Raw genomic sequence first — 922,746 nt, 5'->3', positions numbered from 1 at the left:
CACCTTTTTGGCCTGCCAGGCCTGCTGTGCAGCCGTTCAATGGCGGGAAACGTACAGCCGCTGACCATTTACGGCCCAACAGGAATCAAAGAATTTGTCGAGACGGCGCTACGCCTGAGCGGCTCCTGGACCGATTATCCGCTGGTGATTGAAGAGATTCGTGAAGGGCAAGTGCTCGACGACGGTTTACGCAAAGTCACCGCCTGGGCGCTGAATCATCCGGTTGAATGCTACGGCTATCGCATAGAAGAGCACGATAAACCCGGTGCGCTGGATGCCCGCGCGTTGATTGCCCAGGGCGTGAGGCCCGGCCCCGTGTTCCAGAAACTCAAAAACGGCGAAACCCTCACCCTTGAAGACGGACGCATCATCAAGGGTGAGGATTTTCTCGCTCCGGCAGTAGCGGGAAAAAAACTGGCCATTTTTGGCGATACCGCCCCCTGCCCGGCAGCGCTTGAACTGGCCCGAAATGTGGATCTCATGGTGCATGAGGCGACCCTTGAATGGGCGATGGAGGAGAAAGCCAACAGCCGTGGTCACAGCTCCTCTCGTCAGGCAGCGCAGCTGGCGCTGGATGCCGGAGTCGGGCGGCTGGTTATCACCCATCTTAGCTCACGGTACGATGAGGCAGGCAGCCGCCGTCTGCTTGATGAGTGTCGTGAATGTTTTCCAGAAACCCTGCTCGCCGAAGATTTTGGAATTGTTGCTCTGTGATGTGATATTGCGCACTCCACTTTTTGCGCAAAGTGCCGATAACTGTTTTAACGCAGGCATTCCACTTTGAGGGCACGATGGATAATTTCCAGAAAGATATTGATGACAGGGCGAATCTTACCCTGTCGAACCGTTTTGAACTGTTGCTGTTTCGTCTTGGTGCCTCACAGAATGATGCGAAGTCAGAACTTTTCGGCATAAACGTATTTAAGTTGCGCGAAATTGTTCCCATGCCCACCTTCACCCGTCCTGCCGGGATGAAACCGCCGTTGATGGGAATGGTCAATATTCGCGATCAGGTGATCCCGGTTATCGATCTGGCGGCCGTGGCCGGCTGTAAACCGGAAACGGGCCTGAATATTCTGTTAATTACGGAATACGCCAGAAGCATTCAGGCGTTTGCGGTGGAGTCGGTAGAAAACATTATTCGTCTCGACTGGAAGCAAGTGCACACGGCCGAGAAGGCCATCAACGGGCAGTACATCACCAGCATCGCCTGTCTGGATGAAGACAAAGACAGCAACAATCTGGCTATGGTGCTGGACGTTGAGCAGATTCTTTATGATATCTCTCCGGCGGATCACGACCTGCACGGAAATCACCTCCCGGACAAGAAGTTCAACATCAAGCCAGGCGCGGTGGCCATTGTGGCGGAAGACTCGAAGGTGGCACGCGCCATGCTCGACAAAGGTCTGCAGGCCATGCAGATCCCGAACACCATGCATATCACCGGCAAAGACGCCTGGGAACGTATTCAGGTGCTGACCCAGCAGGCCGAAGCAGAAGGCGTGCCAATCAGTGATAAAATTTCTATGGTGCTGACCGACCTTGAAATGCCGGAAATGGATGGATTCACTCTGACGCGCTTAATTAAAAGCGATCCTCGTCTGAAGCAAATCCCGGTGGTCATTCACTCTTCTCTTTCCGGTAGTGCTAACGAAGACCATGTACGTAAAGTACAGGCCGACGGCTACGTGGCCAAGTTTGAGATTAACGAACTCTCCTCGGTGATTCAGGAAGTGCTTGAGCGTTCCGCAAGCCGTATCAGCGGACCGCTGGTGAGCGGGCAGAAAATCATGTCGAAGCCGCTGTTGGCGAAATAAATCCACGCTGCTTGCAGACATAAAAAAACCGCCGAATCCGGCGGTTTTTTATTGGCTAAGCGACCTTACATCAGCGGGGTTGCCAGCGCCACCAGCGAGATGAGCGGCTGCGGATAAATACCCAGCAGCAGCACCAACAGCGCAGAGATCAGCACGACAATACCGCCCGCGCTGTACTGCCAGTTTGATGGCGCATCGCGGGTAAGCTGTTGCGGCGCATTCAGATACAGACTCACGGCGACACGCAGGTAGTAGTAGAGACCAATTGCGGAGCCGAGGATCACGGCGCCCGTCAACCACCACAGATGTGCCTGCACGCCGACCGCCAGGATGTAGAACTTACCGATAAAGCCCAGCGTCATCGGGATACCGGCCAGAGACAGCATCATCACCGTCAGGACCGCTGCCAGAATCGGGCGATGCCAGAACAGACCACGGTAGGAGTACAGCGATTCAGCATCCGGGCCACGGTACGGGCTGGACATCAGGCTAACCACCCCGAACGCACCGAGGCTGCTGAACAGATAACCGGCCAGATAGACACCCACGGCCTCCATAGACATCTCACCGCTTTGCAGGGCAATCAGCGCCACCAGCAGATAACCGAGGTGAGAAATGGACGAGTAGCCGAGCAGACGCTTGATGTTGGTCTGGCTTAGCGCCATCAGGTTGCCGAAAATAATGGAAACGAAGGCGATAAGGCCCAGCACCAGACGAACCGCTTCACTGTCACCCACCGGTGCGTAAAGGAACAGACGCATCACTACCCCGAAGATAGCGATTTTGCTCGCCGTCGCCAGGAAGGTAGACACCGGGGCCGGAGCACCCTGATAAACGTCTGGCGTCCACAGGTGGAACGGCACCAGCGACAGCTTAAAGCCAAGACCCACAATCATCAGGCCCAGACCGATAAGCAGCAGCGGCTCATGCAATGCAGTACCACTCAGGCTTTTGCCGAGGGCAACAAACGACAGGTTGCCGGATTGCGCATAAACCAGTGCCATACCGAACAGCAGGAACGACGACGCCGCCGCTGACAGAATGGTGTACTTGATGCTCGCTTCCAGCGAACGTTTCTGACGAAACGCATAGCCAACCAGCCCGAACAGCGGCAGAGAGATAAGTTCTATCCCGAGGAACAGCGAGGCCATGTGATTAGCATTGGCCAGCAGGATCCCGCCGAGTGCGGCAATCAGCACCAGCAGATAGAACTCTTCTTTGTTATCGCTGTAGCCTTCAAGCCACGGGTAAGCAAAGGTACAGGTGGCCAGGCTCGCCAGCAAAACCAGTCCGGTGTAAAGCATGGCATAGCCATCAACGCGCATCAGTGGCGTAACGTCCATCGCCCCCGCCTGGCCAACAAACCAGAGGGAGACTAACGCGACGTTCAGGCCCACGACTGACAGCGTGGCATTGAGGAAATGGTTGCGTCGCCACGCAATGGAGAGCATCACAACCACCACCGTCAATCCGACGATTAGCAGCGGCAGCAGCGCAATCAGGTGTTGTGTGGTTAAAGTCATAAGCGCTTTACGGCCTTGTAGTAGAAGCAGAATTAACAAACCACTGCTGGATATTACTCATCGCAGAGTGCGAGGTATCCAGAATCGGCTGCGGATAGAAGCCAAGCAGTACCAGAAGTACAACCAGCGACAGAATCATCAGCAACTCACGCAGTGACATCCCTGGCAAATCTTTACTGGCAATCTCGCTTTTCGCTTTACCGAAGTAAGCACGATGCAGCATCGCCAGTGAATATACAGACGCAAACACCAGACCGAAGGTCGAGATGATAGTAATCAGCGGAACCACCTGGTAGCTGCCGAACAGAATCATAAATTCGCCAACGAAGTTACCGGTACCCGGCATACCCAGTGTCGCAACGGCAAAGAACATGGAGAGCGCTGGCAGCCATTTAATCTTGCTCCAGAGCCCACCCATCATGCGCATGTCACGGGTATGCAGACGTTCGTACAACTGACCACACAGGATGAAGAGGCCGGCTGCGGACAGACCGTGCGCAATCATCTGGATAACCGCCCCCTGGTACGCCAACTGGCTGCCGGTATAGATGGCAATCAGTACGAAGCCCATATGGGAAACGGAGGTGTAAGCAATCAGACGTTTGATGTCGTACTGGGTGAATGCCATCCACGCGCCGTAGAAGATACCAATCACACCCAGCCACATGGCAATGGGCGCAAACTCAGCAGAGGCGTTCGGGAACAGCGGCAGCGCGAAACGCAGCAGACCGTAGGCCGCTGTTTTCAGCAAAATGCCCGCCAGGTCGACGGAACCGGCGGTCGGTGCCTGGGAGTGCGCATCCGGCAACCAGCCGTGCAACGGCACCACCGGCATTTTCACCGCGAACGCGATAAAGAAGCCCAGCATCAACAAGTATTCAACGCCGGAAGACATTGGTGTCTTCAGGAGATCCTGATAGTCGAAAGTCCAGACGCCGGTCGCGTTGTGGTGAACAAACACCAGTCCCAGAATCGCAATCAACATCACCAGACCACTCGCCTGGGTATAGATGAAGAACTTGGTGGCTGCGGTAATACGCGTCTTCCCGTCGGAGGCTTTATGGCCCCAGAGTGCGATCAGGAAGTACATCGGCACCAGCATCATCTCCCAGAAGAAGAAGAACAGGAACAGATCGATGGCAAGGAATACGCCGATGACGCCGCCCAGGATCCACATCAGGTTCAGGTGGAAGAAGCCCTGATATTTTTCAATTTCACGCCAGGAGCAGAGTACCGCCAGTACCCCGAGGAAGCCGGTCAGCACCACCATCAGCAGGGACAGTCCGTCCAGCGCCAGATGGATATTGATGCCAAAGCGTGGGATCCAGGGGAGTAAGAACTCCGACTGCCATTGCGGAATACCGGCAGATTGCGTCAGTGAATAGCCGCCCTGCAACCACAGTTGCAGACCAAGCGCCAGCGTCAGTCCCATGGTAATCAGCGCGATCCAGCGCGGCAACTTCACGCCGAAGCGTTCGGTTTGCCAGCAGAGGAATCCACCGATAAAGGGGATTAATATCAACCAGGGTAATAACATAGCTAAGTATGTCCCTTATATTTACTCCTGCTCAGGCTATCTCGCTTGCCAGCCCGAATCCGGCAGTGCTCGCAATCCTCATGTACTCAAGTACGCTCCGGTTGCTCTGCGCTGGCGGTCTCCGGTCTGACTTCGCCGATGACGCCTGTACTTCAGGAACAGATTTTCAACGAATTCTAAAATATTTATGGGTTTGTAGGCCGGATAAACGCAGCGCCATCCGGCAATAGTTCATCCAGCCAACAAACTCAACGCAATACCATCAGCAGTGCCAGAATCACGACCGCACCGATGCTCATGGATGCTACATACCAGCGCAGATAGCCGTTCTCGCTAAGCAGCAGACCTTTGCCTGCAAAGCGGGACAGAATCGCCGGGATGTTCATCACAGCATTCATCGGGTCGCGTTTCAGCAGCCAGGCGATGCCCAGGAACGGCTTGACGAAGATACGATCGTACAGCCAGTCAAAGCCCCAGGCGTTATACCACCAGGTCCCCAGCAGACGGCCCGGCGCACTGTTGGCAATCGAGGTTACCAGCGTACGCTTGCCCAGCCACAGCCATGCGGCGATCAGGATGCCCGCAATGGCCACCACACCGGAGGTGATTTCAAGCATCAGTACGCGACCGTGCTCAAGTTCGGTGGTTTCAGGCAAGACACCGTGCAATGGCGGAACAATCATTGCGCCCACGAAGGTAGAGAGAATCAGCAGCACGATCAGCGGCAGGTGGTGGGTAATCCCCTTCCCTGCATGAGCATGAATTTGTTCTTTCCCGTGGAAGACGATGAAAATCATACGGAACGTATACAGGGAGGTCATGAACGCACCGGCCAGACCTGCGACCATCAGGTTGATATGACCGTTCGCCATGGCACCCGCAAGGATCTCGTCCTTACTGAAGAAGCCAGCGGTGATCATCGGCAGTGCAGCCAGCGCGGCTCCCCCCACCAGGAAGCAGACATACACCAGCGGAATCGACTTGCGCAGACCGCCCATTTTGAAGATGTTCTGCTCGTGGTGGCAGGCCAGAATCACCGAACCGGACGAGAGGAACAACAGCGCTTTAAAGAACGCATGGGTCATCAGATGGAAAATCGCCGCATCCCACGCCTGAACGCCCAGCGCCAGGAACATATAGCCAATCTGACTCATGGTGGAGTAGGCGAGAACACGCTTGATGTCGGTTTGCACCAGTGCGGCAAAGCCTGCCAGCACCAGGGTAACCGCACCCACGATGCCCACCAGATGCAGAATCTCAGGGGTCATCAGGAACAGACCATGAGTACGTGCAATCAGGTAAACACCGGCGGTGACCATGGTCGCGGCGTGAATCAGCGCAGAGACCGGCGTCGGACCCGCCATCGCGTCAGCAAGCCAGGTCTGCAGCGGCAGCTGTGCCGATTTACCGACCGCACCACCTAACAGCATCAGGGTGGCCCACATCAGCATAGTGTTGCCATTGGCGAAGTGGGCAGGTGCCAGTTCAACCATCTCACGGAAGTTCAGCGTACCCAGCTCGTTGTAAAGAATGAACAGCGCGAAGGCGAGGAAGACGTCACCGACACGGGTCACGACAAACGCTTTCATGGCCGCTGCGCCATTCTTCGGATCGGTGTAGTAGAACCCGATCAGCAGGTAAGAGCACAGGCCCACGCCTTCCCAGCCGAGGTACATCAACAGCAGGTTATCACCCAGCACCAGAATGACCATGCTGGCAATAAACAGGTTGGTGTAGGCGAAGAAGCGGGAGTACCCCTCTTCACCGCGCATATACCAGGAAGCGAACATGTGGATCAGGAAGCCGACACCGGTGACCACCGAGAGCATGGTCAGTGACAGGCCGTCCAGCACCAGACTAAAGCTGATGTTGAAATCGCCAACTGACATCCAGGTCCACAATGGCAGCGTGAAGACCTGACGACCGTTATTGAAGAAATCCACACCCGCGATGGCGGTAACCAGCGCCGCCAGGCCAATGGAGCCCATTCCTACCGTGGCAGAGAGGTTTTCCGACCAGCGACCACGGGAGAAAGAGAGCAGCAAAAAGCCAATCAAAGGAAAAATAATGGTTAAGGCGAGCATGTTCATCCACGCATCTCACTTACTGAATCGATATTCAGATTCTGGCGGCGACGATGGAGTTGCAGCAGCAACGCCAGGCCAATGCTCGCTTCCGCAGCCGCGAGGCTAATGGCGAGGATATACATCACCTGACCGTCAGTCTGGCCCCAATAGCTACCCGCCACCACAAACGCCAGCGCGGCCGCATTGATCATGATTTCCAGACCAATCAGCATAAACAGCAGGTTGCGGCGAATGACCAGGCCAGTAAGACCGAGAACAAACAGGATCGCGGCAAGGATCAGTCCATGTTGTAAGGGGATCATGCATGCTCCTCCGTTTTTCTTTTAGGGCGATCTTCCGTACGGTTGCTGAGCACTTCACCCGGTCGGTCTTCACGACCCACGTGGAAGGCAACAACCAGACCGGCCAACAGCAGCATTGACGCCAGTTCAACCGCCAGAACGTAAGGTCCAAACAGCGTGATACCGACGGCTTTCGCACTTATTGCCGTACCGTCAATGCCCTGATCGTTAATACCGGTAATGGCGTAAATCATCACGCCCAGCAAAATGGCCGATACAATTGACGGGCCAATCCACACCTGCGGCTTAAGCCACTGGCGCTCTTGCTCGATTTCTGAACCGCCAAGGTTGAGCATCATCACCACGAACACGAACAGCACCATGATGGCGCCCGCGTAGACGATGATCTCCAGCGCACCCGCAAAGTAGGCGCCCAACGAGAAGAAGACACCTGCAATAGCCAGCAGCGACACAATCAGGTACAGCAAGGCGTGTACCGGATTGGTGTGGGTAATGACCCGCAGTGTCGTCAGGATGGCAACCAGGCCACAGATATAAAAAGCGAACTCCATTGCCCCTCTCCTTACGGTAACAGGCTCTTGACGTCGATAGGTTTAGCTTCGTTCTCAGCTTCACCTTTGTCTTTTCCGTCGATTGCCATACCTGCCATCCGGTAGAAGTTATATTCCGGGTATTTGCCCGGACCGGAGATCAGCAGATCCTCTTTTTCGTAAACCAGATCCTGACGCTTGTATTCCCCCATTTCGAAATCCGGGGTCAACTGGATAGCGGTCGTCGGGCAAGCCTCTTCACACATGCCGCAGAAAATACAGCGGGAGAAGTTGATACGGAAAAACTCCGGATACCAGCGCCCGTCTTTGGTTTCTGCTTTTTGCAGGGAGATACAGCCTACCGGACACGCTACCGCGCACAGGTTACAAGCAACACAACGCTCGTCACCGTCCGGGTCGCGGGTCAGGACAATACGGCCACGGTAGCGCGGCGGTAAGTAGACCGGCTCTTCCGGGTACATACGCGTTTCGCGTTTTGCAAACGCGTGCAGGCCGATCATCCAGATACTGCGCACCTGGGTGCCGAAGCCCACGAGTAATTCTTTTAAAGTCATGGTCTTTCGCCCCTTATTGCGCTTGCCAGAGAATGACAGCCGCGGTACCTAACAAGTTGAGAAGCGTCAGCGGCAGGCATACCTTCCAGCCGAAGGACATGACCTGGTCATAACGCGGACGAGGTAACGCTGCGCGAATCAAAATGAACATCATCATAAAGAACGCGGTTTTGATCGCGAACCAGATGAATGGCGGTAAGAACGGACCGTGCCAGCCACCGAAGAACAACGTGACCATCAGTGCAGAGATGGTGACGATACCGATGTATTCCCCCACGAAGAACAGACCGAACTTCATACCGGAATATTCGATGTGGTAACCATCGGCCAGTTCCTGCTCAGCTTCCGGTTGGTCAAACGGATGGCGGTGACACACCGCCACGCCTGCAATGGCAAAGGTAATAAAGCCAAAGAACTGCGGGACAACGTTCCAGATATCCGCCTGGTTATTGACGATATCGGTCATGTTGAATGAACCGGCTTGCGCCACCACGCCCATCAAGGAAAGTCCAAGAAACACTTCGTAGCTCAGGGTTTGCGCAGACGCACGCATGGCCCCCAGCAGCGAGTATTTGTTGTTACTCGACCAGCCCGCGAACAGCACCGCATACACCGCAAGGCCTGCCATCATCAGGAAGAAGAGGATCCCGATGTTGAGGTCTGCGACCACCCAGTTCGGGCTGACCGGCACAATGGCGAAGGCCAGCAGCAGCGAGGTGAAGGCGATAACCGGCGCCAGGGTAAAGATCATGCGGTCCGTGAATTTCGGAACCCAGTCCTCTTTAAAGAACATCTTGATCATATCGGCGACGATCTGGAGTGAGCCACCCCAACCCACGCGGTTCGGTCCGTAACGGTTCTGGAAGAGCCCCAGCAGACGACGCTCACCGAAACTCATCAGCGCGCCGCAGGTGACGACCACCAGCAATATGACGACCGCTTTCAGGATGCTTAACAGAATGTCGATAACATCCGGTGTTAACCAACTCATGCTTGCGCCTCCTGCAGATTTTCAAGACGAGCACCGGCAAGCACCGGGGCAATGCCTGGCATCCCCATCGGTAGACCTACCTGCCCTGCCGTCAGCCCCTCGGAGAGTTCAAGCGGAAGGCTGAGCGTCTGGCCGTCGTAACTAAAGGAAATACGCGCACCGGCATTCACGCCCAACTTCGCGGCATCCGCCGGGTTGAGTTTGATGTACGGCTGCGGCATACGGCTCTGGAAGACCGGAGAACGCTGGGACATCTCATCACTACCAAACAGATGGTAGTAAGGTGCGATGCGCCACTGTCCGTCCTGCGCTTCAAAGCTTGCCGGCACGTTGGTGAAGTAGTCCAGACCACTTTCTGAGGCTTCAATCAGACGCACGCCCGGATCGCCATGACGCAAGTGACCACCCACCTCAGCCTGGAATTTGTTCCATGCCTGCGGGGAGTTCCAGCCTGGTGCCCATGCGAACGGAATCTGCGAGCGCGGAGCGGATGGCTGGTTGTTCCCTTCCATTGAGAAGGCGAACATGGTGTCTTTGTCCTGCGGCTGACGCGGCTCATGTACGCTGATGTTAGCGCGCATGGCGGTACGACCACTGTAACGATGCGGCTCACGCGCCAGTTTCTGACCGCGAATGCGGAAGCTTGCATCCGGTGCGGCATCTTTGATACCTGCCAGGTGCGGCAACGCAGCAACGGCAGCGTCAATCACATGGTCAAGCTGCGTCCAGTCCACTTCACGGTTTTCCACCGTGCTGTGCAGGGAGTGCAGCCAGCGCCAGCTTTCCAGCATGATCGTTTTATTGTCGTAGTAAGACGGGTCATACACCTGGAAGAATCGCTGTGCGCGGCCTTCGTTATTGATGACCGTACCGTCACTTTCAGCAAAGCTTGCTGCAGAGAGCACCAGATGCGCATGGTCCATAATCGCCGTACGCTGATGGTCAATCACCATCACCAGCGGGGCTTTGGCCAGTGCAGCGTTCACGCGGGTAGCACTCGCATGGCGATGCAGATCGTTTTCCAGCACCACGACAGCATCTGCCGCACCGCTTTCCAGCTCGTCCAGGGCCTCATCCAGAGAACCGCCACCGATCAGGCCGAGACCGACGCTGTTGGTGGAACGGGCAATCATGGTCACACCGACGTCGGAACCGCGCGCTTTCAGTGCTTTCGCAACGTTTGCTGCAGCCTGAATAACATCAACGCTACCATTGTTGGTCCCGGAGATAATCAGCGGTTTCTTCGCGCCGGCCAGCGCCTGAACCACAACATCGATTTTGTTCTGCAGGTCGCGGCTGATGCCGTCTACCGCCGGTGCGTTTTCATCAAGCGCATGAGCGATGGCAAAGCCGAGGCGCGCCTGATCTTCCACCGGGGCACGATAGGTCCATGCGGCGATGTCGTCCAGACGGGTGTCATCCACGTTGGTCACGAACAGCGGGTGCTTCGCGCGCTGACCAATGTTAAGGATCGCCGCAATCTGCCAGTCGGCCACTTTCTGGGCCGCGGCCATTTCACGTGCTTTGCCTTTCACCGCCTGACGTACCGCCAGGGCAACGCGTGCGCCGGTTTGAGTGATGTCTTCACCCAGCACCAGCACGGCATCGTAAGATTCAATCTCGCGCAGCGTTGGGGTACGAATACCGCCTTCGCGCAGCACTTTCAGCATCATCTGCAGGCGTTCTTGTTCACCTTTAGCGATACCGGTATAGAAGTTTTCCGCCCCAACCAGCTCACGCAGCGCAAAGTTGCTTTCAACGCTGGCACGTGGGGAGCCAATACCAATGACTTTTTTGGACTGACGCAGAATGTCCGCCGCACCCTGCATCGCCTGCTCGGCATTCAGCGTGATGATGTCATCACCACGGCGCTGAACCGGCTGACGCGGTCGGTCTTTCAGGTTCACATAACCATAGCCAAAACGACCACGGTCGCAGAGGAAGTAGTGATTAACGGAACCGTTGAAGCGGTTTTCAATACGGCGCAGTTCACCGTAACGCTCACCCGGGCTGGTGTTACATCCGAGCGAACACTGCTGGCAGATGCTTGGCGCAAACTGCATGTCCCATTTACGGTTGTAACGCTCGGAGTGCGTTTTGTCGGTGAAGACACCGGTCGGGCAGATTTCGACCAGGTTGCCAGAGAACTCGCTTTCCAGCGTGCCATCTTCCGGGCGGCCGAAGTAGACGTTGTCATGTGCGCCATAAACGCCCAAATCCACACCGTCTGCATAATCTTTGTAGTAACGCACGCAGCGGTAACAGGCGATACAGCGGTTCATTTCGTGAGAGATGAACGGCCCCAGATCCTGATTACGGTGAGTACGCTTGGTGAAACGATAGCGGCGGAAGCTATGACCGGTCATCACCGTCATATCCTGCAGGTGGCAGTTGCCCCCTTCTTCACAGACCGGGCAGTCGTGTGGGTGGTTGGTCATCAACCACTCCACGACGCTTTCGCGGAACTGCTTCGCTTCTGCATCGTCAATAGAAATAAAGGTGCCTTCAGTGGCGGGTGTCATACACGACATCACCAGGCGACCACGCGTGTCTTCCGCGTTCTGATATTGCTTCACCGCACACTGGCGGCAAGCACCGACGCTGCCCAGCGCCGGGTGCCAGCAAAAATACGGAATATCAAGGCCGAGGCTCAGACATGCCTGTAACAGGTTGTCTGCACCGTTGACCTCATATTCTTTGCCGTCTACATGAATCGTAGCCATTAGCATGCTTCCAAATTAGAAATTTAACTCACCAGCGCGCTTTCAAGAGGTTCGGCTGAATACCGCCAATGGCATTGGTATTGCTGAACTGCTGCTTGATGCCTGCTTCGAATTCTTCACGGAAATATTTGATCGCGCTCTGCAGCGGCTCAACGGCGCCCGGCGCATGCGCGCAGAAGGTTTTACCCGGCCCAAGGAATCGACACAGTTGCTCAAGTGTCTCGATATCCCCCGGCTGGCCTTCGCCACGCTCAAGCGCACGCAGAATTTTCACGCTCCACGGCAAACCGTCACGGCAGGGCGTACACCAGCCGCAGGACTCACGGGCGAAAAACTCTTCCAGGTTACGCACCAGCGGCACCATGCCAATCTCGTGGTCAACCGCCATTGCCAGCGCCGTACCCAGACGGCTGCCCGCTTTACCGATGCTTTCAAATTCCATCGGCAGGTCAAGGTGAGATTCGGTCAGGAAGTCAGTCCCTGCCCCACCCGGCTGCCAGGCTTTAAATTTCAAGCCATCGCGCATGCCACCCGCGTAATCTTCAAGAATTTCACGTGCGGTGGTGCCAAACGGCAGCTCCCACAGGCCCGGATTCTTGACGCGGCCTGAGAAGCCCATCAGCTTGGTGCCGGCATCTTTACTGGTCGAAATATTCTGGTACCACTCCACGCCATTCGCCAGAATTGCCGGCACGTTACACAGGGTTTCGACGTTGTTTACGCAGGTCGGTTTCCCCCAGACGCCGGAACTCGCCGGGAACGGTGGTTTGGAACGTGGGTTAGCACGACGGCCTTCGAGGGAGTTGATCAGTGCGGTCTCTTCACCGCAGATATAACGCCCGGCGCCGGTGTGCACGAACAGTTCAAAGTCGAAGCCGCTGCCGAGAATGTTTTTGCCCAGCAGACCGGCTTCGGTCGCTTCCGCAATCGCACGGCGCAGGTGAACTGCCGCTTCAATATATTCGCCACGCAGGAAGATGTAGCCACGGTACGCTTTCAGCGCAAACGCAGAAATGAGCATGCCTTCCACCAGCAGGTGCGGCAGTTGCTCCATCAGCAAACGGTCTTTATAGGTGCCCGGTTCCATTTCATCGGCGTTACACAGCAGGTAACGGATGTTCATGGACTCATCTTTTGGCATCAGGCTCCACTTCAAACCCGTGGAGAAGCCCGCGCCGCCACGTCCCTTCAGGCCGGAGTCTTTTACCGCGTTGACGATTTCATCCGGTGCCATACCCGTCAGTGCACGACGCGCGCCGGCATAACCGTTTTTGCTCTGGTATTCATCCAGCCACACGGGCTGTTTGTCGTCGCGCAGACGCCAGGTCAGCGGATGCGTTTCGGGAGTACGGATAACCTCTTTCATTTATACCGCTCCAGCAAATCAGGGATGGATTCCGGCGTCAGATGGCTGTGAGTATCCTCATCAATCATCATGTTCGGGCCTTTATCACAGTTACCCAGGCAGCAGGTCGGCAACAGGGTAAAGCGACCATCAAACGTCGTCTGCCCCGGCTTGATATTGAGTTTTTTCTCAAGCGCAGCCTGAATACCCTGGTAACCGGTGATATGGCACACCACGCTGTCGCAGTAGCGAATGACATGACGGCCAACCGGCTGGCGGAAAATCTGGCTGTAGAACGTGGCAACACCTTCCACATCGCTCGCCGGGATACCCAGCACATCAGCGATAGCGTAGATCGCCCCATCCGGTACCCAACCGCGCTGTTTCTGAACGATTTTCAGCGCTTCAATGGAGGCCGCACGCGGGTCTTCGTAATGGTGCTTTTCGTGCTCGATGGCGTCACGCTCTGCCGCACTCAGCTCAAAAGCCTCGGTTTCTGGTAATTGATTCTCGTGCATAATTAGCGGTCCACATCTGACATAACAAAATCGATACTACCCAGATACACAATCAGGTCGGAGACCAGACTGCCGCGAATGGCGGACGGGATCTGCTGCAGGTGCGGGAAGCTTGGCGTACGTACACGGGTACGATAGCTCATGGTGCTGCCGTCACTGGTCAGGTAGTAACTGTTGATACCCTTGGTCGCTTCAATCATCTGGAAGGATTCGTTGGCCGGCATAACCGGGCCCCAGGAAACCTGCAGGAAGTGCGTGATCAGGGTTTCGATATGTTGCAGCGTGCGCTCTTTCGGCGGCGGCGTGGTCAGCGGGTGATCCGCTTTGAACGGGCCTTCCGGCATATTGTAGAGGCACTGCTCAAGGATGCGCAGACTCTGGCGCAGTTCTTCCACTTTCAGCATCACACGGGTGTAGCAGTCGGAAACGCCACCGCCCACCGGGATTTCAAAGTCAAAGTTCTCGTAGCCAGAGTACGGACGCGCTTTACGCACGTCGAAGTCGATCCCGGTAGCACGCAGGCCCGCACCGGTGGTGCCCCACTCCAGCGCTTCTTTCGCGCCATAGGCGGCAACACCCTGAGAACGCCCTTTCAGAATGGAGTTACGCAGCGCGGCTTTCTCGTAAGAAGCCAGACGCTTCGGCATCCAGTCGAGGAATTCACGCAGCAGGCGATCCCAGCCACGCGGCAGATCGTGTGCCACACCGCCGATACGGAACCAGGCCGGGTGCATACGGAAGCCGGTAATGGCTTCCACCAGATCGTAAATTTTCTGACGATCGGTAAAGGCGAAGAAGACCGGGGTCATCGCGCCCACGTCCTGAATGAACGTGGAGATATAGAGCAAGTGGCTGTTGATACGGAACAGTTCCGACAGCATCACGCGAATCACATTGACGCGATCCGGGGTGGTAATGCCTGCCAGTTTCTCTACCGCCAGCACGTAAGGCATCTCGTTCACGCAGCCGCCGAGGTACTCGATACGGTCGGTGTACGGAATGTAACTGTGCCAGGACTGACGCTCGCCCATCTTCTCAGCACCACGGTGGTGGTAGCCGATATCCGGTACGCAGTCGACAATCTCCTCGCCATCAAGCTGGAGAATAATACGGAATGCACCGTGCGCAGAGGGGTGGTTAGGACCGAGGTTGAGGAACATGAAGTCCTCGTTATCGGTGCTGCGTTTCATACCCCAGTCTTCGGGTTTGAAGGTCAACGCTTCCATTTCCAGATCCTGTTTGGCCTTGGTCAGCTCAAACGGGTCGAATTCGGTCGCGCGCGCCGGGTAGTCTTTACGCAGCGGGTGGCCTGTCCAGGTCTGCGGCATCATGATGCGCGTCAGATGTGGGTGGCCGTCGAAGGTCATGCCAAACATTTCCCAGGTCTCACGCTCATACCAGTTCGCGTTCGGGAAAAGTTTGGTAATCGTCGGCAGATGCATGTCGTTTTCAGACAATGCCACCTTGAGCATGATATCCGTATTGCGGTCTATTGAGATCAGGTGGTAGAAAACGGAAAAATCCGCCGCGGGTAAACCGTGACGGTGCGTACGCAGACGTTCGTCCATGCCGTGTAAGTCAAACAGCATGACGTAAGGTTTTGGCAATTTCTTAAGGAAATCGACAACTTCCAGTAACTGTTCGCGCTTCACCCAAACAACCGGCACCCCGGTGCGGGTCGCCTGAACGGTAAAGGCATCCGGCCCAAAACGGTTGCGCAGCTCGCCAATGACCGGATCATCAAGGTGATCGCGGGTCTGCCATGTGGCTTCTTGCGCAGTTAAGTCAGTCATATTGTTCACCATTGCAAAATTTCCGTGGTGACTGTCAGGTATGGCTTCGCGTTAGTTGATTATTAAAATGCGAAGAATTTATGCCATAGCCCGCAGGCGCAAATTAAATCTCGTCAGGCGTACGCAGATTGGTTACTGCAATGCGCTCGCCGCGTTTGCGGTCGCGTTCCGACTGCATATTGGCGCGGTAAACACCCTGATCGCCAACAACCCACGACAGCGGGCGACGTTCTTTTCCGATCGATTCCTGTAACAGCATCAGCGCCTGCATATAGGCTTCCGGACGCGGCGGGCATCCCGGAATGTACACATCCACGGGGATAAATTTATCAACGCCCTGCACGACCGAGTAGATGTCATACATCCCACCGGAGTTGGCACATGCGCCCATGGAGATAACCCATTTCGGCTCCAGCATCTGGTCATACAAACGCTGAATAACCGGTGCCATTTTAGTAAAGCAGGTCCCTGCGACCACCATCAGGTCAGCCTGACGCGGGGAAGCACGCAATACCTCAGCACCGAAACGCGCAACGTCGTGCACGGCGGTAAATGAGGTGACCATCTCGACATAACAGCAGGACAAGCCGAAGTTATAAGGCCAGATTGAGTTTTTGCGGCCCCAGTTAACCATGTCGTGCAAGGCATTCTCGAGCTTGCCCATGTACACGCTTTTGTTAACTTCTTGTTCCAGGGGGTCGGTTACGATCTCCTGTTTTTGCAGGGGGTAACGGTCGTTCTCACCGTTGGGATCTATGCGGGTGAGCGTATAATCCATCTTATTGCCTCGCGGTTAGCGTTGACGATTAGTGTAGCTGCTAGTCTCAGGGTTGATTCGTTCACGACGTGAACGCGACGGCGTCCAGTCCAGCGCACCGATTCGCACCAGATAAAAAAGACCAGCCAGCAGCACTAAAATGAAAATTGCGGCTTCGACAAAACCAACCCAGCCACTCTCACGAATGGAGGTTGACCATGCGTACAGGTAAAGCGCTTCCACGTCGAAGATGACGAAGAACATGGCCACCAGATAGAACTTAGCGGACAGGCGCAGGCGTGCGGTGCCGACCGAATCGATACCCGATTCGAAAGGAACGTTTTTGTGCCTTGCGCGTGCGCGACCGCCGAGATACCAGCCGCCGATCAACATCAGGCAGCACAGGCCAATTGCGACAATAAGAAAGATTGCGAACGCCCAGTGATGAGCGATGATTTCAGTGGATGTTGACATACGCATTGCTTAGCTCAAAAGGTAGCGCTTAATGCTCTGCTCTTCTCGGCAGATGGCGCTACATCGATTCATGGGGAGGAATAAAACCACACGTTAAGTAAGAATTTGACAAAGTCGGCCAAACGATGTGGGTTTTTACTCCTTTCTATAACCTTTTGTCAACTTTAACAAAAGTTTCCTCACATTAGTTTACATCGGCAGCAATTCATTAACATTAAATGCCGTTTTCCTGGTTCAACCTCGACGAAGCCCATGATCTTTTAGGGTGTTGAATCGTGTCCGTTGTGAGATTTTACAAATATTACCCTCTTATTTTGACAGGATTTTGCACGGATTCCTCCCCCTCTGTGGGAGTATTTTCTTGATCTGAGACACGCTTTTGTTAATTCATCACTAAAAACGGCAACAAAACGGCTAGATTTTTAACATGCAGCAGTATCACTAAAAACTATAGAACATGCGGGGGGATTGTGGAGACACTCTTAATAACCCTATGATTCAAAGCGTTATTTTAGAGAAAATCTGTATTATATTTGCAGAATCGTGTGAAAAACGAACCGATGACAGCAATTCTGTTGTCAGCGGCTCATTTTTTACATTTACAATTTGTTACCAGTTTTTGGCCTCAACCTCAGCCAAAATCTCCCTCTGGGACGAGTGAGTCGTCTCCCCCTTCGGTAGCACCTGCGCCGTAGTGCCACGGATTCTGGTAGTGTTCCATCGCCTGAAAAATCACCTGCGCCAGTTCGTTCTGACTCTGGGTATTCAGGCAGAGCAGATATTCCGTTTCCGGAAGACCCGGCAAACCATCAGATTTGCCCAGCACGCGCAGATCCGGACTCATCATCTCAACGGGGCGCGCGGTGATACCTAATCCTGCCTTCACGGCAGCCTTGACTGCAGACAGTGTCGACGCAACATAGGCTACACGCCAGGGGATCTCTGCCATATTCAGGGCATTCATGATCATATCGCGGAATGGGCTGGGCTCATCCAACAAGACTAAAGGAATCGCCTCTCCTTTCTGAAGAACAAACTCCGCAGAGCAGTACCAGTGAGTGGGAGACGTGCGCAACGTCAGACAGTCGTAATGCACCGGCCGATGGGTGGTAACAATGAGATCAAAATCATCTTCTTGTGCCCTGTCATCAGCAAGAGGATTACGTTTAACCCGGACATCCAACGCCAGTTTGGGATAAACCGAGCTAATACGATTGAGCAAAAAAGGCAGGATGGTATCTGCCGATTCATCAGAAGCACCAAGGGTTAGCACCCCCTGAAGGTTACTGAATAACAGAGACGTACAGGCTTCATCATTGAAGCGTAAAATCTTTCGGGCATAGCCCAGTAACTGAATGCCGTGTTCGGTTAACAGCTTATTACGACCATGACGGGCAAAAAGCTCCTTTCCGACCAATTGCTCCAGCCGCTGCATTTGTTGACTGACCGCAGACTGGGTGCGACAAACTGCAGCGGCAGCTGCAGCAAACGTGTTCAGATCAGCGACCGCAACGAAGGTTCTCAGCAGATCGAGGTCGAGATTCAGTATCGGACGATTTGCATTTATCATAATTTTTCACTTACGGGTTCCTCACTCGGAGTTACCCCGGTTTATGCTGTGCGCGTAAGATTTAAGCAATTCCCTTTTAAATGTGCATCCAGCAGAGTTATGGCCCCGATCAACCTGGCTGAAAGTTCTGGCGTTTATCGTTCGCCGTTTGCGGCACGGAGAACGCAACAACTTTATTTTGCGTGCGCCCATTCCTTTCGAATATATAAACCATATGAATACTTGTTAATCCTTTTAAGGAAAAAGCATTTTTTTGCAACATTATCAGCCGCAGATGACTGACGTGTCTTATACAGCCAATAGATATGGCTAACCGGGGGTCAAAAAAAGTAATAACAAACGAGTAATATATAGAGATAGTCCACAAAGCAAGCGGGGGCTCTCTTTTGGACCATTTCCGATCGGCATTTTAACCTAAAAAAATTATATTTATAAGCACTATTGCGATTAATCTGATGCATAAAATTATCTCGCGAGCTACTTAATTTTAATAATATTAGAGTTAGTCATCGTAACCATTCTCAATATTAAATATACCTAAGAATCAAATTACGGCATCTATTAATAATACTTAACAATGCTCTTACAGAGCAGACGTTTCGGTGTGAGGATTTCTTACTTCCCCTTCTCGCCTCTTTAACCGGGCTTTTCAGAAGCCAAAATCATAGTATCGCCAGGATTCGCGCAGATACGGAATGCCAGAACCTTTTTAGCATAAAATTCGCAACAAAATTTAGATACTGAATGTAATCACTGAATTACAGTGTTTTAGCCTAAAAAGATAGAGGTTTACGCACCAAATCCAGTTTAAAAAACGTGAAATGTGATGGGCTTAAGACAAAATCTTCTTCTGTCGACCCTTCAAAACCTGCCGCTGTGGGAGTACATTATTCGGTGCTGACTTCCACGGCAGGGAGTGGCATTCACAGCTAAAAGGTTTAACGTTCATGTCCTCCATCGAAAAATCCAGCAAGTTAGATAACGTCTGTTACGACATCCGCGGTCCGGTTCTTAAAGAGGCGAAGCGTCTCGAAGAAGAAGGCAATAAAGTTCTTAAACTTAACATCGGTAACCCCGCCCCCTTCGGCTTCGACGCGCCAGATGAAATTCTGGTCGATGTAATTCGCAATTTACCCACGGCTCAGGGCTATTGCGACTCTAAAGGACTCTACTCCGCGCGCAAAGCCATCATGCAGCATTACCAGGCGCGTGGCATGCGCGACGTCACCGTTGAAGACATCTATATTGGTAACGGCGTTTCTGAACTCATCGTGCAGTCTATGCAGGCGCTGTTAAACAGCGGCGATGAGATGCTGGTTCCGGCTCCCGATTATCCGCTCTGGACGGCTGCCGTGTCGCTGTCGAGCGGCAAAGCCGTGCACTATCTGTGTGATGAGTCTGCGGGCTGGTTCCCGGACCTGGACGATATTCGTGCCAAAATCACTCCGCGTACCCGTGGCATCGTCATCATCAACCCTAACAACCCGACCGGTGCGGTCTACTCCAAAGCGTTGTTGATGGAAATCGTTGAGATAGCACGTCAGCATAACCTCATTATTTTTGCCGACGAGATCTACGACAAAATCCTTTACGATGCGGCAGAGCATCATTCTATCGCCACGCTGGCACCTGACCTGTTCACCATCACGTTTAACGGTTTGTCCAAAACGTATCGTGTTGCCGGTTTCCGTCAGGGCTGGATGGTGTTGAGTGGACCGAAGAAACATGCCAAAGGGTATATAGAAGGTCTGGAAATGCTGGCCTCCATGCGCCTGTGTGCCAACGTTCCGGCACAGCACGCCATTCAGACGGCGATTGGTGGTTATCAAAGCATCAGCGAATTCATTGTGCCCGGCGGACGTCTGTATGAACAACGTAATCGCGCCTGGGAGTTGCTCAATGAGATCCCGGGGGTTTCCTGTGTGAAACCGCAAGGGGCGCTGTACATGTTCCCGAAAATTGATGCCAAGCGTTTCAACATTCACGACGATCAGAAAATGGTGCTGGATTTTCTGCTTCAGGAAAAAGTGCTTCTGGTACAAGGTACTGCGTTCAACTGGCCGTGGCCGGATCATGTGCGTATTGTCACCTTACCGCGTATTGACGATCTGGAAATGGCCATCACGCGCTTTGATCGTTTCTTGTCCGGGTACCATCAGTAATCCTGTCGGGGGAAGATTTGCATCTTCCCCCCTGGTCTGCGCACAATGGCCTACCGTCGCTGTTACAGACAAGGTCAACTATGAGTCAGAGTCACTTCTTCGCGCACTTATCTCGCCTTAAACTTATCAACCGCTGGCCATTGATGCGTAATGTTCGCACCGAGAACGTTTCCGAGCATAGTCTTCAGGTCGCGATGGTCGCCCATGCGTTAGCCGCCATTAAAAATCGTAAATTTGGCGGTAACCTCAATGCAGAACGTATTGCTCTGCTGGCGATGTACCACGATGCGTCTGAAGTCCTTACCGGCGATTTACCCACCCCGGTGAAATACTTTAACTCGCAGATAGCCCAGGAATACAAAGCCATTGAAAAAATCGCCCAGCAAAAGCTGGTGGAAATGGTGCCTGAGGAGTTGCGCGATATATTCTCTCCGTTAATTGATGAGCATAATTACAGCGCTGAAGAAAAATTGATCGTTAAACAAGCAGACGCCCTGTGCGCATACCTGAAATGTCTTGAAGAATTGTCTGCCGGTAATAATGAATTCCGCCTCGCCAAAAGCCGCCTGGAAAAGACGCTCGAAGCCAGACGCAGCCAGGAAATGGACTATTTCATGCAGGTCTTTGTGCCGAGCTTTCATTTATCGCTCGACGAAATAAGTCAGGATTCTCCGCTGTAACTGCATATCATTTCCCTCTTCCTGCGAAGAGGGAAATCAAAACGGGAAAAGCACCGGGATAAGTAGCACACAAACCACCATCACCAGCACCGTAAACGGCACCCCCATTTTAACAAAATCGCTAAACTGGTAATGCCCCGGCCCCAGTACCAGAGTATTTACCGGTGAGGAAACCGGTGTCATAAATGCAGCCGAGGCCGCCATCGCTACCACCATTGCAAAGGGGTAAGGCGAAACGCCCATTGATTTTGCCGTCGCCAGCGCAATAGGAGCCATTAACACCGCCGTTGCCGTATTGGAAATGAACAGCCCAATGGTCGAACACATTGCAAACAGGCAGATCATCATCATATAGGGTCCGTATCCTCCCCCAAATTCCAGCAGGCCTTTGACCACCAGATCGACACCGCCCGTTTTCTGTAGCGCCAGAGCAAAAGGCATCATCCCGACGATCAGAATAATACTGGGCCAGTGAATGGCTTTGTAGGCGCTTTCAGCATCAATGCAACGGAATTTGCCCATCAGCAGGCAGGCTACGATCGCGGCCACCGGGTTAGGGATTTCATCAGTCAACATCAGTGCGACCATCAGAACCAGGCAAAATACCGCATGCGGTGCCTGGCTGTGGGCGGGTGAAACGGCACTCTCCTCAACGGGCATATTGAGTACCAGAAAATCGCGCCCGGTCTGGCTCAACTGACCAATCAGTTTCCAACTGCCGACGACCAGAATGATATCGCCAAGCTGCAGGGGTTCGTCCACCACCACGCCGGATTTTGCCACTCCGTCACGCTTGAAACCCACAACGTTTACACCGTAGCGGCTACGAAAGCCAATCTCACGAACGGTCTTGCCAAGCATTTCCGATTCCGGCATCGGTGAGACTTCCGCCATACCGACATCCAACGCCTGATCGGAGAAGTACTCTCCGCGCAGAATCATTGGCTCCAGCAATTGCTCTGCACAGAATTCGCGTAAATCGACATCGGCTGCGGACATATCAATCAGCAACACGTCGCGCGCTCGAAACTCCGACACCCCATTGACGTTGACGATCACCCGACGAAATCGCCGCCAGCGTTCAAGACCAATAACGTTGGCACCGTACCGCTCGCGCAGTTTCAGGTCATCCAGACGTTGACCAATCAGCGGAGACCCTGGCCGAATCGCCAGACGGCGGGCACGCCCGGTCAGGTGATACTCTTTAATCAGATCGCGGAACGTGCGTCGCTTCCAGCCATCGCGCTGATGTTCCTCCTTCTCCCCTTTCAGCATGAATCGCATCAGCAGCATATAAAGGATGCCCATGACAAGAATGACCAGCCCGAGCGGCGTTACGCTGAAAAAGCTAAACCCCTCAAGCCCTTCACGCAGGAGTTCACTGTTAATCACCAGATTAGGGGGGGTGGCCACCAGCGTCATCATTCCGCTGATAAGCCCGGCGAAGCTCAGCGGCATCATTAAGCGCGAGGGCGAAATTTTCATCCGCATCGACACGCTCAGTACCACCGGAATAAAGATAGCCACCACGCCGGTTGAACTCATAAAGGCACCGAGCCCCGCCACGGTGAGCATCAGTAGCACCAGCATTTTGACTTCACTGCTGCCCGCCATTTTCACCAGCCAGGACCCCATGCTGGTCGCTACACCGGTGCGTACCAGTCCTTCGCCAATAATAAACAGTGCGCCAATCAGAATGACATTGGGATCGCTAAAGCCGGACAAGGCTTCCGTCATTGTCAGGGTACCACTCAGGATAAACGCCACGATGACCAGTAAAGCCACCGCATCCATTCGCACTTTGCCTGTGGCAAAAAGCACCACTGCAATCATTAACAGGCACAGGACCCAAATCAGCTCACCGTTCACAACGTTTCCTTGTTTTCAATGGGGAGATGAATCATGCCATAAAAAAGCCCCGTCAATGCGGGGCTAAATCATGTGTCACTCTTTTCAGGTCACTCTTTTCGGGTCACAAGGACCTGACCGTCCTCTTGCCGCGTCACCGTCACTTCATCAAGGCGGGTGAGGACATAGTCAACCTCGTCCAGGCGCGGTGAATCGTCTGGAACGTTGACGGCAATGACATGGCAGTTCGCTGCCAGCCCCGAGAGCACCCCTGCGGATGCATCTTCCACCACCACACACGCTTCCGGCGCCAGACCGAGCAGCTTCGCGCCCAGTAAATACGCGTCCGGTTCGGGTTTCCCACGCGCCACCTGTTCGGCCGTCACAAACACCTCCGGCATCGGCAGGCCGCCAGCACGATGACGGGCATGGGCCACGGGGACGGAACCGGAGGTCACTATTGCCCAGGGAATCTCGAGGTCATTCAAATGATTAAGCAACTCTACTGCGCCCGGTAAGGCGACAACCCCATCGGTATCTTTGGCTTCAATGGCTTCCAGACGGGTAAATTCCGCCTGGATTTCTGCTTCAGATTTGCCCGGCATGAAGTGACGTAACGAGGTGATGGCTTGTTTGCCATGAATAAAATTGAGCACCTCGTCATGGGCAATACCAAAGCGGTCTGCCCATTCGCACCAGGAACGCTCCACCACCGGTAGGGAATTCACCAGCGTGCCATCGAGGTCAAACAAAAATCCTTTGCACTGCACGTGAAGCTCCTTAGGCATTACTGATCTGATTGATCTCATTGGCGCTCAGATGATACTGACGCGGGCAGGAGTGCCAGACGCTGAGCATGCGCTGATACTTATCCCACATTGGCGTCTGGGCATTAAAACCATGTGTGCCGGCGTCAAAGTGGGTATAGCGCCCTTCAATATTGACCATAAAACGGACGTAGCCCAGATAGCGCGCCTCCGTAGCGGCATCAAAGCCGAGGAAGGTCACACGGCGTTCATCAATAGTCTGTGCGTCTTTCAGGTTGGCCCAGGAGACATGCAACGCATGGTACATTTCCATGATATCGATAACGATGCGGCAGGTTTCTTCTTTCAGCTCACCGAACTCTCTGTCCAGTTCACGCATTTGCAAACCATAACCACGCTCAATGATGGTTTGCAGACGACGGTAGCGCTCCGCATTGGCGGGATCCATCATCGTCATCATTTTGTACTGATTCGATAAAATCAGTCGTTGGGCATTGGTCATTTCCATCGTTAAGCTCCTGTGGCACATCGGTGCAATAAAAAAAGAGGCACATAATCTATGTGCCTTCTTTTATATGCGTAATCCGGGTGCAATTACAAATCATCAAGGAAAGTTTTATCCAGTTGTTTGAAGGCGCGCTTAAGCGTGTCAGCTAATGCCTGATAATCGGGCTTACCTTCGACCGGTGCGAGTGCCTGCCCCGCCTCTTGCAGTTTCCCACGTACTTCGTAGAACCACTGCAATATAGAAGGAGGCAGCGGCGTGACAGAGCGTTTACCCAACCACCACAATCCCTGCATCGGCAGGCTTAGCGCAAAAAGCGCGGTGGCGATGGCCGGGCCGAGCTGACCGCCGAGTGCAATTTGCCAACACAGGGTGAACACCGCGACGGGTGGCATAAAACGGATAGCGTAGCGAGTGGCGCGGATGACCCGACCTTCAACGAATATCGGTGCGAGGCGTTTATCCATAGGCCAGGTCTTTGAATACTGCTGTCCCCGGCGAAACAGTCCAAAAAAATTTACAGGGTGATTTTCTGAATTGGACATGGCTTTACCTCAACTTCACATATAAAAATTAAAAAAATTGTGCAAAACAACAACTGTCTATGACAACGTTAAAATTTTTTGTCAATTGGACTTCGTATCAGGTATCCTGTGCCAGCCTTATTGGGCCGTAGACGAGGTCAGCTCAGTCGTCAAATTTGTGCCCATTATGCCATTGTCTGTAATTTGAGCAAAATGGCATAAAATCTTAAGTATTCTTTCATTGTGCCAGAAAGTTTGTCCGGCATGATGTTAATCATAAATGTCAGCCTCATCATGCGCTACGCTGAGAGACTCACTGACGTTTTTTTAGCCACGTATCCATAAATAGGTACTTCCATGTCGAGTAAGTTAGTACTGGTTCTGAACTGCGGTAGCTCCTCACTGAAATTCGCCATCATTGATGCCGCCAACGGTGAAGAGTTCCTTTCTGGTTTAGCCGAATGTTTCCATCTTCCTGAAGCACGTATCAAATGGAAAATTGACGGCGGTAAACAAGAAGCGGCTTTAGGTGCAGGTGCCGCTCACAGCGAAGCGCTGAACTTTATCGTTAACACTATTCTGGCACAAAAACCAGAACTGTCCGCACAACTCACCGCGATCGGTCACCGTATCGTGCACGGCGGCGAAAAATACACCAGCTCCGTGATCATCGACGACTCCGTGATCCAGGGCATTAAAGATGCAGCCTCATTTGCACCGCTGCACAACCCGGCTCACCTGATCGGTATCGCCGAAGCACTGAAATCTTTCCCGAATCTGAAAGACAAAAACGTTGCAGTGTTCGACACCGCGTTCCACACCACCATGCCGGAAGAATCTTACCTTTATGCTCTGCCGTACAACCTGTACAAAGAGCACGGCGTTCGTCGTTATGGCGCACATGGCACCAGCCACTTCTATGTCACTCAGGAAGCCGCAAAAGTCCTGAATAAGCCGGTTAACGAACTGAACATCATTACCTGTCACCTGGGTAACGGCGGTTCTGTTTCGGCCATCCGTAACGGCGAATGTGTTGATACCTCCATGGGTCTGACCCCGCTGGAAGGCCTGGTAATGGGTACCCGTTCTGGTGATATCGACCCGGCTATCATTTTCCACCTGCATGACACTCTGGGCATGAGCGTTGAAGCTATCAACAAAATGCTGACCAAAGAGTCTGGCCTGCTGGGTCTGACCGAAGTCACCAGCGACTGCCGTTATGTAGAAGATAACTACCAGGAAAAAGCAGACGCTAAACGTGCAATGGACGTTTACTGCCACCGTCTGGCGAAATACATTGGCTCTTACACTGCGCTGATGGACGGTCGTCTGGATGCGGTGATCTTCACCGGTGGTATCGGTGAGAACGCAGCCATGGTGCGTGAGCTGTCTCTGGGTAAACTGGGCGTTCTGGGCTTCGATGTTGATCACGAACGTAACCTGGCTGCCCGTTTCGGTAAGTCTGGCTTCATCAACAAAGAAGGTACCCGCCCAGCTATCGTTATCCCGACTAACGAAGAACTGGTCATCGCGCAGGACGCGAGCCGTCTGACTGCCTGATTACACACCGCCAGCTTAGCTGGCGGTGCTGTTTTGTAACCCGTCAGAAATGACGGTAACGAAGAGGATTAACCGTGTCCCGTATTATTATGCTGATCCCTACCGGAACCAGCGTCGGTCTGACCAGCGTCAGCCTTGGCGTTATCCGTGCTATGGAACGCAAAGGCGTTCGTCTGAGCGTCTTTAAACCTATCGCCCAGCCACGCGCGGGCGGCGATGCGCCAGACCAGACCACCACCATCGTACGCACCAACTCCGGCCTGCCTGCTGCAGAACCGTTGAAGATGAGCTACGTTGAGTCTCTGCTGTCCAGCAACCAGAAAGACGTGCTGATGGAAGAGATCGTCGCACGCTACCATGAGAACAGCAAAGACGCTGAAGTGGTACTGGTTGAAGGCCTGGTCCCGACCCGTAAGCACCAGTTCGCACAATCACTGAACTTTGAAATCGCCAAAACCCTGAACGCGGAAATCGTGTTTGTAATGTCTCAGGGCACCGATACTCAGGAACAGCTGAAAGAGCGTATCGAACTGACCCGCAGCAGCTTCGGCGGCGCGAAGAACACCAACATCACCGGCGTAATCGTTAACAAACTGAACGCACCGGTTGACGATCAGGGCCGTACGCGCCCTGACCTGTCTGAAATCTTTGATGACTCTTCCAAAGCGAAAATCATTAAAGTTGATGCCGCGAACCTGACAGCATCCAGCCCGCTGCCTGTACTGGGCGCGGTACCGTGGAGCTTCGACCTGATTGCCACTCGCGCAATCGACATGGCGCGTCACCTGAACGCGACCATCGTTAACGAAGGCGAAATTAACACCCGTCGCGTGAAGTCAGTGACCTTCTGTGCGCGTAGCATTCCGCACATGCTGGAACACTTCCGTGCAGGCTCCCTGCTGGTGACCTCTGCCGATCGTCCTGACGTATTAGTCGCTGCCTGCCTGGCGGCGATGAACGGCGTAGAAATCGGTGCCATCCTGCTGACCGGTGCCTATGAAATGGACCCGCGCGTCAGCAAGCTGTGTGAGCGTGCATTCGCGACTGGCCTGCCGGTCTTCATGGTTGACACCAACACCTGGCAGACCTCCCTGAGCCTGCAGAGCTTCAACCTGGAAGTACCGGTTGATGACCATCAGCGTATTGAGAAAGTTCAGGAATACGTGGCAAGCTACATCAATGCTGACTGGATTGAGTCCCTGACCGCGACCTCTGAGCGTAGCCGTCGTCTCTCTCCGCCTGCCTTCCGTTATCAGTTGACTGAGCTTGCCCGTAAAGCCGGTAAACGCGTTGTTCTGCCGGAAGGCGACGAACCGCGTACCGTTAAAGCGGCCGCTATCTGTGCTGAACGCGGTATCGCCACCTGCGTACTGCTGGGTAACCCGGAAGAGATCAACCGCGTTGCCGCAGCACAAGGTGTTGAACTGGGCACCGGCATCGAAATCGTTGACCCGGAAGTAGTACGTGAAAGCTACGTGGCGCGTCTGGTTGAACTGCGTAAGAGCAAAGGCATGACCGAAGCGGTAGCGCGTGAACAACTGGAAGACAACGTTGTTCTGGGTACCCTGATGCTTGAGCAGGACGAAGTTGATGGTCTGGTTTCCGGTGCGGTTCATACCACTGCGAACACCATTCGTCCGCCGCTGCAGTTGATCAAAACCGCACCGGGTAGCTCTCTGGTTTCTTCAGTGTTCTTCATGCTGCTGCCGGAACAGGTTTACGTGTACGGTGACTGCGCGATTAACCCGGATCCAACGGCAGAACAGCTGGCAGAAATCGCGATTCAGTCCGCTGACTCCGCGATTGCTTTCGGTATCGAGCCCCGCGTGGCAATGCTCTCCTACTCCACCGGTAACTCTGGTGCAGGTAGCGACGTTGAGAAAGTGCGTGAAGCAACCCGTATCGCTCAGGAAAAACGTCCGGACCTGGTTATCGACGGTCCGTTGCAGTACGACGCCGCAGTTATGGCTGACGTTGCGAAATCCAAAGCGCCGAACTCTCCGGTTGCAGGTCGCGCTACCGTGTTCATCTTCCCGGATCTGAACACCGGTAACACCACTTACAAAGCGGTACAGCGTTCTGCCGACCTGATTTCCATTGGGCCGATGCTGCAAGGCATGCGCAAACCGGTTAACGACCTGTCCCGTGGCGCGCTGGTTGACGATATCGTTTACACCATCGCCCTGACTGCGATTCAGTCTTCTCAGCAGTAATCTTTTATTGCCGATGCATAAGGCCCCTGTTTACAGGGGCCTTTTTTATTGTCAGCTCAGATAAAATACGTTACCTCGTGGGACAAAAGGTAAGCGATTCCCCTGGGGTATTAACCATGCATGCTCCATTTTCACTGAAACATGATCCTCGCAGTAACCGTCAGTAATCATCAGTACCGGACCACCACGTGGAAAATCTCCCCGAAGCGACATCGTGTCCAGCAGATCAATACCTGGTTGCAGCAGGGTTCCCCCGCGCCCCTGCAGGGTGAAGTGGTGGACCATATCCTCAGGACGCACCCAGCCTCTATCGTACGCTTTGGCGTCACAACAGATTAAGCGCACGGCGAAAACGTCGCGAGACAGCGCATAGCTGGCGATCGCCCCCAACGCCTTCCCCAGCAGCCTGGGATCCATTGAACCGGAGGTATCCAGTACCACGCCAAACACACGCGAACGTTGCTCTTCTTCGGTGGGGTTTCTTATCGCTGCTCGCGGGATATCGGGTGTTGCACTTTGCCGACGGGACGGGCGAGCCCAGGAGCGCTGGCGTTCGGGTGGGGGGAAATGTTCATCAAACCATTCGGCAAGCGAGACATCCCAGGGCACCGGAGGCTGAGCGAGGCTTCTGATCTCTTCGATTAACCCTGCGGGCAACGTGCCGCGTGCGCTGCCATAGAGGCAACGATCCATACCCTGATAAAGCGCACGTCTGCAGTAAGCTTCCGCATCAGTAAAGCGATTGTCCCCCATCTCACCAATGATATCGCCGCCTGCGCGCCCGCGAAGCGTAATGAGCTTACGGGCTTTACGCATGTCCTGTGCCAGAAAATCATAAATCTCTTCAGCAGACATCGCGGAAAATTGTGGGTCATAAAGCAGCCCGATTGCCGGAGGGGTGCCAATCTGCATCTCGATAAGCCAGTCATTGATAATAAAATCGCAGGCTACGTTCCATAATTCTGCATCCCGCCCACGGCGTCGTGATGCATGATTCAGCCCGGCGTGAAGCAGTTCGTGGGCAAAAACAAACAGCATTTCAGCGGCGTTCAGACGTGCGGTGGGGTTGATCCAAATCTTTCCCACGCCGACATCAATCGCAGCGACCGCGATATCGTACTGGCTGCATAACTGCGCATCTTCTTCAATGTCAAAGCTGGCCGCCAGCGCACCCAGTAGCGGGTAAAGCGTCATTATTTGCCGCCGGGCCTTCTGCGCTAAAGTGATACGCTTAGTGCCGCTGCGCTGCTGCTGATAGCTCCCCACTTTGTCCAGTGCATCACTGACGCTGTTGCTGAGCCCATCAGCTAACAATTCCTGCCAGGTCACGCCGCGTGGATGAGAGGGTTCAGACTCATAGATAAAGTAATCGTCCCCACCGCCATAGATAGCTCGCCATTGCGACAACTCACGCGAAACGCCTTCATCGTTCAACTGACGAAACACGCCTTCTGCGTCAGTTAGCCCCCCCTCAGGAAATGGGAAAGATTGTAATTCATCGGGCAGAGGGCCAATTTTCAGGGCCTCGCAAAATCGCATGGACGCCACCAGCACCGCCAGCTCCCAGGTTTCCTTCTGAGCCCGTGGGACAATATAACCAAACCCCAGCGCAACCAGCGCCTGAGCAATCATTCGCGCCCATTGTTCCGGGGTAGCATGCCGCTTCGCATTCAGCCACAAATAGCCCCGGTTGCTGATGGCAAGCCAGCCACGGGAGGAGACATAGCGATGTTCCGTATCAATACGGTCATAAACATGGGAATAAATCGGGGCAAACAGTGCGTGTTGTTTGATTAGTTGAAGACCGGCGTTGCAGGCTTCCAGCGCCGGGTTTCGACCTGCTTTGCGCATTATCAGCTACCCTCTCGCGGCCAGACGAGGAAGATCGCGTGCAACCTCCAGCAGGAACCAGGCCGGTAGCTTCTTGCCATTTTCATCTTCGCTCATGACCGATTGCGCTATCTCGACGCTTATCCGCGCAAGGCTTTTTAAAACGTCTTTTGCACGCATGGCGAGCTGGGTATGTTCTGCACGAAGCGATTTTTCATTCTCCGGCAGCTCTTTAAATAGGTGCGAACGGAACGATTGCGCCAGAAAATAGAGCACATCACGGTCGGCAGGATCGTCTGGCCAGGTGGCATCGCCTTTTAATATTGCGGTGATGGTGTGCTTCTGGCGGATTTGTTTGATAAAGCCTTTAAAACTGCCGGCGTGGGCGGGCGAAAGCAGACCATAAATGAGCGCTTCTAACATTTCGTCCTGAATATCTTCCCCAAACGAGTGAAGCGCATCGGAAAGCATATGCCAGCTACGCGGCGTCGAGAACGGCTCTTCATGCTTCGGTGGTTCGTTCCAGAGTTGGTCGGGGCGCAACTGGATGTAATGCACGACCCACGGGTGTATCCCCGCCACATTGATCGCCCAGTTCAGCCATTGCCGATGATCGGCACGTAAATGAACATGCACCATGCGGTTAATCAGCGCAGAAGGCATCGGTTTAACAATGGCGGTATCTTTTGCGCGGTTACCTGCACCAATCACAATGGTGCCTTCCGGCAGGCGATACTCACCGATGCGCTGCTCAAGAATTAAGGAGTAGAAGGCTTTTTGTATCTCGTGGGAAGAGGCGTTGAGCTCATCAAGGAAGAGGACAAAGGGCTGGTCGCGAACGATATTGGCAGGCGGGAAGAAACGCGAGCAATTCCCATCAATCTGCGGAATACCCAACAAATCTTCCGGTGCCAGTTGGCTGCCAAGGAGTGAAACGCACTCCATACCGACTTCGTCGGCAAAGCGTTTTACCAGCGCACTCTTACCAATGCCTGGTGCGCCCCATAAAAAAACAGGTCGGGTGATAGCAACATTGAGAAGAAAATTAAACGTATCATCCGAGGTGAGCTGAATAGCTGAAAGCATAAAATTCCTTTTTGCTAAATGGTTGAGGCTGTACTCCAGGCGGGTTCAAAAATTCGAGGACAAAACGATCAAGCGGGCTGGCGCTAAAACAAAAAAACCAGTCAGGTACTGGAAGACTGGTTTTCGATACGGCAGAAGCAACAACGTTACTCGGTCTCTTCAGCCTTTTCAACACTGTTGCTGGCATTACGGCTCATCCACAGCGCCAGCGCTTTCAGTGAATCCGACGTAAATTCGTCGCAGCGGGCGGTGATCTCTTCCGGGGTCATCCAGAACACTTCACTCACCTCTTCTTCCTGAAGCGCAAACGGCCCGTGGGAGACGCAGCTGAACAACCCGCCCCACACCCGGCAATGTTCGTCTTCATAGTAGAACACACCATGTTCAGCAAAAGGCACACCGGCTATGCCAAGTTCTTCTTCTGCTTCACGGCGTGCGGACTCAAGCAAGATTTCATCAGCCTGAACCACTCCCCCTGCGGTGCAATCGAGCATGCCCGGCATAAAATCTTTGGTTTCAGTCCGGCGCTGAACCAGGATCTTCCCCATGCCGTCGTGCACAACAATGTAGGTCGCACGATGACGCAGGCACTGCGCGCGCATTTGCTGGCGGGTAGCCTGGGCAATGACCTCGTTATCCTCGCTAACTATATCCACCCACTCCGTGTCTGCTAAATGATTCTGTTCCACCATCAGGAATGTCTCTTCATGGCGCTCTTATGGCGCGTTTTTAGTTGAACGGTAAATTACGGATTAATCGCGACCTGTGCAATAACCCGATTATCATTGAGTGCCTTTATGCTCAGTAATCCTTCATCCAGCATCCCATAGCTTGCCGCAAAGCCCCCTTTCGGGATGCTAACGGAGCCGGGATTAAAGTGGAAAATCTCTCCCCGTTTTTCTGCAACAGGCAGATGAGTATGACCATAGACCAGCACGTCACCCTCCGCCAGCGCCGGCAGGTTATCCGGGCCAAACAGATGACCGTGGGTCAAAAAAAGTCGGCGAGTGGGCAGCAGCACCTGCTGCCAAGGGGCGGTAATGGGAAAGTGCAACAGCATCTGGTCCACCTCACTGTCGCAGTTACCGCGCACGGCAATAATGCGAGCGGCATAATCATTCAGCCGCTCTGCTACTTGTGCCGGATTGTACCCTTCCGGTAGCGCATTACGCGGACCGTGATAAAGGAGATCGCCAAGGAGCACCAGCCACTGCGCCCCGCTTTGGGCAAATAGCGCCAGCACGCGTTCGGCGGCGGGAAGCGAACCGTGGATGTCTGATGCGAACATCAGTTTCATTGTCATTCCTTGTATTAACTCGCGCGTTTTGCTGAGAGCGCCACATAACGTTGCACCGAAGAACGTTGCCACTGGAAGGTGGCATAATTGGCCAACAGTTCCGGTACTTCGTCGCCGTGCATCACCAGCCGGTTAATCATCAGCGCAAGGTCAGCATCGGCAATGCACCATTCGCCAAACAGATTGGGTTTGCCATGGGAAAGAAGCTCTCCCGCAATGGCGCTGAGTTTGGCGGCTGCCTCACGCCCCTCGGCGGACAGGGGCGCTTTTTTCGCACCGGCAAAAATAACATCTGTCCCGCGCTCTTCGCGAATCGGCATCAGGTCACTGCGGATCCACGCCTGAATTTGACGAGCCCGGGCACGTTTTTGCAGGTCGTGGGGGTAGATACGCTCATACTCGGGCGGGGCGAAACGCTCTTCCAGATATTCTGTAATCGCCGACGATTCGCTGAGCGTAAAACCGTCAATATCCAGTACCGGCACGCGGCGCGTCAGGGTGTAGCCTTGCCAGTGCGTTTGCTTGTTTTCCCCTTTGTCGAGGTCGACGGTTTTAAGCGAAAAAGGCAGGCCCTTTTCATGCAGCGCGACGAAAACAGCCATCACATAAGGGGAGAAAAAATCCGAATCTGACCACAAGGTTATTGCCGGTTCGCTCATGACATCCTCTCAATGATTAGGTTTTCCAACAAAATATAACGTCTTGTTAAGGCTGTCACTTGATGAAAACTCACACAGGGTATGTAAGGCCTATACTCTAAGAGAGAATAACCCGAGAAACGGGAGTCATGATGATAGATCTCTTTTTCGCCCCCACCCCCAATGGTCAGAAAATCCTTCTATTTCTGGAAGAGGCCGAGCTGGCCTGCCGTCTGATTCGCGTTGATATCAGCAAAGGCGAACAGTTCCGCCCGGAATTTTTGACCATTTCGCCGAATAACAAAATCCCCGCCATTATTGACCATGCCCCGGTGGACGGTGGCCCGCCGATTAATCTGTTCGAGTCCGGTGCGATTCTGCTTTACCTTGCTGAAAAGAGCGGAAAGTTGCTCAGCGGTGAGCTGCGTGAGCGGCACACCACGCTGCAATGGCTGTTCTGGCAGGTAGGGGGGCTTGGGCCGATGCTTGGACAGAATCACCATTTCAACAATGTTGCCCCTCAGCCCATTCCTTACGCCATCGAACGTTATCAGGTTGAGACTCAGCGTCTTTACGGCGTGTTAAACAAGCGGCTGGAGACAGCCCCCTGGCTTGCGGGTGAACACTACAGCATTGCGGATATCTCCGCGTGGCCGTGGATTAATGCCCACCGCCGCCAGCGTATCGCCCTGGATAACTACCCCGCCGTGCACAACTGGTTCGAACGGGTTCGGACACGTCCGGCAACGGAACGCGCAATGCTGAAAGCACAGCAGATCTGACAAACGCGGCGGATGACCTCGTGTATCATCCGTTCATTCGCCACGTTCAGGAAATTTGTCATGTCACAACCAGACGCCATCATTCGGATTAAGAACCTGCGCCTGCGCACGTTTATTGGCATTAAAGAGGAGGAGATCGTTAACCGCCAGGATATCGTTATCAATGTCATGATTCATTATCCTGCCGACAAGGCTCGCGCCAGCGAAGATATCAACGATGCCCTGAATTACCGCACCCTCACCAAGAGCATTATTCAGTATGTCGAGAATAACCGCTTCTCTTTACTGGAAAAATTAACCCAGGATGTGTTGGATATCGCACGCGAACATCACTGGGTCACCTATGCTGAAGTAGAGATAGATAAACTTCACGCGCTGCGTTATGCCGACTCGGTATCAATGACCCTGCGCTGGCAACGTTAAGCGCAACCAGGAGGTTGCATGAAGATTTTGATGACCGGCGGCACCGGCCTGATTGGCCGTTTTCTCATCCCACGATTACAGGAACTGGGTCATGCCGTCACGGTGGTGACGCGCAACCCGGCGAAAGCGCAACACGCGCTGGGCCCCGGTGTCACCGTCCTCAAGGGGCTGGATGCACTGAGCAACCTCAATGATTTTAGCGCGGTGATTAATCTGGCAGGTGAGCCAATTGCCGATAAACGCTGGACGGAACAACAAAAGCAACGCTTGTGTGAGAGTCGCTGGTCAATAACCCAAAAACTGGTGGAGCTCATTCGCGCCAGTGACACGCCGCCACAGGTGCTGATTTCCGGCTCGGCTGTCGGCTATTACGGCGATTTAGGTGAGGTAGTGGTGAGCGAGGACGATCCCCCGCACAACGAATTTACCCATAAGCTCTGTGCTCGCTGGGAGCAAATTGCCTGCGGTGCGCAAAGCGATCGTACCCGCGTATGCCTGCTGCGCACCGGGGTGGTCTTTGCGCCTAAAGGGGGCATCCTCGGTAAAATGCTGCCGCTGTTTCGCCTGGGCCTGGGCGGTCCGGTGGGCAACGGTCGCCAGTATATGGCGTGGATCCACATCGATGATATGGCCAACGGCATCATCTGGTTGCTCAATAACGATTTGCGTGGCCCGTTTAATATGGTATCGCCCTACCCGGTGCGCAACGAACAGTTTGCTCACGCACTCGGCCACGTGCTGAAGCGTCCGGCGATCCTGCGCGCACCGGCTACCGCCGTGCGTCTGATGATGGGGGAATCCGCCGTACTGGTGCTCGGCGGTCAGCGTGCGCTCCCTAAACGGCTGGAAGCGTCAGGTTTCGCCTTCCGCTGGTTTGATCTGGAAGAAGCGCTGCACGACGTGGCAGGGTAACCCACCCAATTTGAGGTCTTTACCCGCCCCCTTCCGGCTGAGGAATCCCCAGTAATATTACGTTTTGTAGCGATAACACTGCGCCATGAGAACACAACTGTTAAAGCGATGACTGGGTCCGGCTGAAAATCGACGAAGCGTATCCGCAAGGCCGGGGCGACGCGCAGGGATGCGCGGCGAGGGCGGCTTTACACGGACGTTACCTTCGCCCGTCCCCGATAAGCCTGGAGGAATATGCGTAGTGGACCGCTCCAGCGGCGATTTTCCTGGCCGGGAGCCCGGGTCGCCAGGGTGGTGGCGGTGAACCACCCTGGCACGTTCACAGATTCTGGCGTGACAGAAAAGCAAGGAACATAAGGGGAACGGAATGACCACCAGAGCCGCATGTTTCCCCTCACCCTTGCCCTCTCCCCAAAGAGGAGAGGGGACTGTCCGTGCTCGTATTATTTTGTGAGGATCCCTCAGCCCTTCCGGTGCTAAGCTACAACGCTGTTCACCGGAAGGACTGCACATTTAATGATATTAAGCACCCCGCGCCTGACGCTCTCCCCCTTTACCGAGGCCGACTGGCCTTTTTTCCTCGCCCTGCGCCAGAGCCCGGACATCATGCGTTTTATGGGTAGCATTGCGAGTGAGTTCGACGTTCAAACCCTGTTTACCGGCCGTCTTAATGACAAGCATGCCCTTATCATTCGCGATAAAACAGGTGAAGCGCTGGGCGATGTTGGTCTGCAAATCAGTACGCAAAACGCGCAGGAGGCGGATGTCGGGTATTCCATCGCCCCTTTTGCCCAGGGAAAAGGCTATGCCAGCGAAGCCCTGACGGCGGTGCGGGATTACGCCTTTCATCACACCAGCGTCACCGCGCTGAATGCCTGGGTGCTGGCGGAGAATCTGGGGTCGGTCAGGGTGCTCGAAAAGCTCGGATTCAGGCGTGTGCAGGTGCTGGAAAAGGCCTTCAGCTTAAACGGCGTGGCGTATGACGACTGGGTTTATCGGCTGGAAAAAGAGGCATAGCAGACAATGACAAGGACGTACTATTTCGACGCCCACAAGAGGCTGAAGATCACTATTCTGACGCTACTGGCCCTGTGGTTAGGTTGGATGATTTCGACCCTCTTCTTCAGCCGGAGAACATACCTTGAGGACGGTGCGCCAGACACCCTGGTGATTATCACCGTCGCCAGTGCGGCAGGCCTGTTTGTCGCCTGGCGTCAGCTCATGCGCGGAAGCCTCTCAGCAGGCGACCCTTTCACCCTCTTCAAAACGTTTTTTTCCACGGTGCTGATGGTCACCCTCACCCTGTGGCAAACGCCAGAGAGCTGGGTAAGGCTGACGGCCACGGAAAAGGCCAGCCGCGAAGTATCCTTCTCCCTGGAACATCCCGGGCCGTCCACCTCCCGCTTTAGCAGCTGTAAAACGGGGATGCGTTTTTATGATGATGAACTGCGACGCTCGATGTTTTTTTGCGTGCAGGAGAGCAATGTTCCACCGGGTTCGCGCAAGGTCGAGGTGGAGAAGCTGATGAATGCCCATGGCGCTCGCTACCTGCGCTACCGCTACCTTCTTGCAGATAACACGCGATCGCCATGGAAAGCTTTCTGAACCTTGCTTACACGCGCTGTTCAACCTCTTTTGCCGCCCGGTTTTGCGGGACGCGTTTGGGCTGCGGCACCTTGATGATAAAGGTCAGTACCCCGGCAAAGATGTACAGCCCGGTGTAGGCCCAGACCACGCCCACAATATCAAAGAAGGGCAGCAGTGCCGACGCGATAGCCGGAGCAACAAAGTTACTCATCCCCGCTGAGAGATTGTAAATCGAGACCGCAGCGCCTTTGTGGTGCGGTTCAAGGGTCGGGAAGACGGCGGTCATCGGCACAAAGGCCGCGACAAAGATCCCCAGCATCACCGCCGGAATCAGCGCCACCGCGAAGTTATGTCCCGCATAGACCGGCAGGTAATAGAAGGTCAGGCTGGAGATCGCCATCCCCAGGCAACCAAACCAGCGTACCTGACGTATCCAGCCAATGTACTCCCCGGCAATTCCCCAGAAGATATTGGTGAAGATGGTGACGAAGAAGAACACTGCCCAGATTTGCAGCCATTCGGAAATGCTAAAGCCGAGTCGGTCGACAAACAGCAGCGGCATCACGATGGCAAAACCAAACAGCGACAGCGTATTGATGATACGAATAAGGCAGGCGTAGAAGATGTCGCGGTTGGTAAACAGAATGGTGCCTGCCCGGGAAAGTTCGGTCATTTTATCGCGCAGCGGCAGATTAACGCGCGAGCGATCCACCGGCACGTTGCGCAGACTGAAATACGCCAACAGTCCGCCACAGGCGACCCAAACGATGGCAAACCACAGGGTGCCCGTTTCACCAAACACCGGGATAGTCAGGCTCGGCAGGTAGCTGCCCACCACGCCGATGCCAACCGAGTACATGGCCCAGAACCAGCCGGTGGCTGCCGCCAGATTAGGGCGTGGCAGCACCTGCACCAGCATCAACATAAACGAGTAAATAAAGAGCGGATAGGCCAGGCCACGGATGCCATAAAACAGCAGCATCAGCGGGTAGTTACGCATCCCCAGCCCCATCGACATAAACAGGGCGTGCATAATGATCCACAAAATAAATCCGATGGTCATGGCTCGCTGCGGCGTAATGAGTTCCGCCACCACGCCGGAAGCCCATGCCGCCAGCGCTGCGGCAAAACCATACAGCGTGAAGACCAGCGCGGACTGGGCAGGCGTAAAGCCCATATCGGTGATGTGTTTAGACAGGAAAGCCATTTCAAAGCCGTCGCCAGCCATAAAAATCGCAATGGCGACAAATCCCCAGAGCAGTTTTTTCGGTAAGCCAAACCAGTATTCATTCGATTGCATAACAATCTTCCTTTCTAAGCCGGGAGAGGCGCCCCGGCGTGGTTAAAAGCCGGGGCATGAGGATTACGGCAGTAGCGTGCGCGCGACCTGTTGTTGTGAATAAAGCAGGCGGAACAGGGCCAGACGTTTTGCCAGCCACTCCGCCCGTTCAGGCTGTGGCGTGTAGCGAGCGACCACCGGCGGTTTGCGGCAAACGTCGCGCTCATCGCCGCCGTCAGCCAGCCACGCCAGGCGTGCGGCACCCAGCGCGCCCGAAGAACTTGCCGGATGGGTCACCATCGGGATGTTCAGCACATCGGCAATCAATTGCGCCCAGACGGTGCTGCGTGCGCCGCCGCCCGTCAGGCTGCACTGGGTAATGTTGGCGTTGCCCAGCACATTCAGGCCATCTGCCAGGCCGAAGGTCACCCCTTCGATCACCGCGTAACCCAGCAGCGCGCGGCTGGTTTCATGGCGCAGGTTAAAAAAGCTCCCCGCCGCCAGCGGATCGTTGTGCGGCGTGCGTTCACCGGACAGATAGGGCAGAAAGACCGGTGCGCGCTTCAGTTCGTCATCAGTGAGTTGGGCAATCTCTTCCATCAGTTGACTTTCAGTCACCGAAAGCAGATTGCAGGCCCAGCGCAGACAGCTGGCCGCGCTCAGCATCACGCTCATCTGGTGCCAGCGCCCCGGCAACGCGTGGCAGAAGGCATGTACGCCAGAGTCCGGGTCAGCTTGCAGCGCATCGTTGACCACGAAAATCACCCCGGAGGTGCCGAGCGAAATAAACGCATCGCCCGGCGCGACTGCCCCGACGCCCACCGCTGAGGTGGCGTTATCCCCCCCACCGCCCGCCACCACGACCGACGAGCTTAAGCCCCACTCCGTGGCAAGCGCTGCGCGTAGTGTTCCGCTTGATTCACTGCCCTCCACCAGCGCAGGCATCTGGCTGCGGTTGAGATCGGTCATCGCCAGCAGTTCGTCTGACCAGTCACGTTTTGCCACGTCCAGCCACAGGGTGCCGGCAGCATCGGACGGATCGCTCACAAACTCCCCGGTAAGGCGCCAGCGCAGGTAGTCTTTCGGCAGCAGGACTTTGGCGACACGGGTAAAAATCTCCGGCTCGTGGCGGGCCACCCACACCAGCTTGGGCGCGGTAAAGCCCGGCATGATCATGTTGCCGCTGAGGGTCATCATTTGCGGGTGATGCTCACTCAGCCACGCACATTCTGCGGCGCTACGGGTGTCATTCCATAAAATACACGGGCGCAAAACCTGGCTCTCGTTGTCGAGCAGCACCGCGCCGTGCATCTGGCCTGACAGGCCAATCGCCCGTATGGCAGCCCACTGCTGCGGATGTTGCTGACGCAGTTCGGCTACCACACGCCCGCAGGCCTGCCACCAGGCTTGCGGGTCCTGCTCTGCCCAGTGCGGATGCGGGCGCTGCACGGTCAGTGCGGCATGGGCGGAGCCCACAATCGTCCCTTCCGTGTCTATCAGCAGCGCTTTTAATTCAGAGGTTCCAATATCGATGCCGAGATACATAGCGCCCCCTTACACTGCCGCCAGTTGTGATTCGGGCTGCGTCAGCCACTGTTCCAGCTCCGCAACGGTACGGCGCAGCAGCGAGAGGAATTCTGCTGAGTTTGCCAGTTCCGCAAAGAGCGCTTCGTCAGCGGCCCAGACCGCCAGCGGGTCCTCAGCCTTAAAGACGGCACGCACCGCGTCTGGCTGCATCACGCCATCCTGGTAGGTGTAAGGCAGTGAACCGTCGACCCAGCGTTTGAGGAACAGGAAGAAAAGTGCAGGCAGAACGGCGGTGGCAGTCGGCGCTTCACCACGTTTGTAGCACTCGATAAGGGTTGGCGTGACCATACCCGGAATCTTCGACAGACCGTCTGCCGCCACGCGCTGGTTGGTATCTTTAATGTAAGGATTACTGAAGCGGGCAAGCACCACATCGCGGTATTGCGCGAGATCCAGCGGGCTTGGGGTCAGCGACGGGATCACATCCTGGGAGACATACTCCCAGGCCATCTGGCGAATGGCGCGTTGACGCGTGCTGTCGTCGATGTAGCTCAGGCCAATCAGCGTGCCTGCCCAGGCAATGCAACTGTGGGTGGCATTAAGGATACGAATCTTCGCCTCTTCCCACGGCAGTACGGACGCCACCAGCTCAACGCCGACCTTTTCCAGCGCCGGGCGACCATTAATGAAGTCATCTTCAATCACCCACTGAATGAAAGACTCACCCATCACCGGCACCGCATCCTTAATACCCGTTGCCGCCAGTACGCGCTCTGCCACGTCCGGGGTCGGTCGCGGGGTGATGCGATCCACCATGGTGTTCGGCGAGGTGGTTCGGGTTTTCACCCACGTAAACAGTTCGGTTTCGCCTTTCGCCTGCAGGAAGGAGAGAAAGCCGTGGCGGAAACGCTCGCCGTTATGGCGCAGATTATCGCAATTCAGCAGGGTCACCGGTTCGCCATGCGCTGCAATACGCGCTTTAAGGATGCGGGTCAGCGCGCCGTACAGCGTACGAATGCCGCCCTGCAAATCCGCTTTCACATCGGCCTGTTGGATGTCCAGTTCGTGCTCTGGCGTCAGGTAATAACCGCTTTCCGTCACGGTAAACGCAATTACGCGCGTTTGTGCATCTGCCCCTTGTTTCACCAGCGCGCTAATGTCGCTGTCCCAGGGCAGCACCTTACGAATAGAGGTAATGGTTTCGTACTGGCGCTCTGCCTCCGGGGAGACGGTCTCCAGCACGTATTCGCCATTCTGAGCGGCCAGGCTTGCGAGCAACGCATTGGCATCATCACGGATATTCCCCAGCGCAATGCTCCAGCGGTCATCCCCCTGCTCCAGCAATTTGTGCAAATACCACGCCTGATGAGCACGATGAAACGACCCGGCACCAATATGCATCCACACCGCTTTCTTCTCGGACATAATCATCACCTTAATATGAGCATTTGACAGTTTTACGGGCTAATGCCCGTTTGTTGAAGGTATGTTAGTAGCCAGATGCAAGATCGTTCTGCGATGATCCTCACGAAAACAGCATTTGCCCTTAAAAAATACATTTGCCCATTTTTGTTACCCTGCCCATTGCGCGTACAATGTCGGCAGACCTTTTGGGGAACGCGTTGATGAACAAAGAAGAGAAGAAACAGGAACTCGCTGCTCGTGCCGCCTGGATGTACTACGTCGCCGGGCTGACTCAGCAGGACATTGCCGCCGCCCTGGGGCTGTCACGTCAGGTGGCACAGCGGCTTATTTCTGGCGCACGGGAGACGGGGATGGTGACGGTGAACATCAGCCACCCGGTCACGCGCTGCCTGAAGCTGGCGCGGGATCTCCAGGAGAAGTATGCCCTGACCCTATGCCGGGTGGTGCCTTCGTCCGGGCTTGAGGATGAAGCCATTCAACAGATGCTGGCGGTTGAAGGAGCGGAGGTGATGGCGCAGTTTATCGATAAAACCGCGCCTCAGGTGTTTGGCGTCGGCTCCGGCAAAACGCTGCGCGCGGTGATTGACGCCCTGCCCTGGCAGGAACGCCCGCAGCATCAGTGTGTGTCGATGATCGGCGCCATTGCGCGGGATGATTCCGGTACCCGCTACGATGTGCCGCTGAAAATGGCCGAGAAAATGCAGGGTAAATATTACTTCATTCCCGCGCCGCTCTACGCCGACAGTCCGGAAGACAAAACCAGTTGGTGTCAGCACCAGATTTACCAGCGCGTCGCCGCCAGAGCACTGGCGGCAGACGTCACTTTCCTCGGCATTGGCGAAGTGCAACTGGGCTGTCCGCTGAACACGGAAGGCTTTATTACCGATGCGCAGGTACAGGACCTCGAAAAGCAGAATGTGGCGGGAGAAATGCTCGGTCATTTCTTTAATCATGACGGCGTACGGCTTAATTCCGAGCTGGATACGATGCTAACCAGCGTGCCGTTAAGCAGTCATACCGAACGCGCGGTGGTCGGGTTTGCCGGCGGGGAGCGCAAATATCCTGCCATCCGTGCTGCGCTGGTCGGCGGTTGGGTCAATGGGCTGGTCACGGATGAAGACACGGCGCTGAAACTGCTGGAAGCGTAAAGGCTACCGGCAGGCGCCGGTAGCCGACAGATTACTTGAGCGAACCTTTGAGGAACTGCTGCAAACGGGCGCTTTTCGGGTTGCCGAACAGTTCATCCGGCGTCCCCTCTTCCTCAATTTTACCCTGATGCAGAAAGATAACGTGAGAGGAAACGGTGCGGGCAAACCCCATTTCGTGGGTGACAACCACCATCGTTTTCCCCTCTTCCGCAAGCTGCTGCATAATGCGCAGCACTTCCCCCACCAGCTCCGGGTCCAGCGCTGAGGTCGGTTCATCAAACAACAGCACTTCTGGCTCCATCGCCAGCGCACGGGCAATGGAAACACGCTGCTGCTGACCGCCGGAAAGGTGCACCGGGTATTTCACCTGCTGCATCTCATCAATGCCGACTTTCGCCAGATACTTCACCGCACGGTCGCGGGCTTCCTGCTTGCTCAGGCCCAGCACCTGAATCGGCGCTTCCATGACGTTTTCCAGCACCGTCATATGACTCCACAGATTGAAGTGCTGGAAGACCATGGTCAGGCGGGTGCGCAGAGAGCGCAGTTGATGCTTATCCGCCACCTTCAACTGCCCGTCCTTGTCGCGCACCAGGTTGATGGTTTCGCCACTGACCACAAGCGATCCCTCGCTCGGTTTTTCGAGGAAGTTAATGCAGCGCAGGAAAGTACTTTTACCTGAACCGGACGAACCGATGATGCTGATCACATCCCCGGCGTTGGCCTGCAACGACACCCCTTTCAGCACTTCATGTTCGCCGTAGCGTTTATGCAAATCGATAACGTTTAATTTATTGTCAGCCATGATGTTCTCAGTGCGTCGAAGAGGGTTTGATATGCTGCAACCAGCGCTTTTCCGCCTTGCGGAACAAGCTAATCAGCACATAAGAGATAATCAAATACAGCACCGCGGCAAGACCAAACGCCGTAAATGGCTGATAGGTGGCGGAGTTAATATCGCGAGCGATTTTCAGCAGGTCCGGCACCGTGGCCGTAAAGGCCAGCGCCGTAGAGTGCAGCATCAGGATCACTTCGTTGCTGTAGGCAGGCAGTGCAATACGCAGCGCCGAGGGCAAAATAATGCAGCGGTACAGCTTCACCGAGGAGAAACCGTAAGCCCGCGCCGCCTCGATCTCTCCTGCCGGTACGGAACGAATCGCCCCGGCGAAGATCTCGGTGGTGTAAGCACAGGTGTTGAGCGTCAACGCCAGCACCGTACAGTTCAGGCCGCTACGGAAAAACGCGTTCAGCAGCTCCGTCCCCTTTACGATTTCCAGGGTATACATGCCGGAATAGAACACCAACAACTGAACGTAGAGCGGCGTACCGCGAAAAATGTAGGTAAACAGCCAGATGGGGAATTGAATGTATTTATTACTGGAAACACGTCCGATCGCCAGAAACAGCGCCAGGATGCCGCCCATCACCACGGAGGAGATAAGCAGCCACAGGGTGATGGCGACACCAGTGAAGCGGTAGCCGTCCGTCCACAACAGCGATTTCCAGTACTCCTGAATAATCTCGATCACAGGTCAGCCCTCTTCACACCTACGGAGTAGCGACGTTCGAGAAGAAGCAGTACGCCATTGGAGACGGTGGTAAACACCAGATAAATCAGCCCGCACACGATGGCGAAATAGAACGGCTCCCAGGTACTTTTCCCGGCAAGCTGCGTCGCTTTCACCACATCTTCAAGGCCTAACAAAGAGACCAGCGCCGTGGCTTTGAGAATGACCTGCCAGTTGTTGCCAATGCCCGGCAGCGCAAAACGCATCATGGCCGGAAAAAGGATGCGACGGAAGGTTTGACCATGGGTGAACCCGAAGGCGGTCGCGGCTTCAATATGCCCTTTTGGCACAGCCATAAACGCACCACGGAAGGTTTCGGTAAAATAGGCGCCATAAATAAAACCGAGCGTAATAATACCTGCGACCATAGGATCGATATCAATCTGATCCATGCCCGCCGCGTCGGTCAGCGAGTTCAGGGCAATTTGTAATCCATAAAAGATCAGCAGCATCAGCACCAGATCGGGCACGCCGCGAATGAGTGTGGTATAGCCTTCAAAGATCAACGCCAGTGGGCGATTCTTCGAAAGCTTGGCTCCCGCACCCGCCAGGCCAATCAGCACCGCCAGTACCACGGAGCTGATGGCCAGCTCCAGGGTGACAATGGCACCGTGGAATATAACTTGAGAAAACCCGTACAGCATGCAGCTTGCCCTGTCGTGTAGTCATGTTTGCCGTGTCTCTTCCCCTCCCGTCACATCACGGGAGGGGCCGCACGTTAAACACGCGTGGAATTAACCACCATAAACATCAAAATCAAAATACTTTTTCGCCAGCTTTTCGTAGGTACCATCGGCACGCATTTCAGCAAACGCCTTATTCAGCGCTTCACGCAGCTCATTGTCTTCCTTACGCACGCCCATACCGGTGCCGACGCCAAACAGCTGCTCATCTTTTACCGATGGCCCGCCAAATTTGTAGTCTTTACCAACCGGGGTTTTCAGGAAGCCTTCGCTGGCAGCCACTTCATCCTGGAATGCCGCATCAATACGCCCTGCGGTCAGGTCAGAATAGATATTGTCCTGGCCCTGGTAAGAGACGATTTCGATGCCTTTTGGCGCCCAGTGTACGTTGCCGTAAGTTTCCTGCGTCGTGCCTTGCAGCACACCCACACGCTTACCTTTCAGCTTATCGAGATCGGGCTGAATATCGGAATTTTTGGCCACCACCAGGCGAGAATCCGCCGCGTACAGTTTGTCGGTGAACGAAATTTCCTGCTGGCGTTTTTCGGTAATTGAAAGAGATGACATGATGGCGTCAATTTTCTTCGCTTTAAGCGAAGGGATCAGCGCATCCAGAGGGTTCTCAATGAACACACACTGGGTTTTAATGCGTTGGCACAGCTCTTTTGCCAGATCGATGTCAAAACCGACCAATTCCCCTTGTGAATTCTTCGATTCGAAGGGGGCATACGTCGGATCGGTACCGATGCGAATTTTTTGTGGAATAGCAGCGAATGCGCTGGAAGCGCTGGAGATAGCGAGCACCAGAGAGAGTGATAACACCAATTTTTTCATAAATATCCTCAACTGACTGTCTTTCCTAAGGGATTTATTAGAAGAATACGGTGTCGCTATCGTGCCATCATATGGCACGGCAAGGCAAAGCATTCTGCCTGCCAGACGGCTTTTTTTGCATCAAGAGTGCTTAATTATGCAGTAATGCGCCAAATCGGTGCAACTCATGCACCATCGTGAAACATCACCTGATTAAATGCACCATTCTGGCTGACCAAAATGGCGCATCATTTTTCTGCCAAACGGATTTATCAGTCGCCGTAGACGTTAAAGTCGAAGTACTTTTTCGCGAGCTTATCGTAGGTGCCGTCTTTGCGCAGTTCATCAAAGGCTTTATCGAAAGCGGCTTTAAGTTCGGTATCGTCTTTACGCAGACCAATCCCGGTACCGTCACCAAAGTATTTTTTGTCTTTCACCGAGGCACCGGCAAAGGCAAACTCTTTACCCGCAGGCTGTTTCAGGAAGCCTTCGCTGGCAGCCACTTCATCCTGCAAGGCGGCATCCAGACGACCTGCCGCCAGATCTGAATAGATCAAATCCTGGTTCTGGTACGCCACCACATCAATGCCTTTACTGCGCCAGTTATCGTTCGCATAACCTTCCTGGGTAGAGCCCTGCAGAACGCCTACGTGCTTACCCTTCAGCGAGTCGAGCGTAGGCTGAATGGTTGAGCCTTTGGCGGCAATCAGGCGAGAGTCAGCGGCGTACAATTTTTCAGAGAAGGCGATTTCTTGCTGACGCTTCTCGGTAATGGAAAGCGAAGAGATGATAGCGTCGATTTTCTTCGCTTTCAGGGAGGGGATTAACGCGTCAAAATCGCTGCCTACCCAGGTGCATTTCACCTTGATACGGCTACACATCTCGTTACCGAGGTCGATATCAAAACCGACGAAATCCCCTTTCGAATCTTTTGAAGAGAATGGCGCATAGGTCGCATCTGTACCAATACGGACCGTCTGGGGAAGTGCTGCGTAAACGCTGGATACCGCGGACAAACCCAGCAGTAAAGACAGAGCAATAACCGTCTTCTTCATACATAACCCTCAAGTGTTCTGATTTTATTATCGTGTGTTGTGTTGTGTTGTGTTGCTGACGGATACCTTGCACGTCTTATGCCAGTTTCGCCCTGAGGAAAAACATCAGCGTTAAATTTGTTAATGAAACGTTGCAAAGTCATCTTAATGGTGAAAGATAGCAGGTCAACGGAACGAACCGGAGTGTTAGCAGGCTAAAAAAGGGATTAAATGTTGAGGATATGATCGCGCTTACAAAAATGCCCTAAAAAAGGGCATGTAACGAGACGACGCACTATTTGGTGGCATTGCCACCTTGCCAGCGGGTAAACAATGCCTCTGGCAACTCGATATCAAACTGATCCAGCACCCGGTTGACGGTCTGATTGATCACATCATCCAGGCTCTCGGGATTGTGATAAAACGCCGGCACCGGCGGCATGATTACCGCCCCAAGCTCTGCCGCCTGGGTCATCAGACGCAAATGCCCCAAATGTAACGGTGTTTCGCGCACGCAGAGCACTAAGGGACGCCGTTCTTTGAGCACCACATCCGCCGCACGGGTGAGCAGACTATCGGTGTAGCTGTTGACGATGCCGGACAGAGTTTTGATCGAGCAGGGCAAAATCACCATGCCGGTGGTTTTAAACGAGCCGGAAGAGATGCTGGCTGCGATGTCACGCACGTCGTGCACCACATCGGCGAGCGCCTGCACGTCGCGTAGCGCAAACGCGGTTTCAAGGGAGAGGGTCTGCCGGGCGGCTGGGCTCATCACCAGATGGGTTTCTACCCCGGCCACGTCACGTAATACCTGCAACATGCGCACGCCGTAAATGGCGCCGCTGGCACCGGAGATCCCCACAATGAGTCGTTTCATAACTGTCGCCTTTATTCACACTGAGGCAGACTTTGCCGGAATCTGGCGGGAGTTGCAACTGATGAGCGCCCTCTCCTGTTGAAGAGGGCGCAGGCAGAAGAGATTACCCTTCGTTATGCATCTCTAAGCTTTCCACTTCGTTCTGAAGCTGCACGGCTTTGGCATCATCATTACGCAGGGAATCGAGATAATCGAGGTACTGCTGGTTCACGTCTTTGGTCACGTACACGCCGTTGAACACCGAGCATTCAAACTGCTGAATATCCGGGTTCTCCGCGCGTACCGCTTCAATCAGATCGTTGAGGTCCTGGAAGATCAGCGCATCGGCACCGATAATCTGGCGGATCTCATCCACTTCACGGCCGTGAGCAATCAGCTCGTTGGCGGTCGGCATGTCGATGCCGTAGACGTTCGGGAAGCGAATTTCCGGGGCGGCAGAGGCCAGGTACACTTTCTTCGCACCGGCTTCACGGGCCATCTCGATAATCTGCTCAGACGTGGTACCACGCACGATGGAGTCATCCACCAGCAGGACGTTCTTACCGCGGAACTCAGCGCGGTTGGCGTTGAGCTTACGGCGCACGGATTTACGGCGAAGCTGCTGACCCGGCATGATAAAGGTGCGGCCAACGTAGCGGTTTTTCACAAAGCCCTGGCGATAAGGTTTACCCAGGATGCGGGCCATTTCCAGTGCGATGTCGCAAGAGGTCTCTGGGATCGGGATGACCACGTCGATATCCAGATCCTCCCATTCACGGGCAATTTTCTCGCCGAGCTTGGTGCCCATATTGACACGCGCGCTGTAGACGGAAATTTTGTCTATGAAAGAGTCCGGGCGTGCAAAATAGACGTACTCGAACAGGCACGGGTTGGAGACCGGGTTATCCGCACACTGGCGGGTAAAGAGCTGCCCTTTTTCAGTGACGTATACGGCTTCGCCAGGGGCGACATCACGCAGGAACTCAAAGCCCAGCGTATCCAGTGCCACACTTTCTGACGCCATCATATATTCGGTGCGGCCATCACCCAGGTCACGCTTGCCCAATACCAGCGGGCGAATGCCGTTCGGGTCGCGGAAGCCGACCATGCCATGACCGATGATCATTGCGATGCAGGCATACGCGCCGCGAATCTGGCGATTGGTTGCCGCAATAGCCGCGAAGACGTTGTCTGCTTCCAGCGGGTAATGGCGGAAGTTGTCCAGCTCACTGGCGAAAATATTGAGCAGGATTTCAGAATCAGAGGTGGTGTTGATGTGGCGGCGCTTTTCTTCAAACAGTTTGGTGCGCAGCTCATGAGCATTCGTCAGGTTGCCGTTGTGGGCAAGTGTGATGCCGTAAGGGGAGTTAACGTAAAAAGGCTGGGCCTCAGACGCACTTGAACTCCCTGCGGTCGGATAACGCACATGACCGATACCCATGTTTCCCTGCAGACGCTGCATATGGCGGGCTTCAAATACATCGTTAACCATGCCATTTGCTTTACGCAGACGGAAACAATTATTCGCATCAATAGTAATGATGCCAGCGGCATCCTGGCCACGGTGCTGAAGCACCGATAACGCGTCATAAATCGACTGGTTGACCGGCATGAAACCGGCGATACCGACAATACCGCACATACGTCATTTCCTCGTTAAGCCACATCTCAGGGTTTATATCCTGGGCAAGAAACTCGACGAACTTTGCAGATAGTCAAAGAACCATCTGATGATGAAACTGAACTGCGGGATAAACTGCGACTTCTGCCAGTCGTCACTTTTCGACAGGCCCGTAAAGGTATCAAGGAAGAACAGAATGGCAGCGACGATCAGCACGCCACGTAGCGCACCAAAACAGATCCCCAACACCCTGTCTGTGCCTGACAGGCCGGTTTTTTCCACAAGTTGACCAATGACGAAGTTAACAATAGCGCCAACGATCAATGTCGCAATGAACAACGCCGCAATGGCGATTCCGTTGCGAACCAGTTCATCTTCAAAGCCCGTGAACCAGACTGACAGGTAAGTGTAGTAATGACTGGCAACAAAGAAAGCACAACCCCAAGTCACCAGCGATAACGCTTCACGAACAAAGCCACGGATAAGGCTAACCAGACAGGAAAAACCAATCACCGCGATGATGGCGTAATCAATCCAGACCATATGTGTCCCACGATTAAACGCCCTGTCGTCCAGTTCGGGGCGAATTCTAACAGAAAAAGAAAACGTTTGCGTAGGGATTTCCTTCCCGCGCGTAAATAAAAATGGCGTTGAAAAAATCTTCAACGCCATCGAATCTTTAGCCTCTTCGGGCGTGTTTTTAAATTCGTATTTACCCCCTCACCCCGGCCTTTCCCTCAAGGGAGAGGGGGCAAACCATCCCCTCGCCGCTGTGGGGAGAGGGTTAGGGTGAGGGGGAAAACTGCGCATTAATTCGCGCTGTAATTCATTACCACGCCGTTGAGGCCTGAGATTTGCTTTAACTCGCCCAGCGAACCTTTGAGTTTCTCTTTCGAGGCATCCGGCCCTACCAGAATGCGGGTTATTTTACCCGGGACAGGCGTGGTCGGCGAGGTATAAACGCGATAACCCGCACCGCGCAATTTGCCGACAATTTCCGTAACTTTATCAGCGTTCTTAAGCGCCCCCAACTGCACCACCCAGGCTTTGCCGGTCGGCGCAGGCTTCTCAGCAGGTTGTTCAGCAGGCTGTGTGGTTGCTACTTGCTCAACCGGTTTTGGCGGTTGGGGCTTCGGCTGAGGTTTGTCTGCGGCTTTAGGCTGCTCGGTGCGCGCTGGTGTCGTGATATCCGGATTGGTTGTGCCACTGAGAGCCTGACGGGAAGCATCCAGCGATGGCGCTTCGGCATTGCCCGCCCGCACCTCTTCTGCCGCACCTTCAGGCGGCTGCGCAGGCAGCGCCTGTGTCGCGGCGGGCATCATATCCGGTTCATCGCGATCGCCAGGTTTAGGAACCAGCGGGATCGCGGCGAACTCATCCTGATAATGTTTTTTCTGCCCGTCCAGCAGCCCTGGAAGAATAATTACCCCCAGCGCAACCAGCACAATGGTGCCCATTAAACGGTTCTGAAACTTACTTGCCACCGGTTCTCCCCGCGTCCATCGCTTCCATGACATGCGCCACCGTGTGGAATGAACCACACACCAGCACGGTATCTACGGCTGTCGCCTCTGCCATCGCCGCATGCCAGGCGGCAGCCACATCCTGGTACTCTTTGCCCGCAGGCAGATGCGCAATCAACTGCTGCGCGGTTGCGCCACGCGGCCCTTCCAGAGGGGCACAATACCAGCTATCGACCACCGGCTCCAGACAGGCAAGCGTCCCGGCGATGTCTTTATCATGCAGCATACCGATGACCGCCAGCACGCGCCCTTTTTTAGGTTCTGCACGTAAGCGCCCGGCAAGGTACGTCGCGGCATGAGGATTATGGGCCACATCCAGAATAAGACGCGGGTTTTCAGCCACAATCTGGAAGCGCCCTGGCAAAATTGCGCTGGCGATACCGTCACGAATGGCCTGTTCGCTCACGGCTAACCCACTGGCACGAAGGGCGGCCAGCGCCGTCGCGGCATTCGGTTGCGGAACCTGAGGCAGCGGCAGTCCGGTTAATTCGCCTTGCGCGTCCCTGAAGCACCAGCTATCGCCCTGCACCTCATACTGCCAGTCAACGCCACGACGCCTGAGCTGCGCCCCCTTCTCGTTCGCCACCTCGGCGATGGTGTGCGGCATCTCACTTTCACCGACCACCGCAGGTTTGCCGCTGCGGAACACGCCCGCTTTTTCACGGCCGATACTTTCGCGGTCCGGCCCCAGCCAGTCGGTGTGATCAAGGGCAATGCTGGTGATGACCGCCACGTTTGCATCCACCAGATTGGTGGCATCAAGACGCCCGCCGAGGCCCACTTCGAGTATCACTACATCCACCCCGGCCTGTTTAAACAGCCACAGCGCGGATAACGTGCCGTATTCAAAATAGGTTAACGATGTTTCACCGCGTACCGCTTCGATTTCAGCAAAGGCGCGGGTGTGCTCGCTTTCCGGCAGCTCCGCATTTTGAATGCGCACGCGCTCGGTGTAGCGCACCAGATGGGGAGAGCTGTAAACCCCAACGCTAAAGCCCGCTGCGAGAAGCACTGACTCGAGGGTGCGACAGGTAGTGCCTTTGCCGTTAGTTCCTGCAACGGTGAAGACAAAGGGTGCCGGGCGCAACACATCAAGACGCGCTGCAACCTGACTGACGCGCTCAAGGCCCAGATCGATGGTTTTACTGTGCAGGTTTTCCAGATAAGAAAGCCACGCGGCCAGGGGCGACGTGGCTTGCAAATTGCGTTTAATTTCCATGATGCCCGTAGGTTTTCGACGATGTAAAAGCAAAAGGGCAGCGCCGCGATGGCACTGCCCTTCGGTATTATCAGGCTTCGGCTTCCTGATCCGGCACCGGCGGCACCACCACGCTTTCACGCGGCGCATCCGGGTCAGGTGCTGGCTGATTGGTCAGCTTCGCCAGCACGCTTGCCAGCTTGAAGCGCATCTCTGCACGGCGAACGATCATATCGATCGCGCCCTTCTCAATCAGGAACTCGCTGCGCTGGAAACCTGCCGGCAGCTTCTCACGCACGGTCTGTTCGATAACGCGCGGACCGGCAAAGCCAATCAATGCTTTCGGCTCGGCGATGTTGAGGTCACCCAGCATCGCAAAGCTTGCAGAAACACCGCCCATGGTCGGGTCGGTCAGCACGGAGATGTACGGCAGACCGCGCTCCTGCATTTTCGCCAGCGCCGCAGAGGTTTTCGCCATCTGCATCAGCGACATCAGCGCTTCCTGCATACGTGCGCCACCGGAAGCGGAGAAACAGATCAGCGGGCAGTTATCTTCCAGCGCCTGTTCAACAGCACGGACAAAACGCGCGCCGACAACAGACCCCATGGAACCGCCCATAAAGGCGAATTCAAACGCAGCAGCAACGACCGGCATGCCATGCAGCGTACCTTTCATTACCACCAGCGCATCTTTCTCGCCGGTCTCTTTCTGCGCGCTCGCCAGTCGGTCTTTGTATTTTTTGGAGTCACGGAACTTAAGCACATCTTTCGGCTCCAGTTCGCTACCCAGTTCCACCATTGAACCTTCGTCCATCAAGCTATGCAGGCGATTACGCGCTGTCATACGCATGTGGTGGTCACACTTCGGGCAGACCTCAAGGTTACGCTCCAGCTCGGCACGGTAAAGTACCTGACCGCAGCTGTCGCATTTCGTCCACACACCTTCAGGGATGCTTGCCTTGCGGGTGGGGGTAATATTGCTTTTGATTCGTTCAATCCAGCTCATTGATAACCTTTATGCATGAACCTGGTAGCCCATAAATGGGGCACATTAAAACATAACAGTTCGAAACTTGGGATAAAAAAGTGGTCGAACCGCCGATGAGTTCTTATTTTGACTGTCTTGCCGCAGCCCGGCGGTGACGAATCACCTCAATCACACCAGGAAGTATAGACACCACGATAATGGCGACAATCAGCAACTTAAGATTTTCCTGCACCACGGGCAGTGTACCAAAGAAGTAGCCGGCGTAAGTAAACAGCAGCACCCATAAGAACGCACCTACGACATTAAACAGGGCGAAGTGGCGGTAGGACATGTGCCCCATACCCGCAACGAAAGGCGCAAATGTACGCACGATCGGCACAAAACGCGCCAGAATAATCGTCTTGCCACCGTGTCTTTCATAAAACTGATGCGTTTTATCCAGGTAAGCGCGACGGAAAATTTTCGAATCAGGATTGCTGAAGAGCTTATCGCCAAACAGCCGACCAATCGTGTAATTGACCGCATCACCGACAATGGCCGCGACCAGCATCAGTAACACCATGACATGGACATTGAGATCGTTGGTTTCCAGCGAGGCCAGCGCCCCCGCCACAAACAGCAGTGAATCACCCGGTAAGAACGGCGTCACCACCAGACCTGTTTCGCAAAACAGGATCAAAAACAGGATCGCATAAACCCACATGCCATACTGCGCCACCAGTTCCGCCAGGTGCACATCGATATGCAGGATGAAATCAATCAGAAAGCGTATTACGTCCATATTGCTAATGCCTTGTTTGTTTGCGACTAGTCCGCGAGGAACAACGGACCCATTGGCAGCGCAGGCAGCTCGAAGCGCGATGGATAATCCACGGCGACGAGATACAACCCTTCTGCTTTTGCCGTTGCGGCCGCCAGCGTTCTGTCCTTAGCTGCCAGTAGCTCTGCTATCCAACTCTCCGGCTGGTTACCGGCGCCGACTTCCAGCAGGCTACCGACGATATTCCTGACCATATGGTGTACAAAGGCGTTCGCTTTAATGTCGACCACAACGTACGCGCCAAAACGTTGCACCTGGATGTGCATCATAAAGCGCCACGGCGTGCGCGACTGGCACTGCACTGCACGAAACGAGGTGAAATCATTTTCACCGAGTAAACACTGCGCCGCACGCTGCATGCGTTCTGCGTCCAGCGGCAGATGGTAGTGCGTCACCCCCTGGCCCAGAACTGCCGGGCGCAGACGATGATTGTAGATGACGTAGCGGTAACGGCGCGCGGTGGCGCTGAAACGGGCGTGAAAATCGTCCGGGACATGTTTCACCCAACGCACCGCAATGTCTCCAGGTAAATTCGCATTTACACCTAATGTCCAGGCGGCATCTTTGCGCACTGCGGTGGTTTCGAAATGCACGACCTGCCCTGTTGCATGCACTCCGGCGTCGGTCCGCCCGGCGCAAAACACGCCGATGGGCTCATTTGCCACCTGAGAAAGCGCTTTTTCCAGCTTTTCCTGAACGCTGCGCACCTCTTGCTGACGCTGCCAGCCATAGTACTTACTGCCGTCGTATTCGATGCCCAATGCGATTTTCAGCAGCGGCTTTTCCACAACGTCGGACATCAGTACAGGTACTCCTGAATCAGTTTTTCGGCGATCTTGACCGACATCAGCGCGCCGCCAAAGCGCACGTTATCCGCCACTGACCAGAACTGGATCTGTTCCGGCATACCGTAATCGTTGCGCACGCAGCCCACGGACAGATGCGCACTGCCAGAGGCGTCAGCGACCTGAGTCGGGAAGTCCTGCTCTTCAGAGAGGGCAATGTCTTCACCACGACCAAAGGCATCACGGGCCTCTTCTGCGGCCAGCGGGCGCATCGCCTCAAAGCTCACCATCTGCGCATGACCATAGAATACCGGCGCACGCACGCTATTGGCGGAAATCATCAGCCCTTCGTCTTGCAGAATTTTGCGAACCTGATCGACCAGGCGACGCTCTACCGGCACCACACCTTCGCGGTCTGGCAGCATTGGCAGCATGTTAAAGGCCAACTGGCGACCAAAGAAATCGTCTTCATCAATAGGGATGCCGTTGAGCAGTTTGGCGCTTTGCCCGGCCAGTGCGTCGACCGCCTGTTTACCTTGCCCGGAGACAGAAAGCAGGTTGGTCACCGAAATGCGTGACAGACCGCCATCATCAATTAAAGGCTTCAGGGCCGTGAGCAACTGGCTCGTCAGGGCATCCGGCACGGCAATGATGTTGCGATTACGGTAATCGCTCAGTACGAACGGGTTTACGTCCGGCACCACCAGCGGAACGTCCGGCTCCAGCGCAAACAGGCCGCTGGCATCAATGACCAGGCACCCGGCGTTCGTGGCTTCATCAATATAATCCGCAGAAGCCTGCGCGCCCGCGACAAAAAACGCCAGCTGCACCTGCGTCCAGTCAAACTGGGCAGCATCTTCAACACGCACGGTTTTTCCGTTGTAACGCAGGGATTCGCCCGCGCTTTCATTACGCGCCAGCGCGTGCAGCTCACCGACCGGGAACTCACGAGCAGACAGCGTTTCAAGTAAGGCTTCGCCTACGGCACCGGTGGCGCCCAGGACGGCAATATTCCAGCCTTCAGACATGGTGATTTACTCCAGAAAAAAACGTGCCCGCCAGATTATCCGGCAGGCAGCATTAAGAAGACATTAGCGGGTTTGTTGATGAACCGCGTTGAAACCCAGCTTTTGCAGAAGTTCGGCGCCATGAGCATCGTCACACTGTACATACAGCGATGACCACTCCCGACGCTCAAGATAATGTTTACGCAGCTTATCGAACTCACCCGGTACGCCAGCCACTTTTCGCAGCAGCGCATCGTCGCGGCGCACATCATACACCAAATGAATGAGTCTTTTCAGGACAGACTGATCGAGCGGGCCGTGCAGCGTAATGCGACCAAACTCCGGCGCAGGCAACAGGGTGGACAGGGCAACCTGCTGACGCTGTCCGATAAACTCACTGAATGCCTCGAACACCTGAGTGGTGCCACGCGCCTTGCCTTCCAGGGTGTAACCCGCGATGTGCGCGGTACCGATGTCCACTTTTTCAAGCAAGGCCACGTTGAGATCCGGCTCCGGCTCCCAGACATCCAGCACCACGCTCAGCGGCTGACCGGCTTCCAGGCAACGCAGCAGCGCGTCGTTATCGACCACCGGGCCGCGACAGGCATTGATCAGGATCGCGCCCGGTTTCAGGCGCTGAATCAGAGCTTCATCGGCCAGATGCAAGCTCTTATAGGGCCCCTCTTTAAACAGCGGCGTATGGAACGTAAGCACATCGGCCTCGCGCACCAGTTCGTCCAGCGTGCAAAAGTCGCCCTCATCTCCCCGATCGGCGCGCGGTGGATCGCAAAGCAGTGTGCGCACGCCCCAGGCTTCCAGCCGTGCCTGCAAACGACTGCCGACGTTGCCCACGCCGACAATACCCACGGTACGGTTACGCAACGCGAAGCCATCACGCTCGGCCAGCATCAGCAGCGAGGAGAAGACATACTCCACCACCGCAATGGCATTACAGCCGGGGGCGGCTGAAAACCCGATCCCCGCCTGCGCAAGCCAGGCCTCATCCACATGATCGGTGCCGGCCGTTGCCGTACCGACAAATTTGATTGCCGTATCCTTGAGCAGCGCTTCGTTGACTTTGGTGACCGAACGCACCATCAGCGCATCGGCATCCGCCAGTTCAGCAACCGGAACAGGACGCCCAGGCACGGCCTTGACCTCTCCCAAACGGCGGAACAAATCGCTGGCATAAGGCATATTTTCATCAACAAGGATTTTCACGTTACAGGACCTGTTTGAGTACGGGAATTCAGCCATCAAGTGTGCCATAATCTCGCCGCCAGGCATACCCGCATTGCCGCGTCACGACTCGCGAGACCCAGAGGATTTTCATGATGCAACCCATACAGGGAGCGCCAGCGCGCCCTCCCGGGCAAGACCCGACGCCGACCACCAGCGTGGCTGGCGAGCAGCCGCTCTCCACCCTTCAACGTACCGTGCTGGAGCGTTTGATTACGCGCCTGGTGGCACTGACGCAGCAGCAAAGCGCAGAGGTCTGGGCTGGCGTGAAACACGATTTAGGTCTGAAAAATGACGCGCCGTTGCAGTCACGTCATTTTCCGGCGGCAGAACAAAACCTTAATCAGCGTCTGGACACGGCTACGCAAAACCACACCACCCGTCAGGTGGTGTCTCAGCTGACCGAACTGTTAGGCCAGGGGAATAACCGCCAGGCCGTGAGTGATTTTATTCGTCAGGAGTTTGGCCAGACCGCGCTGAGTCAGCTAACACCGCAGCAGCTCAAAACCGTGCTGACGCTGTTACAGAACAACCAGATCGCGATCCCTCAGCCACAGCAGCGCCCGGCAACGGATCGCCCTCTCCTGCCGGTGGAGCACAATTCGCTCAACCAGGCGGTCACGAAGCTGGCGGCAGCAACCGGGGAATCCGGGAAACTTATCTGGCAGTCGATGCTGGAACTGTCTGGTGTGAAAAGCGGTGAACTTATCCCGGCGAAGCACTTTGCGCCACTGATGACCTGGCTGCAGGCGCGCCAGACGTTGAGCCTGCACACCGCCCCCACGCTCCATACGGTGCAGGCGGCGCTGAAGCAACCGCTGGATGATACCGAATGGCAAAATATGAATGATTATGCCCGCCAGAACTGGCAGGTGACGCCGCAGACGGTGCTGACCACCGCTCAGGTCCAGGACATTCTGAATCAGGTCTTCCTGCGTCGTGCTGAGCGCTCGCAGGGTGCGCCTGAAGCACGCAATATTCAGCCTATCTATAGTCCCCTGTTCGCACCGATTGTGGAGAGCGTCAAACACCTCTCCGCGCGCCCCGGCCTGCTGTTGGTTGCCCTGCTGGTCGCTTTCGCGATTTTCTGGTTAGTCCTCTAAAAAAAATCCCCTCCGCAGGGAGGGGATGCTTGTTTACAGGTCGCTGCCGTTATTCCTGATGGTCTCTTTGTACCAGTCGAAGGATTTTTTACGGCTACGCTCAAGCGTACCATTACCTTCGTTATCTTTGTCCACGTAGATAAAACCGTAGCGTTTTTTCATCTCCCCGGTGCCCGCTGACACCAGATCGATACAGCCCCACGGGGTGTACCCCATCAACTCCACGCCATCTTCCACCACCGCTTTTTTCATTTCGCGCAGGTGGTTTTGCATGTATTCGATGCGGTACTGATCGTTTACAGAACCGTCGCTCTCTTTCTGATCGATGGCGCCAAAGCCGTTTTCAACAATAAATAGCGGCAACTGATACAGGTCGTAGAAGTAATTCAGTGAGTAACGCAGGCCAACCGGGTCAATTTGCCAGCCCCAGTCAGAGGCTTTCACATAGGGGTTTTTCACCAGACTTTTCGTTTCGTCGTAATCCAGCTGCGGGTTATCTGCCGTGGCTTTGGTGGCAAACGACATGTAATAGCTGAAGCCGATATAATCCACACATCCACGTTTCAGGATTTGCAGATCCTCAGCGGTGATGTCGAGCTCAAAGCCTTTACGCTCGAAATAATTGAGGATGTGGCGCGGGTAATAACCGCGAACATGCACGTCGGTAAACCAGTAACGGCGGTGCATTGCAGCGACGGACATCATCATGTCATCCGGGTCGCAGGTGAGCGGGTAAATCGGGCACATGGCAATCATGCAGCCAATCTGGAAGTCAGGGTTAATTGCATGGCCCGCCTCCACCGCCAGAGCACTAGCCACCAGCTCATAGTGAGCGGCCTGATACATTACCGGCTCACGATTCTCGCCCTCTTTGTATTTCAGACCCGAGTTGGTAAAGGGGGCGAAATCTTCATGATAGTTCGCCTGGTTGTTAATTTCATTAAACGTCATCCAGTACTTCACTTTGCTTTTATAACGCGTAAACACCGCGTTAGCGAAGCGGACAAAGAATTCAATCAGTTTACGGTTACGCCAGCCGCCGTATTCCGTGACCAGGTGGTAAGGCATTTCAAAATGCGAGAGGGTAATAACGGGTTCAATATTATATTTCAGGCATTCATCAAAGAGATCGTCATAGAATTGCAAACCGGCTTCATTGGGTTCCAGCTCATCGCCTTTCGGGAAAATACGCGTCCAGGCAATCGACGTGCGAAAACATTTAAACCCCATTTCAGCAAAAAGTTTAATATCTTCTGGATAGCGATGGTAGAAATCAATCGCTTCGTGATTTGGGTAATTTTTTCCTGGAATGACGCCGTCCGTGATTTCGCGTGGCACGCCGTGCGCGCCTGCGGTCATGACATCGGCAACGCTGACGCCTTTCCCACCCTCTTTCCAGCCACCTTCAAGTTGATGTGCCGCTACCGCGCCGCCCCACAGAAAATCCGCTTTAAATCCTGCCATGCTTCTCTCCTTTCTCTCAATAGTGGTATCTGAATAAGACTGTAAATATCGAGTATTCCTGACTATAACAGCCAAAAAATAGAATAGGAATGATGCAAAAAATTATATCGCTGGAATATGTTACATCAATAAAACGTGATGTTTTTTCTGTGTGCCAGCGCGTATTTTTTAAAATAGATTGAATTTAAATAATCTAAAAGGAGGAAATAATATAGCCCCCACTGATGGAGGGCATATTTACCCTTATTTGCGAAAGGCGATTAACGTCAGAATAATCCCGACGATAGCGCAAGCCGCCGCGGCCAGAAAGACCGACGAATAACCCAGCGCGGTGGCGAGCAAGCCCGTCAAGGGCCCACTTACCCCATAGGCAATATCCTGAAAGGCGGCGTAGCCGCCGAGTGCCGTACCGCGAACCTGCGGCGGTACGCGTTTCACCACTTCGACGCCCAGCGCCGGAAAAATAAGCGAACAACCACATCCGGTAAGCGCCGCTCCCACCAGCGCGATACGGGCATCCGGCGCCTGCCAGAGCAGGAGAAGCCCGGCGGTCTCAATAAATAATGAAACAACGGCAACCCGTACGCCGCCAAAACGATCCGGCATCCAGCCGAAAAGCAGGCGCATCAGTACGAAAGCCCCACCAAACGCCGTCAGCGTAAAGCCCGCCATCGACCAGCCTTTGCTGGCAAAATAGAGCGATACAAAGGTGCCGATGACCGCAAAGCCGACGCCCTGCAACGCCAGCCCCAGACCCGGTTGCCAGATAAGCCCTACTACGCTCCAGAGCGACGGACGCTTACCAGGATGCGGCGGCGTTTTCACAACGCCGGCATTAAAGGCCAGTGCGATCAACGGCAACACCATCGTGATGAGTGCGAGAGTGGCAAAGCCAAACCGACTATGGATGAGCAGGCCAAGCGGCGCACCTGCTGCCAGCGCCCCGTAGATGGCCATCCCGTTCCAGGACATCACTTTGCCGGAGCGGGTCGGGCCCACAAGACCCATTCCCCAGGTCAGCGTCCCCGTCAGAAGCTGGCTTTCGCCAAAACCGAGTATCAGACGACCTGCGATCAATAAGCCGAACTTCGCCATGGGATCGACGGGCAACAACGCCGCCAGTAACCAGGCGCCCCCTGCCAGCGCACAGGCAAACATCCCCTGAAGCGTGGAACGTTTTGCGCCGTGCTGATCCGCCAGTCGTCCGGCATAGCCACGGGTTAACACGGTCGCCAGGAACTGAATCCCCACCGCCACCCCGACCAGGGTGTTGCTGTAGCCCAGCTCACTGTGGACAAAAAGCGGGATGACCGGTAAAGGGAGGCCCACGGTCATGTAGGTCAGGAAGACCGCGCAGGCGAGACGAAACAACGAGACGTTGGGTGAAGATGAAACAGAATGAGTGTCAACAGACATGCATTACTCCATAACGCAGAGTAAGGCGGGGAAAAGGCCACGCCCCCTCTACCTGAGGTTCAGGATTAAGGTGCGTTGGATAACGTTAAACGCTTACGCATTATCAGCGGGTGATGCAGAAAGTGATAATGTTGGACAAGGAGTTTGCCTGTCACAACGGCGGCATGTCAATGGCAAAAATGCGGCATAAAAAAGGGAGCCAGACGGCTCCCTTCTCGTTTAATCAATCAGTTACTAAAGCTTGCGCATAACCAGCGTGGCGTTGGTACCGCCAAAACCGAAGCTGTTGGACATCACGGTCGTCAGCTGACGCTCGGTGGTCTCGGTCACGATGTTCAGACCGGCAGCCTGTTCGTCCAGCTCTTCAATGTTGATGCTCGGGGCGATAAAACCGTGTTCCAGCATCAGCAGAGAGTAGATGGCTTCCTGAACGCCAGCCGCACCCAGGGAGTGACCGGTCATCGCTTTGGTCGCAGAGATAGCCGGGCTGTTGTCACCGAATACTTCGCGAATCGCACCCAGCTCTTTCACGTCGCCTACCGGCGTAGAGGTACCGTGGGAGTTCAGGTAATCGATTGGGGTATCAACGCCGTGCATTGCCATCTTCATGCAGCGAACCGCGCCTTCACCTGACGGGGCGACCATGTCAGCGCCATCAGAGGTGGCACCGTAACCGACGATTTCGGCGTAGATGTGTGCGCCACGGGCCAGAGCATGCTCCAGCTCTTCAACCACAACCATACCGCCGCCGCCTGCGATAATGAAGCCGTCACGGCTGGCATCATAGGTACGGGACGCTTTTTCAGGGCTGTCGTTGTATTTGGTGGACAGCGCGCCCATTGCATCGAACTCACAGGCCATTTCCCAGCCCAGCTCTTCGCCGCCGCCAGCAAACACGATGTCCTGCTTACCGAGTTGGATCTGCTCTACCGCATTACCGATGCAATGTGCAGAGGTCGCGCAGGCGGAGCTGATGGAGTAGTTTACGCCGTGAATTTTGAACGGGGTCGCGAGGCACGCGGAAACCGCTGAACCCATCGCTTTGGTCACCACGTAAGGGCCAACGGCTTTCAGGCCGCGCGGGCTACGCATAGCGTCCGCACCGAATACCTGGGCCTTAGACGAGCCACCGGAGCCTGCAATCAGGCCAACGCGCGGGTTGTTCTGATAAGTCTCAGCGCTCAGGCCAGCATCCGCAATGGCTTCCTGCATGGAGAGATAGGCATAAATAGAGGCATCGTTCATGAAACGGACCACTTTGCGATCGATAAGACCGGTGGTGTCCAGTTTTACATTACCCCATACGTGGCTACGCATACCGGAGTCGAGAAACTCCTGAGAGAAAGTGATCCCCGAGCGTCCTTCACGCAGGGATGCCAGGACTTCCTGCTGGTTGTTACCGATGCTGGAAACGATGCCCAAGCCAGTAATCACTGCACGTTTCATTCAATACCCCTGTAAGTCGCACTAATTTAAGTTTCGAGTCGCAAGATAGCGTACACTTGTACGCCGAACAAGTCCGATCAGACAATTTATGACTAAATTTGCGCCTGAACGCCTGCATCGTTAAGATCGTGCCACTGCCTGTCCGACGAGTAACTTACGTGAAACATACCGCTATACAATCTGCCAACCTTGCGTTCAACGCTGAGGGTACACCTGTTTCCCGAGATTTTGACGACGTCTATTTCTCAAACGACAACGGGCTGGAAGAGACCCGCTACGTGTTTCTCGGCGGCAATGCATTAACCGCCCGTTTTCCTGAACATCCACGCCCGTTGTTTATCGTGGCGGAGAGCGGTTTTGGCACCGGTCTGAACTTCCTGACGTTATGGCAGGCCTTTGATGCCTTTCGCGCCGCGCACCCGCAGGCTACCCTGGAAAGATTACATTTCATCAGTTTCGAAAAATTCCCCTTAACCCGTTCTGACCTCACCCTCTCGCATCAGCACTGGCCGGAGCTGGCGCCGTGGGCCGCTCAGCTACACGCGCAGTGGCCGCTTCCACTGGCAGGCTGCCATCGCCTGCTGTTAGACGAAGGGCGAGTGACGCTGGATCTGTGGTTTGGCGATATCAACGAACTGACCGATAAACTGGACGACTCACTGAATCAGCAGGTCGATGCCTGGTTCCTTGACGGCTTCGCCCCGGCAAAAAACCCCGACATGTGGACGCCGGCGCTGTTTGCCGCTATGGCCCGTCTGGCACGCCCTCAGGGTACGCTGGCGACCTTCACCTCCGCCGGGTTTGTCCGCCGTGGGTTACAGGAAGCGGGCTTTACCATGCAAAAAAGCAAAGGCTTTGGACGCAAGCGCGAGATGCTCACCGGGGTGATGGAGAAAAACACGCCTCCCCTCCCGCGTACCCCCTGGTTTGCCCGCAGCGGAACAGACAGACGTGAGGTCGCGATCGTTGGCGGTGGCGTTGCCAGCGCCCTGCTCTCGCTGGCCCTGCTACGACGCGGCTGGCAGGTTACGCTCTATTGCGCTGATGATGCCCCCGCCCAGGGCGCATCCGGTAATCGCCAGGGCGCGCTCTATCCGCTGTTAAGTGCCCACGACCCGGCGTTAAGTCAGTTCTTCCCGGCGGCCTTTACCTTTGCCCGCCGTCTGTATGACGCCCTCCCCCTGGCGTTTGACCACGACTGGTGCGGGGTCATCCAGCTGGGCTACGACGAAAAAAGCCAGCACAAAATAGCCCAGATGCTGTCGCTGAGTCTGCCCGCAGCGATGGCCCATGCCGTCGATGCCGAGCAGGTATTCCAGATGTCGGGCGTCGAAACCGGCTACGGCGGCGTTCATTACCCGGCGGGCGGCTGGTTGTGCCCGGCTGAGCTAACGGCGGCAGCCCTCGCTCTTGCTGAGCAACAGGGGCTACGCATTCATTATTGCCACCCGGTTGAAAGTGTTGAACAGCAGGGGGATAACTGGCTGTTGACGCTGGATGATGGCACAACACGTACACATGAAAGCGTTGTGCTGGCAAACGGTCATCGGGTCAGCGATTTTGTGCAAACGCAGAAGCTGCCGGTCTACCCGGTAGGCGGTCAGGTCAGCCATATCCCGACCTCTGCGGCACTCAGCCAGCTACGCCAGGTGCTGTGTTATGACGGCTACCTGACGCCGCAAAATCCCAATAACGCGCGCCACTGCATTGGCGCAAGCTACCATCGCGGTCAGCGTGATGTTGCTTATAGCGAAGAGGATCAACAGCACAATCGCCAACGGTTGTTGGACTGTTTTCCGCAGGCGCAATGGGCAAAGGATGTGGATGTCAGTAAAGGTGAGGCGCGTGTCGGTGTGCGTTGTGCGACGCGCGATCATCTGCCGGTGGTGGGGAATGTGGCGGATTATGAGGCCACCCTGCGCGAGTATACTGATTTGATGGCGGATCAGGAAAATGCCGTCAGCGCACCGGTTTACCCTGGGCTGTTTATCATCGGTGCCTTAGGTTCGCGCGGTTTGTGCAGCGCGCCGCTGGCAGCAGAGCTGCTGGCATCGCAGATGAGTGAAGAACCGCTGCCGTTAGACCGCGAGACGCTGGCGGCGATGAACCCCAACCGGTTGTGGGTGCGCAAGCTACTGAAAGGCAGGTTAGTGAAGTAAGCACACCGTGTCGCCCTTTCCCACCGGGAGAGGGCGACAACAAGACCCTTAGTTGGCCTGCGCTTTCTGGAACAATGTGTCCCACATGCCCAGCACCAGCACCTGATCCGGCGGGGAGAGTTCACCTGCCTGAATCGCTTTTTCCAGGCTCACGCTGACTTTCTCGTGCAGCGCCTGCGCGGAGTGATCGTCACCGCTTTCCAGTTCAGCCACGGCCAGCGTCAGGTGACCGCGCAGATAACCGCCTGCAAACAACTCATCGTCACTGGCGTGCTCTACCATGTCATCAATCAACGCCAGGATGCGGGTTTCAAATTCTGCGATCATCTTTTTTCCTCAGTTAAGATCTTCCGGCCACGGGAAGTGTTCCGCCTTCAGTTCAGGCGTGTGGTAATAATTTTGCAGCGCTTTAATAAAGCGCGCCGGACGTTCAGGGATGCCCTTTTCGAGATATTCCATCACCTGCGCATGCACGCGACGCTGAAACGCAATACGGTCAGGTTCAATGTCACCTTCCAGATTGTCACAGCTGACATTAAACGGGTAACCCGCCGCCACGCAGAACAGCCAGTCAAATGACTGCGGTTTCACCTCAACGTCTTCGAACTGGCACTGGGTTTGCGCATCGCGCCCGTCCGGGCAGTACCAGTAACCAAAATCCACCTGTTCGCGACGCGCTTTTCCGGCGATGCACCAGTGAGAAATTTCATGCAGGGCGCTGGCATAGTAGCCATGGGCGAAAACAATGCGGTGATAAGGCACGTCCGCATCCGCTGGCAGATAAACAGGTTCATCATCGCCTTTAACCAGGCGGGTATTAAAGTCTTCGGCAAAGCAGCCGTCAAAAAGGGAAATCAATTGTTCGTAGTTATGTGTTGTATTCATGTACTCATCCCCAGAAACTGGAGAATCTCCTGCCCATGGCTATCAAAAAGTAATTTTGCACTCATCACCGCAGAGACTATAACAATCATCGGACGAATCAGTTTTTGCCCTTTACTGAGCACCAGGCGGGAGCCCATACGCGCCCCGAGGAACTGACCGATGAGCATCACAAACCCGGTTGCCCAGATAACCTTGCCGCCAATCACAAACAGCAGCAGCCCACCAAAATTGGAGGTGGCATTCAATACTTTGGCGTGCGCGGTCGACTTCGCCAGGTTGAACCCGGCAAGGGTGACAAACGCCAGCGCGTAGAACGATCCTGCGCCTGGCCCAAAGAAGCCATCATAAAAGCCGACGCATCCGCCCGCCACCAGCGCAAACGGCAGACCGTGCAGACGACGCTGCCTGTCCTCTTCACCCAGTTTTGGCATCAACAGAAAATAGAGACCGATACAAATAACCAGCAAAGGAAGAATCTGGCGTAACACGTCTGATTTCACATACTGCACCAGCAAGGCGCCGCTGGTGGAGCCGATAAAGGTCATCAGGATATTGAGTTTCTGATCCGCCAGATTGACCACTTTGCGGCGCAGAAAATAGATCATCGACGAAAACGATCCCCCGCAGGCCTGCAGTTTGTTGGTCGCCAGTGCCTGAGCCGGCGTCATGCCTGCGGCCAGCAACGCGGGTACGGTCAGCAGTCCGCCGCCGCCCGCCAGCGCATCAATAAAACCGGCCAGTAACGCCACGAAAAAAAGAACCGCCAGCATCCACGGCGAGACCATAAATAACTGTATGAAAGTGTCCATTACAATACGTGTTCGTCCAGTAGCGCCTGACAGGAAGGGGGCAACGGCGGCGGCGTGGTTTTCTGCGGCGTCGTTGAAGGTTTAGCCGGTTCGAACCAGCTCTGTAGCTCCGCGCCGCAGCCGTCACCGGCAGGGGGCAGCGCCTGATCTTCACACTCCAGGCTATCCGCCGGGCAGCGCAGGCGCACATGCATGTGGGCACGGTGCTGGAACCATGGGCGAACTTTACGCAGCCAGTCGCGATCCGTTCCTGCATCCAGGCAGAGCTGTTGTTTGATGGCCGGGTTAACGAAAATACGCGTCACGTCGTTATCCTTCGCCGCCAGCTTGATCATGCTGCTGATTTCCGGCTTCCACAAGGCGGGTACCACCGCTTTGCCGCTGCGAGACACCAGATCCAGCGCCTGTGGTTTCAGCAACTGCGCCGACGTCCAGCGAGCTTTCGGCAATTGCAAAAAGATATCGACGTCGAGGCCCGACTGATGGCTGGCGTGACCGCCGTTAAAACGCCCGCCCGCAGGCATCCCCATATCGCCAATCAGCATCGTGCCCAGCCCCAGGTTGTGTACCTGATTTCCGAGACGCTGAATAAACAGAACCAGATCCGGATGGCCGAAATAGCGACGCTGATCGGTGCGCATCACCTGATAGGTGTCCGACTGCAACGGCAGTTGGTGAGCACCGACGATGCAGCCATTGGAAAACGCACCAATAGACTGCGGCGCGCCGGTGATGGGATGGGTGATTTTCTGCCAGGGCGTTGCCGCCTGGCAGGCAATGCTGGCGACAAGCGCCAACAGTGCAAGGGCTGTTTTCTTCATCGTTTACCAGCGGGGAATAGTGGTCGTCACATCGCCATTTTGCGCACGCTGGCGCATAAAGTGATCCATCAGGACGATAGCGAGCATGGCTTCAGCAATGGGTACAGCGCGGATGCCAACGCAAGGATCATGACGCCCTTTGGTTATCATCTCGACTTCTTCACCAAAACGGTTAATGGTGCGGCCAGGCACCGTAATGCTGGAGGTGGGTTTCAACGCAATGTGGGTCACGATCTGCTGCCCACTGCTGATCCCACCCAAAATGCCGCCTGCGTGGTTGCTTTCAAAACCCTGAGTGGTGATTTCATCGCGGTTCTGGCTGCCGCGCAGGTTGACCACGCCAAAGCCGTCGCCTATCTCCACGCCTTTTACCGCGTTGATGCTCATCATGGCATGCGCAATATCAGCATCCAGACGGTCAAACACCGGCTCGCCCAGCCCTGCCGGCACACCTTCGGCTACCACGGTGACTTTCGCGCCGATCGAATCACCCTCTTTTTTCAGGCTGCGCATCAGTTCATCCAGTGCGTCAATTTTGTCCGGGTCCGGGCAGAAGAACGGGTTCTGCTCCACCTGCTCCCAGTCTTTAATGGCGAGAGGAATCTCCCCCATCTGGGTCAGACAGCCGCGAATCACAATCCCGAATTTCGCGGCGAGGAATTTCTTGGCAATGGCGCCGGCTGCCACGCGCATCGCGGTTTCACGCGCGGAGGAACGACCGCCGCCACGATAGTCACGCAGGCCATATTTCTGTTCGTAGGTGTAATCCGCGTGCCCCGGGCGGAACACGTCTTTAATGGCACTGTAATCCTGCGAACGCTGATCGGTGTTTTCAATTAACAGGCCGATACTGGTGCCGGTGGTGACGCCTTCAAACACCCCGGAGAGAATTTTGACCTGGTCCGGCTCGCGACGCTGCGTGGTGTAGCGAGAGGTTCCCGGACGGCGACGGTCCAGATCGTGCTGAAGATCGGCTTCGGTCAGCGGAATGCCCGGCGGCACACCGTCGACGATACAGCCCAGCGCGATGCCATGGGATTCGCCGAAGGTGGTGACGCGAAACAGTTGTCCAATTGTATTTCCTGCCATCACGGCTCCGTTATTTTGCTGTTGTTGTTGAGCGTTTGCTTAATCTTTATAGATGCTGAAATGTTCACGGGCGGCGAGAAGCTGCGCTTTGGTCAACATAAAGACACCGTCACCGCCATTGTCGAACTCAAGCCAGGTGAAGGGCACATCCGGGTATTGTTCCATCAGATGTACCATGCTGTTGCCCACTTCACAAATCAGAACGCCGTTGTCGGTCAGGTAGTCTGGCGCGCAGCCAAGAATGCGGCGGGTCAACTTCAGACCATCGCTGCCGGACGCCAGCCCCAGCTCCGGCTCGTGGCGATATTCAGACGGCAAATCATCCATATCTTCTTCATCAACATACGGCGGGTTAGTCACAATCAGGTCGTACTGAACTTTCGGCAGGTCGCGGAAGAGATCGGAGCAAATTGGCGTGACGTGATGAATCAGACCGTGCTCTTCAATGTTGTGCTCGGTTACCGCCAGCGCGTCCGGGGAAATATCCACGGCATCCACTTCCGCGTCCGGGAAGGCATAGGCGCTGGCAATCGCAATGCAGCCGCTGCCGGTGCACATATCCAGAATATGCTGAGGTTGACTGTCGATAAGCCCGGCAAAGCGGTTATTAATCAGCTCACCAATGGGCGAACGCGGCACCAGCACGCGCTCATCCACATAAAATTCGTGACCGCAGAACCAGGCTTTGTTGGTGAGGTAGGCCACCGGAACGCGCTCATTGACGCGGCGAATCACGCGCTCAACGATGCGATGACGCTCGCTGGAGGTCAGGCGGGCATTGCGCATCTCTTCCGGGATATCCAGCGGCAGGTAGAGGGTCGGCAGTACCAGTTGAACAGCTTCGTCCCACGGATTATCGGTACCGTGACCGTACCAGATGTTTGCCGCGCTAAATCGGCTGACCGACCAGCGCAACATGTCCTGAATGGTATGCAGCTCATTCACTGCTTCATCAACGAAAATTTTATCCACTTTATCCCCCAGGACATGCTCTCTATAAATTCGGCGGCTAGTTTGCCATGAAGACGGTGATAAATCAGCATTGACGCTTACACTGCGGGCGTAAAAATGCATTTTGCTGAAAAGCACAGGCCGAGTCGGGTAAACTAAAAGAAATAAGAGATGAGATGAACAGATGAAAAAGAAAGCATCACTCAGCGAGGAGGAACAGGCGCTATTCCGCCAGCTGATGACCGGCACCCGTCAACTCAAGCAGGATACGGTCGTGCATCCGCCAACGCGTAAAAAGGTGAGCGAAGTCCCGGTTAAGCGCCTCTTACAGGAACAGGCTGATAACAGTCACTATTTCTCAGATGAATTCCAGCCGCTCCTTAATACCGAAGGGCCGGTGAAGTATGTTCGCGATGATGTCAGCCACTTTGAGCTGAAAAAACTTCGCCGTGGTGATTACTCCCCGGAGCTGTTTTTGGATTTGCACGGTCTGACCCAGATGCAGGCCAAGCAGGAATTAGGTGCGCTGATTGCCGCCTGCCGTCGCGAACATGTGTTCTGCGCCTGTGTGATGCACGGGCATGGTAAGCATATCCTGAAGCAACAAACGCCGTTATGGTTGGCGCAGCATCCGCATGTGATGGCGTTCCATCAGGCCCCGAAAGAGTACGGTGGCGATGCCGCGGTGCTGGTGTTGATTGAAGTGGAAGAGTGGCAGCCGCCAGAACTCCCCTGAGCCAGAAAATAAAAAAGCCGCACAATGGCGGCTTTTTTTCACGGACCGGCGAGTCAGATAGCTTTTGCCATCTTCAGGTTGCAGGGACTCATTTGCCAGTTAAAGACACCTTTTCCGCTCTCATCCAGCGTCACGCTGGCAATGGCGGAGGTGGTGAACATGGGCGGTGCTTCACCCGGGCAGAGCTCGGACACCAGGTAGCCCACCAGCGGCAGGTGAGAAATCACCAGCACTGAAGAGATGCCTTCATTGGCCAGAGCCTGCAGATAGGCGCTGACCAGACCAATATCACCACACGGAGTCAGTTCCGGCAGGACATCCACGCTGTCAGGCAGGTTCATACAGCCGCCCACCTCTTTCAATGTTTGCTCAGCACGCAGGAACGGGCTGACCAGAACACGGTCGACATCCACTTTTTGGCCTTTCAACCAGGTTGCCATTTGACGCGATTCGTCACAACCACATGGGGTTAAGGGACGAACAGAGTCGCTGGCTGCATCGAGGGCTGCATCGCCGTGACGCATGATGAAAACTTGCATATTGCACCGCTTTTGTTAACCAGAAGCATTGATATTTCCGCGTGAAACAGTTCCATTACGACGGAAATGATCAATGGCCGGGCATTGTGCCTTATCCATTCACTGAATGAAACGCAGTCTTTTACCCTAATGCCGTAAGTATAGTCAATCACTGTTTACTAATTGACCACGACAATTTCATTCAGATCCAGATTTACCCTTTTTTGACCTTAACTTACAAAATCAGTTTCCTTATGGCCCCAAAAAGTTTCGCCCTCTTCAGCCATTTGTAACAAATGCTGACAGGGGGTGAAACGCTCGCCGTACTGTGCCGCCAGACGCTGCAAAGTGGCGACCACCTTAGCCGCGCCCAGCGTATCCATATAATGGAATGGCCCACCCAAGAACGGGGGAAAACCAATACCGAACACGGCGCCAATATCACCATCTCGCGGACTGCGAATGACCTTCTCGGCATGGCAGCGCGCGGCCTCGTTAAGCATCATCATTACGCAACGTTCAGCGATGCTTTCGGCAGGCAATGTGCCTGCGCCGGGCGCCCCGACAAGCGAGTAGATCGCCGGGTCAGGTTGTTTCTCGCTTTTACGCCCTTTCCTGGCGTAAAGATAGAAACCGCGACCATTTTTTCTGCCTTTGCGATCGTCATTCAAAATTGCTGACACAACGCTTGCGGGCGCACTAAATCGATCGCCATACGCGGCCTCGAGCACAGGAATAATTTTAGTCCCGGTATCAATTCCCACTTCATCCAAAAGTTGGATTGGGCCGACCGGAAAACCAAACTTCACTAATGCTTTATCAATATGTTCAATGCGCTCACCTTCACTCAGCAGGCGCATGGCTTCACTCATATAGGGCGCAAGAATGCGGTTAACGTAAAAGCCCGCTTTGTCTGCCACCACAATCGGCGTTTTACCCTGCTTCTTCGCCAGCTTCACCACCGTCGAAATGGTTTGCGCCGACGTGCCGGCGTGGGGAATGACTTCCACCAGCGGCATCTTCTCTACCGGACTAAAAAAATGTAATCCGATAACCTGTTCCGGCCGGGTCGCCTGCGCAGCAATGTCCGCGATGGGCAACGAGGAGGTATTGGAGGCAAAAATCGTCTGCGGGCCACACTGCGTTTCAATCTCGCCGACCATCTGCTGCTTAAGCGCCAGATCCTCGAATACAGCCTCGATCACCACATCCCGATGAGAGAAGCCACGGTAGTCCGTGGTGCCGGAAATACGCGACATCTGCGCATCCCGCTCTGCAGGTTTAAGGTGGCGACGACGGACCTTTTTATCAAGCTCCTGCCAGCTATATTGCAGAGCATGGTTAATGCCCTTCGGATTAATATCTTTTATGCGAACAGGCAGACCGCCTTTCACCGCTGTGACATAAGCAATGCCGCCGCCCATCAGCCCGCCGCCGAGAATACCGACGGTGCGTAGCGGACCCGCTTCAATCGTGCTACCCGGATCTTTTTTCACCTCAGTGCTGGCGAAGAAGACATGACGCAGCGCGCGCGATTCCGCCGTCATCGCCAGCTCCCCAAACGCACGCGCTTCGGCATCATAACCGCTGCTGCTGCCCTGACTGAGGCCCGTCTCTATCACGCTCAGAATGCGCGACGTGGCGGGGTAATTACCCTGAGTTTTTTGTTCGGTCTTTTTGGCGACCATACGGAACAGTACCGCGCGCCCCAACGGCCCTGCCAGCACACGCTCGCGTACCGGCAGATGACGGCTCACCGGCCGCCCCTGGGTGGCAAGCGTTGCGGCAGCCTCCAGTAAAATAGATGCGGGTACGACCTCATCCACCAGACCGGCTTTCAGCGCCTGGCGGGGGCGCAATTGCTTCCCGGTCAGGATCATCTCCAGCGCGGTGCTCACTCCCACCAGCCGCGGTAAACGCTGCGTCCCGCCAGAGCCCGGCAGCAGTCCAAGCTGAACTTCCGGCAACCCAAGCGCTGTTTTTGGCGAGTCGGTACACACCCGGCGATGGCAGGCCAGCGCCAGCTCAAGACCACCGCCGAGGCAAGGGCCATGAATCGCAGCGATCGCCGGGATCGATAAGCCGTGGATCTCTGCCATGACCTGCTGCCCCTGCCGCGCCAGATCCTCTGCTTCTTTGGCGCTCTGGCAGCGGTCAATCATGTTGATGTCTGCTCCGGCAATAAAATTGTCGGGTTTTCCTGAGATAAACACCACGCCGCGCAAGCTTTTGTTGTCGCGAATTTGCTTAAGGATCGCCCGAACCTGAGTGCCAAATTCGGCCTTAAGCGTGTTCATTTTCTCATCAGGCACGTTGATGGTCACAACAGCCACAAAATCCGGGCGTACGGTCAGGGTAAATGCCGATATCATTTCCATTATTCAGCCTCCAGAACCATGGCCGCACCCAGTCCCCCCGCCGCACAGGCGGTGACCAGACCAAATCCCCCGCCGCATCGACGAAGTTCATTCAGGGTTTGCGTGATCATTCGTGCACCCGTGGCAGCAAAGGGGTGGCCGTAGGCGATAGAGCCCCCAAGCACATTAAATTTGCTGTCGTCCACGTCGCCCGTGGCCTGCGCGCGTCCCAGCACATCGCGGGCAAAACGATCGCTTGCCATCAGCTTCAGGTTAGTCAGGGTCTGCGAGGCAAAGGCTTCGTGCATATCAAAGAGCGTGAGATCCGCAAGCGTCAGCCCGGCACGGTCAAGGGCCAGCGGCGTGGCCCAGGCCGGCCCCAGCAACATGTCCTGCTGAACGTCAATGGCGGTAAACGCATAGCTGCGCAGATAGCCGAGCGGTTTAAGCCCAAGCTCGCGGGCGCGGGATTCGGTCATCAGGATAACCGCCGCCGCACCGTCGGTGAGCGGCGTGCTGTTGGCGGCGGTCACGGTGCCGTGCTTACGATCAAAAGCCGGACGCAGCTTTGCGTAGTCCGCCAGGCTGGAGTTCTGACGCACGTTATTGTCCTGCACGAGGGGTTCGCGATAAGGCGGCGCGTAGGCGGTCATCACCTCGTCTTGCAGCTTGCCTTCAGCCCAAGCCTGAGCGGCGAACTGATGGGAACGGTGCGCCAGCGCATCTTGTTCCTCACGGGTAATGCCGTAACTTTTTGCCATCTGTTCAGCGGTGTCGCCCATACGCAGCCCGGTGGAATATTCCGCTACCGCCGGCGGCACGGGGAGCAAATCGTGTAAACGCAGGCGCGAGAAAAGTTTGAGTTTTTGCCCCAGGGTACGGGCTTTATTGGCATCCACCAGGGTACGGGCGAGTTTTTTACTGACGCCAATCGGCAGGACGGAAGAGGAGTCTGCCCCACCGGCAATACCGGCTCTGATGGTACCGGCCATCAGGCTTTCCGCCACATTAGCAACCGCCTGGAAGCTGGTAGCACAGGCGCGGCTGACGCTGTAGGCATCGGTATGGATGCTCATACCGGTTCCCAGCACAATTTCACGGGCAATATTGGGGGCTTCAGGCATCTGAACCACCTGGCCAAACACCAGTTGTTCAATAACCTCAGGTGGAATTTCACTGCGGGCGAGAAGCTCCCCCACCACCATTTTGCCAAGCTCAATGGCCGGGACACCGTGGAAGGCCGTCGCCTGACGAGCAAACGGTGTGCGCAATCCACTGACAATAGCGATGCGGTCCCCCTGGCGGGTGACAAGCGGTAATGCCTGACTCATAACACTCCCCTGTTAACAGCATGACCCATAAAGTGGTCTGACCTGATAACAGTCTTAACTATTTTTTTACATTTAGCCAATCAGAGGGGAGGAAAATTGAGAGCTAAGCCACAGAGATTATTGAGAATAACGCCCCCGCAGAGTGCGGGAGCGAAAAGCAAGAATTAACGCAGACCCAGCTGGAAAATCAGGGTTTCCGCTTCGCAGGCAAAGACGAAGTCGATATCCAGACGGACGCCCTGCGCCTCTTCCGTCCAGGTGGCGGTGATCTGGCAAGGCTCAGATTCCACACCCCGTGCTTTTGCCGTCAGGGCCGCCAGGGTTTCTTCCGCTTCGGCACGGTTGGCAAACACGCGGCTATAGGAGGCGGTGCAGTCGGAGTTGTCCATGATGGTACCAACATCCATACAGCAGCAAACCGGGGTTTCATCAGCACTGCATTTACTCATTGTGATTTCCTCTGAATTCGCACCCAAGGTGCCAGATAACGTTGCGCATATTTTACCCCCCTGACCGGGTCCCTCTCCAGTTGATAATCTGCAGAAAGCCTTCAAGTGACCGATATCACACTTAAAAATGATCTAAAACAATTTTCGTCCGATCCGCTTAGTGCCCCTGGCCGCAATTTTGCCACGCAGATCCCGTTTCGATGATCACATTTGAAAAAACATATATACAAGCTTGCAACATTTACGCTGGTCAGACCTATACTCTCGCCACTGGTCTGATTTGTAAGATGTACCGCAGACCCTACACTTGCGCCCCTGTTACGCCATGTAACATAGTTTAAATAAATATAATTGATGAGGTTTTGGTCATGAGCCAGAAAACCCTGTTTACCAAGTCTGCTCTCGCTGTTGCAGTGGCAATCGTCTCTTCCCAAGCCTGGTCAGCAGGCTTTCAGCTCAACGAATTTTCTTCTTCTGGCCTTGGCCGTGCTTATTCAGGCGAAGGTGCTATTGCTGATGATGCAGGCAACGTTAGCCGTAACCCTGCGTTGATCATGATGTTTGATCGTCCGACCTTCTCGGGCGGTGCTATTTTCGTTGATCCTGATGTTAACGTGACCGGTCGTTCGGTGATTGGCAACAACGCCAGCCAGGACAATATTGCGCCAACAGCGTGGGTACCTAACCTGCATTTCGTTGCGCCTATTAACGATCAATTTGGTTGGGGGGCATCACTGACCTCTAACTACGGTCTGGCGACAGAGTTCAATGACAGCTACGCAGCAGGCTCGATGGGCGGTAAAACCGACCTCGAAACGCTGAACCTGAACCTGAGCGGTGCTTATCGCCTGGATAATCACTGGAGCTTCGGTCTGGGCTTTGATGCCGTATACGCTAAAGCGAAGCTGGAGCGTTACGCAGGCGACCTGCCACAAATCATCGGTGCCAATATCCCGGCACTGGTGCGCGCCGGCCAGATCTCCCCGGCTCAGGCCGCAGCCATTGGTGCACAGGCAGGCGGTATCAGCCGTGATACCCAAATCGCTTACCTGAAAGGTGATGAGTGGGGCTTCGGCTGGAACGCCGGTATCCTCTATGAGCTGGATAAAAACAACCGCTACAGCCTGACCTACCGGTCTGAGATCAAAGTTGATTTCGACGGCGATTATAAGAGCAACCTGCCGGCGACGCTGAACCCGATCAACGCCGCGCTGGGTCTGGGTCTGCCATACGGCACCGGCGGTCAAACCACCGGAGGTGCGCTGACGCTGAACCTGCCTGAGATGTGGGAAGTGTCCGGTTATAACCGCGTCGCGCCACAGTGGGCAATTCACTACAGCCTGGCGTACACCAGTTGGAGTCAGTTCCAGGAGCTCAAAGCCACCAACAGCAACGGTCAAACGCTGTTCAAGAAAGACGAAGGCTTTAAAGACTCTTACCGTATTGCGCTGGGTACCACCTACTATATGGATGACAACTGGACCTTCCGTTCCGGTATTGCCTTCGATGACAGTCCGGTTCCGGCAGAAAAACGTTCTATCTCCATTCCGGATCAGGACCGTTTCTGGCTGAGCGCCGGTACCACTTACGCCTTCAACAAAGATGCCTCTGTAGACCTGGGCGTCTCTTATATGCACGGTCAGAAAGTGGAATTCACCGAAGGCCCGTATACCTTCAAATCTGAAGGTCGCGCATGGCTGTATGGTGCGAACTTTAACTACGCGTTCTGATTTTTGTCAGGCATAAAAAAAGGTGAGCCAGATAATGTGCTCACCTTTTTTATTGCTCTGCATTTACTTATTCAGAGTCGATATCTTTCAAATCGCCTTCAATGGCTTTCGCGTTCGGGTTTTCGTCCGGTTTGAGCTTGCCACCGTTCGCAATGAAGTCGTGGCGCTGGAAGTAGGCTTCACGCACCAGAATGTACGGGTCGGAAGACTGACGCAGCAGTCCATCAGAGTCCAGCAATTGCGCGCGTGACTCAATCCCCTGAACCGTCCATTTACCCACGGACAGCGGCCAGGTCAGCCACGAGAGTACCGGATAGAGCGTATCTGCCATATCGCCGCCATCTTCACGCAGCGTGAAGCTACCGTAGAACGGTAACTGCACGTAAGGGCCATAGCCCACACCGTAATGCCCAAGGGTGCTACCAAAGCGGTGCGGCTCGACCCGTTGCAGTTTCGGGTTCGACAATCCGGCAACGTCCATCAGGCCGCCCATTCCCAGCAGGGTGTTCAGGAAGAAGCGCGTAAAGTGCACCATGCCCTGGTAGGGATCGCCCTGCAGGAAATAGTTCACCATTATCGCCGGCTCTTCGAGGTTACTGGTGAAGTTGCTCAGGCCATTCCTCGCCGGTTGTGGCACATAGTCACGCCAGGCGACGGCAACAGGTCGCAGAACATACGGATCCAACACGTTAAAGTTGAAGCTGTACATGGTGCGGTTAAACCCTTCAAGCGGGTCGGAACGTCCCTGCTGATCCCCTGAACTGGCGCAGCCAACCAGCACGGTTGTGGCCAGCGCAAGCGCTGACAGGCGAAATTTCATAGATGTCTCCCTGGAGAAAATGGCATTGGCGAAACGCCATCCATGTGCACGCAACCGCGACGCAATGCGGTTTGCGTCATTAACATGTAACGCATTGTATCAGTACACCTTGTGATGTCTACGAAACGGGCATCCCACCATTGAGCATAGTCGCAGTTTGCCCCTCCGTTTCACTGCCATGGTATATAAAGTTGATGGTCGACGTATCGCCATAGTTGCCGTTATTTTCAAATTCAGACTGAGCCGCCCTGAAGACCGTATAAAAGCCGCTACGCTTAATGAATAAGACAATTTCTGGTGGAGTTATCATGGGCGACGTCGTAGAAGAAAAAATCGATAAACACACCGAAGAAATTAAGGTGGAGAGTGATGAGAAACAGCGTGGCGAGGAGATAGAAGTCGATGAAGACAGACTTCCCTCGCGCGCGATGGCCATTCATGAACATATTCGTCAGGATGGCGAGAAAGAGCTGGAACGTGACGCGATGGCGCTCTTTTGGTCGGCGATTGCCGCCGGGCTATCAATGAGCGCCTCGTTACTGGCAAAAGGGATTTTCCATGTGCAGCTTGAGGGGATTCCCGGTGCGTTTGTGCTGGAAAACTTCGGCTATACCTTCGGGTTTATTATCGTCATTATGGCCCGCCAGCAGCTCTTTACCGAAAACACTGTGACCGCCGTACTGCCCGTAATGCAGAATCCTTCATTGGGGAATTTCGGCCTGATGATGCGCCTCTGGAGCGTGGTCTTGCTGGGGAATCTCGTCGGCACGGGTGTGGCTGCCTGGGCGTTTGAATATCTGCCCATTTTTGACGAAGAGACGCGGGATGCGTTTGTGAAAATCGGCATGGATGTGATGAAAAACAGCCCGGCCGAGATGTTTTCGAACGCCATTATTTCCGGCTGGATAATTGCCACCATGGTGTGGATGTTCCCTTCTGCGGGTTCAGCCAAAATCGTGGTCATTATTTTGATGACCTGGCTTATCGCTCTCGCCGACACCACTCACATCGTAGTGGGCGCAGTGGAAATCTTTTATTTAATCTTTAACGGCAATATCCACTGGAGCGAGTTCTTATGGCCTTTCGCCCTTCCCACGCTTGCGGGCAATATCTGCGGCGGGACCTTTATTTTTGCCCTGCTGAGCCATGCCCAGATTCGCAACGATATGATTAACGCGCGCAAGGCAGAGGCCAAAGCCCGGGCAAAAGAGCAGCAATCCCCCCAGGATTTTGCAGAAAAAGAGGCGAAACGGTGACACTTTAACCAATTGGGCGCAGGTAAGCTTAACGCGCAGCCTGAATGACGTTATACTCCTGCCGCCTTGTCCCCTTAGTTAAATGGATATAACGAGCCCCTCCTAAGGGCTAGTTGCAGGTTCGATTCCTGCAGGGGACACCATATACACCTCTTCTGACATCCACCCATTTCAACGTGAACCTTTACACGTTTGTGGGCCTTCGTGGGTTTACCCCGTATTTAAGCACCTAAGAAACGAGATGAAGCCAGAAAAATATTGGCTATTGCACAGGCTTTAAATCAGTTTTATGAGTTTTTTCAACACTTCTGAGCATCGGTTTTTACGCCAAACTAACTCCCACTCCTGCTCCAGATTCAAATCTTTTAATGTTGAAAATATTACATTAGGCGGAGCCAGATTCCGCGTGCCTTCCGCAACGATGGTGCATCCCATTCCAGCAGAAACCAACGTTAACATTGATACTGCGTCGACACCCTGCATAACGGAACGCGGTGTAAAGCCTGCTTCGAAAAAACAGTGGATAAGCCTGTCATGCCAGGCCGGAGCCGCCGTTCTGGGGATCCAGATAAAGTCGAGACCTTGCAGTTCTTTCAGATACTCTGGTTTTTTATTATTTGGCCATTCCCAGTCAGCCGGATAGGCTAATAACATTTTTTCTTTATAAACGGGAATGCCCTCAAACAACGGGTCGTTTTGTGGCCTGAATAATAAGAACCCTGCATCCAGTTGCCCTTCAGCAATTCTGGCAAGCTGTACTTCTGAAATAAGATGATGAAGGGTTATACCAACATGTGGGGCTTCCTTTTTAAATTTCTTTAAGAGTTCTGTTATTGATGGCGCCGCATTTTGTATGACCGGAAGGGCAAGAGATATATTACCGCATTCTCCACGCGAAGCCCTTGTGGCCCTTTCCCTGGCGATATTTGCATCATCAAGTAACTTGTCTGCATCAACTAAAAACTGAGCCCCGGCATCAGTCAACTTCACGCCTCGCCCCGTTCGTTCTAACAGCAGTACTCCCAGGTCTTCTTCCAGCTTTTGGATCTGACGCGTCAGCGCAGGTTGAGCAATGTACAGCTCCTGCGCTGCCTGACTAATACTGCCTAGTTTAGCCACGACGGTGAAGTAGCGAAGCTGACGTAGTTCCATGGCTATACCTCATTGGCATGGGTGAGATGTTTAAAAGGTATTTTACGGTATATCACCTTATATCTATCATTCCTGCCAGACAGGTACAAGTAAGAAGGCATACAGGTGCTGTCATCATAATGAGCCGATCGATAATGTCGGGCGATTTATGTGTATGGCCTCACAAAAAAGTCTCTCTTTATCTTAGAGAAAATTAAATTCACATTTTTATTTAACAAAAGGGTTGCCTTATGCTGACAGAAAATAAAATAAATCTTAATGTGAAAAGGCTCACAGAATTTAGACATGATTTACATATGCACCCCGAATTAAAATTTCAAGAACATCGTACGTCGGACAAAATTGCCGAGTTTCTTGAAACCTTAGGAATACCGTTCAGACGTGGTCTGGCGACGACAGGCATCGTTGGCAGCCTACATGGTTTAAATCGTAGTGCTAACAACCCGGGTCCATCACTGGGCATCAGAGCGGATATAGATGCCCTGCCGTTGCAAGAAGCTAACAATTTCGAATATATCAGTCAGACCAAAGGATGCATGCATGCTTGCGGACATGACGGGCATACAGCAATGCTACTCGGTGCGGCTGAACTTCTGTCTGCTAATCGTAATTTTGATGGGACAGTACATCTCATTTTCCAGCCGGGTGAAGAAGGCGGTGCCGGTGCGCGTATCATGATGAATGAAGGTCTTTTTAATGACTTTCCCTGTCAGGCGGTTTTCGCCTTACATAATTGGCCACAGCTTCCACAAGGAAAAATGGGTACCAAAATTGGCCCAATAATGGCATCTGGGATTACGTTCGAAATCATTGTTCGAGGTAAAGGGGGGCACGCTGCTCTTCCTCATACCACTATCGATCCTGTTCCTATTGCTTGCGCTATTGTTACCCAATTGCAGAGTTTAGTTTCGCGCCGTATTGATCCCCTGGATGCGGCTGTACTGACAATAGGTAAAATACAGGCGGGAAGCTCGCCGAATATCATTCCTGCCGATGCCAGAATTTATGGAACATGCAGAACGCTTACAGATGAAGCCCAAGAAACGATCTTAGAGGGTATTGAACGCATCGCCAGCCATCTGGCGGAAGCACATGGTGCACAAGCCGAGGTAATTATAAACGGTGGTGGCTATCCAAACACCTCAAATCATTCTAAAGAAGCGCAGTTTATGGCCAGAATAATGCGAGAAATCGTCGGCGAAAATAATTCAGATGCGAATGTTCTCCCGGCAATGACGGCGGAAGATTTTGGCTTCATGCTGCAAGAGGTGCCAGGGGCGTATGGCTGGATTGGAAATGGTAATAATGGCGATCTTCACAGCACGTCCTACGACTTTAATGATAAAAACATTGAGTTGGGCGCATATTTTTGGGAAAAACTTGCGCGCGAGTGGTTTCTGACAGAAGCAAAAAAAAAAATAGACCACAGCGATAACAAATAATTAGCACATAAAATATATGCATCTTTAAATTCTACCTATAAAAAATCTACTGACCTACCCGAATGTTAAGGAATATAACATGATAAGTGATAATAATATTTCTTCAGAAACACATACCAGAGAATCAATTCAAAAACCGACCCGACAAAGATTTTATGTATTGGCTATTCTTTTTTTTAGCCTTTCTGTCATTTACTTAGATCGCGTTAACATTTCGATTATAGCTGCGAACACACAATTCTTACAAGAGATGGACCTGGTCGGCAAACCAATATACATCGGGTTATTAATGAGTTTATTTTTGATCACCTATGGTGTTTCTAATGTCATCCTTAGCCCTATAGGTGATTTAATTGGTCCGCGTAAGGCTATGATTATCGCCTATGTCATTATAAGCTTATCTCTTCTCCTGGGTGGACTCTCAAGTGTTTTTGGGGTTTTACTCGGCACGCGTATTTTATTAGGTGTTGGTGAAGGTCTGTATTACCCAATGCAAAATACATTTATCAAAAACTGGTTTCCGCCAGGCGAGAGAGGACGCGCGAATACAGCGTGGATTTTAGGGCAGTCTCTCTCTCCCGCTGTCGCAATGCCCGTCTTTACCTGGATAATCGCCGCCTGGTCGTGGCGGCACACATTTTATTTCTCCTTTGTGCTGAGCGTAATCCCGCTGGTTTTCATCTATTTTTTTACATCAAATACGCCGCGCGAATGCAAGTACATTAATAAATCTGAACTGGACATCATAGAATCAGGCATAACAAGTAAAGAAAGTATTAACGAAACCAGGCAGCGGCCTTCAATCATCTCTCGCTCTAAAATCTATCTTTGCAATGCTCATTTCTGGATGTTGTTAGTCATTTTCGCATCAAATTCGATGCTGTCGTGGGGCATCGTCACCTGGCTTCCGACCTACCTGAATACTGAACGTGGCTTTTCCTGGACTAACGTAGGTTGGATGTCATCCTTACCCTTTATCTTTGGCTTGCTTTTTAAAATTATCTCTGGCGTTGTCGTTGATAGAACCGGTAAAAAAGGGATGATAATGCTCATCTCGGCACTACTTTGCGCGGGTAGCATTCTGATGGGAGTGAACATTACCAATAATTTCCTGGCTGCAATAATCATCTCATTCGGCATTGGAGCATCATCCATGCAACTCCCATGCGTATTTACTTTGCTACAAGGCATGGTCCCTTCTGAGGCGATATCCTCTGCCGCAGGTGCATTGAATGGAATGGCAGTGGGTTTTGGTGCTTTGTCCCCAGTATTAATTGGTTTAATATTGAGCTTAACTCACAATTTTTATTCAGTTATGTATTTATTGATTGGCATAGTAATGGCTGGCGCTCTTTTTTCACTTTTTTTTGCGCTGAAGCGGCTTTAATTACCGAATAAGAATTTTTCTGCTATCCCTTCTCTAAAACTGGCGACATACTTTGTCGCCAGAAACCCCTTCACGACATCTAATAAATAATTAATATTATAAAATTAGCCTTTTATTTTTTGCCTTTACCCTTTCCTGTTCTACCCCCCTGTAACCTGACTATAGCCAGTCATAATCGGCTCGGATTAAAAGGCAATGATACCGACAGCAAACAGACGCAACGTTGAAGTAAATTCATAAGAGCTTTGAGTTTAAATTAATTAACCCCCAATGCTTTTAAAAAACCGTTTAAATACGGCACGTTACTGTCAGGAAAGTTTATGTTTCAACAGTAGATACATTATCTACCTTGTCGCGATTGTATTAACTCCAGACAATGATTTTGCAACAAGAAACCACCCAGCCATTAACAATAATAACCACATTGACTGAGTCGTTTATTTAGTATTTCAAACTTTCCCAATTAATGCGGGCAAAATATCGTTTAACAGATCGGATGTCTTAATGAAAAACCAGGCGGAAACAGTGGTCATTGGAAGTGGTTTTGGCGGCGCCATTGCGGCGAAGCGTCTTGCAGATGCCGGACGCGATGTGCTGATGCTGGAAAGAGGCCCCTGGCGTGATACGGTGCCCAATCACTCGATAGGCATCGCAAACCTTGCCCCTCTGCCCCAAGGGAAAAAAGCCTATACGTACGGTTTAAGATCGCTCGGCTCATATCGCCTTAATAAAGTTATCCTTTTGAATAAAAAAGGCTTTATTGAAACATTTAGTGGTAAAGGGATTCATATTATCTGCTCGTCCAGCGTCGGCGGCGGCAGTCACGTCTATGCCGCCATGTTGGCAAAACCGTCCGATCCCGATTACTGGGCTCATCGTCATCCGCTGTTATCAAAAACGGTAATGGATGGTTATTATGCCGAAATCCTCGCGCTCCTGAAGGCCAGGCCTGTTAACGATAACGATCGCGTACCGAATAATATCAGCCAGACCAATTACGATGGCACATTATCGACGAAGGAACTCGCGAACCCTTCTATTGGGTTCTTACTTCCTGCTCAACCCGGCACTGCTGCCAAAGTAATTGATGACAATGGTGTTGAGCGCTGGGAGTGTGAATACAGAAATAACAGCATTCTGGGTTCCCCCAGCGGCGCTAAGACCACACTCGATTTTTCCGTTGTCTGGCCAGCGATACGCAGCGGTCTGGTGGTTCGGGATATGTGTGAAGTAACGGTGATTCACAGGCTGCAAACAGATGATGCTGACGGGATGCGTTATGAAATTTCCTATCGCGATCATCAAAGCAACAGGAATGAATGCGTGCGTGCGCGACATGTGATTTTAGCCGCAGGTTGCCTGAACACGGTCCGCTTGCTGATGCACAGCCGTAGCGCCAGCCCGGGCCTGGAGGGTATGCCGCGCCTGGGTAAAGGATTTGGTACCAATGGCGGCTACTTTGGTTTTTGGCAAGAGACCAGCGCTCGCGATCTCTCGACAGGTCTTCCCCTCTGCGGCCCGTTTCGGGTGGCCAACTCCACCAGCCGATCCGTCCAGGTTTTACGCGCGGCTATCCAGGGGCTGGACGATATCCCCTTCCCTGCCTTCATCAAAAAGTGGTTCCGAAAGAACGCCTTCATCGTTGCGCTGGGCAAAGACAATAACAACGGTGAGATGTCATTAAATCATGGCAAGTTCAGCGTGACTTATAACAAAGCACAGAGTGATGTCTATCAGGAGATAGATAACGAAATCAGACAGATAAAAGCCATGACCGGCACCAAAATCTACTCCCCATCAGCACCTGTCACCGTCCAGCCCCTTGGCGGTGCCTGCCTGGGTACCTCTAATCAGGACGGTGTAACGGGTCACAACGGTGAGGTGTTTGACAACCCAGGCCTGTATATCGCCGATGCGGCCGCGCTACCCGAGTCACCTGGCAGGCCTCCCAGTCTGACCATTGCCGCCTGGGCCGCCAACGTTGCTGACAAGCTGCTCGACACGCTCAAGCATGAGTCTTTGCAACAGAACGGTTCGGCTTCGTCATCCCGTTAGTACTACAGAGCACGTATTTATCCGAACGGAGCAGTTTACCCGTCGCTCCGCCCTTCCCATCGTCCCACCCGGGCTCTTTTTAACAGTGTCCCGGCGGGATCAGCTACAAGGTTGGTCAATGACAAAGCAAGTTGAAGTACTGATTATTGGCAGTGGTTTTGGCGGCGCAATTGCCGCACGACGCCTGGCCGCTGCGGGTCGAGATGTGTTAATGCTGGAGCGTGGCCCCTGGCGTGATACGGTGCCGAATCGTTCAATCGGTCTCAAAAATCTCGTTCCACTCCCTCAGGGAAGCAAAGCCTTCACGCATGGCCTGAGAACGGTAGGCTCGCATCTGTTCAAAAAGACATTAACCTTTAACAACAAGGGTTTTATCGAAGCCTATGCAGGTAAAGGGATCAACATTATCTGCTCGTCGGGCGTAGGTGGCGGCAGCCATGTATATGCCGGCTTTCTGGACAGGCCGCTGGCCGCAAACTATTGGGATAACCACCATCCCGAGATAAGCCAGAAGAAAATGGAACGCTACTACGACGAAATAATCGAGGCTTTTAATGCTCGCCCGCTTACCGCCGCCGACAAAGCGCCTAACCGCATTGAAGAGGCAAATTATCATGGCTTGCTGACTCCCCTTGGCGATCCGGCAATCGGCATGTTGGTGGCAAAACAACCCGGCTTCCCGACCAAAATAACGGACAGTAATGGCATCGAACGCTGGGAGTGTGACATGAAAAATAACAGTTTCCTGGGTTCGCCTTCCGGGGCAAAAACGACCCTCGACTTTGCCTTCATCTGGCCTGCGGTAAAACAGGGGCTGGTTGTGCAGGAGATGTGTGAAGCCTTGTCGATCCATAAACTTGAACCGCAAGCCCACAGCGCTATGCGCTATGAAGTGCGTTACCGCAACCATCTGAGCGGAAAGGTCGAAAGCGTTCAGGCAGAACATCTTATTTTGGCTGCCGGAGCCCTGAATACCCTGAGGCTGTTGCTACGCAGTCGCGACAATGAAGGGGGGCTTACGGGCATGCCCCGACTGGGCCAAAAATTCAGCGGCAACGGCGACTTCTTCGGCGTCTGGAAAGAAAATAGTGCGACAGACCTGTCGAAAGGCATGCCTATCGCTTCCCCCTTCCGCCTGAAAGACTCCACCAACGAACGTGTAATTGTCCTGCGTGCCAGCATTCAGGGTTTGGATGATGTGCCTGTACCACTGTTTCTCAAGCGTTGGTTACGTAAGCAGTCGGTAATCATCGCCTTTGGTGGCGATGACAGCAACGGCTCCGTTACCCACAACGGCGATAAGTTTAAAATCCACTACAGTAAAAAAGAGAACAGCATTTATGCAGATATTGATGATGAGTTAAAAAACATTAAAGCCCGCACTCAGACAAAAATCTATGCGCCACGGAACCCGGTTACGGTCCATCCGATGGGCGGGGCCTGTCTGGGCTCGTCGAACGAGGATGGTGTCGTGGGTGCGAATGGTGAAGTATTTGGTCATCCCGGGTTGTACGTCGCCGACTCCTCCGCGCTTCCTGCCTCTCCGGGCGGTGCGCCCAGCCTGACCATTGCCGCCTGGTCGGCTAACGTCGCAGACAGGCTGATAAAACAGCTCGAAGCGCGCAACGTCACCGATGAAAAAGAACAACAGGCGGTGGCATAACCGGAATTATGCCCGCCTTAAGCGGGCCTCTTGCGGTGTATACCGCTTTCAGGCGAATGCCGGAAATGCCAGCCTACCGCTCGCTCAATGCTGATGACGAACGCCGCCCTCTCGAAACGCTCAGCCATCGTTAAATACAGGGGCTTAACTGCCCCTTTACTCGCAAGATCTTTCCCCCATCTTCTCCCCAAACCGTACGACACTTCCAGCCGCCAGCGTGCTCTTCCAGTTTACCTGTCCCGGCCCAAACAAAACGATGACCGTAGAACCCAGTTTAAAATGCCCGAGCTCTTCACCTCTTTCGAGTCGGATGGTCTTCTTGGCAAACGATGTATAACGAACGGATTTCACACCCTGCCCGGGTGGATTTATTCGCCCCGCCCATGACGTCACAATCGATCCAACAACCATGGCCCCAATCAAAATGACCGCCATCGGCCCCAGCTCGGTGTCAAACAAGCAAACAACGCGCTCATTACGCGCAAAAATTGTTGGCACCTGCCTGACCGTTGTGTTGTTTACTGAAAAGAGTTTGCCGGGAATAAACAACATTTCTCGCAATGTACCTGCCACTGGCATATGCACGCGATGATAATCCCCTGGAGAGAGATAAATGGTGGCATAGGCGCCAGATGAAAAGTTCAGTGCGTTTTTTTCATCGCCGCCCAGCAGTGCTGTCAGGCTGTAATCATGCCCCTTCGCCTGGAAGAGTCGGCCCTGTTTAATTGTACCGACCTGGCTGACGGTGCCATCTGCAGGACTCAATACTGCACGTTCTTCATCCGCGATGGGCCTGGCCTCCGCTTTTAATGAGCGGGTAAAAAAGGCGTTAAAACTCTCATACTCGTTAGCATCTTCGACGAGGGCGTCACGCATATCCACGTGGTACCGACGCACAAACCAGGTGATGAAAAGCGTTTTAACCCAGGGAGACCGGCATTCAGCGAGACCACCAATGAGCTGTGACAAAAAATGTTGTGGCACCAGATATTGAAACAAAATAAATAGACGGTCTTTGAAGGGCATCCACGCAACTCCATGCCAGAAAAGCGTCCGTACGCTTTAGAGTGGAAATAAGCAGGAGAATATTCTCACGGCTTCCTGCCCGCCCGACAAGGGAGATAAATTGCGTATGGCAGCAAGATATTCTTTTTAATGCCAGGCATAGGTACTGCATTTATGTTCAGGCAGTTCAACCAGCAATGCGCTCTGGCACGACGTTAAGGCACGTGGTGGCTCCAGTGACGAAGCCACCCCGTTTTACGCTTTCACAATCACCGCAGGTAACCCTTGCCGCACGGCCGACCCGGTGACCCAGTCAAGCCAGGGGCCCGGGACCTTACGGGTAGGGTCAGCAAAGCCCAAATCATTAAGATTCACACCGGAGGCAATAGGGGGTTTATGCGCCAGCGGTTCGCCGTCAAGCCAATGCTGACGCGCACCCATCTCTTTATGCCCGTAACCGTGCTCTATGGCGATCACCCCCGGCATGACGCCAGAGAGTAAACTGACCCGCGCCTCTACACTCCCGCCCGGCGTGGTGATTCGCACGTTATCGCCATGCTGCAGCCCAAAGCGTTTACCCTCTTCAGGATGAATAGCGACCAGACCTATCGGCTTCACATGATGTAACCGTTCAACCACGGTGGTTGAACTGCTCATCAGGTTTGATTTGAAAGACATTAGCTTCATCGGCCATTTCTCTGGCGGATAGATCTCATCGAGCGCACGACCATCGGACACCCGGGCCGGGTACCAGGTCGGGCAGCCGCTGAATCGCTCCCCCGTCATGGCATATTTGAACATGGCCACCTCGGCATTCCAGATTTGCAGCGGTTTGTTCCACTCATTACCTACCGCTCCCGCTTTACGCCCCGAGGCATCCGGTGCGAACCGCCCTCCCCGACTGTAAAGAAACGCCACGGGCAGCGCCTCTTCTGGCTTTAACGTCTTGCGGATTGACGGGAAAATACGATCCACACCAGACAACATAAGATCCTGTTCACCCGCTGGCGGCAGCGGCTTCTGCCCGGCGAACGCAATGTTGGCCGCTACGCGTAGGTAGTAATCCTCTGCGCTGTTCAGGTCATGCATCGTGCCTTGCGCATCGGGTATCGCTTTCTCACCAAACCCCGGTAATTGCATCCGTTTTGCCACCGCAATGCAGAAAGATTCCATGGAAACCGGCTCACCCAGCGCTGCTTTGGTGGTGGCAGAAGTGACAACAGGCCAGCGTGCCGTCGACGTTTTACTCGCCACCCCGCCCCAGGGGGCACTGAAGCCCCAGCTTTCAAAGTTGTGGGTATCCGGCACGATATAATCCGCCAGCGCGGTCGTCTCATTCATAAAGGCGTCGATGGCGATAAATAACGGCAGACGTTGCGGATCGGTGAGTCGCGCTTCAATCACTTTGCGCAATCCGGGGACACCATACAGCGGATTGGTCATATTGGAGATCCATGCCTTCAGCGGATATGGGTAACCCTCAAGCGCCGAGGGCAAAAGCTCGGTCAGTTGCCCGGCCACAAACGGGTACCAGGGGGCGTGAGCGGGCCACGGTGACTGACCATCCGCCACTTTCGCCTGATACTCATCCGATTTGGCGTAATCCGCTTTACTACGGGCAATATTGAGCCCTTTCGGCGCGACCTTGCCAGGGAACTGCTCAAAGTTATAGCAAGGTCCGTTAATCTCGCCATTGAATTTGCCGCCGCCAACAAACACGCCCCCACTCAGACTCAGGTTGCCCAGCAGCACGTTGAGCATCATTACCGACCAGGCATTATAAAAGCCGTTGCCGGACATCATTCCGCCGTGGGTAACCACCGCCGCTTTGCGCCCATGCGCGGTGAACGCTTTCGCCAACGCAATAATTTGTGCGACAGCTACCCCACATGCCTGGCTGTACTGCTCCAGGCTGAAACGTTGGGCCGACTCCGTCAAACATTGGAAACTGCTTTTTACCGTAACCGTGGAACCGTCGTGCAACGTTACCGCCTGCACCACGTGCAGAGCCCCACGCTCGCACTGACTGACAGGTACCAGCACACCCGCCTCATTGAGCACCAGCGGTTCATCGGCCTGGACGCCAGAACCATTCAGATGAGCAACGCTCAGATGCTTGCCTGCCAGCGGATGATGTTCATCGCAAATGACCAGCCAGGGAGCGTTACTCCAGCTTTTTTCTCCGGCACCCAGCATCGCCTCATGGCTGGTCAGCGTCAGGTACTCAGCAACGTAACGTTTGTTGTCAATAATCCAGCGAATCATCGCCATCGCCAGCGCGGAATCCGTTCCCGGCTTCACCGGTAGCCAGTGGCCATGATCGTCAGCCAGTATTGTAGTGAGCGGTAACGCAGGTGCCACCACCACATAACTGAAGGTGTTTCGTAAGCGAGCACTGGCCAGCTGGCTCGCCTGACGCTTGAAGGGATTGCCGGACTGTGCAGGAGAGGTGCCCATAAACAGGGCAAACTCCACGTTTTCCCAGTCAGGCTTAACATGCGGATTTTTATCGAGATCGCCCATCAACGCACCGGAACCCGCACGGTAAGCAAGCCCGCAATAGGCGCCGTGCGCGCCAAAATTTTTGGAACCGAAACTGTTTAATGCAAAACGGCGCAGGAATCCGTCACGGCCTTCGTCGCTGGTGTTGGTCACCAGCAGTTGGTTCGCCTTCGGCCCATACGCGGGATGTTTCGCATCCACGGGCGTGTTAAGGTCACGAATGGCACGAAGCCCGTCCACATGGCCCTCACCAAACAAATTGCCCCCCTCGACCACCTCGTTGACCAGTTGCTCAAAGCTGATGCGCTGCCACTTGCCTTCCCCGCGTTTTCCGACGCGCTTCATGGGGGTCAGAATACGCAGCGGGCTGCTCAGACTCTCGAGCAGCGTTGCCCCACGCGCGCAGGCGGTGGAGCGCGATTCCAACCCACTTTCCCCGGCCATTTTTTCCAGCGCCTCAGCAAAGGGCATCCGACTGTCGAACGGTCGCTCATGCGAGAGCGGATGCCACGGATTTCCGGCGATACGAATGACTTTGTTCGCCGTTTTGTCGACGCGCGCACGGATACCGCACAGCGTCCAGCAACCAAAGCACTGCGTCATGGATATCGCCTGGTTGGGATTATGCTGCCAGCCGCTGCGGCTGACGCCTTCTGGAATCAGGGAATTACCGTTGATTCTGTCACGCGTTACCTTGCCAGACGTACCGTTAAGCAGCCCGTCCAGGGCCCGTTTTGCCACATCGCGATAGCTCAAACCGAACGCGGCAACTCCCCCCACAGCAACCCCAATTTTTAGCCAATGACGGCGAGATAGTTCAGCCATTCTGAAGCCTCCTTGATAGCCAGTTGACGCATTCCCTGACGATGATCATTAGGGAGAACCACAGACCAAAAGTGCCGATAATCGCCAGCAGTCCATCGGTCCCCATGGGCAGGTGATAAGCGTTAATGAGGGCGTTATATTTCGGCACCGTTTGTCCGCCAATTAACAACGCCCAGCGCAGGGTCCAGCACAATGTTGCAATCAGCAGCGTACTCACCAGAGTCACCGACAGTGGGAACCTATAGCGAGTCGCCCCCAGCGCAACCGCCAGCGCAACGCCCCACAATGCCGTAACAGCCAGCATGTAAAGACGAATTTCCGTACCGAGCTGCCACTGCTGGCGCAGTGCGTGACCTGACAACGTGTCCCCAAAAAACCATGCCAGCGTCACCGCTGCCAGCAGCAGTAGCGTCATCACCTGAACTTTCGCCAGCATACGAACAAGATCGCGTTGCTTATGCATGACCAGACTGACGAACGACAAGAGCGCACTCATCGCACTCGCGAACATCACTAGCGGATATCCGTAGCTAAACCATAGCGGTCTGGCCCGAACCACGGACACCTCCCGCCCGGTATAGAGCAGCAGACCGACCGCCGTCAGCGCGGTAGCAAGCGCCAGCCAGCGCATCAACGGGGTGAAGCGATCCGTCTTCACGCGCAGATGGAAAAGCACAAACCATAGCCCAACGCAGACGGTAAACAGCGGCAGAAACAGTGCCCCCCAGGGCATCCACGACCAGGGCGTAGGCCAGGCATAAAAGTGCCAGAAACGGGCGGTCTGATGCAGATCGGCGGTCAGCGCTAACGGCGCAGTTACCCCACAGGTTAAGGCGATAAACAGGCAAACTCGCTCGAATCTTTCACTATGCTGATGCGTTAACCAGCGTGCTGTACAAGCCAACAGCGCCGCACAGGCGGCGATACCAATAAAGAAAAAATACTGCACCGCCCAGGGTAGCCAGGTAATGTCCTGAGGCAGAGCCACCACCTCTTCAATGATCAGGCGTGACATATTTCCACCTCCTGCCAGAGCGCAGGCTGGGCACGCCCCTGAAGCGGCGAAATAAAGGCGTCGTCCAGCCCCAGATAAAAGACGTGTGGCTGGGTCTTATTCTCCGGTTTCAGGACTTTAATCTCTCCCCGATGTGCTGCCAGCAGCGTGTTTATTGTGCTTTTGGGATCCTGCAAATCGCCGATAATCCGCGCACCGCCGACGCAGGACTCCACGCAAGCGGGGAGTAGCCCTGCCTCCAGTCGGTGTGAGCAAAAGGTGCATTTATCCGCCGTCTGGGTGGTGTGGTTGATAAAGCGGGCATCATAAGGACAAGCCTGTACGCAGTAGGCACACCCCACGCAGCGGTTATTATCAATAACCACGATACCGTCCTTGCGCTGGAAGGTGGCCTGCACCGGGCAGACCGGCACACAGGGGGGATCGTCACAGTGGTTACAAAGCCGCGGGAGCAATACGTTGGTGACCTCGTTGCGGTCGGCAAGCTTCACCTGATATTGGCTGACGGTGGTGCGAAACGCTCCCTGAGGTGTCTGGTTTTCTATCGTGCAACTCACCGTACATGACTGGCAGCCAATGCAACGGCGTAAATCAATAAGCATGGCGTAGCGATGCGTATCGGAACCTTCGCGCCGCCTGGGCTTCAATCTGAGACTGGCATCCGCAAGCGGGATCAGTGTTGCTCCGGCGGTGACAACACCCAATTGCTGTAAAAATTGTCGCTTACTTATGTCCATGGTGACCTCCACTCAGTGCGCGGCTAAGGAAAAGATTAGGGATGGAATTACCTAACCAAATGTGATTAGTTACAGTCTAAAAATCCCGCCGGGTCGCCCTCTATTGTGGTTAACCACATAAACGAAGCGGGCTTGATCTAACGCAAATGAAAAGGGGCCCTTGCCGCATGGATCGCACTGCAAAAATCCTGTTGTTGCTGTTAATCATCGGATTTGCTTCTCCTCTTCTCGCGTCTGAATGGACCATTGGCATCCTCGCCCTGCGTGGTGAAACCGCTACCCAACGTCACTGGCAGCCGCTTATCGATACGCTTAACCATACCGTTCCTGATGCCCATTTCCGCCTGTTGCCTCTAGGGCTCAACGCAATGCGTGAAGCAGTCAATGCAGGAAGCGTTCAGTTTGTTCTCACTAATCAGGCCCAGTTTGTGCAGTTGAACAGTCAATATCATTTGCGCTGGCTGGCATCGCTACGTTCCGGGAAAGAGGTATCCGGGGAGAGCATGGCCACCGGCAGCGCAATAGTGGTCCGCCGCGATAGCCACATCACCGGGGCGCGGGATCTGGCTGGTAAAACCCTGGGCGCGGTGGATCCGCAGGCCTTTGGCGGTTATCTGTTGGGCTATCGCGAGTTGCTGGATGCGGGGTTACGTGTGGATGACCAGGTGAAGGTGCGATTTATGGGCTTTCCAGCCGATGCGCTGCTGTACCTTCTGCGTGAAGATGCCATTCAGGCCGCCATCGTTCCGGTATGCCTACTGGAAAACATGGATGCAGAAGGGCTTATCGCCAAACAAGACTTTAGCGTGCTGCTACAAAAACAGTCCGCCTTTCCCTGCCAGAGCAGCACCGCGCTTTATCCTGACTGGTCGTTCGCTGCCCTTCCTGGCGTGGAAGACAGGATTGCTGATGCTGTCACAAAAACCTTACTGAACTCGCCTGATACCGGTACCTGGCGCTGGGGTGCTCCGGCCTCTACCAGCCACACGGAAGCCCTGCTGCGTGAAATCAACCGCCACCCAGAACAGCAGCGGATCGGTAAAATGCTGTATGACTGGTTGAATCAACACCGGCTGCTGATTGGACTGATACTCCTGCTGGTTGCGCTGCTTGTGGCTAATTACGGCTGGGTGATGGTGCTGGTGAATCGACGCGGCAAAGCGCTTGAGCAGGCCAACGCCTTGCTTCGCGCGCAACAACAGACGCTGGAGCAGGCAAGGCAGATGAGCGTGCTGGGTGAGATGGCCTCCGGTTTTGCACACGAACTCAACCAGCCGCTCTCCGCTATTCGTATGTATGCCCAGGGCGGGCTGAACTATCTCCCACAGGCAGAAAAAAAAGAGGCAGTGGAAAAGGCGCTGGCGAACATTGACGCACAAGCCGAACGCTGCGGGCATATCATCAAACATTTGCGGGAATGGGCAAGCCCGCAGCAAGACGCTGAAAACACGCCGTGCGAGCCTGGCGACACGCTGCGCCACGTGCTTACCCTGTTACAACTGGATAAGACAACGCCCGCACTCGACGTTCAGGTGAGCAGCCCCCAGTCCACCCGGCTTTGGCTCCCGCCGGTGCTGTTGGAACAGGTACTGGCAAATATCATACTGAATGCGGCGCAGGCAGGCGCAACCCGTCTGTGGGTTAACATCGACGGCACCGCCTCACCACCGTGTATGACTCTGCTGGATAATGCGGGCGGGATGTCAGCAGAACAGCTTGCCGTACTTTTCTGTCCATTTCATTCAACCAAGAAAAGTGGCATGGGGCTGGGATTAGTCATCTGTCAGCGCCTTCTTCGCAGCATCAATGGTGAGATTAGCGTCCATAATCACAGCGCGCCGGATGGCTGCTGTGGTTTACTCGTCACCCTCACCTTCCCAGCCAGCCAATGATACGGACTACCCTGATGATTCATTTAGTGGATGATGACGAAGCTGTCACAAACTCATGCTGTTTTCTGCTCGAAAGCCTGGGTTACCCGGTGCAGTGCTGGAATCAAAGCGAACGCTTTTTGCGGGAAGCGCCGCTCGGCGAAACGGGCATCGCACTGCTGGATATGCGGATGCCGGGTATGGACGGGCATTGCCTATTCCAGGCAATGCGCGAGCAAAGCAGTACTCTTGCCGTTATCTTCCTGACGGGCCACGGGGATATCCCGATGGCGGTAGAAGAGATTCAGTCAGGTGCCGTCGATTTCTTACAAAAACCCGTTGCTTTAAATGCCCTTCAAGAGGCCATCAGTAAAGGCTACGAACACTCCTTACGTTTGGTGAAGATGCATCAGCTAAAGCAGCGATACCGGCAGTTGACGGCTAAAGAAAGGGAGGTGGCTCGCTATGTCGCTTCAGGCAGGATGAACAAAGATATCGCGGCACAGATGAATATTGCTTTACGCACAGTTGAAGTTCACCGCTCCCGAGTGATGGAAAAGATGGAGGCCAAAACGATGGCAGAATTGATCATGCAAATGAATACCATCCATTTATCCACTCACGGATTACCTGGGCGATAAAAGACAGGCGATGATTTATAGATAATATGTGAAACCCGGAGTTGAACAGGTTAATTGGGCAATTTTGAGTCTGAATATCCTGATGTTTAAAACATCTGATAACACGACCAGGTTTTTTCCCCCAAGGGACTGCCGGAAGAATAATGGCTTTACAGCAATAACGTTAAACCCAACACCGTGTTTTTTTCTGGTATGCCGACCACGCAGGGCCAAAAATACGCTGCATCGACGCTTCTTCGCACTCAATATGCAGGCGTGTCAGCAAGAAAATAAGCAAAGGTGTCATCAGAAAACCCGCTATGCAGTGCAGCAGCAGCGCGCAGGATAGCTGAATGCCAATAAACCCCAGGTAGACTGGATTGCGTGAAAAATGGTAACAGCCCGTGGTGATTAATACATGGACTTTATTCGCGTGCAGCGCATTTATGGTTGTCTTGTTGCGAACCAACTGTAACAGGCTGGAAATGATGACGGATACCGATGTAACGCCAAGGAGGATGGAAAGACAAAATGTGAGGGTTGGAGAAATCATTTCTTGCAGTCTGGTATCCACAGGCCAGCAAACCAAAATATCAAAGAGTAAAAACAGCAGGAGTAACACGGGGGGAACCAGCCATTTGCGAAGTCCATGATAGAGAGGTGACATAACTCATCCCTGCTTTAAACACTGAAAAAATACCCATTATAAACAAAAAAAGGAGAGCAATAGCGAAACAGAGAACCACCCCTGAAGCATTATCACGCTATGCCCTCCCCCGCTAAATTATTTTTTAATGTAGGCGACGGCTTCTATTTCTACCAATGCATCTTTCGGCAATTTTCCTGCCTGAATACAAGAGCGCGCAGGTGCGCCAACATCGCCAAAGAATTCGGTATAGACTTCATTAAATGCGGCGAAGTCCTCCATTCTTCCCAGGAAACAGGTGGTTTTAATAACGGTATCCAATGATGCGCCGGCTTGCTCCAGTACCACTTTTACATTGAGCAGAGACTGACGCGTTTGTGCTTTAATTTCATCAGCAGGAAACGCCATCGTTGCCGGGTCAAGAGGCAACTGCCCGGACGTGAAGACCAGATCGCCAAACGAAATAGCCTGAGAATAAGGTCCGATCGCGGCGGGTGCAGATTCAGTATTAATAATCGATTTCATTACGTTCTCCTGTGAATAAATAATGTCATGCCCTGGCCTGGATATACGTAGGCAAAAATAACCCACTGGCGGTGGCAGGATGATGACGTAAAGACGTGCGCTTTCCAGTGGTTGCTCCAGCGCCGTCTGGCGCAACCACATGCTGTAAAATTAACCGGCCAGATGGCGCAGAGCCTGATCGAGGTCTTTGACTAAATCGATGGGATCCTCTAAACCAATCTGCAGACGGAACGCCTCGCCTTCATAGGGCCAATGATATTCAGGGCGGTCTTTACGCGGATTGAAGGGGATTGCCAGGCTTTCAAAGCCGCCCCATGAGAAACCAATGCCAAAGTATTCCAGGCTATCAATAAACTTCTCGACAGACGCTTTTGAATACTGCGGCTTCAGCACCACGCTGAACAGCCCGCTTGAGCCCGTGAAGTCGCGTTTCCAGATCTCATGGCCCGGACATGACGGTAATGCCGGGTGTAACACCTGTTCAACTTCAGGACGTTCCTCAAACCACTTGGCAATTTTCAATGCCGAAGCCTGGTGACGCTCAAGACGGAGCGACATGGTGCGCAGGCCACGCTGAGCGAGGTAGACGTCATCCGGGGCAGCGTGCAAACCAAACAGGTAGACGAAGCGACGAATCGCAAGCCAGGTCTCTTTATTCGCTGTGATGAGCCCCATCTGGGCGTCAGAGTGGCCAACGATGTATTTGGTAGCAGCATGGACCGAAACATCCACCCCATGATCGAAGGGTTTAAAGAACAAGGGGGTTGCCCATGTATTATCAATAATCACTTTGGCATTACGCTCATGAGCGATTTTAGTGATGGCCGGAATATCCTGAATATCGAAGGTCTGGGACCCAGGGGATTCAGTAAAGACCACCGTCGTGTTGTCTTTGAACAGATCGACAATACCGCTGCCTATTGACGGATCAAAGAAGGTGGCAGAGACACCCATTTTCGCCAAAACATTATTGACGAAACCACGTGTTGGCCCGTAAACGCTACCGCTGACAAGAATATGGTCGCCCGCTTTCACCAACGCCAGCAATGCACTTGTACAGGCAGCAAGGCCGGTCGGCACTAACAGAGAGCGATGACCACCTTCAAGTTCTGCCAGTGCTTTTTGCACGGCGAATGTCGTCGGCGTACCAAAGCGACCGTAGTACATGACTTCATCTTCCGCATCTTCAAACAGCGCCTGATGACGTTCACTAAGCGCTTGGCAGTTCTTAAAGATAACGGTCGATGCATGGTAGACCGGTGGGTTGACTACGCCCCCAAAAACTTCCGGATCAAACGGACCATGGCAAAGATAGGTCTCTGCTGAAACTTGGTTATCAAAATTGTGATTCGACATTTTCCCTTCCTCTTCTTACTACACTAACTGACTCAATTTATCTGCCCTATTCCACGAGGGATTAAGAGGGCAACGCATTAAGGGAATGTTTCAGCCTCAATACTGCTTCTTTCAGATGTGCGTCCGACACGGTTACGTATGACATCCTCAGCGTTGAGCAGTCTGGCTGATTACAGTAAAAAAACTCCCCTGGTACATAAACAACACCCTGGCTCAATGTCTTGCTGAGCCATTTAGTGGTATTCATTTCATATTTGAACCTCGCCCAAAGAAACATTCCGCCTTTAGGTTTATGAAATGTCAGATGGTCACCTAATTCTTTTTCGAGCTGTTCGCTCAGTATTTGACACTTTTGTTTATAGGATGCCCGGATAATCTCAATCTGATTACCAAGGCGACCCGTTAATAAATAGTGATACGTCAGCGATTGCGAGAGGGCACTGGTGTGTAAATCGGTCGCCTGCTTAAGGTTAACGACTGCTTTTTTCAACCAGTCAGGTACAATCACCCATCCGACACGAGCGCCGGGTGTTAATATCTTCGAAAATGTCGAGGTGTAAATGACATTTTCTGTATTATCCATTTCTTTCGCATAAGCTCTTAAGGGCTTAAAAGTCTCATTTGTGAAGTTAATTTCGCCATAGGGATCATCTTCAATGATAACAAAATTATATCGTCTGGATAATTCAACAAGTCGTTTACGTCGTTCATCTGAAAGTGTTACGCCCCCAGGATTGCCAAATGTCGGCACAATATAAACAGCTTTAATACAGGTTTTTTCTACTAATTGTTCCAGTTCATCAACAATCATTCCATCAGCATCGGTGCCAACCGAAACAAATTCGGCTTCCGCTAACTGAAATATTTGTAAGGCGGCGAGGTATGTCGGTTTTTCAACCACAACTATGTCGCCTGGGTTAATCAATGCACGAGCAACAATATCAAGAGACTGCTGAGAACCTGAAGTCACAATAACGTCATCAACATCGCAAATGATTGTTCTTTTTAGCAGTAACTGGCATATCAGTTGGCGTAAGCCAGGATCGCCCTCACTTAATCCATATTGAAAAGCGTCCTTCCAGGCGTGGGTTAAGACCTTATCCATGGCTATCTGTAGCCCTTCATGATCGAAGAGATCAGGGTTGGGAATACCGCCGCCTAATGAGATTACGCCTTCCATTTTATTATGCTTCAATAACTCCCTGATTGCTGACGATTGCAGGTTTTGTACTTTTTGGGCAATTTTTATATTTGACATCTTTTACACCTTATTTACTTCATCTCAGTCTGGCTTCATCCCACAGACTTTCTAAAGACCATTTACTGCATTGGTCCAGCTAAAAAAAATTGCGGGCCATCATGAATTCAATTAATGATGACCCGCAACACAACACAAAATGCAGACATCAAATAAAACATTGTTACCTAAAGCACAAACCTGCCATTGACTATTTTGCACGCAACAACAATTAAGAGAACAACATGACAAATGGCCCGATACACATCAGCATGCCAATCAAAATTACGTAATAGACTGACGCGCCACGTAAATCCACGAACTTGTCATTCTTAAGGATTATTACACCGGGTACGATGCAGCTAATAAGGCCATAGGTCACCCCACCAAATACAAACACTTTCAGAATTGGGAAGTTCGTTAATACAATTAACCACAACACCAGAACAACCATAAAGAAAGCAGTTACGGCATTGAATTTTTCGCTGTTGTCTTTCTGTTTGAATATCTTTTTCGCAGCAACCTTGATTAACCCAACGAAAGACTCATGCACTGCCAGATAGAGCGCCAGGAATGCCGTCACGATGGAGAAAACGTTGAGGATAACGCTCATGTATTTAACGGTAGCACCCGGTATGACTTTTGCCGCCAAAGCCAGTGCAGAAATGTTGTCCTGATATGCTCGTAGCGCATCTGCTTCACTGATAGACAATACGATAGACACAACAAACAGTAATACCGTGGCGACCAGAATCACATAGGCAACTTTGTGTACGCGCAGTACTTTGTATTTCGCCACCTCTTTATCTTCTTCACGTTTTTTGTAAGCGATGTTCATTGGGTTCAAAATCCCAACGAACATAATGGAGAAGATAGCAAAGGGCAGCGTCGGGAAGGTGCCGACCACCAGATGACTGACGCTGGGTAAATCACCAATGTTGTTCAGATCCCAGAAAGGCACAACCACGAAACCAATAGCGACAATGATGACCAATTTCACGGCAATCATGCTGCCTGATACTTTGAACAGCATCTTCTCGCCTTTAGAGGCAACCAATGACAGCCCGGCAATTAATAAAAGCGACCACCACCAGTGTTCGGATAACGTCTGGGTCGTTAAACCGAATGTTTTAAGGTAAGAGGCGCTGTCATTGGTAATAGCCAGTGCATATTCCACCATTGATTTCAGCATCGTGATGGAATAAAGCGCACCGAGGAATACCCCCCAGCGACTTCCAACATAGCTCGTAATGATGCTGAGATATGAATCATGTTCATCGCTACGTGCCATGGTCTCAATGAACAATTTCTGCATATAGAATACTGCGGGATAACCCAGGATAACCGCCAGGGCGAATACCCACACACCTTTCAGACCAACCTGTAATGGGAAAAAGACAATCCCGGAGCCGATAGCGGCACCGATACACAGTACCACCCACCCCAGATCATACATGGTGAAGGGTATATTCTTTTTATTAATCACTTCGTTATTAATTCCTACGCTCATAGGAGTCCCCACTCAACTATAAATAATTAACCCGGCCTGAACATGACATCAAAATATGCTCTTACACTTTGTCAAACTTGCATGGGAAAGTTTCACTAAATCTTTGCCGATATTTCCAATCAAATAACCACGCCGTTATTAGTGATTGACCAGGGAAAGCTTTACATACCAAAAAACCTATGGCGATTGAATATTAGCGAAAACAGTTTCCACTTTTATTCACCTTCAGTTATTTAAAAAACTTATGATCAACCACACATTTATTTATTTTTTGTTATCGCTAAATGTGATCTAAACAATGGATTTTTATAATTATGGTTTTCGTAAGTTACATTTAAAAACGTGATCTACTTCTTGTTTGACTATTTTCTGTCACGACAGCGCTTCGATACCCTTTTCCCAGGCGTTCCACGGTTGCTTCTCTTCCACCAGAAAATCAATAAAAGAACGTACCTTGGGGTTGCGAAACTTGCTGGGAAAGTAGAGGGCATAAAGGCTGTGTGTGGGATACGCATACTTCCCATCGAGCTTTAGCGGCACCAGCTCACCGCTGGCGATATGCTTACTGATCAGATAAGAGGGCAGCCAGGCAATTCCCTGGCCAGAAAGCGCCGCCTTCAAAAGTATCAGGCTGCTGTTAGCCTGCACCGGTGTCTTCGCCTTGAGGTCACAATGCGGATGCGATGATGGCACATCGGTAAAGCGTAATGGCGGCGTCAAACCAGGATATACCAGGCATTCATGGCTGGTCAGCTCAACACGTTTCGTCGGCGTTCCCATCCGCTGCAGGTAGGCAGGGGAAGCACAATACATCCAGCTAATTTTTGAGAGCTTTCGGGCGGCATAATTCTGCGGCGGCGTCGCAGTGATCCTCAGCGCAATATCAACATTATTTTCATTGAGATTAATCAGGTGATCGTCAAGGTCCAGAATAAGTTCTACATCATGATTCTTTTGCCGATACTCTTCAAAAATATCAATCAAGTGCGCATAGCCAAATGCGACAGAACAGGTGATTTTTAATGCGCCATGGGGATGATTAAAATAACCACAGGTGGTATTAACAATATCATCAAATTCTTTTAATAATTCACTGGCGCGTGACACAAAGTATTCACCCGCTTCGGTTAACTGAAAAGTTCGTGTGGTTCGTTGAATAAGAGGAACCCCCAGATTTTCCTCCATCACTGCAAGCCCTTTACTGATGGCTGAAGGTGAAAGATTAAGTAGTCGGGCCGCTTCAGAGAGCCCTTTTCCTTCGCTTATTTTAACCAGCATTTCTATTTGTTTAATTGTCAGTGGTATGGGCATAGGGTCAACATTATATAAGTCTGTATAAGACTGGCTAATGAAGAGTCTGCACGACTCGGTTGATAACCGCAGTATGAGTTGAAAAATATTCACAACCAAAGCAGATTTACTTTAACGCCTGGATAGTTTTTCTTTCATTAAAAAAGCCCGTGCAACGTATGCACGGGCATGATGAAAATCTTCACAACCCACGGGATTGATCGCTAATGAGAGGATGTTCGCTGTCAAACGCAAAAGCTTAATCTATGGGCTGATGCCCCATTTAACTATTTTTTGGCGACTATGCTTTCATGCCTGCTGCAGACATCAAAAAGCGAAATACCATTGAAACAATGCCCAGCGCTAGAACACTGAGTGCCCAAATCACCATCATCCACACAATACCTTTCCAGAAGACAAATTGTCTTTTCCCTGCGCGTGGTTTCATCATGTTATCTCCTCAGTGATACCCTTCTCCGGCACGAACTTTTCCCCTGAAAACGTAGTAACTCCAGAAGGTATAGCCGAGGATAACCGGCAATACAGGCAGGCTCCCCGCCAACATAAATGCCTGGCTAATTTCTACAGAAGCGGCCTGATGCAGGGTTATCGAAGGCGGAATGATGTTTGGCCAGATGCTGATCCCCAATCCTGAAAATCCCAAAAAAATCAGTAACAGAGTCAATAAGAAAGGGGTGTAATGTGCTTTTTTACCCACTGCGCGTAACACGCCCCAAAAACTGAGTAACACCAGTACGGGAACGGGAAGAAACCAGAACAGATTGGGGAGTGTAAACCAGCGTTGAGCGATAGCCGGATGACTTAATGGCGTCCACAGGCTGATTATGCCGATCGCCACCATTAATGCAGTCAGCATCGGTACCGTCAGACGGGACATCTTTTGCTGCAGTTGACCTTCCGTCTTCATGATAAGCCAGGTGGCCCCCAACACGCCGTAAGCAATGACCAGACCGGCACCGCAAAAAAGCGCAAAAGGGTCTAGCCAGATGAGTGCCGGACCGGCGTATTCGCGTCCAGTAACGGGTAATCCGTTGAGTAAGCTACCGACCACCACACCTTGCATAAAGGTCGCCAAAATGGAACCGGCAATAAACGCTTTATCCCAGTGCGGGCGATGGGCGGGGGTGGCTTTAAAACGAAACTCAAACGCCACACCACGGAAAATCAGCCCAAACAGCATCAGCGTAAGCGGAGCCGCTAACGCATCCGTGATAACCGCATAAGCCAGTGGGAATGCGCCATACAGACTTGCTCCCCCCATCACCAGCCAGGTTTCGTTACCATCCCAGACGGGGGCGACCGTGTTGATCATGAGATCGCGTTCCGACGCATCTTTATTAAAGGGGAAGATTATCCCTATCCCTAAATCAAAACCGTCCATCACGATATACATGAGGGTGGAAAAAATAATGATGACAAACCAGACAAGCGAAAGGTCAATCATGTTGGTTACCTCCTTCTGCATCATTCGCGGCTGAAAGTGGACGTGCGGGGGTATTTATTTTACCGGGCCCGCCTTCAACTGCCTGATGCCCTTCCCCCTCCACTGGCCCGCGCTTTATCAAGCGCATCATGTAGAGGTACCCCACGCCAAATACGGCACTGTAGACCAGGATAAAGGCCGCTAGGCTCAGGCTCATATGCAGATCGCCATGTGCTGAAACGGCATCCCGGGTGCGTTGTACGCCATAGACAACCCAGGGCTGGCGGCCAATTTCTGTTGTGAACCATCCTGCTAAAATGGCAATCAGCCCGGAAGGTCCCATCAATAAAGCAAACCAGAGAAACGGTCGATGATGGTAGAGTCGTTTTTTATAGCGCAGCCACAGGCTGAATAATCCCTGCGCAATCATGAGAAGCCCAAGGCCAACCATGAGCCTGAAGGACCAGAACACGACAAGCGAGTTAGGCCTGTCCTCAGGGGGAAAACTTTTGAGTGCCGGAACCTGTTTCGTCAGGCTATGCGTGAGAATAAGGCTACCAAGTCCAGGAATTTCAACCGCATATTTGGTGCGTTCCTGAGCCATATCCGGCACACCAAAGAGAATAAGGGGCGTCGCTTCTCCCGGCCTGTTCTCCCAGTGCCCTTCAATGGCAGCAATTTTTGCTGGCTGATGCTCAAGAGTATTCAGGCCATGTCCATCGCCCAGAAACGCCTGTAGCGGGGCCACAATTAACGCCATCCAGAGCGCCATCGAGAACATCTTACGGATAGCCGGCGTATCGTTCCCTTTGAGTAAATGCCAGGCACCTGAGGCCCCTATAAAAAAGGCACTGGCGAGGAATGCGGCGGTGGTCATGTGCACCAGGCGCCACGGGAAAGAGGGGTTAAAGACAATCTTTAACCAGTCCTGAGGCACGACCACCCCGTTGACAATGATGTGCCCCTGCGGGGTATGCATCCAACTGTTGGAGGCCAGGATCCAGAACGTGGAGATAAGCGTGCCCAGCGCCACCATGCAGGTGGCGAAAAAGTGCAGTCCCGGCCCCACTTTGTTGCGGCCAAAGAGCATTACGCCAAGAAATCCAGCTTCGAGGAAAAAAGCTGTGAGTACTTCATAGGTCAACAGCGGGCCCGTTATGCTGCCGGCAAATTGTGAGAAACCACTCCAGTTGGTACCAAACTGATAAGCCATGACCAGCCCGGAGACCACGCCCATACCGAAGTTCACGGCAAAAACTTTTGACCAGAAGTGATAAAGATCGTCGTAAATGCCCTGGCGCGTCTTTAGCCACATTCCTTCCAGAACGACAAGATAGCTGGCAAGGCCGATGGTAATTGCCGGGAAAATAATATGGAACGATACCGTAAAGGCAAATTGAATTCGTGCGAGATGAAATGCATCTAAGCCAAACATATTCTCTCCTTGTTACGGACGAAACCCAGGTTCAGACCTATACCTCAGATGATTTCGCCCGTAGCAGCGCCTGCGGATTTATCTGCAGCGATATCCGGATAATTTAAATAGAGGGGAGATATTAATTAAATATCCAGCGCCACCAGAAAACGTGAAACCATGTTATAAGCCGCAACCGTGGCCACCGCTTCTACGGTTTTGGTATCACCGATCCATGATTTTAATAACGCGATCAGCTCAGCATTCACGGCAACATTTTTCGTTGACTGATCGGTAAGAGAGAGCAGCGCCATTTCAATTGGCGTAAACAGATCTTTTTCAACAACAACCTGTTTTAATGCCTGTGCTTTTGCTTCGTTGCCGCCTGCTTGCAGATATGCCGGATAATGCACGCCCCATTCAAAATCAGCATTATTCAGCACCGCAACACGCAGCATGATAAGCTCGCGATATTCAAGCTCAAGGTTGAAATTTGCCCGAACCTGGCGCAGAAGCTCATTCCATCCAGCAGCCAGTGGAAAGCTTTTTAGCAGTACCCGATCAATACCAATTAGTTTTCCACCGGATCGACGCGCTTGCATCGCTTCCAGCAAATGTGCAGGAACCGGTTCGTTATCCTGCCAGGGTATAACACGTACATTACTCATATATGTTCTCATGCAGATGAATTTTTATATTTTTTGGGAAGACCTATTTATTCTTTATCAAGGATATGTGTAATCAATGTATCAAAGTCACTTTTCGGTCTGACACCCGCAAACTCCATAATGACCTCCCCTCTGACAAACAGTTTAAAGAAAGGAATCGAACGAATGCCATGCTGAGCCGCTAATTCGGGTTGCTCATCGACGTTCACTTTATAGACTTTCAATCTCCCCTCATTCTCCTGGGCTAATTCATCAATAACAGGAGAAACAGAACGGCATGGGCTACACCAGGGCGCCCAAAAATCAATTAAGACAGGCAGCTTCGCAGCCAGCACTTCGCTCGAAAACTCTTCTACAGACAGCGATTTAATTGTCATGACTTTTCCTTGGTCGTCATTTTATGGCAAACGGTGTGACTGATTCATGGTGAGAACCATGCGGAATTTAGCCTCGCCTGAGCGCATCTTTTCCCAGGCCTGCTGTGCGTTTTCCAGTGGCAGGGTTTCAATCATCGCGCGTACATCGGCCAGCAGGCTGAAGTCCAGTGCTTTTTCTAATTCAACAGGTGTTCCGGTAATGGCGCCCTGTACAGAAATTTCCCTTCCGACCATAAAGCCCGGCATCAGTGACAGGTTGTCTTTCCCCACCCCCACCACCATCAATTTGCCCTGCGGAGCAAGTGCAGGTATCAGTGCTGACACTGCCGGGCTATCGGTAATGGTCGACACGATCACTTGCGCGCCCCCTAACCCTTTAATGACTTCGACCGCATCCTGTTTAGTGATGTCGATATAGACGTGTGCCCCAAGAGCTTTGACGTCATGAGCGATGTCTTCGCCCCGCCCTACCGCTATCACACGAAATCCCATTTTTCTGGCATATTGCAATGCCAGATGGCCAAGCCCGCCCACGCCCTGAATGACAACGGTATCCCCCGCCTGCGCCCGGGATTTTTTTAACGCATTGAAGGTGGCAATACCCGCACAGAGCAAGGGAGCGGCATCAACAGAAGAGAGATCCTCCGGGATAGCCACCAGCCCGGTGGCCCGCGCGAGCATGTACTCCGCATATCCACCATCACGCGAGCTGCCGGTAACAGGTTGATTCTGGCAAAGGTTAAAGTGACCAAGACGGCACTGCTCGCAGGCATTGCAGTGTCCGCCCAGACGACCAACGCCAACACGTTGACCGACCTTCAAATAAGCTGGAACCTGCTCTGACAATTGTGCGAGAGTGCCTACCACCTCGTGACCGGGGACCCGCGGGTATTCCACCCCTTTTTCATGCCCTTCAATGGCCCCCGTGTCGGCACCACAGATGCCGCAAGCCTCCACTTTAATGAGTACCTCGCCAGGGCCGGGAACCGGTAATGCGCGTTCGACCATGTTAAGTTGACCTGGGGTGGTGACCTGCATGGCCTGATATGTCTTTCTCATTTTGTCTCTCCATGTCATCCCATCAGGGAAAGGATCGGGTAGTGGGTGTCATCGTTGCTGTCACCCGGTTAACACCTTCTCGGGCCGCTTCAATTGCACCCGCGAGGTAGCCAGGAAAGGTCGAAGACCATTCACTGGCAATACCTGTCAGGCTTTCCACCCACTCTCCTTCTAACGGAAAAGCAGGCGGGAGAGGATGCGCTGCCTGTAACATCAGGTCGTGCGCTGTGGCCGTAAAGGAATCGGCTGACCAGTCTTTAAGAAACTCTGCCGAAGGAGAGGCAGCTTTATCGCCAAAAAGCCTGACCATCTGCGCGCGGCACAGGGAAAGCACGGTTTCTTCCCCAAGCGCCTGGCGAGATTGTGCGGGAATGCCGAGAAAGCCAAACAGGGCATTGACCCTGCCAGGTACAGATACGTCATGCAGCTCCATCAGCGGACCAACCATACTCCGTCCTTCACCGGACAGCCCCTCTGCTATCCAGAACGATTCATCATAGAGCGCAACATATTTTGCCTGTGCCGCCATCCACGTGCCGGTGTGCCCCCAGTCATCCGTTAAATCTTTGGGTAGTGAAGGGGTAAACTGAATATTTTTCGCCAGCATGGGAGGCAACGCCAGGAGCAGGTGTTCGGCCTGTAGCACAATCTCCTCACCGCCCGTTGCCGTACCCCTTATCGTGATGTGCTCATCGGCACGTGCGGCGTGGGTAACGCGAACGCCGGTGCTGATTTTTGCCGCTGGCAACCGTTGCAGCAGTTTTTCTATTACCTGAGACATGCCGTCACGCACGCGCATAGCGGGAGGGGAAGAGACGTATCCGGGGTAACGGGCAAGCGACCCCGCTGCACGTTCATATAACAGATCACCCGCTTCATTTTGTGCGATGAGTGAGACCCCCAGATCCGCGAGCACGCTCACCAGTTCAGGCTGTACGGCAGGCCAGATCCAGGTTGCACCCACATCCACGCCCGTATGTCCTGCTTGTTGAATGCGACCACCCACAAACTCCCGGCCTTCAAGCAAGCGATAAGAGATATTGGCTTGCTCCAGCAAACTGGCGGCATATAAGCCACTCAGCCCCGCTCCGACGATGGCTACCTGCGTTTTCATCATCGAGCGGTTTCCTGCAGAGCAAAGAGGTGACCTTTTTTTATGTACAACACTGTGTTGTCCGATCCGGCACTGAACACCAGCGGTTGTGAGGCAGGAATGCGTAGCCAGCTTCCTTTGTCGTGGATGCCATTTTCCTCGAGAAGCGAGCCTTCCAGAATAAGCAGTTCCGCGCCACCGATAAGCGCAGGTTCAAACAGTATTGCCCCGGTCATCAGCCGCAACAAAAAGGTACTCTCTTGTTCGCTTTCAAACAGGGGACATATCCTTATTCCCTCATGCTCATGCCAGTTCGCCGCGTCGCGCGTGTCAATTCGAACGCGCGGGTGATGACCGGTCAGCATCTGCCCCAATTTAACGAAAATCGTCGCCCCGTTTTGGCTATGCGGTTGGTGAGAAGATCCCGGTGAGTTGCGTAAATACCATCCGGCAGGATAGTCACTCTCTCCTTCGGAAAACTGACCCGCTAAAACCAGAATTTCTTCACCGCCCGGATGGTGATGAAACGGGAATGTTGCTTCAGGAAGATAGCGAACAATACTGGTGGCGCGTGCAACCTCTCCCCCGATCCTTTCCAACATCACACGATCGACGCCCGGTTGTGGCGAGTTCACCCATTTATAATCTTCGTTGGCTATCGTGACTCGCCGGTTAAAATCGTGATTAATCAGCATCCTGAAATCCAGAGGTAGCAAAAAGAAGTGACCCTCCCGCAGGAGAGTCAAAAGGCGAAGATTATTTTGGCAATGCGTCAAACGCATCAAGTGCACGGCTTGAGTAAACCAGCGCCGCCCCTGTATTCAGGGTGATAGCCACAGCCATTGCTTCAGCAATCTCTTCACGCGTTGCGCCATGCTTTGCAGCCGCTTCCGCATGAACAGACAGGCAGCCATCGCAGCGCGTGGTAATAGCCACTGCCAGCGCAATCAGCTCATGGGTTTTCGCATCCAGATGCCCGGACGCAGCAGCGCTTTTCTCCATGGTGTCGATACCGTGCATAAAATCAGGCTGCAGGCCCGCAAACTTACCGACGGCAGAGCGTAATTCTTTACGCAGTTCAGTCCAGTCCAGATACATGTGAACCTCTTTACTCGTTGGGGGTTCAGGCAACCGCGTAGATACGCACATCGGGTGCGCTGTTCAGATAAGGTTTCAGCGCTTCAACCACATCCTCAATGAAGAGCTGAGAACTCAAGTACGCCTGCGCCTGTTGTTCGGTTTTAAAACCATGCAGAACCTGAACGTCCTCTTTTCGCACCAGCAATTCTTTCGATACAGCGCCATCAATGTTGCTGAGGAAAGGGGCTTTATATTTTTGGTACACCGCTGCCGCTGCCGCACGGTTTTGCTCACTGATATCCAACGTAATTTGCAAATAAGCCATGGTTAACTCCTGGATTTGATTAATTATTGGTCGGCTGTAAGCACGGTCGACCGCGTCCAAACGTCTTACGGTGGCAGGATCTTGCTGACTCACCAGATAAAAACAGAAAGAAAATCTTTTTGTTAAAATCTAAGCAATGGTGAAACCATTCGAGAGATTTATTATGATCACCCTCACCGTTTCTGCATTATGTTAATGATCTTCAATCGTCACAAATGAGATATTCTTGGCTCTATAAAAAGGTTTTCTATCTAATATGAAGATACCGATCCATCTCAACGCATTGCGCGCCTTCGAAGCCAGCGCCCGTCATCTGAGCTTCTCCCTTGCAGCCGAAGAGCTCAATGTGACCCCGGCAGCCGTGGGGCAACTTGTACGTTCACTGGAGGATGTGGTGGGCTACCCGTTATTCCACCGCAGCAACAACCGACGTGCAGCGCTGGTACTGACCGAGCCTGCGGTGCGGGCTTTACCCGACATCCGCGCCGGATTTCAAAACCTGAACCTCGGGATGACACGCCTGCGTGAAGGGGCGACGAATGGCATTCTTAATGTCACCATTAGTCCTGCTTTTGCGGCGAAATGGCTGTTGCCGCGAATAGAAGATTTTCAGAGCCGCTGGCCAGACATTGATGTTCGTCTTGAAACCAGTCTTAAAATCCTCGATTTCACCGCTCAGGGTATAGATGTTGGGATACGTTACGGGTTAGGTCAGTGGGAGGGATTGCAGGCGGAACTCTTGATGGCTGAAGAGGTATTCCCGGTTTGCGCGCCGTCGCTTATCTCATTAAACCCGGCACTGAACTGCCTGACTGGCGTACCGGAACAGACGCTGATCCACGACCTGTCGATGGAACATCACAAAGATTTTATTACCTGGGAGCAATGGCTCAAACGCTTCAACGTCCAGGCGATAGCCCGTAAACCTGGGCTACGAATCAATAACTCAGCGGCGGTGCTACAGGCCGCAATCGACGGGCATGGCATTGCGCTGGCCCGCAGCATTATGGTTGAAGACGATCTGAAAAGTGGACGTCTGGTCCGGCTTTGCCCTGAGGTATCGCTGTCCAGCCCGCTGGCCTATTACCTTGTTTATCGCCCCGGCTGTGACAGTCTTCCTAAAATTGCTTATTTCCGAGAATGGATTATCCAGCAAGCCGAAATCGTTAACCACGGGCTGACGCGTACCCATAATCTGAATGGCGAAGACTCTCGCAAAAATTAATCCAGGGAGATAAGGGGCAGAAAACTGCCCCTGTCTGCCGTTAATGTTTCACTGCATCCAGCGCAGTTTTCACCATCGATTTAAATTGATCGTACTCCACCCATCCTGACAGTACCCGATCGCCGATAAGGGTAGCTGGGGTTCCCCGGATATTCAGTTTATCTGCCAGCGCCAAAGACGCTTTCACCGTCTCAAGACTTTTCGCATCTGGCGCAGCTATGGCCACACCGGCGCGTTTTTGTGCAGCTTCAATACTGGCGATGTCATGATTACCCACTTTTGACATCAACACTTCATTAAATTTCATAAACCGATCGGGATCCGTATTCCAGAGCGTCAGCGCTAACTGCGCCGAGGTCAACGAGCTTTCCGATCTAAACGGCAAAAACTTTATCACTACCGCCACCTCCGGGTAATCTTTCACGATCTTCTCCAGATAAGGATCGAATTTCTTGCAGTACGGGCAGTTATAATCAGTAAAAACCACCAGCGTTAACGCCGGTTTTTTAGCCCCTATTCTGGGTGAATACACATCATTGAACAGCAGCGCTTTATTTTCTTCGATAGTGGCTTGGATATTTTTATTCTGTGCCTCAGATGCCTGCTGGTTCAATTTTTCCGCCACCTCAGCCAGAATATGTGGATTTTCCATAAGGGTCTGGCGAACAAGTTCTTTTACACGCGCTTCTTGTTCAGGTGTGAATGCTGAAGCCGCATGTGTCACCGCCGAGACTAAAAATAGAATAAAGAGTAATGATCTCATTTTACATTCCTTTTGCTTCGTTAATTTTTTCGAGGACAGTTTTTTTGTTCAGCAGAGGGGGAAGCAGAATGCCCTGCTCATTACCCTTGCCATAAATTTGATTAAATGGAATAGCGGCACTGTTTCTTTTCTGAAGGAACTGAGTTATTTCATCAGAAGGCTGACTCCAGTCCCCTTTCAGGGCGACAATATCCGGTGAGTTCAACGCCGAGATAATATCTTGTTGCCTGAAAACACGTGCATCATTTAATTTGCAGGTAATACACCAGTCTGCCGTGACATCAACAAAAACCGCCTTACCATTAGACAGTGCGGTTGTTATCGCCTTTTCACTTAAAGGCTGCCACTGAATACCTTTAGCATTGCGATCCTGTGCGTTATTACCAGTAACATTAACAATGTTATTTATCTGATAGCCACTCGACATCGCGAGGCCGAAGACAATAAGCCAGACTGCCTTACTTTTCTGGACCTGTGATCTCAAGACAGAAAACATGGCAATAAGCAACATGAACAGTATTAACACGGGAATTAACCCATTGCTGAAATACCCATCCAGCAAAGAGGCAAGCCAGATACTGGAGCCTAACAACAGGATGCCAAGCATGATTCGCAAGGTATTCATCCAGCCACCGGGCTTTGGCAGTATCAGGATGCTGCGTGGAAAGAGTGCAACAAGCAGCCAGGGAACGCTCATACCTAAACCCAAGGCCATAAACACAATCCACAGCACTGGCAACGATGCAGAAAAAGCGTACGCAATGGCCGTGCCCATAAAGGGTGCGGAACAAGGCGTTGCCAATAGCGTTGCAAAGGCCCCCTCACAGAAACTTCCGACCGTTCCCTGCCCCCCTGCCACGGCCAGTTTGTTTGTCAGTGCAGAGGGCAGTCTGAACTGGAAGATACCCATGAAATTAAGAGCGAAAGCGAAGGTCACGAGCGTCAGAAAAGCAATAAAGCCTTTGCTTTGAAACTGAATCCCCCATCCATAGCCGCCATGGCTCAACTTAAGCATGGAGATGAACAACGCCAGGGCTGCGAATGAGGTCAAAATACCCAGGGTTGTGGCAAGAAAACGTAGCCGAATCCTTTTCCTGTCCCCTGCCACATTGAGAATGAACCCCAGCTTCATACCGAGCACCGGCAACACGCAGGGCATCAGGTTTAAAAGGATGCCACCGGTAAAGGCGAGAAGAAGAATGCGCCAGAGTGCAGGCTCGTCATTAACTATGCTGCTGGGCGTGCGCATTTGTGGTGGGGATAACCCGATCTGCGTTTTAACCTCATGGCCGATCCCTTTGTCTACCAGCACAAAAGAGAGCGTATCGCCGTTTTGAATATCCGGCGCGTCCCCCCACTCGTCCACAACCGGGACATGGAGGGTCAGTTGTTCTCCCTCAATACGGATTGTCGGATTCCCTGGGAAAGCATTACCCTTCAACGGGTCAAAGAACGCTTGTGGGTTGTCCCATCCCTCAGACTTATGCGCCTCAATCCGTAACTGGCCTGATGCCCAGGAGGCAGAAACACTCTCTGTACTTGTTTCGTTCGAGGGAACACCAGACATCGCCTGCGCATAATCTTCGGCAAAGTAAGGATCGCTTCCTTCCTTTAAATCGAGGCTGAAAGGGTAGTCAGACACCATGCAGACATTGCTACAGGTGGGCAATGATAACGTTCCCTCAAGAACTCGACTGTCAGTGGACTTTATCTGAATCGGGATAATGACCTGCCCATGGTAGCCCTGGGTAGACAACCCTGACACATCGAAACGTGACGGTACGGGCCAGAACCACTGTTCAGCCATCGTCTCAGCCCATGTGATGTGCGGCGCAACGCCCGCCTCACCTGGCGAACGCCAGTAGGTTTTCCAGCCAGGCGTGAGCTGAACGTACAAAAGCGCGTCGACCGTTTCGTTTGTTTGCATAGCGCGCAATCGGATGCGCGCATGATCGTTTTGGGGAGAGGTCACCCACCCTGTATCCGCCGCCTGAGTCCCGGACGCGCAGATCAGCAGCAAGAGGAACAGCCCCCTGAAAATCGCTGACATAGTTTTCTCCAGTAATAAAAATTAACCGCTTAAAAAACGGTTTTTTTATTCTCTGAAGACGCAGTTTTTGAGATGTATTCGCTGAAGAGGTTGAAAGACCGGGGTGGGTGTCGAGGGCATGGTGCTGATAACACAAAAAAGCGCTATCAGAGCAAGGAAGACGACTAACGCGGGGATCATGCCATCAAAGAAGAGGGGTTGAGCGCAGTGGATCGAGTGAGAACTCAGCAAACACAAAGTCATGCCCTTCGTTTCCGTACCGCCTGCGGACGGCTCTGTAGCCTGAAGCGTGAAGGCGCTCGCTTGTGCAGTTGTCGGCAATTCATGCGGAAAAAAGGCACGCTGTACCAGGCACACCATCATGATGATGCATGCCAGCAGCAAAATGCGTTTCCCCGCTGATTGACGATAGGTCATAGTACGCTCTTCAAATTAGACGCCTGAATCATAGCGAAACAAACCGGACTTACAAGCTTGCACTTTGTAAGGTCATGGGTGAACAGGCAGGCTTAAAGCCGGTTTGCCAGGCATTACCCCTGCGCTTTTACCGCTCCGACGTTTTTAATAATACTGAGAAACGCGAGACCTACCGGGACAAGCGATCCCCATAACACCGCATTCCAGCCAAAGAGATTGAGCAGAGCCCCGGAAGAAAAAGATCCCACGATCATCACGCCGAACACCACGAAATCATTAAGAGACTGCACCTGCGTTTTTTCTTCCGGACGATGGTAATCAATGATTTTTGCCGATGCGCCGATGAAACCAAAGTTCCAGCCAATACCCAGCAATATAAGCGACAACCAATAATGGAAGATATCCGTTCCGCTTAATCCGGCCACCACCGATCCGGCGGTAATCAGTAACCCGACCGCGGCAACGCGCATAGCACCAAAGCGGCTGATGAGCTTGCCGGTAAAGAAACCGGGACCGTACATCGCAATAACATGCCACTGGATACCAAGATTGGAGGCTTCCTGAGAAATGCCATGCATATGCATCGAAAGCGGGGCCGCCGTCATCAGGAAATTCATTACCATATAGGTGACTGCGCCACTGAACACGGTGTTGATAAAACCGGGCTGGCGAACTATTTCGCCTAGAGTACGCCCCGCAGCTATCGCCACCGCAACGGGCTCCACGCACTTGACCCCTTTTAGCACCAGCGCGGAAAAAACAGCCACAAGAGATTGCATGATAAAGGTTATCGCAAACGTGTGAGGTGGCCAGAGATGCATTGTGCTTGTCACCAGCATGGGGCCGATCACGCCCGCAGCCACGCCGCCGCCCATCACCAACGACAATGCGCGCGCACGACGTGCTGCGCTGACACCATCCGTCGCCGCAAAACGGAAGCTCAGCGCAACAGCGGCATATGCGCCGCCAAGAAATGCCGCTATACAGAACAGCAGAAATGAGCCCAGTACCACGGCAAGCGCAGCCGTCAGGCCGGTAATAACCCCCGCTCCGGTTCCGGTCATAAACGCCGCTTTACGTCCGTACTTTTTCGCGAGCACGCCCAACGGGAGAATGCAGGCCGCCATACCCAACACAAACATGGTAATGGGCAATGTCGCCAGTGATCCACTTGGGGCAATGGCATTGCCCACTATCGCTCCGGTGGCGTAGAAGACCACCGAGTTCGCCCCGGCCAAGGCCTGGGCCGCAGCCAGACGGATGATATTATTATTTTGTTCTGCGACAGACAGAGTGCGTTCTTCGGTCATTGGGTGAGCATTCCTGATTTATTGTGCGTCGCTGTAAGCAACCTATGTCCATTATCGTTGACCGTTCAGGTCACGCTTAAATTACCTTCAATCGTCATGTTCTGAGCCAATAGCCATCGGTTAGGAGAGAGATTTATTACCTGGCGATGAATATGCTCATACTGAGTGATACTGCCACTACCACTTACGTAAATAATGTACTGAACCCGGCCAGGCACTTCTTCAGTAATCTGCCGGGAGGGAACCGGGATTCCTGTACTGAGCTCCCCCCACGTCTGAATTTCGAGGGATATCAGGTCGATATTCTGCCGGCTGGCCTCATGCACAAAGGCTGCTGTCATGCAGGCATTGAACGCTGCCAGCATTAACTCCTGAGGATTAGGTGCCAGCCCTTTGCCGCCCAGGGCTTCTGGCTCATCCGCGTGGATCACATGACCGTGTGAAGATTGCAGGGCCTCCCCGATAACGCAGGAATGGCAGCATGTCTGACTCGCCATGCCGCCCCGCCACGTTGTCACGATGTCATATTTTGCAACGTCGTTTTCCATTTTTTCTCCTGCACCGTGCGCGTTTACCGCGCACGGTGTACGCATCAGGCGTTGCGCCCCGCCATTACGCCACCATCAATATCCCAGATGGCACCGGTCACCCATTCAGTCTTATCTGAAAGCAGGAAGATGACGGTTTCAGCGATATCAGCAGGTGTACCCACGCGGCCAAGGGGATGGAAGCTGTCAAAGCTGTTCATCACGTCCTTCACCTCATCTTTTGGGATAAAGCCTTCGTAAATAGGGGTGTGCACTACTGCCGGGGAGACGGCATTAATCCGAATACCTTTATTACCCAGCTCAATGGCCAGGTTTTTGGTTAATGCATGCAAACCCGCTTTTGCCATCGAATATGCCGAAGATGGCGTTGCGCCGATGGCCTGTTGCGCCCACATCGAACCCATGTTGACGATAGCGCCTTTGATGCCAGCCGCAACCATATTGCGTACCACATCGCGGGTAATAAAGAAGGTAGCGCGGTTAATGTTCATGTACATGTCGTAATCAGACACTTCATGTTCGGTAAACGGTTTCGGGAAGAACACGCCGGCCGCATTCACCAGCAAACTAATGTCTTTATGCTCGGTATTAAGAGTATCAACGACGTGCTGCATACCTTCTTCAGTCATCAGATCCGCGATGATAAGCGCAACCCTCCCCTCTGCGGCCAGCGCCTGACGTGCCTGTTCCGCTTTATCCTGACGATTGCCCACGAGAACGACGCTGCCGCCACGCTGAAGAACACGTTTTGCCGTTTCAAAACCCATCCCACTCGTCCCCCCTACCACCAACAACTTTTTACCAGCGAAAGATACGTCCATTGCTAGCCTCTTAATATTCATGAAATTACGACAGATAAGACGGCGATTCGCTTATCGATTGAAAGCAGAATGCCACTCCAACTGAACGCTGGCGAATGAGAAGAAATTGCCTGGCGAGAAAGAAAATCTATCTCGATGACGTATACTGGCGGAGGTAAAAAACTTCAGAGGTCAGGCATGCGCTCGCTTAATCGATTGAAATGGCTCCATGCTTTTGAAGCGGCGGCCCGTCATGGCAGCTTTACCGGTGCCGCTCAGGAACTCGGGGTTACGCCTGCGGCTATAGGCCAGCTTGTTCGCTCACTTGAAGACTGGGTGGGTCACCCATTACTCAACCGCTCACGCTCGGGCAAAGAACGTCTGACGCTGGTCGAAGAAGCGCAGGATGCGTTGGCAGACATTACCCAAGGGCTGGATAAACTCGAAATGGGTCTGAACAAGCTGCGAGGCCGACGCGCACGCTCAGTGGTAGTGATCACCGCCTCTCAGGTTTTAGTGATGAACTGGCTGATGGAGCGCCTGAACCGATTCTCTGAAACCCATGAGAATATCGATCTGCGTCTGAACGTGACCGAGAAAATCATGGATGTTTACCACGGTGAAGCGGATGTGGGTATTCGCTGCGGACAAGGAGACTGGCAGGGGGTGCACAAAACCTGGCTTATGGACGAAGAAGCCGTTCTGGTTTGCAGCCCGCGGCTTGTACCGCCGGAAAAAATCAGCTGCGGTACCTGGCTCGCAACACAAAAACTGATTCATGATGACACGCCTCACCCAGGCGCCGATTTTCCAACATGGGAAGATGTCTTTACGGCAGTGAACGCGCCCGCGGCGAAGGAGAGCGGACTGCACATCAACTCAACCTCTGCAGTGATATTGTCTGCACTGAGCGGCCGCGGTGTGGCGATTGTTCGTAAAGCCCTGGTGAAGCAACTTATCGAAACAGGGCAGCTTATACAGCTCCACGCCAATCAGCGCTGGCCGTTAAAATGGTCTTATTACATCGTGACTTCCCCCACGGCCAGCGAGCGCCGGGAAGTGAAGGTCTTCCATGACTGGCTTATTCAGGAGGTGATGGATGAGGGCCAATGAGGTAAACACGTTTACTCAGTGAAGGGAGCGGCCAGAATTGCCTGTACGCTCCAGCGTGGCTGATGGCAGACAAAGAGGCCGCTTTCGCAGCCTCTGAAAGCCAGGTTATCGACACATTTGCAGCAGTCTACGCAACGCATGAGACGATAGATCGCAGACGCAACAGGTTGCAAGACGTATCGTCAGTTCCCGGCAGATAATCCATTGTCATCCGTTGTGCGCCTCGGTTGCTGCCGGATCCATCTTTTCCGGATCGATATTGTACCGATGCAGCGCTTCGCGAATTTTTTCGCGAGGCAGCCGGCCTTCATCGGCCAGGGCTTTGATTGCAGCAAGCACGATAAAATAGCGGTCAACTTCGAAGAATGTACGCAGCGATGCGCGTGTATCTGAACGGCCAAAGCCGTCCGTACCCAGGCTAATGAACCGCCGGTCATTGATGAAAGGACGAATCTGGTCGGCGAAGATCTTCATGTAATCTGTCGCCACGACCACCGGGCCAGGACGGTCTTGTAAGCACTGTTGCACATACGGAATACGCGGTTGCTGCTCGGGATGCAGCATGTTCCAGCGCTCTGTCGCAAGCCCCTCACGGCGCAGTTCAGTGAGGCTTGTCGCACTCCAGACATCACTTGAAATACCGAAATCCGCAGCCAGCAACTCACTGGCGGCCATCACTTCACGCAGAATAGCACCGCTGCCCAGCAGTTGGAGATGTAGCCCTGGCGAAGACGACGGCTTCTGGCCATCCTGTAATAAGTACAGCCCCTTGAGAATGCCTTCCTCACTGCCTTGCGGCATAGCAGGGTTTGGATAGTTCTCGTTGAGCAGGGTAATGTAGTAGTAGATATCCTCCTGGTCCACGTACATGCGGCGCAGGCCATCCTGAATGATGACGGCCAGCTCATAGGCATAGGTCGGATCGTACGAGACACAATTGGGGATCACGGAAGAAAGCACATGGCTGTGTCCATCATCATGCTGCAAGCCTTCGCCCATCAGCGTGGTGCGACCGGAGGTGGCCCCCAGCAGAAATCCTCGCGTGCGCGCATCGCCTGCGGCCCACGCCAAATCACCGACGCGCTGCATGCCAAACATGGAATAGAAAATATAGAACGGAATCGCCGGCAGGCCATGATTGCTATAGGCCGTCCCGGCCGCCATCCATGACGCCATCGCACCAGATTCATTGATCCCTTCCTGCAGAATTTGACCGTCCTTGGCCTCTTTGTAGTAGCTCAGTTGGCCTGCATCCTGCGGGGTATAAAGTTGCCCCAGGAAAGAGTGAATGCCTATCTGGCGGAACAGCCCCTCCATGCCAAAGGTGCGTGATTCGTCCGGCACGATGGGGATGATGAGCTTGCCGAGGCTGGCATCTTTGAGCAGCGTGGTCAGAATACGCACGAAGGAGATGGTGGTCGAAATTTCACGCTCGCCGCTCCCGTTGAGTTGCGAAGCGAAGGTACTGAGCTCAGGCACCGGGAGGGGAGCAACCTGGCGGGATCGCGATGGCACATAACCGCCGAGCGTAGCCCTGCGCTGCGCGAAGTAACGGGCCTCTTCACTATCGGGATCGGGCTTAAGATAGGGCATCTCTTCGAGCTGGTCATCACGTACCGGAAGTGAAAAACGATCGCGGAACGCACGCACCGCCTCCAGGCTCATCTTTTTCAACTGGTGGTTGATATTCTGGCCTTCGCCCGCCTCCCCCATACCGAACCCCTTGACCGTCTTGGCCAGCACAACCGTGGGCCGCCCTTCGGTGCTTACGGCTTCAGCATAGGCAGCATAGACCTTTTCCGGATCGTGGCCGCCACGCGTCAGCGCCCAAATCTCATCGTCTGACAGATGCGCCACCAGCTCCAGCAACGCAGGATATTTACCGAAGAAGTGTTCACGCACATATGCGCCGTTTTGCGACTTGAAGGTCTGGTATTCGCCGTCCACGCACTCCATCATGCGTTGACGCAACAGCCCGCTGCTGTCGCGCGCGAGCAGGTCATCCCAGCCGCTGCCCCAGAGCACTTTGACGACATTCCAGCCTGCGGCCCGAAACGTTCCTTCAAGCTCCTGAACGATCTTGCTGTTACCCCGCACCGGTCCATCAAGCCGCTGAAGATTACAGTTGACGACAAAGATGATGTTGCTGAGCTGTTCTCGCCCGGCGACCGAGATGGCGGCCAGCGATTCGGGTTGATCCATCTCACCATCGCCGAGGAAGGCCCACACTTTGCGGCCCTGGTGTTCCAGCATGCCACGGTATTCGAGATACCGCATGAACCGGGCCTGATAGACCGCCGTCAATGGGCCAAGCCCCATAGAAACCGTAGGGAACTGCCAGAAGTCAGGCATCAAACGTGGGTGAGGATAGGAAGAGAGGCCATCACGTCCCGCTTCACGGCGAAAGTTATCCAGTTGCGATTCGCTGATACGCCCTTCGAGGAAGGCTCGCCCGTAGATACCCGGTGCGGAATGGCCCTGAATATAGACCATATCGCCGCCGAAGGTCTCAGTGCGGCCACGGAAAAAGTGGTTGAAGCCCACATCATAAAGCACCGCCGCCGACTGGTAAGTGGCGATGTGTCCACCCACATTGGAGTGTTTGCCGGCGCGCAGCACCATGACCATCGCATTCCAGCGGATGTAGGCGTTTAAACGTTGCTCAAGGCTTAGATCGCCGGGGTAAGCGGGTTGCCTGCCTTTATCAATCGTATTGATATAGGGAGTCGTGACACGACCATAGAAACTACCGTGTCGGCTCGCATCGAAATCGGTGAGCCTGTCGATCAGGTAGTGTGCACGTGAACGGCCTTCAACCGCGATGGTTGCCTCCAGGGCTTCCAGCCACTCTCGTGTTTCTAATGGGTCAACGTCGAGCAGCGCAGGGTGTGAATGCATGGTGAATCTCCTTAAAAAATTACCTGGTGAGGCACGATTACGGTCGGTCACATCAAGCGGATGTGGTGCTGTACCGGGCGCTCGCATTATGAATTGCAAATGCAATCCTGGCGTTTGCCATGCTAAGTCAGGTATAATTGCAAATGCAACTTAAAAATTGACAGGAGCCAGCCATGCAGGAAAATCAAACGGATCTCTGGTTTTCGTTTGTACGTGCCCATCGCCTGATGATTCGTGATGTGGAGAGCCGCCTGGCAGCCGCAAAGCTGCCCGCGTATGCCTGGTATGACGTGCTATGGGGGCTGGAAAGTGGCCATGAGGGTACGCGACGCATGCATGAACTCGCCGATGCGCTTGCCATCGAACGGTACAATCTTACGCGCCTGGTAGATCGCCTGGAAAAAGAGGGGCTGGTCGTGCGTATGCGTTCGCCAGAGGATGGTCGTGCAGCGTTTGCCACCATTACTGAAGAAGGGCGCGCGCTACGCAAGAAGATGTGGAAAGTCTATGAAAGTGCAGTGTCAGAACATTTTCTGAGCCAGTTCAGCACCGACGAGCAGAGCACGTTTTCTGCCGCACTGGACAAGGTCGCGGCTGCGGCCCGTGCGCACAAGGCGCTGGCGCGTTAATACCGCCTGCCCCCTCTTCATCCATCGGAACGGGCATCACCCTCATGCCCGGCTAACGGCGTTACCGCCCACGCTGTCAGAGCCTGCAAGGGGCTTATCCGGCGGTGTCGGTGACGCGTAATCCAATGACACCGATGAAAATCAGTCCCATGAAGAAAGCACGGGCCCAGCTCATTTCATCCTGAAAAACCAGCATACCTGTAAGCACCAGCCCCATCGTTCCTACGCCAGTCCACATGGCATAAGCCATGCCTACAGGCAGGGAACGCAACGCCAGTGCCAGCAGGTAAATACTCCCCAGGCCAGACACCACGGCGATGACGCTCGCCCCTGGACGCGTCCAACCCGCAGTTAACTTAAGTGAAATTCCCATCACAATCTCAAGAGCAGCCGCTAGAAACAACCAGGTCCACGCCATGGCTTCACTCCTTGGTGGAGGTCATGCGTGAATCTGCTGCGCTGGAAGCTGGCCTGCTCGCCTGAAGCCCTGCCTGTACCGCCGGTCGTGCCGCAATCGCCGCAAGCCAGCGCTTAACATGCGGGTAAGGAGTGATATCGAGTTTCAACTCCTCCCAGGTTCGCAGCCAGGTGAATGCGGCAATATCTGCAATGCTGTAGTTCTCCGAGGCAATGAAAGTTGATTCACTGAGCCGTCTCTCCACGACACCATAAAGACGCAGTGATTGCGCCTGATATCGCTTTAGCGCCTGGTCATTGACGGTTTCAGTGCCATGCAAAAACCACCACAGCTGCCCTAACATTGGGCCAATGCCACCGACCTGGAAAAATAACCACTGCTGCACGGCAAGGTTTTCAGCGGCTGTAGAGGGCAGCAGACACCCCGTTTTCGATGAAAGATAAGAAAGGATGGCGCCCGACTCAAACAGGGTCAGGCCCTCTTCCCGATCAACCAGCGCGGGGATCTTGCCATTCGGATTGATGTTGAGGAAAGCAGGTTGATGCTGGTCGCCCTTAGCAAGATCAAGATCGATCTGCTCATACACGAGGCCAGCCTCCTCAAGAAAGATGCTGACTTTTTGCCCATTGGGGGTGTCCGCCGTATAAAAGACGAGATTGCGCGTTATCTGTGTCATGTGTGTCCTTATCACCCATTACGATTGCAATTGCAATCGTTGCAGATGCAATCATAGGTCAGAATACAGAGCCATGCAATACGCTTCTCGACAGCGATCGTTTATGCAGTTGGGGAGAACAAAAATGAAGTGCGATGGGTAAATATGCGCAGGTTTGCTTTTTCCGGCGCATCCCTGAGCCGGACGTCATGATTACTGACGCATGCCGATCGCCAGACGGTTAAAGGCGCTCATCAACGCGATGGCAAAGGTCAGATCGGAAATTTCAACTTCGCTAAAGTGCGTCTGCAGAGGAATATACGCTTCATCAGGCGCATGGGTTTTATCGACGTGGGTCAGAGACTCCGCCCACGCAAGGGCAACACGTTCGCGTTCGCTAAATAATTCGCTGACGCGCCAGCCTGCCAGACTATCCAGTCGCGCAGCGCTTTCACCGTCCTCACGCAGGGCTTTAGCGTGCATTTCAAGACAAAATGCGCAGCCGTTAATCTGCGAAATCCGCAGCCAGACCAGCTCTGTCAGCGCCTTCCCGAGGCTGCTCTTGCTCAGCGCTTTTTTCGTGGTTGTAAACCCGTTATAGGCTTCCGGGGAAAGGGTGAAATAGGGTAAACGTTGTGGGGTGCTCATCAGTTATCTCCGGTGATGAAAGAACATAATGCAGGGGCTAACAGGAATGCGTATCTGCCGCCCTGTCTGCTGGCGGCAATATATCGCTGACATGACCCATGCTACAGTGACAAGAATTCTCTAAATCACCAGGACATACCGTGAAAGCATCGGAGCTAAATCCCCATCGGCAGCCTGACACACCGCTTTATATGCAGCTTTATCAGCGCTATCGCGACGCCATCAGTGCCGGTCGGTTGCGCCCTGGAGAACGCGTTCCATCAATACGTACTCTCGCCAGCGAGCTTCACGTCGCGCGGGGAACGGTGGAAATGGCCTGGCAGATGCTGGTCAGCGAAGGCTACCTGGTGACAGAAGGTGCGGCAGGTACACGGGTCTCGCCCCACATGGCGACGCTGCCAGGCGCCGCGCATCCGGGGCAGAAACCCGGTAACACAGACGGGCTGCCCTATCAGATGCACCAGATGGGAAATCCTCTCCCCTTTCAGCCAGGTTTGCCGGCGTTTGACGCTTTTCCACGCAAAATATGGGCCCGTCTGTCAGGGCAGACGCTGCGTAGGGTTGAGGCGACGATGATGAATTATCCCGATCCTGCGGGATACGCCCCGCTACGGGAGGCCATCGCCACCTATCTGGGCATTTCCCGTGGGATCCGCTGCGCGCCTGAGCAGGTGTTTATTACCATCGGCTATCAGGGAGCGCTGGAACTGCTGTGTCGCACCGTTTTACGGGCTGGCGACCGCGGTTGGTATGAAAATCCCGGTTACTTCCCCGGCAGAGAGGTTCTGCAGCAAATGGGCATGACGCTAACCCCCGTTCCGGTAGATAAAGAGGGGTTACAGGTCTCCATCGGGCAGCAGATGGCGCCGGATGCCCGATTTGCAGTCGTCACGCCTTCACACCAAAGCCCTACCGGCGTCGCCCTGTCCCTGCCCCGACGCCTGGCGTTACTGGCCTGGGCGAACCAAAAAGATGCCTGGATTATTGAGGATGACTACGACAGTGAGTTCCGTTACCACGGACACCCGCTCCCTGCCCTGAAAAGTCTCGATCATGAGCAGCGTGTGCTTTACACCGGGACCTTCAGTAAAGTCCTGTTTCCCGGCTTGCGGCTGGCCTACCTCGTCGTGCCCCCCGCTTTGCAACAGACCTTTTACGAGGCGGTGAATCGCTGGCCAGGGCCCGGCTCTGTGCTACCGCAAGCAATGGTGGCGGCGTTTATGCAGCAGGGGCATTTTGCCCGCCATTTGCGCAAGATGCGTCAGTTGTACGCCGTCAGGCGCGGTTACCTGGTGGAAGCACTGGAACGTATGGCGGGCTCACAGCTTCACATCCAGCCTCAGGCGGGGGGGATCCAGGTTCTGGCTTTGTTGAACCAGCATCAGTGCGATAAAACGCTGGCGGCGGCGGCTCAGGCCGCAGGGCTTGGCGTCAGGGCGCTCAGTGAGTGGGATGCCACATCGCATCAGCACAATGGGCTGTTAATGGGGTTCACTAATTTTGCCAGTGCGCCAGACGCGCAGGCCGCAGTGAAACGTTTATCAGCGCTGTGGGTGCCTTGAGCGCTTTTGTGCCAGCAGCGGACGTTTTTTTATATCAAAAGTTTGAATCAGGCTATCTGTAGATTACCTTTAAAAGAAGGGTCGCTGAGCTGTTCAGGCAATTTGACAATTTGGGTTGTTGGCAGGCTATAAGGGGAAATAATGCCTTTTTTATTTGGTGAGTTATCTGGTGCTCCAGCATGGGTGCCTGCTGTACTGCTCGTCACTGTCTCGCTGGTCATGGGTTTTCTCACGCGTTCTATACTTTTACTCTTCATTCGTTACTGGCAGAGTCGTGACAGAAAACTCTTCAAATCACTTGAAAAACACCTTCGCGGATCGATGTTTCTTTTCATTCCTCTGCTGCTAATAAGCCTAGGAATTAATTATGTCAACATCACACCGGGATCCATTGGCTTTATTACAACAACAATTAATATATTTATTATATTATCATTTTGCTCAATCCTGATTCGATTAATTAACGTCGCTCAAGATATGCTTTTTATACGCTACGACATTAATATTTCCAATAATCTGCGTGCCCGCAAAATTCGCACTCAGATAATGTACGTTAAAAAAGTCGCTATCGTCATCCTGGTGACGCTCTGCCTCTCGCTAATATTACTCAGTCTCCCGGGCGTTCGAAAATTCGGCACCACTATTCTGGCCGGTGCCGGGGTTGCCGGAATAATCATTGGCTTTGCTTTACAGAAGTCGCTCGTCAACTTATTTGCCGGCATTCAGATAGCCTTTACGCAGCCAATAAAAATCGATGATGCCGTGGTGGTTGAAAAAGAGTGGGGCTGGATTGAAGAGATCAACCTGACCTATGTTGTGGTGCGACTCTGGGACCTGCGCCGCCTGGTCTTGCCCATTACGTATTTTACAGAAAATCCGTTTCAAAACTGGACGCGGAATAACGCACAAATTCTGGGCTCGGTTTTTCTCTACCTTGATTATTCCATGCCTCTGGAACCTCTTCGCAAGCACTTTGAAAAAGTGCTCAGTGAAACCAAACTTTGGGATCAACAAACGCAGGTGTTGCAGGTAACGGATACCACTGAAAAATCAATGATAATCCGCTTGTTAATGACCGCACAGAATTCCCCTACGGCCTGGGATCTACGCTGTCACGTGCGGGAAAAAATGATTGAGTTTATTCAACAAAATTACCCGCAGAGTCTTCCACACCTGAGGGCTACGCTTACAGAATCCGATCTGCCCGAGCGGGAGTCATCATCACCTCAGCGTTAGCGGGTTATTTTCCGGCTGACTCTGACTCACCGTAAACGTGCCTCGACGCCCTTTTCTCAGATGAGGGCGTCATTCACCAGTTTGAGATAGCGGGAGCCCGAGATATTCCGCCCGCTGACCACGCAGACTGTTTTACGCCCCCTGAGCGCTTTTGCGTAACGCAGTGCTGCCGCAACGGCAGGTACGCCTGAAGGCTCTGTAACATGGCCATGCAGATCCAGCATTAAGAACATCGCGGCTTTGATTTCTGCTTCTGAGACCAGAAGAACACGATCAACGCGATCGCGAATCAGCGGCCAGGTCATCGCTTCGGGCTCGATGTAACCACTGATGCCTTCGGCTATGGAGGGCGATAACGCCACCGGAACCGTTTCGCCTGCCTCTTTCCAGCGTGCAAACGTTGGGCTCGCTTCACTTTGTATTGCCCACACTTCGGCATGGGGGTTGATGGCTTTGATAGCCGTCGCAACGCCGGAAGCCAGACCGCCGCCGCCAATGTTCACGAGAATAACCTCCGCCTCCGCCCACTCTTCCATGATTTCCAGCCCGACGGTGCCGCCCCCCGCAATCATCTGCGCATTATTGTAGGCAGAAACGAATGTCGCACCGGACTGTTGCGCGGCGGCAATCGCGGCCAGCCTCGCCTCTTCAATATTTTCAAAAAAGGTAACTTGGGCACCATAGCTTTCCATCGCCGAGACCTTCATCGGATCGGCTGAATGCGGCAAGTATATGGATACGGGCACCCCTGCGACATGCCCTGCACAGGCAAGACCTAATCCATGGTTCCCCGCCGTCGGGGCGATGACGCCGATGCGTCGCTGGTCTGCATCAAGACTGGCAACAACGTTTGCCGCCCCTCTGAGTTTAAAGCTGCCGGTATGCTGGAGATTTTCCATTTTGAGCCTGACCTCGGCCCCTACTTGCGAAGATAACGCAGGTGAATGGTCAAGCGGCGTCCTGCATACCGTTGATTTAATGCGTCGCGAGGCGAGATAAATATCGTTCAGTGTGACGATGTGCATTGGCCTTTGTGGATGGTTTGTCATACTATTCTCCGTAAGCTATATAAGAAAATAACTATATAGGTAATTGGCTATATGAACAACTTAAAGACATCAACAGCCGATATCTTCCGCGCGCTGGGGAATGAACATCGCCTTGTGATTGTTGAATGGCTGTCTGATCCAAGGTCGCATTTCCCGGAGCAGCAGGACGGCGACCTGGTGAAGGATGGCGTGTGTGTGGGGTTTATCACCGAAAAAATTGGTCTGAGTCAGCCCACGGTGACAGGCCATCTACAAATTCTGGCAAAAGCAGGAATTGTGACCTCAAAACGCATCAAGAACTGGGTGTTTTATAAACTTGATGCGAAGCAAATGGATGAAGCAACGGGAATGTTGTCGGGGTATGTACAACTGGCGTCACGTCTGGACGCGCAGTCATAAGGGAGATGCCAGGGTTTTGTCGCTTCACACTCCAAAGCGCTGACCTGGCACGACGCCGCTCAGGATTTCGTGGTGCCTGCTCTCTCCTGCCCCCCGTCCGGTGAACAGGAAGCCGACGCCGCCTGATAACAGGCTTCCATTTCATCGAGTGCGGACTGATTTTCTAACCCCCATTGGTACATTTGCTCAATGGGCTCGGCAAAGGTTCTGCCAAGCGGGGTCAAACGGTAATCGACTTTGGGTGGGATGACCTCGTACACATGGCGGGCAATCAACCCTCGCAGCTCCAGCTCTTTTAGCGTCTGGAACAACATTTTTTTGGATATTCCCTGCAGGCTACGTTGTAGCTCACCGGTGCGCGCCCGTTCAGCCGGCCAGTGATAAAGCGCGTGCAGCACCATTGTGCTCCATTTAACTGAAAAGAGTTCCATCAGGCGGCGCGGCGGCGAGTCCGCATAGAAAAAGAGTTTCCCATCAACCCAGGCTGGCATTGTTATGTCCTTAGCGATGGTCACCAAATGGTGACTACTATCAATATAAAACCCTGTTGACTATAGTCTGCCCTCTTGAATCAGCCAGAACCAGCACATTCCGGAGATAAGATGAACATCAACGCATTGGTCGCACTTGACGCGGCAACCCCCTTAACATCAGGCCAGGTTTCGCTGCGCCCGTTACAAAAGCAGGATGTCAAAATTGAGATCCTCTACTGCGGCGTGTGTCACTCCGATCTCCATATGGCGCGTAACGAATGGGCAGTCAGCCGATATCCACTGGTGCCGGGGCATGAGATTGTCGGGCGAGTCGTAGAGGTTGGCGACGAGGCCACCCAGTTTAAACCCGGTGATATCGTCGGTGTAGGGGTGATGGTCGACGCCTGCCGCGAGTGCCATTTCTGCAAACACCACGAAGAACAGTACTGTGAAGCAGGGTTTACTGCGACCTACAATGGCATTGATAAATATACCGGCGACAGCACCTGGGGCGGCTATGCGCAGAGCGTGATTGTCGATCAGCATTTTGTTGTTTCGGTGCCGCAAAACCTGCCGCTTGCCGGGGTTGCGCCGCTGTTGTGTGCGGGCGTAACGGTATGGTCGCCACTGCGCCATTTCAACGTCAAAGCAGGCGATCGCGTAGGCGTTGTGGGGCTGGGCGGATTAGGCCATATGGCAGTGAAGCTCGCCAGTGCGATGGGGGCGGACGTGACGCTGTTCACGACCTCACCGGAAAAGGGAAAAGATGCCCGTCGTCTGGGTGCCAGACAGGTCGTGGTTTCGCGCGATGCCGCACAAATGGCTGCCTGCCAGACCTCGCTGGATTTTATCATTGACTGCGTAGCGGCACCGCACGATCTGGATCCTTACCTGGCCACGCTGAAAACCAATGGCCGCCTGGTGTTGGTCGGCATTCCTGACCAGCCACATAGCTCGCCGAATATCACGCCCATGGTGTTTCGACGTTTAAGCATCAGCGGTTCGTCGATTGGCAGCATTCAGGAAACGCAGGAGATGCTGAACTTCTGCGGCGAGCACAATATTACCGCCGATATTGAAACGATCGGTGGCGAGGATATCGAAGCCGCCTTTGCCCGTATGCTCAAGGGAGACGTTAAGTATCGCTTTGTCATCGATATGCAGGCGACGCACTGGTAGTAAAGCGACAGGCTCATCACCTTGCCGGGCGGCCCTTTCAGGCCGCTTTGTGCATGCACCAGACGTAGATGATGCTGTGGCACAAGCGCTAACCCTACACGACAGAACGCGGGCGTTTGCCGTTGAAATTGGTGTGCAAACAGAAGAAATGAAAGGCTCAGCCGAAGAGAGAGGTTTAGCGCTCTGAATCATGGATGACGGCTGAGTGCAGGAGGATTACAGATTTTGCCTGCGCTTCCACTCATCAATGACGTCTCCCAAATTTTTTGGCGTCTCATCGCGAATCCAGGCCATGAATGCCCGATCGAAATGGAAATGTTCCCCGCACTGCTCCACCATAAAACGACGGACGTTTTGCGTGCTTTTATAGTGTTTATCTACGGCAGTGGAACGGGTGAGCAATGCGCGATGCCAGTCAGTTTTCACGTTTTTATTCCTGGAGTATGAATGCGTTAAAAGTTGCAACCTTGGCTGGGGTATTTCAACGCCCTCAGGCTCGAGCGCGGCCTTTAGCGTACTACCGCTCAGTCATATTGTCCGCTTTGTGCAAGGAGCAGATGTTGCTGGCATATTTATGCTATTCAATGGAAACAAGTTTTAGCAATATTTGAACTGAAAAAAGGGAGAATTGAGTTTTGGACATTACGATAAATGCCGCGAAACCTGAACATTTTTCGTCACTCTGCGCCATTGAATTAGCCGCTTTTGAAACGCTTCGTGAAGCAGGTGCGGTAACGGGTCAGGCTGTCGCACATAGCCTAAAGGAATTCGATGAGTTTAGCCGCGATGGCGTGCTGCTTGCAGCCTTTGCGGCTGATTCAACCCCTGTGGGGTTCATTGCTGCTTATTATGAAAACATATGGCTGCACATTGCTGAAATTGATGTTCATCCTGACTGGCAGCGCCGTGGAATCGGCAGATTATTAATGCAAGCTATCCTGGTTTATGGGCAGCAACGCGGTCTGACCGGGGCCACACTGACAACAGATAACATAGCTGCCTTCAATGCCAAATTTTATGCAGCGCTGGGTTTTGAGATTGTGGAAGGACAATCGTGTCCGCCACACCTGATAACACTTAAAGCTGAGGAAGTTAAAATGGGCTTCAATCCGGCACGGCGCGTAGCTATGCGATTGAACTTTCAGGCCACGACAACGTAATAATTATTACAGGTTCCTCTCCTCGTTCTGGCAGTGGATCTTATCCGCTTGTGTCAGGAGTCGGCACCTTATGTGTTATCGCGTAGTGTATTGCGCAGTACCCACAGCAAGAAAAGTAACAGCCGCCATCAGGCGGCTTAGAGGCAGGCAATACATTTAACTGTATTCAGTAATATTGAACCCTTCTTCAGGCATTGGTGCTGAGAAATAACGAGTTATGACCTCAAATTGTTGGTCTGTCGCGGCAAAATCGTGCGTACCTTCTTCATTACGCGCGCGTAGACGGGATTTACATACGTCATCAGAGACTTTCAGATAGTGCAGCCGATGACTGGCACCTGATTCCTTAATGATACTCATCATCCATTCACGATTTTTTTGCGTATTTGCCGGGAAGTCCAGAACCACCGATAAACCCGCTTTGAGCAGTGACACAAGGTGGGGCTTTATGGCGCTTTTTAACTTTGAGGAACACTGCACATAATCCGCCACTGACTTCAGTTCATTCGCATAAAGTGCAGCCAGCCACTGGTCTTCACTCACAATTATAGTGCCCGGTGAATGACCTAACTTCGCTGATAAGGTGGACTTTCCTGATGCGATTTTTCCGCATAAAAGATGCAGAGTGGGTTTTCCTGATTTTTCTACTTTATCGGTTTCCATTATTTACCTCACTGGATTGTTACCGGTAAGGCCCGCCTTACCGGCGGGAAAATGGCGAATGTTATCCCACCTGAGATAGACAGGTGATAATAATGATTGAATGGAATAGCACTGAGTATATTTTCATCGTAATTAAAGTTAGCAGATGCTGAATGCAAAATCAGCACCTTTTTCAAAGGTACACTGAATGTCCGCTCACCCGCGCATAGCGGACTTTCAACTCAGCTGAGTTTAACCTTTATGTGCCCAGGCGGTCGTTGATGATATGAATTAACACGGGCGTTATTCCACTTCCGGGGCTACCGACAGGTTGCCCCGGACAGGGAATTAAAGTGGTGAAAACGACTCAACATCATGCTGGAAGACGTAAGGATCAGAAAGCAGTTCAAACTCTTCGTCATCCGGGTAGGTGACCGCCACGTGATAGTTTTCTCCTGCAAACGCCTTCACCGACTGGAGATCATGCCAGTAGGTAGCAAGAAAAAAATGCTCCCAGCCCCCCTGCGTTTCTCTACGAACGAACGCGCCTTTGTTTCCTGGGATGCTTTTTGAATGCTCTACTCCTGTTTTCTCAAGATGCTGAGCAAAACCATCCGCATGTTCAAGTGGAACGCAGCCGTGCCAGGTTCTTACAATCATGAGTTTTATCTCCTGTGATGAAAAATATAACCATATCACCGGAAGGTATTGCATGGTGTAGTTAACGAAGAGTATTTCTTCTGATAGCGAGTTAATCAGGCGCTCCAGCTTCGGTTTATTATTCCGCGCTTCGCTCATGGCGGATCAGGGAGTCTGAATTTAAGTCCGCTTTATGGCAGAAGCTGATGTGAATAAAAAGGCGCAGATTAACTGTTACGCTGTTTCTCTAACTTGATATCCGTATCACTCACATCAATTCGATTTCCCCAGCCCAGCTGAAGGTAAAACTTCGCTGCACGGCTACGCTTATCGGTTTCCAGCCATATTATTTCATGATTTTTAAACAACTCCAGCTCAGCGGCCATCACCAGCCTGCGCCCGGCACCTCTGCCTTCATATTCCGGGAGCACGAAGGCGGCAAACAGACAGCCTTCATCAGGCAATATCATCGAGAAGCCGATAATGTTTGTGTTTTCAGTAGCAACCCAGGCGCAATGGCTCGTCTGAATCATCTCCGCCACTACCTCTTCGGTAATGCCCATTTCGTTGAGTTCTTCGCGGCTAAGATGATTTTCGACGACTGAGGTTCTGATATTAAAAATGGATTTAATATCAGTAGATTGAGCAAGCCTAATATTTATAGTCATTATACTTCCATGTAAGACGGGGAAAAATCTTGCGAGTGATGCCTGGCATCCTCGCTCATTGTAGTGACTGAAGCATAATAGATAATCATCCGGAACCTGTGCGAGGATCTGTTCAACACCTTCAACTTCTGTCTGAATATTAATGTCACGTCCGTATAGCTGTTCGACAAAATTTCAGGGAAAAACCGCTTTCAGTCGTTCAAGCCCTTGATGCAAAATTTCTCTCGGACAGGCGAAATTCAACCGTTCAAACCCCTCGCCTTCCTTCCCAAATGTTTCTCCCCAAGTCAGTCCTACCCGGGCCTTGTCAAGAATGAGCTGCCTGAGCTCATCCGGTGTGAGACCCAGAGCGCGGAAATCTAACCAGGCGATATATCCGCCACCTGGCCTAATCAGTGTAATCTGAGGCAGGTTCGATTTTAAAAACGCATCCGTATAATCCAGGTTAGCCTGGAGATAGCCATTAAGATGTTCCAGCCATTTTTGTCCCTGCTGGTAGGCGGCCGTGACGGCAGTCAGACTAAAAACATTTGTCGCAAAATCAAAATCCATGCTAACCCGAACGCGTTCGAGGCGTTCCCATAGTTCTTCATTCGGTATAATGCCGATGGCATAAGTCAGTCCCTGGAGATTAAAAGCTTTGGATGGTGAGGTTAAGGTCACTGAGTTCAGGCTACTCCGGGTTGAGACGCTACCATAGGGCACAAATTCGGCATTATCGTAGGTGATATAGCTGTTAATCTCATCACTGACGACCAGTACACTATGTTTGTCACAAATATCAGCAATGAGGGATAACTCCTCCCGAGTAAATAGTAGCCCGGTAGGGTTATGAGGGTTGACCAGGAAAAACAGTCTGACATTTTCTCTGACAAGCGTTTCTTCAAAACGGTTTGGTTCGAAACGGTATCGAAACCCATCAAAGGCCAGTGCCTGGGTAACAACGCAGCGATCAGCACCTTCAATAACACTGACGGCGGGATGAAAATGTGGCGCGTGAATCAGGATATTATCACCCGGTTTTGTATAAGCGCGCAGACATAAAGAAAACATGGCCCACATACCGGGGCAGTTGGTCAGCCAGGCTCTCTCTATACGCCAGTGGTGGTTTTCACTGAACCAGTCCGTTATTGCCTGATAATAATCATCTGTTTTGTATTCGTAAGCATAGAGACCGCTTTCCGCTTTCTTTATAAGAGCATCGCGAACACATGGCGGAGACTTAAAATCCATATCGGCAGTACCGAAGGAAATAATATCTCGTCGCTGATATCGTCCCCATTTGATCGAAGGTGAATCTACCCGATTAATCACTGTTTCAAAGAAATGACCTTCTTCTTTCACTTTTAATCTCTAATTACTCAATATTCTTAAAGCATTATCACATCGTTCCCGATGTGGCAAGATGCCGGGTGGTTGCTGGCGTTACCAGGATGGCCCTTCATTTAACGCAATCAACTCCTTGCTCATAGCGGACATCCGCTCTGTGATGTTGCCCGCTTTGTGCCAGAAGCGGACAGTAGTCTGTTTATACAGATAGTACGGCCGGGAAAGGTACCAGGGGTCGCAACAGCCCGTTGTCATTTATTACTCATACAAGAATTATCTGATAATAAAGATAATTGATATTACTCAATGGCTTATTCTTCGTTACCTCACATTTTTTGACGGCTGGGCGCATTATGATTCTGAATCCTCAGGGTGCGCAGTTGAATAAATCGTCACGTTAGTGGATTTCGCCACTCCCACCTAAATTTACAGACAGACAATTTTGCTGGTTCCTGCTGTCATCTGCGCTGAAAGCTGCTCAGCGGTACTTCAATTCGCACCCTGGATTTTCGAATGTATGACTAATGACTATGAGGCCTTATGAATAAATCTCTGCTGGCATTGATCTGCTGTGGTGCCATTTCATCTTTTATCGCGCAGGCTGCACCAACATCCTGTGTTCCTGAATCTTTTGGTGGTAAAGGCGATGCCAGAACCCTGAATACGCACGCTATCCAACAGGCAATTCAACAATGCAGCGAACGCGGTGGTGGCACGGTAAGACTCTCTCCGGGCGTATGGCTCAGTGGCCCGTTGCAGCTAAAAAGCAATATCACACTCCAGATCGATAAAGGCGCAACGCTGAAAGCGAGCAACCAGGAAGGCAAGTTTGTGCAGGCCTTTATTGGCCACCCGGCGCGGGCGAACGAAGCCTTTATTTTTGCCAGTGACGTGCACAATGTTGCAATAACCGGCGGGGGTAAGCTTGATGGTGACGGAGAAAAAACCTGGTGGCCGGAGGCGCTAAAAATCCGGGCCGAAGTACGCAGTGGTAACACTAAAGCCTTTACGGATCGCTTCCCTGGCATTCCGCTGGCAAACGGCGCGCCTCGCCCATGGTTTGTTGAATTTAATAATGTTACCGGCGGTAAGATTGAACAACTGCATCTGACGAACTCGCCAATGTGGAATATTGTTATCCGCAACAGCGCCGATATTGAAGTGCATGAAGTCAATATTAATAACCCAACCACCTCGCCGAATACTGACGGTATGGATATTGTCTCATCACGCAATGTGACTGTCTCGAAGATGGATATCCACACGGGGGATGACAACATTGCCATCAAATCGGGTCTGGTGCCGGGAACCGGTGCACCCTCGACAGATATTACCGTGCGTGATTCGATCATGCGCGACGGGCACGGCATCTCGATCGGCAGTGAAACCGCTAACGGCATTGGCCGCGTAACGGTCAGTAATGTCACCTTTCTCAATACCGAAAACGGTGTGCGAATTAAATCCGCACGGGATCGTGGAAACACCATCGGCCCGCTGGTCGCCGAACATCTGACGATGACGAATGTCGCAACACCGATTCTGGTGACCAACAGCTACAGTGGTCAGTCCGGAGCCAAAGGCAACACGCTCATTTCCGCGCTGGATAACGCGCAAGTTACGGCGACCACGCCTAAAATCAGCGGCGTCGATATTTCGAATCTCACCGCTACAAACGCGGATCACGCCATGATTTTCAGCGGCTTACCTGAATCTGCGGTACAAAATGTCTCACTTCATAATATCGATATTGAGGCAAAATATGGCGTGCAGGCACGCTATGTGAACGGGAAAGGCGATGCAGTACGGATCAAAACCCAGCAGGGCCCCGTGCTGGAACAAGGCCCACAATCGGCGCTGAAATTTAACTGACGGCCCGCCCGGAGAGTGTTCTGCCTCCGGGAATTTTTCGCTCATTGCAGATATTCAGCCCCGTGAGGTTGTCCGCTTCGTGCCAGGAGCGGACGGTGTTCCAGGCGTGTTCAATCAGCTTGCATACACGCTTTAAAATAAAATAGCGGAAGCGTTTTCGGGATGCCGCTGCCAGCATTATTTTCAATCAAACCAAGTTGATAACGATTTTTCCGAATGCACCTTTATCGAGATGCTCAAGTGCTTCCGGCAATTCATTGAAGCTGAATGATTTGTCTATCACCGGTTTCAGTTTGACCCAGTCAACGGCTCTAACAAGATCTTCAAGCGCCCGGCGATGGCCCACACCTATGCCCTGAATAGTCGGGGATTTCAGTAACAACATGACTCCAGGTGCTGAAGTATCGTGCGTGTCCATCATTCCAATCAGGGATATTCGGCCATGTGAAGCTACCGCGCGCACAGAGTCAGCAAAGTTACGTCCTCCCACTGTATCCACAACGTGATCAATGCCCCGTTCATTCGTCAGTCGGTAAATGGCTTCGACCCAATCCTCTTTTTTACGGTTAATACCGTGATCGGCACCGAGCGCCGCCGCAGCTGCCAGCTTCTCATCGCTGGATGAGGTAACGAAAACTTCAGCCCCCACAGCTTTAGCTATCTGAAGAGCGAAAAGTGCCACACCGCCGGTTCCCTGAACAAGGACAGTTTCGCCAGCACGAAGGCCGCCGCGTTCAATCAGAGCAAACCAGGCAGTAAGCCCGGCGCAGACCAGCGTGCTGGCTTCAGCATCAGTAAGCGTCCGAGGGGCTTTGACCAGCCATTCTTCACTCATAACCACGTACTCAGCCAGCACGCCCTGGAACGCATAGCCTACAGTGTCGTAGTGCGGATTTTTGGCATTGTTATTTAGCTTTCCGTCAATCCAGTCAGCGTTAAAAGATGAGATAACGCGTTCTCCCTGGCTGAAGCGGGTGGTACCCGGCCCAACAGCCTCAACCACACCAGCCATATCAGAACCCGGTGTGAAGGGCATTGGCATACCGTTCCCCATTCCGCCATCAATGATGACCTTGTCACGGAAGTTTAGTGAGACAGCATTGACCCGAACCAGAACTTCGTTCGGGCCGGGCTGAGGGATTTCTGCTTCCGTAAGCTTCAGATTCTGACGTCCTGTTTCGTTTAAAGCCCAGCGTTGCATTGTGCGACTCATGAAGATTCCTGAGATGTAAATAAATGATGGTTAAAACTCTAACATTGCTCGTTAGGTGACAGTGGGGATAATATTTCTCTCTATTGATTCCTTCAGAGCGACAATATGAAAAGCGAGCTGAACAGTATCCCTGTCTTTGTAGCCGCAGCTGAATCGGTGAGTTTTTCGCAGGCTGCTGAAAAACTGCATGTCACACGCTCGGCAGTGGCGAAAACCATATCCAGGCTTGAGGAGAGGCTGGGTGTTACGTTTTTTAACCGTACTACCCGCAGTCAGAGCCTGACTGACGAAGGTTCGCTTTATTATGAATTCTGCCGTCGGGCGCTGAATGAAATAAAAATGGCGGAGGAGATTCTGGAAGGCGGCAAGCTCCAGGCAAGCGGAAAACTGAGGGTGTCTGTTCCGGTCCTGCTTGGGCACTTCTGTATATCACCCTTGCTGTCTGCGATGGCAAAAGAACATCACGGACTGGAATTGGAAATTTCATTCAGCGATCGCCAGGTCGATTTGCAGGAAGAGGGTTTTGATCTGGCGGTGAGAGTCGGCGCGCTGGCTGACAGCAGCAGCCTGATAGCACGTAAGCTGGCCTCTCACACAATGGTTTTTTGCGCTTCGCCGGATTATATCCTTAAGGCCGGTGAGCCTACTTCACCATCTGAACTGAAGCAGCATGCCGCTGTTGCCTATATCCGTTCAGGACGCATTCTAAAGTGGCAGGTTAAAAACGAAAATGATGAAATTACGGAATTAACCCCGCCAGCCAGACTGATGATGGATGATATGCAGGCGGTAAAAGATATTGCGGTAGCGGGAGGCGGTATCGCCTGGTTGCCTTACTGGCTCGTACGGGAACAGCTCATCAGCGGCAGCCTGACAGAGATATTAAAAGACCAGTCTTCCGGAAGCTGGCCCGTATATGCCGTTTGGCCGCGCACACCTCACCTGTCCCTCAAAGTCAGGCTGGCTGTTGATAAACTGATTAGCGAACTGCCTGCGATGATGGCTACAGTTCAGGCCCGGGTTTGATGTCCGCTTTTCACCCACGGCTGCGACGTCACGATCCCAGCACCTCCTGAAGCCATTGCTGTACACTTCTGGGTGTAATGCCAAGTAATCTTTGTGCACTTGTGTGAGGAGCTATAGTGTTGTTGTGCACGCCTGCCAGCGCCTGATACAGGCCAGCCACAGCGGCGGCTGCCGGACCCAGTAGAGGTTCGATCCGCTTGCCAAAATATGCCGGCTCAATGCTTTCATACGTTACTGGGCGCCCTAAGTGGCGTGAGAACTCACCAGCCAGGTCTGCACCGGTAATTCCCGGAAGCTGGCCCACGCCTACGACGCCTGATACTGATTTGTCGGTAAGCAGGCGGGCGGCGACATCGGCAACGTCCAGATGAGAGGTCCAGGAAACGGCAAGGTCTGCTCGGACAGGATACTGAATGACACCCTCTTTCCTGATGGCATTCAGAACGTCTGGCATCAGGAAGTTTTCAAGGAACAGGCGGGGCGCAATAACGACGGTCGGAACGCCGGTTTGCTGTACGGCTTCGATCAACATAGCTATCGCTGAATCGCTCCTGGCCTGAAGGGGGGAGCCAGGCTCATCAACGACGGTTCCGCCACTGGTCGAAATCACGATCCGCTCAGGCTTTGCCAGCCCCACCGCCTTCGCTATATTTTGCGCAAACACTTTCCGGTTTTCTTCTGCTGTTTGCGGCAGGTGTATAAACACACCCTCTGCGTTCCGGTAGGCTGCGGCCAGCGACTTCACTGACGCATTATCAAGCTGAACGCAGGATGTATCTTCTGTTTTAACCTTATTTCGTACACCCGCAACAGCCGTCAGCCCCGCGGCCTGAAGCCTTTTAAATACCGGTGCGCCCTGCGCTCCTGTCGCGCCGTGAATAATATAAGTCATCAACTTTCTCCACTGGTTAAAACTATACAAAGGGATAGAATTAGACAATAGTGCAGTATCTGCACCAGTTACATCAAATGCACTAATGGAGAAAACTCGATACGAATGTGTAAATTTCTTTCACAGTCAGGGCCGGGCTGTAGTTAAGCATTATTAACAGGAGGATTTATGAAACTGACCGATCTCCCCGACTGCGGCGTCGCTCGCTTTCTTGAGTTGGTTGGCAGCCCGTGGGCAACACTCATTGTGCGCGAACTCCTCGCGGGACCGTTGCGCTTCAGCGAGCTTAAGGGGTGCTTACCAGGCATCAGCGCGCATACGCTTACTGAACGACTGCGTAAGTTTGAGAAGCACGGACTGGTGATACGTACTGCCTACGCGGAAACGCCTCCGAGAGTAATCTATGCTCTTACCCCTCTTGGCAGAAGCCTGCGCGACGTGCTTGAGGCGATGAATCGCTGGGGAGCATCCGTGCCGGCAGTGGGTACTGAAAAGGCAGATTAAAACGTAATACATAAAATACGGACATCAGACTATCTGCCAAACCGACTGACGGTAGATGATATGCAGACGGTAAAAGACATTGTGGTTACGAGAGGCGGTCTTGCGCGATTATCCTTAATGCTGACACTGTTTTATCAGCCAGTTACCTACCTCTGGCCATACTTTTTCTGCACATCTGGTACGGAAGAAGCCCATGTGGCCGACAGCGGGGAGGCCAAAGTCCGTATGCCGTATCTCACGGCGTTCAATCTTTGCGTTTTCCACTGGATTCATCAGGCGTGTAATAGCTTCAGAATTAGCCCAGGCGTCATCATCAAAACCCAACACCAGAAGAGGTAACGTTATCCTGGTGGCCCGCCGACGCGCATCCCACTCCGGATCGTCATAGAAGTAGTCAGGCATTGCACTCCAGCGCGCCCATTGCTTCATTACCGGAGCAGGTAAATCCTCCCCCAGTCCGAGTCGTTTGGCTGGCATATACCCGAAGATACGGCAAAGGACCGGAGAGAGCACACGCAATAAGCACCAGACCCTGAGCCTTTCCACTGTTTGTTGGATCGTGCTGGTTACGCCCGCATGAGATGCAACAATGACCCCCGCATGCAGGAACCGGGTGGCCGTTGAAAGCAGGACAGCGTGCCCGCCTACGCTATGCCCTACCGCCATTATACGAAGATCTGGAAAACATAATTTAGCCCAGGCTGTAACGCAACTGACATCCTGCTCGATCCAGTCAGACATAGATACATCACAATCCCGTAATGACCCTGACTTTGAGCGTCCGGTCCCTCGATAATCGTAGGTCAGGACACTGAATCCTCTTTCATGAAGATATTCAGCGAAGCCCTTATAAAATGACTGTGCCACTGCTGTAGCAGGGTGAAGGATAACCAACGCTTTAGCGCCGCTTCTCTCCCAAAACGTGGAAACCAGAAAACCGCCTTGTTTTACAGGTATTGTTACCAGCTTCATAAATAGAGCCCTACAGTGGTCATACCAGATTCATTTAATCAACTATAGCCTGGACAGATGTATTTGCTCCACAGCTTTCGCCTACATGTAAGAAAGGACAATAAAATGATGAGGTTATAAACTTCTGCTTTTCGCTCAAAGCAGACAGAATAAAGGTAGAATTTCTTTACTTATATAAAGAGGTGAACTAACCGTAAAATCGTATGAGGGTTTCCATCATACGTTAGAGGGATGGGATAAGCCCGGATGCGCCGGGCGCGTCAGAATGATGACTTGCGTGACCAATATGTTTCTTACGGTGAGGTGCATCTGGCTGAGTGGACCTATAAAGAATTATCTATATTTAAGTTTGATCTAACTGTATTTTTGAGAAACGGTCGCTTATTTATCATTACGGACAGCAACAGCGACCGTTTGCATCTTTTTTACTTCTTTAAATTAATGAATAACAACACCCTGAACGGTAATCTCAACTCCTGATTGTTTAATCAAATTTCCAATCATGCATGAGTGATCTGCCTTCTGAATTAATGCCATAACGTTTTTATCTTCTTCCGGCTTCCGCGCTTCACCAAGCTTAACTTCGACATTATGTGCGATCAGCATATTTGAAGGTTTATCTCCTTTCAGCTCGGTTGTTAAAGAAATAATAGATGCTGGAATTTTATGCCCCTCTAACATTGCAGCAAGAGTCATTAAATAGCAGGACGCGGCTGATGCCGCCAGTAACTCTTTAGGATTTGCACCTTGGCCTGTGCCACCGAAATGCTCTGGAATGGCGATAGGAAGCGCCATTTTTTCAGCTTCGATTATCCCTGATCCTGTGGTTAAACCGTTCCATTTCACATGCAATAGTGTCATAACGTGCTCCTTCAATGGGTTAATGAATTCTTGACTCAGTGTCTTCCTGGAGTGGTATGCTGACAAGCGTCGAAAACGACATTCTCAGGGGCAATATCGTCATACAGGGTTTACGTTATGCTGGAAATAGGCATTTTTATTTATCCGGGAGTTCAGCAGGCCGCCGTGCTTGGACTGAACGATTTATTCTGTGTTGCCAATATGTTTTCTCAGAAATATCAGAACAATAACGACAGGCTGATAAGGGTGTCGCACTGGCAACAAGACTCTCTCCTGGAAGATCCGGTACGCATTTTTGATACCGTACCGGATGCCAGCCCGGCACCTTTATCTGCATTAATCGTTCCCCCCACGCTCAGAGAGCCTGCTGAGGTAGATGCAACACCACAATTGGCTCAATGGTTAACCGGGCAGCGCGCTCAGGGAGTCGTGCTGGGTTCAGTATGCGCCGGAGCATTCGTGCTGGCCTCAACGGGTTTAATGAATGGCCGTAAAATGACCACACACTGGGCTTACGCTGATGTGCTGAGCCAGCGCTTTCCAGAAATACAGGTCGATGCAAATCAACTAATTATAGATGACGGAGATATCATCACTGCCGGGGGACTGATGTCCTGGACCGATCTCGGTCTGCGGTTAGTTCATCGTCTGCTGGGTCCGACTGTCATGATCGACACTGCGCGAATGTTGCTGGTCGACCCACCAGGACGTGAACAGCGCTATTACAGCGTATTTTCACCGCGTCTTACGCACGGCGATGCATCCGTCCTGAAAGTGCAGCACTGGCTTCAGGCAACCCAGGCCAGAGAGGTCACACTTTCGGCTCTGGCGGCACAGTCGGGTCTGGAAGAACGCACGTTCCTGCGCCGTTTTCAAAAAGCAACCGGCATGACCAGCACTGAATATTGTCAGCATCTTCGGGTAGGACGGGCGCAGGAGCTTTTGCAATTCAGTAATGACTCCTTTGATCGCATTGCCTGGGAAGTGGGATACAGCGATCCGGGTGCGCTGCGTAAAATTTTTACCCGCATTGTGGGCCTGACGCCTGGCGAGTATCGCCGTCGCTTCAGCGCAAGCCACGCAACGGAAAATGCCTGACAAAGTGGCGAAATTGACACTTATAATGTCGTTTGCGCCACTTCTGCCTTTACATATTCCCTGCCAGAATGCTGTTTCAGTGAGCAAACCAACAGGAATAAGATGATGAAACAACGCGGCTTAATCGTAATCGATCTGCAAAACGAATATCTGCCTACCGGTAAATTACCTCTTACCGGCATAGAAGCTGCTGCCCATAACGCAGCGCTAGCTATCGCTGATGCGCGCTTAAAAGACATCCCCGTTTTCCATATTCGCCATGAGTTTGCGAATAACGAAGCGCCGGTTTTTATTCCCGGCTCTGATGGCGTGGAAATTCAGAGTACTGTCACCCCAGCAGCAGGCGAAGCGGTAATTGTGAAGAACTTCATCAACTCATTTCGCGAAACCGACCTGAAAGCGCAACTGGATGCAAAGGGTGTCGAAGAAGTCGTTATCGTGGGGGCGATGAGCCACATGTGTGTAGATGCCTGCGTCAGAGCGGCTGCGGATATGGGCTATCCGGTCACCGTCCTGCATGATGCCTGCGCCACGCTTGACCTGACATTTGGTGGTGTCACCGTGCCCGCGGCACAGGTTCATGCTGCTATGATGGCCGCGTTTGAATTTGGTTACGGGAAAGTCCAGTCAACGGCAGACTATCTGACTGTATAACCGGCCCCGCCAGCGTCCCTTCCAGGGGACGCTTTTTCATCGGCTGGCATGAATTTACAGGCTTTCCATACGAAGACGACGGGCCAGCTGTTCAATTCCGGCATCAGCAATATGATGCTGACTTAACGCAGCGTCCAGATTTAGCACATAGTCCCGATTACTCCCCAGTTCTCCCGTCGCTCGGGCAATGAGGGGCGTTATCACGTCCGGTGCCGTTTCTTCCTCATAAAGCTGACTGTCTGGATCTGCAGCAAAAAAAATTGCGCGAACGGTACGCCCGTTCGCCAGCCTGATTGTTGCCCAGGAAGGTCGGTACCCCCCGCTCACCATTTCCCTTACCCAGATGAGACGCAACTCTTCTTCAGGTCCCTCTAAACCCAGACGTAGCGCAATACCTTCACAACTGCCGCCTGGCTTCAGCGCCAGCATCCGCCCGGGAAAATCAACACTGCCACGAGCAATAACAAGCCGGATACAGAAGCTGCGATGCCAGCCATCCAGAGTGGCGTGAGTGCGCTCCTGAGCTTCAAAAAGCGGGTTATATATCAATGAGCCATAGGCAAATATCCACAGGGGATCGCCTTTAATACGCCCTTCCAGCGTCTCGTTCATGGACAGGTCAATACGTTCACGGGACCACCACTCTATTCCCGGCATTTCCCTGAATGCTTCAAGGAATGAACCGTTCTTCAGGCTTTCCCTGTTAAGTACCAAAATTACCTCCGTTCAGGGCAGTCACTCTTCAGTTAAGAGGTAAAGCTGCATTGTGGCGCTCAAAACGCAATAACAATCACGCTGTCATTATTTTCAGAAGTTCTTTAGAAAAAGGGATTAATTCCAGCGCTTCCTTAGTTCTTAACTGGCTTATGTGCAGAGCATCAGGCGCAAGCCGAACCGAATATCTGATGTGATAAAACAGCCTCCCCGTAATATTCGATGGGCCACAGGCAAACAGAGAGGGTTTTTCAGGATACCTTCAGTCTGCATTTACTTTCCTTAACGCGCGGCATTGTCATGAATTCAGCGACGCGAGCATGGCCAGGTTGTGGCCGATATCACCGTCAATGCCGACAGCCCGGGCGGCAATTTCAGCCGGAATAACAAGCTCAGTGCCTTTATTAAACGTGATATAGCTGGATTTAGGGTTCTGATAAACCTGTTGCATAAAGGGTGCCTTGATTAGCTGGTTCCTGGCACCCACACCCAACTCCATAAAAACAGTGCGGCTCCCCTGCCCCTTTGCAAGAAAGCGTCGGAAAGACCGGTAACGTTCATTCCAGTCCATGCCTTTAAGGAATCCGCTGTCCACTTCCACATGCACACGCATCTTCCCCCCACACACCGGGCAACACGGGATTAACGCGTCCGGCACCCTGCCGTCCTTTTGCTCACGCGCCATCGCGCTGAGCCGTTCTGCTCCGGAATACAAACGATCGTGACAGGCGTTAGCACACTGGAAATTCAGGCCGTTGCCTTCGATTTCAAATAAATGCTCCTGTCCCAGCCCCGCTTTGACAAAATGACCATCAATGTTCGAGGTGAGTACAAAGAAATTTTTGTGGTTAACGAGCGCCAGAAGATTCTCCATCACCTCACCCGGCGCCCTGACGTTAATAAAGTATTCAAACAAACGGCTGTGAAATGCCCAGTATTCTGCCTCGCATGTATAACGATGAAAGCACCCCTGAATAATACTGGCGAAACCGTGGCGCTCGCTGAGATCGCCAAAATGGTGGCGGAAAGCGTTATCATTGGCGAATAAATGGATCCCGCTGGCTATTGAAAAGCCATTGCTTGCGCCAATGATAATGGCATCTGCTTCCTGAATGCAGTTCAGTGCATGATGTAATAACTGATTCATGATTTTCCCTTACGTGCCCTTTAAGCGGCTGTCAGCGTTTTTTCAAATGACACCAGGTCGCGGAGCACTTGAGCGATATCACAATCAAGCGTGATGCTTTTTTCTTTCAGGATACGGTGAGTCGGCGGTTCACCTTTATTAATCCGCACCAGAAAAGCATTTGACCAGTGATACGCGGCGACTGAAAAAGGATGCTTAATAATATTTGGCGTCATCGGCCCGACCCCCAGCTCAAGTAAAACTATTTTTTTATAGGAGTTTTGCGTTATAAAATCCTGATACTTATTCATGTAATGTTCCCAGAAGCGGCCCTCAAGAAAAACCGGGGAACGGAACCAGGGTTCCATTTGAGATCCGCAACGTGGACATCTTGGTAACAGCGCGGTGGGAACTCGCGTGTCCTTTATACTGGCAGCGATTTCACGCACCACCGGTTCTGACGGATAGACCCCATCATGACAGGGCTTTCCGCACTGGAGCCAGTGAGAGGTGCCCTGCGGATAACAAAGCTTCTCATCAGGAAAGAGCTTTGAAAACTGCATATCCTGATTGGTCGTGATAATAAAATAATTTTTATCCTTAATCAGAGCATGTAAATCGATATAGGTCTGGCCGGGTGGCTCATCAAACATTAACGTCCCGTGCTTAGCCAGATAGGCCCAGCGCTCCTCACTGCTGGGATAACGGTAATAAAGCGCATCGCAGAGATTCCGGATACCGTAATTACGTTGAAACTCGCTGAAGTTATCGCGAAAATATTTACTGTATCCGTAGAAATCATGCTGATTAGCTGTTGACATACCTGATGCGCCACCGACCAGAATGGCATCCGCATCTTGCAATTTATGATATATAGTGGCGATCTGATCGTAATATGCATCATTAATAGCTGACATTGTTTTTCCGTATTTAATTTATTAAGTTCATGCCACATAAAAAATCGCGCAAAAGCTATTCATTAATATTGGTGGGCATGTCATATGCATCAGCAATCAGTTCAGTTGAGCGATAAATAGCCTCCTGGGAGTGTCCCAGATTCAGCAACATAATCTCGTCAGCATTAATACGCGTCTGCCAGACTGCCAGTTGGTCTACCACCTGATTACCTGTGCCGCTCATGATTTTGGCATTCCACATTTCAATCAATTGCAATTCTGCTGCTGAATACTCGTAGTTTTCAGCTTCTTGCGGCGTTGGCACGATAAAAGATCGACCCGTGCTCATGCGCATCATTGCGTGAGAATAGGCCCATGCCTGACGACGGGCTTCACGCACATCATTGGCTGCCATCACACCAAAACTGGCGATGACGTACGGACGGTCAAGTACAGTGGAAGGACGGAAGTTCTGCCGATACAGATCTATTGCCATTTCGACATTCTGGTCGGCAAGATGAGCAGCAAAAGCGAATGGAAATCCCATTTGCGCAGCCAGACGCGCTGAATAGTCGGAAGAACCCAGCAACCATACGGGGGGATGCTGGTAAGCTCCAGAAACTGCATTTTCCTCATCCTGTAACGGGCCGGGAACGGCGTACACACCAGCCTTTTGCCAGGGATGGTTTTTCGGAAAATCTCCCTTCAGGAAGTGCAGTAATTCATCGAGTTGTTTCGGGAAACTGTCTGAGCCCACATTACCGCGCCGCAATGCCGATGCCGTAGCCATATCGGTGCCCGGTGCGCGTCCGACGCCCAAATCAATTCGCCCTGGAGCAAGGGAGGCCAGTAAACCAAACTGCTCAGCCACTACCAGCGGCGGAAAGTTAGGCAACATCATCCCGCCAGCGCCAAGCCGGATATGGGTCGTTTCGCCAATTAACCGTGCCAGTAATAGCGGTGGAGAAGGCGTGGTTACGCCAGGCATCGCATGGTGCTCTGCAAGCCAGTAGCGGGAGAAACCACGTCTGTCGGCCAGACGGGCGAGCTCAATACTCCCTGTAAGCGCCTCATGGGCTGTCACGCCTTTACCCGCCATAGCGAAGTCCAGCAATGAAAGCGGAACCGGAGCACCGCCCCGGCGCGTACTAAAAATGACCTGATTCACACTATCAATCCTCAAAAAGTGATGGCGGCTACGCCTAATCTGGCGTAGCGCAGAAGCATCAAATTTTGGGGATAATACCGATCATGCACAATTGACCTGAATGACAATATTAGAAAGTATTGGGCCAATTGCTTTTAGCGATTAAATCCGGGCGTTACGCATCTGGCAGAAGGTGCGCCGGTATTCTGAAGGCGAAGTGCCCAGGTGAGCGGTGAACTGAAGACGTAATGACATCGGAGTACCAAAGCCGACTTCTGAAGCAATACACTCCACCGGAAGGCTGGTGATTTCCAGTAGTTGCTGGGCCCGCGCTACCCGCTCGGCATTTAACCATTTAGTGACGGTCGTGCCCGTCGTGTCGCGAAAACGCCGGGTAAATGTGCGGCGGCTCATTTTTGCAACGCCTGCCAACGTATCGAGTGTAATCGGTTCGGACAGATGCTCCCTGGCCCATTCAAGCACTTCGGCCAAACGCCCTACACAGGATGATTGCGGAACCGGTTGTTCGATATATTGCGCCTGCCCGCCCTGCCGGTGCGGTGGAGTGACAAGTTGCCGGGCAATGCGGTTGGCCATGTCAGAACCATGTTGTTGACGGATTATTTCGAGGCAGCAATCAAATGCCGCTACGGTGCCTGCAGATGTAATTATATTGCCATCAATCACATACAGTACATCTGGACGAAACTTCGCGTCAGGAAAGCGACGCGCGAAAACATCACGGGCCACCCAGTGAGTCGTTGCTTCCCGTCCGGCGAGCAACCCGGCCGCACCAAGAACAAATGCCCCCAGGCAGAATCCAACAACCAATTTTCCTCGGGCGTGCGCGTTTTGCAGCGCCTGATTGATATCCTCAGGCACGTCTTCATCAGGATCTCTCCAGGCGGGAACTACGATAATATCAGCATCCTGCATTGCCTCCAGCCCCAAAGACACTGATATTGGTAACCCCTGATCGCTGATGATAAGCCCGGGAGACTGCGCGCAGTACTGCACATCATAAGCCGGGAAACCTGCGGGTTTGTTAACAATGCCGAAAGCAACGGCTGGAACCGAAAGCTGAAACAGACTGACTCCTTCAAAAGCCAGTACGATGATACGAACCGCAGACACAGAAACCTCTCACATAAAGTTCATACACGAAGCAGCAAGCCCGCAACCAGTTGGTCACGGGCTTATTGATGCTTAGCTGTAAAAAAGGAATATCCTGTACCAATAGCATATTCCGCCCCTCGTCTGCGACCTTTTACATCGTGCGGACCGGGGAGTATCACCGGCAGAAGACAGCCATTGCGTCTTCTGCAATGTGACGTTTATTTACAGGCAACCAGATCGGCCATTTGCTTATCGTCAGGTAAGCCGATGATTTGTTGTAAAACACGCGACTTATTCAGGTAATAAATAGCAGGCGTCCCGCTGGCTCCTGTCTGCTCCATCAGTTGCTGATTTCGCTGGATCTGCTTAAAAACGGCCGGGGGGGTATTACTTTTCAGCTCAGGTTTAATTTTACCGTCGGAACTCTCATGGTCATACCAGACCTTAGCCGGGTCACGGTCCGAAAGTATCGCTGCTGCATATTGCCCGCTGTCAGGGCGGATCACTCCAACAAGCAACGTTTTAATACTGATACGTTTATCTTTGAGAGCAGGCTGAGCTTGATGCCAGAATTTATTGCAGTAAGGGCAGAAAGGATCGGCAAAGACGACAACCTGGCATTTTGCGTCCGCGCGGCCTTCAGCGATCCCCGGCGCTGCGCTGAGTTGTTTCCACATCTCGCGCCCCGCCGGAATGTAAATTTCATCGTTGATGATTTTCTCACTCAGATTATTTCCGTGCGCATCGTACATATAGCCTGAAATAACATGTTTCTTATCCGGAGTGAGGTAAATCGTGACCCCCATGTCCTGATATTTACCTAACCATCCTTCCATTCCTCCGGGGGTGCTAAAGGGTTTAATGATTTCAATGCCCTGTTTTTCCATTTGTTTAACAGGTTCAGGTAATTCAGCAGTCTGCGCGTGCGCTACGGTACTGAAGATCAGAATCATTAGTGACAATATCGTTTTCATTATTTTTCCTCAATAAAATCAGATGCCGTTGTCTTGTCTGCCGTTGCCAGAACAGTCAGTAATGTCTCTTTGCTGAGAAGGGACGGCAGGACATGGCCCTGCGGAAATGAAGGGCCAAAAATGGCGTTAAAGGGTATGCCGCTGGCGCCGTAGCGTCTCAGAAACTGCTCGATTTCGGCAGAAGGCTTACTCCAGTTGCCCTGTAACAGCACCACGTCGTCGCGGTTTAAAGCAGCCACCACATCCGGACGATGCAAAACCAGCACTTCGTTGACCCGACAGTTCAGACACCAGTCGGCGGTGATGTCCACCAGTACGCGTTTATTGGCATCCAGTGCCTTACTGAGCGCTGTCTCAGTGAGCGGTTGCCAGTTAAGCGGCGAGTCAGTCTGCCCCTGCGGTTGGGGAGCCAGAAAAGCATACAGCCCCGCGCCAAACAGCACGCCAAACAGCAGACTGCGCAGGTTTTCTTTGTGTTTCGGCATCGCTTCCGCGCACCAGTAAAGGAAAAATGCCACCATGGCGCCACCGCCAATCAGCACATAACGAGCCCCCCACTCCTTTACCAACAGCGACATCAGCCAGACACAGGAGCCCAGCATAAGGAGAACCAGCGTCAGGCGCAGCTTCCCCATCCATGGCCCCGGTTTAGGCAGCCAGCGCGCCACACCGGGCATAATGCTGATAGCCAGCCACGGAAGGCTCATCCCTGTCCCGAGCATCAGGAAAATGAGCCAGAGCTGGTACAAAGGTGCCGCCAGGGCGTACGTTACGGCAGTGCCGAGAAAGGGAGCGGTGCAGGGGGTAGCGAGCAGAGTCGCAAAGGCCCCTTCAAGAAAACTCCCACCGATGCCTTTCCCGCCTGCTGTAGCCAGACGCGTGGTCACGCCAGAAGGCAGGCGGATTTCAAGCAGTCCCGCCAGGCTGAAACAAAAAATCCATGTCACGACAACCATCGTGGCGATGAACCAGGGATTCTGGAACTGGAAGCCCCATCCTATCCAGGCTCCGGATAACCGCAGTCCGGTCATCAACGCCGCCAACACCAGAAACGAGAAAATTATCCCGGCCGCTGTTGCCAGAAAACGCAGCCGCGTCTGACGGCGGCTACTTTCTGCCAGCGTCATCAGCGAAGCGAGTTTTATCCCAAGCACCGGAAGGACGCAGGGCATTAGATTGAGGATGAGGCCGCCCGCTAACGCCAGCGCCATAAACTGCCATAGCGTAGTGGAGCGACCGATGTCAGCACTGAATTGCTGGCTGTGTACGCCATCACTGACAACCCAGGAGAGTTGCTGCAAATGAGAGGCATCCAGTGGATTTCCCTGCTCATCCCTGACGCTAAACCGTGCGGTCAATGTATCACCGTGGGTTTCTGTCTGCGGTGGCGAAAGGGTGGCCCCCGGGGGATTATCAGGAAACACATCAGGCAATGACCAGCCGTCTGGCGAGGCCACTTTTACTGCCAGCGTGTCGCCGGCAGTGGTGACAGAGTTAACGACCATATTGCCGCGTTGCGGGGGAACGTCGCTCATCGCGGTGTTCCAGGCATCAGCAAAATGCGCTGACGGGCCGGACGAAAGATCAATGTCCAGCGGGAAGGTATTGACCACACAAAGGTTACTGCACAGGGAAAGCGTCAGCTTTCCGCGTAGCCGCTGCGCATCCCCAATCAGAACCTCCAGTGGAAACACGACCTGTCGATCATAACCAACCGAGCTGAAGCCGGCAGAATCAAATCGGACGGGCCGCGGCCAGTACCACTGTGTTTCTGCCTGTGTGTCCCACGTAACCACTGGCCGAAATCCGCCGTCACCGGGCGTTCGCCAGTAGGTTTTCCACCCTTCTTCGGGTTTCACATCAAGCAGCAGCCGGACCTTACCAGCTATGGGCTGATCGTAATAGACATGAACCTGTGCATGGGAATTGCCAGGTTTTAGCGACCAGCCCGGCACCGCAGCTGAGGCCGTAGACAGACTGAATAACAGGAACCACAGGCTCCTGAAAAACGTTTTCATATATTTTCTCCGTGAATGATTTATTGAGCAGAAGTGTTCAGCTCAGTCATTCACGAAAAACGCAGTTTTTAAGGTGTATTCGAAGTAAGGGAGGACGAAAAAGAATGACCGGTATCGGCAGTACACTGATTTTTATCAGCACCGCTAAAACGAAAACCAGCAGACCGGGTAAAAGAAGAAGCGTATCGAAATGAAGAGGCTGTGAGGCCAGTAGCGAGTGAGAGCTAAGTTCACAGGGTGATAAAGAGGTGGGGATGCGTTCCTGAGCATTCTTTTCGGCAGCCAGGGTGAGTGTCGCGACCCTGACCTGCATGTGGTGTAAAACACTGGCCCGTTGTGTCAGACAAATCAACATGACAAAGCAGGCAACGACCAGAAGCGCAAAAGCGTTCAGTTGCCTGTTTTTAGGTTGAGTTGGAGCCATCAGGAGGTTCATGGGCAATGAGGATAGTGAGCGGCCTGCATTCGGGCAAGCAGCAATTTGTAAAGGAAGCGTTAACAAAGCGCTTCACCGAATGAGGTTTTACTCTTCACTCAGAATCCCTTTGACCCACTGACTGAACGCCACGATCCCCGGGCGATTCAAGTTTTCGCGAGGCATAATCAGATCATATCCACGCCCGGCAGGAATTTCCTGTTCAAAAGGCATCACAAGGCTTCCTGCCTCAATGTACTTTTTGACCAATCGCTTCCTCCCCATCGCGACTCCGCATCCGCCGACCGCTGCCTCAATCGCCATTTGGCAGTTATTGAAGCTCATGAAATTTTCTTCCACGGGCAAAGGCCGGTTTGTTCGCTGGCACCATTCGCGCCATTCTGAAAAGACGTCCTGAGAATCAACAGATTCAGAAGCATGTATAAAAGGGATATCAGCCAGCCAGTCACTGCTTGTCCGAATTCTTTTTTCAGACTCAGGCGAACAAACAGGAACCAGCGTTTCGTCAGCCAGTCGTTCGCAATACAGATCCGGATACCGCAGGTTACTGTAGTAAATGGCAACATCCACGCGTTCCAGATTGAAATCCACCAGTCCAGCCCTGACCCGAAAATTAATATTCAATCCGGGCCATCGCATCCTGAATTCAGCTAAACGCGGAACCAGCCACAGGAAGGCAAACGTTGGAGGAAGCCCCACTGAAAGCTGGCCACGTAATCCCTGAACACGGATATCTTCAATTTCGTCATTAATGCGTTTCAACGACAAAGACAGAACATTCAGCAGGCGTTGCCCCTCATCGGTGAGCTGTAGCCTCCGGGTTAAACGAATGAACAACCTGAATCCAAGCAGAGTTTCCAGATGTCGTATACGCTGGCTGACAGCCCCCTGGGTAAGATTGAGCGTTTTTGCAGTCCGGGTAAAGCTGAGGTGAACAGCGGCTATTTCAAACGTACGCAATAGCGCCAGCATGTTTTCCTGAGCAATCATCGTAAAAACTCCTCTGATTTACCTTATATGCATTAAGTGGGCTAATGCATACCCCTGGAATGATCGTTTGTCCAGTCTCACTGTCTGCTCTTTAATCACGATAACGAGTAAATCACACAAAGGAGTACGACAGTGAAAGGTCTCAAAATCGTTGTTATTGGTGCAGGTTCAAGTTATACGCCAGAACTGATGGAAGGCATCATCAAACGCCAGCGTGAATTTCCGGTGCGTGAGCTATGGCTGGTCGACATTGAAGATGGCCGGGAGAAAATGGCAATTATTGCAGGGCTAACCAGACGTATGCTGGAAAAAAATGGCCTGGATATTCCTGTTTATGAAACACTTAACCGCCAGGCCGCCCTAAAGGATGCAGATTTTGTCTGTTCCCAGTTTCGCGCGGGCTGTCTGGAGGCGCGTATCAGTGATGAACGCATTTCACTGAAATATAATATGATCGGCCAGGAAACTAACGGGCTGGGCGGATTCGCTAACGCGTGCCGGACAATCCCTGTCGCACTCGAGATTGCAGCGGAAATGGAACAGCTATGCCCCGATGCATGGCTGCTCAACTTCACCAATCCCTCAGGTATGGTTACCGAAGCCATTCTTAAACACAGCAAAGTGCGCACGGCTGGGTTGTGTAACGTGCCGGTGATTATGCAGAAAGGAATTGCGAGTCTGCTCAATGTCAGCAACGTTAATGACTTCATTCTTCAGGTAGCCGGGCTCAATCATTTTATTTTCGCGCGCCACATCTGGCATGAAGGTCGCGATAAGCTTAGTGAGGTTATCGGGTGTATTTCCGAAGGCAACGATCCGCTTATTCCACGTAATATTCCGCCATTTAAATGGCCGGCGGGTTTGCTGGAAAATCTGGCCATGATCCCCTGCCCTTACCTGCGTTATTACTATATGAGCGACGACATGTATCGCCAGGAACTGGGCGAGGCGCAGTGTGAAGGTACACGCGGTGAGGTGGTTAAGGCGCTGGAAAAACAACTTTTCGATATCTACCGTAACCCCGAACTTGCTGAAAAGCCGAAAGCGCTTGAAGGACGTGGAGGGCAGTATTATTCGGATGCGGCATGTGAATTAATGAGCGCCATTTATAACGATAAACGTATCATCATGCATGTTAATACGCGTAACAATGGTGCCATAGCGGGGTTGCCGGATAATTGTGCCGTTGAGGTAAGTTCTTTGATCACCCGCTCCGGTCCTGTTCCGCTTAACGTTGAACCTTTCCCGGATGATACGTTGCGCCTGATTCAGTTGATGAAGAGCTTTGAAGACCTGACAATTGAGGCAGCTATCACTGGCGATCGCCATACAGCATGGCGCGCGCTGGTCATTAACCCGTTAATAAACAGCGGTAACGTGCTTGAAAAGGCGCTGGCTGAGATCATTGACGTTAATAAAGCGTTGATGCCTGCATTCCATAAATAAGGCTGACGCCAGAATTTTGCAAACAGCCTGGAAAGCGGCTGACTTAATTATTCCGGTCAACCGCTTCTTGCTCATGAACTTATTTTTTATCATAAAACTTTCACCCAAATATTTTCCTAAACAGAGTCAATCCGCCCAAAAAAAATCGGCCATGCACATTATTGAGTATATTCCGGTTCAAATCTCGGCCATAAAAAAACCACAAAAAACATATAGATATTTTACCGAAAGTTGCCATAACCGAATTGGGCCAAAACCCGTTAATATTGGGACAATATTGTTAATAATACCGTCTAAAGAGAGATTACAGTCACAAACCGGATAATATCGAATTGTTTCACCCATCGAAATAAATGCAGAATTATTTTAAACCGCAGGCAATTCTCAATCTCCGGTTTATCATAAACTCATTTTCTTTAAAGCAAGCAGTACAGGGTTTTCGAGGACATATGCAAAACGATAACTTATTCGTCAAATTTAAATTACTGGCTGTACTATGCGCGCCGGTCGCGTTAACGGTGAATGCGCAAAATATTTCCCAACCTGAACTCGGGCATACAAGCGCTCCGTTATTGTCACAAGATGGCTATCAGTTTAAAGACATGAATCGTGACGGGAAGCTTAACCAGTATGAAGACTGGCGTTTGTCTGCAACGCAACGGGCAAATGATTTAACTCGACGAATGACACTTAAAGAGAAAGCCGGCCTTATGATGCACGGCACCGGGCCAGTAAGCGGAAATAACTTTGGCAATGGTGATATTTATGATTTAGATGCTGCGCAAAAGATGATTGTTGATGCACATATCAATAGCATCCTTACACGTCTTGGCGGTAAAGAGCCGCGTCGTCTCGCTGAACAGAACAATCATTTGCAGGAGATTGCTGAAAAGGCCCGTCTGGGTATTCCGGTGACTGTCAGCACCGACCCACGTAATTCATATCAGGCGCTGGCAGGTATCAGCAACCCGGCAGGTAAGTTCAGTCAATGGCCTGAGCCTATCGGCATCGGTGCGGCAGGTAGCGAAAGCCTCGCCAGAACATTTGCCAGCAAAATTGGGCAAGAGTACCGCGCGGTAGGGATCACCGAGGCTCTCTCACCTCAGGCCGATATTGCCACCGAACCACGCTGGGCACGTATCAGCGGCACGTTTGGTGAGGATCCAGAACTGGCCAGAAAACTGGTCCGCGGTTATATCACCGGCATGCAAAACGGTAGCCAGGGACTTAACCCGCAAGGCGTAGCGGCGGTGGTTAAGCACTGGGTTGGTTATGGTGCCGCAGAAGACGGGTGGGATGGACATAACGCCTATGGCAAAGATGTGGTATTTAAAACCAACAATCTTCAACAGCATATTGTTCCTTTTAAAGGGGCATTTGAATCTCGGGTTGCCGCCGTCATGCCGACTTATTCGGTTCTCAAAGGCGTCAGCCTGAACGGTAAATCTCCGGAACCCGTTGCGGCGGGCTATAGTCATTTTTTATTAACCGAGTTGCTGAGGGAGCAGTACAATTTTACCGGCGTCATTATCAGCGACTGGTTAATTACAAACGATTGCGATGACGAGTGTATCCATGGCGCGCCAGAGGGTAAAAAACCCGTAACAGGCGGCATGCCCTGGGGGGTTGAATCATTAACCAAAGAACAGCGGTTCGTTAAGGCCATTCAGGCGGGTATCGACCAGTTTGGCGGCGTTACTGATTCAGACATAATCACAAAAGCCGTTGAAAAGGGGCTAATTAGTGAAAGTCGTATTAACCAGTCTGCCCAACGCATTCTTAAGCAAAAATTTGAGCTTGGTCTGTTTGAGCAGCCCTACGTAAATGCCGCAGATGCTGAAAAAATTGTGGGACGCGAGGAGACACAGAAAGAAGCCAACCAGGCGCAAATGCAGTCCCTGGTTCTGCTACAGAACAAGCATATCCTTCCTCTTAAACCAGGGACCCGCGTGTGGCTTTATGGTGCCGATGCGACGGCAGCTAAAAAAGCGGGCTTAGCGGTAGTCGACCGGGCTGAAGATGCCGAGGTCGCGGTGATGAGAACGTCTGCTCCGTTTGAACAGCCCCACTACAATTACTTTTTTGGTCGACGTCATCATGAAGGTTCACTTGAATATAAAGCGGACAGCGAAGTTATGACGACCCTGAACGATGTCGCCCGCAAAGTGCCGGTAGTCATGACAATGTATATGGAAAGACCCGCTGTACTAACCGGGATAACCGATAAAACGCAGGCATTTATTGCTAACTTTGGCCTGAGTGACGAAGTGCTGTTTTCACGGCTGATGTCAGATGTTCCTTATTCTGGCCGCCTGCCTTTTGCGCTTCCCGCATCTATGGGCGCTGTCCTCGAACAAGATCCTTCCGTACCGGGTGATCTGAAAGCCCCACTTTATGCGTTAGGTTTCGGGCTTTCTCGCTAAGGCGAAATAACGTTTAAGCAACCCTAAACCTTGACCTTAATAAAAGGTCAAGGTTTTAAGAGGGAACGACACGGACGCGCAGTAAAAGCTTTGCGCTGCCTGGCGAGACCGGAGCCAGATAAGCCATAGCAAAGTTCGGTTCCTGGCTTTTCTAAAAGAGTAAAACTGCCCCGGCCAAAGCTGTTGGTCACATGAGGCTGTTTATTTTTCGTGCAAAAAGCGGACATTATTCACTTAATTGACTCAACATCGGCTTCAAACGTCACCCTAACGGCATTAAGCTACGCTTTCATCCTGAACAGAGAGCACCATCTCATTAAAACAGGTCAACCTATTTGTCATCGCGCTGGCGGACGGATTCACATTACGATGAAAGTGATATTGGTAAGACATGCAGAAACCGAGTGGAATCTGGAAGGGATTATCCAGGGGCATAGCGATAGCACTGTGACTCACCGTGGAATACGTGAAACATCTGCATTACTGACAACGCTTACGGAGATCGGCTACCCGATAGAATGTGTTTATAGCTCCCCGCTTGGACGCGCAAGGCTAATGGGGCTGAGCCTGGCTGACGGCTTTCATTGCCCGTTGAGAGTGGAACCCTCTCTAATTGAACAGGCGTTTGGTTGCTTTGAAGGGATGTCATTTGCGCACTTCACCCGCAACCATTTGCAAGATGCCAAGGCATTGTTCGTGCATGATGCCGCGTATTGCCCCCCGGGTGGCGAGTCATTAGCGCAAGCCTCTCGCCGAGTGATGGACTTCTTACAAAATCTGCAAGATCTCGGGGAACATCAGACCGTCTGTATTGTTTCTCACGGGCATGTCAGCCAGGGAGTGCTGGCAATCCTTAAAGAAGGGTCGCTCAATAATTTTTCCCGGTACGCTCAACCCAATGCGAGTTATTCTGTTTTCGATTTGATTGATGGAAAATGTATCGCGCTCAAATGGGGGATTGCGACACACCTGATTCAGCCTGATAGATAACTTTCAAGCTACTGGCGGTTATCTAAACACTCTCCCCTTCTCACTCGATGCAGGCTGCGCGAATTGTCAGAAAGGAATAGTCCCGCCTGCTGTTTATCGATTCCATGGCATAACTGCCAGTAATTTTGCCATCCCACACCAACCTGTCGCGCCTGCAAATACCAGACCTGCGCCCACAAAACCTGGAATAATATAAAAAACAGGACTCAGCAGCGCCCCTGCGAGTGTGCCGCACAGTGCCAGCGCGCCCGCGGTGAGTTGTACCTGGCGCATCAATGGCAACGGTTGACGGCGGTCAACCTGAACCGGATAGCCGGCTGCTTTCCATGCGTTAAGGCCGCCCTGCATAATCAATGCTTTTGCCGGATGCACTGCAGCCCTGATCTGCGCTGCGGCGTTATTCGTGCGTGTCCCACTTTGGCAGTGAAAAACCACCGTCTCGTTATCACGCAATGATAATTCACCAAAACAGCCAGGTTGAAGCTGTTCGAGGGGCATTGAGCGGGCAGCGGAAATATGCTCTCTGCGCCATTCATCGTGACCACGAATATCTATCAGTATGACCTTGCGTTCAGACAGAGCGAGTGCTTCAGCCGGTGTCACAAATTCAGAAGACATCTTATTCTCCAGGACAATAAATATTCTTGAGCGTCTGCACGACGGCAAAAATCGCCTCATTCTTGATGCTGTATCTGACATATCTGGCCTGGCGAGTCCCCTCAATCAAACCTTCAGATTTCATTCTCGCCAGATGCTGAGAAGTGGCCGAAGGGCTAAGACCACTCAGTCTGCTTAGTTCCCCCGCTTCTGTTCCAGGTTTTCCAGTCAGCACGCACAAAATCAATAACCGCTGAGGATGACTCAGCGTCTTAAGTAAGGCGGCAGCATTTTCAGCCTGGCTTTGCAGCAGATTCAGATCGTTCATAACTAATACTTTAGCATTCCCTAAATTTAGATAATGCTAAAATAAGAATATCGTTGTCAAGCGTCATCGGCCTTACCACCGCGGCATTGATGGGTTAAGCGGACTGACGAATTGGCACCGTGGTTCGTAAATGCTCAACTGCATTTTCACTAATAGCGAGCACTGATTTAACGCTAATGCTTATTCTGTCGATAATGGCCTGCCGGGGGCCACACCGCCACGCTTCGCTGCTATAGAAAGACGCCTGAGAGGATTCAAGGTGGGAGAGGCTGTCATACGCTCTGATGAGATAATAAGCGTCATCTTCATGGGCAGATATGCCGAAAGAAATTACATCCATTCCTGCTGACTGATGAAGAGGAACACTTTCTTCCGTCATAATTCGGTGGAACGCTTTCCCGGTGCCGGGTTTAAGAGTGTAGAGCAAAATTTCGACAGTTTTCATCTTCGGTATCCTGGTTTTTTCTCATCATAGCGTGGGTGGAATGGGAAACGGGAACATTTCGCTGCTCACTATAATCGTGGGAATTTATACCAGAAGACAGGCAGGGCCTTATTGAAAAGGAAGAGCCCACCTGACGGATAGCTATTTGGCTTGCGATGAACGGAGCTTGACCAGTACCTGATGGAATTCGCCGACCGTCAGGTCCCGGACCGTCGAATCCGGGATCCCTCGCAACCTTGCAAAAAAACGTGAAATGCCGAACAGGTCTAACCCCTCAGAGCTAAACAGGAACTCATTTTCTTTCATCGAAAAGAGCGTCCTCAGATTATGCTCATCCGTTTCAAAACAGACGCCGAAAGCCTTCTCTGCTTCCTGTAAAAGCGCCACGCCGTCATCACCGGTAATATGCAGATCGTTCTCAATATACGAATTCTCATCGATAGGCTGTTTCCGCAATCCTGCGAACTCACGGATAAAGCGGATAACGTCTGGAAGCGTTGGGCTCATTGCTCTGGCTCGTCATGAAAAACGTTGAGAATAGCCGGAAGTCAGGACGAAATTCAATCCGTGAATAGCTACGGTTTTATCCTGCCCTACTTCCACGCTTAGCTAAAAATTTCTCCTCAAGACTAGCCGCTTTATACCAGCCACGGACGTTAAATTACTGGTTGATAATATGGTCAGACTGGAGATGACGTTTGGCCAGTTTCTTTTGAAGTATGATGACCATGATGGGAAATCCAGAGGCGGCAATCGCACCGATCGCCAACAGTCTGTTCAGGTTGGGCGTTGTGATTCCCTGCGCAGGCAATAATAAGGACGAAAGAAAAAAGGCGAGCGTCGTAATCAGGAACATCATGACCGTCTGTAATGAAGAAAAACTGGCACGTTGTTCATCCGTAGGATAATGGACAGCAACCGCGGAAGCAGAGACAAGTCGGCTGTAGGAGGCAGCAAGAAATAAGGTGATAAATAGCACTGGATTATGATAGCCCATCGCAGGAATCAGCAAACTTCCTATAAACAACAGCGTTGAAACGGTGGCCAACATCAGCGCAGATAAACGCGATGTAAGCATCCCCGTTATTTTTGTGGACAGATAACCTGCAATCCCGCCACATAAGAACAATAAGGGTAACAGGTTTTGTTGTGCCCCCAGATATTGCGTCAGCAATGGTGCCAGGATGGGAATAATCAGCATGGGGCTAAATTGCACACCGGCAGCACAAGAGGCGAAAAGTAAGGTTTGAATATCAATAGACAGCTTAGCCTTTACGCCTGAAGGGGGGGTATCTGCAGGAAGAATACGGACTATCAAAGGTAAAGAGACCAGGCAAAGTAAACTGATTAACCACAATGCACTCTGCCAGCCATAGTGCGTGCACAAGAATAATACGGCTGGCATTCCGACGATACTAACCATCGAAAATGATGCAATCACCGTCGCCAGTATTTTTCCACGTAAATTTGCAGGGGCATAATTCATTAAAATACTCGTCCCCACCCCCATTGTCGTTCCCCCCACCATTCCTGCGCAAAATCGTAGTATCAGTAGTGTGTCAAACTGCGTCGTCAACGTGGACAAAAAGGTGAGCGCTCCCAGCAGCCCCATATTCTTTAGCAAGAATTGTTTTTTATTAAACACGTCGATCCAATAAAAAGCCATGATGCCAGACAGGACCGCCCCCAGGGTATACACACCCGAGACATAGCCAGAAAAGGATACAGAAACCGAAAACCGGTCTGCCATAAAAGTAAATAGGGGCGTAAACGCCATATATTCCAGCGCATTAGTGAACTGGATAAACGCCATTACCAAGGCCATTCGCATAAGGGCTTTATGATTAAACGTCGGTGTATTGAGTGGCATAGTAAGCTACCTGTCAATGAAAGAGACCCGAGTTTAACTGCTATCAATGATGTAGATTAGATGGTAAAAATGGCACTGATTGTTATCAAATATGGGATAATTTATGCGGCCGGCTCTTGATTTTAATACCCTGAACGTGTTCATTGCGGTGGTTGAAAGAGAAAGTTTTGTCGGGGCGTCGAAAGTTCTGGAAATGCCGACATCCAATGTGAGTCGTTGTATTTCTCAATTAGAAGAAAAGCTGAATCTTCAGCTCATTGAGCGCAGCACCCGCCATATGAAACTTACCCAGGCGGGGCACTTACTCTATACCCGCGCGAAGCCATTACTGGAGGCGCTTGAGCAAACTGAGACCGAATTAACCTTGCGGCAAATGCTGCTCAAAGGCCCATTACGTATCTGTATTCCTAATGAAATAGGTCCGGCGTTGCTGGGTTCTGTTATTGCCGATTTCGCCTGTCAGCACCCGGACCTGGAGTTAAGCTGTATCACTAATTTATCGGGTTTCGACTCCCTGCGAGACGATCTGGATTTAGCAGTCATTATTAGCCGTGGTCAGATGGATGACAGTGATTACATAGCCCGACATCTCATGACTATCCCCTGCACCGTTGTGGCAGCCCCTTCGATCATTGAACGTTATGGCACCCCTTCTCGTATCCAGCAATTTGAAGAGTTGCCCTGTATTACAACGGTCAGTGCCTTGAAAGGTGCGCCCTGGCAGTTTGTGAATATAAAGGGAGGGTTCGAGACAATTAAGGTTAAAGGCCATTATCGGGTTAACAGCGGAGAGATGGCTGGACGCGCGGCGGTATCAGGTGTCGGTTTTGCCATTTTGTCGAAACAAGCCTGCCAGCCGTACATCAACGATGGCCGGTTAATTGAGGTTGAGTTTGAACAATCGGCAGCCCCACTGCAACTGTTCGCCCTCTATTCAGACAGGCGTTATTTGCCCGCCAAAACACGCGCACTGATTGATTACATGCATCAGAGATTGAGCAATCCTTAAAGAGCCCCTCGGGCAGAATGATGCTCTGCTGAACAGAGAACGCCCCTAAGGTATTTCGGTTTGGTGCAGTGGTACAGGCTGCGCCAAACCGACAGTTCTCAGCAGTTAAAGAGCCCTGACTGCAAAAATTCAACTATCGCCGCCGTGACGCCCGGCGCGTCCTCAACGGGCGGATGGTGACCTGTTTTGGCTAATATCACCATTTTTGCGTCAGGGATCGTATCCGCCATTTCGAGACTGAGTTCAACAGGGGTCGCGCTATCCTCTTCACCACAAATGATGAGTGTCGGCACCTGAATGTCGGGCAGTAATGCCCTGATATCGCCACGCGTAAATACAGCGGCATCCAGGGCGAGGGCGAGCCCCTTCCTGTCATGGGAAAGCATGATGTTGCGTTCGTGGGCGGCGGCAGCGGGATTGTTCTCTAACCACGCTCTGCCATTGATCTGCTCCTGAATAGCCTCAAACTGCTCTTTTCGCGCCCTGTCAGTGCCGTGGCATAAAATGTCACGCTGGCTGCGCCAGTGTTCCAGCCGCTCAGGGAATTCTGCTCTGGCGCTGGTCCCAATCAGCACCAGGCCGGAGACATGCTGCGGCTGGGTGGCTGCGAGACGGATCCCAACCATCCCGCCCTGGCTCTGACCAATGAAAGTAACGCTACCGAGCGAAAGTTCCTGGATCATCAGCGCAAGATCCCGACTGAGATCGTTAAGGGTCCAGCCGCCAGGAGAGTACCCGCTCTGCCCGTGCCCTGGCATATCCAGCACAATACAGCGGTGCGTCTGACTCAGCGAACGGACCTGAGCCGAGAAAATCTCATGATTGACGAACAGTCCATGGGCAAAAAACAGGGTCGGCCCTTCGCCGCAGTCGCGGTAACGATACAAGGTGCCATTGACTCTAATCTGTTGCTGTTGCCACTTATCCTCAGCATTAAAAGCCCGGCTCAGCAGTGCTGAATCTTCAAATATCTGATAACGCGTAATTTTCGAACGCGATACCTTAAAATGGATGACCATGTCGCTGCCGATTGCATTTCCCGTGCTCAGTACCGTATGACGAAATTGCCCGAGCACCAAAACGCTCTCATTGTGTTCAATCAGCTCGTTAATGATAAATTTCTGCGGTCTGAAATTTTCCGGGAAGCTTTCCAGCCAGTGCCTGACCTTTTGTTGCCCTTGCAGTAATCCAACGGTCGAGACCGCGGGGTCGCCATCGATATGCCAGACGACATTTTCATCCAGCAGGCAGAGCATCTCTTCGATATTTCCTTTCGCAAATTCGGCGAGATAGGCTTTCACCACCTCTTTTGCGCTCAGTGCCTGTGGGTCACGGATGTTGTTACGTTGCATGCCTTTATTCCTGTTACACGGTGTTTTCCTCGTGTTAAACAGTTTATTTTTTCCATATTTAGAAAAATACGCATAAAATAAGACAATCATTTTCCATTTATAGAAAATATAAGTCGCCGAAATATGGACTGGAACGATCTACGCTTTTTTCTCACGGTTGCGCGGACACGCAGTCTGACCAAGACGGCGAGCGAGCTTAACGTCAGCCAGTCAACCGTTTCCCGCAGGATTAGCGCGCTTGAAACCAGTCTGCATACCCGCCTTTTTGTGCATCATCAGACAGGCTATTTTCTGACCGATGCCGGGCATGACGTTCTGAAGTATGCTGAGGAAGTGGAAAGCAAAGTGCTGTCTCTGGAAAACAGGGCATCCGGGCGCGACCTCATCCCCGCCGGTACAGTTCGTCTGGCCACGGCAGAAACACTGGCAACCCATTTGATCATACCCGCGTTGCCTCGTTTCATGGCGCGCTATCCGGAGATTACGCTGGAACTGGCGACAGGTATCAACACGGTCTCAGTGGTCAGGAATGATGCCGATCTTGCCCTGCGGCTGGTGCGCCCTGAACAGCACTCACTAAAGATCCGTAAAATGGGGGTTATGGATTCTGCGGTATACGGCACGGCGCGTTATCTTCATCATCACCCGGCCGCCGAAAACCATCCGCTTGCGGGGAGACGCTTTATCACATGGGATGCTTCATACAGCCACTTGCCTTCTGCAAAATGGCTCAGCGAAGCCTCGCCCACAACACCTTCCGCGCTGGTCACCACCAGCCTTGCCTCGCAGGTTGCCGCCGTCACCGCCAGTCTGGGCCTGGCCGTATTGCCTTGTTATATCGCGGCGCAGTATGAAGAGCTTGTCGAAGTGATCCCTGCCGAACGGGTCTTCTCTGAAGAGCTTTGGTTGGTCAGTCATGCTGACCTGCTGTCGTCGACACGGGTCAGAGCAGTAGCCGATTTTTTAGCGGAAATTATCGCCGAAACGGAGCTGCACGTCCCCACCCCTTTCACCCGTTTGCCACATATCGGAAGCCACAACTGAATCAGTCTTATTTCCTTATTGCCCTTCTTTAACGAAATTTCGTTGCACGTGAAAGCATATTTCCCCTGCATACGCCCTTTCTCAAACTTAATTCAAACTGAGCGATCGTTCATTAAAGAATAAGCCATTATTTTTTGTGATCTTAACCCTAAAAAACATCCTAATCAGCGCCACATTGTTGACACCCGTCACGTTGATCTTTATCAAAAAAAATGAAACAAACAATTACGATCTCGATCACTAAAATACAGTTAACTAAAAAATAAAATACAATTTCATAAAAACGAAACATTATTTCAATTGAGGGTTTTTCATGTTTAAAAAATCTCTGGTCCTTGCCTCTTTTGTTGGTGCATCTTTTGCGGCTCAGGCTGTCACCGTTGACTTACGCCATGAGTATATCGATAGCGGCACGAACGCCGATCGTGTTGCTGTCTCGCATCGCTTTGATAATGGGCTGGGTTTTTCCGTTGAAGCAAAGTGGAAATCAGGCGGCGATAACGCCGATCAGCCTTTTACTGACGTTGTGGGTAATGGTCACGAAGATCAAATCAGTTGGCGCTGGAAAGCAACAGATCGTATTTCTGTCACCCCGGCATTTACCATTGAAAGTATTGACAGCCGCACGATCTACAAACCCAATTTACATGCACAATATACTTTCGAAAATGGATTTTTCGTCGCAGCCCGTTATCGTTATGAATATACGCGCTACCCATCAAATGCGAATAAAGATGATGACAAAGTCAACCGTGGTGATGCATGGGTCGGCTGGGTAATGGGTGATTTCCGCACCGAGCTGAATTACGTATATGCGAAAAGTTCTGAAGGGACCATTCGTAACAATAATAAAGATTACTCTAACGAATATAATGCCAAGGTAGCCTACAAAATTGATAAAAACTGGTCTCCGTATGTTGAAGTCGGTAACGTGGGCGTGAAAGACACCGACGAACGTCAGACCCGTTTCCGTTTAGGCGTGGCTTATTCCTTCTGATAGAAAACGTAAATTCGCTGTATAAAAAGGCCGACTCTCAGTAGCCGGCTTTTTTATTTGCCAGATGCCGTGGTTTACTTTATCAGACCGTGACGGTTAAAACCTAATAAGGTCATTCTGAACAACTTAATCAAAAGGCAGAAAAAACCCTCCGTGAGGAGGGCATGTGCCGTGATAAATACTCAGAAAAATCAGAAACGTAGCATTTCGGGTTGTTCAGGAAGTTTCGCGATATAGAGAGCAGGCTTGCCGTCTTTATCGGAACTAAACAGCACCGCGGTATCATCCGGGGTAAAGGAGGGGTGCGGATGCGTCACCTGACGGCTGTTCGCCACGGTTGCCCACGAGGTATCGTGACGGGCGATGCGGAAGTAAGCTTCCTTCGCCACGTCGAAGGCATACAAATACGGGTCGTTATCGATGGTATAGCCGCTGGTGTCTTCCACATCCACCGGCGTACCGGAGCCATCGCCCACCAGCATCGTGCCGTCGAAGTTACTCATCAGGTGAGAACAGGCCGGCATCTGCATTACGGCTTGATTGACGCCCGTATCCGGATTGAAGCTGTAAATAGTGCGCCCCTGCTGCCCCTTGAGGTAGGACACATACATCAGTGACGAACCGTTCGGCACCCAGAATTCATGGGTGCAGCTTTCACCCTCTTCGTGCTCCTTCACTTTACGCACATTGCTGCCGTCTTCGTTGACCATCCACATGCGGGCATCCACCAGATCGTGCGGGCCTTCATGACAGAACGCAACGGTATGGTCATCAAACGGGCGATAAATCGGATGGCCCAGCCAGTTCTTCTCTTCATGAATCACGCGGCTTTCACCGCTCTGCAGGTCTACGCGCAGCAGGCGACAGTGCGGGCCTTTGTGGAAAAAGTCGTGGAAGATTTTCCAGTCGTTCAGCGGCGTCCAGTCACGCTTCGCAATTTCGATACCGACCAGTTTAGTGCAATCAGAGTTGGCCACCCAGGTGCCGTAGCCGACCCACTCATCGCTCACGCGGTACACTTCGCGCTCGACGAGCGTCGTCAGATTGACCTCCCGCAGGGTGCGATCGTTCTTGACGTAATAAAGAGAACGGTCGTCCGGGGAGAGGAAACCGCCGAAGGTGTTATCGCCTGCGCCTTCGGTCAGTTGCACCGCTTCGGCCTTTTTCAGATCCAGCAGATAGTAGTTCCAGTGACCGTCGAATTCTCCGGCGAACAGCAGATGGCTGCCATCGTTAAAAAAACACTTCTGATAAAAGTAGTTACGATGACAGGTTACTTCAGGGGGGGTCAGGCGGGTAATTTCCACGCCTGTATCCGGATCCTGGCTGACCTCATAGTTCAGTTTGACCCGCATACCTTTTGCCATGATGCACTCCTTGAATTCGACGACAGGGTTCAACCTGCGGTCCGATCGGTGAAATATAATTTAAAAACAATGCCTTACAATATCGAATCGCGCTGCACTTCGCGTTACTCGCAGCGCAGGTGATAAGCGCCCTCGCTCGCGTTAAGGCCTGGTCACTTCTGTTTCTGCTCCAGAGGGCTCAGACGCGCGCAAGATACAGCGCCGGCATCCCCTCTTCATCTGAGGTATAGAGCACCCACTGATTATCCGGTGAGAAGGAGGGGTGCGGATGCGTTACCTGGCGGTCGCCGTTGAGCACTTTCCAGCTAGTGTTGTGCTGACAAATAGCCGTTTGCGTGCCCTTTGCAATATCAAATACCCAGATAAACGGATCGTTAAGGCTGATATCGCCGGTATTGTGCGGGGCACCGTCGCCGACAATCAGCGTGCCGTCATCATTACTCATCAGATGGGAGCAGGGAGGAATCGCCATCAGTTGGCGGTTTTCCAGCGTCAGCGGGTCGGCACTGAACAGATAACGCTTGGGGTCGTTCTCTTTGTGCGCCACGTAGCAGAGCGCAGACCCGTTCGGCACCCAAAACTCATGGGTAAAACTTTCACCCGCGCCGTGCTGACGCACCTTACGCAGGTTGCTACCGTCTTCGTTAATCAGCCACATCCGCGCATCAATGACATCGCGGGGGCCTTCATGGCAAAACGCCACGGTGTGGTCGTCGAACGGGCGATAAATCGGGTGCCCCAGCCAGCGCTTTTCCTGCAGCATCACACGCCGTTCGCCGGTTTGCAGGCAGATATTGATCAAGCGGCACTCCGGGTGAGTGAAGTAAAACTCGCGGAACTTACGCCAGTCGGTAAGCGGCTGCCAGTCGCTTTTTTTAATCTCAATGCCCACCAGCCGGGTGCAGTCGCTGTTGGCGACCCAAGTGCCGTAGGCAACCCAGTCACTGTCGACCTCATACACCACGCGCTCTTCCAGACTGTCGAGATCGACACGCCGCAGTTGCTGATTCTCTTTCACATACCACAGCGCGCGATCGTCAGCGGAGAGGAAGCCGCCAAAGGTATTATCCCCGGCCCCCTCGGTCAGTTGTGTGGCCTGTTGTCTGGCGATATCCAACAGGTAGTAGTTCCAGTGGCCTTCAAACGCACCGCCGAAAATGAGCTTGTTGCCATCACGGGTAAAACATTTTTGATAAAAATAGTTGCGGTGACAAATGATGTGCGGGGGCGTCATCCGTATCACATCGTGCCCGGTCAAACTGTCCTTGCGCGTGCGAAATGAGAGTGGGATGATTTTGCCTTTCATTATTTGGTCCTTGTAGGATCATCTGAAAAAATACCCTGCCGCGGTGGCAACAGGGTATTGATGAAAGAGACTGATTAACGCATTGCGCGTTTCAGGATACGTTCAGCCTGACGCTGGAAGTCCACCGCCGTCTCTTCTACTGTTTTCTGCTCGTAGTCGATGTACTGCAATGCCGTACCAAACTGGGCAACGATTTGCGGATCGTCAAAGTACGGTGAGACGGACAATTTTGTTGGCAGAGACTGCGCCAGACGCAGGCCCGCTACCGCCGGATCGTTCTCCTTGATTGCGCCGCTTTCGGTCAGGTATTTCACCGCCACTTTACTCAAGGGAACGCCGCGCTCCAGGCCCAGGGTTTCGACACCCTCTTTGCTGTTCAGCAGGAAATTAATCACTTTTGCTGCGGCTTCCGGGTTTTTGGTGGTTTTACCAATGGAGAGCATTTGTGCAGGTTTAAAGAATAAGCCAGCATCCGTTGCTCCCGGCAGCATGGGGTAGCTGCCCAGCTCCAGCTTCGCCGGTGGCTTCAGGTTGTCGGAGTATTTTTTGATGGTGGAGTTCCACATGTAGGTCCCGCCCCACTCCCCCTCGATCCACGGCTTCATCTCGTACATATTGCTCTTACCGAACGAGGCGTAATATTTGGTATCCGGCATGACGTGGCTATCCACCAGTGCCTTATAGGTCTGGAAGAATTCCACCCACTGCTCTTTGCTCCAGGCGAGCTTTTTCGCTTTCTCGTCGACCGCAGGCACGTTGTACTTCTGCACCATGTACGAATTCAGCAGCGCCAGGGTATCCTGGTGCTCAAGCACGACCGGGTAGTACTGTTTGCCCAGCTTGCTTTCGAAGGCTTTACCGGCAGCTTTCAGCTCATCCCAGGTTTTCGGGTATTCAACGCCCGCTTTTTTCCACGCTTCGTCGTTGAAGTAGAACACGCGCGCGGTCACCGAGATGGGGATCCCGTTCAGCTTGCCGTCAACGGTGGTGGACTGCAGCTCTTTCTGATCGAACTGGGTCAGGTCGATGACGTCCTTCATTTTGTTCAGATCGTAGAAGCCGTCGCCGTTTTTGGAGAAGATCGGCAGCCAGTTCCAGTTAGTCTGCATCACATCCGGCTCGGTGCCGCCCGCAATCTGGGTCGTGAGACGGGATAAGTGACCATCCCAGCCGGTGTATTCCGACTTAACGTTAATATCCGGGTTTTGCTTGTGGAACTCTTCCAGCGCTTTCAGTGTGACCTGGTGACGGCCATTGCCCCCCCACCAGGACATACGTAAATCAACATCTTGCGCCATCGATGGCAAAGCAGTAAGGCCCAGAGTAGCGGAGATGGCTGCGCTTAAAAGCACTTTTTTCATTTTTATAACTCCAGTCAGAGAGAGATGTTCTGTTCAGTTTTTGCGTCAAAGATATGACACTTATGCATGTCGAACGTAAAGTACACCTGACGATGAAGGCCCTTGTTGATCAGAGGCTTAGCTTCATCGGAAGGAATTCGGGCAGTCAGTTCGTATTCGCCGACCTTCAGGTAAACAAAGAATTCATGCCCCATGTTTTCAGCACGAACCATCTCGCCGCTGCAACTGCCCTGGGCGAAGGGCTCATCGGAGATCGACACAAAGTCCGGGCGAATGCCGTAGAAGATGTCCTGATCCGCGTAAGCCGCGACCTTCTCTTTCAACTCTGCGCTTAACGGCAGGGTCTGGTTGCCGATGGTCAGAGACAACTGCCCCTCCTGCGACACCAGTTTGCTGGCACGGATGTTCATTTCTGGCGAGCCAATAAAGCCAGCAACAAACATGTTTTTCGGTTTGTGGTACAGGTTGTCCGGGGTATCCACCTGCATGATATGGCCCAGTTTCATGACGCAGATGCGGTCGCCCATGGTCATCGCTTCGGTCTGGTCATGCGTCACATAGACGGTGGTGGCCGGTTTGCCGGAGGCTTTCAACTGCTTGTGCAGGTCGGAGATACGGATACGCATTGAGGCGCGCAGCTTGGCATCGAGGTTTGACAGCGGTTCATCAAAGAGGAACACGTCTGGCTTTTTCACAATGGCACGACCTACCGCCACACGCTGTGCCTGCCCACCGGAAAGCTGACGCGGCAGACGGTCCAGCAGTTCATCCAGTTCAAGGATTTTTGCCGCTTCGTTAACCTGCTCTTCGATCTGCGCTTTTGGCAACTTGCTGAGCTTCAGGCCAAAGGCCAGGTTTTCACGCACGGTCATGTGCGGATAGAGCGCATAGTTCTGGAACACCATCGCAATCCCGCGCTCTTTTGGCGCGAGGTTATTCACGATTTTTTCGCCAATGCGCACTTCGCCGCCGCTGATGGTTTCCAGACCGGCCAGCATACGCAGGGTGGTTGACTTCGCGCAGCCGGATGGCCCAACAATCACCATGAACTCCCCTTCAGCGATTTTGAGGTCGATAGCATGTACCGCTTTGAAGCCGTTGGAGTAAACCTTTTCCAGTTTGTTGAAAATAACTTCAGCCATGATATTTCCCTTTTAACCTTTAATTCCGCTGCTGGTAACGCCCTGTACGAAGTAGCGCTGCGCCAGGAAGAAGACGATGATAGAGGGCAGAATGGAGATGCTCGCCATTGCCAGAATTTCGTTCCATGGCGCACCTTCGGTGACGTCGATGGACATTTTCAGAGCCAGTGCAATCGGGTATTTATCCACGCTGTAGACATAAATCAGCGGCCCGACAAAGTCGTTCATTGACCACATAAACTGGAACAATGCGACGGAGATGATGGCCGGTTTCAGAATCGGCACCACCACGTACCACAGCACCTGGATGGAGTTACAGCCGTCAATCTGTGCGGCTTCTTCCATGTCACGCGGCACGCCGCGCAGGAACTGAATCAGCATAAAGACGAAGAACCCCTGCGTGGCAAAGGCCAGCGGCAGGTAAAGCGGCATGTAGCTGTTCAGCATGCCCATTTCACGGAACATCAGGTACTGCGGGATCAGCAGCACGGTGCTTGGCAGCAGCATGGTGGTAATGAGCGTGGCGAACCAAAACTTCTTCCACGGAATATCGAAGCGGGCAAAGCCGTACGCCACGATGGTGGAGGAGATAATGGTCAGAATCACTTTTGGGATCACATACTTAAACGTGTTCAGCATGTAATGACCAAAGTTGTACTCCGTGCCGGTCTTCCAACCGTTAATAAAGCCGTCCCAGGTGGCGTGTGCAGGCCACAGGCTTAGCGTGGTGAAGATCTCGTGGTTCGGTTTGAACGACGCAGAGAACATCCACACCAGCGGATAGAGCATTAACACGCCCACAAATAGCAGGATCACGTAACGAATGCTGGCGTTGATTTTCTCTTTGCGTTGCGTGCGGGCAACTTCACGTTCCGCAATGCTTCTCGCCGTAGACATTTCCTGAATATCAGCCATTTTTGCCTCCCTTATCGGCGGAGTAGAACACCCAGTATTTCGAAGACTTAAAGGCGATGGCAGCAAAGACAGCGACGACCAGGAACAGGATCCAGGCCAGCGCAGCGCCGTAACCCATGTCGAAGTATTTGAATGCGGTGTCGTAGATATATAACGAGAACAGATAGGTGGAATAAGTTGGCCCACCGCCTGTAATCACATACGGCCCGGTAAATTCCTGAAACGCCTGGGTGGTTTGCATAATAAAATTGAAGAAGATAACCGGCGTAATCAGCGGCACGGTGACTTTCATGAACATCTGCCATTTAGACGCGCCATCAATCATCGCGGCTTCATACTGGGATTGCGGAACGTTTTGCAGGGCGGCCAGGAAAATAACCATCGCAGAACCAAACTGCCAGACGCGCAGCAATGTCACCGACATCAACGCTAAAGAGGGCTCGCCAAGCCAGTTCACCGCGTCGAATCCAAATACGCCAATAAAGCTGTTCAGCAGGCCATCAATCGCAAACAGCGCACGCCACAAAACGGCAATGGCGACTGAGCTACCAAGGATTGATGGAATATAATAAGCAGTTCGGAAAAACCCAATGCCGCGTAATTTAAAGTTCAGTACAAATGCAATTCCCAGCGCAAAAGCAAGTTTCAATGGGATGGTTAAAAATACATAGGCAAAGGTCACGCCCATTGATTTCCAGAAAAGCGTATCTTCTGTAAACATGTAGCGATAGTTTTCAATGCCGTTAAATACCGGCGGACTCATCAAATCATAATCAGTAAAACTGAGAAAGAAAGATGAAACGAAAGGGAATGCCGTAAAGAGTATCAGCCCAATGATATAGGGAGATATCCACGCAAGCCCCAGCATTTTGTTTTCATTCATACATACCTACCTGGCAATCAATGGTGTAAAACGGAATCTGCTGGTGTTGCCGCAACCACGCCTCTTTATCCATGGCGAAGCCGCATCTGTCGTGTGTCTGACTCAATAAGTCATCTCCCTTACCTTATGATTTGTATTCTTTTTTCTGTTAGATTTAACTTATCCCGTCCAGGTTTTAAAAACCCGAGAACTTGTGTTCTTGATTTGTAAAACAGTGTTTTAATTTATTCTATTGCGATTTATTTCTGCGTCATTCGGTAAATGATAGAAATGTGATCGTTGTCGAAACGCTGTTTCAATAAGGTGAAGTGGTTGGCAAATTTGCGTTTAAAAAGAGGCTTTGGCATTAATAAAAATGACCAAAAAAGAGCGCCATTACTCAACATCAACTGCGGAATTTAAGATACCTACCAAATTTCGTGAGGCAGTATTAAGTGAAATAAACATTCTGTTTTGATAATGGCTAAATCCTGACGTTATCAGCCAATCCGGCCTGCCGGGAAGATGGGGTCGCTGAGCGAAAAAACGCTCCGTGAATACGGAGCGTTTACCCTTGAGAAGGGTCCTAACGAGGCACTACAGATATACAGAGATATTTAGAAAACTATCGCAATATTCAGTCCGGTTAACGAAAGCCCCCTCACCCTTTACCCAGCTTCGACAACATTTCCGGGCGCATGAACTTATGGATGACCAGCATAAACAGCAGTGACGGCACCAGCAGAATCAGGGCGGTAATAGACGACACCTGATAGTTACCCGACATACTGGCGTTATACAACAGCAGCGGCAGCGTGCTGATGTCCGGTGCGCCGACGAAAAAGGTGCCGGTAAATTCATCCAGCGATTCCAGGAAGACAAAAATACTGGCGGCAATAATGCCAGGCGCGGCCTGTGGCAGCACAATATGCCAGAAGGTATAAATCGGCCCGGCGCCGAGATTACGGGAAGCCCTTGCCAGCAGCGGGTCGACGGCAGAAAACGCCGCCACGCAGATCCACACCGAGTACATCATGCCGTGCATGCTGTGCACCAGCACCACCCCCGCTATCGTGCCGTTCAGCCCCCACTGGTAGAAAAGTCGGGCGATATTCATGTACACCGTCAGGTTGGGGAAGGCCTGCGGAATCAAGAACAGCAGCATAAACAATACCCGTAATGGCATCCCTCGCCGTGAGAGCGCATAGCCTGCCGGCACCGAAATCAGCAGGCACACCACCACCGAGAGCACCGCGATGAGCACGCTGGTCAGCAGCGAACCGGAGACATCGCTGTAGGGGCTGAACACCTGATACCAGTATTTCAGCCCCCACTGGCTGGGCAACGCATGGGGGAAGAACCAGCTTTCCGCCACCGTCCAGATAAGCAAATTCAACAGCGGGCCAAACATCGCCAGCAGCATAAAAATCAACAACAGCGTTTGCAGAGGAAGACTGGCGCTCAGCTTTCTGCGCCCTTTCGCCAGCCACGTGTCCGGTAATGTCATTGTTGCCTCTTTCATCATTCGCCTCCCTTCTGTTGCAGGCTGTGACGCAGATAGAGCCACGACAGCGCGCCACAGATCAGCAGCGACACCACGCCAAGCGCATTAGCCACGGCATAGTCGCCATAGGAATTAACGCGGAACGCCATGTCCACGGTCATCATCGTCGGCGTGCCGACACCGATCATCAGCGGCACGGACAGCACCGACATCATGGTCACGGTGGAGAGCACCAGCGCCACGCCAATAGCGGGCAGCACCTGCGGCAGAATAATGTCGAACAGAATACGTGGACGCGAGGCCCCGAGGTTTCGCGCAGCCAGTATCTGCGACTGCTCCAGCGCCGCCATCGCGCCGCAGATAAGCAGCGTGGCAAACGCCAGTTGTTTCCAGACAAAGGTAATGATTATCCCCTTCCAGCCCAGCCAGGAGACGGTTTCCAGCGGCGTAAACAGATCGGTGGCCACCAGCGCATTGTTCATCAGGCCATTTTTGGCGAGAAAAGTGCGCATCATCTGCGCGGCCACAATAAAGGGGATAAAGAGCGGCAGGCGGTACAAGAACCCCAGCATGCGCACAATGGGCCGACAGGACGACAAGGTGATAACCGCCGAGAGGGTGATGGAAATCACCGCCAGCAGCGCCACGGAGGTCAGTACAATCACCAGCGTAAAGAGAATATCGCTGGAATAAAGGGCGTAGACCTTACTGAAATGCGCCAGCGTCAGTTGCCGCGCATCGTTGGTAAACGCCGCGATCAGTGAGAACCCCAGCGGGTATAAAAAGAGTACCGCGATCATCAGCGCAGCGGGTGCTACCAGTAACAGATATTTCAATGAAGGGCGCATAACAAACCTGGTGTCAGCAACAAGAAACGCTCAGGGCGGCGTCCTGCCACGCCTGAGTCTTAAAACGTTTACCCTAAATAATTCCAGTTGCAGGCAGGCGGCAAACGAGCGAACCCGATGAGCTTACGCCGGTAAGTGATTCGGACGAGTGTAGCCAACGCACCTGCAGCGTGAAGTATGACGGGTAAAATTAGTTGGCGACCTGGCTTTCGTAGCCTTCTTTAATGTCGTCAAAGTAAGGGGTAATCGGGAAGCTTTTGCCGTAATCTGCCAGCGCTTTCGGTGAAATTTCCGCGAACAGCTTCTGCCAGGTGGCCGGATCCAGTTTCGGCTTTACATGCTCAGCATCGATACCTGGGTACCAGTTAAACTGTTTCACGATCCCCTGCGCCTGGACGTCCGGGCTGGTTGCCAGCTCGATAAACTCACGCGCCAGCTGCGAATTTGCCGCTTTTGCCGGGGTTACGTAGTACATCGGTTGCCCTGGCATACCCGGCGACAGCAGCGCCAGTTTGATCGATGGCGGCAGCTTGCCCTGATCTTTCCAGCTGTAGAACATATCTACCCACACCGGCCCCATGGTGATTTCCCCACGGCTGAGCATATCGAGCGTCCCGGCATTGCCTGGCGTAAAGGTGACGTTCTTATTGAACGCTTTGAGCTTCTCGAAGGCCTGGCTCCAGTTTTTCTCCACGCTCTTATCGTAAGGCAGCGCAGACAGACGTTCGGCGTCCGTACCGTAGGCGTAGATCCAGCCCACCACAAAGCTCACGCCGGACATGCCGTTTTTAATGCCGTTATAGCCGAACCCCTGCGGGTTTTTCTGCGCCCAGCTCACCAGCTCGTCGTAAGACGCCGGTGGGGTTTTGATCGCCTCGCTGTTCCACGCGATGGCGGTCTGGCTTAAAAACATGGGCATCACGTAGCCATCAACGTTCACGCCGAGGGCATTTTTGGCGTTATCCGCGCTGACCATGCTGCCGGTGGCGATCTGCTGGCGATACTTCGCAAGCAGCCCCTTTTCCACCAGTTCGCCACCCGCTTTCTGGTGAACCACCGCCACGTCAATATCCCAGGTCTTCGCGCCACTCTCTTTTTGCGCACTCAGTTTTTCGATGATTTTATTTGAGCCAGCATCCCCAGGACCGGTACCCACGACCTGCACTTTTACCCCCGGATGCGCCGCTTCAAACTTCGGCCCCAGCCAGGTTTTCACGTAATCGACCATATTCTGATCGCCTGCCGTGGCAACGTTCAGGATGGTATCTGCCTGTGCGCCGTAGCTCAGGAATAATGCAGTCATTACCGCAGCTTTCGTTTTAATAAACATGGTCTATCCCCAAAATGAACACGATGAAATCAACTTGCTTGAGACGAAGGAAAAATATGTAACGCAGCGGCCGGAACATGCAGTCGAACAGAAGACTGAGCGGGCCAGCACTGGGTTGAGTCCGCCAGTAAAATCTGGTCACGACAGCGCACGCTGTGGCGGTATAAATTGCCGAGAAAAGCGCTTTGCTCCACCACGCCATTGACGGTAATGCCCTTTTCCGGCGTATGGGTATTTAATGCGCTAAGCGCGGCGTCTGCGCTGCGAAAATAAAGGGTGCAGTCGCGAAAATCGTCGGCGGAATATTCCCCTGATGCGCTCAGGGAAATATCCTGGGTGGTGAGGAACTCATTGCCATTTATTTTATTATCCGCCCCCATAAAATCGGCCACGAAGGGCGTGGCGGGACGCTGATAAATATCTTCCGGCGTGCCGATTTGCTCGATGCGGCCATTATTTAACACCGCAATACGGTCCGCCATGACCAGCGCTTCCTGCTGATCGTGGGTAACGATTAAGGAGGTAAACCCAAGGCGTTGTTGCAGGTTTTTGATTTCATGACGCACGTTAAGACGCACCTTGGCATCGAGGTTTGACAGCGGTTCATCCAGCACCAGCACGTCCGGTTCAATCGCCAGCGCGCGCGCCAGAGCAACACGTTGACGCTGCCCACCGGAAAGCTCCGTGACCTTCACATCGGCCAGACCGGTCAGGTTGACGATGTTCAGCAACTCGTCAACGCGGCGGTCAATCTCGTCACGACGCCATTTGCGCAGCTTTAGCCCATAGCCAATATTTCGCGCCACCGTCAGGTGCGGCCACAGCGCGTAGCTCTGAAATACCATCGTAATATTGCGCTGTTCCGGCGCGCTGTGGGTAATATCACGACCGGCGACGGTAATCTCCCCGGTATTAACCGGAATAAATCCGCAAAGCGCATTTAACAGGGTTGTTTTCCCACAGCCAGAAGGTCCCAACAGGGCAATCATCTCGCCTTTTTCGACATGCAGATTGATATTATGTAAGACAACTTTTTCGCCATAGTTAATTTTAAGCCCGGCTACCTGTAAATAACTCATCTTCATTACCCAAAAATCGCTGTGTTGCTTTTTTTACTGCAATGAACACGTGTTCATTAGAATGTAAAAAAAATGCAATGTTGACTCGACATTATGTGAGCCTACTTTGTCGGGTATTTGTGACAATTTAATTAAGACTCTGGTCATCAGAGCTATTTTATTTGTCCGTTTGGCCCAGGGCAGTGCTCAGAAGCCTAAAAAAATTTTGGTGAGGGATAATGAAAATAGATGTACTTGGTTGCGGAAGTGCCTTTTCCCGCGAACAAAATACCTCCGCGCTGCGGGTCATGGACGAAGCTAACCGCCAATGGTTAATTGACTGCGGCCCCACCATTCCCCGGGCATTGTGGCAGCGCGGGGGAGAGGTTAACGATATCGATGTCCTCTATTTTACCCACGTCCACCCGGACCACTGTACCGGCCTGACGGCGCTGCTGAACTACTGGCACAGCCTCTCACGTCAGAAAGCGCTGGTTATCTACAGCCAGCCGCAACAGCGCCCTGTTTTGACGCAACTGGCGGCGCTCGCCAACTGGCCGCAGACCACACTGTGTTTTGATATCGACTGGCGCGACACCACCGACGCCTGGACGTGGCACGACTGGCACATTCAGACCGCCGAAACCCGGCATGAACTCACCAACCGCGCCATCCGCATCACCCAGGGCGAACAAACGCTGTTCTACAGCGGCGACGGTCGCCCGACGGCAGGCTCTATCGCGCTCATGGAGGGTGCCGCTCTTGCCTTTCAGGAGTGTGCGTCACTGACGGCGCTCAGCGATGACGCCTCCCACGGTGATTTCCCCGCCTGTCTGGCGCTGTTTCAGCAACTGAAACTGCCAGCGCTGGGGCTCTACCACTGTAACGATGCGATCCTGCACGATCTCAGAGCCGCTTGTCAGCCCTGGGAGGGGGTTTTCGTCAGCTATGACGGTCTGCAATACGCGCTCAGTAACCTACCGGGCACTGCTGAGGAAGGCCCGGCATGAGTTCCGTTCCCCGTAAGCAGAGCGTCACCGCACAGGATGTTGCCCACCGGGCGGGGGTCTCCCGGGCGGTGGTCTCGCGGGCACTCAGCAATAACGGCAGTATCTCCCCCGATACCCGGGAGCGGGTTCTGCGCGCGGCGGAAGAGCTCGGTTATCAGGTTAACTTTCTCGCCCAGGGGCTAAACCGCCGCCGCAGTCATCTGATTGGCGTGATTGTCTCACGCATCAGCGACCCTTTTCGCAGTAGCCTGCTTGATGCCCTGCTCAACGAGATCCAGCGGCGGGGTTTTCAGGCGCTGGTGAGCGAAATTCGTAGCGAGCAGGATCTTGCCCGAACGCTGCGCCGTTTTGCCCAGTTTCGGGTTTCCGGGGTGATTGTGACCTCGGGCCAGCCACCGGAATCACTGGTGAACGAATGTGTGTCGCAGCAGATCCCGGTGGTGGGTATCAACCGACAGCCGGACATCCCCTTCGTCGATTACGTCAGCTCAGACAACGTGTATGGGGCGACCCTCGCCGCCGGGCAACTGGTTCGCAATGGCTGCCGTCGATTCGGCTGGCTCAATACCGCGCACTCCACCTGGGCCGGGCGCATGCGCGGCGATGCCTTTTATCAGGCGCTACGGACGCTTGCCGTCGACATTACACAAAATCTGCAAACCCTGACCGCCCCCACGGAGGGCTATGACGGCGGGTTTCAGGCCGCTATTGGGGCAGATGAGACACTGGACGGCATTTTCTGTGCGAATGCGCAGCTTGCCTGCGGTTTTCTTGACGGGATGCGCCAGCGCGGCAGACGTAGCCCGGAGGATTTTCAGCTCATCGGCTTTGACAATACGCCACAAACGGCGCAATACAGTTACCAGCTCACCACCCTGCATCAGGACGTTGCGGAGATTTCCCGTCAGGCCTTAATCCGCCTGCTTGAACGCGCTGACGATCCGTTACAACCCTCGCGGACAACCTGGGTGGATGTGCAGCTTATTACCCGGCGCACGTCGCCACTACCTCAATAAGAGCAGGCCATGACAGAAGAACAGCAGCAGTCATTATGTGCATTGATTCGCCAGTTGGGCGCAGAGGCGCAGGCATTGCGTCATGCCGGGCTACAGGTGGATAAAAAAGCCCGCCAGGATTTTGTCTCCCACGCCGATCTGTTTGTGGAAAGCGAGATCAAAAACTGGCTCAGCATCCACTGCCCGCAGGACGGTTTTCTCGGGGAAGAGAGCGGTCTTCAGGCCGGCGCACAGGGGATTTGGGTGCTCGACCCTATCGATGGAACGACCAATTACATTCAGGGGATGGATTACTGGTGCATCTCGCTGGCTTACGTTCGCCAGGACACGACCGAGCTGGGGATTGTCTACGCCCCGGACCGCAATGAATTTTTCTTTGCCCGTCGTGGTGAGGGGGCCTTTCTTAACGACCGCCGTCTGACGTTACGCGAGCCGGATCCGGAGACGGTGGTTATCGGCCTCGGCCGCTCCAGCCGTGCTCCGGTCGAAAACTATACCCGAACCCTTGCCCGCGTACTTAATGCCGGCATGGAGTATCGCCGCTTTGGCGCCGGGGCGTTGATGCTCGCCCACGTTGCCACCGGCCAGGTGCATGCCTATTACGAGGAGCATATGAACAGCTGGGACGCCCTGGCGGGGATGTTGCTGATCGTGGAAGCGGGCGGCGCCAGCAATGCCTTTCTCGCCGATAACGGTCTGTTAAGGGGCAACCTGGTGCTGGCCGGGTGTATCGAGGTGCAGGCGCGTCTTGCAGATCTGCTGGTGAATCACTGAGGGATCCGCACCCAAAAATGCGAGCACAATCGGTTCCCTCTCCCTGAGGGCTGAGGAATCCCCAGAAAAAATGTATGCACGGACAGTCCCCTCTCCCTTGAGGGAGAGGGGACTGTCCGTGCTCGCATTTTTGGGGAGGGATACCTCAATACTTTCGCATACTCGACGCTATTACCTCTCGCGAAACGCCTCGGCTTTCGCCCGTAAAATTGGCTTCAGTAAATAGGCGAGGATCGTTTTCTTACCGGTAATAATATCTACCGACGCGACCATACCCGGAATAATCAGCAGCGGTTTCTCATCGGTGCCGAGGTGGTTTTTATCGGTGCGCAGACGAATGATGTAAAAACTCTTGCCGTCTTTATCGGTCACCGTATCCGGGCTTATCTGTTCGAGTTTGCCTTTCAGGCCGCCATAGATGGTGTAATCGTAAGCGGTGAATTTCACCGTGGCTTCCTGGCCTGGGCGCAAAAAGGCGATGTCCTGCGGGCGAATTTTGGCTTCCACCAGCAGGGTGTCATCCAGCGGCACGATCTCCACCAGGTCGTTACCCGGCTGAATAACACCGCCAATGGTGTTCACCAGCAGTTGCTGAACCACCCCGCGCACGGGTGACGTAACCAGCGTACGGTTGACCCGGTCGGTAATGGCTTTTCCCGAGGCTTCAATTTTGCTGAGATCGGTTCGCGCTTCGTTAAGCTGCCCCAGCGCTTCGCTGCGATAGCGGCCACGGGTTTCGCCCACCTTGCTCTCAATTTCCTTGATCGCCGCTTCCGCACGCGGAATCGCCAGGATCACCGAGTCAAGCTGCCCCTGGGTCTCAACACCGGCACGGCGCAGGCGCAGCATTTCGACTTTGGAAATCGCGCCTTTTGCCACCAGCGGTTCAGACATGCTGATCTCCTGCTGCTGCAACGCCAGGCTGCGGCGGTACTGAATTAATTTCCCCTGGAAGTCGAGCAGTTCCTGCTTCTTCTGGATTAATTGTTCATTCAGCCCGGAGAGTTCGCTCTGAATGCGTTTATTGACGCTGGCGAACAGCTCCAGCTCACCACTGGCGATATCCGGCGCCTGGCGGGTTATCTCCGGCGAGAGCGAAAGCTCTGTGGCACCATCAATCTGGGCGGTCAGACGCTGGATGCGAGCGTTCAGCGCCAGCCTGTCGGCTTCGGTTTCCCCGGCGTTGGAACGAAAACGGGTGTCATCCAGACGCAGCAGCGGTGCTCCGGCTTTAACCACCTCTCCTTCATGCACAAAGACCTCGGCGATGATCCCGCCCTCAAGGTTCTGAATTTTTTGCAGACGAGACGACGGAATAGCTCGCCCCTCTCCTCGCGTCACCTCATCAATTTCAGCAAGCGCAGCCCAGATAATCATGGCGACAAAGAAGGCGAAAATCGCCCACAGCGTCACCCGCACCACGCGCGGCGCGTCATCCAGTAAGGCTTTGTTGACTTCATTAGTGGTAAACGCGGACGGTTTTTTATCCCCCGACAGCCAGCCCATCAGGCGGCTTAGCGCATCAACGATTCGCATGAATTTGCCCCTTCTTCAGCGCACTCATGACGCTCTCTTTCGGGCCGTCGGCGATAATTTTGCCATTATCGACAATGATCAAACGATCGACCAGCGACAGCAAAGACGCGCGATGCGTGACCATCAACAGCGTCTTGTTGGCAATAACCGGGGCCAGCGCTTTCTTAATCAAATCTTCGCTGGTGTTATCCATCGAGCTGGTGGGCTCATCCATCAATAGCACCGGTGGGTCGAGCAGCAACGCACGCGCCAGGGTGACGGCCTGACGCTGCCCGCCGGAGAGGCTCATTCCCCGTTCACCGACCTGCATGTTGTAACCCGACGGGTGACGGCGGGCGAAGTCGTGTACGCCGGTCAGCGTCGCAACACGCAGCATGGTTTCATCATCAACGTAGCTTGCGCCATACAGTAAATTTTCCCGCAGTGTGCCGTTGAACAGATGAATATCCTGCGGCGCATAGCCGATGTTATGCCGCAGATCGTGCACATCAATCTGGCGCGCATCAATGCCATCAATCAGGACGCTGCCGCTGTCCGGCTGGTAAAAACCGACCAACAATTTCGCCAGCGAACTTTTACCGGAACCACTGCGCCCGATAATGCCGACTTTTTCGCCGGGCTGAATGGTCAACGAGACATTGCTGAGCGAGGCGTACTGATTGCCAGGATAGATGAAGGTCACATCACGCAGTTCGATGGCCCCTGAGAGCGTTTCTCGTTTTAACGGGACTTCGCCCGCTTCCACTTCCTGCTCCAGCCCCATCATTCTGTCGATGGTGGATTTGGTCATCCGCGCGCGCTGGTAACGGGTAATCAGGCTGCATAGCTGACCAATGGGCATCATGGCGCGACGGTGCAACAGGTAACAGGCAATCAGCCCGCCCATGCTCAGGTTGCCGCCGATAATGACGTACACCCCGGCGACGATAATCGCCACGCCGCTGGCCTGTTGCAGCCAGGCGGTAAAATTGACCGCCACATAGGAGAGCGATTTTACCCGCAGTTCCAGCTTACTGAGCTGGCCGGTCAGGTGCTCCCACTGGTACTGGCGTTCGCTCTGGGCATTATTAATTTTGATGGCATCAAGCCCGGTCAGGGTTTCCACTAACATGGCCTGACGCTCATTAGACAACTGGTACGTCTTCTGTACCCGCGACATCAACGGGCGCTGAATAAGCCAGCTCACCAGCAGCGCCAGGGGGTAACACAGCAAGGGGATAAACACCAGCGGGCCGCCAATGACGCCAATCACCAGCAGGATCAGCAGCGTAAAGGGAAAGTCGATAAAGGCCGTCAGCGTCAGCGATGAGAGGAAGTCGCGAATCGACTGAAACTCCTGGAAATTCTGAGCAAAGCTCCCCACCCGCTTCGGGCGTAGCTTCATCTTCATGCCCAACAGCCGTTCAAAAAGCGCCGAGGAGACCACCAGATCGGTCTTCTTGCCCGCAAGATCAAGACAAATGCCGCGTAAAATCTTCAGTACAAAATCGAAAATAAAGGCGATGCTGACGCCGATGGCCAGCACCCATAGCGTCGCGGTCGCCTGATTGGGCACCACCCGGTCATAGACGTTCATCACAAACAACGGGGCGCTGAGCGCCACCAGGTTGACGAGGAAACTGGCGACCACGGCATCGAAATAGAGGAATTTTGACAGCTTCAGCGTGTCCTGGAACCACGCGGTGGTTCGCGGTAACGTCGCCGTGGGCTGCGCATCAAACTCATGCTCAGGTGAAATGAAAATGGCCCCGCCGCTGTAATGCTCCGCCAGCGCCTCCCGGGAGAGGGCGATTTCCCCACCCTCGGTTTCGCTCGGCAACAGGCGCGCCCGCTGCTGCGTATCCCAGCCAACCAGTACCGCTGCCTGATTATTTTTCAGTAACAGAATAACCGGTAGCGACAGCGCGGAAATATTTTCAAGCTCACGCTGCACCATGCGAGCCTTCAGCCCGGCCCGTCCTGCGGCACGCGGAAAGGCTTCCAGCGTTAACCGGTGCGATTCCAGCGGCAGTCCGGTGGTAAGCACGGTCCGGCTGGTGGCGATGTTATGCATTTTGCAAACGATCATCAGCGCATCCAACAACGGGTCGTCATGGCGTTGCCGGGGATCCTGTCTCTCTGCCGCCTGTGGGGAAGCGTCGACGTTTTCAGGCGTGCCAGTATCAGGCGTCATTCTCTGTCTCGGTATTCTGCAGATTTCATCCGCAGGTAATAATTAACGGGCTATGGCCGGTTTTCACGCCGGAAATAACCCCATCAGCCAGGCATTCTTGTTTACTGTAATTCCGGCAGTTCAACCTGCGTGCGCTGCGCCTGGTCCAGCGGCTCTGAGGCGGAAGGCGCCTGGATATGCAGGTTTTTCAGCAGCTCACCGGTGCGGGCGTTTATGCGGTAAGAGGTAAACATATCGACAAACTGCAATTCGACGTAGCGGCGCTGAGCGCTGAACACTTCGTTTTCACTGTCCAGCATATCCAGTAGCGTGCGATCGCCGAGGCTGAACTGCTCCTGATAGGCACTGCGGACGGTGACGCTGCGATCGGCATACTCTTTGGCGATCGGCACCTGTTTTTCTGCATTCGTGCGCGCGTTCCAGGCCAGCCGCAGCTCTTCGTTCAACTGGCGCAGCGCATTGTTTTTTACATCCTGCGCTTCCTGCATTTTATAGGCGTAGGAGGTGAGCGTCGCTTGATCGCTGCCGCCGTTGTACAGGTTGTAGCGCATGCGGAGCATCGCCTGCCATTCCTGGTTATGGCCGCGCGTACCGTCGATGTTGTTATCCATCGTCCGGCCGACTTCGACATTAACGTTCGGGTAAAAACGGGATTTTGCCGCCTCGTACTGCTGGCGAGTCGCCTCTACGTCGGCATCGGCTTGTTTCAACAGCGGGCTGTTGGCCAGCATTGCTGCCCGCGCGGCGGCCAGGGAATCCGGAACGGCAATCTTTGTAGGCATCACCAGCGCATCGGCTTCTTTGCCGGTCACGCTTTCATAGTTTGCGCGGGAGTCTTCCAGATTGGTTTGCTCCGTAATCAGGTTATTCCGCGCCTGGGCCAGGCGGGCCTCAGCCTGATCGTAATCGGCCTGACGCCCCACGCCCTGCTGCGTGCGCAGCTTGATCTGGTCGAATACCCGTTCATGATTCTTCAGGTTATCTTCCGCAAGCCGGACCATCTGTTCGCGCATCAGCACGTCAAGGTAGCTCTGGATAGTCTGCAGCGCGGTGGTTTCACTGGTGTTCAGTACCGTCCAGGCCCGGGAGTTTACCGTCGCCTTCTGGCGTGCCACTTCGCTGGTGGTCGCAAAACCATTAAAGACGTTCTGAGTAAGATTGATGGCGGATTCACTGCGGTTCAGGTTGCGCTGATGCTCACCTGCGGCCCGGGTAGTGGCATTGTCAGTTTGTTCCCAGCCGCTACCGGCGGTGAGATCCAGCGAGGGCAGATACCCGCCCTTCGCAGCACGCAGATCCTGATCGGCAGAATACCGGCTGTTGGCCGAGGCGTTCACCTGCGGATGCCATAACAGTCCTTCTTTCACCGCTTGTTCCAGGGTTGTGGCCTGACCTTGTGTTGCACACAGTGCGAGCGTTGCACCCAGAATAAACGGGCTACCATATTTCATTTTGTCGTCCTTTTCGTCACGTCCCTGAGTACGGATTACCATCCACCAGAGAAAATGCCACGAGAGCGAGGGAGTAAATGCATCCAGGCTTATTTATGATCGAACGTTATCCTTCGTCGGATCTGAATTCATATCGAGATGGAATACCGCGCAGCGTTCAGACAGAACACTGCGCGGCGCCCCGTCAGGAAACCTCTTCGGGTTTGGCGATAAGGCTTTCCATCATGGCTTCGTGCCCGGCTTCATAGCTTTCAGCACCCGCAGTGGCACCACCTTCAGCGGGAACGTGTTCGATTTCAGGGGCACCTTCTGCGTCACTCTGCCCACCTACCTGAATCAGGCTACTGAGATCGTTGTGCTCCTCGTCATGAATGATGTCGCTGAAGTTCAACGGCTCCTCATGACTGACGCTGGCACTTTCCGGGGGTGATGCCGCGTCGTGCTGTTCATCTGTGGAAAGCGGGTTTACGGCGTTGTCCATGGATGCCGATGCGGTCTCAGCACTGCCGTGGGTGTTATCGGCAGCCTGCGGGCTGAGCATGAGGCTCGATTCGTCAATTAACGATGTGCTGCTCTCTTCACTGCCCGTGCTGTGCTCGCTATCCGAAGCAGAGGAATCATCCACCACGCTCTGGGTGAGCGTTAGCTTATCGCTTTCACTGCTGCCCTGCGTGTGGGTTTCGCTGTCAGTGTTGGCGTGAAGGTCTCCGGCAACATGGCTGCCCTCATCCGCAGCGGCAAGATGATATTCAACAGGGCTGAAATCGTGACTGTCGCTGACATACTGCCCGCCTGCTTCGCCATCTACGTCAAAATGGGTGTCAAGATGCTCGGACGCCGTGGAGTCAACGTCCAGGGTGATATCACCGAGCGTGGCCTTACCGGCCGGTAAATCTACGCTCACCTGCCCTGAGTAGTGTGTCGTGCTACTGTCGAAGGTCATGACGTAGACCTTACTGGCCGCGTCGTAGCTGACGTTGACGTAATTACCCGTAAAGGTCGCATTTTCAGGAATGCCACCAAAACTGACGGTGTTGAGGTGGTCGCTGCTGTCGGAGCTTTCGAGGTTGACGTCAAGGTTCAATGTGACCTTGTAGCTGACCTCGGTACTGCCCCCATGCGAGGAGGATGGCCCATTACCAAAGACAACGCCTTCAATATGGTTCGCATTCTCATAGGGACGCTTGCCGTTTTCATCGGTGACCTGAAGATTATCAATGTCATTGTTCTGGTGATTCTGCGGATGAGGTACACCCGTAACCTTGTAATCCTCACTGTTCCCTTGAACAAAGATATAGTCTTTACCGACGTCACCTTCCGTCACGCCACCGTTACCGGTGATGCCTTTCAGCGAGACGAAATTGTATTTCGTGTTCGGCCAGTCGCTCTGCTGGTAGTAGCCGCCGGTGTGATCGCCGACGACAAAGATATCGGTATGGCCTTTAGCGCTATCGTCGGTATTGGCATTGCCGCTGCTGGTGTAGTAGTGAATCTGGCTGGCACTGGCGGCTGATGGTACAAAATCGCCTTTAATGGCGCCATCCGGGCTGTCCGGGGTCAGCCAGACGTGCACATTACTGCCAATCGATACGATCACCCCGTTCTGAACATCGTATCCGTTCGGGTTGCCGCTGCCCCCATTGATATGGGTGATGGTGTTATCTGTGGTGTCCGTCGTCTTACTGCCTGGCGTGACCGTTACGGTCAGCTTCACATCGGCGTCTGAATCCGCATCGGCATCTGCGTCGGCGTCGGCATCGGCGTCAGAATCTGCATCGGCATCGGCATCCGCGTCTGCATCAGAATCCGCATCGGCGTCAGCGTCAGCGTCGGTGTCGGCATCCGAATCGGCGTCGGCGTCGGCATCAGCATCAGCGTCGGCATCCGCATCTGAGTCGGAATCTGCATCCGCATCCGCATCAGCGTCGGCGTCGGCATCAGCATCAGCGTCTGCATCGGCATCGGCATCTGCATCTGCATCGGCATCGGCATCTGAGTCCGCATCTGCATCGGCATCGGCGTCGGCGTCGGCGTCAGAATCGGCATCCGCGTCCGCGTCGGCATCAGAATCGGCATCAGCGTCTGCATCGGCATCTGCATCGGCATCGGCATCAGCATCGGCGTCGGCGTCGGCATCTGCATCGGCGTCTGCATCTGCATCTGCATCTGAGTCCGCATCGGCGTCGGCGTCGGCATCAGCGTCCGCATCGGCATCGGCATCAGCGTCGGAATCTGCATCCGCATCCGCATCCGCATCGGCGTCGGCATCTGCATCGGCGTCGGCGTCGGCATCCGCATCCGCATCAGCGTCGGCGTCGGCGTCGGCATCCGAATCTGCATCGGCGTCGGCATCCGAATCTGCATCAGCATCCGAATCTGCATCTGCATCTGCATCTGCATCTGCATCTGCATCTGCATCGGCATCTGCGTCGGCATCAGCGTCCGAATCAGCATCAGCATCTGCATCTGCATCGGCGTCTGAGTCAGAATCTGCATCCGCATCGGCGTCGGCGTCGGCATCTGCATCGGCGTCTGAGTCAGCATCGGCGTCGGCGTCGGCGTCTGCATCCGCATCCGCATCTGCATCAGCGTCAGCGTCTGCATCGGCGTCAGAATCCGCATCAGAATCGGCATCCGCATCGGCATCCGCGTCTGCATCAGCGTCTGCATCGGCGTCGGCATCGGCATCGGCATCGGCATCGGCATCGGCGTCGGCGTCGGCATCAGAATCGGCGTCTGCATCTGAGTCCGCATCAGCATCAGCATCCGCATCCGCATCGGCATCAGCGTCGGCATCCGCATCCGCATCCGCGTCGGAATCTGCATCAGCGTCTGCATCGGCGTCTGCGTCGGCATCCGCGTCCGAATCAGCATCGGCGTCGGCGTCGGCGTCGGAATCTGCATCGGCATCGGCATCAGCATCGGCATCGGCATCGGCATCAGCATCGGCATCAGCGTCCGCATCGGCATCGGCATCGGCATCAGCGTCCGAATCAGAATCCGCATCCGCATCGGCGTCGGCGTCGGCGTCGGCGTCGGCGTCAGAATCGGCATCCGCGTCCGCGTCGGCATCAGAATCGGCATCAGCGTCCGCATCTGCATCTGCATCGGAATCCGCATCGGCATCGGCATCCGCATCCGCATCCGCGTCGGAATCAGCATCGGCATCGGCATCCGCATCCGCGTCGGAATCAGCATCGGCATCAGCATCTGCATCGGCGTCCGCATCCGAATCAGCATCAGCATCAGCATCAGCATCTGCATCTGCATCGGCATCTGCATCTGCATCTGCATCGGCATCTGCATCTGCATCTGCATCAGCGTCGGCATCAGCATCGGCATCCGAATCGGCATCGGCATCGGCATCAGCATCTGAATCAGCATCCGCATCCGCATCAGAATCCGCATCGGCGTCGGCATCGGAATCCGCGTCCGAATCAGCATCGGCGTCGGCGTCGGCGTCGGAATCTGCATCGGCATCGGCATCGGCATCAGCATCGGCATCGGCATCAGCATCGGCATCAGCGTCCGCATCGGCATCGGCATCAGCGTCCGAATCAGAATCCGCATCCGCATCGGCGTCGGCGTCGGCGTCGGCGTCAGAATCGGCATCCGCGTCCGCGTCGGCATCAGAATCGGCATCTGCGTCAGAATCCGCATCCGCATCAGCGTCGGAATCTGCATCGGCATCGGCATCCGCATCCGAATCAGCATCAGCATCAGCATCCGGATCAGAATCGGCATCCGCGTCGGCGTCGGCGTCGGAATCCGCATCCGCATCAGCATCAGCATCAGCGTCGGCATCTGCGTCGGAATCAGAATCCGCATCCGCATCCGCGTCGGCATCTGCATCGGCATCGGCATCTGCGTCAGAATCCGCATCCGCATCAGCGTCGGCGTCTGCATCGGCGTCTGAGTCTGCATCGGCGTCCGCATCGGCGTCCGCATCAGCGTCCGCATCGGCATCGGCATCAGCGTCCGAATCAGCATCCGCGTCTGAATCATCAGGAACTGCGACGGCAGCACTATCAGGGTTGAGGAGCGTTAATTCTTGCGGTCTTTCGGCATCGGGGAAGTCCAGGCCTACCGTGGGGTAACCCGCGGAGGGGTCAACAATTTGTCCGGTTAAATCGAGAACGACATGCGTGTGCGATCCCCCACCGCTGCCGCCGCTATCGCCGCCGGTACCGGTACCGCCAGCCTGCGGACCTGCCGCGGTCGCTTCCAGGGTTTGGGTCGGGTCCTGACCGTCGGCGATCGCCTGCTGCAGGGCCGCAACATCTTGTTGCTGCGCCGCCGTGGCGTCAGTGGTTACAGTGCCGGTGCTGTCCCATTGGCTTTCGCGTCCAAGATCCAGTTGTTTGCCATCTGCAGTGGACAAGGTAATCGCACCGGACTCACCCGTCTGCACTTGCTCACCTTCGAGGATCCTGTCACCTTCGACCAGTAAACGCTTGCTCCCATCAGGACTGACTGCAAACACCTGACCTATTACCGCTTTGACGATCCCTGATACGCCGCTCATGTGTAGTTCCCTCGATCCTGTTCCTGGCCCGATCAACCGTGATTCAGGCATAGAATGCTAAAAGAGAATTTAATTAGAATTAGTCATGCAACACGAAAAAAGGTTAAAAACGGGTAACGGCAGGGAATGTATTGCTGCCGCTTCGTTTAAGGGGCTTATATTAATAGATGGCGTGAATGAATAGTAGGGGCAAAGGGGGTTTAAATAAAAAAAGAACTGTGCCAACCGTCCCTGCTTAGTACATGATATATAGCCTGAATCTTCAGTCTGCATGCGTGTCGGCAGCATTTAACCAACCAGCCACTCACACCTTTAACCCCCAACAATTTGCTTTGTTATCGGCTTTCGGCAATTTGAATTATTCAGGCTATAAAGGGTAAAGCGCAAATAACGATTTAAATAAGCCCCTCTTCGTCATCGGCAATTAATCCCTCAAGCCCACTTAACGTGCGTCGCGCCTGCGCACGCTGAGAAAGTTTTGTCTGGGCGACCAACGGCAGATCGGTAATGCTGATTACGCCCTTACTCATCAGCACGTCGATTAAGTCTTCAAGTACGCGCACCATCTCAAGATCGCTTTGGCGCAGTTGCAAAAGCGATGCTTCACGGATGTCTCTCTGTCGGTTCCACTCGTCAATTTCAGGGGTGAGAGCGTCCCCCTGTTCGGTCATCGAGGGGAAAGGTGCCGTGTCGACCCGAATAATGCGCCCTTGCACATCACGCTCTATGTAGTACATATGCAGCCTCTTTTAAACAGGAGAGGTTAATTGCCAACCAGCGTACTGGCATCCGCAAAATAGCGGCCCATTGCACCGTGCAAACCAATTTTTTCCAGAACGGCCAATTCACCCGCCGTTTCCACACGCTCGGCGATCAAGGGCAAATTAATTTGCCGCGTTGCCCAATAGATGGCCTCAATAAACAGTTTTTTATCTTCTTCGCTATCAATATTACGAATATAACTGCCGTCAACTTTAATCCACGCAAGGCCCCATTGCGGTAAATTCCCGATAAGGTGGAAGCGGCCGCCAAAATGCTGGATACCAAGACGGCAGCCCAATTCTTTAAGGCGGCTGACCAGAATATTGACGCGCTCGGCGTCGGGGAGCTCATTTTCATCCAACTCCAGCGTCAGACGGGACGCCAGCTGGGGGGCGTTTCGCAGAGGTTGTAACAGCGCATGCAGGCTCCGATCGTCGGCTACGCTTGCCCCACTGATACTCAGCGCCATCGGCCGGGTGGATTTTTCCATTTCACGCAGCGTTTGTTGCAGCATCACGATGTCCATCCGGCGGCTCAGATCGAGGCGGTGGATCCATGGCATAAAGCGCCCAGCCGGTACCAGCTCTCCGCTTTCACTCCTGATGCGGGCGAGGATCTTATGGTGCAGAACAACATGCGCGTTATTACACTGGTACACCGGCTGAGAGAAGAGTTCGAAGGCACCCTGAGTCAGCACATTGTCCAGACGGGTATACCAGCTGTGATGATCTTCTTCGCTTTCGCTGGCAGAAGCGGTCTCCTGGCTGGCAAAAACGCGCATCTCCGTTTCCGCCATCGCCAGCGCCTGGTCCGCCTGCATCAGCACGGTCTGCGGTTTATCGCCCACCTGGAAAGGAACAATAGAAAAATGGGCGACCGGGCTGACATCGCTCATGCCTGTTTCCGACAGCGCTTTCAGTTGAGTACTCAGCGTATTGCTCAGGTTTTCCAACTCCTGCGACAGGATCTGCGGCGCAATAATGGCAAATTCCCCACCGCGTACGCGGGCCAGAAAGGCTTCATTATGGAAGTAGTGACTTTGCAGGCCGGTCAGGATATTCGCGACGGCAGAGAGCAACCGATCGGTTTTCGCCCCGCCAAGACGCTGGTTCATGCCCATTAGATCCTGAACTCTTAGCAGCATCAGGTGGCCTGACGCATTCTCTTCATCACTCAGGCGTGACTGCAACTGCATATCAAAGGCACGGCGGTTGTTCAGCCCCGTCAGGCTGTCATGGTAGGCCTCCTGACGTAACGACTCGCTGCGCTGGGCTTGCTCACTGAACAGAACTTTAAGCTGGTTAACCATCAGATTAGTGGCTTCGACCACCCGGCGCAGTTCCGGCGTTTTTGGCAATGCCGGAACGTTAAGGAACTCGCGACGGCAAATCGCCATCGCCTGGCCAACGATATAGTTCAGCGGATTAAGGAGGCGACGCAGCAGCAACGTCAACAAAAGGACGCACAGCAGGCTACAGCCCGTCAGCCACAAAAAGCTGGCAACCATGCTGTCCCACAGGCGCGCCAGCGCAAACATCGGATGGCTAACCACTTCAACGCGGGCAACCTGGGTCCAGCCGCGCATCACGATGGCATCCCCTTCTCCCGGGCTAAGGTTCACCAGGCGGACAAACCACTGCGGTACACGGGCACTCTGCGGAATATCGCTACGCTCTATCAGCGCTTTATTGGTGTGAATGTCGACGACCCGAATACGGTAGAAATAACCGCTATCAAAAATGGAATTCACCATTAATTCGGTCATCGTCGGGTCATCAATATTGGTGGTCAACGACAGCCCCAACGCAGTCGCTGCATCCTGGGCATGGGCGCTGAGCTGATTACGGTACTGATCGCGCGAGCTTTCGAGGGTCACGAAAAAATTGCCGCAAAAAATGACGAGCGTAAATAAACAGATGCCGATCAGTAGCTGCTTATAAAGAGACATGTCCACATCCTATTCATTAATTACAAATCCTTCTGCACGCATTTTGGTGAGAAGATCCTGCCAGCGGGAGAGGCGTTTGCTGTCACCCACGCGTTTATTTCCCCCCGTTTGCGGCAGCCACAGCCCTTCGCCATTAAAGGCATAAACCGGGAGCAGGTCTGGCCGCTGGGTAGCAGGCAAGATAGCCGTTTTGAGGTTGTCCAACACCAGTGGAATTGCATCTGGTGTGGCATACCAGGTCACGACCATATGCGCCTGATTTAATTGCAGTGCTTTAACGTAGGTAATGCGCAACTGGTTAGCGGGAACGCCCATTTCGCGCAGGGTGAAATATTTCGCCAGCGCAAAATCTTCGCAGTCCCCTGCGCCTTTACGTAAAAATTCGATTGGTGTTGCCCAGTAGTCCTGCTGTTTCCAGACGACAATATCATCCTTAAACGCCATTCTGGCGTTAAAAAACCGGTTCACCAGATTCAATTTATCCTCGATGGACGCTGGAGGCGGGTTCCTGAGCAAGGCCACCCACTCATCGATCCGTTGTCTGGCAGCAGGCGTTGCCGGACCATACAGCTTTTCGGTACGGGCGGTGATGGCATTGAAATCCCATCCGGCGCCGAGTCCAGGAGAGAGGATCAGCAGGATGACCAGCCATAACGACAGCCCGCGCCGATACGTCGCATAAACGGAAGCGGAGCAACGTCGCCGGCTCATGCGTCAACGCATCCGTTCCAGCGCTTTCGGTATGCAACATAGCCCGAAAGGTAATGCTCAACGTCGTCGATCCTCACGCGGTAGCTATGGTGACGGATGAAAAAGCTGCCCAGAATGCGCGGCGGATTTTTGAAAAACATTGCCAGCTCAGGCCAGAAAAAGCCGTTTGCCAGGTAACGGGCACGGGTCTCCAGCGCCTGATTGAACACCGTCATATCGAAGCCTTCCAGCAGGTAATGAAGCGGTGAGTCAGCCAGCCGCTCAATCATGCGCGATGCCGCCATCATCAGTTCCAGCAGCGTCGGATACGTGGTGAGGCGTTCCTGCACGAAGGCAAGGTGATCGCGCACGTTATCAAGCCCGAACTGGAAATAACGCACTTCGGGTCGGTATAGCGTCAGCTCATTCACGCAGTAGCTGAGCCAGTGGTCATGGGCCTGCCAGTGTTTTTGCTCGATGAAATAGTCCATGGCCCGTTCCACCATCGCCAGCCATTGCGGCGCGTGCGTCAGACCGTAAAGCCGCATCAGCGCAAAAGCTGCTTCGCCATCGTAATAGATGATACGGTGCGCGGCTTTCAATGACAGATCGCCGGCGTTCAGCACATGCACAAACCCGCCGCTCTGCGGATCCTGCATAAAACCGATCCCCCGGGCCAGTCGCGCCATCGGTTCAAGATAGCGGCGATCGTCGGTCAGCTCGGTATATTTCGCCATCGCCAGAATGCACACCGCGTTGCCGCCGAGCTTGATTTCATCGCCGGTGTCGACCAGGAAATCGGCGTCGGTGCCGTCAGGCAATGTGTAGGTGCGAATGAAGGTGGTACACAGTGACGCCAGTGCCCGCTCGATTGCTGCGAAGTGCGCCGGGTTTTGCGTGACCTCCCAGCCTTCGAGCAGCGCATAGGTCGAGCTGGCATGGCGCAAGGCGTTGTAGGTCGGGATCGGCCGATCAAAACAGGGGAACCAACCGTAATGGTAACGTCCCGAAGGGGTAACCTGACGCGCCAGATAATCCGTCGACGAGGTAATCATCGGCTCAAGCGCCATGGCCTGCCACTCGGGTAACTGCCGATACCCGCTGTTGCGCCCTTCCGACTCAATGGTCAGCACCTGGGTTCCATCGCAGAACAGCGCGCGGGTGGTGAAACGCCAGACGGACTGGTCCGGTTGAGCGGGCCACTCCACTACCGCACCGAAGCGGCGGCGTGAAAAATAGGCAAGATTTTTGGCGTTCGGCGTGGCAACTCCGACATCGCCGTTATAGAGCAGCGCATTGGCGGCAATTTCCTGCTCCAGCATGGCGTAGCGAAAAGCGGGATCGAGGCTCAGACCGAAACGGAAATAGTTGCGTTTGGTTTTGCCGAGGCGGGTTTCCAGATCCTTCCAGCGCAGCGTATCGACCTTATCGACCACATCAATCCGCAGCCAAACGGGGTCTATGCTGCTTTTTTTACGCCACTGCTGTAACGCCTGTGTTCCTTGCTGCCAGGCAAGATCGAAGGTCTTGCCGCAACCCTGTACCACGTGGGCGCGACTTTTGCTGTCGGAGACACTAAAGAAAATGATCCAGGCCGGGCAAAGAGGCGGTTTTGCCGCACTTTCCAGCGTTTCGGTAACCGGGCGGGTTTGCGCAAGTAAGTGACTGAGTGACATGTGACTCCTTAATTGCACCCGGGTATTGCCAGTCAGAAAAATCCTTTAATCATAATAACATTATGAATGGTTGCTTGTGTATTCTGTAGATCTATATCTTTCCCCGAGGCGACGCTGTGAAGCGAGGTTGTACACTCTTATTTTTATTACTGCTCCACGTCTTTGCGCATGCCGAAACGCCGCTGCTTTGGAATCAGGCAGCCCACGCACAAAACTGCCCGGTGGGTGACGATGCCGTCTGGGTGCAGTACGCGGGCGGCAGGGCCTGCATTCGCTATTTCAGCGCCGGCAATTTATATGGCGCAGCACAGGTGCTGGTGATCCTGAAAGGCGACCGGGTATCGCTTATCAAGCGTCCACCTCAGAGCATCCCGGCCAATACCGCGAGTGCGCAGCGCAGCCAGGCGCAGGCCATCCTGCGCCAGAGCGGTATACCAACGGTGATTATCGCCCGCCCTGGCACCTACGGCTCCAGCGGCAACCATTACCGTCGCCGCCAGCAGGAAGAGTTTCTCGCCCTTAACGCCGCGCTGGACGCCATCAAAACGCGCTACGCGCTGCGCCATTTTATCCTCAGCGGGCACAGCGGTGGCGCAACTGCCGCTTCCGCCCTGCTCGCCTTCGGGCGACGAGATATAGACTGCGCCATTCTGACCTCAGGCGCGTGGGGTTTACTGGAGCGGGCCGAACGCATGCGCAAGCAGCATGGCGAAGCCTCCGCGCCCAAGCTGGACGGAACGGGTCTTGCCAATCCGTGGGACCCGCTGGACCACATCGACGGTGTGGCGGCCGATCCCGCCCGCTTGATTCTGGTGATCGGCAACCCGCAGGACAGTAACACCCCCTTCGACTTGCAGAAACGTTATGCCGATGCCCTGCGTCAACAGGGCCATCGGGTCACGCTTCTCGAACGGCCCGCGGTGGCACCGGAATATCACAATTTGCAAGATAACGCCGGGGTTAAGGCCGTTGCCTTGTGCCCACATCCTCACCCCATCAATTAATATCAGGGAGATACCATGAGCCAGAAACCGACTGCTTCCCGGCTTGACCCGCAGCGCATAACGGGCTGGACGGCTGCCGAACTTGCTCGCTTGCTCCCTGATAGCGAATGGCATAATCCGCCGCCTGCCGACTGGCATGCGGCGGACATCGCCATCGTGCACGACAAGACGGTATTTCCCTCTCCCTGCCTGTTTGTTGCTATTGATGCTGACACCTGGCACCGGGGCTCAGGCAATACCGGTATGTATGCGGGCTGGCATGATACCCACCATGAGCTGGGACGACATGCGACCCGTTACTGTGGGGCGATTGTTCAGCGAAAACTGGCCGATTTACCCGCCGATTTCCCGCAGTTGGTGGTTGGCGACAGCTATCAGGCGCTCCATATCCTGGCGGAAGAGGCACGTCGGCGCCTGAACGGCAAACTGGTGGCGATAACCGGGACGGTGGGGAAAACCTCTACCAAAGAGATGCTGGAGGCTATCCTCACACAGGCCATGCCGGTGGTGGTAAGCCGAGGGAACCATAACACCCGCACGGGGGCCTCGGTGACGCTGGCACGCGCGGTGTATGACCCCGAAGCGGTAGTGATGGAGGTCGCAATCTCCGCTTTATGGATGCGTAACGGCGGCGTGGGACCACGCATTAAGCCGCATATCGTGATCATTACCGAAATCGGTATGACGCAGGTCGGGAAGAATGTCTCCTCATTACATGACGTCGCGCGTTTCAAGTCGCGCATCAGCCATGGCCTGATCCCAGGCGGTTTCGCCATTCTCAACCGGGATATGGCCGAGTATGACACCGTTGCCCTGCGCGTCGCGCGGGATGGCGCACGTATCATCAGCTATGGTTTCAACGCGGCATCGGATGTCCGTATCACCGAATTCACGCCGGAAGATGATGGCAGCCTGATGACGGTGACACTTCGCGGGCAGAGGGTGCGCTTTCGGCTTGCGGTGGCGGGTAAAGGCGGCGCGCTAAACGCGGTGGCGGCGCTGATTGCCGCCGATCTGCTGGGCGTGAGCCTGACGCAAACCATCGGCGGCCTGGAGGCGTATCGCGGTGACGCTCAGCATATGAATTTCTCCACGCTGACCCTCTCTGGCGGGGGCGTCGTAACGCTAATAGATGACAGTTATAACGCCGAATACCTGTCGATGCTTAATGCCTTTGACGTGGCGGCACAACGGGCCAGGAGCACGGGGGGACGCGTTGTTGCGCTGCTCGGACGCATTGTCAATCTCGGTGAGCAAAGCGAGGCTATCCATCGCTCCCTCGCGGCGCCCTTGCTGGAGACAGGCTGCCAGCATGTGTTCCTGCACGGCGAAGAGATGACGGCGTTACGTGATGCCCTTCCGCCCTCCGTCGAAGGCGGCCATTTTCTGACCGCTCCGTCGCTGGTGGAAGCGGCCATTCCGTGCCTGCGCGCAGGGGATGTTGTGCTGGTCAAAGGCAGTGCGCGACATTCCGATTTTCACGAGGTCGCAGGCCGGCTTAAATCCCGGCTTTCCCCCCTCACCGCTCGCCCTGATGCGAAAACGGCGCGTTTGTTAATTAACCTCACCACCGATGAGCAGCGGCTGGCGGAAGCGGCAGAGACACCTTTTGCGCCACATTACCTCAGCCAGTTATTACTGGTCTGCTGCTTCGCCGAACGGCTGGTCCGTCAAAAAGTCACCCTGGAGACGCCCATCGCCGTACGGCAGATTTCTGCGGACATTCTCAAGGGCAACCCGGCGCTTGACCTGGCAACGGGGCGTACTTTTTCCCTGAAGTCGTTGCTGCAGGGGATGCTGATGCATAACGCCTGCGATGCCGCCATTAACCTGGCTGAGTCGCTGGCCGGCAGCAGTGCCAAAGCCCTCAGCCGATTACGCAGCCTGACGGCCCAACTTGCGATGACGCAGACGCACATCAATAACGTCTCCGGGCGCGCACGACCAGGGCAACGGACCACGCTTGCGGATATTGCCAGGCTCATGCGTCACTTCCACCTGCGTTACCCGCATCTGCTGGCGTGGTTCGCTGAACACGAAGCGATAATTGGCGAACGCCTGTACCGTAAAACGGGCAATCTTCAGGCCGACGGTAGCGCATGGGGTCAGTTCAGCGCCAGAAACTGGGGGTTCGCGCTGCAGTGGTTCAGGGGCGACCTGTGGCTGGCCTGCGCCGCTGGGGCAGACGACGCCTTCCATCTCGACTATCTGCTGGATGCCTTGCTCACTGAGGTCGATGAGGCTCAGCCTGCCCTCGCCAGTGCCCCGGCGGCAATCACGCTTCCTGAACCTGACGCGACGGTCACGCTGCTGGGGGATACCTATTTTGGCGAGTGGTACAGCCAACGACGCCAGGCGCGTGGCATAGAAGATGCTCTGCAACGCTACGGTTACGACCATAGCTTCGCGGCGCTTGCTCCATTGCTTGCGGGCAGTGATTTTACGCTTGCCAACTTCGAAGCGGCACTGACCACCGACACCCGCGCCAGCCTCGAAGGCCGCAAACCTTTCTGTCTGACCGGATCCCCTACCGCCTCCGTTGCTGCCCTGAAAAAACAGGGTATTCATGCGGTGGCGCTCGGCAATAATCACGCAATGGATGCCGGCCTGCCGGGTCTGAAGAGTACGCTGGCAGCCTTTCAGGAAAGCGATATTCTCTGCGTCGGGGCCGGGTTGAATGCCCGTCAGGCAGAAGCCCCTCTGATACTTACGCTGGGCAGCCGAACGTTCAAAATCTACAGCGCCTACTGGTATCGACCGTATATGGAACAGTGCGCCTTTTATGCCCGGCCACGTCGCGCTGGTGTCGCCTGTCTTAGCGGAGGGTTGCTACAGCAACTGCGGGAGGAGAAGGCGAGCGAAAACCCCGCCACCACCCTCGTTCTCGCTCACTGGGGTCTGGATTATCGCTGGACGACCGCCGGGCAGCGCGCGCTGGCTAAACGGCTCACCCAGGCCGGGGCCGATCTGATTATCGGCTCCGGGCCTCATATGGCTGGCGACGCTGTTCGGATGGGGCAAAGTCTGGTGGTTTACAGCATCGGTAATGGGGTGTTCAACAGCAATGGGGAGTACCAGGCGCGGGGTGTGCCTGCTTACGGTTTTGTTGTCCGCCTGCGGCTCGGCACTGACGCCCCCCAAATCCAGTTGCTGCCCATTTTCACCGATAATCAGCAGACGTTCTGGCAGCCCCGTCCGGTGAATGAAGCGGAGTTTGACTCTCTCATTACCCACCTGGCCGCGCAGGGAATGCCGATTTTCAGACAGGATCAACCCGGCAACGGCTGGCAGGCGATGACGGTAAACGGTGAGCGAATGCTGACTCTGCCGCTGGACCCACGCTTTGGCCCCCGTTGACCTGAGGAATCCCCGGTAATATTACATTTTACAGCGATAACATTGCGCGATGAGAACACAACAGTTAAAGCGATGACAGGGTCCGGCTGAAAATCGACGAAGCGTATCCGTAAGGCCGGGGCGACGCGCAGGGATGCGCGGCGAGGGCGACTTTACATGGACGTTACCTTCGCCCGTCCCCGATAAGCCTGAAGGAGAAGCTAAGTGGACCGCGCCAGCGGCGATTTTCCTGGCCGGGAGCCCGGGTCGCCAGGGTGGTGGCGGTGAGCCACCCTGGCACGTTCACGGGTTCTGGAGCGATAGAAAAGCAAGGAACATAAGGTGAACGGAATGACCATCAGAGCTGCATTTTCCCCCTCACCCTAACCCTCTCCCTCAAGGGAGAGGGAACTATCCGTGCTCGTATTACTTTATGGGAATTCCTCAGCCCGCTGACGGCCAGGTGTACCGCAAACTCACGCTGTTTTCGCGGGAAGTCAGGTGTGGCAGAAAAAAAATTTCAGCCCACTTTTAATGAAACAGCCCACACAAGCGGCAGCAGCAAGCGTGCATAAATGTGCGATTGATCACGAAATAACCTTACTAATCAAAGCACAAAAATCAGGTTTCAAAGAGGTTACAACGCGTCGCCGAACCGGCATTTATTACCCCACGAAATCAAAGTGTCGCCAAAGCCCGACACTCCGTAAGTAACGGAAAGTATTTGAAAAAAAGCCTCTTGTAAGCCTCCTTTTTTAAGCGTACATTAGCCGCGTTTGGTGTGATACACACCACAAATTCTGAGATGGCGCTGCGGCCAAAGAGAGATAATTCTCATTTTCACTTTGGAGCAGTTTCACCTCTCTATACTCAGTCCTGATCTGGTCATGAATGCATACCTGAGGTATGCGGAGCGATGAAGCGTGAAATATTTCTTTATGGGCATTTCGGTAATGGTCATTGTGTGGGCCGGCACATTCGCCCTGATGATCTGAGCAACGAACAATCAATATAAAAAAACAGGAGCCCATCGGCTCCTGTTCTTATTTGCGTTTGCGGCGCGTGATTATGCCGGGTCGGTATCTTCCACAGCCGGTTTCGCAGAGGACGGGAGAAGACCATCGGCACGGAACATGGCTTTAATTCCCCTCACCGCCTGGCGGATGCGATCGCGGTTCTCGATCAGCGCAAAACGGACGTGCGTATCACCGTAATCCCCAAAGCCGATGCCCGGAGAAACGCAGACTTTCGCGTCCTGCAGCATCTTTTTGGCAAACTCTAATGACCCCATCGCGGCGTATTGTTCCGGGATTTTCGCCCAGACGTACATAGAGGCTTTTGGCATTTCAACCATCCAGCCAGCTTCATGCAGACCTTTCACCAATACATCACGACGACGTTTATATTGCTCGGCAATATCACGGACGCATTGCTGATCGCCTTCAAGAGCCGCAATGGCCGCCACCTGTAACGGGGTAAAGGTTCCATAATCGTGGTAGCTTTTGATCCGCGCCAGCGCATTCACCAGCGTTTTGTTGCCGACCATAAAGCCGATACGCCAGCCTGCCATGTTGTAACTCTTTGACAGGGTAAAGAACTCTACCGCGACGTCGCGCGCACCCGGCACCTGCATGATCGACGGGGCTTTCCAGCCGTCATAAACAATATCGGCATAGGCCAGGTCGTGAACCACCAGCACGTCGTAACGTTTTGCCAGCGCTACCACTTTTTCGAAAAATTCAAGCTCGACACACTGGGCGGTCGGGTTCGACGGGAAGCCGAGGATCATCATTTTCGGTTTCGGGTAACTTTCGCGAATCGCGCGTTCCAGCTCATTAAAGAAGTCGACGCCTTCCACCAGCGGAACAGAGCGCACCTGGGCACCCGCGATGACTGCACCGTAAATGTGGATCGGGTAGCTGGGGTTTGGCACCAGCACGGTATCGCCGTGATCCAGGGTTGCCAGCATCAAATGTGCCAGGCCCTCTTTAGAACCAATGGTCACAATCGCTTCCGATTCCGGGTCGATCTCAACGTCATAACGGTCCTGATACCAGCGTGAAATCGCCCGACGCAAACGCGGAATACCGCGCGAAGTGGAATAACCATGGGTATCCGGGCGCTGGGCAACGGTGCAGAGTTTTTCCACGATATGCGGCGGAGTGGCGCCATCAGGGTTGCCCATACTGAAATCGATAATATCTTCGCCGCGCCGACGCGCAGCCATTTTCAGTTCAGCAGTGATGTTAAAAACGTAAGGGGGGAGACGATCGATACGCGTGAAACGACGTTCAGGACTGAATTCAGCCATAGATTCCTCAGAATAACGTTAGCGCCCGGACCGTCCGAGCGACGCTGCCACGATGGTGGCGTCTTATGAAAATAGCCTGAAAAAAAAGCCGCTGTCGAGAGCTAATCAAAAAATAATTTCGTTGAACAAAAGAGGAACAAATAATTTTTAGATATTACCTTGAACGTACCTTATCCCCAAAGACACCAATATTATTTAACATTTTGATATCAAGAAGATTACCCTTGAGAGATGTCATTTTTACTTACAGGCCTAAAACCTCCTGACGTGCCTCAATCCCCTTTTAAGAAAAGGGTTTTTCCTCATTGAATGAGTGGCGTACTTAACTGGTCATCTGCACTGATGTTTTTTATCATAGCTTTTTCACGCTTTTTACATGAGTTTCCCGTGCACGAAATATTCAACATGCTGCTGGCGGTGTTCGATCGCGCAGCGTTGATGCTGATCTGTCTCTTCTTCTTGATTCGCATCCGCCTGTTTCGCGAACTGCTGCATAAAACTGCCCATACGCCGAAAGAATTACTCGCCGTCACGGCCATTTTTTCCCTGTTTGCGCTGTTCAGTACCTGGTCCGGCGTACCGGTTGAAGGCTCACTGGTCAACGTCCGTATTATTGCCGTGATGGCCGGAGGGATTTTATTCGGCCCCTGGGTAGGCATCATTACGGGCATCATCGCCGGGATCCATCGCTACTTGATTGATATTGGCGGCGTCACCGCCGTGCCCTGCTTAATCACCAGCATCATTGCCGGTATCCTCTCTGGCTGGATTAACCGCAAAATTCCCAAAGCGCAGCACTGGCGGGTGGGGATTATTGCCGGGATGGTGTGCGAAACGCTGACCATGACGCTGGTTGTGGTATGGGCACCGACAACCGCGCTGGGCCTGGATATCGTGTCAAAAATCGGTGTCCCGATGATCCTCGGCAGCGTATGCATTGGGTTTATTGTTCTGCTGGTGCAGAGTGTGGAAGGCGAAAAAGAGGCCATTGCCGGACGACAAGCCAAACTGGCGCTGGATATTGCTAACAAAACGCTACCGCTGTTTCGCAATGTGAATAATGAGTCGCTGCGTAAGGTCTGCGATATCATCCGTCGGGATATCGACGCGGATGCCGTGGCCATCACCAATGTGGATCATGTTCTGGTGTATGTCGGCGTAGGTGAAGATAATTATCATGACAATGACGATATTATTAGCCCCACCACCAGGCAGGCGATTGATAGCGGTGAAATCATCATTAAAAACAATGACGAGGCTCATCGCACGCCGGAAATTCACTCCATGCTGGTGATTCCCTTATGGGAGCAGGGCGTGGTGACAGGCACGCTGAAAATTTATTACTGCCATGCGCACCAGATTACCTCCTCCTTGCAGGAAATGGCGGTGGGCTTATCGCAAATTATTTCCACCCAGCTTGAAGTTTCCCGCGCTGAACAGTTGCGTGAAATGGCCAATAAAGCGGAGCTGCGGGCGCTACAAAGTAAAATTAATCCCCATTTTTTGTTTAATGCCCTGAATGCCATCTCCTCGTCTATTCGCCTTAATCCGGACACCGCCCGGCAGCTTATTTATAATTTATCCCGCTATCTGCGCTATAACATTGAATTAAAAGACGATGAGCAGATCGATATTAAGAAAGAGCTCTATCAAATTAAGGACTATATTGCGATTGAGCAGGCGCGTTTCGGCGATAAGCTCACCGTGATTTATGATATTGATGAAGAGGTCAGTTGCGTCATTCCCAGCCTGTTGATTCAGCCGTTGGTGGAAAATGCCATTGTCCATGGTATTCAACCCTGCAAGGGCAAAGGGGTAGTGACCATTAGCATCGCAGAGTGTGGCCACCGGGTACGCATCGCCGTCCGCGATACCGGCAACGGTATTTCACCTGAGATGATTGCGCGCGTAGAGGCTAACGAGATGCCAGGCAACAAAATCGGCCTGCTGAACGTCCACCAGCGCGTGAAGTTGTTATATGGCGAAGGCTTGCATATCAAACGTCTGACGCAAGGCACGGAAATTGCCTTCTATGTCCCGATGCATGCTTCACCCGCCGCGGTGTCTGCGACCCTGTTGCCCTAAGAGATTAATGAATGAAAGTCATCATTGTTGAAGATGAAATACTGGCTCAGCAGGAGCTTAGCTGGCTGATAAAAGAGCATAGCCAGATGGAGATTGTCGGCACATTTGATGACGGGCTGGATGTGCTGAAGTACCTGCAACACAATAAAGTGGACGCCCTGTTTCTGGATATCAATATCCCCTCCCTGGATGGCGTTCTGCTGGCGCAGAACATCAGTCAGTTCGCTCATAAGCCCTTTATCGTGTTCATTACCGCGTGGAAAGAACATGCGGTGGAGGCTTTTGAGCTGGAGGCGTTTGATTACATCCTCAAGCCCTACCAGGAGTCACGGATCATCAGCATGCTGCAAAAGCTGGAAACCGCCTGGCAGCAACAAACCGGTGCCGCCAGCAACCCGGTGCCGCGTGAAAATTTGACCATCAATCTGGTCAAAGATGAGCGCATTATCGTGACGAGTATTCACGATATCTATTACGCGGAAGCCCACGAAAAGATGACGTTTGTCTATACGAAGCGGGAGTCCTTCGTGATGCCAATGAACATCACGGAGTTTTGCAGCAAACTGCCCGCCGCGCACTTCTTCCGTTGTCACCGTTCGTACTGCGTGAATCTGGATAAAATTCGCGAAATTGAACCCTGGTTTAATAACACCTATATCGTGCGGCTACGGGACCTGGATTTCCAGGTGCCCGTCAGCCGCAGCAAAGTCAAAGAGTTCAGGCAGTTAATGCATCTTTAGAGATAGTAGCCCAGGGTTTGACGCAGGTGCGCGCCGGCACCCAGCAGGCCAGGGTTGTCATGGACAATCAGATAAACGGGAATGTCCTGCACGTAGGCTTTAAAGCGCCCTTTGTCTTCAAAGCCGCCACGGAAGCCGGAGGCGGTAAAGAAGTCGAGGAAACGCGGCACAATACCACCGGCGATATAGACGCCACCGAAGGTGCCCAGCGTCAAGGCCAGGTTGCCCCCAAATCGTCCCATAATGACGCAGAAGAGCGACAGCGCGCGGCGGCAGTCAGTACAACTGTCGGCCAGTGCGCGTTCGGTGATGTCTTTCGGCTGCAGATTTTCCGGCAGTCGGCCATCCGATTTTACTATCGCCCGGTAGAGATTAATCAGGCCAGGGCCTGAGAGCACGCGCTCGGCGGAAACGTGGCCGATTTCTGCCCGTAACTCTTCAAGGATGATGCCCTCTTCTTCACTGTTTGGCGCGAAGTCGACGTGGCCGCCTTCGCCCGGCAGACTGACCCAGCGTTTATCAACATGCACCAGATGCGCAACACCCAGCCCGGTGCCCGCGCCGTAGACGGCGATCGGTTTGCCTTCCACCGCATCCCCCCCACCAAACTGAATCAGATGATCTTTATTGAGCATCGGAATCGCCATGGAAACAGCGGTGAAGTCGTTGATGATTTCCAGATGAGCGAAACCCAGGTGGGTTTTCATCTCTTCGATAGAGAATGCCCAGGTGTGGTTGGTCATCGCTACCCAGTCGCCGGTGATGGGGCAAGCAATGGCAATGCAGCCATCTTCGACCGTGACGTTATGCTCATCCAGGTACACGCGTACCACTGCCTCGAGGCTCGGGTAATCCAGGCCAGAATAGGTTTTGGCCTGTGAAATCTCGCCGCTGTCGACATCGCACAACGCGAGTCGCGCATTGGTGCCGCCCACGTCCCCTACTAAAGCATATTTTGTCATTCTTTTACGGCTCCGCTAAAGTCAGAATAAATCTTTGGCACACTGTAAATTCAAGGCGCTGTAACAACAATGACCATAGCATGAGTGCCCCGTGATTATCGATCTGCATCACAGATTAACGTCACGATTTCAGATGCGTTTGCATTCACCCTGCGCTTGTCAGGTGTAAAGTGCGGGCGTAAACCCGTTAAAAGGAAATGAGCATGCTCCATCCGCGCGCCAGAACAATGCTGTTGCTGGCTCTCCCCGCCCTGGCGATTGGCGTCGCATCAAGCCTGGTCTTGCTGCTGGTGATGAAAGTCGCCTCCGTGCTGCAAAGTCTGCTCTGGCAGAACCTGCCTTATCGCATGGGGTTTACCCCCGAGTCGCCCTTGTGGGTGGTGTTCATGCTGACGCTGACCGGCATTGCTGTTGGCCTGGTCATTCGCTACAGCACGGGGCACGGTGGGCCGGACCCTGCCAGCGAACCCTTGATTGGTGCGCCGGTCAATGTGTCTGCACTACCGGGGCTTGTGGCAGCGCTGATTCTGGGTCTTGCCGGAGGCGTCAGCCTTGGCCCTGAACATCCGATCATGGTGCTTAATATTGCGCTTGCCGTGGCGCTGGGCGGGAAAATATTCCCCCGGGTCGCGCCGCTTGACTGGACCATTCTGGCCTCTGCTGGCACCATCGGCGCGCTGTTTGGTACCCCTGTTGCGGCTGCGCTTATCTTTTCTCAAACGCTGAACGCCAGCAATGACGTGCCGCTGTGGGACAAACTTTTCGCCCCCTTAATGGCGGCAGCGGCGGGCGCACTGACCACCAGCGTCTTTTTCCATCCGCACTTCGCCCTGCCCGTTGCCCATTATCCGCAGCTGCATGTGGTGGATATTTTAAGCGGCGCCGTGGTCTGCGCCATCGCTATTGCACTGGGCATGGTGGCGGTCTGGTGCATGCCGCGTTTGCACCAGCTGATGCAGCGCATTAAAAGTCCGGTACTGGCCTTGGGTATTGGCGGCTTCGCGTTGGGGATTTTGGGGGTGATTGGCGGCAATATCACCCTGTTTAAAGGACTGGATGAAATGCAGCAGATGGCCTTCTCTCAAACCTTTACGGTCACCGATTACCTGCTGTTTGCCGTGGTTAAGCTGGCGGCGCTGGTCATTGCCGCAGCCAGTGAGTTCAGAGGCGGACGCATTTTCCCGGCGGTATTCGTGGGTGTGGCATTAGGGCTGATGCTGCATGAACATGTGGAAGCGGTTCCGGCGGCGATCACCGTCTCTTGTGCCATTCTTGGCATCGTGCTGGTTGTAACGCGTGATGCCTGGCTCAGCCTGTTTATGGCCGCTGCCGTGGTGCCCGATACCTCTTTACTTCCCTTGCTCTGTATCGTGATGCTGCCTGCATGGCTGTTGCTGGCGGGTAAACCCATCATGATTGCGCCACGCAAAAAATAGGTGCGCCAGGCCGAAATTTTTACGTCCAGATGCGCGGTGAACGGGAAGCTGGTGTAAGCTCAGACACTCTTTAGTGTAAACGTATACACCGACAACCTAAGGGCTTCGCGATGAGTTATCAGGCCAGTGAAACGCGTTACCAGCGTATGGAGTATCGCCGTTGTGGCGACAGTGGGTTAAAGCTTCCGGCGGTGTCGCTGGGGTTATGGCATAACTTCGGCGATGCCACGCTGATTGAAACCAGCCGCCAGTTGCTAAGGCATGCATTTGATCTGGGCATCACCCATTTCGACCTTGCCAACAACTACGGTCCACCGCCCGGTTCAGCAGAGCGCAACTTTGGCCGCCTGTTACAGGAAGATTTTCTGCCGTATCGTGACGAGCTGATTATCTCCAGTAAGGCCGGTTATACCATGTGGGACGGCCCCTATGGCGACTGGGGGTCACGCAAGTATTTGATTTCCAGCCTCGATCAAAGCCTCAAGCGTATGGGGCTGGAGTATGTTGATATCTTCTATCACCATCGTCCGGATCCCGAAACGCCGTTACTGGAAACCATGCGCGCGTTGGAAAGCGTCGTACGTCAGGGTAAAGCACTGTACGTTGGTTTATCTAATTATCCGGCCGATCTTGCGCGTCAGGCCATTGAGATCCTCAACGATCTCGGTACCCCCTGCCTGATTCACCAGCCTAAATATTCGATGTTTGAGCGTTGGGTTGAAGAGGATCTGCTGGATCTGCTCACTGAAAAAGGGGTCGGCAGCATTGCGTTTTCGCCGTTGGCAGGTGGGCAGTTGACCGATCGCTATCTGAACGGCATTCCGGCTGATTCTCGCGCAGCCAGCGGCAGCCGCTTCCTCAATCCTGACCAACTTACCGAAGAGAAGCTTGAGAAAGTCCGTCAGCTGAACCACATCGCTGAAAAACGCGGACAGAAGCTGTCGCAGATGGCACTGGCATGGGTGCTGCGCGGTGACAGAGTGACCTCGGTACTGATCGGGGCAAGCAAAATCAGTCAGCTTGATGATGCGGCAGGAGCAATGGCTAACCGCCAGTTCAGCACTGCGGAATGTGACGCCATTGACGCCATTCTGGGAACTGCCCCCTAACGGTATTTTAGCAAAAAGTGCTACCACCCCGGATTTAGGAGTTGTGCCGAAGATACGGAGTGAATCGTTACATAATATTGCTGCAACAGACCGGTTCGTGAAGGAGAAAGCTATGTTCAGGTCACTTATTCTTGCAGCTGCATTAACGGTTTTTGCACCCCTGGTCACCAACGTAGCCACTGCGGGCGAAATCACGCTGCTGCCCTCTATTAAGCTTCAGATAGGCGATCGTGATAATTACGGTAACTACTGGGACGGCGGCCGCTGGCGTGACCGGGATTACTGGGGCCGCCATTATGAATGGCGTGATAACCGCTGGCGTCCGCATGATCGCGGGTATCATCGCGGTTGGGACAAACGCAACGCCTACGAGCGCGGTTACCGTGAAGGCTGGCGCGATCGTGATGACCACCGTGGTCCGGGCCGTGGCCCAGGTCGTGGCCATGGGCACGGTCATCACCATTAACGAAAAAAGTGTTAACAAAAAAGGAGCGCTGTCGCTCCTTTTTTTATGCCTGACCGCTAGAGTCCAAACAGGGTTCCTATCAGTAACCAGCCGTTCAGCACAATCACCAGCATCACAATCAACCAGCCCGTGCGTCTAACCCAGGGCGTATTAACCAGTTCGCCCATCAGTGTCGGGTTGCTGGTGAACTTCAGCAACGGCACCAGCGCCAGCGCAATACCAAAACTCAGCAGAACCTGGCTCATTACCAGAATACGGGTTGGGTCGAGGCCCATCAGAATGACCACAAATGATGGCATCATCGTAATCGTGCGGCGTACCCACAAGGGGATGTGGAAGCGCACAAACCCTTGCATCACCACCTGCCCTGCCAGCGTCCCGACTACCGTTGATGACAGCCCGGCTGCGACCAGACTCAGGCCAAAGATGGTCGCCGCCGAATGGCTTAGCAGGGGTTCGAGGGTCAAATAGGCCTGATCGAGATCGGCCACACCCTTATGACCGTTAAAATGAAACGCTGCCGCTGCGGTCGCCATCATAGCCAGATTCACAAAACCGGCGATGGTCATTGCAATGCCGACATCCCACTTGGTTGCCGAGTAGCGCTCACGACGAGTGCCATCATGCAGATTCTGCGTCAGGGAAGAGTGCAGATAAATGACGTGCGGCATGATAGTCGCCCCCAGCACACCGGCTGCCAGGAAGACCGCTTCCGTTCCGGACAGGCTTGGGATAACAATGCCCTTCAGCAGAGGCGCTACCGCAGGCTGTGAGAAAATCAGTTCAACAATATAGGCCGCTGCCACGAACAGCAGTAATCCACCAATCACTTTCTCAAGGGGCTTCTGGCCGCGACGCTGCAGCATCAAAATAAGGAAAGTCGCAATCCCGGTCAGCACCGCGCCTTGCAGCAAGGAGACGCCGAGAATTAACTTAAAACCAATGGCTGCCCCGATAAACTCCGCGAGATCGGTGGCCATGGCGATAATTTCCGCCTGTACCCAGTAAAACCACACCAGGGGACGCGGGTAGTGATCGCGAATTTGCTCAGCAAGGTTTTTTCCGGTGGCAATGCCCAGTTTGGCAGAAAGCAGTTGGATAAGCATAGCCATCAGGTTTGCCCAGACAACCACCCACAGCAGTTGATAGCCAAAGCTGGCCCCGGCCTGGATGTTGGTGGCAAAATTACCCGGATCGATATAGCCAATCGCCGCAATGAACGCCGGTCCCATCAATGCGAACCTTAATTTGCGCGCTGTACGCCCACTGCTGTTCTCAACGCGACTATTGCTCATTTATTTGCCTCTAATATAGCCTTTGCTATGTTTCATGCTATCAAAATGAGAATGATTATCAAGTTCATTAAGCGTAGGTTATCTTGATTTCTCTGATAGGCAGAAACGATAGAAGGGCAGACTGCGATGGACGGGCGGTAAAAGTGATTGCAGGTCACACAATTCTGTTAAGAGTGTAGCATTCAAGTGCAACTTTTCACTTCTTTACTTAACATCAGCGAAATGTATGGTGGATCACTAATTTTGAGTCTGGTCACAGGTCATTAATATACTGTGGGTTTGATCTCGTTTTCTTTCCGCTTGTTACATAGAATGTGCACGAAATTACTACCCGTCTCATATTTGGAGCAAATATGTCCCGCGTTCTGCACTTTGTTCTGGCGCTTGCTGTCGTGGCGCTGCTGGCACTCCTTGTCAGCAGCGACCGTAAAAAGATTCGCATTCGCTTTGTTGTTCAACTGCTCGTTATCGAAGTTCTGTTGGCCTGGTTCTTCCTGAACTCTGACGTTGGTCTGGGTTTTGTGAAAGGCTTCTCCGAAATGTTCGAAAAACTGCTCGGATTCGCCAACGAAGGGACAAACTTTGTCTTCGGCAAAATGAATGATGAAGGTCTGGCATTCTTCTTCCTGAAAGTGCTTTGCCCGATTGTCTTCATCTCTGCGCTGATCGGTATCCTGCAACATATTCGCGTGCTGCCGATTATCATCCGTGCCATTGGTACCGTACTGTCCAAGGTTAACGGCATGGGCAAGCTGGAGTCATTCAACGCCGTCAGCTCCCTGATTCTGGGTCAGTCTGAAAACTTCATTGCCTACAAAGATATCCTCGGCAAAATGTCCCGCAACCGCATGTACACCATGGCGGCGACGGCGATGTCTACCGTTTCCATGTCTATCGTGGGTGCGTATATGACCATGCTGGAGCCAAAGTTTGTGGTCGCGGCGCTGGTCCTGAATATGTTCAGCACCTTTATTGTGCTGTCGCTCATCAACCCGTACCGCGTTGATGAAAGCGAAGACAACATCCAGATGTCTAACCTGCACGAAGGCCAGAGCTTCTTCGAGATGCTGGGCGAATACATCCTGGCAGGTTTCAAAGTCGCCATTATCGTTGCGGCAATGCTGATCGGCTTTATCGCACTGATTGCGGCATTGAACGCCCTGTTCGCAACCGTCACCGGCTGGTTCGGTTACAGCATCTCCTTCCAGGGTATTCTGGGCTATATCTTCTACCCGATTGCCTGGGTCATGGGTGTACCGTCTTCAGAAGCGCTGCAGGTGGGCAGTATCATGGCGACGAAACTGGTCTCTAACGAATTCGTGGCGATGATGGATCTGCAGAAAATTGCCTCCACTCTCTCTCCGCGTGCGGAAGGTATCCTGTCGGTGTTCCTGGTCTCCTTCGCTAACTTCTCGTCTATCGGCATTATCGCGGGCGCGATTAAAGGTCTGAACGAAGAGCAAGGTAACGTGGTCTCTCGCTTTGGTCTGAAACTGGTTTACGGCTCTACGCTGGTCAGCGTGCTGTCTGCGTCTATCGCCGCGCTGGTGCTGTAATCCACGCTTAATGCGTTTCAAGAAGCCGGGGCATTGTCCCCGGCTTTATTTTTCCAGCGGCTGTGGCTTGCCAGGCAAATAGCCCTGCAGATACTCCACCCCCGCCGCTAGCAATAGCTCACGCTGTGCTTCAGATTCTACGTACTCCGCCACCACCGTTAATGACTTCGCTTGCGCCAGCGCACAGATGGCTTTCACGATCAGCACGTCCTGAGGATCGTGCGCAATATCGCGAACAAAACAGCCATCAATCTTAATAATATCGGCCTCCAGTCGCTTCAGGCGTTCGAAGTTGGCAAAGCCGGTGCCAAAGTCATCAATCGCTATCCTGAACCCGGCTTCACGCAGTGTTTGAATATTTTGCACACTCCATTGTGAGTTTGAGAAGGCCTGCTCCTCGGTGACTTCAATAATGACTTCATGTGGCGAAATAGCGTAGTGAGCAAAACGTTCAACAAGCAGCCTGCCTACATCTTGCTGCATTAAGGTCAGCGGCAGGAGATTGACTGAAAAGCGAGCGTCTGCTGAGGTCGTCGGGTGTGATTGCATCCACCGTAAAAGGCTTTCAATTACCTGCATATCGAAGCGGAAACTAAGATTGAACTGGGCGATAACCGGGAGAAATTGCGCGGGGCTCATGATCTCGCCTTCACTTACCAACCGCGTCAAAATCTCATGGTAACCTTTACCCTGGGCATTCAGGATTGGCTGGGCATATAAGACTAAGGCTTGCTCATCCAGCGCCTGCTGCACTTTATTCAGCAAGCGTACCCGCTCGGACGTCTGGTCACTAACGACATCAAGGCTGTTGATCAGCGCCAGTACCTGCTGCGTCTTACTCGCCTGCTCTGACAGCCAGCTTAACTGGCCCAGCGTATGGTGGAGGGTTTCTCCTGCCCCTTCAATTTTGCCCCACGAAGCACCAAATTCGATGTTAAGACCGCTATTACGCCAGTAAATCTGGTGATTATTCAAATGATCGACAATGTGCTGAAGGCGCTCCTGCGCTGCCTCATCTTTAAGGACCAGGATCAATTCACTGCCGGGCAACTGGAATAGCTGCTCTCCCTGGTGCAACAACGGCTCAACCGCCCTCGTTACGCTGCGCTTGAAATGAACCCGCATCATCATGCCGTAGTGGCGGCTCAGAAATTCGAGATTTTTCATGTGCAGGCAGCAAACAATCTGCTCCTGCTGCAGAGCCAGATTCTTTTCCAGCGCGCGCAGATTTGGCAACCCGGTGAGGGGGTCCGTCAGCGCTTGTCCCTGCCAGCGTCGTTTAATCCATTCGTTTCGATAATGAATCCGCGTCATATAGATCAGGCAGAGGGTAAAGCAGATGAGTACTGACATGATAAAGGCCAGCGCGTAGCCATTCTTCACACCCTGCAGAAAATTGTGGTTATGAGCCAATAACAAAAATGCCGATACTGGCCAGCAGAGCATAATGAGCGGATAACGTAATTTACTGACACTGAGGGTAAAAAGAATAAATATGACCGGAACCAGATAGCCAGCAATATAGGCAGAATTAATCGGAGCACAAAGTGCGGTCAGTAAAATAACGAGGCATGTTAACCACCAGAAAACGAAAAGACGCTTCTTTCTTCCAATACACGGTTTAAGATTCCTCAGCCAGAAAGTACGCGCATAGCGCGGATTGAGAATCATCCGCAATGGATAATAGAACATCATCGTAAATATAAGGGCTGTACAAATAAGATTCTGAATATCCACAATAGAGTAGATAACCGATGCGGGGCCAAAATAGCTCGCCAAAAAGGGCGGAAACGAAAACCCGCTGCCTGCAACGTACATCAATGCCTTTATCGCCAGGGGGATCATAAACCCCATCATAAAGATACGCAGCCCCATGTTTTTAATAGGAATACCATGCCGCCAGCGGGCCCCTAATTTCCAGCGAACTATCGCGCACAGGATAAAGACGGGGCATAACTGGCAGATCAGAAGAATAGTCGCTTGCAACAGGGATAATTCGAACAACCACTGATTGACAATGGCGAAGCTGATAATAATCGGCAAGATAGCCTGCCGACCAAATAATAAAATAACAGCGAAGATGATGCTGAGGGGTAACCAGGAAAGAAAAACGGCACGGTCATCAACAATGGCAACGGGCGAAATATATCGGGATACTGGAACAAAAATCAAACAAATAATTAACGCCAAGATAAATGTTCTTACTTTTTTGTCTCTTTTACCTTTCATAGGCGTTATTTATTCGCTAATTGGTCATTTTTTGACGGGTCGCGATAATAAGTTTATTCGTGTGGCGAATCAAGTTAACAGCAGGAAAAAGCCGCTTTATTACTGGGGTTTTAACAAGCTGATACTCTTCGACGTAAGCTGAAAATAATTTACATAAAACAGGGGGGCTGAAAAACAAAAACCCCCGCGTAAACGCGAGGGTTCGAATTTTGGTGGAGCTAAGCGGGATCGAACCGCTGACCTCTTGCATGCCATGCAAGCGCTCTCCCAGCTGAGCTATAGCCCCACAATGTTCTTTACGCACCAAATTCACCTGGGATGATGATTTGGTGGAGCTAAGCGGGATCGAACCGCTGACCTCTTGCATGCCATGCAAGCGCTCTCCCAGCTGAGCTATAGCCCCATCGCGTAAAGCGTGTCGTGTTGACGGGCGGCATAATATGAATTCCCTCGCCGAGTGTCAACGGCAAAATCGTCAGGTTGCATTCAACCGCTGAAAAAGCAAGCAAATGAATAACATTGCGAAGCGACTCGCAACCAGTAGTTAAACCTGTCACATTTTCTCGTAAAATGATGCTATAACATCTTCGCGTAATTACCCCTACAACTACTCTGGAAATGACATGCTCAAGGAACGAATGACGCCGGAAGAGTTATCACAGCTCACCGGTTACAGTCGCCAGACCATTAATAAATGGGTGCGCAAAGAAGGCTGGGTCACCTCGCCAAAACCGGGCGTTCAGGGCGGAAAAGCGAGACTGGTACATGTTAACGAGCAGGTTCGGGATTTTATTCGTAATGCGCAACGTTCCACTCAGGAGCCCCCCTTCCCTGCCGAACTGGCCCAGGATACGGCACTCGAGTCACTGCTTCTAACTTTGGCCAAAGAGATGACGGCAGCGGAACAAAAACAGCTTTCTTCATTACTTCTCCGCGAAGGCATCATGGGATTACTGTCACGTTTAGGGATCCGCGAAAACAACTGATATGAAACTACCAGATAAAATGACAACCGAAGAGTTAGCGGACTTTCTCGGTGTGGCGAAACAAACGGTGAATCGTTGGGTGCGCGAGCAAAAATGGTCAACAGAAAGCTTACCTGGCATTAAAGGGGGCCGAGCAAGACTTATTCATCTCACAAAAGAGGTGCGCACCTTTATCATGAAAACACCGTCCATGCGTCATCGCCTGGCACCGGCTGTTGTAACCGAACCTGTACCGCAATACAGAGCAGAGAAATTGACGCCGGGAATGCTGCGAATCATTGATGTGCTGCAAAATTTAACCCTGCATGAGCAAGACCGGCTCAATGTTCTGCTGGCTCGCGAGGGTATCCACGGATTTTTAACGCGGCTCAATATTGCGCAGTCGGAAGAGAAATAAAAAAACGGCAGGGTTTTCCTGCCGTTTTTCATTTTATTGCACAAGCATGGCCTTACTGTTGGCTTTCACGCTCAGCAATAAAACCCAGCGCTTTATTAATGCGCTCAATGCTGCGGGTTTTACCAATCGCATGCACGGTAACGTCCAGGCCGGGCGACTGGCCCGCCCCGGTTACCGCAACGCGCAGCGGCATGCCCACTTTCCCCATCCCTACTTCGAGTTCATCGGCCGTTGCCTGAATGGCATGATGAACATTTTCAGCTGACCACACATCGATAGCAGCCAGTTTGTCGCGAACCACTTCCAGCGGCTGACGGGCAACAGGACGCAGGTGTTTTTTGGCCGCATCAGCATCAAATTCAGTAAACTCTTCGTAGAAATAACGGCAGCTTGCCGCCATCTCTTTGAGAGTTTTGCAGCGCTCTCCCAGCAATTTCACCAGCTCGGCCAACTGCGGTCCGTTACGGGTGTCGATATTTTCCTGCTCAATATGCCACTGTAGATGCGTTGCCACATATTCCGGCGCCAGGGCATTAATGTAGTGATGGTTCAGCCATTGCAGCTTTTCAGTATTAAATGCGCTGGCTGATTTGCTCACCGCGTTCAGCGAGAAGAATTCAATCATCTCTTTGCGCGTGAAGATTTCCTGATCGCCATGGGACCAGCCCAGACGCACCAGATAGTTCAGCAGCGCTTCCGGCAGATAACCATCATCACGGTATTGCATCACGCTGACGGCACCATGACGTTTGGACAGTTTTTTACCATCGTCACCATTGATCATGGATACGTGAGCGTAAACCGGCACGGGTGCATTGAGCGCTTTTAAGATGTTGATCTGACGCGGGGTGTTGTTGATATGGTCTTCACCACGGATCACGTGAGTGATCTCCATATCCCAGTCATCGACCACGACGCAGAAGTTGTAGGTCGGTGAACCATCAGTGCGACGAATAATCAGGTCGTCCAGTTCCTGGTTGCTGAACTCAATTGGGCCACGGATCTGATCGTCAAAAATAACAGAGCCGTCCTGCGGATTAGCAAAACGCACAACGCAAGGCTCGTTGTCCGCGTGATGTTCATGGCTGTGGCGGCAACGACCGTCATAGCGCGGCTTTTCATTATTAGCCATCTGCTCTTCACGCAGGGCATCAAGGCGCTCTTTAGAGCAATAGCATTTATAGGCTGTTCCCGCTGCCAGCATGTCATCAATAGCGGCGTTATAGCGATCGAAGCGTTTAGTCTGATAGTACGGGCCTTCGTCCCACTCAAGACTCAGCCAGTTCATACCATCCATAATGGCTTCGATAGCTTCCGGCGTGGAGCGCTCAAGGTCGGTATCTTCAATACGCAGTACGAACTCACCGCCGTGGTTACGTGCAAAAAGCCAGGAATAGAGAGCAGTACGCGCGCCGCCGACATGCAGATAGCCGGTCGGGCTCGGCGCGAAGCGAGTTTTGATTTTCATGAAATGGCCTTACGTTGATAAAAATGCCGAAAACCGGCAAATCCTGGAAAATGAAGTCGGCGATATTCTATCACCGTGGGGTGAATCCTCAATGTTGTTGCCGCATTCCCGCTTATTCATATGTATTTTGTATACAAATCATGCGACAAAGCCCATTTAAACAGCGCTTTGACTAATTTTACGACGAACGAACAATTTCTTTAGAAAATGCGTTGACTCATTTTCAACTCTCCCTATAATGCGACTCCACACAGCGGGGGTGATTAGCTCAGCTGGGAGAGCACCTCCCTTACAAGGAGGGGGTCGGCGGTTCGATCCCGTCATCACCCACCACTTTCTCGCCAGCTGGATTTTCTGTCAAAATGTGAAGTACCGAAGTGGGTGATTAGCTCAGCTGGGAGAGCACCTCCCTTACAAGGAGGGGGTCGGCGGTTCGATCCCGTCATCACCCACCACTTTCTCGCCAGCTGGATTTTCTGTCAAAATGTGAAGTACCGAAGTGGGTGATTAGCTCAGCTGGGAGAGCACCTCCCTTACAAGGAGGGGGTCGGCGGTTCGATCCCGTCATCACCCACCACTTCGGGTCGTTAGCTCAGTTGGTAGAGCAGTTGACTTTTAATCAATTGGTCGCAGGTTCGAATCCTGCACGACCCACCAATGTAAAAAAGCGCCCTAAAGGCGCTTTTTTGCTATCTGCGATTTATAAGATTCGAACCTGTAGCAGGTTCGGGTCGAACGTAGTGAGACAACGGAGCCGCTTGCGGCGACGGCCCGAAGGGCGAGCGAAGCGAGTCATCCTGCACGACCCACCAATGTAAAAATGGCGCTGGCGGCGCTTTTTTGCTATCTGCGATTTATAAAGATTCGAACCTGCTGCGGTTTCTCTTAAGTCAGCGTTTATCACTCATCTCAGCGCAAATCCTCAGTCATAAAGTTTGCTATAATCGTGCCTGGCAAAATAAAAAAAACCAATAAAATCAATGTGCAAAACGAGTGACCTTTATCCATAATTTATCCTTAATGTCAGGATATGATCCTCAAACTGCGCGAACGGTGCGTGGCTAAAGAAAAATATAAATACGTCGATACTCATTTTTTACGGCAAAGGTATTAATAATGACAACAATCCAAACGACGACATCGTCAGTGACCAGCGGCAGTGGCAGCGGTAGTTCATCTTCTGGTGCCAGCGATATTGCCTCCCAGATAAGCCGCATCACTCAGCAAATCTCCACGCTGACGAAACAGCTGAAAAGCATTTCTGATGGGACTGGCACAACCGAGCAGAAAAAGACGCAGCAACAGCAAATTCAGGCTCAAATCGCTTTGCTACAGGCTCAACTTGCTCAACTGCAAAATAAGCAGGCTGAAGAAGCACAGAAAAAAGCTGAAGAGAAGCAAGCCAGTTCACAGGGCAAAGTTGAAGGTGTCAACACCCCTTCAACTGACCATCAGATCGATATTTATATCTGAGTAAACAGCGGATCCTCTGCTCTGGCCCGGGTCAAATACCGGGCCTGTTCCCTCGCCACATCCCACACCGCCTGCGCCGCTCCGGATAACGAACGATTCTTCCTGCGCACCAGCATGATTTTACGCTGAATTTCCGGTATCAGCCGCTTTACGCTCAGCTTACTGCCTTGTGGCAAAGGCAGCGCAAGCGCAGGCATCACACTGACCCCAATCCCCGCTTCCACCATCGGGAAAAGCGTCGCCGGGTGGCCTATCTCCTGAACGATCTGCGCGTGAATGCCAAAATGCGTCAGGGCAGCATCAATAAGAGGACGGCTGCCTGAGGCATAGTCCTGCACCACCAGTCTCGCCTTGTCCAGTTCTCGCCAGGAGACGCACTGCTCATTAGCCCACGGATGATCGTCACGGCACAGGAGAAAAAAGGGCTCGGAAAGGATCTCTTCAGATTCAAGATCGCTTACTGGTCCGGGATCGATAACGATCCCAAAATCCACTTCGCCATGACGGATGCTCTCCAGCACCCACTGCTGCGGTCGGTCATGCAGCATAAAATCTATTTCCGGGTAGCGCAGATTACTTTGTGCAATGCATTGGGGAATGAGATGCGCCGAAATGGTTTGACTGGCAGCGACTCGCACCGTGCCGGTCAACTGTTGCCCTACCCGCCCGGCTTCACGCAGCGTGCTGGTAAGCTCATCAAGCAGGCGCTCAAGGCGGGCGGCAAGCTGTTGACCTGCCTCGGTCAGGATAACTTCACGCGTTGTTCTGTCGAGCAATTTAACGCCGGTTTGCCGCTCCAACTCTTTCACCGAATGGCTGACTGCCGACTGGCTCAGGCCAATGATATCCCCGGCCCGGCTGAAACTCCGCGCCTGGGCGACGGTGACAAAAACGCGCAGTTGCTTTAACGAATAATTCATCTGAAAAATTCATAAATGGATTCAATAAATCAATTTTATTTCTCAAAGCAAAAAAAGCAAAATGTTGTTACTGTCTTTCAGGAGTCTTTATGAAACTTTTTCGTATTCTCGACCCTTTTACACTGACGCTTATCGTAACCGTACTGCTGGCGACCTTTTTGCCGGCACGGGGAGGATTTGTGCCTTTCTTTGAATGGCTAACCATGGCCGCCATTGCTTTGCTGTTTTTTATGCATGGCGCAAAGCTCTCTCGTGAAGCAATTATTGCCGGAGGCAGCCACTGGCGTTTGCACCTCTGGGTGATGTGCAGCACCTTTATCCTCTTCCCTGCTCTGGGCGTGCTTTTCGTCTGGTGGTCACCGGTTAACGTCAGTCAGGAACTCTATACCGGTTTCCTCTACCTGTGTATTTTGCCTGCTACCGTGCAATCGGCCATTGCGTTTACCTCGCTGGCTGGCGGCAATGTGGCAGCAGCAGTGTGCTCGGCTTCCGCTTCCAGCCTGTTGGGGATATTTCTTTCGCCTCTGCTGGTCGGATTGTTGATGGATCTTCACGGCGCTGAGGGCAGCCTGGAGCAGGTCGGTAAAATCATGCTGCAGTTGCTGCTGCCGTTTGTACTGGGTCACCTTTCTCGCCCGTGGACGGGGGCCTGGGTGGCACGCAACAAAAAATGGATATCGAAGACCGATCAGACGTCGATTCTGTTAGTGGTTTATTCCGCCTTCAGTGAAGCGGTGGTCAATGGTATCTGGCAAAAGGTAGGCGTGGGTTCACTGCTGTTTATCGTGGTGGTGAGCATTGTCCTGCTGGCTATCGTCATCGCCGTCAACATTTTTGTCGCGCGACGCTGCGGCTTTAACAAGGCCGATGAAATCACCATCGTCTTCTGCGGCTCCAAGAAAAGCCTGGCCAACGGCATCCCGATGGCCAATATTCTTTTCCCCACCGCGGTCATCGGAATGATGGTCTTGCCGCTGATGATCTTCCATCAAATTCAACTGATGGTTTGCGCCGTCCTTGCCCGGCGCTACAAGCGCCAGACTGAAAAAGCACAGGCGCAGGAAGCTGCTAAAGCTTAATGGCGCTTAAGGGGCTGAACCAGATGGGTCAGCCCCTCCGTTTTGATAACCAAAACCAGCTGCAAAAGCTCACCCAAATGCCCGGCAGGAAAGGAATCCTTTCGGGCAAACCACAACAGATACTCCTCCGGCAAATCAATGAGCCTGCGCCCCTGATATTTGCCAAAAGGCATCTGCGTGTTGGCGATTTCAATAAGCTGCTCTTTCTCCATTTATACCCCCAGCAGGCGGAGCATCTCGGCTTCGTCAATAACGGCAATACCCAGCTCCTGGGCTTTCGCCAGTTTGGAACCTGCCGCTTCGCCCGCAATCACCAGATCGGTTTTTTTCGATACGCTGCCGGCGACTTTCGCCCCTAATTCCACCAGACGCGCTTTCGCATCGTCGCGTGACATCTGACTGAGGCTACCGGTCAACACCACGGTTTTACCTGCGAAGGGGCTGTCAATTTCGTCGGCATTGATCGCCACCGGATCGGGCCAGCGCACGCCTTCCGCCTGTAGCTGCCGAATCACGTCGCGATTGCTCTCTTCGGCGAAGAAATTGAACACATGAGCGGCGACCACTTTGCCCACGTCGGGCACTTTTTGCAGTTCCTCATCAGACGCTGCTTCCAGGGCTTCCAGCGTACCGAAATAAGCCGCGAGTCCCGCTGCCGTCGCCTCACCGACTTCACGGATACCCAACGCATAGAGGAAACGGGCAAAGGTAGTCTCTTTCGCCTTCTCCAACGCATTAACCACGTTTTCAGCCGATTTCGGCCCCATGCGGTCAAGGCCGGTCATTTTGCCTGCGGTTAAACGGAAGAGATCGGCTGGCGTGTGGACGTACTCTTTCTCCACTAATTGGTCGATAATTTTATCGCCCATGCCATCAACGTCCATGGCGCGACGGGAAACGAAGTGTTTGAGGGCCTCTTTACGCTGCGCGCCGCAAATCAGGCCACCGGTACAGCGCGTAACCGCTTCGCCTTCCACGCGCTCCACGTCAGAACCACACACCGGGCAATGGGCCGGGAAGCTGATTTCACGGGTCTCTTCCGGGCGCTCTGATTCCACTACATTCACGACCTGGGGGATGACATCGCCTGCACGGCGGATAACCACTTTGTCGCCGATGCGCAGACCGAGACGGGCAATTTCATCGGCGTTGTGCAGCGTGGCATTGCTCACCAATACCCCGGCCACCTGGACCGGTTCAAGGCGCGCAACAGGGGTAATCGCGCCGGTGCGCCCCACCTGGAATTCCACATCGCGAACAAAGGTGGTCTGTTCCTGCGCCGGGAATTTGAAAGCGACGGCCCAGCGCGGAGCACGCGCCACGAAGCCAAGCTGCTCCTGCAAATCCAGCGAGTTCACTTTAATGACAACGCCGTCGATGTCGAACCCGAGATGAGGACGATCGGCTTCAACGTGATGATAAAAATCGAGCACCGCCTCCGGGGAGTCGCACAATCGTATGCGCTCACTGACCGGCAGCCCCCATTTTTTGAACTGCTGTAAGCGCTCCATGTGCCCGCGAGGCAGTTCGCCGCCTTCGAGAATCCCTACCCCATAGCAGAAGAAAGTGAGTGGACGCTTAGCGGTGATTCTCGGGTCAAGCTGACGCAAGGAACCTGCGGCCGCATTACGTGGGTTAGCAAACACTTTTCCCCCGGTACGACGCGCTTCTTCATTGATCTTTTCGAAGCCTGCCTGCGGTAAAAAGACTTCACCACGCACTTCCAGACGTGCAGGTATATTTTCCCCATGCAGCTTGAGCGGAATTGCGCGAATCGTCCTCACATTCGAGGTGATATCTTCCCCGGTCGTGCCGTCGCCACGTGTAGCTGCGCGTATCAGCACACCGTTCTCGTAGAGAATGCTGACCGCCAGGCCGTCCAGTTTCAACTCACAGCAGTAGGTCAGCGCATCGGTGTTTTTCAGGCGATCCTGAACGCGCTTATTGAAGGCAAGGAAGCTCCCTTCATCAAAGACGTTATCCAGCGAGAGCATGGGTACTTCGTGGCGAATCTGGCTAAAGGAGGCCAGGGGGGCCGCACCGACGCGCTGGGTCGGGGAGTCTGGCGTAATCAGTTCAGGATGCTGCGCCTCCAGTTCGCGCAGGCGAACCAGCAGTTTGTCATACTCCGCATCCGGGATCTCAGGCGTATCCATAACGTGATAGAGATATTCATGATGGCGAAGCGTTGTTCGCAGTTCAGTGAGTTGTTGTTCAATTGATTCCATGTCGCACCATCAATATAAAAAACCCCCGACGGGCGGGGGTTTTGGCTGATAACAAAAAGAGGTCGTCGGTTACGCGTGATATTCCTTCACTTCGCGGATCCGGTCCTGGTACTCACGCAGTTTTTGCGGTGTCATCATGCGGCGCTGATCGTCAAGGACCACGCCACCGACTTCATCGGCAATGTACTGCGCTGACTGAAGCATCAGCTTAAAGTTTTGCAGCTCATCCCCGTAGGAAGGAACCTGCATGAAGATCGTCACACCCGGCGTCGTGAACTCAGTCATTTCAGGGTCGAAGGTTCCTGGATTAACCATGTTAGCGAGGCTGAACAGTGCCGGGCCGCTGCCATCCGGGCTGAGATGACGGTGGAAAATGCTCATGTCACCAAATTTGAAACCGGCTTGTTGAATGCTGTTAAGCAGCAGATCGCCCTGTAGGGCCGTACCATGATGCGCTGAGACGTTCATAATGATAACGGTCTCTTTACGCACGGGTTTCTCAACAACCGGCGCTGGCTCAACAACCGGTTCAGGCTCAGGCTGCGCAACCGGCTCATGATGAACGGGGGCAGTAACAGGCTGAGGTTGCGGCACGGCGGCTCCAGGCTGAGGCTGCTGCATCGCTGGCTGCACGGCAGCGGGTTCCTGGCGCGGTTGTACGTGCTCAACAGGCGCCACATGGGCCGCAGGTTGAACCGCTGGCTGCTGCGGACGCTCGTCATGGTGCGTTACCGGCGCAGGGGCCGTCGCACGGGGTTGAGCGGACGCATAAGGTGGTTGGTATTGATGTTGCGGCTGCTGACGAGGCGTTTCCGGCTCGCTGCTGGCTTTCGGGGCAGGGTTTACCCGATGAACACGAACTTCACCCACGCTTTCGTCTTCTTCTTCGACATCTTCGTCATAAGCGTCATCGTCATCACGTTTCGACTTCATACGTTTCAGCGGACGGTCGCGGAACATAGAAGAACGTTCTTTACGGCTCGTCCAAAAACCATGAACCAGTAAAGCGATTATGGCGATCGCGCCAACAATGATTAATATCAGACGCAAATCCTGCATCATTATATTCTCTGTTGTTCTAACACCTTGCCACCACGGCAAACATTTACTCACTAAGAGTATTTGCCGATTACGTCAAGTGCAAGTGCACACAGGCCATTCACGGCATAAAGATGAACGAAATCGTGCTTTTTGCTGTTTTTTCGAACATTTCCGAACGGGTTTTTTCTTCCGCGAGCAGATAATATAGTCTGCTGATTTCCGGCTGTAATACAAAGGAGTATAGCCAGGCTATGGTTTCACCTTCATCTGTCCCATCTCGCAGCGGCCTTTTCTACTTTTCTCAGGGCTGGAAGCTCATCACCCTCCCCGGTATTCGACGTTTTGTCGTGCTGCCGTTACTGGTCAACATCGTGTTGATGGGCGGCGCATTTATCTGGCTTTTTAGCCGTCTCGACAACTGGATACCCGCCATTATGAGCCACGTTCCTGACTGGCTGCAGTGGCTGAGCTATTTGCTTTGGCCGGTGGTCGTGGTGTCGATATTGCTGGTATTCAGCTACTTCTTCTCCACCCTTGCCAACTGGATAGCGGCCCCTTTCAACGGTCTGTTGGCAGAACAGCTCGAAGCCAGGCTGACCGGCGCGACGCCACCGGATGCCGGGATCGGCGCTATTCTTAAAGATGTTCCCCGCATAATGAAACGTGAGTGGCAAAAGCTTGCGTGGTATTTACCCCGCGCCATTGTGTTATTGCTGCTTTACTTCATTCCAGGTATTGGACAGACCGTTGCCCCGGTGGTGTGGTTCCTCTTCAGCGCCTGGATGCTGGCCATTCAGTACTGCGATTATCCTTTTGATAACCACAAAGTGTCGTTTAAAACGATGCGCGCAGCTCTGCGGACCCGTAAAGCAACGAACTTACAGTTTGGTGCCCTCACCAGCTTGTTCACGATGGTTCCGGTTTTAAATCTGGTGGTCATGCCCGTAGCCGTCTGCGGCGCAACGGCGATGTGGGTGGACTGTTATCGGGAAAAAAATGCACTCTGGCGTTAAGAGCGTTATTCCCGTTCTTATTCCATACTGATTGCCATTATTTCGCCTCAGCATATAGATATGCTAATTCCTTACTTCCGCCTGGGCGGTAAGTGGGTATGCTGGGGTGGTTCCCAAATTTCATACAGTTAAGGACAGGCCATGAGTAAGATTTTTGAAGATAACTCGCTGACTATCGGTCACACGCCGCTGGTTCGACTGAACCGTATCGGTAATGGACGCATCCTGGCAAAGGTCGAATCCCGCAACCCGAGCTTCAGCGTTAAATGCCGTATCGGTGCCAATATGATTTGGGATGCCGAAAAACGTGGCGTACTGAAACCGGGTATCGAACTGGTTGAACCGACCAGCGGCAATACCGGTATTGCACTCGCCTATGTGGCTGCTGCACGCGGTTATAAGCTCACGCTCACCATGCCAGAAACCATGAGCATTGAGCGTCGTAAGCTGCTGAAAGCGCTGGGCGCAAACCTGGTGCTGACCGAAGGCGCTAAAGGGATGAAAGGCGCAATTCAGAAGGCGGAAGAAATTGTTGCCAGCGATCCGTCTAAATTCCTGTTGCTCCAGCAGTTCAGCAACCCGGCTAACCCGGAGATTCACGAAAAAACCACCGGCCCGGAAATTTGGGAAGACACCGATGGTCAGGTTGACGTCTTTATCTCGGGCGTTGGCACCGGCGGTACGCTGACAGGCGTTTCCCGCTATATTAAAGGCACCAAAGGTAAATTCGATTTAATCACCGTTGCGGTAGAACCGACAGATTCTCCGGTGATTGCTCAGGCGCTGGCTGGTCAGGAAATCAAACCCGGCCCGCACAAAATCCAGGGTATTGGTGCAGGTTTCATCCCAGGTAACCTCGATCTGAAGCTGATCGACAAGGTTGTCGCTATCACGAATGAAGAAGCTATCAGCACCGCACGTCGTCTGATGGAAGAAGAAGGTATACTGGCGGGTATCTCTTCCGGAGCGGCCGTTGCTGCGGCACTGAAACTTCAGGAAGACGAAACCTTTACCAATAAGAATATAGTGGTTATCCTTCCTTCTTCGGGTGAGCGCTATTTGAGCACCGCGTTATTTGCCGATCTGTTTACTGAGAAAGAACTGCAACAGTAATGCCAGATCGTTACAAACGCGCAAAAAAGCACCCAATGAGGTGCTTTTTTGTGGCACACATCAAAGTTTCACTCCTCCTGGCATTGCTTAGACTCCTCGGGTCTGGTATTTAACCATCACATTTATTTTGATGCGCGAAATTAATCGGTTTCTGATTTCACGAAGCTGAATCGATTTTATGATTTGGTTCAACTCTCGCTTTCGCGGCATAATGTTTAATGACGTTTAAGACGTCGGTCGCCAGAAGCGCCAGCATCAAAATGCGTTACTCACGTTTCTGGCTTTCGAATCGTGTCTTGTAACGCCGGCGCTACCGATACAGGCTAAAGTCGAACCGCCAGGCTAGACTTTAGTTCCACAACACTAAACCTATAAGTTGGGGAAATACAATGTTCCAGCAAGAAGTTACCATTACCGCTCCGAACGGTCTGCACACCCGCCCTGCTGCTCAGTTTGTTAAAGAAGCGAAAGGCTTCACCTCTGAGATCACTGTGACTTCCAACGGCAAAAGCGCCAGCGCGAAAAGCCTGTTCAAACTGCAAACTCTGGGTCTGACTCAAGGTACTGTTGTTACGTTGACCGCTGAAGGCGAAGACGAGCAAAAAGCAGTTGAGCATCTGGTCAAACTGATGGCAGAGCTCGAGTAAGGTTACGGGTTCTTTTAAAGATCAGTCACAAGTAAGGTAGGGTTATGATTTCAGGCATTTTAGCATCCCCGGGTATCGCTTTTGGCAAAGCATTGCTGCTGAAAGAAGACGAGATCGTCATTGACCGGAAGAAAATTTCTGCCGATAAGGCTCCTCAGGAAACGGAACGTTTTTTGAGTGGTCGTGCTAAGGCATCTGCACAGCTCGAAGCGATTAAGACGAAAGCTGGCGAAACGTTCGGTGAAGAAAAAGAAGCTATCTTCGAAGGCCACATTATGTTGCTCGAAGATGAGGAGCTTGAGCAGGAAATCATAGCCCTGATTAAAGATAAGCACATGACAGCTGACGCAGCTGCGCATGAAGTTATCGAAGGCCAGGCCACTGCCCTTGAAGAGCTGGACGACGAATACCTCAAAGAACGTGCGGCTGACGTACGTGATATCGGTAAACGTTTGCTGCGTAACATTCTGGGTATGCCCATCATCGACCTGAGCTCCATTCAGGACGAAGTAATTCTGGTTGCCGCTGACCTGACCCCGTCTGAAACTGCGCAGTTGAACCTGAACAAGGTCCTCGGTTTCATCACTGACATCGGCGGTCGTACGTCCCACACCTCCATCATGGCGCGTTCTCTTGAACTGCCTGCGATCGTGGGTACGGGCAGCGTAACCTCTCAGGTAAAAAATGACGACTATCTGATTCTCGATGCGGTTAACAACAAAGTGTACGTTAACCCAACCAATGAAGAGATCGAAACACTGCGTAACGCGCAGGCTCAGGTAGCCGAAGAGAAAGCCGAGCTGGCTAAACTCAAAGACCTGCCAGCGATTACGCTGGACGGCCATCAGGTTGAAGTCTGTGCCAACATCGGTACCGTGCGTGACGTCGCAGGTGCAGAGCGTAATGGCGCGGAAGGTGTAGGCCTGTATCGTACCGAATTTCTGTTCATGGACCGTGACTCTCTGCCCACTGAAGAAGAGCAGTTTGCTGCCTACAAAGCCGTTGCTGAAGCCTGTGGCTCACAAGCGGTTATCGTACGTACCATGGACATTGGCGGCGACAAAGAGCTGCCATACATGAACTTCCCGAAAGAAGAGAACCCGTTCCTGGGTTGGCGCGCCGTGCGTATCGCTATGGATCGCAAAGAGATCCTGCGCGATCAGGTTCGTGCCATTCTGCGTGCCTCTGCTTTCGGTAAACTGCGCATCATGTTCCCGATGATCATCTCTGTTGAAGAAGTGCGTGCACTGAAAAAAGAGATCGAAATCTACAAACAGGAACTGCGTGACGAAGGTAAAGCCTTTGATGAGACCATTGAAATTGGCGTGATGGTGGAAACACCGGCTGCGGCAACCATCGCTCATCATCTGGCCAAAGAAGTTGATTTCTTTAGTATCGGAACCAATGATTTAACGCAGTACACCCTGGCAGTTGACCGTGGTAATGATATGATTTCACATCTTTACCAGCCGATGTCACCGTCTGTACTGACCCTCATCAAGCAAGTTATTGATGCATCTCATGCTGAAGGCAAGTGGACAGGCATGTGTGGTGAGCTTGCAGGCGACGAACGTGCTACACTTCTGTTGCTGGGGATGGGTCTGGATGAATTCAGTATGAGTGCCATTTCTATCCCGCGCATTAAGAAGATTATTCGCAACACGAACTTCGAAGATGCGAAGGTTTTAGCAGAGCAGGCTCTTGCTCAACCGACAACGGACGAGTTAATGACGCTGGTTAACAAGTTCATTGAAGAAAAAACAATCTGCTAATCCACGAGATGCGGCCCAAATTACTGCTTAGGAGAAGATCATGGGTTTGTTCGATAAACTGAAATCTCTGGTTTCTGACGATAAGAAAGACACTGGAACTATTGAGATTATTGCTCCGCTTTCTGGCGAAATCGTCAACATTGAAGATGTACCGGACGTTGTTTTCGCTGAGAAAATTGTTGGTGATGGCATCGCTATCAAACCAACCGGCAACAAAATGGTAGCGCCGGTTGACGGTACTATCGGTAAAATCTTTGAAACTAACCATGCCTTCTCTATCGAATCTGATAGCGGCATCGAACTCTTCGTTCACTTCGGTATCGATACCGTTGAACTGAAAGGCGAAGGTTTCAAACGCATTGCAGAAGAAGGCCAGCGCGTCAAAGTTGGCGACCCGGTCATTGAATTCGATCTGCCACTGCTGGAAGAAAAAGCCAAGTCTACCCTGACGCCGGTGGTGATTTCCAACATGGACGAAATCAAAGAACTGATCAAACTTACCGGCAGCGTAACCGTGGGCGAAACCCCGGTGATTCGCATCAAGAAGTAATTGTTGCCGATAACATAAAAATGGCGCCGATTGGCGCCATTTTTGTTTGTCAGGCCGGGAGGATAAGCTCGTCGTAGCCTTTTTCTAAGGTGTAGCTCATCACGTTTGTCACCCGATCCCCCGCCCCATGAATGGCCTCAGCGAGCGGTTTGCCTTTCACGATATTGCTCACCAGTTCAGAACAGAACAGATCGCCCGTCCCTTTTAAATCGGTCGCAATACGCGGGTGCGTACTGATTTCCACTGACTGCGCCGTCACCAATACCACATGGATACTGTTATCATCAGAAGCAACAGGCGCACTGGTAATCGCCACCCACTTCAGCGAGTCGGATAATAATCCTTTTGCCGCCTCGACGGCGCTGTTCATGTCGCGGCAGGGTTTGCCACTGAGAATTTCCAGCTCGAAGACATTGGGGGTGATCCCCTGTGCCAGCGGCAGTAAATGCTCACAATAGGCGCCTGGAATTTCCGGTTTGACGTAGATCCCGCTGTCCGTGTCCCCCATTACCGGATCGACCAGGATCAGCAACTGCGGGTGCTTCTCTTTTACGGTCTTCAGCCATTTCGCCAGAATCGCTATCTGGCTGGCGCTGCCCATGTAGCCCGTGGTCACGGCTTTGAGCTCACGCAGCACGTCGCGCTCTTCCAGCCCCTGTAAGTAGCCGCTGAACCACTCGTCAGGAATAATTCCGCCATAGAAGGTGTCGTAGTGTGGCGTGTTGCTGAACAGCACGGTAGGCACGGCAGTCACGTTTAAGCGATGCTGACGAATATTCGGCACGGCAATGCTGTTGCCAACGCTGCCATACACTACCTGCGACTGCACGGCGACGATATCGGTCTGCTGTGCGCGTGTTTTGTCCCTGAAAAGAATCATTTCCATAATTAGATCCCCGCTCCCTGAGAGTAACTTTCCTCACCAAACACGCCGGTGGAGAGATAACGATCCCCGCGATCGCAAATGATAGCCACCACAACCGCACCGGGATTTGCCTGCGCGATGCGGATTGCACCTGCCACCGCCCCACCGGAACTGACGCCACAGAAAATGCCTTCGCGTACCGCCAGCGCACGCATTGTGTTTTCGGCATCACGCTGATGAATATCCAGAACGTTGTCTACCAGGCTCGCATTGAAAATGCCCGGCATATATTCAGCAGGCCAGCGACGGATGCCCGGAATACTGCTCCCCTCTTTTGGCTGCAAACCGACAATGGTGACCGCTTTTGCTTGTTCACGCAGGAAACGTGACACACCGGTGATGGTGCCCGTTGTCCCCATACTGGAGACGAAATGGGTGATACGCCCGGCCGTTTGCTGCCAGATTTCTGGCCCGGTGGTGGTGTAGTGTGCGTAGGGGTTATCAGGATTGTTGAACTGATCGAGCAGCATGCCTTCACCGCGGTTCGCCATTTCAAGCGCCAGGTCGCGTGCACCTTCCATACCCTGCTCTTTGGAAACCAGGATTAACTCGGCACCGTAGGCGCGCATGGCCGCGCGGCGCTCCTGGCTCATGTTGTCTGGCATCAGCAGCTTCATGCGATAGCCTTTGAGCGCTGCAATCATCGCCAGCGCAATACCGGTGTTACCACTGGTCGCTTCGATAAGCACATCACCTGGTTTAATATCACCGCGCTTTTCTGCTTCGACAATCATCGAGAGTGCGGCCCGGTCTTTAACCGACCCCGCCGGATTGTTTCCTTCCAGTTTGACCCATATTTCACTGCCGTTGTCCGGGCCAAGACGCTGCAACTTGACCAGCGGCGTATTGCCGATAGTTTGTTCTAATGTCGTGTTCACTTACCCTGTCCAATAAAAAAGCCCGGTCGCGCATTCGCTACCGGGCCTACGGGTAGGTGCACTCTGGTGCCCTCACCCCATCCCTCTCCCACCGGGAAAGGGCGCAAACACTAAAAGCAGCCCTGGGCTGTTTTGCATTTACCGCGTAGGCCGGGTAAGCCTGCGCCACCCGGCAACAATTTCTGATGCAATAACCTATCAGGCAGATTCTGCGAGAGCAAGCTCCTCGCGGTTTTCAATCCGCTCATTACCCGTGTACAGGCGCGCATTCTGCAAACCAACAAACAGGCGATCGCCGCGCTCTGGCGCGTCATCTCCGCTTAACACCACGCTCAACGGTTCGTCATGCCAGCCCAGCGGTTGTACCACCAGTTGGGTGTAGTGACCTTTAGGGGTAGCCTCCAGCACCTGCACCGGCAGCGGGGAATCCAGGCTGGTTCGACGGCTGATATCGACTTCCCATGGACGCAGGAACAGGTCAACCTCTCCCTGGTGTGCCGGGGTGTAGCCCAGCGGCCAGCGGTGCGCCCCCACATGGAATTGCCCGCCGCTGATAGTGCCTTTCAGACGGTTAACTTCGCCCATAAATTCCAGCACAAAGCGGGTAGCGGGCTCACGCCATACCTGATTTGGCGCATCGGCCTGCTCAATATTGCCCTGGCTCATCACCACCACGCGATCGGCGACTTCCATTGCCTCTTCCTGGTCGTGGGTGACGAATACGCTGGTAAATTTCAGCTCTTCATGGAGCTGACGCAGCCAGCGACGCAATTCCTTACGTACCTGCGCATCCAGTGCACCGAACGGCTCATCCAGCAACAGGATTTGTGGTTCTACCGCCAGCGCGCGTGCCAGCGCAACACGTTGTTTCTGTCCGCCGGAAAGCTGGGCCGGAAAGCGATCCGCCAGATGGGCCAGTTGCACCATTTCCAGCAGTTTGGTGACTTTCGCTTTGATGGTGGCAGAATTTGGGCGCTCCCGCTTCGGCAGAACGGTGAGGCCGAAAGCGATGTTGTCGAACACCGTCATATGGCGAAACAGCGCATAATGCTGGAACACAAAGCCTACTTTGCGCTCACGGGCATGGATACGGCTCACGTCAGTGCCGTGAAAACGGATGCGCCCGCTGGTCTGATGCTCAAGCCCGGCGATAATACGCAGCAGCGTGGTTTTACCGGAGCCCGATGGCCCCAACAGCGCCACCATTTGCCCGGAAGGGATATCCAGCGAGATATCATTCAGCACCTGGGTGCGACCAAACGACTTCTTAATATTGGCAATCTCAATGCTCATGATTTCCCTCCTGCTGCGCGCGTTTTTCTTGATTGTTCAAACGCCATTGCACTGCACTCTTTAAAAACAACGTCAATATAGCCATCAATGTCAGCAGGGCGGCAGCGGTAAAGGAACCCACCGTGTTGTAATCCTGCTCGAGTAATTCAATTTGCAGCGGCAGTGAGAGCGTCTCACCACGGATAGAACCCGAGACCACCGATACCGCACCAAACTCACCGATAGCACGCGCATTCGTGAGCACGACACCGTAAAGCAGCGCCCAGCGGATATTCGGCAGCGTCACACGCTTAAACATTTGCCAGCCTGATGCACCCAACAGTACTGCGGCTTCATCTTCGTGGCTTCCCTGGCTCAACATCACGGGTACCAGTTCACGCACCACAAATGGACAGGTGACGAAGATGGTGACCAGCACCATGCCGGGCCAGGCGAACATGATTTGCAGGTCATGCGCGTCAAGCCATGGCCCCAGCGGGCCATTAGAACCATAAAAGAGCAGGTATACGAGGCCGGCCACGACTGGGGAAACCGCGAAGGGAATATCCAGCAAGGTGAGGAGTAGCTGACGCCCAGGGAAATCAAAGCGCGTCACCAGCCAGGCCAGCAACGTACCGAATACCAGATTGACCGGTACAGTGATCAACGCAATCAATACCGTCATCCAGATGGCATGCAGCATGTCCGGATTCGCCAGGTTTTCCAGTGCGGGCATTAGCCCCTGACTGAATGCTTTGACGAAGATATATACCATCGGTACGACAAGGATGAAGGCCGAAACCACCACACCCGTACCAATCAGAAACCATTTTCCCCAGTTGATACGGGGGCTGTCGTAGCGTTTCAATTCAGTAACTTCCGCCATTAGTGACCTACCACACGTCGCCCAAAACGACTTTGCAGCGTGTTGATGGAGAACAGTAGCAGCAGCGATGCCGCAAGGATCACCGAAGCGATGGCACTCGCCGCCGGGTAATCAAACTCCTGCAGACGCACGAAAATCATCAGCGAGGTCACTTCGGTTTTCCACGCGATGTTGCCAGCGATGAAGATAACAGCACCAAATTCGCCGAGGCTACGGGTAAACGAGAGCGCAACGCCCGCCAACAGCGCCGGGGAAAGCTCCGGCAGGACCACTTTGCGAAAGCTCTGCCAGCGGGTTGCCCCCAGCGTCTCAGCCGCCTCTTCGTACTCCGGGCCAAGCTCTTCCAGTACCGGTTGCACGGTACGCACCACAAACGGGATGCTGGTAAACGCCATCGCCACGGCAATGCCCAGCCAGGTGTAGGTCACCTTGATATCAAGCAGCGCCAGCCACTGACCGTAAAAGCCGTTGACGGAAAACAGTGACGCCAGCGTCAGACCCGCAACAGCCGTTGGCAGGGCGAACGGTAAATCCATCAGCGCATCCAGCAGGGTACGGCCTGGAAAACGGTAACGGGTTAAGATCCACGCCATCAACAGGCCAAACACGCCGTTAAAAATGGACGCCACAAATGCAGAAAGCAGCGTCACTTTATAGGCCGCCACCACCTGCGGGTTAGTGACCACGTCCCAATACTGCGCCCAGCTCATCTCAGAGAGCTGCATAACCAGTGCGCTAAGCGGTAATAACAAAATCAGACAGACGAACAGCAGGCTGGTCCCCAGGCTTAAGGTAAAGCCGGGCAGCACGCGCCTGGAAGAAACTGCAAACATTACTTACGCCCCGCCGCCAGCAATTTGTCTAACTCACCGCCGCTATTAAAGTGGGTTTTCATCACCTCAGGCCAGCTACCGAACTTATCTTCCACACGGAAAAGCGCGGTCTGCGGGAATTTATCTTTCAACGCGTCCATCACTTTCGGGTTATTCACGCGATAGTAATAATCGGTAATTATCGTCTGAGCCTGTGGGCTGTAGAGATAATTGAGATAGGCTTTTGCTGCCTTTTCGGTGCCATTCGCTGCAACGTTTTTATCAACCCAGGCCACCGGGAACTCAGCCAGGATGTTGGTTTTTGGGATCACGACTTCAAAGCCCTGATCTTCATATTGCTTACGGATGTTGTTCACTTCCGATTCAAAGCTTATCAGCACATCGCCAAGACCACGCTCGGCGAAGGTGGTGGTCGCACCACGACCGCCGGTATCAAAAACTTCGACGTTCTTCAGGAACTGGGTCATGAACTGCTGAGTTTTGGCTTTATCCCCACCGTCAGCGTTGTCTGCTGCGCCCCACGCCGCCAGATAGGTATAACGCGCGTTACCCGAGGTTTTTGGATTGGGGAAAATAAGTTTCACATCGGAACGTACCAGGTCGCTCCAGTCGTGGATATTCTTCGGATTACCTTTACGCACCAGGAAGCCCATGGTGGAGTAAAACGGTGAGCTGTTGTTTGGCAAACGACTCTGCCAGTTCGCCGGAATAAGGTTGCCTTTGTCATGCAGGATCTGCACGTCAGTGATTTGGTTGTAAGTCACCACATCCGCTTTTAAGCCCTGCAAAATGGCCAAAGCCTGTTTAGACGAGCCCGCGTGGGACTGTTTGATCGTCAGCGTATCGCCCGCATTATCCTTTGCCCACTGCTGCTCAAAGGGTGGATTCAGGGCGGCAAACAGTTCACGGGACACATCATAAGAACTGTTTAACAACTCCGTCGCCTGCGCCTGCGCAACCAGCAGCGTCATTGCTGCCAGAGTCAGATATCCTTTTTTCACTACATTAACGGTCATTGCGCACCCTTATTCGATGATGACGATATGGCCTTCAGTTTATTTATAACGCGTGTGAAACCAGTAACGGTTTTATATACCGTTTGGTGCTTTGGAAGTTAAAAAGGGAATAAGCATTTCTGGGTAGAAGGCACTTGACCCCGTTGCCTGCGCTTGAGTGAGGCAACCAGGTCTAAGTGTAAGAAATCAGAGCGCGAGCAGGCGCGCTACGGACGGTGCAAAATAGTACCCGCCAGTAACCGGTTTGGTAAAGCGTAACATGGCGTCTCGCTTGCCATCCGTGTCGCCAAACATGCTGAGTAACTGCTGTTCAATATTATAAAGACGCGCACAGTAGGCGCAGAAATAGAGGCCATTCACGCCGCTTGCGGTACCGTATGGCAGGCTCTGGCGTACAATCTTCAGGCCCTTACCCTCTTCTTTGAGGTCAACGCGGCTCAGGTGTGAGGTGACCGGACGGGCATCGCCATCAATTTCTTCATTGGCGACCTTAGTGCGGCCAATCATCATCTCCTGATCGCCCACGCTCATGCGGTTGAGCTGCTTGAGGTTATGTTCCCACCGCTGCACCAGCACATAGCTGCCACCTGCATCGATACCCTCTTTGATGACGGCAACCTCACGACGCTTTTCGTCCCCTGCCGGGTTTTCAGTGCCATCCACAAACCCGCTGAGATCTCTGTCTTCCACCCAACGGAAACCATGGGTCTCTTCTTTGACCTCAAGCACATCACCCAAGGCCGTCAGTGCGGCCTGCGCAATGGAAAAATTCACATCATGGCGCAAAGAGAGAATATGGATAAGGACATCATGTTGCGTCGCCGGGGCCAGACCTTTACCCAGAGGGGAAAAATCTTTCAGCTCTTCTGCACCAACCCCTGCGCTAAGGTCACGCCAGACGGTGTGACCAAAGGCGATGACGGCACCCACAGCCGCATCCGGGTAAGCCGCCTCAAAGGTCGCCAGTTTATCGATAAATACCTTACAGCCTTCCCGTAGGGCATCATGGCTGCCCACCACATTGGCTTCAATCCAAATTGCCGCACGGCAATGTTCTGGCAATATGCCGCTCTGAACCTGAGACATCGCTCCTCCTGAAAAAAATGCCACGCAACCGTGGCATTGATGGGGTTATTGTACCCGTTTTTCATCAGCAAGCGGAACCGCAGAGTGCATTAGCGTCGCCAGATAATCTTGTGTAATTTCCAGGATTTGAGGGCATCGTCAGAGGGCATTAACCCTTCCGGGCCGTTCCAGTCACCGGTAAAGACAAAGCTAATATTTTGACTTTCTGGCGCTTTGCACTCCACGGCTTTCGTCTCTTCAGCGGCAGCCGCTACACATTGACCAAATGCTTTGTCGTAGAGATCGCTGAACGGCGTACCGATTTTGACTCCTTTTGCCGTCTCAATACCACTGTCGAGCACATCGACCTGGCTCACAGTGCCGTTCTCGCCATTCACGACCAGCGCAACCTTGTCATCCTTAAGCGCCTCGAAATAGCGAATGATATTGCCTTTATCGCTCTTCATACCGCTTCGCAGGTGGTAATCGCCGCCCAGGGCGTCGTTAAGCGCTTTTTCATCAAGCGCAGTGCTGGCCGTGATGCCGCCAACACCCTGCGCGCTCACTTCCATAGACGAACCAAACCAGTTCCACGGATTGGCCGCTGACCAGTTCACAGAAGAGAGCGTGGAACAGCCCGTTAATACCAGCGCCAGGGCGCAGACGCTTAAACGCAGGGACTTCATCGTAACTTCCTTTCAAGTTTTCTCATCGGCAGTTGGAGTACCACAAATGCAAAAAGTGCCCGTTAATGTTCATCCTGACGAAAGCAGGCATGAAAACGGGCATTCGTGAGTAACCAGCTCAGGGCCACCAGATCCACCACCACCAGGGTTAAGCCAACGCCGCTCAGTGCTTCGCCACGCAGCCAGAATAAGGGTTGCCAGAGCAGTAAGACAACCTGCGTGAGGACAAGCAGCGGGCGCAATGCGTGCCAGACGCGGGGAAAATTCTGCCGACGCCCACAGACGAGAAAGGCCAGCACCGCAGGAACGCCGGGAAGCAATCCCCACCAGAATGCAGTGTGGTCGGGGTAAAACAGCGTCAGCAGTGTATCGCCCTGCCCGCGAGAGGCGCCCGCCATGACAAAAAGCACCCAGGTTCTCGCCTGGAGAAGCAACACACACCAGAACAAAAACGGCAATCGTAAGCGACCATGCGGATCGTAGTCAGCAGGGGAAAACTCAATATTCTTCATCTTCAATTAAACGCTTACCTAAGCTAAGCGAATCGGTCTGCTCATAACCCAGTCGTTCATACATACCTAACACCACATCATTGTCTTCTCGCACCATGATGTTGATCTTCGGGCAGCCGCGAGCAATGAGCTTTTTTTCAAGGCGGCTTAATAGCGCGTTCGCAATACCACGCCCGCGAAATTCGGGATGCACGCCGAGATAATAGGCCGAGCCGCGATGACCGTCATAGCCGCCCATTACCGTACCCACGACTTCACCGTTCACTTCGGCGACCAGAAAAAGGCTGACATCGTGGTTAATTTTGCGTTCGATGTCCATTTCCGGATCATTCCATGGGCGCAGCAGTTCGCAGCGCTCCCACAAGGTGACCACTTCTTCAAAGTCTTGCTGGCGAAAAACGCGTATCTCCATGGTTTAATTGCCTCTTTTGACTATATTTCTGATGATTATGGCGTGAACGTCCCCTGCCGCCAATATCCGGCGAAGTCGAGTCGGGGAAATGGCATAATGTCACTCTGTCATGTATTGAAATGAAAAGTAAAACTTTTATTACTAAGGACTGTCGTAACGACCAGGACGATACGATATAACACCAGGGACTATGGATAATAAGACTGACGTATGAGCACTTCAAAACCGTTAAAAATATTCACCTCGCGCCGTCAGATGCTCAAAGCAGGCCTTGCCGCTCTGACGCTGACCGGCATGTCGCGCGCTATCGCAAAAGAAGACACAGCCCTTAAAACCCGCACGGGCCATAGCCCGGTAAAAGCCAAAAAAGCGGGGGGCAAGCGCATTGTCATGCTCGACCCCGGCCATGGCGGCATTGATACCGGCGCCATTGGCGGTAATGGTTCTAAAGAGAAACATGTGGTGCTGGCGATTGCCAAAAATGTTCGCACCATCCTCAGAAATAACGGCATTGATGCACGGCTTACGCGTAGCGGGGATACGTTCATCCCGTTATACGATCGGGTGGAAATTGCCCACCAGCACGGTGCCGACTTGTTTATGTCCATTCATGCTGATGGCTTTACTAACCCAAGCGCTGCGGGTGCATCGGTATTTGCGCTATCCAACCGTGGCGCCAGTAGCGCCATGGCGAAATACCTCTCCGATCGCGAGAACGCCGCCGATGATGTCGCGGGTAAAAAAGCCACTGATAAAGATCATCTGCTTCAGCAGGTTCTGTTCGATCTGGTTCAGACCGACACCATCAAAAACAGCCTGACGTTGGGCTCACACATTCTGCGCCAGATTAAGCCCGTTCACCGCCTGCACAGTCGCAATACAGAACAGGCCGCGTTTGTGGTGCTAAAATCACCGTCTATTCCCTCGGTGCTGGTTGAAACCTCCTTTATCACCAACCCGCAGGAAGAAAAATTGCTTGGCACAACGGCTTTCCGGCAAAAAATTGCCAGCGCCATCGCCTCCGGTGTGATCAGTTACTTTAACTGGTTCGATAATCATAAAGCCCATTCGACGAAACGCTGATGACCCTACCAGACACCCATGATGTAAAAGCCTTTCTGCTCAAACTGCAGGATGATATTTGCCAGAAGCTGTCCGCACTCGACGGTTCAGCCTTTGCTGAAGATAACTGGCAACGTGAAGCCGGCGGCGGTGGACGCAGCCGGGTGCTGCGCGACGGGGGAATCTTTGAACAAGCAGGGGTGAACTTCTCCCATGTCAGCGGAACGGCAATGCCCGCTTCCGCTACCGCCCATCGGCCTGAGCTGGCCGGGCGCAGTTTCGAAGCCATGGGCGTGTCTCTGGTGGTGCATCCGCGTAACCCCTATGTCCCCACCAGCCATGCCAACGTGCGTTTTTTCATCGCCGAAAAGCCGGGTGCTGACCCGGTCTGGTGGTTTGGCGGCGGATTTGATATGACGCCGTTCTACGGTTTCGAAGAGGATGCCATTCACTGGCACCAGACCGCCCACGACCTGTGCCAGCCGTTCGGGGAGGATATCTACCCGCGCTACAAAAAATGGTGTGACGACTACTTTTACCTTAAGCACCGCGATGAGCAGCGTGGCATTGGCGGACTGTTCTTTGACGATCTGAACACGCCGGATTTCGAAACCTGTTTTGCCTTTATGCAGGCGGTGGGTAACGGCTATACCGAGGCTTATCTGCCGATTGTTGAACGTCGCAAAGCGATGCCCTACGGGGAGCGTGAGCGTGAATTTCAGCTCTATCGTCGGGGCCGTTACGTGGAGTTCAATCTGGTGTGGGATCGTGGCACGCTGTTTGGCCTGCAAACCGGTGGACGCACCGAATCGATTTTAATGTCGATGCCGCCGCTTGTCCGCTGGGAGTATAACTACCAGCCAGAAGCAGGATCCCCGGAAGCCGCACTGCGCGAATTTATTCAGGTGAAAGAGTGGATTTAAGCCGACCTGTCGGCAATCCATTATCATTGATATAAATCTTACCTTGCAAAACAGGACACGCTGCCATGGACGATCGTATTCCTTGTAAGAATCCGCAATGCGCAAACCGCATCCTGCCAGCCACCGCCCTGCGCACCGAAGGGTTCTGCATGCCTTGCGTCAATGCGCGAAAAAGGCAGGAGCATGACGCGTTCATTAAGAAAAACAGGAAAACCATTAACGTCTTCGATGGAATAAACGATCCTGTTGAGATGTTAAAACGGGTACATGCGCCACGAGAACCCGATCCCCTGATTGCCTGGGTCCCCTGCCCTGTTCCCACTGACAAGCTTTATCAGCAGCTCTCAGCGGATGAATGCCTTCGTATGGCGGGTTACGCAGAGGAGTTGTTCGATAGCGGTTCACATGATCTCGCTCAGGAGATCTGTACCTGCCTTGCCGCTTTTACCGAGGCCCGTCTGGATAATGGTTTACGCAAATGGCTGCATGACGGCGACCTTGATTTCTATTCCGCCCTGCCTTTTCACCGTGCGCCACCCGATGTACGCGATGAGCTGTTGCATCGCATTGAAAAGGATGATGAAAACCGCAACGTTCTTCTTATTGCGCTGGCCTGGATAGGTGATGAGGTGGTGGTTGAGCACTTTAAACGCTGGCGTGAGAAACCGCTATCGTGGTGCCAGACATTGTATGTCCCCCCGCACCACTACGCGCATCAGGCAGGCTGGGAACTGACCGAAGAGGGACGCAGACGCGATCTCTACTTCAGGCGCTGTACCCATCTGGTCAAACAGGTTCCCGCCGAGCCGGGCCTCTTTCGCGCCGTCACGGAACCCGGTACCCATTGCCCGCACTGCGCGATGCCGCTGATTCATCTTTTTGACGTTGCCCCTGCTGCTGTTGGCCTCAGCAACGATGAATGGCCGGGCCACATTCGTATTCAAACCTGCCAGTGCTGCACAGCTTATGAAACGGTATATGCGAAGGTGGATTCGCACGGACAACCGCAGTGGCTTGAACAAAATGTCCGCTCTGCACTGGCATCAGAGAACGCAGCTGATTGGATAAGACTTCCGGTCGAGAGCTTGCACCTCGGCGAAGCGCGCCTGCCGCTGTTTGCGGCCGATCCGTTTTTACCGACCACATTCTCGCAGCTCGGTGGTCATCCTGCATGGGTTCAGGATGCGGAGTACCCCTTATGTCCGGAATGCGCGAAGACGATGATGTTTATGGCTCAGTTAAGCTATGAGGATATTGATGAATCTGCGGAGGGGATGCTGTACGGGTTTATCTGCCCGACCTGCCGGACAACGGCAACGTCGTACCAGCAAACGTAAACCGTGATGCGTAGAGCCTGACTCATCAGGCTCTACCGTTTCTCAAAAGCGCTAATGCACCATCCGTGAGTGTCTTACAGCGGCTGCGTCTGCGCTTCCACCACCGCCAGTGCCACCATGTTGACGATACGTCTCACCGACGCGATAGGCGTCAGAACATGCACCGGCTTCGCCACCCCCATCAGCACTGGCCCAACGGTTACCCCTTCTGAACTGGAAACACGCAGTAAGTTGTAACTAATACGGGCGGCTTCCACGTTGGGCATGATGAGAATGTTAGCCGACCCTTTCAGCGGACTGTCCGGCATACGCTCATGCCGAATACTTTCCACCAGCGCCGCATCCCCGTGCATCTCACCGTCAATCATCAGGTCAGGCGCACGCTCTCGCACCAGCGCCAGCGTGTCACGCATCTTTGTTGCCGCCAGCGATTTTGATGAACCAAACTGAGAATGGGACAACAGCGCCACCTTCGGTTCAATACCAAAACGACGCACCGTCTCGGCCGCCAGGAGGGTGATTTCCGCCAGTTGTTCGGCGCTCGGATCTTCATTCACGTAGGTGTCAGCAATAAAGGTATTGCCGCTTGGCAGCAGCAGTGCGTTCATCGCCCCTGCTGCATGCACCCCTTCGCGATGACCGAAGATCTCCTGCACCACACTATAGTGCTCATGATAATCGCCGATGGTGCCGCAGATCATCGCATCCGCCTCGCCACGGTGCACCATAATCGCACCAATAACCGTGGTATCGCTGATCACCGCCCGCTGCGCCTGCTCTTGGGTTATGCCACGGCGCTTCATGATGCTGAAATACTCCGTCCAGTACTCCTTGAAACGCGGATCGGATTCATTGTTGACGATCTCAAAATCCACCTCAGGGCGAATTTGCAGCCCCAGTTTCTGGATGCGCATTTCGATAACCCCAGGACGGCCAATCAAAATCGGTTTTGCCAGGCCTAAGGAAACCAGCTCCTGAGTAGCATGCAGCACGCGCGGCTCCTCCCCTTCGGTCAGCACCACACGTTTGGGATCTTTGCGCGCCAGGGAGAAAATCGGTTTCATAAACAGGTTGGTTTTGTAGACAAACTCGGTCAGCTTGTCGACGTAGCCATCCATGTCTTTAATGGGCCGCGTTGCCACACCTGATTCCATCGCGGCTTTTGCGACCGCCGGTGCGATCTTCACGATCAGGCGCGGGTCAAAGGGTTTAGGGATCAAATAATCCGGGCCAAAGCTCAGATCCTGATCGCCATAGGCCGACGCCACCACTTCACTTTGTTCAGCATGGGCCAGCTCTGCAATGGCATGCACCGCCGCCAGTTTCATCTCTTCGTTGATGGCGGTAGCGCCCACGTCCAGCGCCCCGCGGAAAATAAACGGGAAACAGAGGACGTTGTTTACCTGGTTTGGGTAGTCAGAGCGTCCGGTGCAGATAATCGCATCCGGGCGTACCTCTTTTGCCAACGGCGGCAGAATTTCCGGCTCCGGGTTTGCCAGCGCCAGGATGAGCGGTTGACGCGCCATCACTTTCACCATCTCTGGCGTCAGCACTTTCGGGCCAGAGCAGCCGAGGAAAATATCTGCCCCTTCAACCACCTCAGCCAGCGTGCGCTTACCGTCATCGTCAACGGCATAGGCGGCTTTGGTTTCCGCCATATTGGCTTCGCGATCCTTGTAAATTACCCCTTTGGAATCGCACACCACAATGTTGTGTTTTTGCATGCCCAGGGCCACCAGCAGGTTCATACAGGCGATGGCCGCCGCACCCGCGCCCGAGACCACCATACGCACGTCAGAGAGATTTTTCTCCACCACGCGCAGGCCATTAAGAATGGCTGCCGTACTGATGATCGCGGTGCCATGCTGATCATCATGGAACACCGGAATGTTCATCCGCTCACGCAGTTTGGCTTCGATGTAAAAGCACTCTGGCGCTTTGATATCTTCAAGGTTGATGCCGCCGAAGGTCGGCTCCAGCGCCGCCACCACATCGATCAGTTTGTCCGGGTCATGCTCATCGACTTCTATGTCGAACACATCAATACCCGCAAATTTCTTAAACAGTACCCCTTTTCCTTCCATCACCGGCTTACCGGCCAGCGCACCAATATTTCCCAGTCCCAGCACGGCGGTTCCGTTGGAGACCACGGCCACCAGGTTGCCTCGCGCCGTGTATTTGTAAGCGGCCAGCGGATCTTTCGCTATTTCAAGACAGGGCGCGGCAACGCCTGGGGAATAGGCCAGCGCCAAATCACGCTGTGTGGCGAGTGGTTTCGTCGGGGAAACCTGAATTTTCCCGGGATGCGGGAATTCGTGGAAATCGAGGGCACTTTGTTTTAACTGGTCGTCCATTTGCTGTTCCTTTCACGTATCTTTCAGATGTGAAGCGTAAACTTTCCAAATGCACCGACCAGTATGCCCCCGCCGCCCTTCTTAAACTTTGAACACCGCCAAAGTCTGACCATGCCATAACAAAAATTGTTATCAATTCATAACACTCTTGTTACAACCCAGCGAAAGCAGAACAGCCCCGGTCTGCTATGCTTTTTGGTTATGCACATCACATTTCTGAATAAGCAACTTTGTAAAACATTCATATAACACCCTGTTGTTAAAGGAGAATAACTATGAATCATTTAGACGGCATCAAACAGTTCACCACCGTGGTGGCGGACAGCGGCGATATTGAATCCATTCGTCATTATCAACCGGAAGATGCGACCACCAACCCTTCGCTACTCCTGAAGGCGGCTGCGCTCGATCACTTTAAGCATCTGATTGACGACGCAATTACCTATGGCAAAAGCCACGGTAAAACGCAGGAGCAGCAGGTGGCCGAGGCCTGCGACAAACTGGCGGTCAATTTTGGTCAGGAAATTCTCAAAAGCATTCCAGGCCGCGTCTCTACCGAAGTCGATGCGCGCCTCTCTTACGATAAAGAGAAAAGTATCGCCAAAGCCCGCAAGCTGGTGGGACTCTATCAGGATTTGGGCATCGATAAATCGCGCATTCTGATTAAGCTTGCCTCCACCTGGGAAGGGATTCGCGCTGCGGAAGAGCTGGAAAAAGAGGGGATCAAATGCAACCTGACGCTGCTTTTCTCTTTTGCTCAGGCCCGCGCCTGTGCCGAAGCCGACGTCTTTTTAATCTCCCCGTTTGTCGGTCGTATTTATGACTGGTACCAGCAACGCAAGCCGATGGACCCCTACGTGGTGGAGGAAGACCCCGGCGTCAAATCGGTGCGTAACATCTACGACTACTTTAAGCAGCACCGCTACCAGACCATCGTCATGGGGGCGAGCTTCCGCCGCACTGAACAGGTGCTGGCGCTGGCAGGTTGCGACAGATTGACCATTTCACCGGATCTGCTGAAAAAGCTTCACGAACAGGAAGGTATCGTTGAACGCAAGCTGATTCCCCCGACTCAAAGCTTCCCGCGCCCGGAACCGCTCACCGAAGCGCAGTTCCGCTGGGAACATAACCAGGACGCCATGGCGGTTGAAAAACTGTCCGATGGGATCCGTCAATTCGCGGTCGATCAGCGCAAGCTTGAAGATCTTATCGCTGCCAAATTTTAACTCTGACCAAGGAGAGTGTGATGTCCCGTAAAGAGCTCGCTAATGCGATTCGTGCCCTCAGTATGGACGCGGTACAAAAAGCCAATTCTGGTCACCCCGGTGCGCCAATGGGTATGGCGGATATTGCCGAAGTGCTGTGGAATGATTTTCTGAAGCACAACCCCAACGACCCCACCTGGTATGACCGTGACCGCTTTATCCTCTCAAACGGCCACGCCTCAATGCTGCTGTACAGCCTGCTGCACCTGAGCGGTTACGATCTGCCTATTGAAGAGCTGAAAAACTTCCGCCAGCTGCATTCTAAAACGCCGGGTCACCCGGAAATCGGCTATACGCCAGGCGTTGAAACCACTACCGGCCCGCTCGGTCAGGGGTTGGCGAATGCCGTCGGCCTGGCGATTGCGGAACGTACCCTTGCCGCGCAGTTTAACCAGCCTGGCCATGACATCGTCGATCACTACACCTATGTCTTTATGGGCGATGGCTGCTTGATGGAGGGCATCTCTCACGAGGTGAGTTCACTGGCAGGCACCCTGGGCCTTGGCAAGCTGATCGGTTTTTATGACCACAACGGGATCTCCATTGACGGGGAAACCGAAGGCTGGTTTACCGACGATACGGCCAAACGTTTTGAGGCTTATCACTGGCACGTGGTCCATGAAATTGATGGACACGATCCTGAAGCGCTCAAAAAAGCCATTGCGGAAGCGCAAAGCGTGAAAGACAAACCGTCGCTGATTATCTGCCGCACGGTCATTGGTTTTGGCTCACCGAATAAGGCCGGTAAAGAAGAGTCACACGGCGCGGCGCTGGGTGAAGAAGAGGTGGCGCTAACCCGTCAGAAACTGGGCTGGAAGCACCCAGCCTTCGAGATCCCTAAAGACATTTACCAGGCATGGGACGCACGTGAGCGCGGCGAGAAAGCGCAGCACGCCTGGAACGACAAATTTGCCGCTTACCAGAAAGCGCACCCGGAGCTGGCCGCTGAATTCAGCCGTCGCATGAGCGGTGGGCTGCCTGAGAACTGGGAAAGCATTACCCAGGACTACATTGCAAAATTGCAGGCGGAACCGGCAAAAATTGCGACCCGTAAAGCCTCGCAAAATGCGCTGAATACCTACGGTCCGGCGTTGCCAGAGCTGCTTGGCGGTTCGGCGGATCTGGCCCCCAGCAACCTCACCATCTGGTCAGGGTCTCATTCACTGAAAGAGGATCCGGCGGGCAACTACATTCATTATGGTGTACGTGAATTTGGGATGACGGCCATTGCCAACGGTATCGCCCATCACGGCGGCTTTGTCCCCTACACCGCCACCTTCCTGATGTTCGTTGAATATGCGCGTAATGCGGCGCGTATGGCAGCGCTGATGAAAGCGCGGCAGATTATGGTCTACACCCATGACTCCATTGGGCTGGGTGAGGATGGTCCGACGCACCAGGCGGTCGAACAGCTTGCCAGCCTGCGCCTCACACCAAACTTCAGTACCTGGCGCCCGTGCGATCAGGTTGAAGCGGCGGTGGGCTGGAAACTGGCGATTGAACGGCACAACGGGCCAACGGCGTTGATCCTGTCACGGCAAAATCTGACGCAGATGGACAGAACCCCCGAGCAGGTTAAGGCGATCGCCAAAGGGGGGTACATCCTGAAAGATACCGATGGTACGCCGGATCTGATTTTGATTGCGACAGGTTCGGAAATCGAAATCACGGTGCAAGCGGCGGAAAAACTGAGCCAGGACGGGCATAAAGTCCGCGTCGTATCACTGCCTTCAACCGATATTTTTGATGCTCAGGATGAAGCATACCGTGAAGCGGTTCTGCCTTCCGAGGTAAGCGCGCGCGTGGCCATCGAAGCGGGCATTGCCGACTACTGGTACAAATACGTCGGGCTGAAAGGGGCGATTGTTGGCATGACGGGCTACGGGGAATCGGCACCTGCCGATAAGCTGTTCCCCTATTTTGGTTTTACCGTCGAGAATATTGTCGAGAAAGCCAAACGCGTACTGAAAGTCTAGTCTCATGACATGGCCCGCTAGCACAAGCCTGGCGGGCAATACTGACTTTGCTTAACGCGTCACCCACAGCGTGGGCCACGCATCCGGCCCATGCCAGCTATCGCAGTTAGGTTCTTCGGCATAGCGCACAAGATTAAAGCGCTGGCCGTTGAACCGCCACCGCGTCATCACCCCACAATCGGTCAGCCCACGCCCTTTCGCCAGCGTCGTCAGCTCACGCCTTTTTTCATCAAATGACGCGTTCATTAACTCCAGATCATTACTGCCGTTAGAGGGGGTAAAAGGCAGTCTCAGACGGACGGGATGTGAAGCAAAGGGTTTTTCGCGTGACACCAGCCAGGCCAGATCCACCGTATTATACGCGCCGGCTTCACAATCAATAATCAGCAGTGCTTTATCATCCGTCAGGGCCGTCACCCGCACTTCCCGACGGCCAGGATCGAGGGAACACTGGCTATTGTTCATCCGCCAGTTGCCATAATCGAGCAGGTCATTAAGTTCTTCATGGGTGAGCGGTGTAGGGGTGGGATTAACCAACGCAACTTCTTTCAGTGCCGGTGCCGGAGGAACGCTGAGCGGGGGATCATCGCCTTTTTTGATCCACGCGGTTTCACTGCCGACACGTTTTTGCTGTGCATCGATAAAAAGCAGGGCCGCTTTCAGCCCCACCAGCGAAATAGTCCCCTTCCCGTCCCGTAATGAAATGGCTTGTGCATCCTGAATGGTTTGCAGGAAGGCAGTGATGGTCGCTGCATGGTCGGTCATCAGGTGCCACGGGGTAATCTGCCATCGATCGGCAGCCAGGGTCAGTGAGGTATTGTCCAACTTAAGCCGGGGGGCCAACGGTGGCTCTTTCGCCGAAGGCGGCTCGCGCCCTCCCAGATCGATACGTAACGCAGCGTCTGTATGCGCTCCCGCACTGCGTCCAAGGGTCATGACCAGGCCAAAATGAGCACCGGTGTTACGCGCCACGCAGAAGTTTTGATTATTACAGGTGACTTGCCAGTCTGAAAAAGACCGTTGCACCGGTGCCGCCCACAAGAATGTCGTCGGAAACAGACCCAGAATCAAAGCAAGCAAAACGCGGTAACGCATGAATAACACAGCCCCGGTAAGAAGATAGCAACATTTAACCCGCGTATCTTCGTGTTACCTCGCCTGCTGCTCAATCAGAATTATCGGATAGATTTATTTAAAATACACGTTATTAACCCCAATAAAATCAGTCCATTAGCCCTGTCGATTTTAAATATTGTAATAAAATCACCGCCTTGCCGTCGCGAATATCTCCGTTCGAAACCATGGCAAGCGCTTCGGTAAAGGGCAATTCAATCACCTCAATATCTTCATCTTCAACACCGCCGCCGCTGTTGGCGCGTGAACGTTCATCATATTCAGCAATAAAGAAGTGCACGATTTCTGTCACCCCGCCGGGAGACATGTAGAGTTCGAAGACCTTTTGAACGTCGCCAACCTGATAGCCCGTCTCTTCGACGGCCTCTTTGCGGATACACACTTCGGGCTCGTCGTCATCCAGTAAGCCCGCGCAGGTCTCAATCAAACGTCCGTCTTTATTCCCGTTTACCCAGGTGGCGATGCGGAACTGACGAATCAGCACCACCGTGCGTTTTTCGCGGTTATATAGCAGGATAGTGGCACCATTGCCCCTGTCGTAGACTTCACGTTTATGCTGGATGACTTCCCCGTTTTTACGCGTCAAATCGTAGGTAATGTTGCGTAAAATGAAATAGTTGTCAGAAAGGACTTTGTCTTTAATAAGGTCAATTTTAAATGACATACAGGCTCCACACCGTAATACAGTCCGCTACATATTACGCGGCGGAGCCTGGTTTGTCGCGACGGCGGATTAATGGCTGTCCGGTGTCGTTATGCCCATCCAGTCCATCATGCCCTGGGCCGCATGGCGGCCTTCCGCCATCGCCGTTACCACCAGATCCGCCCCGCGAACCGCGTCGCCACCGGCAAAGATCTTCGGATTGCTGGTCTGATAACGGTACGGGCTGTCCACGCTGGCGGCGATACGTCCCCAGTCATCCACCTGCACGCCGTGGGTTTCCAGCCAGGGCATTGAGTGCGGGTTGAACCCAAAGGCCATGATGACCGCATCGGCTGGCATCACAAATTCACTGCCTTCGATGGGTACCGGCTTACGACGCCCTTTTGCATCCGGCTCACCCAGTTGAGTACGCAGCAGGCGAATGCCAGTGACCTGGCCGTTTTTATCGATTTCGATGTTGACCGGCTGAACATTGAACTCAAACGCCGCACCCTCTTCCCGGGCATTTTTGACCTCTTTTTTCGACCCCGGCATATTGGCCTCATCGCGGCGATAGGCACAGGTGACATTTGCCGCGCCATGGCGTAACGCGGTTCGCACGCAGTCCATCGCGGTGTCGCCGCCACCCAGCACCACCACGTTCAGGCCTGCGGTGTTGACGTAAGGCTCTTCGGAAGACTCAGCGAGCCCCATGACCTGTTTGGTATTAGCAATCAGGAACGGTAGCGCATCATAAACGCCCGGTGCATCTTCATTGGGCAGATTGGCCTTCATTGAACGGTAGGTCCCCACTCCGACAAAGACCGCATCATAGTCATCGACCAGCGACTGGAGGCTCAGGTCTTTGCCGATTTCACAATTCAGTTCGAATCGAATCCCCATGGCGCCGAAAATTTCCCGCCGACGGGTAAGCAGGGATTTATCCAGCTTGAACGACGGAATGCCAAAGGTGAGCAGACCGCCAATTTCCGGGTGTCTGTCAAACACCGTAGCGCAAACGCCATGGCGGGCCAGGACGTCTGCGCAGGCAAGGCCTGCCGGACCGGCACCGATAATCGCCACCCGTTTATCAACCGCTTTGACGTGCTGTAAATCCGGTCGCCAGCCTTTTGCCAGCGCTTGATCGGAAATATAGCGTTCGATATTGCCGATAGTGACGGCACCGTACTCATCACGCACGGTACAGGCCCCTTCACACAACCTGTCCTGCGGGCAGACGCGCCCGGTGATTTCCGGCAGGCAGTTGGTCTGGTGCGACAGTTCGACGGCGGTTTCGATATCGCCGGCTTTCACCCGCTCGATCCATTGCGGAATGTGATTGTGTAACGGGCAGGTCCATTCGCACACGCTATGATCGCCACACGTGAGGCAGCGATCCGCCTCACGCTTCGCCTGATCGGCACGGAACGGCAGGTAGATCTCATCAAAGCCGGTTTTACGGGCGGCAAGGGGCAGTTTGTCCGGCTCACCACGCGGTGGCGTTCTGAGCATCTGTTTCACTTTGCTGTCGTTGAAGGTCGGGGTCAGTGCCGCCATGCTATGCCACGGCTGCGCCTGCTGGCTCGCCGCACGCAGGCGACGGTTTTTCGCCAGTTCAGCTAATCCTTCACGGCTCACCAACTGGAGCGCATCCGCCGGGCAGTTCTGGGCGCAGGCCGGACCTTCGGCGCGATCAACACAAAGATCGCATTTATGTGCCGTGGCTTTTACAGTGCCGTTACCGACAGGCTCAACCAGAATTTGCATCGTGCCAAACGGACAGGCGACGGCACAGGATTTACAGCCGATGCATTTATCCTGATTGACCTGGACTGCGTCATTGACACGGCTAATTGCCCCATTCGGGCAACTGCGCGCACAAGGGGCGGCCTCACAGTGATGACAAGTGACCGCACTTCGCTGACGTTGATTTTTTACAACCGTAATTCGGGGATGAAAATGTGCGTGGCTTAAAACGTGCTGCTCGTGGTTATGCGCCATCACACACGCCACTTCACAGGCACGGCACCCAATACACTGCTGGCTGTTAGCCATAATAAAACGATTCATGGCAACCTTCTTTTCTGGTTTAATAAACCCTGGTTTTTATATGAACAATGTATTTACCTGGGCTATTCAGGTCGGGCAATGTACATTTGCACAGAAGCGTTGCTTAATTGTCACGCGCATGTTGCAGATCAATTTATTGCGCCATAAATGAAAACCACTCTCATGTAACAGGCGTCTGACAACTTGCTGTTGCCGGGTCGCTTCAGGCAGCAGGAATCACTTTTGTGACCGTAAAACAACCTGTTTCAGCAAGCCTCGCTAAAGCTTTTTTCTATATTGTCTTGCTCTCGCTGCTCTCCACCGGCGTCGCGCTGGTGACGCTTGCCAGTAGCCTGCGTGATGCTGAAGCCGTCAATATCGCCGGTTCACTGCGCATGCAAAGCTATCGTCTGGGATATGACCTGGAGCGGCAGGCCATGGAAACAACTGCCCATCGCCAGATTTATCAGCAGTCACTGAATTCGCCAGTCTTACAGCAGCTTAACCGCTGGTATGTGCCTGATATTGTTGGCGTTCGTTATGCGCAATTGCAGGAAAGCTGGCAAGAGATGGACGCGCGCATTGGCGCAAATGACAGGGCATGGTACCAGGATAATATTCAACGATATGTAGAGAACATCGATCAGTTTGTTCTCGCGCTTCAGCATTACACCGAACGAAAAATGCTACTGGTACTGACCATCTCGCTGCTCGGCGCTGTAGGCATTTTTATGCTGGTATTTTTCACCCTCCGACGCATTCGTCATCAGGTGGTTACCCCTCTCAAACAGCTGGTGGTGGCAAGTCAGCATATTCAGCAAGGTCACTTTACCTATCCGTTACTTAATGCCCATTTAGACAACGAACTCGGCCTGTTGGCCTCCACGTTTGACCGCATGTCGGGTGAACTGCACAAACTCTATCGCACCCTTGAAGCGCAGGTAGAGGAGAAGACGCACGATCTCCATGAAGCGCACCGTCGGCTCGAAGTGCTGTACCAGTGTTCTCAGGCACTCAATACCGGCCAGATTGACGTCATGTGTTTCCGTCATATTCTGCAGATTGTCTCTGACCACGAAGCCGCTCTCTTTCTGGAACTCAACGTCGGGGAGCACTGGTCCATACAGCAGGGCGAGAAGCGAGAATCTCTGCCCATACACTCCCTTGTGGTAGAGATGCAGGATAGTGTTTTTGGCGAATTGCGCTGGCAGAGCACCGATCATCAGGCCTCGGCACTTCTGATGCGCAGCGTGGCGTCGATAATCGGGCGCGGTCTTTACTTCAACCAGGCGCAAAAACATTATCAGCAACTGATGCTGATGGAAGAGCGCGCCACCATTGCCGGTGAGCTGCATGATTCGCTCGCTCAGGTTCTCTCCTATTTGCGTATTCAACTGGCGCTGCTTAAACGCGCAGTACCCGATGAAAACCACGCGGCACAAACCATCATTGCCGATTTTTCCCGGGCCCTGAACGATGCCTATCGCCAACTGCGTGAACTGTTAACCACGTTCCGCTTAACGGTGTCACAAAGCGACCTCCCCTCTGCCTTAAAAGAGGCGCTGGACCTGCTGCAAAATCAAACGCCCGCGCAGGTGACCCTCGACTGCCGCCTGCCGACCCTGGCGCTGGATGCCCAGCAACAGGTCAACGTTTTACAAATTGTTCGGGAAGCGGTGATTAATGCCATTAAGCATGCTGACGCCACCGCCATTACGGTGAGCTGCGTGACCGACCCGGACGGGCTCTACTCGGTCTATATCCGCGATAATGGTAAAGGGATGAACAATACTCAGCCGGAGGGGCACTATGGCATGAGTATCATGCGCGAGCGCGCAGGCCGCCTGGGTGGCACCCTGACGTTTTCTCGCCCACCCGGCGGCGGAACCCTGGTTCAGTTCAGATTTCCCGTTGCGGCAATTAGCATAAAAAGCCCACAAAGGACCTGAAAGGCCCTCTACGGCTAGCGCGAGAAAGCGAGAGTTGAGCTAAGGTTAGTTATCCATGCTTATGCCTTGATTTTGCATGATAATTTACACTTTCTCCTTATTTTCTCCACGATTGTGTTCGCAGTTAACGCTACAGTGGTTCAGGCAATGTCAAAATAATGTAGCGCCACAAAACGAGGTCTTATTTCTGATGGCGAATTTTTTTATTGATCGCCCCATTTTCGCGTGGGTGCTGGCGATCCTGATCTGTCTTACCGGGACCTTAGCCATTGTTTCCCTCCCCGTTGAGCAATACCCTGACCTGGCACCACCGAACGTTCGCATTACCGCCAACTACCCTGGCGCCTCGGCTCAAACGCTGGAAAATACCGTCACTCAGGTTATCGAACAGAATATGACTGGCCTCGATAATCTTATGTACATGTCCTCACAGAGCAGCAGTACCGGTCAGGCTACCGTCACCCTCAGCTTCACGGCAGGTACGGACCCTGACGAGGCCGTCCAGCAGGTGCAAAACCAGCTGCAATCGGCCCTGCGAAAACTGCCCCAGGCGGTACAAACCCAGGGGGTGACGGTGCGTAAAACCGGCGACACCAATATTTTGACCATCGCCTTTGTTTCTACCGATGGCTCGATGGATAAGCAGGATATCGCCGATTACGTCGCCAGTAATATTCAGGACCCGCTCAGCCGTGTGAACGGTGTGGGGGATATCGACGCCTATGGGTCGCAATATTCGATGCGTATCTGGCTCGATCCCGCGAAGCTGAATAGCGTACAGATGACCACCAGCGATGTGACTTCGGCGATAAAATCGCAGAATGCGCAGATTGCGGTTGGTCAGCTAGGGGGCACACCTTCCGTCGACAGGCAGGCGCTGAATGCCAGCATCAACTCCCAGTCATTGCTACAGACCCCTGAACAGTTCCGCGCGATCACCTTGCGAGTGAATCAGGACGGCTCAGAGGTGAAGCTGGGTGATGTGGCCACTATTGAGATGGGCGCTGAAAAATACGATTACCTCAGTCGCTTTAACGGAAAGGCTGCTTCCGGTCTGGGGGTTAAACTGGCCTCTGGCGCAAACGAGATGGAAACGGCAAAGCGGGTTATTAGCCGACTCGATGAGCTGGCAAACTACTTCCCGCACGGCCTGGAGTACAAGGTCGCTTACGAGACCACGTCCTTCGTCAAAGAGTCCATTATTGATGTCGTGAAAACGCTGCTCGAAGCTATCGCGCTGGTCTTCCTGGTGATGTATCTCTTCTTGCAGAATTTCCGCGCCACCCTCATCCCCACTATCGCCGTGCCGGTGGTCCTGTTAGGCACCTTTGCCGTGCTCTACGGCTTTGGCTACAGCATTAACACGCTGACCATGTTTGCGATGGTGCTGGCAATCGGTCTTCTGGTGGACGACGCCATTGTGGTGGTGGAAAACGTCGAACGTATTATGAGCGAAGAAGGCCTGTCACCCAGAGAAGCCACGCGCAAATCGATGGGGCAGATTCAGGGCGCGCTGGTCGGGATTGCGATGGTCCTCTCCGCCGTCTTCATTCCAATGGCCTTCTTCGGCGGGACAACCGGGGCCATTTACCGTCAGTTCTCTATCACCATTGTTGCGGCAATGGTCCTCTCGGTCCTTGTGGCCATGATCCTTACCCCTGCGCTCTGCGCCACCTTGTTAAAACCCCTGCACAAAGGGGAACACCATGGTGAAAAGGGCTTCTTCGGCGCCTTCAACCGCTGGTTTAACCGCAACGCCGATCGCTATGAACGCGGTGTGGCTAAAATTCTTCACCGTAGCCTGCGCTGGATCCTGCTTTATGTGCTGTTGCTGGGGGCGATGGTGGTTCTGTTCCTGCGTTTACCCACCTCCTTCTTACCGCAGGAAGACCGCGGGATGTTCATCACCTCCGTCCAACTGCCGGGGGGCGCAACCCAACAGCAGACGCTCAAAGTGGTGCAAAAGGTGGAGGATTATTTCTTCAAACATGAGAAGGATAATGTGTCATCGGTGTTCGCCACCGTGGGTTCCGGGCCGGGAGGTAACGGTCAGAACGTTGCCCGTATGTTCGTCCGCCTGAAGGACTGGGAAGCGCGTGATCCCACTAACGGCAGTTCATTTGCCATTATTGAACGTGCCACCAAAGCCTTCCGCAATATCAACGAGGCGCGGGTCTTTGCCAACAACCCGGCGGCAATCAGCGGGCTGGGCAGCTCTGCCGGATTTGATATGGAACTGCAGGATCATGCGGGTGCCGGACATGATGCTCTGATGGCGGCCCGCGATAAACTTCTTGCGCTGGCAGACAGCGACAGCACGCTCACGCGGGTGCGGCACAATGGTCTTGATGACAGCCCGCAACTGCAAATCGATATTGACCAGCGCAAAGCTCAGGCGTTAGGTGTGTCGATTGATGACATCAATGACACCCTGCAAACCGCCTGGGGTTCAAGCTATGTGAATGACTTTATGGACCGGGGCCGCGTGAAGAAGGTTTACGTTCAGTCCGCCGCCAAATACCGTATGCTGCCGAGCGACATCAATCTCTGGTACGTGCGCAACAGCAACGGTGGCATGGTGCCTTTCTCCGCCTTTGCCTCCTCGCACTGGGAAACCGGTTCACCTCGTCTTGAACGTTATAACGGCTATGCCGCACTCGAAATTGTGGGAGAGGCGGCACCAGGTATCAGTACCGGGACGGCCATGGATACCATGGAAAAGCTGGTGCATCAGATCCCCGGCGGTTTTGGGCTGGAGTGGACCGCAATGTCCTACCAGGAGCGACTGTCCGGTTCGCAGGCACCCGCGCTGTATGCCATTTCGCTGCTGGTGGTGTTCCTCTGTCTGGCTGCACTGTATGAGAGCTGGTCAGTACCCTTCTCGGTGATGCTGGTGGTGCCGCTGGGGGTCATAGGCGCACTGTTAGCCACCTGGATGCGTGGTCTGGAAAACGACGTCTATTTCCAGGTTGGCTTACTCACCGTTATAGGGCTATCAGCGAAAAACGCGATTCTTATCGTGGAGTTTGCGAACGAAATGAATGCGAAGGGCCATGATTTGCTGTCGGCCACGCTTCACGCCTGTCGCCAGCGTCTGCGCCCGATTTTGATGACCTCGCTGGCCTTTGTTTTCGGCGTGCTGCCAATGGTGACCAGCTCCGGGGCCGGGTCGGGTAGCCAACACGCGGTGGGCACCGGGGTGATGGGGGGGATGATCTCTGCCACTGTGCTGGCCATATTCTTTGTCCCGCTCTTCTTTGTGCTGGTCAGACGGCGCTTCCCGCTTAAAGAACCGCAGAAGTAACAGACATTAAAAAAGGCGACCTGCATTGCGGGTCGCCTTTTTACTGCGTGATGATATTCACACTTTTATCGTTTTAAGCACTCACTGCTTTATGATTCTTCTGGACGTTATTTACGAAGCATGCCTTCGATAAAATCTTTCCAGTTCCCCAGTTCATGTTCAATCATAACTACCTCTCTTATTATTGTGCGTATTCTACGAGAACCCGACATTGCTGTGAAGATATTTTCGCCAATTACTTTGATTGGCGTCTCGTCATATCCGCGTCGATGAAATAATTATGCAGCAGCGTTGAAATATTTAATGTGATGAGCAGCAACATTTTGAAACACCATCTGTAAGCCCTATGAATACAAGGCTGGCGTTGTTTAGCGGGCAGAGGGAAAGTGACGTCATGGTGAAAGATAATGCGTTATTTTACCATTTGGTAAAATAATTGTTTATTAATCCGGCAATATTAAACGCCATCAGGCCGCTATTCCTGTAATTGTTTTCCCGTCAGACTCGCACGCTAGTACATATTTCTGATAGCAGAATTCCTCATTGTTTCTTAATAAGTGAAGATATCATTACCCTGCAAATGATATTATGCGGCATTACTTTTTTTTACGATTATTCTAATATTCTGGGCAATTAACCGAAATTAAGACAAAAGGATTCACCATGCATAGGCTTTACGGCATCAAAAACTGCGATACGATCAAAAAGGCACGGCGCTGGCTTGATGACCATCAGGTCGAATACCGTTTTCACGACTACCGCGTCGATGGACTTGATGCAGAATTATTGCATACATTTATCGATGCACTGGGCTGGGAAGCGTTGCTCAATACCCGTGGAACCACCTGGCGTAAGCTGGATGAATCAGTACGCTCTGGCATCAATAATGCGCAATCTGCCGCCAGTCTGATGCTAGAAATGCCGGCAATCATCAAACGCCCATTGCTCTGCGCGCCCGGTAAGCCTATGCTGCTGGGTTTCAATGAATCCAGTTACGAGAAGTTTATCAACGAGGTGTAGTTTATGTCGTGCCCGGTTATTGAGCTGACGCAGCAGCTTATTCGTCGCCCTTCTCTGAGTCCCGATGACGCAGGATGCCAGGCGTTAATGATTGAACGCCTGAAAGCTATCGGTTTTACCATTGAACCGATGAACTTTGGCGACACGCAAAACTTCTGGGCATGGCGCGGTCAGGGCGAGACCCTGGCCTTTGCGGGCCACACTGATGTTGTGCCTGCGGGTGACGCCGATCGCTGGATCAATCCCCCTTTTGAACCCACGATTCGCGACGGCATGTTATTTGGCCGTGGCGCAGCGGATATGAAAGGCTCGCTGGCCGCGATGGTCGTGGCCGCAGAGCGCTTTGTTGCCGCCCACCCTAACCATAAAGGCCGTCTTGCGTTTCTGATTACCTCTGATGAAGAAGCCAGCGCAGCCAATGGCACGGTAAAAGTGGTCGACGCGCTGATGGCACGTAACGAGCGCCTCGATTACTGCCTGGTGGGCGAGCCGTCGAGCACCGAAGTGGTGGGTGACGTGGTGAAAAATGGTCGTCGTGGTTCACTGACCTGTAACCTGACCATTCATGGCGTACAGGGCCATGTTGCCTACCCACATCTCGCGGATAACCCGGTTCACCGCGCCGCGCCTATGCTTAATGAGCTGGTGGCTATCGAGTGGGACAAGGGGAACGAATATTTCCCGCCAACCAGCATGCAAATTGCCAATATACAAGCGGGAACCGGCAGCAATAACGTGATTCCCGGCGATCTCTATGTGCAGTTCAATTTCCGCTTCAGTACCGAGCTGACGGACGAGATGATCAAAGCGCGCGTGGCGGCACTGATGGAAAAACACCAGTTACGCTACACCATCGACTGGTGGCTTTCAGGTCAGCCCTTCCTCACCGGGCGCGGCAAGCTGGTGGATGCAGTGGTCAAGTCCATTGCGCACTATAATGAGATCAAGCCGCAGTTGCTCACCACCGGTGGCACCTCTGATGGGCGCTTTATTGCCCGTATGGGCGCACAGGTGGTGGAACTGGGTCCGGTTAATGCCACCATTCATAAAATCAATGAATGTGTGAATGCCGCCGACCTGCAACTGCTGGCCCGGATGTATCAACGCATTATGGAAAACATCATCGCCTGACGGGGAGGAAGCATGGACTGGCTATCGAAGTATTGGTGGATTTTAGTATTGGTCTTTTTAGTGGGCGTCGTGCTGAACGTGATTAAAGACCTCAAGCGCGTCGATCATAAAAAATTTCTCGCCAACAAGCCCGATCTTCCACCACATCGTGACTTTAACGACAAGTGGGATGATGAAGACGACTGGCCGAAGAAAGATCAGAAGAAATAATCGTGCACCTTTGTTGACCCGGTGAGCTTAGCGCCACCGGGCTAACAGATTTAGAGCATTTCAATAATATCGTCGTCGTTGGGTCTGCTCCCACTCAGCGCTTCATCAAAGTAGTGCTTAGGGACCGTAAAACGCAGATGATCGAGCGCCAGCTGCATGCTGCGATCGTCAATCGCGTGGCCTAAATCCTCTACGATGTCCAGCGTCACGTCCCCCCCGGCTTGTAACAACGCGTCCTGCGCCGCCACCGCGTGAGCCAGATCGATAACACTGTCCTCGCCACCGTGAATCAGATGAATCGTGGTCGCTGATGAGACTTTTGTCGGCAGGCTGGCATAACGCCCGTTGAAGGCTATAACCCTGGATGCGAGCTCAGGCTGTGCCTTCAGGCTCTCCAGCGACATAATCGATCCCTGAGAGAATCCCACCAGTGCGGTGGCCAGCGGCCCCACACCGCTCTGCTGCTGCCAGTAACGTACGGTGTCGATGAACACCGGCATGATAGCGTCAATGCGCGCCTGGCGATTCTCTTCCGTCACGCCCTGCACGGAAAACCACTGCCGCCCATTCGGCCCGCAAGGCTCAACGCCCCCGACGCTGACAATTAACGCCTCCGGAAACAATGGCGCAAACCAGCTGGCAATATTGCCCATATTCACCGGGTTATCGCCCACGCCATGAAAGAACAGCAGGAGTTGTTTCGCGGCGTTGTCCGGTTTTTGCACAATAAAATGGTCATGTTTCATGGCGGTCTCCTTCATTTGTTGAGAGCAGTGTACGCCGGGGAAGAATAATGACCATGACATTTAACTGAATGAGTTAGTTAAAAAAATTGCAGCTGTTGCACCCATTTCTTCAGCCGATCTGCGCGATCGTTATCAAGATAAGCGAGCGCTGAGGCCGTTTCCTGACGCAACATCAGCAGCACCGCTTTACGCCCGGACAGGCCAAACTGAACGGAAATGTCATGGTCATTGCGCCGTTCGTTAAGTTTTGTGCGAATCCCAGGAAGGGGCAAATCAATGTGTAACAGCAAGCGGCCCAGCGCACCGACGGCGGCTGAAAGAGGACGATGCGCGAACGCAAACCCGCTAAGTTCGAGCCAGTCTTCATCATTCAACAAACTATCCGGCGCAGCCGGCAGTGGCAGGGGCTGCGTTTGCCACGCCTCAAGCCAGGGAAGATCACGCGCCAGCCGGCGTTGTTCGTGGGCCACCAGCCCCTGCCCGGCGTCGGTTAACGGCAGTAATGCCATTGCGGTAAAACACCCGCTGCTGGCCTCACGATGGCTTCCCAGCCGCACCAGTTGAAAACCACACTGCTGCCAGAAGCGCCACAGCTCTGGGGTATAGCCAAAACTGACGGAGAGATAATCATACCCATCGCTGTGTGTGTAAGCATGGTGTATCAGAGCCTGCCCCAGCCCTTCACGCTGACGGTAAGGATGAACGGCAATGCGGCTTACGCGCAGGCCACGCAACACCGCCGCATCCGGGCTTCCACCGTGCGCCGCCAGTGACTGCGCCACCAGATTACCCCGTGGTCGGCGAAAACCGCCCCATATCGCCAGACTGAGTTCGCGGGATAACCCGCCCTCCTCCACCAGCCACAGGCCTGCCAGAATGTCGGTTGCGGTGGCCGTCAGCCAAAAATGCTGCCCGGAGGCGTCCATCATCCGCCGCAGATCCAGCGGCGAGGTGCGGTAGTGAGCACTGGCAAGCAGGCGGTAGAGTGCTGTGGGAAGAGCCGGGTTATCTCGCCAGTCGTCCTGGGCCACCGACTGAATATGCCCCTCACCGACTGGCGTTATCGGGGCAAGCTGCTCATCGAACAGTAAGACATCGCTGACAAAAGCCTCAAGGGGGCACCCGGCGGCCCAGCGCAGCGGGGTATGTAACTGGCGGTGCATCAGAGGGGAAAACCGGGCGCAGAACTTGAGCATAAACCCCTGACCGGTGCCTTCATAACCCTGTACCGTGGTGGTTAAAAGCACACGGGAAAAGGCGCTGACAAGCCTGTGCAGAAGCGGTCCTGGGATAGCCGCCGCTTCGTCCACAATCAGCCAGTCAGGCAGCGTGGTATCTGGCATCGAAATCTGCTGCAGTAGCGTATCGGGCGCCACAAAGGTGATGTCCCCGGCATAGCGGGCAAGCACATCCGTTGAGGCGCGCGACGGCGCGGTTACAACGGCGTTGCCCTGCAAACGGGCGACATGCATGCCGGCCAAAGCAGACTTTCCTCTTCCACGCGGCGCGGTGACCACCATGACGCCGGGCGGCATTGCGGAAAGCGCATTGAGAATGTCCGCCTGCTCGCGCTCGGGAGCGCCCGTCGCGGCATGCCACGCAGGACGAGAAGTGGTAACGGGCAGGGATACCGGCTTTCCCTGTTGCCAGATAAGTACGTCGTCGTTCTGGCGTAATTTCTGACAAAAATAGTCGCTAAAGCGAGGCGTGGCGACAGGGTCAGGCGTGTCGCACCAACGACAGCTGTCCGCATCAGGGCGCTGTGACCACTCCACTAAGGGCGGGGTGAGCAACACCAGCCAGCTTCCCGGCTTCAGTGTCCCGCTAAGGGCAGCAAAAGCTGCCACATCGAACCCCCGGCGGGCATCCAGCACGCCGTGGGTGAATTCTCGCCCCAGTAGCGTGGTCAATGCCGCAGGCGCACAGTGCAGGCCTTCGGTAGCCTCTCCGACCCATAGCCAGTCGCCGCAAAGTGTTTCGCGCAGACGGTTGGCCTGCAAGCCGCTCCATGCGTCATCACCGGCGATAACCAGCAAGCGGCGGATCCCTTCGCGCGCCATTTGCGCGCTGAGGGTGTTCAGATGTTGCATCCCGCCCTTCCTTGCATCAATTAAAGCGCACGGCCAAAGGTATTGCACTGCGTCGGGTCGCCGCTCTCCATGCCGCGTTTAAACCAGCTATAGCGCTGCGCGGAGGTGCCATGGGTAAAGGAGTCAGGAATCACCTGCCCCTGGCTACGCTGTTGCAGACGGTCGTCGCCAATGGCCTGGGCGGCATTCAGTGCCTCTTCCAGATCGCCGGTCTCCAGCACGCCCTGTTGTTGCATGCTATGGCCCCAGACGCCGGCATAACAGTCGGCCTGCAGTTCCATACGTACGGAGAGCGCGTTGATTTGCGTCTGGCTGGCGCCCTGCTGGAGCTGTCGCACTTTGGCTTCAGTGCCCAGCAGTTTTTGCACGTGATGGCCCACTTCATGGGCAATGACATAACCCTGCGCAAAGTCGCCATCGGCCCCCAGCTTATGCTTCATCTCGTCATAAAATGAGAGATCGATATAGACTTTGCTGTCAGCCGGGCAATAGAACGGCCCCATAATGGATTGACCGGTGCCGCAGCCCGTAGAAATACGGTTACGGTACATCACCAGTTTTGGCTGTTGATATTGGCGTCCCATCTTTTCAAAGAGTTGTCCCCACGTATCTTCCGTAGTGGCAAAAATGACGCTGGTGAATTTTGCCGACTCATCTTCCTGCGGACTGATGGAACGCTGTTGCGACGAATTTTCTACCGGCTGACCGGTGATCACTCCCGTAAGGTCGACGCCGTAATAGCTGGCGACGATGACAATGACCAGCAGAACGATGCCACCCTTGCCGCGCGGCAGGCGAAAACCTGGGCCACGGCTAAAAGATCCGCCGGATTCACTGCGCCGGTCTTCCACATTGTTACTTTCTCGACGCCCTTGCCAGCGCATAAGCACCTCATTTCTTCAGCAAATAAAAGAGATCGTAGGCGGTTGCGGGCAGGATTACCATAAGAATAAGGATGCAGATAACCAGAGGATGGTGACACCCTCTGGTCAATGATGCTTTAAGCAGAATTAGTCGAGCTTGACACCCAGACGGTGAGCAACGGCTTCATAGGCTTCAATCAGGCCACCCAGGCTCTGGCGGAAACGGTCTTTGTCCATCTTGTCGAGCGTCTCTTTGTCCCACAGACGGCTGCCGTCCGGCGAAAATTCGTCGCCCAGCACCACTTCGCCTTTGAACAGACCGAACTCCAGTTTGAAATCGACGAGAATAAGCCCGGCGTCATCAAACAATTTCTTCAGCACATCGTTCGCTTTAAAGGTCAGCTCCTGCATGCGCGCCAGGTTCTCTTTGCTCACCCAGCCAAACGTTTCGCAGTAAGACTCGTTCACCATCGGATCGTGCATGGCGTCGTTCTTCAGGAACAGATCGAACAACGGCGGGTTCAGTTCGATGCCTTCTTCAATGCCCAGACGTTTAACCAGCGAGCCGGCAGCACGGTTACGAACGACGCACTCGACCGGCACCATATCCAGTTTTTTTACCAGACATTCGGTATCAGACAGCAGTGCTTCCATCTGGGTCGGGATACCCGCTTCTGCCAGTTTGCTCATAATGAAATGGTTGAACTTGTTGTTCACCATGCCCTTACGGTCGAACTGCTCAATGCGCGCGCCATCCCCTGCTGACGTATCATTGCGGAATTCGAGCACCAACAGGTCCGGGTTTTCCGTGCTGTATACGGTCTTCGCTTTGCCACGATACAACTCAGCTTGCTTTTGCATCTTTGTCACTCCAGGTGTGATGATTTAACTAAAAAAGCTATTTTACCCCGACGCACACGTTTGCGTCGATGAAATTAAAAAAGGCCGGAGCTATCCGGCCTTTACAGTTACTTGTTGAAAGCGGCCTGGAATGCGGCCACCAGGGCGTCATTCTGCGACTGCGTCAACGTATGCCCTTTCGGATCGATAAACTGGAGGCTGCTGCGGTTATCAAGATCGCCGACCTGCAGTTTATAGTCGCCGGTAGCCAGTCCTGGATCGCGTGCGCCCAGGTCACGCCATGCGCTGTCAGACAGTGACTTGTAGGTCACCGCCATGCTGCCCGTGGAACGCGTGCTGTCGGTCACTTTCATGCCCACTTTTTCAAGGGTTGCCGGCAGACGCTGCCACACCACATTGAATGGACCACGCACCACCAGCATTGGCAGGCCGGTATCGTCCGCTGCGCTCTGCACATCCATCGAGGTAACGCTACGGTTTTCAGCTGCGTTTTGTGCAGCGGTCGCCGTTTTGTCCAGACCTTCGGAGATGGCATTAAGCATCTCAGCGCTGTAGCGCTGGAGAGAAGCAGCATCAGAAACCGGTTTACCCGCTTGTTCCAGGTTTACCAGTTTGACGGTCACCGCCTGCTGATAGCCCTGCGGTTTTACCGAGATTTGATAACGGCCACGGTATTGCTGATCTTCATCGAGGCGATTCCAGTCTACCCAGTCAGTGGATAAGGTCTGGCTGGCATCATCACGTTTAGCGATAGCAAAGTTCTTCGCCTGAATCACGCTGACGACCTGCGGCCACAAATTAGCATTGCGGCCGTTTTCTACCATCAGCGTGGCGGTATCACCCGTAAACTGCGTGCGCGCCCCCGTGACCAGGGCCAACGGCTGCGCCGGTGGGCGAATATCCAGCTCTTTACCTACCGCACCGTTACCTTGCGTGACAGGAATAGTGTAATCGCCATTTTGCACCGGCAGGATCATGCCAGCAGGCGCATGAAGTTCCGCAAGCGGCGCGGCATCCAGATAGGATTCGTCACCGCTAACCTGACGCTTGTAGCGTGAATCAGAACTACAGGCCGCGAGTAACATCACAAGTGAAACACCCGCTACCTTCGCCAGGCGCGACTTCTGTACTGAGTAAGCCATCAAATCTCCCTAAACTCTACAGCAATCCGGCATGCTTAAGCGCAGAACGAACCACTTCACGACCGTTATCGGTGATCGGTGTCATCGGCAGACGCAGCGTGTCGGTTGCCACAAGCCCCAACTCCATACAAGCCCATTTCACTGGGATCGGATTGGGTTCGACAAATAGTTTGTTGTGTAATGGCATCAGACGCTTGTTAATCAGGCGCGCTTCTGCAAAATGCCCTTCTGCCGCCAGTCTGCACATATCGGCCATGTCACGCGCCGCTACGTTTGTGGTGACGGAAATCACACCGTTACCACCAAGCTGCATAAAGTCCATTGCGGTTGCATCGTCGCCGCTGAGCAGGATGAAGTCATCTGAAACCAGCTCTTTGATCTGATGAACGCGACTTAAGTTCCCGGTGGCTTCTTTAATACCGACAATATTTTTGATTTTCGCCAGACGACCCACGGTTTCAGGCAGTAAATCACAGCCTGTGCGCGACGGCACATTATACAGAATTTGTGGCAGGTCGGTGTGTTCAGCGATGGCTTTAAAATGCTGGAACAGCCCTTCTTGCGTCGGACGGTTGTAATATGGGGTGACGCTCAGACAGCCTACTACGCCGCTGTCGTTAAAACGTTGGGTCAGACTGATGGCCTCGGCGGTTGCGTTTGCCCCCGTCCCGGCGATAACCGGAATACGCCCGTCTGCCAGTTCAAGCGTCATCAGTACCACTTCGCCGTGTTCTTCATGGCTTAGGGTAGCGGATTCACCCGTCGTTCCTACAGAAACAATCGCCGATGTTCCGTTGGCGACATGGTAATCAATCAGTTTTTTAAGGCTTGGCCGACAGACTTTACCGTTATCATCCATTGGCGTAACAAGCGCGACTATACTTCCCGTGAACATGGGCCATCCTCTGTGCAAACATGAATCTCAATGTTACGTGTGGTCCTGCAAGAAAAGCAAGCGACCTTAGGGGCTTCCAGCGGTTGTATGCCGGTTTTTTTTATGCTTTCCTTATGATTATCTCAGGTTTGACAGGAAGCACCGGTTTGACAGCCTCATCACAACATTTTCTGGTTATCACTGCGCTGGGTGCCGACAGGCCAGGTATCGTTAATACCATTACCCGCCACGTCAGTAGCTGTGGCTGCAATATTGAAGATAGTCGCCTGGCGATGCTGGGAGATGAGTTCACCTTCATCATGCTCCTCTCCGGCTCATGGAATGCCATTACGCTTATTGAATCGACGCTACCGCTTAAAGGCGCAGAACTGGATTTACTGATTGTGATGAAGCGAACCGTCGCCAAACCGCGCCCGGCCCTCCCCGCCACCGTGTGGGTTCAGGTGGATGTCCCGGACTCCCCACATTTAATTGAGCGCTTCACGGCCCTGTTTGATGCGCATCAGATGAACATTGCAGAGCTGGTATCGCGAACCCAACCCAGCTCTCATGAGCATGCAGCACAGTTGTTTATTCAGATTACCGCACACAGTCCCGCGTCACAGGATGCATCAAATATTGAGCAGGCATTTAAAGCCCTATGTACAGAATTGAATGCACAGGGCAGTATTAATGTCGTCAACTATTCACAGCATGATGAACAGGATGGAGTTAAGTAATGAATCCACTGAAAGCCGGTGATATCGCACCGAAATTTAGCTTGCCGGATCAAGACGGAGAACAAGTAAATTTGGCCGACTTCCAGGGACAGCGTGTACTGGTCTATTTCTACCCGAAAGCAATGACCCCAGGCTGTACCGTGCAGGCATGCGGCCTCCGCGATAACATGGACGAGTTAAAAAAAGTCGGTGTCGAAGTCTTAGGCATCAGCACCGATAAGTCGGAAAAATTGTCCCGTTTCGCCGAAAAAGAGCTGCTCAATTTTACGCTGCTGTCCGATGAGGACCACCAGACGTGTGAACAATTTGGCGTGTGGGGTGAAAAAACCTTTATGGGGAAAACCTATGACGGGATTCATCGCACCAGCTTCCTGATTGATGCAGACGGTAAAATCGAACATGTCTTTGATGATTTCAAAACCAGCAATCACCATGACATTGTGCTGAACTGGCTTAAAGAAAACGCCTGACTAACGCATAAATCACTGCAGGGCGACCCGTCATGGGTCGTCTTTTTTGCCCTCGCTCCGCCCCAATTTTGTGATCAATATCACATTCATTGTGTCAGCTCGACACAAGTGCCGACCCTGACTTTACGCCCCCTTCCCTGACCATCAATTTTGTTCACCCCAGACGCCCGCATCCTGATATCCATTTGAATTTCATCATTTTTTAAGATTGGCACACCTTATGCTTAAGGAGGCTCAACGTTTTTTGCTTTCTTCTCAAGGAGCCGACATGAACCGCTTTGTGATTGCAGATCCCGAGTGGTGTATAGGGTGCAATACCTGTCTTGCCGCGTGTTCGGATGTACATAAAACGCAGGGGCTACAACATCACCCACGTTTAACTCTGGTAAAAACCGACAGCAAAACCGCACCGGTAATGTGTCGGCATTGCGATGATGCGCCCTGCCAGCAGGTGTGCCCGGTTAATGCAATCACCTTTCAGGATGCGTCCGTTTACCTCAACGAAACGTTATGTATCGGCTGCAAACTCTGCGGCCTGGTTTGTCCGTTCGGGGCCATTACGCCGTCGGGTAGCCGCCCGCTGGATGCGCCTTCCCGCTACGCGCATTTCGTTCCCGACGCAGAGCTCAGAGACGTCCCCGACAGCCCGCATACCGTTCATCCTTTTCTTCGCTGGAACGCTGGCGTACAGACCGTCGCCGCCAAATGTGACCTGTGCCATTTCCTGCCGGAGGGGCCCGCTTGCATCAGATCCTGCCCGACCCATGCGTTACATCTGGTCGCCGAGGATTTGCTCGCTAAACAGCTGAAAGCCCGCAGGCTACAGGCCGCACTGAGCAGCACGGATATGGCCTTCGTCTCCCCTTCACTTTCGCCGGAGCAACGCTAATGGATGCCCTGCAACTATTGATGTGGTCAATATTGTTATACGTAGCCGGTGGCATCCTTTCGCTGCTGCTGGCCCGTCAGGAAGAGATAGCAATTAAAATAGCGGGCTTCTCAGCCATGGCAGGCGGGTTACTCGGCCTTGCCAGTGCGCTCACCGCGCTTTCCGTCGGTGAAACGCTCACCTGGCAGGCCGTTGGCCCCTTCGCTTTTGCCCATTTCATCGTGCGGCTGGACAGCCTCGCCGCCTTTATGGTGCTGGTGATTTCGCTGCTGGTGGCGGTTTGCGGCCTCTACTCGCTCTCCTATGTGCGTGAATACATCGGCAAAGGCGCGGGCTCGATGGGGTTCTTTATGAATCTGTTTATCGCCTCGATGGTCGGCCTGGTGGTGATGGACAATGCCTTCTGGTTCATCGTGCTGTTCGAGATGATGTCGCTGGCTTCCTGGTTTCTGGTGATTACCGATCAGGATGACGAATCCATCCACGCGGGCCTGCTTTACTTCTTTATTGCTCATGCCGGTTCGGTACTGATCATGGTGGCCTTCTTCCTGATGTGGCGGCAGAGCGGCAGCCTGGATTTTGCCAGCTTCCGCACGCTATCGTTATCGCCCGGCACCGCCTCCGCGGTGTTCCTGCTGGCATTCTTTGGCTTTGGGGCAAAAGCGGGGATGCTGCCGCTGCACAGCTGGCTGCCGCGCGCGCACCCGGCCGCGCCGTCACACGCCTCGGCACTGATGTCCGGCGTGATGGTCAAAATCGGTATTTTTGGCATCATCAAAGTGGGCATCGACCTGCTTGGTCACAGTGGCATTCCTTTATGGTGGGGCGTGGTGGTGCTGGCCTTCGGTGCGGTCTCCTCCGTGCTGGGAGTACTCTACGCACTGGCGGAGCACGATATTAAGCGTCTGCTGGCCTGGCACACGGTGGAAAACATCGGCATCATTTTGATGGGGGTAGGCACCGGCATGGCGGGCATTGCGCTCAACCATCCGGTGATTGCCGCCATCGGTCTGCTCGGTGCGCTCTTTCATCTGCTCAACCATGCGCTGTTCAAAGGACTGCTGTTCCTCGGGGCCGGGGCGATTATTTTCCGTCTGCATACCCGCGACATGGAAAAAATGGGGGCACTGGCAAAACGGATGCCGTGGACCGCAGGGGCATTTCTTATTGGCTGTCTGGCGATTTCCGCCATGCCGCCGCTCAATGGTTTTATCAGCGAATGGTACACCTACCAGTCACTCTTCTCCCTGACCCGCGTGGACGCCATGATCCCGCGCCTGGCGGGGCCAGTCGCCATCGTGATGCTCGCCATTACCGGGGCTTTAGCCGCGATGTGCTTCGTCAAAGTGTATGGCGTGAGCTTCTGCGGCAACGCCCGGAGTGAAAAAGCAGAGCAGGCGCGCGAAGTACCCTGGCCGATGGTCATTGCCATGTGTCTGCTGGCGCTGTTTTGCGTGCTGGCGGGCGTGGGGGCAAGCGTGGTGGCACCTCATCTGCTGCTCATCGCGCAATCGCTCACCACGGCGGAAACCCTTTCTGTCGCCGAGGGCGCGACGCTGATACCGGGCGACGCACAACAGGCGGTGTTGATGCCGTCAGCCATCTTCCTGCTGCTGCTTGCCCTGCCGCTTTTGCCGGGTCTTTTCTGGTATGTCAATCGCCAGACCCGCGGCCAGTTCCGGCGTACGGGTGACGCCTGGGCCTGCGGGTACGCATGGGAAAAAGGGATGGCGCCGTCAGCGGGCAGCTTTACCCAGCCGCTGCGCGTGATGTTCGGTCCGCTTTACCGCATGCGTAAGCAGCTCGATCCCGCCGTGCCGCTCAATCGCAGCCTGAGTGGCATCACCGTTGCCGCCACGCGAACCGAACCCTTCTGGGACGACAACATCATTCAGCCCCTGGTCGGGATGACCAAACGCATTGCCCGCACGGTGCAGTATCTGCAGAGCGGCGATTTCCGTCTTTATTGCCTGTATGTGATTGCCGCCCTGGTGATCCTGCTGCTGACTATTGCCGTCTGAGGAGGGAGAGAATATGTCACAACCAACCCCTGACTGGTCGCTGGCGGTGTTTGCCCTCTTCCAGGCAGCACTCTTGCTGGTGCTCGCGCCCCTGTTTACGGGTATTTCCCGCCAGATCCGCGCGCGGATGCACTCGCGACGCGGGCCAGGAATATTGCAGGACTACCGCGATTTGCAAAAACTACTCAAGCGTCAGGAAGTCGCCCCCGCCTCTTCCGGCATGATGTTCCGCATCATGCCCTGGGTACTGCTCAGCAGCATGCTGGTGGTCGCCATGACCTTGCCGCTATTGACTCGCGCCTCCCCGTTTGCCGGGGCGGGTGACCTTATCACCCTGATTTACCTTTTCGCGCTGTTCCGCTTCTTCTTCGCCCTGTCCGGGCTGGACACCGGTAGCCCTTTTGCCGGTCTCGGTGCCAGTCGTGAACTGACGCTCGGCATTCTGGTGGAGCCGATGCTGATCCTCTCGCTGCTGGTGCTTGCCCTGTTGGCCGGTTCCACCAACGTGGGAACAATCGGTACCACGCTGGCAGCAGGCTGGATCTCTCCGGTGGCCACGCTGCTGGCCATGCTGGCCTGCGGGTTCGCCTGTTTTATTGAGATGGGCAAAATCCCCTTCGATGTGGCAGAAGCCGAGCAGGAATTACAGGAAGGGCCGCTCACCGAGTACTCCGGCGCAGGCCTGGCGCTGGTGAAATGGGGCATCGGGCTTAAACAGGTCGTGATGGCCTCACTGTTCCTCGCGCTGTTCTTCCCGTTTGGCAATGCCGACACGCTGAGCACGGGAGCGATGGTGCTGGCGCTGGTCGTCACGTTTCTCAAACTGCTGGTGGTGTTTGTGCTGGCGTCAGTGGTGGAAAACTCGCTCGCGCGTGGGCGTTTCCTGTTGACGCACCACCTTACCTGGCTCGGTTTCAGTCTTGCCGCGCTGTCGTATGTCCTTTGGTTAACCGGTCTGTAAGGAGCACGGAATAACTATGGAAACTCTTGCCCTGACGGTCCTGTTGCTGCCCTTCGTCGGCGCGCTGGTCGTCTCACTGGCGCCCCGACAGACTGCGCCCATGCTTGCCACAGCGATGGCCCTGTTGGCAACGATTGCCACGGTTACGCTGGCCGCGGGCTTTCATGCCGCTGGCAGCGTAACCGTCGATATCCCGATGCTGAGCATTGGACAGGTGGCTTTGTTTGGCATGACGGTCGACCGGATAAGCACCCTGATTCTGTTTGTCGTGGTGTTCCTCGGCCTGCTGGTTGCCCTTTACTCCACGGGCTATTTAACCCGGGGCAACCGCGAGCATCCGCATGACGGCAGCAACCGCTACTACGCCTTTCTGCTGATTTTTATCGGCGCGATGTCCGGTCTGGTGCTCTCATCCACGCTACTGGGTCAGTTGTTGTTCTTCGAAATTACCGGCGGCTGCTCCTGGGCCTTGATCAGCTACTACCAGTCTGAGAAATCCCAGCGTTCGGCGATGAAGGCGTTACTCATTACCCACGTCGGTTCCCTGGGGCTTTATCTGGCCGCTGCCACGCTCTTTCTGCAAACCGGTACGTTTGCGCTGAGCGCCCTCGGCCAGTTAAACGGAAGTGCTGCCTTGATTGTTTATGGCGGGATCCTGTTTGCTGCCTGGGGTAAATCGGCGCAGCTACCGTTACAGGCCTGGCTGCCGGATGCGATGGAAGCGCCAACGCCGGTCAGTGCGTACTTACACGCCGCCTCGATGGTGAAGGTGGGCGTCTACATCTTTGCCCGCGCCATTTCAGAAGGCGGGGAGATCCCGCACATTATCGGCTGGGTGGGCGTCACCATGGCGACGATTACCCTGGTGTACGGCTTCTTAATGTACCTGCCGCAAAAAGATATGAAGCGGCTGCTCGCCTGGTCGACCATCTCGCAGCTGGCGTGGATTTTCCTCGCCCTCTCGCTCTCCATTTTCGGTTCAAAAATGGCGTTCACTGCGGGGATTGTTTACATCTTCAACCACGCCTTCGCTAAAAGCTTGTTCTTCCTGGTGGCGGGCGCGCTCAGCTACAGCTGCGGCACCCGTATGCTGCCACGGCTGCGCGGAGTGATGCGCACCCTGCCATTGGCAGGTATCGGTTTTTGTGTCGCTGCACTGGCCATTACCGGCGTACCGCCGTTCAGCGGCTTTTTCAGCAAGTTTCCGCTGTTCGCCGCCGGGTTTGCCCTCTCTGACCAGTACCCCATTTTACTCGCGGTGATGATTCTGGCGCTGGTGGAGTCGGTCGCCAGCTTCGGCTGGTTCATTTACTGGTTTGGACGGGTGGTGCCGGGAGAACCGAGTGATGAGGTGGCTCAGGCAGCCCCACTGCCATGGTCGATGCGAGTGGTGCTGGTAATTCTGGTGGTGATGTCGCTCGCCTCGAGCGTGATTGCCGCAGCGTGGATGGGATAAGGGAGTCGAACATGACGGGAACACTGATCGTTAACAATCTGGCGGGGCTGATGATGTTCACCTCGCTGCTGGTGACCTGCGCCAGACGCTACACCGTCTCCTGCTGGTTGTACGCGCTGCAATCGCTGGTACTGGTGTCGATATTTTTTACGTTGTCAGAACTGCTGGACGCAGAGCAATTGCGCATGTGGTCCATTAGCGCTTTCTTCACCAAGGTGCTGATGGTGCCGCTCATCATGGGCTACGCCTTTCGCAAAATGGCACCGGCCGGTCAGGGAGAACGCCTGTTTGGCCCCGCTGCGCTGGTGCTGATGGCCGCCGGGATCGTGCTGCTGTGCTGGTTTGTGGTGCGCCCGGTGCAACTGCCGATGGTGGCCCAGCTCAAACCTGCGCTCGCCGTGGCGCTCGGCCACTTCCTGCTCGGCCTGCTGTGCATCATCAGCCAGCGCAATATTTTGCGTCAGGTGTTTGGGTATTGCCTGATGGAAAACGGCTCGCATCTGGTGCTGGCGCTGCTGGCCTGGCGAGCGCCGGAACTGGTGGAGATCGGCATCGCCACCGATGCCATTTTCGCGGTGATTGTGATGACGCTGCTGGCGAGAAAGATCTGGCGCACCCACGGCACGCTGGACGTTAACAACCTCACGGCGCTGAAAGGATAACAACATGAGCCATGCATTGATGTTCACCGTGCTGCTGCTGACGCCGCTGGTGATTTCCGTTCTCTGCTTTGCCTGCCGCCTGCGGGGCGACGCCGCGCGGGGAGTGGTCACCGCCATACACACCGTCGGTATCGCGGTGCTAATGATTGTCGCACTGTGGACGGTGGCAGAAGCGGTCAAAGAGGGCGAAATTTTTGGCGCGCATCGCTGGCTGCATATCGACAGCCTCAGCGGTCTGTTTCTCTCCCTGCTCGGCATCATCGGTTTTCTTACCGGGCTCTACTCGATTGGCTACATGCGCCATGAAGTGGACCACGGCGAAATCACCGTCGGCACGCTGTGCAACTACTACGGCTTTTTCCACCTTTTTCTGTTCACCATGCTGTTGGTCGTCACGAGTAACAACCTGATTGTGATGTGGGCGGCCATCGAAGCCACGACCCTGAGTTCAGCGTTTCTGGTCGGCATTTATGGCCAACGCTCGTCGCTGGAAGCGGCGTGGAAATACATTATTATCTGCACCGTCGGCGTCGCGTTTGGGCTGTTTGGTACCGTGCTGGTGTATGCTAATGCCGCCAGTTTTATGGCTGAACCGGACCACGCCATCTTCTGGACAGAGGTACTTAAAGAGAGCAGCAAACTTGACCCGACGCTGATGGTGCTGGCGTTTGTCTTCGTGCTGATTGGCTTTGGCACCAAAACCGGGCTGTTTCCGATGCACGCCTGGCTACCGGATGCCCACAGTGAAGCGCCGAGTCCGGTAAGCGCCCTGCTCTCGGCGGTTCTGCTGAACTGCGCCCTGCTGGTACTGATTCGCTACTACATCATCATTTGCCATGCCATCGGCAACAGCTTCCCCAATATGCTGCTGATGATCTTTGGCTTGCTCTCCGTGGCCGTGGCCGCATTTTTTATTCTCGTCCAGCAGGACATGAAACGTCTTCTGGCTTACTCCAGCGTGGAAAACATGGGGCTGGTGGCGGTAGCGCTCGGTATCGGCGGCCCGCTGGGGATTCTCGCCGCGCTGCTGCACACCCTCAACCATAGCCTCGCCAAAACGCTGCTGTTCTGTGGCTCTGGCAACGTGCTGTTGAAATACGGCACCCGCAACCTGGATGTGGTCTGCGGCATGCTGAGAGTGATGCCCTTTACCGCCGTGCTGCTCGGCGGCGGCGCGCTGGCGCTGGGCGGTATGCCGCCATTCAACATCTTCTTAAGCGAGTTTATGACGGTTACCGCAGGCCTGGCCGCGGATCATTTGCTCCTGACCATCGTGCTGCTGCTGTTGCTGACTATCGTACTCGGTGGGCTGGTGCGTATGGTTGCCAAAGCCTTGTTTGCAGCCCCTCCGCAGGAGGTGGCCACCGGTGAACTTGGCTGGCTGACCACCCTGCCAATGGTGATATTGCTGGCCATGATGCTGGTGATGGGCACCCACATTCCACAACCGGTCAGCAAGATGCTGGCAAATGCGTCCACCATTGTGATGTCCGGTAATGATGAACAATCCACCCAATTTAGCTGGCTATGGGCGTCCTTCGACACCACCGCCGCCACGGCTACACCCGCGCGGGTTCAGGGAGAGTTAAAGTGAGTTATTTAGAACGTGTCAATCTCGATGCCCCTCGTGGCCTGGCCTGTCTTGCGGCGTTAAACGCGCAATTTCCCGGCGCGATCCTTGAAGAAGAGCGACAAACCTTTGAGCAAACCACCATCACGGTGAAGCTCAATCTGCTGCCGGACATCGTGCACTATCTCTACTATCAACACGATGGCTGGCTGCCGGTACTTTTTGGTAACGATGAACGCACCCTTAACGGCCATTACGCGGTCTATTATGCGCTCTCAATCGAAGGGGCTGAAAAGTGCTGGATTGTGGTGAAAGCGCTGGTGGATGCCACCACCCGTGAGTTTCCCTCGGTCACCCCGAAGGTGCCGGCTGCCGTCTGGGGCGAGCGTGAAATCCGCGATATGTACGGGCTTATCCCGGTGGGTTTACCTGATCAACGTCGCCTGGTGTTGCCCGACGACTGGCCTGACGACCTTCACCCGCTGCGCAAAGACACCATGGATTACCGCCTGCGCCCTGAGCCAACAAACGAGACCGAAAACTACTCGTTTATCAACGAAGGCGGCAGTTCTGCCCGGATCGTGCCGATTGGCCCGTTGCACATCACCTCTGATGAACCCGGTCACTTCCGCCTGTTTGTCGACGGCGAACGCATTGTCGATGCCGATTATCGCCTGTTCTACGTGCACCGTGGCATGGAGAAACTGGCGGAAACCCGCATGGGCTACAACGAAGTCACCTTCCTCTCAGACCGCGTCTGCGGCATTTGCGGTTTCGCCCACAGCGTGGCTTACACCACCTCTGTTGAAAACGCGCTGGGCATTGTGGTGCCGCAGCGCGCCCATACCATCCGTTCGGTGTTGCTGGAAGTCGAGCGCCTGCACAGCCATCTGCTGAACATCGGGCTCTCCAGCCACTTCGTCGGTTTCGATACGGGCTTTATGCAATTTTTCCGCATTCGTGAAAAATCGATGACCATGGCGGAACTGCTCACCGGTTCACGTAAGACCTATGGCCTGAATCTGATTGGCGGCATTCGTCGCGACGTGCTCAAAGAGCAGCGCGTGAAGACGATCCAGCTCGTCAGAGAGATGCGGGCCGAGGTCACGCAACTGGTGGATATGCTGCTCTCCACGCCAAACATCGCCCAGCGCACGCAAGGTGTCGGCGTGCTGGACAGGCAGGTTGCCCGCGATTACAGCCCGGTTGGCCCGCTGATTCGTGGCAGCGGCTTTAATCGCGATATGCGCTTTGATCACCCTTACGCCGACTACGCTAATCTGCCCAAAACGCTGTTTAGCTGGCCGGACGGCGATGTTTTCTCCCGCGTGATGGTGCGGGTGAAAGAGGTCTTCGACTCGCTGTCGATGATCGAATACGCCCTCGATAATCTGCCCAATACCCCGCTATTAACCGAAGGTTTTACCTACCAACCGCACAAATTTGCCCTCGGTTACGTGGAAGCGCCGCGCGGGGAAGATGTGCACTGGAGCATGCTGGGCGACAACCAGAAGCTGTTCCGCTGGCGCTGCCGCGCCGCCACCTACGCCAACTGGCCGGTGCTGCGCTATATGCTGCGCGGTAACACCGTCTCGGATGCACCGCTTATCATCGGCAGCCTTGACCCGTGCTACTCCTGCACCGACCGCGTCACCCTGGTGGACGTGCGTAAACGCAAATCCACCACCGTGCCGTACAAAGAGATTGAACGCTACGGTATTGAACGTCGCAACTCGCCGCTGAAATAAGGAAGATACGATGCTGAAATTGTTGAAGACCATCCTCAGGGCGGGCGATGTCACGGTGAAATACCCGTTTGCACCGCTGGAGGTGTGCCCCGGTTTTCGCGGCAGACCAGAGCTTAATGCACAACAGTGTATCGCCTGCGGTGCCTGCACCACCGCCTGCCCGGCCAATGCCCTGACCATGGAGACCCTGCCTGCGGATAATGCCCGCGTCTGGCAGCTTTTTATTGGCCGCTGCATCTACTGCGGCCGCTGTGAAGAGGTCTGCCCGACTCATGCCATTCGCCTGACTGAAGATTTTGAACTGGCAGTCACCCGTAAAGCCGATCTCTACGCGCGCGCCACCTTCCGCTTGCAGCACTGCGCTGAATGCCACCAGCCCTTTGCGCCCGAGAAGTCGGTCGCCCTCGCCGTTGAGCTGCTGGCGCTAAACCAGGCAAAACCGGAACTGATTGCGACGCTGCGCGCGCAGGCGGAGGTGTGCCCGGCCTGTAAACGCCGTGCCGCACTTGAACATCGCGGTAGCACCAACGTGCACTATTACCTTAAGGAGCCAGCATGAGCGAGGATTCCCGCACGCTAACGCAGCACGTCAGCCAGCCGATTTCGCTGGATGACCAGGCGCAGCAAATGAAGCAGGTGCTGCTGCGTGATATCAAACGTTCAGCCTACGTCTACCGCGTGGACTGCGGCGGCTGTAACGGCTGCGAAATCGAAATCTTCTCTGCCATTACGCCGCTGTTCGACGCTGAACGTTTTGGTATTAAGGTTGTGGCCTCCCCGCGCCACGCCGACATTCTGCTGTTTACCGGTGCGGTAACGCGCGCGATGCGTATGCCTGCTCTACGCGCCTGGCATGCGGCGCCTGACCATAAAATCGCGATTTCCTACGGGGCCTGCGGCGTCGGCGGCGGTATTTTTCACGATCTGTACTGCGTTTGGGGCGGCAGCGATACCATCGTACCCATTGATGTGTGGATTCCCGGCTGTCCTCCCACGCCTGCCGCCACTATTCATGGGTTCGCGGTGGCGTTAGGACTGCTGGAGCAAAAACTGCACGCGATCGATTATCAGCAGGCAGACCATGAAATTGCCACGGTACGCTGGCCGACGGTGCCGCTGGCCCTGCGCGTACACATTGAACGTCTGGCCCGTCAACTGGCCGGCTACCGCCAGGGGCGGGAAATTACCGACCGCTTCTTCGCGTTATTGACCGAAGGCGAGCCGGAGCAGCGGATTCCGCGACTGCACAACTGGCTGCAACAGGCCGCAGACCCACGCCTGACGTCGATTGTGCAACAACTGATGGTTGAAATGGAGCGTCAGCATGGCGGAGTATGACGGTAAAGTGATGTTCTGGACGTTGCGACAAAAATTTGTTGATGACAGCGTCAACGTTGAAGAAAAAAGTCGCCAGGTGATGTATTACTCGCTGGCGATCGGTCACCACGTGGGGGTGATCGACTGCCTCAACGTGGTACTGGAGTGCCCTCTTAGCCAGTATGAAGCCTGGCTGGGTCTCCTGGAGGGTGAGGCTCAGCGTAAAATGCGTGGGTTGCTGACCTTTGGGGAAATTGTGATTGACGCCAGCCACGTCAATACACTGGCCCCCGCCTTTGCGCATCTGGCCGCGCATGCAGAAGCCCCCTGGCGCGGCTGGAGTGAACAAATGCTCCAGCATTTACAAGATATCGCGCAGGAACCCGCGATTTATCTGATGGTCCGTTTAGTGCGCTAATCCATAGGTATCATCAATCTCTTATCAATTAGTATGACAATTAATGTATACGTGAAGCGGGTAACACTACAAAAAACAGGGTTATAGTAGGATAATAGATGGCCCGCTTGCGTACCGATGAGCAAAAATCACGCTAACACAACGGTAAAGGAGGTCGCTACATGCTGGCCCTTACTCGCTTTTGTCTGCTTTTGTGCGCCATTGATTCTGGAAGGATGCAGTACCCATGATTTTACAGCACTTGCTGGAACATAAAGACAATGCCTCCGTGCTACGGGCGTTCATTCCCCTACCGCCTCCCTTCAGCCCCGTCCAGTTTGTCGAATTACGCCTCGGTGATACCCAGTTTTATCGTTGTTTTGATGATGGCAGCGATGAGTTTTGCGGCCACGAATACGCTGGCGCGATCAGTGACAGCACTGCCCATGTGATTTTGCTTGCCGGTGAGACGCTGGCTGAACTGCGCTTTGTGCGTACCGACGGTGGTACCTTCTGCGACAAAGATAATGCGATGTTTGCGTGGCTTGCCCGACTTGCCACACAGGGGCTGGAAGGCGACATCGCACGAGAGGGTCTGGAAACCAGCCTGACGACGCTCCAACAGGAGCGTGACCATGACCGGGTACTGGTGGCTATCACCAACACCGTGCTCTCGCATCTGGATATTGATGAGCTGGTTATCGACGTATCACGAGAAATACACCGTTTCTTTGGTGTAGATAACGTTAGCCTGGTACTGCGCGATGCCCTACGCTCCCGCCAGCTGATGTGGCACGCTACCGATTTCACCGCGGCGCAACCCGCCAGTCAGCATCATCCTTTACGCAGCGACAGCGCGCTGCTCGCGGGCGCGCTGAACGAAAATCATGCCTCTTTGCTGCAAAAGCAGGATGACCCAGAGCAATGGCAAAACGATCCGTTGCTTCAGGCGTTATCGGCGCAAGGCATGGACGCAGTATTTATCCTGCCGCTGGCCTTTAGCCACCAGTCGACGGGGGTGCTGGTGCTGGCGCATAGCGAAATGACGATATTCACGCCACAAAATTGTCGATTACTTCGCCAGATTGCCGACAGAATTGGCATTGCCGTCGATAATGCTGAGGCCTATCGCAAAGTCACCCATCTGAAAGAGAATCTTAAAAACGAGAACAGCAAACTTAACGAGCAGATTCTTTCTAATCAGAGCTTTGGCGACATCATTTATCAAAGTGACGCCATGCGTGATGTGCTCCAGCAGGTGGATATTGTCGCCCTCAGTGACAGTACGGTTTTGATTCTCGGCGAGACCGGCACCGGGAAAGAAGTGATCGCCCGCGCGATTCATCAACTGAGCCTGCGCAAAGATAAGCCGCTGGTGAAGATTAACTGTGCCGCTATCCCCTCAAGCCTGCTGGAAAGTGAGCTTTTCGGTCACGATAAAGGCGCGTTCACCGGGGCCATCAATACCCATCGGGGGCGCTTTGAGATGGCCGACGGCGGCACGCTGTTCCTCGATGAAATCGGCGATATGCCCATTGAGCTGCAACCCAAATTACTGCGCGTGTTGCAGGAGAGAGAGATTGAACGCATCGGCGGCACTCGTACCATCCCGGTGAACGTGCGGGTCATTGCTGCTACCAACCGTGATTTGAAACAGATGGTGATTGATCGTGAGTTTCGTAACGATCTTTTCTATCGCCTGAACGTCTTCCCACTGATGCTACCGCCGCTGCGCGACAGGCCGGACGATATTCCCCTGCTCGCCCGTTACTTCACCAAAAAATTGTCGCGCCGCCTGAACCGTTCCGTCGACACCATTCCTGCCGAGGCCATGCGCCAGCTCATGCGTTACGAATGGCCGGGGAATGTGCGTGAACTGGAAAACATTATCGAACGTGCGGTATTGCTCTCCCGGGATAACACCCTGAGCCTGCACCTGAACGCCCAGCCCACCAGCATGGTACAGCCGGTGGCGCACGATCCGTTTCCCTTCCCGCTGCCCAAAGTGGCGGAGATGATGCACACCGACCCGCCTGAAAATGATGAAGAAGAGCGTCAGCGCATTATTCAGGTTCTGCGAGAAACCAATGGCATTGTTGCGGGTCCGCGCGGTGCTGCGTCTAAACTCGGTATGAAACGCACGACCCTGCTGTCACGCATGCAGCGCCTGGGTATCGCCGTGCGGGAAGTACTGTAATTCCTTATTTCCCCGGCTGTTAATTGTGAGCCTGGTAACGCTTTAATCATCGATCCATCTCCCTGCCTGGTACGCACTATGCATATGTCTGCGCGAGAGTGAGTTCGCCTTATTCGCGTAGAAATCAGGAGATATTCATGGATACCAGCAATGCGTTTGATCTGCGGCTTCCCGCAGAAATGGCCAAAGTTGCCGAACAGGCAGGTTTATATAAAGTCAGCAAGAAAAAAGAATTGTCCTTCTTTCTCGCCGTGACGGCGGGGGTATTTATTTCGATTGCGTTCGTTTTTTATATCACCGTGACCAGTGGCCCCGCGCCGGCTACTGCCCTGGCAAAACTGGCAGGAGGCGTGTGCTTCTCTCTGGGGCTCATTCTGGTGGTGGTGTGCGGTGCCGATCTCTTTACCTCCACGGTGCTCACCGTGATGGCGAAAGCCAGCGGCCTGATAAGCTGGGGGCAGCTCATCATGAACTGGATCGTGGTCTATCTGGGTAACCTTGTCGGTGCACTGTTCTTTGTCGCGTTAATTTGGTTCGCCGGGCAATATATGAACGGCAACGGCCTGTGGGGCCTCAACGTATTACAAACCGCCGACCATAAAATGCATCACACGTTTATTGAAGCGGTGTGTCTTGGCACGCTCTGTAATTTAATGGTGTGTCTGGCGGTGTGGATGAGTTATTCCGGCCATACGCTGACGGATAAGATTATGGCGATGCTGCTGCCCATCGGCATGTTTGTCGCCAGCGGCTTTGAACATAGCATCGCTAATATGTTTCTTATTCCATTGGCTATTGTTATTCGCTATTTCGCCCCGGACAGTTTCTGGACGGCGGTGCATTCATCAGCGGAGAGTTTCCCGGCGTTAACCGTTGGCCATTTTATTACCGCCAATCTTATCCCGGTCACCCTCGGCAATATTATTGGCGGCGGCTTACTGGTGGGCGTCACCTACTGGATTATCTATTTACGTAATCAGAATAATGGGCACTGAGGAGAATGGTTTCCCTCTCCCTGAGGGCTGAGGAATCCCCATTGATATTACGTTTTACAGCGATAACGCAGCGCAATGAGAATAAAAAAGTATCAGCGATGACTGGGTCCGGCTGAAAATCGATGAGGCGTTGACGGCTGGCCGGGGCCGCCCGCAGGGAAGCGGGCGGAGGGGATAGCCTACAAGGATGTAGGCTGGACCCGACCCGAAAGTCAGACGACATAAGGCGAATGCACCGCGCCAGCGGCGATTTTCCTGGCCGGGAGCCCGGGTCGCCAGGGTGGTGGCGGTGAACCACCCTGGCACGTTCACGGGTTCTGGCGTGACAGATAAGCAAGGAACATAAGGTGAACGGAATGCCCCTCAGAGCCGCATGTTTCCCCTCACCCTAACCCTCTCCCCGGTGGGGCGAGGGGACCGATAGTGCTCGTATTCTTCTCTGAGACACCCTCAGCCCTGAGGAAACATCAGTGCGGATCATCCACCACCACGCTGTCTGGCCAGGCGTGAATCACTGCCTTGACCAGGGTCGCCAACGGGATGGCGAAAAAGACGCCCCAGAAGCCCCACAGACCACCAAAAATAATCACCGACAGGATAATGACCAGCGGGTGTAAATTCACCGCTTCGGAGAACAGTACCGGCACCAGTAAATTGCCGTCCAGCCCCTGGATAATCAGGTAAACGGCAAAACAGCTCCAGAACTCCGTCCCCGCGCCAAACTGAAAGAGCGCGACGCAGATAACCGGAATGGTGACCACAAACGCGCCGATGTAGGGAATCAGCACCGAGAAGCCCACCAGTACGGCGAGCAGCAGCGAGTAGTTGAGACCAAACAGCAAGAAACCAAACCAGGTGGCGACCCCGACGACAATCATTTCCAGCACTTTGCCGCGTATGTAGTTGGTGATTTGCTGATTCATCTCTTTCCACACCTGGCCCGCCAGCCCACGGTTGCGCGGCAATACGCGACGCACGGCGTTGAGCATCTGATCCTTATCTTTTACCAGGAAGAAGACCATCAGCGGCACCAGCACAAGGTAGACCGCAAGCGTCAGCAGCCCCACCAGCGAGGCGAGAGAGTATTTCACCACCGAATCGCCCATACCGAGCATGCGGGTACGCATGTTCTCCGCCATCGCATCAATAATGCCGGCATCCATCAGCATGGGGTAACGGCGCGGGAGCGTGGCGGCATAATCGGAGAGCTTGTTCAGCATGCCCGGCATGTCGCGGATGAGGTTCATCCCCTGCTGCCAGGCAACCGGCATCACCACAAAGGCCATCACCATCAGGATGCCCACAAACAGAATGAGTACCATCGACGCCGCCCAGCGGCGGGAGAAACCGATTCGCTGCAGACGAACCGTCGGCCATTCCAGCAGGTAAGCGAGTACCAGAGCGACCAGAAGCGGTGCAAGCAGGCCATTGAAAAAGAAGAGGATAATAAAACCTGCCAGCAGTATAACCAGTAACGCAATGGCTTCAGGATCACTAAAGCGACGGCGGTACCACTGCATCAACAATTCGAGCATATGTTCCTTCCGGGGAGACCGGATTGAGCGGTGTGAGTGGGGGAAGTGTATCGAAATGTCACAAAAAAGACTTCGCTTTTTATCGCTTTCGCGTAAACACCGTTACCGGGTAAAAAGATTTTAATCCTCGGATAACGCAGCTAAACTCCCTCTTCCAGGGCACTTGAACCAAGTTTCTCGCCGTTGGTCAAACGGTAACACCCAATATACAGGACTGAGGTTATGTTCAGGCAGTTGAAAAAAACGCTGGTCGCAACCCTTATCGCCGCCGTCACCCTTACTCAGGCAGCGCCCGCTTTTGCGGATTCGGCAGACAGCCTGCCGGATATGGGAACCTCCGCAGGAAGCACCCTGTCCATCGGTCAGGAGATGCAGATGGGCGACTACTATGTGCGCCAGCTGCGCGGTAGTGCGCCGCTGATTAACGATCCCTTGCTGGTGCAGTACATCAATTCACTGGGCATGCGGCTGGTCTCCCATGCCGACTCGGTGAAAACCCCTTTCCATTTTTATCTGGTCAATAATGACGAAATCAACGCCTTCGCCTTTTTTGGCGGCAATGTGGTGCTGCATTCGGCGTTATTCCGCTATGCCGATAGCGAGAGCCAACTGGCATCGGTGATGGCACACGAAATCTCCCACGTTACCCAGCGCCATTTGGCGCGCGCGATGGAAGATCAAAAACGCAGTGCGCCGCTCACTTGGGCGGGCGCGCTGGGCTCAATTCTGTTAGCGATGGCCAGCCCGCAGGCCGGTATGGCAGCATTGACCGGCACGCTGGCAGGCACCCGCCAGGGGATGATCAGCTTCACGCAACAAAACGAGCAGGAAGCCGATCGTATCGGTATCCAGGTGCTGCAGCGCTCCGGCTTCGACCCGCAGGCGATGCCGACTTTCCTCGAAAAACTGCTCGATCAGGCGCGCTACTCTTCACGTCCCCCTGAAATCCTGCTGACCCACCCCCTGCCGGAAAGTCGCCTCTCAGATGCCCGTAACCGCGCCAACCAGATGCGCCCGGTCGTGGTGCAGTCGTCAGAAGATTTTTACCTGGCCAAAGCCAGGGCGCTTGGCATGTACAACTCCGGGCGTAACCAACTTACCAGCGATCTGCTGGATGCCTGGGCGAAAGGCAACGTTCGCGAACAACGCGCAGCGCAATATGGCCGCGCCCTGCAGGCCATGGAAAGCAAAAATAATGCTGATGCAATGCGGGCATTGCAACCGCTGCTCACTGCCGATCCGAACAATGCCTGGTTCCTCGATCTTGCGACCGATATCGATCTTGGGCAGAACAAAAATGCGGATGCCATTAACCGCCTGAAAAATGCAAAAGAGATCAAAACCAACCCGGTACTGCAACTGAACCTCGCCAACGCCTGGTTAACCAGCGGGCAACCGGCGGAAGCGGAAAAGATCCTCAACCGCTTTACCTTCAGCTGGAAGGATGACGTCAACGGTTGGGAATTGCTGGCGCAGACGGAGGCCGCACTGAATCATCGCGATCTCGAACTGGCTGCCCGTGCCGAGGGCCAGGCGCTGGTAGGACGGCTCGATCAGGCCATCAGCCTGCTCAGCAGCGCCAGCACTCAGGTCAAACTCGGCAGCTTACAGCAGGCGCGTTACGACGCCCGTATTGACCAGTTGCGTCAGTTGCAGAAAACCTTCCGCCCGTATGAAAAGATGTAATCAGGAGAAAAAATGACCGACGCAGTAAAGATTTATTACAACCCACGCTGCTCCAAGAGCCGCGAAACGTTAAATCTGCTCAAGGAAAATGGCATTGAGCCTGACGTGGTGCTCTACCTGGAGAACCCTGCGGATGCGGCAACGCTTAAGTCATTGTTGACGATGCTGGGCATGACCAGTGCGCGTGAACTGATGCGCAAAAAAGAGGATCTTTATCAGTCTCTGGCGTTGGGCAACGCTGCACTTTCTGAAGAGGCGTTAATTCAGGCGATGGTTGCTAATCCGAAGCTGATGGAGCGCCCGATTGTGGTCGCTCACGGCAAGGCACGTATTGGTCGTCCGCCGGAACAGGTGCTTGAAATCGTCCGTTAACCGTCGATGCCCGGTGGCGTCTGGCTGACCGGGCTTACAGCTTCAGGATCTCTTTAACGAAGGGAATGGTCAGTTTGCGTTGTGCGGTGATCGAGGCACGATCGAGTTCGTCCAGGGTATCAAACAGTGTGCGCATTTCCCGATCCAGACGCTTAAGCAGAAAACGCCCCACATCCTCCGGTAGTTCAAATCCCCGTAACCGCGCCCGCAGTTGTAAAGCCTGCAGTTTGTCTTCATCTGACAGCGGCTGTAACTTATAAATTTGCCCCCAGTCGAGACGGGAGGCCAGATCCGGCAGCCCCAGCTTAAGCTGGCGCGGTGGACGATCGCCGGTTATAAGCAGGCGCGTTTTACCCGACTCCAGAATGCGATTGTAGAGATTAAAAATCGCCATCTCCCAGAGCTCATCCCCCGCTACACACTCGATGTTATCAATACAGACCAGTGAAAGCTGCTCCATGCCGTCCATGACTTCAGGAACAAACCAGGTGCGCTTATCCAGTGGCACATAGCCCACCGCATCGCCGCGTGAAGAGAGTTCTGCACAGGCTGCATGCAGCAAATGGCTGCGGCCCGCGCCTTCGCGCGACCAAAAATAGATGTATCCGCTATGATCCTGGCGCAGGACATTTTGCAACGCCGCCAGTAAAGAAGGATTGTCGCCCGGCCAGAAACTCGCGAAAGTTTCATCGTCAGGGAGATAGAGTGGCAGGGAAAGCTGTGCCGGTGTGTTCAGACGTACCTCAACAGGGCTTAAATAAAACGCAGCGAGTTTACCATAAAACTGCGCTGCGTTTGAACCGGGCAAATGACCCGGTTTAAGGATGACGTTTAGTGGGGTTTCGCGTCGTTGTCATCGGCATCCAGTACCACCTCTTCCGGGCGCAGTACGCTGATTAGCTTGAAGATCAGACTCAGGCCCACGCCAACGATGGTCGCCAGCGCCATGCCTTTCAGCTCAGCGGCGCCAATGTGCACTTTCGCGCCACTCACGCCGATGATCAGAATCACGGAGGTCAGGATCAGATTTTGCGCTTTGCTGTAATCAACTTTGGATTCGATCAGTACGCGGATACCGGAGGCCCCGATGACCCCGTACAGCAGCAGAGAGACGCCGCCCATCACCGGAACCGGGATAATCTGAATCGCTGCCGCCAGTTTGCCCACACAAGAGAGCAGAATCGCAATGATCGCCGCACCGCCGATAACCCAGGTGCTGTAAACACGCGTGATCGCCATTACGCCGATGTTCTCCCCGTAGGTGGTGTTTGGCGTGGAGCCAAAGAAACCGGAGATCATGGTAGAGAAACCATTGGCAAACATCGAACGGTGCAGGCCAGGATCGCGAATCAAATCTTTTTTCACGATGTTCGCTGTCACCACCAGGTGGCCGACGTGTTCGGCGATAACCACCAGGGCCGCAGGTAAGATGGTGAAGATAGCGAACCATTCAAAACGCGGGGTGTAGAAGGTGGGCAATGCAAACCAGTGCGCCTGGGCAATCGGGGTGAAATCGACCACGCCCATGGCGAAGGAGAGTGCATAACCGGCCAGAACACCGATCAGAATCGGGATGATGGCCAGGAAGCCGCGGAACAGGACGGAGCCAAACACCGTCACACCCAGCGTTACCATCGAAATGATCACGGTTTTGGTATCCGCAGACTGACCGTCAGCAGGCAGCAGACCGGCCATACCGGCGGCCACACCGGCCAACTCAAGACCGATGACGGCAACGATTGCGCCCATTGCCGCAGGCGGGAACATCACGTCCAGCCAACCGGTGCCCGCTTTCTTCACGATAAACGCAACAATGCAGAACAGCGCGCCGCACATGATGAAGCCACCCAGCGCCACCTCATAGCCCAGTGGCAAAAGCAGCAGTACCGGGGAAATAAAGGCAAAACTGGAGCCAAGATAAGCAGGAATTTTCCCTTTGCAAATAAAGAGATACAGTAACGTACCCACCCCATTAAACAGCAACACGGTGGCCGGGTTAATGTGAAACAGGATTGGCACCAGCACGGTTGCGCCAAACATCGCGAACAAATGCTGCAAACTAAGCGGGATTGTCTGTAAAAGCGGCGGTCTTTCACTCACCCCGATAGCACGGCGCGTCATAGTGTTTTCCTCTGAATGTGATTCATGTGTTGTTAACGTTCCGCTCATCGTTCATCGCGCAGTTTTTGTGAACTGTGTGAGGAAATCAGGCGGATTCTGTTCTGGTTTACGCCAAAAAAAAGCCGACTTTCAAAGTCGGCTTTCGTTTTTAAAGCATTTACTTGGTACCAAAAATTTTGTCGCCGGCATCGCCGAGGCCAGGGATGATGTATCCGTGTTCGTTCAGGCCCTTATCAATCGACGCGGTGTACAGCTCAACGTCCGGGTGCGCTTTCTCCAGCGCGGCCACGCCTTCCGGTGCGGCAACCAGTACCAGAACTTTGATACTGTGGCAGCCCGCGTTTTTCAGCAGGTCGATGGTAGCAATCATAGAACCACCGGTCGCCAGCATCGGGTCAACGACCAGCGCCATACGCTCGTCGATATTAGAAACCAGTTTCTGGAAATAGGGTACCGGCTCCAGCGTCTCTTCGTTACGGTAAATACCGACAACGCTGATGCGTGCACTTGGCACATGTTCCAGTACGCCTTCCATCATGCCCAGACCCGCACGCAGAATCGGTACAACGGTAATTTTTTTGCCTTTGATTTGTTCAACTTCAACCGGGCCATTCCAGCCCTCGATCACGACGCGCTCTGTTTCCAGATCGGCAGTCGCTTCATAAGTCAGCAAGCTACCGACTTCTGAGGCGAGTTCACGAAAGCGTTTGGTGCTGATGTCATTTTCACGCATCAGGCCCAGCTTGTGTTTGACGAGTGGGTGTTTTACTTCCACGACCTTCATACTCTTCTCCTTCCCCAGAAAGGTGGTAGCCACAAAAAAAATCGCCGGATTATACCGCTTTTTTTCCGTTACGCTACAGAGACGGCGTTGATCCGGATCAAATAGACTGGAAAAGAGTATATCCTAAGAATCCTTCTCGCCCGGCAATAATGGACTCGCAAACGTTTGCCTGGGCTGTTAGAATTGCGCCGAATTTTATTTCTAAAACCTGATTAGTTCGGGTAACAGCCTGAAATATGACGGGTGAACCGCAAGCAAACGCGTGGGGACTCAAGCAGTGACCGATAAAACCTCTCTTAGCTACAAAGATGCCGGTGTTGATATTGACGCAGGCAATGCTCTGGTAGACCGAATCAAAGGCGTAGTGAAGAAAACTCGTCGTCCGGAAGTGATGGGCGGTCTGGGTGGCTTCGGCGCGCTGTGCGCATTGCCGCAAAAATATCGTGAGCCAGTTCTGGTTTCCGGCACTGACGGCGTGGGCACTAAACTGCGTCTGGCGATGGATCTGAAACGTCACGACAGCATCGGCATCGATCTGGTCGCTATGTGCGTCAACGATCTGGTGGTACAGGGTGCTGAGCCGCTGTTCTTCCTCGACTATTACGCGACGGGCAAACTGGATGTGGACACCGCCTCCAGCGTGATCACCGGTATCGCAGAAGGCTGCCTGCAGTCTGGCTGTGCGCTGGTTGGCGGCGAAACCGCTGAAATGCCGGGCATGTACCACGGTGAAGACTATGACGTGGCAGGCTTTTGTGTTGGCGTTGTGGAAAAATCAGAGATTATTGACGGGTCCAAAGTGGCTGACGGCGATGTGCTGATTGCCCTGGCCTCCAGCGGTCCACACTCCAATGGCTACTCGCTGGTGCGTAAAGTCATCGAAGTGAGCGGTTGTGACCCGGAAACGACCCAGCTTGAAGGTAAATCCCTCGCCGATCATCTGTTAACCCCGACCCGTATCTACGTGAAATCGATCCTCGAGCTGATTGCTAACGTTGATGTGCACGCAATTGCACACCTGACCGGTGGCGGCTTCTGGGAAAACATCCCACGTGTATTGCCGGACAACACCCAGGCCGTGATTGATGAATCCTCCTGGCAGTGGCCAGCCGTCTTCGACTGGCTGCAAACCGCGGGCAATGTGAGTCGTCACGAAATGTACCGCACCTTTAACTGCGGCGTCGGCATGGTGATTGCCCTGCCGGAATCAGAAGCGGATAAGGCTATCGCACTGTTGAATGCAAAAGGTGAAAACGCGTGGAGAATCGGTATTATCAAAGCCTCCGATTCCAGTGAACGTGTGGTCATTGAATGAAAAATATTGTGGTGCTCATTTCCGGTAATGGAAGCAATTTGCAGGCAATCATTGATGCCTGCAAACAAAAAAAGAGTCATGGCACCATCAGGGCAGTATTCAGTAATAAGGCCGATGCGTTCGGCCTTGAACGTGCGCGGGAAGCCAACATTCCCGCCCATGCCCTTCTCGCCTCTCAGTTCGCCAGCCGTGAAGGCTTCGATCGTGAACTGATGCAGGAAATTGATGCCTATGCCCCAGACCTCGTGGTGCTGGCGGGCTATATGCGCATCCTCAGCCCAGCATTTGTCGCCCATTACACCGGTCGTTTAATCAATATTCACCCTTCCCTGCTCCCGAAATATCCGGGGTTACATACCCACCGACAGGTGCTTGAGAATGGCGATGAAGTCCACGGTACCACCGTGCATTTTGTCACCGATGAATTGGACGGGGGTCCGGTGATTTTACAGGCACAAATCCCGGTGTTTGAGGGGGACTCGGAAGAGGATATTACTGCGCGCGTACAGACCCAGGAACATGCCATTTACCCGCTGGTGGTGAGCTGGTTCCTTGAAGGGCGTCTTGCCATGCTGGAAGGCAAAGCCTGGCTTGATGGCGTCTGCCTACCCCCTCAGGGCTACGCTGCGGAGTAATCCGTCTTTTCGTTATCTGCGCGTGACTTAAGGTTGCGCGCAACGCGCTTATCCCGGTAAAAACGGATTACTGTCATACTCATCTGTCACAGTTGGACATCTGATGGCAAAGCTCGCCATAATAAGTGATGTCTTTCTCACGCGAACGCCAATAACGTTTACCTGCACATGAGGACACCGCCTGGCGAGAAGGAATTGCCGTGTCCCGAGAGTTAACTGGAGTGTAAGCTGTAATGGGTCAGGAAAAGCTATATCTGGAAAAAGAATTGAGTTGGTTGTGCTTTAACGAGCGCGTGCTTCAGGAGGCGGCAGACAAAACAAATCCGCTGATTGAGCGTATGCGCTTCTTAGGCATTTATTCTAATAACCTTGATGAGTTCTATAAGGTCCGCTTCGCAGAACTTAAACGCCGTATCATTATTAGCGAAGAGCAAGGACAAGGAACCAACACCCAATCGCGCCATTTACTGGGTAAAATTCAGACCAGAGTTCTTAAAGCCGATCAGGAATTTGACACGCTGTACAATGATTTGCTGCTGGAAATGGCGCGTAATCAAATCTTTTTGATTAACGAACGCCAGCTTTCCGTCAATCAGCAAACGTGGCTACGTCACTATTTCAAACAGTACTTACGTCAGCACATCACCCCGACGCTTATCAATCGCGAAACGAATCTGATTCGTTTCTTAAAGGACGATTACACCTATCTGGCGGTCGAAATCATTCGCGGGGAGTCCATTCGTTACGCGCTCCTGGAGATCCCATCGGACAAGGTTCCGCGCTTTGTGAACCTGCCCCCCGAAGCGCCGCGTCGCCGCAAGCCAATGATTCTCCTGGACAACATCCTCCGCTATTGCCTTGACGACATTTTCAGCGGCTTCTTTGATTACGACTCACTGAATGCCTATTCGATGAAAATGACCCGTGACGCCGAATATGACCTGGTGCACGAGATGGAATCGAGTCTGATGGAGCTGATGTCCTCCAGTCTGAAGCAGCGTCTGACCGCCGAACCCGTCCGCTTTGTTTATCAGCGTGACATGCCCGATGCCATGGTCGAGATGCTGCGCGAGAAGCTGACTATCTCCCGTTTCGACTCCATTATTCCAGGCGGTCGTTACCATAACTTCAAAGACTTCATCGGCTTCCCGAACGTGGGTAAAGCCAACCTGGTGAACAAGCCGCTGCCGCGCCTGCGCCACATTTGGTTCGATAAATTCCGCAACGGGTTTGATGCTATTCGCGAGCGCGATGTCCTGCTCTACTACCCGTACCATACGTTTGAGCATGTGCTCGAACTGCTGCGTCAGGCGTCGTTTGACCCAAGCGTGCTGGCCATCAAAATCAATATTTATCGCGTGGCGAAAGACTCACGTATTATTGATGCGATGATTCATGCTGCGCACAACGGTAAAAAAGTCACCGTGGTGGTGGAGCTACAGGCGCGTTTCGACGAAGAGGCCAATATTCACTGGGCTAAACGCCTGACCGAAGCGGGCGTGCAGGTCATCTTCTCCGCCCCGGGGCTGAAAATCCACGCCAAGCTGTTCCTCATTTCCCGTATGGAAGGGGAAGAGATTGTGCGTTATGCCCACATCGGCACCGGCAACTTTAATGAGAAAACGGCGCGTATTTATACCGATTACTCGTTACTCACCGCTGATGCACGTATTACCAATGAAGTGCGCCGGGTATTCAGCTTTATCGAAAACCCTTACCGCCCGGTACACTTTGACTATTTGCTGGTATCGCCGCAAAACTCGCGTCCGCTCCTTTATGAGATGATCGATAAAGAGATAGCGAACGCGCAGAAAGGCATCCCGGCAGGTATTACACTGAAAATCAACAATCTGGTGGATAAAGGACTGGTTGACCGCCTGTATGCGGCTTCTGGCTCCGGCGTTCAGGTCAACTTGTTGGTACGCGGCATGTGTTCACTGATCCCTGAACTGGCGGGCATCAGCGATAATATTCGCGTCATTAGCATCGTTGACCGTTTCCTTGAGCACGACAGGATCTATATTTTTGATAACGGTGGCGACAAAAAAGTCTATCTGTCGTCAGCCGACTGGATGACGCGAAATATCGATTACCGTATCGAAGTAGCAACGCCATTGCTGGACCCGCGCCTTAAACAGCAGGTCCTGGATATCATCGACATTCTGTTTAGTGATACCGTTAAAGCACGCTACGTCGATAAAGAACTGAGTAATCGTTATGTGCCGCGCGGCAATCGCCGTAAAGTGCGCGCGCAGCTCGCGATTCATGACTATCTGACCTCACTTGAACAGCCTGATTAATCTATGCCGATAAATGACAACACGCCACGACCGCAGGAGTTTGCGGCGGTCGATTTGGGTTCAAACAGTTTTCATATGGTGATCGCGCGCGTGGTCGATGGTGCGATGCAGATCATCGGCCGCCTCAAACAGCGCGTACATCTGGCTGATGGCCTTGATGCAGACAGTATGCTGAGCGAAGAAGCGATGGAGCGCGGGCTAAACTGCCTGTCGCTTTTCGCTGAACGTTTGCAGGGCTTTGAGCCTTCCAGCGTCTGCATTGTGGGCACGCATACTCTGCGTCAGGCCCGTAACGCTGCGGAGTTTCTCAAACGTGCCGAACAGGTGATCCCGTATCCCATCGAAATCATCTCTGGTAATGAAGAAGCTCGTCTCATCTTTATGGGCGTTGAGCACACCCAACCGGAAAAGGGCCGTAAGCTGGTCATCGACATCGGTGGCGGCTCCACGGAGCTGGTGATCGGTGAAGATTTTGAACCCAAACTGGTGGAAAGCCGCCGTATGGGCTGCGTCAGTTTTGCCCAGACTTACTTCCCGGGCGGTTCCCTGAATCGCGAGAGCTTCCAGCGCGCCCGCATCGCCGCGGTGCAGAAGCTGGAAACCCTGGCGTGGCAGTACCGGATTCAGGGCTGGAACGTCGCACTGGGCGCTTCCGGCACCATTAAAGCCGCGCACGAAGTGCTGCTGGCGATGGGTGAGAAAGACGGTTTTATCACCCCGGAACGCCTGGATAAGCTGGTTGCAGAAGTGCTGAAATATAAAAATTTCGACGAACTCAGCCTGCCGGGTCTGTCAGACGAGCGCAAAGCTGTGTTTGTGCCCGGTCTTTCCATTCTGTGTGGTGTGTTTGACGCACTGGCCATTCGCGAGCTACGTCTCTCTGACGGCGCGCTGCGTGAAGGCGTGCTGTATGAGATGGAAGGTCGATTCCGCCATCAGGATATCCGTAGCCGTACGGCGCAGGCGCTGGCTAACCATTACAATATCGACAGAGAGCAGGCCCGCCGGGTGCTGGAAACCACTACACACATGTACGATCAGTGGCAGGCGCAGAACACGAAGCTGGCGAATCCTCAGCTGGCGGCGTTACTCAAATGGGCGGTAATGCTCCACGAAGTGGGTCTGAACATTAACCATAGCGGGATGCACCGCCACTCTGCCTATATTCTGCAGCACAGCGATCTGCCTGGCTTCAACCAGGAACAACAGCTCATGATGGCAACGCTGGTTCGCTATCACCGTAAAGGCATTAAGCTGGATGATTTGCCACGCTTCACGCTGTTCAAGAAGAAGCAATTCCTGCCGCTGGTGCAGATTTTACGTCTCGGTGTGCTGCTCAATAACCAGCGTCAGGCAACGACCACGCCACCGACGCTGCGTTTGACCACCGATGATAATCACTGGACGTTAAGCTTCCCGCACGACTGGTTTAGCCAGAATGCGCTGGTGCTGTTCGATTTGGAAAAAGAGCAGGATTACTGGGAAGCAGTCACCGGCTGGCGGCTGAAGATTGAAGAAGAACAGGCACCCGAGGTAGCGGCCTGAAATCAGGCCGCCTGGTGCTGCTCTGCCAGACTCTCCAGCGGCTCTGGTTTGCCAATCAAAAACCCCTGAAGATAATCGATACCCAGCGCAATGGCTGCGCTGCGTATCTCTTCACTTTCAACATACTCCGCGACCACCAGCATTCTTTTCATTCGTGCCAAATGGCAAATGGACGCCACAATCTGATAGTCGAGACTGTTAGAGACGATATTACGAATAAAACTGCCATCAATTTTGAGAATATCTGCATTCACGTTTTTCAATCGGGCATAACTCGCATAGCCGGTACCAAAATCATCTATCGCCACGCGGCACCCCATCTGCTGTAGCTGCCCCAGTGTGTGATTCGCCTGTTCAATATTCGACAACGAATTACTTTCGGTGATTTCAAAAATCAGCTGCCAGGCCTCGACGCCGTAGTGGCGTAACAGGCGTCCCACTTCGAGGGAAAATTGCGACCGACAGACGGAGGCAGGGGAAAGATTGATGGCAAATCGCTGACCCGGTAACTGCTCCCGATGGGAAGCCATAAAACTCAGCACATGCTCTACCACCCAAAGGTCAATACGCGAAGAGAGGCCAAACTCATGGGCGACGGGGAGAAAATCGTCTGGATGAATATACTCGCCATTCTCCTCGTCCATACGCAGGAGAATTTCATGGTAGCTGTCGCCGCGCATGCCCACAATCGGCTGAACCATCAGGCTAAAGCGGTTCTCTTCCAGCGCACGCTGCAGGCGGCTCATCATATCAACCTTACTTTTCAGGCTGCGCTGCAGATTAACCGCCCCCCGGTGCTGCAGACTCTCAGGGTGATTGGTTGCAAGAGAGAGATCCGCAATCGTACTCAGCTCGCCCAACAACAGGTAGAGATGCTGAACCGGCGAGCGCACGTAGCAATAGCTCATCCCCACTTGCGGTTGCAGCGGCATCTCATCCCAGGTGAAACGAAACGCTTTAATACGTTGATCGAGTTCTTCAACCCGATTTTGGTGGGACTGGGAGTGCAGCCGAATCGCCAGATCGTAGCCGGTGAGCAGATAAACGCCCTCCCCTTCAGTCAGAATTGGCCTTAACCACTCCCCCAGTTTCTGTTTGTACTGTATCCGCAACAGAATGCCGTAGTTGCGGCCAAGCAGTTCCAGTTCCGGGATACGCAGCAGACACAGTACCGACCAGGGCGACTCAGCCAGCGAGCGACTCAGCGCCCGTAAGTTCGGCATATGCACGACGGGATCCAGAAATGCCAGCTGGCGAGCACGCTCATGAAGCCGCCGCTGACGCGTTGACATCAAAGCGACGCAGAGAATGATGACGGTGTAGACCAGGTAGCAGGACGATGCAATCGCCAACTGAACATCATAACCGGCATACTTCGGGAGGTAGCGAGAGTAATAATGAACAAACAGAGTAAGCAAGACAGCCCACAGCATCGACATAAAACGGTAGCCATACCTCATCGAGCCCCAGAGCATGACCGGCAGCAGCAGTGACAAGGTATAATTCGTGCTGAATATCGTGCTGTTTTCGCTTAAGGGCATAAGCAAAAGCATTGCGAGTCCGGCAACAATGGCACCCCAGATAACCCGCTCAGCACGGGTCACTTTTGGATCACATTCCTTTCGCAGTTGCGATAACCAACTTTGCAGATAGCGCGGATGGTGAAACAGGCGGATGATTAAATAACTGGTGGGGATACCGGTCATGGTGCCAACCAGCATTGCCTGGTAATCAATAAGCAGATGAATATTTAGCGTTAACGTATTGGTATTGCTTAATTCCGTATCGTATAACGACAACCAGATGACAAACTGCAAAATTGTCATATACAACGTGGCCGGGCAAAACACCTGCCAGAATAAACGCTGAGCAAAAAGTTGGGCATTGCCATAGGCAATATTCTGCCGGCGGGTAACAAATACACGATAACCGCCCCAACTCAGCAGCACGGGCACCAGCAAATGGAGAGTTTGGGCAAGCGTCTGAGCGGGTTCGTTAAAACCAAACAGCATGACCAGACCAATAATCATGCCGGGGAGTGCCGCCAGGCCGTAGACCACCAGCATACTCATGAGTACCGCCATCGGCAGGTAGAAAAGCACGACGCCTTCACCTGCGACCGTAGCCCAGGTATTGGCAATGCTAAACAGCGGGAGTAACAGGCAGGGCAAAACGAGAGGCAATGCCCACCATTTATCTTTATGTTGGCGATAATGTGTTAGTAAAGTCATAGATGCTCAGCAGAAAACCCAGGATCCTGAGGGGTATTTTCAGGCAGGCATCCGACCTGACTGTACATGTTTAACGCAATAAATGAGCTGGGATTTTAGTGCCGAAGCGCCAGTTATAATTGACTCATGTCAAATAAAACACGACCGCTTAATTAATTCTTACTTTTTTCCGCGCCTGGAGGAATTTAGCATTTACCAAGTAAATATTTAATTTATTTATATTCTCCGACTAAATATTTTTCCAGACCTCGTTTTTATCTGGTGATGAATTGACCTTATCAACACTCTGTGACTTAATGTCCCTGTCGCCCTTTGATAGGGCTTTTCCAAGGAACCATTGTGAGTCAGGCAACCCCTATGCGAAAACGACATCGATTTGACAGTCGCATGACCCGTATCGTACTGCTTATTAGCTTTCTCTTTTTCTTCGGCCGTTTTATCTATTCCTCAATTGGCGCCTGGTATCATCATCAGGATAAGCTTCAATCGCAGCAAGTCAGTCAACCTATCGACACCACTGCAGAGCGCTAACCGCTTGTTTCGCTTTTACACGCGTTTGCGTGGGCATTGCTACGCCCAGATGTGACGCAGCAGCGACGCGACTATCAGCAGGCCAAATCCGGTGAGAATGCCTCCGGCCCCGCGTTCAATGATATGGACGTATGAATAGACCCGCCTCTGCACCGTCGGAAGCCCAATAAAGGCGGCCACTGCCAGATTCCAGAGCAAGACGGCGAAACTCATCCAGACACCCGAAAATATCTGCTGAGGCAGCGTGACCGCCGTGCCCAAAATTGAGGTCATCAGCGCCAGATAAAACAGCGCATTTTTGGGGTTAAGCAGCGCGGAGCTCAGCCCGAGGAGACATTGCTTACCCGCAGACGGACGCCGCTGTGCCGTGGCCCTGAGGGCACTCTCCTGCCTGCGACTGCGTAAAAGATGGCTGCCAATCCAGATTAAATAGAGCGCGCCGGCGATTTCAATCAGCCGGAACAACAGCGCGTACCTCTGCACCAGATTCCAGCCGAAAAGGGCGAGGAGGATATAAAATGCATTCCCCAGCGCAATGCCCACGCCTATCCCCGCACTCCCCCGCAGACGATAGCGTATTGCATAGCTTGCCTGCAGAAAGAAGTCAGGGCCGGGGCTGACCAGCGCCACAAAATGCGACAAGGCAAGCAGGGGAAACGCGGCAGGAATAAGATAAGAAATAAACGACATAGTGACTCCCTCAAAAGAGAGTCACTGTAATAAAAGGCTACGGCTATTTATTGTCGGATATTGATCGCGCCCGCGCATACTGGCGTGGCGTTGAGGCTGTGTAACTGACAAAGGTGCGGTGAAAATGGCTCTGATCCGCAAAGCCGCTCTGATACCCCACCTCGGTGATATCGCCTCCGGCGCGCAGTTGGGTTCTGGCAAATTCGATGCGGGCATTATTCAGCCATGCGCCGGGGGTTAATCCTGTCGCCTGTTTAAACTGACGAATCAGCGTCTCTTTACGCAGGGCATAATGGCCTGCCAGCCTGTCCAGCGTCGGCGCCAGGGTAAAATCCGCCTGCAGCGTCGACTGCATTTCATGAAATTCGCTCTGCTGCTGAGGGCATATCGTAAGCCCAGGCAGAGAGGTCAGCAGTTCCCTCACCGCGTAAGCCAGCCTCTCGGTGTCTCCTCGCTTCATTAATTCAATCACGTGCATAAAAGCGGTGAACAGCTGCGGATTGCGAATAACCGTATGCTCGCAGCAAAGCGTCGCCCCTGCTTCGCCACCCAGTTGCTCAAGACACCACGGTTTATCGATATAGAGCATATGATAGCTGCGTGGCGTGCCTGCAAGCGGATTGCAGCTGTGCGCGACTTCGGGTGCGATAGCAATCATCTCCCCCGGTTTGAGGTGATACTCCTGCCCGCCACATCTGCTGACCGTCTCACCGTCGATGATTGCCCCGATCGATAGCTGCGGATGCTGGTGCAATTTATAAGCCTGCATGCTTTGCCGGGTCGTGCGAAGCTCAATCCAGGGGGCGTTGTCTGAACGCCAGAAGCCCTGTTCAATATCGCGGGTTGTCATCTCTTCCCCCTGATGGCCTGTGCTGATTAACGGCATTCGACGCTACTTCTTTTCCGTCACACGCGTGAGCCACTGCCCATAATCAGAACTGAAATCCACCGTTCTGCTCTGTCTATACGCCGCCAACTCGTCATCCATACCGAAGATTTTCCATACCAGCGGGGCCAGGCGGGCCATCTCGCTGCTCTCCTGCGTGGCGACACGCAGCAGTTCAAGGGTGCGTTTGCGGTATTCGCCGACAACCTCAGACTGATAATCGAAGGCTTTACTTAACCCGGAGAGATACATCAACTTCGGCACCTCCGCCTGCGGCCACTGTAACGTCATGTTCAGCGGCCACTCCAGCATGGCGCGCTCCCCCCACAATGCGCTGCGAGGAATGTACTGCGTGGCGACCAGCGTCAGAGTAAACGCCTGACCCAACTCATTAAGATAGATGTCCATTGCGTCAGCGGACGGGCGGGCGTAAAACGCGTCCAGCGGCTCAGTCGTAACCGACCCGGTTTTCGCCAGCAGGCGTTGTTCCAGATTTAGCACCAGCGCCCCGAGCTCCGACTGGGCCACGGTGCCACTTTCCGTACCGCATTCTTTTCGCAGGGTGCAGTCCCACAGCGTCAGCGAGAGCTGCCACTGACGCTGTTCCCCCTCGCCGGTAAAGCCAAGCTGCCCGGTGATAAAGTATTTCATTGTTGGCGGGACAAGGTCGAAGAGCGCATTGCCATCCGTGCTATGAGAGGAGAGAACCGGCCCTATCCCGGCGGCAATCTGGAAGTAACACTGGGCGGCAAAAGGCGTCCAGTAGTGGGCCGCTTCCGCCAGATACAGCGGAATGGCACGAGCAAGCCGTCCCACATCATCTTCGCGCTGCGACTCGGCGGGTGTGGCCTCAGCAGTAATTTTGCTGAGCGCAAAGAATCCGATCGTGTCGGCCTCTGGCGGTTTTCTCGTAAAGAGCCAGTCGGCCTTATAGAGACCGTAATGCCAGATCGGTTGTGAGATAGCGAGGGTACTGATCTCCACCTGTCCGGGATCGGTGGGCGTGCCCTGTGCGCTTTCTTTTCGCATCCGGTGAAACGCCTGCGCAAACTCATCCAGGTACTGCTTAAGCGGCGGAATATCCAGGGCATACATCCGGCTCAGTAGCTTCTCACCCTCCTCAGGGTTGCCCAATTCCTGGTATGCGCGCAGCAGGTTAATGCCCGCCATGGGATCGTGACGATGTTCGTCATAAATGGGCGCAATCAGCTCGACGATAAGCGATATTTCGCCGTTTTGCCCCAGATCGCCGGAGATCATCATCAGTGAACGACTGTCATATCGCCCGCCGGCCAGAACCTCCTCGTACAGCGCTTTAGCGGCTGCAACATTTTTGTGTTCGAGATAATGACGTGCCAGCCATAACTGCGCGCGCCAGGAGCCTGGCAGTGCGGCAACGGTCTTAAGCCCGGCCACATAGCCCGTTTCCCCTTCTCGCTCCTGTTTGAGCGTTGCCCACCAGACTAAGCCATTATCCTGATTCGGATCGGCTTCAATAGCCTGCCATAGCAGTTCGTCTGCGCGGGCATCGTCTCCGCGCTCCGCAAACACTTTCGCCAGATTAGTCAGTAAAATCCCGGTGGCCCCGACTTTCGCCATTCCTGTCTTCAGCGTGCTTTCAGCCTCATCCAACTGGTTGTTTTTCATCAGCACGATGCCCTGGATGGTATGGCTGCGCTCGGGATCGTCATCGATTTCCACCAGCCGGGCGGCTGCGGGGATCAGATCGGCGGCAAAACCATCGTTGAGTCCGCCGAGAAGGGCATCATAAAGGCCTGCCGCGTCGTCCCATTTCTGTTCAAGACCGGGCAGGAAAACCTTGTCTCGCCAGTCGCTGCGGGTAATGTGCATCTGTCGCCCGTTGGCGTCGTAAGCCACAATCATCTCTTCACCAGGCTCAGGCGCATCGGCGGCATGCGCCTGTTGCGGTTCCTCCTGTATCGAGGGGCGTTCTTTCTTACCGGTCAGGCTGGAGAGCAGTTTTTTAAACATAGCGCGTGTCTGTCGGTTGAGGTGGGTCGGCAGTCCGTGTTCCGTTTGGCGCAAAACGCTGATGGGCAGTGCGCTGAACACTCAGCCAAAAGGGTGGCATAAAAGCCGGACCGCGTCTAATGCCTGAAATGGGGGGAGGAATAACGGATTACTGCGTGTGTAAGCGTCGGTGCAAAATATCCTGCACGTACTTTTCAATCACAATGTGATGTTCCCGCCTTACTCGCGCAATGAAACCCTCCAGGGCATCGCTCGTAGCGTGGAGCGTATCAGAGACAAGGCTATCAAAATCGCTTTGACTGAAACGGGGATTTCCGGGAAGGGCCGAATGCTGTAGCAAGGTGTGGGCAATGGCCTCAAGGACGGCACGTCGGTAATCATCGCCAAGGAGAACATCCAAATCACGCTGAGAGATAGCAAAGCTAAAGCTAAAACTCACCACGCCGGAATCGACAGGCAGCGAATAACTCAGTTGCCGGTCTGTTTGTTCCACATGAGGTTCATATCCGTCGCCCAGTAAACGTATTGGTTGCATAGTGCGGGTTTCTCCTTCTTAGCATGGGTCATCACTACGTTGATCAAGTATATCCTGCGCCGAATGACGCACACCTGTGCAAGCCTGATAAGAAAGATGAGCCATCACCCATAAAAAAACACCAGCAGCGCGAGGCTTACTGGTGTTTTGATATTCAGCGGTTACAGGCAAAAGCTAAAACGCTTATTCCCACTCAATCGTCGCTGGCGGCTTGCCGCTGATGTCATACACCACGCGGGAAATACCGTTCACTTCATTGATGATGCGGTTAGATACGCGGCCTAAGAAATCATAAGGCAGGTGCGCCCAGTGGGCGGTCATAAAGTCGATGGTTTCTACAGCGCGCAGGGAAACTACCCAGTCATATTTGCGCCCATCGCCCATCACACCAACGGAACGGACCGGCAGGAAGACGGTAAAGGCCTGGCTGACTTTATTGTACAGGTCGGCTTTGTGCAGCTCTTCGATGAAGATTGCATCGGCGCGACGCAGCAGGTCGCAGTACTCTTTCTTCACTTCGCCCAGTACGCGCACGCCGAGACCAGGACCCGGGAACGGGTGACGGTAGAGCATGTTGTACGGCAGGCCCAGCTCCAGACCAATTTTGCGGACTTCATCTTTGAACAGCTCACGCAGCGGTTCAACCAGACCCATCTTCATCTCTTTCGGCAGGCCGCCCACGTTGTGGTGAGATTTGATGACGTGTGCTTTACCGGTGGCGGAAGCGGCAGATTCGATCACGTCAGGGTAAATTGTCCCCTGCGCCAGCCACTTCACATCTTCCAGCTTCAGGGCTTCTTCATCGAAGATTTCCACGAAGACGCGGCCGATGATTTTACGTTTGGCTTCCGGATCGTTCTCGCCCGCCAGTTCGCTCAGGAAACGAGACTCGCCTTCAACATGAATGATGTTGAGGCCGAAATGGTCGCCGAACATATCCATCACCTGTTCGGCTTCGTTCAGGCGCAGCAGGCCGTTATCCACGAAGACGCAGGTTAGGTTTTTGCCGATGGCACGGTGCAGCAGCATGGCAGTGACGGAGGAGTCAACGCCACCGGACAGGCCGAGGATCACTTTGTCGTCACCCACCTGCGCACGGATGCGTTCAATCGCATCGTCGATGATTTTTGCCGGGGTCCACAGAGCTTCGCACTGGCAGATATCAATAACGAAACGCTCCAGCATGCGCAGGCCCTGACGGGTATGGGTCACTTCCGGGTGGAACTGCACGCCATAAAAGCGTTTTTCTTCGTTAGCCATAATGGCGAACGGACAGGTTTCGGTGCTGGCAACGGTTACGAAGTCTGACGGGATAGCCGTAACTTTATCGCCGTGGCTCATCCAGACGTCCAGCAGCGGTTTGCCGTCGGAAGTCAGGGAGTCTTCGATACCGCGAATCAGCGCGCTATCGGTCAGGACTTCAACCTGTGCATAGCCGAACTCACGCTCGTTGGAACCTTCAACGTGGCCGCCTAACTGCATCGCCATGGTCTGCATGCCATAGCAGACGCCAAATACCGGCACGCCGGCTTCAAAGACGTACTGCGGTGCGCGCGGGCTGTTATTTTCAGTGGTGCTTTCCGGGCCGCCGGAAAGAATGATGCCGCTTGGATTAAATTCGCGGATCTGCGCTTCGGTGACATCCCAAGCCCACAGTTCGCAGTACACGCCGAGCTCACGCACGCGGCGAGCAACAAGCTGCGTATATTGAGAACCGAAATCCAGGATAAGAATGCGATGTTTATGAATGTTTTCCGTCATTGACGCTTAATTCCGAGGCAAGTGAAACAAAATCGCCCGGCATTTAGCCGGGCGTGGAAATAATCAGGAACCCATACGGTAGTTCGGGGATTCCTTGGTGATGGTCACATCGTGGACGTGGCTTTCCTGGATGCCCGCACCGCTGATACGCACGAATTCCGCCTTGGTGCGCAGCAGGTCGATGGTACCACAGCCGGTCAGCCCCATACAGGAACGCAGGCCGCCCATCTGCTGGTGGATAATCTCTTTCAGGTAGCCTTTATAAGCCACACGCCCTTCGATACCTTCCGGCACCAGTTTGTCTGCGGCGTTGTCGGTCTGGAAGTAGCGGTCGGAAGAGCCTTTGGACATCGCACCCAGTGAACCCATACCACGGTAGGATTTATAAGAACGGCCCTGGAACAGCTCGATCTCGCCCGGAGATTCTTCGGTACCGGCGAGCATAGAACCTACCATCACGGCAGCAGCACCCGCTGCAATGGCTTTCGCGATGTCACCGGAGAAGCGGATGCCGCCATCAGCAATAACCGGAATGCCTGTGCCTTCCAGCGCTTCAACCGCGTCAGAAACTGCGGTGATTTGTGGAACACCGACGCCGGTAACAATACGGGTAGTACAGATGGAGCCAGGGCCGATACCGACTTTCACTGCGCTGCAACCGGCTTCTGCCAGTGCACGTGCACCTGCGCCTGTTGCTACGTTGCCGCCAATGATTTGCAGATCCGGGTATTTCGCACGAGTTTCACGAATACGCTGCAGAACGCCTTCGGAGTGACCATGAGAGGAGTCAATCAGCAGGACATCAACGCCTGCGGCAACCAGCGCATCAACACGCTCTTCGTTGCCCGCGCCGGCGCCCACTGCCGCACCCACGCGCAGACGGCCATGCTCATCTTTACAGGCGTTCGGTTTACGTTCTGCTTTCTGGAAGTCTTTAACGGTGATCATGCCGCGCAGATGGAAGCTGTCATCAACCACCAGCGCTTTTTCAACACGTTTTTCGTGCATTTTAGCGAACACAACGTCGCGGGTTTCACCTTCACGCACGGTAACCAGACGCTCTTTCGGCGTCATATAAACGCTCACCGGCTGGTTCAGGTCAGTCACAAAGCGCACGTCACGACCGGTGATGATGCCCACCAGTTCGTTATCGTCGGTCACGACCGGGTAACCGGCAAAACCGTTACGTTCGGTCAGGGCTTTGACTTCGTGCAGGGTGGTGGTCGGCAGAACGGTCTGCGGGTCGGTGACGATGCCGGACTCATGTTTCTTCACGCGCATGACTTCTTCAGCCTGGCGTTCGATAGACATGTTTTTGTGAATAAAGCCGATGCCGCCTTCCTGTGCCAGGGCGATAGCCAGGCGCGCTTCCGTTACAGTGTCCATGGCTGCGGAGAGCATAGGAATGTTCAGGCGAATGGATTTGGTGAGCTGCGTGCTCAGATCGGCAGTATTCGGCAGAACGGTTGAATGAGCGGGAACGAGGAGGACGTCGTCAAACGTCAGGGCTTCTTTAGCGATACGTAGCATGGGCAATATCTCTGACCTGGGGGTGGTTAAATATTGCCGTGGCATTATACAGAGCGTAACCGATTGCTTCCACATTTTTTTGCGAAAAATACTTGCGCTCATCGGCGAGCGGGTTACTATCGACTGAATAACCTGCTGATTTAGAATTTGATCCAGCTCACATGTTACCTTCGCAAAGCCCCGCAATTTTTACCGTAAGCCGCCTCAATCAGACGGTTCGTAGCCTCCTGGAACGCGAAATGGGCCAGGTATGGATCACTGGCGAAATTTCTAATTTCTCACAGCCCTCCTCCGGCCACTGGTATTTTACCCTGAAAGATGACACCGCCCAGGTGCGTGGGGCCATGTTCCGCAACAGCAATCGCCGGGTCACCTTCCGCCCTCAGCATGGCCAGCAGGTGCTGGTGCGCGCCTCGGTCACCCTGTACGACCCGCGCGGCGATTACCAAATCATCGTTGAAAGCATGCAGCCGGCGGGCGAAGGGTTATTGCAGCAAAAGTATGAGCAACTGAAGGCCGCGCTTTCCGCTGAAGGGCTGTTTGATCAGCAGTTCAAACAACCTCTCCCCTCTCCTGCGACCTGCATTGGCGTGGTGACGTCAAAAACCGGCGCGGCCCTGCACGACATTCTGCATGTGCTTAAGCGCCGCGACCCGTCGCTGCCGGTCGTGATTTATCCGACGCCGGTTCAGGGTGACGATGCACCCGCACAGATTGTTCGCGCCATAGCGCTGGCGAACGCGCGACAGGAGTGTGACGTGCTGATTGTCGGTCGCGGCGGTGGCTCACTGGAAGATTTGTGGAGCTTTAACGACGAACGCGTCGCGCGTGCAATCTTTGCAAGCCGCATTCCGGTGGTGAGCGCAGTGGGTCATGAAACGGACGTCACCATTGCAGACTTTGTGGCTGATTTGCGCGCGCCAACGCCGTCGGCGGCGGCGGAAGTGGTCAGTCGCAACCAGGCGGAACTGGTGCGCCAGATTCAGTCAGCGCAGCAGCGTCTGGAAATGGCGATGGATTTCTATCTGGCTAACCGCACCCGCCGTTTTACCCAGTTAAACCATCGTTTACAGCAGCAGCACCCACAGTTGCGCCTGGCGCGACAGCAGACCGTTCTGGCACGCTTACAGCAACGGATGCGTAATGCACTGGATAGCCAGTTCCGCCAGGCCTCCGTGCGCCAGCAGCGCTTAGCTCAGCGACTGAACAGCCAAAATCCGCAGCCAAAAATTCACCGCGCGCAAACGCGAGTGCAGCAGCTTGAATTCCGCCTGGCGCAGGCCATTCAGTCACGTATGAGCCAGACGCGCGAGCGTTTTGGTTCTGCCATCACGCACCTTGAAGCCGTCAGCCCGCTGGCAACGCTTTCCCGTGGTTACAGCGTGACAACGGTCAGTGACGGCAAGGTGCTGAAGCAGACTTCGCAGGTGCGCCAGGGTGAGATGCTGACCACGCGTGTTAAAGATGGCTGGCTGGAGAGTGAAGTAAAAAATATCATTCCGGCGAAAAAAGCCTGAAAAAAAGCCGCATCTGAGTGCGGCTTTTTTGTGTCAGAGCGGGATAAACTCCACCCGTTTTTTCGATATCAATCCATGACCATGCTGGCAGAAATAATCGACTGCGCCACAGGCTTTCAGGATCTCAAGCGGCTGGTGGCAATCAGGGCATAACGCATTGACCGGATAATCTTTATCGCAACCGAAACAGTGCGCATGGGTGCCGACCAGCTCAAGCGGGTTATGGCAGGCTGGGCATTTAAGTTCCATACAACTCCTCCCAACATTTCGCGAACCCGGCAGTTCAACCTGCCGGGCATCAAAACTTACTTGCTCTTTTTAATGTGCTTGATCAAACGTTTACGCTTACGCATCTGGTTCGGCGTCAGGGTATTACGTTTGTTGGCAAACGGGTTCTCGCCTTCCTTGAACTGAATGCGGATAGGCGTACCCATAACATCCAGCGATTTACGGAAGTAGTTCATCAGGTAACGTTTATACGAGTCAGGCAGATCTTTAACCTGATTACCGTGAATCACCACGATCGGCGGGTTATAACCGCCGGCATGGGCATATTTCAGTTTCACACGACGGCCACGTACTAACGGCGGCTGGTGATCTTCTTCTGCCATCGTCATGATGCGGGTCAGCATTGCGGTACTTACGCGACGCGTGGAGCTGTCATAGGCTTCGCGAACGGATTCAAACAGATTACCTACGCCGCTACCGTGCAGGGCAGAGATAAAATGCACGCGTGCAAAGTCGATGAAGCCCAGGCGGAAGTCCAGTGTCTCTTTAACCTGCTCACGCACTTCGCTGGTCAGGCCATCCCACTTGTTCACCACGATAACCAGTGAGCGCCCACTATTCAGAATAAAGCCGAGCAGAGAGAGGTCCTGATCGGAAATACCTTCGCGCGCATCAATCACCAGCATGACTACGTTGGCGTCTTCAATCGCCTGCAGCGTTTTGATAACAGAGAATTTTTCTACCGTATCGGTGATTTTCCCGCGCTTACGCACACCCGCGGTGTCAATCAGCACGTATTCGCGCTCATCACGTTCCATCGGGATATAAATGCTGTCGCGGGTGGTACCCGGCATGTCGTACACAACGACACGGTCTTCACCGAGAATACGGTTAGTAAGTGTAGACTTACCCACGTTCGGGCGGCCAACGATAGCCAGCTTAATCGGCAGATCCTGCGGGTTGAAAGGTTCTTCTTCCTCTTCCTCAGGGACTTCACCGTTCTGCTCAGCCTCGAATTTCGCCCAGTACTCGGCTTCTTCGTCCACTTCTTCTTTCGGGTCGACTTCATCCATCCACGGCAGCAACACGTGCTCCAGCAGACTCAGAACGCCACGGCCATGAGAGGCTGCGATCGGGTGAATTTCACCTAACCCTAAAGAGTAAAAATCGATGATGGCCTGATCGGGATCGAGGCCATCGGTTTTGTTCGCCACCAGGAAGGTGGGTTTTTCGCGAGAACGCAGGTGCTTCGCGATGGCTTCATCGGCAGGCATCAGGCCCGCGCGCGCATCCACCATAAACAGCACAACGTCCGCTTCTTCAATCGCCAGCAGCGATTGTTCCGCCATACGCGTTTCAACACCGTCTTCGGTGCCATCAATACCGCCCGTGTCGATACAGATAAATTCACGACCTTCGACTTCTGCACGACCGTACTTACGGTCACGGGTCAGCCCCGGAAAATCCGCCACCAGCGCATCACGGGTGCGTGTTAAACGGTTAAAAAGCGTGGATTTTCCAACGTTAGGGCGCCCGACCAGCGCGACCACAGGTATCATGTTAAAGCCTCATTACTTAGAATTCGAAAACCATGAACGCCGCAAAACGTGCGACGCTTTAAAAACAGTAAAACGGCCCCTGCAACAGGAGCCGTCTTCGGACGCGTGACTGACTACGCCTGAATTAGCGCGTAATGGAGTACAGTGTACCGTCTTTCGCCTGGATAAGCAGTTTGCCATCAGCAACGACAGGATCGGTCAGGAAACCGGAACTGTCCACTTTTTGCTGTGCCACAAAGTGACCATCTTCAACGTTGATCCAGTGCATGTAGCCTTCGCTATCGCCGGTCACAATATAACCATTGTACAACACCGGAGACGTCAGATTGCGGTGCAGCAGATCGCTTTGTGTCCACAGGGTCACGCCACCATCGGTAGTCAATGCCAGCACACGGTCGTTCTGGTCAATCATATAGATACGATTACCGTCCACGATGAAATCGCTCACAGAGCCCAGCTCACGTTTCCACATGATCTGACCACTGCGCAGATCCATTGCCGTCAGGTTGCCGTTGTAAGCCAGCGCATAGACAACGCCGTTAACGATAACCGGGGTAGTATCGACGTCGCTCAGGCGGTCAATTTCCGTCGGCCCGGTGGCCTGGGAAATGCGCTGCTGCCAAATCAACTGACCCTGCTGCATCAACACCGCGCTCACGCGGCCGTTGTCACCGCCAACGATAGCTGCGCCAAAGGCGGTCGCCGGTGCGGATTCACCGCGCAGAGAAAGGGACGGCATGTCCAGGTTAACGGTCCATTTGATGGTACCGGTGCCTTCGTCCAGCGCCTGCAACTGACCATTGCTGGTATGGATAAGTACCAGACCGTCGCTCACTACCGGACGAGACAGGGCTTCACCCGCCACCTGGGTTGTCCAGGCTTCGGAACCATCGCTGGTGTTCAGCGCATACACTTTCGCCTTTTCACTGCCGACGTAGACGTGCGCGCCAGCCACCGTGACACCACCTGAAAGCAGCGCCGGGTTGGTTGAGAACCAACCTGATTTTTCTGCCAGGCTTACGGACCAGACTTCTTTGCCATCGCTTTCGCTAACGGCTTTCACCGTGCCATGACGATCGGCGGCATAAACTACGCCGCTCGCCAGCGCAGGATGCAAATTCGAGTAGAAATCGCCAATCCCATTTCCTACCGACGTGCTCCATGCGGTAGTCGGGGTAAACTGGTTTTCAACCGTCGGCAAAGGAGACATTTTGACAACATCTTCTTCGCCATTAAACAGGGAACAACCGCTCAGTAAGGTGACGGACAGCAGCCCAGGCAGAAGTAATTTACGCAATTGCATCGGGTCCCTCTTAGATGGACAAATTATTGATTTTCATCTGCATCATTTCACTCAGCGCAGGGGAAGCGTTATTTTTAACGCCACTTTCCCATGCGGTGCGCGCACCTTGTTTGTCGCCTTTGCTCAGCAACGCTTCACCACGCAGGTCGGCAACGATTGCCGCCCAGCCTTCACCTTTCACGCTTTCCAGCGTTTTCAGTGCAGCGTCTTGTTGCTTGAGCTGAACCTGAATGCGGGCGAGACGGATATTGATCATACCTTTGAGGTTGTCATCGCTGGTCGCGGCAAGCCCTTGCTGCAACTGAGCAGAGGCTTTTTCCAGTTCATTACGGTCTACGTACTGTTGCGCTAATTCAAGCGACGCCAGCGCACCGTAGGTATTTTTGTTTTCCGCTGCAAATTTCTCTGCAGACGCCAGGGTTTCAGGTTTGTCCGCTTTCAACGAAGAGATAGCATGCTCATACGCCGCAGAAGCGGATTGTGCTGATTCGGTTTGATGGCTCGTCCAGTAACGCCAGCCAACCAGTGCCCCAATGCCTAAAACAACTCCAACGGCCAGAGCTTTACCATTCTCGGTAAAGAAGCGCTTTAGCGCGTCAACCTGGTCGTGATCGTTTTCGTAAATTTCCACGCAGTCCTTCTCCTTAACGATAATTCACCGGGGAGATTAGCCCAGTAGTGTGCGCAAATGCGCCGCAACGCTGTCCTGCGCTACCGTAGTTTGTTCACCAGAACGCAAATCCTTCACAACAACGTTGCCGTCGGCGATTTCAGACTCACCCAGTACCAGTGCGAGCTTAGCGCCCCACTTATCGGCACGAGCAAATTGCTTTTTAAAATTACCGCCGCCGTGGTTCGTCATGAGCTTAACGCCAGGAAACGCATCGCGTACCTGTTCAGCCAACTGCATTGCAGCAGACTGCGTATTTTCACCTGACGCTACCAGGTATATATCGACAACAGATTCTGCTTTAAATTCCGGATTAACTGCCTGAACTAATAAAACAAGTCGTTCGAGACCCATTGCGAAGCCTACCGCCGGGGTCGCGCGACCACCAAGCTGCTCCACCAGGCCATCGTAACGCCCACCCGCACACACGGTTCCTTGCGAGCCCAGACTGCTGGTCACCCATTCGAAAACGGTACGGTTGTAGTAATCGAGACCACGCACGAGGCGCTGATTCACGGTGTAGCGAATCCCCGCAGCATCCAGGAAGGCGCACAGACCTGCAAAGTGAGCTTTGGAATCCTCATCCAGATAATCCCCTAACGCAGGCGCGTCGTTCAGCAATGCCTGCACGTCAGGATTTTTTGAATCCAGTACGCGCAGCGGGTTGCTGTACATGCGGCGTTTGCAGTCTTCGTCCAGTTTGTCTTTAAACTGTTCAAGATAGGCAACCAGCGCTTCGCGGTATTTCGCGCGCGCGTCCAGGGAACCGATGGAGTTGAGCTCCAGAGTGACGTGGTCAAAAATGCCCAGCTCACGCCACCAGCGCGCCGTCAGCATAATCAGCTCGGCGTCAATGTCCGGCCCCTGTAAACCAAAGACCTCCACGCCCAGCTGGTTAAACTGGCGATAACGTCCTTTCTGCGGACGCTCGTGACGGAACATCGGCCCGATGTACCACAGACGTTGTTCCTGATTGTACAGGAGACCATGCTCGATGCCGGCGCGTACGCAGCCCGCCGTCCCCTCAGGGCGCAGGGTCAGGCTGTCGCCGTTGCGGTCCTCAAAGGTATACATCTCTTTTTCAACCACGTCGGTGACTTCACCAATGGCGCGTTTGAATAACGGGGTCTGCTCTACAATCGGCAAACGGATTTCGCTGTAACCGTAGCTGCCGAGCACACTTTTTAAGCTGCTTTCAATGCGCTGCCAGATAACGGTATCGGCAGGCAGATAATCGTTCATGCCGCGAATGGCTTGAATGTTTTTTGCCACGTTTATTCTCTTTATAAATGCAAAAAATGAACCCTCAAGGCGCAAGGCCTTGCGGGCTCATGATACACGGGAAGCCAGCCGCTTCCCATCACGTTATTTTTCTACTTGATGGATATCAATACGATTCGCTTCATTCAATATTGACGCTTTCGCACGAATGCGCGCTTCAAGCTGCGCGATCATATCATTGTTATCCAGACGATCTTTGCGCACCCCGTCCTCGTAAAGACCGCTTTTCTTATTACCGCCAGTGACGCCTAGGGTAGAAACCAGCGCTTCGCCCGGCCCATTGACCACACAGCCGATAATCGAGACGTCCATCGGCGTGATAATATCTTCCAGCCGTTGCTCAAGCGCATTGACCGTGCCAATCACATCAAATTCCTGACGTGAACAGGTAGGACAGGCGATGAAGTTGATACCGCGGGAGCGAATACGCAGCGACTTCAGAATATCGAAACCGACTTTAATCTCTTCAACCGGATCCGCCGCCAGCGAGATGCGCAGCGTATCGCCGATCCCTTCAGATAACAGCAGCCCAAGGCCAATCGCCGATTTTACCGAACCTGCACGCGCACCACCGGCTTCGGTGATCCCCAGATGCAGAGGCTGATCGATCTGTTTAGCCAGCAGACGATAGGATTCAACGGCAAGGAAGACATCAGACGCTTTTACGCTGACCTTGAATTGATCGAAGTTAAGACGATCCAGGTGATCCACATGGCGCATCGCCGATTCCAGCAGGGCCTGCGGGGTCGGTTCACCGTATTTTTCCTGCAGATCTTTTTCCAGGGACCCGGCGTTAACACCGATGCGGATGGGAATGTTTTTATCGCGCGCGCAATCCACCACTGAACGAATGCGCTCTTCATTGCCGATGTTGCCTGGGTTGATACGCAAGCAATCTACGCCGTATTCGGCGACTTTAAGGGCAATGCGATAATCAAAGTGAATGTCCGCCACTAACGGGACACTCACCTGTTGTTTGATAAATTTGAACGCCTCAGCCGCATCCATGGTCGGTACGGAGACACGAACGATATCGGCACCAACACGCTCAAGGGCTTTGATTTGGTTAACCGTTGCTTCTACATCCGTGGTACGGGTGTTTGTCATCGATTGAACGGCGATAGGTGCCCCATCGCCAACCGGCACGTTACCAACGTAAATCCGTTTCGATTTCCGACGTTGAATCGGAGCCTGGTTATGCATGAAAAATCTCCCGCGTTGCCCGTCTGTTACTGTGCTGCTGATTGTTCGGCATTGAGGGTCAGGCGTGCAACCTGGTTAGTTCTGATAAAGCGGCTCAGATCGACAGGTTTTCCCTGATATTGAATCTGAACGGCAGCCGGTGCGCCAATTTTCAGTTTGTAGGGTGCCTGGCCCGTTAAATTCAGGGTGCCATCTTTACGCTGAACACCGCTGAACAATTTCTTACCGCTGGCGTCGGTGACTTCCAGCCAGCAGTCCGCGGTAAAATTCATCACCAGTGCATTGGCATCAGCCGGCGCAGCGGAGACACCTGCCTGGGTGGTCGGCAGTGTCGCACCGTTAGTATTGGTTGCAGGCGCCGGGTCAACCTGTGCCTGAGAAGGCGGCACAACCGGGCTGGCCGTAGCCGTTGCCGCAGGTGAAGAAGTGGTGGAAGGTGCAGGGGTTTCAACAGGCGTTGAGGCACTGTCCTGCACTTCTGCAGGCGCCGTCGCGGTCTCGTTGTTCAGAGGGACATTCTGCCCTTCACCGCTGGCATTCAGCTCCGCAGAAGACTGATCGGCCATGGTAGTTATCTCTTCCTGCTGCGCTTTGTGGTTCTGCCACCACCATGCGCCCGTCAAGCCGACAACCACAAACAATACCAGCCAGGTAAAGCTCATCAGCCAGCCATCACGTTTTTTGCGGCGTTTACCCAAGGCATAAGTTTGCATCGGGGCCACTTTCGCCGTACGGACAGGGGCCTGCTTCTCAATCATGGGCAGCAGTTCTTCTTCCGGAATATGCACCAGACGGGCATACGATCGGATGTAACCGCGCAGGAATGTTGAAGCCAAATCAGCCGGAGCATTATCGTCTTCAATATCGCGAACCGTGGAGACCTTCAGACACAGGCGTTCGGCGACCACCTGCTGGCTGAGTCCAAGTTGTTCACGGGCGTTGCGCAGACGAACGCCTGTGGTTTGTGCTTCATGTTGTTCGTTAGTGGCTTCAGTATTCATTCGCTACAACTGCTGGTACGTGTTTTAAGATTCATGCGCGTGTTCGGCCAATGCCTGGCGCACCGCGAAATATCTGGGTCAAATAAACTTAGACCGACAGTATAAGACTGTCAGGCCAGTCATGACAGAACAGCTTTCAGCCCAATTGCTAAGCCGTTGTTCCATCATTACATACTGCCTTAAAGTCGGAAGAAACGCACCGTAATTATTGACTACACGAGTCGTTGCAGGCGATTTATCCAGCATAGTTATGCGTCGCGGCAAACTCATCTGCCGCGACGCTGGCGCCATTAGATTGCTTTAACCGCAATCGACTCGCCCTGCATACGTTTACGGATAGTACGCTTGGTTCTGTCTATAACCTCACCCGCTAACTGACCGCAGGCTGCATCGATATCGTCACCGCGGGTTTTACGCACAATGGTGGTAAAACCATACTCCATCAGAACCTTGGAGAAACGGTCGATACGGCTGTTGGAACTGCGTCCATATGGCGCGCCCGGGAAGGGGTTCCATGGAATCAGGTTGATCTTACACGGCGTGTCTTTCAACAGTTCGGCGAGCTGATGCGCATGCTCCGTACCGTCGTTGATATGATCAAGCATGACGTACTCAATGGTCACACGGCCCTGGTTCGCATTGGATTTCTCCAGGTAGCGGCGCACAGAATCCAGGAACATCGCGATATTGTACTTTTTGTTCACCGGAACGATTTCATCACGAATCTCATCATTCGGCGCATGCAGGGAGATAGCCAGCGCCACGTCAATCATGTCGCCCAGTTTATCCAGCGCAGGCACAACCCCTGAGGTAGAGAGGGTTACGCGACGTTTTGACAGACCAAAACCAAAGTCGTCGAGCATGATTTCCATCGCAGGCACGACGTTGGTCAGGTTCAGCAGGGGTTCACCCATGCCCATCATCACCACGTTAGTGATAGGACGCTGGCCGGTCACTTTCGCTGCGCCAATAATTTTTGCCGCGCGCCACACCTGGCCGATGATTTCCGACACTTTCAGGTTACGGTTGAAGCCCTGCTGCGCCGTTGAGCAGAATTTACACTCCAGCGCACACCCTACCTGGGAAGAAACACACAAAGTGGCACGGTCATCTTCCGGGATGTACACCGTTTCAACGCGCTGATCGCCTACCGCAATCGCCCATTTGATGGTGCCATCGGAAGAACGTTGTTCTTCAACAACTTCCGGCGCACGGATCTCGGCGACCTCTTTGAGCTTATTGCGCAGGACTTTGTTGATGTCAGTCATGTCATCAAAATTATCGCTGCAATAGTGGTACATCCACTTCATCACCTGATCGGCGCGGAAGGGCTTTTCACCTAAGTGTTTGAAAAATTCGCGCAGCTGCTGACGGTTTAAATCCAGCAAGTTGATTTTTGCATCTTTGTTGGGAATCGTCAGTGCGACGTTCTCAGGCGTGACAATCTGTTCAGACATAATCGTATTCCGGCCTCGTTGTTACACGTTATGGCCCCTGGAGGGTGGTTGAAAAAAGAAGCGCCCCGGGAAAGCATCTGCTTCTCTCGGGGCGCTGCATTGTACAAATTCTGGTGTACAGATGCCACGGTTGCACGCGGCATTGACAAAATAAAGTGTAAATGTCCTTACACTTTACTCAGTCGATTAACGCGTACGCGGGCAAACTTCACCTTCAGCGAAGAAATAAGCGATTTCACGCGCAGCAGATTCAACGGAGTCAGAACCGTGCGTGCCGTTCTCGGTGAAGCTGTCGGCATAGTCAGCGCGCAGGGTGCCAGCCAGGGCGTTATCCGGGTTGGTTGCACCCAGCAGGTCACGGTGACGCTGTACTGCGTTTTCGCCTTCCAGTACGGAAACCACGATCGGGCCAGAGGTCATGAACTCGACCAGGCCGTCAAAGAAGGGGCGACCTTCGTGCTCAGCATAGAAACCACGCGCCTGTTCAGTGCTCAGGTGCAGCATTTTGGTGCCAACAATTTTAAAACCCGCAGATTCAAAACGCGCAAAGATGCTACCGATAACGTTTTTAGCGACGGCATTCGGCTTGATAATAGAGAAAGTACGTTCAATAGCCATGTTAACCCCTGTAAGTTGTTCTGTTGTCGTACATACATGCGTATGACCTGGCGCGGATTATAATGAGCAACGCAGGTATTGCCTATGGATATAGGTAACATTTTTTTAAAATAAGACGAGTTTTAGCAACACTCTTCACTAAGCCGCTTATTTCGCAGATTATTGCACGGCAAACTGCACGGCCTGTACCTGCCCCACATCGTCCATAACCAGTAACTGATATTCACCGGCTTTGTCGATCTTAAGGCTGAGCAGCCCCGCATGCGAGGTTAAGGGCTCACCATTTAAGAACCACCAGCGGCTGCCCTGCCCACCGGAGGCCAGCACCGGCAGCGTTACCACGGTCTGGCCGGGTACGCGTTTAATCACCCCGCCCTCACGAATCCCTGACAGCACCAGCGGAGGCGGCGCATTCTCATCCTGCGGCGGGCATGTTGTCGAGCGCGCCGGCAAGCGAGCGGCACGTTTTTCCGCAACCGGCAGCCAGGGTTCGAGAGGCAGCGGCCAGACGATCATCGTTTTTTGTTCGGCATCCGGGCAGTCCGCCGCCACGCGCTGACCCTGTGCGTTTAGCCAGACCGGGAAACGGATACCTTTCACCCCTTCCTGCTCCGGCATCAGAAGCGTGGGGGGTTGGCTGTTATCAAGCAACCAGGTTGATAACCGGCGGCGGCAGTTGCTGTCTCCGGCAGGGAGGCTTTGCCCACCGGGCCAGCAAATCACCCCACTGCTGACCGATTCAGGACGCGGATCTTCGGGCATTTTCGCCTGCTCCAGCGCCGAACGCGGTTGAAGCATATTATTGACCTGATTCAGCACCGGCACCGCACTGGCAAAACCAAACTGCCCGGCAACTGGCGTGCCGTCTGGTCTGCCAGTCCAGACGCCAATGAGATAGCGCCCATTAATGCCGATGGACCAGGCATCCCGGTAGCCGTAACTGGTGCCGGTTTTCCATGCCAGCGGCACCACGCGGGGGAGTGCGCTGTCCGGTAAGGGCTGTGCTTCGTTGGCCAGAATCCGGCGGATAATCCACGCTGCGCCCGGCGACATTAACGGGCGCTCAATCAACGGATCTTCGGGCTGTAAGCGAAGCTGTCCGGCTTTGCCCTGCCGGGCAAACGCGCTATAAGCGGCGGTAATCTCTGCCAGCCGTGCCCCTGCCCCACCGAGAATAAGTGACAGGTTGGGTTCGGCTCCCTGCGGCAACGTCAGCGGTAGCCCTGCGTTACGCAGCACACCGGCAAATTTTTTCGGCCCATAGGCCTCCAGAACCTGTACGGCAGGAAGATTAAGCGAGCGCACCAGCGCCTCACTCATACTCACCGGCCCATGAAAGCCGCTGTCAAAGTTCCCCGGGCGATAATCTCCGGTACGACGGGGGACATCCTGCAATAAAGACGCGGGGTGAATAAGCCCCTCGTCCATTGCCAGACCATACACAAACGGCTTAAGAACCGAACCCGGCGAGCGAATGGCTGTCACCATGTCCACATGACCAAACCGGGTGGCATCTGAAATGTCCGCCGATCCGACCCAGCCACGCACTTTCATATCCGTATGATCGACAACAATAATAGCCAGTGAGCTCCGCTCCGGTAGCCGCGACTTGAGGTTCAGCGCCAGCTCTTCCAGTTGCCGTTGCAGGCTGGCATCCAGCGTGGTGGTGACCTTCAGCGCAGCATTCTGCCCGATCATCATGCGGGAAAAGAGCGGTGCAAGTTGCGGCATCTGCCGAGGCGCGAGCCAGACCGGCTCTTCCCGTGACTCCTTCACCTGAGCCGCACTCCACACCCCCTGGCTCACCATCCGATCCAGCACTTTGTCGCGCGCAGCCTGAGCGCGACTCGACCACCGGTCCGGGCGCAGACGGCTCGGCGCCTGGGGCAATACCGCCAGTAGTGCCGCTTCGGCATAGCTCATCTGTGCAGGCGATTTGCCGAGATAGGCCCAACTCGCCGCGCCAATCCCCTGGAGCGTGCCACCGAACGGGGCACGATTCAGATAAAGCGTCAGGATATCGCGTTTAGACAGATGCCATTCCAGCTGTAAGGCGCGCCAGAGCTGACGGGCTTTACCGCCGAAAGTACGCGGATGCGGATCGAGGAGTCGTGCCACCTGCATGGTTAAAGTGCTGCCCCCTGAAATGACGCGCCCGGCGCGTAAATCCTGCCAGGCCGCACGGGCAACCGAAAAGGGGTTCACGCCAGGATGGGTCCAGAACCAGCGGTCTTCATACTGAATAAGTGCTTCAAGATAGCGCGGTGAGACCTCTTCGATGGTCACCGGATACCGCCAGATCCCTTCCGCATCGGCAAAACGCCAGAGCGGTGTGCCGTCTTCAGACACCACCACCCGCGCAGGATTTACCTCGTTGAGGGGTAACGGCCAGATCCTGTCAGCGAAGACCAGGCACACCAGTACCAAAAGAGGCGCTCCCGCCAGCCAAAGCCAGCGGGAGCGCAGGAGACGCCTGTTTTTCATCTTACGGGCGAACGATCAACGGACCACTCGCGGCTCCCGTTGCCCGCCACTGTGGAACATACATCGATTCCACCTGCGGCATGGGCAGTTGATAGCTTCCCGGCGTCACGGCGCGCGCGAGGTAAATCAGGGTAACAGGCTGCCCCTGGCTTACCGCTACCGCGGCCACAAAGCGGTCATCACGGAACTCCATATGCTGGATATCCGCCTGCTGCATGCGATTGAGCAGTTCCTGTACCTCACTGGCGCTATCGGAAAGACTGGCGCTGCTGCTGGCAAGGTTCTGGTTTTCCAACTCCAGACCGGCAGGCAACAGGTCCACCACCAGCGCATCCGGCACATTATTGCTTGCGGTGACCTCCAGCCAGACCAGCACCAGCTCGCCACTCTTCAGTGAGTCCAGCGCTTTGGTGCGACCATCGGTGCCCATGATATGACGCTCGATGTTCAACACGTTACTGGCCGGTGCCGGGGTGTATTCCGGGTAACCGGTGCTGTCGAGGCGCAGCCACATCGGGCTTTCTCCGGTGTTGGTCACCTGCAACGCCGCCATTTGGTCAGCGTTCAGTTCGCGGGTTTGCTGTTTATCCCCTTTAAGCTCTTCTGTGGTCAGACTGGTCTTTGCCTGCCAGTTACCCGGCAAGTTTTGCAGCGGACGTCCGGCGAGGAACAGCGCATTGCTCTCCTGGGTGGAAAGCCAGCGTTGGCCAAAGGCCTGTTCAGAGAGCGTCGTCAGCAATTTGTTTTGCTCATCCGGCAGCAGTTTATTCTCTTCGAGCAGCGCCAGCATCAGGGCATTGTCTCGCAGTTCGCTACCGTAATCCGCCATCCAGCGCTGAGAGGAGAGACGTTTCGTCACCAGCGCCTGCGCGATGGCCTGCTCACTGCGTGGTGCATCACCCATCAGCTTCAGCGCCACACCCAGTTGCATCAGCGGCAGCCCGGCTTTCGCCTGGCTGTTGCGCTGCCAGAGTTCACGCAGCGCGCCCAGCGGTGCCTTTTGCTGACGCGCCAGCACCAGCGCGGCATAGCTTTGGGTCGCAAATTTGGTTGCCGACACGTCATCGCTGTAACGTACCGCCATCGCCGCCGGATCCTGCAAATAACGCAGCAAGCGATTATTGGCGTTAGTCAGCGCATCGCCCGGCACGCTGTAACCCTGCTCGGTTGCGCGGAACAGGAAATCCGTTACGTATGCGGTGAGCCAGTACTCTTCAGGGCCGTTTTTATCCCACAGCGAGAAGCCGCCATCGTCACGCTGCATTTGCAGCAGGCGAGAGATCCCGATGTCCACCGCCGCACGGCGTTTTTCGTCGCTGTCCCCTTTGATACCCAGCGCTTTAAGCTGAGCGGCATTGGTGTACAGAGAGGGGAACAGACCGCTGGCGGTTTGTTCCAGACAGCCGTACGGGTAAGCGCGCAGTTCCTGAATGTAGCGGGCAATGTTCAGCGAAGGACGGCCGCTCAGCAGCAGTTGTCCCTGCAACGCCACTGGCGATATCCGTTGTGTGTGTTCCGCAGGGGCATTCCAGCTTTCATGCGGATAGAGCATCACATCACTGCTGATGGTCTGCGCAGGCCAGGCCGGACGCACACCGATTTTCCACGCTTTATGCTGAGGCGCGAAGGTTTCGTCTGGCAGTTGCAGGCCCGAAATATCGGCGCTGATTTCACCGTCACCAAAGCCATCGAGCGCGCGTACCGGAATGAACAGCGTCGTCCGGGCGCCCGGCGCCAGATTAACCGGTTTAGGCTGCTGACTTTGCAGAGCCACCAGACCGCTTGCCGCTACCGCAACCTGCAAACTTTGCGGTTTGTCGGTCAGGTTTGTGATGTCCAGGGTCAGGCGCGAGGTGTCACCGCCCGCGAGGAAGCGCGGCATATTCAACTCAGCAATCACCGGAGCCGCAACGACCACCTTACCTTCGCTGCTGCCAAAATCTTCGGTGGTCCACGCCTGGGCCATCACCCGTAGCTCGCCGTTAAAATCGCCAATCGGCAGCGTTACCGTGCCTTCGCCATTTTCATCAAGCGTGACCGGCTGAGCCTGTTGAGCAACGATAGTGACATGGTTGACCGGCGGCTTACCGCCACGGTTGAGTTCATCGCCGTCACCACCAAAGCGCAGCGCCGCCAGACGCCCTTGCCCTTCAATGACCTGGCCGTAAATATCATAGATGTCTGCGCCGTAGCGTTTCTGACCAAAGAAACCTGCCCACGGGTCCGGTGTCACATAATCGGTAATATTCAGCACGCCGCTGTCGACCGCAGAAATCAGTACGTTGACCTGTTTTGGCGCTTTGCCATCTTTGAGGCTCGCTTTGACTTTTACCGTCAGGGGCTGGTTAGGACGCATTTTCTGCGGGCTTTCCAGCGCCACGTTCAGTCTACGGTTTTCATCCCCCATCGGCAGATGCAACAGACCTACCGCCCGTTTCGGCGTGGCAGACTTCGATTTGTCACCGGGGCGTACCACCAGCGTACTCAGGTACAAATCGTGACGACGCCATTTTTGATCGACCGGAATGGAGATATCCAGACCGCCTTCCGGCACATCAATCTCCTGCCACCACAACGGCCCTTCACTGGACTCGATCATGGCGTAGCCTTTACCCGCCGCAGGCGCAGTCACGTGCAACTTGATGGTGTCGCCTGGCTGATAAGCCGGTTTATCGAGCTTCATGGTCACGCGGTCAGGGCGCACTGCGCCCGCACCGTCACTGTTATCCTGCCAGCTGTAGCCCGCCCAAAAACGCACGCTGCTGACGCTCTCATCCGGTGCTTTCACTTCCAGACGATAGGAGCCCCACTCTACCGGGAAACTCACTTTTCCGGTTTCATTGGCGGCTAAGTCGAGAGCCTGTTCGCCTTCGACCAGATCTTTTTGATCAAACTGCGACTGCCAGCCATCACTCTCAGACCAGTTCCAGTAGTAGTCGCGACGCTCGCGGATCAAGCGGACCTGAAGGCCGGATACCGCTTTTTTCGCCCCCGTAGGATCGGCATAGACAATGTCGAAACCGGCCAGACCGTTCTCATCAACAATCGGCTGGTTCACGGTGGTGTCGGTGCGATAGTCATACACGGCTTTCGCCGCAAACTGTGGGCGAATCCCCGGCAAGGCATCCGCAGGCCAGAGCGGTTGTTCAGCACGACGCGTAACAGGACGCCCGCCGGATTCCAGTAAGCTCGCCTGTAAAATCACCTGCAGCGGTGAGTGGAGATCTTTCCACTGGCTGGCGGTGGTGACTTCACCGTGGCCTTTTTCATCCAGTTGAATCTGCACTTCATCCAGACTGCGGCTCTGATTCTCTTCAGCAATATCACCGAACTGGAAGCCTGGCAGCGCTTTCACCGCTTCACGCAATGGACGCAGGAAAAGCTGCCCTTGCAGGGTGTTGCCGCTGGCAGGCGCGCCGTAGAGGTAGTAACCCACCACGCCAAAGTTGACGTCATCCGCCAGCGAGAGCGGTGCCTGCTGCGGGGTCAGGTTTAATGCCATCCGCTCCGGCATAAAGTCTTCAACATGGAAAGACCAGCTACGCAGAAGATTGTCGCCGGTGTTGGCGCGAATGGCCCAGGTGCCGGTTTGCGCGCTGGCATCCAGCGTCCAGGTAAAGCGATAGAGGCCATTCTCAGGCTGGCTGACCACGCTGCGCATCACCTGTCCGTCGGGTTTCACGACCTCGAGTTTCACGGGCTGATCGGCAATCGGTTTACCGTCGCTGTCGCGCAGCAGCGCATTCATGATGACCGTTTCGCCTGGGCGATAGAGGTCACGCGGACCGAACATAAAGAACTGTTTGCTGTACCCCGGCTCTCCGGCAATAGCGAACTCGGCGAGATCCAGCGCCGGGAGCTGCAGGTCCAACAGCGTGGTTTCGCCATCTTTTCGTGCCAGCAGCAGCGCAGCGTCTTTATCGGTATTCAGGGTGGCATGGCCCTGCGCATCACTGGTCGCTTGCGCCAGCGTCTGCCCTTTGTCATTCAGCAGCACGACATCAATACCTGACTGCGCCGATCCGTTTTCCAGACTCTGGGTGAAGATATCCAGGCGGTCGTGATAGCGGTGGGCAGAAACGCCAATGTTACTCAGGGTAAAGAGCGTGGCGGCGTTACTGTAGTTGTAATGCCCGGCCTGATTCATCACCGCAACGTATACACCCGCCTGCTGTAATGGCTTAATCTCTTTGAGAGGTAACAGCAGCTTTTCGCGCGTATTACGTGCCGGGTTCAGATCAAAACGGCCGGTATAAACCAGGTCGACCATCTTGAGTAAATTTTCTGACTCCCAGTTGGTCAGTGAATTCCGGTACTCCCACTGGCTGACAAAAGCCGCCAGCGATTCCGGTTTCACCCGGTAGAAATTGACGTCAATGTTCTCCACATTGAGCGCAATGACCGGCAACCCTTCCACGACCTTGCCTGGCAGCAACGAGCCACGGCTGGCAAAGCCCACCGTTGGCTGAATATCTCGGGTGGTCAGCGGTTTCTCATAGTCAATGCCAAAGGTGGCATTGTTGAGCGCTTGCAGGCCCCGGTCCACCGATACCAACAGCTCACGGTTGGGTTCAAGGTGACGTAACCGCAACTCTTTCAGATTAGGGGCCAGCTCCCAGGCACCGTCCACTTTGCCGTTCTTTTTGTCGACAACATGTACCGTTTGGCCAAAGTTCTGGTCCGGGTTTAGCGGAATAGAAAACGTCAACACCAGGGCGGCTGCGCCATCCAACTGGACTTCGGAGGCATCCACCAGCGTTAAGGGTTTCCCTTCGCTGCTTTTTGCCAGCTGTTTGATTTTTTCACTGTCGGGTTTCGCCGCCCTGGGGGTGTCCTGCGGCGTTGAAGAAGTCGAGGTCGACGCAGGGGCGGACTGCGCTTCCTGCGGTTTATCGTTGTTGTCACAGCCTGCCAACGTGAACGAAGTTAAGAGTGCGATAGCAATCGCCGCTGAACGTAACGGTGTCATCCTTTATCCCTGGCGCCAGAGCCTGTTAAGTAAATATCCGTAAGTATTATGCGCGACTTTGCCAATTACAAACAGCTACCGGATTCTGGAAAACATTTTCTGTCGCATAGCGTAGCGATGCGCATGTTACCGGGATCACAGGGCGTAACGTTACATGTAACCTTCAAAGTCATTTGTTTTTAATACAACAAGATAGCTAGCTAACTTCCGTTTACGACTGCTAACGTTACCTCATCTTCATTCGCATCCCTGCGGTTCATAAAAGAGAGAACGTAATGAGCAGAGCCGTCAATGCCCTACAAAATTTCGGTAAGTCCCTCTTTGGCCCGGTCCTGATTCTACCCATTGTTGGCCTGTTTATTGCCTTGGGTAATATTCTCGGCAATGGCAACCTGGCGGAATACCTGCCTTTTCTCGGCCATCCGCTGATCCAAAACACCGGCCAACTGATTGCCAAATCAGCAGTCTCGGTGCTGGTGAACCTGGCGCTGGTCTTTGCGGTGGGTATCCCGATTGGCCTGGCATCGCGCGATAAAGGCTATGCCGCCCTGATTGGCCTGGTGACGTTCGTGGTCTTTATCAACGCGATGAACGTTACGATGCAGTTACAGGGGATGTTGGCCCCGGCAGATCAAATGAAAGCCGCCGGGCAAGGAATGGTATTGGGCGTGCAGGTCCTGGAGATGGGCGTTTTTGCCGGGATCCTTACCGGTGCCCTTTCAGGCTACCTCTATAACAAATATTCCGGCGTACAGTTTTCCGGGGCGATGGCTATCTACTCCGGCCACTGTTTCGTGGCGATTATCATGCTGCCGGTGTCGATGGTGCTGGGCGTCATCATGAGTGAGATCTGGCCCTTTGCACAGCACGGCATCAGCACCCTCGCCACCGCGATAAAGGGTGCCGGTCCGTTTGGCGTCGCAGTGTATGGCTTCCTTGAACGTATTCTTGTGCCGACCGGCTTACATCACCTCGTCTACACGCCGTTTTTGTATACCGAACTGGGTGGCACACAAGAGGTGTGTGGTTCTGTGTATCAGGGCGCACGCAACATCTACTTCGCCGAGATGGCCTGCCCGGACGTAAAACAACTCAGCAGCACCGTGGTGTGGGATGCGCGTGGTATCAGTAAAATGTACGGTCTGCCTGCCGCGGCGCTGGCCATGTATCTCACCGCCAAACCAGAACGTAAAGCGGCGGCAAAAGCGATTTTGATTCCGGCTGCGCTGACGTCATTTCTGGTGGGCGTAACCGAACCTATCGAGTTCTCCTTCCTGTTTGTCGCCCCGCTGCTGTTCGTGGTCCACGCTGTGCTGACCGGCCTCGGCATGATGCTGTTCTACCTGCTCGATGTGCATGCCATTGGCGCCAACGGCATTATCGATTTTATTCTCTACAACCTGCCGCTGGGCACTGAAAAATCCAACTGGCCAATGTACATCCTGGTTGGGCTTATCATGTTCGCCCTTTACTTCGTTATTTTCCGCTTCCTGATCCTGCGCTTTGACATGAAAACCCCCGGCCGCGAAGACGCCGAGGAAGAGACGCGTCTGTACAGCAAACAGGATTATCAGGCCAAAGGGAATAACGACGGTCTGGGCGAGGCGATTGTTGCGGGCCTCGGTGGTCGCGGAAACATCGAGGTTGTGGACAACTGTTACACCCGCTTACGCGTCACGGTTAAAGATGTCGCCACGATTGACGAAGCTCGTCTCAAGGCGACCGGTGCGAAAGCCGTAATCAAACAAGGTAATAACGTTCAGGTGGTCTACGGGCTGCATGTCAAAAAAATGCGAGAAGCCGTTGAGCTGTTTCTCTAAAGGAGACTGATGATGTTTACACCCCCGTTTATTCTCTCTATCGCCGGTGGCGGCAGCACCTATACCCCCGGGATTGTGAAAAGCCTGATGGTACAGCTGGAGAAATTCCCGCTGGCGGAAATCCGTCTGTACGACATTGACGAAGCCCGGCAGAACACCATCGCGCCGGTGGTCGAGAAAGTGCTGCGCGACCACAGCCAGAGTATCAAATTTACGGTGACCACTGACCCGGAAACCGCCTTTCGCGGCGCGCACTTTGTCTTTGCCCAGATGCGTGTTGGCCAGTACAAAATGCGTGAGCAGGATGAAAAAATCCCCCTGCGCCATAGCGTCGTCGGTCAGGAAACCTGCGGGCCTGGCGGGCTGGCTTATGGGCTACGTACCATTCTGCCCATGGTGGAGCTTATCGATCACGTTGAGCGTTATGCCGATAAAAAAGCGTGGATTGTGAACTACTCCAACCCGGCGGCCATTGTGGCGGAAGGGGTACGCCGCCTGCGCCCGGATGCTCGCGTCCTCAATATTTGCGATATGCCGGTCGCCGCGATGCGTAATATGGGCGCGGTGCTGGGCGTGGATCGTCACAAACTGGTGGTGGATTACTTCGGTCTTAACCACTTTGGCTGGTTTACCCGCATTCTGGTGGATGGCGAAGACAAACTGCCGCAGCTGCGTGAACACATCGCCCGCTTTGGTCTGCTCACCGAAGATGCCGCGCAAACCGACCCGCAGCACTCGGATCCGTCATGGGTCAAAACCTGGCGTAACATTAAACCGGTGATGGACAACTTCCCCGACTATCTGCCCAATCCCTATTTGCAGTATTACCTGATGCCCAATGAGATTGTTGAGCATCAGGATCCCAATTACACCCGCGCTAATGAAGTGATGAACGGGCGCGAGAAGAAGTTGTTTGCCGCAGCAGAAGAGTACAAGCGGACGGGAATTCTGTCGGACGCGTTCCATGTGGGCGTGCATGGCGAGTTTATTGTCGATGTCGCCCGTTCGCTGGCCTTTGATTTGCGCCAGCGTCATCTGGTGATTGTGGAAAACAAAGGGGCCATCGCCAATTTACCTTACGATGCGATGGTGGAAGTCCCCGCCTACATCACCGCCGAAGGCGCAGAGCCGGTGCGTATGGGTGCCGTTCCGTTGTTCCACCAGACGCTGCTGATGCAGCAGCTGGCGTCAGAACAACTGCTGGTAGAAGCGACCATTGAAGGCAGTTATGAGAAAGCGCTGCAGGCGTTTACCCTGAACCGCACGGTGCCCACCATGCAGCACGCCAAAGCCATTCTCGACGACATGATTGAGGCTAACCGCGACTACTGGCCTGCCCTGCAAAAGGCCTGGGAAAACGGCAAAGCGGTACAAAAATAACGAGGTGACTCGCGCCTTTTGCGATGGTTGCTTGTCGGGTCAGAAAAAAACGTTAACAATTCAGGATATACCCTAAATAATTCACGTTGCAGGCAGACGGCAAGTGAGAGAACTCCCGGGAGCTTACTGAAGTAAGTGACCGGGATGAACGAATGCAGCCAACACACCTGCAGCCTGAAGTATGACGGGTTTCTTGTTGATGACCCGGAGGCAACCATGTCCACCTCGTATTTTGTCTCAGCCGACTGGCTGATTGAACACAGCGATGATCCTGAAGTACAAGTCATTGATGCCAGAATGGCCCCGGCGGGCCAGGAACATCTGCGTGATATGGCCGCAGAATACCGTGCCGGGCACATTCCTGACGCGGTCAGGTTCGATATTGAAGCCTTGTCCGATCACGCCTCAAACCTGCCCCATATGCTGCCACGCCCGGAAGCCTTTGCCGTCGCCATGCGTGAACTGGGGATCAGCCATGACAAGCACCTGGTCGTTTATGACGAAGGTAATCTCTTTTCCGCCCCCCGCGCGTGGTGGATGCTGCGCTACTTTGGCGCTGACAATGTCTCCATTCTGGCGGGCGGTCTTGCCGGCTGGCAGCGAGATGAGCTGCCGCTCGCGCAGGGTGACGTTACGCTACCCGAATCCGACTTCGAGGTGAAAACCGATCCTGATACGGTAAAACGCCTGACGGATGTGCTGTTAGTCAGCCACGAAGGCACGGCTCAACTCGTTGACGCCCGCCCAGGCCCCCGCTTTAAAGGCGAGGCCGATGAACCGCGTGCGGGTTTGAAGCGCGGCCATATTCCAGGTGCGCGCAATGTTCCCTGGGGGGATCTGGTGGTGAACGGTGAGCTCAAAACCACGGACGAACTGGCGGAAATCTTTGAACGCCAGGGTGTGGATCTCGCTAAACCGATTATTGCCAGCTGCGGTTCCGGCGTCACGGCTTGCGTGGTGATTCTGGCACTGGCGACGCTCGGCGCACATAACGTTAAGCTGTACGATGGCTCCTGGAGTGAATGGGGTGCCCGTGACGATCTCCCCGTTGAACCAGCCTGAATGGATAACCGACTCGCGACACTGCTGACCCGTGGCGAATCCCTGACGCGGGCGGAGTACCGTGTGCTGGCCCACCTGACGGAGCATCCGTTGCTGGTGGGCAACATTACGGTACGCGACCTGGCGACCGCCACCTTTGTTTCGACGGCGACCATTATGCGGCTCTGTCAGAAACTGGGGTTTAGCGGCTACAGTGAGTTTATCTGGCACTGCAAACAGCTTCTGGCCGACACGCCGCATATTGCAGAGCAGCCAGCCCACGGCAGCGATACGCTGCCCAGACTGTTTCATCAGTTTATGGCGAACTATCAGCAGACGTTTCAGTGGGTAAGCCCGGAAAAGCGGCAGGCCTTTGCCAGGCTGCTACGCGAAAAAGAGAGCTTTTTTCTCTACGGCGCGGGGTTTTCCTATCTGTTTGCGGAGTATCTGACCAAGAAACTGCAGGTGCTGGGCAAGACGGCGTTTATCTCCGGCCCCGGCGACAGTCGCAACATTTTTCTCAGCAATGCCGCGCGCTATCAGGTATTTGTCGCCGTCTCACGCAGTGGCGAAACCGAGCAGGTGCTGGATAAAGCGCGTATTGCCCAGAACGTGGGCATGACGGTTATCGCCTTTACCCGCGCCTCTGCTAATAGCCTGGCCGGGCTGGCAGACGTGCACTTCGCCCTTTACGACGAGGCGGTACATTTCGCCGCCGAGGCTGCCGGAATAACCTCATTTGAGTCAAATCTGGTGCTGTTAATGGATTTACTGCTGCTGGAAGCGACGGGCTAAAAAGCCCGTCATTCATTCAGATAATGCGGTTCGTTTTCAGGTCGCGCAGGAAGCTGCCCCAGCGACGCTCATAGAACGGTGTAATGTGGTCAATCATAAAGTGACTGATCCCCTTTTCCCCTTTCACCACCTGGCAGATATCCACCGGATCATCGCCCGGTAAGGTATCCATCGCCACGCTGCCCGCCGCCTGGATAATCTCTTCGATATCGCCATCGGCTTCAATGCCAATCAACAGATTCGACTGCGCGTCGTTTTTCTCTTTGAGCGAGCAAAGATACGCGCACTTCACGTTGTTGAAGGTTCTGAACAGGGTGGTGAGTGAATCGATCATCTGCGCAGGCGGTTCGGTCACTTCAGACAGCAGCAGCGATGTGCCGCCTTCCAGCACCTCCTGCTCGCTGAGTGGGCTACCTTCTTTTCCCACCAGATGACTGATTTCACGCGGCGTGAGCTCTTTGCCCGTCGGCAGTTTGGCGTTGAGGAAAAGCGTCTCCCCCAACGTCATTTCAAATAGCGTGCGGGCAGGCAGTACCACAAACGCCTGTTCGGTATCCACCGCCTGTTGCAGTGCTTCCAGCGAGGTGAAGAAGGGAATGACTGACTCGCCGTCATCTTTTTCCCAGTGTTGAATGTCCAGCGCGCTGTCTTCAACAACGGATTTGTCATCCGCCGCCGTACCCGGCACCCAGACGGTGGAGTCCAGCAGCGTACGGAAAAAAGCCGGGCGATAAGCAGGCTCAGTCGCCGCCTTTTCCAGCAGAGTTTCGAGGCTTTCAGTCTCGTGATGATGGTCGTGATCGTGGTCTGAATGGGACATAAATTTTACTGTTCGTCTCGTACTGTTTGATGCCCTCACCCCGGCCCTCTCCCACAGGGAGAGGGGGAACAGCCTGCACCGTGCGATCCCCTCTCTCACTGGGTGAGGGGGAACGGCCTGCACCGTGCGATCCCCTCTCCCCTTTGGGGAGAGGGTTAGGGTGAGGGGAAAATTATTGACGGGTCAGCAGATTCGCCAGCGCACGAACGCCCAGCCCTGTTGCCCCTGCCGCCCACTGCTCCACCCCTGCCTTACGGTAGGTGGCAGAACAGTCAATGTGCAGCCAGCCCTGCTGATAATTCTCAACAAAGTGAGACAGGAAACCGGCCGCGGTACTGGCACCCGCCGGGAACGCCGCGCTGGCGGTATTGTTAAGTTCAGCAAAGTTTGACGGCAATTGATGGCGATGGAACTCCGCCAGCGGCAGACGCCAGAACGGTTCGTTCTCTGCGGCGGCGCTTTTCAGCAGGCGGTTAGCCAGCTGATCGTCGAAGCTGAACAGCGCATGGTAATCATTGCCCAGCGCGGTTTTAGCCGCCCCGGTCAGGGTGGCAGCATCGATGATCAGTTCAGGTTTCTGCGCGCTCGCGTTAATGAGTCCATCGGCCAGCACCAGGCGCCCTTCAGCGTCGGTGTTCATCACCTCAACGGTTTTGCCGTTACGGTAGCGAATGATATCGCCCAGCTTGAAGGCATTGCCGCTAATCATGTTGTCAGCACAGCACAGGTAGAGCTTCACGCGTTTGTTCAGGCCGCGGGTGATGGCGAACGCCAGCGCGCCGGTGACCATCGCCGCACCGCCCATATCGGATTTCATGGAATCCATAAACGCGGTTTGTTTGATGCTGTAACCGCCGGAATCGAAGGTAATGCCTTTACCGACCAGGCAGGCGTAAATCGGCGCGTCTTTATCGCCAGTCGGGTTAAAATCGAGGGAGAGCAGGACAGGCGGACGTTCGGAGCCACGCCCTACGGTATGAATACCTGCGTAGTTCTGTTCTCGCAGATCTTCGCCTTTCACGATACGGTATGACACCGCTTCGCCGCCAACGTCACTCAGCAGATCCACCGCACGCTGCGCCAGTTGCTCCGGGCCGACGTCTTCTGCCGGCGCATTGATGATGTCGCGCACCCAGTCGATGGTTTTCAGACGGGCATCGAGCTCTTTCTGATCGGTGTCTGATAAGGTCGCCCACGTAATGTTGCGCGTTCCTTTTGGCCCTTTATAACCCGCCCAGAACGCCCAGCTACGATCCACATCCCAGCCTTCACCGCTCAGCGCGACATGTTTGATACCCATGCCGTCGATTTTGCGTGCCGCGCGTTGAATCAGGCCAGTGTCGTCTTTGCCAGTCAGGTGCAACGTGATGCCATCGTTATTGATGCTGTACGTGGCTTTCTCGCCCCAGCGCGCGTCCGCACTCTGGGTCGTTAAGGTAATTTTCATCGCTTCTGTTGTCATTGTTTTGTCCTTAAGCGCATGGGATATGAAAACGGGCCGCCAGAAGGCAGCCCGTCGATATCAAGATGCTTCGTCTAACCAGACTAGCAGAATTGCCTCGAGAATTTTTTCGTTCGATGCGTTTGGATCGTCATCAAACTCTTCCAGGTCGCAAATCCACTGGTGCATGTCGGTGAAGCGTACCGTCTTCGGATCCAGATCCGGGAAGGTATCATACAGCGCTTCGCCGATTTCGCGGCTGTCGGTCCATTTCAGTGACATATTAGTGCTCCCGCGCATGGTTGATGGTGTAACGTGGGATCTCCACCACCAGGTCCTCGTCGGTGACGCGCGCCTGACAGCTCAGACGGCTTTCCGGCTCCAGGCCCCAGGCCTTGTCCAGCATGTCATCTTCATCTTCGGTGCTTTCAGGCAACGAATCGAAACCTTCACGCACGACACAGTGGCAGGTGGTACAGGCGCAGGATTTCTCACAAGCGTGCTCAAGCTCAATGCCACCACGCAGGGCCACATCAAGAATGGTTTCGCCGGTCTTTGCTTCCATAACTACACCATCGGGACACAGATCCTGATGAGGCAGAAAAACGATCTTAGGCATCTTAAACCTCGTCGACGGAATGGCCTTTTAACGCGGTACGTACGGACTTATCCATACGGCGCGCGGCAAATTCCTGGGTTTGTTTATCTACATTTTTAATAGCGTGTTCAATGGCGTCGGTATCATTGCCCTGGGCAACGGCAACAAGTTGCGCGATAGCCTGGTCAATTTCCTCACGCTCTGCGGCGCTGAGCAGCGCGGCATCGGTTGCCAGCGCACCGGTCAAACTCTCCAGAACGCGGGCGGCTTCCACTTGCTGTTCTGCCAGCATACGTGCTTGCACGTCCTGCTCGGCAAAGCTCATGGAATCCTTAATCATGGTGGCAATTTCGTTGTCGGTCAGACCGTAGGACGGTTTCACCTGAATAGCCGCTTCAACACCGGTGGATTTCTCCATCGCCGTTACGCTCAGCAGGCCATCTGCATCCACCTGGAAGGTGACGCGAATGTGCGCGCCGCCTGCCGGCATTGCCGGGATACCACGCAGGGCAAAACGCGCCAGCGAACGGCAGTCCTGCACCAGTTCGCGCTCACCCTGCATGACATGGATAGACATGGCTGTCTGCCCGTCTTTGAAGGTGGTGAACTCCTGCGCACGCGCAACAGGGATGGTGGTGTTACGCGGGATCACTTTCTCCACGAGGCCGCCCATGGTTTCGAGCCCCAGCGACAGCGGAATAACGTCCAGCAACAGCATGTCGCTGTCCGGCTTATTCCCCACCAGGATGTCAGCCTGAACGGCGGCACCAATAGCGACGACTTTATCCGGGTCGATAGAGGTCAGTGGCGTGCGGCCAAAGAATTCGCCAACACGGTCACGCACCAGCGGCACGCGGGTAGAGCCGCCGACCATCACGACTTCCAGCACCTCATCCGCTTCAACGCCCGCATCTTTTAACGCACGACGGCATGACAGCAAGGTGCGTTTCACCAGACTGGCAATCAGCGCGTCAAACTGCTCGCGGGTTACGGTGCCCTGCCAGCCAGCCACGTCAACGGTGACGGAAGGCGCATCGCTCAGTGCGATTTTTGCCGCGATGGCCGCATCCAGCAACTCACGCTGCAAACGGTTGTCGCCATGTTGCGGGAGCGTCGCCTGCTCGCGAATAAAGTCCGCCAGCAGATGGTCAAAATCATCACCGCCAAGCGCAGAATCACCGCCTGTCGCCAGCACTTCAAACACCCCACGGCTCAAGCGCAGGATGGAAATATCAAAGGTACCACCGCCAAGATCGTAAACGGCGATCACCCCTTCTTTCCCCGAATCCAGACCGTAAGCAATGGCTGCGGCGGTCGGCTCGTTCAGCAAACGCAGAACATGCAGGCCAGCAAGACGCGCGGCGTCTTTAGTGCCCTGACGCTGAGCGTCATCAAAGTAAGCGGGAACGGTAATCACCACGCCATCCAGTTCCCCGGCGAGGGACGCCTGGGCACGCAGGGCGAGCGCTTTGAGGATATCTGCGGAAACGCGGATGGGGTTGACCAGACCGGCGGTGGTCTCGATCATCGGCAGACCCTTTTCACTGGCCAGGAACTGATAGGGTAAGTGGGGATAACGCACCTGAATATCGGCCAGCGCACGACCCATCATGCGTTTTACCGAACTGATGGTGTTAACCGGATCCTGAGCGGCATTGGCACGCGCGTCGAATCCCACCGTGTGCCCCTCGGCGTGATAATGCACGACAGAAGGTAACAGATGGCGACCTGCGTCGTCGGGTAGCGTTTCCGCCTGACCGCTACGCACGGTGGCGACCAGAGAGTTTGTGGTGCCTAAATCGATTCCCGCCGCCAGACGACGCTGGTGCGGCGCGGCGCTCAGACCCGGCTCACTAATTTGTAATAAGGCCATAATGTGCTTCCAAAATTAAAAACCGAGCAGTTTTTCTTCGAGTTGTTCTGTTGAGCTGCGCAGTTTATCCAGAAAACGAAGTTTACGCACGGTATCCGCCGCGGCATCCCACGCTTCATTATCAAATTGTTCGACCATCAACTGATGACGCGCGTCGTACATCTTTTTGACACGCTGAACAAAAGCTTCGAGCCGGTCAGCGTCTCCGGCCGTACCAATCTCATCCAGTTCTTCACGAAGCTCCAGTTGCTCCATCAGAAACGCAGTATCCCGTACCGTGTGCTGCTCTGACGTCAGATCGAAACCGTGCAGGGAGAGCAGATATTCTGCTCGCGCCAGAGGATGGCGCAGCGTTTGCCAGGCCTGATTGATGGTCGCAGACTGTTGCACGGACGCAAGCTGTTCCGCCGGCGTGCCGCTGGCAAATTTATCAGGGTGGTACTGGCGCTGGAGATCCTGAAAACGGGTGGTCAGTGCCGGAATATCGACTTGATAGTGGGCGGATAAGCCAAAGAGGGTGAAGTAATCCATAACGAGTCCTGCTATAACAAGCCCCACACGCAGATTGACTCAGCTCGAATGATTTTGAGTCTTTTCTATGGTGGGGCTTATCGGTAACACGCGATTAAACGTTGAAGCTTTCGCCGCAACCGCACTCATCTTTCACGTTCGGGTTCGTAAACTTAAACCCTTCGTTAAGGCCTTCTTTGACAAAGTCCAGTTGGGTGCCGTCAAGGAATTGCAGGCTTTTGCCGTCGATAACGACCTTCACACCTTTATCTTCAAACACGGTATCTTCTGATTCCGGTTTGTCGACGAATTCCAGTACGTAGGCCATGCCAGAACAACCCGAGGTTCTGACCCCCAGACGCAGGCCAAACCCTTTACCGCGGTTGGCCAGAAAGTTATTCACTCGCGCTGCAGCACTGTCGCTTAGGGTAATCGACATACAATGCCCTCAATTATTTTTTTCATCATTCTTCCCACCGCAGGTGCGTTGGCTTCATTTGTTCACTCAAGTCACTTACCTTAGTAAGCTCCTTGAGACTCACAAACTTGCCGCCTTCCTGCACTGTGAATTATTTAGAAACCACTTCACGTTTACTTTTATAATCCGCAATCGCGGCTTTAATCGCATCTTCTGCCAGGATAGAGCAGTGGATTTTTACCGGCGGTAATTCCAGCTCTTCGGCGATGTCGGTGTTCTTGATGGCCTGCGCTTCATCCAGGGATTTACCCTTCACCCACTCGGTAACCAGTGAGCTGGAAGCGATAGCAGAACCGCAACCGTAAGTCTTGAAGCGCGCGTCTTCAATGATACCCTCATTGTTGACTTTGATCTGCAACTTCATCACGTCGCCACAAGCCGGTGCACCCACCATGCCGCTGCCTACGCTCTCGTCGCTGTTGTCGAAAGAACCCACGTTGCGCGGATTCTCATAATGATCGATTACTTTTTCGCTGTAAGCCATGTTCTGTTCTCCTGATTCCGCTGCCGATTAGTGATGTGACCATTCAATACTGTTCAAATCCACGCCCTGTTTGAACATTTCCCACAGAGGAGAAAGGTCGCGCAGACGGCCAATGGAGTTACGTACCAGCTTGATGGTGTAATCAATTTCTTCTTCGGTGGTGAAACGACCTAAGGAGAAACGAATGGAGCTGTGTGCCAGCTCATCAGTCATACCCAGCGCACGCAGCACGTAGGACGGCTCAAGGCTTGCGGAAGTACAGGCAGAACCGGAGGAGACGGCCAGGTCTTTCAGCGCCATAATCAGGGATTCGCCTTCAACGTAGTTAAAGCTGACGTTGAGGATGTTCGGTGCGCCCTGCTCGAGGTCACCGTTCAGGTAAACCTCTTCCATATCTTTCACGCCTTCCCACAGACGGTTACGCAGTGTACGCAGACGCGCCATCTCGGTTTCCATCTCTTCTTTGGCAATGCGGTAGGCTTCACCCATGCCAACGATCTGGTGAACAGGCAGGGTACCGGAACGCATGCCGCGCTCGTGACCACCGCCGTGCATCTGCGCTTCGATACGGATACGCGGTTTACGACGAACGTACAGCGCGCCAATGCCTTTCGGGCCGTAGATTTTGTGACCGGAGAAGGACATCAGATCGACTTTCAGTTGGCTCAGGTCGATTGGCAGCTTGCCGACGCTCTGGGTCGCATCAACGTGATAAATGATGCCGCGCGCACGGCACATTTCGCCGATGGTCGCGATATCCTGCACAACGCCGATTTCGTTGTTCACGTGCATAATAGAAACCAGAATGGTGTCATCACGCATTGCGGCTTCGAGTTCTTTCAGGTCGATAATGCCGTTGCTGGCAGGCGCAAGGTAGGTAACCTCAAAACCTTCACGCTCGAGCTGACGACAGGTGTCCAGCACGGCTTTGTGTTCGGTTTTGCAGGTAATAATGTGCTTGCCTTTTTTCTGGTAAAAGTTGGCCGCACCTTTGATTGCCAGGTTGTCAGATTCGGTAGCGCCGGAAGTGAACACAATTTCACGCGGATCGGCACCCACCAGCTCAGCAATCTGATTACGGGCGATATCTACCGCCTCTTCAGCATGCCAGCCAAAACGGTGTGAACGGGAAGCGGGGTTACCAAAGTTTCCGTCCAGGGTCAGACACTGCATCATTTTCTCAGCAACACGCGGGTCCACCGGCGTTGTTGCGGAGTAATCGAGATAAATCGGTAATTTCATTGCTCTTAAACTCCGTACATCACTCAATGCAATGAACCAGGCTTGCGGTCGGATGTTCAGCCGTTATGCGGGGTGCTTCCACCCCGGCCTGATTCCAGATTTTTATAATGTTTTAACCTAACTGTTTTGCGGTGCAGCAAGGCGGCAAGCTTGTGAATACCCAGGAGCTTACATAAGTAAGCGACTAGGCTGAACACGTGCGGCCAACGCAGCAGCGCCCCGAAACAGGACGGGTAAATTATGCGCGCAGTTTGACGTCGATCGCGTCCTGACCACGGGTCGTGCGTTGGGTTTCGTGCGAATGCTGACGATCGGAGACGTCAAGAATTTCCTGGTTGTTAACCAGCTCACCCAGGGTGATGTTATTCAGGAAACCGGTGAGACGATCGCTCAGATCGCGCCACAGCGCATGAGTCAGACATTTATCGCCGCCCTGGCAGCCAGTTTTGCCCTGGCAACGGGTTGCATCAACCGATTCGTCAACGGCGCTGATCACTTCGCCAACAGCGATGCTGCTTGCGTCTTTACCCAGCAGGTAACCGCCACCCGGACCACGTACGCTGGCAACCAGGCCATTTTTACGTAAGCGGGAGAAAAGCTGTTCCAGATAAGAAAGGGAGATCCCCTGACGCTCGGAAATATCAGCCAATGGAACCGGACCCGTTTCGGAGTTGAGCGCAACGTCCAGCATTGCGGTCACGGCATAACGCCCTTTAGATGTCAGTCTCATGTCTTACTTAGCCTCAAGCTCGCCCCTGCCCGGGGTTTTTATTAAAATTTCAAATAATGTCGCATAGCGGAGGCAAGTCTGACATTCCTGACTAAATTGGTCAACTATTTACTTGACTGTTTTAGTCAGGTATTTGGCTTTACGTGCCGTTTGACTTAAGCGCGGTTTGACGCCCCCTCCGCGGCCGGGAGGGGAAGAAAAAACTTATTGTTTTTCCTGCGTTTTTTGCTCAATTGAGGCCAGCATGCCACGCATAATATTGAGCTCCTGGCTCTCCGGGCGGGCACGGGTAAAGAGGCGACGCAGCTTGTTCATGACCTGTCCGGGATGGTTTTCACGGATAAAACCGGTCGAAAGCAGCGTCTTTTCCAGATGACCATAGAAGCGTTCGAGATCGTCAACCAACGGGTACGGCGCCTCTTCTTCTTTTGCATCCAGCGGGCTATTTTCTTCCTGCGTTGCCAGCCATGCCATACGCACTTCGTAGGCAATAACCTGTACCGCCATCGCCAGATTCAGCGAGCTGTATTCCGGGTTAGCCGCAATGGCAACGTGATAATGGCATTTTTGCAGCTCATCGTTTGTCAGCCCCACACGTTCCCGGCCAAAGACCAGCGCGACGGGCGCGTGCTTGCCTTCAGCCACGCTTTTCAACCCGCATTCGCGCGGATCGAGCATCGGCCAGGGCAGCGTACGAGAACGCGCGCTGGTGCCCACCACCAGGCTACAGCCTGCAAGGGCTTCATCCAGCGTATCGACGATGTGCGCCTCACCAATGACGTCACTGGCGCCGGCCGCCAGCGCGATGGCCTGTGAGTCGGGCTTCACCAGCGGGTTAACCAGCCACAGGTTGGTCAGGCCCATTGTTTTCATTGCACGGGCGACGGAGCCCATATTGCCGGTGTGAGAGGTCTCCACCAGTACGATTCGAATATTTTGCAGCATAGTTTTTCTACGGCTAAAGAATATTTGTGCATATTATCATAAAGCGAAGACATATTCCGAATACGCTGCTATTATACGCGCCGTTTTCCCGTTCTTTAACATCCAGTGAGAGAGACCGATGCATCCGATGCTGACCATCGCCGTGCGCGCAGCGCGCAAGGCGGGTAATTTAATTGCCAAACACTACGAAACACCAGACTCCGTAGAATCCAGCCAGAAAGGCAGCAATGACTTTGTGACTAACGTTGATAAAGCCGCCGAAGCGCTTATCATCGAAACCATTCGCAAGTCTTACCCGCAACACACCATTATCACCGAAGAAAGCGGTGAGCATGAAGGCGAAGATCAGGATGTTCAATGGGTTATCGATCCACTGGATGGCACCACCAACTTTATTAAACGCCTCCCACACTTCTCCGTTTCTATCGCCGTACGCATCAAAGGCCGTACCGAAGTAGCGGTCGTTTACGATCCTATGCGTAATGAATTGTTCACCGCGACCCGTGGTCAGGGCGCCCAGCTGAACGGTTACCGTCTGCGCGGCAGCATTGCACGCGACCTGGATGGCACCATCCTGGCGACCGGCTTCCCGTTCAAAGTAAAACAGCACGCCCCTGCCTATATTAAAATTATCGGTAAACTGTTCACCGAGTGCGCTGACTTCCGTCGTACCGGCTCTGCTGCGCTGGATCTGGCCTATGTGGCCGCTGGCCGCGTTGACGGTTTCTTTGAAATTGGTCTTAAGCCGTGGGACTTCGCCGCAGGCGAGCTGCTGGTTCGTGAAGCAGGCGGTCTGGTGTGTGATTTCACCGGCGGTCATGGCTACATGATGAGCGGTAACGTTGTTGCTGGTAACCCGCGTGTCGTTAAAGCGATGCTGGCTAACATGCGTGACGAACTGAGTGAAGCGCTGAAGCGTTAACAGTAATGATGCCCTCACTCACTGGGTGAGGGCATCATAATCAAAACGGTCTTATTCCCCTGCCGACAGGCACTGCACTCATCCACATCACCACCGCAGCAACCACTAATATTGTCCCGCCGGCTAACGCCAGCGTTGTCCAGCCCACCTGTTTCCATACGGCAGGCGCTTGATTGCGGCTCAGTTTTACTGCCAGCGTGCGGAAAGTATGCACCAGTAACGCCAGCGAACTGATAGTCAGCGACGTGCCCGCTGCCATCGCCATTGCCGATGCTACACCCCAGCCAAATACGCCTGTCACTTTGCTGAATAACAACACCATGATAGCCCCTGAACAGGGCCGCATGCCCATCGACAGCACAATCACCAGCCGCGCCCGCCAGTCGTCGCTCTGCTGCAGTTGCTCAGGCGTTGGCAGATGCTGATGTCCGCAGCCGCAATGTTCATGGTGAACATGATGGGGAGTGAAGGCCTTAAAGGTCGGCTTGCGTAAGAGAAGACGCAGTGCCCTGAGCGCCCGCCAGCAGAGCAGAATACCCAGCACCCCCACCAGCGCATAACTGCCCTTCTCCAGCCAGAAACTGCTGAGATGAAGTTGCCGCGCGGGCAAGGCCAGCACTGAGAGCACCACAACCACCAGCAGCACCGCCACCACGCCTTGTAGCAAAGAGGAGGCTAACGTCAGGCCGATGCTGGACTTCAGCTTTGAAGGGTGGGTGGCAAGCCAGGTGGCAATCACTACTTTACCGTGCCCCGGCCCCAGCGCGTGCAGCACGCCATAAATAAAACTCACCAGCAGTAATGCGCCCCCGGCTTTTGTCGGGTTCTCTGCTACGGCTTTTAGCAGGGCGCTCAGTTGCTGATTAAAATCGCGTTGCCAGCCAATACTCGCCCGCATCACCTGCGGCCAGGCTTGCCATAACCAACAAGCGCCTGCCAACGCAATCAGTAAAAAGAGCCCCAGCGGCCACCATTGTTGCCAGCCGGGGCGTCGAAGACGTGTCGCGGATATTACTGACATTGTAAAGTCACCGTTTGTGCAAACTGTTTACCCAGTTCCATGCTCTCCTCGGGCGCATCGGCTTTATCCAGCGATTGCGCGTAATCCAGAACATCATCGCCCGGCTGCGGTGTGTGAACCCTGAGCTTACACTTCTCGCGCAGTTCAGCAGGCAGGGTCACGTCGCTGTCATGCTCATAGCTCATGTCCACATAATAAGTGGGATCGAAGGTAGAAAAGGTGTAAGTCTGCCCACTTAGCGGCTGCGGCGCAGCAAGGGGAAGCGCAAAAATCAGCACCGCCTGATGCCCCTCACGTTCCATGCCATAGTGCAGCGGGCGGTTCATGAACTTCACTTTTTGCCCGTTATGCCAGACTTCGGTGAAATAGTGCTGCCCCAGTACGTTAGCCATCACTTCCGCAGCCAGTTTTTTCCAGATTTCCTCGCCGGGTTTCGCATCTCCGGCGTCATACAGCAGATCGGCAGAAGTAATTTCATCCATCGTCCAGCGCATCTCAAGCCCTGTCCACTGGCCATTCGCCACTAACACCCCGGTTTTCAGGCGGATGAAGCTATGGGGATGCGCCAGCGTGGCGAATGATAAAAGCGCGAGAAAAAGCCCAAGGGCGCACTGTTTCACTGCTTGCATGTCTTCCTCACGATAAAAATTCTGTGATGCTCTCCGGCAATCCTGAGGTAAAGGGCTGCGGCTGCGCTTTCGTCAATCATACCTTTAGCTATTCTTATCGAACACCCTAACTGGAACTCAGCAGATGACAATCGTAATGACGCCACCATCTGTGCTCTCCAGTCCGCAGCGCCGCTGCCAGGTGCTACTGATGCTTGCGCTACCGGGGCAGACGGTCACCACGGAAATCATTCGCACTATTAATGGTGTCGATGAGGAGATTGCACGGCAGGATATCACTGATACCCACCATGAAATCCAGCGCTATCATCGTCTTACCATTGCGTCCCAGCAGGACGGCAGCTATCGGATTGAAGGCACCTCTCTGGATCAACGCCTGTGCCAGTTGCAGTGGCTACGGCGTGGCCTGCGCCTGTGCCCGCACTTTATCACCGAGCACTATATTCCCGCGCTTAAGTCAGCGCTTAAACAGCGCGGCGTCGCACGCACGTTATATGATGACACGAACTTACGTGCGCTGATCAATCTGTGCGCGCGCCGGCTACAGCGTTCCTTTGAGTGTAGTGATATCCAGTTTTTGCGCCTCTACCTGCAGTACTGCCTGCTGCAAAGCCACGCTGGCTTCTCCCCTGAATTCAACCCTGTGCAGCACGCATGGACGCAAATGCGCGCCGAGTATGCCGCGGCGCAGGACATTGTCCGCCACTGGCAGCGTCGGGTTACTCCCCTGCCCCCGGCGAATGAACATGCTTTCCTCGCGTTGCTGTTTATGATGCTGCGTACGCCGGATCCATTAAATGACTGTCATCATGAGGATCAGCGTCTTCAGCAGGCTATTGCGAATATGGTCGACCGTTTTCGTACGCTTGCCGGCCTCCACTTCAGTGATGAGCAGGGGCTGAGCGCACAACTCTATATCCATTTAGCCCAGGCGCTGGATCGCAACCTGTTTGGCATAGGTATTGATAACAGCCTGCAGGAAGAGATAGTCCGGCTTTACCCGCGGTTGGTTCGCACCACGCGCGAAGCGCTGGCAGAACTCGAAACGGAGTATGCGTTGCGCTTTAGCGATGAAGAGGCCGGACTGGTGGCTGTGATTTTTGGTGCCTGGCTGATGCAGGAAACCGATCTGCATGAAAAGCAGGTGGTACTGATTACCGGGGGGGATTCACAAAGAGAAGAGGAGATCGAGCTGCAGTTGCGCGAGCTGACGCTCCTGCCGCTCAATATCAAATACCTGTCGGTGCGCGAGTTTAAAAAGCAAGGCGCCCCCCGTGACGTCACGGTGATCGTCACCCCTTACGCCACGCCGCTGCCGTTGTTCTCAGCGCCACTGATTCACACCGACCAGTCGCTGAGTGAGCATCAACAGCAGCACATTCGCAGTATGCTGGAATCCTAGTGCTGCAGGCTGACCTTCGGGCGCAGGAACAGCGCCGGGAGGACCAGCAGCGCCATCACCCAGAACAGCCCCTGATGCAGATGTTGATACAGGAAGCCGGACACCATCGTCATCAGGGCGATACTGCCCCCCATCGCCACGGCGGAATAGACCGCCTGCAGGCGGATGATTTCATTCTCTTTGCGCGCAGCGATGTAGCGCATCGCGGCAAGATGGCAGACGGTGAAGGTGCCACAATGGAGGATCTGCACCACAATCAGCCATGGCAGTTCGGTCGTCCATCCCATTAATCCCCAGCGCACCAGACCGCTGACCGCGGAAAGCAACAGCAGATCGCGGGCGCTAAAACGGCGGAACAGGCGGTTGCTCAGAGTAAAGACCACGACTTCCGCCACCACCCCCAGTGACCATAAATAGCCAACCGTCGAGGCAGAGTAGCCTGATTCCTGCCAGTAGAGTGCGCTAAAACCGTAATACGCGGCATGTGCGCCCTGCAGTAAGGATACGCAGGCCAGAAAACGCCAGTTTTTGACCACCAGGTCGCGCCATGCCTGCCAGCCCGTCGCATCCTGATGGCGCATCTCCCCCTGCGGGAGGATAGCGGGGCGAATCAGCATGCCAAGCAGCATAGAGACCACGCCTAAGGTGAGCATCGCCAGCACCGCGCGGTAATCAAACTCACTGACCAGCTTACCGGTGGCGGCAGAGCCAATCACGAAAGCGATAGAGCCCCATACGCGCACCCGCCCATAATCCATGGGGAACTGTTTTTGCCAGGTGTTCGCCAGCGCATCGGTCAGCGGCACTAACGGTGAGAAAAAGAGGTTAAACCCAATAATCACCACCATCAGCCAGGCGACATGGGTACCGGCCCAAAATCCGAGGGCAAACAGCAGGGTAATCAGCGCGAGAATACGTAACGCTTTGATGAGCAGAGAAGGATTGCTGACGCGGGGCGCAATCAGCAGACTGCCAACAAAACGGGCAACCAGACCCGCGCCAAGCAAAATACCGATGGTTTCAGGGGTCAGCCCTGTCCCTTTGAGCCAGACGCTCCAGAAGGGGAGAAAAATACCGTAGCTAAAAAAGTAGGTGAAGTAAGCGAGCGCCAGCCAGCGCGTGGACTGCAAGACCATGATTTCCTCCTGAATGGTGGCGATAGTCTGGAGGGAAACGGGCAACCTTGCAAGTAACAGTGCGATAACATGCCTGCCCGCTTCCGGGCAGGCAGGGTTAATCAGGAGAGCAGAGCCAGTTCCATGGTCTGGCTCTGGCTTTCACCGGGTTTAAGGACCGTCAGATTCCCGCCCTGCGGCCGATGATGATCGTCCGGCGCATGGCTCATCGGCTCCATACAGAAGAAGTCGAACGCGTAACCTTCATCAAAGGCAGGGTCGGACACAAAGACGAAGTAGCAAGGCGCCGCCGGTGTCGTTTTCAGCCGCAGCCTGTAGTCCTGCTGACTGATAAGCGCCTCGCCGTTCCAGCCAGCAAAACCATTGTTGACCCACTGGCGCGGGAGTACATTTGGCTGATTGAAATCTAACGCCGCGGGCAAGCTATCCTGATACTCGCCGGCCAGCCACTGTTCACGCTCAAGCCAGTAACCCGACGCCTGCGCCTGTAAGCGCGTCGTTTCCGTCAGCGGGAAATAGGGATGCCAGCCAAGGCCAAACGGCAGCGCCTCCTTCCCCTCATTGGTCACGGTGAGCGTCACCGACAACGACGATGATCTGAGCTGAAAGTGCTGCTGCGCCACGTAGCGATACACACCATGCTGATGCCGATAGTGCAGAGTCAGCGCGTCGTCTGACCGCCCGTCACACTGCCAGTCGTTCAGCCAGCCGTCGCCGTGCAGATAGTGGCTATCCCATTCGACGTTCGGCTCCAGGTGATACGACTTCCCTTCCCACTCGAAGCCATTGCCGCTGACCCGATTGCCAAAAGGCACCAGCGGAAAACAGGACGACTCCACCGCCACGCCACGCTGCTTGCCGGGGCGTAGCAGCGGCGTGTTGTTGTGCCAGAACCCCTCAATCACGCCCCCGCGTTCTGAAACCGTGAGGCGCAATGGCCCGTTCTGTAAAGTGTAAAGCGTCATCATGCACCTCGTCAGTCTGGGAAATTGATGACCACTTTGCCGCATTTCCCGCTTGCCATCAGGGCATAGGCTTCGCCTGCCTGCTCAAGAGAGAAGCGATGAGTAATGGCACTGCGCGGCCATAACTTCCAGTCGGTGAGGTCATGCGCGCATTTTTCCATATGAAAAAGGCTGGTGACCCAGGATCCGATAATGCGCCGCTGGTGATGCATCAGGTCGGCACTGACTTCAAACTCCACTTTGCCGGTTTCGCCAATGTAGACCACCCGCCCCCAGTCGGCGGTGGATTGCAGCGCCAGCAGACGCCCGGCGGCATTGCCAGAACAATCGAGCGCAACATCTGCCCCACCCCGCGTCAGTTCGGCAATGCGTGCAGGCAGCCCTTCGGTGGTCGCCAGATAACCGTTATCCATCACCCCAAGCTGTTTCGCCATCGCCAGCCGCTCCGGCAGCATGTCCACGCCAATCACGCGTTTCGCACCGCGCCCACGCGCCAGCATCATCGCCATCATGCCTACCGGACCGAGCCCCACCACCAGCACGTTATCACTGCCGGACACTTCCCCGCGCAGAATGCCTTCGTAAGCCGTCCCCACGCCGCAACTGACAAACGCGCCGTCCTCATAGCTCAGCGCATCAGGCAGCATGATTAAGTCTTTCTCCTCCGCCAGCAGGTATTCGGCATGGCCGCCATCGCGCTGCCAGCCGTAGGCCGCTTTTCCCTCTCCGGTACAGGAGATCGGGAATCCCCGACGGCAGTTTGCGCAAAATCCACAGCCGGAAATGTGGTACACCAGCACGCGGTCGCCCTCTTTGAAATGACGACACCCCGGCCCCCGCGCCACAATCTGGCCGCACGGCTCGTGTCCGTTAATGAACCCCTGATACAGCGGTTTATCCGGGGCCGCAGCGGTCGCTTTATGTTGATGGTAGATGTAATGGACATCGCTGCCGCAGATGCCCGACGATTTCATTTTAATCAGCACCTGATTAATGCCAGGTTGTGGAACCGGCACTTCCCGTAAATCAACGGTGGAGTTCCCCGGTAAATAGGCTGCCAGCATGGTTTTCATCATTCCCTCGTTCCTCTGTAGCACGTGTATTTGCGCCCGGTCTGGCGCGAAAAGTAGGTGAATCAGCTTTTTTTACTGTTCCGCTGGGTCAGCAGGATGTTCGCCAGTACCGCCACCACGATGATGACGCCGCGCACCACCTGCTGGAAAAAGGAGTTAATGCCGAGAAGTACCAGGCCATTGCCGATAAGCGTAATCACCAGCACACCCAGCAGCGTGCCGAGTAAAGAGCCCCGCCCTCCTGATAACGCCGTACCGCCGACCACGACGGCGGCAATCACATCAAACTCAAGGCCGTTGGCTGCGCCGGCGTTACCGGACCCTAAGCGGGCGGCCAGCAGAATGCCGGTCACCGCCGCCAGCAGGCCGGAGAGCGTAAAAATCAGGATGCGCACCCGTTTAACGTTAATACCGCAGAGCTGGGCGGCGGTTGCGTTGCCGCCAACGGCAAACACCGAACGACCAAAGGCGGTTTTCCGGCTGATAAAAACGAAGATCGCGAAAATCAGCATCATGACCAGCGCTGAAACCGGGATACCGAGAAACTGACCACCGAGCCAGTCCAGCACGTCGCTCTCTTCGATAGGCACCGGCAGCGCGTTGGTCATAAACAGCCCCATCCCGCGCAGCGCACTCCACAGACCTAAGGTCGCGACGAAGCTCGGCACGTTAAACACGCCACGCAGCACGCCCGCCAGCGTGCCAAGAGCGGCCCCCAGCAGCAGAACCAGCAGACAGGCGATGACCAGCGGCACCTGGAATTGCAGTAAAAACGCCAGACAGACCGAAACAAAGGCCACCATGGGCCCGACGCTGACATCAATTTCACCGGAGATGATAATCAGCGTCATGGCCCAGGCAGCAATCCCGATGGTGGCGGCATCACGCAGCACGTTCATTTGGTTATTCAGTGAGATAAAGCCCGGCGCGTTGAAGGAAAAAACCAGATACAAAATAGCGATCACCACCAGCAAACCAATGACGTTGATATGGCGAGCGACAAACTGTTTCAGCGACCCTTTTTTGCCGTGCGGCAGAGTGATAGATGAGGCAGACATCGTAAAGTCCTCTGTAGAGCAAGTATCAGTGAACGGACAAAATCGCGGACATCAGTTCATCCACGCTGACGGGAGAGATAAATTCGCGGCTAAAGGTGCCCTGTTGAAGCAACAGGATGCGGTCACACACCAGCGGCAGTTCTTCCACTTCGCTGGAGATAAACACCACGCTTTTGCCTTCCTGGGCCAGCTCACGAACGATGCGGTAAATTTGCTGTTTGGCTTCAATGTCGACGCCGCGTGTGGGTTCATCCAGCAGCAGAATCTGGCTGCCCGCATAGACCCAGCGACCAATCACCACTTTTTGTTGATTGCCCCCCGACAAGGTGCCAATGGCCGTTTCACTGCTGCTGGCTTTGACACTCATGCGCTGCATGATGGCCTCGGTAAAGGTGCGAATACGTTCCCATTGCAGCATGCCGCGCACGCTGACTGCGTGCCGGTTGGTGATGACCGTATTTTCATCCACGCCGAGCAGCGGAATGATGCCCGCCTCTTTGCGATTCTCGGGCGTATACCCCATGCCACGCTGGATCATGGCGCTATAGTCGGGTTTGCGCAGCGTTTCACCATTGAGAGTAATAACGCCCTCATCAAAGGCTTCAAGCCCCACGATGGCTTTGAGCAGTTCCGTTCGCCCGGCCCCCAGCAACCCGGCGATACCCAACACCTCTCCCCGCTTCAGTTGAAATGAAATGTCTTCCAGCTTGGGCAACAGTCGAAGCCCCTGCACCTCCAGCACGGTTTCACCTTGCGAAAATGCGTGGCTGACCGGGGCCAGATCCTGATGCTCGCGTCCGAGCATCAGCGAGACAATGTGACCGGTGGTGGTATTCTCCAGCGCTACATTGCCCGCCACCTGGCCGTCGCGCATGATGGTCGCCGAGGAGGCAATGCGGCGGATCTCATCCATCCGATGGCTGACATAAATCACTGCGACACCGAGCGCAGACATCTTTTTCACCGCCGCCATCACCAGCTCCACCTCGGCGCTGGCCAGTGAGCTGGTCGGCTCATCAAGGATAACCAGCCCAGGTTCACCCACCATCACGCGGGCAATCTCCACCAGCTGCTTTTGCGCCGGGCTCAGGGTTTCCACCAGCGCATCCGGTTCCACCTCGACGCCGAGTTTCTCCAGGCAAAGGCGTGCCTGACGCAGCATCAGCCCATGGTCAATCATGCCGCCCTGTTTTGGCCAGTTGCCGAGGCAGAGATTCTCAGCCACCGTCAGCCCTTCAACCAGGCTAAGTTCCTGATAGACCGCCCGAACACCAAGCTCTGCGGCGCGCCGGGTTAAGGCGGCATCGGCACCGTCAAGCAGCGTACCGGACAAGCGCACCTCACCGCTGTCGAGCCGCTCGCTGCCGGTCAACATGCGAATCAGCGTCGATTTTCCGGCACCGTTTTTACCGAGCAGCGCCCGGACTTCGCCTCGATGAAGGGTGAAATCGACGTTATCCAGCGCCACCACGCCCGGATAACGTTTATTCCCTCCCGTCACGGAGGCGATGGGGTTTTCATGCATTACCATCGCCATGTTCCGCCTCTGTCAGGGTAAGCCATCCACGTGCGTCGCCAGCCACTGCTTGCCATCTTCCGCTTTGGTGTAGAGATCAATCGGCACCTGGATCACTTTCTCTTTCGGCGGCGTCTTGTTGATAACGTTCAGGGTCTGGGCAAAGACGGCATCGCCCATTTTCTTGCCGGAGATATCAACCACGGCCTTCAGCACCTGGTTGTTTTGTAGCTCCTGCGCAATTTCGGTGGTCATGTCGGAACCAAATACCGCGATTTTCCCGGCCTGGTTCTGGTTGCGTACCGCTTTGACCGCCCCAAGCGTAGCCCCGCCCGACTCGCCCATAATGGCGTCAATGTCCGGCGTTGAGATGATCAGTTTTTCACCCACGGAAATGGCTTTATCGAGCACCGTGCCTTCCTGATTGGCGACGATTTTCATTGCCGGTACCTTCGCTTTCAGTGCTTCTTCAAAGCCTTTACGGCGCTGAACGCACACTTCGTAGGCTTCGCAGTTGATCACGGCAATTTTCGGTTCGGTGATGTTTTTGGCGAGGAAGTAATCTGCAGCGGCCTGTCCCAATTTGCGCCCGAACTCCATCGGGTCGCCCACCAGCCAGGCGGAGACATATTTATCCACCCCTTTCTGATTGATGCAGGTGTTGTAACACAGCACCGGAATGCCCGCTTCGCTGGCGCGGCGAAGGGACCGGCTACTGCCGTTTTCCGACACGGCAGAGAGAATAATGGCGTCGACGTTACGCGCGACCAGCGTGTCGATAAACGCGCTCTCTTTCGAGATATCGCCCTGAGCGTTGGTTTCAATCAGTTGCACCTTCACTTCGGAGGCCTTAGCCGCATCCTGTACGCCCTGGCGCACCCCGGCGTAATAACCTTGCGTGTCGAGATAAATAGCCCCAACGGTCAGTTCCTTGGGTGCCGCCTGAGCGGTAAAAACAGTGGTGAAGAGGGGGAACAGGGTCAGCGCCAAAAGCGACGCTCTTAATTTGCGGGACATAATTGTCTCCTCGTAGGGTCTTGGTTTTGTTGTGTTTACGCGGTGTCAGGCGCGTGGTCTTACCTTAAATTTTTTACATATTTTATATATTTACCCACGAGCGGCGGTCAGGCCGCTCGCAGATTTCAGTAAACGAGAATTAGTGAATGAGATGCAGCACGTAGGGCATGACACGCTGGAAGAACGCGGCTTTTGGCCACGCGGGGTTGAGCGTATTCAGCGCCACGCAAGAGGCATTCCACTGGCTCTCATCCCCCATTCCAGCCGCTGCCAGCGCCTGGATATAGAGACATTTCTCCTGATGCTGCTGATGCAAAGAGCCGTACAGCGAAAGCAAATCCGGCTGCGAAACGGCAAAGAAATCCGCTTCCACCGGTGTGCTGGCCATATTGCTCGCCCAGGCCGCCATGTCCGTAAAGAGTGCGTCCGCGGCAACGTTATCGCCCAGCATGCGTAGCGCCATACCCTGCCAGAAGAGATAGTCAGCCGGTTGATCGTTGTAGTAGCTGTGGACATTGAGCGTGCGGTCACCCTGGGTAGCTTTTTGCCAGGCGCTCTCGGCCTGCGCCTCATCTCTCTGCAAGCGGGCACAGATCCCTAACCAGAACCAGATGTCATTGTCGGTCTGCCCCGGCAGACGTCCTTCGCTCAGATTTTCGGGGTAGCGCAAGGCGGCATTAAGCACCATCTCAGCGCGGGCTGGCTGGTTAGCGTCAATGGCCTGCCACGCCTGCAGCAACTGGTTGAGAATAAACTGACTGGTGACTTTCCCCTCGCCCCCTTCCCAGGGGTGGAATTTACGGCTCGCCAGCACCCCAGCGGCCTTCTCAGTTTCACCACACAGATGCCAGAGATTGAGCAACTCTGCCGTCATGTCGTCACGTTTAAGGGCGCAGGGCAAGTTTGCCTCCAGCCGTGCCAGCCGGCTTTGCGGCGCAGCGCCGGTGAGTTTTGCCAGCAGATCGCGTTCGAACAGTAAGCGTGCGTCATCCGGGAGTAACCGGCAGGCGGTGTCGAGATAGCGGGCCGCTAATGTCGCGTCATGCTGCTTATTCCAGGCATAAATCGCCAGACCCCGCCATGCATCAGCCACGCCGGGGTCCATCGCCACACACTGCTGCCAGAGAGCAACGGCTTTGTCGTCATTACGTTTGCTGTAATGGAAACAGGCCAACAGATGGCGGGCAAACGGACTTTCCGGGAGGGCAGTTAAGGCATCCACTTCATCCAGCGAGTTCGGGAAACGGACAAAGTACGGGAAGGCGTCTGTCGCACGAGCGATAAGGGGTGCACGGTCTGCTTCCGGCAACAGGCTTGCCTGTAACAACAGCGGCAATGTACGTTCGCAGGCCAGGCTTTCCAGAACCGCCATTGCGTCGTCTGCCATGCCCCAGCTCAGCAGTTGACCGGCTGTGGTCAGCGCATTGATGTCGCGCCCGCCGCAAAGATTTCGCCAGGCCGCCAGCGCAGCATCACTGCCTTCATTCTGCCATTGCAGCCACCACACCGTCGGGTTTAGCGGATACTCCTGTCGTAGCACGAGCAGGTTTGCCGTCGCCTCGTCCTGATTTCCATTCAGTTGCCACAGTCTCACTTGCAGGCACAAAACGTCCTGATTGGTGGGACAGGCGCGCAGGCTCTGGCGGCAAAACTCAAGGCCCTCGTCGTAGCGCTGTTCTCGGGCAGCGAGTCGCGCGAGGCCATAAAAACCGGCCGCTTTGCTGTTGCCGCTCCAGGTTGCGCGCCAGAAATCCTCTTTCGCCTCTGACAGCCGCTGCTGGCGTTCACAGGCACTGGCGCGAATAAAACTCGCCAGCCCACATTGGGGATTTTTATTCAGCCGGTGGGCGCGAGCCAGCGCCTGGGTGGCGTAGTCGACGGCGCGGGGATAGTCAGCGCGGTTATATTCAAGCGTTGCCAGCGCCAGATTGCAGCGATAATCCTGCGGATCGATGGCCACGCCACGGGCGTAATAGTCAAAGGCTGAGCGGCTGGCATGGTTGTACTGCTCAAGATGCTGACCAATAAACCAGGCTTCATCGGCAGAAGCGATCTCTTCTGCGGCGGCAGGTGCAGTGGCAACGTCCGGCAGCGGCATCTCGCCGGGCTGGTGCTCTTCATAAGAGAGCACTTCTCTTCCTTTCGCATCTTTAAGGGTGAGCGTTAGCCGTGCCGGGTTGGCTGACTCAAGCAGGTCCTGCATTACCGAACAGGGCGTCAGGGTCACGCTTATATCGAGCAATGGCGTCGGGTTGCCCGCCTCGCTGAGCGTCAAACGATGGCCCTCTAACGTGGCGATCGCATACAGCCCCCACTCAATCCCGTTTTCACTGCGCTGCAGTTTTAACACCGCATCACGGGAGGCGTTTTGCACCATGCCGAGCGAGTGATACGGCAGGAAATACTGTACGAAACGCTTCTCTTCATAGGCATCAAGCCAGGTAAAATCAGGTTGGTTATCAGCGTATATTCCGGTCATCAGCTCAATATATGGACCGTTGCTATCGGTGAGGCTGCGATCCCAGGCCTGACCAAATTCACTATGTCCCCAGCTCCACTGTTTTTTACCCGGCGCAATGTGATGATCGGCGACATGCAGTAATCCGCCCTCTTCATCGTGAGACCAGGCACCGACAAAATCGTAGGCCGATTTTTCTGCCATATAGGAGGTGGGGACCGGCACATTTTTGTAGCGTGAGATATCCACGCCCGCAGAGTAGTCAACTTTGTAATAGGTGCCGGTGGCGATAGGAAATGCAGAGACGGCGCGTTTGCCGTGGTCGAACACTGCGGTCACATCCGGGGGAAAAACGCTCTGGTGATCGTCGCCGCCTTTCACCGCCGGATTGGCCCACCACAAGAAATGGCGCGGTGTGGCATTACTGTTGTAGACGCGGCTGCCGATTTCCAGCGCGGCGCGATCCGGGCGCAGGGTAAAACCGGTCATCACCTGTAAGCCGTGCATCGGCTCGGTTTCCCCAACCCACACGGTTTTGCTGCCGTCCTCATTTTCTTCCAGGGTGCAGTCTACCGGCATATAGGTGGTCGGGCGGTGGTGCTGTGGCCAGTTGAACTCGATCCCCCCTGAGATCCACGGGCCGAGCAGGCCGACCAGTGCCGGCTTGATCACCTCATTGTGATACACAAAATCCCGCTGTTTGACTTTATCAAAGGCCTTCTGCACACGCCCACCCAGCTCCGGCAGAATCATGATTTTCAGATAGTCGTTTTCCAGCCAGACCGCCTGCCACGTCTTCTCTGTCCTGGCGTCACTCAGCGTATCGGTTACGCCGTAAGGGTAAACCGCCCCCGTCGATCCCTGGTAAACGCGTTTTTCAAGAAACATGGGGTGAACGTCCTGCGGACCGGTTTCGTAAGTGGGGATAGAGACTGTTTCGCGCCAGACTTTTACGGGTTCCATATTGCCCTCTTAATTAACAAAACATACTAAAGTGTGGATTTGTGGGCAGTCTGACAGACAAAAGAGCGGCGTTTTCGCACAATAATCACGCAATACACTCAACAGAGTTTAGTAATCATGAGTACCTGTATTAACAATCAGCAGATTCGCCGCATCAATAAATGCGTGGTGCTTGAACATCTCTACCGTGAAAAGCGTGCCAGCAAGTCCACGCTGGCGCGGCTGGCGCAAATCTCCATTCCCGCCATCAGCAATATTCTTGAGGAGCTGGCGGCAGAAAAGCGTGTGCTGAATGTCGCGGATGAGAAACCCTCCCGCGGCCACAGCAGCGGAACCTGGCTGATTGCCCCGGAGGGGGACTGGACGCTGTGCATGAGCATCACTCCGACCAGTATTGAATGCCAGCTCGCCAACGCCTGCATGAGTCCGAAGGGGGAGTACGAACGCCATACGCTGGATGCGCCTCACCCGCAGGCGCTGCTGTCCGCGATTGAGCAGTGCTGGCACCGCTACCGAAAAGCCTGGCCTGGACACACCTTAAACCTGGCACTGGGGGTCCACGGGCAGGTCGACCCGGTAACCGGGGTCTCACAAACGATGCCGCAGGCCCCCTGGAGCGAGCCGGTCGAACTGAAGTATCTGCTGGAAGAAAAACTGGGTATCCGCGTACGGGTGGATAACGACTGCGTGATGCTGGCGCTGGCGGAAAAATGGCAGAATCACGGTCAGGAACGTGATTTCTGCGTCATCAACGTTGATTATGGCATTGGCTCATCTTTTGTAATCAATGAACGGATATACCGTGGCACCTTGTACGGCAGCGGGCAGATCGGTCACACCATTGTCAATCCTGACGGCGTGGCCTGCGACTGCGGGCGCTATGGTTGCCTTGAAACCGTTGCTTCACTGAGCGCACTGAAAAAGCAGGCGCGGATCTGGTTGAAATCACAACCTGTTCCAGCGCTGGACCCGGAGACGCTCACCACCACGCAACTGATTGCCGCCTGGCAGGACGGGGATGCACGCATCACGGCCTGGGTGGAAAGTGCCGCCAGCGCCATTGGTCTGAGCTTGTATAATTTTCTTAACATCCTGAATATCAATCAGATATGGCTTTATGGACGAAGCTGCGGATTTGGCGAGAGCTGGCTGAACACCATCGTGCAGCAGACCGGGTTGAACCCGTTCGATCAGGGCGGAAATCCACGCGTTAAAGCCACGCAGATTGAAATGGGGCGGCTAAGTCGCGCCCAGCAGATTATGGGTATTGGTTATTTATACGTTGAGGCGATGCTCAGCGAAATGGATTAACGGATGTAAGAATCCAGCACGCTGAGCACCACATCAAGATCTGCTTCGCGCTTCGCTTCATCATGCTCATGCACGAGATGATCGGTCAGATGGCCCTTAATCACTTCCCGCATCAGACCGTTTACCGCGCCACGGATGGCGGCGATCTGCTGCAGAACCTGTGCGCACTCATGCGGCTCATCCAGCATCTTTTTCAGCGCCCCCACCTGCCCTTCTATCTTGCTGGCGCGCGCTTTGAGTTTTCGTTTATCCCGAACGGTATGTGACATGGCGACCCCATTTTGCGGATGCTGAAAGAAAGTCACGATACCATAATTCTACTGGGGGGGAGTTTAATTCTACTGGGGGGTAGTATTTTTTACTGGGGGGGAGTAGATTGCACGAAGATTAAAAATAGCGAGAACTATTCTCATGACCGATGTTGCGTCTCTCTTTCAGCAAGGAAATGGCTGGTTTTTCATTCCGAGCGCTATATTGCTCGGTGCACTGCACGGGCTGGAGCCGGGGCATTCAAAGACCATGATGGCAGCCTTTATTATCGCCATTAAAGGCACGGTAAAGCAGGCCGTGATGCTCGGTCTGGCGGCGACCCTCTCCCACACGGCGATTGTCTGGTTGATAGCCCTTGGCGGCATGTACATTAGCCGTCAGTTTACCGCCGAGTCCGTTGAACCCTGGCTGCAGATGGTTTCCGCCGTCATTATCCTCGGCACCGCAGTGTGGATGTTCTGGCGGACCTGGCAGGGCGAGCGCCAACGGCATGCCGGTCATCATCACCCTTCGCACCAGGGTCACGCTCATCCCCACCCGCAGGGGGTTGTGCTCCAGCCGGTGAAAACGGTGGTCAGCCAACGGCCACAGATCCTCACGCTGCGTAAGCTCAGCAAAGAGGAGGAGTATCAGGACGCCCATGAGCGGGCACATGCGCGGGATATCGAACGCCGGTTTACCGGCACCGAGGTCACTAACGGGCAGATCCTGCTGTTTGGTCTGACGGGCGGATTAATCCCCTGCCCGGCGGCTATTACCGTATTGCTGATCTGTCTTCAGCTCAAAGCGCTGACGCTGGGGGCGACCATGGTGGTCTGCTTTAGCATTGGCCTCGCCCTGACGCTGGTCACCGTGGGCGTGGGCGCCGCCGTTAGTGTGCAGCACGCAGCGAAACGCTGGTCGGGCTTTAATACCCTGGCGCGACGTGCTCCGTATTTCTCAAGCGTGTTGATTGCGCTCGTGGGCATCTATATGGGCATTCATGGATATGCAGGGCTGAAATGAGTGGTATGACGCACTAAAACGCGCAGAATCTCCACCTTAGCGTCATATATTGGTAGTGGAATCGAGGGATAACTCTGTCCTATAGTGATCTGAATACAATATAACGGTACAGCGTTTTCATCTCTCTTTTATGCTAAATCATTATCTACGAACATTGAAAATGGGGTATGTAAAAGCCTTCGACTGTTATGGCAGGGATACGAAGCTTGAGTATCTGTACATTCTCTCATTTCAGTTGTGCTGGTTTGCGTTTTATTTGTGGGTGCCTTACACCAGCGATTACTCCTTTATTATTTTTTTGTTTTTTATTCTCCCTGTCGCGTCCAGTAACGCCCGTTGCATACGCTACTGCGGCTACTCGCGGGCACTCTGCCTGCTCTGGATCCTTGCACCTTATGTGCTGATGTTCCTGCCTTTCATCCTCAAAAAACGGCAAGTGACGCCACAAACGCCATAAAAAAAGCCCGCTTAGCGGGCTTTTTCATCACGGCTGATGCTTACGCATAAACCGGGAAACGTGCACAGATGTCCAGCACTTTGCCTTTGACACGCTCAATAACCGATTCGTCATTGATGTTGTCCAGAATATCGCACATCCAGCCAGCCAGCTCTTTCACTTCCGCTTCTTTGAAGCCACGGCGAGTGACAGCCGGAGAGCCGATACGGATACCGGAGGTCACAAACGGGCTCTTCGGATCGTTCGGCACGCTGTTTTTGTTGACGGTAATGTTAGCGCGACCCAGGGCTGCATCGGCTTCTTTACCGGTCAGGTTTTTATCCACCAGATCCAGCAGGAACAGGTGGTTTTCCGTGCCGCCGGAAACCACTTTGTAACCGCGGTTCAGGAACACGTCGACCATCGCTTTGGCGTTTTTCGCTACCTGCTGCTGGTAAACTTTGAACTCTGGCTCCATCGCTTCTTTCAGCGCCACGGCTTTCGCCGCGATCACGTGCATCAGCGGGCCGCCCTGCGCACTTGGGAACACGGCAGAGTTCAGTTTTTTGTACAGCTCTTCGTCGCCGCCCTTCGCCAGGATCAGGCCACCGCGTGGACCCGCCAGGGTTTTGTGGGTAGTGGTGGTCACAACGTGAGCGTGTGGCACCGGGTTCGGGTAAACGTCTGCGGCAATCAGACCGGCAACGTGGGCCATGTCGACGAACAGGTATGCACCGATGCTGTCAGCGATTTCACGCATTTTTGCCCAGTCAACCACGCCAGAGTAAGCAGAGAAACCACCGATGATCATCTTCGGTTTGTGTTCTTTAGCCTGCTTCGCCATGTCTTCGTAGTCAATTTTACCGGACTCATCGATGCCGTAAGGAATGATGTTGTACAGTTTGCCGGAGAAGTTAACCGGGGAGCCGTGAGTCAGGTGACCACCCTGCGCCAGGTTCATACCCAGCACGGTATCGCCCGGCTGGAGCAGCGCGGTGTAGACCGCGAAGTTAGCCTGAGAGCCGGAGTGCGGCTGCACGTTGGCGTAGTCTGCGCCAAACAGCGCTTTGGCACGATCGATAGCCAACTGCTCAACCACATCAACGTATTCACAGCCGCCGTAGTAACGCTTGCCTGGGTAGCCTTCGGCATATTTGTTGGTCAGCTGAGAACCCTGAGCCTGCATTACACGCGGGCTGGTGTAGTTTTCGGAGGCGATCAGTTCAATGTGTTCTTCCTGACGTACTTTTTCTTGCTCCATAGCCTGCCATAAATCGGCATCATAATCGGCAATGTTCATTTCACGCTTTAACATCCGCTTCTCCTGCTCAGCTAACAATCAATACGCTTAAATTGAGGCCCGTTTTAGGGAACGGCTCACAGTATAACTGAATCAAATCTTGATAACAGGTCTTGACAACGCTTTTTACGCAAACGATTGGCTGCCCGTCATACAAGGGTTTGAGAGACAACAGGCTTTCACCTGATGATGGAATTCTTTTCATCTGGATAGTGCAACTTTTTCACATTCAACGCAGGAAGAGGAGTAACCCTGCCTTTACAAGGGACGGGATTAAATTATAAGATGCATTTGAAATACATCTTTAAGAGATTATAAGGAAGCAATTATGCTCGACGCCCAAACCATCGCCACCGTGAAAGCCACCATTCCCCTGCTGCTGGAAACCGGTCCCAGACTGACTGCCCATTTCTATGACCGCATGTTTACCCATAATCCAGAGCTCAAAGATATTTTTAATATGAGCAATCAGCGTAATGGCGATCAGCGCGAAGCCCTGTTCAATGCTATCGCTGCCTACGCCAGCAATCTGGATAACCTCGCTGCCCTGCTTCCGGCAGTGGAAAAAATTGCCCAGAAGCACACCAGCTTCCAGATAAAACCCGAGCAGTACAACATTGTGGGTGAGCATCTGCTGGCAACGCTGGATGAAATGTTCAGTCCGGGTAACGAGGTACTGGAGGCATGGGGTAAAGCCTACGGCGTGCTGGCAGGCGTATTCGTCCAACGCGAAGCGCAGCTGTACCACGAAAATGCGGAAAAAACAGGTGGCTGGGAAGGAACACGGGCGTTTCGTCTGGTCGCTAAGAAACCACAAAGCGCGCTTATCACCAGCTTTGAATTTGCGCCGGTAGACGGCGGCAAGGTGGCGGACTATCAGCCTGGGCAGTATCTGGGTATCTGGCTGAAACCTGAGGCCTTTGAATATCAGGAAATTCGCCAGTATTCATTAACCCGCGCCGCTAACGGCGAGCGCTATCGCATCGCGGTTAAACGCGAGGAAGGCGGACAGGTTTCAACCTGGCTGCATCAGCATGCCCGCGAAGGAGATATTGTGCACCTTGCTGCCCCAGCCGGTGATTTCTTCCTCACGGTTGAACCTGGAACGCCTGTTACGCTGATTTCCGCCGGTGTGGGTCAGACGCCAATGCTAGCAATGCTCGACACCCTGGCGCAGGCAAAACATCAGGCGCAGGTGAACTGGTTCCATGCGGCAGAAAATGGCGCGGTGCATGCGTTTGCGGATGAAGTGGCCGCACACGGCAGCGCCCTGCCGCGCTTTACCTCACACGTCTGGTATCGCGAGCCTGCCGCTGAAGATAAAGCAACTGCACGGTTTAGTCATGAAGGTCTGATGGATTTAAGCCAGTTTGAAGGCGCATTCAGCGACCCGGAAATGCAGTTCTATCTCTGCGGCCCGGTGGCGTTTATGCAGTTCGCCGCGAAGCAACTGGTCGGGCTGGGGATTAAACCTGAAAACATTCATTACGAATGTTTTGGTCCGCACAAAGTGCTGTAAAGCAGGAAGCCCCTCACCCACCGGGCTGAGGAATCCCCAGTAATATGACGTTTTGCAGCGATAACACTGCGCCATGAGAACACAACAGTTAAAGCGATGACTGAGTCCGGCTGAAAATCGACGAAGCGTATCCGTAAGGCCGGGGCGACGCGCAGGGATGCGCGGCGAGGGCGACTTTACACGGACGTTACCTTCGCCCGTCCCCGATAAGCCTGAAGGAAGGCGCTAAGTGAACCGCGCCAGCGGCGATTTTCCTGGCCGGGAGCCCGGGTCGCCAGGGCGGTGGCGGTGAACCGCCCTGGCACGTTCACGGGTTCTGGCACTTTAGAAAAGCAAGGAACATAAGGTGAACGGGATGGCCACTAGAGCCGCATGTTTCCCCTCACCCTAACCCCAAAGGGGCGGGGGAACTGTCCGTGCTCGTATTATTTTATGGGGAGCCCCTCACCCACCGGGCGAGGGGCCGATAATCAGATTGCCGCGTCATCCTCTTCGCCGGTACGGATACGTACCACGCGGGCAACATCAAAGACGAAAATCTTGCCGTCGCCAATTTTTCCGGTCTGCGCGGTGCGGATAATGGTATCCACACAGGTGTCGACGATATCGTCGGTCACCACAATTTCAATTTTCACTTTCGGCAGAAAATCCACCATGTATTCCGCGCCGCGATAGAGCTCGGTATGGCCTTTCTGGCGACCAAACCCTTTGACTTCCGTTACCGTCATCCCGGTGATGCCAACTTCGGCTAGCGCTTCACGCACGTCATCCAGTTTGAAAGGTTTAATAATCGCATCAATCTTTTTCATGGTGGGTCCTTATACACGCTTGCCAGTATTCGTCATCGTAATCGGTTGCTCACACTACCATATCCGCCAGGCCATTACTCTTTAAAGTCGTTAGCATCCAGCTCATGGCGCGACAGCAATTTGTAAAATTCCGTGCGGTTGCGCCCTGCCATTCTTGCTGCATGGGTGACGTTACCTTTGGTAATTTGCAGCAGCTTGCGCAGGTAGTTCAGTTCAAACTGGTTTCGCGCTTCAACGAAGGTCGGTAAAGCGGTGTTTTCCCCTTCCAGCGCTTGTTCCACCAGCGCATCGCTGATGACCGGCGACGAGGTGAGCGCCACACACTGCTCAATGACGTTCACCAACTGGCGGACGTTGCCAGGCCAGCCTGCGGTCATCAACCGTTTTAATGCATCTGTTGAAAAAGCGCGTACAAACGGCTTGTGCCGGTCGGCCGACTGGCGCAAAAGGTGGTTCGCCAGCAGGGGGATATCTTCCGCACGCTCGGCCAGCGCCGGGATCTTCAGGTTCACCACGTTGAGGCGATAAAAGAGATCTTCACGAAACTCCCCGCGCGCCATCGCTTTGGGCAGATCCCGGTGGGTGGCAGAGAGAATGCGCACATTGATGTCAATATCGCGATTACTGCCCAGCGGACGCACTTTACGCTCCTGCAATACGCGCAGCAATTTCACCTGCAGCGGGTTGGGCATGTCGCCGATTTCATCCAGGAACAAGGTCCCGCCTTCAGCCGCCTGAAACAGGCCTTCACGGCTGCTGACTGCGCCGGTGAAAGCGCCCCTTGCATGACCAAAAAGCTCTGATTCCAGCAACTGTTCCGGTAGCGCGCCGCAGTTGATAGCGATAAAGGCGTTTTTGCTGCGCGGGCTGGCGTTATGGATAGCCTGGGCGAGGATCTCTTTACCGGTGCCACTTTGGCCGTTAATCAGCACGCTGACGTCGGACTGCGCCACCATCCGCGCCTGCTCCAGCAGACGCAACATTATCGGGCTACGGGTAATAATGGTTTCACGCCATTGATCGTCGGACGCCGGTGCGGCGTGCTCCAGCGCATCGTCAATAGCTTTGTAGAGGGCGTCTTTGTCGACGGGCTTGGTCAGGAAGCTGAATACCCCCTGCTGGGTGGCGGCAACCGCATCAGGAATCGAGCCGTGAGCCGTCAGAATAATGACCGGCATGCCCGGCTGAACGCGCTGGATCTCTGCAAAGAGCTGCATCCCGTCCATCTCATCCATGCGCAGATCGCTTATTACCAGGTCGACCTTTTCACGCGCCAGGATGCGCAGCCCTTCCTGACCGCTTTCCGCCGTAACGATGCTGTAACCTTCGCTGGTAAGACGCATCCCAAGCAGCTTTAACAGACCCGGATCGTCATCCACCAGCAGGAGATGGGCAGGTTTTCGGCTGGTCATGGTTTGGCATCCTCGGGTTTAGCATCGGTCCTTGCAGGACGCGCACTGTCCGGCAGATCGCTTCCACCGGGTTTGCGCGTGGAAAGTCGCCGCTCAATGTCGGTCAGGTTTTCCAGTTTCCGTGTTGTTGTTTCCAGCTGTTCACGTAAGAATTGCTGCTGTTGGCGCAGGGAATCCAGCTCGACATCCGTTGATTGCTGGAGCTTTGCATAGCGGCCCCGTTCTTCTGCTAGTTGAATCTGTAAGGCTTCACCGTCGCGCCAGAGCTGATAAAGCGGGCGCACCGGGGCGGGAATGTGTGGGCTGAGTACGTCCAGACGGGTGGCGTTCTCGCGACGCTCAACCGGGGTGATTTTGGCATTGGAGAGCAGGATGCCGCGCTTGAAGGCATCCTGCCAGGTATCATCTTCGTGGATTCGCGCTTGCGCTCGCGCCGTGGCGGGGGCCAGTCGACTGGCACAGTCCATACTGCGCATCCAGAAAACAGGGTTGGTATCAAACACCTTTCCAGAAAGCGCCCAGATATCTTCGCAGTCAGTCATTAAAAAATCGGCTAACTGATGCTCCGGCACCTGCTCTTCAAGCTGCGTGTGAACGGCGCTTTCAGGTACCTGCGAGACACAACCGGCCAGCAGCAGACCAGGCAACGCGCGAAATAATTTTTTAGACACCATGACCGCGCCTGTGATGCGGGAAAAAAACTGCCCCATATTTACCTGATTTCGCTTCATTTAATGGATTTTTCCGGCGCATTAAGCGGCAACTCAATGCGAAAACAAACATCGGCGTGGCTTACCGCCACCAGATGTAATTCACCCTGCATGCGACGAACGCAGTCTCTGGCAATACTCAAGCCTAGCCCACTGCCCTTCACCGCCCCTTTTCGTTGATGGCTGCCCTGAAAGAAGGGTTCAAAAATCATGCCGCGTTCCGCTTCGGGAATAGGGTCCCCGGTGTTTGACACCTCAATGCGTAGCCGCGAACTGGCAAGGTAGCTGTGGATATAAATGTTACCGGATTCAGCACCATAGTGCACCGCGTTCGAATAAAGATTATCCAGCACGCTCATCAATAACATGGGTTCCGCAATGCAGCGCGTCTCGTCAAGCGTCACCTCGGTATGCATCATTTTAGCTCGCGCAGGCAAACTGTGAGCGGAGATGACCATCTCCAGCAAGGGTTCGATGTCCACCGGTTCAAGTTCAACCGCACTGTCTGCCAGCTTGCGGTTGTAGTCCAGCAATTGCTCAATGAGTTTTTGCAGATTACGGCTGCTGCTGTCGAGAATTTCCACGACCTCTTTCTGTTCAGGCGTCAGCGGCCCGACAACCTGATCGGCCAACAATTCGGTGCCTTCCCGCATGCTGGCGAGCGGGGTTTTCAGTTCATGGGAGAGATGCCGCAAGAATTGATGGCGCTGGGATTCAAGCCAGGTCAGGCGTTCGCTTAGCCAGATAATACGTTCACCGACGTAACGAAGCTCGCGCGGGCCTTTGAAAATGACGGTATGCCCCAGCGACCGCCCTTCTCCCAGCCGGTTAATCATCCGTTCGATGCCTTTTACGGGGCCGATAATCATACGGGTGAAGAGTAAAACCATAGCCAGACTGACCAGAAAGAGCACCAACGCCTGCCAGCCGAAGAACTGCCCGCGCTCGGCGATGTCACGCTGTAACTGCTGTCCACGGGAGAAAACCACCTGTCGGGTGGACTGCACCATGTCGGTATTGGCGGCGGCAAACGCTTCCAGACTGGCTGAGGCTTCAGGCGCCGGGCTGCTGTTCTTGCACTGCAGTTGGGCCAGGGCGTTTAAATCCTGGCGCAGCGCCTGATACAGCTTTTCATCGGGCAGAACGCCCGCGTGCGCATCGAGCATTTCGCTGTAGCGCTTTAGCTGCGTTTGGTACACACGCTGCAAAGTATGATCATCGAGCACGCAATACTGGCGATAGCTGCGTTCCATCTCCAGCGCGGCGTTGGTCATTGCCTCGCTACGACGGGCATCAATCAGAGTGGTGCGGTTGGTTAATGCAGCCTGAGCGCTCAGGGCATTCAGACTTTGCCAGGCCTGCCAGGCCAGAACCAGTAAGGGCAACAGAATCAGCAGGAACGCCAACATGACGACCTGGCGAAGGGATCGGGGGAAAATGGGCCAGCGTTTCACCGCACTACTCTCGTAAAGTCAGGTTAACAGGATGCTAGCTGAGTAACGCGCTGCGGGAAAGGCAGAAACAACAAAGCCGGGTATAAACCCGGCTTTGTTATGAAATTAGGCGGTGCCTAACTCGACGTTTCGCCCGGGGTCTGAAAAAGCGAACTTTTATCAGCAGTTGGACGGCAGGCACCTTAAGTGCGTCATTCGAAGTTTATGTAGCGCGTCCCGAGGGGGCTGACATAAGAGGGTGAATGAGCCACTGCTTACTATTATGCAACAGCCATGCCAAAATGCAAAATTATTTATTAAATTTATATAATTCAGCCACTTGACTAATAAAAGGTTATGCATAGTCGGTGAATGATTTCCAGGCTAACTGTCGCCAATTGGCAACAGAGCGCGAGCTTAATTACCCCACTCATATAAATCAATAACTTAAATGTCTCCTTTTGGAGACAGTGACTATGCCGCTTTGTCGCAATTTCCCGACACTGCAACATGATGCAGGTAACATTTAAAGCATTCGCGCCACAATCATCACTAACAGCACAATAATCAGTACGCACCAGTACCGGAACGTTGAGCGCGCTTTTTCATACACCGGAGCAGCGTGCAGGTCAGGTTGCGCTTCAGGGCGTGAATCCTCTGCCGTTGATGGAGTGGTCTGCCGTGCGGTCTGCTGCCGGGCGGTCTGTTCAAGAACAGGGCGCGCAGCCTCTTGCGCCTGCCACCAGTTTTCACGCGGTGACTCCCCGCGTGCGGCTTTTGCCCGGAACAACTTCTTGTTCAGCGCGGTGATTCGCCCCGGCTGGGTTGTGTATCCATATTGCCGTTTCAGGTCGATGACCTGTTTTTGCAAAACAATGCCCTTTTCGGGCGCCACCATTGCCACGAAATTAGCATAGCCTTCAAGGCTCGCCATCAGCTCACCCGAACCCCAGCGTTTCCCTTCCACTCCATCTTTTGCAATCTGAAACAGCAGCGCCCGAAAGCGCTTTAGCGTTTTGCGATCCACTGAAGGCTTTTCATTCACCACAATACCGGTGACTTCCTGCTTTTGCGGTTTGCGCATGACCCGGGTTTTCTCAGGGTGGATCTTAAAACCTTCATCCTGAACAATTTGCTTACAGCGCCATAATAGCTGCTGCACACTGGCGGTTGGCTGGGCACTGGAAAAGGTCATGTCGTCAGCGTAACGGGTATAAACAAAACCCAGCTTCTGTGCCATTGCCTGCAAACGGCTGTCGAGACGACGGCAGATGATGTTGGAAATCGCCGGACTGGTTGGCGCCCCCTGCGGCAGGAAACGGACGTCTTCCTGCACAAACCAGGTCTCGCCATCCAGTGCCACCTGTATAACCTCAGGTTCCGTAGTTAACAAAGCCAGTTCAGTGGCCAGTTGCTCGGCATAACCTAACTGGCGAAATAATCCTTTTACCCGGCGGTAATTCACCGTCGGGAAGAAGTTTTCCATATCCAGATTGACCACAATCGCCTGGTTCACATGCGGCAGCGCATTACTCAAAATGCTGCGCCCGGTAACAAAACCGTGGGCTGCATTGTGTAATGTCACCCGATTCAGAATATTTTCCAGAATCCAGTACTGCGCGCGCTTCATACGTGGCATGGGAGCCGAAATCAGTCGCTCACCGCCATTTTTTTTAGCGAGGGAAAAACGCCGGTAGTGGTTAATGCGCGAGACGTTTTTCTGGAAGCAAAGAAAACGCAGCTCATTGATCGTGATGCCCATGGCAGCGGCCAGCGCCTGACTGTCTGCAAGCTCGGGCAAGTTCTGCGCCTGCAATCGGGCTTCGTTGTGGGCGGTGTCGGCGAGGCCAAACGAAACCCCCTCCCCCAGCCAGGTTATCTCTGTTTGCTGCTTTTGATGCCATTGCAACGCACGCGCATAGCGCGCTTCGTTACGGGCAATGCGGGTTTGCTCGCGTTTCTCCAGCGCTGCTTTTTTGCGCGTCTTGTGCAGTTCGCGCAATGCTTTTTGCGGGTCATCATACAGCCGTTGTTTCTTTCCCAGTTCCGCAAGCTGTTTCTGTAACGCCGCACGTTGAGCGATAAATTCTGCGGTGAGAGCGGGCTTCTCCTGCGTTTCATCCCAGAAGCCCAGACGGATCATTTCAGCGAGGATGTACTCCTCTTTGCTGGTTTCGCGGATGCGCTCGTAAATTTGCTGGCGGGTCAGCTTTGCAGATTCAGACATAACGAACGCTCCCTGACCGTGAGGGACAAGTTAATACGGGAATGACCGGGAGGGATAGCGGCGTGGCGAACAAGGCCTTCGAAGCGTTCCTGGTACTGAGGTTATCCACTCGACGCAGAGTGGAGTACCTGTCACTCATTGGCTTCGTTGAAGCCATACTGCAATAGTGACAGGTACTCACACTCTGCCCAGTGAAGATGGCATCAGTGACGCGTGGGGAGTCATAAAACCTGAATGGCGATCCACCATCCGGGATGCAAGGTTTCCTTGCCACGCCGCTATTAACGTCGAGTATAACAGCTGAAAAAGTCCTTTTCATCATGCTTTTACCTTTGCTGCCAGCCGCAGCGCTAACATATGTTCACACGGACCGCGACGCAGTCGGTTCTGATGGAAATAGTGGCAATGGCACTCACCCACCGTCAACCGCTGGTCTGCATCCAGCATCAAAGAAACGGGGTACCGCACGGCATTATCCAGGACCTGGCCGCGTATTTGCGTTCCTGTCGCATTGCTCAGGCAGCTTTCGACTTGCACCAACCCGGCATTGACGAAGTTGACGGCGTTCTCTTCCCGTTCATGACTGAAACGCAACTGTTCCAGTGGGATCGGCTCGCGGCACAGGGCGCGAATACGGTACAGATCCTTGTTCAGGTCATAGAGCACCTGGCCATGTTGGCTGTAGGCTGCCAGCGCCGCTTTTACTATGCTTTCGTCCAGCCCCAGTTCGGTGGCAAGAGAGGCGCATGAAGCCATATGGTGCCTGCTTAATGCCTGATAAACCCGCTCCAGCGTCAGGGTATCGACTGTTTGGCGCGGCGCGAGCAAATCAAAATTGCCCTGGGCCGACCAGTCATTCGCGCTCCAGCCGGAGAGGCCAAGGGTAAAACTCATCGCCCCAAAATCTGCTGTCCAGAACGAAGGCATACCATCATCGAGAAGGCAGACATCGAATTTTTCGGCAACGGGGATGAGACGTTCAAGGATATGCAGTCTGCGCCGTCCCCAGACACGTATGGAACGCGGCTGGTCGCCCTTGTAAAGCGAACGCGGGCAAACCAGCGTTTCATTCCACGGCTCAAAAATCACTTTGACGGGCTGCCCCGGCGTCAGCTCAAAACGCAGCGAACGCGGCCCGCTACGCTCTTTTTTACGCCTGAGTCGGAAGCAAATATTGTGCATATCCATAGGTGCGAGCGAAAATTTCACCATCGGCAGGGTCATCGCCGAGCTGACCTGTAAAAAACCGCGCACCCAGCTGTCCGGCAGATCGATCTTCTTCTCTTCACACTCGCTGCCGTCAGTCTGTATGGCGAAGCCGTCCGGATCAATTTTCAACTGCGTCGGGTGATAATCACGAATCTTTTGAAACGCCTGATAAAGGCCTTCGGAATAGTCGATATTCGTGGTGCCGTAAGCATGGTCGCTAATATTGTCGAACACATCGTAATGACAGCTCAATTTCCCGTAGCTGGACTCGTCTTCGGAAAAGCATTCAAAAAAGACTTCGTCGGGGTGCACCGTGATGACAGGATCCAGCACGTACCAGGCGTCAATATCGGTTTTATAGAGATAATTGAAATAAGCTTTTTGCGCCTGATGGTAAGGCGCAAGTAGCGTCGCAGCCTCTTTGTTCAGCGTATTTAATCGCCCGCTAATCTCATTCGCGTCTTGCTCAAGCTGGCTTTTCTGCGCAATAAATTCCGCTAATAACCGCTGTTCCTCTCCCGCCAGCCAGCGCCGATACTCAGTTTTATCTTTTGGCTGAAAACGCATGTCCGATACCACCACGTTATGCAGCGCGGAGATGGCCTCGCGAAACGCCAGTTTCTGCTTCAGTTCACCCACAAAGAACGCCGGTGGGCGAAGGCTATCTGGCGAGAACGTCAAACCGGCTTCCGAGACCCGACTCTTTCCCTGATAACGATAATTAACCTGCATGAGGCGCTCCTTGTTCGGGTCGGGCAATAATGTCCAGCGGCAAATTCAAATGGGGATACTGTTTTTGCAGTTGAAGCATGGCCTTGATCAGCGGTGCTTTGTCTTTTTGCACCACCGTCAGCGACAGACGGGTCAGCAATGACGCCACCATCTCAAGCACCAACGGGCTGGCAGCCGCCTGCTTCGTCAAAAAGGCGAGTGTTCTGTCTTTCGCGACACGCCCACGGTTAACCTGGGAAAGGATTGTCAGGAAGCAAGGTTTCAGCGCCAGGATGACATCAGGCTTTCCGGCCGCATACTCGTCAAAAAAATGGGTCACAAAGGTCTGTACAGTCAAGGATGGATGCTGGCTCAGCTTCAACAAGTACGCTTCCCCCTGTTCGCGCTGGAAGAACGTTTGTAACAGTTCCCGACCGTAGGCCTGCACATCGTCACGGTTGCTGTCGCACAGTTTTACAATCAGATCCGGGGTCCAGCCTGGGGAGGGGGAGTGCTGGCGGAAATATGCAAACCCAAATTCACGGGTTGCGGGCCAGTCACTTTCCAGTAGCTCCAGCGCAGCACTGCTCTGTTCGCCGACAATATCCACATGTGAGGTGAAGGCCTTCAACGCATAATCACGAACATGATGGTCAGGGTGATTTGCCAGCGCCACCCACTGATTCACGCTCCACTCACGCGCAGAGCGGCCAACAAGACACGCGCATCCGAGCTTCTGTGCCGCCAGCGATCTGGCGTGAATCAGCCGCCAGATGGTGTCTTTGTCCAGGGCTATCAGGCTGGCATTAAGCCTTTGCGTGAAGAACGTTAACAGCGCCTGGTGTGCGCCTTCATGGGCTTCTTTTTTAAAGACTAAGGGGAATAATCCCGCGAAGACCTCAGCAGCATGCTGCTCGGCCAGTTGCCCCAGAAGCGTGTAACAGGCTTGCCGCTCTTCTGCCTCCCCGCACTGGAGCAGATCAATTAACTGCGGTAACTGCAGCAAGACTAATTCCGGGGATTGTTTGCCTAACAGCGCGATGCCCGCGGCGCGGATAGCCGCGACAGGCGAGTTGTGAATCTGAACCAGCAGGGCTTGCGAAAGTGGACTCTGCGCCAAATCGGAAATCACCAACAACCGGGCGGCTAAAAGCTGCACGCCAGTATCGGAATGGGCGAGCAGCTCGCTGAAATTCTCACTCCTCAACGACGGGGCCATGGCAGGCAGATGGCTCACCAGGCACGTCGCCAGCCAGAGGGCATGTTGCTCAGAAAAGGTGGTCTGCGCGTCGGTAAGCCGGAGCAAAAGCGCCCGCGCCAGCGTCTCCTGTTGCGAGGCGGTCAGAGGCTGCCGGGCAAAACGCCCCTCTAACCACGCGCTGATCTGCGCATCATCAACCAGCAAAAGCGCGGTCACCAGTTCGGTTTCATCAAACAGTGCGCTAATGCTGTTTAAATGGGTCAGCGCCAGGCTGCGCGCTTGCGGGTGGACACTGTTAATCAGCCCCAGCAGCAGCGCAGGAGTGAGCGAACGCGCAGTAAGAAGCGAGAGCACAAAATCGGCAATGAGCGGGAACGGACGAGCCAGCAACTGCACCAGTTGGCTATCGGTGAGGGCCCGGCAGAAGGAGGCATTCTCTTTCATTGCCCTGAGCGCAAACGTGCAAACGGCTTCACTCTCGCTCAGGCACAACAATGTCAGTAGTGCGTCAGGACGTTGATCCCAGAGGTGTGGAAATGCCTCACCACGGCGTTCATCCTTTTCATCGCTGACCCGAATCCATAACGCTCTCTGCCTGTGGCGCTGGTAGTGAGGATGATGTAAGCGCAGAACGGCGTTCCACGCGAAGAGATGCGCATCGCTGGCGAAGACGCCTGCCTCACTCTGCTTTTCTGCAACCAGGTATTCTTTCTTATACTGGAGCAGAAGCGCGCAGGCCATATCGACATAGCGAGTGTCACCACGGGCACCGAGACGCCGCAGCGCGCGCCAGCTTCGCCGCCGCAGGTAGTCGCGCGTTTTACGCGAATAGGCCAGCCTGCTATCGTCGCGCAGAAGTTCCTGACTGGGTTTGAGATAGCCCACGCCATTGACCCAGACGCCATCCCACTGGGCAGAATAAAACTCCCGCGTGGTATCAAACCGCCAGGCCAGCAGAGCAAACACCGGCGCATCCAGGCGGAACTCAGCCATTTTGAACAGATAGCGCACACCTTTAAACAGATTGGGGCGCAGAGGCAGAACGTGTAGCAGACGAATCAGGCCCTGATGCAATAGCGGGCTGTCCAGCGCCGCAAGATAGAACGTTTTGAGTAACGTACTCGCGTTGGGATTCTGGTCAGTAATGTGGTGCTGAAGTTGCGCATCAATGGCCCCGGTATCACCCACCGCCAGGGCCTGGGCCAGCTCTGCGGGTAATGACGCCAGCAGGCTTTGCCGCTGCATAGCGGTATCGTCATCATCCCCCAAACGCAGCGTCACTTCATAAGCGAGGTTGCTTAACGGCGGATATGGGCTTTCAAGAAAGGGTCTCACACGCGCCAGGTTGTGCTGATTCCCCGTGCGCCCCAGCGCCCAGAGTCGGGCGTAGTTTTCCAGCCAGTGATGTGCCTCGTTAAGCCCCTTTTCCAGCCAGTCTGCCAGCATAGCGTTCGGCTGCTGAGGGAGTCGCCATATACTTCGGGCTCGTTGTTCGCCTTCTTTAATGCGATCGATTTGCCGGAGTAAGGTGTGTAACGAAGACGAGAAAGCGCTGACTGCGGAAGGGGAGAGTGAGGCGGCTTCAACGTAGCCTTTGTTGGTTTTGGCAACCACCACGCTTGCGAATATAGCCTCAGCCTGCGTGAGATCAACGGGTGCAGGGGTTTTTGTTCCTTCCCGTAAGGTGCTTCCACGTCGGCCATAGCGAAAATTCACCCAGTAACGATTGTCCTCGTTGCCTGGCTGTTCACAGAGTTCCACCTCATAAACCTTGTCTGAGGCTCCCTGCGTAAAGCTTAATTTTACCTTTTTAATCAGCTTCATAACCGTTCCCTTCCCTGTTAGCGCTGGAAACGATTGTAATCAATATCGCCCGTTCTGTCCTTGAGATAACGTTCAAAAAAGGTGCAGCATACCCGCCCCTGATGGCCGGGTATGCTGGACAGCGTTAACCTAACTGCTTACGGGCGTTGCGGAAGATACGCATCCACGGGCTGTCCTCGCCCCAGTTTTCCGGGTGCCAGGAGTTGCTAACGGTACGGAACACACGCTCCGGATGCGGCATCATCAGCGTCACGCGACCGCTTTCGTTGGTCACTGCGGTAATACCGTTTGGCGAACCGTTCGGGTTAGCCGGGTAGGTTTGCGTCACTTTGCCGAAGTTATCGACGAAGCGCAGCGCCACCAGCCCTTTGCTTTCGAGCTGAGCCAGGTGCGCATCATCACGCACTTCCACACGCCCTTCACCGTGGGAAACGGCGATCGGCATTTGTGAACCCACCATGCCCTGTAACAAAAGAGACGGGCTTTGGGTCACTTCGACCAGGCTGAAACGCGCTTCGAAGCGGTCAGAGTGGTTACGCACGAAACGTGGCCACAACTCACTGCCCGGCACCAGTTCACGCAGGTTAGACATCATCTGGCAGCCGTTACAGACACCCAGCGCCAGCGTCTGCGGACGGTGGAAGAAGGTTTCGAACTCATCGCGCACGCGGTTGTTGAAGAGAATCGATTTCGCCCAGCCTTCACCCGCGCCCAGCACGTCACCGTAAGAGAAGCCGCCGCAGGCCACCAGCGCCTGGAAATCTTCAAGCCCGGTACGCCCAGCCAGCAGGTCGCTCATGTGGACGTCGATGGCATCAAAGCCCGCACGGTAAAACGCCGCCGCCATCTCCACGTGGGAGTTCACGCCCTGCTCACGCAATACGGCCACTTTCGGACGCGCGCCGGTCGCAATATACGGTGCCGCAATGTCTTCGTTGATGTCGAAGGAGAGCTTCACGTTCAGGCCCGGATCGGTATCGTTGGCTTTCGCTTCGTGTTCCTGGTCTGCACATTCCGGGTTATCACGCAGGCGCTGCATCTGCCAGGTGGTCTCTGCCCACCACATACGCAGCGTGGTGCGGCTTTCGCTGAACACGGCCTGGCCTGCGGATTCGATAACAAAGCGATCGCTCGCCGTGGCCTGACCAAGATAATGAACACAATCTGCCAGACCCTTTGCTGCCAGCACGGCTTCAACCGCTTCGCGATCTGCGGCACGCACCTGAATAACGCCGCCCAGTTCTTCGTTGAACAGGGCGGCCAGACGATCGCTCCCCAGCGCGGCGATATCGACATTCACCCCGCAGTGACCGGCGAAGGCCATCTCGGCCAGCGTCACCAGCAGGCCGCCGTCAGAACGGTCATGCCAGGCCAGCAGTTTGCCCTCTGCCACCAGCGCCTGCATGGCGTCCCAGAAACCTTTCAGTTGCTGTACGTCGCGAACATCAGCGGTCTTATCACCCAGTTGACGATAAACCTGCGCCAGCGCGGTGGCGCCCAGCGCGTTATGACCTTTACCCAGATCAATCAACAACAGGGCGTTGTCTTCGGTAGAGAGCTGCGGCGTCACGGTGCGACGGACATCTTCCACACGGCCAAAGGCGGTGATCACCAGCGACAGCGGCGAGGTCATCTCGCGCTGCTCGTTACCTTCCTGCCAGCGGGTTTTCATCGACATAGAGTCTTTACCCACCGGAATGGTCAGACCCAGCGCCGGGCAAAGCTCTTCACCCACCGCTTTCACCGCTTCGTACAGACCGGCATCCTCACCCGGATGACCGGCTGCGGACATCCAGTTCGCCGAGAGCTTGACGCGGTTGAGTTCACCAATTTGCGTCGCCGCCATGTTAGTCAGGGACTCACCCACCGCCAGACGGGCAGAGGCTGCGAAGTCCAGCAGCGCCACCGGCGCACGCTCACCGATCGACATCGCTTCGCCGTAATAGCTGTCGAGGCTGGCGGTGGTCACCGCACAGTTAGCCACAGGCACCTGCCACGGACCAACCATCTGATCGCGCGACACCATCCCGGTGACGGTACGGTCGCCGATGGTCACCAGGAAGGTTTTTTCAGCAACGGCGGGCAGATGCAGTACACGATGTACCGCGTCAGCAATGGAAATGTCACGTGAATCGATGGCTTCACCGGCTGCTTTGCGCGTCTGCACGTCGCGGGTCATTTTCGGGGTTTTGCCCAGCAGCACATCCAGCGGCAGATCGATAGGCGTGTTGTCAAAGTGGCTATCGCTCATGGTCAGGTGTTGCTCTGCCACGGCTTCACCAATCACCGCGTACGGGGCGCGCTCGCGGCGGCAAAGTGCATCAAACAGCGGCAACTGATCGGCCGCAACGGACAGGACATAACGTTCCTGAGATTCGTTACACCAGATTTCCAGCGGGCTCATCCCCGGTTCATCGCTGAGGATGTCACGCAGCTGGAATTTACCGCCGCGCCCGCCATCGCTCACCAGTTCCGGCATGGCGTTCGACAGACCGCCCGCACCCACGTCATGGATAAACTGGATCGGGTTGGCATCGCCCAGTTGCCAGCAGCGGTCGATCACTTCCTGGCAACGACGTTCCATTTCCGGGTTGTCACGCTGAACGGAAGCAAAATCCAGGTCTGCGTCAGACTGACCAGAGGCCATTGAGGAAGCCGCGCCGCCGCCCAGACCGATATTCATCGCCGGCCCGCCCAGCACAATCAGTTTCGCGCCGACGGTGATTTCGCCTTTCTGCACATGGTCAGCGCGGATGTTACCGATACCGCCTGCCAGCATGATTGGCTTGTGATAACCACGCAGCTCTTCGCCGTTGTGGCTGTTCACTTTCTCTTCGTAGGTACGGAAATACCCGGTCAGCGCCGGACGACCAAATTCATTGTTAAATGCCGCGCCGCCCAGCGGGCCGTCGGTCATGATATCCAGCGCGGTGACAATACGCTCTGGCTTACCGAAGTCCTCTTCCCATGGCTGTTCAAAGCCCGGGATACGCAGGTTCGAAACGGAGAAGCCTACCAGACCGGCCTTCGGTTTCGCGCCACGACCCGTTGCGCCTTCGTCACGGATTTCACCGCCGGATCCGGTTGCTGCGCCCGGCCACGGCGAAATTGCCGTCGGGTGGTTATGGGTTTCGACTTTCATCAGAATGTGCGCCGCTTCCTGATGGAAGTCGTAGCGGCCATTCTCATGGTCTGCAAAGAAGCGCCCAACGTCAGAACCTTCCATTACCGCAGCGTTGTCTTTATACGCCGACAGCACATAGTCCGGGGTCTTCTCGAAGGTGTTTTTGATCATCTTGAACAGCGATTTTGGCTGCTGTTCGCCGTCGATGACCCAGTCGGCGTTAAAAATTTTGTGACGACAGTGTTCAGAGTTCGCCTGCGCGAACATATACAGCTCAATGTCGTTAGGGTTACGACCAAGACGGGTAAACGCATCCTGAAGGTAATCAATTTCGTCTTCCGCCAGCGCCAGTCCCAGACGCACGTTAGCGTCAATCAGCGCCTGACGGCCTTCGCCCAACAGGTCCACACTCTGCACCGGGGCTGGCTGATTGTGCTCAAACAGCTGTGCTGCATCGGCTTCTGCGGTAAACACGGTTTCCATCATCCGGTCGTGCAGTTCAGCGGCGACGCTCGCCCACTGCGCTTCCGTCAGCGTGGAGGCTTCAACGTACCAGGCCACACCGCGCTCAAGACGATTGATTTTGGCGAGGTCACAATTGTGGGCGATGTCCGTTGCTTTAGAAGACCAGGGAGAGATTGTGCCAGGGCGTGGTGTAACGAGGAGCAATTTACCGGACGGTGTGTGGCTACTCAGCACCGGGCCGTATTTCAGAAGTCGCTGCAGCCGGGTCAGTTCTTCGTCGTTCAACCGATCGTTCACGTCGGCGAAATGGACATACTCAGCGTAAATATTGCTCACCGGGAGCTGGGCAGCCTGAAAACGCGCCAGCAGTTTATTGATACGAAATGCGGACAGTGCAGGCGAACCACGCAGAATTTCCATCATAAGTCTCTCGTCTTCGAAGCTTTAAGTGTGCATCAGGGGGAAAACGGGCGTCATTATAAAGAATAGTGAGCAGCGACGAAACCGTTTGCGTGGAAATAAAATCAGGGACGGCACCAACCCGTAAGAATGCCGCCATTCGCTAATTAGTTGCCAACTGGCGTTTTGTTACGCAAAATGCCGCTCATTCACCATAAAACACCCTTGTATTCATGGCGGCTATCGACCCGGGCAACAGCACGACGCAGAGAATTAACTAATTGAAAAAATTTAAGCTTAATTATCTGCTCATCGGCATTGTCACCCTGCTGCTGGCAGCGGCGCTATGGCCTTCTGTCCCCTGGTTCGGTAAAGCCGAGAATCGCATTGCCGCTATTCAGGCACGCGGAGAGTTGCGCATCAGTACCATCGCTTCGCCGTTAACCTATGCAAGCGTAGACGATAAACCCCATGGCCTCGACTATGAGCTGGCCCAGCAGTTTGCCGATTACCTTGGCGTAAAGCTGCGCGTCACCGTCCGCCAAAACATCAGTCAGCTTTTTGACGACCTGGACGATGGCCGGGCTGATATGCTTGCCGCCGGACTGGTCTATAACAGTGAACGCATTCAGCATTATCAGCCTGGCCCGGTTTATTACTGGGTTTCTCAGCAGTTGGTTTACCGTGTGGGCAGCTACCGCCCGCGCACCCTCGCAAGCGTGAATGAAAGCCAGTTAACCATTGCCCCGGGCCATGTTGCGATTAATGATTTACAGGAATTAAAAGAGAAGACGTTCCCGGACCTTAGCTGGAAAGTGGATCCCCGGCTGGGTACAACCGAGCTGCTTGAAGAGGTGGTGACGGGCAAACTTAGCTACACCGTCGCGGATTCCGTTGCTGTCAGTCTTTTCCAGCGCGTCCACCCCGAGCTTGCGGTGGCGCTCGACATCAGCGATGAGCAACCCGTCACCTGGTTCACCACACGTGACAGCGATAACACCCTCTCCGCCGCCATGCTCGACTTCTATAACAACATTAATGAAGATGGCACTCTGGCGCGCCTGGAGGAGAAATACCTCGGCCATGGCGATGATTTTGACTATGTCGACACCCGCTCTTTCCTGCGGGCTGTCGACAGCGTGCTGCCGGAACTTCAGCCACTGTTTACGAAATACGCAGAGGAAATTGACTGGCGTCTGCTGGCGGCCATCTCTTATCAGGAATCACACTGGGATACTCAGGCCACTTCGCCTACTGGCGTACGCGGGCTGATGATGCTGACCAAAAATACGGCCCAAAGTCTGGGATTAAGCGATCGTACCGATGCCGAGCAGAGTATCAGCGGCGGCGCGCGCTATTTACAGGACATGATGGCGAAGGTGCCGGAAACCGTTCCTGCCGAGGAGCGAATCTGGTTTGCGCTGGCAGCCTACAACATGGGGTATGCCCACATGCTGGATGCCAGAGCCTTGACCATCAAAACAAAAGGAAACCCGGACAGCTGGTCAGATGTGAAACAGCGTCTGCCGCTGCTCAGCCAGAAAAGTTATTACAGCAAGCTGACCTACGGCTATGCCCGCGGGCACGAAGCCTATGCCTACGTGGAAAATATTCGTAAGTATGAAATCAGTCTGGTGGGATATCTGCTGGAAAAAGAGAAAGAAGCCGCGAAGACGTTGAAAATGGCCCAAAGCTACCCGGTCGTCGGTGCAGAAGAGTTTAACAAGGCACCTTACGGGGTGATGCCGTTTAGCGCCTTCAATCCCAATCCCAACGACGCCTTCCCACGCAACCCGTTAATCGTGCCTGACAGGCTGACGGTTCAGGCACCTGCCAGGGTTAAATAGCGGTTTCTGGCCCTTTCTTAAGGGCTTTTTTCTCCCGTCGGCGCTGGCGGAAGAAATCGCTGAGCATGGCGGCACACTCATCGCGTAGCACGCCTTCAATAATCTCAACCCGATGGTTCATACCCGGATGATGCAGCACATCGATTAAAGAGCCTGCGGCACCGGTTTTTGCATCCCGCGCGCCGAACACCAGTTGCCCAATACGCCCATGCACCATCGCCCCGGCACACATCACACAAGGTTCAAGGGTGACATACAATATGGTGTCGATAAGGCGATAATTTTGCAGTACCACGCCTCCCTGACGCAGCGCCATGATCTCGGCATGCGCGGTAGGATCGTGACGGCCAATCGGGCGATTCCAGCCCTCACCTATCACCTGATTGTTGTGTACCAATACGGCGCCCACCGGCACTTCGCCCTCATCCCAGGCGCGCTTTGCCAGCGTCAGGGCGTGACGCATCCAGTATTCATGATTCAGTTCGGGATTGGACAAGGGAAGGCACTCCGGTTAACAAGCGGGGCGCATTATACACACCCGCTATGTATTACACATCTCTCATTCAAGTTGCTGGAGTTTACCCTGCGGCGTAACCCGCCAACGGTGCTGGCAGAAATAGAGCAGCGGGTTATCCTGCTTGCTGTCGCTGTACCCGCTGTATAACCGCAGCGGCGTACCGATTTTACGCTCAAGCTGCGCCACTTTTTCATGCCCCAGACAGCGCATCGTCAGCACCCAGCCGCCATAACGGCGCCCAATCTGGCTGGCGATAATATTCACTCGCGGCAGCCAGGGCGTATCAAAATAGACCTGCTCCACCAGCGGCTGGGGTGAACCGGTAATAAGCCAGATATCGGCATCCGAGGCCAGAAGGTATTTGGTCAACCGGTCCTGAACCACTGGAAACGCAGTCACCTGCCCGCGAAACCAGGTTGCAAACTTCTGTTCCAGCTTTTTCATGTGCGCTTCGCTATAGCCAAAGGTGCAGGCCCATAGCAGCAGGCTCATAGGCCAGCGTGCCGCACGCCCTTTAACCAGAAGAGCAATGCCGATAACCGGTAATACAGGCAGTACCAGCAAGACATTAAGCGGGTGATGACGCAGGACATAGCGCAGAAAGGTGCCAAACATGTCCTGCTGGTGCAAGGTGCCATCTAAATCAAAAAAAACAACGCGACGCTCGCTGGTAGTCAAATGTTACTCCTCAGGATCGTTAAAACCTAACAGCCAGGTAAACAGGAAGCCGGCAATTACCGCCACTAAATAGCCTAACAGATAGATCATCACTTTTCCGGTAACGATGGTTAATGCCAGCGGCAAACCGGAAATACCAAAGGTGATGACGGTCGCCACTTTAGCGTAACTAATGAGCGCGCCGCCAACCGCACCGCCCAGACAGGCCCCTAAGAAAGGTTTGCCCAGCGGCAAGGTGACGCCAAAAATCAGCGGTTCACCGATACCCAGCAGCCCAACCGGCAGTGCACCTTTGATCACTTTCTTAAGTCGGGTATTGCGGGTTTTCATCAGCACGGCAATCGCCGCCCCGACCTGCCCAACACCCGCCATGGCAAGAATGGGTAGCAGAGCGTTGTACCCGTGCGCCTGCACCAGTTCAACGTGAATGGGGACCAGCCCTTGATGCAGCCCCGTCAGCACCAGCGGCAAAAACGTTCCTGCCAGCACCGCCCCCACCAGCATGCCGCCACGATCGATAGCCAAGGTCGCACCGTGGGCAATGGCCTCTGAGATAATGCCGCCTAATGGTTGTAAAGCGACAATCGCCACCGTTCCGGCAATCAGTGTCGTCAGTAAGGGGTTGAGAATGAGTTCGACGGAGCCAGGCAGGACGCGACGTAGCCGTTTTTCAATCCAGCACATCAACACCACCACCAGCAGCACGGCGATCACCCCACCGCGACCAGGTTGTAATGCTTCGCCAAACAGGGTAATTTGGGCAAGCTGCGGGCTGGAGAGGATGCCCGCCATCACGCCGCCAAGCGCCTGAGAGCCGCCGAAGACTTTTGCCGTGTTCACCCCCACCAGAATATTCATAATGGCAAAAACGGCGCTGCCAAAAATGCCCAGTAGCCCCAGCATGTTGGGGTATTGGGTCGCAAAGTCTCCGACAATATCCGGGCGCTTAAGGATATTGATGATGCCGGTGATCAAGCCCGACGCGATAAACGCCGGGATCAGCGGAATAAACACATTCGCCAGTTGACGCAGCGCATCGCTCATCGGCGCTTTGTATTTGGCTTTCGCCTGCGCTTTGATGCGTTCAGCCTCGTCAAAGTTCGGCGTCATGGCGTCTGCGGCCATAAGCGCCTGCATCGCATCCACCACCTGGGCCGCTTTACCGGGGCCGACAATAAACTGATGCTGCTGACCCTGCTTCACGTAGCCGCTGATGCCTGCCAGCTGTTTGATGCTCGCCAGATCCATGCGGTCATCATCGTGGACCTCGACCCGTACCCGCGTCATACAGTTTTCGAGCCGCAGAATATTATTCTGGCCACCGACGCCTGCAAGGATGCCGCTGGCGAGCGCTGCTGTCTTTTCCATAGCTGCCCCTTTAGTTTTCTAATGCCGCCCGTAAAAAACCGTTGTGAAGGTCAAGTTTGGCTCTCGCTGATGCCGCATCAAGACCGCTCAGGACCATCAAAATGGCCGGTTTGACCTCATAGTCTGTCTGTTTGAGGACAATTTCCGCCGCCTCACGTGAGGCGCCCGTGGCTTCCATTAACATCCGACAGGCTCGGTCCACTAACTTCACGTTGGTGGCTTTCATGTCCACCATCAGGTTCTGGTAAACCTTGCCAAATTTGACCATCGCCCCGGTGGAGATCATGTTCAGTACCAGCTTCTGCGCCGTGCCGGACTTGAGGCGGGTAGAGCCGGTTAAGGCTTCCGGCCCAACCACCGGCGAGATAGCGATGTCGGCCTCATGGGCAATCGGGGAGTCCGGGTTACAGGAGATAGCGACCGTGGTACAGCCTGTCTGCCGGGCAAATTTCAGGCCGCCGATGACATAAGGGGTTCGCCCGGAGGCGGCCAGGCCGACAACGAGATCCTCCGACGTCAGATTGAGTGAAACCAGATCGTCCTCACCCAGCTGCGCATTGTCTTCAGCCCCTTCCACCGCTTTTAACAGCGCGCCAGGCCCCCCGGCAATGAGCCCCACCACCAGCCCGTGCGGCACGCCAAAAGTTGGCGGACATTCGGATGCATCAAGCACCCCCAACCGCCCGCTGGTTCCGGCCCCCATATAGATAATGCGGCCACCGGCTTTAAGCGACGTAGCGGCTGCGTCGACAGCGTTCGCGACTTGCGGCAGCGTGGCTTTGACGGCATCAGCGACCAGCGCATCCTGCTGATTAAAACGACTGACTAACTCGATAGTGGTTAATGCGTCTAAATCCAGGGTTTGCGGATTACGCGTTTCTGACACCAATGCACCAAGATTCATTTTTTGCTCCTGAGGAATTTTTAATTCATAATAACCGCAATAATTTGGAATATAAAATTCATCTGCCTGCGTGAAATGCGTTTTTTGTAATTGATGTCACATTTTGCTTCGGGAGACTTATGAACTGCTTAATACACATTCGCCAGCGATATGCCGGATTTGCGCAGAGTGACAGGAAGCTGGCCGATTTCCTGCTCGCCAATCCTGAACAGGCGCGTCATTTGAGTTCGCAACAGCTTGCTGCCGATGCGGGCGTGAGCCAGTCAAGCGTCGTAAAATTTGCTCAGAAACTGGGTTACAAAGGATTCCCGGCGCTGAAGCTGGCGCTCAGCGAAGCGCTGGTCAGCAACCCCGACCCGCTCTCCATCACCGTCCATAACCACATTCGGGGTGATGATCCCCTGCGCGTGGTAGGTGAAAAGCTAATTAATGAAAACCTGAGCGCGATGCGGGCGACGCTTGATGTAAACAGTGAGGAGAAACTGCGTGAAAGCGTAGACATGCTGCGTCATGCCCGGCGTATTGTCATTACCGGCATCGGTGCCTCGGGGCTGGTGGCGCGAAACTTCGGCTGGAAGCTGATGAAAATTGGCCTTAACGCGGTGGTGGAACAGGATATGCACGCCCTGCTGGCTATCGTGCAGGCGATGTCACCGCAGGATCTGTTGCTGCCTATTTCCTATTCCGGCGAACGTCGCGAGATCAATATGGCAGCAGATGAAACGCTGCGCGTGGGCGGTAAGATCCTCGCGATCACTGGCTTCTCACCCAATGCGCTACAGCAACGCGCGACGCGTTGCCTGTATACCATTGCTGAAGAGCAGGCGACCCGCAGTGCGGCTATCTCCTCAACCAGCGCGCAAATGATGCTGGTGGATGTGCTGTTTATGGCGCTGGTGCAGCAAGATCTGGACCATGCACCGGACCGGATTCGGCATAGTGAGGCGCTGGTAAAAAAACTGATCTGAAGGACTCCTCTGGCAAGTGTCAGAGGAGTCTGTTCAGTTACTGATTTTCTTTGGCATGAATCAGTTTTGTCAGTAAAAGATTAGCGGTAACCGGAATGTGGTTGGCAAGCCCAATGCGGGCGATGGCGCCGTTAAGATAGTCGATTTCCGTCAGCCTTCCCTTTTGCAGATCCTGATGCATTGAGGGGTAATGGTGACCACTTTCACGCGGATCGAACACTTTTCTGACGGTCTCCAGCACCATCTCTTCTGTCAACGGGATCTGCTGGCTTCTGGCGACCTGGACAAACTCTTTCACCACCAGGGTGGCTAATTCGAGGGCCATGGGTAATTGACCAAATTCACCCACGTTACAGTTAAGCAAAGCGCAGTACGTATTCATGATGCTGTTAAATGCCGCTTTTTTCCAGATGGATAAAAGCACATTCTCGCTGATATGCGCATTCAGGCCTGCACGGTTAAACATCTCAATGATGTGGGTTTCCATTTCAGCATTGTGACTGGCAATCGGCTGCAACTCGGTATTGCCGGTACCCGTTGCACGAATATGCCCAGGCCCTTCCAGCTCACAGGACAATAACGTCACGCCCGCATAGATGGTTTCTTTCTCTACATACTTTTCCAGCGTCTCAATATTTCCAAGCCCGTTTGAGAGAGTCATAACCACTTTTGCGGAAGCAAGTACCGGCGCAATGCTTTTAAGCATTGCATCCATTTGCATAGCTTTGGTGAATAGTATTACTACATCGAACGGGCCCTGAGCGTCATCAGCCATAACCGCAGGAATGGGATAATATTTCTGCGTTGTTTCTGTTTCGACGAATAACCCTTTTTTACAAATAGCCTCGATATGCTCTTGCCATCCATCAATAAGCGTAACATCTTCACCAGCGTCCATTAACATAAAACCAAAACGACACCCCATCGCCCCGGCACCCGCGATTGCAATTTTCATACAATATTCCCTTATAGAGTTTGATTAATTTTATTAACGATTCTTGTTGCATACACTTTTGTTGCTAATATCAGCACAACGCCGATGAGCAACAGTGCGATTGTCAATATAAATACCGGATTATAGGTGCCGGTAGATTTATCAATTGCGGAGGTAATATAGGGGGCAATGACCGCACCGACGGCAAAACCAAAATACATAAACCCATAGTTCAGCCCCTGGTTGCGCATGCCGAAATTTTGGCTGGTTAACCCAGGGAAGATAACTAATATCCCGGCATAAGCGAAGCCTACACCGAGCGCGCTAAAATAGAAGACTGATAAATTACCATTGAATAACAACAGTAATACAAAACATAAACAGGTAAACAGATAAACAATGACCAGCGTATTATAGCCGCCGAGCTTATCCGAAATGCCGCCCCAGAAAAGCCGCCCAACAGAGTTGAAGATGGAAACCATACTGACCACAATGGCACCTGAGGCCAGCCCGTACTGCGCCATCCCAATCTGCGCAGAGGTTGAACTGATCACCATCCCGGAGAAGACGCCCAGCGCCAGTATGGAGAAAAGCAGCCAGAAGCGCGTATCTTTGAGCATGTGCCGATAATCTTTATCCATAGGCGAAGATGCGATACCGCCGCTGTCTTTGGCGGGCGCGCTGCGGATAAAAAATTGCACCACAAAGATGACCACCAGGTAGACGATACCTAAATAAAGCAGCGCACGACTGACATCATGGGTAAGCGCCATGAAATATTCAGCAAGTTTTGTGCAAAGCAAGGTACCACAGCCTACGCCTGCCAGTACTATTCCACTGGCCAACCCACGACGGTCGGGAAAAAACTTAAGTATATTATTGAGATTTCCGGTAAAGGCCAGGCCTGAACCCAACCCGGCAATTAACCCATAGGTAACAAATAGACCAGGCAACGTTGTTACAAAACCTGAAAGAATAAAACCCGCGGAAAATAATATCCCGCCGATAACGATAGCCTGCTTTCCTTTGCCATTATCAATCATTTTCCCGCCCCAAATCATAGGCAGCGGAATAATTCCCATATTGATGGAAAATGCCAGCGCCAGCGTTGCGGGATCCCAATGAAACTGCTCCATAAGGGGAGTCTTGAAGAAACTGAATGCATAAACACCTCCCAGCACAAAATTGATACAGACATGCGCTGCAAGCATTCCCCATCGATTTATTGATGTTGCCATAATGGTTACCTTTTTAAAAATATTGATCACATTCTAAAAAATGCACCATAGGCAAACAATTAGGTATTTTTTATAATCGCAATAAGAAACGTCTATCTATGGGATATTCCTGACTATGAATATTAAACAGCTCTACTCATTCCTTGTACTTTGCGAGGAGCAACATTATGGAAGAGCGGCGAGTCGGCTTTTTATCACCCAGCCATCATTGAGCCAACAAATAAAGCAGCTTGAAACATCACTTAAAATTATACTTTTTAAACGAAAGGGAAGAAATATTGAACTGACAAAAGCCGGAGCCGTGCTTAAGCAGCATGCGCTTAAAATAATGGATGATTTGAAAAGTGCGGAAAATGACCTTCGCCCCTGGCGTAACCAGCAACGAGACAGCATTGCTATTGGAGTGTCTGGAAGCCACCTTATTCTCCCCGTCTTTCAGAGCTTTATTGGTCACTACCCTGACATCTCTTTAACGGTTAAAGAGCACTCTTCTGAACAAACGATTAAGAAAATCACCGATGGCTCACTGGATATGGGCATTGTTTATCAGATGCCTTTACCCTCACACCTCAGCGCAACGCTGCTTTTTGAAGATGAAATTATTGCCGCTATCCCACTGAGTCACCCGTTGGCAGGTCAGCACGTTCTGCAACTAGAGGATTTAAACGATCAGCCTCTGATTGTGCTTAATGACGCACTCTTATTACGCACTGTGATCACTAATGAACTCAACAAAAAGGGGGTCGTCGCCAATATCATCTGCGAACTTGATAACCACTACTCATGCCTGGAGTACGCGGAAGGGCAAATTGGTATTGCCCTTATTGCTCGCTCGCTGACAGCCCTGACGCCTCCCAAAAATGTCAGACTCGTCTCTTTCACTGTTCCCGCGTTTTTTCATGGCGTCATGCTTGTGCATGGGAAAGACTTACTTCTGGATGATCCCGTGCTCTGCCTGCTCGCGCAAATAAAAGCCTTTCATGATCGCTCTTAACCTTTGCACAGAAAATGGCTGGCTGGCCTGGCAAATGCGCGTATAATGCCCGCCCTGTTTGTGTGAGGTTTCTGAGATTTTCCTGATGGCGCTGTTAATCACCAAAAAATGCATCAATTGCGATATGTGCGAGCCGGAATGTCCGAACGAGGCCATTACGATGGGCGACAGCATCTATGAGATTAATAGCGATCGCTGCACGGAATGTGTCGGGCATTACGAGACGCCGACCTGCCAGAAGGTGTGCCCGATCCCCAATACCATTTTGAAAGATCCGGCACATATTGAAAACGAAGAGCAGCTTTGGGACAAATTTGTCCTGATGCATCACGCCGATAAAATCTAACTTTCGAGAATCACCGTCGCGCAGGCATAGCGTCTTTCATCCGCCAGCGTGACATGCATCGATGCCACGCCCAGTTTTTCGGCAAGTAACAACGCCTCGCCCCATAAGCGTAAGCAGGGCTTACCCAATTCATCGTTATAAACTTCAAACTGATTAAAGGCGAGCCCGTTACGAATGCCGGTGCCAAAAGCTTTGGCAGCCGCTTCTTTCACCGCAAAGCGTTTAGCAAGAAAACGCACCGGCTGCTGGTGCGTTTCCCAGATAGCCCACTCGTTGTCGCTGAGCACACGTTTTGCCAGCCGATCGCCACTGCGGGCGATCACCGCTTCAATGCGCGCAATCTCAACGATGTCGGTTCCCAGCCCCAGAATCGCCATTACCGACGTGCTTCCACCATCAGGCGTTTCATTTCGGCCACCGCTTCTTTCAGGCCGCTCATGACCGCACGGCCGATGATAGCGTGACCGATATTGAGTTCATGCATTTCCGGCAGACGCGCAACCGCCTGCACGTTGTGATAGGTCAGCCCGTGACCTGCGTTCACTTTCAGCCCCAGCCCTGCTGCATAGGTTGCCGCTTTGGCGATGCGATCGAGTTCTTTCGCCTGCTCGACTTCATTTTTAGCCTCTGCATAGCAACCGGTATGAATTTCGATATAGGGTGCGCCGACGTCGGCTGCCGCTTTGATTTGTGCAAAATCCGCATCGATAAACAACGAGACCAGAATGCCCGCGTCTGCCAGGCGTTTACAGGCATCACGCATTTTGTCGAGCTGCCCTGCCACATCAAGTCCACCTTCGGTGGTGACTTCCTGGCGCTTTTCCGGTACCAGGCAGCAGAAATGCGGCTGCGTTTCGACGGCAATCGCCAGCATCTCTTCGGTTACCGCCATTTCGAGATTCATACGGGTGTCCAGCGTCTGACGCAGCACACGAACATCGCGGTCGGTGATATGGCGGCGATCTTCACGCAGGTGCACCGTAATGCCATCGGCTCCCGCCTGCTCAGCAATAAATGCCGCCTGCACCGGATCAGGATAAGCCGTACCACGCGCGTTACGAAGGGTAGCAATGTGGTCGATATTGACGCCTAACAGTAATTCAGACATGACAATCCTCATTCTTCATCATTCGTTTTGGTTGCTCGCTTCGGCACAAACTGCCGGAACAATTCCCGACTCTTCAGCGGTTTGCCCCCAAGATACGGCTTTAGCGCTATGCGGGTAAAGCGTTTCGCCGCCCTGAGGGTATCGCCATCAGGAAATTCACGTTCCGCCAGCGCGCGCAGATGCCGACCGGTAAAGGTGGTGTTATCTATCACCACGCTGGCGATAAACCCTTTTTCTTCGCGGTAGCGGTAGGTCATGGTGTCCTCCACCGCCTCGCCACTCCCGGCACAATGCAGGAAGTCAACGCCGTACCCCAGATGCCCGAGCAGCGCCAGCTCAAAACGGCGCAGTGCGGGTTCAGGTGAGCCTGTTGCGCCAGCCAGCGCCTGGATGCAGTGAAGGTAATCGAAAAAGAGTTCGGAAAAACGGGTTTCCTGTTCCAGCACGCGAGCGATCAGCTCGTTAACATACAGGCCGCTATAAAGCGTGATACCGCTGAGAGGTAGCGCCAGCGAAACGGCTTCAGCGCTACGCAGCGTTTTAACATCGCCACGGCCACCGAAGCGCACCAGCAAGGGGGTAAAGGGCTGTAATGCACCTTTAAGGTTAGAGCGTTTGGAGCGTGCGCCTTTTGCCACAAGACGCACACGGCCTGACTCTTCCGTGAAAACGTCCAGCATCAGGCTGGTTTCGCTCCAGGGACGACTATGCAGGACGAAAGCGCGCTGCCAGCCTTCCATTAATGCTTATACTCAAGAGCTTTCGAGTTACAGTAAGGTGGCAAGCTTGCGAGCTCCCGGGAGCATAGATGACTATGTGACCGGGGCGAACAAGCGTAGCCAACGTATCTGCGGCTTGAAAGACGCCGAGTATTAGAGATCGTCGACGTAACCGAGACTACGAAGCGCACGTTCATCATCGGCCCAGCCGGATTTCACTTTGACCCACAGCTCAAGGTGTACCGGCGCTTCGAACATCTCTTGCATATCTTTGCGCGCTTCGATACCGATGGTTTTAATCTTGGCCCCTTTGTTGCCAATCACCATCTTCTTCTGCCCTTCACGTTCCACAAGGATCAGACCGTTGATGTCGTAACCGCCACGTTCATTAGAGACAAAACGCTCGATTTCAACGGTAACGGAATACGGCAGTTCAGCGCCCAGGAAACGCATCAGTTTTTCACGAATGATCTCTGATGCCATAAAGCGTTGTGAACGGTCGGTGATGTAGTCTTCCGGGAAGTGATGAATGGCTTCCGGCAGATGTTTACGCACGATGCTCGCGACGGTATCAACGTTAAAACCGGTCTCCGCAGAAATCGGCACAATGTCGAGGAAGTTCATCTGGCTGCCGAGGAACTGCAGGTGCGGCAGGAGATCCGCTTTTTCCTGCACGTTGTCCACTTTGTTGATCGCCAGAATGACCGGTGCTTTACCGTCACGCAGCTTGTTCAACACCATTTCGTCGTCCGGCGTCCAGCGTGTACCTTCCACCACGAAAATGACCAGCTCAACGTCGCCGATAGAGCTGCTCGCCGCCTTGTTCATCAGACGGTTAATCGCGCGTTTTTCTTCCATGTGCAGACCGGGGGTGTCCACATAGATGGCCTGATACGCCCCTTCAGTATGGATACCTACGATACGGTGACGCGTGGTCTGCGCTTTACGTGACGTGATAGAGACTTTCTGCCCGAGCAAATTGTTCAGCAGCGTCGATTTGCCAACGTTGGGACGGCCTACGATAGCGATAAAGCCGCACCAGGTTTTTTCTTCAGTACTCATTCCAGCTCCAGATTTTTCAGTGCCTGTTCTGCGGCAGCCTGCTCAGCCTTACGGCGGCTCGACCCTGTGCCAACCACCGGCTCTTTCAGGCCACTGACCTGGCAGTGGATAGTAAATTCCTGATCGTGCGCTTCACCACGAACCTGCACCACCAGATAAGATGGCAGCGGTAAGTGGCGACCCTGCAGAAACTCCTGCAAACGCGTTTTCGGATCTTTTTGTTTATCGCCCGGACTGATTTCATCCAGACGCGTCTGATACCAGTTGAGGATCAAACGCTCGACGGTCTGGATGTCGCTGTCCAGAAAAACACCACCAATCAAAGCTTCAACCGTATCGGCCAGAATTGATTCACGGCGGAAACCACCGCTTTTCAGTTCGCCTGGCCCTAACCGCAGGCATTCGCCCAGCTCAAATTCGCGGGCAATTTCTGCCAGCGTATTCCCGCGGACCAGCGTTGCACGCATACGGCTCATATCACCTTCGTCTACCCGAGGGAAACGATGATAAAGCGCATTGGCAATCACAAAGCTTAAAATGGAGTCACCTAAAAATTCCAGGCGCTCGTTGTGCTTGCTGCTGGCACTGCGATGGGTTAATGCCTGCTGCAACAACTCCTGATGTAGAAAAGTGTAGCCCAGCTTCCGCTGAAGCCGATTTATTACGATGGGGTTCATGCGATACCAATAAATGAATGCGTCAACAATGCAGCACACGAAACCGACCTGTAATAACCAACGCGGTTTCGTGTGCTGTGGCACCCGTGGGAGCCAGCCTTAAACGTCGGGGGAATATTCTATACGTAACGACAAGGTATGTCGTTAGCCTGGAGGATTTATAACGGAAATAATTTGGGGCGCAGAGGAATCACTACGCCCCAAATAAAATTAATGAATACCGCCGATGCGACTTAAGCGCACACCTGTTGGCCATTCACCTTCCTGCTTCTCGAAACTCATCCAGATAGCCGTTGCCCGACCCACCAGATTCGCTTCCGGCACAAACCCCCAGTAACGGCTGTCGGCGCTGTTGTCGCGGTTATCACCCATCATGAAATAATGGCCCGGCGGAACAATCCAGGTCGCCAGCTGCTGACCTTGTTGCTTAAAATAAATGCCCAGTTGATCCTGCGCAATTGGCACGGTCAGAATACGGTGCGTCACATCGCCCAGCGTCTCTTTACGTTCAGTCAATCGAACGCCATCATCACGGGTTTCGCTTTTGGGTAACTGGAAGAAGCCACTGTTGGCCTCACCACCGTCACGACGACCAAATGTTTGCACGAAATCGCTAGGCTCAACATTGCTGTAGGTGATAGGCAATGCATTAGCACATGCCTGGCCAGAACTGCAATTGGGTTGAACTGTGACCTGTTTGGTCACCGGATCGTAGCTGACTTTATCACCCGGAACACCGACCACACGCTTGATATAATCCAGACGCGGATCGTCAGGGTATTTAAAGACCGCAATTTCACCCCGTTTCGGATGACCGGTTTCGATCAACGTCTTCTGGTAAATCGGATCTTTAATGCCGTAGGCAAATTTTTCCACCAGGATGAAATCGCCAATAAGCAGCGTTGGCATCATCGAACCTGACGGGATCTGAAAAGGCTCATAAATAAACGAGCGCACCACCAACACAATAGCCAGCACCGGGAATACCGATGCGCCTGTTTCCAGCCAGCCCGGTTTCGGGCCAACTTTTTTCAGCGTTTTTTTATCAAGTGCATCGTTCGTCGCCAACTGTGCTGCAGCCTGTTTCTCACGACGTTTTGGTGCAAAAATAAATTTATCCAGGCACCATAACAACCCTGTTACCAGGGTCGCAATCACCAGGATCAGGGCAAACGTATTCGCCATGCCAACTCCTTAGAGGTTATTTGCCGTCTTTCCCAACGTGCAGAATGGCAAGGAACGCTTCCTGCGGCAGCTCGACGTTACCGACCTGCTTCATACGTTTCTTACCGTCTTTCTGTTTCTGCAACAGCTTTTTCTTACGGCTGACGTCACCGCCATAGCATTTTGCCAGAACGTTTTTACGTAACTGTTTAACCGTAGCACGGGCGATGATGTGGTTGCCGATAGCCGCCTGAATCGCGATATCAAACTGCTGACGAGGAATCAGCTCTTTCATCTTCTCAACCAGTTCACGACCACGATACGGCGCGTTATCGTTATGGGTAATCAGCGCCAGCGCATCAACACGTTCGCTGTTGATCAATACATCAACACGCACCATGTTAGAGGCCTGGAAGCGTTTGAAGTTGTAGTCCAGTGACGCATAGCCACGAGAAGTGGACTTCAGACGGTCGAAGAAGTCGAGTACCACTTCTGCCATCGGAATTTCGTAGGTCAATGCGACCTGGTTGCCGTGGTAAACCATGTTGGTCTGCACGCCACGTTTTTCGATACAGAGGGTGATAACGTTGCCTAAAAACTCCTGCGGCAGCAGCATGTGACATTCAGCAATCGGCTCACGCAGCTCATGAATGTTGTTCAGCGGCGGCAGCTTAGACGGGCTGTCGACGTAGATAACTTCTTTCGACGTGGTTTCGACTTCGTAAACCACCGTCGGCGCGGTGGTGATCAGATCCAGATCGTATTCACGTTCCAGACGCTCCTGAATGATCTCCATGTGCAGCAGGCCAAGGAAGCCGCAGCGGAAACCAAAGCCCAGCGCTGTAGAACTTTCTGGTTCATAGAACAAAGACGCATCGTTCAGGCTCAGCTTGCCAAGCGCGTCGCGGAAGTTCTCATAATCATCAGAACTGACCGGGAACAGGCCCGCATAAACCTGCGGTTTCACCTTTTTAAAGCCCGGCAGCGCTTTGTCAGCGGCATTACGCGACAATGTCAGGGTATCCCCTACTGGCGCGCCGAGAATGTCTTTAATTGCACAGACCAACCAGCCCACTTCACCGCATTTCAGTTCGGTACGGTCGAGCTGCTTCGGCGTAAAGATCCCTAAACGGTCGGCATTATAAACCTGACCGGTGCTCATCACTTTGACCTTGTCGCCTTTACGCAGGGTGCCGTTTTTCACACGGATCAACGAGACAACGCCCAGGTAGTTATCGAACCAGGAGTCAATAATCAGCGCCTGCAGCGGCGCTTCCGGGTCACCTTCCGGCGCTGGAATATCGCGCACCAGACGCTCAAGGACATCAACCACGCCCACGCCGGTTTTCGCGGAGCAGCGAACGGCGTCGGTGGCATCAATACCCACAATGTCTTCGATTTCTTCGGCAACACGTTCTGGATCGGCAGCAGGCAGGTCAATTTTGTTCAGGACCGGCACCACTTCGAGATCCATTTCCATCGCCGTATAGCAGTTGGCCAGCGTCTGCGCTTCTACGCCCTGCCCTGCGTCCACCACCAGCAACGCCCCTTCACAGGCGGCCAATGAACGGGATACCTCGTAGGAGAAGTCAACGTGACCTGGGGTATCGATAAAGTTCAGTTGATAGGTCTCGCCATCGGATGCTTTGAAATCCAGCGTAACGCTTTGTGCTTTGATGGTAATACCGCGTTCACGCTCAAGATCCATGGAATCAAGAACCTGCGCTGCCATTTCGCGGTCGGACAAGCCGCCACAAATTTGGATAATGCGGTCAGACAGCGTCGATTTACCGTGGTCGATGTGCGCAATGATCGAAAAGTTACGTATATTCTTCATATAGGGAGATTTTTTGCCTTACGAATTACTAAGAGGCCGCGGTTCTGCGCCTGACGTCAAAAGTCTGAAACGCCGCATTCTACACTACAACGACAATGCGGGGAAATGCTCAAACGGTTAACAAATTCGCCTTCGCACTTCCCCGATCAAGACGGGGGAATTACTGACTGTTTTCGACAGAAGGATCGTCGAAACGCACCATATCGGGCGGAAGACCCACACTGATAATGACAGGCTGCCAGTCGTTACGGGTCGCCAGTTTTTGTGAAAAACTGCGCGCTAACAGGAAGCCCCCTACACCACCGAGGATGGCACCGCAGAGGGTGGCCAGATCCTGGCCAAACAGGGTCTGGAACAGGGCCGCCATCAGGAATAAGCCCACCAGTGGAGACATGTAGACCAGCAACGCCGATCCCAGCAGACTCCCTTCGCCAATGCCCAATTCGACCTTCTGCCCTTTAACTAACGGCTGATCGCAGGGCACGGCAATGGTGTGGATCATCTGCGGCCCAAGCTTATTCAGAACGCGTGTTCCACAACCTGAACGGGAAGAGCAGCTTTTGCAGGAGGTCTTTACATCGCACTCCACCAGCGCTTCACCGTTATGCCAGGAAACGACGGTTGCCCATTCTTTGATCATTGTGCCGCCTTGTACTTAACGCTATCGGCAATGCGTTTAGCCGTTTGCGGGGGTAATTCACCCACTATAGTGATTTCATTGCTATCCCGGACGGTGGTGCTAACCGTACGGCGGCCGGTGCGTAACATCTGATCGGTGCTGTTTTGGTTTGCACGATTGATGTTCACGGAGAAACTGAATAGCCCATCAGAGTAAAGACGTGACTCTACCGGCATATCAACGGTTGGCAGTTGACGACGACTGCTTGAGATTTCTACAAACCCTTGCGGAACCCAGGAAGGTGCCCAGTTAAAGGTCACTTTGTCACCTGTCGGCACCGAAAGCAGAGGCGGCAAATTGGCTTTCGCGAGGGTTTGCATGTTATTCGCCACCTGCGCGTTCACGTTGTAAGCAATCACGCGGAACTGCTCCAGCGTCTCGCCATCACGGTCAAGGAGATCAACGCGCATAGGTAAGCGCGTCTCTGCATCCATCCAGACGATGTAGCTGTAACGTGTTCCATCCCGCGCCACGACGCGAATCACTTCACACAAACGATCCGCGATGCGCGTGCGCCCTACAGAGATGAAATCATAGTAAGGGGCCAGACGTTTGAAATCGGTATAAACCAGTGAAGGCAGGGAATCGACAATGTAGTCGCCATTCAATGTGAAAGGCTCAAGACCGGGCTCAAAATAGCTGATCTCATTGCCACGCTGAACCACTTCCCGACGAGGACCATCCATTTGCAACAGCTGCGCGAGCAATTGATTGTCAACACGAGCATGGCGATAGCGTAACGACTCTACCCCTTGCTTGCTGATGCTAATAAAGGACAGCTCATAATTGAGTGACTGGCTAGCCACGTTCATTTGCTGCAACAACGCCCCGGACGAGTTATCTGCCGAGGCGTTGCTGGAGAAGAACAGGCCTGCTGCCACAAAGGACATAGCACACCAAAGTTGCTTCATTACTGCGATTGAGTTCCTAATGTTTGATTTCCTGGCACTTGCACAGCGGCTTGCTGCGTTTGTGCTTGCTCAAACTTAAGCTGTTCGGAGTGCAGGCGGCGCTGCAATTCATAATCCTGCAGCATCGCATTAATGCGACGACGCTGTTCCTGAACCTGCTGCTGCTGACCGACATCGGCAGTGGCATCAGCCGGAACACCCAGACTTACCGGGCTCGCTTTACCCATCATTGGCATCGTATTAAACACCGGTGCTTCAGGCTGGGCAGATTCGGTTTGACCATTGTAATGCTGCACACCCACAATCACAGCGAGTGATACACATGCCGCCACGCCCATTTGTGTAAGCTGTGCCGCCCATGGGCGCACTTTTGCCCAAAATGGCATTTTTTGCCATTCCTGGGGCGCAGGTTGCGCTTCGGGAATGAGTGGCGTGGCCTGGTTAACCGGCTCGTTTTCGATCGCGGCCATCACCCGGGCTGAGATATCGAAGTGGAGAACATCCGCAGTGTCACCACGCAGGGTGTCACGGATAAGGTGATAATTCTCCCAGGTTTTCTGCATTTCCGGAGAGCGAGACAGCTCTACGAGCAACTCACTATCCAGCGTTTCACCGTCCATTAAAGCGGAAAGTTGTTCTTTCTGCATGCCTAATACCTTTTCCAGTATCCCGCTATCGTCAACGCCTGATAAGCGGTTGAACTTTATTATCAATAGCTTCCCGAGCACGGAAAATACGTGAACGTACGGTACCCACCGGGCAATCCATGATGACCGCTATCTCTTCATAGCTTAGGCCATCCAACTCCCGCAACGTAATTGCCATGCGTAAATCTTCCGGGAGCGACTCAATGGTACGGAAAACTATTTGTCTCAGTTCCTCTGACAACATTAAGTTCTCAGGGTTCGAAATTTCTTTCAGTGCCCCCCCACTTTCGAAGTTTTCTGCTTCGATAGCGTCCACATCACTGGAGGGTGGTCTGCGTCCCTGAGCAACCAGATAATTTTTTGCTGTATTCACAGCGATACGGTACAGCCAGGTATAAAAAGCACTATCTCCCCGGAAAGAATCCAGCGCACGATAGGCTTTAATAAATGACTCTTGTACTACATCAGGCACATCGCCTGAAGGTACATAGCGGGAAACCAGACTCGCTACTTTATGCTGGTAGCGCACCACCAGTAAGTTAAAGGCTTTCTGATCTCCTTTCTGGACCCGCTCAACAAGGACCTGATCCGTTAACTGCTCGCTCATCCGAGGTAAAGTCTCCCCAAAACCAATTCCACGCGTAAAAGAAACGCCACTCCATCACTGCAACATGAGCAAGCAGCCAATTAGAGGGTAGGTACGTTTAAAAGTTCCGTTACGCCTTTGTTTTTCTTTCGTTCTGCAGACTTTTCATTATGACTCATTATAAGTCTACCAACGCCGAACTCTGTATTTATGCTGATAAAAGAACCCAGGACCGCCAGAGAGTAACGCAATACCGCCTTTTTTTCATCACCTAATCAATTTCACTTAATTTTGCGTCAACGGCATCATCTTTATGCTTTCCACCCTCTGAATGTTTAGTCTTCAGTACAAGCTGTAAAAAAAACGTACGTTAAGCTCTATGATAGTGCTATGCTGCCGTTACATTGTTTAGTAAATTAAACACGAACTATGAAAACATCCTCAGAACTATCCTGCGATGTGCTGGTTATTGGCAGCGGCGCTGCTGGCCTGTCCGTTGCTTTGCGTCTTGCTGAGCAGCACAAGGTTATTGTGTTAAGCAAAGGCCCTGTGAGCGAAGGCTCAACCTTCTATGCGCAAGGCGGAATCGCTGCGGTTTTCGATGAGACCGACAGCATTGAATCCCACGTTGAAGACACGCTGATTGCCGGGGCTGGTATTGTTGAACGCGCGGCTGCTGAATTTGTCGCCCGCAACGCGCGCCAGTGCGTTCAGTGGCTCATCAGTCAGGGCGTGCTGTTTGATACTCAGACTGATGCCAATGGCGGTGAGCGTTATCACCTGACCCGTGAAGGCGGTCACAGCCATCGCCGTATACTTCACAGCGCCGATGCCACCGGAAAAGAGGTGGAAAATACGCTGGTCAGTAAGGCCCTGAACCATCCCAATATTCATATTTTTGAACGCAGCAATGCCGTCGATTTAATTGTGTCCGACAAGATTGGCCTGCCTGGTACCCGACGTATTGTCGGCGCATGGGTATGGAATCGGAATAAAGAGAGAGTGGAGACCTGCCACGCCAAAGCCGTGGTACTGGCTACCGGTGGTGCCTCAAAAGTGTATCAGTACACCACCAACCCGGATATCGCCTCTGGCGACGGGATTGCGATGGCATGGCGTGCAGGCTGCCGGGTTGCCAATCTCGAATTTAACCAATTTCACCCAACGGCGTTATTCCATCCACAGGCGCGAAATTTCTTGCTGACTGAGGCACTGCGCGGTGAAGGTGCGCATCTCAAGCGCCCCGATGGGACCCGCTTTATGCCCGATTTTGATGAACGTGGCGAGCTGGCCCCGCGAGATATCGTGGCCCGCGCCATCGATCATGAGATGAAACGTCTCGGCGCAGATTGCATGTATCTCGATATCAGTCATAAACCAGCAGCGTTTGTACGCCAGCATTTTCCAATGATTTACGAGAAGTTATTAGGTCTGGGTATCGATTTAACCAAAGACCAGGTACCCATCGTACCGGCAGCGCACTACACCTGTGGCGGGGTGATGGTTGATGAACATGGCCGTGCGGATGTCGATGGCCTCTATGCCATCGGCGAAGTCAGTTACACCGGGCTACACGGCGCCAACCGTATGGCGTCTAACTCCCTATTGGAATGTCTCGTCTATGGCTGGTCCGCAGCAGAGGATATTGCCCAACGCATCCCGCAGATTCAGGGGATAAATCCCTTACCGGCCTGGGACGAAAGTCGCGTCGATGATGCAGACGAGCGGGTCATTATTCAGCACAACTGGCATGAGCTTCGACTGTTCATGTGGGATTATGTTGGGATCGTGCGCACGACAAAAAGGCTGGAGCGCGCCCTGCGGCGCATCACGCTACTGCAACAGGAAATCGATGAGTATTACGCCAATTTCCGCGTTTCAAATAATTTACTGGAATTACGCAACCTGGTGCAGGTAGCGGAACTGATCGTACGCTGCGCAATGGAGCGTAAAGAGAGCCGTGGGTTGCACTATACACTGGACTACCCGGCTCTGTTGCCCGAGTCCGGGCCAACGGTACTGGCCCCGGCGGGTTACATAAATAAATAGAAGGCCTGTGTTAACGCGGTGTAGCTGTCAGAGTAACGCTGATCTGCACCGCGAATCACCAGCCTGTCGGTAAAGCACTCACCGGGCGCCGGGGAAAATGCCAACATAACGCGGTGCGGCAGGCGAACGTCATATTCGGTCACATCGGTGCGTAAACGAACATGCCAGCCCATTTCCTGCGCTTTTGCAGCAAAGGCGTCACTGACATCCACCGGTAAAATCACACAGAAAAAACCGTCTTCCGTAATCAGCGTCGCTGCGCACTCAAGAAGTGCCGGATGATCTAAGGTCGTGGTATAGCGCGCTTGTTCTCGCTGGGGTGTTGAGCACTCTACGCCCTGAGTAAAGTAAGGCGGGTTGCTGACAATAAGGTCGTAACGCAGCGTTTGCGCCGTTCCCCATTCAACAATATTGGCCTGATGCACATTCATTCGCGATGCCCAGGGCGAGGCCAGTGCATTGTCTTTCGCCTGCGACGCCGCCTCCTCATCCAGTTCGATAGCATCAATGAGGACATTTTCCCCAGTGCGCTGGGCAAGCATTAATGAAATCAGCCCACTTCCGGCACCGATATCAAGAATACGCTTTGCACGAGAGACGGGTGACCATGCACCGAGTAAGATACCATCGGTACCCACTTTCATGGCGCAACGATCGTGTGCAACGAAGAACTGTTTAAACGTGAAGCCATCACGGCGCAAGTGAGCCTTTGGCTGGGGCATCTTTACAACCTCAATACGGAAACAGACGTAGCATAGGGTAAAGCGAAGCGCTGGAAAAGGAATAAGCAGACAAACAGATGAAGATTGCAGCCGTAACGTCTATAATCGGCGCCCCACACAGAGGTAGATAATGACTGTAACGACTTTTTCCGAACTTGAACTTGACGAAAGCCTTCTGGAAGCACTCCAGGAAAAAGGCTTCACACGCCCGACCGCCATCCAGGCTGCCGCTATTCCGCCTGCGCTTGAGGGGCGTGATGTGCTCGGCTCCGCGCCGACAGGTACGGGTAAAACGGCGGCATATCTGCTGCCAGCGTTGCAGCACCTGCTGGATTTCCCCCGTAAGAAATCTGGCCCGCCACGTATTTTGATCCTGACGCCAACCCGTGAACTGGCGATGCAGGTTGCCGACCACGCGCGTGAACTGGCAAAAAACACCCATCTGGATATCGCGACCATCACCGGGGGCGTGGCGTATATGAACCACGCAGAAGTGTTCAGTGAGAACCAGGACATCGTGGTGGCTACGACGGGGCGTTTGCTGCAATACATTAAAGAAGAGAATTTTGACTGCCGTGCTGTTGAGACGCTGATTCTGGATGAAGCGGACCGCATGCTCGACATGGGTTTTGCGCAGGACATCGAACACATTGCTGGTGAGACACGCTGGCGTAACCAGACCATGCTCTTCTCAGCTACCCTCGAAGGGGACGCGATTAAAGACTTTGCCGAGCGTCTGCTGAAAGAGCCTGCTGAGGTCTCCGCCACACCATCCACACGTGAACGTAAAAAAATTCACCAGTGGTATTACCGTGCTGATAATTATGAGCACAAGCTCGCGTTACTCAAACACGTTCTGAAACAAGAAGATGCGACACGTTCTATCATCTTCGTCCGTAAACGTGAGCGTGTGCATGAGCTCGCCGCTCAATTGCGTTCTGCAGGCATCGATAACTGTTATCTTGAAGGTGACATGCCGCAGGTGAAACGCACCGAAGGGATTAAACGTCTGACTGAAGGTCGCGTTAATGTGCTGGTAGCGACTGACGTGGCGGCGCGCGGTATCGATATTCCTGAAGTGAGCCATGTGATTAACTTCGACATGCCGCGCAGTGGGGATACCTATCTCCACCGTATCGGTCGTACCGGACGTGCTGGCCTCAAAGGTACAGCGATTTCTCTGGTTGAAGCGCATGACTATCTGCTGCTGCAGAAAGTGGGCCGTTACATCGAAGAGCCGGTCAAAGCACGAGTGATCGATGAATTACGCCCGACGACGCGTCCGCCGAGTGAGAAAATGACCGGTAAACCGTCCAAGAAAGTGCTCGCCAAACGCGAAGAGCAAAAGCAGAAAGAAAAAGAGAAGCCGCGTGTGAAAAAACGTCACCGCGATACGAAGAATATTGGTAAACGTCGCAAGCCAACGGCTGCAGCCACGTCAGAACCAAAAAGTAGCGAAGAATAAAAAAACGCCGGGCTAGCCCGGCGTTTTCATCTCTGACACCTGAAGTTACAGGCTTTCAGTAAAGGTACGCGCAATAACATCGCGCTGCTGTTCTGGTGTCAGTGAGTTGAAACGTACTGCGTAGCCGGAAACACGGATAGTTAACTGCGGGTATTTTTCCGGGTGTTCAACCGCATCGAGCAGTGTTTCACGACGCAGCACGTTAACGTTGAGGTGTTGACCACCTTCGACGCGCACTTCAGGCTGAACTTCCATCGGAATTTCACGGTATTCAATGTCACCCAGTTTGCTTACGGCAACAACGTCATCTTCGGCAAAACCTGCTTTCGCACATACGCAGCGTGCTTCGCCTTTTTCGTTATCAAGCAGCCAGAAAGAATTCAACAGGTCATCGTTAGCGGCTTTAGTAATCTGGATACCAGTGATCATATTGTGCCTCCCTTAGGCATTATTATTGATTTGGCCGAAACTTCAGCGGCCAATTGGTAAAACCATTGTTGCTTGAGTGTATATATACTCCCCACCAGGCCCTGATTCTTTGATTAAAATCAAAGAAAACCACATGTGAAAGAGGGTCATAGGCAGAATTTATTGTTTTACATCAAGTTACGCCAGCCAGAATTTCTAATTTTTTTATGATTTTTCAAATTAAGTTACACCGAATGAAGGGTAAAACCGATCCCCATTTTGTTCCTGAGAAAGAAGCAGTTAAGCTTAGGTAATGAAGATTCAGTGGAGCGCGCAATGACAACCTCATTAACATGGCACGATGTGCTGGCAGAAGAGAAACAACAACCTTACTTTATAAACACGCTTAACACTGTCGCTGCGGAGCGCCAGTCCGGGGAGGTCATCTACCCTCCCCAAAAAGATGTGTTTAATGCATTCCGATTTACTGAGCTTGGCCAGGTAAAAGTCGTGATTCTCGGCCAGGATCCCTATCATGGCCCTAACCAGGCACACGGTCTCTCTTTCTCTGTACGGCCAGGTATTGCCATCCCCCCTTCTCTACTCAATATGTATAAAGAACTTGAGCAGTCCATTCCTGGTTTCATTCGCCCGCAACATGGCTATCTGGAAAGCTGGGCCCGCCAGGGGGTGCTGTTGCTTAATACGGTCCTTACCGTCCGTGCCGGACAAGCGCATTCCCACGCCAGTCTTGGATGGGAAACGTTCACCGATAAAGTGATTAGCCTGATTAATGAACATCGGGAAGGCGTGGTCTTTTTGTTGTGGGGAGCACACGCACAAAAGAAAGGAGCCATTATTGATGGCGCACGTCATCACGTTCTGAAAGCGCCCCACCCATCGCCACTGTCGGCTCACCGTGGCTTCTTTGGCTGCCACCACTTTGTTCTGGCGAATGAATGGCTGGAGAAGAACGGCGAAAAGCCTATAGACTGGACGCCGGTTTTACCTGCAGAAAGCGAGTAATCCTTATTTCTCCCGCCTCTCAGATATATTAAGGCGGGGAAAACTTAGAGGAACTCCTCGCCCATCGCTATCTCCCTGACCGCCATTTCTCTAAACTGGCTGGGACTCACGCCAGCATGTTTATGGAAGAAGCGGGTAAAATAAGCCTCATCGTTGAAACCCAGAAATGCAGCCAGCTGCTTGATGGATTTAGAGGTGTAGACCAGCTCGCGCTGCGCCTCCTGAATCACTCGCATATTAATGACATCCAAACTGGACATACCCAACGTCAAGCGACACAGGCGAGAAAGATGGCCTGGCGACATACCCATCTCACAAGAATAGTCATTAACCGTAAGCCGTTGGCGAAATTTTTGATCAACGATAGCCAGAAATTTATTAATCTGCGATGCCTTGCGTGAGGAATTATTTATCTGTTGATTTTCATCATTAATCTTACTAATACGTGAAAGATGCACAAACATGGAGATAAACAGCGATGTGCACATCGCTGTTTGGTTGATCATTGGGACGCGCAGCTCTTCCATCATCGAAGAGAAGAGTTTCCAGATAATTTCTTTCTCTTTTGGCACATAATCCAGCGGGATAAGACTGGGACTATGCAGCCTTTTTAACACATCAGATGATAGTATCGTTAAGACGCTTTCGAGCGGGTGTTGAGACGCGGTAATGGTTAATCCTTCGGTATCCGGTGTGTAGGTAAAACCATGAACGGTCTGGGCAGGAACGACAATCAGGCAGGGGGCGCTGGCTTTTTGTCGGGTGCCATTCATCAGCACATCAACCTGTCCGCACTCGATGAATAACACCTGTATTAAAGAATCATGGACGTGAGGACTGGCACGCCAGTTCAACTCCTTCGAACGTAGGGATATGCGTTCAACATTGAAAAAGTTTTCCCAACCCAGCCCTGACTGCTCACCGTATAATGCATAAGTAGGAATAGTGGTTGCCATAAATGCTCCTCTACTTTGCTCCAGCGCTGCTGCACGGCATCGCTGGTCAGATACAAACTTACCTCTGACCAGCACTGCGACCTTATTAAAATAGGGTCTTTTCAGAGGGGTATAATGACTGCACCCTCTTGATTTAGCGTTTGGATTTCCTCTTCTGAGTATCCATATTCCGTCAGAATTTGATGTGAATGATATCCCAATCGTCGGGAGGGTATTATCTGCGCAGGACCCATGCCCTGAATTGTCACTGGTGGTGTCACCAGCACGCGTTGATTGCCTGTAGGATAATCGACATGACGCAAACAATCTGTCGCCCAGGCCTGCTCATCTTCAAGAATCTCGTCTGGCGTAAAGCCTTTCTCATGGGCAAAATCATTCTCTTTTAGCATTTGCATCATTTCATCCAGCGAACGTTTGGCGATTTGTTCGCTGATAATGGTAATGATTTCACGATTTCGCCCCTGCCGATTCACCTCTGCGATATGGCTAAAGTCTGGGCTATCTACCAAGTCATCGCGTCCCAGTAAGCTTATAAATTTATTGAAGAAACGATCATATTCCGGAATGCAAATCACTATCCATCGTCCATCACGGGTTTTGTAGGTGTTGTTAAATGGGTTAGAAACTTCGCAGCGGGATTTTGGATAGACGTTACCGTACTGCGCAGAGGTGACGGCGATACTCATCATAAACAGTGCCGTATGGTGCAGGCTGACCGTAACCTTATCGCCTTTGCCAGAGTGTGTACGGCCATAGAGCGCGGCACAGATACCGGAAACCAGACACATTGATGCCTGAAAATCGCCAAAACCATTCACAGAGTTAATAGGCGTCTCACCGCGCTCATTGGTCGATCCCAAAATGCCCCCCCGGCAAACATAAGCCGTTGCATCAAACCCGGCAGTATCTTTTTCAGGGCCTTGTTCGCCATAACCAAGAATATGCGCGAAGATTAATTGTGGGAAACGTAGATGCAGTTCCTCCCAGGAAAAACCCAGGCGTTCCAGCGCTTTTGTACGATAACTCGTTACCACCACGTCCGCCGTTGAGAGAATGCGATAGGCGATAGCTTTTGCTTCTTCTTTTTTTAAATTCAGGCAAAGAAAACGTTTGTTAGCATTAGAGATATCAAACGCCGGATTTTCATTGTCTTCATACGGCATATTGAACACTGACGCTTGTGTGCGTCCGGGGTCACCTGATGGTGGCTCAATTTTAATCACTTCAGCTCCCCAGTCACCGAGAATTCGCGCCACGGTTGGCGCTGCAAGAAATGATGTTAAATCAACAACTTTAATTCCTTCCAATGGTCTCATAAATGATGTTCCTTCTGGTTTGAATATCCTTGTTGACCCGCAAATGTATTTTCACTACTCACGGTATGTGAATATCCAGGTGCGCCCTTCTGCTCAATCGGTTTAATTCTGGCAACCAACATGAAAAATGCGCCAAGAATAGCGACTCCCGCCCCCAGATAAAGTGCATATTCATATTGCCCGGTTATCTGGATAACCCACCCGGCCAGTACTGGAGAAAGGATCCCAGCCAGTGTGCCAAATATGCCATTAAGGCCCACCAGCATGCCGGTATCTTTTTGTGAGAAAATAATTGGAATTGAGAAATGTGCCGCCATAGTGAAACAGAGGAAGAAGTTTGACGCCGAAATCAGCGTGGCGGCGCTCCATAGGCTATTGGCTCGCGTACCCAATATCAAAAACACACCGGCTAACAATAATCCCAGTATGGGTGATAATTTGCGTCCCACGTTTTGCCCGAAGCGGCGGCAGGCAGCATCCGTAATCAGTCCACCCAGCGGATAGGCCAGAATTGCCACGAGATAGGGTAGCATGGAGTAAATCGCACTCTGTTTAAGATCGATTCCTCGCCCCATTGCAAAATAGGTGGGTAGCCAGGTCATAAACAGAAAGAAGAGATAATTAGTGCAGAAATAGCATAATGAGCAGGCCCAGACAGAAGGAGTGCTCAATATATCCGCTTTAGTTAACGCACTGTCCTGATCTTTTTTCTGAACCGATTGCGCCGCAGTGGCCGTTACCTGCCCGGCAAGAATATAGTCCAGTTCATTTTTACTTATGCGTTTATCCATTTGTGGGCGGCTGTTACCTAACCACCACCACAACAAGCACCACACTAAACCCGGGATCGAAACAATATAAAAAACAGACTGCCAGCTCCATGTCTGAATAATCCATGCAGCCAGTACCATCGCAAAGGCAATACCCGCCGGGCAGCCAATCTGGAGAAAGCCTGTCGCCTTACCTGATTCGCTTTTCGGTACCCAGCGTGCTGCTAGCGAAAAGTTAGCGGGCACTAACAGTCCTTGACCAATCCCAACCAGAATACGCAGCAGCATCATCATGCCCAGCGTTGAACCCAGCGGGGTCATAAAGGTAAAAACAACCCACCATAGCGTGCCGGTCACAAGCACAATTCCGCCGCCGAAACGGTCTGCCAGCAACCCGGCTGGTAACATTGTTATCGCATAGCCAATGAAGAAAGCAGTAGAGACCCAGCCAAACTGGATTGCCGTCCAGCCATATTCCTGCATCAACGCAGGTCCGCACATAGACATACTACTGCGCGCCACGAACATGACGAAATAATCAAAAATTAGCAGAACAATAATGCCCCACCGTCTATTTCCAGGTGATGTACTCATAAGTCACTCTCACGGAAAATTAAGCGTGATCGCATACGCGATAAAAGAGGTACGCGATCGCTGGCAGGGCATCCTGACAATGAAGATTTCAGGATGCCTCTTTGTTGCACTGGCAAGGAAGGGTTAACGAATTTGCCCCGCAGCAGCAATTAGCGGACGCGCAATGGTCAAGCGCTGAACAGTACGTGGGCCTTCTTCAAACCAGAGTGCGCGAGCGTCGCGATACATTCTCTCTATAGGTCCATAAGGGTTATCTTCGAAATAGCCAATGCCACCGAAAATCTCCAGGCAACTGTCAGAGACGGTGCGTACCGTATCAATACCATGCAGTTTGCACATTGCTGAGACCATTTCGATATCTTCGCCACGGTCAAATTTTTGTGCACAATCACGCAGCATCACACGTAGTGCATGAACCTGTGTACCCATATCGGCCAGCGTTTGCTGGATTGCCTGCCGGGCCACCAGCGGTTTACCGAAGGTCACACGATCTTTCGCACGCGCAATTGCCAGTTCAAGGAAACGTTGCGACATCCCGAGGCAGGTTACGGCAATCATTGCTCGGGAATGAGCCAGCGCATCCATGAAAATATCCAGCCCGTCACCCTCTTTGCCCATGATGTTATGCGCTGGTACTTCGCAATTTTCAAAACGCAAATAGGCATGGCCTGCCCCGCGACAGCCCATCATATGTGGCATCGGATCGATGTAATAACCCGGGGTGTTTGTTTCAATGAAAAAAGCAGTCAGGCCACCTTTTTTGCGTTTGCTTTCATCCGTGACCGCAATAACATAGCTACCGTCAGAGATATCAGTATGCGAAATCAACGTCTTGGTGCCGTTGAGGACGTATTTATCCCCTTTTCGCACTGCGGTAGTGCGAATATCCGCACCAGAACCACACTCTGCCTCGGTCAGCGCGAAGTTGATATAAGCATCTTTGTTTGCCAGCAGTGGCAACCATTTCGCTCGTAGGTCGGCGGCCCCATGATCGTACATAATTCGCCAGTTCAGGCCATTTGCATGGTGAAGGTTCATACGCATTCCACCGGGTCCACGGCAGAATTCCTCCATCACCGAAAAGAATTGTTCACAATTCAGTCCTAGCCCACCAAACTCTTCAGGTATTGACAGTCGAAATAAGTCGTTCTTGCGGCATACATCATAATAAGAATCCGGGAAGACATTCGTGCGCTCAACTTCCAGCTGGATTTCCTCCAGCTCCGTTTCCGTTACTTTCCTGATTTTTTGTTTCAATGCTTCCAGTTGCTGTTGAGATAATAAGGACATAGACCAACCCCACTTCATATTTAATGATGAATTCACCCTTGAAGAATTAAGACGATAAAAAATGCAGGTTGAAAAGCACTCCGTGACCTTCTTTCGTCCTTCTTCACATGTTGACCTTATCGATTATAAAAAACAGCACTTAACCATGATATTCACATTTGCGACCAATGATTGGACAAATCGAACATACCGCCCCCATTCAGACCATCCAAAAATAAAATAAAATCAATTCATTAACTGCAAAACACAAACGGAAAAAGAAATATAAAATTAGGAAGCCAGCTCACAAAAACATCGGTAATGTTTGTTTTGTCCAGGATCAAGTCAGATATGTCTATATATCCCCCTCTTTCTCCTAATTATTATCCAAGAAAAAACAGCAAGCCGATTTTATTAAGAAATTGGCCAACGGGAAAATAATCGGCAAAACGGAATGCCATCAATGCCTTTTATTTCGCGAGTCCCCACCGGAGAACCAATCAATGAGGATGCGTCATGGACTTTAGCCTGACTGAAGAACAAGAATTGCTGCTGGCGAGTATCCGGGAGTTAATAACCCGGGATTTTCCCGAGGAGTACTTCAAGCGATGCGATGAAACGCGGACCTTCCCCCGCGAGTTCTTCAACGCCTTAGCCGAAAGCGGTATTGGATTATTAGGCATACCAGAGGAGTTGGGCGGCATTCCCGCCGATATGATGACGCAAGTATTGGTACTGGAAGAGATAGCGCGTATGGGTGCGCCCGCTTACATCATGACCGAAGGACAATGTGTCCACAATATGCAGACGTTTGGCAACGCTGAGCAATTGGCTAAAACAGCAGAAGTGGGACTAACAGGTATCCCGGCTTATTCGCTGGCTTTTACTGAACCCCAGGCGGGTTCCGATAACAACCGCATTGCAACGACTTATACCCGTAAAAACGGCAAAGTTTACCTTAATGGCCAAAAGACTTTTATCACTGGGGCAAAAGATTACCCCTACATGTTGGTACTGGCACGTAATCCGGAGCCAGAGGATGCCAAACGTTGTTTTACTCTCTGGTGGCTGGACCCTAATTCCCCGGGGGTGAAACGCAATAATTTGCATAAAGTCGGCTGGCACATGGTCAGCAATTGCGAAGTCTTCCTCGATAATGTGGAGCTTGAAGAGAGTGCAATGGTGGGTCAGGAAGGTTATGGCTTCATCCACATGATGCAAAACTTCGATATTGAAAGGCTGGTCATCGCAGCCCATTCACTGGGCGTAGCGGAATGCGCGTTTGAGGATGCAGCCCGTTATGCCAACCAACGCATTCAGTTTGGGCAAAATATCGGCCAGTTCCAGATGATTCAGCTCAAACTCACCCAAATGGCCATAAAAATCCAAAACATGAAAAACATGGTCTACCGCACCGCCTGGGAGTGCGATAACGAGATGTCGATGCGCCTCTCTGCCCCCATGTGCAAATTGTATTGTGCGCAGTCTGCATGCGAAGTCATTGACGATGCTATGCAAATACTGGGGGGATTGGGTTATACCGACGACAGCCGTGTTTCACGCTTCTGGCGAGATACGCGTGTAAACCGCATTGGCGGCGGTACTGACGAGATCATGGTCTACATCTCCGCCCGCCAGATCCTGAAACAGTACGATAAACACTAGGATAAGCCATGAGATTTCTTACCTGCTACAAACTGGTACCTGAAGAACAGGATATTGTCATTACCGCTGAAAAAACCCTAACCACAAGTCAGGCCGGGGACAAGATCAGCCCCTTTGACCTTAATGCTATTGAAGCTGCTGTGCAGCTGGCGAAGGATGGCGACGAGGTGCTGGCGCTCAGCGTCGGGGGAAAAGCGTTGAATAACGCCAAATTACGCAAAGATGTCCTCTCGCGTGGGCCAGATGCGCTTTACATGGTCACTGATGAACACCTGTCCAGTTCGCTTCCTTATGAAACTGCACGTGCGCTGGCGGCGGCAAGCCAAAAAATAGGATTCGATCTTCTACTCTGCGGCGAAGGCTCGGGGGATCTTTATGCCCAACAGACAGGATTGCTGGTTGGCGCGATATTAAATATCCCCGCCATTAATGCAGTCAGCCATATTGAGATTAAAGAGGGACATGTCAGCGTCGAGCGCACACTGGAAGATGAAATCGAAGTGTTAGATGTGCCACTCCCTGCGGTGATATGCGTCTCATCCGATATCAATGAGCCTCGTATTCCGTCAATGAAAGCTATCCTCGGTGCCGGTAAAAAAAGCGTGACTCAGTGGAGTGCAGCCGATATTGGCTGGGAGTCAGAAGCCGCTCACGCAGATTTGATAAGCGTCTATGCCCCGGAGCAAACGGAACGTAAACGCATCATCATTGAAGGTGATGGGCAGGATGAAATAGCACGTCTGCGCGATTATCTGACCAACGCGTTAAGCTAAAGGCTCACGGGAATAAAATCATGAATAAAATCAATAAGGTTTGGGTCTTCAGCGACACTACAGAGCGTTATGCCGATCTCCTCTCTGGCGCACGCCAGTTAGGCGAGCACGTCAATGCCGTCATCTGGGATGAACGTGACATTAACGAAGTCAGGCAAGCCGACGCGATCTATCTGTTAGGCGGAAAAAATGACAACCAACGCATCGAAAACTATGCAAAAACGCTGGCAACCCTTGCTGACGAGGGGCAAGAGCAAACCCTTATCCTGCTCGCGGCAACGCGGCGAGGGAAAGGTCTGGCCGCAAAACTCAGCGTGCTATTGCAGGCAGCGCTGATCAATGACGTTGTCTTGCTGGATCACCATGACAACCATCTCTACGCAGAACATCGTATGTATGGCGGCCTGGCCTTTGGGCAGGAGAGGATCAACACCCGCATCGCCGTGATCACCCTTGCAGGGGGGGTCTATGAACCGATAGCGGAAGCAAATACCAGTATGCCGCCGCTGACCATGGTGGACTATATTCCTACCGCCGATGAGGTACTCTGCCGTGAACGACGTACCAAAACTGCTAACAGCGTCGACCTTGGCAAAGCGCGTCGGGTCATTGGCGTTGGACGTGGCTTGATGGCGAAGGATGACCTGCAGATGATCTGGAATCTGGCCTCTGCACTGGATGCTGAAGTGGGTTGCTCCCGCCCTATTGCTGAAGGGGAGCACTGGATGGAGCGTGAACGCTATGTAGGCGTTTCTGGCGTCATGCTTAAATCGGATATTTATCTTGCGCTGGGGATCTCCGGTCAGATCCAGCATATGGTTGGTGGAAACGGAGCCAGGACGATTATCGCTGTCAATAAAGATAAAAATGCCCCTATTTTTCAATACGCTGACTACGGACTGGTGGGCGACATCTACAAAGTCGTACCTGGGTTAACGGAATTATTAAAACGCTAACAATGATGCCGTCACTCAGGTGGCGGCCCAGGAGCAAAGCATGTCGGATGAAAAATTTGATGCCATCATCGTTGGAGCAGGCGTTGCAGGTTGTGTTGCTGCTTATGTGATGGCAAAAGCGGGCCTCGATATCCTGGTCATCGAACGTGGCGACACCGCGGGTAGCAAAAATATGACCGGCGGTCGGCTTTACGCTCACAGTCTGGAAAGCATTATGCCAGGGTTTGCACACTCGGCCCCAGTGGAGCGAAAAATAACCAAAGAGAAAATCTCTTTTCTGACCGCTGGTAGTGCGGTAACACTGGATTTTCATGCGCAACATACAGAGGCACACCCGGAGAGTGAATCATGGACAGTGCTGCGAAATGGATTCGACAGTTGGTTGATGGAGCAGGCAGAGAACGTCGGCGCGCAATTTATAACTGGCGTCAGAGTCGATTCATTAATTCAGGAAAACGGGCGAGTAACAGGCGTACAGGCTGGAGACGATATTCTTGAGGCCAATGTTGTCGTGTTGGCTGATGGCGTTAACTCAATGCTTGGACGCACCATTGGCATGGTGCAACAGTCCGACCCGCACCACTACGCAGTGGGAGTAAAAGAACTCATTTCGCTGCCGACAAAAACTATTCAGGACCGTTTTGGCGTAGCAGAGGATGAAGGCGCAGCCTGGCTTTTTGCGGGTTCACCTTCCGATGGCTTGATGGGTGGCGGTTTTCTTTATACCAATCGCGAATCAGTGTCGCTCGGGCTGGTCTGCGGTCTTGGTGGAATAGAAAACGCACGTAAATCTGTCCCGCAAATGTTGGAAGACTTCAAACAGCATCCCGTCGTTAAACCGCTCATCGAAGGTGGAACCCTACTGGAATATTCCGCTCACCTGGTGCCAGAAGGTGGCATCGCAATGCTACCGAAGCTGGTGGGTGATGGCGTACTGATTGTTGGTGATGCCGCGGGGATGTGCCTGAATCTTGGATATACCGTGCGTGGTATGGATCTGGCTATTGCAGCAGCAAATGCTGCGGCAGAAACGGTAATTGCAGCCAAAGAGATCAACAATTTTAGCCTGGTTCAGTTAGAAAAATATCAACAGAGGCTGGATCAAAGTTGCGTGATCCCGGCTATGCGGCATTACAAGAAAGTACCAGCGTTAATGGAGAATCCCCGTTTATTTGATCAATATCCCCAGATGGCTGCAGATATTATGGCCGATCTTTTCACGATAGATGGCGCGAAACCGACCCCACTTTGGTCGACCCTGCTGAAACGAAGTAAACAAGTCGGGCTGATGAATATCCTGAAAGATTGCATCACTGGAGGACGCGTATTATGAGTACGGTGAATATCGACGTAAAACTGGGCGTAAATAGATTCCGAGTGGATGAAACACATCCGCATATCATTCTGGTTGCCAATCCCGATCGTGAGCAATTTCGTAAGCTAATTAATGCCTGCCCCGCAGGATTATATCGTCAGGATGATGCCGGCAATATCCATTTCGATTATGCAGGCTGCCTGGAATGTGGCACATGCAGGGTACTGTGTGAAGGAACATTATTAGAAAAATGGGAATACCCTCTGGGAACATTTGGCGTTGAGTTCCGCTTCGGCTAATTCCCGTCTCACTCTCACCGGCGAGCATAGCTCTCTGAATTTGGGGAGGACTTATGGCAATTCAGAAAAAAATTGACATCAGTGCAGTGCTCGATAATCAGCCTATCAGCCTATCAGCCGGCAACAGTGGCTCATTGTTTTTCTGGGCTTCCTTGTACTGGGTATCGACGGCTTTGATGTCACATCAATCGGTTTTATTGCACCAGCCTTGATTGATGACTGGCAAATTTCTCGCCACATGCTCGGTCCGGTAATGATGAGTGGATTATTTGGTCTGGCAGGCGGCTCGCTGATTTCAGGGCCACTGGCCGATCGTTATGGGCGTAAGAAATTGATTATCAGCTCCGTGCTGTTTTTTGGTATTAGCAGCCTTTTGTCCGCCTGGTCATGGAACTTGCCCAGCCTGACCTTTTTTCGTTTTATTACCGGCTTGGGACTGGGTGCCGCCATGCCCAATATCACTACGCTGGTGGCGGAATACGCCCCAAAAAAATATCGATCACGCCTTTCAACGGTCATTCACTGTGGTTTTAATACAGGCGCCGCTCTTGGGGGCTTACTTAGCCAACAATTGCTTGGCTCTTATGGCTGGCGCTCAGTATTAATTACGGGGGGCATACTCCCATTACTTCTGGCACTGATATTACTTCGCTATCTCCCGGAATCTATGCATTACCTGGTGCAACATGCCGAAAGAAAACAGGACCTCAGGTATTTACTCAATCGATTTGTTCCTGCTATCGCAGACGAAAAGACCCACTTTTTTACGACCGAGCGGAAAAAAACGCGTACCAGCAGGGCGAAATCGCTTCTTCATTCACCCTATACACTGGGGACATTTGCGCTATGGGTAACTCTTTTTGCCGGGCTGTTCTGCGTATATCTCTTATCCAGCTGGCTGCCGTTGATGATAAGAGACAGTGGTTTAACACTGTCGCAGGCCGTTCTGATGGGTTCGGTGTTCCAGCTTGGCGGAATGCTTGGCAATTTTTGTATCGGTATTGAAATGGATCGTTGGGGCAAACATAACGCCATCATTATGACTCTGACAGTTGGAGCTGTTACCGCCTTTATTTTAGGGTTACATACGCCTTCTCTGCCCGGGCTATGTCTACTGGTGTTGATCCTCGGCTTTACCATTAATGGCATCAGTCCGGGTTGCTATGCATTAGCCGCGCATTTCTACCCCACCTCCATACGTGCCACAGGCGTCGGCTGGGCCACTGGTGTTGGTCGTTTAGGTGCAATATGCAGTGCAGGCACAGGATCCATGATGCTTGCAGCGGGATGGACATTCAGCGAAGTCTTTTTGTTCCTTCCACTTCCCTTACTGGCAGGCGCACTGGCGATGTCCTGCAAAAAAGGCGTCTCGTAATGGCAAACGCCCAATGAGTGGCTGTAAGGCCAGGGATAAAAAAGTGACGATGATAAAAATCAATGAGGCTCGTAAGGTTCATTACCGTAAGCAGGGATTCTGGGGCGATGCGACGCTGGCAGATTACTGGCGGCTCGCAGCGAAGGCGTTTGCCGATAAACAAGCAGTCTGCGATAACCATGGTACCCACTTTACCTATCGTGAACTGGACAACGCAGCCAGCATACTTGCGGCCTGGATGGTGGAACAGGGAATTCAACCGGGAGACAGGGTTGCGTTGCAACTACCCGGTTGGTGTGAATTCACGCTTATCTATCTTGCCTGTCTGAAAAGTGGTGCAGTAGTCGTTCCTCTGCTTCCGGCATTTCGGGAGTCGGAGCTGACCTGGATTTTAAATAAATGTCAGGCACGGATTTTATTTACCCCGACCTGCTTTAAAAATATTTGCTATCTTGAACGGCTTCCTGCTTTAAGGCAGTTCCTTCCCTGTCTGGAAAGTGTGGTTGCGGTCGAAAAACTAGAACCCGCCGGGTACGGCATCACACTTGATCAGATACTTGCGAGCTATGCACCGTTAGCCAGCGACGTCCCCACTGGCAGTGATGATCTGGCCGCTCTGCTTTTTACTTCCGGCACTGAAGGTCATCCGAAAGGCGTGATGCTGACCCACAATAATCTGATTGCCAGTGAACGAGCTTACTGCGCGACACTCCAACTTAACGAGAACGACACAATTCTGATGCCTGCCCCTTTGGCCCACGCGACCGGCTTTATGCATGGCGTGACCGCCCCGTTTATGATTGGCGCGCGTAGTGTGTTAATGGATATCTTTATTGCAGAGCAGTGTCTCGATATTCTTGATCAGGAACAGTGTACCTGCATTATGGGTGCCACCCCTTTCGCCTGCGACTTACTAAAAGCGATGCATTGCCGGGAGCACATTCCCTCTTCATTGCGTTTTTTCCTCTGTGGCGGAACGACGATTCCGGCAACACTGATACGGGATTACCATAAAGTGGGTATCCCGTTATTAAGCGTGTATGGCAGTACGGAGAGCGCTCCTCATGCCATTGTTCGCCCACAAGATTCTTTGCTTCGCATGGTTAATACCGACGGTGCTGCGGTCAAGGGTGTTGAGATAAGAGTGGTCGATAAAAAAAGAAATACGCTCAGGCACCTTGCAGAAGGCGAAGAAGCCTCACGCGGGCCAAATGTCTTTGTCGGTTATTTCAATGAGCCAGAATTAACCGATCAGGCGCTGGATGATGAGGGTTGGTATTACAGCGGTGATTTCTGTCGAATTGAGAAAGAAGGCTATATAAAAATTACGGGTCGTAAAAAGGACATTATCGTGCGCGGCGGAGAAAATATTAGTAGTCGGGAAGTGGAAGATATTTTACTGCAACATCCTGATATCATCGATGCTGCAGTCGTTGCAATGCCTGATAAACGTCTTGGTGAGCGCTCCTGCGCTTATGTCACTTTGAAAAATTCAACGATTCAAATGACACTCGCCGATATTATCGCCTTCTTTTCCCGTAGGCGTATCGCTAAATATAAATACCCTGAGCATCTGGTCATTATCGATAAACTCCCGCGTACCGCCTCAGGAAAAATAAAAAAATTCCTTCTGCGCAAAGATATTATACAGCGCATGACACTGACCGCCGATGAGAGCGAGAAACCCACGCTCGACAAGGTCAATGCTGATTGAATAGGAGAGAGAGTGCTAACCCAAAATAAGTTATCAGGCAAAATGTCGACCCGTATTAAAAATAGTACAAAGCCGCAGTTCATTCAGCATGAGCCGCATTTTTACCGCTGTTCCTGCTGCGGTCAGGTTCTGGTGCAAATATGTTCAGAGAACCAAGGCGCAACGATCCAGTGCTGCGGCGAAATTTTGCACGCATTATCTGCGCATTCTGCGTCCGATGCACTGGCTGAGCAGCACCTTCCGGCGATGACGATATCAGGTGGATTTGAGTCAAACACGCTGACGGTTAATGTCGGTGCGCCACCGCATCCTATGTCAACAGAACACCATCTTGAATGGATCTATATCTATACCTTTCAGGGAGGCCAGTTTCAATTCCTGAGGCCTGGTGCCTTACCAGAAGCCACCTTTGCGCTGGCCGGAAACGATGCCTATGTCTATTGTGACCGTCCGGTGTGCAAAGGAAACAGATGCAAGTTCAACTGTAAGCGGGGATTCACTGCGTATAGCTGGTGTAACCAGCACGGGTTATGGAAGCTTTCATTTTGAAGCGCCATCTGCACTAAATGAAATAGGTGCAGATGGCGTTCACCGCACGCCAGGGGTAGCGCGCAGTTTTACCATTACGCTTTGTTCTGTCGCCACCACTCTGCAAGCAACACACCGGTTGCCACAGACACATTCAGACTTTCAACATTGCCTGAACCATTAATGGAAACACTCAAATCGGCACTGTCGAGTGCTGCATCAGACAGGCCATCACGCTCCTGGCCCAGCACCAGCACCATTTTCTTCGGCAGCGTTGCGCTGAACAACGGTGTACCTTTATGGCTGGAAGTCGTCACAATCGCATAACCTGCTTTGCGGAATCCGTCCAGTGCGTCGATGAAGCTATCACCCGTGATCGCCTGTACGTGCTCTGCGCCACCTTCAGCTGTACGCACCGCAGCACCCGATTCAATCACTGCAGCATCCTGCAGTAGCACGCCTTTTACACCAAAATGCGCGCAGCTGCGCATCATCGCGCCCAGGTTATGCGGGTTACCGATATCTTCCAGTGCCAGCACGCAATCTTCAGTGCCTGCCTGGGAGACCCACTGCTGGACGCTGGTACCACTGCGTTTTTTAATCAGGAAACAGACACCACCGTGGTGCTCGGTACCCGATGCTTTCGCCAGTTCCGCGTCATCAACGACGTGGTAGGCTTTGCGATTTGCCGCCATCCAACGTAGCGCTTCTTTGAAGCGAGGCGTTACACTCTGCACAAACCACGCACGGACAATGCAGTCCGGACGGCTGTTAAAGAGCGCCTGACAGGCATTTTCACCATACACCCGCGTCTCTTCTGCACGCTGGCGACGGATAACTTCAGGGTCGACAAAGCTTTTACCGCTGATACCGCCGTGATCGGCCTTCTCGGTCGCATCTTCAAAAGGTGCCCGGGAAACGGTACGCCACGGAGAATCGTTCTGCGCGCGATCGCGACCACGATCATTACTCCGCTCTTCACGAGCAGGACGGCGACCACTGTTTTTCTCTTCGCGAGCGGGGCGACGGCCTGCGTCGGAACGAGACGATCCACTACGCCCTGGCCCTTTCCCGGTACGCGGGTTTTGGCTGCGTTTATCGGAATCATCATCACTGCGGACATACATCACTTTGACTTTGCCGCTTTTGTTTTTCAATTCATCGTTCATGCTTTTCTCCACCAGCGCTGCGCGAAGCGCGCAGATTACCTGATGTGCTGGCGCTTAGCCATAAATTCGTTCAAAAGCCACTGACTATTATATTCATTGAATAAACCGCATTGTCGTTTAGATCCTCCTCGTCGATAATGTGTAACATATTAGAAACATATCGGCCTTGAGCCATTCTGTATCAACGCTTCCCTGAGGTTAGTTATGAATACCGTATGTGCAAGCTGCCAGGCGTTAAACCGCATTCCTGTAGAACGGGAAAACGATGCCGCTAAGTGTGGTCGTTGTGGTCATGAGTTGTTTGATGGCGATGTTATCAATGCAACAGGTGAGACGCTGGACAAACTGCTGAAAGACGATCTGCCGGTTGTGGTTGATTTCTGGGCGCCGTGGTGTGGTCCTTGTAAAAGTTTTGCGCCGATTTTTGAAGACGTAGCAGAAGAGCGCAGCGGTAAAGTTCGTTTTGTGAAAGTGAACACCGAAGCCGAACGTGAGCTTAGCGCGCGTTTTCGTATTCGAAGCATCCCAACCATTATGTTATTTAAAAATGGTGAAGTGGTGGACATGCTCAGCGGTGCGGTGCCAAAAGCCCCGTTTGACAGTTGGTTGAACGAATCACTCTAATCTTCACGGGGCACATCTCTTGTGCCCCAATCCCCGCTCTGCGACAATGGCGTTTTTCGTGCAACTTCCATGACTGATAACGCTGTTCTTCAACTTCGGGCGATGCGCCTTGCACGCTCAACGCGCCCTTTTCTGGCCCGTGGTAATCGGGTGATCCGCTGCCAGAGTTGCTTACTCCCAAAAAAACGATGTCTTTGTGATACGGTCAAACCTGTTGATGCCCGCAGCCGTTTTTGCCTGGTGATGTTCGATACCGAACCTATGAAGCCCAGCAATACCGGGCGACTCATTGCCGATATCCTGCCGGATACGTTGGCCTTTGAATGGTCAAGGACTGAGCCACCGCAGGATTTGATCGATTTATGCGCCAGCCAGGACTATCAACCTATGGTCGTATTTCCTGCATCCTATGCCGGAAGCGAGCGTCAGGTTTTAGCCGCACCGCCTTCAGGAAAACCCCCGCTTTTCATTATGCTCGACGGCACCTGGACTGAAGCACGCAAGATGTTTCGTAAAAGCCCGTATCTCGATGCCCTGCCGGTTATCTCAGTGGATCTCTCACGGATCTCTGCCTATCACCTGCGCGAAGCCCACGCAGCAGATCAATATTGCACGGCGGAAGTGGCCATTGCATTGCTGGATATCGCCGGCGATGAAGAGGCAGCGGCTGGCCTGGGCAGCCATTTTTCACTTTTTCGCGAACGCTATCTCGCTGGAAAATCGCATCATCAACGACGTATCACAGCAGAAGACGCACAAAACGTTTAAAATCATCAGGTCACTCTATTGCGGAGACCGGTATGAGCCAACGAGGGCTGGAAGCGCTACTACGTCCTAAATCGATTGCGGTGATTGGAGCGTCGATGAAACCGGATCGCGCCGGTTATCTGATGATGCGTAATCTCCTGGGCGGCGGATTTGCCGGACCCGTATTACCCGTCACTCCCGCCTATAAGGCCGTGCTGGGGGTGCTGGCCTGGCCCGAGGTGAGTCAGTTACCGTATGTGCCCGACCTTGCCGTGTTGTGCACCCACGCTAAGCGCAATATGGCTTTGCTGGAAGAGCTGGGGAAAAAAGGGTGCAAAACGTGCATCATCCTTTCAGCTCCGCCCGAACAGCACCCGGAGCTACTTGCCTGCGCCAGCCGCTATCAGATGCGCTTACTGGGTCCCAATAGCCTGGGACTGCTCGCCCCCTGGCAAGGTCTCAACGCGAGCTTCTCCCCGGTGCCCATTACTCGCGGCAAGCTGGCGTTTATCTCTCAGTCAGCGGCTGTATCAAACACCATTCTTGACTGGGCGCAGCAGCGTGAAATGGGATTTTCCTATTTTATAGCACTGGGTGACAGCCTTGATATTGACGTTGATGAGCTATTGGACTTCCTCGCTCGTGACACTAAAACCAGTGCCATTTTGCTCTATCTTGAGCATTTGAGCGATGCCCGTCGCTTCGTTTCCGCAGCACGCAGTGCTTCACGTAATAAACCTATCCTGGTCATCAAAAGTGGTCGTAGCCCGGAAGCTCAGCGGCTATTACAAACGCCAGCAGGACTCGATCTGGCCTGGGACGCAGCTATCCAGCGTGCCGGACTGTTGCGCGTACAGGACACTCATGAACTGTTTTCCGCCGTCGAAACGTTAAGCCATATGCGCCCACTTCGTGGCGATCGTTTGATGATAATCAGTAACGGTGCCGCACCGGCAGCCTTAGCGCTGGATGAACTATGGTCGCGTAACGGTAAGCTGGCCACCCTTAGCGAAGAAACACGGGTGAAACTTCGCGAGGCACTACCGGACTACGTCAGTGTGGGTAATCCGCTCGACCTGCGGGATGATGCCAGTAATGAACGTTACAGTGCTGCGCTGAATATTTTGCTCGACAGCCAGGAGTACGACGCACTGATGGTAATCCATGCTCCCAGTGCCGCCGCGCCGGGAAATGAAAGCGCCCAGACGCTGATCAAAACGCTAAAACTGCATCCACGCGGCAAATTCATTACAGTGCTGACTAACTGGTGTGGTGAGTTTTCCTCTCTGGAAGCACGGCGATTATTCAGCGAGGCCGGGCTACCGACCTATCGTACCCCGGAAGGGACCATCACTGCGTTTATGCATATGGTTGAGTATCGCCGTAACCAAAAACAATTACGCGAAACCCCCACCCTGCCCCTCCATCTGACCGCTAATACTGCAGGGGCGCACAGCCTGCTGCAACAGGCGATTGAGGAGGGAGTAACGACGCTTGATACCCATGAAGTGCAGCCTATTCTGAGCGCATGGGGCATTCAGACTCTGCCGACATGGATCGCAGGAGACAGCGCAGAAGCAGTACATATTGCCGAACAAATTGGGTATCCGGTGGCGCTGAAATTACGCTCACCCGATATTCCACATAAGTCTGAAGTTCAGGGCGTGATGCTCTACTTGCGTACGGCGGCTGAAGTTCAGCAGGCGGCAAACGCTATCCTTGATCGTGTAAAAATGAACTGGCCACAGGCACGAATTCACGGACTTCAGGTACAAAGCATGGCTAACCGCGCAGGCGCCCAGGAACTTCGTGTGGTGGTGGAGCACGATCCGGTGTTTGGCCCCCTGATTATGCTTGGTGAAGGCGGCGTAGAATGGCGAGCACAGGATCAGGCTGCCGTTGCCTTACCGCCGTTGAATATGAATCTTGCCCGATATCTGGTCATTCAGGCGATTAAAAACAAAAAAATTCGCGGACGCAGCGCGCTTCGCACATTGGATATTGCCGTTCTGAGCCAATTTTTGGTCCAGGTTTCAAACCTTATCGTTAACTGCCCCGAAATTCAGCGACTGGATATTCATCCGCTTTTAGCTTCCGGTAATGAGTTTACTGCGCTGGATGTGACGCTGACTGTTGGACAATACAGTGGCGAAGGTGAAAGCCGCCTCGCCATTCGCCCCTATCCACAGCAACTGGAAGAAGGGGTGATCCTGAAAAACGGCGAAGCCTGCCTCTTTCGCCCTATCCTTCCTGAAGATGAACCTCAGTTGCAGCAGTTTATCGCCAGGGTGACTAAAGAAGATCTCTATTATCGCTATTTCAGCGAGATCAACGAATTTAACCATGATGATTTAGCGAATATGACGCAGATCGACTACGATCGGGAAATGGCCTTTGTTGCCGTGCGTAAGGCGGGTGAGTGTGAGGAAATATTGGGCGTGACCCGCGCGATATCCGATCCGGACAATATTGATGCCGAATTTGCGGTGCTGGTACGCTCTGATTTAAAAGGTCTGGGGCTTGGGCGACGTTTACTGGAAAAGCTTATCAGTTATACGCGAGATCACGGACTTAAACGATTGAATGGTATTACTATGCCAAACAATCGCGGCATGATAACGCTGGCGAGAAAACTGGGATTCGATGTCGACATTCAGTTGGAAGATGGGATCGTAAGTTTGTCTTTAAATCTGGTGTCGATCGATGAAACATAAGTAAGGTATTGGAAATGTTGCCGACTTTACCGGGTACTGATGTTATCATCGTCCGCTTCTGTCGATTTCATCGCACAGAGGCCCTTTCAATAAACAGAGAAGATACGCACTGTGATGTTGTCAAAATTCAAGCGTAACAAACATCAACAACACCTTGCCCAACTACCCAAGCTAACTCAATCAGTTGATGATGTAGAGTTTTTCTATTCTCCCTCACACTTCAGGGAGAACCTGCTGGAGAAAATTGCCAGCGCCACACGCCGTATCTGCATTATTGCTCTCTATCTAGAGCAGGATGATGGCGGGAAAGGCATCCTGAGCGCGCTTTATGACGCTAAACGTCTGCGCCCGGAGCTTGAAATTTGCGTTCTCGTTGACTGGCATCGCGCCCAGCGAGGCCGTATTGGTGCTGCCGCATCTAATACCAATGCCGACTGGTACTGCCGTATGGCGCAGGAGAACCCGGGCATTGAGATCCCCGTTTACGGCGTGCCTGTTAACACCCGTGAAGCGTTAGGTGTTCTGCACTTCAAAGGTTTTATCATCGACGATAGCGTCTTCTATAGCGGCGCCAGCCTCAATGATGTCTATCTTCATCAGCATGATAAATACCGTTATGACCGCTATCAGCTCATCCGTAACCCCCAGATGGCGGACATTATGCTGGCCTGGGTGAAACAAAATTTGATTGAAGGCCGCGGCGTTAATCGTCTTGATGATGCGCAACGACCTAAAAGCCCGGAAATTAAAAATGATATACGCCTTTTCCGCCAGGAACTGCGTGATGCGACGTATCATTTCCAGGGCGATGCGGATAACGAGCAGCTGGCCGTTACTCCACTGGTGGGCCTTGGTAAATCCAGTCTGCTGAACAAGACCATTTTCCATCTCATGCCCTGCACGGAAAATCAGCTGATTATCTGTACCCCCTATTTCAACTTACCGGCAGTGCTGGTGCGAAATATTATTCAGCTTCTGCGAGATGGCAAAAAGGTCGAAATCATTGTGGGTGACAAAACGGCAAATGATTTCTTCATCCCGGAAGATCAGCCTTTTAAAATCATCGGTGCGCTGCCTTATCTCTATGAGATCAATCTGCGGCGTTTCCTGAGTCGTCTTCAGTATTACGTCAATACCGATCAATTGGTCGTGCGTTTATGGAAAGACGAAGATAACAGCTATCACCTGAAAGGAATGTGGGTAGATGATGAGTGGGTACTGCTCACCGGAAACAATCTTAACCCGCGCGCCTGGCGTCTGGATCTTGAAAATGCGATTCTGATCCACGATCCCAAAAATCAGTTGATGGCTCAGCGCGACAAAGAGCTGGAACTTATTCGCACACACACAACGGTAGTGAATCACTACCGCGATCTGCAAAGCATTGCCGATTACCCGGTTAAAGTGCGTAAGCTCATCCGCCGTCTGCGTCGAATCCGCATCGATAAACTTATCAGCCGCATTCTCTAAAACCCTAAGCCTCATCCGACGATGGGGCTTTTTTTCAGGTTCCTGTATGCGTTACTGCTTATTTTTTTGCACATTACTGTTAGCCGGTTGTGCTCACACTGCCAGCGATCAATGGAGCGGGCAGGATAAAGCACAGCATTTTCTCGCGTCTGCAATGCTATCCGCAGCAGGTAATGAGGTCGCACAGCATCAGGGTATCAGCCGCGATCGCAGCGCGGTATATGGTCTGATGTTTTCAGTCAGCCTTGGGGCGTCGAAGGAGCTCTGGGATAGCCGCCCGGCGGGAAGCGGCTGGAGCTGGAAAGATTTTGCCTGGGATGTCGCCGGTGCCACAACAGGGTATGCCGTTTGGCAGTTGGCAGACCATTAGAGACGAATACCTTTGTTCCAATTTAGCCTTTGCCCAAACACCAAATGCGCTACATTTTTAGCAAATGAATACGGTAGCAATTCATGCGGAGCTATTTCTTCTCTTTCGCTGTGCATGTTTTAAGACTGCATCATCCCCAACGAGAGATATGCTCTCGTTTGCGTTCAAGATAATCTTCATCCTGTCGGATCTTATCCCACCATGTTTTAAATATTTCGGCAGCTGCTGCTTTTACCGGGTCGTTACCACGTGGATGTGTACCACCATCTTCAGTGTATTTTCGGCCGCCTTTATAGTTGGCGTAACGTCGGGCGCGGGTATATCCCATTTGTATAAACTTACGAGCCATGTCCATTCCGACAAAATCATCATGCTGACGATAGGTTTCGAACAGTTGGTAGATTTTTTCAGCTGATTTTGTGGCTGAGTCAGGATCCTTGTAACGCCACCAGGGCAAGATTTCGCTTTTATAGGGTTCCACCAACAGCACGCCTTGCTCACCCCGTCCTACCTGATAGCGCTCTGGATGATCACGGAAATTGATACTGGCAAAATCTTGATCGTAATTGAAGGTCTTGCTGGCCAAGTGCATTCTCCCTAATCGATTCGAATCAATAAGGATAGGCTATTTAAAAAAACAGTGTTTTTAGGCTGGCCAGATGAAGTGACGAGAGAGATATTCAGAGAATAAAAACGCAAAAAGCCCATCCGTCAGGATGGGCTTTTCACTTGTTTGATGCCTGGCAGTTCCCTACTCTCGCATGGGGAGACCCCACACTACCATCGGCGCTACGGCGTTTCACTTCTGAGTTCGGCATGGGGTCAGGTGGGACCACCGCGCTAGTGCCGCCAGGCAAATTCTTTGTGCTCTGTACGCAATTCTTTATCGCATCAGCCGCGTTGCCTGCACTCGTAAAGTCAGTCACATACCTCAGTATGCTCCTTCCTTTCCTTCGCTGGCCGCCTCGCTGCTGCGCAAATTATTGCGCACTTAATTCCGGAATCAGCTGAAAATCTCTCAAATCACGCCAAAACACCTTCGGCGTTGTAAGGTTAAGCCTCACGGTTCATTAGTATCGGTTAGCTCAACGTATCGCTACGCTTACACACCCGACCTATCAACGTCGTCGTCTTCAACGTTCCTTCAGGACCCTTAAAGGGTCAGGGAGAACTCATCTCGGGGCAAGTTTCGTGCTTAGATGCTTTCAGCACTTATCTTTTCCGCATTTAGCTACCGGGCAATGCCATTGGCATGACAACCCGAACACCAGTGATGCGTCCACTCCGGTCCTCTCGTACTAGGAGCAGCCCCCCTCAATTCTCCAGCGCCCACGGCAGATAGGGACCGAACTGTCTCACGACGTTCTAAACCCAGCTCGCGTACCACTTTAAACGGCGAACAGCCGTACCCTTGGGACCTACTTCAGCCCCAGGATGTGATGAGCCGACATCGAGGTGCCAAACACCGCCGTCGATATGAACTCTTGGGCGGTATCAGCCTGTTATCCCCGGAGTACCTTTTATCCGTTGAGCGATGGCCCTTCCATTCAGAACCACCGGATCACTATGACCTGCTTTCGCACCTGCTCGAGCCGTCACTCTCGCAGTCAAGCTAGCTTATGCCATTGCACTAACCTCCTGATGTCCGACCAGGATTAGCTAACCTTCGTGCTCCTCCGTTACACTTTAGGAGGAGACCGCCCCAGTCAAACTACCCACCAGACACTGTCCGCAACCCGGATCACGGGTCTACGTTAGAACATCAAACATTAAAGGGTGGTATTTCAAGGTTGGCTCCACGCAGACTGGCGTCCACGCTTCAAAGCCTCCCACCTATCCTACACATCAAGGCTCAATGTTCAGTGTCAAGCTATAGTAAAGGTTCACGGGGTCTTTCCGTCTTGCCGCGGGTACACTGCATCTTCACAGCGAGTTCAATTTCACTGAGTCTCGGGTGGAGACAGCCTGGCCATCATTACGCCATTCGTGCAGGTCGGAACTTACCCGACAAGGAATTTCGCTACCTTAGGACCGTTATAGTTACGGCCGCCGTTTACCGGGGCTTCGATCAAGAGCTTCTCCTTACGGATAACCCCATCAATTAACCTTCCGGCACCGGGCAGGCGTCACACCGTATACGTCCACTTTCGTGTTTGCACAGTGCTGTGTTTTTAATAAACAGTTGCAGCCAGCTGGTATCTTCGACTGAGTTCAGCTCCACGAGCAAGTCGCTTCACCTACCATCAGCGTGCCTTCTCCCGAAGTTACGGCACCATTTTGCCTAGTTCCTTCACCCGAGTTCTCTCAAGCGCCTTGGTATTCTCTACCTGACCACCTGTGTCGGTTTGGGGTACGATTTTGTGTTACCTGATGCTTAGAGGCTTTTCCTGGAAGCAGGGCATTTGTTACTTCAGCACCGTAGTGCCTCGTCATCACACCTCAGCGTTAAAAAGGTACCGGATTTACCTGGAACCTCCGCCTACATGCTTAAACCGGGACAACCGTCGCCCGGCTAACATAGCCTTCTCCGTCCCCCCTTCGCAGTAACACCAAGTACAGGAATATTAACCTGTTTCCCATCGACTACGCCTTTCGGCCTCGCCTTAGGGGTCGACTCACCCTGCCCCGATTAACGTTGGACAGGAACCCTTGGTCTTCCGGCGAGCGGGCTTTTCACCCGCTTTATCGTTACTTATGTCAGCATTCGCACTTCTGATACCTCCAGCAACCCTCACAGGTCACCTTCAACGGCTTACAGAACGCTCCCCTACCCAACAACGCATAAGCGTCGCTGCCGCAGCTTCGGTGCATGGTTTAGCCCCGTTACATCTTCCGCGCAGGCCGACTCGACCAGTGAGCTATTACGCTTTCTTTAAATGATGGCTGCTTCTAAGCCAACATCCTGGCTGTCTGTGCCTTCCCACATCGTTTCCCACTTAACCATGACTTTGGGACCTTAGCTGGCGGTCTGGGTTGTTTCCCTCTTCACGACGGACGTTAGCACCCGCCGTGTGTCTCCCGTGATAACATTCTTCGGTATTCGTAGTTTGCATCGGGTTGGTAAGTCGGGATGACCCCCTAGCCGAAACAGTGCTCTACCCCCGAAGATGAATTCACGAGGCGCTACCTAAATAGCTTTCGGGGAGAACCAGCTATCTCCCGGTTTGATTGGCCTTTCACCCCCAGCCACAGGTCATCCGCTAATTTTTCAACATTAGTCGGTTCGGTCCTCCAGTTAGTGTTACCCAACCTTCAACCTGCCCATGGCTAGATCACCGGGTTTCGGGTCTATACCCTGCAACTTAACGCCCAGTTAAGACTCGGTTTCCCTGCGGCTCCCCTATACGGTTAACCTTGCTACAGAATATAAGTCGCTGACCCATTATACAAAAGGTACGCAGTCACACCACGAAGGTGCTCCCACTGCTTGTACGTACACGGTTTCAGGTTCTTTTTCACTCCCCTCGCCGGGGTTCTTTTCGCCTTTCCCTCACGGTACTGGTTCACTATCGGTCAGTCAGGAGTATTTAGCCTTGGAGGATGGTCCCCCCATATTCAGACAGGATACCACGTGTCCCGCCCTACTCTTCGAGTTCACAACATATGCACTTTCATGTACGGGACTTTCACCCTGTATCGTGCGACTTTCCAGACGCTTCCATTAACACACATGCTGATTCAGACTCTGGGCTCCTCCCCGTTCGCTCGCCGCTACTGGGGGAATCTCGGTTGATTTCTTTTCCTCGGGGTACTTAGATGTTTCAGTTCCCCCGGTTCGCCTCATGCCACTATGTATTCATGACATGATAGTGTGTCGAAACACACTGGGTTTCCCCATTCGGGTATCGCCGGGTCAAAGGTTCATATCACCTCGCCGACGCTTATCGCAGATTAGCACGCCCTTCATCGCCTCTGACTGCCAGGGCATCCACCGTGTACGCTTAGTCGCTTAACCTCACAACCCGAAGATGTTTCGTAAAACACCGTCAGTGTCGTGAAAATTTGAGAGACTCGAACACACCGTCATTCTGTTCTTATTACGGAGAACAGACACGATGTGTCGTTTCAATTTTCAGCTTGATCCAGATTTTTAAAGAGCAAATATCTCAAACATGACTCGCAAGTCAGTTTTGAGATACGGGGGTCGGCGACTTTCACTCACAAACCAGCAAGTGGCGTCCCCTAGGGGATTCGAACCCCTGTTACCGCCGTGAAAGGGCGGTGTCCTGGGCCTCTAGACGAAGGGGACACTGAAGTCTCAATCGCAAGACGCCTTGCTGTTTACTTTTCATCAGACAATCTGTGTGAGCACTACAAAGGCAGGTTCTTTAAGGTAAGGAGGTGATCCAACCGCAGGTTCCCCTACGGTTACCTTGTTACGACTTCACCCCAGTCATGAATCACAAAGTGGTAAGCGCCCTCCCGAAGGTTAAGCTACCTACTTCTTTTGCAACCCACTCCCATGGTGTGACGGGCGGTGTGTACAAGGCCCGGGAACGTATTCACCGTGGCATTCTGATCCACGATTACTAGCGATTCCGACTTCACGGAGTCGAGTTGCAGACTCCGATCCGGACTACGACATACTTTATGAGGTCCGCTTGCTCTCGCGAGGTCGCTTCTCTTTGTATATGCCATTGTAGCACGTGTGTAGCCCTACTCGTAAGGGCCATGATGACTTGACGTCATCCCCACCTTCCTCCAGTTTATCACTGGCAGTCTCCTTTGAGTTCCCGGCCGGACCGCTGGCAACAAAGGATAAGGGTTGCGCTCGTTGCGGGACTTAACCCAACATTTCACAACACGAGCTGACGACAGCCATGCAGCACCTGTCTCAGAGTTCCCGAAGGCACCAAAGCATCTCTGCTAAGTTCTCTGGATGTCAAGAGTAGGTAAGGTTCTTCGCGTTGCATCGAATTAAACCACATGCTCCACCGCTTGTGCGGGCCCCCGTCAATTCATTTGAGTTTTAACCTTGCGGCCGTACTCCCCAGGCGGTCGACTTAACGCGTTAGCTCCGGAAGCCACTCCTCAAGGGAACAACCTCCAAGTCGACATCGTTTACAGCGTGGACTACCAGGGTATCTAATCCTGTTTGCTCCCCACGCTTTCGCACCTGAGCGTCAGTCTTTGTCCAGGGGGCCGCCTTCGCCACCGGTATTCCTCCAGATCTCTACGCATTTCACCGCTACACCTGGAATTCTACCCCCCTCTACAAGACTCAAGCCTGCCAGTTTCGAATGCAGTTCCCAGGTTGAGCCCGGGGATTTCACATCCGACTTGACAGACCGCCTGCGTGCGCTTTACGCCCAGTAATTCCGATTAACGCTTGCACCCTCCGTATTACCGCGGCTGCTGGCACGGAGTTAGCCGGTGCTTCTTCTGCGGGTAACGTCAATCGACACGGTTATTAACCGTATCGCCTTCCTCCCCGCTGAAAGTACTTTACAACCCGAAGGCCTTCTTCATACACGCGGCATGGCTGCATCAGGCTTGCGCCCATTGTGCAATATTCCCCACTGCTGCCTCCCGTAGGAGTCTGGACCGTGTCTCAGTTCCAGTGTGGCTGGTCATCCTCTCAGACCAGCTAGGGATCGTCGCCTAGGTGAGCCGTTACCCCACCTACTAGCTAATCCCATCTGGGCACATCTGATGGCAAGAGGCCCGAAGGTCCCCCTCTTTGGTCTTGCGACGTTATGCGGTATTAGCTACCGTTTCCAGTAGTTATCCCCCTCCATCAGGCAGTTTCCCAGACATTACTCACCCGTCCGCCACTCGTCACCCAAGGAGCAAGCTCCTCTGTGCTACCGTTCGACTTGCATGTGTTAGGCCTGCCGCCAGCGTTCAATCTGAGCCATGATCAAACTCTTCAATTTAAGTTTGATGCTCGTAGAATTAAACTTCGTAATGAATTACGTGTTCACTCTTTGAGACTTGGTATTCATTTATTGTCCGAAGACATTAAGAATCCATGTCACTTTGAGTGCCCACACAGATTGTCTGATAAATTGTTAAAGAGCAGTGCAACGCGGCTTTCGCTCACCGTTGCGAGGTGGCGTATATTACGCTTTCCTCTTTCAGAGTCAAGCGTTTATTTTCGCTTTTCTCTGCCGGAATTCTCAGGAGAATCCCGCTGACCCGGCGGCGTGTGTGCCGTTGTTCCGTGTCAGTGGAGGCGCAGTATAGGGATTTATTTCGGGCTGACAAGTCAAAAATACAAAAAACGTTTTAACTGCTCACTTTCCAGGCAAATTGCATAAGCCGAGCCTATTCTTGCCTGGTTTTTAAACAAAAACGAGCCCCTGAGGACCCGTTTTTGTTGTTTTGTGATTTACTGCACTGCCACGATTCGGTCTTCTTTCACATCCAGGTGAATCATTTTTCCTGGAATCAGCTCTCCCGACAGGATTTGCTGCGCCAGGGGGTTCTCAATCTGCTGCTGTATTGCACGTTTAAGTGGCCGCGCCCCATAAACCGGGTCATAACCATTTGCACTCAGCAGTTTGAGCGCCTCATCCGTGATCTGCACTTCATACCCACGCTCTTCAAGACGTTTGTACAAACGTTGCAGTTGGATCTGGGCAATTGAGGCAATATGTTTTTCACCCAGAGGATGGAATACAACCACTTCATCAATACGGTTGATGAATTCCGGGCGGAAACTATGACTCACCACGCCCATCACCAGCTCTTTCATATGACCGTAGTCCAGCTCACCAAAGCGTTCCTGAATCAAATCAGAACCCAGGTTCGAGGTCATAATGACAACGGTATTACGAAAATCTACCGTTCTCCCCTGTCCATCGGTCAGGCGTCCATCATCCAATACCTGCAACAGAATATTGAACACATCCGGGTGCGCCTTCTCAACCTCATCTAAAAGAATGACTGAGTAAGGGCGTCGACGAACCGCTTCCGTTAAGTAGCCGCCTTCTTCATAACCGACGTATCCCGGAGGTGCCCCCACCAGACGCGACACAGAATGTTTTTCCATAAACTCGGACATGTCGATACGTACCATTGCATCGTCGCTATCAAACATAAAGTTCGCCAGCGATTTACACAGTTCCGTTTTCCCGACACCCGTTGGTCCAAGGAACAGGAAGGAACCAATAGGACGATTAGGATCTGCTAAACCCGCCCGGCTACGACGAATCGCGTTGGAAACCGCTTCGACCGCTTCATCCTGCCCAATTACCCTATGATGAAGGTCTTGTTCCATGCGTAACAGTTTATCGCGCTCCCCTTCCATCATGCGCGCAACCGGGATCCCGGTCCAACGAGCCAGAACTTCAGCAATTTCCGCATCGGTCACTTTATTACGCAGCAAACGCATGGTTTTGCCTTCCGACTGCGTGGCCGCCTCAAGCTGTTTTTCAAGCTCAGGAATTTTGCCGTATTGCAGTTCAGACATGCGTGCGAGATCCCCGACTCTGCGGGCTTGCTCAATCGCAATTTTAGCCTGCTCAAGTTCAGCCTTAATGGTCTGGGTACCTGACAGCGAGGCTTTCTCCGCTTTCCACTCTTCTTCTAATGAAGAATATTGGCGCTCTTTCTCAGAAAGCTCCTCGTTGAGCATATCCAGACGTTTTTTGCTGGCATCATCAGACTCTTTCAGCAACGCCTGTTGTTCCAGCTTAAGCTGAATAATACGGCGGTCGAGCCTGTCCAGCTCTTCCGGCTTCGAGTCAATCTGCATACGGATGCTTGATGCCGCTTCATCAATAAGATCGATAGCTTTGTCTGGCAACTGGCGATCGGCAATATAACGATGCGACAACGTTGCAGCCGCCACGATGGCCGGGTCAGTGATCTGCACGTGGTGGTGCAATTCATAACGTTCTTTCAGGCCACGCAAAATCGCGATGGTATCTTCTACGCTCGGCTCTGCCACAAACACTTTCTGGAAACGACGCTCCAGGGCAGCATCTTTCTCAATGTATTGACGATACTCATCCAGCGTTGTCGCACCCACGCAGTGCAATTCACCCCGTGCCAGTGCTGGTTTAAGCATGTTCCCGGCATCCATTGCGCCATCGGCTTTACCTGCTCCCACCATGGTGTGCAGTTCATCAATAAACAGGATGACGTTGCCTTCCTGCTTCGCAAGATCGTTCAATACACCTTTCAGACGTTCTTCAAACTCACCACGGTATTTCGCACCCGCCACCAGCGATCCCATATCCAGAGATAATACCCGACGTCCTTTCAGACCTTCAGGCACTTCACCATTCACGATACGCTGGGCAAGCCCTTCAACAATCGCGGTTTTACCCACGCCAGGCTCGCCGATAAGCACCGGGTTATTTTTAGTTCGACGCTGCAGTACCTGAATAGTACGGCGGATTTCTTCATCACGACCGATAACCGGATCGAGTTTGCCCTGTTCAGCACGCTCGGTCAGATCGACGGTGTATTTCTTCAAGGCCTGACGTTGATCTTCGGCCCCTTGATCGCTCACGTTTTCACCTCCACGCATTTGATCAATCGCCTGCGTCACATTGGCTGTTGTTGCACCAGCTGATTTGAGTAAGTCTGTCAGCGTACCGCGTGACTCAAGCGCCGCCAGAACAAAGAGCTCCGACGAAATAAAATTATCCCCACGTTTTTGCGCCAGCTTGTCGCAAAGGTTAAGCACCCGCACCAGATCCTGAGACGGTTGCACGTCGCCGCCGGTACCTTCTACCTGCGGCAAACGGCTCAATGCCTGATCGATGGCCGTGCGTAACTGGCCAGCATTAATGCCTGCGGACGTTAATAAAGGACGTACCGATCCCCCTTCCTGATTCAGCAAGGCGCTCATTAAGTGAAGTGGTTCGATGAATTGGTTGTCGTGCCCCAGTGCAAGTGACTGGGCATCGGCAAGAGCAAGCTGGAATTTATTGGTAAGACGATCCAGACGCATAACTCCCCCCATATAACAGGTCAAATTTGCTACTGGAGATTAAATGAGGTCATCCCTCAATTATTCAAGGTGAATGACCTGAAATATGCGAAAAGAAAATTACACGAACTGGATCGTCTTGATTCGTTAGGTTATATCAGCCAAATGAAACTTGCCATACGGCCGGTTGTCTTGTCGCGACGATAAGAGAAGAAATCGTGTTTTTCCGTGAAGGTACAACGATCCCCACCGAAGACATGGTTTACACCCGCTTTTGCAAGACGCTGACGAGCCAGCGTGTAGATATCCCCGTAGTACTTTTCTCCCACGGGTTTAAAAGCGCTGTCAGCAATGACATCAACCGCCATAAAGGCTTCACGGACTTCCGGGCCCACTTCAAACGCTGCCGGACCGATCGCCGGGCCAAGCCAGGCCATGATATTTTCTGGCTGGTCAGCAAAACAGGCAATCGTCTCTTCCAGCACCCCTGCGCATAAGCCGCGCCAACCGGCATGTGCAGCCGCGACCTCGGTGCCGGCATGGTTACAAAAAAGGACCGGCAAGCAATCTGCGGTCATGACCGCACAAACCGTGCCGGGAATAGTGCTGTAAGACGCATCCGCACGTTTGCTGGTATAGGGTTCACCCGTCAGTTTCAGTACATCTTTACCATGCACTTGCTCCAGCCAGACGGGCCTGGAGGGTAACGTCCCCGCCGCATACAAACGCGTGCGGTTTTCTTCAACATGCTGCAGATTATCACCGCAATGCGCGCCCAGATTCAGGGAATCATAAGGTGGCACGCTGACGCCGCCATGCCGTGTAGAGCTACACGCCGCCACACCTTCAGGCAGCGACCATTCGGGGATAATCAATGAAGTCATAGCCAGGCCACATCATCCTTATGTGTTTCGAAATCGTCGCGCATAGCCGCGATCAGATCCACCATATCCTGAGGAATTGGCGCATGCCATTCCATCTCAATCCCGGTAATCGGGTGATACAGTCGAAGCATTGTTGCATGCAGCGCCTGACGATCAAATTTACGCAGTTCAGTGATGAACGCTTCTGAAGCGCCTTTCGGCGGACGTGGACGACCGCCATAGAGTTGATCGCCCACCAGCGGATGCGTGATATGGGACATGTGCACACGAATCTGGTGAGTACGCCCGGTTTCCAGACGCAGACGCAGACGCGTATGGACACGAAAATGCTCCATGATGCGATAGTGCGTCACCGCGGGTTTGCCCATCGGATGCACCGACATATGGGTACGTTTCGTCGGATGGCGACTGATCGGCTCTTCAACGGTGCCGCCAGACGTCATATGGCCGATGGCCACGGCTTCGTATTCACGGGTAATTTCACGCAGCTGCAGCGATTCAACCAGGCGAGTCTGCGCTGGGATGGTTTTCGCCACGACCATTAAGCCCGTCGTGTCTTTATCGAGACGGTGAACAATCCCCGCACGCGGCACGTCTGCAATCGGCGGATAATAATGCAGTAGTGCGTTCAGCACCGTACCATCCGGATTGCCTGCGCCAGGATGCACGACCAGGTCGCGTGGCTTATTGATTACGAGAATATCGTCATCTTCGTAAACAATAGTTAGCGGAATATCCTGCGCTTCGAAGCGCACTTCTTCCTCGATTTCAGCAGCGATAGTTACGCTCTCGCCACCCAATACTTTCTCTTTTGGTGTATCCCAGGTCTTGCCATTTACCTGAACATTTTGGGCGAGGATCCATTCTTTTATACGCGAACGCGAATAATCAGGGAACAATTCGGCCAAAGCCTGATCTAAGCGTTGTCCGAGTTGTTTTTCGGACACCGTTGCGGTGAGTTGTACTCGTTGTGCCATATACAGCTTCTTCGTTAACGTTGGGTTTTACGGCTTCGCCGTATAATATAGTGTGCTATTGTAGCTGGTCTTAGTCGGGAGCAGGAAGAGAGAATCTCCCGCATAAACATTTGAGGAAAGTCTAAACGTCATGACGCGCATGAAATATCTGGTGGCAGCCGCCACGTTGAGCCTGGCTTTGGCGGGTTGCTCCGGTTCAAAGGAAGTGGTGCCTGATAATCCGCCAAATGAAATCTATGCGACTGCCCAGCAAAAGCTGCAAGACGGTAACTGGAAGGCAGCGATAACGCAACTAGAAGCACTGGATAATCGCTATCCATTTGGGCCTTACTCGCAGCAGGTGCAGCTGGATCTGATCTACGCCTACTACAAAAATGCCGATTTACCGCTGGCGCAGGCTGCTATCGACCGCTTTATCCGACTGAACCCAACTCATCCTAACATTGATTATGTCATGTATATGCGTGGTCTGACTAACATGGCATTGGATGACAGCGCACTGCAGGGCTTCTTCGGTGTGGATCGTAGTGACCGTGACCCACAACATGCTCGCGACGCATTTAATGATTTCTCCAAGCTGGTGCGCGGCTACCCACGTAGTCAGTACGTCACCGATGCCACTAAGCGTCTGGTGTTCCTGAAAGATCGTCTCGCAAAATATGAGTATTCCGTTGCCGAATATTATACCAAGCGTGGCGCCTGGGTTGCCGTAGTCAACCGTGTTGAAGGCATGCTGCGTGATTTCCCTGATACAGCAGCAACGCATGACGCGCTTCCGTTGATGGAAAACGCCTATCGCCAGATGCAAATGAACGCACAGGCGGATAAAGTCGCAAAAATCATCGCCACGAATCAAAGCGGCAGTTGATGACTTTAACAAGCAAAAACGGCAGCCATCAGGCTGCCGTTTTTTATGCTTAACACGCTTCGCTGAAGCGGTTTAGCTTGAAGTCATCCCATCAACTATGACGCGTTATCCTGACTTCGACAAGTGAAATTTGCCCTCTTCCTGCCCTGCCTCACAAAACCTTTTCTTTGACAAAAAGTGACAAAATAATGTGATTAAAATCACACAATTTGACATTTTAAGCGTTATGCTGGAATTACCAAGACGGAAAGACAAGAGGTAACATCTATGACAGTGAACATTACCAGTAAACAAATGGAAATCACCCCGGCAATCCGCCAACATGTCGCAGACCGTCTCGCCAAGCTGGAAAAATGGCAAACTCATTTGATTAACCCGCATATCATTCTGTCCAAAGAGCCACAGGGCTTTATCGCTGACGCAACAATCAATACGCCTAACGGCCATCTTGTGGCTAGCGCAAAACATGAAGATATGTACACCGCGATTAACGATTTAATCAACAAGCTGGAGCGCCAGCTCAACAAAGTGCAGCATAAAGGTGAAGCGCGCCGTGCCGCCACCTCAGTGAAAGATGCAGACTTCGTTGAAGTTGAAGAAGAAGAATAAGTCATCACATTGCGTTAATCTGCAACGCGCCTCCGGGCGCGTTTTTTGTTGACAGAGCGAAAACAGTACGGGTACTTTACTGTTACGCACTAAAGGAAATTTATATGTATCGTGTCCCGTTTTTCTTCGCATTCTTTTTTACCTTCCCCTGACCGGGAGGCGTTTCGTCGTGTGATAAAGAATGCGAAGACGAACATTAAGGCCTCCCAAATCGGGAGGCCTTTTTTATTGATAACAAGAAAGGCAACACTATGACATCGGAAAACCCATTACTGGACTTACGAGTAAAAATCAGTGCGCTGGATGAGCAGCTTCTCTCTTTGCTGGCAGAGCGGCGGGAGCTGGCGGTTGAGGTAGGCAAAGCCAAGCTGGCTTCACACCGTCCCGTCAGAGACATTGACCGCGAGCGTGATTTGCTCGAGCGTTTAATTCAACTGGGTAAAACGCATCATCTCGACGCGCACTACATCACCCGCCTGTTCCAGTTGATTATCGAAGACTCTGTCCTGACCCAGCAGGCTTTACTTCAGCAACACCTTAATAAAATTAATCCCCATTCCGCCCGCATCGCTTTCCTCGGCCCCAAAGGTTCCTATTCGCATCTGGCGGCGCGCCAATATGCTGCTCGTCACTTCGAACACTTTATTGAGAGTGGTTGTCCGAAATTTCACGATGTCTTCAACCAGGTCGAAACCGGTCAGGCTGATTACGCCGTTGTCCCTATTGAGAACACCAGTTCTGGGGCAATTAATGACGTATACGATCTGCTCCAACACACCAGTTTATCGATTGTAGGCGAGATGACGGTACAGATTGACCACTGCGTGCTGGTCTCCGGCTCAACCGATCTTCAGACCATCGACACCGTATACAGTCATCCCCAGCCGTTTCAGCAGTGCACAAAGTTCCTGAATCGTTACCCGCACTGGAAAATTGAATATACCGAGAGTACATCGGCGGCGATGGAAAAAGTGGCACAAGCCAATTCTCCACGCGTTGCTGCGCTGGGTAATGAAGCCGGCGGTGCGCTTTATGGTTTACAGGTTCTCGAGCGCATTCAGGCAAACCAGACACAAAACATGACTCGCTTTGTGGTGCTGGCGCGAAAAGCGATAGATGTGTCGGATCAAGTGCCGGCCAAAACAACCCTGTTAATCGCCACCGGCCAACAAGCGGGTGCCCTGGTAGAGGCGCTGCTGGTCCTGCGCAACCACAATCTGATCATGACCAAGCTGGAATCGCGCCCCATTCACGGCAACCCGTGGGAAGAGATGTTCTATCTGGATATCCAGGCTAACCTGCAATCTTCGGACGTACAAAAAGCCCTACGCGAGCTCACCGCCATTACGCGCTCATTAAAAGTATTGGGTTGTTACCCAAGCGAGAACGTGGTTCCCGTCGATCCGGTTTAACGTTCAATAAACAGCGATTTCTTCATTCCTGCCACTTTCACGGGCAGGGTGAAGATCGCCCCTGAAAGCGGGTATTTCTCCACTTCATCCGCATCCATATTCTCTCGCGTAGTGGTAATAAACAGCGTTTTCATATCAGCACCGCCAAAACAGACCATCGTCGGGCAGCGAACCGGCAGGTGATACTCCTCAAGCTGCTGCCCCTGAGGTGAAAAGCGAGCAACGCGCCAGCCGTCAAAGAGTGCACTCCAGTAACATCCTTCTTCATCCATCGCCGCCCCATCAGGAATGCCTTCACCGGCTGTAAACTGGCGGAACGTTTCACGCCTGCCGGGCTCACCATTTTCATCAAGCGGCGTGCGATAGATTACGCCATTCGGCGTATCAGAGGTGTACATCCAACGCTTATCCGGACTGAATGCCAGCCCATTTGCGCCCTTGATGTCACCCTGGATAACACGCGGTGCCAGGTGGTTATCGATGCGGACTAATAGCGCACCGTTGTAATCCCCAGGGCTCCAGAAAGTACCAGCATAGAAACGCCCAAGATGATCGGTGCCACCATCGTTAAAACGCGCGAGCTGAGGGTTGGAAGGGTTGTCGCACACTTTTTGAACCAATAACCCACGCTTGTCAGCCAGCCAGATAGCATTACGCATAGCGACGATAAATCCGCCTTTTTCACGCAACGCAAAACAGCCCACCTCTTCGGGGAAACAGAGCACACTATGCTCGCCGGAAGCGAGATGATAACGATGAATTTCCCCTTCCAGAATATCGGCCCACCAGAGTGCCTGTTCCGCTTCGCTCCAGGTCGGGCATTCCGGCAAGTGCCCGGTATAATCAAATAATGTCTGTAATTCAGCCATATCCTGTCCCTTAAAAAGAAAAAGCCAGCGGCACCCCGCTGGCTTCTCAGTATATACGGCAATCTGACTTACTGACGGCTGTCGTTCGCCTGACGCAGCAAAACGCGGCTTTCATTCTGGAAGCGTTTGGCGTAATCACCAAACCAATGCTCCACTTTGCGGAAACTGTCGATAAACGCCTGCTTGTTCCCCTGCTCAAGCAAACCAATCGCCTCGCCAAAGCGTTGGTAGTAGCGCTTAATTAAGGCCAGATTGTTTTCCGACGACATAATAATGTCTGCATAAAGCTGCGGATCCTGGGCGAATAAACGTCCAACCATCGCCAGCTCAAGGCGATAGATAGGGGAAGAAAGCGCCAGCAATTGTTCAAGCTGAACATTCTCTTCCGCCAGATGTAGCCCGTATGCAAAGGTCGCAAAGTGGCGAAGCGCCTGAATAAACGCCATATTCTGATCGTGCTCAACGGCACTAATACGATGCAGTCGCGCGCCCCAAACCTGAATTTGTTCCAGGAACCACTGATACGCTTCCGGATTACGCCCGTCACACCAGACCACAACCTGTTTTGCCAGGCTGCCGCTGTCTGGTCCAAACATCGGATGCAGCCCAAGTACCGGCCCCTTATGCGCGGTCAGCATGGCTTGCAATGGCCCGCTTTTGACTGAGGCAAGGTCGATGAGGATACAATCCTCCGGCAGTGGCGGAAGCTCAGCGATGATTTGCTCGGTAATGTGAATAGGTACACTCACAATCACCATGCCCGCATCCGCAACAATCTCCGGTGCCTGCGCCCAGTCGTCTTTTTCAAGGATGCGCACTTGATAGCCCGAAAGCGTGAGCATTTTCGAGAAAAGCTGCCCCATCTGCCCGTTGCCACCCACAATCACCACCGGGCGCAGCGACGGGCACAGGGTTTTAAATCCTTTGTCATTCTCACTGGAATAGGATTCGCGCATGACCCGACGAAGGACATCTTCAATCAGGTCCGGCGGTACGCCCAGCAGTTCGGCTTCTTTGCGACGCGAAGCCAGCATAGAGGCTTCACGTTCAGGAACATAAATTGGCAGGCCATACTTACTCTTGACCTCGCCGACTTCCGCTACCAGCGACATACGGCGCGCCAGCAGCTCCAGCAACGCCTTGTCGACTTCATCAATTTGATCGCGTAATGCGGTCAGCTCTGCAACCATAACACCCTCTTAAGCCAGACGTGCCGCAAGGCTGCTACGCAGATCGTTGTTGATTTCGCGCAACAGGGATTCCGTGGCTTCCCAGTTGATACACGCATCGGTGACGGAGACACCGTATTTCATTTCACTACGCGGCTGCTCGGAAGATTGATTGCCTTCGTGGATATTGCTTTCAATCATCAGGCCGATAATTGAACGGTTACCGTCTTTAATCTGTGCAACAACCGACTCAGCCACTGCAGGCTGGCGGCGGTAATCTTTGTTCGAGTTACCATGGCTGCAATCTACCATCAGCGAAGGTTTGAGTCCCGCCTGTTCCATCTCTTTTTCACAGTGAGCCACGTCGGCCGGGCTGTAGTTTGGCGCCTTACCACCGCGCAGAATGACGTGTCCGTCCGGGTTACCCTGCGTCTGTAGCAGGCAAACCTGCCCTGCCTGGTTAATGCCGACAAAACGGTGCGGCATAGCAGCGGCACGCATGGCATTGATCGCGGTGGCGAGGCTACCGTCAGTACCATTTTTAAACCCAACCGGCATAGAGAGGCCTGATGCCATTTCACGGTGAGTCTGGGACTCAGTCGTGCGAGCACCAATCGCGGACCAGCTAAACAGGTCGCCCAGATACTGTGGGCTATTCGGGTCAAGCGCTTCCGTCGCCAGCGGCAGGCCCATGCTGACCAGTTCAACCAGCAAACGACGAGCAATCTTCAGACCACTTTCAACATCAAACGAGCCATCCATGTGGGGATCGTTAATTAACCCTTTCCAGCCGACGGTGGTACGGGGTTTTTCAAAATAGACGCGCATCACCAGATAGAGGCTATCGCTGACCTCTGCGGCAAGGGTTTTAAATCGACGGGCATATTCAATCGCAGTTTCTGGATCATGAATCGAGCAAGGGCCACATACCACCAGCAGGCGCGGATCGCGTCCAGCAATAATGTTGGAGATGGTCTGGCGTGATTGCTCGATTTGCGCTTCTTGCTCAGCGGTGAGCGGGAAGGTGGCTTTTAATTGATCCGGAGTGATCAGTACATGTTCATCGGTGATATGTACGTTATTCAGCGCGTCTTTTTGCATGATGGCGATCCTGTATAGCTCGTTTGCGATAGTTGATCCTCAGCGAGGAGAGCACAACAATATCACAACGAGTAAAGATATCAATCCATATTACGTACAGATTTATTTACACAAGGCAAATTTAGCGAAATTTATGCTTAAAATCGTAAACAAAAGAGTACAGTTATGCACTAAGCACTTTCCCGTATAGCCGTCAAACAGCGCGTTATTCTGTCTTTCTCGCCCGACACATCGGCTCCTGGTTATTTAATCCGGCCCTTCACATTCTTCAGAATTATTGTCGTTGAGTGCCCGAGACGTATTAAATGAATGAGCGAAGTGTGAATAAGGCAGAATTCGCAGCCCCATAAGCCCGATATAATCCTCGCCATATGCGCAACAGGATGCGAAGGCAATAATGTTACTCTGCCACGAATGGGCTTTTGATCTGTTAGAGGGAATGATTCAGCGGCACATCATGCCTGCGCGGAAGAACAAGGATGAATAAGATATTGTCTCGCCCGACATTTATAAGCCGAATGCGGCGCATAAGCCTGATAAGCGTAATCATTACGATGACACTCATCTGGCTGTTGTTGAGCGTTGCGTCCGTTTTTACCCTGCAACAGTATGCCCAGAAAAACCTCGAATTTACGGCCATGACCATGAGCCATAGCCTGGAAACCGCGTTGGTTTTCGGCGATGACGCCGCCGCAGCAAACACGCTAACGGCCCTCGGTCAACAAGGCTATTTCTCCGAAGCCGAAGTTTTGGACCGCAACAAGCGACCGGTTGCTGGCTGGAGCTGGTCCCCGGATGACACCCATTCCCTGTTTAACGGCTTCCTGAGCCGCTGGCTTTTGCCTTCTGCCGTCACCCAGCCAATTTTGCACAATGGTTTTTATATGGGTGAAATCAGGTTACGCGCTTTTGATAATCTGATTAGTCATTACATCTTCCTGTCGCTAATGGTTCTGACAGGCTGCATTATTTTCGCCTCCGGCATCGCCTTTCTCATCACCCGACGCCTGCATAATGGTATCGCGGAGGCGCTGCAAAATATGACTGACGTGGTTCACGACGTGCGCACTAACCGCAACTTCTCACGCCGAGTGAGTGATGAGCGTATCGCGGAATTTCATCTCTTTGCCCAGGATTTCAATAGCCTGCTGGATGAAATGGAAGAGTGGCAGCTCAGCCTTCAGGCGAAGAATGCCCAACTGTTGCGCACCGCACTGCACGATCCGCTCACTGGCCTCGCGAATCGTTCTGCATTTCGTAGCAATATCGCAACGTTGATGAAGGAAGCGACGTCACGTGCAAGCTCTGCCCTGCTTTTCCTGGATGGTGATAACTTCAAATGCATTAACGATACATGGGGTCATGCCGCCGGGGATTGCGTACTGATTGAGGTAGCCAGAAGGCTGATGGAGTTTGGCGCTGGGCACCATCTAGCCTACCGCATCGGCGGTGATGAGTTTGCAATGATCCTCGCTGATGTACATTCGGATGCCGAGGTCCAGCGTATTGCCTCTCACCTCTCATCACAATTCTCCAGGCCTATCGATTTGCATAACGGCAGCACGGTCATCATGACCCTCAGCATCGGTTATGCCCTGACGTGGGAGCATGTGACTGCGGACAGCTTGCTTGAGCTGGCCGATAAAAATATGTATCAGGTTAAAAACCGCCGCGCCCAGTCCTCCTGGTGAGGCTTAAGTAAAAAGGCGGGTTTCCCCGCCCTTCATCACGCATTCTGCTGAACTGTCCTCTGCCTGGCTTGACGCCAACGAATAACATCCACCAATAAAAATGCAATCAAGCTTGCCCCCATTATCGGTAACGCTGCGCCAAAGATCATGGCGATACAGAGCGTGACGATGCGGCCCGTCAGCGGCAGAGCTAACCAGCTCTGGCTCAGCGTTTCCCCGGGATTTATTAACGCCCCCCGCGGACGGCGTAACCACCAGAGCCGATAACCCAGCAGAATCGCAACGCAAAGCGCCAGTCCAAACGCAATCAGGACCCATTGATTTGCCAGCCCAAACAGCACACCCATATGAAAATCGACACCCCAGCGCGTCAGTTTAGCCATCAGGGGGTAATCCTCAAACCGGGTATGATCGATAACCTGCAGGGAAGCACCATCCACCGCCACGGCATCCACGCGGGTTGGCCAGGACCGGTCTATTTCTGTAACCGTCCAGGCGCGAGAGGCATCACGCGGCGGTCGAATTTCCAGCTTATCAGCGCGGATTCCTTCACGCTGTGCAGACTGCAATACCTTATCGAAGAGTGGCAATTCAATATGTTCAACAGGCATCGTCATGCCTGCATGATGTATATGATGGTTAGCATGCGGATCATGGGCTTGCTTCCCTTTACTCAACAGAGTGTTGACCTGGGGGGTCAACCAACCAAACGCAGCACGCATTTTATCGACATTTCCCCCCGCCCATTGTGACCAGGTGAGCCCCGTTGCGGAAAAAAGCAACATTCCCGCCAGCAATCCCCACCCCAGGCCAGTATGTAAACGACGCGTCTTTTGTACCCTGTTGTTAATACGCCGTTTGGGTCGGGTATAAAACCAGAGAACAATGCCACCCAACGCCGCTACCCACATCCATGAAGCTGCCAGTTCACTGTAGATGCGCCCCGCATTCCCCAGTAGCAGCGAACGGTGCGCATAGTCAATCCACTGGCGAAACGGCAAGATACCGCTGGTACCGTAAACCGTCAGATCGTCTTTCACGCTGAGCGTCACCGGATCGATGAACACTGCGCGGCTTTCTGATTCCCCCAGTTGCGGATCGGCAAACATGACGCGTGTGGTTTCGCCAGCAATCAGTGCTGGCCGCACGGCAGAGATTTTCAAATGACCGCCGGTCACCTGTTCTGCAATCGCGACCTGTGAAGCCAGCGGCTGATTCTCACCGGATGTAGAACCGGTCAGGGCGTCTTTATATAAGGCGTGCTCAAGTTGTGGTGACGCAACGTATAGCGTGCCGGTCAAGGCTGCGATGAAAATAAACGGTCCGACAAACAGTCCGATATAAAAATGAAAGCGACGCAGCAGGGTTATCCAGGCCGCGCGCGGGGTGCAGGTCGTCATACTTTTGTTTCCCGAAAGCAAAAGGTTTCACTGCGCTAAAGCACAGTTCTTTATCAATGGAAAAAAGCAGACGGGTGCGGCGGTGCGCGGGTGTCAGGCCAGAGCCAGGGGAAGAAACGCCAGTGCCTGAGCACCGGACGATGAACCCGCACACAAATCCGTTGCTGAACAAGCGAGAGCAGCACGACCAGTGCGAGCATAAGCCCAGGAACATGCGCCAGGAGCACGCAGTAACCGCAGGCTTCGGCATGATCCACGGGAACGGAAGTAGGCATCATTTCGTGATCATGGTGCCCGGTCATCGACATCGAACTCATGTCATGATGCATACCCGGCATCACGCTCATCGGATCTTTTTGCAGGGCAACGGAGATTAGCGGCGCGACGACGATCAGCAGGATCGCAAACAGCGCGGACATTGCCGCCGTGCGTTGCCAGATTGTCTGATGCTGTTTGTCCGCCACATATCCCCCGTTAAAGCGTCGGTAGTGTAAACGATTTATGGCGAGGAAGTTAACAGGTTCGGCCAGAGGCAATAAAAAAGGGCCAGCCCACAGGCCAGCCCTTTTATTCAGGATGTCGCGAAAGCGAATCTTAGTTAAGACGCTCTTTGATACGAGCAGACTTACCAGTGCGCTCACGCAGGTAGTACAGTTTAGCTTTACGTACAGCACCACGACGTTTAACAGCAATGCTGTCAACAACCGGAGAGTGAGTCTGGAAGACACGCTCAACGCCTTCGCCGTTGGAAATTTTACGAACAGTGAATGCAGAGTGCAGACCGCGGTTACGAATAGCGATAACCACGCCCTCGAATGCCTGCAGACGTTTTTTGGAACCTTCAACAACCCATACTTTCACTTCCACGGTATCACCCGGACGGAAGGAAGGTACGTCCTGCTTCATCTGCTCTTGTTCAATTTGCTTAATAATGTTGCTCATAATTTAATCTCTTATCCTGGGTAAACTGATATTTGGGTGCGTGTTACGCATTCCCATCATGTTCATGCTGCTGTTGTGCGTGTTCCTTTTTGAACTCCGCCAGCAACCTTGCTTGCTCTTCAGTCAGAGCCAGGTTTTCCAGAAGTTCAGGTCTTCTAAGCCAGGTCCGGCCCAGCGACTGTTTCAGGCGCCAGCGACGTATCTCAGCATGGTTCCCCGACAGTAATACCGCCGGTACTTCCATCTCTTCTAACACTTCAGGTCGGGTATAGTGTGGGCAGTCCAGCAACCCATCAGCAAAGGAATCTTCGATTGCTGAAGCTTCATGGCCCAGTACGCCCGGAATAAACCGGGAAACCGAGTCAATCAGCGTCATTGCCGGTAACTCACCACCGCTGAGTACGTAATCACCGATAGACCATTCTTCATCTATTTCGGTTTGGATTACGCGCTCATCTACCCCTTCGTAGCGACCACACACCAAAATCAGTTTCTGATTCGTTGCCAGTTCGCTAACGCCCGCTTGATCAAGCTTGCGTCCCTGAGGTGACAGATAAATCACCTTCGCGCCTTCACCCGCCGCGTCTTTTGCTGCATGAATGGCGTCCCGCAAAGGTTGCACCATCATTAGCATCCCCGGTCCGCCGCCATAGGGACGATCGTCCACGGTACGGTGCCGGTCATGAGCGAAATCACGAGGACTCCAGCTCTGGATGCTCAGCAGGCCATTTTTTACTGCCCGGCCAGTTACCCCGTAGTCGGTAATCGCACGAAACATTTCTGGAAACAGGCTAACAATACCTATAAACACAAGCCCATCCCCATAGTGCCGTATTTTTACCGTATATCCGGAGGTTTAAAAACCAGGATCCCAATCTACAACAATAGTTTGCGTAGCGAGATCGACTTTCTTGATAACCTGCCCATCGAGGAACGGAACCAACCGCTCCTTGATACCAAATGCATCTTTCAGGTTTGCCTTAATGACGAGAACGTCATTGGATCCGGTTTCCATCATATCGATGACTTTTCCCAGACCATAACCTTCAGTGGTCACTACCTGGCAGCCCATCAGGTCTTTCCAGTAATAGTCACCCTCTTCCAGCTGCGGCAACTGCGTGGTATCTACGACAATTTCGCAATTGGTCAGCAGATTCGCAGCATCGCGATCATCAACACCTTTCAGTTTGATGACGATGTCCTGATTGTGGTAGCGCCAGCTTTCCAGCTCAATGCTCTGCCACTGACCCGCCTTCTGGATAAACCAGGGCTGATAGTCAAAAATGCTTTCGGCGTCTTCAGTGGAGGAAAACACTCTGAGCCAACCACGGATACCGTAAGAAGATCCCAGTTTACCCAGCACAATCGGATTAACAGGGCTCTGTGCGGCGTGTTGCTTGCTCATCATGACCACCGTGACAGATTAAGCTGCTTTATTTGCTGCTTTGATCAGCGTAGCTACGCGATCAGAAACGGTAGCGCCCTGGCCAACCCAGTGAGCGATACGATCCAGATCCAGGCGGGTGCCTTCTTCTTTCTCGGACGCGATCGGGTTAAAGAAGCCAACGCGCTCAATGAAGCGACCGTTGCGTGCATTACGGCTGTCAGTGACAACAACCTGGTAGAACGGACGCTTTTTAGCGCCGTGACGAGCTAAACGAATAGTTACCATAACATCCTCTTGTGTGAATAAAACAACAGGCCCCGTCGAGGAACGGAGCCCGGTGTCATATTAAAAGCCCGAAAATTTTACTGATTTTTGGGAAAAAAGCAATCAGCAGTTACTAACTCTGCTGTAGAAGGCCGTCGGCGGCGCAGTGAGTTCGGTGCCGGCGTGCGCGCAGCCACCGCAGCGTACACGCAGTACGTGAGGATGGCGAGCACACCCCGGTGCCGAAATAGCAAGCGAGCCAGGCCGGAAAGATTAGCGGCCAGGGAAGCCTGGTGGCATCATACCTTTCATCCCCCGCATCATTTTCGCCATCCCACCCTTCTTCATCTTCTTCATCATGCGCTGCATGTCGTCGAACTGTTTCAGAAGGCGGTTCACGTCCTGCACCTGCAGGCCACAACCCTGAGCGATACGGCGTTTGCGGGAACCTTTGATGATTTCAGGTTTGGCACGTTCTTTCAGCGTCATCGAGTTAATGATGGCTTCCATACGCACCAGGACTTTATCGTCCATCTGTGATTTAACGTTGTCCGGGATCTGACCCATACCCGGTAGCTTGCCCATCAGGCTTGCCATACCGCCCATGTTTTTCATCTGGCGCAGCTGCTCAAGGAAGTCGGTCAGATCGAAACCGTCGCCTTTTTTCAGCTTGGTCGCCAGCTTCTCCGCCTGCGCGCGGTCAACTTTGCTCTCGATATCTTCGATCAGCGACAGCACGTCGCCCATGCCCAGAATACGGGAGGCAATACGGTCCGGGTGGAACGGCTCCAGCGCTTCGGTCTTTTCACCGACGCCAAGGAACTTGATAGGTTTACCGGTGATATGACGGATAGAAAGCGCGGCACCCCCACGGGCGTCACCGTCAACTTTAGTCAGAACCACACCCGTCAGCGGCAGCGCTTCATTAAACGCTTTTGCGGTATTTGCCGCATCCTGGCCGGTCATGGCATCGACAACAAACAGCGTTTCTACCGGCTTAATGGCCGCATGAACCTGTTTGATTTCGTCCATCATCGCTTCGTCAACGTGCAAACGGCCGGCGGTATCCACCAGCAGCACATCGTAGAATTTCAGCTTCGCTTCTTTCAGCGCTGCGTTAACGATATCGACAGGTTTCTGCGCAACATCTGAAGGGAAGAAATCCACTTCAACCTGCTGCGCCAGCGTTTCCAGCTGTTTGATCGCCGCCGGGCGATAAACGTCCGCAGAAACAACCAGTACTTTTTTCTTATGCTTTTCGCGCAGGAATTTACCCAGCTTACCGACGCTGGTGGTTTTACCCGCGCCCTGCAGGCCCGCCATCAGCACGACGGCAGGCGGTTGCGCTGCCAGATTCAGTACCTGGTTCTCTTCGCCCATTGCCGCAACCAGTTCGTTGCGCACAATTTTGACGAACTCCTGACCCGGAGTCAGGCTCTTATTGACTTCATGACCCACCGCTTTTTCTTTCACGCGGTTGATGAAATCACGCACCACTGGCAGCGCGACATCCGCCTCCAGCAGCGCCATGCGCACTTCGCGCAGTGTCTCTTTAATGTTGTCTTCAGTGAGGCGTCCACGACCACTGATATTGCGCAGCGTGCGCGACAAACGATCGGTTAAATTATCAAACATTGTCTCTCGCCTGAGGTAAAACGATGGGCCGCTAGAGCGACGCATAACAGAAATTTGCAGCAGTATAACATGAAGACATTACTGATGTATGTGATGCAACGGTTGGAGCCGAGGTCACGTAACGCTATACTGCTTTTCTTTCTCATTCGGTCTGACTGTCGACGCCACTATGCCCGTTTTCGCTCTGCTCGCTCTTGCTGGTTACTCTGTAAGCCTTGCGCTGATCATTCCCGGTTTGCTCCAGAAAAACAGTGGCTGGCGGCGTATGGCTATGTTCTCAGCGGTCATTGCCCTGATGTGCCATGGCTTCGCATTGAAAGAACGCCTTTTCCCGGATGACGGGGGGCAGAACTTAAGTTTATTGAACGTCGGTTCGCTGGTCAGTCTGATGATCTGTACGGTGATGACCATTGTGGCATCAAAAAACCGTGGCTGGTTACTGCTGCCGATCGTCTATACCTTTGCCCTTATCAACCTCGCGTTTGCCATATTTGTTCCTAATGAGTACATCACCCATCTGGAGGCCAGTCCTGGGATGATGGTGCATATCGGCTTGTCGCTCTTTTCTTACGCGACGCTGATCATTGCCGCAATGTACGCGTTACAGCTTGCCTGGATCGACTATCAGCTCAAGAATAAACGTCTGGCATTCAGCCATGAAATGCCGCCATTAATGAGCATTGAGCGTAAAATGTTTCACATTACCCAGGTGGGCGTCGTCCTGTTGACGCTGACCCTGTGCACCGGTTTGTTCTATCTGAACAACCTCTTCAGCACGGAAAATATCGACAAAGCCGTGTTGTCGATTATCGCCTGGTTTGTCTATATCGTTCTGCTGTGGGGCCACTATCATGAAGGATGGCGCGGTCGTCGGGTCGTCTGGTTCAACGTGGCAGGTGCAGGTATCCTGACGCTGGCCTATTTTGGCAGCCGCGTTCTGCAACATTTTCTGAGCTAATCAAGAAGGAATTTCCTCTGGAACACATATCCACCACGACGCTGATCGTCACCCTGATCATCATGGTGGTGATTTCGGCGTACTTCTCCGGTTCTGAAACCGGCATGATGACCATCAACCGCTATCGCCTGCGTCACCTGGCAAAACAGGGGCACCGCAGCGCGCGACGTGTCGAAAAATTACTGCGAAAACCGGACCGCCTCATCAGCCTTGTGCTCATCGGTAACAACCTGGTCAATATTCTCGCTTCGGCACTGGGTACTATTGTTGGGATGCGTCTGTACGGTAACGCCGGGGTGGCGATTGCAACTGGGGTCCTGACCTTTGTGGTACTGGTCTTTGCCGAGGTGTTACCAAAAACCATCGCTGCGCTCTACCCTGAAAAAGTCGCCTTCCCCAGCAGCGTGCTACTCGTCCCGCTGCAAATCATCATGATGCCCCTGGTCTGGTTGCTAAACAGCGTGACCCGGGTATTAATGCGGATGGTGGGAATTAAAGCGGATGTGGTGATCAGCAGCGCGCTCAGTAAAGAGGAACTGCGCACCATTGTGAACGAATCCCGCTCGCAAATTTCGCGGCGCAATCAGGACATGCTGCTGTCTATACTGGACCTCGAAAAAGTCAGTGTTGACGACATCATGGTGCCGCGTAGCGAAATAGTCGGCATCGACATCAATGACGACTGGAAGTCGATCGTTCGCCAGCTTACACACTCCCCGCACGGCCGCATCGTGCTGTATCGCGGCTCGCTGGATGACACCATCGGCATGCTGCGCGTGCGCGAAGCCTACCGTTTGATGACCGAGAAAAAAGAGTTCACCAAAGAGGTCATGCTGCGTTCAGCGGACGAAATTTACTACGTTCCGGAAGGCACGCCGCTCAGCATGCAACTGGTGAAATTCCAGCGTAATAAAAAGAAAGTCGGCCTGGTGGTCGATGAATATGGGGACATTCAGGGGCTGATCACGGTTGAGGATATTCTGGAAGAAATTGTCGGTGACTTTACCACCTCAATGTCGCCTTCCCTTGCCGAAGAAGTGACCCCGCAAAACGACGGTTCAGTCATCATTGATGGCAGCGCCAACGTGCGTGAGTTAAATAAAGCGTTCAACTGGCAGTTGCCGGAAGCCGAAGCCCGGACAATTAACGGGATGTTACTGGAAGCGCTGGAAGAGATCCCGGCAGCGGGAACGCGCGTGCGCATTGAGCACTACGATATTGATATTCTTGATGTGCAGGACAACATGATTAAACAGGTGCGGGTCATTCCGGTCAAACCGATTCGCGACAGCGTGGCGGAACAGTAGCCCGGTAGAATAAGGGCCGGGGAAGCGTAAACGTCACCCGGCCCTGCGAAGAGGTTTAAGCCTTCGCTTTCGCGACTGTCACCATCGCAGCACGAATGGTGCGGCCGTTCAGCGTAAAGCCTTTTTGCATTACGCCAAGCACGTTACCGGCAGCCACATCCTCAGACTCCACCATCGCAATGGCCTGATGCACGTTTGGATCCAGCGGTACGTTCGTTTCAGCGACCACTTCCACACCGAATTTTTTCACCACATCCAGCATGGATTTCAGCGTCAGCTCAATACCTTCGACCATTGAGGCCATATCCGCATTGTCCTTGTCCGCCACTTCCAGCGCGCGCTCAAGGCTGTCGATGACCGGCAGCAGCTCGTTGACGAACTTCTCCAGCGCAAATTTATGCGCTTTCTCAACGTCAAGCTCAGTACGACGACGCAGGTTTTCCATTTCGGCTTTAATACGCAGAACACCATCACGCTCGCGGGTCTGCGCTTCAACCAGTTGCGCTTCGAGGTCGGCAATCTTCTCATCGCGCGGGTCCACCTGTTCAGCAGAAGCATCTGGTTCAACTGCCTCAATGTCCTCGTGCTGATCCATGATAATTTCGTCCGGGGCTTGCCCGTCAGGCGTTTTCTGTTCTTTACTACTCATGAATTTCTCCGCGTTTTTTCGCATTCATCTCGCTAACTTCGCTTATTATGGGGATCTGTTTCCGGGTTTCAAGGGAACGCGACACATTGTCATCATTCATTTGGCACAAGGACCACCAGAAAATGGCTCATCATTTCAAGTGTATTGGTATTGTCGGTCATCCTCGCCATCCCACCGCACTGACCACACATGAAATGCTTTATCGCTGGCTGTGTGCAAAAGGGTATGAAGTGATTGTCGAACAGCAAATAGCCCAGGAGCTGAAATTAACTGCCGTGCGCACCGGTACGCTGGCAGAGATAGGCCAGCAGGCTGACCTCGCGGTGGTCGTCGGCGGTGATGGCAACATGCTGGGCGCCGCACGAACGCTTGCCCGTTACGATATAAAAGTGATTGGTATCAACCGTGGCAACCTGGGTTTTTTAACCGACCTGGACCCGGACAATGCGCAGCAGCAATTGGCCGATGTGCTGGAAGGTCATTATATTGCCGAGAAGCGTTTTTTACTGGAAGTGCAGGTCTGTCAACAGGATTGCCAGAAACGTATCAGTACCGCCATTAACGAAGTGGTGTTGCACCCGGGCAAAGTCGCCCATATGATTGAATTTGAAGTCTATATCGACGAAACCTTCGCCTTTTCTCAACGTTCCGACGGCCTGATTATCTCAACACCTACCGGTTCGACCGCGTATTCCCTCTCCGCGGGCGGCCCTATTCTCACACCGTCACTGGATGCCATCACGCTGGTGCCGATGTTCCCGCATACCCTGACCGCGCGCCCCCTGGTTATCAACAGCAGCAGCACCATTCGTTTGCGCTTCTCCCACCGCCGTAGCGATCTGGAAGTCAGCTGTGACAGCCAGATCGCGCTGCCGATTCAGGAAGGAGAAGATGTGCTGATTCGCCGCTGCGATTACCATCTCAATCTGATTCACCCCAAAGACTATAGCTATTTCAATACATTAAGCTCAAAGTTGGGTTGGTCAAAAAAATTATTCTGAAACCGGGTACAGGGCTTTACTGTATATAAAACCAGTCATATACTGTATTTAAATACAGTTATGGTTTTTCATACAGGAAAGCAACCATGTTGGCACAACTGACCATCAGCAACTTTGCAATTGTTCGTGAGCTTGAGATCGATTTCCTCAATGGAATGACCGCTATCACGGGTGAAACAGGTGCGGGTAAATCTATTGCGATTGACGCGCTTGGGCTCTGTCTTGGTGGTCGTGCAGAAGCCGACATGGTGCGTACCGGTGCCGCGCGTGCCGATCTCTGCGCCCGCTTTGCGCTGAAAGATACCCCCGCCGCCCAGCGCTGGCTTGAGGCTAATCAGCTTGAAGATGGACGTGAGTGTTTACTTCGCCGCGTAATCAGCAGTGACGGTCGCTCACGCGGTTTTATCAATGGTACGGCGGTTCCTCTCTCGCAACTTCGTGAACTGGGTCAGTTGTTAATTCAGATCCACGGGCAGCATGCGCACCAGCTATTGGTTAAATCCGAACATCAGAAAGCGCTGCTTGATGGTTACGCCGGTGAGTATGCACTTACTTTGCAAATGACCGAACATTATCGCCTCTGGCATCAGAGCTGTCGTGAACTGGCGCAGCATCAACAATTGAGTCAGGAGCGCGCGGCGCGCGCCGAGTTGTTACAGTATCAGTTAAAAGAGCTGAATGAATTTAACCCGCAGGCGGGTGAGTTTGAACAGATTGACGAAGAGTACAAACGCCTGGCCAACAGCGGTCAGTTGCTGAGCACCAGTCAGCATGCCCTGAATTTACTGGCCGACGGTGAAGATGCCAATCTGCAAAGCCAGCTCTATACCGCACGCCAGATGGTGACTGAGCTGACAGGCATGGACACCAGCCTGTCGGACGTGCTCACCATGCTTGAAGAAGCGGCAATCCAGATCAGTGAAGCCAGCGATGAGCTGCGTCACTATTGTGACCGCCTGGATCTCGACCCCAATCGCCTGTATGAACTGGAACAGCGTATCTCCAGGCAGATTTCGCTGGCGCGTAAACATCACGTTAGTCCGGAAGCGCTGCCCCAGTTCCATCAATCCTTGCTGGATGAACAGCAGCAGCTTGACGATCAGGCCGACTCCCAGGAGACGCTGAAGCTGGCGGTGGAAAAACATCACCAGCAGGCCCTGGAGAGCGCACGCATGCTGCATACGCAGCGCACAGCCTATGCTCAGGAACTGGGCCAGCTCATTACCGAAAGCATGCATATGCTTTCCATGCCGCACGGCGTATTCGCCATCGACGTCAGCTTTGATGAGCACCATCTCACCGCAGACGGCGCGGACCGTATTGAATTCCGGGTGACCACTAACCCAGGCCAACCGTTACAGGCCATTTCGAAAGTGGCATCCGGGGGTGAACTGTCACGTATTGCGCTGGCGATTCAGGTCATTACCGCGCGTAAGATGGAAACACCGGCCCTCATTTTCGACGAAGTGGATGTGGGTATTAGCGGACCAACGGCAGCGGTGGTCGGTAAACTGCTGCGTCAGTTGGGGGAATCCACTCAGGTCATGTGCGTGACTCATCTGCCGCAAGTGGCAGGTTGCGGCCATCATCACTTCTATGTCAGCAAAGAGACGGATGGTGCCATGACAGAAACACATATGCAGCCACTGGATAAACGCGCTCGCCTGCAGGAACTTGCTCGTCTGCTCGGAGGCAGTGAAGTGACCAAAAATACGCTGGCAAATGCGAAAGAGCTGCTTGCTGCCTAAACTTTTTGGTAAAACTCGGGTCTCAGTACACGATAAATTCGCCGCAGGACCAGGTAGCAAAGGTTTCAAACTGGCTAAAGGTCTATTATTATCGGCATATTACAAATGAGCTACGTACTGTTCGGGCCCGAAAAGGAATCAAATCATTATGCGTTGTAAAATGCTGACTGCTGCCGCAGCGGTTCTACTGATGTTGACCGCAGGCTGCTCCACTCTGGAGCGAGTGGTATACCGCCCTGATATCAATCAGGGAAACTACCTGACCCCGAATGACGTTTCTAAAATCCGTGTAGGGATGACGCAACAGCAGGTTGCATACGCACTGGGCACGCCGATGATGACCGATCCGTTCGGTAGCAGCACCTGGTTCTACGTCTTCCGCCAGCAGCCGGGCCACGAAGATGTCACCCAGCAGACGCTGACCCTGACCTTTAACAGCAACGGTGTGTTGACCAACATAGACAACAAACCCGCACTGACAAAAGAGTAATTCCGAACATCAGATGGCGCCTCCGGGCGCCATTTTTCATTTCAGGGAGAGATGATGGCTGTTCCAGAGAGTAAAACCGCCCTGCTTGAGGCAATGGAAAAATCTGCCATTGCGTTACGTAAGAAACTCGACCGCATTCCAGCGGACATGGCTTTCGAACCTTGTCTGGAAGGGCATGCGGCAGGCACAACAATGAGTGCCGCCAACCTCGTCAGTTACCTGATTGGCTGGGGCGAGCAGGTGCTTTACTGGCATCAACAGGAAGCCGCAGGCGGTGAGATTGATTTTCCCGCGAAAGGGTTTAAATGGAATGAGCTGGGCAAGCTGGCGCAAAAGTATTACGCCGATTATGCGCATGTGCAGTCATGGCCAGAGCTGCTGCTTCTGCTGGAAGATAATCAGCATCGGCTACGCGAACGGGTCGAGAGCTTTACTGATGAAGCGCTTTACCATCAACCGTGGTACGGGAAGTGGACGCGAGGGCGAATGATTCAGTTCAACAGCGTCTCGCCCTGGAAAAATGCCAGTGCGCGACTGAACCCGCTGCTTAAAACGTTGGCCCCGCCCACCTGAGACTATTTCTTTGCCGATTGTTCCGCGCGCTGGCGGCGCAGCTCTTTCGGATCAGCAATCAGTGGGCGATAGATTTCAATGCGATCGCCGTCGCCCACCGGGTCGTGCAGCTTAGCCGGACGGCTGTAAATGCCGACTTTGTTTTTGGCTAAATCAATATCTGAACGCAGCTCCAACAGGCCAGAGGCGATAATGGCCTGCTCAATGGTCGTGCCCTCTTCCACCACCAACCGCTGCAGGTACTGCTTTTCCGGCAAGGCATAGGCAACTTCGATACTGATCTTACCCGGCACTGTAAACCTCTTTCGCACGGTGGGTAAACGCCTGCACCATATTCATCGCCAGCTCTTTAAATATCCGACCAAACGCCAGCTCAATCAGCTTATTGGTGAATTCGAAATCCAGGCTGAACTCGATACGACAGGCATCTGCACTGAGCGGAACGAACTTCCAGCCACCCATTAATTTTTTGAACGGTCCATCCACCAGATGCATCAAAATGGTCTGGTTAGCGGTAAGTGTGTTCCTGGTGGTGAAGGTTTTACTGATACCCGCTTTGGAGACATCTACCGCCGCCGTCATTTGCGTCGGACCGGATTCCAGAACCCGGCTGCCCGTGCAGCCCGGCAGAAACTCCGGGTAGGACTTCACATCATTGACCAGTTGGTACATTTGCTCCGCGCTGTAAGGCACCAGCGCAGTCCGGCTAATCTGAGGCATAACATTTCCTGCGATCACACAATCCTTAAATAATAACATTTCCCATAGATGAAAGGAAAACGCTATGCCGGAACTCGTGCTAAGATGACACGTTGAACCTCACAGGATGCAATGAGGTCTTTTTTTGGATATCAGATTACAAATGGCTTCACGACACTTATGACGAAGAAAAAAGTACACAAACCCGGTTCCGCTACCATCGCGATGAATAAGCGCGCCCGCCATGAATATTTCATTGAAGAAGAGTTTGAAGCAGGACTCTCTTTACAGGGCTGGGAAGTGAAATCCCTGCGCGCAGGTAAAGCCAATATTGGCGACAGCTATGTGATCCTGAAAGATGGTGAAGCGTACCTGTTTGGTGCCAACTTCACGCCACTGGCCGTGGCCTCCAGCCACTACGTCTGCGACCCGACCCGTACCCGCAAGCTGCTGCTAAATCAGCGCGAGCTGGACTCCCTTTACGGTCGTATCAACCGCGAAGGCTATACCATCCTCGCCCTCTCGCTGTACTGGAAGAATGCCTGGTGCAAAGTCAAAATCGGCGTGGCGAAAGGTAAGAAACAGCATGACAAGCGCTCTGACCTTAAAGAGCGTGAATGGCAGCTGGATAAAGCCCGCATCATGAAAAACGCGGGCCGTTAAACCCGGCGTCAACCGGACGCTTAATGCAAGCGTCCGGGCCTGTTCTGCTTCGGCCACTACCTTTCGCGCAGCGCCTCGTTGACCTTGTTCAACGGTTTAATCAGATAATCGAGCACCGATTTCTGTCCGGTCTTGATCTCGACGTTTGCCACCATCCCCGGCAGGATGGGGAAACGTTTACCGCTTTTATTCTCCAGCTCCGCGCTATTAGTCCGCACATAGACGCGATAGTAGAACTGATCGCGCCGGACCTCATCCTGCAAGGTATCCGGTGACACAATCTCTACGGTACCTTTAAGGTCGCCATAGATCGACGAGTCATAGGCCGTCACTTTGACGGTGGCCGGCAGCCCCGGACGGATATAGGCAATATCTCGCGGATTGATCCTTGTCTCCACCAGCAGTTGATCTTCCAGCGGTACGATCTCCATCAGTTTGCCCCCTGGCTGTAAAACTCCCCCGACGGTCGTCACCTGAATATCTTTGACAATCCCGCGTACGGGCGAGGAGAGGGTTGCCCTGTCAACCTGATCGGCTTTACCGGCCAGTACCTGCAACTGGGCATCCAGATCGGCATTATTTTTCACCTGTTCCTCGCGCGCACGCACCGCGTACTGATTACGCGCTTCGTCGATTTTGCCCTTCAGTTCCGAGGCCTGTCGCTGCAGGCGTATCACTTCAACATCGCTGGCCGCCCCTCTCGCAACCAACGGCTGAGTCATTTTAAGCTCAGCGTTCACCAGCTTAAGCGCCTGCTGGAGGTTCGCCACTGTCTCATCCAGATTACGCCTGCGGGATTCATACAGCTGGCGTTCACGCGCCACCAGATCGGGTTCGCGCAGCGATTCAGCGCTGAAACGCAAAGGCTCCCCCGTCAGCTCTGAACGCAGACGCTCGCTTGAGGCGCGCAGCGTTCGCGCACGGGCGGCGGCTTCACCGTAATTTGACTGAAAGCGAGTGGGATCGAGACGGGCCAGCATCTGCCCACGCTCAACAATATCGCCCTCTTTCACCATCAGCGCACTGACGATTCCCCCGTCCAGACTCTCGATAACCTGCGCATGCGTTGAAGGGGTAATTTTTCCCGTCCCGACCGTCACCTCATCGAGGATGGCCCAGGCCGCCCAGGCCACAAACAGCACCATCGCAATCAGCGTCAGCCAGATAACCGATGAGTAAAATCGCCCCTGGCGCGCCAGGTCTTCCTGCATAGTCAGTTGACTCATCCGCGGCTCCTCAGGCGACCGACGCCACGTTGCTGTTACGCGCTGCCTGTTGCAGCAGTGAATCCCGTGGCCCGTCTGCCACCACCTTGCCGTTCTCCATCACCACGATACGATCCACCAGATTCAGCAGCGCAGGGCGGTGGGTGACCAGCACCAGCGTGCGTCCGGTGAGCCACTGCTGAAGCTGGCGAATCACCCAGCTTTCCAGTTGCTCATCCATCGAGGCCGTCGGTTCATCCAGCAGGACGATTTGCGGATTACGTACAATCAAGCGGCTTAACAACACCATCTGGCGCTGACCGCCGGAGAGCCCTCGCCCCCCTTCATTGATAAGACGATCGAGACTGGCCGCATCCTGTTGGATCATGCCAATCGCCCCGCTGATCCGTAACGCCTGAATAAGCTCAGCTTCAGTGGCGTGCGGATGACCCAGCATCAGGTTCTGGCGCAACGTGCCAAAAAATAGCCGTGAATCCTGAGACAGATAGCCCACCTGGCGGCGGACATCGACAGGATCGATATGCGCCATGTCGACGCCATCAATAATAATTTTCCCCTTACTGGCCTGCGCCTGACCGGAGAGTAATTTCAGCAACGTGGATTTGCCCGCGCCGGTTTTCCCCAGAATAGCCACCCGTTCACCCGGTTTAATTTCCAGTTCACCGAGTTGCAGCGCCTGGTCACCTTTTTCCACATCGTAACTGTATTGCACCTGCTGCACCTGGTAATGACCCGCCAACACCGGGCAGTGGGCCATCTTTTTATCGGCTTCCTTATCCAATGGTTTCTTTAGCAGATCGTTCAGGCCAGTCATCGCCATTTTGGCGTGCTGCCAGCGCGAGAACACCATGGTGAGCTGCATCAATGGGGCAATGGTACGCGATGAGAGCAAACTACAGGCCACCAGCGTACCGGTGGTGATGGCGCCATCCAGCACCAGGAAGGTTCCATAGACCAACATGCCTGCGTAAGTGATTTGCTGCACGGTAGAGGCCCAGCCACTCAACCGTGCTCCCCAGACGCGCTGCTTCATGCCAATGTTCGCCCCCACCGAATGGGTATGCTCCCACTGGCGCTGGAAATAGGGTTCCGCCTGCAGAGCTTTAATGTCCTCTACCCCTTCGATGGACTCCACCAGCACCGCATTACGGATCGCACTCTCACGCATCCCCTCTTTGGCGAGCTTTGCCATCGGCCACTGCACCAGCAGGCCCGGGATCACGATCAGTGGAATGGCTATCAAGGGGATAATGACCAGCGGCCCGCCTACCAGCGCCATAATGGCGAGGAACAACAGCACGAAGGGGATATCCATTGCCGCCCCCACGGTGGTGGAGGTCAGTAGCTCACGCACCTGATCGATTTCACGCAGTTGGGAGATAAAGGAGCCGGTGGATTTAGGCCGCGCGTCATTTTTAATGGCCAGCGCCCGGGCGAAGAACAACGACGACACTTTCAGATCGATGTGCTTACCCATGATGTCCGAAACATGGGTACGGGCCAGACGGATGAAAAACTCAAACGCCGCCGCCAGCAGCACACCAAAAAACAGGACCCACAGGGTGGGGAAAGATTGCGCAGGGATTACGCGGTCGTAGACCTGCATGGAGAAGAGGATCCCGCCCAGTGCCAGCACGTTACTGGTGACTGACGCGAGGGCGATTTCCGAGAGCTTACGCCCGGTATGACGAAAGTGACGCCAGAACCAGTGTGCTTCCCAGGGACGGGTAAAATCGTCCACCCGTGAATCCCGCCCACGCGCAGCAATGCCGAGCATCACGGCTTCCGGTTTCACCCGGGTGAGGAGCGTCTCCAGCGGCTCTTCCCGCACCAGGTCGCCGCCGTTGCTGAGCCAGTAACTGGCAAGCCCGTCGGCATCCAATGCTTCAATCAACAACAGCTCACCTGTCTCAAGCTGTAAGATGACGGGCAGATTATGTGCGCTCCAGCGCAGCTTCTCCACCGGGAGCAAACGCACCTGTAGCCCCATCAATCCACTGAGTCGCTCCAGGCGGCCGCTTAAAGGAAGTGTTTCAAACCATCGCATTTGTTGACGAACAGCGGGGGCATCCGCGGGCAGGCCAAAGCGCCCCGCCGCACGGACCATCACGTTAATCCAGCTTTCGGTATCCGGCTCTTGCATGACATCTCCTGCGCGGTAAGCGCTTAAAGTGTGGGCAGGTCATCACCCACGGTACGACTGCGCTCAATGCCCAGCATATCGAGTAAATTGTCGGCGGCCCCCGCATAGCGGACGGCGGCGTCCCAGGCGTCGTAGCGGGCGACAATCGCCGAACTTTCAGCCTGGAAAATATCTTGTTCAATACTGAGAAGATCATTGAGGCTGCGCTTACTCAGACGGTACTCGTCCCGGTAGACACCCCGGGCGCGGTTGGCGCTACGCATTTGCGCTTCCCCCGCCTCCTGGCGTTGCTGTGCGCCGGTCAAATCGGCCCAGGCCGTTGCCGCACGCTGGTTAATATCCAGCTTGCTGGCTTCCACCGCCGCCTGGGTACTGGCGCGATCGCCTTCTGCCGCATCTACCCGCGCACTCACAGCTCCCCCCTGGTAAATCGGCGCATCGACCACCAGTTGCACCTGATCGTCCCAGTAACTACTGTTCTCGTTTTCATAGCGTGTTCTGCCCGCCTGAACGGAGACCGTCGGCCAGTGCTGTGCCTGCGCCTGACGAATACGCTCTTGTGCCGCCAACTGCTTAGCCTGCGCGCTGCGTACCGCGTAGTTCTGCTCATAAGGGAGGGACTGGAGGGTGATCTTCTGCTGCATCAGGGAGTCAGGCAGATCGGGAAGTGAATCAGATACCACGCCGGTGAGCACGCTGAGCGCTGCCTGCGCGGTGCGCATTTGGGCTTCATAGGTTGCAAGCGTGGCATTCAACCCGGCAATGCGTGACTGGGCCTGAAGCCCGTCAGACTGCGAACTTAAGCCAGCGCCGGCACGCAGGTCAGCCATCTCCTGCACGCCCTGAAGCGACACAATATTATTGCGAGCCGCCTGGGCCAGTGCCTGGTAGCGCTTAACCTGCAAATAAGATTGCAGAGTCTGCATGCCCACTTCATTCAGGGTGTGGTAGAGATCGTACCGATACGCATCGGACAAATTATGCTGCTCATCGATACTGCCGCCGGTTTTGCCAAAATCATATAACAGCTGCTTTAGGGTCACGCCCCCGGAGCCGTTATTATTCAGCGAACCGGCAGAGTCCGTACGGTGCGATCGCCCGACATTCCCCTGGAGAGAAACCTGAGGAAACCAGGCGCTTTGCGCCTCTTCCAGATTGGCCTTGCCGACGCGGATTTGTGCCGATGCCTGCGCAATTTTGGGGTTACGCGCGAAGGCACGCAGGATCGCCTCTTTGATGGTCAGTTGCGCCTGAAGCTGTTCGCTCGGCGCCGCCTGCCAACGGTACTGCGGTTGTGTTTCTCCATAGACGGGGAGCGCACTTATCCCCGGCACCACCAATAGCAACAAACTCATGACCTTCTTTTTCATGTTCCACCTTTGGGTTGCCCGTGGTGATATTTTGCTGTTCAGGCCTCGTCCCTGAGGCCACTGCCTTTTTACACCATATTGACGTGCAGGCCGTGCTGAATCAGGACATCGCCGAGGGTATTGGTCTGCGAGCTGTTGTGATAAACGTCGAACTGCACGCCATCCACATCTCGCTGACCGCTGACCGCCCAGACATCGTTACTACCATGCTTGAGAGTAACCTGATCACCCGTCGTCCCCTTGATGACCAGATCGTCTTCAGGTTTATCCGTCATCGTTAAGGCTTCGTGGACATCCAGCGTCACGCTATTGGTCCCGGACTTACCGAGATCGATAATTTCGATATGCTGTACCTTCGTCGAGGCCTCAATCAGATTGAGGATGATGTTTGCGCCATCCAGTACCAGGGTATCGGTTCCTGCGCCACCGTCGATCAGCGCAAAGCCCAGCGTTGAAAGATGAATGGTGTCATTACCCGTATTACCCAGAACACTGTCACCACTGAGCTGAGTGCCGTCCGCGTAATCAATAGTGACGCCGCCAATGGTGTACTCTTCCGTTGTGGTGGTACTTTCACTGCTGGTTGTTGTGGTTGTGGTTGTGGCCGCCGCCGTGGTGCTGGCCGCGTGCGCCGTTGAGGTATCAGAACTGTCCGTCGAGGCATGTGAGTCCGACGATTCCACCGCGCTGGCTGCCAGGATAGAGAAACTGGCCGCCTCAGCAGACAAGGTGGAAGCTGGTGGGTTGGTGTTGGCATTACCGCCACCTAAGCCCACGTTCAGATACGCCATGTTGCCTGCTGTATCCGATGCCGAGAGATGCACCACCGTCGAGAGCGACAGGATTTTCAGCAGATCAACACCCAGTAAAACCTGAGTTGACCAGCTGCCATCCGCGGCCGTTTTCGCGGTTGCCGTCACGGTGTTCAACAAGTTGAGATAAACAGTCGATCCTGCTTCAAGATTAGCCGAAGTCCCGGAAAGCGTGAGCAATTTTGGTGAAAGTAACGAACCGACCAGACTTAATAGCCCGGTCAGACTGAGCGGCGTCAGCGCCAGCGTCGGCTGAGTAAATTTGACGCCTATATCCGTTTCGGTCGCCGTGGTATTGCCGACACGGTCGGTGACCGCAACACCAATCTTCGCCGAACCGCTGGTCAGGCTTTGCAGGATGTTGGTACTCACCGCCGTTGACCATGTTCCATCGGCAGCAACGGTCGCATTAAGCTGCACGCCACCCACCGTGACGACCACCTTCGCCCCGCTCGCCACCCCATTGATTTTGCCGGTAATAAGCTGGCCAGAGGCCGCTTCAGCAATGTTGAGCAGTCCATCACCAAACAGCGGGTTCAGGGTGACGGTCGGCAGCGCATGGGAGATGACATCCAGGATACCGCTGGTCGTTGCGACATTTCCGGCGGCATTGGTCACCGAAACGCTGACGGTCGGCTGACCATCCGCTATCTGGCCGAGATCGGCTTTCGGCACCGTCACACTCCAGCTTCCGTCTGCGGCAACGGTCGCGTTGTAGCTTTTTGCGCCCAGCGATACGGTTAACAGCGATCCCACGGCATTCACGCTGATACCCGAAATTTTCTGGTCGATACTCAGATCCGCAACGCTCAAGCCGCCGTCGCCAAACAGCGAGGTGATCGCCACGGTTGGCGCAGCCTGAATCGCCACACTGGCGGACTGGCTGGTGGAGGCAACGTTACCGGCTACGTCTCTTGCCGTGGCGCTGACCTGCAGAATATTGGTTCCGTCCTGCAAACCTTGCAGCGAAAGGGCGGGTATCGGCAATTGCCAGGCACCGTTTGCTCCCACTGTGGCGGTCAGGGTGAGCGGCCCGACTCTGACATCAATCAGCGTTCCCACCGCCAGATTGGTACTGGTTCCCGACAGTATCGGGTTGGTCAGCAGATCGGACAGGTCGAGGATCCCGTTACCAAACAGCGTGCCCAGGCCAATGGTCGGCACCGCCTGCACGATGGTGTTCACCACCTGGCTGCCGGTCACTACGTTACCCACGGCATCCGTTACACTGGCGGTCACCTTCAGCGAACCGTCTGCAATAGAGGCCAGCGCCCCGGCTGAAAGCTGGAGTGACCAGGTCCCATTGTTGATGGTCGCCTGGTACGGCGTCGTCCCGACGGTAACGTTGACCGTGCCGCTGGTCAGGCCCGTCACCGTCCCGGAGATGGTTTGTGCAAGCCCGGTTTCCGCTTTGTTCAGCCAGCCATCATTGCCAAACAGTGAGGTGACGGCGACCGTCGGCAGGTTGCTCAAGCCAATGGTCACGTTCGCACTGGCGGACGTGGTCGAGGTATTGCCATCCGGGGTGGTGACTTTTACCTGTGGCGTGAAGGTTCCATCCACAAGGCCAGCAAGACCCGACGGTGTCAGATTAATGGTGAAGGTGCCGTTTGCCGCTACGAGGCCGGTAAATACTTTCGCGCCAATCTGCACTTCAACGGTAGACCCCAGCGGTGCGTTGTTCACCACACCCGTAATGGTCTGATTAACCAGTGAATCCGCTACGTTCAGCAAGCCATCGCCAAAGGCCACCACATTACTGATAACAGGCGCCAGTAGATCAAGTTTGATCTGTCCGGTCTGCGACGCCGGGTTACCGTACTGGTCAGTGGCCGTCACGGTCACCGCAAGATTCCCGCTGCCCAGCGCCTGCAACGCACCGGTAATGGCGCTTAAATCCAGCGCCCACTTGCCGGTTCCGTCAACATTGGTGGTGAAGGCCTGAATATTCCCTATCTGGACGGTCAGCGTGCGTCCGGCAAGACCGGTGGTGGTGCCGCCAATCAGGGCATTCGCCAGCTCAGGAATGCTCAGCGTGCCATCGGTAAAGAGCGGGCTGAGAGTAATGCTCGGCAGAACGTTACTGGCCACGGTAATACTGGCATTGGTATTGACCACGTTGCCATATTTGTCCGTGACGGCAATGCCCACCGACGCCTGACCATCCGGCAGCGTGCTCAAAATAGACGACGGTAAGGTCGCGACCCAGCGCCCCGTGCCATCTCCAAGCGACGTGACGGCGGCAGTCACCGCACGGCCACCGAAGTTAACCACCACGCTCGTGATATCAGCCAGATTACTGACCGTCCCGGAAATGACCTGATCAACCGTGCTCTCCGCACGGTTAATCACGTTGTCTACCGCGGCCAGCACATTGCCTACCACCGGCAAATCACTCAGTGCCAGGTTGAAATCGATGGTTTCGTACTTGGTATTCCCGTTGGCATCGACCACCTTCACTTCCGCAGTCAGGGTCTGATTGATCAGACCTTGCCAGATGGACGGCGGTAACTGGAAGGAATATGAGCCATCTGCTCCCACCAGCAGATCGTTAATCGTCAGGTTCGCGCCGGCGATGTTCAGCGAGACTTTCGCGCCGCGATAATCCCCGTTCACCCGCCCGGTCAGCGTTTGCGTGACCAGTGACTCCGCGACGTTCAGGATGCCATCATTAAAGACCTGATCGATCAGGACACCCAGCCCTTTGTTGAGGGCAACGTTAAGGGAGACCTTGTTGGTCGAGACGTTACCGGCGCTATCCGTTGAGGTGACGCTGACCACCTGTGCGCCATCGGTGAGGCTGTTCAGGTTGAGTTCCGGGAAGCGATAGTTCCAGTTCCCGTTCTGATCGACCGTGGTGGTCCAGCTTAGCGGTCCCAGGGTGATGGTGACCGAGTTACCGACTTCCCCCTGCCCCTGCACCAACAAGCCGCCCACCGCATTGACCGTTGTGAGTACAGCCGGGACGCTGAGCGCATCTACCGTCAGCAGTGGCGCGGCAGTATCAATGGTGAACGTTTGTTGCTGCGTCGCCGCGTTGCCTGCCGCGTCGCTGATGGTGGCGTTAATGGTGTAAGACGCGCCGTTCAGCGCTGCCATATCGGCCTGCGGCACCTGAACCGTCCAGCTTCCACCGGTAACCAGCCCATAGTAGGTTTTGCCATTCAGCGTCACGGTCACCAGGCTACCGTTTTGATCCGAGGTGCCGGTAATGGTCTGCGCCACGGCTTTCTCGTCACTGTTAATCACGTTATCACCCGTGAACTGCGCCAGAGTCAGCGCCGGTGGAATGCGATCAACGGTAAAGGTCTGTGAAGCCACCGGCGTACCAGGCTGGCTGACGCTCGCCGCCGTGATGATGTAGGTGCCATCAGGGATAAGTCCCTGAGGCAGGTTGTACGTCCAGTTACCGTTACTGTCCACGACCACGGTATCAAGTACCGTAGCAGCCCCACCCAACGGCGTCAGGGAGACGGTAATCTGCTGGCCTGCCAGATTGGCAGAAGTGTGTCCGCTAATGGGCACATTACCGTTAACAATTTCCGTTGCGTTCACCAGGTTGTTACCGGTGACCTGATCAAGAATGACCGCATAAGTCGGTGGCGTCAGGTCGATAGTCAGCGGAGTCACGTTGGTGGCGCTACCGGTATTATTGGCTTTATCGATCCCCTGCACGGTAATGGCACCCGCCTGCAGCGTTGCCATATCCGCTGGCGAAAGCTGCAATGACCAACTGCCGTTGGCCTGCACCGTCGCGTCGCGCACCAGCGGTCCGTTAGAAGACGCGAAGGTCACCCGAACAATATCGCCGGTTTGCAGATTGGTGGATGTGCCGCCGATGGTCTGCGAGGTCTCGCTTTCCAGATAGGTCAGTTGCCCATCGCCGGCAAACTGGGTCGTTACGGTAACCGTCGGTTGCGTCAGAATAATATTGACTGCCGTAGTGGCGGTGTTGCTGTTGAGCGCCCCATCCGTCACCGTGACGGCGATGGTCTGCTGCCCCCGGTCAGGGATCTGCGCCCATTCGGCAGCGGTCAAATCCAGCGTCCACGTATTACCGCTCACATTCGCGGCGAAAGTCTGACTGCCGATTTTGACATTCACCGTCGCCCCGGCCGGGTATGACGAGTTAAAGGTCCCGCTCAGCGAGGTGGCACCTTGTGACTCAGCAAGATTCACATAGCCGTCGGTAAAGACCGGAGTGGTGATGGCCACGGTCGGTGGGGTAAAGGCCAGAGTAAAGTCTTCAGTATGGGTGCCGGTGTTACCGTACTGATCTTCAGCGGTAATGATGATCGCATGAGGTGCCGCAGGATCCAGCGACTGCAACGAGCCCGCAGGCAGATTCACCGTCCAGGTGCCATTGGCGACGGTGGCAGTGTAAATCACGCCGCCCACATCAATTTGTACGGTCACATACTCGTTACCCGCCACGCCCGACCCGGTAGACCCTGTCAGCGTTAGCGGACCCGCAGCTTCACTGATATTAAGGATGTTATCGGTGAAGAGGTTGGTCGCCGTCGGTTCTGGCAGGTCGGTGTGGATACCTACGGTCGTCGCTAAGGTTGGGCTGGTGTTGCCCGCACGATCCTGAATGGTGACGGTCAGGGCCGGTGTGTCCCCTTCCGCGAGTCCCGTGAAGGCGGCCTGCGGGATGGTCACCGACCACTCTCCTGTGCTCTGCACCGTTTGGGTATAAGGCACACCGTTAAAGACCACGGTCACCGTCTGCCCTGCCGTTGCCACACCGGTGTTGCCGCTGATCACCTGGTCGGTAGCCGCTTCGGCGTTGTTCAGCGCACCATCCACAAACGGTGTGTTAAAGGTCGCCACCGGCAGACTATGGATCTGCACTTCAAAACTGCTCTGCCCGGTAATCTGGTTGCCCGCTTTATCAATCACGGTGACGTTGACCGTCGTCGTGCCGTCCGGCAGGGCGGCCAGCGCAGCAGGTGAAAGCGGTAACGTCCAGGTGCCATCAACGGGATTAATAACCGCCTGTACCGCCGTACCGTTATTCAGGGTCACCATCACTCTGTCGACGTTGGCCACCGGCGTGTTCAGCGCGCCGGTGAGGGTTTGCGCGACGCCCGATTCCGCCACATTCAGGAAGCCATCGGTAAATGGTGTGGCAAGCGCTGGCGCCGTCAACGGATCGGTCAGCACGGTTATTGTGTTGGCTGGGGATGAGGTGGATGAGTTACCCGCACGGTCACCCACGGTCACCGTCACGGTATGGGTACCATCGGTCAGATTCTGAAGCAGAGAGGTGTCCAGCACCACCGACCAGTTTCCGTTCACGTCCACGGTGCCGAAAACGTCCTGGTTACCGTCAAAGGTGATTTTCACCGTTTGCCCAGGCCCTGACTGACCGGTGGAGCCCGTCAGTTGGGCAGTGGCACCCGCTTCCGCCTGACCGACAAAATTGTCGCCAAACAGAATCCCCGGCAAGGTTGCCGTCGGTTGCGCCAGTACCACATCCAGAACCGTAGTGGCAGTAGCCGGGTTGTTCCATACATCGGCTGCGCTGACGGTCACCGCCAGTTGTCCACTGGTTGTGAGCTGGTTAGGGGGAATCCCCACCGTCCAGACGCCGTCAGTCACACTGCCGGTGAAGGTTTGTGTACCAATGGTCAGAGTGACAACCGTGCCATTGGCAAGCCCCGTTGCGTTCCCGCTAATGATGGCGGTATCGCCCGCTTCCGCCCGACTCACGATGTTGTCGTTGTACATCGCATTCAGCGTCAGGGTGGGTGCGGCGGCAGGATCGGTGTGGACGTCAACACTGATGATTCTCTCACTGCGGTTGCCCTGGGCATCGGTGGAATGGAAGACCAGATCGACCGGCCCTTGCTCCAGCGCTTGCAGCTCTGCAGCCGGGATCGTCATGCTCCAGGTCCCGTTATTGCCTACGGACGTGACAATGGTTTTACCGTTAATGTCCAGAATGACCGTTTGACCTGAGAGCCCCGTCCCGGTAACCGTTCTGTCGAGGCTGGCTTCGGCAATGTTAATAATTTCATCGGCAAGGATCGTGCCTGCCACCGTCACCGTCAGCCCCGGCCCGGTCGTATCCACCGAGACATTGTGGGAAGCATTGGCAATATTCTGTGCGGCATCCTGCGCCGTTGCGGTTATCGCATAGGCTGGATTAACAAGGGTCGAATCAGAGAGCGCCTGCACATCGGCCTGCGGTACCGTCACTTTCCAGTTGCCATTACCATCAACGGTTGCCGTGTAGGTTTTGGCATTGAAGGTCAGGGTAATGACGGTACCGGCCGCCAGTCGGGTTGACGTACCGGTGATATCCAGCGCCGCGTTATGCTCCTGGGCGTTAATCACGTCATCCTGGGCGACAGTATTAATCGTCAGGGCCGGCTGTGACGCAGCGTGGGTGACAAAATTCACGCTCTGGCTGCTGGTTGCTACGTTCCCGGCAAAATCGGTCACGCTAACTGAAATGACCTGTGCCCCATCCGGTACGGCGGCGACTTCATTCTGCGGAATACTCACTGACCAGACGCCGTTCAGAACGGTAGCCGTGTAGTTTTGTCCGTTCAGCGTAATGGTCACGGTCTGGTTATTTTCAACACGGGTCGTGGTGCCGCTGATCGTCAGCGCGGTCAGGGATTCCTGCGCATTCACGTAGTTGTCACTGGAGACGGTGTTGACCGTTATCCGTGGCGCACTCGCCGGAGAAGCATCCAGTATGAAGCTGGTATTGATGGTATTGCTGTTGCCTGCCGCATCCGTAATTGAAGCCTGAACCGCGACCGGCCCATCCGGCACACCGGCGAGCGCCCCCGCAGGCAGGGTGATGCTCCAGGTGCCATTGGGTTGCAGAGTCGCATCATAGTTCTGACCATTAACCAGCACTTTGACCGTCTGCGCGTGCAGCGGATCGTATGTCCCGGTGCCGGAAATACTCAATGCCCCTGCCGCTTCTACCGTGTTAACGATGTTGTCGCTGGTGACGGCGTTCATACTCAGATTAGGCGTCTGAGTATCTACTGACAGTGGGGTCGTTACCGTATTCTGGTTGCCCGCCGCATCGGTCACGGTGACCGTTATGGTGTGATTACCCTGGGTAAGCGCGCCAAGCTGGGTGGACGTGACAGGTGCGCTCCAGTTACCGTTCGCATCAACCGTGGCGGTAATCGGTGTGCCGGAATCGAGAGTCACGGTGACCGTCTGCCCAGCGCCTTTGCTGCCGGTAACACCGCTTAATACGCCCCCCGCCGCCGCTTCAGCGGCGTTCACGATGCCATCCGTAAACGGCGTGTTGACTACCGGCTGCGGCAACTGGTGAGTAATGATAGTGAACGACCGCTCCGCGGAAACGGGCAGATTATCAACATCACGAGCCGAGACGGTCAGCGTCGCGGTACCATCCGCAATCGCCGCTGCGTCAGCCTGCGATATCGTCAACTGCCAGTTGCCGCTGCTGTTAATCTGGGTGGTGTACTGTTTGCCATTCAGGGTGACGGTGACGGTTGCCCCCTCTGCGAGACGTGCGGAGATGCCACTGATGGTCAGGCCATCCTGAATATCTGCTGCGCTGATCTTGTCATCAGACTCAACCGGACTGATAGCGATCGCGCTGGCGTTAGTGTTGACGCTAAAATTGACGCTCTGGGTTGGCGAAGCATTGCCCGCAGTGTCCGTCACCGTGACAGAAACCGGATAGTTGCCGTTCGTCAGCCCCGCCAGATCGCTTGCGCTTACCGGAACCGACCAGCTACCGTCAGCCGCCACCACCCCCGTTAATGTTTGGCCATTAATAGTGACGCTGACTTGCGCGCCCGGGTCGGCCGGAACGGTTCTGCCGGTCAGGTTGAAGCCGCTGTTTAACTCGGCGATATCCAGTTGGTTGTCACGGGTCACAGGGTCCACGACCACGTTAGGGGCTGTGGTATCAAGCGTCAGGGCATGGGACACCGTGGTGGTATTGCCTGCATTATCCGTCGCCGTCACGGTGATGGCGCTGGCGCCATTTGGCAACGCTGCCAGAGCCGTTCCCGGTATCGTTGCCTGCCATACCCCCGCATTGAGCGTGGCAGGATAATCGGTGCCATTGACGCGAACAGTGACACTGCTTGCATCGGCTGAGGCGTTAACACTTATCGTCTGTCCTGCCTGTACATCGGCACCATTCAGTACGTCAGTCCCGTTAATGGGCTGCACGGTGACGGTCGGCGGCACCTTATCAACGGTAAAGCTTACGTTGCCTGAAGACGGGTTACCTGCCACATCCCTGACCTCAACGCTGAGGGTACCCGGACCGGTTGTCAGGGTGCTCAGCGCACCGGAGGGGAGAGTGACAGACCAGGTGCCGTCAGTATTCACCACCCCGATGTACTGTTGACCATTCAGCGTGGCAACCACCGTCTGCCCAGGCCCGGTAACACCGGTTGTTCCGGTTAGCGTCTGGTTCTGGGTCGATTCCACCAGATTGACGATGCCATCGCCGAAGGGTTGGTTAATCACTACCTGCGGCAGCGTGTTGATGATGACCGTAAAATCATGGCTGTCAGTGACGGTGCCGTTGACGGTAACGGATGAAGCAGTAATGGTGTTGATACCATCAGAAAGCTGACCGAGATCGGCGGCAGGGATTGTGGTTTGCCATGCGCCGCCAGCCCCGACCGTGGCGGTATAGGTTTCGCTGCCGAGGGTGACCGTGATGGTTGCGCCTTCCGGCAACCCGGCACTGTTTCCGCGTACCACCAGATCGTTGCCGGATTCCGCCAGATTCAGGTAATCATCGGTGGCGACAATGCTGATCGCCACCGAATCGGTCGAGGTATCAATGTTAAAATTTTTCGTTTCGGTCTGCGTTTGCCCGTAAGCATCGGTGACGCTGACGGTATAAGAGGTTGTCCCCTGAGTCAGTTGTTGCAAGTCGATGGCCGGCAGGATGACCTTCCAGTTACCCGCCGCATCGACGACGCCGCTGTAGCTTTTGCCACCCAGGTTAACCGTAACGATGCTGCCCACTTCCGCGTTAGTGGTACCGCCAAGCGTTTGATCAACTTTGATCTCTGCCGCATTGAGGATGTTGTCCGAGGTTAAATTCAGCACATCCAGGGTCACTGCACTGGTTTTCACATCGAACGAATGGGAGACCGTTGTGGTATTGCCTGCCGCGTCCGTAAGAGACGCCGTATAGGTGTGATTCCCCCCGCCCAGCGCAACGAGGTCAGCAGAGGGAATGGTCACCTGCCAGTTACCGTCGTTGCCCACCACCCCGGTGTAGGTTTTACCATTAAGGGAGATAGTGACGATTTGCCCCTGCTCACTGACCGCACTGATGCCGCTGATGACCTGATCCTGGCTCAGTTCGCTGGGGTTCAGTTTGTCATCGCCGGTTAATGGCAGTACGGAAAGTGCCGGAGCAAGGGTATCGACCTGTGCTGAATCGCTAAGTGATGCGCTATTTCCCGCCGCGTCGCTGGCGCTCACTACGACAGGCAGGATACCGTCCGGGAACGTTTGCAGATCGGTGACCGGTACCGTGATTTTCCAGTTTCCGTCAGCATCCACCGTGGCCTGATAGGTTTTATTTCCCACCTGCACCGTGACTTTCTGCCCGCCGCCAGAGACGCCTGTATTACCGCTCAGTACCTGATCGACTGATTTTTCAGCGCTGTTCAGGTAGCCATCTCCAAAAGGCTCATTGATGGTCGGCTGTGGCAGATGGTTAATCTGGACATTGAGCGTGTGATTATCTTCAGCGGTTTGGGTTCCATCAGTGACCACAGCCGTGATGACGGTCGGGCCATCTTTCAGCAACAGTAAGTCAGCAGAAGGAATGGTGACGCTCCAGTAACCCGCATCATCAATGTTGGTGACCTGATATTCTTTGCCGTTAACGGTCACCGTAATGATCGCTCCGGCCCCCAGCACCGTGGTCACCCCACGTATTTCCAGTGGTTGTTCAGCTTCAGCCGCACTGAGGTAATCGTCGGTAGACAAGATAGCGATCGCTATACCCGCCTGGCTGGTATTCACCTCGACGTCAGCCGTTTTGGTCACCGTATTGCCGTCAATGTCATTGACACTGACGGTCAGGATATTGCTCCCTTGCCCCAGTGCCGCAAGATCGCCGGCCGGGATAATGGTTTTCCAGGACCCATCACCTGCCACTTCGGCGTAATAGGTTTTGCCATTGAGCGTGATGGTCACGATTTGCCCGGCAGGAATATTCACCGTGTGGCCGGAGACAGTTTGATTCAACAGCACTTCCGCAGCGTTAAGAACGTTATCGCTGGTGACCGGATCGATGGTTACCTCAGGAGTGGAGAAATTGGTGGTGACTGACTGTGTTTCCTGGGTCACGTTGCCAGCCAGATCCACCACGCGATAGGTGATTAAATAGCTTTCACCATCCTGAAGTAGCGCCATGTCTGCCTGCGGAATGGTCAGTTGCCATTGCCCGTTCGCGTCTACCGTGGTGGTGTAACTTTTGCCATTTAACGTGACCGTCACCTGGCTGCCTTCATCCGCAGTACTGGAATAGCCGCGGACCAGCTTATCGCCATCAATCAGCGCCTGATCGATAATGTTGCCCGACGCAAACTGCGTGAGCGTGAGCGCGGGGGGGATCGAATCGATAGAGAACTCCGTCGTTTCCGTCACCGTTCTGCCATCGAGCGTGGTAAGTGTAACGTCGACGGTATGAGCGCCCTGCTCAAGTTGGCCCAGCACCGACGGCGGCAGGAAGACCACCCAACTGCCATCGCTCTCAACCACCGTTGTCCAGGTATTGTTGCCAATACGTACCACTACCTGACTACCCGCATTGACAGCATCGGTGGAACCTGACAGCGCTTGCGACACCAGAATATCGTTCGCGTTGAGCATATTATCCGTGCCGATGACAGCCAGCCTCAGCAGCGGAAGCCCGGGTTCAGGATCGGTGCCGCCATTACCGGGATCTGTGCCGCCATTGCCAGGGTCGGTACCGCCATTGCCGGGGTCTGTGCCACCGTTACCGGGGTCCGTTCCGCCATTGCCAGGGTCCGTACCGCCATTACCGGGGTCTGTGCCACCATTGCCAGGGTCCGTACCGCCATTGCCTGGGTTTTCAGGGTTGGTGCCGCCGTTGTTGCTGTCGCTGCCCCCGCCACCACCACCGCCGCCGGATGCTGCAGCAATACCGACAATACCGCCCACAGCAGCAATACCACCCAACACCGCAAGGGCCGAAATGCCGCTCGTCCCAACCAGGGAGTCCAACGCGACATCCGCATAGGTGGGGACAATTGCCTCTGCCGCTGCCGGACCCGCGTCAGTCGCATACGGGAATACCGCGTGATGTGTACCGAGATTGTCTTCAAAAACTAACTGGCTATGCAGGCCATCGCTATCAAGCAAGAAGAAACTTTGATAACGCACAATAGAACCGTCCTTCATATGGACAATCAGGTCATTACCCTGACGCTCATAAAAATTAACCGTTTCTGGAGAAGCATTAATACGCACGATACTGGTTTCAGTGAGGTTAACGACGCGATCGCCACCTTGCGCATATTGAGCAACAACATCACCTGTTTTTTGGTTAATTACTTGCGTGGTTCCTGTAACGATGCTTTGCGTAGCCATATAATTCACCTCGAGTACCAGAGCAATAATTTGTGGCATCGCCAGCAAATATCAGAGCGTAGGGGTACCCGCACCGAGTTTTGGCTGGTGATATAAATAAGTTTTGCTATATGATTTTTGAGATTTATTTAAGTAATTGATTTTATATAGAATTATTCCTTTTACCGCGTTTAGCTTGTTTAATGACGTGTTAAATAAAGATATAATCAAGGTTCACAATTTAGGCAAACTCCTATTTCACAATTTGTTGTAAATGTTCTGAATACAGAATATATTAACAATATATCCTCACAATAATTAAGCTGCGCTTAAATGATTTTGTGAATTATTAATCAAGATTTAAATAGTTAAATATATTGCCGAATTAAAGCAGCGGTACATGATATATCAGCACGCATTAAATGTTGCACTCATATAAAAATCGAATTTTGTTAGGTGTAAATAAAATACAGCCAGCTTCTCTATACCGCCGTGGCGGGGTGCTCATACTTTAAGCAGTGGAAAATAATAAGAAAGTTCTCCCCATATGGACTGGCATGCCGCGGTAAAAAGCTGTTATACTGTCTAACACACTTAGGGGCTGATTCTGGATTCGACGGGATTTGCGAAACCCAAGGTGCATGCCGAGGGGCGGTTTGCCTCGTAAAAAGCCGCAAAAAAATAGTCGCAAACGACGAAAACTACGCTTTAGCAGCTTAATAACCTGCTAAGAGCCCTCTCTCCCTAGCCTCCGCTCTTAGGACGGGGATCAAGAGAGGTCAAACCCAAAAGAGATCGCGTGGATGTCCTGCCTGGGGCTGAAGCGTTAAAACTAATCAGGCTAGTCGGGTAGTGGCGTGTCTGTTCGCAGGTGCCCGGCGAATGTAAAGACAGACTAAGCATGTAGTACCAAGGATGTAGGAATTTCGGACGCGGGTTCAACTCCCGCCAGCTCCACCAAAATTCTTGGTTGATGGTCACCAGAGCCAGTCAACGAAGTCCTGAAAGCCCGCACGGCGCAAGCCTGGCGGGCTTTTTTGTGTCTGCATTAAAAATTAAGCTACTGATAAATAAATGAATCCCCCTCAAACCCGTTCATGGAAAACCGCTTCAATGTTGTACCCATCGGGGTCCAGCACAAAGGCGGCGTAGTAGCCGGGGTGATAATGGGGGCGATAGCCTGGCGCACCGTTGTCCTTCGCGCCCGCCTGCAGGGCGGCATGCCAGAACGCATCGACGTCCTCTTTGCTGCGAGCGCGAAAGGCCAAATGTACCCGGGGAGTATAAGGCGTACCCTGAGTTAACCAGAAGCCACCGCCGGGGTCTGCCCCCTCTTCCAGCGTGGCGGGGCCAAAGCCTGCGGCCTTGCCCGCAAACTCAAGCCGGACGGCATAGCCAAGGCTTTTTAGTGCACTGCTGTAGAATGTCTTACTGCTTTCTAAATCTGAAACGTAAAAACCCGTGTGGTCGATCATGTTCCTTTCCTCAATAAGAAAGCGCACAGGTATCAAACCACACGGGCTTACCGTGCGTTATTGATTTAGCGTAAGCCTGGGAGAGTTACCCCGCTCGCGCCATCATCAGGACTTCTTCAAATCGATGCGCAGAATGCGCTCTTTCGCCCCTTCCACAAACACATCCGGGTCCCAGTCGCGATTGAAGCCCTCTTTAATGCCAACGTAGAGTGTGTCCATGTCTGGCGACAGCACCATTTGATTGGGGTAGACCGGCATATGGAATTCGCGCGTCACAGTATATTGAGTGGCATCCACCACGCTGATAGTGCCGCTGGTGAAGTTAGTGACATACAGCTCGTTATATTTCGGGTTGTACTTCACCGCATTGGTGCCTGCGCCAGTGTGAACATAGCCGAGTTGCTTACCCTCGCGCAGGTCGAAGATATAAAGCCCGTCATGAGTCCCGCTGCGATCCTCATGGTCGAAGACCACCACAAAGGCGCGATTGGAATCGGAATCCACCGCCAGGTTCTGCACGCTGGTAATGGCGGGTTTGGGATCTTTAAAGGTAATTGTGCGCAGCAGACGCTGTTTTTTCGCATCAATTTCATTGATGTAATCTTTGCCGCCGACATAAATCTTCTGCGTTTTTTCATCCAGCGTCAGGCCATAAGCGGTGCCGTTGTAGGCATCTTTCACTTCACCTTTTAGCGCCAGGGTACTGCCATCCAGCATCAGCAATTTATGCAGCGGCTGCATGCCCTCGGCGGTTTTCAGCATATTGCTGTAACTGACAAAAAGGGTGTTAGCCGCCTGGCTATAGACCATATGACGCAGGTGCTCGTAGCGAGAATCCGCCACGTTCGCCTCTTTAAAACTCAGTTTATCGCTGGTCTTCGTCAGCGTGCCGGTCGTGGTATCGAACATGCTGATGCGCAGCGAAGCCGACTGGGTGTGCCCGATATAGAGCTGATGCTGATCCTCATTCATCGCCAGAGAAAATGCCCGGTATGGCATATCGAGGCGGTTTTCAATGTTCAGCGAAGCGGGATTGAACGCGTACAAATAGCCTTTGTTGGCCTCACGATGCATACGATCGGTAGCGGCGGCAAAGACCTTGTTATTCCCCTTATCAAAGGCCATTTCATAGATGCCTTCGTCGGCGTTCTGAAGGTATTGGGTTTTCAGCGCAAAACGTGAAAGCTCGCGCTGCGGCGGGTCGATAGCCAGCGCCAGGGTCGGTATCAGTGCCGCAATAAGTAAGCATCCCAGCTGTCTGGTGAAAGTGAAGCGATCCATTTGTCTTTCCCTTTATGAAAGTCCAGAAGAAGAACGAGCACCGGCGCGCTCATCCCCGAATAGCAAAAAATCAGAACTGAATTTCCCCACCGAAGATATAGGTGCGTCCTCGTGCGGTGGTGTTGATCGACGCGCCCTCTTTGGCGTAATCCAGACTTTGGTTCATGCGGTTGAGCGCTTCGGAGTAGTCGCGGTTGGTGACGTTCTGCACGCTAAAGCGCAGCAGCACGTTGTCGGTCATCTGGTACGTGCTGTAGAGATCGATGACGGTCGGGATGTCCGGCATGCTCTCTTTCGGCACCGCGTTGGTATCGGTGTCGATACCCTCGGTGCTCAGACGTTTGGATTTACCGGTGAATTTCACCAGGCTCCCGATGGTCAGTTTTTCATCAAATAACCGGCCGCCGACGTCAAGCGTCGCATAGCTATCCGGCAGATCGCTCAGGTCGCTGTAGGCAAAGCTGTAGACGGTACTGGCGATGGAGGTGGGTTGATCGGTGTGCTGCTTACTCCATGAGACGTTCACATAGGCAAAGCCCACATCGTACCCGGCTTCGATCTCGTAACCTTTCGTCGTGACTGTCGACGGCGTATTGACATACACGTTGGCGTTAAACCCGCCAAAGGAGTCATCCAGATCTTTACACAATGAGCCGTTATAGCAGAGCATAAAGGACTCGCTGGTGATGTAATCCTTGATGCGCGACTGATACGCCAGCGCCTTCATGTGGAATTTATCCTCCCCGGCAAACAGCCCGTTTTTATTGACGTTAAAACCTGCTTCCCAGGTTTCCGCTTTTTCCGGTTTCAGGAACGGGTTCATCGAAGCCCCGCCTTCGTTCGCAAAGAACACTTCCTGCACGTTTGGCGCACGCGACGATTTGCTCCAGCTCACGAAAGGCTGCAGCCACGGCGTAACCTGCGCAGAGAAGGTAGCGGAAGGGTTAAAGGCGTTGTCATTAAGGTGCAGATTTGCTTCCCCTTGGGGGAAACATTTCTCATTGGCTGAACAGGCAGGTTTAAATCCTTCCACCTGGCTACGGGTGTAATTAAGGTTCAGCGCCAGCTCATAAATATCTTTATTCAGGGTCAACCCGGTATATAACGAGGAGATCTTCTGTTTACCTGATGGCGCAAAAGCATTGCGATCGGTCTCAGTATCCTGCACAAAACTACGGGAATAGCGGGTATCCATTAATTTGCCGCCGAACTGGAATGCCGCAAACAGCTCCTCTCCCATTTTGAAACGGCTGGTGTTACTCACATCCAGTGCGTTCGATTTATTGGTGGTCGACGACTTGTTGAAATTATATAAGGATGCGGGTTTGTAATCCTGATTACCACGACTGGTGCTGGCAAGCACATTAAATTCTACCAGCTCATTCAGCGGTGCGTAGTTATAGCGCAGGGAGTAATCGTCGCTGGTAATATCACGGCGGGTAAATGTATTGGTGTAGTTACGCCCGGAGAATTCAAATCGGTTATATTGATCCGCATTAAAATTTAGTTTGTACAGCTCGGAATGCGGCTCCTGACGTAGATATTTATTATCTTCACCGATGAAATCTTTACTGCTACGACCGCCGCCATTTTTATAGGTGGCGTAGGTGCGGGTGCCGCTGATCCCCACCAGTGCACCAAGCCCACCGCCGTTGTCAAAGGTGTCTGTCTTACCGGCAACGGCGATCATGCCGGTGCGCCCAAGGCCGTTGTTGCCCACCGAGAACCGCGAGAGCACGCCGGCCTGACGCCCTGGTTTGATGACGTCATCTACGCCGATGGTGCGCATATTGGCACTACCCGCCAGCGCATTCACCCCTTGCGAACCCGCGCTACTGCCGCGCGTGACATCCACTTCCGCCAGGAAATTGGGATCAAGCGGCACCCCTGCTGCGGTATTGGCGCCACCGTGATAGTTGGCCGGAGCCATGCCAAAGAAGGTCTGCGTCACCCCATCGACCATTGTGTTCACCCGGCCCAGCCCGTTCATCCCACGGATATTCACGCTCACCGTTCCCTGCAGCGGATCAATTTGCGTATAAGTCCCCGCCATGCTGCGCAGCGAGGCGTCGAGGCTTTGCAGATTTTTATTCAGCGTGCGTGAACTGTACGCGCCCGGCCGGGTGTAGGTTTCTTCCGCTGATCCTGCCTGATATTTACCCTCGAGCGGATTATCAGTAATGGTCAAAGGTGAAAAGACCGATTCCCCCTCCCCTTCGGCTGCAAAAGCATGACCGTGAACAATGAGCAGTCCGGTAAGGAGCCCTTTGACCACTTGTGATTTTTCCATAATCAATTCCTGTTTTTTATTTTAAGCACAAATGAGCCCCTGCCCGTCGCGTGTAGGTATAACGCGACAGCACAATGCCCATAATAAAAACCTGAGAATACCGCGGCCACTTTGTGTATTAACGTGGCCAGCTTTTTATTCAAAGGTGAATAAATTAAATGACGCTCTTAAAACCAAAATTGTTTTGGCCTACCGCATAATATGACCCGCGTGTCATAGCGGTTAATTTATTATATTTTTGACAGTTCAAACTCCACCGGCATAGTGACTTTATGCATACCGTTTCTGAGAATCATTTTTGGCGGCGGCGGTAACGGACGCGCACTTTGCACTGCGGTAATCGCTGCTTTGTCGAGCGAAAGCGTGCCGGACGGCGTAACCAGTTGCGTACTGAGAATATCGCCGTGCTCGTTGACGTTAAATGCAATAACGGCGGTACCGGTGCGGTTACGCCGTTTTGCGTCCTGCGGATAATTACGCATTTTATTGATCTTCCCTTTTACCAGCGATTCCCAGTTTACTTTGCTGTTGCTGATAAGCGCGGAATCCGTATCCAGCGGCGCGGCATTACGCTGCGTTTGCACTGTCTGAACAGGGGGAGCGGCGAGGCTGGTGGTACTGGCATTACCCTGCTCTTCTTGCTGTGCGCGCCGGGACTTTTTCTTTATCTCAGTTTTCTTTTTGGGTTTGTGTTGCTGTTGCGCGGCGGCGATTTTAACTTCCGCCTCATCCTGCACCCGCAGCGTTGGCAAGTCTTTATCGTGGGCGGTCTCCTCTTCCGTCATCGCCTCGACACGACGCTGCTGGGTAATACCCGGCTGCAGTTCAGGCCTGATAAAGGAAACTTCAAATTCTGGCGAAAACTCAACCATAACGGCAGCGGGTGTCGCTTCCGACGCCTGTTGGGCAAAGTGGAGAATAAAAGGCAGCACCAGCGCCCCATGGAAGAGCACGCTCAAAACCGTGCCGCCCATCCAGCCGCGGTGTGGTGACGTTAATGGCGCCGTCAGCGAGGTCATCGTTTTACCGCCGGAACCGACCAGACGTAGTCAGCCTGGTTTGCCGTAAGCGACGTGCCGTCGGTGGTAAGAATGAGGACCATCGGTTTTCCGGCCTGCAAATCAGCCAGATGCAGTGGAACGCCAATGTCTTTTGACGCATGATAACCACCGGCAATCAGCAGCGCCGGGCGCGGCGCACGACGAAGCTGTTCCGCCATAAAGCGGTCACGATGCTGCTGAACAGACATCATCGCCGTCAGCTGCTCGCTCTCAATCTGGCCGCCGTGCATCAAGAAGATAATGGCCGACAACGCTTCATGTACCTGCGGGCGTGACGCATGCTCACCGCGCGGGAACGTGGGATTTTGATAGAGCGCCTTGACCTGCTGGCGGCTGAGATTCGCCGCCAGTAACGGATAGCGCCCTTCAATGGCGGTCATGACCACACCGCGGTACATTTCCCAGGGCCAGCCGCTGTTCCAATGCAGGGTTTCAGCCGCGCGGGAGGCGCTGACCGGGGTGCCGGAGAGGCTGGCCTGCTTCACCCGATTAACCCCATCTTGCTGACTGACATCAATCATCTCCATCAGGACACTGCCCTGCGGGCGTCGCTTCGCCAGATTCTCAAGCAGCCATTGTTCGATATGGTGATGCTGCAGATTGGTGTGCTCTTCCCCCACAATCACCATCGGCGCGTCGCCGAGGCGGGTAATCAGCTGTGAAGCCGTTAACGTTGTGCCTGTCGCCGCATCCGTTATAGAGCCGTACTCTGCAACATCAGGTGTGTCGATAGTCGAATTTTTCGTAGCCGGGCTTTGACAGGCGGTCAGTACAAAGGCGCAGCTCAGGACCAGAGACGTGATGAACCTTTCCGTATAAAACATAAATATCCGTCATTATTTTTTTAGTAGCAGTCTTTGTTGCTGCTGAAAATTAACGCAGGATTATATGTATTAATAATAATGATTATCAAGATCATTCGCATTACCAATTGAGCGTTTACACCTATGCCGTTGCAAATTTGCCTTAAGGTAAAGAAAGGGAGAGAAGTACACGCGTGGGATGAAAGAAAAAGCCCGCATGACGAGAAGTCCTGCGGGCCCGGTTCAGCACGTCAGCCAGAGCAGATTATTTAACAGCAACCAGCGCGGCAATATCGTTGGGGGTGGTTCGGCAGCATCCACCAATCAGTTTTGCACCGGCATCAAGCCACTGCGGTAAATACCCTGCCAGCGTGTCACAGGCTTCACCATGATGATGCCAGGTTTTGCTCACCGCATCATAGTGTTCACCTGAATTCGGGTATACCACCAGCGGCAACGCGGTCAGCCGTTGCAAAGATTGCAGCGCGGCGGTGGTGTTTTCCAGGGCAATGCAGTTAACGCCCAGCGCCACCACTTGCGGGTAATCCGCCAGCAAGGCCGTCACATCGCGCAACGGCGTGCCGTCGCTCAGGTGTGCGCTGTCTCGCAGGGTAAATGAGAACCAGGCGCGGGCGCGAGGATAGGCTTTCAGTAAGGTTGCCAGCGCTTTGATTTCGGCAAATACAGGCAGGGTTTCGCAGGCCAGTAAATCTGCGCCGGCGTCGAGCAGCGCCTCAATGCGCGGGCGATGAAACACCATAAACTCATCCTCACTGCGCACATAATCCCCACGATATTCAGAGCCATCCGCCAGGTAAGCACCATAAGGCCCCACAGACCCTGCCACCAGCAGCGTGCCTGCCGCCGGGTTTTCAGCCAGATACGCTTCCCGCGCCTTTCGGGCCAGCTCTACGCTTTTCCCTATCAGCGCGAGCGACTGCGCCTCATCAAGCCCACGAGCGGCAAAACCGGCGGGGGTTGCCTGGTAGCTGGCCGTGATCGCCACCTGTGCGCCGGCGCGAAAATAGTCGAGATGCACTTCGCGGATAAGCGCCGGGTTTTCCATCAATACTTTGGCTGACCACAGACTGTCAGCGAGATTGCATCCGCGCGCTTCCAGCTCCGTCGCCATCGCCCCGTCCAGCACCACAAATGGCTGCGTTTCGAGGATGTGGCTCAGCGGATTATTCTGCGACATGTTCAGGCTCCTGCGTTTTCACTTTACGGGTTAAGTAGAAGGCACCATAACACAGTGCGACAAACGGCAGCCCGCACCATAGGGCAATTCTCTGGCTCGGATCAAAAGCCAGCCCGACGCAGGCGACCAGACAGAGCACAAAACCCAGCACCGGTACCAGCGGATACCAGGGGGCGCGGTAGTGTAAATCGCTGAGCGGTTTCCCTGCCTGCAGATGGCGACGACGGAAAACAAAATGCGAGGCGCAGATGCTTATCCACACCGCTACCACCGCAAAGCCGGAAATCGCCGACAGGGCGACAAATACCGTGTCCGGCGCCACCACGCTTGAGAAGAGAGCCAGCACGCCGCCGAGCATCGAGACCGACAGCGCCGTTAATGGCACCCCATTTTTGGTGACACGGGCAAAGCAGCGCGGCAGCGTGTTTTCATTCGACAGTGACCACAGCATGCGCCCGGATGCATACAAGCCGGAATTCGCCGCCGAGAGGATGGCCGTCAGAATCACGAAGTTAAAAATATCGGCGGCATACGGAATACCGACTTTTTCAAACACCAGCACAAACGGGCTTTTCTCCACCCCGGCCTGCTGCATGGGGATCAGGGCGGCCAGCACAAAAACGGTGCCGATGAAGAAGATGATCAACCGCGCAATGGTGGTACGAATGGCGACCGGAATCACCTTATGCGGCTGTTCGGTTTCCCCTGCGGCTATGCCAATCAGCTCGGTACCCGAAAAGGCAAAATTCACCGCGACCATGGTCATCAGAATCGGCAGCCCCCCATGCGGGAACCAGCCTTCCGCAGTGATGTTGGTCAGGCCCGGCGCGGGAGACCCATCCTGCATCGGAATGAAGCCAAAAATGGCGGCACCGCCGAGGATGATAAAGGCGATGATCGTGATGACTTTCACCAGCGAGAACCAGAACTCACCCTCTGCAAAAAAGCGGGTCGAGATAACGTTAAGGGCGAAAATGACGGCGCAAAACACCACGCACCATATCCAGACAGGAACCTCAGGGAACCAGTACTGCATACAGAATCCGGCAGCGGTAAAGCTGGAGCCGAGCGCAACGGTCCACGTCAGCCAGTAAAGCCATGCCACGGTATACCCTGTTGCGGGCCCCAGATAGCGGGTGGCATAGACGTGAAATGCGCCGGTCTCGGGCATTGCCACTGAGAGTTCGCCGAGGCACTGCATCACCAGCCAGACCACTACCGCGCCAATCAAATACGCCAGCAGGGTACCCGCTGCTCCAGTGGTTGATATGATATAGCCCGTGTTAAAAAAGAGACCTGTCCCGATCACACCACCGAGCGAGAGCATAATCAGGTGGCGTGTTTTCATGGTGCGCTGAAGCTGGCCGGATTGTTGTTGTGTTTGCATATTACCTTCTAAACGTATGGACATCTAAACATCCAAAGAAGGTGTGTTATACCGTGATTATTAACAAATTGCCAGTCAGCTGCGGGGTGGCATGGGGAATGACAGGCATAAAAAAAGCCACCGGCAGGGCCAGCGGCTTCTCTATTTCGTCCCAAATAAATCTGGCGTTGTGCCAGTTTATTCAGAAATTACCGACAATATTCAGCCAGTTTAAGCGCGGGACGAATCATTGGGGCGTGAAAATTCACATTTTCGATCATGTTGCTTTTGCAAAAAATACATTTTGCGCCATGGGGATTGCGCTCGTTCACATCATAAGGTGAACTGCGGAATTGCGAACCATGGCAGGTAGGGCAACGAAGATGTAGACTCATACTCAATCCTCCTTAACGTACTACCACATTCACAGCTGACGGGCCTTTCGGACCATTTTCAACTGAGAATTCCACTTCCTGATTTTCGTTTAACGTACGGAAATCGTCACTTTGAATCGCGGAAAAATGTACAAAGACATCTTTACCGCCATCTTTTGGGGAAATAAACCCAAACCCTTTCTCAGGGTTGAACCATTTAACTATACCAGTCATTTTAGAAGTCATACTTTTTTTACCTAATAATTCATTTGAGCCCTTGGGCCATACAGGGTCCGAATACAGATTAATCAGAGCTTACAATCGGGACTCAAAAGAAAAGGGTAACGTGACACTTCAAAATGAGGGGATGTACTGAGATGCTTTAGATAGGTCTGCGTATCAAACCGACAGCCATTAAGACACGCCACAAAAAAGAAAGCAAGCACTATCTCACGCATTCTGTTTTTTTTAATTTGCTGTCCTGCCTGCGCGATAGCTACCAAATTTCAGGAGTGAGAAATCGCCCCTTTAGGATTATTCCCCATATTCACCCCTGGCAAAAAAACCAACAATTTTAACCGATTACATAATGAAGAAATATTACGTAACTTTATCGCCAAAATATCAGGCAAAACTGACATAAATATGTGAAAAAGGATGACGGAAAATGACTAAAATCTCTCTGGCGGTATTACTCGCAGCCGGGCTGGCAAGCGGCGCGGTAATGGCAGATGAACACACTGTTTCTGTTGGCTATGCACAAAGCAAGGTACAGGATTTTAAAAATATCCGTGGTGTCAATCTTCAATACCGTTATGAGTTTGATTCGCCAGTAAGTTTCCTCGGTTCCTTCACCTATATGAAAGGCGATGAAGATCAGAACTATTACGTTGCCAATGACTCCATTAAAAACCACGTTGAAGCGAAATACTATTCTCTGATGGCGGGTCCAGCGTATCGCTTTAACGAATACGTGTCACTTTATGCGTTGGGCGGTGTTGCACGCACCAAAGCAGAAGGCCACTCCACCTGGAATAACTACGGCGACGGGTATGTCGCACGCAGCAGCATTTCTGAAAAATCCACCTCATTTGCCTATGGCGCGGGTGTCATCATCAACCCGACGGAAAACTTCTCCATTAACGCTGGCTATGAAGGGACTACCGCCGATCTTAACGGAGATGTCTCCATTAATGGCTTTAACGTCGGCGTGGGTTATCGCTTCTGATAAACCCGCTGTGTACCAGGCTATTACAGCCTGGTACACAGGTTGATTACGCCAGCAAATCAGCCTGAGCGGCAAAAATCTCATCAAATATTGCCACCGCCTGTTCGAGTTTATTCAGCGCCTCACGCAGCGGCGCAAAAACCTCATGATCATGCGGAAAGGCGCCGTTTTCCTGCCAACAGGCCGCAATCAGGGTCGGGTCCAGCGCCAGAGGCAAAAAGAAGGTGCCTTGTGTAATATCTCTGAAACCGAGCTGGTCAAGTTTTTCCACGCGTTCAGCGGTCAGATGCTGCGACAGATAAAGATTACGCTTTTTTACTCCGCCAAAGTATTTATCGCTAAGAATAAACTTAAAGCCAAATTCCCCCTCTTCCGTGCCGCAACCTAATAATAAAGCGAGTTGGTAATCATAGCCTTCTCGGGCCGTTGAGTGGCACTCAAACCAATACTTATACGTCCTTGGTTCCACCAGCCAGCTTTTTGGGGCGAGCCAGCACGCTTCTTTATTTTCATAATCAGCATCTTCATCCCAATCTAATGAATTGGCCAGCCGACTGACGCAAAGATCAAACCCCTTCCAGAAAGCAGGCTCTATTTGTTGCTCAAAAACGACGGTTGCCTGATTGAAAAGCGCAAACTGCGTCAGTAATAGCGTACCTGCCTGACGTTCTTCTTCATTTAAAAAAGCCATGATTCTTCCTTAATTAAAATTGACGCATACGTTCGAGAAAACACAATACGGACCAGGCCGCCATCTGTCGTGAAGGTGAAGTATCCGCGCACGTTTGCAAATTTCGCAGGATGTCATCAAGTGCTGAACCTATGACACCCGCCAACTGACGCCAGGAAATACAAGGTACATCGTGACGAGTAAACACATCACCCCGTGTCAACGGGTCACGGCCCTGGGGGGTTAAAAACACCACTGCTTTCTCGCGTCCTGCTGCACGGACTTTCGCTTCCTCGCAGTAGCGCGCAAGTTGATTCTCCTGCTCGGCGGCATCAATTTTCACTTCAATCAGCAAAAAGAACTTCTGCGCATCGATGGCAATATCCACACGGTTGGTCTCATCACCCGTTGGATGGGTCTCCACCTCTACCCGACAATATTTTCCCACCGACAGGGGAAAAGGGAGATCACGCCAGCGACTTATGTAGTGCAACAAGGCAACCAGTGGGCGACTACCGAACCCGTGACTTCCTGCTGGATCGAGCAACCAGGCAAGAACGGCTGAGTTACGCACTTCATTCCGCCGCAGGCCGGCAATCTCCCACGGATCGAAATAGAGTGAAGGGTGTGCAACTGCCGTCAACGGTTGCGACATCCCCTCCAGGAAAGAGAGCAACGACTCGGTTTGCAGATCGATACGGGCTACGGGGTATTTAATCTCCCGAATACCCAGCGTTGACCACTGGTTAAAAAAACCCTCCAGTGCCAGCAGAGACATATCCTGTTGTTTCATAATACGTTCCGGCAAAATATTTATCAGCGACCATTCATACGCGTCGGCAACTATTTTGTAAAACACAATTCCCTCTTCCTCTGGGTCAATTGAGTGATATATTTTCACGCCATAAACCCAAGGAGACGTTATGTCGGAATTTGATTCAATCGCGCAAGAATTGCTGGTGCAGGCCGAAGCAGAAGACAAGCGGCAACGGGAACAGGACAAGGAGTTGCTGGACCGGGTTCTTGAAATTTACGGACAAAAATACGTCGCCGAAAAGTTGCGCCTGCTGGGTCAGAACGACTGGAGTCGGGAAAGGCTAAATCGTCGGGTGAATGGCAAAAGCGCCGCGTCACCGTTAACCAGCGCCGAAGTGGCGCTGCTGCACAAAATGCTCCCCTCCCCTCCGGCACACCATCCGCATTATCAGTTCCGCTTTATCGATCTCTTTGCTGGCATCGGTGGCATTCGGCATGGCTTTGAGGCCATTGGCGGCCAGTGCGTATTCACCAGCGAGTGGAATAAAAATGCGGTCCGTACCTACAAAGCCAACTGGTATAACGACGAAAGCCATCATCGTTTTAATCAGGATATTCGCGAAGTCACCCTGAGCGGCAACCCCCAGATCGCTGATGCTGAGGCCTATGCGCATATTGATGAACAGATCCCGGATCATGATGTCCTGCTGGCGGGCTTTCCCTGTCAGCCATTCAGTCTGGCAGGGGTGAGCAAAAAGAATGCGCTTGGCCGCGCGCATGGGTTTGAATGTGAAGCGCAGGGCACACTGTTCTTCGACGTCGCCCGCATCATTAAAGCCAAACGCCCCGCCATTTTTGTCCTCGAAAACGTGAAGAACCTGAAAAGTCACGATCAGGGCAAAACCTTTACGGTTATCATGAACACTCTGGATGAGCTGGGTTATGACGTCGCGGATGCGGATGCCACGGGCAAAAACGATCCAAAAATCGTCGACGGTAAACACTTCCTGCCTCAGCATCGTGAGCGTATTGTGCTGGTGGGTTTTCGCCGCGATCTCAATCTGCGCCAGAACTTTTCTCTGCGCGATATCAGCCGTCATTTCCCGCAGCAGCGTCCGGCCCTGGGGGATTTGCTCGAACCGAGCGTGGATGAAAAATACATCCTGTCGCCCAAGCTATGGGATTACCTTTACCACTATGCCAAAAAGCATGCAGCGAAAGGCAACGGCTTTGGCTTTGGTCTGGTGGATCCAACCCGCGCTGACAGCGTGGCGCGTACCCTCTCTGCCCGCTATCACAAAGATGGCTCGGAGATTCTGGTCGATCGCGGGTGGGATAAAGCCCTCGGCGAAGCGGATTTTGCCAACGAGGCCAATCAACGTCAGCGTCCACGCAGGCTGACGCCACGGGAGTGCGCGCGTCTGATGGGCTTTGAGAAGGTCGGCGAAAAGCCGTTCCGTATTCCGGTTTCGGATACTCAGGCCTATCGCCAGTTTGGTAACTCGGTTGTGGTACCGGTGTTTGCCGCCGTCGCGAAGTTACTTGAACCCTATATCGCCAGGGCGGTGGACCTCACTCGGGCAAAACCCAGTCGTTAATATGCTCCAGTAAATGTGCCCGGTAACGGGCAATTTTGGGCAGCGGCCTGGGATGCGGACGCGAGAGCAAATAAATGGGGCGTGGGTGTGGCGTAAAGGCAGTGAGCACGCTGACCAGTTTGCCGCTGGTCAGCGCATCCTGAACCAGTATCTCCGGCTGCAATAGCAGCCCCGCCCCTTCAAGCGCGGCCATACGCAGCCCCAACCCATCGTTACAGCGTAGAACCGGATCGTGCCGCCAGGTCGCGTCGCCATTCATATCCGGTAATTTCCATTCATTTTGGCGGTTCCACACCATGTGCGACAGACAGCGGTGATGCTGTAAATCGCGCGGGCTTTCAGGCACACCAAAACGGGCCAGATAGTCGGGTGAAGCGCAGATGACCATCCGGTAGAGACAGAGCGGTTTAGCCACCAGTGAATCGTCGTAAGCCCCGCCGATACGAATCGCCACATCAAACCCTTCTTCGACCAGATCGACCCGTCGGTTACTCAAATCCAGTTCGACGTTGACATGAGGGTGGGCGTTCAAAAATGCCGCCGTCAGCGGGGCGATGACACAGGAACCAAACGTCGTTGATGCGCTGACCCGCAGCGTTCCGGCGGGGGTATCACGCAGTCGCTCGATCGCCGTATCCGCCAGATGGACCTGCTCCAGCACACGGCGCGCCTCTTCATAATAGACACGCCCGGCATCGGTCAGGCTCTGCCGCCGGGTATTGCGCTCCACCAGCCGCGCGCCCAGCTGAGTCTCCAGCGCGCTGATGTATTTTCCCACCATCACCGCCGACATCTCCAGCCCGTTTGCCGCCTGAGTGAAACTGCCTTCCTCGGCAACGGCAATAAACACTTGCATACTGCGCAGCTTATCCATATTCCTAACCCACACTTAGCAATCAACTAACACTCGACTCATTTATCTTATCAATCATTAGCGAAAGAATGGCTGCTCTGCAAATAACAGGAGCACAACATGAAAATTCTGCTGATAGGGGCAAGCGGCACCGTTGGCCGTGCAGTGGTGGATGAACTCAACCAGGAGGGCCACCATGAGATTATTCGCGCCGGGCGAACGAGCGGCGATGTGCAGGTCGATCTGACCTCGGAGGAGAGCGTAACGGCGCTCTTTGCAAAAACCGGCAATGTTGATGCTATTGTCGCCACGACCGGCAACCTCTTTTTTGGGCCGCTCACGGAGATGACGACGCAGAACTTCTCCGTCGGCTTGCAAGATAAGCTGCTGGGTCAGGTACGACTGGCGCTGATCGGCCAGCATGCGCTGAATGCGGGTGGGTCAATTACGCTGACCAGCGGCATCGTCGGCCAGGAACCCATTGCCCAGGGGGTCAATGCCACGACGGTCAATGCCGCGCTGGAAGGGTTTGTGAAAGCGGCAGCCTGCGAGCTGGCCAAGGGGCAACGCATCAATATTGTCAGCCCAACGCTGCTTGCCGAATCAAAAGCAGCCTATGGCCCTTTCTTTCCTGGCTTTGAAAGTGTGCCAGCAGCAAGGGTTGCGCTGGCCTATCGCCGCAGTATTGAAGGCGTGCAGACAGGCCGGGTTTATACGGTGGGCTATTGATGCGATCGGGCTTCAGGTAAGCGGGTCAGGTCATGCGTCTGTTTGTAGACTATCGACAAACGTTTGCCACTGCGCCTTCAGCGCGCCCATATGACTCGTTTCAATATCAATGACATACGGCAAGCTGCGGTTTTCCTTTACCCAATTGCTCATTGAGGAAAACCACGCCTCACTGTCTCCGCTTGTGGCGGTGAGGCTGAGCATTTCCTTGCGGGCCACCTGCGAAGAGTGAGTGCCTTCGGCCAGTTGGGCGATGGCATCCTGATGATGACGGGCCTGCTCACGGTCGCCAAGGCTTTGCGCCAGCTTAGTGGCCTGCGAGAGAACCACTTTGGTTAGCTGATCGGCCTGGGCCGACTTGTCGCTAATAAACTGCGTAACAAAGGCGCTGGCCTCTTCCTGATAGTCTGACGAAATATAACGTTCGACCACTTTATTCAGTTTACCCTGCGTCAGGGCGAGATCCATGGCATTGGTGGTGTAATCACCGTTATCAGAGGGAGAAGTGAGCGCTTTATGCAGGGCGTCAGCCATATCATCTGCCGCCACGTTGGCATGCTGGAAAAAATCCAGGAAGCGAATGGCATCATTTGCCGTGGCCGGATCGCCATAGAAATCGCTGGCAAGACTGGGGCCGGAAGGGGTACGTGCCATCGATTCATTGCGCATGGCAAGGACCGCTTTTTCAGTGGCCTCACGCTCTTCTTTCGTCGGCGGCGGCGGCAAGTTTTCCTTTGCCTGTTCCATCGCCTCTTGCGATATATTGACCGCAACCGAATCCGTCTGCGCGACCTCTTTGCCCGTCAACGCGCGTACTGTCTCCTGGCGCGTCGCAGGCATCACGCTGATGCTGGCCGCTGAACTCACATCCTTAACGCTCATCTCTTCTCCTTAGATTGATTGCCAAACCTCTTTTTTATCGTCTCCTGAACGAAGAACTTTACGAGTTTGCATAAATAAGGGGAGGAAATGAGACGGCGGTAAACAAGACGTAGCAGGCAGGATCAGGCGGCATACGCCGCCAGTTAAAGATTAGTCGCGCGATTGTACCCAGAAAGCATGAATCAGACCTGGCACGTAGCCGCACAGGGTAAGAATGATATTCAGAAGGAAGGCAAAACCGACACCTTTACCCAGGAGTACGCCCAAAGGGGGAAGCAAAATAGTGAATACAATACGCCAGAAACCCATAATATCTCCAATGCAAGTCAATGCAGCCAATTGTTAAAAAAGAACTTTAATTTTAAAGCATAGTCACTCTACTTCGCGCCGCCAGGCCAGCGCCTCGCTTTTTACCCTCTTTTACGCAAACCGACGTTTCATCAATCGCTGCTATTGAGCGCGCTTACTGTACCTTGTCATCACTTCAGGCTATGGTTTGTAAACGAATAATCAGGAGGTCAAAATGTTTGCGATTGGTGATGTAGTGCAGCCCCGCGTGGGCGGGCCAAAATTGGTGGTGCTTGAAGTCCATGAAGATCAAATTGTGGCGGTTCCTGCCCACGATCAGGAGGCAGAAAAACTCACTCTGAAAGCCGCCGATGTTTCTCTGTATAAAGAAGACGGCGATTTCGGCGTCTGCTGATCCTTTGCGGTGAGGGCTTCCTCACCGCAAATTCAATTTCTATTCATTTTTTCTGCATAAAAACCGCGCAACACAATTAGTACAAAACTCTGCAAAAATCCTTTATTTAGCATAAAAAATCCTGCCAAACCTTTTCCGAACAACCTGCAAGCATTGTTTACTGATTTACGAAAACACGCGTAAAATTGTGCAGTGCATAACGCACCAATAAAACGTTAACTCATTGATAATTAATAACTTTCTCACCTTTTCCCGTTAAAATAATGAAATGAGCAAAAAACAATCAACTCCAGAGCGATTTATCCAGAAAAAATGACTAAATAAAAATTATTAGCTAGTTGTTAGTCTGAATATAGAAGGATAATCTATCGCGAAAGAACGAGGCGCGGCTTCCTGCTGATAATCGTTCCCTACTAACGATTTCCTGCCTACTCAAGGAGCAGTACCATGTTCTCTCCGCAGTCCCGCCTGCGCCATGCCATGGCAGACACCTTCGCGATGGTTGTCTATTGTTCGGTAGTGAACATGCTGATTGAAATATTCCTCTCAGGAATGAGCTTTGAGCAGTCACTTTCCTCTCGACTGGTGGCCATTCCGGTAAACATCATTATTGCATGGCCCTATGGCTTCTATCGCGATGCGTTTATCCGTCAGGCACGCCGTATCACTCCGGCAAGCTGGATGCGTAACCTGGCCGACGTGCTCGCCTACGTGACCTTTCAGTCACCGGTGTACGTAGCAATTTTATTAACGGTAGGGGCTGACTGGCAGCAGATAGTCGCAGCGGTGAGTTCAAACATCGTGCTGTCGATGATGATGGGGGCGGTTTATGGTTACTTCCTGGATTACTGCCGCCGCCTGTTCAAGGTGAACTTCCAGCAGGCCAAAGCTTGAGTGAGGATGACAGGCCTCGGCCTGTCCTGAATTACTGAATTTCGCCGAACAATCCCGACAAAAAGCGCTCCAGCGCCATGCGTGAACTAAAGCCGTGTGGAATGCCGTAATGTTCCTGGGCGTCCCCGCCTAAGTAGAGCGGAAAATTCTGGTAGTGATCGCAGGTTTTGATATCGGTAGCCGGTTCCGCAAGCGACAAACTGCGTTCTTTAAGCGTGGGGTGAATAACCAGCGCGGTGCGCCCCATGCGTGCCTCACGGTTCACATACACATAGTTGTCACCACGGCGGTAACCGTAGGTTTTTGTCGTCGCCACATCCATTCTAAAGCCTACTTTTTCCAGAACGCGCGCCACCTCATCGGGTCGTAAATACATATTTTTTCCTCATCATCTTTTTACTGCGTCGCAACCTTACAGTATTCAGCATTGGCCCTGCTTTCAGAAAAGTCCATAAACGCAGGTAAATGCCGTGCCGCTCCCAAGCGAAGCGAATTTATGGTCTAAACTAAAAATCTCTACGAAAACAAAGGAGGTTCCCATGTTTAACAGACCTAATCGCAGAGATGTAGACGAAGGTGTTCAGGATATCCAGAATGATGTTCATCAGTTAGCGGACAGCCTGGAAGGTGTACTTAAATCCCTGGGCAGTGATGCAAAAGATGAAGCGGATGCTGCGCGTCGTAAAGCACAGGCACTGTTAAAAGAAACACGGGCACGCATGAATGGCCGTACGCCAGCTTACCAGGCTGCACGTGATGCCGTTGATTGCGCAGGGACATTCGTTAAAGATAAACCGCTGTACGCCCTGGGGGCGGTTGCCGCTGTTGGGATCTTCCTGGGCGCATTGATTAGCACCCGTCGTTAATCCCCCTGCATTGCCCTTACAGACCCCGTTCGCCGCTGGCGGGCGGGGTTTTTCTTTGCCTTCAGCCATGAAAAACTCCGACAGGCTCCCCTTCCCGTCGCGCTCATCACCTGGAATAAATTAATCGCATTTTCCTATATCTTGTGTGGTTGAAACTTTTATCAACTACATCTAGTATTCCTGTTAGCAACTAAGAGACAACTGACGCGAACCTTCGCGCCGTACCTTCATTCTAATCGGAAATACGAATCATGCGCATTACCATTTACACTAAAAACGATTGTGTGCAGTGCCACGCCACGAAACGCGCAATGGAAAGTCGTGGTTTTGAGTTTGAGATGGTGAACGTAGACCTGGTGCCGGATGCGGCTGAAACGCTGCGTGCCATGGGTTTTCGTCAGTTACCGGTCGTTGTTGCAGGTGAAACCCAGTGGTCTGGTTTTCGCCCCGACATGATTAACCGCCTGCAGCCTGCGCCGCACGTCGCCAGCGCATGAGCCAGCTCGTCTACTTCTCCAGTAGCTCAGAGAATACGCAGCGGTTCATCGAACGGCTGGGACTGCCGGCAACACGGATCCCGCTCAATGAACGTGAGCGTATTCAGGTAGACGAACCTTACATCCTGGTGGTGCCCAGCTATGGCGGGGGAGGAACGGCAGGCGCCGTCCCCCGACAGGTCATCCGCTTTCTGAACGATCCGCAAAACCGCGCGTTGATTCGCGGAGTGATTGCCTCAGGCAACCGTAACTTCGGTGAAGCCTATGGACGGGCGGGGGATGTGGTCTCGCAGAAATGCAGCGTGCCGTATCTCTATCGTTTCGAGCTGATGGGCACCCAACAGGACATTGAAAACGTGCGTAAAGGAGTGAGCGAATTTTGGCAACGACAACCCCAGAGCGTGTGACCGCATCCGCGCCCGATTACCATGCATTGAACGCGATGCTGAACCTGTACGATAAAGCAGGGCACATTCAGTTCGATAAAGATCATCAGGCCGTTGATGCGTTCCACAAAAACCATGTGCTACCCAACACCGTAAGCTTCAGCAGCCAGGATGCACGCCTCACTTATCTGGTGCAGGAAGAGTATTACGACGAAAGCGTGCTGGCGCGTTATGACCGCGCTTTCGTGGTCGACCTGTTTGCCCATGCGCACGCCAGCGGCTTTCGCTTTCAGACCTTCCTGGGCGCGTGGAAGTACTACACCAGTTACACCCTAAAAACGTTCGACGGTAAACGCTATCTTGAGCACTTTGAAGACCGGGTTTGCATGGTCGCCCTTACGCTCGCGCAGGGCGACAACGCGCTGGCACGCCAGTTAACCGATGAGATGCTGGCCGGTCGCTTCCAGCCTGCGACGCCGACCTTCCTCAACTGCGGCAAGAAACAGCGCGGTGAGCTGGTCTCCTGCTTCCTGCTGCGTATTGAAGACAATATGGAATCCATCGGTCGCTCGGTGAACTCCGCCCTGCAGCTCTCCAAACGCGGCGGTGGCGTGGCATTTCTGCTCTCCAACCTGCGTGAGTCAGGCGCACCGATTAAGCGCATTGAGAACCAGTCATCGGGCGTCATTCCGGTGATGAAAATGCTGGAAGATGCCTTCTCTTATGCAAACCAACTGGGTGCGCGTCAGGGCGCGGGCGCCGTTTATCTCAACGCACACCATCCGGATATTTTGCGTTTCCTCGACACTAAACGTGAAAACGCTGACGAAAAAATTCGAATCAAGACGCTCTCACTGGGCGTAGTGATCCCGGACATTACCTTCCGTCTGGCAAAAGACAATGCCGAGATGGCGCTGTTTTCGCCTTATGACGTGGAACGTCTGTACGGTAAGCCGTTTGGCGATATCGCCGTGAGCGAGATGTATGAGCAACTGGTTGCCGACGACAGGGTGCGCAAAAAATACATTAATGCCCGCGATTTCTTCCAGACGCTGGCGGAGATCCAGTTCGAATCGGGTTACCCGTACATCATGTTTGAAGATACGGTGAACCGCGCCAACCCGATTGCCGGGCGCATTAATATGAGCAACCTGTGTTCTGAGATTTTGCAGGTGAACAGCCCGTCCACGCTGGATGAGAACCTCGATTACGTGGATATCGGTCATGATATCTCCTGTAACCTCGGCTCGCTGAATATCGCCCATACCATGGATTCGCCTGACTTTGGCCGTACAGTGGAAACCGCCGTTCGTGGTCTGAGTGCGGTCTCGAACATGAGTCATATCCGTTCAGTCCCTTCGGTGGAAGCGGGCAACGCCGCGTCTCACGCCATCGGCCTTGGGCAGATGAACCTGCATGGCTATCTGGCGCGTGAAGGGATTGCCTACGGCAGTGAAGCGGGGCTGGATTTTACCAACTTCTATTTCTACACCATCACCTGGCATGCGTTGAACACCTCAATGATGATGGCCCGCGAGCGCAATCAGCGTTTTGCCGGCTTTGAGCAGTCGCGCTATGCCAGCGGGGAGTATTTCAATCAGTACCTGGAAAAGGACTGGCAGCCGAAAACCGAGAAAGTCCGTGCGCTCTTTGCCCGCAGCGGCATCACCATCCCTGACCGCAGTATGTGGGAGCAACTGCGTGAGAACGTGATGCGCCACGGCATCTATAACCAGAACCTGCAGGCGGTGCCGCCCACCGGGTCTATTTCTTACATCAATCACGCCACCTCGAGCATTCACCCGATTGTGTCGAAAATTGAGATTCGCAAGGAAGGCAAAACCGGGCGCGTTTACTACCCTGCCCCGTTTATGACCAATGAAAATCTGGCGTTCTATCAGGATGCTTATGAAATCGGGCCAGAGAAAATCATCGACACCTACGCTGAGGCCACGCGTCATGTGGATCAGGGGTTGTCATTGACGTTGTTCTTCCCGGACACCGCCACCACGCGCGACATTAATAAAGCGCAGATTTATGCGTGGAAGAAAGGCATCAAGACGTTGTACTACATCCGCCTGCGCCAGCTGGCACTGGAAGGTACTGAAATTGAGGGCTGCGTGTCCTGCGCGCTATAAGGAGATAAGGATGAAACCACTGTCACGCGTGAGCGCAGTCAACTGGAACAAGATTCAGGATGATAAAGATCTTGAGGTCTGGAACCGCCTGACCAGTAACTTCTGGCTGCCTGAAAAGGTGCCGCTGTCGAACGATATCCCCGCCTGGCAGACGCTGAGCCATGCGGAACAGCAGCTGACAATCCGCGTTTTCACCGGGCTGACGCTGCTGGACACTATTCAGAACACGGTAGGCGCGCCGACATTAATGGCCGATGCGCTCACACCCCATGAAGAGGCGGTGCTGTCGAACGTCAGCTTTATGGAAGCGGTCCATGCGCGCTCTTACAGTTCGATTTTCTCCACGCTTTGCCAGACGAAAGACGTGGATGCAGCCTACGCCTGGAGTGAAGAGAACAGTGCATTACAGCGTAAAGCCCAGCTGATCCTGGCGTATTACCGTGACGACGATCCGCTGAAAAAGAAAATTGCCAGCGTGTTTCTGGAGTCGTTTTTGTTCTATTCCGGCTTCTGGCTGCCGATGTACTGGTCCAGTCGCGGCAAGCTGACAAATACCGCAGACCTGATTCGTTTGATCATTCGCGATGAAGCGGTGCACGGCTATTACATTGGCTATAAGTACCAGAAAGGACTGGAAAAAGTCAGCAGTGAAAAGCGTGAAGAGCTGAAGAACTTTGCGCTGGAGTTGATGATGGATCTCTACGACAACGAAGTGACCTATACCGAGGATTTATATGCGGATTCGGGTTGGGCCGAGGATGTGAAAGCCTTCCTGTGCTACAACGCCAACAAGGCGCTGATGAACCTGGGTTATGAGCCGCTGTTCCCGGCAGAAATGGCGGAAGTGAATCCGGCAATCCTTGCCGCCCTCTCACCGGGTGCGGATGAAAACCACGACTTCTTCTCCGGCTCCGGCTCGTCTTACGTGATGGGCAAAGCGGTGGAAACCGAGGATGAAGACTGGGATTTCTGAGCCGCCCGTCTCCCCTCTCCCCGGCCCTCTCCCCAGGGGAGAGGGAGAAAAACAGACCGTACCCGGCTTATCTAACCGGCACCGATCCGGTCCCCTCGCCCCGTTGGAACTGAAGGATCCCCACAAAGAGTACGAGCTCGGACAGTCCCCTCTCCCCTGGGGGGAGAGGGTTAGGGTGAGGGGAAATATCCGCACATTGTTCAATATTATTCCCGCTCACTCACCACAAACATTCCGTAATATTTCTTCCGTCATTCTTTCGTCATATTCACCCACAATCACCATCATCGCACCGTAATTTCAGCAGCGAATACGAAAAATCCCACAAAAATTCAACCACCGCTCAGCCCTTATCTCACGGGAAATTCTCGGCATTTTCGTTTTGTCAAATTACGTCAATGGCAGTTTCGAGGGTTGTCACAGAATCTCAGTATGTTAGGGTATACGCGGTCAATTATTTGCATCAGGTAACATATCGACATAAATAAATAACAGGAAACGTTTTATTGCATGGCAATTAAATTAGAAGTTAAGAATCTCTATAAAGTATTTGGTGAGCATCCGCAGCGGGCTTTCAAATATATTGAAAAAGGACTTTCGAAAGAACAAATTCTGGAAAAAACAGGGCTATCGCTTGGCGTTAAAGACGCCAGTCTGGCCATTGAAGAAGGCGAGATATTTGTCATCATGGGATTATCCGGTTCGGGTAAGTCCACAATGGTACGCCTTCTCAATCGCCTGATTGAACCCACCCGCGGACAGGTACTGATTGATGGCGTGGATATTGCCAAAATATCAGATGCTGAGCTTCGCGAGGTGCGCAGGAAAAAGATTGCGATGGTCTTCCAGTCATTCGCCCTGATGCCGCATATGACAGTGTTAAATAACGCTGCGTTCGGTATGGAATTAGCGGGTGCCAGCGCCAGTGAGCGTCAGGAAAAAGCATTAGATGCATTGCGTCAGGTTGGGCTTGAGAATTATGCCCATGCTTATCCGGATGAACTCTCTGGCGGTATGCGGCAACGTGTCGGTCTGGCCCGCGCATTAGCCATCAACCCTGACATCTTATTAATGGATGAAGCCTTCTCGGCACTCGACCCATTAATTCGTACCGAGATGCAGGATGAACTGGTGAAATTACAGTCGCGTCATCAACGTACCGTGGTCTTTATTTCCCACGATCTCGATGAAGCAATGCGTATTGGCGATCGGATTGCCATTATGCAAAACGGTGAAGTCGTCCAGGTCGGGACGCCGGATGAAATACTGAATAATCCGGCGAATGATTATGTGCGAACCTTCTTCCGTGGCGTGGATATTAGCCAGGTGTTTAGCGCGAAAGATATTGCCCGTCGTACACCGGTTGGCCTTATTCGTCGAACCCCAGGTTTTGGTCCGCGCTCGGCGCTGAAAATGTTGCAGGATGAAGACCGCGAATACGGTTATGTCATTGAACGCGGCAATAAATTTGTCGGCATTGTCTCCATCGATTCTCTGAAAACGGCGCTAAGCCAAAACCAGGGAATCGATGCGGCGCTCATCGATTCCCCGCTCGCGGTGGAAGCAGAAACGCCACTTAGCGAGTTGCTCTCACATGTTGGCCAGGCACCCTGCGCGGTACCGGTAGTGGGAGAAGAACAACAGTACGTCGGCATCATCTCGAAACGCATGCTGCTACAGGCTTTAGATCGCGAGGGGGCAAACAATGGCTGATCAAAACAACCCATGGGATAGCGCACCCGCAACAGACAGCGCGGCACAATCGGCGGACGCATGGGGCTCATCATCCGCACCAGCACCCACCGACGGTGGCAGTGCGGACTGGCTGAACAGCGCTCCGGCACCGGCGCCAGAACATTTTAATATCATGGATCCGTTCCATAAGACGCTGATCCCACTTGATAGCTGGGTCACCGAAGGGATCGATTGGGTCGTCACCCATTTCCGTCCGGTGTTCCAGGGGATTCGTGTGCCCGTGGATTACATCCTGAGCGCCTTCCAGCAGTTGCTGCTGGGAATGCCTGCGCCGGTGGCCATTATTATCTTCTCGTTGATTGCCTGGCAGATCAGCAGCGTCGGGATGGGCGTTGCCACGCTGATCTCGTTGATAGCGATTGGTGCCATTGGCGCCTGGTCGCAGGCCATGGTCACGCTGGCATTGGTGCTGACCGCCCTGCTGTTTTGCATCATCATCGGCTTGCCGCTTGGCATCTGGCTGGCACGCAGCGAGCGGGCGGCGAAGATTATTCGCCCTCTGCTGGATGCCATGCAGACAACGCCCGCGTTTGTCTACCTGGTGCCGATAGTTATGCTATTCGGTATTGGCAACGTGCCGGGTGTGGTGGTGACGATTATCTTCGCCCTGCCACCGGTGGTTCGTCTGACCATTCTGGGTATTAACCAGGTGCCGGAAGATTTGATTGAAGCATCACGTTCATTTGGTGCCAGCCCGCGCCAGATGCTGTTCAAAGTACAGTTACCACTGGCCATGCCCACCATTATGGCGGGGATCAACCAGACGCTTATGCTTGCCCTCTCCATGGTAGTGATCGCATCGATGATCGCCGTCGGTGGACTTGGCCAGATGGTACTTCGCGGTATTGGCCGTCTCGATATGGGGCTGGCAACCGTCGGTGGCGTCGGGATTGTTATCCTCGCCATCATCCTCGACCGCCTGACGCAGGCGATGGGTCGCGATGCCCGCAGCAGGGGCAATCGTCGCTGGTACAGCACCGGCCCGCTCGGGTTGATCACTCGCCCATTCACTAAGTAACGATGTAGCTCGCCCGGAGACACGCGCTCCGGGCCTACTGAGTCCTACCTAAAATTGAAGGAATAACAACGATGCGACAGAACCTTATTCTCGCCACAGCGTTTGCCACCCTCGTCTCCACCAGCACATTTGCGGCCGACCTGCCCGGCAAAGGCATTACCGTTCAACCGTTCCAGAGCACCATCTCTGAAGAAGCATTCCAGACGCTGCTGGTCAGCCGCGGGCTGGAAAAGCTCGGCTACACCGTAAACAAACCCAGCGAAGTGGATTACAACGTCGGTTACACCTCTATGGCCGCAGGCGACGTGACCTTTACCGCCGTCAACTGGCAACCGCTGCATGACGACATGTACGCTGCGGCAGGCGGTGATAAGAAATTCTATCGTGAAGGCACCTATGTGACCGGCGCGGCACAAGGTTACCTGATCGACAAAAAAACCGCCGAGCAGTACCACATCACCAATATTGCGCAGCTCAAAGATCCGAAAATTGCCAAAATCTTTGATACCAACGGCGATGGCAAAGCCGACATGATGGGCTGTTCGCCTGGCTGGGGCTGTGAAGCGGTCATCAACCATCAGAACGACGCTTTTGATCTGGCGAAAACGGTAACCGTCAGCCACGGTAACTATTCGGCGATGATGGCCGACACCATCACCCGCTTTAAAGAAGGCAAACCGGTGCTCTATTACACCTGGACCCCTTACTGGGTGAGCGATGTGATGAAACCGGGTAAAGATGTGGTCTGGCTGCAGGTGCCGTTCTCATCTCTGCCGGGTGAGCAAAAAGATATCGATACCAAACTGCCGAACGGCATGAACTATGGTTTCCCGGTTAACACCATGCACATTGTGGCCAACAAAGCCTGGGCCGAGAAAAACCCGGCGGCGGCAAAACTGTTCTCAGTGATGAAACTGCCGCTGGCTGACATCAATGCGCAGAACGCCATGATGCACGCCGGTAAATCGTCAGAAGCCGATGTCCAGGGTCATGTTGATGGCTGGATCAAAGCGCACCAGCAGCAGTTTGATGGCTGGGTGAAAGAAGCGCTAGCCGCCCAGAAGTAAGGGGTTGGCTTTTTAGTCGCCCCTCGCTCGGTTTCCTCCCTCTCCCCGTGGAGAGGGGACCGTTTAGTGCGGTTTGTCAGTGCTTTTCTCCCTCATATTTTGCCGCGATAACACGGCGTCATGAGAATAAAACGGTCACCGCGATGACTGGGTCCGGCTGAAAATCGACGAAGCGTATCCGTAAGGCCGGGGCGCCGCGCAGGGATGCGCGGCGAGGGCGACTTTACACGGACGTTACCTTCGCCCGTCCCCGATAAGCCTGAAGGAATATGCGCAGTGGACCGCGCCAGCGGCGATTTTCCTGGCCGGGAGCCCGGGTCGCCAGGGTGGTGGCGGTGAGCCACCCTGGCACGTTCACCGGTTCTGTCGCTACATAAAAGCAAGGAACATAAGGTGAACGGAATGACCCTCAGAGCTGCATGTTTCCCCTCACCCCTGCCCTCTCCCCAGAGAGGAGAGGGAGTTGTAACGCGTTGTATTACTGGGATCCCTCACCCTTGAGGGAGATAGCCAGGATAAGGGCAATAAACCGCACAAATTCTTAACCGCACTATCTGACACGCGATCGCGCTCACATTATTCTCTTCATTCGTTATTATTGGTTTCTACAAAAATAATCAGCCAATGAATCATTCAGAGAACAATGACGAAACAACATCAAGGGCTTAGCCCGGCGCTGATCGCGCTCATGTCCATCGCCACCGGCCTCTCCGTTGCCAGCAATTATTACGCACAGCCACTGCTCGACGCGATTGCCCGCGCCTTCTCGCTCTCTCCTAACCAGGCCGGATTTATTGTTACCGCAGCCCAACTCGGTTATGCCGCAGGCCTGCTGTTCCTCGTTCCCCTGGGCGATATGTTTGAGCGCAGACGCCTTATCGTCTCCATGACCCTGCTGGCAGCAGGCGGCATGCTGATTACGGCCAGCAGCTCCACGCTGTGGATGATGATTCTCGGGACCGCGCTGACGGGGCTTTTCTCCGTCGTGGCACAAATCCTCGTCCCGTTGGCCGCCACCCTTGCCGCACCGGAAAAACGGGGCAAAGTCATCGGTACCATAATGAGTGGCTTGCTGCTCGGCATTTTGCTGGCGCGAACCGTTGCCGGACTGCTGGCGGGTCTCGGCGGCTGGCGGACGGTTTACTGGGTCGCGAGCTTGCTGATGGTGGTAATGGCCATCGCCTTATGGCGCGGCCTGCCGAAGGTCAAACAGGAAAACCACCTGAATTATCCTCAGCTTCTGCGATCGATTTTTAGCCTTTTTGCGCAGGAAAAGCTGCTGCGCACCCGCGCAATGCTGGGCTGCCTCTCTTTTGCCAACTTCAGCATTCTCTGGACCTCAATGGCCTTTCTGCTCGCCTCCCCGCCGTTTAATTACTCAGAGGGAGTGATTGGTCTGTTTGGTCTGGTCGGTGCAGCGGGCGCGCTGGGGGCACGTCCTTTTGGCGGTCTGGCGGACAAAGGGAAAGCCCATCTGACCACCACCGTCTCGCTGGGATTACTTTTCCTCTCCTGGCTGGCGATTGCCTGGGGACAAAGCTCAGTCCTGGCGCTCATTGTCGGGATTCTGGTGCTGGATTTAACCGTACAGGGCGTACACATCACAAATCAGACCGTGATTTACCGCCTGAAACCAGATGCCCGCAACCGCCTCACCGCAGGCTATATGACCAGTTACTTTATTGGTGGCGCGGCGGGATCGTTAATTTCTGCTTCAGCATGGCAGCACGCAGGCTGGACAGGGGTAAGCATAGCAGGCGGAAGTTTCGCTGCCCTTAACCTGTTGGTCTGGTGGCGAGGCTACCACCGACAGCCAAACGCAGAATAAAATCGCGCTCAGGATGACGGCGATCACCAAAAAACCGGGGTGTTAAGGCGCCCCTTAGTCTGTTAAGGTTAATACACTATTTATCCCGGTGATTTTAACGTGGGTGATATTTAACACAGACTATGGATAGTTCAGATATAACCACGGAGTCCGTTCCCGCCTCACGTGCCACCTTTATTGAAGGGTTCAAAGATAGCCTCCCCATCGTATTAAGTTACGTTCCCGTGGCTTTTGCGTTCGGACTGAACGCCACCCGACTCGGCTTCACGCCTCTTGAGAGCGTCTTCTTCTCCTGCATCATCTACGCCGGTGCCAGTCAGTTTGTTATTACGGCCATGCTCGCCGCAGGCAGTTCGCTGTGGATTGCCGCACTGACCGTGATGGCCATGGACGTGCGCCACGTCCTGTACGGCCCGTCGCTGCGTAGCCGCATCCTGCAACCGTTAAAAAAATCCAAAACGGCGCTGTGGGCCTTTGGCCTCACCGATGAAGTTTTTGCCGCCGCCACCGCTAAACTGGTGCGCGACAATCGCCGCTGGAGTGAAAACTGGATGGCGGGCATTGCGCTTTGTGCCTGGCTCTCGTGGGTCTTCGGTACCGTTCTCGGCGCTTTTTCGGGTAATGGCCTGCTTGACGGTTACCCGGCTGTGGAATCCGCATTAGGTTTCATGCTCCCGGCGCTGTTTTTAAGTTTCCTGCTGGCCTCTTTTCAGCGTAATCAGAGCCTCAGCGTCACCGCCTCGCTGCTCGGTGCGCTGGCAGGCGTCACGTTATTTTCCATTCCTGTTGCCATCATGGCCGGTATTGTGTGCGGCTGCCTGACGGCGCTGGTGCAGGCGTTTTATCAGGGGGCACCCGATGCGTGAGGATGTCCTGCTGCTTGGGCTGTTGGTCGGCGGCGTCAATTATCTCTTTCGCTACCTGCCATTAAGGCTACACGCCGGGCAGTCGCGCCCGGGCAAACGTGGCGTGGCCGGCGTGTTACTGGACACTATCGGTATCGCGTCTATCTGCGCCTTACTGGTGGTATCAACGGCACCGGAGGTGATCCATGACAGCCGTAGACTGCTCCCGACAATCATTGGCTTCGCCGTTCTCGGACTGAGTTTCTGGAAAACGCGTAGCATCATCATTCCGACGTTACTCAGTGCCCTCGCTTACGGAATCGCCTGGAAACTGCTGACAGTTCCATAGCTAAAGCAAATGTATTCCACAAAATAATACATTTACTTTATTTGTCACTGTCGTTACTATATCGACTGCAATTAATGAGGTTATGCCCAAATGGATAGTTCGTTTACACCCATTGAACAAATGCTAAAATTCCGCGCCAGCCGTTACGAGGATTTCCCATTCCAGGAAATTCTGCTGACTCGCCTGTGTATGCATATGCAGGGAAAACTGCTGGAAAATCGCAATAAAATGCTGAAAGCTCAAGGGATTAACGAAACACTGTTTATGGCGTTAATCACCCTGGAGTCGCAGGAAAATCACAGTATTCAGCCTTCTGAGCTGAGCAGTGCGCTGGGGTCCTCACGCACCAACGCGACCCGTATTGCCGACGAGCTGGAAAAACGCGGCTGGATTGAACGCCGTGAAAGCAACAACGACCGCCGCTGTCTTCATCTGCAACTGACCGACAAAGGCCATGAATTCTTACGCCAGGTACTGCCTCCGCAGCATCATTGCCTGCATCAACTCTGGTCGTCTTTGAGCAATGACGAGAAGGGTCAGCTCGAGAACATCACCCGCAAGCTTCTTACACGCCTTGATCAAATGGACGAAGACGGTGCCATTTTAGAGGCGCTGCGCTAAGGCTGACGCTGCCCGACCATCCAGATTAATAAAAAGAATGCTGACAGGCCGGCACGTAAAACTGCTGGCCTTTCTGACAAAACCGGTCGGCTATGGCCGATAAGAAAAAAATAAGATCGTGGAGAAAAACATGAGCGCAAATGCGGAGAGTACAACCCCGCAGCAACCGGTCAAAAAGAAAGGCAAACGCAAAGGCGCCCTTCTTCTGCTGACCTTGCTCTTTATTGTTATTGCCGTGGCATATGGGATTTATTGGTTTTTAGTGGTGCGTCATTTCGAAGAGACGGATGACGCCTACGTGGCAGGGAACCAGGTTCAGATCATGGCGCAGGTTTCGGGCAGCGTGACGAAAGTCTGGGCTGACAACACCGATTATGTCAAACAGGGTGATGTACTGGTGACACTGGATGCCACCGATGCTCAGCAGGCTTTTGAAAAAGCCCAGACCGCCCTGGTCTCCAGCGTGCGTCAAACCCGCCAGTTGATGATCAACAGCAAGCAGTTGCAGGCGAGTATTGAGCTGCAAAAAACCGCACTTGCTCAGGCCCAGACTGACTTTAACCGTCGTGTTCCGCTCGGTAGCGCCAATTTGATTGGTCGCGAAGAGCTGCAACACGCCCGTGATGCCGTCACCAGTGCGCAAGCGCAACTGGACGTCGCTATCCAACAGTACAACGCCAATCAGGCGATGATCATGGATACCCGTCTGGAAGATCAGCCGACCGTAAAACAGGCCGCCGCTGAGGTACGTAACGCCTGGCTTGCCCTGCAACGAACCAAAATTGTCAGCCCGATCACCGGCTATGTATCCCGCCGTGCGGTTCAGCCTGGCGCGCAAATTAGCCCGACGACAGCGCTGATGGCCGTAGTTCCCGCCACCGGTCTGTGGGTCGATGCCAACTTCAAAGAAACCCAGCTGGCACATATGCGTATTGGTCAGACGGCAACCGTCATCAGTGACATTTACGGCGATGAGGTGAAGTACACCGGTAAAGTGGTGGGCCTGGATATGGGCACCGGCAGCGCCTTCTCGCTGCTGCCTGCACAGAACGCCACCGGTAACTGGATTAAGGTTGTGCAGCGACTGCCGGTACGTATCGAGCTGGATGAAAAACAGCTGAGCGAACATCCGCTGCGTATCGGTCTCTCCTCACTGGTGTCTGTCGACACCACCCAGCGTGACGGTCAGGTGCTGGCAAGCCAGGTACGCACCAGCCCGGCCTACGAAAGTAACGCTCGTGAGCTGAACCTTGAACCGGTTAACACCTTGATCGAAGAGATCGTCAAAGCCAACGCGGGTTAATCTGAGGTGCAAATGCAACAGAGAAAACCGCTCGAAGGCGCGCAACTGGTCATTATGACCATCGCGCTTTCACTGGCGACCTTCATGCAGGTGCTGGATTCCACCATTGCCAACGTGGCGATCCCGACCATAGCGGGTAACCTTGGCTCGTCGCTGAGCCAGGGCACCTGGGTCATCACCTCGTTCGGGGTAGCCAACGCCATTTCCATCCCCATCACCGGCTGGCTGGCGAAACGGGTGGGTGAGGTCAAACTGTTCCTCTGGTCAACGGTCGCCTTTGCCATTGCTTCATGGGCATGCGGTGTGTCGAACAGCCTGAATATGCTGATCTTCTTCCGTGTCATTCAGGGGATTGTGGCCGGGCCGCTGATCCCTCTGTCACAAAGCCTGTTGCTGAGTAACTACCCTCCCGCCAAGCGCTCTATCGCGCTGGCGCTCTGGTCGATGACCGTTATCGTGGCACCCATCTGTGGTCCGATTCTGGGTGGCTACATCAGCGATAACTACCACTGGGGCTGGATCTTCTTCATCAACGTCCCCATTGGTATCCTGGTGGTGGCGCTGACGCTGCAATCCCTGCGCGGACGTGAAACGCGGACCGAGCAACGTCGCATCGATGGTGTAGGCCTCGCACTGTTAGTGCTCGGCATCGGTAGTCTGCAGGTGATGCTTGACCAGGGCAAGGAGCTGGACTGGTTCAACTCGACAGAGATAATCATCCTCACCATTGTGGCGGTGGTGTCTCTGTGCTTCCTCATCGTCTGGGAGCTGACTGACGACAACCCGATCGTGGATTTATCCCTGTTTAAGTCGCGAAACTTCACTATCGGGTGTCTGTGTATCAGCCTCGCCTATATGCTCTACTTCGGCGCGATTGTGCTGTTACCGCAGCTGTTGCAGGAGGTATACGGCTACACGGCGACCTGGGCGGGGCTGGCGTCAGCGCCGGTCGGGATCATCCCGGTACTGCTGTCGCCGATCATTGGCCGCTTCGCACATAAGCTGGATATGCGCCGTCTGGTGACCTTCAGCTTCATCATGTATGCCGTCTGCTTCTACTGGCGTGCATACACGTTCGAGCCAGGGATGGATTTTGGTGCCTCGGCGTGGCCGCAGTTTATTCAGGGCTTTGCGGTGGCCTGCTTCTTTATGCCACTGACCACCATTACCCTCTCAGGCTTGCCACCGGAGCGACTGGCGGCAGCATCAAGTCTGTCGAATTTTGCCCGTACGCTGGCCGGTTCGATTGGGACCTCCATCACCACCACGCTCTGGACAAACCGTGAATCGATGCACCATGCGCAGCTTACGGAATCGGTGAATCCCTATAATCCTAACGCGCAGGAGATGTATAACCAGCTGCAGGGAATGGGGATGTCACAGCAGCAGGCGTCAGGCTGGATTGCCCAACAGATTACCAGTCAGGGGCTGATTATTTCCGCCAATGAGATTTTCTGGGTGTCGGCAGGCGTGTTCCTGCTGCTGTTGGGACTGGTGTGGTTTGCCCGGCCACCGTTTGGTACCGGCGGCGGCGGAGGCGGTGCGCACTAAGCTTTATGATTGTCACTGGAAGGGATCTACGGATCCCTTTTTTATACCCTTTTCCGCAGGTGGTTGTTTTATCATCATAACGGGTGTATCTTTACGCCCGCCCCGAAATCTTCCATTCACCCTAACCCGGTTCTGAGCCACGCGCTCAGGTTGTTATCCCTCTGACGTCGTCCACCCTCTTTGCGGGTGAATTTCATCCTCACATCATTCAACTCACTTAACCCGGTATTCGCACGCCGCGCGGGCGAACAATAAATAAACAAAAATAATGGATTATCATGAATTCGCAACGAAAATATGGGAGAACCTGGCACTATCCCTTCTCCCCAGGCACCACCAGCGACGACCGCATCAACGCCGATTACTGGCGCGATGTGCAGGCGATCTCCTCGCTGGTACATACGGAAAAGCTGGACGGTGAGAATAACTGCCTGAACCGTCATGGCGTTTTTGCGCGCTCTCATGCCGCGCCTACCCAGTCCGCATGGACACACAAAATTCGCCAGCGCTGGCAGCTGCTGAAAAACGATCTCGGCGAGCTCGAGCTCTTTGGTGAGAATCTTTACGCGGTTCACTCCATCGAGTATCACGCTCTGGAACAGGACTTCTTCCTGTTCGCCGTCCGCTGCAAGGATATGTGGTTGAGCTGGGAAGAGGTGAAGTTTTACGCCGCCCTGTTTGATTTCCCTTGCGTACCGGAACTGGCAGGCCCGCAGCCTGGCAGCGATGAGAAGCGCTGGCAACGTGAATTTCTGGCCCTGACGACTGGCAAGGGGGCGTTTGATCCCTGGGATACCCAGACCGGTACCCCCTGCACCCTGGAAGGGGTGGTCAGTCGCAACAGCGAAGAATTTCCAGTGGAGGATTTTGCTCATAATGTCTTTAAGTTTGTGCGCAAAAACCACGTGAAAACCACTGAACACTGGAAACGTAACTGGCATCGAGCCCGCATGGCCTATGAGTTTACACAAGGAGGCCCGCGATGATCTGGCAACTGAGTGAAGACAAACGCTGGTCTGCACTCCGCCAGCGATTTAGCTGGGTGGATGAGATGCATCAGGTGCCTCAGGATCCGCTCCATCACGCAGAAGGTGACGTGGGGATCCGCTCCATCACGCAGAAGGTGACGTGGGGATCCATACCGGAATGGTGCTTGATGCCTTAACGGCGATGGATGCGTACCAGCAACTCCCGCTTCAGCAGCAGGAGATGATGTGGGCGGCAGCACTTCTTCATGATGTTGAAAAGCGCAGTACCACCCACCAGGACGAAGAGGGACGCATTCACTCTCCAGGGCATGCGCGCAAAGGCGAACTGACCGCAAGGCAGATTTTATGGCGTGATATCCCCACCCCCTTTGCCCTGCGTGAGCAAATTGCGGCGCTGGTTCGCCTGCACGGCCTCCCGTTGTGGCTGCTCGAACGCCCTGCCCCGGAGCGCTTACTGCTGAGTGCCGCCATGCGCGTTGACACCCGACTGTTGGCATTGCTCGCGCGTGCCGACATGGAAGGACGTCATTGCCAGGATAAGCAGGAGATGCTCGACCGTATTGCTTTGTTCGAGCTGTTTTGTCAGGAGCAGCACTGCTGGGGGCAAGCACGTCCTTTTGCTTCTGACACGGCGCGATGGCACTACCTGACCCACGAGAATAGCCCGGCAGATTTCGTTCCCTGGGAGAGTGAACAATTTGAGGTGACGTTGCTCAGCGCCTTACCTGGCATGGGCAAAGACCGCTATATCAGTGAACATTGCCAGGGCATGGCCGTTATCAGTCTGGATGATATTCGCAGGCGGCTGGGGGTAAACCCTGGCGATCGCACCGCAACCGGGCGCGTTGTCCAGGCAGCGAAAGAGGATGCGCGTGTATTGCTTCGGCAAAAAACGCCCTTCGTCTGGAATGCCACTAACATCACCCGGCAGCTGCGAACTCAGCTTATCAGCCTGTTCACGGCCTACGGTGCGAGGGTAAAAATTGTCTATCTGGAAGTGCCCTGGCCGCAATGGAAAATGCAGAATGCCAATCGCCAGCATGCGGTACCGGAAGAGGTTATTCTGCGCATGTCGGGTAAGCTCGAGGTGCCTCAGCCTGATGAAGCACACTGCGTTGAGTATCGGGTAACAGACGCATAACCCATGAGCGCCTCCAGACCGGAGGCGCTTTTTAATGCGAACTATTTATTGATTCCTGTGACCTCAATGGTCAGTTCCGAAGCCACTCCCGGCGGTACGGTTCCGGGGATGCCCTGTTCGCCATACGCCAGTTGCCATGGCACGGTGATTTTTATCTTCCCACCGACGCCCAAACGCCGCACACCCTGCTGCATTAAATCGGGAAGCCTACCGACCTGCCCGGCACGGATTTCACCTTTCGAAATCATTTTTCCAGTACTGATTCTCTCGTTCAGCCTAAAACGAATCACATCGTCCGGAGAGAGTAAGGGGAGAGTGCCTTTCTTCACGACCTGATAGACAACGCCATTTATGGCTTGTTCCGCCCCCTTTCTTTTCGCAGCCTGAGCGACAAACTGTTCACTTTTTTGCCGGTTACTTTCGCTCTCGCGGCCATGCACTTCTGCTACCTTGCGGTCGATATTGGCCAGTATTTTGCCGATCTCTTCTTCACTAAGCTGCAATGTGCCATTCAGCTTGTCTTTAATCCCTTGCTGTAGGGCTTTGGCAGAAAACGTAACCCCTGCCTGTTCAATTGCTTTCATTTCGTAGCGTGCCCTGGCCGCGTAGTAGACGCCGGAGGCATAATTGACGCGCATTTCCTCCGAGGGATTTTTCTTGAGAGAGAATGCAGGTTCTTTTGCTTTTTCCAGTGCCTCTGCGGCGGTTTTAAGATCCGCTTCGAGCGTTGCCAGTCGCTTAGCTGATTGCGAATGCTCCGTGTTGATTTGCGCAAGCGTTTTGTCCCGTTCACTGCCCTGTTTCTTAGCTGCGGATAAGGTTGCGGTTAATTGAGCAATCTCGGCATCCCTGGCGGCAAGCACTGCCCTCAGCTCTTGAAAGGCAGATTTATCCCCAGCCGCTTGCGCGGCAACCGGTGCGTGGCTGGCCACTTCGGCTTTTAACGTTTCTATTTGCGTTACGTACTGTTTTTCCTGCTTCTCATAGCGCCGGGTAATTTCAGTAATCTGCTTTTCTGCCGCCATCAATTGCTGCTGCAACTGTTTATTTTCTTCATGGAAAGAGGCAGCCAGTTCCGTTGCAGGGCGAGGCTGCGCTGCCGCCAGCGCACGGTACTGATATGTTATCGTCTGTAATTCCTTGCGCACCTTGCTGAGTTGTCGTTTGAGTTTTATTACCTCTTTATTTGATGACGGCTCAACGTCTGAATGTGGCGCTGGCGTAACGTTTTGCCCCGCCGGCGCGGAGGCAGACGGTGCTCCAGAGAAAATGAGGGGAGAAGGTGGTGAGGTATTTTCTGACGCGTCACTTGTACTATTAAAGATCGCACCGGACTCAGGAATCAACATTCCCTCTTGTTTAAGGTGATCTATTAATAACTGTGCTTCAGCATGAATACTGCCAGGAAAGACTGACCACAATAATATTACGAGAATAGACAATGGTTTTTTCATAATTTATTCAGTTCATTGGCACGCTTCACCATACTCGTGAAGACGGCACTACGGTCACGAGCACACTCAACATCGACTTTCTTATTCAGTTCGAGCTTGATAATTTCAGCTGAGTTACCTTCAATAAGAGATTGATTCTTTTTATAGATTTCGTAGTTATTATTAATAATACTGAATTGTTGCTGATACTTCTTAAAGGTTGGATTATCGAGGGAGTGTGGTGCAGTAACTATCTGAACCCATTGCAACTCTTTGTGTTTCTCCTGAGGAACCTGAGGCGTACCTGCCTGCTTATTACGGGCACATCCAGTTAATTCACAAGAAAACAGAATCAAACACAATCCATAGTGAAATGACCGCATAATTACCTCACATTATTGCATTACATTTTTAAAGTTTATTCAAAGAATAAATGCATAACGCCCTGAAAAGTTTCAAATGAAAAGACGTAAAATCGAAAAGTATCACGCCATTTTAAAAATAACAACCCAAGCTGATTAAATGCATTAAAAATGAAAAGTGTCTCGCAATTGTTTTTATTCAATTTAAATATTGATAACCCACACTTATTCTTCAAGCCAATAAGTTTTTTTAAAATTATCCAGACTTAATAAAAGTTTATGTCATTACCTTTTATATTAACAGGAAACATTTACCCGCTTTTAGGGCATCATTGTCTAAATCGCGACAGCTTCTGTCAGTTTCGCTAAAGCAGCACACTGAAATTCCCCGCACGATAGAAAAAAACAACAGGAGCACGTCATGCTGCAAAATCCCGCGCAAAAATATCAACCTCATCAGCCGATTGCCTTACCCGATCGCCGCTGGCCTGACAAACAATTAACACAGGCTCCCCGCTGGCTTTCTACTGACCTTCGCGACGGTAATCAGGCGCTGGCCGAGCCAATGGACAGTGCGCGAAAGCTACAATTCTGGGATTTACTGCTCAGCTGCGGCTTTAAAGAGATCGAAGTGGCTTTTCCCTCTGCCTCACAAACTGATTTCAATTTTGTTCGCCAGTTGATTGAAGAAAAACGTATCCCTGAGAGTGTTACTATTCAGGTGCTCACCCAGGCGAGGGAAGACTTGATCCGCAGAACCTTTGAATCACTGAAAGGGGCCCACAGCGCTACCGTCCACCTTTACAACGCCACCGCACCGCTGTTCCGTAAGTTGGTATTCGGGATGGAAAAAGCCGATATCATTGCGCTTGCCGTCCGTTCGACCAGGCTTATTCGGCAACTCTGTGAAGCGAATCCCCAGACCCACTGGCAATACGAATACTCGCCGGAAACCTTCTGTTTTACCGAGCCCGAGTTTGCGCTGGAGATTTGTGAGGCGGTGGCCGATGTCTGGCAGCCTGGCGTTTCACGCCCAATGGTCATTAACCTGCCTGCCACCGTGGAAGTGAATACGCCGAATGTCTATGCCGATCAGATTGAATACTTTTGTCGCCACTTTACCCGACGTGAAGCGGTCTGTATTAGCGTACATCCGCATAACGACCGCGGCACCGGCGTTGCCTGCGCGGAACTTGCGCTGCTGGCGGGGGCGGATCGTGTCGAAGGCTGTCTTTTTGGTAACGGCGAGCGCACCGGGAACGTCTGCCTGGTTACGCTGGCCATGAATCTCTACAGCCAGGGCGTCTCACCAGAGCTGGACTTCAGTAACATGCAACAGGTGGTTGAGGTGGTGGAAAGCTGTAACCAGTTACCCGTACATCCACGTCATCCATGGGCAGGAAGACTGGCCTATACGGCGTTTTCCGGCTCGCACCAGGACGCTATCAAAAAAGGCTTTGATGCCCGCAAAGCTGGCGACCGCTGGGAGATGCCCTATCTGCCGGTCGATCCGCAAGATATTGGCTGTAGCTATGAAGCCGTGATCCGCGTAAATAGCCAGTCAGGTAAAAGCGGCAGCGCCTGGCTGATTGAACAAAACCATGGGTTAAAATTGCCCCGTGCCTTGCAGCAGGATTTTAGCCAGCACGTCCAGCGCGAAACCGACACGCACGGTCAGGAGATGACGCAAAATGCGTTGTGGCAACTCTTTCGGGAACGCTACGGGCTGATGGCGCAGCCGCCGATGGCGCTGGTTAATTACAAAAGCGAAAGTCATAAGGACGGTCAGTTACGGTTACAGGCAACGCTTACCCACGAGGGCATCGAACGCCAACTGGAAGGGCAAGGGAACGGGCTACTTTCGGCCGCAGCCAGCGCACTGAGTCATTTACTGAATAAACCGTTCAGCATTAAGGATTATCACGAACATACGCTTGGCGAGCGCAGCGACAGTCGCTCTGTCGCTTACATTCACTGTCTTTTCCCGGATGGATCCGGTCACTGGGGCGTCGGAGTCGATAATGACGTGGCTCGCGCATCGTTACAGGCACTGTTGAATGCATTGAACAACGGGCGTTAATCCTCAGGTTCACGGTAATATTCGCTGGGTGATATCCCCATTACCCGGCGAAACATCGCGGTAAACGCGCTGTGACTGCCGTAACCAAGATCGAGGGCCACACGCAGCACGGAATGCCCCTGCGCCAGTCGCACCAGTGACTCCATCAATTTTGCCCGACGAACCCACTCACTAAAGGTTAAGGCCGTCTGCCGTTGGAAATGGCGATTCAGGGTTTTTTCGCTCATACCCATCAGCCTGGCCGCCTGCGCACTGCTCCAGGGCTGCACAATCTCTTCCCGAATCTGCTGACAAAGCTTTTTCAGGCCATCGTTCTCCGGCTCTGGCAGGTAGAAAGGCAACACCTGCATACCACGAATTTCATCCAGCACCAGTTCATAAATACGTTCATCACGGCTGCCAGGGCGATAAATTTCCGGCAAAGAAAAGGAGGCGATAATCAGTTCACGGAGTAACGGGGTGATCTGCACGATCTGACATGACGCCGGCAGATCCGCTCGCGCCAGAGGGTCAATAAACAGGGTACGTGCCGCCACCGCGCCGGTCACACGAATAGCATGCTGCGTGCCAGACGGTAACCAAACGCCACGCCCCGGTGGAACCACCCAACAGCCAGAACGGGTCTCAACACGCACCACACCGCTGAGGATATGTAACAACTGCGCGCAGTCATGCTGATGCCACGGCTCGCTCTCCCCGTGCGCATAATCACGGGCATAGGGAACGAAGGGACGGTGCTGGAAGGAAAAGGATACGGTTGTTGTCATCGGTTTGAATAAACCTGACCTACCCTCTCCCGCAGGAGAGGGAAAAGGTGCACTAGATGTGCAGTTCCTGCAGTTTTTCTTTTGGCAGCGCCAGCTCGTCATTGCTGTTTACGCGTACGTCGCGGTCGAGGATATGACGGGCGATGTCCTGCGCTTCAGCCAGAGAGTGCATGTGGTATGTGCCACACTGATAGACGTTCAGCTCCGGGATCTGGTTCTGTTCCTTCACCTTCAACACGTCGGCCATGGCCGCTTTCCAGGCGTCAGCGACGCGCGCTTCGTCCGGCGTGCCAATCAGGCTCATATAGAAACCGGTGCGGCAGCCCATCGGCGAGATATCGATGATTTCGACACCGTTACCGTTGAGATGATCGCGCATAAAGCCAGCAAACAGGTGCTCCAGCGTGTGAATACCTTTTTCAGGCATCACTTCTTTGTTAGGCACACAAAAACGCAGGTCGAATACGGTGATGGCGTCGCCATGCGGCGTGTTCATAGTCTTAGCAACACGGACTGCAGGCGCTTCCATACGGGTATGATCGACAGTGAAGCTATCCAACAATGGCATTTAGTCACCTCCACAGTGATTTTTTTAAAAATAAAATGAACTCTTCGAACGCAGGCGAGTCTGAGTATATGAAAGACGCGCATTTGTTATCATCATCCCTGATTTAGAGATGAATATTTTGGCCACAGTAATGTGGCCTTTTTCTTTTCTGTCAGGCGTGTCTTGCCAGTAACGCCTCGAATGTTTCTGTATCCGACGCCTCGACCTCTTTCTGTCGTGCCCAGGATGCATCGCACTCTTTTCTGAAATCTTCTTCGCGCAAGATTTCCAACGGCTCTTCGCGCAGCATGGTACGGTAGCTATCTGCCAGTGACTTACCTGTCCCACCGATACCTTGATCAAGCATAGATCGCAGTATGCGTGCCGAGAAAGTCAGCTCCGGGTCATCAAAACTTGCCACCAGCTCTGCACAGACCTTTTCGTAATGATTATCGCCATAAAGGCCATCAAGGATCTGCGCAACACGTTTCAGATCGCTGAACAGATCTTTACCGACCTGCTGAAGCGGGAACTGTTCGGCTTCACATCCCATGCCCAGGGTCAGGCCTGGTTTGCGTCCTTCCAGAATCACACGGTTCCAGTTTGTTCGCGTGCACAACAGTTCATCGCTGCTCATTTCCGGCGCATCTGCCAGTACACACCAGACCATAAACAGATCCAGGAAGCGTACCTGCTGCTCATCCACGCCAATTGGGGTGAACGGATTAATGTCCAGGGAGCGTACTTCGATATACTCAATACCGCCACGCTGCAGAGCTTCTGAAGGCGTTTCACCGCTGCGGGTCACGCGTTTCGGGCGAATCGGTGCGTACAGTTCGTTTTCGATCTGCAGGATATTGGTATTAATCTGCAAATACTTACCGTCTTTCTCAAGGCCGACCTTCGCGTACTCTTCAGAAGGGGTTTTGATAGCACGTTTAAGGGCCGTGACGTAATCGTCGAGGTTATTAAACGTGATCCCCAGATTGCTTTGCGATTTATTGGTGTAGCCTAAGTCGCTCAAGCGCAGTGAGGTCGCATACGGCAGATAGTACATACCACCCGGCGTCTTCTCGAACGGTAACGTGGTAGGTTTACCCTGCAGGAATGAGGGACAGATAGCCGGTGAGGCGCCAAACAGATACGGGATCACCCAGCCAAAGCGGTAATAGTTACGGATCAGGCGGAAATAGCCTGCGGAGACCGACTCTTTATCGGTATCACCGCACTTCGCCTGCCAGAACGCCATGGGCAGCGAGAAGTTATAATGCACACCGGAAATCGTCTGCATCAGCGCGCCATAGCGGTTTTTCAATCCTTCGCGGTACAGCGTCTTCAGTCGGCCAATGTTAGAGCTGCCATATTGCGCCAGCTCAATATCCTGACCATTTTCGATATAGCACGGCATACTCAGCGGCCACATGCGTTCGTCGCCGATTTCACGTGCCGTAAAGCGGTGAACATCACGCATGATGGTCAGCATATGCTGAATATCACCATCAACAGGCGTAATAAATTCCAACAATGCTTCGGCAAAGTCGGTTGTAATCCATTTGTGGGTCAACGCTGAGCCCAGTGACTGTGGATGGCCTGTTGTCGCCAGGGTGCCATCCGCATTAACGCGCAGTGTCTCGCGTTCAAGACCACGTTGAATCCCCTCAAGAGCCTGAGGATTTTTTTCCAGCCAGGACAGTGCCTGCGATACGTCCGGGATCAAATTGACCTCCCGCCTGTAATAATCATTTTATTAAGCATAATTGTAATGGTTGACGATTAAAGGTCACTCACTCAGTCCAATTAGTGCCACCACGTCATACCCTGCAGCGTTACGATGGCCAAAAGCACATAGCGTATCGCTTTTCCAAGGCACAAAAAAAATACCACCGGCCCCCAGGAGATGCGCATCCATCCCGCCAGCAGGCACAGCAAATCGCCTATAACAGGCATCCAGCTTAATAACAGTGTGGCTGCACCATAGCGTCTTAGCCAACCTGTCGCTTTTTCTTGCCAGCGTGATGTTTCACGTAATGGAAAGAAACGCCCAAGAATAACGTTTGTCAGCCCTCCAAGGCTATTACCCATTGTTGCTATTAATACCAGCAGCCAGGGCTGACTCGCGCCAGACAGCAGCAGCGCGACCAGCACCACCTCAGAATTGCCGGGTAGCAAGGTGGCGCTGAGGAAGCTGCTGGCGAATAAAGAGGAGAGTGACAGCAGGTCACTCACAATACGCGCACATCCACCGCATCCATACCTGCCGCACGCGCTGCCTGCAGACCAAAGTCCGCATCTTCGAACACAACGCAACGGGTTGGATCCACCCCCATACGCTCAGCGCATAATAAAAAGGTATCCGGGGCAGGCTTATGGTTTTTCACATCATCTGCAGCGACAACCGCGTCAAAGTAGTGACGCAGGCCAAGGTGTGCCAGGAGCGCTTCGGCAATCGCGGTTTCGCTACCGGTACCGACGGACATCGGACGACGACCATACCACGCCTTGACCACCTCAATCAGTGGTAAAGGACGCACGGTATCAAGCAGCATTGCTTTAACCGCATCGGTTTTTTCACGTGCCAGTGCGTAAGGGTCGAGACTGGCCTGGTTGAATTCAATAACAGACTGCGCAATGCGCCAGGTTGGCGAACCGTTTAATGCCACCATGGCGTCAAAATCGTAGCGCAGACCGTAATGCCCAAGCACCTCATGCCATGCTTTACGATGGGTGGGTTCGGTATCCAGGAGAGTGCCATCCATATCGAAAATCAGACCATCATAACGTTCGTACATCATGTTCTCACAAACCGGATAACGGAACGTTACTTTAACGTAAACAAGGATTTTTGTCGCTGTTAACGGAATGACTGAGTGGGGATGTTTTGAGAATTAGCGATGATGTATTTAGAGGGGGAAACGCATGAAACAGCAGGTTTGTTAGAAGATGGTGCATCCGGGAGGATGACTCTCTTTGTTCGCCCTGCGGGTCGCCGCTAACGCGACGCTATCCTCCCTGGTGCTAACGATTATCTCGCAGACCATGAAACAACAGTTTTGCTGCTATCTCGGAGAAGATGGTGCATCCGGGAGGATTCGAACCTCCGACCGCTCGGTTCGTAGCCGAGTACTCTATCCAGCTGAGCTACGGATGCATCGGGAAATGCTGAGGTATTACTGATATCACGTGTTGCGTAACATGGTGCATCCGGGAGGATGACTCACTTTGTTCGCCCTACGGGTCGCCGCTAACGCAGCGCTATCCTCCCTGGTGCTAACGATTATCTCGTAGACCATGAAACAACAGTTTTGCTGCTATCTCGGAGAAGATGGTGCATCCGGGAGGATTCGAACCTCCGACCGCTCGGTTCGTAGCCGAGTACTCTATCCAGCTGAGCTACGGATGCATCGGGAAATGCTGAGGTATTACTGATATCACGTGTTGCGTAACATGGTGCATCCGGGAGGATGACTCACTTTGTTCGCCCTACGGGTCGCCGCTAACGCAGCGCTATCCTCCCTGGTGCTAACGATTATCTCGTAGACCATGAAACAACAGTTTTGCTGCTATCTCGGAGAAGATGGTGCATCCGGGAGGATTCGAACCTCCGACCGCTCGGTTCGTAGCCGAGTACTCTATCCAGCTGAGCTACGGATGCATCAGGATTACTGCTTTACTACTGATACCTGATGCCATTACTAAAATAACACCAGATAAAAGAGGGTGCATCCAAAAGGATGGCTGACTTCGTTCGCCCTACATGTCGCTGCTGAAACGACTTTATCTTCTCTTGCCCTGTCGATTATCTCGCAGACCATGAAACAACAGTAGTGCTGTTATCTCAAAGAAGATGGTGCATCCGGGAGGATTCGAACCTCCGACCGCTCGGTTCGTAGCCGAGTACTCTATCCAGCTGAGCTACGGATGCAAAATGGCGGTGAGGCGGGGATTCGAACCCCGGATGCAGCTTTTGACCGCATACTCCCTTAGCAGGGGAGCGCCTTCAGCCTCTCGGCCACCTCACCACACACGCCTCTTACGAGTGCTTCGAAGAACTTGTTTCTGCTCATCGTCGCTGCGTGGCGCACATATTACTTTCTGGGACTTATAAGTCAAACAATTTTTCCAGCACCTGAATCGTTTGCACAATTCGCAGACAATTCGTCGCTTAAAAGCGCAAAAAGGATGTTTTATCAGCAAATTTTTAGCGCATGTACCTGTTCATGCAGAGCGTCGAAAACAGCCCAGGAAGGAATATATCAGTGAAGGGCGAAATGAAAAGGTCATAATGCAGGAGGAATACTTCGAAGCGTGTTGCGTCTCGCCGGGGGGCGAGACGCGGTATAATCAAAAACTGGACTGTTGCGATTTTTCAGCCTGGATACGCTGGTAGATCTCTTCACGGTGTACAGACACTTCTTTAGGGGCGTTAACACCAATACGTACCTGGTTACCCTTAACCCCTAAAACAGTCACCGTGACCTCATCCCCAATCATGAGGGTCTCACCAACTCGACGAGTCAGAATCAGCATTCTTTGCTCCTTGAAAGATTAAAAGAGTCGGGTCTCTCTGTATCCCGGCATTCTCCATCATATAACGCCAAAAAGTAAGCGATGACAAACACGTAAAGTGTAAGCAGTCACGGCATTACATTCTGTTATAAGTAAGTTTAGCCGATATACACAACTTCAACCTGACTTTATCGTTTTCAATAGCGTAGTGGCAAGAACGCCATAGCCACAAGGCTATGGCGACTGCATTCGCTTTGTAATTATTACAGTTTTGCGCCTACCCAGCCTTTAACGCTGGCAAGAGCGGCTGGCAACGCTGCTGCATCCGTACCGCCGGCTTGCGCCATGTCCGGACGACCACCGCCTTTACCCCCCACCTGCTGGGCAATCATGCCAACCAATTCCCCTGCTTTAACGCGGTCGGTCACATCCTTAGACACACCCGCAATCAGAGAAACCTTACCTTCTGCTACCGTGGCCAGTACGATAACCGCAGAACCTAACTGATTCTTCAGATCGTCAACCATCGTGCGCAGCATCTTCGGTTCAACGCCAGCCAGCTCGCTGACAAGCAGTTTGACGCCGTTGATCTCTTCAGCCTTGCCAGACAAGCTTGCGCTTTCCTGGGCAGCCTGTTGTTCTTTCAACTGCTGCAGCTCTTTTTCGAGCTGGCGTGAACGCTCCAGTGCAGCGCGCACTTTATCGCCCAGATTAGCGCTATCGCCTTTCAGCAGCTGGGCAATGTCATGCAGTTGATCGCTTTGAGCATGTAGTGCAGCAATCGCGCCTTCCCCGGTTACCGCCTCGATACGGCGCACACCTGCCGCAGTACCGGATTCCGACACAATGCGGAACAGGCCAATATCACCCGTGCGCGATGCGTGCGTGCCACCACAGAGTTCGGTAGAGAAATCGCCCATACGCAGAACGCGCACGCGATCGTCATACTTCTCACCGAACAGTGCCATAGCGCCCGACGCTTTAGCGGCATCGATATCCATAATATTGGTTTCGATGGGCAGATTGCGGCGAATTTGTTCATTCACCTTATCTTCAACCGCGCGAATTTCTGACGGTTTCATTGCTTCGAAATGGGAGAAGTCAAAACGCAGCGCTTTGTCATTCACCAGCGAGCCTTTCTGTGCAACATGCGTGCCCAGCACTTCGCGCAGAGCGGCATGCATCAGGTGCGTTGCAGAGTGGTTCAGACGAATGCGCAGACGACGAGCTTCGTCGACTTCGGCTTTCACACCGTCGCCCACTTTCAGCGAACCGGACACCACTTTGCCGATATGACCAATGGCCTGACCATATTTCTGGGTATCGTTCACGGTAAAGGCAAAGCCGTTACCCTTCAGTTCGCCTTTATCACCAACCTGGCCACCGGATTCAGCATAGAACGGTGTCTCGTTCAGAACCACTACCGCATCCTGACCGGCGCTCACTGCGTCCACGGCTTTACCGTCCACAAACAGTGCAGTAATTTTACCGTTCAGCTCCAGGTGGTCGTAGCCTTTAAACTCTGAGCTGCCCTCAACACGGATCAGGGTGTTGTAATCAGCACCAAAGCCGCTGGATTCACGCGCACGACGACGCTGCTCTTCCATTGCGGCTTCAAAGCCCGCTTCATCTACTTTGATGTTGCGCTCACGGCAGACATCCGCGGTCAGATCGACAGGGAAGCCGTAGGTGTCATACAGACGGAAGGCCGTTTCCCCATCCAGCGTATCGCCTTTCAGCTTCGACAGTTCGTCATCCAGCAGTGCCAGACCACGCTCAAGGGTGCGTGCAAACTGCTCTTCTTCGGTTTTCAGAACCTGCTCAACCTGAGCCTGCTGGCGCTTCAGCTCTTCGCCCGCAGAGCCCATCACATCCAGCAACGGACCGACCAGTTTGAAGAAGAAGGTGTCTTTCGCGCCCAGCATATTCCCGTGGCGAATCGCACGACGAATAATGCGGCGTAAAACGTAGCCACGGTTTTCGTTGGAAGGGATGACGCCATCAGCAATGAGGAAGGCACAGGAGCGGATATGGTCAGCAATCACGCGCAGGGACTTATTGCCCAGATCGGTTGCGCCAGTCACTTCAGCAACGGATTTAATCAATTTGCTGAACAGATCAATTTCGTAGTTAGAGTTCACGTGCTGCAGCACGGCGGCAATACGCTCCAGGCCCATACCGGTATCCACGGACGGCTTCGGCAGCGGTTCCATGGTGCCGTCAGCCTGGCGGTTGAACTGCATAAAGACGATGTTCCAGATCTCGATATAGCGGTCACCATCTTCTTCCGGGCTTCCCGGAGGACCGCCCCAGATGTGGTCGCCATGGTCAAAGAAGATCTCGGTGCATGGGCCGCAAGGCCCGGTATCGCCCATCTGCCAGAAGTTGTCAGAGGCGAAGGCTGCGCCTTTATTGTCGCCGATGCGGATAATACGCTCGCGAGGAATACCGACTTCTTTTTCCCAGATTTCGTAAGCTTCGTCATCGGTCTCGTACACGGTGACCCACAGACGCTCTTTCGGCAGGTTGAACCAGTTCTCACCGGTCAACAGCTCCCACGCGTACTGAATGGCATCATGTTTGAAATAGTCGCCGAAGCTGAAGTTGCCCAGCATCTCGAAGAAAGTATGGTGACGTGCAGTGTAACCGACGTTTTCCAGGTCGTTGTGTTTACCACCCGCACGAACGCAGCGCTGTGCGGTAGTGGCGCGGGAATAATTACGCTTATCGAGGCCAAGGAATACATCCTTGAACTGGTTCATCCCGGCGTTGGTAAACAGTAAAGTAGGGTCGTTATTTGGCACGAGGGAGCTGCTGGCAACTACCTGGTGACCCTTGCTATGGAAAAAGTCGAGAAACGCCTGACGGATCTCAGCGGTGCTCTTGCTCATAATTATCCTGGAATCAAGCTAACGAAATGTCGCAGCGGGTTGCTACCCTTCGACGGGCAGCAACCCGCTACTGGAAAAAGTGGGAATAAGATAAGTTTTCTTTACTACGAAGTAAAATCCCGTATGCGGTCAATCGGTAAAATTTCGCCAGATTTCCTGAATATCTTCCAGTAAATAGCCGCGATAGAGTAAAAAGCGTTGCACTTTAACTTTTTCGGCAAACTGCGTCGGCAGAGGCTCGCCGAACTTACGCTGGGCCTGCTCTCGTGCCCGTTCACTCCAGTCGATATCGCAGTCACGCATCGCACTTTCACCGATCTCCCGTGACAGCCCTTTCTGCCCCAACTCCTGACGGATACGCGCGGGCCCATACCCTTTGCGACTGCGGCTGGCAATAAACTGCCGGGCGAAGCGTTCATCATCGAGATAGCGATTTTCGCTGCACCACTCAATGACGTTGTCGAGATCGTCCTGGCTGACCTCCACTTTTTCGAGGCCATTCTTACTCATGACAGGTGCGGTAAGCTTGCGTCGTAACTCGGCTTCCCCATGGTCACGCATCGCCAGAATGCGTAATGCGCGATCGAGCAAGCGAGCATAATCGGAGCGACGGGGTTCGTTTTCAGACATGGCTAAATCCTGTTGTCTCCAAATAGCAAAAGGGCTGCATCAGCAGCCCTTGATTGTCGTTCAGATTATCAGAAATCTTCGTTGGTTTCTTCGGCGTCGTCGCCGCGGTCATCAACAGAAAAGTCCGGTTTATCGCTCGGATTACTGAGCAGAATTTCACGCACCTTCTTCTCAATTTCTTTTGCCGTTGCCGGGTTTTCTTTCAGCCAGTTGGTCGCATTCGCTTTACCCTGACCGATTTTATCGCCGTTGTAGCTGTACCAGGCGCCCGCTTTTTCAATCAGCTTCTCTTTCACGCCAAGGTCAACCAGCTCACCGTAGAAGTTGATGCCTTCACCGTAAAGGATCTGGAATTCAGCTTGTTTAAACGGTGCAGCAATTTTGTTTTTCACCACTTTAACGCGGGTCTCACTGCCCACCACGTTATCGCCTTCTTTCACCGCCCCGATGCGACGAATGTCCAGGCGAACAGATGCGTAGAATTTCAGTGCATTACCACCGGTGGTGGTTTCCGGGTTACCGAACATCACACCAATTTTCATACGGATCTGGTTGATGAAAATCAGCAGGGTGTTGGACTGCTTCAGGTTACCCGCCAGCTTACGCATCGCCTGGCTCATCATACGTGCCGCGAGGCCCATGTGAGAGTCACCGATTTCACCTTCGATCTCTGCTTTCGGCGTCAGGGCCGCAACGGAGTCGACCACGATAACGTCGACCGCGCCAGAACGCGCCAGCGCGTCACAAATTTCCAGCGCCTGCTCACCGGTGTCCGGCTGAGAACAGAGCAGGTTGTCGATATCAACGCCCAGTTTACGTGCATAGACAGGGTCCAGCGCGTGTTCCGCATCGATAAATGCACAGGTTTTACCTTCGCGCTGTGCAGAGGCGATAACCTGCAGCGTCAGCGTGGTTTTACCGGAAGATTCCGGCCCGTAAATTTCGACGACACGGCCCATTGGCAGACCGCCCGCACCCAGCGCGATATCCAGAGACAGGGAACCCGTAGAGATGGTCTCCACATCCATAGAACGGTCTTCACCCAGACGCATGATGGAGCCTTTACCGAATTGCTTTTCGATCTGACCCAGCGCGGCCGCAAGTGCTTTCTGTTTGTTTTCGTCGATAGCCATTATTACTCCTGTCATGCAAGGTGAAGCGCTATGCTTCGCCGTGAATTTCTGATCTGATGCCGCAATTATACTGTATGGTCATACAGTATCAAGTGTTTTGTAGAAAATGTTGCCAGAGCGTTTTTAAGGCATACGACGTGGCCTGACGGCGCACCGATTCCCGGTCTCCCTCAAAGCATTCACGACGCGTAATCCCCTGTCCATTCACACAGGCAAAGCCGAACCACACGGTTCCAACGGGTTTATCTTCACTGCCCCCTTCCGGCCCGGCAATGCCGCTAATGGAAACGGCATAATCTGCTCGCGCCGCCTTCAACGCACCGACTGCCATCTCCACGACTACCGGCTCACTGACGGCGCCATGGGCCGCCAGTGTTTCCGGCTTAACGCCAATCATCTGCGACTTGGCTTCATTGCTGTAGGTGACAAAACCGCGTTCAAACCAGGCAGAGCTACCGGCAATATCCGTGATTACCTTCGCCACCCAGCCGCCCGTACAGGACTCGGCGGTGGTGAGCGTTGCGCCCCGCGCTTTCAACGCCAGACCCACACGCTCGCTTAATTGCATCATTTCATTGTCCGTCATGAAGACTCCTGTCATGCCAAAACCGTGGCAGAAAGATAGCACTTTCAGGACAAAGGTGGGGACGAGGTGATGAATTTACGAGGAGGCTTCAGAAAAAAGCCAGCGTGCGCTGGCTTTCGATCCTTATTTCATGCTGTTGACAAGGGTTTCGACATTATGGCGAAACGCCTGGGTATAGGTCTCTGCTTCGCCCCCTTTCTTGCTCAACGCTTCGGGGTACAGCTCCCCGCCTGGCTGTGCGCCAGTGGCTGTCGCTATCTGTTTGACCAGCCGCGGATCAAGCTGATTTTCCATAAACCAGGTGTGCACCCCGTCTGCTTTTATCTGCTTGATTAAGCCTGCAACCTGCTGTGCACTGGCTTCACTTTCTGACGAGAGACCTTGTGGGGCCAGGAAGGTGACACCGTAGGCGCGACCGAAGTAGCCAAAGGCATCATGGCTGGTCAGCACTTTACGTTTTTCCTGTGGAATACCCCTGAACTGCCCTTTTGCCCAGCTATCAAGCTGTTGAATCTGCTCAATGTATTTCTGCCCACTGGCCTTGAGAGCCACCTCATCCTGCGGGTCCGCTTTCACCAGCGCCGCCAGGATATTTTGCGCATAAAGGGCACCGTTTGCCGCACTGTTCCAGGCGTGGGGGTCAGTGACCGTTTTGCCCTCTTCCTCCAGGGTATGTGTTTTCACCCCTTCGGAAGCCACCACCACCGTACCTTTAAAGCCGGACGCTTTGACCAACCGGTCGAGCCAACCTTCAAGCCCAAGTCCGTTGACCACCACCACATCCGCTTTATTGAGCAGCGCGCTGTCTTTCGCACTGGGTTCGAAGGTATGCGGGTCACCGTCCGGCCCCACCAGGGTGGTGACGTTCACATGCTCGCCCCCGGTTTTCGCCGCGATATCACCCAGCACTGAAAAGCTCGCGACCACGTTCAGCGTTTTTGCCATTGCCCCTTGCGTCATAAGCCCGAAAGCCAACGCCAGCACCACTCTTGTTTTTTTCATCCTGTCCCCTTGCCTGATTTTTGTGCCCGCAAGCTGCTGCGCGCGCCGAATAAAATCGAAAAAATAAATACACCACTCGCCGTGAGTACAATGGATGGCCCGGCTGGCAGACCCGCCCCCCATGAGAGGCTCAGGCCCAGCCATGCGCACATCGCCCCGGTGATGCCTGCAAACAGTAATAATCCGGGTAGCGTCCGCGCCCAGCAGCGTGCCGCCACGGCCGGTAAAATCATCACCCCCACCGCCATCAACGTGCCCAGTACCTGGAAACCGGCCACGAGATTCAGTACCAGCAGAGCCAGAAACAGGCTGTGGAAAAGCGCGGGCAGCCGAGGCGAGTTAATCTGTAAAAAGGCGCTGTCGAAGGCTTCGCTGACAAAACCGCGATAACACAGCGCCAGACAAAGCAGCGTCAGGCTGGCGACGCCCGCAACAAAAAGCGCAGCATCGCTGTCCACCGCCAGCACCGAGCCAAACAGTAAATGCAACAGATCGACGCTGGAGCCACGCAGGGAGACCAGGGTGACGCCCAGGGCGAGAGAGGTGAGATAGAGACCGGCAAAGCTGGCATCCTCCTTCAGCGGCGTGCGACGGCTGATCATTCCCGCCACCAGCGCCACCACGATCCCGGCGATAAATCCGCCCAGGCTCATCGCCAGCAAAGACATGCCATTCAATAAGAAGCCCACCGCTACCCCCGGTAAAATGGCGTGCGACAGCGCATCCCCCATCAGACTCATGCGGCGTAATTGCAGAAAAACACCCAGTGCCGTGGTGCTGACAGACAACGCCAGGCAGACCACCAGCGCACGGCGCATAAAACCAAACTCAACAAACGGCTGAAAAAAGAGATGCCACATCATGCCAGGCAGCCCTCGTGCGTCTGCAAAGAGGTAGCGCCCCAGTTGGCGCTCACGCCGTCAAGACGCAGCGTCTGCGGGAAATAGCGCGATACGCGCTCGCTGTCGTGCAGGACAGCGAGAATGGTTTGCCCCTGCTGATGCATCGCCACAATGTGCTCCATCAGCAGTTGGCTGGTGACTTCATCCACCCCGGTGAAGGGCTCATCCAGCATCACCAGCGGTGCCTGTTGCAGCCACATGCGGGCAAAGAGCATGCGCTGAAATTGGCCGCCGGAGAGGGCGTCAATGGGGGTGCCTGCCATCGCCAGCAACCCGACGCGCTCCAGCGCCACGGACACCTGCATTCGTGCCCGCCGATTCAGGGCCCGGAACAGCGAAATACGCGGCCAGCTTCCCATGCTCACCACATCCTGCACGGTCAGCGGAAAACAGGGATCGAGCGTCTGGCGCTGGGCCAACCAGCCGATGGCTGGCCGTGATGTAGACCAGCGGAGCGCACCACTTACCGGCGCGAGCACGCCGGCCAGGGTTTTCAGTAAGGTTGATTTTCCACAGCCGTTAGCACCGACAATCGCCGTCATGCTGCCGCGCTCTACCACGCCGCAAAGCGAAGGCGTGACGGCCTGCGCGCCGTAGCCTGCCACCAGATGGTCAAGTTCAATCATGGCAGCGCCACCGCCCATGCCGTCAGCAACCAGAGCCCTGCGAGCAGCACGATTGACAGCCCCAGCCGCAACCAGCCAGAGCAGGAGAAAAGCGTTCTATCCGTCATCACACACCTCAATATGTTATAACATAACAATAATCAGATGTGAGAATGAAGTAAAACGAAGTTTGCGTGAGGAGTTTGTCGAAATGTTTCCGTCCCCTCCCGAGGGAGGGGAGCAGAATTAGCGGATACGCGCCAGGGAAACGGCCTGACCAAGCTGCCAGACCGCCATCGCATACTGCGTGCTGTGGTTATAGCGGGTAATGACGTAGAAATTCGGCAAACCGAACCAGTACTCGTATCCCGTTCCCACATCCAGGCGCAGGAGGCTGGCCTGTTGATGATTATCCAGCGGCTGCTGCGGCGTTAATCCAGCGGCCATCAGCTGCGGCACGCTGTAGTTGGTTTTAAAGCCATTCTCCAGCCCCGGCGCCTGCCCGTTCGCCTTCACCGCAACCTCATCTCCTTTCACCCAACCATGCTCTTTGAAGTAGTTGGCCACGCTGCCAATAGCATCGACCGGATCCCAAAGATTGATGTGCCCATCACCGTTGAAGTCCACGGCGTACTGTTTGTAAGACGACGGCATAAACTGACCGTAGCCCATCGCGCCGGCAAAGGAGCCTTTCAGCTCAAGCGGATCGTCACTTTCGTCACGCGCCATTAACAGGAAGGTTTCCAGTTCGCTGGCGAAATAGTCCGCACGGCGCGGGTAGTTGAAGGCCAGCGTCGCCAGTCCATCAAGGATTCGGGTTTTGCCCATCACGCGGCCCCAGCGCGTTTCCACACCAATGATACCGACGATGATTTCCGGCGGCACGCCGTAGACCATCCAGGCGCGGTTCAACGCATCTTCATATTGATTCCAGAACGCGACGCCATTCTGCACGTTATCCGGGGTGATGAATTTACTGCGATAGCGCAGCCATGCGCCGTTCGGACCGGTCGGCCCGGCAGTGCTGGGGGCCTGGCGATCCATCTGGTCGAGCACATAGTTCAGCCGCTTCGCCTGAGAGATAATTTCGTGCAATTGCTGACGGTCAAATCCGTGTTTACTGACCATGTCATTGATGAATTTTTCAGCCGCGGGATTGTTGGCGAAATCGCCGCCCATCACGGTGACATTGTGTTGCGGTTTAAGCAAGAACCCGCCGGACGGGGTGCCGGTTGTCGGTGCGGGCACCGAGGCTTCGGTTTGCTGAGTTTTGCTGCTGCAGGCGGCAAGTAAGACGAGCGCGGGGAGAAGCGCTACGTAACGACGCTTAAACATGAGACATCCATTTAACAAGACCATCGACGAGGAAGAATTATGGTAAAACATACGGCCTTGCACAAGGAAGCATCATCATCTTCCGCTCCTCATTCCGTTGTCTGAAAATTCCTTTTTCTGCTTTTCAAAACCCTTCACCCCACCAAATCTTTCACAATGATCAATTTATCTTTCATATTGAGATCTAAATAACACTTTTAAACCTTTCAAAGTGATTATTATATGCGCCACCTACACAACAACAAACGATCCTGAAGGAGAGAACAATGATCGAAACCATTTCCCATGGTGCCGAGTGGTTCATCGGGCTGTTTCAGAAAGGGGGGGAAGTGTTTACCGGAATGGTCACCGGTATTTTGCCCTTGCTGATTAGCCTGCTGGTTATCATGAACGCCCTGATTAACTTTATCGGTCAGCACCGTATTGAGCAGTTGGCCCAGCGCTGCGCCGGGAATCCCATTACGCGTTATCTGCTGCTGCCCTGCGTCGGCACCTTTGTTTTCTGTAACCCCATGACGCTGAGCCTGGGGCGCTTTATGCCCGAGCGTTACAAACCCAGCTACTACGCGGCCGCCTCCTACAGTTGCCACTCAATGAACGGCCTCTTCCCGCATATCAACCCCGGCGAACTCTTTGTTTACCTGGGCATTGCGAATGGCTTGACGACGCTCGGCCTGCCGCTGGGCCCGTTGGCAGTGAGCTATTTACTGGTCGGTCTGGTCACCAACTTCTTCCGTGGCTGGGTCACTGACCTCACCACCTCGATTTTCGAGAAAAAAATGGGCATTCAGCTTGAGAAAAACGTGCATCTCGCCGGAGCAACATCATGAGCCATATTGTGATTGAAAAGGGAACGGGCGGCTGGGGCGGCCCGCTGGTGCTCGATACCCGCGTCAACAAGAAGATCGTTTACATCACCGCGGGCACGCGTCCGGCAATCGTCGACAAACTCGCGCAAATGACCGGCTGGGAAGCCGTCGATGGTTTTAAAGAGGGTGAACCCGCCGAAGCGGAAATTGGCGTCGCCATCATTGACTGCGGCGGTACTCTGCGCTGCGGCATTTACCCCAAACGCCGTATTCCTACCGTGAACATTCACGCCACAGGAAAGTCCGGCCCGCTGGCGCAGTACATCCTTGAAGATATTTATGTCTCCGGCGTCAAGGAAGAGAACATTTACTGGCAGGATGGCGCGGCCACCCCGCAGCCGGTGAAGCGTGACACCGCCGGGCGCGATTACGACAGCAGCAAAAAAATCACCGAACAGAGCGACGGTCTGCTGGCGAAAGTCGGCATGGGGATGGGCTCCGCCGTTGCGGTCCTTTTTCAGGCCGGGCGCGACACTATCGACACGGTGCTGAAAACCATCCTGCCGTTTATGGCCTTCGTCTCGGCACTCATCGGGATAATCATGGCCTCCGGCCTCGGCGACTGGATAGCCCACGGGCTGGCTCCGCTCGCCAGTCATCCTTTGGGTCTGGTGACGCTGGCGCTGATCTGCTCTTTCCCGCTGCTGTCGCCGTTCCTCGGCCCGGGCGCGGTCATCGCGCAGGTTATCGGTGTGCTGATTGGTGTGCAGATCGGTCAGGGCAATATTCCCCCGCACCTCGCCCTGCCCGCCCTGTTCGCCATTAACGCTCAGGCGGCATGTGACTTTATCCCCGTCGGTCTTTCGCTGGCAGAAGCCCGCCAGGACACGGTACGCGTAGGTGTCCCCTCCGTGCTGGTCAGCCGCTTCTTAACCGGTGCGCCGACGGTGCTGATTGCCTGGTTTGTTTCCGGCTTTATTTATCAATAAGAGGTTATTCATGAGCGTGATCTATCAAACCACCATTACCCAGATTGGCGAGTGCGCACGCGATGCCCTCAGCGACCGGATGCTGATCACCTTCCGCGAAGGTGCCCCCGCCGATGTGGCCGAGTTTTGCTTTATTCATTGTCACGGCGAGCTGTCGGGGGCCTTGCGGCCCGGCGCGCAGTTTGAACTGGGCGATCAATGCTACCCGGTCACCGCTGTAGGCGACGTGGCGGAGCTGAATTTACGTGAGCTTGGGCATATCACCCTGTGTTTCGATGGACAGACGCAGGCGGAATATCCCGGCACGGTACATGTTGCAGGAGAGGTGCCGGCAGGCATCACCCCCGGTTGCACACTGAAATTTGTCGCTTAAGTCGTAAGGAGAAAGGTATGAAACAGGTTGCCGTTGTCATTGGTGGAGGGCAGACGCTCGGTGCGTTCCTCTGCCGTGGGCTGGCCGCAGAGGGTTACCGCGTTGCAGTGGTGGATATTCAGAGTGATAAAGCCGCCGCCACCGCCCAGGAGATCAACAGCGAGTATGGGGATGGGATGGCCTACGGTTTTGGCGCCGATGCCACCAGCGAGCAGAGCGTGCTCGCACTGTCACGCGGAGTCGATGAAATTTTTGGTCGCGTGGATCTGCTGGTCTACAGTGCCGGCATCGCCAAGGCGGGGTTTATCAGCGACGTGCAGCTCGGGGATTTTGACCGCTCGCTGCAGGTGAATCTGGTGGGCTATTTCCTGTGCGCCCGTGAGTTCTCGCGCCTGATGATTCGCGATGGCATTCAGGGACGCATTATTCAAATAAACTCCAAATCCGGCAAAGTCGGCAGCAAGCACAACTCGGGTTACAGCGCGGCCAAGTTCGGTGGTGTGGGGCTAACGCAATCACTGGCGCTGGATCTGGCAGAGTACGGCATTACCGTGCATTCACTGATGCTCGGCAACCTGCTGAAGTCGCCGATGTTCCAGTCCCTCATTCCGCAATACGCCAGCAAGTTGGGCATTGCCGCGGAGGAGGTCGAACAGCATTACATCGACAAAGTGCCGTTAAAGCGCGGCTGTGATTACCAGGATGTGCTGAACGTGCTGCTGTTTTACGCAAGCCCGAAAGCCGCCTATTGCACCGGTCAATCCATCAACGTCACCGGCGGGCAGGTGATGTTCTGATTGTAGATAAACGCCCGGTGGCGCTTCGCTTACCGGGCCTACAAAACCTCGAACCGTAGGCCGGGTAAGGCGCAGCCGCCACCCGGCAATTAAGGAGCTGATATGGTTTCTGCACTGATTACCCTCGCCGCTATTGCCTGGCTCAGCCAAATGGCAATGGGTGGCTGGCAGATTCGCCAGTTTAATCGCGCATTCGATACGCTCTGCCAGCAGGGGCGGGTCGGCGTCGGGCGATCCGGCGGGCGCTTTAAGCCACGGGTGGTCCTCGCCGTGGCCTTCGACGATCGGGATCGGGTCAGCGGCTCTCTGCTGATGCGCGGCCTGACGGTTTTCGCCCGACCGACTAAAATTGATGCAATTGATGGATTAAAACGTCAAGAATTAGAACCTGACGTGATCTTTCCCCATGATCGCAACTGCCAGGATGCTTTATCATTAGCGCTTAAAATGAAACATGGATAATTTCGTTGTGAACGCTATTAGCTTGCGAAATTATCATTTCGAAATTTAACGCAGGACAATAGCGCTTATGAAACCACGTCAACGACAAGCGGCCATTCTTGAGCATCTGCAAAAGCAGGGAAAATGCGCCGTTGAAGAGCTGGCCGCGTTTTTTGACACCACCGGTACCACTATCCGTAAGGATTTGGTGGCGCTTGAACATGCGGGCGCGGTGATTCGTACCTACGGTGGTGTGGTTCTCAGTAAAGATGAAACGGACCCGCCTATCGATCACAAGACGCTGATCAATACCCGGCAGAAAGGTGAGATTGCCCGCACTGCGGTCAGCTTTATTCAGGACGGTGATTCCCTGATCCTTGATGCAGGCAGCACGGTACTGCAAATGGTTCCCCTGCTCAGCCACTTCAACAACATCACCGTTATGACCAACAGCCTGCACATTGTTAACGCGCTTTCGGAGCTGGACAACGAGCAAACCATCCTGATGCCCGGCGGCACCTTCCGCAAAAAATCCGCCTCTTTTCACGGCCAACTGGCAGAAAATGCCTTTGAACAATTTAGTTTCGACAAACTGTTTATGGGAACCGATGGGATCGATTTAAACGCCGGGGTGACCACCTTTAACGAGGTGTTCAGCGTCAGCAAAGCGATGTGCAACGCGGCGCGGGAAGTGATCCTGATGGCCGACTCCTCAAAGTTCGGTCGTAAAAGCCCAAACATTGTCTGCAGTCTTGAGAGCGTCAATAAACTGATCACCGATGCCGGGATACCGGCTGAGTTTCGTGCCGCGCTGGAAGCCAAAGGCATTGAGGTGATCGTTGCCGGAGAAAACCATGAGTGAGATGTTATTGAATACCGCCCGCCAAACGCTGCTGCTGGAGCTTGCGGAAGCCAGCCGTCTGCCGGAGCGGCTGGGCGAAGATTTTTTGACGGCCGCGAACGCCCTGATCCACTGCCAGGGCAAAGCGATCGTTTCGGGTATTGGCAAGTCTGGTCATATCGGTAAGAAAATCGCCGCTACGCTTGCCAGCACCGGCACCCCGTCTTTTTTTGTTCATGCCGCCGAAGCGCTGCATGGCGACCTTGGAATGATTGAAAGCCGGGATGTGCTGCTGTTTATCTCCTACTCCGGGTCCGCGAAAGAGCTGGAGCTGATCCTGCCGCGCCTCGAAGAGCGCGGGGTGACGCTGCTCGCCATGACCGGTAAGCCTCTCTCCCCGCTGGCGCTGGCGGCTAAAGCCGTACTGGATATCTCCGTTGAACGCGAAGCCTGCCCAATGCACCTCGCCCCGACCTCCAGCACCGTTAACACCCTGATGTTAGGTGATGCGCTGGCGATGGCGGTGATGCAGGCGCGTGGCTTTAATGAAGAAGATTTTGCCCGTTCACACCCGGCGGGCGCACTGGGCGCGCGTTTGTTAAACCGGGTTCATCATTTAATGCGTAAAGACGATGTGCCGCACGTGCGCATTGATGCCACCGTGATGGACGCAATGCTGGAGCTGAGCCGTACCGGGCTGGGTATGGTGGCTATTTGCGACCAGGCTGAGCAAATTAAAGGCATCTTCTCTGATGGTGATTTACGCCGCTGGCTGGTAGCCGGTGGCACCCTGGCCGCCCCGGTCAGCGAGGCGATGACCCCGGGCGGGTTCACGCTGAACGCCGAAAGCCGCGCAATCGACGCCAAAGAGGCGTTAATGAAGCGCAAGATTGCCGCAGCGCCAGTGGTGGATGACAGCGGCAAGCTGGTGGGTGCCATCAATCTGCAGGCGTTTTACCAGGCCGGCATTATCTAGCGCTTTAGACCCAGGCGTTTCGCCAGCCGATGCAGGTTGGCGACGTCAATGTCCAGCGCACGTGCACTTGCTGCCCAGTTACGCTGATTTTGCGCCAGCACCTGGCTGATGATCTCACGCTGGAAGGCATCCGTGGCTTCGCGCAGATTGGGGGTTTCCGGCAGCGTTTTTACCACCGTCGTTACGGGTTCTGGCTCGTCGCTGAAAGCGAAATGGTGCACGTCCAGCACCACCTCATCACCGTTACGCGTTCCGCGCGCCAGCACAATCGCACGATGAATGGCATGTTCCAGCTCGCGCACGTTGCCCGGCCAGCGGTACGCCAGCAGATGTGCCCGCGCTCGTGGGCTGAGTACCACGCGCCCCAATCCCAGGCGTAGCCGAGCCTGCTCACAGAAATAGCCCGCCAGCAGCACCACATCTTCGCCCCGCTCGCGAAGCGGCGGCACCCACACGGGAAAGACGCTCAGGCGGTGGAAGAGATCGGCACGAAAACGCCCTGCGACCACCTCTTCACGCAGGTCACGGTTGGTCGCCGCCAGTACGCGTACGTCCACCCGTAAACTGCGATCGTCACCGACGCGCTGAATATCGCCATACTGCAGCACGCGCAGCAGCTTGGCCTGAAGCGAAAGCGACAGCTCGCCAATCTCATCGAGAAACAGCGTGCCCTTATCGGCCATTTCGAATTTACCGCTGCGGTTGCTGATGGCCCCGGTAAATGCCCCCTTCACGTGACCAAACAGTTCGCTCTCCGCCACGCTTTCCGGCAGCGCAGCGCAGTTAAGGTAGACCAGCGCATCGGCGGCGCGCGGCGAGTTCTCATGGATAGCTTTCGCCACCAGCTCTTTACCGGTGCCGGTCTCCCCACCAATCAACACGTTCAGGTCGGAGGCAGCCACAATCTCAATCTCTTTTTTCAGTTGGGTCATGCCGTCGGAAAGGCCGATCATCTCGGTATGGGCCACCTGTTCGAACGCCGCAGGAACACCGGGTGCCATGTTCTGGCTCTCAAGCTGCTCAATCAGCAGCGCATTGTTGAGCGCACCCGCCGCCAGTGCCGCAATCAGTCGCAGCTCTTCATCGCTGAAGCTGTCGAACCGATCGGGTTCCATGCCATCCAGGGTCAGCGCGCCAATCAGGCTCTGCCCGGCGAACAGCGGCAGCCCGACGCAGGCGTGGACTTTCAGGCTCTCCTGACCGGGGATAAGTCCGTCATAGGGGTCAGGTAGCGAGCTGTCTGCCGGAAAACGCACGACATCTCCGGCGCGGGCAATGGCCTCCAGCCGCGGGTGCCCCTCCAGCGTAAAGCGGCGGCCCAGCACGTCCTGCGCCAGGCCGTCGATCGCTAGCGGAATGAACTGCCGTGACTCATAGCGCAACAGCGCCGACGCATCGCACTCCAGCACCTGGCGCAGCGTGGTGATCAATCGCTGGAAACGATCCGCATGACCGATTCCGCGCTGCAATTCAATGGCGATCCCCGCCAGTACATCCACTGAAAAACTCATCTTCGCCTCACTGTCATTTTGACAACTCATAGTGTCATATTGACCATTAATAGCATAGTCATTATGACTACCCCTCTCGGGTTATGTGAAATAAAAACAATATATATCAATACGATAAAAACTGGCACGCATCTTGATATAGCTCATGCAACTTATTTCATTCCGAACAGGTAATCAAAATGACTATTCATGTAAAAAATAACATTCACTGGGTTGGCCAACGTGACTGGGAAGTACGCGACTTTCATGGCACCGAGTACAAAACGCTGCGCGGCAGCAGCTATAACAGTTATTTGATTCGTGAAGGGAAAAACGTCCTCATCGATACTGTCGATCATAAATTCAGCCGTGAGTTCGTGCAGAACCTGCGCGCTGAGATCGATCTCAACGCCATCGACTACATCATTATTAACCATGCCGAAGAAGATCACGCCGGAGCCTTAACCGAGCTGATGTCGTACATCCCCAACACCCCGATCTACTGCACCACCAATGCTATCGACTCGATCAATGGTCATCACCATCACCCGGAGTGGAACTTCCACACCGTGAAAACCGGCGACGCGCTGGATATTGGCAACGGCAAGCAGCTCATCTTCGTTGAAACCCCGATGCTGCACTGGCCAGACAGCATGATGACCTACATGACCGGCGACGCGGTGCTGTTCAGTAACGACGCCTTCGGTCAGCACTACTGCGACGAACGTCTGTTCAACGATGAAGTGGATCAGACCGAACTGTTCGAACAGTGCCAGCGCTACTACGCCAATATCCTGACCCCGTTCAGCCGCCTGGTGACGCCAAAAATCACCGAGATCCTCGGCTTCAACCTGCCGGTAGATATGATCGCCACCTCTCACGGCGTGGTATGGCGCGAAAACCCCACCCAGATTGTTGAGCTGTACCTGAAATGGGCGGCGGATTACCAGGAAGACCGGATTACGATTTTCTACGACACCATGTCCAACAACACCCGCATGATGGCGGATGCCATCGCTCAGGGCATCAACGAAGTTGACCCGAACGTGGCGGTGAAAATCTTCAACGTGGCGCGCAGCGATAAAAACGACATTCTGACCAACGTCTTCCGTTCTAAAGGCGTGCTGGTCGGCACCTCCACCATGAACAACGTGATGATGCCGAAAATTGCTGGTCTGGTGGAAGAGATGACCGGTCTGCGTTTTCGTAACAAACGCGCCAGCGCTTTTGGTTCTCACGGCTGGAGCGGCGGTGCGGTAGACCGCCTCTCTACCCGCCTGCAGGATGCCGGTTTTGAGATGTCCCTGAGCCTGAAAGCCAAATGGCGCCCGGACTTTGACGCGCTGGAAGTCTGCCGTGAGCATGGTCGTGAAATTGCCCGTCAGTGGGCGCTCGCTCCGCTGCCTGCAGCGGTAAAAAGCGCGCCGGTGGAAGAGTCCGCCTGCGCCTGTGCCGCCAACGCCGCCGCTGACCTCGGCCCGTGCATGCAGTGCAGCGTCTGCCAGTGGATTTATGATCCGGCTACCGGCGAGCCAATGCAGGATGTGGCGCCAGGCACCCCGTGGAGTGAGGTGCCGGACAACTTCCTGTGCCCGGAATGTTCCCTTGGTAAAGAGGTGTTTGACGCGCTGGCAACGGAGGCCGTATGAACGCAGGCATTGTGATTGTCGGGTCGGGCTTTGCCGCCCGGCAGCTGGTGAAAAACATCCGCAAACAGGATGCCACCGTCCCGCTGACGCTAATCGCCAGCGACAGCATGGACGAGTACAACAAACCGGACCTGAGCCATGTGCTGAGCCTCGGTCAAATGGCAAGCCACCTCACCCGCCAGTCGGCGGGGGAGTTTGCCGAGCAGTTCAATCTGCGCCTCTTCCCGCACACCCGCATCACCTCAGTGGACGCACAGGCGAAAGTGGTGAAAAGCGCCGACAACCGCTGGCAGTACGACAAGCTGGTGCTGGCCACCGGGGCACGGGCGTTTGTGCCGCCGGTCGCGGGCAGCGAACTGATGTTTACCCTTAACAGTCAGCAGGAGTATCAGGCCTGTGAAACCCAGCTTCGGGATGCAAACCGGGTGTTGATTGTCGGCGGCGGGCTGATTGGCACGGAGCTGGCGATGGATTTTCGCCGGGCGGGCAAGCAGGTCACGCTGGTCGACAGCGCCACGAGTATTCTCTCCTCGCTGATGCCGCCGGAAGTGAGCAGCCGCTTACAGCACTGTCTTTCTGAAATGGGCGTTCGTGTGCTGCTCAACACCCGTCTCGATGGGTTAAGCAAAACCCCATCGGGCATTGCGGCACGTTTTGAGGATGGGCTGGAGATTAACGTGGATGCCGTGGTCGCCGCCACCGGTCTGGTGCCGGAAACGGCGCTGGCGCGTGAAGCCGGCGCCAGGATTAACCGAGGCGTAGTGGTCGACAGCACGCTGCAAACCAGCCAGCCGGGTATCTACGCACTGGGTGATTGCGCGGAGATCAACGGTCAGTTGATGCCGTTCCTGCAGCCCATCCAGCTTTGCGCCATGTTCCTCGCTAAGCAACTGCTCGGGGTGAATTCACCGCTCAATCTGCCCGCGATGCTGGTGAAGGTAAAAACGCCCGCCCTGCCGCTGCATCTGGCAGGCGAGAGCGCGCGTCGTGATCTCAACTGGCACATCACCACCGATGCCCAGGGCATGGTGGCAAAAGGGGTGGATGAGCAGCAGGTTCTGCGGGCCTTCGTGGTCAGCGAAGATCACATGAAAACCGCCTTTGCTCTGCTTAAGGCGTTGTCTGCGCCCGCGCCGCAGCAATAACTCCCTGCCCCAGGGCGATGGCCCCGTCGCCCGCAGGGAAACGTGCAGGAAACAGCAAGGTGAAATCCGCCAGGTGAAATGCCAGGCGGGATTTCAACAAGCGGTTATGCAGCACGCCGCCGCCGAAGGCCAGAGTAGCTATTTTTCTCGCCCGCGCCTCTCGCCGTGCCAGCGTCGCCAATCCGTGAGCCAGCGCATCGTGAAATGCCCACGCCCGCGCCCCGGGCTCTGCCTGCCAGTTGAGCCATTGCGACCAGAAGCTGGCTAAATCGAGCCTATTGCCGTTGAGCGGTAGGGTGACCGGATGGGCAACGCTTTCGCAGCGCATCGCCAGCGCTTCGAGCTGACACGCCGCCTCGCCTTCGTAACTCAGTTGTGCTGGCGCACACCCCAGCGCACAGGCTATTGCATCAAACAACCGCCCCGTGGAAGAGGCCAGCGGTGCATTCAGGTTGCGCGCAATGGCCCGCGCCAGCAGCGGCCAGTTCTTCTGTTGAATGCCTCTGGTTTCGGGAAAATGCTGCCAGTCCGGCACGAACGCCAGCATCTGCGCCAGCAGATTACGCCACGGCTGTGTTGCCGCCAGATCGCCGCCAGGCAGGGCAACCGCAGGTAAGCCACCCAAATGCTCCACCTCCCGGTAGTTCACCCGCAGACACTCCCCACCCCACAATGCGCCCTCCTCGCCCATACCGATGCCGTCGAGCGCAAGAGCAATCACGTCCCCTCCCTCACGCGGCCAGCCGTGTTCCGCAAGGCAGGCGGCAATATGGGCATGGTGATGCAGCACGGTCTCAACCGGCAAGCCCATCCGGTCAGCCCAACGGCGTGAGACATAGCCCGGATGGGCATCGCTCACGACCTTCTGCGGGGTAAAATCGTAGATGTCCTGCATCAGGCGTAGCGCCTCCTGCCACTGCGCTTTGACTCCCTCATCGCTAAGGTCACCGAAATGCTGACTCAGCACCGCCTGTTCGCCACGCAGCAGACAGAAGGTATTTTTCATATCCGCCCCCAGACTTAGCAGAGGTGGAACCGCGCGAAAGCCCGGTGGCAGGGGGAAGGCGTCGGGTACATAGCCTCGTGAGCGACGGAGCATTTCACCGTTTTCACGCACCACGGAATCGTCCAGCCGCTGCACAATATCGCGGTTATGCAGCAAAAAGCCGTCGGCTATCTCAGCAAGATCGGCGAGGGCCTGTTCATTGGTTAACGCGGGCGGCTTGCCGCTGAGATTGCCGGAGGTCATCACCAAAGGGCGCCCGACTGCCTGAGCTAACAGATGCTGTAACGGACTGGCGGGCAACATCACCCCCACTTCATCCAGCCCCGGCGCAATCAGGGAACACAGTGCCGGCACGCAGTGTTTTGCCACCAGCACAATGGGTGCCGCAGGAGAAGCCAGCAGGCGCTGCGCCTTGTCGCTTACGCCAGCCGATGACGGCAGCATCACCGCCAGCGGTTTTACCGGACGGCGCTTGCGCGCGCGCAGTCGTGCCACCGCTTGCGGGTTTTGCGCGTCGCAGGCGAGATGAAAACCGCCAAGCCCTTTCACGGCAACCACGCCACCTGCGTCTAACAGCGCGATCGCAGCTTGTAACGCGGCCTCTCTGGAGAGTGTATGTTCCGCCCCTCGCCACTCAAGCTGTGGGCCACATACCGGGCAGGCAACCGGCTGGGCGTGAAAACGCCGGTCCGCCGGGTTGCGGTACTCGGCTTCGCAGGCCGGACAAAGCGGAAAATGCGCCATCACCGTGAAGGGGCGGTCATAGGGCATGGCGTTGATAATGGTAAAGCGCGGGCCGCAATGGGTGCAGTTGATGAACGGATAACGATAGCGGCGTTCAGTCGGGTTGTTCATCTCCGCAAGACAGGCCGGGCAGGTCGCCGCATCCGGCACAATTTGTGTGTTCATGCTACCACCCGCACTCTGGCGGATGGTGAAACTGTCAGGTAATTCCGCCCACTTGAAGGGCATGACACGGGTGCTGTCGATACGCGCCAGCGGCGGGCATTGGTCATATAACAACGCAAGAAAACGGTGTTCGTCACCCAGCAAACGCACCTCAACGCCCTGCGCGTCATTACAGACGTCGCCGTTAAGCTGCAGCCGCCTTGCCAGTTGCCAGACAAAGGGGCGGAAGCCCACCCCCTGCACTTTTCCATAAATGCGAATGCACACACCGTTTTCTGATGCCATAGGGTTATTGCAGCACTGCATTACGCAAGCGCGTCTTCATCTGCTGATAGGTGGTGGAAGTGTACTCTTCCGCCCATGGCTGATCGTTGATCGCACTCACTCGCACCGCGCAATACTTGGTTTCCGGCGTTTTTGAAATGGGGTCGAGATTATCCTGGGTCAGTTCATTGCAGGCGCCGATCCACCACTGATAGGTCATATAGACACACCCCACGTTGGTGCGCTCATTGACGTCCGCGCGGGTGATCACTTTGCCCCGGCGGGACTCCACCCATACCAGTTGCCGGTCCTGAATGCCCAGTGCTGCGGCATCACGCGGGTTTATCTGCATAAAGCCCGGCTCGTCGGCCAGCGTTTGCAGCGCCGCACAGTTGCCGGTCATTGAGCGACAAGAGTAGTGCCCAACTTCTCGCACGGTACTGAGCACCAGCGGGAATTCGGCATCCGGTACTTCGGCAGGCGCGCGCCAGGGGGCCGCGAACAACAGCCCTTTGCCGTCGGGGGTGTCGAACTTGTTGTCTTTATAGAGGTAGCGGGTGCCGGGGTGATCCAGCGTCGGACACGGCCACTGCACATGACCCATATCACCCATTTTTTCGTAGGTTACCCCGTAGAACAGCGGGCACAACTCGCGCAGTTCATCCCAGATTTGCTGGTTGTTGTCGTAATGCATGGGGTAGCCCATCTCGGTGGCGATCAGGCTGATGATTTCCCAGTCACGTTTGACGTCATACATTGGCTCAATGGCTTTTTCAAAACGCTGGAACCCGCGATCCGCGCAGGTAAAGACGCCGCCGTGCTCGCCCCAGGAGGTCGCTGGCAGCAGTACGTCCGCCTGTTCTGCGGTTTTGGTCATAAAGATGTCCTGCACCACCACCAAATCCAGTGCTTCAAAGCCTTTGCGCACCAGGCTGAGGTCCGCTTCGGTCTGCAACGGATCTTCCCCCATGATGTAATAGGCCTTCACTTTTCCTTCCAGCGCCAGGTGCGGCACTTCAGTAATCCGCACGCCCACTTTGTCGTCCATGACGGTCGGGTCAATGCCCCAGGCTTTGGCAAACTTCGCCCGCACCTGCGGGTCAACCACATCCTGATAGCCAGGGAACTGGTTGGGAATAACGCCCATGTCACAGGCGCCCTGCACATTGTTCTGCCCGCGAACCGGCCCGACGCCGACGTTTTCACGGCCCAGATTCCCGGTCAGCAGCGCAAGGCTGGAGAGGCCTTTCACCACATCCACCGCCTGGCCGAACTGCGTGACCCCCATGCCCCACATAATGGTGGCGGTTGGCGCAGCAGCAAAGGTTCGCATCGCTTCGCGCACCTGCTTCGCCGGAACCCCGGTCAGATGTTCGACATCTTCAGGGGCATAGTCTTTAACGATGTCACGGTACGCATCCAGCCCGGTGGTAAAGCTCGCCACGTAGTGTTGATCGTAGAGTTTCTCTTCCAGCAACACATGACCAAAAGCGTTGATAAGCGCCATGTTGCAGCCGTTTTTAAGCTGGAGATGCTGATCGGCGATGCGCGCGGTTTCAATGCGACGGGGATCGCAGACGATGATCTTCGCCCCGTTTTGTTTTGCTTTGATGACCCGTCTCGCCACTATCGGATGTGAGTCAGCGCAGTTGTAGCCGAAGACGAGCAGGCAGCTGGAGTTTTCGATATCGCCAATGGAATTACTCATCGCGCCGTTGCCGAGCGTTTGCTGTAAACCAGCTACCGACGGGCCATGACAGACGCGAGCGCAGCAGTCCACGTTGTTGGTGTGCAACACACCACGGGCGAATTTTTGCATCACGAAGTTGGTTTCGTTACCGGTGCCACGCGATGAGCCGGTGGTCATAATAGAACGGGGGCCATATTTGGCTTTGATGTCGCCAAGGCGTTTGGCGGTGTAGCGAATGGCTTCATCCCAGCTAACCGGGGTCAGTTTGCCGCCGCGTTCGTAGCGGATCATCGGTTGCGTCAGCCGTGGGGTCAGCAGCCTGGTGTCATTCAGAAAATCCCAGCCGTAATAGCCTTTCAGACACAGTTCATTCTGGTTGGTTTTTCCGTCGGCAGCTTCAGCACGAATAATCTTACCGTTATCCACCACCAGTTTCAGTTTGCAGCCCGCGCCGCAATAGGGACATACGCTCGTAATTTTTTTCATCAGTAACAGACCTGTTAAAAGTGAAAGTGTAAACTCTAGAAAACCAGGGATACCGCGCTTTCAAGGGCGGTGCGACGGCGTTTCTCCGCACTCATCGTTTCCAGCATATTTCGGTCAACACAGAGCAAGGCGTTGGTCGGGCAGACCTCCATACAGGCTGGCCCCGCTTCGCGCTGATAGCATAAGTCGCATTTGTTGGCTTCGGCCTTTGCCCCCAATGTATGTAGCCCTGCGCTGCTTTCGCGCACCACCGGACGCGTCACCACTTCCATCGCCCCATAGGGGCAGGCCACCACGCAGGTTTTGCAGCCTATGCAGCGCTCCTGCATCACATGCACGAAATCTTTGTCGCGACGGATGGCACCATTGGGGCAGACGTTAGCGCAGGGCGCATCTTCGCACTGGCGGCACAGGGTGGCCGTCGAAACATTGATGCCCCGAATAACATGAATACGGGGTAGAAAGGTTTGAGGGGTAAGGGCTGCACAGTCTTGCTGCGGCTGGTGTGCGACCACACAGGCCACCTCACAGGTACGGCAACCAATACATTTACTGGCATCCGCCATAATAAAACGGTTCATCGTCTTCTCCAGCAATGAGTTTCATCATGCCGGGTTATACATATTCCATGCCAGAATGCAGGTAATTGTAATATATAGCGATTATTGCGAAGAGGACCTTCAGGAGGCTGTCATCGACAGAAGTGACGATGACAGCTGACGATAATAATTACCGGGGAAGAGAAATAAGTGAATCACGCAACATCAGTTCGCCCATAAACGGCGGGTGAAATTTAAAATCACCGCCGTCCAGCATAAAGACCAGGCGCTCAATGGTTTCCTGAATCATTTCCGTTACCGGTATTTTAACGCTTGATAATGCAGGTACGACATAAGGCGCAATAGCAATATCATCAAACCCAATCACGGAAACTTTTTCGGGTACCATAATACCTTTGTCGTGTAATTTTTTAATCGCACCAATCGCCATATCATCATTGCTGGCGACCAGTGCGGTAAATTTCTCACCACGCGCCAGCAGGGTTTCCACCCCCGCCGCGCCGCTTTGTGGCGTCCATTTCCCCTCAATAATTAATTCACTGCGGATGTTTATGTTTTGTTTCGTCAGTGCATCTTTATAGCCTGAGAGGCGTTCAATACCGGTTGGAGAATCGAGCGAACCGGTGATAAAGGCGATCTCCCGGTGCCCCATTTCAATTAACGTCGTCACGGCATGAAAACTGGATGCTTTTTGATCGCACCAGACACAGTGGCTGCTGTTATTATGCAAACGGCGATTGAGGACCATAATGGGTTGCGCATGCTTTTTCACAATGGCATCCATTTCTTCGATGCTTAAAAAGCGCGGGTAAATAATAATCGCGTCGCATTTTAAATCGAGTAAATACTGAATCGCGTCACGCTCTTCTTCCGCGCTGTGTTTCCCATCTGCCAGAATCAGCTGCCGACCCTGATCTTCCGTCATGCGGGCGGCATGAAACAGTAATTCGCTGAAATAAACCCCATGGTAGAGGGTGTTAGTGACCACCAGGCCCAGGGTTTGCGTCTTTTTAGCGGCCAGGTTACGCGCCAGCAAATTCGGGCGATAGCCACTCTCTTCTATCGCCTGAAATACCCGGTCTTTCGTCTCCTGGCTGACATAGCCGTTCCCCGTCAGCACACGCGAAACCGTTGCCTTTGACACCCCTGCCCGCTTCGCCACTTCAAGCATCGTGGTCATCTTGCTTATCCATTTGATTTCGATGCCTTGCAGTGTACTTCACCCGGCTTCGAATGTCGTAACCCGACAAACAACAAAGAAAAATAATGAGCGATCACCATCACAAAATGAAAATTAGACCAAGTTTCTATCTTGTTTCTTAATAACAAACTCATCATGATTTTGTGGAACCGGTTTCCTATTGAGTGTTTCAGCCGCAGGGAAATAATCGCGTGCTGAAGGCATACCTTATTGATTAAACAGGATATAACCCGATGTCGAAGAACTATGCGGCGCTGGCCAGTGCGGTTGTGAACGCGCTGGGCGGTGCGGATAACGTTGCAGCCGTCACCCACTGCATGACGCGCCTGCGCTTCGTGGTGAAAGACGAAACCAAAATCAATAGCCCTGAACTCAAGAGCATCAGCGGCGTGATGGGTGTCGTTCGCAATGAAAACCAGTGCCAGGTGATTATCGGCAACGCAGTGTCGCATGCGTTTCGGGAGGTGACCGCTTTGCTACCAAACGACATGCAGCCTGCGCAACCCGTTGGTAAGCAAAAACTGACGCTCAGACGCATTGGCGCAGGAATCCTCGATGCGTTGATCGGCACCATGTCCCCGCTGATCCCGGCGATCATCGGCGGCTCAATGGTAAAACTGCTGGCGATGGTGCTGGAGATGTCGGGCGCGCTGCCTAAAGGTTCGTCAACCTTGACTATCCTGACCGTCATCGGCGACGGGGCTTTCTTCTTCCTGCCATTGATGGTCGCCGCCTCGGCAGCGGTGAAATTCAAAACCAATATGTCGCTGGCGATTGCCATTGCCGGGGTGCTGGTGCATCCGAGCTTTATCGAGCTGATGGCGAAAGCCGCTCAGGGTGAGCATGTAGAGTTTGCGCTTGTTCCGGTCACAGCGGTGAAATACACCTATACCGTTATTCCGGCGCTGGTGATGACCTGGTGCTTGTCATATATCGAACGTTGGGTGGATAAAATCACCCCGGCGGTCACTAAAAACTTCCTCAAACCGATGCTGATTGTGCTGATTGCCGCTCCGCTGGCCATCGTGCTCATTGGGCCATTGGGCATCTGGATTGGTAGCGGCATTTCGTCTCTGGTTTACACCATTCACGGCTATCTGGGCTGGTTGTCCGTGGCTATCATGGGCGCGTTGTGGCCGCTGCTGGTGATGACCGGTATGCACCGGGTATTTACACCTACCATCATTCAGACCATCGCTGAAACCGGCAAAGAAGGCATGGTCATGCCGTCTGAAATCGGTGCAAACCTGTCGTTGGGCGGCTCATCTCTGGCGGTTGCCTGGAAAACCAAAAACCCGGAACTGCGCCAGACCGCACTGGCTGCCGCCGCGTCTGCTATCCTTGCAGGCATCTCAGAACCGGCGCTTTACGGTGTGGCGGTACGGCTGAAACGGCCATTGATTGCGAGCCTGATTAGCGGCTTTATCTGTGGCGCTATAGCCGGGATCGCTGGCCTTGCCAGCCACTCGATGGCGGCACCGGGTCTCTTTACCAGCGTCCAGTTCTTCGACCCGGCAAACCCAATGACCATCGTCTGGGTGTTCGGTGTGATGGCACTGGCGGTGGTGCTCTCCTTTATCCTGACGCTGCTTCTCGGGTTTGAAGATATCCCGGTTGAAGAAGAGGCGCAGAAAGCGCAGGCGAAAACGTCTGCCCCAGTTCAAGAAGCACGAGCCTGAATACGAGCGAGGTAACGCATGTCAGTCTTTCCGAAAGGATTTTTATGGGGCGGTGCCATTGCCGCCAACCAGTCTGAAGGGGCGTATCTGGAAGGCGGTAAGGGGTTAACTACCGTCGATATGATTCCCCACGGTGTCAACCGTCTGCCGGTTAAACTGGGCCAGGAGAAACGCTTCACCCTGCGCGAAGACGAATATTACCCGAGCCACCAGGCGATCGATTTTTATCATCGCTACAAAGAAGATATCGCGCTGATGGCGGAGATGGGTTTTGGCGTGTTTCGCACCTCCATTGCCTGGAGCCGCCTCTACCCGAACGGTGACGAGCTCACGCCCAATGAGGAAGGCATCGCCTTCTATCGCGATATGTTTGCTGAATGCAAAAAGTACAACATCGAGCCGCTGGTCACGCTGTGCCACTTCGACGTGCCGATGCATCTGGTCACGGAGTACGGCTCGTGGCGCAACCGTAAAATGGTGGAGTTCTTTATCCGCTACGCGCGCACCTGCTTTGAAGCCTTTGATGGTCTGGTGAAATACTGGCTGACCTTCAACGAAATCAACATCATGCTGCATAGCCCATTCTCGGGAGCCGGTCTGGTGTTTGAAGAGGGTGAGAACCAGGATCAGGTGAAGTACCAGGCCGCGCACCATGAGCTGATTGCCAGCGCACTGGCAACCAAAATCGCCCATGAGGTGAACCCGGAAAACCAGGTCGGTTGTATGCTGGCAGGCGGCAACTTCTACCCTTACTCCTGCAAACCGGAAGATGTGTGGACGGCGCTGGAAAAAGACCGTGAAAACCTGTTCTTTATCGATGTGCAGGCCCGTGGCACCTACCCGGCCTATGCGGCGCGCGTGTTCCGTGAAAAAGGGGTCAGCATTGTTAAAGAAGCTGGCGACGATGAGATTCTGAAAAATACCGTCGATTTTGTCTCTTTTAGCTATTACGCCTCGCGTTGCGCTTCGGCAGAGATGAACCAGTTGAACACCACGGCGGCGAATATCGTCAAATCGCTGCGTAACCCGCATGTTCAGGTGAGCGAGTGGGGCTGGGGCATTGATCCGCTGGGTCTACGTATCACCATGAACATGATGTACGATCGCTATCAGAAACCGCTTTTCCTGGTGGAAAACGGCCTCGGAGCGAAAGACGAGTTCAATGCCGAAGGCGAAATCGAAGACGACTACCGCATCAGCTATTTGCGTGAGCATATCCGCGCAATGGGCGATGCCATTGAAGACGGTATTCCGGTGATGGGCTACACCAGTTGGGGCTGCATCGATCTGGTTGCCGCCTCCACCGGTGAAATGAGCAAACGCTACGGCTTTATTTATGTCGACCGGGATGATGCCGGTAACGGCACGCTCGAACGTAAACGCAAAAAATCCTTCTGGTGGTATAAGAAAGTCATTGCCAGTAATGGGGCCGATTTAGACTGATGAGCCCGTTGATAATCCCTTTCCCACTGTGACGGGAGAGGGATTATTTCTCCCCGCTGCGCTGTTCCCACCTTTATTTTCCAGCAGTTTTAAACGCCGTTGAATTCGATTCGTTCCTGTTACAGGCGTTGCATCATTTTTGCTGAAGCTGGCTTCCATTTTTCACTTTCCGCGCTTCCAATGACACTGTAATTATATACAGTAATGTCATCTGAGTATGCGTGCAACGCCCATTATCTGGCACGTCAGCAGGCAGCGAACTTTAAGGAGTGGATTATGAACAGGGAATCAGTTTCTCAGGAGCACACCATCGTCAAAGCGTTACGCCATTTAAAAGTGGGCTACGTCAGAAAGCGGCATGAAGATCCCAAAACATTGCTTGCCACCCATTTTAGTCGACATGCCTCGCTCAATCTAACCGGAGACTGGTTGCAGCAGGCGGGTTTCCCTACCGGGACCAGGGTGAAAGTGACTATCACCCATGGGCAATTAATTATTGAACTGGCGAATCAATCTGATCCGTCATAGCGCTCACTTGACCCGGCGTTTGGTCGCACCGGGCAATCGTCTACAGTTGCTCAAATCCACCGCCGCCCTGCCAGTCAGGGAGACGAGCATAAACAGCTTGCACCGCCTCTTTTACTGGCGGTGTCATCGGGTAATAAAATCCCACGATATCAGGCTGGATGCCGAGAAAAATCACCTCGCCCACATCCGCTTTCAGCTGTTCGATAAGGTAATTGAGGGGCATGTTATGCGTGGTCATCAGGAACATCTCAGCGATGTCGTCCGGGTCAACGATGCGGATCTCACCGGGGTTGAGTCCCATATCCGTAGCATCCACCACCAGCAGGCGGTTTGGACGCAGCGCGCGAATCGCGACGACCTCGGTTTCCGGTGCACTGCCACCGTCAATGACCTGCCAGCCTCCCGGCGGATTTGCCGCACACATCTCTGCCAGCAGCGGGCCCGCACCATCGTCCCCCATCATGCTGTTACCCACACAAAGCAATACGTCCGTCACGTTATCTCCTCGCCCGCTGGAGGGCATTTCGCCGGTCTAAGTTTTTACCCGGTCATTTTTGACGACAGCCGTAACCAGCCACCGTCATTTTCGTCACTGGCCTCAGGCTCCGGACGTTCTGTGGGGCTCATTTTGCTGGAAAACGATGCGATATCGCCTTGATCCGCGCCGTATTAATGTGAAGAAGCCTGGCACCGTTATTGCAACATGCGTGCGAAAGATAAGGAGGCCGCATGCATGAAATCACGCTGTGCCAGCGGGCACTAGAAATTATTGAGCAGCAGGCCATGCAACACGCCGCACGACGGGTCACTGAGGTCTGGATCAAAGTTGGCGCATTTTCCTGCGTAGAACCTGCCGCATTAACGTTTTGTTTTGATCTGGTCTGCCGCGGGACGCTCGCTGAGGGCTGTAAACTGCACATCGAAGAACAACAGGCGGAGTGCTGGTGCGAAACCTGCCAGCGCTACGTGACATTACTGAGCCAGCAGGTCCGCCGCTGCCCGCAATGCAACAGCGACACCCTGCAGATCGTTGCCGATGACGGCATGCAGATCCAACGGCTGGAAATTGAGGAGTGAGCAATGTGTACAACCTGTGGTTGTCAGGACGGCAATCTCTACATTGAGGGTGATGAACATAACCCCCATTCCGCGTTTCGCAGTGCGCCCTTTGCGCCTGCCCGTCGCCCTGCCATCAGTATTACCGATATCAGAACCGACAATTTCAAACCGACCACGCTTGAACAAGGTGATTTACACTACGGGCACGGTGAGGCCGGAACCCACGCGCCGGGCATGAGTCAGCGCCGGATGCTGGAAGTAGAAATCAACGTGCTGGATAAAAACAACCAGATAGCCGCCCGCAACCGCGCGCATTTTGCGGCCAAACACCAGCTGGTACTTAATCTGGTCTCCAGTCCCGGCTCGGGCAAAACCACGCTGTTGACGGAAACATTAACCCGCCTGAACGCACATGTACCCTGTGCGGTCATTGAAGGCGATCAGCAAACCGTCAACGATGCGGCCCGTATACGTGAAACAGGCACGCCCGCAATTCAGGTCAATACCGGTAAAGGTTGTCATCTGGATGCACAAATGGTTGCCGATGCCACACCACGCCTGAAGCTTGCTGATAACGGGATTTTGTTTATCGAAAACGTCGGCAATCTGGTCTGCCCGGCCAGCTTTGATCTGGGCGAGCGCCACAAAGTAGCGGTATTGTCAGTGACCGAAGGCGAAGACAAGCCGCTGAAGTATCCGCATATGTTTGCCGCTGCCTCGCTGATGTTGCTCAACAAAATCGATCTGTTGCCCTACCTCAGATTCGATGTCGAAAAATGCCTCGCGTACGCACGGCAGGTGAACCCGTCCATCGAAATTATTCTTATTTCAGCCACCAGTGGAGAAGGCATGGACACCTGGCTGAACTGGCTGGAGACGCAACGATGTGCATAGGCGTTCCGGGGCAAATCAGTGCCATTGAGGGCCATCAGGCCAGGGTTGATGTGTGCGGTATTCAGCGCGAGGTCGACCTGACGCTGGTGGGTAGCGTGGACGAGTCCGGTCAGTCCCGCTTAGGGCAGTGGGTACTGGTGCATGTGGGTTTCGCCATGAGCGTCATTAACGAAGAGGAAGCCAGAGAAACGCTGGCTGCGCTGCAAAACATGTATGACGTCGAACCAGACGTTGGCGCCCTCCTGTTTGGTGAGGAGCGATAATGCGCTTTGTTGATGAATACCGTGCGCCCGAGCAGGTAATGCAGCTCATTGCGCATCTCAATGAACGGGCCCGGCTCCTGAGCTATACCGCAAAAAGACCACTGCGAGTGATGGAAGTGTGTGGCGGCCATACCCATGCGATCTTCAAATTCGGTCTCGATCAGCTTCTGCCGGAAAACATTGAGTTTATCCACGGCCCCGGCTGCCCGGTCTGCGTATTACCGATGGGGCGAATCGATAGCTGCATAGAAATTGCTCGTCACCCGGAGGTGATTTTCTGCACCTTTGGGGATGCAATGCGAGTTCCGGGAAAAAATGGCTCGCTCTTACAGGCAAAAGCACGGGGAGCTGACATACGCATCGTCTACTCGCCGCTCGACGCTCTCACCCTGGCGCAGCAGAATCCACAACGCAAAGTGGTTTTCTTTGGCCTCGGTTTTGAAACCACTATGCCCGCCACCGCCATTACCCTTCAGCAGGCGAAGCTGCGCAAGGTGAGCAATTTTTATTTCTTCTGCCAGCACATCACACTGATCCCTACCCTGCGTAGCCTGCTGGAGCAGCCGGATAATGGCATTGATGCCCTGCTGGCACCGGGCCACGTCAGCATGGTCATCGGTACGGATGCCTATGGCTTTATTGCCGACGACCACCATCGCCCATTGGTGGTTGCCGGTTTCGAACCGCTGGATCTGTTACAGGGCGTCATCATGCTGGTAGAGCAAAAACTCGCTGCCCGGCCTCAGGTAGAAAACCAGTATCGTCGTGTGGTGCCTGACGAAGGCAACCGACGCGCACAGGCTGCGATCGCTGACGTCTTTGCGGTGCGCGGCAACAGCGAGTGGCGTGGTCTTGGAATGATTGAGGAGTCCGGCGTTTGCTTAACGCCGCCTTACCATTCATTTGATGCAGAGGCACATTTTCAGCCTGCGCCGCAGCAAACCTGTGATGACCCGCGCGCGCGCTGCGGCGAGGTGCTGACCGGCAGATGCAAACCCCATCACTGCCCGCTGTTTGGCAATACCTGTAATCCACAAACCGCTTTTGGCGCACTGATGGTCTCCTCTGAAGGTGCCTGTGCCGCCTGGTATCAGTATCGTGCTCAGGAGTGTGAAGTATGAAAGAGGTTCAACTGGCGCACGGTAGCGGCGGTCAGGCCATGCAGCAATTAATCAGCCAGCTTTTTATGGAGGCGTTTGCCAATCCGTGGCTATGTGAGCAAGAAGACCAGGCCCGCATTGACCTGAGTACGCTCACCGCCAGCGGAGACAGACTGGCCTTCTCAACCGACAGCTATGTCATCGATCCGCTTTTTTTTCCCGGCGGAGATATTGGCAAACTCGCAATCTGCGGTACGGCGAATGATATTGCCGTGAGCGGGGCTATCCCGCGTTACCTCTCCTGCGGGTTTATTCTTGAAGAGGGCCTGCCGATGGAGACGCTGCAGGCGGTGGTCACCAGCATGGCGGAGACCGCTCGCAGCGCAAACATGGCGATCGTCACCGGCGACACTAAAGTGGTACAGCGCGGCGCCGCAGACAAGCTCTTCATCAATACCGCTGGCTTAGGAGCTATCCCCTCTGACATCCACTGGGGAGCCGCTACTCTTGAACCCGGTGATGTGCTGCTGGTGAGTGGTACGCTCGGCGACCACGGGGCGACCATCCTGAACCTGCGTGAACAGTTGGGCCTGGACGGTGAGCTGGCGAGCGATTGCGCCGTGTTAACGCCGCTCATTCAAACGCTGCGCGAGATACCCGGCGTGAAAGCGCTGCGTGACGCGACCCGTGGCGGCGTTAACGCTGTCGCCCATGAATTTGCCGCATCCTGCGGTTTTGGCATCGAACTTAACGAGCGGGAATTACCTCTCAAACAGGCGGTGCGGGGCGTTTGCGAACTGTTGGGTCTGGAAGCACTGAACTTTGCCAACGAGGGAAAACTGGTGATAGCAGTACAACGTCAGTCCGCTGACTGCGTCCTGTCTCAGTTGCGCTCACATCCGCTCGGTCAGGATGCCGCTATCATCGGGGAAGTGGTTGAACGTAAAGGGGTACGACTGGCGGGTTTATACGGTGTAAAACGTACTCTGGATTTACCCCACGCCGAACCTCTCCCGCGGATTTGTTAGTATCCGACGCCGTGCCTGCCACGGCGGACTATTTTTTCGGGCGGTATTTCTCCGGCAACGCCGGGACAGGACGGCGGTCATCAATCAGGTGGCGAATCGTCAGGATCGGGTGTCGCCACAGCATACGCGGCCCGGCCCAACGCATGATCTGTTTCATTTCGTCGCGCTTTGCAGGCTGGTAGCAGTGAACCGGGCACTGTTTACAGGCGGGTTTCTCTTCGCCAAACACACACTTATCCAGCCGCTTATCGGCATAGGCATTTAATGCCTCATAATGCGCACTATCCTGCACCGCCAGCGGATTTTTCTGCTGGTAGAGCACGATCATTTTACGGATCGTCAGTTTTTCACGGTTTATGCGTTTTCCAGTCATCGCGCCCCCTTAAAGTTGCAAAAATTTTACACCTTTAAGCGCGGTGAGCGAAGGACTTTCCGGCGCCGGGCACGTTCTCACCCCGTCTCTGATACGCCTGCCTTTATCACGGGCAGAAATTAGCATCACGCTCTTTCAACATAGAGGTATATTATTGACGGCAGATGCACCGCTGAACGTTATAATTCATCGCGCTAATAGATTCGATGCGGACGAACAGCACGAATCCGCGGAACCGATGCCTTTTAGGGCATTCACTCATCCTGGTCAGAGAACGTTATGAAGACCTCGCGCCGTTGCCGCCGTGTCTTCCTGCGGGTTGAATCAGGCTCACCCTGTAACCACAAAAGAGTTATTAATGAAACTGGCCGTCATGACGACAATTTTTATGCTTAACGCTTCAGGTTATGCACTGGCTTCCCCGGCCAATGAAGAAGCCGTTGCCGCAGCGAAGGTGACCCTGGGAGAGGCGCTGTACAAGTCCGCATTGCTCACCGGCACCATGCCGGAAGAGGGCCAGGCAGACCCGATCAAAGCCGGTCAGGCAATGGGCGCGGAAATGAGCCAGCGACTGGATAACGTGGTCATTGGCGGGCTCAATCAGGGCGCAAATTGTGATGACATCACCGCCAATATCCAAAAAAGCTTTGAGATTATGCAGCGCGATGCGGTTAGCCAGTTCTCCTCCTCATCCGCCATCAAAAAAGCGCTGGATAACGTCCCCCTGAGTGCCGCGCAATACGCCTCGGCGCAATGTCAGAACCTGACGAATCAATAATCCCCCTTCAGATCTCAGCGGCCCACGCCGCTGAAATCGACCTTTTAGCCGCCATGGCGCATGCCCACGCATAAAAAACAGGTTGTGATATCACAGAATCGCACGGTAATAGCCTGCTAAAAATAAGTTAATAATATAAAAATGTTTTTAATCTATTGATTTAAAAGAGCTTCCTCATATGGCCACTCTTTTACCAGTGCGAGCAGCCATCCTGATTAAGTTTTTCTTAATCTGTATTAAATAAACGACTATTGTTCAGCCTCTTTTACTCATTATGATAAATGCAAAGGGAAAATAATTATCTGGTGAGGATGAAAGCGTAATTTTAATTCTCCACACCGATATTACCTTGATTATTTTCGCTCGCCTGTTAAATGATAACAAAGGATAAACAATGACGTATTCAAATACGCAATTAGATCACGTTAAAATTGCCCGTCTGAATAAATTGGGGACAGCGACAATTCATGAAGCACAAGGCGCTATTGGCGCGATTGATTCTGCTATTGCACCTCTGGCACGCAGTATGAAAATGGCCGGGCCGGCACTGACACTGCAAATGCGTCCGGGGGATAATTTGATGATCCATTATGCAATGCTGCATGCTAAAGCAGGCCAGGTATTAGTGATCAACTGCGACGGTTTTACCGGTGCAGGCATTTGGGGAGATGTTTTAACCGCGCAGGCACAAGCGATTGGGCTGGCAGGCTTAGTGGTTAACGGGGCTGTCCGCGACAGCGAAGCGATGATTGACGCGGGCTTTCCCGTGTTCGCTAAAGGCCTGTGCATACGCGGTACCGAAAAAAAGCAGCCGGGCCAGCTCAACGTCCCGCTCTTTATTAATGACTGTATTATCCGCCCCGGAGACATTATAGTCGGTGACGCCGATGGGCTTGTGGTCATCGAACAGGCGCAACTGGATGAGGTTATTCGTCTGTCTGAACAGCGGGAAGAAAAAGAGCAACGCTTTAAAGAGAAAATTATGGCGGGTGCCTCCACGGCAGAGTTAATGGCGCTACATACCGTATTCGGCGCCCTGGGATTAAAAGATCCAGGCTGACGTAATACCCCAGAAAAAGCGACTCATCGCTGCCTGAATATTATAACCGCAAAAAATATAAATAAATAAACCCTACATTTACGAGCACCTAAATATGACTAGCATAAAAAAGAGCAGTAAATTTCGCTGGGTGATAACCGCCCTCATTTTTTTGGTTTATACCATTGCCGCAGCAGACAGAGCCAATATAGGCGTGGTGTTACCTTTTATTCGTAAAGACTTTCACATGTCCAATACTGAAGCGGGCGCGCTGGCAAGTTTGTTCCTGCTGGCTTACGCGATCGCGCAGATCCCCAGTGGTTTTTTGTATGCAAAATTTGGCGTGCGTAAAATCTTCTCGCTGTCGATGATTTTAACCTCCATTGCCACGGGTCTGGTGGGCTTTTCTACCTCGATCCTCGGGCTGAAGGTCTCACGCTTTGTGCTGGGCCTGGCAGAAGGTCCTTTACCAATTGGGATAACCTCAACCATTAACCGCTGGTTTCCATCCCGGGAAAAAGGCATTGTCACCGCCATTTTCCTCTCCGCTGCAAAGTTTGGTCCGGTGCTGGTGCCGCCAGTGTGCGCGCTGATCCTCTACTACTACAGCTGGCATTACGTCTTCTATTTTTTCGCGATTCCCGGTATTTTCCTGAGCGTTATCTGGTACTTGCTGGTTCCTAATACGCCGCAGGAGAGCCGTTTTTGCTCCGAGTCGGAAATCGCTCTGATTGAAGAAAAAGATCTCCCGCTTGCCGATGCCCCCGAAAGCGCGACCCCGACCGCAGCACCAGTGCGTAATTTTGCCGGGCTGGATAAGCTCATCCGCTCACGCAAAGTCACGCTGATTGACTCGTCAAAAGGCATTTTCCGATCGTGGAATATTCTCGGCAGCATGCTCGGCTACTTTTTCATGATGGGGATTGTTAACGTATTGCTGGCCTGGATCCCAACATACCTGATGAACGAAAAAGGCTTTTCGATTGCGACCATGGGGATGCTGGCGTCTGCGCCGTGGATCGGCGCGGTCATCGGTAATATCATTGGGGGCTGGTGCTCTGACCGTATTCTCGACAAGCGCCGTAAACCGCTGATGATGCTGTCGGCCATCGCCACGGTCATTATGATGGTCATTCTGATCAACGCACCGGATAACGCCCTGATCCTGGGGCCCTTGTTACTGCTGACCGGTATTCTGTTCAACCTCGGCTTCTCAGCGTACATGGTCTACCCGATGGCGTTGACCACGAAAGAAGTTTTCCCGGTTGCCGGGGCGCTCATCAATACCGGGGGGCAGTTGGGCGGTGCGCTCTGCCCGCTGGTTGCCGGTTATCTGCTCGATCATTACACCTGGGGGCACGTGTTTGGCTTTATGGCCTTCGGTTCGTTCCTTTGCTTACTGGTGTTATTCACCATTACCGAGCCGTTGACCGAGAAACAGCTGAACGCAAAAATTTCCTGAAAAATAAGCATTAACCACTGAGGGTTGTCATTCGACAACCCTTTTCATCATTTCAATAAAGTGGCTGATATTCGGGTTGCTGCTTTTGGCGTTATACACCGCATAGATATAGCTCAGGCAGTTAAAATCGGCGATGGGCAGAAATATAATATCCTGGCGATTATTGGGTATCGTTGATTTCCCCACCAGCGTGACCCCCAGTCCTGCGCCAACCAGCGCCAGTGCAGTATGAATTTCTACCGCCCGATGCGATACCGCGGGCTGTACGCCATACTCACTGAATTTATTAAGGATATGAACTGAATAGCGGCTTTTGGGATCGCTGGGGAAAATAATAAACGGTGAATTACAGAAATCTCGCAGGGTGATAAAGTTTTTTCGGCTGAGATAGTGATTCATCGGGATGGCCGCCACCAGGGGATCGATAAAAATCAGCTCGCGAATAAGCCCTTGCTCCGGCGTGCTTTGATGCAGCTCCATCTCGCGTGTAAACCCAACATCAATCGCCCCTTCAGTGAGCAATTCAGGTTGATATTCAGACAGCACCTCTTTGAGGGTGATGTTGATATGACCATAATTTTCCGCAAACAGCTTGATGGTTTCGGGGATCAAATTAAACATTACCGAGCGGACAAAGCCCAAATTCAGTTCGGTGGATTTTGCCTGAGCGTAATGATGAGCATCCTTTTCCAGCTTTTCGAAATTAAAAATCACTTCATGGGCTTTTTTAAACAGGAATTCCCCCAGCCGGGTTAAGGTCATCGGCCTTGAACCGCGATTGAACAACTCACCGTTTAACTCTTTTTCCAGTGCCGTTATTTGCAAACTAATCGCCGCTGGCGCCAGAGAAAAGGCTTTAGCCGCCTGGCTTATTCCACCCGACTCTACCACCTGACAAAAATATTTGAGTTGTTTGATATTCATCCAACGTGCACCCCGCTATTACGCTAACAGCCTGTTAAATCGTATTTTACGCTATCAGTTATCATTTCTCGACGATGGAAAAGCCTATGCGTGCAGGAAACAGGCCCGGCAGTCACTTTTCCCTTCCGCTTGCCCGCCAGGCTTTCATTGACCGGAGTTTTCCGACTCTGAGACTTAACGACGACGCCACCGCTATCATTACCAGAGCATGTGATGTGGCGTTGCCGACACCGCCGTGTTTATCCCTGATGTGGCATACAGAACGTGCCCCCTTTAACTGGAGAGAACAATGAAAGTATTGATGGTGCTAACCTCACACAGCGAATTGGGCAATACCGGTAAAAAAACGGGTTTCTGGCTGGAGGAGTTTGCCGCGCCTTACTATGTATTCAAAGAAGCCGGGGCCGATATCACCCTTGCCTCGCCTGCAGGTGGTCAGCCGCCGTTGGATCCCAAAAGTGATATGCCGGATTTTCAGACTCCGCTGACGCAGCGTTTTAAAGCGGATTCGGCAGCGCAACAGGCACTGGCCAATACCGTGAAACTGGACAGCGTAAGCGCAGACGATTTTGACACGGTCTTTTACCCCGGTGGCCACGGCCCGCTTTGGGATCTGGCTGAATCCGCCACCTCCATTGCACTGATTGAAACGTTCGAGCGTGCCGGCAAGCCCATCGGTTTTGTCTGCCATGCGCCGGGTGCGCTGCGCCATGTTAAAACCGCCTCTGGCGAACCGCTGGTAAAGGGGCGCACCGTCACCGGCTTCACCAATGGTGAGGAAGCGGATGTGGAACTGACCGACGTGGTGCCTTTCCTGATTGAGGATGAGTTCATTGCACAGGGCGCGCACTACCAGAAAGGTCCCAACTGGGCACCCTTCATTCTTGAAGATGGCAAGCTGGTCACCGGGCAAAACCCGGCCAGCTCTGAAGGGGTCGCGCAAGCCTTAGTGGCGATGTTGCGTCACGCTTAAACCCGGCGAGGTGGTAAAGCGACGGCGGGCTTTACCACTTTTTATCAGGCTGTTGCGCATAGTGACGCAAGGCGGCTTCGTAGGGTGCGGTTCGCACGTCAGGCGAGTCGGCAATATGTTCCAGCAGCAGGGCAATTGCCTGCTGATGCTCACCCAGATTGTGCAGACAAAGGGCGTGAAAAGGTCTGACTTCGATTGCCAGGGGCCATTGCGCCCTAATCTCCTCGAAGTTCGCTTTGGCCTCAGCATATTTTCCAAGACAGCGCAGGGTCGAAGCCAGCCCAAACTGTGCGTCGAACCGCTCTTCCCCGTCCAGCCCTGCATTCAGCGCAGCACGATAAGCCTGCTCGGCTTCCCGCTCCTTTCCTTCGTTATCGAATGACCAGGCAATATGAAGCAATGCCTGCGCAGCGAGTTGCGGGTTATCCAAAAGAAGATGGAGTGCGGCCCGACTTTGTTCATGCTCTCCCTGCTTTCGCAGCTGAATCGCGTTTTGCAGCCTGCTGTCCATTTATATGTCGCCTTTTTGTTGGGGGTCGCTACCATGAATAGCACACTGTGACCGCAATGGCAGTTTAAACGCACCTGCCCGCTAAAAGGACCTCACCATGTTGCCTAAATATCTCGCCCTCTTTGCCGCCCTGCCAGTGCTGGCCTGGGCCAGTGAGCCGCTTCCCCCCGCCGTTCAACAAATCGAAAAACAGGGCATCAAAATCATCAAAGAGGTGAAGACCGACGGCGGGTTAAGAACCTGGCTGGGTCAGTATCAGGACATGGGGGTCACCGTCTGGCTAACGCCGGACGGTAAGCATGCTATTTCAGGGTATCTTTATGATGAGAAGGGCAGCAACCTCAGTGAAGAGGTGTTCAAAAGCGAGCTCTACATTCCACAGGGGCGCAAGCTGTGGGAAAAACTCACCGCAGCCCAGGGCATTAAAGAGGGCAACCCGGATGCCAAACGCAAAGTGGTGGTGTTTGCCGATCCCTTCTGCCCGTATTGCAAGCAGTTCTGGGCCGCCGCCCAGCCGTGGATAACCGCTGGAAAAGCAGAGGTAAGCACGCTGCTGGTTGCCGTCATCAACCCACAAAGTGGGCGCTATGCATCGGCCATCCTGAGCGCAGACGATCCGGCGAAAGCCTGGGGCGCTTATGAAGCCTCAAAGGATAAACAGCTCCCGCCGTTCCCGGAAAAAACGGCCAAAACGGTGTTTAACGCCATTCAATACCACCAGCAACTGATGGATGAAACCGGCGCGAACGCGACACCCGCGATTTACTACATGAATGACAAGCAGGAGTTGCAACAGGTTGTGGGCATGCCGGATGAGAAGCAACTGGAGGCCATGTTCGGCCCGAAATAATTCGTTTCAACCTGTTCCTGACAGCATAGCTAATGAGACTTGCGGGGAAATGCTAACCGATTACAATTCTGGCGCCAGCATTGCACTGGCCACCTGCAAATAAAATAAAAGCATGTAAAGGAACTTGTATGATCGTTCGTCCTCCCCAGAGCTGGTTTGTCCGGCTCTTCAACTGGCACGGCTCAGTGCTGTCCATGATTATCTTCCGGCTTGGGCTAAATCTGTTCATGTCTGTCGTGGCCATCGTCGCCTGGCCGTACTACGAAAACCTGAATATTCACCTCACGGTGGCTCCCTTCAGCCTGCTTGGCATCGCCATTGCGATATTTTTGGGTTTTCGTAATAACGCCAGTTATAGCCGCTATACCGAGGCGAGAATGATTTGGGGGTCGGTGTCTATCACTTCCCGCAGCCTGTTGCGCCAGACGATAAGCGCATTACCGGACGATACGGCTACCCACCTCAAACTTTCACGCTATGTGACCGCATTTAGCTGGCAGCTCAATCATCAGCTGCGTCAAATGGACGCCACAGCGGACATGCAAAGGTTACTCCCTGCGGACAGGGCAACCGAAGTGATGGGCAGTACCACGCCTGCGAACCGTATCCTGCTGTTCCTTGGCAGAGAATACGCCAGCTTGCGTCGGGAGGGTAAAATCAACGATTTTGTCTGGCAGAACATAGATGAAAATCTTAACGAGCTTTCGCGATGCCTGGGAGGATGCGAACGCATCGCTAATACGCCCGTGCCGTTTGCCTATTCGTTGATTCTTCAACGCACGGTTTATCTTTTCTGCACCCTTCTGCCGCTGGCGCTGGTTTCCGACCTTCACCTGATGACGCCGTTTGTGTCGGTATTTATCTCGTATGCGTTTCTGTCATGGGATTCTATTGCTGAAGAGATGGAGCATCCTTTTGGCACACACCCCAACAACCTCGCCCTCAATGCCATCTGCACTTCTATTGAGCGCAACCTGATGGACATGACCGGGCAAAGCCCACTGCCGCCCCTGCCCGTGCCCGACAAGCGGTTTAACCTTATTTGAAAAAACCTGCCGAATATCATTAGTTACACCGATTTTCGGCAGGGAAAGGTAGCACCCAATAATTTACTATTAAATATAGCAGTTGATTATTTTTTATTTTCAATAGCACCACCAATAAACATCAGAAGAATTTATTAAACCTGCGTAATTCAACGCTCCTGTCAGCAAGGAATGCATTAAAACCGGGTCAATTCATTACAGTAGCTGATGAAATATCGCTTTCGCCCCCGCAGTGAAAATACAAAGCCACACGATAAGAATCACTAATTAATACTAGTGTCATCAATAGTTCAAAATTAAAGACTAATCACTAAAATTAATGATGGGGTCGTCATGCCAAAACGGGGAAACCAGCGACGCTAACGACCAGAATGTCCGTTATCCCTAAAGATTTTTATTCCCTTGCCGATGACTATAAAATCTTTTAAGAACCCAGCGCTCCTCAGCATCTTTGTCGTGATTTTGACAATGTTTATCGAATATAATGTCAGCCAGGGATTATTGAGAATACGCCTCTTAAAAGTGCTTAAGCTGAGTCAACGGTTGACCAGGCCAGCAGTGCCTCAGACTTATTATAAATTTCTCGTATCAATTTCTCGTATCAATAGTGTCGATGGACAGCACACTTACCCTTTGCACTGTGCCAGCGACAATTTAAGGATAAAACGATGGCGATTAAGTTAAACCGTAGCGCAACCTGTCTTCTTGTTTCACTGACTCTTCTTCTCAGCGGCTGTGCTAATACCGGAAGCTCCCTGTTATCGGGTACCAAACCCGATCCCCGCCTGACCAGCACGGAACAAGCGAAATTCTTTAGCGCTTCGGGCGCACAAGGCTGTGGCGTTGGCGCGCTGGCCGGTGCAGGTATTGGCGCGCTGGCTGGCGTACTGGCAGGAGACACCAAAAAAGCTGTGATGGGTGCCGCTATCGGTGGCGCTGCAGGCTGTGCCGTCGGTCTGACCGCCAACTATTATCTGGACAGCCTGAAAAAAGATTACGCGTCTACGGCGGATCGCCTGCAAGCCATGGATAAAGACATTACTAAAGATACTGCGGACGTAGAAAAATCTTCTGCGGCGATGAAACAGGTCATCAGTGATAACCGTGCATTGCTAACAAAAATGAGCCTGCAGAAAGACAATGCCGGGTTTGATAAAGCCAAAGCCACTAAAGATTTGGCGCAGATCGATGCCAATATCAAAACCATGAAAGAAACCATCAAAGGAATGAAAGATAAAGATGCGGCCTATAAAGTGGCGCTGAAAGGACAGAAAACATCCAACGCAGCAGATAAAGCTAAATTAGCCACGCTGGACAAAGAATACAGCAAACTTAATGGTCAAATTACCGCTCTGGAATCAGAAGCGAACGGTTTGTTCACTCAACGTCAGGCTATCTCACTGGGTTGATAATTACGGGCCGGTATTATTACCGGCCCGATGATGGCTTATTGCCGCCACCCTTTATACCGCTTCTTCTCTTCACGGATGCCTTCATGAGAAAATACGCACTACTCGCTTCATTATTACTTGCTGGCTGCGCAACCTCACCCCAGGATTGTGATTTACATGCACAGGACCCCAGCTTTTTAACGAAATTAAGCTGCACAACGTCTGGCGGTTATCGACAAAAGGTTGATCAACAGGAGCAGCAGGTTCTCCAGAGCCAGCGTGACAATAAAATCGCACATCAAGAGCTTGCCGATACACAAAGCAGAGTGCAGGACTCAAGTCAAAAACTGGCAGCTGAACAAGCCAGGGTAACAGCGATGCGTTCAGACCTGACACAAACGCTTAATAAACTGCAGGCGAGCAAAGTTAAGAACAAGCAAAGCCAGCAGGAAATTCAAAAACTCAAAGAGTTGCAGGTGCAAGCGCAACAGGCGAACAGCGCAAGTGACGTGACTGCGCTTGAGCAAAAAATTGCTGAAGCCAAAACGAGAATCGCTGAGCTTGAGCAAGCTAACACGCTTAACTAAAGGCACCGATCAGAGGGGCGCCCTTCAGGGCCGCTATTACGCCTGATACAGCCCCTCTGATAGCAGTAAGTGTGACTGATACCCTTTACCGATAAGTTGCCAGAGGCTCACCAGGCCTGTGGGGCTGATAACAATATGACTCTGGGCTATGCAACGATTAACACGATCTGCGCCAATTGATGATTCTGCTCTGGCAACGTATGAGGAAACGGTGGCGATTATTCATCGCCATCTTCCGCCGTCTCTGGCGCTGCTCTACGCGACCGCACGCCGCAGTGCCGATGGCCATCTTGAGTGGTGGACAGAGCGTCAGGGCCTTGCCAGACCTGCGTCCACGCTGAATGAGGTGGAACAGCTCACAGTACAGAACAAGCGACAGCATTATCAGGACATTGTTGCGGGCCTGGTCGAACAACTTGCCGCACGGGGGGAGGATAAGCCGGCCCAGGCTTTGCAAACCCTCCTCAGCCACTCCGGGCAATTGACCTGTTATGACGTCGGCGGCGAGCCAGTATTAATCGACTGGGTAACGCCGTCTCAGATTACACCCGCGCCCATTCCTCCCGTCCCGCTCATACCGTGGTGGCGACGCTTTCTGCCCTGGTTGCTGTTGCTGCTGCTCTTGATCCTGCTGGCGCTCGCAGGCTGGTGGTACTTCTGTCATAACCGCCCTGTCGCCATTCAGCCGGAGCCGCCAGTCACCGCTGCAGCGCCCTCCCCGGCGAATACCGAATTAACCCAGGACAACCCGAGCATAAACCTGGCTAAAAGAAAGGATTTTGGACGGATCAGGGCCAATCTGACCTGGCAGCAAGGCGCCAATAAAACCCCTGTCGATCTGGATATCGCCGCGTTTGTCCGCTTCAAAAATGGCGAGATTGGTGGGGTTGAAGCACTCAGTAAATTTCTCGGTCATTACGACAAACCGCCCTATATGTTGCTGCAGAAAGATTTACGCGGAGGTGGCGACGAGGATGGCGAGTGGCTCGATATCAACGGTAGCCAATGGCAGGAAATTGATGAGGTGCTGATTTACAGCTTCATCTACGGCGGTACGGATAACTGGCAGGGAACGAATGCCACTATCACCCTCTATATTCCCGACCAGGCCCCCATTAGCTCAACGCTGGTTGATGGCAATGAACGTAACAACGTTGCGGCAATTGCCCGGTTAAAAAATGTGGATGGCAACATCAAAGTTGAACGGCTCGACAACTTCTTTGCCGACAGAGAATCGCTGGATAAGCATTACGGCTGGGGCTTTGAGTGGACGCCCGGCGCCAGCAAAAATTAGCCAGATACATCTTACGTGCGTTAATTATCAGCCTTAAAAGGTTTAGACAATGCGAAATTCGATTCAGGGACCTCTGTTACGTACCGGCAATAACTCCTCGTTTAAAGCGCTGGGCGAAACCGGTTATCCCGTTTTTAAGATGGCATTTCAGCTCCGTGAAGCCATCTATCGGCTGGATGCCGGGCGCGATCTGGCCCGGCACCTTGCCGTCCCGCAAAACGATCAGGGGGGCGACAGAACCGACTGGTACAGCAGTTTTCCCGGCGACGTTATTCCCTGGAGCGGAGCAAGTGAAGCCGAGAAGGCCTCTGCGCGTCAGCAATTTGAAGAATTCCAGGTGGCAGTGCAGGCCCTGAGTGAACAAATGCTTAACGCCGATCAAACGGGGGCAGGCGGTGACCGGCGGGTATTTGCGCAATTATTAAAATCGGTGGTCCATTTTCCGGATTATGACTTTGTCTATCTGGTTAACGGGGTGCTGGTCATTACGTTTTGGGGATTTGTGCACCCCACCGGCGTACAAAGCAACCCTATGCACTGGCTACAAGCCTCTTCGGTTCCCGCCGTAACGCCGTCGGTCGCCAGCGCAGCGCAGCCCGAAACGCCGCCCCGCACCTCCTGGGTGCAAAACGCGCCTGTTGTGGAGACGGTGACACCTGTCCGCCGCTGGAACTGGCGCTGGTTACTCTGGCTTCTTCTGGCATTGCTGTGCCTGGCGCTGTTGCTGGGCCTGCTTCGTGGCTGTGCGCCATCGCTCTCACTCCCCGGGCTGCCGTGGATTTCAGCGGATAAAAATCAAAGCCTGCCGACGGCTGAAGTCGGCGGCGGCAAGGTTCCCGAGGTGACTCTCCCGGCAGGAAACTCCGTTAAAGCGCCGACAGTGGCGACGGAAAACAACAAAACTGTCGGCGCCACGACGGCCGCCCCTAACGCCAGCAGTTTAGTACCCGAGACCACCTCCTCTGCCGCGCCTGCTGAGGCGCCTGCCCTGGATGCCAGCCCGAATAGCGGGGAAGCGCAAAATGCGCCAGCAGGTGAAGACGCCACCGCTGCCGTTCCGCCCGTGGATGCAGTGCCGCCTACGGGTCAGGAACCTCCGGCGAGCGAAGCGCAAAGTCACGATGCGCAACCGCATGATGTTGCCCCTCACACTCAGCCGCCTGTTATTCCCGCGCAGGGCGAGCCACTGACTATTCCCCCCTCAGTCAGTGATGGACCGGCGCAATTTCTCAACGGGCAATGGCGCGTTAATGGCGGTATTCAGGACAAGCTCACCGGTCGCCCTTTGCAACTGCAATATAACTTCAACCAGGGTAACGGCACCGTCAGCGTCCGTCAGTCCAGTGGCGTAACCTGTACCGGAGCCGCCATGGGGAACGTCGAAAAAGGTGCGTTAAACATCTCTAATCCTGAACAGATGAAATGCAGTGACGGTTCAAATTTCATCGGCCCAACCATCGCATGCAAATCGCCTGCTTCCGGCCACGCCGATTGTGTCGGCAGCAATGATGGGGATAAAACCTTCCCTATTCGTATGCTACAACCCAATACTTAACAGGGACGAATTACATTATGTTGCCTGAGATTATTTCTTTTGATCGTCAAATCACACTGGTTGGCGACTCCGGGATCCAGTTTATGGATTTTGGTTTAACGCTTAAACGTCAGCCTGCGGGTGAATTTGTCAAACTCGCCAATGGCGTGCTTACACGTCTGATTTACAACGAACAACGCGATTACTATTTCTATCAGCCGACGCCTGGCAACATTGAGAAGGCCAAAAGTCAGTACGATATTCCAATCGAACAGAGCTTGAAATTACTGGATAGCGTCTGGCTACCTCTCCCCCTGTTTCGCTTCAGTCCGCCGAATATTTATCAGGAAGGGCCGCTAAACTGGGCGCGTTTTCGTTTAGTTAAGCTGGATGAACCCGATTTGGATGGTCATACCCACCGTATGACGCTGGCGATTGATACCCGCATTATGGCGAAGCAGCAGGCCGCCGCCGATCTCAGCCCGAATCAAGAGGATGTGAATGCCGGTGCGACCTTTGCTGTCGCTACCGCGACCTATGCGCTTAACTGGTATCTGACCCAGGATTGGGTCAAGGACTGGCTGGTTGAAGTCTTTATGGACGCCAGTAAAGGACGGGACATTGACGAGCGTGAAGAAGAGCTCGCTCAGCAGTACCCTCTGGCGCACTACCTGAATCTTCTGTCGTTGATGGCGATCCCTGTCGAAGGCCTGCAAACGCAGACCGAACCGGTGATTGAACTGCCCCAGTTTAGAATGATCGCGAATCGGGAGGTCAATGCCATCAAACCGATCGCGGTTGATCTCATTCTTGATGTGGGTAATTCCCGCACCTGCGGCATTTTAATTGAAGACCATGGTCAGTCTGGTTCAGGACTCATGCACAACTATGTGCTCAAACTGCGCGACCTTAGCTCACCTGAACATGTCTATACTGACCCCTTTCAGAGCCAGGTCGAGTTCTCTCAAGCCTTCTTTGGTAAAGATCACTGCTCGGTGCGCAGCGGCCGTCACGATGCATTCCAGTGGCCGACCATCGCCCGTATTGGCGGTGAAGCCAGCCGTTTAGCCGCGCGTCGTCGGGGCAGTGAGGGTTCAACGGGGTTATCCAGTCCTAAACGCTACCTGTGGGATGAGAAGTTTTATGGTCAGGGCTGGCGCTTTAACGGCAGCTATGTGCAGGATACCAACCCCCTCGCCACAGCGGCCCCCTTTGCCAATCTGATCGATGAAAAAGGCGAAGCGCTGCACACCATTGAAGACGAAATGGATCGCATCCCCGTTTTCACACCACGTTACTCCCGTAGTTCTCTGATGACATTTATGTTGTCGGAAGTACTGACGCAGGCGATAAGCCAGATCAACAGCCCCGAGCAACGTATTCGCGAAGGTCATGCGGGTATCCCTCGTCAGCTCCGGCACATTATTCTTACCGTTCCGCCAGGTCTGCCAATGGCCGAGCGCTGCATTCTGGATGACAGAATGCGTCAGGCGGTGGGCTTAGTCTGGAAATCTCTGCGCTGGCATACGGGCGAAAATAATCCTTATGATGATGAAGTAGAGCCACACACCCAGGGCAATATCAAAATTCCACTGCCAAAAATTCGCGTGGAGTGGGACGAGGCTTCCTGTGCTCAACTCGTGTATCTCTATACCGAAATCAATCAAAACTTTGCGGGTCATCCGGAAGTGTTTTTCAACACCCTGGGTCGCCCGGATCGCCACGATCGCGAAGCCATTACCATTGCCTCCATTGATATTGGCGGCGGCACTACCGATCTGGTGATCACCGATTACCGTCTGGATCGCAACGGTTTAGCCGGGGGTGGCGCGAACGTTCACATCATTCCTCACCAGCGTTTCCGTGACAGCTTTAAAATCGCCGGTGATGATATTCTGCTGGATGTCATTCAGTCCTATGTGCTTCCCGCTTTCGAACAGGCTTTGCGCGAGGCGGGTGTGCACACGGTAGACACCCTGATGTCGCAGCTGTGCGGTTCACAAAATATCAGCGCAGCCGAAGCGGTGTTGCGTCAGCAACTGAGCCTGCAACTCTTCGTGCCGCTGGCGCTGCACATCCTGAGCCGCTATGAACACTTTGATCCGCTGGATGAACAAACGCATCTGCTGATAAATCAGCAGGTCAGTGAGTTACTCCCCGCGGGCAGCCTCAGAGAAGAAGTAGAAGCCTTTGTGCGCCGGGAAGTGCAAAAGGCCGGCGGGCCTCAGGACTTTAAACTGGGTAACATCGTCCTGAATCTTCCGCTGGCGAAAGTGCACAGCGATTTGTGCTCCGGTAAGTTCAATATCGATAAAGTGCTGACGGCTCTGTGTGAAGTCGTCTCCTGCTATAACTGTGATTTGTTGCTGCTGACTGGACGCCCATCCCAACTGCCAGGTATTCAGGCCATCGTACGACGGAACCTGCCGCTGCCGCCGGGGCGCATTTTAGCGCTTCATGGCTATCAGACAGGGACCTGGTACCCATTCCACAAAAACGGTCATATTGACGATCCGAAGAGCACCGCATCCGTGGGCGCGATGTTGACGCAACTGTGTGCCAACCATAGCATCCCGAACTTCCATTTCCGCACTTCGGCGCTGAAACCTTATTCAACGATTCGCCATATCGGCATCATTGATATGGATAACCTGATTCACGATGCTGATGTGGTCTATCGCCATATCGAATCTGAAAATGGTCAGATTAAGTTGCCTGTGATTACCAGCCCTGAAGGTGAAGCCACGACGCAAAGCATCGTCATGCGCGGTGACCTGCGCCTGGGGTATCGTCAGCTGGATGCTGAGCGCTGGTCAGCATCCCCACTCTACACCCTACGGTTTAGCGAAGAAGGTCGCAGAAAATTCTCGGCGGCGACCTCAACGGACAACGGCTCGCCGTACCTCAAAGTCAGGCTGATGATTGATAAAGGAAAAGATGCCCGCCGATTAGGACTCATCAGCGATCGTCTGATCGTTGCCGACGTCAGCAGCAACACCGATAAATCGTTCAGCAAAAAAGATATAGAGCTGGAGCTCAATACCATGCCGGATACCGGGCTCATTGACAGCCGCCACTGGCTCGATAGCGGGAGCGTTAAAAAATAATGAACAACGAACAAATTTCCCTTCAACAAGGTTGGGCAGCTATCGCCAAAGGCTGCCAGGATGCACTGGGCTGGGTAGAGACAGTACGCCCCCGTTCCCGCCGCCTGGATAACGAAGCGGATAAGCTCAACTTAGGTTTATTACGCACTAAAAATCTTGCCAACAGTTTAGGCCGGGTCTCCACCACCCCCATGACGGTGGGATTCTTCGGCATCTCACAAGCCGGTAAGTCCTATCTTATTTCGGCATTAGCCGCGGGTAGCAATGGTGAGCTGGAAGCGCTTTACGGCGATCGTAAAGTTGACTTCATTAAAGAGGTGAACCCGGTCGGCGGGGGCAAAGAAGCGACAGGGCTGGTCACCCGTTTTACCCGGCAGGTCCCTGATGCGCCAGCAGGTTATCCGGTTCCGTTGCGCCTGTTCAGTGAGATTGACCTGGCAAAAATTCTGGCTAACACCTGGTTTAATGACTTTAACCACGAACAGCTGTCTTACCAGTTGGATGAAAGCCGAATCGAAGAGCGCTTGCGTCCGTACCTGCAACGTTCAGGCCAGGCAAACGGGCACAGCGGCGTCAGCAGTGAGGACGTTGTGGCGTTATGGGATTACCTTAACGCGTCATTCAGGAAATCAGTCGAGAAACTGGAGCATGCTTACTGGCCGCAGGTGCTTAAAGTCGCCCCGACGCTCAGCCCCAATGAGCGAGCAGAACTCTTCTCATTGCTCTGGGGTGAGTTACCTGAGCTGACCGAAACCTATCGTTCGCTCGCCAATGTGCTGGCAAAACTTAACCACGCCGAAATGGTGTTTGCTCCGCTGGAGACCCTGATCGATCATAGTCGTGGCAGCATCATGAATGTCGATAGCCTTAATAAGCTCGGCTCAAATCAGAGTCACTCTGTCGAAATTCGATTCTGGAAAGAAAACCAGCAGACGGGTAGCGCCAGCTTGTCACAAGCTGAACTGGCGGCACTGACCTCTGAACTCATTTTCCCGCTGGCAGAAGTGACCGACCAGAGCGTGACCAGGCAGGTCGATTTACTTGACTTCCCAGGCTACCGTGGACGCCTGAAGCTCACCGCCCTGAAAGATGCTGACCCGGATAACCCTGTCTCACAGCTCCTGCTTCGCGGCAAGGTTGCCTACCTCTTTGAGCGCTATACCGATAACCAGGAAATGAATGCCCTGGTCGTTTGCGCCAGCTCGTTTAAGCAAAGTGACGTTGCCGATGTTGGCCCGGTGTTAACGCGTTGGGTGGACAAAACCCAGGGCAAAAATGCAGACGAGCGTGGGGGCACGAAACCGGGGCTATTCTGGGCCATTACCATGTGTGATATGCGCATCACTGACAGTCTGAAAAAGACGGAAAGTCAGTTGAAAGAAGCCTGCGACGGCATGCTGCATATCACGCTACTGGAACGTTTTGCTCAGTATGAATGGCTAAAAGAGTGGTCGCCTGGCCAGCCTTTTAATAACTGCTTCCTTGTACGTAAACCCGGCATGGATAACCCCTTCCTGACGCTGGAAAACATCCCCGGCCAGGAGAGCCTTAAAGAAGTGGCTCTCGCCGATCGCTATCGCGGCGTACTCGATACGATGGGCACCGTCTTTGCCAGTGGTGAAAAAATTAAACGCCACGTAGCCGACCCCAGCGCGGCGTGGGAAGCCATGCTCTCCTTGAATGATGGAGGCATGCATCGCCTGACCGAAGCACTTCGTGGTGTCGCCAATCTGGAGTTCAAATTAAAACGTCTGCAAACGCAGTTGCGAGAGTGCCGTGAGAATACGGGCGATAAACAACTGGGACGCTGGTTTGAGAAAGATGGCGAGGGCAAGATTGAGCAGAAGCAAGCCATTGCTAAAGATCTCTGGCAAGGTTTATCGGCCTGCGCACCGAGCATAGGCGAAATGATAAATCGTCTGGATCTGCCGCCGCATGAACTGCGTAACATTTATCTGAGTATTCGCGACCAGGACAATGAATCTCAGGCGGCCGGTGAGCCTCGGGCAGCGGTCTCCTTTGCCGCTAATCCGTTTGGCGGTAACCCGTTTGCCGGCAATCCTTTTGCCGACAATCCTTTCGCCACTGCGCCTGCTGATGACAAAAGTGCTATGGACGAGGCTGCCGCGCCGGTGGCGGAACGCGTGGGCCGTGATGACGCCTTTGCCCATGAGGCATTCAAAGCCTGGGTAGCGCATTTACGCGATTTACCGCTGCAAACCGCGAGCTGGCAGCAGTTGGGCATGAACAGCGAAATGATCACGCTGCTTTGTGAAGAGCTCATCACCGCGAGCACCCGCCTGGAACTGGAGGGTAAGCTGAAACATGCCCTCGCAGGACAGGAGCAGGCAGGCACGCTTCGCAGCCAGTTGATGGCTCGCCAGGTGTTACGTGCGCAGCTGACCATCCGCGATTTTATCGCCTGGTTTGGTTACCTTTCCTTGCCTGAGGATCAGGTCCCCAATAGCTATGTGGGCGAGAAAAAGAAAGTCTTTGCCCGGCAGGCAACGCTTGGGCAGGATGAGCTTCCACAACTGCCTTCTCTCGCGCCGCAGCCCGGCGTCGCCTACATGGGTGACTGGTTGTCCGCGCTGATGACCCTCATTCTGGACAATGCGGGACATAGTGCCACCCGCGATATCTCCATCGAACATAACCGGCAACTTGGCCAGATTATCGGCCAAATGAAACAAGAGAACCTGTCATGCTAGCTAAAATTTTTGCCTGCCAACCTGCCGTGCCGGGCACTGCCCAGCTGATGATCCGTTTGCGTGGCGAACAGTCCGTGCTCGCCAGCCTGACCTTTTGCCTGTGCAATAACGAACAATACTATCTGCAACCCGACAGCAACTGGAGCCCGGCTCCCCATTGGTTCACCATTGATGGCGGTTATCCGCTAAGCAATGGCAGTGGTTTCCGTATCGGGCCGACCCTTCTCAACCCGCTGCTGGAAAGGGCAAGCCAGGTGCAAATTCAGGTCAAACTGGCGTCAGGTGAAACCCGCAGTACGACGCTACAAATGGTGCGTGATGAGCTGTTCTCATCGGATGCGCGTGGCCAGACGGGGAATTACAGCAGTAGTAGCGTGCTGTCGACACCCGCACCGGTTCCGGCCCCTGAAGCGCAACCTGAAGTGGCGCCTGCACAGCCAGCGATTGCTCCTCAGCCTGTGCAGGACACGCGCCCACCAAAACGCAGCGTACCCCTTATACCGATCGTGGCCGGCATACTCATCGTGCTGCTCATTGTGGCCGGTGCGTTATGGTGGTTTATGGGACGAGACACCTCTGCACCGACGCCGGAACCCGTGAATAACCAGGCAGAAGCACCAGCTCCGGCAGCCCCGGCTGAACCGGCAGCACCTGCTACCCCGGCAGCGGCAGAAGCCAAACCTGAGGTCAGCGCGTGCTCAGTGGCCAATCTGAACAGCCAGAGCGAACTTGATTTCGTCCAAAACTGTGTGCAGCAAAAGCTCGACAGCGCGGCATTGTTGACCATCATTCAGGCTGCCAAAGAGGCGAAGAAGTGCGGTGTAGCACAGCGCTTGTACGCTAACCGTGCCCAGGGCGGAGATACCCAGATCGCGCTCGCTTACGCCACGGAATACGATCCTAAAGATCATAAGCCAAGCGAGTGCTTTAAAACGCCCGATCCCGATACTGCCGCTTACTGGTACGAAACTGTGCTGCAAACTGAACCGGATAACCAAAAGGCTAAGCAGCGCCTTGAGGAGCTGGGCAAATGATGAAGAAACATTTTCTAAAACTGGCGTTACCGTTGTGTAGTCTGCTTTTGGCTGGCCATGCGTATGCCGCAGAGGGGGATAAGCCCCTGCTGCAGGAAGGCAAAAAAACGCTGTTTCAGCGGGTGCTGACCACGCCAGGCTGTAAACTCGGTACCGCGGCCGGTGATGACAAAGGGGTACTGCAACCTGCGTTTAGCAGTCTTTATGTTTATCAGAAAGCAGAGGCTAACGGACAAAGCTGGGTGCAGGTGGGGCCAGACAGCTATGGCAAGGTTATCGGCTGGCTGCCGCAGTCGTGCACCGTTGACTGGAAAATGCAGCTTACGCTTGCCTTTACCAACCCCGCTAACCGCGATCGTTTGATGTTTTTCAAAGAGCGAAAAAGCCTTGATGATATTCTCTCTGCCCCCGATCCGGTCTCACTGGTGGCACCGCTTCGTGCCCATCTCAAACGAGACGGTAACGCCGAGGGCGTATTAGCCCAGGAGCCGGAATACTTCGTGGACCTGCAAAAGCAGTTTTACTTGTTGCCGATTTTGAGCGGTGAAGAAGTGATGACTGAAAATGGGTTCTATACGCGCTTACTGAATGTTGCCTCCGTCAGCAAAGCCGATCCTGAAGTCAAACAGGGTGATGATGTTAATCAGCTAAAGGGCTTTAATGCGACGGTCGTGTTCGTTATCGATTCAACCATTTCTATGGGTCCTTACATCGAGCGCACCAAAGAAGCGGTCAATAAAATTTACGACAAAATTAAGCAAGAACACCTGCAGGATCAGGTTAAGTTTGGTCTTGTCTCATTTCGATCTAATGCCAAGGCCGTACCCGGTCTGGAATACACCACGAAGATCTACGCTGACCCTAATCAGGTAAAAGATGGCGACGATTTTCTTAAGAAAGTGGCAGGGCTCAAAGAAGCAAAAGTTTCCAGCTCACTATACGATGAAGATGCTTATGCAGGCGTAATGTCCGCAATCGACAACGTTGACTGGAGCCCGTTTGGCGCACGCTACATGGTGTTAATCACCGATGCCGGGGCGATTGAAGGTAGCAACAAACTTTCTGGAACCGGCCTGGATGCGAAACAGCTGAGACTGGAGGCTGGCAATCGCGGTATTGCTATTTATACCCTGCACCTGAAGACCCCTTCCGGCAAAGATGACCATGCGAAAGCCGAAGGCCAGTATCGTGACCTCTCTAATTTTGACAGCACGCAGTCTAACCTTTACCAGGCGGTGGATGCCGGTGACCTGAAAACCTTTGGTAAACAGGTTGATGCCCTGGCGGCAGCGATTACCGAGCAGGTGAAGTCAGCCTATATGGGTGATCCGGCCATCGGCAGCGCACTCTATTCGAAAGATGAAGGGAAAAAGTCCACGCCGGAAGAGAAATTGCTTGAGGATACCGCGCTTATTGGTCACGCCATGCAGCTCGCTTATCTGGGCAAGAAGAATGAGACCCAGGCCCCGCTGGTCTTCAAAGCCTGGATCAGCGACCGCGATCTTATCAAGCAGAACATCCCAACGACGGACGTTCGCGTGCTACTGACAAAAGGTCAGCTTAGCGATTTGAGCGATGTGGTCAGCCAGATCCTGCAAGCGGCAAATGAAGGCATGATCTCTCCTGATAAGATGTTTGAGCGGCTACGCACCGTCGCAGCTACCATGGGCGCTGACCCTAACCAGCTCAAACAGAAAGAGAATAGCAAGATTAACGAACTGGGGGTCCTGGGCGAATATCTTGCCGATCTGCCGTACCGTAGCGATGTCCTGAATCTTGATGAAGAGACGTGGAAAAGCTGGGATGGCCTGTCGCAGGAGAAATTCATCCGTACCCTGTCAGCCAAACTTCGTCATTACCAAAAATATAACGCCGATGTGGACCGCTGGGTTGAGCTTGCTAAAGACAGCGATCCCCGTGAACGCGTCTATCCTGTGCCGCTGGAAATGATGCCCTGATGCTGCACATTGAAAATTTGCACGTTGTTCGTGGCGAGGATGCTCAGGCGCATCATGTTTACCTACCGCAGCTCGTGCTGCGGCCAGGTCAATTGGTGGCGGTGACTGGCGAAAGCGGCTGCGGCAAGAGTACGCTGCTTGAAGCGATTGGATTATTGTTGCGTCCCGACCATGTCGGGCGCTTCACGCTGACGGATACCGATAAGGAGCATGATGTTGCATCGCTGCTCACTACCAATCGGCAGGCAGACCTCGCAGACATTCGTGCGCGTCATTTGGGTTTTGTTCTGCAAAACGGCGGGTTGTTACCTTTTCTCACGGTGCAGGACAATATCCGGCTGCCGAGTCAGCTACTCGGCATCACGCCTGATAAACCGTTGCTCGACAGAGTTATCAACACGCTCAAACTCGGTCCGTTACTGGGGAAATACCCGTCGCAACTCTCATTTGGTGAGCGGCAGCGAACCGCATTTGCCCGTGCCATTGTACATCGCCCCGGACTGGTGCTGGCCGATGAACCCACCGCGGCCCTTGATCCCTACAATGCTCAACAGCTATTTAGCCTGTTTATAGACCTGGTGCAGCAGGAGAAGATGATGGCACTCGTGGTCTGCCATGACTGGCCGCTGGTGCAAAAATTCAATTTGCCCTGTCTGGTCGCCCGACCTGATGCGGATTCAGGCGAACACGCAGAAACACAGGCCCGGAGGGGAACCCATTTTGTCTTTTAACCGAACCCTACTGCTTGGCCGTCTTGCGGTACAGGATCTGTGGCACGACCGTATTATTTCTTTTTGCATTGTCTCTTCTCTGGTCGCCGTGATTGCCCCCCTGCTCCTGTTGTTTGGCCTGCGTTTTGGGGTAATCAGTCAGTTGCAGGACGATTTAACGCGCGATCCCCGTAATCTTGAAATACGGATGCTCAGCAGTGGAAGCTACGATCAAGCCTGGATAGATGCTTTGCGTCAGCGCCCTGATGTGGGCTTTGCTATAGGGCAGACACGCTCCCTTAACACCCTTGCCGATCTACAAACTGACAGCAGCCATTTCATTGAAAATGCCGAAGTGATACCGACGGATGCAGGCGATCCGCTGCTGGGTAAGCTGGAAATTCTTCATGACAATGAGATTGTTTTAACTCAGGAAGCGGCACGCAAGCTGGCCGTAAAGGTGGGCGACACCGTTACCTTACGCGTGAGCCGACAGCGTGAAGAACGCCGCGAATGGGGGCGTAAATCGCTCACCGTGGTTGGAATCCTGGCACCGACTTATTTCAATCGGGCCGCCCTGTTTACTCAACCGGCACTGCTCCTGATGCTGGAGCGTTTTCGTGACGGTTATGCCGTGAGCGAGCTTGGTAACAGCAGCGGCAGTCAGCTTAACGACAAACCGCCCCTCTATGCGCGCGCGCGCCTGTATGCCAGCGATATCGATCAGGTTGCCAGCCTTGAGCGCGTTCTGCGCGCGCAACGCATTGAAACCACCAGCCGGCTGGCTGATATTGAAAATGTGAAAAGCATTAACCGCGTGCTGGGGGTGATTTTCAATACTATCGCGGCAACGGCGCTTATCGGGTGTGTTGCTTCGCTTATTGGCTCCTTTATCGCCAACGTCGATCGTAAACGTAAACATATTGCCGTGTTGAGATTGTTGGGCTTTACCGGTCCGGCGGTCGGGCTGTATGTCATTTTGCAAGGCTGCCTGCTCAGCCTGCTGGCCTATGTAGGGGGTTATGGCATTTATTTGCTTGCCAGCCAGATCTTTAACCGTGCGCTGGCGGGCAGCCAGGCAACCGATCAGATGCTTTGCAAAATAACGTTACAGCACAGCCTCTTCGCCATGGCGTTGACGCTGCTCGTTGCACTGCTGGTTGCAAGTATCGGTGCCCGGCGCGCCATCAACATTGAACCTGCGCAGAGCCTGCGTGAGGTATGACCTTGTTCCCTTATTTTAATCACGTGATTTGCGGAGAGTGTTTGTGACCTTGACCCTTTCTTCACTGCGGTACGCTTTAGTGCTCGGCCTGCTTACCCCTATGTCTTCAGCGCTGGCGGAGCCCTGGGCTACCAATACCTGGAACCCCAATCCTGATGATGAAGACATCGTTTTGCCAATGCCGTGCGAAGGTTCAATGGCGTTTCGTCGCGTTGAGATCCCCGTGTCAGGTCCGCTGGACGATCTTCCCATCACGCTAGGGCAGGATGGAGGAGACTGGGGCGTTGTCGAACACAGTTACCCGACCTTCATTGCCGGTAGCTTTAGTGAGACCAAAAAAAGCAAAGGTCGTTATTACCTGATGGCCAAGTACGAGCTTACGGCTCTGCAATATAAAGCCCTGATGGAAGGAACCTGCCCGACTCCATCGCGAATGCTCAGTATGCCGGCTACCAGCATGAGCTGGTTTGATGCCATTACTGCTGCCGATAAATATAATCAGTGGCTACGTACTAACGCCCTCGATAAGCTGCCTCAGGAGGATGGAAAGCCTGGATTCCTGCGGCTGCCGACGGAAGTTGAATGGGAGTTTGCGGCGCGCGGCGGCCTCAAAGTGAATAGTGCTGAATTCCGCGATGCCCATTATCCGATGGATGATATGAAAAACTATGAATGGTTTTCTGGCGCGCAATCCTCTAACGGTAAAGTCCAGCTCATCGGGCGATTGCACCCCAACCCGTTGGGCTTGTATGACATGCTGGGTAATGTCTCAGAGATGATGTTTACACCGTTTTATCTCAACAAGCTGAACCGTCTCCATGGCCAGGCCGGAGGGTTCGTGGTGCGTGGCGGTAGCTTCCAGTCAAACCCTGGCGATATTCGCAGCGCGACCCGTAAAGAAGTTAATTACTACGACAACGCCACCCCCTCGACCAGTAAAACCACCGGCCTGCGTCTGGTGCTGGTCGCCCCCACCATCACCTCTACCGATAAAGTGAAACAACTCGAAAAAAGTTGGGAAACCCTGGGTGCTGAAAATCAAAGCGGCGTGAAAACGAAAGACGAAGGTAAAGACACGGCCAAAGCGCTGGGGAGTCTTGCATCCGGGGTCGACGATGCGGCACTCAAACAGAAGCTAAAAGATCTCGAAAACCAACTTCGCGCCAGCAACCAGAAGCAGCAAGAAGAGCGTGCTCAGTCGATTCGCGCCAGCCTTAATTTAGGTTCGTTCCTGTGCACCAAGCTGCAGGATGATGGCCGCTTCATTGATTTCCTGAATCATAACTACGAACTGCTCTGTAAAGACAAAGATGCCAGCGACACCAACTGTGCTAACCGTAAAAGCAAGCTGGGAGAGCAATCAGACAGGCTTCAACAGCTTACGGGCTATTACGCCAGCAGTCTGGTCGACTCTGCGACCTTGTACGGTGCGGACAGTCTCAAGCATGAAGTCTCTGTATTTGAACAAATGCTCACCATCAATAAGCGGCTCACGGGGTTGAAGCCCTTCCTGGCAGCGCATTGGCAGAATCAACAGAAGTACCTGGAAAACGGAAAGATAGATACCGCAGGCTGGCTGGAAAGCTGCAAAAAGACCGCCGGTGGGCAATAACCGTCGCTGAAATTCCGGGCGGTAACAGACAGCCAATGTGAGAAAAGACGCCGTTGCTTTATTGGCGGGCGCGTTTTTGGTACTGAAGGTCGCAGCCAGCCAGGCCTGCGACCTTCGGCCAGAGATTATGGGTTATCGTTTTGTGTAGCCAGCGCGCGTAACTCCAACGCATCATGGCTGCAAAAGAGGGTGATTTCATCGCCATGACGAGAGACAAGCTCCCTCAGTCGCTGTTGATTATGCCGTCTCGCACCATTATCCATGGCCATCATCCACTGATAAAAGCGCAGTCCCGGCGTACAGTGCGGTTTCTGCCCCTGCATTTCACCGCGATAAAACCAGGCATCTCCGCCGTGCAACAGCCAGCCCTGCGGCTGTTTGATTGCGATACCAGCATGCCCCAGCGTGTGCCCTGCGAGCGGCACAAGCAGAATCTCGGGCAAAAGCCCTTGCAAGGCCGTCACCGCCTCAAAGCCATACCATGTTTCACCCCGTGGCTGATAGCCTGTCCAGCCAGAGATGCCGCTCCACTGACCGGGACGATAGCGTTCACGCGCCAGCCAGCTATGCCGCTGCTGAGCGGTATCTATCTCAGTTTGCAGTAGATGAATTCGGGCATGGGGGAAATCGGTAAGCCCACCTGCATGGTCAAAATCAAGGTGTGTCAAAATAATATGCCGAACGTCTTCGGCATGAAATCCCAGTGCTTCTATGCGTGAACGGGCGGTCAACTCTTCCCGTCGTTGGATGTTATTCAGCGCGCGAAAAAAGCCAGACAGACGCTGACCTGGGCGGCGTATGTCGTCCCGCCCGAAGCCCGTATCCACCAGCACCAGCCCATCACGGTCTGTTTCAATGAGCAGACAATGGCACACCAGATGCGCGTGTAAACCCTTGCTGAAGCCATCGTATAAAGCGCCGCCAACGGGACACATACAGCCGCAGTTAAGGTGGTGGACCTTCATCATTTCGCCTCCGAATTGGCCCGCCGGGTTTGCTCAGCCTGACCAAAATGTTGGGTATCACCGTGCGCATGTTCCCCCGCACCCTGCCCCCTTTTTAGCTGAATGACGTCGCCGCGTTGCCATGCATTCGCCCCGTCAACAACCGGATGCGCCACAATATCGGCACGCTCACGCTTGATAGCCTCGGTATTGACGTCCAGTCGTTTGTCTCTGTCTGCCAGCAACTGAGGGTCAAGCTGCCCCTCTGCGGTGAACCCCATCATCAGTGCCGGAATGCCAAGCGGTAACGTTTTATCGCGATCGGTATGCCAGGTGTGCCAGGTTTTTCCGTAGGTGTTCACAATCTTGCTCATCAGCGCTTTATCGGCCACTGCCGGTAAGCCGGGGGCGACCAGGCTCCCGGACTTCACTTCATACTGATGGCTATGCCAGAGTTTTTTCTCTTCTGGCGGCAGCGTTTTAAACAGGCGTTCGCTGATGATGTATTCGACGCCCATCAAACGGGCATCTTTGGTGTTGCCGTCATAAATCACCGCCTGCATCACATCTTCATTCAGCACCGTGACATAGTGATGCGCTTCCATCTGACCATTTTTGTCACCGCTATAAAAATGGAAGCCATCAAGATAGGCGCTTATCGCCTCCACCGGCGGACGGGACTGAATGATTTGCGCACCGGTTTCAAGCGTACGCAGTTGTGAGGAGGTGTGTTCACCGGGAACAGGCGTTTGAGGGGGCGTATTATTCGCTCCGCACCCGGTCAATATCAGGCTCGTTAAGAGTGCAAGAATTACAGGTTTCATCCGCTCTCCAGGTTTCAGATACAGTACTGAACGTAGTACACGAAGTGGGATTCGACGATAAATTAATGCCTGCATGGGTGCCAACGAGACGCGAAGGAAGCCCGCTCTGTCACCGCATTAAGAGTGCGCTATAGACAGCCAGCAACCTGCCCGAATAAAAATATAACGGCTAATAATATCCCTATCTTTATGAAAAGATTTAATAAAAAGCATAACATCAAAATAATATCGCACAGAAATCAAAAGCCGGACGATTTAATGGTGCATTTTTGCAACATAATTCCCGTTACCAGTGCGTAATAAGGTTGAGGTATAAAAAAGAGTTATTTTAATAACGCTGTCAGGCCATCAGTAATAACCGCTTATGATACTCCCCCGCCCTGAATGACATAAATTCTTATTTGACCAACTGGTATGTATCTTGCCTGTTAAAAGTCTCATTTATTTAACAGGGACAACGCGATGCTTAATCAACCTTTCTGGCGTAAACACCGTGTGGCGGTAGCCATTGGCACACTGGCATTGGCGGGCACATTACAGGTACAGGCCTCAACGTTACGTATTGCGATGACGGCCGCGGATATCCCGTTAACGCTGGGTCAGCCGGACCAGGGCTATGAAGGCAACCGCTTTACCGGTATTCCTTTATATGATGCGTTGGTGGAGTGGGACCTATCGCAGGGAGAGAAACCCAGTGGCCTGGTACCGGGGCTGGCAACCGAGTGGCACGTTGACCCACAAAACCAAAGCCGCTGGATCTTTACGTTGCGCCCTGGCGTCAAATTTCATGATGGCACGCCGGTGAATGCCGACGCCATTGTCTGGAACGTCGGCAAAGTCCTCGATAAAGCCTCCCCGCAGTATGCGCCAGGGCAAATCGGTAACACCTTATCGCGTATGCCGACGCTGACCGGCGCAGAAAAAATTGATGACCACACGGTGGTATTGACCACCTCCGAACCGGATGCGCTGCTGCCGTATAACATCACCAACCTGTTTATTGTCTCGCCTACGGCCTGGCAGAAAATCTTCGATGCGGTACCCACTTCGGCGGGCGACACGGCGGCGCGCAGCAAGCAGGCCTGGACCACCTTTGCCTCGCAGGCGGTGGGCAGTGGCCCCTTCAAGCTGGAAAAACTGACGCCGCGTCAGCAGCTCATCCTCGCGAAAAATCCTGACTACTGGAATAAAGAGCGCATTCCGCGCGTCGATAAAGTGGTGCTGATCCCGCTGCCGGAAGCCAATGCCCGCACCGCAGCGCTGTTGTCAAAACAGGTCGACTGGATAGAAGCGCCCGCACCGGATGCCGTTGATCAGATCAAAGCCCAGGGCTTTAAAATTTACGCCAACACCCAGCCGCACCTCTGGCCGTGGCAGTTCTCGTTTCTTGAAGGCTCACCGTGGCGCGATATTCGCGTGCGTAAAGCCGCCAACCTGTGCCTGAACCGCAGCGAGCTCAAAAGCTACCTTGGCGGTTACATGGCTGAAGCCACCGGCGTCTATGAAGAGGGAAATCCGTGGCGCGGTAAGCCGACGTTCCAGATCAAATACGATCCCGACAGCGCGCGAAAACTGATGAGCGAGGCCGGCTACAGCGAGAGTAAACCTCTGCACGTGACCGTGGCGACGTCGGCTTCCGGCTCAGGTCAAATGCAGCCGCTGCCCATGAATGAATATATCCAGCAGAGCTTAAAGAGCTGCTTCTTTAACGTCGACATCAAAGTGAATGAGTGGAACACGCTGTTTACCGGCTGGCGCCTGGGGGCAAAAGATCCTTCTGCACAGGGGGTAAATGCCATCAACGTGAGCGCGGCGGTGACCGATCCCTACTTTGGCATAATCCGCTTTGCCACCGAAAAAGCCTTCCCGCCGACCGCCACCAACTGGGGTTACTTCACCACGCCGGAAACCGAAAAACTGGCTTCTGCCGTTAAGCACGCCTTTACCCCCGCAGAGATGGATAAAGCCGCCGGTGAGCTGCATGCCGCGCTGGTGGATCAGGCGCCGTTCCTGTTTGTCGCCCACGATGTCGGCCCTCGCGCCATTTCTCCGGCGGTAACGGGTGTAGTGCAGCCGCAGAGCTGGTTTATCGACCTAAGTCTGGTGAGTAAAAAAGAGTAATCGAAAAGGAGAGGCCATGATCAGCACACTCTTTTACCGCATTTTGCTGGCGATCCCGACCATGCTGGGAGTCGCGGTGATCTGTTTCTTGTTGGTACAGATTGCACCGGGCGATCCGCTGGTGTCCGTCATGCCACCGGATGCCTCTGAAGCCATGCGCCAGACGCTTATGCAAGCCTACGGCTTTGATAAACCCCTGCCCGTCCAGTTTATGCACTGGCTGTGGCGCGCTCTGCACGGTGATTTAGGCATGTCGGTTGCCACAGGGCGGCCGGTGATTAGCGAAGTGATGAGTGCAGTGAGCTACTCCTTACGCCTGGCGCTGCTGGCGACGGTGATGGGATTTGTCCTCGGCAGCCTGTTCGGTTTTGTCGCGGGCTATTTTCGCAACAGCGTAATCGACCGTCTGGCCTCGCTGTTATCGGTGTTTGGCGTGAGCGTGCCGCACTACTGGCTCGGGATGCTGCTGGTGATTGTCTTCAGCGTGAAGTTTGCGCTGTTGCCTGCCACCGGCGGTGGGCCCATTGGCGAAACGGGCTGGCAGTGGGACTGGGCTCACCTGCAATTCATGCTGCTGCCGGCGATTACGCTGTCGGTCATCCCCACCGGCATTATCGCCCGTACCGTGCGTTCGCAGGTTGCCGACATTCTTAGCCAGGAATTTATTGTCGGTCTGCGCGCCCGTGGGCTGAACGAGTCGCGCATTTTCATCCATGTGGTGAAAAACGCCGCTCCTACCGCGCTGGCCGTCATGGGATTGCAGGTCGGCTACCTGATGGGCGGCTCCATTCTGGTGGAGACCGTCTTCTCATGGCCAGGGACCGGATTGTTGCTCAATACCGCTATTTTTCAGCGCGATCTGCCGTTGTTACAGGGCACGATTTGGGTACTGGCGCTGTTTTTTGTGCTGCTCAATCTGCTGGTGGATGTGCTGCAAACCTCTCTCGATCCGCGTATTAAGAGGAGCTAACCATGGTGGATAGCGTAACCCCAAAAATCCCCGTCGCAGCACCTGTAGCATCGGCTTCACAGGGCTACTGGCGCGGCGTGGGTGCACGACTGGTGCGTGACCCCGGCGGCGTAGTGGTCGGTGTCATTATTTTACTGCTGCTGATGCTGGCGCTGTTTGGCCCGTGGCTGATTGCCAAAGACCCTTATCAGACCTCCATGTTCCTGCGCCTGAAACCCATTGGCACCGAGGGCTTTCCACTTGGCTCCGATGAGCTGGGGCGCGATATGCTTTCCCGCTTGATCCTGGGTACCCGGTTATCGCTGTTTATGGGCATTGTGCCGGTGGTGTTTGCCTTTTTTATTGGCGGCGCGATTGGCATTGTCGCGGGCTACGCCGGGGGCAGAACCAATACCCTGATTATGCGCACCGTCGATATTTTCTATGCCTTTCCCTCCGTGCTGCTGGCGATTGCGCTCTCCGGCGCGATGGGGGCGGGCATTGGTAACGCGCTGCTTTCGTTGACGCTAGTCTTTGTTCCGCAGGTGGCGCGCATTGCCGAAAGCGTAACCGCACAAGTACGCCATATGGATTATATCGATGCCGCCCGCGCCACCGGCGCCAGCGCATTCACCATTATCCGCGTCCAGGTGCTGGGCAATGTACTGGGGCCGATTTTCGTTTTTTCTACCGGGCTGATTTCGGTCTGCATGATCCTCGCCTCGGGTCTGTCATTTCTTGGCCTGGGGGTTCGCCCGCCAGAACCAGAGTGGGGGCTGATGCTCAATACCTTACGTACCGCAATCTACACCCAGCCGTGGGTGGCGGCGCTGCCGGGGATGATGATTTTTATCACCTCCATCTCATTCAACATTCTGGCGGATCGCCTGCGGGCCGCCATGGCGATAAAGGAGTAACAGCATGCAACCTTTTATCAATGTCGATATCGGCGGCCCGGCGCAGCCTCTGCTGCGGGTGAATCAACTGGTGAAGCATTTCCACCTCGGGGCGCGTAAAGGTAACGAAGTGGTACAGGCGGTAGATAACGTCAGCTTTGAAGTGCATAAAGGGGAAACGCTTGGCGTGGTGGGCGAATCCGGTTGCGGTAAATCCACCACCGCGCGCGTGCTGATGCAGCTGTTAGCGCAGGACAGCGGCGAACTGGTATTCGACGGTGAAGCCGTTGGCTCATCGCGCCTGCCGCTGAAAGCCTATCGCCGCCAGGTGCAAATGGTGTTTCAGGATAGCTACGCGTCGTTGAACCCACGCCTGACGATGGAAGAGAGCATTGCATTCGGCCAGCAGGTGCACGGCATTAGCCGCAATGAAGCCAATGAATATGCGCGATATTTACTGGCGCACGTTGGGCTTGATCCGGCCCGTTTTGCCCATCGCTACCCGCATGCGCTATCCGGCGGTCAGCGCCAGCGCGTTAACATTGCCCGTGCCCTGGCCATGAAGCCAAGAATGGTGATCCTTGATGAAGCCGTTTCTGCGCTCGATAAATCGGTCGAAGCCCAGGTGCTGCAACTGTTGCAGGAGCTGAAACGCACGCTGAATCTCACCTACGTGTTTATCAGCCACGATCTGCATGTGGTGCGCTGGCTGTCAGATCGCATTCTGGTGATGTATCTCGGTGAAGTGGTGGAGATAGGCCCTTCGGAGGCCTTATTTACCGCCTCTGCGCACCCCTATACCCGCGCGTTGCTCAGTTCCATGCCGTCCATGGACCCGGCAAACCGCACCCTGGTGTCTCCGCTCTCCGGCGATCCGCCAAGCCCCATTTCACCACCCGCAGGCTGCCGTTTTCATACCCGCTGCCCGCATGCCAAAGCCGTGTGTTCTGAAGTTAAACCCGCGCTGCAATATGTTGGCGAAGGGCACCAGAGCGCCTGCCTGATGGCGCAGCCGGATTCGGTATACCACCAGGCCATTTCGTTGCAGGAGGTCAGCCATGTCGCATGAAGCCTATGTCCATGTCCGCGATTTGCAGGTGGAGTTTCGCCGTGACGGTCAGACCATCAATGCGGTGAACGGTGTCTCATTCGACGTACGCAAAGGGGAAGTGATGGCGCTGATTGGTGAATCGGGTTCCGGCAAAAGCGTCACCCTGCGGGCGCTGATGCGCCTGCATCCGCCAAAAAGCAGCGTTCTGAGCGGTACCATTACGGTGGGTGATGACGCGGTACTGAACATGAATTCGCAGCAACTGCGGCATTTCCGCGGGAAGACCTGCGCGATGATTTTTCAGGAACCGTTGCTGGCCTTTGACCCGGTGTACACCGTCGGGCAACAGATCATTGAGGGGCTGCGTCGTCATGAAGGACTATCGCGGAGCGATGCCAAAGCGCGTGCGCTTGAGGCTTTGCGCCATGTACGCATTCCCAGCCCCGAACGGCGGCTGGACGCTTACCCACATGAGATGTCGGGGGGCATGCGCCAGCGGGCAATGATAGCGTTGGCTCTCTCCTGTAACCCCCGGTTGTTGCTGGCAGATGAACCCACCACCGCGCTTGATGCCACGGTACAAATTCAAATTTTGATCCTGCTGCGTGAACAGCAAAAACTGCGTGATTTGTCGATAATCTTTGTGACCCATGACATGGGTGCGGCGGTAGAAATTGCCGATCGGGTGGCCGTCATGTACGCCGGACGAATCGTCGAAGAAGCCCCGATGGCGGACATTCTCTCCCGTCCACGGCACCCTTATACCCGCGTGTTACTCGGCAGTCGCCCGAAAGAGGGGCTGAAAAAAGGCGATGCGCTGTACTGCATTCCCGGCTCGCCGCCGGATCTCGCCTGCCTGCCACCGGGCTGCGCTTTTGCCGCGCGTTGTCCGCATGCCCAGGCCTCCTGCACCCAGATGCAACCGGCCACGGAACAGGTCGCCGACCGCCATGTGGTCAGTTGCCACCGCTGGCGCGAGCTGGCCGCCGATACCACAACACAACAGGCTTATGCCTGAATCTGAGGAGGTAAAATGCAGGATCCTGCCCGTGCTTTTATGCCTTATCCCTTTGTGCCCGTCCCGCATGCCGAAAGCGGCCCCCTTTCGGGGCTGACGTTTGCGGTAAAAGATCTGTTTGATCTGGCGGGCTACCCGACCGGCGGTGGCAACCCGCATGTGCTGGCGGCCTCAGGCGTTAAGTCCACCACCGCGCCGGTGGTGCAAACGCTGCTCGATAACGGCGCGCGGTTTGTGGGCAAAACCCACACCAGCGAGCTGGCCTATTCGATGAGTGGTCACAATATCCATTACGGCACGCCGCGTAACGGCGCTGCACCGCTGCGTATTCCCGGCGGTTCCTCTTCTGGCTCTGCGTCTGCCGTCTCTCACAGTCTTTGCGATATTGCGCTCGGCACTGACACCGGCGGTTCTGTACGTACACCCGCCAGCTATTGTGGCTTGTTGGGCCTGCGCCCGACGCATGGCCGCTTATCGCTGGCGGGCTGCCAGCCTTTGTGTGCCACCATGGACACCTGCGGTTTCTTCGCACGGACCCCGCAGGCCTTTAGCGCGGCGGCGGACTGCCTGCTGGGTGAAGACATCAGCGCACCGCGCACTGTCGAACTGGCCTGCCATGAGGGGTTGTTTGCCGATTTACCGTTGCAGAGTCAGCAGGCCCTGTCGCCGGTACGCGAACAGCTCGCCCAACGCTTCGGCAGCGTGCAAATCCTTGATGCCTCCTTACCCGCGCGTGAAGCCGTCTACCTCGCCTTTCGCCAAATCCAGGGTTATGAAGCCTGGCAGTCACAAGGGGCCAATATTGAGCGTCTTGGGATGCAACTGGGGCTGGACGTGGCCGAGCGTTTTGCCTGGGGTAAGGCGGTGACCGGCGCACAATACGACGCGGCTTGCCAGCTGCGCGACACCTTCACCGCCTGGTGGCAGTCGCAGTTAGGCAACCGTATTTTGATCCTGCCCACAGTCCCGGACATTGCCCCGCTGTTGAGTGCCACTCCACAAGAAATCGAGGCTACGCGCCGACTCTCCCATGATTTGTTGCTTATTGCCGTGCTGACGGGGCGTCCGCAGGTAAACATTCCGGCCACTATGCTTGAGGGGGCGCCACTGGGGATCTCACTGCTCGGCCCGTGCGGCAGCGATGCATTACTGGTTTCAATGGCCACCACCTTTATGCAGGGAGAATAAGATGACGAGCGATGTACTGAACCCGTCGGCCACAGAGCTGACTGCCCACCGAATCAACGGCGAACGGCTGTGGGATTCACTGATGGAGCTGGCAAAAATTGGTGCCACACCGAAGGGCGGCTGCTGTCGCCTGACGCTGACCGATCTCGACAGACAGGGGCGCGACCTGGTGATTGGCTGGGGCAAAGCGGCCGGACTGAGCATCACCATTGATAAAATCGGTAACGTCTTTATGCGCCGGGAAGGACGCAACCCGCATCTGCCACCAGTGGTGGCGGGCAGCCATATCGATACGCAACCAACGGGTGGCAAGTTTGACGGCAACTTTGGCGTGCTGGCGGCGCTGGAGGTGGTGCGCACGCTGAACGATTTGCAGATCGAAACCGACGCGCCGGTGGAAGTGGTGTTCTGGACCAATGAAGAGGGGTCGCGCTTTGTGCCCGTGATGATGGGCTCAGGCGTCTTTGCCGGGGTCTTCCCGCTGGAAAAAATCTACGCCGCCACCGATGCCGAAGGCAAAACGGTGTTGCAGGAACTGGAGAAGATTGGCTACGTCGGCCAACAAACGCCGGGCGATCACCCGATAGGCGCTTACTTTGAAGCGCACATTGAGCAGGGGCCGATCCTCGAAGAAGAGGAGAAAATCATTGGCGTGGTGCAGGGCGTGCTGGGGATCCGTTGGTATGACTGCACTGTAACTGGTATGGAGTCTCACGCTGGCCCCACACCCATGCATCTGCGTCAGGATGCGTTGCAGGTGGCGACCCGCATCATGCAGGAAGTGGTGGCGATTGCCGGGCGCAGTGAAGAGGGGCGCGGCACGGTAGGCATGGTGCAGGTGTATCCCAACAGCCGCAATGTGGTGCCGGGCGAAGTGACGTTCTCTGTCGATATGCGCAACATCAGCGATGCCGCCGTCGACGAGATGGATGCCCAATTGCAGGACTTCGTGATGGCGGTGTCGCAGGAGAGCGGTCTTGGCATCACGCTCAAACAGGTGAGCCACTACCCCGCCGCACCCTTTGATGCCCGCTGCCAGCAGTCGATAGGCCGTGCAGCAGAGCAGCTCGGTTATCCGTCCCGACCGATTGTCTCCGGTGCCGGGCACGATGCGGTCTATATGAGTTACCTGGCACCCACCGGGATGATCTTTATCCCTTGTAAAGACGGCATCAGCCACAACGAAATTGAGTATGCCTCACCCGAACATGTCGCCGCCGGGGCGAACGTACTGCTTCAGGTGGTGATGGAGTACGCCAACGCGGGCTAACGTCACGTTTAAATCACCAAGTGGCATCAGGCCTGGCGTGTTTCTGATGTCACGTTTTTGGGCAGGAATGACGGGATGACGACAGCTTTAAGTTTATTAAAAACCACATAGTGTCACCAAAGGTGAAGGTATAGATAAAATTCTAAACTACCTCATCCACTCGGCTAAAACAGCCTCAAGCTTCTTCAGTGCCTGGATATGCTCTTCAGGAGCCAGATGCCAGTCCGATTGCCCACTCTTGAAAGGCATCAAAAAAACGTAATCCCAGTGCGTAAAGTGTTCTTTAATGCTGATTTCAATATCAGTGCATCAACCAGGATCAGGGACCCGCAATATGGAAGGTTCAGCACAATAAATCGCTGCAGGCGAATATCATGGACTGACCCCACCCCGGTAGACAAATTTTGCCCTCACGACGAGACCTGTTCAAAGGCCTCCGGACTGACGCCACCGAACTGTCTGTTAAACCCGTGGCGGTTCAGTCTTCTGAAAAGAATTACCACTATTATCTTTAGAAATTAGAAAGTTAGTGTACATCACATAAACCAACTGGATAGATGACAGCAACAATTTACAGTGGTATTTTCTCTCAGTCGTTAGTAGATATACTGAGGAATAATTTTGGAAATAAAAATTTGGGAAGGCGGATTACAGGCACAAGAACTGAATGCTATTGAAAAAATAAAATCGACCTTTAGCCCACCACCGCCAAAACTGCCTAACCATGGCAAGTCAATGCAAGAACAGTTACGTAACATATCAGGTTCAAGCATGTTTCCCTGGAAAGGATATGCTGGCTTTCGATTTGTAGATGTGAATAGTGGATACGAGGGTGAATTCGACTTAGTGATTGTTACTCATTGCAATGTGCTAATTATCGAATTGAAAGATTGGAACAATGGGAAGGTTACTTCCAGCAAGGATAACTGGTACAAAAACTCTCGCTTAATGGGGCGTTCTCCAGTAAGCATTACCCGCAACAAAAAGTTTTTATTAGATAATAAAATTAAACGTGAAAGGCATCGATTCACTAATAAAGACTTTCCTCCTTCAGTTGAGTTTCTTATCGTCATGACTGGTAACGCGGATTTCTCACAATTACCGGATCATGAACGACTTCACACACTAAGTTTAGATGATTTTCTTTCATTATCCGACAAAAAAACATTCCAAAACAAGTTCAGGCCACATCCAGCCGCACAAGTATTAAACAAAGATTTTCATGTGTTTGACGACTTATTCAATATTAATGCAACGGCACCTAAACCAATTAGCGTTGGTGGGTATAAATCAAGCACGTTAATATTTGATGAGCACCCAACAAAGCTTTATCGAGAGTTCTTGGCTATTTCAGAAGTATCTAGACAAGATGAGGCACTGTTGAGAGTATGGGACTTTAGTAATTTTCGCGGAGTTAAAGGAGGCACACCAGAAGGAAGGTATAGTATTGTCTCTCGTGAGCGTGAAGTTCTTGGTTATATTAAACACCAAAACCATGATCTCTACAAACACTGTTTACGTTCTTTAACTAGCATACAGAAAGAAGATATAACAACGGAATTCAATGAAATATTTGAACTTCCCCCGAGCCATAATCGTTTTAATGAGTTTATTGGGAAATTCGGACTGAACTTTTCAGATTCCGATCGTATTAATTTAGTTAAGCTGTTGATAGCGAAATTTGCCGATTTGCATAGAATAAAAATAGCCCATAGGGATCTTGCAGATCATAGTTTATGGATTTCACCAGGTAAAGAAATTGCCTTATCTAATTTTATCTCGGCATATCACCAGCCCATAGGTACAGTTGGTGACTACAGAAGCCAGTTGTCAGTTATTGGTACAAAACCCGATAATGAACTAACTCCATTCCAAGAAGATGTTAAATCCATTGGTATTATTTGCTGGCATATACTATCTAATTTGAGAATGTCTGAGATTAGTTTAGAGGAAATGCAGAAGAAACTCTCTGCCTCCACATTTTGGTATAGCGAAATTTTAATCAACGCCATCAATGGAAAATATTATTGTGATGCAGGAGAGCTTTTTGATGCTTTAAAATCAATAGAGCCAAAACTTGATAACCACTTTGACTTCGATGATTCTGAATTAGAACCATTTAGAAGAACAATAAATCACTCGAGGCAGTATAGAGATGATGAATTTATAGTTGAAACAGATGAGAAGGAAGTCTATATCTCAGGCGATCTCATAGTTAAAGCCTGGCTCAATATAAATCCTACTAATGATGAGCCATTACTGGGCTCAAAAATAGTACACTTTCTCAAACGTATTGAACGTATTGCATCCATAAACCCTCCTTATATACCCTGCATTAGAGAATATGGCATAGCGACAAAATCATCTAGCCTCTTTCTTGTTACTGACAAATGCACTGGAGATTTTTTTGATACTGTGCAAGTGACGCAGGATGAAAAAATAAGTATTATAAATAAGTTGATAGCTGCAATTGAACACCTTCATGGATTGGGCATTTATCATGGTGATTTACACCCTAAAAATATCCTAGTGAATGGCGAAGGCAGTGAACTTGAAATCAAAATTATTGATATTCCTGACTTTTGTTTAGATGGTAATGAACCTAAAAGCCCTCGCTATTGTCCAGAACAATTTGACAGTTGCACTGGATTTGAAAGAGATAACTTTGCAGTTATGAGGTTAAGCTGTGAGTTACTCGGTATCGAGTGGGGAGGTAATTCTGAACACTTTACCGAGCTAGCTGATTGTATAAAAAATGGACTACAAGACCGTGCCGCTGGGTTCAAAGATTTACTGCGTTTTAAACAAGCTTTATTACCCACTAAGGATATTACAAACTCAATAATTGAAATTACTGCAAAAGAAATTCTTGAAGATTTAACAATTTATCCAGATAATGGAGAACTATACGTTCACGTTGAGAAAAGTAACACAAATAGCACTGATGTTCTTATTACTTTCATTGGACTTGGCGGGCAAGTTAAAACTATTTACCGAACTACTGAAAAGGCTTTCATCGTTTGTTTTCGACCGAATGTTAGAGATAACCTACGTAAATCAGATATTGAAAAATGTCAGTTAGTCTTAGATTTCTCTATTCATATACAATCTGGCTCAGTAATGGAACTATCCGGATTGTCCAAAGAACTTTCTACTAATGAAGCCTTTTTAAGAACGGTAGATACAGTTTACAATCAGGATGAAGAACCAAAGATTGATGGTTTAACTGAACAATTAAAAGAAGCTTTTAGAAAATTAGATCAGGGCAATAATAAAGAGAATATTCTCTCTATTTCTACCGCTAAACTCTGGAAAGCAATATTAGAAACTGAGACTGAAGCATATCCATACATCGAGATAGTGGGGGGCGTAGTATCTGTTGAAGATAATGACAACGAAATTATTTTGCCATACTCTTCAGATGTAGATGCCCTGGGAGAGTTTGCAAAAACTGATATCGTGGAAGCTTTACAAACTAAAGGTGATGAAGAAGTCAGATTAGGTGAAGTCATACTAAAACAAAGTGCACTCAATGAAATTCGCTTACATAAACTTAGCTTTAAAGCCAAGCATTTAGAAGATGGCGATCAAGTCTTCTTTAGAACCAAAGCAGATAAAGCTTCATATATTAAGAGAAAAACAGCCCTTCAAAGAATATTAGATCGTGAAAGTGTTATAAGTAATTTATCTCAGTATTTTGATACTGACTGTAATATTGATGCTACTCAATATAAAATTGAAGTTACAGATACGGATTTTTCACGATACGATCGAAAAGATGATCATGGAAATAATATAATCCTTAATGAGCAACAGCGTAATGCTTTTTCAAAATTACTAAACAATGGCCCATTATCCTTACTACAAGGACCTCCAGGCACTGGAAAAACAGAGTTCATTGCTGCTTTTGTTCATTATCTTATTGAAAAACAGAAATCCAAAAGTATCTTATTGGTTAGCCAATCACATGAAGCAGTTAATACTGCTGCTGAAAGGATCAGAAAGCACTGTATACGCTTAGGGACACCTTTAAATATTGTGAGGTTTAGCAATCGCGAAGGGGCTGTATCAACAGGACTTAAAGATGTTTACTCAAATGCTATAATTGCAGAAAAAAGAGAACTTTTTAGAGCAGAGTTTAAATATCGAGTAGAATTCTTATCTCAAGCATTAGGATTACAGCCTGAGTTCATTTCCTCTATAGTCGAAGCTGAACTTGTTCTATTTAAACAAATCGAAAATTTGAGTAAGTGCTTTGATGCTATACAAAATCAACAGCTAGAAAAAGACGAGCAACACCAGTTGAAATTGAATATTGCATCTCTTGATGCGAGCATACGAAAATCCTTATCTCAAGTGTATTTACTAGATTACCCAGCAGATAAAGATATAAGAATGGCGAAACGTGAAGTCATTAATCATTTATGCTCACGATACTCGGTTCGCCCTGATGAAGCAAGAAAAGCGACTGCTTTGGCTGCTGTATCTCGTGACATGATAGATGTTTTAGAAACAGAGCGTGTAAATTATGAAGAATTTTTTGCGCGCTCAAGGAAATTAGTAACCGGGACATGTGTAGGTATCGGACAAAAACATTTAGGCATAGCTGAAAATCAATATGATTGGGTAATAATAGACGAAGCTGCTCGCTCTATTGCAAGTGAATTAGCTATAGCTATGCAATCAGGAAAACGTGTACTTTTAGTCGGTGACCATAAACAATTACCTCCATTGTATTCTGATGCTCATAAAAGAGCTCTTGCTTTAAAATTAGGTATTGCAGACAAGGATGTTGACTTAGATGCTATTTTACAGAGTGATTTTGCGAGAGGCTTTGAATCTCCGTATGGAATTCAAGCAGGAGCATCTCTGCTCACTCAATATCGTATGGCTCCTCAGATTGGTAATATTGTTTCTGCAACTTTCTATAACGGCGAGCTTGAAAATGGGTCTCGTTCAATCCCCGATATTTATAACGATGTCCCAGCAGCATTACAGAGTATTGTTACTTGGATTGATACCTCTAAGTTGGGTAAGAAATGCTATCACAGCGAGGATAAAGGTATCAGTATCTACAATCGTACTGAAGCCGATATCATCATAAACTTGCTAAAAAATATATCCTGTAAACCAGATTTCGTTAACTCCTTAAAGGACATAGTAAAAAAAGATGAGGCTGCTATTGGTGTAATTTGTATGTATGGTGAACAAAAAAGAATTATAAGGCAAAAATTTAATGAGATTGATTGGAATGATGATTTCAAATCATTGGTAAAAATTGATACTGTTGATAGTTATCAAGGTAAAGAGAATAGAATCATAATTCTTTCTGTAACACGTTCTAGTTCTGATAAAAAACCTAAATTTTTAAAAACTCCCAATAGAATAAACGTTGCAATATCTCGATCTATGGATCGATTAATAATCGTGGGTTCAACACATATGTGGACAGGTACTAATAAAGATCTTCCACTAGGGAAAGTTCTTAGCTTTATATCAGATCGTTCATCTGAAGATAAGCAAAACTTTTATGAGAAATCACCAAATTATCGAATAGTTGATATCGAGAAAAATCTTGAAGAGGTATCAAAATGAGTGAGCAAATTAGATTGAGCTATCATGAAATGGATTTTCTTGTTCCAGTTCATCGATTTAACATCCAATTTTCATATGTAACTAAGCAAGGCTTATCTTTCATCAGAGAGTTTGTCTTACGTTTAGTACAGCTTGCACCTATGAAACCTTCACAAATAGCAACTTATATTGGATTAAATAAGGATGAAGTTGATGAAGCTATTTCTGATCTCATGGATAAGGGAGATCTGCGTTTCAATACGCATGGGAGTGTTGAACTTACACCACAATCTATAGGATACTTTGATAGTATTGGTTCCCCCCCTAAGACTTCATCAATTCAGGAAACGGGTACTACATTGTCGTTCGAGTTATGTGGCTTTAATTGCATAGGAAATAAGCGTACATTCGATCGCTGGAAACAAGGGATTGAATTGCATGTTGACAACAAACTATTATCTTGCTCAGAAAATTTAGCTAAAGAAAAATTCCAGAAAGAATTTTATAAATATCTCGACAAAGGCTATCTCAAAGGTGTTAGAACTGAAGGGACGGATCGCCCAAGCATATACACAATGGATGCAGTAAACAAATTAACAAAAGATGCTCTTAGATTAACTTGCAAATTCTATGTTGATGTAGATGGAAGACCTATTGAACGAGAAGATTTCGATCTATTAGATGATTCCGCTGATATTCATGAAATGATAACAAAAAGCCTAGGTCATAACAAAAGACCATCCAATATATCGATGATAGCTACAGCTATGGCTAACTTTGAAGATACATGGACTAAGAAAGTTTTTAACGATTTCTCTATCAGCCCCGCATCTTTTGCTATTGCATCCGCTGAATCTCTAGCCAACTTACAAAAGCCTAAAATACTGGCAGGTCCATTATATTCCAATTCAAATTGGAACTTTATATCGAATAAGATCCAAAAATACATTACTAATAGAACTACATCAGAAGAAAAAAAAGCAAAGCAACTAGTATGGTTAGCTCCGTCTGATCCTTATTGGGGGAAATCATCACAAATCATCGACTGTTTAAGTGAGTTAGAGAATCTCCAGCTGACAACAGGTAAAAATCCTGAGAGGGTATTTACGCCTAAATTATACCTTCCTCTATCAAGTCCTGCAGATAGAAGGACATTAAGCAAACTTGTTTATGATTTTAGAGAAAGTGCTAATTTAAACTATGGTGTTGCTGAAGGATTTATGGATGGTAATGTCGAAGTTTTATACTTAGAAAATGAATTTATTGTTGTTTTCTATCATATTAATTTCCCTGAAAGCTTACCTGTCACATTGCCAGTAGGTTTTATAACTGAGGATAAAAAAATCCTCAACAAAATCTCTAAACTGGTCGAAGAGTATATAGACAGCTCAAGTTCTCATGACAAACCACATAATTTTGGCCTTCTAATAAACCTCTAATATTAAAATATCCTTCGCCAACGCGAGGGATATTTTATCATTTATTCTTTTTGCTATTGAATCCAAAACCATGGGTTAACTAAAATATATTGTATTTTATAAAAAGCCTTGCTTGCAGCCCTAAATTTATCGTAACCATATTAATAAAAATCGACATAACGTTATTTTATTTAATATTCAAAAGGTAACTTCATTGCGTTTTCTCTTAATCCTCTGGAATCATTCTTAATGCTGCATCAAGTTCATCATTTAACATGCTGCCTACAACCGAACTTTGTGAGGCAAAGTATTTTACTCCCGGGCCAAGAGCACCAACACGCTTTAAAATACGTTGCTGCGCTGCATAAGCTGGCTTTATTCTACTATCAACATCTTCCCACCATTTGAGACCATACTTTCTAATTATCTTCCCCTTTATTCTTTTAAAATACTCCTTACTATCTTCACCCTTATAAGAGACTAATACACTAGCCCAGATCATTTTCTTGTGAATAGATAATGGCCTATACTCCCGCTCAATTAAATCAATTCGAACATTAGGATGTAAAAGCAAACTACCATCAAGTATTTTACGTTTTATCCACAAACGTCTGGCACACTCATAGATGCTTTTCTTGACTTCTTTTTCAAGATGTCTGGTATAAGTTGCCCAAGTTTCTAGATCATCAACTAATGATAATTTCTCAATTAGAGTTTGCTGTTCGGTATTGAAATCGCTAAGCATGAATAATCCCTTCTATTGCAGCATCATAAATTAATAATACATCTGTATTTGTTATTTTATCAGGCCATCCAAATAATCTGCCCACACCTGCAACCACTTCCGGCACTCAGCATCATACTTATACAAATTATAAATCCCTTCAACGCCGCCACGTGTATGCCCCAATACGGCCTCTGCTACCTCATTTGGACACTGCAAACGAGATAACCCCGTTCGTACTGTACGACGCAGATCGTGTGGCGTCCAATGAGGTATATCAAGCATTTGGCCGCTTTCACGTAAACGCCATGAGTTTTCAGTTAGATACTTCTGCTGGATTGGCTTCTTTGTGGCTTGCGAAGGGAATAGATATTTGTCAGAGGTAAGCCGTAGGACTTTGAGAAAGTCGATTGCCTAATCAGATAACTGGACGTAACGCTCAACACCCGTTTTAGTCTCACGCAGGTGTATTGTTCCCTAATCGAGGTCAACATCCTTCCACGCCATGTTACAGACCTCACCGGTACGGCAACCTGTTCAGAGATTCAGACGAAGCATGTTTTAATTGTCGGTAAAAAAGCGGATCCCGGCAGCCACTGAAGAAATTTTTTCAGCTCAGCTTCACTCAAGACACGCGTGCCGCGATTGTTGGTAAGCTTGATACGGGTATGGCGGAGACTGGATTTTGCTAATAGCGCGGGGTTAGCAAAACTGGCATCGAATCGGCCTAAACCAATAACGAACTCGTAGGCCAATGACAGCTCTCGTAGAACATTACCTGCCTGGACTTGTGCTCCTCTGGCAACAATCCCATTGATAAGAGTAATCACGTCATTGCGCGTGATTTGACTCGTATTACGGTCTTCAAAGAGCTCTTTCAGGTATAGCTCCACCAAACCCTGAATAGTGAGTTCAGGTACTTTGGCTTGTTCAGCTTCGATTGCGCGTATGTGATTTCTTGTTTGAGTTCAGTCGCTGGGCATCTTCCATCCTACCGGAGGAGCTTTAATTCATTGAGTTTAAGACGTACAGCAGCAAGAGAAGTCTGCGGAAAGTTTCCAATGTTAACCTGGGCAAGTTTGCCCATTAAAGGGCAGGTGCCGCCATAGAAGAAGGGTTTAACGCCAGTCGCCCTGTCAGCGACGCGACAGCCGCTGTTTTCCTCCCCCAAAGAGTCCGTTATCATGCACCCTGCGCATTCATAAGAACCAATGAGACGTGAACTCAATGACAACAACAAATATCACTGACTCATTAAAATTCAAGCAAATGGACATCATAAGCTGATGAGTACACTAGAGAATTTTGACGCCCACACCCCAATGATGCAGCAGTATCTGAAACTGAAAGCTCAGCATCCTGAGATTCTGCTCTTTTACCGGATGGGCGATTTTTACGAACTGTTTTATGACGATGCCAAACGCGCATCCCAGTTGATGGACATCTCGCTGACCAAACGCGGCGCCTCAGCGGGGGAACCGATTCCGATGGCGGGGATTCCGCATCATGCGGTTGAAAACTATCTCGCCAAACTGGTGAACCTCGGTGAATCGGTCGCCATTTGCGAACAGGTAGGAGACCCAGCCACCAGCAAAGGGCCGGTGGAGCGGAAGGTGGTGCGCATCGTCACGCCAGGCACCATCAGCGATGAAGCGTTGCTGCAGGAGCGTCAGGACAACCTGCTGGCTGCCATCTGGCAGGACAGCAAAGGTTTTGGTTATGCCACTCTCGATATCAGTTCTGGCCGGTTTCGCGTCAGCGAACCGGCGGATCGTGAAACCATGGCGGCAGAGTTGCAGCGTACCAACCCGGCAGAACTGCTCTATGCCGAAGATTTTGCCGAAACGGCGCTGATTGAAGGCCGCCGGGGCCTGCGTCGTCGCCCGCTATGGGAATTTGAAATTGATACCGCGCGCCAGCAGTTAAACTTACAGTTTGGCACCCGCGACCTGGTCGGTTTTGGCGTCGAGAACGCGCCACGTGGCCTGTGTGCGGCAGGCTGCCTGCTGCAATATGTAAAAGACACCCAGCGCACCTCCCTGCCTCATATTCGCTCGATTACCATGGAGCGCCAGCAGGACAGCATCATTATGGATGCGGCGACCCGTCGCAATCTGGAGATAACGCAAAACCTCGCGGGCGGCATTGAGAACACCCTTGCGTCAGTGCTCGACTGTACCGTCACCCCAATGGGCAGCAGGATGTTAAAACGCTGGCTGCACATGCCGGTGCGTGACAGTAAAACGCTGCTTGAGCGTCAGCAGACCATTGGCGCGCTGCAAGAGCGTACCAGCGAACTGCAACCGGTATTACGCCAGGTCGGCGATCTGGAGCGTATTCTGGCGCGCCTGGCTTTGCGCACCGCTCGCCCACGCGACCTTGCGCGTATGCGTTATGCCTTCCAGCAGTTGCCGGAACTGCGCGCGCAATTGTCTGATGTCGACAGCGCGCCGGTACAACAGCTGCGTGAAAAAATGGGGGAGTTCACTGAACTGCGCGAACTCCTTGAGCGCGCGATCATTGAAGCGCCGCCGGTGCTGGTCCGTGACGGCGGCGTCATTGCGCCGGGTTATAACGCCGAGCTGGATGAATGGCGCGCACTGGCAGAAGGAGCGACAGATTACCTCGACAGGCTGGAAATTCGTGAACGTGAAAAGCTGGGGCTGGATACGCTGAAAGTCGGCTACAACGGCGTGCACGGTTATTTCATTCAGATCAGCCGTGGGCAGAGCCATCTTGCGCCTATCCACTACGTTCGTCGTCAGACGCTGAAAAATGCTGAACGCTATATCATTCCCGAATTAAAAGAGTACGAAGACAAAGTTCTGACCTCAAAAGGCAAAGCGCTGGCGCTGGAAAAACAGCTCTATGACGAACTGTTCGACCTGCTACTGCCGCACCTTGAAGCGCTGCAACAGAGCGCTACCGCCCTTGCCGAGCTGGATGTGCTGGTGAATTTAGCCGAACGTGCGGAGACACTGAACTACTGCTGCCCGACCTTTAGCGACAAGCCCGGCATTCGCATCATTGAGGGGCGTCACCCGGTGGTGGAACAGGTGCTGAAAGAGCCCTTTATTGCCAACCCCCTTAGCCTGTCGCCCCAGCGTCGAATGTTAATCATTACCGGCCCGAACATGGGCGGTAAAAGTACCTATATGCGCCAGACCGCGCTAATTGCTTTGCTGGCGTATATCGGCAGCTACGTGCCAGCGCAGAAAGTGGAAATCGGGCCGATAGACCGAATTTTCACCCGCGTTGGCGCGGCGGACGATCTTGCTTCAGGCCGCTCAACCTTCATGGTAGAGATGACGGAAACCGCCAACATTCTGCATAATGCCACCGAACACAGCATGGTGCTGATGGATGAGATTGGACGCGGCACCTCAACCTACGACGGTCTGTCGCTGGCGTGGGCCTGTGCGGAAAATCTGGCGAATAAAATCAAAGCCCTGACCCTGTTCGCCACTCACTATTTCGAGCTGACGCAGTTGCCGGAAAAAATGGAAGGGGTCGCCAACGTGCATCTTGATGCCCTTGAGCATGGTGACACCATCGCCTTTATGCACAGCGTGCAGGATGGTGCGGCCAGTAAAAGCTACGGTCTTGCTGTTGCCGCGCTGGCAGGGGTGCCAAAAGAGGTGATCAAACGTGCCCGCGGTAAACTTCGCGAGCTGGAGAGCCTCTCACCGAGTGCAGGTGCGACGCAGATTGATGGCACCCAAATGTCGTTACTGAATGCGCCGGAAGAGACCAACCCTGCGGTCGAGGCGCTGGAAAACCTTGACCCGGACTCCCTGACGCCGCGCCAGGCGCTGGAGTGGATTTACCGCCTGAAAAATCTGCTGTAATCAATCGGGCCCGCTACGAATGGCGGGCCTGCCTTTCCCGAATAAATTTCCCTAATGCCAGGCAAGGCTGTTCTCGGCTTCTATACTTTTTATTTCTCTCGATTTATTTCTCTCAATAATGAAAGGAACGATGCGATGGCAATTCAAAAGAAAGGACAGGCTCACTGGGCAGGCGACCTTAAACGTGGCAAAGGGACCGTTTCAACTGAGAGCGGCGCGCTGAAAGAACTGCCTTACGGCTTTAACACCCGTTTCGAAGGCACTCCGGGGACCAACCCGGAAGAGTTGATTGGCGCAGCGCATGCGGCCTGCTTCTCAATGGCGCTCTCAATGATCCTGGGTGAAGTCGGTTACACCGCAGAGAGCATTGATACCACGGCAACCGTGACCCTCGACCAGGTGGACGGCGGCTTTGCGATCACCAAAATCGCGCTGAAAAGCGCCGTCAAAGTGCCGGGTGCGGATGCCGCCAAATTTGACGAAGCCATTCAGAAAGCCAAAGCGGGATGCCCAGTGTCTAAAGTTCTGAACGCGGACATTTCGCTGGAATATACCCTTAACTGATCGCCGTGTTGCCGACAAACCGCCCACTGCGGGCGGTTTGTTTTTTCCTCTACACGTGTTTCAACGCATCATCTTGCGGATGAGAATTGTAAACTGCTCTCGCTCCGCTTCACTAAGTCGACCGAGGAATTTCTCATCCACGCCGGTGCCAAGGGGCACACTGGTACTCAACGCCGCTTCCCCTTGTGCGGTTAAAAACAAAAAACGCCGTCGTTTGTCTGCCGGATCCTGCTCGCGCCTCACCAGCCCACGAGCTTCCATTCGACTGAGCATTTCCGCCAGTGTCGCTTTGGTACTGACGGCCACTTCCGTCAAGGCAACCTGCTCAATGCCGGGGTTTTCAGCAATAGCACGCATCACCGCATATTGCGGCTTGGTCAGCTCAGGTAACGCATGCTGCCAGCGCGCCGTGTGCTGCTGAAACAGCTGGCGTAACAGGTGGAAGGCTTCGTTTCTTAACTCCATGAGTGCTCCGTAACAAAATCTCACCTCTATGATAGCGATTAACGCGTGGCTTTTTAATCGCTCAGTTTTTGACAAAAAGTGCGACCGTGCACGAACAATATTGTCAGTCAGCGCGATCGGGCGTAACTTTTCCACAAACGTTCGTATACGAACAGTATTGAGGTAGTGAATGAAATTGATAATCGGCATGACGGGCGCAACAGGTGCACCGCTGGGGGTCGCACTGCTACAGGCCTTGCGCGACATGCCGGAAGTGGAAACGCATCTGGTGATGTCAAAGTGGGCGAAAACCACCGTCGAACTGGAAACCCCTTTCACCGCCAGAGAGGTGGCTGCATTGGCGGATGTTTGCCATAGCCCGGCGGATCAGGCCGCCACTATCTCATCCGGATCGTTTCGTACTGACGGCATGGTCATCATTCCCTGCAGCATGAAAACGCTAGCCGGTATCCGGGCAGGTTATGCAGAGGGGCTCATTGGCCGCGCCGCCGATGTGATCCTCAAAGAGGGCCGCAAGCTGGTGCTCGTCCCACGAGAAACCCCGCTCAGCACGATTCATCTGGAAAATATGTTGGCACTGTCGCGCCTGGGCGTAGCGATGGTTCCCCCGATGCCCGCCTGGTACAACCATCCGCAAACCGTGGATGACATCACCCAACACATCGTGACCCGCGTGCTGGACCAGTTTGGCCTTGAGCACCCTAAATCCCGTCGCTGGCATGGTCTGCAGGCGGCACAAAATTTTTCACAGGAGAAAGAAGATGGCTTTTGATGATTTGCGAAGCTTCCTGCAAGCGCTCGATGAACAGGGGCAATTGCTGAAAATCAGTGAAGAGGTCAATGCCGAGCCGGACCTGGCCGCCGCGGCTAACGCCACTGGACGAATCGGTGAAGGTGCGCCCGCCGTCTGGTTCGATAATATTCGCGGCTTTACGGATGCCCGGGTGGTGATGAACACCATCGGCTCCTGGCAAAATCATGCCATTTCGCTGGGACTGCCGCCGAATACGCCGGTAAAAAACCAGATTGATGAGTTTATCCGTCGCTGGGATAAATTCCCGGTGACACCCGAACGCCGTGCGAATCCCGGCTGGGCGGAAAACACCGTTGACGGTGATGCCATCAACTTATTCGATATTCTGCCCTTGTTCCGCCTGAATGAAGGTGACGGCGGCTTCTACCTGGATAAAGCCTGCGTGGTCTCCCGCGATCCCCTTGATCCCGACCATTTCGGTAAACAGAACGTCGGCATCTACCGTATGGAAGTGAAAGGCAAACGCAAGCTGGGTCTGCAACCGGTCCCGATGCACGATATTGCGTTGCACCTGCACAAAGCGGAAGAGCGCGGTGAAGATTTGCCGATTGCCATTACGCTGGGGAACGATCCGATTATCACCCTGATGGGGGCCACACCGCTTAAGTACGATCAATCCGAATATGAAATGGCCGGCGCGCTGCGCGAAAGTCCCTATCCTATCGCCACCGCACCGCTCACCGGCTTTGATGTGCCCTGGGGTTCAGAAGTCATTCTGGAAGGGGTCATTGAAGGCCGAAAACGTGAAATCGAAGGGCCTTTTGGTGAATTTACCGGCCACTACTCCGGTGGTCGTAACATGACGGTGGTGCGTATTGATAAAGTCTCTTACCGCACCAAACCGATTTTCGAGTCTCTCTACCTCGGTATGCCGTGGACAGAAATTGACTACCTGATGGGTCCGGCCACCTGCGTGCCGCTCTACCAGCAACTGAAAGCAGAGTTCCCGGAAGTACAGGCGGTGAACGCCATGTATACCCACGGCCTGCTGGCGATCATCTCCACCAAAAAACGCTACGGCGGCTTTGCCCGTGCGGTCGGCCTGCGCGCCATGACCACGCCTCACGGCCTGGGCTACGTGAAAATGGTGATTATGGTTGATGAGGATGTCGATCCCTTTAACCTGCCACAGGTGATGTGGGCGTTGTCATCAAAAGTAAACCCGGCTGGCGATCTGGTGCAGTTACCGAACATGTCGGTACTGGAACTCGATCCGGGCTCAAGCCCTGCCGGGATCACCGACAAGCTGATTATTGATGCCACGACGCCGGTCGCGCCAGATAAACGCGGCCACTACAGCCAGCCGGTACAGGATCTCCCTGAAACAAAAGCCTGGGCAGAAAAATTGACCGCGATGCTTGCCGCACGTAAATAAGGAGGGAAAGATGATTTGTCCACGTTGTGCTGATGAGCACATTGAAGTAATGGCGACGTCGCCGGTGAAAGATGTCTGGATCGTGTACCAATGCCAGCACTGTTTATACACCTGGCGTAATACCGAGCCGCTGCGCCGCACCAGCCGCGAACATTATCCCGAAGCGTTTCGGATGACGCAGAAAGATATTGATGATGCCCCGCAGGTGCCTTCCATTCCCCCCTTACTGGCGGAACATCAGAGCTAACGCTGAGCGAAAAAAGCAAAAAAAAGCCGGTCAGATGACCGGTATTTTGATGTTTGTTCTGCCCCTATTTAGTTGCACTCTCAAACTGGCGAGCTCTATGCCCGGTAGAATATTACCTGAGGATTTACCCGCTGCAAATTTTCCCTCATGATTTTCATCGGGGAAGCCCATGAATAAACAGATAATATGGGTGAGCAGCTTGCACTGGGTTCTATATTATCGATGGAGATACTAAAGTTCGCGTCAGTTCTTCCGATTTGAACAGCATTTGAAATGACGGAGTTTAGGTCAGCAGTGATCAAGAAGCCGACTTTAAAGATATAATTAATGAGTCATGAGGATCTCAAATTTCAGTAGCATGTTAGCGTGGTGAATGACGTAATCAAAAGGGATGTAATATGGCTCTCGATCACAACGGCTTCATTGCCCTGCCAAAAAATCATAAATTGCAGTCCGAGTTCTCAAATGCTGTCGCACACGTCGTAGCAAAGCTAAAGCAATCCTTTCCTGAACTTATACATAGCCTTTATGTATATGGGAGCGTAGCTGAAGGCCGGGCAAAGGCGGGGAAGTCCGATCTCGATATGACAATCATATTCAATGATGAACCCGATCAGGTGACTGCAGCTCACCTGACTGCAGTCCAGTGTGAACTTGAAAAGAATAGCCCAGTGGTCAGTAAAATCGATTTTGATTGTGGTTTCTTTCAACAAGTACTGCATCCAGACAATCAACTAAGCTGGGGATATTGGCTCAAGCATCACTGTGTTTGCGTCTACGGAAAGGACCTCAGCAAGCGATTTCATGCATTTAAACCTTCAAAAGCCATCGCGGTAGCAGTGAATGGTGATTTCCTGTCGGTACTGGAAAATCTCATCGTTCAAATGCAGTCATCTACTGACGAAAATAAAAAGCGGCAGCTACAGCGTGCTGTTGCAAGAAAGGTAATCCGAGCCACCAATATTCTTCGCAGTGAACACGACAAAGACTGGCCGGAAACACTCGAAGAGTATCGTTTTAAATTCAATTCCCGATATCCAGCTTTAGCAGAAGAGATGGATTACTTACTGATAATCAGTAATGAGCCCCAAGGAAACATCGCTGATTTCAAAAGACGAGTTATGGCTTTCGCCCGAGGGCTTAATGTATCTTTTAATAATGAACACGGCTGAATCTACCTTGCCTGACCGTCAGCTTTGCTTCTGCTATATATCCTCAGCATGGTAAGCAAACAAAACATCGGGCATGAGGCCAGTTTCCTCTATGGTTGTCAGCACTGACTGAGTAGATACTTCAGCAATAACCTTCATCGCCTCATCACGGATTTCAGCATATGCAGGTTTGTCTCGGGGCACAAATGGCTCAAGGAGATGAGCAATCGCTTTACCGTTAATAGAGAGGCTGAATGTGCCAGCGGCATGATCTACATTCCAGATATCCGCTTCTGACACATAACGGAACCGCCGGCCTTTAACAATCTTTCTGCCGTCAGTTAGCCCAGTCTTCAAAGACCAGGCCAGGCACACGCATAAACTCCCGCACGTTGTTCGTCACCAGCACGGCACCTGCGGCGATAGCATGCCCTGCAATCGCCGTGTCGTTAGGACCGATTGGCGTACCGGCCGCAGTCAGAGCGGCCTTAATCTCCGTTGTTGCATCCACTGCGGCGCGGTCCCAGGAGAGGATGGCATCAAGACGGGCGCAGAAAGCTTCAACAAGCAGGCTGTGCCGGGGGGAGGCCTTCTTTCCGATAGCACCGAAACGCATCTCAGCATAGGTAATGATTGAAACCACGATGCGGTGATTGCGCAGCACGGCCTGTTCCAGCCGTTTTATGACAGCATCCGGCTGCTCACGCATGATGAACGAGCAAATGTTAGTGTCCAGCATATAGGTCTTATTCACAGGTCAAACCGCCCTTCGTCACTGACAACATCCTTACGCTCGGCCAGAAAGTCCGAATCAGCCTTTTCCAGTTGCCTGAACGATCCCCATGTTGGGCGAACGGGACGAAGGATAATAGTGTCACCTTCACGGACGATCTCCAGTTCGCTCACCCCCTCAAAATCCAGATCGCGAGGCAGACGAATGGCGCGGTTGTTGCCGTTTTTGAATATCGATACGGTTCTCATACTCTTTCTCCTGAGGGGCTGGTTTTTAAGCATACCTCAAGTATATGCAGATGCCGAGCATATGCATAGGTGTGACGTTCTTGAAGTGATGATAGCTGCGCATGCCAGCATGCCAGCATGCCATGCGTTCTTATTAACTCTATTCACTTGGGTAACTCTGTAAGAGTTTTGTAGAACCGCACTTCGGTGAGATGGTTTAGGTTTAAAGGTTCTTCACGAGAAAAGCCAGAGTGCAAGGTGACGATGAATAAGTGAAACGCCTGGAGGAAGAAGCAGCAGTATGGATAATTGGGCGGTGAAATGGTTTGTTTAGCGTTAACAGGAAAAAAAAGAGCCCATGTAAGCCATGGACTCTCTCTTAGATGCTTCGATTATTCTGTCCGACTTTTACGGTCAGTATAATTCAGGACTTACTCGCGGAACAGAGCTTCAATATTCAGCCCCTGTGCCTGCAGAATTTCACGCAAGCGACGCAGACCTTCAACCTGAATCTGACGAACGCGTTCGCGGGTCAGACCGATTTCACGACCAACATCCTCAAGCGTAGCGGCTTCGTAACCCAGCAGACCAAAACGACGAGCCAACACTTCACGCTGCTTAGCATTCAGCTCAAACAGCCATTTGACGATACTTTGCTTCATGTCATCGTCTTGCGTTGTGTCTTCTGGACCGTTGTCTTTTTCATCCGCCAGGATGTCCAACAGCGCTTTTTCGGAATCGCCGCCCAACGGGGTATCAACAGAGGTGATACGTTCGTTGAGACGTAACATACGACTCACGTCATCGACCGGTTTATCAAGCTGCTCGGCAATCTCTTCCGCACTTGGCTCATGGTCCAGTTTATGGGACAACTCGCGCGCAGTACGCAGATAGACGTTCAACTCTTTAACAATATGAATCGGCAGACGAATGGTACGGGTTTGATTCATAATCGCCCGTTCAATCGTTTGACGAATCCACCAGGTCGCATAGGTTGAGAAACGGAACCCACGTTCTGGGTCAAATTTCTCAACGGCGCGGATGAGACCCAAATTCCCCTCTTCGATAAGATCCAGCAGCGCAAGGCCACGGTTGCTGTATCGACGGGCAATTTTCACCACCAGACGCAAGTTACTTTCAATCATGCGACGGCGAGAGGCCACGTCGCCGCGTAATGCGCGACGTGCAAAATAAACTTCTTCTTCGGCTGTCAGTAATGGGGAGTAACCAATTTCCCCAAGATAGAGTTGAGTTGCATCCAGCACACGCTGGGTTGCCCCCTGAGATAACAACTCCTCTTCGGCCACGTCGTTATCACTGGGTTCCTCTTCTACTAAGGCTTTCTCGTCGAAAACCTCTGCTCCGTTTTCATCAAATTCCGCATCTTCATTTAAATCATGAACTTTCAGCGTATTCTGAGTCATAAGGTGGCTCCTACCCGTGATCCCTGGACAAAGCACCTGAAGCGACTTCATTTTGTCTGTTGCAGCGGCATCTGCGCGCACTGCAACGACGAAAGGAGGAAGACTTCAACCACTTTGCCGAATTATCGCTGCGGTAAATAGCGCAGCGGGTTTACGGATTTCCCCTTGTAACGAATTTCAAAATGCAAGCGTGTAGAACTGGTTCCGGAGCTACCCATGGTAGCTATTTTCTGCCCCGCCTTGATTTCTTGTTGTTCCCGGACCAGCATCGTATCGTTATGGGCGTAGGCACTCAGGTAATCATCGTTATGTTTGATGATAATAAGATTACCGTAACCTCGCAGAGCATTACCGGCATATACAACACGACCATCTGCGGTCGCGACGATAGCCTGTCCTTTGCTACCTGCGATATCAACACCTTTGTTACCACCCTCGGTGGCAGAGAAGTTGTCGATGACTTTGCCGTCAGTTGGCCAGCGCCACGTTGAAATCGGCGCGCTGGTTGAAGTACTGCTGGCAGTCGGTTCGGCTGTGCTTGCAGAAGGTACCGTAACAGGCGCTGTGACTACAGTCGCAGGCTTATTGTTAGGCAACATTTTGTTAGCACTTTGTTCACCTGAGTCTTCAGAATACGTAATTGTCGGTTTGGACGCAACAGCCACGGTTGAATTTTGTGCAGGTTTTGTGATGATTCCTTGAGCAGAAGCATCAGCCTGAGTGATGGCATTTCCGCCCGTTATCGGCGTACCCGACGCGTTACCCACCTGCAATGTTTGCCCGACATTCAGGCCATACGGGGCCGCAACGTTATTTCGCTGCGCCAGGTCCCTGAAATCGTTCCCGGTGATCCACGCAATATAAAACAGCGTATCACCGCGTTTTACGGTGTACGTACTGCCGCCGGTATAACTGCCTTTCGGAATATTCCCGTACTGACGGTTATAAACTATACGACCATTTGCTGTCTCAACAGGCTGTTGGACGACGGGCTGAGCATTCGTTGACTGATTCATTGGCTGAATAGCAGGTTGCTGCACAGGCTGGATCTGCGGCTGCGATGGGCTACCCATCTTTGGCGGCGGTGTGATTAACATTCCGGAATTGGTGCTGGAACTGGTTTCGCCATTGACGGAACTCACCGGAGCAGGTGCGTTGTTAGAGCTTGTGCAGCCAGCTAGCCAGAGTGAAACCAGTGACAGTGCTGCCACACGACGTACGGTGAATTTAGGGCTTCCCGCGCTCATTTATCCCCCAGGAATGTATTAGTTACCAATGACTTAAACACCGCTAAACGGCGCCAGCAAATTTGCACACCATACGCTGATAGAGAATGAATAACCCAGGAAAAATCTGTTTCTCAGGCCAGCTCACCCTTAACGAGGGGCACAAATCGCACGGCTTCCACGGTATCGATGATAAATTCGTCTCCCCGTCGACGAACACGCTTAAGTTGCTGATGTTCATCGCCCACGGGTAAAACGAGAATGCCGCCTTCATCCAGTTGCGACATAAGCGCCGTGGGTATTTCCAGCGGCGCTGCCGTCACAATAATAGCGTCAAACGGGGCGCGTGCCTGCCAACCCTGCCAGCCATCACCATGACGTGTTGAAACATTGTGTAAATCAAGTTGTTTGAGACGACGTCGCGCCTGCCATTGCAGGCCCTTAATGCGCTCAACGGTACAAACGTGGTGTACCAGATGCGCCAGAATGGCCGTCTGGTAACCTGAACCCGTCCCGATTTCCAGTACGCGGGATTGTGGCGTCAGCTCCAGTAACGCCGTCATTCTGGCGACCATATAGGGCTGTGAAATGGTTTGCCCCTGCCCTATCGGCAGAGCCACGTTTTCCCAGGCCTGGAGTTCAAACGCCTCATCAATAAACTTTTCACGCGGTACCTGCGCGATGGCTTCCAGAACATGCTCATCCGCAATGCCCAGCGCCCGTAATTGATTGAGAAGCGTTTGTACGCGTTTACTCACCATTGCGTGCTGACTCCGGCGCGCTCCAGCCAGCCTGAAAGCACGTCATGTGCGCTGTAGGCGGTAAGATCGACCTGCAACGGGGTAACCGAGACATAGCCTTCATCAATGGCAGCAAAATCAGTATCCGGCCCGGCATCGCATTTTTCGCCCGGCGGCCCAATCCAGTAAAGCGTGTTACCCCTCGGGTCCTGCTGCGGAATGACCTGATCCGCAGGATGACGACTGCCACAGCGCGTTACACGAATGCCTTTGATTTCGCTGAGGGGCAAGTCCGGGACATTGATGTTCAAAATACGCCCGGTACGCAGCGGTTCGCGCGACAACCCACGTAAAATCGAGCAGGTTACCGCTGCCGCAGTATCGTAGTGCTTATGGCCGTTTAACGAGACAGCCAGAGCAGGAAAGCCCAGGTGACGCCCTTCCATAGCGGCCGCGACCGTACCTGAATAGATGACATCATCGCCCAGATTAGGCCCGGCATTAATGCCAGACACCACCACATCCGGACGCGGGCGCATGAGCGCGTTGACGCCCAGAAACACGCAGTCGGTCGGCGTGCCCATCTGCACAGCGATATCGCCATTGTCGAAAGCAAAAGTACGAAGGGAAGATTCGAGCGTCAGTGAGTTAGACGCACCGCTACGGTTACGATCGGGAGCGACGACCTGGACGTCAGCAAATTCCCGCAGGGCTTTTGCCAGCGTCTGAATGCCCGGTGCATGGATACCGTCATCATTACTCAGCAATATTCGCATAGTCACCCGATGTATTGATAATTTCCCTTACCACACTGGTTGCAAAGCTTCCCGCAGGCAGCCAGAAACGTAACTCAACGGTCACGTCATCCCACCAGCTCCAGCTCATCTGTTGCGGGAAAAGGCGCATGGCGCGGCGAGCCGCCTCCACTTTTTCACGAACCAGTAATTGTTGTAATTGCGGTGCATCCGCCACGGCGGTTTGTTCGAAGGCCAGGGCCGCGCGCTGGGTTCCCCATTCGCCGCTTCCCGGCATCGCAGCCGTTATCATTAATGCTTTTTCGTCAACACGCGTCTGGAGTTCAGCCAGCTCTTCAGCCGTGGCGACAAACCAGCTTCCGCGCCCCGCTAATTGTAGCGCATCGCCGTCAACAACTTGATTAAAGTCTGGTTTTTTCAAACGCTCGTGCACGATCTGATTAAACAACGCGCTACGGGCCGCCGACAACCAAAAACTGCGCTTATTGCGATCCCGCACCGGCGCATCACTCTGCGCCCAACGCAGCGCGCCGAGTAAGTTACTGCCGCCAAGACCAAAGCGTTGCGCACCGAAGTAGTTCGGCACGCCCTGCTCGCTAATGGCCTGTAAACGCGCCTCGACGTCATTGCGGTCGGTAATGCCGCGCAGCACCAGGGTAAAATGATTGCCTCTCAACGCGCCTAAGCGCAGCTTACGCTTATGACGTGCGTACTCCAGCACTTTGCAGCCTTCAAGCTGAAAGCCGCTGAAATCTGGCATCCCATTCCCCGGCACACGGGCACATAGCCACTGTTCGGTGACCGCATGCTTGTCTTTTTGCCCGGCAAAGCTCACTTCGCGGGCGTGTATTTTAAGGAATTTTGCCAGCGCATCGGCAACAAAACGGGTATTGCAGCCATTTTTCAGAATCCGTACCAGGATATGTTCGCCTTCGCCGTCAGGCTCGAAGCCTAAATCTTCGATCACCACAAAATCTTCCGGGTTAGCTTTGAGCACCCCGCTGCTAGCAGGTTGTCCATGCAGCCAGGTCAGTTGGTCAAAATCGGTCATTTCGCCGCCTTCAGTAAAAGCGCAACCGCTTCACAGGCAATGCCCTCGCCGCGCCCGGTAAAACCGAGCTTTTCGGTGGTCGTGGCTTTCACATTGACATCATCCATATGACAACCGAGGTCTTCTGCAATAAATACGCGCATCTGCGGAATGTGCGGCAGCATTTTTGGCGCCTGAGCGATGATGGTGACGTCGACATTGCCAAGCTGGTAGCCCCTGGCCTGGATACGGCGCCAGGCTTCACGCAACAATTCACGGCTGTCTGCGCCTTTGAACGCGGGGTCCGTGTCCGGGAAGAGTTTACCAATGTCGCCGAGCGCTGCGGCCCCCAGTAAGGCATCGGTCAATGCATGCAGTGCAACGTCGCCATCTGAATGGGCCAGCAGCCCTTTTTCCCAGGGAATGCGCACGCCGCCAATGATGATGGGGCCTTCGCCGCCAAATGCGTGTACGTCAAAACCGTGTCCAATGCGCATTATGCTCTCTCCTGAGGTTCAGAATGGGTAAGGTAAAATTCGGCAAGCCGTAAATCTTCAGGTCGGGTGATTTTGATATTATCCGCCCGTCCGGCGACCAGTTCGGGGTGATATCCGCAATATTCTAATGCCGATGCTTCATCGGTAATGGTCGCCCCCTCATTAAGGGCACGTGTCAGGCAGTCATGCAGAAGTTGATGCGGGAAAAATTGCGGGGTCAGCGCGTGCCATAAATCGTTACGATCAACGGTATGCGCGATGGCGTTTTTGCCAGGCTCAGCACGCTTCATGGTGTCTCGCACCGGGGCGGCCAGAATACCGCCCACGCGGCTGGTCTCACTCAGCTGCAGCAACCGGTTCAGATCGTCAAGGTGAAGACAGGGGCGCGCGGCATCGTGCACTAACACCCATTGTGCACCCTGCGCGGCGTTAAGCCCGGCCAGAACGGAGTCGGCACGCTCAGCGCCACCGTCCACCACCGTTACGGCAGGATGATGCGCAAGAGAAAGCTGCGCAAAGCGCGCATCACCCGGCGTGACGGCAATAAAAACACGCGTAACACGTGGATGCGCTAACAGCGCCGCCACGGCATGTTCGAGGATCGTTTTATCGCCAATAGAAAGATATTGCTTGGGACATTCCGTTTGCATGCGGCGGCCAAATCCAGCGGCCGGCACCACGGCATAAACGTCCGGAATGATTGCTGCCATGTCATAAACCCGGGATTGTTTATCGATTATTTTGTGTGTTTTGTGTGTTCTGTACTGACCCCTGAGCACGCTTAGAGGCGTCCGGCACCAGACGATAAAATGTTTCGCCCGGTTTGGTCATGGTCAATTCATTACGCGCGCGTTCCTCGATCGCTTCCTGCCCGCCATTAAGGTCGTCAATTTCAGCAAAAAGTTGATCGTTTCGCGCTTTAAGTTTGGCGTTTGTTGCCTGCTGAACCGTAACGTCGTCATTAACACGGCCATAATCGTGAAGACCGTTTTTGCCGAACCACAGCGAATACTGCAGCCAGACCAGCAAAGCCAGCAACAGCAGCGTTAATTTACCCATCCTGCCCCCTGAAAAACGGCCTCATCATCCCATAACTTTTTCTCAGACTCCACACCGGGGCCGGGTGATACTGCCTCACCGCGTCAGAATGTAGCATATTTGCCCGTCTTACCGAAGGTTTGTCCTCTCCGGACATATTGTCTTAACCTGAGTTACGGTTTGAAGTATGGATGGGTTTAGCCCATCAGCCACATAAACAGCCCGCCAAACATCGTGACCACCATAAAAAGGGTCGAAACGGCGCTGTAAAGCAACTTTCCGTCAAGGAGCGAATGCAGGGCGATACCGACAACAACGGCGACAGGCATCAGTGCGAGGAAAAAAGGCCAGGTATACAAAAAGAAGAACAGCGTGTTAGAACCGTACAGGAGGAACGGGACAGACAGTGCCAGCAGCCATGCGACAAAGCCCACGATGGCCCCAGGGAAGGACCAGGTGGTTTCATCGCTGGTCGTTAAATTCTCCGACCGCGAAATGGTGATGTTCTGACTGTTGCGCATATCTGACCCCGTTGCCTTTGCGGCTGGCAAAACCTGGATACCCTCTGAACATGGGTATCCTCGGTACTGTCTTAGGATCTGATAATATCGTCCCGTCTCATCAGGTCTAATAATTGGCTCACCAAATTTGTTACTAATTGTTCACCCTCAAGGTGCACTTCCGGGGATTCAGGCGCTTCGTAAACCGCATCAATGCCGGTGAAGTTTCGCAATTCACCTGCCCGTGCTTTTTTGTAGAGGCCTTTTGGATCGCGCGCTTCACAAATGGCCAGCGGCGTATCCACAAAGACTTCAATAAAACGCCCCTCGCCCAAACGCTCACGCACCATCTGGCGCTCCGCACGGTGTGGCGAGATAAAGGCTGTCAGCACCACCTGGCCGGCATCCACCATCAGGCGGGCAACTTCACCCACCCGGCGAATATTCTCTTTACGGTCGGCGTCACTAAAGCCCAAATCATTGCACAGACCGTGACGCACGTTATCGCCATCAAGGAGATAGGTGCTGACGCCAAGCTTGTGCAACGCCTCTTCCAGGGCACCCGCTACCGTGGATTTACCGGAGCCCGATAGCCCGGTAAACCACAGCACCACCCCACGGTGACCGTGGAGTTTTTCGCGTTGCTCAGCCGTTACCGGATGGGCGTGCCAGACGACGTTTTCGTCATGCTGCGCCATTACTTGCCTCCGAGCAGATCGCGCGCACCCCAGTGCGGGAAGTGCTTACGGACAAGCTGATTCAGCTCCAGCTCAAAAGCGCTGAACTGCGACGGGACTGCGTTTTCCTGTTGATGCACTTCGCGCACCATGCCGGCACCCACGGTGACGTTGCTCAAACGATCGATAAAGATCAGGCCGCCGGTCACCGGATTCTCCTGATAGGGATCCAGCGTTAACGGTTCATCAAAGGTCAGATCCACAAGGCCGATACCGTTCAGCGGCAGGCTGTCGACGTCACGCTGGCTGAGGTTATTGATGTCCACCTGGTATTGAACCGCATCCACACGGGCGCGGGTCTTTTTACCGGCTATTTTGATGTCGTAGCTCTGGCCCGGCGTCAGCGGCTGTTCCGCCATCCATACCACGTCCAGCGATGCGCTTTGCACCGCCGGTACGCTCTCCTGGGCGTCAAGAATCAGGTCACCACGGCTGATGTCGATTTCATCTTTCAGCACCAGAGTGATGGCTTCACCGGCATGGGCTTCCTGTAGATCGCCGTCAAACGTCACAATACGCGCCACGGCGGATTCCACACCCGACGGCAGCACTTTCACCCGCTGACCCACGGTCACAACGCCGGAGGCGAGCGTACCGGAGAACCCACGGAAATCGAGGTTAGGACGGTTCACATACTGCACCGGGAAACGCATCGGCTGGGTTTCTACAACGCGCTGAATCTCAACCGTTTCCAGCACTTCCAGCAGCGTTGGGCCGCTGTACCACGGAATGTTGGCACTCTGGGACGCCACGTTATCGCCTTCCAGCGCAGACAGCGGTACAAAGCGAATGTCGAGATTCCCCGGCAGCTGTTCGGCGAACGTGAGGTAGTCCTGACGAATGGACTCAAAAGTCTCTTCGCTGAAACCGACGAGATCCATTTTGTTCACCGCAACAACCAGGTGTTTAATGCCCAGCAGCGTGGAGATAAAGCTATGACGACGAGTCTGGTCCAATACCCCTTTACGGGCGTCGATCAGCAGGATCGCCAGGTCACAGGTCGACGCACCGGTCGCCATGTTACGGGTGTACTGCTCGTGCCCTGGGGTGTCGGCAATAATGAATTTGCGCTTCTCGGTAGAGAAATAGCGGTATGCCACATCAATAGTGATGCCCTGCTCACGCTCAGCCTGCAGGCCATCCACCAGCAGCGCGAGATCGAGTTTTTCGCCCTGAGTCCCGTGGCGTTTGCTGTCGTTGTGCAGCGTGGACAGCTGATCTTCATAAATCTGACGGGTGTCGTGCAGCAAACGTCCAATCAGGGTGCTTTTGCCGTCATCGACGCTGCCGCAGGTCAGAAAACGCAGCAAGCTCTTATGCTGCTGTGCATGCAGGTACGCTTCGACGCCGCCTTCATCAGCAATTTGTTGTGCAATAGTGGTATTCATGGCGGCTCCTTAGAAGTATCCCTGACGTTTTTTCAGCTCCATAGAGCCTGCCTGGTCGCGGTCAATCATACGGCCCTGACGTTCACTGGTGGTGGACACCAGCATTTCTTCGATAATCTCCGGCAGGGTCTGCGCCTCTGATTCAACGGCTCCGGTCAGCGGCCAGCAGCCCAGCGTACGGAAACGCACCATGCGCTGTTCGATAACTTCACCCGGTTGCAGATCAATTCTGTCGTCATCGATCATCATTAACATGCCATCACGTTCCAGCACCGGGCGCTCAGCAGCAAGGTAGAGCGGCACAATCTCGATGTTTTCGAGGTAGATATACTGCCAGATATCCAGCTCGGTCCAGTTGGAGAGCGGGAACACACGGATGCTCTCCCCTTTGTTGATCTGGCCATTGTAGTTGTGCCACAGCTCCGGGCGCTGGTTTTTCGGGTCCCAGCGGTGGAAGCGATCGCGGAACGAATAGATACGCTCTTTGGCACGGGATTTCTCTTCATCACGGCGCGCGCCACCGAAAGCCGCGTCAAAACCGTACTTGTTCAGTGCCTGTTTCAGACCTTCGGTTTTCATGATGTCAGTATGCTTGGCGCTGCCATGGACAAACGGGCTAATTCCCATTGCCACCCCTTCCGGGTTTTTGTGTACAAGCAGCTCACAACCGTAGGCTTTTGCCGTACGGTCACGGAACTCATACATCTCACGGAATTTCCAGCCGGTATCCACATGCAGCAGCGGGAACGGCAACGTACCCGGATAAAACGCCTTACGCGCCAGGTGCAGCATCACGCTGGAGTCTTTGCCGATGGAATACATCATCACCGGATTGGAGAATTCGGCGGCCACCTCGCGGATAATATGGATGCTTTCAGCTTCCAGTTGTCGCAGGTGAGTGAGTCGTTTTTGATCCATAACCGTTCCTTAAGCCAGATTCACCACGGAGGCATCAAACGCTTCCGGGCCTGTCGTATGTTGAAACCAGGCGAGCTCATGATGCAGCTGTACCACCTCACCCACCACCAGCAGGGCGGGCATTGGCGCATCTTTCGCCAGTTCCTCAAGTTGTTGTAATGTGCCGGTTCTGACCTGTTGGTCAGCCCGAGTGCCGCGAGAAATCACCGCGACCGGTGTGTCTGCCTGCCGCCCATGCCCAATGAGTTGCTGAGCGATTTCCGCTGCTTTCATCGTCCCCATGTAGATAGCAAGGGTCTGGCGGCTTTGCGCCAGTTGAGACCAGTCAAACGGCGCGCTGTCCGCTTTGTAATGGCCGGTCACAAACGTGGCGCTCTGGGCGAAATCACGATGAGTAAGAGGGATACCCGCATAAGCGGTGGCACCGGACGCCGCCGTCACACCGGGCACGACCTGGAAGGGAATGCCTGCCGCTGCCGCGGCCTGAAGCTCTTCACCACCGCGCCCAAAGATAAACGGATCGCCACCTTTAAGACGCACCACGGTCTTGCCCGCCTGTGCGGCCTCAACCAGCATGCGGTTGGTATCATGCTGGGCGACCAGATGTGAACCTGCGCGTTTACCCACGCTAATCAGCTCCGCATCTCGGCGTACCAGTTCCAGCACACCTTCAGTGACCAGATGATCGTAAAACACGACATCGGCCTGCTGAATGACCTGCAAACCACGCAACGTCAGCAGACCCGCATCGCCCGGCCCGGCACCGACCAGAATGATTTCACCCGTGCTGCTGCCCGGTTTTTCTAATTCATCCGCCAGTACCTGTTCTGCCGCCTGCTCTTTGCCTGCCGCCATCAGGCTGGCGAAACGGCCACGAAAGGCCACTTCCCAAAAGCGGCGGCGCGCATCGGTGGTTTTGCGAAACGGTTTAATACGGCTACGCCAGCGCCCGGCGACCTCGGCCATCCGCCCTAAATTCGCAGGCAATAAGGCTTCAATTTTTTCGCGCAGCAGTCGGGCGAGTACTGGCGCATTTCCCCCGGACGAGATAGCCACCAACAGCGGCGAACGGTCGACAATGGACGGGAAGATAAACGAGCACAGCGGCTGGTCGTCGACCACATTTACCAGACGATGACGCGCATTTGCGGCGTCAAAAACCCGACGGTTGACTTCACCATCGTCCGTAGCCGCAATCACCAGAAATACGTTGTCGAGTTGCGGTTCGTCGAACGCCTGCGCCACCCATTCAATCTGTTGTTCATCCGCCAGTTGCTGCAATGAGGGCTCGAGGTGATGGGCCACCACGCGCACGCGCGCCCCTGCGCGACGTAAAAAAGCAATTTTGCGCGCAGCAACATCACCGCCACCGACAACCAATACAGGGCGGTCTTTGACGGCAGCAAATATAGGCAGGTAATCCACAGGGCGACAACTCACAAGCAAACAGGAATAGTGGGACTATAGGGGGAGCCTTTAGGCGAATGAAATTACGAATTGGAATGAGTAGTTCCGCAAAGGAATAACGCCGTGAAAATGCTCATATCAAAAAGTGCTTAAGCGACCTGATTTCACCACCTTAAGAAGAAATGAAATTGTGTAATCCGGGTCACAGTTTCATACTAGGCGCGGTAAAAATTTTGCATCATAAAGGACTCTCTATGTTTTCCGCATTGCGCCACCGTACCGCTGCCCTGGCGCTCGGCGTATGCTTTATCCTTCCTGCTCAGGCACGAGCCCCTCATCCCGGCGAATTTGCGAGTACTCAGGCGCGCCATATTGCGACTTATTTTCCAGGCCGGATGACCGGTACCCCGGCGGAGATGCTTTCTGCAGATTATCTGCGCCAGCAGTTCGCCCAGATGGGCTACCAGAGTGATATTCGCAAATTTAACGGTCGCTATAGCTGGACGGCACGAGATAATCAGAAGAACTGGCAGAACGTCACTGGCAGTACGGTGATCGCGGCACACGAAGGTAAGCATCCACAGCAGATCATCATCATGGCGCATCTGGATACCTATGCCCCTCGCAGTGAAGCTGATACGGACCATAATCTTGGTGGCCTGAGTTTACAGGGTATTGATGATAATGCTGTCGGGCTTGGCGTTATGCTGGAACTGGCTGAGCAGTTTAAGTCGGTGCCGACCGAGTACAGCATTCGCTTCATTGCTTCCAGTGGGGAAGAAGAAGGCAGCCTGGGGGCGGAGAACGTTCTCAAGCGCATGAGCGACCAGGAGAAGAAGCACACGCTACTGGTGATCAATCTCGATAATTTAGTGGTTGGCGATAATCTTTACTTCAACAGCGGTAAGAAAACGCCCGCTTCGGTACGTAAACTGACCCGTGACCGTGCGCTGGCTATCGCGCGTAATCTCGGCATTAAGGCCAGCACTAATCCCGGTAAGCATGAGGACTATCCGCAAGGTACCGGCTGCTGCAATGATGCCCAGGTTTTTGATGACGATGGCATTCCGGTGCTGTCTGTTGAAGCAACAAACTGGTCGCTGGGCAAAAAAGATGGTTATCAGCAGCGGGCGAAATCGAAAGCCTTCCCCGATGGAGTAAGCTGGCATGATATTAAGCTTGATAACATCCAGCATATCGACCAGGCCCTGCCGGGCCGCATCGATCGTCGTAGCCGCGACGTCGTGCGAATTATGCTGCCGCTGGTGAGAGAGCTGGCAAAGGCGGGAAAGAAATAAGCGCGCCACTGAAGTAAAGAAGGGAGCCGATGCTCCCTTTTTGTCACTTAATGCCAAGTGAGGCATTGAGTTGTTTCACTGCTGCCAGCCCCTGCTTGCAACCCGCATCCTGTTGTTCAGCAGGATAACTTTCAAGTTGTTTTTTGCTTTCCGCAAGCTGAGTTTTCAGCATATCAACCTGTGCTTTCGCTTCTTGATGTTTTGACGCTTCTTTGATGAAGCTGTCCATTTCAGTGAAGTATTGTTTACAGGTTTCGGTTTCCGCAAAAGAGGAGACCGAAAAACCCATCAGTAATGCCGCCAGCGCAATCTTTTTCATCGTTTATCCCTGATTGAAGTATTGAAGGTTCTGCCATCCAAAATGGCGCGGATACGATAGCAAAATCGGCCAGAGGGAAAGTGTCCGAAACCGGACAGGTGTGGGTGTGTGGGTGGGTAGATGGGGAGAGAGGAATGTTAGTGGTGGCAGGCGGGAATACTTCGCAAGCGAAGCGGGAACAACCCGCCACTACGGTTTATCCCCGCTGGCGCGGGGAACACTGCGTCACAAGATCGCATTTGCCGAAGTATGCCGGTTTATCCCCGCTGGCGCGGGGAACACTCCAAAGGACTGCCGACAGCTTGCCTCGTCGGCGGTTTATCCCCGCTGGCGCGGGGAACACGTCAACGCCGGTGATCCGGTACTCGCTATCTGCGGTTTATCCCCGCTGGCGCGGGGAACACGCGGGTAACATTGTCCTGAACATTTGCGGCCTCGGTTTATCCCCGCTGGCGCGGGGAACACTGTTGAAGCCCCAACTGCTGTAACAGTCAGGGCGGTTTATCCCCGCTGGCGCGGGGAACACGCGGTTATGCCGGATTGTGGACGCGATACGGTCGGTTTATCCCCGCTGGCGCGGGGAACACTCGACAGAGTGGGATCGTGAATGCATCATGGGCGGTTTATCCCCGCTGGCGCGGGGAACACGGCGCAGCGTCGCCGCATCGAGTGCGGCCTGACGGTTTATCCCCGCTGGCGCGGGGAACACGAGGTTCGCCGCCTGTCCGAGGACGGCAAAGGCGGTTTATCCCCGCTGGCGCGGGGAACACACATGCCAGGCAAGCGTGTATCTGTGCAACTGCGGTTTATCCCCGCTGGCGCGGGGAACACATCGCGATTTATCGTGCTGGCCTTCAAACCGGCGGTTTATCCCCGCTGGCGCGGGGAACACATCCCGGAACGGGTTAGCCCGGCACTCCTTCACGGTTTATCCCCGCTGGCGCGGGGAACACGGCTGGCCGGTCGCAAGTTGTTCCTGAAGAAGCGGTTTATCCCCGCTGGCGCGGGGAACACTCTTGCTCATGCGCCGCCAGGAGTGCACGGGCCGGTTTATCCCCGCTGGCGCGGGGAACACTCCTCTTCCCACGACTCCCAGGGAATGCATCTCGGTTTATCCCCGCTGGCGCGGGGAACACTACGAGGTGGAAGAGAAGAAAGAGACAGTATTCGGTTTATCCCCGCTGGCGCGGGGAACACAGCCCCCTTGACTAGCTGTGCAAATACCTCACCGGTTTATCCCCGCTGGCGCGGGGAACACGGAACTGGTCGATACCGTAATGATGTTGGATATGGTTTATCCCCGCTGGCGCGGGGAACACTGGTTCAAATCAGCCGCCTAGTGCGGCTTTTTCGGTTTATCCCCGCTGGCGCGGGGAACACTCTCAGCTTTACCCGTATTTCCACCGGGGGCGCGGTTTATCCCCGCTGGCGCGGGGAACACCTTTATAAGAAACCCAATGCATTTCAAAACCGCGGTTTATCCCCGCTGGCGCGGGGAACACTACAACCCCCAGCACATTTACGTCATCGAGAGCGGTTTATCCCCGCTGGCGCGGGGAACACAGTATGGCACCGGTGGCCACCAGCTCAGATGGCGGTTTATCCCCGCTGGCGCGGGGAACACTGATGGATAAGTGCCGATTGAAAAGGATTTCTCGGTTTATCCCCGCTGGCGCGGGGAACACTACAACGAAGCCAAATTAGAAAAGTCGATGTCCGGTTTATCCCCGCTGGCGCGGGGAACACACCAACCCAACACCGACATCCATTCCTAACGACGGTTTATCCCCGCTGGCGCGGGGAACACGATTTAAATAACAAAGACGCCATCGATCTTTACGGTTTATCCCCGCTGGCGCGGGGAACACGTAGATCCAGGATTCGAACCTGGGACCATCTCCGGTTTATCCCCGCTGGCGCGGGGATAAACCGCCGACAAAGACGCTGGCGAAATTGGCTAACCGGTTTATCCCCGCTGGCGCGGGGAACACGGCCTGCAACGAGTAGGCACTATCCGCAAATACGGTTTATCCCCGCTGGCGCGGGGAACACTCTTAAGGTATACGCCTGTTTTATATTGGTTTTTTTCACATAAAACAATCTACCAACCTAATGGTAACAATTCCACCTTGTTAAAGAACACATAACCTATTGATTTTGATAAGGAAGAAAGGAAACCAATCTCAGGCCATCCAAATCTACCGGAATGCGTCGGTTCTCCCCCCAGGTTTGAAACTCAAAACCGGACTCTGTGTTTGCGGCCCAGGCCATGACCACGTTGCCCTCGCCCCCTAATTGGGAAATCTGTTGCCAGACCATTTCTCGCACACGTTTTGAAATATCAGCAACATACACACCGGCCCGAATCTCCAGTAACCAAATGGCAAGTCGTCCACGCAGGCGCGGTGGGACATTTTCAGTAACAACGACCACCATACTCATCAGCCGTGCCCCCGATGCCCGCCATCCCCCATTGACTGCGGTTCGGGAATAGCCGGAGGTAACATATCTGGCGCGGGTTGCGGCGGCTCAATTTCACCGGCAGCAAGGACATCTTCAATAAGTGGGATCAGCCTTCCAGTCAGTTTTGTACTACGGAAAATATCACGGCAGGCCAGCCTGACCTCGCGATCGGGCTCAGAGGGAGTACGAGCAGCAATTTCAAATGCCTTAGGGACAACAGATTCGAATTTAATGATGTCAGCGATGTCATACACGAACGAGAGAGGTTTGCCACTATGGATAAAACCAATCGCTGGTGCGTAGCCTGCCGCCAGCACTGCCGCTTCAGTTATTCCGTACAGGCATGACGTCGCGGCACTGATACACCGGTTTACGACGTCACCCTTTTCCCAATCCCTGGGATCATAGTTACGACCATGCCACTTCACGCCATACTGTTTTGCTAATACTGCGTATGTCTGGCGGACACGAGCGCCCTCGATACCACGCAGTTGCTCAATCGATCGTCGTGCTGGCGGCGGCTCTCGAAAACGCAGCTCATACATCTTGCGCACCACCTTCAAACGCAAATCATCGTCCAGCGCCAGCTTCGCCTGATACAACAATTTGTCCGCCCGCGCGCCACCAGGCTGGCCAGACGAGTAAACACGCACGCCCGCCTCCCCTACCCAAACCAGCAACGTACCGACCGTAGAAGCCAGACGCACAGCGGCGTGTGAAACCCGCGTTCCCGGCTCCAGCATAATGCAGGCTACCGAACCCACAGGGATATGTGTGCGAATGCCGGTTTTATCGATCAACACGAATGCGCCATCCAGTACGTCAACCTGACCGTACTGGAGGAATATCATCGAGGTGCGATCTTTCAGAGGAATGGGGCTTAACGGAACAAACGTCACGCTCCGTCTCCGGGTTTGATCAACATTAACCCGCAGCCAAACGCACGGCTTTTGCCGTATCCCTGCGCCAGCCGTTGCAGGAACAATGCTGGCTCGTTAACTGTCAGTACACCGGAATAGTCCACGCTGCTGAACTGAATGGTTTGCCTGGATTTCGATCGGCTCGTCTGTTGCTGCCGATAAGCATCCACATTCACTTCTTGCAACGAAAAACCATTCTTCTCGCCCTGGTGTGTCAACCAGACTTGCGCGGCCTGCTGCTGGTGCTGCCAGATATCCGGGCCATCAACCTGCCCCCTCACCTGACGCTTTGCCTCCATCAACAGATCGTGACGTTTACCGGCTTTGCAAATTGTTGGGTTGGCCCGGAGAGTAAAACGCAACATCTGCCCGGCGATTAATGCCGGTGCGAACGAACGGTATTCAATGTCGAAAATCTCGCTATCTGCAGGCGGATACAAAGAGAGCACAAAGAATCGGAATGCCCCCTGCATCTCTTCCCGACGATAAAGAAACTGCCGCTCCCGCCCTCCAGGAAAGAGATCCCAGAGCCACTGATGCATCACATATTCTCCGCGATCCACCAGTTGCAGCAGTTGCGAAGGTAAAAGCTGGCCGGTAGGCAGCGTTATTTTTGAGAGATACACGGCTCCTCCTTGATAAGCAGCGACCCTTGACTGACGACGCGTTCGCCAAACGTCCAATGCTGGCGGCTCATTGGTCTGTCACGACGACGTAAAATCTTGTTGGCTTCCAGTCCCTCATGTTCGCCTTCCCACCAGCATTCAGGTTGCAGTTTCGCCAGCCGGAGCTTTATCACGTTGAACTTCTCCCGATACTGGCGATACGCCTCGTTCAGCACATCCGGCGCGGTCCCCTCCAGCAACAACGGCGCAAGTGGCAAAGCCAGCGGGTGACTTTTTCGCCCCAGATATAACGGGAATACAGGATGTTGTAACGCCTCTTGTAATTCTTCAAGCGAGTAAGGCGCATCAGGCGTTTGCGCAAGCGCCACCATCCACCAGGCATCGGTGTAATAATCCCTTTTTGAGATCAGCGCGCTCAGTAGTTCAGGATCGCTCAACTCTTCACGACGGCTGAAATAGCGGGCTTTACGCACCTCTTTTGGCATCTGAACCGTGTGGTAATCCCGCGCCCAACGCGGGTTCTGACTGGCGCACAGCAGAAAAGAGTAATGCTGATTGAACGCACTCAATCGCGTTTCTTCATCACGACGGATACCGAGCGCCGCCGCCAGTAATCCCAGCAACGCTGAACGTGATGGCAGCTCATGGCTATGGCGTATCTCGCCGGGCGCATCGGCACCCCAGGAGGCCATCGGCCCGTGAAGCTGAAAAACCAGATATTGGCTCATAGCCACCCCTTACGCGCAGATAAAGTCAAGCACGTCTGTAATGCTTCCTTTCTTTTTCATAACGTCAAAGTCGATGAAATCCGTTTTTTGCGCATAGACTTCATTCATGTTTTCTCGCAGTTCAGTAATACGTTTTACAGCGACATCCAGTTGATTAGTGCCGTTGATCGGATTGTAAAACGCGGCGGCGAGGGAACGCGGTTGTTCAGTGCCTTTTTCCGCCAGCGCCCAGGAGGCATAGGCGCGGCTGGCGAAGCTATTCTGCTTACCGGTCGGAGAGACTTTCAGCGCGGCTTCGGTAAAGGCGCGCAGCGTTTTGTTTGCCAGTTCCTCATTACCGTTGAGATTTTGCACCAGCAGGTCTTTGTCGATGCAGATATAGGTGTAAAACAACGCGGAGCCGAATCCGGCTTCGCCGAGGTGTCCGGCACCGGCATCTTCCAGTGAACTCTTACGAAGATCATCAACAGCGGTAAAGAAATCGTCTTCTACAATCGTTTCGCTCACGCCGAAAGCGTGTGCGACCTGACAGGCAGCTTCGACGTTGAATTCAGGTTTATTTGCCAGCATACGGCCAAACATCGCGATATCGACGGCCATGCGATCCTGGCGTAACAGCGCAGCTTCCTCTTCCGTCGCAGGACGTTTTTCCTCCGCCAGACGGTGCGCCAGCGCCTTCACCGCGTCAAACTCGGCAGGACTGATGTGCGCCAACTGCTCAGTTTCAGCATTCGTCAGATCATCTTTTGGTTTCTTTTCTTCTTTTACCTTGCCAAAGCACTTGGCGATATTTTTGACGTAATCGACCGCTTTTTTCGGCTCAATGCCGCTTTCCACTAAGATCTTCGCCGCCTCGCGCGCAATACGTCCGCTACGGATACCAATATTTCCGGCCAACGCTTGCTCAAAAAGTTCAGATGTGCGCCATGCGCGCTTCAGGCTTTGTGAAGAAACCCGCAGACGTGTCGCGCCGCCGAGCACCACCGTTTTTGGTGAACCGGTGTCGTCGCGGTTCAAGTTGGCGGCAGGATAAGCAGTCAGTAAATGAAGCTGGATAAATTTAGTCATCTGATAGTCCCTTATTGATCGTCGTTATTGTCGTTATCGGCTTCACCGGCCTGGTAATACTCCAGCGCCCAGCGGATACGAATAAATTCAGTTGGCCGCTGCTGGCGGCGGATATGGTTTAGCAGTTCGTCGTTTTCCCGGCACCAGTGGAAGGTGTCGTCTGCAAGTGACGGAAGATTCACGGAGCCTTTCAACAAACGCACCGCACGCAGTAGCTGGCGCAACAGTTCATCAGGGGTTTTCACCGCTGACAGCCGGGCGAAACGCAGCTCAGACATCACCGGGTTATTGCCGGTCATCTGGCCAAGCTGTGCTGCAAACGACTGGCGTTCATCAATCGATTTGACGTGTGCAGCCAGCGCCGCCGTCAGAGCTAACGCAGTAAAACGCCACTCTTGTCCCTCAATCTTCCATAACGTATGGGTCTGTTGCAGCAGAGAACGGAACCCTTCAGACATGCAGGCTTCATTCACCGTTTTGCTGCGCCTCAGGCTGGCACGCAGGCCACGTTTTTCCTGTAACGCCTCATGCCATCGGCGCAGCGTGGTTTTATGGTCTTCCTTCACAATACTCATTCAGCAGCCTCCTGCTTTTTTGCTTTGGCGGCTTTTGCGCTCTGCTTCTCCGCCGATGTCGTGAAATATTTTTTACGCGCCAGCATGATGCGTTTAAGATCGGCACCTTCGTAAGGGTTGGTAAAAACATGCTCATCAAAGTAGTGCCGGGTAAACAGCCAGATATCCTTTTGCCACTGACTGAGTCTTTTATCGGCATCCTGGCCGCTTTCAAGATCGCGTAAAAACGCCAGAAAACGCGCCTGCGTGATGTGCCAGAAATCGATATCAATAAAACTGAAATCTCCACGCGCACCTTTGGCATCATCGAACCATGCCTCTTTTAACGCGCTGCGTAACAGGCTGAGGTTGCGCGAGGCAGTTTGTACCGCCGAGCGTAAAGTGGGGATGATGTTTTTGGTCAATAACAGCGGGAAGTGGTGCTCATACCAGCAGCGAGCCTTCATATTGTCGAAATCGTAACCAAAGCCCCAAAGCCCCACTTTGATGTTCTTGAACTTATTGGCATTACTGGTTCTGACGACTAACGCGGGAATCTCGTGGTTATTTTCCGAAGTGTTTTTCTGGCTCAAACCTAACCAGTCGCGCCAGATAAGCCCGCCGGGCTGCGGCTTAACGGAAAACTTTACCTCATCGCCTTTCAACGCTCTGCGATACGGCGTTAATGGATGTGTCCAGCCTTCATAGTTAATGCCGTAGTTTTTTGTCGTCATCAGGCTCAATAATTCATCACTTTGAGTTTCACAGATGTCGCAACAGCCTGAATGAGTGGCATCAAAATCAATACGAATACGCCGTGGCATTCCCCAATAGGCCTGAAGTTCATTCACCTGCCCTGACGTCGTGACGGCATTTGCCAGTTCGCTGGTACGAGTAGGCGCAAGCCAGGGGAAAACAGACTCGTCGAATTTTTCGGGGACAGGCATTTTGCCACTATCCTGCGGCATGACGTTAAGCCACAGCTTACGCCACAGCGGCGTTTGCCGGTTGCCCTCATATTCCTGCAATTCAATCAGCGTGGTCATTGGCCCGCCGCCTCGAAGGCCGGTGCGATAACCCTTACCACCCGATGGCGCATTGAGTTGCAATGAAAAGAGCGCCAGTGCTGCGCAGTGCGGGCAAAGATGTTCTGTAACCCCACGCTTAACAAAGTGGTCTTTGTTCAGTTTGGTGGTTTGCGCGCCGGGGATTTCTGGCAGCAGAGAGGCGATAGCAATTTTGTCGCCGCTTAGCTGTTCGAAATCCTGCATAAAAGAAGGCGTTTCAGCACCGAATTGAAAGGCAGGCTCCAGCGCTTTCAGCTTTTGCTGAAGCGTCTCTGCATCCAGTCCGTCATACCAGGTATCCTCCCAGCGAGCAGTGTTTTTCGGCGCCATGCTGCATTGCAGCAGTCCCAGCAAAAACTGCCAGGCCGCGCCCTGAAAATCCGCGCGAGGAGCAGCGATATCCACCACGTTCTCATCCGCCAGATTGACGGGTGCCAGCTTGCCCGTAGAGTCGTCTTTAAAACGAACAGGAAGCCAGGGGGTTGAAATTAAATTTATCGGAAACATGCCTTTTCCTTAACTGATGCGCCATCCCTGGCGCAAAAGTGTTCCCTTTGTTATTAACGGACTGACAGTTGAAAGCTCACTGACAGCTTATTGCCTAGCTGAATCAACAAACTACAGCACAGGCGTTTGCAACGGTTTGGTTTATTTTCCATACAGCTTCCTTACTCTTGATAACAACCAAGCCCTGGAAGTATGATCAAGCTGCGAAACGTGATTGGGCTTCAGGGCATCTCTTCATATGGAGGGCTCTGGAGCCTAATCCATAAGAGTTAGAGGGATACTACTCTTCAAAAACATAAAAAGATATGCTTGCAAAAAATGTTCTATATCAAATTCAAGATATCACGCCATAGACTTGCTAGACTAAATCAGTTCCCTTGATTATGGGTTGAACCGCTTGCCACAAAAGTTCGTATGCAAGTTGCCGTTCCGTTCCCCGCGTCAGCGGGGATAAGCCCCGGAGCCATCCGGCTCCGGGCACTCTAGCCAACTTTACCAATCAGTCCTTCATCCGCTGAATAGCCACACGGCTCCAAATCCGATACAACAATCACCACCGCAAACTCTTTATTCTGATGTTGTTCAACACACCATTGGTGAATCGATTCACCTTCAAGCAGGGTGAAATCTTCGCGATGTTTGTTCCACCAGCTCTGGCGTACCCGCAGTGCGCTCATCTCCCAGGCGTGTTCTCCCGGCGCATAGGGGCTAACTGCCCCATCAACGATCCTTGCCAGCCACAGGACGACGGACTCTTCCGCCAGACGAGTGGAAAGCTTTTCGGGGAGAAAATGACTGCTTTCAGGACTGTACCCTGGTTCAAAGTTAAGAAGGGCCTGGTGGGCGAATGCGCGGTCGCAGAGGTCTTTTCCTTCCTGCTGCTGACTCGATATTTTGAACCCTTCAGGCATTTCTATTTCGTCGCCATAGACGGATTCAATGAGCAGTCGGGCAGATTGCGGCATCCGAATTTCGCCCTGTTCACGCAACACGCGCTGGGTCAGCCACAGCCGACCATGGTCGGGGTAGACATAAGCGCTGTTGCGCATCGCGCTGGATAACCAGTCTTTTTGCGGAGCGTCATCCCATTCAGGCGCAAAAATCTGCAGTTCCGGTGCGTTACGTTCGTCTTGCCCTGAGGTTTTAAGCTGCCCCTTGCCATCACGGATGTGCCGCTGTAACCGTCCGGCACGCTGAATTAACAGATCCACCGGGGCTAAATCCGAAATCATATGGTCAACATCGATGTCCAAACTTTGTTCGATAACCTGCGTGGCGATGATGACTTTCCCGGCGCGTCCTGTATGACTCGTTTTACCGAACAGTTCCAGCGTATGGGTTTCGATTCTCTGGCGATCGTGAAAAGCAAACCGACTGTGAAACAGCGTGAGATTTTCGGCCGTGACTACACCTCTGGAAAATAGCTGGCGATAGATGCGAATAGCATCATCGATGGAGTTGCGTATCCACGCGATGCAGCGGCCATTGCGTACCGCCTGCTCAATCTGTTCAATACATTCCTGTTCACTGTATAACCAGCCAATCTGAACGCTACGTTCCACCTCTTTGCGGGTTTTTACATGTTGAGAAATCACCTCTGCCCCGGCGACCTGAGTCAGCCAGGGATACTCGTCATAGCCCAGCAACGGTGCCTGCGCCTTGCTCTTCGTGCCGCGAGCGTATGCAGCCACTAAGTTATTTCGTTGCTGTTGCGATAAGGTGGCGGAAAGAAGAATGGTGGTGTTGCCGTAGCAGGCCTGTTTTTCAATCAAGCCGTCGAGAATTCGCGACATATAGGCATCGTAAGCGTGAATTTCATCCGCCAGCAGGATCTTATTATCCAACCCCAATAGCCGCAGGGTGTTGTGCTTAAACGGCATCACCGCCATCATCGCCTGGTCAAGCGTGCCAACGCCCACTTCAGCCAATAGCGCTTTTTTATTGCTGTCGGCAAACCAGGCGGCGCATCCCTGGCTGAAAGCTTGTAATTCATCCGGCTCTTCTGAACCCGACAAATCACCCGACCAGAGTGACTGATTAAATTTATCCATTAAGCCGCGCGCGCTATGCGCCAGAACCAGGCTGGGCCGAGAATCGGGCTGATACAGCGACAGCCAGGTTTGCGCCAGACGATCAAACATGGCGTTGGCAGTAGCCATTGTCGGTAAGCCAAAATAGAGCCCCTTCGCTTTACCTGCCGCCATCAGGCGATGGGTCAGAATAAGCGCGGCCTCAGTTTTTCCCGCTCCGGTAACATCTTCAAGAATAAATAACTGAGCGCCTTCTTTATTAATGTCCAGATCAAGGGCTTTTTGTTGCAACGGTGTGGGTGACTGAATAAATGGAAATAATGTAGTTATGCCAGTAAAAGAGGAGACCTGAGAAGAAGGAGGGAAAATAGCCATCGCTTTTTCTGCTTTGACCAGTGCATGCTCCCGCCAGTATGTTTCGACTGGCATTTTTTCAGAGAGACGTGGAAAAAAGCGAACCGAAGATCCGGTCCAGTCGGCAAGAACAATCGATGCCGAAATAAACCAGGAAAGATGATTGAGTAACGCAATGCCTTCGTCATCATCCCAGGACTCAGGAATATTTATCTGCGGGAAAAGTGATTTAATCTCGTTAAGAAACTCACGCGCAGCCTCTTTATCCTGTTGGCGGAAATTATTCACTTCTCCAATCTGATCGGGTGGGCGACCATGATGCCCGGTTGTCATCGGCATCCAATGGCCTATCACGCGAGTTAGTTTTCGAGTAGGTAATGAAGATGCAGGGAAAAGTTCATGGCACTCACTTAAATAATCATTCCATAACCAGTAACCGAGCGTGGCATGAGTGAGTTTCTCATAATTCTTTTTTAATTCGGTTTGAGTATCCAGATTAACGTGAGTGTAAATTTGCTGAAAAGAATGGGCAAATTTCCCGATATCATGCCAGCAAAGAAGCCAGGCAAAAAATTGAGCCGCCTGAATATTATCACTCAACCCTATTCTTTTAAGATAATCAGCAATACCGTGAATATTAAGTTTTACCATCCAGTAACCCACGGCCGCGACATCTAAAGAATGCCAGCAGAGCAGATGATAATCATCACCCCCCTCTTTTTCTCCCTTCCGGGTTTTCCCCCAATAATGATAAAAATCCATGCCAGACTCACTTAATACCCGATGCAATAGATGAATAATGTCTGTTTTATTATCAAAATTTTTTGACGCACATCATGTGAATGAAATTTTTAAATAAAACGTGAGATTCTACTGTTTCCTGGACCCGTTGTATTTACATTAACTGAATAGAGCACTCTTTACCAATAATGCTTTCCTGAATATTAACGATCAAAATTACCGTGATCACAATACGATACTTATGCAATTAATTTACAAGCGCATCACAAAAAGCATTTATATTTATTGACTGCGTCACTTTAGCAAATGGGTATATCAATAAAATCAATCAACTTAAAATAACATCGCTAAATGAATAATCTTTTTACATGTCATAACTACCATTTGACTACACAATTTAATCTGTACCAGACCTTGCCGGGCGACCGGGAGCGAAAAAAACGCGCGTTCAAGCGCTGGCAGTAAGCTGGGTTAACCCCGGAGATATGGGCAAGAAGTTCCGATGTTGCTGGTCACGCTCATCATGACCGGTTTATCCCCGCTCGTGCGGGCAGCACGTCTCACTCGCTGGTCGGCTCTGACCGCGAAATCATCTTTCCCATTGAGACACCGTATCCATTTCTAAAGAAGCACTCTCCGTGCTGGCGAATCTGTTTTAATACAATAGGTTTATATCCTGTTGTATATGTAAAGTAATTTTAATGATTCTAGATTCGTCCGGCTATTGCTCTAAAAATGAGTTGTACCTATAACCTACAGGCTATAATATAATTATAACCCGCAGGTTATAGGAGATTGGGAAATTGGGTTGGAAAATCGTGACACGGAATCTGTTTGATACCTGGTTCGGCGAGCAAGCCGAAGAAGTTCAGGAGGAATTTTTAGCCTACCTCATCATCCTGGCTGAGCATGGTCCGACACTGGGCCGCCCCCAGGTAGATCAGATCAAGGCTTCAAATTATAAGAATCTGAAAGAATTGCGGGTACAGGTTGCAGGTCACCCATTCCGCGCGTTCTTTGCCTTCGACCCAGAACGTAAAGCCATTATTCTTTGCGCGGGGGATAAGAAGGGCGAAGACGATAAGTTGTTCTACAAACGCATGATTAAAATCGCAGATGCTGAATTCAAATCGCATCTGAAATCACCGGAGGTAAAAGATGGCGACGCTTGACGAGATGCTGGCAAAACGTTCACCTGAAAGCCGCGCACGTATTAACGCACGAGCCGATGAAATTCGCCAGGAACTTACCCTGGCAAAACTGCGCGAGGAGCTAGCTGTATCGCAAACGCAATTAGCCGCTGCGTTAGGAGTTAAACAACCGTCTATTGCAAAAATGGAAAATGTGGACAACGATCCCAAATTATCGACGTTAAAACGTTATGTTGCTGCATTAGGTGGCGAGCTGGCGCTGGATGTTACTCTGCCAAACGGTAAACGCATCGCGCTGACGCTGTAAACTGCTTGCCCGGACTTCAGTGAATAACAAAGCCGTTTGTGCTCAACTCCGCGGACGCGGGGAACACTGCTCTTGAAGCATTTCCAGGCTGTACTGGCGCGGTTTATCCCCGCTCGCGCGGGGAACACGCCGTAGACGTCCTGGTTATAACTCGCTGCGGCGGTCTATCCCCGCTCGCGCGGGGAACACTCTAACCATAACTATCTGATATTAAAAAGAAATACTCCCGATCAAAATTCCACCAACTTATCCCGATTTTTTAAGAGCAATAACACGTTGATTTTACTGACTAAAAGAATATGCGCCATGGGTAATATCACGTTTCACCGCTACAGCCCCTTTCACAAACAAAAAACGCCCGGCAATTAGCAGGGCGTTTAAGCATTTAATGCAGAGACCAATGTCAGCCTTCGTGCAGACCGCACTCACGTTTGAGTCCGAAGAAGCGGGTATCTTCCTCCGCCATGCCGGGTTCCCATTTACGCGTGGTATGGGTGTCGCCAACGGAGAGATAGCCTTCGTCCCACAATGGATGGTATTTCAGCCCATGTTTTTGCAGGTACTGATAGACGGTACGGTTATCCCAGTCGATGATTGGCAGCACCTTGAATACACCGCGCTGGAGACCGAGCACCGGCAGATTTGCGCGGCTACCGGACTGTTCACGGCGCAGGCCCGCAAACCACGTTTGCGCCTTAAGCTCCTTCAGCGCACGGTTCATTGGCTCAACTTTGTTGATGTCGTTGTATTTTTCAATTCCTTCAACGCCCTGCTCCCACAATTTGCCATACCGCGCTTCCTGCCAGGCAGGGCTTTGTGGCGCACGGAAGATTTGCAGATTCAGCTTGAGCTTGTCCGTTAGCTCATCAATAAACCGATAGGTTTCCGGGAACAGATAACCGGTATCCGTGAGGATAACCGGGATATCCGGGCGAACCTGATTCACCAGATGGAGACTCACCGCCGACTGGATACCAAAGCTCGACGACAGAACGTATTCACCCGGCAAATTTTCCAGTGCCCAGGCCACACGCTCTTCAGCGGTTTTTGCTTCCAGGTGCGCATTGGCATCAGCCAGCGCAAGCGCAAGCTCCTCTTTCGACAAAGCGTTCAGAGCAGAGAGATCGAGTACGGACATAGGTTCCTCACTTTTACCTTGCCTGATGACGCTTCGCTTATCAGGCCTACCTTGTTTCGTAGGCCGGATAAGGTGTTTACACCGTCATCCGGCAATTTAACATTAATCCCAGAGATCGCGTGCCGGGTCGAGTACCGGGCGGATAATGCCGGTGCGGATGGTGAAATCGCCGAAACCTTCACCTGACTCACGCTCTTTCGCCCAACGGCCCACCAGTTCATCCAGTGAAGAGAGGATTTCCGGCTCGGTGATGTTCTCTTTAAACATACGTGGAATGCGGGTACCCATGCGATTGCCGCCCAGATGAAGGTTGTAACGACCCGGTGCTTTACCCACCAGACCGACTTCTGCCAGCATGGCGCGACCACACCCGTTCGGGCAGCCCGTTACGCGGGTCACAATATGCTCATCCGCCACGCCGTGCTTCGCCATGACCTCTTCAACCTTATCAATGAACGTCGGCAGGAAACGTTCTGCTTCCGCCATTGCCAGCGGGCAGGTCGGGAAGGAGACGCAGGCCATTGAGTTTTCACGCTGCGGCGTCACCGCATCCATCAGACCGCTTTGCCGGGCGATTTTCTCAATTTTCGCTTTCTGGCTGTCTGGCACACCGGCGATGATCAGGTTCTGGTTCGCGGTAATGCGGAACTCGCCTTTGTGGATCTTCGCGATCTCAAGCAAACCGGTTTTCAGCGGACGGCCCGGATAATCCAGAATACGCCCGTTTTCAATAAACAGCGTCAGGTGCCACTTATTGTCGATCCCTTTAACCCAACCGATGCGATCGCCACGGCCGGTAAATTCATAAGCGCGGATCGGCTCGAATTTGATGCCTGCACGACGCTCCACTTCCGCTTTGAACGTCTCAACGCCCACACGTTCGAGGGTGTATTTGGTCTTCGCATTTTTACGGTCAGTACGGTTGCCCCAGTCGCGCTGCGTGGTAACCACCGCTTCAGCCACGGCCAGCGTGTGTTCAACCGGAATATAACCAAACTCGCTGGCGGTACGGGCGTAAGTTTTCTTATTCCCGTGTTCAATGGAAAGACCGCCACCCACCAGCAGGTTGAAGCCGACCAGCTTGCCGTTTTCCGCGATGGCGACAAAGTTCATGTCGTTGGCGTGCAGGTCGATGTCGTTCTGCGGCGGGATGACCACCGTGGTTTTGAACTTACGCGGCAGATAGGTCTGACCGAGGATCGGTTCTTCGTCAGTGGTCGCGACCTTTTCCTGATCGAGCCAGATCTCAGCGTAAGCGCGGGTACGCGGCAGCAGGTGTTCGGAGATCTTCTTCGCCCACTCGTAGGCTTCAGCATGCAGCTCGGACTCGTACGGGTTGGAGGTACACAACACGTTACGGTTCATATCGTTGGCGGTCGCCAGCGCGTCAAGGCCCACGGAATGCAGCATCTGGTGCACCGGCTTCACGTTCTTTTTCAGAATGCCGTGGAACTGGAAGGTCTGACGGTTGGTCAGACGGATACTGCCGTATATCGTGTTGTCTGCGGCGAACTTATCAATCGCCTGCCACTGTTTGGTGGTGATGACCCCACCCGGCAGGCGGCAACGCAGCAGCATCGCGTGGCGCGGCTCCAGCTTCTGGGCGGCACGCTCAGCGCGGATATCACGGTCATCCTGCTGATACATGCCGTGGAAACGGATCAGCAGAAAGTTATCACCTTTGAAACCGCCGGTCAGACCATCATTCAAATCTTCGGCAATGGTGCCGCGCAGGTAGTTACTCTCTATCTTCATTCGCTCGGCGTCTGCCAGCTTACCTTCGACCACTAAAGGCCCTGGATGTTTTTCGCTCATTAGTAGACATCTCGCTGATAACGGCGCTCAACGCGCAGCTCACTTAAATATTCGTCCGCCGTCTCGGCGTCCATCGCGCCAAATTCGGCAATCACGTCCAGTAAAGCCTGCTCAACGTCCTTCGCCATGCGATTCGCGTCGCCGCAGACATAAATATGGGCACCGTCATTAATCCAGCGCCACAGTTCCGCACCTTGCTGGCGCAGTTTGTCTTGTACGTATATTTTTTCTTTTTGGTCGCGTGACCAGGCCAGATCGATACGGTTCAGCACGCCCTCTTTGACGTAACGCTGCCACTCGACCTGATAGAGAAAATCTTCCGTGAAGTGCGGGTTGCCAAAGAACAACCAGTTTTTGCCCTCAGCCCCGTCAGCCGCACGCTGTTGCATAAAGGCGCGGAACGGCGCAATGCCAGTGCCTGGCCCAATCATAATCACCGGAGTCTCCGGGTTAGCAGGCAGACGGAAGTTGTCGTTGTGCTCAATGAACACGCGCACTTCGCCCTCTTCTTCAACACGATCGGCGAGGAAGCTGGAAGCACCGCCTGCACGTGCACGCCCTTCCACTTCATAGCGCACCACGCCCAGCGTCACATGCACTTCTGTCTCTACTTCGGCCTGAGAAGAGGCAATGGAGTAGAGGCGTGGCGTCAGCGGACGCAGCAGACCAATCAACGCATCCGCATCAAGCTGCGAGGGAGAGAAACGCACCATGTCGACCAGCGGCGTGGTGGCGGCATAATGTTGTAACTGCGCCTTATCGCCCACCAGCGGCAGCAGTGACTCGCTGCGGGTCAGGGCCGCGTAGTTTTCCACGATATTGGCGGTGTTCACCGTCAATTCAAAGTGCCACTGCAGGGCCTCCGCCAGCGGCAGCGTTTTGCCGTTTATCGTGACCTGCTCATCACCTTTCAGCCACAGCAGTTCGACCAGTTCTTTGACCAGTGCTGGATCGTTCTGGTACCAGACGCCCAGCGCATCACCGGGCTGGTAGCGCAGACCTGAATCACCCAAATCGATTTCAAGATGACGCACATCTTTTTCAGAGTCGCGACCGGTAATTTTCTGATTAACCGAGAGCGTCGCGGTCAACGGCTCTTCTTTCGTATAGGGGCTGGTGAATACTTCGTTCACCGCACCGGTCGCTGTTGCTGCGGCCTGCGCGGAGGTCTCTTTTGGCACACGCGCTTTCAGTACATCGACAATGCGGGCACGCCATTCAGCCGCAGCAGCCTGGAATTCAACGTCTGCGTCGACGCGATCGAGCAGGCGCTCGGCGCCCAACTCTGCCAGTCTGCTGTCGAAATCCTTACCTGCCTGGCAAAAGAATTCGTAAGAGGTATCGCCCAGACCGAAGACGGCAAAGGCTGCACCATCAAGCTTCGGTGCTTTTTTCGAGAACAGGAACTTGTGCAATGCAACGGCTTCTTCTGGCGCTTCACCTTCGCCCTGCGTGGAGGCCACAACAACCAGTAACTTTTCGTTGGCAATTTGTTTGAATTTATAGTCGCCCGCGCTGACCAGTTTTACGTTGAGTTTTGCAGCCAGTAAGTCATCCCGCAGCGCCTCTGCCACACGGCGGGCATTGCCCGTCTGCGATGCCGAGAGCAGCGTAATCGTTGGCGTTTCAACAGCCGCAGCAGGTGCCGCGGCGAGGGCATTTGCGCCAGGCTGTTGATTCAGCACGCCCCAGAAATAGCCAGAAACCCAGGCAAGCTGGGTCGGTGTGAGGTCGGTGGTGGCCGCCGTCAGGCGTGCCAGTTGCTCCGGGTTCAGCGGAAGCAAAGCGGAAGGTGGGACCTGAGTCGTCATGCGTCGTTATGTTCCAGTAAGCAAAGCTGTTTTTCACACCCTGTCAGCGCGATAAAAACAGAAGAGAAAGTAAGGTTAACGGCGGGGATAATAACAATTAAAGAAAGGTTGGAAATAACAAATAACCAAAAGGACTAACCTCTTTTAGTTATAGTTTTTAACAGTAAAACAGGTTGATTAAGTTGTTGATAATAAATATAAATTTAGCGATTAATTTTCAACGTCGAGGACATAATCACTTTTAGCGGTTTTAGTTAATGCTAAAAAAGGTCATCCAGGCTACCATGCGGCGGTTTTTTTTCAGCCAGAGAGTAAATTATGTCAACCACCCTATTTAAAGATTTCATGTTCGAAGCCGCCCACTATTTGCCTCATGTTCCTGCCGGGCATAAGTGCGGTCGTCTTCATGGCCACTCCTTTATGGTGCGCCTGGAAATCACTGGCGAGGTGGATCCGCATACCGGCTGGATTATGGATTTTGCCGAGCTGAAAGCTGCATTCAAGCCCACTTACGATCGTCTCGATCACTATTATCTCAATGAGATCCCCGGCCTTGAAAATCCGACCAGCGAAGTGCTGGCAAGATGGATTTGGGATCAGATTAAACCTGTTGTGCCGCTGTTAAGCGCCGTGACGATCAAAGAGACCTGCACGGCAGGCTGCGTGTATCGCGGGGAGTAGTTTCTTCTTCACTCCGCCGCATCTGTATAGGTAGCCCTTATAGGGACACCCAGCATCCCACAGCGTGGCCTGGTTATCATTGGGTTTACCCACGCTGGCGCGCTGAGGAATCCCTGGAAAAAACGCGTGCACGAGCGGTCCCCTCGCCCCACCGGGGAGAGGGTCAGGGTGAAGGGAAATATGCGGCTCTGAGGGGCATTCCGTTCACCTTATGTTCCTTGCTTTTCTATCGCTCCAGAACCCGTGAACGTGCCAGGGTGGTTCACCGCCACCACCCTGGCGACCCGGGCTCCCGGTCAGGAAAATCGCCGCTGGCGCGGTCCACTATTCGCCCCATCCCTGGGGCTCACCCCTTCAGGGCTAGCGCAAGCGCTATTCAAAATTGCTCCCGGCAATTTTGTCAGCGTATGCCTTCAGGCTTATCGGGGACGGGCGAAGGAAACGTCCGTGTAAAGCCGCCCTCGCCGCGCATCGCCCCGGCCTTACGGATACGCTTCGTCGATTTTCAGCCGGACCCAGTCATCGCGGTGATTGTTTTATTCTCATTGCGCAGTGTTATCGCTGTAAAACGTAATATTACTGGGGATTCCTCAGCGCTCACGCGGGGAACACTTGTCGATGTCTTCAAAGATGCGATCGAAATCCGATTTAACCCCGCTCGCGCGGGGAACACTATGTCTGGTCGAAGGATGGCACTGATTCATTCGGTTTATCCCCGCTCGCGCGGGGAACACTGGGTAAAACATTCGGCAAAGTTCATCAACGACGGTTTATCCCCGCTCGCGCGGGGAACACAGAATCGGGTTTACAGCCATCCCCCCCATAGCCGGTTTATCCCCGCTCGCGCGGGGAACACGGCCCTTTGAGCACCACGGCCAACCTGAACACCGGTTTATCCCCGCTCGCGCGGGGAACACCGCCATCAGCCACTCCTCACACGTCTATCAATCGGTTTATCCCCGCTCGCGCGGGGAACACACGAAGCCTGCCCCGCACCAAATACCTGTCAGCGGTTTATCCCCGCTCGCGCGGGGAACACAAGAAATGCGTTTTTAAGATAGGTGGTGCGGCCGGTTTATCCCCGCTCGCGCGGGGAACACGAATCTGGATAAGGGAAATCCTGATGATAAAACGGTTTATCCCCGCTCGCGCGGGGAACACAGTGCAAACGTGTATTTCAATCCATTTGTTCGCGGTTTATCCCCGCTCGCGCGGGGAACACTCTAATCACAACTTACTGAATTATAATAAGATTTATCACTCTTAAAAATCTACCGATTTTTTTAAGTAAATGTATAAAACTAACTTACTGATAGCGCTGTAAAAAAAGATATAAACGTCGTGCTAATTTCATTTCACCGACCCGGTGTTAAAAGCACATATCAAAAAAAAGCGCCTTGCTATAACACAAGACGCTTTTTTGAGAGGTGTTGATCCAGGCGCGAAATAATCAGGCGATATTCAGGTATTTGTGCGTCTGCATCGACAGGCGCCAGTTGCGTGCGATGCAGGTGTCGATGCACAGCCGCGTGGCATCGTCTTTTTGGCTAATAGGCTGAAGGGCAATCACCCGATGCTTATCGTCTTTCAGTTGCGTCAGTAATTCATCCAGCGCTTCAATATCTCGCATACGCCCGACAGGATGTTTAATTTCATCCGCACGTTCCAGCGCCTGCTGGAGAATGTCATACCCACCTCGCATATTCACTTTCGGCGATACGGTGACCCAGGTGGCATGTGAAGTACGCACTTCATGCGTACCGCTGGTCTCAATCTGGCAACTGAATCCGTGTTTTGCCAGTAAATGCGTGAGTGGAATCAGGTCATGAATGCAGGGTTCGCCGCCCGTTATCACCACATGGCGAGCCGTCCAGCCCTGGCGCTCAATAATGGCCAATAAGTCCTCGCTGGTCGCCGCGCCCCACTTATCGTTCTCTTTGGTTTTTGCCAGAATGCTATAGAGGGAGATTTCCCGATCTTCAAGCTTATCCCAGGTATGTTTGGTGTCGCACCAGGCGCACCCCACCGGGCATCCCTGTAAACGTATAAAAATGGCGGGGACGCCAGTAAAGTAACCCTCACCTTGCAGGGTCTGGAACATCTCATTAATCGGGTACTGCATCATCAACTCAGTCTCAGGAATAAACCGTAATTATTGCAGATTTCGTCTATCAGGGCGAGCTGCCGGGTTGGCAATTGTTGCGTAATTGTCTCCAGCATTAAGGTTAAATGATGATTTTAATTAGATAGCTAAGCATTGCTGATTTGTAATTGTTTATTTCAAATAAGGCAAGGAATTCGAATTTTAAAGCAAATAAAAACGGCAGCACTTAAAATATAACCTTAAAAATCATATAACTATAAATATTTATTTTTAAATTGAATTTACTAAAGTTAATTCTTGTCAAAACATTCACCGCCTAAAACACAACCTTAAAATAACCTTAAGAATTCCCTTTTTTACTGCTGCTCTTATTTAAGGATTGTTTAATTACCGCCAAATACAATCCGCCGAATGAACAACAGCGAGCAAGCAATAATGAATACTCTTTTGATTACAGGTGTGACCGGTTTTCTCGGCGGCGCGGTGTTTGAAAAAATACTTAATGATAATAGCCAAATCAATTATTTACTTTTAGTCAGAGCAGCAGATGCCCATGCTGGCGTTGAGCGCGTGAAAGAAAATATGCGCAAATTCAACATCAGCGAACAGCGTCTGGCGAGGCTGACGGCTGAACATATTCTTATCGGTGATTTAGGCACCCCGGAGCACTTTCTTGACGATCGCCGTCTTGATGATGTCACCCACGTCTTAAATTGCGCAGCCGTCGCTTCCTTTGGGAGCAATCCACTCATCTGGAAAGTGAACGTGGAAGGCACCCTGGCCTTCGCAGGGCGTATGGCAAAAGTGAGAGGCTTACAGCGTTTTCTGCATGTGGGCACTGCCATGTCATGTGCACCGCAAGCAGACTCACTAGTGTATGAAAGCCCTGACTTCAAAGATAACGCCGAACATCTGGTGGAATATACCCATTCAAAATCCACCATTGAACAGTTGATGCGTGAAACGTATCCACAGTTGCCGCTGGTCATTGCTCGTCCGTCGATTGTGGTGGGCCACACTCATTTTGGTTGTCAGCCCTCCAGCAGCATATTTTGGGTGTTCAGCATGGCGCTGATGCTGCAAAAATTCATGTGCTCACTGGATGACAGAGTTGACGTTGTACCGGTGGACTATTGCGCCGATGCACTGCTGATGATGCTGAACAGTGAGATTCCGTCCGGGGAAGTCATTCATATCTCTGCGGGCGAACAGCACAGCGTGAAGTTTGCTGATATCGATCTGGCTATGTCGACAGCGCTGGAAAGAGCACCTGTAAAAGATGTTTATGCCCAGGTGACTTACGAAACGCTGGTGAAAATGCGGCGTGAACTGAAAGATATTTTCGGGCCGTGTAATGAGCGCCTGATGCTTAAAGCCATGCGTTTGTACGGCGCCTTTGCCATGCTCAATGTCCGCTTCAGTAATGACAAGCTGATTGAGTTGGGTATGCCGCAACCTCCGCGTTTTACTGATTATATTGCACGCTGTGTGCAGACCACACGCGGCCTGACTATTCCGCAGCAAATGGCCGTCGATTTTAAATAATCATTAACGTTGAGATAAAAAAAATGCCAGTCCGAAGACTGGCATTTATATTTCAGAGAAAGAGAGGCTTATGCCTGACCTTTGATCTCTTTACGACCGTTGTACGGTGCTTGCTCACCCAGTGCTTCTTCGATACGAATCAGCTGGTTGTATTTAGCAACACGGTCAGAACGGCTCATAGAACCGGTTTTGATCTGGCCAGCAGCGGTACCCACAGCCAGGTCGGCAATGGTCGCGTCTTCAGTTTCGCCAGAACGGTGAGAGATGACAGCAGTATAGCCAGCGTCTTTCGCCATTTTGATCGCAGCCAGAGTTTCGGTCAGAGAACCGATCTGGTTGAATTTGATCAGGATGGAGTTAACGATGCCTTTTTCGATGCCTTCTTTCAGGATCTTGGTGTTGGTTACGAACAGGTCATCACCAACCAGCTGGATTTTGTCGCCCAGTACTTTGGTCTGGTATGCGAAACCGTCCCAGTCAGACTCGTCCAGACCATCTTCGATGGATACGATCGGGTACTGTTTGGTCAGGTCTTCCAGGAAGTGAGTGAATTCTTCGGAGGTGAATGCTTTGTTGCCTTCGCCAGCCAGAACGTATTTACCGTCTTTGTAGAATTCAGATGCTGCACAGTCCATCGCCAGAGTGATGTCTTTGCCCAGCTCGTAGCCCGCAGCTTTTACCGCTTCAGCGATAACAGCCAGCGCTTCGGCGTTGGAACCCAGGTTCGGCGCATAGCCACCTTCGTCACCAACAGCTGTGTTCATGCCTTTAGATTTCAGCACTTTCGCCAGGTTGTGGAACACTTCTGAACCCATACGTACCGCTTCTTTCAGGGATTTCGCGCCAACTGGCTGAATCATGAATTCCTGAATGTCTACGTTGTTGTCAGCGTGCTCACCACCGTTGATGATGTTCATCATCGGAACCGGCATGGAGTATTTGCCCGGGGTGCCGTTCAGTTCAGCGATGTGTGCATACAGCGGCAGGCCTTTAGAGGCAGCAGCAGCTTTAGCAGCAGCCAGGGAAACGGCCAGGATTGCGTTAGCACCGAAGTTAGATTTGTTTTCAGTACCGTCGAGGTCGATCATGATCTTATCAAGACCAGCCTGATCTTTGGCGTCTTTGCCAAGGATAGCCTGAGCAATCGGGCCGTTAACCGCGCCAACTGCTTTCAGTACGCCTTTACCCAGGAAGCGGGATTTGTCGCCATCGCGCAGTTCCAGCGCTTCGCGGGAACCTGTAGAAGCACCTGACGGAGCAGCAGCCAGACCTACGAAACCACCTTCCAGGTGAACTTCAGCTTCAACAGTCGGGTTACCACGGGAGTCGATGATTTCACGACCGATGACTTTAACGATTTTGGACATTAGAATTTCCTCAGTACAAGTTAAACTAAAACTCCAGACAAACAACGCGTACCGGTGGTACGCGTTGCCGTTCTAACTCTTACTTCGCCTGACGCTTCTGGAACTCACTGGCGGCTTTCACAAAGCCTGCAAACAGTGGGTGCCCATCACGTGGCGTAGAAGTAAATTCCGGGTGGAATTGACAAGCGACGAACCACGGATGGTTTGGCACTTCGATGATCTCGACCAACTGATCATCGCCGGAACGGCCTGCAACACGCAGACCCGCAGCTTCAATTTGTTTCAACAGCAGATTGTTCACTTCGTAGCGATGGCGATGACGTTCAACAATGGTAGGCGCGTCATACAACTGACGGACCAGGCTGTCGTCGCTAAGCTGGCACTGCTGCGCGCCGAGGCGCATGGTACCACCGAGATCGCTCTTCTCCGAACGTACTTCAATCTGGCCTTCTTCATCTCGCCATTCGGTAATGAGCGCCACAACCGGGTACTTACAGTCTGGCACAAATTCCGTTGAGTTGGCGTTCTCCATGCCCGCAACGTTGCGAGCATATTCGATGAGAGCAACCTGCATACCCAGGCAAATGCCCAGATAAGGAATATTATTTTCACGCGCATAGCGTGCGGTGGCGATTTTGCCTTCCACGCCGCGGTAGCCGAAGCCACCAGGGATCAGGATAGCATCCAGATCTTTCAGAATCTCGACACCACGTGTTTCAACATCTTGCGAATCGATAAGTTTGATGTTGACGGTAACACGATTTTTCAGCCCACCGTGTTTCAGCGCTTCGATAACTGACTTGTAAGCATCCGGCAGTTCAATGTACTTACCGACCATACCGATAGTGACTTCATTTACCGGGTTAGCCTGCTGGTAAATAACTTGTTCCCATTCGGCCAGGTTTGCTTCCGGGCAGTTCAAGCTGAATCGTTTACAAATATAATCGTCCAGCCCCTGTGATTTCAACAGGCCCGGAATTTTATAAATGGAATCGACATCTTTAAGGGAGATTACAGCCTTTTCAGGAACATTACAGAACAATGCAATCTTCGCGCGCTCGTTGGCCGGAACGGCGCGATCGGAGCGGCAAATCAGGATGTCAGGCTGAATACCGATAGACAGCAGCTCTTTAACGGAGTGCTGAGTCGGTTTGGTTTTCACTTCACCGGAAGCAGCCATGTACGGGACCAGCGTCAGGTGCATATAGAGCGTGCGCTCACGGCCCACTTCAACGGCCATCTGGCGGATCGCTTCAAGGAACGGCAGGGATTCAATGTCACCGACGGTGCCACCGATCTCAACCAGCACCACATCGTGGCCTTCACCGCCTTCGATGATGCGTTCTTTGATAGCGTTAGTAATATGAGGAATAACCTGAACGGTTGCGCCCAGGTAATCGCCACGGCGCTCTTTACGCAGAACTTCAGAGTAGATACGACCCGTCGTGAAGTTGTTGCGGCGCGTCATTTTGGTACGAATGAAGCGCTCGTAGTGACCCAGGTCCAGGTCGGTTTCAGCGCCGTCTTCAGTAACGAACACTTCCCCGTGTTGGATTGGGCTCATGGTACCCGGATCGACGTTGATGTACGGATCCAGTTTCATCATGGTCACATTGAGGCCACGGGCTTCAAGAATGGCTGCGAGGGAGGCTGCGGCAATGCCTTTACCCAGAGAGGATACGACCCCGCCGGTCACAAAAATATAGTTCGTTGTCATGCTGAACCTGAGAAGTTAGGGTGAAACGATGGAATAACCAGGACGGGAAAGTAGTATACCCGAACAGGGCGTGCCTCACAAACTTTCATTCTCACCCCTTATCCCTAACCTCACCTGTAATAAGGAGTGAGAAAATAGCCACTTTCGGCTAAATGTTTTTGACGCAAATCAAGCGCTTGTTATTTAAAAAATCACACAAATAGCACTTGATCGCAGAAACTCGTTAGAGATCAGTTTCCTGGCGTTTTACTTCCTGCCAGACTTCTTCCATGGTTTCGAGGTCGACGCCGGTCATTTCCAGCCCACGCGAGGTAACAATTCTTTCCACCTCGCGAAAACGCCGCTCAAATTTCAGGTTGGCTTTTTGCAGGGCAACCTCTGCTTTTACCCCCAAATGGCGAGAAAGATTGACGGTGGCGAACAATAAATCGCCCACTTCCTCTTCAAGCTTCGCTTCATCCACAACCGCCTGTTTCGCCTCATCCATCACTTCGTCAATTTCTTCGTAGACTTTATCCAGCACCGGACCAAGCGTCGTCCAGTCAAAACCCACCGTAGAACAGCGTTTCTGGATTTTATGAGCACGCATAAGGGCCGGGAGACTGTGCGGAATATCATCCAGCGCTGAATGCTGAGATTTTTCAGCGCGTTCCGCAGTTTTGATCTCTTCCCAGCGCGCCAGCACTTCGCTGCTGTTACCCGCATGGGCATTGCCGAAGATGTGCGGGTGACGGCGTTCCAGTTTGTCACTGATAGCGGCACAGACATCATCAAAGTTAAACAAGGTCTGCTCCTGAGCCATCTGTGCGTAGAACACGACCTGGAAGAGCAAATCACCCAGCTCACCGCGCAAATCGTCAAAGTCTTCCCGCGCAATCGCGTCCAGCACTTCGTAGGTCTCTTCGAGGGTATAAGGCGCGATGGTGGCGAACGTTTGTTCTTTGTCCCACGGGCAGCCATTTTCCGGGTCACGCAGGCGTTGCATGATGCCGAGCAGGCGGTCAATTTGGTTCATTGGAATGTCCTGAGAACGTAGGCCCGATAAGCAAAGCGCCATCGGGCATTGTGATATTGCCGGAGGGTGACTTACGCCTTATCCGGCCTACAAAAAATATCAGCCGCCATGCAGTCGACGAGCGTCGATTACATCCGGTACCTGGTTCAGTTTACTGAGTACGCGTCCCAGCACCTGCAGGTTGTAGATTTCGATGTTCATATCGATGGTGGCGAGCTGTTGTTTGGTATCACTGCGGCTGGCAACGCCCAGCACGTTGACCTTCTCGTTAGCGAGGATAGTGGTGATATCGCGAAGCAGGCCGCTGCGGTCATTCGCAGTGACACGCACCACCAGCGAATAGCCCGCAGAGTAGCTCTCTCCCCAGACGGCATCAACCAGGCGCTCCGGGGCATGTGCCCGCAGTTCGTGGAGCTGATCGCAGTCCGCCCGGTGAATAGAGATTCCCCTGCCCTGAGTGATAAAGCCCACAATTTCATCGCCCGGAATTGGCTGGCAGCAGCGCGCAATATGGTGCATCAGATTACCGACACCCTCCACCACCACGCGACCATTGTCTTTACTGCGTGTTTGCGGCGCATAGGTTTTCTGCTGCAGTTGTTTCAGCGCAGCGGCATCCTGCTCCGCAGCGCTCGGTTTATTGAACTGCGCCTGCAGGAAGTTGACCATCTGATTGAGGCGAATATCGCCTCCGCCAATCGCCGCCAGCAGCTCTTCCAGATCGTTAAAGTTGTAGCGCGGAAGCAGCTGTTTCTCCGCCTCTTTCAGGCTAATGCCGAGGTGTGCCAGTTCATCGTCCAGGATTTGACGGCCGGCAAGAATGTTTTTATCCCTGTCCTGTTTACGGAACCAGTTATGGATTTTAGAACGCCCACGGCTGGTGGTTACGTAGCCCAGGTTAGGGTTCAGCCAGTCGCGGCTCGGGTTTGGCTGCTTCTGGGTGATGATTTCAATCTGATCGCCCATCTGCAACTGGTAGGTAAAGGGAACAATACGCCCGCCGATTTTTGCCCCGATGCAACGATGCCCGACATCGCTATGAATGTGGTAAGCAAAGTCCAGCGGCGTGGAGCCTGCGGGCAAGTCCACCACATCCCCTTTCGGCGTAAAGACATACACCCTGTCATCAAAGACCTGGCTACGCACTTCATCCAGCATTTCGCCGGAGTCCGCCATCTCTTCCTGCCACGCAATCAGCTTACGCAGCCAGGCAATACGATCTTCATGGCTGGAGCGCGGGCCAGGTGTTGCGGTACCTTCTTTGTATTTCCAGTGCGCGGCAACACCCAGCTCAGCGTCTTCGTGCATCTGTTTGGTTCGGATCTGGATTTCTACGGTTTTGCCGCCCGGCCCCAGCACCACCGTATGGATAGACTGGTAGCCATTCGGTTTAGGGTTCGCCACATAATCATCGAACTCATCCGGCAAATGGCGGAAATGGGTATGCACGATGCCCAATGCCGCATAGCAGTCCTGCAGGCGTTCGGCCACGATACGCACGGCGCGGACGTCAAACAGCTCGTCAAAAGCGAGATGCTTCTTCTGCATTTTGCGCCAGATGCTGTAGATATGCTTCGGACGACCATAAACCTCCGCTTTAACGCCTTCGTTTTTGATTTCAGAGCGTAAATGGCCGACGAATTCGTCGATATAATGTTCGCGATCGATGCGGCGTTCATGCAGCAGTTTGGCGATGCGCTTGTATTCCGCCGGGTGCAGATAGCGGAAGCAGTAATCTTCCAGCTCCCATTTGAGCTGACCAATCCCGAGACGGTTCGCCAAGGGCGCATAGATATTGGTACATTCTTTAGCAGCCAGCACGCGCTCGTCTTCCGGCGCATCTTTGACTTCTCGCAGATGGGCAACACGTTCAGCGAGCTTGATGACCACACAACGGAAATCATCCACCATCGCCAGCAGCATGCGCCGGACGTTATCCACCTGTTCGGAGGAGACGGAGTCGTTATGGGTCGCTTTGAGCTGACGGATGGCGGCCATATCGCGCACCCCGTGAATAAGCTCGACGATGGAGTTGCCCACGCTTTCGCGCAGCACATCTTCGCTGACCACGTCAGCGTCTGCCAGCGGGAAGAGTAACGCCGCTCGCAACGTATCGAGATCCATACTGAGCATGGAGAGGATTTCCACCATCTCGACGCCGCGCCAGAGCAGTATTTCAGCGTCCGGGTGTCCTTGCGTTTGTCGCAGACAATATTCCCAGGTTTCGGTTAAGCGTTCACACGACGGCTGACTGGAGATACCCAGACTGGCGATCCATTTTTTTGGATCGAACTCACCCGCTTTATTCAAATGCGCACTTCTTACCGCAACCATTGTCCTCTCCTTTAAGGGACCGGGCCTGCCGAATTCAGCAAGCCGAAATTAATCACTTCTGCTCGAATAAAACCATCGATTCCAGATGCCCAGTGTGCGGGAACATATCCAACATCGCCAGCCGCTGAATCTGGTAACCTGCACTTAAGAGCGCCTCACTGTCACGGGCAAGGGTTGCCGGGTTACAGGAAACGTACACCACTTTTTTGGGTGCTAATTTTATCACGTACTGCATTACACCTGCTGCGCCGGCACGGGCGGGGTCCAGCAGAATTTTATCAAACCCCTGTCGCGCCCACGGTTGCTGAGTGACATCTTCGTCGAGATTCTCATGAAAAAATGTCACATTCTGCAACGCATTTTGCCGGGCATTTTCCCGGCCCTTGTCGACCAGTGCCGCAACCCCTTCAACGCCCACCACGCTCGCGGCCTGTTTTGCCAGAGGCAGCGTAAAGTTGCCCATTCCGCAGAACAGGTCCAGAACCCGATCGTCAGGCTGAACGTCAAGCCAGGCCAGCGCGGCGGCCACCATTTTCTGGTTAACCCCGTCATTCACCTGGATGAAATCTCGTGGACTGAACGTTAAGCGTAGCCCGTTCGAGCTATACCAGGGTGCTTCTCCAGTAACAGGTTCCAGTATGTCGCTTTCCGGGGCGAGATACAGCATCAGTCCCTCGGAATGCGAAAAGCGTTCCAGTTTTTGCCTGTCAGCAGCAACAAGCGGTGCCGTGTGACGCAAAATCATCATTGGACCGTTATCGGCCAGCACCAATTCGACATGGCCTAAATGACGCACACCCTGCAGCGTAGCGAGACATTCGTGCAGCGGCTTGAGTAATGCCTCAAGACGGGGCACCAATACAGGGCAGCGCACCACATTGACGATCTCTTTGCCGCTCGCCTTGCGAAAACCCATTTCCAGACGCTGAGATTTCGGCTGCCAACTGAGGCTTAAACGCGCGCGGCGGCGGTATCCCCATGCTGAACCAGAGATAATCTCATCTACGTCACGTTTCATCATTCTGGCCAGCGCCGCACTTTTGCTGCTCTGCTGTAGTGCAACGCTGGCATGCTGTTGCTGGCATCCTCCGCAAACAGCAAAATGGGGACAGGGCGGCGTGACGCGCTCAGGACTGTCATTGTGACGACGTTTGACCTCACCTCGTGCGAACTGACGCTTATCATCAACGAGGACAACGTCCGCCGTCTCCTGCGGTAATAATCCGGGCACAAACAGCGCTTTTCCATTATGCCGTGCAACCCCCTGACCAAAGGGGTCGAGGTCGTTTACTGTTACGGTTACTTTTTGACTAGTCGTCACACGTCGTTTTGCAGAGTAGAATTGCGCCATTGCCGAGAATTTTCTCAATTACAGATAATGGCCACATTCTCCCATAACGGAACCCCATGACCAACTACAGCCTGCGTGCGCGCATGATGATTCTGATCCTCGCCCCCACGGTCTTAATCGGCGTGCTGCTGAGTATCTTCTTCGTCGTCCATCGCTACAACGACTTACAGCGTCAACTGGAAGACGCGGGAGCCAGTATCATTGAGCCCCTTGCGGTCTCCAGTGAATACAGCATGACCCTCCAGGACCGGGAAGCCATTGGTCAGCTCATCAGCGTACTGCATCGCCGTCACTCTGAAATCGTCCGCGCCATTTCTATTTATGATGAACAAAACCACCTCTTTGTTACCTCCAATTTCCAGCTTGATCCCCGCGGATTACGTCTACCCGACGGCGCAGCCTTTCCCCGACGTCTGACCGTCACCCGTATCGGAGACCAGATGATCCTGCGTACGCCAATCGTCTCAGAGGGCTACTCCCCCGACGAGTCCGCGTTAACGGATGCCAAACCGGCAGGAAATATGTTGGGGTACGTCGCGCTGGAACTGGATCTTAAATCGGTTCGCTTACAGCAATACAAAGAGATTTTTATCTCCAGCCTGATGATTTTATTCTGTATCGGCATTGCGTTGATTTTTGGCTGGCGGCTGATGCGCGATGTCACCAGTCCGATTCGCAATATGGTTAACACGGTTGACCGCATTCGACGTGGTCAACTGGACAGTCGCGTTGAGGGCTTTATGCTCGGCGAACTCGATATGCTGAAAAACGGCATCAACTCGATGGCGATGTCGCTGGCGGCCTATCACGAAGAGATGCAACACAATATCGACCAGTCCACGTCGGATCTGCGTGAAACGCTGGAACAGATGGAGATTCAGAACGTCGAGCTGGATTTGGCGAAAAAACGTGCGCAGGAGGCCGCGCGCATCAAGTCCGAGTTTCTTGCCAATATGTCTCACGAGCTGCGTACGCCGCTTAATGGCGTCATTGGTTTCACCCGCCTGACGCTGAAATCTGAACTGAACCCAACCCAGCGTGACCATATGCTGACCATTGAGCGTTCGGCCAATAATCTGCTGGCGATCATTAATGATGTGCTGGACTTCTCCAAGCTCGAAGCGGGAAAACTGATCCTCGAAAGCATCCCGTTCCCGCTGCGCAGCACGCTGGATGAGGTGGTGACGCTGCTGGCGCACTCTGCGCATGATAAAGGCCTTGAACTGACGCTCAATACTCGCAACGACGTACCGGATAACGTGATTGGCGATCCGTTGCGCCTCCAGCAGGTCATTACTAACATTGTCGGTAATGCGATTAAATTCACCGAAAGCGGCAACATCGATATCCTGGTGGAAAAGCGCGCCATCAGTAATAACAAGGTGCAGATTGAGGTGCAGATTCGCGATACGGGTATCGGCATCCCTGAACGCGATCAGTCACGGCTCTTCCAGGCGTTTCGTCAGGCGGATGCCAGTATTTCTCGTCGTCACGGCGGAACGGGTCTGGGGTTAGTTATCACCCAACGCCTGGTCAATGAGATGGGCGGTGATATCTCATTCCATAGTCAGCCTAACCGCGGTTCAACCTTCTGGTTTAACATTAATCTCGATCTGAACCCCAATGCGATTACCGAAGGACCGGTCACGGGATGCCTGAAGGGTAAACGTCTGGCCTATATCGAACCGAATGCCGCTGCGGCACAAAGCACGCTGGACGTGTTAAGCACCACCCCCCTTGAGGTGATTTATAGCCCGTCGTTCTCCGCCCTGCCGCCCGATCACTACGATATTCTGTTGATGTCTATTCCGGTGACCTTGCGTGACCCCTTAAGCATGCAGCATGAGAGGCTGGCAAGAGCCAAGTCGATGACCGATTACCTGCTGCTGGCGCTACCGTGCCATGCGCAGATTAACGCTGAAGAGCTTAAACAGGATGGCGCAGCGGCCTGTCTGCAAAAACCGCTCACCGCGACACGTCTGCTGCCCGCGTTGACAGAATACTGTCGTTCGGCACGGCAATCCCCCTCCGTTGATGAAACCAAGCTTCCGATGACCGTAATGGCGGTGGATGACAACCCGGCCAACCTGAAACTTATCGGCGTACTGCTGGAAGATCAGGTCCAGCATGTGGAAGTGTGCAACAGTGGTGCGCAGGCGCTTGAGCGCGCAAAACAGATGCAGTTTGATTTGATTCTGATGGATATCCAGATGCCGGAGATGGACGGCATTCGGGCCTGCGAACTGATTCGTCAATTGCCGCATCAGCAGCAGACACCGGTGATTGCAGTGACTGCACATGCGATGGCCGGGCAGAAAGAGAAGCTGCTCAGCGCCGGGATGAACGATTATCTGGCAAAACCCATCGAAGAAGACAAGCTGCATAATCTGCTGTTGCGCTATAAGCCCGATCCGGTCATTACCACCGCGGCGTCTGACGCGGCGGCGAAGGCAGCCGAACCGATCGTGAATGAAGACGTAACGCTCGACTGGCAGCTCGCCCTGCGCCAGGCGGCAGGAAAAACCGATCTCGCCCGCGAACTGCTACAAATGCTGGTGGCATTTTTACCGGAAATTCGTAATCGGGTTGAGGAACAGCTGGTCGGTGAAGCCCCTGAGGGTTTGATGGAGTCCATTCATAAACTGCACGGCAGTTGTAGCTATAGCGGTGTTCCGCGCCTGCAAAAGCTGTGCAAACTGATAGAACATCATTTGCGTAGCGGCGTACCCGCCGAGGATCTGGAGCCAGAGTTTCTGGAACTGCTCGATGAGATGGATAACGTGACTCGCGAGACGCGAAAACTGATGGGGTAGCCGGTGATAGCCTCTCCCGCAAGGCAGAGGGATCCCTGGTACTATTAGGTTTTACAGCGATAACATTGCTCAATGAGAATAAGACGCTCACCGCGATGACAGGGTCCGGCTGAAAATCGACGAAGCGTATCCGTAAGGCCGGGGCGACGTGCAGGGATGCGCGGCGAGGGCGACTTTACACGGACGTTACCTTCGCCCGTCCCCGATAAGCCTGAAGGAATATGCTGAGTGGACCGCGCCAGCGGCGATTTTCCTGGCCGGGAGCCCGGGTCGCCAGGGCGGTGGCGGTGAACCGCCCTGGCACGTTCACGGGTTCTGGCGCGACAGAAAAGCAAGGAACATAAAGTGAACGGAATGCCCCTCAGAGCCGCATGTTTCCCCTCACCCTGGCCCTCTCCTCAAAGAGGAGAGGGAACTGTCCGTGCTCGTATTACTTTGTGGGGATCCCTCAGCCCTGCGGAGAAAGGCAAGGTGAGGGTACGTACAAGCGCTACTTGCCTTGTCCGATTTTTAATACCGCCGCGATGTTACGGGCCGCCATGCGGACATTCTCTCCCGCATTGGCCAATGCATCATCCAACGAACAGATTTTATAAATCACACTGAAAACAGCGTCGATGCCGTGGTCATGCACCACACCCACATCTGCCGTCAGGCTTCCGGCAATGCCAATAACCGGAACGTTATAGCGCTTAGCGACGCTTGCCACCCCAACCGGCACCTTGCCATTGATGGTCTGGCTATCGATGCGTCCTTCACCGGTAATCACCAGGTCGGCATCAGCGACATGGGCGTCCAGGGACAATGCCTCGGTGACAATCTCAATACCCCGACGCAGTTCAGCGCCACAGAAGGCGAAGAGACCCGCCCCCATACCGCCCGCCGCGCCGCCGCCGGCCAGATTCAATACCTCGACATCAAGGTCCCTGGCGATGAGCTTCGCATAATGACCCAGCGCTTGATCCAGGCGGGCAATCATTTTTGGCGTCGCCCCTTTCTGTGGGCCGAAGATGGCTGATGCCCCCTCTTTCCCGGTCAGCGGGTTAGTGACATCACAGGCCACTTCGATGCGGCAGTCAGCAAGACGCTTGTCCAGCTCGCGCACATCAATACTCGCCAGCGTTTCCAGTGCGGCCCCGCCCGGCCCAATCTGCTGGCCCTGTTTATCCAGCAATTTTGCGCCCAGCGCCTGCACCATCCCGGCACCGCCGTCATTGGTGGCACTGCCGCCAATGCCGATGATGATATGTTTTACGCCTGAATCCAGCGCGTGACGGATCAGCTCACCGGTTCCCCACGAGGTGGTGACCAGCGGGTCACGCTGCGCTGCGGGAACCAATTCAAGACCGCTGGCAGCAGCCATCTCGATAAAGGCACACTGTTCATCGCCAGACAGACCATAAAAACCCTCAACCGCCTCACCTAACGGGCCTTTCACTGCCACATTCACAATGCGCCCGCAGGTCGCGGCAACCATGGCCTCAACTGTCCCTTCGCCACCGTCCGCCACCGGCAATTTTACATATTCAGCCGTGGGAAAAATTTCGCGAAACCCGCTTTCAATCGCGGTCGCAACCTCTAAGGCACTCAAACTTTCTTTATAAGAGTCAGGTGCAATAACAATCTTCATAAGCCATCCTTACGCATATTCACTGCCGCAAGCATATACCCGGAAGCCTAAGGAAACTGCCAGCCTCCGCAGAGACTGGCGATCCTATTAACGCACCATGCAAGGACGTTTGTTGTCGAACGTCCAGCCCGGGATCAGGTACTGCATCCCCATGGCGTCGTCGCGCGCGCCCAGACCGTGTTTCTGATACAGCTCGTGCGCCTTCATCACCTGGTCCATGTCCAGCTCCACCCCCAGACCCGGCGTCGTCGGCACCTGCACCATCCCGCCTTTGATCTCAAACGGCTCTCTGGTCAGGCGCTGGTTGCCCTCCTGCCAGATCCAGTGCGTATCAATCGCGGTGATTTTACCCGGCGCCGCTGCCGCCACGTGGGTGAACATCGCCAGCGAGATGTCGAAGTGGTTGTTGGAGTGCGAGCCCCAGGTCAGGCCGAACTCGTGGCACATCTGCGCCACACGCACCGAGCCCTGCATGGTCCAGAAGTGCGGGTCCGCCAGCGGGATATCCACCGACTGCAGCGACAGCGTGTGCCCCATCTGACGCCAGTCGGTGGCAATCATGTTGGTGGCGGTCGGCAGGCCGGTGGCACGGCGGAACTCCGCCATCACTTCACGCCCGGAGAAGCCCTGCTCCGCGCCACACGGGTCTTCCGCGTAGGCCAGCGAGCCTTTCAGGTATTTGCCGATGCTGATGGCTTCGTTCAGGGACCAGGCGCCGTTCGGGTCGAGGGTGACGCGCGCGTCGGGGAAGCGCTTCGCCAGCGCCACGATGGACTCGGCCTCTTCTTCCCCGGCCAGCACCCCGCCTTTGAGTTTGAAGTCATTGAAGCCATATTTTTCATACGCCGCTTCCGCCAGACGCACCACAGCATCCGGGGTCATCGCCTCGTCATGACGCAGACGGTACCAGTCGCATTTTTCATCCGGCTGGCTCTGGTAGGGCAGCGGCGTCGCCTTACGGTTGCCGACGAAGAACAGGTAGCCGAGCATTTCCACTTCGCTGCGCTGCTGGCCGTCACCGAGCAGGGAGGCGACGTTGACGCCCAGGTGCTTACCCAGCAGGTCGAGCATGGCGGATTCAATGGCGGTGACCACGTGGATGGTGGTGCGCAGGTCAAAAGTCTGCAGGCCGCGGCCCGCGGCGTCGCGGTCAGCAAAGGCGCTGCGCACCTCGTTGAGGACGTTTTTATAGGCGCCGAGGGTTTTGCCGGTAATCAGCGGGGCCGCGTCTTCAATAGTCTGACGGATTTTTTCGCCGCCGGGGACTTCACCGACGCCGGTGTTGCCGGCGTTGTCGGTGATGATGACGATGTTACGGGTGAAGAACGGTGCGTGGGCACCGCTCAGGTTCATCAGCATGCTGTCATGCCCGGCAACCGGGATGACTTTGACTGAGGTAACAACAGGAGTCGAACTTTGCGTACTCATCGTGAATCCTTTTGTCTGTTACTGACGTCCAAAGACCGGGCGTTTACGATCGAATGTCCAGCCAGGGATGAGGTACTGCATCGGACCGGCATCATTACGCGCACCGCCTGGCAGGCGTTTATAGGCAGCGTGGGCTTTCTCAATTTGCGCCCAGTCAATCTCCACGCCCAGACCTGGCGCATCCGGCACCGCAATCTGCCCGCCTTTAATTTCCAGCGGCTGCTTCGTCAGGCGCGCATCGCCTTCCTGCCAGATCCAGTGGGTATCAATCGCGGTCGGATTTCCCGGTGCCGCAGCGCCCACATGGGTGAACATCGCCAGCGAGATATCAAAGTGGTTATTGGAATGGCAGCCCCAGGTCAGCCCCCAGTCGTCACACAGCTGCGCCACGCGCACGGCACCGGAAAGCGTCCAGAAGTGCGGGTCCGCCAGCGGAATATCGACCGCATTAAGCATCACCGAGTGCCCCATTTCACGCCAGTTGGTGGCAATCATATTGGTTGCCACCGGCAGACCGGTGGCACGGCGGAACTCCGCCATCACTTCACGGCCAGAGAAGCCCTGTTCTGCACCACAAGGATCTTCCGCGTAGGTCAGTACATCCTGCAGCCCTTTGCACAGTTCGATGGCCTCATCGAGCAGCCAGGCGCCGTTCGGGTCTACGGTAATACGTGCATCCGGGAAGCGCTTTTTCAGTTCACGTGCGGTTTCGATCTCTTTCTCGCCCGGCAGAACCCCGCCTTTGAGTTTGAAGTCTTTGAAACCGTAGCGGTCCTGAGAGGCCTCTGCCAAACGCACCACCGCGTCGCTGTTCATCGCTTCCTGATGGCGCAGGTGATACCACTCATGGCTGCCGTCGGTTTTGTCGAGATACGGCAGGTCGGTTTTGGTACGGTCGCCGATATAGAAGAGGTAACCCAGCACGGTCACCGCATCACGCTGCTTGCCCGGACCGAGCAGTTCACACACCGGGACGTTCAGCGCTTTGCCGAGCAGGTCCAGCAGAGCGGCTTCAAGCGCCGCCACTGCGTTGACGCGCAGTTCAAAGGTCCAGGCGCCTTTGCCGAAGTTATCAAAATCGTGTGCCTGATTACCTTTATGCACACGCTGAACCACTTTGTTGAGGCGGGCCACTTCCTGGCCGAGCACCATGGGGATCGCATCCACCAGGGTCTGATAAATCACTTCACCACCCGGGGCCTCACCAACGCCGGTATTACCGGCGTTGTCCGTGAGAACGACGATGTTACGCGTGAAATAAGCGTTATGTGCACCGCCAATGTTCATCAACATGCTGTCATGACCGGCGACCGGAATGACCTTCATATCTGTAACGACGGGGCTTGCTTGCGTACTCATAGTTATTGTCCTGTTACGGGTTTCAGTTCGATACGTTTGATATTGCCAACCAGCACCAGATAAGCCAGTACGGCAACCAGCGCGTGAATACCGACGTAGATCAGCGCGCCGTTAAACGAGCCCGTCGTCCCCACGATGTAGCCGATAGCAATCGGGGTCACGATGCCGGAAATGTTACCGAACATATTGAACAGACCGCCGCTCAGACCGCTGATTTCTTTTGGTGCTGTGTCTGCCATCACTGCCCAACCCAGCGCACCGATACCTTTACCGAAGAAGGCCATAGACATGAAGCCGATAATCATCCATTCCACGTCGGTGTAGTTACAGAACACCATCACCATGGAGAGCAGCATGCCCAGTACGATAGGTGTTTTACGGGCAATATTCAGAGAGCCGGTACGACGCATTAACCAGTCGGAGATAACCCCCCCGAGAACGCCGCCCGCAAAGCCACAAATGGCCGGAACAGAGGCGATAAAGCCCGCTTTCAAAATGGACATACCGCGAGCCTGGACCAGATAAACCGGGAACCAGGTGATAAAGAAGTAGGTCAGCGCGTTAATACAGTATTGACCGAGATAGATCCCCATCATCATGCGGGAACCGAGCAACTGCTTGATTTGACCCCATTTCACGCTGAACGGCACTTTAACGGCGTCTTTCTTCTGATCCATGTTGATCAGCGCGCCACCTTCAGCGATGTACTCCAGCTCTTTCTTGTTCGCTTTCGGGTGCTCGTTTGGCTCGTAAATCACTTTCAGCCAGATAAAGCTGATAACGATGCCCAAACCGCCCATGAAGAAGAACACGTGTGACCAGCCCACTTCATGGGTTAACCATCCCATGATCGGTGCGAAGATGACCGTGGCAAAATATTGTGCGGAGTTAAAAATCGAGACCGCCGTGCCCCTCTCCTGCGCCGGGAACCAGGCCGCCACTATTCGACTGTTACCCGGGAAGGACGGAGCCTCAGCCAGCCCTACCAGGAAGCGCAGGGTGAAGAGCGCGACGATGATGCCAAAGCCGCTGAAAATATCGACGAAGCCCTGCAGTAAGGTAAACAGGGACCAAATGAAAATGGACCAGAAATAAACACGTTTAGAACCGAAGCGGTCAAGCAACCAGCCGCCCGGAATCTGGCCGATGACATAGGCCCAGGAAAATGCGGAGAAAACATAACCCATACCGATCGGGTCAAGGCCGATGTCTTTGGCCATTTGTGAACCCGCAATCGACAGCGTCGCGCGGTCACCGTAGTTGAAGGATGTGACGATAAACAGCATCACCACTATCCAGTAGCGGGCATTTGTGCGCTTTTCGGCGCTGCTCGCTGCTTGGCTTAATGAACTCATGGTTGTACTCCCGAAGCATAAATGTTCATGTACATTCATCCTGAACAGCGCAACCGGTAGGGGTAGTCAGGAAGATGTATTTGTGTTTTTCGCAGCTTGTCTTGCCGGGTCGCTATTCCCTGCGTACTGCGTTTTATGGACTGGCGAGAAAAGTATAAAAAGGGGTGGGTAATCTCTCACCGTGCAACCACACAACATTCCAGAGCCTGGTCAGTTGGGTTTAATGCATCAGCACAACGGGATGGGGAGTAACTCACGGAAATGAAAAGTTGGGGCGCTAACATTTGGTTAAAAGACGGGCAGTTTTAATTAATGTGAAACGCATCGCTTGACGCAATGCAAGTGCACTTTTTTCGAGGGTGGAAGTGGAGATTTTACGGGCATATGCCAGAAGCTTACTCGTTTCAGTAACAGGATTGCGCCTTTCGTCGTTATTTATTCGCTAACGCGCTAAAAAAAGCAGTTAGCCCTCCGCGCAGAGGGAGGGCTAAACCTTATTTCAGCAACGTTGACCACTGCTCAACCCAAGGATTGGAGCGGGTTTCGGGTTCAGGATCTTCACTGGCGTCAATCAGGAGTACGTCGCCAACACGCTGTGCGTTTTGCTCTTGTAGCAAGGCATCGAACTGTTTGCCACCGCCGCAGAAATGGGAGTATGTGCTATCGCCCAAAGCAATGACTCCGTAATGCAGTTCGGGTTGGTAACCCAGACTGTCACGAATAAAATGAAACAGCGGCGCAATGCTCTCCGGCAGATCACCCTGCCCGGTTGTTGAGGTAACGATCAGCGCGTATTTATCCTGATAAATCGCCCAGTCAGCCGCTTGTGGATCTTCATACACCGTGGCCTTGTGGCCCTGTTCATTCAGAATGGCTTGCGCTTCCTCTGCTACCAGCAGCGCGTTGCCGTACATCGTGCCCACAAATATTCCGATTTCAGCCATGCCATGCACTCCTTGGGTTAATCACTGTGTCCGTCATCCTGACCGTTGAGCGAATCAAACTCAACCCTTTCATTCTCGGGGAGAACGCCACGCCAGCCGAAGTGCGACAGCGCCTGCATCCACACGTCATCCAGCCCGGCGCGCAGCGTCAGCGGCTCTCCGGTAAAAGGATGAGTCAGCGAGAGCTGACTTGCATGGAGCATCAGGCGATGGCAACCGAAATGGGCAGATGCACTACGATTCTGGCGCAGGTCACCGTGTTTGCTGTCACCAATGATAGGGTGACGAAGATGGGCAAGGTGGCGCCGCAACTGGTGTTTACGCCCGGTTTGCGGATTCAGCTCAACCAGCCCATAACGGGTAGTGGGAAATTTACTGGTCGCCACCGGCATTTCAGCCGTGGCCAGGCCACGATAATGGGTGACGGCGGGCTGTGGGCCCTTATCTTCACGGGAAAATTTATCCGCGATTTTATCTAACTCTTCCACCAGGGGGTAATCGAGTACCGCCTCTTCCATCAACCAGCCGCGCACAATGGCATGGTAGCGTTTCTGCATCTGGTGTTGTTCAAACTGCTGTGACAACAACCGCCCCGCCTCGCTGGACAAGCCCATCAGCAGTACGCCCGAGGTGGGTCGGTCGAGGCGATGGGCGGTGAAAACGTGCTGACCAATTTGATCACGTACCGTTTGCATCACCACCACTTTCTCGTCTCTGTCGAGCCAGCTGCGGTGCACCAGCCAGCCGGAGGGTTTATTGACCGCAACCAGCCATTCGTCCTGGTAGATTATCTCCAGCATTATTCGTCTTCATCCGTGAAAAGCGCGTCAAGTGCGGCAAGCTGAGCAAGAAGCGGGTCTCTGGCAGGATGCGTGGAATCAAGGGCGATTTCATAATAAGGGGCAACGGCGAATGACGCAGGCAGAGGATGATTGCCATCCAGCAACGCATGCATACGCGGAATCAATACCCATTGCAGCCATTCGAAAGGCTCAAGCGTATCCATGCAAAAAGGCTGCGTGCTCTCAAATACGCTGGCATCCGGCGCAACAGCCTGCCACTGCCCCTGTTCACGCAGTAGCGTTTCGATGAGGTGTAATTGTTGGCGCACGCGCACATGTAATGTCATGGGAACCTCGGAAGAAAATCAGATTGGCGCGCAGAATAGCATTTGTGCCGGGGAAATAAAAAAAGGGAGCACTGTAGAAACAGTGCTCCCGGTTCGTTTCGCAGCAGTCCAGCTACTTTTGGTGCTCCCTGCTCATCCTTGACAACTTTTCCTGTGGTCTCCTGACCTGTTCATCCTTAAACCGTGCATCCTGCCCACATCACCCCGATGTGGAATAGCGTCATCCGTAAAGCGTGTCCTTGATCTTCATGATCCACCGAACATCCTGACCGGCTCTCGTTCTCCTTCCTGGAGGTGTCCCTTAATGCACTCCTGCAATTTCCTTTCGCTTCGTCCTGAAGCCTTTCCTTGTAGCACCGTCCTCGGTGTATCCCTGCTTCGAAACAACATCATCCTGATGTTCATTTCAGTGTGCGACTCCTTGTCGACGGGGAATAGAATCCCTTATTCCGCCCCGTCTTACAAGTGTGCTTAAGGCAAATATTTGCGTGGTTTACTATAAATAAACTAAGGTTATTATTTTTAATTAACTGATTTTGTTGATTTTAACATGTATGCAGGTGGCATGTACTGTAGGACGCCAGGCAGATCTCTCACAAGACGTGTAAGAGATCTCTCACAAGAATAGTAGTATCCGGGATTACAGAACTGGCTCAAGGCGGTTAAGGAAGTCCGCAAGAGTGGGGGCAAGAATCGTGCGCTGTTGACGGCCCAGCGTCTCTTTCACCACTTCGCCACTCAGATTACAAAGCGAAATGACCTCGGTATCGCTCTCCAGCGTCGCGATAAACAAGGTGGGTGACAGCTTGAGTCTTTTTTGCGTGACAAGATGACCGATGAGGTTCTCCTGTACGCGTTGAAAATCGTCCGGGCTCCAGGTTTGCAATAGCGTGAACGTTTCAGACTGAAACCGTGCGCGCATATCCCCGGCGAACTGTGTGGTGTAGAAAGCATGAAACGCTGGTTGTACCACAATATCTAACGCACGTTCAATCGCGTTTACATTCTGTGTGGGTATAAAGGGCTGAGGCTGCCAGGTTACCATAGTTTGTGTTGAAGAGATGATGCACGGGGAAGGTACGCCATAAAGCTCTTCACTTTGCGGCCAGGTATGATAAGTGGTTTGCCAGGCGTCGCAGTAGCGTGCGGTAAAGGCTTCCAGGGCAACGGCAGTCTCTCTTTCCACGGGTTTCTCTCTTTCTCTAAGACAGGGTACACTTTGCGCCTAGTGTAACCGTAAAAATGGCAATCAAACATGTCTTCCTATGATAACCACCAGGCGCTGGCTGGCCTGACGCTGGGCAAAGCTACCGACTACCGCGACCAATACGATGCCAGCTTGTTGCAGGGCGTACCCCGCAGTCTGAACCGCGAACCTCTCGGACTTTATCCCGACACTCTGCCCTTTACCGGCGCGGATATCTGGACGCTGTATGAACTTTCCTGGCTCAACGCCAGGGGTTTGCCTCAGGTTGCCATCGGTCACGTCTCGCTGGATTCCACCAGCGTGAATCTGGTGGAATCCAAGAGCTTCAAGCTCTATCTCAACAGTTTTAACCAGACGCGTTTCGCCTGCTGGGACGACGTACAGAACACGCTCACGCGCGATCTCAGTGCCTGTGCCCAGGGCAATGTCACGGTGGCCCTTTATCGCCTGGATGAAATTGAAGGTCAGCCGATTGCCTCTTTCCACGGGAGTTGTATTGATGACCAGGACATTACCATCGACAACTACACGTTTGACGCAGACCTGTTGGCCGGCGCCGCCAGCGGCAAGGTAGTGGAAGAGACGCTGGTCAGCCACCTGCTGAAATCCAACTGTTTGATCACCCACCAGCCCGACTGGGGCTCCGTGCAGATTCAATACCGTGGACCCAAAATAGACCGCGAGCAGTTGCTGCGTTATCTGGTGTCATTCCGCCATCACAATGAATTTCACGAGCAGTGCGTTGAGCGCATCTTTACCGACATCCAACGCTTCTGCGCGCCAGAAAGCCTGAGCGTTTATGCCCGCTACACCCGACGCGGCGGACTGGACATCAACCCCTGGCGCACCAATACGCACTTTGATCCGGCCACCGGGCGTCTGGTTCGCCAGTAAGCGCACACTTTTTTACGCTCTGCGAGAGAGATTCCACGCAGCAGGTTGTTAAACGTCATAAGCGGAGGCTATTGTAATCAGCAGGGAAGATACAATTTTCATCCCGTAAGGAGTTCACTTGATTACACATATTAGCCCGCTTGGCTCAATGGACATGTTGTCGCAGCTGGAAGTCGATATGCTTAAACGCACGGCCAGCAGCGACCTGTATCAACTGTTTCGCAATTGCTCGCTCGCCGTGCTTAACTCCGGTAGCCTGACAGACAACAGCAAAGAGCTGCTGTCGCGCTACGAAAGTTTTGATATCAACGTATTGCGCCGTGAACGCGGCGTGAAACTGGAATTGATCAACCCCCCTGAAGATGCCTTCGTGGACGGACGTATTATTCGTTCACTGCAGGCTAACCTCTTCGCTGTCCTGCGCGATATTTTGTTCGTTAACGGGCAAATACATAACGCAGGGCGTTTCCAGCATTTAAACCTGGAAAGCTCTACCCACATCACTAACCTGGTGTTCTCTATTTTGCGTAACGCCCGTGCCCTGCACGTGGGTGAAGCGCCAAATATGGTGGTGTGCTGGGGCGGCCACTCCATTAATGAGACCGAGTACCTCTATGCCCGTCGCGTCGGTACGCAGCTCGGTCTGCGTGAGCTGAACATTTGCACCGGCTGTGGGCCGGGCGCGATGGAAGCCCCGATGAAAGGTGCTGCGGTAGGCCACGCGCAACAGCGTTATAAAGACGGTCGCTTTATCGGCATGACGGAACCTTCCATCATTGCAGCTGAGCCACCGAACCCGCTGGTGAATGAACTTATCATCATGCCAGACATCGAAAAACGTCTGGAAGCCTTTGTGCGCATTGCTCACGGTATCATCATCTTCCCGGGCGGCGTCGGTACCGCAGAAGAGCTGCTTTATCTGCTGGGTATTCTGATGAACCCGGCGAACAAAGATCAGGTACTACCGCTGATCCTCACCGGCCCGAAAGAGAGCGCCGATTACTTCCGCGTGCTGGATGAGTTTATCGTCAATACGCTGGGTGAAAACGCGCGTAAGCACTATCGCATCGTGATCAACGATCCGGCTGAAGTGGCGCGTTTAATGAAAAAAGCGATGCCGCTGGTGAAAGAGAATCGCCGTGACACGGGCGACGCCTATAGCTTCAACTGGTCTATTCGTATAGCACCCGACCTGCAGGTGCCCTTCGAACCCACCCATGAAAATATGGCCAATCTTAAGCTTTACCCCGATCAACCGGTGGAAGTCCTGGCGGCCGATCTGCGCCGCGCCTTCTCGGGTATCGTGACCGGTAACGTAAAAGAAGTGGGGATTCAGGCTATTGAAGAATTTGGTCCGTTTAAAATCCATGGCGACCGCGAGATGATGCGTCGAATGGATGACCTGCTGCAGGGCTTTGTCGCCCAGCATCGTATGAAACTGCCAGGTTCTGCCTATATTCCTTGCTACGAAATCATCACCTGATCTTCCGTCAAATCATTAGGGCAACTTATGTTGCCCTTTTCTTAGCCCTCGCGAGCAAACGATTGCGTAGCAATTAACCAGCGAATTTTCATTCAGTAAACGGGCATTGGTTTAGATAAAACGCTAAACCCCACCTTGTTTACAGCTATTTTATCGTGTTTTACCCCTCTTTCTTTGAAAGCGAATCTCGCCAATGGTAGCCTTCGCGCCCATAAATTTTACCCATTTCTACGATTGCAGATATTTGACCTGATATTAACCACATAAAAAGTGGATTATTGCATTTGAGATCGCGATCACTGTTCTATTCATAACATATATGTATCTTTCCGCCCGCCAATAGTTACGGAAAGAAATTATAAAAAAACCGTAAATAACCGAATTTCATATTACCGCCGTGGTTTTTGGCCTTCGATTTGACCAAATAGCGGCACAATACAGCTCTGGAGATTTTTTGATGGAAACAACACAAACCGGCACCTTGGTTTCGGGTGGCACGCGCAGCGCATGGCGTAAAACGGACACCATGTGGATGCTGGGCCTGTACGGCACGGCTATCGGCGCAGGCGTGCTCTTTTTACCAATCAACGCCGGTGTGGGTGGGATGATCCCACTGATTATTATGGCGCTTATTGCTTTTCCAATGACCTTCTTTGCACACCGTGGTCTGACGCGTTTTGTGCTGTCGGGTAAAAATCCAGGTGAAGACATCACAGAGGTGGTTGAAGAGCACTTTGGTACCGGTGCAGGTAAACTGATCACCCTGCTCTACTTCTTTGCCATCTACCCGATTCTGTTGGTCTATAGCGTGGCTATCACCAATACCGTTGAAAGCTTTATGAGCCATCAACTAGGAATGACGCCACCGCCACGCGCTATCCTCTCGCTGATTCTGATCGTCGGCATGATGACCATCGTGCGCTTCGGCGAGCAGATGATTGTGAAAGCGATGAGCATTCTGGTATTCCCGTTTGTGGCTGCCCTGATGCTGCTGGCCGTCTACCTGATCCCGCAGTGGAGCACCACCGCACTGGACACCCTCTCCTTGAGCAGCGCAGCCCCCACCGGCAACGGTCTGTGGATGACGCTGTGGCTGGCGATCCCGGTTATGGTCTTCTCTTTTAACCACTCACCGATTATCTCCTCTTTCGCCGTGGCAAAACGCGAAGAGTACGGTGATGAAGCTGAACGCAAATGTTCCCGCATCCTGAGCTTCGCTCACATCATGATGGTGCTGACGGTCATGTTCTTTGTTTTCAGCTGCGTACTGAGCCTGTCCCCGGCAGACCTCGCCGCTGCTAAAGCACAGAACATCTCGATTCTGTCTTACCTGGCGAACCACTTTAACGCGCCGATCATTGCCTGGATGGCACCGATTATTGCAATTATCGCGATCACCAAATCCTTCCTTGGCCACTACCTGGGCGCACGTGAAGGCTTTAACGGCATGGTGATTAAATCGCTGCGTGGTAAAGGCAAGTCGATTGAAATCAACAAACTGAACAAGATCACCGCGCTCTTTATGCTGGTGACCACCTGGGCGGTTGCTACCCTGAACCCAAGCATCCTCGGGATGATTGAAAACCTGGGCGGCCCGATCATCGCGGTTATTCTGTTCCTGATGCCGATGTATGCCATTAACAAAGTCCCGGCCATGCGTAAGTACAGCGGCCACATCAGCAACGTCTTTGTTGTTGTTATGGGTCTGGTTGCCATCTCCGCGATCTTCTTCTCTCTGTTCAGCTAAACCTTTTGCGCCGTCTTTCAGGGCGGCGCCTCTCCCCCTCTTTTCTTTCTTCATGGATACTGCATCATGATCAGCGTATTCGATATTTTCAAAATCGGTATTGGCCCTTCCAGCTCCCACACCGTGGGACCGATGAAAGCCGGTAAGCAGTTCACGGACGACCTGATCGCACGCGACATGCTGCGCAACGTCACGCGCGTAGTGGTAGATGTTTACGGCTCACTGTCCCTGACCGGCAAAGGCCATCATACCGATATCGCCATTATTATGGGGCTGGCGGGCAACCTGCCCGACACCGTCGACATCGACGCCATTCCCTCATTTATTCAGGACGTGAACACCCATAGCCGCCTGATGCTGGCAAACGGCGCTCATGAGGTTGAATTCCCCGTCGACCAGTGCATGAACTTTCACGCCGATAACCTCTCGCTGCATGAAAACGGTATGCGCATTACGGCCCTGGCGGGCGAAAAAGTGCTTCACAGCCAGACTTACTACTCCATTGGCGGTGGATTTATCGTCGATGAAGACCATTTTGGTCAGGAAAACAGCGCACCGGTTGCCGTACCCTGGCCCTATAAAAATGCGGCTGACCTTCAACAGCATTGCCGCGACAGCGGCCTGTCGCTCTCCGGCCTGATGATGCAAAACGAGCTGGCCCTGCACAGCAAAGAGGCGCTGGAAAAGCACTTTGCTCAGGTCTGGGAGGTGATGCGCGGGGGCATTGAGCGCGGTATTACTACCGAAGGCGTATTGCCGGGGAAATTGCGCGTGCCGCGTCGTGCCGCCGCACTGCGTCGCCTGCTGGTCAGCAGCGATAAAACCACCAGCGATCCGATGGCGGTTGTTGACTGGATTAATATGTTCGCTCTGGCGGTCAACGAAGAGAATGCGGCTGGCGGACGCGTCGTCACTGCACCAACGAACGGCGCCTGCGGGATCGTGCCTGCGGTACTGGCCTATTACGACAAATTTATTCGCGAAGTGAATGCTAACTCACTGGCGCGCTATCTCCTGACCGCCAGCGCCATTGGCTCACTGTATAAGATGAACGCCTCCATTTCCGGTGCTGAAGTTGGATGCCAGGGGGAAGTGGGCGTAGCGTGCTCGATGGCAGCGGCAGGTCTGGCGGAGCTGTTGGGCGGCAGCCCGGCCCAGGTGTGCATCGCCGCTGAAATTGGTATGGAACATAACCTCGGGTTAACCTGCGATCCGGTGGCGGGACAGGTACAGGTGCCGTGCATCGAACGTAACGCCATTGCCTCGGTAAAGGCGGTAAACGCTGCCCGCATGGCGCTGCGTCGCACCAGCGAGCCCCGCGTGTGTCTCGACAAAGTGATCGAAACCATGTACGAAACCGGCAAAGACATGAACGCCAAATACCGCGAAACCTCGCGCGGTGGGCTGGCGATGAAAATCGTCACCTGCGATTAATGCCCGGACGCCCCGTTTTGCGGGGCGTCTTCCTAATCCCTGCCTCACCGATAGTCTCCCGCCACGGTCAATGTTACCCTTAGCGCGTTTAACTCCAGGAGGGAACTGTGGCCATTCATCTGCTTATTGTCGACGCGCTTAACCTTATTCGCCGCATTCATGCGGTTCAGGGGTCCCCCTGCGTCACGACCTGCCAGCACGCACTCGAACTGCTGATACGCCATAGCGACCCCACACACGCGGTTGCCGTGTTTGATGATGAGGCGCGCAAGACCGGCTGGCGTCACCAAATCCTGCCCGATTACAAAGCGGGGCGTCCCCCCATGCCTGATACCCTGCACGATGAAATGCCCGCCCTGCGCGCCGCCTTTGCCGAGCGCGGCGTTCAGAGCTGGGTGTCACCCGGTAACGAAGCGGACGATCTGGCGGCAACCCTGGCCTTTAAGGTGGCGAAAGCGGGTCACCAGGCAACGATTGTCTCCACCGACAAAGGCTACTGCCAACTGCTCGACCCCGGCATTCGTATCCGCGACTATTTTCAAAAACGCTGGCTGGATGCTCCCTTTATTGAGAACGAGTTTGGCGTATTGCCGCAGCAGCTTGCCGATTACTGGGGGCTGGCAGGTATCAGCAGTTCTAAGGTGCCGGGCGTGGCGGGGATTGGTCCCAAAAGCGCGACTCAGCTACTGGTGCAGTTTCAGTCGCTGGAAGGCGTGTATGCGCATCTGGATGAGGTGCAGGAAAAGTGGCGTAAAAAGCTGGAGACGCATAAAGAGATGGCATTTATGTGCCGGGACATCGCCCGCCTGCAAACCGATATTCAGATTGACGGCAACTTACAGCAGTTGCGCTTAGAAAAGCGTTAGGCGAGAAATAACCGGGCCAGTGCACAGCCCGGTCGGCAACGTCAGACTCTAGCGTTCATCGCGACGACCGCCAACGGCAGCCCACCAGCGACGCACATGCACCGTCACTTCTTCACGATCGTGATACAGCTGGCGTGCCTGAATCTCCGCATTGATCCCTTGCTCATTCAACTTCTCCTGAATGTAGGCCAGGTTTTGCTGCACCTCTTCGTAGCGCTTTTTCATCGGCAGCTTGAGGTTGAAAATAGTCTCACGGCACCAGCCATTCACCAGCCACTGCGCCATTAGCGCGGCGACTTTGGCAGGTTTTTCCACCATGTCGCACACCATCCAGGTGATGTTATTACGCGTCGGACGGTAGCGGAAACCATCTTCCGGCAGCCAGGTTACCTGTCCGGTATCCATCAGGCTCTGTGCCATGGGGCCGTTATCCACGGAGACAACCCACATATTGCGTTTCACCAGTTGGTAAGTCCAACCGCCCGGGCAGGCACCGAGATCCACCGCGTGCATGCCATTCGCCAAACGCTCATCCCATTCATCGGCAGGGATAAAGACATGAAAGGCCTCTTCCAGCTTAAGGGTGGAACGGCTTGGCGCATCGGAAGGAAATCTGAGACGCGGGATCCCCATATAAAACGGTGAGTTGTTATACGAATAGGAATACCCGGTATAGCAACAGCCTGGCGCGATAAAGAAAACGTGCACGACCGGGCGTTTTGCTGAGTCGCTGCGTGCCAGCACACCTGCCTCACGTAAGGCACCGCGCAGCGGCACGGTGAACTTACGGCAGAACTTCATCAGCTCTTTGCTTTCGTTGGTATCGGCGACTTCAACGCGCAGATCGCCCGCTTTTTCTACCACGCCCTGCAACATACCCACGATAGGCGTGATGCGATCTTCCGGCGGCAAATGCTGCAGCAGCTCGCCAACCACAAACATCTGGCGGGCAAAAATCAGCGAACTGAACGGCAGCTCGCGCGCCAGCTTATCCGCATCATCAGGCTGATAGCATTCGAAGATGACATACCCGGAGTGTTCTTTCACACGCGCAAAGCCAAAGACTTCGCGACGCCCGGCTTTATCGGTAATTTCTGCGGCGCACTCTTTCTCAAAACCAGGGCGACACAACAAGACAACTTTATTCATGAACAACGCCCTTACGTTTCAGACGAATAGCACCAATAAACATCAATACCCAACCGGCCAGGAAACAGACACCGCCGACGGGGGTAACAAACGCCCAAAGGCGTAAATGCGAAAGCGCCAGGCAATATAGGCTGCCGCTAAACAGCACCGTACCTAACGCGAGAAAAACACTGCTCCAGTAAAACCAGATACTGATGCGACGTTGCATCGCCACCGCCAGCCCGAAGATGGCGAGGGTGTGGAATGCCTGGTAATCAAGGCCGGTTTGAATCCAGCCCATTTCAACAGCACCCATTGATTTACTTAAAACGTGCGCGCCAAATGCTCCGAGCGCGACATAAACAAAGCCACTCACTGCGGCAAAAATCAGCATGAAACGGCTGGTCATGTTTCTACCTTAAGAAAGAGCGCATACCGCGCTGCTATTATTGTTCGTAACGGAAACGGAATTTTTCCTGTTCGTTTGCCGCTTTTGCCAGTATCCACTGTCGAAAGGCGGCTATTTTACCCAGTTCTGCCTGACTGTCATGACAAACCAGATAAAAAGCATTCTTACTGACCAAAACATCATTAAACGGGCAGACCAGACGGCCCGCCTCAATTTCCGACTGCGCCATAACATTATTGGCGAGTGCGATACCCTGTCCGTGGATGGCAGCCTGCAGCACCATGGAGCTGTGGCTGAAGATCGGTCCCTGCTGAACGTTAAGATTAAGACCCAATTGCCGGGTATAAGTTTGCCAGTCGCGGCGAGAAGCATCATGCAATAGCGTATGATTTGCCAGATCTGCTGGCGTTTTCAATGGCTTATCACCGGTTAATAATAAAGGCGAACAGACCGGCAACAGATATTCTGCGTATAATTTTTCGACGCGCAAGCCCGGCCAGTTACCGCGACCATAAAAAATAGCCACGTCGACATCGTCCGCTAATTTGTCTTCCTGGCGGTCAACGGCCTGTATGCGAACGTCGATTCCCGGATAAGCTGAGTTAAAGCTGGAGAGCCTTGGCACCATCCACTGAATGGCAAAACTGGGCAGTAATGAAACCGTTAGCGCCCCTTTTGCACTGCGTGCCTGGAGTTTGCGCGTGGCCTCGGTGAGCTGAGAAAATATCTCTTTAATATCCTGGAAATAGCTCTGCCCCTCCTCCGTTAATAGCAGCGAACGGTTACGGCGACGGAACAGTTTTAGCCCCAGGAAATCCTCGAGAGACTTGATTTGATGGCTTACGGCGGCCTGAGTGACAAAAAGCTCATCGGCGGCGCGAGTAAAACTTAAATGGCGGGCAGCAGCATCAAAAACACGTAATGCATTGAGTGGTGGTAATCGCTTGGACATGGTTATCAGGCTTAGATGTTATGGCGTTTTAACAAACAGGAAACAAGGTTTAACCTATTAGTTTTTTTTATCTGAGCCATTATAAATTGTCCGTTGAGCTTCTACCAGCAAATACCTATAGTGGCGGCACTTCCTGAGCCGGAACGAGAAGCTTTTTTTGGAATGCGTGTTCTGAAGGGCTTTTGGCTTGCGGTTGTGATGTTGTGTTGTTGTGTTTGCAATTGGTCTGCGATTCAGACCACGGTAGCGAAGCTACCCCTTTTCACTTCCTGTACATTTACCCTGTCTGTCCATAGTGATTAATGTAGCACCGCAAAATTGCGGTGCTTTTTTTTGCCTGAAAACGACGTTAGTCTTTTTCGAGCGCAACCATTTCTTTAATATCGGTACGGTTGATTTGCTGCTTGTTACCGTTGGCATCTTTATAAGAAATCATGCCGGTCTGGTCATCAGTTTTTGGCTTACCTTCAGAGATAATGGTACGGCCATCATTGGTGTGCATAGCATAGTTCGGACTTGAACAGGCGCTCAGTGTAAAAGTGAGCATACAGGCAGAGATAATTGCAGCGGCCTTTTTCATCTTCTTCTCCTTTTAGCAATTAATGCTATCTAAAGCTCATTTCATAACAGGCAAAGAATGTTGCCCAACACTATTTAGCATAACCTGCTTACCGAACGCTGCCAGGACTAACAGACAATTCTGATGGTTATCAACCTCCTTGCCCCGACGATGAAATTGCGCGACGATCCGAGTATTGATAAGAGGAATGCTATGAACGCTTTCAGCCCGGCGCAGTTTCGCGCCCAGTTTCCCGCCCTCACCGATGCCGGTATCTATCTTGATAGCGCGGCTACCGCTTTAAAGCCGCAGGCGGTCATTGAGGCCACGCAACAGTTCTACAGCCTTAGCGCCGGTAACGTGCATCGCAGCCAGTTCGCCGAAGCGCAAAAGCTCACCGCGCGGTATGAAGCAGCGCGCGATCAGGTTGCCACCCTCATAAACGCCCCGTCCGGTAAAAATATCGTCTGGACGCGTGGCACAACCGAAGCCATCAATATGGTGGCGCAAAGTTGGGCCAGGCCGCGCCTGCAGCCGGGCGATGAAATCATCGTCAGTGAGGCAGAACATCATGCCAATCTGGTGCCCTGGCTCATGGTGGCGGAGCAAACGGGCGCGCGCATTATCAAACTGCCATTAGGTAACGATGCCCTGCCAGATGTCGAACAACTCCCGGCGTTGATAACCCCCCGCAGCCGCATCCTGGCGCTGGGGCAGATGTCGAATGTTACCGGCGGCTGCCCGGACCTGGTGCGTGCTATTACGCTTGCCCATGAAGCGGGCATGATTGTTGTGGTCGATGGCGCGCAAGGCGTTGTCCACTTTCCGGCCGACGTGCAGCGCCTGGATATCGATTTCTATGCCTTCTCCGGGCATAAGCTTTACGGTCCGACCGGGATCGGTGTGCTTTATGGCAAAGGTGCGTTACTGGATGATATGTCGCCGTGGCTGGGCGGAGGCAAGATGATCACCGAGGTCAACTTTACCGGTTTTGAGACGCAGCCCGCGCCTTACAAACTGGAAGCGGGCACACCTAACGTTGCGGGGGTCATTGGGTTGAGTGCTGCGCTGGAATGGCTGAATGACATCGACATTGCGCAGGCGGAAAGCTACAGCCGAGGGTTAGCGACGCTGGCTGAAGAGGCGCTCGCCAGACGGCCCGGCTTTCGTTCTTTCCGTGTGCAGGACTCCAGCCTGCTGGCCTTTGATTTTGCTGGTGTCCACCACAGCGATATGGTCACGCTGCTGGCAGGCTATGGCATAGCGCTCCGCGCCGGGCAGCACTGCGCCCAGCCTTTGCTTGCTGCACTTGGCGTAAAAGGCACGCTTCGCGCCTCTTTCGCACCGTATAATACACAGCATGATGTAGACGCGTTGGTTGATGCCGTTGACCGCGCCTTAGACCTTCTGGTGGATTGATGATAAGTCATGTTGATGCCGGACACCCGTTCGGACAGACTATTACCGAAGAGACGCTGCGCCAGACTTTCCTGCCGCTCAAGCAGTGGGAAGATAAATATCGCCAGTTGATTCTGCTCGGCAAGCAGCTGCCGTCGCTTTCCGATGCGTTAAAAGGCCAGGCGCGCGCGATTGCCGGATGTGAAAATCGCGTCTGGCTTGGTCATACGCTGGCAACGGACGGCACGCTGCACTTCTATGGTGACAGTGAAGGCCGTATTGTTCGCGGAATGCTGGCGGTGCTGTTAACCGCCATTGAAGGAAAGCGCCCGGAAGCACTGCTGGCTGGTGATCCCCTTGCCCTCTTTGATGAACTGGGATTACGCGCTGAACTTAGCGCATCCCGCAATCAGGGGCTGGCGGCGTTGAGTGCCGCCGTGCAGGATGCCGCCCGTCAGAATCAGGCCTGACGCGCGGCCTTCGCCATCATTTTTTTCAGTGCATGGGAGACTGCCACAAAGCCGAATGTGGCAGTTACCATGGTCGCTGCACCAAAGCCGGAGGCACAATCCATTCTTTTTGGCCCCTCAGCCGTGCTTTTCATCGCACACACCGACCCGTCTGCCTGCGGGTAGACCAGCGCTTCGGTGGAGAAGACACAATCCACGCCGAGCTTACCTTTGCTGTTTTTCACAACGCCGAAATCGCTTTTCAGACGTTCGCGTAGTTTTGCTGCCAGCGGATCCTGAATGGTCTTCGCCAGATCGGTGACCTGAATTTGCGTGGGATCGATCTGCCCGCCGGCACCACCGGTGGTGACCAGCGGAATTTTATAGCGACGGCACCAGGCAATCAGCGCAGCTTTGGGCCTGACGCTGTCGATGGCATCAATCACATAGCTAAAGCCCTGGCTCAGTAAGGTCGCTACGTTCTCCCCGGTCAGGAAGTCGTCCACCACCGTGACACGGCATTCCGGGTTAATCTGCTGAATACGCTGCGCCATCACTTCTGCTTTTGCCAGACCGACGTTGTCACGCAGGGCGTGGATCTGTCGGTTGGTGTTGGTGACGCATACATCATCCATATCAATCAATGTAATCGCGCCGATGCCGGTACGCGCGAGCGCTTCCGCCGCCCAGGATCCCACACCGCCGATGCCTACGACGCATACATGCGCGTCAGCAAATAATTGCAGGGCATTTTCACCGTACAAACGTGCCGTACCGCCGAAACGCTGGCGCCAGGCATCGCTGATGACAACAGACATAAAACCTCAGAATGCATTTGGAAAAAAGGAAGGGAAAAGACTCTCCCGCCTGAACGGGAGAGAGGAAGAAGTGTACCACATTCAGCCGCTGAACACGCCGCCTGTACCCGGAGCCGTTTTCAGCACCCATACACGACCATAATGGTTGTACCAGCCTGCGCGGTGGCCGGCATCGGGACCAATGCCCTGGTAAATATCAAAATGCTGGCCTTTAATCGCGCCACCGACATCAAGCGCCACCATCAGACGCAACTCATACTGACCGGTAAATTTGCCATTCACATCCAGCAGCGGTACTTCGGCAAGCAGTGTGGTACCCGCCGGGATAATACTGCGATCTGACGCCACAGAAGCGCGACCAATCAGCGGTACGGCACTGGCACCTTTTACCGGCGCGTAAGATTGCGGTTTAAAGAAGACGAAAGAAGGGTTTTGTTCCAGCAGCTCGCGAACCTGAGCTTCACTATGCGTTTCACCCCAATGGCGGATCGCCTGCATCGACATATCTTCTTTTTTCACTTCGCCGCGATCGATAAGCACTTTGCCAATGCTGCGGTAAGCGTGACCGTTCTTGCCGGAGTAGCTAAAGAAGTTCAGTGGGCTGCCATCGCCAAAATCGATATAGCCGCTGCCCTGCACATCCATGATGAAGTTGTCCATCAGGGAATTGCTGTAGGCCAGCACATAACTGTCACTCAGGCCACCGGCATAAATTTCGGCGCGTGACGGCAAACGCCCACGTTTAGGCGGCATACGATAAATGGGGTACTGGAACTCACCCTGCCGAGTGTGACGCGCCTGCACAACCGGCGTGTAGTAGCCCGTAAACTGGACGTTACCATAGTTATCCGCCCCTTCCATCTGCCAGGCATCAATGCCGAACTGACGCATGTTGCGGGTATCCCCTCCGGCGCGCAACCAGTCCTGTACTGCGCTATAAACAGAACTCTGACCGGAATAAAGACGCGGAGACGCGCTGCGGATTTGGCTCACCTGCTCAGAGAAATCGCCTGCGTTGATCGGTGCCCCAACCGCATCAGGCTGGTTTACCAGAGAGAAAGGCTGGTCAAACTTGCCATCTTTATACTGCTGACCGCGATCGGTCGGTTTCGACGAACAGGCTGCAAGCATTGCCATCATTGCGCCTGTGATTAGATATTTTGCCCAACGTCCTTTCATGGTCTCTCATCTTCTGGTTAATCCGGAGCGTGATGAAGATAACAAACCGCCCCCGGTATTGAAATGCGATTGCGCTACCTTGCGCAAATTTCGCCTGGAAATTCAACGCATCGTCCTTTTTTTAGGCAAATCAACGGCTATTACGCTAAATCGTTAAAAAAGGGTTGCATCAGAACGTTAGCGGAGTATAGTGCGCTTCCACGGACGCGGGGTGGAGCAGCCTGGTAGCTCGTCGGGCTCATAACCCGAAGGTCGTCAGTTCAAATCTGGCCCCCGCAACCAATTAAAATCAGAAGTAACGTTACTCGATGGAAGAGTAACCGCGGACGCGGGGTGGAGCAGCCTGGTAGCTCGTCGGGCTCATAACCCGAAGGTCGTCAGTTCAAATCTGGCCCCCGCAACCAATTACAATCTGATTATTTATACGAGTAGTTCGAATCACAGGAAGGCGGCGACGCAGTGAATCCTTAGGAGCTTACACGAGTAAGTGACTGAGGTGAACGAGGAAAGCCAACGCACATGTGGTTTGAAATACGACGTAGAAAGACGGACGCGGGGTGGAGCAGCCTGGTAGCTCGTCGGGCTCATAACCCGAAGGTCGTCGGTTCAAATCCGGCCCCCGCAACCAACATATTAAGCACCTTAACGGGTGTTTTTTTGTTTTTATTCTTCATCCTTCACGCTGCGCCCATGTTGGCCGCCTTCATTCACCCCAGTCACGTACCTTTGTACGCTCCCGGGGATTCATTCAGTTGCCGCCTCGGCGCAACATGAATGATTCGAATAAACTATCCTGTTGTTACCCTTCACGCTGCGCCCATGTTGGCTGCCTTCATTCACCCCAGTCACGTACCTTTGTACGCTCCCGGGGATTCATTCAGTTGCCGCCTCGGCGCAACATGAATGATTCGAATAAACCATCCTGTGTTTTTCCTTCACGCTGCGCCCATGTTGGCCGCCTTCATTCACCCCAGTCACGTACCTTTGTACGCTCCCGGGGATTCATCCAAATTAACATCCGGGCTATAGGATCAGCCTCTTCTCGCCAGGGTCGCACCATCAGCAAAGTACGCTTTAATTCCGGCCAGGATTGACTCCGCCACCTCTTGCTGGAACTTCGCGGTTTTGAGCTTACGCTCCTCTTCAACGTTACTGATAAACGCTGTTTCGACGAGGATCGACGGAATATCCGGGGCTTTCAGCACCGCAAACCCAGCCTGCTCAACGCTATTTTTGTGCAGGCTATTGATGCTACCCAGCTTGTTCAGCACCGCTTTACCAAACTTCAGACTGTCGTTGATCGTCAGCGACTGCACCATATCGAACATCGTATGATCAAGATACCGGTCACCGCTTTTGCTCACGCCGCCGATCAAATCCGCTGCGTTCTGCGTCTCAGCAAGGAATTTAGCCGCCGTACTGGTGGCCCCTTTCGTTGACAGCGCAAACACCGATGATCCATGAGGCTGACGGCTGCTAAAGGCATCGGCGTGAATGGAAACAAACAGGTCGGCACGCTGCTTTTGTGCTTTAGCCACACGCACCTTCAACGGAATGAAGACATCTTCATTACGTGTCATGTACGCTTTCATGTTGCCCTCTTTTTCAATAAGCGCGCGCAAGCGACGGGCAATTTGCAGCACCACATCTTTCTCACGGGTCCGGTACTTACCGATGGCCCCCGGATCCTCACCGCCGTGTCCGGGATCCAACATGATAACGATCGGACGGTCGCGCCCGGCTTTACCCGGCTGCGGGCCACTTTGTGCTGGCGGAACCTGCTTATCCAGATCGCCCTGGTTATACTCCTCAAGCAACGCCAGTAACGGATCCTGAACATCTTTTGCATTGGCGGGATAGAGATCCATCACCAGACGCTCTTTAAATCCGGCGACCGGCGCAAGCGCAAACAGCTGCGGCTTAATATCCTGCTTGAGCTCAAACACCATACGCACCGTCTTTGGATCAAACTGCCCGACACGCGCGGATTTAATGAAAGGATCGTCGTTGCGAATCTGCGCGCCCATGCCTTTCAGTACAGAGTTGAGGTTCACGCCTTCGAGATCGACCACCAGCCGGTCAGGATTGCTCAGCGAAAACTGGCGATAGTTGATGACCCGGTTAGATTCCACGGTGACACGGGTATAAGTAGAAGCAGGCCAGACGCGCACAGCGACCACCTGACTCACGGCGGCAAGGCCAACCTGGCTCACGCTTAATAACCACATTGCCCCCGCACCCTGTATTAATTTGCGGCGGCTTAGCGCTTTATGACTTCCCGACATGCCACTCCCGAGCAAAAGCAAAAATGATGAATGACTAATGAAACGTCAGAATTGACCGAAAACTTTAACGAATGACGCATAAGCTGTCATCTATAAAACGGTAAATGAGGTGTAGTCTGGTCGGAAGTGATAAAGACTCATATTAACTGGTAATGCATTTATGGCTTGCACATCAGCCAATAAAAGAATAAAAATACATTTTTTACGAATAATCATGCAGTGAGGGTTGGCCGTGGTAAAGGAACGTAGAACCGAACTGGTGCAGGGATTTCGCCACTCTGTCCCCTATATCAATACGCATCGGGGCAAAACCTTTGTCATTATGCTGGGTGGCGAGGCCATTGAGCATGAAAACTTTTCCAGTATCGTCAACGATATCGGTCTGCTGCACAGCCTGGGAATCCGGCTGGTTGTGGTCTACGGTGCGCGTCCACAAATTGACGCCAACCTTGCTGCGCATCAACACGAACCGCTTTACCACAAACATATCCGCGTTACCGATGCCAAAACCCTTGAACTGGTAAAACAGGCGGCAGGTCTGCTGCAACTGGACATCACCGCCCGCCTGTCCATGAGCCTGAACAATACCCCACTTCAGGGTGCACACATCAATGTTGTCAGCGGCAATTTTATTATTGCCCAGCCGCTCGGCGTCGATGATGGTGTCGATTACTGCCACAGCGGACGCATCCGTCGTATTGATGAAGAAGCTATCCACCGTCAGTTAGACGGGGGCGCGATTGTGCTGATGGGGCCGGTGGCAGTGTCAGTGACCGGAGAGAGTTTTAACCTCACCTCTGAAGAGATTGCCACCCAGCTTGCCATCAAACTGAAAGCAGAAAAAATGATTGGGTTTTGCTCCTCGCAAGGGGTTTATAACGAAGAGGGGCAAATTGTCTCCGAATTGTTCCCGAACGAAGCTCAGGCTCGCGTCGAAGCGCTGGAAGAGCAAGGCGATTACTATTCCGGCACCGTACGTTTCCTGCGGGGAGCGATGAAAGCCTGCCGGAGTGGAGTGCGTCGTAGCCATCTCATTAGCTATCAGGAAGATGGCGCGCTGTTGCAGGAGCTTTTCTCGCGCGACGGTATTGGTACGCAGATTGTGATGGAAAGCGCGGAACAAATCCGCCGTGCCACCATCAACGATATCGGCGGCATTCTGGAACTGATTCGGCCGCTGGAGCAGCAGGGTATTCTGGTGCGTCGTTCCCGTGAGCAACTGGAGATGGAAATCGATAAATTTACCGTCGTCCAGCGCGACAACCTGACCATCGCCTGTGCTGCGCTCTATCCGTTCCCGGAAGAAAAGATCGGTGAAATGGCCTGCGTTGCGGTTCATCCGGATTACCGAAGCTCATCACGCGGTGAGGTGTTACTCGACAGGATCGCCGCTCAGGCGAAGCAGATGGGTCTGAGTAAACTGTTTGTCCTGACGACCCGCAGCATTCACTGGTTCCAGGAACGCGGCTTTACCCCGGTGGACATCGACTCTCTGCCGGAAAGCAAAAAAGAGATGTACAACTACCAACGCCGCTCAAAAGTATTGATGGCCGACCTTACCTGACCTCTCGCCCCACGCTTCGCCGTGGGGCGTGTTTTACTCTTCCGCCTGGAAAAGGGCATCAAGGCCGCTTCGCCGCTCCGTGCGGGTGGCGATAGCCTGCGCCAGTACGCGATCGTCCGCATACATAGAGAGTCGTTTTTTGGCGCGGGTGATGGCGGTATAAACCAGTTCTCGTGTCACCACCGGCACAAACTGCCCCGGCAGGATCAGTGCGGCATGATCAAATTCCGACCCTTGTGATTTATGAACTGTCATCGCCCAGGCGGTCTCATGCTCGGGTAGACGGCTCGGCTGAACAGACTTCATCGTGCCATCAGGCAGCGGGAACCAGACGCGGATCCCCTCTCCCTGATCGAGGGCGATGCCGATATCACCGTTAAACAGCCCCAACGATGCATCATTACGGGTAATCATCACGGGACGTCCGTGATACCAGCGTCCTTGTGCAGGGCGAAAAATATGTCGCTGACGTACCAGTGCCTGCTCAATACGTTCATTGAGGCCGCTCACACCAAACGGGCCTTCGCGCAACGCACATAACAGCTGATACTCTCCGAAAGCCGTAATCACCGCCGAAGGTTGCACATCCTGTCTCAGCAGCGATAAATAATGCGCATAACCTGCCAGCGCATCGTCGATCATCTGCTGATAATCCTCAGTACTGAGCAAGGTTTTACTTTCGATGTCGTCAAAGCCCTGACTGAACACGGCACGGGTGCCTGCTTTATCCCCTTGATTCACTGCTGCAGCCAGTTGACCAATACCGGAATCACTGCCAAAACGGTAGCTTTGCTGCAGAAGACATAAGCTGTCACGTAGTGCGCGCGCTGCCGTTCCGGTTCCCGCCGGCACCGTAAATCCGGTAACGCGTGAGAGTTCAGAGGCGCGTTCCGGCGTAAAACCTGCATTAACCCAGGTGCAAATATCCCCCAACACAGCCCCTGCTTCTACCGAAGCAAGCTGATCGCGATCGCCAAGGAAAATGACGCGCGCATGGGCCGGTAATGCATCAATCAGCCGCGACATCATCGGCAGATCGATCATTGAAGCCTCATCCACCACCAGCACATCCAGATGCAGCGGGTTTCCGGCATGATGACGTAACCGCTGGCTTCCCGGGACGGCTCCCAGTAAGCGGTGCAGCGTGCTGGCTTCGTCCGGTAGCGTCGCTTTTTGCGCATCGCTCAGCGGCAACTGACGCAGCGCTTTCCCGAGCGACTCCGTCAGACGCGCCGCCGCTTTACCGGTAGGTGCGGCCAGGCTAATCCGACAGCGTTGCCCCTCAGCCATCTGCACCAGCGCCGCCAACAGCCTGGCTACGGTGGTGGTTTTGCCTGTACCGGGCCCGCCGGAGATGACCGAAATACGCCGGGTCAGCGCCACTGCTGCCGCCACTTTTTGCCAGTTAATGGCATCCGTTGCGGGAAACAGGTCATCCAGCGCCTGTTTAAGACGTGATTCGTCTACCGTCAGGGGCTGATTAACACGGGCAAAAAAATCGGCCACACGCTGTTCATTGCACCACATCCGGTTCAGGTAAAGCCTGTCTCCGGCAAGGATCATCGGTGCGATCGCTTCACCCTCGCTCACCGCTGCCGAGGCCTGTAGTACCTCACGCCAGTTTTCAGGGCTACCGACCTGCTCGAAAATCGTCTGTAGCAGCGTCGGATTTTTTACAGAGGACATCTCCTCGCCTAAGCGGGTCAGCGGCAGGCAGACATGCCCCTCGCCCGCGTCACGACTCAGGAGTGCCGCAGCCAACATCACCGCAGGCTCATCACTACCTGCAACAGTCCACGCAAACTGGACATCAAGCGGACGCAGCAGTTTTTGTTCAACGGCTTCCAGTAGCAAAGTACGCAACGTCACGACGTTACCTCCTGAGATTCCCCTGCAAACAGGGCATCCATCTTGTCAATTAACGCCGCCTCAGGCCGGGTAGTAAAAATGCCCTGCTGCGGATTACCGGGTTCGATACCACGCAGGAAAAGATAAATAACACCGCCAAAATGGCGTTCATAGTCATAATCGGCGATGCGATGACGCAAATACCGGTGCAAAGCAAGCGTATAGAGCTGGTATTGCAGGTCATAGCGATGGGATTGCATAGCCGCAGCCATCGCCTCGCGGGTATAGGCTTCACTTGATTCACCCAACCAGTTCGATTTGTAATCCAACAGGTAATAGCGCCCGTTGTGACGAAACACCAGGTCGATAAAGCCTTTCAGCATACCGCGCACATCACGAAAATTCAGCGGCGGGCAGTCCGCCGAGAGCGGATCATAATGGCGGATCAGCGCGTCCAGTTTTTCCGCACGCAAATGCTGTTCAATGGGCACGTAAAATTCCATCTCTACCTGTTTGTCTTTGGCCGTCAGCTCGCATAATGCTAACCCTGTATCGCCAAGCGGTGCCTGCAAAACAGCCTCAATCCAGTCGCCTATCACCGGTTGCCAGTGGGCTTCAAAGCCGCCGGCCAGCAGTTTTTCACTGACCCATTCCGCCGCCACCGGCTGGGTAAAATCGAGATCTTCAAATAAACCATGTAAGAAGGTGCCGGGTGACGCCCCGCGTGGGAACTGGTGTGGCGTCAACATGGGTTCATTCAGGGAATCACGCTCCCCTACGGCATCAATATCCAGTCGCGGCAGCAGATCCTGAGCCATACCGTGAGCACGCTGCTGGAGGCCTGAGTAACTGGTCACTCGCCAGTCATCAGCAATCAGACGTTCTACCTGCCGGGCATGAAGTGAGAGTGCCCCGCTTTGCGGTATTTCCCAGCGGGTATTATCCGATGCACCGGGCGTGTGCAACGCAATATCCTCGTTGCACAACGCGCCGATCGCCGCCCGCAGACCACTGGCATCCATGGGCTCGCCACGTTGAATAAGACGCCCCAGCGCGCTGAGGTGAAGATCGGTTTCGCCCGCTTTTTCTCCACGACGCCGAAACAGCGGCGCGATGCCCAGGCTGCAGTGCCAGACCGAACGGGTCAAAGCAACGTAGAGCAGGCGTAAATCTTCTGCCAGCCGCTCTGTTTCTGCCAACGCGATACTCTCCTCGGCACCACTCAAATCGAGCACGGACGCGAAGGTGTCGCGATCGTGGTAAAAAGCCTGATCCTGGACGCGGAAATTGGCAATAAAGGGCAGCCAGACCAGCGGATACTCCAGGCCTTTCGATTTATGGATGGTGACGATTTTCACCAGGTGCTTATCGCTCTCCAGACGCAACTGTTCGCTGGAGGCATTGGTGTCAGGTTCAGCGATATGCTGTGCCAGCCAGCGCACCAGCGCATATTCACTTTCGACCTTAGTCCCCGCCTCCTGTAACAGTTCGCCGAGGTGTAAAATATCGGTCAGACGCCGTTCGCCACCCGCCGTCGCCAACAGGTTCTCTGCAATCTGACGCGCACTCATCAGCGCATGCAGCATCGGCATCACGCCACGCTTTTGCCACTGTTCGCGCCAGCCAGCGAACTCCTCGACGACCGCATCCCATGCTGCTTCATCGTTATTGAGTGTTTCAATATCCAACGCACTCAGGCCCAGCATCGCGGTCGCCAACGCGCTACGCAGCGTACTTTCGCGTTCGGGCGCCAGTACCGCCTGCAACAACCACAACATCTCCTGCGCTTCCGGCGTCTCGAAGACGCTGTCACGGTTTGAAAGATAGACCGAGGGAATGTTCAGCAGCCCAAGCGCATCGCGGATAAGGGTGGCTTCGTGGCGGCTACGCACCAGCACGGTGATATCCGAGGCCCGCAATGGTCTGCGCTTTTCGCCTTCGTAAAGCAGTGCATCACCGGCCTGCCCGGCCATCAGCCAGTCACGGATTTGCGCAGCACAGTGGCCCGCCATTGATGACTGATAGTCTGAAACGCCAACGCCCTCTCCGTCCATCAGCCACATCGACATGGCAGGCTGCTTTTCGCCTTTCACCACAAAGCGAAGTGACTGGTTTTTGGCAGCAAATTTTACCGGCTGGAAAGGTATTTGCCGGAACATAAAGGCGTCTTTAATCTGACTAAAAATCCGGTTCACGCTCTCGACCATTCCTGGTGCTGATCGCCAGTTGGTATCGAGCGTATAGCGCGCGGTGACTTCATCGCGCGCTTTCATATAGGTGAAAATATCCGCCCCGCGAAATGCGTAAATGGCCTGCTTAGGATCACCGATTAAGAGCAGTGCATTGTCAGGCTGATGGTGCCAGATGCGGCGAAAAATACGGTATTGCTGGGGATCGGTATCCTGAAATTCATCGATCATCGCGACCGGAAAACGGGCACGAATGGCGGCCGCCAGGGCATCGCCATTGGCGCTTTGCAATGCGCTGTCCAGTCGACTGAGCATATCGTCAAAGCCTAAAACGCCGCGGCGGCGTTTTTCCAGGGCCACCGTCTCGCGAATTTCACGCATGGCGCGGGTCAGCACCAGGTCTTTTAAGGTCAACGGAGACGCTAACAGCGTTTCAATTGCCTCGAATAGCGGATGTTCAGGAACCACAGTGCCCGGTTTTGTGCGTTCGCGCAGGAAAGACTGAGCAAATTTTTCCAGCGGTTCGGGTAACTGATAGCTGAGGGTCTCTTCCTGAGCCCAGGCGCTAATTTTTTCAATCCACCGGGCCTGATTGGTGCGGTTAAATTTTTGCCGCATGATACCCGAGCCTTCAATCAGCGCGTCCAGCTCCGCAACGGAACTAAGCCAGAACTGCTTAACGCTATTGATTTGCTCAAGGATTTTTTGATGACGACTCTGCAAGGTTTCATCGTCAGGCGGCGCAGATTTTATGTGCGGCGCTTCACCCTGCAAATAGCGGTCAATAGCTTTCAACAGATCCTGCGGCCCTTTCCACGATGCATGGATCACTTGAGCCAGATCGCGTGGCAAGGGGTAACAGTGTCGACGCCAGAAGTCTGCACAAGCCTGATAACGCAGTATTGATTCATCTTCAATCAGCTGTTGCTCAAACAACATGCCCGACTCAAAAGCATTCAGGCTTAGCATTCGCTGGCAGAAACCGTGAATGGTGAACACCGCCGCTTCGTCCATCTGCCGCTCGGCCAGCATCAGCCACTGGGCCGCCTGCTGTTTGTCGTCAATTTCGTCAAGCAGGCGTGCATAGAGAGGGTTATCAGAAGATTCACGCAGGCAGGCGATCCGCAGTTCGTGAATATTGCTACGGATACGTCCACGCAGTTCTGCGGTGGCAGCCTCTGTAAAGGTGACGACCAGCAGCTCTTCTACATTGAGCGGCCTCGGAAAGGCGGACTCGCCGCCTAGTCCGAGTAGCAGCCGCAAATAGAGTGCGGCGATGGTGAAGGTTTTACCGGTGCCCGCAGAGGCTTCAATCAGACGCTCGCCAATAAGCGGCAAGCGCAGGGGATCAAGGGACTCAGCGGTTTCACTCATTTTTCTCGCTCATCAGGTACCAAGGGTAAGGATTGCTGCAACGCGCTGACGTTTTCCCACACTTTCCAGCCCTGTGGATGGACATATTCCACCTTCCCACTCTGGCTTCCGGAAATCTGCGACAAAATCGCTATGCCCTGCGGCTCTACCACGGCCTGATGGAAGAAGTCGGCAAGTTTCTGCGGCGTCAGCAGTTTAATCTGAGCCACTACTTTATCACGTGAATCGAACCGCATATTACCGCGATCGAAATCTTTGCTGAGTTTAGACGCCTCTTCACCCAGGGTTTGCGGTGCCTGCTCAATTTGGGTAATCACCCCTTGCTGAACCTGAGCAAACTCTTCCGGTTTCATTGCACGTAATTTTGCTTCTGCCGTTGGGAAGAACGCTTTATAACGCTCCCAAAGATAAGCGGGTTGTTTTTCGTTGCTTTGCAGCAGGAAGCCCATTCCCCACTGGCGCCCGACACTCATCGGGAAAGCAAAGACGGCATAGCCCAGCTGTTCTTCCGTACGCAGCTGGCTATAGAACCACGGCTGAACAATCTGCCCCAGCATCGCGCTGTAAGCGGTACTGGTAAATTCGTCATAGCCTTTTGGAACAAACACGGCAGCGAGCGCGGAATCCGTGCTGGTGCCCGCTTTTTCAAAGATTACCGACTGCGGTTTGTCTACCAGAACGTCTTTATTGCGACACCATTCGTTGCCATTGGCCCCCAGCGTCTTTTGAACGCCACGAGCAAGGTCTTTTGCCTGCTGCTGCGACAGATTTCCTACGATCAGGAATTCAGGGCGAGCGTTGGATTTCAACGCGTTACGGTAGGTCATGATATCGTCGAGCGTGACAGAGGACAGCAACGCACGGCGCTCTTCTCGCTGGAAATAAGGCACCTGGGAGAGCATCTGCACCGGCATAATGGCCTGATCGAAGGCTTTGCCTTTTTCAGCCGAATCCATCATCTGGGCATACCAGGACTTCGCCTGCTCAAGCTGTTCTGCGGTGGGGGTATAACTGAAATACCCGTCCAGCAGCGCTTCAAAGAGCTGAGGCAACCGTTGGGTATAGCCATTCGCATTAAGCATCAGGCCATTATTAGCATTGGTGGAGAAACTGATTCCCCCGACAGCCGCCTGGTTGCTTAGCTGATCAAGCGCGATGCCTGCCAGATAGTCGTTCAGCGCAAACATGACCTGATTTTTCGCGCTATCCATTGCCTGCGGGTTGCGCAGAACTACACTGACATCGGCCTTCGGCTCGCTGGCAAAGTAGCGGCTTGGAGAATAAACCACCCGCAGATTCGGCTCATCGATAATCAACTCCGGGTGCGCATAGGTTTTTTCAGGCTTGATCAGCGTGAAATCATCCGGAATGTAAGGGTTTAATTGAGGCGTTTGCAGCGCAATCGCGCTCGCTGATTTCTGCCACTCAGCAAAGGTCCTGGCGGAAATTTTATCCACCTGATAAGGCGCTTCGACGAAATAGGCCGTCTTGTTATGCGGTTCATTCGGGCTGATATACCAGATGCGCGCATTTTGCGGCGTCATCTCATCGAGACGCGCCTGTATCGCTTTCGGGTCATACCGATCGGCAATATTGACTGAATCCAGCGTATGGGCGACCGGTACACGGATCATGGTGTCCGCCAGCCATTCGACATAGCCCATATCACGCGTGATAGAGGGATAACGGAAGTCCAGGTCCAGAATGTGCGCCAGTTCATCGAAGTAACGCTTATCGACGCCTTTTTCACGCAACAGATTGAGGTAGCTGAAAACGGCCGCCACCACGGTGTCACGGTTGGCCAGTCCTTTATCCGTCAGCGTGACGGAGATGGCCAGGACGCCGCTGTTGCCGTTAACGACAGGATCGGAATCCCCACGAACGCCTTCCGCCAGCCCCTGCTTTTGCAGCCAGTCAGAGAGCGTGCCAGGGCTACGGTTGCCCACAAGATAAGTGATCAGCTCATCGGTTTTGCTGCGGAACTGCGCGGTGTTGTTATCAATACGGAATTCCACACGTAACACTTTTCGCGGCACGGCAGGAACGTAGTGGATGATGACGCCTTTTTGAGCATCCGTCACCACCGGCACATCAATAACCGGACGTTCAATGTTCTTGTTGGGCACGCGGCCCCAGGTGTCAGCGGCAATTTTTGCCAGTTCAGGCAGCGGACGGTTACTGTAAATGACCGCTTTCATCAGATTGGCTGAGTAATATTTATCGCGAAACGCCAGCAACGCGTCATGCACCGGATTGCCGGGCTTGTCGCTGAGGGTTTCCAGGTTCCCCCCCGAGAATTTTGAACCCGGATGCGCGGGGTTAATGGTTTCTGCACTGACCTGTGCCATACGCATACCGTCACGCGTACGCGCCATTGTCAGTTCAGCGTTAACCGCATTGCGTTCACGATCGGCATATTTCTTTTGCAGCAGCGGCTCAGCGATGGCATCCGACAGGCGATCGACCGCCCCTTCAAGGGCATTGTTTTCCACTTCAAGGTAGTAAGCTGTGCGGTAAGGTGCCGTACTGGCATTATGGCTGCCGCCGTGAAGTTTCAGGTATTCAGCCAGGCTATCCGGTGAAGGGTATTTCTTCGACCCCATCAGCGTCATGTGTTCAAGATAGTGAGCAAGTCCCTGATGAGAATCAGGATCCTCAAGCGATCCGACAGGGACCACCATCGCGCAGAGGGATTTCACCGCCTGCGGATCGGAAACCAGCAGCACAACCATACCGTTATCCAAACGAATGGCCTGATACTGACGTAAATCTTTATCACTCTTGCGGATGGTTTCCTGAATCGGTTGCCAACCATTGTCTGCCTGACCGTATGATGCCCAGAGGGCAAAAAACAATACAAACGCTTTTAACCAGGTGCTGCGGGGCATTCACGAACCTCATCATTAACTAGCCCGTTGATTTCCTGACCGTGAAAATCGCCGGGTGAAACGTGTGTCGGCTAAAGAGCCGACCTCTTGGTATATCAGTCCGTGACCCAATGCGCATAATTCAGAACAGGTTGAATCTGCGCCTTTTTTTATACAGTCAATCCGGCTGATTGAAACGATATATCGGTAACAGATAGCGCTGCGCAAGCTCGGTAATCTGCACAAAATGTTCCGGTGTCAGGGCGCGTAGCAGACGTTGATACCAGACATCATCCCCTTCACCTCGTGCCACCATATTGCCTTCCCAGGCCTGCAAAAATTTGCTTTGTGCTTTTTGCAACGTTGCCTCGTCCTTTAACATGGCATCATTTGCCGCGTCGTAACAGGCTTTTATCCAGGCGCCACCACTTTCTGGTAGCAACAGCAGCGGTTTTGCCATCCCTTCGCGGTAGCCTTCAATCATCTCGGCTAAGTGTTGCAACGCCACATCAGGCGCAAGGGCCGGGAAGCGCCACTGGCCCTCTTTACGGACCAGAATTCGGCTTTCCCCAACGCCACCGCTGGCACAGTAGACAAGATGTTCGAGCCAAAGTTGCAGGCCCTGAGTAACCCTCAGCATTGAGGGCCGCCAGCGCAGCAACCCATCAGGCTGCACGTGCGGCAACCATCCGGTCAGACGCACCCCTGCACAGAGGAGATCGATTTCCATACTGCTACCGGGCTGGCGCTCGGCAATGACCCGGTCGGCAAGCTCCTGCATTTCATCCTGTTGCGTCTCCCAGATGATTTCGCCAAAGGCCCCGTAAGGGAGCGAGCCTGCCGCCCGATAACGACGATACAGTTTGTCGGCATCCTCCTGCTCTACCAGGGCGTTAAGCAACTCTTGATTAAGCTGGTAGCGGTTAAGCCCGTCGATAATAAACGGCTCAGCATCGGGAATATCGCTCTCCTCCGGGCGGAAATTGACCCTCAGGCGCATCTGAAAGAATGCGCGTACCGGATGGCCCCAGAATCGGAGTAACTGATCAAAATTGAGCGTCTCAAACTGGGCAGGACTAAGCTGCTGAATAAATTCCGGATGCGCTTCGCCCTGTTCGCTGGCGGCAGGAAGCCACTCACGGGCGTAGCTCTGCCACTCGCTTTTCGCAAAATTGGTGGCATCAAAAGGCATACGCGGATGAAGATGACAGATATGCGCCTTGACCCGCTTTTCACTCTCGTCACAGTTGAGTGCTTCGTCTCCCGGTAAATGATGACTTTGACCGATGTAATCGAGGAGTTCTTGCACCAGCACGGAGGGAAAACGTTCCGCGTTATCCTGAATAGAGCGCCCAATAAAGCTGATATAGAGTTTTTGTTGCGCGGAGAGCACGGCCTCAAGAAATAAATAGCGGTCATCGTCACGGCGGCTTCGGTCTCCACGCTGTGCCTGATGGCTCATCAAATCGAATCCCAGCGGTGGCATTGCGCGTGGGTAAATACCGTCGTTCATGCCCAGCAGGCAGACCACCTTAAAGGGAATAGAGCGCATTGGCATTAGCGTACAGATATTTACCGGCCCGGCCAGGAAACGCTGGCTTATACGCTCCTGATCAAGACGCTGAGCCAGTTCATCCCGCAAGACAGAGAGGGGAACCTCCTCGCCATAAGCGGCTTCCACGCCCTGCGCAATAATGGCCTGCCACTGCTGTTCAATCAGTGCCAGAGCAGCCTCTGTTTCCTGATCGGGCAGGAAAAAGTCGTTAAGCATCTCCCGGCAGACCGGTAGCCACTCTTCAAGAGGGCGCTCCTGTGCAAGGCCAAGTCGCCATGTTTTAAGCTGCATTAAAAGTGAGGCAAGGTGCCCCACCAGCTCAGCAATCAGTCCACTCGATTCATCGTATGGCAGAATGGATTGCCACTCTCCCTGACGACTTTCCATGGCATAACCCAATAACATACGTGTCAGGCCAAATTGCCAGGTGTGCTGCCCGGTAGGAGGCAATTCAAGTTCGCGCACATTGTCATCATCAATGCCCCAGCGGATACCCGATTCGTTAACCCACTGACGCAGATAACGTAAACCTTCTTCGTCAATGTTAAAGCGGGCCGCCAGAACGGGAACGTCCAGCAGTGCCAGCACATCTTCAGATACGAAGCGGCTATCAGGAAGGGAGAGTAAAGTGATAAAGGCTTCCAGCGCCGGGTGAGCCTGGCGCGCACGCCGATCAGAGATGGCATAGGGAAGGTAGCGCTCGCCGGTCGCACTGCCGAATACCGCCTGGATATAAGGACTGTAGCTATCAATGTCCGCCACCATCACCACGATATCGCGCGGAGTGAGCTCAGGATCCTCTTCCAGCATGGCCAGCAGACGATCGTGTAAAATTTCGACCTCCCGCTGGGGGCTGTGACAAATGTGCACCGTCACGCTGCGATCGTCAGGATCCAACCGACGTTTTTTATCGCTACGAGCAAACTCTTCTGCATTCACACCCGCTACCGCGCTGTTTTTCAACTCCAGCATGTCGTATTGCAGATTGTGCAGCAGGACACCGGGCGTAGATTCGACGAAGGCATCAAACTCATCAAACTCCTCCAGACCCGCCAGGAGGTAGACATAGTCACGCCCAAGCTTGCCCCAGGATGCCAACAGCGGGTTAGGCAGGTTCTGTTCGCCCTCGTGATTAAAAAGACCTTCCGTCGCTGTCGCATCGCGAAACAACGGTAAACTTTTTTGCTCGCCCAGGCGCTGACGTTGCCGGGTCAGCAGTTTCGCCAGGAACGCCGGATCTTTAATATCTCCCCAGTATTCACGACAGGGATTGGTAAAGAGCACATGCACATCAACATGTTTGCCCAATGCCTGAAGCGCCTGTAAATAGACCGGCGGTAATGCAGAAATACCGCAAATGAAAACCCGGGAGGGAAGCCCTTCAGGCCGCACCTTTGCCGTTTCGAGCGTGTTAATAAAACGCTGGTATAAATTTGCACGGTGCCAGTGCGGCTGACCCAGTGCAGCCGTATGTTCTACCAATGCGCGCCACAGTGGAGCTTGCCAGCTCTGCGCCTCGTTAAGTCCATCAATCAGCTCTCCAGCTTCCCAGCGCGTTAACCAGTGTGGGCGATACACAAGGTACTGGTCATAAAGATCGGCAATCCGTGAAGAGAGCTGAAACAGCTTGCGCTTATCCGCATCATCATCAAGGTAGTGGCGCAGCATGGTGAACTCATCACGCTCGAGCATCGCTGGTAGCAGCGACATTAATTTCCAGCTCATGCTCTGCTTATTAAAGGCACTCTCTTTCGGAATGCCGGGCAGAACGCGCACAAACATATCCCAGATAAAACTTGCCGGAAGCGGGAATTCAATGTTGGCAGCAATGCCGAATTTTTTCGCCAGGGTCATTTGCAGCCATTGCGCCATGCCGGTGCTCTGCACCAGTATGACCTCTGGCTCAAAGGGATCGTCGAGTCTGTCATTTTCAACGATGTATTCCATCAATGCTTCCAGCACATCCAAATGATTGGAGTGATAAACCCTTAGCATACATACTCCTGACTACCGGCGGGTTGGGCAATGCAGTCTCGTCATTTGCCCTCTTCTGCCTGACGGCGAAATAATAGTAATGTTGATGCTGACACATCCTGCGTCGCTTGTCTGCAACCGCTGTACCTGCCATTCAGGCGGTAAAAAGGGGGCCTCTGGCTGTGTCTGCAGCCAGGCTTGACGCCATAATGCGCGGTATTGGCTCCAGAGGGCGAAATCCGCAGCCAGCGCACGGTGGAACCCACCCAGTGCGGTGACAACCATCACCAGCAATACCATCGCAAGCAGGACTTCTGGCAGGCTAAAGCCCTGCTGCTTTACGGAAGCTCGCATAATAGTGCCTCCTTTAAGGGGCAGAAATCACTCCATCCATGCGCTGAAAACACCACCTCGTTCTGCTCAATGTGCCCTCCGCGCCACAGTCGCTGTTCCCCGCTGCCCGCAATCAGCAGAACCCGATGGTCAGCCAGAATTCGCAGGCAAGCACGCCAGGGCTCATTGCGATGCTGCAAACACTGCAAGTCGGGTGTGACGTGCCATGACTGCACCCGCCCCCATTCTAACGCCGACTGGGCGGCCGCATACTGTTGCAGGCTCATACTCTCAGTCGTTACCCGGCGTACATGGGTGACGCGTTGCTGGTTCAGCCCATTTAGCAACAAACTGCCCAACAGTAAAATCAGCAGTACCATGGCGAGAGATGACATGCCTCGCTCGCGGTTCATAGGTTGAACCCTGTTACGCTAAATAAGGCGTTCACGATGCGTTCAGTCTGCCCTTTGATTTTCCCGCCAAGACTAAGGGTAAATACCGGGTAAAAGCCCAAAACCTGATGTTTACTGATCGTAAAATTTTCAATCGTTATCAGTGCGGGATCGGTCATTTTGTCCCACCCTTTCCCCTCACAGGATGTCGCACCACGCAATGTTTCCAGTACGCCATTTTGCAGGCGGAACCCTGTTTGATCGGCATCATTTGTCGGTGTGGTATCCCATCGCCCGTTGCTATTAGCATCCCATTGCACGATCACACACTCACCACCTCGCCCAATGCTCACGGGTTCGCCTTCGCAATGACCATTGCAGTAACCTGCGCGTTGCAGGTGACGGCTGAGGGTGTATATACGTTGCCAGAGTTCGTCTTCCAGCAACTGCACACGCATTTGCTGCAATATGCCCAGTTGTAACGCGGGAAGAAAACGAGCTGCCGCCAGCAACAGAACGCTGCCAATAACCATCGCCAATAGTGTTTCCAGTAATGAGAATCCGTTTTGTCTGCTTAACATGCTTCATCCGATGATTGCTGACACATTCTGATCCGCCCCCAACCCGAGACCACTATCCGCCACTCCCCGGCGCTACTCTTCACGCGAATATGCCCACCCCACGCGGTATTGCGCAGGCCATAAAATCCCAGTGCGGGTGTCACCTCAACCAGTGCGACCTCAGGCCAGACGGGGCGTAATACATAGGGCGATTCCGCCACACATCCTTGCGACAGGCGGGTATGCAAACACCAGCTTTCATTGTCTCGCATGACAGAGATAACCTGTTCACGCGAATGCCAGTTCGCATCATCACGTAGCATTTCCAGAAACTGGCGAACCTGAACAGCGGTTTGCCACAAACGTTGCTGAGCCTGCCAGTAACGCCAGCCAGAAAGCCCTGCACCGCTCAGCATCGCAATGATTGCCACTGCCACCATCATTTCAATTAGGGTGAATCCGCGTTCTTTTTTCATGGCCGCAGTGTGCCGATTGCCGAAAACCTTTTCGAGAACGATGTGAGGGGTTTACGAGGCGCTACGAAGGGTATTCAGGTTGTTGCAAAAGCTTGCATCAGTACTGGAAAGCAGGTCGAAGAAGAGAGTCATAGCCAAAAAAAACCGGCACCCAAAGGCGCCGGTTATGACATGCTCGCACGGTCAGATAGCAACCGGTGCTTTGATTGCAGGATGCGGATCGTAGCCTTCGATCTCAAAATCCTCGAAACGATAATCAAACAGCGAGTCGGGCTTACGTTTGATAACCAACTTCGGCAGTGCGCGCGGTTCACGGCTCAACTGCAGACGCGTCTGTTCGAGGTGGTTGCTGTAAAGGTGGGTATCGCCGCCGGTCCAGACAAAATCGCCGACGTCCAGACAGCACTGCTGGGCCATCATATGCACCAGCAAGGCATAGCTGGCGATATTAAACGGCAGACCCAGGAAGATGTCGCACGAGCGCTGGTACAGCTGGCAGGAGAGTTTTCCGTCCGCGACGTAGAACTGGAAGAATGCATGGCACGGTGCCAGTGCCATTTTATCCAGCTCGCCAACGTTCCACGCAGAGACAATCATGCGGCGGGAATCCGGGTCGTTCTTAATCTGATTGATAACGGTGGTTATCTGGTCGATATGGCGGCCATCCGGCGTTGGCCAGGCGCGCCATTGTTTGCCGTAAACCGGGCCAAGATTGCCCTGCTCATCGGCCCACTCGTCCCAGATAGAAACCTTGTTCTCTTTCAGATAGGCGATGTTGGTATCGCCCTGCAGGAACCATAGCAGCTCATGAATAATGGAGCGCAAATGACAACGCTTGGTGGTCACCAGCGGAAAGCCATCCTGCAGATTAAAACGCATCTGATGACCAAAAATAGAGAGCGTGCCTGTCCCTGTACGGTCGTTTTTCGGGGTGCCCTCATCGAGCACCTTTTGCATCAGTTCTAAATACTGTTTCATGGTTCCTCAGGAAACGTGTTGCGGCGCACGACGACGGTACGCCCAGACCATCATGCCAATACCCGCGACAATCATCGGGATGGAGAGGATCTGCCCCATGCTGATGTACTGTACCCAGGTGCCAGTAAACTGGGCATCCGGCTGGCGGAAGAATTCGACGATGATACGGAATGCGCCGTAGCCGATCAGGAACAGGCCTGATACCGCCCCCATTGGACGAGGTTTGCGAATGTAGAGGTTGAGAATGATAAACAACACAACCCCCTCCAGCGCCAGCTCATACAATTGCGACATATGGCGTGGCAGCACGCCGTAGGTATCGAAAATCGATTGCCACTGCGGATGAGAAGGGAGTAACGCCATATCTTCTGCACGAGAGCTTGGGAAAAGCATCGCCAGCGGGAAATTAGGATCCACGCGGCCCCACAGTTCACCATTAATGAAGTTACCCAGGCGACCGGCTCCGAGACCAAACGGAATCAAGGGGGCAATAAAATCAGCGACCTGGAAAAAGTGGCGTTTGGTGCGTTTGGCGAAAATAAGCATGACGACGATGACACCGATCAACCCCCCGTGGAAGGACATGCCACCATCCCAGACGCGGAAAAGATAAAGCGGATCGCTCATGAAAATCGGGAAATTGTAGAACAGGACGTAGCCGATACGCCCGCCGAGGAAGACCCCGAGGAAGCCGGCATAGAGCAGATTCTCGACTTCGTTTTTCGTCCAGCCGCTGTCAGGGCGGCCCGCGCGGCGCGTTGCCAGCCACATGGCAAAAATAAACCCGACGAGGTACATCATACCGTACCAGTGTAGCGAGACCGGTCCAACGGAGAAAATCACCGGATCGAAGTCCGGGAAACGCAGATAGCCACTATTCATCTGTCACCACAACTTGTTGTTATTCCGCCGAAAGTGGACAGCGGTATAGATACGCGCCCGTGATGGCGGGCGCTCCAAAGGCGCGAATAATAGCATAAGGCGAGCAGGCAGGATGCGGCGAAGTTGTAAAAGATATGTATACCCGTCATCCTTTGCGCCGCAGGGGCGTTGGCTTCGCCAGCGCGTCCCGGTCACATAGTGGTCTATGCTCCCGGGAACTTACTGCCTTGCCGCCTTCCTGCAACGCAAATGATTTAGGGTACCCCGTCCTCTTTACACCGCAGGGGCGTTGGCTTCGCCAGCGCGTCCCGGTCACATGTGGTCTATGCTCCCGGGAACTTACTGCCTTGCCGCCTTCCTGCAACGCAAATGATTTAGGGTACCCCGTCCTCTTTACACCGCAAGAACATTGACTTCGCCCTAGAGCCCGCCGCGAATCAGGCCGCCCAGACCACGACGCTCCATAAAAGCCGCGATTTGATGGCGTACTTCCGTCGCCAGCTGCGCATCAAGCGCACGATTGGCGAGGGTTTGAGCGTCGGCGAAATCAATTCGACGCAGCAAATATTTGATACGTGCAACCGAACGACCGTTCATCGACAGATGATTGAATCCCAGGCCAATTAACAGCGCCACGCACATCGGATCCCCTGCCATTTCACCGCACAAACAAAGTTCAATGCCCAGACGTTCCGTCTCTCGGGCAATCATCGCCAGCGCCCGCAGCAGAGCCGGATTGAGGCTATCGTACATATTCGCCACGTGGGTATTGTTACGATCGACGGCCAGAATGTACTGCGTTAAGTCATTGGTGCCGATGGAGATAAAGTCGACCCGATTAACCAGATGGGAAATCATAAAGACCATTGAGGGCACTTCAAGCATGACACCGATGCGCGGTTTCGGAATGGCATAACCAATCATCTCTTCCACTTCACGCCCGGCACGCTCAATTAATCGTCGTGCTTCGTCCACCTCATCAATATTGGTGATCATCGGCAGCAGGATACTGAGATTGCCACTCGCCGCATTGGCACGCAGCATGGCCCGCACCTGGACAAGGAAGATCTCCGGCTGATCGAGCGTGATCCGTATGCCGCGCCAGCCAAGGCAAGGGTTTTCTTCACTGATAGGCATATAAGGCAATTGCTTATCAGCACCAATATCCAGCGTGCGCAGGGTAACCGGCTTGTCGTTGAACATCTGCAACATACCCTGATATTGCGCCACCTGCTCCTCCTCGGAAGGGAAGCCGTTTTGCAACATAAAAGGTATTTCGGTGCGGTACAGCCCAATGCCATCGATGCGGCTGCCGAGTTTTTCCTCATGCTCCGGGCTGAGGCCCGCATTTAGCATGACTTTTATGCGCTCACCGCTTTTCAGGTGTGCTGCGAGGTTAACATCGTCTTCTGCCAGCCGGGTTAACTCATTCTCTTCAGTGATGAGTCGCTGATATTCCTGCAACAGTACTGGCTCAGGATCAACAAGCAGTTCGCCCCGATAACCGTCCACCACCAGTGTCCGGCGATGCAGTATCGATGGCTGAATATCCGCCCCCATAACCGTGGGGATACCCAGTGCGCGTACCATGATCGCGGCGTGGGAGTTTGCTGCGCCGTCCCGTACCACCACACCCGCGAGCCGGTCATGCGGTAATTCAGCCAGCGTCGTGGCAGAAAGTTCATCCGCGACCAGCACAAAACGTTCAGGCCATGTATTTGGCCCCTGAATATTATCATCAAGGTGAAACAGCAAACGCTGCCCCAGGGTGCGTAAATCGCCAGAGCGTTCTTTTAAGTAGCCATCGCTGAGGGCGGCAAACTGTTCCGCAAAGCGTTCAATAACGGTTTTCACCGCCCACTCTGCGACCAGCCCTTTATCAACTTCGGCAAAAAGTTCGCGGCGCAAACGTGCATCAGAGAGCAAATGCGAGTAGAGGTCGAAAATGGCCGCGGTCTCTTTTTGCGCTCCCGCTGAAAAGCGTTTGCTGTAGCGGCGAAACTCATTGGCGGCCTCTTCCAGCGCGCTGGTCAGCCTTTCACGCTCCTGCGTGGTATTCAGCGTTGATGCTTCATAAACCTGCTCCATGAGCGGCAGGGTTTCATCCATCCACCCTTCGGCAATCGCAACGCCGGATGAAGCAGGAAGTGCACGAATACGGGTCTGACGATACTGACCAAACAGTGCGTTTAGCTGAGATTGCGAGAGAATTGCCGCCATCTGCGTGGCGAGGGTGACAAGAAAGGACTCTTCACTTTCATCAAACTGGCGCAGCTCGCGCTGCTGAACGACCAGCACGCCGAGCAGTTGGCGGCGCTGAATAATCGGCACACCCAAAAAGGCGCGAAAACGCTCTTCTTTTACGGCGGGGATGTATTTAAAGCTGGGATGTTTTTGCGCATCGGCAAGGTTAATAGGCTCAGCAAGCCTGCCAACCAGGCCGACAATTCCCTGATCGAATGCGAGAGTAACCGTGCGCCCGCGCGGTTTTTTCAAACCGCGCGTCGCCATCAGGTAATAGCAGCGCCTGTCATGGTCAGCGAGATAAACAGAACACACCTCGGTATCCATTGCATGACAAATATCCGTGACCAGGATTTCCAGCGCTTCATTTAAACGCGGTGCGCTGGCGACTTTTTCAACGATTTCTCGCAGTCGGGTGAGCATAATGTGCGTGGCTTAACCTCTTTTACGTCGCCAGGCAGGAGCATTTTGCGGCTTAGGTGGTGTTTCCTGAAGCGACATCACTGCGCCTGCAAATTCTTTCATCACCCGTCGGTAGACATCGCGTTTAAACGACACCACCTGACGAACAGGATACCAATAGCTTACCCATCGCCAGCCATCGAACTCAGGAGTACTACTGGTTTGCATATTCACGTCAGCATCGCTACTGACCAATTGCAGAAGAAACCACTTTTGTTTCTGGCCGATACAAACCGGCTTTGTGTCCCAACGCACCAAACGTTTCGGTAACTTGTAACGCAACCAGTTACGGGTAGAAGCAAGGATTCGAACATCTTTACGATTTAAGCCCACTTCCTCGAACAGTTCCCGATACATCGCCTGCTCCGGAGATTCACCTGGATTAATTCCCCCCTGGGGAAACTGCCATGAGTGCTGTCCGAAGCGTCTGGCCCACATAACCTGGCCCTGTCGATTACAGATTACGATACCCACATTTGGGCGGTAGCCATCGTCATCAATCACCGGACTACCTCAAAATAAACCTGAATCAAACGATTGTTTCACACTCGCGGAAAACGGTAAACCACTCAATTGCGGCGGCACAAACGGATAACAATTGAATAACTCACAGTTATCGCCCCAGTTATAAACAGGCCCCTCGGCTCAAACCGGGTTTTATTCACGTTTTCTGTGGATAGAGTTGTGAAGAACCCGAGGTTTACCATGGGAAAACCCGGAGTTATCCGAAAACGCGTATAATAGCCCTGGAAAATAAAATCATTTCATTCATTAAGTTACATTGAAAATTCCCTGCTCAACATCGCATAATGTGATGATCATCACTTAACCGATCCTTTGAGTGATGAAAGATCGAACAACGACGTTTTTATCCACAGATTATGCCATTAAGTTAGGCACATTTTGTGCAAAAATTGGATTTTGGTCGCACGTCAAGGCTGTAAATCGAAACAGTAGTGAGAGTTTTACCCAGTTATCCCATTTTTCTGTGGATAACATGGTGTAAGATCCTGTTCATTGTCAGTGACCAGATTTGGACAACTTCTTGTTTTGTTGCGCAACGAAGGGAGTTCGACGTTAAAAGGTTTTATTTATCATGACTTTGACTAAGTTTTAGCGAAATCTATTTATTGAATTCAAACCGTGAACAAATGCTGTTCACTTTTTAACCAGGGCGCAAAAATGTCGGATCTCTTTCCATTAACATCTTCTCCCGAATCCGAAACACAGCTCTTTTTGCAGGCGCAGGCGCTTGCGGGTTACACCCTCGGCGAACTCGCCACCCTCGTCGGCCTGCCGGTTCCGCGCGATTTGAAACGTGATAAAGGCTGGACGGGTGTGTTACTGGAACAATGGTTGGGCGCCAGCGCGGGAAGTAAACCCGAGCAGGATTTCGCCCATCTGGGCGTGGAGTTGAAAACGATCCCGATCGACAGTTCAGGTCGCCCACTGGAGACGACATTTGTTTGCGTCGCGCCGTTAACGGGCAATTCCGGCGTGACCTGGGAAACCAGCCACGTACGCCATAAATTGCAGCGCGTGTTATGGATCCCTATAGAAGGTTCTCGCGATATCCCCGTTGCCGAACGCCGGGTAGGCTCCCCTTTGTTATGGAGCCCTGATGCTGAAGAAGAACATCAGCTGCGTCTGGACTGGGAGGAGTTAATGGATTTGATTGTACTGGGTCAGGTTGAACGTATCACCGCGCGTCATGGTGAGGTACTGCAGCTCCGCCCAAAAGCCGCCAACAGTAAAGCCCTGACGGAGGCCATTGGTGCACGCGGGGAACCGATATTGACGCTACCGCGGGGGTTCTATCTGAAAAAGAATTTCACCGGTGCGCTGCTGGCCCGGCATTTCGTGATTCAAGGGGATTAATTTTTTACCTCTGCCCGCCGCGCGCTTATAATCAGCGTTTCTTTTTTGGCAGGACTTTTAGAGATGTTATTTGCATGGATTACCGATCCCAACGCCTGGCTTGCCCTTGGCACGCTAACGCTTTTGGAGATAGTGCTTGGGATCGACAATATTATTTTCCTTTCTCTGGTGGTCGCAAAGCTGCCCACTGCCCAGCGTAACCACGCACGGCGGTTGGGTCTGGCGGCGGCAATGATCATGCGATTATTGTTGCTGGCTTCTATTGCCTGGATTACCAAACTCACCACTCCGCTGTTTGAGGTGTTTAACCACTCCGTTTCCGCTCGTGACCTGATTCTCTTCCTCGGTGGCCTTTTCCTGATCTGGAAAGCCAGTAAAGAGATCCATGAAACGATCGAAGGCGAGGAGGAGAGCCTTAAAACGAACGTCAATTCGTTCCTTGGCGCTATCGTACAGATCATGCTGTTGGATATTATATTCAGCCTCGACTCGGTGATTACTGCCGTTGGCCTGTCCGATCACCTGTTTATTATGATGGCAGCGGTGGTGATTTCCGTTGCGGTGATGATGTTTGCGGCGCGCCCGATTGGTGATTTCGTTGACCGTCACCCTTCCGTTAAAATGCTGGCACTGTCATTCCTGATTCTGGTTGGTTTTACCTTGATTCTGGAAAGCGTCTCGATTCATGTGCCAAAAGGTTACATCTATTTCGCTATGTTCTTCTCCATCGCGGTAGAAAGCCTTAATTTATTGCGCAATAAGAAAAAACCACTGTAATACGGCGCCTCCCCCACGGGGGAGGCACGCGTTATCCTGCTTTTGCTCCCAGTTTAAGATTTTCCCTCTTTTTTATCCCGTAACATCAGGTTATTACTAAACTTATGTATCAAACAGGTCAGCCGAGGGTAAAAGGATGAAGAATTGGGCAGTACTCATTTCTGCAGTAGGGTTAGCATTTGCAGTATCGGGTTGTAGCAGTGATTATGTGATGGCAACGAAAGACGGCAGGATGATCCTGACGGAAGGCAAGCCAAAAGTTGACGATGATACCGGGTTGGTCAGCTATCGCGATCAGCAGGGTAATAAAATGCAGATTAACCGCGATGACGTTTCTCAGATTCTCGAACGCTAAAAAATTCTCTTAAAGGTCAGTGACCTGCTGACCTTTTTTCACTCCCCCTCTTTCTCTTTTTTCTCCCCTCTGCCATGTTTATAGTCCTTTGTCAGGCATCTGACGTTGTAAGTAAAGGAAGTTGGCTATGCACTACCACCGTATCCCCCATAGTTCGCTTGAAATAAGCACCCTGGGGCTGGGCACAATGACGTTTGGTGAACAGAATAGTGAAGCCGACGCTCACGCACAGCTGGATTACGCCATCAGCCAGGGGATTAACCTGATTGATGTTGCAGAGATGTACCCTGTCCCGCCGCGCCCGGAAACCCAGGGGTTGACGGAAACCTATGTCGGCAATTGGCTGGCAAAACGCGGTAACCGCGAAAAAGTGGTGCTCGCGTCCAAAGTCAGCGGCCCCTCCCGCAATAATGACAGCGGAATTCGTCCGAACCAGGGGCTGGATCGTAAGAATATCCGCATTGCACTTGAAGATAGCCTGAAGCGGCTGCAAACCGATCATCTCGATCTTTACCAGGTTCACTGGCCCCAGCGCCCCACTAACTGCTTTGGTACCCTCGGCTATAAATGGGCCGACTCCGCCCCGGTGATCACGCTGCTGGAAACGCTGGAAGCGCTGACTGAGTTCCAGCGCGCAGGCAAAATTCGCTACATTGGGGTCTCAAACGAAACCGCCTTCGGGGTGATGCGTTACCTGCAACTGGCGGAAAAACATGAATTGCCGCGCATTGTGACCATTCAGAACCCCTATAGCCTGTTAAACCGCAGCTATGAAGTGGGCCTGGCGGAAGTGACGCAATACGAAGGGGTTGAGCTCCTGGCCTATTCCTGCCTCGCCTTCGGGACATTAAGCGGTAAATACTTAAACGGTGCGAAACCTGCCGGGGCGCGTAATACACTGTTTAGCCGCTTTACCCGTTACAGCGGTGAGCAAGCCCAAAAAGCGATTGCCGCTTATGTGGATATCGCTAAGCGACATAATCTGGATCCATCGCAGATGGCGCTGGCTTTTGTCCGCCGTCAACCCTTCGTTGCCAGCACATTGTTGGGTGCAACGACAATGGAACAGCTAAAAGCCAATGTGGAGAGCCTGCATCTGGAACTGAGCGAAGAGGTGCTGGCAGAGATTGAAGCGGTGCATCAGGTTTATACCTACCCTGCACCGTAACAGGAATCAGGCCGGGTTAGCCCCGGCCTGCTTTTCAACGGCGACGTTGCCACAACCAAAGCCCGGCAATCGCCAGCGCAAACAGCACACCAAAACCGACGCCGACACCCACCACCGGAACGCCTGTTTTCACGGCCAGCGAATAAAGTCCCAGCATCAGCAACATCGCGGTATTTTCACCCAGATTCTGCACGGCGATAGCGTTACCCGCGCCGACAGTGCGCTTGCCCCGCTCTTGCAATAAAGCGTTAAGCGGAACAACAAAGAAACCGCCCAGCAGACCTATCAGCAGCAGAATGCCGTAGGCGGGAAGTACAGAATGTTGTAACGAAAAGAAGGCAACCGCCACACCAATCAAAATCCCGGCGGGCATACAGCGCGCCACTTTCTCCAGTGTGATTAGCTTCGCCGCAAGCCCGGCCCCCGCCACAATACCCACGGCCACCATGGCATTGAGATAAGTAGGCGTTGCGTTATCGGTAATACCGAGCGCTACCGGAACCCACAGTACCAACAGGAAGCGCAGCGTTACGCCGGCCCCCCAGAACAGACTGGTACCCACCAGGGAAAAACGCGTCTCGCCGTTGTGCCAGAGTACCGAGCAGGCATTGAAGAAACTGCGTGTCATCGGCGTAAAGCGCCAGGACTGACCCGGACGAGCCACTGCCAGACGCGGGATCATCAGGTTAGCCACTACGGCACCGGCATAGACCACCGCACACACGCTAAGAGCGGCCAGTACGTGCCAGTCTGCCAGAATGCCCCCGGCCATCGACCCAAGCAGAATGGCCGCGATCGTTGACGATTCCATCAGGCCGTTGGCTTTCACCAGCTTATCGCCGGTGGTGAGCTCACCGAGGATGCCGTATTTTGCGGGAGAATAGGCTGCGGCGCCAATCCCTACCAGCGTATAGCCAATGAACGGATTAATGCCGAAGCAGATGCAGGCGGCGCCCAACAGCTTCATTCCGTTAGCGACCATCATCACGCGCCCTTTCGGAAAGCTATCCGCTATTTGCCCCACGAAAGGGGCGAAAACAATGTAAGCACCCACAAACATCATTTGCAGGATGGGTTGGCTCCAGTCCGGGTAAAACTCGGCCTTCAGTAAGGCCAGCGTCGCGAAGAGCAGTGCGTTATCGCCAAATGCCGACAGAAACTGGGCGGCGATCACCGCCTTCATTCCTTTCGACCAGAGCGAAGTGTTAGTGTGTGCTGACTCATGCATGTTGGGTGTCTGCCTCTTCTACCATACTTTTTAAGGTCACAAAGTCAGGCTTCCCGCTGCCCAGTAACGGCAACTGCTTGAGGAAGCGGATGTCACGCGGTACCGCCAGTTCCGGCACGCCCTGCGCACGGGCCTGCTGCGACAGTTTTTCCCGGGTCAGTGTTTCGTCGGTAGTAAACAACACTAATGCTTCACCTTTGCTGGCGTCCGATTTAATCGCCGTTGCATGCATTTTCTCTGGCGAAACCGCCAGCGCCAGCTGCTCCACCATCTCCAGGGAGATCATCTCCCCGGCAATTTTGGCAAAGCGTTTCGCACGCCCCTGAATCTGCACAAAACCTTGCTCATCAAAACGGACAATATCCCCGGTGTCATACCAGCCTTGTTCAACCACGCCATCGGCATTTTCGGCTGACGGGGCTTCCAGCACCCCCGGATGCTCAACCCGCAGATAGCCGGTCATCACGTTCGGCCCTTTCAGTTGCAGGCGACCACCGTCTTCAATGCCCGGTACCGCCATCAGGCGGGCGTCCATGCCCGGCAGAATACGTCCAACCGTGCCCGGTTTGGCTGCCATCGGCACGTTGATCGACACCACCGGCGCACACTCCGTCACCCCATAACCTTCCAGAATTCGCAGACCGAACTTGTCCTGCCAGATTTGCCGGGTGCTGTCCTGCAATTTCTCCGCACCGGCCACCACATAGCGCAACCGGAAGAAGTCATACGGGTTAGCGAAGCGAGCGTAATTGCCAAGGAAGGTTGAGGTTCCAAACAGCACGGTACAGTTACGGTCGTAGACCAGCTCCGGCACAATGCGATAGTGCAGCGGGCTCGGGTAGAGGAAGACTTCTGCCCCGGTCAACAGCGGTGTGAATAGCCCTACGGTGAGGCCAAAGGAGTGGAACAGCGGCAGTGCAGACATAAAACGATCGTTGGCGGTAAAGTCAGCAATAGTCCTGATTTGCTCGACGTTCGCCAGAATGCTTTTATGGCTGTGCACTACCCCTTTTGGATTGCCCTCGGAACCCGAGGTGAAAAGGATGATGGCCGGATCTTCCGGTTTTTGCGGCAATTGCGCCAGCTTAGGCATGAAGACGCGGCTGAAGATCCACAGCTTATCTTCCAGCGTCACGCTGCCTTTCAAATCTTCTAAATAGACCCAGCGCACCTGCGTCAGTTGTTCAGGCAGGTGCCAGAGCTTGCCTTTGTCCATAAAGGTGCGCGAGGTAAAGACGGTTTTAAGCTCCGCCGCCGTAATGGCGCTGGTCAGCCCTTTCACCCCGGCGGTGTAGTTCATCATCGCCGGGATGCGCCCGCGCGCAATCGCACCGAAGATAACTGCCGCGCTGATCCCCGCATTGGGTAACATCAGGCCGATTTTGTCACCGGGAGCGGTGTATTTATCCAGAATGCGGGCCACAAACAGCGTCTTGGTGAGCAGTTTGCGGTAGGAGTCCGGGGTAAAATTAATGTCCTCGACGCAGGGTTTATTCGCCCCGTAGCGGTATTGCGCTGAAAGAAAAGCTTCAAACAGGGTTTCACGTGGACGCACCGCCATGCGGGCTTCCATCATAATCTGGTGCAGCATCTCCCCGGCGATTTTGCGGCGATCGCGCGCGCGCGGGGCGTCCGGCATCGGCAAATGCGTCGGTGGAAGAATATGCAGTGTAATACGGGGGAAAAGCCGACGCTTAACCAGCCCTTTGAGGCGACTGAAAAAGGTTAACTCCGCGCCTTCAATACGTACTGGTACCACGGTCGCCCCGGATTTTGCCGCCACAAATCCGGCACCGTCATAAATCTTCATCAGCGAACCGGAGACCGAAATACGTCCTTCCGGGAAGATTACCACCGGCCGCCCTTCTCCTATCAAACGCACCAGGTGCTTGATGGACATCGGTTCGGTGGGATCGAGAGGAACAAAATCAATAAAGGGCTTCAGCCAGCGCATATACCACTGGGTGCTGATAGAACTGTAGACCGCGAAAACGGGGCGGACAGGCAGAAAAAGCGCCAACAGGATGCCGTCAATAAAAGAGACGTGATTCGGGGTGATCAGCACGCGCTCGCCTTGCAGGGTCTGGGTGTCCCCGGTCAATTGCACACGAAACAGGATGCGAAAAAGCTCGCGGAAAAAGCCAAATAACATTGCAACTCCTTTTGTCAGTGGGTTAGACAAGATATGCATGAATTGTGGCAGATTACACGAGAACCGGGGCAGGAGAAATTCAGGCGAAAAAAAACCTGCGCATCTGCGCAGGTCGGTGCAAGAAATGAGTACGAAATGCGTACTGAAAAATTCACCAATCAATACCTCTGGGATCTTGATTGTGGTCGCCGCTGGCCTGGCTCGCCAGCGGGAAAAAGCAAGGGAATGCCCCTAAGTGCAACGAGGTGTTTCGAATGACTGTTGCTGGTTACACATGGATGGCAGGCAAAAAAAAACCTGCACATCTGCGCAGGTTGGTGTAATTCAAGTGCTCAACCCTCAGGTTGACTTCACCTATCAATACCTCTGGGATAATCACTGTAGCAACGGGTATCCCGGCGCCTCCAGCAGACAATAGCAACAGCCTTTCGCAAAGTGTAACTAAAGGTATTAATTGTGTTTTTCAGGATATATTTACCGTGTAACGGTTACACCCTTTTTCGCTGTTCGCCGTCACGTTTGCGCAATGTCACGCCCTAACATTCTTGATTAGCCCACGCATTACCGTACCATAAGTGGGTGTGTAACCGTTTCCCCCTAAATTGAAGGTACGCAATGGCGACCATTAAAGATGTAGCCCGACTTGCAGGTGTTTCCGTTGCCACGGTTTCACGCGTGATCAATGACTCCCCGAAAGCCAGCGAAAGCTCACGACTGGCGGTCAAAACGGCCATGGACTCCCTGAACTATCACCCCAATGCCAACGCGCGCGCGCTGGCGCAGCAGTCAACCGAAACGGTCGGGCTGGTGGTGGGAGACGTGTCTGACCCCTTCTTTGGCGCAATGGTGAAAGCGGTAGAGCAAGTGGCTTCTGCTACCGGCAATTTCTTGCTGATTGGCAATGGTTACCACAATGAACAAAAAGAGCGGAATGCCATCGAACAGTTGATTCGCCATCGCTGCGGCGCATTGGTGGTACATGCCAAAATTATCCCCGATGCGGATCTCATCGCGCTGATGAAACAGATGCCCGGCATGGTGCTTATCAACCGTATTGTTCCCGGCTACGAGCAGCGCTGCGTCGCGCTTGATGATCGCTACGGCGCCTGGCTTGCCACCCGCCACTTGATTCAACAAGGCCATACCCGCATTGGTTACCTGTGTTCTAACCATGAAATTTCCGATGCCGACGACAGGCTGCAGGGTTATTACGATGCGTTGAAAGAGCATGGCCTGGCCTGCAACGATCGGCTGGTGACCTTTGCTGAGCCGGACGAGAGCGGCGGCGAACAGGCCATGACAGAGCTGTTAGGGCGCGGCAAGAATTTTACCGCAGTGGCCTGTTATAACGACTCAATGGCTGCCGGGGCGATGGGCGTGCTGAACGACAACGGCATTGATGTTCCCCAGGAAATCTCACTGATCGGTTTCGATGATATTCTGATTTCGCGCTATGTGCGGCCACGCTTAACCACCGTGCGCTACCCCATTGTCACCATGGCGACCCAGGCCGCCGAACTGGCGCTGGCGCTGGCGGAAAACCGCCCACTCCCGGAGATAACGCATCTGTTTAACCCCACGCTGGTGCGGCGTCATTCGGTCATCACACCGCAGGAGAGTTAGAGCGTAAAGCGGTAAAGGTGGACGGTCGTGTCAGGGTAATCGAGGCCGTCGCCTATATACTGCCAGCCAAAGCGCTCATAAAAGTTACGGCAGGCAGAATAGAGATGCAATTCAGCAAAGCCCATCTCTCTGGCACAATCAATAACATGCTGCTGTAACACGCGTGCAAGCCCTTTGCCGCGCGCGGCTTCATCGACATACAGCGACGCAAGCCATGGACAGAGATCCTGACGGCTAATCAGGTCACAGCGCCACAAGCCGACGGTGCCCAGCAATTTTTCGCCTTCAACCATAACGAAGGTTAACGGCAACTGACCAGGCTGTTGGCTGTGTTCAATAATGCTTGCAAAGAAGGCCCGCGGCAGGGCATCGCCAAACTCACGCCACAACCACTCGATCACCTGCTCTGCATGCTGAGGGGCATCGTATAACGGTACGATGTTCACATCAGTTTCCCCTGGAAAATCGGCACTGATTCAAACAGGTAACCGTCAAAATCCGGTGCATCCTCGTCTGACAGCTCCAGCAGACTCTTTTTCACGTTCTCAAGATGCTGCCACATGGCCTGCCAGGCTCCCATCACATCCCGGCGACGCAGGGCGGCGAGCAGAGTTTGCCTGTCACCGAGCCATTTTAAGCGATACGGACGGCTGGCAATATGCACGTTAAATTGCTGCCAAAGCGGGCTGCTGTCCATGTGATGCCAGACGCTCTCGACGGTTGCCAGCAGCATCTGATTTTGCGACGCCCCCGCCAGCACCAGGTGGAACATTTTGCTGTTGTCCTGCGAGGTGTCGTTCATGGCGATGGCACGTTGTTCCTGCTCAAGGATGCGGCGCAGGTTGTCGATGTCCGCACGCGTCGCCATTTTGGCAGCAAAAGCGGCGATGTTGCTCTCCAGTAACTGGCGAGCCTGCAGGATTTCAAACGGGCCGACATCGCTGCTTAAAAAGCGCTCTTCTTCGTTTTCATGCTCCTGAGGGATACGCATGACGTAGACCCCCGAGCCCTGGCGGATATCCACCGTACCCTGTAACTCAAGCATCAACAGTGCTTCGCGCACGATGGTACGGCTGACGCCATATTTTTCGGCGATATTACGCTCAGGCGGGAGGCGGGAGCCCACGGGATAGTGGCCCTCGATGATTTGTGCGCGTAAATCTTCGCCAATTTCCTGGTACTGTTTTTTCTCCGGCGGGATGACGGCTTTTTCCACAGAATCACCTATCGATAGAATAAAAAGCGCGGGCCGGGGATTGCCCCGGCCTGAGGGGGCGCTATCTTACCAAATTTAGCGCCTGATCGAGAACTTTCGCGCCATTTAGCGTGCCGTAAGCCACCGAATCGATAACATCGATAGGGATGTTGTACTCATCCGTAAGCTTTTTGTTTTCCGCGAGCTTAAAGCGGACCTGCGGCCCTAACAGCACCGCAATCACCTCATGACTGTGGCTTTCCAGCTCATCACGCAGACTCTGTTCAGCGATGGCGTAGATCTTCAGCTCCAGACCGCGCTCTGCCGCCGTTTTCTCCATTTTGGTGACCACCAGCGAAGTGGACATGCCGGCCGAGCAACATAAAACGATGCGTTTCATCACAGCTCCTTATTTCCATTCATCATCAATATTAAGCGTTAGCTGGCGCTCTTTACTTAAGCGGCGATACCAGTGCAGGGACTTTTTCGCCCGCCTGTCACGGTTGTTTTGCAGGTCAATTTCCACCAGTCCGTATCGATTTTTAAAGGCGTTCATTGGCGAAACGTTGTCAGTAAAGGCCCACAGCATGTAGCCCTGGCAGTTTGCACCGTCTTCACGGGCGCGCAGGGTTTGGTAAAGATGCTCACCAATGAACGCAATTCGGTAATCATCCTCAATCACGCCATCCGCATTGCGAAATTGCCCTTCGTTCTCGATGCCCATTCCGCTTTCAGCAACAAACCAGGGAATGTTGCCGTACTCGTTTTTGATGCGCATCGCCATGTCATAAATAATGAACGGCCCAATCTCCCAACCGCGGGATTTGTTCATTCGTCTGCCAGGGAGTTCAAACGGCTCGTAGTAATAAGCGGGGTGGAAAGGGGTTTCCGGGTGCCAGGCGCGGGAAGGCGCTTTCACGCGGTGCGGGTAGTAGAGGTTAATACCTAATTCATCGACGGTATTCTGACGAATAATCGCCAGTTCCTCATCGGTGTAATCCCAGCTCACCTGATGTTTTTCCAGCACATCAAACAGTTCTGCCGGGTATTCGCCTTTCACCATCGGGTCAAGAAACACGCGGTTATAGAAAAGGTCATACATGTCGGCAGCGCGCAGGTCGTGGGGCGCACGCGAGCGCGGGTAAGTGACTTCGGGGTTGAGAATACAGCCCACCGTCCCGGCATAGCCTTTTTCCCGGAAAAGTTTCACCACCTTCGCCGTAGCAAGATTTTTATGGTGATTCCACTGCATCCAGGTTGAGGTGTTCTGCTCGTAGGGCCAGCGCAGCGCATCAAGATAAACGCGTGTCTGTACCACAACAGGCTCATTAAACGTGAACCAGCGCGTCACTTTTTGATGAAAACGCTCAAAGACTTTTTCGACGTACAGCAGGTATAGCTCAACCACTTTTTTTGATGCCCAACCGCCGTACGTTTCCAGCAGATAACCCGGCAGCTCGTAGTGTTCGAGGCAGATCATCGGCACGATGCCCTGACGTTCCATCTCCGCAAAAAGCTGGTCGTAGTACGCGGCGTACTCCTCATCCACCACGCCCTTTTCGTAGTCGGTGAGGAAACGCGACCAGTTAATTGAGGTGCGATAATGGGTCAGCCCCGCGTCTTTCATCAACTGAACGTCTTCACGAAAACGGCTATAGAAGTTCGTCGCTACCGCCGGGCCGTAACCGTCATGCCAGACGTGCCTGTCGTTCTTGTACCAGAGATCGGGCCACGAATCCTGACCCTCTTTCTTTCCCGTCCAGCCTTCGGTTTGCCAGGCTGACGCCGCCGCACCGAGAATAAACGACGGCGGTATAGACACAGTTTTAACGCTCACATCACGCTCCTTCAGACATTTTTCGCCACGTCAGCCGATTCTGCCTGTCGCTGCGCCTGTTCAGCACGACGGGAGGCAATCTTCACAAATGGCAGGTAAATAATGATGGCAGTGAGAATACAGATAAGTTGGGTGACAACCGCGCCCATTGACCCGGCGGTGGAGAGCCAGGCGTTTATCAGCGGTGGGGTTGTCCAGGGCACCATCACCACCGCTTTACCGGCAAAGCCGGTGACAGTGGCGAAGTAACCAATCGATCCGGTGACCAGCGGCGTGATGATAAACGGGATCGCGAGGATCGGATTCAGCATGATCGGCATACCGAAAATCACCGGTTCATTGATATTAAAAAGGCCCGGCCCGATGGAGAGCTTGGCAATCTCTTTCATCTCTTTACGCTTGGTGGCGATCATCACCGCGATCAGCAGGCCAATGGTCAGCCCGGAGCCACCGATGCTCATATACACATCCCAGAACGGCATGGTGATGATGTTAGGCACCTCTTTGCCCTGTTCAAACGCCGACATATTGACGGTGATCGCCCCTAACAGCAGCGGCTCACGAATCGGTTTAATCATCTGGTTACCGTGAATGCCAATCACCCAAAAAAGTTGGGCGACAAACATCAGCAGCAGGATACCCGGCAGACTTTGCACCACGCGTTCGAGCGGCTGCTGCACCACCTGGTAGACCGCGTCATACAGGTACATCCCGGTAATCTGATGGAATACAAAGCCAAAGGTCGCAATCACCGTAGTGGTGATGATGGCCGGAATAAGCGCTGAGAATGACGCCGAAACGTTAGGTGGCACGGTGTCAGGCATTTTGATCTTCAGCCCGTTTCGCGTCTCCAGCCAGCAGTAGATTTCCACTGACAAAATGGCGATGAACATGCCGAGGAACAGGCTGCGGGTATCGGAGAACTGACGCAACAGCACGTCTTTCACCACGTGCATCTGCCCGTCCACCAGCATCTCAACGGTGGTTGGCGTCACGCAGATAAAGCAGATCACCGCCAGCAGACCGGGGAAAAGCGTTTTGATGCCGTTAATTCGGCCAAGCTCAATGCCTATCAAAAACACTGCGCCAATGTTGAGGAAGTTCAGAGTGGCATAGTTGATCGCGGCGGTGATCGGCTTGAGCGCCGCCAGGAACGACATCGACTCAAAACTCGCCAACCCATTTTTGGGATCGAGCACCATGTTAGAGATCAGCACGGAAAACGCGCCGACGATAATCACCGGCATCAGGGTAATAAAAGAGGCTTTGATCGCCATGATGTAGCGATAGCTATTGAATTTGGTCGCAAAACTACCCAGCGAATCGATGAGTTTGTCCTGTAGAGCCATGCGTAGGTACCTCGGTAAAAGGGCTTTATTATGATTGCAGGTATACAGCTCACTACCTATTGGTATACCAAAAATAGACATCGTCGAAAAAAAGTTCTGTGATTCACCTCTCAACCCGGGCCGTGGTATTCCAAATCAAGTGATTTTTCTTTATTGGCATACCACATTCGAGAGGACGGGGATTTTTTGCGTAACACCTCGAGAAAGCCCGCTCGGCGGGCTATCAGCGCCTTATCCCCGGTAATGAGTGTGGTAAACTGCTGCCCTTCACGTGAAACAGGAACGCGTCATGGCGACAATGCTGGATGTCTCACTGCGCGCGGGCGTCTCCAAAGCGACGGTTTCGCGCGTGCTAAATGGCACAGGACAAGTTAAAGAAAGCACCCGTAATCAGGTTTTCAAGGCGATGGAGGAACTGGGATACCGCCCTAATTTCCTCGCGCAGTCGCTGGCAAATCGCACCAGCAACAGTATTGGCCTGGTGGTGTCTTGCTTTGATGGTTTCTATTTCGGGCGCTTGCTACAGCAGGCGTCACGTCAGTCAGAGGCGCACGGGAAGCAGTTGATTGTGACGGATGGCCACGACACGCCAGAACGTGAAGAGCTGGCGGTACAAATGCTGGCCGATCGCCGCTGCGACGCCATCATTCTTTACACGCGCTTTATGAGCGAAAAAGCCATCATCCGGCTGATAGATGCCACGCCAATGCCGCTGATTGTGATCAATCGTGAGCTGTTTCAGGCCCATGATAAATGCGTTTTCTTCGAGCAGCAGGATGCCGCTTTGCAGGCCGTGGAGTATTTAATCAGCCAGGGTCATCATGATATCGCCTGTATCACAACACCGATCCACACCCCGACCGGCAAAGCACGGTTAATGGGCTACCGTAAAGCGCTGGAAAAACACGGTATTCGCTGGGATCCGGCAAAGGTGAAATACGGGGATTCCTCCATGACCCGAGGCTATATGCTGTGTCAGGAGATTTTGCAGGAAGGCGTGAAGGTTAGCGCGGTATTTGCTTGTAATGACGATATGGCGCTGGGTGCCTCCAAGGCGTTGCACCAGGCAGGTCTGCGCATTCCGCAGGATATTTCTTTATTTGGTTTTGATGATGCCCCCAGCGCCCGCTGGCTGGAGCCGGGACTGTCGACAGTCTATCTGCCCATCGACAGCATGATAACGACCGCGATCGATCAGGCCATTAAGCTTGCGAACAACATTGCCATTGAGGCAATCCCGCCCTTTACCGGCACGCTGGTATTGCGCGACTCCGTTACCACGGGGCCGTTTTTTCGCGGTTAGTTCGATTTTATACCCTCGCCCACCGGGCTCGATCGGTCCCCTCTCCCTGAGGGCTGAGAGATCCCCACAAAATAATACGAGCACGGACAGTCCCCTCTCCCTTGAGGGCTGAGGAATCCCCAGTAATATTCCGTATTGCAGCGATAACACTGCACAATGAGAATAAAACTGTCACCGCGATGACAGGGTCCGGCTGAAAATCGACGAAGCGTATCCGCAAGGCCGGGGCGCCGCGCAGGGATGCGCGGCGAGGGCGACTTTACAGGGAGGTTACCTTCGCCCGTCCCCGATAAGCCTGAAGGAGAAGCTGAGTGGACCGCGCCAGCGGCGATTTTCCTCGCCGGGAGCCCGGGTCGCCAGGGCGGTGGCGGTGAACCGCCCTGGCACGTTCACGGGTTTTGGCGTGACAGAAAAGCAAAGAACATAAGGTGAACGGAATGGCCATCAGAGCCGCATGCACCCCCTCACCCTAACCCTCTCCCTCAAGGGAGAGGGGACCGCTCGTGCACGCATTTTTTCTGGGGATTCCTCAGCCCTTGAGGGAGAGGGTTAGGGGGGAACATGCGGCTCAGAGGGTCAGGCTCCCTCACCCACCAGAGCCGTTAAATCAGCTCCAGCGCCAGCAGCTCTTCAATTGTCTGGCGGCGACGAATCAACCGCGCCACACCGTTATCAAACAGGACTTCCGGCAGCAGCGGACGGCTGTTGTAGTTTGACGACATCGACGCCCCGTAAGCCCCCGTATCATGCAGCACCAGATAATCGCCCGGCCTTACCGCAGGCAGCGCACGGGTTTCCACCTTGCCTCCTTCCTGCTGGGTAAAGACATCACCTGATTCACATAGCGGCCCGGCCACCACGGTATCCACTCGCGGTTGCGCCGTTAAATCACGCCCATCCGCCGCCAGCGCGGTAATGTGGTGGTAGCTGCCGTACATTGACGGGCGCATCAGATCGTTAAAGCCCGCATCGATCAACACGAAGTGGCGGCTGCCCATGTTCTTCACGCTGCGTACCTGCGACACCAGCACGCCAGATTCTGCTACCAGGAAACGCCCCGGTTCGATCTCCAGTTTCACCGGATGACCAAGGTGTTTTGCGACCTGCTCACGCGCCGCATTCCACAGGCTGAAGTAGTGTTCGGTATCGACGCTCTCTTCCCCTTCGTGATATGGGATTGAGAGGCCACCGCCCGCCGAAATCGCCTGCAGATCCTGACCAAATTCCACCACCTGACGCACCATCGCGCCGCACACCTGTTCCAGGTGCCCGTAATCCACCCCCGAACCAATGTGCATATGAATACCCACCAGTTGCAGGTTGTAGCGCTGCATTACCGTCAGCGCCGCAGGCAGGTCGCTGTACCAAATCCCATGTTTGCTGTTTTCGCCACCGGTGTTGGTTTTCTGGCTATGGCCGTGACCAAAGCCCGGATTGACGCGTAGCCACACCGGATGACCGGGGGAGACTTCGCCCAGTTGTTCGAGCATATCCACCGAGCCGGCATTGACCGGAATGCGCAGTTCACTGACGCGAGCAAGCGTGGCGTCATCAATCACATCGGCGGTGAAGACGATATCTTCCGGATGGGTTTTCGGGCAGTAACCCGCGGCCAGCGCACGTTCGATTTCGCCCAGCGAGACGGAATCCACCTTCACGCCCTGTTCACGCATCAGTCGCAGAATGTGAATATTTGAACAGGCTTTTTGCGCAAAACGCACCACATCAAACCGGGAAAGACGGGCAATCTGATTGCGGATAATTTGTGCGTCATACACCCAGACCGGGCAGCCAAATTCAGCAGGCAGACGCAGCAAATTCTCAGCGTTCAGGTCGGTATCAGTTTGTGTCAGTGGGCGTGGCATAGCGAACTCCATCATCAATTTTTTATGATTACGCCACAGCATGAGCAGAATAAAAAATATCGTTTTATCGAGAGTCTATGCAAAAATGATATAGGTTAAATGACCAGGACATTGCCATGCCCGCTGTAAATCTGCGCCATATCGAAATCTTTCATGCTGTGATGACGACCGGCAACCTGACCGAAGCTGCTCTGCTGTTGCACACCTCGCAGCCGACGGTGAGCCGCGAACTGGCGCGCTTTGAAAAGGTGCTGGGGTTAACGCTGTTCGAGCGAACGCGCGGACGTCTGCACCCCACCGTGCAGGGATTAAAACTTTTTGAAGAGGTACAGCGTTCCTGGTATGGACTGGACAGGATTGTCAGCGCGGCTGAAAGCTTACGGGAGTTTCGTCAGGGAGAGCTTTCGATTGCCTGCCTGCCCGTCTTCTCGCAGTCATTTCTCCCGCTGCTGTTGCAGCCTTTTCTCGCCCGCTACCCGGAGGTGAGTCTCAATATTGTGCCGCAGGAGTCTCCGCTGCTGGAAGAGTGGCTCTCCGCCCAGCGCCATGATTTAGGCATTACGGAAACCATCAGTTCACCTGCGGGGACCGAGCGCACTCCATTGCTGACGTTCAACGAAGTCTGCGTCCTGCCGCAACATCACCGGCTGGCACACAAAGCAGTATTGACTCCCGAAGATTTTCACGGTGAGAACTACATCAGCCTGTCGCGAACAGACAGTTATCGGCAGCTTCTTGATGCCCTCTTTAACGAGCATCAGGTGAAGCGCCGGATGGTGCTTGAAACCCATAGTGCTGCATCCGTGTGCGCGATGGTGCGGGCCGGGGTGGGGATTTCGGTGGTCAATCCGCTGACCGCCCTGGATTATGCCGCCAGCGGCGTGGTGGTACGCCGCTTCAGTATCGATGTGCCGTTTACGGTGAGCTTGATCCGCCCGCTACATCGCCCCGCATCAGCACTGGTGCAAGAATTTAGCCGCCATTTACAGGCGGCGATCCCGCTGATTACTCAGCCTCTTAATGCGGTACTGAATGCCCTTTAAGAAAGCATGAAGTTGACGGCATCGGCGGCGTGGATTGCAGCCGTATCAAAAACGGGGATCGGAGACGCCGCTTGTGGCACCAGCAGACCAATTTCGGTACAGCCAAAAATGACGCCTTCCGCCCCCTGCTCCGCCAGTTGCGCAATCAGTTTCACATAATAATCGCGAGAAGCGTCACTGAAGGTGCCAAGGCAAAGTTCATCGAAGATAATCTGGTTGACGCGCTCACGGTCCGCTTCACCCGGAATCAGCGTTTCAATAGCAAATTCCTCGGTCAGGCGCCCGCGATAGAAATCCTGCTCCATGGTGTAGCGAGTGCCCAGCAGTGCCACTTTGCGTTGCTTTTCAGCCACAATGGCACGCCCGGTCGCATCCGCAATATGTAAGAAAGGGACATCGCAGCGCGCTTCGATTTGCCCGGCGATTTTGTGCATGGTGTTGGTACAAAGCACAATGCCCTCTGCCCCTGCGTTTTGCAGGCCAACGGCGGCATTCGCCAGGATCTCGCCCGCCTTTTCCCACTCCCCGCTGCGCTGGCAGACCTCGATTTCATGGAAGTCGACGCTATGCATCAGCAGACTCGCCGAGTGCAAACCGCCCAGCTTCGCCTTCACGCCTTCATTGATCAGGCGGTAATAAGGAATGGTCGATTCCCAGCTCATCCCGCCCAACAGTCCTATTGTTTTCATCGTCTCTCTCCATCGAAGTGATTCCACAGTCAAACAAAGTCGACGACGAGTTTCAAGGCGTCCTGCGGGCAAAAAAAAACCTGCCCGAAGGCAGGTTCTGGTCTGACCTGGCGAATTAACGCGCCAGCCAGCCGCCGTCGACGGCAACGGTATAACCGTTGATGTAGTCAGAGGCTTCGGATGCCAGGAATACAATCGGCCCCATCAGGTCGCTTGGCAGTCCCCAACGTCCCGCCGGGATGCGCTCAAGGATAGCCGCGCTACGTTCTTCATCAGCGCGCAGTTGCTGGGTGTTATTGGTCGCCATGTAACCCGGTGCGATGGCATTGACGTTGATTTTGTGCTGCGCCCACTCGTTCGCCAGCAGACGCGTCACACCCATCACGCCGCTTTTAGAGGCAGTGTAAGACGGTACGCGGATGCCACCCTGGAAGGAGAGCATAGAGGCGATGTTGATAATTTTGCCGCCGTTGCCCTGCGCAATAAAGTGCTTCGCCGCTGCCTGGGACATAAAGAACACGCTCTTGATGTTCAGGTTCATCACATCGTCCCAGTCCTGCTCGCTGAAGTTGATTGCGTCTTCGCGACGAATCAGACCGGCGTTGTTCACCAGAATGTCGATTTTACCTAACTCGGCTACCGCGCGGTCCAGCAGTGCCGGAATACCGTCGATTTTGCGCAGGTCAGCGGTCAGGCTCAGAAAGCGACGGCCCAGTGCGGTCACGCGCTCGATAGTTTCAGTCGGTTCAACAATGTTGATACCCACAATGTCACAGCCTGCTTCTGCCAGACCCAGTGCCATACCCTGACCGAGGCCGGTGTCACAACCGGAAACGACGGCAACTTTACCTTGAAGAGAAAATGCATCCAGAATCATGTCTGTTCCTTAATCTTTCAGCGCCTGCTTCTCGCAGGCATGATGTGCTTATGCCTGCTGCGCTTAACGCAGATCTTTTACCGCGACGTGGTCCATGTCATCAAAGACCTGGTTTTCACCCACCATACCCCAGATGAAGGTATAAGCTTTCGTACCCACGCCTGAATGAATCGACCAGCTCGGCGAAATCACGGCCTGTTCGTTGTGCATCACGATGTGACGCGTTTCCTGCGGCTGCCCCATCATGTGGAACACGCAGGCATCCTCTTCCATGTTGAAGTAGAAGTAGACTTCCATGCGGCGCTCATGGGTATGACACGGCATGGTGTTCCACAGGTTGCCCGGCTCCAGTACCGTTAAGCCCATGCTGAGCTGGCAGGTTTCCAGAACATCCGGCACAAAATATTTATTGATGGTGCGACGGTTGCTGGTGAGGTTGTCGCCCAGGGTCACTGGCGCGACGTCAGCCGGGGTCACTTTTTTGGTCGGATAAGTCGTGTGAGCCGGTGCGCAGTTGTAATAGAATTTGGCCGGGGTGGCGGTATCTGTGCTTGCGAAAACTACCTCTTTCGCCCCTTTGCCCACATACAATGCATCACGGTGGCCAATCTCATAGCATTGACCATCCACGGTGATGGTGCCTGGTCCGCCGATGTTGATCACGCCCAGTTCGCGGCGCTCCAGGAAGTAGCTCACGCCCAGCTGTTTGCCCACTTCGCCGCCCACAGAGACGGTTTTGGCCACCGGCTTGATGCCGCCAACAATAATGCGGTCAATGTGGCTGTAAACCATGGTGTATTCATCATCGACGAACACTTTTTCAACAAGAAACTCATTGCGCAGCCCCTGGGTATCCAGTGTTTTAGCGTGCGCGCTGTGGATGCTTTGTCTTACTTCCACATTCACCTCCAAAGTCAGTTAACTCATTCGAAATGTTATTCAGTCATGCTGAGAACATTCTGCCGTATTCAGTATGCGCACATCTTAGCCCGGCTAAAACAGCTTTTCAATGTTAAATAAAACAACGTTTCAATTTTTATGTTATATATTTCTAAAACTGTAAAGGGGATCACGAATGGGCAATTCAACCCGTAAGAAAAGTGAAATCAACAAGGAAGTGAACGATAAAATTATCATACCAAACAATTACTTAATTAAATCTTAACGTTTTGACATCGCAACCGCATTTTTTCTGCTCGAAATCAAAGATGCCATTTCCGGCCCGTCTTCCTGCAAATTTTCTTAGCATAAGATTGGGATTTTCTTATAAATTGCGCGGATCATCACACAATATAAAACATCGTTTTGATAAATTCACACCCGATTTTTGAGCACGAAAGTTTGGCACAGTATCTACACCAATAAACGTGTCTGCTTTGAGGAAAAAGAAGAATCATGACGTCCGGGTGACGCTTTTCGTCGTCCGGCATGTTTTGAGTTAGTGTTTCTGTAACTGGCCTTGCCCTCCCTGGTGGAGGGCTTTTTTTTGCATAAAAAAACCCAACTGGTGAGGTTGGGTTTTTTCTCGCTCCAGGATGCAGCTAACGGCTCTGATCGAAAGGGAACGCACTTCATCTAACGAAATAATGATATTACCCAAAAGGTAATACCGCAACAGTTAAAACTGTAATGCTGGCAATAGATTAGCGGCAAAAGGTATAATCAACAGGTTAGCGTTGAGGTGTTTCTCCGCCCATTTCTGCGTTTAGCAGAGTGATGATTTCTAAGCCCTGGCCTGAAAAACAGGTGGTGCTGTTATCGGGTAGCTCTGGTCGGAGAGGGAACGCACTTCATCTAACACTGAGCGCAACTGCTGATACAGGCAATGTACGAGCTTTCAGCAAGCCGCCCTCTCCACTTTGTGGAGAAACGGATGAGAGTTTTTATCGAAAAAGCGATCATCGTTCTTAAAGCCATTATTGGCTTTCTTGAACTGATTCGCTACTTCCTGGAGTAACAGGGCGTAGGGAAAACGTAACTAAGGCCGGGTAACTCACCCTTACCCGGCCTTTAAAATTTAATAATCAGCCAGGCATTCGCTTTATCACGGAAAATCGCGACTCAATCGCGCTCGATAGCCAGCGCCACGCCCTGACCACCACCAATACAGAGCGTCGCCAGCCCCTTGCGGGCATCGCGCTTTTGCATTTCATGAACTAAAGAGACGAGGATGCGGCAGCCGGAGGCGCCAATCGGGTGACCGAGGGCAATCGCTCCACCGTTTACGTTGACCCGCTTTTCATCCCATTCGAGGATCTTGCCAACGGAGAGCGCCTGTGCGGCAAAGGCTTCGTTGGATTCAATCAGATCAACGTCGCTCAACTGCCAGCCAACGCGTTCAAGGCAGCGCCGCGTGGCATACACCGGGGCTATCCCCATCAGCGCGGGATCGACCCCGACGCTGGCGAAAGCCCGAATACGCGCCATCACCGGCAGATTCAGTTCCTGCGCCTTCGCTTCACTCATCATCATCACCGCCGCCGCCCCGTCATTGATGGGCGACGCATTGCCTGCCGTCACCGAACCGGCAAGTTCAAAAGCGGGAGTGAGTTGTGCGAGCCCTTCAGCGCTGGCATCGGTGCGCGGCTGCTCATCCGTGTCGACAAGCAAAGTGCGGCCATCAGCGGTCTGGGTTTTAACGGTCACGATCTCTTCGCGAAAACGCCCGGAATCAATCGCCGTACGGGCTTTTTGCTGCGAACGCAACGCCCATTCATCCTGATGCGCACGACTGATGCCATACTCACGCGCGAGGTTCTCGGCCGTCACACCCATATGATAATCGTTGAAGGCATCCCATAACCCGTCATGCACAAGGCTGTCGATAAGCTGACTATTACCCAGCGGCGCACCGGTACGGCTGTCGGTTAACACATGCGGGGCGCGGCTCATATTCTCCTGCCCACCGGCAATCACGATCTCCGCTTCACCGCACTGGATGGCCTGCGAGGCGAGATGCAACGCCTTAAGTCCTGAGCCACAAACGTCGTTAATGGTTATCGCCGAGACCGTCATCGGCAGGCCACCTTTAATTGCTGACTGGCGAGCAGGATTTTGCCCGGCACCGGCGGTCAGCACCTGGCCCAGAATCACTTCATCAATAGAATGCGGGTGCACACCGCTGCGGTCGAGCAGTGCCTGAACGACATAGCTTCCGAGCTCTACGGCAGAGTGGGACGAGAGCGCACCCTGAAAACAGCCGATAGGTGTGCGAACCGCAGCGACAATAACGACATCTTTCATTTCTACCTCGCACAAGTTAACCCGGGCAATAGTAGTACTTTGTTATCAACAAATTTCGTAATTGTTTAAAATTGGTGAGATTTATCACAGAGGACAGGTGGGGCTGAAACAGACAGGAAAAAAGCGGAGGATTTCTCCTCCGCCCCAGAGCAGATTAGTTGTTAACCGGAATGACAGCACCTTTGTATTTGGTGCGGATCCAGTCCTGAATCTCTTTAGAGTGCAGCACGTTCACCAGCGCGACGATATCTTTTTTCTTCTCGTCACCACGGTGTACGGTAATGATGTTGGCGTACGGGTTGTTCTCACCGCTTTCAACTGCAATCGGATCTTTCACCGGATCCAGACCGGCATCGATGGCGTAGTTGGCATTGATGACCACGGCGTCACCTTCGTCGTTGTTATACATCTGCGGCAGCAGGGCTGCTTCTACGTTCGGCAGGAACTGCAGTTTTTTCGGGTTTTCTACGATGTCGCTGATGCGTGCGGTCACTTTGTCGACACCCGGTTTCAGCTTGATCACACCCTCTTTTTCGAAGATAGAGAGGATACGGCCTTCTTCTGATACCGCATCACGCATGATGACTTTGCCACCCTGCGGCAGGTCTTTCAGAGACTTGTGCTTTTTGGAGTAGATGCCGATTGGCTCGATGTGAATCGCACCGGCGCTGACGAAATCATAGGTTTTGTCGCCTGCATGGTCTTTCAGCACACTGTTCAGGTACGGAATATGCTGGAAGTAGTTAGCATCAATCTCGCGGCCCGCCAGTGCGGTGTTCGGCAGGATGTAATCCTGGAACGGTTTAATTTCCAGATCGATACCCTGTTTGGCCAGAATCGGTTTCGCCTGCTCCAGGATTTCAGCGTGCGGCACGTTGGATGCCCCAACGGTCAGGGTGTCAGCCCATGAGGAGAAGCTGATGGCACTCAGGGTAACGGCGGCGAGCAGTGTCAGTGTTTTTTTCATGATGTTGGTTCCCATTATATTTTTAGCGTTTATCTAACAAAGAGGTAATAACGTCGCCGCAATACTGAATGATGAAGACAATGACCAGAATGGTCGCCGTCGCCACCAACGTAACGTCGCCGTGGTTTCGCTGGAATCCTTCCAGATAAGCAAGATTTCCTAATCCACCCGCGCCGATAACCCCGGCCATCGCGCTGTAGCTCACCAGAGCAATCAGCGTAACGGTAATCCCGGAAACCAGTGCCGGTGATGATTCAGGCAGCAACACCCGAAAAATCAATGTACTCAAACGCGCGCCCATCGAACGGGTCGCTTCGATCACCCCTTTGTCCACTTCGCGTAGGGCGATTTCAACCAGACGGGCATAAAACGGCGCGGCGCCGACAATCAGCGCAGGCAGCGCGGCATTCGCTCCGAGAATCGTTCCGACAAGGGTTTTGGTGAACGGAATCAGTAGTACAATCAAAATGATGAACGGAATCGAGCGGAACACGTTCACCACAATGGAAATCACGCCATACAGGGCACGGTTCTGAAACAGCCCGCCTTTAGCCGTTAAAAACAGCGCCAGCCCGAGAATAATGCCCAGAACAAAGGTCGCTGCACCGGACAATGCCGTCATATACAGCGTCTCCTGGGTAGCCGCCCAGAGTTGTTCAATTTTCAGATGTGGAAACAGATTCTCAAGCATGGGAAATCACCTCGCCTTCAATATCGCTTTGGCCTAAATCCGCGAGGATATTGTCTACTTGTTCTTGTGTGGCTACGACATGCACCCAAAGCTGACCAAACACGCCGTGGGCGGTTTGCGTCATCTTGCCGTGCAGAATATTAAAAGGCAGACCGTAACGCAGAGTCAGTTCCCCAACGACCGGCTGGTGGGTGCTGTGACCGGTAAAGGTCAGTTTAATCACCGTACCGCCCAGATCGCTGCTGAGGTCAGGGTTAAACTCCTCTTCCTCATACTGACCAATCTGCCGCACAAACTGGCGGGTAATGGGCTGCTGAGGGTGGGTAAAGACGCCAATAACGTCCCCCTCTTCCACCACTCTACCGTTTTCCATCACCGCCACGCGGTCGCAGATTTTACGCACCACGTGCATCTCGTGGGTAATCAGAACAATGGTCAACCTGAAGCGACGATTGATGTCCAGCAACAGGTCCAGAATCTGGTCAGTGGTTTGCGGATCCAGCGCTGATGTGGCTTCGTCGCACAACAGCACGTCCGGGTTGTTGGCCAGCGCACGGGCAATGCCGACACGCTGCTTCTGCCCGCCGCTTAGCTGCGATGGGTAAGCATCCTCGCGCCCTTTCAGCCCCACCAGCTCAATCAGTTCTGCCACGCGAGCAGTGATAGCCGCTTTCGGTGCGCCCGCGATTTGCATCGAAAAGGCGATGTTTTCACTGACGGTGCGCGACCACAGTAGGTTGAAGTGCTGAAAAACCATACTGATTTTCAGACGCGCCTGGCGCAGCGCCTCGCCGCGTGCCGCCGCTATATCCTGCCCGTTGATCACCACGCTGCCGGTGGTGGGTTTTTCCAGCCCATTTAACAGGCGGATCAGCGTACTTTTTCCGGCGCCGCTATAGCCGATAATTCCGTAAATTTGCCCCTGCTCAACCGACAGGGAAACGCCATCCACTGCGGTAATTGACGCCTTTCCCTGGCTAAAAATCTTGGAAATATTCCTGAGAACAATCATTGCGTTAATTTTTCCGTTTTGGCGGTTTAGCAGTATGGATGTCCAGACGATAATAATCAGTCATGAATTTATTTCAAATAACTAAATAGCCAATGCTTATACCTTTTTGCGCTAAGTGGCGGGAAAACACATCATTCTGCGTTATGGATTTATTCAGCATTGGTTAGCTAAAAAGCGCATAACTCACAGTCAGAGTGACGCAAAAATGGTTGAAATAGCGGCAAAAACATCCTTTTATGGCTATCAACACTTCCAGACGGCTAACAGGCTTTCCCTCTCGATGTCCAAACAGCATGTCATATTTCTTTTGGTTCTAAACGCCACCTAAAGATTCTTTAAAAGGCAAAAATTGCAGACCTATCATCCGCCCATCACGTCAATGAGTGGGTAAACACCAATGTCCGTATTTCATTCAGTCAGTGAACTGATTGGCAAAACGCCTTTACTCCAGTTGCATAAACTGGAGACCGGTCCGTGCAGTCTTTATTTAAAACTGGAGAACCAGAACCCCGGCGGCTCCATTAAAGACAGGGTGGCACTGTCGATGATTAGCGAAGCCGAAAGGCTCGGGCATTTGCAGCCTGGCGGCACGATTATTGAAGCCACCGCCGGTAACACGGGGCTGGGTCTTGCGCTAATTGCCGCCCAGAAAGGCTATTCGTTAACGCTGGTGGTGCCAGACAAGATGAGCCGGGAGAAGATTTTTCACCTGCGTGCCCTGGGTGCCAATGTGGTGCTGACCCGTTCCGATGTGAACAAAGGTCATCCGGCCTATTATCAGGATTACGCCCGCCGCCTGGCCGATGAAACGCCCGGCGCCTTTTACATCGATCAATTTAATAACGAGGCCAATCCCCTGGCGCACAGCACCACCACGGCGCCAGAGCTTTTTGCGCAACTTGATGGCGACATCGATGCGATTGTGGTCGGCGTCGGCTCCGGTGGCACCCTCGGTGGGTTGCAGGCCTGGTTTGCCGAACACTCTCCCAAAACCGAATTTATTCTTGCCGACCCGGCCGGCTCAATCCTTGCCGATCAGGTGGAAACCGGGCAGTACGGCGAACCGGGCTCCTGGCTGGTTGAAGGGATTGGCGAAGACTTTATCCCTCCGCTTGCCCATATCGACGGTGTAGAGAAAGCCTACAGAGTGACCGATGCGCAAGCGTTCGATACCGCGCGAACACTGTTGCAAACCGAGGGGATACTGGCAGGTTCCTCCACCGGCACGCTGCTGAATGCCGCGCTGCGTTACTGCCAGGCACAAACCACGCCGAAGCGGGTCGTAACCTTCGCCTGTGACAGCGGGAATAAATACCTGTCGAAGATGTTCAATGACGACTGGATGCGCCAGCAGGGGCTGCTTTCGCGCCCCTCTCGCGGCGACCTGACCGATTTTATCGCGCTGCGTCACGACGAAGGCGCGACGGTGACCGCCGCGCCGGATGACACCCTCGCCGCCGTGCTGGCCCGCATGCGCCTGTACGACTTTTCTCAACTGCCCGTACTGGAAAATGGCCGTGTCGTCGGGATTGTCGACGAGTGGGATCTGATTAGCCACGTGCAGGGCGACAGCCAGCGCTTTTCCCTGCCGGTCAGAGAAGCGATGACCCGCAATGTGGAAACCCTCGATAAACACGCCCCGGAAAGCGCACTCAAAGCCATTTTTGATCGTGGTCTGGTGGCGGTTATTGCTGATAACGACCGCTTTTTAGGCCTCATTACCCGCAGCGACGTCCTGACCACCTGGCGTAACCGACTGGAACACTAAGGAATAACAATGACAAAGTTAAACACATTAAGCGTGCACAGCGGTGCATTCAGCGATCGGCATGGCGCGGTGATGCCACCGATTTATGCCACGTCGACCTTTGCCCAACCGGCGCCGGGCCAGCACACCGGCTATGAGTACTCCCGCAGCGGCAACCCAACGCGCCACGTACTGGAAACCGCCATTGCCGAGCTGGAAAGCGGCACGCGTGGTTACGCCTTTGCCTCCGGGCTGGCGGCCATTTCCACGGTGCTGGAACTGCTGGATAAAGACAGCCACATCGTCGCCATCGACGATGTTTATGGGGGTACGTACCGCCTGATTGAGAACGTGCGTCGTCGCAGCACCGGCCTGCGTGTCAGTTGGGTCAAACCCGACGATCTGGCGGGACTTGAAGCCGCCATTCGCCCGGATACCCGCATGATCTGGGTCGAAACCCCGACTAACCCTTTGCTGAAACTGGCCGATTTGGCCGCCATCGCAGCGATTGCAAAGCGGCATAAGATAATCAGCGTGGCGGACAACACCTTCGCCTCACCGGTCATTCACCGCCCTATTGAGTTTGGTTTCGACATCGTGGTGCACTCCGCCACCAAGTACCTTAATGGTCATTCGGATGTGGTTGCCGGACTGGCGGTAGTGGGTGACAACCCTGAGCTGGCGGAGAAGCTCGGCTACCTGCAGAATGCCGTTGGCGGCGTCCTTGACCCGTTCAGCAGTTTCCTGACGCTGCGCGGTATTCGCACGCTGTCACTGCGTATCGAGCGCCACAGCAGCAATGCGCTGGCGCTGGCGAAATGGCTGGAACAGCAGCCACAGGTCGAGAAGGTGTGGTTCCCGTGGCTGGAATCTCATCCGCATCATCAACTGGCGCGTCAGCAGATGGCGCTGCCCGGTGGCATGATTTCGGTGGTGGTGAAAGGTGATGACCAGTACGCCACGCGCATCATCAATAAACTACAACTCTTTACCCTGGCAGAAAGTCTGGGCGGCGTAGAGAGTCTGGTGAGCCAGCCGTTCAGTATGACTCACGCCTCTATTCCGCTGGAGCAGCGCGTAGTCAATGGCATTACGCCACAGTTGATTCGGTTGTCGGTGGGCATTGAAGATGAGCAGGATTTGATTGCCGACTGGCAACAGGCGCTGGGGTGAGGGACTCCCTATCAGAGGATAAAGGGCTGCTCATTCATCGTCTCTTCTGAAGCGACAACGTGACGTTATGCAACTAAGACTGTTACAGCGATGACAGGGTCCGGCTGAAAATCGCCGAAGTGTATCCGCAAGGCCGGGGCGACGCGCATGGATGCGCGGCGAGGGCGACTTTACAGGGACATTACCTTCGCCCGTCCCCGATAAGCCTAAAGGAAACGCTGAGGGTACCGCGCCAGCGGCGATTTTCCTGGCCGGGAGCCCGGGTCGCCAGGGCGGTGGCGGTGAACCGCCCTGGCACGTTCACAGGTTCTGGCGCTTTAGAAAAGCAAGGAACATAAGGTGAACGGAATGGCCACCTGAGCCGCATGTTCCCCCTCACCCCAGCCCTCTCCCTAAATGGAGAGGGAGCATCCGTGCTCACATCATGTAGTGAGGAACCCTCAGCATTAGGGTGCTCACCCCCCAATCCCATTCAGCACCGCCAGCGCCTCGGCTGGCAGTACCAGCTTCGCACTCGCCAGGTTTTCCTGTAAATGCACGGGTGACGAAGTGCCTGGAATCAACAAAATATTAGGTGAGCGTTGCAGCAACCACGCCAGAGCCACCTGCATCGGCGTGGCGTTGAGGCTTGCGGCCACCTCGTTCAGCTCATTGGATTGCAGCGGCGTGAACCCACCCAATGGGAAGAACGGCACATACGGAATATGTTGCGTGGCCAGGATGTCTATCAACGCATCATCCGCACGGTTCGCCACGTTATACATGTTCTGCACACAGGCAATCTCGGTCATGGTCTGGGCGTCCGCGACCTGCTTCGCGGTCACATTACTCAGCCCAATGTGGCGAATCAAACCCCGTTCTTTTAAACCAATCAGGGTTTCAAGCTCCGCTTCCAGCGACCCTTCCGCTGGCCCATGGGTACCGTGCATGCTGCGCAGGTTCACCACTTCAATGGTATCCAGCCCCAGATGACGCAGGTTATCTTCGATAGCACTCGTCAGCTCCTCAGCGCTAAAGGCAGGCAGCCAGTTGGCTTTTTTGTCGCGACGCGCGCCCACTTTAGTGACGATGCACAGATCAGCAGAATAAGGATGCAACGCCTGTTTAATCAGCTTATTGGTCACATGCGGACCGTAGAAATCGCTGGTGTCGATATGGTTAACACCCGAAGCTACGGCGTCACGAAGCACCTGAATCGCCTTCGCTTCGTCTACTGGCGGGCCAAAGACGCCCGGACCAGCAAGTTGCATTGCACCGTAGCCCAGACGACCGACCTCGCGATCGCCTAAACGGTAAGTAAGCGTGGGTTGAGACATGGAATACCTCCAGTGGGATAAGTAAGCCATTGTAAGACGTGACCGGAGGCGGCGATAGCGATATACGTGCGATCCCCTTTGTCCACCTCGAATTAATACAGCAGTATTATTGACCCCGTATATCCTGGGCAACTACCGAAATAAAAAACCTCTGATATAGTAAATCTATAGCTAAAGAGGCCACCCTATGAAATTTCCTGAAATACCAGAAAACGAAGCCGAACGACTTAAATCGCTTTATATGATGGATTTATTGGATAAAAAGGATGATATCCGTCTGGATCGCCTGACGCGTCTGGCCAAAGCGGCATTTAATGTCCCTATTGGTTTAATCAGCCTGCTGGACCGGGATCGCCAGTGGCTTGCCTCCTGTAGTGGCTCTATCGGCGTGCGTGAGACCGCCCGTAATACCTCCTTTTGCGCCCATGCTATTCTGGCGCAAGGTATTTTCATTGTGAAAGACGCCAGTATAGATGAGCGCTTCCATGATCACCCTTTTGTTTCAGGCGAGCCGCATATTCGTTTTTATGCGGGTTGCCCGGTGCGTCTGCCCGACGGTTCTATTGCCGGGACAATATGTATTATTGATGACAAGCCGCGCGACTTCACGCCGGAAAATATCAATACCCTACTCGATTTGGGTGCGATTGTAGAAGATGAGTTTTATATCATCAGCATGGCGATGACCGATCCGCTTACCGATTTGCCCAATAAGCGTGGCTTTTATAAATTGGGCGAAAAACGTTTCTCCTGGTTAACCGATAATAAACGCACGTTTAGCCTGATATATCTTGATGTAGAAAACATTACCGCCATCAACGAATTCTTTGGTCATCACGAAGGCGATGACACCCTGAAAAAATTTGCCTCATCGCTCAACCGTTGCCTGAAGAAAAATGATGTGGCAGGGCGTCTGGAAGGGGGCAAATTCGTGGTGTTGTTAGGTCACGATGAAGACCAGGACGTTGACACCTTCCTGTTCAGCCTGCAATCGAGAATTGACGACCTGAATGAAAAGTCGAAGAAACAGTTCCGTCTGCATTACGCCTACGGCATCGTCGAGTACGATCCCGATCGGTATGGCAATCTGCTGGAGATGATGAACAACAGTGAACACGTGATGTATCTGGAGCGTAAGAAATCAGCAATACGCCCCTCTCAGCCCAATCCGTCGCGCGAAAAAACCTGAGGTTTGTACTCAGGTTATGTTATGTCATCCGTTAAGATCTCGTTCGCCAGCGGCTACCGCTGGCGAAAACGATTACCGCGTGGACTGTAAAAACTTGCGCGTGCGTTCGTGCTGCGGCTGAGTAAAGAGTTGCTCAGCCGTGTTGTCTTCGACAATCACGCCATCGGCCATGAAGATCACCCTGTCAGCCACATCTTTCGCAAATGACATCTCATGCGTTACCAGAATCAGCGTGGTCTCGTGATCGACAATCGAACGAATAACCTGAAGCACTTCATTCACCAGCTCGGGATCCAACGCCGAGGTTGGTTCATCGAACAAAATCACTTTCGGTTTAACCGCCAGCGCCCTGGCAATCGCCACACGCTGCTGCTGACCGCCGGATAACATTGCCGGGTAGCTGTCTGCTTTCTCGCGCAAACCCACACGTTCCAGCAGCGCCATCCCGGTTTCATTCGCCTGCGCTTTCGGGATTTTTTTACCCACGAGCAGCGCTTCGGTAATGTTCTCCAGTGCCGTCTTGTTCTTAAACAGGTTGTAATGCTGGAACACCATGCCGGTGTGGGCACGCAGCGCCGTCTCCTGCTGGCGGGTAAATTTCTTCGCATCCACCACCGTACCGGCAATGTCCAGCGTGCCGCTTTCCGGTTTTTCCAGCAGATTAATGCAGCGCAACAGCGTCGATTTACCCGAGCCGGAGGGCCCAATGATCGCCACCACCTGGCCCTGCGCTATCTCCAGCGAGATATCTTTCAGCACCGGGTTGTCACTGAATGACTTATGCAAATGGCTGATTTTCAACATAGCGGAGGCTCCTTATCGGTATGGGCGATTCAAACGATGCTCGATGCGTTTTTGCAGCAGCGTCAGAAGGATGGTCACGGCCCAATAGATCAGCGCCACCGCCAGATAACTTTCCAGAAAACGAAACGAGTTACTGGCCAGAATTTTGGTTTGCGCAAAGATATCGGTCACGCCGACGGTAAACGCCAGTGACGACTCTTTAATAAGCATAATCAGGTAGTTACTCATTCCCGGTACGGCAATACGTACCGTTTGTGGCAGCACGATACGGCGGAATCCCTGCCAGCGGCTCAGGCCAACGGACAGACAGGCTTCAAGCTGCCCTTTATCGACCGAATTCATCGCGCCACGAAACTCTTCTGCAAGGTTGGCTGCGGTTTTGAAGCTCAGGGCGATGATGGTGGCCGAAATGGCGTTCATCATGCTGATACCCGGAAACAGCTGCGGGATACCGAAATAGAAGATAAACAGCGTAACCAGCGTGGGTACAGAGCGGAAAAACGAAATATAGATTTCGGCCAACTGCGTCAGTACGACAATCCGATTGCGAATAATCAGCGCCAGCACCATTCCCATGACCGAGGCGATAACCATTGAGGTTATCGCCAGGAACAACGTCATCGGCAGGTAACTGAGCAGCGTTGGAAAAGCTTCCAGCATGAAGCTCAGGTTAAAATTCATTGCGTTATTCCTTGCTGACGTCCTGTTTCAGGTACTGCTCGGACAGTTTGGTCAGCGTGCCGTCTGCTTTCAACGCGGTCAGTGCCTCATCAAATTCCTTACGTAGCGCATCACCTTTTTCGTTTTTCACGAACGGGAACGCTTCCTGGTAACGATAAACCGGGTCACCGGATTTTTTCAGCGGCAGGCGTGAGTTGTCGATCAACAGTTGGGCACCGGCACGATCCATGATGTAGGCATCAATACGACCGAGGGCAACATCCTGAATAATCGCGCTAGGTTCATCATAGGTATGAATATCAATACCGGCATCAGGGTAATTCTTACGTAAATAGTTTTCTTTGCTACTTCCTACGTCTACACCCAGACGTTTACCCTTTAAATCATCAATATTACGAATAGAATCGTCGTTATTTCGGGTCACCAACTGGGCGCCAGAATAAATATAAGTCTGGGAGAATTGGTATTTCTCACGACGTTTTTCGTTAGCTTCAACCTGATTGGCGATGGTGTCGATTTTGCCTGCATCAAGCATTCCAAAGAGACCGGTCATGTCGGCAGTCGTTAATTCTACGCGGCTATAACCCAGTTTTTTAGCCACGGCATTGACGGTTGCAATGTCATAACCTTCGTAATCTTTTCCGTTTTGTTTGTAGGAAAATCCGATACTTACACCGAACGTGCCGACGTGCAGTACCTTCTCATTTTCAGCAGGTTTTTTATTGTCGTCGCAACCGGTTAAAAAGAACGCACCCAGCAATGCGGTGGCGATGATCCCTGATTTAAAATTAAGCATGGCAATTCCTTTGGAATTATGTGTGTTTATTGATGTTGTGGTGTCTATTTTTCGCGCGCCAGTTTAAATCACTTCATGAATATTCTATATTCCCATTAGTAATTATTGATAACGTATAAGAATAATCCACTCTTGTATTACAGAGATATCATTCCTGCCATTAAAAAGGCAAGTACCAGAGGTTCATTATGAGAATTATTGCGTGCGGTGACTTATTGTTTTCGAGTCGTAACCTGGCGAAAAGATTAGATCCCGAAATCGTTGAATTATTGCAAAGCGCTGATGCCGTATTTGCCAATGCCGAATTTAGCTGCCCGCAGCCAACACTGCCCCCTGCCGCTGGTCGCGGGTACATCACTGCCGTAAAACCTGCGACGCTGGATGAGTTTGTCGATTTGAACATTCGTCTGGTCTCCTTCGCCAATAACCACACCGGCGATTTCGGCTGGGAAGGCGTGGTGCATACTCTGGAAGCCGCCGAAGCTCGTAACCTTATCCCCTGCGGACTGGGTCGCAACCTTGATGATGCCCGCTTGCCCCGTTTTCTGGACACTGCAAAAGGCCGCGTTGGCGTGGTGGCGCTGGGGTCAACCCGTTCAGAAGTATTTCTTGCCGCCAATGGCGGCGCAGGTACCGTTGCGCGGCCGGGTCTGAACCCATTGCGCTGGGGCCGTGCCTATGTGCTTGGCGACGAGCAGTTTGAGCAGTTGAAAGCGATCACCCGCTCGCTTGGCATCGACGAAAGCGTGCGTGAAGGCATGCGCGTGGAAGTGATGCCATCGAAAGGCGATGATGAGTTCAAGTTTGGCTCCCTGTTTGAAAGCGCTCTGCAAATTGAACGGGGTGAAAAAGCCTATGTGCGCACCTGGTTTAATGAGCAGGACTGCGTGGCGAATGAGCGCAGTATCCGCGATGCCGCTAACCGCAGCGACTTCACCCTTGTCAGCCTGCATACCCATGAAGGCGATAAAGACAGCTGGTACTCCCCGGATGCCCCAGCATTTATCGAGCAGTTTGCTCATCGCGCAATAGACGCAGGCGGAGATGCGGTGGTTTGCCATGGCGCGCACTTTATGCGTGGTGTCGAGATCTATAATGGCAAACCGATCTTCTACAACCTCGGTAGCCTGCTGATGGAGTTTGAGGCGGGTGAGTCAATAATCGGCCCGGAAATGTATGAAGCTTATGGTCATGCAGCGGACGCACGCCCCTCTGAGCTGCACCGTGCTCGTGCGAAAAACCATGCAGGTGAGTTCACAGGCTTCAACGCCGAAGCACGCTTCTCACAAAATGCGCTGGCGGTGTTTGATTTAACCCCTGACGGCCTGGCCTGCCAGTTGCTCCCCCTCGATTTGGGCATGAACCGCGAGCGTGCTCTGTCACGAGGCCTGCCGGAAAAAGTTACCCATCAGCAAGGCGAAGAGATTGCCAGCCTGCTGACCCGCCTGAGTCACCGCTATGGCACCACATTTAATTATGACAAAGTGAGTGGCCTGATTCGCTTCTCCTGATAAGCCCCATTAAAACAGCCAGAATGTTTCTGGCTGTCTCTTCTCGCATCAGCATCCATCTCTGCCAGGAACAAAAATTTCGTGACTGCCTTCGCATTTGCCCCGCAAAATGACAGCGCTATCATTTTTCATTTCTCTTTCCTCTTGTGCTTTCAATGAAGGCAGCAAAACGGTGATTCTGCGTAACCTTTTGCACGGTTTAACTGCGCATAATGTTGGCGAGTTGTGAGTCAGAAAAGCGATGGTCCGCCGTCTTTTAACCTGTATTTTACAGCCGATGGCCATTTCGTGAATGCTGTCGCCTGTTGATGGGCATGTGCAAGATTAATCAATATTAAAAAGCAGAATATTTGGGCTAACGAACAACGCACAGCATTGCACTACGGGCTATAATCGGGCTAATTTGGTCTCGCTATGAATAAAATCCTTCCCGCCTTTTTCTCTTTCTGTTGCCTCAGATTTGCCTCTCGCTGTATGCATTGTAATACCTGTCACCATCCGGGCACGCGTCGCTTACAAAAGAAATAACCCGCTGATAAATAATACAAAAAACCGCTATCGCCGTAAAAACAATGATTCAAATATTGAATCACACCCCGGCTGAATCAGTCTTTTTTTGTTAAACACAAAGGCATAGTATTCCTCTTATTCGCCATCCAGCGCCACGATTTACTTAAGGCAGATGGCCGTTTATGACATCAATACACGGTTATCCTTTTCCGCAGGAGGAACTATGCCAGCTCAGTCTTCAACGCCAGTCGTCACATCCGTCAAAGTCATCCCGGTTGCCGGGCATGACAGCATGCTGATGAACCTGAGCGGTGCCCACGCACCGTTCTTCACCCGTAACATCGTCATCATCACCGACAACGCCGGCAACACCGGCGTCGGCGAAGTCCCCGGCGGCGAAAAAATCCGCCAGACCATTGAAGACGCGGCCCCGCTGATTATCGGCAAAACCCTCGGCGCCTATAAAAACGTCCTCAACGAGGTGCGCAGCGCCTTTGCTGACCGCGACGCCGCGGGCCGCGGCCTGCAGACTTTTGACCTGCGCACCACCATCCACGTGGTCACCGCCATTGAATCCGCCATGCTCGACCTGCTGGGTAAGCACCTGGGCGTCAACGTCGCCTCCCTGCTCGGTGACGGCCAGCAGCGCAGCGAAGTGGAAATGCTCGGCTACCTGTTCTTCGTCGGCAACCGTAAGGCGACGCCGCTGCCCTACCAGAGCCAGCCGGATGAAAAATGCGACTGGTACCGTCTGCGTCATGACGAGGCGATGACCCCGGATGCTGTGGTGCGTCTGGCGGAAGCGGCGTATGAAAAATATGGCTTCAATGACTTCAAACTCAAAGGCGGGGTGCTGGCCGGGGAAGAAGAGGCCGAGTCCATCGTGGCGCTGGCGAAGCGCTTCCCCGACGCGCGCGTCACCCTCGACCCGAACGGCGCCTGGTCCCTGAACGAAGCCATCAGCATCGGCAAATACCTGAAAGGCTCGCTGGCCTACGCGGAAGACCCGTGTGGCGCGGAGCAGGGCTTCTCCGGGCGTGAAGTGATGGCGGAGTTCCGCCGTGCCACCGGCCTGCCGACCGCCACCAACATGATTGCCACCGACTGGCGTCAGATGGGGCACACGCTGTCGCTGCAGTCGGTGGATATCCCGCTGGCGGACCCGCACTTCTGGACCATGCAGGGCTCGGTGCGTGTGGCGCAGATGTGCCACGAGTTCGGCCTGACCTGGGGCTCGCACTCCAACAACCACTTCGACATCTCGCTGGCGATGTTCACCCACGTGGCGGCAGCGGCGCCGGGTAAAATCACCGCGATTGATACGCACTGGATCTGGCAGGAGGGCAACCAGCGCCTGACGAAAGAGCCGTTTGAGATTAAAGGCGGGATGGTGCAGGTGCCGACGACGCCGGGTCTGGGCGTGGAGCTGGACATGGACCAGGTGATGAAGGCGCACGAGCTGTATCAGAAACACGGTCTGGGCGCGCGCGACGACGCCATGGGGATGCAGTACCTGATCCCGGGCTGGACGTTCGACAACAAACGTCCTTGCATGGTGCGTTAAGCGTACTGATTAATGAAAAGCCCGCAGGCATCGCCCTGCGGGCTTGAGTTTATCTCTCCGGCTCTGCCAGGCTTCCTGATGATGCTGTCATTATTCTGTTGACGATTAACGCAAGCTTTTATAATTTCAGTGAATGAATATTTTTTCGCGCCTGACTCAGACCACCACCAGCACGACCCCCCATGCGGGTTGTGAGGGTAATGCGCGCTAAATTTACCCCTAAACCCGCCAGTCCTGGCCGGGTTTAACTTATTTCTCCTGGCCCCCTGGCAACGCAACAGGAGAAAAACCATGACCCATCTTCCCCCGCGACGTCGCGCTTTATTGGTTATTGATATGCAGGTGGGCTTATTTCATGGCCCGGCTAAACCGTATGATGGGGCGCGTGTGCTTGCCAATATCAATCGGTTGCTCGCTAAAGCCCACGAGGCGGGTGCACCTGTTTTTGCCGTGCAGCATACCGGCCCTGCAGGTTCGCCTGTTGAACCTGGCAGCCCTCTGACGCGACTTATTGCGGAGCTGGATATTGACGAAAGCCGTGACCGGATTTTCGCCAAAACACGACCAAACTGTTTCGCCGGGACCGGACTTGCAGAATTACTGCACGAAGCCTCTGTTGACGAGCTGGTCGTCGTGGGGATGAAGACCGAATTTTGCGTCGACACGACCTGTCGTGCCGCCGCTGATCTCGGTTTTAAGCCAATTTTAATTACCGACGCTCACACCACGGTGGATAACCCGGTCCTCGCCGCGCAGGCGATTATCGCTCATCACAACGCCACCCTGAATGGCCCCTTTGTGACACTGCTGTCGACGGATGAATGCCTGTTTTAAGGTGACAATATCCCGTCCCGCACACGGGTGCGGGACGGGGCAATACCATTAACGAAACACCGAAATAGCCTCTGCCAAACGAGTCACCTGATTATTCAGGTGCCCGGAAGCTTCCGCCCCTTCCTGCACACGGTCTGCATTCTGGTGGGTAATCCTATCCAGCTCTTCTACCGCAAGGCTTATCTGGCTGATGGCCGTAGCCTGTTCCGCTGTCGCCTCGCTAATGTGGTGAATCAGGGTTGTCACATTCGTCACCTGGCCCACAATCTCTTGCATCGTTTTCCCGGCGTCATCGGCCAGTTTTCGACCAGAGCGGACCTGGGACACGCTGGATTCAATCAGCGCTTTGATTTCATTCGCCGCGCTGGCGCTACGCTGCGCGAGGTTGCGTACTTCACCGGCGACCACCGCGAAGCCTTTACCCTGCTCGCCGGCACGTGCCGCTTCGACGGCAGCATTCAGGGCAAGGATGTTGGTCTGAAAGGCAATGCTATCGATGATGCTGGTAATACTGGCGATTTGGGTCGAACTTTCATCGATGGTTCCCATCATATCGATCATGTTATTCATTACCTTGCCGCCTTTTTCCGCTACGCTGCGAGTGGCCTGAGACAAGGCATTGGCCTCGGCGGCGGTCTGAGTATTACTTCTGACGGTGGCCGCGAGTTCATTCATGGTTGCAGCCGTTTGCTGGACGTTAGCTGCGGCCTGGTCCGTCTGGCGACTCAGGCTGTCATTCCCCTGGCATAGCGCATCTGTTGCCTTAAGTACGCTTACCGCCTGACTGCTGACATCGTTAATCAGCCAGCGAAACATCAGGCCAAGCTGGCTGATGGCGCGTAAGGTCACGCCAACTTCATCAATGCGCGTGGTCTGCTCAACCTGCTGGGTTTCTCCGGTGGCAACCCGTAAAGCCTGTTGACACAACCGCTCCACCGGACGAACAATTTGACTCTCCAGCCAGGCCATCACCACCAGCATCACTATCGCCATTGCGCCCGCGAAGCCCCCCATCCGGGCGGGTGTCAGTTGGCACATATACCCCGCCAGCATGCTTAACAAAAACAGCGCAATGAAGGCAGAACGCAGCCGCCAGCGAAGCGGCATCGCCACAAGCGATGAGCGCCAGCGCATCAGCCCGGTACGCATCACCATTCCTTTGTAGAGTTTTTTGCCCCGCGCCTGGCCTTCGCGGAACTGGCGGTAGAGCACCTCTGCACTCGCCACTTCTGCCGCATCCGGTTTGGTGCGCACCGACATATATCCCTTTACGCTGCCCTGGCGAATAATCGGGATCGCGTTGGCGCGAACCCAGTAGTGATCGCCATTTTTACAGCGGTTTTTCACCAGGCCGCTCCAGGGTTCGCCTTTCTTGAGCGTGAACCACATATCGGCAAACGCTTGTGATGGCATATCCGGGTGACGAACTAAATTATGTGGCTGCCCCTCCAGCTCACTTAATGAAAAACCGGACACCTCAATAAATGCATCATTAGCGTAATTAATATAACTGTTGGGATCCGTTGTAGACATTAGCGTTGCGCCATTGTCAAAAGCGAGCTCTTGCTGTGTGACAGGGTGATTTTCACGCATAGAATATATTCCCGTATGCTTGAGAGAATTATTATTAATATCCAGGACTGTCTTTCACTTTCCACTATTCAAGAAAAAAATCAATATTATTATTAGATTAAATAAAAATCCTTGTGAGCACACACATCATTCACAAACATATTTTTCGGGTACTTGATGGGTAGTTTAAAAGAGTAAATCATTAGGATTAAGAGGAAATAATACTAAGCCTGCTTAGCATTATAGTCGTATTAAAACTGTTTTAGATAACCCATGCTTAAACGATATTTAATGCCGATTAAATTAAAACATCCGGCTTTCGACTCCGCTTTATCCTGCCGATCGGCCGAATTTTTCCCCCTCTCACTTCCTTCTCCCCTCAGGGCGGCACGTTGAGCAGTGCCATATTCGTAGTATATTAATAAGAGTCTTTCTCTACAGGTGCCCTGCATGTCTTACTCCATCGGCGAATTTGCCACACTGTGCGGAATCAACGCCACCACGCTTCGGGCCTGGCAGCGTCGCTATGGTTTACTCAAACCGATGCGTACCGATGGTGGTCACCGCCTGTACAGCGATGCTGATGTTCAGCAGGCTCTGCGCATTCTCGACTGGGTAAAGAAAGGCGTGCCGGTAAGTCAGGTCAAACCCTTGCTGGAACGTCCTGGCGCACGCCGTACCAATAACTGGGTGACCCTGCAGACAACCATGCTTGAGCGGCTCAAAGAGGGGAAAATCGAGTCTCTGCGCCAGTTAATTTATGATTCAGGCCGTGAATACCCACGCCCCGAACTGGTGACGGAGGTGCTCCGCCCGCTCAGGAGCCAGGTATCCGCCAACACGCCTGCGATGATGACCCTGCGCGAAGTACTTGATGGCATTATTCTTTCCTACACCTCATTTTGCCTTGAGGGCGACAAGCGCGCCCCTGGCGATAATTATCTGATCTGTGGCTGGCAACTGACCGATCCTTGCGAAGTGTGGCTGGAAGCGTTGAAGCGCACCGGTCAGGGGCATCGCATTGATGTGCTGCCGATTTCTCCTGCCGCGCTGGCGCCGGAAATCTTTCCTGGTCGTCACTGGCTGCTGGTGACCAGCGGGAAGCTAACCATTGCCCGTAAGAAGCAGGTTGAAAAATGGCGTGAGCTGGTGACGTCGTTGGATGTTATTGCGCTATAGGTCTGGCGGGCTATTCCGTTTATCTGAATATGTAAGTCTGGCTGATTGTTCCTTTCACCTTACGTTCATTGTTCCTTTGAAGCGAAGCCGCCGCACCTGACCTCCTCTGCAAAAATTCGATTGCCGGATGGCGGCTATCACCTTATCCGACCTACAGAACAGTCACGCACATGTGCAAAACCCGGCGCGCTCACCGCTCTCCCTCGCAAAAAATACGCACAAAACAATAAAAATTCATGCCATTGATTTAAATAATAAAATAAAAAATATCACACAAAAACTTGGACAAATATTTAAGTTTGTGCAAGTTTTAAGTAAGCATATTTGATCCCTACTTCTCAGCATGGGTGAAGTCAATGAACACCATAAACGCCGTCATCGACCAATTTGTTGATTTCTATACCGCACTGGATGCCCAGCCGCTGGCGAAGCTGTCTCAGCTCTACCATGCTGACGCCACCCTGATCGATCCCTTCGGCGAGCACCAGGGCGCGGCGGCCATACGCCGCTACTTCACCCACCTGCTGGAGAACGTCGATCACTGCCGGTTCGTTATCGATCCGCCGCTCAGCAGTGACGATCGTTTTATGGTCAGTTGGACCATGCACTGGTCACATCCGCGCATTGCCCATGGACAGACTCGTGTGTTGCCTGGCTGTTCAACGGTAGAGGTTCAGAACGGATTCATTGTCCGCCAGCAGGATTACTACGACGCCGGCGAGATGATTTACGAACAATTGCCGGTGCTCGGCTGGGCGATTCGCAGCGTTAAGCGGAGGGTTCGCGCATGATGACTGTCCTCATCACCGGTGCGACTTCCGGTATTGGCGAGGGACTGGCGAAATCCTGGGCCGATGACGGCTACCACGTCATCGCCTGCGGAAGAGATGCCGCTCGCCTCGCGGCGCTCCAGCGCCATAGCCCACACATTTCCGTGCGTCAGTTCGACATGACCGATACCGACGCCTGCCACGATGCGTTAAGAGACAGCCGCCCGGACGTGGCCGTACTCTGTGCGGGCACCTGCGAGTATCTTGACGCCGGCATGATCGATACAGCGCTGGTTGAGCGGGTAATGCGCACGAATTTCCTCGGTCCGGTCAATTGCCTCGCTGCTTTGCAACAGAACTTGCAACCCGGCAGCCGGGTGGTGCTGGTGAGTTCGATGGCGCACTGGCTCCCCTTCCCGCGCGCGGAAGCCTATGGCGCATCAAAAGCCGCGCTGAGCTGGTTTGCAGACAGCCTGCGTCTCGACTGGGAACCCAAAGGCATCGACGTGACCGTGGTTTTCCCCGGCTTTGTTGATACGCCGCTGACCCGTAAGAATGATTTCGCCATGCCCGGCAAAGTGACCGTCGGGCAGGCGGTGAAAGCCATCCGCAATGGCGTAGCGAAAGGTAAAAGAGAGATAGCTTTCCCTACCGCTTTCGGCCTGACTCTGCGCCTGCTCGCAGGATTACCGTCAATCATGCAACGTGCGCTGCTGCGCAGGATGGTGCGCTCATGAAAATAGCGATTATTGGCAGTGGCATCGCCGGGCTGACCTGTGCCTGGCGCCTGGCCGGACACCATCAGGTGACGCTCTTTGAAGCGGCACCACAAGCCGGCGGACATACCGCAACGGTGGATGTCGCCACGCCTGCGGGCACGTTTACCATCGATACCGGATTTATCGTTTATAACGACCGCACCTACCCGCGCTTTATGGGTCTGCTGAGTGAACTGGGTATTCCCGGGCAAAAAACAGAAATGAGTTTTTCCGTGCATAACCCGGCCAGCGGGCTGGAGTACAACGGACACTCGCTCAGTTCACTGTTTGCCCAGCGGCGGAATCTGGTCAATCCTCAGTTCTGGGGCCTGCTCAAGGATATCGTGCGCTTTAATCGGTTGGCAAAAGCCGCGTTGCATCAACAACGCGCCGATGGCGATACCCTCGACACCTTCCTGCAGCAACATGGGTTTAGCGCCTTTTTTGCCCGCCACTATATTCTGCCCATGGGGGCGGCCATCTGGTCCTCTTCCTTGCAAGAGATGCGTCGCTTTCCACTCAATCTGTTCCTGCGCTTTTTTGAAAACCATGGTCTGCTGGATATTACTCAACGCCCGCAATGGTACGTGGTGCCCGGCGGCTCGCGCGAGTATGTCCGTGCCCTGCTCACCCAACTGGCGCCGCGTCTGACACTGCGTCTGAACACCCCGGTACAGCGCATTACCCGCCATGTCCGTAGCGTAAACGTTCATCTGGCTGATGACGTGCAAGCCTTTGATGAGGTTATTTTTGCCTGTCACTCCGGGCAGGCGCTGGCGATGCTCGATAAGCCGAGCGAAGCGGAAACTGACATTCTGGGCGATATCGGTTGGCAGCAAAATGAAGTGGTACTGCATAGCGATAAACGCTGGCTCCCGGTGCGGGAACGGGCGTGGGCCAGTTGGAACTACCGCCTGAGCGAACGGGATGATGCCAGCGCCTGTGTCACCTACAACATGAATATTCTGCAAGGGCTGCCTGAGGGGAGCCCGCTGTTCTGCGTGACCCTTAACCCCGATCAACCGATCGACGAGCGCTTCGTCTGGCAGCGGTTCGTTTACGAACATCCGCTGTTTAACCCTCAATCCGGGCGGGCACAGTTACGTCGCGCGGAAATCAACGGTCAGCAGCACAGCTGGTTTTGCGGCGCTTACTGGTACAACGGTTTTCACGAAGATGGCGTACGCAGTGCGCTGGATGTGGTGCACGGTATTGCTGCCAGAAAGAGAGCATCTCATGAATAGCTGCCTCTATCAGGGCGTTCTGCGCCATCGTCGCTGGCTGCCTCGCCAGCACCATTTTACCTACCGCATCTTTATGGCGTGGCTGGATCTCGACGAACTGTCACTGCTGCCTGGCGTGGGCGTTCATCGTAATCGCTTTGCTGCCGCGTCGTTTCATGATGTGGATTACCCGCTGGGTAGTCCGCTTAAAGATAATGCCCTTAACAAACTGGCAGAGCTGACCGGCGAACGTCCTGAGGGGCGGGTAATGTTGCTGACCCAGCTGCGTTACCTTGGTTTTCACTTTAACCCGGTCAATTTTTACTACTGCTATGACCGGCAGGACAGCCTGCGCTGGGTGCTCGCCGAGGTGCGTAATACTCCCTGGAATGAACGCCATTATTATGCGGTCAATGCCCGTGAGACAGGCCCGACAGAAAAGGCGTTCCACGTTTCCCCGTTTAATCCGATGGATATGCTCTACCACTGGCGCTTTAACCACCCGGCCAAAAGCCTGCATATGCATATCGAAAACCACCAGCAGGCGAAGGTGTTCGACGCCACGCTGATGCTGACGCGCCAGCCTCTGACGCGCCGTAGCCTGAATACCTTACTGGTGCGTATTCCTTTGATGACCCTGAAAACCGTTGTCACCATTTACTGGCAGGCGCTGCGGCTGTGGCTTAAGCGTGTGCCCATCCATGACCATCCCGCCAGCAGGAGTGAACGATCATGAGCGATCCCGTTTACGCGCTCGAACCCGATATGCCGCGCAACGTACGCCTTGCACGCTGGTTGTTATTCCGACTGCTGGCTGGCGTCACCCGCGGCTCGCTAACCGTCCAGGAAGGCAATCAGCGCTTTCACTTCGGCGATCCCGCAGCCACCCTGCGTGCGGAGGTTCAGATACTTTCCCCGAAGGTGTACCGACGCTTGCTCACGGGAGGCAGTATTGCCGCAGCGGAAGCATGGATGGACGGGGAATGGGAGACCAACCAGTTGACCACACTGCTTGAGATCCTCGCCATGAACAGCCCTGTGCTCGCAAAGCTGGAGAACGGTTTTCGTCTGCTCAGCAGCCCCTTGCAGCGGCTTCGTCATTGGACGCATCGCAATCATCGCAGCCAGGCACGTAAAAATATCGCTGCCCACTACGATCTGGGCAATGACTTTTACCAGTATTTTCTCGATGAAGATCTGCTCTATTCCAGCGCGATCTTTGAAACAAGCGATCAGAGCCTGGCCTGCGCCCAGCGTGCCAAAATGCAGCGTTTGTGTGAGCAACTGCGTCTTAGCCCGGACGATCATTTACTGGAGATTGGCACCGGCTGGGGAGCGATGGCGGAATACGCTGCCCGCAATTACGGTTGCCGTGTCACCACGACCACGCTTTCACGCGAGCAGTATCACTACGCCCAGGAGCGCATTACCCGTGCCGGATTACAGGACAGAGTTACGGTGTTGCTCTGCGACTACCGGGATTTAACCGGCGAGTTCGACAAGCTGGTGTCGGTCGAGATGATTGAAGCCGTCGGCAAGGCATGGCTGCCGCAGTTTTTCCGTACCTGTCAGGCCCGGTTACGCCCCGGCGGCACAATGGCGATTCAGGCGATCACCATTCAGGATCAGCGCTATGACGCTTACAGCAAAAGCGTCGATTTTATTCAGCGTTATATCTTCCCCGGCGGCTTCCTGCCCAGCGTTACGGTGATGGGCGAGACCATGACTCGCCACACCGATTTCGTGCTGCGAAACCTGTTTGACATGGGGCCGGACTATGCGCGCACGCTGGCACACTGGCGGCAACGCTTCCTTCATGCCTGGCCGGACATCGCCCCGTTAGGTTTTGACGAGCGCTTTCGCCGCATGTGGCTCTATTACTTCGGCTACTGCGAAGCGGGCTTTAACGCGCGCACCATCAGCGTGGTGCAGTTGACCGCGGAGAGAGTATGAGCCGCCATCTGCAGGTTTTTCTGTTGGCCATCGCGTTCGATATCTACTGGACGCTGGTGGTGCTGTTTCGCGAACGCGGCACGCTGCTCTGGGTCGCACTGGCCGTCATGGCCTGCCTGCTGCTCAAACCCGCGCGCCGGATTTCGGCCATTCTGCTCGCCATGGCGGGCTGCGCCCTGGACGCCGCCTGGGCGGCAACGGGCATGTTGCGCTTCACGGGTGAAAGCATTTTACCCGTCTGGATGATGGCGCTGTGGCTGATGTTTGCCTGCGTCTGGAACATGTTGACAGAGAAAACTGCACTTCCCGGCTGGCTGCTGGTGGTCATGGCGGCGGTGGGCGGCCCCATCGCTTACTACATCGGTGAACGCCTTGGCGCGATCGCGTTTCTGGCCCCCACGTTTATCGTCATGAGTTCGCTGGCGCTGGGCTGGCTGGTGCTGATGCTCTTCTTCCATATCTTCACCGGGAGGCAACGATGAGACGTTTAGCAACGATGCTGCTTTTGCTCGCCACCTTTAGCCAGGCGTCTGCCGCAGACTGGCTCGGCTGGCAAAAAGTGGGCAGCGCGACCCTCACCTGGGGGCCATTTACCGTCTATACCTCGCAACTGAATACCCCTGATGGGAGGTATCACGGTGCATCAACCGACCGTGCGTTAATTATCACCTATCAACGAAGCATCGACAGCGATGAACTGGTCGACGCCACGCGGGAGCAGTGGCAGGCGCAGGGCATCCTTAAACAAGAGCCGCAGAGCGAAGCCTGGCTGCAGATGCTGGCGAAACTCTGGCCCAACGTGAGCGAGGGTACCCAGCTCGCCTTTGTCACCCACGCGCAGCAGGGCCAGTTCTGGTATCGGGCCTCGCCCGCGCAAAAGACCTTTACGCCCCTGGGCCCACGCCAGTCAGCGGCATTCAGCGAGCGCTTTCTGGCGATCTGGCTCGATCCCCATACGCAGTATCCCGCACTGCGTTCACAGTTGATCGGAGGTAAACCATGAAACGTCTGCTGATGCTTGGCCTTGCCATGATGATGCTGCTGGCAGGGTGTAGTGCTGAGATAAACGATTACCGCACGCAGCAGCCTGCGCTGGATATCTTCCGTTATTTTGACGGGAAATCCGAAGCCTGGGGCATGGTGCAGGACCGCAGCGGCAAACAGATCCGCCGCTTCCACGTTGAGATTACGGGTGAAGTGCTCGGCGACACACTGACGCTTAACGAGCAGTTTGTGTATGACGATGGCGAGAAACAGCAGCGCGTCTGGCACATCCGCCGCACGGCGACGGACCGTTACGAAGGCAAGGCGGGTGACATCGAGGGCGTTGCCCACGGTCAGTCAGCCGGCAACGCTTTCAACTGGCACTACAGCATGAATGTGAAGGCGGATGGCAGCACCTGGCTGCTCCATTTCGACGACTGGATGTACCTGCAGGACGGTATCCATCTGTTTAATAAAACGGAGATGAAGAAACTGGGCGTCACCGTGGCAACGGTCACTCTGTTCTTCACCAAAAAGGACATATAGCAGGAGAATGTCTATGAACTCGCAACCTGTACTCGGTATTAGCGCCTGCCTGACGGGCTCGGCCGTACGTTTTGACGGCGGCCACAAACGTATGGATTTTGTCATGAATGCGCTGGGCCAGTGGGTGACCTTCAAGCCCGTCTGCCCGGAGATGGCCATCGGGCTGCCCGTACCCCGCCCGGCGCTGCGTCTGATTCAGACAAAAGAAGAGAGCACGCGGATGCGCTTTACCCATGCGCCGCATGACGATGTTACTGAAAAGATGGCTGACTTTGCGGAACGCTATCTGCCCGGCGTGGCAGAGCTGGACGGCTTTATCGTCTGCGCTAAATCTCCCAGCTGCGGCATGGAACGGGTGCGCCTGTACGATGAAAATGGCAACCGTGGCCGCAAAGAGGGCCAGGGGCTTTTTACCGCCGCGATGCAGGAGAAGTACCCGTGGCTGCCGGTGGAAGAAGATGGCCGGTTGCACGATCCAATGCTGCGGGAAAATTTCGTCGAGCGCGTGTTTGCACTGCACGAACTGAATGCCCTGCGGGCTAATGGCCTCACTCGTCACGCGCTGCTGGCGTTTCATAGTCGCTACAAGCTGCAACTGCTGGCGCACAATCAGGCGGGCTATCGCGAAATCGGGCCGTTCATCGCTCACCTGCATGAGTGGGACGATTTAGAGGCGTTTTTCGTCGCCTACCGGGATAAGTTGATGACGATTTTGCAGCACCCCGCTTCCCGTAAAAACCACACCAACGTCCTGATGCATATTCAGGGCTATTTTCACGAGAAGCTCACCGTGCGCCAGAGAGCGGAGCTGCGTGGCGTCATTATTGATTACCGCAGCGGTTTATTACCTATTCTTGCGCCATTGACCTTGCTTAAACATTATCTGGCAGAGCACCCGGATGACTATTTGTTGACGCAAAACTACTTTTCACCCTACCCGGAAAACTTAGGGCTGCGCCTGGCGGTTAGCTAATTTATTACGAGGAGAACACCCCGGTTTGACCCTTTTTAAGGGGTGCGACTATTCTCATCTTAGACGGCAAAATTTGCCGTCTTTTTTTTGTTCCTGATCTGCGACAACGATCTGCAGGCCAGTTTTTTACCTTCCCCATTAATGTTATTGATACTTAAATAAAAAACAGAAGACAAATTCGGGCACAGCAGCGCATTATCTTTTTAAACCTGCAGTCGGTAACAGACGGGTTAATACAACGATAAAGCGCTGAGTCTCGTCTCGATTGATGATGAAACGCAGTATAGCCAAGGGCGATTAATTCATTTTCATGACTATGCACACACAACGAAACGCATTTATGCGTGGCCTATGCTTTCTTTTTTTTAGTTTGATTATTTTTATCAGCAAGCCGCTTCAGGCTCAGGAATCCCCTGTCGCATTAAGTGAATACTTTGTGGAATCCTGGTCGACAAAAGACGGGCTGCCGCATAACAGTATTAATGCCATTGCGCAGACCGAGGAAGGTTACCTGTGGTTCGGGACCTGGGAAGGGTTTGCCCGCTATAACGGTAAAAGCTTCCAGCTGTTTGAACGTGGCGCGGACACCGGTCTTCCTGATTCAGGTATCCTGGCGCTGCTTGCCGGGCAGGACGGAAGCCTGTTAGTGGCCGGCGCGCGTGGGGGGATCTCCTCATGGAAGGGCGGCAACTGGCACCCCTATGCCCCCGCGCCCACCATGATCGGTTCGGCCATGCAGGACCGCAAAGGCAATCTCTGGCTCTGCATGCCCGGTATGGGTCTTGTCTTTCGCCCCGCCCTTGAGATTAGCGCGCTGCATGATGAACGTGTGCTCGACAATGTCACGGTCAACAAAAGCGTAGAGGATAATAACGGCACCGTTTGGGCGGCCACCGACAAAGGTCTTTACCAGATTGAGGATCGTCATGCGACACGCGTCTCCCCTGCCACCGGCTTGCCGCAGGTGCGTGCTTTTAGTTTGCTGGTAACAACAGACCACACCTTGCTGGTCGGCACGGAAAAAGGGGTATGGAAACGCGTGGGCGAACACTTTGTTCCGCTGCATCCCCAACTCTCCAGCGAAGTGGTCTCCACTATCATGCAGGACAACCGCCAGGACATCTGGTTTGGCACCATTAACCACGGCATTTTCCGCCTCAGCGCCCAAGGGCTTGAGCATCTCAACATCGATAATGGCGTTGTGCATAACCGCGTACAGGCCATCCTGCAGGATAAAGAAAATAACATCTGGATTGGTACTAATGCCGGTTTACTGCGCCTGCGCCGGGCGCCGTTTATCACTTTCAGTACCCGCCAGGGGTTGAATGGCGACTACATTCGTACCGTGATGACGCACTCGGACGGCAGCATCTGGATAGGCAGCAGCACCGGTCTTAACCGCATTCGCGATGGCAATGTCGAACAAATTAACGGGGATCAACACACGCAACCCTCTGTGCTCAGCCTCGGTGAAGCGGCAGACGGCAGCGTGTGGGTCGGCACCTATACCGACGGGCTGCTGCACTGGAAAGACGGAAAATTGTCCCCCGTGTTGCAACAAAAAGATGGCCTGATCAGCAATGAGATCCGCGCCATTTTGCCCGACAGCCAGGGGAATCTGTGGATTGGCACCGCTTCCGGGCTTAGCGTGCTGCGCGCGGAGGCCACTTTACACAATTACGCTTTTGAAGACGGCCTGCCCGCCAGTTTCATTATGGCCTTGCAGGAGGATGAGCAGCACCGTATCTGGGTGGGCACCGGGCTGGGCGTCTCTGTTTTCGACGGCAAGAAATTTACACCTATCAATATCACCAATATGGAAAACGCCGAGTACATCTTTGGCTTTTACAACGAAGCGGATTATATGTGGATGACCTCTGACCGTGGTCTGATTCGGTATCGCAAAAGCGACGGCGCTATCGGCATGGTCGGGCGCAAAGAAGGTCTGCCTATCGACAAACTCTTCCAGGTGATACCCGACAAGCTTGGCTATTTCTGGCTGAGTTCTAACCGTGGCATCAATCGCATCAGCAAAGCTGACGCCACCGACGTTATCGAAGGGCGTAAGAAACAGATTACCGTAACCCACTTTGGTGAAAGCGACGGCATGATCAGCGCGCAGGCTAACGGGGGTTCGATGCCTGCTGCGACCCTCGATAAACAAGGTGGTGTCTGGGTGGCAACCGCGCGCGGGGCGGTCATGGTCAACCCGGAACGGCTGGGAGAATTCAGCAAAACGCGACTCACGCCGGTCGTCGAATCGGTGGAGAGTAATACCACACCGCTGGACACGCCCTCGACCTGGCCTGCCGGGACGACGCGCATTCGTATCAATTATTCGGGTTTAGGCTATGTGCTGCCCGAACGCATTCTCTACCGCACGAAGCTGGATGGCTTTGATCCGCAGTGGGTCGATCGCGGTAATATTACCACGGCGGAGTATACCAACCTGCCACCGGGCACCTATCGTTTTAACGTCTCCGCCAGCTACCCCAATAGCGACTGGAATGGCGATACCACGGCGATCACCCTGACCATCAAGCCCTTCATCTGGCAGCGTCCTCTTGTGCAGGCGTTTTTGGTGTTGTTGGTATTGATTTCGCTGTTGCTTGTTTTCCGCTGGCGTCTGAATCAGGCGCACCGTAATGAAGAGCGGCTGCGTAAATTGGTGGCCGCCAAAACGCTGGCCTTGCAGGAGCAGGCTGAGATCTTTGAGCGTCAGGCGAGAGAGGATCAGCTCACGAAGCTGGACAATCGTCGGGTGTTTGATGAGCAGTTGATGCTCTGCTTTGATGATGCCCGGGACAATGACTACCCATTGACGCTGGCGATTTTCGATATCGATCATTTTAAGCAAATCAACGATCGCTGGTCGCATGTGGTCGGGGATCTGGTGCTACAAAGCATTGGTGATATGCTGCGCACTACCCAACAAGAGACCATGCTGAGCGCCCGCTGGGGTGGCGAAGAATTTACCCTGCTCTTCCCGCGCATGTCCATTGAACAAGCCGCCATTGTGTGCGAAACACTGAGAAATACCCTGGCGCAAACTGACCATCGGCACATCGCCGAAGGCATGCAGGTGACCGCCAGTTTTGGCCTGGCGGAATCGTCGACTGCCAGCGACAGTAATACGCTTATCAAACATGCAGATCACGCGCTCTATATCGCCAAGCAAACCGGCAGAAACAAGGTGGTGTGCTGGTCTGAAGAACATGAGAGTGATGCTAACCACTTTCATATTTAGCGAAGTGAGAGTGGCGCAAAAGCAATCGAACAGCAAAATCGGCATAATGATGTAGCGATAGCAAAGATAATCAGAGGGAAGGCAGGGTGAGCGGAAAAATTGACTATCAGATTGAAAAATACGCGTTTACGGAAGCCGGAGAGACACCTCGAATGACGGAGCAGTGGCGCGGCGTTCTTGATGAGTGCCGTCAGTTAAAAGCGGGGGCGGAAGAGGGCCTGCGCATCGCATTGCTCAATATTGATTACGTCACCAGCTTCGAACTACCCTTCCGTTTGCTGCTGACCCGCTCACCTCAGTTGATTGCCGGATTACGGGAAGAGTTTCAGATAAGGCAGAAAAATGTCCTCTTCAACGGCAAACGTTTTGGCTGCGTCTACACGCTGAAAACGGATATAAACGCTATCCCGGATGAGTTTCAGTACCGCCTGGTGACCCGCATCCGCCGTGAAGATGCCGCTGGCACCACCGCCGCCCCTTTCCAGCACATCGCCAAAGAGGTGAAAGCGCCGCGTGAGCGCCTGAAACAGGCACTTGAGGCTGGGCTGGAGGTCACCGCGCTCGACGGACTGTTCTGGTTTGGTATACAACGCATCGCAGCGGATGTGCAACGGCTGCGTAAATCGGGCATGGTGATTGCCACGGCGGAGGTAGAGGTTTTCGACAACCTTACCGGGAGTACCCGACGGGTGCCGGTTTATCATCGTCCGGCGCCTTAAACGGCATTGATGCGAATTTACCGGTTAATAATCAGCAACAAGGCACACAAACATGCACCTACAAACAGAGCGCCTGATCCTACGCCCCGTTACACCATCAGACCTTGATGACCTGTTCAGGATTTATGGCGATCCGGCGACAAATAATTTTAATCCTGCCGGGCCTTACCCAGATATTGCGCATGCAAAAGCCGTTTTGTCGCGCTGGCTTCACCACTGGAATAAATACGCGTTTGGCCAGTGGGCTATTTCACTCAATGAAGCACCAGAAAAAGTGATTGGCTTTGGGGGGCTAAGCATCAGCACCTACGCTGACATCACCATTAATAACCTTGGGTATCGTTTTGCCACCGAGGCCTGGGGCAAAGGGCTGGCAACCGAGTTTTCCCTCCTTGCCGTCCGCTATGGTTTTGAAACACTTACGCTGAATGCCATTTCAGGCGTGGTCAGGCCGGACCATCTGGCTTCGCAAAAGGTACTGACAAAAGCGGGATTGAAATACGCCGGAGAGGTGGATGATGTGGCAGATGAAGAGCCCAGTCTGCTGTATACGCTAAAGGCACATGAGTGGCGTGGCAGAGAGTGACCTTTGCGCTTAAAAATTCTCTTCCCGAGTTCGCCAACAACCGGTGCCAAAATATCGGCTCCGTTCCCGAATAAATTAAAAAGTTAGAGACTGTAAGCGTCTCCTGTATTTTTTGCCCTCTTTTTATTTAATTTATTTCATTCGAAGCCTAAGGCAATACATAAATGTGAACTCTATCGCAAAAATAGCGTATTGGGCTCACTGCATTAAAAGCCATTCTGAGAATGCGGGTTTTGTGAGGCATGACAAAAAATAAAATAAAATGTCGTTCTGAAGGAAGAGTTCACCCGGTGCCTTTGTTGCTGGCGAGTTGCTAATGAAAACCTGGATGCGCGGGCTATTTAAGAGCACTGCTCCAGAGATCACAGGATTAAAAAAACATAATTAATTAATATAAAATCGTAATAGATTCCCAAGATAATCTATGTCAGAAAGTACTCCACATTTACAAAAGAAGCCGGAGATGTGATTAAATGAGTACCGAAATAATTCACAATCGACATGATGAATATCATATATTATCTCGTGGTGAGCGAATTGGTTATGGCATGGGTGATTTCGCTCAAAACCTTGTTTTTGGGACGATAGGTGGTTTTCTTGCACTTCACATGCTGACGGTAAATACAATCAGCACCGCAACCGCAGGGTTTATTTTTCTGTTTGTCCGCATCATCAACGTTGTTTGGGATCCAATGGTAGGAACCTACGTTGACAAAAGAACGTCTAAAGCCGGTAAATATCGACCCTGGCTTTTGCGCGCCGGTATTCCGCTCGTTATTCTCTCCGCTTTACTTTTTGCACCTATTCCTGGCGTCAGAGGCTCCGTTCCTTATGCCTTTATTATTTATCTGGCCCTGGATTTAGTTTATTCCGTAGTGAATATTCCTTATGGTTCTCTGAATGCTTCATTGACAAGAGATCCTGAATCTATTGATAAACTTACCAGTACCCGAATGATGCTGGCCAACAGTGCCAATCTTCTGGTCTATACCCTATTCCCGATGTTTGTTCAAATGGCCGCGCCAAAAGATCGTAGCCTCAAGGATACCGGTTTTTTTGGGCTTAAACTTAATATGGGGAACTACACCGACCCATCGGCTAACTATGCCTGGTTTGGCGTGTACTCAATTTATATGGTGATAGGGGCTATCGCCCTTTTCCTCTGTTATAAATTAACGAAAGAACGTGTTGTCGCTACGGCAGAACAAACCGCTAACGTAAAAAGCATGGATCTGTTTCTTGAGCTTAAGAATAACAAACCCCTTGTTGTTCTGGGCTTTTTCTTCATGCTGGCTTTTACATTTATGTTTGTCATGAATACGGCTAATGGGTTTTTCAATCAGTATGTCGTCGGCCATTCCGAGTGGATGGGGGCTGTTGGCCTTGTCGCCTCAGTTCCGGGTATTTTATTTCCGGTTTTCTGGCCGAAACTCAAAAAGTTTTTCGGTAAAAAAGGATTTTTCCATCTTTTTTTAGGCATGTTTATTGTCGGTGAATTACTGACTTACGCCTGGTCGCTCGATGGAATGCATGATGCGCTCTGGCTGGCTTACATCGCGACTTTCATTAAGCAATGGGGCTTAACCTCAGCGACCGGATTCATGTGGGCGCTGGTTCCCGAAGTGATTGCTTATGGCGAACTGAAATCAGGTAAGCGGAACGCTGCAATCATTAATGCGATTATGGGCATTTTCTTCAAGATTGGTTTTACGCTTGGCGGCGCGCTCCCACTTTGGTTGCTGGCAGGCTACGGCTTTAACGAAACCAGTGCCTATCAACATGCCAATGCTATCGCCGGTATAAATATGACTGCGATTTGGATTCCAATTGTTTTAGCCGTTGTCTCAATGTTCGCTATTCATTTTTATCCAATCTCCGACAAAAATGTTGAAGATATTAACCGGCAACTTGATGAAATACGCGTATAGTTTAAATAAAATGATTAAAACTCATTAAAAAAAAAATTAAAAAAGGATTGATAACATGTCAGTTATTCAAAACCCTGTACTCCCTGGATTTAATGCAGACCCCAGTATTATCCGTGTAAAAGACACTTACTATATTGCAAATTCGACATTTGAATGGTTTCCTGGCGTTCGGTTACACGAATCTAAAGACCTTGAGCACTGGAATCTTCTCCCTTCTCCACTGTCAACTACAGCCCTTTTAGACATGAAAGGAAATCCGTCATCGGGTGGAATTTGGGCACCTGCTCTCTCTTATGCCGACGGAAAATTCTGGTTGGTTTATACAGATGTAAAAATCACCGAAGGCGCCTTTAAAGACATGACAAACTACCTGATCACCGCAACAGACATACGCGGCCCCTGGTCAGAGCCTGTTAAACTTAATGGTGTCGGTTTTGATGCTTCCCTTTTCCATGACGAAGATGGTCGTAAATATTTAGTCCAACAAACCTGGGACCATCGAGAGTACCATCATCCTTTTGATGGCATCACGTTGACTGAGTTCGACGCAAACACCCTGAAACTAAAACCAGAAACCGCGCGGACAATTTACCGTGGTACCGCCGTTGCGCTGGTTGAGGGCCCCCATCTCTATAAGTTGAACGGCTATTACTATCTGTTCGCCGCCCAGGGCGGAACCGTATTTACTCACCAGGAAGTAGTCGCACGTTCAAAAAGCTTAGAGGCTCACAGTTTTGAAACCCAGCCAGGAGACGTGTTCCTGACTAACGTAGATACGCCAGACAGTTACCTGCAAAAACAAGGGCATGGCTCTTTGGTTTCTACGCCAAAAGGAGAGTGGTACTATGCTTCGCTGTGCGCTCGCCCGTGGAATCATGCAGGTGAATCGGTTTATGACCCGCGTGGTTGGTCAACGCTGGGCAGAGAAACATCCATTCAGAAAGTGGTTTGGGATGAAGATGGCTGGCCCCGAATCGCAGGCGGTCACGGCGGAAAAACATTTGTCGAAGGGCCAGAGGATGCCATCTTCACTGAAAGCCCAAAAGATCATAGCCAACACGATAAATTTACAACGCCGGTCCTTGATATTAACTGGAATACACTCCGGGTGCCGTTCACAGAAAAAATGGGAACAACAGGCAATGGAAAATTGACGTTAACGGGTCAGGGTTCTCTGGCGAATACGCATGACCTGTCGCTTATTGCCCGGCGCTGGCAGGCTTTTTACTTCGATGCTCAGGTTAAAGTTAAATTTAATCCGTTTTCCTATCAACAAATGGCAGGATTAACGAATTACTATAATGACCGTCACTGGAGTTTTATCTTCATCACCTGGAATGAAATTAACGGTGCCGTCATTGAAATAGGTGAAAATAACCGTGGGAAATATACGTCGTACCTGAAAGATGACGCCATTAAAATCCCGGAAGGGATCGAATCTGTCTGGTTCCGCACCAGGGTTCGTAAGGACAGTTACACTTATGAATATAGCTTTGACGGGAGCAACTTTACTGAAATTCCCGTCACACTAGATGCCGCAGTGCTATCTGATGATTACGTACTACAGAGTTACGGCGGATTTTTCACCGGTGCATTCGTGGGCCTTGCGGCAGTAGACTACTCCGGTTACGGCGCCCTGGCTGAATTTTATGACTTCAGTTATCAGGAACTGGGGGATTCGTTAGTTGCAAACGACACCTATAGCTGGAAAGCAAGTGAAACGCGCCAGTACCGACGGTAACCAGGGTGTGAGCGTCACTTACGCTAAGTCAATTGCCGGGAGCAGGAACCAGGGAGGGTGAAGCAGCGTGGTGTACGTAAAAACGATGGAGCGGGTGAAGGGAATCGAACCCTCGTATAGAGCTTGGGAAGCTCTCGTTCTACCATTGAACTACACCCGCTTCGGTGTGTGACAGGCATTATAGACCTAACTCGCTGGCTGGCAAGACGTTAAGCGACTAACTGACCATAAATTAGTCGCTTAACCTTTGCCTTTAGCATTTAGGCGGGCTGCCCTGCGGCGGCAGGTAGCGCAGCGGATCGATGGCCGTCGCCTTGTAGCGAATCTGGACTGCCAGTCGCATGGCGTCACAGGCGGCCAGCAGACGCAGAATGATAAACAGCCTTGATAATTGAAATGATAAATTTGATTTATATTGAAAATAATAAATCCCCCGTGCAACATACCCACTACTTCTACGGATGCATCCCGTTACCTTTGTGCACAGAAGGCAATTTTTGAAGGCCGCGTATGATTTCGCCCGGCCTGGGCTTTTATTACCTGAAAGAATATTAATTGAAAACATACTCATGTGGCTTTTACGTTGAATTAAAACCGCGCGACAGGTTCGTACATTGACCAGATCTAATATCTAGTCCTGACGAACTATTTTAGTAACATTTTGCCCCAGGATTTTCATAAAACCAGGGAGGCATTATGTGGAAGGTTATGGCAACGATAATCGTTTTTATCGTTAATCCGATCTGCATCGAATCCGTTAGCGCTGCTGACAAAATGACAGTCACTGTATCAGGGACAGTAGAAGCAGCAAAAAACATCAATTTAACTCAAAAAGTCACTCTTAGTAATCGTATCGAAAATTGTAAACAAATTGGCAACGTTAACTCCGTTAATCTGGGGCAAACCAGCGTCACGCTGAGCGCATCCGGGACATATTATCTGTCAGTAACAAATGGTGTTGTTAGCGCTTCAGAGGTATGTAACGGTCAGGAGGCCAATTTTAAAATCTATAAAACCTCGATTGAGGGTATTGGAATTTCGTTTAATGATTCTGACTCGGGCTCCCAGGCGAAAGGGCAACCGCTCCCTATTTTTCCGCAACAACTAGCTAAACGTGCCTATGGCAGCAACATTGCTTTAGGTATCGGTACCTGGGTTGAAGTGCGTTTATGGAAATATTCCTCGGCGGCCAATACGCTCCCTTACGGATTATTAAATATCCAAGGGCCAACAGTCTTTCAGGCGGTGGGTAACGGGGCGGCCGAAATAGGCTGCAATACTACCTCAAGTACATCAAATAACGGCAAAGTCTGTGCTGTCAATAAAATCAATCCCCCGGAGGTGACAGCCTCCGTGTATGCCAGCACCTGCGAATTTGTTGACGCCGCCAAAACGGTGCAGATGGGTACGCACAATATTCCTGGTACTGCCGCAGAGGGCTATAGCTCGCCGTGGGTAGATGCCAGCTTCCGCCTGCGCTGCCCGAATGCATACGGGTACAATTCAGCTCCCAATATGACTGCATTGAATGGCACGGTACAGGTAAAAGTTGTGCCGCTAACGGCTGCAATTAATATCGACAAGGGCATCATCGCGCTTGACGGGACTGGGGCAAAAGGGGTGGGTATCCAGCTGGCGTGGGGGGATTATGCCAGCCAGAGCAACGGCACGCCGACAAAACCGGTAAAACTCAACACCGACACGGCAGGCGATACCATCAGCAGTAACATCAGGACGGGTGGCTATGCGACAGGCAGTAACTCTATTACCGGCGACGGCACCGTTAATATGGCGGCGCGCTATGTGCGCACAACCGGCACGCTAGAGCCAGGCCCGGCTAAGGCGGGGGTCATTATTTATGCAAATTATAATTAGACGCAGTGCAGCCCATTAAAAGGATGGGGTTTACTTCGAGTAAACTTATCCGCCATAACCCTTACACCGAACTGAAGCTAATCAATGGCCTGCCACTAATTAGCTTTACGTTTTCGCCTTTGCCATTAGCATTTAGGCGGGCTGCCCTGCGGCGGCAGATAGCGCAGCGGATCGATGGCCGTCGCCTTGTAGCGAATCTGGAAATGCAATCGCACCGAATCACTGTCAGTGCTGCCCATGGTGGCAATCTTCTGCCCAATTTTCACGCTCTCCCCGTTGTTCACAAGAATGGTGTCATTGTGGGCATAAGCCGTGATGTACTCTTCGCTGTGCTTAATCATGATGAGATTGCCGTAACCGCGCAGCTGGTTCCCGGCGTAGACCACTTTTCCGGCCCCTGCGGCGTAAACGGCCTGACCACGCGGCCCCGCGATATCAATCCCTTTATTGCCGCCTTCGGAAGTGGTGTAACCCATGACCACTTTACCCGCTGCTGGCCAGCGCCAGCAGCGTTGCCCCACCGGCGGCCAGGACGATTGCGGCACGGCGGAAGACGGCACGACTCTGGCGGTCCGACTCGCGCTTTTTGATGAGGAGGATTTTGACGTAGTGTTATATTTCAGCCGCTGGCCCACTTCAATGGTGTACGGTGGTGAAATCCCGTTCAGCCGTGCCAGTTCACTGACGCTGGTGCCGGTCTGGCGCGAAATTTTATACAGCGTGTCGCCACGTTTTACGGTGTAAACATCACCGCCGGAGGATTTACTCCCGGAGCATCCTGCCAGCAGCAGGGCAATAGCCAGACAACTGGCAACGTGAAAAGGGCTTCTCATCAGGCTTCCTGCACGCACAACCGATCCTCAGCGAAAATAAAAGGCGTCTTAGTTTAGCAGCCAGCGGCGGGATGCCAACCTTTCAGTGCTTTTGAAGCTCAAAGGGATAACCCTGAGCGATAATTGCCATGATTTCGGGCAACCAGTTCGTCGCCGGGACTTTTACTAATGCCGGGTAGAACACCTGCGGTGACGGGAAAACTTCAACCACGTGGCAGTGGCTGAGCCGGGCCGCATCCACTTCCGATGAAGGCAACAGCGTTGCCGCCTCGAGCCCCGACTCCAGCCATTCCAGAATCACCCCCGGCTGAGTGATGTGCATGATGACTTTCGGGTTGCCGCCCGCTTTGCGAAACAGGTCAATCAACATTTCATAGGTACCGGAATCTTTTGCCCGATGCAGCATCACCAGCGGGAAAGCGGCCAGTGCCTGATAATCGAACGGCGATGACGGGCATTCTGGCAGGCATTTTTTGCTGATCACCGCCACCAGCCTGACCGGATCAAAGGAGACGAAATCAAATCCTTCGCTGCGATAAGGGCGCTGAATTAAAGCCAGATCGATGGTTCCTTCATTCAGCATCGTCTCAAGGTGGCTGGAATCTGTAACCGAGATATTTATTTCTGCGTGGGGATTACGTTTATATAATTCCAGCAATAGCGGTTTGAAATACGACTGAAAAAGATGAGTTAAGCCAATTCTTAACTGGAATTTTTCTTTATTCGCAATCGTGACGGTTTCCCGCGCCGTATCTTCCACATCACGTAATATTTCACAGGCTTTACGATAAAGAAAATAACCAGCATCGGTGGGTTCAATGCGATTTCCCTGACGGGTAAAAAGAGCGACGCCGAGTTCCTCTTCCAGCTCCTGGATGCGTTTACTGAGTGGCGGCTGCGCCATGTTCAGCACTTTTGCCGCCTGGCTTACCGATCCCTGCTCTACCACACGGCAAAAATAACGCAGTCTTTTCAGATCCATACAACGCTCTCCCGTCATGATGAGGCGCTCAGTATCACACTTCGCTTCGCAGAGTAAAAGTGCCTTATGTAATTGCAATCGACACCTGAGTATTTAACAAAATTGCAAAGAGTACTTTTTTGATATGGGTTGAATCAGGAAAACGGTATTTGTTTTACCTCTCCGGCAAAAATAAGGTAGGCGCAGACATTCATTCTCTTATTTTTGATGGAACACGCTATGTCACATTCAGATAATAAACATCCGCATGATGTTCACGATTTGCGTTCTGCTCTTGAATTATTAAAAACCCTGCCCGGCGAATATGTGGAAACCGACACGGAGGTCGATCCGCATGCTGAGCTTTCCGGTGTGTATCGTTACGTAGGGGCTGGAGGTACCTGCCAGCGCCCGACGCGTAAAAACGGCCCGGTGATGGTCTTTAATAAAATTAAAGGTTTTCATGACATCAGCGTGGCCATTGGCATTAACGGCTCACGCAAACGCGTCAGCCACTTCCTGAACTGCCCGCCGGAAAAACTCGGTCACCTGCTGAAAGATTCCGTGCAAAACCCGATTCCGCCCGTGCTGAGCCAGAACAACGCCGTCTGCCAGGAAGTGGTTCATCTGGCCACCGACGCGGGGTTCGATCTGCGCACCCTGCTGCCTGCACCAACCAATACCGAAGAAGATGCGGGTCCGTATATCACCATGGGACTTTGCTACGCCTCAGACCCGGAAACCCACGAGTCGGACATCACCATTCACCGCCTGTGCGTGCAGAGCCGTGATGAACTCTCCATGTGGCTGACACCGGGTCGCCACATCGACGCTTTTCGCATGAAGGCAGAAGCCGCAGGTAAGCCGCTGCCGATCTCTATCAGCATCGGCGTGGATCCGGCGATTGAAATCGCTGCCTGCTTCGAACCACCCACCACCCCACTCGGCTACGATGAACTGAGCGTTGCCGGGGCGCTGCGTGGCCATGCGGTTGAAATGGTACAGTGTAAAACCATCAACGAAAAAGCCATCGCCCATGCCGAGATCGTTATTGAAGGCGAACTCCTGCCAAACGTCCGCGTCCGCGAAGACCAGAACACCGATACCGGCAAAGCGATGCCGGAATTCCCGGGTTACACCGGTGAAGCGAAAGATGCTCTGCCGGTCATCAAAGTCAAAGCGGTCACCCATCGTAACAATCCAATCTGGCGCACTACCGTAGGACCGGGTGAAGAACACGTCAACATGGCGGGTATCCCGACCGAAGCGAGCATTCTGGACATGGTGGGCCGTGCCATGCCGGGCAAACTGCTGAACGTATTTGCCCACTCAGCAGGCGGCGGCAAACTGCTGGCAGTTATGCAGTTCAAAAAAGCGGCGGCCGTCGATGAAGGCCGTCAGCGTCAGGCAGCCCTACTGGCATTCGCCGCGTTCCCCGAACTGAAGCATGTGATCCTGGTGGATGAAGATGTGGACATTTTTGACAGCGACGACGTGCTGTGGGCGATGCAGACCCGCTACCAGGGTGATGTGGACACCATCACCATTCCTGGCGTGCGTTGCCATCCGCTCGATCCGTCTCAGGTGCCGGAATATAGCCCGAGCATTCTGCAACAAGGTATCTCCTGTAAAACCATTTTTGATTGCACGGTGCCGTTCCATCTTAAAAGCCACTTTGCGCGTTCGAAGTTCAAAGAGGTTGATGTGAAACGTTTCCTGCCTGATTTCGAATAAGGGGATAACGGTGATCACATCTCGACGCATCATCGTCGGCATAAGCGGTGCTTCCGGTTTTCAGTATGGTGTTAAGGCGCTTGAGCTTTTGCGCGGGCAGGATCTCGTAGTCCATCTGGTGATATCAAAAGGGGCGGAAAAAACCTGTGAGCTGGAAACGGATTATCGACTGGACGAGGTCATGGCGCTGGCAGATGTGGTACACCCCATCGGCAATCTGGGGGCCTCGATATCCAGTGGTTCGTTTAAGACGCTGGGTATGCTGGTCGCCCCTTGTTCGATGCGCTCGCTGGGGTCGATTGCCCATTGTCTGACGGATAATTTGTTAACGCGTGCCGCCGACGTGGTGCTTAAAGAGCGCCGCCGTCTGGTGCTCCTGGCACGCGAAACGCCGCTTAACCTGGGGCACATCCGTAACATGCAGGCGGTGACTGAAATGGGCGGGATTATCTTCCCGCCGGTTCCCGCGCTTTATCAACGCCCGCAAACCGCCGATGCAATCATTACTCACAGCGTCAGCCGGGCGCTGGATCTGTTCGATATTGATGTTAAAAACACTCCGCGCTGGGGCGAGGGTGACCTGCTTCATCGCGCATAACAGCAAGGCATGACCGGCGATCCGTCAATTCTGTACATCAAGACGGTGCTGGATCTGTTCACCGCCGCCATCTTTGCCACCATGCTCGGTTTCTCCGTGATGACCATCGGTATTCCATTGGTAATTGTGCAGGTCGCACTGGCGACGATTGCCGTTTATATTCTGCACATGATCACACCCGATATGATGGCGGATTTCTCCTGCGCAGGCGGCCTCATCATGGTGGCAACCGGGTTGCGAATCTGCAATATCAAACCCTTCCCGGTCGCCAATATGCTGCCTGGATTATTGCTGGTCATGCCGTTTTCAGCCCTCTGGGCCAAACTCTTTGCCTGATTATTGATATAATATTCTTCTCGCCCGGTGGCGCTACCTGTAGCGCCATTCGGCGTTTCAAGAGCTGGAGTTGGAATGGTTATTCAAGAACACGTTATTTTACTTAACGATCAGGGACAGGAAATCGGCACGCTGGAGAAGTACGCCGCTCATACATCCGATACCCCACTGCACCTGGCTTTCTCTTCCTGGCTATTCAATTCACGCGGTGAATGCCTGGTCACCCGTCGCGCCATGAGTAAAAAAGCCTGGCCCGGCGTCTGGACCAATTCTGTCTGCGGCCACCCGCAGCAGGGTGAAACCGTTGAGCAGGCGATTGTGCGCCGCTGCCGCTTTGAAGCCGGTGTGGAGATTATCGATATCACCCCTATCGCGCCTGGCTTCCGCTACCGCGAAACCGACCCTTCGGGGATTGTTGAAAACGAAATTTGCCCGGTTTTCGCCGCGCAGGTTATTACGCCTGTCGCCATCAATGCCGATGAAGTGATGGAGTATCGGTGGGTGGAGCTGAATGCTCTGCTGGTCGCACTGGAAGCCACGCCCTGGGCCTTTAGCCCATGGATGGCGCAGGAAGCGGCAGGCGCCAACGCGCAGCTTCGTCAGTTTTCCGTTGGCGTAAGGCAATAAAAAAGCCCCGCGTTTTCACGCCGGGGCTTGTTCACATCTCGCGTCTTATTTTACCGGACGCATCGCCGGGAACAGGATAACGTCACGGATGGTGTGGCTGTTGGTAAACAGCATAACCATACGGTCGATACCAATGCCCAGACCCGCCGTCGGCGGCAGACCGTGTTCCAGTGCCGTCACATAGTCTTCGTCATAGAACATCGCTTCGTCATCGCCCGCATCTTTGGCATTGACCTGATCCTGGAAGCGTTGCGCCTGATCTTCTGCATCGTTCAGCTCGCTAAAGCCATTGCCAATTTCACGGCCACCGATGAAGAATTCGAAGCGGTCGGTGATTTCCGGGTTCACGTCGTTACGGCGCGCCAGCGGAGAAACCTCTGCCGGGTATTCGGTGATGAAGGTTGGCTGAATCAGGTGCGCTTCAGCCACTTCTTCGAAGATCTCGGTCACGGTACGGCCCAGACCCCAGCTCTTCTCAACTTTGATGCCAATGCTTTCTGCAATGGCTTTCGCTGAGTCGAAGTTATCCAGGTCCGCCATGTTCGTTTCCGGGCGGTATTTCTGAATCGCTTCACGCATGGTCAGTTTTTCGAACGGCTTACCGAAATCGAACACTTCGTCGCCGTAAGGGACTTCAGTTTTACCCAGAATGTCCTGCGCCAGGGTACGGAACAGCGATTCAGTCAGTTCGATCAAATCTTTGTAATCCGCGTACGCCATATAGAGTTCCATCATGGTGAACTCAGGGTTGTGGCGAACGGAGATCCCTTCGTTACGGAAGTTACGGTTGATCTCGAATACTCGATCGAAGCCGCCAACCACCAGGCGCTTGAGGTACAGTTCCGGCGCGATACGCAGGTACATGTCCAGATCCAGCGCATTGTGATGGGTGATGAACGGACGCGCAGAAGCGCCGCCTGGGATCACCTGCATCATTGGGGTTTCCACTTCCATAAAGTCGCGGTTGACCATGAACTGGCGGATACCGGCCATGATTTTAGAGCGAATTTTGAAGGTGTTGCGGGACTCATCGTTAGAGATGAGATCCAGGTAACGCTGACGATAACGCGCTTCCTGATCCTGCAGGCCATGGAATTTGTCCGGCAGCGGGCGCAGTGCTTTGGTCAGCAGACGCAGCTCGGTACAATGGATCGACAGTTCGCCGGTTTTGGTCTTGAACAGCTTGCCTTTCGCGCCGAGGATATCGCCCAGATCCCACTTCTTGAACTGCTCGTTGTAGATGCCTTCCGGCAGATCGTCACGAGCAACGTACAGCTGAATGCGACCGCCTACATCCTGCAAGGTTACGAAAGAGGCTTTACCCATAATGCGACGCGTCATCATGCGGCCAGCAACGGCCACTTCGATGTTCAGCGCTTCCAGCTCTTCGTTCTCTTTAGCGTCGAAGTCAGCGTGCAATTGGTCAGAGGTATGGTCACGACGAAAATCGTTCGGGAACGGCAGACCTTGCTCACGCAGGTGTGCCAGCTTCTCGCGGCGGGTTTTCAGTTCATTATTAAGATCGACTGCCGCGTCAGCGCCCTGTGCGTGTTGTTCAGACATGTTGGTTCCTCATAACCCTGCTTTCAAACTTGCTTCGATGAATTGGTCCAGGCTACCGTCCAGCACCGCCTGCGTGTTACGGGTTTCGACACCGGTACGCAGATCTTTAATGCGGGAGTCGTCCAGGACGTAAGAACGGATCTGGCTGCCCCAGCCAATGTCAGACTTATTGTCTTCCAGCGACTGCTTCTCGGCATTTTTCTTTTGCATTTCCAGTTCATAAAGCTTCGCTTTCATCTGCTTCATGGCCTGGTCTTTGTTTTTGTGCTGTGAACGGTCGTTCTGGCACTGGGTTACCGTGTTGGTCGGGATATGCGTAATACGCACCGCCGATTCTGTACGGTTAACGTGCTGACCGCCCGCGCCGGATGCGCGATAAACGTCGATACGCAGATCGGCCGGGTTGATTTCGATATCAATGTCGTCATCCACTTCCGGGTAGACGAAGGCAGAGCTGAACGACGTATGGCGACGACCGCCAGAATCGAACGGGCTCTTACGTACCAGGCGGTGGACGCCGGTTTCGGTACGTAACCAGCCAAAGGCATAATCACCGGAGATCTTGATGGTCACGGATTTGATACCCGCCACTTCACCTTCAGATTCTTCAATGATCTCGGTTTTAAAGCCGCGTGCTTCCGCCCAGCGCAGGTACATACGCTCCAGCATGCTCGCCCAGTCCTGGGCTTCGGTGCCGCCGGAACCGGCCTGAATATCCAGGTAGCAGTCCGCGCTGTCATATTCACCCGAGAACATGCGGCGGAATTCGAGCTGCGCCAGCTTCTCTTCCAGCACGTCAAGCTCAGCAACGGCTTCGGTAAAGGTCTCTTCATCGTCCGCTTCGACCGCAAGCTCCAGCAGACCGGAAACATCTTCCAGCCCCTGACTCATCTGATCGAGGGTTTCAACAATGGCTTCGAGGGAGGAACGCTCTTTACCCAGCGCCTGTGCGCGTTCAGGTTCGTTCCAGACGTCCGGCTGTTCCAGCTCGGCGTTTACTTCTTCAAGACGCTCTTTCTTGGCATCATAGTCAAAGATACCCCCTAAGAACGTCGGAACGCTCGGTGAGGTCTTGAATGCGGTTTTTTACCGGATTGATTTCAAACATGGTCTGTTTTCTTTTAATGGACTTGTCAAAATACGGTCATAAGGGCGGAATTGTAGCGGATCCACGCCCTTATTAGTAGAGATTACTGGCGCTAAATTGGCCAGAGATTTTCGATGATCAGCTGAACGCTGCGGTTGCCGCGAAACTCATTCACGTCCAGTTTGTAGGCAGCCGTGACCTGGCGTACGCCGTTATCTGGCCAGCGGCTGGTGTCCACATTAAAGGCGATACCGTCGAGCAATGGGCCACCGCCAACCGGTTCGAGCATCACCTTCAAATGACGCTCACCCACCAGTCGCTGTTGCAAAATCCGAAACTCGCCGTCGAACATCGGTTCCGGGAACATCTGTCCCCAGGGACCCGCTTCGCGCAGCATCTCCGCAATTTCAAGGGTCATGTCCTGCGGGGCAAGTGGCCCATCAGAAACAATTTCTCCCTGCAGCAGCGACGGATCCAGCCATTCCGTTACCAGTTCGCCAAAATAGCGCTGGAACTCATCAAAACGGGATTCTTCCAGCGACAGTCCCGCCGCCATCGCGTGGCCGCCAAATTTGATCATCAGGCCAGGATGCAGCGTATCCAGACGCTCCAGTGCATCACGCATATGCAGCCCCTGGATGGAGCGCCCTGAGCCTTTCAGGGTGCCTTCGCCTGCAGGCGCAAAAGCAATCACCGGGCGATGAAAACGCTCTTTGATGCGCGAGGCCAGAATTCCCACCACGCCCTGATGCCAGTCAGGGTGATACATTGCCAGCCCACCCGGCAGGGTATCCCGGCTGCGCTCCAGCTTCTCACAAAGCGTCAGCGCTTCTGCCTGCATCCCCTGTTCAATCTCTTTACGCGTTTGGTTAAGCGCATCCAGTTCGCTTGCCAGCACGCGGGCTTCGCCAAGGTTTTCACTTAACAGCAGTGCGACGCCAACGGACATGTCATCCAGTCGCCCGGCGGCATTCAAACGTGGCCCCAACGCAAAACCTAAATCGCTGGCTGCCAGTTTCTGCGCATCGCGGTTGGCAATTTCCAGCAGCGCTTTAATGCCCGGTCGGCATTTTCCGGCACGAATACGGCTCAGGCCCTGCCAGGTCAGAATGCGGTTATTGGCGTCCAGCGGCACGACGTCGGCCACCGTACCCAGCGCCACCAGGTCAAGCAGCTCAGCGAGATTAGGCACGGCTATACCACGGGCCTCAAACCAGCCGTTGTCACGTAAGAAGGTACGCAGCGCCAGCATCAGATAAAACGCCACACCGACGCCCGCCAGTGACTTCGAAGGAAAATCACACTCGCGCAGGTTAGGATTAATGATGGCTTCCGCGTCCGGCAGCGTGTCGCCAGGCAAATGGTGATCGGTGACCAGCACCGGAATGCCCAACTGATGAGCGCGCTCGACACCCGCGTGGGACGAGATACCATTGTCGACGGTAAGAATAAACTGCGCGCCACGAGCGTGGGCCTGATCGACCACTTCCGGACTCAGTCCATAGCCGTCCTCAAAACGGTTCGGCACCAGATAAGCGATGTTGTCTCCGCCCAGCGCCCGCAAGGCCAGCACGCTCAGGGCAGTACTGGTGGCGCCATCGGCGTCAAAATCGCCCACCACCATGATGCGCAAGCCTTCACGCAGAGCGTTGTAGAGCACCTCAACGGCTTTATCGATGCCGTGCAGGCGCTGCCACGGCAGCATGCCTTTGACGCCACGCTCAAGATCGCTTGCCTGGCACACGCCGCGGCTGGCGTACAGGCGGCTCAATAGCGGGTGTAAATCCGCCGGAAGCGCCGCCGTATCGTTCGCTTCGCGGCGGCGAAGGAGTATTTCTGATTTCACTGGCGTTATTTACCGCTGGTCTGTTTTTGATGCTCGTCGAGGAAAGCTTTCATCTCTTTCGGCCCCTGATAGCCTGGTACGACATAGCCATTACTCAGCACAATCGCCGGCGTACCGTTGACGCCAAACTGCACGCCCAATGCGTAATGGTCGGCGATATCCACGTCACAGCTGGCCGGTTTCACGCCCTTGCCGCCCATAGCGTCATCGAAGGCTTTGTTACGGTCCTTCGCACACCAGATGGATTTCATGTCCTGCTCGGCCTGGCTCTCCAGCCCCTGACGTGGGAAGGCCAGATAGCGCACGGTGATGCCCAGCGCGTTATAGTCGGCCATCTCTTCATGCAGTTTGTGGCAGTAGCCACAAGTGATGTCAGTGAAGACGGTGATAACGTGTTTTTCCTGCGGCGCTTTATAGACAATCATCTCTTTTTCAAGCGCATTGAGATGGGTCATCAGCAGTTTGTTGGTCACGTTCACCGGCTGCGCGCCGCTCACGTCATACATCGGCCCCTGAATAATATGCTTGCCATCTTCGGTCACGTACAGCACGCCACCGTTAGTCAGCACGGTTTTCAGCCCTGCTACGGGTGCGGATTGGATGTCTGAGCTTTGCACGCCCAATTTTGCCAGCGATTGTTTAATCGCCGCATCATCAGCATGGGCCACGCCCGTTAGTGCTGCCGCCATCAGGGTGAATGTGATGAAACCTTTTTTCATAACGAATCCTTAGTAACCAGCTATCACGCCCGGGGGTGATGCTGTTGATGAAGCTGTCGCAGTCGCTCTGTCGCAACGTGCGTATAAATCTGCGTGGTGGAGAGATCGCTGTGGCCAAGAAGCATCTGGACCACCCGTAAGTCTGCACCGTGATTGAGTAAATGCGTAGCAAACGCATGGCGCAAAACGTGCGGCGATAGCTTCTCGCTATCAATCCCCGCGAGCTGCGCGTAGTGCTTAATACGATGCCAGAAAGTCTGCCGCGTCATCTGCTGCGCGCGCTGGCTGGGAAACAGCACATCAATGGAAACACCGTTTAACAGCCAGGGGCGACCGTGCTCCAGCCAGGTTTCTACCCAGTGCACCGCCTCTTCGCCCAATGGCACCAGGCGTTCTTTGTTACCCTTACCGATAACACGCACCACACCCTGACGCAGGCTGATGTCGCTCATCGTCAGGCCGACCAGCTCCGAGACACGCAGACCGGTAGCATAGAGCACTTCTAACATCGCTTTATCGCGTAACTCCAGCGGCTGGTCAATGGTCGGCGACGCTAATAGCCGCTCAACCTGTGCTTCACTGAGATCTTTAGGAAGACGTTGAGGCAGTTTCGGCGAGGCTAATAGCGCGCTGGGGTCGTCCTGGCGAAATTTTTCCCGGTACAAATGCTGAAAGAAACGACGCATGGCGCTTAACAGCCGCGCGGAGCTGGTGGCTTTGTAGCCCCCTTCCATTCTTTCTGCGAGTAAACCTTGTAAATCATCCGCTTGTGCACTTTGCAGGCTCAGTTCCCGATGATGCAACCACTCGACCAGCCCCTGCAGATCGCGGCGGTACGCACTGAGCGTATTCTCCGCAAGATTGCGCTCAAGCCAAAGGGCATCAAGAAACTGTTCGATGCGTGCGAGATCACTTTCCATCCCAGCCTCTCCTTTATTGGTGACGCTGCATTATGCCTGATTGCCGTCTGATTCTGGTACACTGCTGGCAAAGACACATCCAGAATTGAGACGTTTACGTTATGAACATCGGTCTGTTTTATGGCTCCAGCACCTGCTATACCGAGATGGCGGCGGAGAAAATCCGCGACATCATTGGCCCGGAGCTGGTGACGTTACACAACCTGAAAGATGACGCTCCTGAACTGATGGAGCAGTACGATGCGTTGATCCTCGGCATTCCAACCTGGGATTTTGGCGAGCTACAGGAAGACTGGGAAGCCATTTGGGACAAGCTCGACACCCTCAACCTGGAAGGGAAAATTATTGCCCTTTATGGCATGGGTGACCAACTTGGCTACGGTGAATGGTTCCTCGACGCGCTGGGTATGCTGCATGACAAGCTGGCCCCGCGTGGGGCAAAATTTGTCGGCTACTGGCCAACCGAGGGTTACGAATTTACCAGCCCTAAGCCAGTGATTGCCGACGGTCAGCTTTTTTGCGGCCTGGCGCTGGATGAAACCAATCAATACGATCTCAGCGATGAGCGCCTGCAAAGCTGGTGCGAACAAATCCTGGTAGAGATGGCCGAGCAGTTTGCCTGACGCCCTCTTCCCTTAATTCTGCCCCTGCGCCGATTGCTGCGAAATCATTCGGCGCAAATCACGCCACTCCTGCGCGTCCATACTGTCGGCAGCCAACCATAAATGCTGACGACGTCCCTCTTCACTTCGCCGTAAACGCAACATCATGCCGATGCTGAGCATCCAGGGCGTACCAACAATCTCCCACTCCACACCCTGCCAGCGCAGACGGGAATCCATTAACAGTTTGATTTCACCCTGGCACGCATTAATACGGCGCTGGCTGCGCACGCTGTCGAACACCACCAGCGAAAGCAGTAACAGCCAAAGCGGCGTGTAGCTCAGTGGCCAGGGTACGAGCAATACAAAGGCCGCCATCAAACCATGGAGGAGTAAAGAAAGCCATTGTGAGCGCCACGAGACGCGTAAATCAGATTGCCACAGGACCACGTTCCCGATTCCGTGTTTGAATTAACTGTACCATCCGTTGCAACTCGCCATCCTGCGGTTTGCCGTGATTCATAAGCCAATTAAATAAATCTGGATCATCACTTTCGAGAAGACGCACAAAAACGCGCTTATCGTCGTCGCTTAGCGAATCATATTCATGTTCAAAAAAAGGCATGATGGAAATATCGAGTTCGCGCATTCCGCGCCGGCACGCCCAGTGAATACGGGCTTTATTGTTAATATCCATTTCAGATTCCTGCATAGCCGCGATGGGAACCCATTGTAACGTGTTTTCAATCATCCATTAGCGGAATATTTGGATTTACGAGGAGAGTTCCAGAATAAGTCTAAGAGTTGTAAACCATTGCCTCTTTTTACGTTGCATCTCGCAAACCTTTATTAGCGCACAAATCGCCTGTTTTTATCGCTTGCATTGATGGATGGCTCTTTTACCATTACGTCATGACACCGCGTCAGGCTAATCAGGATACTACTTATGTCTTTTACTCCGTTTCCTCCGCGTCAGCCGACCGCCTCTGCGCGTTTGCCGCTGACACTCATGACCCTTGAAGACTGGTCTTTAGGCTCCATTACGGGTGCGGACAGCGAGAAATATCTGCAAGGGCAAGTCACTGCCGATGTGGCGAAATTAACTGACGAACAGCACCTGTTGGTTGCGCACTGCGATGCGAAAGGCAAGATGTGGAGCAATTTGCGTCTGTTCCGTAAAGAAGAGGGGTTTAACTGGATTTTGCGTCGCAGCGTCGCAGCCGACCAGCTGACTCAGTTGAAGAAATATGCCGTTTTCTCAAAGGTGGTTATCGCCACTGACGAGGAAAAAGTGCTGCTCGGCGTTGCCGGTTTCCAGGCACGTGCCGCGCTGGCAAATCTTTTTGCTGAGCTGCCTGACGCTGAAAAACAGGTTGTGCGCGAAGGTGAAACAGCCGTGCTGTGGTTTGCTCATCCGGCAGAGCGTTTCCTGCTGGTCACTGATGCAGCGACAGCAGAGCGCGTGACTGAAGCATTGCGTGGCGAGGCGCAGTTAAACAACAGTCAGCAGTGGCTGGCATTAAACATTGAAGCCGGCCTGCCGGTGATTGATGCAGCCACTAGCGCGCAGTTTATTCCTCAGGCCACAAATATTCAGGCGCTGGGCGGCATTAGTTTCAAAAAAGGCTGCTATACCGGTCAGGAGATGGTCGCCAGGGCAAAATTCCGCGGTGCCAATAAGCGTGCGCTCTGGTACCTGGCGGGAAATGCCAGCCGGGTACCGGAAGCGGGTGAAGACCTGGAAATGAAAATGGGCGAAAACTGGCGTCGTACCGGCACGGTACTGGCCGCCGCTCAACTGGATGACGGCCGTATTATGGTGCAGGTGGTGATGAATAACGACATGGAACCGGACAGCGTGTTCCGCGTGCGCGACGACGCGAATACGCTGGCTATCGAGCCGCTGCCCTACTCACTGGAAGAGCAGTAAATTCAGTGCCGGGTGGAGACTTCCCCTACCCGGCAATCTTTCTTAAAGCTGCCCCACGTACAGATAAATCGCCAGGAAATGACAAACGCTACCGCCCAGCACAAAGCCGTGCCAGATAGCATGGTTATAGGGAATGCGTTTGCAGACGTAAAAAATCACGCCCAGCGAATAGACCACGCCACCTAATGCCAGCAACATGACTCCGCCAGGGGGCAGTCGCGTCGCAAGCTGATAAATCACAATCAGTGACAACCAACCCATGGTCAGATAGGTCACCAGCGACAGCACCTTAAAGCGATGCGCGATGGTCAGTTTGAACAGGATCCCGAGCAGCGCCAGGCTCCAGATAACAATCATTAATCCACGCGCCAGCGGTGAGTCCAGGCCGACGAGCAGGAACGGAGTATAGGTACCGGCAATCAGTAAATAGATGGCGCAGTGGTCAAATTTTTTTAGCCACACTTTTGCGCGCTGATGAGGAACAGCGTGATAGAGCGTTGAAGCCAGAAACAGCAAGATCATGCTGCCCCCATAGAGGCTGTAACTGGCGATCGCCATCGTACTGGCGTTACTGTCCACCGCCTGAACCAGCAGCAGCACCAACCCCACAATACCAAACACCAGCCCAATGCCATGGCTGATGCTGTTGGCTATCTCCTCAGCCAGCGTATATCCCTGCGCGATAAGTGGTTTATCCACCATAATTAACTCCGGGAAAACTCAAATTGAAACGTCGCGGGTATAGAGTAACTGAGAATGGTTTCAGTGCACACCTGTTCGCTAAAAATAATTAGATGAAATTATTTAAGTATAAAAATCAAAACGTTAACTAATTAAATTGAACTCACATCCGTACTTTTTTATTAAAGACATTTAAAATCAATCACATAAAACTGATGCTGTCCGGGATAGATACCAGTGATGACCTGCTTGAGCTCAGCCAGCGTCATGTTCTCCTGCCGTGCATGGCTGTCGGTAAGGGTATCCAGCGTCACGGTGGAAGTGCCTGTCACCTGGATCGTGCAGAAGTACTCATCATCCTCGTAGCGCCCGACGCGCAGAATATCGCCCGCGTTGAAATGGGATTCAGCTTTATCACGGATCGTGATGGTTTTACGCCCGGCCAGAATGTCGCTCTGAAAGCGTTTAAAAAAAGTGATGTCGTTCGGCTGCATGTTATTATTCCCTGATGATAAATTTGATAAGTGAGTCATTCCCATCGTGAGTATGTTCTCCCACGCCGCCATTGCCAGTCTCAACAATCTTGAGATGATGGTCTACAACTATGTCGTCAAAAACCGTGACAAAGTGATGTACATGACCATCCGCGAACTGGCCGACGGAGCAGGAGTTTCCACCACCACGGTGCTGCGATTCTGCCGCAAGCTGCAATGCGAAGGTTATTCTGAATTTCGCGTGCGCTTCAAATTATATTTAGAACAGAATGAGCCCCAACAGGCTAATTTTGGTGCCAGTGAAATTATTAGCTTTTTTAAAAGCGTTAACAACGATGAATTCGATATTCTGTTAGACAAAGCCGTCGATATTATATTGTCATCAGAACGAATTATATTTGTGGGCGCGGGAACATCTGGTGCGTTAGCAAAATATGGCGCACGATTCTTTTCCAATATTGGTAAATTCAGTAACCATATCGATGATCCTTATTTTCCGGTCACTAACGATATGGCCAGAAACGCGCTGGCGATTGTGCTTTCTGTCTCCGGTGAGACCGAAGAGATCCTGCGGTTCGCCAGCCAGTTCAGCCTGCACCACTGCAAAGTGCTATCTATAACCAGCCACGAACACTCTCGTCTTGCGAAGCTCGCCGACTTCAATCTTTCCTGGCATGTTCCACAAACGCGCATCGCCGGCGTTTATGATATCACGACCCAAATTCCGGTTATTTATATTCTCGAATCATTGGGCCGAAAACTGGCGAGAAAAATAGCATAAAAAAACAGGCTGTTTTTTTGATGTAACAAGTTACCGCCAGGGTGATTTGTTATATCGTGACATTTTTATTCCCTTTGTTAGACTCGACCGCAGAAATTAATATATCGGGACGAGCGACGATGAAAAAATTGACCTTACCAAAAGACTTTTTATGGGGCGGCGCGGTAGCTGCGCATCAGGTTGAAGGCGGCTGGGATAAAGGCGGCAAAGGCCCGAGTATTTGTGATGTACTGACCGGCGGCGCGCACGGCGTGCCACGCGAAATCACCCAAGAGGTCATTGAGGGGAAATACTACCCTAACCACGAAGCCGTCGAGTTCTTCAGCCACTACAAAGAAGACATCAAACTCTTCGCCGAGATGGGCTTCAAGTGCTTCCGTACCTCAATCGCCTGGACCCGCATCTTCCCGAAAGGGGACGAGCTGCAACCCAACGAAGAAGGTCTGAAATTCTACGATGATATGTTTGACGAACTGCTCAAATATAACATCGAACCCGTTATCACCCTGTCTCACTTCGAAATGCCCCTGCATCTGGTCCAGGAATACGGCGGCTGGACTAACCGTAAAGTCGTTGATTTCTTTGTTCGTTTCGCTGAAGTCGTCTTTGAGCGTTATAAAACCAAGGTCAAATACTGGATGACCTTTAACGAGATCAACAACCAGCGTAACTGGCGCGCACCGCTGTTTGGTTACTGCTGCTCCGGCGTGGTCTACACCGACCATGAAAACCCGGAAGAGACCATGTATCAGGTACTGCACCACCAGTTCGTGGCCAGCGCTATCGCCGTGAAAATCGGTCACCGCATCAACCCGGAAATGCAGATTGGCTGCATGCTGGCGATGGTGCCGCTGTATCCGTTCTCCTGCAAACCCGAAGATGTGATGTTTGCTCAGGAATCCATGCGTGAGCGTTATGTCTTTACCGATGTGCAGTTACGCGGTTACTACCCGTCCTACGTGCTGAACGAGTGGGAACGTCGTGGCTTCAATATCAAAATGGAAGCAGGCGACGAGCAGGCGCTGCGTGAAGGCACCTGCGACTACCTGGGCTTCAGTTACTATATGACCAACGCGGTGAAAGCGGATGGCGGTACGGGCGACGCAATCTCTGGCTTCCAGGGCAGCGTGCCGAACCCACACGTCAAAGCCTCCGACTGGGGCTGGCAGATTGACCCGGTGGGTCTGCGTTATGCGCTTTGCGAACTGTATGAGCGTTATCAGAAGCCGCTGTTTATCGTTGAAAACGGTTTTGGCGCTTACGATAAAGTAGAAGAAGATGGCAGCATCAACGACGACTACCGCATTGATTACCTGCGTGCCCACGTCAAAGAGATGGTGGAAGCCGTTACTTATGACGGCGTTGACCTGATGGGTTACACCCCGTGGGGCTGCATCGACTGCGTCTCCTTTACCACCGGTCAGTACAGCAAGCGTTACGGCTTTATCTATGTGAACAAGCATGATGACGGTACCGGCGACATGTCCCGTTCCCGTAAGAAGAGCTTTGACTGGTATAAAGATGTGATCGCCAGCAACGGCGAGAATATCTAACCGGGTTCCCCTCATCCTAACCTTCTCCCCATAGGGGAGAAGGGACTTTCCGGTGCGGTCTGTCATAATGACTCAATCGGATTTACCCCCTCGCCCCCTTTGGGGAGAGGGCTGGGGTGAGGGGGAATTGCTTACTTTCCGCCCGCCAGCTCAATAAAGCTTCCCGTCACATAGGACGCTTTCTCGCTCAACAGCCAGACAATCGCCTGCGCTACCTCTTCCGGCTGACCACCCCGCTGCATCGGTAGCGAGGCCTTTACCCGATCCACTCTGCCTGGTTCACCCCCAGAGGCATGCATTTCGGTATAGATAAACCCCGGACGCACGCTGTTCACGCGAATCCCCTGTGCTGCCACTTCAAGCGACAATCCGGTGGTAAGCGTATCCATCGCCCCTTTTGACGCGGCATAGTCGACATATTCCCCTGCCGATCCTAATCGTGCACCGGCTGATGAGACGTTCACAATCGCTCCGCCCTGCCCGCCATGGGGCAGCGCCATGCGTTTGATGGCCTCCCGGCAGCAGAGAAAGGTGCCCGTTACGTTGGTGCGCAGCACCTGGTTGATGCGTTCTGCCGTCATGGCTTCAACGCGGCTCTGGGTAAACAGAATGCCGGCGTTATTCACCAGCGCCGTCAGCGGCTCGCCTTCTTCATCTATGCGTGTGAACATCGCCACAACCTGCACTTCATCGCCAATATCCGCCTGAACCGCGAACGCTTTTCCGCCTGCGGCGATAATGGTTTCAACCACTGACTGCGCGGCCTGCGCATTGTGCTGATAATTAACCGCGACCCTGTACCCTTCTGCGCCCAGCAGCAGCGCTGTCGCCTTGCCTATTCCCCGACTGCCGCCGGTCACCAATGCAATTGCCACTTTTGTTCTCCCAATAAAAAAGCCGGGTGCAGCAAACGCTGACCCGGCCAGAATTATAGTGCGAATTAATTACTCGTAGTCGCTCATCGGCACACAGGAGCAGAACAGATTACGATCGCCGTAGACATCATCCAGGCGTTTCACCGTAGGCCAGTATTTGTTCGCCATGCCTGCCGGGAAGACCGCCTGCTCACGGGTGTAATGGTGCTGCCACTCGGCTACCAGCTCATTCTGAGTATGCGGCGCGTTCACCAGCGGGTTATCAGTAAGCGGCCATTCGCCCGCTTTCACACGACTTATCTCCGCGTGGATGGCCAGCATCGCATCGATAAAGCGATCCAGCTCAGCCTTGCTTTCCGATTCCGTCGGTTCAACCATCAGGGTGCCTGCAACCGGGAAGGACATGGTCGGCGCATGGAATCCGTAGTCAATCAGGCGTTTTGCGATATCCAGTTCGCTGATGCCGGTCTCGTCTTTGAGCGGACGAATATCGAGAATACATTCATGAGCCACGTGGCCATCACGTCCGGTGTAAAGCACCGGATAGGCCTCTTTCAAGCGCGTCGCGATGTAGTTTGCATTGAGGATCGCCACCTGACTGGCCTGCTTGAGGCCTTCGGCCCCCATCATACGGATATACATCCAGCTGATCGGCAGAATCGATGCACTGCCGAACGGAGCCGCAGATACCGCGCCCTGGCGGGTCAGCATGCCCTCGATTTGCACCACGCTGTGGCCCGGTACAAACGGTGCCAGATGCGCTTTCACACCGATTGGCCCCATGCCAGGACCGCCACCGCCGTGTGGAATGCAGAAGGTTTTGTGCAAGTTGAGGTGAGAAACATCGGCACCGATAAAGCCCGGCGATGTGATCCCCACCTGCGCGTTCATATTCGCCCCGTCGAGGTAAACCTGCCCGCCAAACTGATGCACGATGTCGCAGACTTCACGGATCGTCTCTTCATAAACACCGTGGGTGGACGGATAGGTCACCATAATGCAGGAGAGATGGGCCCCGGTCTGCTCCGCTTTCGCACGCAGGTCCGCCAAATCGATGTTGCCGTTTTTATCGCAAGCCACCACGACCACTTGCATACCTGCCATCTGGGCGGATGCCGGGTTTGTGCCGTGGGCAGAGCTTGGGATCAAGCAGATATCACGGTGGCCTTCGTTACGGCTTTCGTGATAGTGGCGAATCGCCAGCAGGCCAGCGTATTCCCCCTGCGCACCGGAGTTCGGCTGCATGCAGAGCGCATCGTAGCCGGTCAGTTTTACCAACCAGTCGGAGAGTTGGTTGATCATCTGATGATAACCTTCCGCCTGCTCTGCCGGGCAGAACGGATGTAATTCCGCAAATTCCGGCCAGGTGATGGGGATCATTTCTGCTGCGGCGTTCAGCTTCATGGTGCAGGAACCCAGCGGAATCATCGCCTGGTTGAGCGCCAAATCTTTGCGCTCCAGAGCGTGCATATAACGCATCATCTCGGTTTCGCTGTGATAGCGATTGAACACCGGGTGGCTCAGAATGGCATCGTCACGCAGCATGGCGGCAGGCACCGAGCGGCTGTCATGGGCCACGTCTTTGTCCAGCACATCAATGTCCAGTCCGCTTGCATCACCCAGTACCACCGCAAACAGCGCCTGAATATCGTCACGCGTGGTGGTTTCATCAAGCGTAATCCCCACCGCGTTGAGAATGTCGCTACGCAGGTTGATTTCAGCCGCTTCAGCACGTGCCAGTACGGCCGCTTTGTCTGCCACTTCCACACACAGGGTGTCGAAGTAGTGAAGGTGACGCAGTTTCAGCCCTTTTTGCTGCAGACCGGTTGCCAGAATATCGGCAAGGCGGTGAATACGACCTGCGATTCGCTTCAGGCCAACCGGGCCATGATAGACCGCATAGAGGCTGGCGATATTGGCCAGCAGCACCTGCGAGGTACAGATGTTGGAGTTCGCTTTTTCACGGCGAATATGCTGCTCGCGGGTCTGCATTGCCATACGCAGCGCCGTATTGCCAGCGGCATCTTTGGAAACACCAATGATGCGGCCCGGCATTGAGCGCTTGAATTCATCTTTCGCAGCGAAGAAGGCCGCATGTGGGCCACCGTAGCCCATCGGCACGCCAAAGCGCTGGGCCGAGCCGAAGACGATATCCGCGCCCTGTTTACCCGGCGCCGTTAACAGAACCAGTGCCATAAAGTCGGCAGCCACGCTGACGATAACTTTGCGGGATTTCAGCTCTGCGATAAGCGCGCTGTAGTCATGCACCTCACCCGTGGTACCGACCTGTTGCAGCAGCACCCCAAAGACATCCTGATGATCCAGCACTTTGCTCGCATCATCAACAATCACATCAAAGCCGAAGGTTTCAGCGCGGGTGCGAACTACATCCAGGGTTTGTGGGTGAACATCCGCAGCAACGAAGAAGCGGTTGGCATTCTTAAGCTTGCTGACGCGTTTTGCCATCGCCATCGCTTCAGCGGCAGCGGTGGCTTCATCCAGGAGGGAAGCTGAGGCGATATCCAGGCCGGTCAAATCAAGCGTCACCTGCTGGAAGTTCAGCAGCGCCTCCAATCGACCCTGGGAAACTTCCGGCTGATAAGGGGTGTAAGCGGTATACCAGCCTGGATTTTCCAGCATGTTGCGCAGGATCACAGGTGGCAACTGCACGGCGGTATAACCCATGCCAATGTAAGACTTAAAGCGCTTGTTGCGGCTGGCAATGGCTTTCAGCTCCGCAAGTGCCGCAAATTCGGTGGTCGCCTCGCCAATATCCGGCGGTGTCGCCAGCTGAATATCTTGCGGAACGATTTGCGAAGTCAGCGCATTGAGCGACTCGGCCCCCACGACGGCCAGCATGTCATGTTGCTGCTGTGCGTCCGGACCAATGTGTCTTTCAATAAATGCGCCGCGATTTTCAAGCTGACTTAACGTCTGAGTCATGAGCGAGGGTTCCTGAAACGTGCAAGTGAATTTACGTTCCCTCTCCCTTTGGGAGAGGGTTAGGGTGAGGGGAAGATTGGCACCCTCACCCCTGCCCTCTCCCAAAGGGAGAGGGGGAATAACGATGATTAATCTTCTAACAGTGCTGCATATTCTGTTGCACTCAACAGCGCATCAACTTCCGCTTCGTCGCTGGCTTTGATTTTGAAAATCCAGCCTTCACCGTATGGTTCGCTGTTAACACGTTCTGGAGCATCAGCCAGAGCTTCGTTCACGGCAACAATCTCGCCACCGATCGGTGCATAAATATCGGAAGCTGCTTTTACCGATTCGGCAACCGCGCAGTCATCGCCTGCGGTGACCGTGGCGCCCACTTCCGGCAAATCAATAAAAACCATATCGCCCAGCAGTTCCTGCGCGTGCTCGGTGATGCCCACGGTGTAAGAGCCGTCCGCTTCTTTACGCAGCCACTCGTGTTCTTTACTGTATTTCAGTTCTGCAGGTACGTTGCTCATCACAAAATCTCCAAATAAGAATGAATCACGCGACGGCTTTGCCAGCGCGTACAAAAACAGGTTTCGTCACTTTTACCGGCATTTCACGGTTACGGATCTGGACGATTGCCGTATCACCGATGCCTGCCGGCACGCGTGCCAGTGCAATACTGTAGCCAAGCGTTGGTGAGAATGTACCGCTGGTGATCACACCTTCCTGCGGGTTGCCGTGCGCATCGGTAAAACGCACCGGGAGTTCATTGCGCAGCACGCCTTTTTCGGTCATCACCAGCCCGACCAGTTGTTCGGTGCCCTTTTCACGCTGGGCTTCAAGCGCTTCACGCCCGATAAAGTCACGATCGGCCGGTTCCCAGGCAATGGTCCAGCCCATATTGGCGGCGAGCGGCGAAACACCCTCGTCCATCTCCTGACCGTACAAGTTCATGCCTGCTTCAAGGCGTAAAGTATCGCGCGCGCCGAGACCACAGGGCTTAACGCCAGCAGCAACCAGCGCCTGCCAGAAATCGGCAGCCTGTTCACTCGGTAGCGCAATTTCATAACCGGCTTCACCGGTATACCCGGTCGTCGCAATAAACCGGTCGCCGGCTTCAACGCCGAAGAAGGGCTTCATCCCTTCGACCGCCTGACGCTGTTCGTCGGTGAACAGCGTGGCAGCCTTCGCCTGCGCATTCGGCCCCTGAACGGCAATCAACGACAGGTCGTCGCGAACGGTGATGTCGATGGCAAAAGGTTCTGCGTGTTGGGTAATCCAGGAGAGGTCTTTTTCGCGGGTGGCGGAGTTTACAACGAGGCGGAAGAAGTCTTCGGTAAAGTAATAAACGATAAGATCATCAATCACCCCACCTGATGCATTGAGCATGCCGCTGTAAAGCGCTTTGCCGGGTTTGGTGAGTTTTGCGACATCGTTTGCTAACAGATAACGTAAAAATTCGCGGGTACGGCTGCCATGTAAGTCGACAATCGTCATATGCGAGACATCGAACATACCGGCATCGTTTCGCACTGCGTGATGCTCATCGATCTGCGAGCCATAATGCAGTGGCATCATCCAGCCATGGAAATCCACCATGCGGGCGCCGCACAGAATGTGTTGTTCATACAAAGGAGTCTGCTGAGCCATCTTTTCCTCGTCGAATAAGCAGGGCTATCACGTTTTTTGAGTGAAAAAACCCAGCGGATGACAGCGCGTCAACACCGATCCCGGCTGCCGACGCAAACGTTCACTTTTGCCTGAACTTACCACTGAAAACGACGCTTAACCATAAGAGAAAATGGGTCATCACATTAGCTTATGACCTTTTTTGATAAAAACCCTCCCAGAGGATTAATCTAACAAAACAGCAGATCCAGGATATTTAACGCTAGCTAATTCGAGATTCCGCCCCAATAGGCAGTTATTGCTTCTGCAAAAGAGATATTTTTCCCGATGAACAAAATCTGAGGGATGAGAAAATCTAATCCGAAAAATGCGGTGAAATTAGAATTTCTCAAATGAGCGAAGGCGAGCCTTCCCCGTTAAGGGGAAGGGAAATGTGACGGGGTTAACGTAACCACTCCGGGAGAGAATGTAAGCCCATAGCCTGACGTAATAATTGAGGTTTAACGCCAGGAAGCGTGTCGGCCAGTTTGAGGCCAATATCGCGCAGGAGCTTTTTCGCCGGATGCGTGCCGGTGAAGAGTTCGCGAAAACCCTGCATCCCCGCCAGCATCACTGCCGCGCTGTGCTTACGGCTGCGCTCATAACGACGCAGATACATATGCTGGCCGATGTCTTTCCCCTGGCTGTGCAAACGTCTCAGCTCAGCGATCAACTCCGCCGCATCCATAAAGCCGAGGTTAACGCCCTGACCGGCGAGCGGATGAATGGTGTGTGCCGCATCCCCCACCAGCGCCAGTCGGTGGCCTGCAAACTGCCGGGCATAACGCCCGGTCAGCGGGTAAAGCTGCCGTTCGCTTTCAACGCGACATAAGCCCAGACGGTTATCAAAGGCCACACAAAGGGCCTGATTGAACTCATCTTCACTCATCTGCTGCATCCGCTCAGCCTGCTCTGGTGGAAGAGACCAGACAATTGAACAGAGATGAGGATCGGACAGCGGTAAAAACGCCAGAATGCTTTCGTCATGGAAAACCTGACGCGCCACGCCCTGGTGGGGTTCCACCGTGTGAATAGTGGCAACCAGCGCATGATGGCCGTAATCCCAGTAGGTAAGCGGAATATCAGCTTTGTTACGTAACCACGAGTTTGCGCCATCCGCGCCAACGACCAGACGCGCAGTGAGCATGCCCCCGTCCTGCAACGTGATGAAGGCTTCGTTCTCCCCCCACGCCACCTGCTGCAACGTAGCCGGTACGTTCAGCGTGACGTCGGAACACTGCTGGACCTTTTCCCACAGCGCCTGCTGAATCACGCCGTTTTCAACAATATGCCCCAGATGGCTGTAGCCCAGGCTCGCATCATCAAACGCGATGCGACCAAAACTGTCTTTGTCCCACACTTCCATACCGTGGTAACAACTCACACGGCGTGCGGTGATGGAGGACCAGACGCCCAGGCGGGTAAGCAATTTTTCGCTGGCTGCGTTAATGGCGGAAACACGTAGCTGTGGTGCAGCGTCATCACGCACCGGCATGGGCGCATGCTGTTCCAGCACGGCTACACGCAGCCCACTTCCCTGCAATCCACACGCCAGTGCCAGACCGACCATGCCGCCGCCAACAATTGCCACATCAACACTTTGCACACATCACTCCAGAAGCCTGATTCAGACGTTAACGCGCCACCCAACCCAGGGTACGCTGCGCCAGCGCATCGCGCGCTGGGGTAAATAATTCCATTGCCATCAGCCCCGCATTACGCCCCACGACCAGCGGCGCCCAGCGATTGGCAAACAAATGTACTAAGCCGTCCGTGACCCCGATAGTGGCCTGCTTATCTGCATGGCGACGATCGCGATAACCGGTCAGAACCGAATAATCCCCCACGTCGCGTTGTGCAGCCCAGGCGTCTGCGACGATCTCCGCCAGACTCATGACGTCTCGCATGCCGAGGTTAAACCCCTGCCCGGCGATAGGATGCAGCGTCTGCGCCGCATTGCCCACCAGCACGGTACGGTGCGAAACAGGGGATGATGCGGTGGTTAACGCCAGCGGATATGCGCTGCGTGCACCGGCATGAACGATTTTGCCCAGTCGCCAGCCAAAAGCTTTTTGCAACTCATGGCAGAATTTCTCATCGCTCCAGTTTAGCACCTGCTGCTGTTTCTCCAGCGGATGACACCAGACCAGTGAACAGCGCCCCTGAGACATAGGCAGCATCGCCAGCGGCCCGGAGGAGGTAAAGCGTTCAAATGCGCGGCCCTGATGAGCCACTGCGGTAGTCACGTTGGCAATCACGGCAACCTGCTGATACGGCACCTGCTGCCAACGAATACCACACTGCGCCCCCAGGGCCGAACGTGAGCCATCTGCCGCAACCAGTAAACTACCGTGGATAATCTCGCCGCTGTCCAGCGTCACGCTGACCTGCTGTTCATCGCGCGTAAAGCTGCTGACCCGTGCCGGGCAATGCAACGTCACGCCCGGCGCTTTTTGCAGGAGAGAAAACAGTGCATGCCCTACATCGTGCAGTTCGACGACCTGGCCGAGCGCGGCAATGCGGTAATCCTGGGCGCTTAAGGTCACGAAACCCGCATGCCCACGATCGCTGACATGCACGGTGGTAATCGGCGTCGCCTTTTTTGCAAGATGCGACCAGATGCCGACACGCGCTAACTGCTGGCAGGTACCCGCCGCCAGCGCAATGGCACGAGCATCAAAACCCGGGTGAGCCACCGAGTCAGGCATTGTCGCTTCAACCAGGTGAACCGGTAGCCGCCCCTGCGTTAACTGCGAGAGCGCCAGCGCGAGCGTCGCGCCCGTCATCCCGCCCCCTACGATGATCACACTCATGAGGAACGTGCCACCGCCATCAAGGCTTCAATATCATTGGCATTTTTAACAACGCTGGCCGTCAGGTTTTCATTGCCGTCTTCAGTGATGACGATGTCATCCTCAATACGAATGCCGATGCCCTTGTACGCCTCCGGCACATCCGCATCTGGCGAAATATAAAGGCCAGGCTCAACCGTGATAACCATCCCCGGTTCAAGTACGCGCGAGCGATCCTGACCGTAAACGCCAACATCATGTACATCCAGCCCCAGCCAGTGGCTCAGGCCATGCATAAAGTAAGGTCGGTGGGCGTTTTCCACGATCAGTGTTTCTACGTCGCCATGCAGAATCCCCAGCTTAACCAGCCCGGTAATCATGATGCGAACCACTTCGCCGGTGACCTCCTGAATCGAGGTTCCCGGGCGGAACAGGCTTAATGCCGTCTCAAGCGAAGCCAGAACAATATCGTAAACCTCGCGCTGCGCCGGGGTGAATTTGCCGTTCACCGGGAAGGTACGGGTGATGTCACCGGCATAGCCCTGGTATTCGCAACCGGCGTCAATCAGCACCAGGTCGCCATCACGCATTACGCTCTCGTTTTCGGTGTAGTGCAGAATGCAGCCATTTTCACCGGAGCCGACAATGGTGTTATAGGAGGGGAAACGCGCGCCGTGACGGTTAAATTCGTGCTGAATTTCCCCCTCCAGTTGGTACTCGAACATGCCAGGTTTGCAGGTTTGCATCGCACGGGTATGCGCCAGCGCGGAAATCTCACCGGCACGGCGCATGACGTTAATTTCTTCGGGTGATTTAAACAGGCGCAGGTTGTGCACGACGGGGCGCCAGTCGGTCAGGGTACCAGGCGCGGTGAGGTTTTGCCGTGCCCCTTTGCGCAGTTTATCCAGCGCGGCAAAAACGATGTCATCGGCATACGCGTATTCACCCTGCGCATGGTAGACCGTATCAAGCCCATTGAGCAGTGCAGGCAGGTGTTTGCCGATTTCAGGAAAGGGCAGCGCTCTGTCTACTGCCAGCTTTTCTGGCGCGGCCTCCTGGCCCAGGCGGCGTCCAAACCAGATCTCTGCGGTTTTATCGCGGATACGGTTGAACACCACGCTGTGGTTGTGGGTGTCATCACTTTTAATCAGCACCAGTACCGCTTCCGGTTCGTTAAAACCCGTGAAGTACCAGAAATCGCTGTTTTGACGATAGGGATATTCACTATCGGCACTGCGGGTGGCTTCCGGTGCTGCAAAGATCAGCGCCGCACTGGCCGGTGCCATATGCGCGAGTAGCGCCTGGCGGCGACGGAGAAACTCAGACTGTGTCATGACACCTCCAGTAGACGAGACACATTAATGCAGGGTAGGTTTACGCACTTCAGGGGCGGTCGGCTGCTGGCGAGTGAAAGAATCATGGCACAGCAACGCGGCAACACGCACATACTCGATTATCTCTTCCAGAGACATTTCGAGCTCTTCCTGGTCTTCATCTTCGTCGTATCCGAGCTGCGCAATGTTGCGCAAATCGTCGATAGCTTCACCCGTTTCACCGGTCACTTTGTCCAGCTTCGGCTGTGTGACGCCAAGCCCCAGCAGGAAGTGGTTTACCCAGCCCGCCAGCGCATCGGCGCGATCGAATACGCTCACGTCGTCACCGGTTGGCAGATAGAGTTGAAACAGGAAGCCGTCATCTTCCAGCGAGTCACTGGTAGCGGCATGCATGCTGCGCAGCGCCTCAGCCAGTTCGTGACCGAACGCCAGACCTTCGTTTGTCAGCTCATGCAGCATCGGCTGCCAGCTGGTATCGCCATTGCCGCCACACAGCATCCCGGCAATCAGTCCATGCATTTCGGCGGGGATAAGTCCCACGCCCTGTTGGTTGAGTAACTTACCAACATCGTTGTAACCAGGTATTTCGTTCTGTATAGACATTCGCATTCGTCGCCGTTGGGGAGAATATTCATGGTATGCTACCACTTTGGACCCTGGTGATATACCCGTCGTGCTTCACGTTACATGCGGTTGCACGTACTAAAAGGTATAGCAAAGAGCTTGAATCCTCTCATCAGGGTGGCTATAGTGACGCCCCTTCGCAGCCAGGACTCGGTTACGAAGGCAGAGCGCAGTCAAACAGCAGGAAGGTGGCATGTCTGCACAACCCGTCGATATCCAAATTTTTGGCCGTTCACTGCGAGTGAATTGCCCGCCTGAACAGCAAGATGCGTTGAATCAGGCCGCAGAGGATCTGAATCAGCGGTTGCAAGATCTGAAAGTTCGCACTAGAGTCACCAATACTGAGCAGTTAGTTTTTATTGCAGCGCTGAACATCAGCTATGAACTGGCTCAGGAAAAGACAAAAACCCGTGACTACGCCTCCAGCATGGAACAGCGTATTCGGATGCTTCAACAGACCATCGAACAGGCATTGCTTGATCAGGGTCGCATATCCGACAGACCGGGGCAGAAGTTTGAATAACACTTCAGGGTCGACTATGGTAGAGTGACCGTGAAGACAAAATTTCTCTGAGATGTTCGCAAGCGGGCCAGTCCCCTGAGCCGATATTTCATACCACAAGAATGTGGCGCTCCATGGTTGGTGAGCATGCTCGGTTCGTCCGAGAAGCCTTAAAACTATGACGACACATTCACCTTGAACCAAGGGTTCAAGGGTTACAGCCTGCGGCGGCATCTCGGAGATTCCCTTCTTTCTTCAACTACCATGACCATGCTTTCAGATACCCCCTCGTCCCGACAAGAAATCCGCAAACTGATTCGACAACGTCGCCGGGCACTGACCTCTGAGCAACAAGCGCAATTTTCTGAGCAAGCCGCCACACGATTGATGGCGTATCCACCGGTGCTGATGGCCCATACCGTCGCGGTGTTCCTGTCGTTTGACGGTGAGCTGGATACCCAACCGCTTATCGAGCAACTCTGGCGCAGCGGCAAGCGCGTGTATCTCCCCGTTCTGCACCCGTTCAGCCCGGGTAATCTGCTGTTCCTGCATTACCATCCGCAGAGTGTGCTGGTGATAAATCGCCTGAAAATTCAGGAACCGAAGCTGGACGTGCGCGACGTGCTGCCGCTCGAAAAACTGGATGTCTTAGTCACCCCGCTCGTCGCCTTCGACGAAAAGGGGCAGCGGTTAGGCATGGGAGGCGGTTTTTACGATCGTACGCTCCAGCACTGGCAGCGCTACAACGTGCAGCCGGTAGGATTCGCTCATGACTGTCAGCAGGTGGGCGAACTCCCCGTCGAAGAGTGGGATATTCCGCTGCCTGCGGTTGTTACGCCGTCAACGGTGTGGGAATGGCCGCGCCGTTAACGCGCAGCCATGTATCACTGAGCAGGAAGTTGGCGAATTTGCCGGTTATGCCAGCGAGCCAGCAAGAACACCGTCGCGAACGCGCCGAGTAACGCGCACAGCATGTCTGATTGCGTATCCCATGGGTCGCCCTGAGTGCCAAGAAAATCATCCGCGCCCTGCCCCAGCGCCAGCGCCGTCCACCACTCGATCAGCTCATAGAATGCGCTTATCGCCAGTGCAATACAGCACACCACGAAGGCGACCATCTTACGCCCCTGCACATAACCGCCACGGATGAGGATTTCCCGCGCCACCAGCGCCGGAACCAACCCCTGGAAAAAGTGGCCCAGCTTGTCATAAGGGTTGCGACTCAGTCCCAGCCACGACTGCACATCAAAACCAATCGGTACTTTGGCGTAGGTATACATTCCGCCAACAATCAGAATCAGGGCATGGAAAAAAATCAGCGTATACAGCAATGGCGTCAGTGGATAACGCGCCCGGGTAAACAGCAGCAACGGCACCACCACACAAACCGGGATGACCTCCATAAGCCAGGTCATTTTATCGGCGGTGTTGATACCGGTATAAATAAGGATAAGCAGCAGGATAAATGCGCCGCCTCTTAACATTGTACTTGTCATAACACCCGTCACTGAACAAGAAGTAAGCGCACAGAAGAACAGGCCGGACGAGGTTTCCCGCCCGGCACGAGTGGATTAGTACAGCATACGGGCGCGAATGGTGCCAGGAATGGCCTTCATGCTCTGCAGCGCTTTCTGCGCGACATCTTCTTCGGCTTCAATATCAATAACCACATAGCCCATAAACGGCGTGGTTTGCAGATACTGGGCGGCGATGTTGATGCCTTCGGCTGCGAAAATCTGGTTGATCGCGGTCAGCACACCAGGGCGGTTTTCGTGAATGTGCAGCAGGCGGCGACCACCATGCAGCGGCAGCGACACTTCCGGGAAGTTGACCGCCGACAGCGTAGAGCCGTTATCGGAATACTTGGTCAGCTTGCCCGCCACTTCCAGGCCGATATTTTCCTGCGCTTCCTGAGTGGAACCGCCAATGTGTGGCGTCAGAATTACATTGTCGAATTCGCAAAGCGGTGAATTGAACGGATCGCTGTTGGTCGCAGGTTCTGTCGGGAAGACGTCAATAGCCGCACCGGCGAGATGTTTACGTTTCAGCGCGTCACACAGTGCCGGAATGTCGACTACCGTACCGCGCGCGGCGTTAATCAGCAGTGAACCGGGTTTCATCAGGGCAATTTCTTCTGCGCCCATCATGTTTTTGGTCGACGCGTTTTCAGGCACATGCAGGCTGACCACATCGCTCATATTCAGCAGGTCAGAGAGATGCTGTACCTGAGTGGCATTCCCCAGCGGCAGTTTGCTTTCAATGTCGTAGAAAAAGACATGCATTCCCAGGGATTCCGCCAGAATACCCAGCTGCGTACCGATGTGACCATAGCCGATGATGCCGAGCTTTTTCCCACGCGCTTCATAAGAGCCCGCGGCCAGTTTGTTCCAGACGCCGCGGTGCGCTTTGGCGTTTGCTTCGGGAATGCCGCGCATCAGCAGCAGCAGTTCACCGATCACCAGCTCTGCAACAGAGCGGGTGTTTGAGAACGGGGCGTTGAAAACCGGAATTCCGCGTTTTGCAGCAGCGTCGAGATCGACCTGGTTGGTGCCAATGCAGAAGCAGCCAACCGCGACCAATTTTTCCGCCGCAGCAATAATCTCTTCAGTGAGGTTGGTACGGGATCGTAAGCCGATAAAGTGGGCATCACGGATAGACTCTTTGAGCTGCTCGCTGTCCAGCGCGCCTTTGTGATACTCAATGTTGGTGTAACCTGCTGCACGAAGGCTATCGAGTGCTTTTTGATGCACTCCTTCGACGAGCAGAAATTTAATCTTGTCTTTCTCCAGTGATACCTTTGCCATTTACCCGACCCTGTTTTTTGTCATAACTGATGTTGTGTGGATATTCATCCGCTGTAGTCAACATATCAAAAAAAACTATTGCAGCAATATGAACGTTTGCGTCAGCCCCATGAAGAAAAGTCATACAGCCATAAATGACAGATGAATATGCTAAAAATGGCTAAGCGTGCGGCAGGAACATCAGTTGGGTCTGATAAACGTGACAGAAGTCACCAAATTCGCGCATCAAATATTTTTTTAATGGGGGAAGGCCTTCCCCCACTCAGATCATTTCACGATAGTTTTGACGCCATCGGCAGTGCCAATCAATGCAACGTCTGCGCCACGGTTGGCAAACAGACCCACAGTCACCACCCCTGGCAGGCCGTTAATGCTGTTTTCCAGCGCGACAGGATCGATGATCTCCAGACCAAATACGTCCAGAATGACATTACCGTTGTCAGTCACCACACCCTGGCGGTATTCCGGGCGGCCGCCCAGTTTTACCAGTTCGCGGGCCACCGCGCTGCGGGCCATGGGGATCACTTCTACCGGCAGCGGAAACGCCCCGAGAATAGCGACCTGTTTGGACGCATCAGCGATACAAATAAACTTGTCAGCTACGGACGCAATGATCTTTTCACGCGTTAATGCTGCACCGCCGCCTTTGATCATCTGCATATTGCCGTTGATCTCATCCGCGCCGTCCACATAGATCCCCAGGCGATCGACTTCGTTAAGATCAAAAACCGTAATACCCAGCTTTTTAAGTTTTTCAGTGGAAGCATCGGAGCTGGAGACCGCGCCTTCGATCTGCCCTTTCATGGTTCCAAGCGCATCAATAAAGTGCGCTGCGGTAGAACCGGTACCCACGCCTACAATAGTGCCTGGCTCCACATAGTCGAGTGCTGCCCAGCCCACTGCTTTTTTCAGTTCATCCTGCGTCATGGTCGTTCGCCTGTGATATGAATTTCAGGCCGCATTATAAAGCACAGGCGGCCTAAAAGTCCCTGTGAGCCGCGTCACATAACCGACAGACGTATTTTCGTCGGTAAGTCACATATTTTTATGTCATAGTGCTGAGTAATTATTTTGCAGGAGTAAGTCAGAGCAATGAAACGTCCGGACTACAGAACGTTACAGGCACTGGATGCGGTCATTCGTGAACGTGGGTTTGAGCGCGCCGCGCAAAAGCTGTGTATCACTCAGTCCGCCGTATCGCAGCGTATTAAACAACTCGAAAATATGTTCGGCCAGCCGCTGCTGGTGCGCACCGTTCCCCCTCGCCCGACCGAGCAAGGGCAGAAGCTGCTGGCACTGCTGCGTCAGGTTGAGCTGTTGGAAGACGAATGGCTGGGCGATGAGCAAACGGGGTCCACTCCCCTGCTGCTTTCTCTGGCGGTCAACGCCGACAGTCTGGCCACCTGGCTGCTCCCTGCGCTGGCCCCGGTATTAGCTGACTCGCCCATTCGCCTGAACCTGCAGGTTGAAGATGAAACCCGTACCCAGGAGCGTTTGCGTCGTGGGGAAGTGGTCGGTGCGGTGAGTATTCAACCTCAGGCACTGCCGAGCTGCCTGGTTGACCAACTGGGCGCGCTTGATTACCTGTTTGTGGGTTCCAAAGCCTTTGCTGAACGCTATTTCCCTAACGGTGTCACCCGTTCTGCGTTGCTTAAAGCCCCCGCCGTTGCTTTCGACCATCTGGACGATATGCATCAGGCCTTCTTACAGCAAAACTTCGACCTGCCGCCGGGCAGCGTACCCTGCCATATCGTTAACTCGTCCGAAGCGTTCGTTCAACTGGCGCGCCAGGGCACAACCTGCTGCATGATCCCGCATCTGCAAATTGAAAGAGAACTGAATGCCGGTGAATTAATCGACCTGACCCCCGGGTTACTCCAACGTCGTATGCTTTACTGGCATCGATTTGCGCCGGAAAGCCGCATGATGCGCAACGTGACGGATGCGCTGCTGGAATATGGGCATAAGGTATTAAGGCAGGACGTTTCGTGACACCCTCTCCCAAAGGAGAGGGTGAGAGAGGTTATTTTGCTGCGGCTTGCTGTTCGCCCTGCGCGGCGGCAGGCTCAAGCTGGAACACCACGTCAACCTGATCGGCAAACTGAATGGTCGGTTGTTCGTAAGTTTCCTGTGCGGAAACCGGCGCTGCATCGGCTTTCATCATCCGTACCATTGGCGACGGCTGATAGTTGGAAACGTGGTAACGCACGCTGTAAACCGGCCCCACTTTGGCATTAAAGCCGGCGGCCAGCTGTTCGGCCTGATGAACAGCATCATCAATCGCTGCTTTACGCGCCTTATCTTTATAAGATTCCGGTTGCGCAACGCCTAACGAAACAGAGCGAATTTCATTCAACCCCGCCTTCAGCGCGCCATCCAACAGCGAGTTAAGTTTTTCGAGGTCACGAAGGGTCACTTCCACGGTACGCACTGCGCGCCAGCCCTTAAGCACGCTTTTACCGTTCTGATAATCATAATCCGGCTGGGTACGCAGGTTAGCCGAGTCGATATCTTTCTTCGCCACACCGTTCTGATCGAGGAAACCAAGATATTGCGCCACGCGCTCATCAGCCTGTTTCTTCGCTGAGGCGGCGTCTTTCGCTGCGATATTCACTTCAATCGCCAGAGTAGCAATATCCGGCACAGCATCCACGCTGGACGTGCCTGAGGTGACGATATGAGGTCCGTCAGGCAGTTCACTTGCCTGTACCGACATTGCACTGATGCCTACTAATGCCGCCAGGGCCATCACTTTGAATTTCACAGTTGCTCCTCCATGTTGCTTTATACGCGCAAAAAAACCAGCACGCCTCGCTGCAAGAGTAGCGGGCTGCGCCGATTTGTCCATCAGACTACACCGAGTTAATCAGTTGCTGAATATGTTCTATTCCATCTTTCGCCAGCTGAATGGCTATCACCCACATCACCAGGCCGACAATCAGGTTAATTATACGCTGGGCTTTTGCCGTGCGCAGACGAGGCGCAAACCACGCGGCCAGCAAAGCGAGACCAAAAAACCAGATAACGGACGCACTGATGGTCCCCAGCGCAAACCAACGCTTCGGTTCCGCATCGAGCTGCCCGCCCAGACTGCCGAGCACCACAAAAGTATCAAGATAAACATGCGGGTTAAGCCAGGTCACCGCCAACATAGTGGCGATAATTTTCCAGCGCCCCTGTTTCATCGCCTGAGCAGTGGTGAGGTCGATATTACTGCTTGCAGCAGTTTTGAAGGCGCCAAATCCGTACCAGAGGAGGAAGCCCACGCCCCCCCAGGTCACCAATGCCAGCAGCCAAGGTGACTGCATGAGCAGCGCGCTGCCGCCAAAAATGCCGCCGCAGATCAGCAACAGGTCGCTCAGGGTGCATAAGAAAGCGGTCATAAGATGATATTGGCGACGAATGCCCTGGTTCATCACGAAGGCGTTCTGAGGGCCAAGAGGCAAAATAAGTGCAGCCCCAAGTATAAGCCCCTGAAAATAATAAGATATCACGATTAATTCCCAGTCATTTGTTTCAGGAGGCTGACTATACCCGCTAAAAATTATTAGATGAAATTGAAAATATTAATCGTTAATAAGAATAGTTTATAAGGAAGTGTGCCGGACCGTCAGGCATCGACCTTGAACGGTCCGGATTAGAGCGAGGGGATTACTCAGCGTGTTCAGTATGCTCTTTTACGCGCTTAAAATTTACGTCCATCTGCGGATACGGGAAGCTAATACCATGTTCGTCGAAGCTGCGTTTCACGCGTTCCAGCACATCCCAGTAAACGTTTTGCAGATCGCCGCTGTTGCTCCAGACGCGAACCACAAAGTTAATGGAAGAGGCACCCAGTTCGTTCAGGCGCACCGTCATATCGCGATCTTTCAAAATGCGATCGTCGGACTCAATAATCTCAGTCAGCAATCTTTTGACCAGATCGATATCCGAATCGTAAGCCACGCCAATAATAAACTCGTTACGACGCACCGGCTCGCGAGAGAAGTTGATGATATTCCCGGCAATAATTTTACCGTTAGGGATAACAATGATGCGGCCATCTGCGCTGCGCAGCGTGGTGGAGAAGATTTGCACCTGCAACACGGTTCCTGCCACGCCCCCCAGGTCAACATACTCACCAGAACGGAATGGACGGAAGGTCACCAGCAGCACCCCTGCCGCGAGGTTGGACAGCGACCCCTGTAGCGCTAGACCAATGGCTAAACCCGCCGCACCCAGTACCGCGATCACCGATGCAGTTTGCACCCCGACTCGCCCCAGAGCGGCAATCAGCGTGAAGGCAATGATGCCGTAGCGCACCAGTGCAGAGAGGAAATCCGCCACGGTGGCATCAATATGCCGCGCGCGCATCAATTTGTTTACGGTGTTTGAAATCATACGGGCAATGATCATACCCACGATGATGATGGCGATGGCGGCGACGATGTTAACAGCGTAACTCAGCAGCAACGCCTGGTTTGTGACTAACCAGGACCCCGCATTGTTGATACTGTCGACGACGTTAAGATCTTCCATTCTTCATTCCTTATGTTAATTCGTGCGGGAATATTCCAACCCGACGGTGGCGGACAGACTCCTAAAGGGTAAACAAAAAGCGGCATTTTTGCCAAATGGATCACATTTAGCGACCGCGCATGCCCTTGAACAACCAATAAAAAAGCCCGCACTGAAGGCGGGCTTTTAGGCGTAAAAGCTAACGCAGATTACAGAACGTCAACCGCGTTCAGTTCTTTGAAAGCCTGCTCCAGACGGGTGATCATAGAGGTCTGAGCGGAACGCAGCCATACGCGCGGATCGTAGTATTTCTTGTTCGGCTGGTCTTCGCCTTTCGGGTTACCCAGCTGACCTTGCAGATACGCTTCGTTGGTTTTGTAGTAGTTCAGAATACCTTCCCAGGTCGCCCATTGGGTGTCGGTATCGATATTCATTTTGATAACGCCGTAGCTTACGGAGTCTTTGATTTCCTGAGCAGTAGAACCGGAACCGCCGTGGAATACGAAGTTCAGGCTGTTGTGCGGCAGGTTATGTTTCTTACAAACATATTCCTGAGAGTCGCGCAGGATAGTCGGGGTCAGTTTCACGTTACCCGGCTTGTAAACGCCATGCACGTTACCGAAGGAAGCAGCGATGGTGAAGCGTGGGCTGATTGCGTTCAGTTTGGTGTAAGCGTAATCAACGTCTTCTGGCTGAGTGTACAGGGCAGAAGCGTCCATGTGGCTGTTGTCCACGCCGTCTTCTTCACCACCGGTGCAACCCAGTTCGATTTCCAGGGTCATGCCGATTTTCGCCATGCGCGCCAGGTACTTAGAGCTGATTTCGATGTTCTCTTCCAGAGACTCTTCAGACAGGTCGATCATGTGAGAAGAGAACAGTGGTTTGCCGTGAGCAGCAAAGTATTTTTCACCTGCGTCCAGCAGACCGTCGATCCACGGCAGCAGTTTCTTCGCGCAGTGGTCAGTGTGCAGAATAACCGGAACACCGTAGTGCTCAGCCATCTGGTGTACGTGATGCGCACCAGAGATAGCACCCAGGATTGCAGCGCCCTGAGGAACGTCGGTTTTGACGCCTTTACCGGCGATAAATGCAGCACCACCGTTGGAGAACTGAACGATAACCGGCGCTTTAACTTTGGCAGCGGTTTCCAGAACGGCGTTAATGGAATCGGTGCCCACGCAGTTAACTGCTGGCAGCGCAAAGTTGTTTTCTTTAGCTACCTGGAACACTTTCTGAACGTCATCACCAGTGATAACGCCCGGTTTTACGAAATCAAAAATTTTAGACATGTTTTCGAGTCCTGTTTCTGTATCTTCGACCGTTGGAAAAAAAGTTCGCGAGCTTAGCGCGCGCTGAAAATGGGGCAGGTTTCCCTGCCCTTTAAATGCTTACTGCTTAGCGCGCTCTTCGAGCATAGCGACTGCTGGCAGCACTTTGCCTTCCACGAACTCGAGGAACGCACCGCCACCAGTGGAGATGTAGGAAATTTTGTCAGCGATGCCGAACAGGTCGATCGCGGCCAGGGTGTCGCCACCGCCAGCGATGGAGAACGCGTCGCTGTCTGCGATAGCGTTAGCGACGATTTCGGTACCTTTACGGAAGTTAGCGAATTCGAATACGCCAACCGGGCCGTTCCACAGAATGGTTTTTGCATTCTTCAGGATGGCAGCCAGTTTCTCAGCGGAAACGTCACCCAGGTCCAGAATCTGCTCTTCGTCTTTGATATCAGCAACAGATTTCAGGGTAGCGGTCGCAGTTTCAGAGAACTCAGTAGCGACGCGCACATCTGTCGGGACCGGGATATCGCAGGTGGTCAGCAGACGTTTTGCTTCGTCGACCAGGTCTGCTTCGTACAGGGATTTACCGACGTTGTGGCCTTGAGCAGCAACGAAGGTGTTGGCGATACCGCCACCAACGATCAGCTGGTCAGCGATTTTAGACAGAGAGTCCAGAACGGTCAGTTTGGTGGATACTTTAGAACCGCCAACGATAGCAACCATCGGACGAGCCGGTTCTTTCAGCGCTTTGCCCAGTGCTTCCAGTTCATCAGCCAGCAGCGGGCCAGCACAAGCAACGTCAGCAAATTTACCGATACCATGAGTAGACGCCTGCGCACGGTGAGCGGTACCAAATGCATCCATCACGAATACGTCGCACAGCGCAGCGTATTTCTTAGAGAGTGCTTCGTCGTCTTTCTTCTCGCCTTTGTTGAAGCGAACGTTTTCCAGAACAACCAGTTCGCCTGCAGCGACTTCAACGCCGTCCAGGTAGTCTTTAACCAGACGTACCGGGTTAGACAGTTTGTCTTTCAGGTAATTAACAACCGGCAGCAGAGAGAATTCTTCGTTGTACTCGCCTTCGGTCGGACGACCCAGGTGGGAGGTAACCATCACTTTCGCACCCTGTTTCAGTGCCAGTTCAATGGTCGGCAGAGAAGCACGGATACGTGCATCGCTGGTCACTTTGCCATCTTTAACCGGTACGTTCAGATCCGCACGGATGAAAACGCGTTTACCTGCCAAATCCAGATCGGTCATCTTAATTACAGACATGGTGAATCCTCTCAATGATTCATAAAGTTTTGCGGGTGCAACGTACACCCTACCTGAAACCTTTGGCGGCCATCGCTAACGTCGTGTCCAGCATTCGGTTAGCAAAGCCCCATTCGTTATCGCACCACACCAGGGTTTTAATAAGGTGCGCACCACTGACCCGCGTCTGCGTGCCATCGACAATGGCACTATGCGGATCGTGGTTAAAATCAATTGAAACCAACGGTAATTCCGTATAGTCAACTATACCATGAAAAGTTCCACGTGCTGCTTTTTGCAGCAACCCGTTGACTTCACACGCTTTTACCGGAGTTTTGACCGTTACGCTCAGGTCAATTGCCGTCACGTTAATGGTGGGAACACGTACCGCAATCGCTTCAAAACGGTCATGAAATTGCGGAAAAATACGGGTAATCCCCGCTGCCAGTTTCGTATCCACCGGGATAATCGATTGGCTGGCGGCGCGCGTCCGACGTAAATCCGGGTGGTAAGCATCAATCACCTGCTGATCGTGCATCGCGGAGTGAATGGTGGTTACCGTCCCTGATTCGATGCTAAACGCATCATCAAGGAGCTTAATGACCGGAATAATACAGTTAGTCGTACAGGATGCATTTGACACAATGCGGTCTTCGGCACGGAGATGTTCTTCGTTAACGCCAAACACGACCGTCGCGTCAAGATCGTTGCTACCAGGGTGGGAGAAAAGCACTTTTTTTGCGCCAGCGGCCAGATGGGCTTCGCCATCGTCGCGGTTGCCGTAAACGCCGGTGCAATCAAGCACCACATCGACGCCAAGCTCTCGCCAGGGTAACTGCGCGATGTCGCGCTCATGCAAGATACGGATAGCATCATCGCCAATATAGAGCTGTTCGCGCTCCTGATGCACATCCCATGCAAACCGCCCGTGGCTGGTGTCATACTTCAATAAATGCGCCATGCCTGCGGCATCGGCCAGTTCATTGATTGCCACCACGGTAACTTCCGCTCGTCGCCCGGATTCATATAAAGCACGAACCACATTGCGCCCGATGCGACCGAAGCCATTAATCGCTATGCGTACGGTCATAGATCTCCTGCCAGGTAACCCATACTGAAGTGGCTAACAGAGTAATGCAGCAACCTTCAGAGGGGAATCCTCGCCTGTCACAAACTGCAACTGATTGATTACTTGTCGAACATTTAAACAACTGAAACGCTTCAGCTAGAATAAGCCAAACGCGGAATAAAAGGAATCAGCGCCCGGCGCAGACCGCCATTTATCTGACATACATCACACTTTCAACGCAAAACGCCGCAAACTTATTCCAGTTCTGGAATTCCGCTCAGCCTTCAGACAAAAAAACGGGCCGCCTGAGCGACCCGTTTTCATCATGTCATCGACATTACAGCAGTGCTTTTGCTTTCGCGACTACGTTGTCGACAGTGAAACCGAACTCTTCGAACAACTGCTCAGCCGGTGCAGACTCACCGAAGGTGGTCATGCCCACGATCGCGCCGTTCAGGCCCACGTATTTGAACCAGTAGTCAGCGATTCCCGCTTCCACCGCCACGCGCGCAGAAACGGCTTTCGGCAGCACGGACTCACGGTACGCCGCATCCTGCTTGTCGAACGCGTCGGTGGACGGCATGGAGACCACGCGCGCCTTCACGCCTTCGGCAGTCAGTTTCTCGTATGCGGCAACCGCCAGCTCAACTTCAGAGCCGGTGGCGATGAAGATAATCTCCGGCTGACCGTTGCTGTCTTTCAGCACATAGCCGCCACGGGCCACGTTGGCCAGTTGCTCCGCGGTACGCTCCTGCTGCGCCAGGTTCTGACGGGACAGAATCAGCGCGGTCGGGCCGTCGGCACGCTCAACGCCATATTTCCACGCCACGGCCGATTCCACCTGGTCACACGGACGCCATGTGGACATGTTCGGGGTCACGCGCAGAGAAGCCACCTGCTCTACCGGCTGGTGCGTCGGGCCGTCTTCGCCCAGACCGATGGAGTCGTGGGTGTAGACCAGCACCTGACGCTGTTTCATCAGCGCCGCCATACGTACCGCGTTACGGGCATATTCCACGAACATCAGGAAGGTGGAGGTGTATGGCAGGAAGCCGCCGTGCAGGGAGATACCGTTGGCAATCGCGGTCATACCGAACTCGCGCACGCCGTAGTGGATGTAGTTACCCGCAGCATCTTCGTTAATCGCTTTCGAGCCGGACCAGATGGTCAGGTTGCTTGGCGCGAGGTCAGCGGAGCCGCCGAGGAATTCCGGGAGCCACGGGCCAAAGGCTTCAATCGCGTTCTGCGACGCTTTACGGCTGGCGATTTTGGACGGATTCGCCTGCAGGTTCGCGATGAACTCGCTTGCTTTGGCGTCAAAATCAGACGGCATTTCACCGTTCATACGACGGGTGAATTCTGCGGCCAGCTCCGGGAAGGCTTTCGCATAGGCGGCGAATTTCTCGTTCCACGCGGACTCTTTCGCCTGACCGGCTTCTTTCGCATCCCACTGGGCATAGATTTCAGACGGGATTTCAAACGCCGGGTGTTTCCAGCCGAGCTGTTCGCGGGTCAGGGCGATTTCCGCATCACCCAGCGGTGCGCCGTGGGAGTCGTGGGTACCCTGTTTGTTCGGGGAGCCGAAGCCGATGATGGTTTTGCACATCAGCAGGGACGGTTTGTCGGTGACGGCTTTTGCCGCTTCGACTGCCGCTTTAATGGCGTCCGCATTGTGACCGTCCACGCCGCGCACCACGTGCCAGCCGTAGGCTTCAAAGCGCTTCGCGGTGTCGTCGGTGAACCAGCCTTCGACATGGCCGTCGATGGAGATGCCGTTGTCATCATAGAACGCCACCAGTTTGCCCAGCTTCAGGGTACCGGCCAGGGAGCACACTTCGTGGGAGATGCCTTCCATCATGCAGCCGTCGCCCATAAAGGCATAGGTGCTGTGGTCAACGATGTCGTGACCCGGACGGTTGAACTGTGCGGCCAGCGTTTTTTCCGCAATCGCCATACCCACGGCATTCGCAATGCCCTGCCCCAGCGGCCCGGTGGTGGTTTCGACACCCGAGGTATAGCCCACTTCCGGGTGACCCGGGGTTTTCGAGTGCAACTGACGGAAGTTTTTCAGTTCTTCAATCGGCAGATCGTAACCGGTGAGGTGCAGCAGGCTGTAAATCAGCATCGAGCCGTGGCCGTTGGACAGCACGAAGCGGTCACGATCTGCCCATGCCGGGTTCTGTGGGTTATGGTTCAGGAAATCACGCCACAGGACTTCGGCGATGTCAGCCATACCCATCGGGGCACCCGGGTGACCGGATTTGGCTTTCTGTACCGCGTCCATGCTCAGCGCACGAATGGCATTGGCAAGCTCTTTACGTGAGGACATTTTGACTCCAGATCGGACTGTTAAAGGCCATGCCCGGAACGACTTGACTACAGCGCGTTATGGGCTACGCCGGAAAAAAGTGCCAACAATGTAACCCAAGCGGCAAGTCATGTACATGGAGCATCCTTTTGACGATTAAGAAATCTCTGGAAGCTGCTCGCACGTTGCGCAATGGACTCGCCCGCTTATCGTTCTATTCTTTATACTTATGCATCTGCACCGGTTCGATTGTTACCGGCGCATTATCAGAATTATGAATCAACCTGCGTGGAAGATAAGAGATGAAAATTCGCCCGGCTTTGCTTGCTTTGGCTACCGCCACCCTACTGGCAGGTTGCCAGAACATGGACTCTAACGGTTTCCTGAGTTCAGGTGCCGAAGCTTTTCAGGCATACAACCTGAGTGATGAACAGGTGAAAACCTTGAGTGATGAAGCCTGTAAGCAGACGGACAGTAAAGCCACCATTGCCCCTGCCAGCAGTGAATACAGCCAACGTCTCGCTAAAATCGCCAACGCCCTCGGCGACAACATCAACGGACAGCCGGTCAACTACAAGGTCTATGTGGCCAAAGATGTTAACGCCTTCGCCATGGCCAACGGCTGCATCCGCGTCTATAGCGGACTGATGGATATGATGAATGATAACGAAGTCGAGGCGGTGATTGGTCACGAGATGGGCCACGTCGCGCTCGGTCATGTGAAGAAAGGCATGCAGGTCGCATTAGGCACTAACGCAGTACGTGCAGCCGCCGCATCAGCGGGGGGTGTGGTTGGCAACCTATCCCAATCGCAACTGGGTGCGCTGGGTGAGAAACTGGTGAATTCGCAGTTCTCGCAGCGTCAGGAGTCCGAAGCGGATGATTATTCCTATGATTTGTTGCGCAAACGTGGCATCAGCCCGCTGGGACTGGCAACCAGCTTCGAGAAGTTAGCAAAACTGGAACAGGGTCGTCAGAGCTCTATGTTTGACGATCATCCGGCTTCAGCCGCGCGTGCGCAACACGTTCGCGACAGACTGGCCGCTGACGGGATTAAATAAAGGAAACCGCGCCGGAGGTGTTTGCCGCCTCCGGCGCGGTGGCTTATTTATTCATCTTCAAGATAAGTGTAGCCGTACAACCCGGCTTCAAACTCTTCGAGGAACTGCTGCTGCAGCGCATCATCCAGATCCGTCTGTTTCACCTGATCACGGAATTGCGTCAGCAGGGTTTTCGGATCGAGTTGCACGTACTCCAGCATATCGGCCACGGTATCCCCTTCATCTGACAACTCCACTTCCACGCTACCGTCAGGGAAGACAAACACATCCACCGCTTCAGTATCGCCGAACAGGTTGTGCATGTTGCCGAGGATTTCCTGATAGGCACCGACCATGAAGAAACCAAGCATAGGCGGGTTCTCTGGATCGTACTCTGGCATTGGCATCGTCGTCGCGATACCGTCACCGTCAACATAGTGATCGATAGCCCCATCGGAGTCACAGGTGATATCCAGCAGCACGGCACGGCGTTCCGGGATCTGGTTCAACCCTTCCAACGGCATAACCGGGAACAGCTGATCGATACCCCACGCATCCGGCATCGACTGGAACAGCGAGAAGTTGACGTACATCTTGTCCGCCATGCGCTCTTGTAACTCATCGATAATCGGACGATGTGCACGGTTGCTTGGATCAAGTTGCTTTTGTACCTCGTGGCACATGTTCAGATACAGCTGCTCAGCCCAGGCACGTTCCTGCAGACTAAAGGCGCCAGAAGAGTAGCCGATGTGAATATCATGCAAATCCATCTGGCTGTCGTGCAGCCACTCACGCAGGGAACGACGCGTACCCGGTTCGTGCATCTCCTGCCAGGTTTCCCACATGCTTTGCAGTGCACGCGGCGCGTCTTCTGCAGGCGGCGTCGCTTCGGTGTATTCGTTACGCTCCACACCAATGATGTTGGACACCAGCACCGTGTGGTGCGCCGTAACGGCACGACCGGATTCGGTGATTACCGTCGGGTGCGGCAGACCGTGCTCTTCACAGGCGTCGCCGATTGCCCAGATGATGTTGTTCGCGTATTCGTTCAAGCCGTAGTTAACGGAGCAGTCGGACTGAGAACGCGTCCCTTCATAGTCCACGCCCAGGCCCCCACCCACGTCGAAGCACTGAATATTCACACCCAGTTTGTGCAGCTCAACGTAGAAACGCGCCGATTCACGCACGCCGGTGGCGATATCGCGAATGTTGGCCATCTGCGAGCCGAGGTGGAAGTGCAGCAATTGAATGCTGTCCAGGCGCCCGCGTTCACGCAGCATCTCGACCAGTTGCAGAACCTGGCTTGCCGCCAGACCAAACTTGGATTTTTCACCACCGGAGGATTGCCATTTGCCGGAACCCTGCGAGGCAAGGCGCGCACGCACACCCAGACGCGGGATCACGTTCAGGCGCTCAGCTTCATCCAGCACAATCGCGATTTCTGACATCTTCTCGATGACCAGATAGACCTTGTGGCCCATCTTCTCACCAATCAACGCCAGGCGGATGTATTCACGATCTTTATAACCGTTACACACAATCACGGAACGGGTCATGCCCGCATGGGCCAGTACCGCCATCAGTTCCGCCTTCGAACCCGCTTCCAGCCCCAGCGGTTCGCCGGAGTGAATCAAGGATTCAATGACGCGGCGATGCTGATTCACTTTAATCGGGTAAACGAGGAAGTAGTCACCGTTATAGCCGTAGGACTCGCGCGCACGTTTGAACGCGGCGTTAATTGAGCGCAGGCGATGTTGCAGAATCTGTGGGAAGCAGAACAGCGCAGGCAGGCGTTGGCCTTGTGCTTCACGTGCTTTCACCAACTGGGCAAGATCGACACGTGCTTCAGGGACGTCAGGATCGGGGCAAACGCTGATGTGGCCCAGTTCGTTAACGTCATAGTAGTTATTGCCCCACCAGGCAATATTGTAAGTACGTAGCATCTTGCTGGCTTCCTGGGAGCTCATCGCAACCTCCTGCATGGAACGTAGTACACCGTGCTCGCCCGCTGACGAAGGCGAAAGTGAAGACATGTCGTCAGACATAGCGAACCTCAAAAGTTTTAAGTGTAAGACAGTCAACTACTATCGCAGCGTAACAATGCGATAACAACCCATAAGCAGTCTGATTTTCCAGCATAAAATACTGGGACGCAGACTGTGCGACCGGTTTCTTGTTCATATTCATTGTAAAACACGTGACCGAACTTACGTATGACGGTTCGGCGAAACCACGAGAAAACTCCTGATTTAGCAGGAGAGCCCTTGTTCAGTCATCAACGTGCCGTGCCGGCCCGGGAGTCCTGAGAAGCGCCGAAATGGGTATAACATCGGCAGGTTTGCAGATTAGATATGCGGGTTGCGGGGACTGTATGTGCGTCAGAACGACGCGACAGATGCTGCAGAAAACGACGGTTCATTATCTCTTATCACCTCCACGCAGATCATGACGATATGCGACAAGCCAAAGCCGTAAATTGCTTAACCCGGCTGGAAGTGGCAACACGGTCTCCCGTGCGCTTTTAATATAAGCCGCGCGCGGCGTTTTATACCGACAACAGGGTGAAAATGCAAAATAAAAAATTACGTTTGCGGCACTGACAGGAAAAATTTCTGTAACCATTTCAGTCAGTCTGTGCGGAACATCAAAAAAGGCTGGCAATAGGGTTAAGAATTAACCTAGAATAGCCGTCCAGATGTTAATCCATCTAAACTGATTAACACTTAGACAGCCCGTGCCTTTACCTGCACGTCCTCGCGGAAATGACCGCAAAGGCAACCCGGCACGCTGTCCAGACCAACCGAATTACTCCAGGTGAAAACAGAACATGGCAAAACACCTTTTTACGTCTGAGTCCGTTTCAGAAGGGCATCCTGACAAAATTGCTGACCAAATCTCCGACGCCGTACTGGACGCGATCCTCGAACAGGATCCGAAAGCGCGCGTTGCCTGTGAAACCTATGTAAAAACCGGCATGGTGCTGGTCGGCGGTGAAATCACCACCAGTGCATGGGTAGACATCGAAGAGATCACACGTAACACCGTCCGTGAAATTGGCTATGTGCATTCTGACATGGGCTTTGACGCCAATTCCTGCGCCGTCTTGAGCGCCATTGGTAAGCAGTCTCCTGACATCAATCAGGGCGTTGACCGCGCCGATCCGCTGGAACAGGGTGCGGGCGACCAGGGTCTGATGTTCGGTTATGCGACCAACGAAACGGATGTCCTGATGCCAGCGCCGGTAACCTACGCGCACCGTCTGGTTGAGCGTCAGGCACAGGTACGTAAAAATGGTACGCTGCCATGGCTGCGCCCGGACGCAAAAAGCCAGGTGACCTTCCAGTATGATGACGGCAAAATCGTCGGCATCGATGCCGTCGTGCTTTCCACCCAACATGCTGAAGATATCGACCAGAAATCGCTGCAAGAAGCGGTCATGGAAGAGATCATTAAGCCCGTTCTGCCGACCGAATGGCTGAACGCATCCACCAAATTCTTTATCAACCCGACTGGCCGTTTTGTTATCGGTGGCCCAATGGGCGACTGTGGACTGACCGGTCGTAAAATCATCGTTGATACCTACGGCGGCATGGCACGTCACGGCGGCGGCGCCTTCTCCGGTAAAGATCCGTCAAAAGTTGACCGCTCTGCAGCCTACGCTGCGCGTTATGTTGCGAAAAACATCGTCGCTGCGGGCCTGGCTGACCGTTGTGAGATTCAGGTTTCCTACGCCATCGGCGTGGCCGAACCGACCTCTATCATGGTTGAAACCTTCGGTACTGAAAAAGTGCCGGCTGAGCAACTGACCCTGCTGGTACGCGAGTTCTTCGACCTGCGTCCATACGGCCTGATTCAGATGCTGGATCTGTTACACCCGATCTACAAAGAAACTGCCGCCTACGGTCACTTTGGTCGCGAACATTTCCCATGGGAAAAAACCGACAAAGCCGCACAACTGCGTGAAGCGTCTGGTCTGAAATAATCCACTGACCTGCATGCTCTGAAGGCCAGCTTCGTGCTGGCCTTTTCGTTTTTTACCCGTACAACCGCCTTTCATATCTTCAACCACCGACTACACTTATGATGGATAATCAGCAGCTTACTGAAAGCGATTACATCCATCCCGCCGTGCTTTCAGCATCCTTTTTACCCCAACCTTTCCTCTCTGTTACAACGCTGTTCGGTTTAGTCTGAAACTGCCCTGCCGCCTCCATTATATCCCCTGCTTATATCTATAATATTTATCGGTTTTATTCCCAGGCGCGGATGACAAAGCATGTAACCGATTACATCGCTGCGTTACTCAAGACTAACGTGCCTGGCTATGACTGACGTGACTATCAATAAAAACGCATAAAACACATGGAGGGCATTATGCCTGACACGAAAAAACAGGGGCGTTCAAACAAGGCGATGACCTTCTTTGTCTGTTTCCTTGCAGCCCTGGCAGGGTTACTTTTTGGCCTGGATATTGGTGTGATTGCAGGGGCGCTGCCCTTCATCACCGATGATTTCAAAATTGACTCTCACACGCAGGAGTGGGTCGTCAGCTCAATGATGTTTGGTGCCGCAGTCGGTGCCGTAGGCAGTGGTTGGCTCTCCTGGCGTCTCGGACGTAAGAAAAGCCTGATGATTGGTGCCATCCTGTTCGTTATCGGCTCGCTCTGTTCTGCCGCTGCACCTAACGTTGAAGTCCTGATTATTTCCCGTGTGATCCTCGGCCTGGCCGTGGGCGTGGCCTCTTATACCGCCCCACTCTACCTGTCGGAGATTGCACCGGAGAAAATTCGTGGCAGCATGATTTCGATGTACCAGCTGATGATCACCATCGGGATCCTCGGTGCTTATCTTTCTGATACCGCCTTTAGCTACAGCGGCGCATGGCGCTGGATGCTTGGCGTCATTGTCATCCCGGCCATTCTTCTGTTGATTGGTGTCTTCTTCCTGCCGGACAGCCCGCGCTGGTTTGCCGCCAAGCGTCGCTTCCATGACGCAGAGCGCGTTTTACTGCGCCTGCGTGATACCAGTGCGGAAGCGAAGAACGAGCTGGAAGAGATTCGTGAAAGTCTGCAAGTGAAACAGTCCGGCTGGGCGCTGTTTAAGGACAACGCTAACTTCCGCCGTGCGGTCTATCTTGGCATTCTGCTGCAGGTCATGCAGCAGTTTACCGGCATGAACGTCATCATGTATTACGCGCCGAAGATTTTTGAGCTTGCAGGCTACAGCAACACCACGGAGCAGATGTGGGGGACGGTAATTGTCGGTCTGGCGAACGTACTGGCAACCTTTATCGCTATCGGCCTGGTAGATCGCTGGGGACGTAAACCGACGCTGGTATTGGGCTTCATGGTGATGGCCGCAGGTATGGGGATTCTGGGTACGATGCTGCACCTGGGGATTCACAGCCCGACGGCCCAGTATTTCGCCGTTGCCATGCTGTTGATGTTTATCGTCGGCTTTGCAATGAGTGCTGGCCCGCTGATTTGGGTGCTGTGCTCCGAAATCCAGCCGCTTAAAGGGCGTGATTTTGGTATCACCTGCTCGACGGCGACTAACTGGATTGCGAATATGATTGTCGGTGCGACCTTCCTGACCATGCTGGACACCTTCGGTAACGCCAACACCTTCTGGGTGTATGCGGGTCTGAACGCGCTGTTTATCGTACTGACCTTGTGGCTGGTGCCGGAAACCAAACATGTCTCGCTCGAACATATTGAGCGTAATCTGATGAAAGGCCGCCCGCTTCGCGAAATCGGCTCAAGTAAATAATGCTCTGGCGGTCAGCGCGCACATGCCGCTGACCGCTCTCCTCTTTCTCTTAGCCCGCCCAACGCCCTCCCCTGCGCAAGAGTCTTCTTTCCCACCAACCTTCTGGGCGTAATTCGCAATTAATTATTTACCTATACCTTTTTATTATTTTCATTTGAAACATGATAATGATAATTATTGTGTTAACATCCGGTTATTCTTTAGTGAAAATATATGTATGCCCATGTATTTTAAGGAACTAACAGCGATTTAGCTTAGGTCGCGTCACTTTCCGTGCTGGCATACCCCTGTTTAGGAACCCTCATGGATCACATTGTTTATGTGGTGGACGACGACCATTCTGTCAGGCAGGCATTGGTCAACTTACTGAAAGCCGAGGATTATCGGGTTGCCGATTTTGCTTCAGCTGACGATTTTCTGGCACATCCCTTCTCGCCAACGCCCGGCTGCCTGATTCTGGATATGAATATGCCGAAAACGGGTGGCTTCGATGTGACTGAGGCGCTGACCCGCCTGGGCTATGTAATACCGGTGATTTTTCTCACTGGCTTCGGCACCATCCCCTTGTCAGTTAAAGCGATGAAAGCCGGGGCGTATGAATTTATGACCAAGCCTGCCGTTCCCGGTCTGTTGCTCCAGGCCGTTGCCGGGGCGCTCAAACTGGCAGAGCAGACGCTGGATGAATCTCAGGAAATTCAGACGTTAACCGCGCTGTATGACTCCCTGACGCCGCGAGAAAAAGAGGTCTTCCAGTTGGCGATTGGCGGTCTGCTCAACAAGCAAATCGCCACCGCGATGGGGGTGAGCGAAATTACGGCCAAAGTACATAAGAAGCGGGTGATGGAAAAGATGCAGGTACGCGCCCTGACGGATCTCGTCAGGGCCGCCGACCGATTAAACATTCAAAAAACCCTCAGTCGTTGAGGTTTACCCTTCTTCACTATGCGTCGGCAACGTAAAGGTAAACACGCTGCCGTGTGGCTCCTGCGGCTCGGCGGTGAGTTTCCCCTGATGCTTTTCAATAATCCCGTAACTGATGTTCAACCCCATCCCCATTCCCTGGGCCTTGGTGGTGTAGAAGGCATCAAATAATCGCGCCTGCACATCAGCGCTGATGCCGACCCCGGTGTCGGCAATCGCCAGTCGGATCTGCCCCGGCACCGGGTTTTCAGAACGGATGATTAACGTCAGTGGACGATCATCAATGCCTGCCATTGCATCAATCGCATTGACGATAAGGTTCAGCAACACCTGCTGAATCTGTACGCTGTCACCGAAAATAAACATATCCTGCGCATCCAGATGGTAGTGCAACGCAATCTGCTGACGTTCCAGTTCACTGCGCGACAAAGCCACAATACGGCAGACAAGGTGATGCAGGTTAATCCGCGTGCAGCTTGAACTCTGATTACGGGTCAACGCCTGTAAGCCACGAATAATGTTCCCGGCGCGTTCTCCCTCGCTAATGATCTCCTCCAGGCTGCTACGCGCATTGGCCAGCACCGGCGGTTCGCGGCTGAGCCAACGCAGACTGGCACCCGCGTTGGCGACAATCGACATCAGCGGCTGGTTAATTTCGTGGGCGATGGACGCGGTCAACTGACCGACGGTCGTGGCGCGTGAGACGCGAGCAAGGTCGGCCTGCGCGACCCGCACCGCATCCTCGGACAAACGGCGGGCAGTGATGTCGGTAATCACGCCGAAATACTCCGCGACGTTAGTCTCGTACCCAACCGGGTTGCCCACGCCCAAAATATAACGGCAGTCGCCATCCGGGCGGAAAATACGAAACTCCGCACGCATGGAGACGCCATTGCGCACGCTATCATTCACCAGGGTATTAATGCGCTGGAAATCCTCCGGGTGAACGAGGGTCATAAAATCGGCCATCGACAGGGTACGCTGCCGTTCAGGAAGCCCTAAAATGCGTGCATATTCGTCGGACACAAACATCACATCCGCTTCCAGCTCCCAGCGCCAGGTGCCGGTATTACTGATTTTCTCCCCCAGCATCAGCGACGTTTGACTGGTGCGCAGCTCTTTTTCAGCCCGACGGCGCTGCACGTTCTCCTCGACCAGTTCAGCATAAAGGCGCGCTGTCTCCAGAGAGACCGCAGCCTGCGCCGCCAGCATTCTGACGATGCGCGAATGCTCCGCAGTGAAAATTTCGGGCATCACCCGATTTTCGAGGTACAACACGCCGACCAGTTTTCCCTGTTTGTGCATGGGCACACACAAAATCGCTGCGCCCGAGGTCACCAGGTAGGGGTCCTGACTGAAAGGGCCAAACAGTTCTGGCTTGCTGATGCGAATCTCCTGTCCGGTGCGCATCACTGCCGCCAGCACCGAAAGCGGCATATCGGTCGCCGTGGGCCGCTCTCTGACAATCTGTACGTTGACCCCTTCAGATGAGGTTTCGGCCCACGCCTGCGTTTCCGGGAGCGTATTGTCGATAATTCTGATCAACAGCCCACGCTGCGCCCCGGCCCGCTCCAGCAACATGGTCATTAGCGTATGCACCAGACGATCGAAATCAATCTCCTCCGTCATGGCACGCACGGCACGCAGCACACTCTCCAGGTCATGCACCACCTCGTTTTGTGCAAATGAGATGGTGTCGTAAGGCGAACGCTGACCGGCCGTGGCAAGGTGAGGGAATTGACGTTCGAGATGGCGCATTTTTGCCGTTGCCCCCCAGCGACGCCAGGCCGCGAAGGCATTGCGAAAGTACCCTTCCGCCGCCGTATTCCAGCCGGTGGCTTTCGCAAAGCGTCCCGCCATTTCGCAGGCCAGTCCATTCACCGGATGGCACTCCGACTCTCCCGACAACGCTATCGCCTTCTCATACTCCATGATGGCCGTCTCGTTGTTTTGCGTAAGCCTCGCCAGCTCTGCACGCAGTAGCGCCGCTTTGTCGGCAAAGGTGACGGGATTATGCCCGGCCCAGCGGGCAATATGCGCGTAATGGGCGTTAAGCGTGTCCTGGTGGGCTGTCGTCATCTCTCCCGGTAACAGACTCTGGCTCAGTGCAAGCGCGCTGTAGAAGTGGTAATCCGCCCGATGGATGTAACCCGGCACCATCCCGGCTACCGGTTTAGCCCTGTCCAGACAGTGGATGGCATCCGTATATTCCCCTGCCATCACATGCGCCATCCCCCGGTAAAGCCAGAACCAGAAAATGGCCAGCGGAATCGGCTGGTTTTCACGATCGTTGGTCACCATCAGCAGCGTATCAGGAAAGAGGTGATGACCACTCAAGCCGCCGGACGTGGCATTACGCAGGTGATTGACGTAGAGGCGCTGGATGGAGAGCATGATTTCCACGTCCGGGAAATGCAGCTTGCGCACAAAGCCCAGCCCACCTTCAATGGTGGTTAATACTCCGTCCAGATGATCGCCACGGGTGAGGAAATTCATCGTCTGGTGACGCAGCACGAAGCAGGCGGCGGTGAGATCGCCATGCTCGACCGACGCCGTAAAGCAGGCTTTAGCATGCTCTATCGCCGTACCGAGGGGCTTGACCCAGGCACTGCACAAATCCACGGCAAGCCAGGTTCGTCCGCAAAACGGGGTAAACTGATGGTCACTCACCAGCGCGCTTCCCAACAGCGTGTACCGGTAGCCTTTTTCATATTGATGGTAGCGGCAGCCAATCATCACCCCGTACCACGCGAGCGCCGTGGTGGATGCCCCGCTCAGACCCTGCTCGAGCGTCATCAGCATAATTCTGACCAGCAGAATAAAATGCAGGCGCGGGCTGGCAAAGGCAGAAAACATACTGGCGCTCAGCATCAGGTTCATGATGGCCTCTGCTTCAGGGTTCTGAATAGGCCCCAGCGCCCTGAAATGTGTCTCTGGCGTCTCCCCCAAACGCGCTTCCAGTGTCTGCCACATGTCATCGCACTCAGCATCCGAAGGATGACGGCTGAGGTGGAGACCAAACACCGCCAGCCAGGCAAGCGTCGTTTCCAGCGCCAGACTCATGTCCGACTGGCGCATATGCACCTCTGCCAGCATGCCTGCCGCCATGGCTTTTTGCTGAAGGCTACCCGGCGCGCTCATCAGTTGATGACAGAGCGTCAGCGCCGACGGGAGGTTACCCTGTAAAAATTCACACTCCGCCTCTTCAAATGCGAGGCTGAAGCGCGTTTCCGGGGCGTCTACCTGCGCACTGTCCTGGAGCTCCTTTGCCGTTCGCAGGTAACGCACCGCCGAGGCATAATCTCCCGTCAGACGGGCCCGCTGAGCCGCCAGCCGACAAACCGCGTGGTAACGCTCTCGCTGCGGCGAAAGGCGTACAGATTCGATGGCCGAGATAATGTGGTGAACCGCCAGGAACAGCTGCTCACTGCTGTCGTTTTGCGCTACCGAATCGGTTAACAGGCGGGCAGCGGTGAAATGCAGACGATTCACCTCCTCGGCATCAAGCAGTTGCAGTGCCGCATCATGCACCCGGTCGTGGCTGAAGGTGTAATCTTCACCAGAGAGCCCCATCAGTCTTGCCGCCACGGCGGGTTGCAACAGCTCATGCAATCGCTCCGGCGAGATATCCAGCATCTGGCTAAGTAATGCGGGTTTGCTGGTTCCCCCGACACAGGCCAGGCACCCCAGCAGTTTACGCGTTTGCGCGGGCATCTCTGCCAACTGTTTTAGCACCAGGCTCGCCACATTCTCCGTGTAGTGGTGTGAACGAATCGCCTCTAAATCGTAATGCCACTTACCATATTCTTTATGGTGGGTCACCAGACCATCTTTGAAGATGCGCTGGAAAAATTCATGGGTGAAAAGAGGATTGCCGTTGGTTTTTTCATGGATCAGGGCCGCGAGTTCCCCCAGCCCGGAGGCGCGTGTTTGCAACAGATTTGCCAGCCAGCGTGACACCGCTTTGACGCTCAACGGCTCCGGGCGCAGCTCAAGACAATAGCGCGCACGGGCACGTAACGCGGCCAGCAGACTCTGCTCATCAGCGCCGGGAAACGTGTCGGTATCGGAGCAGGAAACCACCACCAACAGCGGCAGGGATTCGCTGCTGCTGAGCAAATATTCCAGCAACTGCAGGCTGGCTTGATCGATCCAGTGAATATCGCCAATCAACAGCACCAGCGGGCAATCCGGCGTAGCAAACGCCTCCACCAGCCGGTGAGCCATCAGGTTAAACCGCATACGGGTATCCGCCGACTGGGTGTTGACCACCGTGAGCTGACGGTCATCCAGCAGCAGGCCCAGTTCAGGGACGAGCTTAATCGCCAGTGCCGCATCGCTACCCAGTGAACGGGTCAGGCGCATTTTCCAGCGCGCCACCTCCGCCGCATCGAGTCCCAAAAGCCAGAGTACCAGGGAGCGAAAAGCCGAAGCGATGACCGTATAAGGCAGCACTGACGAATACTGATCGGCTTTACCGATCGCCAGCAACGTCTGCCGCTGCTGAAGCTTTTTCAGCGCGGAGGAGATGAGCGACGACTTACCGCATCCGGGCGGCCCGCTCACCATCACCAGCGCATGCGTGCCGCTTTCGGCTACCCTGTCAAACGCGGCAAGCAGTTGAGGATGCTGAGGGTGATTTAAAAAAAGCGGGTCCGGCAACATACGGGTAGGTTCCCGGTCTTGTAAACCGGGTGCAAATGACGCTATTTCACCGTTTTTGGCAAGCGAAGCCTGGCAGCGCCGCAGGTCAGCAAGCAGTCCCTCTACCGTCTGGTAACGATTTTCAGGGGATTTTTCAAGCAGCCGAAGAATAATCTGTGCCAGCGTAGGCGGCACCCCTGCTCTGAGCTGACAAGGTGAACGGGGAGGAGAAGCAATATGATGATGCGCCCACTCCGCCTGGCCGCCGTCATTGAGATCAAAAGGCAACGCTCCGGTCAGCAGTTCATACAACACGATGCCCAGGCTGTAGAGATCGCTGCGGCGGTCGACTTTGTCCGGGGTGCGTGTGGTGTGCTCCGGCGACATATAGGCCAGCGTGCCACCTGACATCGTCATACGGGTCACGCTGCTTACGTCGTCCGTAACGGTTGTCAGACCAAAACCGCCCAACCGGTAAGCGCCGCCGGGGTCGATAAAAAAGTGGCCAGGCTTGATGTCGCTATGAATCAGTCCCTGCGCATGCATCTGACGCAAGGGGGCGCAAAGACGAACGGCAATAGAGAGAAAATCAGTCAGGTTGCGCCCGCGCGTGCGGTTCGACTGCGCCAGCGTGCGGAAAGGGAATGGCGCGTAAACCAGCGCATAGTGGCCGTGATAACTGGTGCAATTCATTGGCCTGACCGCCCACGCGCCGGAAAGCCTGGCGCGCAACGCAAACTCATTTTTAAGCCGTTGAGTGGTCGCAAACGCGGCCTCATCACCGGCGACTGCCACACTGGCCAGAATAAAACTACTGCCGGAATGGAGCGGCTGGCAAAGCGTCCAGGCGATCCCCCCTTCCTGCAATAAGCGAGTGAAAATGATGTCATCGGTTAGGGTGATGACCTCGCCGTCCATCATTTTTCCAGCGGCAGACAGTTTTTCGCTCATTCACGCTCCTCGCGCGCAGAGAGTTCGCGGCGGATCTGTTCCAGCAGCGTATCGATATTAATAGGCTTACGCAGCAGCGTGGCGGGCCCGGCTTGTGGAGCATAGCGCAACACGTTTTCATCTTCATGTCCGGAGACAAAAATGACCGGCGGCGGCCTGACGCCTTCACATATCTGCCGATAGAGCTCAGGCCCACTCATGCCCTTAAGCTTAATATCAATAATAAGCAAAGAGGCAGCAACCAGCGCGGTTTCATCATGCAGGAACGCCTCCGCGGATTCGAAGGCGTGCGTGTCATACCCCTCCGACTGAAGAAGGTTACTTAACCCGCTACGGACGGAACGTTCATCATCAATGATGACAATGCGCGCTGGCAGCGTCATGTCCTGGTCCTCTGTATTGCGCTCACGCGGGTGAGTGGCACGTCTAAGGGAGGTCTTTTCCGTCAGGGGGAGGCGTGCCGCTAATTTTGGGCACGCATTCATGACGAAACCATGCCAGGGTGACCGGCTCGCGGCGCAGTAGCCGGCGGCCAATCGGGATAAGCTGTTCACCCACTAACATCCCGAACAGGCCCAGCAGGGCAATAACCGGAGGTGCCGGCGAATGCACCTGCATCGCACCATAAATGACGCCAGCCAGCAGGCCCACCGCCAAAGAAATAACGTAGGATTTCAACATGATTAGCCTGCCTCTGTATAGCGGCTTATCGCAGCGGCGTTATCCACGCGCGGCGTGACGGGCTGAGACTGGCTGGCTGCCGCAGTCGGCGCGTCAGGTTTGATGAAAGCAGAGACAAGCTGTTCGCCTGCCAGCATACCGAGCAGCCCCACCAACGCCACGGCGGGGGGCGCGGGTGAGCGGACTTTTAGCAACGCATAAAGCAGGCCAATAAGTACGCCTGCGCCAAGAGAAATGAGCTCAGTGCTCATAGGGCGTCTCCCGTGATGTCGAACGGAACGGGCCGGCACGCACACCGACCCTTGCAGCGGCTTATTTGTTGGCCGGAACCGGCGCCAGCGTGCGGTGGGCACCTTTGGCGCGTGATGGCGCTTTGTGCACCATGGTGTAGGCGTAATCGACACCCATACCGTAAGCACCTGAATGCTCTTTAACGATATCCATCACCGCGTTGTAGGTCTCTTTATGAGCCCAGTCGCGCTGCCATTCCAGCAGAACCTGCTGCCAGGTTACCGGGATCACGCCTGCCTGGATCATGCGCTGCATGGCGTAGTCATGGGCTTCTTTAGAGGTGCCACCGGAAGCATCTGCGACCATATAGATCTCATAGTCACCTTCCAGCATGGCGCAGAGTGCGAAGGTGTTGTTGCAAACTTCAGTCCACAGGCCGGACACAACAACTTTTTTCTTGCCGTTTTTCGCCAGCGCATCACGCACTTTCTGGTCGTCCCAGGAGTTCATGGAGGTACGCTCAAGGATGTCATGCTCCGGGAAAACGTCCAGCAGTTCAGGGAAGGTATTGCCGGAGAAGCTTTCGGTTTCAACGGTGGTGATGACGGTCGGAATATTGAAGACCTTAGCCGCTTTTGCCAGGCCAACCACATTGTTTTTCAGCACCTGGCGGTCAATTGACTGCACGCCAAACGCCATTTGTGGCTGTTGATCGATAAAAATCATCTGGCAGTTTTGCGGCGTCAGGACTTCAAGCTTAGAGTTGGTCATAAGAATACCCATTGTCGTTAAGTGATCCGTGAAAGGAGGCGGAAACCATGCTGACAGTGACCGGGATATTCTCGCGCTGCATCAACAGACGAAAGAGAAGCAGAAAGCGGCTGCCTTTTACCGTTCGTCCCGGGCCATGCTGTCGGGGCGGATAGTAAGAGTTGTTTGGAATGAGAACTATTATCTCTGTGTATAACTATACGTTCGTATAGGTATACCTTCGTATAACTAGACGCCGTTTTCGCCTGCTCACCATAATCCTCCCAGTTTTCACGCTCTGCGCTGACGGGGCATCGCATCTTATCGTCCGCTGGCATAACGCCAGTTTCGGGCGTCTCAGACAGGAGGATTTATGGTCTCGCTCGATAAAGCAGAGCTGATTTTACTCAACGGCAAATTTCACACGGTGGACAGGGAAAACCCGGTTGCCGATGCGGTCGCCATCCGCGACGGTAAGTTCGTCGCAGTCGGTAGCCAGGCTGAAGTGATGGAATACCATTGCGAAGGCAGTAAGGTCATCGATCTCAAGGGCAGCACCGCCATTCCGGGCCTCAATGACTCGCACTTGCACCTGATTCGCGGTGGACTGAACTACAATCTCGAACTGCGCTGGGAAGGCGTCCCCTCACTGGCTGATGCGCTGCGTATGCTGAAAGAGCAGGCACTGCGCACGCCGTCACCACAGTGGGTGCGCGTGGTGGGTGGCTGGAGCGAATTCCAGTTCGCTGAACGCCGCATGCCCACCCTTGAAGAGATCAACGACGCGGCCCCCGATACCCCAGTTTTTATCCTCCATCTCTACGACCGCGCCCTGCTCAACCGCGCCGCGCTCCGTGTGGTGGGTTACACCAAAGACACCCCAAATCCGCCGGGCGGTGAAATTCAGCGCGACAGCAATGGCAACCCGACCGGGATGCTGATTGCTCGTCCGAATGCCATGATCCTTTACGCAACGCTTGCCAAAGGGCCGAAACTGCCTCTTGAACAGCAGGTTAACTCCACTCGTCAGTTTATGCGCGAACTGAATCGTCTGGGCCTGACCAGTGCGATCGACGCGGGCGGCGGCTTCCAGAACTACCCGGAAGATTACGAAATCATCAACGAGCTGCACGCCAAAAAGCAGATGACGATCCGCATCGCCTATAACCTCTTTACCCAGCGTCCGGGGCATGAGCTGGAAGATTTCGAAAAATGGACCGATATGCTCACCCCGGGCCAGGGCAGCGACTTCTTCCGCCACAACGGCGCGGGCGAAATGCTGGTCTTCTCTGCCGCCGACTTTGAGGACTTCCTTGAACCACGCCCGGACCTGGCACCCGGTATGGAAGATGAATTAGAGCGCGTGGTGCGCCACCTGGTTGAACACCGCTGGCCGTTCCGCCTGCACGCCACCTATAACGAATCCATCAGCCGAATGCTGGATGTCTTCGAGCGCGTCAACCGCGACATTCCATTCAACGGCCTGCACTGGTTCTTCGACCATGCGGAAACGGTGACCCAGCAGAATATCGATCGCATCAAAGCGCTGGGCGGAGGCATCGCCGTTCAGCACCGTATGGCCTTCCAGGGTGAATACTTCGCAGAGCGCTACGGCATGGAAGCGGTACGCCATACGCCGCCGGTGGCAAAGATGCTCGAAACCGGTGTGCCAGTGGGCCTGGGTACCGACGCTACCCGTGTTGCCAGCTATAACCCCTGGACCGCGCTCTACTGGCTGGTTTCCGGGCGCACCGTTGGCGGTATGCAGATGTATGACGTCAACGCTCGCCTGGATCGTGACACCGCACTGATGCTGTGGACGCAGGGCAGCGCCTGGTTCTCCAGCGAGCAGGGCAAAAAAGGGCAAATTAAAGCCGGGCAACTGGCTGACCTCGCGGTGCTGAGCAAGGACTATTTCCGCGTACCGGAAGAAGAAATCAAAGGCATTGAGTCAGTGCTCACCGTGGTGGATGGCAAGGTCGTCTATGCGGCAGGCAGCTTCAGTGCCGAAGCGCCGCCGTCGATTCCGGTCCTGCCGGAGTGGTCACCGGTGGTCAACGTGCCAGGTCACTACCGTAGCGCACCGCCACAACAGACGCGCGTAGGCATGATGCCTGCCGTTCACCACTGTAGCGGCCCCTGTGGCGTGCATAGCCACCAGCACGATGTGGCGCGCGGTTCTTCCGTTCCGGTTTCAGACGACAACGCCTTCTGGGGCGCGCTCGGCTGCAGCTGCTTCGCGTTCTGATGCCTATGAAAAACGCAACCTCTATGCTGCCCCGTATCGACGCGGGGCTGTTCTTCCTTCGCCTCACCGGCAGCCTGCTGCTCCTCTATGTGCATGGTCTGCCGAAGGTGTTGAACTTCAGTGAAGAACTCACCCGAATCGAAGATCCGTTTGGCTTCGGCCCATGGATGAGCCTGCTTCCGGCCATTTTTGCTGAAGTGGTGTGCCCGATATTCATCATTCTCGGTATCGGTACGCGCCTTGCCTGCCTGCCGATTATCGCTGTGCTGCTGGTGGCGATGCTGGTGGTGCACCCGCAGTGGAGTATTGGCGAAGGTCAGTTTGGCTGGTTACTGCTCATCATCTTTACCACGCTGGCATTAACCGGCGCAGGTAACTGGCGCGTTCGCGTGCCCGGGGAACAGGAGTTAGGGCATGGCACAAGTCAATGATATCCATACGGCGTCGTCGCAGGCGGCTCAGGAAGGTGTGAGCGCTGTCCCCGCCAGCACCTCCTCCTGGCAGCCGCTACGCCAGCCGGTATTTCGTATGCTATGGATTGCCACGGTGGTCTCCAACATCGGTTCATGGATGAACGATGTGGGGGTGAACTGGACCATGCTGACGCTGAGCGCTGACCCGCTCGCCGTTGCGCTGGTCCAGGCGGCGAGCAGCCTGCCGATGTTCCTCTTCGCCCTTCCTTCCGGGGTGATGGCGGACATTGTTGACCGTCGCAAGTACCTGCTCTTTTCGCAGCTCTGGGTGTTTATTGCCGCCGCCGGACTCACCCTGCTCTCGTTTGCCGGACTGGTGACGCCGATGGTGCTGCTGGTTGCCGCCTTCCTGCTAAGCGCAGGCGCGGCCATGAGCTCCCCGCCATTTCAGGCCATCGTGCCGGACCTGGTGGAAAAGCATGAGCTGGCCCCGGCCATTGCGCTTAACTCGCTTGGTATTAACATCAGTCGCGCCATCGGCCCGGCACTGGGCGGGCTGGTGCTCTCCTTTGCCGGCCCGTGGGTGGTGTTCGCCCTCAACTCGCTCTCCGTATTGGGCGTGGCGTATGTGCTGTGGCGCTGGAAAGCGGAACCCTCCATTCAACGCCTGCCGCCTGAGCATTTCTTCTCTGCCGTGCGCGCCGGGCTGCGCTATGTGCATGCCGCACCCGTGCTGAGAAATGTGCTGGTACGCACCGTGGCCTTCTTCACCTTCGCCAGTGCGGGCTGGGCATTGCTGCCGCTGGTCGCCCGCCGCGAGCTGGGTCTGGGCCCCGGTGGTTACGGGATCATGCTGGCCTGCATTGGCGTGGGGGCGATTTGCGGAGCGATTGTGCTGCCACGGCTGCGTAAGCACTTCGATCCCGACAAATTGATGGTGCTCAACAGCGCCATATTTGCCGTCAGCATGCTGGCGTTAGCCTTTGTCCGTCACGTCTGGTGGCTTAATGCCTTTGAATTTCTGACCGGCTTTGCCTGGATCGCGGTGCTCTCAACGCTCAATGTGGGCGCGCAGCGCAGCGCGGCGAAATGGGTGAAAGCGCGAGCGCTGGCGGTCTACCTGACGGTTTTCTTTGGTTCAATGACGCTGGGCAGCGCCATCTGGGGGCAACTGGCCTCGCACTTTGGTATTCCAGCCTCACTCTGCGTGGCAACGGCGGGCATGCTGCTGGCAAGCCTGACGGCCCTGCGCTGGAAGCTGAACAAAGATCCCGACCTGAATCTGGATATTCGTGACATCGACAGCCATGCGCAGTCGCTCGATATTTCCCATGAGCGCGGGCCGGTGATGGTGATGTACGACTACGTTATCGACCCCGACGATGTGGCCGAATTTGTCGTCTGCGTGCAGGAAATCCGCCGAGTGCGCGTTCGCGGCGGTGCGCTGAGCTGGTCGGTATACGAAGATATGCAGCGCCCGGGCGTGTTCGTGGAATCTTTCGTGGTTGGCACCTGGATTGAACATCTGCGCCAGCTTGAGCGACACACGGTCAACGACCTGCTGATCCAGAGCAAAGTGCAGGCTTTCCACCGGGGCAGCCATCTTCCCGAGGCGCGTTATCTGATAACACCCATAATGTAAACACTCTCCCTAAAACCCAAGTAAAGCGACAGTGAGGATTGAGCTATGAGCACCATCAAAACGCAGGACGGTACGCAGATTTATTACAAAGGCTGGGGCACTGGCAAACCGGTCTTGTTCAGCCACGGCTGGCCGCTGGATGGCGACATGTGGGACAGCCAACTGAACTTCCTCGCCGAGCGCGGCTACCGTGTCATTGCCTTTGACCGTCGAGGCTTTGGTCGTTCTGATCAGCCATGGGAAGGGTATAACTACGACACCTTTGCCTCCGACATCAATGATCTCATCACCACGCTGGATCTGCAGGACGTGACGCTGGTGGGCTTCTCGATGGGCGGCGGTGATGTGTCGCGCTACATCGGTCGCTACGGCACATCACGCGTGAAAGCGCTGGTGCTGCTGGGTGCGGTAACCCCTATCTTCGGTAAAACCGCCGACTATCCGCAGGGCGTGGATAAGAGCGTCTTCGACGGTATTCGCGACGGGCTGCGTAAAGATCGCGCGCAGTTTATCAGCGATTTTGCCACACCTTTCTATGGACTTAACGCCGGACAACAGGTCTCCGAGGGCGTGCTGACCCAGACGCTGAACATTGCGCTGCTGGCTTCGCTCAAAGGCACCATCGATTGCGTAACCGCTTTTGGCGAAACCGATTTCCGCCCTGATGTGGCGAAAGTTGACGTGCCGACGCTGGTGATTCATGGCAGCAACGACCAGGTTGTGCCGTTTGAATCCACTGGCAAAGTCGCGGCAGAGATGATTCCAGGCGCGCAGTTGAAAGTGTATGACAATGCGCCGCACGGTTTTGCCGTCACCCATCAGGATCAACTGAATAACGATCTGCTGGCCTTCCTGCAATCGCTATAAGTTATAAAAGCCTCACCCAACCCGGTGAGGCTTTCTCTTGCACTCCCCCGCGCCGCGCCCTATCCTCTGCCGGTATGAAAACCTCCCGCCTCCCGATCGCCACTCAGCAGGCCGTTATGCGTAGCCTGCGGGAAAAACTTGCCCTTGCTAACAGCAAGCTGGAACGCCATTACCCAGAACCGAAGCTGCTGTATCAGCAACGCGGCACGGCGGCCGGCACCGCCTGGCTCAACACCTGGGAAATCCGTCTCAATCCGGTATTGTTAGTGGAAAACGAGCAGGCGTTTATCGATGAAGTCGTGCCGCATGAGCTGGCGCATCTGCTGGTGTGGAAGCATTTTGGTCGTGTTCCGCCCCACGGTAAAGAGTGGAAATGGATGATGGAGAGTGTGCTCGGCGTTCCCGCCAGGCGCACGCATCAGTTCGAGCTGGAGTCAGTTCAGCGCAATACGTTCCCTTATAAATGCCAATGCCAACAGCATCAGTTAACCGTCCGCCGACATAACCGTGTGGTGCGTGGTGAGACGACTTATCGCTGCGTGCACTGCGGTGAAACCCTGGTGCCCGAGCGCTAATTACATGAATCATTAAGAACGTTTTGTGCACCAACTGATTGCATCCCGGAACCGCTTCCGTTACGTTGCGCACTTCAACTGACAGGGAGTGCACCATGTTCCGCATCATCTTCTCTTTACTGTTGGTACTCGTGGCCGCGCCGGCCTTTGCAGAGGGTATCAATAGCTTTTCTCAGGCCAAAGCCGCGGGCGTTAAGGTCAATGCTGACGTGCCGGGCGATTTTTATTGCGGCTGTAAAATTCAGTGGCAGGGTAAAAAAGGGGTCGTTGATCTGGCCTCCTGCGGCTATCAGGTGCGTAAAAATGAAAACCGCGCCAACCGCATCGAGTGGGAGCATGTGGTTCCCGCCTGGCAGTTTGGCCATCAGCGCCAGTGCTGGCAGGAGGGTGGCCGTAAAAACTGCGCCAAAGATCCGGTCTATCGCAAAATAGAAAGCGATATGCACAACCTGCAACCGGCGGTAGGTGAAGTGAATGCCGATCGCGGCAACTTTATGTACAGCCAGTGGAACGGCGGTGAAGGTCAATATGGTCGCTGTGAAATGAAGGTCGACTTCAAGGCCAAACTGGCCGAACCGCCCGCCCGCGCCAGGGGGTCGATAGCGCGCACCTATTTTTATATGCGCGACCAGTATCAGCTTACGCTCTCTCGTCAGCAGACCCAGCTTTTTACCGCCTGGGATAAACTCTACCCGGTGACAGACTGGGAATGCACCCGTGAATCCCGTATTGCCAAAGTCCAGGGCAACCATAACCCTTACGTCCAGCGCGCTTGCATGGCGCGAAAGAGCTAACCTACACTAGCGGCAATTGTTTATTCGCGGCGTATCCCTTGCTCTCTCACTCTGAAGAGCGGTTACGCCGCACACGCCATGGAATTACTACAATGCGCATTCCACGTATTTATCATCCCGACGCTCTTACCGTTGGCACCGAAATCGCGCTTGCCGACGATGCCGCAAACCACGTGGGTCGCGTACTGCGTATGGGTCAGGGCCAGGCTGTCCAGCTGTTTGATGGCTCAAACCAGGTCTTTGACGCACACATCACCCGTGCCGATAAAAAGAGCGTGATCGTCAACATTACCCACGCCGAGGTTGATGACCATGAATCGCCGCTGCACATTCACCTCGGCCAGGTGATGTCGAGGGGTGAAAAAATGGAATTCACTATCCAGAAATCGATCGAACTGGGTGTAAGCCTCATTACGCCACTTTTTTCCGAGCGCTGTGGCGTTAAACTCGATGCCGAGCGCCTGAATAAGAAGCTCGGGCAGTGGCAGAAAATTGCCATTGCCGCCTGTGAACAGTGTGGCCGCAACCGGGTACCGGAAATTCGTCCGGCAATGGATCTCGAAGCCTGGTGTGCAGAAGAAGAGAACGGCCTTAAGCTTAATCTTCACCCTCGCGCCAGCCAGAGCATTAACACGTTGCCATTACCGGTCGAGCGTGTCCGGCTGCTGATTGGCCCGGAAGGCGGGTTGACCGCCGATGAAATTGCCATGACCGCACGTTACCAGTTTACTGATATTCTGTTGGGACCCCGCGTATTGCGCACTGAGACAACGGCACTGACCGCCATCACCGCACTGCAGGTACGTTTTGGCGATTTAGGTTAAACGGAGAAGCATAATGATTAAGCTCGGCATCGTGATGGACCCCATCGCGCAGATTAATATCAAAAAAGATTCCAGCTTTGCCATGCTGCTCGAAGCGCAGCGTCGCGGCTATGAACTGCATTATATGGAAATGGCGGATCTTTACCTGATCAACGGTGAAGCCCGTGCGCGGACTCGTCTGCTCTCCGTTGAGCAGAATTATGACAAGTGGTACGAATTTGGTAGCGAGCAGGACATTGAGCTCGCCTCGCTGGACGCCGTACTGATGCGCAAGGATCCGCCGTTCGATACCGAATTTATCTACGCGACTTACATCCTTGAGCGTGCCGAAGAGAAAGGCACGCTGATCGTCAACAAACCGCAGAGCCTGCGCGACTGTAACGAAAAACTCTTCACCGCCTGGTTCCCGGAACTGACCCCGGAAACGCTGGTGACACGCAACAAAGCGCAGATCAAAGCGTTCTGGCAAAAGCACACCGACATCATCCTTAAACCGCTGGACGGTATGGGCGGCGCGTCTATCTTCCGCGTAAAAGAGGGGGATCCTAACCTCGGCGTGATCACCGAAACCCTGACCGATTTAGGCAACCGTTACTGCATGGCGCAAAATTACCTGCCAGCCATCAAAGACGGCGACAAACGCGTATTGGTGGTGGACGGAGAGCCGGTTCCCTACTGCCTGGCGCGTATCCCGCAAGGCGGCGAAACCCGTGGCAACCTGGCAGCCGGGGGCCGTGGCGAACCGCGTCCGTTGACCGAAAGCGACTGGGCCATTGCGCGCCGTGTCGCCCCGACCCTGAAAGCGAAGGGGCTGATTTTTGTCGGTCTGGATATCATCGGCGATCGTCTCACGGAGATTAACGTCACCAGTCCGACCTGTATTCGCGAAATCGAAGCTGAGTTCCCGGTCTCCATCACCGGCATGCTGATGGACGCCATTGAAGCACGTCTGGCGAAATAATGATTTGGTGCATAACTCGTTAAGTTATATACCCTAAATAATTCGAGTTGCAGACAGGTGGCAACGCAGTGAACCCCCAGGAGCTTACTCCAGTAAGTGACTGGGGTGAGCGAGTACTAACTGGCGTAGCCAGTTTGAACAGCGCTTGCGCTGGCCCCGAAGGGGCGAGGCCAAAGGCCGAGTAACGCCAACGCACATGCAACTTGAAGTATGACGGGTATTTTACCCCCCTTAAGTCTGGCAGTGACAGCATGCTGCTTTCCCCGCATACTGAACTGCCGCTTTTTTGAACCAGGAAACAGAACCTCTGACAATGAATTTACAGCATCACTTTCTGATTGCCATGCCTGCTCTCCAGGATCCGCTGTTTCGCCGTTCCGTGGTTTACGTCTGCGAATACAACGACGATGGAGCAATGGGGCTCATCATTAATAAACCTCTGGAAAACCTGAAAGTTGAAGGGGTTCTGGATAAACTCAAAATCCAGCCTGAAGAGCGGGACCCGGACATTCGTCTGGATAAACCCGTGCTGTTGGGCGGGCCGCTGGCGGAAGATCGCGGCTTTATTTTACATACGCCGCCAAACAACTTTTCCTCAAGCATTCGCGTCTCCGATAACACCATCATCACCACTTCCCGTGATGTGCTGGAAACCATGGGGACCGCCAGGCAGCCGAAAGAAGTGCTGGTCGCCCTCGGCTACTCCTCCTGGGAAAAGGGCCAACTGGAACAGGAGATTCTTGATAATGCCTGGCTTACCGCCCCGGCAGATTTGAACATCCTGTTTAAGACGCCGATTGCCGATCGCTGGCGTGAAGCGGCGAAACTCATCGGTATTGATATCCTGACCATGCCTGGCGTGGCGGGACATGCCTGATGAGTGGAACCTTGCTGGCGTTTGATTTCGGCACCAAAAGCATTGGCGTCGCCATCGGCCAACGGATAACCGGTACCGCACGCCCGCTCAATGCGCTGAAGGCGCAGGACGGTACGCCGGACTGGAATCTTATCGACAAGCTGATTAAAGAGTGGCAGCCAGACGCGGTTATTGTTGGTCTTCCGCTAAATATGGACGGCACTGAGCAACCGCTCACCGCCCGTGCGCGCAAGTTTGCCAATCGTATCCATGGCCGTTTTGGCGTTACGGTGACGCTGCACGATGAGCGTCTGAGCACCGTTGAAGCGCGCGCCGGACTGTTTGAACAGGGGGGATTTCGCGCCCTCAATAAAGGCAGCATCGACTCCGCCTCTGCCGTCATCATTCTGGAAAGTTACTTCGAGCAGCACCTCTGACAGAACGGGCTGAACACACTTCAGCCCTTCTCTTTTCCCGACATCAATAGCCACACTCCCTGGATCGTCCTCACAGTTTTGAGGCGACTTTTTTGCATTTCATCCAATGTTTCTATAAAAGAAACAGTAGAGAGAATTTACGGCTTTTGCGTCAGCCGTCGTGCAAGGGTGTGAAGCTCGCTCAGACGTTCGTCGACAACCGTCTCATCGGCCTGCCACATTCCGGCAAACGCCAGCGCGGCAGAGTGCGCACCGAGCGGTTTTGCCATCGAGACTTCGCCGTCGTCGTGATGCCAGACTACGCGCCCTTCGCTACGCTGCTGCGCAACATGGGGAGCCAGTTGCTGCCACTGCTCAGCGGTAAAACGTTTTTGCAGCGCTTCGTCCGTTTCGGCGGCGAGCAGCGCCATACCGATAACGGATTGCCATGCGGGCAGCATATGAAAACCTGCCAGCGCCTGGGTGACCTGCGTACCGGGTTCAGAGTGGTAGATGTAGATGACCTGATCTTCCCAGAGCACCCCCATCGCCACCACGATGTCTTTAGGGGCGTAGCTTTCAAGCAGGGGTAAGGCCTGGGAAAAGAGTGCCGAACCACGAATCGCCTGGGCGGCCAGTGCGTGAATACCCGGCCCCGGCAGGTAGCGGCGCTGCTCATCCTGCATGGTCAGCCCTATGGAAGCCATGGTCATCAGCAAACGGTTTACCCGCGTGGTGTTGATGCCCATCAGACGCGCCAGCTCGCGACAGCCAATAGCACGGCCGCTGGAGACCAGATATTGCAGGCAGCGAATACCATCAATCAGGCTTTGGTTTGGTTGTGAGGACATTCAGGTTTATCTCGCAGGTGACGTTAAGCGTCGATTTTACCGTCAGACAAAAAGGATACAAGGCATGAACATCTATCCGCAAACCGGAACGAGAACCTTCCCCTCGGCATCACTACACACCGACCTTGTTGTTGCCGGAGGGGGACTCGCAGGGCTCTGCGCCGCACTTGCCGCTGCACGCGATGGTTTGCAGGTGGTGCTTATCCAGGACAGACCTGTTCTGGGCGGTAATGCTTCAAGCGAGGTTCGCCTGTGGGCCAACGGCGCGACGTCGCATATGGGCAATAACAACCGCTGGGCGCGTGAAGGCGGCATTATGGGGGAGATCCTCGAAGAAAACCTGTGGCGGAACAAAGAGGGTAACCCGGTGATGTTCGATCTGGTGCTTCTGGATCTCGCCAAAAGCCAGCCGGGCCTGACCTTACTGCTCAACACCACGATTTATGCGCTGGAAAAAACCGAAAACACCATCACGCAGGTCAATGCCTTTAATGCCATCAACGAGACCTTTTATACCGTCTCCGCTGATCAGTTTTGCGATGCGACGGGTGACGGCGTACTGGGTTTCCTCGCGGGTGCCGAATACCGTGAAGGGGCAGAAGAGGTTGAAGAGCTGGGAGAAAAAATGGCCCCTGGCGATAACTTTGGCCACAAGCTCGGGCACTCTATTTACTTCTATACCAAACAGACCGCGGGTCCGGTGAACTTTGTTCCGCCCTCTTTTGCCCTGCAGGACATTACTGCCATTCCCCGCTACAAGCGGCTGACCTCAACGCTTAACGGCTGCGACCTGTGGTGGCTGGAATGGGGAGGACGCCTGGACACCGTCCATCAGAGCGAAGAGATTAAGTGGGAGCTGTGGAAAATCGTCTGGGGTGTCTGGAATTACATTAAAAACTCCGGCGAATTCCCGGAAGCGGCCAACATGACCATCGAATGGGTCGGCGTCATTCCCGGCAAACGCGAAAGCCGCCGCTTTGTTGGCGACCATCTGCTCTGCCAGCAGGATATCATTGCGCAGCGCGACCATTATGACGCCGTGGCCTATGGCGGCTGGTCGATTGACCTGCATCCGGCAGACGGGGTCTATAGCACCCATGACGGCTGCCGTCAGTTTCACAGTAAAGGTACCTACACCATTCCGCTGCGCAGCTTGTATAGCCGCTCGCTGGATAACCTTTTCCTGACCGGACGACTGATCTCCGCCTCACATGTTGCCTTTGGTAGCGCACGCGTGATGTGCACCTGCGGGCTGTTAGGTGAAGTCGTCGGCCGTGCCGCAGCCCTCTGTAAAACCCACCAGCTTACCCCCGCCCAACTGGCGGATCGCGAGCAGGTTAAGCTTCTGCAACAGCAGCTCCAGGCCAGCGGCTGTTACATACCGCGTCAATGGCTCGATGACCCGGCACAAGGGGCAGCGGTCAGCGCCAGCAGTGAGTATGCCCTCGCCTCACTTTCGCCCAACGGAAACTGGCATTCTCTGGGGGAACGAATGGCGGTCTTACTGCCGGTAAAAGCGGGCGAGTCACTGGGTGAAATCACTGTGCGCCTGCGCTCCACTGCGCGCCAGCCGCTTACCCTCTCCCTGCTGGGCAGCGCCCGCAGCGGGAATTTCACCCCTGACTACCAGTACGACAGCTGCACTGTCGACGTGGATGGCGAGCAGGCGTACCGGTTCAATTTCGCCTGGCAAAGCGATCGCGATCAATATGTGTTCCTGGCCTTTGATGCTAACCCCACCACGGACATTGCGCTGACGGACACGCATCTTCCCGGCATCATGACCGTGTTCAACAGCCTGAACGCCCGGGTCGCCCGTCATACTCGCCAGGTGGTGGATGGGGACTACGGCGTTGATGAATTCGATTTCTGGCTCCCCCGCCGCCGCCCACATCAGGTGATGCCTGCACTCAGTTTTAGCCAGCCACTGACGGTATATCGCCCGGAGAACCTGTTGAATGGCCGCCTGCGCCCGGAACAGCAAACCAACGCCTGGGTGCCTGCCGTGGATGACCCGCTGCCGACCCTGCGCTGGCACTGGGTTAGCGCTCAAACTGTTACTACCCTGACGCTGGTGCAGGACAACGATTTTGATAACGCCATGGAAACCGTGCAGATGGGCCACCCATTGGCAGTCACGCCACACTGCGTCACCCATTATCGCCTGTGGGCCGACGATACCCTGCTGGCAGAAGTGACGGACAATCACCACTCCGTTTGTGAGCACCGGTTACCCACACCGGTTACCGCGCGCGAAGTCCGTCTGGAGATCCTGGCTACCGCCGGCGGGCTGCCCGCTATCTATTCGCTAAACATTCGTTAAAGCCAGCCCTGGGCCTGCCGCTGCTGCAGGCTCTGGGCGAAGGTCTGCATTCCCGCCTGCTGCCCGGTTTGTAGCAGGCCGGGTAGCTGGTGTGTTTTCCCCTCGCGGATGAGGTTCGCCACCGCCGGCGTGTTAATCAGTAACTCAAACAGCGCCACACGTCCGCCCTGTTTGTCCGCCTCAAGCCGTTGTGCCAGGACGGCCTGTAGGCTTCCGGCAAGCTGACTGCGAACCGGCTCTTTCTCTTCGGCAGGAAACGTATCCACCAACCGTTCGATAGCCTGATATGCGCCTCGGGTATGCAGCGTTGCCAGCACCAGATGACCAGTTTCCGCCGCCGTCAGCGCGAGGCGAATTGTCTCACTGTCACGCAGTTCGCCGAGCAAAATAACGTCGGGATCTTCACGCAGCGCCGCCCGCAGGCCAGCGGCAAACGAGTCGCAATGGGGGCCAATCTCCCGCTGCTGAATCAAACAGCGCTCGCTGGTGTGGATGAACTCCACCGGATCTTCAAGGGTCAGAATATGCCCGTCGAGATGATGATTAAGGTAACTGACCATCGCCGAGAGCGTGGTCGACTTGCCGCTGCCGGTTGCCCCCGTCACCAGAATAAGCCCGTTATCCTTCGCCAGCAGTGCGGGCAACATGGCAGGCGCATCGAGATCCGCAAGCTGAGGGCAGCGGGTCGGTAGCAGGCGCAGCGCCAGAGAGAGCCCGGATTCATGACGGAATACGCTGGCCCGCAGCCGCTGTTGACTTAGCGTAGTCAGGGCAAAATCCGCCTGCCCGTTACAGAGCAACTGGTGCCGCTGGGTTTCGGTTAAATGCGCTGCCAGTAATGCATTGATGTCCGGTGTATCAAAGGGTGCGACCTCCAGCCTTCCCTGCCTGCGCCAACGTGGCGGGCGGCGATCGCACAGGTGTAGATCCGAGACGTTATGCTTTACACTAAGCTCCACTATTTTTTCCATATCCATAAAGCCATCCTGGGAATATGAACGATATAGCGCATAACCTGGCACAGGTCCGGGCCAAAATCTCAGCCGCGGCAACAGCTTGCGGCCGTGCTCCAGAAGAAATTACATTGCTTGCGGTCAGTAAAACCAAACCTGCGAGCGCCGTCGCAGAAGCGTTCGAGGCAGGCCATCGGGCGTTTGGCGAAAACTACGTACAGGAAGGCGTTGATAAAATCCTTCATTTCCGCGAACAGGGCGTGAAAGGTCTGCAATGGCACTTTATTGGCCCATTGCAATCCAACAAAAGCCGCCTGGTGGCGGAGCATTTTGACTGGTGCCATACCGTGGATCGGCTCAAGATCGCCAGTCGCTTAAGCGAACAGCGTCCGGCCTCGCTGCCGCCGCTAAACGTGCTGATTCAGGTCAACATCAGCGACGAGCAGAGCAAGTCCGGTATTGCCCTTGCCTTAGTCGACGCACTGGCAGCGCAGGTGGTGGAATTGCCGGGCATACAGTTACGCGGGCTGATGGCGATTCCGGCCCCGGAAGCCGATTACGAACGCCAGTTTGCCGTCGCTCGCCAAATGGCTGTCGCATTTGACGCGCTTAAGGTACGTTACCCGAGCGTGGATACCCTCTCGCTGGGTATGTCTGACGATATGGAAGCCGCGATTGCGGCGGGTAGCACCCTGGTGCGCATCGGAACTGCCATTTTTGGCGCGCGCGATTACACAAAAAACTAAGGAACACTGAGGAACGCCATGAATACGTTGTCCACACTCCTTTCACTGCTCATCCAGGCTTACACCATGGTACTGCTGCTGCGTATCTGGATGCAGTGGGCGCGCTGTGATTTCTACAATCCGTTTTCACAGTTTATTGTGAAGATAACCCAGCCGATCGTTGGCCCGCTGCGTCGCGTTCTTCCTTCAATGGGGCCGATAGATAGCGCCTCATTACTGATTGCGCTGGTGCTTTGTGGCATCAAGGTGTTTTTAAACCCGTATGTCACCATGGACGGCGTCTTTATCGCGCTGGCCGCGGTGCTGATTATCCTCAAAACCGTTGGCTCGCTGATTTTCTGGGTGCTGCTGGCGATGGCGATTATGAGCTGGGTAAGCCAGGGGCGTAGCCCGGTAGAGTACGTGCTGCTGCAACTGACCGAACCGCTGCTGCGCCCGATTCGTCGACTGCTGCCTTCGATGGGTGGCATTGATTTCTCGCCGATGATTCTGGTGCTGCTGATGTATGTCATCAACATGGGTGTGATGGAGTTTCTGGCCAACACCGTCGTGCCGCTGGCCTACATCTGGAACTGGGCGTGAGTGCAGTCACCTCCTGTGACGACGGGCTGGTGCTGCGGCTGTATATACAGCCAAAGGCCAGCCGCGACACGATTGTCGGGCTGCATGGCGACGAATTAAAAGTCGCCATCACCGCTCCTCCGGTGGATGGGCAGGCCAATGCCCACCTGGTAAAGTTCCTTGCGAAACAGTTTCGGGTGGCTAAAAACCAGGTGCTGATTGAAAAAGGCGAACTGGGCCGCCATAAACAGGTCAAAATTACCCATCCGCAACAGATTCCTTCGGCCGTTACGGCCCTGATTAATTAGGATCCATTATGCAAAAAGTTGTTCTCGCCACCGGTAATGCCGGTAAAGTGCGCGAGCTTGCCTCGCTGCTGAGTGATTTCGGTCTGGATATCGTGGCGCAAACCGAGCTGGGCGTGGAGTCTGCCGAAGAGACCGGGCTGACGTTTATCGAAAACGCTATCTTAAAAGCGCGCCACGCCGCCCAGGTGACCGGTTTGCCGGCGATTGCCGATGACTCCGGCCTCGCCGTTGACGTGCTGGGTGGCGCGCCGGGCATTTACTCTGCGCGCTACTCTGGAGTAGATGCCACTGACGAGGCCAACGTGCAAAAATTGCTGACCACCTTGCAGGACGTGCCGGACGATAAACGTCAGGCCCGCTTCCATTGCGTGCTGGTCTACATGCGCCATGCCGACGACCCGACACCGCTGGTTTGCCACGGCAGCTGGCCTGGCGTGATTACCCATGAACCTGCTGGTCAGGGCGGGTTTGGCTACGATCCGATTTTCTTTGTCCCGACGGAGGGTAAAACCGCCGCCGAACTGACCCGCGAAGAGAAGAGCGCCATTTCCCACCGTGGACAGGCGTTAAAACTGTTACTGGAAGCATTACGTAATGGCTAATTTGCCACCTTTGAGTCTTTATATTCACATTCCGTGGTGCGTGCAGAAATGCCCGTACTGTGATTTCAATTCTCATGCGCTGAAAGGCGAGGTGCCACACGATGACTACGTGCAGCATCTGCTTGCCGATCTTGATGTCGATGTGCCCTACGCGCAGGGACGTGAAGTAAAGACCATTTTTATTGGTGGTGGTACGCCGAGCCTGCTCTCTGGCCCGGCGATGCAGACGCTGCTGGACGGCGTGCGTGCGCGCCTCAATCTGGCGGCGGATGCGGAAATTACCATGGAAGCCAACCCCGGCACCGTCGAAGCGGATCGCTTTGTCGATTACCAACGCGCAGGGGTGAACCGCATCTCCATTGGGGTACAAAGCTTTAGCGAGCAAAAGCTGCAGAAACTGGGGCGTATTCACGGCCCGGATGAAGCGAAGCGCGCCGCCCATCTGGCAACAGGTCTGGGACTGCGCAGTTTTAACCTCGATTTGATGCACGGCCTGCCGGATCAGTCGCTGGAAGAAGCGCTGGATGACCTGCGCCAGGCCATTGAACTGAATCCGCCGCACCTCTCCTGGTACCAGTTGACCATTGAACCTAACACGCTGTTTGGTTCACGTCCGCCGGTTCTGCCGGACGACGATGCATTATGGGATATTTTCGAGCGTGGTCATCAGTTGCTCACCGCCGCAGGCTATCAGCAGTACGAGACCTCCGCCTACGCAAAACCCGGCTATCAGTGCCAGCACAACCTCAACTACTGGCGCTTTGGTGATTATCTCGGCATCGGTTGCGGCGCACACGGCAAAGTGACCTTCCCCGATGGGCGCATTCTACGCACTGCCAAAACGCGTCATCCGCGCGGGTATATGCAGGGCCGCTATCTGGAACGTCAGCACGATGTGGAAGCCGCCGACAAGCCGTTCGAATTCTTTATGAACCGCTTTCGTTTGCTGGAAGCGGCACCGCGTACGGAGTTCACGTTGTTTACGGGGCTGGATGAAAGCGTGATTCGCCCGCAGCTCGACGAAGCGTTAACTCAGGGTTACCTCACCGAGAGCGACGAATTCTGGCAAATCACCGAGCACGGGAAGCTGTTCCTTAACTCTCTGCTGGAGCTTTTCCTCGCCGAGGAGTGATCCACATCCAGCCCGGCATACGCACGGGCTGGTTAGTGGATTTACTTGATAATGCCCTGCCGACGCATAACGGCGATGTCCCGCTCCCAACCTTCGTAATCCATTCGGTCTTTGCTATTGGTAGCATCCAGTTTGCTCAGTTCGCTACGAAGTTCATTCCGCTTTTCGCGCAGCGGCTCCCGCTTTTTATCGTAAGCCTCCAGGGTTTTGGTGACGTCTTCACGCTTGAGCTGAAACTTGAGTTGATAGTCCCGACGCTGGTCCACGAGTGCCGTAGCACGCGCTTTTCGCAGCGGCGTGGCATCGCAATCCGGTTTTTTCTGGCACTCGGCCAGCGCGGGTTCATAAATTGTTTTGTTGTAGTTGTTTTCAAAATGCAGCGGATCGTTCTGTCTGCCTACCTCCTGGAGTTCTTCCAGCAGCGCGTGCTGCACATCATCGCGGGTTAACGGTTTGCCGTTTTTGTCTGTGCCCCACGAGGCAGCAATTTGGGCGTCCAGCGCGTCAATCTCCTTTTGGAGCTGCTCTTGTTTCTCAAGGGATTTATCCAGCGCTTTTTTCTGGGCGGCCCGGGTAGCTTCAATTTTGGCCAGGCGCGGATAAAAATCGCTGTCGGTAACCACCAGATACTTCTCTTTGTTGTTAATGTCAGGTTTTGGATACCCGGCAGGTTTTGCCGCCATCTGCATAGAGAAGAACTCGGTGGTCCAGCCGGAATCTTTCGTCCCTACCGCCGTGACCATCGCCGAGAACTTCACCGGGCGGCCTTTAGTCCAGGTCTTCTCCATAAACTGATAATTGCCTGCCATACCGACCATGGAATAGAGATCTTCCGTTGCCGAGATATCCCCTTCAGCAGCATAGGTCGCCTGGTTACCGCGCGAATCCAACAGGCGCAGCGTGATGCTGTCCAGTTGCATTAGCCCTTCCTGCGCCTGGTTAAACTGCTTTTTCAGCACCTCATCGGTGGGAGTATTGATATCGGCCAGCGCACTGCCCGACAGAAGCGCCAACGCCGCCAGTCCTGCGGCCCATTTCATTTTCATCGTCAAAATCCTTTTTATGTCTCTTCCATTAATAACCTTGCGAGTTATAGGACAATAATTTGGAAGGCGGGTTCCAGGGTCAGGAGGAGGTTGTGGTGAAACAGGAAGAGAGTGGCAAAGTGCGGAGATGGAAATCATACGTTCACATGCAAAGCAGCTCAGACGCGAACTGACACAAGAAGAAAGACGGCTTTGGTATCTGTTACGCAGCCGTCGGTTTTCTCGTTACAAGTTTCGTCGCCAACACCCTTTTGGTCGTTACATCCTGGATTTTGCTTGCTGCGAAGCACGGCTTGCCATTGAGCTGGATGGCGGTCAGCATGATGAAAGGCACGAATATGATGTTCAGCGAACGGTTTGGTTGAATCAAAAAGGCTGGAAAATCACGCGATTCTGGAATAACGAACTCAGGGAAAACGAAGAGGCAGTGCTGGAGAAGATATTTGCAGTGCTGCAAACGCTGTTACCCTCACCCCGGCCCTCTCCCTAAAAGGGAGAGGGGGAAAAGCGGCAGTCCTGCCTCACGCGTCGCGATCGGTGCCCTCGCCCACGGAGAGAGGGGGCAAAGACCGCACCTGACAAGTCCCCTCGCCCCTTTGGGGAGAGGGTTAGGGTGAGGGGGCCAGCGCGCAGGGGGGATTATTTCAGCCCGCTCACCAGTGCCTTACGGCTCTCTTCCAGAGACACAACGCGGCTACAGACATCCTTACCGAACTGCTGGAAATCTGCTTCCTGGTTTTTCCACTCGTTCTGAATGGCGGTTTGCAAACCGCCGAGGTTGCCGAGCACGCTCTGCAGCGGGTTACCGCCGCCTTTCAGCACGGCTTTAGCACCCATCTCATTGATGCTGTCCTGCAAAATACCGCCCATCGCCTGGTTTACCAGTTGCTGGCCGTTGGCCTGCACTTCATCAATGGCTTTGTAGTGGAACGTCAGACCATCGCTGCGGCGCTCGATAATCTTGTTCATCTGATCTTTAAGCTGCGCATCAAGCTTGGTCAGACGACCACGCATGCTGCTGCTCTCGCCCACTTCTTTGACGATGATTTTGTCGAGCGCGATACGGCCCTTTTCTACCCGTGAACGCGCACCGTCATCTATCCATGGCAGCGCAGTACGTAATTCTGACTGGTAGTCTTTGGCCTGCTCACGTTGCGCGGCGCTGAGTGAATACTGTTTGCCGTTAAACATGACATTGCCGTCTGGCGTCAGCACCAGATTGCCGTTCTCACCTTTCACCTGCACGGTCTGCGGGCTTAAGACCACGTCATCGCGTGGGTTAACGCTACACTTGTATTCCGCATTCGCAGCGAACGTTGTCACCGATAGCACCACTGCCAGTAGCGTTTTGCGCATCATTTCCACTCCTGTAGAGACAAAACGGGCCGGCAATTGCCGACCCTGATACAACTTAGTCCCACCAAATATCGAAAAGTTCGCTGACGCTGACCTCTTCGAGTTTGTGGTCTTCAAGCCACTTACGCACAATGGCCTGCTGCTCTGGGGTGCACTTGCCCACTTCCTGCTTACAGACCAGCCCTTCCCAGGCGAGGTAGCCACTGCCACCAAAGGTCAGTTTCTGCGACTCAACGGCTTCAGCAATAAAGGCATCAACGACTTTGTCGATCTCTTCTTCACTGGTGCCTTCAGGGAAACGCCAGTTAACGGAAAAACCAATTTCCTGGAATTCTTCGATGTGCATCTTCTTACGAAGACGACGGCTGCGGTTCTTTGCCATTATTTTACCCTCTCGAACATTAAGTCCCATACACCGTGACCCAGGCGATGGCCACGTTGTTCAAATTTGGTTACCGGGCGCGAATCCGGGCGCGGTACGTAGTCCTGCGTGGCAGACTGATTCTGATAGCCATCAATAGAGGACATCACCTCCAGCATGTGTTCCGCATAGGCTTCCCAGTCGGTTGCCATATGAAACACACCGCCCAGCTTCAGCTTGCTCTTCACCAGTTCAGCAAAAGGTACCTGAACAATACGGCGCTTATTATGACGTGCTTTATGCCACGGGTCAGGGAAAAAGAGCTGCACCATATTCAATGAATTGTCAGGAATCATTTTGTGCAGCACTTCCACCGCGTCATGGCACATCACGCGCAGGTTTTCGACACCCTCTTCATGCGCGGATGAGAGACATGCCCCCACGCCCGGAGAGTGGACTTCAATACCGAGGAAGTTCTGATGAGGACGGATTTTCGCCATCTCCACCAGCGAAGCCCCCATGCCAAAACCAATCTCCAGCGTCACCGGGCCGCTGTTGCCAAACAGGGCAGCAAAATCCAGCGGCTGTTCAGCAAATTCAACGCCCATCACCGGCCAGTAGTTATCCAGCGCATGCTGTTGACCTTTGGTCAGGCGGCCCTGGCGGCGGACAAAGCTACGGATACGGCGCAGCGGGCGACCGTTTTCATCAAAATCCGGTGAAATGACGTCGTTATTCATAAAAAAGTCTGCTCGTGAGAGTGTTCAGGAAACGGGCATTATCCAAAGTTAATTCCAGTATGCAAGCTGCAAGCACAGGAAAGTTCCGGTTTACACCTTCGTGGCGCTGTGCTGCAATCTGCCACCTTATTCAAGCGATGTGGGTGACCATGCAAGCGTCTCAATTTTCAGCCCAGGTACTGGACTGGTACGATAAATACGGGCGCAAAACCCTGCCCTGGCAAATTGACAAGACGCCCTACAAAGTATGGCTGTCTGAAGTGATGTTGCAACAGACCCAGGTCGCAACCGTTATTCCCTATTTTGAGCGCTTTATGGCGCGCTTCCCGACCGTAACGGCTCTGGCTAATGCCCCGCTGGATGAAGTCCTGCACCTGTGGACCGGGCTCGGCTACTATGCCCGCGCGCGCAATCTGCACAAGGCCGCAAAGCAGGTCGCAGAAACACACGGCGGCGAGTTTCCCCAGACGTTTGAAGAAGTGGAAGCGCTGCCGGGTGTCGGGCGTTCTACCGCCGGGGCCATATTGTCGCTGTCGCTGGGCAAACATTTTCCTATCCTCGATGGCAACGTCAAACGTGTGCTCGCCCGCTGTTATGCCGTTGACGGCTGGCCGGGCAAAAAAGAGGTTGAGAAGCGTTTGTGGCGCATTGCAGAAGACGTCACCCCCGCTAAAGGGGTTGAGCGTTTTAACCAGGCAATGATGGATCTCGGTGCCATGGTCTGCACCCGCTCAAAGCCTAAGTGCCAGCTCTGCCCATTGCAGAACGGCTGCGTGGCGTATGCCAACCACTCGTGGGCGCAGTATCCGGGTAAAAAACCCAAACAGACGCTGCCGGAGCGCACGGCGTATTTCTTACTGATGCAGCATGGCGACCAGGTCTTCGTGCAGCAGCGTCCTCCGGTCGGTCTGTGGGGCGGTCTTTACTGCTTCCCGCAGTTTGCAGATGAAGAGGCGTTACGAGACTGGCTGGCGCAACGTCAAATTAAGACCGATACTCTCTGCCAACTTGTCGCGTTTCGCCACACGTTCAGCCATTTCCATCTGGATATTGTGCCTATGTGGCTTACCGTGTCCTCGTTCAGTTCATCCATGGATGAAGGAAGCGGTCTTTGGTATAACTTAGCGCAGCCGCAATCGGTGGGTCTGGCGGCCCCGGTTGAGCGTCTGCTGCAACAATTACGCGTCGGCGTGGCTGTCTGATGCCACGCGTTATAACGAGGATTTTTTATGAGTAGAACCATTTTTTGTACCTTCCTGCAACGCGAAGCCGAAGGCCAGGATTTCCAGCTCTATCCGGGCGATCTGGGCAAGCGCATTTTTAATGAGATCTCCAAAGAAGCCTGGGGACAGTGGCAGAAAAAGCAGACCATGCTCATCAACGAGAAGAAGCTGAATATGATGAACGTTGAGCATCGTAAACTGCTGGAGCAGGAGATGGTTAACTTCCTGTTTGAAGGGAAAGATGTACATATCGAAGGCTATACGCCGGAAGATAAAAAATAAGAGCAAGGCCACACGGCACCCAGCCAGAGTGTGGCCTGACTCCAGGGCCGGATAGCCCTCGTGTGCAACCAACTGCATCCCCGGAATGATGAAAAAAATTTTAGCGCTTGCGATTATTGCGCCGTTGCTGATCTCGTGTTCCAGCTCCGATAAAAAGGGCGATTCCTGGAACGAAGCATGGGTTAAAGACACCAACGGTTTTGACATTCTTATGGGGCAGTTCGCCCACAACATCGAAAATTTATGGGGATTTAGTGAAGTCCTGATTGCGGGGCCAAAAGACTACGTTAAATATACCGACCAGTATCAGACCCGTAGCCACATCAACTTTGACGACGGTACCATTACCATTGAGACCATTGCCGGTACCGACCCCGCGGCCCACCTTCGCCGGGCGATTATCACTACCTTGCTGATGGGTGATGATCCAGGCTCAATCGATCTCTACTCGGACGTTGATGATATCCAGATCTCCAAAGAGCCGTTCCTGTATGGTCAGGTCCTGGATAACACCGGTCAGCCTATTCGCTGGCAAGGTCGCGCCACGAAATTCGCCGACTATCTGCTGCAAAATCGCCTGAAAAGCCGCGCCAGTGGCCTGAAAATCATCTACAGCGTGACCATCAATCTGGTGCCCAACCACCTGGATAAACGTGCGCATAAATATGTGGGCATGGTCCGTCAGGCGTCACGTCGCTACGGCGTGGACGAAGCGCTAATTCTGGCGATTATGCAAACCGAGTCTTCTTTTAACCCGTATGCGGTAAGCCGTTCGGACGCGCTGGGCCTGATGCAGGTGGTGCAGCACAGCGCCGGTCGTGATGTATTCCGTGCGCAGGGCAAATCCGGTATGCCGAGTCGTAGCTTCCTGTTTGATCCCGAAAGTAACATTGATACCGGCACGGCCTATCTGGCTATGCTGAACAATGTCTATCTCTCCGGTATTTCGAACCCAACCTCTCGTCGTTACGCGGTCATCACCGCTTACAACGGCGGAGCAGGAAGCGTACTGCGCGTCTTCTCGGCAGATAAGGTGCAGGCCGCGAATATTATTAATACGATGTCGCCGGGTGATGTGTATTCCACCTTGACCAGCCGTCACCCGTCTGCGGAATCACGCCGCTACCTTTATAAAGTAAATACTGCGCAAAAAAGTTACCGTCGTAACTAAGTAAATGGCTTATCCCCTTTCATATGAACAGGAAGGGGATAAGCGTTCCTTTTGAGACCCGCCAGAGCACACACCAAAATGTGACGAACATCACTATCTTTTACTGCAACCATATCAAGTTTGCATTTATATGTCGGATGTAACAATTTCTCGCCAGCTTCGATGATAGAATCGCCTCACATAACAACAGTCATTGTCTTAATTCCAACATCTATACCCTAAATAATTCGAGTTGCAGGACAAAACAGCTAACTGTTTTGAACAGCGCTTGCGCTGGCCCCGCAGGGGTGAGGCCATCGGCCGAATCACGCGGCAACGCAGCGAATCCTCAGGAGCTTACTCTGGTAAGTGACTGAGGTGAGCGAGTAAAGCCAACGCACATGCAGCTTGAAGTATGACGGGTATATCAGACTCCTTTGGTGAGGAAACTAACATGAATCTTAAGCTGCAGCTTAAAGTGATTATCTTCCTGCAGTTCTGCCTGTGGGGGAGCTGGCTGACCACGCTTGGCTCTTATATGTTCGTCACCCTGAAATTCCAGGGTGCGGAAATTGGCGCGGTCTATAGCTCCCTGGGTATTGCTTCCGTCTTTATGCCTGCTCTGCTTGGCATCGTGGCGGACAAGTGGCTTAGCGCAAAATGGGTTTACGCCATTTGTCACCTGGTGGGCGCAATCACCCTGTGCGTTGCGGCGACCGTGACCACGCCAGGGGCGATGTTCGCCATTATCCTGCTCAACTCACTGGCGTACATGCCCACCCTGGGTCTGGTTAACACCATCTCTTATGCCCGTCTGCAAAACGCCGGCTACGATATCGTTAAGGACTTCCCGCCGATCCGCATCTGGGGCACCATTGGCTTTATCCTGGCCATGTGGGCGGTGAGCTTCTCTGGCTTTGAACTGAGCCACATGCAGCTTTATATCGGTGCTGCACTTTCTCTGGCCCTGAGCCTGTTCTCTCTGACGCTGCCGCACATACCGGTAAGCAACAACCAGAAGAACCAGACCTGGGTGGAAATGCTGGGCCTGAACGCCTTTGCGCTGTTCAAAAACAAACGCATGGCCATCTTCTTCATCTTCTCCATGCTGCTCGGCGCAGAACTGCAGATTACCAATATGTTTGGTAACACCTTCCTGCATAGTTTTGACTCTAACCCGTTGTTTGCGAATAGCTTCATCGTGACGCACGCCTCGGTGCTGATGTCCATTTCGCAGATTTCTGAAACCGTCTTCATCCTGGCGATTCCGTTCTTCCTTGGCCGTTACGGTATCAAAAACGTGATGCTGATGAGTATTGTTGCCTGGATGCTGCGCTTCGGCCTGTTTGCCTACGGTGACCCAACGCCGTTCGGCACCGTGCTGCTGGTGCTCTCGATGATCGTTTACGGTTGTGCGTTCGACTTCTTCAACATCTCCGGTTCCGTCTTCGTGGAGAAAGAAGTCAACCCGGCAATCCGCGCCAGTGCGCAGGGTATGCTGCTGATGATGACCAACGGCTTCGGCTGTATCCTCGGCGGTATGGCGAGCGGTAAAGTGGTTGAGATGTACACCGTTGCCGGCGCGACTGACTGGAAATCCGTGTGGCTGATTTTCGCAGGCTACTCCGTGGTTCTGCTCTTCGCCTTCATGGCCCTGTTCAAATACAAACATGTGCCTCAGGCTGCCGGTTCACAGCAGACGGTAACGCATTAATCCCCACCGCCCTCTTCGCCATGAAGAGGGCGTTTTCTGCTTCAATCCCGCTAATTACGTAGCAAAACCCGGCATATTTGCCCTCTTGCCGTTACCCGCCAGTGCTACATTCGTACCCTACGAATATTCACATCCTCTGAATCCATAGATAAGGTAAAACGATGCTAGAAATCGCCGACTTACGGGTTTTCTTCGAAGCGCCTGAGATTAAAAACATCATTGATACCACCTGGGACAAGGTCGGCGAAGCGCTTAAACAGGCACAGGCTGAACTTCCTCACGAGTTGGCCATGCCGCGTCGTGAACTCTCATTCCACGATCAGGTTAAAAGCCTGGGCTATTTATGTTGGTTGCTTGGGCACAACAACGTGGCGGGCGATATTATTGAAATCGGCGTCTGGAAGGGCAAATCTACCGCGTTTATGAACGAAATTTGCCAGCATAAGCGCCGGATTATTAGCGTTGACCCGATGGAGTTACCGAATCAAGAAAACGAACTGCGTTTTTACCATGAGCGTCTGTTCCCGCAGGTGAACCTGGTGCGTGGCTACTCAGAGTTGAGTATTGAACGCGTGCTGGCCTTCAAACCGCAAACCGTACTGCTGCATATTGATGGCGGTCACGAAGGTCGCCATGTTCTGGTCGACTTCCTGCTCTATTCTCCGACCGTGGTCTCAGGTGGCTTTATCGTCTTTGACGATTACCGTGACTGGCAATATTCACCCGAAGTCGGCCCGGCGGTTGATCTGCTGCGTGCGGGGGGGTATTTCAAGGATTTCGATGTTATCGGCAGCCTACCAGGTTTCGAAACCAGTTATCTGCTGCAAAAACGATAATCTCCCGACATCGGGGCCATCAGGGCCCCTACCCTATGCTAACGCCCTGGCCCAGGGTTGCTAATACATAAGACACCGCCAGCAAATCCGCGCTGCCCCCCGGACTCAAATTTCGGCTCATGAGTGCGTTGTCCATCTCGTGTAATCGCTCTATATCCCAGCCATTTTTGAGCAGTGAGGTCGCGTAGCGCTGCACAAAGTACAGTCCGTCAATGCCGCCGCGTGAGACCAGGTTACTGTCGAGATTCGCCGCCATTAAGCGCAACAGGGCGTGGTGATAACGCCGCTCACCGGACTCGTTAAACCAGAAGGGTAGGACGTGTTGCCGCACGGTCGGGAACCCTTGTTCAACCTCACCGCGCGCCCCCGTCAGGCCATACTGTTGATACTGAATTTCACCCGCCGTCACCGCATGAGAGCGTGAAGCCAGTTCTCGCGCCACCAGGCCTTTACAGATTTCACTGACCTGCTGGCAGACGGATTCGGCGCACACCAGACGGTTTTGCCCCCGCAGTCGCCCCGCAGCAAAACAGATAAGCCCGAGAGAAAATATGCCGCCTTTATGCGTGTTCACGCCCCCCGTAGCCTCAAACATCGCCTGTTCACAGGCCATGCCTGCGGGGCGTAGCAAGCGCAGTTGCTCACTGGCAGGTTTGAGGGCATGTTCAAAACCGGCTTTTTCAAAAACGCGAAACCAGGGCGCGATGGCCGCGATACTGCGTAAAAACATCGCATGATCCATATCGCAGTGCGAACCGTTGTTCGCCAGATCCACCAGCCCCGGCTTGGGAGTGAGATTGAGTTCAAGACGTAACGCCATCGCCGCCACTCCCGCGACGTCAAAGCGGGCGAGCTTAGTCGCGAGCGAACCAGACATCTATCATCTTCTCCACACGATCGACCACCTCGTTGAGAGGGTGACGACGCGAGCGGGCGCAGCCGTGACCCGGTTCATCACACACCAGGCAACGACGCGTGGTGAGATCCAGCGACTGGCGGCCAACCTGCCCCTGTTTCGGGCACAGGACGTCAAAGTCCCACAATCTGCCAAGCGGGTGAGACTGCTCCATCGCCACGCACTGGGCTTTGATTTCTACCGCCGTGTGGTCAACACACCACAGCGCTTCGGGCCCGGTCGGTAGCCATAACACCTGGCGGTCCAACACCGCCCAGTGGTTTTGCCACAACAGCTGATCGCAGGCCTGCAGGGCAACCCCCATGGTATTGCGATAACGAATGCTGTCTTTGTGCGCGCCCGGCGTCACCAGCGTGAGCGAGATAACCGGGTGTTGATAATGAGTGAGCCAGTCAGCCTGGCGCGCTGCACGGGCCTCTTTCGAGGCCAGCAGAGCATCAAGGCTGACGCCCGCTCTTTCGGGCGTCAGTACGGTCATGCATTGTTCTCCTTCACCTGATGGACAACGTCAATCACGCTGCCATCACGGTAGCGAATCACCCCCACAATGCGGTCGGTGAATTCAATCGGTTTCGGTGTACCGGTCAGGGAAATCGCACGCTCATAGAGCGCTTCGATGTCCACCACCTTCAGCCCGGCGGCCACCAGCCGTTCGCGGATTTCCGGGCGCGCCGGGTTCACCGCAATGCCGTGGTCAGTGACCAGCACATCAATGCTCTCACCCGGCGTCAGCAACGTGGTCACACGCTTCACCACCGTCGGTATGCGGGTACGCAGCAAAGGTGCCACCACGATGGTTAAATTGGCAGACGCCGCCACGTCGCAGTGGCCGCCAGAGGCACCGCGCATCACGCCATCGGAGCCGGTAATCACGTTGACGTTAAAATCGACGTCAATTTCCAGCGCACTGAGGATCACCACATCCAGTTGGTCGCAGCAGGCGGCCTTGCTGCCGGGATTGGCATAGACGTTAGTGGAGATTTCTACATGATTGGGGTTACGTGCTAAAGAGGCCGCTGCTTCGCTGTCAAAACACTGGGTATCCAGCAGCTTCGCCACCAGCCCCTTTTCATGCAAGGAGACCAGGCCGCCGGTAATACCGCCCAGCGCGAAGCTCGCCTTCACCCCACTGCGCTCCATCTTCTCTTCCATAAAGCGCGTACAGGCGGTGGCCGCCGCACCGGAGCCGGTCTGCATCGAGAAGCCGTCTTTGAAATAGCCGGAATGTTCGATTACGTCTGCCGCATAGCGGGCAATCATCAGCTCACGCGGGTTGCTGGTCACACGGGCCGCACCGACGCTGATTTTCGCCGGGTCACCCACGCTCTCCACCTGCACGATGTAGTCCACCTGATCCTGCACCAGGCTTGCCGGCATGTTCGGGAACGGCACCAGTTCTTCGGTCAGCAGCACCACTTTGTTGGCGAACTGGGCATCGACCATCGCATAGCCCAGCGAACCGCAGGAGGATTTACCGTGCGTGCCGTTGGCATTACCAAACTCATCGCTGCAGGGTACGCCGAGAAACGCCACATCAATGTTCAGCTCACCGTCCTGCAACAGCTTGACGCGACCGCCGTGGGAGTGAATTTGCACCGGCTCTTGCATCAGGCCGTGAGAGATAGCGTCGGCCAGCTTGCCGCGCATCCCGGAGGTGTAGATGCGGGCGATCACGCCATTCTGGATATGCTCGATCAGGCTGTCGTTACAGGTCATTAGCGAACTGGACGCCAGCGTCAGGTTTTTGAAACCCAGCCGCGCAAGGGCCGCCACGACGTTATTAATCACCCGGTCGCCTTCACGAAACGCGTGATGGAACGAAATGGTCATCCCGTCTTTCAGGCCGCTGCGGGCAATGGCATCGTCGAGGGTGGCACACAGTTTACGGTTATGTTTACTCGCAACATCTGCAAGCCAGGGCGTTGCGCTGTGGGCCGTATCAAAGGGTTTTAAGTCACGCAGGTGTGGAAAGTTAATGTGAAGAAGCTCTGTCTGATTCATGATTCTGTCCTTACCGACGCACGCCGGACGCGGCGGCACGTTCGAGTACAACCTGCGCGTGGTTAATGATGGGGCCGTCGATCATTTTGCCGTTCAGCGAGACCACGCCAAGCCCGTTACGTTCGCCCTCTTCGGCCGCTTCAATAACGCGCTTCGCGTGATCGACTTCCTGCTGAGTGGGCGCATAGGCGTTGTGCAACAGATCGATCTGCCGCGGGTTGATCAGTGACTTACCGTTGAAGCCCATTTTGCGGATCAGTTCGACTTCGCGCAGGAAACCCGCTTCGTCGTTCAAATCTGACCACACCACGTCAAAGGCATCGATACCGGCGGCACGGGCTGCATGCAGTACGGCACAACGGGCATAGAAGAGTTCGGTACCGTCGCCACGTTCGGTTTGCATGTCCATGACGTAATCGAACGCCGCCAGCGCAATGCCGATCAGACGCTGAGAGCTGCGGGCGATCGCCACCGCATTGATCACGCCGATTGCCGACTCGATAGCCGCCATTACACGCGTGGAGCCGATTTCACGCCCACATTCCTGTTCAATACGTTCGAGATGCCGTTCCAGCTCGTAAATATCCTCCGGCGTGTCGGTCTTCGGCAGACGCACCACGTCCACGCCAGCGCGAACCACGGCTTCCAGATCTTTCAGGCCAAACGGCGTATTGAGCGGGTTAATACGCACCACGGTTTCGATGTCTTTGTACATTGGGTGCTGCAGGGCGTGGAACACCAGCACGCGGGCGGTGTCTTTTTCACGCAGGGCCACCGCATCTTCCAGATCGAACATGATGGAGTCCGGGCGGTAGATAAAGGCGGTGGAGAGCATGGCGGCATTGGCGCCGGGGAGAAACAGCATGCTACGACGGAGTTTTTTCATAGCAGTTTCTCCCAATTGATATTGTCACTGTCGCTGGCGCGCAGAATAGCGCCTTGCAGACGGGCACGGATAACACAGTCCAGCGCACCTTTGTCTTCAATAATGATGACGCCCTGGTGGACATCCATATTGCGTAGCGTGGTCACCACGACCTCACGAATCTGGTCGCCGAACTGCTTAATCACTTCACTGTGGATGACGATGTCCAGCTCACCTTCGGCAGGGGCTATTTTCACCATCAGGTCGCTGGATTCCAGGGTCCCGGCCAGCGCCTCCCTAACAATTTTCATATTTTATGTCCTGAGTTTTTTAAGCGACTTCCGCGCTGTAATGCATTTCAAGGTGCGCGAAAGTGGTATCCGGTACGATTTCCCGAATACGGGAAAACTGCTGCGTTTTCAGTAAACGCCGAACTTCTGAGGCAGAGATGGCATTGCCCGTGGCTTTGATGCGCGGGATCTCAACCACCTCAACCGCTCCCGTCAGCAGACTTTGCATGGTCTGGTTGTACTGGCGGGTAATGTCGCAAAACGGCTCCGAACCGATAAAGCGGTGAGTAATACCCAGTGCAGGCGCAATATGGTTGCGGAAAATCAACACGTCGATCTCACTCCACGCCTGCTGAACTTTTCCGCTCTCTTTAAGGAAATAGGCCGGAAAGGTCGCCCGGGAGATGATGTACTCTGAACCGGCGTGAACGGTGACGTTGGACAGGTGCGCAACCCCCGCTCTCACCATCTGCATCCGCGCCTTGAACGGGAAAAAGGAGGCATCTTCCTGCACCACGAACAGATGTAAGTGGTCACAGGATTTTGCTGCCTGCTCCACCAGGTGACGGTGCCCGAGCGTAAAGGGGTTCGCGTTCATGACGATCGCCCCGATACGTTCTCCGGCAACGCGCAGGTGCCCAAGCGAGCGGCAATAGCGGCTGATGCCCGACGGCGTGTTTTCCATGAGCACGGCATTGTTGCCGCTCTGGGCGATGGGCCAGAATCCGCTATGCGCAAAGCGCTCCCGGTTACAAGGGCGCGTGCACAGGAACAGATGGAAATGGCCCCGTGCCAGCGCCAGGTGCTCCACCTCCGCCAGCAGACGTGCGCTGAGGTTTTCTCCCCGCAGGGATTCATCCACCGCAACACATTTGATGACGTTGGCGGTCAGACCCGCACACCCCACCAGCCGGGTACCGGACCAGGCTTCAACGAAGGTGGTGATATCACTGTCCAGCCCTAAGCCGCTGTCCGCGAGCAGAGAGCGAATCTGCATAAAACGCTGCGATCCGCTGGCTACGTCTGCGACGCGAAAATCGATGGGGAGTTGTGCTTGCATTTTCTCGCCTGTTTCCTTAGTGCGCGGCCGCCAGAGATTGCTGCGCTGGCGCATCCATGATCACATTGCTGAGATGACCGATGTTTTCGATCTCGACTTCAATGCGATCCCCGGCGTTCATGAACAGCGGCGGGGTGCGTTTTTTGCCAACGCCACCCGGCGAACCGGTGATGATCACGTCACCGGCGTTCAGGCGGGTAAAGGTACTGATGTACTCGATAAGCTCTGCCACCTTGTGGATCATGCTGGCGGTGTTGTCCTCTTGCACCATGCGGCCATTCAGCCAGGTGCGGATCGCCAGTTGATGCGGGTCAGGGATCTCATCCGCCGTGGTCATCCACGGTCCGAACGCACCGGTCTGACGCCAGTTTTTACCGGCGGTAAACCAGGTGTGCTGCCAGTCGCGAGCAGAACCGTCCATGTAGCAGCTGTAACCGGCAACGTGACCTAATGCCGCTTCGCGAGAGATGTTTTCACCGCTTTTACCGATGATCACCGCCAGCTCGCCCTCATAGTCAAACTCCCTGGAGTGGCGCGGCTTGAGGACGGGTGTCTGGTGGCCGGTTTGTGAATCAGCGAAGCGGATGAACAGCGTTGGCGCCGGGTTATGCTGGTCAAACTCTTTGCGTTTTTCGGCATAGTTCATGCCAACACAAAGAATTTTTCCGGGGTTATCGATGACCGGCAAAAATTCCAGCGCATCGAAGCCGAAATCCGGTTTCTCACCGAACCACTGCTGGGCTTCATTGACCGCGTCGGCGGCGAGCAGTGATTTCAGATCGCTGTAACGATCCCCCAGACGGCGGCCCAGATCGACCACACCATCCGCTTTCACGATCCCGTAACTGCGGATCCCCTGATGGACAAAGCTTGCGAGTTTCATATCAGTTCCTGTAACACATGAATCAAACGAGGAAGTTGCCGAGGACCAGAAGCGATATCGAGACGTTGATTGCACCGCCGATACGGGTAGCAATCTGCGCGAACGGCATCAGGCTCATACGGTTACCTGCAGTGAGGATGGCAACATCCCCGGTACCACCCTGCCCGCTCTGACAGCAGGAGACGATGGCAACATCAATCGGATGCATACCGATTTTTTTACCGACGAAGAAGCCGGTGGCGACCAGCGCGGACACGGTGCTGACGATAACCAGCAGGTTGGTCAGCGTGAACGCGTGCACCAGCTCCTGCCATGGGGTAATAGCCACACCGACCGCGAAGAGGATGGGGTAGGTCACGGAGGTCTGGAAGAATTTGTAAACGACCTGCGAGCCTTCAAGGATTTTCGGCGAAACGCCGTGAACCAGCTTGACCAGCACCGCCATGAACAGCATGCCAACCGGTGCAGGCAGACCAATTAGTTTGTGGCCCAGCATGCCCAGCATATAGAGCAGTACCGCCAGCAGTGCGCCGGACGCGATGGTGGTGACGTCCGCTTTGCCGCTGAACGCTGGCGCAGGCGTTGACTTCTCAGCGCTGTTCGGTTGATCGGGCATCAACTGGCCTTCACCGGTCAGGTGCGGGAAGCGTTTACCCAGTTGGTTCAGGCAACCGGAGATAATGATGGCGGTCAGCCCACCCAGCATCACCATCGGCAGCACGCGACCCAACGCAACACCCTGATCCATATGCAGAATAGTGGCGTAACCAATAGAAAGAGGAATCGCCCCTTCGCCTACGCCGCCTGCCATAATCGGCAGAATAATAAAGAAGAAGATCTGGAACGGTTCAAGGCCGAGCAGCATGCCAACGCTCATGCCCACGATCATGCCGACGATCTCGCCGCACAGCATCGGGAAGAAAATACGCAGGAAGCCCTGAATCAGCGTGGTGCGATTCATGCTCATGATACTGCCCACAATAATGCAGCAGATATAGAGGTACAGAATGTTGGTCGATTTATAGAACTTGGTGGTGGATTCCACCACCACGTCCGGCAGCAGGCCATAATAGACCATCGCAGACGGGATGAAGGTGGCGCAGATGGCTGCCGCACCCAGTTTGCCGACAATCGGCAGACGTTTACCGAATTCACCACAGGCGAAGCCGAAGAACGCCAGGGTGGCGACCATCACCACGATGTCACTGGGTAATTTTCCGCCCAGGCAATCCACCGCAATTAATGCGCCAGCGAGAACAAATAACGGCAATGGAATAATCCCGACCTTCCAGGTATCCATGATGTGCCACCATCTGTCTTTCAGGGATGTTTTTTGAATCGATAGCGATTCAGAGGTAATTGAAAAAGAATCGTCAGTTGTGCTCATTATTAAGCCCCTTGGTTATTTTGCAGCATCAGAGTAAAGGGCTGACCGTCAACAATATGTGAGGTGCTGCATAATAAAACCGGAGTTTTAATGGCATCTATGGTTTTTAAGGTTTCTTTTATTTAGTGTGATTAACACCGTAATTATTTTCGTGGTTTTTATGGTTTCTTTATATTAAAAAACAAATTAATAACATTTCCAGAAAATCTCTGTTTCTTTATCAGTGACCGTCGCCATCAGCTGTGCAAAGGATCACAAGTTTCCAGTAAACTCGCCCCCGGCAAAGAGAAAGATGTTACATTGCTGTTTTTGATGCTCTTGCGTGAAATCATGAAACTGTCGTTCCAGATTAAACTCTTTATATCGCTGGTGCTTTTTTTCTCTGGTTTGTTCATCTTACTGGGTAGCTATTATTATATTGACGTCGGTCGTCAGCTTTATCAGGAAATGAGCGTACGAGCAAAAATACAAGCTGAAGAAATAGCGATTATTCCGAGTTTACGCAAGTCGGTTGCTGAAAAAGATATTGCCGCCATTTCAAGTTTTATGCAGAAAGTCGTTGCACGTAGTGACGCCAGCTTTATCGTGATTGGCGATAATAAAGGCATTCATCTTTACCATTCTGTTTATGAAGACCGGGTCGGCACCTTATTGGTCGGGGGGGATAATCAGGATGTGTTGCAGGGAAAAAGCCTGACCACCATTCGCCAGGGCGGGCTGGGTATTTCTCTACGCAGTAAAGCACCGATCTTTAACGATACAGGTCAGGTTATCGGGATAGTTTCAGTGGGCTATCTCACCAGCTATCTCGATACCATAACGCTTGGCAAAGCGATCAACATCTTTATTGCTGCCGTGCTGCTGCTGGCGGCGCTGTTTGTTTTCTCGTGGTTCTTTACCCGCAGCATCAAAAAACAGATTTTCTCGCTGGAACCGCGCGAAATCGGCCTGCTGGTGCGTCAGCAAAAAGCAATGATGGAGTCGATTTATGAAGGGGTGATCGCCATCGACAGCAACCTGCGCATCGAAGTGATCAACCAGGCCGCCAGGAAACTGCTGAGTCTGAGCCAGCCGACGCGGGCGCTGCGCGGGCAGTTGATCACCGAGCTGATCCCCGGCGTGCCCTTCTTTTCCCGCGATCGAATGCTGGAAAAAGATACCCATGATGAGATTTGTCGCTTCAACCACGTGACGGTGATCGCCAGCCGCGTGCGCATTATGCTGGAAGACAAGTTACAGGGCTGGGTGATCACTTTTCGCGATCGCAATGAGATCGATAGCCTTAGCGCCCAGTTGAGTCAGGTGAAACGTTATGTCGATAACCTGCGCATCATGCGCCATGAGCAATTGAACAGAATGACGACCCTCTCCGGCCTGTTACACATGGAGCGCTATGATGACGCGATACGTTACATCCAGGCGCAGTCGGAACATGCCCAGGAGCTGCTCGACTTTATCTCGTCCCGCTTCCACTCGCCTACGCTCTGTGGCCTGCTGCTGGGCAAAGCGGCGCGCGCCCGGGAAAAAGGAGTCGAACTGACGTTTGATCCCAGTTGCCAGATGGCAAGACCGGCCCATTCGCTGGCCGAAGCCGAGCTTATCTCGATCATTGGCAATTTGCTGGATAACGCCATCGAAGCGACGCAACGCGCGGCGCTGCCGCACGATCCGGTTGAGGTGTTGATCCTGCAAAATGAACGGGAGCTGATCATTGAAGTGGCCGATCGCGGTGTAGGGATCGCCCCGGAGATTCGCCATCGAATTTTTGAACGCGGGATGACCACCAAGCGCAGTGGCGATCATGGCATTGGCCTGTATCTGATCGCGAGCTATGTCACCCAGGTCGGCGGTACGATCGAAGTTTCTGATAACGCGCCGCGTGGAACGATTTTCTCTTTGTTTATTCCTGAAACGGGTCATGTACAACGACAATGCCCCGATATGACGCTGGAAGAGCAGAATAATGCGACATGAACAGATAGATGTGCTGATAGTAGAAGATGAAAACGAACTGGCGCAGCTTCATGCTGAACTTATCGGTAAACATCCGCGTTTGCGGCTGGTAGGCATTGCGACTTCTCTGGCAGAGGCGAAGGCGCAGCTTACCAGCAAGCAGCCGCAGTTGGTGTTGCTCGATAACTATCTGCCGGACGGCAAAGGGATCACGCTTATCAGTGACCCGATGGTTATTCGCGCCAACTGTTCGGTGATTTTTATTACCGCCGCCAGCGATATGGACACCTGTAGCCAGGCCATTCGCAATGGGGCTTTTGACTATATTCTCAAACCCGTGTCGTGGAAGCGGCTCAGCCAGTCGCTGGAGCGCTTTGTGCAGTTCACCGAGCAGCAGCGGGTGTGGAAGATTGTCGATCAGCAGAACGTGGATTCGCTCTATCAGTTGCAGGCGAAGAATTACAAGCTGGATAACGGCAGCAAGGGGATTGAGGAGAATACGCTTTCGCGCGTGCAGACCCTGTTTGCCGATGCCGGTGAGCGCTGTTTCTCGGTCGATGAAGTGGTGGTGGAGACGGGTCTGAGCAAAACCACTGCCCGCCGTTACCTGGAGCACGGCGTAGAGTCGGGGTATTTAGCGGTAGAGATGCAGTACGGCAAAATTGGGCATCCAAGAAGGATGTACCGCCGGACTGGAGAGAGTGCGTAGGGATTGTGCGCGGGTTTCCCCCTCACCCTGGCCCTCTCCCCAAAGGGGCGAGGGGACTGTTCTGTGCGATCTAGTAGACCTCACACTCCGCCTTTCTCCCTCTCCCCGTGGGAGAGGGAACCGTTCGAGCCTGCTTTTCTCCCTCTCCCCGTGGGAGAGGGAACCGATCGAGCCTGCTTTTCTCCCTCTCCCCGTGGGAGAGGGCCGGGGTGAGGGCATCAGGCCGCAGAGGAAAGCATCAGACCGCAGCGGGCTGCTTCAGCACGTTCCCATATAACCGCTTAATCCCGTCGGCATCCGTCTCGGAGTACACCCCCTGCAACTCCGGTGAGAAGCCCGGCAGCAGGTTAACGCCCTCTTCCAGCGCAAGGAAGTAGCGCTGTACCGCGCCGCCCCACACTTCACCGGGCACCACGCACAACACGCCCGGCGGATACGGCAGTGCGCCTTCAGCGGCAATGCGCCCTTCCGCCTCGCTGATACGCACCAGATCCACGTTGCCGCGAATATACTCCTGATGCGCATCCTGCGGGTTAACGGCCACTGCCGGGAAGCTCGCCTTACGGAACATCTCTTTTTGCAGATCTTTCACATCAAAGCTGACGTAAAGATCGTGCATCTCCTGGCACAGCTGGCGGATCGTATAATCACGGTAGCGTACCGGGTACTTGTTGTAGATGGTCGGTAGTACCGCTGCCAGCGGCGTGTCATCTTCAATATGCCGCTCAAACTGCGCCAGCATCGCCACCAGATGGGCCATTTTCGCCGTGCTTTCTGCCGGGGTCAGCAGGAACAGGATCGAGTTGAGATCGCATTTTTCCGGCACAATGCCGTTCTCACGCAGGTAGTTCGCCAGAATCGTCGCCGGAATACCAAACTCCGTGTACTCACCTGTTTGCGCATCGATTCCCGGCGTGGTCAGCAGCAGCTTGCAGGGATCAACAAAATACTGATCCTGGGCGTAGCCATCAAAACCATGCCAACGGGCCCCCGGCTCAAAGCTGAAGAAACGACGCTCACTGGCGATCACCTCTGTCGGATGATCCTGCCACGGGCGGCCGGCGATGTCCGGCGGCACAAACGGCTGGATCATCTTGCAGTTGGCGATGATCGATTTACGCGCTTCGATGCCCACTTCCACACACTCAGCCCACAAACGGCGGCCGCTCTCGCCCTGATGGATTTTGGCGTTCACATCGAGTGCGGCAAACAGCGGGTAAAACGGGCTGGTCGAGGCGTGCAGCATAAAGGCATTGTTCAGGCGCTTATGTGGGCAAAAACGGGCCTGGCCGCGCAGATGGTTATCCTTTTTATGGATCTGCGAGGTTTGCGAGAATCCGGCCTGCTGTTTGTGCACGGACTGGGTAACGAAGATCCCCGGATCGTTTTCGTTCAGCTCCAGCAGCAGCGGCGAGGTGTCCGCCATCATCGGGATGAACTGCTCATAGCCCACCCAGGCGGAGTCAAACAGGATGTAGTCGCAGAGCGTGCCGATTTTGTCGATAACCTGACGGGCGTTGTAGATTGTGCCGTCGTAAGTACCGAGCTGGATCACCGCGAGGCGGAACGGACGCGGCTGATTAGCTTTTTCCGGTGCCACGTCGCGGATCAACTCACGCAGGTATTTCTCATCAAAGCAGTGATCGTCAATGCCGCCAATAAAACCGAACGGGTTGCGGGAGGCTTCGAGATAGACCGGCGTTGCCCCGGCCTGGATCAGGGCGCCGTGGTGGTTAGATTTGTGGTTATTGCGGTCAAACAGTACCAGATCGCCACGGGTGAGTAGCGCATTGGTCACCACTTTGTTGGCCGCTGAGGTACCGTTCAGTACAAAGTAGGTTTTGTCGGCATTGAAGACTTTCGCCGCGAACTTTTGCGCATGTTTCGCAGAGCCTTCATGAATGAGCAGGTCGCCCAGTTTGACGTCGGCGTTACACATATCGGCACGAAAAACGTTTTCACCGAAAAAGTCATAGAACTGCCTGCCTGCCGGATGTTTCTTGAAAAATTCACCGTGCTGATGACCCGGGCAGGCGAAGGTGTCATTTCTCATCTCTACGTACTGGCGCAGGGTATCGAAAAACGGTGGCAGCAGGTCGTCTTCGTAGTCGCACGCCGCCGCTTCCAGCTCCAGCCAGTCCTGATCTTTACCGTCGATAACGGCCGTGACGCCATCCGGCCGTTCCTCGGTTTCACCGTCGAACAAAAATACCGGCAGGTTAAAGCCCGTCCGTTTGAGCAAAGCCAGAATGCCGCTACGGCTCTCTGCCCGCGTAATGACGACTGCCGCCACATCCGTAAAGTCGGTGCTGTCGAGGGTCACCTTTTCACGGTGCGTAGACAGGGTGGAGATCAGCTCTCGGCTGACGGCAATTTTCATTGTTTTCATAAGCACACTTACCCGTTTCAGGGGAAAAAAGGCCCCGGATGATGCGTTTGCTTCACCCAACGAACGTGTCTGACTGGAACCCGCTCCGACCGCCAGACATCAGTAAAAGCAGATAGGCTCTGATTTTAATGTTGTCCTGAAGTGAGCGTCCGCTAGCCTCACCGCATGGTGAGAGAAGTATGGGATAAAATTGCACGGGTGAACATGCATGCAGGGGTGCAATGCATCTGTTGGAGTGATGAAAGCAGCGTCATTCCAGGCAGTCCCGTAGAGTGGAGAGGAAAATTCGCGCAATCATGTCATCATTTATTAGCAGGTGCAACCAACGAGACAACGGCAAATTGCAGCCTCATGCAGACGCATTTTTAATGATTCACATAAGTTATTATATTCAAAAGATTAATACACATCACCACCGCATTATTCGGGCATAATAATGTGCATTACAGCGCCATAATATGCAGTTGCTCACGCCAGGTATCAGGAGAAAAAACGTGTTTACTGGACCCTTTATCAATGCTGCCGCCGTTCTTTTAGGCGGCGTTCTGGGCGCGGTGCTTAGCCAGCGCTTGCCGGAGCGTATTCGCGCCAATATGCCGTCGATTTTTGGCCTCGCGTCGCTGGGCATAGGCATTCTGCTGGTGATTAAATGCGTGAATCTGCCCGTGATGGTGCTCGCCACTCTCGTCGGCACGCTGATTGGTGAACTCTGCTATGTGGAGCGCGGCATCAGCGGTGGCGTAAATGGCCTGCGCAACGTGCTGCAAAAGCGCCGTGGCGGGGAACACGCCCTCAGTGGGCATGAGGCGTTTATTCAAAGTCTGGTGGCGATCATTATTCTGTTTTGTGCGAGCGGCACCGGTATTTTCGGCGCAATGCGTGAAGGCATGACCGGGGATAACAGCATCCTTATTGCAAAAGCCTTTCTCGATTTCTTTACTGCATTGATTTTTGCCACCTCGCTGGGCATTGCTGTCGCCGCAATCAGCGTGCCAATGCTGGCGATTCAGCTCACCCTCGCTTACAGTGCCACGCTGATTATGCCGTTAACCACACCGGCGATGATGGGCGATTTTACCGCCGTGGGCGGTGTGCTCCTGTTAGCTACGGGCTTAAGAATTTGTGGCATCAAGATGTTTGCCGTAGCGAACATGCTGCCTGCCCTCGTGCTGGCTATGCCGCTTTCTGCCCTGTGGACCGCCTTTTTTGCCTGAAGATACGTGCATCTCCTCTTTTCTGGTGATAGATTGTGCAGTCTGCAACGATTTGAAGAAATTTCGTTGACGAGGCGAGGCGAATCGGTTTTAATGCGCCCCGTTGCCCGGATAGCTCAGTCGGTAGAGCAGGGGATTGAAAATCCCCGTGTCCTTGGTTCGATTCCGAGTCCGGGCACCACTATTTAGAAGAACCCGCCTATGGCGGGTTTTTTGCTTTTGGAGATACGGACTCTTCATCGAACTTCGTTCGATTATTCGCCGCAAGCGGCTCACCCCTCCGGGGCCAGCGCGGCAAGCGCGCTGTTCAACGCCTTCGGCGTTAGTCCGAGTCCGGGCACCACTATTTAGAAGAACCCGCCTATGGCGGGTTTTTTGCTTTTGGCGATACGGACTCTCCATCGAACTCTGTTCGATTATTCGCCGCAAGCGGCTCACCCCTTCGGGGCCAGCGCGGCAAGCGCGCTGTTCAACGCCTTCGGCGTTAGTCCGAGTCCGGGCACCACTATTTAGAAGAACCCGCCTATGGCGGGTTTTTTGCTTTTCTGCGGCCGGACTTTCCATCGAACTCCATTCGATTATTCGCCGCAAGCGGCTCACCCCTTCGGTTATCCGGGCTGCAGTCGCCAGATGTTTACCTACATTTTTATTCCAGTGCAATCATGGTAAGCAAAGGGGTACTTACTGTAAGTGGATGATCTGGTAGGATAAATGATAGTTTTGCATTATTTATCGCTGGGTTGAATCGCGGTTAATATCGCCTGTGCCAGTTCAGCTCCAGTTGCATCTTTTCCTGTTAATACAACAGAACTTTTATTTTTAATGGCAATTTTGGCCAGCGCTATTAAATCCGCAATTTTGACGGTGTCAGGCAAGATGGCCTCCTCCTCAGGTATAATCGGATTTCCTTTATGAATAGATATTTCCGCATTGCTTGTGTCATAAACATGCTCACCCCAGTGCTCAGGCTCCGCTCTTAATGCCATAATACTTTCATAAACTAAGCGATGACAGGAGTCAGATGTTGAAATTCTCCATAATGAAAGATTCCCGACATCGAGATTACTCCGTGAAGAAAACCCCACGACTCTATAATCTCGATAGAACGCGCCCGTTTCACCATTATCTTTCTCCGTGGTCTTTCTATTTAACTCAAGTCGTATACGACAAAATACTCTTGAGACTGGGTTAAACATATAAAATGAAGAAAAAGCGCCCCCTTTTGGGGCCGTGAACCAATATTTAAACATATGTACTCCAGTTACGATTAAACAGGTGCAGAATTTAAGCTCTGCACCTTTTCATTAGAAGTAAAGAAGAGAATTACCGGAGAGATTCCAAATGTTCTTTTAAAGAATCATCGTCAAAAAATGATTCCACTTTCCATGTATTATCAGGCTCAAGTGATACATGAAACTTGGTTCGGCCCTCGGTTGCATCACACTCTGCGGCAGACCTGGAAGACGAGATGAAGTTCATGATCGTTCCCGCTTGATACGCGCCAGTGGCCACATAAAACTTAATAACAGGCTGACAGTCTAGCCTGGTATTCGATTCCATTTCTACAAAACTGGATAAAACAATACTTTTATCGCTTTTCTCAATTGCGGCTCCTGCAAGATATCTTTTTCTTTCAGGATCAAACACCGGGGAGCAAATACGAAACCCTCCTGGAGCAACATTCAAATCAATCTTAGCGGCTTCAATACCTAACGGATTAGTTTTGACGTTAACGCAGTTTGGTTTAATCTCCCCAGCACCCGCAGCAGGGGTAAGTTCAACAAGTCGACTTGCTGTCATGAAACCATAAGGTTTACCTGGGACAATTTCTTCCTTCACCTCCACAACACCCGCATAATATACTTCCCTCACCCCAAACTCGTATTTACTGCCAGATTCTGAAAAAGGAGGGAGGGGTGTACTCAAAATACTATTTGAATAAACACCCTCCGCTCCGTTATATTTTGCAGGCTGCTGGAAGAAAAAAATCTCTTTTTGTTTCGAGGATTTATTAGTCACTACAATTTTAATTTCAGTAGGCATAAGTCACCTTTCCATATGAAAAATATCGATGAACAATATTCCACTTACATCAATGGTCTTTTCTACCAGGCAAATGAAATATTGAGTAGACAAGTTAAAAATCTATTTTTAAATAAGTAACCCGTCTGATTGATAATATGGACGTGAAACTGCCTGAATATTGTGAATAGGGTCACACAAACCAATCATTGATCGATTTTAACGATCGATAATTAATTAACAATAGGTTTTGTGAATTAATTATCAGCATACATATCTTTGGATATATAAAATATTCCAATGGCGGATCACGCGTTAATCGGGCACTTCAATATCAGCATCCTGGTCAGCGATCGGTGACAGAAAACCAGGGAGTACCCTGCTCGGCAAAAAACCACATTAAAATCATGTCATTACATTTACATTTTTTAACATTAACTGTTTACACGGTAACGATAATCCATATCATCTTGATAATTACTATCACCTGAGAAGGTGGTGTTCGTGTAATGCGGGGCATTCATGCCGCCGAAATCTCGATAAATCAGGACGATCACAATAATGAAATCCCGTTGCTCCTGGGCGCTAAGCCCTTGTTTACTGATGATGCTCGCCGCAAATGCCTCGGCTGAAGGACAGAAAGAAGAGACGCTGGTCGTGGCCGCCAGCCGTTCAAATCACAATATTACCGACATGGCACAAACCACCTGGGTCGTTGAACAGGCTGAAATTGAACAACAGGTTCAGGGTGGTAAAGAACTCAAAGAAGTGCTGGCGCAGTTGATTCCGGGTATGGATGTCAGCAGCCAGGGGCGTACCAACTACGGTATGAATATGCGTGGTCGTTCAATGATGGTGATGGTCGACGGCGTGCGTTTAAACTCTTCGCGCAGCGACAGCCGCCAGTTGGACTCTATCGATCCGTTTAATATCGCGCGTATCGAAGTCATTTCCGGTGCCACCTCTCTCTACGGCGGCGGCAGTACCGGTGGCTTAATCAATATCGTCACCAAAAAAGGCCAGCCGGAAACGGAAGTCGAGTTCCAGACCGGCATGAAAACCGGCTTTAACAGTCATAACGATAATGATGAGAACGTCGCGGCGGCGGTCAGCGGCGGCAACGACAATGCCTCGGGTCGACTATCCGTTGCGTATCAGCGCTTTGGCGGCTGGTATGACGGCAAAGGCAACGAAGTGAACATCGATAACACCCAGACCGGTCTGCAATACTCTGGCCGTCTGGACGTGATGGGCACCGGCACGCTGAACATCGACGACCATCAGCAACTGCAGCTCACCACCCAGTATTACAAAAGTGAATCCGACGGTAAGCACGGCCTGTTCCTTGGCGAGAACTTCTCCGCGGTGACCGGTGCAGGCAACGCATATAACAAGAACAATCTCGATTCCGACCGTATTCCGGGCACCGAGCGTCACCTGATCAACCTGCAATATTCCAACACCGATTTCTGGGGTCAGGACCTGCTCGCGCAGATTTACTACCGCGATGAAAGCCTCACATTTTACCCCTTCCCTACCCTCTCCGGCGGCAAGGTCACCAGCATTGGGGCGTCACAGCAAAAAACCGATTTCTACGGCGGCAAACTCACCATTAACAGCAAGCCGCTGGATGATTTGACACTGACGTGGGGGGTGGATGCCGAGCATGAAACCTTCGACGCCAACCAGCAATTTTTCGATCTCAACAAAGCCGCAGCCAGCGGGGGGATGAAGCTGGACAACGCCTGGAACGTCGAGCGTTATCCGGGCTATAGCATTACTAACCTTGCGCCGTTCCTGCAAAGCAGTTACGACATCTCCGCCATCACACTGAGCGGCGGCGTACGCTACCAGTACACGGAAAACCGGGTCGACGACTTTATTGGCTACGCGCAGCAACAGGGTATCGCCACGGGTAAAGCCACCTCCGCTGACGCCGTACCGGGCGGGAAAACGGATTACAACAACCTACTGTTTAACGCCGGTATTCTGGGGCACCTCACCGAGCGTCAGCAGCTGTGGTTTAACTTCTCACAAGGTTTTGAGATCCCGGATCTGGCCAAATATTACGGCTCCGGCACCTATCAGTTGAGCAATGGTCACTATCGCCTGGTGAACAGCGTGAACGTCAACGATTCAAAACTGGACGGCATCAAAGTCGACGCATATGAGCTGGGATGGCGCTTCACCGGGGATAACCTGCGCACGCAGATTGCCGGTTACTACTCGCTCTCCGACAAAACCATCAACATCAACAAAACCGACATGACCATCAACGTTGAAGATGATAAGCGTCGCATCTACGGTGTCGAAGGCCAGGTGGATTATTTCTTTACCGACAGCGAGTGGAGCACCGGTGCGAACTTTAACGCCATCAAATCGCAAACCCGCGTCGACGGGAAATGGGAAAAGCTGACGGTCGACAGCGCCAGCCCGTCCAAAATGAGCGCCTGGGTGACCTGGGCGCCGGGGGACTGGACTCTGCGCGTACAAAGCACGCAGACATTTGATCTCTCTGACGAAGCCGGTAAGCATATCGACGGTTACAACACCGTTGATCTGTTAGGCAGCTACCTGCTGCCGGTGGGCAAGCTGAGCTTCAGCGTGGAAAACCTGCTTGATGAAGATTACACCACCGCCTGGGGACAGCGCGCACCGGGCCTTTACAGCCCAACCTACGGTGCTGAGAACCTGTATACCTATAAAGGCCGCGGTCGTACCTTCGGCCTGAACTACTCGGTCGTCTTCTGATAGTCACAGCCGCCTGCAATGCAGGCGGCAGTTTTTGGCTTAGAGCAACGTCAATCCTTCAGTGACCCGGCACCCGCTTTTAGAAGAAAGAACTTCGGGCAACGAAGAGCCTCATGCAGCTGGCAAAACCCAGGAGAAAACGCGTTTTCGGGCCATTAAACAATTCCGGCCTCGCCTCCTCCCAGATACCTTGCATGCAAGAATGCAGAACTCACAGCATCAATATCTTTTCCCGCGATACCCTGCTCTTCAAAATGATTGCGCCACTCTCTGACTACGCGCCAGATAGAGTCAATTTGCGCGATAGCATCGGCCCGACTTAAACCAAAGCGCTCACACCAGGTAAGCGCATTAATCAACGTAGCCTCTTTACCAGCAGCCCCCACGCCAAGGTGTAGGCGACGATGGTGGGAATGCACCGGACGGGGCACCACATCGTATAATGGGCTGATATGCCACGCGAGATTGATGACAGTGTGAGGCTCTTGCATCCCTCTGACGGGCGTTTGCTCTGGCGACTCCATCAGGACAAAGCCATGATTGCGTAAATGGTCATCATCATTGTTGACCAGAATATTGAATACCATCCGGCGATAGAGCTCTTTTAAGTCTTCAACCAGGCAGCCCGCATCAAGATGGCGACGCATAGCGTCTGCGAGCTCAGCATAACTGCTTTCTATGGATGCCATTTCGTGGATATTCATCAGTGTCAGTGCAGACACGAAATGACGTCGCCCGGTCGTCTCTCCAGCCCCAACACGGTCAAAACGCTTAATCAACATCGCAAAGCGCCCCTCACCTATCTCTTCAAGGCGGGTCTCGGGAACATGGAGCCCTGCTGAATGTGCAAGTCTTAGCGTTGCATGTTCAACTGCCGGGTAACAAAAACCTCGATCTGTACGGGAAGAGAATTTCGCCAGCCAGTGACTACCATCTTCAACCACCACCGTGGCTTTTGGACGCATCCCCCCCATACTGGAACCCGCATCGAATATCCCGTGAAGATTTGTTGGCAAAGGTACGCCATTCTCAATTCTTTCTGCTGCATCCAACAGATATCCCAGTGACTTAATATCCGCTGAGTCCTTTAGCTCTCTGGCCGGTTCTCCGTCGGGCGTGATATCTAACGCGCCTGTCCGGTTGGGTCCTGCTTCAAGCAGGTACACTGACTCTGGTAGCGCATTTGCCGGTACTCTCCTCCTGGCTTCAATGACGCGACGGCCCCATGCATCGGGTGCAGCATCACGGATACCACCAAATAGCGCTGATTCTTGCGCAAATAATTCCTGTCTGGCGACTTGTTGTCCATGCAACATACCTAACCCGACAGGATCGATTTCAATCGCCCCATTTCTTTTCAGATATTTCAGACCATAGACAAAACGCGATGCCAGGAGCGCAACACCTTCTTCTTGCAAATGCAATTTACCAGCTGGCACCGACCGGGTTGCCCCCGGCAGAAACGCATGGAGCATTAACGTCTGTTCAGAAGTCATATTCTTCCAGCTCCTTGTTGCTGAGCGGCCTTGCCCGGCGAGGGCGAGCAGCAGCATCCATGGCATCTACCACGTTATCTTGTTTCGTCAACACATCTGCCAGCGTTGCACCAGGACGGATAACATCGAGATAGCGAAGGATCTGACCGATTGCGACACCGGCATCACCATTTTCGATGCGACTGACGGTGTTACGACTCAAATTTGCCCGGACAGCCACTTCTGACTGGCGCATTTTTCGGGCGATGCGGCTCTCAGCCAGCTTGCGACCCAGCGCGCTGAGTTGAAGGCTTTGTTCCGAAGAGAGTAAATCATGTTGAGAACGCTTCATTATGCACCTTAAAACCATCACTAAATTCTTTATGTTCTATTTTAGGTGCATATTTCAAAATTTCAAACTCAGAAGCGAGTGATACGCTCAAATGGATGCACCTTAAAAGATACGTTATCATTATTGCGTTGTTTTTAAGGTGCAAAATAGTCCGTATTGATGTGCTACATAATTGCCCGCTTTTTGCTTAGAGTAACGTCACCCCCTCTGCCGTGCGCAGCCAGCGCGGGGCTTTCATTCCCGCCGTAAAGAATGTCACCAGGTCATACAGCAAGCCTCTTATCTCTTTCGTCAAATCTGCTGAGATCTGCTTCCCCTCAAGCACGTTGGTCAGCGCCAGACAGTAGCGGCAAAGCTCGGTACATTCTGGTTCGAAACGCGGGGCGTTTTCAGGAAGAACATCGACCGTCAGGCTGGCAATAAGGTGCGCAAGGATGGGCTCAAGCAAGGTGGGTTCCAGCAGGCTCAGGCAGGAACGCAGTTGGCCATACAGCGCTTTTTCAAGCCATGGATCGTCGCTTTCAATCAGGATTTCGGCGAGGTTTTCGCAGTAGTCAGCCAGAACGGTGAAATCTGTCTGGACGTTAAATGCGGTGGTGAGTAACGGGTGAGTCTGGGTAGGGAACGTAGCCATAGTGGCAGCCTCCTGTAACGGGTAATAGACGCTGGCGCGTCATGTGTCGCCTGTAACAGTGTTCAGGAGGCTAATCCCGGCACCTGATTTTGCAGGTGCGGGGGGAAGATACTGCTATCGGTAACAGGTCGCAAGCGCTTTTACTGTGGTGAAAGACACGGCGTATGACTCTGGAATCTGCTTCGCAAAACTGTATGTAATATGCAGGCTAATTACCGCAGGTTTATGTTTTTGCTGATGTGTTCATCCAAAGGAAGGTGAATGTTCGGGTTATTTTTTGATACAGACATAATCAATCGCTTTCTCAGGTATGGACAATTCATTATGCACACCGCAAAAAGCCGATGTCATTACTGAACATTCGACTAACCCGCCTTCCGGCGGGCCATCACTCTCCTCACCCAAACACCTTCTCCCCCAGCGTCAGTGCTTTATCCAGATACGCCTGGGGGCTGCCCAGCTCCGGCAGTAACATCAGTTCAGAAGCTTTGACCTGCGCACCGCAGTAATCAAAAATGCCGTGGGCGATTTGTGCGTTAAAAGCGGCGGTAAAGCCGTGTCGGTCGTAAGCGCCCTGGCTCGCCGCGCCAAGGCCAATAATGTGCACCGGTAGATGGCCCAGTTTTTTTACCACTTCTCCTTCGGCGGTCTCTTCGTACGCCCAGCCGTTGGTAAACACGCGGTCAATCCAGCCTTTCAGCAGGGCGGGCATCGACCACCAGTAGACGGGGAACACCAGCACCAGCGCATCGGCCTTATCAATTCGCGCCTGCTCTGCGACAATGGCCGCAGATACCGGCTCGGTAAGTTTGAACGCGGCAAAATCCTGTGCGGTGAAGGTCGGGTTAAAACCTTCGGCGGTGAGGTCAACAATATCGGCGGTGTGCTGCGTGTTAGCGGTAATGCCTTTCGCTACGGCGGCAGCGACGCTATGGGTCAGAGAGTGGGTATCCGGGTGAGAAACGACGATTAAAGCATGCATTTGGCGACTCCTGGTTGCGGGATGGCGTAAGCAAACGTACTCTATATACCAAAGGTAAGTTACCATTAGTAAGTTACCTTTGGTATATAAGCGTGTCAATGGAGAATCTGTTTGATGACAAATCAGCCCGCTCGCCAGCGGTTATCTCGCCAGGAACGCTATGTTCAACTGGTCGATGTGGCCTGGCAGATTGTTCGTGAAGAGGGGACAGAAGCGCTGACGCTGGGTCGTCTGGCGGAGCGTGCCGGGATAACAAAACCGGTGGTTTACGATCATTTCACCAGCCGTTCGGGGCTGTTCGCCGCACTTTATCGGGAATACGACCTGCGCTCGACGGCGCGTATGGATGCACAGATAAGCCAAACGGAACCGGTGCTGGAGAAGCTCGCGGCGGTGATTGCCGACGCTTACATCGAGTGCGTGCTGTTATCCGGGCGCGAAATGCCCACCGTGATTGCCGCGCTCAGCGGCACCCCGGAGCTTGAGCAACTTCGCGAAGAATATGCCACCACGTTCATTGAAAAATGCCGGGCGTTGTTCAGCCCTCTCAGCAAGAGTAAAACGCTACAGACACCTGCGCTATGGGCGATGCTTGGCGCGGCTGAAGGATTATCCTGGGCAGTGGTCATAGGCAAAATCAGTGCGCAAGAGGCGAAAGATCAGTTGGTGCAGGGGATCATTTGTATGGTCGATAAAGTGAGTGATTAAACATAATCAGGCACTCATCCTGAATCAATCCCCTCACAATCAGTAGGGAGGGGATCACATGATCAATTGTAACTGGCGACCACTTCTATGGAGGCGTCTGCGCGGCCTGCCTGAACGGTGCCGGTGGTGCGAATATAGCGGGCGGCCATATTTATCAACTGCGTCGTGGTTTGACCGGTGTTGCCATAATTTGTGGTATTCAAAACTTTCGGTTGGTTAAATGTGACTTTATTGGTCGGATCGCCCGTCGTCGGCTGCACCGCCGCAGCGCCCCAGGCCAGTTGAATACCGTAGCCTTCGGCCCCTCCGGTTTTTAAGCCAATGATACTTCGGCTATTATCAATTATGGTTGTACGTGGGTAAACGGTGATAATTATTCCTGAGTTAGCTGTATTAGTTGTTCGGCTATATATGTTATTAGGGTTCGTGACGTCGGCACTATCAGCTTTTCCTGCGTTAGTCGTCGTGGTTTTTCCATATCCCCAGGCTTCCGGACAGTTGATCGTAAAAGCCACATCTTTCCACGGAGAAGAGCTGGGTATGTCCGAGGGACTAAACTTTCCAAGATTCACCGTCTGATTACTCAAGTTACAGGTGCCGGGGTACATATTAAGCCCACCGGTTACGGCAACCTCATTGGTTGTCCAACTATATGCCAGCAGGGAGGAGTCACCTCGATTAGGTAGTCCAGCCCCCCACGAATCACTAGCAGACGTTAGCTGTAATGCCTGGACAATCTTAATACCGCTAAATGCCAACATCCCACTACTGTTCAATTGTGTTGCGTCGAACACCCCAGGCATTTTCCATACCGTCACCATAGCCTTTACATATGAATTATAAGTGCCGTTCGATGTTGGAACATTCCAGTCATGTTTAAATAGAACACCATTTGAATAACTACCGATCGGACTGCCTCTTTGGTCATCCTGTTCATTAAATGAAATACCTAGGCCATCAATATTTGTAGGAAAAATATAGTTATTGCCATATTTAACAGGAGCCTTACCGCTGGTATTGTATGCGTAAAGCATCCAATTCAACCTAGTACTGGAACTTGCTTTACAGGTCGTATTTGATTTTCCAAAGAAAACAAAATTCACTTTATAAATTTCACGATAAGTCGACGTATCACCTGAAAGACCTGATGTGATTTTATCTTGTGTAGAGGTCGGCATAGCAAGTGAGGTTGGGTTCACCCCACCAGAACATGTTACCGTCGCTGCAAAAGAGAAATTGGTAGTAAATAAAAATAAAATTAAAACCCATTTATTCCCCATAATCATTATCCTGGAAACATTGTTTAGGGTTGTATCTTATTCCCCATATCACTCTGCCCCATGAATATTGTTTAGGCACGCTATTTTCAATCAAATCCTGCCGACTGTCAAAAAAACGGCCATAACCCTAAAAACCATTCACCACAATTATTATTAAATCTATAGGGCATGGATGGGATTTTTCACGTACAAAGCCCATTCTTTTTACCACTCTGATTTACTTGCATTATATTACGAAAGCATCAGCATACTGAAACCATCAGCAATACACATACATCACTCAACATTATACTTCGATATTCACAAATAAAATCATTAATCAACTTAATGAAATGATCTTAATCATTATTTAACAGCCATAAATATCTCACCCTCAGAAAGGCATCACTGATATATTATAAATGCGAGAAATAAAATACAAATAAAGCATTAATACAAACAACACCATGATCGCGAAAAACAACAGTGATATATATTTATTAATAGCATGTATTTAAAAATAACCATCAACAAAAGCGAAAAACAGAAGGCCGGTCGCCCGGCCATTCATGTCACTTGTAGTCAATAAAGTTGAGGATCGCTTCGTTGAACTCTTTCGGTGCCTGAATAAAGGCGAAGTGGCTGGTGTTCGGTAAGATGAGCAGCCCGGCGTTCGGAATGGTGTTGGCAATGTATTCCAGATGCTCGCGCACAATGGCCTCATCATGGTCACCATCGACAATCAGTACCGCCGTGTTGATCTTCTTCAGATCCTCATCGCTCCAGTTCGGCTGCGTCCCCCACATATGGCTAATCTGCTCAACAAAGGCATCGTACTGATCCGGCGTTTTGGACAGCTTGCGGTACTCATTGCCCGCCCGCTCAATATAGCTGGCAAAGACCGGATTCTTCTCGGTGTCAGGCTTTACGCCGCTGGTTTTGGTATTCGGGGCAAATGAGAAAATGCGGTTTACCCGCGTCGGGTGACGAATCGCCAGATCGATACCGATAATGCCGCCGTCGCTCCAGCCAACGATGTCTGCTTTGGCAATCTTAAGATGATCCAGTAAGGCCACCACGTCATCACTCATTAAATCGTAGCTGTAAGGGCGCGAATCCCGCGTGCTACGCCCATGGCCACGGCTGTCGACCACAATCACCTTATGATGTTGCGCCAGCGCAGCAACCTGCTGGCCCCAGTAATCGGAATTTGCCAGCCCACCGTGCAGCAAAACCACCGGCTCGCCTTCCCCGGCGGTGGCGTAATAGAGCTGAATGCCGTTAACGCTGGCATAGCCGGATTTTAACGCCGCCACGGGCGCGGGTGTCGCGGGTAATTTTTTCCACCGCTCGCCCCACGCAACGGGGGATTGAGGGGTCACCGCATATGCGCTGGCAACACTCAACGCGCCCACCACGCCGAGCAAGCCGGCAATGAGTAATGTGCTTTTTCTGTTCATGCGATCGCCCATGATGATAGTGATGTAAAGAAGACAGAAAAATAAATTATCAGTTTAAAAATACACCAGCAATACGCAGCTTAGAGTTAAAACTCAAACACTTATCTGAAATAGAGATAATGCAGAGAAGGCCCACATTCGCGTCGTCGCGAACGGACTGTGGGCGCGGATATTCCAGCGAAGAACTAGCTTAGCGGGGCCGAGTCGGCTTTTTTCAGCTCTGCATTACGCAGGCGCAGGGTCGCGGGCAAAACACGTTGCAGCTCGGTGGGTTCATTACCCTCAATCAACTGGGTAATAAGGTCAAAGCAGTCGTACGCCAGGCGCGGGATATTTTGTTCGACGGTATCAATGCTCAGCGAAAGCGAGTCATAGAGATAGTGATCGTCAAAGCTGGCAATCTGGATATCGCTTTCCAGTAAATGGTGCTGGCTCATATAACGCAGCACCCCTTCCAGCAGACCACATGCCGCAGTAAACAGCGCTTTCGGCGGGCGGCCAAGCTTCGCGCAGAGTGCGGCAAACATTTCATAGCCGCTGCTCGGATGGTAATTGCCGTGGATTATCCACTCCGGGCGCAGCGTCACGCCCGCTCTTTCCAGACCTTGCGTAAAGCCCGCCAGTCGGTCTTTGGTCGGTGAGAGGCGCGGCTGCCCGCCGAGGAAGTAGATTTCATCAGGATTGGCGCGGGCCAGACGTTCAACCAGATCGGCGGTAGGCGTCACCGCATCGGTGATGACCAGCGGCAGCGGCGTACTGTTCATGTAGCGGTCAAACAGCACTACGGGCAGTTGCTCGCTGAGTTTCAGGTAATCGGCGTCGTTGAGCATGCTGGAAGCGACAATCAACCCATCCACCTGGCGGGAGACCAGATTGTTAACGACCACGGACTCCTGACTGGCGTTTTCATCGGTACACGAGATGAGAAGCTGCAAACCGGCCTCACGGCACAGATTTTCCAGGGCATGAGAAAAAGTGGCAAACCCCTGGTTGGTTATCTCAGGAACCACCAGCCCCAGCGTGTGACTACGATCTTCGCGCAACAGCCGGGCATGGATGCTCGGCTGATAATGGTGCTGTTGAGCGAGGGAAAGCACACGTTGACGGGTTTCTTGCGCCACGCGTAACTCTTTACCTCGTCCATTGAGAACCAGGCTGGCGGTGGCTTTTGAGACGCCCGCCAGCGCAGCGATATCAGTGATGGTAACGCGTTTTGTTTTTCTCACGACAATACATCGGTTAATGAAACAAGCCGTTATTCTACCATGCAAGGGCGTAACGACCAGTATTGCACCCGCAGTTCTCCGCTTCCGCCAAAGGTTAATTGCGCAGGATGTGACGGGAAGTAGCGACTACTCATCACCCCAGCGCCCTCATTGATGAAGATTTCTACGCTGGAGTGGTCACAGAGGATCTGCAATGTGCTCGCCTCTGCCAGCCAGTAGCGCGAGAGCCACTCACCGTTTTCCAGGCTTGGGCGATCGAGACGCAGCTGGTTTTTATGCCAGTGCAAAATCAGCGTATCGCCGAAATTGAGCGTCACGTCGCCTTCACTCTCAATCACCAGTTCCAGACGCCTGGCGTCAATCACCGGGGCATTGTCTGCCCGTCCGGCAAAGTGGTGTTCGTCTTCACGCAGCGCCTGTAGCTCTCTGATTGGCTGTTGATACAGCGTCCCGTTGCGGGATGACAGTTCACGCACGCAGGTCATTTGGTGGATCCAGCCCTGCGCGACCGTGGGCTGGCGCATCTCTTCGCCATCCGGCACGCCCATCCAGCCCACCAACAGGCGTCGACCGTCGGCGCTTTGGGTGGTTTGCGGAGCGTAAAACTCAAACCCGGCGTCGAGTTCGTGCAGCGCACCGTGTTCGAATTTCGCTTGCTCAGCTGAGAAGGCGCCGCTCAGATAAGCGCTCGGGTGCGTGTTAAGGAAACGGTGTTCCTCACGGGCCACCCCTTGCGGGCAGCAAATCAGGAAGGTGTCCGCCCCCAACGTGAACAGGTCCGGGCACTCCCACATGTACCCTGCGTCGCCTAGCCCACCGAGGCCGCTTCCCGCCAGTTCGCCGAGCATCTGCCAGTGGTGCAAATCGTCCGAGCGCAACAGCAGCACCTTGCCCTGTAGGGCCAGATCCTGCGCCCCCAGCACCATGTACCACTGATTTTCGTGCTGCCAGACTTTCGGATCCCTGACATGCCCGGTGTATCCTTCCGGCAACGCTATCACCGGCCCCAGCTTGTCAAACCCCCCTTCGGCATTCTGCACCGCCAGGCACTGCCAGGCCGTGCGTCCGCCCTCGGCAAATTTCACGTTGCCGGTGTAGCACAGCGTCAGTTCACCCTGATTGTCGACCGCGCTGCCGGAGTAACAGCCGCTGCGGTCATAGTCATCAATGGGCATGAGGGCTAAGGGTTCATGCTGCCAGTGCAGCAAATCCGCAGAACTCCAGTGGCCCCAGCATTTGTGATTGTGCTGGCAGCCGAGCGGATTCCATTGATAGAACAGGTGGAACCGCCCCTGGAAATGGATAAAGCCGTTAGGATCATTCAACAGCCCGGTCACCGGAGCCAGATGCCAGGCCGGATAGTGACTGTCCCGCAGCGCTTTCGGTTGGCCCTTCAGCACTGACAGTAAAATTTCCGGTAACAGGGTCGTTGCAGTCATTATTCTGAGTCCGTTTTATATTTCAGCAGGTAAGAGATAACAAAGGCGACGGTAAAGGCAATCACCATCCCGATAGCATAATTTAGCAACGAGCTGGCCTGCACAATCGCCATGCCCGGAATACCCGTCAGGCCGACTGCGGTCATGTAGACATGTACCGACACCACCCAGGCACCGCCGACTGCCCCGCCGATAAGCGCAGCGATAAAGGGTTTTACAAACCGCAGGTTGATACCAAAAATGGCGGCTTCCGTAATACCGAGCACCGCAGAAAACGCCGAAGGCAGCGTGATAGCCTTAATTTTGGCATCTTTGGTTTTGAACCACACCGCCAGACAGGCACCGCCCTGCGCGACGTTAGCCATCGCCCAGATGGGCAGCAGGAAGTTCACGCCAATGGATGGATTACCCAATAACCCGGCTTCGATGGCGTGGAAACTGTGGTGCACGCCGGTGATAACAATCACCGAATACAGCCCGCCGAACAGCAGCCCTGCCAGCCAGCCGGCGTGGGTGATGAGGGTGCTGAGCACAAAGGAGATGCCGTCACCCAGCGCGCGGCCCGCCGGGCCGATGATCAGCATGGCGACAAAACCGGTAATAATGACCGTCAAAAATGGCGTCAGGATCAGATCCAGCGCGTCAGGAATGACCCGGCGCAGCTGTTTTTCGATGATGCTCATAAACCAGACGGCAAGCAGCACCGGGAAGACCGTGCCCTGATAGCCGATCATCGCTACGTCGAGGCCGAAAAAGTTCATGGTATGGAACCCGCCGGCCACGCCCCAGGCATTGGTCAACGCCGGGTGGGTCAGAATGCCGCCCAGCGTCGCCCCCAGGTAGGGGTTGCCGCCAAATTCCCGTGCCGCAGTAAAGCCAATCAGGATAGGCAGAATGATGAACGCCGCCGAGCTGAACATATCCAGCATGATATAGAGCGCATTTTCCGGGTTCACCCAGCCGTAGGTTTTCACCATCCCCAGCAGACCCATCAGCAACCCCGAGGCCACAATGGCCGGGATGATAGGCACGAAGATGTTGGACAACAAACGGGCCACGCGCTGGAAAGGATTCAGTTTACGCGCGGCGATGGCAGCCGCTTCCGATTTGCTGGTTTCACCAATGCCCGCTTCCTTGATAAACGCGGCATAGACTTTGTTCACCACCCCAGTACCAAATATCACCTGCAGTTGCCCGGCGTTACGAAAACAGCCTTTCACGCCATCAATTTTGCCGATTGCCGTGGTGTCTGCTTTGGCGTCTTCCGCCAGCACCAGGCGCAGGCGGGTGGCGCAGTGCGCCGCACTGACAATATTGTCCTTGCCGCCCAGCAGCGGTAACAGCGACCGGGAAATCTGTTCGAAATCCATATAAACCTCTGTTTTATATAAATTTATAATAATTAGCGCGTAAAGAAGCCCCGTAACGGGGCTTGCTTATCAGAACCAGGTTTCCATCTGCACGCCGAAGGTCCATTCGCCGCCAGACTTAAAGCCAGTGCTGCCCAGTGCATCATCGCTGGCATAGTTGTCGAGCTTGTGATCCCAGTCCATCCAGGAGGCAAAGAGACGCAGTTCAGGACGTTTCAGGAACTCGCCGACATCGCCCGCTTTCAGCGTTGGCGCCACGGTGAGTTTGTAGAAGCTGCCGTTTACCGCGTTGCGGCTGTTGTAGCCCTCAGGTTTGAGATCCATATACTGATAGCTGCCCTCATACTGCATCTCGAAATTCTGCGTCAGTTCCTGAATCACACGCAGGTTAGCCGTTGCCCACTCATAGCTGTCGCCTTTGACGTACCGGTCCTTGCTGCTCTGGGCCAGCACCGCTGGCGCAATATGCCAGCCTCCGCCCAACGGCGTCATGCCGTAGGTCGCCAGGCGCCAGGTGTCCGCCTGCGGCAGCAGTGCGCCATCAGACCCTACCGATTTCACCTCAGCACCAAGGCCATGACCATACAGCAGCGCCGTTTTCGACGAGCCGTCACGCAGGCCGTAGAAGCTCTCATTGTGCAGTCCTAACAGCGCATGAACACCGGTGTTAGCGGCATCGCTTTTCACTTTATTGCCGTCAATGTCGAGACGATCATCGTTGTCTTTCGCCCGCATGCCGCTGACCATCGCCTGCACAGGGCCAAAATAGTTGTTCAGCGTCAGGATGTAGTTCTGGGCGTTGTTTTCACTGTTTTCGATGTCGCCAAAGGTACGGCCATAGAGAGAGAAGTTACTACGCGCGTTATCGCTCCACTTCATGTCATAGATGCCTGCGCCGGTCCCGGCGAGGAAAATCACGTCCGAGTCTATCCAGTGAATATCAAAGTTATCGCGGTCAAAACGCTTGCCGGCCCAGACCGTGGAATCCTTGAACGCGCCCGTGAAGGTCGGCAGATGACCCAGTTCGGTAAATGCCTGACGCAGGTTGAGATCGCTGCTGGATGCCGTCCAGTCGTTGTAGCTGCGCTGCCCGTCGGCCAGCATCACCTTAAAGCGGGTCGTGGCCCCACTGGCGAGCGTCTGCTTATGCTCAAGATTCAGCTCGACGTAGGTATCCGGCTCGTTGCCCAGACGCCCTACGTGCCCACCGCTCTCTCCCGCTGGCGTCATCCCTGGCCCGCCCTGCGTTTTGGCCGCAGAATCGTTCATCAGCAGGCCCGAACGGGCATACCCGTGAAATTCAAACCCGCCTTCCTGAGTGGATTTCTGTTCCAGTTGGGTGGTGCGCTGTGCCACTTCCGCCGTCGTGATTTGTGTTTTCTGCTGTTCAGTCGCCAGATTTTTTGCCTGTAACTCGGCAGCCTGCGCCCTTTTCTCAGCGTTAGTGGCCCGTTGTTCCGCCGCCTGCAAACGTTGCTCAAGTGCCGCCAGACGCGCCTCGATGCTGCTTGTTCCCGCGCCTGCCGCCAGGGCAGACCCCGATCCCATTAATAAACCCAGGGTGATAGCGAGCGTACTTTTTCTCATTATTTTTGCGTCCCTATGAAAGAGGTAAGAGTGCTGAACATTTTGCTAAACCGGTTTAGGTGCGAATCATAATCAAGAGTAATTTCAGGGCGCAAACAAAAAAGCTAAACCGGTTTAGTGAATGTGAAGCGGGTCGCAAATCAGGTGTGAAATCAGCGCGTCAGCGTCATCAGTGCCCCCAGACGAGGCAGTGCGGTCATCGCCCCTTTCGCCGTGGTCGCCAGGGCCCCGCACCGCTGCGCATACTGCAGGCTGGATGCCAGCTCGGGTTCACTCTGGGGTAAGCCCGTTTGCGCCAGTCGCCACAGCAGCCCGGCAACAAAAGCGTCACCCGCCCCGGTTGTGTCCACGCTGGCCACGGGCTCGCTGGGGTAATGAAAAATATCGCCCTGGAACAACGCCAGCACGCCGGCTTTGCCCTGAGTGACCAGTAACAGCTTGATGGCGAAACGCTTGACCAGCGTTTTCATGCCGGTGCGCAGATCAGTGGATGCCGTCATAAAGGCCAGCTCCTCTTCCGACAGCTTCACGACATCGGCCAGCTCAAAGGCGTAGGCCAGGCAACGGTGTAAAACCTGCGGATCCTGCCACAGATCGGCGCGAATATTGGGGTCGAAACTGACGAAGCCCCCCGCCTCCTTCATACGCTGCATGGCCAGTAATGCCGTAGAGCGTGAAGGTTCAGCCGAAAGCGCAATGGAACAGCTATGCAGCCATTCGCCCTGTTGAAAGTCAGGCAAATCATCGGCCTGTAAGAAAAGATCGGCACTGGGGCGCACCATGAAGGTGAAGGAGCGTTCGCCTTCGTCATCAAGGTCGACGACCACCGTGGAGGTGCGTTGCGCCTCGTCAAAGGTCATAAAATGGGTATTCACTTTTTCCTGACACAGTGTGGCGTGCATAAATTTGCCAAACGGATCCTGGCCCACCCGGCCAATAAACCCGCTTTTTCCCTCCAGTCGTGCAATACCCACGGCGACATTGGCCGGGGCGCCGCCTGCGCACTGCATTAAGCGACCATCACTCTCAGGCAATAGATCAACAACGGCATCACCCAGACACCAGACGTGAGCGGACATGATTTTCTCCCAATAGAATGTATGGCTAAAATCTAATTAAACCGGTTTAGCAAATCAATCTATTCCGACATCCATTTCATGATGACGTGCGCGGAATCACCAGAATGGCGTTTCCCGACGGTGGTTTTGTGGCGTTGGCTTTTTGGGCGGTTTAGCCTTCATCAAGGTTAAATCCATCAATTCCAGTGCCTCGCGAAATCACATCCTGATATTCTCTTTTGTCAGTGCCACACACGTTTTCAACCACATTGTGTTAAACATCAGGAGTGAACATGAGCCAACCGTTACATGCCGAGCCGCTGGTCTGGGGTCACGGCCCACGCACTTTCGACGTTTTTCTGGAACCCACCTGCCCGTTCTCGGTGCGCGCCTTTAACAAGCTGGATGCGCTGTTAAAAGAGGTGGGCGAAGATAAGGTGACGGTAAAAATTCGCCTGCAATCGCAACCCTGGCATCTGTTCTCCGGCGTGATCGTGCGCTGCATTCTTGCCGCCTCCACGCTCACCAACGGGCGCGATGCCGCACATAAAGTGATGCAGGCAGTTGCTGACCATCGCGAAGAGTTTGAGTTTACCGACCACTGCAGCGGCCCGAACATGGATACCACACCGCAGCAGATTATCGAGCGCATTGAAAATTACAGCGGCGTGCGGCTGGCTGAGGCTTTTGCGCGCCCGGAGCTGCAGGCCGAAATCAAATGGCACTGCAAATATGCCCGCCAGAATGGTATTCATGTCTCCCCAACCTTTATGGTCAATGGCCTGGTGCAGGCGGACCTCGGCAGCGGCGATGACATCAGCGCCTGGGCTGCGCGCATCCTGGCCTGATACACCGGTTTGCCTAACGGGCGGGGCCTCAACACCCTGCCTGACGACTGCTACACTGCTTCAACACCTTAACGAAAAGGCAGGTCAACATGTCAGACACAAACTACCAGCCACCCAAAGTCTGGGCGTGGGATAAGTCCGGCGGCGGCGCGTTTGCCAATATCAACCGCCCGATCTCCGGCGCAACGCATGAGAAAGCATTACCCGTGGGTAAGCACCCGCTTCAGCTCTATTCTCTGGGTACACCGAACGGGCAGAAAGTGACGATTTTGCTGGAAGAATTACTGGCGAAAGGCGTGAAAGAGGCGGAGTACGACGCCTGGTTAATTCGCATTGGCGAAGGCGATCAGTTCTCCAGCGGCTTCGTGGATGTGAACCCGAACTCAAAAATTCCGGCGCTGCGTGACCACTCGACCACCCCGCCGACCCGCGTGTTTGAGTCCGGTGCGATTCTGCTGTATCTCGCAGAAAAATTTGGTCACTTCCTGCCAAACGATCTCGCTGCACGCACCGAAACGCTGAACTGGCTGTTCTGGCTGCAGGGCTCCGCACCGTTCCTCGGCGGCGGTTTTGGCCACTTTTACCATTACGCCCCGGTGAAAATTGAGTACGCCATCAACCGCTTCACCATGGAAGCCAAGCGTCAACTGGATGTGCTTGATAAGCAACTGGCAGAGCATCGCTATGTGGCAGGTGATGAGTATACCATTGCCGATATGGCAATCTGGCCGTGGTACGGCAACGTGGTATTGGGCAACGTTTACGATGCGGATACGTTCCTGGAAGCCAGCGGCTACACCCACGTGCTGCGCTGGGCAAAAGAGGTGGCGGCGCGTCCTGCGGTGAAGCGTGGGCGCATGGTCAACCGCACCTTCGGTGAGCCGAGCGAACAGTTGCATGAGCGCCACGACGCCAGCGACTTCGACACAAACACCGAAGACAAACGCAACAGGTAATCCGTATCACCCGGGCGGATTTGCGCCCGGGGCTTTCCTTCTCATCCCTCGCTTTGACTGTTTTTTTCACACCATATTTACATCCCCGAAATAACTGGTAAGAATGCCTTAAAACCCCTCATCATCACGCCAAATGTCTGAAAACGCGCTGAAACAGCAGATTTTGAATTTGAAAAGACATAACGCACGACTGGTGCGGATAGCGCGTGACGCCCGCAGTAAACTCAGTGCGGCGCTGGATGGGACCGGACTGTGTTTATGGCAGCTTGATATCCCGAGCGGAAAACTGATTATCTTCAATCGCCGCTGGGGATCGATGCTGGGTTATCAGCCCAAAGAGCTCAGTGCACGTTTTGAGGTCTGGCGCGAACACCTACACCCGGACGATCGTGAACGCGTGCTTGACGCCTTCTATGGCCATATCGAGGGCAAAACCCCCTTCTATGAAGCGCTGCACCGCATGCAGCATAAGAATGGTAGCGTGACCTGGGTACTGGACAGGGGGCGAGTCAGTCAGTGGGATGAAAACGGTAAGCCGTTAAAAGTGACCGGCACCCATATCGACATGACCAAAGAGAAGCAGTACGAAGAACAACTTGCCGCGCTGGCGAATCATGACCCGTTAACCGGGCTTGCCAACCGTCATGCCCTGCTCAAACATTTTGATGAGCTGAAACAGGCCGGGCCGCTGTGCATCGCCTTTATCGATCTGGATGATTTTAAGGTGGTGAACGATACGCTGGGCCATCGTAGCGGTGATGAATTACTGATTCAACTGAGTCTGCGCCTGCGTGAAGCCTGCCCGGAAGGCACCGTCGTCGGGCGTCTCGGCGGGGATGAGTTTGTATTATTGCTCCCTTTTGCGGTCAACAGTCAGCGCATTGAAAGCGCAGCCCATGGCTGTTTGCACGCCGCGCTGATGCCCTTTGAGCTTGACAATGGCGATGCCAGAGTCGGCGCCTCGATTGGCATTGATGAAGTCCATCCACGCGATGATTTTGTTAACGCCCTCAAACGTGCCGATGTGGCGATGTACCAGATAAAACACACGGGCAAGAACGGCGCGGCCGTTGGGCAAAGCGTCCTTACGGTTCCCCCCAAAGAGGCGCAAGTACCATGAAAACCGCTCGCCAGCAGGCCCTTTTGCAGCTTCTCACTGAACATGAAACGCTGACGACGGAAGCGCTGGCGGGGCGGCTTGGCGTGAGCGTTGAGACCATCCGCCGGGATCTGAAGTCTCTGCAAACCCAGGGCAAGATCATACGCCGACACGGGCGGGCACGGCGGCTGCACAATGTGCAATCCGATAGCGCAGAGCCCTTTTATAGCCGCCTGAAAAGCCATTATGCCGATAAAGTCGACATTGCTCGCCACGCACTGAACTGGATTGAATCCGGGATGACGCTGGCGCTGGACGCCAGTTCGACCTGTTTTCACCTGGCAAAACAGCTACCGGACATTCCCCTGACGGTGTTTACCAATAGCGTGCCGGTCTGCCAGGCGATGGCCCGTCGTCAAAATATCAACCTGATCTGTTCGGGTGGGCAACTGGATCGTACGTCCCGTTGCTATGTGAACGCCGCCCTACCCAGTATGCTCAAATCGCTGGAGATTGACCTGTTTATCTTTTCTTGCGAAGGGGTTGATGGAACGGGCGAAATGTGGGATTCGACCCACAATAACGCCCGCTTCAAAGCGCAGTTGCTGAGAAGAGCCCAGCAGTCACTGCTGTTGATCGATAAAAGTAAATTTTACCGCGCCGGCGAGGCCAAAATTGGCAATCTCTCGCTGGTCACTCAGATGGTGACCGATGCAAAGCCCGACGCCGCTCAGCGCTGAGATTCGCTGACCTCGATATCCAAATCTGCCAGCGCAGCCAGCGTGGCGTGAGCTTCTTGTTCGTCAATCACGCTCATCGCAAACCCGACATGAACCAGCACCCACTGCCCCAGCAACGTCGCGGGTTCGCCTTCGCAAATCAGCATAATATTAACCTCGCGCCGCACGCCGCAGACATCCACCTGCGCCAGATGATGGATACTCTCGCCCACGCTAACGATCTGGCCGGGCACACCAATACACATAACTACTCCTGCTGGATTTCGATGCTTTTGATTTGCATCTCGTTGTTCATTTCCCGCTGTAGCGACGGGCTCTGGCAGTGTGGGCAGAGGCTCTCTTCTTTCAGTTCCACAGATTGATTACACCCCCAGCACCACGCGGATGACGGGCGAACGGCTAAGTGTAACTGGCAACCTTCTGCTCGCGTCCCCTGACAGGCTATTTCAAAACTGAATTGCAGGGCGCTCTCCTCTACGCAGGCCTGCGCGCCGAGCTCCAGCCAGACACCGGTGACACGTTTAGCGTCGTGTGCCCGTGCCTGCTGTTCGAGGATCTCAACCAAATTCTGACATAGCGAGAGTTCATGCATGTTCCGCACCTTGCAGACGCGCAAACAGGGCGCGACGGCCGATCTGGGGGTCACGTACCGGCAGGGAAAGCGCCATACGCAGGCAATCCTGCGCCAGACGCGTTCCCTGTTCAACCGTCAACGCCGGTGCCAGCGGCGACATCAGCGAGCAGGCGCAATATTGCGACACCTCCTCCAGTTCGCCGACGGTAAACATGACCTCGCCACAGGGCAGCGACAGGCCAATCTTCTCCCCGACTGCACGTTGCGGCCACACCTGGCGGGGGCCAGGAAAAAGAGTGAGGCTCAGCATCCATGGCGTCAGCACACAGCCCGCCCACTGCTCTTCAAACAACGAAAACGGTGGAACAAACACCGGCATCGCCGGGTTCAGAAAGGGCATATTCTGCATATGCGCCTGGGCAATATTTTCAAATGCCGCCTGCACCAGCGCATGCGGCGAGCGGTCAAAACCCATCACCTCATGCATGTGTGGCCTCCCGGGGGGTGACGGTAACGCCCGCATCCTGTAACGCCGCGATCACCGCCTGTAACGCAGGCGCCATGCTTGCCTGGACTATCGGCGTCAGGCCGATACGCGGTTCCAGCGACTGCGGAATCACCCCCACCAGCGTGATGCTGCCGGGGAACTCGCCGGTGAAACGCAGAGCGGATAACACATCAGAAAGCCCCAGTTGATGGGGCGAAATTTTATTGTTGAACAAGGCCGGAACCTCATCGTCACGCAGAATAATCAGCGTACCCGGTTCACTTTTGCGCGAGACCACGGCGTCGGCAATGATCAGATACGAGCGGTTAGCCATGGCGTCCAGCAACTCCATGCCCGCCGTGCCGCCGTCCAGCACCTCTACGTTCTCCGGCAGACGGTACCGCTGCTCAAGGGCTTCGATAACCCGCACACCAATGCCTTCATCACTCAGTAAAATGTTACCGACGCCCAATACCAGTATGCTCATCACAACACCTTCACCGAGACCACATCGTTGCCATCCACATCGACCACATGCACCGCACATGACATGCAGGGATCGAAGGAGTGAATGGTGCGCACCACTTCCAGCGGTTTTTGTGGGTCCGCGACCGGTGTGCCCACCAGCGACTGCTCGTAAGGCCCCATTTCGTCATGGGCGTTACGTGGCCCGGCGTTCCAGGTCGACGGCACCACCGCCTGGTAGTTGCCAATGTTGCCGTCCTTAATCACCATCCAGTGCGACAGCATGCCACGGGGGGCTTCCAGGAAGCCTACCCCTTTGAACTCACCTGTAGCCGGGATATCCGGTTTCACGAATGTCTCATGGTCGCCCTTGCCGATGTTGGCAATCAGCGCGCTGTATTGATGCTGGAGAATATGTTGTAACTCGCAGGCGTGAACGGTGCGCCCGATAATACGCCCCAGCGTGGAGTGGAGTTGCGCCACGCTTATCGTGTTGCCAGTGAGCTTTTTGTAAATGGCGATAATTTCGTTGAGCTTCGCCCAGGTCGGTTCGCGCTTCGCCGCCAGCTTGTTAAGCAGGTTCGCCAGCGGCCCCACTTCCACCGTTTTGGCATAGAAGGTCGGGGACTTCACCCAGCTGTATTTTCCCTCATCCTGCCAGCCGGTGTAATCCGGTATCGTTGTCCCTTCCCACGGTGCCTGCGGGGCTTCATCTTTGTACCAGGCGTGCTTCGCGCTCTCCTGAATCCCTTTGATCAGATACTCGTCATGATGCGAGGTTATCTCGCGCCAGGTCGAGAGGTCGCCGTCAGCAATGTAGCCACCAGGAAAGAGAAAACTGCCGTTCTGCGCGTCGGTGGGGAACTCTGGTGCGCTGAGGTAGTTCACCGCGCCTTTGCCCTGACTCAACCATTCCGGGTAAAAGGCCGCAATCACCGCGGTATCGACCTTATAAACCTGCTCAACAAAGTCCGCCAGGCGGTCAATAAAGGTTTTGATGTACATCAGACGTTCAAGATTGAGCACGCCCAGACCGTCGAGATTAATCGGGTTCGCCACCCCGCCGACCGCCAGGTTCTGAATGTGCGGCGTTTTTCCGCCCAACAAGGCGACCACGCGGTTGGCGTCCCGCTGACACTCCAGCGCCTGCAGGTAGTGGGCTACCGCAATCAGGTTAATCTCCGGCGGCAGTTTCATCGCCGGATGTCCCCAGTAGCCATTGGCAAAAATCCCCAGCTGACCACTCGCCACCAGCGCTTTGATCTTTTGCTGCACTTTGCTGAGTTCTTCAGCGCTATTCAGCGACCAGGTCGAAATCCCTTTGAGCAGCGCTGAGGCTTTTTCGGGGTCGGCCTGCAGTGCCGCGGTGATGTCCACCCAGTCGAGCGCGGAGAGTTGGTAAAAATGTACGATATGGTCGTGAGTGGTATGGGCCGCCAGAATGATGTTGCGAATGTACTGCGCATTGAGCGGAACCTTCATGTTCAATGCGCTTTCCGCCGCCCGCACGGATGCAATGGCATGGGTGGTGGTACAGACGCCGCAAATGCGTTGCACAATCATCCACGCATCGCGCGGGTCGCGCCCCTTCACAATCTCTTCCATTCCGCGCCACATGGTGCCCGATGCCCAGGCCCGGGAAACCACGCCGTTTTCAATTTCGCAATCTATGCGTAAATGACCCTCAATACGGGTCACCGGATCGATGGTGATACGTTGACTCATGCTTTGCTCGCCTCATGGCTTTGTTGTTGTTTTAAAGGAGAAATAATGGGAAGCAGGCGGATGAGCAGGATGTAGGCGCAAATCTCTATCGCCACAAAGCCGATGGAAATCAGCAGCTCCTCCGCCGTCGGGAAGTAGTGGTAGCCGTCGCCCGGATTGAAGGCCAGCAGCGAGTAAGACAAACGCCATAGCGCGCATCCCAGCAGCATGCTGACCGCCCCGGTAAACAGGAACCGCGCATCGGAGCGCATTCGCGCCACGCGGAACACCACTAGCGGGAAGACCAGCAGCAGAACCTCTGCCCAGAAGGTCAGGCTGTAACGGTCTCCGGCAAAAGCCAGCGCCAGCTTGTCGCGCCAGAGGAGTTCACCAAAGCGCGCGACCAGGAACAGCGCCAGCAGCACGCTCAGCGTGTGGGTGAGTTTCCTGAATAAGTGCCCCTCATCCGGCCCGTTGCCTTTCAGCCCAGCCTGCAACAGCGATCCTTCGAAAATCAGAATGGAGAAGCCCATCATAAAAGCGGTGAGCAGCGAGAAGAGCGGCAACATCTCATAGCTTTGCCAGAGCGGGTGCACTTTGTGCCCGGCGGCAATCATCAACGAGCCCATCGACGACTGGTGCATCGTCGGCAAAAGTGCGCCGAGGGCGATGATAAAAAACATCACTTTGTTGAGCCGCTTAAGCGAGACCTTCCAGCCCAGGCGCTCAAGCAGCGCAGGGGCAAATTCCAGCGCCATCACGCCGATGTAAATGGTCATGCAGACCGCCGTTTCAAACAGCACCGAGTTAACGTTAAAGTGCCCCGGAATGTAGAAGTACGGCAGGTTCCAGTAACGCCCAACGTCGACGGTAATCGACAGCCCCCCCAGCGAATAGCCGAACAGACTGGCGAGCAGCGCAGGACGCACCAGCGGGTGATATTCCCCGCGATTAAAGGCATAGACCATCCATGCCAGCGCCCAGCCGCCGCAGGCAAAACCGGTACCGATGAGCAGATCGAAGGCTATCCAGATCCCCCACGGATAGCCGCCGTTAAGGGCAGAAACTGACCCCAGACCAAAGACCAGACGTTTTACGATCAACAACCCGCACAGAACAATCAGTGGCCCAAAGATATAAATCGTTTTACTGAGTAACTTCCCGCCAACTGGCTGCGGATCATGATGCATCATCATCCCCTCCCTTATGGTCATCACTGCGGGTATGGCGATACACCAGCGCGCTCAGCCCTGCAAGCACCGCCAGCGGCAGCATCATCCCTTTATAAACCGTGTGCTGAATGTTTTCAGAACGTGCGCCGGTGGAGATGTCGTCCAGCTCCGGCAGACCGAGGCAGGTATAAGGCACGCCCGTCAGCACCAGCACCTGGGTGCCACCGCCTTCATGTTCGCCGTAAAGATGGGGATGATATTTGGGGACCTCGCGGACATTCAGGTCACGCGCGTCAAAAGTCTGGCGCGGGTAGCCGTACTCACTGCCAGGCGTCAGTGCCAGGCGCTTTTTCGCCTCTGCTATCAACGCTTCACGGGTACCATAGATTACCGCCCCGGTTGGGCAGACTTCCACGCAGCCGGGCAAGCCGCCTTTGTCCAGCCGTTCGACACCTTTCTGATTACACAGCTCGCATTTATGCAGGGCACCGAAGGGGTTGTCATAATCGTATTTCGGTACGTTATACGGGCAGGCCACCATGCAGTAACGACAGCCGGTGCAGACGTCAGGGTTGTAATGCACGATGCCGGTTTTGGCGTCTTTTTGCAGCGCGGATACCGGGCAGACGGAGACGCAGTTGGGATCCACGCAGTGCATACACTGCTTTTTGATGTATGCGTAGCCATCGGTGGGCTGATCTTTGTGCCGGGCGTTACCGCTGCGCCAGACCTGTATCACGTTGTTGGTATAAGGCGTGAGTTTGCTGTTGTTCGACCAGGTCTGCTCACCCTGTGGATTACGCGCCGGAAAGTTAATATCCTGGCAGCGGGTCACACAGGCCTGGCAGCCGACACAGAGCGTGGAGTCGTACAGCATGCCCACCGCACCTGGGATAGGTGGGCGGTTATGAACAGCGGCGAAAGCGGGAGTCGCGCCCCCAACCAGCAGCGCCCCGCCGGACGCCACCTTGAGAAAGTTACGTCTGTTCACCGTCACTCTCCTTGTGAATCAGCGTTATTTTTCTTTTGTTGGCGACCCAGCTCGCGCACCGTCATTGCTCCGACGCCTGCCATCAGGCCGACCACTCCGCCCAGCAATCCCACCGCCGAGGCAGATATCGCACCGCCCTCGTTACCGTTCACCGGTGGTTTATCGACAGGCGGAGTCGTGTTTTCGACATGCGCCAGTTGGTGGATGCCCTTGTGAAAACCCACCCCTTCTTCGTTACAGCCATAGCAGGGATGACCAATGGCAACCGGCCAGACGCCGCCAACATCGCAAAATTGCAGCGTTGAGCAGTTACCCCAGGTTTCAGGGCCTTTGCAGCCAAGATGGTAAAGGCACCAGCCTTCACGATGGCCGTCATCGCCAAATTCTTTCGCAAAACGCCCGGCATCAAAATGGGGGCGACGTTCACAATGCTCGTGAATCAAACGGCCATAGGCAAAAAGCGGACGATTTTTTGCGTCGAGTTTCGGCGGTTTGCCAAAGGTAATGATATGCGCCACCGTGGCGAGGAAGTTGTGCGGGTTTGGCGGACAGCCGGGGATGTTAATCACCGTTTTGCCAGGCAGCGCCGCCTGCAGGCCCACGGCACCGGTCGGATTGACGCCTGCCGCTGCGACCCCACCCCATGCGGCACAGGAACCGATAGCGATAATCGCCGCCGCGTTTTCTGCTGCCTTGCGGATATGGTCCACAATCGGCTCACCCGCCACCATGCAGTAAATGCCGCCATCCTTGAGCGGAATAGAACCGTCAACCACCAGCACATACTGCCCTTTGTACGTTTCAAGCGCGTGGTGTTTGTTTTCTTCAACCTGATGACCAAATGCGGCGCTGAGCACTTCGTGGTACTCCAGCGAAATGGTCTCAAGCAGCAGATTTTCAACCGTGGGATGGGTGGAACGTAACAGTGATTCGGTGCAGCCGGTACACTCCTGAGCGCCAATCCAGATGACGGGAGGCCGCTGCTTCTGGCCGACGGCTTGTGCGATTTCTGCTGCGGCATTGCCACTCAGCCCCAGGGTAGCGGCAAGCGCAGTACAAAGTTTCACAAAATCACGGCGGTTAATGCCATGAGAGGGGGTTAACGGGTTATCTCCAGACATTTATTATTATCCCTGTTTTTAGCAGGGGTTAATTTTGCCTGTATTTCATTCACAGGAATGCAACCTGTTCGGCATTTCCATATTTTTTATATGGAAATAAGAATGTGTTTAGTGACCTGAGATCTGGCCAGGGGGAGAGTGATATTTTGCGCGCTGCTACCTGTCCTGCCGGTAGCCCGCCATAAAGAAACGCACCACGGTGCTGGAGTGACTTTCACGGAAAAAATCCATGACCATCTCTTTATCCAGTCCGTAACGGCGGGTCAGCACGCCAGCCTCCCAAGCGCTGAGTTGCCTGTCACCGGTGCGCTCAAACATACGGTGCGAGAAACCGAGTACAAACCCGCGTTTATAGTCAGCACAAAAGTGCGAGACGCTCTTTGCACTGTTCGCCTGCGAGGCCTTCAGCCCCGCCATCAACCCTTTGCCAAAATGGTTTTCCATGCTTCCGCCCTCAATCGCTATATAAAAAATTATATAGCGATATATTGGGCGGTGATAGTCTTATTTAGAAGGCAACCCAATCATCTTTTGCCGCCGTGGTGCTTTTCGCTGCGGAACGGATAACCGGGGATTTCAGCGGAGCCGGGGTCACCACCGTCTGGCGATCGTCATCAGATAAACGGAACTGCTGAACCGCACGCTGCAGCTCTTCGGTTTGACGCTCCAGCGCGGCGGCGGCGGTAGAGACCTCTTCCACCAGGGTGGCGTTTTGCTGAGTCACGTTGTCCATCTGTGAAATGGCCACGCCAACCTGAGAGATACCTTTACTCTGCTCGGCGGAGGCGGAAGCAATCTGTTTCATGATGGTCGTCACTTCAGTGACCGCGCGCAGAATACCTTCCATCGTGGTGCCCGTATCATTGACCAGTTTCGCCCCTTTATTCACACGCGTTACCGAATCCGCGATCAGGGTTTCGATCTCTTTGGCCGCACCCGCACTGCGGCTGGCCAGGTTGCGAACTTCACCCGCCACTACGGCAAAGCCGCGTCCTTGCTCTCCTGCACGGGCCGCTTCTACCGCTGCGTTAAGCGCCAGGATATTGGTCTGGAAGGCAATGCTGTTAATAACGGTAGTGATTTCAGCAATTTTCTTCGAGCTGTCTGAAATGCCTGCCATCGTACTGATTACTTCCTCAACCAGCGCGCCCCCTTTACTTGCCGTTGTGGAGGCCACATCGGCCAGATCGCTTGCCTGGCTGGCGTTTTCGGCATTCAGTTTCACCGTTGCGGTTAACTGCTCCATGCTGGCGGCTGTTTCTTCCAGCGCAGCAGCCTGCTCTTCAGTTCGTGAAGAGAGATCGTTGTTGCCGCTGGAAATTTCAGTCGCCCCACGCCAGATGTTGTCACTCCCCTGACGGATCGTGCTAACCGCATCACGCAGGCTGTCCTGCATACTACGCAGCAAAGGCACCACGCGGCCCACGCAGTTACGACCAAAATCTTCAATGGGCTGGCTAAGATCGCCCTGCGCCATTTTGGTGAAGTGGTTGCGGATGGCATCCAGCGGGCGGACCAGCATCATCACCAGATAACGATCGGTAAACAGCAGGATCAGGATCCCCAGCACCATCGCCGCAATGATGATGGTCCGTGTGATACTCGTCTGCCCATCGACGATGATTCTGGTGTGTTCAAGCATATCACTGGCCGCTTTGTTAAAGCTGTCGGCGCCCGTACCAAATGCACGACTAAGCGCAGGGGTGACGTTATTCGCCTGCTGGCGATACGCTTCCACCGACCCTTGCTGCGCCGCTTGCATTTGCGGAGTCACACCTTGATCCAGCAGCGCCTGCCAGGAGTTGATGATCTGTTCGGAGATCTTGGGATCCATCGGCCCCGGTGAGATCGCTTTGAATGCAACGAGCTTCTTCGACATCGTGTCGAGCGCCTGTTGAACCGGCGCAAAATCGGCGGAGCCGCCTGCCGCTTTGGTCTCCATCACACGGCTTAAACGGGTGACGAAACGAAAATATTGATCATTGCCCTGGCTAAGTAACGTCATCTGTGAGACGAGCTGGCGATCGACTTCATTGCCCTCGGCCACTTTTGACAGTGAATAAACGCTATACAAACCGACGCCAGACCACAGCAGGCCAAAAATGCCCAGGATCACCAGCATAACGATTCGGATAGTAAAGTTTTGAAGCATACGCATATTTATTTCCTTGCAGTGAAGGTACATTCCCGCTTTGAAGCGGGACTTACCTCCGTTATCGGCAAGTTTTAGCGAAGTTGTATGGATCAAAGTAAAAAAGTTGATCACAAAACAGGCAAAAAAAACCTTTCTCTTTATAGGTCGAAAAAATGCTCAGGATGATATTTTGTAAACTATTGGAGCAATTCATCATTCATTCGGAATGAGGTAGTACCGGAGAGTAACTAAGTGCAAGATACTAATATAATTGATTAATTTTATTAAACCTTCCTACCTTTACCACGACCATTATTTCCCTACATGGTTTTAATTAATTCCAATTAGATGTCGATTAAAAATAAAAAATTATTTAAAAAACACTGCAAAACCACTTCAGTAAATACTGAATCAAAAAACAAAGAAACCATCATAAAAAATTTAATGGGTAAGAATGAAAATATATAAATAACCATAAATGCTCATCAGCACTAAGCTCATTAATAATAGTTTAGGGCTTTTAAACTACTTTTCACCCTCACTAAACTTTCTCTTTTCGCCAGCTAACCAGTAAATCTTATCCTCCCTTTCACAAACAGTTGAAAAGCACGCCAACCCACAGATGGCGTGGCCTGGCAGCGAGGGCAATGCACGTTCAATAACGGCATCCAGGAATATTCGCAGAAAAGAGGGCGCACTTGAGGTTTATTTAAGCGGGTAACCACGGGAAATGAGTAATGCGCAAACCAGCTTTCGCTTGCCTCTTCTTTTTAACCTTCCTTCATAAGAATTTTCTCAGAAAGAGGCAAAGGAAGCAGGCAAATTCACCGCTCCGGCCCCATGATGACAAGGTGAAAATGAAAGGGGCCCAGACACGTTATTTCCACTCCTCGCGAAGGGCAGCAAAAAATAACAAAACGGTGATGTTATAAAAGCGCGCAAAACATCGTTATGTCAGCATATTTTACCAATTTGATTATTACATAGCGAAATTATATTCCCTGGTTTGCTTTGTTAAGAAAACGTCCGGTGCCTGAGCTTTATACACGGTTTTCGCTACCCGCGCCCCCCATCGTCAAACCAGGGGTTTTAGCCTTACCAGGCAAAGCATATGCACTCGCTTCTTGCCTGGAAAGACGCCATTTTAGAGCTGCAATGTTTTAATATAAAAAAGTGCCACGCTAGAATAGAAACGCTGTTTCGAGTTCAAACCTCTATGAAAGGAGACATCATGCCCTGGTTAGCTAACCCTCAACGCTACGAACAGATGCAGTACCGTTACTGCGGCAAAAGTGGTCTGCGCCTCCCCGCCTTCTCACTTGGCTTATGGCATAGCTTCGGTCACGTTCACGCGCTTGAATCTCAACGCGCCCTGCTACGTAAAGCCTTCGATTTGGGCATCACCCACTTTGATTTGGCGAACAACTATGGCCCACCTCCGGGCAGTGCTGAAGAAAACTTTGGCCGTCTGTTACGCGAAGATTTCGCCCCATACCGTGATGAACTGATTATCTCCACCAAAGCGGGGTATGACATGTGGCCAGGACCGTATGGCTCCGGCGGTTCACGTAAATACTTGCTTGCAAGCCTGGATCAAAGCCTGTCGCGCATGGGGCTGGACTATGTGGATATCTTCTATTCACACCGCGTAGATGAAAATACCCCCATGGAAGAGACGGCTGCGGCACTGGCCCAGGCGGTGCAAAGTGGCAAAGCGCTGTATGTCGGGATCTCTTCTTACTCTACGCCGCGCACGCAGACCATGGTGGAACTGCTGCGTGAGTGGAAAGTTCCGCTTCTTATTCATCAACCTTCTTACAACCTGCTTAACCGCTGGGTTGATAAAACCGGGTTGCTGGATACGCTGGAAGAGAACGGCGTGGGCTGTATCGCGTTCACTCCACTGGCGCAGGGGCTGTTGACTGGCAAGTACCTCAACGGCATTCCGGACGGTTCGAGAATGCAGAAAGAGGGCAAGAAGGTTCGCGGTCTGACGGAGAATATGCTGACTGAGGAGAATCTCAGCAGCCTGAAGTTGCTGAACGAGATGGCGACCGCACGTGGGCAGACCATGGCGCAGATGGCGCTGAGCTGGCTGCTGAAAGATGCCCGCGTAACGTCGGTGTTAATCGGCGCGTCTCGCCCTGAGCAACTTGAGGAGAATGTGCTGGCGCTGAATAATTTGTCTTTTACCGCAGAAGAGCTGGCGCAGATTGATAAGCACGTGGCAGATGGGGAGCTTAACCTTTGGCAAGCGTCATCGGATAAGCAGTGAGGATGTGCTGATAGTGTGAGGTGCTACTGCCGGATGGCGGTTAGCACCTTATCCGGCCTACAGACGACAATACACTATTGCACCACCTGTAGGCCCGATAAGCTTGCGCCATTGGGTAATTCCTTTGGCAATGCACTAAAGACCAATCAATGCTTCTCGCGTGACAGCTTATCCAGATACCCCATCAAAAACGCCGACAAAACAAACGTCAGATGGATAATCACATACCACATCAGTTTATTATCAGGCACGTTTTTGGCATCCATAAACACACGCAGCAGATGGATGGAAGAGATGGCCACAATTGATGCCGCCACTTTGTTCTTCAGCGAGGTCGCATCCATTTTCCCCAGCCAGCTCAGCTTCTCTTTATTGGGTGAGATATCAAGCTGGGAGACAAAGTTCTCGTAGCCGGAGAACATCACCATCACCAGCAAACCGCCTACCAGCGTCATGTCCACCAGCGAGAGTAGCGTCAGGATAAGATCTGCTTCTGCCAGATTAAAAATGTTGGGCAGAACGTGAAAAATCTCCTGAAAAAATTTAACTGTCAGGGCGAGCAGCGCAAGAGACAGACCAAAGTAAACCGGGGCGAGCAACCAGCGCGAGGCATACATTGCGTTTTCAAGAAATCGTTCCATAGTGTCCTGTCAGATAACATAACCGGCACTCAGTATACCGCAGCCTGCCAGCGAAATTGCAACACTGAACCAACCCTCTTACAACGATTTACCAACCGATGAGTTACACATCCGTCGGGGAAACCTCAGGGCGTTTGTACTCTGGCCAAACCAGTACGACAAGTTCAGGGTACGCTTCCATACTGAACTCCCGGAAACACTGGCGCAGGTTGAGCACATCCAAATCGGAGTGCAGTACTTTTTCGCCGTTCAGGCAGCGCTTTTTTATATTGTCGTAATACTTATACACCGCAGAATTGAGATCGCTACAACGCCGCTGCGCCTCGAATAACCCCGGAACACTATTTAACTCAGCCATGTTCATTCGTTTAATCGTCGCATGGAGGAAGTCGATATATTCATGGTTAACGCGCCAGTACCAAACCGGGGTAATGGCATTCATTAGCATTGAAAAATGGTCTTCCCCTTCCTCTTTCGATAACGGATTAGTTAGCGGTGACGGCAATAGTGATTCACCCTCTGACGGTTGCTTATTGTTAGCACGCATCAATAAAAGCACACCGCCGGTCAACAGCAATAAAGCAACAACAGAATAAAAAATACTGTTCATGTGCAGACTCCATTTTTTTTGATTTTAAAAGTGTGCCATGATATTGTCAACGAACCTCACCCCTATATTTACCCTACCCTGTTGATATTAAAGGATATTAGAAATGCTGCCCGACAATCTGGTTCCGGCTCGCTTTCACATTTCCGCTGCTGAACCGGAATCCGATGAAGCAGAAAAAAACAGTAATTTAACTCAGGGAAAAAGAACGCTCTCTGATTATGCCTCCGACATATTAGCCAATGTTACACATACCGGGCAATCACGGAATATGTTACTCGAAGAACGCGACCGTCATATTAAAGACCGATTATATCGCGTGGTTAAAATCGATACCTTTGCCAGACTGCTTAATGATTTGCAGGCTGAAGGTGACATTGACGCTCAGACATTAAGTCAAATTATCGCCAACAAGACCAAAGAAATTAACGACGCAGGTAATGAAATTTGGCTTAATCTCATTACCCGCGAAAAAGATATGCCTTTGTTTTATAAACTTGGGGATGAGTAAAGTGAAAGAGGTTGAAGATAATGACGTTTATTTGGTTTTCGATAGCCATAAAAGCGATGAATTTATCTTAAAGCAAAATATTGAAGCGTTAATTCAAAACAAAAATATTACTATCCAGCGAATAGCCCATGAACTGGTATCGATTCCTGCGGCGCTGGTACGCCTCAAATGGCAGAATCGCCGGGAAATCTATGCCATTCAGGTCAAGGAAGAGATCTACGGCGCAACCATTAACGCCATCATTGAATCACGCCCTGAGCTGCAGGAAAAAATCATGGCCAGACTGGAAGCAAACTACCAGTACATTCTTGCCAGAGAGGCTGCAACGCTGCGAATCAGTCGTAAGCTGGCAGATGAAGAGTTCCGCACGGCGGTAGTCACCACCGTTGCGCTGGAAGAGCCGCCTGCGCGCAAAGAAGTGGCAAGCGAAGTTAAATCAGCCTCAGCGGTAAAAAAATAAACGCGTACATCCTCTGCACAGCCCTCTGTACATTCTGCGGAATGCGTCTCTCAAGTAAATTAAATATCACTTAAATAGCCATTAGCCCGACTAAATAAGTAACGATGACGCATTAGAAAACAGCAATAAAAAAAGGCTGGCACACGGGCCAGCCTTGGTATCAGACAGAACAGACCATTACTTCGCGGCGGCGACTTCTTCGCCCACCAATCCGATTTTCAGATAGCCTGCCTGATGCAGGGTATCCATCACTTTCATCATGGTCTCGTAATTAACGGTTTTGTCCGCACGGAAGAAAATGGTGGTGTCTTTCTTCCCTTCCGTCAGCGCATTCAGTTCATTCACCATCGTTTCATCCGTCACCTGATCGTTGCCGATAAACATCGTGTTGTCGGCTTTTACAGAGAGATAAACGGGTTTTTCCGGACGTGGCTGCGGCTGACTCGAAGAGGCCGGTAGATTGACTTTTACATCTACCGTGGCAAGCGGTGCCGCCACCATAAAGATAATCAGCAAAACCAACATAACGTCGATAAACGGCGTGACGTTGATTTCGTGCATTTCGCCATTATCGTCCAGATCTTCATTAAGACGCATTGCCATGGGGCATCAACCTACTCGTAATTTCTGGGCAGTATGGACGGGCTTTGCAGACGAGCTGGCTGCCAGGTCCAGGTCACGGCTCTGTAGCAGCAGAACCTGAGCGGCAACATCACCCAGCGTCGCTTTGTAGCTGCCGATCATACGGGCGAAGATGTTATAGATAACCACTGCCGGGATGGCAGCAATCAGGCCAATTGCCGTCGCCAGCAGCGCTTCTGCGATACCCGGCGCCACAACGGCAAGGTTGGTGGTCTGCGTCTGGGCAATACCGATGAAGCTGTTCATGATGCCCCATACGGTACCAAACAGACCCACAAACGGGGAGATGGCACCGATGGTCGCAAGATAACCATTGCCACGGCCCATGTGACGGCCCGTAGCGGCAACACGACGTTCGAGGCGGAAACCGGTACGCTCTTTAATCCCTTCGTTATCTTCGCTACCTGCGGATAACGACAGCTCATTCTGCGCTTCGTTAATAAGCTGAGTGCTCAGGCTGCGGGCATGGAATGAAGAAGAGACGTCGCTGGCTTGATCCAGAGAACGCACATCCGACAGCAGTTGCTGCTCACGCTTCAGGCGGCGCTTCTGCGAAATCAATTCCACGCTTTTGCTAAAGAAAATGGCCCATGTCACGACTGATGCCAGAATCAACCCGATCATCACAATCTTAACCACGATGTCGGCATGTTGATACATGCCCCAAACGGAAAGATCCGTTTGCATCAAATTATTACCCACTGTGTATCTCCAGGACGCATGTCACAAAATCTGAGCATAATAATATCAAAACATCGTCGAATTGATAGTAGTTCTCATTAGTATTTACATACTGCATCAATATCCCCTCTATTTCTTTGCGCCTACGCAGTAAAAAAGTCCTGCCAGGCGATATTGAGAAAATTTTATGCTTTATCTTCGGGTCAACCGTGCATCGCCTGGCAATCATGGTAGTCTGGACATCCAGACGTATAAAAACAGGTTGGGTGAAGATGACGGCAAAGCATATTGATACCGCTCTGGTCAATGCAGGGCGCAGCAAGAAATATACTCAGGGGGCGGTTAATAGCGTGATTCAGCGCGCTTCCTCACTGGTATTCGATACCGTGGAAGCCAAAAAGCATGCGACCCGCAACCGCGCCAAAGGTGAGCTGTTCTATGGCCGTCGTGGCACGCTGACCCACTTCTCATTGCAGGAAGCGATGTGCGAACTGGAAGGCGGCGCAGGTTGCGCGCTCTTCCCTTGCGGTGCGGCTGCCGTCGCCAATACCATTCTGGCCTTTGTTGAGCAGGGCGATCACATTCTCATCACCAACACGGCGTACGAGCCTACCCAGGATTTCAGCACCAAAATTCTCGCGAAGCTGGGCGTAACGACAAGCTGGTTTGATCCCTTGATTGGCGCAGGCATTGCCGACCTCATCCAGCCCAACACCCGCATCGTTTTCCTGGAATCACCGGGTTCTATCACGATGGAAGTTCACGATGTGCCGGCTATTGTGAAAGCCGTCAGAAGCGTGGCGCCTGACGCGATAATCATGATCGACAACACCTGGGCGGCGGGTATTCTGTTCAAGGCGCTGGAATTTGATATTGATATTTCCATCCAGGCCGCGACCAAATACCTGATAGGTCACTCTGACGGTATGATCGGTACGGCAGTTTCCAACGCCCGATGTTGGGAACAATTGCGTGAGAACGCCTACCTGATGGGTCAGATGGTCGATGCAGACACCGCCTATATGACCAGTCGCGGCCTGCGTACGCTGGGCGTTCGTTTGCGTCAGCACCATGAAAGCAGCATCAAGGTCGCCGAGTGGCTGGCCTCACATCCGCAGGTCGCACGGGTTAACCATCCGGCGTTGCCCGGCAGCAAGGGGCATGAATTCTGGAAACGGGATTTCAGTGGCAGCAGCGGCCTCTTCTCTTTTGTCCTCAATAAAAGGCTGACGTCGGACGAACTGGCCACCTTTCTCGACCATTTTAGCCTCTTTGCGATGGCCTACTCCTGGGGCGGCTTTGAATCTCTGATCCTGGCTAACCAGCCGGAACAGATAGCCGCTATTCGCCCGGAAGCCGAGGTGGACTTCACGGGTACGCTGATTCGCCTGCATATTGGTTTAGAAAACGTTGACGATTTAATTGAGGATTTAGCAGCAGGGTTTCAGCGCATCGTGTAGATTGAGGGCGCTGGTTGGAAATTCTGATTACGCCAGCAGAATGCTCTGTATTAATTGCGCCCGGGATCAAGGTGTTTCGGGCAATAAACGCGTACAATAGTCTCTTCTAAGCGGTACCACAGGAAAGTCCATGGCTGTAATTCAAGACATTATCGCTGCGCTTTGGCAACACGACTTTGCAGCGCTGGCGAACCCCCATGTTGTTGGCGTCGTCTACTTCGTGATGTTCGCTACCCTCTTTTTAGAAAATGGATTGCTTCCTGCCTCCTTTTTACCCGGAGACAGCCTACTCTTGCTGGCAGGTGCGCTAATCGCACGCGGCTGTATGGATTACATATCGACGCTGGTCATCCTCACTTCGGCGGCAAGCCTGGGATGCTGGCTGAGCTACCTGCAAGGGCGCTGGCTGGGCAACACGCGTGTGGTAAAAGGCTGGCTGGCCCAACTGCCGGAAAAATATCATCAGCGTGCGACCTGCATGTTTGACCGACACGGTTTACTGGCGCTGCTGGCGGGCCGTTTCCTGGCATTTATCCGCACCATTCTGCCGACTATGGCAGGCATCTCCGGGCTGTCTAACCGCCGCTTCCAGCTGTTCAACTGGCTGAGTGCGCTGCTTTGGGTCGGTATGATTACCAGCCTGGGCTATGCCATTAGCATGATCCCTTTCGTCAAACGCCATGAAGATCAGGTGATGACCTTCCTGATGATCCTGCCGGTGTTCCTGCTGGTTGCGGGTCTGGTGGGAACTATCGTGGTGGTGGTGAAAAAGAAATACTGTAGCGCTGCCTGACGCGGCACCTCCCCTCCCACCGGAGGCTGAGGGATCCCCACAAAAAAATGCGAGCATGGATAGCCCCCTCTCCTCTCTGGGGAGAGGGATGGGGTGAGGGGAAACATGCGGCTCTGAGGGTCATTTCGTTCACCTTATGTTCCTTGCTTTTCCGTAGCGCCGGAACCCGTGAACGTGCCAGGGCGGTTCACCGCCACCGCCCTGGCGACCCGGGCTCCCGGCCAGGAAAATCGCCGCTGGCGCGGTCCACTTAGCGTATTCCTTCAGGCTTATCGGGGACGGGCGAAGGTAACGTCCGTGTAAAGTCGCCCTCGCCGCGCATCCCTGCGCGTCGCCCCGGCCTTACGGATACGCTTCGTCGATTTTCAGCCGGACCCAGTCATCGCGGTAACTGTTTTATTCACATTACGCTGTGTTGTCGCTGCAAAACGTAATATTACTGGGGATTCCTCAGCACCGGAGGGGAAGATCATGCCCCTTGCATCATGCGGATCCGCGCCGCATCCTCTCCCGGCGTCACGCCAAAATAGCGCTTAAATTCGCGACTGAACTGAGACGGGCTTTCATATCCCACACGAATTGCTGCCGCACTGGCCTTCAGGCCATCGTGGATCATCAGCATCCGCGCCTTATGCAAACGGAAAGATTTCAGATACTGCAGCGGCGAGGTGCTGGTCACGGACTTGAAGTTGTGGTGAAACGCAGAAACACTCATGTTCGCTTCAGACGCCAGTTGATCCACACTCAGGTTTTCGGTGTACTGACTTTCAATACGCTTCAGCACCCGGCTAATCAGGCTGAAATGGGTCTGACGGCTGACCAGCGCCAACAGCGCGCCGCCTCCCGGCCCCAACAGTACGTGATAGAGGATTTCGCGGATTATCTGCTTTCCGAGGATACGGGCATCCAGCGGCCTGTCCATCACGTCCAGCAGGCGCTCAATGGCGCACAGGATCTCATCTGACAGCGTCGCGGAGTTGATGCCGCTTGACGCCATCGACGGACGAAACAGCTCATCCTCGCCAATGTCCATCAGCAGTTCCTGCAACTGCAGGATATCGACATTCAGGCGAATACCCGCCAACGGCACAGCGTCTGTCGCAAAGGTTTCACACTCAAAGGGCAATGGAACGGTCAGGAGCAAATATTCGTTGGTGTCATAGCGAAACACACGTTCGTTGATATAACCGATTTTATGGCCGGAAAAGAGAAAAACGATGCCTGGCTGGTACATCACCGGGGTACGTGTTCCGGGCTGGGTACCGTAAAGCAGACGCACATCCGGCAGTAGTTCACTCAGACTATTTTCGTTTATTTTCAGCAATTTAATCTGTTCAGTTAACTGCTGGCAAACCTCTTCGCGGTTCATATTCTCTTGCTCCACGCACTATTCCCGACGCTGACAGTGTGCGTACTTTTACCCTTTTTCTCCAGCGCAATGTAGAAATGGGCAAGACATCGGCAGAAATGTGCATTGAGAGGTTAGCCCATGCTGTCCACAATGGGCACCATCAGGCCGCCCTTTGCGCCGCCACGTTTTTTTACCCACATAAGGGAACGAGCAATGAACAACTTTACTCTTCATACCCCCACTCGCATTCTGTTTGGCAAAGGCGCCATCGCCGATTTGCGTGAACAAATTCCTGCTAATGCCCGCGTGCTCATTACTTACGGCGGCGGCAGCGTGAAGAAAAACGGTGTTCTGGACCAGGTTTACAGCGCGCTGGACGGACTTGATGTGCATGAATTCAGCGGCATTGAACCGAACCCGTCTTACGAAACGCTGATGAAGGCAGTGAAAATCGCTAAAGAAGAGAACATCACCTTCCTGCTGGCGGTCGGCGGCGGTTCGGTGCTGGATGGCACCAAGTTTATCGCGGCAGCCGCCCACTACCCGGACGGAATCGACCCGTGGCAAATCCTGCAAAATGGCGGCAGCGACATTAAGAGCGCCATCCCCATGGGCTCGGTACTGACCCTGCCGGCCACCGGTTCTGAATCCAACAAAGGCGCGGTGATTTCGCGCAAAACCACCGGCGACAAGCAGGCCTTTATGAACGAACACGTTCAGCCAGTCTTCGCGGTGCTGGATCCGGTTTACACCTACACCCTGCCGCCGCGTCAGGTCGCGAACGGCGTGGTAGATGCTTTTGTCCACACTGTTGAGCAGTACGTCACTTATCCGGTGAATGGCAAAATTCAGGACCGTTTCGCCGAAGGCATTCTGCTGACGCTGATCGAAGATGGCCCGAAAGCGCTGCAGGAACCGGAAAACTACGATGTTCGCGCCAACGTCATGTGGGCAGCCACTCAGGCGCTGAACGGCCTGATCGGTGCTGGCGTGCCGCAGGACTGGGCAACCCACATGTTGGGCCACGAGCTCACTGCCATGCACGGTCTGGATCATGCCCAGACGCTGGCGGTCGTGCTGCCTGCGCTGTGGAATGAAAAACGCGACACCAAACGTGGCAAACTGCTGCAGTACGCGGAGCGCGTCTGGAACATCACCGAAGGTTCTGACGATGCCCGTATCGATGCGGCCATCGAAGCCACACGCGGGTTCTTCGAACAGATGGGCGTGCCGACACGTCTGTCCGGTTACGGTCTGGACGGTAGCACCATTCCAGCCCTGCTGGCGAAGCTGGAAGAGCACGGCATGACAAAACTTGGCGAACATCAGGACATTACCCTGGATGTCAGCCGTCGCATTTATGAAGCGGCACGCTAAGCTTTTTACGCCCTCGCCTTTCGTTTTTGGACTTTTCGTCCAGACTTAATGCACACAACCTTACCGGGATCCGTCCCGGTAAGCTCATAGAGGAGGCATGCATGACACATTCAACCGTGATTAAACTTGCTGATGGCAACCTGATGCCACAGCTCGGTCTCGGCGTGTGGAAAGCGGGTAATGAGGAAGTGGTTTCCGCCATTCACAAAGCGCTCGAAGTCGGTTATCGCTCCATCGATACCGCAACTGCGTATAAAAATGAAGACGGTGTTGGCGATGCGCTGAAAAGTGCAGGCGTCCCACGTGACGAACTGTTTATCACCACAAAACTGTGGAATGACGATCAGAAACGTCCCCATGAAGCATTGCAGGAGAGCCTTGATAAGCTGCAGCTTGATTATTTGGATCTGTATTTGATGCACTGGCCGGTTCCGGCGATCGATCACTACGTTGACGCCTGGAAAGGGATGATCGAACTGCAACAACAGGGTCTGGTGAAGAGCATTGGGGTCTGTAATTTCCAGATTCACCATTTGCAAAAACTGATTGATGAAACCAGCGTGACGCCGGTGATTAATCAGATTGAACTGCATCCCCTTCTCCAGCAGCGCCAGCTACATGCCTGGAATGCAACGCATAAGATTCAGACCGAGTCCTGGAGCCCGCTGGCACAGGGTGGCGAAGGGGTCTTTGATCAGAAGATTATTCGCGACCTGGCGGATAAATACGGCAAAACCGCCGCGCAAATCGTTATTCGCTGGCATCTCGACAGCGGCCTGGTGGTGATTCCGAAATCGGTCACACCCTCACGTATCGCCGAAAACTTTGACGTCTGGGACTTCCGTCTGGACAAAGACGAGCTGGCCGACATTGCCAAACTGGACCAGGGCAAGCGCCTCGGCCCGGACCCGGATCAGTTCGGCGGCTAACCTCTCCCAAGCCCGGCATTCAAACCGGGCTTTTTTTATTTTACCGATCCATCCGCGTTGTTAAGCGGTACACGCTGGCAGACACCGGTTTCCCCGGTTTCCGGCTTCGGCGCTTGCTGCGTCTTCGGTAACGTGCAGACCACGCTCATTTCAGCAGGCCCGCCGCCAAAGGGGCCACTCAGCCGATAGGAGAGCAGTTCATCGTAGTGCTGACCCTGTGCGGTAATAAGCAAGCGAGAGATATTCACCTTATCAATGGGGCCAATCGGCAAAAAGAACGACCACTCATGATCGCCGGAGAAAGTGAATACACCGTTGCTGTCGGAGACCGTACGGGCGTCCGGGCCGTTACTTTTTAGCGTAATTTCCGCGCCAGACACGGGGTTGCCGCTACTGTCCAGCAAACGCCCTTCGACAGCTGGCTGGGACTGGGTCCGGGCGACACACCCGCTTTGCAACAGCGCCATCATCACAATGGCGGGCCAGAATCGTGTTGTCATCTCTCACTCCCTGAAAATTGATGCTCATCTCTTGGTGTGCAGAGGCTTACGCCCGCCCAAAGGCAATGCTACTCTGAACACCGTACCCCAGAAAAAGAAGCCTCTATGCAAAAATGTTTGGTCATGCTCATTGCGTGCAGTTTTTCAGCGTTGGGGCAGTCCCCACAGCGTAGCGTGGAATTGCTCTATCAGCACTATGCAAATAATGCCCCGGGCGTGGTGTTCGATGCCTCCGGCCCGGATCAGATTGTCTCCACTCGGCTGATGAAAGAGGTGGCTGAAGATCAGAAACTGACCGCTGAAGGTGACGTCGGCTATCTGAATTACGATCCGGTTTGCAACTGCCAGGATTATGACAACCTGGTGCTGGAGCGGGTGGATATTGTCACCCACGACCCGCAGCATGTGGATGCGGTCGTTCGCTTTCGTCCTTTCAGCGATGGGCCGGAAACCGTGACGCAAACGCTGGTGCTGGTCGATGAAAATGGCCGTTGGTTGATTGATGATATCGTCAATGAAACGAGCAGCTTGTATGAAGGGATGAAAGCTTATAACCGTGAGCGGGTAGAAGAAGCGCAAAGCGACGAAGCAGCGGAGAAAGGGGCCGTCAGTTCACCCTCACCCCAGCCCTCTCCCTGAGGGAGAGGGAGTGATACCCGCGCCTGGCCGTCCCCTCTCCCACTGGGCCGCGGTAACCACAGTAATATTAGGTTTTGCAGCGATAACACTGCGCAATGAGAATAAAACAGTCACCGCGATGGCAGGGTCCGGCTGAAAATCGACGAAGCGTATCCGTAAGGCCGGGGCGACGCGCAGGGATGCGCGGCGAGGGCGACTTTACACGGACGTTACCTTCGCCCGTCCCCGATAAGCCTGAAGGAATATGCGCAGTGAACCGCGCCAGCGGCGATTTTCCTGGCCGGGAGCCCGGGTCGCCAGGGCGGTGGCGGTGAACCACCCTGGCACGTTCACAGGTTCTGGCGTGACAGAAAAGCAAGGAACATAAGGTGAACGGAATGACCCCCAGAGCCGCATGTTTCCCCTCACCCTTGCCCTCTCCCCAAAGAGGAGAGGGGACTGTCCGTGCTCGTATTATTTTGTGGGGATCCCTCAGCCCTAAGGGAGAGGGAGTGATACCCGCGCCTGGCCTTCCCCTCTCCCACTGTGCCGCGGCAACCACAGTAATATTAGGTTTTGCAGCGATAACACTGCGCAATGAGAATAAAACAGTCACCGCGATGGCAGGGTCCGGCTGAAAAGCAAGGAACATAAGGTGAACGGAACGACCCTCAGAGCCGCATGTTTCCCCTCACCCTAACCACGGTTAGCCAGCCTTACGTTTTACTGCTTTTCTGGCACTCTCATTTCTGACAGCGCCGCTTTTCACCGTACCACTCTTTGCAACACCGCTTTTTGCGCCGCTCTTCGCCGCACCCTGGCCCGCCGTCGCAGGCTTCGCTGAGCCATTCTGACGCTGATGCACAATCGGCGTGTGCTTGGTCAGCGCCGGACGGGTATTGCGGTTCTGACGGCGTGCTTCACGCATTTCATCGAGTGTAGGGGCAGGTACCAGGCAATCACGGCGTGAGCCGATCAGATGCTTTTTACCCATCTCTTCCAGCGCCTGACGGATCATCGGCCAGTTAGCCGGATCGTGATAACGCAACAGCGCTTTATGCAGACGACGCTGCTTATCACCTTTTGGAATCACCACGTCTTCACTCTTATAGCCAATTTTACCGAGTGGGTTTTTCCCGGTGTAATACATGGTCGTTGAGTTGGCCAGCGGTGAGGGATAGAAGTTCTGCACCTGGTCCAGACGGAAGCGGTGCTTCTTCAGCCACAGCGCGAGGTTGACCATATCTTCGTCACGCGTACCGGGGTGCGCAGAGATAAAGTACGGGATCAGATACTGCTCTTTACCGGCCTGTTTTGAGTAGGTATCGAACAGCTCTTTGAAGCGGTCATAGCTGCCCATACCCGGCTTCATCATTTTCGACAGCGGCCCCTCTTCCGTGTGTTCCGGAGCAATCTTCAGGTAGCCGCCCACATGGTGAGACGCCAGCTCTTTGATATAACGCGGATCTTCCACCGCAATGTCGTAACGCACACCGGAGGCGATGAGGATCTTCTTGATGCCTTTCAGGTCACGGGCGCGACGGTAGAGATTGATCGTCGGCTCGTGGTTGGTGTCCATGTGCTGGCAGATATCCGGGTAAACGCATGACAGGCGGCGGCAGGTCTGCTCCGCGCGCGGTGACTTACAGCGCAGCATGTACATGTTGGCCGTCGGGCCACCCAAATCGGAAATGATGCCGGTAAAGCCCGGTACGGTGTCGCGAATGGCTTCGATCTCGTTAATGATCGAGTCTTCGGAACGGCTCTGAATAATGCGCCCTTCATGCTCGGTGATTGAGCAGAAAGAACAGCCCCCGAAGCAACCGCGCATGATGTTGATCGAAAAACGGATCATCTCGTAAGCCGGGATACGACTGTTGCCATAGGCCGGGTGCGGCACACGCTTGTACGGCAGAGCAAATACACTGTCCATCTCTTCTGTCGACAGCGGGATGGCCGGCGGGTTAACCCAGATAAAGCGGTCGCCGTGTTTTTGCATCAGGGCGCGGGCGCAGCCAGGGTTAGTCTCGTGATGCAGAATACGTGAAGCATGGGCATAGAGGACTTTGTCGGCTTTGACTTTCTCAAAAGACGGCAGCAGCACATAGGTTTTTTCCCAGGGTTTGGGACGCGGCGGCTGAACCATAACAGCCTTCGCTTCGGCTTGTTTAGGCTCGACGGGCTTGTTATCTGCACAGGGCAAATCTTCACCGTAAGGATGCGGAATCGGGTCGATTTTGCCCGGCATATCAATGATGCGGGAATCCACACCGCTCCAGCCCGGTAGCGCCTCTTTTACCATGATGGCGGTGTTACGCACGTCGCGAATCTGCGAAATTGGTTCGCCCTGGGACAGACGATGTGCCACTTCCACCAACGGGCGTTCACCGTTCCCGAACATCAGCATGTCGGCTTTGGAGTCCACCAGCACCGAGCGGCGCACGGTATCCGACCAGTAGTCATAATGCGCGGTACGGCGCAGGCTGGCTTCAATGCCGCCTAGAATAACCGGCACATCTTTCCAGGCTTCTTTACAGCGTTGAGTGTAGGCGAGCGTCGCACGATCCGGGCGTTTGCCGGCGACGTTATCCGGGGTGTAAGCATCGTCGTGGCGCAGCTTACGATCCGCCGTATAACGGTTAATCATGGAGTCCATGTTGCCTGCGGTCACGCCGAAGAACAGGTTGGGCTTACCCAGACGCATAAAGTCGTCTTTGCTGTTCCAGTCCGGCTGAGCAATGATCCCCACACGGAAGCCTTGCGCTTCCAGCATGCGTCCACAAATCGCCATGCCAAAACTCGGGTGATCCACATAGGCATCACCGGTAACCAGAATGATGTCGCAGCTATCCCAGCCAAGTTGGTCCATTTCACTACGGGACATGGGTAAAAATGGAGCCGGACCAAAGCAGGCCGCCCAGTACTGGGGCCAGGAAAAGAGGTCTCGATCCGGTTGGATCAGGGATATTGCGCTCATCTTGCTTCCAAAAAAGTGGCAAAAAAATAATCAAAGGGCGGGGATTATACGCCGGATCAATAAGTGAATTGAAGGAATATGTGTGGGGTTTTTCCCCCTCACCTTGGCCCTGTCCCTCAACGCTGAGGAGTCCCCAGTAATATGATGTTTTACAGCGATAACATTGCGTAATGAGAATAAAACATTCGCCGCGATGACTGGGTCCGGCTGAAAATCGACGAAGCGTATCCGTAAGGCCGGGGCGACGCGCAGGGATGCGCGGCGAGGGCGACTTTACATGGACGTTACCTTCGCCCGTCCCCGATTAGCCTGAAGGAATACGCTAAGTGAACCGCGCCAGCGGCGATTTTCCTGGCCGGGAGCCCGGGTCGCCAGGGTGGTGGCGGTGAACCACCCTGGCACGTTCACGGGTTCTGGAGCGACAGAAAAACAAGGAACATAAGGTGAACGGAATGGCCACCAGAGCCGCATGTTTCCCCTCACCCTGACCCTCTCCCCAAAGAGGAGAGGGAACTGTCCGTGCTCGTATTTTTTATGGGGATCCCTCAACCCACAAGTGGCGAGGGAACCGATCGCGTGGGCGGCGACGTGGATTTTCGCCCTCGCCGCGCAGGGGTGAGGGCGTTTACGGTGCCGGATTCACCAACAGCTGGCCTAATGATCCTCTGTCGGCCATTTCGAGCGTCTGGCTACCGTACTGGAAGGGGAAGTGAGGCCACGAAGGCTGCGCGTAATAGACCAGCAGCTCGACCTGCCCGTCGACCCAAACCGTGTCCTTCCATCCCCGGTCTTCGGCAAAAGGCATCGCGCCATTGACGTTACGCACCTGGAACATCACGCCTTCCATATGGAACGACTGCGGCATGTCGGCACGAACCGTCCAGCGCTCCCAGGTTCCCTGCTGCGCCGTCATGTCGAGGCGCTGGGGGTCCCACAGCTGGCCGTTGATGCCCGGGTCACTGCCAAGGGTAATATCACGGCTGCGGGTGGGCGTGCCGGTCAGGATGTCCGCAGGCAGCAGACGCATCGGCAGCGTATCGGTCACCAGCGGCAGCAGCCCGGTGGGCCGCAGGGTCAGGACTAAGGTTGAGATAAGAATGCTCGACGGCTCAAAGAAACCCCGCAGACGGTCAACAATCCCCGCCGCTTCACCGCAGGTGAGCGAGACCTCGTCACCATTGGTCATATCGACCAGAATTTCCCGTCGCTCACCCGGCGCCAGCGCCAGCTGTTTGATCGACACCGGTACCGGCAAAAAGCCCTGATCGCCGGAAATCACATGCAGCGCACGACCGTCGCTCATCTGCAAAAGATAACGGCGTGAGTTAGAGGCATTGAGCAGGCGCAACCGCACCCAGCCGCGCGACACTTCAACAAACGGACTCTGGGCGCCATTCACCATTAGCGTGTCGCCCACAAAGCCGCCGCTGCCCGGCTCGCTATACTCCGGGGTGCCGAAGTTATCCAGCCGTTTATCCTGAATAATGATCGGGAAATCGTCTACACCGTAGTGGTTCGGAATGGGCAGTGATTTGCTGACCTCATCTTCTATCAGCCACATCCCTGCCAGGCCGTTATACACCTGCTGCGCGGTGCGATTGGGCGTGTTGGCGTGATACCACAACGTGGCCGCATTCTGACGAATCGGCAGCACCGGAGCCCAGTCATTATTGGTGGTCATCATTCTGGCAGCGCCGCCTATCAGCGGGCCCGGCACCTGCAAACCGCTCACCGTCATGGCGACGTTTTCCGTCAGGCGGTTGCTGTAAATCAGCTTGACGTCATCGCCATTCCATACGCGGATGGTGGGGCCGAGGTAGCGCCCGTTAACGCCCCACACCTGCGCGCGTGTTCCGGTGGCGAACGACCAGTGCGCACGTTGCAGGGTGAGAAACAGCGGCTGACCACGGCGAGACTCCAGCAACGGAGGGATGGGCAACGGAGGTTGCTGCCCGGCGGCGTTCGCCCTCAGCGGCATCGCGCTGGCGCAAAGTGCCGCGCCAGATGCCTGAATAAATTGACGCCGACTGAGTGACATAGTTGCTCCGTGTGAAACTGAATAGACCGGACGGGAAGTCATTTCCCGACATCATTAAAATGGGCGATCAAACCCGACCTGTGGCTTCGCGCTCTGCCACTTCTTTATCTAATGCTTCAATCTTTTTCGCCATCACGTCGTGGCAATGCGCTGCCAGCTCACGAATCTGATCTTTGCCATAGTTGCTGGTCTCGATGGGCGGCAGCATTTCGACAATCACCAGGCCATTCTTCATGCGGTTAAGATTGATTTTATTCGACGTTGTGGAGACACAGACCGGAATAATCGGCACCCCTGCGGCAATCGCCGCATGGAAAGCACCGGTTTTAAACGGTAATAAACCGCGGCCACGGCTGCGGGTACCTTCCGGGAACATCCAGACAGAGATATTGCGTTTCTGGATATGCTTCACCACTTGCGCAATGGTGCCATGGGCTTTTGCACGGTTATTGCGATCGATAAGCAGGTTGCCCGTCAGCCAGTACAGCAGACCAAAGAACGGCACCCAGAGCAGGCTCTTTTTACCCACAGTCACCGTTGGCGGCTGCACGATATTGGACGCGGTAACCATATCGTAGTTGTTCTGGTGATTGGCAATATAAATCGCCTTATCAAGCTGGGTGTAATCTGCCGGAAAACGTTTTTCCACTTTGAGTCCCAGTACCGGCGCCAGGCGACCAAACATATGACCAAAAGTAGCAACATGCTTCGGATTACGCGGACTCAATAAGCAGTACAGGCAGCCAAATACACAGACCAGTATGGAATAAATAACAACAATGATTGCGCGAATAATTAATAGCATAGCTACCTCGAAAACCCATCCTTATGAGCATGAAACGTGAGCCATTAACACACAAGGCCAGGTCAGATGCGGGTCCGTAAAAAACATATTGTTAATCGCAATTCACGAATAAACAACGCTTTTACGGGAAATTTTAATGATGCCCCCCGTCAGAATGAGGGGGGCAAGACATGCACGAATTACTCTTCGCTGTTGCCTGCTCCGGCACGAGCAGGGGCGTCAATTTCAACGCGGTCAATGCGTTGTAATCCGCGCATGAGGGTGCCACGACGTCCGCGTTCACCCTGCACTTTCTGCAGCTCCTCGGGGCGAAGCTTGATTTTGCGTTTGCCGACATGAATGGTCAGCGTGCTTTGTGGCGGTAGCAGGTAGAGATGCGCCAGGCCATCTTCCCCCTTCGCCGCTTCCGCAGAAGGAATGCCGATGATTTTGTTGCCTTTACCTTTGGAAAGCTGCGGCAGGTCGCTGACCGGGAACATCAACATACGCCCTGCCTGGGTAATAGCCAGCAGCATGTCGGCGTCGTTTTCAATCTCCAGCGGCGGCATGACGCGTGAATTGTCCGGCAGGCTGATCAGGGTCTTACCGGCGCGGTTGCGGGCAATCAAATCGCTGAACGTACAGACGAAGCCATAACCGGCGTCGCTTGCCATCAGCAATTTTTGATCTTCGTTAGTCATCACCATGTGTTCAACCGTCGCCCCCGGCGGCAGCGTCAGTTTACCGGTCAACGGCTCACCCTGCCCACGGGCGGACGGCAGCGTGATAGGATCGATGGCGTAACTGCGGCCGGTGGAGTCGATAAAGACCACCGGTTGGTTGCTCTTGCCTTTCGCAGAGGCTTTCCAGCTGTCTCCTGCTTTGAAGCTAAGCCCTTGCGCATCGATATCATGGCCTTTGGCGCTACGCACCCAGCCCATTTGCGACAGCACAATGGTGACAGGCTCGGACGGCAGCATGTCATGCTCGTTCATGGCTTTCGCTTCTTCACGTTCATGCAACGGCGAGCGGCGATCGTCACCATAGGCATCGGCGTCAGCCTGCAGCTCTTTCTTCAGCAGGTTGTTCATTTTACGTTCAGAAGCGAGAATACCCTGCAGCTGATCGCGTTCTTTCGCCAGCTCGTCCTGCTCGCCGCGAATTTTCATCTCTTCGAGTTTAGCGAGATGGCGCAGTTTCAGTTCAAGGATGGCTTCGGCCTGGGTTTCAGTGATGCCAAAACGCGACATCAGCACCGGCTTAGGCTCATCCTCGGTGCGAATGATATGGATGACTTCGTCGATGTTAAGGAACGCCACCAGCAAACCTTCAAGGATATGCAGGCGCTTGAGCACTTTCTCCAGACGATAATTCAGGCGGCGACGCACGGTGTCACGACGGAACACCAGCCACTCATTGAGGATCTCCAGCAGGTTTTTCACCGACGGACGACCATCAAGGCCAATCATATTGAGGTTAACGCGGTAGCTTTTTTCCAGATCGGTGGTGGCAAACAGGTGATTCATCACCTGATCCATATCCACCCGGTTGGAGCGTGGAACAACAACCAGACGGGTTGGGTTCTCGTGATCGGACTCATCGCGCAGATCGTCAACCATCGGCAGCTTTTTATTGCGCATCTGAGCCGCAATTTGCTCCAGCACGCGGGCGCCTGAGACCTGGTGCGGCAGCGCGGTAATTACAACGGCACCGTCCTCTTTCTTCCACACCGCACGCATGCGCACGGAGCCGCGACCGTTTTCGTAAATCTTACGGATTTCTGTACGGGAGGTGATGATTTCCGCTTCGGTCGGATAATCCGGCCCCTGGACGATATCCAGTAGCTGATCGAGAGTGGTTTTCGGCTGCTCGATGAGCGTAATGGCCGCTTTGGCGACTTCGCGCAGGTTATGTGGCGGAATGTCTGTCGCCATCCCCACGGCAATGCCGGTGGTGCCATTAAGCAGAATGTTGGGCAGACGCGCAGGCAGCATTTTCGGCTCCTGCAGGGTGCCGTCAAAGTTTGGCTGCCAGTCAACCGTCCCCTGACCGAGCTCGCCCAGCAGGACGTCGGCATATTTAGACAAGCGGGATTCGGTATAACGCATTGCCGCGAAGGACTTCGGATCGTCCGGCGCCCCCCAGTTCCCCTGACCATCGACCAGCGGGTAACGGTACGAGAACGGCTGCGCCATCAGCACCATGGCTTCGTAGCAGGCGCTGTCGCCGTGCGGGTGGTATTTACCCAGAACGTCACCCACGGTACGGGCAGACTTCTTATATTTGGCGCTGGCACTCAGCCCCAGTTCAGACATCGCGTACACGATGCGACGTTGAACAGGTTTCAGGCCATCACCGATGAACGGCAACGCCCTGTCCATGATGACGTACATGGAATAGTTCAGGTAGGCGTTTTCCGTGAATTCATGCAGCGCAAGGCGCTCTGCCATATCGCTCATTAATCGTGATTCCTCAACGTGTGTGCCCGCCTTTTCGGCGGCAATATTGCCGCAGATACTAACCTATCTGCGGCGAGGAGTCATAACTATGCGCGATTTTTTAAGGCTGAATGAAACGCCTACTTGCTGACCTTGCTCACTTGCTTAACGTCAATCTCAACCGAGTTCCAGTCCTTGTCCACTTCGCCCTGGATTTCGACCAGATCCTGTGGTCCGACGCTTACGCCATTCCAGCGTTTATGATCGATGTCGACATTAATGGTGCCGGAGGCATCTTTGAAGGTGTAGACGTCATCTGACAGGCGCTCGACGATATTCCCGCGTAGCGTAACCCAGGCATCGTCACGCATAGATTTAGCGTTTTCAACCGTCGTGTTACCGCCGCCAGGGCCAGTAAAGCCGCCGGTCTGCGCAGGGGTACTACCCGGTCCGTTAAACCCGCCGCCCTGGGCGGCAGCCGGGTTTGTATTAGCCGCAAACACGGGGGCGGAGCACATCATGACAATCGCGGTCATCGCAGCAATCTTTTTCATCTTTACTCTTCCTTTGTCAGTCGATTCACCCCCATTAAACCCGCCAGTTCTTAACAACTTCTTAAGGCAAAAAAAGAAATCTTTTTTCTGTACAGCCCCCTGAAACAGCATGTTTACTGCTTACAGACGAGACAAAAAGGAATCTCCTGTGCGTGTGTTACTGATTGAAGATGACAAACTCATTGGCGACGGCATCAAAGCGGGGTTAAGCAAGTTAGGATTCAGCCCTGACTGGTTCACCGACGGGCATCTTGGCAAAGAGGCGCTGTACAGCGCACCTTACGATGCGGTGGTACTCGATTTAACGCTGCCCGGTCTGGACGGGCTTGAGATCCTGCGTGAGTGGCGCGATAAAGGCCGCAGCGAGCCGGTATTGATTCTCACCGCCCGCGACGCGCTCGACCAGCGCGTGGAAGGGTTACGGCTGGGGGCGGACGACTATCTCTGTAAACCCTTTGCGCTCATTGAAGTCGCGGCCCGACTGGAAGCGCTGGTGCGCCGTAGCCACGGTCAGGCACGCAGCGAGCTTCGCCACGGGAAGGTGACGCTCGACCCCGTTAGCCTGGTCGCCACTCTGGCAGGCGAACCGCTTACCCTTAAACCCAAAGAGTTTGCCCTGCTGGAACTGCTTATGCGCAATAGCGGTCGCGTGCTGCCGCGTAAACTGATCGAAGAGAAAATTTATAACTGGGATGACGAGGTCTCCAGTAACGCGGTAGAAGTGCATGTTCATCATTTACGCCGCAAGCTCGGCAGCGATGTTATTCGCACCGTTCACGGCATCGGCTACACCCTGGGTGACGCATGATATGGCCTAACATTTCCAGCCTGCGCCTGCGCCTGACGCTGCTGTTTTTACTGCTGGCGACGATCGCCTGGCTCAGCGCCAGCGTGGTGGCCTGGCAGCAGACACGCGACAGACTGGACGAACTTTTCGACACGCAGCAGATGCTGTTCGCCAAACGGCTCAGCACCATGAGCCTTGATGACCTCAGCCGCATTCAGGGTGCCGCCCTGCCCGATAGAAAGGTCAAAAAGGGCCATCTGGACGACGACGTGCTGGCCTTTGCCATTTTCTCACTCGACGGCAAAAGGGTGCTTCACGATGGCGACAATGGCGAACAGATCCCGTGGCACTATCGCCGTGACGGCTTTGAAGAGGGTCACCTGAAAGATGACAATGACGCGTGGCGCTTCCTGTGGCTCACCTCAGCGGACGGGCGCTATCGGATTGCGGTCGGTCAGGAGTGGGATTATCGCAGGGAAATGGCGGTCGACATTATCACCTCTCAGCTCACGCCCTGGCTGGTGGCGCTGCCGCTGATGCTCATACTGTTAATCCTGTTATTGAGCCGGGAACTCGCACCTCTGCGACGCCTGGCGCAGGCGTTGCGGGTGCGCGCGCCGGACAATGCCTCACCGCTTGATAACACCGGCGTCCCCAATGAAGTCCGTCCACTGGTGGATGCCCTCAACCAACTCTTTACCCGCACGCAGAACATGATGCAGCGCGAGCGGCGCTTTACGTCCGATGCTGCCCATGAACTTCGCAGCCCGTTGACTGCGCTTAAGGTGCAAACGGAAGTCGCCCAACTGTCGCAGGAGGATCCGCAGGGGCGTCAAAAAGCGCTGAACCAGTTACATGCTGGCATTGACCGCGCCTCCCGCCTCGTCGATCAGCTGCTCACCCTCTCCCGTCTTGATTCGCTGGAAAGTCTTGAGGATGTTGAATCAGTACCACTGGATACGCTACTGCAGTCGTCAGTCATGGACATTTATCACACGGCCCGGCAGGCAGGTGTTGAGGTGCGTCTGGCAATCAATGCTGCAGGCATCACTCACACCGGGCAGCCGCTGCTGTTGAGCCTGCTGGTGCGCAACTTACTGGACAACGCCGTGCGCTACAGCAAGGCGGGCAGCATCGTGACCGTCACGCTCGACGATGGTGCTTTTTATGTTAGCGACAACGGTCCCGGCATCAGCGACGACGCCCTGGCCCGCCTCGGCGAGCGTTTTTATCGACCACCGGGTCAACACGAGACCGGCAGCGGATTGGGATTATCTATCGTGCAGCGTATCGCCCGCATGCATCACATGACGGCGACATTTAAAAATGCGCCCACAGGCGGGTTTATCGCGGAAATTCGCTTCGGGTGATTATTGCTAAATACGCAAAAGTCTTTGCACGTTTTGCCTGGTTCGTCAAAGGTCTTATCAGGATAGAATTGCCGCCATTGACGTTTCGCTAAGGACATATCCCCGATGAGCAATATCCTGATTATCAATGGCGCCAAAAAATTCGCCCATTCTAACGGTCAACTTAATGACACCCTGACCGCCGTTGCCGAGAGCTTCCTGCGTGATGCCGGGCATCAGGTCAAAGCCGTGCGTACCGACGGCGACTACGACATTCAAGCGGAAGTGCAGAACTTTTTGTGGGCTGACGTGGTTATCTGGCAGATGCCGGGCTGGTGGATGGGTGCGCCCTGGACCGTGAAAAAATACATGGACGACATCTTTACTGAAGGTCATGGCGCGCTGTACGCCAGCGACGGACGCAGCCGCTCTGATGCCTCTAAAAAATACGGTTCCGGCGGTCTGATTCAGGGCAAAAAATATATGCTCTCGCTGACCTGGAACGCCCCTCTTGATGCGTTTAACGACGAAGATCAGTTCTTCCATGGCGTCGGCGTTGACGGCGTTTATCTGCCCTTCCATAAAGCGAACCAGTTCCTGGGCATGGAATCGCTGCCGACCTTCATCGTCAATGACGTGATTAAAATGCCGGACGTGCCGCGTTACATCGAGGAATATCGCAAGCATCTTGGGCAAATTTTTGCTTAACTGAGAGGCTGGACTTAGAAGGAGTTAACCATGTTGACAGTGATTGCAGAAATTCGTACCCGCCCAGGGCAGCACCATCGTCAGGCGGTTCTTGATCAATTTGCGAAAATTATCCCGACAGTGTTGCAGGAAGAAGGCTGCCATGGCTACACGCCGTGGGTAGACCATGCCGCAGGCGTCAGTTTTCAGACCGCCGCCCCCGATTCCATTGTGATGGTTGAACAGTGGGAAACGGTAGCGCACCTTGAAGCGCACCTTGCTACAGCGCATATGAAAGCCTGGAGTGAAGCGGTGAAAGGCGATGTGCTGGAAACCCATATTCGCATTCTGGAGCAAGGGGTTTAAGCCTCTGCGTTCGACTCTCTCCCACCGGGCGTGGATCGCCAGTAGCATTTTGCTTTACAGCGATAACACTGCGCCATGTGAATAAAACCGTTACCGCGATGACAGGGTCCGGCTGAAAATCGACGAAGCGTATCCGTAAGGCCGGGGCGACGCGCAGGGATGCGCGGCGAGGGCGACTTTACACGGACGTTTACTTCGCCTGTCCCCGATAAGCCTGAAGGAAGGCGCTAAGTGAACCGCGCCAGCGGCGATTTTCCTGGCCGGGAGCCCGGGTCGCCAGGGTGGTGGCGGTGAACCACCCTGGCACGTTCACGGGTTCTGGCGTGACAGAAAAGCAAGGAAAATAAGGTGAACGGAACGACCCTCAGAGCCGCATATTCCCCCTCGCCCTACCCTCTCCCCAAAGAGGAGAGGGAACAGTCCGTGCTCGCATTTTTGTGGGGATACCTCAACCATTGGGGAGAGAGCAACACCAATCTACCAGTACAACTTCCAGCTCTGACTAAACCGCATCAACGCTTCGACGTAAAAATAATCCCCCCAGCTACAGCATTCATCCACCCCTTTATCGCTGGCAAGATGGTACACCGAGTGTTTGAGCAGCCCGTTGGTTGGCTCGTCACGCCTTGCCAGATAGTGTTTACCCAGCGAAGACATGATGCGCATCGCCCACTGCTGATAACGTTCGCGATCCGGATCGGTGACCGGCAGATGTTTAATCAGCTCAAGCAGCCCGCAGACGGCAATGGCTGCCGAAGAAGAATCCCGCAGTGCGTCAGTGTCGACCAGCGCCAGATCCCAGTGACAGACGGCATCTTCCGGCAGACGGTTCAGGAAGTAATTGGCCAGCCTTTTTGAGAGCGCCACCATCTCTCTGTCGCCGGTATAAATGAAACTCAGCAGGAAACCGTAAATTCCCCATGCCTGCCCGCGTGACCAGCAGGAGTCATCCGCATAACCTTGTTGCGTATTGCCGTAACGCGGTTCACCCGTCTTCACATCCATATAATAGGTATGAAACGTAGAAGCATCCTCGCGAATCAGGTACTTCGCGGCCTGATTGACATGCGCCTGCGCCGCTGCGGCAAAACGCGGGTCGCCGGTCTGCTCGCTCGCCCAGTAGAGCAGCGGCAGGTTCATATTGCAGTCGATGATCATACGCCCGGCCTGCTCCGGGTCGCTCAAATCGCCCCACGCCTGAATGATGTGCGCTTTAGGATGAAAACGCTCCAGCAGCGCCTCTGCCGCCTGCAGGGCAAAGCCGCGCGCATCACGACAACCGGTCAACCGCCAGGCCGGCACGCAGGAAAGCGTATACAGAAAGCCCAAATCATGGGTGTTGGTATCATTGCGCCCGGCAATGCGCAGGCCAAAAGAGCGGACGTTTTTTTCCGCCAGCGCCCGGAAGGTTTCATCACCGGTCATCTCCCAGGCAAGCCAGAGTTGCCCGGTCCAGAAACTGGTGGTCCACTCTACGTTTTCCGTCAGTGGGTAGTAGCCGTTTACACAAGTTTCAGCGGGAAACTGCTCACCGAATTGCGTTAAATGACGACGAATCAGTTCGAGGGTATGTTGCCGTGCGCTGTCCAGCTCATCAGAAAACGCTTGCCGACTGAGCGGTGCGCCCGGACATTCACGTAACGGTTCCTCAACGATTTTACTTAACATAGTTCGGTTCCTTCTTTTAAAAATACCCGGTGTTAACGCGAAAGAGAGTTGCCTGCGATATCGACTGGCGTACGCTGCCGCCATTTACTTTGGCAAGCGGAGAGCGTCCATGCGGAGATGACCGTAAAGGTCAGCGCCGTCGCGCCCATAATGATGTAGGTGTTTTCAAAGCCGATGCGGTCATATAACAATCCGGCTGGAGAGGAGACCACCACATTACCGACATACAACATGGCCTGATAACCTAATAAATACATGGTGGCATTAACCCGTTTGTCAAAATGCTCAGCAATATATTTAAATACGGAGACCAGCAGCAGACAGATTTCGAGACCGTACAACGGTTTCAATACAGAGATTAATAAATGTGAATCGCAAAGGCCTGAAATAATAAGACGAGCACCCACCACCAGGCCAACAATTAATAACCCGCGTTTCGCGCCGATATAATTCACCACCAGCGGGATCACCATATACATGATAAATTCCATCCCGGACTGTACGGTGCCGAGATAGCCAAAGACGGCATTACCCTGATGAATGTCGTCAAAGAAGGTGACGAAATAACGGGAGAACTGCTGCTCGGCGATAAACATCATCCACGCCACGCCGGCGACATACAGGCAGAATGCCCAGAACTTGCGGTTACGTAACAGCGCGTAGACATCTGCCGGCACAATCTTCTCTTTGGTTAACACGTCACTGGCGTTAGCCGCATTAACGTTCACTTTCAGGCTCAGCAGCACAATGAACATCACCACGGATGCGACGCTGCCCATAATGAAGTTCCACGACGGAGAGATGTTAAACAGCAGGCCGGAGAAAGAGGACGCCACCGCCCAGCCCAGCGATCCCCACATGCGAATCTGCCCAAACTCCATACTGTTTAAACGGCTGTAGCGGTCGCTGTAAGATTCACATGCTGCCACGCCGGCATACCACGCAAAGCTTAAATAAATCGCGCCGACAATAATCCCGAGCATAGTGTTTGAGAGTAATAACGGCTGGTACACATAAATAAAGAACGGGGCCATTAATGCTGACATTAATACGACAAAATAGAGCAGATATTTACTCATGCCGATTTTATCGAGAATATAGCCATATATCGGTTTCAGGATAACCGAGAATATCCCGTTGACGGCAAACACTGTACCAATAACGGTGCCACTCAGGTTAGCTTTTTGCCCAAGCCAGATAGCTAATAAGCCAATACTGGCTGACCAGGTAAAAAAGTAGAGAAAGATAAAGGAACTGATTTTGTAATATTCAGTCCGGGTATTGATGGCTGATTTTTCCATACTATCCTCGACAAATCGTGTAGCGTTCAGAGATTGCGAATGGCGATAATATTTCTGTTATTTTTCTGGCGGCGCAGATTAATGCGCGAGTGTTATTATTGTATTGTGCTCTTTACTCTTCACCCGCAGACATTCGGGCTCAATCGTTAATTCCGGTACAGCAGAATAAAAATCATTTGGGCTTAAACTTGCCTGCACTGCGCAGGCCAACCAGTGTTCCCCGGCTGGCAGAATGTTATGTAGCATGGGGATGGCCGCACACTCAGCAAACATGATGCTGCTATTGGGTGGCGTTACCACGCAATCGGCCTCGCGCTGCTGGTGGGACGAAAGATCGACAATCGCACTCACCCCATTTTCAGCCGCCACCAGACAGCCTTTGAACCTGCCCTGCATCAGCGGCTGGGGCTCTGCTTTCATGACCGCAAAACCGCCCTCCACGCTGTGCAGTTCACGCGCCATTTGGATGCGGTGTACCCGCAGATGCCACTCCCCGCAGGGGATAAGCCAGGTACTTACCTGCACATCGCGCCACGGCGACCAGCGAGAGAAGATGTGATCCTCCTGCACCACCACCTCGTCACACGCCCGACGCCCACGAAAATAGTCGTCTCCCTCACTCAGTAGCAGCATGGAATCACATGCCGCATGTTTAATACCGTAGCGTCCACGCTCAATGGTGAAACCAAACCGGCTGGAGTAGGCAAATTTGGTGTATTTCGCCTCGGTATTCACATAATTGTTCAGCTCCAGTTGCCCGGACGTCAGCATATAAACGTGCCGTGCATCTGCCGTGTGCACCAGAATTTGCTGGGCATGGGGAATAGCGCGTGGCGACGCCAGGGTCGGCAACGGTGCCTCCTCGGCCTGCCAGAAACGATGGCTCTCCGGCAGGGCCAGAATCAGGAACACTTTCAACGCCCAATAAGGCGAGCCCGGTGAGTTGTAGTCCTCGCACATTGCCAGATTGGGGTAGGCGAACCCGAGCGTCAGAATCCCGTCACGATCGAAAATCGGCTGTGACAGCCACCAGCGAAGATGACGTAAAATAAGGCCCTTCACGATGCCAGGATGAAGCACCGGCAGCTCAGACCAGGCTACCGCGCTCCAGAAGGCCACCATCGCAAAGCGATAGGTCAGGCTGCGCCCAAAGGGGATGGATTCGCCCCCGGCGGCGGACATATAAATGAAATCCTCAGCAAACAGCACCGCGCGTTCACGCAGAATGCGGGCCCTTTCCGGGTCATCTTTGCCGTTGAGGGTAGCGTAAATCAGGCCGTAAAAATGAAAGGCCATGGAGATGTAATAGTCTTTAGGGCGACCAGGACCGTCCGAGTACCAGCCCTCCCCCAGATAGTAGGCTTCCATGAGGGTAAAACGATGGTCAATGGCCTGCTGATCCCAGGGCAGCCCGGCGCGCTTAAAGCCCAATTGCACCAGGATCGCGAAATAATTCCAGTTGCTGTCCGGCATCCGGGCATCGGTGATTTGGTTCAGCCAGCGGTGCAGGTTGTCACGTTCACGGGCGCTAAAACCGGTGAGACTTTCTTCCTGAAGTAATGCCAGCCCCAGCCCCCAGGCTGCCATCTCCACCAGTCGCTGATCGTACGGGCCAGTGTCCCCCCAGTAACCGTCACTTTCAGGACAGGTCCCCTGCTTAAGCGCAGCGATGTATTTATCGGCCAGAGCCGTCGACTCGCCACCGGCCAACAGGGGGAATATGCCCCACATCGCCCGCGATAATCCTTCCATCTCCGCGATTTCCGCCCCGTAGTGCGCACAGGTATCGCCGAGCGAAAACCCTGCACTGCCCGCCGGAAACTGGTTGTCCAGCGCATTCAGCATCCTCGTCAGCGCCGCCACGACATCCTGGCGGGAAGACAATGAAATTGATTTTTTTCCTTTGGACATCGGCATCGGTTCGCTCCCCTGTTAAGTGGCTAAAGGATAGTGAATCGCCCCTGGGCAGAAATGTTACCCCGGTCACACTGATGAGCTTTGTTTAAACCCGCTGTTGAGGAAATTTAAAATGGTGGTTTATAACGGTGGCTAACAGCATAAAAATTGAGATCTATTGCACCATGCGCGACAACGGCCATGCAGAACGTCTGGAGCTGATCACCCTCAACGATGCGGTGGTATCGTTCAGCCGCCTGTTTGCTAATACGGTTCGCTATCATCACTGGCATCAATGTCTCGAAGTGCTTTATGTCGAGGAAGGCTTTGGCGTGGTGATTGTTGATAATCGCCAGTACACCATGCGCCCTGGCAGGCTCTTTTTCTTCCCCCCCTTTACGCTGCATAAAGTGATGGTCGATGAGCAGGTGCAGGACAGCTATCGGCGGACCATTATCCATGTCGATCATCATGCGGTGCTGAAGCTGTTGCGGGATTTCCCGCACAACCAGCGGCGCTTACAGCGGCTATCAGCACGCAGCGGTGCGGCAGTGGTCATGGACGCGGCGGCCATTCATTCGCATATCGATCACCTGTTTAGCGACTATGCCCGAATGGCAATGCAGGCACGCCTGACCGCAGAACAGGTGGCCTGCCTGCTCCTGACGCTACTCAATATGCTCCCGGAAGAGCAGGAAAAATTGCCGGAAGCACAGACCGGCGTCGCCACCCCGGTGATGTTCTGGCTGGAGGAGAATTATCAGCACAAATTCAGTCTGGATAAGCTGGCAGACGATTTGGGAAAATCGCGCAGTTATGTCTCAAGGCGCTTTCACTTTGAAACCGGCGAGCCGATTCATCAGTATTTAAACACCCTGCGGTTGCGTAAAGCCTGCGAATTATTGTTGCACAGTACGCGCAGTATCAGTGATATCGCCAGGGAAAGCGGCTTCTCCGATGTCACTTATTTTATCAGCGCTTTTAAAAAAGGGATTGGCGAGACACCGCTGCGCTATCGTAAGAATCACACCCCGGCCAGTTGACATCCGCCCGGTCAGCCCTGTGGCATGGCCAGGCTTGTCAGGTTCCGCAGCGCTTTACCAGCCGCAGACGTTGGTCTCTTCGTCTGATTCATAGCCGCGAACGATATTAATCAGATCCTTAACGGCATCGGCGGCAAAGGTGGGATCGCTGAGGTTGGCCAGCGTTAACCTGTCTTTGTCGACAGAAACCCCGTTATTGTTGTTAGTCACGGTCAGCACAAAGCCTTGTTCACTTTCACTTTTATCCGCCAGCTGTGCGACCAGTTCATTAACAGCCCCAGCGGCAACGTCTGGCACATACAGCGCCATCGGTTTCAGCCAGATTTTTTCATGGGTTTCGCTGCTGCCGCGGTGGGTTACCGCTAAGGTATAACCCTGGTTTTCAGTGGTCATCTTTCCTCCCTTAACCTTCAATCAAAATTTGGGGATCAACCCAGAAATCAACGTTAAACACCGTATCTTCCGTTAACGCTTCAATACGATGCCAGACCTCTGCCGGGAAAACGCCGAATTGTCCGGCTTCGATGGTTAATGTGTCGACAGGCTCCGGGCTGGTCTCATCGGCATAACCGTAGTAACGGATGGTGCCCTGCATGACGCTCAGGCGGGGGTAAACACCCTGTCGCGTGCCCGCATCCAGATGACGCTGCCAGATAGAGGCGGGTGCTGTTTCATTTGTCCATAAAGGTGTGGTGCGGACGTGAACATAATTCGTTGGTATAACAATGCGTTCCATGTTTCATCCTCGTAGGATTGAGTGTCGGGAGAAACGTTATATTGCATATAAAATACGCCTTTAAGCGGCGGATGTGAATGTTAAAAGGCCGGGTACAACATGAGGGGTAGAGAGGGGGTAGACAGGCGTAAATCTGAAGTCAGAAGCGCGTGCTGGCGACAGCGTATCGCCAGCACGAGGGGAAATTTAACGTTTTTGCAAGGCTTCCCACAGCCCAAGGAGATAGGTCACGCCCAGTGCGCGGTCATATAAACCGTAGCCCGGTCGACCGGTTTCTCCCCAGATGAAACGACCGTGATCCGGGCGAATATAGCCATCAAAACCGTTGTCATGCAGCGACTGCATCACTTTGTACATGTCCAGAGAACCGTACTGCGACGGGTGTGCACACTCATAAAAATCTTTATCTTTGATTAACTTAATGTTGCGTACGTGCGCAAAATGGATGCGCTTGCGGCGGCTAAACTCCGCCAGGATCTCATAGACATTATTATCAGGATCTTCGGCAATCGATCCGGTGCAGAGGGTGATGCCATTGGCTTCAGAATCCACGGCGTTACACAGCCAGTCCAGATCCTGACGATTTTTTACCACACGCGGCAGACCGAAAATGGAGTACGGCGGATCGTCCGGATGAATCGCCATTTTGACGCCGACTTCTTCACAGACAGGAATAATAGCCTTCAGGAAGTAGACCAGGTTTTCGCGCAGCTTCTCATCGTCCACATCTTTGTAGCTGGCAAACAGCTCTTGCACCTGTGCCAGCCGCTCAGGCTCCCAGCCCGGCAGCGCAAAACCGTTTGAATTACTCAGTACTTCGCTGACCACTTCTTCGAGGCTTTTATCGATATCTTTCTTTTCAAAGGCCATGGTCAGCGAACCGTCCGGCAGAACATAGTTCATGTCGGTCTTCATCCAGTCAAAAACCGGCATGAAGTTGTAGCAGATGACCTTTACCCCAAAGCGGGCAAGGTTACGTATGGTTTGCTTGTAGTTTTCAATATAACGTTCGCGGCTCGGCAGACCAATTTTGATGTCATCATGAATATTAACGCTTTCAATGACTTCCATCTTAAGCCCGGCAGCATGTGCCTGGCCAACCAGCGCTTCAATTTTCTCAACCGGCCATAACTCTCCGACGGGCACATCATAAAGCGCACCCACAACCCCTTCCACGCCAGGAACCTGACGGATGTACTCAAGAGAGACTTTGTCCTCTTTCGGCCCAAACCACCGCATTGTCATCTGCATACAACAACCTCGATTCGAATTTGTTAACAACATCTACCATACTAGTAGTTACTAACGATTACAGTAAAACTGCGAGCCAGATTAATCAATATATTTCTTAAACAAATAATCATCGGTAAATGAAATGATATGAATGTTAAATATCAGTTAATTAAAAAAAAGCATTTATCAATAAGACACAATATTAAATTTTGACCATCCTCACATTATTAAAAATCAATCTTGTATGGTAGTAGACTGTAAAATTTATAGGTATACCGTAAAAACGGTAACGTTATTCCATTCATTCAAAAATTGCATACCAAAAATTCAGGAGCACGTCGAAGATGTCACTGATAAATGACGACTTTATGCTTACCAGCAAAGCGGGACAAACGCTTTACAGACGCTACGCGAAGAATCAACCGATAATTGATTATCATTGTCATCTGGAAGCTAAAGACATTTTTGAGAATAAACCCTTTCGTGATATCACCCAGCTTTGGCTTGAGGGTGACCACTACAAATGGCGCGCCATGCGCGCAAATGGTATTCATGAAAAATATATAACCGGGGCGGCTTCATCCGAAGAGAAATTTGAAGCATGGGCGAAAACCGTTGAATCGAGCTTTGGTAATCCGTTATATCACTGGACGCATCTTGAGCTTGCCGCCTATTTCGACATTCATTATCCCCTTAGTCATAAAAACTGGCGAGAGGTCATGACGGCTTGTAATAAAAAATTAGCCAGTCAAGATTTTCTTCCCAGAGCGTTAATAACACGGTCACATGTTGAAGTGATCTGTACCACCGACAAACCTCTGGATGATTTAAAATATCATCAGCTTCTGCAGCAGGAAGAGGGGTTTAAAACCAAAGTCCTTCCCACCTTTCGCCCGGATGAACTTTTCGAAGCGGACCCGACACGCTTTTGTCAATTCATCTCCGAGCTTAGTCAAGCCACTGACATCGCTGTCACCGATCTGGCGTCATTTATAAACGCCATCGGCCTGCGCATTGACTACTTCCATCACGTTGGCTGCCGCATTTCGGATCACGGCCCGCTGGAAGTGGCCTACCGCCCGGTAACTGACGAACAGGCTACTGCCTTATTTGCCGCCAGACTGTCAGAGCGCGAACTGACGCAGACGGAAATGCAGGCATGGAACAGCCTGATATTTGTCAGACTTGCCGCCCTGTACAAGCAAAAAGAGTGGGCCATGCAAATTCATTTTGGCGCTATCCGTAATAATAATGCGCGCCAGTATCATGCCGTCGGCATTAATAGTGGATTTGATTCTATTGCCGATCAGGAAAACCTCGCAACCAATCTTAATGCGTTGCTCAATGCGATGATGGAAAATAATGGATTGCCAAAAACCATTATTTACAACCTCAACGCAAGCTATAACGATATTGTGGCTTCCGCCCTGGCTAATTTCCAGAACGGTGACGAAGGTATTAAATCGCCGATGCAATTTGGCTCCGGTTGGTGGTTTAACGACACTTACCGCGGCATGGTTAACCAACTGAATACACTTGCCGATCAGGGATTATTAGCTAATTTCATCGGCATGCTAACCGACTCCCGCAGCTTCGTCTCTTATACCCGCCATGATTATTTCAGACGCATTCTTTGCAACCTGATTGGCGGCTGGGTCGACCGCGGAGAGGTGCCTGAAGATATGGATATACTAGCCAATATGGTGAAAGGGATTTGTGTCGATAACGCCCGCGCTTATTTCAAATTTTAATTTATCCAGTCACGAGATAAAATATGAAGCGTTCAGAAAGAAAAATCACCATCCCCGTCAGCATTGGTTATGGCCTGACGGATATTATGGGAGGCGGCGCCTTTACGGTTATTGGCGCATGGCTCTTATTCTATTACACCACCTTTGTGGGTTTATCCCCGCTTGAAGCCGCCTCCATCGTTGCCATCGCGCGAATCGTGGATGCCATTATCAGCCTGTTTATGGGCTCGTTTACCGATCATTTTTATAAAAATCCCCTTGGTAAGAAATTCGGCCGCCGCCGCTTTTTCTTGCTGATCGGCTCACCGCTGATGCTGGTTTATGCCCTGCTTTGGCTCAATGGCATGAACTATTGGTTCTACTTAAGCGTGTACCTCGCATTTGAAATTATTGCGGCAATGGTACTCATTCCGTGGGAAACGCTGCCTTCAGAGATGACCAAGGATTTCAATTCACGCACCAAGCTCTCAACCGGACGCATGTTTCTCTCCGCCACCGGTACTTTTCTCGCTACCTTTATCCCTGGGCTGCTGATTGGTTACCTGGGTGAAAAGAGCGCGGAAGCCTATCTGATCAACGGCATTGTTTTCGCCGTGGCCTTTATGGTTTGTGTACTGATTTCCTGGAAAGTGACTTGGGAACGCGAATTAACCCCTGAAATGCTCGCCGAACTGGAAAGCGATCGCGTAGCCTCACGGGTGAATGTTCTGGGACTCATCAAAGAGTATCTGTCGACGCTGAAAGTCCGCGCCTTTCGTAAACATCTGGCTATCTATCTGCTCTCATTTACCGCAAAAGATATCTACAACACCGTTTTTGTTTTCTTCTGCGTTTACTGTTTGCAGGTTTCCTCTGCCTTCGCAGGCAGCCTGCTCTCAATGAGTATCATTGGCCTGCCGGTAACACTGGTCGCCGGGTTCGCCATCATTAAGTTCGGCCCGTCAAAACTGTATGTTTTTGCCTACAGCCTGATGATGCTCTGCCTGGGTGGGATCCTGCTGGTTTACCTCTTCCCTACCGCACAGAAAGCGCTGCTGCTTGTTATTCTTGCCGGGTTGTATCAGGTTGGGCGCTGTGTACTGGAATTCACCCCGTGGAACGTTTTCCCGTTCATTCCGGATATTGATGAAATGATTACCCGCCAGCGTCGTGAAGGGCTGTTTGCCGCCGTCATGACCTTCTCGCGGAAAACCACGGTGGCGATCGCCACCTTTGTGGTGGGCTTTATTTTGCAGGAAGGCGGTTTTGTAAAAGGGAGCCAGATTCAGCCACCTGAAGCCGTGCATACCATCGCCATGACGCTGTTTATTGGGACGGCAGGTTTGCTGATTCTTGCGCTCTGGCAGGCACTGACCTTCCACCTGAATAAACAGACGCACAAAATCTTTGTTGATGAAGTCGAGAGACTGAAAAACAACGGTTCCCGTGCAGCAGTTACCCCGGAAACACGCAGAATTGTGGAAGACCTGACGGGGGTACGTTATGAGAAACTATGGCCGGATATGGACGCGCAAAATGCGAATAGTTCGCGCGCAACGCATCCATTAGCAGAGTAAACCGTAAGACACACGCTTCAGGCTTTGCGGCCTGAAGCGTTTCGCAACATCAGGCTTCGATGTCCGCCATGTCGCCCTTCTCCTGCAACCAGTTACGGCGGTCTTCAGAGCGTTTCTTGGCTAACAGCATGTCCATCATCGCATTAGTCTGCTGCTCATCTTCATCACTGATGACCAACTGCACCAGACGACGGGTGTTAGGATCGAGCGTCGTTTCACGCAGCTGCAACGGGTTCATTTCCCCAAGCCCTTTGAAGCGCTGAACATTTGGCTTACCCTTTTTGCGCTTGAGCTGTTCCAGCACACCGGTTTTTTCTTCTTCCGTGAGAGCGTAATAGACCTCTTTACCAAGATCGATACGGTAGAGCGGCGGCAAGGCTACGTACACATGGCCGTTTTTCACCAGCGCACGGAAATGCTTCACAAAGAGGGCACATAACAGCGTGGCAATGTGCAGGCCATCGGAGTCCGCATCCGCCAGGATACAGATTTTGCCGTAACGCAGCTGGCTCAGATCGTCGCTGTCCGGATCGATGCCGATCGCCACGGAGATATCGTGGACTTCCTGCGAGGCCAGCACTTCATCAGAAGAGACTTCCCAGGTATTGAGGATCTTACCCTTGAGCGGCATGATCGCCTGATACTCACGATCGCGCGCCTGTTTGGCGGATCCCCCTGCCGAGTCCCCTTCCACCAGGAACAGTTCGGTGCGGTTAAGATCCTGCGCGGTACAGTCTGCCAGCTTGCCGGGTAACGCCGGGCCACTGGTCAGTTTTTTACGTACCACTTTCTTGGCCGCACGCATACGGCGCTGGGCGCTGGAAATCGCCATTTCGGCCAGCATTTCAGCCGCCTGCACGTTCTGGTTGAGCCAAAGACTGAAGGCATCTTTTACCACGCCAGAGACGAAGGCCGCGCACTGGCGTGAGGAGAGACGTTCTTTGGTCTGGCCGGCAAACTGCGGATCCTGCATTTTGACCGACAGCACATAGGCGCAGCGTTCCCAGATATCTTCCGCCGACAGCTTCACGCCGCGCGGCAAAATGTTGCGGTATTCGCAAAACTCACGCATGGCATCCAGCAGTCCCTGACGCAGACCGTTCACATGCGTACCGCCCTGCATGGTCGGGATCAGGTTAACGTAGCTTTCTGTCAATAACTCACCGCCTTCCGGCAGCCAGAGCAGCGCCCAGTCAACGGCTTCCGTCTCAGCGGCAAAGTTCCCAACGAAAGGCTGCTGAGGCAGGGTTGGCAGACCGTTTACCGTTTCCATCAGATAATCGGTCAGGCCATCCTCATAGCACCAGCGCTGCTCGGTGTTGTTCACTTCGTCTTTAAAGGTGATTTCAACGCCAGGGCAAAGTACCGCTTTGGCTTTCAGCAGGTGCGACAGGCGTGAAACGGAGAAACGCGGGCTATCAAAGAACTGTTCATCCGGCCAGAAGTGAACGCTGGTGCCCGTGTTACGTTTGCCGCAGGTACCCACGACATTCAGGTCCTGGACCTTGTCACCGTTCTCAAATGCGATGTTATAAATTTGCCCATCACGTTTCACGTTGACTTCAACACGACGCGAGAGCGCATTCACCACGGAAATGCCCACACCGTGCAGACCACCGGAGAACTGGTAATTTTTATTGGAGAACTTGCCGCCTGCATGCAAACGGCAAAGGATCAGTTCAACCGCAGGAACGCCCTCTTCCGGGTGAATGTCCACCGGCATGCCGCGACCATCATCAATGACTTCCAGAGATTGATCGGCGTGCAAAATGACATCCACACGTTTGGCGTGGCCTGCCAGCGCTTCATCCACGCTGTTATCAATGACTTCCTGACCAAGATGGTTAGGACGGGTGGTATCGGTATACATCCCCGGACGGCGGCGAACCGGCTCAAGCCCGGTGAGTACCTCTATGGCATCAGCGTTATAGGATTGCGTCATGGTTTGTTCGTAGATAGTGATCGGGTCTTTTCCCTGTTGGCTCAACGAAGCCCAAGGAAGTCGACAATCTGTGTGAAATGATTCTCAAAGCCCACAAAAGCATGGTTACCGCCTTCTTCTACCGTCTGGCGACACGCATCGTAATACGCAACGGCCTGACGATAATCCAGCACTTCATCGCCCGTCTGTTGCAGAAGCCAGATTAAATCCGGTGCGTCCAGAGGGTCGACCTGCATCACTTTGAGATCGTAAATATGGCGAGACTCTAGCACATATTGCTGCCCCGTGTAGGGGTTCTCGTTGTTGCCAAGGAAATCGGCAAGTAATTCAAACGGACGAACCGCGGGATTCACAACCACGGCTGGCAGGGTAAAACACTGCGAAAGCCAGGTGGCGTAATAGCCTCCCAGCGACGATCCCACGATACCCAAGGGTTGCCCGCCATTTTCCAGCACCAGCAACTCCAGCAGCTCCGCTGCTTCAGACGGATACGGCGGCAGCTGCGGGACCACGACGTTAATATCAGGGTGGTGCTCTGCCAGCCACGCGCTGAACTGGGTCGCCTTCGCTGAGCGCGGCGAGCTGTTGAAACCGTGTAAATAAAGAAGTGTAGACATCAGTAGCCTTCTGACGCGGTGTCAGGACTAAACTCGGCACTTTGCAAACGGCAGACTTCCGTGTGCATGCTGCCATCCGCATGGAGGTCCAGCCAACGCCAGCCAGGTGCGATGGTATCCAACGTGAAGTTAGCACAATGCGGTTTAAACTGGACGCAGGTGGACGGCGTTGCCAGCATACGGCGGCCATTCCAGTTGAGGTCCAGCTCCTGGTGAATATGCCCACATAACATATTCCTGACGTTGGGGAAGCGCGCCAGCACGTGGTCCAGTTCAGCGGCATTGCGCAGACTGTGCTGATCGAGCCAGCTACATCCTGAAGGCAAAGGGTGATGATGTAAAAGCAGCAGCGTATGACGCTCAGGGGCGTCCAACAGCTTTTTCTCCAGCCACTCAAGCTGGAATTCGCTCAGCTCACCATGAGGGACACCGAACACCTGGCTATCCAGTAACAGAATCTGCCAGTGCTCACCCACAAAGACACGCTTGGCCGGTGAAATACCCGCTTCATGAAGCGCGTTGTACATTGCAGGCTGGAAATCATGATTGCCAGGTAGCCATACGCAGGGTACGCCAAACCTTGCGATACCTTCAGCAAAGTGCTGATAGGCCGCAGCGGTTTGATCCTGCGCGAGGTCGCCTGTTGCGACAATCAAATCACACTCACGCTGTTGGGCCTGGATGGCATCCAGTACGGCCTGATAACTTTCCCAGGTATTAACCCCTAACAACGTGTCGTGCTTTTCGGCAAACAGATGAGTATCAGTAATTTGTAATATCCTGACTCTGGACTCATCAGCCAGACTCAGGTTTAACAGGCTTTCCAAATGGTGTCCTTAGGTTTCACTACGCTAACAAACCGGAATCGCCATTGCTCCATGTGCTAAACAGTAACGTAGCCAGTCGGCCAGAAACTGATTAATTTGATGCTTTTCGTCGCGTTGATGCAACTTTTTATTCGGGTAATCATAACGCGCTTTGAAGCGAAAGATCTGCTGACTCGAACACACTTCGGCCACCATCGCGTCATGATACAAACGAACCGTCATTGACGGCAGGCTCCAGTAGCTGATTGCCGGCACGGTTTGTTTGATTTCCACAAGCGTAGTGTAGCGGGTGGATTCCACAATCGTTAACCGGTATTGCGCATTCGTCACCTGATAGCTCACCGTTTCGCCTGCCTCATCATTACGCGGCAACAGGCGACGCAACTGGGCGAAATTGGTTTCACACAGGCGCATCATTTCTGGGAAGTCAGGTGTATAACGCTTCATTTTTTCCACTCTTTTCGTAAGCTCTCATAATGCAGTTGCAGCCATTGCAGGGCGATGACAGACGCCGCGTTGTCGATTTTCCCCTCTTCTACCCACTGATAAGCCTGTTCCCGGCTCACCACATGAACACGAATATCTTCGTTTTCATCCACCAGACCATGTATACCTTCAGCCTGCGTGGCATCCACTTCGCCAACCAATAAGGATAAACGCTCACTGGTTCCGCCAGGGCTGGCGAGATAGCTCATAAACTTCTTCACACGCCCAACGGCAAGACCAGCCTCTTCTTGTGCTTCCCGGCGAGCCACATCCTCAACCGTTTCGCCTTCTTCAATCATCCCGGCCACCAGCTCCAGAAGCCATGGGCTTTCACTGGTATCGAACGCCGCGATACGGATCTGTTCAATCAGTACCACTTCATCCCGCACTGGGTCAAAGGGTAGCAAGACTGAAGCATGCCCGCGTTCAAAAATTTCACGCCGGACTTCACCGCTCATTTCGCCGTTAAATAAACGGTGGCGAAACCGGTAGAGTTCAAGCGAAAAAAAACCGCTGTAGAGCGTTTCCCGTGCAATAATTTCTACATCATTTTTAGAGAAAGTCACTGCGGGCGTCTTCGGCTTACTCATACGGGTATCCTGTTCGTAACAAAGGTGATTTTGTGGATTTCAAGCCTGTTTGACTGTCGTTTCAAGCGCTATGTGATAGATTGGAGCAAATTTCCGCCGGATGGCACGTAACGCCAATCTTAAGCGATGGCAGACTCTGTTAGAATCGGCGATTATTTCTGAATTAAGATCAGCGCTATTCATGCTTCACAACAAGGAATGCAAATGAAGAAATTGCTCCCCATCCTTATCGGCCTGAGCCTGACGGGTTTCAGCGCTATGAGCCAGGCAGAGAACCTGTTGCAGGTTTATCAGCAGGCGCGTACAAGCAACCCGGATCTGCGTAAATCTGCTGCCGATCGCGATGCTGCTTTCGAGAAAATTAACGAAGCACGCAGCCCGTTACTGCCGCAGTTGGGTTTGGGTGCAGATTACACTTACGGCAACGGTTATCGCGACAATAACGGCGTGAACTCCAATGCGACCAGTGCTTCTTTGCAGCTTACGCAAACTATCTTTGATATGTCTAAATGGCGCGCCCTGACGTTACAGGAAAAAAGCGCGGGCATCCAGGATGTGACCTGGCAGACCGATCAACAGACGTTAATTCTCAATACCGCGACGGCCTATTTTAACGTTCTGAGCGCTATTGATTCCTTGTCGTACACCGAAGCACAGAAACAAGCCATTTATCGTCAGTTGGATCAAACTACGCAGCGTTTTAACGTGGGTCTGGTGGCGATTACTGACGTGCAGAACGCCCGTTCACAGTACGATACCGTACTGGCGAATGAAGTGACCGCACGTAACAACCTGGATAACGCTGTCGAATCATTGCGTCAGGTCACCGGTAACTATTACCCGGAACTGGCTTCACTGAACGTAGATAATTTCAAAACTGACAAACCAAAAGCAGTGAATGCCCTGCTGAAAGAAGCGGAATCCCGTAACCTGTCGCTGCTGCAGGCTCGTCTTTCTCAGGACCTGGCACGTGAACAAATTCGTCAGGCGCAGGACGGCCATCTGCCTACGTTGGATCTGACAGCTTCAACCAGCGTCTCTAACACCAAATACAGCGGTTCTGCCACCAGCGGCGCGAGCTCGCAGGCTTATCAGGATCGTAATATCGGTCAGAACTCTGTTGGCCTGAGCTTCTCCCTGCCGCTGTATCAGGGCGGGATGGTGAACTCCCAGGTTAAACAAGCTCAGTACAACTTTGTTGGTGCCAGCGAACAGCTTGAAAGCGCACACCGCAGCGTAGTGCAGACCGTGCGCTCCTCGTTTAACAACGTGAACGCATCCATCAGTAGCATTAACGCTTATAAACAAGCGGTTGTCTCTGCACAAAGCTCTCTGGACGCAATGGAAGCCGGATACTCGGTCGGTACCCGTACCATCGTCGATGTTCTGGACGCGACCACAACGCTGTTTAATGCCAAACAGCAGTTGTCCAGTGCTCGTTATAACTACCTGATTAACCAGCTCAATATTAAATCCGCGCTGGGTACATTGAACGAGCAGGATCTGGTGGCGTTGAACAATTCTCTGGGGAAAGTGACCTCTACCACCCCTGAAAGCGTGGCACCGGAAAACCCGGATCAGGAAGCCCGTGTGAACAATATGGCGAACGGCGATCAATCGTTAACGGCACAACCCGCCGCAGCGCGTACTACTCGCTAAGTCATTGATGTTTTAAAACGGGGGCACACAGCCCCCGTTTTTACGTAAGGCAACGTAAAGATCCCCCCTTCCAGCCCGCATCCTGCTTCATTTTCAGCCACTCATCCTCTATCCTGACCTTTTATACATACCTTTGGGTCTCGGAAGACAATATGAAACGGACAAAAAGCATTAATCATGCAATGTTTCGCAAAAGCTGGAGCGCCCGTCATTTGACGCCGGTTGCGCTGGCTGTGACCGCCGTCTTTATGCTGGCAGGCTGCGAGCAGAACGATGAAACAGTATCCATGTATCAAAACGCCGACGACTGCTCCTCCGCTAACCCGGGCAAAAGCGCCGAATGTACTGCGACCTATAACAATGCGCTGAAAGAAGCTGAGCGCACCGCGCCAAAATACGCCAGCCGTGAAGATTGCGTGGCTGAATTTGGTGAAGGCCAGTGCCAGCAGGCTCCGGCGCAGGCCGGTGTTGCACCGGAAAACCAGGCGCAGGCCCAGCAGTCCGGCGGCAGCATGTGGATGCCGCTGATGGCAGGTTACATGATGGGTCGTATGATGGGCGGCGGTGCGGGCTTTGCACAGCAGCCGTTGTTCAGCTCCCGTAACCCGGCGAGCCCGGCCTACGGTCAGTACACCGATGCCGGTGGTAAAAGCTACGGCGCGGCTCAACCTGGCCGTTCCGCAACCGTATCTAAAACCGCTATGGCGCCCAAACCGGCCACGACGTCAACCGTTACCCGTGGTGGGTTTGGTGAATCCGTTGCTAAACAGAACACCATGCAGCGTAGCAGCGCCAGTGGTACCTCTACGCGCTCAATGGGCGGTTGATCGGCATGGAAAGAATCAGCATTACCGAGCGCCCCAACTGGCGCGAGAAAGCCACGGAATTTGGTTTCAATTTTCACACGATGTACGGTGAGCCGTACTGGTGTGAAGATGCCTACTATAAGCTCACGCTTGCGCAGGTCGAGAAGCTTGAGGACGTGACGGCGGAATTGCATCAGATGTGCCTGAAGGTTGTGGAAAAAGTGATCGGCAGCGATGCGTTGCTGGCGAAGTTCCGCATTCCTAAACACACCTGGGAGTTCGTGCGTCAGTCCTGGAAAACCCAGCAGCCTTCGCTCTATTCCCGCCTCGATCTGGCCTGGGACGGTAAGGGCGAGCCTAAGCTTCTGGAAAACAACGCCGACACGCCGACCTCACTGTATGAAGCGGCGTTCTTCCAGTGGATTTGGCTGGAAGACCAGGCCAATGCCGGTCAGTTGCCGGAAGGTAGCGACCAGTTCAACAGCTTGCAGGAAAAGCTCATTGAGCGTTTTGGCCAGTTGCGCGAGCAGTACGGTTTTAATCTGCTGCATTTTGCCTGCTGTCGCGACACGGTCGAAGATCGCGGTACCGTGCAGTATCTGCAGGATTGCGCAGCCGAGGCTGAAATCGCCACCGAATTCCTCTACATCGAAGATATCGGGCTTGGCGAAAAAGGCCAATTTTCAGATTTGCAGGATCAGGTCATCAGCAACCTGTTCAAGCTCTACCCGTGGGAATATATGCTGCGCGAGGTCTTCTCGACCAAACTGGAAGATGCCGGTGTCCGCTGGCTGGAACCTGCCTGGAAGAGCATTATCTCTAACAAAGCGCTGCTGCCCATGCTGTGGGAGATGTTCCCGGATCACCCTAACCTGCTTCCGGCATGGTTTGCAGAAGATGCACACCCGGAAATGGAAAAGTATGTGGTCAAACCAATCTTCTCCCGCGAAGGGGCCAACGTCTCCATTATCGAAAACGGTAAAACGGTAGAAGAAGTGGAAGGCCCATACGGCGAAGAAGGAATGATTGTTCAGGAATTCTATCCGTTGCCTAAGTATGGCGACAGCTACGTGCTGATTGGCAGTTGGCTGATTAACGATCAGCCTGCCGGCATTGGTATTCGTGAAGATCGCGCGTTGATCACCCAGGATCTGTCCCGGTTCTACCCGCATATCTTTGTTGAATAATCCATACTGTCGGGTGGCCGGTTGCGCTTACCCGTCATGCTAACTAAAACCCGATGAGCGAAAGCCATCGGGTTTTATGTTGGGTTAGCCTATCTGTACCGACAACATGCTCAGACTGCCCATTTCGATTCCATCCACAGGAAGGGTAATCGCCTCTTCGCCATCCCATGTGCCCAGCACGTACAACAGCGGCAGGAAGTGATCCGCTGTCGGGTTAGATAGCGAACCTCCCTCATGATCCATGTAATTCGCCAACGGGTGCTGTTCACTCGGCCCTTTCCACGTCAGGTTTGCTTTCACGAACGTATTAAAAGCGGTCGCCCATGGATACGGCGAGCTGTCACCATGCCAGCGGGCCGTACGCAGGTTATGCACGACGTTACCACTCGCTACCAGCATGATGCCCTCATCGCGCAACGTTGCCAGCTTACGCCCCGTTTCCAGATGCCAGGCCGCCGGTTTGGTGCTGTCGATGCTCAGTTGCACCATGGGGATATCCGCATTCGGATACATCTTTATCAGCACGCCCCAGGAACCATGGTCAAAGCCCCACGCTTCTTTATCCAGTCCAACCGGGACAGGGGCCAGCAGTTCAACCAGACGTTGGGCAAGCGCAGGTGAACCCGGTGCCGGATAGTGCGTGTCGTACAGCGCCTGCGGGAATCCACCGAAATCATGGATGGTTTTCGGTGCCTCCATTGCCGTAACCCCGGTCCCACGGGTAAACCAGTGGGCAGATACCACGACAATCGCTTTTGGGCGAGGCAGCGTATCGCCCAGATGAGCCCAGGCGCGAGTATACTTGTTATCTTCCAGAACGTTCATCGGGCTGCCATGGCCTAAAAACAGTGCTGGCATACGAGGTGCGGACATGATGATATCCTTACTGAATGTGTCAATTTAATGAGAACACATTACGCTTTTTTATCAGGGGATGAACTCAGATAAGCATGATGTAGATATTCAGAATTTTTGAATGTAAGCATTACGTAAAAGTGTTTAAGCGGCCTCGCTTTACGATCCATTAATAATTAGCATTAATGAGAATTATTATCATAAGGAGTGATACATGTCAGCACCGCTGATTCTGACGTTATTAGCCGGCGCCGCGACCTTTATTGGCGCCCTTCTGGGTGTCATGGGTCAGAAGCCGTCAAACCGCGTACTGGCGTTTTCGTTAGGCTTTGCCGCCGGAATCATGCTGCTCATTTCACTCATGGAGATGCTTCCAGCGTCTCTCGCCACGCCGGGTATGTCGCCCTTATTAGGCTATGGCATGTTCGTGGTCGGCTTGCTGGGCTACTTCGCCCTGGACCGCCTCTTACCCCACGCACACCCACAGGATTTAATGCAGGAGAGCGGAGAATCGCGGCAGGCACCCCGCAACATCCAGCGCACCGCCATTCTCCTGACGCTCGGTATCAGCCTGCATAACTTCCCGGAAGGCATTGCTACCTTCGTCACGGCCAGTAACGATCTCGAAATGGGGTTGGGTATTGCGCTGGCGGTTGCATTGCACAATATTCCTGAAGGACTTGCGGTGGCAGGCCCGGTCTACGCGGCAACCGGCTCAAAACGCAAAGCTGTCTTCTGGGCGGGGATTTCAGGACTGGCGGAGATTCTGGGGGGCGTTCTTGCGTGGCTGATTCTGGGAAGCCTGGTCTCTCCGGTCGTGATGGCCGCCATTATGGCTGCCGTCGCCGGGATCATGGTCGCGCTCTCCGTCGACGAATTGATGCCTCTCGCGAAAGAAATCGACCCGAATAATAATCCGAGCTACGGCGTCTTATGCGGCATGTCAGTAATGGGCCTGAGCCTGGTGGCGCTGCAATCTTTTGGCTTTGGCGGATGAAGACAGGCGTTGCTCGTCAGAAACGGGCAGCGTCTTATTCCGTTTTGGCTTCACTTTTATCACCGTCTTGCAGACGACGAATAACCTCCAGTGACCGCTGATACCCTTCCTGAAGGGCATCCCGGTCCTGGCGGTACGCCCGGCAGTTGCGCTTCAGGCAGAGGATGTGGGCAAACATCACCAATACGACCACAAGAAAACCGCACCAGTAAATCACCATCTCCCCCTCCTCCTAAAATGACGCGATGCATTGCGTAAAATACGCTCCAGTGGTTACCACTTTATAAGTAGTCGGGGGAGCTATCCATTAGCGAGATCAACAAAGGTTGAAAAGATGGGAAATGCAGGGCTTTCAGGGCGGGTATACAACGCGGGCATAAAAAAATCCGAAGTCAGTTTCCCGGCTTCGGATTTATCGAGCAGACTATCGCTTAGCTGGCTTTACGCTCATGCTCCTGGCGATAGGCGACCAGGTCTTCGATAGTGACCACGGCCATATTGTGCTGACGGGCAAACTCGATGCACTCAGGCGCGCGGCCCATTGATCCATCATCGTTGGTCAGTTCACACAGCACACCTGCCGGTTTGAAACCCGCCAGCGTCACAAGATCAATTGTCGCTTCAGTGTGGCCGCCACGGGTTAATACGCCACCCGGCTGCGCGCGCAACGGGAAAACGTGACCAGGACGGTTCAGATCGGAAGGTTTTGCGTCATCAGCAATCGCCGCACGCACGGTGGTGAGGCGGTCAGCGGCGGAAACGCCGGTGGTGACACCCTCAGCCGCTTCGATGGTCACGGTAAAGCCGGTGCCATACGCGCTGGTGTTATTCTCCACCATCATCGGCAGATCGAGTTGCTTACGACGATCTTCGGTCAGGCATAGGCACACGATGCCGCTACCGTGGCGAATCGTCAGCGCCATTTGTTCTACGGTCATGGTTTCAGCGGCAAAAATCATGTCGCCTTCATTCTCGCGATCTTCATCGTCGAGAACCATCACACCGCGACCTTCGCGCAGTGCGGTTAAAGCATTTTCAATACGTTCGAATGGCGTGCCAAAAGAAGAAAGCAGCGTCTGATTCATGGTAAAAGACCTCAATAAAGTTATGGTTACCAGAATCAGGGCAGTCTTAGGAGTATAAAAAAATAACGCGAGCAGGCCTCCAGGCCCAACTGAATCGTTACTCTCTCCCATCCGGACTCTAACCGTCGGCCCCGGAATTTCACCGGATCTGCTGTCCTTCAAAGTTGCCTCTGAAGCGCTCGCGGGCTTTCAACCTGTCCTTCATCTTTCACGCCGCTGCTGCGTTGGCTTCCTTCACTCATCCCGGTTACATAGTTGACTATGTTCCTGGAATTCGCTCAGTTGCCGCCTTGCCGCAACGCGAAATCTATTGGACATCGCTGATTTACCGCCGGTGGGGAATTTCGCCCCGCCCTGAGAATAAGCGCGATAACTATAACGCTAATGATTTCCTTCGGCAACGCATAACCTTCATACAAATCTGGTTTATCACTCCCGCATATCACACTACAATCATTGTCAGAATCTATCCGAACAGGGAACACAAAATGATTGACCCGAAGAAAATTGAACAGATTGCGCGTCAGGTTCACGAATCAATGCCAAAAGGCATTCGTGAGTTCGGGGAAGATGTGGAAAAGAAAATCCGTCAGACCCTGCAGTCCCAGCTGACGCGTCTCGACCTGGTGAGTCGGGAAGAGTTTGACGTGCAAACGCAGGTGCTGCTGCGTACCCGTGAAAAGCTCGCGCTGCTGGAACAGCGTCTGAATGAACTGGAAAACCGTAACGTACCGGCTGAAGTGAAACCGGCGCCGGCCATTCCGCCGGTTGATGCCCCTGACGCTAACGCCTGATCCCGTTTTTCCTGCCTGAACGTCCTCACGCTAATCGCCTTTTGGCGTGAGGATGCCTACGATTTTTGGTAATGCGATAAATTCCTGGTACCCTGCCGGTTGTGTTATTATCACCCGCGTAACAAAAGAGGAATTCTTTTTATCTTGCGTATGAATTAACCTAGGAGAATATATGGATATTTTTCCTGATTACTACTCCCCTTACCTTTTTGCAATTGCATTTGTTGCTCTTATAGGCGCGGTAGAAATTATATCGCTGTTACTGGGAAACGTTATTTCTGGATTTCTGGATTCACATTTGGGTGATTATGACGCTGCCGCTTCTGGTCATCTGAATCAATTTTTCCATTATCTTAATTTTGGTCGCGTACCCGCGCTGGTGGTCCTCTGTCTTATTGCCGGGTGCTTCGGCCTGTCTGGCATTTTGCTCCAACATTTGAGTGTCTCGCTGCTCGCGTCTTCACTTCCCAATCTGCTTTTGGCCCCTGTTTGTCTGCTGTTTTCCGTTGTTTGTACTCACTATCTCGGGAAGGCGCTGGGTCGCTGGCTACCTGGTGATGAAACCACGGCCATCAATGAAGATGATTTTATTGGTGAGATGGCCATCATTACCGGTCAGCTCGCGACTGCGCAACGGCCATGTGAAGGAAAATTTAAAGACAAATTTGGCCAGGTGCATTATTTACTGTTGGAGCCTGAGCAGGGTAAAGAATTTAAAAGGGGCGACAGAGTCCTCATTATTTGTCGGCTATCGGCAAGTCGTTATTTGGCCGAAATTAATCCCTGGCCAGATGTATTGTAATTATCAAAAGGACGCATTATGGAAAATATGTTGAATAGTTTACCTTCATGGATGACCTCTGCTGTCATAATTGTTTTTGTCATGTTGGTTGTCGGAATTATTTTCGCGCGACTTTATCGCCGTGCTTCCGCCGAACAGGCATTTGTCCGTACCGGTCTGGGCGGTCAGAAAGTGGTGATGAGTGGCGGTGCGATTGTCATGCCCATCTTCCACGAAATTATCCCCATCAACATGAACACCCTCAAACTTGAGGTTAGCCGTTCCACCGTCGACAGCCTGATCACCAAAGACCGTATGCGCGTTGACGTGGTGGTCGCCTTCTTCGTCCGCGTAAAACCGTCGGTTGAAGGGATTGCCACCGCCGCCCAAACCCTGGGTCAGCGCACCCTGTCACCAGAGGATCTTCGTGTCTTGATTGAAGATAAGTTCGTTGACGCCCTGCGCGCCACGGCCTCACAGATGACCATGCATGAGTTGCAGGATACCCGTGAGAACTTCGTGCAGGGGGTACAAAATACCGTCGCGGAAGACCTCTCTAAAAACGGTCTGGAGCTGGAAAGCGTTTCGTTGACCAACTTTAACCAGACGGAAAAAGTGCACTTCAACCCCAATAACGCCTTTGATGCTGAGGGTCTGACCAAGCTGACTCAGGAAACCGAGCGCCGTCGTCGTGAGCGTAACGAAGTCGAGCAGGACGTGGAAGTGGCGGTACGCGAGAAAAACCGCGATGCGCTGGCGCGTAAGCTTGAGATTGAGCAGCAAGAATCCTTTATGACGCTTGAGCAGGAGCAGCAGGTGAAAACCCGCACTGCCGAGCAGAATGCCAAAATCGCGGCCTTTGAAGCTGAGCGCCGTCGGGAAGCCGAACAGACCCGTATCCTGGCCGAACGCCAGATTCAGGAAACAGAAATTGAACGTGAACAGGCAGTACGCTCAAGAAAAGTCGAAGCCGAGCGTGAAGTCCGCATCAAAGAGATCGAACAGCAGCAGGTGACGGAAATTGCCAACCAGACCAAATCGATAGCCATTGCAGCCAAGTCTGAACAGCAGTCCCAGGCGGAAGCCCGCGCTAACGACGCACTGGCCGAAGCCGTGCGTGCTCAGCAGAATGTAGAAACCACACGCCAGACGGCAGAAGCGGACCGTGCCAAGCAGGTTGCGCTGATTGCCGCCGCCCAGGACGCTGAAACCAAAGCCGTTGAGCTGACGGTTCGCGCCAAAGCCGAAAAAGAAGCCGCCGAGTTACAGGCAGCGGCCATTGTTGAGCTGGCAGAAGCGACGCGTAAAAAAGGGCTGGCGGAAGCAGAAGCGCAGCGTGCGCTGAATGACGCTATCAACGTGCTTTCCGACGAACAGACCAGCCTCAAGTTCAAACTGGCGCTATTGCAGGCGTTGCCAGCGGTAATCGAGAAATCCGTTGAGCCAATGAAAGCGATTGATGGTATTAAAATCGTTCAGGTTGATGGATTGAATCGTGGTGGTGTGGCAGGTAACGCAGCCTCCGGCACCGTTAACGGGGGAAATCTTGCAGAGCAGGCATTGTCGGCTGCGCTCTCCTACCGCACCCAGGCACCGCTGATTGATTCGTTACTGAAAGAAATTGGGATTTCTGGCGGGTCGCTTGCCGCCATGGCTGAGCCATTGAAACAGGTCGAAAGTAGTGAGCTCCCCGAAGCGGTTGTTCAGTCAGAAAATGAAGCAAAACAAGAGCGTATCGTTCCTGTTGCAGAGTAACCGGTAAACATGCCTGATGACGGCGCTAACGCGCCTTATCAGGCCTACAGCTGTGACATTTTACGAAGGCCGGATAAGGTGTTTACACCGCCATCCGGCACTCGAAACAACGATTATTTATCGCTGTCTTTCTGGATTTTTTTGATGATATTGGTGGTTGAGCAGCCATCTTCGAAGTTCAGCACCAGCACATCACCGCCATTGGCCCACACCTCTTTGCTGCCGGCAATCTCTTCCGGTTTGTAGTCGCCGCCTTTCACCAACAGATCCGGTAACACACCGGCAATCAGACGCTGCGGCGTATCCTCTTCGAAAGAGACGACCCAATCGACCGCTTCCAGTGCACCCAGCACAATCATGCGCTGCTCCAGCGGGTTCACCGGACGGGTCTCGCCTTTCAGACGTTTGGTGGAGGCATCGCTGTTGACGGCCACAATCAGGCGATCGCCAAGCTTACGGGCGTTGGCCAGATAGGAGACGTGACCTGCATGCAGGATGTCGAACACCCCGTTGGTCATCACCACTTTTTCACCACGCTTACGTGCTGCCGCCACGGCGTCACGCAGCTCTTCTTCAGACATCACGCCAAAACCGGTTTCGGAACGGCCACGCACCGCATTTTCCAGTTCGATAGGTGAGACCGTGGAGGTCCCCAGTTTGCCGACCACCACACCCGCCGCCGCATTAGCGAAGAAGCACGCCTCTTCCAGCGAGTTACCGGCGGCCAGCGTTGCCGCCAGCACGCCAATCACCGTGTCACCGGCACCGGTCACATCATACACTTCCTGCGCCTGGGTCGGCATATGCAGCGGCGCTTTGCCTGGCTGTAACAGCGTCATACCCTGCTCGGAACGGGTGACCAGCAGTGCGGACAGTTCGAAATCAGCAATCACCGCCATACCACGTTCAACAATCTCGGCTTCGCTTTTGCATTTCCCGGCGACCGCTTCAAACTCAGAGAGATTAGGCGTCAGCAAGGTTGCGCCACGATAGCGTTCAAAGTCCGTGCCTTTCGGGTCGATCAATACCGGCACGTTCGCCTTCCGCGCCAGTTGGATCATCTGCTGAATGCTGACCAGCGCACCTTTCGCATAATCAGAGAGGACCAGCGCGCCAATACTGCCAAGCGCCTGGCTGATTCTGTCATGCATTGGCTGCGGATCCACACCGTCAAAACCCTCTTCGAAGTCGAGACGAATCAACTGCTGGTTGCGTGACAGTACGCGCAGCTTGGTGATGGTTGGGTGAGTCGGAACAGAAACGAAGTCGCATTTAACGTTAACGTCGGCCAGGGCTTTACTCAGCGCACGGGCGGCGTCATCAATACCCGTTAAGCCAACCAGACGTGCGGTTGCCCCCAGTGAGGCAATGTTCATCGCCACGTTCGCCGCGCCACCCGGGCGCTCTTCGATCGTATCGACTTTCACAACCGGCACCGGCGCTTCCGGGGAGATGCGGCTGGTGGGGCCGTACCAGTAGCGATCCAACATGACATCGCCAACGACCAGTACACCTGCTTGATTAAACTCGGGCAGCGTTACTTTCATTCCTGTCTCCTGAGAGATACAAAATTTGCGCGCGATAATATCACACTTAGGCTTCTGCGCACGGGACCACCAGCCACTTGTTCCAGCTGGCGCGAACCATGGCCCGCTCCGCAACAAAACAGGAGGCCGCCACATGGCCCGGCAGTTCCTGCAACGCCAGATGGTGTAGCTCATCGCGCAGCGTGGTGTAAGCCAGCGTCAGCGCGCGTGCTTCCTGCTCATCCATAATGTCATTTTGCGCCAGCAGTTCGAGGATGCGCACATTATCGGACCAGCGCGTCAGCTTCGGCTTGTCGTGGGCATAGCGCAGCACCAGATACTGGGTGATAAATTCAATATCGGTGATCCCCCCTTCGTCCGCTTTGATGTCAAAACGGTCGCGGTGTTTATTGCCCAGATGGGCGCGCATTTTTTCACGCATTTCGCGCACGTCGGTTTGCAACTTACTGCCGTCACGCGCCTTCATCATGATGTCGCGGCGGATGGCATCAAACTGAGTGGTCAACTGCGGATCGCCATACACCACGCGGGCACGTACCAGGGCCTGATGTTCCCATGTCCAGGCTTCATTCTGCTGATAATCCGCGAAGGATTCCGTTGACGTGACCAGCATCCCTGCCGCGCCTGACGGGCGCAGACGCGCATCTACTTCGTACAAAATCCCGGACGACGTGCGGGTGCTGAAGAGATGCATGACACGTTGGGCCAGCCGGAGATAAAACTGGCGGCCATCGATTTCACGCTCGCCGTCGGTCATCACATCGACCGGACAGTCATGCAGGAAAATCAAATCAAGATCGGAACTGTAGCCCAGCTCCCAGCCCCCGAGTTTGCCGTAACCCACCACCGCAAAACCGCGTCCCTGGCGGTCATGCAGGTGTTTAGGTTGCCCGTAACGAGACACCATCAGGCTCCACGCCTGCTGCACCACGGCATCAATCATCGCCTCGGCAAGCCAGGTTAAGTGATCGCTCACTTTCATTACCGGAAGCGTACCGGCGATATCTGCCGCGGCCACACGCAGCATTTGTGCCTGCTTAAACTGACGCAGCGCTTCCAGTTGCTGCTCTTCGTCATCATCCGGTACGCGCAACAAATACTGGCGCAACTCGTCACGATATGCGTCCATTGCCGTCGGTTGATAGAGCGTATTGGGATCCAGCAGTTCGTCCAGCAGCAGCGGGTAACGCGCAAGTTTCCCGGCCACCATTGGCGAGGCGGCACACAGCGATATCAGGTGCTTACGCGCACCGGGAAATTCACTCAGCAGCTCCAGATAGGTGGTGCGGGTCACAATTCCGATAAGCAGCGGCGTGATGCGCGACAGCGGAACCGGCGCGTCCTCACGGCAGCAGACATCGCTCAACAAATGTGGCATCAGGTGGTCAAGCACCTGACGCCCACGGGGGCCGATGGTGCGTTTATCAAGCTCTTTACGGAAGTCAGCAATCAGCGCCAGCACGCGGTGGCGATCGTCATCCGACAAGTGCGCCAGCGCGGGGGTGGTGTCATCTTCCTGCAGCGCATCCTGCCACAACTCGCGCCAGTGTTCAGGCAGCGCATCATCCTGCGCTTCGGTAATGTCATCTTCCCCAATTAGTGCGTTAAAAATCTGCCGTACTCCCGCCATCTGCTGGGCCAGGGTTGCGGTTAACGTCTCCCAGTCCACCATCCCCATGCCCCAGGCCAGGCGGGCGCGGTTAAGAGCGTCGCCCGGCAGAGTCTGAGTCTGCTCGTCGTTAATGCTTTGCAGCAGGTTTTCCAGACGGCGCAGGAACAGATAGGCTTCACGCAGCGTGGGGGCATCATTACCGGGGAGAAGCCCGAGGTGCTCAATGGCTTCAAGCGTCGGTAACAGCGAGCGCGACTGTAGCGAGGGCTCGCGTCCGCCACGAATGAGCTGGAAGACCTGAACGATGAACTCGATTTCGCGAATGCCGCCTGCGCCGAGCTTAATGTTGTCTACCAGTCCACGACGACGCACCTCGCGAGCGATCATCCCTTTCATGTTTCGCAGCGACTGAATCACGCTGAAATCGATATAGCGACGGAAGACAAACGGCCGCAGCATGGCGCGCAGCTCGCTGGCATAGCCATCCTCTTTGTCGCCCATAATGCGCGCTTTCACCATGGCATAGCGCTCCCAGTCGCGCCCCTGCTCCTGGTAATAATCTTCCAGTGCAGCGAAGCTGAGCACCAACGGGCCACTTTCGCCAAACGGGCGTAAACGCATGTCTACACGGTAGACAAATCCGTCCTGGGTCGGCTGGTCGAGCACTTTAATCAGACGCTGACCCAGGCGGGTGAAGAACTGCGCATTATCGAGCTCACGCCGCCCGCCGCGCGTGCTGCCGTTTTCCGGCCAGGCAAAAATCAGATCGATATCCGAGGAGAAGTTAAGCTCTCCGCCTCCCAGTTTTCCCATCCCGAGGATCAGCAACGGCTGCGGTTCACCCTGCGCATTACTCGGCGTTCCCCACTCTTTGCAACAGGCCTCATACAGCCAGTCCCGGGCCGCCACGATCAGCGTTTCCGCCAGTACACTGAGCTGTTGCAGGGTGTCCTGCTCAGCCACCAGCGACAGCGATTGTGCCCAGGCAATACGCACCATGGTACGGCGGCGGAACAGGCGCAGGGCACGCATTAAGGCTGCCTCATCCGTCACCGCCTCCAGAGCCTGACGTAACGCATCGGCATAGTTCTGCCATTCATCGGCCCGCGGTGGCGCGCTTTCCAGCTCAGCCAGCCATTCAGGATACGCAATCAGGCTATCCTGAACAAAATCACTAAATGTGAGTACTGACTTCGCCTGCTCGCTAAGCGGTTGCTCGCGTAATGACTCAGGAAGGCGCGACTGTACGGTTTGCCAGTGCTGCTGTAACTGGGAGGATTGCGGCATCATGGGGTGTCCTTCACCGGGTTAGCGTTTTCCGCTGTGCAGCCAGAACGGCGGCTGACAGATTGCTTCATTGCGAAAATGTTCGATCTCAATGTGCTGGCGAGTCGTGATGGCATGCTGTAGCCCCTGCCAGTTCTCAATCCAGGCATTGGCCAGGGCAGAATCGTAATAGCCTGCCAGTAACAGCACGCAGTCGATATCTCTCGCGAGGCGCGGCAGTTGATCGCGATAGCTGTCCCCGAGCGGGTGAGCAAAGGTTTTTTTCAGTTCGGAAGCACTGCGCGACAGGTGGGTGTCGGCAAAGCGTTTAAAGGAGTCAGCAAACTTCGCCTGCGCTTTTTCATCCAGGAACAGTCGCCACCCCTGGTCGACCAGCCATTCGGTCAACAGCAGTTTTGCGCTGGAGGCTTCTGCGCTCCAGGCGGCGGTCACCGCTGAGACATCAGAGGTTAGCGTGGCTTCCGTCTGCGTCAGCAAGTCACGCAGCCGCGCGCTGGCTTTGCGTGGCACAATGCCGCCAAACAGCATCAGCGTATGGCGAATCAGGCTGATGGCGGATTGCACCTCTTCTTTTGCCCGGTTGTCGCCACGCACCCACAGTTCTTCATGGTATTGCCAGTGGCCGAGCGCCGTCTCCAGCGCCGTCGCAAAACCGACCTCCGTCGACGCTTTAGCAGGGACGTTCACAATGCCCAGAGCACGACGCTGGCGGACTGGATTTCCCTGCGCCAAGTGGTAGCCTCGTGCGGCTTTGCTCAGGCTGCCCTGACGTAACCCTGACTGCGTGACCAGTTGACGCGCCAGCTTGAGGATATCAGCCGGATCGCCGCTCAGCAGCTCAAGCTCCATCTCACAAATCGGCTCGGCATGCTCACCGGCTTTCACCTCACCCAAATCGAGACCGATTTCGATACGGCTTTCACCGACCGTGACCAGCCACTTCTCCCGGTAGAAGTCAGTACTGAACAGCGGCTGAACGCGCCCGCTAAGATCCTCAGGTAAATGCCCTTCCGGCCAGACTTCCTGGGGAAACTGTGAGAGTTCCAGTTCGGGTTTATCCAGAGCAATGTTATATTCCGGACGCTGATGTAACCCACCGACCACCCGGCCGGCGATTTTCATCGTCATTTCGTATTTACCGTCATAGCCGCGAATACGCAGCCCCATATCATGACGACGCAGCCAGTTGTCCGGCGTTTCGTAATAGATATTCAGTAGCTGCGTTGCCGCCACATGTTCGGTGGTAAGGGTGTGGAGATGACTGCGAAGCGTGTCAACGCTGTCGGGGTGAACGTAAAACTTTAATTCGATTTCCTGAGCCATGGCTTTGCACTTATGGTTATGTCACATCAGTGGAAATTTTGGCGAACTAACGCGCCAGATGTTTGTCAGTACATAGTATTTTGTGTCAGATTGCCATGCAATGCGCTTTCTTACAGGGTCAAATGTTCATTTATGCGTTCTGTTCGACCTGGAAGATTCCGATTGATGCCGCCTGCCAGCTGTCGTCAGACTGTTGGCATTATTACCGTTCACGTTTAAAGATAATAACGACTGCCTGATGCTTAAATTACGCCTGATTGGATTAACCTTATTTGCGCTTAGCGTTTCCACCCTGGCTCACGCCGAAGAAAAACGTTACGTTTCTGATGAACTGAATACCTGGGTCCGTAGCGGTCCGGGTGATAATTACCGCCTGCTGGGAACCCTGAACGCGGGCGAAGAAGTGGAGTTGCTGCAGACCAATGAAGCCAGCAATTACGCTCAAATTCGTGATAATACGGGCCGCACGGCCTGGATCCCCCTCAAAGAGTTAAATACCCAGCCGAGCCTGCGTACTCGCGTTCCCGATCTCGAAAATCAGGTCAAAACGCTGACCGAAAAGCTCAACAATATCGACAACACCTGGAACCAGCGCACGGCCGAAATGCAGCAGAAGGTGGCCGGTAGCGATAGCGCCATTGACGAGCTGAAAGCGGAAAATCAGAAGCTCAAGAACGAGCTGATTGTGGCGCAGAAGAAAGTCAGCGCCGCTAACCTGCAACTGGATGATAAACAACGCACCATCATCATGCAGTGGTTTATGTATGGCGGTGGCGTGCTGGGGGTAGGTCTGTTCCTCGGTCTGGTGCTGCCGCACATG

At 53.7% G+C, this 922,746-nt stretch carries 807 protein-coding genes, 18 tRNA genes, 3 rRNA genes, 3 other RNA genes, 4 pseudogenes, 2 CRISPR repeat arrays and 1 other annotated feature (2 of these 838 running past the window's edge); of the genes and pseudogenes, 335 read left to right on the top strand and 500 right to left on the bottom strand.

Annotated features, from left to right (window positions below; genetic code table 11):
• A protein-coding gene (gene rbn, locus ACUY4Q_RS07740) for a ribonuclease BN (RefSeq protein ID WP_458046466.1) crosses the window boundary here: on the top strand, positions 1-714 show its 3' portion. The gene continues 204 nt to the left of window position 1, outside the view; only the last 714 of its 918 coding nucleotides appear in the window; its start codon lies beyond the left edge, outside the window; its stop codon occupies positions 712-714.
• A gap of 77 nt (positions 715-791) precedes the next feature.
• Complete coding sequence (locus tag ACUY4Q_RS07735; RefSeq protein WP_458046465.1) at positions 792-1,817, top strand: chemotaxis protein; 1,026 nt, start codon at positions 792-794, stop codon at positions 1,815-1,817.
• Between the two features lie 65 nt (positions 1,818-1,882).
• Here the strand turns inward: ACUY4Q_RS07735 and nuoN are convergent, their stop codons facing one another.
• The 14 genes from nuoN to lrhA all read right to left on the bottom strand — a co-directional run bounded on the left by nuoN (position 1,883) and on the right by lrhA (position 18,542).
• Positions 1,883-3,340 (bottom strand): NADH-quinone oxidoreductase subunit NuoN, encoded by a 1,458-nt coding sequence (gene nuoN, locus ACUY4Q_RS07730; protein WP_458046464.1) that lies wholly within the window; start codon positions 3,338-3,340, stop codon positions 1,883-1,885.
• A gap of 7 nt (positions 3,341-3,347) precedes the next feature.
• Positions 3,348-4,877 carry an NADH-quinone oxidoreductase subunit M gene (gene nuoM / locus ACUY4Q_RS07725; RefSeq protein WP_458046463.1) on the bottom strand — a complete coding sequence of 510 codons (1,530 nt, stop codon included), beginning with the start codon at positions 4,875-4,877 and terminating at the stop codon, positions 3,348-3,350.
• Between the two features lie 248 nt (positions 4,878-5,125).
• The gene (nuoL, locus tag ACUY4Q_RS07720) at positions 5,126-6,967 is read right to left on the bottom strand and encodes an NADH-quinone oxidoreductase subunit L (RefSeq protein ID WP_458046462.1); all 1,842 of its coding nucleotides are present in this window, start codon (positions 6,965-6,967) and stop codon (positions 5,126-5,128) included.
• Complete coding sequence (nuoK, locus tag ACUY4Q_RS07715) at positions 6,964-7,266, bottom strand: NADH-quinone oxidoreductase subunit NuoK (protein ID WP_002463445.1); 303 nt, start codon at positions 7,264-7,266, stop codon at positions 6,964-6,966. The genes nuoL and nuoK overlap by 4 nt, the downstream gene beginning before the upstream one ends.
• Entirely contained in the window at positions 7,263-7,817 is a 555-nt protein-coding gene (gene nuoJ / locus ACUY4Q_RS07710; protein WP_458046461.1) for an NADH-quinone oxidoreductase subunit J, read from the bottom strand. The genes nuoK and nuoJ overlap by 4 nt, the downstream gene beginning before the upstream one ends.
• 11 nt (positions 7,818-7,828) lie before the next feature.
• A complete protein-coding gene (gene nuoI / locus ACUY4Q_RS07705) occupies positions 7,829-8,371 on the bottom strand; it encodes an NADH-quinone oxidoreductase subunit NuoI (protein WP_458046460.1) in 543 nt (180 codons plus the stop codon).
• Positions 8,372-8,384: 13 nt separating this feature from the next.
• Complete coding sequence (gene nuoH / locus ACUY4Q_RS07700) at positions 8,385-9,362, bottom strand: NADH-quinone oxidoreductase subunit NuoH (RefSeq protein WP_458046459.1); 978 nt, start codon at positions 9,360-9,362, stop codon at positions 8,385-8,387.
• Positions 9,359-12,085: an NADH-quinone oxidoreductase subunit NuoG gene (gene nuoG, locus ACUY4Q_RS07695; RefSeq protein WP_458046458.1), complete on the bottom strand. Its 2,727-nt coding sequence runs from the start codon at positions 12,083-12,085 to the stop codon at positions 9,359-9,361. Before nuoG ends, nuoH begins: the two co-directional genes overlap by 4 nt.
• A gap of 28 nt (positions 12,086-12,113) precedes the next feature.
• Positions 12,114-13,451, bottom strand: coding sequence for an NADH-quinone oxidoreductase subunit NuoF (gene nuoF / locus ACUY4Q_RS07690; RefSeq protein ID WP_458046457.1), 1,338 nt, complete (start codon positions 13,449-13,451; stop codon positions 12,114-12,116).
• Positions 13,448-13,948 (bottom strand): NADH-quinone oxidoreductase subunit NuoE, encoded by a 501-nt coding sequence (nuoE, locus tag ACUY4Q_RS07685; RefSeq protein WP_458046456.1) that lies wholly within the window; start codon positions 13,946-13,948, stop codon positions 13,448-13,450. Before nuoE ends, nuoF begins: the two co-directional genes overlap by 4 nt.
• 2 nt (positions 13,949-13,950) lie before the next feature.
• Positions 13,951-15,753: an NADH-quinone oxidoreductase subunit C/D gene (gene nuoC / locus ACUY4Q_RS07680; protein ID WP_458046455.1), complete on the bottom strand. Its 1,803-nt coding sequence runs from the start codon at positions 15,751-15,753 to the stop codon at positions 13,951-13,953.
• A 91-nt stretch (positions 15,754-15,844) separates the two neighbouring features.
• Entirely contained in the window at positions 15,845-16,519 is a 675-nt protein-coding gene (gene nuoB / locus ACUY4Q_RS07675) for an NADH-quinone oxidoreductase subunit NuoB (protein WP_437430714.1), read from the bottom strand.
• Between the two features lie 15 nt (positions 16,520-16,534).
• Positions 16,535-16,978 (bottom strand): NADH-quinone oxidoreductase subunit NuoA, encoded by a 444-nt coding sequence (gene nuoA, locus ACUY4Q_RS07670; RefSeq protein WP_458046454.1) that lies wholly within the window; start codon positions 16,976-16,978, stop codon positions 16,535-16,537.
• A 625-nt stretch (positions 16,979-17,603) separates the two neighbouring features.
• The gene (gene lrhA / locus ACUY4Q_RS07665; protein WP_458046453.1) at positions 17,604-18,542 is read right to left on the bottom strand and encodes a transcriptional regulator LrhA; all 939 of its coding nucleotides are present in this window, start codon (positions 18,540-18,542) and stop codon (positions 17,604-17,606) included.
• A 947-nt stretch (positions 18,543-19,489) separates the two neighbouring features.
• Between lrhA and alaA the strand changes: the two genes are divergently transcribed.
• Positions 19,490-20,704, top strand: coding sequence for an alanine transaminase AlaA (gene alaA / locus ACUY4Q_RS07660; protein WP_458046452.1), 1,215 nt, complete (start codon positions 19,490-19,492; stop codon positions 20,702-20,704).
• 80 nt (positions 20,705-20,784) lie between these two features.
• Positions 20,785-21,384, top strand: a complete 600-nt coding sequence (gene yfbR, locus ACUY4Q_RS07655; RefSeq protein WP_458046451.1) for a 5'-deoxynucleotidase — start codon at positions 20,785-20,787, stop codon at positions 21,382-21,384.
• A 36-nt stretch (positions 21,385-21,420) separates the two neighbouring features.
• Here the strand turns inward: yfbR and ACUY4Q_RS07650 are convergent, their stop codons facing one another.
• The 4 genes from ACUY4Q_RS07650 to yfbV all read right to left on the bottom strand — a co-directional run bounded on the left by ACUY4Q_RS07650 (position 21,421) and on the right by yfbV (position 25,049).
• Entirely contained in the window at positions 21,421-23,253 is a 1,833-nt protein-coding gene (locus ACUY4Q_RS07650; protein WP_458046450.1) for an SLC13 family permease, read from the bottom strand.
• 89 nt (positions 23,254-23,342) lie between these two features.
• Positions 23,343-24,020 carry a sugar phosphatase gene (locus tag ACUY4Q_RS07645; protein ID WP_458046449.1) on the bottom strand — a complete coding sequence of 226 codons (678 nt, stop codon included), beginning with the start codon at positions 24,018-24,020 and terminating at the stop codon, positions 23,343-23,345.
• On the bottom strand, positions 24,013-24,507 hold the full coding sequence (locus ACUY4Q_RS07640; RefSeq protein ID WP_458046448.1) for a YfbU family protein: 495 nt from the start codon (positions 24,505-24,507) through the stop codon (positions 24,013-24,015). Before ACUY4Q_RS07640 ends, ACUY4Q_RS07645 begins: the two co-directional genes overlap by 8 nt.
• An 86-nt stretch (positions 24,508-24,593) precedes the next feature.
• Entirely contained in the window at positions 24,594-25,049 is a 456-nt protein-coding gene (gene yfbV, locus ACUY4Q_RS07635) for a terminus macrodomain insulation protein YfbV (protein ID WP_458046447.1), read from the bottom strand.
• 336 nt (positions 25,050-25,385) lie between these two features.
• Here yfbV and ackA point away from each other — a divergent pair, with 336 nt between their 5' ends.
• Together ackA and pta are read left to right on the top strand one after the other, a co-directional pair.
• Positions 25,386-26,588 carry an acetate kinase gene (gene ackA / locus ACUY4Q_RS07630; protein ID WP_458046446.1) on the top strand — a complete coding sequence of 401 codons (1,203 nt, stop codon included), beginning with the start codon at positions 25,386-25,388 and terminating at the stop codon, positions 26,586-26,588.
• Between the two features lie 74 nt (positions 26,589-26,662).
• A complete protein-coding gene (gene pta / locus ACUY4Q_RS07625) occupies positions 26,663-28,801 on the top strand; it encodes a phosphate acetyltransferase (RefSeq protein ID WP_458046445.1) in 2,139 nt (712 codons plus the stop codon).
• A gap of 51 nt (positions 28,802-28,852) precedes the next feature.
• Here pta and ACUY4Q_RS07620 read toward each other — a convergent pair whose 3' ends face one another.
• The 5 genes from ACUY4Q_RS07620 to yfcF form a co-directional block, all read right to left on the bottom strand.
• Positions 28,853-30,652, bottom strand: a complete 1,800-nt coding sequence (locus ACUY4Q_RS07620) for a vWA domain-containing protein (protein WP_458046444.1) — start codon at positions 30,650-30,652, stop codon at positions 28,853-28,855.
• A 6-nt stretch (positions 30,653-30,658) separates the two neighbouring features.
• The gene (locus ACUY4Q_RS07615) at positions 30,659-31,717 is read right to left on the bottom strand and encodes an AAA family ATPase (RefSeq protein ID WP_458046443.1); all 1,059 of its coding nucleotides are present in this window, start codon (positions 31,715-31,717) and stop codon (positions 30,659-30,661) included.
• Positions 31,718-31,863: 146 nt separating this feature from the next.
• A complete protein-coding gene (gene yfcD / locus ACUY4Q_RS07610; protein WP_458046442.1) occupies positions 31,864-32,409 on the bottom strand; it encodes an NUDIX hydrolase YfcD in 546 nt (181 codons plus the stop codon).
• Between the two features lie 53 nt (positions 32,410-32,462).
• Positions 32,463-33,014, bottom strand: a complete 552-nt coding sequence (yfcE, locus tag ACUY4Q_RS07605) for a phosphodiesterase (protein WP_458046441.1) — start codon at positions 33,012-33,014, stop codon at positions 32,463-32,465.
• 14 nt (positions 33,015-33,028) lie between these two features.
• Positions 33,029-33,673: a glutathione transferase gene (yfcF, locus tag ACUY4Q_RS07600; RefSeq protein ID WP_458046440.1), complete on the bottom strand. Its 645-nt coding sequence runs from the start codon at positions 33,671-33,673 to the stop codon at positions 33,029-33,031.
• A 131-nt stretch (positions 33,674-33,804) separates the two neighbouring features.
• Between yfcF and yfcG the strand changes: the two genes are divergently transcribed.
• The 5 genes from yfcG (at position 33,805) to ACUY4Q_RS07575 (ending at position 37,374) form a co-directional block, all read left to right on the top strand.
• On the top strand, positions 33,805-34,434 hold the full coding sequence (yfcG, locus tag ACUY4Q_RS07595; RefSeq protein ID WP_458047285.1) for a GSH-dependent disulfide bond oxidoreductase: 630 nt from the start codon (positions 33,805-33,807) through the stop codon (positions 34,432-34,434).
• Between the two features lie 60 nt (positions 34,435-34,494).
• Positions 34,495-34,857, top strand: a complete 363-nt coding sequence (gene folX, locus ACUY4Q_RS07590) for a dihydroneopterin triphosphate 2'-epimerase (RefSeq protein WP_458046439.1) — start codon at positions 34,495-34,497, stop codon at positions 34,855-34,857.
• Positions 34,858-34,875: 18 nt separating this feature from the next.
• A complete protein-coding gene (locus ACUY4Q_RS07585) occupies positions 34,876-35,769 on the top strand; it encodes a TIGR01777 family oxidoreductase (RefSeq protein WP_458046438.1) in 894 nt (297 codons plus the stop codon).
• A gap of 516 nt (positions 35,770-36,285) precedes the next feature.
• Entirely contained in the window at positions 36,286-36,786 is a 501-nt protein-coding gene (locus ACUY4Q_RS07580; RefSeq protein ID WP_458046437.1) for a GNAT family N-acetyltransferase, read from the top strand.
• Between the two features lie 6 nt (positions 36,787-36,792).
• Entirely contained in the window at positions 36,793-37,374 is a 582-nt protein-coding gene (locus ACUY4Q_RS07575) for a hypothetical protein (protein ID WP_458046436.1), read from the top strand.
• A gap of 7 nt (positions 37,375-37,381) precedes the next feature.
• Here the strand turns inward: ACUY4Q_RS07575 and ACUY4Q_RS07570 are convergent, their stop codons facing one another.
• From ACUY4Q_RS07570 to dalD, 3 genes are all read right to left on the bottom strand, one after another.
• Entirely contained in the window at positions 37,382-38,656 is a 1,275-nt protein-coding gene (locus ACUY4Q_RS07570) for an MFS transporter (protein WP_458046435.1), read from the bottom strand.
• 63 nt (positions 38,657-38,719) lie between these two features.
• Entirely contained in the window at positions 38,720-40,180 is a 1,461-nt protein-coding gene (gene xylB / locus ACUY4Q_RS07565) for a xylulokinase (protein ID WP_458046434.1), read from the bottom strand.
• A gap of 9 nt (positions 40,181-40,189) precedes the next feature.
• The gene (dalD, locus tag ACUY4Q_RS07560; protein WP_458046433.1) at positions 40,190-41,587 is read right to left on the bottom strand and encodes a D-arabinitol 4-dehydrogenase; all 1,398 of its coding nucleotides are present in this window, start codon (positions 41,585-41,587) and stop codon (positions 40,190-40,192) included.
• 200 nt (positions 41,588-41,787) lie between these two features.
• On the opposite strand from dalD, the gene ACUY4Q_RS07555 reads away from it, so the two are divergent.
• Positions 41,788-42,735, top strand: a complete 948-nt coding sequence (locus ACUY4Q_RS07555; RefSeq protein WP_458046432.1) for a sugar-binding transcriptional regulator — start codon at positions 41,788-41,790, stop codon at positions 42,733-42,735.
• Positions 42,736-42,766: 31 nt separating this feature from the next.
• Here ACUY4Q_RS07555 and hisP read toward each other — a convergent pair whose 3' ends face one another.
• The 15 genes from hisP to pdxB all read right to left on the bottom strand — a co-directional run bounded on the left by hisP (position 42,767) and on the right by pdxB (position 56,852).
• On the bottom strand, positions 42,767-43,540 hold the full coding sequence (gene hisP / locus ACUY4Q_RS07550) for a histidine ABC transporter ATP-binding protein HisP (RefSeq protein WP_458046431.1): 774 nt from the start codon (positions 43,538-43,540) through the stop codon (positions 42,767-42,769).
• A 7-nt stretch (positions 43,541-43,547) separates the two neighbouring features.
• Complete coding sequence (locus ACUY4Q_RS07545; RefSeq protein WP_458046430.1) at positions 43,548-44,264, bottom strand: ABC transporter permease; 717 nt, start codon at positions 44,262-44,264, stop codon at positions 43,548-43,550.
• Entirely contained in the window at positions 44,261-44,947 is a 687-nt protein-coding gene (locus tag ACUY4Q_RS07540) for a histidine ABC transporter permease HisQ (protein WP_458046429.1), read from the bottom strand. Before ACUY4Q_RS07540 ends, ACUY4Q_RS07545 begins: the two co-directional genes overlap by 4 nt.
• A 90-nt stretch (positions 44,948-45,037) precedes the next feature.
• On the bottom strand, positions 45,038-45,820 hold the full coding sequence (gene hisJ / locus ACUY4Q_RS07535; RefSeq protein ID WP_458046428.1) for a histidine ABC transporter substrate-binding protein HisJ: 783 nt from the start codon (positions 45,818-45,820) through the stop codon (positions 45,038-45,040).
• Positions 45,821-46,071: 251 nt separating this feature from the next.
• A complete protein-coding gene (gene argT, locus ACUY4Q_RS07530) occupies positions 46,072-46,854 on the bottom strand; it encodes a lysine/arginine/ornithine ABC transporter substrate-binding protein ArgT (RefSeq protein ID WP_458046427.1) in 783 nt (260 codons plus the stop codon).
• A gap of 274 nt (positions 46,855-47,128) precedes the next feature.
• A complete protein-coding gene (locus tag ACUY4Q_RS07525; RefSeq protein WP_458046426.1) occupies positions 47,129-47,710 on the bottom strand; it encodes a UbiX family flavin prenyltransferase in 582 nt (193 codons plus the stop codon).
• 103 nt (positions 47,711-47,813) lie between these two features.
• Complete coding sequence (gene purF / locus ACUY4Q_RS07520) at positions 47,814-49,331, bottom strand: amidophosphoribosyltransferase (RefSeq protein WP_458046425.1); 1,518 nt, start codon at positions 49,329-49,331, stop codon at positions 47,814-47,816.
• A gap of 33 nt (positions 49,332-49,364) precedes the next feature.
• Complete coding sequence (cvpA, locus tag ACUY4Q_RS07515) at positions 49,365-49,853, bottom strand: colicin V production protein (RefSeq protein ID WP_458046424.1); 489 nt, start codon at positions 49,851-49,853, stop codon at positions 49,365-49,367.
• Between the two features lie 266 nt (positions 49,854-50,119).
• The gene (gene dedD, locus ACUY4Q_RS07510; RefSeq protein WP_458046423.1) at positions 50,120-50,794 is read right to left on the bottom strand and encodes a cell division protein DedD; all 675 of its coding nucleotides are present in this window, start codon (positions 50,792-50,794) and stop codon (positions 50,120-50,122) included.
• Positions 50,784-52,052 carry a bifunctional tetrahydrofolate synthase/dihydrofolate synthase gene (gene folC / locus ACUY4Q_RS07505; RefSeq protein ID WP_458046422.1) on the bottom strand — a complete coding sequence of 423 codons (1,269 nt, stop codon included), beginning with the start codon at positions 52,050-52,052 and terminating at the stop codon, positions 50,784-50,786. The genes dedD and folC overlap by 11 nt, the downstream gene beginning before the upstream one ends.
• A gap of 70 nt (positions 52,053-52,122) precedes the next feature.
• Positions 52,123-53,037, bottom strand: a complete 915-nt coding sequence (accD, locus tag ACUY4Q_RS07500) for an acetyl-CoA carboxylase, carboxyltransferase subunit beta (RefSeq protein ID WP_458046421.1) — start codon at positions 53,035-53,037, stop codon at positions 52,123-52,125.
• A 103-nt stretch (positions 53,038-53,140) separates the two neighbouring features.
• Entirely contained in the window at positions 53,141-53,800 is a 660-nt protein-coding gene (locus ACUY4Q_RS07495) for a DedA family protein (protein ID WP_458046420.1), read from the bottom strand.
• A 26-nt stretch (positions 53,801-53,826) separates the two neighbouring features.
• Positions 53,827-54,639 (bottom strand): tRNA pseudouridine(38-40) synthase TruA, encoded by an 813-nt coding sequence (truA, locus tag ACUY4Q_RS07490; RefSeq protein WP_458046419.1) that lies wholly within the window; start codon positions 54,637-54,639, stop codon positions 53,827-53,829.
• The gene (locus ACUY4Q_RS07485; RefSeq protein ID WP_458046418.1) at positions 54,639-55,652 is read right to left on the bottom strand and encodes an aspartate-semialdehyde dehydrogenase; all 1,014 of its coding nucleotides are present in this window, start codon (positions 55,650-55,652) and stop codon (positions 54,639-54,641) included. The genes truA and ACUY4Q_RS07485 overlap by 1 nt, the downstream gene beginning before the upstream one ends.
• 63 nt (positions 55,653-55,715) lie before the next feature.
• Positions 55,716-56,852, bottom strand: a complete 1,137-nt coding sequence (pdxB, locus tag ACUY4Q_RS07480; protein ID WP_458046417.1) for a 4-phosphoerythronate dehydrogenase PdxB — start codon at positions 56,850-56,852, stop codon at positions 55,716-55,718.
• A gap of 113 nt (positions 56,853-56,965) precedes the next feature.
• Here pdxB and flk point away from each other — a divergent pair, with 113 nt between their 5' ends.
• On the top strand, positions 56,966-57,973 hold the full coding sequence (flk, locus tag ACUY4Q_RS07475; protein ID WP_458047284.1) for a flagella biosynthesis regulator Flk: 1,008 nt from the start codon (positions 56,966-56,968) through the stop codon (positions 57,971-57,973).
• Positions 57,974-58,006: 33 nt separating this feature from the next.
• Here flk and ACUY4Q_RS07470 read toward each other — a convergent pair whose 3' ends face one another.
• From ACUY4Q_RS07470 to fabB, 3 genes are all read right to left on the bottom strand, one after another.
• Entirely contained in the window at positions 58,007-59,437 is a 1,431-nt protein-coding gene (locus ACUY4Q_RS07470; protein WP_458046416.1) for a 6-phospho-beta-glucosidase, read from the bottom strand.
• Positions 59,438-59,680: 243 nt separating this feature from the next.
• A complete protein-coding gene (locus ACUY4Q_RS07465) occupies positions 59,681-60,853 on the bottom strand; it encodes an MFS transporter (RefSeq protein WP_458046415.1) in 1,173 nt (390 codons plus the stop codon).
• 234 nt (positions 60,854-61,087) lie between these two features.
• On the bottom strand, positions 61,088-62,299 hold the full coding sequence (gene fabB / locus ACUY4Q_RS07460) for a beta-ketoacyl-ACP synthase I (protein WP_458046414.1): 1,212 nt from the start codon (positions 62,297-62,299) through the stop codon (positions 61,088-61,090).
• A gap of 158 nt (positions 62,300-62,457) precedes the next feature.
• On the opposite strand from fabB, the gene mnmC reads away from it, so the two are divergent.
• Positions 62,458-64,458: a bifunctional tRNA (5-methylaminomethyl-2-thiouridine)(34)-methyltransferase MnmC2/FAD-dependent 5-carboxymethylaminomethyl-2-thiouridine(34) oxidoreductase MnmC1 gene (mnmC, locus tag ACUY4Q_RS07455; protein ID WP_458046413.1), complete on the top strand. Its 2,001-nt coding sequence runs from the start codon at positions 62,458-62,460 to the stop codon at positions 64,456-64,458.
• Positions 64,459-64,506: 48 nt separating this feature from the next.
• Here the strand turns inward: mnmC and ACUY4Q_RS07450 are convergent, their stop codons facing one another.
• Genes ACUY4Q_RS07450 through prmB form a run of 6 tightly spaced genes read right to left on the bottom strand, consistent with a single transcriptional unit; the run spans position 64,507 to position 69,034 of the window.
• The gene (locus tag ACUY4Q_RS07450) at positions 64,507-64,785 is read right to left on the bottom strand and encodes a YfcL family protein (RefSeq protein WP_458046412.1); all 279 of its coding nucleotides are present in this window, start codon (positions 64,783-64,785) and stop codon (positions 64,507-64,509) included.
• A 9-nt stretch (positions 64,786-64,794) separates the two neighbouring features.
• Complete coding sequence (locus tag ACUY4Q_RS07445) at positions 64,795-65,343, bottom strand: elongation factor P hydroxylase (RefSeq protein WP_458046411.1); 549 nt, start codon at positions 65,341-65,343, stop codon at positions 64,795-64,797.
• A complete protein-coding gene (locus tag ACUY4Q_RS07440; RefSeq protein WP_458046410.1) occupies positions 65,340-66,152 on the bottom strand; it encodes a sulfite exporter TauE/SafE family protein in 813 nt (270 codons plus the stop codon). The genes ACUY4Q_RS07445 and ACUY4Q_RS07440 overlap by 4 nt, the downstream gene beginning before the upstream one ends.
• The gene (gene mepA / locus ACUY4Q_RS07435) at positions 66,152-66,973 is read right to left on the bottom strand and encodes a penicillin-insensitive murein endopeptidase (protein WP_458046409.1); all 822 of its coding nucleotides are present in this window, start codon (positions 66,971-66,973) and stop codon (positions 66,152-66,154) included. The genes ACUY4Q_RS07440 and mepA overlap by 1 nt, the downstream gene beginning before the upstream one ends.
• A 3-nt stretch (positions 66,974-66,976) precedes the next feature.
• A complete protein-coding gene (aroC, locus tag ACUY4Q_RS07430) occupies positions 66,977-68,062 on the bottom strand; it encodes a chorismate synthase (protein ID WP_458046408.1) in 1,086 nt (361 codons plus the stop codon).
• A gap of 39 nt (positions 68,063-68,101) precedes the next feature.
• Entirely contained in the window at positions 68,102-69,034 is a 933-nt protein-coding gene (gene prmB, locus ACUY4Q_RS07425; RefSeq protein WP_458046407.1) for a 50S ribosomal protein L3 N(5)-glutamine methyltransferase, read from the bottom strand.
• 163 nt (positions 69,035-69,197) lie between these two features.
• Between prmB and smrB the strand changes: the two genes are divergently transcribed.
• Complete coding sequence (gene smrB / locus ACUY4Q_RS07420) at positions 69,198-69,749, top strand: endonuclease SmrB (RefSeq protein WP_458046406.1); 552 nt, start codon at positions 69,198-69,200, stop codon at positions 69,747-69,749.
• 53 nt (positions 69,750-69,802) lie between these two features.
• Here smrB and sixA read toward each other — a convergent pair whose 3' ends face one another.
• The 4 genes from sixA to ACUY4Q_RS07400 all read right to left on the bottom strand — a co-directional run bounded on the left by sixA (position 69,803) and on the right by ACUY4Q_RS07400 (position 74,404).
• Positions 69,803-70,288, bottom strand: coding sequence for a phosphohistidine phosphatase SixA (gene sixA / locus ACUY4Q_RS07415; RefSeq protein ID WP_458046405.1), 486 nt, complete (start codon positions 70,286-70,288; stop codon positions 69,803-69,805).
• 209 nt (positions 70,289-70,497) lie between these two features.
• Complete coding sequence (fadJ, locus tag ACUY4Q_RS07410; RefSeq protein WP_458046404.1) at positions 70,498-72,645, bottom strand: fatty acid oxidation complex subunit alpha FadJ; 2,148 nt, start codon at positions 72,643-72,645, stop codon at positions 70,498-70,500.
• Positions 72,645-73,955: an acetyl-CoA C-acyltransferase FadI gene (gene fadI / locus ACUY4Q_RS07405; protein WP_458046403.1), complete on the bottom strand. Its 1,311-nt coding sequence runs from the start codon at positions 73,953-73,955 to the stop codon at positions 72,645-72,647. Before fadI ends, fadJ begins: the two co-directional genes overlap by 1 nt.
• 164 nt (positions 73,956-74,119) lie before the next feature.
• A complete protein-coding gene (locus ACUY4Q_RS07400; RefSeq protein ID WP_458046402.1) occupies positions 74,120-74,404 on the bottom strand; it encodes a YfcZ/YiiS family protein in 285 nt (94 codons plus the stop codon).
• Positions 74,405-74,772: 368 nt separating this feature from the next.
• Here ACUY4Q_RS07400 and fadL point away from each other — a divergent pair, with 368 nt between their 5' ends.
• The gene (gene fadL / locus ACUY4Q_RS07395; protein ID WP_458046401.1) at positions 74,773-76,134 is read left to right on the top strand and encodes a long-chain fatty acid transporter FadL; all 1,362 of its coding nucleotides are present in this window, start codon (positions 74,773-74,775) and stop codon (positions 76,132-76,134) included.
• Positions 76,135-76,201: 67 nt separating this feature from the next.
• Here the strand turns inward: fadL and mlaA are convergent, their stop codons facing one another.
• On the bottom strand, positions 76,202-76,954 hold the full coding sequence (mlaA, locus tag ACUY4Q_RS07390) for a phospholipid-binding lipoprotein MlaA (RefSeq protein ID WP_458046400.1): 753 nt from the start codon (positions 76,952-76,954) through the stop codon (positions 76,202-76,204).
• Between the two features lie 308 nt (positions 76,955-77,262).
• Here mlaA and ACUY4Q_RS07385 point away from each other — a divergent pair, with 308 nt between their 5' ends.
• Together ACUY4Q_RS07385 and ACUY4Q_RS07380 are read left to right on the top strand one after the other, a co-directional pair.
• Positions 77,263-78,210, top strand: a complete 948-nt coding sequence (locus tag ACUY4Q_RS07385; RefSeq protein WP_458046399.1) for a formate/nitrite transporter family protein — start codon at positions 77,263-77,265, stop codon at positions 78,208-78,210.
• A 68-nt stretch (positions 78,211-78,278) separates the two neighbouring features.
• Positions 78,279-78,353, top strand: a tRNA-Arg gene (locus ACUY4Q_RS07380).
• Positions 78,354-78,486: 133 nt separating this feature from the next.
• Here the strand turns inward: ACUY4Q_RS07380 and ACUY4Q_RS07375 are convergent.
• Positions 78,487-79,362: a LysR family transcriptional regulator gene (locus ACUY4Q_RS07375; protein ID WP_458046398.1), complete on the bottom strand. Its 876-nt coding sequence runs from the start codon at positions 79,360-79,362 to the stop codon at positions 78,487-78,489.
• A gap of 230 nt (positions 79,363-79,592) precedes the next feature.
• Here ACUY4Q_RS07375 and ACUY4Q_RS07370 point away from each other — a divergent pair, with 230 nt between their 5' ends.
• The 4 genes from ACUY4Q_RS07370 (at position 79,593) to ACUY4Q_RS07355 (ending at position 85,909) form a co-directional block, all read left to right on the top strand.
• The gene (locus ACUY4Q_RS07370) at positions 79,593-80,804 is read left to right on the top strand and encodes a M20 aminoacylase family protein (RefSeq protein WP_458046397.1); all 1,212 of its coding nucleotides are present in this window, start codon (positions 79,593-79,595) and stop codon (positions 80,802-80,804) included.
• Positions 80,805-80,883: 79 nt separating this feature from the next.
• Positions 80,884-82,191 (top strand): MFS transporter, encoded by a 1,308-nt coding sequence (locus ACUY4Q_RS07365; protein ID WP_458046396.1) that lies wholly within the window; start codon positions 80,884-80,886, stop codon positions 82,189-82,191.
• 504 nt (positions 82,192-82,695) lie between these two features.
• A complete protein-coding gene (locus ACUY4Q_RS07360; protein ID WP_458046395.1) occupies positions 82,696-84,246 on the top strand; it encodes a GMC oxidoreductase in 1,551 nt (516 codons plus the stop codon).
• A 118-nt stretch (positions 84,247-84,364) separates the two neighbouring features.
• Positions 84,365-85,909 (top strand): GMC family oxidoreductase, encoded by a 1,545-nt coding sequence (locus ACUY4Q_RS07355; protein WP_458046394.1) that lies wholly within the window; start codon positions 84,365-84,367, stop codon positions 85,907-85,909.
• A 156-nt stretch (positions 85,910-86,065) separates the two neighbouring features.
• Here ACUY4Q_RS07355 and asd read toward each other — a convergent pair whose 3' ends face one another.
• The 4 genes from asd to ttrB form a co-directional block, all read right to left on the bottom strand.
• Positions 86,066-86,935 (bottom strand): archaetidylserine decarboxylase, encoded by an 870-nt coding sequence (asd, locus tag ACUY4Q_RS07350; RefSeq protein WP_458046393.1) that lies wholly within the window; start codon positions 86,933-86,935, stop codon positions 86,066-86,068.
• A 234-nt stretch (positions 86,936-87,169) separates the two neighbouring features.
• Complete coding sequence (gene ttrA, locus ACUY4Q_RS07345; RefSeq protein WP_458046392.1) at positions 87,170-90,241, bottom strand: tetrathionate reductase subunit TtrA; 3,072 nt, start codon at positions 90,239-90,241, stop codon at positions 87,170-87,172.
• Positions 90,234-91,256: a tetrathionate reductase subunit TtrC gene (gene ttrC, locus ACUY4Q_RS07340; protein ID WP_458046391.1), complete on the bottom strand. Its 1,023-nt coding sequence runs from the start codon at positions 91,254-91,256 to the stop codon at positions 90,234-90,236. The genes ttrA and ttrC overlap by 8 nt, the downstream gene beginning before the upstream one ends.
• Positions 91,244-91,993: a tetrathionate reductase subunit TtrB gene (gene ttrB, locus ACUY4Q_RS07335; RefSeq protein ID WP_458046390.1), complete on the bottom strand. Its 750-nt coding sequence runs from the start codon at positions 91,991-91,993 to the stop codon at positions 91,244-91,246. The genes ttrC and ttrB overlap by 13 nt, the downstream gene beginning before the upstream one ends.
• A 167-nt stretch (positions 91,994-92,160) precedes the next feature.
• Between ttrB and ttrS the strand changes: the two genes are divergently transcribed.
• Complete coding sequence (gene ttrS, locus ACUY4Q_RS07330; RefSeq protein WP_458046389.1) at positions 92,161-93,885, top strand: tetrathionate respiration histidine kinase TtrS; 1,725 nt, start codon at positions 92,161-92,163, stop codon at positions 93,883-93,885.
• Between the two features lie 14 nt (positions 93,886-93,899).
• Positions 93,900-94,505: a tetrathionate respiration response regulator TtrR gene (gene ttrR, locus ACUY4Q_RS07325; protein ID WP_458046388.1), complete on the top strand. Its 606-nt coding sequence runs from the start codon at positions 93,900-93,902 to the stop codon at positions 94,503-94,505.
• 163 nt (positions 94,506-94,668) lie between these two features.
• Here ttrR and ACUY4Q_RS07320 read toward each other — a convergent pair whose 3' ends face one another.
• The 16 genes from ACUY4Q_RS07320 to ACUY4Q_RS07245 form a co-directional block, all read right to left on the bottom strand.
• Entirely contained in the window at positions 94,669-95,151 is a 483-nt protein-coding gene (locus ACUY4Q_RS07320) for a methyltransferase family protein (protein WP_458046387.1), read from the bottom strand.
• A gap of 117 nt (positions 95,152-95,268) precedes the next feature.
• Positions 95,269-95,655, bottom strand: a complete 387-nt coding sequence (locus ACUY4Q_RS07315) for a RidA family protein (RefSeq protein ID WP_458046386.1) — start codon at positions 95,653-95,655, stop codon at positions 95,269-95,271.
• 150 nt (positions 95,656-95,805) lie between these two features.
• On the bottom strand, positions 95,806-97,011 hold the full coding sequence (gene metC, locus ACUY4Q_RS07310; protein WP_458046385.1) for a cystathionine beta-lyase: 1,206 nt from the start codon (positions 97,009-97,011) through the stop codon (positions 95,806-95,808).
• Positions 97,012-97,072: 61 nt separating this feature from the next.
• Positions 97,073-98,269, bottom strand: coding sequence for an aminotransferase-like domain-containing protein (locus tag ACUY4Q_RS07305; protein ID WP_458046384.1), 1,197 nt, complete (start codon positions 98,267-98,269; stop codon positions 97,073-97,075).
• A gap of 211 nt (positions 98,270-98,480) precedes the next feature.
• Entirely contained in the window at positions 98,481-99,758 is a 1,278-nt protein-coding gene (locus ACUY4Q_RS07300) for an amino acid permease (RefSeq protein ID WP_458046383.1), read from the bottom strand.
• Positions 99,759-100,130: 372 nt separating this feature from the next.
• Positions 100,131-101,069: a LysR family transcriptional regulator gene (locus tag ACUY4Q_RS07295; RefSeq protein WP_458046382.1), complete on the bottom strand. Its 939-nt coding sequence runs from the start codon at positions 101,067-101,069 to the stop codon at positions 100,131-100,133.
• A gap of 280 nt (positions 101,070-101,349) precedes the next feature.
• The gene (locus ACUY4Q_RS07290) at positions 101,350-101,496 is read right to left on the bottom strand and encodes a DUF2474 domain-containing protein (RefSeq protein ID WP_458047283.1); all 147 of its coding nucleotides are present in this window, start codon (positions 101,494-101,496) and stop codon (positions 101,350-101,352) included.
• Between the two features lie 12 nt (positions 101,497-101,508).
• Positions 101,509-102,513, bottom strand: a complete 1,005-nt coding sequence (gene cydB, locus ACUY4Q_RS07285; protein ID WP_458046381.1) for a cytochrome d ubiquinol oxidase subunit II — start codon at positions 102,511-102,513, stop codon at positions 101,509-101,511.
• Positions 102,506-103,927 carry a cytochrome ubiquinol oxidase subunit I gene (locus ACUY4Q_RS07280; protein ID WP_458046380.1) on the bottom strand — a complete coding sequence of 474 codons (1,422 nt, stop codon included), beginning with the start codon at positions 103,925-103,927 and terminating at the stop codon, positions 102,506-102,508. Before ACUY4Q_RS07280 ends, cydB begins: the two co-directional genes overlap by 8 nt.
• A gap of 125 nt (positions 103,928-104,052) precedes the next feature.
• A complete protein-coding gene (locus ACUY4Q_RS07275) occupies positions 104,053-104,574 on the bottom strand; it encodes a carboxymuconolactone decarboxylase family protein (protein ID WP_458046379.1) in 522 nt (173 codons plus the stop codon).
• A gap of 47 nt (positions 104,575-104,621) precedes the next feature.
• Positions 104,622-104,951 (bottom strand): thioredoxin, encoded by a 330-nt coding sequence (gene trxA / locus ACUY4Q_RS07270; protein WP_458046378.1) that lies wholly within the window; start codon positions 104,949-104,951, stop codon positions 104,622-104,624.
• Between the two features lie 21 nt (positions 104,952-104,972).
• Positions 104,973-106,010, bottom strand: a complete 1,038-nt coding sequence (locus ACUY4Q_RS07265) for an alcohol dehydrogenase (RefSeq protein WP_458046377.1) — start codon at positions 106,008-106,010, stop codon at positions 104,973-104,975.
• Positions 106,011-106,032: 22 nt separating this feature from the next.
• Positions 106,033-107,127, bottom strand: a complete 1,095-nt coding sequence (locus tag ACUY4Q_RS07260; protein ID WP_458046376.1) for a flavin monoamine oxidase family protein — start codon at positions 107,125-107,127, stop codon at positions 106,033-106,035.
• Positions 107,124-107,798, bottom strand: coding sequence for a cupin domain-containing protein (locus tag ACUY4Q_RS07255; RefSeq protein ID WP_458046375.1), 675 nt, complete (start codon positions 107,796-107,798; stop codon positions 107,124-107,126). The genes ACUY4Q_RS07260 and ACUY4Q_RS07255 overlap by 4 nt, the downstream gene beginning before the upstream one ends.
• Positions 107,799-107,859: 61 nt before the next feature.
• Positions 107,860-108,201 carry a carboxymuconolactone decarboxylase family protein gene (locus ACUY4Q_RS07250; RefSeq protein WP_458046374.1) on the bottom strand — a complete coding sequence of 114 codons (342 nt, stop codon included), beginning with the start codon at positions 108,199-108,201 and terminating at the stop codon, positions 107,860-107,862.
• A 25-nt stretch (positions 108,202-108,226) separates the two neighbouring features.
• Positions 108,227-108,508 (bottom strand): hypothetical protein, encoded by a 282-nt coding sequence (locus ACUY4Q_RS07245; protein WP_458046373.1) that lies wholly within the window; start codon positions 108,506-108,508, stop codon positions 108,227-108,229.
• Positions 108,509-108,764: 256 nt separating this feature from the next.
• Between ACUY4Q_RS07245 and gcvA (ACUY4Q_RS07240) the strand changes: the two genes are divergently transcribed.
• Positions 108,765-109,733, top strand: a complete 969-nt coding sequence (gene gcvA / locus ACUY4Q_RS07240) for a transcriptional regulator GcvA (protein WP_458046372.1) — start codon at positions 108,765-108,767, stop codon at positions 109,731-109,733.
• A gap of 40 nt (positions 109,734-109,773) precedes the next feature.
• Here gcvA (ACUY4Q_RS07240) and ACUY4Q_RS07235 read toward each other — a convergent pair whose 3' ends face one another.
• The 6 genes from ACUY4Q_RS07235 to ACUY4Q_RS07210 all read right to left on the bottom strand — a co-directional run bounded on the left by ACUY4Q_RS07235 (position 109,774) and on the right by ACUY4Q_RS07210 (position 115,642).
• Positions 109,774-110,496 carry a DsbA family protein gene (locus ACUY4Q_RS07235; protein ID WP_458046371.1) on the bottom strand — a complete coding sequence of 241 codons (723 nt, stop codon included), beginning with the start codon at positions 110,494-110,496 and terminating at the stop codon, positions 109,774-109,776.
• 1 nt (position 110,497) lies between these two features.
• Positions 110,498-112,546 carry a protein-disulfide reductase DsbD family protein gene (locus ACUY4Q_RS07230; RefSeq protein WP_458046370.1) on the bottom strand — a complete coding sequence of 683 codons (2,049 nt, stop codon included), beginning with the start codon at positions 112,544-112,546 and terminating at the stop codon, positions 110,498-110,500.
• 45 nt (positions 112,547-112,591) lie between these two features.
• A complete protein-coding gene (locus tag ACUY4Q_RS07225) occupies positions 112,592-112,963 on the bottom strand; it encodes a hypothetical protein (protein ID WP_458046369.1) in 372 nt (123 codons plus the stop codon).
• A 113-nt stretch (positions 112,964-113,076) separates the two neighbouring features.
• Positions 113,077-114,273, bottom strand: a complete 1,197-nt coding sequence (locus ACUY4Q_RS07220) for an MFS transporter (RefSeq protein ID WP_458046368.1) — start codon at positions 114,271-114,273, stop codon at positions 113,077-113,079.
• 65 nt (positions 114,274-114,338) lie between these two features.
• A complete protein-coding gene (locus tag ACUY4Q_RS07215) occupies positions 114,339-114,821 on the bottom strand; it encodes an OsmC family protein (RefSeq protein ID WP_458046367.1) in 483 nt (160 codons plus the stop codon).
• Positions 114,822-114,865: 44 nt separating this feature from the next.
• Positions 114,866-115,642, bottom strand: coding sequence for an SDR family NAD(P)-dependent oxidoreductase (locus tag ACUY4Q_RS07210; protein ID WP_458046366.1), 777 nt, complete (start codon positions 115,640-115,642; stop codon positions 114,866-114,868).
• A 177-nt stretch (positions 115,643-115,819) separates the two neighbouring features.
• Between ACUY4Q_RS07210 and ACUY4Q_RS07205 the strand changes: the two genes are divergently transcribed.
• The gene (locus ACUY4Q_RS07205) at positions 115,820-116,734 is read left to right on the top strand and encodes a LysR substrate-binding domain-containing protein (protein WP_458046365.1); all 915 of its coding nucleotides are present in this window, start codon (positions 115,820-115,822) and stop codon (positions 116,732-116,734) included.
• A gap of 207 nt (positions 116,735-116,941) precedes the next feature.
• Here ACUY4Q_RS07205 and aceE read toward each other — a convergent pair whose 3' ends face one another.
• Positions 116,942-119,632, bottom strand: a complete 2,691-nt coding sequence (gene aceE / locus ACUY4Q_RS07200) for a pyruvate dehydrogenase (acetyl-transferring), homodimeric type (RefSeq protein ID WP_458046364.1) — start codon at positions 119,630-119,632, stop codon at positions 116,942-116,944.
• Between the two features lie 173 nt (positions 119,633-119,805).
• Between aceE and ACUY4Q_RS07195 the strand changes: the two genes are divergently transcribed.
• The gene (locus tag ACUY4Q_RS07195; RefSeq protein WP_458046363.1) at positions 119,806-120,261 is read left to right on the top strand and encodes a MarR family winged helix-turn-helix transcriptional regulator; all 456 of its coding nucleotides are present in this window, start codon (positions 119,806-119,808) and stop codon (positions 120,259-120,261) included.
• A gap of 94 nt (positions 120,262-120,355) precedes the next feature.
• Here ACUY4Q_RS07195 and ACUY4Q_RS07190 read toward each other — a convergent pair whose 3' ends face one another.
• From ACUY4Q_RS07190 to ACUY4Q_RS07180, 3 genes are all read right to left on the bottom strand, one after another.
• Positions 120,356-120,679, bottom strand: coding sequence for a DMT family transporter (locus tag ACUY4Q_RS07190; RefSeq protein WP_458046362.1), 324 nt, complete (start codon positions 120,677-120,679; stop codon positions 120,356-120,358).
• A gap of 4 nt (positions 120,680-120,683) precedes the next feature.
• Entirely contained in the window at positions 120,684-121,355 is a 672-nt protein-coding gene (locus ACUY4Q_RS07185; RefSeq protein ID WP_458046361.1) for a glutathione S-transferase family protein, read from the bottom strand.
• 192 nt (positions 121,356-121,547) lie between these two features.
• The gene (locus ACUY4Q_RS07180) at positions 121,548-121,982 is read right to left on the bottom strand and encodes a carboxymuconolactone decarboxylase family protein (protein WP_458046360.1); all 435 of its coding nucleotides are present in this window, start codon (positions 121,980-121,982) and stop codon (positions 121,548-121,550) included.
• 140 nt (positions 121,983-122,122) lie between these two features.
• Between ACUY4Q_RS07180 and pdxR the strand changes: the two genes are divergently transcribed.
• Positions 122,123-123,544 carry a MocR-like pyridoxine biosynthesis transcription factor PdxR gene (gene pdxR, locus ACUY4Q_RS07175; protein WP_458046359.1) on the top strand — a complete coding sequence of 474 codons (1,422 nt, stop codon included), beginning with the start codon at positions 122,123-122,125 and terminating at the stop codon, positions 123,542-123,544.
• Positions 123,545-123,685: 141 nt separating this feature from the next.
• The gene (locus tag ACUY4Q_RS07170; protein WP_458046358.1) at positions 123,686-124,780 is read left to right on the top strand and encodes a mechanosensitive ion channel family protein; all 1,095 of its coding nucleotides are present in this window, start codon (positions 123,686-123,688) and stop codon (positions 124,778-124,780) included.
• Between the two features lie 56 nt (positions 124,781-124,836).
• Here the strand turns inward: ACUY4Q_RS07170 and ACUY4Q_RS07165 are convergent, their stop codons facing one another.
• On the bottom strand, positions 124,837-125,829 hold the full coding sequence (locus ACUY4Q_RS07165; RefSeq protein ID WP_458046357.1) for a threonine ammonia-lyase: 993 nt from the start codon (positions 125,827-125,829) through the stop codon (positions 124,837-124,839).
• Between the two features lie 51 nt (positions 125,830-125,880).
• On the opposite strand from ACUY4Q_RS07165, the gene ACUY4Q_RS07160 reads away from it, so the two are divergent.
• The gene (locus ACUY4Q_RS07160; protein ID WP_458046356.1) at positions 125,881-126,228 is read left to right on the top strand and encodes an ArsR/SmtB family transcription factor; all 348 of its coding nucleotides are present in this window, start codon (positions 125,881-125,883) and stop codon (positions 126,226-126,228) included.
• Positions 126,229-126,287: 59 nt separating this feature from the next.
• Here the strand turns inward: ACUY4Q_RS07160 and ACUY4Q_RS07155 are convergent, their stop codons facing one another.
• Positions 126,288-126,719, bottom strand: coding sequence for a winged helix-turn-helix transcriptional regulator (locus ACUY4Q_RS07155; RefSeq protein WP_458046355.1), 432 nt, complete (start codon positions 126,717-126,719; stop codon positions 126,288-126,290).
• 111 nt (positions 126,720-126,830) lie between these two features.
• On the opposite strand from ACUY4Q_RS07155, the gene ACUY4Q_RS07150 reads away from it, so the two are divergent.
• Positions 126,831-127,880: an NAD(P)-dependent alcohol dehydrogenase gene (locus tag ACUY4Q_RS07150; protein ID WP_458046354.1), complete on the top strand. Its 1,050-nt coding sequence runs from the start codon at positions 126,831-126,833 to the stop codon at positions 127,878-127,880.
• 216 nt (positions 127,881-128,096) lie between these two features.
• Here the strand turns inward: ACUY4Q_RS07150 and ACUY4Q_RS07145 are convergent, their stop codons facing one another.
• Complete coding sequence (locus tag ACUY4Q_RS07145) at positions 128,097-128,306, bottom strand: DUF6434 domain-containing protein (RefSeq protein WP_458046353.1); 210 nt, start codon at positions 128,304-128,306, stop codon at positions 128,097-128,099.
• A gap of 209 nt (positions 128,307-128,515) precedes the next feature.
• Between ACUY4Q_RS07145 and ACUY4Q_RS07140 the strand changes: the two genes are divergently transcribed.
• The gene (locus ACUY4Q_RS07140) at positions 128,516-129,040 is read left to right on the top strand and encodes a GNAT family N-acetyltransferase (RefSeq protein ID WP_458046352.1); all 525 of its coding nucleotides are present in this window, start codon (positions 128,516-128,518) and stop codon (positions 129,038-129,040) included.
• A gap of 156 nt (positions 129,041-129,196) precedes the next feature.
• Here the strand turns inward: ACUY4Q_RS07140 and ACUY4Q_RS07135 are convergent, their stop codons facing one another.
• The 4 genes from ACUY4Q_RS07135 to ACUY4Q_RS07120 all read right to left on the bottom strand — a co-directional run bounded on the left by ACUY4Q_RS07135 (position 129,197) and on the right by ACUY4Q_RS07120 (position 132,333).
• Entirely contained in the window at positions 129,197-129,703 is a 507-nt protein-coding gene (locus tag ACUY4Q_RS07135) for a P-loop nucleotide/nucleoside kinase family protein (protein ID WP_458046351.1), read from the bottom strand.
• Between the two features lie 327 nt (positions 129,704-130,030).
• Positions 130,031-130,342, bottom strand: coding sequence for a hypothetical protein (locus ACUY4Q_RS07130; RefSeq protein ID WP_458047282.1), 312 nt, complete (start codon positions 130,340-130,342; stop codon positions 130,031-130,033).
• Between the two features lie 206 nt (positions 130,343-130,548).
• Positions 130,549-130,989: a GNAT family N-acetyltransferase gene (locus tag ACUY4Q_RS07125; protein ID WP_458046350.1), complete on the bottom strand. Its 441-nt coding sequence runs from the start codon at positions 130,987-130,989 to the stop codon at positions 130,549-130,551.
• Positions 130,990-131,163: 174 nt separating this feature from the next.
• Positions 131,164-132,333: a MalY/PatB family protein gene (locus ACUY4Q_RS07120; protein WP_458046349.1), complete on the bottom strand. Its 1,170-nt coding sequence runs from the start codon at positions 132,331-132,333 to the stop codon at positions 131,164-131,166.
• Between the two features lie 525 nt (positions 132,334-132,858).
• On the opposite strand from ACUY4Q_RS07120, the gene ACUY4Q_RS07115 reads away from it, so the two are divergent.
• On the top strand, positions 132,859-134,187 hold the full coding sequence (locus tag ACUY4Q_RS07115) for a glycoside hydrolase family 28 protein (protein WP_458046348.1): 1,329 nt from the start codon (positions 132,859-132,861) through the stop codon (positions 134,185-134,187).
• Between the two features lie 187 nt (positions 134,188-134,374).
• Here the strand turns inward: ACUY4Q_RS07115 and ACUY4Q_RS07110 are convergent, their stop codons facing one another.
• The gene (locus ACUY4Q_RS07110; protein WP_458046347.1) at positions 134,375-135,400 is read right to left on the bottom strand and encodes a zinc-dependent alcohol dehydrogenase family protein; all 1,026 of its coding nucleotides are present in this window, start codon (positions 135,398-135,400) and stop codon (positions 134,375-134,377) included.
• A gap of 105 nt (positions 135,401-135,505) precedes the next feature.
• Here ACUY4Q_RS07110 and ACUY4Q_RS07105 point away from each other — a divergent pair, with 105 nt between their 5' ends.
• Positions 135,506-136,426 carry a LysR family transcriptional regulator gene (locus tag ACUY4Q_RS07105; RefSeq protein ID WP_458046346.1) on the top strand — a complete coding sequence of 307 codons (921 nt, stop codon included), beginning with the start codon at positions 135,506-135,508 and terminating at the stop codon, positions 136,424-136,426.
• Between the two features lie 28 nt (positions 136,427-136,454).
• Here ACUY4Q_RS07105 and ACUY4Q_RS07100 read toward each other — a convergent pair whose 3' ends face one another.
• Positions 136,455-137,318 carry an NmrA family NAD(P)-binding protein gene (locus ACUY4Q_RS07100; RefSeq protein WP_458046345.1) on the bottom strand — a complete coding sequence of 288 codons (864 nt, stop codon included), beginning with the start codon at positions 137,316-137,318 and terminating at the stop codon, positions 136,455-136,457.
• A gap of 168 nt (positions 137,319-137,486) precedes the next feature.
• On the opposite strand from ACUY4Q_RS07100, the gene ACUY4Q_RS07095 reads away from it, so the two are divergent.
• Entirely contained in the window at positions 137,487-137,822 is a 336-nt protein-coding gene (locus tag ACUY4Q_RS07095; protein WP_458046344.1) for a winged helix-turn-helix transcriptional regulator, read from the top strand.
• A 114-nt stretch (positions 137,823-137,936) separates the two neighbouring features.
• On the opposite strand, the gene ACUY4Q_RS07090 is transcribed toward ACUY4Q_RS07095, so the two are convergent.
• Complete coding sequence (locus tag ACUY4Q_RS07090) at positions 137,937-138,794, bottom strand: alpha/beta hydrolase family protein (protein ID WP_458046343.1); 858 nt, start codon at positions 138,792-138,794, stop codon at positions 137,937-137,939.
• A 438-nt stretch (positions 138,795-139,232) separates the two neighbouring features.
• A complete protein-coding gene (locus ACUY4Q_RS07085) occupies positions 139,233-139,655 on the bottom strand; it encodes an OsmC family protein (RefSeq protein ID WP_458046342.1) in 423 nt (140 codons plus the stop codon).
• 117 nt (positions 139,656-139,772) lie between these two features.
• On the opposite strand from ACUY4Q_RS07085, the gene ACUY4Q_RS07080 reads away from it, so the two are divergent.
• Together ACUY4Q_RS07080 and ACUY4Q_RS07075 are read left to right on the top strand one after the other, a co-directional pair.
• Positions 139,773-140,753 (top strand): GlxA family transcriptional regulator, encoded by a 981-nt coding sequence (locus tag ACUY4Q_RS07080; RefSeq protein WP_458046341.1) that lies wholly within the window; start codon positions 139,773-139,775, stop codon positions 140,751-140,753.
• 105 nt (positions 140,754-140,858) lie between these two features.
• Entirely contained in the window at positions 140,859-141,407 is a 549-nt protein-coding gene (locus tag ACUY4Q_RS07075) for a cysteine hydrolase family protein (protein WP_458047281.1), read from the top strand.
• 54 nt (positions 141,408-141,461) lie between these two features.
• On the opposite strand, the gene ACUY4Q_RS07070 is transcribed toward ACUY4Q_RS07075, so the two are convergent.
• From ACUY4Q_RS07070 to ACUY4Q_RS07030, 9 genes are all read right to left on the bottom strand, one after another.
• On the bottom strand, positions 141,462-142,121 hold the full coding sequence (locus ACUY4Q_RS07070; RefSeq protein ID WP_458046340.1) for a gamma-glutamylcyclotransferase: 660 nt from the start codon (positions 142,119-142,121) through the stop codon (positions 141,462-141,464).
• Positions 142,122-142,419: 298 nt separating this feature from the next.
• Positions 142,420-143,268: an SIR2 family NAD-dependent protein deacylase gene (locus ACUY4Q_RS07065; RefSeq protein WP_458046339.1), complete on the bottom strand. Its 849-nt coding sequence runs from the start codon at positions 143,266-143,268 to the stop codon at positions 142,420-142,422.
• A gap of 20 nt (positions 143,269-143,288) precedes the next feature.
• Positions 143,289-144,164 (bottom strand): SIR2 family NAD-dependent protein deacylase, encoded by an 876-nt coding sequence (locus tag ACUY4Q_RS07060; protein WP_458046338.1) that lies wholly within the window; start codon positions 144,162-144,164, stop codon positions 143,289-143,291.
• A gap of 55 nt (positions 144,165-144,219) precedes the next feature.
• Entirely contained in the window at positions 144,220-145,311 is a 1,092-nt protein-coding gene (locus tag ACUY4Q_RS07055) for an LLM class flavin-dependent oxidoreductase (RefSeq protein ID WP_458046337.1), read from the bottom strand.
• Positions 145,312-145,452: 141 nt separating this feature from the next.
• Positions 145,453-146,424: a GlxA family transcriptional regulator gene (locus ACUY4Q_RS07050; RefSeq protein WP_458046336.1), complete on the bottom strand. Its 972-nt coding sequence runs from the start codon at positions 146,422-146,424 to the stop codon at positions 145,453-145,455.
• Positions 146,425-146,624: 200 nt separating this feature from the next.
• Entirely contained in the window at positions 146,625-147,380 is a 756-nt protein-coding gene (dsbG, locus tag ACUY4Q_RS07045; protein WP_458046335.1) for a thiol:disulfide interchange protein DsbG, read from the bottom strand.
• A complete protein-coding gene (locus tag ACUY4Q_RS07040; RefSeq protein WP_458046334.1) occupies positions 147,380-149,398 on the bottom strand; it encodes a protein-disulfide reductase DsbD family protein in 2,019 nt (672 codons plus the stop codon). The genes dsbG (ACUY4Q_RS07045) and ACUY4Q_RS07040 overlap by 1 nt, the downstream gene beginning before the upstream one ends.
• 46 nt (positions 149,399-149,444) lie before the next feature.
• A complete protein-coding gene (locus ACUY4Q_RS07035; protein WP_458046333.1) occupies positions 149,445-149,900 on the bottom strand; it encodes a copper-binding protein in 456 nt (151 codons plus the stop codon).
• A gap of 21 nt (positions 149,901-149,921) precedes the next feature.
• Entirely contained in the window at positions 149,922-150,824 is a 903-nt protein-coding gene (locus ACUY4Q_RS07030; RefSeq protein WP_458046332.1) for a LysR substrate-binding domain-containing protein, read from the bottom strand.
• A gap of 132 nt (positions 150,825-150,956) precedes the next feature.
• Between ACUY4Q_RS07030 and ACUY4Q_RS07025 the strand changes: the two genes are divergently transcribed.
• The 3 genes from ACUY4Q_RS07025 (at position 150,957) to ACUY4Q_RS07015 (ending at position 155,683) form a co-directional block, all read left to right on the top strand.
• Positions 150,957-152,270, top strand: a complete 1,314-nt coding sequence (locus ACUY4Q_RS07025) for a 6-phospho-beta-glucosidase (protein WP_458046331.1) — start codon at positions 150,957-150,959, stop codon at positions 152,268-152,270.
• Between the two features lie 449 nt (positions 152,271-152,719).
• On the top strand, positions 152,720-154,693 hold the full coding sequence (locus tag ACUY4Q_RS07020) for a glycoside hydrolase family 3 protein (RefSeq protein WP_458047280.1): 1,974 nt from the start codon (positions 152,720-152,722) through the stop codon (positions 154,691-154,693).
• 369 nt (positions 154,694-155,062) lie between these two features.
• A complete protein-coding gene (locus tag ACUY4Q_RS07015) occupies positions 155,063-155,683 on the top strand; it encodes a histidine phosphatase family protein (protein ID WP_458047279.1) in 621 nt (206 codons plus the stop codon).
• A 93-nt stretch (positions 155,684-155,776) separates the two neighbouring features.
• Here the strand turns inward: ACUY4Q_RS07015 and ACUY4Q_RS07010 are convergent, their stop codons facing one another.
• The 5 genes from ACUY4Q_RS07010 to ACUY4Q_RS06990 all read right to left on the bottom strand — a co-directional run bounded on the left by ACUY4Q_RS07010 (position 155,777) and on the right by ACUY4Q_RS06990 (position 158,923).
• Positions 155,777-156,301, bottom strand: coding sequence for a rhodanese family protein (locus tag ACUY4Q_RS07010; RefSeq protein ID WP_458046330.1), 525 nt, complete (start codon positions 156,299-156,301; stop codon positions 155,777-155,779).
• 1 nt (position 156,302) lies between these two features.
• Entirely contained in the window at positions 156,303-156,608 is a 306-nt protein-coding gene (locus ACUY4Q_RS07005) for an ArsR/SmtB family transcription factor (protein WP_458046329.1), read from the bottom strand.
• 94 nt (positions 156,609-156,702) lie between these two features.
• Positions 156,703-157,053 carry an NIPSNAP family protein gene (locus ACUY4Q_RS07000; protein WP_458046328.1) on the bottom strand — a complete coding sequence of 117 codons (351 nt, stop codon included), beginning with the start codon at positions 157,051-157,053 and terminating at the stop codon, positions 156,703-156,705.
• A 141-nt stretch (positions 157,054-157,194) separates the two neighbouring features.
• On the bottom strand, positions 157,195-157,560 hold the full coding sequence (locus tag ACUY4Q_RS06995; RefSeq protein ID WP_458046327.1) for a hypothetical protein: 366 nt from the start codon (positions 157,558-157,560) through the stop codon (positions 157,195-157,197).
• A 154-nt stretch (positions 157,561-157,714) separates the two neighbouring features.
• Positions 157,715-158,923: an MFS transporter gene (locus ACUY4Q_RS06990; protein ID WP_458046326.1), complete on the bottom strand. Its 1,209-nt coding sequence runs from the start codon at positions 158,921-158,923 to the stop codon at positions 157,715-157,717.
• Between the two features lie 103 nt (positions 158,924-159,026).
• On the opposite strand from ACUY4Q_RS06990, the gene ACUY4Q_RS06985 reads away from it, so the two are divergent.
• Entirely contained in the window at positions 159,027-159,932 is a 906-nt protein-coding gene (locus ACUY4Q_RS06985) for a LysR family transcriptional regulator (protein WP_458046325.1), read from the top strand.
• 98 nt (positions 159,933-160,030) lie between these two features.
• Here ACUY4Q_RS06985 and ACUY4Q_RS06980 read toward each other — a convergent pair whose 3' ends face one another.
• Entirely contained in the window at positions 160,031-161,284 is a 1,254-nt protein-coding gene (locus ACUY4Q_RS06980) for an alpha/beta fold hydrolase (protein WP_458046324.1), read from the bottom strand.
• 123 nt (positions 161,285-161,407) lie between these two features.
• Between ACUY4Q_RS06980 and ACUY4Q_RS06975 the strand changes: the two genes are divergently transcribed.
• Together ACUY4Q_RS06975 and ACUY4Q_RS06970 are read left to right on the top strand one after the other, a co-directional pair.
• A complete protein-coding gene (locus tag ACUY4Q_RS06975; protein WP_458046323.1) occupies positions 161,408-162,328 on the top strand; it encodes a LysR family transcriptional regulator in 921 nt (306 codons plus the stop codon).
• A 313-nt stretch (positions 162,329-162,641) separates the two neighbouring features.
• Positions 162,642-163,325, top strand: coding sequence for an oligogalacturonate-specific porin KdgM family protein (locus ACUY4Q_RS06970; RefSeq protein WP_458046322.1), 684 nt, complete (start codon positions 162,642-162,644; stop codon positions 163,323-163,325).
• Between the two features lie 191 nt (positions 163,326-163,516).
• On the opposite strand, the gene ACUY4Q_RS06965 is transcribed toward ACUY4Q_RS06970, so the two are convergent.
• From ACUY4Q_RS06965 to ACUY4Q_RS06920, 10 genes are all read right to left on the bottom strand, one after another.
• Positions 163,517-164,692, bottom strand: a complete 1,176-nt coding sequence (locus tag ACUY4Q_RS06965) for an oligogalacturonate lyase family protein (RefSeq protein ID WP_458046321.1) — start codon at positions 164,690-164,692, stop codon at positions 163,517-163,519.
• A gap of 178 nt (positions 164,693-164,870) precedes the next feature.
• On the bottom strand, positions 164,871-166,001 hold the full coding sequence (locus tag ACUY4Q_RS06960) for an oligogalacturonate lyase family protein (RefSeq protein WP_458047278.1): 1,131 nt from the start codon (positions 165,999-166,001) through the stop codon (positions 164,871-164,873).
• A gap of 71 nt (positions 166,002-166,072) precedes the next feature.
• A complete protein-coding gene (locus ACUY4Q_RS06955; protein WP_458046320.1) occupies positions 166,073-167,359 on the bottom strand; it encodes an ABC transporter substrate-binding protein in 1,287 nt (428 codons plus the stop codon).
• A 14-nt stretch (positions 167,360-167,373) separates the two neighbouring features.
• A complete protein-coding gene (locus ACUY4Q_RS06950) occupies positions 167,374-168,501 on the bottom strand; it encodes an ABC transporter ATP-binding protein (RefSeq protein WP_458046319.1) in 1,128 nt (375 codons plus the stop codon).
• Positions 168,502-168,513: 12 nt separating this feature from the next.
• Complete coding sequence (locus ACUY4Q_RS06945) at positions 168,514-169,416, bottom strand: carbohydrate ABC transporter permease (protein ID WP_458046318.1); 903 nt, start codon at positions 169,414-169,416, stop codon at positions 168,514-168,516.
• Positions 169,409-170,299 carry a carbohydrate ABC transporter permease gene (locus tag ACUY4Q_RS06940; RefSeq protein WP_458046317.1) on the bottom strand — a complete coding sequence of 297 codons (891 nt, stop codon included), beginning with the start codon at positions 170,297-170,299 and terminating at the stop codon, positions 169,409-169,411. Before ACUY4Q_RS06940 ends, ACUY4Q_RS06945 begins: the two co-directional genes overlap by 8 nt.
• Before the next feature lie 640 nt (positions 170,300-170,939).
• Positions 170,940-171,800 carry an ABC transporter permease gene (locus ACUY4Q_RS06935; RefSeq protein ID WP_458047277.1) on the bottom strand — a complete coding sequence of 287 codons (861 nt, stop codon included), beginning with the start codon at positions 171,798-171,800 and terminating at the stop codon, positions 170,940-170,942.
• Positions 171,800-172,630, bottom strand: a complete 831-nt coding sequence (locus ACUY4Q_RS06930; RefSeq protein ID WP_458046316.1) for an ABC transporter permease — start codon at positions 172,628-172,630, stop codon at positions 171,800-171,802. The genes ACUY4Q_RS06935 and ACUY4Q_RS06930 overlap by 1 nt, the downstream gene beginning before the upstream one ends.
• A 190-nt stretch (positions 172,631-172,820) precedes the next feature.
• Complete coding sequence (locus tag ACUY4Q_RS06925; RefSeq protein ID WP_458046315.1) at positions 172,821-173,960, bottom strand: ABC transporter substrate-binding protein; 1,140 nt, start codon at positions 173,958-173,960, stop codon at positions 172,821-172,823.
• Between the two features lie 29 nt (positions 173,961-173,989).
• Positions 173,990-175,039 (bottom strand): ABC transporter ATP-binding protein, encoded by a 1,050-nt coding sequence (locus tag ACUY4Q_RS06920; RefSeq protein ID WP_458046314.1) that lies wholly within the window; start codon positions 175,037-175,039, stop codon positions 173,990-173,992.
• 218 nt (positions 175,040-175,257) lie between these two features.
• Here ACUY4Q_RS06920 and ACUY4Q_RS06915 point away from each other — a divergent pair, with 218 nt between their 5' ends.
• The 3 genes from ACUY4Q_RS06915 to ACUY4Q_RS06905 are packed head-to-tail and all read left to right on the top strand — an operon-like array spanning position 175,258 to position 177,818.
• The gene (locus ACUY4Q_RS06915) at positions 175,258-176,028 is read left to right on the top strand and encodes an MBL fold metallo-hydrolase (RefSeq protein ID WP_458046313.1); all 771 of its coding nucleotides are present in this window, start codon (positions 175,258-175,260) and stop codon (positions 176,026-176,028) included.
• Entirely contained in the window at positions 176,025-177,044 is a 1,020-nt protein-coding gene (locus ACUY4Q_RS06910; RefSeq protein WP_458046312.1) for a LacI family DNA-binding transcriptional regulator, read from the top strand. The genes ACUY4Q_RS06915 and ACUY4Q_RS06910 overlap by 4 nt, the downstream gene beginning before the upstream one ends.
• Before the next feature lie 9 nt (positions 177,045-177,053).
• Positions 177,054-177,818, top strand: a complete 765-nt coding sequence (locus ACUY4Q_RS06905) for an inositol monophosphatase family protein (RefSeq protein WP_458046311.1) — start codon at positions 177,054-177,056, stop codon at positions 177,816-177,818.
• A gap of 171 nt (positions 177,819-177,989) precedes the next feature.
• On the opposite strand, the gene ACUY4Q_RS06900 is transcribed toward ACUY4Q_RS06905, so the two are convergent.
• From ACUY4Q_RS06900 to ACUY4Q_RS06865, 8 genes are all read right to left on the bottom strand, one after another.
• Positions 177,990-179,324, bottom strand: coding sequence for an HlyD family type I secretion periplasmic adaptor subunit (locus ACUY4Q_RS06900; RefSeq protein ID WP_458047276.1), 1,335 nt, complete (start codon positions 179,322-179,324; stop codon positions 177,990-177,992).
• Positions 179,325-179,340: 16 nt separating this feature from the next.
• Positions 179,341-181,527 carry a type I secretion system permease/ATPase gene (locus ACUY4Q_RS06895; RefSeq protein WP_458046310.1) on the bottom strand — a complete coding sequence of 729 codons (2,187 nt, stop codon included), beginning with the start codon at positions 181,525-181,527 and terminating at the stop codon, positions 179,341-179,343.
• Between the two features lie 101 nt (positions 181,528-181,628).
• On the bottom strand, positions 181,629-182,978 hold the full coding sequence (locus ACUY4Q_RS06890) for a TolC family outer membrane protein (protein WP_458046309.1): 1,350 nt from the start codon (positions 182,976-182,978) through the stop codon (positions 181,629-181,631).
• A gap of 184 nt (positions 182,979-183,162) precedes the next feature.
• The gene (locus ACUY4Q_RS06885; protein WP_458046308.1) at positions 183,163-187,503 is read right to left on the bottom strand and encodes a retention module-containing protein; all 4,341 of its coding nucleotides are present in this window, start codon (positions 187,501-187,503) and stop codon (positions 183,163-183,165) included.
• 395 nt (positions 187,504-187,898) lie between these two features.
• Positions 187,899-188,240 carry a tryptophan synthase subunit beta gene (locus ACUY4Q_RS06880; RefSeq protein WP_458046307.1) on the bottom strand — a complete coding sequence of 114 codons (342 nt, stop codon included), beginning with the start codon at positions 188,238-188,240 and terminating at the stop codon, positions 187,899-187,901.
• 26 nt (positions 188,241-188,266) lie between these two features.
• Positions 188,267-190,213: a cyclic di-GMP receptor LapD gene (gene lapD, locus ACUY4Q_RS06875; RefSeq protein ID WP_458046306.1), complete on the bottom strand. Its 1,947-nt coding sequence runs from the start codon at positions 190,211-190,213 to the stop codon at positions 188,267-188,269.
• A gap of 9 nt (positions 190,214-190,222) precedes the next feature.
• Positions 190,223-190,924 carry a cysteine protease LapG gene (lapG, locus tag ACUY4Q_RS06870; RefSeq protein ID WP_458046305.1) on the bottom strand — a complete coding sequence of 234 codons (702 nt, stop codon included), beginning with the start codon at positions 190,922-190,924 and terminating at the stop codon, positions 190,223-190,225.
• Complete coding sequence (locus ACUY4Q_RS06865; protein WP_458046304.1) at positions 190,921-192,579, bottom strand: Mur ligase; 1,659 nt, start codon at positions 192,577-192,579, stop codon at positions 190,921-190,923. Before ACUY4Q_RS06865 ends, lapG begins: the two co-directional genes overlap by 4 nt.
• A gap of 116 nt (positions 192,580-192,695) precedes the next feature.
• On the opposite strand from ACUY4Q_RS06865, the gene ACUY4Q_RS06860 reads away from it, so the two are divergent.
• From ACUY4Q_RS06860 to ypdK, 3 genes are all read left to right on the top strand, one after another.
• On the top strand, positions 192,696-193,583 hold the full coding sequence (locus ACUY4Q_RS06860; RefSeq protein WP_458046303.1) for an alpha/beta hydrolase family protein: 888 nt from the start codon (positions 192,696-192,698) through the stop codon (positions 193,581-193,583).
• Positions 193,584-193,598: 15 nt separating this feature from the next.
• Positions 193,599-196,940, top strand: coding sequence for a CapA family protein (locus tag ACUY4Q_RS06855; protein WP_458046302.1), 3,342 nt, complete (start codon positions 193,599-193,601; stop codon positions 196,938-196,940).
• Between the two features lie 902 nt (positions 196,941-197,842).
• Positions 197,843-197,914, top strand: coding sequence for a membrane protein YpdK (ypdK, locus tag ACUY4Q_RS06850; RefSeq protein WP_099458783.1), 72 nt, complete (start codon positions 197,843-197,845; stop codon positions 197,912-197,914).
• A 71-nt stretch (positions 197,915-197,985) separates the two neighbouring features.
• Here the strand turns inward: ypdK and alaC are convergent, their stop codons facing one another.
• The gene (gene alaC, locus ACUY4Q_RS06845) at positions 197,986-199,230 is read right to left on the bottom strand and encodes an alanine transaminase (protein WP_458046301.1); all 1,245 of its coding nucleotides are present in this window, start codon (positions 199,228-199,230) and stop codon (positions 197,986-197,988) included.
• Between the two features lie 387 nt (positions 199,231-199,617).
• On the opposite strand from alaC, the gene ACUY4Q_RS06840 reads away from it, so the two are divergent.
• Together ACUY4Q_RS06840 and ACUY4Q_RS06835 are read left to right on the top strand one after the other, a co-directional pair.
• Positions 199,618-201,315 carry a LytS/YhcK type 5TM receptor domain-containing protein gene (locus ACUY4Q_RS06840; protein WP_458046300.1) on the top strand — a complete coding sequence of 566 codons (1,698 nt, stop codon included), beginning with the start codon at positions 199,618-199,620 and terminating at the stop codon, positions 201,313-201,315.
• An 11-nt stretch (positions 201,316-201,326) separates the two neighbouring features.
• A complete protein-coding gene (locus ACUY4Q_RS06835) occupies positions 201,327-202,055 on the top strand; it encodes a LytR/AlgR family response regulator transcription factor (RefSeq protein WP_458046299.1) in 729 nt (242 codons plus the stop codon).
• Here the strand turns inward: ACUY4Q_RS06835 and glk are convergent.
• Complete coding sequence (glk, locus tag ACUY4Q_RS06830; RefSeq protein WP_458046298.1) at positions 202,052-203,017, bottom strand: glucokinase; 966 nt, start codon at positions 203,015-203,017, stop codon at positions 202,052-202,054. The two genes, ACUY4Q_RS06835 and glk, sit on opposite strands and share 4 nt — an antisense overlap.
• Before the next feature lie 203 nt (positions 203,018-203,220).
• Between glk and ACUY4Q_RS06825 the strand changes: the two genes are divergently transcribed.
• From ACUY4Q_RS06825 to ACUY4Q_RS06815, 3 genes are all read left to right on the top strand, one after another.
• Positions 203,221-204,453, top strand: a complete 1,233-nt coding sequence (locus ACUY4Q_RS06825) for an ion channel protein (RefSeq protein ID WP_458046297.1) — start codon at positions 203,221-203,223, stop codon at positions 204,451-204,453.
• A gap of 110 nt (positions 204,454-204,563) precedes the next feature.
• Entirely contained in the window at positions 204,564-205,562 is a 999-nt protein-coding gene (gene mgrA / locus ACUY4Q_RS06820; protein ID WP_458046296.1) for an L-glyceraldehyde 3-phosphate reductase, read from the top strand.
• A 112-nt stretch (positions 205,563-205,674) separates the two neighbouring features.
• A complete protein-coding gene (locus ACUY4Q_RS06815) occupies positions 205,675-206,028 on the top strand; it encodes a DUF2502 domain-containing protein (RefSeq protein ID WP_458046295.1) in 354 nt (117 codons plus the stop codon).
• Between the two features lie 56 nt (positions 206,029-206,084).
• Here the strand turns inward: ACUY4Q_RS06815 and ACUY4Q_RS06810 are convergent, their stop codons facing one another.
• On the bottom strand, positions 206,085-207,323 hold the full coding sequence (locus ACUY4Q_RS06810) for an Nramp family divalent metal transporter (protein WP_458046294.1): 1,239 nt from the start codon (positions 207,321-207,323) through the stop codon (positions 206,085-206,087).
• A 353-nt stretch (positions 207,324-207,676) separates the two neighbouring features.
• On the opposite strand from ACUY4Q_RS06810, the gene nupC reads away from it, so the two are divergent.
• Positions 207,677-208,879, top strand: a complete 1,203-nt coding sequence (gene nupC / locus ACUY4Q_RS06805; protein ID WP_458046293.1) for a nucleoside permease NupC — start codon at positions 207,677-207,679, stop codon at positions 208,877-208,879.
• A gap of 45 nt (positions 208,880-208,924) precedes the next feature.
• Here nupC and ACUY4Q_RS06800 read toward each other — a convergent pair whose 3' ends face one another.
• From ACUY4Q_RS06800 to ACUY4Q_RS06790, 3 genes are all read right to left on the bottom strand, one after another.
• The gene (locus ACUY4Q_RS06800) at positions 208,925-211,108 is read right to left on the bottom strand and encodes a sensor domain-containing phosphodiesterase (RefSeq protein ID WP_458046292.1); all 2,184 of its coding nucleotides are present in this window, start codon (positions 211,106-211,108) and stop codon (positions 208,925-208,927) included.
• Positions 211,109-211,318: 210 nt separating this feature from the next.
• Positions 211,319-211,394 (bottom strand) — tRNA-Ala (locus tag ACUY4Q_RS06795).
• Between the two features lie 41 nt (positions 211,395-211,435).
• Positions 211,436-211,511: transfer RNA gene (locus ACUY4Q_RS06790), tRNA-Ala, on the bottom strand.
• Between the two features lie 220 nt (positions 211,512-211,731).
• Between ACUY4Q_RS06790 and ACUY4Q_RS06785 the strand changes: the two genes are divergently transcribed.
• On the top strand, positions 211,732-212,094 hold the full coding sequence (locus ACUY4Q_RS06785) for a YfeC-like transcriptional regulator (RefSeq protein WP_458046291.1): 363 nt from the start codon (positions 211,732-211,734) through the stop codon (positions 212,092-212,094).
• A gap of 1 nt (position 212,095) precedes the next feature.
• A complete protein-coding gene (locus ACUY4Q_RS06780; protein WP_458046290.1) occupies positions 212,096-212,491 on the top strand; it encodes a YfeC-like transcriptional regulator in 396 nt (131 codons plus the stop codon).
• Positions 212,492-212,543: 52 nt separating this feature from the next.
• On the opposite strand, the gene gltX is transcribed toward ACUY4Q_RS06780, so the two are convergent.
• Complete coding sequence (gene gltX, locus ACUY4Q_RS06775; RefSeq protein WP_458046289.1) at positions 212,544-213,959, bottom strand: glutamate--tRNA ligase; 1,416 nt, start codon at positions 213,957-213,959, stop codon at positions 212,544-212,546.
• A 257-nt stretch (positions 213,960-214,216) separates the two neighbouring features.
• On the opposite strand from gltX, the gene ACUY4Q_RS06770 reads away from it, so the two are divergent.
• The 6 genes from ACUY4Q_RS06770 (at position 214,217) to ACUY4Q_RS06745 (ending at position 215,432) form a co-directional block, all read left to right on the top strand.
• Positions 214,217-214,292 (top strand) — tRNA-Val (locus ACUY4Q_RS06770).
• 46 nt (positions 214,293-214,338) lie between these two features.
• Positions 214,339-214,414 (top strand) — tRNA-Val (locus tag ACUY4Q_RS06765).
• Positions 214,415-214,460: 46 nt separating this feature from the next.
• Positions 214,461-214,536, top strand: a tRNA-Val gene (locus ACUY4Q_RS06760).
• Positions 214,537-214,540: 4 nt separating this feature from the next.
• Positions 214,541-214,616 (top strand) — tRNA-Lys (locus ACUY4Q_RS06755).
• Between the two features lie 29 nt (positions 214,617-214,645).
• A non-coding RNA gene (locus ACUY4Q_RS06750) (RtT sRNA) lies at positions 214,646-214,771 on the top strand.
• A 304-nt stretch (positions 214,772-215,075) separates the two neighbouring features.
• On the top strand, positions 215,076-215,432 hold the full coding sequence (locus ACUY4Q_RS06745; protein ID WP_458046288.1) for a FlxA-like family protein: 357 nt from the start codon (positions 215,076-215,078) through the stop codon (positions 215,430-215,432).
• Here ACUY4Q_RS06745 and ACUY4Q_RS06740 read toward each other — a convergent pair.
• Entirely contained in the window at positions 215,423-216,352 is a 930-nt protein-coding gene (locus ACUY4Q_RS06740) for a LysR family transcriptional regulator (protein WP_458046287.1), read from the bottom strand. The genes ACUY4Q_RS06745 and ACUY4Q_RS06740 overlap by 10 nt on opposite strands.
• An 89-nt stretch (positions 216,353-216,441) precedes the next feature.
• Here ACUY4Q_RS06740 and ACUY4Q_RS06735 point away from each other — a divergent pair, with 89 nt between their 5' ends.
• Positions 216,442-217,431, top strand: a complete 990-nt coding sequence (locus ACUY4Q_RS06735; protein ID WP_458046286.1) for a bile acid:sodium symporter family protein — start codon at positions 216,442-216,444, stop codon at positions 217,429-217,431.
• Here the strand turns inward: ACUY4Q_RS06735 and ACUY4Q_RS06730 are convergent.
• From ACUY4Q_RS06730 to zipA, 3 genes are all read right to left on the bottom strand, one after another.
• On the bottom strand, positions 217,428-217,643 hold the full coding sequence (locus ACUY4Q_RS06730; protein ID WP_458046285.1) for a DUF3820 family protein: 216 nt from the start codon (positions 217,641-217,643) through the stop codon (positions 217,428-217,430). The genes ACUY4Q_RS06735 and ACUY4Q_RS06730 overlap by 4 nt on opposite strands.
• Positions 217,644-219,659: an NAD-dependent DNA ligase LigA gene (ligA, locus tag ACUY4Q_RS06725; RefSeq protein ID WP_458046284.1), complete on the bottom strand. Its 2,016-nt coding sequence runs from the start codon at positions 219,657-219,659 to the stop codon at positions 217,644-217,646. It abuts the gene before it with no gap.
• A 69-nt stretch (positions 219,660-219,728) separates the two neighbouring features.
• Positions 219,729-220,721 (bottom strand): cell division protein ZipA, encoded by a 993-nt coding sequence (zipA, locus tag ACUY4Q_RS06720; RefSeq protein WP_458046283.1) that lies wholly within the window; start codon positions 220,719-220,721, stop codon positions 219,729-219,731.
• Between the two features lie 230 nt (positions 220,722-220,951).
• On the opposite strand from zipA, the gene cysZ reads away from it, so the two are divergent.
• From cysZ to crr, 5 genes are all read left to right on the top strand, one after another.
• On the top strand, positions 220,952-221,713 hold the full coding sequence (gene cysZ, locus ACUY4Q_RS06715; RefSeq protein WP_458046282.1) for a sulfate transporter CysZ: 762 nt from the start codon (positions 220,952-220,954) through the stop codon (positions 221,711-221,713).
• Positions 221,714-221,854: 141 nt separating this feature from the next.
• Positions 221,855-222,826: a cysteine synthase A gene (gene cysK / locus ACUY4Q_RS06710; RefSeq protein WP_458046281.1), complete on the top strand. Its 972-nt coding sequence runs from the start codon at positions 221,855-221,857 to the stop codon at positions 222,824-222,826.
• A 389-nt stretch (positions 222,827-223,215) separates the two neighbouring features.
• Positions 223,216-223,473, top strand: a complete 258-nt coding sequence (ptsH, locus tag ACUY4Q_RS06705) for a phosphocarrier protein Hpr (RefSeq protein WP_039079738.1) — start codon at positions 223,216-223,218, stop codon at positions 223,471-223,473.
• A gap of 44 nt (positions 223,474-223,517) precedes the next feature.
• The gene (gene ptsI, locus ACUY4Q_RS06700; protein WP_458046280.1) at positions 223,518-225,245 is read left to right on the top strand and encodes a phosphoenolpyruvate-protein phosphotransferase PtsI; all 1,728 of its coding nucleotides are present in this window, start codon (positions 223,518-223,520) and stop codon (positions 225,243-225,245) included.
• Between the two features lie 40 nt (positions 225,246-225,285).
• Positions 225,286-225,795, top strand: a complete 510-nt coding sequence (gene crr, locus ACUY4Q_RS06695; RefSeq protein ID WP_437430595.1) for a PTS glucose transporter subunit IIA — start codon at positions 225,286-225,288, stop codon at positions 225,793-225,795.
• A gap of 49 nt (positions 225,796-225,844) precedes the next feature.
• Here crr and pdxK read toward each other — a convergent pair whose 3' ends face one another.
• The 10 genes from pdxK to ACUY4Q_RS06645 form a co-directional block, all read right to left on the bottom strand.
• A complete protein-coding gene (pdxK, locus tag ACUY4Q_RS06690) occupies positions 225,845-226,681 on the bottom strand; it encodes a pyridoxine/pyridoxal/pyridoxamine kinase (RefSeq protein WP_458046279.1) in 837 nt (278 codons plus the stop codon).
• A gap of 2 nt (positions 226,682-226,683) precedes the next feature.
• Entirely contained in the window at positions 226,684-227,598 is a 915-nt protein-coding gene (gene cysM / locus ACUY4Q_RS06685; RefSeq protein ID WP_458046278.1) for a cysteine synthase CysM, read from the bottom strand.
• A gap of 198 nt (positions 227,599-227,796) precedes the next feature.
• Positions 227,797-228,891 carry a sulfate/thiosulfate ABC transporter ATP-binding protein CysA gene (cysA, locus tag ACUY4Q_RS06680; RefSeq protein WP_458046277.1) on the bottom strand — a complete coding sequence of 365 codons (1,095 nt, stop codon included), beginning with the start codon at positions 228,889-228,891 and terminating at the stop codon, positions 227,797-227,799.
• On the bottom strand, positions 228,881-229,756 hold the full coding sequence (gene cysW, locus ACUY4Q_RS06675; protein ID WP_458046276.1) for a sulfate/thiosulfate ABC transporter permease CysW: 876 nt from the start codon (positions 229,754-229,756) through the stop codon (positions 228,881-228,883). The genes cysA and cysW overlap by 11 nt, the downstream gene beginning before the upstream one ends.
• Positions 229,756-230,589, bottom strand: a complete 834-nt coding sequence (gene cysT, locus ACUY4Q_RS06670; protein ID WP_458046275.1) for a sulfate/thiosulfate ABC transporter permease CysT — start codon at positions 230,587-230,589, stop codon at positions 229,756-229,758. The genes cysW and cysT overlap by 1 nt, the downstream gene beginning before the upstream one ends.
• Positions 230,589-231,605: a sulfate ABC transporter substrate-binding protein gene (locus ACUY4Q_RS06665; protein WP_458046274.1), complete on the bottom strand. Its 1,017-nt coding sequence runs from the start codon at positions 231,603-231,605 to the stop codon at positions 230,589-230,591. Before ACUY4Q_RS06665 ends, cysT begins: the two co-directional genes overlap by 1 nt.
• A gap of 186 nt (positions 231,606-231,791) precedes the next feature.
• Entirely contained in the window at positions 231,792-232,691 is a 900-nt protein-coding gene (locus ACUY4Q_RS06660) for a Dyp-type peroxidase (protein ID WP_458046273.1), read from the bottom strand.
• 89 nt (positions 232,692-232,780) lie between these two features.
• Positions 232,781-233,356 carry an RpoE-regulated lipoprotein gene (locus ACUY4Q_RS06655; RefSeq protein WP_458046272.1) on the bottom strand — a complete coding sequence of 192 codons (576 nt, stop codon included), beginning with the start codon at positions 233,354-233,356 and terminating at the stop codon, positions 232,781-232,783.
• A 62-nt stretch (positions 233,357-233,418) separates the two neighbouring features.
• Entirely contained in the window at positions 233,419-233,868 is a 450-nt protein-coding gene (locus ACUY4Q_RS06650) for a DUF2919 domain-containing protein (RefSeq protein ID WP_458046271.1), read from the bottom strand.
• Complete coding sequence (locus ACUY4Q_RS06645) at positions 233,855-234,280, bottom strand: GNAT family acetyltransferase (RefSeq protein ID WP_458046270.1); 426 nt, start codon at positions 234,278-234,280, stop codon at positions 233,855-233,857. Before ACUY4Q_RS06645 ends, ACUY4Q_RS06650 begins: the two co-directional genes overlap by 14 nt.
• A 210-nt stretch (positions 234,281-234,490) precedes the next feature.
• Here ACUY4Q_RS06645 and amiA point away from each other — a divergent pair, with 210 nt between their 5' ends.
• From amiA to ACUY4Q_RS06630, 3 genes are all read left to right on the top strand, one after another.
• Positions 234,491-235,363, top strand: coding sequence for an N-acetylmuramoyl-L-alanine amidase AmiA (amiA, locus tag ACUY4Q_RS06640; protein WP_458046269.1), 873 nt, complete (start codon positions 234,491-234,493; stop codon positions 235,361-235,363).
• Positions 235,363-236,265: an oxygen-dependent coproporphyrinogen oxidase gene (gene hemF, locus ACUY4Q_RS06635; RefSeq protein ID WP_458046268.1), complete on the top strand. Its 903-nt coding sequence runs from the start codon at positions 235,363-235,365 to the stop codon at positions 236,263-236,265. Before amiA ends, hemF begins: the two co-directional genes overlap by 1 nt.
• Before the next feature lie 65 nt (positions 236,266-236,330).
• Positions 236,331-237,602: a YwqG family protein gene (locus ACUY4Q_RS06630; RefSeq protein WP_458046267.1), complete on the top strand. Its 1,272-nt coding sequence runs from the start codon at positions 236,331-236,333 to the stop codon at positions 237,600-237,602.
• A 74-nt stretch (positions 237,603-237,676) separates the two neighbouring features.
• Here the strand turns inward: ACUY4Q_RS06630 and maeB are convergent, their stop codons facing one another.
• Positions 237,677-239,956 (bottom strand): NADP-dependent oxaloacetate-decarboxylating malate dehydrogenase, encoded by a 2,280-nt coding sequence (gene maeB, locus ACUY4Q_RS06625; protein WP_458046266.1) that lies wholly within the window; start codon positions 239,954-239,956, stop codon positions 237,677-237,679.
• Between the two features lie 275 nt (positions 239,957-240,231).
• On the opposite strand from maeB, the gene tal reads away from it, so the two are divergent.
• Together tal and tkt (ACUY4Q_RS06615) are read left to right on the top strand one after the other, a co-directional pair.
• On the top strand, positions 240,232-241,182 hold the full coding sequence (gene tal, locus ACUY4Q_RS06620; protein ID WP_458046265.1) for a transaldolase: 951 nt from the start codon (positions 240,232-240,234) through the stop codon (positions 241,180-241,182).
• 20 nt (positions 241,183-241,202) lie between these two features.
• Entirely contained in the window at positions 241,203-243,197 is a 1,995-nt protein-coding gene (tkt, locus tag ACUY4Q_RS06615; RefSeq protein WP_458046264.1) for a transketolase, read from the top strand.
• Positions 243,198-243,248: 51 nt separating this feature from the next.
• On the opposite strand, the gene ACUY4Q_RS06610 is transcribed toward tkt (ACUY4Q_RS06615), so the two are convergent.
• The 3 genes from ACUY4Q_RS06610 to aegA all read right to left on the bottom strand — a co-directional run bounded on the left by ACUY4Q_RS06610 (position 243,249) and on the right by aegA (position 247,044).
• A complete protein-coding gene (locus ACUY4Q_RS06610; protein WP_458046263.1) occupies positions 243,249-244,292 on the bottom strand; it encodes a DUF1176 domain-containing protein in 1,044 nt (347 codons plus the stop codon).
• 127 nt (positions 244,293-244,419) lie between these two features.
• Positions 244,420-244,995, bottom strand: a complete 576-nt coding sequence (gene nudK / locus ACUY4Q_RS06605) for a GDP-mannose pyrophosphatase NudK (RefSeq protein WP_458046262.1) — start codon at positions 244,993-244,995, stop codon at positions 244,420-244,422.
• A 69-nt stretch (positions 244,996-245,064) separates the two neighbouring features.
• On the bottom strand, positions 245,065-247,044 hold the full coding sequence (aegA, locus tag ACUY4Q_RS06600) for a formate-dependent uric acid utilization protein AegA (RefSeq protein ID WP_458046261.1): 1,980 nt from the start codon (positions 247,042-247,044) through the stop codon (positions 245,065-245,067).
• Between the two features lie 224 nt (positions 247,045-247,268).
• Here aegA and narQ point away from each other — a divergent pair, with 224 nt between their 5' ends.
• On the top strand, positions 247,269-248,972 hold the full coding sequence (narQ, locus tag ACUY4Q_RS06595) for a nitrate/nitrite two-component system sensor histidine kinase NarQ (RefSeq protein WP_458046260.1): 1,704 nt from the start codon (positions 247,269-247,271) through the stop codon (positions 248,970-248,972).
• Positions 248,973-249,162: 190 nt separating this feature from the next.
• Positions 249,163-252,276 (top strand): multidrug efflux RND transporter permease AcrD, encoded by a 3,114-nt coding sequence (gene acrD, locus ACUY4Q_RS06590; RefSeq protein WP_458046259.1) that lies wholly within the window; start codon positions 249,163-249,165, stop codon positions 252,274-252,276.
• Positions 252,277-252,383: 107 nt separating this feature from the next.
• Here acrD and ypfM read toward each other — a convergent pair whose 3' ends face one another.
• Positions 252,384-252,443 carry a protein YpfM gene (gene ypfM, locus ACUY4Q_RS06585; RefSeq protein WP_100181659.1) on the bottom strand — a complete coding sequence of 20 codons (60 nt, stop codon included), beginning with the start codon at positions 252,441-252,443 and terminating at the stop codon, positions 252,384-252,386.
• Positions 252,444-252,939: 496 nt separating this feature from the next.
• On the opposite strand from ypfM, the gene ACUY4Q_RS06580 reads away from it, so the two are divergent.
• The 3 genes from ACUY4Q_RS06580 to ACUY4Q_RS06570 are packed head-to-tail and all read left to right on the top strand — an operon-like array spanning position 252,940 to position 254,637.
• The gene (locus ACUY4Q_RS06580) at positions 252,940-253,296 is read left to right on the top strand and encodes an ArsC family reductase (protein WP_458046258.1); all 357 of its coding nucleotides are present in this window, start codon (positions 252,940-252,942) and stop codon (positions 253,294-253,296) included.
• A gap of 3 nt (positions 253,297-253,299) precedes the next feature.
• A complete protein-coding gene (gene dapE, locus ACUY4Q_RS06575; RefSeq protein WP_458046257.1) occupies positions 253,300-254,427 on the top strand; it encodes a succinyl-diaminopimelate desuccinylase in 1,128 nt (375 codons plus the stop codon).
• Between the two features lie 12 nt (positions 254,428-254,439).
• Positions 254,440-254,637 carry a YpfN family protein gene (locus tag ACUY4Q_RS06570; RefSeq protein ID WP_458046256.1) on the top strand — a complete coding sequence of 66 codons (198 nt, stop codon included), beginning with the start codon at positions 254,440-254,442 and terminating at the stop codon, positions 254,635-254,637.
• 50 nt (positions 254,638-254,687) lie between these two features.
• Here the strand turns inward: ACUY4Q_RS06570 and ypfH are convergent, their stop codons facing one another.
• The 6 genes from ypfH to dapA all read right to left on the bottom strand — a co-directional run bounded on the left by ypfH (position 254,688) and on the right by dapA (position 261,234).
• Positions 254,688-255,383 carry an esterase gene (ypfH, locus tag ACUY4Q_RS06565; RefSeq protein WP_458046255.1) on the bottom strand — a complete coding sequence of 232 codons (696 nt, stop codon included), beginning with the start codon at positions 255,381-255,383 and terminating at the stop codon, positions 254,688-254,690.
• A gap of 77 nt (positions 255,384-255,460) precedes the next feature.
• Positions 255,461-257,473, bottom strand: coding sequence for a tRNA(Met) cytidine acetyltransferase TmcA (locus ACUY4Q_RS06560; RefSeq protein ID WP_458046254.1), 2,013 nt, complete (start codon positions 257,471-257,473; stop codon positions 255,461-255,463).
• A 20-nt stretch (positions 257,474-257,493) separates the two neighbouring features.
• Positions 257,494-258,357: a KPN_02809 family neutral zinc metallopeptidase gene (gene ypfJ / locus ACUY4Q_RS06555; RefSeq protein ID WP_458046253.1), complete on the bottom strand. Its 864-nt coding sequence runs from the start codon at positions 258,355-258,357 to the stop codon at positions 257,494-257,496.
• A 126-nt stretch (positions 258,358-258,483) separates the two neighbouring features.
• Positions 258,484-259,197, bottom strand: coding sequence for a phosphoribosylaminoimidazolesuccinocarboxamide synthase (gene purC / locus ACUY4Q_RS06550; RefSeq protein WP_458046252.1), 714 nt, complete (start codon positions 259,195-259,197; stop codon positions 258,484-258,486).
• Between the two features lie 107 nt (positions 259,198-259,304).
• The gene (gene bamC / locus ACUY4Q_RS06545) at positions 259,305-260,339 is read right to left on the bottom strand and encodes an outer membrane protein assembly factor BamC (RefSeq protein ID WP_458046251.1); all 1,035 of its coding nucleotides are present in this window, start codon (positions 260,337-260,339) and stop codon (positions 259,305-259,307) included.
• A 16-nt stretch (positions 260,340-260,355) separates the two neighbouring features.
• Positions 260,356-261,234, bottom strand: coding sequence for a 4-hydroxy-tetrahydrodipicolinate synthase (dapA, locus tag ACUY4Q_RS06540; RefSeq protein ID WP_458046250.1), 879 nt, complete (start codon positions 261,232-261,234; stop codon positions 260,356-260,358).
• Between the two features lie 146 nt (positions 261,235-261,380).
• Between dapA and ACUY4Q_RS06535 the strand changes: the two genes are divergently transcribed.
• The 14 genes from ACUY4Q_RS06535 (at position 261,381) to focA (ending at position 276,636) form a co-directional block, all read left to right on the top strand.
• A complete protein-coding gene (locus ACUY4Q_RS06535; protein WP_458046249.1) occupies positions 261,381-261,953 on the top strand; it encodes a glycine cleavage system transcriptional repressor in 573 nt (190 codons plus the stop codon).
• Positions 261,953-262,423: a thioredoxin-dependent thiol peroxidase gene (bcp, locus tag ACUY4Q_RS06530; protein ID WP_458046248.1), complete on the top strand. Its 471-nt coding sequence runs from the start codon at positions 261,953-261,955 to the stop codon at positions 262,421-262,423. The genes ACUY4Q_RS06535 and bcp overlap by 1 nt, the downstream gene beginning before the upstream one ends.
• A 268-nt stretch (positions 262,424-262,691) precedes the next feature.
• Positions 262,692-263,312, top strand: coding sequence for a 4Fe-4S dicluster domain-containing protein (locus ACUY4Q_RS06525; RefSeq protein WP_458046247.1), 621 nt, complete (start codon positions 262,692-262,694; stop codon positions 263,310-263,312).
• A complete protein-coding gene (hyfB, locus tag ACUY4Q_RS06520; protein WP_458046246.1) occupies positions 263,312-265,333 on the top strand; it encodes a hydrogenase 4 subunit B in 2,022 nt (673 codons plus the stop codon). The genes ACUY4Q_RS06525 and hyfB overlap by 1 nt, the downstream gene beginning before the upstream one ends.
• A 13-nt stretch (positions 265,334-265,346) precedes the next feature.
• Entirely contained in the window at positions 265,347-266,294 is a 948-nt protein-coding gene (locus ACUY4Q_RS06515) for a respiratory chain complex I subunit 1 family protein (RefSeq protein WP_458046245.1), read from the top strand.
• A gap of 16 nt (positions 266,295-266,310) precedes the next feature.
• Positions 266,311-267,750: a hydrogenase 4 subunit D gene (locus tag ACUY4Q_RS06510; RefSeq protein WP_458046244.1), complete on the top strand. Its 1,440-nt coding sequence runs from the start codon at positions 266,311-266,313 to the stop codon at positions 267,748-267,750.
• Between the two features lie 11 nt (positions 267,751-267,761).
• Positions 267,762-268,412, top strand: a complete 651-nt coding sequence (gene hyfE, locus ACUY4Q_RS06505) for a hydrogenase 4 membrane subunit (protein WP_458046243.1) — start codon at positions 267,762-267,764, stop codon at positions 268,410-268,412.
• A 4-nt stretch (positions 268,413-268,416) separates the two neighbouring features.
• Positions 268,417-270,006, top strand: coding sequence for a hydrogenase 4 subunit F (locus tag ACUY4Q_RS06500; RefSeq protein ID WP_458046242.1), 1,590 nt, complete (start codon positions 268,417-268,419; stop codon positions 270,004-270,006).
• Positions 269,940-271,730 carry a hydrogenase large subunit gene (locus tag ACUY4Q_RS06495; protein WP_458046241.1) on the top strand — a complete coding sequence of 597 codons (1,791 nt, stop codon included), beginning with the start codon at positions 269,940-269,942 and terminating at the stop codon, positions 271,728-271,730. Before ACUY4Q_RS06500 ends, ACUY4Q_RS06495 begins: the two co-directional genes overlap by 67 nt.
• Positions 271,731-271,740: 10 nt before the next feature.
• The gene (gene hyfH / locus ACUY4Q_RS06490) at positions 271,741-272,289 is read left to right on the top strand and encodes a hydrogenase 4 subunit H (RefSeq protein WP_458046240.1); all 549 of its coding nucleotides are present in this window, start codon (positions 271,741-271,743) and stop codon (positions 272,287-272,289) included.
• A complete protein-coding gene (locus tag ACUY4Q_RS06485) occupies positions 272,286-273,068 on the top strand; it encodes an NADH-quinone oxidoreductase subunit B family protein (protein ID WP_458046239.1) in 783 nt (260 codons plus the stop codon). Before hyfH ends, ACUY4Q_RS06485 begins: the two co-directional genes overlap by 4 nt.
• Positions 273,055-273,465 carry a formate hydrogenlyase maturation HycH family protein gene (locus ACUY4Q_RS06480; RefSeq protein WP_458046238.1) on the top strand — a complete coding sequence of 137 codons (411 nt, stop codon included), beginning with the start codon at positions 273,055-273,057 and terminating at the stop codon, positions 273,463-273,465. Before ACUY4Q_RS06485 ends, ACUY4Q_RS06480 begins: the two co-directional genes overlap by 14 nt.
• A 226-nt stretch (positions 273,466-273,691) precedes the next feature.
• A complete protein-coding gene (locus ACUY4Q_RS06475) occupies positions 273,692-275,641 on the top strand; it encodes a sigma 54-interacting transcriptional regulator (RefSeq protein ID WP_458046237.1) in 1,950 nt (649 codons plus the stop codon).
• Between the two features lie 137 nt (positions 275,642-275,778).
• Positions 275,779-276,636 carry a formate transporter FocA gene (gene focA / locus ACUY4Q_RS06470; protein WP_458046236.1) on the top strand — a complete coding sequence of 286 codons (858 nt, stop codon included), beginning with the start codon at positions 275,779-275,781 and terminating at the stop codon, positions 276,634-276,636.
• A gap of 467 nt (positions 276,637-277,103) precedes the next feature.
• Here the strand turns inward: focA and ACUY4Q_RS06465 are convergent, their stop codons facing one another.
• Positions 277,104-278,171: an AI-2E family transporter gene (locus tag ACUY4Q_RS06465; protein ID WP_458046235.1), complete on the bottom strand. Its 1,068-nt coding sequence runs from the start codon at positions 278,169-278,171 to the stop codon at positions 277,104-277,106.
• 222 nt (positions 278,172-278,393) lie between these two features.
• Here ACUY4Q_RS06465 and bepA point away from each other — a divergent pair, with 222 nt between their 5' ends.
• The gene (gene bepA, locus ACUY4Q_RS06460) at positions 278,394-279,857 is read left to right on the top strand and encodes a beta-barrel assembly-enhancing protease (RefSeq protein ID WP_458046234.1); all 1,464 of its coding nucleotides are present in this window, start codon (positions 278,394-278,396) and stop codon (positions 279,855-279,857) included.
• Positions 279,858-279,869: 12 nt separating this feature from the next.
• Positions 279,870-280,229 (top strand): arsenate reductase (glutaredoxin), encoded by a 360-nt coding sequence (gene arsC, locus ACUY4Q_RS06455; protein ID WP_458046233.1) that lies wholly within the window; start codon positions 279,870-279,872, stop codon positions 280,227-280,229.
• A 34-nt stretch (positions 280,230-280,263) separates the two neighbouring features.
• On the opposite strand, the gene ACUY4Q_RS06450 is transcribed toward arsC, so the two are convergent.
• The 3 genes from ACUY4Q_RS06450 to upp all read right to left on the bottom strand — a co-directional run bounded on the left by ACUY4Q_RS06450 (position 280,264) and on the right by upp (position 283,134).
• Positions 280,264-280,965 (bottom strand): DnaA inactivator Hda, encoded by a 702-nt coding sequence (locus ACUY4Q_RS06450; protein ID WP_458047275.1) that lies wholly within the window; start codon positions 280,963-280,965, stop codon positions 280,264-280,266.
• 95 nt (positions 280,966-281,060) lie between these two features.
• Complete coding sequence (gene uraA, locus ACUY4Q_RS06445) at positions 281,061-282,350, bottom strand: uracil permease (protein ID WP_458046232.1); 1,290 nt, start codon at positions 282,348-282,350, stop codon at positions 281,061-281,063.
• Positions 282,351-282,507: 157 nt separating this feature from the next.
• Positions 282,508-283,134: a uracil phosphoribosyltransferase gene (upp, locus tag ACUY4Q_RS06440; protein WP_458046231.1), complete on the bottom strand. Its 627-nt coding sequence runs from the start codon at positions 283,132-283,134 to the stop codon at positions 282,508-282,510.
• A gap of 277 nt (positions 283,135-283,411) precedes the next feature.
• Between upp and purM the strand changes: the two genes are divergently transcribed.
• From purM to ppx, 4 genes are all read left to right on the top strand, one after another.
• Positions 283,412-284,449 (top strand): phosphoribosylformylglycinamidine cyclo-ligase, encoded by a 1,038-nt coding sequence (purM, locus tag ACUY4Q_RS06435; RefSeq protein WP_458046230.1) that lies wholly within the window; start codon positions 283,412-283,414, stop codon positions 284,447-284,449.
• Positions 284,446-285,084: a phosphoribosylglycinamide formyltransferase gene (gene purN / locus ACUY4Q_RS06430; protein ID WP_458046229.1), complete on the top strand. Its 639-nt coding sequence runs from the start codon at positions 284,446-284,448 to the stop codon at positions 285,082-285,084. Before purM ends, purN begins: the two co-directional genes overlap by 4 nt.
• Positions 285,085-285,317: 233 nt before the next feature.
• On the top strand, positions 285,318-287,384 hold the full coding sequence (ppk1, locus tag ACUY4Q_RS06425) for a polyphosphate kinase 1 (protein ID WP_458046228.1): 2,067 nt from the start codon (positions 285,318-285,320) through the stop codon (positions 287,382-287,384).
• A 3-nt stretch (positions 287,385-287,387) separates the two neighbouring features.
• Complete coding sequence (gene ppx, locus ACUY4Q_RS06420; RefSeq protein ID WP_458046227.1) at positions 287,388-288,929, top strand: exopolyphosphatase; 1,542 nt, start codon at positions 287,388-287,390, stop codon at positions 288,927-288,929.
• Positions 288,930-288,931: 2 nt separating this feature from the next.
• Here the strand turns inward: ppx and ACUY4Q_RS06415 are convergent, their stop codons facing one another.
• Positions 288,932-291,160, bottom strand: coding sequence for a sensor domain-containing phosphodiesterase (locus ACUY4Q_RS06415; protein ID WP_458046226.1), 2,229 nt, complete (start codon positions 291,158-291,160; stop codon positions 288,932-288,934).
• 339 nt (positions 291,161-291,499) lie between these two features.
• Between ACUY4Q_RS06415 and ACUY4Q_RS06410 the strand changes: the two genes are divergently transcribed.
• Complete coding sequence (locus ACUY4Q_RS06410; RefSeq protein WP_458046225.1) at positions 291,500-291,691, top strand: YfgG family protein; 192 nt, start codon at positions 291,500-291,502, stop codon at positions 291,689-291,691.
• A gap of 39 nt (positions 291,692-291,730) precedes the next feature.
• Here ACUY4Q_RS06410 and ACUY4Q_RS06405 read toward each other — a convergent pair whose 3' ends face one another.
• The 6 genes from ACUY4Q_RS06405 to guaB all read right to left on the bottom strand — a co-directional run bounded on the left by ACUY4Q_RS06405 (position 291,731) and on the right by guaB (position 299,085).
• Positions 291,731-292,381, bottom strand: coding sequence for a LysE family translocator (locus tag ACUY4Q_RS06405; protein WP_458046224.1), 651 nt, complete (start codon positions 292,379-292,381; stop codon positions 291,731-291,733).
• A gap of 43 nt (positions 292,382-292,424) precedes the next feature.
• Positions 292,425-293,231, bottom strand: coding sequence for an AraC family transcriptional regulator (locus ACUY4Q_RS06400; RefSeq protein WP_458046223.1), 807 nt, complete (start codon positions 293,229-293,231; stop codon positions 292,425-292,427).
• A 42-nt stretch (positions 293,232-293,273) separates the two neighbouring features.
• Positions 293,274-295,259, bottom strand: coding sequence for a tetratricopeptide repeat protein (locus ACUY4Q_RS06395; RefSeq protein WP_458046222.1), 1,986 nt, complete (start codon positions 295,257-295,259; stop codon positions 293,274-293,276).
• Between the two features lie 148 nt (positions 295,260-295,407).
• Positions 295,408-295,794 (bottom strand): hypothetical protein, encoded by a 387-nt coding sequence (locus tag ACUY4Q_RS06390; RefSeq protein WP_458046221.1) that lies wholly within the window; start codon positions 295,792-295,794, stop codon positions 295,408-295,410.
• Between the two features lie 183 nt (positions 295,795-295,977).
• The gene (gene guaA / locus ACUY4Q_RS06385) at positions 295,978-297,555 is read right to left on the bottom strand and encodes a glutamine-hydrolyzing GMP synthase (RefSeq protein WP_458046220.1); all 1,578 of its coding nucleotides are present in this window, start codon (positions 297,553-297,555) and stop codon (positions 295,978-295,980) included.
• A 63-nt stretch (positions 297,556-297,618) separates the two neighbouring features.
• On the bottom strand, positions 297,619-299,085 hold the full coding sequence (gene guaB / locus ACUY4Q_RS06380) for an IMP dehydrogenase (protein ID WP_458046219.1): 1,467 nt from the start codon (positions 299,083-299,085) through the stop codon (positions 297,619-297,621).
• A 161-nt stretch (positions 299,086-299,246) separates the two neighbouring features.
• Between guaB and xseA the strand changes: the two genes are divergently transcribed.
• Positions 299,247-300,602 carry an exodeoxyribonuclease VII large subunit gene (gene xseA, locus ACUY4Q_RS06375; RefSeq protein ID WP_458046218.1) on the top strand — a complete coding sequence of 452 codons (1,356 nt, stop codon included), beginning with the start codon at positions 299,247-299,249 and terminating at the stop codon, positions 300,600-300,602.
• A gap of 33 nt (positions 300,603-300,635) precedes the next feature.
• Here the strand turns inward: xseA and ACUY4Q_RS06370 are convergent, their stop codons facing one another.
• From ACUY4Q_RS06370 to ACUY4Q_RS06320, 11 genes are all read right to left on the bottom strand, one after another.
• Positions 300,636-300,851, bottom strand: coding sequence for a zinc ribbon domain-containing protein (locus ACUY4Q_RS06370; RefSeq protein WP_458046217.1), 216 nt, complete (start codon positions 300,849-300,851; stop codon positions 300,636-300,638).
• A 56-nt stretch (positions 300,852-300,907) separates the two neighbouring features.
• Positions 300,908-302,389: a ribosome biogenesis GTPase Der gene (gene der / locus ACUY4Q_RS06365; protein ID WP_458046216.1), complete on the bottom strand. Its 1,482-nt coding sequence runs from the start codon at positions 302,387-302,389 to the stop codon at positions 300,908-300,910.
• Between the two features lie 124 nt (positions 302,390-302,513).
• Entirely contained in the window at positions 302,514-303,692 is a 1,179-nt protein-coding gene (gene bamB / locus ACUY4Q_RS06360; protein ID WP_458046215.1) for an outer membrane protein assembly factor BamB, read from the bottom strand.
• Between the two features lie 10 nt (positions 303,693-303,702).
• Positions 303,703-304,323 carry a YfgM family protein gene (locus ACUY4Q_RS06355; RefSeq protein ID WP_458046214.1) on the bottom strand — a complete coding sequence of 207 codons (621 nt, stop codon included), beginning with the start codon at positions 304,321-304,323 and terminating at the stop codon, positions 303,703-303,705.
• A gap of 36 nt (positions 304,324-304,359) precedes the next feature.
• Positions 304,360-305,634 carry a histidine--tRNA ligase gene (gene hisS / locus ACUY4Q_RS06350; RefSeq protein WP_458046213.1) on the bottom strand — a complete coding sequence of 425 codons (1,275 nt, stop codon included), beginning with the start codon at positions 305,632-305,634 and terminating at the stop codon, positions 304,360-304,362.
• A 93-nt stretch (positions 305,635-305,727) separates the two neighbouring features.
• The gene (gene ispG, locus ACUY4Q_RS06345; protein WP_458046212.1) at positions 305,728-306,846 is read right to left on the bottom strand and encodes a flavodoxin-dependent (E)-4-hydroxy-3-methylbut-2-enyl-diphosphate synthase; all 1,119 of its coding nucleotides are present in this window, start codon (positions 306,844-306,846) and stop codon (positions 305,728-305,730) included.
• 26 nt (positions 306,847-306,872) lie between these two features.
• Positions 306,873-307,847: a cytoskeleton protein RodZ gene (rodZ, locus tag ACUY4Q_RS06340; protein ID WP_458046211.1), complete on the bottom strand. Its 975-nt coding sequence runs from the start codon at positions 307,845-307,847 to the stop codon at positions 306,873-306,875.
• Positions 307,848-308,137: 290 nt separating this feature from the next.
• On the bottom strand, positions 308,138-309,304 hold the full coding sequence (gene rlmN, locus ACUY4Q_RS06335; RefSeq protein ID WP_458046210.1) for a dual-specificity RNA methyltransferase RlmN: 1,167 nt from the start codon (positions 309,302-309,304) through the stop codon (positions 308,138-308,140).
• Positions 309,305-309,490: 186 nt separating this feature from the next.
• A complete protein-coding gene (gene ndk / locus ACUY4Q_RS06330; protein WP_437431901.1) occupies positions 309,491-309,922 on the bottom strand; it encodes a nucleoside-diphosphate kinase in 432 nt (143 codons plus the stop codon).
• 159 nt (positions 309,923-310,081) lie between these two features.
• Entirely contained in the window at positions 310,082-312,406 is a 2,325-nt protein-coding gene (gene pbpC, locus ACUY4Q_RS06325) for a peptidoglycan glycosyltransferase PbpC (RefSeq protein WP_458046209.1), read from the bottom strand.
• A gap of 1 nt (position 312,407) precedes the next feature.
• The gene (locus ACUY4Q_RS06320) at positions 312,408-317,375 is read right to left on the bottom strand and encodes an alpha-2-macroglobulin family protein (RefSeq protein WP_458046208.1); all 4,968 of its coding nucleotides are present in this window, start codon (positions 317,373-317,375) and stop codon (positions 312,408-312,410) included.
• Between the two features lie 275 nt (positions 317,376-317,650).
• On the opposite strand from ACUY4Q_RS06320, the gene ACUY4Q_RS06315 reads away from it, so the two are divergent.
• The 4 genes from ACUY4Q_RS06315 (at position 317,651) to ACUY4Q_RS06300 (ending at position 322,411) form a co-directional block, all read left to right on the top strand.
• A complete protein-coding gene (locus ACUY4Q_RS06315) occupies positions 317,651-319,195 on the top strand; it encodes a PTS transporter subunit EIIC (protein WP_458046207.1) in 1,545 nt (514 codons plus the stop codon).
• A gap of 12 nt (positions 319,196-319,207) precedes the next feature.
• Positions 319,208-320,575 (top strand): 6-phospho-alpha-glucosidase, encoded by a 1,368-nt coding sequence (locus ACUY4Q_RS06310; RefSeq protein WP_458047274.1) that lies wholly within the window; start codon positions 319,208-319,210, stop codon positions 320,573-320,575.
• Between the two features lie 216 nt (positions 320,576-320,791).
• On the top strand, positions 320,792-321,637 hold the full coding sequence (gene sseA / locus ACUY4Q_RS06305; RefSeq protein ID WP_458046206.1) for a 3-mercaptopyruvate sulfurtransferase: 846 nt from the start codon (positions 320,792-320,794) through the stop codon (positions 321,635-321,637).
• A complete protein-coding gene (locus tag ACUY4Q_RS06300) occupies positions 321,638-322,411 on the top strand; it encodes a MurR/RpiR family transcriptional regulator (RefSeq protein WP_458046205.1) in 774 nt (257 codons plus the stop codon).
• A 16-nt stretch (positions 322,412-322,427) separates the two neighbouring features.
• Here the strand turns inward: ACUY4Q_RS06300 and sseB are convergent, their stop codons facing one another.
• From sseB to trmJ, 11 genes are all read right to left on the bottom strand, one after another.
• A complete protein-coding gene (gene sseB / locus ACUY4Q_RS06295; protein WP_458046204.1) occupies positions 322,428-323,231 on the bottom strand; it encodes an enhanced serine sensitivity protein SseB in 804 nt (267 codons plus the stop codon).
• Between the two features lie 172 nt (positions 323,232-323,403).
• Positions 323,404-324,693: an aminopeptidase PepB gene (gene pepB, locus ACUY4Q_RS06290; protein WP_458046203.1), complete on the bottom strand. Its 1,290-nt coding sequence runs from the start codon at positions 324,691-324,693 to the stop codon at positions 323,404-323,406.
• A gap of 60 nt (positions 324,694-324,753) precedes the next feature.
• A complete protein-coding gene (gene iscX / locus ACUY4Q_RS06285; RefSeq protein ID WP_458046202.1) occupies positions 324,754-324,954 on the bottom strand; it encodes a Fe-S cluster assembly protein IscX in 201 nt (66 codons plus the stop codon).
• 1 nt (position 324,955) lies between these two features.
• Positions 324,956-325,291, bottom strand: a complete 336-nt coding sequence (fdx, locus tag ACUY4Q_RS06280; protein ID WP_437431892.1) for an ISC system 2Fe-2S type ferredoxin — start codon at positions 325,289-325,291, stop codon at positions 324,956-324,958.
• 1 nt (position 325,292) lies between these two features.
• On the bottom strand, positions 325,293-327,143 hold the full coding sequence (hscA, locus tag ACUY4Q_RS06275) for a Fe-S protein assembly chaperone HscA (RefSeq protein ID WP_458046201.1): 1,851 nt from the start codon (positions 327,141-327,143) through the stop codon (positions 325,293-325,295).
• A 15-nt stretch (positions 327,144-327,158) separates the two neighbouring features.
• The gene (hscB, locus tag ACUY4Q_RS06270; RefSeq protein ID WP_458046200.1) at positions 327,159-327,674 is read right to left on the bottom strand and encodes a co-chaperone HscB; all 516 of its coding nucleotides are present in this window, start codon (positions 327,672-327,674) and stop codon (positions 327,159-327,161) included.
• 94 nt (positions 327,675-327,768) lie between these two features.
• Positions 327,769-328,092: an iron-sulfur cluster assembly protein IscA gene (gene iscA / locus ACUY4Q_RS06265; RefSeq protein ID WP_458046199.1), complete on the bottom strand. Its 324-nt coding sequence runs from the start codon at positions 328,090-328,092 to the stop codon at positions 327,769-327,771.
• Between the two features lie 130 nt (positions 328,093-328,222).
• A complete protein-coding gene (gene iscU / locus ACUY4Q_RS06260; protein ID WP_458046198.1) occupies positions 328,223-328,615 on the bottom strand; it encodes a Fe-S cluster assembly scaffold IscU in 393 nt (130 codons plus the stop codon).
• A gap of 27 nt (positions 328,616-328,642) precedes the next feature.
• Positions 328,643-329,857 (bottom strand): cysteine desulfurase, encoded by a 1,215-nt coding sequence (iscS, locus tag ACUY4Q_RS06255; RefSeq protein WP_458046197.1) that lies wholly within the window; start codon positions 329,855-329,857, stop codon positions 328,643-328,645.
• A 238-nt stretch (positions 329,858-330,095) separates the two neighbouring features.
• On the bottom strand, positions 330,096-330,587 hold the full coding sequence (gene iscR / locus ACUY4Q_RS06250) for a Fe-S cluster assembly transcriptional regulator IscR (protein ID WP_458046196.1): 492 nt from the start codon (positions 330,585-330,587) through the stop codon (positions 330,096-330,098).
• Positions 330,588-330,791: 204 nt separating this feature from the next.
• Complete coding sequence (gene trmJ, locus ACUY4Q_RS06245) at positions 330,792-331,532, bottom strand: tRNA (cytosine(32)/uridine(32)-2'-O)-methyltransferase TrmJ (protein ID WP_458046195.1); 741 nt, start codon at positions 331,530-331,532, stop codon at positions 330,792-330,794.
• Positions 331,533-331,650: 118 nt separating this feature from the next.
• On the opposite strand from trmJ, the gene suhB reads away from it, so the two are divergent.
• Positions 331,651-332,454 (top strand): inositol-1-monophosphatase, encoded by an 804-nt coding sequence (gene suhB, locus ACUY4Q_RS06240; RefSeq protein ID WP_458046194.1) that lies wholly within the window; start codon positions 331,651-331,653, stop codon positions 332,452-332,454.
• Positions 332,455-332,494: 40 nt separating this feature from the next.
• Here the strand turns inward: suhB and ACUY4Q_RS06235 are convergent, their stop codons facing one another.
• Positions 332,495-333,475 (bottom strand): nickel/cobalt transporter, encoded by a 981-nt coding sequence (locus tag ACUY4Q_RS06235; protein WP_458046193.1) that lies wholly within the window; start codon positions 333,473-333,475, stop codon positions 332,495-332,497.
• A complete protein-coding gene (locus ACUY4Q_RS06230) occupies positions 333,466-334,104 on the bottom strand; it encodes a DUF1007 family protein (RefSeq protein ID WP_458046192.1) in 639 nt (212 codons plus the stop codon). The genes ACUY4Q_RS06235 and ACUY4Q_RS06230 overlap by 10 nt, the downstream gene beginning before the upstream one ends.
• Before the next feature lie 124 nt (positions 334,105-334,228).
• Here ACUY4Q_RS06230 and csiE point away from each other — a divergent pair, with 124 nt between their 5' ends.
• Positions 334,229-335,506: a stationary phase inducible protein CsiE gene (gene csiE, locus ACUY4Q_RS06225; RefSeq protein WP_458046191.1), complete on the top strand. Its 1,278-nt coding sequence runs from the start codon at positions 334,229-334,231 to the stop codon at positions 335,504-335,506.
• Here csiE and ACUY4Q_RS06220 read toward each other — a convergent pair.
• From ACUY4Q_RS06220 to ACUY4Q_RS06190, 7 genes are all read right to left on the bottom strand, one after another.
• Entirely contained in the window at positions 335,503-336,642 is a 1,140-nt protein-coding gene (locus ACUY4Q_RS06220; protein WP_458046190.1) for a 3-phenylpropionate MFS transporter, read from the bottom strand. The genes csiE and ACUY4Q_RS06220 overlap by 4 nt on opposite strands.
• A gap of 101 nt (positions 336,643-336,743) precedes the next feature.
• Positions 336,744-337,607, bottom strand: a complete 864-nt coding sequence (locus tag ACUY4Q_RS06215; RefSeq protein WP_458047273.1) for an aldose 1-epimerase — start codon at positions 337,605-337,607, stop codon at positions 336,744-336,746.
• 11 nt (positions 337,608-337,618) lie between these two features.
• Positions 337,619-338,680, bottom strand: a complete 1,062-nt coding sequence (locus ACUY4Q_RS06210) for a zinc-dependent alcohol dehydrogenase family protein (protein WP_458047272.1) — start codon at positions 338,678-338,680, stop codon at positions 337,619-337,621.
• Between the two features lie 62 nt (positions 338,681-338,742).
• A complete protein-coding gene (locus ACUY4Q_RS06205; RefSeq protein ID WP_458046189.1) occupies positions 338,743-339,738 on the bottom strand; it encodes an ABC transporter permease in 996 nt (331 codons plus the stop codon).
• A gap of 25 nt (positions 339,739-339,763) precedes the next feature.
• A complete protein-coding gene (locus ACUY4Q_RS06200) occupies positions 339,764-341,275 on the bottom strand; it encodes a sugar ABC transporter ATP-binding protein (RefSeq protein WP_458046188.1) in 1,512 nt (503 codons plus the stop codon).
• Positions 341,276-341,287: 12 nt separating this feature from the next.
• On the bottom strand, positions 341,288-342,271 hold the full coding sequence (locus ACUY4Q_RS06195; protein WP_458046187.1) for a substrate-binding domain-containing protein: 984 nt from the start codon (positions 342,269-342,271) through the stop codon (positions 341,288-341,290).
• Positions 342,272-342,410: 139 nt separating this feature from the next.
• Positions 342,411-345,692 carry a DUF5107 domain-containing protein gene (locus ACUY4Q_RS06190; RefSeq protein WP_458046186.1) on the bottom strand — a complete coding sequence of 1,094 codons (3,282 nt, stop codon included), beginning with the start codon at positions 345,690-345,692 and terminating at the stop codon, positions 342,411-342,413.
• 117 nt (positions 345,693-345,809) lie between these two features.
• On the opposite strand from ACUY4Q_RS06190, the gene ACUY4Q_RS06185 reads away from it, so the two are divergent.
• Positions 345,810-347,003: an ROK family protein gene (locus tag ACUY4Q_RS06185; RefSeq protein ID WP_458046185.1), complete on the top strand. Its 1,194-nt coding sequence runs from the start codon at positions 345,810-345,812 to the stop codon at positions 347,001-347,003.
• Here the strand turns inward: ACUY4Q_RS06185 and rcnR are convergent.
• A complete protein-coding gene (gene rcnR, locus ACUY4Q_RS06180) occupies positions 347,000-347,272 on the bottom strand; it encodes a Ni(II)/Co(II)-binding transcriptional repressor RcnR (protein ID WP_458046184.1) in 273 nt (90 codons plus the stop codon). The genes ACUY4Q_RS06185 and rcnR overlap by 4 nt on opposite strands.
• Positions 347,273-347,414: 142 nt before the next feature.
• Here rcnR and ACUY4Q_RS06175 point away from each other — a divergent pair, with 142 nt between their 5' ends.
• Entirely contained in the window at positions 347,415-348,278 is an 864-nt protein-coding gene (locus ACUY4Q_RS06175) for a nickel/cobalt efflux protein RcnA (RefSeq protein ID WP_458046183.1), read from the top strand.
• A gap of 160 nt (positions 348,279-348,438) precedes the next feature.
• Positions 348,439-348,735: a hypothetical protein gene (locus ACUY4Q_RS06170; RefSeq protein WP_458046182.1), complete on the top strand. Its 297-nt coding sequence runs from the start codon at positions 348,439-348,441 to the stop codon at positions 348,733-348,735.
• A 40-nt stretch (positions 348,736-348,775) separates the two neighbouring features.
• Here ACUY4Q_RS06170 and glyA read toward each other — a convergent pair whose 3' ends face one another.
• Positions 348,776-350,029, bottom strand: coding sequence for a serine hydroxymethyltransferase (gene glyA / locus ACUY4Q_RS06165; RefSeq protein ID WP_458046181.1), 1,254 nt, complete (start codon positions 350,027-350,029; stop codon positions 348,776-348,778).
• 313 nt (positions 350,030-350,342) lie between these two features.
• Here glyA and hmpA point away from each other — a divergent pair, with 313 nt between their 5' ends.
• Positions 350,343-351,533: an NO-inducible flavohemoprotein gene (hmpA, locus tag ACUY4Q_RS06160; RefSeq protein ID WP_458046180.1), complete on the top strand. Its 1,191-nt coding sequence runs from the start codon at positions 350,343-350,345 to the stop codon at positions 351,531-351,533.
• A gap of 470 nt (positions 351,534-352,003) precedes the next feature.
• Here hmpA and glnB read toward each other — a convergent pair whose 3' ends face one another.
• From glnB to purL, 8 genes are all read right to left on the bottom strand, one after another.
• Positions 352,004-352,342, bottom strand: coding sequence for a nitrogen regulatory protein P-II (gene glnB / locus ACUY4Q_RS06155; protein WP_002438074.1), 339 nt, complete (start codon positions 352,340-352,342; stop codon positions 352,004-352,006).
• Positions 352,343-352,416: 74 nt separating this feature from the next.
• Complete coding sequence (glrR, locus tag ACUY4Q_RS06150; RefSeq protein WP_458046179.1) at positions 352,417-353,754, bottom strand: two-component system response regulator GlrR; 1,338 nt, start codon at positions 353,752-353,754, stop codon at positions 352,417-352,419.
• Positions 353,751-354,485: a two-component system QseEF-associated lipoprotein QseG gene (gene qseG / locus ACUY4Q_RS06145; protein WP_458046178.1), complete on the bottom strand. Its 735-nt coding sequence runs from the start codon at positions 354,483-354,485 to the stop codon at positions 353,751-353,753. Before qseG ends, glrR begins: the two co-directional genes overlap by 4 nt.
• The gene (gene qseE / locus ACUY4Q_RS06140; RefSeq protein ID WP_458046177.1) at positions 354,482-355,918 is read right to left on the bottom strand and encodes a two component system sensor histidine kinase QseE/GlrK; all 1,437 of its coding nucleotides are present in this window, start codon (positions 355,916-355,918) and stop codon (positions 354,482-354,484) included. Before qseE ends, qseG begins: the two co-directional genes overlap by 4 nt.
• 505 nt (positions 355,919-356,423) lie before the next feature.
• Positions 356,424-358,124 (bottom strand): reverse transcriptase family protein, encoded by a 1,701-nt coding sequence (locus tag ACUY4Q_RS06135; RefSeq protein ID WP_458046176.1) that lies wholly within the window; start codon positions 358,122-358,124, stop codon positions 356,424-356,426.
• 318 nt (positions 358,125-358,442) lie between these two features.
• Complete coding sequence (locus ACUY4Q_RS06130) at positions 358,443-360,065, bottom strand: hypothetical protein (protein WP_458046175.1); 1,623 nt, start codon at positions 360,063-360,065, stop codon at positions 358,443-358,445.
• Positions 360,055-363,069 (bottom strand): WGR domain-containing protein, encoded by a 3,015-nt coding sequence (locus ACUY4Q_RS06125; protein ID WP_458046174.1) that lies wholly within the window; start codon positions 363,067-363,069, stop codon positions 360,055-360,057. The genes ACUY4Q_RS06130 and ACUY4Q_RS06125 overlap by 11 nt, the downstream gene beginning before the upstream one ends.
• A gap of 124 nt (positions 363,070-363,193) precedes the next feature.
• Positions 363,194-367,081, bottom strand: a complete 3,888-nt coding sequence (gene purL, locus ACUY4Q_RS06120) for a phosphoribosylformylglycinamidine synthase (protein ID WP_458046173.1) — start codon at positions 367,079-367,081, stop codon at positions 363,194-363,196.
• 257 nt (positions 367,082-367,338) lie between these two features.
• On the opposite strand from purL, the gene mltF reads away from it, so the two are divergent.
• Positions 367,339-368,904 (top strand): membrane-bound lytic murein transglycosylase MltF, encoded by a 1,566-nt coding sequence (mltF, locus tag ACUY4Q_RS06115; RefSeq protein WP_458046172.1) that lies wholly within the window; start codon positions 367,339-367,341, stop codon positions 368,902-368,904.
• Here mltF and tadA read toward each other — a convergent pair.
• The 4 genes and pseudogenes from tadA to murQ form a co-directional block, all read right to left on the bottom strand.
• A pseudogene (gene tadA / locus ACUY4Q_RS06110) lies at positions 368,897-369,440 on the bottom strand (tRNA adenosine(34) deaminase TadA). The gene mltF and the pseudogene tadA sit on opposite strands and share 8 nt — an antisense overlap.
• A gap of 23 nt (positions 369,441-369,463) precedes the next feature.
• A complete protein-coding gene (gene yfhb, locus ACUY4Q_RS06105; protein ID WP_458046171.1) occupies positions 369,464-370,099 on the bottom strand; it encodes a phosphatidylglycerophosphatase C in 636 nt (211 codons plus the stop codon).
• Between the two features lie 3 nt (positions 370,100-370,102).
• On the bottom strand, positions 370,103-371,467 hold the full coding sequence (locus ACUY4Q_RS06100) for a PTS transporter subunit EIIC (RefSeq protein ID WP_458046170.1): 1,365 nt from the start codon (positions 371,465-371,467) through the stop codon (positions 370,103-370,105).
• A gap of 10 nt (positions 371,468-371,477) precedes the next feature.
• Positions 371,478-372,371: an N-acetylmuramic acid 6-phosphate etherase gene (gene murQ / locus ACUY4Q_RS06095; protein ID WP_458046169.1), complete on the bottom strand. Its 894-nt coding sequence runs from the start codon at positions 372,369-372,371 to the stop codon at positions 371,478-371,480.
• A gap of 119 nt (positions 372,372-372,490) precedes the next feature.
• On the opposite strand from murQ, the gene ACUY4Q_RS06090 reads away from it, so the two are divergent.
• Entirely contained in the window at positions 372,491-373,339 is an 849-nt protein-coding gene (locus tag ACUY4Q_RS06090) for a MurR/RpiR family transcriptional regulator (protein WP_458046168.1), read from the top strand.
• A 37-nt stretch (positions 373,340-373,376) separates the two neighbouring features.
• On the opposite strand, the gene ACUY4Q_RS06085 is transcribed toward ACUY4Q_RS06090, so the two are convergent.
• Positions 373,377-374,294: an oxidoreductase gene (locus ACUY4Q_RS06085; RefSeq protein WP_458046167.1), complete on the bottom strand. Its 918-nt coding sequence runs from the start codon at positions 374,292-374,294 to the stop codon at positions 373,377-373,379.
• A gap of 11 nt (positions 374,295-374,305) precedes the next feature.
• The gene (locus tag ACUY4Q_RS06080; RefSeq protein WP_458046166.1) at positions 374,306-375,511 is read right to left on the bottom strand and encodes an L-lactate MFS transporter; all 1,206 of its coding nucleotides are present in this window, start codon (positions 375,509-375,511) and stop codon (positions 374,306-374,308) included.
• A gap of 115 nt (positions 375,512-375,626) precedes the next feature.
• On the opposite strand from ACUY4Q_RS06080, the gene ACUY4Q_RS06075 reads away from it, so the two are divergent.
• Positions 375,627-376,505, top strand: a complete 879-nt coding sequence (locus ACUY4Q_RS06075) for a LysR family transcriptional regulator (protein ID WP_458046165.1) — start codon at positions 375,627-375,629, stop codon at positions 376,503-376,505.
• A gap of 85 nt (positions 376,506-376,590) precedes the next feature.
• Complete coding sequence (locus ACUY4Q_RS06070) at positions 376,591-376,851, top strand: YfhL family 4Fe-4S dicluster ferredoxin (RefSeq protein ID WP_458046164.1); 261 nt, start codon at positions 376,591-376,593, stop codon at positions 376,849-376,851.
• On the opposite strand, the gene acpS is transcribed toward ACUY4Q_RS06070, so the two are convergent.
• From acpS to rpoE, 11 genes are all read right to left on the bottom strand, one after another.
• Positions 376,848-377,228 (bottom strand): holo-ACP synthase, encoded by a 381-nt coding sequence (acpS, locus tag ACUY4Q_RS06065; RefSeq protein ID WP_458046163.1) that lies wholly within the window; start codon positions 377,226-377,228, stop codon positions 376,848-376,850. The genes ACUY4Q_RS06070 and acpS overlap by 4 nt on opposite strands.
• A complete protein-coding gene (gene pdxJ, locus ACUY4Q_RS06060; RefSeq protein WP_458046162.1) occupies positions 377,228-377,959 on the bottom strand; it encodes a pyridoxine 5'-phosphate synthase in 732 nt (243 codons plus the stop codon). Before pdxJ ends, acpS begins: the two co-directional genes overlap by 1 nt.
• A gap of 8 nt (positions 377,960-377,967) precedes the next feature.
• Entirely contained in the window at positions 377,968-378,699 is a 732-nt protein-coding gene (recO, locus tag ACUY4Q_RS06055; RefSeq protein WP_458046161.1) for a DNA repair protein RecO, read from the bottom strand.
• Positions 378,700-378,831: 132 nt separating this feature from the next.
• Positions 378,832-379,740: a GTPase Era gene (gene era / locus ACUY4Q_RS06050; protein WP_458046160.1), complete on the bottom strand. Its 909-nt coding sequence runs from the start codon at positions 379,738-379,740 to the stop codon at positions 378,832-378,834.
• Entirely contained in the window at positions 379,737-380,417 is a 681-nt protein-coding gene (gene rnc / locus ACUY4Q_RS06045; protein ID WP_458046159.1) for a ribonuclease III, read from the bottom strand. The genes era and rnc overlap by 4 nt, the downstream gene beginning before the upstream one ends.
• Positions 380,418-380,627: 210 nt before the next feature.
• A complete protein-coding gene (gene lepB / locus ACUY4Q_RS06040; RefSeq protein WP_458046158.1) occupies positions 380,628-381,602 on the bottom strand; it encodes a signal peptidase I in 975 nt (324 codons plus the stop codon).
• A gap of 16 nt (positions 381,603-381,618) precedes the next feature.
• The gene (lepA, locus tag ACUY4Q_RS06035) at positions 381,619-383,418 is read right to left on the bottom strand and encodes a translation elongation factor 4 (RefSeq protein ID WP_458046157.1); all 1,800 of its coding nucleotides are present in this window, start codon (positions 383,416-383,418) and stop codon (positions 381,619-381,621) included.
• Between the two features lie 160 nt (positions 383,419-383,578).
• Positions 383,579-384,058: a SoxR-reducing system protein RseC gene (rseC, locus tag ACUY4Q_RS06030; RefSeq protein ID WP_458046156.1), complete on the bottom strand. Its 480-nt coding sequence runs from the start codon at positions 384,056-384,058 to the stop codon at positions 383,579-383,581.
• Complete coding sequence (gene rseB, locus ACUY4Q_RS06025; protein ID WP_458046155.1) at positions 384,055-385,008, bottom strand: sigma-E factor regulatory protein RseB; 954 nt, start codon at positions 385,006-385,008, stop codon at positions 384,055-384,057. The genes rseC and rseB overlap by 4 nt, the downstream gene beginning before the upstream one ends.
• The gene (gene rseA / locus ACUY4Q_RS06020; RefSeq protein ID WP_458046154.1) at positions 385,008-385,655 is read right to left on the bottom strand and encodes an anti-sigma-E factor RseA; all 648 of its coding nucleotides are present in this window, start codon (positions 385,653-385,655) and stop codon (positions 385,008-385,010) included. The genes rseB and rseA overlap by 1 nt, the downstream gene beginning before the upstream one ends.
• 31 nt (positions 385,656-385,686) lie before the next feature.
• Positions 385,687-386,262: an RNA polymerase sigma factor RpoE gene (rpoE, locus tag ACUY4Q_RS06015; RefSeq protein WP_007370770.1), complete on the bottom strand. Its 576-nt coding sequence runs from the start codon at positions 386,260-386,262 to the stop codon at positions 385,687-385,689.
• Positions 386,263-386,670: 408 nt separating this feature from the next.
• Here rpoE and nadB point away from each other — a divergent pair, with 408 nt between their 5' ends.
• Positions 386,671-388,290 carry an L-aspartate oxidase gene (nadB, locus tag ACUY4Q_RS06010; protein ID WP_458046153.1) on the top strand — a complete coding sequence of 540 codons (1,620 nt, stop codon included), beginning with the start codon at positions 386,671-386,673 and terminating at the stop codon, positions 388,288-388,290.
• On the opposite strand, the gene trmN is transcribed toward nadB, so the two are convergent.
• Complete coding sequence (trmN, locus tag ACUY4Q_RS06005) at positions 388,275-389,012, bottom strand: tRNA(1)(Val) (adenine(37)-N(6))-methyltransferase TrmN (protein WP_458046152.1); 738 nt, start codon at positions 389,010-389,012, stop codon at positions 388,275-388,277. The genes nadB and trmN overlap by 16 nt on opposite strands.
• 130 nt (positions 389,013-389,142) lie before the next feature.
• Here trmN and srmB point away from each other — a divergent pair, with 130 nt between their 5' ends.
• Positions 389,143-390,477 (top strand): ATP-dependent RNA helicase SrmB, encoded by a 1,335-nt coding sequence (gene srmB / locus ACUY4Q_RS06000; RefSeq protein WP_458046151.1) that lies wholly within the window; start codon positions 389,143-389,145, stop codon positions 390,475-390,477.
• A 45-nt stretch (positions 390,478-390,522) separates the two neighbouring features.
• On the opposite strand, the gene grcA is transcribed toward srmB, so the two are convergent.
• Complete coding sequence (gene grcA / locus ACUY4Q_RS05995; RefSeq protein ID WP_458046150.1) at positions 390,523-390,906, bottom strand: autonomous glycyl radical cofactor GrcA; 384 nt, start codon at positions 390,904-390,906, stop codon at positions 390,523-390,525.
• A gap of 315 nt (positions 390,907-391,221) precedes the next feature.
• Here grcA and ung point away from each other — a divergent pair, with 315 nt between their 5' ends.
• Positions 391,222-391,911 carry a uracil-DNA glycosylase gene (gene ung, locus ACUY4Q_RS05990; protein WP_458046149.1) on the top strand — a complete coding sequence of 230 codons (690 nt, stop codon included), beginning with the start codon at positions 391,222-391,224 and terminating at the stop codon, positions 391,909-391,911.
• Positions 391,912-391,955: 44 nt separating this feature from the next.
• Here the strand turns inward: ung and ACUY4Q_RS05985 are convergent, their stop codons facing one another.
• The 4 genes from ACUY4Q_RS05985 to ACUY4Q_RS05970 all read right to left on the bottom strand — a co-directional run bounded on the left by ACUY4Q_RS05985 (position 391,956) and on the right by ACUY4Q_RS05970 (position 396,837).
• The gene (locus tag ACUY4Q_RS05985; RefSeq protein WP_458046148.1) at positions 391,956-392,867 is read right to left on the bottom strand and encodes a helix-turn-helix domain-containing protein; all 912 of its coding nucleotides are present in this window, start codon (positions 392,865-392,867) and stop codon (positions 391,956-391,958) included.
• 101 nt (positions 392,868-392,968) lie between these two features.
• On the bottom strand, positions 392,969-394,183 hold the full coding sequence (locus tag ACUY4Q_RS05980; RefSeq protein WP_458046147.1) for a CaiB/BaiF CoA transferase family protein: 1,215 nt from the start codon (positions 394,181-394,183) through the stop codon (positions 392,969-392,971).
• The gene (locus ACUY4Q_RS05975; RefSeq protein ID WP_458046146.1) at positions 394,180-395,460 is read right to left on the bottom strand and encodes an MFS transporter; all 1,281 of its coding nucleotides are present in this window, start codon (positions 395,458-395,460) and stop codon (positions 394,180-394,182) included. The genes ACUY4Q_RS05980 and ACUY4Q_RS05975 overlap by 4 nt, the downstream gene beginning before the upstream one ends.
• 210 nt (positions 395,461-395,670) lie before the next feature.
• Positions 395,671-396,837 carry an acyl-CoA dehydrogenase family protein gene (locus ACUY4Q_RS05970; RefSeq protein WP_458046145.1) on the bottom strand — a complete coding sequence of 389 codons (1,167 nt, stop codon included), beginning with the start codon at positions 396,835-396,837 and terminating at the stop codon, positions 395,671-395,673.
• Between the two features lie 495 nt (positions 396,838-397,332).
• Here ACUY4Q_RS05970 and ACUY4Q_RS05965 point away from each other — a divergent pair, with 495 nt between their 5' ends.
• From ACUY4Q_RS05965 to ACUY4Q_RS05925, 9 genes are read left to right on the top strand one after another with little or no spacing between them, the layout of a single operon-like run.
• Positions 397,333-398,481 (top strand): acyl-CoA dehydrogenase, encoded by a 1,149-nt coding sequence (locus ACUY4Q_RS05965; RefSeq protein ID WP_458046144.1) that lies wholly within the window; start codon positions 397,333-397,335, stop codon positions 398,479-398,481.
• A gap of 8 nt (positions 398,482-398,489) precedes the next feature.
• On the top strand, positions 398,490-399,254 hold the full coding sequence (locus ACUY4Q_RS05960) for an electron transfer flavoprotein (RefSeq protein ID WP_458046143.1): 765 nt from the start codon (positions 398,490-398,492) through the stop codon (positions 399,252-399,254).
• A gap of 20 nt (positions 399,255-399,274) precedes the next feature.
• Positions 399,275-400,210, top strand: a complete 936-nt coding sequence (locus ACUY4Q_RS05955; RefSeq protein ID WP_458046142.1) for an FAD-binding protein — start codon at positions 399,275-399,277, stop codon at positions 400,208-400,210.
• A 40-nt stretch (positions 400,211-400,250) separates the two neighbouring features.
• Entirely contained in the window at positions 400,251-401,543 is a 1,293-nt protein-coding gene (locus ACUY4Q_RS05950; protein WP_458046141.1) for an FAD-dependent oxidoreductase, read from the top strand.
• The gene (locus ACUY4Q_RS05945; RefSeq protein WP_458046140.1) at positions 401,540-401,824 is read left to right on the top strand and encodes a ferredoxin family protein; all 285 of its coding nucleotides are present in this window, start codon (positions 401,540-401,542) and stop codon (positions 401,822-401,824) included. The genes ACUY4Q_RS05950 and ACUY4Q_RS05945 overlap by 4 nt, the downstream gene beginning before the upstream one ends.
• Positions 401,825-401,877: 53 nt before the next feature.
• The gene (locus ACUY4Q_RS05940; RefSeq protein ID WP_458046139.1) at positions 401,878-402,036 is read left to right on the top strand and encodes a hypothetical protein; all 159 of its coding nucleotides are present in this window, start codon (positions 401,878-401,880) and stop codon (positions 402,034-402,036) included.
• The gene (locus ACUY4Q_RS05935) at positions 402,033-403,199 is read left to right on the top strand and encodes an MFS transporter (protein WP_458046138.1); all 1,167 of its coding nucleotides are present in this window, start codon (positions 402,033-402,035) and stop codon (positions 403,197-403,199) included. Before ACUY4Q_RS05940 ends, ACUY4Q_RS05935 begins: the two co-directional genes overlap by 4 nt.
• 13 nt (positions 403,200-403,212) lie before the next feature.
• Positions 403,213-404,913 carry a medium-chain fatty-acid--CoA ligase gene (fadK, locus tag ACUY4Q_RS05930; protein ID WP_458047271.1) on the top strand — a complete coding sequence of 567 codons (1,701 nt, stop codon included), beginning with the start codon at positions 403,213-403,215 and terminating at the stop codon, positions 404,911-404,913.
• Positions 404,914-404,925: 12 nt separating this feature from the next.
• Complete coding sequence (locus tag ACUY4Q_RS05925) at positions 404,926-405,462, top strand: desulfoferrodoxin family protein (protein ID WP_458046137.1); 537 nt, start codon at positions 404,926-404,928, stop codon at positions 405,460-405,462.
• Positions 405,463-405,536: 74 nt separating this feature from the next.
• Here ACUY4Q_RS05925 and ACUY4Q_RS05920 read toward each other — a convergent pair whose 3' ends face one another.
• The gene (locus ACUY4Q_RS05920; RefSeq protein WP_458046136.1) at positions 405,537-406,610 is read right to left on the bottom strand and encodes a tRNA/rRNA methyltransferase; all 1,074 of its coding nucleotides are present in this window, start codon (positions 406,608-406,610) and stop codon (positions 405,537-405,539) included.
• A gap of 204 nt (positions 406,611-406,814) precedes the next feature.
• On the opposite strand from ACUY4Q_RS05920, the gene trxC reads away from it, so the two are divergent.
• The 5 genes from trxC (at position 406,815) to ACUY4Q_RS05895 (ending at position 412,535) form a co-directional block, all read left to right on the top strand.
• Positions 406,815-407,234 carry a thioredoxin TrxC gene (trxC, locus tag ACUY4Q_RS05915; protein WP_458046135.1) on the top strand — a complete coding sequence of 140 codons (420 nt, stop codon included), beginning with the start codon at positions 406,815-406,817 and terminating at the stop codon, positions 407,232-407,234.
• A gap of 69 nt (positions 407,235-407,303) precedes the next feature.
• Positions 407,304-408,002 (top strand): tRNA-uridine aminocarboxypropyltransferase, encoded by a 699-nt coding sequence (locus ACUY4Q_RS05910; protein ID WP_458046134.1) that lies wholly within the window; start codon positions 407,304-407,306, stop codon positions 408,000-408,002.
• A gap of 32 nt (positions 408,003-408,034) precedes the next feature.
• Complete coding sequence (locus ACUY4Q_RS05905) at positions 408,035-410,695, top strand: bifunctional acetate--CoA ligase family protein/GNAT family N-acetyltransferase (RefSeq protein WP_458046133.1); 2,661 nt, start codon at positions 408,035-408,037, stop codon at positions 410,693-410,695.
• Between the two features lie 114 nt (positions 410,696-410,809).
• Entirely contained in the window at positions 410,810-412,165 is a 1,356-nt protein-coding gene (gene pssA / locus ACUY4Q_RS05900) for a CDP-diacylglycerol--serine O-phosphatidyltransferase (protein ID WP_458047270.1), read from the top strand.
• 46 nt (positions 412,166-412,211) lie between these two features.
• Positions 412,212-412,535, top strand: a complete 324-nt coding sequence (locus tag ACUY4Q_RS05895; protein WP_458046132.1) for a YfiM family lipoprotein — start codon at positions 412,212-412,214, stop codon at positions 412,533-412,535.
• 130 nt (positions 412,536-412,665) lie between these two features.
• Here the strand turns inward: ACUY4Q_RS05895 and ACUY4Q_RS05890 are convergent, their stop codons facing one another.
• From ACUY4Q_RS05890 to rluD, 8 genes are all read right to left on the bottom strand, one after another.
• Positions 412,666-413,121, bottom strand: a complete 456-nt coding sequence (locus tag ACUY4Q_RS05890) for a DUF4385 domain-containing protein (RefSeq protein WP_458046131.1) — start codon at positions 413,119-413,121, stop codon at positions 412,666-412,668.
• A gap of 152 nt (positions 413,122-413,273) precedes the next feature.
• Positions 413,274-413,389, bottom strand: a 5S ribosomal RNA gene (gene rrf, locus ACUY4Q_RS05885).
• Between the two features lie 195 nt (positions 413,390-413,584).
• Positions 413,585-416,490: ribosomal RNA gene (locus tag ACUY4Q_RS05880) — 23S ribosomal RNA — on the bottom strand.
• Positions 416,491-416,708: 218 nt separating this feature from the next.
• Positions 416,709-416,784: transfer RNA gene (locus tag ACUY4Q_RS05875), tRNA-Glu, on the bottom strand.
• Positions 416,785-416,869: 85 nt separating this feature from the next.
• A 16S ribosomal RNA gene (locus ACUY4Q_RS05870) occupies positions 416,870-418,411 on the bottom strand.
• Together the 16S, 23S and 5S rRNA genes with 1 tRNA gene alongside form the textbook arrangement of a ribosomal RNA operon.
• A 455-nt stretch (positions 418,412-418,866) precedes the next feature.
• A complete protein-coding gene (gene clpB / locus ACUY4Q_RS05865) occupies positions 418,867-421,440 on the bottom strand; it encodes an ATP-dependent chaperone ClpB (protein WP_458046130.1) in 2,574 nt (857 codons plus the stop codon).
• A 131-nt stretch (positions 421,441-421,571) separates the two neighbouring features.
• Entirely contained in the window at positions 421,572-422,303 is a 732-nt protein-coding gene (yfiH, locus tag ACUY4Q_RS05860; RefSeq protein ID WP_458046129.1) for a purine nucleoside phosphorylase YfiH, read from the bottom strand.
• The gene (gene rluD, locus ACUY4Q_RS05855; RefSeq protein ID WP_458046128.1) at positions 422,300-423,280 is read right to left on the bottom strand and encodes a 23S rRNA pseudouridine(1911/1915/1917) synthase RluD; all 981 of its coding nucleotides are present in this window, start codon (positions 423,278-423,280) and stop codon (positions 422,300-422,302) included. Before rluD ends, yfiH begins: the two co-directional genes overlap by 4 nt.
• A gap of 130 nt (positions 423,281-423,410) precedes the next feature.
• Here rluD and bamD point away from each other — a divergent pair, with 130 nt between their 5' ends.
• From bamD to pheA, 4 genes are all read left to right on the top strand, one after another.
• Positions 423,411-424,148, top strand: a complete 738-nt coding sequence (gene bamD, locus ACUY4Q_RS05850; protein ID WP_458046127.1) for an outer membrane protein assembly factor BamD — start codon at positions 423,411-423,413, stop codon at positions 424,146-424,148.
• Positions 424,149-424,415: 267 nt separating this feature from the next.
• Complete coding sequence (raiA, locus tag ACUY4Q_RS05845) at positions 424,416-424,757, top strand: ribosome-associated translation inhibitor RaiA (RefSeq protein WP_458046126.1); 342 nt, start codon at positions 424,416-424,418, stop codon at positions 424,755-424,757.
• Between the two features lie 103 nt (positions 424,758-424,860).
• Positions 424,861-424,986 (top strand) — a sequence feature (Phe leader region).
• A complete protein-coding gene (gene pheL / locus ACUY4Q_RS05840; protein WP_437433249.1) occupies positions 424,862-424,909 on the top strand; it encodes a pheA operon leader peptide PheL in 48 nt (15 codons plus the stop codon). Its footprint overlaps the feature before it by 48 nt.
• Before the next feature lie 22 nt (positions 424,987-425,008).
• The gene (pheA, locus tag ACUY4Q_RS05835) at positions 425,009-426,169 is read left to right on the top strand and encodes a bifunctional chorismate mutase/prephenate dehydratase (RefSeq protein ID WP_458046125.1); all 1,161 of its coding nucleotides are present in this window, start codon (positions 425,009-425,011) and stop codon (positions 426,167-426,169) included.
• Here the strand turns inward: pheA and ACUY4Q_RS05830 are convergent.
• From ACUY4Q_RS05830 to aroF, 3 genes are all read right to left on the bottom strand, one after another.
• The gene (locus ACUY4Q_RS05830; protein WP_458046124.1) at positions 426,166-427,038 is read right to left on the bottom strand and encodes an SMP-30/gluconolactonase/LRE family protein; all 873 of its coding nucleotides are present in this window, start codon (positions 427,036-427,038) and stop codon (positions 426,166-426,168) included. The two genes, pheA and ACUY4Q_RS05830, sit on opposite strands and share 4 nt — an antisense overlap.
• Positions 427,039-427,106: 68 nt before the next feature.
• Positions 427,107-428,228, bottom strand: a complete 1,122-nt coding sequence (gene tyrA, locus ACUY4Q_RS05825; protein ID WP_458046123.1) for a bifunctional chorismate mutase/prephenate dehydrogenase — start codon at positions 428,226-428,228, stop codon at positions 427,107-427,109.
• A gap of 9 nt (positions 428,229-428,237) precedes the next feature.
• Positions 428,238-429,308 carry a 3-deoxy-7-phosphoheptulonate synthase AroF gene (gene aroF, locus ACUY4Q_RS05820; protein WP_458046122.1) on the bottom strand — a complete coding sequence of 357 codons (1,071 nt, stop codon included), beginning with the start codon at positions 429,306-429,308 and terminating at the stop codon, positions 428,238-428,240.
• 479 nt (positions 429,309-429,787) lie between these two features.
• Between aroF and dgcN the strand changes: the two genes are divergently transcribed.
• Complete coding sequence (dgcN, locus tag ACUY4Q_RS05815) at positions 429,788-430,999, top strand: diguanylate cyclase DgcN/YfiN (RefSeq protein WP_458046121.1); 1,212 nt, start codon at positions 429,788-429,790, stop codon at positions 430,997-430,999.
• A 35-nt stretch (positions 431,000-431,034) separates the two neighbouring features.
• Here dgcN and ACUY4Q_RS05810 read toward each other — a convergent pair whose 3' ends face one another.
• The 7 genes from ACUY4Q_RS05810 to ffh form a co-directional block, all read right to left on the bottom strand.
• The gene (locus ACUY4Q_RS05810) at positions 431,035-432,399 is read right to left on the bottom strand and encodes a PepSY-associated TM helix domain-containing protein (RefSeq protein WP_458046120.1); all 1,365 of its coding nucleotides are present in this window, start codon (positions 432,397-432,399) and stop codon (positions 431,035-431,037) included.
• A gap of 53 nt (positions 432,400-432,452) precedes the next feature.
• The gene (locus tag ACUY4Q_RS05805) at positions 432,453-432,818 is read right to left on the bottom strand and encodes a DUF2946 domain-containing protein (RefSeq protein WP_458047269.1); all 366 of its coding nucleotides are present in this window, start codon (positions 432,816-432,818) and stop codon (positions 432,453-432,455) included.
• A gap of 175 nt (positions 432,819-432,993) precedes the next feature.
• On the bottom strand, positions 432,994-433,341 hold the full coding sequence (gene rplS, locus ACUY4Q_RS05800; RefSeq protein ID WP_006178051.1) for a 50S ribosomal protein L19: 348 nt from the start codon (positions 433,339-433,341) through the stop codon (positions 432,994-432,996).
• Positions 433,342-433,384: 43 nt separating this feature from the next.
• On the bottom strand, positions 433,385-434,152 hold the full coding sequence (gene trmD, locus ACUY4Q_RS05795; protein ID WP_458046119.1) for a tRNA (guanosine(37)-N1)-methyltransferase TrmD: 768 nt from the start codon (positions 434,150-434,152) through the stop codon (positions 433,385-433,387).
• A gap of 45 nt (positions 434,153-434,197) precedes the next feature.
• On the bottom strand, positions 434,198-434,746 hold the full coding sequence (gene rimM, locus ACUY4Q_RS05790) for a ribosome maturation factor RimM (protein WP_458047268.1): 549 nt from the start codon (positions 434,744-434,746) through the stop codon (positions 434,198-434,200).
• 18 nt (positions 434,747-434,764) lie between these two features.
• Positions 434,765-435,013 (bottom strand): 30S ribosomal protein S16, encoded by a 249-nt coding sequence (gene rpsP, locus ACUY4Q_RS05785; protein WP_437433199.1) that lies wholly within the window; start codon positions 435,011-435,013, stop codon positions 434,765-434,767.
• Between the two features lie 252 nt (positions 435,014-435,265).
• A complete protein-coding gene (ffh, locus tag ACUY4Q_RS05780) occupies positions 435,266-436,627 on the bottom strand; it encodes a signal recognition particle protein (protein ID WP_458046118.1) in 1,362 nt (453 codons plus the stop codon).
• A gap of 169 nt (positions 436,628-436,796) precedes the next feature.
• Between ffh and ACUY4Q_RS05775 the strand changes: the two genes are divergently transcribed.
• Complete coding sequence (locus ACUY4Q_RS05775; RefSeq protein WP_458046117.1) at positions 436,797-437,585, top strand: cytochrome C assembly family protein; 789 nt, start codon at positions 436,797-436,799, stop codon at positions 437,583-437,585.
• A gap of 17 nt (positions 437,586-437,602) precedes the next feature.
• The gene (locus tag ACUY4Q_RS05770) at positions 437,603-438,892 is read left to right on the top strand and encodes an HlyC/CorC family transporter (protein ID WP_458047267.1); all 1,290 of its coding nucleotides are present in this window, start codon (positions 437,603-437,605) and stop codon (positions 438,890-438,892) included.
• A 55-nt stretch (positions 438,893-438,947) separates the two neighbouring features.
• On the opposite strand, the gene grpE is transcribed toward ACUY4Q_RS05770, so the two are convergent.
• Positions 438,948-439,541: a nucleotide exchange factor GrpE gene (gene grpE, locus ACUY4Q_RS05765; RefSeq protein ID WP_458046116.1), complete on the bottom strand. Its 594-nt coding sequence runs from the start codon at positions 439,539-439,541 to the stop codon at positions 438,948-438,950.
• 122 nt (positions 439,542-439,663) lie between these two features.
• Here grpE and nadK point away from each other — a divergent pair, with 122 nt between their 5' ends.
• From nadK to ACUY4Q_RS05745, 4 genes are all read left to right on the top strand, one after another.
• Positions 439,664-440,542: an NAD(+) kinase gene (nadK, locus tag ACUY4Q_RS05760; protein ID WP_458046115.1), complete on the top strand. Its 879-nt coding sequence runs from the start codon at positions 439,664-439,666 to the stop codon at positions 440,540-440,542.
• Positions 440,543-440,628: 86 nt separating this feature from the next.
• Positions 440,629-442,290, top strand: a complete 1,662-nt coding sequence (gene recN, locus ACUY4Q_RS05755; protein ID WP_458046114.1) for a DNA repair protein RecN — start codon at positions 440,629-440,631, stop codon at positions 442,288-442,290.
• A 148-nt stretch (positions 442,291-442,438) separates the two neighbouring features.
• Positions 442,439-442,780, top strand: coding sequence for an outer membrane protein assembly factor BamE (gene bamE / locus ACUY4Q_RS05750; RefSeq protein ID WP_458046113.1), 342 nt, complete (start codon positions 442,439-442,441; stop codon positions 442,778-442,780).
• A gap of 54 nt (positions 442,781-442,834) precedes the next feature.
• Positions 442,835-443,353: a ClbS/DfsB family four-helix bundle protein gene (locus ACUY4Q_RS05745; RefSeq protein WP_458047266.1), complete on the top strand. Its 519-nt coding sequence runs from the start codon at positions 442,835-442,837 to the stop codon at positions 443,351-443,353.
• Between the two features lie 2 nt (positions 443,354-443,355).
• Here the strand turns inward: ACUY4Q_RS05745 and ACUY4Q_RS05740 are convergent, their stop codons facing one another.
• The gene (locus ACUY4Q_RS05740; protein WP_458046112.1) at positions 443,356-443,646 is read right to left on the bottom strand and encodes an RnfH family protein; all 291 of its coding nucleotides are present in this window, start codon (positions 443,644-443,646) and stop codon (positions 443,356-443,358) included.
• A complete protein-coding gene (locus ACUY4Q_RS05735) occupies positions 443,636-444,073 on the bottom strand; it encodes a type II toxin-antitoxin system RatA family toxin (RefSeq protein ID WP_458046111.1) in 438 nt (145 codons plus the stop codon). The genes ACUY4Q_RS05740 and ACUY4Q_RS05735 overlap by 11 nt, the downstream gene beginning before the upstream one ends.
• A gap of 159 nt (positions 444,074-444,232) precedes the next feature.
• Here ACUY4Q_RS05735 and smpB point away from each other — a divergent pair, with 159 nt between their 5' ends.
• Complete coding sequence (gene smpB / locus ACUY4Q_RS05730; protein WP_437433209.1) at positions 444,233-444,715, top strand: SsrA-binding protein SmpB; 483 nt, start codon at positions 444,233-444,235, stop codon at positions 444,713-444,715.
• Between the two features lie 56 nt (positions 444,716-444,771).
• Here smpB and ACUY4Q_RS05725 read toward each other — a convergent pair whose 3' ends face one another.
• The 4 genes from ACUY4Q_RS05725 to ACUY4Q_RS05710 form a co-directional block, all read right to left on the bottom strand.
• Positions 444,772-445,941, bottom strand: a complete 1,170-nt coding sequence (locus ACUY4Q_RS05725; RefSeq protein WP_458046110.1) for a beta-barrel domain-containing protein — start codon at positions 445,939-445,941, stop codon at positions 444,772-444,774.
• A 10-nt stretch (positions 445,942-445,951) separates the two neighbouring features.
• Entirely contained in the window at positions 445,952-448,084 is a 2,133-nt protein-coding gene (locus ACUY4Q_RS05720; protein WP_437433211.1) for a type I secretion system permease/ATPase, read from the bottom strand.
• A 23-nt stretch (positions 448,085-448,107) separates the two neighbouring features.
• A complete protein-coding gene (locus tag ACUY4Q_RS05715) occupies positions 448,108-449,454 on the bottom strand; it encodes a TolC family outer membrane protein (RefSeq protein ID WP_458046109.1) in 1,347 nt (448 codons plus the stop codon).
• Positions 449,455-449,522: 68 nt separating this feature from the next.
• On the bottom strand, positions 449,523-461,870 hold the full coding sequence (locus ACUY4Q_RS05710; protein ID WP_458046108.1) for an Ig-like domain-containing protein: 12,348 nt from the start codon (positions 461,868-461,870) through the stop codon (positions 449,523-449,525).
• 576 nt (positions 461,871-462,446) lie between these two features.
• On the opposite strand from ACUY4Q_RS05710, the gene ssrA reads away from it, so the two are divergent.
• Positions 462,447-462,809, top strand: a transfer-messenger RNA (tmRNA) gene (gene ssrA, locus ACUY4Q_RS05705).
• A 125-nt stretch (positions 462,810-462,934) separates the two neighbouring features.
• Here ssrA and ACUY4Q_RS05700 read toward each other — a convergent pair.
• The 9 genes from ACUY4Q_RS05700 to cspE form a co-directional block, all read right to left on the bottom strand.
• A complete protein-coding gene (locus tag ACUY4Q_RS05700; protein ID WP_458046107.1) occupies positions 462,935-463,324 on the bottom strand; it encodes a VOC family protein in 390 nt (129 codons plus the stop codon).
• A 105-nt stretch (positions 463,325-463,429) separates the two neighbouring features.
• Positions 463,430-464,605, bottom strand: coding sequence for a YncE family protein (locus tag ACUY4Q_RS05695; protein ID WP_458046106.1), 1,176 nt, complete (start codon positions 464,603-464,605; stop codon positions 463,430-463,432).
• Between the two features lie 70 nt (positions 464,606-464,675).
• Positions 464,676-466,895, bottom strand: coding sequence for a TonB-dependent receptor domain-containing protein (locus ACUY4Q_RS05690; protein WP_458046105.1), 2,220 nt, complete (start codon positions 466,893-466,895; stop codon positions 464,676-464,678).
• A gap of 230 nt (positions 466,896-467,125) precedes the next feature.
• Positions 467,126-467,914, bottom strand: coding sequence for an energy transducer TonB (locus ACUY4Q_RS05685; protein ID WP_458046104.1), 789 nt, complete (start codon positions 467,912-467,914; stop codon positions 467,126-467,128).
• Entirely contained in the window at positions 467,911-468,780 is an 870-nt protein-coding gene (locus tag ACUY4Q_RS05680; RefSeq protein ID WP_458046103.1) for a ChaN family lipoprotein, read from the bottom strand. The genes ACUY4Q_RS05685 and ACUY4Q_RS05680 overlap by 4 nt, the downstream gene beginning before the upstream one ends.
• 244 nt (positions 468,781-469,024) lie before the next feature.
• Positions 469,025-469,957 carry a homocysteine S-methyltransferase gene (mmuM, locus tag ACUY4Q_RS05675; protein WP_458046102.1) on the bottom strand — a complete coding sequence of 311 codons (933 nt, stop codon included), beginning with the start codon at positions 469,955-469,957 and terminating at the stop codon, positions 469,025-469,027.
• The gene (gene mmuP, locus ACUY4Q_RS05670) at positions 469,944-471,344 is read right to left on the bottom strand and encodes an S-methylmethionine permease (protein WP_458046101.1); all 1,401 of its coding nucleotides are present in this window, start codon (positions 471,342-471,344) and stop codon (positions 469,944-469,946) included. Before mmuP ends, mmuM begins: the two co-directional genes overlap by 14 nt.
• Positions 471,345-471,532: 188 nt before the next feature.
• Positions 471,533-471,718 carry a cold shock small protein YmcF gene (gene ymcF / locus ACUY4Q_RS05665; RefSeq protein WP_458046100.1) on the bottom strand — a complete coding sequence of 62 codons (186 nt, stop codon included), beginning with the start codon at positions 471,716-471,718 and terminating at the stop codon, positions 471,533-471,535.
• 12 nt (positions 471,719-471,730) lie between these two features.
• Positions 471,731-471,943 (bottom strand): transcription antiterminator/RNA stability regulator CspE, encoded by a 213-nt coding sequence (gene cspE / locus ACUY4Q_RS05660; RefSeq protein WP_458046099.1) that lies wholly within the window; start codon positions 471,941-471,943, stop codon positions 471,731-471,733.
• 421 nt (positions 471,944-472,364) lie between these two features.
• Here cspE and ACUY4Q_RS05655 point away from each other — a divergent pair, with 421 nt between their 5' ends.
• A complete protein-coding gene (locus tag ACUY4Q_RS05655; RefSeq protein WP_458046098.1) occupies positions 472,365-472,925 on the top strand; it encodes an Ail/Lom family outer membrane beta-barrel protein in 561 nt (186 codons plus the stop codon).
• A gap of 46 nt (positions 472,926-472,971) precedes the next feature.
• Here ACUY4Q_RS05655 and ACUY4Q_RS05650 read toward each other — a convergent pair whose 3' ends face one another.
• Positions 472,972-473,616: a hypothetical protein gene (locus ACUY4Q_RS05650; protein ID WP_458046097.1), complete on the bottom strand. Its 645-nt coding sequence runs from the start codon at positions 473,614-473,616 to the stop codon at positions 472,972-472,974.
• 13 nt (positions 473,617-473,629) lie between these two features.
• Positions 473,630-474,388 (bottom strand): PDDEXK-like family protein, encoded by a 759-nt coding sequence (locus tag ACUY4Q_RS05645; protein WP_458046096.1) that lies wholly within the window; start codon positions 474,386-474,388, stop codon positions 473,630-473,632.
• A gap of 130 nt (positions 474,389-474,518) precedes the next feature.
• On the opposite strand from ACUY4Q_RS05645, the gene ACUY4Q_RS05640 reads away from it, so the two are divergent.
• Positions 474,519-475,949: a DNA cytosine methyltransferase gene (locus tag ACUY4Q_RS05640; RefSeq protein ID WP_458046095.1), complete on the top strand. Its 1,431-nt coding sequence runs from the start codon at positions 474,519-474,521 to the stop codon at positions 475,947-475,949.
• Here the strand turns inward: ACUY4Q_RS05640 and ACUY4Q_RS05635 are convergent.
• Positions 475,924-476,823, bottom strand: coding sequence for a LysR substrate-binding domain-containing protein (locus ACUY4Q_RS05635; RefSeq protein ID WP_458046094.1), 900 nt, complete (start codon positions 476,821-476,823; stop codon positions 475,924-475,926). The genes ACUY4Q_RS05640 and ACUY4Q_RS05635 overlap by 26 nt on opposite strands.
• 99 nt (positions 476,824-476,922) lie before the next feature.
• Here ACUY4Q_RS05635 and ACUY4Q_RS05630 point away from each other — a divergent pair, with 99 nt between their 5' ends.
• Positions 476,923-477,531, top strand: a complete 609-nt coding sequence (locus tag ACUY4Q_RS05630) for a short chain dehydrogenase (RefSeq protein WP_458046093.1) — start codon at positions 476,923-476,925, stop codon at positions 477,529-477,531.
• A 30-nt stretch (positions 477,532-477,561) separates the two neighbouring features.
• Here the strand turns inward: ACUY4Q_RS05630 and ACUY4Q_RS05625 are convergent, their stop codons facing one another.
• Together ACUY4Q_RS05625 and ACUY4Q_RS05620 are read right to left on the bottom strand one after the other, a co-directional pair.
• The gene (locus tag ACUY4Q_RS05625; RefSeq protein ID WP_458046092.1) at positions 477,562-478,413 is read right to left on the bottom strand and encodes a hypothetical protein; all 852 of its coding nucleotides are present in this window, start codon (positions 478,411-478,413) and stop codon (positions 477,562-477,564) included.
• A gap of 150 nt (positions 478,414-478,563) precedes the next feature.
• Positions 478,564-478,722, bottom strand: coding sequence for a YqaE/Pmp3 family membrane protein (locus ACUY4Q_RS05620; RefSeq protein ID WP_458046091.1), 159 nt, complete (start codon positions 478,720-478,722; stop codon positions 478,564-478,566).
• Between the two features lie 214 nt (positions 478,723-478,936).
• Here ACUY4Q_RS05620 and ACUY4Q_RS05615 point away from each other — a divergent pair, with 214 nt between their 5' ends.
• Both ACUY4Q_RS05615 and alaE read left to right on the top strand, forming a co-directional pair.
• Complete coding sequence (locus tag ACUY4Q_RS05615; protein WP_458046090.1) at positions 478,937-479,116, top strand: GDFGVC terminal motif YodC-like protein; 180 nt, start codon at positions 478,937-478,939, stop codon at positions 479,114-479,116.
• Between the two features lie 447 nt (positions 479,117-479,563).
• Positions 479,564-480,010, top strand: coding sequence for an L-alanine exporter AlaE (alaE, locus tag ACUY4Q_RS05610; RefSeq protein WP_458046089.1), 447 nt, complete (start codon positions 479,564-479,566; stop codon positions 480,008-480,010).
• Between the two features lie 31 nt (positions 480,011-480,041).
• On the opposite strand, the gene ACUY4Q_RS05605 is transcribed toward alaE, so the two are convergent.
• Positions 480,042-480,386 carry a DUF2002 family protein gene (locus tag ACUY4Q_RS05605; RefSeq protein ID WP_458046088.1) on the bottom strand — a complete coding sequence of 115 codons (345 nt, stop codon included), beginning with the start codon at positions 480,384-480,386 and terminating at the stop codon, positions 480,042-480,044.
• Between the two features lie 163 nt (positions 480,387-480,549).
• Between ACUY4Q_RS05605 and ACUY4Q_RS05600 the strand changes: the two genes are divergently transcribed.
• The 16 genes and pseudogenes from ACUY4Q_RS05600 to ACUY4Q_RS05525 all read left to right on the top strand — a co-directional run bounded on the left by ACUY4Q_RS05600 (position 480,550) and on the right by ACUY4Q_RS05525 (position 497,337).
• Positions 480,550-480,876 carry a DUF883 family protein gene (locus ACUY4Q_RS05600; RefSeq protein WP_458046087.1) on the top strand — a complete coding sequence of 109 codons (327 nt, stop codon included), beginning with the start codon at positions 480,550-480,552 and terminating at the stop codon, positions 480,874-480,876.
• Positions 480,877-481,127: 251 nt separating this feature from the next.
• On the top strand, positions 481,128-481,373 hold the full coding sequence (gene nrdH / locus ACUY4Q_RS05595; protein ID WP_458046086.1) for a glutaredoxin-like protein NrdH: 246 nt from the start codon (positions 481,128-481,130) through the stop codon (positions 481,371-481,373).
• Positions 481,370-481,780, top strand: coding sequence for a class Ib ribonucleoside-diphosphate reductase assembly flavoprotein NrdI (nrdI, locus tag ACUY4Q_RS05590; protein WP_458046085.1), 411 nt, complete (start codon positions 481,370-481,372; stop codon positions 481,778-481,780). Before nrdH ends, nrdI begins: the two co-directional genes overlap by 4 nt.
• The gene (gene nrdE / locus ACUY4Q_RS05585; RefSeq protein WP_458046084.1) at positions 481,753-483,897 is read left to right on the top strand and encodes a class 1b ribonucleoside-diphosphate reductase subunit alpha; all 2,145 of its coding nucleotides are present in this window, start codon (positions 481,753-481,755) and stop codon (positions 483,895-483,897) included. The genes nrdI and nrdE overlap by 28 nt, the downstream gene beginning before the upstream one ends.
• A 10-nt stretch (positions 483,898-483,907) precedes the next feature.
• The gene (gene nrdF / locus ACUY4Q_RS05580) at positions 483,908-484,870 is read left to right on the top strand and encodes a class 1b ribonucleoside-diphosphate reductase subunit beta (protein WP_458046083.1); all 963 of its coding nucleotides are present in this window, start codon (positions 483,908-483,910) and stop codon (positions 484,868-484,870) included.
• A gap of 510 nt (positions 484,871-485,380) precedes the next feature.
• Positions 485,381-486,583 carry a glycine betaine/L-proline ABC transporter ATP-binding protein ProV gene (gene proV, locus ACUY4Q_RS05575; protein ID WP_458046082.1) on the top strand — a complete coding sequence of 401 codons (1,203 nt, stop codon included), beginning with the start codon at positions 485,381-485,383 and terminating at the stop codon, positions 486,581-486,583.
• A complete protein-coding gene (gene proW / locus ACUY4Q_RS05570; protein ID WP_458046081.1) occupies positions 486,576-487,643 on the top strand; it encodes a glycine betaine/L-proline ABC transporter permease ProW in 1,068 nt (355 codons plus the stop codon). The genes proV and proW overlap by 8 nt, the downstream gene beginning before the upstream one ends.
• Positions 487,644-487,714: 71 nt before the next feature.
• Positions 487,715-488,710, top strand: coding sequence for a glycine betaine/L-proline ABC transporter substrate-binding protein ProX (proX, locus tag ACUY4Q_RS05565; protein ID WP_458046080.1), 996 nt, complete (start codon positions 487,715-487,717; stop codon positions 488,708-488,710).
• A 643-nt stretch (positions 488,711-489,353) separates the two neighbouring features.
• Positions 489,354-490,538, top strand: coding sequence for an MFS transporter (locus ACUY4Q_RS05560; RefSeq protein ID WP_458046079.1), 1,185 nt, complete (start codon positions 489,354-489,356; stop codon positions 490,536-490,538).
• A 122-nt stretch (positions 490,539-490,660) separates the two neighbouring features.
• Positions 490,661-491,404, top strand: a complete 744-nt coding sequence (locus ACUY4Q_RS05555) for an AzlC family ABC transporter permease (protein ID WP_458046078.1) — start codon at positions 490,661-490,663, stop codon at positions 491,402-491,404.
• Positions 491,397-491,732: an L-valine transporter subunit YgaH gene (gene ygaH / locus ACUY4Q_RS05550; RefSeq protein ID WP_458046077.1), complete on the top strand. Its 336-nt coding sequence runs from the start codon at positions 491,397-491,399 to the stop codon at positions 491,730-491,732. The genes ACUY4Q_RS05555 and ygaH overlap by 8 nt, the downstream gene beginning before the upstream one ends.
• Positions 491,733-491,822: 90 nt before the next feature.
• Positions 491,823-492,353 (top strand): transcriptional repressor MprA, encoded by a 531-nt coding sequence (mprA, locus tag ACUY4Q_RS05545; protein ID WP_458046076.1) that lies wholly within the window; start codon positions 491,823-491,825, stop codon positions 492,351-492,353.
• A 130-nt stretch (positions 492,354-492,483) separates the two neighbouring features.
• Complete coding sequence (gene emrA, locus ACUY4Q_RS05540; protein ID WP_458046075.1) at positions 492,484-493,656, top strand: multidrug efflux MFS transporter periplasmic adaptor subunit EmrA; 1,173 nt, start codon at positions 492,484-492,486, stop codon at positions 493,654-493,656.
• Positions 493,657-493,668: 12 nt separating this feature from the next.
• Entirely contained in the window at positions 493,669-495,207 is a 1,539-nt protein-coding gene (gene emrB, locus ACUY4Q_RS05535) for a multidrug efflux MFS transporter permease subunit EmrB (RefSeq protein ID WP_458046074.1), read from the top strand.
• A gap of 278 nt (positions 495,208-495,485) precedes the next feature.
• On the top strand, positions 495,486-496,193 hold the full coding sequence (locus tag ACUY4Q_RS05530; RefSeq protein WP_458046073.1) for an RNA ligase family protein: 708 nt from the start codon (positions 495,486-495,488) through the stop codon (positions 496,191-496,193).
• Positions 496,190-497,337 (top strand): annotated as a pseudogene (locus ACUY4Q_RS05525) (AAA family ATPase). The gene ACUY4Q_RS05530 and the pseudogene ACUY4Q_RS05525 overlap by 4 nt, the downstream one beginning before the upstream one ends.
• Before the next feature lie 41 nt (positions 497,338-497,378).
• Here the strand turns inward: ACUY4Q_RS05525 and ACUY4Q_RS05520 are convergent.
• Positions 497,379-498,791, bottom strand: a complete 1,413-nt coding sequence (locus ACUY4Q_RS05520) for an FKBP-type peptidyl-prolyl cis-trans isomerase (RefSeq protein WP_458046072.1) — start codon at positions 498,789-498,791, stop codon at positions 497,379-497,381.
• Positions 498,788-499,126 (bottom strand): YuaE family lipoprotein, encoded by a 339-nt coding sequence (locus ACUY4Q_RS05515; protein WP_458046071.1) that lies wholly within the window; start codon positions 499,124-499,126, stop codon positions 498,788-498,790. The genes ACUY4Q_RS05520 and ACUY4Q_RS05515 overlap by 4 nt, the downstream gene beginning before the upstream one ends.
• 427 nt (positions 499,127-499,553) lie before the next feature.
• Between ACUY4Q_RS05515 and leuA the strand changes: the two genes are divergently transcribed.
• A complete protein-coding gene (gene leuA / locus ACUY4Q_RS05510; RefSeq protein ID WP_458046070.1) occupies positions 499,554-501,212 on the top strand; it encodes a 2-isopropylmalate synthase in 1,659 nt (552 codons plus the stop codon).
• Here the strand turns inward: leuA and ACUY4Q_RS05505 are convergent.
• The 19 genes from ACUY4Q_RS05505 to mltB all read right to left on the bottom strand — a co-directional run bounded on the left by ACUY4Q_RS05505 (position 501,209) and on the right by mltB (position 516,116).
• Positions 501,209-501,979, bottom strand: a complete 771-nt coding sequence (locus ACUY4Q_RS05505) for an AraC family transcriptional regulator (RefSeq protein WP_458046069.1) — start codon at positions 501,977-501,979, stop codon at positions 501,209-501,211. The two genes, leuA and ACUY4Q_RS05505, sit on opposite strands and share 4 nt — an antisense overlap.
• A 52-nt stretch (positions 501,980-502,031) precedes the next feature.
• Complete coding sequence (gene luxS, locus ACUY4Q_RS05500; protein WP_458046068.1) at positions 502,032-502,547, bottom strand: S-ribosylhomocysteine lyase; 516 nt, start codon at positions 502,545-502,547, stop codon at positions 502,032-502,034.
• 151 nt (positions 502,548-502,698) lie between these two features.
• Entirely contained in the window at positions 502,699-504,243 is a 1,545-nt protein-coding gene (gshA, locus tag ACUY4Q_RS05495) for a glutamate--cysteine ligase (protein WP_458046067.1), read from the bottom strand.
• An 80-nt stretch (positions 504,244-504,323) separates the two neighbouring features.
• Complete coding sequence (locus ACUY4Q_RS05490) at positions 504,324-504,752, bottom strand: YqaA family protein (protein WP_458046066.1); 429 nt, start codon at positions 504,750-504,752, stop codon at positions 504,324-504,326.
• The gene (gene yqaB / locus ACUY4Q_RS05485) at positions 504,749-505,315 is read right to left on the bottom strand and encodes a fructose-1-phosphate/6-phosphogluconate phosphatase (protein WP_458047265.1); all 567 of its coding nucleotides are present in this window, start codon (positions 505,313-505,315) and stop codon (positions 504,749-504,751) included. Before yqaB ends, ACUY4Q_RS05490 begins: the two co-directional genes overlap by 4 nt.
• A 282-nt stretch (positions 505,316-505,597) precedes the next feature.
• A tRNA-Arg gene (locus ACUY4Q_RS05480) sits at positions 505,598-505,674 on the bottom strand.
• Between the two features lie 175 nt (positions 505,675-505,849).
• Positions 505,850-505,926, bottom strand: a tRNA-Arg gene (locus ACUY4Q_RS05475).
• A 175-nt stretch (positions 505,927-506,101) separates the two neighbouring features.
• Positions 506,102-506,178: transfer RNA gene (locus tag ACUY4Q_RS05470), tRNA-Arg, on the bottom strand.
• A gap of 193 nt (positions 506,179-506,371) precedes the next feature.
• Positions 506,372-506,448: transfer RNA gene (locus ACUY4Q_RS05465), tRNA-Arg, on the bottom strand.
• A gap of 4 nt (positions 506,449-506,452) precedes the next feature.
• Positions 506,453-506,545, bottom strand: a tRNA-Ser gene (locus ACUY4Q_RS05460).
• Between the two features lie 322 nt (positions 506,546-506,867).
• The gene (gene csrA / locus ACUY4Q_RS05455; protein WP_002434672.1) at positions 506,868-507,053 is read right to left on the bottom strand and encodes a carbon storage regulator CsrA; all 186 of its coding nucleotides are present in this window, start codon (positions 507,051-507,053) and stop codon (positions 506,868-506,870) included.
• A gap of 242 nt (positions 507,054-507,295) precedes the next feature.
• On the bottom strand, positions 507,296-509,923 hold the full coding sequence (alaS, locus tag ACUY4Q_RS05450) for an alanine--tRNA ligase (RefSeq protein WP_458046065.1): 2,628 nt from the start codon (positions 509,921-509,923) through the stop codon (positions 507,296-507,298).
• Between the two features lie 129 nt (positions 509,924-510,052).
• A complete protein-coding gene (recX, locus tag ACUY4Q_RS05445; protein ID WP_458046064.1) occupies positions 510,053-510,553 on the bottom strand; it encodes a recombination regulator RecX in 501 nt (166 codons plus the stop codon).
• A gap of 68 nt (positions 510,554-510,621) precedes the next feature.
• Positions 510,622-511,686 (bottom strand): recombinase RecA, encoded by a 1,065-nt coding sequence (gene recA / locus ACUY4Q_RS05440; protein ID WP_458046063.1) that lies wholly within the window; start codon positions 511,684-511,686, stop codon positions 510,622-510,624.
• Between the two features lie 88 nt (positions 511,687-511,774).
• A complete protein-coding gene (pncC, locus tag ACUY4Q_RS05435; protein ID WP_458046062.1) occupies positions 511,775-512,272 on the bottom strand; it encodes a nicotinamide-nucleotide amidase in 498 nt (165 codons plus the stop codon).
• A gap of 123 nt (positions 512,273-512,395) precedes the next feature.
• Positions 512,396-513,274 carry a metal ABC transporter substrate-binding protein gene (locus tag ACUY4Q_RS05430; RefSeq protein ID WP_458046061.1) on the bottom strand — a complete coding sequence of 293 codons (879 nt, stop codon included), beginning with the start codon at positions 513,272-513,274 and terminating at the stop codon, positions 512,396-512,398.
• Positions 513,271-514,137 carry a metal ABC transporter permease gene (locus ACUY4Q_RS05425; protein ID WP_458046060.1) on the bottom strand — a complete coding sequence of 289 codons (867 nt, stop codon included), beginning with the start codon at positions 514,135-514,137 and terminating at the stop codon, positions 513,271-513,273. The genes ACUY4Q_RS05430 and ACUY4Q_RS05425 overlap by 4 nt, the downstream gene beginning before the upstream one ends.
• Positions 514,134-514,802 (bottom strand): metal ABC transporter ATP-binding protein, encoded by a 669-nt coding sequence (locus ACUY4Q_RS05420; RefSeq protein WP_458046059.1) that lies wholly within the window; start codon positions 514,800-514,802, stop codon positions 514,134-514,136. Before ACUY4Q_RS05420 ends, ACUY4Q_RS05425 begins: the two co-directional genes overlap by 4 nt.
• Positions 514,803-515,027: 225 nt before the next feature.
• Complete coding sequence (mltB, locus tag ACUY4Q_RS05415) at positions 515,028-516,116, bottom strand: lytic murein transglycosylase B (RefSeq protein WP_458046058.1); 1,089 nt, start codon at positions 516,114-516,116, stop codon at positions 515,028-515,030.
• A gap of 266 nt (positions 516,117-516,382) precedes the next feature.
• Between mltB and srlA the strand changes: the two genes are divergently transcribed.
• The 7 genes from srlA to gutQ all read left to right on the top strand — a co-directional run bounded on the left by srlA (position 516,383) and on the right by gutQ (position 521,342).
• On the top strand, positions 516,383-516,946 hold the full coding sequence (srlA, locus tag ACUY4Q_RS05410; RefSeq protein WP_458046057.1) for a PTS glucitol/sorbitol transporter subunit IIC: 564 nt from the start codon (positions 516,383-516,385) through the stop codon (positions 516,944-516,946).
• Positions 516,943-517,914: a PTS glucitol/sorbitol transporter subunit IIB gene (gene srlE / locus ACUY4Q_RS05405; protein ID WP_458046056.1), complete on the top strand. Its 972-nt coding sequence runs from the start codon at positions 516,943-516,945 to the stop codon at positions 517,912-517,914. The genes srlA and srlE overlap by 4 nt, the downstream gene beginning before the upstream one ends.
• A 10-nt stretch (positions 517,915-517,924) precedes the next feature.
• Complete coding sequence (gene srlB, locus ACUY4Q_RS05400; protein ID WP_458046055.1) at positions 517,925-518,287, top strand: PTS glucitol/sorbitol transporter subunit IIA; 363 nt, start codon at positions 517,925-517,927, stop codon at positions 518,285-518,287.
• Positions 518,288-518,304: 17 nt separating this feature from the next.
• The gene (gene srlD / locus ACUY4Q_RS05395) at positions 518,305-519,084 is read left to right on the top strand and encodes a sorbitol-6-phosphate dehydrogenase (protein ID WP_458046054.1); all 780 of its coding nucleotides are present in this window, start codon (positions 518,305-518,307) and stop codon (positions 519,082-519,084) included.
• 102 nt (positions 519,085-519,186) lie between these two features.
• The gene (gutM, locus tag ACUY4Q_RS05390; RefSeq protein ID WP_458046053.1) at positions 519,187-519,546 is read left to right on the top strand and encodes a transcriptional regulator GutM; all 360 of its coding nucleotides are present in this window, start codon (positions 519,187-519,189) and stop codon (positions 519,544-519,546) included.
• Positions 519,547-519,613: 67 nt separating this feature from the next.
• Positions 519,614-520,387, top strand: a complete 774-nt coding sequence (gene srlR / locus ACUY4Q_RS05385; RefSeq protein ID WP_458046052.1) for a glucitol operon DNA-binding transcriptional repressor SrlR — start codon at positions 519,614-519,616, stop codon at positions 520,385-520,387.
• Positions 520,380-521,342: an arabinose-5-phosphate isomerase GutQ gene (gene gutQ / locus ACUY4Q_RS05380; protein ID WP_458046051.1), complete on the top strand. Its 963-nt coding sequence runs from the start codon at positions 520,380-520,382 to the stop codon at positions 521,340-521,342. The genes srlR and gutQ overlap by 8 nt, the downstream gene beginning before the upstream one ends.
• Here gutQ and norR read toward each other — a convergent pair.
• Positions 521,339-522,853 (bottom strand): nitric oxide reductase transcriptional regulator NorR, encoded by a 1,515-nt coding sequence (gene norR / locus ACUY4Q_RS05375; protein WP_458046050.1) that lies wholly within the window; start codon positions 522,851-522,853, stop codon positions 521,339-521,341. The two genes, gutQ and norR, sit on opposite strands and share 4 nt — an antisense overlap.
• A 179-nt stretch (positions 522,854-523,032) precedes the next feature.
• Between norR and norV the strand changes: the two genes are divergently transcribed.
• Both norV and norW read left to right on the top strand, forming a co-directional pair.
• Positions 523,033-524,481 (top strand): anaerobic nitric oxide reductase flavorubredoxin, encoded by a 1,449-nt coding sequence (gene norV / locus ACUY4Q_RS05370; RefSeq protein ID WP_458046049.1) that lies wholly within the window; start codon positions 523,033-523,035, stop codon positions 524,479-524,481.
• Positions 524,478-525,626 (top strand): NADH:flavorubredoxin reductase NorW, encoded by a 1,149-nt coding sequence (norW, locus tag ACUY4Q_RS05365; protein ID WP_458046048.1) that lies wholly within the window; start codon positions 524,478-524,480, stop codon positions 525,624-525,626. The genes norV and norW overlap by 4 nt, the downstream gene beginning before the upstream one ends.
• Here norW and hypF read toward each other — a convergent pair.
• The 4 genes from hypF to ACUY4Q_RS05345 all read right to left on the bottom strand — a co-directional run bounded on the left by hypF (position 525,592) and on the right by ACUY4Q_RS05345 (position 531,721).
• A complete protein-coding gene (gene hypF / locus ACUY4Q_RS05360; protein WP_458046047.1) occupies positions 525,592-527,826 on the bottom strand; it encodes a carbamoyltransferase HypF in 2,235 nt (744 codons plus the stop codon). The two genes, norW and hypF, sit on opposite strands and share 35 nt — an antisense overlap.
• 4 nt (positions 527,827-527,830) lie before the next feature.
• The gene (gene fdhF / locus ACUY4Q_RS05355; RefSeq protein WP_458046046.1) at positions 527,831-529,981 is read right to left on the bottom strand and encodes a formate dehydrogenase subunit alpha; all 2,151 of its coding nucleotides are present in this window, start codon (positions 529,979-529,981) and stop codon (positions 527,831-527,833) included.
• Between the two features lie 35 nt (positions 529,982-530,016).
• The gene (gene hydN, locus ACUY4Q_RS05350; RefSeq protein ID WP_458046045.1) at positions 530,017-530,562 is read right to left on the bottom strand and encodes an electron transport protein HydN; all 546 of its coding nucleotides are present in this window, start codon (positions 530,560-530,562) and stop codon (positions 530,017-530,019) included.
• A gap of 148 nt (positions 530,563-530,710) precedes the next feature.
• Positions 530,711-531,721 carry a LacI family DNA-binding transcriptional regulator gene (locus tag ACUY4Q_RS05345; protein WP_458046044.1) on the bottom strand — a complete coding sequence of 337 codons (1,011 nt, stop codon included), beginning with the start codon at positions 531,719-531,721 and terminating at the stop codon, positions 530,711-530,713.
• A 254-nt stretch (positions 531,722-531,975) separates the two neighbouring features.
• On the opposite strand from ACUY4Q_RS05345, the gene ascF reads away from it, so the two are divergent.
• The 3 genes from ascF to ACUY4Q_RS05330 all read left to right on the top strand — a co-directional run bounded on the left by ascF (position 531,976) and on the right by ACUY4Q_RS05330 (position 535,392).
• A complete protein-coding gene (gene ascF, locus ACUY4Q_RS05340) occupies positions 531,976-533,421 on the top strand; it encodes a PTS cellobiose/arbutin/salicin transporter subunit IIBC (RefSeq protein ID WP_458046043.1) in 1,446 nt (481 codons plus the stop codon).
• A gap of 18 nt (positions 533,422-533,439) precedes the next feature.
• Positions 533,440-534,864, top strand: a complete 1,425-nt coding sequence (locus ACUY4Q_RS05335) for a 6-phospho-beta-glucosidase (RefSeq protein ID WP_458046042.1) — start codon at positions 533,440-533,442, stop codon at positions 534,862-534,864.
• Positions 534,865-535,140: 276 nt separating this feature from the next.
• Positions 535,141-535,392: a SymE family type I addiction module toxin gene (locus ACUY4Q_RS05330; RefSeq protein ID WP_458046041.1), complete on the top strand. Its 252-nt coding sequence runs from the start codon at positions 535,141-535,143 to the stop codon at positions 535,390-535,392.
• A gap of 40 nt (positions 535,393-535,432) precedes the next feature.
• On the opposite strand, the gene hycI is transcribed toward ACUY4Q_RS05330, so the two are convergent.
• The gene (gene hycI, locus ACUY4Q_RS05325; RefSeq protein ID WP_458046040.1) at positions 535,433-535,888 is read right to left on the bottom strand and encodes a hydrogenase maturation peptidase HycI; all 456 of its coding nucleotides are present in this window, start codon (positions 535,886-535,888) and stop codon (positions 535,433-535,435) included.
• Positions 535,889-536,121: 233 nt separating this feature from the next.
• Here hycI and hypA (ACUY4Q_RS05320) point away from each other — a divergent pair, with 233 nt between their 5' ends.
• The 5 genes from hypA (ACUY4Q_RS05320) to hypE are packed head-to-tail and all read left to right on the top strand — an operon-like array spanning position 536,122 to position 539,736.
• Positions 536,122-536,469: a hydrogenase maturation nickel metallochaperone HypA gene (gene hypA / locus ACUY4Q_RS05320; RefSeq protein WP_458046039.1), complete on the top strand. Its 348-nt coding sequence runs from the start codon at positions 536,122-536,124 to the stop codon at positions 536,467-536,469.
• Positions 536,470-536,472: 3 nt separating this feature from the next.
• Positions 536,473-537,345 (top strand): hydrogenase nickel incorporation protein HypB, encoded by an 873-nt coding sequence (hypB, locus tag ACUY4Q_RS05315; protein WP_458046038.1) that lies wholly within the window; start codon positions 536,473-536,475, stop codon positions 537,343-537,345.
• Positions 537,336-537,608, top strand: coding sequence for a HypC/HybG/HupF family hydrogenase formation chaperone (locus ACUY4Q_RS05310; protein ID WP_458046037.1), 273 nt, complete (start codon positions 537,336-537,338; stop codon positions 537,606-537,608). Before hypB ends, ACUY4Q_RS05310 begins: the two co-directional genes overlap by 10 nt.
• Positions 537,608-538,729, top strand: a complete 1,122-nt coding sequence (hypD, locus tag ACUY4Q_RS05305) for a hydrogenase formation protein HypD (protein ID WP_458046036.1) — start codon at positions 537,608-537,610, stop codon at positions 538,727-538,729. The genes ACUY4Q_RS05310 and hypD overlap by 1 nt, the downstream gene beginning before the upstream one ends.
• Entirely contained in the window at positions 538,726-539,736 is a 1,011-nt protein-coding gene (gene hypE / locus ACUY4Q_RS05300) for a hydrogenase expression/formation protein HypE (protein ID WP_458046035.1), read from the top strand. The genes hypD and hypE overlap by 4 nt, the downstream gene beginning before the upstream one ends.
• A gap of 28 nt (positions 539,737-539,764) precedes the next feature.
• Here hypE and ACUY4Q_RS05295 read toward each other — a convergent pair whose 3' ends face one another.
• On the bottom strand, positions 539,765-540,109 hold the full coding sequence (locus ACUY4Q_RS05295) for a nitrous oxide-stimulated promoter family protein (protein ID WP_458046034.1): 345 nt from the start codon (positions 540,107-540,109) through the stop codon (positions 539,765-539,767).
• Between the two features lie 358 nt (positions 540,110-540,467).
• On the opposite strand from ACUY4Q_RS05295, the gene ACUY4Q_RS05290 reads away from it, so the two are divergent.
• The 3 genes from ACUY4Q_RS05290 to ACUY4Q_RS05280 all read left to right on the top strand — a co-directional run bounded on the left by ACUY4Q_RS05290 (position 540,468) and on the right by ACUY4Q_RS05280 (position 543,388).
• Positions 540,468-540,887 (top strand): hypothetical protein, encoded by a 420-nt coding sequence (locus ACUY4Q_RS05290; protein WP_458046033.1) that lies wholly within the window; start codon positions 540,468-540,470, stop codon positions 540,885-540,887.
• 394 nt (positions 540,888-541,281) lie between these two features.
• Positions 541,282-541,947, top strand: coding sequence for a 4-carboxy-4-hydroxy-2-oxoadipate aldolase/oxaloacetate decarboxylase (locus tag ACUY4Q_RS05285; protein ID WP_458046032.1), 666 nt, complete (start codon positions 541,282-541,284; stop codon positions 541,945-541,947).
• A 94-nt stretch (positions 541,948-542,041) separates the two neighbouring features.
• Complete coding sequence (locus tag ACUY4Q_RS05280) at positions 542,042-543,388, top strand: MFS transporter (RefSeq protein ID WP_458046031.1); 1,347 nt, start codon at positions 542,042-542,044, stop codon at positions 543,386-543,388.
• A 27-nt stretch (positions 543,389-543,415) separates the two neighbouring features.
• On the opposite strand, the gene ACUY4Q_RS05275 is transcribed toward ACUY4Q_RS05280, so the two are convergent.
• Positions 543,416-544,312, bottom strand: a complete 897-nt coding sequence (locus tag ACUY4Q_RS05275; RefSeq protein WP_458046030.1) for a LysR family transcriptional regulator — start codon at positions 544,310-544,312, stop codon at positions 543,416-543,418.
• Positions 544,313-544,601: 289 nt separating this feature from the next.
• Here ACUY4Q_RS05275 and ACUY4Q_RS05270 point away from each other — a divergent pair, with 289 nt between their 5' ends.
• Positions 544,602-545,285, top strand: coding sequence for a type 1 glutamine amidotransferase domain-containing protein (locus tag ACUY4Q_RS05270; protein WP_458046029.1), 684 nt, complete (start codon positions 544,602-544,604; stop codon positions 545,283-545,285).
• A 31-nt stretch (positions 545,286-545,316) separates the two neighbouring features.
• Here the strand turns inward: ACUY4Q_RS05270 and ACUY4Q_RS05265 are convergent, their stop codons facing one another.
• Positions 545,317-545,796, bottom strand: coding sequence for a tetratricopeptide repeat protein (locus ACUY4Q_RS05265; RefSeq protein WP_458046028.1), 480 nt, complete (start codon positions 545,794-545,796; stop codon positions 545,317-545,319).
• 97 nt (positions 545,797-545,893) lie between these two features.
• Here ACUY4Q_RS05265 and dsbG (ACUY4Q_RS05260) point away from each other — a divergent pair, with 97 nt between their 5' ends.
• The 13 genes from dsbG (ACUY4Q_RS05260) to ACUY4Q_RS05200 all read left to right on the top strand — a co-directional run bounded on the left by dsbG (ACUY4Q_RS05260) (position 545,894) and on the right by ACUY4Q_RS05200 (position 564,855).
• A complete protein-coding gene (gene dsbG, locus ACUY4Q_RS05260; protein WP_458046027.1) occupies positions 545,894-546,646 on the top strand; it encodes a thiol:disulfide interchange protein DsbG in 753 nt (250 codons plus the stop codon).
• A gap of 128 nt (positions 546,647-546,774) precedes the next feature.
• Positions 546,775-547,692, top strand: coding sequence for a bestrophin family protein (locus ACUY4Q_RS05255; protein ID WP_458046026.1), 918 nt, complete (start codon positions 546,775-546,777; stop codon positions 547,690-547,692).
• Between the two features lie 668 nt (positions 547,693-548,360).
• Positions 548,361-549,101 carry a hypothetical protein gene (locus ACUY4Q_RS05250; protein ID WP_458046025.1) on the top strand — a complete coding sequence of 247 codons (741 nt, stop codon included), beginning with the start codon at positions 548,361-548,363 and terminating at the stop codon, positions 549,099-549,101.
• Between the two features lie 86 nt (positions 549,102-549,187).
• A complete protein-coding gene (locus ACUY4Q_RS05245) occupies positions 549,188-549,670 on the top strand; it encodes a hypothetical protein (protein ID WP_458046024.1) in 483 nt (160 codons plus the stop codon).
• Between the two features lie 148 nt (positions 549,671-549,818).
• Positions 549,819-550,964 carry a tellurite resistance domain protein gene (locus ACUY4Q_RS05240; RefSeq protein ID WP_458046023.1) on the top strand — a complete coding sequence of 382 codons (1,146 nt, stop codon included), beginning with the start codon at positions 549,819-549,821 and terminating at the stop codon, positions 550,962-550,964.
• Positions 550,965-551,013: 49 nt separating this feature from the next.
• Positions 551,014-552,519, top strand: a complete 1,506-nt coding sequence (locus tag ACUY4Q_RS05235) for an SrfA family protein (protein WP_458046022.1) — start codon at positions 551,014-551,016, stop codon at positions 552,517-552,519.
• Positions 552,520-552,536: 17 nt separating this feature from the next.
• Positions 552,537-555,605, top strand: a complete 3,069-nt coding sequence (locus tag ACUY4Q_RS05230; RefSeq protein ID WP_458046021.1) for a virulence factor SrfB — start codon at positions 552,537-552,539, stop codon at positions 555,603-555,605.
• Positions 555,605-558,316 carry a putative virulence factor gene (locus tag ACUY4Q_RS05225; protein ID WP_458046020.1) on the top strand — a complete coding sequence of 904 codons (2,712 nt, stop codon included), beginning with the start codon at positions 555,605-555,607 and terminating at the stop codon, positions 558,314-558,316. Before ACUY4Q_RS05230 ends, ACUY4Q_RS05225 begins: the two co-directional genes overlap by 1 nt.
• A complete protein-coding gene (locus ACUY4Q_RS05220) occupies positions 558,310-559,350 on the top strand; it encodes a single stranded DNA-binding domain-containing protein (protein WP_458046019.1) in 1,041 nt (346 codons plus the stop codon). The genes ACUY4Q_RS05225 and ACUY4Q_RS05220 overlap by 7 nt, the downstream gene beginning before the upstream one ends.
• Complete coding sequence (locus ACUY4Q_RS05215) at positions 559,347-561,308, top strand: vWA domain-containing protein (RefSeq protein WP_437432598.1); 1,962 nt, start codon at positions 559,347-559,349, stop codon at positions 561,306-561,308. The genes ACUY4Q_RS05220 and ACUY4Q_RS05215 overlap by 4 nt, the downstream gene beginning before the upstream one ends.
• Positions 561,308-562,039 carry an ABC transporter ATP-binding protein gene (locus ACUY4Q_RS05210; RefSeq protein WP_458046018.1) on the top strand — a complete coding sequence of 244 codons (732 nt, stop codon included), beginning with the start codon at positions 561,308-561,310 and terminating at the stop codon, positions 562,037-562,039. Before ACUY4Q_RS05215 ends, ACUY4Q_RS05210 begins: the two co-directional genes overlap by 1 nt.
• Positions 562,029-563,243: an ABC transporter permease gene (locus tag ACUY4Q_RS05205; protein WP_458046017.1), complete on the top strand. Its 1,215-nt coding sequence runs from the start codon at positions 562,029-562,031 to the stop codon at positions 563,241-563,243. Before ACUY4Q_RS05210 ends, ACUY4Q_RS05205 begins: the two co-directional genes overlap by 11 nt.
• Positions 563,244-563,286: 43 nt before the next feature.
• Positions 563,287-564,855 carry a formylglycine-generating enzyme family protein gene (locus ACUY4Q_RS05200; RefSeq protein WP_458046016.1) on the top strand — a complete coding sequence of 523 codons (1,569 nt, stop codon included), beginning with the start codon at positions 563,287-563,289 and terminating at the stop codon, positions 564,853-564,855.
• 125 nt (positions 564,856-564,980) lie between these two features.
• On the opposite strand, the gene ACUY4Q_RS05195 is transcribed toward ACUY4Q_RS05200, so the two are convergent.
• Both ACUY4Q_RS05195 and ACUY4Q_RS05190 read right to left on the bottom strand, forming a co-directional pair.
• Positions 564,981-565,823, bottom strand: a complete 843-nt coding sequence (locus tag ACUY4Q_RS05195) for an MBL fold metallo-hydrolase (RefSeq protein ID WP_458046015.1) — start codon at positions 565,821-565,823, stop codon at positions 564,981-564,983.
• A complete protein-coding gene (locus ACUY4Q_RS05190; RefSeq protein ID WP_458046014.1) occupies positions 565,820-566,623 on the bottom strand; it encodes an OBAP family protein in 804 nt (267 codons plus the stop codon). The genes ACUY4Q_RS05195 and ACUY4Q_RS05190 overlap by 4 nt, the downstream gene beginning before the upstream one ends.
• Before the next feature lie 462 nt (positions 566,624-567,085).
• On the opposite strand from ACUY4Q_RS05190, the gene ACUY4Q_RS05185 reads away from it, so the two are divergent.
• From ACUY4Q_RS05185 to ACUY4Q_RS05145, 9 genes are all read left to right on the top strand, one after another.
• Positions 567,086-568,744 (top strand): ABC transporter substrate-binding protein, encoded by a 1,659-nt coding sequence (locus ACUY4Q_RS05185; protein WP_458046013.1) that lies wholly within the window; start codon positions 567,086-567,088, stop codon positions 568,742-568,744.
• Between the two features lie 16 nt (positions 568,745-568,760).
• Positions 568,761-569,714, top strand: coding sequence for an ABC transporter permease (locus ACUY4Q_RS05180; protein WP_458046012.1), 954 nt, complete (start codon positions 568,761-568,763; stop codon positions 569,712-569,714).
• 2 nt (positions 569,715-569,716) lie between these two features.
• The gene (locus tag ACUY4Q_RS05175; RefSeq protein WP_458046011.1) at positions 569,717-570,610 is read left to right on the top strand and encodes an ABC transporter permease; all 894 of its coding nucleotides are present in this window, start codon (positions 569,717-569,719) and stop codon (positions 570,608-570,610) included.
• Positions 570,611-570,614: 4 nt separating this feature from the next.
• Positions 570,615-571,658 (top strand): ABC transporter ATP-binding protein, encoded by a 1,044-nt coding sequence (locus ACUY4Q_RS05170; RefSeq protein ID WP_458046010.1) that lies wholly within the window; start codon positions 570,615-570,617, stop codon positions 571,656-571,658.
• Positions 571,648-572,658 (top strand): ABC transporter ATP-binding protein, encoded by a 1,011-nt coding sequence (locus ACUY4Q_RS05165; protein WP_458046009.1) that lies wholly within the window; start codon positions 571,648-571,650, stop codon positions 572,656-572,658. The genes ACUY4Q_RS05170 and ACUY4Q_RS05165 overlap by 11 nt, the downstream gene beginning before the upstream one ends.
• 15 nt (positions 572,659-572,673) lie before the next feature.
• Complete coding sequence (locus ACUY4Q_RS05160; protein WP_458046008.1) at positions 572,674-573,846, top strand: amidase; 1,173 nt, start codon at positions 572,674-572,676, stop codon at positions 573,844-573,846.
• Position 573,847: 1 nt separating this feature from the next.
• The gene (locus ACUY4Q_RS05155; RefSeq protein WP_458046007.1) at positions 573,848-575,116 is read left to right on the top strand and encodes a Zn-dependent hydrolase; all 1,269 of its coding nucleotides are present in this window, start codon (positions 573,848-573,850) and stop codon (positions 575,114-575,116) included.
• A gap of 621 nt (positions 575,117-575,737) precedes the next feature.
• A complete protein-coding gene (locus ACUY4Q_RS05150) occupies positions 575,738-580,711 on the top strand; it encodes an AAA domain-containing protein (RefSeq protein WP_458046006.1) in 4,974 nt (1,657 codons plus the stop codon).
• On the top strand, positions 580,708-582,129 hold the full coding sequence (locus ACUY4Q_RS05145; RefSeq protein WP_458046005.1) for a hypothetical protein: 1,422 nt from the start codon (positions 580,708-580,710) through the stop codon (positions 582,127-582,129). The genes ACUY4Q_RS05150 and ACUY4Q_RS05145 overlap by 4 nt, the downstream gene beginning before the upstream one ends.
• A gap of 205 nt (positions 582,130-582,334) precedes the next feature.
• Here the strand turns inward: ACUY4Q_RS05145 and ACUY4Q_RS05140 are convergent, their stop codons facing one another.
• The 3 genes from ACUY4Q_RS05140 to ACUY4Q_RS05130 all read right to left on the bottom strand — a co-directional run bounded on the left by ACUY4Q_RS05140 (position 582,335) and on the right by ACUY4Q_RS05130 (position 583,725).
• Complete coding sequence (locus tag ACUY4Q_RS05140; protein WP_458046004.1) at positions 582,335-582,853, bottom strand: hypothetical protein; 519 nt, start codon at positions 582,851-582,853, stop codon at positions 582,335-582,337.
• Between the two features lie 51 nt (positions 582,854-582,904).
• A complete protein-coding gene (locus tag ACUY4Q_RS05135) occupies positions 582,905-583,171 on the bottom strand; it encodes a site-specific integrase (RefSeq protein WP_458047264.1) in 267 nt (88 codons plus the stop codon).
• Positions 583,172-583,377: 206 nt separating this feature from the next.
• Positions 583,378-583,725, bottom strand: a complete 348-nt coding sequence (locus ACUY4Q_RS05130) for a hypothetical protein (protein WP_458046003.1) — start codon at positions 583,723-583,725, stop codon at positions 583,378-583,380.
• Between the two features lie 393 nt (positions 583,726-584,118).
• On the opposite strand from ACUY4Q_RS05130, the gene mutS reads away from it, so the two are divergent.
• Together mutS and ACUY4Q_RS05120 are read left to right on the top strand one after the other, a co-directional pair.
• Complete coding sequence (gene mutS / locus ACUY4Q_RS05125) at positions 584,119-586,680, top strand: DNA mismatch repair protein MutS (RefSeq protein ID WP_458046002.1); 2,562 nt, start codon at positions 584,119-584,121, stop codon at positions 586,678-586,680.
• 135 nt (positions 586,681-586,815) lie between these two features.
• Positions 586,816-587,244, top strand: coding sequence for an OsmC family protein (locus ACUY4Q_RS05120; protein ID WP_458046001.1), 429 nt, complete (start codon positions 586,816-586,818; stop codon positions 587,242-587,244).
• A gap of 60 nt (positions 587,245-587,304) precedes the next feature.
• On the opposite strand, the gene ACUY4Q_RS05115 is transcribed toward ACUY4Q_RS05120, so the two are convergent.
• On the bottom strand, positions 587,305-587,709 hold the full coding sequence (locus tag ACUY4Q_RS05115) for a MarR family winged helix-turn-helix transcriptional regulator (RefSeq protein WP_458046000.1): 405 nt from the start codon (positions 587,707-587,709) through the stop codon (positions 587,305-587,307).
• Positions 587,710-587,878: 169 nt separating this feature from the next.
• Here ACUY4Q_RS05115 and ACUY4Q_RS05110 point away from each other — a divergent pair, with 169 nt between their 5' ends.
• The 4 genes from ACUY4Q_RS05110 to ACUY4Q_RS05095 all read left to right on the top strand — a co-directional run bounded on the left by ACUY4Q_RS05110 (position 587,879) and on the right by ACUY4Q_RS05095 (position 591,317).
• On the top strand, positions 587,879-588,481 hold the full coding sequence (locus ACUY4Q_RS05110) for a non-oxidative hydroxyarylic acid decarboxylases subunit B (protein WP_458045999.1): 603 nt from the start codon (positions 587,879-587,881) through the stop codon (positions 588,479-588,481).
• Positions 588,471-589,898: a non-oxidative hydroxyarylic acid decarboxylases subunit C gene (locus tag ACUY4Q_RS05105; RefSeq protein WP_458045998.1), complete on the top strand. Its 1,428-nt coding sequence runs from the start codon at positions 588,471-588,473 to the stop codon at positions 589,896-589,898. The genes ACUY4Q_RS05110 and ACUY4Q_RS05105 overlap by 11 nt, the downstream gene beginning before the upstream one ends.
• A 10-nt stretch (positions 589,899-589,908) precedes the next feature.
• Positions 589,909-590,145 carry a non-oxidative hydroxyarylic acid decarboxylases subunit D gene (locus ACUY4Q_RS05100; RefSeq protein ID WP_458045997.1) on the top strand — a complete coding sequence of 79 codons (237 nt, stop codon included), beginning with the start codon at positions 589,909-589,911 and terminating at the stop codon, positions 590,143-590,145.
• A gap of 398 nt (positions 590,146-590,543) precedes the next feature.
• Entirely contained in the window at positions 590,544-591,317 is a 774-nt protein-coding gene (locus ACUY4Q_RS05095) for a nucleotidyltransferase domain-containing protein (protein ID WP_458045996.1), read from the top strand.
• 33 nt (positions 591,318-591,350) lie between these two features.
• On the opposite strand, the gene ACUY4Q_RS05090 is transcribed toward ACUY4Q_RS05095, so the two are convergent.
• The 5 genes from ACUY4Q_RS05090 to nlpD form a co-directional block, all read right to left on the bottom strand.
• Complete coding sequence (locus tag ACUY4Q_RS05090) at positions 591,351-591,596, bottom strand: hypothetical protein (protein ID WP_458045995.1); 246 nt, start codon at positions 591,594-591,596, stop codon at positions 591,351-591,353.
• Positions 591,597-591,633: 37 nt separating this feature from the next.
• Positions 591,634-592,050 (bottom strand): PIN domain-containing protein, encoded by a 417-nt coding sequence (locus ACUY4Q_RS05085; RefSeq protein WP_458045994.1) that lies wholly within the window; start codon positions 592,048-592,050, stop codon positions 591,634-591,636.
• Positions 592,047-592,277 (bottom strand): type II toxin-antitoxin system VapB family antitoxin, encoded by a 231-nt coding sequence (gene vapB / locus ACUY4Q_RS05080; protein WP_458045993.1) that lies wholly within the window; start codon positions 592,275-592,277, stop codon positions 592,047-592,049. The genes ACUY4Q_RS05085 and vapB overlap by 4 nt, the downstream gene beginning before the upstream one ends.
• Before the next feature lie 410 nt (positions 592,278-592,687).
• On the bottom strand, positions 592,688-593,680 hold the full coding sequence (gene rpoS / locus ACUY4Q_RS05075; protein ID WP_437432584.1) for an RNA polymerase sigma factor RpoS: 993 nt from the start codon (positions 593,678-593,680) through the stop codon (positions 592,688-592,690).
• A gap of 122 nt (positions 593,681-593,802) precedes the next feature.
• Positions 593,803-594,876: a murein hydrolase activator NlpD gene (nlpD, locus tag ACUY4Q_RS05070; RefSeq protein ID WP_458047263.1), complete on the bottom strand. Its 1,074-nt coding sequence runs from the start codon at positions 594,874-594,876 to the stop codon at positions 593,803-593,805.
• Here nlpD and ACUY4Q_RS05065 point away from each other — a divergent pair.
• Positions 594,809-594,949 (top strand): peptidase, encoded by a 141-nt coding sequence (locus ACUY4Q_RS05065; protein ID WP_458045992.1) that lies wholly within the window; start codon positions 594,809-594,811, stop codon positions 594,947-594,949. The genes nlpD and ACUY4Q_RS05065 overlap by 68 nt on opposite strands.
• Positions 594,950-595,040: 91 nt before the next feature.
• On the opposite strand, the gene ACUY4Q_RS05060 is transcribed toward ACUY4Q_RS05065, so the two are convergent.
• From ACUY4Q_RS05060 to cysG, 11 genes are all read right to left on the bottom strand, one after another.
• Entirely contained in the window at positions 595,041-595,667 is a 627-nt protein-coding gene (locus tag ACUY4Q_RS05060; protein WP_458045991.1) for a protein-L-isoaspartate(D-aspartate) O-methyltransferase, read from the bottom strand.
• A complete protein-coding gene (gene surE / locus ACUY4Q_RS05055; protein WP_458045990.1) occupies positions 595,661-596,422 on the bottom strand; it encodes a 5'/3'-nucleotidase SurE in 762 nt (253 codons plus the stop codon). Before surE ends, ACUY4Q_RS05060 begins: the two co-directional genes overlap by 7 nt.
• Positions 596,403-597,452: a tRNA pseudouridine(13) synthase TruD gene (truD, locus tag ACUY4Q_RS05050; protein WP_458045989.1), complete on the bottom strand. Its 1,050-nt coding sequence runs from the start codon at positions 597,450-597,452 to the stop codon at positions 596,403-596,405. The genes surE and truD overlap by 20 nt, the downstream gene beginning before the upstream one ends.
• Positions 597,449-597,928 carry a 2-C-methyl-D-erythritol 2,4-cyclodiphosphate synthase gene (gene ispF, locus ACUY4Q_RS05045; protein WP_458045988.1) on the bottom strand — a complete coding sequence of 160 codons (480 nt, stop codon included), beginning with the start codon at positions 597,926-597,928 and terminating at the stop codon, positions 597,449-597,451. Before ispF ends, truD begins: the two co-directional genes overlap by 4 nt.
• Positions 597,928-598,638, bottom strand: coding sequence for a 2-C-methyl-D-erythritol 4-phosphate cytidylyltransferase (gene ispD, locus ACUY4Q_RS05040; protein WP_458045987.1), 711 nt, complete (start codon positions 598,636-598,638; stop codon positions 597,928-597,930). Before ispD ends, ispF begins: the two co-directional genes overlap by 1 nt.
• Positions 598,639-598,657: 19 nt before the next feature.
• A complete protein-coding gene (ftsB, locus tag ACUY4Q_RS05035) occupies positions 598,658-598,987 on the bottom strand; it encodes a cell division protein FtsB (protein ID WP_458045986.1) in 330 nt (109 codons plus the stop codon).
• Positions 598,988-599,163: 176 nt separating this feature from the next.
• Positions 599,164-599,487: a DUF3561 family protein gene (locus tag ACUY4Q_RS05030; RefSeq protein ID WP_458045985.1), complete on the bottom strand. Its 324-nt coding sequence runs from the start codon at positions 599,485-599,487 to the stop codon at positions 599,164-599,166.
• A 71-nt stretch (positions 599,488-599,558) separates the two neighbouring features.
• On the bottom strand, positions 599,559-600,164 hold the full coding sequence (gene cysC, locus ACUY4Q_RS05025; RefSeq protein WP_458045984.1) for an adenylyl-sulfate kinase: 606 nt from the start codon (positions 600,162-600,164) through the stop codon (positions 599,559-599,561).
• Positions 600,164-601,591 (bottom strand): sulfate adenylyltransferase subunit CysN, encoded by a 1,428-nt coding sequence (gene cysN / locus ACUY4Q_RS05020; protein ID WP_458045983.1) that lies wholly within the window; start codon positions 601,589-601,591, stop codon positions 600,164-600,166. The genes cysC and cysN overlap by 1 nt, the downstream gene beginning before the upstream one ends.
• 9 nt (positions 601,592-601,600) lie before the next feature.
• Positions 601,601-602,509, bottom strand: coding sequence for a sulfate adenylyltransferase subunit CysD (gene cysD, locus ACUY4Q_RS05015; RefSeq protein WP_458045982.1), 909 nt, complete (start codon positions 602,507-602,509; stop codon positions 601,601-601,603).
• A 9-nt stretch (positions 602,510-602,518) separates the two neighbouring features.
• Positions 602,519-603,925: a siroheme synthase CysG gene (gene cysG, locus ACUY4Q_RS05010; RefSeq protein WP_458047262.1), complete on the bottom strand. Its 1,407-nt coding sequence runs from the start codon at positions 603,923-603,925 to the stop codon at positions 602,519-602,521.
• Positions 603,926-604,170: 245 nt separating this feature from the next.
• Here cysG and ACUY4Q_RS05005 point away from each other — a divergent pair, with 245 nt between their 5' ends.
• Positions 604,171-605,214 carry an aminopeptidase gene (locus ACUY4Q_RS05005; RefSeq protein WP_458045981.1) on the top strand — a complete coding sequence of 348 codons (1,044 nt, stop codon included), beginning with the start codon at positions 604,171-604,173 and terminating at the stop codon, positions 605,212-605,214.
• 43 nt (positions 605,215-605,257) lie between these two features.
• Here the strand turns inward: ACUY4Q_RS05005 and ACUY4Q_RS05000 are convergent, their stop codons facing one another.
• From ACUY4Q_RS05000 to cas3, 9 genes are all read right to left on the bottom strand, one after another.
• The gene (locus ACUY4Q_RS05000; RefSeq protein ID WP_458045980.1) at positions 605,258-605,533 is read right to left on the bottom strand and encodes a DUF5339 domain-containing protein; all 276 of its coding nucleotides are present in this window, start codon (positions 605,531-605,533) and stop codon (positions 605,258-605,260) included.
• A 192-nt stretch (positions 605,534-605,725) separates the two neighbouring features.
• A CRISPR array of direct repeats spans positions 605,726-607,585; the repeat unit is 29 nt; unit sequence CGGTTTATCCCCGCTGGCGCGGGGAACAC.
• A 96-nt stretch (positions 607,586-607,681) separates the two neighbouring features.
• On the bottom strand, positions 607,682-607,975 hold the full coding sequence (gene cas2e, locus ACUY4Q_RS04995) for a type I-E CRISPR-associated endoribonuclease Cas2e (RefSeq protein WP_458045979.1): 294 nt from the start codon (positions 607,973-607,975) through the stop codon (positions 607,682-607,684).
• Positions 607,975-608,895, bottom strand: a complete 921-nt coding sequence (gene cas1e, locus ACUY4Q_RS04990; protein ID WP_458045978.1) for a type I-E CRISPR-associated endonuclease Cas1e — start codon at positions 608,893-608,895, stop codon at positions 607,975-607,977. The genes cas2e and cas1e overlap by 1 nt, the downstream gene beginning before the upstream one ends.
• The gene (cas6e, locus tag ACUY4Q_RS04985) at positions 608,892-609,542 is read right to left on the bottom strand and encodes a type I-E CRISPR-associated protein Cas6/Cse3/CasE (RefSeq protein WP_458045977.1); all 651 of its coding nucleotides are present in this window, start codon (positions 609,540-609,542) and stop codon (positions 608,892-608,894) included. Before cas6e ends, cas1e begins: the two co-directional genes overlap by 4 nt.
• Positions 609,524-610,270 (bottom strand): type I-E CRISPR-associated protein Cas5/CasD, encoded by a 747-nt coding sequence (gene cas5e, locus ACUY4Q_RS04980; protein ID WP_458045976.1) that lies wholly within the window; start codon positions 610,268-610,270, stop codon positions 609,524-609,526. The genes cas6e and cas5e overlap by 19 nt, the downstream gene beginning before the upstream one ends.
• Before the next feature lie 9 nt (positions 610,271-610,279).
• The gene (gene cas7e / locus ACUY4Q_RS04975) at positions 610,280-611,338 is read right to left on the bottom strand and encodes a type I-E CRISPR-associated protein Cas7/Cse4/CasC (protein WP_458045975.1); all 1,059 of its coding nucleotides are present in this window, start codon (positions 611,336-611,338) and stop codon (positions 610,280-610,282) included.
• A gap of 11 nt (positions 611,339-611,349) precedes the next feature.
• Positions 611,350-611,913, bottom strand: coding sequence for a type I-E CRISPR-associated protein Cse2/CasB (casB, locus tag ACUY4Q_RS04970; protein ID WP_458045974.1), 564 nt, complete (start codon positions 611,911-611,913; stop codon positions 611,350-611,352).
• Entirely contained in the window at positions 611,910-613,466 is a 1,557-nt protein-coding gene (gene casA / locus ACUY4Q_RS04965; RefSeq protein ID WP_458045973.1) for a type I-E CRISPR-associated protein Cse1/CasA, read from the bottom strand. Before casA ends, casB begins: the two co-directional genes overlap by 4 nt.
• 482 nt (positions 613,467-613,948) lie before the next feature.
• Positions 613,949-616,612: a CRISPR-associated helicase Cas3' gene (gene cas3 / locus ACUY4Q_RS04960; protein WP_458045972.1), complete on the bottom strand. Its 2,664-nt coding sequence runs from the start codon at positions 616,610-616,612 to the stop codon at positions 613,949-613,951.
• Between the two features lie 797 nt (positions 616,613-617,409).
• On the opposite strand from cas3, the gene ACUY4Q_RS04955 reads away from it, so the two are divergent.
• Complete coding sequence (locus ACUY4Q_RS04955; RefSeq protein ID WP_458045971.1) at positions 617,410-617,763, top strand: type II toxin-antitoxin system RelE/ParE family toxin; 354 nt, start codon at positions 617,410-617,412, stop codon at positions 617,761-617,763.
• Positions 617,750-618,049 carry a helix-turn-helix domain-containing protein gene (locus ACUY4Q_RS04950; protein WP_458045970.1) on the top strand — a complete coding sequence of 100 codons (300 nt, stop codon included), beginning with the start codon at positions 617,750-617,752 and terminating at the stop codon, positions 618,047-618,049. Before ACUY4Q_RS04955 ends, ACUY4Q_RS04950 begins: the two co-directional genes overlap by 14 nt.
• A 403-nt stretch (positions 618,050-618,452) precedes the next feature.
• On the opposite strand, the gene cysH is transcribed toward ACUY4Q_RS04950, so the two are convergent.
• The 3 genes from cysH to cysJ form a co-directional block, all read right to left on the bottom strand.
• Positions 618,453-619,187 (bottom strand): phosphoadenosine phosphosulfate reductase, encoded by a 735-nt coding sequence (gene cysH, locus ACUY4Q_RS04945; RefSeq protein WP_458045969.1) that lies wholly within the window; start codon positions 619,185-619,187, stop codon positions 618,453-618,455.
• 102 nt (positions 619,188-619,289) lie between these two features.
• Positions 619,290-621,002 (bottom strand): assimilatory sulfite reductase (NADPH) hemoprotein subunit, encoded by a 1,713-nt coding sequence (cysI, locus tag ACUY4Q_RS04940; RefSeq protein ID WP_458045968.1) that lies wholly within the window; start codon positions 621,000-621,002, stop codon positions 619,290-619,292.
• Positions 621,002-622,813, bottom strand: coding sequence for an NADPH-dependent assimilatory sulfite reductase flavoprotein subunit (gene cysJ / locus ACUY4Q_RS04935; protein ID WP_458045967.1), 1,812 nt, complete (start codon positions 622,811-622,813; stop codon positions 621,002-621,004). The genes cysI and cysJ overlap by 1 nt, the downstream gene beginning before the upstream one ends.
• 318 nt (positions 622,814-623,131) lie before the next feature.
• Between cysJ and queD the strand changes: the two genes are divergently transcribed.
• A complete protein-coding gene (gene queD / locus ACUY4Q_RS04930; protein WP_458045966.1) occupies positions 623,132-623,494 on the top strand; it encodes a 6-carboxytetrahydropterin synthase QueD in 363 nt (120 codons plus the stop codon).
• 644 nt (positions 623,495-624,138) lie between these two features.
• A CRISPR array of direct repeats spans positions 624,139-624,716; the repeat unit is 29 nt; unit sequence CGGTTTATCCCCGCTCGCGCGGGGAACAC.
• A 228-nt stretch (positions 624,717-624,944) separates the two neighbouring features.
• On the opposite strand, the gene queE is transcribed toward queD, so the two are convergent.
• Positions 624,945-625,616 carry a 7-carboxy-7-deazaguanine synthase QueE gene (gene queE / locus ACUY4Q_RS04925; RefSeq protein ID WP_458047261.1) on the bottom strand — a complete coding sequence of 224 codons (672 nt, stop codon included), beginning with the start codon at positions 625,614-625,616 and terminating at the stop codon, positions 624,945-624,947.
• Between the two features lie 417 nt (positions 625,617-626,033).
• Between queE and ACUY4Q_RS04920 the strand changes: the two genes are divergently transcribed.
• Entirely contained in the window at positions 626,034-627,143 is a 1,110-nt protein-coding gene (locus ACUY4Q_RS04920; protein WP_458045965.1) for an SDR family oxidoreductase, read from the top strand.
• Between the two features lie 68 nt (positions 627,144-627,211).
• Here the strand turns inward: ACUY4Q_RS04920 and eno are convergent, their stop codons facing one another.
• The 5 genes from eno to rlmD form a co-directional block, all read right to left on the bottom strand.
• Positions 627,212-628,510, bottom strand: coding sequence for a phosphopyruvate hydratase (gene eno, locus ACUY4Q_RS04915; protein WP_458045964.1), 1,299 nt, complete (start codon positions 628,508-628,510; stop codon positions 627,212-627,214).
• A 79-nt stretch (positions 628,511-628,589) separates the two neighbouring features.
• Positions 628,590-630,227 (bottom strand): glutamine hydrolyzing CTP synthase, encoded by a 1,638-nt coding sequence (pyrG, locus tag ACUY4Q_RS04910; protein ID WP_458045963.1) that lies wholly within the window; start codon positions 630,225-630,227, stop codon positions 628,590-628,592.
• A 223-nt stretch (positions 630,228-630,450) separates the two neighbouring features.
• A complete protein-coding gene (gene mazG / locus ACUY4Q_RS04905) occupies positions 630,451-631,242 on the bottom strand; it encodes a nucleoside triphosphate pyrophosphohydrolase (protein ID WP_458045962.1) in 792 nt (263 codons plus the stop codon).
• Positions 631,243-631,341: 99 nt separating this feature from the next.
• Complete coding sequence (gene relA / locus ACUY4Q_RS04900; protein ID WP_458045961.1) at positions 631,342-633,576, bottom strand: GTP diphosphokinase; 2,235 nt, start codon at positions 633,574-633,576, stop codon at positions 631,342-631,344.
• 52 nt (positions 633,577-633,628) lie between these two features.
• Entirely contained in the window at positions 633,629-634,927 is a 1,299-nt protein-coding gene (rlmD, locus tag ACUY4Q_RS04895) for a 23S rRNA (uracil(1939)-C(5))-methyltransferase RlmD (RefSeq protein ID WP_458045960.1), read from the bottom strand.
• Between the two features lie 56 nt (positions 634,928-634,983).
• Between rlmD and barA the strand changes: the two genes are divergently transcribed.
• Positions 634,984-637,740 carry a two-component sensor histidine kinase BarA gene (gene barA / locus ACUY4Q_RS04890; protein WP_458045959.1) on the top strand — a complete coding sequence of 919 codons (2,757 nt, stop codon included), beginning with the start codon at positions 634,984-634,986 and terminating at the stop codon, positions 637,738-637,740.
• 490 nt (positions 637,741-638,230) lie between these two features.
• Here barA and ACUY4Q_RS04885 read toward each other — a convergent pair whose 3' ends face one another.
• The 8 genes from ACUY4Q_RS04885 to syd all read right to left on the bottom strand — a co-directional run bounded on the left by ACUY4Q_RS04885 (position 638,231) and on the right by syd (position 646,771).
• Positions 638,231-639,370, bottom strand: a complete 1,140-nt coding sequence (locus ACUY4Q_RS04885; protein ID WP_458045958.1) for a glycerate kinase — start codon at positions 639,368-639,370, stop codon at positions 638,231-638,233.
• An 87-nt stretch (positions 639,371-639,457) separates the two neighbouring features.
• A complete protein-coding gene (gene gudD / locus ACUY4Q_RS04880) occupies positions 639,458-640,798 on the bottom strand; it encodes a glucarate dehydratase (protein WP_458045957.1) in 1,341 nt (446 codons plus the stop codon).
• An 18-nt stretch (positions 640,799-640,816) separates the two neighbouring features.
• Positions 640,817-642,157, bottom strand: coding sequence for an enolase C-terminal domain-like protein (locus ACUY4Q_RS04875; RefSeq protein ID WP_458045956.1), 1,341 nt, complete (start codon positions 642,155-642,157; stop codon positions 640,817-640,819).
• Positions 642,158-642,159: 2 nt separating this feature from the next.
• Positions 642,160-643,512: an MFS transporter gene (locus tag ACUY4Q_RS04870; protein ID WP_458045955.1), complete on the bottom strand. Its 1,353-nt coding sequence runs from the start codon at positions 643,510-643,512 to the stop codon at positions 642,160-642,162.
• A gap of 494 nt (positions 643,513-644,006) precedes the next feature.
• Complete coding sequence (locus tag ACUY4Q_RS04865) at positions 644,007-644,456, bottom strand: flavodoxin (RefSeq protein WP_458045954.1); 450 nt, start codon at positions 644,454-644,456, stop codon at positions 644,007-644,009.
• Positions 644,457-644,473: 17 nt separating this feature from the next.
• Positions 644,474-645,256 carry a tRNA pseudouridine(65) synthase TruC gene (gene truC / locus ACUY4Q_RS04860; protein ID WP_458045953.1) on the bottom strand — a complete coding sequence of 261 codons (783 nt, stop codon included), beginning with the start codon at positions 645,254-645,256 and terminating at the stop codon, positions 644,474-644,476.
• Complete coding sequence (locus ACUY4Q_RS04855) at positions 645,256-645,585, bottom strand: YqcC family protein (RefSeq protein WP_458045952.1); 330 nt, start codon at positions 645,583-645,585, stop codon at positions 645,256-645,258. Before ACUY4Q_RS04855 ends, truC begins: the two co-directional genes overlap by 1 nt.
• A gap of 640 nt (positions 645,586-646,225) precedes the next feature.
• Positions 646,226-646,771 (bottom strand): SecY-interacting protein, encoded by a 546-nt coding sequence (syd, locus tag ACUY4Q_RS04850; RefSeq protein ID WP_458045951.1) that lies wholly within the window; start codon positions 646,769-646,771, stop codon positions 646,226-646,228.
• A gap of 69 nt (positions 646,772-646,840) precedes the next feature.
• Here syd and queF point away from each other — a divergent pair, with 69 nt between their 5' ends.
• The 5 genes from queF (at position 646,841) to xni (ending at position 653,216) form a co-directional block, all read left to right on the top strand.
• Positions 646,841-647,686, top strand: a complete 846-nt coding sequence (gene queF / locus ACUY4Q_RS04845) for an NADPH-dependent 7-cyano-7-deazaguanine reductase QueF (protein ID WP_458045950.1) — start codon at positions 646,841-646,843, stop codon at positions 647,684-647,686.
• Between the two features lie 118 nt (positions 647,687-647,804).
• Positions 647,805-649,169, top strand: a complete 1,365-nt coding sequence (gene ppnN / locus ACUY4Q_RS04840) for a nucleotide 5'-monophosphate nucleosidase PpnN (RefSeq protein WP_458045949.1) — start codon at positions 647,805-647,807, stop codon at positions 649,167-649,169.
• A 457-nt stretch (positions 649,170-649,626) separates the two neighbouring features.
• Positions 649,627-650,916: an HAAAP family serine/threonine permease gene (locus ACUY4Q_RS04835; protein WP_458045948.1), complete on the top strand. Its 1,290-nt coding sequence runs from the start codon at positions 649,627-649,629 to the stop codon at positions 650,914-650,916.
• A 66-nt stretch (positions 650,917-650,982) separates the two neighbouring features.
• Entirely contained in the window at positions 650,983-652,350 is a 1,368-nt protein-coding gene (locus ACUY4Q_RS04830) for an L-serine ammonia-lyase (RefSeq protein WP_458045947.1), read from the top strand.
• A 107-nt stretch (positions 652,351-652,457) separates the two neighbouring features.
• Positions 652,458-653,216, top strand: a complete 759-nt coding sequence (gene xni, locus ACUY4Q_RS04825; protein ID WP_458045946.1) for a flap endonuclease Xni — start codon at positions 652,458-652,460, stop codon at positions 653,214-653,216.
• 48 nt (positions 653,217-653,264) lie between these two features.
• On the opposite strand, the gene rlmM is transcribed toward xni, so the two are convergent.
• The 4 genes from rlmM to ACUY4Q_RS04805 form a co-directional block, all read right to left on the bottom strand.
• On the bottom strand, positions 653,265-654,365 hold the full coding sequence (gene rlmM / locus ACUY4Q_RS04820; RefSeq protein ID WP_458045945.1) for a 23S rRNA (cytidine(2498)-2'-O)-methyltransferase RlmM: 1,101 nt from the start codon (positions 654,363-654,365) through the stop codon (positions 653,265-653,267).
• Complete coding sequence (locus ACUY4Q_RS04815) at positions 654,358-654,753, bottom strand: DUF423 domain-containing protein (RefSeq protein ID WP_458045944.1); 396 nt, start codon at positions 654,751-654,753, stop codon at positions 654,358-654,360. The genes rlmM and ACUY4Q_RS04815 overlap by 8 nt, the downstream gene beginning before the upstream one ends.
• A 37-nt stretch (positions 654,754-654,790) precedes the next feature.
• Positions 654,791-655,705: a glycine cleavage system transcriptional regulator GcvA gene (gene gcvA, locus ACUY4Q_RS04810; RefSeq protein WP_458045943.1), complete on the bottom strand. Its 915-nt coding sequence runs from the start codon at positions 655,703-655,705 to the stop codon at positions 654,791-654,793.
• 349 nt (positions 655,706-656,054) lie between these two features.
• A complete protein-coding gene (locus tag ACUY4Q_RS04805; RefSeq protein WP_458045942.1) occupies positions 656,055-656,285 on the bottom strand; it encodes a YgdI/YgdR family lipoprotein in 231 nt (76 codons plus the stop codon).
• Between the two features lie 192 nt (positions 656,286-656,477).
• Here ACUY4Q_RS04805 and csdA point away from each other — a divergent pair, with 192 nt between their 5' ends.
• Together csdA and csdE are read left to right on the top strand one after the other, a co-directional pair.
• Positions 656,478-657,683, top strand: coding sequence for a cysteine desulfurase CsdA (gene csdA / locus ACUY4Q_RS04800; RefSeq protein ID WP_458045941.1), 1,206 nt, complete (start codon positions 656,478-656,480; stop codon positions 657,681-657,683).
• The gene (gene csdE / locus ACUY4Q_RS04795; protein WP_458045940.1) at positions 657,683-658,132 is read left to right on the top strand and encodes a cysteine desulfurase sulfur acceptor subunit CsdE; all 450 of its coding nucleotides are present in this window, start codon (positions 657,683-657,685) and stop codon (positions 658,130-658,132) included. Before csdA ends, csdE begins: the two co-directional genes overlap by 1 nt.
• On the opposite strand, the gene tcdA is transcribed toward csdE, so the two are convergent.
• The gene (gene tcdA, locus ACUY4Q_RS04790) at positions 658,123-658,929 is read right to left on the bottom strand and encodes a tRNA cyclic N6-threonylcarbamoyladenosine(37) synthase TcdA (RefSeq protein WP_458045939.1); all 807 of its coding nucleotides are present in this window, start codon (positions 658,927-658,929) and stop codon (positions 658,123-658,125) included. The genes csdE and tcdA overlap by 10 nt on opposite strands.
• Positions 658,930-659,010: 81 nt before the next feature.
• Positions 659,011-660,108 (bottom strand): murein transglycosylase A, encoded by a 1,098-nt coding sequence (gene mltA / locus ACUY4Q_RS04785; protein ID WP_458045938.1) that lies wholly within the window; start codon positions 660,106-660,108, stop codon positions 659,011-659,013.
• Positions 660,109-660,313: 205 nt separating this feature from the next.
• Here mltA and ACUY4Q_RS04780 point away from each other — a divergent pair.
• The 3 genes from ACUY4Q_RS04780 to ACUY4Q_RS04770 all read left to right on the top strand — a co-directional run bounded on the left by ACUY4Q_RS04780 (position 660,314) and on the right by ACUY4Q_RS04770 (position 660,736).
• Positions 660,314-660,390: transfer RNA gene (locus ACUY4Q_RS04780), tRNA-Met, on the top strand.
• Between the two features lie 45 nt (positions 660,391-660,435).
• A tRNA-Met gene (locus ACUY4Q_RS04775) sits at positions 660,436-660,512 on the top strand.
• A 147-nt stretch (positions 660,513-660,659) separates the two neighbouring features.
• A tRNA-Met gene (locus ACUY4Q_RS04770) sits at positions 660,660-660,736 on the top strand.
• Positions 660,737-661,139: 403 nt separating this feature from the next.
• Here the strand turns inward: ACUY4Q_RS04770 and amiC are convergent.
• Positions 661,140-662,393, bottom strand: a complete 1,254-nt coding sequence (gene amiC, locus ACUY4Q_RS04765) for an N-acetylmuramoyl-L-alanine amidase AmiC (protein ID WP_458045937.1) — start codon at positions 662,391-662,393, stop codon at positions 661,140-661,142.
• Positions 662,394-662,625: 232 nt separating this feature from the next.
• Here amiC and argA point away from each other — a divergent pair, with 232 nt between their 5' ends.
• Complete coding sequence (gene argA / locus ACUY4Q_RS04760; RefSeq protein WP_458045936.1) at positions 662,626-663,957, top strand: amino-acid N-acetyltransferase; 1,332 nt, start codon at positions 662,626-662,628, stop codon at positions 663,955-663,957.
• A 33-nt stretch (positions 663,958-663,990) separates the two neighbouring features.
• Here the strand turns inward: argA and recD are convergent, their stop codons facing one another.
• The 12 genes from recD to rppH all read right to left on the bottom strand — a co-directional run bounded on the left by recD (position 663,991) and on the right by rppH (position 682,595).
• On the bottom strand, positions 663,991-665,826 hold the full coding sequence (gene recD, locus ACUY4Q_RS04755; RefSeq protein WP_458045935.1) for an exodeoxyribonuclease V subunit alpha: 1,836 nt from the start codon (positions 665,824-665,826) through the stop codon (positions 663,991-663,993).
• Complete coding sequence (gene recB, locus ACUY4Q_RS04750; protein ID WP_458045934.1) at positions 665,823-669,368, bottom strand: exodeoxyribonuclease V subunit beta; 3,546 nt, start codon at positions 669,366-669,368, stop codon at positions 665,823-665,825. The genes recD and recB overlap by 4 nt, the downstream gene beginning before the upstream one ends.
• Positions 669,365-672,256, bottom strand: a complete 2,892-nt coding sequence (gene ptrA / locus ACUY4Q_RS04745; protein WP_458045933.1) for a pitrilysin — start codon at positions 672,254-672,256, stop codon at positions 669,365-669,367. Before ptrA ends, recB begins: the two co-directional genes overlap by 4 nt.
• A gap of 157 nt (positions 672,257-672,413) precedes the next feature.
• Positions 672,414-675,785 carry an exodeoxyribonuclease V subunit gamma gene (gene recC, locus ACUY4Q_RS04740; RefSeq protein WP_458045932.1) on the bottom strand — a complete coding sequence of 1,124 codons (3,372 nt, stop codon included), beginning with the start codon at positions 675,783-675,785 and terminating at the stop codon, positions 672,414-672,416.
• Between the two features lie 12 nt (positions 675,786-675,797).
• Positions 675,798-676,118: a prepilin-type N-terminal cleavage/methylation domain-containing protein gene (locus ACUY4Q_RS04735; RefSeq protein ID WP_458045931.1), complete on the bottom strand. Its 321-nt coding sequence runs from the start codon at positions 676,116-676,118 to the stop codon at positions 675,798-675,800.
• Entirely contained in the window at positions 676,103-676,510 is a 408-nt protein-coding gene (locus tag ACUY4Q_RS04730; protein WP_458045930.1) for a DUF2509 family protein, read from the bottom strand. The genes ACUY4Q_RS04735 and ACUY4Q_RS04730 overlap by 16 nt, the downstream gene beginning before the upstream one ends.
• Positions 676,507-677,070 (bottom strand): prepilin peptidase-dependent protein, encoded by a 564-nt coding sequence (locus ACUY4Q_RS04725; protein ID WP_458045929.1) that lies wholly within the window; start codon positions 677,068-677,070, stop codon positions 676,507-676,509. The genes ACUY4Q_RS04730 and ACUY4Q_RS04725 overlap by 4 nt, the downstream gene beginning before the upstream one ends.
• Entirely contained in the window at positions 677,064-677,525 is a 462-nt protein-coding gene (locus ACUY4Q_RS04720; protein WP_458045928.1) for a prepilin peptidase-dependent protein, read from the bottom strand. The genes ACUY4Q_RS04725 and ACUY4Q_RS04720 overlap by 7 nt, the downstream gene beginning before the upstream one ends.
• 183 nt (positions 677,526-677,708) lie before the next feature.
• The gene (thyA, locus tag ACUY4Q_RS04715) at positions 677,709-678,503 is read right to left on the bottom strand and encodes a thymidylate synthase (RefSeq protein WP_458045927.1); all 795 of its coding nucleotides are present in this window, start codon (positions 678,501-678,503) and stop codon (positions 677,709-677,711) included.
• 6 nt (positions 678,504-678,509) lie between these two features.
• Complete coding sequence (gene lgt / locus ACUY4Q_RS04710) at positions 678,510-679,385, bottom strand: prolipoprotein diacylglyceryl transferase (protein WP_458045926.1); 876 nt, start codon at positions 679,383-679,385, stop codon at positions 678,510-678,512.
• A 420-nt stretch (positions 679,386-679,805) separates the two neighbouring features.
• Positions 679,806-682,052, bottom strand: a complete 2,247-nt coding sequence (gene ptsP / locus ACUY4Q_RS04705; protein ID WP_458045925.1) for a phosphoenolpyruvate--protein phosphotransferase — start codon at positions 682,050-682,052, stop codon at positions 679,806-679,808.
• A gap of 12 nt (positions 682,053-682,064) precedes the next feature.
• The gene (rppH, locus tag ACUY4Q_RS04700) at positions 682,065-682,595 is read right to left on the bottom strand and encodes an RNA pyrophosphohydrolase (RefSeq protein ID WP_437433689.1); all 531 of its coding nucleotides are present in this window, start codon (positions 682,593-682,595) and stop codon (positions 682,065-682,067) included.
• A 678-nt stretch (positions 682,596-683,273) separates the two neighbouring features.
• Here rppH and mutH point away from each other — a divergent pair.
• From mutH to ACUY4Q_RS04680, 4 genes are all read left to right on the top strand, one after another.
• Positions 683,274-683,969, top strand: a complete 696-nt coding sequence (gene mutH, locus ACUY4Q_RS04695; protein WP_458045924.1) for a DNA mismatch repair endonuclease MutH — start codon at positions 683,274-683,276, stop codon at positions 683,967-683,969.
• 63 nt (positions 683,970-684,032) lie between these two features.
• Complete coding sequence (locus tag ACUY4Q_RS04690; protein ID WP_458045923.1) at positions 684,033-684,746, top strand: TerC family protein; 714 nt, start codon at positions 684,033-684,035, stop codon at positions 684,744-684,746.
• A 136-nt stretch (positions 684,747-684,882) separates the two neighbouring features.
• Entirely contained in the window at positions 684,883-685,101 is a 219-nt protein-coding gene (locus ACUY4Q_RS04685; protein WP_458045922.1) for a YgdI/YgdR family lipoprotein, read from the top strand.
• Positions 685,102-685,228: 127 nt separating this feature from the next.
• On the top strand, positions 685,229-686,269 hold the full coding sequence (locus tag ACUY4Q_RS04680) for an NADP(H)-dependent aldo-keto reductase (RefSeq protein WP_458045921.1): 1,041 nt from the start codon (positions 685,229-685,231) through the stop codon (positions 686,267-686,269).
• Between the two features lie 34 nt (positions 686,270-686,303).
• Here ACUY4Q_RS04680 and lplT read toward each other — a convergent pair whose 3' ends face one another.
• Entirely contained in the window at positions 686,304-687,497 is a 1,194-nt protein-coding gene (gene lplT, locus ACUY4Q_RS04675; RefSeq protein WP_458045920.1) for a lysophospholipid transporter LplT, read from the bottom strand.
• Positions 687,490-689,649 (bottom strand): bifunctional acyl-ACP--phospholipid O-acyltransferase/long-chain-fatty-acid--ACP ligase, encoded by a 2,160-nt coding sequence (aas, locus tag ACUY4Q_RS04670; protein ID WP_458045919.1) that lies wholly within the window; start codon positions 689,647-689,649, stop codon positions 687,490-687,492. The genes lplT and aas overlap by 8 nt, the downstream gene beginning before the upstream one ends.
• Before the next feature lie 615 nt (positions 689,650-690,264).
• Between aas and galR the strand changes: the two genes are divergently transcribed.
• Positions 690,265-691,272: an HTH-type transcriptional regulator GalR gene (gene galR, locus ACUY4Q_RS04665; protein ID WP_458045918.1), complete on the top strand. Its 1,008-nt coding sequence runs from the start codon at positions 690,265-690,267 to the stop codon at positions 691,270-691,272.
• On the opposite strand, the gene ACUY4Q_RS04660 is transcribed toward galR, so the two are convergent.
• The 5 genes from ACUY4Q_RS04660 to ACUY4Q_RS04640 all read right to left on the bottom strand — a co-directional run bounded on the left by ACUY4Q_RS04660 (position 691,269) and on the right by ACUY4Q_RS04640 (position 695,653).
• Positions 691,269-691,718, bottom strand: coding sequence for a GNAT family N-acetyltransferase (locus ACUY4Q_RS04660; RefSeq protein ID WP_458045917.1), 450 nt, complete (start codon positions 691,716-691,718; stop codon positions 691,269-691,271). The two genes, galR and ACUY4Q_RS04660, sit on opposite strands and share 4 nt — an antisense overlap.
• Complete coding sequence (locus tag ACUY4Q_RS04655; RefSeq protein ID WP_458045916.1) at positions 691,715-692,488, bottom strand: GntR family transcriptional regulator; 774 nt, start codon at positions 692,486-692,488, stop codon at positions 691,715-691,717. The genes ACUY4Q_RS04660 and ACUY4Q_RS04655 overlap by 4 nt, the downstream gene beginning before the upstream one ends.
• Before the next feature lie 61 nt (positions 692,489-692,549).
• Positions 692,550-692,867, bottom strand: coding sequence for a PTS sugar transporter subunit IIB (locus ACUY4Q_RS04650; protein WP_458045915.1), 318 nt, complete (start codon positions 692,865-692,867; stop codon positions 692,550-692,552).
• Between the two features lie 9 nt (positions 692,868-692,876).
• Positions 692,877-694,304 carry a glycoside hydrolase family 1 protein gene (locus ACUY4Q_RS04645; protein ID WP_458045914.1) on the bottom strand — a complete coding sequence of 476 codons (1,428 nt, stop codon included), beginning with the start codon at positions 694,302-694,304 and terminating at the stop codon, positions 692,877-692,879.
• Between the two features lie 11 nt (positions 694,305-694,315).
• On the bottom strand, positions 694,316-695,653 hold the full coding sequence (locus ACUY4Q_RS04640; protein WP_458045913.1) for a PTS sugar transporter subunit IIC: 1,338 nt from the start codon (positions 695,651-695,653) through the stop codon (positions 694,316-694,318).
• Positions 695,654-695,942: 289 nt separating this feature from the next.
• On the opposite strand from ACUY4Q_RS04640, the gene ACUY4Q_RS04635 reads away from it, so the two are divergent.
• Positions 695,943-696,956: a LacI family DNA-binding transcriptional regulator gene (locus ACUY4Q_RS04635; RefSeq protein ID WP_458045912.1), complete on the top strand. Its 1,014-nt coding sequence runs from the start codon at positions 695,943-695,945 to the stop codon at positions 696,954-696,956.
• Positions 696,957-697,558: 602 nt separating this feature from the next.
• Here ACUY4Q_RS04635 and lysA read toward each other — a convergent pair.
• Positions 697,559-698,821 (bottom strand): diaminopimelate decarboxylase, encoded by a 1,263-nt coding sequence (lysA, locus tag ACUY4Q_RS04630; RefSeq protein WP_458045911.1) that lies wholly within the window; start codon positions 698,819-698,821, stop codon positions 697,559-697,561.
• A gap of 116 nt (positions 698,822-698,937) precedes the next feature.
• Here lysA and ACUY4Q_RS04625 point away from each other — a divergent pair, with 116 nt between their 5' ends.
• On the top strand, positions 698,938-699,864 hold the full coding sequence (locus ACUY4Q_RS04625) for a LysR family transcriptional regulator (RefSeq protein ID WP_458045910.1): 927 nt from the start codon (positions 698,938-698,940) through the stop codon (positions 699,862-699,864).
• Here the strand turns inward: ACUY4Q_RS04625 and ACUY4Q_RS04620 are convergent.
• The 3 genes from ACUY4Q_RS04620 to kduI form a co-directional block, all read right to left on the bottom strand.
• Positions 699,861-700,553: an aspartate/glutamate racemase gene (locus ACUY4Q_RS04620; protein WP_458045909.1), complete on the bottom strand. Its 693-nt coding sequence runs from the start codon at positions 700,551-700,553 to the stop codon at positions 699,861-699,863. The genes ACUY4Q_RS04625 and ACUY4Q_RS04620 overlap by 4 nt on opposite strands.
• 115 nt (positions 700,554-700,668) lie before the next feature.
• Positions 700,669-701,430 carry a 2-dehydro-3-deoxy-D-gluconate 5-dehydrogenase KduD gene (kduD, locus tag ACUY4Q_RS04615; RefSeq protein ID WP_458045908.1) on the bottom strand — a complete coding sequence of 254 codons (762 nt, stop codon included), beginning with the start codon at positions 701,428-701,430 and terminating at the stop codon, positions 700,669-700,671.
• A gap of 63 nt (positions 701,431-701,493) precedes the next feature.
• Complete coding sequence (kduI, locus tag ACUY4Q_RS04610; RefSeq protein WP_458045907.1) at positions 701,494-702,330, bottom strand: 5-dehydro-4-deoxy-D-glucuronate isomerase; 837 nt, start codon at positions 702,328-702,330, stop codon at positions 701,494-701,496.
• 925 nt (positions 702,331-703,255) lie between these two features.
• On the opposite strand from kduI, the gene dinQ reads away from it, so the two are divergent.
• The gene (gene dinQ, locus ACUY4Q_RS04605; protein WP_458045906.1) at positions 703,256-703,387 is read left to right on the top strand and encodes a damage-inducible type I toxin DinQ; all 132 of its coding nucleotides are present in this window, start codon (positions 703,256-703,258) and stop codon (positions 703,385-703,387) included.
• 104 nt (positions 703,388-703,491) lie between these two features.
• On the opposite strand, the gene ACUY4Q_RS04600 is transcribed toward dinQ, so the two are convergent.
• The 4 genes from ACUY4Q_RS04600 to ACUY4Q_RS04585 all read right to left on the bottom strand — a co-directional run bounded on the left by ACUY4Q_RS04600 (position 703,492) and on the right by ACUY4Q_RS04585 (position 707,343).
• Complete coding sequence (locus ACUY4Q_RS04600; protein ID WP_458045905.1) at positions 703,492-704,673, bottom strand: acetyl-CoA C-acetyltransferase; 1,182 nt, start codon at positions 704,671-704,673, stop codon at positions 703,492-703,494.
• A gap of 154 nt (positions 704,674-704,827) precedes the next feature.
• Positions 704,828-705,640: a MetQ/NlpA family ABC transporter substrate-binding protein gene (locus ACUY4Q_RS04595; protein ID WP_458045904.1), complete on the bottom strand. Its 813-nt coding sequence runs from the start codon at positions 705,638-705,640 to the stop codon at positions 704,828-704,830.
• 22 nt (positions 705,641-705,662) lie between these two features.
• Complete coding sequence (locus ACUY4Q_RS04590) at positions 705,663-706,331, bottom strand: methionine ABC transporter permease (protein WP_458045903.1); 669 nt, start codon at positions 706,329-706,331, stop codon at positions 705,663-705,665.
• A complete protein-coding gene (locus ACUY4Q_RS04585) occupies positions 706,324-707,343 on the bottom strand; it encodes a methionine ABC transporter ATP-binding protein (RefSeq protein WP_458045902.1) in 1,020 nt (339 codons plus the stop codon). Before ACUY4Q_RS04585 ends, ACUY4Q_RS04590 begins: the two co-directional genes overlap by 8 nt.
• A gap of 397 nt (positions 707,344-707,740) precedes the next feature.
• Between ACUY4Q_RS04585 and ACUY4Q_RS04580 the strand changes: the two genes are divergently transcribed.
• Positions 707,741-709,111, top strand: coding sequence for a pyridoxal-phosphate dependent enzyme (locus ACUY4Q_RS04580; protein ID WP_458045901.1), 1,371 nt, complete (start codon positions 707,741-707,743; stop codon positions 709,109-709,111).
• Positions 709,112-709,120: 9 nt separating this feature from the next.
• Positions 709,121-710,263, top strand: a complete 1,143-nt coding sequence (locus ACUY4Q_RS04575) for a trans-sulfuration enzyme family protein (protein WP_458045900.1) — start codon at positions 709,121-709,123, stop codon at positions 710,261-710,263.
• Positions 710,264-710,718: 455 nt separating this feature from the next.
• Here ACUY4Q_RS04575 and ACUY4Q_RS04570 read toward each other — a convergent pair whose 3' ends face one another.
• Complete coding sequence (locus ACUY4Q_RS04570) at positions 710,719-711,579, bottom strand: aldo/keto reductase family oxidoreductase (RefSeq protein WP_458045899.1); 861 nt, start codon at positions 711,577-711,579, stop codon at positions 710,719-710,721.
• A gap of 187 nt (positions 711,580-711,766) precedes the next feature.
• Between ACUY4Q_RS04570 and ACUY4Q_RS04565 the strand changes: the two genes are divergently transcribed.
• Entirely contained in the window at positions 711,767-712,768 is a 1,002-nt protein-coding gene (locus ACUY4Q_RS04565; RefSeq protein WP_458045898.1) for a sensor domain-containing diguanylate cyclase, read from the top strand.
• Between the two features lie 72 nt (positions 712,769-712,840).
• On the opposite strand, the gene ACUY4Q_RS04560 is transcribed toward ACUY4Q_RS04565, so the two are convergent.
• The 3 genes from ACUY4Q_RS04560 to ACUY4Q_RS04550 are packed head-to-tail and all read right to left on the bottom strand — an operon-like array spanning position 712,841 to position 715,049.
• On the bottom strand, positions 712,841-713,572 hold the full coding sequence (locus ACUY4Q_RS04560) for an amino acid ABC transporter ATP-binding protein (protein WP_458045897.1): 732 nt from the start codon (positions 713,570-713,572) through the stop codon (positions 712,841-712,843).
• Positions 713,573-713,584: 12 nt separating this feature from the next.
• Positions 713,585-714,253 carry an amino acid ABC transporter permease gene (locus ACUY4Q_RS04555; protein ID WP_458045896.1) on the bottom strand — a complete coding sequence of 223 codons (669 nt, stop codon included), beginning with the start codon at positions 714,251-714,253 and terminating at the stop codon, positions 713,585-713,587.
• A 4-nt stretch (positions 714,254-714,257) separates the two neighbouring features.
• Positions 714,258-715,049, bottom strand: a complete 792-nt coding sequence (locus ACUY4Q_RS04550; RefSeq protein WP_458045895.1) for a transporter substrate-binding domain-containing protein — start codon at positions 715,047-715,049, stop codon at positions 714,258-714,260.
• A gap of 188 nt (positions 715,050-715,237) precedes the next feature.
• Between ACUY4Q_RS04550 and ACUY4Q_RS04545 the strand changes: the two genes are divergently transcribed.
• The 3 genes from ACUY4Q_RS04545 (at position 715,238) to ACUY4Q_RS04535 (ending at position 719,468) form a co-directional block, all read left to right on the top strand.
• Entirely contained in the window at positions 715,238-716,560 is a 1,323-nt protein-coding gene (locus ACUY4Q_RS04545; protein ID WP_458045894.1) for a CapA family protein, read from the top strand.
• A 733-nt stretch (positions 716,561-717,293) separates the two neighbouring features.
• Entirely contained in the window at positions 717,294-718,634 is a 1,341-nt protein-coding gene (gene gudD, locus ACUY4Q_RS04540; protein ID WP_458045893.1) for a glucarate dehydratase, read from the top strand.
• 291 nt (positions 718,635-718,925) lie between these two features.
• Positions 718,926-719,468 carry a cysteine hydrolase family protein gene (locus ACUY4Q_RS04535; protein WP_458045892.1) on the top strand — a complete coding sequence of 181 codons (543 nt, stop codon included), beginning with the start codon at positions 718,926-718,928 and terminating at the stop codon, positions 719,466-719,468.
• A 48-nt stretch (positions 719,469-719,516) separates the two neighbouring features.
• Here the strand turns inward: ACUY4Q_RS04535 and ACUY4Q_RS04530 are convergent, their stop codons facing one another.
• The gene (locus ACUY4Q_RS04530) at positions 719,517-721,061 is read right to left on the bottom strand and encodes a methyl-accepting chemotaxis protein (RefSeq protein WP_458045891.1); all 1,545 of its coding nucleotides are present in this window, start codon (positions 721,059-721,061) and stop codon (positions 719,517-719,519) included.
• 429 nt (positions 721,062-721,490) lie between these two features.
• On the opposite strand from ACUY4Q_RS04530, the gene ACUY4Q_RS04525 reads away from it, so the two are divergent.
• The 15 genes from ACUY4Q_RS04525 to ACUY4Q_RS04455 all read left to right on the top strand — a co-directional run bounded on the left by ACUY4Q_RS04525 (position 721,491) and on the right by ACUY4Q_RS04455 (position 737,647).
• Complete coding sequence (locus tag ACUY4Q_RS04525) at positions 721,491-722,219, top strand: MerR family transcriptional regulator (RefSeq protein ID WP_458045890.1); 729 nt, start codon at positions 721,491-721,493, stop codon at positions 722,217-722,219.
• A 356-nt stretch (positions 722,220-722,575) separates the two neighbouring features.
• Entirely contained in the window at positions 722,576-723,010 is a 435-nt protein-coding gene (locus ACUY4Q_RS04520) for a nuclear transport factor 2 family protein (RefSeq protein ID WP_458045889.1), read from the top strand.
• Positions 723,007-723,726: an SDR family NAD(P)-dependent oxidoreductase gene (locus ACUY4Q_RS04515; protein ID WP_458045888.1), complete on the top strand. Its 720-nt coding sequence runs from the start codon at positions 723,007-723,009 to the stop codon at positions 723,724-723,726. The genes ACUY4Q_RS04520 and ACUY4Q_RS04515 overlap by 4 nt, the downstream gene beginning before the upstream one ends.
• Positions 723,723-724,991, top strand: a complete 1,269-nt coding sequence (locus ACUY4Q_RS04510) for an NAD(P)/FAD-dependent oxidoreductase (RefSeq protein ID WP_458045887.1) — start codon at positions 723,723-723,725, stop codon at positions 724,989-724,991. Before ACUY4Q_RS04515 ends, ACUY4Q_RS04510 begins: the two co-directional genes overlap by 4 nt.
• Positions 724,984-725,706, top strand: coding sequence for a DUF1365 domain-containing protein (locus tag ACUY4Q_RS04505; protein ID WP_458045886.1), 723 nt, complete (start codon positions 724,984-724,986; stop codon positions 725,704-725,706). Before ACUY4Q_RS04510 ends, ACUY4Q_RS04505 begins: the two co-directional genes overlap by 8 nt.
• Positions 725,703-726,923, top strand: coding sequence for a class I SAM-dependent methyltransferase (locus tag ACUY4Q_RS04500; protein ID WP_458045885.1), 1,221 nt, complete (start codon positions 725,703-725,705; stop codon positions 726,921-726,923). Before ACUY4Q_RS04505 ends, ACUY4Q_RS04500 begins: the two co-directional genes overlap by 4 nt.
• A complete protein-coding gene (locus ACUY4Q_RS04495) occupies positions 726,920-727,405 on the top strand; it encodes a DUF2878 domain-containing protein (RefSeq protein WP_458045884.1) in 486 nt (161 codons plus the stop codon). The genes ACUY4Q_RS04500 and ACUY4Q_RS04495 overlap by 4 nt, the downstream gene beginning before the upstream one ends.
• Entirely contained in the window at positions 727,402-727,926 is a 525-nt protein-coding gene (locus ACUY4Q_RS04490; protein WP_458045883.1) for a hypothetical protein, read from the top strand. Before ACUY4Q_RS04495 ends, ACUY4Q_RS04490 begins: the two co-directional genes overlap by 4 nt.
• Positions 727,923-728,453: a DUF3833 domain-containing protein gene (locus ACUY4Q_RS04485; protein ID WP_458045882.1), complete on the top strand. Its 531-nt coding sequence runs from the start codon at positions 727,923-727,925 to the stop codon at positions 728,451-728,453. Before ACUY4Q_RS04490 ends, ACUY4Q_RS04485 begins: the two co-directional genes overlap by 4 nt.
• 13 nt (positions 728,454-728,466) lie before the next feature.
• Positions 728,467-729,426: a YbgA family protein gene (locus ACUY4Q_RS04480; protein WP_458045881.1), complete on the top strand. Its 960-nt coding sequence runs from the start codon at positions 728,467-728,469 to the stop codon at positions 729,424-729,426.
• A gap of 436 nt (positions 729,427-729,862) precedes the next feature.
• Positions 729,863-732,673: a ligand-binding sensor domain-containing diguanylate cyclase gene (locus tag ACUY4Q_RS04475; protein WP_458045880.1), complete on the top strand. Its 2,811-nt coding sequence runs from the start codon at positions 729,863-729,865 to the stop codon at positions 732,671-732,673.
• A gap of 86 nt (positions 732,674-732,759) precedes the next feature.
• Positions 732,760-733,392, top strand: coding sequence for an ECs1377 family protein (locus tag ACUY4Q_RS04470; RefSeq protein ID WP_458045879.1), 633 nt, complete (start codon positions 732,760-732,762; stop codon positions 733,390-733,392).
• 52 nt (positions 733,393-733,444) lie between these two features.
• On the top strand, positions 733,445-733,978 hold the full coding sequence (locus ACUY4Q_RS04465) for a GNAT family N-acetyltransferase (protein WP_458045878.1): 534 nt from the start codon (positions 733,445-733,447) through the stop codon (positions 733,976-733,978).
• Positions 733,979-734,466: 488 nt separating this feature from the next.
• Positions 734,467-735,906 (top strand): MFS transporter, encoded by a 1,440-nt coding sequence (locus tag ACUY4Q_RS04460; protein ID WP_458047260.1) that lies wholly within the window; start codon positions 734,467-734,469, stop codon positions 735,904-735,906.
• Positions 735,907-735,961: 55 nt separating this feature from the next.
• Positions 735,962-737,647, top strand: a complete 1,686-nt coding sequence (locus ACUY4Q_RS04455) for a glycoside hydrolase family 43 protein (protein WP_458045877.1) — start codon at positions 735,962-735,964, stop codon at positions 737,645-737,647.
• 86 nt (positions 737,648-737,733) lie between these two features.
• Here the strand turns inward: ACUY4Q_RS04455 and ACUY4Q_RS04450 are convergent.
• Both ACUY4Q_RS04450 and ACUY4Q_RS04445 read right to left on the bottom strand, forming a co-directional pair.
• Positions 737,734-737,807, bottom strand: a tRNA-Gly gene (locus ACUY4Q_RS04450).
• Positions 737,808-737,900: 93 nt separating this feature from the next.
• Positions 737,901-737,996 (bottom strand): annotated as a pseudogene (locus ACUY4Q_RS04445) (amidase activator ActS); the annotation flags it as partial.
• 359 nt (positions 737,997-738,355) lie between these two features.
• Between ACUY4Q_RS04445 and ACUY4Q_RS04440 the strand changes: the two are divergent.
• On the top strand, positions 738,356-739,522 hold the full coding sequence (locus ACUY4Q_RS04440) for a fimbrial protein (RefSeq protein ID WP_458045876.1): 1,167 nt from the start codon (positions 738,356-738,358) through the stop codon (positions 739,520-739,522).
• 125 nt (positions 739,523-739,647) lie between these two features.
• Here the strand turns inward: ACUY4Q_RS04440 and actS are convergent, their stop codons facing one another.
• Complete coding sequence (gene actS, locus ACUY4Q_RS04435) at positions 739,648-740,373, bottom strand: amidase activator ActS (protein WP_458045875.1); 726 nt, start codon at positions 740,371-740,373, stop codon at positions 739,648-739,650.
• 64 nt (positions 740,374-740,437) lie between these two features.
• Positions 740,438-741,337, bottom strand: coding sequence for a LysR family transcriptional regulator (locus ACUY4Q_RS04430; protein ID WP_458045874.1), 900 nt, complete (start codon positions 741,335-741,337; stop codon positions 740,438-740,440).
• Between the two features lie 219 nt (positions 741,338-741,556).
• Between ACUY4Q_RS04430 and ACUY4Q_RS04425 the strand changes: the two genes are divergently transcribed.
• From ACUY4Q_RS04425 to idi, 4 genes and pseudogenes are all read left to right on the top strand, one after another.
• On the top strand, positions 741,557-743,050 hold the full coding sequence (locus ACUY4Q_RS04425; protein WP_458045873.1) for a UbiD family decarboxylase: 1,494 nt from the start codon (positions 741,557-741,559) through the stop codon (positions 743,048-743,050).
• Between the two features lie 13 nt (positions 743,051-743,063).
• On the top strand, positions 743,064-743,648 hold the full coding sequence (locus tag ACUY4Q_RS04420) for a UbiX family flavin prenyltransferase (RefSeq protein ID WP_458047259.1): 585 nt from the start codon (positions 743,064-743,066) through the stop codon (positions 743,646-743,648).
• A 3-nt stretch (positions 743,649-743,651) separates the two neighbouring features.
• Positions 743,652-743,984: pseudogene (locus tag ACUY4Q_RS04415) on the top strand (DUF554 family protein); the annotation flags it as partial.
• Between the two features lie 75 nt (positions 743,985-744,059).
• Positions 744,060-744,611 carry an isopentenyl-diphosphate Delta-isomerase gene (gene idi, locus ACUY4Q_RS04410; protein ID WP_043866539.1) on the top strand — a complete coding sequence of 184 codons (552 nt, stop codon included), beginning with the start codon at positions 744,060-744,062 and terminating at the stop codon, positions 744,609-744,611.
• 45 nt (positions 744,612-744,656) lie between these two features.
• Here idi and lysS read toward each other — a convergent pair whose 3' ends face one another.
• The 5 genes from lysS to xerD form a co-directional block, all read right to left on the bottom strand.
• A complete protein-coding gene (gene lysS, locus ACUY4Q_RS04405; protein WP_043866538.1) occupies positions 744,657-746,174 on the bottom strand; it encodes a lysine--tRNA ligase in 1,518 nt (505 codons plus the stop codon).
• 9 nt (positions 746,175-746,183) lie between these two features.
• A protein-coding gene (gene prfB, locus ACUY4Q_RS04400) for a peptide chain release factor 2 (RefSeq protein WP_458045872.1) occupies positions 746,184-747,282 on the bottom strand; the annotation gives its coding sequence in 2 pieces (ribosomal slippage) (positions 746,184-747,206 and positions 747,208-747,282; 1,098 coding nt in all).
• Between the two features lie 91 nt (positions 747,283-747,373).
• Positions 747,374-749,107 carry a single-stranded-DNA-specific exonuclease RecJ gene (gene recJ / locus ACUY4Q_RS04395; protein WP_458045871.1) on the bottom strand — a complete coding sequence of 578 codons (1,734 nt, stop codon included), beginning with the start codon at positions 749,105-749,107 and terminating at the stop codon, positions 747,374-747,376.
• A gap of 5 nt (positions 749,108-749,112) precedes the next feature.
• Positions 749,113-749,826, bottom strand: a complete 714-nt coding sequence (dsbC, locus tag ACUY4Q_RS04390) for a bifunctional protein-disulfide isomerase/oxidoreductase DsbC (protein ID WP_458045870.1) — start codon at positions 749,824-749,826, stop codon at positions 749,113-749,115.
• 23 nt (positions 749,827-749,849) lie between these two features.
• Positions 749,850-750,746 carry a site-specific tyrosine recombinase XerD gene (gene xerD, locus ACUY4Q_RS04385; RefSeq protein ID WP_458045869.1) on the bottom strand — a complete coding sequence of 299 codons (897 nt, stop codon included), beginning with the start codon at positions 750,744-750,746 and terminating at the stop codon, positions 749,850-749,852.
• A gap of 101 nt (positions 750,747-750,847) precedes the next feature.
• Between xerD and fldB the strand changes: the two genes are divergently transcribed.
• Complete coding sequence (gene fldB / locus ACUY4Q_RS04380) at positions 750,848-751,369, top strand: flavodoxin FldB (RefSeq protein WP_458045868.1); 522 nt, start codon at positions 750,848-750,850, stop codon at positions 751,367-751,369.
• A 12-nt stretch (positions 751,370-751,381) separates the two neighbouring features.
• Here fldB and ACUY4Q_RS04375 read toward each other — a convergent pair whose 3' ends face one another.
• Complete coding sequence (locus tag ACUY4Q_RS04375; protein ID WP_458045867.1) at positions 751,382-751,798, bottom strand: protein YgfX; 417 nt, start codon at positions 751,796-751,798, stop codon at positions 751,382-751,384.
• The gene (gene sdhE, locus ACUY4Q_RS04370) at positions 751,779-752,045 is read right to left on the bottom strand and encodes an FAD assembly factor SdhE (protein WP_458045866.1); all 267 of its coding nucleotides are present in this window, start codon (positions 752,043-752,045) and stop codon (positions 751,779-751,781) included. Before sdhE ends, ACUY4Q_RS04375 begins: the two co-directional genes overlap by 20 nt.
• Positions 752,046-752,294: 249 nt before the next feature.
• Between sdhE and ygfZ the strand changes: the two genes are divergently transcribed.
• Positions 752,295-753,278 (top strand): tRNA-modifying protein YgfZ, encoded by a 984-nt coding sequence (gene ygfZ, locus ACUY4Q_RS04365; protein WP_458045865.1) that lies wholly within the window; start codon positions 752,295-752,297, stop codon positions 753,276-753,278.
• 42 nt (positions 753,279-753,320) lie between these two features.
• On the opposite strand, the gene trhA is transcribed toward ygfZ, so the two are convergent.
• On the bottom strand, positions 753,321-753,980 hold the full coding sequence (gene trhA, locus ACUY4Q_RS04360) for a PAQR family membrane homeostasis protein TrhA (protein WP_458045864.1): 660 nt from the start codon (positions 753,978-753,980) through the stop codon (positions 753,321-753,323).
• A gap of 161 nt (positions 753,981-754,141) precedes the next feature.
• Positions 754,142-754,453 carry a N(4)-acetylcytidine aminohydrolase gene (yqfB, locus tag ACUY4Q_RS04355; RefSeq protein ID WP_458045863.1) on the bottom strand — a complete coding sequence of 104 codons (312 nt, stop codon included), beginning with the start codon at positions 754,451-754,453 and terminating at the stop codon, positions 754,142-754,144.
• Positions 754,454-754,505: 52 nt separating this feature from the next.
• Between yqfB and ACUY4Q_RS04350 the strand changes: the two genes are divergently transcribed.
• Both ACUY4Q_RS04350 and ACUY4Q_RS04345 read left to right on the top strand, forming a co-directional pair.
• Positions 754,506-755,234, top strand: coding sequence for a MurR/RpiR family transcriptional regulator (locus ACUY4Q_RS04350; protein ID WP_458047258.1), 729 nt, complete (start codon positions 754,506-754,508; stop codon positions 755,232-755,234).
• A 119-nt stretch (positions 755,235-755,353) separates the two neighbouring features.
• Complete coding sequence (locus tag ACUY4Q_RS04345; protein WP_458045862.1) at positions 755,354-756,787, top strand: 6-phospho-beta-glucosidase; 1,434 nt, start codon at positions 755,354-755,356, stop codon at positions 756,785-756,787.
• A 131-nt stretch (positions 756,788-756,918) separates the two neighbouring features.
• On the opposite strand, the gene ACUY4Q_RS04340 is transcribed toward ACUY4Q_RS04345, so the two are convergent.
• The 8 genes from ACUY4Q_RS04340 to ACUY4Q_RS04305 form a co-directional block, all read right to left on the bottom strand.
• Entirely contained in the window at positions 756,919-757,662 is a 744-nt protein-coding gene (locus ACUY4Q_RS04340) for an SDR family oxidoreductase (protein WP_458045861.1), read from the bottom strand.
• Positions 757,663-757,731: 69 nt separating this feature from the next.
• Positions 757,732-760,605 (bottom strand): aminomethyl-transferring glycine dehydrogenase, encoded by a 2,874-nt coding sequence (gene gcvP / locus ACUY4Q_RS04335; protein ID WP_458045860.1) that lies wholly within the window; start codon positions 760,603-760,605, stop codon positions 757,732-757,734.
• A 128-nt stretch (positions 760,606-760,733) separates the two neighbouring features.
• Complete coding sequence (gcvH, locus tag ACUY4Q_RS04330; protein ID WP_458045859.1) at positions 760,734-761,120, bottom strand: glycine cleavage system protein GcvH; 387 nt, start codon at positions 761,118-761,120, stop codon at positions 760,734-760,736.
• Between the two features lie 25 nt (positions 761,121-761,145).
• Complete coding sequence (gcvT, locus tag ACUY4Q_RS04325) at positions 761,146-762,240, bottom strand: glycine cleavage system aminomethyltransferase GcvT (protein WP_458045858.1); 1,095 nt, start codon at positions 762,238-762,240, stop codon at positions 761,146-761,148.
• A gap of 421 nt (positions 762,241-762,661) precedes the next feature.
• On the bottom strand, positions 762,662-763,864 hold the full coding sequence (gene ubiI, locus ACUY4Q_RS04320; protein WP_458045857.1) for an FAD-dependent 2-octaprenylphenol hydroxylase: 1,203 nt from the start codon (positions 763,862-763,864) through the stop codon (positions 762,662-762,664).
• Between the two features lie 28 nt (positions 763,865-763,892).
• Complete coding sequence (gene ubiH, locus ACUY4Q_RS04315; protein WP_458045856.1) at positions 763,893-765,071, bottom strand: 2-octaprenyl-6-methoxyphenyl hydroxylase; 1,179 nt, start codon at positions 765,069-765,071, stop codon at positions 763,893-763,895.
• Entirely contained in the window at positions 765,068-766,384 is a 1,317-nt protein-coding gene (pepP, locus tag ACUY4Q_RS04310) for a Xaa-Pro aminopeptidase (RefSeq protein WP_458045855.1), read from the bottom strand. Before pepP ends, ubiH begins: the two co-directional genes overlap by 4 nt.
• A gap of 24 nt (positions 766,385-766,408) precedes the next feature.
• Positions 766,409-766,987, bottom strand: a complete 579-nt coding sequence (locus tag ACUY4Q_RS04305; protein WP_458045854.1) for a YecA/YgfB family protein — start codon at positions 766,985-766,987, stop codon at positions 766,409-766,411.
• Between the two features lie 214 nt (positions 766,988-767,201).
• Here ACUY4Q_RS04305 and zapA point away from each other — a divergent pair, with 214 nt between their 5' ends.
• From zapA to ACUY4Q_RS04290, 3 genes are all read left to right on the top strand, one after another.
• A complete protein-coding gene (gene zapA, locus ACUY4Q_RS04300; RefSeq protein ID WP_437433959.1) occupies positions 767,202-767,531 on the top strand; it encodes a cell division protein ZapA in 330 nt (109 codons plus the stop codon).
• Positions 767,532-767,572: 41 nt separating this feature from the next.
• A non-coding RNA gene (ssrS, locus tag ACUY4Q_RS04295) (6S RNA) lies at positions 767,573-767,756 on the top strand.
• A gap of 18 nt (positions 767,757-767,774) precedes the next feature.
• Positions 767,775-768,380: a 5-formyltetrahydrofolate cyclo-ligase gene (locus tag ACUY4Q_RS04290; RefSeq protein WP_458045853.1), complete on the top strand. Its 606-nt coding sequence runs from the start codon at positions 767,775-767,777 to the stop codon at positions 768,378-768,380.
• A gap of 14 nt (positions 768,381-768,394) precedes the next feature.
• Here ACUY4Q_RS04290 and ACUY4Q_RS04285 read toward each other — a convergent pair whose 3' ends face one another.
• From ACUY4Q_RS04285 to rpiA, 3 genes are all read right to left on the bottom strand, one after another.
• Positions 768,395-769,006: a DUF2238 domain-containing protein gene (locus ACUY4Q_RS04285; protein ID WP_458045852.1), complete on the bottom strand. Its 612-nt coding sequence runs from the start codon at positions 769,004-769,006 to the stop codon at positions 768,395-768,397.
• Positions 769,007-769,081: 75 nt separating this feature from the next.
• Positions 769,082-770,314, bottom strand: a complete 1,233-nt coding sequence (serA, locus tag ACUY4Q_RS04280; RefSeq protein WP_458045851.1) for a phosphoglycerate dehydrogenase — start codon at positions 770,312-770,314, stop codon at positions 769,082-769,084.
• Positions 770,315-770,581: 267 nt separating this feature from the next.
• Positions 770,582-771,241, bottom strand: a complete 660-nt coding sequence (gene rpiA / locus ACUY4Q_RS04275) for a ribose-5-phosphate isomerase RpiA (RefSeq protein WP_458045850.1) — start codon at positions 771,239-771,241, stop codon at positions 770,582-770,584.
• 165 nt (positions 771,242-771,406) lie between these two features.
• Between rpiA and argP the strand changes: the two genes are divergently transcribed.
• Entirely contained in the window at positions 771,407-772,306 is a 900-nt protein-coding gene (gene argP, locus ACUY4Q_RS04270) for a DNA-binding transcriptional regulator ArgP (RefSeq protein WP_437433965.1), read from the top strand.
• A 31-nt stretch (positions 772,307-772,337) separates the two neighbouring features.
• Here the strand turns inward: argP and ACUY4Q_RS04265 are convergent, their stop codons facing one another.
• From ACUY4Q_RS04265 to tkt (ACUY4Q_RS04235), 7 genes are all read right to left on the bottom strand, one after another.
• Positions 772,338-773,078, bottom strand: a complete 741-nt coding sequence (locus ACUY4Q_RS04265) for an oxidative stress defense protein (RefSeq protein WP_458045849.1) — start codon at positions 773,076-773,078, stop codon at positions 772,338-772,340.
• A gap of 88 nt (positions 773,079-773,166) precedes the next feature.
• Positions 773,167-773,808: an arginine exporter ArgO gene (gene argO, locus ACUY4Q_RS04260; RefSeq protein WP_458045848.1), complete on the bottom strand. Its 642-nt coding sequence runs from the start codon at positions 773,806-773,808 to the stop codon at positions 773,167-773,169.
• A gap of 157 nt (positions 773,809-773,965) precedes the next feature.
• A complete protein-coding gene (locus ACUY4Q_RS04255) occupies positions 773,966-774,832 on the bottom strand; it encodes a small-conductance mechanosensitive channel MscS (RefSeq protein ID WP_458045847.1) in 867 nt (288 codons plus the stop codon).
• Between the two features lie 188 nt (positions 774,833-775,020).
• Positions 775,021-776,100, bottom strand: a complete 1,080-nt coding sequence (gene fbaA / locus ACUY4Q_RS04250; RefSeq protein ID WP_458045846.1) for a class II fructose-bisphosphate aldolase — start codon at positions 776,098-776,100, stop codon at positions 775,021-775,023.
• A gap of 99 nt (positions 776,101-776,199) precedes the next feature.
• On the bottom strand, positions 776,200-777,363 hold the full coding sequence (gene pgk / locus ACUY4Q_RS04245; protein WP_458045845.1) for a phosphoglycerate kinase: 1,164 nt from the start codon (positions 777,361-777,363) through the stop codon (positions 776,200-776,202).
• Positions 777,364-777,412: 49 nt separating this feature from the next.
• Positions 777,413-778,432 (bottom strand): erythrose-4-phosphate dehydrogenase, encoded by a 1,020-nt coding sequence (epd, locus tag ACUY4Q_RS04240; RefSeq protein ID WP_458045844.1) that lies wholly within the window; start codon positions 778,430-778,432, stop codon positions 777,413-777,415.
• A gap of 316 nt (positions 778,433-778,748) precedes the next feature.
• The gene (tkt, locus tag ACUY4Q_RS04235) at positions 778,749-780,740 is read right to left on the bottom strand and encodes a transketolase (RefSeq protein WP_458045843.1); all 1,992 of its coding nucleotides are present in this window, start codon (positions 780,738-780,740) and stop codon (positions 778,749-778,751) included.
• Between the two features lie 281 nt (positions 780,741-781,021).
• Here tkt (ACUY4Q_RS04235) and loiP point away from each other — a divergent pair, with 281 nt between their 5' ends.
• Entirely contained in the window at positions 781,022-781,780 is a 759-nt protein-coding gene (loiP, locus tag ACUY4Q_RS04230; protein WP_458045842.1) for a metalloprotease LoiP, read from the top strand.
• 47 nt (positions 781,781-781,827) lie between these two features.
• Here the strand turns inward: loiP and speA are convergent, their stop codons facing one another.
• The 3 genes from speA to yqgG form a co-directional block, all read right to left on the bottom strand.
• Positions 781,828-783,804, bottom strand: coding sequence for a biosynthetic arginine decarboxylase (speA, locus tag ACUY4Q_RS04225; protein WP_458045841.1), 1,977 nt, complete (start codon positions 783,802-783,804; stop codon positions 781,828-781,830).
• Complete coding sequence (gene yqgB, locus ACUY4Q_RS04220) at positions 783,797-783,940, bottom strand: acid stress response protein YqgB (RefSeq protein WP_458047257.1); 144 nt, start codon at positions 783,938-783,940, stop codon at positions 783,797-783,799. Before yqgB ends, speA begins: the two co-directional genes overlap by 8 nt.
• A gap of 94 nt (positions 783,941-784,034) precedes the next feature.
• Positions 784,035-784,178: a small protein YqgG gene (gene yqgG, locus ACUY4Q_RS04215; RefSeq protein ID WP_458045840.1), complete on the bottom strand. Its 144-nt coding sequence runs from the start codon at positions 784,176-784,178 to the stop codon at positions 784,035-784,037.
• A 408-nt stretch (positions 784,179-784,586) separates the two neighbouring features.
• Here yqgG and metK point away from each other — a divergent pair, with 408 nt between their 5' ends.
• The 3 genes from metK to ACUY4Q_RS04200 all read left to right on the top strand — a co-directional run bounded on the left by metK (position 784,587) and on the right by ACUY4Q_RS04200 (position 788,452).
• Positions 784,587-785,741 (top strand): methionine adenosyltransferase, encoded by a 1,155-nt coding sequence (gene metK / locus ACUY4Q_RS04210; RefSeq protein WP_458045839.1) that lies wholly within the window; start codon positions 784,587-784,589, stop codon positions 785,739-785,741.
• Between the two features lie 392 nt (positions 785,742-786,133).
• Positions 786,134-787,528, top strand: coding sequence for a sugar porter family MFS transporter (locus ACUY4Q_RS04205; RefSeq protein WP_458045838.1), 1,395 nt, complete (start codon positions 786,134-786,136; stop codon positions 787,526-787,528).
• A gap of 303 nt (positions 787,529-787,831) precedes the next feature.
• Positions 787,832-788,452 (top strand): response regulator transcription factor, encoded by a 621-nt coding sequence (locus ACUY4Q_RS04200; RefSeq protein WP_458045837.1) that lies wholly within the window; start codon positions 787,832-787,834, stop codon positions 788,450-788,452.
• A gap of 3 nt (positions 788,453-788,455) precedes the next feature.
• Here the strand turns inward: ACUY4Q_RS04200 and ACUY4Q_RS04195 are convergent, their stop codons facing one another.
• The 5 genes from ACUY4Q_RS04195 to ACUY4Q_RS04175 form a co-directional block, all read right to left on the bottom strand.
• Positions 788,456-794,044, bottom strand: coding sequence for a trifunctional serine/threonine-protein kinase/ATP-binding protein/sensor histidine kinase (locus ACUY4Q_RS04195; RefSeq protein WP_458045836.1), 5,589 nt, complete (start codon positions 794,042-794,044; stop codon positions 788,456-788,458).
• Positions 794,041-794,427 carry a response regulator gene (locus tag ACUY4Q_RS04190; protein WP_458045835.1) on the bottom strand — a complete coding sequence of 129 codons (387 nt, stop codon included), beginning with the start codon at positions 794,425-794,427 and terminating at the stop codon, positions 794,041-794,043. The genes ACUY4Q_RS04195 and ACUY4Q_RS04190 overlap by 4 nt, the downstream gene beginning before the upstream one ends.
• A 43-nt stretch (positions 794,428-794,470) precedes the next feature.
• Positions 794,471-794,725, bottom strand: a complete 255-nt coding sequence (locus tag ACUY4Q_RS04185) for a XapX domain-containing protein (protein ID WP_458045834.1) — start codon at positions 794,723-794,725, stop codon at positions 794,471-794,473.
• Between the two features lie 2 nt (positions 794,726-794,727).
• Positions 794,728-794,976 carry a DUF1427 family protein gene (locus ACUY4Q_RS04180; RefSeq protein ID WP_458045833.1) on the bottom strand — a complete coding sequence of 83 codons (249 nt, stop codon included), beginning with the start codon at positions 794,974-794,976 and terminating at the stop codon, positions 794,728-794,730.
• Between the two features lie 61 nt (positions 794,977-795,037).
• Entirely contained in the window at positions 795,038-795,727 is a 690-nt protein-coding gene (locus ACUY4Q_RS04175) for a hydrolase (protein WP_458045832.1), read from the bottom strand.
• A 352-nt stretch (positions 795,728-796,079) separates the two neighbouring features.
• Here ACUY4Q_RS04175 and ACUY4Q_RS04170 point away from each other — a divergent pair, with 352 nt between their 5' ends.
• From ACUY4Q_RS04170 to ruvX, 10 genes are all read left to right on the top strand, one after another.
• Positions 796,080-797,954: an amidohydrolase gene (locus tag ACUY4Q_RS04170; protein WP_458045831.1), complete on the top strand. Its 1,875-nt coding sequence runs from the start codon at positions 796,080-796,082 to the stop codon at positions 797,952-797,954.
• Between the two features lie 5 nt (positions 797,955-797,959).
• Positions 797,960-798,385: a DoxX family protein gene (locus ACUY4Q_RS04165; protein WP_458045830.1), complete on the top strand. Its 426-nt coding sequence runs from the start codon at positions 797,960-797,962 to the stop codon at positions 798,383-798,385.
• Complete coding sequence (locus ACUY4Q_RS04160) at positions 798,369-800,009, top strand: MFS transporter (RefSeq protein ID WP_458045829.1); 1,641 nt, start codon at positions 798,369-798,371, stop codon at positions 800,007-800,009. Before ACUY4Q_RS04165 ends, ACUY4Q_RS04160 begins: the two co-directional genes overlap by 17 nt.
• A 45-nt stretch (positions 800,010-800,054) precedes the next feature.
• Complete coding sequence (locus tag ACUY4Q_RS04155) at positions 800,055-800,876, top strand: alpha/beta fold hydrolase (protein WP_458045828.1); 822 nt, start codon at positions 800,055-800,057, stop codon at positions 800,874-800,876.
• Between the two features lie 74 nt (positions 800,877-800,950).
• Positions 800,951-801,451, top strand: coding sequence for a SprT family zinc-dependent metalloprotease (locus tag ACUY4Q_RS04150; protein ID WP_458045827.1), 501 nt, complete (start codon positions 800,951-800,953; stop codon positions 801,449-801,451).
• A 95-nt stretch (positions 801,452-801,546) separates the two neighbouring features.
• On the top strand, positions 801,547-802,245 hold the full coding sequence (endA, locus tag ACUY4Q_RS04145) for a deoxyribonuclease I (RefSeq protein ID WP_458045826.1): 699 nt from the start codon (positions 801,547-801,549) through the stop codon (positions 802,243-802,245).
• Between the two features lie 92 nt (positions 802,246-802,337).
• On the top strand, positions 802,338-803,069 hold the full coding sequence (rsmE, locus tag ACUY4Q_RS04140) for a 16S rRNA (uracil(1498)-N(3))-methyltransferase (protein WP_458045825.1): 732 nt from the start codon (positions 802,338-802,340) through the stop codon (positions 803,067-803,069).
• Positions 803,070-803,082: 13 nt separating this feature from the next.
• Positions 803,083-804,030: a glutathione synthase gene (gene gshB / locus ACUY4Q_RS04135; RefSeq protein WP_458045824.1), complete on the top strand. Its 948-nt coding sequence runs from the start codon at positions 803,083-803,085 to the stop codon at positions 804,028-804,030.
• Positions 804,031-804,343: 313 nt separating this feature from the next.
• A complete protein-coding gene (locus ACUY4Q_RS04130; RefSeq protein ID WP_458045823.1) occupies positions 804,344-804,907 on the top strand; it encodes a YqgE/AlgH family protein in 564 nt (187 codons plus the stop codon).
• Positions 804,907-805,323, top strand: a complete 417-nt coding sequence (gene ruvX / locus ACUY4Q_RS04125) for a Holliday junction resolvase RuvX (protein ID WP_458045822.1) — start codon at positions 804,907-804,909, stop codon at positions 805,321-805,323. Before ACUY4Q_RS04130 ends, ruvX begins: the two co-directional genes overlap by 1 nt.
• A gap of 137 nt (positions 805,324-805,460) precedes the next feature.
• Here the strand turns inward: ruvX and ACUY4Q_RS04120 are convergent, their stop codons facing one another.
• A complete protein-coding gene (locus ACUY4Q_RS04120; RefSeq protein ID WP_458045821.1) occupies positions 805,461-806,153 on the bottom strand; it encodes an IclR family transcriptional regulator domain-containing protein in 693 nt (230 codons plus the stop codon).
• Positions 806,154-806,217: 64 nt separating this feature from the next.
• On the opposite strand from ACUY4Q_RS04120, the gene ACUY4Q_RS04115 reads away from it, so the two are divergent.
• The gene (locus ACUY4Q_RS04115; protein WP_458045820.1) at positions 806,218-808,476 is read left to right on the top strand and encodes an FAD-dependent oxidoreductase; all 2,259 of its coding nucleotides are present in this window, start codon (positions 806,218-806,220) and stop codon (positions 808,474-808,476) included.
• On the opposite strand, the gene ACUY4Q_RS04110 is transcribed toward ACUY4Q_RS04115, so the two are convergent.
• Positions 808,473-809,453: a type IV pilus twitching motility protein PilT gene (locus tag ACUY4Q_RS04110; RefSeq protein ID WP_458045819.1), complete on the bottom strand. Its 981-nt coding sequence runs from the start codon at positions 809,451-809,453 to the stop codon at positions 808,473-808,475. The genes ACUY4Q_RS04115 and ACUY4Q_RS04110 overlap by 4 nt on opposite strands.
• Before the next feature lie 17 nt (positions 809,454-809,470).
• On the opposite strand from ACUY4Q_RS04110, the gene ACUY4Q_RS04105 reads away from it, so the two are divergent.
• The 5 genes from ACUY4Q_RS04105 to hemW are packed head-to-tail and all read left to right on the top strand — an operon-like array spanning position 809,471 to position 812,778.
• Entirely contained in the window at positions 809,471-810,175 is a 705-nt protein-coding gene (locus ACUY4Q_RS04105) for a YggS family pyridoxal phosphate-dependent enzyme (RefSeq protein WP_458045818.1), read from the top strand.
• An 18-nt stretch (positions 810,176-810,193) separates the two neighbouring features.
• The gene (locus tag ACUY4Q_RS04100; protein ID WP_458045817.1) at positions 810,194-810,757 is read left to right on the top strand and encodes a YggT family protein; all 564 of its coding nucleotides are present in this window, start codon (positions 810,194-810,196) and stop codon (positions 810,755-810,757) included.
• The gene (gene yggU / locus ACUY4Q_RS04095; RefSeq protein ID WP_458045816.1) at positions 810,754-811,044 is read left to right on the top strand and encodes a DUF167 family protein YggU; all 291 of its coding nucleotides are present in this window, start codon (positions 810,754-810,756) and stop codon (positions 811,042-811,044) included. Before ACUY4Q_RS04100 ends, yggU begins: the two co-directional genes overlap by 4 nt.
• Before the next feature lie 8 nt (positions 811,045-811,052).
• Positions 811,053-811,646, top strand: a complete 594-nt coding sequence (locus tag ACUY4Q_RS04090; protein ID WP_458045815.1) for an XTP/dITP diphosphatase — start codon at positions 811,053-811,055, stop codon at positions 811,644-811,646.
• On the top strand, positions 811,639-812,778 hold the full coding sequence (gene hemW / locus ACUY4Q_RS04085) for a radical SAM family heme chaperone HemW (RefSeq protein ID WP_458045814.1): 1,140 nt from the start codon (positions 811,639-811,641) through the stop codon (positions 812,776-812,778). Before ACUY4Q_RS04090 ends, hemW begins: the two co-directional genes overlap by 8 nt.
• A gap of 41 nt (positions 812,779-812,819) precedes the next feature.
• On the opposite strand, the gene ACUY4Q_RS04080 is transcribed toward hemW, so the two are convergent.
• Positions 812,820-813,824 carry a DUF1202 family protein gene (locus ACUY4Q_RS04080; protein ID WP_458045813.1) on the bottom strand — a complete coding sequence of 335 codons (1,005 nt, stop codon included), beginning with the start codon at positions 813,822-813,824 and terminating at the stop codon, positions 812,820-812,822.
• A gap of 127 nt (positions 813,825-813,951) precedes the next feature.
• Between ACUY4Q_RS04080 and ACUY4Q_RS04075 the strand changes: the two genes are divergently transcribed.
• The gene (locus ACUY4Q_RS04075; protein ID WP_458045812.1) at positions 813,952-814,314 is read left to right on the top strand and encodes an endonuclease domain-containing protein; all 363 of its coding nucleotides are present in this window, start codon (positions 813,952-813,954) and stop codon (positions 814,312-814,314) included.
• A gap of 149 nt (positions 814,315-814,463) precedes the next feature.
• Here ACUY4Q_RS04075 and ACUY4Q_RS04070 read toward each other — a convergent pair whose 3' ends face one another.
• The 3 genes from ACUY4Q_RS04070 to trmB are packed head-to-tail and all read right to left on the bottom strand — an operon-like array spanning position 814,464 to position 816,281.
• Positions 814,464-815,183 (bottom strand): YggN family protein, encoded by a 720-nt coding sequence (locus ACUY4Q_RS04070; RefSeq protein ID WP_458045811.1) that lies wholly within the window; start codon positions 815,181-815,183, stop codon positions 814,464-814,466.
• Between the two features lie 52 nt (positions 815,184-815,235).
• On the bottom strand, positions 815,236-815,562 hold the full coding sequence (locus ACUY4Q_RS04065; protein WP_458045810.1) for a YggL family protein: 327 nt from the start codon (positions 815,560-815,562) through the stop codon (positions 815,236-815,238).
• Entirely contained in the window at positions 815,562-816,281 is a 720-nt protein-coding gene (trmB, locus tag ACUY4Q_RS04060; RefSeq protein ID WP_458045809.1) for a tRNA (guanosine(46)-N7)-methyltransferase TrmB, read from the bottom strand. Before trmB ends, ACUY4Q_RS04065 begins: the two co-directional genes overlap by 1 nt.
• Positions 816,282-816,430: 149 nt before the next feature.
• On the opposite strand from trmB, the gene mutY reads away from it, so the two are divergent.
• From mutY to ACUY4Q_RS04035, 5 genes are all read left to right on the top strand, one after another.
• Complete coding sequence (gene mutY / locus ACUY4Q_RS04055) at positions 816,431-817,483, top strand: A/G-specific adenine glycosylase (RefSeq protein ID WP_458045808.1); 1,053 nt, start codon at positions 816,431-816,433, stop codon at positions 817,481-817,483.
• Positions 817,484-817,510: 27 nt separating this feature from the next.
• Positions 817,511-817,786 (top strand): oxidative damage protection protein, encoded by a 276-nt coding sequence (locus ACUY4Q_RS04050; protein WP_458045807.1) that lies wholly within the window; start codon positions 817,511-817,513, stop codon positions 817,784-817,786.
• Positions 817,787-817,871: 85 nt separating this feature from the next.
• Positions 817,872-818,957, top strand: coding sequence for a membrane-bound lytic murein transglycosylase MltC (mltC, locus tag ACUY4Q_RS04045; protein WP_458045806.1), 1,086 nt, complete (start codon positions 817,872-817,874; stop codon positions 818,955-818,957).
• A gap of 433 nt (positions 818,958-819,390) precedes the next feature.
• Positions 819,391-820,650 (top strand): nucleoside permease, encoded by a 1,260-nt coding sequence (locus tag ACUY4Q_RS04040; protein WP_458045805.1) that lies wholly within the window; start codon positions 819,391-819,393, stop codon positions 820,648-820,650.
• 161 nt (positions 820,651-820,811) lie between these two features.
• Entirely contained in the window at positions 820,812-821,486 is a 675-nt protein-coding gene (locus tag ACUY4Q_RS04035) for a class I SAM-dependent methyltransferase (protein ID WP_458045804.1), read from the top strand.
• A 28-nt stretch (positions 821,487-821,514) separates the two neighbouring features.
• On the opposite strand, the gene citG is transcribed toward ACUY4Q_RS04035, so the two are convergent.
• From citG to ACUY4Q_RS03995, 8 genes are read right to left on the bottom strand one after another with little or no spacing between them, the layout of a single operon-like run.
• On the bottom strand, positions 821,515-822,363 hold the full coding sequence (citG, locus tag ACUY4Q_RS04030; RefSeq protein WP_458045803.1) for a triphosphoribosyl-dephospho-CoA synthase CitG: 849 nt from the start codon (positions 822,361-822,363) through the stop codon (positions 821,515-821,517).
• Entirely contained in the window at positions 822,341-822,880 is a 540-nt protein-coding gene (gene citX, locus ACUY4Q_RS04025) for a citrate lyase holo-[acyl-carrier protein] synthase (RefSeq protein WP_458045802.1), read from the bottom strand. The genes citG and citX overlap by 23 nt, the downstream gene beginning before the upstream one ends.
• On the bottom strand, positions 822,877-824,403 hold the full coding sequence (gene citF, locus ACUY4Q_RS04020) for a citrate lyase subunit alpha (RefSeq protein WP_458045801.1): 1,527 nt from the start codon (positions 824,401-824,403) through the stop codon (positions 822,877-822,879). Before citF ends, citX begins: the two co-directional genes overlap by 4 nt.
• Before the next feature lie 10 nt (positions 824,404-824,413).
• Entirely contained in the window at positions 824,414-825,289 is an 876-nt protein-coding gene (citE, locus tag ACUY4Q_RS04015; protein WP_458045800.1) for a citrate (pro-3S)-lyase subunit beta, read from the bottom strand.
• Positions 825,286-825,579: a citrate lyase acyl carrier protein gene (gene citD / locus ACUY4Q_RS04010; RefSeq protein WP_458045799.1), complete on the bottom strand. Its 294-nt coding sequence runs from the start codon at positions 825,577-825,579 to the stop codon at positions 825,286-825,288. The genes citE and citD overlap by 4 nt, the downstream gene beginning before the upstream one ends.
• Positions 825,580-825,598: 19 nt before the next feature.
• A complete protein-coding gene (gene citC, locus ACUY4Q_RS04005; RefSeq protein WP_458045798.1) occupies positions 825,599-826,618 on the bottom strand; it encodes a [citrate (pro-3S)-lyase] ligase in 1,020 nt (339 codons plus the stop codon).
• A 16-nt stretch (positions 826,619-826,634) separates the two neighbouring features.
• Complete coding sequence (locus ACUY4Q_RS04000; RefSeq protein ID WP_458045797.1) at positions 826,635-827,501, bottom strand: fumarylacetoacetate hydrolase family protein; 867 nt, start codon at positions 827,499-827,501, stop codon at positions 826,635-826,637.
• A 22-nt stretch (positions 827,502-827,523) separates the two neighbouring features.
• Positions 827,524-828,888, bottom strand: a complete 1,365-nt coding sequence (locus ACUY4Q_RS03995; protein WP_458045796.1) for a 2-hydroxycarboxylate transporter family protein — start codon at positions 828,886-828,888, stop codon at positions 827,524-827,526.
• A gap of 330 nt (positions 828,889-829,218) precedes the next feature.
• On the opposite strand from ACUY4Q_RS03995, the gene ACUY4Q_RS03990 reads away from it, so the two are divergent.
• Together ACUY4Q_RS03990 and ACUY4Q_RS03985 are read left to right on the top strand one after the other, a co-directional pair.
• Complete coding sequence (locus ACUY4Q_RS03990) at positions 829,219-830,862, top strand: ATP-binding protein (protein WP_458045795.1); 1,644 nt, start codon at positions 829,219-829,221, stop codon at positions 830,860-830,862.
• The gene (locus ACUY4Q_RS03985) at positions 830,852-831,550 is read left to right on the top strand and encodes a response regulator (RefSeq protein WP_458045794.1); all 699 of its coding nucleotides are present in this window, start codon (positions 830,852-830,854) and stop codon (positions 831,548-831,550) included. Before ACUY4Q_RS03990 ends, ACUY4Q_RS03985 begins: the two co-directional genes overlap by 11 nt.
• A 238-nt stretch (positions 831,551-831,788) precedes the next feature.
• On the opposite strand, the gene ACUY4Q_RS03980 is transcribed toward ACUY4Q_RS03985, so the two are convergent.
• On the bottom strand, positions 831,789-833,939 hold the full coding sequence (locus tag ACUY4Q_RS03980) for an ornithine decarboxylase (protein WP_458045793.1): 2,151 nt from the start codon (positions 833,937-833,939) through the stop codon (positions 831,789-831,791).
• 494 nt (positions 833,940-834,433) lie between these two features.
• On the opposite strand from ACUY4Q_RS03980, the gene ACUY4Q_RS03975 reads away from it, so the two are divergent.
• Both ACUY4Q_RS03975 and ACUY4Q_RS03970 read left to right on the top strand, forming a co-directional pair.
• Positions 834,434-835,153 carry a DUF554 domain-containing protein gene (locus ACUY4Q_RS03975; RefSeq protein WP_458045792.1) on the top strand — a complete coding sequence of 240 codons (720 nt, stop codon included), beginning with the start codon at positions 834,434-834,436 and terminating at the stop codon, positions 835,151-835,153.
• 105 nt (positions 835,154-835,258) lie between these two features.
• A tRNA-Phe gene (locus tag ACUY4Q_RS03970) sits at positions 835,259-835,334 on the top strand.
• A gap of 544 nt (positions 835,335-835,878) precedes the next feature.
• Here the strand turns inward: ACUY4Q_RS03970 and ACUY4Q_RS03965 are convergent.
• Positions 835,879-836,403 carry a hypothetical protein gene (locus ACUY4Q_RS03965; RefSeq protein ID WP_458045791.1) on the bottom strand — a complete coding sequence of 175 codons (525 nt, stop codon included), beginning with the start codon at positions 836,401-836,403 and terminating at the stop codon, positions 835,879-835,881.
• Between the two features lie 73 nt (positions 836,404-836,476).
• Positions 836,477-837,196, bottom strand: coding sequence for a hypothetical protein (locus ACUY4Q_RS03960; RefSeq protein ID WP_458045790.1), 720 nt, complete (start codon positions 837,194-837,196; stop codon positions 836,477-836,479).
• Positions 837,197-837,736: 540 nt separating this feature from the next.
• Here ACUY4Q_RS03960 and ACUY4Q_RS03955 point away from each other — a divergent pair.
• On the top strand, positions 837,737-839,926 hold the full coding sequence (locus ACUY4Q_RS03955; protein WP_458045789.1) for a TonB-dependent siderophore receptor: 2,190 nt from the start codon (positions 837,737-837,739) through the stop codon (positions 839,924-839,926).
• Between the two features lie 155 nt (positions 839,927-840,081).
• Here the strand turns inward: ACUY4Q_RS03955 and ACUY4Q_RS03950 are convergent, their stop codons facing one another.
• The 4 genes from ACUY4Q_RS03950 to ACUY4Q_RS03935 form a co-directional block, all read right to left on the bottom strand.
• Positions 840,082-841,422 carry a type II toxin-antitoxin system HipA family toxin gene (locus ACUY4Q_RS03950; RefSeq protein WP_458045788.1) on the bottom strand — a complete coding sequence of 447 codons (1,341 nt, stop codon included), beginning with the start codon at positions 841,420-841,422 and terminating at the stop codon, positions 840,082-840,084.
• The gene (locus ACUY4Q_RS03945) at positions 841,412-841,753 is read right to left on the bottom strand and encodes a helix-turn-helix domain-containing protein (protein WP_458045787.1); all 342 of its coding nucleotides are present in this window, start codon (positions 841,751-841,753) and stop codon (positions 841,412-841,414) included. Before ACUY4Q_RS03945 ends, ACUY4Q_RS03950 begins: the two co-directional genes overlap by 11 nt.
• 187 nt (positions 841,754-841,940) lie before the next feature.
• On the bottom strand, positions 841,941-842,387 hold the full coding sequence (locus ACUY4Q_RS03940; RefSeq protein ID WP_458045786.1) for a hypothetical protein: 447 nt from the start codon (positions 842,385-842,387) through the stop codon (positions 841,941-841,943).
• Between the two features lie 397 nt (positions 842,388-842,784).
• Positions 842,785-843,369: an NAD(P)H-dependent oxidoreductase gene (locus ACUY4Q_RS03935; RefSeq protein ID WP_458045785.1), complete on the bottom strand. Its 585-nt coding sequence runs from the start codon at positions 843,367-843,369 to the stop codon at positions 842,785-842,787.
• A 114-nt stretch (positions 843,370-843,483) separates the two neighbouring features.
• Here ACUY4Q_RS03935 and ACUY4Q_RS03930 point away from each other — a divergent pair, with 114 nt between their 5' ends.
• Positions 843,484-844,077 carry a TetR/AcrR family transcriptional regulator gene (locus tag ACUY4Q_RS03930; protein WP_458045784.1) on the top strand — a complete coding sequence of 198 codons (594 nt, stop codon included), beginning with the start codon at positions 843,484-843,486 and terminating at the stop codon, positions 844,075-844,077.
• 62 nt (positions 844,078-844,139) lie between these two features.
• Here ACUY4Q_RS03930 and ACUY4Q_RS03925 read toward each other — a convergent pair whose 3' ends face one another.
• From ACUY4Q_RS03925 to cscK, 7 genes are all read right to left on the bottom strand, one after another.
• Positions 844,140-845,357 (bottom strand): fimbrial protein, encoded by a 1,218-nt coding sequence (locus tag ACUY4Q_RS03925; RefSeq protein WP_458045783.1) that lies wholly within the window; start codon positions 845,355-845,357, stop codon positions 844,140-844,142.
• Positions 845,358-845,908: 551 nt separating this feature from the next.
• The gene (locus tag ACUY4Q_RS03920) at positions 845,909-846,796 is read right to left on the bottom strand and encodes an alpha/beta fold hydrolase (protein WP_458045782.1); all 888 of its coding nucleotides are present in this window, start codon (positions 846,794-846,796) and stop codon (positions 845,909-845,911) included.
• 185 nt (positions 846,797-846,981) lie between these two features.
• Positions 846,982-848,022, bottom strand: a complete 1,041-nt coding sequence (locus tag ACUY4Q_RS03915; RefSeq protein ID WP_458045781.1) for a substrate-binding domain-containing protein — start codon at positions 848,020-848,022, stop codon at positions 846,982-846,984.
• A gap of 29 nt (positions 848,023-848,051) precedes the next feature.
• Positions 848,052-849,461 carry a sucrose-6-phosphate hydrolase gene (locus tag ACUY4Q_RS03910; protein ID WP_458045780.1) on the bottom strand — a complete coding sequence of 470 codons (1,410 nt, stop codon included), beginning with the start codon at positions 849,459-849,461 and terminating at the stop codon, positions 848,052-848,054.
• Entirely contained in the window at positions 849,461-850,831 is a 1,371-nt protein-coding gene (locus tag ACUY4Q_RS03905) for a sucrose-specific PTS transporter subunit IIBC (RefSeq protein ID WP_458045779.1), read from the bottom strand. The genes ACUY4Q_RS03910 and ACUY4Q_RS03905 overlap by 1 nt, the downstream gene beginning before the upstream one ends.
• Positions 850,832-850,900: 69 nt before the next feature.
• Positions 850,901-852,418 (bottom strand): carbohydrate porin, encoded by a 1,518-nt coding sequence (locus ACUY4Q_RS03900; RefSeq protein ID WP_458045778.1) that lies wholly within the window; start codon positions 852,416-852,418, stop codon positions 850,901-850,903.
• Between the two features lie 152 nt (positions 852,419-852,570).
• Entirely contained in the window at positions 852,571-853,497 is a 927-nt protein-coding gene (gene cscK / locus ACUY4Q_RS03895) for a fructokinase (protein WP_458045777.1), read from the bottom strand.
• A gap of 272 nt (positions 853,498-853,769) precedes the next feature.
• Between cscK and ACUY4Q_RS03890 the strand changes: the two genes are divergently transcribed.
• From ACUY4Q_RS03890 to fucR, 4 genes are all read left to right on the top strand, one after another.
• Positions 853,770-854,324: a DsbA family protein gene (locus ACUY4Q_RS03890; RefSeq protein WP_458045776.1), complete on the top strand. Its 555-nt coding sequence runs from the start codon at positions 853,770-853,772 to the stop codon at positions 854,322-854,324.
• 89 nt (positions 854,325-854,413) lie between these two features.
• On the top strand, positions 854,414-855,280 hold the full coding sequence (yghU, locus tag ACUY4Q_RS03885; protein ID WP_458045775.1) for a glutathione-dependent disulfide-bond oxidoreductase: 867 nt from the start codon (positions 854,414-854,416) through the stop codon (positions 855,278-855,280).
• Positions 855,281-855,413: 133 nt separating this feature from the next.
• Positions 855,414-856,400 (top strand): diguanylate cyclase domain-containing protein, encoded by a 987-nt coding sequence (locus ACUY4Q_RS03880; protein ID WP_458045774.1) that lies wholly within the window; start codon positions 855,414-855,416, stop codon positions 856,398-856,400.
• Positions 856,397-857,119, top strand: coding sequence for an L-fucose operon activator (fucR, locus tag ACUY4Q_RS03875; RefSeq protein ID WP_458045773.1), 723 nt, complete (start codon positions 856,397-856,399; stop codon positions 857,117-857,119). Before ACUY4Q_RS03880 ends, fucR begins: the two co-directional genes overlap by 4 nt.
• Here the strand turns inward: fucR and hybG are convergent.
• From hybG to ACUY4Q_RS03825, 10 genes are all read right to left on the bottom strand, one after another.
• The gene (gene hybG / locus ACUY4Q_RS03870) at positions 857,110-857,364 is read right to left on the bottom strand and encodes a hydrogenase maturation factor HybG (RefSeq protein WP_458045772.1); all 255 of its coding nucleotides are present in this window, start codon (positions 857,362-857,364) and stop codon (positions 857,110-857,112) included. The genes fucR and hybG overlap by 10 nt on opposite strands.
• 2 nt (positions 857,365-857,366) lie before the next feature.
• Positions 857,367-857,711, bottom strand: a complete 345-nt coding sequence (hypA, locus tag ACUY4Q_RS03865) for a hydrogenase maturation nickel metallochaperone HypA (RefSeq protein WP_458045771.1) — start codon at positions 857,709-857,711, stop codon at positions 857,367-857,369.
• A complete protein-coding gene (gene hybE, locus ACUY4Q_RS03860; protein WP_458045770.1) occupies positions 857,704-858,180 on the bottom strand; it encodes a hydrogenase-2 assembly chaperone in 477 nt (158 codons plus the stop codon). Before hybE ends, hypA (ACUY4Q_RS03865) begins: the two co-directional genes overlap by 8 nt.
• Entirely contained in the window at positions 858,173-858,667 is a 495-nt protein-coding gene (locus ACUY4Q_RS03855) for a HyaD/HybD family hydrogenase maturation endopeptidase (RefSeq protein ID WP_458045769.1), read from the bottom strand. The genes hybE and ACUY4Q_RS03855 overlap by 8 nt, the downstream gene beginning before the upstream one ends.
• Positions 858,667-860,370, bottom strand: coding sequence for a hydrogenase 2 large subunit (gene hybC / locus ACUY4Q_RS03850; RefSeq protein WP_458045768.1), 1,704 nt, complete (start codon positions 860,368-860,370; stop codon positions 858,667-858,669). The genes ACUY4Q_RS03855 and hybC overlap by 1 nt, the downstream gene beginning before the upstream one ends.
• Positions 860,367-861,539 (bottom strand): Ni/Fe-hydrogenase cytochrome b subunit, encoded by a 1,173-nt coding sequence (gene hybB, locus ACUY4Q_RS03845; RefSeq protein ID WP_458047256.1) that lies wholly within the window; start codon positions 861,537-861,539, stop codon positions 860,367-860,369. Before hybB ends, hybC begins: the two co-directional genes overlap by 4 nt.
• Complete coding sequence (gene hybA, locus ACUY4Q_RS03840; protein WP_458045767.1) at positions 861,529-862,512, bottom strand: hydrogenase 2 operon protein HybA; 984 nt, start codon at positions 862,510-862,512, stop codon at positions 861,529-861,531. Before hybA ends, hybB begins: the two co-directional genes overlap by 11 nt.
• Before the next feature lie 2 nt (positions 862,513-862,514).
• On the bottom strand, positions 862,515-863,633 hold the full coding sequence (gene hybO / locus ACUY4Q_RS03835; RefSeq protein WP_458045766.1) for a hydrogenase 2 small subunit: 1,119 nt from the start codon (positions 863,631-863,633) through the stop codon (positions 862,515-862,517).
• Between the two features lie 156 nt (positions 863,634-863,789).
• Positions 863,790-864,077: a DUF2623 family protein gene (locus tag ACUY4Q_RS03830; RefSeq protein WP_458045765.1), complete on the bottom strand. Its 288-nt coding sequence runs from the start codon at positions 864,075-864,077 to the stop codon at positions 863,790-863,792.
• A 64-nt stretch (positions 864,078-864,141) separates the two neighbouring features.
• Entirely contained in the window at positions 864,142-865,791 is a 1,650-nt protein-coding gene (locus ACUY4Q_RS03825; RefSeq protein WP_458045764.1) for a methyl-accepting chemotaxis protein, read from the bottom strand.
• A gap of 1,207 nt (positions 865,792-866,998) precedes the next feature.
• On the opposite strand from ACUY4Q_RS03825, the gene ACUY4Q_RS03820 reads away from it, so the two are divergent.
• Entirely contained in the window at positions 866,999-868,042 is a 1,044-nt protein-coding gene (locus ACUY4Q_RS03820) for an aldo/keto reductase (protein ID WP_458045763.1), read from the top strand.
• Positions 868,043-868,188: 146 nt separating this feature from the next.
• Here ACUY4Q_RS03820 and ACUY4Q_RS03815 read toward each other — a convergent pair whose 3' ends face one another.
• Positions 868,189-868,683: a TIGR00645 family protein gene (locus ACUY4Q_RS03815; protein ID WP_458045762.1), complete on the bottom strand. Its 495-nt coding sequence runs from the start codon at positions 868,681-868,683 to the stop codon at positions 868,189-868,191.
• A 103-nt stretch (positions 868,684-868,786) separates the two neighbouring features.
• On the bottom strand, positions 868,787-869,293 hold the full coding sequence (locus ACUY4Q_RS03810; protein WP_458045761.1) for an ESA_00282 family adhesion-associated protein: 507 nt from the start codon (positions 869,291-869,293) through the stop codon (positions 868,787-868,789).
• Positions 869,294-869,396: 103 nt separating this feature from the next.
• Here ACUY4Q_RS03810 and ACUY4Q_RS03805 point away from each other — a divergent pair, with 103 nt between their 5' ends.
• Positions 869,397-869,801, top strand: a complete 405-nt coding sequence (locus tag ACUY4Q_RS03805) for a hypothetical protein (RefSeq protein ID WP_458045760.1) — start codon at positions 869,397-869,399, stop codon at positions 869,799-869,801.
• 1 nt (position 869,802) lies between these two features.
• Entirely contained in the window at positions 869,803-870,261 is a 459-nt protein-coding gene (locus ACUY4Q_RS03800) for a cytoplasmic protein (protein WP_458045759.1), read from the top strand.
• Between the two features lie 177 nt (positions 870,262-870,438).
• Here ACUY4Q_RS03800 and exbD read toward each other — a convergent pair whose 3' ends face one another.
• On the bottom strand, positions 870,439-870,864 hold the full coding sequence (gene exbD, locus ACUY4Q_RS03795; RefSeq protein ID WP_458045758.1) for a TonB system transport protein ExbD: 426 nt from the start codon (positions 870,862-870,864) through the stop codon (positions 870,439-870,441).
• A 6-nt stretch (positions 870,865-870,870) separates the two neighbouring features.
• Positions 870,871-871,605: a tol-pal system-associated acyl-CoA thioesterase gene (gene exbB, locus ACUY4Q_RS03790; RefSeq protein WP_458045757.1), complete on the bottom strand. Its 735-nt coding sequence runs from the start codon at positions 871,603-871,605 to the stop codon at positions 870,871-870,873.
• A gap of 251 nt (positions 871,606-871,856) precedes the next feature.
• On the opposite strand from exbB, the gene metC (ACUY4Q_RS03785) reads away from it, so the two are divergent.
• Both metC (ACUY4Q_RS03785) and ACUY4Q_RS03780 read left to right on the top strand, forming a co-directional pair.
• Positions 871,857-873,044 (top strand): cystathionine beta-lyase, encoded by a 1,188-nt coding sequence (gene metC / locus ACUY4Q_RS03785; protein ID WP_458045756.1) that lies wholly within the window; start codon positions 871,857-871,859, stop codon positions 873,042-873,044.
• A gap of 130 nt (positions 873,045-873,174) precedes the next feature.
• The gene (locus ACUY4Q_RS03780) at positions 873,175-873,837 is read left to right on the top strand and encodes a DedA family protein (protein WP_458045755.1); all 663 of its coding nucleotides are present in this window, start codon (positions 873,175-873,177) and stop codon (positions 873,835-873,837) included.
• Between the two features lie 469 nt (positions 873,838-874,306).
• Here the strand turns inward: ACUY4Q_RS03780 and ACUY4Q_RS03775 are convergent, their stop codons facing one another.
• Positions 874,307-875,206 (bottom strand): AraC family transcriptional regulator, encoded by a 900-nt coding sequence (locus ACUY4Q_RS03775; RefSeq protein WP_458047255.1) that lies wholly within the window; start codon positions 875,204-875,206, stop codon positions 874,307-874,309.
• Between the two features lie 195 nt (positions 875,207-875,401).
• Between ACUY4Q_RS03775 and yqhD the strand changes: the two genes are divergently transcribed.
• On the top strand, positions 875,402-876,565 hold the full coding sequence (yqhD, locus tag ACUY4Q_RS03770) for an alcohol dehydrogenase (protein WP_458045754.1): 1,164 nt from the start codon (positions 875,402-875,404) through the stop codon (positions 876,563-876,565).
• Positions 876,566-876,666: 101 nt separating this feature from the next.
• A complete protein-coding gene (gene dkgA / locus ACUY4Q_RS03765) occupies positions 876,667-877,494 on the top strand; it encodes a 2,5-didehydrogluconate reductase DkgA (RefSeq protein ID WP_458045753.1) in 828 nt (275 codons plus the stop codon).
• A 35-nt stretch (positions 877,495-877,529) separates the two neighbouring features.
• Here dkgA and ACUY4Q_RS03760 read toward each other — a convergent pair whose 3' ends face one another.
• Positions 877,530-877,994 (bottom strand): carboxypeptidase-like regulatory domain-containing protein, encoded by a 465-nt coding sequence (locus ACUY4Q_RS03760; RefSeq protein ID WP_458045752.1) that lies wholly within the window; start codon positions 877,992-877,994, stop codon positions 877,530-877,532.
• Positions 877,995-878,099: 105 nt separating this feature from the next.
• On the opposite strand from ACUY4Q_RS03760, the gene ACUY4Q_RS03755 reads away from it, so the two are divergent.
• Positions 878,100-878,633, top strand: coding sequence for a DUF3828 domain-containing protein (locus ACUY4Q_RS03755; RefSeq protein WP_458045751.1), 534 nt, complete (start codon positions 878,100-878,102; stop codon positions 878,631-878,633).
• Between the two features lie 685 nt (positions 878,634-879,318).
• Here ACUY4Q_RS03755 and ACUY4Q_RS03750 read toward each other — a convergent pair.
• From ACUY4Q_RS03750 to ACUY4Q_RS03730, 5 genes are all read right to left on the bottom strand, one after another.
• Positions 879,319-881,589 carry a YgiQ family radical SAM protein gene (locus ACUY4Q_RS03750; protein WP_505335112.1) on the bottom strand — a complete coding sequence of 757 codons (2,271 nt, stop codon included), beginning with the start codon at positions 881,587-881,589 and terminating at the stop codon, positions 879,319-879,321.
• Positions 881,590-882,214: 625 nt separating this feature from the next.
• Positions 882,215-883,627, bottom strand: coding sequence for a cell division protein FtsP (ftsP, locus tag ACUY4Q_RS03745; RefSeq protein WP_458045750.1), 1,413 nt, complete (start codon positions 883,625-883,627; stop codon positions 882,215-882,217).
• Between the two features lie 67 nt (positions 883,628-883,694).
• Entirely contained in the window at positions 883,695-884,432 is a 738-nt protein-coding gene (locus tag ACUY4Q_RS03740) for a 1-acylglycerol-3-phosphate O-acyltransferase (RefSeq protein ID WP_458045749.1), read from the bottom strand.
• Positions 884,433-884,611: 179 nt separating this feature from the next.
• The gene (gene parC, locus ACUY4Q_RS03735) at positions 884,612-886,870 is read right to left on the bottom strand and encodes a DNA topoisomerase IV subunit A (RefSeq protein ID WP_458045748.1); all 2,259 of its coding nucleotides are present in this window, start codon (positions 886,868-886,870) and stop codon (positions 884,612-884,614) included.
• Positions 886,871-886,989: 119 nt separating this feature from the next.
• Positions 886,990-887,403, bottom strand: a complete 414-nt coding sequence (locus tag ACUY4Q_RS03730; RefSeq protein WP_458045747.1) for a YgiW/YdeI family stress tolerance OB fold protein — start codon at positions 887,401-887,403, stop codon at positions 886,990-886,992.
• A 148-nt stretch (positions 887,404-887,551) separates the two neighbouring features.
• Here ACUY4Q_RS03730 and qseB point away from each other — a divergent pair, with 148 nt between their 5' ends.
• The 4 genes from qseB (at position 887,552) to ACUY4Q_RS03710 (ending at position 890,592) form a co-directional block, all read left to right on the top strand.
• Positions 887,552-888,211 carry a quorum sensing response regulator transcription factor QseB gene (gene qseB / locus ACUY4Q_RS03725; protein ID WP_458045746.1) on the top strand — a complete coding sequence of 220 codons (660 nt, stop codon included), beginning with the start codon at positions 887,552-887,554 and terminating at the stop codon, positions 888,209-888,211.
• Complete coding sequence (qseC, locus tag ACUY4Q_RS03720) at positions 888,208-889,560, top strand: quorum sensing histidine kinase QseC (RefSeq protein WP_458045745.1); 1,353 nt, start codon at positions 888,208-888,210, stop codon at positions 889,558-889,560. Before qseB ends, qseC begins: the two co-directional genes overlap by 4 nt.
• Before the next feature lie 105 nt (positions 889,561-889,665).
• Complete coding sequence (locus ACUY4Q_RS03715) at positions 889,666-890,247, top strand: NAD(P)H-dependent oxidoreductase (protein WP_458045744.1); 582 nt, start codon at positions 889,666-889,668, stop codon at positions 890,245-890,247.
• Positions 890,248-890,277: 30 nt separating this feature from the next.
• Positions 890,278-890,592: a putative quinol monooxygenase gene (locus tag ACUY4Q_RS03710; RefSeq protein WP_458045743.1), complete on the top strand. Its 315-nt coding sequence runs from the start codon at positions 890,278-890,280 to the stop codon at positions 890,590-890,592.
• A 477-nt stretch (positions 890,593-891,069) separates the two neighbouring features.
• Here ACUY4Q_RS03710 and ACUY4Q_RS03705 read toward each other — a convergent pair whose 3' ends face one another.
• The 3 genes from ACUY4Q_RS03705 to ACUY4Q_RS03695 all read right to left on the bottom strand — a co-directional run bounded on the left by ACUY4Q_RS03705 (position 891,070) and on the right by ACUY4Q_RS03695 (position 895,478).
• On the bottom strand, positions 891,070-892,260 hold the full coding sequence (locus ACUY4Q_RS03705; protein WP_458045742.1) for a glycoside hydrolase family 88 protein: 1,191 nt from the start codon (positions 892,258-892,260) through the stop codon (positions 891,070-891,072).
• A 32-nt stretch (positions 892,261-892,292) separates the two neighbouring features.
• Positions 892,293-893,561 carry an oligosaccharide MFS transporter gene (locus ACUY4Q_RS03700; RefSeq protein WP_458045741.1) on the bottom strand — a complete coding sequence of 423 codons (1,269 nt, stop codon included), beginning with the start codon at positions 893,559-893,561 and terminating at the stop codon, positions 892,293-892,295.
• Positions 893,562-893,639: 78 nt separating this feature from the next.
• Positions 893,640-895,478 carry a DUF2264 domain-containing protein gene (locus ACUY4Q_RS03695; protein WP_458045740.1) on the bottom strand — a complete coding sequence of 613 codons (1,839 nt, stop codon included), beginning with the start codon at positions 895,476-895,478 and terminating at the stop codon, positions 893,640-893,642.
• Between the two features lie 164 nt (positions 895,479-895,642).
• On the opposite strand from ACUY4Q_RS03695, the gene ACUY4Q_RS03690 reads away from it, so the two are divergent.
• Entirely contained in the window at positions 895,643-896,500 is an 858-nt protein-coding gene (locus ACUY4Q_RS03690; RefSeq protein WP_458047254.1) for a helix-turn-helix transcriptional regulator, read from the top strand.
• Positions 896,501-896,554: 54 nt separating this feature from the next.
• On the opposite strand, the gene ACUY4Q_RS03685 is transcribed toward ACUY4Q_RS03690, so the two are convergent.
• From ACUY4Q_RS03685 to uxuA, 3 genes are all read right to left on the bottom strand, one after another.
• Positions 896,555-896,893: a DUF1869 domain-containing protein gene (locus ACUY4Q_RS03685; protein ID WP_458045739.1), complete on the bottom strand. Its 339-nt coding sequence runs from the start codon at positions 896,891-896,893 to the stop codon at positions 896,555-896,557.
• A 10-nt stretch (positions 896,894-896,903) separates the two neighbouring features.
• Positions 896,904-897,236 carry a TehB family protein gene (locus ACUY4Q_RS03680; protein WP_458045738.1) on the bottom strand — a complete coding sequence of 111 codons (333 nt, stop codon included), beginning with the start codon at positions 897,234-897,236 and terminating at the stop codon, positions 896,904-896,906.
• Positions 897,237-897,422: 186 nt separating this feature from the next.
• Complete coding sequence (gene uxuA, locus ACUY4Q_RS03675; protein WP_458045737.1) at positions 897,423-898,487, bottom strand: mannonate dehydratase; 1,065 nt, start codon at positions 898,485-898,487, stop codon at positions 897,423-897,425.
• Between the two features lie 326 nt (positions 898,488-898,813).
• On the opposite strand from uxuA, the gene uxaC reads away from it, so the two are divergent.
• Together uxaC and ACUY4Q_RS03665 are read left to right on the top strand one after the other, a co-directional pair.
• Positions 898,814-900,220, top strand: coding sequence for a glucuronate isomerase (uxaC, locus tag ACUY4Q_RS03670; RefSeq protein ID WP_458045736.1), 1,407 nt, complete (start codon positions 898,814-898,816; stop codon positions 900,218-900,220).
• Between the two features lie 23 nt (positions 900,221-900,243).
• Positions 900,244-901,776 carry an MFS transporter gene (locus tag ACUY4Q_RS03665; RefSeq protein WP_458045735.1) on the top strand — a complete coding sequence of 511 codons (1,533 nt, stop codon included), beginning with the start codon at positions 900,244-900,246 and terminating at the stop codon, positions 901,774-901,776.
• 49 nt (positions 901,777-901,825) lie between these two features.
• On the opposite strand, the gene parE is transcribed toward ACUY4Q_RS03665, so the two are convergent.
• From parE to nudF, 5 genes are read right to left on the bottom strand one after another with little or no spacing between them, the layout of a single operon-like run.
• Positions 901,826-903,718, bottom strand: coding sequence for a DNA topoisomerase IV subunit B (gene parE, locus ACUY4Q_RS03660; protein WP_458047253.1), 1,893 nt, complete (start codon positions 903,716-903,718; stop codon positions 901,826-901,828).
• A gap of 41 nt (positions 903,719-903,759) precedes the next feature.
• Positions 903,760-904,335 carry an esterase YqiA gene (yqiA, locus tag ACUY4Q_RS03655; RefSeq protein ID WP_458045734.1) on the bottom strand — a complete coding sequence of 192 codons (576 nt, stop codon included), beginning with the start codon at positions 904,333-904,335 and terminating at the stop codon, positions 903,760-903,762.
• The gene (gene cpdA, locus ACUY4Q_RS03650) at positions 904,335-905,162 is read right to left on the bottom strand and encodes a 3',5'-cyclic-AMP phosphodiesterase (protein ID WP_458045733.1); all 828 of its coding nucleotides are present in this window, start codon (positions 905,160-905,162) and stop codon (positions 904,335-904,337) included. Before cpdA ends, yqiA begins: the two co-directional genes overlap by 1 nt.
• A 24-nt stretch (positions 905,163-905,186) precedes the next feature.
• A complete protein-coding gene (locus ACUY4Q_RS03645; RefSeq protein WP_458045732.1) occupies positions 905,187-905,609 on the bottom strand; it encodes a DUF1249 family protein in 423 nt (140 codons plus the stop codon).
• Positions 905,606-906,238 carry an ADP-ribose diphosphatase gene (nudF, locus tag ACUY4Q_RS03640; RefSeq protein WP_458045731.1) on the bottom strand — a complete coding sequence of 211 codons (633 nt, stop codon included), beginning with the start codon at positions 906,236-906,238 and terminating at the stop codon, positions 905,606-905,608. The genes ACUY4Q_RS03645 and nudF overlap by 4 nt, the downstream gene beginning before the upstream one ends.
• Positions 906,239-906,442: 204 nt before the next feature.
• Between nudF and tolC the strand changes: the two genes are divergently transcribed.
• The 3 genes from tolC (at position 906,443) to ACUY4Q_RS03625 (ending at position 909,890) form a co-directional block, all read left to right on the top strand.
• Entirely contained in the window at positions 906,443-907,897 is a 1,455-nt protein-coding gene (gene tolC, locus ACUY4Q_RS03635; protein WP_458045730.1) for an outer membrane channel protein TolC, read from the top strand.
• Between the two features lie 152 nt (positions 907,898-908,049).
• Entirely contained in the window at positions 908,050-908,724 is a 675-nt protein-coding gene (locus ACUY4Q_RS03630; protein WP_458045729.1) for a DUF1190 family protein, read from the top strand.
• A 5-nt stretch (positions 908,725-908,729) separates the two neighbouring features.
• Positions 908,730-909,890, top strand: a complete 1,161-nt coding sequence (locus ACUY4Q_RS03625) for a glutathionylspermidine synthase family protein (protein WP_458045728.1) — start codon at positions 908,730-908,732, stop codon at positions 909,888-909,890.
• Between the two features lie 84 nt (positions 909,891-909,974).
• On the opposite strand, the gene ygiD is transcribed toward ACUY4Q_RS03625, so the two are convergent.
• Positions 909,975-910,763 (bottom strand): 4,5-DOPA-extradiol-dioxygenase, encoded by a 789-nt coding sequence (ygiD, locus tag ACUY4Q_RS03620; RefSeq protein WP_458045727.1) that lies wholly within the window; start codon positions 910,761-910,763, stop codon positions 909,975-909,977.
• A 196-nt stretch (positions 910,764-910,959) separates the two neighbouring features.
• Between ygiD and zupT the strand changes: the two genes are divergently transcribed.
• Positions 910,960-911,742: a zinc transporter ZupT gene (gene zupT, locus ACUY4Q_RS03615; protein ID WP_458045726.1), complete on the top strand. Its 783-nt coding sequence runs from the start codon at positions 910,960-910,962 to the stop codon at positions 911,740-911,742.
• A gap of 34 nt (positions 911,743-911,776) precedes the next feature.
• Here the strand turns inward: zupT and ACUY4Q_RS03610 are convergent, their stop codons facing one another.
• Complete coding sequence (locus ACUY4Q_RS03610; RefSeq protein WP_458045725.1) at positions 911,777-911,962, bottom strand: hypothetical protein; 186 nt, start codon at positions 911,960-911,962, stop codon at positions 911,777-911,779.
• Positions 911,963-912,173: 211 nt separating this feature from the next.
• The gene (gene ribB, locus ACUY4Q_RS03605) at positions 912,174-912,827 is read right to left on the bottom strand and encodes a 3,4-dihydroxy-2-butanone-4-phosphate synthase (RefSeq protein ID WP_458045724.1); all 654 of its coding nucleotides are present in this window, start codon (positions 912,825-912,827) and stop codon (positions 912,174-912,176) included.
• 488 nt (positions 912,828-913,315) lie between these two features.
• Here ribB and ubiK point away from each other — a divergent pair, with 488 nt between their 5' ends.
• The 3 genes from ubiK to ACUY4Q_RS03590 all read left to right on the top strand — a co-directional run bounded on the left by ubiK (position 913,316) and on the right by ACUY4Q_RS03590 (position 916,157).
• Positions 913,316-913,621: a ubiquinone biosynthesis accessory factor UbiK gene (gene ubiK, locus ACUY4Q_RS03600; protein ID WP_458045723.1), complete on the top strand. Its 306-nt coding sequence runs from the start codon at positions 913,316-913,318 to the stop codon at positions 913,619-913,621.
• Positions 913,622-913,793: 172 nt separating this feature from the next.
• A complete protein-coding gene (locus ACUY4Q_RS03595; RefSeq protein WP_458045722.1) occupies positions 913,794-914,423 on the top strand; it encodes an OB-fold-containig protein in 630 nt (209 codons plus the stop codon).
• An 18-nt stretch (positions 914,424-914,441) separates the two neighbouring features.
• Positions 914,442-916,157: a flotillin family protein gene (locus ACUY4Q_RS03590; protein ID WP_458045721.1), complete on the top strand. Its 1,716-nt coding sequence runs from the start codon at positions 914,442-914,444 to the stop codon at positions 916,155-916,157.
• 113 nt (positions 916,158-916,270) lie between these two features.
• Here ACUY4Q_RS03590 and hldE read toward each other — a convergent pair whose 3' ends face one another.
• The 3 genes from hldE to ACUY4Q_RS03575 are packed head-to-tail and all read right to left on the bottom strand — an operon-like array spanning position 916,271 to position 921,926.
• A complete protein-coding gene (gene hldE / locus ACUY4Q_RS03585; RefSeq protein WP_458045720.1) occupies positions 916,271-917,704 on the bottom strand; it encodes a bifunctional D-glycero-beta-D-manno-heptose-7-phosphate kinase/D-glycero-beta-D-manno-heptose 1-phosphate adenylyltransferase HldE in 1,434 nt (477 codons plus the stop codon).
• A gap of 46 nt (positions 917,705-917,750) precedes the next feature.
• Positions 917,751-920,606 (bottom strand): bifunctional [glutamate--ammonia ligase]-adenylyl-L-tyrosine phosphorylase/[glutamate--ammonia-ligase] adenylyltransferase, encoded by a 2,856-nt coding sequence (gene glnE / locus ACUY4Q_RS03580; protein WP_458045719.1) that lies wholly within the window; start codon positions 920,604-920,606, stop codon positions 917,751-917,753.
• An 18-nt stretch (positions 920,607-920,624) separates the two neighbouring features.
• Positions 920,625-921,926, bottom strand: a complete 1,302-nt coding sequence (locus tag ACUY4Q_RS03575) for a CYTH domain-containing protein (RefSeq protein ID WP_458045718.1) — start codon at positions 921,924-921,926, stop codon at positions 920,625-920,627.
• Between the two features lie 238 nt (positions 921,927-922,164).
• Here ACUY4Q_RS03575 and ACUY4Q_RS03570 point away from each other — a divergent pair, with 238 nt between their 5' ends.
• Positions 922,165-922,746: the 5' portion of a TIGR04211 family SH3 domain-containing protein gene (locus tag ACUY4Q_RS03570; RefSeq protein ID WP_458045717.1), read on the top strand. It continues 39 nt past the right edge of the window; only the first 582 of its 621 coding nucleotides appear in the window; it begins with the start codon at positions 922,165-922,167; the stop codon falls past the right edge of the window.

This window comes from Phytobacter cepae (assembly GCF_054165735.1).
This window is presented reverse-complemented; position numbering and strand designations above follow the sequence as displayed.

Coding starts and splice junctions, on each gene's coding strand:
- ACUY4Q_RS07735 (WP_458046465.1), top strand. CDS start 792: ATGGATAATTTCCAGAAAGATATTGATGACAGGGCGAATCTTACCCTG.
- nuoN (WP_458046464.1), bottom strand. CDS start 3,340: ATGACTTTAACCACACAACACCTGATTGCGCTGCTGCCGCTGCTAATC.
- nuoM (WP_458046463.1), bottom strand. CDS start 4,877: ATGTTATTACCCTGGTTGATATTAATCCCCTTTATCGGTGGATTCCTC.
- nuoL (WP_458046462.1), bottom strand. CDS start 6,967: ATGAACATGCTCGCCTTAACCATTATTTTTCCTTTGATTGGCTTTTTG.
- nuoK (WP_002463445.1), bottom strand. CDS start 7,266: ATGATCCCCTTACAACATGGACTGATCCTTGCCGCGATCCTGTTTGTT.
- nuoJ (WP_458046461.1), bottom strand. CDS start 7,817: ATGGAGTTCGCTTTTTATATCTGTGGCCTGGTTGCCATCCTGACGACA.
- nuoI (WP_458046460.1), bottom strand. CDS start 8,371: ATGACTTTAAAAGAATTACTCGTGGGCTTCGGCACCCAGGTGCGCAGT.
- nuoH (WP_458046459.1), bottom strand. CDS start 9,362: ATGAGTTGGTTAACACCGGATGTTATCGACATTCTGTTAAGCATCCTG.
- nuoG (WP_458046458.1), bottom strand. CDS start 12,085: ATGGCTACGATTCATGTAGACGGCAAAGAATATGAGGTCAACGGTGCA.
- nuoF (WP_458046457.1), bottom strand. CDS start 13,451: ATGAAAGAGGTTATCCGTACTCCCGAAACGCATCCGCTGACCTGGCGT.
- nuoE (WP_458046456.1), bottom strand. CDS start 13,948: ATGCACGAGAATCAATTACCAGAAACCGAGGCTTTTGAGCTGAGTGCG.
- nuoC (WP_458046455.1), bottom strand. CDS start 15,753: ATGGTGAACAATATGACTGACTTAACTGCGCAAGAAGCCACATGGCAG.
- nuoB (WP_437430714.1), bottom strand. CDS start 16,519: ATGGATTATACGCTCACCCGCATAGATCCCAACGGTGAGAACGACCGT.
- nuoA (WP_458046454.1), bottom strand. CDS start 16,978: ATGCGTATGTCAACATCCACTGAAATCATCGCTCATCACTGGGCGTTC.
- lrhA (WP_458046453.1), bottom strand. CDS start 18,542: ATGATAAATGCAAATCGTCCGATACTGAATCTCGACCTCGATCTGCTG.
- alaA (WP_458046452.1), top strand. CDS start 19,490: ATGTCCTCCATCGAAAAATCCAGCAAGTTAGATAACGTCTGTTACGAC.
- yfbR (WP_458046451.1), top strand. CDS start 20,785: ATGAGTCAGAGTCACTTCTTCGCGCACTTATCTCGCCTTAAACTTATC.
- ACUY4Q_RS07645 (WP_458046449.1), bottom strand. CDS start 24,020: ATGCCTAAGGAGCTTCACGTGCAGTGCAAAGGATTTTTGTTTGACCTC.
- ACUY4Q_RS07640 (WP_458046448.1), bottom strand. CDS start 24,507: ATGGAAATGACCAATGCCCAACGACTGATTTTATCGAATCAGTACAAA.
- yfbV (WP_458046447.1), bottom strand. CDS start 25,049: ATGTCCAATTCAGAAAATCACCCTGTAAATTTTTTTGGACTGTTTCGC.
- ackA (WP_458046446.1), top strand. CDS start 25,386: ATGTCGAGTAAGTTAGTACTGGTTCTGAACTGCGGTAGCTCCTCACTG.
- ACUY4Q_RS07620 (WP_458046444.1), bottom strand. CDS start 30,652: ATGCGCAAAGCAGGTCGAAACCCGGCGCTGGAAGCCTGCAACGCCGGT.
- ACUY4Q_RS07615 (WP_458046443.1), bottom strand. CDS start 31,717: ATGCTTTCAGCTATTCAGCTCACCTCGGATGATACGTTTAATTTTCTT.
- yfcD (WP_458046442.1), bottom strand. CDS start 32,409: ATGGTGGAACAGAATCATTTAGCAGACACGGAGTGGGTGGATATAGTT.
- yfcE (WP_458046441.1), bottom strand. CDS start 33,014: ATGAAACTGATGTTCGCATCAGACATCCACGGTTCGCTTCCCGCCGCC.
- yfcF (WP_458046440.1), bottom strand. CDS start 33,673: ATGAGCGAACCGGCAATAACCTTGTGGTCAGATTCGGATTTTTTCTCC.
- yfcG (WP_458047285.1), top strand. CDS start 33,805: ATGATAGATCTCTTTTTCGCCCCCACCCCCAATGGTCAGAAAATCCTT.
- folX (WP_458046439.1), top strand. CDS start 34,495: ATGTCACAACCAGACGCCATCATTCGGATTAAGAACCTGCGCCTGCGC.
- ACUY4Q_RS07585 (WP_458046438.1), top strand. CDS start 34,876: ATGAAGATTTTGATGACCGGCGGCACCGGCCTGATTGGCCGTTTTCTC.
- ACUY4Q_RS07580 (WP_458046437.1), top strand. CDS start 36,286: ATGATATTAAGCACCCCGCGCCTGACGCTCTCCCCCTTTACCGAGGCC.
- ACUY4Q_RS07575 (WP_458046436.1), top strand. CDS start 36,793: ATGACAAGGACGTACTATTTCGACGCCCACAAGAGGCTGAAGATCACT.
- ACUY4Q_RS07570 (WP_458046435.1), bottom strand. CDS start 38,656: ATGCAATCGAATGAATACTGGTTTGGCTTACCGAAAAAACTGCTCTGG.
- xylB (WP_458046434.1), bottom strand. CDS start 40,180: ATGTATCTCGGCATCGATATTGGAACCTCTGAATTAAAAGCGCTGCTG.
- dalD (WP_458046433.1), bottom strand. CDS start 41,587: ATGTCCGAGAAGAAAGCGGTGTGGATGCATATTGGTGCCGGGTCGTTT.
- ACUY4Q_RS07555 (WP_458046432.1), top strand. CDS start 41,788: ATGAACAAAGAAGAGAAGAAACAGGAACTCGCTGCTCGTGCCGCCTGG.
- hisP (WP_458046431.1), bottom strand. CDS start 43,540: ATGGCTGACAATAAATTAAACGTTATCGATTTGCATAAACGCTACGGC.
- ACUY4Q_RS07540 (WP_458046429.1), bottom strand. CDS start 44,947: ATGCTGTACGGGTTTTCTCAAGTTATATTCCACGGTGCCATTGTCACC.
- hisJ (WP_458046428.1), bottom strand. CDS start 45,820: ATGAAAAAATTGGTGTTATCACTCTCTCTGGTGCTCGCTATCTCCAGC.
- argT (WP_458046427.1), bottom strand. CDS start 46,854: ATGAAGAAGACGGTTATTGCTCTGTCTTTACTGCTGGGTTTGTCCGCG.
- ACUY4Q_RS07525 (WP_458046426.1), bottom strand. CDS start 47,710: ATGAAACGACTCATTGTGGGGATCTCCGGTGCCAGCGGCGCCATTTAC.
- purF (WP_458046425.1), bottom strand. CDS start 49,331: ATGTGCGGTATTGTCGGTATCGCCGGTTTCATGCCGGTCAACCAGTCG.
- cvpA (WP_458046424.1), bottom strand. CDS start 49,853: ATGGTCTGGATTGATTACGCCATCATCGCGGTGATTGGTTTTTCCTGT.
- folC (WP_458046422.1), bottom strand. CDS start 52,052: ATGGAAATTAAACGCAATTTGCAAGCCACGTCGCCCCTGGCCGCGTGG.
- accD (WP_458046421.1), bottom strand. CDS start 53,037: ATGAGCTGGATTGAACGAATCAAAAGCAATATTACCCCCACCCGCAAG.
- ACUY4Q_RS07495 (WP_458046420.1), bottom strand. CDS start 53,800: ATGGACGTAATACGCTTTCTGATTGATTTCATCCTGCATATCGATGTG.
- truA (WP_458046419.1), bottom strand. CDS start 54,639: ATGTCCGACGTTGTGGAAAAGCCGCTGCTGAAAATCGCATTGGGCATC.
- ACUY4Q_RS07485 (WP_458046418.1), bottom strand. CDS start 55,652: ATGTCTGAAGGCTGGAATATTGCCGTCCTGGGCGCCACCGGTGCCGTA.
- flk (WP_458047284.1), top strand. CDS start 56,966: ATGCAACCCATACAGGGAGCGCCAGCGCGCCCTCCCGGGCAAGACCCG.
- ACUY4Q_RS07470 (WP_458046416.1), bottom strand. CDS start 59,437: ATGGCAGGATTTAAAGCGGATTTTCTGTGGGGCGGCGCGGTAGCGGCA.
- ACUY4Q_RS07465 (WP_458046415.1), bottom strand. CDS start 60,853: ATGTCTGTTGACACTCATTCTGTTTCATCTTCACCCAACGTCTCGTTG.
- fabB (WP_458046414.1), bottom strand. CDS start 62,299: ATGAAACGTGCAGTGATTACTGGCTTGGGCATCGTTTCCAGCATCGGT.
- ACUY4Q_RS07450 (WP_458046412.1), bottom strand. CDS start 64,785: ATGATCGCAGAATTTGAAACCCGCATCCTGGCGTTGATTGATGACATG.
- ACUY4Q_RS07445 (WP_458046411.1), bottom strand. CDS start 65,343: ATGAATACAACACATAACTACGAACAATTGATTTCCCTTTTTGACGGC.
- ACUY4Q_RS07440 (WP_458046410.1), bottom strand. CDS start 66,152: ATGGACACTTTCATACAGTTATTTATGGTCTCGCCGTGGATGCTGGCG.
- mepA (WP_458046409.1), bottom strand. CDS start 66,973: ATGAAGAAAACAGCCCTTGCACTGTTGGCGCTTGTCGCCAGCATTGCC.
- aroC (WP_458046408.1), bottom strand. CDS start 68,062: ATGGCAGGAAATACAATTGGACAACTGTTTCGCGTCACCACCTTCGGC.
- smrB (WP_458046406.1), top strand. CDS start 69,198: ATGAAAAAGAAAGCATCACTCAGCGAGGAGGAACAGGCGCTATTCCGC.
- sixA (WP_458046405.1), bottom strand. CDS start 70,288: ATGCAAGTTTTCATCATGCGTCACGGCGATGCAGCCCTCGATGCAGCC.
- fadJ (WP_458046404.1), bottom strand. CDS start 72,645: ATGGAAATGATATCGGCATTTACCCTGACCGTACGCCCGGATTTTGTG.
- fadI (WP_458046403.1), bottom strand. CDS start 73,955: ATGAGTCAGGCATTACCGCTTGTCACCCGCCAGGGGGACCGCATCGCT.
- ACUY4Q_RS07400 (WP_458046402.1), bottom strand. CDS start 74,404: ATGAGTAAATGCAGTGCTGATGAAACCCCGGTTTGCTGCTGTATGGAT.
- fadL (WP_458046401.1), top strand. CDS start 74,773: ATGAGCCAGAAAACCCTGTTTACCAAGTCTGCTCTCGCTGTTGCAGTG.
- mlaA (WP_458046400.1), bottom strand. CDS start 76,954: ATGAAATTTCGCCTGTCAGCGCTTGCGCTGGCCACAACCGTGCTGGTT.
- ACUY4Q_RS07385 (WP_458046399.1), top strand. CDS start 77,263: ATGGGCGACGTCGTAGAAGAAAAAATCGATAAACACACCGAAGAAATT.
- ACUY4Q_RS07375 (WP_458046398.1), bottom strand. CDS start 79,362: ATGGAACTACGTCAGCTTCGCTACTTCACCGTCGTGGCTAAACTAGGC.
- ACUY4Q_RS07370 (WP_458046397.1), top strand. CDS start 79,593: ATGCTGACAGAAAATAAAATAAATCTTAATGTGAAAAGGCTCACAGAA.
- ACUY4Q_RS07365 (WP_458046396.1), top strand. CDS start 80,884: ATGATAAGTGATAATAATATTTCTTCAGAAACACATACCAGAGAATCA.
- ACUY4Q_RS07360 (WP_458046395.1), top strand. CDS start 82,696: ATGAAAAACCAGGCGGAAACAGTGGTCATTGGAAGTGGTTTTGGCGGC.
- ACUY4Q_RS07355 (WP_458046394.1), top strand. CDS start 84,365: ATGACAAAGCAAGTTGAAGTACTGATTATTGGCAGTGGTTTTGGCGGC.
- asd (WP_458046393.1), bottom strand. CDS start 86,935: ATGCCCTTCAAAGACCGTCTATTTATTTTGTTTCAATATCTGGTGCCA.
- ttrA (WP_458046392.1), bottom strand. CDS start 90,241: ATGGCTGAACTATCTCGCCGTCATTGGCTAAAAATTGGGGTTGCTGTG.
- ttrC (WP_458046391.1), bottom strand. CDS start 91,256: ATGTCACGCCTGATCATTGAAGAGGTGGTGGCTCTGCCTCAGGACATT.
- ttrB (WP_458046390.1), bottom strand. CDS start 91,993: ATGGACATAAGTAAGCGACAATTTTTACAGCAATTGGGTGTTGTCACC.
- ttrS (WP_458046389.1), top strand. CDS start 92,161: ATGGATCGCACTGCAAAAATCCTGTTGTTGCTGTTAATCATCGGATTT.
- ttrR (WP_458046388.1), top strand. CDS start 93,900: ATGATTCATTTAGTGGATGATGACGAAGCTGTCACAAACTCATGCTGT.
- ACUY4Q_RS07320 (WP_458046387.1), bottom strand. CDS start 95,151: ATGTCACCTCTCTATCATGGACTTCGCAAATGGCTGGTTCCCCCCGTG.
- ACUY4Q_RS07315 (WP_458046386.1), bottom strand. CDS start 95,655: ATGAAATCGATTATTAATACTGAATCTGCACCCGCCGCGATCGGACCT.
- metC (WP_458046385.1), bottom strand. CDS start 97,011: ATGTCGAATCACAATTTTGATAACCAAGTTTCAGCAGAGACCTATCTT.
- ACUY4Q_RS07305 (WP_458046384.1), bottom strand. CDS start 98,269: ATGTCAAATATAAAAATTGCCCAAAAAGTACAAAACCTGCAATCGTCA.
- ACUY4Q_RS07300 (WP_458046383.1), bottom strand. CDS start 99,758: ATGAGCGTAGGAATTAATAACGAAGTGATTAATAAAAAGAATATACCC.
- ACUY4Q_RS07295 (WP_458046382.1), bottom strand. CDS start 101,069: ATGCCCATACCACTGACAATTAAACAAATAGAAATGCTGGTTAAAATA.
- ACUY4Q_RS07290 (WP_458047283.1), bottom strand. CDS start 101,496: ATGAAACCACGCGCAGGGAAAAGACAATTTGTCTTCTGGAAAGGTATT.
- cydB (WP_458046381.1), bottom strand. CDS start 102,513: ATGATTGACCTTTCGCTTGTCTGGTTTGTCATCATTATTTTTTCCACC.
- ACUY4Q_RS07280 (WP_458046380.1), bottom strand. CDS start 103,927: ATGTTTGGCTTAGATGCATTTCATCTCGCACGAATTCAATTTGCCTTT.
- ACUY4Q_RS07275 (WP_458046379.1), bottom strand. CDS start 104,574: ATGAGTAATGTACGTGTTATACCCTGGCAGGATAACGAACCGGTTCCT.
- trxA (WP_458046378.1), bottom strand. CDS start 104,951: ATGACAATTAAATCGCTGTCTGTAGAAGAGTTTTCGAGCGAAGTGCTG.
- ACUY4Q_RS07265 (WP_458046377.1), bottom strand. CDS start 106,010: ATGAGAAAGACATATCAGGCCATGCAGGTCACCACCCCAGGTCAACTT.
- ACUY4Q_RS07260 (WP_458046376.1), bottom strand. CDS start 107,127: ATGATGAAAACGCAGGTAGCCATCGTCGGAGCGGGGCTGAGTGGCTTA.
- ACUY4Q_RS07255 (WP_458046375.1), bottom strand. CDS start 107,798: ATGCTGATTAATCACGATTTTAACCGGCGAGTCACGATAGCCAACGAA.
- ACUY4Q_RS07250 (WP_458046374.1), bottom strand. CDS start 108,201: ATGTATCTGGACTGGACTGAACTGCGTAAAGAATTACGCTCTGCCGTC.
- ACUY4Q_RS07245 (WP_458046373.1), bottom strand. CDS start 108,508: ATGGCTTATTTGCAAATTACGTTGGATATCAGTGAGCAAAACCGTGCG.
- gcvA (WP_458046372.1), top strand. CDS start 108,765: ATGAAGATACCGATCCATCTCAACGCATTGCGCGCCTTCGAAGCCAGC.
- ACUY4Q_RS07235 (WP_458046371.1), bottom strand. CDS start 110,496: ATGAGATCATTACTCTTTATTCTATTTTTAGTCTCGGCGGTGACACAT.
- ACUY4Q_RS07230 (WP_458046370.1), bottom strand. CDS start 112,546: ATGTCAGCGATTTTCAGGGGGCTGTTCCTCTTGCTGCTGATCTGCGCG.
- ACUY4Q_RS07225 (WP_458046369.1), bottom strand. CDS start 112,963: ATGACCTATCGTCAATCAGCGGGGAAACGCATTTTGCTGCTGGCATGC.
- ACUY4Q_RS07220 (WP_458046368.1), bottom strand. CDS start 114,273: ATGACCGAAGAACGCACTCTGTCTGTCGCAGAACAAAATAATAATATC.
- ACUY4Q_RS07215 (WP_458046367.1), bottom strand. CDS start 114,821: ATGGAAAACGACGTTGCAAAATATGACATCGTGACAACGTGGCGGGGC.
- ACUY4Q_RS07210 (WP_458046366.1), bottom strand. CDS start 115,642: ATGGACGTATCTTTCGCTGGTAAAAAGTTGTTGGTGGTAGGGGGGACG.
- ACUY4Q_RS07205 (WP_458046365.1), top strand. CDS start 115,820: ATGCGCTCGCTTAATCGATTGAAATGGCTCCATGCTTTTGAAGCGGCG.
- aceE (WP_458046364.1), bottom strand. CDS start 119,632: ATGCATTCACACCCTGCGCTGCTCGACGTTGACCCATTAGAAACACGA.
- ACUY4Q_RS07195 (WP_458046363.1), top strand. CDS start 119,806: ATGCAGGAAAATCAAACGGATCTCTGGTTTTCGTTTGTACGTGCCCAT.
- ACUY4Q_RS07190 (WP_458046362.1), bottom strand. CDS start 120,679: ATGGCGTGGACCTGGTTGTTTCTAGCGGCTGCTCTTGAGATTGTGATG.
- ACUY4Q_RS07185 (WP_458046361.1), bottom strand. CDS start 121,355: ATGACACAGATAACGCGCAATCTCGTCTTTTATACGGCGGACACCCCC.
- ACUY4Q_RS07180 (WP_458046360.1), bottom strand. CDS start 121,982: ATGAGCACCCCACAACGTTTACCCTATTTCACCCTTTCCCCGGAAGCC.
- ACUY4Q_RS07170 (WP_458046358.1), top strand. CDS start 123,686: ATGCCTTTTTTATTTGGTGAGTTATCTGGTGCTCCAGCATGGGTGCCT.
- ACUY4Q_RS07165 (WP_458046357.1), bottom strand. CDS start 125,829: ATGACAAACCATCCACAAAGGCCAATGCACATCGTCACACTGAACGAT.
- ACUY4Q_RS07160 (WP_458046356.1), top strand. CDS start 125,881: ATGAACAACTTAAAGACATCAACAGCCGATATCTTCCGCGCGCTGGGG.
- ACUY4Q_RS07155 (WP_458046355.1), bottom strand. CDS start 126,719: ATGCCAGCCTGGGTTGATGGGAAACTCTTTTTCTATGCGGACTCGCCG.
- ACUY4Q_RS07150 (WP_458046354.1), top strand. CDS start 126,831: ATGAACATCAACGCATTGGTCGCACTTGACGCGGCAACCCCCTTAACA.
- ACUY4Q_RS07135 (WP_458046351.1), bottom strand. CDS start 129,703: ATGGAAACCGATAAAGTAGAAAAATCAGGAAAACCCACTCTGCATCTT.
- ACUY4Q_RS07130 (WP_458047282.1), bottom strand. CDS start 130,342: ATGATTGTAAGAACCTGGCACGGCTGCGTTCCACTTGAACATGCGGAT.
- ACUY4Q_RS07125 (WP_458046350.1), bottom strand. CDS start 130,989: ATGACTATAAATATTAGGCTTGCTCAATCTACTGATATTAAATCCATT.
- ACUY4Q_RS07115 (WP_458046348.1), top strand. CDS start 132,859: ATGAATAAATCTCTGCTGGCATTGATCTGCTGTGGTGCCATTTCATCT.
- ACUY4Q_RS07110 (WP_458046347.1), bottom strand. CDS start 135,400: ATGAGTCGCACAATGCAACGCTGGGCTTTAAACGAAACAGGACGTCAG.
- ACUY4Q_RS07105 (WP_458046346.1), top strand. CDS start 135,506: ATGAAAAGCGAGCTGAACAGTATCCCTGTCTTTGTAGCCGCAGCTGAA.
- ACUY4Q_RS07100 (WP_458046345.1), bottom strand. CDS start 137,318: ATGACTTATATTATTCACGGCGCGACAGGAGCGCAGGGCGCACCGGTA.
- ACUY4Q_RS07095 (WP_458046344.1), top strand. CDS start 137,487: ATGAAACTGACCGATCTCCCCGACTGCGGCGTCGCTCGCTTTCTTGAG.
- ACUY4Q_RS07090 (WP_458046343.1), bottom strand. CDS start 138,794: ATGAAGCTGGTAACAATACCTGTAAAACAAGGCGGTTTTCTGGTTTCC.
- ACUY4Q_RS07085 (WP_458046342.1), bottom strand. CDS start 139,655: ATGACACTATTGCATGTGAAATGGAACGGTTTAACCACAGGATCAGGG.
- ACUY4Q_RS07080 (WP_458046341.1), top strand. CDS start 139,773: ATGCTGGAAATAGGCATTTTTATTTATCCGGGAGTTCAGCAGGCCGCC.
- ACUY4Q_RS07075 (WP_458047281.1), top strand. CDS start 140,859: ATGAAACAACGCGGCTTAATCGTAATCGATCTGCAAAACGAATATCTG.
- ACUY4Q_RS07065 (WP_458046339.1), bottom strand. CDS start 143,268: ATGAATCAGTTATTACATCATGCACTGAACTGCATTCAGGAAGCAGAT.
- ACUY4Q_RS07060 (WP_458046338.1), bottom strand. CDS start 144,164: ATGTCAGCTATTAATGATGCATATTACGATCAGATCGCCACTATATAT.
- dsbG (WP_458046335.1), bottom strand. CDS start 147,380: ATGAAAACGATATTGTCACTAATGATTCTGATCTTCAGTACCGTAGCG.
- ACUY4Q_RS07040 (WP_458046334.1), bottom strand. CDS start 149,398: ATGAAAACGTTTTTCAGGAGCCTGTGGTTCCTGTTATTCAGTCTGTCT.
- ACUY4Q_RS07030 (WP_458046332.1), bottom strand. CDS start 150,824: ATGATTGCTCAGGAAAACATGCTGGCGCTATTGCGTACGTTTGAAATA.
- ACUY4Q_RS07020 (WP_458047280.1), top strand. CDS start 152,720: ATGCAAAACGATAACTTATTCGTCAAATTTAAATTACTGGCTGTACTA.
- ACUY4Q_RS07015 (WP_458047279.1), top strand. CDS start 155,063: ATGAAAGTGATATTGGTAAGACATGCAGAAACCGAGTGGAATCTGGAA.
- ACUY4Q_RS07010 (WP_458046330.1), bottom strand. CDS start 156,301: ATGTCTTCTGAATTTGTGACACCGGCTGAAGCACTCGCTCTGTCTGAA.
- ACUY4Q_RS07005 (WP_458046329.1), bottom strand. CDS start 156,608: ATGAACGATCTGAATCTGCTGCAAAGCCAGGCTGAAAATGCTGCCGCC.
- ACUY4Q_RS07000 (WP_458046328.1), bottom strand. CDS start 157,053: ATGAAAACTGTCGAAATTTTGCTCTACACTCTTAAACCCGGCACCGGG.
- ACUY4Q_RS06995 (WP_458046327.1), bottom strand. CDS start 157,560: ATGAGCCCAACGCTTCCAGACGTTATCCGCTTTATCCGTGAGTTCGCA.
- ACUY4Q_RS06990 (WP_458046326.1), bottom strand. CDS start 158,923: ATGCCACTCAATACACCGACGTTTAATCATAAAGCCCTTATGCGAATG.
- ACUY4Q_RS06985 (WP_458046325.1), top strand. CDS start 159,027: ATGCGGCCGGCTCTTGATTTTAATACCCTGAACGTGTTCATTGCGGTG.
- ACUY4Q_RS06980 (WP_458046324.1), bottom strand. CDS start 161,284: ATGCAACGTAACAACATCCGTGACCCACAGGCACTGAGCGCAAAAGAG.
- ACUY4Q_RS06975 (WP_458046323.1), top strand. CDS start 161,408: ATGGACTGGAACGATCTACGCTTTTTTCTCACGGTTGCGCGGACACGC.
- ACUY4Q_RS06970 (WP_458046322.1), top strand. CDS start 162,642: ATGTTTAAAAAATCTCTGGTCCTTGCCTCTTTTGTTGGTGCATCTTTT.
- ACUY4Q_RS06965 (WP_458046321.1), bottom strand. CDS start 164,692: ATGGCAAAAGGTATGCGGGTCAAACTGAACTATGAGGTCAGCCAGGAT.
- ACUY4Q_RS06955 (WP_458046320.1), bottom strand. CDS start 167,359: ATGAAAAAAGTGCTTTTAAGCGCAGCCATCTCCGCTACTCTGGGCCTT.
- ACUY4Q_RS06950 (WP_458046319.1), bottom strand. CDS start 168,501: ATGGCTGAAGTTATTTTCAACAAACTGGAAAAGGTTTACTCCAACGGC.
- ACUY4Q_RS06945 (WP_458046318.1), bottom strand. CDS start 169,416: ATGGCTGATATTCAGGAAATGTCTACGGCGAGAAGCATTGCGGAACGT.
- ACUY4Q_RS06940 (WP_458046317.1), bottom strand. CDS start 170,299: ATGAATGAAAACAAAATGCTGGGGCTTGCGTGGATATCTCCCTATATC.
- ACUY4Q_RS06935 (WP_458047277.1), bottom strand. CDS start 171,800: ATGAAAGAGGCAACAATGACATTACCGGACACGTGGCTGGCGAAAGGG.
- ACUY4Q_RS06930 (WP_458046316.1), bottom strand. CDS start 172,630: ATGCGCCCTTCATTGAAATATCTGTTACTGGTAGCACCCGCTGCGCTG.
- ACUY4Q_RS06925 (WP_458046315.1), bottom strand. CDS start 173,960: ATGTTTATTAAAACGAAAGCTGCGGTAATGACTGCATTATTCCTGAGC.
- ACUY4Q_RS06920 (WP_458046314.1), bottom strand. CDS start 175,039: ATGAGTTATTTACAGGTAGCCGGGCTTAAAATTAACTATGGCGAAAAA.
- ACUY4Q_RS06915 (WP_458046313.1), top strand. CDS start 175,258: ATGAAAATAGATGTACTTGGTTGCGGAAGTGCCTTTTCCCGCGAACAA.
- ACUY4Q_RS06910 (WP_458046312.1), top strand. CDS start 176,025: ATGAGTTCCGTTCCCCGTAAGCAGAGCGTCACCGCACAGGATGTTGCC.
- ACUY4Q_RS06905 (WP_458046311.1), top strand. CDS start 177,054: ATGACAGAAGAACAGCAGCAGTCATTATGTGCATTGATTCGCCAGTTG.
- ACUY4Q_RS06900 (WP_458047276.1), bottom strand. CDS start 179,324: ATGGGCTGGCTGTCGGGGGATAAAAAACCGTCCGCGTTTACCACTAAT.
- ACUY4Q_RS06895 (WP_458046310.1), bottom strand. CDS start 181,527: ATGACGCCTGATACTGGCACGCCTGAAAACGTCGACGCTTCCCCACAG.
- ACUY4Q_RS06890 (WP_458046309.1), bottom strand. CDS start 182,978: ATGAAATATGGTAGCCCGTTTATTCTGGGTGCAACGCTCGCACTGTGT.
- ACUY4Q_RS06885 (WP_458046308.1), bottom strand. CDS start 187,503: ATGAGCGGCGTATCAGGGATCGTCAAAGCGGTAATAGGTCAGGTGTTT.
- ACUY4Q_RS06880 (WP_458046307.1), bottom strand. CDS start 188,240: ATGTACTACATAGAGCGTGATGTGCAAGGGCGCATTATTCGGGTCGAC.
- lapD (WP_458046306.1), bottom strand. CDS start 190,213: ATGTCTCTTTATAAGCAGCTACTGATCGGCATCTGTTTATTTACGCTC.
- lapG (WP_458046305.1), bottom strand. CDS start 190,924: ATGAGCCGGCGACGTTGCTCCGCTTCCGTTTATGCGACGTATCGGCGC.
- ACUY4Q_RS06865 (WP_458046304.1), bottom strand. CDS start 192,579: ATGTCACTCAGTCACTTACTTGCGCAAACCCGCCCGGTTACCGAAACG.
- ACUY4Q_RS06855 (WP_458046302.1), top strand. CDS start 193,599: ATGAGCCAGAAACCGACTGCTTCCCGGCTTGACCCGCAGCGCATAACG.
- alaC (WP_458046301.1), bottom strand. CDS start 199,230: ATGGCTGAATTCAGTCCTGAACGTCGTTTCACGCGTATCGATCGTCTC.
- ACUY4Q_RS06835 (WP_458046299.1), top strand. CDS start 201,327: ATGAAAGTCATCATTGTTGAAGATGAAATACTGGCTCAGCAGGAGCTT.
- glk (WP_458046298.1), bottom strand. CDS start 203,017: ATGACAAAATATGCTTTAGTAGGGGACGTGGGCGGCACCAATGCGCGA.
- ACUY4Q_RS06825 (WP_458046297.1), top strand. CDS start 203,221: ATGCTCCATCCGCGCGCCAGAACAATGCTGTTGCTGGCTCTCCCCGCC.
- mgrA (WP_458046296.1), top strand. CDS start 204,564: ATGAGTTATCAGGCCAGTGAAACGCGTTACCAGCGTATGGAGTATCGC.
- ACUY4Q_RS06815 (WP_458046295.1), top strand. CDS start 205,675: ATGTTCAGGTCACTTATTCTTGCAGCTGCATTAACGGTTTTTGCACCC.
- ACUY4Q_RS06810 (WP_458046294.1), bottom strand. CDS start 207,323: ATGAGCAATAGTCGCGTTGAGAACAGCAGTGGGCGTACAGCGCGCAAA.
- nupC (WP_458046293.1), top strand. CDS start 207,677: ATGTCCCGCGTTCTGCACTTTGTTCTGGCGCTTGCTGTCGTGGCGCTG.
- ACUY4Q_RS06800 (WP_458046292.1), bottom strand. CDS start 211,108: ATGAAAGGTAAAAGAGACAAAAAAGTAAGAACATTTATCTTGGCGTTA.
- ACUY4Q_RS06785 (WP_458046291.1), top strand. CDS start 211,732: ATGCTCAAGGAACGAATGACGCCGGAAGAGTTATCACAGCTCACCGGT.
- ACUY4Q_RS06780 (WP_458046290.1), top strand. CDS start 212,096: ATGAAACTACCAGATAAAATGACAACCGAAGAGTTAGCGGACTTTCTC.
- gltX (WP_458046289.1), bottom strand. CDS start 213,959: ATGAAAATCAAAACTCGCTTCGCGCCGAGCCCGACCGGCTATCTGCAT.
- ACUY4Q_RS06745 (WP_458046288.1), top strand. CDS start 215,076: ATGACAACAATCCAAACGACGACATCGTCAGTGACCAGCGGCAGTGGC.
- ACUY4Q_RS06740 (WP_458046287.1), bottom strand. CDS start 216,352: ATGAATTATTCGTTAAAGCAACTGCGCGTTTTTGTCACCGTCGCCCAG.
- ACUY4Q_RS06735 (WP_458046286.1), top strand. CDS start 216,442: ATGAAACTTTTTCGTATTCTCGACCCTTTTACACTGACGCTTATCGTA.
- ACUY4Q_RS06730 (WP_458046285.1), bottom strand. CDS start 217,643: ATGGAGAAAGAGCAGCTTATTGAAATCGCCAACACGCAGATGCCTTTT.
- ligA (WP_458046284.1), bottom strand. CDS start 219,659: ATGGAATCAATTGAACAACAACTCACTGAACTGCGAACAACGCTTCGC.
- zipA (WP_458046283.1), bottom strand. CDS start 220,721: ATGATGCAGGATTTGCGTCTGATATTAATCATTGTTGGCGCGATCGCC.
- cysZ (WP_458046282.1), top strand. CDS start 220,952: ATGGTTTCACCTTCATCTGTCCCATCTCGCAGCGGCCTTTTCTACTTT.
- cysK (WP_458046281.1), top strand. CDS start 221,855: ATGAGTAAGATTTTTGAAGATAACTCGCTGACTATCGGTCACACGCCG.
- ptsH (WP_039079738.1), top strand. CDS start 223,216: ATGTTCCAGCAAGAAGTTACCATTACCGCTCCGAACGGTCTGCACACC.
- ptsI (WP_458046280.1), top strand. CDS start 223,518: ATGATTTCAGGCATTTTAGCATCCCCGGGTATCGCTTTTGGCAAAGCA.
- crr (WP_437430595.1), top strand. CDS start 225,286: ATGGGTTTGTTCGATAAACTGAAATCTCTGGTTTCTGACGATAAGAAA.
- pdxK (WP_458046279.1), bottom strand. CDS start 226,681: ATGGAAATGATTCTTTTCAGGGACAAAACACGCGCACAGCAGACCGAT.
- cysA (WP_458046277.1), bottom strand. CDS start 228,891: ATGAGCATTGAGATTGCCAATATTAAGAAGTCGTTTGGTCGCACCCAG.
- cysW (WP_458046276.1), bottom strand. CDS start 229,756: ATGGCGGAAGTTACTGAATTGAAACGCTACGACAGCCCCCGTATCAAC.
- cysT (WP_458046275.1), bottom strand. CDS start 230,589: ATGTTTGCAGTTTCTTCCAGGCGCGTGCTGCCCGGCTTTACCTTAAGC.
- ACUY4Q_RS06665 (WP_458046274.1), bottom strand. CDS start 231,605: ATGACCGTTAATGTAGTGAAAAAAGGATATCTGACTCTGGCAGCAATG.
- ACUY4Q_RS06660 (WP_458046273.1), bottom strand. CDS start 232,691: ATGTCTCAGGTTCAGAGCGGCATATTGCCAGAACATTGCCGTGCGGCA.
- ACUY4Q_RS06655 (WP_458046272.1), bottom strand. CDS start 233,356: ATGAAGTCCCTGCGTTTAAGCGTCTGCGCCCTGGCGCTGGTATTAACG.
- ACUY4Q_RS06650 (WP_458046271.1), bottom strand. CDS start 233,868: ATGAAGAATATTGAGTTTTCCCCTGCTGACTACGATCCGCATGGTCGC.
- ACUY4Q_RS06645 (WP_458046270.1), bottom strand. CDS start 234,280: ATGGAGATACGCGTTTTTCGCCAGCAAGACTTTGAAGAAGTGGTCACC.
- amiA (WP_458046269.1), top strand. CDS start 234,491: ATGAGCACTTCAAAACCGTTAAAAATATTCACCTCGCGCCGTCAGATG.
- hemF (WP_458046268.1), top strand. CDS start 235,363: ATGACCCTACCAGACACCCATGATGTAAAAGCCTTTCTGCTCAAACTG.
- ACUY4Q_RS06630 (WP_458046267.1), top strand. CDS start 236,331: ATGGACGATCGTATTCCTTGTAAGAATCCGCAATGCGCAAACCGCATC.
- maeB (WP_458046266.1), bottom strand. CDS start 239,956: ATGGACGACCAGTTAAAACAAAGTGCCCTCGATTTCCACGAATTCCCG.
- tal (WP_458046265.1), top strand. CDS start 240,232: ATGAATCATTTAGACGGCATCAAACAGTTCACCACCGTGGTGGCGGAC.
- tkt (WP_458046264.1), top strand. CDS start 241,203: ATGTCCCGTAAAGAGCTCGCTAATGCGATTCGTGCCCTCAGTATGGAC.
- ACUY4Q_RS06610 (WP_458046263.1), bottom strand. CDS start 244,292: ATGCGTTACCGCGTTTTGCTTGCTTTGATTCTGGGTCTGTTTCCGACG.
- nudK (WP_458046262.1), bottom strand. CDS start 244,995: ATGTCATTTAAAATTGACCTTATTAAAGACAAAGTCCTTTCTGACAAC.
- aegA (WP_458046261.1), bottom strand. CDS start 247,044: ATGAATCGTTTTATTATGGCTAACAGCCAGCAGTGTATTGGGTGCCGT.
- acrD (WP_458046259.1), top strand. CDS start 249,163: ATGGCGAATTTTTTTATTGATCGCCCCATTTTCGCGTGGGTGCTGGCG.
- ACUY4Q_RS06580 (WP_458046258.1), top strand. CDS start 252,940: ATGCATAGGCTTTACGGCATCAAAAACTGCGATACGATCAAAAAGGCA.
- dapE (WP_458046257.1), top strand. CDS start 253,300: ATGTCGTGCCCGGTTATTGAGCTGACGCAGCAGCTTATTCGTCGCCCT.
- ACUY4Q_RS06570 (WP_458046256.1), top strand. CDS start 254,440: ATGGACTGGCTATCGAAGTATTGGTGGATTTTAGTATTGGTCTTTTTA.
- ypfH (WP_458046255.1), bottom strand. CDS start 255,383: ATGAAACATGACCATTTTATTGTGCAAAAACCGGACAACGCCGCGAAA.
- ACUY4Q_RS06560 (WP_458046254.1), bottom strand. CDS start 257,473: ATGCAACATCTGAACACCCTCAGCGCGCAAATGGCGCGCGAAGGGATC.
- ypfJ (WP_458046253.1), bottom strand. CDS start 258,357: ATGCGCTGGCAAGGGCGTCGAGAAAGTAACAATGTGGAAGACCGGCGC.
- purC (WP_458046252.1), bottom strand. CDS start 259,197: ATGCAAAAGCAAGCTGAGTTGTATCGTGGCAAAGCGAAGACCGTATAC.
- bamC (WP_458046251.1), bottom strand. CDS start 260,339: ATGGCTTACTCAGTACAGAAGTCGCGCCTGGCGAAGGTAGCGGGTGTT.
- dapA (WP_458046250.1), bottom strand. CDS start 261,234: ATGTTCACGGGAAGTATAGTCGCGCTTGTTACGCCAATGGATGATAAC.
- bcp (WP_458046248.1), top strand. CDS start 261,953: ATGAATCCACTGAAAGCCGGTGATATCGCACCGAAATTTAGCTTGCCG.
- ACUY4Q_RS06525 (WP_458046247.1), top strand. CDS start 262,692: ATGAACCGCTTTGTGATTGCAGATCCCGAGTGGTGTATAGGGTGCAAT.
- hyfB (WP_458046246.1), top strand. CDS start 263,312: ATGGATGCCCTGCAACTATTGATGTGGTCAATATTGTTATACGTAGCC.
- ACUY4Q_RS06515 (WP_458046245.1), top strand. CDS start 265,347: ATGTCACAACCAACCCCTGACTGGTCGCTGGCGGTGTTTGCCCTCTTC.
- ACUY4Q_RS06510 (WP_458046244.1), top strand. CDS start 266,311: ATGGAAACTCTTGCCCTGACGGTCCTGTTGCTGCCCTTCGTCGGCGCG.
- hyfE (WP_458046243.1), top strand. CDS start 267,762: ATGACGGGAACACTGATCGTTAACAATCTGGCGGGGCTGATGATGTTC.
- ACUY4Q_RS06500 (WP_458046242.1), top strand. CDS start 268,417: ATGAGCCATGCATTGATGTTCACCGTGCTGCTGCTGACGCCGCTGGTG.
- ACUY4Q_RS06495 (WP_458046241.1), top strand. CDS start 269,940: ATGGGCGTCCTTCGACACCACCGCCGCCACGGCTACACCCGCGCGGGT.
- hyfH (WP_458046240.1), top strand. CDS start 271,741: ATGCTGAAATTGTTGAAGACCATCCTCAGGGCGGGCGATGTCACGGTG.
- ACUY4Q_RS06485 (WP_458046239.1), top strand. CDS start 272,286: ATGAGCGAGGATTCCCGCACGCTAACGCAGCACGTCAGCCAGCCGATT.
- ACUY4Q_RS06480 (WP_458046238.1), top strand. CDS start 273,055: ATGGCGGAGTATGACGGTAAAGTGATGTTCTGGACGTTGCGACAAAAA.
- ACUY4Q_RS06475 (WP_458046237.1), top strand. CDS start 273,692: ATGATTTTACAGCACTTGCTGGAACATAAAGACAATGCCTCCGTGCTA.
- focA (WP_458046236.1), top strand. CDS start 275,779: ATGGATACCAGCAATGCGTTTGATCTGCGGCTTCCCGCAGAAATGGCC.
- ACUY4Q_RS06465 (WP_458046235.1), bottom strand. CDS start 278,171: ATGCTCGAATTGTTGATGCAGTGGTACCGCCGTCGCTTTAGTGATCCT.
- bepA (WP_458046234.1), top strand. CDS start 278,394: ATGTTCAGGCAGTTGAAAAAAACGCTGGTCGCAACCCTTATCGCCGCC.
- arsC (WP_458046233.1), top strand. CDS start 279,870: ATGACCGACGCAGTAAAGATTTATTACAACCCACGCTGCTCCAAGAGC.
- uraA (WP_458046232.1), bottom strand. CDS start 282,350: ATGACGCGCCGTGCTATCGGGGTGAGTGAAAGACCGCCGCTTTTACAG.
- upp (WP_458046231.1), bottom strand. CDS start 283,134: ATGAAGGTCGTGGAAGTAAAACACCCACTCGTCAAACACAAGCTGGGC.
- purN (WP_458046229.1), top strand. CDS start 284,446: ATGAAAAATATTGTGGTGCTCATTTCCGGTAATGGAAGCAATTTGCAG.
- ppk1 (WP_458046228.1), top strand. CDS start 285,318: ATGGGTCAGGAAAAGCTATATCTGGAAAAAGAATTGAGTTGGTTGTGC.
- ppx (WP_458046227.1), top strand. CDS start 287,388: ATGCCGATAAATGACAACACGCCACGACCGCAGGAGTTTGCGGCGGTC.
- ACUY4Q_RS06415 (WP_458046226.1), bottom strand. CDS start 291,160: ATGACTTTACTAACACATTATCGCCAACATAAAGATAAATGGTGGGCA.
- ACUY4Q_RS06405 (WP_458046224.1), bottom strand. CDS start 292,381: ATGTCGTTTATTTCTTATCTTATTCCTGCCGCGTTTCCCCTGCTTGCC.
- ACUY4Q_RS06400 (WP_458046223.1), bottom strand. CDS start 293,231: ATGACAACCCGCGATATTGAACAGGGCTTCTGGCGTTCAGACAACGCC.
- ACUY4Q_RS06395 (WP_458046222.1), bottom strand. CDS start 295,259: ATGTTTAAAAAACTGCTCTCCAGCCTGACCGGTAAGAAAGAACGCCCC.
- ACUY4Q_RS06390 (WP_458046221.1), bottom strand. CDS start 295,794: ATGCAACCAATACGTTTACTGGGCGACGGATATGAACCTCATGTGGAA.
- guaA (WP_458046220.1), bottom strand. CDS start 297,555: ATGACGGAAAACATTCATAAACATCGCATTCTTATCCTGGATTTCGGT.
- guaB (WP_458046219.1), bottom strand. CDS start 299,085: ATGCTACGTATCGCTAAAGAAGCCCTGACGTTTGACGACGTCCTCCTC.
- xseA (WP_458046218.1), top strand. CDS start 299,247: ATGTTACCTTCGCAAAGCCCCGCAATTTTTACCGTAAGCCGCCTCAAT.
- ACUY4Q_RS06370 (WP_458046217.1), bottom strand. CDS start 300,851: ATGGAACTTAAATGCCCAGCCTGCCATAACCCGCTTGAGCTGGTCGGC.
- der (WP_458046216.1), bottom strand. CDS start 302,389: ATGATACCTGTGGTCGCGCTGGTCGGGCGCCCTAACGTTGGAAAATCC.
- bamB (WP_458046215.1), bottom strand. CDS start 303,692: ATGCAATTGCGTAAATTACTTCTGCCTGGGCTGCTGTCCGTCACCTTA.
- ispG (WP_458046212.1), bottom strand. CDS start 306,846: ATGCATAACCAGGCTCCGATTCAACGTCGGAAATCGAAACGGATTTAC.
- rodZ (WP_458046211.1), bottom strand. CDS start 307,847: ATGAATACTGAAGCCACTAACGAACAACATGAAGCACAAACCACAGGC.
- rlmN (WP_458046210.1), bottom strand. CDS start 309,304: ATGTCTGAACAGATTGTCACGCCTGAGAACGTCGCACTGACGATTCCC.
- ndk (WP_437431901.1), bottom strand. CDS start 309,922: ATGGCTATTGAACGTACTTTCTCTATTATCAAGCCGAATGCCGTCGCT.
- pbpC (WP_458046209.1), bottom strand. CDS start 312,406: ATGAAAAACAGGCGTCTCCTGCGCTCCCGCTGGCTTTGGCTGGCGGGA.
- ACUY4Q_RS06320 (WP_458046208.1), bottom strand. CDS start 317,375: ATGACACCGTTACGTTCAGCGGCGATTGCTATCGCACTCTTAACTTCG.
- ACUY4Q_RS06315 (WP_458046207.1), top strand. CDS start 317,651: ATGAGCAGAGCCGTCAATGCCCTACAAAATTTCGGTAAGTCCCTCTTT.
- ACUY4Q_RS06310 (WP_458047274.1), top strand. CDS start 319,208: ATGTTTACACCCCCGTTTATTCTCTCTATCGCCGGTGGCGGCAGCACC.
- sseA (WP_458046206.1), top strand. CDS start 320,792: ATGTCCACCTCGTATTTTGTCTCAGCCGACTGGCTGATTGAACACAGC.
- ACUY4Q_RS06300 (WP_458046205.1), top strand. CDS start 321,638: ATGGATAACCGACTCGCGACACTGCTGACCCGTGGCGAATCCCTGACG.
- sseB (WP_458046204.1), bottom strand. CDS start 323,231: ATGTCCCATTCAGACCACGATCACGACCATCATCACGAGACTGAAAGC.
- pepB (WP_458046203.1), bottom strand. CDS start 324,693: ATGACAACAGAAGCGATGAAAATTACCTTAACGACCCAGAGTGCGGAC.
- iscX (WP_458046202.1), bottom strand. CDS start 324,954: ATGTCACTGAAATGGACCGACAGCCGCGAAATCGGCGAAGCGCTGTAT.
- fdx (WP_437431892.1), bottom strand. CDS start 325,291: ATGCCTAAGATCGTTTTTCTGCCTCATCAGGATCTGTGTCCCGATGGT.
- hscA (WP_458046201.1), bottom strand. CDS start 327,143: ATGGCCTTATTACAAATTAGTGAGCCGGGTCTGAGCGCCGCGCCGCAC.
- hscB (WP_458046200.1), bottom strand. CDS start 327,674: ATGGATTACTTCACCCTCTTTGGCTTATCCGCCCACTATCAAGTCGAT.
- iscA (WP_458046199.1), bottom strand. CDS start 328,092: ATGTCGATTACCCTAAGCGACAGTGCTGCAGCGCGAGTGAATAACTTT.
- iscU (WP_458046198.1), bottom strand. CDS start 328,615: ATGGCTTACAGCGAAAAAGTAATCGATCATTATGAGAATCCGCGCAAC.
- iscS (WP_458046197.1), bottom strand. CDS start 329,857: ATGAAATTACCGATTTATCTCGATTACTCCGCAACAACGCCGGTGGAC.
- iscR (WP_458046196.1), bottom strand. CDS start 330,587: ATGAGACTGACATCTAAAGGGCGTTATGCCGTGACCGCAATGCTGGAC.
- trmJ (WP_458046195.1), bottom strand. CDS start 331,532: ATGCTGCAAAATATTCGAATCGTACTGGTGGAGACCTCTCACACCGGC.
- suhB (WP_458046194.1), top strand. CDS start 331,651: ATGCATCCGATGCTGACCATCGCCGTGCGCGCAGCGCGCAAGGCGGGT.
- ACUY4Q_RS06235 (WP_458046193.1), bottom strand. CDS start 333,475: ATGTCAGTAATATCCGCGACACGTCTTCGACGCCCCGGCTGGCAACAA.
- ACUY4Q_RS06230 (WP_458046192.1), bottom strand. CDS start 334,104: ATGCAAGCAGTGAAACAGTGCGCCCTTGGGCTTTTTCTCGCGCTTTTA.
- csiE (WP_458046191.1), top strand. CDS start 334,229: ATGACAATCGTAATGACGCCACCATCTGTGCTCTCCAGTCCGCAGCGC.
- ACUY4Q_RS06220 (WP_458046190.1), bottom strand. CDS start 336,642: ATGGTCTTGCAGTCCACGCGCTGGCTGGCGCTCGCTTACTTCACCTAC.
- ACUY4Q_RS06215 (WP_458047273.1), bottom strand. CDS start 337,607: ATGACGCTTTACACTTTACAGAACGGGCCATTGCGCCTCACGGTTTCA.
- ACUY4Q_RS06210 (WP_458047272.1), bottom strand. CDS start 338,680: ATGAAAACCATGCTGGCAGCCTATTTACCGGGGAACTCCACCGTTGAT.
- ACUY4Q_RS06205 (WP_458046189.1), bottom strand. CDS start 339,738: ATGTCTGCCTCATCTATCACTCTGCCGCACGGCAAAAAAGGGTCGCTG.
- ACUY4Q_RS06200 (WP_458046188.1), bottom strand. CDS start 341,275: ATGGCGATGGTAATGCATGAAAACCCCATCGCCTCCGTGACGGGAGGG.
- ACUY4Q_RS06195 (WP_458046187.1), bottom strand. CDS start 342,271: ATGTCCCGCAAATTAAGAGCGTCGCTTTTGGCGCTGACCCTGTTCCCC.
- ACUY4Q_RS06190 (WP_458046186.1), bottom strand. CDS start 345,692: ATGGAACCCGTAAAAGTCTGGCGCGAAACAGTCTCTATCCCCACTTAC.
- ACUY4Q_RS06185 (WP_458046185.1), top strand. CDS start 345,810: ATGAGTACCTGTATTAACAATCAGCAGATTCGCCGCATCAATAAATGC.
- rcnR (WP_458046184.1), bottom strand. CDS start 347,272: ATGTCACATACCGTTCGGGATAAACGAAAACTCAAAGCGCGCGCCAGC.
- ACUY4Q_RS06175 (WP_458046183.1), top strand. CDS start 347,415: ATGACCGATGTTGCGTCTCTCTTTCAGCAAGGAAATGGCTGGTTTTTC.
- ACUY4Q_RS06170 (WP_458046182.1), top strand. CDS start 348,439: ATGGGGTATGTAAAAGCCTTCGACTGTTATGGCAGGGATACGAAGCTT.
- glyA (WP_458046181.1), bottom strand. CDS start 350,029: ATGTTAAAGCGTGAAATGAACATTGCCGATTATGATGCCGATTTATGG.
- hmpA (WP_458046180.1), top strand. CDS start 350,343: ATGCTCGACGCCCAAACCATCGCCACCGTGAAAGCCACCATTCCCCTG.
- glnB (WP_002438074.1), bottom strand. CDS start 352,342: ATGAAAAAGATTGATGCGATTATTAAACCTTTCAAACTGGATGACGTG.
- glrR (WP_458046179.1), bottom strand. CDS start 353,754: ATGACCAGCCGAAAACCTGCCCATCTCCTGCTGGTGGATGACGATCCG.
- qseG (WP_458046178.1), bottom strand. CDS start 354,485: ATGAAGCGAAATCAGGTAAATATGGGGCAGTTTTTTTCCCGCATCACA.
- ACUY4Q_RS06135 (WP_458046176.1), bottom strand. CDS start 358,124: ATGTCTGAATCTGCAAAGCTGACCCGCCAGCAAATTTACGAGCGCATC.
- ACUY4Q_RS06130 (WP_458046175.1), bottom strand. CDS start 360,065: ATGCAGGTTAATTATCGTTATCAGGGAAAGAGTCGGGTCTCGGAAGCC.
- ACUY4Q_RS06125 (WP_458046174.1), bottom strand. CDS start 363,069: ATGAAGCTGATTAAAAAGGTAAAATTAAGCTTTACGCAGGGAGCCTCA.
- purL (WP_458046173.1), bottom strand. CDS start 367,081: ATGATGGAAATTCTGCGTGGTTCGCCTGCACTGTCCGCATTTCGTATC.
- ACUY4Q_RS06100 (WP_458046170.1), bottom strand. CDS start 371,467: ATGGAAAAGACAGCAGCGCTCGCCAGCGGCATCCTTGCAGGCGTCGGT.
- murQ (WP_458046169.1), bottom strand. CDS start 372,371: ATGAATCTTGGTGCATTGGTGTCAGAAACGCGTAATCCGCAAACCCTG.
- ACUY4Q_RS06090 (WP_458046168.1), top strand. CDS start 372,491: ATGAACTGCTTAATACACATTCGCCAGCGATATGCCGGATTTGCGCAG.
- ACUY4Q_RS06085 (WP_458046167.1), bottom strand. CDS start 374,294: ATGAAAATTGCAATCGCGGGTGCCGGGGCGATGGGGTGTCGTTTTGGT.
- ACUY4Q_RS06080 (WP_458046166.1), bottom strand. CDS start 375,511: ATGGCAACATCAATAAATCGATGGGGAATGCTTGCAGCGCATGTCTGT.
- ACUY4Q_RS06075 (WP_458046165.1), top strand. CDS start 375,627: ATGAATATTAAACAGCTCTACTCATTCCTTGTACTTTGCGAGGAGCAA.
- ACUY4Q_RS06070 (WP_458046164.1), top strand. CDS start 376,591: ATGGCGCTGTTAATCACCAAAAAATGCATCAATTGCGATATGTGCGAG.
- acpS (WP_458046163.1), bottom strand. CDS start 377,228: ATGGCGATTCTGGGGCTGGGAACCGACATCGTTGAGATTGCGCGCATT.
- pdxJ (WP_458046162.1), bottom strand. CDS start 377,959: ATGTCTGAATTACTGTTAGGCGTCAATATCGACCACATTGCTACCCTT.
- recO (WP_458046161.1), bottom strand. CDS start 378,699: ATGGAAGGCTGGCAGCGCGCTTTCGTCCTGCATAGTCGTCCCTGGAGC.
- era (WP_458046160.1), bottom strand. CDS start 379,740: ATGAGTACTGAAGAAAAAACCTGGTGCGGCTTTATCGCTATCGTAGGC.
- rnc (WP_458046159.1), bottom strand. CDS start 380,417: ATGAACCCCATCGTAATAAATCGGCTTCAGCGGAAGCTGGGCTACACT.
- lepB (WP_458046158.1), bottom strand. CDS start 381,602: ATGGCGAATACGTTTGCCCTGATCCTGGTGATTGCGACCCTGGTAACA.
- lepA (WP_458046157.1), bottom strand. CDS start 383,418: ATGAAGAATATACGTAACTTTTCGATCATTGCGCACATCGACCACGGT.
- rseC (WP_458046156.1), bottom strand. CDS start 384,058: ATGATCAAAGAATGGGCAACCGTCGTTTCCTGGCATAACGGTGAAGCG.
- rseB (WP_458046155.1), bottom strand. CDS start 385,008: ATGAAGCAACTTTGGTGTGCTATGTCCTTTGTGGCAGCAGGCCTGTTC.
- rseA (WP_458046154.1), bottom strand. CDS start 385,655: ATGCAGAAAGAACAACTTTCCGCTTTAATGGACGGTGAAACGCTGGAT.
- rpoE (WP_007370770.1), bottom strand. CDS start 386,262: ATGAGCGAGCAGTTAACGGATCAGGTCCTTGTTGAGCGGGTCCAGAAA.
- nadB (WP_458046153.1), top strand. CDS start 386,671: ATGAAAACATCCTCAGAACTATCCTGCGATGTGCTGGTTATTGGCAGC.
- trmN (WP_458046152.1), bottom strand. CDS start 389,012: ATGCCCCAGCCAAAGGCTCACTTGCGCCGTGATGGCTTCACGTTTAAA.
- srmB (WP_458046151.1), top strand. CDS start 389,143: ATGACTGTAACGACTTTTTCCGAACTTGAACTTGACGAAAGCCTTCTG.
- grcA (WP_458046150.1), bottom strand. CDS start 390,906: ATGATCACTGGTATCCAGATTACTAAAGCCGCTAACGATGACCTGTTG.
- ung (WP_458046149.1), top strand. CDS start 391,222: ATGACAACCTCATTAACATGGCACGATGTGCTGGCAGAAGAGAAACAA.
- ACUY4Q_RS05985 (WP_458046148.1), bottom strand. CDS start 392,867: ATGGCAACCACTATTCCTACTTATGCATTATACGGTGAGCAGTCAGGG.
- ACUY4Q_RS05980 (WP_458046147.1), bottom strand. CDS start 394,183: ATGAGACCATTGGAAGGAATTAAAGTTGTTGATTTAACATCATTTCTT.
- ACUY4Q_RS05975 (WP_458046146.1), bottom strand. CDS start 395,460: ATGTCTATGTGCGGACCTGCGTTGATGCAGGAATATGGCTGGACGGCA.
- ACUY4Q_RS05970 (WP_458046145.1), bottom strand. CDS start 396,837: ATGTCCTTATTATCTCAACAGCAACTGGAAGCATTGAAACAAAAAATC.
- ACUY4Q_RS05965 (WP_458046144.1), top strand. CDS start 397,333: ATGGACTTTAGCCTGACTGAAGAACAAGAATTGCTGCTGGCGAGTATC.
- ACUY4Q_RS05960 (WP_458046143.1), top strand. CDS start 398,490: ATGAGATTTCTTACCTGCTACAAACTGGTACCTGAAGAACAGGATATT.
- ACUY4Q_RS05955 (WP_458046142.1), top strand. CDS start 399,275: ATGAATAAAATCAATAAGGTTTGGGTCTTCAGCGACACTACAGAGCGT.
- ACUY4Q_RS05950 (WP_458046141.1), top strand. CDS start 400,251: ATGTCGGATGAAAAATTTGATGCCATCATCGTTGGAGCAGGCGTTGCA.
- ACUY4Q_RS05945 (WP_458046140.1), top strand. CDS start 401,540: ATGAGTACGGTGAATATCGACGTAAAACTGGGCGTAAATAGATTCCGA.
- ACUY4Q_RS05940 (WP_458046139.1), top strand. CDS start 401,878: ATGGCAATTCAGAAAAAAATTGACATCAGTGCAGTGCTCGATAATCAG.
- fadK (WP_458047271.1), top strand. CDS start 403,213: ATGAGTGGCTGTAAGGCCAGGGATAAAAAAGTGACGATGATAAAAATC.
- ACUY4Q_RS05920 (WP_458046136.1), bottom strand. CDS start 406,610: ATGAACGATGAATTGAAAAACAAAAGCGGCAAAGTCAAAGTGATGTAT.
- trxC (WP_458046135.1), top strand. CDS start 406,815: ATGAATACCGTATGTGCAAGCTGCCAGGCGTTAAACCGCATTCCTGTA.
- ACUY4Q_RS05910 (WP_458046134.1), top strand. CDS start 407,304: ATGACTGATAACGCTGTTCTTCAACTTCGGGCGATGCGCCTTGCACGC.
- ACUY4Q_RS05905 (WP_458046133.1), top strand. CDS start 408,035: ATGAGCCAACGAGGGCTGGAAGCGCTACTACGTCCTAAATCGATTGCG.
- pssA (WP_458047270.1), top strand. CDS start 410,810: ATGTTGTCAAAATTCAAGCGTAACAAACATCAACAACACCTTGCCCAA.
- ACUY4Q_RS05895 (WP_458046132.1), top strand. CDS start 412,212: ATGCGTTACTGCTTATTTTTTTGCACATTACTGTTAGCCGGTTGTGCT.
- clpB (WP_458046130.1), bottom strand. CDS start 421,440: ATGCGTCTGGATCGTCTTACCAATAAATTCCAGCTTGCTCTTGCCGAT.
- yfiH (WP_458046129.1), bottom strand. CDS start 422,303: ATGACTTCATTGATTATCCCCGAATGGTCGCTGCCTGAAGGTGTGGCG.
- rluD (WP_458046128.1), bottom strand. CDS start 423,280: ATGGCACAACGAGTACAACTCACCGCAACGGTGTCCGAAAAACAACTC.
- bamD (WP_458046127.1), top strand. CDS start 423,411: ATGACGCGCATGAAATATCTGGTGGCAGCCGCCACGTTGAGCCTGGCT.
- raiA (WP_458046126.1), top strand. CDS start 424,416: ATGACAGTGAACATTACCAGTAAACAAATGGAAATCACCCCGGCAATC.
- pheA (WP_458046125.1), top strand. CDS start 425,009: ATGACATCGGAAAACCCATTACTGGACTTACGAGTAAAAATCAGTGCG.
- ACUY4Q_RS05830 (WP_458046124.1), bottom strand. CDS start 427,038: ATGGCTGAATTACAGACATTATTTGATTATACCGGGCACTTGCCGGAA.
- tyrA (WP_458046123.1), bottom strand. CDS start 428,228: ATGGTTGCAGAGCTGACCGCATTACGCGATCAAATTGATGAAGTCGAC.
- aroF (WP_458046122.1), bottom strand. CDS start 429,308: ATGCAAAAAGACGCGCTGAATAACGTACATATCACCGATGAACATGTA.
- dgcN (WP_458046121.1), top strand. CDS start 429,788: ATGAATAAGATATTGTCTCGCCCGACATTTATAAGCCGAATGCGGCGC.
- ACUY4Q_RS05810 (WP_458046120.1), bottom strand. CDS start 432,399: ATGACGACCTGCACCCCGCGCGCGGCCTGGATAACCCTGCTGCGTCGC.
- ACUY4Q_RS05805 (WP_458047269.1), bottom strand. CDS start 432,818: ATGTCCGCGCTGTTTGCGATCCTGCTGATCGTCGTCGCGCCGCTAATC.
- rplS (WP_006178051.1), bottom strand. CDS start 433,341: ATGAGCAACATTATTAAGCAAATTGAACAAGAGCAGATGAAGCAGGAC.
- rimM (WP_458047268.1), bottom strand. CDS start 434,746: ATGAGCAAGCAACACGCCGCACAGAGCCCTGTTAATCCGATTGTGCTG.
- rpsP (WP_437433199.1), bottom strand. CDS start 435,013: ATGGTAACTATTCGTTTAGCTCGTCACGGCGCTAAAAAGCGTCCGTTC.
- ffh (WP_458046118.1), bottom strand. CDS start 436,627: ATGTTTGATAATTTAACCGATCGTTTGTCGCGCACGCTGCGCAATATC.
- ACUY4Q_RS05775 (WP_458046117.1), top strand. CDS start 436,797: ATGCCCGTTTTCGCTCTGCTCGCTCTTGCTGGTTACTCTGTAAGCCTT.
- grpE (WP_458046116.1), bottom strand. CDS start 439,541: ATGAGTAGTAAAGAACAGAAAACGCCTGACGGGCAAGCCCCGGACGAA.
- nadK (WP_458046115.1), top strand. CDS start 439,664: ATGGCTCATCATTTCAAGTGTATTGGTATTGTCGGTCATCCTCGCCAT.
- recN (WP_458046114.1), top strand. CDS start 440,629: ATGTTGGCACAACTGACCATCAGCAACTTTGCAATTGTTCGTGAGCTT.
- bamE (WP_458046113.1), top strand. CDS start 442,439: ATGCGTTGTAAAATGCTGACTGCTGCCGCAGCGGTTCTACTGATGTTG.
- ACUY4Q_RS05745 (WP_458047266.1), top strand. CDS start 442,835: ATGGCTGTTCCAGAGAGTAAAACCGCCCTGCTTGAGGCAATGGAAAAA.
- ACUY4Q_RS05735 (WP_458046111.1), bottom strand. CDS start 444,073: ATGCCTCAGATTAGCCGGACTGCGCTGGTGCCTTACAGCGCGGAGCAA.
- smpB (WP_437433209.1), top strand. CDS start 444,233: ATGACGAAGAAAAAAGTACACAAACCCGGTTCCGCTACCATCGCGATG.
- ACUY4Q_RS05725 (WP_458046110.1), bottom strand. CDS start 445,941: ATGAGTCAACTGACTATGCAGGAAGACCTGGCGCGCCAGGGGCGATTT.
- ACUY4Q_RS05720 (WP_437433211.1), bottom strand. CDS start 448,084: ATGCAAGAGCCGGATACCGAAAGCTGGATTAACGTGATGGTCCGTGCG.
- ACUY4Q_RS05715 (WP_458046109.1), bottom strand. CDS start 449,454: ATGAAAAAGAAGGTCATGAGTTTGTTGCTATTGGTGGTGCCGGGGATA.
- ACUY4Q_RS05710 (WP_458046108.1), bottom strand. CDS start 461,870: ATGGCTACGCAAAGCATCGTTACAGGAACCACGCAAGTAATTAACCAA.
- ACUY4Q_RS05700 (WP_458046107.1), bottom strand. CDS start 463,324: ATGATCGACCACACGGGTTTTTACGTTTCAGATTTAGAAAGCAGTAAG.
- ACUY4Q_RS05695 (WP_458046106.1), bottom strand. CDS start 464,605: ATGGATCGCTTCACTTTCACCAGACAGCTGGGATGCTTACTTATTGCG.
- ACUY4Q_RS05690 (WP_458046105.1), bottom strand. CDS start 466,895: ATGGAAAAATCACAAGTGGTCAAAGGGCTCCTTACCGGACTGCTCATT.
- ACUY4Q_RS05685 (WP_458046104.1), bottom strand. CDS start 467,914: ATGACCTCGCTGACGGCGCCATTAACGTCACCACACCGCGGCTGGATG.
- ACUY4Q_RS05680 (WP_458046103.1), bottom strand. CDS start 468,780: ATGTTTTATACGGAAAGGTTCATCACGTCTCTGGTCCTGAGCTGCGCC.
- mmuM (WP_458046102.1), bottom strand. CDS start 469,957: ATGTCGCAGAATAATCCGCTGAGCCACATCCTCGAAACGCAGCCATTT.
- mmuP (WP_458046101.1), bottom strand. CDS start 471,344: ATGCAAACACAACAACAATCCGGCCAGCTTCAGCGCACCATGAAAACA.
- ymcF (WP_458046100.1), bottom strand. CDS start 471,718: ATGAGTCTACATCTTCGTTGCCCTACCTGCCATGGTTCGCAATTCCGC.
- cspE (WP_458046099.1), bottom strand. CDS start 471,943: ATGACTTCTAAAATGACTGGTATAGTTAAATGGTTCAACCCTGAGAAA.
- ACUY4Q_RS05655 (WP_458046098.1), top strand. CDS start 472,365: ATGACTAAAATCTCTCTGGCGGTATTACTCGCAGCCGGGCTGGCAAGC.
- ACUY4Q_RS05650 (WP_458046097.1), bottom strand. CDS start 473,616: ATGGCTTTTTTAAATGAAGAAGAACGTCAGGCAGGTACGCTATTACTG.
- ACUY4Q_RS05645 (WP_458046096.1), bottom strand. CDS start 474,388: ATGAAACAACAGGATATGTCTCTGCTGGCACTGGAGGGTTTTTTTAAC.
- ACUY4Q_RS05640 (WP_458046095.1), top strand. CDS start 474,519: ATGTCGGAATTTGATTCAATCGCGCAAGAATTGCTGGTGCAGGCCGAA.
- ACUY4Q_RS05635 (WP_458046094.1), bottom strand. CDS start 476,823: ATGGATAAGCTGCGCAGTATGCAAGTGTTTATTGCCGTTGCCGAGGAA.
- ACUY4Q_RS05630 (WP_458046093.1), top strand. CDS start 476,923: ATGAAAATTCTGCTGATAGGGGCAAGCGGCACCGTTGGCCGTGCAGTG.
- ACUY4Q_RS05625 (WP_458046092.1), bottom strand. CDS start 478,413: ATGAGCGTTAAGGATGTGAGTTCAGCGGCCAGCATCAGCGTGATGCCT.
- ACUY4Q_RS05620 (WP_458046091.1), bottom strand. CDS start 478,722: ATGGGTTTCTGGCGTATTGTATTCACTATTTTGCTTCCCCCTTTGGGC.
- ACUY4Q_RS05615 (WP_458046090.1), top strand. CDS start 478,937: ATGTTTGCGATTGGTGATGTAGTGCAGCCCCGCGTGGGCGGGCCAAAA.
- alaE (WP_458046089.1), top strand. CDS start 479,564: ATGTTCTCTCCGCAGTCCCGCCTGCGCCATGCCATGGCAGACACCTTC.
- ACUY4Q_RS05605 (WP_458046088.1), bottom strand. CDS start 480,386: ATGTATTTACGACCCGATGAGGTGGCGCGCGTTCTGGAAAAAGTAGGC.
- ACUY4Q_RS05600 (WP_458046087.1), top strand. CDS start 480,550: ATGTTTAACAGACCTAATCGCAGAGATGTAGACGAAGGTGTTCAGGAT.
- nrdH (WP_458046086.1), top strand. CDS start 481,128: ATGCGCATTACCATTTACACTAAAAACGATTGTGTGCAGTGCCACGCC.
- nrdI (WP_458046085.1), top strand. CDS start 481,370: ATGAGCCAGCTCGTCTACTTCTCCAGTAGCTCAGAGAATACGCAGCGG.
- nrdF (WP_458046083.1), top strand. CDS start 483,908: ATGAAACCACTGTCACGCGTGAGCGCAGTCAACTGGAACAAGATTCAG.
- proV (WP_458046082.1), top strand. CDS start 485,381: ATGGCAATTAAATTAGAAGTTAAGAATCTCTATAAAGTATTTGGTGAG.
- proW (WP_458046081.1), top strand. CDS start 486,576: ATGGCTGATCAAAACAACCCATGGGATAGCGCACCCGCAACAGACAGC.
- proX (WP_458046080.1), top strand. CDS start 487,715: ATGCGACAGAACCTTATTCTCGCCACAGCGTTTGCCACCCTCGTCTCC.
- ACUY4Q_RS05560 (WP_458046079.1), top strand. CDS start 489,354: ATGACGAAACAACATCAAGGGCTTAGCCCGGCGCTGATCGCGCTCATG.
- ACUY4Q_RS05555 (WP_458046078.1), top strand. CDS start 490,661: ATGGATAGTTCAGATATAACCACGGAGTCCGTTCCCGCCTCACGTGCC.
- ygaH (WP_458046077.1), top strand. CDS start 491,397: ATGCGTGAGGATGTCCTGCTGCTTGGGCTGTTGGTCGGCGGCGTCAAT.
- mprA (WP_458046076.1), top strand. CDS start 491,823: ATGGATAGTTCGTTTACACCCATTGAACAAATGCTAAAATTCCGCGCC.
- emrA (WP_458046075.1), top strand. CDS start 492,484: ATGAGCGCAAATGCGGAGAGTACAACCCCGCAGCAACCGGTCAAAAAG.
- emrB (WP_458046074.1), top strand. CDS start 493,669: ATGCAACAGAGAAAACCGCTCGAAGGCGCGCAACTGGTCATTATGACC.
- ACUY4Q_RS05530 (WP_458046073.1), top strand. CDS start 495,486: ATGAATTCGCAACGAAAATATGGGAGAACCTGGCACTATCCCTTCTCC.
- ACUY4Q_RS05520 (WP_458046072.1), bottom strand. CDS start 498,791: ATGAAAAAACCATTGTCTATTCTCGTAATATTATTGTGGTCAGTCTTT.
- leuA (WP_458046070.1), top strand. CDS start 499,554: ATGCTGCAAAATCCCGCGCAAAAATATCAACCTCATCAGCCGATTGCC.
- ACUY4Q_RS05505 (WP_458046069.1), bottom strand. CDS start 501,979: ATGACAACAACCGTATCCTTTTCCTTCCAGCACCGTCCCTTCGTTCCC.
- luxS (WP_458046068.1), bottom strand. CDS start 502,547: ATGCCATTGTTGGATAGCTTCACTGTCGATCATACCCGTATGGAAGCG.
- yqaB (WP_458047265.1), bottom strand. CDS start 505,315: ATGTACGAACGTTATGATGGTCTGATTTTCGATATGGATGGCACTCTC.
- csrA (WP_002434672.1), bottom strand. CDS start 507,053: ATGCTGATTCTGACTCGTCGAGTTGGTGAGACCCTCATGATTGGGGAT.
- alaS (WP_458046065.1), bottom strand. CDS start 509,923: ATGAGCAAGAGCACCGCTGAGATCCGTCAGGCGTTTCTCGACTTTTTC.
- recX (WP_458046064.1), bottom strand. CDS start 510,553: ATGTCTGAAAACGAACCCCGTCGCTCCGATTATGCTCGCTTGCTCGAT.
- recA (WP_458046063.1), bottom strand. CDS start 511,686: ATGGCTATCGACGAAAACAAACAGAAAGCACTTGCGGCCGCGCTGGGT.
- pncC (WP_458046062.1), bottom strand. CDS start 512,272: ATGACGGACAATGAAATGATGCAATTAAGCGAGCGTGTGGGTCTGGCG.
- ACUY4Q_RS05430 (WP_458046061.1), bottom strand. CDS start 513,274: ATGAAAAAAACAAGAGTGGTGCTGGCGTTGGCTTTCGGGCTTATGACG.
- ACUY4Q_RS05425 (WP_458046060.1), bottom strand. CDS start 514,137: ATGATGTGGCATCTCTTTTTTCAGCCGTTTGTTGAGTTTGGTTTTATG.
- ACUY4Q_RS05420 (WP_458046059.1), bottom strand. CDS start 514,802: ATGATTGAACTTGACCATCTGGTGGCAGGCTACGGCGCGCAGGCCGTC.
- mltB (WP_458046058.1), bottom strand. CDS start 516,116: ATGTTTAAGCGTCGTTACGTAGCGCTTCTCCCCGCGCTCGTCTTACTT.
- srlA (WP_458046057.1), top strand. CDS start 516,383: ATGATCGAAACCATTTCCCATGGTGCCGAGTGGTTCATCGGGCTGTTT.
- srlE (WP_458046056.1), top strand. CDS start 516,943: ATGAGCCATATTGTGATTGAAAAGGGAACGGGCGGCTGGGGCGGCCCG.
- srlB (WP_458046055.1), top strand. CDS start 517,925: ATGAGCGTGATCTATCAAACCACCATTACCCAGATTGGCGAGTGCGCA.
- srlD (WP_458046054.1), top strand. CDS start 518,305: ATGAAACAGGTTGCCGTTGTCATTGGTGGAGGGCAGACGCTCGGTGCG.
- gutM (WP_458046053.1), top strand. CDS start 519,187: ATGGTTTCTGCACTGATTACCCTCGCCGCTATTGCCTGGCTCAGCCAA.
- srlR (WP_458046052.1), top strand. CDS start 519,614: ATGAAACCACGTCAACGACAAGCGGCCATTCTTGAGCATCTGCAAAAG.
- gutQ (WP_458046051.1), top strand. CDS start 520,380: ATGAGTGAGATGTTATTGAATACCGCCCGCCAAACGCTGCTGCTGGAG.
- norR (WP_458046050.1), bottom strand. CDS start 522,853: ATGAGTTTTTCAGTGGATGTACTGGCGGGGATCGCCATTGAATTGCAG.
- norV (WP_458046049.1), top strand. CDS start 523,033: ATGACTATTCATGTAAAAAATAACATTCACTGGGTTGGCCAACGTGAC.
- norW (WP_458046048.1), top strand. CDS start 524,478: ATGAACGCAGGCATTGTGATTGTCGGGTCGGGCTTTGCCGCCCGGCAG.
- hypF (WP_458046047.1), bottom strand. CDS start 527,826: ATGGCATCAGAAAACGGTGTGTGCATTCGCATTTATGGAAAAGTGCAG.
- fdhF (WP_458046046.1), bottom strand. CDS start 529,981: ATGAAAAAAATTACGAGCGTATGTCCCTATTGCGGCGCGGGCTGCAAA.
- hydN (WP_458046045.1), bottom strand. CDS start 530,562: ATGAACCGTTTTATTATGGCGGATGCCAGTAAATGTATTGGTTGCCGT.
- ACUY4Q_RS05345 (WP_458046044.1), bottom strand. CDS start 531,721: ATGACCACGATGCTTGAAGTGGCGAAGCGGGCAGGGGTGTCAAAGGCA.
- ascF (WP_458046043.1), top strand. CDS start 531,976: ATGTCGAAGAACTATGCGGCGCTGGCCAGTGCGGTTGTGAACGCGCTG.
- ACUY4Q_RS05335 (WP_458046042.1), top strand. CDS start 533,440: ATGTCAGTCTTTCCGAAAGGATTTTTATGGGGCGGTGCCATTGCCGCC.
- ACUY4Q_RS05330 (WP_458046041.1), top strand. CDS start 535,141: ATGAACAGGGAATCAGTTTCTCAGGAGCACACCATCGTCAAAGCGTTA.
- hypA (WP_458046039.1), top strand. CDS start 536,122: ATGCATGAAATCACGCTGTGCCAGCGGGCACTAGAAATTATTGAGCAG.
- hypB (WP_458046038.1), top strand. CDS start 536,473: ATGTGTACAACCTGTGGTTGTCAGGACGGCAATCTCTACATTGAGGGT.
- ACUY4Q_RS05310 (WP_458046037.1), top strand. CDS start 537,336: ATGTGCATAGGCGTTCCGGGGCAAATCAGTGCCATTGAGGGCCATCAG.
- hypD (WP_458046036.1), top strand. CDS start 537,608: ATGCGCTTTGTTGATGAATACCGTGCGCCCGAGCAGGTAATGCAGCTC.
- hypE (WP_458046035.1), top strand. CDS start 538,726: ATGAAAGAGGTTCAACTGGCGCACGGTAGCGGCGGTCAGGCCATGCAG.
- ACUY4Q_RS05295 (WP_458046034.1), bottom strand. CDS start 540,109: ATGACTGGAAAACGCATAAACCGTGAAAAACTGACGATCCGTAAAATG.
- ACUY4Q_RS05290 (WP_458046033.1), top strand. CDS start 540,468: ATGAAACTGGCCGTCATGACGACAATTTTTATGCTTAACGCTTCAGGT.
- ACUY4Q_RS05285 (WP_458046032.1), top strand. CDS start 541,282: ATGACGTATTCAAATACGCAATTAGATCACGTTAAAATTGCCCGTCTG.
- ACUY4Q_RS05280 (WP_458046031.1), top strand. CDS start 542,042: ATGACTAGCATAAAAAAGAGCAGTAAATTTCGCTGGGTGATAACCGCC.
- ACUY4Q_RS05275 (WP_458046030.1), bottom strand. CDS start 544,312: ATGAATATCAAACAACTCAAATATTTTTGTCAGGTGGTAGAGTCGGGT.
- ACUY4Q_RS05270 (WP_458046029.1), top strand. CDS start 544,602: ATGAAAGTATTGATGGTGCTAACCTCACACAGCGAATTGGGCAATACC.
- ACUY4Q_RS05265 (WP_458046028.1), bottom strand. CDS start 545,796: ATGGACAGCAGGCTGCAAAACGCGATTCAGCTGCGAAAGCAGGGAGAG.
- dsbG (WP_458046027.1), top strand. CDS start 545,894: ATGTTGCCTAAATATCTCGCCCTCTTTGCCGCCCTGCCAGTGCTGGCC.
- ACUY4Q_RS05255 (WP_458046026.1), top strand. CDS start 546,775: ATGATCGTTCGTCCTCCCCAGAGCTGGTTTGTCCGGCTCTTCAACTGG.
- ACUY4Q_RS05250 (WP_458046025.1), top strand. CDS start 548,361: ATGGCGATTAAGTTAAACCGTAGCGCAACCTGTCTTCTTGTTTCACTG.
- ACUY4Q_RS05245 (WP_458046024.1), top strand. CDS start 549,188: ATGAGAAAATACGCACTACTCGCTTCATTATTACTTGCTGGCTGCGCA.
- ACUY4Q_RS05240 (WP_458046023.1), top strand. CDS start 549,819: ATGCAACGATTAACACGATCTGCGCCAATTGATGATTCTGCTCTGGCA.
- ACUY4Q_RS05235 (WP_458046022.1), top strand. CDS start 551,014: ATGCGAAATTCGATTCAGGGACCTCTGTTACGTACCGGCAATAACTCC.
- ACUY4Q_RS05230 (WP_458046021.1), top strand. CDS start 552,537: ATGTTGCCTGAGATTATTTCTTTTGATCGTCAAATCACACTGGTTGGC.
- ACUY4Q_RS05225 (WP_458046020.1), top strand. CDS start 555,605: ATGAACAACGAACAAATTTCCCTTCAACAAGGTTGGGCAGCTATCGCC.
- ACUY4Q_RS05220 (WP_458046019.1), top strand. CDS start 558,310: ATGCTAGCTAAAATTTTTGCCTGCCAACCTGCCGTGCCGGGCACTGCC.
- ACUY4Q_RS05215 (WP_437432598.1), top strand. CDS start 559,347: ATGATGAAGAAACATTTTCTAAAACTGGCGTTACCGTTGTGTAGTCTG.
- ACUY4Q_RS05210 (WP_458046018.1), top strand. CDS start 561,308: ATGCTGCACATTGAAAATTTGCACGTTGTTCGTGGCGAGGATGCTCAG.
- ACUY4Q_RS05195 (WP_458046015.1), bottom strand. CDS start 565,823: ATGATGAAGGTCCACCACCTTAACTGCGGCTGTATGTGTCCCGTTGGC.
- ACUY4Q_RS05190 (WP_458046014.1), bottom strand. CDS start 566,623: ATGAAACCTGTAATTCTTGCACTCTTAACGAGCCTGATATTGACCGGG.
- ACUY4Q_RS05185 (WP_458046013.1), top strand. CDS start 567,086: ATGCTTAATCAACCTTTCTGGCGTAAACACCGTGTGGCGGTAGCCATT.
- ACUY4Q_RS05180 (WP_458046012.1), top strand. CDS start 568,761: ATGATCAGCACACTCTTTTACCGCATTTTGCTGGCGATCCCGACCATG.
- ACUY4Q_RS05175 (WP_458046011.1), top strand. CDS start 569,717: ATGGTGGATAGCGTAACCCCAAAAATCCCCGTCGCAGCACCTGTAGCA.
- ACUY4Q_RS05170 (WP_458046010.1), top strand. CDS start 570,615: ATGCAACCTTTTATCAATGTCGATATCGGCGGCCCGGCGCAGCCTCTG.
- ACUY4Q_RS05165 (WP_458046009.1), top strand. CDS start 571,648: ATGTCGCATGAAGCCTATGTCCATGTCCGCGATTTGCAGGTGGAGTTT.
- ACUY4Q_RS05160 (WP_458046008.1), top strand. CDS start 572,674: ATGCAGGATCCTGCCCGTGCTTTTATGCCTTATCCCTTTGTGCCCGTC.
- ACUY4Q_RS05155 (WP_458046007.1), top strand. CDS start 573,848: ATGACGAGCGATGTACTGAACCCGTCGGCCACAGAGCTGACTGCCCAC.
- ACUY4Q_RS05145 (WP_458046005.1), top strand. CDS start 580,708: ATGAGTGAGCAAATTAGATTGAGCTATCATGAAATGGATTTTCTTGTT.
- ACUY4Q_RS05140 (WP_458046004.1), bottom strand. CDS start 582,853: ATGCTTAGCGATTTCAATACCGAACAGCAAACTCTAATTGAGAAATTA.
- mutS (WP_458046002.1), top strand. CDS start 584,119: ATGAGTACACTAGAGAATTTTGACGCCCACACCCCAATGATGCAGCAG.
- ACUY4Q_RS05120 (WP_458046001.1), top strand. CDS start 586,816: ATGGCAATTCAAAAGAAAGGACAGGCTCACTGGGCAGGCGACCTTAAA.
- ACUY4Q_RS05115 (WP_458046000.1), bottom strand. CDS start 587,709: ATGGAGTTAAGAAACGAAGCCTTCCACCTGTTACGCCAGCTGTTTCAG.
- ACUY4Q_RS05110 (WP_458045999.1), top strand. CDS start 587,879: ATGAAATTGATAATCGGCATGACGGGCGCAACAGGTGCACCGCTGGGG.
- ACUY4Q_RS05105 (WP_458045998.1), top strand. CDS start 588,471: ATGGCTTTTGATGATTTGCGAAGCTTCCTGCAAGCGCTCGATGAACAG.
- ACUY4Q_RS05100 (WP_458045997.1), top strand. CDS start 589,909: ATGATTTGTCCACGTTGTGCTGATGAGCACATTGAAGTAATGGCGACG.
- ACUY4Q_RS05095 (WP_458045996.1), top strand. CDS start 590,544: ATGGCTCTCGATCACAACGGCTTCATTGCCCTGCCAAAAAATCATAAA.
- vapB (WP_458045993.1), bottom strand. CDS start 592,277: ATGAGAACCGTATCGATATTCAAAAACGGCAACAACCGCGCCATTCGT.
- rpoS (WP_437432584.1), bottom strand. CDS start 593,680: ATGACTCAGAATACGCTGAAAGTTCATGATTTAAATGAAGATGCGGAA.
- ACUY4Q_RS05060 (WP_458045991.1), bottom strand. CDS start 595,667: ATGGTGAGTAAACGCGTACAAACGCTTCTCAATCAATTACGGGCGCTG.
- surE (WP_458045990.1), bottom strand. CDS start 596,422: ATGCGAATATTGCTGAGTAATGATGACGGTATCCATGCACCGGGCATT.
- truD (WP_458045989.1), bottom strand. CDS start 597,452: ATGACCGATTTTGACCAACTGACCTGGCTGCATGGACAACCTGCTAGC.
- ispF (WP_458045988.1), bottom strand. CDS start 597,928: ATGCGCATTGGACACGGTTTTGACGTACACGCATTTGGCGGCGAAGGC.
- ispD (WP_458045987.1), bottom strand. CDS start 598,638: ATGGCAGCAATCATTCCGGACGTTTATGCCGTGGTGCCGGCCGCTGGA.
- ftsB (WP_458045986.1), bottom strand. CDS start 598,987: ATGGGTAAATTAACGCTGCTGTTGCTGGCTTTGCTGGTCTGGCTGCAG.
- ACUY4Q_RS05030 (WP_458045985.1), bottom strand. CDS start 599,487: ATGCGCAACAGTCAGAACATCACCATTTCGCGGTCGGAGAATTTAACG.
- cysC (WP_458045984.1), bottom strand. CDS start 600,164: ATGGCGCAGCATGACGAAAACGTCGTCTGGCACGCCCATCCGGTAACG.
- cysN (WP_458045983.1), bottom strand. CDS start 601,591: ATGAATACCACTATTGCACAACAAATTGCTGATGAAGGCGGCGTCGAA.
- cysD (WP_458045982.1), bottom strand. CDS start 602,509: ATGGATCAAAAACGACTCACTCACCTGCGACAACTGGAAGCTGAAAGC.
- ACUY4Q_RS05005 (WP_458045981.1), top strand. CDS start 604,171: ATGTTTTCCGCATTGCGCCACCGTACCGCTGCCCTGGCGCTCGGCGTA.
- ACUY4Q_RS05000 (WP_458045980.1), bottom strand. CDS start 605,533: ATGAAAAAGATTGCGCTGGCGGCATTACTGATGGGTTTTTCGGTCTCC.
- cas2e (WP_458045979.1), bottom strand. CDS start 607,975: ATGAGTATGGTGGTCGTTGTTACTGAAAATGTCCCACCGCGCCTGCGT.
- cas5e (WP_458045976.1), bottom strand. CDS start 610,270: ATGAGCCAATATCTGGTTTTTCAGCTTCACGGGCCGATGGCCTCCTGG.
- cas7e (WP_458045975.1), bottom strand. CDS start 611,338: ATGACTAAATTTATCCAGCTTCATTTACTGACTGCTTATCCTGCCGCC.
- casB (WP_458045974.1), bottom strand. CDS start 611,913: ATGAGTATTGTGAAGGAAGACCATAAAACCACGCTGCGCCGATGGCAT.
- casA (WP_458045973.1), bottom strand. CDS start 613,466: ATGTTTCCGATAAATTTAATTTCAACCCCCTGGCTTCCTGTTCGTTTT.
- cas3 (WP_458045972.1), bottom strand. CDS start 616,612: ATGGATTTTTATCATTATTGGGGGAAAACCCGGAAGGGAGAAAAAGAG.
- ACUY4Q_RS04950 (WP_458045970.1), top strand. CDS start 617,750: ATGGCGACGCTTGACGAGATGCTGGCAAAACGTTCACCTGAAAGCCGC.
- cysH (WP_458045969.1), bottom strand. CDS start 619,187: ATGTCCGTACTCGATCTCTCTGCTCTGAACGCTTTGTCGAAAGAGGAG.
- cysI (WP_458045968.1), bottom strand. CDS start 621,002: ATGAGCGAAAAACATCCAGGGCCTTTAGTGGTCGAAGGTAAGCTGGCA.
- cysJ (WP_458045967.1), bottom strand. CDS start 622,813: ATGACGACTCAGGTCCCACCTTCCGCTTTGCTTCCGCTGAACCCGGAG.
- queD (WP_458045966.1), top strand. CDS start 623,132: ATGTCAACCACCCTATTTAAAGATTTCATGTTCGAAGCCGCCCACTAT.
- queE (WP_458047261.1), bottom strand. CDS start 625,616: ATGCAGTACCCGATTAATGAGATGTTCCAGACCCTGCAAGGTGAGGGT.
- ACUY4Q_RS04920 (WP_458045965.1), top strand. CDS start 626,034: ATGAATACTCTTTTGATTACAGGTGTGACCGGTTTTCTCGGCGGCGCG.
- eno (WP_458045964.1), bottom strand. CDS start 628,510: ATGTCCAAAATCGTTAAAGTCATCGGTCGTGAAATCATCGACTCCCGT.
- pyrG (WP_458045963.1), bottom strand. CDS start 630,227: ATGACAACGAACTATATTTTTGTGACCGGCGGGGTCGTATCCTCTCTG.
- mazG (WP_458045962.1), bottom strand. CDS start 631,242: ATGAACCAAATTGACCGCCTGCTCGGCATCATGCAACGCCTGCGTGAC.
- relA (WP_458045961.1), bottom strand. CDS start 633,576: ATGGTTGCGGTAAGAAGTGCGCATTTGAATAAAGCGGGTGAGTTCGAT.
- rlmD (WP_458045960.1), bottom strand. CDS start 634,927: ATGGCGCAATTCTACTCTGCAAAACGACGTGTGACGACTAGTCAAAAA.
- barA (WP_458045959.1), top strand. CDS start 634,984: ATGACCAACTACAGCCTGCGTGCGCGCATGATGATTCTGATCCTCGCC.
- ACUY4Q_RS04885 (WP_458045958.1), bottom strand. CDS start 639,370: ATGAAGATTGTTATTGCACCTGACTCTTATAAAGAAAGTTTGAGTGCC.
- gudD (WP_458045957.1), bottom strand. CDS start 640,798: ATGAGTACGCAAAGTTCGACTCCTGTTGTTACCTCAGTCAAAGTCATC.
- ACUY4Q_RS04875 (WP_458045956.1), bottom strand. CDS start 642,157: ATGAGTACGCAAGCAAGCCCCGTCGTTACAGATATGAAGGTCATTCCG.
- ACUY4Q_RS04870 (WP_458045955.1), bottom strand. CDS start 643,512: ATGAGTTCATTAAGCCAAGCAGCGAGCAGCGCCGAAAAGCGCACAAAT.
- ACUY4Q_RS04865 (WP_458045954.1), bottom strand. CDS start 644,456: ATGGCTGAAATCGGAATATTTGTGGGCACGATGTACGGCAACGCGCTG.
- truC (WP_458045953.1), bottom strand. CDS start 645,256: ATGCTGGAGATAATCTACCAGGACGAATGGCTGGTTGCGGTCAATAAA.
- ACUY4Q_RS04855 (WP_458045952.1), bottom strand. CDS start 645,585: ATGACATTACATGTGCGCGTGCGCCAACAATTACACCTCATCGAAACG.
- queF (WP_458045950.1), top strand. CDS start 646,841: ATGTCTTCCTATGATAACCACCAGGCGCTGGCTGGCCTGACGCTGGGC.
- ACUY4Q_RS04835 (WP_458045948.1), top strand. CDS start 649,627: ATGGAAACAACACAAACCGGCACCTTGGTTTCGGGTGGCACGCGCAGC.
- ACUY4Q_RS04830 (WP_458045947.1), top strand. CDS start 650,983: ATGATCAGCGTATTCGATATTTTCAAAATCGGTATTGGCCCTTCCAGC.
- rlmM (WP_458045945.1), bottom strand. CDS start 654,365: ATGAATAAAGTTGTCTTGTTGTGTCGCCCTGGTTTTGAGAAAGAGTGC.
- ACUY4Q_RS04815 (WP_458045944.1), bottom strand. CDS start 654,753: ATGACCAGCCGTTTCATGCTGATTTTTGCCGCAGTGAGTGGCTTTGTT.
- gcvA (WP_458045943.1), bottom strand. CDS start 655,705: ATGTCCAAGCGATTACCACCACTCAATGCATTACGTGTTTTTGATGCT.
- ACUY4Q_RS04805 (WP_458045942.1), bottom strand. CDS start 656,285: ATGAAAAAGGCCGCTGCAATTATCTCTGCCTGTATGCTCACTTTTACA.
- csdA (WP_458045941.1), top strand. CDS start 656,478: ATGAACGCTTTCAGCCCGGCGCAGTTTCGCGCCCAGTTTCCCGCCCTC.
- csdE (WP_458045940.1), top strand. CDS start 657,683: ATGATAAGTCATGTTGATGCCGGACACCCGTTCGGACAGACTATTACC.
- tcdA (WP_458045939.1), bottom strand. CDS start 658,929: ATGTCTGTTGTCATCAGCGATGCCTGGCGCCAGCGTTTCGGCGGTACG.
- mltA (WP_458045938.1), bottom strand. CDS start 660,108: ATGAAAGGACGTTGGGCAAAATATCTAATCACAGGCGCAATGATGGCA.
- amiC (WP_458045937.1), bottom strand. CDS start 662,393: ATGTCGGGAAGTCATAAAGCGCTAAGCCGCCGCAAATTAATACAGGGT.
- recB (WP_458045934.1), bottom strand. CDS start 669,368: ATGAGTGAAACCGCTGAGTCCCTTGATCCCCTGCGCTTGCCGCTTATT.
- ptrA (WP_458045933.1), bottom strand. CDS start 672,256: ATGCCCCGCAGCACCTGGTTAAAAGCGTTTGTATTGTTTTTTGCCCTC.
- recC (WP_458045932.1), bottom strand. CDS start 675,785: ATGCTAAGGGTTTATCACTCCAATCATTTGGATGTGCTGGAAGCATTG.
- ACUY4Q_RS04735 (WP_458045931.1), bottom strand. CDS start 676,118: ATGCGAGCTTCCGTAAAGCAGCAGGGCTTTAGCCTGCCAGAAGTCCTG.
- ACUY4Q_RS04730 (WP_458045930.1), bottom strand. CDS start 676,510: ATGAACCGCGAGCGAGGCATGTCATCTCTCGCCATGGTACTGCTGATT.
- ACUY4Q_RS04725 (WP_458045929.1), bottom strand. CDS start 677,070: ATGTTAAGCAGACAAAACGGATTCTCATTACTGGAAACACTATTGGCG.
- ACUY4Q_RS04720 (WP_458045928.1), bottom strand. CDS start 677,525: ATGAAAAAAGAACGCGGATTCACCCTAATTGAAATGATGGTGGCAGTG.
- thyA (WP_458045927.1), bottom strand. CDS start 678,503: ATGAAACAGTATTTAGAACTGATGCAAAAGGTGCTCGATGAGGGCACC.
- lgt (WP_458045926.1), bottom strand. CDS start 679,385: ATGAATAGTGGCTATCTGCGTTTCCCGGACTTCGATCCGGTGATTTTC.
- ptsP (WP_458045925.1), bottom strand. CDS start 682,052: ATGCTCACCCGACTGCGAGAAATCGTTGAAAAAGTCGCCAGCGCACCG.
- mutH (WP_458045924.1), top strand. CDS start 683,274: ATGTCGGATCTCTTTCCATTAACATCTTCTCCCGAATCCGAAACACAG.
- ACUY4Q_RS04690 (WP_458045923.1), top strand. CDS start 684,033: ATGTTATTTGCATGGATTACCGATCCCAACGCCTGGCTTGCCCTTGGC.
- ACUY4Q_RS04685 (WP_458045922.1), top strand. CDS start 684,883: ATGAAGAATTGGGCAGTACTCATTTCTGCAGTAGGGTTAGCATTTGCA.
- ACUY4Q_RS04680 (WP_458045921.1), top strand. CDS start 685,229: ATGCACTACCACCGTATCCCCCATAGTTCGCTTGAAATAAGCACCCTG.
- lplT (WP_458045920.1), bottom strand. CDS start 687,497: ATGCATGAGTCAGCACACACTAACACTTCGCTCTGGTCGAAAGGAATG.
- aas (WP_458045919.1), bottom strand. CDS start 689,649: ATGTTATTTGGCTTTTTCCGCGAGCTTTTTCGCATCCTGTTTCGTGTG.
- galR (WP_458045918.1), top strand. CDS start 690,265: ATGGCGACCATTAAAGATGTAGCCCGACTTGCAGGTGTTTCCGTTGCC.
- ACUY4Q_RS04650 (WP_458045915.1), bottom strand. CDS start 692,867: ATGAAACGCATCGTTTTATGTTGCTCGGCCGGCATGTCCACTTCGCTG.
- ACUY4Q_RS04640 (WP_458045913.1), bottom strand. CDS start 695,653: ATGGCTCTACAGGACAAACTCATCGATTCGCTGGGTAGTTTTGCGACC.
- ACUY4Q_RS04635 (WP_458045912.1), top strand. CDS start 695,943: ATGGCGACAATGCTGGATGTCTCACTGCGCGCGGGCGTCTCCAAAGCG.
- lysA (WP_458045911.1), bottom strand. CDS start 698,821: ATGCCACGCCCACTGACACAAACTGATACCGACCTGAACGCTGAGAAT.
- ACUY4Q_RS04625 (WP_458045910.1), top strand. CDS start 698,938: ATGCCCGCTGTAAATCTGCGCCATATCGAAATCTTTCATGCTGTGATG.
- ACUY4Q_RS04620 (WP_458045909.1), bottom strand. CDS start 700,553: ATGAAAACAATAGGACTGTTGGGCGGGATGAGCTGGGAATCGACCATT.
- kduD (WP_458045908.1), bottom strand. CDS start 701,430: ATGATTCTGGATGCATTTTCTCTTCAAGGTAAAGTTGCCGTCGTTTCC.
- dinQ (WP_458045906.1), top strand. CDS start 703,256: ATGTACGAGCTTTCAGCAAGCCGCCCTCTCCACTTTGTGGAGAAACGG.
- ACUY4Q_RS04600 (WP_458045905.1), bottom strand. CDS start 704,673: ATGAAAGATGTCGTTATTGTCGCTGCGGTTCGCACACCTATCGGCTGT.
- ACUY4Q_RS04595 (WP_458045904.1), bottom strand. CDS start 705,640: ATGAAAAAAACACTGACACTGCTCGCCGCCGTTACCCTGAGTGCCATC.
- ACUY4Q_RS04590 (WP_458045903.1), bottom strand. CDS start 706,331: ATGCTTGAGAATCTGTTTCCACATCTGAAAATTGAACAACTCTGGGCG.
- ACUY4Q_RS04585 (WP_458045902.1), bottom strand. CDS start 707,343: ATGATTGTTCTCAGGAATATTTCCAAGATTTTTAGCCAGGGAAAGGCG.
- ACUY4Q_RS04580 (WP_458045901.1), top strand. CDS start 707,741: ATGTCCGTATTTCATTCAGTCAGTGAACTGATTGGCAAAACGCCTTTA.
- ACUY4Q_RS04575 (WP_458045900.1), top strand. CDS start 709,121: ATGACAAAGTTAAACACATTAAGCGTGCACAGCGGTGCATTCAGCGAT.
- ACUY4Q_RS04570 (WP_458045899.1), bottom strand. CDS start 711,579: ATGTCTCAACCCACGCTTACTTACCGTTTAGGCGATCGCGAGGTCGGT.
- ACUY4Q_RS04565 (WP_458045898.1), top strand. CDS start 711,767: ATGAAATTTCCTGAAATACCAGAAAACGAAGCCGAACGACTTAAATCG.
- ACUY4Q_RS04560 (WP_458045897.1), bottom strand. CDS start 713,572: ATGTTGAAAATCAGCCATTTGCATAAGTCATTCAGTGACAACCCGGTG.
- ACUY4Q_RS04555 (WP_458045896.1), bottom strand. CDS start 714,253: ATGAATTTTAACCTGAGCTTCATGCTGGAAGCTTTTCCAACGCTGCTC.
- ACUY4Q_RS04550 (WP_458045895.1), bottom strand. CDS start 715,049: ATGCTTAATTTTAAATCAGGGATCATCGCCACCGCATTGCTGGGTGCG.
- ACUY4Q_RS04545 (WP_458045894.1), top strand. CDS start 715,238: ATGAGAATTATTGCGTGCGGTGACTTATTGTTTTCGAGTCGTAACCTG.
- gudD (WP_458045893.1), top strand. CDS start 717,294: ATGCCAGCTCAGTCTTCAACGCCAGTCGTCACATCCGTCAAAGTCATC.
- ACUY4Q_RS04535 (WP_458045892.1), top strand. CDS start 718,926: ATGACCCATCTTCCCCCGCGACGTCGCGCTTTATTGGTTATTGATATG.
- ACUY4Q_RS04530 (WP_458045891.1), bottom strand. CDS start 721,061: ATGCGTGAAAATCACCCTGTCACACAGCAAGAGCTCGCTTTTGACAAT.
- ACUY4Q_RS04525 (WP_458045890.1), top strand. CDS start 721,491: ATGTCTTACTCCATCGGCGAATTTGCCACACTGTGCGGAATCAACGCC.
- ACUY4Q_RS04520 (WP_458045889.1), top strand. CDS start 722,576: ATGAACACCATAAACGCCGTCATCGACCAATTTGTTGATTTCTATACC.
- ACUY4Q_RS04515 (WP_458045888.1), top strand. CDS start 723,007: ATGATGACTGTCCTCATCACCGGTGCGACTTCCGGTATTGGCGAGGGA.
- ACUY4Q_RS04510 (WP_458045887.1), top strand. CDS start 723,723: ATGAAAATAGCGATTATTGGCAGTGGCATCGCCGGGCTGACCTGTGCC.
- ACUY4Q_RS04505 (WP_458045886.1), top strand. CDS start 724,984: ATGAATAGCTGCCTCTATCAGGGCGTTCTGCGCCATCGTCGCTGGCTG.
- ACUY4Q_RS04500 (WP_458045885.1), top strand. CDS start 725,703: ATGAGCGATCCCGTTTACGCGCTCGAACCCGATATGCCGCGCAACGTA.
- ACUY4Q_RS04495 (WP_458045884.1), top strand. CDS start 726,920: ATGAGCCGCCATCTGCAGGTTTTTCTGTTGGCCATCGCGTTCGATATC.
- ACUY4Q_RS04490 (WP_458045883.1), top strand. CDS start 727,402: ATGAGACGTTTAGCAACGATGCTGCTTTTGCTCGCCACCTTTAGCCAG.
- ACUY4Q_RS04485 (WP_458045882.1), top strand. CDS start 727,923: ATGAAACGTCTGCTGATGCTTGGCCTTGCCATGATGATGCTGCTGGCA.
- ACUY4Q_RS04480 (WP_458045881.1), top strand. CDS start 728,467: ATGAACTCGCAACCTGTACTCGGTATTAGCGCCTGCCTGACGGGCTCG.
- ACUY4Q_RS04465 (WP_458045878.1), top strand. CDS start 733,445: ATGCACCTACAAACAGAGCGCCTGATCCTACGCCCCGTTACACCATCA.
- ACUY4Q_RS04455 (WP_458045877.1), top strand. CDS start 735,962: ATGTCAGTTATTCAAAACCCTGTACTCCCTGGATTTAATGCAGACCCC.
- ACUY4Q_RS04440 (WP_458045876.1), top strand. CDS start 738,356: ATGGCAACGATAATCGTTTTTATCGTTAATCCGATCTGCATCGAATCC.
- ACUY4Q_RS04430 (WP_458045874.1), bottom strand. CDS start 741,337: ATGGATCTGAAAAGACTGCGTTATTTTTGCCGTGTGGTAGAGCAGGGA.
- ACUY4Q_RS04425 (WP_458045873.1), top strand. CDS start 741,557: ATGTCACATTCAGATAATAAACATCCGCATGATGTTCACGATTTGCGT.
- idi (WP_043866539.1), top strand. CDS start 744,060: ATGGTTATTCAAGAACACGTTATTTTACTTAACGATCAGGGACAGGAA.
- lysS (WP_043866538.1), bottom strand. CDS start 746,174: ATGTCTGAACAACACGCACAGGGCGCTGACGCGGCAGTCGATCTTAAT.
- dsbC (WP_458045870.1), bottom strand. CDS start 749,826: ATGAAAAAAGGTTTCATCACATTCACCCTGATGGCGGCAGCACTAACG.
- xerD (WP_458045869.1), bottom strand. CDS start 750,746: ATGGAAAGTGATCTCGCACGCATCGAACAGTTTCTTGATGCCCTTTGG.
- fldB (WP_458045868.1), top strand. CDS start 750,848: ATGAACATCGGTCTGTTTTATGGCTCCAGCACCTGCTATACCGAGATG.
- sdhE (WP_458045866.1), bottom strand. CDS start 752,045: ATGGATATTAACAATAAAGCCCGTATTCACTGGGCGTGCCGGCGCGGA.
- ygfZ (WP_458045865.1), top strand. CDS start 752,295: ATGTCTTTTACTCCGTTTCCTCCGCGTCAGCCGACCGCCTCTGCGCGT.
- trhA (WP_458045864.1), bottom strand. CDS start 753,980: ATGGTGGATAAACCACTTATCGCGCAGGGATATACGCTGGCTGAGGAG.
- yqfB (WP_458045863.1), bottom strand. CDS start 754,453: ATGCAGCCGAACGACATCACTTTTTTTAAACGCTTTCAGAGCGACATT.
- ACUY4Q_RS04350 (WP_458047258.1), top strand. CDS start 754,506: ATGTTCTCCCACGCCGCCATTGCCAGTCTCAACAATCTTGAGATGATG.
- ACUY4Q_RS04345 (WP_458045862.1), top strand. CDS start 755,354: ATGAAAAAATTGACCTTACCAAAAGACTTTTTATGGGGCGGCGCGGTA.
- gcvP (WP_458045860.1), bottom strand. CDS start 760,605: ATGACTCAGACGTTAAGTCAGCTTGAAAATCGCGGCGCATTTATTGAA.
- gcvH (WP_458045859.1), bottom strand. CDS start 761,120: ATGAGCAACGTACCTGCAGAACTGAAATACAGTAAAGAACACGAGTGG.
- gcvT (WP_458045858.1), bottom strand. CDS start 762,240: ATGGCTCAGCAGACTCCTTTGTATGAACAACACATTCTGTGCGGCGCC.
- ubiH (WP_458045856.1), bottom strand. CDS start 765,071: ATGAGTGTGATCATCGTAGGGGGCGGGATGACGGGCGCGACGCTCGCG.
- pepP (WP_458045855.1), bottom strand. CDS start 766,384: ATGACACAGTCTGAGTTTCTCCGTCGCCGCCAGGCGCTACTCGCGCAT.
- ACUY4Q_RS04305 (WP_458045854.1), bottom strand. CDS start 766,987: ATGTCTATACAGAACGAAATACCTGGTTACAACGATGTTGGTAAGTTA.
- zapA (WP_437433959.1), top strand. CDS start 767,202: ATGTCTGCACAACCCGTCGATATCCAAATTTTTGGCCGTTCACTGCGA.
- ACUY4Q_RS04290 (WP_458045853.1), top strand. CDS start 767,775: ATGACCATGCTTTCAGATACCCCCTCGTCCCGACAAGAAATCCGCAAA.
- ACUY4Q_RS04285 (WP_458045852.1), bottom strand. CDS start 769,006: ATGACAAGTACAATGTTAAGAGGCGGCGCATTTATCCTGCTGCTTATC.
- serA (WP_458045851.1), bottom strand. CDS start 770,314: ATGGCAAAGGTATCACTGGAGAAAGACAAGATTAAATTTCTGCTCGTC.
- rpiA (WP_458045850.1), bottom strand. CDS start 771,241: ATGACGCAGGATGAACTGAAAAAAGCAGTGGGCTGGGCAGCACTCGAC.
- argP (WP_437433965.1), top strand. CDS start 771,407: ATGAAACGTCCGGACTACAGAACGTTACAGGCACTGGATGCGGTCATT.
- ACUY4Q_RS04255 (WP_458045847.1), bottom strand. CDS start 774,832: ATGGAAGATCTTAACGTCGTCGACAGTATCAACAATGCGGGGTCCTGG.
- fbaA (WP_458045846.1), bottom strand. CDS start 776,100: ATGTCTAAAATTTTTGATTTCGTAAAACCGGGCGTTATCACTGGTGAT.
- pgk (WP_458045845.1), bottom strand. CDS start 777,363: ATGTCTGTAATTAAGATGACCGATCTGGATTTGGCAGGTAAACGCGTT.
- epd (WP_458045844.1), bottom strand. CDS start 778,432: ATGACCGTACGCATAGCGATTAATGGCTTCGGTCGCATCGGGCGCAAT.
- tkt (WP_458045843.1), bottom strand. CDS start 780,740: ATGTCCTCACGTAAAGAGCTTGCCAATGCCATTCGTGCGCTGAGCATG.
- loiP (WP_458045842.1), top strand. CDS start 781,022: ATGAAAATTCGCCCGGCTTTGCTTGCTTTGGCTACCGCCACCCTACTG.
- speA (WP_458045841.1), bottom strand. CDS start 783,804: ATGTCTGACGACATGTCTTCACTTTCGCCTTCGTCAGCGGGCGAGCAC.
- yqgB (WP_458047257.1), bottom strand. CDS start 783,940: ATGAACAAGAAACCGGTCGCACAGTCTGCGTCCCAGTATTTTATGCTG.
- yqgG (WP_458045840.1), bottom strand. CDS start 784,178: ATGAACCGTCGTTTTCTGCAGCATCTGTCGCGTCGTTCTGACGCACAT.
- metK (WP_458045839.1), top strand. CDS start 784,587: ATGGCAAAACACCTTTTTACGTCTGAGTCCGTTTCAGAAGGGCATCCT.
- ACUY4Q_RS04205 (WP_458045838.1), top strand. CDS start 786,134: ATGCCTGACACGAAAAAACAGGGGCGTTCAAACAAGGCGATGACCTTC.
- ACUY4Q_RS04200 (WP_458045837.1), top strand. CDS start 787,832: ATGGATCACATTGTTTATGTGGTGGACGACGACCATTCTGTCAGGCAG.
- ACUY4Q_RS04195 (WP_458045836.1), bottom strand. CDS start 794,044: ATGAGCGAAAAACTGTCTGCCGCTGGAAAAATGATGGACGGCGAGGTC.
- ACUY4Q_RS04190 (WP_458045835.1), bottom strand. CDS start 794,427: ATGACGCTGCCAGCGCGCATTGTCATCATTGATGATGAACGTTCCGTC.
- ACUY4Q_RS04185 (WP_458045834.1), bottom strand. CDS start 794,725: ATGTTGAAATCCTACGTTATTTCTTTGGCGGTGGGCCTGCTGGCTGGC.
- ACUY4Q_RS04180 (WP_458045833.1), bottom strand. CDS start 794,976: ATGAGCACTGAGCTCATTTCTCTTGGCGCAGGCGTACTTATTGGCCTG.
- ACUY4Q_RS04175 (WP_458045832.1), bottom strand. CDS start 795,727: ATGACCAACTCTAAGCTTGAAGTCCTGACGCCGCAAAACTGCCAGATG.
- ACUY4Q_RS04170 (WP_458045831.1), top strand. CDS start 796,080: ATGGTCTCGCTCGATAAAGCAGAGCTGATTTTACTCAACGGCAAATTT.
- ACUY4Q_RS04165 (WP_458045830.1), top strand. CDS start 797,960: ATGAAAAACGCAACCTCTATGCTGCCCCGTATCGACGCGGGGCTGTTC.
- ACUY4Q_RS04160 (WP_458045829.1), top strand. CDS start 798,369: ATGGCACAAGTCAATGATATCCATACGGCGTCGTCGCAGGCGGCTCAG.
- ACUY4Q_RS04155 (WP_458045828.1), top strand. CDS start 800,055: ATGAGCACCATCAAAACGCAGGACGGTACGCAGATTTATTACAAAGGC.
- ACUY4Q_RS04150 (WP_458045827.1), top strand. CDS start 800,951: ATGAAAACCTCCCGCCTCCCGATCGCCACTCAGCAGGCCGTTATGCGT.
- endA (WP_458045826.1), top strand. CDS start 801,547: ATGTTCCGCATCATCTTCTCTTTACTGTTGGTACTCGTGGCCGCGCCG.
- rsmE (WP_458045825.1), top strand. CDS start 802,338: ATGCGCATTCCACGTATTTATCATCCCGACGCTCTTACCGTTGGCACC.
- gshB (WP_458045824.1), top strand. CDS start 803,083: ATGATTAAGCTCGGCATCGTGATGGACCCCATCGCGCAGATTAATATC.
- ACUY4Q_RS04130 (WP_458045823.1), top strand. CDS start 804,344: ATGAATTTACAGCATCACTTTCTGATTGCCATGCCTGCTCTCCAGGAT.
- ruvX (WP_458045822.1), top strand. CDS start 804,907: ATGAGTGGAACCTTGCTGGCGTTTGATTTCGGCACCAAAAGCATTGGC.
- ACUY4Q_RS04120 (WP_458045821.1), bottom strand. CDS start 806,153: ATGTCCTCACAACCAAACCAAAGCCTGATTGATGGTATTCGCTGCCTG.
- ACUY4Q_RS04115 (WP_458045820.1), top strand. CDS start 806,218: ATGAACATCTATCCGCAAACCGGAACGAGAACCTTCCCCTCGGCATCA.
- ACUY4Q_RS04110 (WP_458045819.1), bottom strand. CDS start 809,453: ATGGATATGGAAAAAATAGTGGAGCTTAGTGTAAAGCATAACGTCTCG.
- ACUY4Q_RS04105 (WP_458045818.1), top strand. CDS start 809,471: ATGAACGATATAGCGCATAACCTGGCACAGGTCCGGGCCAAAATCTCA.
- ACUY4Q_RS04100 (WP_458045817.1), top strand. CDS start 810,194: ATGAATACGTTGTCCACACTCCTTTCACTGCTCATCCAGGCTTACACC.
- ACUY4Q_RS04090 (WP_458045815.1), top strand. CDS start 811,053: ATGCAAAAAGTTGTTCTCGCCACCGGTAATGCCGGTAAAGTGCGCGAG.
- hemW (WP_458045814.1), top strand. CDS start 811,639: ATGGCTAATTTGCCACCTTTGAGTCTTTATATTCACATTCCGTGGTGC.
- ACUY4Q_RS04080 (WP_458045813.1), bottom strand. CDS start 813,824: ATGAAAATGAAATGGGCCGCAGGACTGGCGGCGTTGGCGCTTCTGTCG.
- ACUY4Q_RS04075 (WP_458045812.1), top strand. CDS start 813,952: ATGGAAATCATACGTTCACATGCAAAGCAGCTCAGACGCGAACTGACA.
- ACUY4Q_RS04070 (WP_458045811.1), bottom strand. CDS start 815,183: ATGATGCGCAAAACGCTACTGGCAGTGGTGCTATCGGTGACAACGTTC.
- ACUY4Q_RS04065 (WP_458045810.1), bottom strand. CDS start 815,562: ATGGCAAAGAACCGCAGCCGTCGTCTTCGTAAGAAGATGCACATCGAA.
- trmB (WP_458045809.1), bottom strand. CDS start 816,281: ATGAATAACGACGTCATTTCACCGGATTTTGATGAAAACGGTCGCCCG.
- mutY (WP_458045808.1), top strand. CDS start 816,431: ATGCAAGCGTCTCAATTTTCAGCCCAGGTACTGGACTGGTACGATAAA.
- ACUY4Q_RS04050 (WP_458045807.1), top strand. CDS start 817,511: ATGAGTAGAACCATTTTTTGTACCTTCCTGCAACGCGAAGCCGAAGGC.
- mltC (WP_458045806.1), top strand. CDS start 817,872: ATGATGAAAAAAATTTTAGCGCTTGCGATTATTGCGCCGTTGCTGATC.
- ACUY4Q_RS04040 (WP_458045805.1), top strand. CDS start 819,391: ATGAATCTTAAGCTGCAGCTTAAAGTGATTATCTTCCTGCAGTTCTGC.
- ACUY4Q_RS04035 (WP_458045804.1), top strand. CDS start 820,812: ATGCTAGAAATCGCCGACTTACGGGTTTTCTTCGAAGCGCCTGAGATT.
- citG (WP_458045803.1), bottom strand. CDS start 822,363: ATGTCTGGTTCGCTCGCGACTAAGCTCGCCCGCTTTGACGTCGCGGGA.
- citX (WP_458045802.1), bottom strand. CDS start 822,880: ATGACCGTACTGACGCCCGAAAGAGCGGGCGTCAGCCTTGATGCTCTG.
- citF (WP_458045801.1), bottom strand. CDS start 824,403: ATGAATCAGACAGAGCTTCTTCACATTAACTTTCCACACCTGCGTGAC.
- citE (WP_458045800.1), bottom strand. CDS start 825,289: ATGAAAAAACTCCGTCGTAGCATGCTGTTTCTCCCCGGCGCCAATGCC.
- citD (WP_458045799.1), bottom strand. CDS start 825,579: ATGAAAATTGTTAGGGAGGCGCTGGCCGGGACCCTGGAATCCAGCGAC.
- citC (WP_458045798.1), bottom strand. CDS start 826,618: ATGCAAGCACAACTCCCCATCGATTTTCGCGTCGCAGACGTAGCCAGC.
- ACUY4Q_RS04000 (WP_458045797.1), bottom strand. CDS start 827,501: ATGAAACTCGCAAGCTTTGTCCATCAGGGGATCCGCAGTTACGGGATC.
- ACUY4Q_RS03995 (WP_458045796.1), bottom strand. CDS start 828,888: ATGAGCACAACTGACGATTCTTTTTCAATTACCTCTGAATCGCTATCG.
- ACUY4Q_RS03990 (WP_458045795.1), top strand. CDS start 829,219: ATGAAACTGTCGTTCCAGATTAAACTCTTTATATCGCTGGTGCTTTTT.
- ACUY4Q_RS03985 (WP_458045794.1), top strand. CDS start 830,852: ATGCGACATGAACAGATAGATGTGCTGATAGTAGAAGATGAAAACGAA.
- ACUY4Q_RS03980 (WP_458045793.1), bottom strand. CDS start 833,939: ATGAAAACAATGAAAATTGCCGTCAGCCGAGAGCTGATCTCCACCCTG.
- ACUY4Q_RS03965 (WP_458045791.1), bottom strand. CDS start 836,403: ATGTTTAAATATTGGTTCACGGCCCCAAAAGGGGGCGCTTTTTCTTCA.
- ACUY4Q_RS03960 (WP_458045790.1), bottom strand. CDS start 837,196: ATGCCTACTGAAATTAAAATTGTAGTGACTAATAAATCCTCGAAACAA.
- ACUY4Q_RS03955 (WP_458045789.1), top strand. CDS start 837,737: ATGAAATCCCGTTGCTCCTGGGCGCTAAGCCCTTGTTTACTGATGATG.
- ACUY4Q_RS03950 (WP_458045788.1), bottom strand. CDS start 841,422: ATGACTTCTGAACAGACGTTAATGCTCCATGCGTTTCTGCCGGGGGCA.
- ACUY4Q_RS03945 (WP_458045787.1), bottom strand. CDS start 841,753: ATGAAGCGTTCTCAACATGATTTACTCTCTTCGGAACAAAGCCTTCAA.
- ACUY4Q_RS03940 (WP_458045786.1), bottom strand. CDS start 842,387: ATGGCTACGTTCCCTACCCAGACTCACCCGTTACTCACCACCGCATTT.
- ACUY4Q_RS03935 (WP_458045785.1), bottom strand. CDS start 843,369: ATGCATGCTTTAATCGTCGTTTCTCACCCGGATACCCACTCTCTGACC.
- ACUY4Q_RS03930 (WP_458045784.1), top strand. CDS start 843,484: ATGACAAATCAGCCCGCTCGCCAGCGGTTATCTCGCCAGGAACGCTAT.
- ACUY4Q_RS03925 (WP_458045783.1), bottom strand. CDS start 845,357: ATGGGGAATAAATGGGTTTTAATTTTATTTTTATTTACTACCAATTTC.
- ACUY4Q_RS03920 (WP_458045782.1), bottom strand. CDS start 846,796: ATGAACAGAAAAAGCACATTACTCATTGCCGGCTTGCTCGGCGTGGTG.
- ACUY4Q_RS03910 (WP_458045780.1), bottom strand. CDS start 849,461: ATGACTGCAACGACCCTGTTACCGGAAATTTTACTGTCAGTGCTGAAG.
- ACUY4Q_RS03905 (WP_458045779.1), bottom strand. CDS start 850,831: ATGGATTTCGAACAGATTTCCCGGTCGCTGTTACCGCTGCTGGGCGGC.
- ACUY4Q_RS03900 (WP_458045778.1), bottom strand. CDS start 852,418: ATGAGAAAAAGTACGCTCGCTATCACCCTGGGTTTATTAATGGGATCG.
- cscK (WP_458045777.1), bottom strand. CDS start 853,497: ATGTCCGCTCACGTCTGGTGTCTGGGTGATGCCGTTGTTGATCTATTG.
- ACUY4Q_RS03890 (WP_458045776.1), top strand. CDS start 853,770: ATGAGCCAACCGTTACATGCCGAGCCGCTGGTCTGGGGTCACGGCCCA.
- yghU (WP_458045775.1), top strand. CDS start 854,414: ATGTCAGACACAAACTACCAGCCACCCAAAGTCTGGGCGTGGGATAAG.
- ACUY4Q_RS03880 (WP_458045774.1), top strand. CDS start 855,414: ATGTCTGAAAACGCGCTGAAACAGCAGATTTTGAATTTGAAAAGACAT.
- fucR (WP_458045773.1), top strand. CDS start 856,397: ATGAAAACCGCTCGCCAGCAGGCCCTTTTGCAGCTTCTCACTGAACAT.
- hybG (WP_458045772.1), bottom strand. CDS start 857,364: ATGTGTATTGGTGTGCCCGGCCAGATCGTTAGCGTGGGCGAGAGTATC.
- hypA (WP_458045771.1), bottom strand. CDS start 857,711: ATGCATGAACTCTCGCTATGTCAGAATTTGGTTGAGATCCTCGAACAG.
- hybE (WP_458045770.1), bottom strand. CDS start 858,180: ATGCATGAGGTGATGGGTTTTGACCGCTCGCCGCATGCGCTGGTGCAG.
- ACUY4Q_RS03855 (WP_458045769.1), bottom strand. CDS start 858,667: ATGAGCATACTGGTATTGGGCGTCGGTAACATTTTACTGAGTGATGAA.
- hybC (WP_458045768.1), bottom strand. CDS start 860,370: ATGAGTCAACGTATCACCATCGATCCGGTGACCCGTATTGAGGGTCAT.
- hybB (WP_458047256.1), bottom strand. CDS start 861,539: ATGCATCATGATCCGCAGCCAGTTGGCGGGAAGTTACTCAGTAAAACG.
- hybO (WP_458045766.1), bottom strand. CDS start 863,633: ATGTCTGGAGATAACCCGTTAACCCCCTCTCATGGCATTAACCGCCGT.
- ACUY4Q_RS03830 (WP_458045765.1), bottom strand. CDS start 864,077: ATGGAAAACCATTTTGGCAAAGGGTTGATGGCGGGGCTGAAGGCCTCG.
- ACUY4Q_RS03825 (WP_458045764.1), bottom strand. CDS start 865,791: ATGCGTATGCTTCAAAACTTTACTATCCGAATCGTTATGCTGGTGATC.
- ACUY4Q_RS03820 (WP_458045763.1), top strand. CDS start 866,999: ATGCCCTGGTTAGCTAACCCTCAACGCTACGAACAGATGCAGTACCGT.
- ACUY4Q_RS03815 (WP_458045762.1), bottom strand. CDS start 868,683: ATGGAACGATTTCTTGAAAACGCAATGTATGCCTCGCGCTGGTTGCTC.
- ACUY4Q_RS03810 (WP_458045761.1), bottom strand. CDS start 869,293: ATGAACAGTATTTTTTATTCTGTTGTTGCTTTATTGCTGTTGACCGGC.
- ACUY4Q_RS03805 (WP_458045760.1), top strand. CDS start 869,397: ATGCTGCCCGACAATCTGGTTCCGGCTCGCTTTCACATTTCCGCTGCT.
- exbD (WP_458045758.1), bottom strand. CDS start 870,864: ATGGCAATGCGTCTTAATGAAGATCTGGACGATAATGGCGAAATGCAC.
- metC (WP_458045756.1), top strand. CDS start 871,857: ATGACGGCAAAGCATATTGATACCGCTCTGGTCAATGCAGGGCGCAGC.
- ACUY4Q_RS03780 (WP_458045755.1), top strand. CDS start 873,175: ATGGCTGTAATTCAAGACATTATCGCTGCGCTTTGGCAACACGACTTT.
- ACUY4Q_RS03775 (WP_458047255.1), bottom strand. CDS start 875,206: ATGAACCGCGAAGAGGTTTGCCAGCAGTTAACTGAACAGATTAAATTG.
- yqhD (WP_458045754.1), top strand. CDS start 875,402: ATGAACAACTTTACTCTTCATACCCCCACTCGCATTCTGTTTGGCAAA.
- dkgA (WP_458045753.1), top strand. CDS start 876,667: ATGACACATTCAACCGTGATTAAACTTGCTGATGGCAACCTGATGCCA.
- ACUY4Q_RS03760 (WP_458045752.1), bottom strand. CDS start 877,994: ATGACAACACGATTCTGGCCCGCCATTGTGATGATGGCGCTGTTGCAA.
- ACUY4Q_RS03755 (WP_458045751.1), top strand. CDS start 878,100: ATGCAAAAATGTTTGGTCATGCTCATTGCGTGCAGTTTTTCAGCGTTG.
- ACUY4Q_RS03750 (WP_505335112.1), bottom strand. CDS start 881,589: ATGAGCGCAATATCCCTGATCCAACCGGATCGAGACCTCTTTTCCTGG.
- ftsP (WP_458045750.1), bottom strand. CDS start 883,627: ATGTCACTCAGTCGGCGTCAATTTATTCAGGCATCTGGCGCGGCACTT.
- ACUY4Q_RS03740 (WP_458045749.1), bottom strand. CDS start 884,432: ATGCTATTAATTATTCGCGCAATCATTGTTGTTATTTATTCCATACTG.
- parC (WP_458045748.1), bottom strand. CDS start 886,870: ATGAGCGATATGGCAGAGCGCCTTGCGCTGCATGAATTCACGGAAAAC.
- ACUY4Q_RS03730 (WP_458045747.1), bottom strand. CDS start 887,403: ATGAAAAAGATTGCTGCGATGACCGCGATTGTCATGATGTGCTCCGCC.
- qseC (WP_458045745.1), top strand. CDS start 888,208: ATGATATGGCCTAACATTTCCAGCCTGCGCCTGCGCCTGACGCTGCTG.
- ACUY4Q_RS03715 (WP_458045744.1), top strand. CDS start 889,666: ATGAGCAATATCCTGATTATCAATGGCGCCAAAAAATTCGCCCATTCT.
- ACUY4Q_RS03710 (WP_458045743.1), top strand. CDS start 890,278: ATGTTGACAGTGATTGCAGAAATTCGTACCCGCCCAGGGCAGCACCAT.
- ACUY4Q_RS03705 (WP_458045742.1), bottom strand. CDS start 892,260: ATGTTAAGTAAAATCGTTGAGGAACCGTTACGTGAATGTCCGGGCGCA.
- ACUY4Q_RS03700 (WP_458045741.1), bottom strand. CDS start 893,561: ATGGAAAAATCAGCCATCAATACCCGGACTGAATATTACAAAATCAGT.
- ACUY4Q_RS03695 (WP_458045740.1), bottom strand. CDS start 895,478: ATGCCGATGTCCAAAGGAAAAAAATCAATTTCATTGTCTTCCCGCCAG.
- ACUY4Q_RS03690 (WP_458047254.1), top strand. CDS start 895,643: ATGCGCGACAACGGCCATGCAGAACGTCTGGAGCTGATCACCCTCAAC.
- ACUY4Q_RS03685 (WP_458045739.1), bottom strand. CDS start 896,893: ATGACCACTGAAAACCAGGGTTATACCTTAGCGGTAACCCACCGCGGC.
- ACUY4Q_RS03680 (WP_458045738.1), bottom strand. CDS start 897,236: ATGGAACGCATTGTTATACCAACGAATTATGTTCACGTCCGCACCACA.
- uxuA (WP_458045737.1), bottom strand. CDS start 898,487: ATGCAGATGACAATGCGGTGGTTTGGGCCGAAAGAGGACAAAGTCTCT.
- uxaC (WP_458045736.1), top strand. CDS start 898,814: ATGTCACTGATAAATGACGACTTTATGCTTACCAGCAAAGCGGGACAA.
- ACUY4Q_RS03665 (WP_458045735.1), top strand. CDS start 900,244: ATGAAGCGTTCAGAAAGAAAAATCACCATCCCCGTCAGCATTGGTTAT.
- parE (WP_458047253.1), bottom strand. CDS start 903,718: ATGACGCAATCCTATAACGCTGATGCCATAGAGGTACTCACCGGGCTT.
- yqiA (WP_458045734.1), bottom strand. CDS start 904,335: ATGTCTACACTTCTTTATTTACACGGTTTCAACAGCTCGCCGCGCTCA.
- ACUY4Q_RS03645 (WP_458045732.1), bottom strand. CDS start 905,609: ATGAAGCGTTATACACCTGACTTCCCAGAAATGATGCGCCTGTGTGAA.
- nudF (WP_458045731.1), bottom strand. CDS start 906,238: ATGAGTAAGCCGAAGACGCCCGCAGTGACTTTCTCTAAAAATGATGTA.
- tolC (WP_458045730.1), top strand. CDS start 906,443: ATGAAGAAATTGCTCCCCATCCTTATCGGCCTGAGCCTGACGGGTTTC.
- ACUY4Q_RS03630 (WP_458045729.1), top strand. CDS start 908,050: ATGAAACGGACAAAAAGCATTAATCATGCAATGTTTCGCAAAAGCTGG.
- ACUY4Q_RS03625 (WP_458045728.1), top strand. CDS start 908,730: ATGGAAAGAATCAGCATTACCGAGCGCCCCAACTGGCGCGAGAAAGCC.
- ygiD (WP_458045727.1), bottom strand. CDS start 910,763: ATGTCCGCACCTCGTATGCCAGCACTGTTTTTAGGCCATGGCAGCCCG.
- zupT (WP_458045726.1), top strand. CDS start 910,960: ATGTCAGCACCGCTGATTCTGACGTTATTAGCCGGCGCCGCGACCTTT.
- ACUY4Q_RS03610 (WP_458045725.1), bottom strand. CDS start 911,962: ATGGTGATTTACTGGTGCGGTTTTCTTGTGGTCGTATTGGTGATGTTT.
- ribB (WP_458045724.1), bottom strand. CDS start 912,827: ATGAATCAGACGCTGCTTTCTTCTTTTGGCACGCCATTCGAACGTATT.
- ubiK (WP_458045723.1), top strand. CDS start 913,316: ATGATTGACCCGAAGAAAATTGAACAGATTGCGCGTCAGGTTCACGAA.
- ACUY4Q_RS03595 (WP_458045722.1), top strand. CDS start 913,794: ATGGATATTTTTCCTGATTACTACTCCCCTTACCTTTTTGCAATTGCA.
- ACUY4Q_RS03590 (WP_458045721.1), top strand. CDS start 914,442: ATGGAAAATATGTTGAATAGTTTACCTTCATGGATGACCTCTGCTGTC.
- hldE (WP_458045720.1), bottom strand. CDS start 917,704: ATGAAAGTAACGCTGCCCGAGTTTAATCAAGCAGGTGTACTGGTCGTT.
- glnE (WP_458045719.1), bottom strand. CDS start 920,606: ATGATGCCGCAATCCTCCCAGTTACAGCAGCACTGGCAAACCGTACAG.
- ACUY4Q_RS03575 (WP_458045718.1), bottom strand. CDS start 921,926: ATGGCTCAGGAAATCGAATTAAAGTTTTACGTTCACCCCGACAGCGTT.